Below are 922,746 nucleotides of genomic sequence, written 5' to 3'. Positions count from 1 at the left end.
ACGGGTCGATCGCCGACGGCTCGATGTCCGGCGCGGGCACGCTGCGCGTGGTCGATCAGAGCCCCATCCGCGGCTCCATCCGCTCCAACCCGGCCACCTACACCGGCCTCCTCGACCCGATCCGCGCCGCCTTCGCCAAGGCCAACAAGGTCAAGCCCGCCCTCTTCAGCGCCAACTCGGCTGGCGCCTGCCCCAACTGCAAGGGCCTCGGCATCGTCTACACCGACCTCGGGCAGCTGGCCGGCGTCTCCCGCACCTGCGAGGTGTGCGAGGGCCGCCGCTTCACCGACGAGGTCCTGCGCTACACGCTGCATGGGCTGAACATCTCCGAGGTGCTGCAGCTTCCCGTCGCCGACGCGGCGCAGGTCTTCCACGCCGGCAACCCCGGCCGCATCCTGTCGCGGCTGCTGTCGGTGGGGCTCGGGTACCTGCGGCTCGGCCAGCCGCTGTCGACGCTGTCCGGCGGCGAGCGGCAGCGCGTCAAGCTCGCCATCCAGCTGGGCGAGGGGCCGGGCAGCTACGTGCTCGACGAGCCGACCACCGGCCTGCACATGGCCGACATCGAGGCCATGCTCGTCATGCTCGACACCCTGGTCGACGAGGGCAACACCGTCATCGTGATCGAGCACTCACTGCCCGTCATGGCGCACGCCGACCACATCATCGACGTCGGCCCCGGCGCCGGCCACGACGGTGGCCTGGTCGTGTTCGAGGGCACTCCCGCCGAACTTGCGGCCGCCGACACGCTCACCGGCCGGCACCTGGCCGCCTACCTGGCCTGATCCGGACGCGGCCGCCCGGAACGGGATCTCACCGTGCTGCGGCGGAGCCTCTGACTCGTCATGCCCGCTCGGACAGGTAGCCGTAGCGGTGGTGTTCGGTGAAGCCGAGGGACTCGTACAGCGCGACGGCGATGTTGTTGGTCTGCTCGACCAGCAGCGCGAGGAACCGCACCCCGGCGCGCGCGGCGTGCGCGATCAGGGCGTTGGTGACGTCGCGGCCGAGCCCCCGGCCGCGCGCCGCGCGGGCGACCTCGACATCCGTCAGGACGCCCCAGCCACCGAAGTAGGCGATGCGCCCGATGGCGTGGTCCCCCAGCCGGAGGTACGTGGCCGGCGCCGCCGTCATCTCTGCGACGCGCGCGTCGTTGCCGCGGTGGTCCCACAGCTCGAGCCACGCCTCATTCGGCGCGTCGTCGATGGCGGCGTCGGGCGTCTCGACAGCCCACCGGTCGTCGATGGCGAGCGTCATGGTCCTCGTCAGCTTGCTGAGCTTCATCCCCGCGGCCCGGCCGCGCGCCTGCGCGTCGGAGCCGATCACCACCTGGAGCCGCACCGGCCCGCCCTGCCATTCGCGGGCCAACCGGAGCGCCTCGGAGAACTCGACCCCGGGATCGCCCGACGCCAGCACCGAGTTGGCGCGGAACGAGTCGTCCGGGCCGTCGCGCAGTATCCAGCCGCCGAGCCTGGCCCGCCGCGTCCCGGGCCAGGTCCGGTCCAGGATGCGCTGGAGGCTGTCGGCCGACGACGTGGGCAGGACCGTGCGCTCGGGCACCCGTCGGAGGTTGCGTGCCTCGGCCTGCGGGACCCAGACGGCGGGTCGGTCCTGCGGCAGCACGACCACCCAGTCGGTGTTGGCCGCGATGACGTGCCCGACCACGTCGCTCGAGCCGTCGGTCGACTCCCAACGCAGCGACACGCGCTGCGACTCGGAGGTCGGGGCATCCACGATCAGCGGCCTGTTCATGGGGAAATAGTGCACCACCGGCGCCGCAGCTCCCCACGCGGCCTCCCGCGGGTCATCCTCCGGACGATCAGGCGCGCGCAGCCGCGTACGCGGGGCTGATGACCTCCCGGATCATGGCCTCCCGTTGGTCGTGATGCCAGAACGCGGCCCGCATGGCGCGCACGGTGCACGCCTCGACGTCGTCGAGGTCCCAGTGGTGCGTCTCGACCAGCCGGGCGAACTCCCGCGACATCGTCGTGGCGCTCATCAGCCGGTTGTCGCAGTTGATCGTCACGTTGAAGCCGAGGTCCTTCAGCAACTCGACCGGGTGCTCGGCGAGCGTCGCCGCGATGCCGGTCTGCAGGTTCGACGACGGGGACACCTCGAGCGGGATCTGCGCGTCGCGGACGTAGGCCGCGAGCCGGCCGAGCCGCGCCACCCCGTCCTCGACCGTGATGTCCTCCACGATCCGGACGCCGTGACCGAGCCGGTCGGCGCCGCAGACCTGCACGGCCTCCCAGATTGACGGCAGCCCGTAGGCCTCGCCCGCGTGGATGGTGAAGAACATGTTGCTGCGCTTCAGGAACTGGAAGGCCTCCAGGAAACGGCCGGGCGGGAAGCCCTCCTCGGCGCCGGCGATGTCGAACCCGGCGACCGAGTCGTCCCGGAACTCGACGGCCAGCTCGGCGATGTCGAGGGAGGGGGTCGCGTGCCGCATCGACGTCAGGAGCTGCCGCGCGATGATCGGCCTCCCCTCGCCCGCGGCCTCCGCCATGCCGTCTGCCAGCCCGTCGCGGACCGCCTCGACCGCCTCGTGCAGCGTCAGCCCGCCCGCGAGGTGCTGCTCGGGCGCCCACCGCGCCTCGGCATACACGACGCCGTCGGCGGCCTGGTCGAGCACGAACTCGCGCGCGACCCGGACGAGGTTGTCGTAGCTCTGCATCGCGGCGACGGTGTGCGCGAACGTCTCCAGGTAGCGCACGAGCGAGCCGGAGTCCGCGGCCTGGAAGAACCACTCCCCCAGCTCCTCGGGCGTCCCGGCCGGCAGGTCGTGCCCGGCCTCCGAGCACAGCTCGAGCACCGTGGCGGGGCGCAGACCGCCGTCGAGGTGGTCGTGCAGCGCCACCTTCGGGAGGCTGCGCAGGTGGTCGATGGTCAGCATGGTTGCCTCCTTCACCTGACGGCGTCCAGGTCCGACGGCCCGAAGGCCTGGGGCAGCACGTCGTCGAGCGTGAGGAGACCCTTCGGGGTCACCATCCGCAGCGTCGGCCCGCCGTGCTCGTTGAGCAGCTGGCGGCAGCGGCCGCACGGCATGATGACGTCGCCGTCGCGGTTGACGCACGTGAACGCGACCAGCCGGCCGCCGCCGCCCGCGACGAGCGAGCTGACCAGCCCGCACTCGGCACACAGCACCACGCCGTAGGCGGCGTTCTCCACGTTGCAGCCCACGACGACGCGGCCGTCGTCGACCAGCGCCGCCGCGCCCACCGGGTACCCGGAGTAGGGCGCGTAGGCCTTGGCCGCGACCTCGATCGCGGCGGCCCGCAGCGCGGGCCAGTCGATGTCCGTCTCTGTCATGTCAGTGGCTCTTCACGAAGTGGTCGCCGTCGGCAGCCGGGGGCCGGACGCGTCCGACCAGGCCCGCGACGGCGATGATGGTGGCGAGGTACGGGAGCATCTCGATGAAGTCGCTGGGGATGGGCAGTGACATCGGCTTGGTCGTCTGGGCCAATGCGCGGGCGAAGCCGAAGAACAGCGCGACGAAGGCGCCGTAGATCGGGTTCCAGCGGCCCATGATCACCGCGGCGAGCGCGATGTAGCCGTAGCCGGCCGTCGGGTTGTTGTCCTGGAAGGCGCCGACCGAGCCGATGGTGAAGTAGGCGCCGCCCAGCCCGGCGAAGATGCCGCCGAGCGTGACGGACAGGAACTTCGTCCGCACGACGTTGATGCCTACGGTGTCGGCCGCGTGCGGGTGCTCGCCGACCGAGCGGACCCTCAGGCCCCACTTGGTGCGGTAGAGGATGAACCAGACGAGCGGCACGGCGACGAAGGCCAGGTAGGTGAGCGGCCGCAGCGTGAAGATGATCGGCCCGAGGAACGGGATGGCTTCGAGGCCGGGGATCGCGACGGGCTGCATCGGCGAGACCGAGCCGTACGTGGCGGGGTCGGGCGCGATCAGCTGCTGGTAGATGAAGCCGGTGAGGCCGGCCGCGAGCACGTTGACGACGACGCCGATGATCACGTGGTCGACGAAGTACTTCAGCGCGAACACGGCCAGCAGGGCCGACATGGCCGCGCTGGCGAGCGCGGCCGCGACCAGGGCAGCGACGAAGGACTGGGTCATCGAGTAGGTCAGGGACGCGGCGAACGCGGCCATCAGGAACTGGCCCTCGATGGCGATGTTGACCACGCCGGCCCGCTCGGCCAGCACGCCGCCGAGCACGCCGAAGAAGAGCGGTGTGGAGTACTCGAGCGTCAGGTTCAGCTGGCTGGTGAGCGTGAAGGCAAGGTCGGAGCTGGCCGCCGCCCACACGATGAACCCGACGACGACGCCGAGGCCCGCGACGAGCGCGGCCACCGTGCGCCAGCGGCCCGACACCCTGCCGGTCAGGTAGCCGATGCCGGCGCCGAGCGTCAGGAGCGCGCTGATGAGCACCGTCGGAGTGCCCGGGAGCGACAGGGTGGGCAGCTGCACCTCGGCGAACGCGTCGGACAGCGCGATCTGTCCCGGCTTGTGCACGGTGAAGGCCAGCACGAGCAGGACGGCGCCGAGCAGCGTGACCAGCACTCCGATCGAGATGCGCTGGGAGCGCTTCTCGGGCGACTCGACGACCTTCACGTCGCCGACGGTGGGGATGATCGTCTCGGTGCTCATGCTTCGGCCACCTTCGCAGCGGGGGGATTCGCGGCACTGACCCTGCGTTCCTTCAGGAACGGCAGCAGCCACACCACGAACGCGGGCGCGGCGACGAACAGCACGATCAGTGCCTGGATCAGGTCGGTCAGCTTGTCGGGGGTGCCGGCCATGGTGATCATGGTGCGGCGAGACGCCTTGAGCGCGCCGAAGAGCAGGCCGGCGAGCACGACGCCCACCGGACGGGAGCGGCCGAGCAGCGCCACCGTGATGGCGTCGAAGCCCAGCGTGCCGATGACGGTGCCCGTCATCTGCGTCGGGGTGCCCGTCAGGAGTTCGGGCGCCGTGACCTGGATCGTGCCGGCCAGGCCCGCCATGGCGCCCGCGAGCGCCATCGTGATCATCGTGACGCGCTGGACGGAGGCGCCGGCCACGGCGGCCGCGTCGGGGTTGAGGCCGACGGCCTTGAGGTGCACGCCGAACTTGGTGCGCTCGATGAGCCACCAGGTGAACAGCGCAGCGATGAGCACGAGCCCGAACCCGAGGTGCAGGCGGGTGCCGGCGATGCGCGGCAGCGTGGCGCTCCACTCGAGGATGGGCGAGATCGGGTCGTTGCGGCCGGGCGCCTGGAACGCCTTCTGCAGCATCAGGTAGGCCAGCAGCGACGTCGCGATGTAGTTCATCATGATCGTCAGGATCACCTCGTGCGCGCCGGTGCGCGCCTTGATGACGCCGACGATGCCGCCCCAGACGGCGCCGCCGACCATGCCCATGACGATGACGAGCGGCAGGTGCGCGATGAGCGGCAGGCCCTTGATCGTGAAGCCGAGGTAGGCGGCCAGCAGCGCGCCGACCATCGCCTGGCCCTGCGCGCCGATGTTGAACAGGCCCGCCCGGAACGCGATCGCGACCGAGAGGCCACCCGCGATCAGGGGTGCCGCCTCCGCCGTGGTGTTCGTGATGGCGGTGATGCTGCCCATCGAGCCGACCCACATGGCGTAGAACGTCAGCGAGATCTTCTCCCACGACGCGCTGAGCGCGGCCCCCGGCTGGGCGAAGAAGTAGGTCCACTTCTGGGCCACCTCGGCATCGGCGAACACCATGATGATGGCGCCGAGGACGAAGGCCAGCAGCAGCGAGGCGACGGTGATGATCGTCGTCTGCAGCCACGCGGGGCGCGTGGAGACCTTGTCACTCATGGGTTGACTCCTTGATGGTGGCGAGGGCTTCCTCGTAGCTGATGCCGGCCATCATGAGGCCGAGCACGTCCCGGGGCGTGTCGGAGTCGACGACACCGACGATGCGTCCGCGGTACATCACGGCGATGCGGTCGGCCAGCGACTCGACCTCCTCGAGCTCGGTCGAGACGATCAGGACGGCGGTGCCCTTGTCGCGCTCGGACACGATGCGCGAGTGCAGGAACTCGATGGCCCCGACGTCGACGCCGCGGGTCGGCTGGCTAGCGAGCAGCAGCGACAGCGGCCGCGACAGCTCGCGCGCGAGCACGACCTTCTGCTGGTTGCCGCCGGACAGGGAGTTGACGGGCTGGGTGTGGGACCCGGCGCGGATGTCGAACTCCTCGATCCGGGCGCGGGCGTTGTCCGCGATCCGGCCGAGCTGCAGGGAGCCGCGATTCGAGTACTCGTCGAGGTTGTCGAGGACCAGGTTCTCGGCGATGGAGAACTCGCCGACGAAGCCGTCGCGGTGCCGGTCCTCCGGCACGTAGCCGAGCCCGGCCTTGAGGGTCTTCGCGGGGCTCTGACGGGTGATGTCGTCCCCGTCGAGCGTGATCGTGCCGCTCAGCGGCGTCATGGTGCCGAGCAGCGTCTCCGCCAGCTCCGTCTGGCCGTTGCCCTGCACGCCGGCGATGCAGACGATCTCGCCGCCACGGACGGTCAGGTCGAGCTGGTCGACGGCCACCTGGCCCGACGGCGAGGCGACGGTGAGGTCCTCGATCACGAGGCGTGGCTCGCCGGGGGTGGCCTTCTCCTTCGCGACCTGCAGCGAGACGCTGCGGCCCACCATCATGGAGGCAAGCTCGGCCTGCGACGCGCTGGGCAGCGCCTCGCCGACGACCTTGCCCCGGCGGATCACCGTGATCTCGTCGGCGACCTCGCGGACCTCGCGGAGCTTGTGGGTGATGAAGACGATGGCGCGGCCCTCGTCGCGCAGCGAGCGCATGACCTCCATCAGCTCGTCGATCTCCTGGGGGGTCAGGACCGCCGTTGGCTCGTCGAAGATCAGGTACGTCGCATCGTTGGCCAGCGCCTTGAGGATCTCGACCCGCTGCTGGATGCCCACGGGGAGGTCCTCGACGAGGGCGTCGGGGTCGACTTCGAGCCTGTAACGCTCGCTCAGCTCGCGGACACGTTTCCTGGCCGAGTTGAGGTCGAGCAGCCCGCCGGGGCCGGGCTCGTGACCGAGCACCATGTTCTCGGCCACCGTGAAGACGGGGATGAGCATGAAGTGCTGGTGCACCATGCCGATGCCCGCGGCCATGGCCTGCTTGGGGTTGGTGAGGCTCAGCTGCCGCTCCCCGAGCCGGATCTCCCCATCGTCGGGGGCAAGGAGCCCGAACAGGATGTTCATGAGCGTCGACTTGCCTGCGCCGTTCTCGCCGAGGAGGCAGTGGATCTTCCCTGGCGTGATGTCGATGCTGATCGAGTCGTTGGCGGTCAACGACCCGAATCTCTTCGTGATGCCGCTCAGCGACAGCACGGGCGCGACGGGCGCCTTGATGGTGGGGGCGGTCACTGTGGACTCCTCCTCGACGGTGGGGTGAGTGGGGACAGCCTAGCTTCGCTTCCGGTAACACGAAGGGAGGGGCGCGGTCGCGCCCCTCCCTTCATGCGGTGCCGGGTCAGGAAGGCTGGCTCGGCGAGGTGATCGTGATCGCGCCGCTGATGATGTCGGCCTTGATCTGATCCAGCTCGTCGGCGAGGCCCTCGGGCATCTTCGACTCGAAGTCGTGGAACGGCGCGAGGCCCACACCACCGTTCTCCAGCGTGCCGACGTACGGGTCGGAGCTGAAGGAGCCGTCCATGGCGGCCTTGATGGCCTCGAACACGGCGACGTCCATCTCCTTCTCGACGGAGGTGATGATGCTGGAGCTGTAGTCGGGAACGGAGACGAACCCGTCGGTGTCGACCCAGATGGCGTTGACCTTGCCGCCCGACTCCTGGGCAGCCTGCAGGGCGCCGATGCCGGCGGGACCCGCGACGGGGAGGATGATGTCGGCCCCCTGGGCGATCAGGGTCGCGGCGGTGTTCTTGCCGCCGGAGACGTCACCGAACGGGTTGTTGCCGCCGATGAACTGGCCGTCCTGCTTCTCCTCGTCCCAGCCGATGACCTTGACGGAGCCGCTCTTCTGCTCGTTGAAGTACTTGACGCCCTCGGCGAAGCCGTCCATGAAGATGCTCACGGTCGGGTAGTTCGCGCCGCCGAAGGTGCCGACGGTGCCGGTCGAGGTCATCGCGGCGGCGGCGTAGCCGGCCATGAAGGCGGGCTGAGCGGCGTTGAAGATGAGGCCCTTGGCGTTGTCGACACCCTCGAAGGAGGCGTTGTCGACGATCGCGAAGGAGACGTCGGGGTTCTGCTTGGCGGCCGCCTCGGTGGCAGCGGCCAGCGCGTAGCCGACGGTGACGATGACGTCGCAGTCGGCGTCGATCATGGCCTGGACGTTGCCCGCGTACTCGGACTCGGCGTTGGACTCGATCTGGTTGGTCTGGACACCCAGCTCGTCCTTGGCCTTCAGCAGGCCGTTGTAGGCGGTCTCGTTGAACGACTTGTCGTCGAAGCCACCCGCGTCGGAGACCATGCACGCGGTGAAATCAGTCGCCGCGGCGGTGCTGCCCGAGGCTGCGGCCGAGGCGGTCTCAGACGAACCGGCGGTGGTGGTCGCGGTGGGCGCCTCGGCGCACGCGGACAGGGCGAGAGCAGATGCGCTGGTCAGCGCCATGATGCTCAGCAGGGACTTCTTCACGAAGAATCTCTCCTCAGACAGTGTGTGGATCTGTGGTCGAGACACTACCGCTTCATTTCCCAACCACACGCATCGAACTGAGCTTCGTTATGCACCCGAAACACAGTGTTTCCACGGCCGCTGTTTCAGCGGCCGGGGACCACCTGCCGCACCAGCGCCTCCGCCGAACGCACCATCGCGACGGTCTGCGTCCGCCAGTCAGGGGCCTGGCTGCGATAGGGGCCCGTCGCCAGCGAGATGACCACCGCGGCGGCGCGCAGCCTCAGCTCGACGGGGTCGACGCGGCGGTCGAACACCGGCACCCAGCGGGCGAGCAGGTCGCGGACCTTCGCCTCCTGGCGGGGGTTCATCCGCTGGATGGTGGAGAGATGGCCGATCAGGCACGCAAGGTCGTCGGCGCGGCGGCCCGGGCCGATCGTGTCGACGTCCAGCATACCGACGATCCGGCCGCCGGCCACGCGCAACTGCCCCTCGTGGAAGTCACCGTGCGTCGGCTCGTCGCCCGCGCCGTAGCGGGCAAGCTCCTCCTCGATGCGCGCGCTGAGCCGGGCCAGCTGGTCGGCCAGTTCCGGCAGCGTCGCGGCGACCATCTTCGCGTAGTGGCCGACGGCGTCCGACCAGGGTGGCCTCCGCTCGAGGGCCGCGACGGTGGCCGGCATGGAGTCGAGCAGGGCGACGAGCTCCTCCGCGGTGCAGGGATCGCCCGGCTCGAACAGCGCCCGCGCCAGCGCCGCCCCGGGCAGTTCCCGTGTGACAAGGAGGTTGTCCTGGGTCGCCAGAGCGACCTCGGGCGCCGGGATGCCCGCGTCGCGGAGCAGGGCGTGGCGGCGGTGGACGTCGTCGAACACCTTGGAGCGCAGGACCTTGACGTAGAACACCTCGCGCGGGTCGAGGACGTCGACCCTGACCACGGCCCGTCGGCGGGGCCGGTAGCCGATCATGGTGAGGCGCAGCTGGTCGCCGGTCACGGGGCGTGGCAGCACCCCCGACAGCGTCTCGGCCATCAGCTCCGGGAACGCGGCGCGCGGCAGGCCCGCCAGATCGGGGTCGTGCGGGTACAGCCACACGGCGACCTTGCGGGTGCCGTCCTCGAAGATCTCGGCCCGTTCGTCGCTCGGGACGAGGTCGCCCGACCTGGCGCTGACCCCGAGCAGCTCGTTGCGCTCGCCGTGGGCCCAGCGGATCCGGGCGAGATAGGTCGCGGTCGTGGACTGCTCCGGCACGGAGTCCACGTGGTCGAGGGACCAGGTGAGCAGGCTGCCCCCCTGATGCTCCACGGCGGCCCTCAGCAGCGGCTCGACCCGTGGCCCGGTGAGCAGCTCAAGGCCGTCGTCAGCCACCGTCGGCCTCGCCGTCGGGGGCCGCCTCGCGTCGCAGCGAGAACCAGGCGGCGCGACGGCCGTCGAGCTGCGTCACGGTGAGGGTGAGGACGGCGGGCGTCCCCTCCCTGTCGCCCTCGGGCCGCAGCGCGACGCTCACCTGGGAGTCGAGCTGCGGCAGGGCACCGAGCTGGGCCATGAAGTACCCGGCGACCGTGTCGTAGGGGCCGTCGGGGATCTCGTAGCCCGTGAGCTCGGCGAACTCCTCGATGGTGGTGAGCCCGTCGACCTCGTTGACCTCGCGGTGCAGGGAGGTGGTCGGGTCCTCGTCGTACTCGTCGGTGATGTCGCCGACCAGTTCCTCGACGAGGTCTTCGATCGTGACGATGCCGGCGGTGCCGCCGTACTCGTCGCGCACGATCGCGAGGTGGGAGCGGGCCGAACGCATGGCGGTCAGCGCACGCAGGATCTTGACGGTCTCCGGCAGGAACAGCACCTCCCGGGCTAGGCTCGCGACGTCGCCTCTGCGCGCCTGCCCCTCGACGTCCATCAGGTCGCGCACGTGCAGGAAGCCGATGATGCGGTCGTTGCTGCCGTCGGTGACGGGGTAGCGCGAGTGCGATGCTCCGCGCACCTCGCGGTAGGCCTGCTGGATGGGCATGTCCCCGGCGAGGAAGTCGACCTCGGTGCGGGGCACCATCACCTCGCGCAGCGACCGCTCCCCCGCCGTGAACACCTCCTCGACGATGGTCCGCTCCTCAGCGCCCAGCGTCGACGAGGCGACGACCATCGCGCGCAACTCCTCGTCCGTCACCTGGTCCTTGGTCCGCGCCGGGTCGCCGCCGAGCAGGCGGACCAGGAAGTTCGTCGACACGTCGAGGAACCAGATCACGGGCCGCGCGAGCCGTGAGATGCCGGAGACGAGCGGGGCCAGCCCGAGCGCGAAGGCCTCGGCCCGCTGCATGGCGAGCCGCTTGGCCGTCAGCTCGCCGATCACGATGGAGAAGTAGGAGATCGCGACCGTGACGAGCACGAGGGCCACCGTCCCGGCGACCGCATCGGGCATGCCCATCGCGACGAAGGCCGGGCTGATGGCGTCGGCGATCGTCGCGCCGCCGAAGGCCGCGGACAGGAACCCGGAGACGGTCACGCCGATCTGCACCGAGCTGAGGAAGAGGTTCGGGTTGCTGGTCAGCTGCTCGATGGCCTGGCCGCGCTTACCCTTCGCCGCGAGCGCGCGCACCTGGCTCTCCCGGAGCGTGACCATCGACATCTCGGCAGCCGCGAACACCCCACCGATCAGGATGAAGACGAAGACGAGCGCGATGTCTGCGGCCATGGCTGCTTCACCCGCTCAGCGGAAGATGACGGTGCGGTCGCCGTCGGCCAGCACGCGGTGCTCGGCGAACAGCCGCACCGCCTCGGCCAGCGTCTGCGACTCCTGGGCCTGGCCCTTGCGGACCAGCTTGGGCACCTCCATCGTGTGGTCGACGCGCACGACGTTCTGCTCGATGATCGGGCCCTCGTCGAGGTCGCTGGTGACGAAGTGGGCCGTTGCTCCGATCAGCTTGACGCCGCGCGTATGCGCCTGACGGTACGGGTTGGCGCCCTTGAAGCCCGGCAGGAACGAGTGGTGGATGTTGATCGCCCGCCACGCGAGGAACTCGCACAGCTCGGGGCTGAGGATCTGCATGTAACGGGCCAGCACGACGAGCTCGATGCTCTCCTCCTCCACGACACGTCGGATCTCGTCCTCGAACTCCCCCTTCGTCTCCTTCGTGACCACCCGGCTGGTGAACGGCACCTCGTAGAACTCGGCCATCGGGGCCAGCACCTGGTGGTTCGCCATGATGCGCACGATGTCGACGGGCAGGTCACCGCTCTGCCAGCGGAAGAGCAGGTCGTTGACGGCGTGCCCGGCCTTGGACGCGAGGATCAGGGTCCGCAGCGGCCTGGTCGCATCGTCGACACGGAGACGGGCCCCGAACCCCGTCGTGGTCACGGAGATCGCGTTGCGCAGCTCCTGCTCGCCGGCGCCCGAAACCTGGATGCGCGTGAAGAACAGGCCGGAGTCCGGGGAGGAGAACTGCTGCAACTCGGTGATGTTGCCTCCCGCGGCCACGATTCCTCCGGTGATCGCATGCACGATGCCGGGACGGTCGGGGCAGGTCAGGGTGACAACGTTCAGGTCCATGACGCACATCGTAGTGGGGCCGAAGGAGCCGGGCCTGCGACAGGGTCGGCGGTACCGGGCCTGTCCACCATCACATCAATTCAGGAAACTTGCCTCGGTCAAGGATATTCGTTGTTACCGTGACGCCAGCGCAACGGAGCGCTGACACACATCACGCAGGAGACGCACCACCATGCCCGATTCACTGACCGACCCGAGCAAGGGCACGATCCCACCTGAAGAGTTCCGGCGGGTCCAGGGCTCGCCGGAGTTCACCCAGCTGCGGAAGGTCTTCCGGTCCTTCGCCTTTCCGATGACCGCCGTGTTCCTCGTCTGGTACCTCGCCTACGTCCTGGCCTCCATCCTGGCCAAGGACCTCATGATGACCCACGTGTTCGGCAACGTCACCGTCGGCATCATCTTCGGACTGCTCCAGTTCGTGAGCACCTTCCTCATCACCTGGCTCTACATCCGCCACATGAACAAGGACGTCGATCCCATCGCCACCAAGCTGCGTACCGAACTCGAGGAGAGCGCACGATGAAGCTTCTTGAGACCCTGGGCAATCCCGCCATCAACATCGCGATCTTCGCGGCCTTCGTCGTCGTCACGATGTTCATCGTGATCCGCGTCACCGCGGGCGGCAAGAAGAAGGCCGGCGACTTCTACACCGGCGGCGCGCAGTTCGACGGCAGGCAGAACGGCTTCGCCATCGCGGGCGACTACCTGTCGGCCGCCTCCTTCCTCGGCATCGTCGGCGCCGTGGCCCTGTACGGCTACGACGGCCTCCTCTACTCCGTGGGATTCCTCGTCGCCTGGCTGGTCGCACTCCTGCTGGTCGCGGAGCCCATGCGCAACACCGGCAAGTACACGATGGCCGACGTGCTGAGCTTCCGGCTCAAGCAGAAGCCCGTCCGCCTCGCGGCCGCGATCTCCACGCTGGCGGTCACCTTCTTCTACCTGCTGGCCCAGATGGCCGGCGCGGGCGGTCTGGTGTCGCTGCTGCTCGGCATCAGCGACCCGGCCGCGCAGAACATCGTCATCGTGATCGTCGGCCTGCTGATGGTCGCCTATGTCCTCATCGGCGGCATGAAGGGCACGACCTGGGTCCAGATGATCAAGGCCGTGCTGCTGATCTCCGGCGCGCTGGTCATGACTGTGTGGGTGCTCGCGATGGCGGGCTTCAACCTGTCGGGGCTCATCGGCGAGGCGATGAACACCACCGCCGCGCAGGGCTCCGAGATCAACCTGATCGAGCCCATGTCGAAGTACAAGGACCCGGTCGCCCTGGTCTCCCTCGGCATGGCTCTGGTGCTCGGCGCGTCGGGCCTCCCGCACGTGCTGATGCGCTTCTACACCGTGCCGACCGCCAAGGAGGCGCGCCGCTCGGTCACGTGGGCCATCGGCCTGATCGGCGCGTTCTACCTGTTCACGATGGTGCTCGGCTACGGCGCAGCGTGGCTCGTCGGCCCGGAGGCCATCAACGGCATGCCGGGCAAGGCCAACGCGGCGGCGCCTGCGCTGGCGTTCGAGCTCGGCGGGGCGATCCTGATGGCGATCATCTGCGGCATCGCGTTCGCCACCATCCTGGCGGTCGTCGCCGGCCTGACCATCACCGCGTCGGCGTCGTTCGCGCACGACATCTACAACTCGGTGATCAAGGACGGCAAGGCCGATCCGGCCAAGGAGATCAGGGTCGCACGCTGGACGTCGGTCACGATCGGCCTCATCGCGATCGTCGGCGGCATCGCCGCGAACGGGCAGAACATCGCCTTCCTTGTCGCGCTGGCCTTCGCCGTCGCGGCCTCGGCGAACCTGCCGTCGATCCTCTACTCGCTGTACTGGAAGAAGTTCTCCACCGCCGGCGCGGTGTGGTCGATCTTCGGCGGCCTGTTCACCGCCGTCGTGTTGATCATCTTCTCGCCCGCCGTGTCGGGGGCACCGACGGCGATGTTCCCCGACCTGGACTTCGCGTGGTTCCCGATCGATTCCCCGGCCATCGTCTCGGTGCCTGTCGGCTTCCTCCTCGGCTGGCTCGGCTCGGTCGTGAAGCCGGACGGACCCGAGTACGCCGATGTGGCCGCCGAGATGGAGGTCCGCTCCATGACCGGCGCGGGCGCCGAGGGCGCCCTCGACCACTGATCCGGACCGTCTGAACACGTAAGGAGCCGGTCACCCCGCGGGGTGACCGGCTCCTTACATGTCGGGCGCGGCTCAGATGAGGCCGAGCTCGGTGACGGCGTTGCGCTCGTCGACCAGCTCCGCGACGGAGGCGTCGATCTTGGCGCGCGAGAACTCGCCGAGCTCGAGGCCCTGCACGATCTCGTACTTACCATCCTTGACGGTGCACGGGAACGAGGAGATCAGACCCTCGGGAACCCCGTAGGAGCCGTCGGACGGCACGGCCATCGAGACCCAGTCACCCTCCGGGGTGCCGAGGATCCAGTCGCGCATGTGCTCGACGGTCGCGTTGGCCGCAGAGGCGGCCGACGAGAGGCCGCGGGCGGCGATGATGGCGGCGCCGCGCTTGGCGACGGTGGGGATGAAGTCGTTCTCGATCCACGCCTCGTCGCCCACGAGCTCGGCCGCGTTCTTCCCGCCGACCTTGGCGTTGAACAGGTCCGGGTACTGCGTGGCGGAGTGGTTGCCCCAGATGGTCATGTGGCTGACCTCGGTGACCGGCACGCCGAGCTTGGCCGCGAGCTGCGACTTTGCGCGGTTGTGGTCGAGGCGCGTCAGCGCGTTGAACTGCGAGGCGGGGATGTCGGGGGCGTTCTTCATGGCGATGAGCGCGTTGGTGTTCGCGGGGTTGCCCGTCACGAGCACCTTGACATCGTCGGCCGCCACGTCGTTGAGAGCCTTGCCCTGCGCCGTGAAGATGGCGCCGTTGGCCGACAGCAGGTCGCCACGCTCCATGCCGGCCTTGCGGGGCATGGCGCCGACGAGCATGGCGGCGTGCACGCCGTCGAAGACCTTGCGGGGATCGTCACCGATCTCGATGTTGACCAGGTTGCCGAATGCGCAGTCGTCGAGCTCCATGACGACACCCTCGAGCGCCTTCAGCGCAGGGGTGATCTCGAGGAGACGCAGCTCGATCGGCCGGTCGCCGAGCAGCGACCCGCTGGCGATGCGGAACAGCAGGCTGTAGCAGATCTGGCCGGCGGCGCCGGTGACGGCGATCTTGAGGGGAGCCTCAGTGCTCATACTTGTCCTTCCAAGAACGGTGTTTGTCCGTGGAAGCGACTCTACTCCGACTCCACTCTCCCGGGGGGACGGGCACCGGTCAGAGGATGTTGAACACCCACTTGAGCACCTCGAGCAGCCCCACCAGGACGAGCCAGGCCATCAGGGTGATGGTCATCCAGCCGCCGTCGACGAAGGCGCGGGCCTTCGCCTGGGCCGCGGGTGGCAGGAACAGGTTCTCCTCGAGGATGTTCCACCTGGTCATGGACCAGAAGACGAAGGTGGTGGAGATCGTCACGAGGATGCACCACGGGCACAGGGCGCCGATCACGAAGGTGCTCTGGACGAGCAGCCAGTAGGCGAAGACGACACCCAGGAAGTAGACGATGTTCGCGGTGAACATGAACCAGCGCGGGAAGCGCGTGCCGCACAGGGACGCGACGGCGATGGTCATGACGACCGGCTCGGCGATCAGGCCGAGGAACGCGTTGGGGAAGCCGAAGACGTTGGCCTGCCAGGTGGTGCCGACCTTGGCGCAGTCGAAGATCGCGTTGATCGAGCAGCTGAGGATCGCGTCGGGGTTCCTGGCGAGGATGATCGCGTCGTAGGACAACACGAAGGAGGCGATGAGGCTGAGCGTCGCGAACAGCAGCATCTCCCCGAAGACGATGTAGCGGTCGCGCGGCTTCGGCCACGGGCGGGGGTCCGTCCCCCTGTTGGGGGCCAGGTCGACGTCTTCAACGGCTTGCTGCATGGCCACTATCGAAACACGGGGGTCAGCGTCGGACAAACCGGGGTCACCGCGACGGCGGCACCACGAGCGAGACGACCGCGATCAGCACGCCAAGTGCGAACAACACCGCAACGTCGATCCACCGGCGGCGCACGACCAGCAGCCCGGCGGCTCGGCGCGGCAGGACGAGTCGGAGGAACCCGGCGAGCAGCAGCGCGGCCGACATCATCAGCGCCGAACGACGCCAGTAGCCGAACGCGGCGAAACCGGCCGCGAACCCCACGAGAGCCAACGCGGCGCCGAGCGCCCACGGACTCGACGGGAAGGTCGCGGCCGGCTTGTCGCGCTTATCCGGCATGCAGGGCCTCGGAGCGGTCCACCACGTTGCTGAGCAGCATCGCGCGGGTCATCGGGCCGACGCCGCCGGGGTTCGGCGTGACCCAGGCGGCCTTGTCCCACACGTCCGCGGCGAGGTCGCCGGTGGTCCTGCCGTCGACGCGGCTGACGCCGACATCGACCAGCGCCGCACCCTCGCGGACCATGTCCGCTGTGATCATCCCCGGCACGCCCGCGGCCGCTACGACGATGTCGGCGCGGCGCGTGTGGTCCGCCAGGTCGCGGGTTCCCGTGTGGCAGAGGGTCACGGTGGCGTTCTCGCTGCGGCGCGTCAGGATCAGCCCCAGCGGGCGGCCGACGGTGATGCCGCGGCCCACGACCACCACATGGGCCCCGTTGAGCTCCACGTCGTGGCGGCGCAGCAGTTCGACGATGCCACGCGGGGTGCAGGGCAGCGTGCCGGGCTCGTTGAGCACGAGCCGACCGAGGTTGATCGGGTGCAGCCCGTCGGCGTCCTTGTCGGGGTCGATCAGGCTGAGCGCCCAGTTCTCGTCGAGATGTCGCGGCAGGGGCAGCTGGACGATGTATCCCGTGCAGCCGGGGTCCTCGTTGAGCCGCTCGATCGCGACGCGCAGCTGGTCCGACGTCGCATCGGCGGGCAGCTCGACACGGATCGACTCGATGCCGACCTGCTCGCAGTCGCGGTGCTTCATCCGCACGTAGTTCTGGCTGGCCGGGTCGGAGCCGACGAGCACCGTCGCTAGTCCGGGGTAGATACCGCGGTCACGCAGCGCGGCGACGCGACCGACCAGCTCGGCCTTGATCGCGGCCGCGGTGGCCTTGCCGTCGAGTGCCTGTGCCGTCACGGGGGCTCCTTGTCAGTGGAAGAAGTGGCGGGTGCCGGTGAAGTACATGGTCACGCCGGCGGCGGCGACCGCGTCGATGACCTCCTGGTCACGCACCGAGCCGCCGGGCTGCACGATCGCCTTCACTCCCGCGTCGAGGAGCACCTGGGCACCGTCGGCGAAGGGGAAGAACGCATCGGAGGCCGCGACGGATCCGGCGGCCCGGTCGCCGGCGCGGTCGACGGCCAGGTGGCAGGAGTCGACGCGGTTGACCTGGCCCATGCCGACGCCGACGGAGGCGCCGTCGGAGGCGAGCAGGATGGCGTTCGACTTGACGGAGCGCACGGCCCGCCACGCGAACGCGAGGTCGGCCAGCGTCGCCTCGTCGGCGGGCTCGCCCGCGGCGAGCGTCCAGTTGGCCACGTCATCGCCGGGGGCGTCGATCTCGTCGACCTGCTGCAGGAGCGCGCCGCCGTCGATCTCGCGCAGCACGAGGCCCGCGTCGGCCGAGGGACCGGCGATCAGGATGCGGAGGTTCTTCTTGCGCGAGAGCAGTTCGACTGCGCCCTCCTCGTAGCCGGGCGCGACGATGACCTCTGTGAAGATCTCGCGCACCTGCTCGGCCATCTCGAGCGAGACGTTACGGTTGGCCGCGATGACTCCACCGAAGGCGGAGACGGGGTCGCAGGCGTGGGCCTTGCGGTGGGCCTCGGCGATGTCGGAGCCCATGGCGATGCCGCAGGGGTTGGCGTGCTTGATGATCGCGACCGCAGAGCCCTCGAAGTCATAGGCGGCGCGGTGCGCGGCGTCGGCGTCGACGTAGTTGTTGTAGCTCATCTCCTTGCCGTGCAGCTGCGTGGCATCGGCGAGGCCCGCGGTGCCGTCGCCGTTGCGGTAGACGGCGGCACTCTGGTGCGAGTTCTCGCCGTAACGCAGGTCGGCGACCTTGAGCCAGGTGCGCCCCACCCAGGACGGGAAGCCGGTGCCCTCGGAGGAGTCGGTCACGACGGAGCCCATCCAGCCCGCGACGGCCACGTCGTAGCTGGCGGTGTGCACGAAGGCCGCCGCGGCGAGCTGCTTGCGCTGGGCGAGAGTGAAGCCGCCGCCCTGCAGCGCCTCGCGGAGCGCCGGGTACTGCTCGGCCGACGTGACGACGGCGACCGACGCGTGGTTCTTGGCCGCGGCGCGGACCATGGTGGGGCCGCCGATGTCGATCTGCTCGACGCACTCGTCCTCGCTCGCGCCGGAGTCGACGGTGGCCTGGAACGGGTACAGGTTCGTGATGACCAGGTCGAAGGGCGCGATACCGAGCTCGTCGAGCTGGGCCACATGCGACTCGAGGCGTCGGTCCGCGAGGATGCCCGCGTGCACGAACGGGTGGAGCGTCTTCACACGCCCGTCGAGGCACTCGGGGAAGCCGGTCAGCTGCTCGACGGGGGTCACCGGCACGCCGGCCTCGGCGAGCCGCGCGGCGGTCGAGCCCGTCGAGACGATCTCGACGCCGGCGGCGGCGACGTCGCGCCCCAGCTCGACCAGTCCGGTCTTGTCGTAGACGGATACGAGGGCCCGGCGCAGCGGGATGACATCACTCACGGGTGTTCCTTCTTCCAGTCGTCGACCGCCTGCACGAGCAGCCGGCGTTCGACCACCTTGATCCGCTCATGGAGTGTCTCGACATCGTCATCGGGCAGGACGTCCACCGCACCCTGCAGCAGGATCCTACCGGTGTCGATCCCCGCGTCGACGACGAAGACAGTGGCGCCCGCCAGCTTGACACCGGCGGCCAGGGCGTCCCGCGGCCCGTGCATGCCGGGGAACGCGGGCAGCAGCGAGGGGTGGGTGTTGATGACGCGTCCGCCGAATCGGCCGAGGAAGGCCGCGCCGAGCAGCTTCATGAACCCCGCGGAGGCGACCAGGTCCGGGGCGAAGCCGTCGACGATCGCGGTGAGCTCCTCGTCCCAGGCCGCGCGGTCCGCGCCCCTGGCAAGGGGATGCGCGACGGCGGGAATCCCGGCCGCGCGCGCCCGCGTCAGCACCTCGGCGTCGGTCCGGTCGCTGACCACGGCCGCGACGCGCGCGTCGACACGGGAGTCGCGGACGGCGTCGATCAGGGCCTGGCAGAGCGTCCCGGAGCCGGAGGCGAGGACGACGACGGAGCAGGTCACGCGCCGCAGCCTAGGCCATGTCGCCGGCGGCGTCGTCCACCGGATCCGGGGTCGGCCCGCCGTCCTCGGGGCGGCGGCGCTCCGGCCACTCACGTCTCAGCAGGCCGACGGCGAGCCCACCGGTCAGGCCGGAGAGCCCGAGGATGGTCGGGGCGAAGATCAGCAGTTCGGGGAACCGGGCGCCGACCTCCGCGAGCCGGCCTGTGCCGAGGCCGCCGGAGCCCAGCGCGCAGGCCGCGGCGACCAGCAGCCCGGCGAGCACGCCGGACAGGCCGCCGACCAGGGCCGTCTCGTCGAAGCGGGCGCGGGGGCGGGCGAGCGCGATGACCACGCCTGCGACGAGCCCGCCGAGCACGCCGACGACGAGCCACCACAGCTGCGCTGGCGCCATGTCGCCCGTTGGCACCGCACCCAGCGCGGGGATGGACGGCAGGATGCCGACGTCGCTGGTGGCGACCGTGACGAGGGTCCCGTCGCCGAAGGTGATGCCCGCGCCGAGCACCCAGGAGGCGCAGGCCAGCACGAGGTTCGGCAGGTAGAGCAGGTGCAGGACGACGAGCAGGATGGTCCCGACCGCGCCGCCCTCCAGCGCCACGACGATGTCGGCAACATGCTGCTGCCCGGACCAGAGGGCCAGCGCCAGTGCCGCCGACGCGCCCGCGAGCACGACCAGCAGCGCCGCGGCCATGGCCTTCGGCACCGCCTGCAGCCAGGAGGGCCAGACCGCGGTCGGGTCGTAGCCCACTCCCCTGCTGGCCCCCCACAGGCCGGAGACGGCCGCGACGACGATCGTGCCGATCACGAGGCCGGGCGTGACGGCCTCGAGCAGCGCGCCGACCAGGAGGACGACCGCGAAGTACACCCCCGCGAACGTGCCGGCGACCCGCAGCGCGACGGCCTCGCCGTCGACGAGCAGCTCGCCGGTGTCGTCGGGATCCTGCCCGTGCGATGCGGCGAGTCTCGCCGCCAACGATGAGACGGGGATCGCGACGAACACGAGCAGGGCCGTGAGGCCGAGCGGCGCGAGTGAGACGGCCTGGCCGCCGATGAGCACCGTCCCGCCGTGCGCGAGCAGGAGCACAGAGGTGGCGAGCCGCAGGGCCGCGCCGAGGTCGGCCTCGGGAGAGGTCAGCCACCCGACAGCGCAGAACGCGGCGACGAGCACCCAGCCCACGGCCAGCACCGCGACGGGGCCCCCGACGGCGACGAGCCACCACGGCAGCGGCAGCCGCGCCGGCGTCGGCGCGCTGGGAGCGTCGACGTCGACGGCCACGGTGCGTGGGGCCCTGTTGCGCGCCATAGTCCTGGGATCCCCCGGTAGTGTTGCCCAACGAGGCGACCCGGAGGGCCTCGCGAGGAGGTGGAAAATGTCAGCTGGCGAGCCGTTCCGCCCGCGCCGCGCCTGGCAGCAGCCGACGACGGATGACTCGACCGCCTCGGACGATACCCCAGCCCCGGTAGGGCGCCGGGCCCGACGCGGCGAGGAGCCGACAGCTGGACCGGAACCCCGGCCCACCGACCAGCCGCAGGCACGCCCACCCGCCCGGGCGGCCGTCGCCGGCCTCGGCGACGAGCCGCCGGAGCCCGCCGTCAATCCCTTCGCCCGGCCCGGGACGCAGTCCGCCGAGGCCCCGGCTCCCGGCGCCCGGCCGGCCACCCACGTCGACGCCTCCGCGACTCCCATCCCTGCTCCCGTGATGCCCCGCTCCGCAGGCGAGTTCGCCGAGAGCCCCGGCCCGGCGCCTCGTCGTTCGGCCCTCAGTTCCACCACCCCTCTCACGCCGGAGGGCGATGACTCCCCCGCGCCGGAGCACTGGCTCAGGGCGCACCGCGCGACGCTCACCAAGTGGGCCGCCGCGGGCCTCATCGTCGCTGTGGTCGTCGCCGTCCTCGCGTTCCTGATCGTGCGGACGGTGCGCCAGTCTGCCGAGCAGCCGTCCGCGGCACCCAGCGCCTCGTCCACCGCCACCAGCGCAGAGGCGCCTGCGGATGTGGACGTGCTCCTGACCCCCGAGGATCTCGCCGCCGTCGCCTCGTCGGCCTGGACCATCACGGCGACCTCGCAGTCGCTCGGGGACCACTCGGGCCGGGTGGCCTGCTTCCAGACGGCCCCCCAGGAGCCGAACCCGACAACGACGCTGCAGCGCACTCTCGCCACCACGGACGAGACGGCGGCGCTGCATCGGGTCGATGTGTTCGCCGATGCAGACGTCGCGGCGGAGGTCTTCGCGTCGCGCGTGGCGGTGCTGTCGAGCTGCTCGGAGGTGCCCAGCTACATCGTGAACGCGCAGTCGGTCAGCGGCCTCGCCGAGGACACCTTCCAGATCACGGTCGAGTTCCAGGACGATCCCTCCCAGTTCCACACGGTGCTCATCACGCGGGCCGGGGCTGCCGTGCAGATGCTGGACGTGACGAAGTTCGGGTCCGCTATCGACTCCACGACACCCGCTGAAGCCATCACACGCAGCCAGGAGGAACTGTCCGAGGCGCAGGGCACAGAGGCACCCTCGGACGTCAAGGTGGCCGGGGCCGTGATCCCCGCGGTCGAGCCCCTCGGCTGGCTGACCCCCTCGGACCTCCCGCGGATCCGCTCCGGCGCCGGCCGCTGGTCCATGACCGGCCCCGGGGATCTCACCTCGGCGGGCACCGGCTGCGAGAACCTGACCCTGGCGACCGAGACCGGGCCCAGCACACGCGCGCAGGCCACCTTCCTGATGACGCAGGACGACGAGGCGCCCAACACGTTCGGCATCGATCAGATGCAGTTCTTCTTCGAGAAGGGCGACACGGCCAAGGACTTCGCTGACAAGCTCGTCCGTGGCCTCACCAGCTGCGCCGACCGCGTGAACACCGCGACGGTCAAGCGACTCGACGATGTCAAGACGACCGTCGGGGACGCCACCGGCACCAGCAGGCTGTTCGAGGTGTCGCAGGCCACGTCGGCCACCGAGTCGGTCGAGTACCAGCTCCTCGTCACGCGCGTCGACGACCTGGTCAGCTACACGCTCGTCTCGGTGACCGAGGACTACCGCATGACGACGGACCAGCTGGACGCGCTGGCGGCCCGGGTCGCGGTCCGCGCGACCCAGGCCGACTCGTAGCGTCGCGTCTCAGCCGAGGCTGCCCCGCTGCCTCGCGATCGCGTCACGGGCGAGCTGGGCAGTCAGCGAGGGGGTGCGCCCGACGGCCACCCCGGCGGCCTCGAGGGCCTCCTTCTTCGCGGCAGCCGTGCCGGACGAGCCGGTGATGATGGCTCCCGCGTGTCCCATGGTCTTGCCGGGCGGGGCGGTGAAGCCCGCGACGTAGCCGACCACCGGTTTGGTGATGTTGCTCGCGATGTACTCGGCCGCCCGCTCCTCCGCGTCGCCGCCGATCTCCCCGATCATCACGATGATGTCGGTGTCAGGGTCGTCCTCGAACGCCTTCAGCGCGTCGATGTGGCCGGTCCCGACGACCGGGTCTCCGCCGATACCGATCGCCGTGGAGAACCCGTGGTCGCGCAGCTCGTACATCATCTGATAGGTCAGCGTGCCCGACTTCGACACGAGCCCGATGCGGCCCGGCCCGGAGATCTGGGCGGGGATGATGCCGGCGTTCGACTTTCCGGGCGAGATGAGGCCGGGGCAGTTGGGCCCGATGATCCGGGTCGCCGAGCCACGGGCCGCGGAGATGAACTCGACCGAGTCATGCACCGGAATGCCCTCGGTGATCACGACGACCAGGCCGACCTCGGCCTCGACGGCGTCCAGCACCGCCTCCTTGGCGAACGGCGGGGGAACGAACACGACAGACACGTCGGCGTGGGTCGCGGCGACGGCCTCCGGGACGGACCCGAACACCGGCACCGGATCCTCCTCGAACAGGACGGAGGTGCCGCCCTTGCCGGGAGTGACGCCGCCGACGATCCGGGAGCCGGACATGATCATGCGCTGCGTGTGCTTCCGGCCCTCCCGGCCCGTCATGCCCTGGACGATGACGCGGGAGGACGCGTTGATGAAGATCGACACTTCGCTCAGTTCCCTTCGGAGGCAAGGCGCGCGGCCGTACGGGCCGCCTCGTCCATGGTGTTCTTGACGGTGATCATCGGGTGATTCGCCTCGGCGAGGATGGCCTTGCCCACCTCGACGGAGTTGCCGTCGAGCCGCACGACGATCGGCAGGTGGGCCTCGTCGCCCAGGATCTCCAGAGCGTTGACGATGCCGGTCGCGACGTCGCTGCAGGCCGTGATTCCGCCGAACACGTTGACGAAGACGCTCCTGACCTGGGGGTCGCTCATGATGATGCGCAGGCCGTTGGCCATCACGGCGGCGGAGGCGCCGCCGCCGATGTCGAGGAAGTTGGCGGGTCGCGGCTTCCCGGGGAGGTCCTCCCCCGCCCCCGCGACGACATCGAGGGTGCTCATGACGAGGCCCGCGCCATTGCCGATGATGCCGACGGTCCCGTCGAGCTTGACATAGCCCAACCCCAGCTCGCGGGCCTGTCTTTCGAGGTCGACGTCGCCGCTGCTCTCCTTGTACTGCTCGCGGTCGGGGTGTCGGAAGGTGGCGTTGTCGTCGAGCGTCACCTTCCCGTCGAGCGCGATGATGCTGCCCGATCCGGTCTTGATGAGCGGGTTGACCTCCACCAGGGTGGCGTCGGCGCCGGAGAACACATCCCACAGCCTGACCATGACCTCTGCCACGCGGGCATGGTCCTCGGGCAGGAAGCCCGCCTCGGTCACGATGCGCTTCGCGACCGCGGGCGAGACGCCCTCGACCGGGTCGAGCGGCACCTTGACGAGCGCCTCGGGCCGCTCGACGGCCAGCGTCTCGATCTCGACGCCGCCCTCGATGCTGCACATCGCCAGGTACCCACCGGACGCCCGATCCAGGAGGATCGAGAAGTAGAACTCCTCCGCGATGTCGGCGCCGGGGCTGACCATGACGAGCTCGACGCTGTGGCCCTTGATGTCCAGGCCCAGGATCTCGCGGGCCGTGGCGGCCACGGACTCGGCTCCGCGGGCGAGCTTCACGCCGCCCGCCTTTCCCCGTCCGCCGACCCGGACCTGGGCCTTGATGACGGCCAGCTCGACGCCGAGCTGTTCGTAGGCGGCAACCGCCTCCTCAGGTGTGGCGGCCGTCCTGCCCGACAACACCGGCACGTTGTAACGCTCGAACATGTCGCGCGCCTGATACTCCAGAAGATCCACGTTGTTCCTTGGAATGTGAGGGTCAATGCGCGCCACGATACCGGCGCTCCCGCCACCAACGGGGCAGAAGCACACCATCCGCCCACACGCTGAGGGCTTAATGAGACCCGGTCTTTGAGAGATTCCTGAGAACTGTTAAGGTTCCCTGCGGAACGGTCACATCGATGGACCGGGCGGCTGGAACACAAGGAGTCAGGTGAACGACAACGCATCGCGCAGCGCACGCCGCGCCGCAGTCGACATCGACGACGTCGTCGAGGTCGAGGCGACCGGTTCCCCGGCCCGCCGTGGAGCCACCGCCCTTCGGTTCAGCCGCAGACTGATCTCCCTCTCCGTCGCCGGCGCGCTCAGCGTCTCGGCCCTCTTCGCCTTCGCCTTCGTCGCCCGCGGTGCCGGGTTCGACGCGGCCGACGACGTCGCCGTCCCCGCCGCTGCCGCCTCCGCCGCCGAGGAGGCCTTCGGGGACCGCTCGGAGGAGGTCAGCCGCAGCGTCGTGCGCTCGCACCTGAGCGACGCGATCGCCGATGATGCCGCCAAGGAGCGCGAGTCGGCCCTCGCCGAGTCGAACGCGTCGGCCGCCGAGGCCGAGACCGAGACCACCGCCGCCGAGCGCGAGAGCCTCATGTCGGCCGATCTGGTGCTCGTCGCCAAGCAGTCGAAGAAGCTGAAGGCCGAGGCCGAGGCCGCCCAGAAGCTGCTCGAGACGGCCGCGGCCGCCGCCGTCGGCCTCAGCATCAACGACCTCTCGGCCCAGGACATCGAGAACCTCACCACCGAGGGGGGCTCGATGCCCGTCAAGTCCAACTACCGCGTCGGCGCCAGCTTCGGCGCCACCGGAACCTGGTCGCGCTACCACACGGGCCAGGACTTCCCGGCCCCCGTCGGCACCCCCATCTACGCAGCCGCCTCCGGCGTGGTCCTCAGCTCCACCGCCGGCTCCTGGGCCGGCACCAACGTCGTCATCCAGCACTCCAGCGGAGCGACGCTGTACGCCCACATGAGCCGCAAGGTCGTCTCCCCCGGTGACACCGTGAAGGTGGGACAGCTGATCGGATACGTCGGCGTCACCGGCCGCTCCTTCGGCGCCCACCTGCACTTCGAGTACTACCCCGACGGCACCACCCCGGGCGACATCTACTCGGCCAGCAACCCCGTCACCTGGCTCAAGTCGCTCGGCGTCTCGGTCAGGTAGGACCCCTCGCTCCGCTCGGGCGTCGCTCGGCGTCTCGGTCAGGTGGGACCCCTCGCTCCGCTCGGGGCGTTTCGACAGGCTCAACGATCCGTGATCGGTTCCCTGAGCTCGTCGAAGGGCCTGAGCCTCCCGGTTCCCTGAGCTCGTCGAAGGACCCTGAGCGAAGCGAAGGGGAACAGCCACCAAACGCACCTCTGCAGGCCCGCGCCGCGCACAAGAGTGGCTAGAGCCCCAGCACCCGGATATAGGCAGCGTGCTGGGGGCCAGGCCACAGTTGTGCGCGCCAGGGGAACCTCTCGACAAGCTCGAGGCGTTTCGACAGGCTCAACGACCCGTGATCGGTTCCCTGAGCCTGTCGAAGGGCCCTGAGCGCAGCGAAGGGTCTACAGCTTCTCCATCGGCGCGTGGCGCAGGCTGAGACGCTTGGCGCCGGCCGAGCCGAAGTCGACGTCGACCTTCGTCGCGTCCCCGGCGCCGTGTACCGCGATGACGGTGCCCATGCCGAAGGCCGTGTGCAGCACCCGCTCCCCCACTTCGACGGAAGCGACGCGGTTGACCGGCACCTTCTTCCCGGAACCGAAACTCTGCATCGACGCGGTGGTGCTCGAGCGGCGGCCCGCGTCGCGGCCGGCCCACGTGGTGGTGGCCTCTCCCGTGCGGCGCCAGTCGATGACCTGAGCTGGCACCTCATCGAGGAACCGGGAGGCGGGGTTGTAGTTCGGCTGGCCGAAGGTGATGCGGACCTGCGCCCGGCTCAGGTAGAGGCGCTTGCGGGCGCGCGTGATGCCGACATAGGCCAGTCGACGCTCCTCCTCAAGTTCCTCCGGGTCGGTCAGCGCACGCATGTGCGGGAAGATGCCCTCCTCCATGCCGGTCAGGAAGACCGTGTCGAACTCGAGCCCCTTGGCCGTGTGGAGCGTCATGAGCGTCACGACGCCCTTGCCCTCCTCGTGCTCCGGGACCTGGTCGGAGTCCGCGACCAGCGCGATGCGCTCCAGGAACGCGGGCAGCGAGTCGTCGGGCTCCGGCATACCGGAGGCCAGTCCGGACTCCGCTGCCTCGGCCTCGTCCAGGTCGACGGCGCCGACGGAGGCGACGAACTCCGCGGCGACGCTGACGAGCTCCTCCAGGTTCTCCAGGCGCGTCTCGTCCTGCGGGTCGGTGGAGTTCTGGAGTTCGGGGACGTATCCGGACTCGTGCAGGATCGACGTCAGCACCTCGTCGGCGGGCCTGCCCTCCGCGACCATGGCGCGGTGCAGGTTCATGACGTCGACGAAGCCCTGGATCTGCTTCGACGAGCGGGTCGCGAGTCCCGGTGCCTCCGACGAGCGCTGCAGCGCATCGAAGAAGCTGATCCGCTCGGCGCTGGCCAGCGACGCGATGGCTGCCTCGGCGCGGTCGCCGATGCCGCGCTTCGGCACGTTGAGGATGCGCCGCACCGAAACGTCGTCGGCCGGGTTCGCCAGCGCGCGCAGGTACGCGATGGCGTCGCGGATCTCGCGGCGCTCGTAGAAGCGCACGCCGCCGACGACCTTGTAGGGCATGCCGACGCGGATGAACACCTCCTCGAACCCTCGCGACTGCGCGTTGGTGCGGTAGAAGACCGCGGTGTCGCCGTACTGGCTGACTCCCTCGTCGGACAGCTTGTCGATCTCGGTGGCGACGAACTGGGCCTCGTCGTGCTCGGTGTCGGCCACCCAGCCCGTGATCAGCTCGCCGTCGCCCAGGTCGGACCACAGCGACTTGTCGCGGCGGCCCTGGTTGCGGGAGATGACGGCGTTGGCGGCCTTCAGGATGTTGTGGGTGGAGCGGTAGTTCTGGTCCAGCACGACGGTGGTGGCGCCCGGGAAGTCGGCCTCGAAGTCGAGGATGTTGCGGATGGTTGCGCCGCGGAAGGCATAGATGGACTGGTCGGAGTCGCCGACGACCATCAGCTCGGCCGGCTCGACGACCGGGGTGCCGTCGACGACGCCGGTTGTCTGCTCGCCGCACAGCTCCTTCACGAGCGAGTACTGCGCGTGGTTGGTGTCCTGGTACTCGTCGACGAGCACCTGACGGAACCGGCGACGGTACTTCTCCCGCACGTCGGGGAAGGCGCGGAACAGGTTGACGGTGGTCATGATCAGGTCGTCGAAGTCCAGGGCGTTCGCGGCCCCCAGGCGGGTCTGGTAGTCGGCGTAGGCGGCGGCGTAGGTCTCCTTGACGGGGTTGTCCGCCTCCGAGCGGGCCGTCTCGTGGTCGACCAGTTCGTTCTTGAAGTTGCTGACCACCGTCATGACCTTGCGGACGGGGAACTTCTTCGGGTCGACGGCCAGGTCGCGCAGCACGAGCGACATGAGCCGCTTCGAGTCGGCGTCGTCGTAGATCGAGAAGCTCTTGGAGATGCCGAAGCGGTCGATGTCGGCGCGCAGGATCCGCACGCAGGCGGAGTGGAACGTCGAGACCCACATGAGCTTGGCGCGGTTGCCGACCAGGTCGACGACGCGCTGGCGCATCTCGGCGGCGGCCTTGTTGGTGAACGTGATGGCGAGGATGGATCCGGGGTGCACGTTCCGCTCGGCGACCAGGTAGGCGATCCGGCGGGTCAGCACGCGCGTCTTGCCGGAGCCGGCACCCGCGACGACCAGCACGGGGCCGCCCTGGTGGACGACCGCCTCCCGCTGGGGCCCGTTGAGGCCCGCGAGGAGCTCCTCGGCGCTCACCTTCTTCGCGCTGCCCTGGCGACGCTCGCCGTTCTCGCGGGGCTTCGGGGGCTGGGTCGGCTGGAAGACGGCGAACAGGTCAGGCATCAGGGAGTCGCTCATAGCGTGGGTCAGATTACCCTCCCGGTCCGACGATCGACGCGTCGGTAAGCTGCAGACATGCGTCGCACGTTCGCCCGGCTCACTCGACTGTTCAACCGCGTGACCGTGGCCCTCGTGCTGGGGCAGCTGGCCGCTGTGATCGCCATCACGGTGACGGAGGCCAGTCGGAAGAAGCACCGGAAGCTGCGCAGATTCCCGGTCACGCCACCCGAGCCCATTGCTTTCGAGTCGAGCGAGCTGACCATCTACACGTACGGCGAACATGTCTTCGACGACATGATCGAGGCGATCGACTTCGCCCAGGAGCGCGTCTACTTCGAGACCTTCATCTGGAAGGGAGACGACGAGGGCCAGCGCTTCATGGACGCCCTGATCCGTGCCGCGGACCGCGGCGTCGAGGTCCACGTCATCTGGGATGAGTTCGCGAACCTCGTCGTCCCCCCGAAGTTCTACCAGCAGCTTCCGGACCGGATCCGCACGCTGCGCCTTCCGGCGATGCCGATCCCGTGGTCGCCGCGCACCTGGGGCCGCGACCACCGCAAGCTGCTGGTCGTCGACGGGGTCATCGGGTTCATCGGCGGCTACAACATCGGCTCGCTGTACGCGACCGACTGGCGCGACACCCACGCCCGCATCGTCGGCCCCGGGGCCGCGGAGATCGAGAACGCGTTCATCGACTTCTGGAACCTGCACACCGGGCGGCGGCGCAGGCGCATCGAGCACAACCCCAAGCGCACCTGGCAGACGCGGATGTGGGTGCACCGCAATGTGCCCCGGCTGCAGGTGTACCCGATCCGCAACATGTACCTGGAGGCCATCGACCGCGCCTCCGAGCGGATCTGGTTCACGCACGCCTACCTGATCCCTGACGAGGACCTGATCCGCGCACTGCGGGATGCCTGCCGCCGCGGCGTCGACGTGCGGATCATCGTGCCGGCCGTGTCCAACCACGTCGTCGCGGACTGGCTCTCGCGCGGCTTCTACACGACGCTGCTGGAGGCCGGCATCAAGCTGTACCTGTTCCAGGGCGCGATGGTGCACGCGAAGACCGCGACGATCGACGGCAGCTGGTCGACGATCGGCACGGCCAACATCGACCGGCTGAGCCTGTGGGGCAACTACGAGATCAACCTGGAGATCGCCGACCCGCACGTCGCCGAGCGGATGGAGGAGATCTTCCTCACCGACCAGTCGAACACGGTTCAGCTGAACGAGGAACGGTGGGCAAGGCGCTCGTGGGTCGCGAAGCTCACCGAGCTGTTCCTCTCACCGCTCAGGCCACTGTTCTGAGCGTCGGATCCGCCCCTGTCGGGGTTGTCCCCGATTCAGCCGAAGGCGTATAGCCGGGCAGGATCAGGGTCGATCCGTGTAACTGTGACCCCTTGTCAGTGCCATGCTGGGCACATGGGAACCATCATTGCCTACATCGTCATCGGCCTCCTCGGAGGCGCCATCGCCAAGGCGATCCTGCCCGGCAACCAGGGTGGCGGCTGGGTCGCGACGATCCTGCTCGGCATCGCGGGCGCTCTCGTCGGTGGGTTCATCGGCGGCGCGATCTTCGGCGTCTCGTACTCGGACATCTTCTCCCTCAAGGGGCTGATCTTCTCCGTGCTCGGCGCGCTCCTGCTGCTGGTGATCTACGGATTCGTCACCAAGAAGAAGGCCTGACGCCTCCCCGTCCTTTCCTTCCCCGCCTACCCGACGGCGCCGGCTCCGGCCGGCGCCGTCGCCTATGTCCGAGCCAGCTAGGCTCGACGCCATGACGCTGGACCTGTGGCTCGCCAGCTACACCCCGCCCCACGGCAGCGGCCGGGGGATCTCCGCGGCAGCCTGGGAAGGGGCCGCGTTCACCGTCGGCGGCCTGCTGGCGGGGGCGGCGTCTCCGTCGTTCGTCGTGCAGCACCCGAGCCTGGACGTTCTGTACGCCGTCGAGGAGCACGAGGGTCGCCTCCTGGTGCTGCGCCGCGAGGGCGACGCGTATGTCGCCGCGCAGACGCGGCCAGCCGGCGCCGCCGCCTGCCATGTGCGGGTCGAGGCGGACGGATCCGGGGTGACGGTCGCCTGCTGGGGCGACGGGGCCGTGCTGCACTACCTCCTCGACGACGACGGGCTGGTCACGACGACGCTGCGCGCCCCCGCCGTCGACGCAGACGTGACGCGGGCCCACGCCTCCGCAGCCCTGCCGACCGGCGGTTTCGTCACCACCGACCTCGGCGCCGACCTGCTGCGCCGCTTCCGCGTCGCCGACGGTGCGCTGTCGGAGGTCGACAGGCTGCAGCTGCCGGCAGGGGTCGGCCCGCGCCACCTCGTGGTGCACGAGGAGTGGTTGTTCGTCGTGACGGAGTTCAGCAACGAGGTGCTGGTCGTCGGCTGGCCCGGCGCCCTCGAGCTCGTCGGCAGGCACCCGGTGCGCGCCACCGGCGCCGACGGTGACGCGTGCGCCGAGATCGCGCAGGTCGGCGGCTGGCTGACCGTGGGGGTGCGCGGGTCGGACGTGCTCGCGGTGCTGCGGGTCGTCGACGACCCCACGAAGCACGTCATCGAGCTGGAGCCCGCCGGGGAGGTCGCGACCGGCGGCAGCCACCCGCGCCACCACCTGCACGTGCCCGGCGCGGTGCTGGTGTGCAACCAGCTGTCCGACCAGGTGACGGTGCTGCCGTTCGACGAGGCGACCGGTCGGCTGGGCGACGCGGCCGCCGTCGTGCCCGCCGCGTCGCCGACGCAGCTGGCTCCCCTGCGCCGCTGAGTCAGATCAGGTGGCGGTCGGTGGCCCACTTGGTCAGCTGGTGGCGGTTGCTGAGTTGCAGCTTCCGCAGCACCGAGCTGACGTGGGTTTCGACCGTCTTGATGGAGATGAACAGCTCCTTGGCGACCTCGCGGTAGGAGTAGCCGCGCGCGATCAGCTTGAGGACCTCGCGCTCGCGGGCGGAGATCTTGTCCAGCTCCTCGTCGATGCTGGCGACGTCGACGGCTCCGGAGAACGCGTCGAGCACGAAGCCCGCGAGCCGGGGCGAGAAGACCGCGTCGCCGGCCGCGACCCGGGCCATGCCCTCCAGCAGCTCGTCGGAGCTGATGGACTTGGTGACGTAGCCGCGGGCCCCCGCGCGGATGACGCCGATGACGTCCTGGGCCGCGTCCGAGACGGACAGCGCCAGGAACTTCACGTCGGGGCACTGCGGCTGGACCTGCTTGATGACCTCCGCGCCGCCGCCGCCGGGCAGGTGGACGTCGAGCAGCACGACGTCCGGCTTCTGCTCGACGATCACGGCCACGGCGCTGTCGACGTCCTCGCCCTCGCCGACGACCAGGCACCTGCCGCCGATCTCGTGACGCACGCCTGCGCGGAACATGGCATGGTCGTCGACGATCACCACGCGCAGCTCCGACAGCGGAACGGGAGTCGGAGCGGGGGTGGCGTCATCGGTCATCGGGAGATCTCCAGTTTCACTTCGGTGCCCTCACCGGGGGTGGAGCGGATCGTCGCGGAGCCGCCGTAGCGGTCCATGCGGGCCTTGATGGATTCTCTCACGCCCATCCTGCCCGAGGGAACGGCGTCGGGGTCGAAGCCCGCGCCCCGGTCCCGGACGAAGATCTCGATGCGGTCGTCCTCGGCCTCGGCGTACACGTCGATCCGCGGTGCCCCGGAGTGCTTCGCGGCGTTGGTGACGGCCTCTCCCGTGGCCATGATCAGCGCCTCGACGCGGTCGTCGACGGTCGCGTCGCCGACGCAGACCAGCTCGACGTCGACGGGGAACCGGCCCTCCACGTCGGAGGTCATCTCCCTCAGCGCGGAGCGGAGCGAGGCTGCGCGCGCGGTCTCGCCGTAGAGCCAGGTCCGCAGTTCGCGCTCCTGGCGGCGGGCGAGCTGCGCGACCGTGGCGGGGTCGTTGGCCTGTCGCTGGATCAGGGCGAGGGTCTGCAGGACCGAGTCGTGGAGGTGAGCCGCCATGTCGGCCCTCGCCTCGGCACGCAGGCGCTCCGCGTCGGCCCTGCGGACGCGGGCCCGCTGCTGGTACAGCCAGGGCGCGGCGACGACCACGAGTCCGGCGAGCAGCACGCCGGAGGCGCCGAGCACCCCCGGGAGCTGGGACAGGCCGATCTGGGTGGCGAGGATCCACGAGATGCCGAGGCCGACGAGCACGAGTCCTCCGACCAGCCGCAGCACGCTCATGGCGCCACCGCCGCGCGTGAGGCGCTGCCACGCTCCCCTGCGCTCCTCGGGCGCGACGCGTTCGTCGACCTGCAGCCAGATGGTGATGACGCCGAGGCCGCCGATCACGGCTGGCCAGAACAGGCCGGTCGGCACGACGCCGCCGGACACGAAGAGCCACAACAGGCCGACCACGACAAGGCCGCCGGCGATCACGACGCCGTCGTCGGGCTTGACGGGGGCGGCGGCCGCGGGGCGCATGCCCCTGCGCGTCGCGGCCGCGAGCCCGGCGGGTTCGTCGGACCCCTGCGAACGCGGCACCAGCACCCACAGCGCGCCGTAGGCCAGCGCCCCAGCGCCGGAGAACATGGCCGCGATGACGAAGCAGACGCGCACGAGCGTCACGTTGATCCCGAGATGCGCGGCCAGCCCCTGGGCGACGCCGGCGATGACCTTGCCGCTGCCCGCCCGGCGCAGCGGCACCCGGGCAGGCGCGTCCTGGGCCGCGGGCAGGTTGGTCATGGGTCCAGCCTGTCACGTCGACCCACCTGGGAACCAGCCCCGGCGGGGGTATCCAGGGACGGCTCAGGGGGTTTCCCGATGCGGTCGTTTCGCGCCATCGGCCACACTGGAGGCATGTCCACCGAACTCGACCTCGCCTGGCTCGACCCGAGCTGTCGGGACCTGACGCGCCGCGAGGCCGACGGTCTCGGGTCGGGGCTGAGCCGCGCCATGGCGCAGCGGCTGGGCGTGGACGTCATCATCGTGCGCGTTGCGTTCGTGGTCCTTGCCCTCAGCGCGGGCCTCGGACTCGCCCTCTACGGCTGGGGCACGCTGCTGACCCGCGGCCCTCAGGGCAGCCGGCCCATCGATGCCCTGCTCCCCTCGTTCCGGACGTGGAGCCTCGGGTCACAGAAGGCCGCGGTCATCATCACGACGCTCATCTTCACGTTCGTGGTGGCCGCCTCCACGCCGCTGCCCTGGGGTGCGGGGTTCCTGCTGCTCGGCGCGGTGATCGTCGTCCGGCGGCGCGCGCTGCGCGGTTTCCGGTTTCCCGAGCCCGCCGGCCAGGAGCTGAGCGTCGACGCGCAGCTCGTGGCCTGGCGGTCCCGGCTCGAGGCCGCGGCGGGGAGCAGCGTCCACACCGTGCCAGAGCTGGACCTCGACAGCACCCCTGTCGTCCCGACGCCCGCCCCGCCCCGGGCCCGACGCTCGTGGCTGGCGGGTCTCGCCGTGCTGGCCGCCGGGGGCGGCGTCGGCGCGATCGCTCACTTCGTGGCAGGGTTCTCCGATGTGGTCTCCCTGGCGGCCGGCGTGGTCGCGGCCGGCGCCACGGCCGTCGTCCTCGCGCTGGTGATGCGCACGCGTCGGGTTCCGCGGCTGGTGCTCGCGGCGCTTGCCGTCGCCGTCCTCAGCTGCGGCTGGCTCGCCAGCCAGTCCGGCGCTGGCCCGGCACCCGACCCCGGGGTCCTGGAGATCAGCGCCACCGCGACCGACGAGACCATCGACCTGGGCGAGGCGGACCTGACCGGCGTCGACGAGGTCGTCATCCGCGCGGTGGCCGCGGACATCACCGTGGCCGTCCCCGGGCCGGTCGGCGAGCTCTCTTCGGACCTGACGCTCAGTTCTCTTGCCGCGGACCCCGACGTCGAGACGGACACCGGCGTGACAGTGCTCGACCGGCTGGTCATCGACGCCACCGCCTCGGATGTCAAGGTGGTGAGGGGCGAATGAACCGACCCGGAATCGACGCGGGCGCCATCGCGCTCGGCCTGGCCGCCATCGGCTTCGGCGTCGTGCTCGTCCTCGCCGGGCAGCTGAGCTCGGCCGCCATCCAGCCCATCCTGGCCGTCATCCTCGCCGCCGCGGGGGGAATCGGTCTGCTGATCCACCGCGGCACCACCCGGAACCGCAACAAGTAAGGAAATGTCATGAGTCTGTCCCGTAGCAACAACGCCATCGTCGCGGGCGTGGCCGGAGGCATCGCCAAGGCCGCCAACCTCGACCCCACCTGGATCCGCGTCGCCTTCGTCGTGCTGACCGTGTTCAGCGCCGGCACCGCCCTGGTCGTCTACGCCCTGCTGTGGGTCATCCTGCCGAAGGAGGGCCAGAGCGGGACGATCGCGCAGGACGGCATCGAGAAGGCGAAGCGCTGGGCCGCCGACCGGAAGAACACCGACGTCGGCATCTGAGCCCATTGACGCGGACGGCCCCGCAGCTTCGTCGAGCTGCGGGGCCGTCGGTCGTCCGGGTGGGATCACTCCCACTCGATGGTGCCCGGGGGCTTGCTGGTGATGTCGAGGGTCACGCGGTTGACCTCCGCCACCTCGTTGGTGATGCGGTTGGAGATCTTCTCCAGGACCTCGTAGGGCAGGCGGGCCCAGTCGGCGGTCATGGCATCGTCGGAGGTGACGGGGCGCAGCACGATCGGGTGGCCGTAGGTGCGGCCGTCGCCCTGGACACCCACAGAGCGGACGTCGGCGAGCAGCACGACGGGGAACTGCCAGATGTCGCGCTCCAGCTTGGCCGCGGCGAGCTCGTGGCGGGCGATGGCGTCAGCCTGGCGCAGCGTGTCGAGCCGGTCCTCGGTGACCTCACCGATGATGCGGATCGCGAGGCCCGGGCCGGGGAACGGGTGGCGCCAGACCATCTCCTCGGGCAGGCCGAGCTGGAGGCCGACGGCGCGGACCTCGTCCTTGAACATCTGGCGCAGCGGCTCGATGAGCGTGAACTGCAGGTCCTCGGGCAGGCCGCCGACGTTGTGGTGGCTCTTGATGTTCGCCGCGCCCTCCCCGCCGCCGGACTCGACGACGTCGGGGTACAGCGTGCCCTGGACGAGGAAGTCGATGCCCTTGTCGCCGGCGATCTCGCGGGCCTGGGACTCGAAGGTGCGGATGAACTGAGCTCCGATGATCTTGCGCTTGGTCTCCGGGTCGGACACGCCGGCCAGGGCGCCGAGGAAGCGGTCCTTCTCGTCGGCGACGACCAGGTCGACGCCGGTGACGGCCACGAAGTCGGTCTTGACCTGCTCGGCCTCCCCCTGACGCAGGAGGCCGTGGTCGACGAAGACGCAGGTGAGCTGCGGGCCGATGGCGCGCTGCACGAGCGCGGCGGCGACTGCGGAGTCCACGCCGCCTGACAGCGCGCACAGCACGCGGCGGTCGCCCACCTGGGCGCGGATGGAGTCGATGGCCTCGGTGACCATGTTCTCGGGAGTCCAGTCGGGCGTCAGCTCCGCAATGTTGAACAGGAAGTGCTCGAGCACCTGCTGCCCCCACTGCGAGTGCAGGACCTCGGGGTGCCACTGCACGCCCGCGAGCTTGCGGCCGAGGTCCTCGAACGCGGCGACGGGCGCGCCGGCCGTGCGGGCCAGCACCTTGAACCCCTTCGGGGCCTTGGAGACCGAGTCGCCGTGGCTCATCCACACGTTCAGGGTGTTGGGCATGCTCGCGAGCAGGCAGCCGGAGTCGTTGATCGACAGCGACGTGCGGCCGTACTCGCGCTGGCCGGTCCTCGCGACGGTGCCGCCGAGCCCCTGGGCCATGACCTGGAATCCGTAGCAGATGCCGAGCACCGGGACGCCGGCCTCGAAGATCGCCGTGTCCATCGAGGGTGCGCCGTCCGCGTAGACGGAGGCTGGTCCACCCGAGAGGATGATCGCGGAGGGTCTGAGGGCGAGGATCTCGTCGGCTGAGAGCTTCGAGCTCACGATCTCGGAGTAGACCGAGGCCTCCCTGACGCGGCGGGCGATGAGCTGTGCGTACTGGGCACCGAAGTCGACGACGAGAACCTTCTCGTGTGCAGTCATGCGGCCGAGTCTAGAGCTTCGACGCACCCGTGGCACGTCCGGGGCCCTGGCCTGGGCCTCTCCGGAAAATCTCCGCTGCGTCGGGAATAAACGGCCCTGTCAGGCGGGTTGGCGCTGACATGAGCATTTACCCGGATGTGACGGCGCTGATCGGCCGCACCCCCCTTGTCAAGCTGAACCGCATCGCCGGCGACAACGCGACCGTCGCCGCCAAGCTGGAGTTCTACAACCCCGCCAACTCCGTGAAGGACCGCCTCGGCGTCGCCATCGTCGATGCCGCAGAGGCCTCCGGCGAGCTGAAGCCGGGCGGCACCATCGTCGAGGGCACCTCCGGCAACACCGGCATCGCGCTCGCCATGGTCGGCGCCGCGCGTGGCTACAACGTCGTCCTGACGATGCCCGAGACCATGTCTCTGGAGCGTCGCGCGCTGCTGCGCGCGTTCGGCGCCGAGCTCGTGCTCACCCCCGGCCCCGGCGGCATGCGTGGCGCGGTCGAGAAGGCCGAGGAGATCGCCAAGGAGCGCGGCGGCGTGCTGGCCCGCCAGTTCGCCAACCAGGCCAACGTGGAGATCCACCGCAGGACCACCGCCGAGGAGATCTGGAACGACACCGATGGCACGATCGACATCCTCGTCGCGGGCGTCGGCACCGGCGGCACCATCTCCGGCGTCGGCCAGGTCCTCAAGGAGCGCAAGCCCGAGGTCCAGATCGTCGCCGTCGAGCCCGCCGAGTCGCCGATCCTGTCCGGCGGCCAGCCCGGCCCGCACAAGATCCAGGGCATCGGCGCCAACTTCATCCCCGAGATCCTCGACCGCTCCGTGATCGACGAGGTCCTCCCCCGCAACATCGACCAGGCCGTCGAGTTCGCCCGCAAGGCCGCCACCGAGGAGGGCCTGCTGGTGGGCATCTCGTCGGGCGCCGCCCTCTCCGCCGCGGCCGAGATCGCCGCCCGCCCCGAGAACGCCGGCAAGACCATCGTGGCCATCACCGCCGACTTCGGCGAGCGCTACCTGTCCACCGTCCTCTTCGAGGGTCTGCTCGACAAGTGATCTGAGTCCCGCGAACGGGGTCCGGCAACCACGCCGGGCCCCGTTCGTCGTTATCCGGGCCACCGCCCCGACCGGCACCCCACACACGCAGACGCCACCCTTACTGACCGACGCCACCCTTCTCGACGGACGCTTCCCTTGTCGACACATGCCACCGCCATGGCGGTGGCATGTGTCGACAAGGGTGGCGTGTGCAGTTCACGGTGGCGTTGGGCGCTCCGGGACACCGTCAATCTTTGAGCTCCGCCGCCAGATCGAACGGCAGCAGCAGTTCCTGTTCGTCCCCATGGACGACATCCGCCCCTGGCACCGGGCCTTGTTCGGGCCAGGCGATATCTGACGTCGGCAGAGGTTCCGGCGTGGCGACAGCCCCCACCGTCAGATAGTCGAACAGCGACCGGGGGACGGGACGCTCAAGCCTCAGCTGCATCGTCACGACCGACACTGCTCCGCCGTTGCCGTCGGGCATCTGCTCCTGCTCGGGAGACTGCGACCGCGCCCTGCCGAGGTAGACGAAGTCGGTGCCCTCGGCATCGTCGCGCTTGACGAAGACATGGATGGCGACGCTGTTACTGGTGATGGCCCGGACTTCGTCGCTGGCCAGCGTCCGTCGGCTGCGGGTGAACCACCGCATGGTGGCCTCGTCGAGCAGCTCGTCCTCGTACGCGACGGTCGCTCCCACCTCGTCGGACTTGTGGTAGGTCACGAAGATCGGGCAGGTTGCCGTCGCGCGATCCACCTTGTAGCCGTACACGGTGGAGGTCTGGTCGCTGGCCCAGTTCAACAGCCGGCAGGCGTCGCGGCGTGAGTACCGCTCGCCCACGCGGAAGCCGGCCGACCAGTCGTGGCGGTGGCGGGCCAGGTACAGGCCGGTCTCCACCAGGTCCTCCACGTGTCCGCGGAAGTCGACGTCGACGTCCCACTCGTGCCGGAACTCCGCAGAGAGGCCGATGCGATCGCCGGAGACCTCGACAACCGGGAGGTAGTCGTCGTGGACCTTCGCGGGCAGGAAACTGCGATCCAGCACTCGGAGGCTCGCATCGACCACCGCGTCGTCATGGGAGCAACCACGCAAAGACAACTCGCCGACGACGTCGGACCTGGTCTGCTCGCCACGGTCCAGCAGCGCCTGCAGGATCACGAGCTCGTGCGGCCTCTTGCCGTCGAGGATCAGGTAGGTCAGTAGCCTGAGCAGCCGGTCGGCTCGCTCGGACGGCGCGTCCGCCTTCCTGATCTTCCGGAGGAAGCGCCAGTAGGTCTTCTCCCGGTTGGCCAGCACGGTGGCGTCGACCGTGTCGAAGCGGGCGAAGTCGATCAGGCGCGGGCGGGCACCGACCCGGCTGGCCATCTCGGTGTAGGCCGCCTTGAGGTTGGCCAGCGAGTCGAGCTTCGCCACGTCGAGGGCCCGGAACACACGTTCCCGGGAGATCTCGTCGAAGCTGACGCTGGAGAGCCCGGCGATCGATCCCGCCTCCCGTGCGTCGATCAGCGCCCGGCGCACCGAGTCCTTGTTGAGGCTCGTGTCCCCGAACAGCGCGATGGGGATGAGGAAGTTGTTGGTGTAGTTGCCGATGAAGTCGATGACGACGAGGTAGTCCTTGCCCGCAGCGCGGCGCAGCCCGCGGCCGAGCTGCTGGGTGAAGACGATGCTGGAGGACGTCTGGCGGAGCATGACCACCTGGTTGATCTTCGGGATGTCGATGCCCTCGTTGAAGATGTCGACCGTCAGGAGGTAGTCGAGCTCGCCCCGTTCAAGCTGTTCCACCGCCGCTTCCCGCACCTCCGGCCTGTCGTCTCCGGTGAGCGCGCGTGTGCGGAGCGGGGCGCCGCGCAGGGTCCGGGCGTTGAGGAGACGCGAGAGCTCGTGTGCCTCGTCCTTCCCGGAGCAGAACACGAGGCCATGGATCGGCTCGCCCCGACGAGCGTAGGTGTCGACCGCGCGCAGAAGGTGGTCGACCCGTTCCGGGGCGACGAGCTGGCCGAGCCGGCTGGCGTCGTCGATGACCTCTCCGTTGGCGTCGACGTAGTCCGTGACTCCGTAGTAATGGAAGGGCGCGAGCATGTCGGCCTCGAGTGCCTTCTGGAGCCGGATCTCGTAGGCGACGTTGTGGTCGAACAGCTCGAAGATGTCGAATCCGTCGGTCCGCTCCGGGGTCGCGGTCATGCCCAGCAGGAAGTCCGGGCTGAGGTGGTCGATCACTCGACGGTAGGTCCGGGCGCCGGCTTTGTGCACCTCGTCGATGAGGACGTAGTCGAAGGCGTCTGGGGAGATGGTTCCCAGGTTGTCCGCCCGGCTGATCGTCTGGATCGTCGCGAAGACGTAACGACGGTTGTCCTGTCTGACCCCGCCGGTCCACTTCCCGAAGTCCTCGTCGGGTGCGTTCAGGACGCGCTTGAACTCGGAGATCGCCTTGTCCAGGATCTGCTCGCGGTGGACGACGAACAGCATCCGTCGCGGGGCCGCGCGGCGCACGTCGAGAGCGGCGAGGATCGTCTTGCCGGTGCCAGTGGCCGAGATCACGACCGCGCGCCGCTCCCCCGCCGAGCGCAGCAGGTCGATCTGCTCGAGCGCCTCCACCTGCATCGCGTTGGGAAGGACCTGCTCGCTGGCGCGAGTCGCACCGGCCGGGCCGATCAGCTGGGGTGCGCCGTGCGTGACGGGCCGCACCCAGACGCGGCGGTAGGCGTCGATCCAGTCCTGATCCAGTGTGCGGGCGCGGGCGACCTGCCGGGCCACCACAGCCTCCAGCTGATGGACGATGTTCCCGCCGTCGAGCGCGGAGAAGCGGAGGTTCCACTCGTGGTTGCGCTGCAGCGCGCTCTCGGTCAGGTTGGAACTGCCGATGATGGCGGCCGTGCCCGTGGGCTGACGGAACAGGTAGCCCTTCGCGTGGAACGCCTCGGCTGGGTCGTCGAGGAGCAGGACGTCGACGCCGGGGAGGGCCGCGAGTTCCTCGAAGGCCTGCGGGGAGTTGAAGCCGAGGTAGGTCGACGTGATGATCGTGCCGCGGCCGGCGTAGTCCAGCAGCGCCTGTTTGAGGGTCGCCACGGCTCCCGGGGTGACGAAGGCGACGGAGAACACGAAGCTGGTCGATCGCCGGAGCTCGTGCAGGATCGCGCGCAGCATCGTGTCGCCGTCCTCGTTGACGATGAGGCGAGGCTGAAACTGCCGGGGTGACGGTGCGTCGGCGTCGAGGAAGCCGAAGAGTGTGTCTCGGCCGACCGCGGTGGAGGTCAGCTCCATCGCTCGCGCTCGGCGAGGATCGTCTCCACTGACTCGACGTCAGCCGGTGCCCACTCGAGAGCCGCGAGTTCCTCGGCGTCGGCCCAGACGATGGCCGCATGCTCGGTCAAGGCTGGTTCGCCGGCGATCAGGCGGCACCAGTACGTGGAGAGGTCCACGAGGCCGAAGTCGTAGGCGTGCTCGGTGCGGGCGACAAGTTCACCGATCTCGATCCGACAGCCCAACTCCTCGACGATCTCGCGTCGCAGCGTCTCCTGCGGCGTCTCGCCGGGTTCGATCTTTCCGCCCGGAAACTCCCAGCACCCGGCGAGCGACATCCCCTCGCCTCGCTGGGCGGCAAGGATGCGGCCGTCGCGAACCAGCACTGCACCCACCACCGTGATCCGCTTCATGCGCGCTCCTGTCCTGCTCGACGACCAGGTTAGCGGTCCGGGCAGACGCGGCAACGGGGCTGCCCGGCCATGGTCTCGCGCCGGGCCCGTGGGGCCGGTCGAGGTGGCCATCTCGGGTCGCCGAACACTTCGACAGGCTCAGCACAGGCCCCGTCGAGGTGCCCTGAGCGCAGCGAAGGGTCCCAGCTCGGTCCCGGTGCACAACGATGCGTATGTCGGGGCTGCTGTTCCCATGTTGCAGCGGCCCCCGTATAGGCATCGTTGTGCGGGAAAGGGCACAGGTCAGGTGACCGGTTCGAGCCCGTCGCAAACGCCCTGAGCGCAGCGAAGGGAGAAGCCTGGGGAGATTGATTCCCTTCGCTTCGCTCAGGGCCCTTCGACGAGCTCAGGGAACCGCTGGGGTCGCCGAGCACTTCGACGGCCTCAGTTCGGGCCCTTCGAGGTGCGTGCTACGGGTCGCCGAGCCTGTCGAGGTGCCTGGTACGGTTCGCCGAGCCTGTCGAGGTGCCTGGTCCGGTTCGCCGAGCCTGTCGAGGTGCCCGGTCCGGCTCGCCGAGCCTGTCGAGGTGCCTCGTACGGTTCGCCGAGCCTGTCGAGGTGCCCGGTCCGGCTCGCCGAGCCTGTCGAGGTGCCTGGTACGGTTCGCCGAGCCTGTCGAGGTGCCCTGAGCGAAGCGAAGGGAGTCCGTCGCACGGAGCGGCGGGAGCCCCAGGGAGTGTTGTCAGCCGCGGCGGGCGAGGTGGGTGGCGTCGGCGATGGTGTCGCACCAGTCCTGGATGGTCTTGTCGACGGGGCTGAGGTGTGGGCCGAGGTCGGGGGTGCATTCCAGCCAGGTGCCGCCGCTGGTGACTTCGTAGACGTAGCCCAGGGGGCTGGTCCAGCGGAAGTGGCCGGGTGCGATCTGGTTCAGTACCCAGGCGCCCTTGGTCTTGCCGCGGTGCACGCGGCGGCAGAGCTGGGCGAGGTTGTCCAGGCGGGTCTGGCCGGGTCGGCCGGGCTGGTAGGTGGTGTTGTGGTCGATGTCCAGGCGGCGGGTGCGGGTGGAGAACGGGAACGCCTCCGTGGGTCGCAGCAGCCGCAACGCTTTGCGCATCCGCCGCGTCGGCCGGTACCCGTCCGCGGCGGGGATGTTGTTCAGGTCGATGACGGGCTGGACCTTCACGCTGATCTCCCCGTTGCGGTACCCGTCGCCGAGCAACTCGCCGAGCAGGGTGGTGGTGAGGGTGTCGGCGCGTTCGACCGATGCGACCGGGTCCAGGTTTCCGTCCGCGTCCGCGGTGATGTGCACGACGATCTCTCTACCCTCGGCAACGGCGCAGGTGTGGGCGGCGGTGGGGTATCGGGCCGCCGGGCATGTGGACTGGGTTCTGTCCCGCCCCCGTCCAGGCGGGCCGTGTGGGGTGGTGGGTCTTCGCCTCGCTGCGCTCGGTGCCCTTCGACGAGCTCAGGGAACCGGGAAGGCGGCTCGGCTAACCGGGTCGGCTCAGGGAACCGGTCGGGTCGCGACGTGTCCCGTGTCTCGCCTCGCTCCGCTCGGCGCCCTTCGACGAGCTCAGGGAACCGGGAAGGCGGCTCAGAAAACCGGGATCGCGGCTCAGGGGACTGGTCGGGTCGCCGAGCACTTCGACGGGGCTCAGCACATGCCTGTCGAAGTGCCTTGAGCGAAGCGAAGGGATCTGGTCCGGGAGGAGATGGGGGTTCGATCTCGGGCAACTCGTCCGGGAACGGCGCCTCGTCCTCGTCGGGTGGCTCATCCGGTAACGGCGCCCCGTCCTCGTCGGGCGGCTCATCCGGGAACGGCGCCCCGTCCTCGTCGGGCGGCTCACCCGGCAGCGGCGCGATGACCGGAGTGTCGTGGTCGCTCTCCGAGCGGTTGAGGTCGCCGCCCGGCCTGTTGCTGTCGATACCCCGGCACTCGAGGCCGCTGTCGAGGTCGATGCCGAGGGCGGGCTGGTCGGCTTCGAGGAGTGTGAGTAGGAGGTCCGGGTTCATGGCCAGGGAGAGTGCCTTCGCGCGGCGGGCGGAGTGGCCCAGCCCGGGGTATCGGGCCTTCAACCGCTCGGAGATCTGGTGGAGGCGTTCGTCGACGATCCTGCCATCCAACACATCGAGCCGGCCGCCGATCGACGTGACGCCGGGTTCCTCGTCACGCAGCCACACCCCGCGCCGGGTCCGGGCCTCCGCCTCCCGTGCCCGCGCGGCGGCCGCGTCGGCGCGGATGATCAGTTTCTTCAGCTCCCCCAGCGCGGCGCTGGGGACCAGGCCGTACTGCCTCGGCAGCCAGCGGGCCGTGACCGTCTCGGCCTGCAGCGGATCCAGATCCCGACACAACCAGGCCGCCCTCGCGGCGAGCCAACGTTCGACCTCCCCGTTGATCACAGCCTCGAACAACATCGGATGCCGATACCTCAGATTCAGCGCGGAGACGATCCTCTCGATCGCCGCGGTCTGCGAACACCGCAGCAACGCCGCGACCTCCATCGCCAGGAACTCCGACACCGATGGGGTTCCCTCCCCACCCGGACGGACCAGCTTCTCCGGCAGTTTCGTGTCACGGTCCCGATAGACCTCGGTCCCGTAATCCAACAGGTCCGCCTCATCCAGGCGGTAGGCCAGGGCCAGGTCGCAGATGGCCTCCAACTCCTCGGCCTCGCCACGGCGACGCAGGGCGACACCGGCGCGGAGGCGGTGGGTCGCCTGCCGGGAATCGTCGCGTCGCCTGGTTTCCATGACACCCACGCTACGACCCGCCACCGACAGTTTTCGCACGCCCGTCTGAATTATCCACAGGGCTGTTCATCCTGAGTGGAGCGACAGGGTCGTCGGCCGTGGCCTTCCCGTGGCCAGCTCGATCTCGTGCACAACGATGCGTATATCGGTGCCGCTGTTGCCATGTTGCAGCGGCCCCGGGATAGGCATCTTTGTGCCGGAAAGGGGGAGCCGGGGTGGGACTCGGGGGATCGGATCTCCCCTTCGCTTCGCTCAGGGCCCTTCGACAAGCTCAGGGAACCGGGGTGGGCTCAGGCCCGTCGACAAGCTCAGGGAACCGGGGCAAGCTCAGGGCCCTTCGACAAGCTCAGGGAACCAGGGTGGGCTCAGGGAATTGGGATGGGCTCAGGGGACCGGGCGCGTCAGTTCAGGCGGAGGTCGCGGCGGAGGAACAGCGGCAGGCCGACGGCGAGCAGGACCGCGGTCGCGGCGACCAGCCACACCGGCTGCCACCAGACGATGCCCTCCTGCAGGGGCGGGCCGTAGAGATACGCACGGAACGGCGAGAACCAGCCGTGGTTCTCCTTCCCCACCGCCAGCAGCATCGTGTATGCGAAGTAGGTGACGACGCCGACGGCGGTCGATCCCCAGACTGCGACCTTCGACCGGCCCGTCGCCCCGCCGAGGGCGAGCGCCAGCGCACCGAAGCACCAGCCCAGCAGCATCAGAAGGACGCAGGCCCAGGCCAGGTCACCGAGCCGCACCCCGTCGATGCGCGCCAGCGCGAGGCCGCCCCACATGCCGAGGAAGAACGTGGCGGCGACGATGGCCGACTTGACCATCATCACGGTGGCTACGGTGGCGTAGACCCCGGCCCGCCTCATCGGCGCGGCCAGCAGCAGCGCCAGCCGTCGGGCACCCTCCTCGCCCGCGAGCCCGCCGGAGGCTGCGGCGACCGCCACCAGGATCACGCAGATCGGGGCCATCAGGCCGAAGATCTCCATGTGCAGGAAGCCACCGGGCGACGTCAGGTCGCCGCCCCCGAACAGCGCCCCCATCGACTCGGGGAAAGACTGCGCGAACGCCGCCATGGTGTCCTCGAGCACGTTCCACATCGCCGGCATCGAGACTCCGAGCAGCACCAGGATCAGCACGACGTACGACAGCAGCACGGCCTGCGACGCCATCGCGATGCCGAAGAACGACGACCCCGCGGCCGTCGGGGCCAGCACCTTGGCGACCATCGGGTTGGCCTGCAGGCGGGACAGCAGCGCCCCGCCGGACTGCTGCAGCCTCAGCTCGCGCCGGGCGAAGACCAGGGCGCCGAGCACCACCAACAGGACGGCGCCGCCGAGCAGCAGGGCCAGGTGCCCCCCGTCGACACCGTTCACCAGCGGCTTCGACCCGTTGAACCAGGTCCACGGGATCCAGTCGGCGGCGCCCTCGCGCCACATCGGCAGCAGCCCGTTCCCCAGCCAGCCCGCGGCCATCACGAAGGCCGCGACTCCCGAGGCGACAGAGCGCCGCCCCGTGGCCGCACCGATCGCGAAGGCCAGCGCGCCGTGGAAGGCCCCGCAGGCGGTGAGGTGGATCATGACGGCCAGCACATGGGCCTCGCCCTTGTCCACGCCGACCAGGACGGGAGCGAGTTCCGCCAGACCGTAGATCAGGGTGCCGGCCACGAGGATCACGGCGAACATCGCCACGGCCTTCGAAGCCGCGAAGGCCGCGCGCGACACGGGCGCCGACAGCACCACGGACAGCGTCCGGTCCGCCTCCTCGCCCGCGACGGCGCGTGCCCCGATGGCGATCGCGACGCCGGTGAACGCCAGCCCTCCGATGGCGCCGAGCATCTCGTTGTACGCCATCATCGACGCGTCGGCGTCCGCCGGGATGCCCATGACGGCACGGATGGCCTCCGGCATCGCCTGGTAGATCCCGAGGTCGATGTCCTGGTACATCCACAGGGCCAGGGCGAGCATCGCCGCGACGGACCCCGCGGTGATGAGCATGCCGCGCCAGCCCTCGGTCAGCCCCCGACCGAGCACCGCGGCGTTCACGACTCGTCCTTGTAGTAGGTGAGGAAGATGTCCTCGAGGTCCGCCTCCTGCGTGTGCAGGTCGCGGAGGTGGGCCTTCGCGGTCACGACGGCGAGCAGCTGAGAGATCTCCCCGTCAAAGTCCAGCGTCGCCCTGCCGGGCAGCACGCTGATGTCGCGCGTGCCGGGCACGGCCGCCAACTCCGCCGCGCTCAACTCCCCGTCGACGTCGAGCTCCACGCGGCGCATGCGCTTGCTGCGCAGCTCGGCGACCTCCTCGACGGCGATCAGATGCCCCTTCCGGATGATGCCGACGCGGTCCGCCACCCGCTCGACCTCCGAGAGGGTGTGGCTCGACAGGAACACCGACCGTCCCTCGTCGGCGGCCTCGCGCATCATGGCCCAGAACTCGTGCTGCACGAGCGGGTCGAGGCCCGCGTTCGGCTCGTCGAGGATCAGCAGGTCGGGACGGTGCATGAACGCGGCGATCAGGCCGACCTTCTGCCGGTTGCCCGTCGACAGGTCGCCCACCTTCTTGTCGAGGTCGGCTCCGAGGCGCTCGGCCAGGGAGTCGGCGTAGGCCCGGTCGACGCCGCCGCGGAGCCGCGCGAAGAAGCGCAGCGTCTGCCTCCCGGTCATGCCGGGCCACAGATTGAGGTCCGCGGGCACGTACCCGAGCCTCGCCCGGTGAGCGACGCCGCGCGGCGCCGCGCCCAGCACCTGCGCCGAGCCGGAGGTCAGGTTCAGCTCGCCCAGCAGGCACCGGATCGCGGTGGACTTGCCGGCGCCGTTGGGCCCGAGGAACCCGAAGACCTCCCCCGGGCGGACCTCGAGATCGAGGTCGACCAGCGCGGGGAACTTCCCGTAGTGCTTGGTCATGGCCTGCGTGACGATGGGGTTCATGGCTTCTCCCTCAGCTGGGCGATGGCGGTGCGGTAGGTCTCGAGGGCGCCCGGTTCGATCACCGCGCCGAGCGCGTCGACCATGGCGAGCAGGTAGCGTGGATAGCCGGGCTGGGCGACGAGGTCGGCGGACGTGATGTCGATGCCGAAGTGGCGGGCGAGGTGCCGGTGCATCGTGAGCGACCCGAGCGAGAACATCGTGAGGATCGCGGCCCGGCCGCGATCGTCGTCGGTCGCGGTGACCAGCCCGCTCTCCTGCCCGACGCGCAGGTAGCCGACGGCGTCGTCGACGATCTGGTCCACCAGCTGGGCGATAGCCGGGGCGTCGTCGGGGATCCTGCGGGCGAGGTACGCCATGACGGTCTGGTTGCCGGCGTCCCGGAGCGCAGCGACCGAGTCGAACCCGAGGCCCTGCGCCATCCCCTCCCCCTTGCGGTCCCGGATGATGGCGGCGACGTGGTCGTCGCAGGCGTCCAGCAGGCCCGCCATCGAGCCGAAGTGGTGCCGGATGAGGCCCGACGTGACGCCGGCGCGCTCGGCGACGGACCGCGCGCTGACCGCGGCGGCTCCGCCGTCGGCCAGCAGCTCGATCGCCGCGTCGCGCAGCCTTGCGCGGGCCGTCAGATCCTCACCCATTACACGATCGTATAACCTGCTATACATTCGTGCAATAGCGACGGAGAAAGCTGTCGACTACTGAACGACGCCGCCCTATTGTGGGCCTCATCCCGACGGCGTGGTCGGGAGGCGGAGGTGACACCATGTCAGGGACGACAGCAGCGGGAGCCGCATTCGCGGCCGCCATGGCGATCGCGCTGCTCTTCTCATGCGCCGCGGGCAGCGCCGCGGAGGGTACCTGGGGTGAGGGCAGCGACGGCACTCCGCAGCTCGAACTCGCGGGCAACGGCACGCTCACGGGAACCGACGGCTGCAACCGACTCACCGGGACATGGTCGGAGGACAAGCAGACGGTGACCTTCGGCGAGGTCGCGGCCACCCAGATGTACTGCGAGGACGTCGACACCTGGCTCTCGACCATGTCGACGGCCACCGTCGACGACGCCACGATGACCGTCTTCGACAGCTCCGGCACCGAGATCGGGACTCTGGCGAAGGCCGGCTGAGCCCTACTGGCCCGGGTGCCCCTTCGCGATCTGCTCGTGGTGGCGGACCACCTCGCGCACGATGAACGTGATGAACTTCTCGGCGAACTCCGGATCCAGGTCGGCCTCGGCCGCGAGCGCGCGCAGCCGCGCGATCTGCTGCGCCTCCCGGCCCGTGTCCGCTGCCGGCAGCCCGGCGCCCGCCTTGAGCTCGCCGACCCGCTGCGTCACCTTGAACCGCTCAGCCAGCAGGTGGATGAGCGCGGAGTCCATGTTGTCGATGCTGCCGCGCAGCCTCTGCAGCTCGGCCCTGGCCTGTGCCTCGTCCATCGGGGCTCCTGTCAGTGGAGGATCAGGTCGATCCGCTGGAAGCTCTTGATGTCCGTGTAGCCGGTCAGCGCCATGGACTTGCGCAGGGCGCCGGCCAGATTCATGGTGCCGTCCGGGACGCGCGACGGGCCGAGCACGACCTCCTCGAGCGTGCCGACCTGCTCGAAGAACGAGCGCTGGCCGCGCGGCAGGCGCGGGTGGTAGGAGTCGGATCCCCAGTGCCACCCGCGGCCCGGGGCCTCGGTGGCCCTGGCCAGCGGCGAGCCGACCATGACCGCGTCCGCGCCGCAGGCGATGGCCTTGGCGATGGCGCCGGAGCGTCCGGTGGCGCCGTCCGCGATGATGTGGGCGTAGCGGCCGCCCGACTCCTCGAGGTAGTCACGACGGGCCTCGGCGACGTCGGCGACGGCCGAGGCCATGGGGACCTCGATGCCCAGCACGGCGCTGGTGGTGTGCGTGGTGCCGCCCCCGAAGCCGACGAGCACGCCAGCAGCACCCGCGCGCATCAGGTGCAGGGCCGCGCGGTAGGTGGCCACTCCGCCGACCAGCACCGGGGTGTCGAAGTTGTAGATGAACTCCTTGAGGTTCAGGGCGTTGTCGCCGCCGACATGCTCGGCGGAGACCGTGGTGCCGCGGATCACGAAGAAGTCCATGCCGGCCTTCTCCAGGATCGGCGCGAACTCCTGCGTGCGGGCGGGAGACAGCGACCCGGCTACGGGCACGTCGGCCTGGCGCAGCTCGGCGAGGCGGTCGCGGATCAGCTCCGGCTTGACCGGCTCGGCGTAGATCTCCTGCAGCCGCTTGGTGGCCGTGACCTGGTCACAGTCCTGCGTCAGCAGCTCATACGCCGGCTGAGGGTCCTCGTACCGGGTCCAGAGCCCCTCGAGGTTGAGGACGCCCAGGCCACCGAGGCGGCCCATCTCGATGGCCGTCGACGGTGACATGACCGAGTCCATCGGGGCCGCGACGATCGGCACATCGAACGAGACCGCGTCGATCTTCCACGTCAGGTCGACCTCGTCCTCACCGCGGGTGCGGCGCGCGGGCGCGATGGCGACGTCGTCGAAGGAGTAGGCGTGGCTGGCCCGCTTGCTGCGTCCGAGCTCGTACATGTGGGTGTCCTGTCTCTGGGTCGCGCGGCTCAGCGCGACCAGTAGTTGGGGGCTTCGGCGGTCAGCTGGATGTCGTGCGGGTGCGACTCGCGCAGCCCGGAGGCGGTGATGCGGACGAAACGGCCACGCTCCTGAAGCTCGGCGATGGTGGCGGCACCCGAGTAGAACATGGACTGACGCAGGCCGCCGACCAGCTGGTAGGCGACGGCGCCGAGCGGGCCGCGGTACGCGACCTGTCCCTCGATACCTTCGGGGATGAGCTTGTCGTCGCTGGTGACGTCGCCCTGCCAGTAGCGGTCCTTGGAATAGGAGGGCTTCCGGCCGCGGGCGGCCATGGCACCGAGCGAGCCCATGCCGCGGTAGCTCTTGAACTGCTTGCCGTTGATGAACACCAGCTCGCCCGGGCTCTCCTCGCAGCCGGCCAGCAGCGAGCCGAGCATGACGGTCGAGGCGCCGGCGACGATCGCCTTGGCTATGTCGCCGGAGTACTGGAGGCCGCCGTCGCCGATGACCGGCACGCCGGCCGGGCGGCAGGCGCGTGCCGCGTCGTAGATCGCGGTGACCTGCGGCACGCCCACGCCCGCGACGACCCGGGTGGTGCAGATGGAGCCGGGGCCGACGCCCACCTTGACTCCGTCCACTCCCGCTTCGACGAGCGCCCGCGCGCCCGCGTAGGTGGCGACGTTGCCGCCGACGATGTCGACGTCCCGCACGGAGGGCTCCGCCTTGAGGCGCTTGATCATCTCGACGACGCCGGTGCTGTGGCCGTGGGCCGTGTCGACGATGATGGCGTCGACGCCGGCCTCGACGAGCGCCATGGCGCGCTCCCACGAGTCGCCGAAGAACCCGACGGCGGCGCCGACGCGGAGGCGACCCTGGTCGTCCTTGGCGGCGTCGGGGTACTTGTCGGCCTTGACGAAGTCCTTCAGGGTGATCAGGCCGGTCAGTCGGCCTGTCCCGTCGACGATCGGCAGCTTCTCGATCTTGTGCTCTGCCATCAGCGCAAGCGCGCCGTCCTTCGACACCCCGACAGGGGCCGTGACGAGCGGCATGCGGGTCATGACCTCGCTGACGCGGCGGGTGGGGTCGTCCTCGAAGCGCATGTCGCGGTTCGTGATGATGCCCACCAGGATGCCGTCGGGGTCGACCACGGGGGCGCCGGAGATCCGGTAGGTCGCGCAGAGGTCGTCGACCTCCTTCAGCGTCGCCTCGGGGGCCACGGTGATGGGCTCGGTGACCATGCCGGCCTCCGAGCGCTTCACCTGGTCGACCATGTGTGCCTGGTCGGCAATCGAAAGGTTGCGGTGCAGGATGCCGATGCCGCCCTCGCGGGCCATGGAGATGGCCATCCGCGACTCGGTGACAGTGTCCATGGCGGCGGACAGCAGGGGGACGTTCAGCCGGATGCGCCTGGTGAACTGGGTGCCGGTATCGACATGGGACGGGATGATGTCCGACTGGTTCGGCTGCAACAGCACGTCGTCAAACGTGAGACCCAGCGCGGCGAACGGGGCGGGAACCCCGGATCCGGTCAGCTCGTCTTGCACAAAAGCGCCTCTCGCTCGGGGGAATCGTTGCCCCAAATCCTACCCCCGCCACAGCGTCGACCCTAACCACCGCCCGCCCCGGCGACTCCTCCCTGGACGGCGCGACGGCCCGGGAAGCACGTCCCGGGCCGTCGCGTCAGGTGCACACCTACTTCACCGCGGCGGTCCTCGCGGAGTGGGTGGTCACCGTCGTGTACCCGGCCTTCTTCCCCGTCACGTGCACCGAGAGCTTCTTGCCCTTCGAGTACTTCGTGAGCGTGAAGGTCGACTTGGTGTAGCCATTCAGCTTCTTGCCGTCGCGGTACCACTGGTAGCTCAGCTTCGTGCCCGAGGTCCAGGACCCCGCCTTGGCAGTCAGCTTGCTGCCGACCTTGGTCGTGCCCGAGATCTTCGGCGTGGCCGACTTCAGCGTCCCGGCCTTCACCTTCGCCGTCTTGGCGGAGGTCACCGACGCGCTCTCGTAGCCGTCCTTCGTGCCGATCACCTGCACCGTCAGCGTCTTGCCCAGCGAGTACTGCGTCAGCGCGAACGTCGACTTCGTGTAGCCCGTCAGCTTCTTGCCGTCCCGGTACCACTGGTAGCTCAGCTTCGTGCCCGAGGTCCAGGACCCCGCCTTGGCGGTCAGGGTGTGCCCCACCTGCCGGGTGCCGGAGATGGTCGGCTTGGCCGTCTTCAGGGTCATCCCGACGACGGTTGCCGTCGGGGCCGTCGTGACGCTCGCATCGGCGTAGCCGTCGGCGGACGCGGTGACCTTCACGGTCATCTTCTTGCCGATGTTGTACTTGGAAACGGTGTAGCTGGCCGTGTCGATGCCGGGCAGCTGCGCGCCGTCGCGGAACCAGGCGTAGGACAGCGTGACGTCGGCAGGCTCCCAGCCGGTGGACGTGACGGTGAGCTTCTCCCCCACCTTCGCGGTGCCGGAGATCTCCGCCGTGCCGACGGTGATGTCCCGCTTGTAATCGTCCCAGTCCGCCGTGGCGTACCCGGCGCCGGTGATGGCGAAGATGGCCTGCACGGTGGCGCGGATGTCGTCGCGGGTGCCCATGCGGGTGTTGGACCAGGCCGCGCCCGAGTCGGTGGCGGCCTGCTCCTTCTTCATCGCCCGCTTCGGCGACTCGATGTTCACGCCGGCCTCGGCCAGCGCGGAGGCGACCATGCCGGTCGAGTTCGACGAGGCGCCGTCGGCGCCGCCGAAGCTCGCCATCCAGAAGTAGTCGCCGTCGTCGTTCGTGAACCGGTTGGCGGCGTTCTCGGTCCAGGCGATGCCGCTGGCCAGCTTCGTCGCGGCCTCCTCGCGGTACCTGGCAGCCACCTCGTCGTCCCGGCTGAGCAGGAGCATGGCCGAGATGCCGATGCCGGTGTAGTCCGGGTCGCCGGTGGGTGCGGCCGCGTACCAGCCGAAGCCGCCGTCCTTGGTGATGATCATTCGGGACATGAGGTAGGTCATGCCCTCATCCGACACGTCGTCGAGCCTGCCGAGCCTGGACAGGGCGATGGTCGCCAGGTAGCCGCCCCAGGCCTGCGGGGCCTTCTTGGCGTTGACGTAGTCGATGAGCTCCTGGACGAGGTCACGGTCGGGGCCGAAGAAGTGGGCCGGGTCCTCGACGCCGGCGATGTCGGCCGTCAGGATGACCTTGGCCAGGGCGTCGGCGCGATTGATGACGTAGGTGGGGCCGACCTGCTCCAGGCCTGCGACCATCTCCTCCATCGTGTCGTGGTGCTGGCGGGCGGAGGCCAGCGCCATGATGCCGTCGGCCAGCAGGCCGGCGTCGCCGGTCGTGTAGGTGCCGTCGGCCCACTGCTGGGCGATCCAGTCGGCAGCCTTGGTGATGGAGGCCTGGTCGGAGATGACCTCGTCGGCACGGGCGGGGGCCGCGACGAGGACGGAACCGAAGAGAACCGCCACCGCCGTGAGCAGTGGCAGGAACAATCGTCTGATGAAAGACATGGGGCGAAACCTCTCAGTCACGAGGCTGCGCGTGCAGGCGGCGCGAGAGGAGCGCTGGCCCATCCGCAGTCCGCGACGGATGTAGTACTTGGCGGAAACGTCGGGACAGGTGGTCCGGCTCGGACGCCTCGACGTCCTCACGGTTGCGGGTCAGCGCCGGATTCACACCGGCTTTCCCTCTCCTGACTACGCACAACATAACACCCGCTTCCCCTTGCCGGAGCCGATCCACGCAAACTGCGCGGCGGAAACTGGGGGATGCGCAACAGCGGACGGCTCTGTTAGGTTGCGTGTGAGCAACCGCTCTGGGTGCGCCCCAGGGGAAGCCGGTGTGAATCCGGCACTGACCCGCAGCCGTGACGCCAACTGGCGAAGTCGGAATGCCTGGCCGCATTCTCTTCACCTTTTTCGTTGTCGCGGATCCGCAACGGGCAGGCAGCCGCCTCCGTGCATACCGCGGGAGAGGCACTGTCAACCATGTTGGACACACACCGGGCCGCAGGTTCCCGGCACAGATCGAGGACGATCTGGTCAATGCTGGCCGCGGTGGCGCTGCTCCTGGGCATCGCCCCCGCCTATTCCTGGGCCGCCGACGACGTCAGCGTCTACGTCACGGTCGAGGGCTACAACCTTGGGCAGGGCTACTTCGTCGAGCCCGTCAAGGTCACCGTCGCCGACGGCGCCACGGCCGCAGAGGCCACCCTCGATGCCCTGGAGGCGGCGGACATCGACGCGGAATACGGCGGCACGGCCACCGACTCCGGCTTCTACCTCCAGACGATCGGCGTCGACGACTCCTTCACCCCGACGGTCCCCTCCTACATCACCGAGCAGGACGGCTTCGAGCTCGGCGCCTCCAACGGCGACGGCTCCCTGGGGGCGTTCGACTTCAACGGCATGTCCGGCTGGATGTACACCGTCGACAACACCACCGCCGACGTCGGCGCCGGGGCCTTCACCGTCACCGACGGGCAGGTCATCCGCTGGCAGTTCACGCTGTACGGCTACGGCTGCGACCTGGGGCTGGCAGACGCCTGCTGGGGCTCTCCGCCCTACTTCGACCAGGTCGACAAGACCGAGCTGATCCGCACGATCGTCGACGCTCCCTCGTCGACGGCCACCGCCGCCGAGCGCACCGCCGCCCGCACCGTCGCCGTCAACCCGACGGCCACGCAGGCACAGGTCACCGACTCGATCACGGCGCTCACCACCGTCCCGGCGTCGAACTTCGGGCTGACCGCCCCCAGTGACGCCACCGTCACCCTGCTGAGGCAGAACAAGAACTACGCCCAGACCGTTATCGACGAGGCCTACGCCACGGACAACGGCGACGGCACCACCACGCACCGCTTCCAGGTGCCGACGACCAACGGCACGGTCACCTACCGGGTCACCCAGCCCGGAAGAATCACCCAGGCCAACTGGATCAAGAACCTCAACGACGTCAACATCACCTTCCCCGACGGCGACCCGTCCGACACGGGAAGCACCGGGACCTACGGCACCATCGACGACGCCGCCGTCCTGCTGAACGTCAACGGCGACAATGACCTGCAGCTCGGCGTCGGGGACACGTTCCCGCTGGCCAGCTTCCGCGCACCCTGGCAGATCGTCAGCGACGTGGTCAGCAACTACATGATCGAACCTGACTACCACTACACCGTGGTCTCCGGCGAGGACGTCGTCTCCATCGAGCCCGACCCGACCTACCCCGGCTGGGCCACCCTCACGGCCGAGAAGGCCGGCGAGGCGATCGTCGAGGTCACCTACGACGCGATCGACGCGGGTAGCGCGCGCTACGGCGCGTCCAAGCGCAGCGGCGTCGTCGCCGTCACCGTCGGCGCACCCGCCGACGACTCGCTGGCGATCACCATCCCGCGGGCCTCGTCCACCGACCCGTGGGACAGCGAGATGAACACCTGGTACTTCACCGGCGACAGCGCGACGGCCACCGTCGAGGTCGCCGGGTCGCCCGACGAGGTGACGGCCTGGAACCCGGATGTCGAGGGCACCCAGACCCTGACCGAGGAGGACGGCTCCTACCGTCTCACCCTCCACGAGGGCACCAACATCGTGCGCGCGGCCAAGGGCGACTCCGTCACCTACAAGACCATCCGAGCGACGGCCATCACCCCGGTGATCACCAACGTCACCGACCCGGGCGCCGACCCGGAGCCGGGCGACACCGTCACGATCCACCTCGACGGCGCCGTCATCCCGGTCCCGAAGATGGCAGGCATCTACAACCCGCACTTCAACGGGGCGAAGGCCGCCTACACGGGCCGCGTCTACACCGACGGCGTTCCCGCCACGGGCGCCTCCTACCTGGGCGACGCCAAGGGGCAGTTCACCTTCTCCGCGGCCAACCAGCTCACCGTCGCCATCCCCGCGGACGCGGGCGACGGGTTCTCGCTCGTCGGCGGGTACATCTCGCAGCAGCACTTCGGCTCCCCGATCGGCACCCACCGGTTCATCACCCGGGCCGGCGTCGGCGTCAACACGTCCGCCCCGACGCTGGGGAGCAACTACTCCGTGCTGCCCGACATCACGCTGATCGCCCTGGCGAAGGTGGACGTCACCCCGACGATCACCGGCACCCCGCAGGTCGGCCAGACCCTGACCGCCGACCTCGGCACGCCCGACCCGTCGGACGCGGAGTTCACCTACCAGTGGCTGCGTTCCGGTGACGAGATCGCCGACGCGACGTCGTCGACCTACCCGCTGACCGCAGCCGACGAGGGCGAGACCATCACGGTGAAGGTCACCGGCTCCAAGGAGGGCTACACCACCGCAACCGTCGAGTCGGACCCGACCGAGGCCGTCGCTCCCGGCGACCTGCAGCCCGCCGTGCCGACCATCTCCGGAACCGCCCAGGTCGGCAAGACCCTCACGGCCACGGCCGGCACCTGGCAACCGGCGGGCGTGAGCGTCTCCTACCAGTGGTACCGGTCCGGACAGGAGATCGCCGGGGCCACGAAGTCGACCTACACCCTGACGGCCGACGACCAGCGGGCGACTCTCACCGTCCACACCACGGGCTCCCTCGACGGGTACACGACCGTGTCGCGGTACTCCGACAAGACCGCCAAGGTCGTGGCGGGCACGCTCACCAAGGGCGCCGCGTCGATCTCCGGCACCGCCCAGGTCGGGAAGACACTCACCGCGAAGCCCGGAACCTGGACCACCGGAACGAAGCTGACCTACCAGTGGTTCCGCGACGGGAAGGCGATCTTGGGGGCCACGAAGTCGACCTTCGCGCTGACGAAGTACTCCCTCGGCAAGACCCTGACCGTGCACGTGTACGGCGCGAAGGACGGCTACACCACCGCGTGGTCGTACTCGGCCAGGACGGCCAAGGTCGTGGCCGGGAAGTTCAGCGTCGTCGCGCCGACGATCACCGGGACGCTCAAGGTGGGCAGCAAGCTGTCGGCCAAGCCCGGGTCCTGGAAGCCGGCCGGGGCGACCTTCACCTACCAGTGGTACCGCGGCGGCAAGGCCATCTCCGGGGCGACGAAGTCGACCTACACGCTGAAGGCCGCCGACAAGGGACACACGATCAAGGTCAAGGCCTGGGGGTCGCTCGCCGGCTACGCCACGGCCGGTAAGTCCTCCGCCTCCACGGCGAAGATCAAGTAGTTCCTCCGACAAGGCCCCGGGCCCGCTCACCGCGGGTCCGGGGCCTTGTCACGTCACATTCGTGAGCCGAGAATTTAGAAAGCCCCATTTAGGCAACATTGAACTGGCGCATTTCCTCCAGACTACCAGCAAAACCCCTAGTAAGGTTAGGTTTACTGCCCTTGTGAGTGACCCGGAGCCGGCTTAGGCTAAGGGTAATAAGTCACACCCCAGGAGGTCGTCATGAGCACCGTTTCCGCCGTCAAGGCCTGCGCCACCACCTCGTGCGCCTACAACGCCGATGGCTGCACCGCCTTCGCCGTCACCATCGCCGGGGGCGAGAAGCCCTCCTGCGTCACCTTCATCACCCTCGATGCCCGCGGCGGTCTCCCGACCGCGGCCGGCCAGGTCGGGGCCTGCCAGCGCCTCGAGTGCGCGCACAACAAGGATCTGATGTGCGCCGCGGAGGGCATCGAGGTCACCGACACGGCGACCTGCGCCACCTACGAAGTCCGCTGACCCGGCGGTCCCTCGACACAACGGCGCGGTGCGCGTGAGCCTGGCTCACGCGCACCGCGTCGTTGTGCGTCGGGTCGGCCTCAGGCGGCCAGCACCGCGGCGCCCATGAGGTCGAAGAGTCGCTCGTCGAGGTCCGACAGCGAGGCTACGGGGCGGGCGAAGGCTGCGTAGACGAGCAGCGTCTCCTCGGTCCCCACCAGCATCATCGTCAGCCCGCGGTCGTCGACGTCGACGCAGAACACGCGGTCGGCCATGTGCTGGCACACACTGGGCATCGCGGGCTTGCTGATGACCAGGCCGGGGGTCGCGTCGACCATGACAGCCCAGCAGAGGTCCTTGAGCATGCCCTGGTCGAGGCCGGCGACCTTCTCGAAGGCCGCGTAGGCGTCGATGTCGGAGGGGGCCTCGTAGTAGAGCTGGTCCTCGTCGATCACGGTCGCGCCGGTCAGGTCGTGCAGCACGGCCCTGCGCACGGCGACGACGCCGAACCGGACGCCGGGGACATCGGCCATCGCCTCGACCGAGGCCGGCAGCCCCGCCCGGACCGCCTCAGAGGCAGGAACCCAGGCCAGTTCCCCGAGCAGGTGCGCCGAGGCGGACACGATCGACACAGCCGGGTCCGGGGCCTGCTTCACCACGTCGAGCCGCACGTCGATCGGGACGCCGTCGGCTGCGGCGGCCAGGGTGCCGGCGGGCATCGCGGCGACGACCAGGGAGCCATCCTCGGCGATGCCGTGCGCGACGAACTCGAGACACTCACCGACGCGGTAGGCGTCGAGCGAAGCCGCCCCAGCCCCTCCCACGAGCCTGCGCGCGAGCGACGCCGCGCGCCCCTCGACCTCGGTCTTCGGCGCCTCGAACGACAGTGTCATGCGTCGGTTCCTCCGTGTGACGGTCCCAGTGAATTTCACAACTGCGGAGTTGCGGTATGTGCAACGTAGGCCACCCTAACCTATGTCCTCCGATCGCGAGGCATCGACCCCGGCATTGAGACTCCGGACATGCGGACGGCCCCGCCCTGCCGAAGCAGGACGGGGCCGCGCGGGAGAGTTCAGAGACTCACTTGTCGTCGTCGGACTCGCGCTTGTCCACCACGAGGGTCTCGGTGGTGAGCAGCAGCGAGGCGATCGAGGCGGCGTTGGCCAGCGCGGAACGCGTGACCTTCACCGGGTCGATGACGCCGGCCTCGACGAGGTTCTGGTACTCGCCGATCTTGGCGTTGTAGCCGTGGCCCACAGGCAGCTCGGCGACCTTCGTCGTGATGACGTAGCCGGCCTCGCCGCCGTTCTCCGCGATCCAGCGCAGCGGCTCGACCAGCGACTTGGCGACGACCTCGGCACCGGCCTTCTCGTCACCGGTGAGACCCAGGGAGTCCTTCAGCACGGAGCCAGCGTGGATGAGCGCGGAGCCGCCGCCGGCGACGATGCCCTCCTCGATGGCCGCACGGGTCGCCGAGACGGCGTCCTCGATGCGGTGCTTCTTCTCCTTGAGTTCCACCTCGGTGGCGGCGCCGACCTTGATCACGCACACGCCACCGGCGAGCTTCGCGACGCGCTCCTGGAGCTTCTCGCGATCCCAGTCGGAGTCGGTGCGCTCGATCTCGGCGCGCAGCTGCGCGACGCGACCGGCGACCTCGTCGGACTCACCGGCACCGTCGACGATGGTGGTGTTGTCCTTGGTGACGACGATGCGACGGGCGCGGCCGAGCACCTCGAGACCCACCTGGTCGAGCTTGAGGCCGACCTCGGGGGCGACGACCTGACCACCGGTCAGGATCGCGATGTCCTCGAGCATGGCCTTGCGGCGGTCGCCGAAGGCCGGGGCCTTGACGGCGACGGAGGTGAAGGTGCCACGGATCTTGTTCACGACCAGGGTCGACAGCGCCTCGCCGTCGACGTCCTCGGCCACGATGAACAGGGTGCCCTTGGCGGCGATGACCTTCTCCAGCAGCGGCAGGAGGTCGTTCATCGAGGAGACCTTGCCGGAGTGGATGAGGATGTAGGGATCCTCGAGCACGGCCTCCATGCGGTCGGCGTCGGTCACGAAGTACGGGGACAGGTAGCCCTTGTCGAACTGCATGCCCTCGGTGAACTCGAGCTCGGTGCCGAAGGTGTTGGACTCGTCGACGGTGATGACGCCGTCCTTGCCGACCTTGTCGAAGGCATCGGCGATCAGGGCGCCGATCTGCTCGTCACGCGAGGAGATCGTGGCGACCGAGGCCATGTCGTCGGTGGTGTCGATGGCGCGGGCATTGGCGGCGAGCTGGTCGACGACGGCCTCGACGGCCTTGTCGATGCCGCGCTTCAGGCCGACGGGGTTCGCCCCGGCCGCGACGGCGCGCAGGCCGGCGTGGACCATGGCCTGGGCCAGCACCGTAGCGGTGGTGGTTCCGTCACCGGCGACATCGTTGGTCTTGGTAGCGACCTCCTTGGCCAGCTGGGCGCCGAGATCCTCGTACGGATCCTCCAGATCGACCTCCTTGGCGACGGTCACGCCGTCGTTGGTGATGGTCGGGGCGCCCCACTGCTTGTCGAGGACGACGTAGCGGCCCTTGGGGCCGAGCGTCACCTTGACGGTGTTGGCGAGGACGTCGACGCCGCGCTCAAGCGCCCGGCGGGCCTCCTCGTCGAAAGCGAGAATCTTTGCCATGGGTGCGCGTCCTTACTTGGAGACGACGGCGAGGATGTCGCGGGCGTTCAGGAGCAGGTACTCCTGGCCGTCGTACTTGACCTCGGTGCCGCCGTACTTGCTGAAGATGACGACGTCACCCTCGGCGACGTCGAGCGGGATGCGGTTGCCCTTGTCATCGACGCGGCCGGGGCCGGTGGCGACGACCTTGCCCTCCTGCGGCTTCTCCTTGGCCGTGTCGGGGATGACGAGGCCGGAGGCGGTGGTCTGAACGGCCTCGAGGGGCTGGATGAGGATGCGGTCCTCGAGCGGCTTGATCGTGGTTGCCACGTCAACACCTTTCTTTTCGTTATCCGGGTTGACCCGGGTCACTTGCTTGCATTCAGGGGCCGGGCGTCGTCGCGGGTGCCGCCTGGCCGGTTAGCACCCGACGGGGTCGAGTGCCAATGTCTAAGTTATCGCGGAGTTAGCACTCATTCAAGCCGAGTGCCAAGACTCGGCAGCGTGGTGACCTGCCATCCGGTGCTGTGCCCGCCGTCGTAGGGGATGACGCCGTGGAACTGCCCGATGGAGCCGTCGAACACGAGCGGCAGGAAGTGCCGGTCGCCGTCCCACATCGGCAGCCGCATCATGGTCGCGACGTCGTGCCAGGCGAGCGTCCCCTCCTCGTTCGAGTCGGGGATCACGCCGGTGAAGCCGGTGATGAGGAACACGAAGCCGAACACGTCGCGGCCGTTGAAGCCGGGCCAGGAGACGGTGCCGCGCAGCTCGAGGTCGGTCGCGTCGAGGGCCGCCTCCTCCATCAGCTCGCGGCGCATGGCCGCGACGATGTCCTCCCCCGGCTCGACCTTCCCGCCTAGCCCGTTGTACTTCCCGAGCTGTTCGTCGGAGGAGCGCGCGATGCGGTGCACCAGCAGCACGCGCCGCCTGGTTGCATCGGTGACGTAGCCGAGGACGGTGAGTTCCGGAGTGAAGGACATGCCTCGACGCTAGTCGACCGACTCACACTTCCTCGTCCGCTTCGACGCCAGAGCATGGCTAGACTGGCCGTGCCCGTCGCGGACGGGCCCAGTCCCGAGGTGGGGAAGCCGGTGAGAGACCGGCGCTGACCCGCAACCGTGAGGCGCAAGCCGAGCCGGACAACCACCAGGACTGCGACATGGACGGATGCGCCGAGGAGTGCGCAGCGTGCGGTGCCGGTCGGCCCCACCCTGCGCGTGCGCAGAGGTGGTGGACGGGTGAGGCTCGTGGTTCGGGCGGCGGTGGTAGGCGCCTCGCTGCTGGCCGTCGCGGCGACGTCTGGCCTCCCCGCGCTGGGCGACGAGGGAGACACCTGGCACGACGGGGCCTGCCAGCAGGGCGAGGGCCTGACCGTCGTCCTCGACTGGAGCGCCTACGAGGGCGACGACACGCCGGTTGTCGACCGTGAGGGCCGCATCCTGATCCGCTGCATCCCGCTCGAGGGAAACGGTAAGACGACGCCGTTCGGCAGCGACCAGGTTGCCTTCCTGAAGTCGGCCGGCATCGAGTTCGGTCAGGGCACCGGCGGCCTCATCACCAGCATCAACGGGCTCGAGGGCGTCGGCATGCCAACCGAAGACGACCTCGGGGAGTTCTACTGGCACATGGTCGCGGGGGTCGAGGGCGCCTGGCGCGGCGGGAAGCAGACCAGTTATGTGCCCGCTGCGGACCGGGAGACCGGTTTCTACGACCTCTTCTGGGGGCTGACCTACACCGACAACACGGACTCCCAGGCGATCATCGCTCCGCGCGACGCGCCCGCCTTCGCCCCCACCACGAGCGCCTCGCCGACGCCCGACGCGAGCGGGTCGCCCTCCGGCGGGGCCTCGGGAAAGCCCTCGTCATCGGGCAAGCCCACCGCCACCGGGAAGCCCACCGCCACCGGGAAGCCCACCGCGACGGCCAAGCCGACCGCGACGAAGAAGCCGACCTCGTCGACCACGAAGACGGCAACTACGAAACCCTCCGCCGACCGCACGCCGTCATCTACCCCGCGGCCCTCCTCGACGAGTTCTGCGCCACCCTCGGCCACGCCGACCTCCGCCGTGACGCCCAGCAGCACGCCACCCAGCCAATCGGCCACCCCGTCGACGGAGCCCCCCGCCTCCGCATCTCCCTCCCCGACACCTTCCGCGTCCCCGTCGAAGGTGTGGGGCCAGGAGAACGCCGGGGCAGGGCCGGACGACACCGCCGCCGCGGCCCCGGTGCCCCGCTGGTCATCGCTGGCAACCCTGGGCGGACTTGGCGCCATCGCGCTCGGCGGCCTCGGGTTCGCGCTGGCCGCGCTGCGACCGGCCTCCGCCTCCGGCTCGCTGGACGACGAGTGATCCGCCGTCTCCTCGCGACAGCCCTGCTCGCGTGCGCCCTCGCCGGCCTCAGCCGGACCGCCGTCGCCGAAGCCCCCGACCAGGTGAGCGCCCTGTGCGACGGGGCGGCCGCCGGGTGCTCCCTCCGCTTCGACACACGCATCATGGAGGGTGTCGCCTACCCGGTGGTGGTCACCGGCAACGCGGGCGCCCGCGTCACGGTCGTCGTCTACCAGGCCACGCTGGACGGCGACACCGTGACGAAGCTCACCGCCATCAGCACCGGCGGCGAGGTCACGGTGCCGAACTCGGGCACGGCGACCGTCAACGTCGCGGTCCCTCCCATCGACGACGACCTGACCGGCGGCTGGGCACTGGTCAGCCTCGCAGGCGTCGAGGGCACCGACACATCCGAGACCATCGGAGGCTTCGTGCCGTTCGGGAGCCGGATCCCGGTCCTGCTGGGCGACGGCTACGGCGACCGGAAGCCGGCCGGGGCCGTGCTCGACCTGCAGCTGGTCGGCACGATCCCCGGCTCGCTGTTCGCCGTCGACTACGCCGACGACGACGGCACCTGGCACGACGCGACCGCCGCCGATCCGACGACGGCCAACACCGCCGCGAAGAGTCCCGCCGACGTCGCCACGGTCGCGTACGAGATGCCGCGCGGGCTGGACGCGAAGCCCTACACCTTCCGGCTGAGGAACCTCACGTCGGGGACCGCGGACGTCACCTGGGCGGCGACCCCCGACGCCACCGGCGACGAGGAACCGCGCGCGACGCTCGGCACACCACCGCCCGTCGGCGAGGAGGTCGCGGAGGCCCGGAACGCGGATCAACGACCCACGGCACTCGTGAAGGGGGTCTCGGCCGGCGTCGCGGGGCTTGCCCTCGCCTCGGTCCTGGTGGCCGTCCCGCTGACCTCGCGCAGGGGGCGCCTCGATGACTGAGGTCCTCGACCCGGCGCGGCACGCCTCCGCGGCCCCCCGGGTCCGGCGCCCCGCCGGGGGCCTGGCCTGGGGGGCCCTGCTCCTGTCCAGCGCCGCGATGCTCCTGACCACCACCAACCCCGTGCCCGTGCTGGCCGCCGCGGTCATGATCGGCTTGGCGGGCGCCCTGACCGGCGGCCCCCGGCGCCCGGCATTCCGCGTGGCGCTCGCGATCGGCTCGCTCGCCCTGGTCTGGCGCCTGCTCGCCGGCATCGCCGTCACCGGCTCCGGGACGGGCACCCTGCTGCTCGACCTGCCCTCCTGGCAGCCCGCCCCCGGTGTGCGCTTCGGCGGGCCGGTCACGGTCGGGAGCCTCGCCGCCGCCCTGACGGCCGGGGTGCGCGCCTGGGCACTGGTCGCTCTGATCGGGCTGGGCTGGCTCGTGCTGCCCGGCAGGGCCTGGCTGCACACGTCCCGGGCGGTGTTCGGGCGCCTCGCCGAGCTTCTGACCCCGTGGTGTCTGCTCGGCGACTCGCTGAGCTGGTCGTGGCTGGCGGCCGACGTCCACCGCGCCCAGGGCTGGCGGGTCCCGACCCTGACAAGGGCAGGAGGCGCCTTCGCCGCCGCCGGAGAGGCCGACCCGCCCAGCGCGGAGCCCGAGGGTCGTGCCGCGACCGTCGCCCGGCCGTTCGCCCTCCTCCTGATCCCCGCCGCGGTCGTCGCGATCGCCACGGGCGCGGCATCATCCTGGACGACGGCGCTGTCGCCCCTCGGCGTGCTGGCCGTGGCATCGCTGCCGCTGATCCTGATCGGCGCGGCCCGCGAGCGGCCCACCGCCGTCACGGCCTGCGCCGCGGTGGCCCTGGCCGCCTTCTGCGCCCGCTCATGGCTCCCCGGCGCCGCTGCCCTCGACTGGCAGCCCTCCGACGGGTGGCCGGGCATCCCCTACCTCGCCGTCGCCGCCACCCTCCTGCTGCCCGTGGCGGCGCTCCTCACGGACCGGGAGGGCTGAGCCGTGCTCGAGATCGAGGACCTGACCGTGGCCCTGCCGTCGCGCGGCGTGGTGCTCCACGACGTCACGCTGACGGCAGCCGCGGGACGCATCACGGCGCTGGTCGGCCCCGGCGGGCGGGGCACGAGCACCCTGCTGCGGCTCCTCGCCCGCACGCTCCCCGGCGGCGCACTCCGTTCCGGGCGCGCACTGCTGGACGGCCGCGACCTCCTCGCCGCGACCCCGGCCGACGTGCGGGCCCGCTGCCTGCTGGTGGATCCGCAGCGCGACGATCCCCACACCGTCGACGCGGCCCTCGCCGACCTGGGTGCCTCACCCGCCGACTACGACCTCGTCGACCGCGCCCAGTCCCCCGTGGCGGCCCTGCCCCCCGACCTGCGCGCACGGGTCGCGGTGGCCCGCCTCGAGCACGGCCCCCGGCTGCCGCTGGTGCTCGTCGACCAGCCGAGCGCGGCGCTGGACGGCGCCTGGCGGGCGAGGCTCGGCTGGGCGCTGCGGGCCCGCGCGGACGACGGGGCCCACGTGATGTGGGCCGAGCACCAGCTCGATCAGGTGTGGCAGTTCGCCGACGACGTGGCCGAGCCGCGCGAGGCGACCGTGCCGCTGGAGGACTGGGCCCCGGTCACCGTCCGGGAGCCGACGATGAAGACCTTGTCCCGCGCGCTGCGCATCCCACCCTCGCACGCGCGCACCCCGGAGCAGGTCGCCGCCCTCGTCGCCGGGCGGCCTGCCGAGGTCCGTCGGAGCGGGCGCGTGCCCACCGCGGCCGGAACCGTGGTCTCGCCCGTCGACCTCGGTCTGGCCGGCGACCTGCCCCTCGAGATCGGCGACGGTGAGTCCGTCGGCGTCGTCGCGGTCGCGGGCCGCCCGGAGCCCGTCGCCCGCGCCCTCACCGCCCGGCTGCGCGGCACGCGGGTGCCGAGCGTGCTGCCCGGCACGCTGACCCCGGGTGAGCTCTGCCGCCAGTGGGACCGGGCGCACGGCACCTCGACCGCCGCCGCCGTCGGCCCCACCATCCGGCTCCGCTCGCCGCTGTCCAGCCACAGCTCGGGTGAGCAGGCCGGGCTGAGGATGCTGCTCGCCGGCCCGCTGGAGCGGGCGGTCTGGCTCCCGCAGCCCCAACTCGGCCTCGATCAGGCTGGCCAGATCGCCGCGCAGCGCAGCCTCGCCGCCGGCTCGGCGGGCATCCGCATCATCACGACCCGCGACGTGGAGTTCCTCGTGCGGGCGTGCTCGCGCGTGCTGGTCGTCGACGGCGAGACGGTCGTCGCGTTCGGCACCCCGCGCGCGGTGCTGCGCCTCCTGCCCGACCCGCCGCTGGCCGCCCGCGCGCTGCCCGCGGCCTCCCCACTCAGGCTCGGCGACGTCCTCGACTCGCTCGCGGAGGTGCGGTGAGCATGCGCCACGACTCCCCCACCACCGGCGCCCTGCCCCGCGCCGCGCTCGCCGGCACGGCCCTGCTCGGCTACGGCTGGCTGACGTGGCCGCTGTGGGACTCCGCGGGCGCGGCCGACACCACCACGCTGGGCGCCGAGCTGCCCTGGATGCTGGCCGCCGTCATCGCGCTGAGCGTCCTGCTGGGCCTCTGCCTCTGGCTGACGGCGGGGCGGACCTGGCGACCGCTGACGCCGATCGCCGCCCTGGCCGCCGCCGGATCGCTGTCCGCCGTGGCCCTGCACCCGGGCGCGAGCGGCGTGGAGTTCGCCTACGCGTTCCCCCTGATCGCCGGCGTCGTGCTCGGCTCTCCCGCCGGCTTCCTCACGGGTGTCGTCAGCGCGCTGGGCTACGCAGTGGCGGCCGACACCGTCGCCACCCCGCTCGTCGGGCAGGTGCTCGTGTGGGGGCTGTGGGGGATGGCGGGCGGCCTGCTGCGCCTCGCCCCGACGAAGGCGGCCGCCGCGGGCGCCACCCTGCTGGCGCTCCCGCTCGGAGTGCTGTCGGGCGCCCTGCTGAACCTCACCGGCTGGCCGAGCGAGACGGCCGCCGACGCAGGGGCCTTCCTGCCCGGCGTCGGGCTCTGGGAGTCGACGCAGCGGCTCGCGTCCTACACCTGGGCGACGTCGGTCGGCTACGACCTGACCCGTGCCATCACCACCGCCGCGTTCCTGGCGCTGGCAGGCGGCCCGCTGATCCACCTGCTGCGCCGCCTCCACGACGCGCGCACCCTCCCTGTCGAGGTCTCTCCGCCAGCCACGGTTCGCGTCGCACCGTCGGCGCTGCGCCGTAGGGCCTCCTCCGACCGACTCGCCAACCTCTGGAACACCGCCCAAGGAGACCCGGATGAATGAATCCGACCGCACGCCCCTGTCCGCCGACGAGCTGGTCTGGGCGAAGGACACGCTCGACCGCCTGACCCGCCGGTTCTCCGACACGGTGGTGGGGCAGCCCATGATGCGCCGGGCCCTGCTGGTTGCGGTGCTCAGCCGCTGCCACGTGCTGCTCGAGTCCGTGCCGGGGCTGGCGAAGACGCTGGCCGCGTCGACGCTGGCCCGCTCGGTGGAGGGCAGCTTCAACCGCGTCCAGTGCACCCCGGACCTGCTGCCGAGCGACATCATCGGCTCGCAGATCTTCGACCGCTCGACCGGCGGCTTCGTGACCGAGCTCGGCCCGGTCCACGCCAACTTCGTGCTGCTCGACGAGATCAACCGCTCCAGCACCAAGACGCAGTCGGCCATGCTCGAGGCGATGCAGGAGCGGCAGACGACCATCGGCGGCACGACCTACCGGCTGCCCGACCCCTTCGTGGTGCTCGCGACACAGAACCCCATCGAGGAGGAGGGCACCTATGTCCTCCCCCAGGCCCAGCTGGACCGTTTCCTCCTGAAGGAGATCATCGACTACCCCACCGCCGACGAGGAGTTCGAGGTGCTCACCCGGCTCGAGACCGGGGCCTTCGATGACCAGGCGCCGCCGGCCTGCAGCACCGCCGACCTGCTCAGGCTGCAGCAGCTGGTCCGCCGGGTGAGCGTCGCCGACCCGATCAAGCGCTACATCGTCGAGCTCGTCTCCGTCACGCGCAGCCCCGACGACCACCTCCCCGGCGACCGGGCCCGCTGCATCGAGTACGGCTCCAGCCCCCGCGGCGCGATCGCGTTCCTGCAGGCCGCCCGCGCCTCCGCGCTGCTCGACGGCCGCGACCACGCGGTGCCCGACGACGTGTTCGCCATGCGGTACCCCGTCCTGCGGCACCGACTCATCCTGTCCTTCGAGGCCCTCGCCGAGCGGATCCGCCCCGAGGGCCTGATCGACGACCTGTTCGCCGCCGTCCCCACCCCGTAGATGGCCCGCATCCCCCGCGTCCGCGGCGCCGTCGCGTTGGCCGTCCGCCACAAGGTGGTCGGCCAGCTCGACGGCGTCCACCCTTCCCTCCACGTCGGCCGGAGCCTCGACTTCAACGACCTGCGGGAGTACGCGGCCGGCGACGACGTCGCCGACATCGACTGGCGGGCCACCGCCCGGACGGGCGAGCTGCTGATCCGTCGGCACGTCGCCGAGCGTCGCAGCGCGCTGCTGGTGGCCCTCACCACCGGCGTCCAGCTCGCCGGGCTCGCCGCCCCGGGCGTCCGGAAGCGGGACCTGGCCCTCGATGCCGCCGCCACCCTCGCGGTCCTTGCCCACGCCTTCGGCGACCACGCGGGCCTGCTCTGGTGCGACGACGGCAGCCCGCGAGCGGCCCGACCCACCACGCGGCTCGTCGACCTCGAGCGGCAGCTGACCGCCGCGGAGGCCACGGTCTCCCCCGATGCCGCGCCCACCGACCTCGACCGGCTGCTCGGCACCGCCGCGCGGACCCTGCGCCGCCGCGGGGTCGTGGCGGTCATCTCCGACGACGTGCTCCTCGACCCGCAGCTCGAGTCCCGGGTCCGCCGGCTGGGGGCGCAGCACACCGTGTTGTGGCTGACCGTCCCCGACGCCGACCCGACCGACCCCCGCCTGGGCGGGCCCCTGCTGGACCTGGAGCGCGGCGCGCGGTTGCCGGACTGGCTGTACGACGAGCGGCTCCGCCGCGACCTTGCGGACGAGCGGGCCCGACGCGCCACGCTCCGGGCGAACGCCCTCATGCGGCTCGGCGTCGCGCACGCCGAGCTCGGGGATCCGGCCACGGTCGTCGCCGACGTCGTCTCGCTCGTCAGGAGGCTGCGCCATGTCCGCTGATCTCCTCGAAACCATCCACCCAGCGGTCCCCGTGACCTGGTGGTGGTGGGTCGTCTTCGCAGGCCTGGTGGTCCTGGCGGCCGCCCTCCTCACGCTGGGCATCACCCGGTGGCGCTCCCTCCGGCGCGAGACGCCCCCGGCTGCGGACCGGTCGCTCGACCTCGTGCGGCAGGAGACCCTCTCGCTCGTCGACGAGGCCATGGCCGCCGCCGAGCCGACCGAACGGGCGCGGCTCATCGGGCGCGCGGTGCGACGCTTCGCCGGCCTCGCGCTCGACTCCGACGCCGACTACCAGACCGCGGGGCAGCTGCGGCTGGCCGCGGTCAAGGATCCCCGGCTGATCCGCGTCTCCGGGCTGGCCGACGAGGTGGACCACCTCGCCTACGGGGAGCCGGACGCCGCCGCGGTCGACGGCCTGGCCGCCCGCGTCCGGGAGGCGGTGACAACATGGCGCTGACCCAACCCCTCGCCGGCCTTTCCGCCCTGGTGCTGATCCTCGCGGTGGCGGCCGCATCGTTCCTCGTCGCGACGCGACGCGACCGGGGCGGGGCTCCCGTCGCCGGCACCGGAGCGCTGCGCGCCCTGCCGCGCTTCCACCAGCTGGCGCGCCGCCGCTCCCGCCAGTTGACGGTGCGGGCCCTCGGCCTCCTGCTCGCCGCGGCGGGCGCGGCCCTGCTGGTCGCGCAGCCCGTCGCGGCGTCCACCGCGAGCGACGAGCGGGCCAGCCGCGACATCGTCTTGTGCCTCGACGTGTCGGGCTCCATGACTGAGATCGACCGCGGCGTCATCGACGCCTACCTCCGGCTCGCCGCGGACCTCGACGGGGAGCGCATCGCGCTGGTGCTGTTCGACGCCTCCGCCATCACCGTCTTCCCCCTGACCGACGACGCGGCATTCATCACCGAGCAGCTCACCGCGACCCGCGACCGGCTCGACGGCCGCGTGCTGCCCGGCACCCAGATCGGGGACGGGACCTCGCTGGTGGGCGACGGGCTCGCCAGTTGCCTGCAGCGTTTCGACGTGCCGGAGCAGAACCGGTCACGCACCCTCGTGCTCGCCACCGACAACCAGGTGGCGGGAGCACCTCTCTTCACGCTGGAGCAGGCCGTCGGGCTCGCCGTGGAGCAGGGGGTCCTGGTGTACGGGATCGTCCCGGCCGACAACACGCCCAAGGTGACCCAGGCCCTCACGCAGCAGCTCCGCAGCACCGGCGGGGACACGCTCCCGCTCGCCGCCGATACCGACGTCACGGCGATCACGGAGGCGGTCGAGAAGCAGGAGCGCACGGCGCTGGCCGGGCCGCCCCGCGCCCGCGGCGAGGCGCTGCTGTGGCCCGGCGCCGTGACGATGCTCGTCGGCGCGACGTTGGCGGGGGCCGCCTGGCTGGCGGGGAGGAGGAGACGATGACGGTGACTCCCCTGTGGTGGCTGATCGCGCTCGTCGCCGCGCTGGCCATCGTCTGGCTGATCGCCGGGATCTCGCACGGGGCCCTGCGCACCGGGCCCTGGCTGCGCGGGTTCGCGGTGCTGGCCCTCGTGGCCGTGATCGCGACCCAGCCCGCGCTCGCCGCCACGGACGAGCCCGCCGAGGCCCCCGCGGGGCTGGACGTCGTGCTCGTCATCGACCGCACCACCTCCATGGGCGCCGAGGACTACGACGGCGACCGGCCCCGGATGGACGGCGTCGCCGCCGACGTCACCGAGCTCGTCTCCCGGCTGGGCGCCGCCCGGTACAGCGCGATCGTCAGCGACAACGAGGCCACCCAGGCCCTGCCCTGGACCACCGACGCCCGCGCAGTCACCTCGCTCGCGCAGACCGTCGGGTGGCGGGACGAAAGCTACGGGACGGGCAGCGACATCGCCGCCGCCGAACCGCTCGCGACCCAGCTGCTCTCCGACTCAGCCGCGACCCGACCCGAGGCCCACCGACTGCTCGTCTACCTCGGCGACGGCGAGCAGACGAGCCCCGAGGCGCCGAGCTCCTTCGCGCCCGCGGCCGCCTACCTGGACGGCGCGCTCGTGCTCGGCTACGGCACCACCGAGGGAGGCAGGATGCGTACCACGCCCGACTCCGACGAGTACGTCACGCGCGACGGCTCTCCTCAGATCTCCCGCATCGACGAGGACAACCTCCGGCAGATCGCCGCCCAGCTGGGCGGCGGCTACGAGCACCGCACGGCCCCGGGCGTTTTCGCCTCCGACCTACCGGCGGCGGCCGTCGCCGTCTCGGGCGACGATGCCGCCGGCCGCTCGCTGGCCTGGATCGCCGCAGCGGCGGCCCTGCTCCCCCTCCTGTGGGGGCTGTCGGTCTGCGTGCGTCACTGGCGGCGGAGCAGGGAGGACGTGAGATGAGAACCCGACGACAGGTGCTGGCCCGCCGCTGGCTCGTCGCGACCACGCTGCCCGCGATCGCGCTGCTGTGCGCGGCCGCCGTGCTGGGCTTCCAGCTGGCCGCGGTGCAGGTCGGTCTCGCCCGCACCGACCGGGGCGACCACGCGGGGGCCGCCGAGGCGTTCGCCGCGGCGGAGACCCTGCCGGTGGTCGATTCCTGGGTCCCCGCCTTCGATCGGGGCACCGCGCAGTACCGGCTCAGGCAGTGGGACGCGGCGGCCGACAGCTTCGAACGCGCCATGGGCCGCGCCCCGGTCGGCGTGCAGTGCCGGGTGCTCCTCAACTGGGCCTGGTCTCTGGAGGCCGGCGCCGACCAGCTCGCCGACACGGACAAGGCGGGCTCCTACGCCCGGCTGACGCAGGCCCAGCTGATCCTGTCCACGGCGCCGTGCGGCGAGGAGGCGACGGGAAGCGAAGGCGACGACGCACCGTCGGGCGACCTGCAGGACCAGTTGGACGACACCAGCAACCGCCTGTCGGAGAAGTCCGGCCAGACCCAGCCCGACACCGAGGCCGACGACGAGACCGACGACAGCGACAACTCCGAGCAGCTGGCCGACCGCCAGCAGCAGGCCGAGCAGCAGCGGCGACAGGTGGAGGACCGCACGGGCGAGCAGACCACCGACGACGGGCAGAAGACGTGGTGAGCGACCCGCGGCACCCGGCCGCCCGAGGGGGCCGCACTACGATGTCACGCGGACCACAGTCACGACGAAGGAGGCCCATGACCCGCCGCCGCACGCGCTCCGCGCTCTGCGTCGTCGTCGTGTGCCTGGCCGGCTGCCAGGGCCCCGAGCCGGCGCCAACAGCCCAGCCGCCCGGCCCCACCGCCTCGCCGACGGCCCAGGGCACCTGGCGGGCGAGCGAGCCCGGTTCCGCCGCGGCGGCTCCCGTCGGCGTCTCCACCCGCGCGGATGCCGCCTGGGTGGCCTCGACCGCGGTGGCAACGGGCATTCCGGCCAGAGCGATGGCCGCCTACGCGGGGGCGACCCTCGAGGTGCAGGCGCAGTACCCGGCCTGCGGGCTCGACTGGGCGACCCTGGCCGGCATCGGCTGGGTCGAGTCCCACCACGGCACCTATCAGGGCGGCGCGATCGGCGACGACGGCGCGCAGACGCCGCCGCTGATCGGCATCGCGCTGGACGGCACATCCACCCTCACCGTCCGTGACACGGACGAGGGCAGGCTGGACGCAGACACCGTCTGGGACCGCGCCGTCGGCCCGATGCAGTTCATCCCCTCGACCTGGGCCGACCACGGCTCCGACGGCAACGGCGACGGCGTCGCGGACCCGCAGAACATCGACGACGCCGCACTGTCGGCAGGGCGCTACCTGTGCGCCGGCGGCGTCGACCTGACCAACCCGTCCGACTGGATGGGGGCGGTGGCCTCCTACAATCCCAGCGTCTCCTACAACAACCTGGTGGCCGCCGCGACCGACGGCTACCGGGTGTCCGCCGCGTCCTGATGCCAGAATCGAGCCCCGCCATGCGCCTGCGTCCCCTGTTCGCCGCCCTGCTCCTCTGCCTCGTCCTCCTGCCGACGCGCGCCGCTGCGGATGGGACCGCCACGACCATCGACGAGTGCCTCGCGGCGGGCGACGTGTGGCTGCTGGTCATCGACGACGCCGACACGACGCGGGCGAACCAGTGCGTCGGCACCCCCGAGTCCGGCGAGGCGGCGCTGGCCGCCGGCGGGATGGCCATCGGCTACGGCAAGGGAATCCTCATCTGCACCCTCGACGGTTACCCGGACCGGTGCCCGTCCGCCTCCTCCGGCGACTACTGGACCTACTTCCACGCCGACGCCAGCGGCGGCTGGGACTACTCGGACAGCGGGGCGCAGGGCTACCGGCCACCGGCCGGCTCCGTCGAGGGCTGGTGCTACACCGGCGGCGACGCGAGGCGGTGCGAGCTGCCCTCCCTCGACGAGGTCCGGCAGCTGCCCGTCACCGCCAACGCCGCCGTCGCGCTCCCTTCCGGCACCCCCTGGGCCCTGATCGGCACCGCGGCCGGCCTCGCGGCGGTAGTGGTCGTCCTGGTGCTGCTCGCCCGCCGCCGCAGCTCCGGCCCCTCCGGCGCCCTCGGCGGCCGCTGACGAGGAAAAATGCACCGCGCGTTTCGGCACAGCGCATGTCCGGCGCACTAGGCTGACGGATGCCCGCTGACCGCGGGCGCGGCCCGAGAGGGAAGTCCGGTGCGAATCCGGCGCTGACCCGCAACCGTGAGGCGAGAGCCGAGCCGGGAACCTGCGGAGGCCGGACACTGAACTGTTGCGTCGAGGAATGCGCGGCGTCCGGTCCCACCGGATTCGTTCCTCGCGTGGCGCGAAGGAGCTCCGAATGACCCGACGACTCGTGGTCGCGCTGCTGGGCGCGCTCGCCATGACCCTCTCCCTGCTCACGGCGCCGCAGGCCGCCCACGCCGACGGCGAGTCCAACGCAGTCGGCGAGTGCCTGTCCTCCGACCAGGTCTGGCTGCTGATCGTCGACGAGGACGGCACCGTCATCGCCAACGAGTGCGTCGGCACCCCGGCCACCGGCATCGCGGCCATCGAGACCGCCGGGGTGGCCATCGGCTACGACGCCAGCAACTTCGTCTGCACGCTCGGCGGCCACCCGTCCGAGTGCCCGGCCTCCTTCAACGGCCAGTACTGGAACTACTGGCAGGGGGCCGCGGGCGCCGAGTACGCCTACGCCCAGGCCGGCCCTGCAGAGACCGTCCCGGCCGGCGGCACCATCGAGGCCTGGTGCTACAACAAGGCCGACGAGGAGAGCTGCACTCCCCCGACGCTGAAGATCGTCCAGGACGGCACCGAGGTCGCACCCGCGGCCGGGGCAACCGCCCAGGACCTGCCCGTCACCGGAGCCGAGGCCACGCAGGGCAAGGAGGCCGAGGAAGAGACCCCCGAGGACTCGGGCACGATGGGCTGGATCGTCGTGGGCATCGCGGTGGTCGCCGTCGGCGCCGGGCTGATCGCCTGGCAGGTCGGGCGTCGGAAGAAGACCGGCCCGCTCGGCGGCCGCTGAGCCGTATGCCCCGCCTGCTGCCCCGGGTCGCCCCCGCAGAGGCCGCCCCTCCCGTCGCCGACGAGCGGCGGGAGGGGCGCTTCGTGCACCCGTGGGCCTGGTGGGGCTGGGCGCTGAGCGCCAGCGCGGCCGTCAGCCTGACGACCAACCCGCTGGTCATCGCCTGCCTCGCCGCCGCAGTCGTCGTGGTGGTGCTGCGCCGCCGCCCCGACACCCCGTGGGCCAGGTCGCTGAAGATCTACCTGATGATCGGCGCGTTCATCGTCGGCATGCGCCTGTTCTTCCAGATCGTCATCGGCGGCGTGCGCTCCGGACCGGTCCTGTTCACGCTGCCGTCGGTGCAGCTGCCCGCCTGGGCGGCGGGCATCACGCTGGGCGGCCCAGTCACCGTCGACGGCCTCGCGTTCGCCTTCTTCGACGCGCTGCGGCTGGCCGTCATGCTGCTGTGCGTCGGCGCCGCGAACTCGCTCGCGAACCCGCGCACCGCGCTCAAGTCCGTCCCCGCCGCGCTGCGCGACATCTCCACCGCCGTCGTGATCGCGCTCGGCCTGATCCCCCAGCTCATCGCGTCGGTCCACCGCGTCCGGCGCGGCCAGCGGCTCCGCGGCGGCAGGCGGCGCGGGCTGGCCGCCGTCCCCGGCACGCTGATCCCCGTGATCGAGGACAGCGTCGAGGGGTCGCTGCTGCTCGCCAGCTCCATGGAGGCCCGCGGCTACGGCCGCACCCGCCGCGCCGACGAGCCGCGTCGCGGCACCTGGCAGCTGATCGTGGCGCTCCTGCTGATCGTGGGCGGCATCTACGCCCTGCTCGGCGTGCCGACGACCGCGGCCGCCGCGCTGGGTCTCAGCCCCGCGACGCTCATCGCGCTCGCCCTGCTGCTGGTGGGCCTCGCGCTGACCGTCTGGGGGATGCGCGTGGCCGGGCGACAGCTCGGCGTCACCGTCTACCGCCCCGCCCCGTGGGGCGCCCCCGAGTTCCTGACTCTGGGCTGCGGCGTCGCGGCCCTTGTCATCTTCCTGTGGCTGTCCTCCACGCAGGGCGCCGCCCTCAGCCCCTCCACCAGCCCGCTGACGTGGCCGACGCTGCCCCCGGCCGCCGTGCTGGCCGCCGCCGTGCTCGTCGTGCCCGGCTTCGCGACCCCCGACCCGAAGGTCCCCGCATGATCGAGTTCGAGAATCTCACCATCACGCAGCCCGAGGCGACGCGCCCCGTCCTGGCCGGCGTGACGGGCCGCATCCGCGAATCCGACCTGTGTGTGCTGGTCGGCCGGACGGGCACCGGCAAGTCGACGCTGCTCGGCACCGTCAACTCGCTCGTGCCGCACGCGAGCGGGGCCACCATGGGCGGCCGGGTGCTGATCGACGGCCGCGACATCACCGGCGTGCGCCCCCGCGAGCTCGCCGACCTCGTGGGCTACGTCGGACAGAACCCGCTGGCCGGGTTCGTGACCGACACCGTCGAGGACGAGGTCGCCTACGGCATGGAGCAGCTGGGTCTCGCGCCGTCGGTCATGCGCAAGCGCGTCGAGGAGACCCTCGACCTGATGGGCATCGCGGAGCTGCGGCGCCGCGCGCTCGTCGAGCTGTCCGGCGGCCAGCAGCAGCGCGTCGCCATCGCCTCCGTGCTCGCCGCGCAGCCGCGCGTCCTGCTGCTCGACGAGCCCACCTCGGCGCTCGACCCGACCGCGGCGCAGGACGTGCTGGCGGCCATCACCACGCTCGTCTACGACGTCGGCCTCACCGTCGTGCTGGCCGAGCACCGGCTCGAGCGCGTCATGCACCACGCCGACTCGGCGATCTGGCTGCCCGGCGACGGCAGCGCGGTGTTCGGCAGCACGGCCGAGGTCTTCGGCGTCTCCGATGTCACGCCGCCGCTCGCCGAGCTGTCCCGCGTGCTCGGCTGGCCGAGCGTCGCCACCAGCGTCCGCGACGCCCGCCGGAAGGTCGCCGACGACGGGCCGCACGTCCGGCTGCCCGACCTGCCGGAGGGCAATGTCTCCTGGAGCGGCGAGGGGCTGCGCACCGTCGCGCGGGCGAAGCTGGAGGTCCGCTACGGGCAGCTGCGCGCCGTCGGCGTCGACCTCGAGCTGCACGCGCAGACGGTCGTCGCGCTGATGGGGCGCAACGGGTCCGGCAAGTCGTCGCTCATGTGGGCGCTGCAGGGAGCCGTGGCAAGCACCGGGACCCTCGACATCGACGGCTCCGACCCGCGCGTCGTCGACGACGCGCACGCCCGGCACCTGGTGAGCCTCGTCCCGCAGACCCCGTCGGACCTGCTGTACCTGCCGAGCGTCGACGAGGAGCTGGCCCAGGCGGACAAGGAGTCGGACGTGGAGGCGGGCACCACGCGCGCCATCCTGAGCCGGCTCGGGGCCGACCTGCCCGGCGACCGGAACCCTCGGGACCTGTCGGAGGGGCAGCGGCTTGCGCTGGTGCTGGCGATCCAGCTCGCCGCCCGGCCGGCGGTCATCTGCCTCGACGAGCCGACCCGCGGCCTCGACTACACGATGAAGGCGGAGCTCTCGCACATCGTCCGGCAGCTCGCAGACGAGGGCGCGTGCGTGCTCATCTCGACGCACGACGTGGAGTTCACCGCCCAGGCCACCGACCGGTGCGTCGTGCTGGCCGACGGCGACGTCGTCGCGGACGGCCCGACCCGCACGGTGTGCTGCGCCTCCCCCGGATTCTCCCCGCAGGTGGCGAAGGTCTTCCACCCCCACGACGTGCTCACGGTCGCCGAGGTGGCGCTGGCGCTCGCCGAGCAGGGGGCGAGGGCGTCATGAGCCGCCGCGTCGACCTCACGTCGGCCGCGATGCTGACGCTCGTCGCCGTCGCGTCGCTGCTCGCGTTCACGTGGCCGCTGATCGTCACCCCGACGGCGAGCCTCGACGGCAACTCGCAGTCACCGTTCGTGTTCGCGATCATCCTCCCGGTGGTGATCGGGATCATGGTCACGCAGCTCACGCGCGGCACCATCGGCGTCAAGGCGCTCGCGATGCTGGGCGTGCTGTCCGCGCTGGGGGCCCTCGCCCGGCCGCTCGGGGCCGGCACCGCCGGCATCGAGTTCGTGTTCGTGCCGCTGCTGCTGGGCGGAAGGGTGTTCGGCGCGACGTTCGGGTTCCTGCTCGGCTGCACCACCATGTTCACCTCCGCCCTGCTGACGGGCGGCGTCGGGCCCTGGCTGCCATTCCAGATGCTGGCCTTCGCCTTCACGGGCATGTTCGCCGGCCTGCTCCCCCGGGTCAGGGGATGGGCGGAGATCGCCGTGCTGTGCGTGTACGCGTTCGTCGCGAGCTTCCTGTACGGCATGCTCGTCGACCTGTCGTTCTGGCCCTTCAACCTCGGGCTCGGCACGCAGGTGAGCTACGTGGCGGGGGCGCCGCTGCTGGAGAATCTGCACCGCTTCCTCGTCTGGAGCCTCGCGACCTCCCTCGGCTGGAACCTGGGACGTGCGTTCACCACCATCATCACGCTGGTGCTGATCGGGGACCCGCTGCTGCGGATCCTGCGACGCACCAACCGCGTCGGCCGCTACGAGGAGGACGCGTCAACGTAGCCGCTCGGCGACGATCGCCCGCGCCCCGTCGAGCGTGCGGGCAAGGATCAGCGTCGCTGCCCCCGGGCCCTTGGGTTTCAAGCTCGCCCTGAGCTGCGCGGGGTCGACATCGAGGCCGCGCTTCTTGATCTCCAACGTCCCGATGCGGCGCTCGCGCACCCATGTCCTCAGCACACGCACGTCGTAGTCGAGGACCTCGCGCACGCCGAAACATGTCGCATACGGCGTGGCGATGGGACGGTCGGCGCCCAGGTAGGCGGTGTGCGCGTCGAGCAGCCAGAGATCTGCCTCCGGCGCGATCTCGGCGAGCAGCCCGGCCCGGATCACGGCGCCGTCCGGCTCGAGGAGGAACTCCCCGACGGGGCGCACATCCAGCGTCCGGGGTACGGCGGGGGTCGTCAGCTCGACGCCGGCCGGGAGTACGACGGCGCGGGTGCCGGCCCCGACGGCGTTCCAGAGGCAGGCCTCGACCGTGTCTCCGCTCTCGCTGACCCAGCAGGCCTCGACGCCACCCGGGATGAGCTCCCTCGGCACACCCGGCCCCAGCTTGACGGCCACGAACCGGTCGGAGGCCAGCTGCGCGGTCACGAACTCCCACGGCGGGGTGAAGTCGGCGACGTTCCAGGTCCGGCCGCGGCCGGTCCGGCGGGCGGGGTCCAGGAACACGGCAGCACCCGCGGGCACCTCGGCGTCCTCGGCGTACCCGACGCGCACATCGCCGCCGCCGACCAACGAGAGGTTGTGACGGGCGATCTCTGCCGTGGCCTCGTCCGCCTCGACGCCGACGACCCGCAGCCCGGCCGCCGCGAAGGCCATGGCGTCCGCCCCGATCCCGCAGCCGAGGTCCCACACCTCGGTGACCCCGGCCGCGGCGAGGCGGGCGGCCCGCCAGCGGGCGACGGGGGTGCGGGTGGCCTGCTCGAGTCCCGCCCGGGTGAACAGCATGTCGGCGGCCCGCTCCAGCTTCGCCGCCCCCTGGCGCCTGAGCGACACCTGCGACAGGGCCCAGGCGACATCGTCGGCCGGGAACGAGCGACGGAGCCGCTCCCCCGCCGCCAGCGACGTGGGATCCGGCTCCGTCATGGCCGCCGAGAGGGCGGCGGTTCGGCTCAGTTGAGCTCTCGCGTGTCCAGCTCGACGACCTGGTCGCCCAGCTCCTTGAGCAGCGCGTGGCGCTCGAGGCGCCGCTGCTTCTGTTCGATCGGGTTGGGCACGGGGGCGGCTGCCAGGAGGCGCTTGGTGTACTCCTCCTGAGGCCGCATCAGCACGTCCTCGCGGGTTCCCGCCTCGACGATCTTGCCGTACTGCATCACGACGACGCGGTGCGCCAGCGAGTCGATGACCGCCAGGTCGTGCGAGATGAACAGGCAGGCGAAGCCGAAGTGGCGCTGCAGCTCGGTGAACATCGCCAGCACCGAGGCCTGCACCGACACGTCGAGGGCCGAGGTCGGCTCGTCGGCGATCAGCAGGTCGGGCTGCAGGGCGAGCGCGCGGGCGATGGAGACGCGCTGGCGCTGGCCGCCGGACAGCTCGTGAGGGTAGCGGTTGTAGGCGCTGCGGGGCAGCTGGACGGCCTCGAGGAGCTCGTGGACCTTCTTCTCGCGCTCCTTGGCCGTGCCGATGCCGTGCACCGAGAGCGGCTCGGAGATCACGTCGCCGATCGGGAAGCGCGGGTTCAGCGAGGCCGCGGGGTCCTGGAAGATGACGCCGACGCGCTTACGCAGCGACTTGAGCTGACTGCCGCGCATGCTGAGCAGGTCCTCGCCGAGCACCTGCACCTCGCCGGACTCGGACGGGATCAGGCCGAGCAGGGCGCGGCCGATGGTGGACTTGCCCGAGCCGGACTCGCCGACCAGGCCGACGATCTCGCCGCGGCGCACGTCGAAGCTCACGTCGTCGACGGCCCGAAACGGCTTCTTGCCGGAGCGCTTGTACTCGACCACGAGATTCTTGACGGTGAGCGCCTCCTCGGCCTCCTCCGCGACCTCGTGGGGAGCGGCGCCGAACTGCCCATGTCCGTCGCCCAGGTGGGGCACGGCCGCGAGCAGCTTCTGCGTGTACGGGTGCTGCGGGTTGAGCAGGACCTCCTGCACCGGGCCGCGCTCGACGATGTTGCCCTTGAACATCACGGCGACGTTGTCGGCCATGTCGGCGACGACGCCCATGTTGTGCGTGATGAGCAGGATGCCGGTGTTCAGCTTGTCCTTGAGCGAGCGCAGCAGGTCGAGGATGTCGGCCTGCACGGTCACGTCGAGGGCGGTGGTCGGCTCGTCGGCGATGCTGACCTCAGGGTCACACGTCAGCGCCATTGCGATCACGACGCGCTGGCGCATGCCGCCGGACAGCTCGTGCGGGTACTGCTTGACGCGGCGCTCGGGGGCGGGGATGCCGACAGCCGCCAGCAACTCGATGGCACGCTGCCAGGCCTCGCGTCCAAAGGCCACGCCGTGGACCTCCATCGACTCGGTCAGCTGCTCGCCGATCCGGATGACGGGGTTCAGCGCGGTCATGGGCTCCTGGAACACCATGGCGACACGGCGGCCGCGGATGGCGCGCAGCGCCGGTCCGGACAGCTCCCCGATGACGTCGTCGCCGACGACAGTGCGGCCCTCGATGTGCGCGGTCTTCGGCAGCAGGCCGAGCGCGGTGGTGGCGGTCACGGACTTGCCGGACCCGGACTCACCCACCAGTGCCATGACCTCGCCGGGCTCGACCTTCAGGGAGAGGCCCTTGACGGCGTGCACGGTGCCGAACTCGGTCTTGAACTTCACGTCCAGGTTGTCGAACTCCAGGACGGGGTGCTCTCCCGTGAAGACCTTCTGATCAGTGTTTGCTTCAGTCATTTCTGAGCCACCTCAGTCCATCTGCTGACGGGGATCGAACGCGTCGCGCATGCCGTCACCGATGAAGTTGACGCACAGCGAGATCACGAGGATGAACATGCCCGGGATCCAGAAGAGCCATGGGCGGGTCGTCAGCGCGTTCTGGAAGTCGGAGACGAGCAGACCCAGCGAGGTGTCGGGGGCCTTCACGCCGAACCCCAGGTACGACAGGGCCGTCTCGGTCAGGATCGCCGACGAGATCAGCAACGTGGCGTTGACGACGATGGTGCCGAGCGCGTTCGGGAGGATGTGCCGCACGATGATCCGCGGCGACGGGGTGCCGAGCGCGCGGGCCGCCATCACGAACTCCCGCTCCCGCAGCGAAAGGACCTCGCCGCGGACCAGGCGCGCCAGCCCCGTCCAGGACACCAGCGCCAGGACGAGGGCGAGCATCACGATGTTGCCGTCGGACATCCGGCCGAGAACGGCCGCGAGCACCAGCGTCGGGATGATGATGAACAGGTCGGTCGTGCGCATCAGGAACGCCTCGACGAAGCCGCGGTAGTAACCGGCGATGGCGCCGATCGCGGTGCCGATGAAGGTCGCGAGAAGACCGACGGTGAAGGCGATCAGCAGCGACTGCTGCGCGCCGCGCATCACCAGTGCGAAGTAGTCCTTGCCGATGGTGTCCTGGCCGAAGGGGTGTTCGCCGAGCGACGGCGGCCAGAACTGGATGGTCGGCTTGGCCTCGTTGACGATCGGATACGTGTCGGTGAAGGTCTTGCCCCACCAGCCCGGGATGGGCCCCCAGCCGATCGACGTGATGGCCAGCAGAATGATGAAGACCAGCAGGACCAGCGAGATCATCGCAGCCTTGTGGCGCACGAAGCGGCGCAGCACCAGCTGCCCCTGCGAGTACGACCTGGTCGTGGTGGACTCGACGTCGTCCTCGATGGAGAACTTCGTGTCGGGCTCGACGCTCGGGAGCGTGTTGTTCGGATCACTCATGACGGGGCTCCTATCGCGCGATCCGCGGGTCGAGGAAGGCGTAGGCGATATCCGCCAGCAGGTTCATCAGAACCGCAGCGGTGCCGGTGACCAGGTAGAAGGCCATGACGGGGTTCGGGTCGACGGCGGCGAGTCCCGTCTTGAACAGGTTGCCCATGCCCTGCCAGCCGAACACGGTCTCGGTGATGACCGCGCCGCCGATCAGAGCCGCGAAGTCGAAGGCCACGATCGTGGCGAGCGGGATCAGCGAGTTGCGGAACGCATGGCGGGTGATCACCTTGCGCTCAGAGACACCCTTCGAGCGGGCCGTGCGGATGTAGTCCTGGTTCAGCACGTCCAGCATCGAGGCGCGGGTGTAGCGCGTGTAGCTCGCGATGGACACGAGCGTCAGGACGATCGTCGGCAGGATGAGGTGCGTCGTCGTGTCGATCAGGCCGAGCCAGTAGGTCGGGTCGTAGTTCGGGGTCGCCGAGCCGATGGTCGGGATGGGCCGGGACTGGTCCTTCAGGTACAGCGACCAGTGCGAGAGCATCAGGTCGACGAACGCGAACACGGCGGCGAGCAGGCCCGTGATGAACGAGGCGCTCATGGCCTGCTTGCGGGAGAAACCTCCCCAGGCGTAGCCGCTGATCAGGCCGATGACGAGCGAGGCGAACAGGCAGAGGAACAGCAGGCCCGTCGAGACCCTGTCGGCGTCCATCAGGATGCCGCGCGTCAGGGCATAGCCGACGATGGTCACGACGGCGGTCGTGGCTACCGCGTTGCGGACCCGCTTGTTCTGGAAGCCGGACGTCATGACGATGACCACGGCGCCGGCGCCGAGGATCAGGATCGCGACGATCGGCAGCCCGAGTGCGGGGCGGCGGAACCATGTGACCGCGTCGAAGTAGAACATGGCGCCGGCGAACACGACGGCGGCGGCGGCGAAGCTGATGAGGCGTCGCTTCCACGGGCCGCCGAGCACGGCGGTGAGGATGAACGCGAGGATCACCGATGTGATGAGGATCGTGGGTGGCTCGAATGTCGCGTCGGCTATCCAGTTGTTGAACTCGATGGCCGCGTAGTACTTGAGCAGCACCGCGGCCCAGAAGACGGGCAGCGAGAAGAAGATGAAGGCGGCGAAGGTCACGGCGTAGTCGAAGCCGCTGTACTGGCGGATGGCCGTGACGATGCCCAGCGTGATGCCGATCACGATCGCAAGAACGGTTGCCAGGACGACGAGGCGGAGCGTGGAGCCTGCGGCCGTGAGGACGAGCTGGTTGACGCTGCGGCCCTGAATGTCCTGGCCGAGGTCACATCTGCCCACCACACACTTGGCGGCGCCGGAGAGCCACGAGAAGTAGCGCTCGTACCAGGGGTCGTCGAGGTTCATGTGCGCGGTGCGCTGCGCAATGAGGTTCTCACGGTTCGGGTCGTTCGACTCGCGCAGGTCGCCCAGGGGGTCTCCGGAGTTGATGGTCAAGACGTACATCAACAGGGAACCAAGCACGAGGATGAGGAACGAGATCCCCAACCGTTTCGCGATGTATCTGATCACTAGTGGTCCTTATTCGGTATCGGTCGCGGGCACAGGGGGGCCCCACGCTTCGACGCGAAGCCCGATCTTACGCCAGCGGATGGCCCCGCGTCGCCCCGGGAGGTCCAGCACCCCGGGGAGCCCTGTGATGGAGGTGTCGCGGTAGGCGCGCGAAAGGGGCAGGCGGCCGGTGGGCCGCCTGCCCCTCGTGACGTCACGCAACAGGTGAATCAGTCAGCAGATCGGTCGATCAGCTGAGCTGCCACTGCGACGCGTTCCAGGAGATCGCGTCCTGCGTCGAGGTCGGGCGAACGTTCTTGATGCCCGAGTCGTACCCGGCGATGCCGGGGTGCGCGAAGACGGGGATACCGAAGAGGGTGTCCCACAGCTCCTTCTCGATGACCTTCACCTGCTCCAGCTGGACGGCCGGGTCGAGCGAGGAGGCCAGGGTCTCCCACGCGGCGTCGACGGTCTCGTTGCTGTACTGGCCGTAGTTCTGCGGCATGTTGCTGGCGTAGATGTTCTGGCCGGAGGTGATCTGGCCGGAGCCCGCCCACGCGAACAGTGCCAGCTCGTAGTCGCCGTTCACCAGTTCCTTGCTGAAGAAGTCAGCGGAGTTGGAGTCGATGACGTTGAAGCCGGCGTCCTTGCAGGAGGCCGCGATCGCGGAGACCTCGTCGGCACGACGCTGGTTGCCGGAGGCATAGCCGACGCGCACGTCGATGGGGGTCTCGATGCCGGAGGCCTCGACGAGTTCCTTCGACTTGGCGATGTCGACCTGGTCGTACTCGCCACCGTAGGCAGCGGCGACGACCGCGTCATAGTTGTCCTGGAAGGGGAAGACCTCGCGGGCGTTCATGACGACCGAGTCGGAGGAGATCGGCTTGATCAGGGTGTCGACGATGGTCTGGCGCGGGATGCAGTAGGCCAGCGCCTGACGCAGCTCGATGCCGCCCTGGGCGTCGGAGAACACGTTGGAGTCACGGAAGTTGAAGTCCAGGTGCTCCCACGTCAGGGTCGAGTACTCGGCAACGGTGACCGAGTCGCCGATGGCCTGCAGCTGGCCGAGGGTGTCGACGGTGGCCTGCGGCTCGATGACGTTGACGTCACCGTTCTGCAGGGCCTGCACCATGCCGGCCTGGTCGATGAAGCGGAAGATCAGGTTCTCCGTGGCCGCCGGGGCGCCCCAGTACTGGTCGTTGGCCTCGAGGGTCAGGGAGTTGCCGGCGACCCAGCCACCGTCCTTGACCTTGTAGGGGCCGGAGGAGGGCATCTCCGAGGCGTCGGGCAGCTCGCCCGGGTTGAAGTTCCAGCCCTCGTTCCAGAAGTCAGCGGCCTTCTTGACGGTGTCGGCATCCCTGTCGAGGATGGCCTGGGCCAGCTCGTCGGGCTCCAGACCGGAGTTCTTCGCCACAACGTGCGCGGGCAGCGCCGAGGTGATGATGATCTTGTAGTCCGGGTTCGGCGCGTCGTAGGTCACGGTGAAGGTCTTGGAGCCGACCTCGCCCTGCGGACCGTCGAGGATGTCGGCGGCGGCGGTGTTCGACACGTGGTTGAACACGGCGGCGGCGTCGGGGTCCTCACCGGAGGCGTAGCCGGGGGCGATGAACTCGGGGTTCTGCGCGGCCCAGTCCAGCAGGTAGTCGTTGATGGTCACCGGGGTGCCATCGGACCACACGGCGTCGTCCGAGATCGTGTACTTGATGGTCAGCGGATCCTCGGAGGTGACCTCGTAGGACCCGAACGACGTGTCGTCGCAGATGCTGCCGTCGGTACCGAAGTACGTGAACCCGGAGAACATCTTGGCCGCGATGACCGAGTTGTACGTCGAGTAGTTGGCGGCGGTCATCGAGTTGTAGCCGGACCACTCGTTGGGGCCGACGGTGTACTTGACCTCGCCGGCGGCGGTCTCGGTGATGCCGGCGTCCTGGAGGCAGCCGCTGGTGGCGGTGGCCTCGCCCGTGCCGGAGGTGGCGGTGGTGGCTGCCGAGCTGGACTCGGTCGCCTCCTCCGCGTCACCGCTGGTGCAGGCACCCAGGACGAGGGCGCCGCTCAGCACCAGGCCGAGCGCGGCGGTGGTTCGCCTGAACTTCATGGAATCTCCTTGTCGTAAACGACACTTCTCAAGGCCCATGCGGGCCGAGTGAAGATGAGATTAGCGGCGAATCCCGGATTTCCTTAACGTCGAAGCGACACTGCGCGGGATCGTTACAAGGTTGTTGCCTTATGGGACCGTTCTCAGAGACGGCCGCTCACAGGTTTGACAGGACCCCTGACGAAACCCTAGTCAGCGGACGACGACCTGAGACACGGGCAGGCCGGGGTGCGCGGAGATGGTCAGGGGCGAGGGCGCGAGCCCGGCGCGGACGACCTCGGAGCCGACGGCGGCGATCATCGCGCCGTTGTCGGTGCACAGACCGGGACGGGGACGACGCAGCTCGATGCCGACGGCGTTCGCACGCTCCTCGAGGAGCGTGCGCAGCCGCGAGTTGGCCGCCACTCCCCCGCCGAGCAGGATCGTGCCGACGCCGAGATGCGTCGCGGCATCGACCGTCTTGGCGGTCAGCACGTCGCAGACGGCCTCCTGGAAGCTGGCCGCGACGTCGTTGACGGGCACGTCGAGCCCGTCGAGGCGTCGCTGCTCGACCCACCGGGCGACCGAGGTCTTCAACCCGGAGAAGGAGAAGTCGAAGCGGTGTTTCTCGAGGTCGTGGCGCGCGGTGAGGCCGCGCGGGAAGCGGATCGCCGTCGGGTCACCCTCCTGGGCGGCCTTGTCGATGACGGGTCCGCCCGGGTAGGGCAGGCCGAGGATGCGGGCCACCTTGTCGTACGCCTCCCCCGCGGCGTCGTCGATCGTGGAACCGAGCTCGGTGATGTCGGTGGCGATGTCGCGCACATGCAGCAGCGAGGTGTGGCCGCCGGAGACGAGCAGCGCGAGCGACGGCATCGGCAGCTCGCCGTGGTCGAGCAGATCGACGGCGACGTGGCCGACGAGGTGGTTGATCCCGTAGAGCGGCTTGTCGAGATAGGCGGCAAGCGCCTTGGCGGACGCGAGACCGACGACGAGGGCGCCCATCAGGCCCGGGCCCGCGGTCACGGCGATGGCGTCGACGTCGGCCAGGTCGATGTCCGCCGTCGCGGCGGCACGCTCGAGCGCAGGCACGATCGCCTGCAGGTGTGCGCGGCTGGCCACCTCGGGCACGACGCCGCCGAAGCGGACATGCTCCTCCACGGAGCTCGCGACCTCGTTGGCGAGCAGGGTCCGGCCGCGCACGATGCCGACGCCGGTCTCGTCACACGACGACTCGATGCCAAGGATCAACGGCTCACTCATCTGCACCCTCCATGTCCCACATGCCGACGGAGTCGGCGTCGACGCCCTCAAGCCCGCGCTCGAGGATCAGCGCGTCGGCTCCGGGCCCGTAGTAGTCCGGGCGCACGGCGATCTGCCTGAACCCGTAGCCCCGGTAGAGGGCGATGGCCGCGTCGTTGGCGTGGTCGACCTCGAGCAGCATCCTGGCCGCCCCCTTGCCGATCGCCCACTGCATGCCGGCGACGAGCATGACGCGGGCGAGCCCGAGCCTGCGCTGCTGCGGCGCGACCACGATGCGGTTGAGCTCGGCGACGTCGTCGACGACGCGGAAGCTCGCGGCGCCGATCAGGACGCCGTCGCTGCGGCGGCGCGCAGCGAGCACCAGCCGGTCGTCGCCGTGGAGTTCTGCGCGCCAGGAATCCTCGGACCAGGGCGTGTCGAAGGCATCCTCGAGCGCCACGATCTCCGGCACATCACCCGCGACGGCGGGCTCGACGATCACCGCTTCGCCCTCAGGCGTCCGAAGGCCGACTTGGGCTTGCCGGGCACCGTCGCGTCCGCGGCGCGCAGGTAGTAGGGCTCGTCGCCGGCGACCTCGAGCTTCGGCCAGGCCGCGGCGAGCGTCGCCGGGTCGAGCGCGTCGGGACCCTGGCAGTCGAGCAGGTCCCGGTAGCCCTCGGGCACGGCGCCCGCGACGGGCAGCGCGGGGAGCGCATCGGGCGCGGAGACCTGCGGGGCGCCGGCCGGCGCGCCGTCCGCGGTGTACTCGCGCCAGTAGAGCTCCCTGCGGCGGGCGTCGGCGGCGACGACGAAGCGCCCGGGTGCGCCGGCGTCGGCCCACTGGCGCGCCACGACGTCGAGCGAGCAGACGGGATGCAGCGGCCGACCGGCGAGGGCGGCGAGAGTGCGGGCGGTCGCGATGCCGACGCGCAGGCCGGTGAAGGGGCCGGGGCCCATCCCGACGGCGTAGTCGTCGATGTCGGTCAGCGCGATGCCTGCCTCGGCGCACGCGGCCTCGACGGATGGCAGCAGCTCCTCGACGTGGCTGCGGGTGTCCTCCACGACGACGCAGGCCAGCTGCTCGCCGTCGCGCGCGATGCCGACGGCGACGTGGTGGCTGGTGTCGATGGCGAGCGTGATGCTCATCGGGCCTCCCTCAGGGTGTCGAGCGCGCCGGCCCAGCGGGGCCCGACGCCTGTGAGATAGACGGCGCGCTCGTCGGTGTCGACGCCGCGGACGATGTCGATGTCGAGGCGGTCGTCGGCGAGCCACTCGGCCATGCCGGCCCCCCACTCGATCAGCGTGACGGAGTCGGCGAGGGAGGCGTCGAGGTCGATGTCGCCCAGCTCCGCGGCGCCGCCGAGGCGGTAGGCGTCGACGTGCACGAGCGCGGGCCCGTCGCCCGGGTTCGGGTGGATGCGGGAGATGACGAAGGTCGGCGAGATGACCGGGCCGGTGACGCCGAGGCCGGCGGCCAGCCCCTGCGTCAGGGTCGTCTTGCCCGCGCCGAGCTCGCCGGTGGCGATGATGACGTCGCCCCTGCGGAGCAGTGCACCGATGCGGCGGCCGAGCTCGCGCATGTCGTCGGCCGTCGGCACGTCGATGACGACGGGCAGGTCGCGGACCAGCCGGATGACGGGCGGCTCCTCGCCGACGACCTCGAAGCCCCGTTCCCGCCACCAGCCGACAAGCTCGGGAAACTCCTCGCGGACGACGAGCGTCGCACGGGAGGCGCCGAGGTCGGCCGCCAGCGACAGCGCGGCCTCGATGAGGTCGCCCGCGACGCCGTGGCGGGCGATCCGGGGCAGCACCGACACGCGGCGCAGCGTCACGAGGTCACCCTCGCGGTCGATCAGGAGTCCGGCGACGATCTCGCCGTCGATCTCGCCCACGACGCCGGTGCCCGCGATGAGCGCGGCCTCGATGTCGGTGACGTCGTCGGTCAGGGCGTCGGCCGGCGGGTCCACGGGGCGGCGCGCGGAGAAGGCCTCCCGGATGACGTGCAGCAGTGCTGCAGCGTCATCCACGGAGGCCTCACGCAGGGTCAGGTCGGATGCGTCCATCGGCGCAGATACTAGTCCCGAGTCCGGTTGCGGGTCAGTAGCGACGGTGGTTGCGTCGGCCGTACTGGCCGCCGCGTCCGCCGCCCTGGGGGCGCTTGCGCTGCTGCTGCTTCGGCGCGATCAGCGCCTGGTACTCGGCGTCGGGGATCGCGACTCCGGAGGTCGGGCGGGCGCCGGTGGCGTCGCGGAGCTCGGAGCTGCCGGGATCGACGGGCAGGAAGTCGGCGCGGACGCCGGCCTGCGTCAGGATCCGGTTTCCCATCTTCCGCTGGTGCGGCAGCACGATGCTCGCGACGACACCCTCGTGGCCGGCGCGGGCCGTGCGCCCGGCGCGGTGCAGGTAGTCCTTGGAGTCGTGCGGCGGGTCGACCTGCAGCACCAGGGTCACATCGTCGACGTGAATCCCGCGGGCCGCGACGTCCGTGGCGACCAGGACCGGCACATGGCCGTCCTTGAACGCGGCGAGGATGCGGGCGCGGGCGCCCTGCGTCAGGCCGCCGTGCAGCGCGCCGGCCATCACGCCTGCCTCACGCAGCTGCGTGGCGATGCGGTCGGTCCCCATCTGGGTGCGGGCGAACAGGACCGTTCGTCCCTCGCGGTTGGCGATCTCGGCGGTCACCTGATTCTTGTGGTGCGGCTTCACGAGCAGGGGGCGGTGCACCATGGTGGTGACCGACGCCTTCTCGGAGTCGACCTCGCGGGTGACGGGGTCCTTCAGGTACTTCTTGACCAGGCGGCCCACCGCGTTGTCCAGCGTCGCGGAGAACAGCAGACGCTGGCCGTCGCCAGCGGCGTCGAGGATGGTCTCGACGTCGGGCAGGAAGCCGAGGTCGGCCATGTGGTCGGCCTCGTCGAGGACGAGGATCTGGACCTGCGAGAGGTCCGCGGCGCCCTGCTCGATCAGGTCGATCAGGCGGCCGGGGGTGGCGACGACCACGTCGACGCCGCGCTCGAAGGCGCGGATCTGCGGGCCGTAGCTCATGCCACCGGCGATGAGGGTGAGGTCGATGCCGACCGTGGCGGCGAGCGGCGACAGGTTGTCGGCGATCTGCAGCGCCAGCTCGCGCGTCGGGGTCAGGATGACGGCGCGGGGCGAGCCGACGGCGTCGCCGGCGGCCAGGCGGGTCAGCATCGGCAGGCCGAAGGCCAGCGTCTTGCCGGAGCCGGTGCGGCCGCGGCCGAGCACGTCGTGGCCGGCCAGAGCGTCGCCGATGGTGGCGGCCTGGATCGGGAACGGCTCGGTGATGCCCTGCGCGGCAAGCACGCGGACGATCGGCTCGGCGACGCCGAGCTCGAAGAAGCCGGACGTCACGTCGCCCGTGGCGGCCTCCGCCGTCGTGGCGGTCCAGCTCATCTGATCGGACTCGGCGTCGAACGACTGCTCGTCGCGGTCGTCACGGGGGCGACGGTCGTCGCGGCCGCGGCGGTCGTCGCGGCCACGGGGCTCGAGCGAGCGGCGGGAGTCGAAGCGAGCCGAGCCGGAGCGGAACTTCGGGCGGTCGCGGTCACGGTCGCGCTCGTAGCGCGGACGGTCCTCGCGGTTCTCGAAGCGGTCGTCGCGACGGTAGCCGTCGCGGCGACGATCGCCGTAGCCACCGCGGTCGTCGCGGCGGTCCCCGTAGGAACCACGGTCGTCACGACGACGATCGCCGTAGCCACCGCGGTCGTCGCGGCGGTCCCCGTAGGAACCACGATCGTCGCGGCGGCGGTCCCCGTAGGAACCACGGTCGTCGCGGCGGCGGTCCCCGTAGGAACCACGGTCGTCCCGACGGCGGTCGCCGTAGGAGCCGCGGTCGCTACGGTCGTCGCGGCGACGGTCGCCGTAGGAACCGCGGTCGCCACGCTCGTCACGACGACGGTCGTTGTAGGAGCCGCGGTCGCTGCTCTGGGAACGCTCGGTGTTCTCGGGGCGCTGCTCGGCGTCGGCGCTCGCGTAGTCCTGCGGCTTGCGGTCGGCGAACTGGAGCGCGCGGCGCTGCTTGCGGTTCAGGGGGGCGTCACCGTCGAACTGGTGTCCACGGTTGCGCTGGGGTGCCTTGCCTTTGGCTGCGCGCTTTTCGGCGGACCAACGGGGCTTGCTGCGGGGCGGGGTCATGACAGAAGAATCCTCTGAGGGGGCTAGGTGCGTCCGCCAGGTTACGAAGGGGCGGATCCTCGGTGCCCGCTCATGTGTCACTCGGGCGATATGCGCCGCGGCCGGGCCCGACCACTCTACGCTATTTCTCTGGGATTTCCGAACCGACCCCTGGTGGAGGGTGTATGTTCACCTGTCCTTCGCCCGCCGGGCATGGCCCGAACGGCACGCCCCGCTAGTATCGAAGCGTGCGAGTCGCGATTGTCGCGGAGAGCTTTCTCCCCACCCTCAACGGAGTCACCAACTCGGTGCTGCGCGTTCTGGAGCACCTGAAGGCCACGGGCCACGAGGCCATGGTCATCGCCCCGTCGGACGGCGACAAGGTCCCGTCCGAGTATCTCGGTTTCCCGATCGAGACCGTCGCTTCCGTTGGTCTCCCCTTCTACGACGACATCCGCGTGGTCACGACGACCACCCACACGGTCACCCGTCTCCTGACGTCGTTCAACCCCGACGTCGTGCATCTCGCGGCGCCGGTGGTGCTCGGCTTCAAGGCCGCGTCCGTCGCCTCCCGACTGGGGATCCCTGTCGTCGGCATCTTCCAGACCGACCTGCCGAGCTTCGCCACGCGCTACGGCTTCGGGCACTTCGAGCAGTTCCTGTGGCACCACGTGCGCCGTGTGCACTCGCTCGCCTGCCTCAACTTCGCGCCGTCGACCTACGCGCAGAACCAGCTCGTGACGCACGGCATCCCGCGCGTCGGGGTGTGGGCGCGCGGCGTCGACTCCCGCCGCTTCGACCCGGCCAAGCGCGACGCCTCATTCCGCGCCACGTTCGCCCCCAACGGCGAGCGGCTGATCGGCTACATGGGTCGGCTGGCCACCGAGAAGCGCGTCGAGGACCTCGCCGTCCTCTCGGACATCCCGGGCACCCGCATGGTGGTGATCGGCGACGGCCCGCTGCGGGGCCAGCTTGAGGCGCGACTCCCCGGCGCGGTGTTCCTCGGCCAGCTCACGGGCGAGGACCTCCCCCGCGCCATGGCGAGCCTCGATCTGTTCGTCCACCCCGGCGAGCTCGAGACGTTCTGCCAGGCCATCCAGGAGGCCAAGGCGTCGGGGCTGCCCGTCGTCGCCCCGCGCCGCGGCGGCCCGATCGACCTGATCAGCCCCTCGCGCACCGGCTGGCTCTACGAGCCCGGCGACCTGCACGCCATGCGGGGCTTCGTCACCGACCTGATCGGCGACGATGCGAAGCGTCGGGCCTTCGGCGACACGGCAAGGGCCTCGACGCTGGACCGCTCGTGGGAGAGTATCTGCACCGAGCTCGTCGGCCACTACACCAAGGCCATCTCCATGTCGGTGCGCGGCCGCGCCCTCGCCGCCTGACCCGGCCGCCCTCGCCGCCTGACCCGGCCGCCCTCGCCGCCTGACCCGGCCGCGCCCGCCCGCCTGACCCGGCCGCGCCCGCCCGCCTGACCCGGCCGCGCCCGCCCGCCTGACCCGGCCGCGCCCGCCCGCCTGACCCGGCCGCGCCCGCCCGCCTGACCCGGCCGCGCCCGCCCGCCTGACCCAGCCGCGCCCGCCCGTCCGCCCTGATCCTTCTCCCGTTCGGCCCTTTCCCGCACAACAATGCGCATTTCGGCGGCGCTGCAACATGCTGCCAGCAGGCCTGAAATAGGCATTCTTGTGCACGGATTTGAGTGGACAGGAACACAGGAACATCACGGCCGACGACCATGATGCCGACGCCGGGTCTGCCATAGGAGCCTCTCCTGGGTCTGCTCCCACCTCCACCAGACATGGTCATAGCTCAGCCGGAGTGTGTTGTACCCGAGGAGCCTCGCGGACAGGTCCCGCTCCCGATCCAGGAACTGTTGCTCGCGACTCCGATGAAACTCATCGCTGTCGCATTCGATGATCAGACTCTGACCCACCAGAAGGTCGACGCGGCCCACCCCCGACACGACGACCTGGGGGCGCACCCCCACCCCACGGCGCTTCAGGAAGTACCGAACGCGGGTCTCCGTGCCGGACTCCGCCCGGCGGAGTTGGCCGGCGAACCCCCGACGGTCCACCGGAAGCGCAGCGACGATGTCCTGCACCTCGTCCGGGCTGACAAGCCCCTTGTAGAGCGCCGATTCGACCACAATGAGGGTGGTTTCCGTGTCGTGGTGCCGGGCAACCTGCCGCAGGCAGTCGACCAGGGGCCAGAGGGGAGTCCGCGGACGAGGTCCGGGGTCGGCATGCAGAACGTATTCCTCCCGTTCCACCGGTTGATTCCCCCTCCCGTAGACCGCATGGATCCGGTCGTCGCGAGGGGTCCAGATGCCGTGCACCGCGCACCCGGTCAGGCAGCCGAGCCTGCAACCGTCAACCAGACCCCGCACCACTCTCTGATCGGCGTCGCGTCCCGCGTACCAGCCTCGCTGCACCCTGACGATGGTCCCCGCAGCCAAGGCGTCCTCGATGTCCCTGCGTCGCGCACCGGACCCCCGGATATCGGCGTAGGACTGCACTCCCGTGTAGATCATGCGTCCCAATGTCGCCCCCACATCGGGCCTCGACAACCCCTTCCGACGGGTTGTGGATGACTCGATCCGGCTTATCCACAGCGGCACAAGAGCCACAAAAATGCCTATCTCGAACCCGCTGCACTATACGGACACCGCGTCCGGCATGGGCATTCTTGTGCCGGGTGGGCGCTTCGGGGACATGTGGATACGGGGACGGGCTGGCCGGGGCGGCTCATCGACAGCCGGCACAAGAATGCCCATTTCGGAGCCGCTGCAGAATACGGACGCCGTACCCGATATGCGCATTCTTGTGCCGACGGGGACGCGCGGAAGGACTGGTGCGGGGTCGGGACAGCGAACGTGGGCTCAGGGCGGGGCGGGGCCGGTCAGTCCGCGGCGACCAACCCAGCGATCACGTCGGGAAGCCGACGGGCCAGCTCGTCGGGCGGGTAGGGGCCCGGGTTGCGCGCCGCCGCCATCGCCTGGATGCTGGCCCCGGCAACGGCCGCCTGCCACGCGGGCAGCCCCGCCGCCAGCAGCGCCCCGCAGATCCCGGCGAGCACGTCGCCCGATCCCGCCTGCGCGCTCCAGTGCGGCCCAGGCACTGCGATCGTCACGCGGCCTCCCGGCTCCGCGACATACTGCGTGGCGCCCTTGAGCAGGACGGTCGCCCCGGTCACCCGGGCCACCTCCCTGGCGCACGAGACCGGGCTCGACTCGACGTGGGAGCGGGAGCAGCCCAGCAGTCGGGCGAGCTCGCCCGCGTGGGGCGTGAGCAGCCAGCCGTCGATCCTGCCGGGCAGGCTGTAGAGCGCGTCGGCGTCCACCACGGCGACGGGGGCGTGCAGTCGCGCGCTGGAGACCCGGCCGGACGCGCCCTCATCCTCGCCCCAGCCGGAGCCGAGGACCGCAGCCTGGGCCCGACCGTCGCCCATCACGACGCTGGGATACCTGGTCAGGATGAGGCCGGAGTGCACGGGCCCGGCGTAGCGGACCATGCCCGTGCCGGCGTGCAGCGCGCCGGCGATGCCGAGCAGCGCCGCACCCTGGTAGCGCGACGACCCCGTGTCGAACAGCACGACGCCGCGCGCGTACTTGTCTGAGGAGGCGGTGGGCGTCGGCCACCAGGCGGCCACGTCGGCCTCCTCGGCCTGGCGCAGCTGGGTGCCGTCGATCTCCACACCGATGTCGACGACGTGTACCCTCCCGCAGCGCCCGGCGGCGGGCTGCGACACGTGGCACGGCTTGAGCGCGGCGAACGTGACGGTGTGGGTCGCGCGGAAGCTCGGCTGCTCGGCCCCGGAGTCGGCGTCCAGCCCGCTCGGCAGGTCGACGGCCAGCACGTCGATCGCCGACGACTCGCAGGCGGCGGCGAAGGTCTCGAGTGCCTGCGGGAGCCCCGGGCGCGAGCCGAGGCCCGCGACCGCGTCGATCACCAGTCCGCAGTCCGGCAGTGCCTCCAGCGCCCCGAGGGCGTCGACGAACTGGCAGCCCGCAGCCCGTGCGGCCGCCTGCCCGGCCTCGTGTGTGCGCCCGAACGCGGACCACACCAGCACGCGTCGATGCTGGGCCAGGATCGACGCGGCGAAGAGTCCATCTCCCCCGTTGTTACCCCGGCCGGCGACCACGAGCACCTGCCCCGCTGTGTTCACCTCGGCCGCGACGCGGGCGACGGCGCGGGCCGCCCGGCCCATCAGGTCGACGCCGGGGTGGGCGTCGAAGAAGCGCTGCTCGGCGTCGCGCATCCCCACGGCGGTGACGACGGTCCTCATGCCTCGCACACCACCATCGTGGTGGCGAAGCCGCCGTCGTGGCTGATCGACAGGTGGATGCGCCCGACGCCGAGTTCCTCGACCCGCGCCGCGACCGTGCCCGTGTTGACGAACCGCGGCACGCCGTCGTCGGTCTTGACGACCTCGCAGTCGAGCCAGCGCATGCCGCCCGGCGAGCCGAGCGCCTTGGCGAAGGCCTCCTTGGCGGAGAACCGCGCGGCCTGCGACTCGATCGACAGCGTCCGTTCCAGCGGGGTCAGCAGGCGTTCGGCCAGGCCCGGCCGACGCTCCAGCATCTCGCGGAACCTGTCGATGACGATGAGGTCGGTGCCGATGCCAACGATCATGCCCTCACACTAGCCGCGACCACCGCCCCGGCGAGGGAGTCGACCGCCCGCTCCCGGGCCGCGTCGGGCAGGAGGCTGAACCCCAACCACGGCTCGGCCAGTTCCACCTCCATCACGACGGGGCCATGCGCAGTGGAGATGAGGTCGACGCGCGCGTAGGCGGGCATGGTCGGGAGGCCCGCCAGCACCCGGTCCGCGAGCGCCACCTGTTCCGGGGCCGCCTGCGTGACCTCCGCTCCGCGGCCCCCCGCGATCACCCCCGGGAAACGCGTGAAGGCGTGGCTGTAGGCCCCGCCGATGAACACGACGGCGGTTTCCCCCTGCTCGATCTCCCGGGCGTACGGCTGCAGGATCACGACCGGGTCCCAGTCGCGGGCGATCACGTCGTCGACGAGCGCGACCACCTCCTCCAGCGTGGCGGACGGGAGGTTCGTGTTGCGGTCGGGATCGAAAAGGAGCGTGTGGTGCCCGCTGGCGGAGATGCTCGGCTTGACGACGTACGCCTCGGCGTCCGGGAAGTGGTCCCGCAGCTGCCCGACGAGCCTGTCGGCAGGCGCCCGCCGGTCGATCCGGAACTCGGGGATCCGCTGGATGCCCAGCCTGTCGAGCCACTCGAACTGCACGGCCTTGTCGATGTTGTCGCGCACCATCTGCGTCGGGTTCAGCACCGCGCAGCCGGCCTCGTCGAGCCGGTCGAGCCAGCCGAGGAAGTCCGGGATCCGGCTCTGGTAACCCCAGGTGGACCTGAGGATCACCGCGTCGCAGTCCCATGCCTGTGCCGGGTCGTCCCACGCGGCCAGCGTCGCGTCGGCCCCGGCCCGGTGCAGCGACGCGAGCAGCAGGTTGTCGTCCGGGTTGACGCCGAGGTAGGGCTCCGCGGTGGCCACCTGCACACTCACCATCGATCCTCCTGGTTGTCGTTTCGGATAAGTAAACGTACCCCGCCAGCCACTTCGCCCTCAGCGCGGGTTAGGCTCTCTCCGCAAGGCTGGCGGTGCCCCAAAAGGGCACCTGGAACTCCGGTGAGAATCCGGGACTGACGCGCAGCGGTATAGGTGACGACTCCGGTTTGGATGCCACTGGGAGAGATCCTGGGAAGGCACCGGAGAAGGATGACCCTGAGCCCGAAAACAGTCGGCCTTGTGGGTTGACGGGTCCCGCGACACGGACTTCGGATCGACGCCTGCACCGGCTGGTGGCAGGAGCCGTCGGTCGCGCCTTCGTAGCGCCCGCTCCCGCGCGTCAGGAACCACACCTCGACGCCGACTCCCGGCGTGGCTCCTGAAAGGCACTCAACCATGAAACGAGCTTCCACGCTCGCCCGGGCACTCACCGCGCTGGCGGCAGCCGCCAGCCTCGCGCTCGCCGCCTGCGGCTCCGGCAGCAGCGACTCCACCGCGGACGCCACCGCCGCGGACAAGACCCTCAACTTCGTGACGGTCTACCCCGCCAACACCACCGACGCCCACCAGGTGCAGGCCTCATTCATCCTCAACTCCGGTGCCGTCGAGACCCTCGTCGGCTTCGACCCCGACACCCTCGAGCTCTACCCCTGGCTGGCGGAGAGCTGGGACACCGACGACGCGCAGCACTGGACCTTCCATCTCCGGGAGGGCGTCGAGTTCCACAACGGCGAGCCGATGACTGCCGAGAAGGTCATGGCCAGCCTGCAGGACAGCATCGACGTCAACCCCGGCGTCGCGGCCGCGCTCACCATCGATTCGATGGAGGTGGTCGATGAGCACACGCTGAGCATCACCACCGCCGACGTGTACCCCGCCCTCATCTCGAACCTGGTGCACTTCAACGCCGTCATCACCGACGTCGACGCCGAGGGCGACCTGCCGGTCGGCACGGGCGCCTTCAAGTTCGACAGCTTCGACATCGCCGGCGAGGCCGTGCTGAGCCGCAACGACAGCTACTGGGACGGCACCGCAAAGCTCGACAAGGTCGTCATGACCGCCAACGAGGACTCCAACGCCCGCGTCATGGCCCTGCAGTCCGGAGACGCCGACATCATCTACCGCCCCGGCCTCGAGAGCCTCCCCACGCTGGAGGCCGACGAGTCGCTGACCGTGGACACCGTGTCCGGCACCCGGGTCTACCACCTCCTCTACAACTACTCCGGCGCCAACGCCGACCTGTGGAACAACGAGGAGTTCAGGCGCGGCATCGACGCGCTGGTCGACCGCCAGTCGATCGTCGACACCGTGATGGGCGGCCAGGCCACCGTCGCCTACAACGTCTTCCCCGGCGACTGGCCCTTCTCCCCCGAGACCACCGAGCACGAGTTCGGCGTCGAGGCTGCTCTGCAGCACTTCGAGGCCGCCGGCCTCGACGTCGCCGACGGCAAGGTCACCCGTGACGGCCAGCCCCTCTCACTGAAGATGGCCACGTACGTGGCGCGCGCCGAACTCCCGCAGATCGCGCAGATCGTGCAGGACCAGGCCCGCCAGGTCGGCATCGACATGGAGATCTACGTCGCCGAGAACATCGACGAGTACCTGCCCCAGGGCGACTGGGACCTGGTCACCTACTCCCTGCTGACCATCTCCCGGGGCGACGGCGCCTTCTTCCTGAACAGCGCCTTCGGCGCGGACGCCGCGCAGAACCACGGCCGCCTCGATGACCCGACGCTGCAGTCCATGCTGGACGCCTTCAACAAGGAGGTCGACGTGGATTCCCGCACCGAGCAGACCCGCGAGATCGCCGAGTACATCGACGCCGAGGCGTACAACAGCTACATCACGGTCCCCAACGAGTCCGCGGCCTTCAAGGACACGGTGACGGGCTGGAAGACGCCGGCCAACGAGTTCGAGTTCCAGATGATCACCAAGGATCTGGACATCAACTGACCATGGTCGCTCTCAAGAAGCTGGGTGAGGGGCTGGTGTTCCTCTGGCTCCTCACCCTGGTCGCCTTCGCGGTGGTCAAGCTGGCCCCGGGCGACGTGGTGCTGTCGATGCTGCGCATCGACACGGTCGCCGTGACGAACGAGCAGATCGAGGCACTGCGCGAGGAACTGGGCCTGAACATGCCCATCTGGCAGCAGTACCTCGCGTACCTGGGCAGCCTTGCCCACCTCGACTTCGGCACGTCGGCCATGACAGGTCAACCCGTGATCGCGGAGATCGGCAAGGCCTTCCCGGCGACGCTGATGCTGGCCGGCTACGCGCTGGCGCTCGCACTGATCCTCGCCGCCATCCTGGGCGCGGTCGGCGCCCGGTTCGCCGGGCGCTGGCCCGACCGCGGGGTCCTCGCCTTCTGCATGCTCGGCGCCTCCATCCCCACCTTCTGGCTGGCGCTGGTCATGCTCAACGTCTTCTCGGTCCGCCTCGGCGTCGTCCCCTCCATGGGCATGGGCGACGGGGGAATGATCCTGCCCACCGTGGCTCTCGCGTTCGCGGTCGCCCCGCCGTACATCAAGATCCTGCGCAACTCCCTGATCGAGTCGCAGGACCTCGACTTCGTCCGGGCCTCCAGGTCCCGCGGTCTCGGCGAGCAGGTGATCTTCTTCCGCCACATCCTGCGGGCCAGCCTGATCCCCGTCGTCACGATCGCCGGCGTGAGCCTGGGCTCGCTGCTCGGCGGCACGGTCGTGGTGGAGAAGATCTTCGGTATCCCCGGCGTCGGCAAGCTGATGCTCGAGGCCCTGACCCGCCGCGACTACGCGGTGATCCAGGCCTTCATCATCCTGATCGGCGTCATCGTGTTCCTCATCAACACGCTGGTCGACCTGTCCTACCGCTGGCTCGACCCGGCCATCTCGCTCAAGGGAAAGGCCCGCGCATGAAGCAACGCATCCTGATCGCGATCGTGGTGGTGCTGCTCGTCCTGCTGGCGTTCGGCCCGTTGATCGCCCCGCACGACCCCAACCTGGTCGACCTGACCGCCCGCCTGCAGCCACCTGGCTGGGAGCACTGGTTCGGCACCGACCAGCTCGGGCGTGACGTGTTCAGCCGCATCCTCACCGGCGGCCAGACCACCGTCGGCCTCACCGTGCTCGCCCTGGCCATCTCCGTGGTCATCGGCGTGCCCATCGGCCTGATCGCCGGTTTCCGCGGCGGCCGCCTCGACTGGGCGCTGATGCGCGTGGTGGATGCCTTCATGGCCCTGCCCGAGTACATCGTCGCCATGATCATCGCCGGCATCCTCGGCGCCGGCTTCGGCAACCTGGTGCTCGCGATCGTGATCGTCAAGTGGGTCGGCTACGCCCGACTCACCCGCAGCGTGGTGATGCAGGAGAAGGCCAAGGACTACCTGCAGGTGTCCACCATCTCGGGTGCCTCGACGTTCTCGATCCTCCGCCGGCACATGATGCCGCACGTGATCGGCCCTGTCCTGGCGCTGGCGACGCTCGACATCGGCAAGGTCATCCTGCTGGTCGCCTCGCTGTCCTACCTGGGCCTCGGCGTCCAGCCGCCCGCCCCGGAGTGGGGCTCGATGCTGAACGAGGCGCAGACCTACTTCGTCACCGCGCCGTACCTGATGATCATCCCCGGCTGCGCGATCCTGATCGTCGTCGTGGCCGCCAACTGGCTGGGCGACCAGCTGCAGCAGCGCTACGCCACCGGCGGGGCGCGGAAGGAGGACGTCGATGTCGCTGCTTGAGATCTCCGGCCTTCGCGTCTCCACGGCCACCCAGGAGCTGGTGCACGGCATCGACCTGACCATTGACAAGGGTGAGTGGCTCGCCGTCATCGGCGAGTCCGGATCGGGTAAGTCGGTCTCGGCCTTCTCGATCGCCGACCTGCTCCCGCGCGGCCTCACGAGGACGGCTGACCGGCTCATGTTCGACGGCGCGGACCTCCTGACGCTGTCGAAGGCCGGCTACCGCGAGCTGCGTGGCAACCGGATCGCCTACGTGTTCCAGGACTACCAGCAGGCCTTCTCCCCGTACTACCGGATCGGGAAGCAGCTGGACGAGGTGCTCAAGGCGCACACCGACTGGAAGCCGGAGCGCCGCCGCGAGCACGCGGCCGCGACGCTGGAGCGGCTCTCCCTGCCGGGAGACCTGCTGCACCGCTACCCGTTCCAGGTCAGCGGCGGGCAGCTGCAGCGGGCCGCGCTCGCTGCGGCGATCCTGCTCGACCCTGCCCTGATCATCGCCGACGAGCCGACGACCGCGCTGGACGCGGTCAACGCCTCGCTGGTGCTGGATCAGCTGGCCGACATCCAGAAGGAGAAGGGCTGCTCGGTGCTGTTCATCACGCACAACCTGCGCCTCGCCGGGAAGTTCGCCGACACCATGGCGATCATGCAGGACGGGTGCGTGAAGGAGCGGGGCACCGTCTCCGACATCTTCACCGCCCCCAAGGCAGCCATCACCCGCAACCTGATCGCGGCCATCCCGCCCCTGCGGAACATCCCTGCCAGGTTGCCCGTCGCACTGGAAGGAGTGGCGTGATGTCCCCCGTCCTCGAGATCCGTGACCTCGTCAAGACCTACGGCGACGTGCGCGCCGTCGACGGGGTGTCGCTGACCGTCGGCCCCGGCGAGTGCCTCGGCATCGTCGGCGAGTCAGGCTCCGGCAAGTCGACGCTCGCCCGTTGCCTGCTCACCCTGGAGCGGCCCGACTCGGGCGACGTGCTCCTCGAAGGGCGGTCCCTGGTCGGGCTCCGCGGCGGCGCGCTGAAGGAGTCAAGGCAGCGGCTGCAGGTCGTGTTCCAGAACCCGGCGAGCTCCTTCAACTCGAAGCTCACGATGTTCGAGTCGCTGATGGAGCCGCTGCGCATCCGCGGCGACGTCTGCCCGAGCTTCGTCGATCCCGGCACTCCCCGCGAGGTCGCCGTCCGGCTGCTGGACTTGGTCCAGCTGCCGAAGTCGGTCCTCGACCGCAAGCCCGGGGAGCTCAGCGGCGGCGAGAAACAGCGCGTGGCCATCGCCCGGGCCATCAGCGTCGAGCCGACGCTGATGGTGTTCGACGAGCCCACCGCCAGCCTGGACGTCTCCATCCAGGCCCGGGTGCTGAACCTGCTGCAGGACCTGAAGGACCGACTCGGCATCTCGGCCGTGTTCATCTCGCACGACCTGTCCGCCGTCCAGTTCATGAGCGAGCGCTCCATCGTGCTACGCGGCGGACGGATCGTCGACGAGTTCCACCGCGACGAGCTGTTCGACGACGGCCGGGACAGCTACACGCGCGAGCTGATCCGACTGTTCGAGGACTGAGCCGTCACTCGACCGTGACGGACTTGGCCAGGTTCCTCGGCTGATCCACGTCGTGCCCCTGCAGCGTCGCCAGTTCACAGGCGAACAGCTGCAGGGGCAGGATCGCGACCAGGGGCTGCAGCAGCGTCGAGACGTGCGGCAGCTCGATGAACACGTCGGCCGCCGCGCGGGCCTCGTCGTCGCAGCCCTCGGCCAGCACGATCGTGCGGGCGCCGCGGGCGCGGACCTCCGAGATGTTGGACACGACCTTGTCGCGCAGCTGGTCGCGCCCCTTCGGCGGCACGACGATGAACATCGGCAGGCCCTCGGAGACCAGCGCGATCGGGCCGTGCTTCAGCTCGCCCGCGGCGAAGCCCTCGGCGTGCAGGTAGGCGATCTCCTTGAGCTTCAGTGCCCCCTCCAGCGCCATCGGGTAGCCGACGTGGCGACCGAGGTACAGGAACGACTTCTCCTCCTTCAGCTCCTCGGCGAGGTCGAGGATCTGCTGCTGCGCGTCGAGCATGCCCTGCATCCGCTCGGGCATCCGCTCCAGCTCCTGCAGCAGCGCGGCGATCTCGTCGCCGTACTTCATGCCGCGGACCTGGGCCAGGTAGAGCCCCAGCAGGTAGCAGGCGATCAGCTGCGTGGTGAAGCCCTTGGTGGACGCGACGCCGATCTCGGGGCCGGCGTGCGTGTAGATGACCGCGTCGGACTCGCGCGGGATGGTGGCGCCGTTGGTGTTGCAGATCGCGATGACGCGGGCGCCCTGCTCGCGGGCGTGGCGGATGGCCATCAGCGTGTCGGCGGTCTCGCCCGACTGGGAGATGGTGACCACGAGAGTCATGGGGTCGATGATCGGGTCGCGGTAGCGGAACTCGGAGGCCAGCTCCACCTCGCACGGGATGCGGGTCCAGTGCTCGATGGCGTACTTGGCCACCAGCCCGGCGTAGAACGCGGTGCCGCAGGCGACGATGACGATCTTGTTGATGCGGCGCAACGTCTCGGGGCTCATCCGGATCTCGTCGAGCACCAGCTCGCCGCGGTCGTTGAGGCGGCCGAGCAGCGTGTCCGCGACGGCGCGGGGCTGCTCGAAGATCTCCTTGCGCATGAACCAGTCGTAGCCCTGCTTCTGAGCGGCCTCGAGGTCCCAGTCGACGTGGAATGCGCGGGTCTCGGCCGGGATTCCGTCGAAGTCGACGACCTCGACGTCGTCGCGCGTGATGCGCACGATCTGGTCCTGGCCGAGCTCGATGGCGTCGCGGGTGTAGGCGATGAAGGCCGCGACGTCGGAGGCGAGGAAGTTCTCGCCGTCGCCGACGCCAACGACGAGCGGGGAGTTGCGGCGGGCCGCGACGACCTGGTCGGGCGCGACGGCGTCGACCGCGACCAGCGTGAAGGCTCCCTCGAGGCGGCCGACCACGGTGCGCATGGCCTCGACGAGGTCGGCGCCCAGGTCCAGCTCGCGGCGCAGCAGGTGCGCGGCGACCTCGGTGTCGGTGTCGGAGGTGAACTCCTCGCCGCCCAGCTCGGCACGCAGCGCCAGGTGGTTCTCGATGATGCCGTTGTGCACCACGGCGACGCGACCGGAGACGTGCGGGTGCGCGTTGGCGTCGGTCGGGCCGCCGTGGGTCGCCCAGCGGGTGTGGCCGATCGCCACCGTCGACGCCGGCAGCGGGTCGTCGGCCAGGTCCCCATCCAGGTTGGAGATCCGGCCCGCCCGCTTGCGCCACTCGATGTGCCCGTTCACGGGGATCGCGATGCCCGCGGAGTCGTACCCGCGGTACTCCATCCGCCGCAGCCCGCTCATGACGACCTCGAGGCCCTCGCGCTCACCCAGATATCCGACAATTCCACACATAGCCTGAAACCGTACAGGACCAGTGAGCGTTTCTTGACATTGACCCCATCGACACTCCGCGCCCCGGGTCCGCCGGGTCGCCTCCCCCCACAAGGCGCCCGGACGGTACGCTTCTGGCGTTATTCACACCTGAAGGAGCCTTCGTGGCCGATCCGTTCATCACGCTGCAGCGCCGCGCGTGGGCCGACCTCTCGAACAACACCCAGATCGATCTGGACGAGGAGACGCTGGCTCGCCTGCGCGGCATCGGCGACCCCACGAACGCGCTCGACATCGCGGAGGTCTACCGGCCCCTGACGCAGCTGATCCACCTGTACAAGGAGAACAAGGGGCGGCTCTACGCGCAGAGCAACGGCTTCCTGGGCCTGGAGACGGGGCGCACGCCGTTCGTGATCGGCGTCGCGGGCTCGGTCGCGGTGGGCAAGTCGACCGTCTCGCGTCTGCTGCAGGAGCTGCTGCGTCGCGCCCCGGGCTCCCCGCAGGTCGACCTCGTCACGACCGACGGCTTCCTTTACCCGAACGCCGAGCTGCAGCGCCGCGGCCTGCTGGACCGTAAGGGCTTCCCCGAGTCCTACGACCGCAGGGCGCTGATGCGCTTCGTGATGGCCGTTAAATCGGGCGAGGAGAAGGTCGAGGCACCCGTCTACAGCCACATGACCTACGACATCACCGACGAGCGGATCTCGGTCGAGAGCCCCGACATCCTGATCGTCGAGGGACTCAACGTGCTGCAGCCCGCGCGCGCCGAGATCGATCCCGGCCTGAGCCTGGCCGTCAGCGACTTCTTCGACTTCAGCGTCTTCGTCGACGCGACAGAGGACCTGATCAAGAGCTGGTTCCTCGATCGCTTCATGCACCTGCGCGGCACTGCCTTCACCGACGAGCGCAGCTATTTCCGCCGCTTCACGCAGTATTCGGACGCCGATGCGTTGGAGTTCGGCCAGCAGGTGTGGGACACCGTCAACGGCCCGAACCTGCGCCACAACATCGCCTCGACGCGCGACCGGGCCACCGCGATCCTCGTCAAGGGACCGGGCCACCTGATCGACTCCATCCGGATCCGGAAGGTCTGACAGGACGCGGCGCATCGCCGCTAGTCTCTGGTCGCACAGCCGCGACCAGAGAAGGACATCCCGATGCGCGTTCAACCGAAGCCCTGGATCGGCATCGCCGTCCTGCTGGCCTACCTCGCGGTGTTCTACGGCGTCTGGATCGCGGGCGGCATCGACTACGCCCGGATCGCGGAGTCCGAGTCCACGCTCCTGCACTGGTATGTCCTGCCCCTCGCCTCGGGGGCGGTGGTGCTGATCGCCGCGGCCTCGTTGCTCGGCTGGTGGAAGCCCGTGCTGTTCGAGAAGGAGCGGGCACCGCTGTGGCTCGTCGTCGCACCCGTCGCCATGGTCGCGGGGGCCTTCCTGATCCTCAGTTCGAAGGACCTCTCCGGCACGACCGCCACAATGCTGGTCTACCTCGTGCTGGGCAGCCTGCTCGTCGGCTTCTGCGAGGAGACCGCGACCCGCGGCATCCTCATCGTCGGGCTGCGCGGCAGGCTCACCGAGCCGCTGGTCTGGCTGGTCAGCTGCGCGCTGTTCGGGCTCATGCACCTGCCGAACTGGATCTTCGGTGCCGGCCCCGGCGCGATGCTGCAGGTCGTGCTCACGTTCTGCCTCGGCAGCGTCCTCTACGTGGCGCGCCGGTCGACCGGCACGCTCATCGTGCCGATGCTGCTCCACGGCCTGTGGGACTTCTCGACCTTCTCGGGCCGCTACACGACGGGCACGGGCCAGACCGCGACGATGCTGCTCACCTTCGCCGTCTGCATCGCAGGGCTGATCTTCGTGGCCTTCGCGCTGCGTGGGGTCCGCGGCCGTCGACTCGGGCAGCTGGGCTGAGGCCGACCGGCGGCTAGGCGTCGCGGCGGAAGCGCGGGCGCCAGCTGTCCTTCGACCGGCGCATCGCCTTGCGGAGCGCCGCGTTGAGGGTGACGTCCTCGTGCGCGACGGGCAGCACGAGGCCCTTCCAGCGCGCGAGCAGGATCGTCGATGCCCCGACGACGATCGCCGCGACCGACCCGATCACCGTCATGCCGAAGTGGTGGAACACCACCGCGACGCCCGACGCGAGGATGGCCGGGACCGCGTAGAGGGTGTTGCCGCCCAGGATGCCGGGGATCCGGCGGAGCACGACGTCGCGCACGAAGCCGCCGCCGACGGCGGTGATGGTGCCGAGCATCAGCGCGGGCAGCACGCCGAAGCCGTGCTCGAGCGTCTTCATGGTGCCGGTGGCGGCCCAGGCGCCGACGGCGACCGCGTCGATCGGGGGCCAGATGCGGTCCCACCACCGCTTGGGCACGTGGATCAGCGCGACGATGCCGCAGCCGCACAGCGCGGTGGTCAGGTAGCGCCAGTCCGTCAGCGCGACGGGCGGGCCGACCTGCAGGAGCGTGTCGCGGATCATGCCGCCGCCCAGCCCGGTCATGATGCCGAGCACCAGGAAGGCGATGATGTCCATCCGCGCGCCGCGGGCGATCACGGCGCCGAGCATCGCGTTGAACAGCACGCCGATGAGGTCGACCCACTGCAGGAACGCCATCACGGCCTCGGAAGTCACGGCGGCAGTCTACGGGCATCCGAAATACGGGACCCGCCGTCGTCGGCCTAGACTCGAACCCATGAGCAGCGCCACCGCAGACAGCAACGGAAACCGTCGGGACCCCTTCTCGGAGGCCTTCAAGACCTTCATCGTCAGCGACTGGGCGCCCTACTCCTCCGAGCTGCCGGCCCAGCTGCCCGCGGTCCGCTGGGCTGCGGCCCGCCGCGAGCGTCTCGCCGCCGAGTTCCCGGGCGCGACGCTGGTCATCCCGGCCGGCCCGCTGAAGCAGCGCTCGAACGACTGCGACTTCCGCTTCCGCCCGCACTCGGCCTTCGCCTACTACACCGGCCTGGGCGAGGACCGCGAGCCCGACGCCGTGCTCGTCGTCGCCGGCGACGACGCCACCTTGTACTTCCGCCCCCGCGCGCCGCGCACCGACCGCGAGTTCTACGCCGACTCGACCTACGGCGAGATGTGGGTGGGCCAGCGCGACTCGGCCGAGGAGATGGCCGCGGCCACCGGACTGAACGTCGCGCACATCGCCGACCTCGGGGCGCGCCTGGAGGAGGCCTCGACGCTGTACGTCATCCGCGAGGCCGACCAGGCCGTCACCGGGCTGGTCGACGAGGCCCGCGGCGACGAGGACCTCGACGGCGACGCCCGCCTGCAGGAGGTCGCCTCCGACGCGCGCTTCGTCAAGGACGAGTTCGAGGTCGGCGAACTGCGCCGCGCCTGCGAGGCAACGAAGGTGGGCTTCGAGGCCGTCGTCGCCGACCTGCCCGCCGCCGTCGCCAACGGGCGCGGCGAGCGCTGGGTCGAGGGCATCTTCGGCCTGCACGCCCGCCACCTCGGCAACGCGGTCGGCTACGACACCATCGCCGCCGGCGGCGACCACGCCAACACGCTGCACTGGATCCGCAACGACGGCGTCCTGCGCGACGGCGACCTGATCCTGATGGACGCCGGCGTCGAGGTGAACAGCCTCTACACGGCCGACGTGACCCGCACCATGCCGATCGGCGGCACGTTCACCGAGCCTCAGCGGCGCGTCTACGAGGCCGTGCTCGCAGCCCAAGAGGCCGGCATCGCGGCCTGCCGGGCCGGGCTCCCGTTCTCCGGCGTGCACGCCGCCGCCATCCGCGTCGTCGCCGAGTTCCTCGCCGAGCTCGGCGTGCTGCCGGTCAGCGTCGAGGAGTCACTCAGCCCCGAGGGCGGGCAGCACCGCCGCTGGATGGTGCACGGCACGTCGCACCACCTCGGCCTCGACGTGCACGACTGCGCGCACGCCCGCACCGAGGACTACCGCGGAGGGAACCTGAAGGCCGGCATGTGCATCACGGTCGAGCCCGGCATCTACTTCAGGTCCACCGACCTGCTCGTGCCCGAGGAGTACCGCGGCATCGGCGTGCGGATCGAGGACGACGTCCTCATCACCGACGGCGACCCCGTCAACCTCTCCGGCGCCCTGCTGCCCCGCACCGCCGACGACGTCGAGGCCTGGATGGCCGGCCTCCGGGGCTGATCCCGCACCCGGAAACGAACGTGACCCCGGCCGGGAGGCCGGGGTCACGCGCGTATCAGACCGGGATCAGTCGCTGGACTCGCTGACCACGAGCGAGGCGACGTTGCCCGTGATGAACGAGCGGATGAGGTTCGCCGTCTCGACGGGGCGGGCGACGGGCACCTGGTGCGCCGCTCCGGCGACGACGTGCAGCGACGCGCGGGGCGCGGTCTCCGCAACGAGCTCGACGTTGGCGATCGGGGTGGAGGTGTCGCGCTCGCCCGCGATCAGCAGCAGCGGGGTGGTGATGTAGGGCAGGTCGGCGCGCACGTCGTGCTCGGCCAGCGCGCGACACAGCTGCGCGTAGGAGTGGTCGTCGACGCTGGAGAGCGCCTCCATGATGATGGAGACGACGGCGGGCTGCTCGGCACGGAAACCGGGCGTGAACCAGCGCTTGGTGGTCTCGTCGACCAGCTGCTGCGTTCCGGTGGCCTCGACCTGCTCGGCGCGCTCGATCCAGCGGGCGGGCTCCCCCACCGTCGCGGCGGAGGCGACGACCACGACACCCGAGAACAGATCGTCGTAGTCGCGCGCCAGGTGCAGGCCGGTGGCACCGGAGATCGACAGGCCGGCGAAGTAGACGGGCAGGTCGGCGCCGGCCTCCTCGCGGGCCTTCCGCGCGGCGTCCGCGATGCCGGCCGCGATGGCGTCGAGCGTGGGCTCGTCGGCGTCGTCCCAGACGGGGCCGAGCCCGGAGCCGGGCAGGTCGACGAACACGATCCTGGCGTCGTCGATCAGCTCACCGGCGACCCTGGTCCACTGGTGTGTGCTGTTGCCGCCGAGGCTGGGGCCGAGCAGCAGGATCCGCTGCGCCTTCGTGCCCCGGTTGTAGGTGATCGTGTTCAGTTCCATCAGCGGTGCCTCCATCGAGTTCCAACGGTGACCAACCTACCCGAGCGCCCGGGTGGCGGGTCCAGTGCTACAGCTTGCCGAGGGCCTGCACCACGGAGCCCAGCCCCTGGTGCGCCATGCCCTCGAAGATGCGCCTCTCGAGCAGCCGCACGTCGAGGCGCCACCCCGCCCAGTCATCCTGCACGGCGCCGCGGGTGACGAGCAGCTCGGGGTCCTTCGGGCCGCCGGTGCCGAGCATCAGCTGGGCCGGGGTGTAGGCCTCGAGCACCAGCATCGCGCCGGACGCGCACTGCGCGGTGGCGGCCCTCGCGACCCTGCGCCTCAGCTCGGCGGGCAGGTGCACGAAGATCATCACGACGGCGTCCCACGGCCGCTCCGGGGCCGGCTCGTCGGCCCAGTCGGCCAGGTCGACGCAGCGCGTCTCGATGCCGACGCCCTTCTCGGCGGCCAGCGCCTCGGCCTTCGTCAGGCCGACGCGGGAGAAGTCGAGGCTGACGACGTCGTGCCCCTTCGACGCGAGGAACACGCCGTTGCGGCCCTCCCCGTCCCCGAGGCACAGCACGCGGGAAGCGGGCTTCAGGAAACGGGCCTGCGCGGCGAGGAAGTCGTTGGGCCGGTAGCCGAAGACGTGGTTGGGGTGCGAGTACCGCTCGTCCCAGAACTCGGCGGTCACTCAAACATGGCGGCGCGGGCGCCGGGTCGGGAGGCGAGCAGGTCGCGCGCCTCCTGGGCGACCTTGTGTTCCGCGAGCACCTCGTACGTCGCCGCGACCGTCTGGCGGGCGGAGTTGAAGTCCCGCTTGCCGCCACTCAGCGCGTAGCCGAGCCCGCTGGCGATCACGCCGAACAGGACGCCCATCGCCAGGCCGACCCAGACGATCTGCAGCCCCGCGTTCGCCATGAAGAGGTAGAGCATCAGGCCGACGAAGAGTCCGCTCGTGATGCCGGAGACCGCGCCCTGCGCCAGGACCGTGCCCCACGTCCGTCGCCCCGTGACGCGCTCCAGCATCTTCAGGTTCGAGCCGACGATCATCAGGTTCTGGATGGCGAACTTCTGGTCCGCCAGGAAGTCGACCGCGGCCTGTGCCTCCTCGTAGGTGGGGTACTCGGCCACTTGCTGGGGGAACTCCAGCCTCATGAGCTTGCCCATCGGGCTGAGCGACTCGGTCACGGGGATTCTCCTCACGGAATGTCTGCGCTGCCACTCGAACTTACCCTGCCGCCGGGCACTACTGTGATCCTTATGGTCGACACGCAGGTCTTCATCTCCAGGGTCATTGGCCTGCCCATCATCGACGCCTCGGGCGATCAGGTGGGCCGGGTGAAGGACGTGGTGTGTTATCTGCGGGCCGACAACCGGCCGCCCAGGGTGAAAGGGCTGGTCGCGGAGCTGTTCGGCCGCACCCGCATCTTCGTGCCCATGCTGCGCGTGCACGGCGTCTCCTCGACGCACGTCGCCATCCAGGGACAGGTCGACACCCGGAAGTTCCAGCGCCGCGAGACCGAGCTGCTGGTCGCCGCTGACCTGCTGGACCGGCCCATCGAGAGGGAGCGGCCCACCCGCATCCTCGACGTCGCGATGGCGCAGGTCCGCAACCGGGAGTGGGATCTGACGACCGTCGCCCTGCAGGCAACCAGCCGGGCGGGCAGGTTCGGGTTCGGAGCCCGGTCCGAGCCGGAGCTCGTGTCCTGGTCGAAGGTGCCCTCCCTGGTGATGCGCACGGGCCGCACGGCCGCCCACCTGATCGCGGAGTTCTCCGACATGAAGGCCGCCGACATCGCGCAGGAGCTGCACGACCTGGAGCCGGACAAGCTTGCCGCGGTCGTGGAGGCCCTGGACGACGAGACGCTGGCCGAGGCCCTCGAGGAGCTGCCGGAAGACGAGCAGATCGACCTGATCCGCCAACTGGACACCGAGCGGGCGGCCGACGTGCTCGCAGAGATGGACCCCGACGACGCGGCCGACCTGATCAGGGACCTCCCCACCGACGTCGCCGAGGACCTGCTGCAGCGCATGGAGCCCGACGAGGCCTCCGACGTGCGCCGCCTCCTGATCTACGAGGAGTTCACCGCCGGCGGCATGATGACGCCCGAGCCCGTGATCCTCGACACCGACGCCACCGTCGCGCAGGCGCTGGCCAACGTCCGCAAGGAGTCGCTGACCCCGGCGCTCGCGTCGATGGTGTTCGTCACCCGCCCGCCGCTGGAGACGCCGTCGGGACGCTACGTCGGTGCCGTCCACACCCAGCGGCTGCTGCGCGAGCCCCCCACCACGCTGGTCGCGACGCTGCTGGACGACAACCTGGAGACCCTGGGCCCAGACGCGCCGTTGGCCCAGGTCAGCCGGTTCTTCGCCACCTACAACCTGGTCGTGGCGCCCGTCGTCAACGACGCGGACCACCTGCTCGGGGCGGTCACGGTCGACGACGTGCTCGACCACATGCTGCCCGACGACTGGCGCGGCGATCAGATGGACGAGGTCGAGGCGAGCGAGGTGAGCGGTGTCTGAGCGCGAGCACAACCCCCTGTCCCAGCCGGGACGGCGCTCCCGGATGCCGAAGGTGGCCCTCGACTCCGAGACCTTCGGCCGCTTCGCCGAGGGCGTGGCGAGTTTCATGGGCACCGCGCAGTTCCTGGTCTGGATGACGGTCTTCGTCGTCCTCTGGGTCGCGTTCAACGTCATCGGCCTGTTCGGGTTCCGGTGGGACCCGTACCCCTTCATCCTCCTGAACCTGTTCTTCTCGACGCAGGCGTCCTACTCCGCGCCGCTGATCCTGCTCGCGCAGAACCGCCAGGAGCGCCGCGACCAGCTGAGCCTCGAGGAGGACCGCCGGATCGCGGCGCAGTCGCGGGCCGACATGGACTTCCTGGCCCGCGAGATCGCATCCATCAGGATGCACCTGGGCGACCTGGCCACCCGGGACTTCGTCCGCGGCGAGCTGCGCGGCGAGCTGCGTGAGCTGGGCGACCGCCTGACGCAGGCCGAGGAGAAGACGACGTGATCGACGAGGGCGCCGGAGACGTGGCCGAGGTCAAGGTCGAGCCCGCCACCTCCGTCAGGTGGTTCGGCGTGGTCCTGCTCGTCGGGCATATCGCGCTGCTGGCCGTCGGGGCCCTCGCACTGTGGCGCATCGCGGGCGGCTGGTGGGTCGGCGCGGCTGCCGCCGCCGTCTTCGTCGTGGGCTACGCGGCGATGTGGCGGTTCCTGCTGGCGCCGGGGTCGAGGAGCAGGCTCGGCTACCGCGAGCGGCTGACGGTGTCGCTGATCGCGGGTCCGATCGTCGTGCTGCTCGGCAGCCTGTCGGGGCTGTGGCTGGTGGGGCTGGTGGCGATGAGCGTCGTGCTGCTCGGCGACGCCCTCAACGAGAGCTGAGTCCGCGGCTTTTCCACATCGCCGGACCGGTCGGTATGATGCCCGAAGAACACGGGTACCGCGCGCCGGGAGGTCGGGACGTCGCGCACGACACGGCCCTGCCGTACCCAGGAGACCTGATGTCATCCGGATTCTCGACCATGCGCGCCGCCTTCGGCGCCGACTACTTCATCGTCTCGGCCCTCGCCCGGCTCCCCCTGTCCATGCTCGTGCTGGGCGTCCTGACCTTCGTGTCGCACGCCACCGGCCAGCTGTCCTCCGCCGGAGCCGCCTCCGCCATCGCGGGCGTCGGCGTGGCCGTCGGCGCCCCGCTGTCGGGCGCCGCCGCGGACCGGTGGGGCCAGCGCGCGACGCTGCTGGCCGGCGCACTCGCCTACTGCGCCTCACTGCTGTGGCTGCTGGCGGCCGGGACGCCCGGCGACGAGCCGCTGGTCTTCGGGCCGGGGCTGGCTGCCGCCGCCTTCTGCGCCGGTCTCGTCGTGCCCCAGTGCGGACCGATGACCAGGGTCCGCTGGATCCGGCGGCTGGCCGGGCGCGACGCGCACGCACTGACCGCCGCGCAGGGCTACGAGTCCACGATCGACGAGCTGAGCTTCGTCCTCGGCCCCGCCGCGGTCGGCATCATCGCCGTCGTCGCCGGCCCCGCCGCCCCGCTCTGGGTTGCGCTCGCGCTGACCGTCGTGACGGTCCCCTGGTTCGCCCTGCACCGCAGCTCGGCCTCCGGTGCGGCGCACCGGGGCGCGGCCGCCGCAACGACCGTCGACCGGGTGCCGTGGGCGCTGGTCGGGGTGCTGCTGCTCGGCATGCTCAGTATCGGCACCGTGTTCGGGTCGCTGGCCACCACGACGACGGCGTTCGTCACCGAGGCCGGCCAGCCCGACATCGGCGGCCTGGTCTACGCCGCCATCGGCATCACCTCGGGGCTGGGCGCCCTCAGCGTCGCCCTCTGGCCCTCGCGCTGGTCGTCTGCCCGCCGCTGGATCGGCTGCGGCCTCGTCCTGGTGCCCGTGCTCGCGCTGCTGTGGCTCGCCGGCGCGCCCTGGCAGCTCTCGCTGCTGTTCCTGCTCGTCGGCGCGCCCATCGGACCCGTGCTCGTCACGGTCTTCACCGCGGCCGGCGACGCGACGCCGGCCGGCCGCCTCGGGCTCGTGATGACGCTGCTGAGCGCAGGCGTGACGCTCGGCACCTCCATCGGGAACTGGGCGGGCGGCGCGCTAGCGGAGGCCGGCGGCCACTCCTCATCGCTGTGGGTGACGTTCGCGGCGGGCTGCGCCGTGCTCGTCAGCGGCCTCCTCTACGCCACACGCGAAGCCCTTGGCCGACCCCGGAACTTGCAACGGGCCACCGAGGGCGCAAGATTGGAACAGTGAGCGAACACCCACTGCTACCCCATATCCGCGCGGCGCTGCACCAGGTCGAGGACCCGGAGATCCGCCGCCCCATCACCGAGCTCGGCATGGTCGACGACATCGCGGTCACCGACGACGGTGACGTCGCGGTGCGCGTGCTGCTGACCGTCTCGGGCTGCCCGATGCGCGCCGAACTCACCAACCGCGTCACGTCCGCCGTCGAGCCGCTCGAGGGTGTGCGCAGCGTGTCGGTCGAACTCGGCGTCATGAACGACGAGCAGCGCGACGCGATGCGCACCATGCTGCGCGGCGGCCAGATCGAGCGGAAGATCCCGTTCGCCGAACCCGGCAACCTGACCCGTGTCATCGCCGTGGCCTCCGGCAAGGGCGGCGTCGGCAAGTCGTCCGTCACGGTCAACCTGGCGCTCGCGCTCGCGAAGCAGGGCCGCTCGGTCGGCATCCTCGACGCCGACATCTACGGCCACTCGATCCCCGACCTGCTGGGCCTGGGCGACGCGCGCCCGACCGTCGTCGACGACATGATCCTGCCCGTCCCGGCGATCGGCGGGCTGAAGGTCATCTCGGTGGGCATGCTGAAGCCGTCACGCGACCAGGTCGTCGCCTGGCGCGGACCGATCCTGGACCGAGCGCTGACGCAGCTGCTCGCCGACGTCTACTGGGGCGACCTCGACTACCTGCTGCTCGACCTGCCCCCTGGCACGGGCGACGTGGCGATGAGCCTCGGGCAGAAGATCCCCACCTCCGAGGTGCTGGTCGTCACCACCCCGCAGTCGGCTGCCTCCGAGGTGGCGGAGCGTGCCGGCACCATGGCACACATCCTGGAGCAGCGTGTGCTCGGCGTCGTGGAGAACATGAGCTGGCTCGAGACGCTGTGCCCCCACTGCGGCCAGACGCACCGCATCGAGCTGTTCGGCGCCGGCGGCGGCACGCTGGTCGCCGAGGCCCTGACCGAACGCCTCGTCTACGACGTGCCGCTGCTCACACAGGTGCCGTTCGACGAGGCCCTGCTGGCGGGCGGCGACCGCGGCACCCCGATCGTCGAGACGCATCCGGAGCACCCGGCCGCCGCGGCGATCATCGAGCTGGCCGCCAAGGTCGCAGACTCGAAGCGCGGCCTGCTCGGCCAGCGCCTGCCGCTGCACACCTGAGGCAGCCGCGGTGTACGTCATCGTCTGCTTCGCCCCCGCCACCCACGCGGACGCTGTGCGCCTCGCACTGGCGGGAGCGGGGGCTGGCGCGATCGGCGAGTACACCGCCTGCAGCTTCACGGCCGCGGGTGAGGGACGGTTCCGTCCCTCAACCGCGGCCGAGCCGTTCATCGGGGAGGCGGGGGAGCTGGCGGTCGTCGACGAGGTCCGGATCGAGTGCGTGTGCGCCGACGGGCGCATGCGGGCCGCGGTGACAGCGATGCTCGCCGCGCACCCCTACGAGGAGCCGGCCTGGCACTGCCATCGGGCCGCGACCAGCGTCGACGAGCTGCCCGGGGGCTGACGGCCTACGTCGCCTCGGAGTCGAACGGGCTGACGTCGTGACCCGCGCCGAGCGCCCCGGGCGCCGGGGCCGCGGCCAGCGCGACGGCTGGGTCCAGCTTCGCGGCCGACTCGAGGTCCTTCGCGCCCTCCTGCAGCGACTTCGCGGACTGCTCCAGCTCCCGTTTCGCCTCGTCGATGAGCGCGATCTCCTCGCGCATGTGCTTCGTGACGAACGTCCTGGGGTTCAGGTCCTTCAGTTCCAGGTCCGCGTACTCGGGGCCGAGTTCGGTGCTGAGCGTGTTCTTGGCGTTGTTCGCGATGTCGCGGAGGTAGACGAAGATCCGGGCGGCCTTGCGGGAGTACTCCGGCAGGCGCTCCGGCCCGAACAGGACGATGGCGAGCACCAGGATGAGGATGAGATCCACGCCGTCGATACCGAACACGTCCCCAAGGGTACCTGCCGCGACCGGGGACTCAGGATCCAGGCATGAGCCGCTGGAGGCCGGCGCCCACCCGCTCGAAAAGCGTCTCGGTGTGCGGCTCCTCGGCGGGCAGCTGCGCGGCAATCTGCTCCAGAAGAGCAGTCGACCCGTTCGTGGCCACCGTGACCACGTCGTCGTCGTACTGCCATGCGCGCACCGACGGGAGGCTCGTGGAGACCGCGGTGACGGTGCCTGCGGCGTCCTCCAGCACGCCGCGGGCGCAGCCGACGACGGCGGTCTGGAAGCCGTCGGAGTAGACGAGCACCATGGTCGCCCCGTCGGCGCGCTCCGCCGACGAATAGGCGACGAGCGGCAGTCCGGCCAGCGTCGCGGGGCAGGCGGGCAGCCCCACGCACCAGCCGTCGCCGCCGCTGGAGCTGGCCGGCAGCAGGGAGTACGACAGGTCGGCCGACGCCGAGGTCAGGTCGGCGGATCCGAAGCTCAGCGATGTGAAGCCCACGGCCAGCGAGACGTCACCCGTCGCGTCGTAGCGTTCGGTCCACAGCAGGAGGCCGGTCTCGGAGTCGATCCACCAGCCGGCGACGGGGACCGCGTCCTCGGAGGAGGTCAGGTGCACGGCGGAGCGACCCTGCACGGTCTCGAGCTCGTCGGCGATCCGGAAGCTCCACCCCTCGGGTGCCTCGTACTCGCGGGAGATGTAGTCAGGCAGGAAGCTGGAGCTGAACTCGTCTCCGCGCGCGTCGAGCACGCTGAGCAGCGCCCCCTCCCCAGGCTGCTTGGCGACGCGGACGGCGGCACTGCGGTAGTAGCCCTGGCCGTCGGAGACCCAGACCCGCTGTGTGCCGCTGTAGGCGACGTCGGCTTCCGTGGCGCTCTGCAGCAGCGCGGCCGCATCGTCGGCGGTCACGGCGTGCGTATCGCCGTCGAAGCCGCGCGGCTGGTACGTGATCGAGGCGCCGAGATCGGCGCCCTTCTCGTAGGCGAGCAGCACCGCGCCGACAGCCTCGTTGATGCTGACTGCGGAGGCGGACAGGGAGAACTGCTCGCGCGCGGAGCCGACGGGGTCGGCGATGCGGACGGGCTCCGGCGCGACGAGGGCGGCGAGGACCACGATGACGACGGCGAAGGTCAGGAGCGCGGCCCCGGAGGCTGCGATGCGGCGGGCGACGCGCGAGGTGGGCAGCTGCCCCTGGCCGGCGGCCAGGTAGAGCGGGGCGTCGGCGTGATCGCCTGCGATCTGTTCGAGCCGGGCGGCGAGTGAGCTGGGGGCCTTGGAGGCCCGGCAGGCGCCCAGCGTGTTGCGCACGGAGCACAGCGCCAGCATCTCCGCGCGGCAGTCCTCGCAGCCGGCGAGGTGGTAGCTGATCTGCTCCCAGCGGCGCGGGGGCAGGGTCTGGTCGACATAGGCGTTGAGGTCCTCGCGGACGCGCTCGTGGACGGAGGCCATGGTCACACCCCGGCGTAGCGGGTGCGGTCTCCCGTCGGGGCGCGGTGGGCGAGCGCCTCGCGCAGCGCCGCACGTCCGCGGGCGATGCGGCTGCGCACGGTGCCGATCTTCACGTCGAGCACGGAGGCGATCTCCTCGTAGCTGAGGCCCTCGATGTCGCACAGGACGACGGCCACGCGCTGCTCGGGGCTCAGCGCCTCCAGCGCCGCGGCGACGTCGGCGTCGAGTTCGGCGTCGACGTGCAGGTCCTCGGGGCCGGTGGCCGAGCCCCACACGTGGTCGGGGGCCACGCTCATCGAGTCCATCCGGATCCGCTGACGGCGACGAGCCTGGTCGAGGAAGAGATTCGTGGTGATGCGGTGCAGCCAGCCCTCGAGAGTGCCCGGCTGGAACGTGTGGATCGACTTGAAGACCCGCACGAACACGTCCTGCGTCAGGTCCTCGGCGTCGTAGGCATTGCCGGTCAGGCGGTACGCGAGGCGGTACACCTGCGCGGAATGGTCACGGACGAGCTCCTGCCAGGTGGGCGCGGTCCAGGACGCGTCTACTGCGGCCGCCTTGGCCTGCTTACCGCCCCGGAACACCTTCGGCATCTCCATCTCCTGATCTTCCCACACGAGTCTGTGACGATCCTGTGATACTGCCGCGGATCGGCGGACTGCGCTACGACCCGTATAACGCTCCGGCGGCCCGGATCGTTCCCGCCCGTGGGGTCAGGCTCCGTAGCCCAGCGCCTCAAGCAGGTTCACATAGCGGTGGACGGCGTCCTCGGGGGCAGACCCCATCGGCGCACGGCAGGGACCCACGTCGAATCCGCGGGCGGCGAGGGTCTCCTTCACCATCATGCAGCCCTGCGTCGCGAACACCCCCTGGAAAGCGGGCAGCGCGTGGCGGTTGGCCAGCACCGCCTCGTCGATCCGGCCCGCCAGGAAGTGGTCGATGATCTCGCGGGCGGCCGGCGCGGTGAAGTGAGTCGAGGTCCCGACGACGCCGACGCCGCCGACGCTGAGCAGCGGCAGCAGGTACGCGTCATCTCCCGCGTAGTAGGCGAGATTGGTGTTGGCCATCACGACCGAGGACGACACGATCGAGCCCTTGGCGTCCTTGACCGCGCGGATCCTCGGGTGCGCATCGAGCCTGATGAGCATGCTCTCCGGGATCTCGATCCCGGCGCGGTGCGGGATGTCGTACAGCATGACGGGCAGTTCCGTCGCGTCGGCGACGGCGAGGAAGTGGTCCTCCAGCGCGTCCAGCGGCGGCCGTGAGTAGTACGGGGTGACGACCAGCACGCCGTCTGCGCCGACGTCGGCCGCCTGGCGCGCCAGCTGGATGCTGTGCCGGGTGGAGAAGGTACCGACGCCCGCGACGACCGAGGCGCGGTCGCCGACGGCCGTGACCACGGCGTCAAGGATGTTGCGCTTCTCCGCGTCGCTCGTGGTGGGCGACTCCCCCGTCGTGCCGTTGATGATGAGTCCGTCGTTGCCGAGGTCGTCGACCAGATGCGCGGCGAGCCTCGCCACCTGCGCGTAGTCGGTCTCCGACCCGTCGGCGGTGAACGGCGTGACCATCGCCGTCAGGACGCGCCCGAACACGGGCTGGGTGTCGTCAATCATGAATCCTCCGCGATGGCCAGCAGCGGGTCGCCCACCTCGACGACGTCACCGTCGCTGACCAGAACCTCCATGACGATGCCGGCCACTCCCGCGGGTACGGGCACCTCCGACGTCACGGACTCCAGCTGCACGACCACGTCCGATTCGCCCACCTGCTGCCCGGCCTCCACGGCAACGGTCGCGACGGTGGCCGGGATCTCGGCGCGGACGACATGGTTCATGCCGTCATCTTAGGACAATGCCAAGTAGGCTGTGGATCGTGAGCAACGCAGTGGAGCACCCCAACGCAGCCAGCTGGTCCTTCGCGGAGGACCACGTCGCGCCCTCCCCGGAGGTCGCCGAGGCCCGCGACGAAGCGATCGTAGCCGACCTGACCCCCATCACCACCGGGGTCGCCGCCACCCTGAAGGTCCTGGCCAGGGCCATCGATGCGAAGCATGTCGTCGAGGTCGGGACGCTGATGGGCGCATCGGCGCTCAGCTTCCTGGAGGGCATGGGCGAGGGAGGCATCGTGACCTCCATCGACTCCGAGGCCGACAACCAGCTGCCCGCGCGCAGGTTCATCACCCGGGCCGGCTACCCGTCGTCCCGCTTCCGTCTCATCGCCGGCGCGCCACTCGACGTGCTGCCGAAGCTCCGCGACGGCGCCTACGACATCGTCTTCATCAACGCCGACAAGCTCGAGTACGTCGAGTACGTCGCCGGCTCGCTGCGGCTGCTCCGCCACGGCGGCCTGCTCGTGGTCAACGACGCGCTGTGGCACAACAAGGTCGCCAAGACCTCCGACGAGTCGGACGAGGCCATCATCATCCGCGAGGCGCTCGAAGCCGTCACGGCCAGCGAGTCCTACACGCAGGCTCTGCTGCCCGTCGGCAACGGGCTCCTGGTGGCCGTCAAGGACTGAACACATCCCTCGACGCACCACGCCCCCGGCGCCTCGCGGCGCCGGGGGCGTGTGTCGTCTCGTCAGTCGCGCGGCACCGTGATGCCCTTGCCGACGGTGACGATGCCGTTGTCGGAGACCTGGAAGCCCCGGGAGCGGTCATGCTCGTGGTCCACGCCGATCTGGACGCCGTCCGGCACGACGACGTTCTTGTCCAGGATGGCTCGGCGCACGACGGCGTCGCGACCGATGCTCACCGAGTCCATCAACACCGACTCCGAGATCTGCGCCCACTTCTCGACGCGCACGTTCGGGCTCAGCACCGTCCTGTCGACCTCGCCGCCCGAGATGATGCAGCCGGGCGCGACGATCGAATCCTCGGCGCGGCCGCGGATGACGAACTTCGCGCCGGGCGCCTGCACCTGATCGGTCCAGATCGGCCAGTCGTCGTTGTAGAGGTTGAACTCGGGCTCGACGCTGACGAGGTCCATGTGGGCCTCGTGGAACGCGTCGATCGTGCCCACGTCCCGCCAGTAGTTGATGTCCTTCTCGGTGGCGCCGGGAACCTTGTTGTCCTTGAAGTCGTAGACCTGCGCCTGCCCCTGCTCCGTGAACCAGGGGATGATGTTGCCGCCCATGTCGTGGCGCGACGTCGGGTCGTCGCCGTCCTCGCGCAGTGCCTCGACGAGCGCCTTGGTGGTGAAGACGTAGTTGCCCATGGAGGCGAACGATTCGTCGGGAGAGTCCGGCAGCGACGGCGGGTCGGCCGGTTTCTCGAGGAAGCTCTTGATCTTGTGGTCCGCCGCGGCATCGATGATGCCGAACGCTGAGGCCTCGTGCCGCGGCACGCGGATGCCTGCGATCGTCGCGGCGAGTCCGGAGTCGATATGGGCATCCAGCATCTGCTCGATGTCCATCCGGTAGATGTTGTCGGCGCCGAACACGACGATGTAGTCGGGGGCTGCGTCCAGGATCAGGTTCAGCGACTGGTAGATCGCGTCGGCGCTGCCCTGGTACCAGCGTGGGCCGAGGCGCTGCTGGGCGGGCACGGGAGCCACATAGTTGCCCAGCATCGTCGAGAAGCGCCACGTCTTGGAGATGTGACGGTCGAGCGAGTGGGACTTGTACTGCGTCAGCACCGCGATCTGTCGCAGGTTGGAGTTCGCCAGGTTCGACAAGACGAAGTCGATCAGGCGGTAGGTGCCTCCGAAGGGCACGGCGGGCTTGGCTCGGTCTGCCGTCAGCGGCATCAGCCGCTTACCCTCACCCCCCGCGAGGACGATGGACAGGACTTCGGGACGTTTCACCATTGATGAACCTATGCGCTCGTTTCCATCTCGACCGGTGGAGACACCTTGCCCGACGCACAATGTTCCACTCGGTATGGAACGATTGTGGCATGACGATCAAGCTATCCGTGCTCACAAGAGAATACCCGCCGACCATTTATGGTGGCGCCGGGGTCCATGTGGCCCAGCTCGTGCCGCAACTGCGCAGGCTCGTCGACGTCGACGTGCAGTGCATGGGCGAGCCTCGCGAGGGAGCGACCGCGCACGCCGAGGACTACCCCGCGGGGGCCAACCAGGCGCTGCGAGTGCTCGGTGCGGACCTGTCGATGGCCGCCGCGATCGGCGACGACATCCAGCTTGTGCACTCCCACACCTGGTACGCCAACATGGCCGGCCACCTCGCCTCGCTGCTGCGCGACATCCCGCACGTCGTGACGGCCCACTCCCTCGAACCGCACCGCCCCTGGAAGGCCGAGCAGCTCGGCGGCGGCTACCGGGTGTCGTCCTGGGCCGAGAAGACCGCATACGAGGCCGCCGACGCCGTGATCGCGGTCAGCGACGGCATGCGTACGGGCGTGCTGGAGAGCTACCCGGCCCTCGACCCGGAGCGCGTGCATGTCGTGCGCAACGGCATCGACACCGAGGAGTTCAAGCCCGACGCCGGCACGGACGTCGTGACCTCGCTCGGCATGGAGCCCGGCCGTCCGTCCGTGGTGTTCGTGGGCAGGATCACGCGGCAGAAGGGCCTTGTGCACCTCGTCCGCGCGGCCCAGCAGTTCGATCCCGACACGCAGCTCGTGCTGCTCGCGGGGGCCCCAGACACCCCGGAGATCGCCGCAGAGTTCGAGGGCGCCTTCGCGGAGCTGAAGGCCTCCCGGACCGCCCCGGTGATCTGGGTCCCCGAGATGCTGCCGCGCCAGTCGGTGCGCCAGGTGCTGACCAACGCGTCGGTGTTCGCCTGCCCGTCGGTCTACGAACCGCTCGGCATCGTGAACCTGGAGGCGATGGCCTGCGAGACGCCCGTGGTCGCCAGCGCCGTCGGAGGCATCCCCGAGGTCGTCGTGGACGGCGAGACAGGACTGCTGGTCGACTACGACGCCGCCCGGGCCGGCGATCCCGCCTTCGTGGCCGGATTCGAGGCCGAGTTCGCGGCGAAGGTCAATGAGCTGACCCGCGACGGCGACAAGGCACACCGCTTCGGCGTGGCCGGCCGTCAGCGCTGCATCGACGAGTTCTCGTGGGCGAAGATCGCCCGTGAGACCGTCGCCGTGTACGAGACGGCGCTGGGGCGACGCGCCTGACGAAATAGCCGGAACCCGGGCCACCTCTTTTCCGGAGTTGGCCCCGGTTCCGCCCTGGTATTCTCCGTTTAATGTAACTTTCCGCACCGGGAAAACACCCGGTGGCCCGGTCCTTTAATCCCGGTAATAGACAAACGTAGACGGAGCCGCCCCGAGGGGCGGCTCCGTCTGCTCGTTCTATCGATGCGGCTGCTCAGCCGACGACATCCTTGAGCGCGTTGAGCAGGTCGGTCGCCTCAGCGGCGTTCATCTCTACGACGAGGCGGCCGCCGCCATCGACGGGGACCCGCATCACGATCCCGCGGCCCTCCTTCGTGACTTCCATCGGACCGTCACCTGTGCGGGGCTTCATCGCTGCCATCTGCCACCCTCATTCCTTTGAGTCGAACTGTGGTCGTGGCCCCTATTATGTCGCACCGGACCAACTCCCCGCGCCACCATCTGGATTCCGGAGCACGGAAGCGACCTACTCAGGCCGTGGTTGGCTCCGGCGCGACAGCCTGAGCGGGGTCGAACTCGACCCGCGGACGACGCAGGAGCTCGTCGATCACCTGCATGTCGTAGCCCCCGCGTCGGACCACGAACACCGCGTCCGCGGCCGGACCGGCCGTCCCCGCCGCGATCTCGACGAGATAGGCGTCGACCTCGGGGCGGTCGTACCCGGCCGACGCCGTCGGCAGGCGCGCCTCGGCCAGGAAGCCCGCCGTCACGGGGCCGTCGGGTATCCGGCCGCGCGGCCGGTCGAGGACGGGCTCGGTCTGCATCTCGCCGAAGTGGCCGAGCGCCACGTAGGCGGCCGCGCCGAGCACGATCAGCCCGCAGATGATGGCGATCCACATCCCCATGTCAGGCGTTCCCGAACTGCCCAGGCTCGCCCATCGCCGCGACGGCCTCCTCGATGTCGTCGGTGAGCGTCACGAGCTCGAGGTCGGCGGCGGCGACGTAGCCACCCTCCAGCACCGTGTCGCGCACCCAGGTGAGCAGCGGGGACCAGTACGCCGACCCGAACAGGACGACGGGGAAGTGGCCGACCTTCCCGGTCTGGATCAGCGTCAGCGCCTCGAACAGCTCGTCGAGGGTCCCGAACCCGCCGGGCATGGTGATGAAGCCCTGGCTGTACTTCAGGAACATGGTCTTGCGGGCGAAGAAGTACCGGAAGTTCACGCCGAGGTTCACGTAGTCGTTCATCCCCTGCTCGTGGGGCAGCTCGATGCCGAGCCCGACCGAGCAGCCGTCGGCCCCGTGCGCGCCCTTGTTGGCCGCCTGCATCACACCGGGGCCGCCGCCCGTGATGACGGCGAAGCCACGCTGCGCGAGCAGGCCGCCGATCCGCTCCGCGGCCTCGTACATGGGCGAGTCCACGGGCGTGCGGGCCGACCCGAAGACGGACACGGCGGGCTCGAGGTGGCTCAGCGCGTCGAAGCCCTCCACGAACTCCGACTGGATGCGCAGCACGCGCCACGGGTCGCGCTGGTTCCAGGCCGAGCCACGGTGGTGCTGGAGCAGGGACTGGTCCGCCGTCGGCTGGGAGTGTTCCCTGCCGCCGAGCAGGACCGCTCCCTGACGGCGCTTCGGTTCGCTCATCTCTGTCCTCCTGGATTTCAGTTGCCCAGCCAACGGCGCAGTCCGTCGGCGCAGCGGGTCAGGTCGGCGACGGGGCAGAACTCGTCGGCGCGGTGGGCGTAGGCGGGGTCCCCCGGCCCGTAGTTCACGGCGGGGACGCCCAGTGAACTGAAGCGCGCAACGTCGGTCCAGCCGTACTTGGGGTGGGCGGGCTCGCCGATCGCATCGACAAAGGCCCGTGCGGCGGGCAGGTGCAGCCCGGGCCGCGCAGCGGGCGAGACGTCGGTCACGCGCAGCTCGTAGCCCGCGAACCAGGCGCGGACCCGCGCGAGCGCCTCGTCGGGGGACTTGTCCGGCGCGTAGCGGTAGTTGACGGTCAGCGTGGCCGACGGCGGGATCATGTTGGAGGCAACTCCCCCGCTCACCGCCACCGCGTTGAGGCCCTCGCGGTACAGCAGCCCGTCGACGTCGATCTCCTCGGGCTCGTAGCCCGCCAACGTGATCAACGCGGGGGTCAGGTCGTGGATCGCGTTGTGTCCCATCCAGGCGCGCGCGCTGTGCGCGGCGACGCCGGCAGCGTCCAGCTCGACGCGGATCGTGCCCTGGCAGCCTCCCTCGATGTGTGCCCCCGTCGGCTCCATCAGCACGGCGAAGTCCGCCTCGACGAGGTCCGGCCGGTTGCGCGACAGGCGCCCGAGCCCGTTCAGCGTGGCGGCCACCTCCTCGTGGTCGTAGAAGATCCACGTGATGTCGCGGTTGGGGGCGACCAGTTCGGCGGCGAGAGCAAGCATGACCGCTACGCCACCCTTCATGTCGCAGGCCCCACGGCCCCAGACCCGGTCGCCTGCGGGGTCGACGACGTAGCGGCTCGGCAGGTTGTCGAGCAGCGGCACGGTGTCGAGGTGTCCGGCGATCACGACCCGCTCGGCCAGACCGAGCGTCGTCCGGGCGACCACGCAGTCGCCGTCACGCTCCACGCTCAGGTGCGCGCTCGAGCGCAGCCGCGCCTCGACGAGGTCGGCGAGCCGCGCCTCGTTCCCCGAGACGGACTCGATGTCCATGATCTCCTGCAACAGCACGGCGAGTGGCTCGGTCATGCACAAACCCTAGCCGCCCCGGCACAACGTCGGATCAGGTCAGCCGGGTCATCTCCACCGAGACGTACATCTCGGACCCTCCGGCGCCGGTGTAGATGCCCTTGAGCGGCGCGACATCGGAGTAGTCACGGCCGAACCCGACCTCGACGTGCGTCCCGCTCGGGACGGCCTCGTTGGTCGGGTCGTACCCGAGCCACTCCCCGTCGAAGTACTGGATCCAGGCGTGCGACTCCCCGACCTGCACCTCGCCGACCGCGGGGTCTGAGCTCTGCACGACGTAGCCGGACACGTAGCGGGCCGGGATGCCGATGTGCCTGAGCGCCCCGAGCGTCAGGTGCGCGATGTCCTGGCAGACGCCGGCCCCCGCCTCCCACACCTCGGCGGCGAGCGTGTGGACCTGCGTGACGCCCGGCAGGTATTCGACGCGTTCCCGCAGCCGGTGCGACAGCTTCTGCACGGCCTCGCCCGGGTTGGCGGAACTCTTCCGGACTGCGTCGGCGATCCGCACGACGTCGCGGTGCGGCTTGACGTAGCTCGTCTCGCTCAGGAACTCCACGAACCGGTCCCTGAGTCGCGGGTCGGCGAGTCCCTCCCAGCCCACGGGCTCTGCGGCTCGGACGACGTCGTGGATGTCGACGGTGGAGGTCGCCACCACACGCAGGTCCTTGTGCGGCTCGTGGATCTCGAATGCGACGGTCGACGTGCCCCAGTAGTCGCGGTAGCTGTGCGTCCACGCGACGGGCGAGATGTCCAGCTTGGAGCTCAGCACGAGTTGCCTGCGCGACGTCAGTGGCGTCATGCGGGCCTCGTTGAAGGAGTCGTTCGCGCCGGTGCCGTAGCGGTACCCTGTCGTGTGCACGATGCGGTACTGGCTCACCAGACACCTCCCACCCACTCCGCCGCGGCGGAGCCCTCGAAGTAGCGTGCGGAGATCGACTGCGTCGCCTGCGAGCAGACCACCTGCAGCTTCGCCATCTCCGCGGGAAGGTCCACCTGGATCTCGTCCGGGGGCAGATACTCGAGGCTCGCCCTTGCGGCCCCGAGGAGGCGCGCCGCCGGGTCGTCCGGGCGGATCCGCAGGTTGCTGGGGCCGAGCTGCGTGAGCGCCTGCGTCGCGGTGCCCAGAGTGTAGATCAACGACCTGGGGAAGAGCCTGTCGAGGATGAGGAACTCGGCGGCGTCTCTCTCGGAGGCGAGCGCCCCGTAGCGCTGCACGAACGCGTGGTGCGCCCCACATCCGCTCAGCACGTGGTCCCAGGCGCGCGGGGAGTTGCCGGCCAGTGACGGCGTCGACAGCAGCCTCGAGGTCATGTCGAGTCTCTCGATGCTGCGGCCAAGGGTGAGGAACAGCCAACCCTCGTCGTGGCTCATGGTGTTGTCGGCGAGCCCGGCGATGACCGCGCAGCGTTCACGGATGACCTTGAACATCGACGCGGGACGCATGCGCTGCAGGCGGCCGCCCCGCACCGCCAGCCATGTGGTGTTGATCGACTCCCACACCTCCGTCGAGACGGTCTCGCGGGCCCGGCGGGCCGACTCCCGGGCGCTGCCGAGCGCGTTGAGGAAGCTGATCGGCGAGCGCTCGTCGTAGCAGAACTGGTGCAGCACGTCCGGCTGCTCGACGGCCGGCTGCCCCATCAGCAGGAGCAGATCGCGGGCTGCCCCGTTGGCGTCGAGCGTGGGGTCGTCGAGCCCCTGGTGGAGGTGGACCTCCACGATCCGGCACGTGTCCTCGGCCCGCTCGACGTAGCGGCCGATCCAGAACAGCGCCTCGGCGATGCGGCTCAGCACGACGACTCCCCTCCCTGCGCGGCACGCGCGGCGTGCGACTGCTGCTGCTGCTCGTGCTGGTGGCGGATCACACGGTCGACGATCTGCTCCGAGAGAGGCACCGACGGCGGCCGCACCTCGACGGGGCGACGCACGGTGACGGTGGGCCGCGTCTCGGTGAGCACCCAGGTGTCCTTGGACCCGCCGCCCTGCGACGAGTTCACGATGAGCTCCCCCTCGGGTAGAGCCACGCGGGTCAGGCCGCCGGGCAGCACGTACATGCCCTCGGCGCCCGCGTTGACGACGAAAGGCCGCAGGTCGACGTGGCGGGGCTTGAGCTGACCCTCGATCATGGTCGGCACCGTGGACAGCTGCACGACGGGCTGGGCGATCCAGCCACGGGCGTCGCGGAGGATCTGCCTGCGCAGCTTCTCGAGGGTCTCGGCGTTCGCGCGGGGACCGATCACGATGCCCTTGCCACCCGACCCGTCGACGGGCTTGACGACGAGTTCGTGCAGCCGGTCGAGCACCTCCTCGCGGGCCTCCTTCTCCTCGAGCCGCCAGGTGTCGACGCTCGCCAGGATCGGATCCTCGCCGAGGTAGAAGCGGATCAGGTCCGGCATGTAGGTGTAGACGAGCTTGTCGTCGGCGACGCCGTTGCCGACAGCGTTGGCGAGGGTGACGTTGCCGGCCCGGGCGGCGTTCAGCAGCCCGGCGCAGCCGAGCAGCGAGTCGGCCCTGAACACCGCCGGGTCGAGGAAGTCGTCGTCGATGCGCCGGTAGATGACGTGCACCGGCCTCAGCCCACGGGTGGTGCGCAGCGACACGTGTCCGCCGTGCGCGACCAGGTCACGGCCCTCGACGAGTTCGACGCCCATCATGCGGGCCAGCAGCGCGTGCTCGAAGTAGGCGGAGTTGTAGACGCCCGGGGTCAGCACGACGACGGTGGGGTCGGCGACGCCCGACGGGGCGGCCGCCCGCAGGGCCTTGAGCAGCTGCGACGGGTAGTCCTCGACGGGCTGGATGCGGTGTTTGCCCGCCACCTCCGGCAGGGCCGAGTTGATCGCGCGTCGGTTGGTCATCACATAGGACACGCCCGACGGGCAACGCACGTTGTCCTCGAGCACGCGGTAGACGCCGTCGTCGCCACGGATGAGATCGATGCCGGCGACGTGCACGCGCACGCCGTTCGGCATCGTGATGCCCGCCATGACCCGGTGGAAGTGGGGTGAGGTCGCCACGACGTGCCGCGGGACGACTCCCTCGGCGAAGCAGCGTCCCTCGGTGTAGATGTCGGACAGGAAGGCCTCCATGGCTCTGACCCGCTGCCGGCTGCCCTCCTCGATGTGGGCGAACTCGGCCGCCTGCATGACGCGGGGCACGATGTCGAGCGGGAAGGGCCGCTCCTCGCCGCCGATGTCGAACGTCACACCCTGGTCGATGTAGACGCTGCGCAGGTACTCGGCCCTCGCCCGGACCTCCTCGATGCCGAGGTCGTCGAGTTCGGCGGCCACGGACGCGAGCTCGGCCCGAACGCCGTCCGGGCCGACCATCTCGTCATAGGCGGCCTGCCCCCGCGGGTACCCGTCAAACAGCACGCTCATGTCTGAGAGGGTATTGGCTCGACGCGGCCCGGACGGGCGGGAGCCGCCACAAACTCAGGACTGTAACGCGTGTAACGCCCCCGTCACGCGCCGGGTTTCAGGCCTCGTCGCCGGCGCCCTCTAGACTGGCCGCATGAGCGATGAGACCCGTTTCGCGTGGGCCTGGGGCCTAGCCACCGTCCACAACACCGGCGCTGTGCTGGACGCCTGGTTCCCCGAGCCCCGGCTGGGCTCCGACGTGACCGACGAGCCGGCGTCGACGCTGGCCGAGGCGCAGGGAGCCGATGAGATCCGCCAGGTGGAGACCCGGGTCGTGCGCGTCGAGATCGACCTCGACGAGGCTCCCGCCAGCGTGGAGGACGCCTATCTGAGGCTCCACCTGCTGAGCTCCCGCCTCGTCGCCCCGCACGGCCTCAACCTGAACGGGCTGTTCGGCGTGCTGCCGAACAACGCCTGGACCACCGTCGGCCCTGTCCGCGTCGTCGACGTGACCCGCGTGCGCGCCCTGCTGCGCGCCCGCGGCGAGCAGCTGACCGTCTACGGGATCGACAAGTTCCCGCGCATGGTCGACTACGTCGTCCCCAAGGGCGTGCGCATCGCCGACGCGGACCGCGTCCGGCTCGGCGCCCACCTGGCCGAGGGCACCACCGTGATGCACGAGGGCTTCGTGAACTTCAACGCAGGCACGCTCGGCACGTCCATGGTCGAGGGCCGCATCTCCGCGGGCGTCGTCGTGGGCGACGGCACCGACGTCGGCGGCGGCGCCTCCATCATGGGCACGCTGTCCGGCGGCGGCCAGGAGGTCATCCGGCTGGGCGAGCGGGTGCTGCTCGGAGCCAACTCCGGCATCGGCATCTCGCTGGGCGACGACTGCGTCGTCGAGGCCGGGCTGTACGTCACCGCCGGCACCAAGGTGACGCTGGCCGACGGCGCCGTCGTGAAGGCGCGGGAGCTCAGCGGCCAGAACGATCTGCTGTTCCTGCGCGACTCTGTGCACGGCTCGGTGCTGGTGAAGAACCGCCGCGGGTCGAAGGTCGAGCTCAACTCCGCGCTGCACGCGAACTGATGTCGCCGAAGCGCTGGGCCGTCCTCCTCCTCACCGTTGCGCTGCTCGCCGGGCTCGGCTTCGGCGGGTACGTCGTCTACGAGAAGGTCCGCCAGCGGCTGACGCCCGAGCGCTGCACGGTCGTGGTCGACGACCAGACCGTCACGCTGACCCGGGAGCAGGCGACCAACGCATCGATCATCGTCGCCGCGTCGGTGAGCAACGGCCTGCCGGAGCGCGCGGCGATCGTCGCACTGGTGACCGCCTACCAGGAGTCCGGGCTGCGGAACCTCGACTACGGCGACCGCGACTCGGTCGGCCTCTTCCAGCAGCGGCCGTCGCAGGGCTGGGGCACCGTCGAGGAGATCATGGATCCCTGGTACTCCTCGGAGAAGTTCTACGAGGCTCTCGCGAAGATCGACGGCTGGGAGGACGTCGACATCAACGACATCGCCCAGAAGGTACAGATCAGCGCCTACCCGGACGCCTACGGCAAGCACACGGCCAACGCGACCGCGGTGGCGAAATCGCTGCTCGGCGAGCCCGCGTCGATCAGCTGCGTGAACTTCGAGCTGGCAGACCCGGAGCCCGACGAGTTCGCCGCCGTGTTGGAGGCGATCGACGCGGACTTCGTCGTGGACGCCGACACCGTCACGATCTCCGGCGACGAGGACGAGGTCTGGTCCGGGGTCAACATGGCGATGGCCAACGGCTACGCCGCCGGGCTGTCGAGGGTCGAGGTGCTCGGCAAGGTCTGGACGCCCGAGAAGTCCGGCTGGCGCGACGCGGAGACCGACGGCGCGGACGCCGTCCTGACGCTCGGCTGATCTCAGGGGGTCAGGCCTTCGTCGAGAACTTCCCGCGCCAGCAGCGAATCGCCAGCGACCCGCAGCGAACCGCCGTCCAGCGGAAGCCGACCCCAGCAGAGCAGCGCCAGGTCGCGCGGGGCACCGAAGATCTCCACCGACGGCGCCCCGTGCGGCGCCCCGGACACCTCCCACGCGTCGTCGGCGGCGACGAGCACGAGCCGTGCGACGGGCGCCGACACGCGCGCCAGGCGCAGCTGGCGAGGATGCATCACCTCGACGACCTCGGCGACGCAGTCGCGCCACAGGGAGTCGTCCGCCTCCATGGCCAGGCCGCCCGCGGTGCGCAGGTCCCACAGGTGGATCAGGGTCTCAAGCTTCTGCCTGCGGTCCCAGAACCCGACGGTGCCCGTCCGGTCCCCCGGGGCTGCCCCGTCGTCGAGGAGGGTCCAGGCAGGCTGCCTGGGATCGAGGCCGGCGAGCGTCGCTGCGAGGGCACCGGCGTGGGTCGCGTAGGCGTCGCTGGTCGTCAGCGCGTCACGGCCGAGCGGCAGTTCCCTGGACCGCGACGCCTGCGCGGCGGCCCAGTGGTGCACGCGGGCGAGGTGGTTGACGAGGTTGCGGGCCTTCCACCGCCCGCCCCACGGCATGGGGGCGTCGGGGGACACCTCGTCGATCGAGTCCCGGAACTGCTCCTGGAGCAGAGTGAGGGCGTCGAGGTCTGGCCTGTCGGATCCGGGCATGGCGCCATCCTGCCGGGCGCCGGGTCGCGGCGCCGGCCGTCTCAGGTCCGTGGGCTCAGCCGAGCCTCCCGGCCGCTGCGGCGATCCGCTCGTCGGTCGCCGTCAGGGCGATGCGCACGTGGTCGGCGGCAGCGGGGCCGTAGAAGTCGCCGGGTGCGGCCAGGATCCCGCGCTCGGCGAGCCAGGCGACGGTGTCGCGGCAGTTCTCGCCACGGGTGGCCCACAGGTACAGGGCCCCCTCGGAGTGGTCGATGGTGAATCCGGCCGCCTCGAGCGCCGGGCGGAGCAGGGCGCGACGGGCCAGGTAGCGTTCCCGCTGCTCCTCGACGTGGTCCTGGTCTCCCAGCATGGCGACCATCGCCGCCTGCACGGGCCGGGGCAGCATCATGCCGAGGTGCTTGCGCACGGCGACGAGTTCCTGCACCACGGAGGGGTCGCCCGCGACGAACGCGGCGCGGTAGCCGGCCGCGTTCGAGCGCTTGGAGAGCGAGTGGACGGCAAGCAGCCCGGTGAGGTCGCCGTCGTTGACGCGCGGGTCGAGCACCGAGACGGGTTCGGCGTCCCAGCCGAACTCTCCGTAGCACTCGTCGCTGGCGAGCACCGCGCCTAGTTCGCGGGCGCGGGCAGCGAAGGCGCGCAGCTCGTCGACGCCGAGGATCCTGCCCGTCGGGTTGGCCGGGGAGTTCACCCAGATCAGCCGGGCGTCGGCCGGGATCTCCGCGGGGTCGTCGAGCGCGACGGGCTTGGCCCCGGCCGTCAGCGCGCCGACGGCGTAGGTCGGGTAGGCGCAGGCGGGGAACACGACCGCGTCGTCGGAGCCGAGGCCCAGCAGTGTCGGCAGCCAGGCGACGAGTTCCTTGGAGCCGACGGTCACCATGACGGACTCGTCGGCCAGGGGCACCGATCCCCAGCGCGACTCGAGATAGCCGGCGACGGCGCGGCGGGTGGCCGGGTCCCCCCACACCGTCGGGTAGCCCGGCGACTGCCCGGCCGCCGCGAGCGCGTCGATGACGAGCTCAGGCGTCGGGTCGACGGGCGTGCCGACGGACAGGTCGACGATGCCGCCCGGGTGCGCGGACGCGACGCGCCGGGCCTCGGCGATCGTGTCCCAGGGGAAGTCGGGCAGGCGGGAGCCCAGCCCCGACATCACTCGCCCTGAGGCGGCAGCGCGACGACGGCCGGGTGGTCCTTGTCCATCGCGCCGAGCTTCGCGGCGCCGCCCGGGGAGCCCAGGTCGTCGAAGAACTGCACGTTGATGTCGTAGAACTCGGCCTGCTCCTCGGGGACGTCATCCTCGTAGTAGATGGCCTCGACGGGGCAGACGGGCTCACAGGCGCCGCAGTCGACACACTCCTCCGGGTGGATGTAGAGCATGCGGTTGCCTTCGTAGATGCAGTCCACGGGGCATTCCTCGACGCAGGCGCGGTCCTTCACGTCGACGCAGGGCAGGCCGATGATGTACGTCACTTTATTTGACTCCTTGGAGAGGCGCTGACGCCTGACAGCTTAGCGCCTGTTCGTTGCTAAATTCGCGGTCGCCTACTCGCAGACGATCTGGTCGCCTGCACTGTAGGTCCACGTGAAGGGCTCGCGGCGAACGACCTCCCCGTCCATGTAGAACAGCCGCGAGTAGTTGACGGTGAATCCCTGGATGGCCGCCTGGGGGCTGCAGTTGGCCGCCGTGACGGTGCGTTTGGTACCCGAGTAGAAGTTCGACTTCTTCAGTTCGGAGGACGCGACCTTGTCCCAGGTCCGCTTGGACCAGATCCTGAACGTGATGGAGCCTCGGCTGCTGCCGCTGGACTTGTTGATGTAGCCCTGGATGATCGAGGGGTACTTCGTGTCGTTCTGGAAGCGCATGTCGAGGCTGCCGTAGTAGACGGTGGCCTCCCGGCCGGGTGGGTAGCGGTCGAAGAACAGCGAGTGGGGCTTGTGCTCGATGTCCTTGTAGCCGGCGAAGAAGGCGGCGTTGAAGAGCGTCGTCGCCGACTGCGAGATGCCGCCGCCGGACTCCTTCACCAGGCGGCCGCCGTTGATGACGTAGCCGTCGACGTAGCCGTTGGCCGGGGTGCGCTCCCCGAGGGTGTCGTTGAGCGAGAAGATGTCGCCCGGCATCAGCACGGTGCCGTTGACGCTGCTGGCGGCCCGGCCGAGGTTGGTGTTGCGGTAGTCGGCGTGCGGGTAGTACGTCGTGAACTCGCCGATGACCTCGAAGTCCTTGACGTCCGCCTGGGCCTCCTTGGTCGTGTAGTCCGGCTCCTCCTTGGTGGCCGTGACCTCGGCGGTGCGTGCGTCGCCCGTGGCGGTGGCGGTCTTCTCGACAGCCTCCATGAAGGAGTCCTGGTCGAGGGACTGGCCCGTCTTCGCCTTCACGACGACGACCTCGCCGTCGGAGAACTTGAAGCTGGCGTCCTTGGCTGCGGTCAGCTTCAGGGAGCGCTGCGCCTCCTTGGTGTCCTTGAACAGCTTGGCCCCGTCGAGGGATCCGACCAGCTTGCCGTCCTTGACCTCGAAGGAGGCGACTGCGGCGAGCGAGCCGGGTGCGATCTCCATGGAGTCGTCGCCGAGCGTCAGGGTGACGGGCCCGCTGACGAGCGGGTCAGCGAAGCTGTCGACGGCCTCAGCCACCATGGCGTCTGTCACCGCCGGTGCGGTGGCGGTGACGGGGGCCTGGACCGTGTTCCGGCCGGCCTCCCACGCCTGACTCGTGGCGTCGACGGCGGCGTCCACGTCGAGGACGGTCGCGTCGACCGCCTCGGTCGTGACGACCTTGCCCTCCTTGAACGAGATGCTCGCGTCGGTGCCCTTGACCTCGAACTCGTCGGCCGTGGCTGCGACGGCCGCGCTCAGCTTGTCCTCGTCGACCGTGCGGACCAGGTCGATCTCGTGGCCGCCGGTGAAGGTCGTGACGATCTCGAGGGGGTTCCAGCTGAACCCTCCCCCGGCCTCGCGCACCGTCGCGTCGTAGTCGACGCCGAGCCCGGCGTCAGCGGGGTCCAGGGTGGCGGAGTGGGAGCCGTCGACAAGTGAGACGGGCTTGGCGACACTGTCGCTCAGTTCGGCCTCGAGGGTCTGCCTCGCCTGCTCCGGCGACATGCCGCCGATGGCGACGCCCGACACGGATGCCTTGGCAGGAAGCTGGTTGCCCGCGACGAAGTAGGACGCTACGTATGCGCCGCCCACCACGGCAACAAGCCCGATGCCGATCCCGATGCCGACCTTTGCAGACTTCTTCACAAGACTCTCCTCAGCGACCTCGGCGGTCGCACCAGTCCAACATCGTACGGAACCCGACTGTGTGACTCAAAGAGCCGTCCGCCGATCACCGCAGGCGGAAGGCCCACGGGGTGCTGAGCACCCCGGGCGCGACGATCCCTGCCCGGCCGAGCAGGGTCGTGGCCATGGCCTCGATGCCGCCGAGGTTCGCCCCGGAGCCCGTGTGCTCGCTGGATCTGGCGGGTCGGAGCAGTTGCGCCAGGCCGTTCTCCCCGAGATGCGTCACGCGAGCCTTCGACTCGTCGATGCCGGCGAGTGCGCAGGCCCGCTCGACGGCGCGCCGCCGACCGCCGATGTGGTCCACCAGGCCCCGGGCGCGGGCGTCCTCGCCGGTCCAGACCCGGCCGCGCGCAAGCTTCTCCAGGTCGTCGTGGTCCATGCCCCGGTCCCGTGCCGCGAAGGTCGTGAAGTCCAGGTAGACGCGGTCGAGCCAGCGGTCGAGCCGCTCCCAGTCGGCGTCGCTGAACGCCGTCGCAGGAGAGAAGGTGCCGGCGGCCTCGCTGAACGGCAGGGTCTCGCGGACCAGTCCGAGCCTCTCGTAGAGGCCCTGCGTGACGATCTTGCCGCCGAGGACGCCGATGGATCCGGTCAGGGTGGCGGCCTGCGCGACGATCTCGTTGCTCGCCATCGAGACGTAGTACCCGCCGGAGGCCGCCATGGTGCCCATGTGCGCGACGACCGGCTTGCCCGCCTGCCTCAGCCTCAGGACCGAGCGCCGGATGAAGTCGGAGGCTACGGCAGACCCGCCGGGCGAGTCGACGGCGAACACGACGGCGCGGACCTCGTCATCGCGCAGGGCGTGGCGCAGCTGCTCGTCGACCACGTCCGCGCCGGCGGACTGGCCACCGGCCAGCGAGCGGGTTCCGCGGCCGGTGACGATGGCGCCGCGCAGCGTGACGACGGCAACCTTCGGCTGTGAACGGCGCAGCTTCGCGAGCCTGGCTGCGGGCGTCGTGTGCCGGTGCGCGAACACCAGCGCCTCGGTCGCGGCGCCCCATTCCTCGAGCGCGGCGGCGTAGGCCTCGTCGCGGTAGCCGATGCGGTCGATCAGTCCGAGTTCGAGCGCCCGCTCCGGGTCGACCGGCGACGCATCCATCGCCGCGCGGACGATCGTCTCGTCGACGCAACGGCGTCGGGCGATCGCGGCCACGAGCCCGTCGGTGATGGACTCGCCGATCCGCTGCATCATCTCGCGGTGCGGTCCGGTGACGGTCTCCGCGGCGTAGGTGTTGGCCGCCGTCTTGTACTCGTGGCGCTGGCCGAACTGCGGGGTCAGGCCCGCCTTCTCGAAGAGCCCGCGCAGCAGGGTGATCTCCAGCTGGAGGCCCTCGATGCTGAGCATCCCCGTCGGCTGCACCCAGACGCGGTGCGCTGCGGCGGCGACGGCATACGCGACGAGGCCGCCGCTGAGTTCGCCGAAGGACTCGGCCCAGGCCATGGTCGGCCGATGCCTGCCGAAGGTCTCGATGAGCTCGGCGACCTCCTCGGCGTGCGCGAGGTCGAGGCCCGGCACGGCGTGCACGATGAGGCCGCGCACGTGCTCGTCGGTCGCGGCGTCGGCGAGGTGGTCGCGCAGGCCCTGCAGGGTGGGGCTGTTGATCAGCTGGATCGCCTCGAGCGGATTGTCGGGCCGGGCGGTCAGCACCCCGCGCGCCAGGTCCAGCTCGAGGACCACCTGCCTGTCACGTCCGAGGACATCGAAGACTGCCATGCGTCCCAGCTTACGGAAGGGCGGAAACGCGACGCGGGCCCTCCCGCAGGGAAGGGCCCGCGTCAGGCAGCGGCTGGTCAGCCGAGCAGCGAGGTGGCGGTGGCGGCCACGTTGTCGGCGGTGATGCCGAACTCCTCGAAGCACTTCGCACCCGACGCGGAGGCGCCGAAGTGCTCGATGCTCACCGAGGCGCCGGCCGAGCCGACGTACTTGGCCCAGCCCATGGCGATGCCGGCCTCGACGCTGACGCGCGCGGTGACGGCGGCGGGGAGCACGGACTCCTTGTACTCGGCGCTCTGCTCGTCGAACCACTCCTGGCAGGGCATGGACACGACGCGGGTGGGCACGCCGGCGGCCTGCAGCTTCTCCTGCGCGGCGAGCGCGACGGGGACCTCGGAGCCGGTGGCGATGAGGATGACCTTGAGGTCGCCCTCCTCCTCGCTCAGGACGTATGCGCCCTTCGCGACGCCCTCCGCGGAGGCGTAGCGCTCACCGCGGGCGACGATCGGGAGGTCCTGACGCGACAGGATGAGGCCGGCGGGACGGTCGTTGCGGCGCAGGATCTCGCCCCACGCGACCGAGGTCTCGTTGGCGTCGGCGGGACGCACGATGTCGAGGCCGGGGATGGCGCGCAGCGCGGCCAGGTGCTCGATCGGCTGGTGCGTCGGGCCGTCCTCGCCGACGCCGACGGAGTCGTGCGACCAGACGAAGATCGACGGGACCTTCATGAGCGCGGCCAGCCGGACGGCGGGGCGCATGTAGTCCGCGAAGACGAGGAACGTGCCGCCGTAGGGACGGGTCAGGCCGGACACGGCGATGCCGTTGAGGATGCCGCCCATGGCGTGCTCGCGGATGCCGAAGTGCAGCGTGCGGCCGTACTCGTTGCCCGACCACTCCTTGGTGGTGCGGTTGGCGGGCAGGAAGGACGGCTCGCCCTTCATGGTGGTGTTGTTCGAGCCTGCGAGGTCGGCGGAGCCGCCCCAGAGCTCGGGCAGCTGGTCGGCCAGCGCGGAGAGGACCTCGCCGGAGGCGGCGCGGGTGGACTTCTTGCCCTCCTCGAACACCGGCAGGCTCAGCGTCTCGGGCAGCTTCCCGGCCTGGACGCGCTGCAGCAACGCGACCTTCTCGGGGTTGGCCTTGGCCCAGGCCTCGAACTGCTCGTCCCACGCGGTGCGGGCGGCCTTGCCGCGGGCAGCGACGTTGGCGCGGGCCGCGTCGACGGCGTCCTGGTCGACGGCGAAGGGCTTCTGCTCGAAGCCGAGCACCTCCTTGAGGGCGGCGATCTCGTCGGCGCCGATCTTGGAGCCGTGGACGGCGTGGTTGCCCTGCTTGTTCGGCAGCGGCCAGCCGATGACGGTGGTCAGCTTGATGAAGCTGGGCTTGTCGGTGACGGCCTTGGCGGCCTCGATGGCGTTGTAGAGCGCCTCGACGTCCTCGCGGTATCCGGTGCCACCGCTCGTCCAGTCGACGTGCTGCACGTGCCACCCGTAGGCGGCGTAGCGGGCCTCGACGTCCTCGGTGAACGAGATGTCGGTCTCGCCCTCGATCGTGATGCGGTTGTCGTCGTAGATCAGGACGAGGTTGCCGAGTTCCTGCGTCGCGGCGAGCGACGAGGCCTCGGAGGAGACGCCCTCCTGCAGGCAGCCGTCGCCGGCGATCGTGTAGACGTAGTGGTCGAACAGGGACTCGCCGGCCGGCGCGTCGGGCTCGAACAGGCCGCGCTCACGGCGGGCGGCCATGGCCATGCCGACGGCGTTGCTGATGCCGGCGCCCAGCGGGCCGGTGGTGGTCTCGACGAAGGCGGTGTGCCCGTACTCGGGGTGGCCGGGCGTCTTCGCGCCCCAGGTGCGCAGCGACTCGAGGTCGCCGAGCTCGAGGCCCAGGCCGCCGAGGTACAGCTGGGTGTACTGGGTCAGGGACGCGTGGCCCGCAGACAGCACGAACCGGTCGCGACCGATCCACTTGTCGTCTGTCGGGTCGGTGTTCATGACCTTCTGGTACAGGAGGTACGCCACGGGCGCCAGGGAGATCGGGGTACCGGGGTGGCCGTTGCCGACCTTCTCCACGGCGTCGGCCGCCAGGATGCGCGCCGTGTCAACGGCTCGGGCGTCCTTTTCCGTCCACTCAAAAGTCACAGTTGGTCCTTACCTAGGGGTGCTTCTCTGCGCAACAAATCGTATCGTGCGGGGTCACGGTGGCCCCAGCGGCATCTGCTCAGTCCTGGGGAAACGGCCAGGAGACCGTGTCGAGATCGGCCGCGGCGCTTGTCGGGGCAGGATCCTCGGACTGCTCGGCCTCGACGATCTGGGAGGGGTGGCCGGGGTCCACCGGGCGGATCGTCTCCCCGAGCGCCTCACGGACGAGCTTCTGGATCCCCTCGGCGGAGGATCCATCGAACATGCGGGTCTCCGGCATGGCTCAGGCCTCCTGCGTGACCGGCGGCTCCGCCGACCACGGGAAGACGATCCACTCGTCCGTGGCGCACCACACGTAGTCGGGCTGGATCAGCGTGCGGGACTTGGAGTAGAGGACCGCGGAGCGGACCTCCCCGCCAAAGCCGCGCAGCAGCTTGATGACCAGGCCGAGGGTGCGGCCGGAGTCGGCGACATCGTCGACCACGAGGATCTTCTTGCCGACGATGGAGTCGGTGTCGAGCATCGGGGCGAGCAGCACCGGGTCGGGCAGGGTCTGGTTGACGTCGGTGTAGAACTCGACGTTGATCGCATCACACAGCTTGACGCCCAGCGCGTAGGTCAGCGCTCCGGCCAGGGGCAGGCCGCCGCGGGCGACGCCGATGATCACCTCCGGTTCGAAGCCCGAGTAGGCGATGTCCTGCGCGAGTTCGCGCGACGCGGACCCGAACCCGTCCCAGGTCAGGATCTCTTTTGTCATCAGTTCATTGGAGTCCGCGTGGTAAGCCATGGACGTATGGTAGTCGGGCGGATTTTCCGACCGGCGGGAGGTCCACGTCAGGCGAGGGGGTCGCGCCCACCGTCGAGGATCAGGGTCATGAACACCACCGTGCGCCACTGACCGAACTTGAGCCCGACCTCCGGGAGTCTGCCGGTTTCCTCGAAGCCGAGCCTGCGGTGGAACTCGATGGAGGCCTCGTTGGTTGCGTCGATGACGCCGACCATGACGTGCACGTCGCGGCCCAGCGCGTGGTCGATCAGCGCATTCATCAGCATCCGGCCGCCGCCGACCGCACGCCGCCCCTCGGCGATGTAGACGCTGTGCTCGACCGTGTGGACGTAGCCTGCGAGGCTCCTGAAGGGTCCGTAGGCCGCGTACCCGACGACCTCACCGTCGTCCTCGAGCACCAGCACCGGCTGCTCGGCGACGACATGCGCCTCGAGCCACGCACGGCGGTCCTCGACCGAGACGGGATCCAGTGCGTACGAGGCGGTCGTGCCGACGCCGGCCGTGTTGTAGATCTCCGTGATGGTGTCGATGTCGCGCGCGGACGCGGGCCTGATGGTGAGCATGTCCGCGATCCTAAGTGAGTCACCGGCGGCCCCGGTACGGTTGTCCCATGCCCGCGACCGTCTCAGCCGATGTCCATCGACTCAGCGGCCGGTGGGGCCGTCTCGACATACACGCACTCGGCGCGACGGTGACGTCGTGGGCACCGGGGGGAGTCGAACAGCTCTTCACCTGTGAGGACGCCGAACCCTCGCCCGGCCGGATGTGGCACGGCGGCGTCCCCATCTGCGCCCCATGGTTCGGCAGCGGCATGGGGCTCGACTGGGAGGTGCCGTTCCGCCACGGTCTCGTCTCGCGCGTCGCATGGCAGGTGGTGCACAGCACGTCCGGCGACGACGGCGCCACGATCGTGCTGCGCACGGACGCGAGGTCGACGTGCCACCTTGCCGGATCGGACAGGTTCCCCGCGGACCTCGGCTACGAGCTGCGGGTCGAGGCCGACGCGCGCGAACTGGCGCTGAGCCTGACGATCACGAGCCCGACCCAGCCCACCCGGATCGAGGCCATGTTCCACCCGTACCTTGCCACAGACGTGCCGAGCGCCCGCCTCACCGGGCTCGGGGGCATCTCGTACCGCGACTACAGCGACGGGACGCAGGGCGTCGAGGTCTCTCCCCTGGCTATCGACGGCGCGCTGGACCGGGTGTACGACGCGGCGGCACGGGTCACCATCCAGGACTCGTCGGGCAGCCTCGACCTCGCCCCCGAGGGGGCGGCCACTGCCGTGGTGTGGAACCCGGGCATCGTCGACGGCGGCTTCGCGCCCCGGGAGTGGCAGCGCTTCCTGTGCGTCGAGTTCGGCAACGCCGCCGCCGGCGCCGTCGATCTGCAGGCCGGCGGGTCCCACCGCCTCGGGATCCGCCTGACCCGCGCCTGACCTCAGCGGCCGAGGGCATCCGCCTCGGCGCCGATGGTCGTGTCGTCACCATGGCCCGTGTGCACGACCGTGGCGTCGGGCAGCTCGAACAGCCGTGCCCTGATCGACTCTTCGATGGTGTCGCGGCTGCTGAAGGAGCGCCCGGTGGCGCCGGGCCCACCGTTGAAGAGCGTGTCGCCGGTGAATACGCAGCCGAGTTCCGGCGCGTAGAGGCACACGGCTCCGGGCGCGTGGCCGGGCGTGTGGATCACCGTGAGCGTCACTGACCCGACCGTGAACTCCTGCCCGTCGAACAGGTCGTGGTCCCAGCGTCGGTGAGGGTGTGTGAGGTTCCAGACGGGCTCGTCGGCCGGATGCAGCCAGATGGGGGCGCCGGTGGCATCGGCCAGCTCGGGGGCGACGCGGACGTGGTCGTCGTGCGCGTGCGTGCAGATGATGGCCTGGACGCGACGACCGTCGACGGCCTTCAGGATGGCGTCGACGTCGTGCGGGGCGTCGATGACGATGACCTCGTCCTCGTCGCCGACCAGCCACAGGTTGTTGTCGACGTCGAAGGTCTGCCCGTCGAGGGAGAAGGTGCCGCTGGTGACGGCGTGCGTGATGCTCACAGGACCACCACCGAGCGCAGGACCTCGCCGCGGTGCATCTTCTCGAAGGCCTCCTCGATGTCGCCGATGCCGATCTCCTCAGAGACGAACGCGTCGAGGTCGAGCCTGCCCTGGCGGTACAGGTCCACGAGCATCGGGAAGTCGCGCGACGGGAGGCAGTCGCCGTACCAGGAGGACTTGAGCGAGCCGCCGCGGCCGAACACGTCGAGGAGCGGGATGTCGGGGACCGTCATGTCGGGGCGCGGGACGCCGACCAGGACGACCGTTCCGGCAAGATCGCGGGCGTAGAACGCCTGCTTCCACGTCTGCGGGATGCCCACGGCGTCGATCACGACGTCGGCGCCGAACCCTCCGGTGAGCTCACGGATGGCCTCGACCGGGTCCAGGTCCGCGGAGTTGACGGCGTGCGTCGCGCCGAGGGCGGCGGCCCGCGCGAGCTTGGTGTCGTCGATGTCGACGGCGATGATCGTGCCCGCACCGGCGAGCGCGGAGCCGGCGATGGCTGCGCAGCCGACCCCGCCGCAGCCGATGACCGCGACAGACTTCCCGCGGGTGACGCCTCCGGTGTTGATGGCCGCGCCGATGCCGGCCATGATGCCGCAGCCGAGCAGCCCGACCGCCGCGGGGCGCGCGTCCGGGTCGACCTTGGTGCACTGCCCCGCCGCGACGAGAGTCTTCTCGGCGAAGGCGCCGATGCCCAGCGCGGGGGTCAGCTCCGTACCGTCGGCGAGCGTCATCCTCTGCGTCGCGTTGAAGGTGGCGAAGCAGTACTGCGGCTCGCCGCGACGGCACGCGCGGCAGTCGCCGCAGACGGCGCGCCAGTTCAGGATGACGAAGTCGCCGGGCGCGACGGAGGTCACGCCCGCGCCGACGGACTCGACGATGCCGGCGGCCTCGTGGCCGAGCAGGAACGGGAAGTCGTCGTTGATCCCGCCCTCACGGTAATGGAGGTCCGTGTGGCACACGCCGCACGCCTGGATCCGCACCACCGCCTCGCCGGGGCCGGGGTCGGGGATGACGATGGTTTCAAGGGTGACCGGGGCGCCCTTGGCGCGGGCGACTACGCCTTTGACCTGCTGCATGGGCCGCAGCCTAGCTAGCTTCGGCTCAACTGCGGCGCGATCTGCCCGGTGAACAGCGGGGCCAGATCCGCATCGCGCAGGGTCGTCTCAACCCATCGGACCGCCTCTATCTCGGCTGCCGGCGTCGGCGTCGCGACCGGATCGGGCCACTGGAACACCCGGGCGAGGACCAGGTGCCCGGACTCGTTGGCGGCGCGGGCGGAGTGCTCACCGAGGTCGACGAGACGGGCAGCGTCGAGGGCGAGGCCCAGTTCCTCGCGCACCTCGCGGACGGCGCAGTCCGCGGCGCTCTCCCCCGCCTCGGGCTTGCCACCCGGGTTCATCCACATCGTGGTTCCGCGCTTGCGGACCAGGAGCACCCGGCCGGCCTCGTCGCGGAGGACGACGGCGGACACGACGATCACAGGTTCCATGACCCAGCAGGCTAGCGGCCCGGCGCCTGGATCCACACGCGCCGCCGGCCCGGCCGCGTAGGGTGGCCGCAACCGAGGAAAGGGTGATTCATGGCCAGGGCTCTGATCGTGGTGGACGTGCAGGTGGACTTCTGCGAGGGCGGCGCGCTCGGCGTCGACGGCGGTAACGCCGTCGCGGAGCAGGTGGCCGCGTTCCTGGCGCTGGAGCCGGGCTATGCGCAGGTCGTCGCGACCCGCGACCACCACATCGACCCGGGCCCCCACTTCTCGGACACGCCCGATTTCGTCGACAGCTGGCCGCCGCACTGCGTCGTCGGCACGCCCGGACAGGAGCTCCACCCCGACCTGCGTGGCGTCGCGTTCGGCGCGACCTTCGACAAGGGCAGCTACGAGGCGGCCTACTCGGGCTTCGAGGGATCCGTCGGCGGCGGAGCCGACGGCGAGCGACTGGCCCCCTGGCTGGGTCGCCACGGCATCACCGCGGTCGACGTCGTCGGCATCGCCACCGACTTCTGCGTGAAGGCCACGGCCCTCGACGCCGCCCGCGAGGGCTTCGCGACCCGCGTCCTCGGCGGCCTGACCGCCGCCGTCCACCCTGATGGCGTCCCCGCCGTCGTCGACGAGCTGACGGCCGCCGGCGTGGAGTGGGTCTCCCCGGAACGCTGACCGAACCCCCGACGCCACCCTTACCGACACACGCCACCCTTCTTCGCACATGCCACCGCCATGGCGGTGGCATCTGCTGAAAGCGGTGGCGTCGGTCGGTAAGGGTGGCGTCTGCTGAGAACGGTGGCGGGGCACCGGGGGGGCTCAGCCGACCGGCGGGTCCTTGCGCATGGCCTGCGTGGAGCGTGCGACCGTGAACCCCAGCGACGTGTAGAGCCGGTCGGCCCCGGTAGGGCTCTCGGAGTCGACGCTCAGCTCGACGACGGTGAAGCTCCCGTCGCGCCGCGCCAGGTCAAGCGTGCGGGAGAGGGCGAGCCGGGCGAGTCCCCGCCCGCGGGCCTCACGCACTGTCCCCACCAGCGCGATGTACAGCTCGTGGGGGGCGTACTGCTGCGCCAGCACGTACGCCAGGACCGACCCGTCGTGGCCCTTGACCAGCGTCGAGAACTCGGGACGGGCGGGGCGACCGCGGACGAGGTCGCGCCAGCGGTCGACATCGTGCGGCGCGAACCCATAGTGGTCGGCGAACGCTGCGTTGTGCGCCAGACGCACGGCTTCCTCGTCGTCGAGGGTCGGCGAGACGACCACGATCCCCGAGCTCTCCTGCCCGGCCGTCGCGCCACCACCAGATGGCTCGGACGAGCTCCCGAAGGGCGTCCCTGCACCGGTCGCCCCAGTGTCGGCTGTCGGCGCCGGCACACAGATCGGTGCTTCGGGGATATCAGGCCCTGGCAGCGAGCGCTCCATGTCGGTGAACCAGCGCACGACCCGGTATCCCGAGCGCGACAGCAGCCTGGACGCGGACGAGCCTTCCAACCCGCCGGAGGCGCGGAGGTGGAACGGCAGCCCCGGATTCCGGTGGGCGCTGAGCTCCGCCGCCCTGGTCTCCATCTGCGAGAGCAGGACGCGTCCGATGCCCCTGCCCCGCCACCGGGGTAGCACGCCCCCATCGAGCTGGCAGCGGACCGTGCCGTCCTCCTGGGGACCCGACCCCACTCTCAGCTGACCGTAGGCGACGAGCTGAGCACCGTCCCACACAGCCCAGCTGTCCAGGACGGGGTCGAAGCCGGTCTCGGTCAGCTCCTCGGCCAGGTCCTCGGCCTCGTAGAACTCATTCGTGCCGTCGGCCGTCGCGAGCGCGCTGGTCAGCACCGCCCAGGCGGGCACGGAGGAGTCGTCGAGCCAGGTCCAGGTCAACACCTGCGTGACTCTGCCAGCCGGCGAGGTCAGCCGTGGAGGTAACTCACGAGGTGGTCGGTCTCGGACTGCAGCAGGTCGATCCGGTGCTTGACGATGTCGCCGATCGACACGATGGCGGCGAGTCGCCCATCGCAGATGACCGGTACATGTCGCGTGCGGAGTTCGGTCATCGACTCGGCGACCTGCACCAGGTCGTCGTTGAGCCCACAGGTGTGCACCGGGGCGTCGAGGAGTTCGCCGATCGGCAGCTCCAGCGCGGCGGCGCCATGCGCGCCGATGGCCCGCACCACGTCCCGCTCGCCGGCGACGCCGACCACGTGTGCCTCGGCATCGGTGATGACGACCGCGCCGATGCGGTGCTCGTTGAGCAGTTCAATCAGGTGGGCGACGGTGTCGTCCGCGCCTGCGGTGACCACCGAGGCGCCCTTGGCTTGAATGATGTCGTTGATCCGCATGGAGGGAGGGTATCCCCGCCGCAAGGGCAGGTGATCGGTCACATCATCAGTGCTTCGTGCAGACCCACCTGAGAGTCGCGCAGCCACTCCTCGCGACGGCGGATGGCGTCGCCGACACCCTCGTCCCACATGCGCTGCCATCCTCCGCCGAGCCGCTCGGCTCGGTCCTTCATGGAGTACCAGGAGCGCTCCGCGATGGACACGGAGACGCGCGGGACCCACTCGCGGTCGGCGCGGTCGAGGCCGTAGGCATCCGCAAGGGCCCTTCCCCGGACCGCCACGTCGACGTCGTCGAAGACCGGGTTACGGTCGTTCGGGTGGTGCCAGCCTGCCCACCACAGCAGCAGGTTCGCCACCGTCACCGCGCGCGAGGTCGGCCTGGCGAGGTCGAAGTCGATGAAGGCGTAGGCCACCTGGTCGCGGAAGACGGTGTTCTCCGGCGTGACGTCGCAGTGGCTGACGAAGGTGTCCGGCGGGCCTACCGGCTCGGGTGATCCGGCTGGCCGGGCACCGGGTTCTGCGGCGTCGGGGACCCCGAACGGCTGCATGGCATCGTCGAGCCTCCTCAGCAGCCTCGCGACGCTGATTCCGCGGTCGTGGTCGGCGACCCAGGAGGGCCACGGCCTGCCCGCCACCTCGCCGTCGACGAAATCGAGGATCTCGCGTCCCTTGGCATCGAGGCCGAGGAAGCGGGGGGCGCCGTCAAAGCCGGCGTGCTCGAGGTGCCGCAGGACCGTGTGGATGAACGGGCTGCGGGAGGTGACGGGTCGCCGGACGGTGTCGCCGACGCGCACGACGCCGTCGGTGACGTCGCCGCCGAGCAGCGGGATCTCGTCTGGTCCGCCCGTCAGATGCACGGATCGAAGCTGTCGTCGATGCTCTGGTCCATGTCGAAGGCGGGCAGCGAACTGGCGGGCACGTTGACGACCTTGGCGGGCACACCGGCGACGGTGGTGTGGTCGGGGACATCGCGCAGCACGACGGAGCCTGCGCCGATCTTCGCGCCGGTGCCGACGCGGATGTTGCCGAGCACCTTCGCGCCGGCGCCGATCAGCACGCCGCGGCCGATCTTCGGGTGGCGGTCGCCGCCCTCCTTGCCGGAGCCGCCGAGGGTGACCTCGTGCAGCATCGAGAAGTCGTCCTCGACGACGGCGGTCTCGCCGATCACCACGGAGGTGGCGTGGTCGAACATGATGCCCTTGCCGATGCGGGCGGCGGGGTGGATGTCGACGGCGAACACCTCGGAGATACGCGACTGCAGGTACCAGGCCAGCGGCTTGCGGCCGAGGTTCCAGTAGGCGTGCGCGACGCGGTACGCCTGGATGGACTGGAAGCCCTTGAAGTAGAGCAGCGGGTTGGAGTAGCCCGGGCAGGCCGGATCGCGGCTGACGACGGCCTGCAGGTCGGCGCGGATCGAGCGCTGCACGCACTCGTCCTCCTCCAGGACCTGCTGGAAGATGTCGCGCAGGCCGAGCGCCGGCAGCGTCGAGTTGTCGAGTTTGCTGGCCAGCAGGTAGCTCAGCGACTCCTCGATGTCCGCCTTGCTCAGCACCGTGGCGTGCAGGAAGCCCGCCAGGAGGGGCTCGTTGGCCGCGGCCTGGGCGCACTCCTCCTTGATGGCGTTCCAGATCTGGTCGTCGGGAACGATCTTCGACGGGTCCATGACTCTCCTCTGCGGTGGTGCGGGCCCCAGGCTACCGATGCGGGGGGACGGCGGCGCAGGTCTTCTCTACTGGCGATCCGCGGACCCGTGGCGGAGCTCAGTGTCGGGGAGCCCCTGCGGCACCCGGCGTCGTAGATCTCCGCCGGAAGCTCGTCCCTTTCTGCCACGGCCATCGGCCAATCTCCCGCCAGCCAGCCCTGGTGAGGGCTAGTTTCAGGTGACGACCACCGACCGGAGGCAGGACCATGGCCAGCACGACGACGACAGCGAACCTGATGGCGGGAGCCCTCGCGCTCATGGGCACGCTCCACTTCGCACGACCGGCCCCGTTCGATGGCCTCGTCCCCGACGAGCTGCCCGGGTCGGCCAGGACGTGGACGTACGCGTCGGGCGTCGCCGAGCTGGCCGTCGCGGCCGGGCTGGCCGTACCCGCGACGCGCAGGGCCGCGGGCTGGGCGGCCGCGGGCCTGTTCGTCGCCGTGTTCCCCGGCAACCTCAACATGGTGCGGCTGTGGTGGGACCGGCCCCTGGGATACCGGCTCATCGCGATAGCCCGGCTGCCCCTGCAGTGGCCGATGATCCGCTCGGCACTGCGCGTGGCCCGCGCCACGAAACCGGTTCCCTGAGCTTGTCGAAGGGCCCTGAGCCTGTCGAAGGGGTTGAGGCTTCGCGGTTCCCTGAGCTCGTCGAAGGGCGGTGAGGAAGCGCGCCAGCGCTGACGAAGCGTCGCGCAGGTTTGACCTTTCACTGCGTTCACGGCGTTTCGACAGGCATGTGCTGAGCTTGTCGAAGTGCTCAACGACCGCGTCAGTCGTGACCCGCCGGCTCACCCTGCCGGAAGGCTGCACTCTCCAGCTGGAAGGTGGTGTGGGCAACCTCGAAGTGCGTCTCGACACAGTCGCGGACCTCGTCGAGAATCTCCAGGGCGTGACCGTTCTGGAAGCACTTCTCACCCACGACCAGGTGCGCGGTCAGCACCGGCAGCCCTGTCGCGACCGTAGAGGCGTGCAGGTCGTGGACCTCGCGGACATGCTCGACGTCGAGCAGGTGGCTGCGGACCTCGTCGAGGTCAAGGCCGTCGGGGGTGAACTCCATCAGCACCCGGGCGGTGCCGCGCATGATGACGACGGCGCGCGGCACGATGAGTGCGGCGATGAACAGCGCGGCCAGCGCGTCGGCCTGCTGGAAGCCGGTGGTCGAGATCACGATCGCCGCGACAATCACGCCAAGCGAGCCGAGTGCGTCGTTGACCACCTCCAGGAACGCGGCCTTCATGTTGAAGTTCGCGGAGCGGCCTGAGTACAGGATGAGCATCGAGGCGACGTTCGCCATCAGGCCGACGATGCCGAAGATCAGCAGTTCGGTCGCCGGGACCTCGGGGGGCTCGAACAGGCGCCGGACACCCTCGATGGCGGCGAAGAGGCCAACTCCGAGGAGCAGCACCGCCTGCCCGAGCGCGGCGATGATCTCGACGCGGCGGAAGCCCCAGGTGCGGCGGGGGTCTGCGGGGCGCAGCATCAGCGTCGCCGCGGTCAGCGCGACGACGAGGCCGCCGACGTCGGTCGCGGCGTGCACCGTGTCGGTCAGCAGTGCCAGCGAGCCGGTGATGGCGGCGCCGACGACCTGGGCAAGCAGCACCACCGAGGTGAGGCAGACGACGACGAGCAGGCGGCGACGGTGCGACGGCGCCGCCGCCAGGTCCGCGGTCCCCGGGCCATGGCTGTGCCCTGCGTGGTCGTGGGCCATGGTCACTGCCCTCCCATCAGCTGTGTGCAGAGCCGCACACGCGACCCTGTCGCGTCGAGCAGGTGCCCCGAGGCCTGCAGCAGGCCGGCCAGGTCGTCGGCGTCAGCCAGCGCGTACCAGGATGCCCTCCCCTCCGCACGCACCACGACAAGGCCGCACTCGTGCAGGCAGCGCAGGTGGGCACTCACCGTCGACTGCGCGAAGCCGAGGTGGTCGACGAGGTCACGCACGCGGTGCTCACCCCCGGCCAGGTGCTGGAGGATCGCGAGCCGGTTGGGATCGGAGAGCGCGTGGAAGAGCCTCGCGAACGTGGCGGTCGAGTCGGGGTCGATCACGACCTCCGCAGTTTGCATCGTCATGATGCGATCCTATCGCTACACGGCGATACTGACCACCTGGCCGCGTTCATCGTGGCAGGGCGGGGATAGACTCACCCGTGATGACTGAGACGACCGCGCCCCCCGGAGCCCTCTCCAGGCTGCATGCTTGGGTGACCCGCGAGACATCGGGCGGCATCCTGCTGCTCGTAGCCGCCGCGGTCGCGCTGATCTGGGCGAACTCCCCCTGGCGGGAGACCTACCACGCTCTCGCGGCCTTCGAGTTCGGCCCGGAGGCCCTGCACCTGAGCCTCGACTTCGCCGACTGGGCAGCCGACGGCCTACTCGCCATCTTCTTCTTTGTGGTCGGCGTCGAGCTCAAGCACGAGATCGTGGCCGGCAGCCTCAGCAGGCCGAAGGAGGCGGCCGTCCCCGTGCTGGCTGCAGTGGGCGGCATGGTCGTTCCCGCGGTGATCTTCGTGACGGTGACCGCGACTCTCGATCCGACGGCCCTGCACGGCTGGGCCATCCCCACGGCCACGGACATCGCGTTCGCGCTGGCCGTCCTCGCCATCTTCGGCAAAGGCCTGCCCCGCGCTCTGCGCGTGTTCCTGCTCACGCTGGCCGTCGTCGACGATCTGCTGGCCATCATCGTGATCGCCGTCTTCTATACCGACCATCTCAGCCTCGGCATGCTCGCCCTCTCACTGGTGAGCGTCGCCGCGTTCGCATTCGCGGCCCGCATGAAGCGGACACGGTGGTGGCTGCTGATCCCGCTGGCGGTGCTCGCCTGGGCCCTGATGCACGCCTCGGGCGTGCATGCGACCATCGCGGCCGTGCTGTGCGGCCTGACGGTCGCCGCGAAGCCCCTCCACAGCGAGGACGATGCACGGACGCACCGCTTCGAGACGCTGGTCAAGCCCTGGTCCGCCGGCCTCGCGCTGCCGGTGTTCGCCTTCTTCTCCGCGGGTGTCACGATCGTCGACGGCGAGGGTCCCGCCGCGGTGATCGGCCAGCCCGTGGTGCTCGCGATCGTCGGCGGCCTCGTGGTCGGCAAGATCGTCGGCGTCCTCGGCACCACCGCGCTGGTCACCCGGCTGACGCCGCTGCGGCTGCCGGACGCCATCGGCCTGCGGGACCTGCTGCCCGTCGGCATGCTCTGCGGCATCGGCTTCACTGTCGCGTTGCTGATCGCCGAGTTGTCCTTCCCCGACTCCGAGCACACGGCCGGCGCGAAGCTGGCGGTGCTGATGGGCTCGACCCTGGCGGCCATCATCGGGGCCATGATGCTCCGCCGCGACGCCCGCCTCGCCCGCAACTCCGACATGAACGAGGACGGCATCCCCGACACCAACATCTCGCCGATCTGATCCGGGGCCGTGGGCGCGTCGACGGCGAACCTGCCCGTCATGGCAAGCTGGTGCCCCTGTCGACGTCCCCAGGGGTGAGCCCATGTCCGAGCACGCATTCCAACTGCTGGCCATTGTCGTGTACTTCGCGGCGATGCTCGGCATCGGCTACTACGCCTTCCGACGCACGTCCACCATCGACGGCTACATGCTGGCCGAGCGGAACCTCCGGCCTGGGGTGGCGGCACTGTCGGCGAACGCGTCGGACATGTCCGGCTGGCTGCTCATGGGCCTGCCCGGAGCGATCTACCTGTCGGGACTGGTCGAGGCGTGGATCGCGATCGGGCTCACGCTCGGCGCCTGGGTGAACTGGAAGGTCGTCGCGCCGCGGCTGCGGGCCTACACCGAGATCGCCGAGAACGCCATCACCATCCCGAGCTTCTTCGGCAAGCGGCTGCCCGGCGAGACGCGCCCCGTCCGGATCGCGGCCGCCGCGGTGATCCTCGTCTTCTTCACGTTCTACGTCTCCAGCGGCATGGTGGCCGCCGGCAAGTTCTTCGCCAGCACCTTCGGCTGGCACTACCTCGCGGGCATGGCGCTCGTCGCGACCATCACGGTGCTGTACACGTTCATCGGCGGCTTCCTGGGCGCGACGCTGACCGACGTCGCGCAGGGCGTCCTGATGCTGACCGCCCTGATCGTGGTGCCGATCGTCGCGATCGTGTCGATCGGCGGCTGGGACGCGGCGACGGCGCAGATCACCGCGCAGAACGCCGACGCGTTCAACCTGTTCGCCGGCATCGACGACAAGGGCGCCTTCCTGTGGACCGTGGGGATCATCTCCACCGCCGCCTGGGGGCTCGGCTACTTCGGGCAGCCGCACATCATCGTCCGGTTCATGGCGCTGCGCACGGCGCGCGAGGCGAAGACCGCCCGCCGCATCAGCCTCGGCTGGATGATCCTGACCTGCGGTGGCGCGATCCTGACCGCGCTCATCGGCGTCGGCTACTTCGCCGGGGACCCCGCCAAGAAGCTGGAGGATCCCGAGACGGTGTTCCTCCTGCTCAGCCAGATCTTCTTCCACCCCTTCGTCGCCGGACTGGTGCTCGCCGCGGTGCTGGCGGCCATCATGTCGACGATGTCGAGCCAGCTCGTGGTGTGCTCGTCGGCGCTGGTGGAGGACCTCTACAACCTGGCCGGGAGGCGCAGCAACCCGCGCGTGGAGTTGCTGCTCGGCCGGGTCGGCGTCCTGATCATCGCGGTGGTCGCTGCGTTGCTCGCACTCGACCAGGACTCCGCGATCCTCGAACTGGTGTCCTTCGCGTGGGCCGGGTTCGGCGCCGCCTTCGGCCCCGTCGTGCTGATGTGCCTCTACTGGCGTCGGTACACGGCCGCCGGCGCGCTGGCCGGCATGGTCACCGGCGGCGTGGTCGTGCTCATCTGGGGGAACATCCCGGCGCTGCACTCCGCGATGTACGAGATCGTGCCCGGCTTCCTGCTGAACCTGCTCGTCGGATACGTCGTCTCCCGACTGACCTGGAAGGGCGATGAGCCGAAGGTCGACGAGGAGTTCGACGCGATGTCGAGGATCCTCGCCGCGGACTGATCTGGCGTCAGGACGGGCCGTGGGTCCAGCGGCCGTCGACCATGGTCGCGGCGACCGGCATGGCCCGCAGTGCCGCGGCGTCGGCGCCGACGGGGTCCCCGTCGAGGATCGCGATGTCGGCCCGTGCGCCGGGCGCCAGCGGACCGTCGACGCTGGCGGTGACCGCCTCGTCGAGTGTGATCCGCTGTTCCGGGTGCCAGGGAGCGCGCTCGTCACGCGTGCGGAACACGGCTGCGCTGATGGCCTGCCAGGGGTCGAGCGGCGCGACGGGGGCGTCGGACCCGAACGCGAGCGTGACCCCGGCGTCGAGCAGGGTGCGCAGCGGGAACGCGCGGCCGGTGCGGGCGGGCCAGAGCGCCTCGGCAGCGTCGCGGTCGTCCATCGCGTGCTCGGGCTGGACGCTGGCGACGATGCCGAGGTCCGCGAACCGGGGCGCGTCGGCATGTCGGAGCAGCTGCGCGTGCTCGATGGAGCCGCTGGCGCGGCTGATCGCGAAGGCGTCGAGCGCCAGTCGGTTGGCCTCGTCGCCGATGGCGTGCACCGCGACGTGCAGCCCGTGGCCGCGGGCGGTGGCGAGGAGGTCGGTGAGCTGAAGGGGGTTGACGTTGAGGACGCCCCGGTCGGCCGTGCCGGGGTACGGGTCGACGCAGCAGGCCGTGCGGGTCGTCAGGGAGCCGTCGGAGATGATCTTCAGCGATCCGACGCGGAGCAGCCCGGCGATCTCCCGCCCCGTGGTGAGGCCCTCGTCCAGGGCGCGGGCGAGGTCCTGTGGGTAGATGCCGAAGTCGACGCGGGCCGCCAGCGGTCTGGTCGAGGCGCGTCGGGTCCAGCTCTCGAGGTTCCAGGCCATCTCGAAGTCGACGATCCGGGTGACCCCGCGCGCGGCCGCCTGACGCAACGCCTCGTCGACCCAGGCGTCCGAGCTCTCGACAGGAACGGTGTCGAGAGCCCTCAGGACCGCGAACGCCGCATCCTCTGTGAGCGGGGAGTCGACGTCGGCCGGGTCGTAACCGAAACGGTGCAGCGCCGCGGAGTTCAGCCACACGCTGTGCAGGTCGGCTGAGGCCAGCACGACGGGGCGGGCGCCGGTCGCCGCGTCGAGGCCGGCGACGGTCGGGCGGTCGGTCCAGAGCGGGGCCCTGAAGCCGAACCCGACGAACACCTCGTCCGTGTTGCCGGCCAGCGCGGCCGCGACCCTGGCCGTCGCGTCCGAGGCGGACGCCGAGGCGCTCAGATCGAGGCGCCGGGACAGCGTCGCCCACTGCGTGACGTGCACGTGGTGGTCGACCAGGCCAGGCATGACGCGGCGCCCGTCGAAGTCGCGGACCTCCTCGGCTGCCCCGGGCGTGAGGTCCCCGACCTCGACAATCGCCCCGTCGCGGACGCGCACGTCGACGGGGCTGTCGGCGCGAAGGGGTCGCAGGCGACGCAGCAGCTGGGAGGTCATCGCACCATTGTGGGACCATGGCGCCCTCCCCGGACGTAGGCTTCCGGCATGCGACGCCTCCTCCTCTTCCTGATCCCGCTCGCCGCGCTCGCGGTCGCGGGCTGCTCCGGCTCGCCCGAGCCCTCCACGCCGTCCCCGACGCCCACCGCGTCCGCGACGTCCTCCTCGCCCGCGGCGACTCCCGAGGAGAGCACCCCGATGCCCGCCTCACCCTCCCCGGACGACCCCGACAAGGTCCTCGACCTGGACGGCGACTGGAAGCAGACCGACGCCGAGTCCCCCGACGCCTGGCAGGCCGCGACGATCGCCGACGGCATGATCACCATCCTGTGGGTGAGCGACGGAGGCGACACCACCACGCTCTACTGGGCCGGCAGCTTCGACGCGCCCACCGAGAAGGGCGGCACGTACTCCTGGACGTCGAAGAACGACCATGGCCAGACCGACGGCGCGGCGCAGGGCTCCAAGGAGGACACCAAGAAGTTCTCCTACGCCGACGGCGTGCTCAGCTACTCCGTCACCGTCGACGACGAGGCGAGCACCGTCGAGCTCGGCAGGATGGGCTGACACCGGGCTGGCAGGATGGCGGCGTGGGAACCGAACGCATCGTCGTCATCACCGGGGCATCCGACGGCATCGGCGCGGCCGCGGCCAGGGCGCTGCATGCGCGCGGCGACCGCGTCGTCGTGGTGGGCCGCAACCCGGCGAAGACCGAGGCGGTCGCGCGCGAACTCGACGCCGAGTTCCACGTCGCGGACTACGCGGACCTGGCCCAGGTGCGCTCGCTGGCCGCCGCCCTCGACCGACTGCCGCGCATCGACGTGCTGGCGAACAATGCCGGCGCGGCGATGCTGCACCGTCGGATCACGGTCGACGGCTTTGAGGCGACGCTGCAGGTCAACCACCTCGCGCCGTTCCTGCTGACCTCCCTACTGCTCCCGAAGCTGATCGCGAGCAAGGCGGTGGTGATCCAGACCTCGAGCATCGCGTCGCGGCTCATCGGGGGCATCGACCTCGACGACCTCCAGTCCGAGCGCCACTATGCCGTGCTCAAGGCCTACGGGAGGGCGAAGCTGGCGCAGAACATGTTCACGCGCGAGCTCGCCCGCCGCTACGGGGCGCAGGGGCTGCTCGCCGCTGCCTTCCATCCGGGCATCGTCGGGTCGAACTTCGGCGCCGACAGCTCCCGGTTGATCCGGCTGGCCTACCACTCGCCGCTGAAACGGCTGATCACCGTGACGCCGGAGCAGGGCGCCGACCAGCTGGTCTGGCTGGCGACATCGCCTCCCTACTTCGACGGGCATTCCGGCGAGTACTACGAGAATCGCCTCATCGTCGGCACGGCAGCGCGCGACCGGGACCTGGCAAGACGCATGTGGGAGCGCTCAGCCGAGCTCGTCGGCGCCGCGTAGGACTCAGCGACGGTCGGCTCGCGCCCGCACCGTCGTCCAGCCTTCGGGACCCGGCAGGGTCGCCTCCCCGCGGCGCGACCCCCTGGCCGTAGGGTTCGACTGCGCTGCACGGAAGGAACGCGGATGTCCGATGCCCCGACACTGACTCGGGCCCAGTGGCTCACGGCGATCGCGCTGATCGTCGGCGGCCTCGCGCCGATCTTCGACTCGACGATCGTCAACGTCGCGCTCAAGTCGCTGGCCGCCGACCTCGGCGTGCAGATCGCGACGATCCAGTGGGTGTCGACGGCGTATCTGCTGTCCCTGGCGATCTCCATCCCTGTCGTCGCGTGGGCCGAACTGAGGTTCGGGAGCCGACGGGTCTGGATCGCCGCTCTGCTGGTCTTCCTCGTCGGCTCGGTCGCCTGCTCCCTCGCGTGGGACGCCGGGTCTCTGATCGCGTTCCGCGTCGTACAGGGGTTCGGCGCCGGCCTGATGATGCCGCTGATGCAGTCGGTGCTGATGCGGCAGGCGGGAGGCAGGAACATCGGGACGCTGATGGGCATCGTGTCGCTGCCCATCGCGCTCGGCCCGATCCTCGGGCCTGTGATCGGCGGCGGCATCCTCGCGGTCGCGTCGTGGCGCTGGCTGTTCCTCGTCAACGTGCCGCTGTGCCTCGTCGGAGTCGTGCTCGCGCTGCGCTGGGTCCCCGGGGAGGCGCTGGGGGCGCGCCGCCCGTTCGACTGGCTCGGCTTCCTGCTCGTCTCCCCCGGTCTGGCCGCCGTGCTGCTCGCCCTGTCGAACTCCCACGACGACGGGGGTTTCGCCCGCCCCGACGTCGGGTGGCCGCTGGCCGTCGGGGCGCTGCTGCTCGCCGCGTTCACGTGGCACGCCCTGCGGCGCGGCGACACGGCGCTGGTGCGGCTCGGGCTGCTGCGTGCGCGGGAGCTGAAGGTCGCCACCGTGGCGATGGTGTTCACGGGAGCGGCCCTGTTCGGCGCGGTGTTCCTGCTCCCGCTGTTCTGGCAGACGGTGCGCGGCACGGATGCGCTGGGGGCCGGGCTGATGATGATCCCGCAGGGGATCGGCACGCTCGTCGTGCGGACCCAGGCCGGCCGCCTGACGGACCGGATCGGGCCCCGCTGGATCGCGGTGACCGGCTTCGCGGTGGCGGCTCTCGCGACGGCCCCGTTCGCATTCGCCGACGCCTCGACCAGCCCCGTCTGGCTGGGGATCGTGCTGTTCCTGCGCGGCTGCGGGCTCGGGACTGTGTTCATCCCGATCATGGCCGCCGCCTACACCGGCCTGCCCGGCGGCGACGTCGCAGACGCGAGCATCATCACTCGCATCGCGCAGCAACTCGGCGGGGCGCTCGGCACCGCGCTGCTCGCCGTGCTGCTGCAGGCATCGCTGAACGGCGGCGGGACGCCCGTCGACGCGTTCCACGTGGCGTTCTGGTGGGCAACGGGCTTCGCGGCGGTGTCGATGCTCGTGGCGCTGCTGCTGCCGGTCATCTCCCGCGCGGAGCGAGGCTGACGGAGAAGTTCGTGAGCCGCACGCCCCTGATCACCGGGTGGTGCTCCGCGTCGACGCGGAAGCCGCGGGCCTCGAAGAACGGCCGTGCGGTCAGGCTTGCGCGGGCGGTGACGGTCGCCGTCGGGTCGACGAGGCCGAGTGCCACCTGTAGCAGGGCCGTGGCCACTCCCCGGCCGGCGAAGCGTGGGTCGACGAACATCATGTTGAGGTAGGCCTCGTCGTCGATCTCGGTGAACCCCGCGGGCACCCCGTCGATGCGGGCGATCAGGCAGTGCGCCTTCATCCGGTTGTCGTTCCAGAGGCCGAGGTCGTCGACGCGCGACCACACCACCACCTGCTCGGGCGTGTAGTCCCGAGAGGCGGTACCGCGGATGGCCGCCTGGAACAGGTCGCGGGTGAGGGCAGCGTCCTGAGGTCGGTAGGCCGTGATCCCGATCGTCACGCGACAATCCTCCCGCACCGCGACGGCCAGCCGCCCTCAAGGCCGACCGTCGCGAACAGGTGTGGCCCTATGCTCGGCCCATGGGGGACATCGAACTGACAGATCATGATCTTCCGTCGGCGGCCGAGCTCGTGGAGCTCTACGGAAGCGTCGGGTGGAACATGTACACCCGGGAGCCGTCGAGGCTGCAGGACGCGCTGCGCCGGTCGCTCCGGGTCGTCTGCGCACGCGAGGACGGCCGACTCGTGGGGCTGGCCCGCGTCGTCGGCGACGGACTGACGGTCGTGTTCCTGCAGGACATCCTGGTCGCACCCTCGCACCGCCACGCGGGTCTGGGGCGGGCCCTGTTCGAACGCGTCTTCGAGCCCTACGCGGGCGTGCGGCGGAAGGTGCTCCTCACCGATGAGCGGTCCCGGCAGAGCGAGTTCTACCAGCAGATGGGCTTCCGCGACATCGGCATCCTGGAGCACCCGCTGCGGGCGTTCCTGAAGTCCAGCTGACCTCCCCCGCCACCCTCTACGACCCATCACCATCCCTTCCCGCCCTCTTCACCTTCCACTTCCGTGCACAAAAGTGGCCAGAGCCGCAGCACTCGGAAATAACGAGAGTGCTGCGGCTCTGGCCACAGTTGTGCCGGGCTCGGGGCTCCGGCGGATCGGTAAGGGTCCTGGTGTCAGAAGCTGCCGTCGAGGCCGAGGACGTCGACCGATGTCGGGGCCGGTCGCGTCAGAGGGATCGGCGTGCCCCAGACGGGGTTCCCATCGGCGTCGAACGGCAGGATCTGGGCGCAGGCCTGGCGGTTCGGCTCCCAGAGGGGATCGCCGACGAGTTCGGTGTAGGTGCGGGCGTGGTACACGAGCACGGTCTGCCCGTCGGCGGTCTCGGTGAAGCTGTTGTGACCGGGCCCGTAGATGCCGACTTCGGGGTCGGAGGCGAAGACCGGGTCGGGGCTCTTGGTCCACGACGCCGGATCGAGGAGGTCCGCGTCGGCGTCGGCGGTGAGCACGCCCATCGCGTACTCGATGCCGGTGCCCGACGCGCTGTAGGTCAGGAAAACCTTGCCGTCGCGGATGAGGACAGACGGCCCTTCGGCGACCCAGAACGTGACGATCTCCCAGTCGTACTCGGGCTTGCAGAGCATCACGGCATCGGTCGCGAGCGTCCAGGGGTTCTCCATGCGCGCGATGTAGAGGTTGGAGTGGCCCTTGACGGCAACGTCCTGCTGCGCCCAGACGAGGTACTGCTCGCCACGGTGCACGAACGAGGTGGCGTCCAGTGCGAACGACTCCCAGCCCGTGTTGACCTGTCCCTTCTCGACCCAGGTTCCAGTCAGGGGGTCGTCGTCGGTGCACTCGAGCACGAAGACGCGGTGGTTGAAGGTCTCGTCGGCGCCCGGAGCGTCGGCGGTTCCGTCCGTGTTCGGCGCCGCCGCGTAGTAGATGTACCAGGCGTCGCCCACGCGGTGGATCTCTGGAGCCCAGATCAGCTGCGACTGCGGCCCCGACTCGTGCTTGGTCCAGATGGTGACCTCGTCGGCCGACTGGAGGTCATCGAGCCGCGCGGCTCGGCGCAGCACGATGCGGTCGTAGAGCGGGTAGGAACCGGTGAAGTAGTACTGCCCGTCGTGGCGCAGGACGCACGGATCGGCGCGCTGCAGGACGATGGGGTTGACGTTCAGGTCCGTGGCCACAGGTGTGCTCCTCAGCGGTGAGAGTCGGGTCCGGCGATCCGGAATCCCGGTCGCACAGCATCCACAGTAGGCGAAGGCCCCGACTCGGACCAGCGCGGGGGCGCAAAAATGTGAACGATCACATACCGAGAGAAACCACGGGGTGGGCGGCAGCGCCGCCCACCCCGTGGGAATCAGATGTCAGCCTTCGGCCGACGGTGACCGTCGCGTCAGCGGCGGACCTTCAGCGACGACTTCACCACGACGTGGCCCTTGGACGTGTGCTTCGACGTCTTCGAGTCCGGCGTGTACGACACGCGCATCGTCGGGTTGATGGCGACGCCGACCTTCGAGGCCGGCACCTTGACAGTGAAGTTCTCGGCCTTGGTGAGGGTCGTCCTCGCGACGTGTCAGCACGAACGACGGCGCCTCACTTTGACCACTTCTCCCCGGCTCCACGCACCCACTCCCATGTTTCCAGCCCCATGACGAGCGCACCGATCCCGATGAGGAACTCGGCATGGTTTCATAGGGCCTGCTTCGGCGAAGGCCTGCGAAAGTAGCCAGTCCACAGAGTGCTCGGGCGTGGCGATGAACCCGTCGAGGCTGGTCGCGGTGTAGAAGTGCACACTCATCATCCGACGGTACTGCGCACCTCGGACACTGTGGCTCGGCACAGAGCGGCGAGGCGTTCGGGGCCTTCACCTCGCCGCGACGGCAAGATCAGACGTTGAAGCGGAACTCCACCACGCTCCGCGCGTTGTGAGCATTTGCTGGGCATCCGTGAGCATCTTTGGGTAAGAGTGGCAGACGCATCGGATCATCGGTAGGGGTCGCGGCGGTGCCCGGCGCGCAGCACAAGAACCAGCAGCTCATCCTCCTGGACCTCGTACACAACGCGCGGTGCGCGACCACATGCTTGTGAAACTGACGTCATCCCACCGGCCTCACCCACCTTGAAAGACTCTGGATCGACGAGCGCTCGCTCGAAGTCAGAGCGCGGATGGACGAGAGCGCGCGACAGCTGCTCTCTGAGTCAGAGGAGTTGACCTCCGTCAGCGTCAGCTGTGTCAATCCGGGGTGAACTGGACGCGCCGCAACCCTACGACCACGGAGACCGTCATTGCTCCCCACCGGTAAGGCGCTGAAAGAACTGCTGTGCGCGTCGGCGTTCAATCTGAGGATCCACAGTCTGAATAAACTCCGTGGCGCTAAATCCGTCGCCGCGGCGCCTATTCTGCGGGGGTTCCAGCCCCTCGATCAGCAGTGCCTCCATCGTGGCTACGAGCATATCGACGGCGAAGTTGCCTGCTGGGACCTGACCGAGACTGCCGTCATCAGCGACCGCCCGGACGCCGAACCACGAAAATCTGTCCCAGCGACCAGTCAACCGGTCACGTGTGTGGTCCCAGAGACGGGGTCCGAGTCGGGGCTCGGTGATGCGACCTACATAGATGACACGGTCACCAGAATATAGGATGTAGACCCCGACCTGATCAGCAAAGTTGATCGGCTGCGCTGCCTTCAGCTGAGCACCGAGAAGCGACTGTCCGCGCTGCTCCCAATCGACCTCCTCGCGACGCCAGAACATACCGAAAGCGTTCAGGAAGCCTGTGTCTTCCGCATCGACTTCGGTAGCCGCTGATCCCTCGCTGCTCGAAGAGACTGGACGGTCGGCACCCTTGGGGCTCACCGGGGTCGGCGACGAGGAAGCCAATGCGTAGACACCCCTGTCTACGCGAACGAGGTCATTCTGCAGGTACATTGAGATGGTGGCCGCAACGGTCGCAGCTGGAGTAGCTCCGCCTTCACCACGCAGGCCGTTGTCCAGTATCCGCTGAGCAATCTCGGCGTAATGCAGAGGCTCCGTGGCCTCCGACACTACCTTGAGAATGGCGCGTCGCCACGGCATGTCTTTCATAGTTGGGATCATATCGCTAGCTCCACGCTCCCGCAGTTGTCGGCCCCTATCGTCGCAACCGGTCGGAGACCGACCTTCCGTCAAGGTAGGGCATCAGGGAGGCAGCCGCTAGACGTTAAACCGGAACTCCACCACGTCGCCGTCGGCCATGACGTAGTCCTTGCCCTCGAGGCGGACCTTGCCGGCCGACTTGGCGGCCGCCATCGAGCCTGCGGCGACGAGGTCGTCGAAGCTGACGACCTCTGCCTTGATGAAGCCCTTCTGGAAGTCCGTGTGGATGACGCCGGCGGCCTCGGGCGCGGTGGCGCCCTTCCTGATCGTCCAGCCGCGGGCCTCCTTGGGACCGGCGGTCAGGTAGCTCTGCAGGCCCAGCGTGTCGTAGCCGACGCGCGCGAGCACGTCGAGGCCGGGCTCCTCGACACCCATCTCGGCGAGGAAGTCGCGGGCCTCGTCCGCATCCATCTCGACGAGCTCGGACTCGAACTTCGCGTCGAGGAAGATCGCCTCGTTGGGCGCGACGAGGTCGCGCATCCTGGCCTTCAGGTCCTCGTCGACCAGCTCGTCCTGGTCGCAGTTGAAGACGTACAGGTAGGGCTTCGCCGTGAGGAGGTGCAGCTCGTAGAGGGGCTCGAGATCCAGGCCCGCGGTACGGACGCCCTTGCCGGACTCGAGGGCGTCCTTCGCCTCCTTGAAGGCGGCGGCCTTGGGCTGCGACTCCTTCTTGATCCGCGCCTCCTTCTCGATGCGCGGCAGCGCCTTCTCGACGGTGGCGAGGTCGGCGAGGATCAGCTCGGTGGTGATGGTGTCGATGTCGCTGGCGGGGTCGACCTTGCCGTCGACGTGCGTGACGTCCTCGTCGTCGAAGACGCGCGTGACCTGGCAGATGGCGTCGGCCTCACGGATGTTGGCGAGGAAGGCGTTGCCCATACCCTCGCCCTGCGAGGCGCCCTTCACGATGCCGGCGATGTCGACGAAGCTCACGGTGGCGGGCACGATGCGCTCGGAGCTGAACACTCTCGCGAGCGCGGGGAGGCGCTCGTCGGGGACGCCGACGACGCCGACGTTCGGCTCGATCGTCGCGAACGGGTAGTTCGCCGCGAGGACGTCGTTGCGGGTCAGCGCGTTGAACAGGGTCGACTTGCCGGCGTTGGGGAGGCCGACGATTCCGATAGTGAGTGCCACGAGGGGACAGCTTACCGTCCGCGGACACGGAACCGGCCATGCCGGGTCGGTGGACCCGGCATGGCCGGTCGTGCGGTGCGAGGGGTCAGTCGTCGGAGACGGTGACGTTCACCTCGATGTTGCCGCGGGTCGCGTTGGAGTAGGGGCACACCTGGTGGGCGGCGTCGGCCAGCGCCTGGGCCTGCTCCTTGGGCACGTCGGGGATGACGACCTCGAGGTCGACGGCGAGCTGGAAGCCGCCCTGGCCGTTGGAGCCGATGCCGACGCGGGCGCCGACGGAGGTGTCGTGGATCGCGACCTTCTGCGCGCGGGCGACGGCCTGCAGCGCGCTGTGGAAGCAGGCGGCGTAGCCGGCGGCGAACAGCATCTCGGGGTTCGGGGCGCCGCCCGTGCCGCCCATCTCCTTGGGGACGCGCACGTCGGTGTTGACCAGCCCGTCGGCGGATGCGACGTGGCCGTTGCGGCCGTCGCCGGTTGCGAGGGCCTCGATGGTGTAAATGGCCTGCATGGTGGTCACCTTTCGTTCGACGGAGCCGCGGTCTGCAGTTCCGGTGAGTCAGTGGATGTGGCGGTTGCGAGCCTGTCGGTGAGCTCGTGGAGTCGGCCGACGAGGTCGGCGATCCCGTCGGCGGTCACGCCGGTGCAGCGGATGAGCTCCGTCGGGACCACGAGCATCTCGGTGCGCAGCTCCTCGGCGCGGGCTGTCGGGGCGACGACGACAACGCGGTTGTCGTCGGCCTGTCGGGTCCTCGTGACGAACCCGGCGACCTCCATCCGCTTGAGCAGCGGCGAGAGCGTCCCCGAGTCGAGGCCAAGGTCGTCGCCCAGCTCGCGGACCGACAGCTCCCCCCGATCCCAGAGCTCGACGAGCACCAGGTACTGCGGGTAGGTCAGCCCCCAGGGCTCGAGCAGGCGACGGTACGCCTGGGTCGTCGCGCGACTCGCGGAGTAGAGCGCGAAGCAGAGCATCTGGTCAACTGTTGCCACGTCAGAAGTATTGCACACAATTCAACTGCGCACAACCATTCTCACCGCGAGGTCTCCACCACCCGCATCCCACCCCTCCCGCGGACGCCAACGAAATAGACAGACGCCAACGGCATTCACGTGAATATCGTTGGCGTCCGTCTAGTTCGTTGGCGTCTGGATGGGATGGCCACGGCAGGCTCCGACAGCCGACAGCCGACAGCCGACAGCCGACAGCCGACAGCCGACAGCCCGAGGGTCAGCCCGCCCAGTAGGCCTCCATGGCGCGTGCGGTGAACCACGGGTCCTCAACCCCACACATCTCGCGGGCAGAGTGCATGCTCAGCAGCCCGGCGCCGACGTCGACGGTCCTGATGCCGAGCCTGGTCGCCGTGATGGGGCCGATCGTCGACCCGCAGGGCACGTCGTTGTTCGAGACGAAGGGTTGCGTCGGCACCCCGGCCTTCTCACACGCGTTGACCCAGATGGCCGTGCCGATGGCGTCGGTGGCGTAACGCTGGCTGGCGTTGATCTTCAGCAGTGGACCACTGTTGGGGAGCGGCTGGTTCACCGGATCATGCTTGCCCGCGTAGTTCGGGTGGACGACGTGTCCGCAGTCGGCGGAGACGCAGGAGGACCGCGCGTACATGGCGCGGGTCTCGTCGAGGCCGAGGCCATAACCGGCGGCAATGCGTTCGAGCACGTCACCGAGAATCGGCCCGGCCGCGCCGGTCGCCGTCGCGGAGCCGACCTCCTCGTGGTCGAAGGCTGCGAATACCGCCACGTCATCGGTGGCTGTCAGCGACTCCATGGCGGTCAGGGCCGCATGCGTGGACAACAGGTTGTCCAGGCGCGCCGAGGCGAAGAACTCGCGCTCGACGCCGATGACCGCCGGCCGCTGGGTGTCGAAGGTGAACAGGTCGGTCGCGACGGCGTCCTCCACCGCCACGCCGGCGAGCGCGCACAGCGTCTCGAGCAGCGGCTGCTTGAGGTCGAGGGCGACGATCGGCTGCGTGTGGGCCTGGCGGTCGAGCTTCAGACCGTCGTTGGCGCCGCGGTCGAGATGGATGGCGAGCTGCGGAATGCGCGCGATCGGGCCCGTCCTCACGAGGTGCGCCTGCCCGTCGCGGGTGACGATGCGCCCAGCGAGGCCGAGGTCCCTGTCGAGCCACGAGTTGATGAGCGGCCCTCCGTAGATCTCGACCCCGATTCCCGTCCACCCCGCCGAGCGCAGCAGCGGCCCTGGCTTGACCTTGAAGGCGGGGGAATCGGTGTGGGTGCCGACAATGCGGAAGCCCGTCTCGGCCCTGACCGTCTCGGGGGCCACCCAGGCAATGACGGCGCCCTCGCGCAGGACGAAGCGTCGGCCGGTCACGTCGCCGAAGGGGCGGGTCGGGTCGACCCCCTCGAAACCTGCGAGCCGCAGCCGCACGGCAATCTGATCGGCTGCGTGGTAGCTGGTGGGCGAGACCGACACGAAGTCGGCAAGGTCGTCGATGTGTTCGAGGGCAGTTCCGAGCATGGCCCCAAGGCTAGACCCCGCCCGCTGGCACCCCTCCGCGGTGTGCCGTTCAGGAATTGTCGGACCGGCCTGCAAAGCTGAGAGATATGGACGCACTGACCATCGTGATCGCGCTGCTCACCCTCATCATCGGCGCCGTGGGCGGATTCCTGTTCGGCCGACGGGGGCAGTCCGGCACCGCCGCCGAGCCGGATGCGCGGGCGCTGACCGACGCGCGCCAGGACGCGGCCACCGCCCGCGCCGAGGCAAGCCGCGCACGCGAGGAGTCGGCCATGGTCAAAGCCGAGATCGCGCAGCATCTGGCAGACAAGGCGGATCTCAGGACACTGGCGGAGGAGGCCCGTCGGCTCGTGGCGGAGGCGCACGCCGAGACCTCGCGCGTCGCGGCGAACGTCGCGGCGCTGACGGCGGAGCGGGACGCGGCCCGCGAGAAGGCGGCCGAGCAGGCTGCCGACCGCGAGACGCTCCTGAACCAGTTCAAGGTGTTGTCCGCCGAGTCGCTGGAGCGCCAGGGCAAGCAGGCCGACGCGGCCGCCGAGCAGCGGCTGAAGGCCACCGAGCAGCTCGTCGCCCCGCTGACCGACGGGCTCAAGCAGATGCAGGAGAAGCTGCAGACTGTGGAGACCACCCGCGCCCGCATGGCGGCGGAGCTGGGCGAGCAGGTGAAGGTAGTGCGCGAGTCCGGTGAGGCCATCCGCCGGGAGACCACGACGCTGAGCAACGCGCTCCGCACGCCGCAGGTCCGCGGCGCGTGGGGCGAGCAGTCGCTCCGCAGGATCGTCGAGATCTCGGGGCTGTCGGAACGCTGCGACTTCGACACGCAGACCACCTACCAGTCCGAGGAGGGGCCGTTCCGCCCCGATCTCCGCGTCAACCTGCCCAGCGACAAGGTCATCTTCGTCGACTCCAAGGCCCCCCTGCAGGCGGCCCTCGATGCCTACAACACTGCTGACGAGGCCGAACAGCGCGAACATTTCGCCCGCTTCGCCCGCCACGTCCGCGCCCACATCGACCAGCTCTCCGCAAAGGGCTACTGGCAGCTGGATCTGGGGTCGCCCGAGTTCGTCGTGCTGTACCTGCCGTCGGACGAGATCTACCGCCTGGCGCTCGAGCAGTTGCCCGACCTCCACGAGTACGCCACGCGTAAGCACATCGTGCTGTCGAGCCCCGGCCTGCTGATCCCGATGTTGCAGGTGGTCGCGAACGGCTGGAAGCAGGTGGCGCTAGCCACGACGGCTCAGGAGATCTCCGCACTCGGGCGCGAGCTCTACAAGAGGCTGGCCACGCTCGGCTCGCATTTCGACAAGCTGGGCCGCTCGCTCACCGCGACGGTGAAGAGCTACAACAGCGCCGTCGCCACCCTCGAGACCCGAGTGATGGTCCAGGCCCGACGTTTCCGCGACCTGCAGGTTACCGACGAGGAACTTGGCGATCTCGATCCCATCACGGAGTCGACGCGTCAGCTGGCCGTCACCGAGATGATCAACTACGCGGAGGAAAGGGAACGCGAGCGCGGCCTGCTGGCAGCCGACGATCCCGACCTGGATGTGCGCGCCCCTCAGCAGCTGCGCGGCATCGAACAGGCCGGGGCCTGATCGTCGAGAGCTGGCGCGGCGCCCAGGCAGCGGCAAGAATGACGTCCCATGAGCCTCCTCACCGATCTCGCCGCGCAGATCCCCGACGCCCTCACGCGGCTGGCGGATGTCACCCGGCCCACCCCGGTGCACCTTGACCCGCGCCTGACGAAGGCGACGGGGTCGCAGATCTGGCTTAAGCGTGAAGATCTCCAACCCGTGCGGTCGTACAAGCTGCGCGGCGCCTACAACCTCATGGCGCAGCTCAGCCCCGAGGAGAAGGCTGCCGGTGTCGTCTGCGCATCCGCGGGCAACCACGCCCAGGGCGTCGCGTACTCCGCTGCCGCACTCGGGGTCCGGGCCACCATCGTCGTTCCCCTGACGACGCCCCGGCAGAAGCGCGACCGCATCCAAGATCTCGGCGACGGCTTCATCAACCTCGTCTACCACGGAGCCACCTACGACGCCGCCTCCGAGGAGGCCACCCGCCTCGCCGTCGAGGAGGGCATGGCTCCCGTACCGGCATTCAACGACCCCCGCACGGCCGCCGGCCAGGGCACGATCATCGTGGAGGCCATCGAGCAGCTGGGCTTCGTGCCCGACGTGGTGGTCCTGCCCATCGGTGGCGGCGGGCTGGTCGCCGGGGTCAGCGCCTGGCTCCGGACCCACCACCCCGAGGTCCGCATCGTCGGCGTCGAGCCCGAGGGCGCCCCCTGCATGGCGGCCGCCATCTCCGCCGGTCACCCGGTGACGCTCAAGGAGATCGACACCTTCGTCGACGGCGCCGCCGTCCGTCGGGCCGGCGACTTCACGTTCGAGGTCGTGCGCGAGGCGGGCATCGAACTCACCCGAGTCCCTGAGGGGCAGATCTGCACCGAGATGCTCGCGATGTACCAGACCGACGGCATCATCGCCGAGCCTGCCGGCGCCCTGGCCGCGGCCGCGCTGCCCACGGGCGGAGTCGGGCCGAGGGTGGCGATCACGCCAGGTTCACGGGTGCTTGTGCTGGTCTCGGGCGGCAACAACGACGTGTCGCGCTACGGCGAGATCGTCGAGCGGTCGCTGATCCATGAGGGTCGCAAGCGCTACTTCCTGATCGAGTTCCCTCAGCAGCCGGGCGCGCTGCGGTCCTTCCTCGACTCCGTGCTCGGGCCGGAGGACGACATCACGTTCTTCGAGTACATCAAGCGCAACAACCGCGACACCGGCCCCGCCCTGGTGGGCGTCGAGCTGGGCAACCCGAGCGACTATCGATTCCTGGTGGAGCGCATCGAGGCATCTGGCATGGAGGCACACGAGGTGGCCTACGACAGCCCGTACTTCCAGTTCCTGGTGTGATCAGCCGCCGACGGGGATGTTGACCGACTGCAGCTCCACTACCTCGTAGGCCTGCTCGCGGCGCAGATCCAGCGGGATCGTTCCCGACTGCCCACCCCCGGTCCACTCAACCAGCCAGTGTGCCGTCGCCGTCACCGTGTAGTCGCCCCGCGACTCGTACATGTAGCCGCAGTCCGGAGAAGCGATGTTCTGCCCGCCATTGGTGCGGGCCTCCGACCAGACGGCGCCCTTGTCGCACGTCACCGTGTCGCCATTGCCCATGTCCCATTCGACGTTGCCTACCCGGGCTGACAGCGTCACTGTGACGCCACCCTCCGAATCCGAATCAGAGATCGGACCCCACTGCCGCTCGGACGCAGGCTCCACCCACATCCACATCTTCCAGCCAGTGACCCCAGACAACGGCCACTCCCCACCCCGGGGATGGAGAGCCATCTCGGGAGCCTGCAGTTCCAGCCGGGCCAGAATCCGCTGCGCGAGTTCCTCCGGATCGACGCTCGCCTCCTCGGGCGGTGTGGGCAGCCAACGGATGGTGGTCATCGCCGGGTCCGGAGTCCCGTCGAAGGAGGGTCGGGTGCACTGGTAGATCGCTCCGTCCTCTCTTCCGCGCCAGACGGCGTCACCTTTAGGAGGCTGCGGTTCCACGCGCTTGCACCAACCCTGGACCACGTCACTCCACCACCCGAAGCCCGTCTGGCATGCAACCTCTCGGCCAACGAAGAGGCAAGTCCGCCGATCTCCCGGGGCACCACCACCCTGGGAACTACCATCAGAACCAGGCGATGTACTGGCAGGTGAACCTGGAATCACTTCCGAGTTATCACATGCACCCATTGACGCATCGAACTCCTCGGGACACGACACATCGGCATGCACACTAGAGACCCCAGCACATGAAACCAACACAATTAGGATTAACGAGGTCGGAACTCTCAGCACTTGGCTTCCTTGTCGTGAATTCTCGCCACCCGCCAGATGCCATCCGCACCCTCGTGCATCGTGGCCGTCTCCACATAGGTATCCGCCACGTCTCGCTCGAACACCTCACCGGTATCTGCGTGCCGCACGTCAACGTGGCGGGTATCGAAGCAGTATTGAACCTCAGCAATGCCCTTATCGACCCGCTTCACCCGTACATCCCTAAATACCTGACCACCCAAGGTCTTGAGGTCGTTCTCGCGCATATAAGTGAGAAAGTTCAGGAGTATCCGACCCCTCTCATCGGTGGTAACATACGACACCTCGGAGAAATCAGTGTACCCATTTGGGTCCGCAGTGAATTTTGCATAGACCCGCCAGTACTCCTGCCAGCCGGCGATGATTGCCGCTTCCTCTGCCGACTCCGTCGGCAGATCGCTCGGGTACGTCGGCATCACAGTGGGCGACGGACTGGCGCTCGGAGTCGGCGATGCAACAGGGATCGACGTCGTCACGGCTGTCGGCTCCGGCGACACCGACTCCACACCGTCGCCAGCGCACCCGACGAGCAGCACAACTGCAATCAGCATCACTGAAGCCCGCATGCGCCTGTCCTCTCCGTCGAGTGCGGTGAATCTAGCGACCGGACGGGTCACCTGACAGACAGGACGCCGACCTGTGGATAAACCGTGACGGGGGGCGCAACCAGACGATCGATCTGCGGCGGCAGCGGGCCGCGCAGGCACAGTGAGCAGATCCTCCTGCTCAACTCCCGAAAACCGTTCAAACCGCCCACGCGGCGCGACGACAAGTGTGTCGTGCTCATCGCGGCCCAGGGTGACCGACGCGGGAGGCGAGCGCCGGGACAGGCAGGGGTCGGGCTGGGGCGACCTGGGGTCAGTGCTTGACGGCGCGGCGGAGATCCTTGCGGAGCTCCGGGGGCAGCGCGAAGGTGAGGGTCTCCTCCGTCAGGCGTTCCTCGACCGCGGCCGGGAAACCGCGCTCCTGGAGGAAGTTCAGCACACCCTGGACCAGGTCGTCGGGGACCGACGCGCCGCTCGTGACGCCGACGGTGTCCACGCCCTCGAGCCACGCGGGGTCGATCTCGCCGGCGTTGTCGACGCGGTAGGAGGCCTTGGCCCCCGCCTCGAGGGCGACCTCGACCAGGCGGACTGAGTTCGACGAGTTCTGGGAGCCGACGACGATCATCAGGTCGCAGCCGGCGCTGGCGATCTGCTTGACGGCCAGCTGGCGGTTCTGCGTGGCGTAGCAGATGTCGTCAGACGGCGGATCCATCAGCAGCGGGAACTTCTCCCGCAGCCGGGTCACGGTCTCCATCGTCTCGTCGACCGACAGCGTGGTCTGACTCAGCCAGGCGACGTTCGTGCCCTCGGGGAGCTCGACGTGCTCGACGTCGGCGGGGGACTGCACCAGCGTCGTGCTCTCCGGCGCCTCGCCCATGGTGCCCTCGACCTCCTCGTGGCCGCCGTGGCCGATGAGCAGGATCTGCGTGTTCTCCTTGGCGAACCTCTTCGCCTCGTGGTGCACCTTCGTCACCAGCGGGCAGGTGGCGTCGATGGTCTTGAGGTGCCGCTCGGCCGCCTCGGCGTGCACGGCGGGAGACACGCCGTGAGCGGAGAACACGACGGTCGCGCCCTCGGGAACCTCGTCGAGCTCCTCGACGAAGACCGCGCCGCGATGCTCGAGGGTCTCGACGACGTGCTTGTTGTGCACGATTTGCTTGCGCACGTAGACCGGCGGGCCGTACAGGTCCAGCGCCTTCTCGACGGTGACGACGGCCCTGTCGACGCCCGCGCAGTACCCGCGGGGGGCCGCGACGACGACGCGCTTGCTGGTCTCACTGGTGCTGGTCATATGGTCCAGTCTAAGTGGTGGGCACCGGATCCCAGCTTCGCGTCTGGCGCACAGCGGCACCGGCGGGACCCCGGCCGGACGCGCCGGGACGCAACCGGACCCACCTCCGCGCCGCCCGCACGTCGTCGGCACGCGTCGGTACCCTTGCCGCATGGATTCGCCGCAGCTCCACTCCCTCGGATTCGACACCGAAGACCTCGAAAGCCTCACGTCGGCCGCCTTCAGCGCCGGCGTGCGGGGCATCGACCAGGTGCCAGGCTTCGCACTGATCGGCACCTACACCGACCCGAGCGGCGCGCGGCTGGCCTTCGTGCAGCGCGACGGGCATCCCATCGACACCGCCGCGACGCTGAAGTCGGATGCCTCCTACCGCGCCCAGGTGCTGCGCTTCAGCGACCACATGGCACGTGTCACGCTCTACGCGAACGACGCCGAGGGCGAGCAGCTTGCGCAGTACCTCGCCCTGGTCGACGACCCGGTCTGCTACGAGCAGCACGACCCGAGCGCCGACGGCCACGACTCCCTGATCGACGCTCTGCAGGTGGGCATGCTGGCCCTCGACGTTGCCGTCTTCGACGACGAGGAGACCTTCCTCGCCTCCGATGAGGCCCGCATCGGCAACGTGCTGCTCGACACCCACGCCCTGATGTCGCCCAGTCTGATGGCGCTGTTCGCCGGCTCCATCTCGCCGGACGAGGCCACGCCCAACGTGCTGATGTCCGCTGTGGTCGACGCCGTGGAGGTCCGCCGAAACGCGCTCACCGGCATCGACTTCCAGTACGCGACGGTGACCAGCGAGGCCACCTTCGGTGTCGCCCTCCCCCTCGACACTCCCGTCGAGGCGGGCAACATCATCTTCGGCACCTTCCAGGCCGGTGCATCGAGCGGCCTCTGGGACGCCTGATGGCGCTGGAGAACTCCCGCGAGCGGCCGCAGCCGCTGGGCCGCGTCATCGGCGCGGTCAAGGGCTGGGTCGGGCGCTGCGGAGATATCTGGGTCGACGCTCAGGTCGTCGAGATCAAACGGCGCAGCGGCGCGACACAGTACCTGACCTTCCGCGACCGGACCGCGGACATGTCCGCCCGGGTGACCGTGTCCGCCTTCGTGCTCGACGCCGCGGGCCCCCTGCCGGAGGGCTCACGTGTGACGGCCCGGGTCCGACCCCGTGTCTGGGAGCGGAGCGCCTCCCTCACCTTCGAATGCCTCGAGCTGCACGTGGCAGGCGAGGGCAGGCTCCTGGCCCAGCTGGAGCAGCGCCGCCGCAAGCTCCAGGCCGAGGGGCTGTTCGACGACTATCGAAAGAAGCGTCTCCCGGCCCTCCCCCGCGTGATCGGGCTCGTGACGGGCAAGGACTCCGACGCCGAGCGCGACGTCGTGACCAACATCGCCCGACGCTGGCCCGCCGCACAGATCCGCGTCCGGCACGCCCTCGTGCAGGGGCCGACGTCCGCAGAGTCTGTCATGACGGCGCTCGCGGCCCTCGATGCCGACGCGGAGGTCGACGTCATCATCATCGCCCGCGGCGGCGGCTCGCTGGAGGACCTGCTCTCGTTCTCCGACGAGGGGCTCGTCCGCGCCGTCGCCGCGGCCCGGACCCCCGTCGTGAGCGCCATCGGTCACGAGGCCGACGTCCCGCTGCTCGACTACGTCGCCGACGTGCGCGCCTCGACCCCCACCGACGCAGCCAAACGCGTCGTGCCCGATCGCAACGACGAACTCATGCACCTCTCCCAGGCGCGGCTGCGCCTCGGCCGGGCGCTGGAGCACAGGCTCTCCCGCGAGCAGGCATGGCTCGAACAGCAGCGCTCGCGGCCCGTGATGCTCGACCCGACCAGCGCGTTCGCGGCCCACTACGCCCGTCTCGACCACCTCCGCCACCGGCTCGACACGGCGATCGAGCGACACCTCACCGCGCAGGAAGCGGACCTCCGATCCGCCGTCTCGACCATCCGCGCGCTGTCCCCCAAGCGCACCCTGGAGCGCGGCTACGCCGTGCTCGTCGACGCCTCGGGCGGGTCGGTCTCCAGCACCGCCGACGCCTCCGCGGGCGAGCGCATCGAGGCCTACCTCTCCGACGGAACCCTTACGCTCGACGTCGTCGCCACCACCCCCAAGGAGCAGCATGCCTGAGGAAGAACTCACCTACGAACAGGCCCGCGACGAGCTGATGCAGGTCGTCGCGAAGCTGGAGTCCGGCGGGGCCTCGCTGGCCGACTCCATGGCGTTGTGGCAACGCGGGGAGAAGCTGGCGGACATCTGCCAGGGATTCCTCGACGGGGCCAGGGAACAGGTCGCCAAGCGCCAGGCGGAGGACGCGGAGGACTCCGACTAGTCCGCTGTCGGGGCGACCTCGACGAGCATCGCCGCGAAGGCCTCCAGCGATACGAAGTCCGTGTCGGCGCTGACGATGGACGTCACGTCCCCATCGGTCGACACCAGGCTGCGGGTCCGCTCGTCGTCGCTCTCGTAGCGCTCCCACGTCAGGCCGGCGATCTCGACCTGCTCACCCACCAGGGATCCCTCCCGGGTCGTGGCGCTGATGAACTCCGCACGCGATTCGTCTCGCTGCTGGACGCCGTAGTACACGTCGTCTGGCGACAGGTAGCCCACCTGCCACGAGTCGCCGACCGCCGGCTCGGATGTGATCCAGGGCTGCCCCGACAGTGCCCATGCGACGCGGGTCGGGATCCAGTCCTCCTCGAGCCCGTCCGCCACCAGCAGCGGATACGACGACTGCTCCTGCGCGACGGCAAGGGTGGCGGCCACGTCGACCCGCTCAGCCCCCTCGTCGGCGGGCGTGGTGAAGATCCACATGATCAGCAGGACCGGGATGACGATGACCGCCATCGAGATGACCATGTCGCGCGTGCGGGCGTTCTTGTTGGGTCCTGCCATGCGGGCATCCTAGAGCGCGCCGCCAAGGTTCGCGGCCTCGCAACGGCGGGCCCTCACTTGCCGAAGCGACGCTCGCGCTGCGTGTAGGAACGCAGGGCGCGCACGAAGTCGACGCGCCGGAAGTCAGGCCAGAGCGCCTCGCAGAAGTAGAACTCGCTGTGCGCCGACTGCCACAGCAGGAACCCGGACAGCCGCTGCTCGCCCGACGTGCGGATGATCAGGTCGGGGTCGGGCTGGCCCTTGGTGTAGAGGTGCTGCGAGATCTCGTCGATGTCGACGGTGGCGGCCACCTCCTCGAGGGTCCTGCCCTGGGCCGCCTTCTCCAGCAGCAGCGAGCGCACGGCGTCGCGCAGCTCCATGCGGCCTCCGTAGGCCACCGCGACGTTGACCTGCATCCCGTCGACGCCCGCCGTCGAGTCCGACGAGGTCTGCAGCGAGGAGGCCACATCGTCGGGCAGCAGCTCGAGCGCCCCGACGGCGCGAACCCGCCACCGCTTCGTGGCCGCGAGGTCCGCCACGAGCTGCTCGATGACGCCGAGCAGGTCGCCCAACTCGTCCGCCTGGGAGCGCTGCAGGTTCTCGGTGCTCAACACCCACAATGTGATGACCTGCAGATCGGCGTCGTCGCACCACTCGACGAACTCCTCGAGCCGCTCTGCGCCGGCCCGGTAGCCCGCGACCAGCGGCTGGCCGGGGGCGTTCATGCGGGCCCACCGACGATTGCCGTCGGCGAGCACGGCGACGTGGCGCGGGAGCGCACTACGGTCGAGGTGCCCGAGCACGCTTCGTTCGTAGGTGGCGTACAGCCATCGCGGCGGCCACCACCTGTTCGCGAGGCTCGCATACCAGGACATGCGTGAAAGACTAGCGCGACAGTTGGATTTCCAGCCCGGACGGGTTAACCTACGGTTGCGTAAGTTACGGAAGCGTAGGTATCGAGCATGAGCGCTGCACCCGCGGTCACTACAGGCGGTCTCACCATGGACATCACCCTCCCCACCCTGCCGGCCAAGCCGAAGCTGCGCGGCTGGCTGCACCTCGGCATGGCCCCGCTGGTCTTCATCACGGGGCTGGTCTTCACCATCTTCGCGCCCACGCTCGACGCCAGGATCGGCTGCGGCGTCTACACACTGGCCGCCGTCCAGCTGTTCGGCACCAGCGCCGTCTACCACCGCGGCAACTGGTCGGTCCGCGCGCTCGGCATCTTCCGACGCGTCGACCACTCGAACATCTTCATCTTCATCGCGGGTACCTACACGCCGCTCGCCCTGACGATGCTGACCGGCCCGTCGCGCTGGAGCCTGCTCATCCTGATCTGGTCCATCGCGCTGCTCGGCGTCGCGTTCCGCATCGTCTGGCTCAGCGCCCCACGCTGGCTCTACACCATGCTGTACGTCGCGATGGGTTGGGCGGCGCTGGGTTGGTTGAATCAGTTCTGGGCAGCGGGCGGCCCGGCCGTCGTCGTCCTGCTGCTGGCGGGCGGGCTCGTGTACTCCCTGGGCGCCGTCGCGTACGCCACCAAGAGACCGGCCCTGTCCCCGACCTGGTTCGGCTTCCACGAGGTCTTCCACTCCTGCACCATCGTCGCCGCCGTCCTGCACGCCGTGGCGATCGGGCTGGCGGTCTTCGGCTGAGCCCGGGGCACCGGCAAAGCCGCTTCGGCCCTTGTGTACGGTTGGTCATCGCGTCACCCGTGACGCCTCTCCCGCCGCCCACACGGAACTGACTGCGCATGATCAACGGCCTTGGATTCGAACTGCACCGCCTCGTCTGGACCATCGAGATGAAGGCGAACGCGATGCTCCAGCCGTACGGCCTGACGTATACCCAGTTCCGGATCCTCCGGACGATCGCGACGAAGGGGCCCATCGCCGGCAAAGACCTCGCCAGCGCGCTGCTGGTGACACCGTCGTCGATGTCGAAGTCCGTGAGCCGCCTCACCGCTGCGGGCTACGTCGAGGACACCCAGCCAGCAGGTATGGGCAACATCCAGCGTCTCGAACTGACCGACGAGGGCCGTGACATCCTGGAGCCCCTCGCGGAGGCCCTCGACGACACGCTGGAGGACGTGTGCCGCGTCGTCGGCCTCGACCCCGCGGCGGTCGGCGCCTCGATGGCGAGCATGGTCAAGGAGATCCGCCGCCGCGGCTGAGCGCCCAGGCGACAATCAAGTTACAACCGTGCAATTCCCCCTTCCGGTGCACGCCCGGCGGGGTTAGTCTCCCTGCATGGAGAGACGCTCCATCCCAGCCACCACGACCCCCTGACCCACTTGTTCGGGGGCTGTGCGAGAGCCGCCCCCGCGAAGGGAGCGAAAGTGCTCAACGTGTCCGATCAGGCTTCTTCCCCAGCCGTCATCCCCGCCGACCAGGCCATCCGCACCTACGTCGTCGATACCTCGGTCCTGCTGTCAGATCCGCGCGCGATGCTCCGCTTTGCCGAGCACAACGTGGTGCTGCCGATCGTCGTGATCACGGAGCTGGAGGCCAAGCGGCACCACCCGGAGCTGGGCTTCTTCGCCCGGTCGGCGCTGCGGCTGCTCGACGACCTGCGCGTCGAGCACGGGAGGCTCGACACCCCGCTCCCCATCAACGACCAGGGCGGCAACCTGCGGGTCGAGCTCAACCACAGCGACCAGTCCTCGCTCCCCGTCGGCTTCCGGCTCGGTGACAACGACACCCGTATCCTCGCCGTCGCACTGAACTACGCCAACGAGGGACACGACGTCGTGCTCGTCTCGAAGGACGTGCCGCTGCGCGTCAAGGCCGCCGCCGTCGGGCTCGCCGCCGAGGAGTACCGCAACGAGCTCCCCGCCCACGCGGGCTACACGGGCATGGCCGAGGTGGACGTCGCCGCCGACGATGTGGACGCCCTCTACTCGGGCGAGACCGTCACGCTCGACCGGGACATCACCGTCAACTCCGGGGTCGTGCTCCGCGCCCCCGCCTCCAGCGCGCTGGGTCGTCGGCACGCCGACGGCACGGTCCACGCGATCCGCCAGGACCGCGAGGTCTTCGGGCTGCGGGGCCGCTCGGCCGAGCAGCGTGTGGCGCTCGACGTCCTGATGGACGACTCGGTCGGCATCGTCTCGCTCGGCGGCCGCGCCGGGACCGGCAAGTCGGCGCTCGCGCTGTGCGCCGGCCTCGAGGCCACGCTCGAGCAGCACAAGTACACCAAGGTGATGGTGTTCCGCCCGCTCTACCCCGTCGGCGGCCAGGACCTCGGCTTCCTGCCCGGCAGCGCGGACGAGAAGATGATGCCGTGGGGCGAGGCGGTCTTCGACACGTTGTCGGCCGTGACCAACAAGTACGTCATCGATGAGCTGGTCGCCCAGGACATGATCGAGGTGCTCCCGCTGACCCACATCCGCGGGCGCTCGCTGCACGACGCGTTCGTGATCGTCGACGAGGCCCAGTCTCTGGAGCGCAACGTGCTGCTGACGGTGCTCTCCCGGATCGGGCAGAACTCGCGCGTCGTCCTGACGCACGACGTCGCCCAGCGCGACAACCTGCGCGTCGGCCGACATGACGGCATCGTCGCCGTGATCGAGAAGCTCAAGGGCAACCCGCTGTTCGCGCATGTGACCCTCACCCGGTCGGAGCGCTCCCCGATCGCGGCCCTGGTGACCGACCTGCTGGAGGAGGTCTGAGCCACCCTGCGGCCCCTGACCGCAGGCGCCACCCTTCTTCACAGACGCCACCCTTCTCGACCGACACCACCCTTGTTCGCAGATGCCACCGCCATGGCGGTGGCATCTGTCGATAGGGGTAGCGCCTGTCCGTAAGGGTGGCGTCGGTTGGTAAGGGTGGCGTCGAGGGACGGGGACGGTCTGGTCAGGCACCCGGTCGGGCCGCGTCAGACGCGCGACCAGAGTGGGGTCTTGAGTTCGTTGTAGTCGTCGACGGGGTCGAAGCAGACCGTGCCGCGGCACACGTAGACGAGGCCGTCGACACGGCCCTCCAGGTGTGTGCCGAAGCCCGCAGTGCCCTCAGCGGCCGTCAGCACAGCCGACCCCGCGGGCACCAGCCGCCACGACGCGCGCGCCAGCTCGGCGAACGGGTCGGCCGCGACGACGACCGCGACGGCCGGCTTCAGCCCGCGGCGGGCCTCGTCGGCGATGAACAGGTCGGCCAGCGCCGCACCGGCGAAGCGCGGCGTCTCGGCGACGACAGCCCACGTCGTGCGGGCCGCCTCGTCGGCGCGGGCCGCGAGGTCCGGGCGCTCCGCCAGCAGCGCGACCGACCGCAGCGCAGCGATGAGCGCGGACGTGCCCGACGGTGTCACGTTGTCCGTCAGCGAGCGCGGGCGGTCGAACAGTCCGGTGTCGACGGCGTCGTAGAACCCGCCGTCGGGGTGGGAGAAGATCTCGACGGCGCGGTCGACGAGGGCCTCGGCGCGGCGCAGCCACTGTGGGTCACCCGTGGCGGACGCGAGCGCGGCGAAGGCCTCCGCGACGGCCCCGAAGTCCTCGGCTCCGCCCAGGGTCGAGTCGGCGACGCCCTCGTGCGACGAGCGGCGCAGGTCGCCGTCGACGAGGTGAACCGCGACGAGGTGCTCGGCGGCGCGCAGCGCAAGCTCGAGCCAGCCGGGCTCGTTGAAGACCAGGGCGCCCTGCACGAGCGAGCTGATCGCCCAGCCGTTCCAGGCGGAGACGACGAGCTGGTCGGCGGCGGGGCGGAAGCGCGTCTCTCGCTCGGCGAGCAGCGTCTCGGAGACCTGCTGCAGCTTGGCGAAGTCGGGACGGCCGCGCAGCTGCAGCGTCGACAGGCCGTCGTCGAAGGTGCCGCCGGCGGTGACGTGGAAGGCCGTGGCGGCCCAGTCGCCGAGCTCCTTGCCGAGCGCATCGTAGAGCAGCTCGGGGTTCCAGAGGTAGAAGATGCCCTCGTGCACGGCGCCGCGGATGTCGCACGAGTCGGCGTCGAGGCCGGCGATGAACGCGCCCTCCTCGCTGACCATCTCGCGCTCCAGCCACTCGACGATGCCGTAGGCGGTGCGCTCGAGCAGCGCCCGCAGGCCGGAGTCGTGGTCGGCTGTGCGACGCCAGCCACGCACGTAGGTGCCGAGCAGGAGGGCGTTGTCGTAGAGCATCTTCTCGAAGTGCGGCACCACCCAGCCGGCGTCGACGGCGTAGCGGTGGAACCCTCCGCCGACCTGGTCGTAGATCCCGCCGCGGGCCATGTGCTCCAGCGTCCGCTGGGCCAGCTCGAGCGTGCGGGGGTCGCCCTTGACGAGCAGCGCGTCGAGCAGCGTCGGCGCGGGGAACTTCGGCGCGGTGCCGAAGCCGCCGTGGATGAGGTCGAAGGTCGCCTCGACAGAGTCGACGGCGACGCGCAGGTCGGGGGTCTGCGCGGCGTGAACGGCAGCGCCGGAGGTGATGGCCGCCACGACGGCGTCGGCGGTCTGCACCAGCGACTCGCGCTGCGTCGCCCAGGCGCCGGCCAGCGCCTCGAGCACATCGCGGAACGCGGGCAGGCCATCGGAGGCGGTCGGCGGGAAGTACGTGCCGGTGAAGAAGGGTTGGCCGTCGGGCGTGAGGAAGGCGGTCATGGGCCAGCCACCCGCGCCGTTGTTCATCGCCTGCGTCGCCGTCATGAACACCGCGTCCAGGTCGGGACGCTGCTGACGGTCGACCTTGATGGCCACGAAGTTCTCGTTGATGTACTGCGCGATCGCGTAGTCGTCGAACGACTCGGCGCTCATCACGTGGCACCAGTGGCACGACGCGTAGCCGACGCTGAGCAGGATCGGACGGTCCAGCTCGGCGGCGCTGGCGAGCGCCTCGTCGGACCACTCCCACCAGTCGATGGCCTGGCTCGCGTGCTGGCGAAGGTAGTCGCTGGTGGAGGCGCTGAGGCGATTGGGCATGGGGGACAGCCTAATCCGGCGCCGCGACGCGCCCACATCCGGCCCGTTGACTTGCTCGGGCACACTGGATCCATGAGCTACAGCCGTGCGTACGACCTGCCGGACTCCCGCGCGAAGCAGCGCCCGACGTTCGGGCAGGCGATCCTGGTCGTCGGCGGGCTGCTGGCCGTCATGTGGGTGCTCGAGGGGATCGACTCCGTCGCGCTCAACGCGCTCGACTCCTACGGCATCGAGCCGCGGAAGCTCTCCGACCTGCCCAACATCCTGTGGTCCCCCTTCCTGCACTTCGGCTGGGCGCACCTCATCTCGAACTCGGTGCCGTTCCTGGTGCTCGGAGTCCTGACCTACCTGTCAGGACGGGCGAACTTCTGGGCCGTCTCGTTCATCGCGACGATGGCCTCCGGCCTGACGGCGTGGTTCCTGTCCCCCGTCGGGTCCATCACCGCCGGCGCGTCCGGCGTCATCTTCGGCTACCTGACGTACCTGCTCGTCAGAGGCTTCTTCGCACGCAGCATCGTGCAGATCATGATCGCCGTGGTCGTGTTCGTCGCCTACGGCAGCGTGCTGCTCGGCGTGATCCCCGGCGCCGAGGGCATCAGCTGGCAGGCGCACCTCGGCGGCGCCGTCGGCGGCGTCGTGGCCGCCTGGTGGCTGCACGGCAGGGAGCGCCGCCGCCGCTAGATCATGAACTCCGGGACCAGCGCGTCGGGGCGCAGCCCGGAGAAGAGGTCGTCCTCGGGGATCATGGTGGGCACCTTCGAGACCACGAGCTGGAAGTCCTCCGTCGGCCAGCCGGCCTGCTGGATCGCCAGCGGCACCGCGAACCACGGCCCGTCCGGATCCACCTGCGTCGCGTGCGCCCGCAGCGCGTCGTTGCGGACCTCGAAGTACTCGGCGCAGTGGATGAACGTCGTGACGCGGCCGTCGGCGAACGGGTCCTGGGAGCGGTGCGGGGCCTCGTAGTGCAGGCCTGCGGCGTGCATGGCCTCCTCGAGCATCTCGTCGCGTCGGCGGTGGAATCCCGTGTGGTAGTACAGCTTGGCAGCCTGCCAGGGCGTGCCGTGCTCGGGCCACAGGTCGCCGTCGGCCGCCGCTCTGAAGGCCTCGACGGTGATGCGGTTGCACATGACGTGGTCGGGGTGGGGGTAGCCGCCGTGCTCGTCGTAGGTGGTGACCACGTGCGGGCGGAAGTCCCGGATGACCTTCACGAGGCGGCCGGCCGCCACTGTGGGGTCCTGCAGCCCGAAGCAGCCCTCGGGCAGCGGAGGCAGCGGGTCCCCCTCCGGGAAGCCGGAATCGACGAAACCGAGCCACACCTGCTCGATGCCGAGGATCTCGCGCGCCCTGGCCATTTCGGCGCGGCGGATCTCCGCGACGTTGTCCTCGATCTCCGGGCGCCCGGCCAGCTGCGGGTTCAGCACCGAGCCGCGCTCGCCGCCCGTGCAGGTGGCGACCATCACCTCCACACCCTCGGCCACGTACTTGGCCGTGGTCGCGGCGCCCTTGCTCGACTCGTCGTCGGGGTGCGCGTGCACGTGGAGCAGCCTGAGCTGGCGGGGCACGGATTCGGACATGGTGGGTATTCTGCCGCGCCTGCGCCCACGATGCCCACGAATCTCAGGGCCCCGGCGGAAACTCGGGGCACAATGGAGCCGTGACCACAGACGAAGCCCGCATCCAGGCGAGGTACCCGAAGCGATCCGCCACCGACTACGTGCTGGGCGGCCTCGCATCCGTGGCCGTGCTGGGGGCCATCGCAATGGTGGTCGTGGCGGGCGTCGAGCAGTCGAACCCGGACGTCGTCGGCATGATCCGCAGCTTCGACGTGCCGAGCGCCACGCAGGTCACTACGGAGATCGTCGTGCAGCGCAAGGACCCCACGACCCCGGTCGTGTGTGAGCTGTACGCACAGGCCGAGTCGTACGAGACCGTCGGCGAGGCCTCGGTCGAGATCCCCGCCGGCGTCGACAGGCTGACCACCGTCATCGTCGACGTGAAGACCATGCGAGAGGCCACGGCGATCAGCATCGACCACTGCCGCGTGGCGGGCTGATAGGCTCAAAGAATGTCCGAATCTTCTTCCAATGTGGTGTGGCTCACGCAGGAGGCCTACGACAAGCTCGAGGCGGAACTGACGGAGCTGAAGACCGTGGGGCGCCCCGACGTGAGCTCCCGCATCGCGCAGGCGCGCGAAGAGGGCGACCTCTCCGAGAACGGCGGTTACCACGCCGCACGCGAGGAGCAGGGCCAGATGGAGGGCCGCATCCGCCAGCTGGAGGACCTGCTGCGCCGCGCCCAGGTCGGCCAGGCCACCGGGTCCAGGGACGAGGTGGCCCCCGGCAAGCTGATCACCGTCGCGTTCGACGGCGACGAGGATGACACCGACACGTTCCTGCTCGGTTCCCGCGAGGTGCTGGCCACCGACTCCAGCGTCGACTACTCCGTCTACTCCCCGCAGTCCCCGCTCGGCTCCGCCGTGCTCGGCGCCAAGATCGGCGACGAGGTCCGCTACACGGCGCCGACAGGCCGCGAGATCATGGTCGTCGTGACCAAGGTCGACACCCTCTGACATACAGACAACCGAGCCGGCCCGCCTCCGATGGAGGCGGGCCGGTGTCGTCCGGGCGGTTCAGGCGAGCAGCTGGGCCGCGACCTCGGGCGAGATCTCGCCGCGGGCCACGCGCGCGAGGATCTGCTGCTCAGGCGTCTCGGCCACGACGTGCTCGTCGCCGTACTCGCTGGGCTCCGCGTCTGCCGCGGCAGGCTCATCGGCCGGCTCCGCGACTGCCCCCGCCGGGGCGAGGCCGAGCTTGACGAGCACGGCGTCGAGGCGGGCGCGCGCCGTCGGGTAGGAGACCTGGAGGAACTTCTCCACCTCGCGCAGGTTGCCCCGCGAGGAGAGGAAGACCTTCAGCAGGTCGAGGTCGGCCTCGCCGAGGGCGCAGAACTCGCAGCTGGCGAACTCGCCGGCGATCTGCGTGCCGCAGGTCAGGCAGCCCTTGCTGGTGGTGACGAGGTTGTCGCCGCAGACGGGGCAGTCTGCGGGCGCGTGGTAGAGCTTCCGGGTGTCCATGCTCAGTCCTCCACAGTCTTGATGGTCGCCATGCCCATGACGACGGCGACGTCGAGCCGGGCAGAACCGTTGCCGACGATGAACTCGTCGACCTTCTCGTTGCCGTCGGGCCAGCTGATGCGGCCGAGGCGGGCCTCGCCGCGGATCGCGACGTTGGCGCCCTTGGTCAGGGTGACGTTGAGGGTGCCGGACTCCACCTTCAGCCGCGAGCGGCCGAGCTGGATGGGGCCCTCGACGTGGACGCCGCCGGCCTGGCTGAGGAGGTCCTCGATCTCCTGCACGTCGTCGAGGTCCGCGCCGCCGGCGGTGACGCGGATGCGGCCGAGGCGGGGCACGCCGCCGGTGCGGAGCGACCCCGTCGTGACCTCGGCGTCGACGATCAGCCGCGGGTTGACGCGGACGACGAGCTCCTTGCCGAGGCCGATGTCGCGCAGGTCGTCGAGGCTTCGCGGGGGTCGGATGACGGAGAAGCCGCGCAGCGTGGGGCCGATCTCCTCGGTGGATGTGACCTCCATCACGGTGCCGACGCGGCGCAGCGCGTGCGGGCCGTCGATGCTCAGGGTGGTGACCGACGAGTCGCCCTCGATCCGGACGCGACGCCCGACGGCGGTGACGGAGACGCGGGAGAGGCCGCCCGCCTGGGGGCCTCCCTTGGTGGTGGTGTCCTGTTCGGAGGATCCGGTGGGTGCGGAGTCGGCGCACGCGGCGGCCTGCTTCGCGGCCTCGATGCGTCTGCCCGCCTCGGCGGCGTCGATGCGTCCGGCGGCCAGATCGTCGAGGATCGGGCCAAGATCAGCGTTACTCATACAGGAAATGATAAACCTGCTTTCCACTCTGGCAAATGGGGGTTTCACCTTATGTATCCCCCATCTGCCGGGTCTGCGAGCCGGCGGGATCTGGCAGACTCATGCCATGCCGCGTCCTCTGTCAGAGCTCGTCGCCCCCGACTGGGCCGAGGCCCTCGCGCCCGTCGAGGGCCAGATCACCGCCATGGGGAACTTCCTCCGCCAGGAGATCCGCGAGGGGCACACCTACCTCCCGGCCGCCGACAACATCCTGCGGGCCTTCACACTGCCGCTTGCCGACGTGAGGGTTCTGATCCTGGGGCAGGATCCCTACCCGACGCCCGGACACCCCGTCGGGCTGTCCTTCTCGGTCGCGCCGGACGTGCGCCCGCTGCCCGGCAGCCTGAAGAACATCTACCGCGAACTCGAGACCGACCTGGGCATCCCGCAGGCCGCCCACGGCGACCTGACCTCCTGGTTCAACCAGGGCGTGCTGCTGCTGAACAGGGTGCTGACCGTGCGGCCGGGGGCCCCCGCCTCCCACCGCGGCAAGGGCTGGGAGCAGGTCACCGCCCGGGCCGTCGAGGCGCTCGCGCAGCGCGGCGGCCCGCTCGTGGCGATCCTGTGGGGCCGCGACGCCCAGAGCGCCGCGCCGATGCTGGGCGAGGTGCCCGTGATCGCGTCCGCTCACCCGTCGCCGCTGTCCGCACGGTCGGGTTTCTACGGCTCGCGACCGTTCAGCCGCGCCAACGCGCTGCTGGAGCAGCAGGGCGGCTCCCCGATCGACTGGACCTTGCCCGCGGATGCGACACTGGTCTCATGACCGAGCCCACCGGACCGCAGCCCGCCGACGAGCAGCCGAAGGCCGCCCCGGCCCAGGAGACCGACGACTCGTCCGTGCCCGCCACCATCTTCACCAAGCGCGAGGTGCCGACCAGGACGCGGCGCATGCTGTGGGCCGTCGGATTCGCCGTCGGCGCCGGCTACGTCCTCTACGGCCTGTGGGGGATGTTCACCGCAGGCTGAGTCGCTCCCGCGCCTGCGCGGGGTAGCGTGGACGGCATGAACGACATCGACGTGCTGGGCTGGCTGCAGCGACATCGGAGCACCCCGACACTGGTGGGCGCCGACGAGGCGCTGCCCGGCCGCGCGACCTCCGTCCTCGGCCCCATCCCCCGCCACGAGGTCTTCGGCATCCCGCTCGACGAGGTCCCGGACGGCAGCGAGGTCGCCTACTTCGCGCTCGGCTGCTACTGGGGCGCGGAGAAGGTCTTCTGGCACATCGACGGCGTCGTCAACACCGCCGTCGGCTTCATGGGCGGCCACACCCCCAACCCCACGTACAAGGAGACCTGCACTGGGAGGACCGGGCACGCGGAGACCGTGCGCGTCGTCTTCGACCCGACGAAGGTCAGCTATGCGGAACTGGTGCAGGCGTTCTTCGAGCACCACGACCCGACGCAGGGCTTCCGGCAGGGCAACGACGTCGGCACGCAGTACCGCTCGGCCATCTACCCCGTCGACGACGAGCAGCTCGCCGTCGCCCGCACGGTCCGCGACGCGTACCAGGGGCCCCTGACCGCGGGCGGCTTCGGCGAGATCTCCACCGAGATCGAGCCCGGCCAGCGCTTCTTCTACGCCGAGGTGGAGCACCAGCAGTACCTGTCGAAGAACCCGAACGGCTACGACTGCCACATCCGCACCGGGGTCGCCTGCCCGCTCCCCTGACCTGTGGGGCGGGGAATCGTCCCCACAGGGTGACCCCATAGACTGGCGCGATGCGATCTGTGTCGGCCCTTGTTGCGGCGTGTCTGACGCTCACGCTGGTCGGCTGCGCCGAGACCCCGGTCGCGCCTGATCCGACGGCCTCCACGACGTCGAGCACCGCGACCACCTCCTCGGCTGTGGCGAGCCCGACGGCCTCCCCGTCGCCCACCGTGTCGCTCCTGCCAGACAGCGAGTTCCCCATCACCTTCCTGGTCGCCAGGTCGCTGATCGACGGCGGCGCCGCGCCGGTCATCGCGGAGCTGCACAATGTCGCCCAGGGCCTGCCGGTCCTCAAGGTCGACATCACGAAGGACGAGGCCAGGCTCACCGCGCTGACGCCGGACAACCAGGTGGTCAGCTACGCCTGGCGCGACGGGTCCATCACCAAGGTTGACTCCGACATCCAGTACCTCGCCCAGGCGACCTTCGACCCCGCCGACTACCCGCTCGACAACGTCGCGCGCATGTTCGACGTCGCCGACCTGCGCGGCGTCCGCGGCACCACCCAGTCGCTGCAGATCGTCGAGTACCGCGCCGGAGAGGTGCTGATGACCGTGACGTCGCGGCCCGAAACGTCGACGGTGTTCTTCCGCCAGGACGGCACGGCCGTCGCCGAGCTGGGGTTCACGAGCGTCGCCGACATCACCGCGGGCCTCGAGGAGGTCGTCGGCGACGCCACGAAGGTCTACCAGGTCGGCTTCACGCAGGCCCGCGGCTACTGGGCGGATATCCCGGACTCCGAGGACGGAGTCATCCTGAACCGCAGCCGCACCGGCGGCCTGCCCGCGTTCGAGACGCGCCGCAGCGAGACCTCAGCGCTCGCCACGTTCAGCCCGACACTGCTGCAGCCGGCCGCGCTGGCCAAGGCCGTCGCCCTGTTCCAGGCCTCCCCCGACGAGACCTGCGACGTCGTCATCGACATGTCGCAGCAGCGCTACGCGCCCGTCGCGACCATCACGTGCGGATCGACCGTGCACTACACGGACATGGACGGGCGCGACATGACGGACCTGCTCAGCTGACGTCGCCCTAGTCTGGCGCCATGAACAACCCCGCCATCGACGCCCTGGCGGTGTCCGGCCTCGCCCACACTGTCACGCGCCACGGTCGCGTCGGTTCCCTGGCGGAGGCTGCTGCCGCGCGTGGGGTCGAGCCGGCCGACATCATCAAGACGATGGTGGTGCGCCGCGCGGAGGGCGACCACCTCCTCGTGCTCGTCCCCGGCGACCGCAGCATCGCCTGGCCGAAGCTTCGGGCCCTCCTCGGCGTCAGCCGCCTCTCGATGCCGGACGCCGCGGAGGCGCTGCGCGTCACCGGGTTCGAGCGCGGCACCATCACGCCGTTCGGGACCCTGACGCCGCTGCCCGTCGTCGCGGACGAGCGCGTGGCGGGGCACCGGATCAGCATCGGGGCGGGTGCGCACGGGGTCGCGGCGACGCTGGACGGCGACGAGCTCGTCGCCTTCCTGGGCGCGAGGGTCGCCGACGTCACCGACCCGGCCTGAGTCACTCCCCCAGGTCGTCGGTGGAGAAGGTGTCGCAGGTCCCCGGGTCGCCGCTCTGGAAGCCCTTCGCCACCCAGTACTGACGCATCTGCGAGCTGCCGTGGGTCCACTTGTCCGCGTTCACGAAGCCGCCGGACTGCTCCTGGATGTGGTCATCGCCGACGGCGCGGGCCGCGTCGACGATGCGGTTGAGGTCGTCCTGGGTGACGGACTCGATCGGCGAGTCCGGATCCTTGATGGTGTTGGCGAAGAACACGCCTGCGTAGCAGTCGGCCTGCAGCTCCAGCCTGACCGAGGCGGACTTCTCGCCGGTCTGGTTGCTGCTGGCGTTGGCCCTGCTCATCTGGCCGGTCAGGTTGGAGATGTGGTGCCCGTACTCGTGCCCGACGATGTACAGCTCGGCCGCGTCGCTGCGGGTCGTGCCGAGCTGGGTCAGCAGCTGACCCATGTAGTCCTTGTCGATGTAGATCGTGGTGTCACCGGGGCAGTAGAACGGGCCCATCTCCGAGGTGCCGGTGCCACATGCGGTCGCGGTGGTGCCGGAGAACAACTGCAGGGCGGAGATGGGCTCGAAGCCCGACGAGAATGCCGACTCCCAGTACGACGTGAGCGCGACCTCGTAGGCACCCCAGCGGCAGTCGCGGTTCTCGTCGATGTTGACCTCGCCCGTGCAGTCGGCACCCGCCACGTCGCTCTGACTCGAGTCAGTGGTGGACGTCGTGCCGCCGATCAGGTCACCGAGATCGCCACCGAAGAACAGTGCCAGCAGCAGGACCAGGACGCCGCCGATACCGCCGCCCACCGCGATGCGGCCACCGCGCCGACCACCGCCGCCGTAGCGCACTCGCGACTGGTCGAGGTTGACGTTGTCGCGATATTCCATGTCCCCACCGCCGTGTGCCTCGGGCGGGTCCATCCCGCACCGTGTGCCGTCAGCCTACTGTCACGCCCGTGCGCTCCCGCTCGCCGACGTCGCCCCTGTCTAGGGGTTTCGTCCGCTGAAACGGTGTCCCCCGGGGCACCGGGAGCCGGTGCGCCCCGGCGCTCGGGGACGAGCGGATAGACTTGACGAATGCGCGTCACCGGTGTCCCCCATCCCCTGGGGGCACCCGTGGTGGGTTTTCCTGTCGAGCACGGCAGGCACCCGCGGGTGACGCTGTTCGACGAGGGTTTCGTCCCTGTCCGCCCCCTGTCCGCGGCGTTGGTCGACGGGGAGATCGTGTTCACGTGGCTCGTCCGTGAGGTGACGGCGGCCGACCAGAGGCCGGCGGAGCGACACACCGTCTACGTTTCGTCGCGCCAGGAGCAGCCGCGCAGGCATCAGCGACTCGGCGCCTACGCCCTCGTGTTCTCCGAGCGCGGCATCCTCGGCACGGTCAACTCCAGCGCGACCCGGGTACCCGGCACCTGGGCGCTGCCCGGCGGCGGGATCGACTCCGGAGAGTCCCCGTCGGAGGCCGTGCTGCGCGAGATCTATGAGGAGACGGGTCAGGACACGGAGATCGACCGCGTCCTGAGCCTCGAGTCGGAGCACTGGGTGGGCCGCTCCATGGCAGGCGTACTCGAGGACTTCCACGCCCTGCGCGTCATCTACTCCGCCGTCTGTGACAACCCGACCGACCCCGTCGTGCACGACGTCGGCGGTTCGACGCTGCGCTCGGCCTGGGTGCCGCTGCGCTCCTGGCGGTCGCTGCACTGGACCAACAGTTCCCGGGCGCTCCTGTCGCAGTTTGCCCGGCGGCACCCGCGCAGCTCGCACGCGGGGTGATGACCACAACGACGGACCGCCGCCGCCCCGAGGGGCGACGGCGGTCCGATCGTGTGAAGCTCAGTTCCTGAAGTAGCTCATGATGCGCAGGATCTCGGTGTACAGCCACACCATGGTGACGGTGATGCCGAATGCCGCACGCCACGACTCGTTGGCCGGGGCGCGCATCGCGATGCCGCGCTCGACGGAGTCGAAGTCGGTCACGAGGTTCAGGACCGCGAGGATCACGGCGACGATCGAGATGCCGATGGCCAGCAGGCCGGGGCTGCCGCCCGCGGAGCGCATGCCGGTGTCGATGCCGAAGAGCGCGAGGACGAAGTTCACGAGCAGCACACCGGCCAGGGACGCCGTCGCGATGAAGACGATCTTGCGGAACCGCTCGGTGACGCGGATGTTGAAGAACTTGTACGCGAACAGCGTGACGCCCGCCGTGACGAACGTGGCAAGCACGGCGGACACCACGATGCCGGGGTACAGGTACTCGAAGAACTTCGAGAACACGCCGATGAAGAGGCCCTCGACCACGGCATAGAACAGGACACCGCCCACGGGGATCCTGGGCCGGCTGGCGACCATGAAGACGGTGATGAGGCCGACGATGCCCGACGCGATCAGCGCGGGCGTGATGAAGGCCAGCGGGACGAACATGAAGGCCACGACAGCGGCGGCCGCGACGACGCCGAGCGTGATGGCCGTCTTGGCCAGCACGTCGTCGAGCGTCATGACCGCGGCGGTGGCCTGCGGCGTCTGCTGCTGGTAGGGGTCGAAGCCCTGCGGCTGGCCGTAGCCGGGCTGGGGCTGACCGTAGCCGGGCTGCGACTGGTTGTGCTTCGTGAAGGCATCGGGGCTGCCGATGATCGGGTTTGCCATGGTGGTGCTTTCTCTCGAGTCTCCGAGGAGGCCGGACCATTCAACTGTACCCGCTCGTCCTCCCAGGCCAAGTGGATGTTCGCGGCGGGCCACGAGGGGCGCCCGGCCTGTGCCACCATCGAACATGGCAGCAGTTCGACAGGCGACGCTGAGGTTCCTGGGTGCGGCGCAGACGGTCACCGGCTCGCGCCACCTCGTGACGGTCGATGGGCGGCACACCCTGATCGACGCGGGGCTGTTCCAGGGCGAGAAGCAGTGGCGGCTCCGCAACCGCGATCCCTTCGCCGTGCCGCCGCGCGAGATCGACAACATCCTCATCACCCACGCGCACGCCGACCACGTCTCCTACCTCCCGGCCCTCGTCAGGCACGGGTTCCGCGGCACGATCTGGTGCACCGAGCCGACGCTGCCGCTGGCGGAGATCGTGCTGCGCGACGCCGCCAAGCTGCAGGAGCAGGCCGTGGGCGACGCGACGAAGGGCGGCTGGTCGCGGCATCCCTCCCCCGAGGCGCTGTTCACCACGGCCGACGTCGAGCTGACGCTGCCGATGTTCCGCACCGTCGAGTGGGACACCAACGTCGACGTCGACGGTGTGATGTGGGCCCGCTGGGTGCGCGCCGGCCACATTCTCGGCGCGGCGAGCCTGCACGTCAGCGTCGGCGACCGCAGCGTGCTGTTCTCCGGCGACCTCGGCCGCCACGACCATCCCCTGCTGCGGGCTCGCGAGACGCCGCAGGCCGCCGACATCGTCGTGTGCGAGTCGACGTACGGCAACAGGGAGCACCCCGAGCCCGAACTGGCGCACGAGCCGCTGGCCGACGCGATCCGTCGCACCGTCGCACGCGGCGGTCAGGTCGTGATCCCGGCGTTCGCGATCGACCGCACCGAACTCGTGCTGCATGCGCTGGTCCGGCTGCGCCGCGAGGGCCGCATCCCCGACGTGCCGGTCGCTGTCGACGGGCCGATGTCACTGAAGGCGCTCGACGCGTACCGGCAGTGGCCGGACGAGCTGGCCCCGGGCGTCAGCATGTCGGACTTCACCGACCTCGATCTAACCGAGACCCGCGACACCGCCTCGTCGAAGAGGCTCAACCGGCGTCGGGATCCGATGATCATCGTCAGCAGTTCCGGCATGGCCGAGGGCGGGCGGGTGCTGTACCACCTGCGCCGACTGCTGCCTGACCCGAGGAACACCGTCGTGCTGACGGGTTACCAGGCCGTCGGCACGCGCGGGCGGGCGCTGGAGAACGGCGCGAAGGCCCTCAAGATCAACGGGCACTACGTGAAGGTGGCCGCGGAGATCGTCCGCGACGACGAGTTCTCGGTCCACGCCGATGCGTCGGACCTGATCGACTGGCTGGCCGAGCTCGGACGCGAGCCGGAGACGGTCTTCCTGGTGCACGGCGAGCCCGGGGCGTCGGCGGCCCTGGCCGGTCGCATCGCCGACGAGCTGGGCTGGTCGGCCGTCGTCCCCCGCTGGGGCGAGATCGTCAGCCTGCTGGCCTGAGCGCACCCGGTTCCCTGAGCGCACCCGGTTCCCTGAGCTTGTCGAAGGGCCCGAGCCCACCCGGTTCCCTGAGCTTGTCGAAGGGCCCGAGCCCACCCGGCTCCCTGAGCCTGTCGAAGGGCCCGAGCCCACCCGGCTCCCTGAGCCTGTCGAAGGGCCCGAGCCCACCCGGTTCCCTGAGCTTGTCGAAGGGCCCCGAGGAAGCGCCCCGGCGCTGACGAGGGGAAAACCCTTCGCTTCGCTCAGGGCGCTTCGACAAGCTCAGCGACCCGAGTGACCGTCAGGGGGCCGACGACGCGACCTGCGGACGCATGAAGAGCACGGACACGACGGCGAGGACGAGCAGCGTGGCGGGCACGTACATCGACTCGCCCATCGCAGCGGCGAAGCCGTCGAGGACCTGCGTCGGCATCGCGCCGCCGCCGGCGCCGACCGCCGTGGAGGCACCCTCACCCAGATGGGCCGTCAACCTGGCGGACGTCACGGCGGCGATGACCGCGGAACCGATCACCGCGCCGACCTGGCGGGTCGTGTTGTAGACGCCGGACCCGGCGCCCGCGAGCTGTGGCGGCAGACCACGCGTCGCAACCATCGCGAGCGGACCCCAGATGAGCGAGGCGGAGATGCCGACCAGCGCGCTGGGGAGCAGGAGCCACCATGGGCTGCGGGCCGCGTCGAACCAGAACCCGTACCAGGCTGTCGCGATGGCCAGGCCGACGAGACCCGCGGCCGTCCACGGACGCGCGTCCCGGTCCTGCAGGAATCGACCGGTGAACGGCGACAGGACGCCGGAGCAGACGGCCATCGGCACCAGGATGAGCGCCGACTGGCTCGGGGTCAGGCCCCGGCCGGACTGCAGGTAGAGGAACAACGGAATGTTCATGGCGGTCACGACGAGGCCGACGATGGTGATGGCCGTGTTGGACAGGACGAAGTTGCGGTCGGCGAAGAGCGCCAGTGGGACGAGTGGCTCGCCGTGCTGGACCTTCTGCCACCAGACGAAGGCCCCCATGAGCAGGGCGCCGAGGATGATCAGCGACCACACCGGCACGCTGAAGCCCCCCACGATCGGCATCTGGCCCCACTCGTACGTCTCACCCTCCTGGATGCCGAACACGATGAGGAACAGGCCCGCGGAACTGAGCACGACGCCCACCCAGTCGAAGGAGTGCGCGTGCAGCTCAAGGCTGGGCACGTTGATGATGACGAGCACGATCGCGATGAGCCCGACCGGGACGTTGACGAAGAAGATCCACTCCCAGCCGACAGCGTCGACGAGGAAGCCGCCGAGCAGCGGACCGACGAGCAGCCCCGCCCCCGCGACGCCTCCCCACAGCCCCATGGCGGCGCCGCGGCGATCGGGCGCGAAGGTGCGCATGATCACGGCCATCGTCTGGGGGGCCATCAGCGCGGCGCCGAGGCCCTGGACCACGCGGGCGACGATCAGCATCTCGATGCTGCCCGACAGGCCGCACCACAACGACGAGAGCGTGAACGTGGCCAACCCGATCAGGAAAACGGGCTTGGGCCCGAACCTGTCGCCGAGTCGTCCCGTGATCAGAAGCGGCACCGCGTACGCCAGCAGGTACGCGCTGGTGACCCAGATGACCTCGTTCAGCCCGGCGCCGAGGCCGGTCATGATGTGGGGAAGGGCGACGTTCACGATGGTCGAGTCGACCAGGATCATGAAGAAGCCGATGATCATCGACCACAGCCCCGGCCAGGGAGACCGCGTTGAGTTCATGGGACACCTCCAAAATGCGCCGGACGGACTATACGCCCCACCCGCGTCCGGCGCTCATCACAGCCGGGCCGTCGAGATTCCCGGATCGCCGAGCCCGTCGAGGTGCCGGTTCGCCTGAGCTGGCGAGCCGCCCGAAGCTACCCCGGTTGGCCGAGCCTGTCGAGGTGCCTCGAAGCAACCCCGGATCGCCGAGCCTGTCGAGGTGCCTCGAGCGAAGCGAGAGGAACACGCGTGGCCCGGCCGGATGCCCACCGCGCGCTGGCAGGATGACGACATGATCGGACGCCACGGAGGGACCCCCGAGCGACCGGCGGTCTTCTTCGCCGACGCTGCCGAGTTCCGCGCATGGCTGGAGGCGAACCACGCCGTCGCCGCGGAACTGTGGATGGGGCTGAACAAGAAACACGTGCCCGAACAGGGCCTGACGTGGGACGACGCCGTGCCCGAGGCCCTGTGCTTCGGGTGGATCGACTCCGTGTCGCAACGCATCGACGACGACACCCGTCGGCAGCGCTGGACCCCACGGAAGCGCGGCAGCACCTGGAGCAACATCAACGTCGCTCACGTCGAACGGCTGACTGCCGAGGGCAGGATGACGCCGGCAGGCCTCGCTGCCTTCGAGGCCAGGGACCCATCGAGGACCGGGATCTACAGCTTCGAGCGCGACGACCACGCCTTCACCCCAGAACACGCGGCCATGCTCGCTGCCGACGCGGACGCCCAGCGCTGGTGGGACGCGGCCACGGAGACCTATCGTCGTATCGCGATGACGTGGGTGGCGACGGCGAAGCAGCAGACCACGCGCGACCGTCGCATGGCGCAGCTGATCGAGGACTCCGCCGCCGGGCGGCTCATCCCCAGCCAGCGCTACGGCGCGGAGCCGGTCTGGGTCGCGCGGAACCGGAGGGCCCTGGGCCTGGGCCTCGACCCGGACCCCCGCCCCGAGTAACTCCGTCGCTCCGAGTACCCCGTCGTCCCAGACGCCACCCTTACCGTCGGACGCTACCCTTCTTCGCACATGCCACCGCCATGGCGGTGGCATGTGTAGCCAGCGGTGGCGTCTGCGTCTAGCGGTGGCGTTTGCCGGTGGCGGTGGGGCTAGAACTCGAGCTGGGGCTCGGGCTGGGCGTCGGAGGCAGCGAACGCAACCTTCGGCTTGGCCCACGACCGACCCCTGGTGTCCTTCAGGATGTCGTACTCGACGTCGACGTGGGGCTCGATGGCGCTGTACTTGTCGTTCGGCGCGCCGATGATGAGCTGGAACCCGAGGCCCCGCCAGGCGCCGATGGCGCGCTTGGTGAAGTGCGCGTCGGCCTTGATCAACGCCTCGTCGAGGAACACCGGCGCGTACCGCGGCCGGGCCGAGCCCGCGTCGCCCAACTGATACCGCAGCGCCGCGCCGACGATGAACGCGATCAGCTCCTGCGACTCGCCTCCCGACTTCTCGCCGATGTGGTCGTAGAGCGCCACGTGCTCCTTCGTGACGGCGTTGACCCGCTCGGCGCTGACGCGCACGTGGTTGCGCACGTCGATGAGATCGGCGAAGTCGGGCGCGGTGCGCCGGATGCGCTGGATCAGCTTCGACATCCTGAGGTAGACCTGCTCGCGGTCGGCGTCGCTGACGGCGCCGTCGATCGCCTCCCGGACGGCCCGCAGGTCGCGGCGGAACTTCCGGCGCGGCTCGGACTGGTTCTCCCGCGTCGTGATCTGCAGGCGGTGGTCGTCGTCGTAGAACGGCAGGTCCCGCATGATCGCGTTGATCGGCTCGATCCGGTCGCGGATCTCGCGCAGCGCGCGCCCCAGCGCGGAGTCGAGGCTGGTGAGGTCGTTGCCGGAAAGGGTCAGCAGGCTGTCGCGCCATTCCTTCTCCAGCTCGTGCAGCCCGCTGGTCTCGAGGTCGTCCAGGATGCGCTCGAAGTCGCCCACCGACGTGTCCGGGTCGGCCAGGAGGTTCGGGTTGGGCCAGCGTTCGAGGAAGTTGGCCAGCGTCCGCCCGAGCAGCTCGCGCTGCTGCACCAGCGTCTGCTGAGCGGTCTCGTGGTCCCTGCGCAGCCGCTGGGACGCGGAGGCCAGCGCCACATCGAAGCGCTCGAGCTGATCCGACGGCGGCCCGGCCTCGTCGTCGACGTCGCCCTCGAACTGCCCTGCGAGGTAGACCGCATGGTCGTCGGCAACCACCCGCTCGTCGTCCTCGGCGGCGTCGATGACGGCCTGCGCCTCGTCCACCTCCTCCATGACGGCACCCCACCGCTGCTCGACGGTCTCGGCCGCGGACTTCGCCCGGCCGATCGCCTCCTTGAGCGCGTCGACGTTCCGCCTGGCGGCCTTCAACTGCTGCTGCAGATCGGCGATCCGCGGATTGCCCTCGGTCACCTGCTCGATGATCGAGTGCCACTTCTCCTGCTCACCCTCGACGGCGGCGACGTCGACCTGCTCCCACGACAGCTCGCACACCTTCCGGTGGGCGGCGGCCTGGGCGTCGACGGCGTCCAGCGCGCCCTCCGCAACACCGCAGGCGTCGATGGAGTCGGCGAGCCTGCCACGCGCCTCGGCGATCAGCCGGGCGAGGTCGGCCAGTCGCCGGTCGTTGGAGAAGCCGAGCAGGTTCGCGCGACCCTGGCCGCCGTGCGCTCCCCGGCTGCCGCGGGCGAGCTGGCCCGTGATGGTCAGCGCCCTGCCGTGGCGCGACAGGTCGTCGGAAGAGTCGACGCAGACGAAGTTGAACTGCTCCTCGAGCCGGTCCTGCAGCCAGCCCGTGAAGGGGCCGGTCCGGTAGTCGAGCCGTCCGGGCAGCGTCCGCGGGTCCCGGCGGTCGGTCGTCGGCAGCCCGGTGTGGACGCCCTCGAAGCTCAGCCGCTCGGACACGCGGACGCCGTTGATGGCCGCCCGGAAGCGCGGCAGGTGAGCCGCGTCGATCAGCAGCGTCCGAGCGAATCCGCCGAGCGCCAGGTTGAACGCCTCTCGCCACGGCTCAAACTCGGTGCGCACCTCGATGAGCTCGCCGACGAACGGGAGATCCTCGACGGTCAGCCCCGCCGCAAGGGCCAGCTGCTCGCGCGCCCGGCTCAGGTGGGTCGGGAAGTTGCCGGTCGCGCGCTGCGCGTGGTCGCGCTCGGCCTCCAGCGCCCGGACCTCGTCCTCGGCCGCGTTCCTGGCGCTCTTCGCCTCCGCATAGGCATCTCGCGCGGACTGCTTGGGCGCCGGGTCAGTCAGCGCGGCACGCGCGCGGTCGGCGAGCCGGGCGAACTGCTTCGACGTGGTCACGTCCTCCCCGAGGACGGCGAGCGACTCGTCGAGCCGGGCCCGCGTCGCCCGGACGTCGCTCAGCCGACGCTCCAGCGCCCTCAGCTCCCGCTCCGCAGTCTCCAGCTTGTCGCCGCCGGCTGCCCGCAGGACCTCGGCGAGACCCTCGCGCGCCACCTCCGCGGCGTCGGCGGCCGCCTCCTTCTCGCGGACGACGGAGTCCCTGGCCTGCTTGGTCCCGTGCAGCTCACGCTCGACGCTGCGCAGCAGCCCGAGCCTGCGCTCCGCCTTCCACAGCGTCGCGGCCGAGCCGGGGTCGTCGAAGGATCCGACGGCGTCGATCAGCCGCATGCGCTCGGCGGCCTGCTCGATACTCGCGCGCTGCTCGCGGATCGGCTCCAGCGCGCGGACCTGCTGGCGCGCCGTCACCATCCGCGCGTGCGTCGACTCCAGCTCATCGAAGTGCGCGACGACCGCGTCGGCCGTCGCCAGCGTCTCGGGGTCCTCGAGCACCATGCGCTTGTACAGGTCGTCGACCGTGGTGATCTGCTGACCGGCCTGGATCCGGGCGAGCAGGCTCATCGCCTTGGTCCCGGCCCCGGCCGCGCCGATGCCGAGGACCGAGTGCAGGCGGGCGGAGAACTCTCGGTCCGTCGCGACGGTGTCGAGACCGGCGGCCTTCACGGCCGCGTCGCTCAGCCGGTGAGCGGCGGCGGGCTCCAGCGAGCGCAGGTCGAACTGCCCGTCGACGGTGCCCCGCACGCGGACCGTGTCGTCCAACAGCCGAGCGCCCGCGGGGATGTACCAGGCGCGGACGGCGGTGAAGCGGGTGCCGTCGTGGTCGCCCCACGTCATCGCGATGGCGGTCCAGGTGTCCTCGCCGTCGCCGCGCAGCACCCGGAGCTTCGTGCCCTCGGCCGTGCGTGACTCGTCGAGCTTCCCGCGCCCGTAGGAGAGGATGTTGCGCTGCTCCTGGCCGCGCGGGCGCCCGGTCACGCCGCCGTTGGAGGCGCCGTTGAACGGTGTGGTGTGGGGCATCATGAGCGCGATGTAGGCGTCCATCAGCGTCGACTTGCCGGAGCCCGACCCGCCGCACAGCAGCGTGGCGGTGGGCGAGAAGCGCACGCGGTGCGGGCCGTCGTAGCCGCCCCAGTTGACCAGCTGCAGGTCCTCGGCCACCCACTGCTGCCCGCGCGAGGCGGCGGGGATGAGGCCGAAGAGCGTGTCGAGCATCGTCATTCGTCGTCCTCTTCCCTGTCGGTGTCCTCGGCGTCAACCGCGGCTCCGAGCGAGTCGTCGGCGGCGAGCCCGACGGCGCGGCGGGCGGCCTGCTCGCGGAGCCAGTCGTCCAGCTCGCGCATCCGCTCCGAGCTGAGCACGATCTCCACCAGCGCGCTGATCCGGTAGCGGCCCTCCGACTCCTCTTCGACGATGCCGTCCTGGCGGAGCCTGTCGAGGGCCTTGCGGACCGCCTTCTGGCGCCTGGCTGTGTCGCCGTCGGACTCGGCGAAGTACGTCAGCACGGTCTGCTCGACCTCCTCGACGTCGACGCGCACCGACGCCTCACCGGCCGTGGACTCGCGCTGGTAGACGGTGCGGAGGTGGACGAGGACGAGCGTCTCAGCGCGCGTGTAGGCGTCGTCGCGCAGCAGGATCGGCACCTCGAGCTCGTCGGAGCGGACCTGCTTCTTGTAGGCGACGCCGCGGTCGTGGTCGATGGTGAGCTGCACGAACAGGTCGTGCAGCCGCGACTCGATGAGCTGCTGGTTGTCCAGCAGCACGCGCCAGTCGTCGCGGTTGCGGTCGGCGAGCAGGAAGCGGCGCTGCAGCAGCCGGACGAGCACGCGCCGCACGTCGGCGTCGAGCACGCCGCGGTCGCCGGCGAACAGCTCCTCGGGGTCCTCCTCCATCGCCACCGGGGCGACGAACGGGTCCTCCCAGTCCTGCTGGTCCATCGGGTCAGTCATTCTTCTCCTGCTTCGCGGTGCGCGCGGTGACGGCACCGAATGCGAACCGTCGGGTGGTGCCGTCGGGGCGGAGCGCCTCGACGACGGAGACGTCGTCGCGTTCCTCCATGCCGTTGCGGTGGGCGATCTCCAGGAGGCCGAGCAGGTCTACGGGACGGCGGGTCTCGTCGGCCGCCTCCTCGAACGCGCCGCCGAGGTCGAACCGGTCGCCGAGCCCGGCCACGTAGTCCTCGAGTTCGGTGTAGCGCGGGCCGCCCCAGGCCTGCGCGTCGCCGTCGAGGAACTCGACGTCGCCGGCCTCGGCGAGCGGCGCGGGCGCGCCGGGCGGAACGAGGTCGCTGGTCGTCTGACGCAGGTGGCCGACGTCGGCGTGGGGGAAGCTGCGCAGCGGCTCGACCCGGTCGCCGGCGCGCGAGTCCTGCATCCACGTCTGCAGCCCGGACATCACGGAGCGCAGCAGCTCGTCGACCTGCCGGTCGCGGACCGGGTCGTGGGTCCGGACCTGGGCCGTGATGACGTGCGACGCCCGGCGCTGCGCGGTCAGCACCTCCTGGACCCCCTGCTCGACGCGGCGGCCGATGGCGTCCAGTTCCGCGCGCTGGGCATCGTCGAGGAGGCTCGCGAAGGGCCGCAGCTGCAGGTCGCGCAACTGGGTGGCGAGCTGGTCGATGCGCTCCGGGTCGCCGATCAGGCGCAGGGCCCCGGCGAAGGCGCGGCCCTCGGGCGTCGCCTGCATGACGTGCTGGCCGCGCTGCAGATACTCGCGCAGGACCCCGCCGGTGGGACGGATGTCGCGGCGGAGGTCGGCGATGACGTCACGTTGCATGGCCTTGATGGACTCGGCGACGCGCGCGAAGTCGGCGGGCAGCTCGCGGGCCAGGTGCAGGACGTTCTCGGCCTCCTCGAGCAGGGATTCGTCGTCGATGGGCTCCGGGTCGGCCCCCTCCTGCAGCTCCCGGATCTGCGCGTCGAGCTCGTCGCGTTCCCGCAGGAGCCGCTCCAGACGCCTGTGGGGGTCGACGTCGGCGTCCTCGGCGAGCCGGTCGACGGCCTCCAGGAGCGTCCGGACGCGCGACCGCGACACCCGCGTGGGGCTGGCGCCCGCCCTGCCCGCGATCTCGAGCGCGCCGACGGCGTAGGCCGACAGCCGGTAGACCTCGACGTCGTCGTCGATCTGCGGCACGAGCCAGCCGACCCGCACCCAGTAGCGGCAGATCTCCCGCGCGGCGCCCGCGGGCAGCCGAGGGCTGTCCTCCTCGTCGTAGCCCGCCGCGCGCAGCTCGGAGATCATCTCGTCGACCTCGACGTGCGCGTCGGCGACGGGCACCGTCGGCCGGTCGGCGGTGAACAGCAGCGACAGCACCGCGACGACGAACGGGGCGTAGCGGCCGTGCAGCAGGTCGAGGGTGGGGTTCCTGAACGCCGTGTTCGCGCGCCGGTACGCGGCCTCCACACGGTTGTTCGTCACCGGGTCAGAGTAGTCGGATCGACCCCGGGTCGACCACGCGGCCCGGCTCCCGCCCAGCCGATGCGCGGTGCCCCCGACGGGATTCGAACCCGCACTCTGGCGGGTTTAAGCCGCCTGCCTCTGCCAGTTGGGCTACGAGGGCGCACCTCACGAGGATAGAGGGCCGTCGTCGGCTGGACTCGCCGGAAGTCGAACTGACACGTACCGCTAGGCTGGGACCAGACGGAAGGGGATCCCCAGTGACGTGGTTTCTGATCATCGGCGGCGCGGGACTCCTGCTCGTGCTGATCTCGCTGATCGTCGGCGACGTCGTCGACGGACTCCTGGACCTGGATTTCCTCGACGGCGACCTCTTCTCGCTGACCAGCATCGCGGCCTTCCTCGGCGCCTTCGGCTTCGGCGGCGCGCTGGGCCTGTCCCTCCTCGACCTGATGCCCGTCGCCATCGCCTGCGGACTCGTCATCGGGTTCCTCGCAGCCTGGGGCGCCGTGAAACTCACCCGGGCGCTGAAGTCCGGCGAGGACTCCTCGACCTTCCGCTCCGACTCCCTGATCGGCCAGCCGGCACGCGTCATCACCGCGATCCCGGAGACCGGCTTCGGAGAGATCACCCTGACCGCGTCGGGCCACGTGCGGAAGTTCTCCGCCCGCGCCGACGGTGAGGTCGCGGCCGGCGACGAGGTGTGGGTTTCCGCGATCGTCTCCCCCACCGCCGTCGAGGTCACGCGCGTGATCCACACCCCGGAACTCAACACCTAGGAACAACCGAAAGGTCCGCCTATGCCACCCGTCCTCATCGCAGTGCTCGGCCTTGTCCTCCTGCTGATCCTCGTCGGCCTGCTCATCGCGAGCCGGTACAAGGTCGCCAAGCCCAACGAGGCGTTCCTCATCACCGGCCGCAAGGGCCGTGAGGTGCGCAACCCGGAAACCGGTCTGGTCTCCACCGACCTCAGCGGCCAGAAGGTCGTGATGGGCGGTGGCGTGTTCGTCGTGCCGTTCATCCAGCGCCTCCACGTGCTGGACCTGTCCAGCCGCCGCATCATGATCACCATCCGCAACGCCGTCTCCGGCCAGGGCATCAAGCTCAACGTCGACGGAGTCGCCATCGTCAAGGTCGGCGGCAACGAGGATTCCATCCGCGCAGCCGCGCAGCGCTTCCTTTCGCAGCAGGACGAGATCGAGACCTTCACGCAGGAGACGCTCGCCGGCTCGCTGCGCTCGATCGTCGGCTCGCTGACCGTCGAGCAGATCATCCGCGACCGCGCCGCCTTCGCGCAGCGCGTCACCGACGAGTCCGAGGCCTCCCTGACCGGCCAGGGCCTCGTGCTCGACACGTTCCAGATCCAGGACATCACCGACGACGGTTCCTACCTGAGCGACCTGGGTCGCCCCGAGTCGGCGAAGGTCGGCCGACTGGCCGCCGTCGCCGAGGCCGAGGCCCGCCGCGAGGCGGAGCAGGCGCAGATCGCCGCCGAGCAGGAGATCGCCATCGCGCAGCGCCAGCTGGTGCTGAAACAGGCCGAGATCCAGTCCGAGACCGACGCCGCCCGCGCCAAGGCCGCGGCCTCCGGGCCGCTCGCCCAGGCCGACCGTGACCAGGCGATCCTGCAGGAGCAGGAGAAGGTCGCCGTCGCGCAGGCCGCCCTGAAGGAGCGCCAGCTCGACACCGAGGTCCGTCGTCCGGCCGACGCCGAGCGGTACCGCATCGAGACGCAGGCCGAGGCCGAGCGCAACGCGTCGATCTTCGAGGCGGACGCCAACAAGGCCACGGCTATCGCGCAGGCCGAGGCGGAGGCCGAGAAGGCGCGCCTGACCGGTGTCGGCGAGAAGTCGCGCCGTTCGGCTCTGGCCGAGGCCGAGGCCATCGAGGGTGCCCGTCGAGGCGAGGCCGAGAAGGCCCGTCGTATCGCCGAGGCCGACGCCGTCCGCGCCGAGGGTGAGGCCAAGGCCGCCGCGGTGCTCGCCGTCGGTCAGGCCGAGGCCGAGGCGATGGAGAAGCGCGCCGAGGCCTTCGCGAACTACAACGAGGCCGCGGTCCTCCAGATGCTGGTGGAGATCCTGCCGCAGATGGCGGAGAAGGTCGCCGCGCCGATGGGCAACATCGACGCGCTGACCGTCATCTCGAGCGACGGCGCCTCGTCGCTGCCGCGCCAGGTCTCCGACAACCTGCTGCAGACCATGCAGCTGGTCAAGGACACCACCGGCTTCGACCTGGGCTCCGTCCTGGAGAAGTTCGGCGCGACCGACACCAAGGCCCCGGTGGAGATCACCGAGGCCAGCTGACCAGTCCAGCCGCACAGGGGCCGCGCCTTCGGGCGCGGCCCCTGTCGCGTTGCCGAGGGTCCGCCGGGAAGCTGGCTACGGCTCGTCAGGCCTCTCGAGCGGGGCCTCGGTTCGCTGGTCGATCCAGTCGGCCTCGTCGGCGTCGTCCGGGCCGCCGTCGGGCCGGAGGTCGTCGTCGGTCGGATCGACGGGCGCGGTCTGTTCTGCGAGGTCCGTTTCGGGGATCTCAGGGTTCGTGGACATCGGACCTCCCTTGGTCGGTGACTAGACGCTACGCCCACCCTCGGGTCGCTGAGCACTTCGAAACGCCCTAAGCGCCGCGAAGGGGCCAACCCCGCCCATCACCTCGCTCCGCTCGGCGCCCTTCGACGAGCTCAGGGATCCGGAGAGACAAGCTCAGGGAACCGGGTCGTTGAGCACTTCGAAACGCCCTGAGCGCAGCGAAGGGACCAACCCCGACCACCGCCTCGCTCCGCTCGGCGCCCTTCGACAGGCTCAGGGAACCGAAGATGCAAGCTCAGGGAACCGAAGATGCAAGCTCAGGGAACCGGAGAGACGAGCTCAGGGAACCGGAGAGACAAGCTCAGGGATCCGGGTCGCCGAGCCTGTCGAGGTGCCCTGAGCGCAGCGAAGGGGCCAACCCGACCCGGCACCGTCACTCCCGGCGCACACCCGACTGCTCGACGATCAGCTGCTTCAGCTCGGCGACCTCGGCCCGCAACGCCGCGATGTCGTCGCCCGTCCTCTCCGCGGCGGTCTGCGTCTCCCCCGTCGCCTTCTCGACGATCCACGACGCCAGCGTCGCGGTCACGACGCCGATCAGGGCGATGCCGCCGATCATCAGCCCGGCAGCCACGGCCCGCCCCGTCGGCGTCACCGGGTAGTAGTCGCCGTATCCGACGGTCGTCACGGTGACCATTGCCCACCACAGCGCGTCGCCGAACGTCGTGATCGGCCCCGTGGAGGACCGCTCGGCGTCGAGTACCGCCAGCGACGCGATCAGGCCGATGAGGATCGTCGCGCTCATCGCGTACGCCACGACACGACCCCGCAGCGCGTTGCCCGCACCCCTGCCGACGATGCTGACCACGGTGAGGAACCTCACGAGCCGCAGGGGCCGCAGCATGGGCAGTGCCACGATCGCCAGGTCCAGCGGGTGCCGCAGGAACCAGGCCAACCGTCGCTCGGCGAGCGCCAGCCGGACGAGGTAGTCGGCGAGGAAGATCACCCACGTGACCCCGATGGCCACCTCACACGCCACCGCGACGGCGCCCGACACGTCGGTCAGGATCGGCGTGGCATAGGCGACGAGAAACACCAGCGCCGCTCCGGCCAGCGGCCACTCCGTCACGCTCTCCCACCGCTCAATGCGTTCGCCGTACATGGCCACATTGTGCCCGCTGCGCCGGGAGTCGGCCGCGGCACCCGTCGGCGATCCCTCAGGGCGGTGCCCACTCGCGGGGCCTGTGCGGCACCGCATCCTGCTCCGGCCGCGTGGCCTGCCAGGTTGATCCGTCAGACAGCGCCCCGGGTCACCAGGCCTCCGGCTCCGCGCTCAGATCCTCGTCGACCAGGGCCTCGGCGTCACTGCGGAACCCATCCAGCCACCGATGGTTCCGCCTGGCTTGAGCGGACACGTTCGCGGCCTCCGCCAGCGCGGTGGCCTGCGCCACGATGACGGCTCGGCGACCGTCGTCGGACACCGCCTGGTCGAGCACCACGGCAGCCAGGTGACGCAAGGTCCACCAGCCCGCCGCAAGGGTAATGACCGAGAGCAGGAGTTCGGGGGCGGCGTCCGCCCAGAGGCCAGGGATGGCGACCTGCATGGCCGCAGCACGACTCGAACACAGGTGCCCGCGCCGCTCGGCGGCCGCCGGCGCGTCGAGCTCGAGGCTCTCCCAGGCGAGCATCCTCGCGGCCGTCGGGTCCTCGCGGAACCGGTCGAAGAGCCGCCCGGCATAGTCGCCGACGGCCTCGGGACCGGAGCCGACGACGTCGACCCCCTCCAGGAGCCGACCGAGCTGGTCGGCCAGGGCCGCGTCGTAGAGGCCCCTCTTGTCTCCGAAATACTGATAGACGCGCTCCTTGTTGACGCCCGAATCGCGGCCGATGGCATCCATGCGCGCGCCTGCGAACCCGTACGCGGCGAACTGGCGCGCCCCCGCGTCGAGCAGCCTGCGCCTCGTCGCCTCCGTGTCCCAAGCCATGAGCGAATCCTACCCGATTCCCAAACAACCATTTGGACTTACGCCATGCGGGCAGTACGTTGATCTCCAACCAGCCGTTTGGAGATAGGAGTTGAGCGATGAGGGCACTTGTTCTCGGGGCGCGGGGCGCGGTGGGTCGCGTGGTCACGCAGGAACTGCGCCGCCGGGGCCACACGGTCACCCCTGCCGGCAGGGCCGGAGGTACCGACTCCGTCGCGATCGACCTCGCCTCCCCCGCAGGCCTCTCGACCCTCGCGGAACGCGCCCCGAGCCACGACGTGGTGATCAACGCCAGCGGCATCGAGGCGCCGGCCATCGCGGAGGCGGCCGGGGGCACGATCCTGATCGACATCTCGGCCACCGCGAGCTATCTCGACAACCTGGCGCACGTGTCCCCCGTCGGCCAGCCGCTGGTTCTCGGCGCAGGGCTCGTACCCGGCCTGAGCACGATCATGCTCTCGTCGCTCGACTCTCGCCCCGGCGACGACCTCGACCTCGCCGTCGTGCTGGGCGGCGGAGAGCAGCACGGGACGGCCGCCGTCGACTGGACGGCCAACCTGGCGGGCCACCCCCTGTTCGCCCCGCCGGAGGGCGGGACCGTCCTCAACTTCCGGGAAGGCCGCAGGCTCCCCGGCCCCTCAGGTGAGCGAAGGCATCTCAGGGCCGACTTCCCTGACCACCTGCTGATCGGCACCCCGCACGGACTCTCGGTGCGCACCTATCTCGCCACCGACAGCCGCATCTCAACGGCCGCCCTGGGCATCGTCGGCCGACTCCCCCGGCTGCGCGGCCTGGTGCGGCACGCCCCACACCTGGGCGGCGCGGGCTGGTCGCTGACGGCGCTCAACCGTCGCACCGGCCAGAAGATCAGCGCGCGCGGGGAGGGTCAGTCGCTCGCCACCGGCATCCTGACGGCGCAGATCGCGGAGGCAGCCAGCAGACTCGCCCCCTCGACCGCGGTCACCGCCGCCGACCTGCTCACCCTCGACGACATCCGGATCCTGGAGGGCATGCACGTGCACTAGAGCATCGCGGTCTCCGCCCTGCGCCTCACCCCGCGGCCGATCTCCCCTGCCCTGCCCAGGACGACTGGGAGCAGCCGAACCACGCCTCTGAACCCTGGTGCGCATCGGGCTACACTGCCCGCATCCGCTCAAGGGCGATCTGGCCTGGCGATGGTCGTTCGCCGTGCATGGCAATTGGCGATTGACGTACGAGTTCCGCGACGGGAACGCGTATGCCCTGGACTACGAGGACTACCCTTGCCGCTTGCCGCCGAAGAACGGCACCACCAGCGCGGATCGCCGCCGACCAGGCCGGCGATCGCCCGCACGGTCGTTCCGAGCGTGAGGACTGCACCATCGGTTACCCGCCTTCACCTGAAACAGGCGTCGCCCTGGCACCTCCCGGCAGCGCTCGGCCAACGGTCAAGCCCTTTCCGCATGTCAGGGCCCGTTGCCTCGAGGTCACACGCCGACTGGGTGCAGACATTGAGGTTCTCAGGGAGCACGATCGTCAGTTTGGCCGCTCATCGACTCACACCCAGGGGTTCTTGTCAGTATCCGACGAGAAGCGAGCGGGCCGATCGGCCCGACTATCGCAGCCGGAGCGACACCTCATCGGCAAACCTCGGCGCCCCAGCGCGAGTCAGCACGCCGAGCAGGTCGTCAAGGGTCAAAGACGGATGCGTCGTGGCGGCCGCCTGCTCCTCGATCGCAGCGATGACGACGCGATTGGCCATGTCGAGTTGATTGAGCAGGAAGTCGTCCGGACTGATGATCTCAACGCCGAAGCGTTCCCAGAGACCTCCTGGGAAGTCACGGAGATTCGCCGTCACGATGGCATCCGCACCGGACACGATTGCGGCGGCGAGCACGTGCCGATCATCGGGGTCGGGAAGCTCGAGTCCATCGATCAGCGTCTCGTGACCATGTACCTCGGCATCGGGAAACGCCTCGTTCATCTGCTGAAATCGTCGCCCAATCCGGCCGGGGTCGATCTCGGGATGGATCCGCAGCACCGCCTTCCGTGCATCCGAGATGATGCGCTCGGACCACACCGGCCGGAATACCAGTCGCTCGGCAAGACGCAGATGAATGTCGCACAGGGCAACCGGAACCATGACGCAGGAATCGAGCACCGCCGAGTACCGCGCCACTATCGGCCGGACTCCTTCGACGCATTCTTGGCGGCTCGCAGCGCCTCCTCATAGGAGACCGCATCGTCGTCGTACAGACCGAGGTTGCTCGCCTCGGCCGTCATGGCGTTGAGCGTTTCCTTCGCGCGCGAGTGAGAACGATCGCGATACTCGAGGACATCCGAGAGTTGGAGCCTGCGGTGTCGACTCGGCTTGTCGTAGGGAATCTCGCCGCCTTCGAGCAGACGCACGAGCGTCGGTCGGCTGATGCCGAGCAACTCGGCAGCCTCCTGCGTCCCGATCCGCTGGGAGACCGGCACAACGCTCACCGCGTTGCCAGCACGCATCTCCTCGACCACCATCGTGAGCACCCGATAGATCTCCTCGGGAAGCGCCACCGACTCGCCATCCGGTCCGACCAGCTTCGGCGTCGCGGCCTCCTCGCGCTCGACGAAACGGGCGAGAAGCGCAATCTCGGCCGAGTGTGAGGGACTGATCGGTTTGCGCCGCCTGTCGGGCGCGACTGCAGCAGTGTTCATGACAGCACCTTCTCACCCTGATGTGCCCCTCGGCCTCCCGAGAGCATCCCCAGTCTCGCACAAAACAAACAAAACGCAAGAGGTGGACGAAACGAAAGGCGGACTCCCCAACGTACATCAGGGCGTGCGTGCGCGCCACGAAGGAGCGCCCCTGTCCGTCCAACTCCTGGCAGCTACCAGGAGCGGGCGCGAGAGAGGCCCGGATCCGTGGGACTGCACGGATCCGGGCCTCGACGCTCCCTTGCGGGCGATGAAGAGCTGAGGTTCAGAAGTCCCAGTCCTCGTCCTCCGTCGCCACCGCCTTGCCGATGACATACGACGAACCCGACCCCGAGAAGAAGTCATGGTTCTCATCCGCCGACGGGGACAGCGCGGACAGGATCGCCGGGCTCACATCCGTCACCGTCGCAGGGAACATCGCCTCGTACCCCAGGTTCATCAACGCCTTGTTCGCGTTGTAGTGCAGGAACTTCTTCACGTCCTCCGTCAGCCCCACACCGTCGTGCAGATCCTGCGTGTAGGCCACCTCGTTGCCATACAGGTCGTTCAGCAGAGAGAAGGTGCAGGACGGCGAGCGGGCGGAGAACCCCGAGTTCGGCGGCTTCAAGCCCTCTCGGACTGCGCCCTCGAACTGACTCAGTCGACGCGTTCTGGTTCGGCCGTGGCGGCCTGGGGTACGGATTCCAGGACGGGGTTACCGCTCCCTCGACGCCGAGTCGAGCCTGTCGACAAACTTCGCGAGGAGCTGCGTGAACGTCGAGACCTCCTCATCCTCCCACCCGACGAGCGTTGCGGTGACCCATTCGCGTTCGGTGCGGATGACGCGCTTCGCGATGCGGCGGCCTTCATCCGTGAGTGCGACGAGCACACCCCGCTCATCCGAAGGGTCAGCCACGCGGGCGGCAAGCCCGAGGCTCTCCAGGCGCTGAACGATCTTCGTGAGGTTGGGCCGTCCCGTCTCCAGGCGCTCGGCGAGATCGGTGGGCCGGAGTGCGCCATGGAGCGCGAGCTGGTTGACCGCGAGGAAGGTCGGCACATCGGCGCCCGGGAAGCCGACCGTGTTCATGAGCTCGCGACGAGCTACATCGCTGTTCGCGACCCGGATCAGTCGCTCGAACAGATCAAGGAGCGGCTCGCGCGTCGCCTTGAGAACCGGCGAAGCGTCGACGTCGCTCGCGGGGACGAGAACGCTGGGCGATGGTCGGGGCACGGCGCCTCCTTTCCTGACCCCAGAATACCCACTGAACCTATTTCACTCAGCGAAATAGATGGTACTGTGTGGTCACCGACAACGATGCCGAGGAGACCTGACAATGACTGTCACCCCACTCTGGGTCACCGACCCCCATCCGCCAGCCAGGAAGACGTACCGCGCGCTGTACCTCCGTGGCACGACGCAGATCGACCGCGAAGTGGTTTCCGCACGCGCGGAGGTGTCCGCGCTGGGCTGGTACCGCTTCTTCATCAATGGCGTCGACATGACGGGGTCCGCGCTCGTGCCGCGGTGGACTCCGTTCGACCACTACGTCGAGTATCAGGAGTACGACATCACCGAGCACCTGATCGCCGGCCTCAACGTTCTCGCGATGGCAGTCGGTGACGGCCGGTTCCGAGGGCGCAACGGTGCGCTCAACCATCAGGCCGTGTACGGCGACCGTCTCGCCGGGTGGGCGCGGGTGACTATCCGCTACGCCGACGGGACCGAATCGGTGATCACCACCGACCGGAGCTGGCTGGCCGGGCCCGGCCGGATCGGCGCCACCGATCCCAAGTTCGGGGAGCATGCGGACCTGCGGATCACAGATGCGGACTGGCTGACCGACGACACCGCACCGGCCCGCCTGGCTCCGTGCGCCGTGCTGGACACCGCACGCACCCTCATCCCGGAAGAGGTCGCCCGCGTGCAGGACGTCGCGCGACTCACTCCCGCGTCGATCGTCCGCACACCGTCGGGAAAGCAACTGGTCGACTTCGGTCAGAATGCGGCGGGCGTCGTGCGGATCCGCCTGCGTGGGAAGGCCGGGACCGTCGTCACCCTCACCCACAGTGAGGTCGTCGGCAAGGATGGCGAACTCGACACGCAGTACCTGGCATTGCTGCCGATCGGGAAGCAGTGGACGCAGACAGACCACGTCACCCTGGACGGCTCGGAGACGTGGTGGCAGCCGTGGTTCACCATCCATGGTTTCCGCTACGTCGAGGTCGACGGGATCGGTCACGACCTGAGCCCCGACGACATCGAGTACGTCGTCCTGTCCAGCGCGGTCACGGAGACCGGCGAGTTCGCCTGTTCCGACCCTCGACTCACGAAGCTGTACGAGAACGTCCGGTGGAGCTTCCGATCGAACTTCACAGACACCCCGACCGACTGCCCTACCCGCGAGCGCTCGGGCTGGACGGGCGACCTCCAGGTGTTCACCACGACCGCCGCCATGTACGGGGACGTGCGCGACTATCTCAGCCGCTACCTGCGCAACCTCGCCGCGGAGCAGCTGGACGACGGGCGCATCCCGATGTTCATTCCCGCCGAGTCCTCCGCGTTCTCGGGCGGGTTCCCGGGGTTCTTCCGCTTCCTCTCCAGCTCCACCGGTTGGGGGGACGCTTCGGTCCTCGTGCCCTGGGATCTGTACCGCTACTACGGCGATACCGACGTGCTCGCACGGGCCTACCCGGCAGCCGAACGGTGGATCGGGTTCCTGCTGACGCGCGCGGACACCAAGCCACGCAGGCAGCGCGGCCGCCGCGGAACTGTCGATCCTCGAGACGAGCGCTACATCGTCGACCAGGGCTGGGACTTCGGTGAATGGCTGCGCCCGGGAGAGGACTTCCTCGGATCGGCAATGGACTCGCTGCGCCGCTCCGCCCCGGTCGTTGCGACCGCCTACCTCGAACACTCCGCCCGCCTGCTCTCCCGGATCGCAGGCATCCTCGACAAGACGGACGACGCCGCCCGCTACGCGATGCTCGCTGACAACGTCCGCCGCGCCTGGCGCGCCGCCTTCATCGGATCCGACGGCACGATCGGGCTCGACCGTCAGGACGACTACGTCCGCGCCATCTCATTCGGCCTCCTCGACGACAGCGAGAAGCCCGCGGCGGCCGCTCGCCTCGACCGACTGGTGAGGGATGCCGGCTACCACCTGGGCACCGGCTTCCTGTCAACGGGAGCCCTGCTGGATGTGCTCGTCGACCACGGGTACAGCGATACCGCGTACCGCGTGCTACGTCAGGACTCTGGCCCCTCCTGGCTACAGCAGATCGATCGCGGCGCGACGACCATCTGGGAGACGTGGGAGGGATACACGAAGAAGGGTGCGGCGAAGGCGAGCCACAACCACTACAGCTTCGGTGTCTGCGCGCGATTCCTGGTCGAGCGCGTCGCCGGCATCCGCCCCGGGGCCGCAGGCTACCGACACATCCTCCTCAGCCCGGGGATCGACAGCGGCCTCGACCATGCGAAGGCCACGGTGGGAACTCCGCACGGACCCGCAACGATCTCCTGGGTTCGCACCGGCGCGTCCATCGAGGTCACGACCACGATCCCAGCCGGCTCCACCGCCACGCTCGCCCTCGCCGGGACCCAGTACGAGATCGCCGAGGGGAACTCGACCACCACGATCACCGTCAACGACGACGAAAGGCCCCGGATCAATGCCTGAAACAACCTGGAGGTCCGCGCTGCGCGCGGCAGACCCCGAACTCATGTCCCCGCTGGTGCGGTTCCCTGCGCACGTGCGCGGCCCGCGAATGCTGAAGCTGCTCCGCAAGATCAACGGCGCCCCGTCGGCGATCCGCGAAGGCGTCGTCGACCGAGAGCTGGCCGTCGGCCGGGACGGCATCGCCGCCATTGTTCATGAACCGGCCGGGCGCACGAGACCGAGCCCGGCCGTGGTGTGGATCCACGGTGGCGGGATGATCTCCGGGTCTGCACGGAACGTGAACGCCTGGGCATCGGGGTTCGCCGCGGATCTAGATGCACTGGTGATCGCGCCCGACTACCGCCTTGCACCGGAGAACCCGTATCCGGCCGCGATCGACGACTGCTTCGACGCCCTCCGATGGCTGGTCGAGCACGCTGAGGAGCTCGGCGTCGACCCGTCGCGCATCGCGGTCGGCGGTGAGAGCGCGGGCGGCGGGCTGGCCGCCGCGCTCGCGCAGCGCGCACACGACGCGGGCATCCCGCTGCGTCTGCAGGTGCTCGTTTCGCCGATGCTGGATGACCGGACGGTGACACGCGCCGAGAGTGACGGCACCGTGACGCTGGCCTGGACCGTCCCGTCCAACCGCTTCGGCTGGGCGGCCTACCTCGATGGCGAGCCGGGTGCGCAAACCGTCCCCCCCTACGCCGCGGCCGCGCGACGCGACGATCTGAGCGGGCTCGCCCCCGCGTGGATCATGGTGGGGACCGTCGATCTGTTCCATCAGGAGACCGTCGAGTACGCGACCCGACTGAAGCAGGCCGGCGTGCCGACCGAGCTGGTGACCATTCCCGGCGCGCATCACGCCGCCGAGGTCGTCAAGCCCGCGCACCCCGCCGTCGCTGACGCGCGTGCACGGCGGCTTGCGGCGCTGCGTAGCGCCTTGACTGTTTGACGCCAGTGCCGACTGGGTGTGGCTGTCGCCACACCTAGTCGGCGGTTGACCGGGCGCCGGGGCTGTGGTCGGCCGCGCCTCGAGACAGACTGCCAAGGAGCCGGATGCCGTCATAGCTGGCGCTGCCGGGCACGGGGTTGTAGATCATCATCGACAGGTCCGGATCACCTGGCATGGCCAGATTCTCGAAAGGAAGCTCGAGCCGACCGACGGCTGGATGTTGGATGATCTTCACGCCGGTGCGGTGCCGGTGGACGTTGTGCTCTTTCCATCGTTCGGCGAAGGCAGGACTATTCGCGAGCAGCTCGTCCGCGAGCGCCCGCAGCTCCGCGTCGAAGGGGCGAGCCCCCACATCGGCTCGCATGATCGCGACCGCGTCATCAGCGTGCTTCTCCCACTCGGGCCAGAACTCTCGGGCTTCGGCCTCTCTCAGGAAGAAGAACCGGGACGTGTTCGCTGCGCCGTTGTCATCGAACATCGGCGCGTACAGGGCCCGCCCGAGGCGATTCGTCCCGAGGACATCGTGGTGCCCATTCGTGACAATCACCGGCACATCAACCATCCCGTCGATGAGCCGCTGCAGGGCCGGACGAAGTCGCTGAGTGACGGTCTTGACGGTCGGCACCACCGTCTCTGCCACTGCCAGCAGCTCCTTGAGGTGTTGCAACTCGATGTCGTTGAGGCGGAGCGCTCTCGCGATCGCGTTCACGACTGATGGGGAGGCACCGGTCGCGTCGCCACGCTCGAACCGGATGTAGTACTCCGTCGAGATGCCCGCGAACAGCGCAACCTCCTCACGACGAAGGCCCTTGACCTTACGTCGCCCGGTGTGAACGGCGATTCCGACATCGCCGGGGGCGAGGTGCTCACGCCGCGAGACCAGAAACTCGCGGATCGCGGCGCGGGCCGCATCCGAACTTGGCATAGCCACATGGTAATCACGCCTGCCCGCAGGGTGACAGGCACGCTGCGTGACCCCCAAGGCAGTGGTTATGCCCGCTGCCCCGGGTCAGTTTGGGGGTCACGCAGCGTGACTCCCGCCCGACGATTTCCGCTCCTAGGGTGGAGGAAACGACCACGAAAGGAACGCCATGAGCACCATCGCCATCATCGGCGCCGGCCCCGGCGTCGGCGCGGCCGTCGCCCGTCGTTTCGGCGCCGAAGGCTTCGCCGTCGCCATGATCGCCCGCAACCAGGAGAAGCTCGACGAGCTCGTCGCTTCGATCAACGCCGAAGGCATCACCACCCGCGGATACGCTGCCGACGTGCTCGATCCCGGCTCGCTGCGCGCTGCCCTCTCCCGGGCTGGAAGCGAACTCGGCCACATCGACGTGCTGCAGTACAGCCCGATCCCCGCCAGGCAGTACCTGAAGCCCGTCCTCGACACCAGCCCGGATGACCTGAGCACCGCCTTTCGCTTCTCGGTGGTCGGTCTGCGTACCGCCGTCGACACCGTCCTCCCGGGCATGCGCTCGACGGGCAAGGGCACGATCGTGCTCATCAACGGCGGTACCGCCGTCAGGGCCCGCGCGCACTTCGCCGGCACGTCCGTCGCGTTCGCCGGTGAGAGCGCCCTCGGCGAGATGCTCCACGAGACACTGAGGGACGAGGGCATCCACGTCACGCAACTCGTCGTGCCAGGAGCAATCGACCCGAACGATCCCCAACGCAGCGCACGGGCGATCGCCGAGCGCATCTGGAGGCTCCACACCGAGCGCGGAGAGTTCCGCGACTTCCTGTCCGAACTCAACAATCAGAACGACTGACCAGGACAGGGCCCTCGCACTCCCGATCAGCAACATCCCACCCCGTGATCCGCAGCGCCGCCAGCGCGCCGGTCGCACCTAACCACAGAAACGGAACAACACATGAGCAAGATCTGGTTCGTGACCGGAGCTTCCCGCGGCTTCGGCCGACAGTGGACTGAAGCCGCCCTGGAGCGCGGTGACTCGGTCGTCGCCACCGCCCGCAACGTCGACGCCATCGCCGACCTCATCGACCGCTACGGGGACCGCGTCCTCACCCTCCCTCTCGACGTCACCGACCACGACGCTGTCTTCAGCACAGTCGCTGCGGCGCACGCACACTTCGGCCGCCTCGACGTCATCGTCAACAACGCCGGCTTCGGCCAGTTCGGCGCAGTCGAGGAGCTCGCAGAGGCAGAGCTGCGCCGCGTCATCGAGACCAACCTGTTCGGCTCCGTATGGGTGAGCCAGGCGGTCGTGCCGTACCTGCGCGAGCAGGGCTCGGGCCACATCATCCAGGTCGCCTCAACCGGCGGCGTGCTGTCCTTCCCGTACGTCGGCGCGTACAACGCCTCCAAGTGGGGCATCGAGGGTATCACCGCCGCCCTTGCCGGCGAGGTGGCCCCGTTCGGCATCAACGTGACACTCGTCGAGCCCGACTCCTTCGCCACCGATTTCGGAAGCGTCACTGCAGCCTTCGCCGAGCCGCACCCGGCCTACGATCCGCTGCGGGAGCAGCTGGGCGACTTCAAGACTGCGATCTCCGGCGGCGGTGACCCCGCGGCCTCTGCGCGCGCGATCCTCGAGCTCGTCGACATGGAGGAGCCGCCGCTGCGCCAGCTCTTCGGCGCCAAGCCGCTCGGCTACCTTCAGGCCGAGTACGCCCAGCGTCTCGCGACCTGGGAGTCCGGCCAGGACCTCGCCGTCCGCGCCGGCGGCGGGTTCTAGTCACTTGCCGCATGGAGAGCGGCGGGCTCCTAGAAGTCCCAGTCCTCGTCCTCCGTCGCCACGGCCTTGCCGATGACATACGACGAGCCCGACCCCGAGAAGAAGTCATGGTTCTCATCGGCCGACGGGGACAGCGCGGACAGAATCGCCGGGCTGACATCCGTCACCGTCGCCGGGAACATCGCCTCGTAGCCCAGGTTCATCAACGCCTTGTTCGCGTTGTAATGCAGGAACTTCTTCACATCCTCCGTCAGCCCCACACCGTCGTACAGATCCTGCGTGTAGGCCACCTCGTTGTCGTACAGGTCGTACAGCAGCGAGAACGTGTAGTCCTTCAGCTCCTCGCGCTCGGCCTGGCCGAGGGTCTCGAGGCCCCGCTGGTACTTGTAGCCGATGTAGTAGCCGTGGACGGCCTCGTCGCGGATGATCAGCCGGATCAGGTCGGCGGTGTTGGTCAGCTTGGCGCGGCTCGACCAGTGCATCGGCAGGTAGAAGCCCGAGTAGAACAGGAACGACTCCAGCAGCGTCGAGGCGACCTTGCGCTTGAGCGGCTCGTCGCCGCGGTAGTACTCCATCACGATGGAGGCCTTCCGCTGCAGGTTCTCGTTCTCGATGCTCCACCGGAACGCGTCGTCGATCTCGGCGGTCGAGCACAGCGTCGAGAAGATCGACGAGTAGCTCTTCGCGTGCACCGACTCCATGAAGGCGATGTTGGTGTAGACGGCCTCCTCGTGCGGCGTCAGCGCGTCCGGGATCAGCGACACAGCACCGACGGTGCCCTGGATCGTGTCGAGCAGCGTCAGCCCGGTGAACACCCGCATCGTGAGCGTCTGCTCCTCGGGCGTCAGCGTGTTCCACGACTGGATGTCGTTGCTGAGCGGCACCTTCTCCGGCAGCCAGAAGTTCCCCGTGAGGCGGTTCCACACCTCGAGGTCCTTGTCATCGTCGATGCGGTTCCAGTTGATGGCCTGCACCCGGTCGAGCAGCTTCACGCCCATGATCCTCGTTCTTCCTTCCGCGTCACAGCGTGCAGCTGACGCAGCCCTCGACCTCGGTGCCCTCGAGGGCCACCTGGCGGAGCCTGATGTAGTAGATGGTCTTGATGCCCTTGCGCCAGGCGTAGATCTGGGCCCTGTTGATGTCGCGGGTCGTGGCGGTGTCCTTGAAGAACAGCGTCAGGGACAGGCCCTGGTCGACGTGCTGCGTCGCCGCGGCGTAGGTGTCGATGACCTTCTCGTAGCCGATCTCGTAGGCGTCCTGGTAGTACTCCAGGTTGTCGTTCGTCATGAACGGCGCCGGGTAGTACACGCGGCCGAGCTTGCCCTCCTTGCGGATCTCGATCTTGCTGGCGATCGGGTGGATCGAGCTCGTCGAGTTGTTGATGTAAGAGATCGAGCCGGTCGGCGGCACGGCCTGCAGGTTCTGGTTGTAGAGCCCGTGCGCCATGACGGAGGCCTTCAGCTCGCGCCAGTCGTCCTGCGTCGGGATGTGGTGCGCCGCGAACAGCTCGCGGACACGCTGCGTCGCGGGCGCCCACTCCCGGTCGGTGTACTTGTCGAAGAACTCCCCCGACGCGTAGGCCGAGTTCCCGAACCCGTCGAAGGTGACGCCCCGCTCGATCGCGAGCCGGTTCGAGGCCCGCAGCGCGTGGAACAGCACGGTGAGGAAGTAGATGTTCGTGAAGTCGACGCCCTCCTCCGAGCCGTAGAACACCCGCTCGCGGGCGAGGTAGCCGTGCAGGTTCATCTGCCCGAGCCCGATGGCGTGCGAGCGGTCGTTGCCGACCTCGACGGAGCGGACCGAGCCGATGTGGCTCTGGTCGCTGACCGCGGTCAGCGCACGGATGGCCGTCTCGACGGTGGCGCCCAGGTCGGGCGAGTCCATCGCCAGTGCGATGTTCAGCGACCCGAGGTTGCAGGAGATGTCCTTGCCGATCTCGGCGTAGGAGAGGTCCTCGTTCAGCGTGGTCGGGGTGTTGACCTGCAGGATCTCGGAGCAGAGGTTCGACATGTTGATCCGGCCGGCGATGGGGTTCGCGCGGTTCACGGTGTCCTCGAACACGATGTACGGGTAGCCGGACTCGAACTGGATCTCGGCGAGCGTCTGGAAGAACTTGCGCGCGTTCAGCTTGGTCTTCTTGATGCGCGGGTCGTCGACCATCTCGTGGTACTTCTCCGTGATGGAGATGTCGCCGAACGGGACGCCGTAGACGCGCTCGACGTCGTAGGCCGAGAACAGGTACATGTCCTCGTCGCGCTTGGCGAGCTCGAAGGTGATGTCGGGGATGACGACGCCGAGCGAGAGGGTCTTGATGCGGATCTTCTCGTCGGCGTTCTCGCGCTTGGTGTCGAGGAACCGCATGATGTCCGGGTGGTGCGCGTTGAGGTACACCGCGCCGGCGCCCTGGCGCGCGCCCAGCTGGTTCGCGTAGCTGAAGGAGTCCTCCAGCAGCTTCATCACGGGGATGATGCCGCTGGACTGGTTCTCGATCTGCTTGATCGGCGCGCCCGACTCGCGGATGTTGCTGAGCAGCAGCGCGACGCCGCCGCCGCGCTTGCTGAGCTGCAGCGCGGAGTTGATGCCGCGCGCGATGGACTCCATGTTGTCCTCGATGCGCAGCAGGAAGCAGCTCACGAGCTCGCCGCGCTGCGCCTTGCCGGCGTTGAGGAACGTCGGGGTGGCGGGCTGGAAGCGGCCGGAGATGATCTCGTCGACGAGCGACGTCGCCAGGGCCTCGTCGCCGTCGGCGAGCGCGAGGGCCGTCATGACGACGCGGTCCTCGAAGCGCTCGAGGTAGCGCTTCCCGTCGAACGTCTTCATGGTGTAGCTGGTGTAGTACTTGAACGCGCCGAGGAACGTGGCGAAGCGGAACTTCTTGTCGTAGGCGCGCTCCGTCAGGGCCTTGACGAACTCGTGGCTGTAGCGCTCCAGCACCTCTGGCTCGTAGTACTTCTTCTCGACCAGGTAGTCGAGCCGCTCCTTGAGGGAGTGGAAGAAGACCGTGTTCTGGTTGACGTGCTGCAGGAAGTACTCCCTGGCCGCCCTTCGATCGGCGTCGAACTGGATGTTCCCGTCCGCGTCGTAGAGGTTCAGCATCGCGTTGAGCGCGTGGTAGTCCATCGATTCGAACGCGGGGTTCGTCGTGAAGTCGACCTCGCTCAGGACTGCGGTGTCCACCATTGCTCCAATCCGGCGCCGACCCGCGCCACGTCCTCTGGTGTGCCGAAGAGTTCGAGCCGGTACAGGTGGGGCACGTGGCACTTGCGGCTGATGATGTCGCCGGCGAGGCAGTAGGCCTCGCCGAAGTTGGTGTTGCCCGCCGAGATGACTCCCCGGATCAGGCTGCGGTTGTGCTGGTTGTTCAGGAAGGAGACGACCTGCTTGGGCACGGCCCCCTTCTCCTCGCCCCTGCCCTGCCCGCCCCCGAAGGTGGGGGTGACCAGGACGTAGGGCTCGTCGATCACCGGTTCCGGTTCACCGGGACGGATCGGGATCCGCACCGCCCGCCGGCCGAGCTTCTCCACGAACCGGGCGGTGTTGCCGGAGACGCTGGAGAAGAAGACCAGCAGGGGCCCGGTCACGCGATGCGGCGCGCCGCGAGATCGGCGATCTTGTCGGGGCGGAAGCCGGACCAGTGCTCGTCGTCGGCGACGACGACGGGGGCCTGCAGGTAGCCGAGCGACTTCACCATCTCCAGCGCCTTCTCGTCCTCGGACAGGTCGAGAATCTCGTACTCGAGTCCCTTGGAGTCGAGGGCGCGGTAGGTCGCCTTGCACTGCACGCATGACGGCTTGGTGTAGACGGTGATGGCCATGTCGACTCCTACATATGGGGAACTGCCGGGAGTCTGAACACTACATCTAGTGCCGGGCCGCGTAAAGTACTACCAAATGTAGTATTTCTGGCGTGTCTCTCCCCACGCGCGGAACGCCGGGGATTCAGCTCTGGGCGAGCAGCTGATGAACGATGCCGTCGAGGATGTCGGTCTCGCTCACGATCACCTCACCCGACGGCACGCGCTGGGCGATCTCGTCGAGGATGGTGGAGCCGGCGCCGATGACGGAGGCCCGCAGGGGCGGCATGAGGGAGCCGTCGGCGATGTCGGCGGCGGGCATGCCGAGCCAGCGGAGATTGGCCTCCCGGATCGTCTCGCGGCTCAGGATGGTGCGGTGCACCGCCTCGCGCGAGTACTCCGTCAGGCCGAGGTGGTCGGCCGCGACGCTGGTGACGGTCCCGGCGACACCGATTGCCGAGGCCATGGCGGAGAAGTCGACGCCCGCACCATCGAGCTGGTCGGCGATGAAGGACCTGGCCGCGGCCACCTCGACGCGGGTCGGTGGATCGGTCGGCAGGAAGCGCTCGTTGATGCGCACCGCACCGATGTTGAGGCTGATCGACGAGGCCACCTGGTCATCCTCGCCCACGACCACGAGCTCGGTGGAGCCGCCGCCGATGTCGAAGATGAGCGTGGGCCGCGGGGAGGAGACGCCGCTCAGCACGCCGGCGGCCGACAGGTGGGCCTCCTCGTCGCCGGAGATGACGTCGAGGTCGGTGCCGAGCTTCTCGCGGACCGCGTCGGCCAGCAGCTGCCGGTTGGTGACGTCGCGCGTCGCGGAGGTGGCGACGAACCGGGTGCGGTCGACGCCGAGGTCGGAGATGATGCCGGCAAACTCGTCGAGGATCACGAAGGTGCGCTGCAACGCATCGGGGTGGAACTCGTGGGTCGCGTCGACGCCCTGCCCGAGGCGGGCCAGTCGGACCAGGCGGGTGAGCTCCTCGACCTCGCCGGAGTCGGCGCGGCGCAGGACGAGCAGGCGGATGGAGTTGGTGCCGCAGTCGACGGCGGCGACGGTGTAGCTCACGCCTGCTCCTCGACCTGCTCGGCGGGGGTCGGGCAGTAGTCGCCCATGAGGGAGAGCGCCTCGTCGCCGAACGGGTTCACGCCGGGCCCGGCGGCCAGCGCGTGACCGACGAGCACGTGCAGGCACTTCACGCGCGTGGGCATCCCGCCCGCGCTGATGCCGTCGATCTCGTCGACGTGTCCGAGCTCCTCGCGGTCCGCGAGGTAGGCCTCGTGCGCGGCGCGGTAGCGGCGGACCAGCTCCTCATCATGCTCGAGCCGCTCCGTCATCTCCGCCATCAGGCCGGAGGCCTCCAGGGTGGAGCAGGCGGCGACGGCGCCTCGGCAGGTCAGGTAGTAGACCGTGGGGAAGGGGGTCCCGTTGGGCAGGCGGGGCAGGGTCTTGACGACGCCGGGGTGCCCCGCGGGACAGCGGTAGGCGATCTCGACGATGCCCCGCGGCGCACGGCCCAGCTGCTCCTCGACGGCCGCCAGGTCTGCTGCGGTGGGCTCACTCATTCTCATCCTCGGTGCTGGGGGCTGGGCTGGGTTCGATGGTGCGGTCGGGGTCGGGCGCCTCGGCCGTCGACTCCTCCTCTGCGAGCTGGTCGGCGACCTGCACCGATCCCCACATCCGCTCCCACCAGGTGCCGGCGTCCTCGTCCTCGCCGGCGTCGATCGTCGCCCCGTCGAGGGGCTTCCCGTCGGCTCCGAGCACGTGGTAGCCGACCTCGCCCGGCATGACCCAGCCGAGCCTCTCGCGCGCGATGGCCCGCACGTACTCGGGATCGTTCCAGCGCTCGAGCTGGTCGTTGAGGTCGGCGATGTTGGACTGCTCCTGCGCGATCTGGACCTTCAGGTCGGCGATCTCGGCGCGCTGGACGAAGTAGACGCGCAGCGAGTGCGCCAGCACCAGGCCGATGGCCGCGATCACCGCGAGCAGCACCAGCAGGCGCCAGGTGGCAGTGATGGCGCGCTGGGCGCGCGGGGCCGGGGTGGGCTTGTCGGACATGGCGCGTCCGACGTCCTGGGGCTCGAGTGGCTTCACCGCGGGGCGGGAACTCCGCTCCCCCGGACGCGCAGTGGTCCGGGCTCGCGGTGTGCCGCGGCCCGGACCACTGTTGGCTGGTGTTTGTCGAGGGGTCTGAGGCACCCGACAAGTATCCCTCAGACCTCCACGTTGTCAGCCCTTGAAACGCGGGAAGGCCGAACGACCGGCGTAGACCGCCGCCTCGTCGAGGTCGGCCTCGATGCGGAGGAGCTGGTTGTACTTGGCGACACGGTCGGTGCGCGCCGGGGCGCCCGACTTGATCTGGCCACAGCCCAGGGCGACGGCGAGGTCGGCGATCGTGACGTCCTCGGTCTCACCGGAACGGTGGGACATCATGGTGCGGAAGCCGTTGCGGTGCGCGAGGTCGACCGCGTCGATGGTCTCGGTCAGCGAACCGATCTGGTTCACCTTCACCAGCAGCGCGTTCGCGGTGTCGGTGTCGATGCCCTTCTGCAGGCGGGTGACGTTGGTGACGAACAGGTCGTCGCCGACGAGCTGGACGCGGTCGCCCATGCGCTCGGTCATGGCCTTCCAGCCGTCCCAGTCCTCCTCGTTCAGCGGATCCTCGATGGAGACCAGCGGGTAGAACTTGAGCAGGTCGTCGTAGTAGTCGACCATCTGGGCGGAGGTCTTCTTCTCACCCTCGAAGTTGTAGGCGCCGTCCTCGAAGAACTCGGAGGCGGCCACGTCCATGGCCAGCGCGATGTCGGTGCCCGGCTCGTAGCCGGCGTCGCGGATGGCGACCAGGATGAGGTCGAGGGCCTCACGGTTGGAGTCGAGGTTGGGGGCGAAGCCGCCCTCGTCGCCCAGCCCGGTCGACAGGCCGCGGGCCTTGAGGACCTTCTTCAGCTCGTGGTAGACCGCGGCACCCATCTCGAGGGCCTGAGCGAAGGACTCGGCGCCGATCGGGGCGATCATGAACTCCTGGATGTCGACGTTGGAGTCGGCGTGCGACCCACCGTTGAGGATGTTCATCATCGGGACGGGAAGGATGTGGGCGTTGGGGCCGCCGACGTACTTGTACAGCGGCAGGCCGGCCTCCTCAGCTGCGGCGTGCGCGACGGCGAGCGAGACGCCGAGAATCGCGTTGGCGCCCAGCTTGGCCTTGTTGTCGGTGCCGTCGAGCTCCAGCATGGCCTGGTCGACGATGCGCTGCTCGTCGGCCTCGAGGCCCAGGATCTCCTCACCGATGATCTCGGTGGCGTTCTTGACAGCGGTCAGGACACCCTTGCCACCGTAACGGCCCTTGTCGCCGTCACGAAGCTCCACGGCCTCGAAGGCGCCGGTGGAGGCGCCGGAGGGGACAGCGGCGCGGCCGCTGGCGCCCGAGTCGAGCTCGACCTCGACCTCGATGGTCGGGTTGCCGCGCGAATCGAGGATCTCACGGGCCTGGATGAATTCGATGGATGCCATGTAGCTCCCTTTCAAGAGTGTTCTCTATCCGCACCAAGCCTACCCATTGCCCCGCCAGATTCCACGGGCGGGCCACGCGTATTCAGGCGGGCGGGTTCTCCGCTGCACGGATGCGCCCCTCCAGGGCCCGCAGCGCGTCGCGGGTGGCCTGATCGGCGTCGATTCCGGCGGCCTGGGCACGAGCGACGAGCGCGACGATCCCCTCTCCCACCGCGGCGGCGTCGACGGGCTCGGCCGGCAGGTCGATCCGGACGTTGTGCGAGCGGGACCGCGAGACGACCTTGCCGGCGCGGGTCAGGGTGTTGAGGGACTCCGCGATGCCGTCGAGCGCGGAACTGCGGCCCTTCTCGGCCCGTTTGGCGGCCTCCCAGGAGCGGCGCATGTCGGCGGGGACGTCCTCGCCGGCGAAGACGTGCGGGTGCCTGCGGATGAGCTTGTCGGCGATGCCGCCGGCCACGTCGTCGAGCGTGAACCGTCCCTCGTCCTCGGCGATGCGGGCGTGGAAGTAGACCTGCATCAGCAGGTCGCCGAGTTCCTCGGTCAGGTCGGCGTCGTCGCCGGTCTCGATGGCGTCGACGACCTCGGCGGTCTCCTCGACCAGGTGGGTGACGAGCGTGCGGTGCGTCTGCTTCGCGTCCCAGGGGCATTCAGCGCGCAGCCGCGCCATGACGTCGTAGAGGCGGGTCAGCTCACTGCTCATCGGTGGCCGAGACCAGCACCGAAAGCGAGCCCGAGTCGGTGAGGATCGTCTCGCCGCTGGGGTCCCAGGTGCCGTACATCGGGTTGAGCTCGATGTGGGTGTTCGCCACCGCCTCGGTGACGACCGCGGTGTCGGTGACGGCCGACAGCAGCTGCGACTTGGCGAGCGCCCGGGTGAGGACCACGCAGTCCTGATCGGCGACGGCCACGCCGAGGCCGGAGGTGGCGATCTCGTCGAGGTCGGCGTCGGTGGGGACGGTGCCCGTCAGCTGGGCGACCTGGTCGAAGACGGCGCCGATGGCGAGGTACTGCACGACGTAGCGCGCGGGCACCGCGTCGCTGCCGAGTTCCGCGGCGCAGCCGGTGGCGATCGCGTCGACCTGCGACTCGGAGTAGGTGGTGTCTCCTGCGACCAGCGCGGTGCTCGGCATCGGGCTGCAGGCCGCCAGCATGGCGACAGCTGCGAGGGCCGGGACGACGCGGATCAGCTTCATGGGAGTCCTTCCTTCGGGGTGCGCCCGCCTGCGACGGTAGCGCCTGCCAGCGTAGCGCATACGCCTATGGCCGGGGCCGGGCGGGAGGTGTGCTCCGGATCACGCGAAGAGCTGCGTGATGAGCGTGGTCGCCCACCCGAGGTAGTCGCCGTCGGCGGGCTTCGGGACGAGGATCTGGTCGACGGCGGACTTCACGGTCGAGCCCGGGTACAGGCGCCCCAGGCGCAGCTGCCGCGACTCCGGCAGGCTGAGCGGCGCCAGCCGCACGACCTTTCCCTGCGGGACGATCTCCTGGATGCCGTGCTCGCGGGCCAGGTTCCGCAGCCGGGCGACGCCCAGGAGCGACACCACGGCCTGGGGCGGCTCGCCGTACCGGTCCACGAGCTCGGCCAGCACGCCCTCGATGTCGGCCTCGGTGCGGATCTCGGCGATCTGCTTGTACATCTCGAGGCGCAGCCGCTCCGAGGTGATGTAGTCCTCCGGCAGGTGTGCGTCGACGGGGATCTCGACCCGCATCGTCGGCTCGGGCTCGCCCGCGTCGCCGCGGTAGTTCGCGACGGCCTCGCCGACCATGCGCAGGTACATGTCGAAGCCGACGCCCTCGATGTGGCCGGACTGGTCCTCGCCCAGGAGGTTGCCGGCGCCGCGGAGCTCCAGGTCGCGCATGGCGATCGCCATGCCGGCGCCGAGGTCCGTGTTTGCCGCCATGGTCGCGAGGCGCTCGTGGGAGGCCTCCGACAGCGGCTTGTCCGCCGGGTACAGGAAGTAGGCGTAGCCGCGCTCGCGGGACCGGCCGACGCGGCCGCGGAGCTGATGCAGCTGCGACAGGCCCATCATGTCGGCGCGGTCGATGATCAGCGTGTTGGCGCTCTGGATGTTCAGGCCCGCCTCGACGATGGTGGTGCAGACCAGCACGTCGGTGTTGCGCTCCCAGAAGTCCTGCATGACCTGCTCGAGGCGGGACTCGCTCATCTGCCCGTGCGCCGTCGCGATGCGGGCCTCGGGGACGAGCTCGCGCAGCCGGGCCGCGGTCTTCTCGATCGTGCCGACGCGGTTGTGCACGAAGAACGCCTGGCCCTCGCGGGCGAGTTCGCGGCGCAGCGCGGCCTTGACCTGCGCGTCGTCGTAGGGCCCGGCGAACGTCAGGACGGGGTGACGCTCCTCGGGTGGCGTCGCGATGACGCTCATCTCCCGGATGCCGGTGATGGCGATCTCGAGCGTGCGCGGGATCGGCGTGGCGGACATCGACAGCACGTCGACGTTGACCCGCATGGACTTCAGGCGTTCCTTGTGGTCGACGCCGAAGCGCTGCTCCTCGTCGATGATGACCAGCCCGAGATCCTTGTACTGGATCTCCTTGCCCAGCAGGCGGTGCGTACCGATGACGACGTCGACCTTGCCGGTGGCGATGCCGTCGACGACCTTGCGGGCCTCGGCGTCGCTCTGGAAGCGCGACAGCTGCGCGACGCGGACGGGGAACCCGGCGAAGCGCGACGCGAACGTCGCGTAGTGCTGCGTGACGAGCAGCGTCGTCGGCACGAGCACGGCGACCTGCTTGCCGTCCTGCACGGCCTTGAACGCGGCGCGCACGGCGATCTCGGTCTTGCCGTAGCCGACGTCGCCGCAGATGAGGCGGTCCATCGGGACGAGCTTCTCCATGTCGGCCTTCACCTCGGTGATGGCGGAGAGCTGGTCGGGGGTCTCGACGTAGCTGAACGCGTCCTCGAGTTCCCGCTGCCAGGCCGTGTCGGGGCCGAACGCGTGCCCCTTGGTCGCCTGACGGGCGGCGTAGAGCTTGATGAGCTCACCGGAGATCTCCCGGACGGCCTTGCGGGCCTTCGCCTTGCGCTTGGTCCAGTCGGCGCCGCCCATCTTGTCGAGCGTCGGGGACTCGGAGCCGACGTAGCGGCTGAGCTGGTCGAGCTGGTCCATCGGGACGAAGAGCCGGTCGCCGGGTTGGCCGCGCTTGCTGGGCGCGTACTCGATGACGAGGTAGTCGCGGGTGGCGCACTGGATGGTGCGGCTGACGAGCTCGACGAACCGGCCGACGCCGTGGGACTCGTGCACGACGGGGTCGCCCGCCTTGAGCTCGAGCGGCTGGATGGTGGCCTTGCGGCGGCTGGGCAGCTTGCGTTCGACCTTGTCGACGGCCGCCTGGCCGGTCAGCTCGGCGGAGGTGAGGACCTCGATGCGGGCCTCATCGGCGCGCCAGCCCTGCCGCAGCGTCGCCAGCACGACGGTGACGGAGCCGGGGGCCGGTGGCTGCTCGAGATCGCCGATCGCGGCCCGGACGCCCGCCTCGTCGAGAAGTTCGATGAGGCGCTGCGCCAGGCCGCGGCCCTCGACGGCGACCACGACCCGCCAGCCATCCTTGACCCTGCGGGCGACGTGCTGCGTCGCGACGGCGACGTCGCCGTGGAAGGGCTCGGACGGGTGTACCGCGAGGGTACGGGAGTGGACGGAGTCGGAGTCAACACGTCCTGAGCCTGTCGAAGGGTAGGTGCCCTGGTCGTCGGCGGCGAAGGGCGACATGGACCACCAGCGCAGCCCGATCTGCAGGGCGTGCATGCGCACGTCGGCCAGGGTCCAGTAGGCCGAAGCGCCCAGGTCGATGGGCGAGGTGCCACCGCCGGCTGCCGCGGCCCAGCTCGCCTCGAGGAACTCCTGGCTGGTCGCGACGAGTTCGGCGGCGCGGGCGCGGATGAGCTCCGGCTGCGAGGCGAGCACGATCGACCCCTTGGGCAGCACGTCGACGAGCAGCTCGAGGCCGTCGACCAGCGCGGGGATCAGGGCCTCCATGCCCTCCTGAGCGTGTCCCTCGGCGACGCGGTCGAGCAGGTCGCTGAGTTCGGGGTGCTGGGCGGAGAGCCTGCGGGCGCGGCCGCGGACGGCATCCGTGAGCAGCAGCTCGCGGCACGGCGGCGCGACGATGCTCGTCGCCGACTCCCCCGTCGAGCGCTGGTCGGCGACGGTGAAGTAGCGGATCTCGTCGACCTCGTCGCCGAAGAACTCGATGCGCACGGGGTGCTCGGCGGTCGGCGGGAAGATGTCGACGATGCCGCCGCGGACGGCGAACTCGCCGCGCCGCTCGACCAGATCGACGCGGTTGTAGGCGGCGCCGACGAGGTCGTTCAGCAGCCGGGAGAGCTCGTAGCTGTCCCCCACCCCGATCTGGACGGGGACCATGTCGGCGAGGCCGCGGACCTGGGGCTGCAGCACCGAGCGGACGGGCGCGATCACGACCCGGGGGATGTCGCCGTCGAATCCGGCGAGCCTGCGCAGCACGGCAAGGCGCCGGCCGACGGTATCGGCGCGCGGGGACAGGCGCTCGTGGGGCAGGGTCTCCCAGGCCGGGTAGTACTCGACCTGGTCGGGGCCGAGCAGCGCGCCGACTTCGGCCGTCAGCTGCTCCGCCTCGCGGTAGGTGGAGGTGACGATCAGGACCGTGCCACCGGAACCCTCGGCGATGGCGGAGCTGAGCAGCGGGAAGAAGGACGTGACGGCCGTCACGTCGAGTGCGGTGACTCCGCTGCGCCTGGAGTCGGCGATCGTCGCCGCGAAGCCGCGGTCGGCCTCGAGTTCTCCGAGCAGTCCCGGGTACTTCACTGCCGTGTCCTTCCCTGATCTGCGGTGGTGTCGTTCAGCGGTTGAACGTGTTCTGCGTCGCGTCGAGGCCGTGGCCGATGATCGACAGCGCCGCGTCGGCCCCAATGGCCGCGTCGACGCGCATGGCGTCGAGATCGGCGGGCTTCAGCTTGTTCAGCACGTAGTCGGCGGCCGACTGCCTGCCCGGCGGACGGCCGATGCCGATCCGGACGCGGTAGAAGTCGCCGCTGCCGAGGTGCGCACGGATGGACTTCAACCCGTTGTGGCCGTTGTCGCCCCCGCCCCTCTTCACCCGGAGCCTGCCGGGGTCGAGGTCCAGCTCGTCGTGCAGCACGATCACGTGGTCGACGGGGATCTTGTGGAACGCAGCGATCGCCTTGACCGCCACGCCCGAGTCGTTCATGAACGTCGTGGGCTTCACGCAGATCAGCTTGGTCGTCGTCCCGGGGACGACGACGGATGCGACCTCGGCGCGCTGCCTCGAGTTCAGGGAAAAGGAGGAACCGTAGCGGTCCGCGAGGTCCGCTACGGCCCAGAACCCGACGTTGTGCCGGGTGAACTCGTAGGTCGGGCCCGGGTTACCGAGCCCGACCAGGAGATAGGGGGAAGTGCTCACTCGGCGGCTTCGGCGGCCTCGGCGGCCTCACCCTCGGCGGCCTCGGCGGGCTCCTCGGTGGGAACGGGCACGATGGAGAGGACAAGGGTCTCGCCGTCGACCGTGGTCTCGACGCCCTCGGGGAGCTTGATGTCGGCGACGGTCAGGTGCTGGCCGATCTCGAGGCCCTCGACCGAGACGGTGAGCTCGGTGGGGATGTCGGTGGCCGGCGCGAGGACCGACAGAGCGGTGAGGTCGTGGTTGACCAGCGCACCCCGGGCGGCCTCACCCTCGAGCACCAGCGCGACCTCGACCTCGACCTTCTCGCCGGCCTTCACCAGCAGGAGGTCGACGTGCTCGATGGCGGGGAGGATCGGGTCGCGGTGGACCTGCTTCGGCAGCGCGAGGACGGGCTTCTTGGCGTCGTCGACGGTGATCTCAAGCAGGACGTTGGCGGTGCGCAGGGCCAGGAAGGTCTCGCGCGCCGGGAGGGCGAGGTGGACCGGGTCGGTACCGTGGCCGTAGAGGACGGCGGGGGTCGAGCCGGCGCGACGCAGGCGTCGGGCGGCGCCCTTGCCGAACTCGGTGCGGGTGGTGGCGGAAAGCTTGTTGTCAGCCATGGATACTCCTCGGGCTTCGTGAACTGTGACGCAGGTCGGCGCCTCGCGAGGAACGGCTAGTCGATAACGGACTCTGAGGTCCCTCGCCAGGCAACTGTCCAAGCTTAGCCCAGCGGCCCCGTCGGACCCAATCGGAGGGCGGCCACCGTCGGGTCGTCGGGTCCGGTCCCAGGGGCCGCGATGAGCACATCCTCCTTCTCGTCGGACGAAAACGAGAATGTGAACGCTCGCTCGTCGACGACAAGTGTGTCGTGCTCATCGCGGCCAGGGTGGGATGGGACGTCACTCGACGGCGAGGGCCTCGGTCGGGGTCGCGTTGGCCGCGCGGCGGCCGGGGAGGATCGACGCGAGCACGGCTGCGATCAGGCAGACCAGGATCAGGCCGAGCGTGTACCACGGGTCGAGGGACAGGCGCAGGTCCATGACCCCCTCCGGCATCATGGAGAAGGCCGTCGAGACGCCGAGCCAGCCGAAGAAGACGCCGGCGATCAGCCCGATGACCGTCCCGATGCCCACCAACGCGACCGCCTCGACCACGAGCATGCTGCGCAGACCCGCGCGTTGCATGCCGAGCGCCCGGAGCAGGGCCGACTCGCGCTGCCGTTCGATCACCGACAGCCCCAGCGTGTTGCCGACCCCGACGAGCGCGATGAGGACCGCGACGCCGAGCAGCGCAGTCAGGACGATCAGCATGACGTCGAGGACCTGGCTGACCAGCGAGGCCATGATGGCGCCGCCGCCGTCCACCGTCCCCTCGGGGAACTGGTCGGTGATCTTCAGCACGTTGTTCAGCGCCGACGACGACGTGCGGTCCTGGAGCTGGACCCAGACCTGGTGTACTGCGGCGGTGCCGGCGAGCTTGTCGAGGGTCGCCGGCGACACCGCGATGGCGTCGTAGTTGATCGACGAGCTGCGGGCCACCTTCAGCGTCACGTCGCCGTCGGCCCCGGGCAGCGTGACCGTCGTCGCACCGTCGGGCACGACCAGGGACCAGTCACCGGCCACCGCCGTCCCCTCACTGGGCATCGACCCCTCCGGCGGGGTGACCCCGAGTTCGTCGTAGGCGCCCTGCGGCGCGTAGGCCCAGGTCGGCGTCTGGTCGTCGACGGCGTCCTGCGACTCGACGGGCTTGGCCGGGACCGTCCCGACGGCCGCGACACCGCCCGTGTCCCGCAGATCGTCGACGACACCCTCAGGTGCCCCGTCCGCGAAGGACACCGCCACGTCGACGGGGTACTCGCGGGCGATGGCCTCCATGCCGGTGGTCCGCATGGTCGCCAGCGCGACCTGCAGCGTGACGATGAGACCGACGGCCAGCATCAGCGCGGTGGCGGTCGATGCCGCCCGACGGGGGTTGCGGGCCGCGTTCGCGAAGGCCAGCCGGGTGGTGGGTCCGGCCCAGCCGAAGGCGCGCCCGACCAGGCGCAGCAGGGGCGCGATGTAGAGCGGGGCGCCGCCGAGAACCGCCGCCGTGATCGCGAAACCCGCGAGCACCGCCCACACCATCGCCCATTCGCCGCCCGCGCGGCTCTGCACCACGAGGAGGACACCCAGCGCGGCGAACAGCAGACAGACGACCAGCCGGGCGACGCTCGCGCGACGCGCCTGTTGGGCGGTGGGGACGACCTGCAGCGCCTCGAGCGGCTTCACGCGGGCCGCCCGCAGCGCCGGCACCACGGCGGAGACCATCGTGGCGAGCACTCCGACGCCGAAGGCGATGCCCAGCTCTGCGGGCACCACCGTCAGCCCGAAGTAGTTCGAGCCCGTGACCTGGCCACCGATCCAGGCCACCAGGAAGCCGACGGCGAGTCCGGCGGCCGACCCGATGGCGCCGAGCAGGAACGACTCGACGAGCAGCCTGCCGGTCACCTGTCCGGGCGTGGCGCCGATGGCGCGCAGCAGCGCGAGCTGGCGGCGTCGCTGGGCCACCAGGATCGTGAAGGTGTTCGCGATGGTGATCATGCCGACGAGCAGCGCGATCGCTGCGAAGCCCTGCAGGAGGTACTTGAACACGTCGAGCCCGGCCGTCGCCTGGGTCAGGGTCTCGGTCCTGGCCTCGACCCCGGTCTGGACCTCTGCCCCGGAGACGGCCTTCAGCCGGGTGGTCAGCGCGTCGGCGACCTGTTCCGCATCTGCGCCGGAGTCGACCCGCACGGACAGCTGATAGGCGCCGTCCACGCCGCCATCGGCGTAGGGCGCGACGTAGCCGATGACCGTGAACAGCGACATCGGGTCGTCGGTCAGGCCGACCAGCCGCATCGGCTGGTCCATGCCCTCGAGTTCGACGGTGTCGCCGATCGCGGCTCCGAGCTCGCGGGCCGCGGCCTCGGACAGCGCCAGCTCGTCGTCGGACGCGGGGTAGGCGCCGTCGACCAGCTGCGACCAGCGCACGTGCTCGGCTGGCACCGGATAGAGCTCCGTGGTGACGCTGCGGTCCCCCTTCGACAGGAAGCTGACGGCGCCGGTGGGAACGGGGTCGACGGACGCCACGCCGTCGACGGCGCCGGCCAACTCCGCGGCCTGTGCGCCACCGCCCTCAGGCAGCGCGATGACGGCGTCGGAGGTGCTGATCGGCAGCGCCGCCTGCTTGCCCATCGCGTTCTGCTGGGAGTTGATGAACACGGAGATGGCCGCGATGAAGCCGACGCTGATCGCGATGGCCAGCAGCGTCGCGACGAACCGCGACGGGTGGAGCCTCAGCTCACTGACTGCCTCACGCCACATCAGGCCGCCGCCTGCCCGAGGTAGGACAGCACCTGCTCGGCGGTCGGGTGCGGCAGGTCCGCGACGATCCGCCCGTCGAGCAGCATGAGGCCGCGATCGGCGTACGCGGCGGCCAGCGGGTCGTGCGTGACCATGATGATCGTCTGTCCCTGCTCCCGGGAGCACTGCCTGAGGTACTCGAGCAGCGCGGTTCCCGTGCGGCGGTCGAGCGCTCCGGTCGGCTCGTCGGCGAAGATCACCTCGGGGCGGGTCACGAGGGCGCGGGCGACGGCGACGCGCTGCTGCTGGCCTCCGGAGAGCTGGCTCGGGCGGTGCGTGAGGCGGTCGCCGAGTCCAAGGGAGTCGATCACCTGGCCGAACAGCGCCTTGTCCACCTTCCGCCCCGCCAGGTCGAGCGGCAGCACGATGTTCTGCTCGGCCGTCAGGGTCGGCAGGAGGTTGAACGACTGGAAGACGAAGCCGATCTTGTCGCGGCGGACATTCGTCACGGCCTTCTCCGGCAGCCGGGCGATGTTGTCGGCGCCGACATACACGTCCCCGGAGGTGGGTCGGTCGAGCCCTGCCATGCAGTGCATGAGGGTCGACTTGCCGGAGCCGGACGGCCCCATGACGGCCGTGAAGCTGCCCGGGGCAATCGCGACCGAGACGTCGTTCACCGCGACGACGGGCTGTTCGCCCGATCCGAAGACCTTGGTGAGGTGCGAGACGCCGCAGGCCGGCGCTCCCATCGGGGTCTGCTGGGACATGGTGGGTCCTTCCACTGAGAATCGTCGTCGACTCTAGGAAGATGTCCGTCGCGGCGGATCGGCTCCTCGTCGCCGGTGCCGCCGTCGCGCTCAGACCGCAGGCCGACCTGACCCCGATACCTCTTGTAAGGTGCCGGGCATGCCCCGCCGGACAGCCGCACTGCTTGGACCCGCGTTCATCGCGGCGCTCGCCTACGTCGACCCCGGCAACGTGGCGGCGAACCTCAGCGCGGGCGCGGAGTTCGGCTACCTCCTCGTCTGGGCGCTCGTCCTCGCCTGCATCATGGCGATGCTCGTGCAGTACCTGTCGGCGAAGCTCGGGGTGGTCACCGGCGGCTCCCTGAGCTCGATCGTGCACGAGGACCTCGGCAGGCGACGCGGCGCGAAGGCGTGGCGGGCCCTGTACGCGGCCCAGGCGATCGGCGTCGCCATCGCGACGGACCTCGCCGAGATCGTCGGCGGCGCCATCGCCCTGAACCTGCTGTTCGGGCTGCCCCTGTGGGTGGGCGCACTCGTGGTCGGTCTCGTCGCGCTGCTGTCGCTGCAGTGGATGCGGGCCCGCGGCCAACGTGCCTTCGAGACGCTCATGATGGCCGTGCTGGCCATCATCGCCGTCGGTTTCCTGCTGAGCCTGGCCTGGGTGCCCCCGGACCCGAGGGAGATCGTCGGGGGCCTGCTCCCCCGCTTCGACGGCGCAGCCTCCATCCAGATCGCCGCCGCGATGCTCGGGGCCACCGTCATGCCGCACGCGATCTACCTGCACTCGCAGCTGGCCCGCGACAAGCACTCGAAGTCCGACGAGAAGGTCGGGCGCCTGCTGAAGGCACAGCGCCTGGACGTGCTGCTTGCGCTCACGATCGCCGGGGTCGTCAACGTGTCCATGCTGCTGTTCGCCGCCGCCGGCCTGCAGGGCGCGGGCGTGGACTCCATCGAGGCGGGCTACCACGAGATCCACTCGCTGGTGGGCCCGGTGCCCGCGACGATCTTCGCCATCGGGCTGCTCGTCTCGGGGGTCGGGTCCGCGATCGTCGGCACCGACGCCGGCGCGGGCATGATCCGCGATCTGGTGTCCCCGCGGATCACGCCGATGACCAGGCGGCTCTTCACGATGATCCCGGCCGTGGCGATCCTGGTGGCCGGCATGTCGCCGACTCAGGCTCTCGTCGACTCGCAGCTCGTGCTGAGCTTCGGCATCAGCTTCGCGTTGGTCCCGCTCGTGCTGGTCACCGGCTCGCGACGCGCGATGGGCGAGCACCGCAACCCCGGCTGGCTGTCGGCCCTCGCCTGGCTGGTGGTGGCCACCGTGGTGGCGCTGAACGTCGCGGTGCTGGTGACCGCCTTCTGACGGTCGCCCCGCGACGCTCAGCGTCGGGTCACGTCAGGCGTTTCCGCCGAACAGCGAGGTGACGGAGCCGTCGACGAAGACGGCGTCGATGGCCTTGGCGATCAGCGGCGCGATCGACAGCACCTTCAGGTTCTGGATGGGCTCGGGCGTGCGGATCGGCAGCGTGTTGGTGACGATGATCTCCTCCATGCCCGACGCGTTGAGTCGCTGGGCGGCAGGGCCGGAGAACACCGCGTGCGTCGCGGCGGCGATGACGCGCTTGGCGCCTCGCTCACGCAGCGCGTGCGCCGCCTGCGCGATGGTGCCGGCGGTGTCGATCATGTCGTCGACGAGGATGCAGGTCTTGCCGACGACGTCACCGACGACCTCGTGCACCGCCACGGTGTTGGCCTTGTTCGGATCGTGGCGCTTGTGGATGATGGCCAGCGGGCAGCTCAGCCGGTCGGTCCACATGTCCGCGAGCCGCACGCGTCCGGCGTCGGGCGAGACGATGCACACGTCGTCGCCGGCGTACTTCTCGCCGACGTAGTCCGCGAGGACGGGCAGTCCCCAGAGGTGGTCGACAGGCCCGTCGAAGAAGCCCTGGATCTGCGCGGCGTGCAGGTCGACGGACATGATGCGGTCCGCGCCGGCGGCCTTGTACAGGTCCGCGACGAGGCGGGCGGAGATGGGCTCACGCCCGAGGTGCTTCTTGTCCTGGCGCGCATAGGGGTAGAACGGAGCGACGACCGTGATGCGCTTGGCGGATGCGCGCTTGAGGGCGTCCACCATGATGAGCTGCTCCATGACCCACTCGTTCACCGGAGCGGTGTGCGACTGGATGACGAAGGCGTCGCACCCGCGCACCGACTCCTCGAAGCGGACGTAGATCTCAGAGTTCGCATAGGTCAGCGCGCGCGTCGGCACCAGAGTGGTGTCCATCAGCTGCGCCACCTCCTGCGCCAGATCCGGGTATGCGCGCCCGCTGAAAAGCATCAGGTGCTTGTCGTTCTTGGCGATGTGGGACATGGGTCGTCAGGCCTTCTTCTCTCGCGACTCGGTGACTGCAGGATGGACGGTGCCGTCGCTCTGCGCGGCGGCATCGGCCCACTTGGAGCCCGGACGGCGCTCGGCCATCCAGTCCTCGACGTTGCGCTGTCGTCCCCTGGCGATGCCGAGGGCGCCGGGCGGCACGTCTTCAGTGACGGCCGATCCGGCTGCGATGAGCGCCCCAGCGCCGATGTCGACGGGGCTGACGATGACGGAGTTCGATCCGACGAACGCGTCCCTGCCGACATGCGATGTCGACTTGTGCGTGCCGTCGTAGTTGGCGAAGATCGTGCCGGCGCCGATGTTGACGCCCTCGTCGATGATCGCGTCGCCGCAGTAGGTCAGGTGAGGCACCTTGGCGCCGTCGCCGATGGTGGCGTTCTTCGTCTCGACGAATGCCCCGATCTTCCCGCCCTGGCCGAGGATGGTTCCGGGCCTGAGGTACGAGAAGGGCCCGACCTGGGCGCCAGCTCCGATCACGGCGAAGGACCCGTGCGTCCGGACGACCTCGGCGCCGGGGCCGACCTCCACGTCCATCAGGGTGGTGTCGGGGCCGATGTGGGCGCCCTCGCCGACGGTGGTCGCTCCCTGCAGGATGACGCCGGGGTACAGGATGACGTCGGGAGCGAGGTCCACGTCGACGTCGATCCAGGTGGTCGAAGGGTCGATCATCGTGACGCCGTCGAGCATCCACCGGTCGCGGATGCGGCGGTTCATCTCGCCGTTCATGCGTGCGAGCTGCACCCGGTCGTTGACGCCCTCTGTCTGCCAGACGTCGTCGATCAGGAGGGCCCCGACGCGCTGCATGCGCTCGTGGGCGAAGTGCAGGACGTCGGTGAGGTACAGCTCGGCCTGGGCATTGTCCGTCTTCAGCGAGGCCAGCCCCGCACGGAGGGTGTCGGCCGTGAACACGTAGATGCCGGAGTTGATCTCGTCGATCCTGCGCTGCTCGGCGGTCGCGTCCTTGTGCTCGACGATGCCGACGACGGCGTCACCGTCACGCAGCACTCGGCCGTAGCCGGTGGGATCCGGCACCCTGGCCGTCAGCACGGTCGCTGCATTCTCGTCGGCGCGGTGCACCGCGACCAGCTGGCGCAGCGTCTCCCCCGTCAGCATCGGGACGTCGCCGTAGGTCACGACGATGTCGCCGGTCAGTTCTGGGAGCACGGAGAGCCCACACTGCACGGCATGGCCGGTGCCGAGCTGCTCCTCCTGCACCGCCGTGGTGACAGCGGCCTGGTGCATGGCGAGGTGTTCCTCGACCTGCTCGCGAAGATGACCGACGACCACCACAAGGTGCTCGGGGTCGAGCGAGGCCGCCGCCGAGACGGCGTAGCTCAGCATCGGCCTGCCGGCGATCTCGTGGAGGAGTTTGGACGTGGACGATTTCATGCGGGTCCCGCCACCAGCGGCGAGAACCACAACGGCCGCGACTGGCGCGAGCTCGCTGTCGGTGGACAAGGCTTCTCCTTCGTGGCTTCCAGGTCAGTTGGCATCATACGGCGTCGCGGGGGTTGCGTTCTCCAACATGGGCCACTTCGCGCGGCCCCCCCTTGTCAACACCGGAACAGAACCGAGACGGGGACGTGACGCACATGAAATCCTGCCGTCACATTGACGCCCTAGCTTTCTGACCCATCCTCATCCGCGACAGCGCGATGAACCCGGCACATCTGAAGCTTGGGAGGTCCTCTATGGGACTGCCTACACGGTCGACGACCGGTCCAGCCGCACGCCCCCGACGCATCCTTGCGACGCTCGCCGCCCTCACGGGCATCCTGTGCCTGCTGCCGTTGTCGGCACACGCCGAGGTCACGGCTGTGACCGAGTGCGAACGCTCCTCCGAGCACGGCTGCGTCCAGGTCAACATCTTCGACGGCGACCGCGAGCCCGTCGCCGACGTGAAGGTGACGCTCGAGGGACCCGACGGATCCGTCGACGCGGTCTCCACCGCCGAGGGGCCCACCACGTTCCAGGTCGACACCGCCGACACCTACACCGTCACGCTCGACGGCGCCTCCATCCCGGCGGACTTCCCGTCGGCCGGCACCGATCTCGTCAAGGACCTCACCGTCCAGTTCGGCTCGACGGCGCGCGGCACCTTCGACCTGACAGAGGCCGCCGCGGCCCCGGTCCCCGACGGTGAGGCGTCGGCCTCGGCGTCCTCCGCGCCGGCAGCCCCGGCGCAGGAGGATGGATCCTCCGGCGTCTCGATGGACCGGGTCTGGCAGCAGCTGGCCTCGGGCCTCCGGTTCGGCCTGATGCTGGCGCTGGCGTCGGTCGGGGCGAGCCTCATCTACGGCACGACCAGGGTCTCCAACTTCGCGCACGGTGAGCAGGTCACCCTCGGGGCGGTGCTGAGCTACCTCCTGATCCAGGTCGGCCTCCCGCTGTGGGGAGCCGCCATCCTGGCGATCGGCATCTGCGCCGCGACGGGCTGGCTGCAGGATGCGGCGCTGTGGAAGCCGCTGAGGCGCCGCGGGACCCCGGTCACGCAGATCATGATCGTGACGATCGGTCTCTCGATCGCGCTGCAGTTCCTCATCCAGTTCATGGTCGGGACCGGCACCTTCCAGGTCGTCACGGGCAACCCGAGGACCGTCACCTTCGGGCCGATCACCATGACTCACGAGTCGCTGCTGGCGATGGGCATCTCGCTCGTCGTGCTGCTGGCGATCGGCTTCTTCCTGACGCGCACCCGGCTCGGCCGTGCGACCCGCGCCGTGTCCGACAACCCGGCGCTCGCGTCGGCCACCGGCATCAACACCAACTCGGTCATCCGGCTGGTCTGGACATTGGCCTGCGGGCTCGCCGGCCTCGCCGGGCTGATGTTCGCGCTGATGTTCGGCGCGGCCAACTGGAACATGGGGCTGCAGATGCTGCTGCTGATGTTCGCCGCGATCACGCTCGGCGGCCTCGGCACCGCCAACGGCGCGCTGGTCGGCTCGTTGATCATCGGGTTCGCCGTCGAGCTGTCCAGCCTCGTCATCCCCAGCGACCTGCGCTACGCGACGGCGCTGCTGATCCTCATCATCGTCCTCCTCGTGCGGCCCCAGGGCATCCTGGGACGCGCGGACCGCATCGGCTGAAAGGCTAGACATGGACTGGCTCCGCGTCCTCGCGCAGACCGCAGGCGAACTCATCGCCCCCACCACCGCCGCCTACGCGCTGGCGGCCATCGGACTCAACGTCCACTTCGGCTTCACCGGCCTCCTCAACATGGGCCAGGCGGGCTTCATGCTGTTGGGCGCCTACGGGTTCGCGATCGCCACCATCAACGGTGCCGCACTCTGGCAGGCGGTGCTCGTGGCGATGGCTGCCGGCGCGGCCTTCGCCCTGATCCTGGGGATCCCGACCCTGAAGCTGCGCGGCGACTACCTGGCCATCGTGACGATCTCCGCCGCCGAGATCATCCGCATGGTCGGACGCTCCACCGTGCTGGACACCTACACGGGCGGGTCGTCGGGCCTGACGGGCAACTCCTTCAAGGGCACCTTCCAGGCGCTCTCACCGCTGCCGGACGGCACCACCACCATCGGCCCGTGGACCTACGCCAACAACGGCTCCGACTCGTGGTGGCTGCGCATCGTCGCCTGGCTGCTCGTGTTGGCGGCGCTGCTGCTGGTCTGGCTGCTGACCCGCAGCCCCTGGGGGCGCGTGCTCAGGGGCATCCGCGAGGATGAGGACGCCGTCCGCGCCCTCGGCAAGAACGTCTTCGCCTACAAGATGCAGTCGCTCGTGCTGGGCGGCGTGATGGGAGCACTGGCCGGCGTCCTGTTCGTGCTGCCCCGTGCCGTGCAGCCCGACGGTCTCGGCCGCACGACCACCTTCTGGGTGTGGACCGTCCTGCTCCTCGGCGGCGCCGCCACGGTCTTCGGCCCGGTGATCGGCTCGATGCTGTTCTTCGCCGCCTACATGCTGGTCCGCTCGGGCATGCGCGCCGCGGTGCCCGACACCATCCTCTCCTCGACGCAGATCGAACAGATCGGCGGCCTCCTGGTCGGCGTCGTGCTGATGTGCCTCGTGATCTTCAGACCCCAGGGAATCTTCGGAAACAAGAAGGAGCTGGCCTTCGATGCCAACTGACCTGCCCTCCCGCGCCGATCTCGACCTGAGCATCGACCTGCCCGACGATGCGGTGGCACACGCCCTCCAGTTCGTCGAGCCCGTGGTCGGCGCCGCAAAGCCCCTGCCGATCCTGACCGCCCGCAACGTCACCCGTTCCTTCGGGGGCATCAAGGCCGTCGACGTCGAGCACGTCGAGTTCCAGAAGGGTGCCATCACCGCTCTCATCGGACCCAACGGCGCCGGCAAGACGACGTTCTTCAACCTGCTGACCGGCTTCGACAAGGCCGACTCCGGCGAGTGGACGTTCGACCGGAGCGTCTCGCTGACCAACAAGTCGGCCGCCTACGTGGCCCGCAAGGGGGTCGTTCGGACCTTCCAGCTCACCAAGGCGCTGTCCCGCCTGACGGTGCTGGACAACATGCTGCTCGCCGCCACCGGCCAGACCGGGGAGCGGTTCCTACCCTCGCTCATCAAGCCGCTGTGGCGCGGCCAGGAGAAGGCGAACACGGAGCGGGCGCTGGAGATCCTGTCCCGCTTCAAGCTCGACGCCAAGGCAGCAGACTTCGCAGGCAGCCTGTCGGGCGGACAGCGGAAGCTGCTCGAGATGGCCCGCGCCCTCATGACCGACCCGCAGGTCATCATGCTCGACGAGCCGATGGCCGGCGTGAACCCCGCACTGGTGCAGTCGCTGCTCGGCCACATCCAGGCCCTGCGCGACGAGGGCATGACGGTGGTCTTCGTCGAGCACGACATGCATGCCGTGCGCCACATCTCCGAATGGGTGGTCGTGATGGCCGAGGGCCGTGTCGTGGCCGAGGGCCCACCCGAGAACATCATGGAGAACCAGGCCGTCGTCGACGCGTACCTCGGCGCGCGTCACGACGTCGACCTGGGCGACGACTCGCTGATCGACCCCGATCAGCTCGCGAAATTGATGGAAGTGCGCCAGCGCGACCTGGCAGAGCAGAAGCGGTAGGAGCACCATGACCACCTCCACGGAGTCCACCACGGCGGGGGCGACGAGCGCGTCTGCCCCGATCCTCGTGGCCGACAACCTCGTCGCCGGCTACCTGCCGGGCGTGAACATCCTCAACGGCTGCACCCTGACGGTCGGCGACGGCGAGCTTGTCGGCATCATCGGCCCCAACGGCGCCGGAAAGTCCACGCTGCTGAAGGCGCTCTTCGGGCTCGTGAACGTCCGCTCCGGGATGGTGACTCTCGAGGGCGACGACATCACCAACAAGCGGGCAAACACCCTGGTGGCCCGCGGCGTCGGCTTCGTGCCGCAGACCAACAACGTGTTCCCCTCGCTCACGATCGAGGAGAACATGCGGATGGGCGTGTACCTCAAGCCGAAGCTGTTCGACGAGCGCTGGGAGTACGTCACCGACATCTTCCCCAAGCTGGGCGCCCGCCGGTCGCAGCGCGCCGGGCAGCTGTCCGGCGGTGAGCGGCAGATGGTCGCCATGGGAAGGGCCCTCATGATGCGCCCGTCCGTGCTCCTGCTGGACGAGCCGTCCGCCGGCCTGTCCCCCGCGCTGCAGGACGAGGCATTCATCCGGACACGGATGATCAACAAGACCGGCGTGTCGGTGATCATGGTCGAGCAGAATGCCCGCCGCTGCCTGCAGATCTGCGACCGCGGATATGTGCTCGACCAGGGTCGAGACGCCTACGTCGGACCCGGCCGGGAACTCTTGAACGACCCGAAAGTCATCAGCCTCTATCTCGGGACCCTCGCGGCGGACGTGGACTCCGCGGCCGAGGAGAGAAAGTCGAAAGAGACTGACCACATCGCCTGACCATTTCACCATCTCTTTACAGGGGGCATCCGCAGGGGCGACACCTTCACAATTCGCGATTCATCGCCGACCCGCCGCGCATTTCGCGCAGCGGGTCGGCACTTCGCCATGTGGCCTCTGACCTGCGGTGACATGCCATGAAATCCCGGCTTCCCGGACCCGTCCACGGTTTTGCAGCACCCGGCCATACGCCTTGAGTGGACGTTCCAGCCGTGACCAAAAAGAGATTATTCTGATACAGCCTTGAAACAGAACGGCCACCAGACGAAACGCTCGACCTTTAGCGTTCCCTGCAAGACGCGCACAGCGCAGTTCTTCCACTGACGGCCGACCGGCCCCGGAATCCAACTCGGAGGAAACTCACATGAGCCGACATTTCACGATGAAGGCGGGCCTCGCACTTCTCGCGGCCTCTGCCATCTCACTGTCCGCCTGCAGCTCGACCACGCCCACCACCACGACCTCCGCGGGAACGACCACCTCGTCGTCCGCCGCCGCCTCGGCCGAGCCGCTGACCGTCGGCACCCTGTTGCCGATCACCGGCACCCTGGCGTTCCTCGGCCCGCCCGAGATCTCAGGCGTCGGCCTGGCGATCGACGAGATCAACGAGGCCGGCGGCGTGCTCGGCAATGACGTCGCAGACGTGTCGGCCGACTCGGGCGACTCGACGGACATGAACGTGTCGACGCAGGGCGCCACCGAGCTCATCAACGGCGGAGCGGACGTCGTCATCGGCGCTGCCTCCTCCAGCGTCTCCCTCAACGTGGTCGACCAGATCACCGAGGCCGGCATCATGATGATCTCCCCGGCCAACACCTCCACCACGCTGTCGGGCTACAGCCCGCTCTACTCCCGCACCGCTCCGCCGGACACCGTCCAGGGCGCCGCGTTGGGCTCGGCCGTCCTCGACTCGGGCTACTCGAAGGTCGCGGTCATCGTGCAGAACGAGGACTACGGAACCGGCCTGCGTGACAACGTCCAGAAGGCCGTCGAGGACGGCGGCGGCGAGGTCGTCTACGGCGCCTCCGGCGGCGGCCAGGAGTTCGCGCCCGGCGAGTCCAACTTCAGTTCGATCGTCACCGAGGCACTCGCCACCAAGCCCGACACCATCGTGATCGTCGCCTTCGAGGAGACCGTCGCGATCGTCAAGGCCCTCCTGGCCGCCGGCTGGGACACCACCAACCTCTTCCTGTGCGACGGCAACACCGCCGACTACTCGAAGGACTTCGACGCCGGCACGCTCGAGGGCGCGCAGGGCACCATCCCCGGCGCCCAGGCCTCTGACGACTTCAAGGCGAAGCTGTCCGACTGGTACAAGGAGTCGGAGGGTGAGGAGCTGACGGACTACTCGTACGGCCCCGAGGCCTACGACGCGACGATCCTCGCCGCGCTCGCCGCGGTCCGCGGTGGCGCCACCGACGGGCAGACCATCTCCGACAACCTGCAGGCCGTCTCCGGTTCCGAGTCCGGTGCGGTCGAGGTCAGCACCTACGCCGACGGCGTGGCTGCTCTGGCCGAGGGCAAGGAGATCGCCTACAAGGGCATCGCGGGCATCGGCGCGATCAACGACAAGAACGACCCGTCGTCCGCGTACATCGGTGTCTACAGCTACGACGGTGACAACAAGCCCGTCTTCGACCATGCGGTCGAGGGCAAGGCCTGATCCACCCGGCAGCGCGAAGGCCGGGTCGCCCCTCGAAGGGGCGGCCCGGCCTTCGCGCTGCGTGGAGATAGGTCGCCGCGCCGTCGGCAGGTGGCAACGGTCCGGCTCTTTCCGTGCTGTTTTCCGGAGGATGGCTCAGTAATGTCATCGACGTCCCCACCGTCGGGGCTCAGCGCAACGGCTGCGCACTCTGGAAGGAATCTCATGTCCTCAATCGTCGTTCTCGGGGCAGGCATCATGGCCACGGCCCTCGCCACCCCTCTGTCCGACAACGGTCACCAGGTCCGGCTGGTCGGCACCCACCTCGACCGGGACATCATCGACTCGATCAAGCAGACCGGGATCCACCCCAACCTCGGTCTGCGCGTCCCTGAGGGGACGACCGCCTACCAGCTCGAGGAGGCGGAGGAGGCCTTCGCCGACGCCGAACTGGTCATGAGCGGCGTCAACTCGTTCGGCGTCCGTTGGGCGGGCGACCGGCTCGCGGAGCTGCTGCGGCCCGGGATGCACGTGATCTCGCTCGCCAAGGGCATGGAGTCCGACGATGAGGGCAACCTCACGATCCTCCCCCGCGTGCTGGCCGGGCAGATCCCTGCCGAGCTGCGCGAGCAGCTCACCTTCTCGGCGATCGCCGGCCCCTCGATCGCCGGCGAGGTGGCGGTACGTCGCCACACCAGCGTCGTCTTCACCGGTGAGGACTCCTCGGTGATCGAGATGTGGCGCGGCCTCTTCGCGACCTCCGCCTACCACGTCTGGACGAACACCGACTTCGTGGGCGTGGAGGTCTGCGCCGCCACCAAGAACTGCTACGCCTTCGGCGCCGGCTTCATGTCCGGCGTGCTCGACGCCATGGGCGAGGCCGCGGGGGACCGTTACGTCAACTACAACTACGGCGCCGCCCTGTTCGGCCAGGCGTCCATCGAGATGATCGACTTCATGCGCCTGCTGGGCGGCGAGCCGACCACGCCCATCGGCCTGCCCGGCATCGGCGACTGCTTCGTGACCTCCATGGGTGGGCGCAACGTGAAGTGCGGGCGCCTGGTGGGCTCCGGCCTCACGTTCAGCGAGGCCCGCGACCAGATGCCCGGCGTCACGCTCGAGGGGGCGGCGGCCATCAAGGTGATCGGCGGCGCGCTCGGCCCGCTCACAGAGCGCGGCCTCATCACGCCTGCTCAGTTCCCGCTGCTGCGACACCTGTACGAGGTGGTGGGCCTTGACCAGGGCGTCGACGTGCCCTGGGACTCCTTCTTCGGCAGCAACGGCTCCGGCGTCCTCTGAGTCTCTCGACTCCCCCACATCCGACACTGGTGACCAGGAAGGCAGGTGACGAAGTGCGACGGTCTGCACACATTCTGACTGAACTCGAAGCGGCGCGCTCCGTCGCCGCCGAGGATCTGGCACGCACCCTCGGCGTCTCCCGGCGCACGTTGGCCAGCGAGCTCATCACCCTCCAGGCTGCCGTGTCGCCCGCAGCCACCGTCACGCTGGTCGACGGCCGCTACCGGCTTCTCGTCGCGGACCCTGCGGGGTACCGGGCGGCCCGCCGACAGCTGATGGCCGCGGACGTCTCGTTCAACGACCCGGGGGCCCGTGCGTCGTTCATCGTCGGGCGCCTCTTCACGTCGCTGGTCCCCGTGCGGATCGACGAACTGGCGACCGCGATGTCGGTGGGAAGGACGACGGTCGTCGCCGACCTGACACGGCTCCGGAGCCTGCTGAAGGAGTCAGACCTCGAGATCGAGGGTCGCACCAACGTGGGCCTCGTCCTGGAGGGCCCTGAACTCCTGCAGCGGCTCCACGTGCTGCGGTACCACTTCGCGGCCACGTTCCCGGACGAGGAGCAGCTCCGGGCGGTCCGAGCCCTGGCAACCGACGTGGCCAGCCAGGCCGGGCTCAGCTCTTCGAAGGCCTTCGAGCTGGCGAGGTGGGGAGTTGTGGCCCTCAACAGGGCCCGCCTCGGGTGCCGGCTCGAAGCCCTCCCCGACACCTACCGCAGCGTGGAGGGGACCCCCGCCCACGACTTCGCCCAGCGGTTCGCCGCGGCCATCGCCTCCCGGTTCGATGTCCACCTCGGGCGCGGTGACGTCGGTTTCCTGGCCCTCCCCGTGATCGGCATGCGGGCTCCGGACGACGTCACCGTCGCGGAGCGCTATGCGCACTCCGATGTCGCCGGGCTCGTCGAGGAGATCCTGGCTGCCGTCGACGCCGAGATGGCGATCAACCTGGAGGGCAGCGCCTTTCTCGGCGAGTTCGCCCGACACGTCTCCTTCATGGTCAACCGGATGCGGTACCGCATCTGGGTCGACGACTCGGCCATGGGCGACATCAGCCACGAGTACCCGGTCGCCTACCGGATGGCCACCGTGGCCTCCCGCGTGATCAGTGAGCGGATGGGGCTTCCCGTCGAGTCGGCCGAGGTCGGATACCTCGCCACCTACTTCCAGGTGTTCCTGGCCTCCCGCGACGCCGCCGAGGCACAGCCGTTGCGGGTGACCGTGGTGGCCGGCGCCGGCCGGATCGCCGCGGAACTCGTGCGGCTGCAGATCGCGAAGATCCTGCCGGACTCGGCACGCATCCAGGTCCTCACCCCCGCGGAGGCCTCGCCCGCCGCCCTGTCCGACGCCGACCTTGTGGTCGCCACCGACGGCTCGGCCGTCGACTGCGCCGCCCCTGTCATCCACGTGACGCACGTCCTCGACAGGCTCGCGCTCGAGACCCAGATCCGCAAGGTCCGCCTCCGGCTACCCATCACGCCCGGCGACTCCAAGGGGTCGGTGCTGGCGGGGGCCCTGGACTCGCGCCACTTCTTCGCGCTCCCACCCGGCACGTCGTTCGCGGAGGGCATCGAGTACATGTCCCGGCAGCTGGAGGCGCGGCATCTCGCGGAGCCCGGCTTCAGCGACCGCATCGTCGCAAGGGGCGCGGAGAGGCGCATGCAGCTCGACGAGTGGGTCGGCTTCCCCCACATCACCTTGGAGAGCACCGCAGACGTTCTGCTTGCAGTCGGCGTCGTGCCGAGCGAACTGGACGAACCCGGCATCCGGATCATCGTGATGCTCGGCGTCCCCGCCGTCGTGGGGCGCAGCGACGACATCCTCGTCGCGGTCTACGACGAGGTCCTGCGGCTCGGCGGACGCCACGACCTGATCGACCAACTGTGCCGCGTCACCACGTATGAGGAGTTCTTCTACGTGATGGAAACCAACCCCCTCGGACACTGAGGAGAACAACGATGTTCTGGATATTCATCATCGCGATCGGCATCGCCTGGGTCGCCCAGTCCTTCCTGAGCTTCAGGCAGACGCAGGCGTTCTCGCAGCTGTTCATCGCGCTGCGCCGTCGTGGCCGCGTCGCCATGGGCAAGTTCCGGGGCGGACTCGTCGCGGGCTCGATCGTGTTGTTCCTGCTCGACGACGACGACCGCATCGTCGAGGCCCACCGGCTCGGCGGCGTGACGGTACTTGCGCGTTTCAAGGCGCTGGCGGGATTCGACGGCGAGCACATGGGCAGCATCGACCCGGCCCGCGTGCGGGCTCTCGGCAAGCCGACTCTCCGGGCAGTCGCCAACGCCGTGGACAACTTCCGCATCATCACGGCGGGCGGTCGGGCCCCTGAGCCCCCCACCGCCCTCGCCCGCCTCCTCGACAGGCTCCCCGGCGTCAACCGGAAGCCGAAGACGATGGCGGACCCGCTGGCCGCCATCAGCCGACGAGCCACCCCACCAGCCCCCCTCCCCGCCACCGCACCGACCACGGTGGTGAGCGCACAGCCATCGCGGTGGCGGCGGAGGGTCACCACCACCTGACGGGCACCGTTGCCCGTCCTTCTCCGGCCATCCGGCCGCCACCCTGGGGCGACCATGCCCTGAAACAACCCACACGAAAGGAGCTGAGGTGCAGACAATCCTTGACTTTCTCGTCCATGCGGCCGAGTGGTTCATCGGACTCTTCCAGGAAGGAGCGGACGTTTTCCTCTCCTGGATGAGCGGCATCGTGCCGCTGGTCCTCATGCTGCTCATCGCCATGAACGCGCTGATCGCGCTCATCGGCGAGGACCGCATCAACCGATTCGCCGCCAAGGCGGGCAAGAACATCTTCAGCCGCTACATGCTGCTGCCGTTCATCGGCTCGTTCTTCCTCACCAACCCCGCCTGCTTCACCCTCGGGCGGTTCCTGCCCGAGGCCTACAAGCCCGGCTACTACGCGTCGGTGGCGCAGATGCTGCACACCAACAACGGCCTCTTCCCCCACAACAACCCCGGCGAGCTGTTCGTCTGGATGGGCATCGCCCAGGGCATCATCACCCTCGGCCTGCCCACCGGAGACCTCGCCATCCGATACCTGCTGCTCGGCCTCGTTCTGAACTTCCTCGGAGGCTGGGTCACCGACTTCACCACGCAGTTCGTGGCGAAGCAGCAGGGAGTCGTCCTCTCCAAGGAGGTCCACGCTCATGCCTGAGTACCACGCCATCACCATCTCCCGCGGCCCCGGCGGCTACGGCGGCCCGCTGACCGTCACCCCCGACGAGAAGCGCAACAAGATCGTCTACATCGTCGGCGGCGGCCAGAAGCCCGACGTCGTGGACCGCATCGCCGAGCTCTCCGGCGCTATCCCGGTCAACGGCTTCAACACCCGGGTGCCCGACGACGAGCACTTCCTCGCGGTCATCGACTGCGGCGGCTCGCTCCGCTGTGGCCTGTACCCCAAGAAGGGCATCCCGACCGTCAACGTCGTCCCCACCGGCAAGACGGGCCCGCTGGCCCAGTACATCCACGAGGGAATCTACGTGTCCGCCGTCGACACCGCCCAGGTGGCAATCGCCGACGAGGCAGCCACCGCCGCTGTCGCCGTCGCCGCACGCGCCAACGAGGCGGGGGCGGACGTCAACCCGTCCGGTTCGGCGCCGTCGCCGGATCGGCCCATGAAGCTCACCGAGCAGATGGCGCAGAAGCGCAAGAAGAACCTCCTGGAGAAGATCGGACTCGGCGCGGGCAAGGTCATCGCGGTCTTCTACCAGGCGGGCCGCAACGCCGTCCAGATGATGCTGAACACGATCCTGCCCTTCATGGGATTCGTCGCGATGCTCATCGGGATCATCCAGGCGTCCGGCCTCGGCAACTGGGTGTCGAACCTCCTCACCCCGCTCGCGGGCACCGGCTGGGGCCTGATGATCCTCGGGTTCATCTGCTCGCTGCCCTTCCTGTCACCGCTGCTGGGGCCCGGTGCCGTCATCGCCCAGATCATCGGCACCCTGATCGGCGTGGAGATCGGGAAGGGGGAGATTCCCCCACAGCTCGCGCTGCCGGCCCTGTTCGCCATCAATACCCAGAACGCCTGCGACTTCATCCCCGTCGGCATGGGTCTCGCGGAAGCCGAACCGGAGACCATCGAGGTGGGCGTCCCCGCCGTCCTCTACTCCCGCTTCCTGAACGGCGTGCCCCGCGTGGCCATCGCGTGGGTCGCAAGCATCGGCCTGTACGCAGGCTCGTAGAAAGGAAAACCCCATGGCATACGCCACAACTGTCGTCGCACTGGGCGAGGAAGCAGAGACCTTCCTCGCCGAGGACATGGCCATCACCTTCTCGGGCGAAGCCCCGGAGGGCCTGCGCCCCTACTGCTTCCTCATCGCGCCCGCCGAACTCGACGGCTCGCTGGCAGCAGGCCAGGAGGTCCTGATCGGTGAGCAGATCTGGACCATCACCGCGATCGGCGAGGTCGCCGAGAAGAACCTGGCGTCGCTGGGGCACGTCACCCTCGTCTTCGACGGCGGACCCGAACCCCGTATGCCGGGGGCCATCCACCTGGGAGGGCTCGACGAGAAGCCCGCCCTCACCCTTGGCGCAAGCCTCATCTTCGCGTGCGCCTAGCACGCCGAAGGGTGGCCCGGCGGCGAAACGCACCTCCGCCGGGCCACCTCGCAGGCGCCTGTCGCCTCATCACCCCACAACCACAAGGACGTGAAGAATGATCACCCGCACCGCGACCATCGCCTCCTCGGTGGGCCTGCATGCCCGCCCCGCCAACCTCTTCGTGCAGGAGGTGGCCAGGCTCGGAGTCCCCGTCATGATCCACACCGGCGGGAAGAAGCCCGTCGACGCACGCAGCATGCTGGGGGTCATGACGTTGGGTGCGAAACACGGCGACATCGTCACGCTCACCAGCGAGGATGCGGGGGCCACCGAAGCCCTCGAGTCCCTCGCCGCGTTCCTCGAGATCGACCACGACGCAGCATGAGTCTCCACGGCATCGGCGTCAGCCCCGGGGCCGCACATGGCCCCGCTGTACTTGTCCATACGACCCTGATCTCCCCGCCCGGGGCACGCACCTCCGATCCGGAGGGGTCCCTGCAACAGGTCGTCGATGCGCTGGAGGCCGTCGCCCTGGAGCTGGAGTCCCGACTGGCGACGGCACCCGAGGCCGTGCGGCCGGTGCTCGAGGCCACCGCCATGATGGCGCGTGACCCGGGGCTCGTCTCAGGGGCGGAGATCCACGTCGCCGACGGCCATGGCCCGGTCGATGCGCTGCACCTGGCGATCGAGGAGTACTGCGGGATGCTGGCCTCCCTGGGCGACAGCTATCTGGCTGAGCGACAGAGCGACCTGCGCGACATCTTCCAGCGAGCGGCGGCCGCGATGCTCGGGCTGCCGGTTCCCGGCATCCCGTCCCTGCGCGTCCCGTCGGTCATCATCGCGCACGACCTTTCCCCCGCCGACACCGCCACGCTGGCGCGTGACCTGGTGCTCGGCATCATCACAGAGGCCGGCGGCCCGACCTCCCACACCGCCATCATCGCCGCCCAGCTCGGGATCCCCGCCGTCGTGCAGGCCGCGGGCGTGCTGTCGGCGGCACCCGGGCGGGTCGGGCTGGACGGCAGCAGCGGCCTGGTCATCACAGACCCGACACCCGAGGCCGCCGAGTCCCTCGTGGCCCGTGACAGGGCCCGCATCGAGCTGCAGGCAGACGGGGTCGGCCCCGGCACCACCAGCGACGGGCACCGGGTCCAGGTGCTGGCCAACATCGGCACCCTCGACGATGCGCTCCTGGCGGCCCGCGCCGACGTCGAGGGGGTCGGCCTGTTCCGCACCGAGTTCCTCTTCCCCGACCGCGAGCAGCCGCCGAGCGTCGCCGAGCAGACGGAGGCCTACACCCGGGTCTTCGACGCCTTCGCCGGACGCAAGGTTGTCGTGCGCACGCTGGATGCAGGCGCCGACAAACCGTTGGCCTTCGCCAACCTGGGCGAGGAGGCCAACCCGGCGCTCGGGGTCCGCGGTCTGCGGCTGCACCGCGAGCTGCGTCACCTCCTGGACGACCAGCTCGAGGCCCTCGCAGCAGCCCGGCGGTCCACGTCGGCCGACGTGTGGGTGATGGCGCCCATGGTCGCCACGCCCAGCGAGGCCTCGTGGTTCGCGGACCTCGGCCGGGCGGCCGGGCTGCCCACCGTGGGCACGATGATCGAGGTACCTGCAGCCGCCCTGCGGTCGGGGCAGGTGCTCGCGGACTGCGACTTCGCCTCCATCGGGACCAACGACCTGAGCCAGTACCTGTTTGCGGCGGACCGCATGGACGGGCGTCTCGCCCCTCTGCTCAGCGGTTGGCAGCCTGCGCTCTGGTCCACCATCCGAGCCTGCGTCGACGGCGCGGACGGCAAGCCTGTCGGGATCTGTGGCGAGATCGCCGGGGACCCGCTGCTTGCACTCGTGGCCACCGGGGCAGGCGTCTCCTCCCTCTCCATGGCAACGGCGAGAACCGGCCTGGTCAGGGCCGCCCTGCGCCGCCACGACCTCGCCACCTGCACCGCCATGCTGCAGGCCGTCCTGGAGTCGGCCTCGCCGGAGGAGGCACGCCACGCCGTCATGGCGCTGGTGGACAAGGACCTGGCAGCGGTGCTGGCCTGACACATCACATGGCTCCCCGGGTAGGAGCCATGACTAGACCGGCTCGTGCGTCTTCAGCCACTCATCGCGCAGGGCTTCGACCTGCTCCATCGTCGCGTGCATCGCGTCGATGCGGGCGTAGTCGATCATAGTGTCCCGCTTCTGGGTGCTGGTCCCTTGACGCGCAAGGTAGTGGAGTAGCGGCTGGGCGTGCTCGACACAGAGCATCATGACTGCGCGGACGGAGCCGGTCGACACGACATACTGGTCGACCTCGGTCGATGGGGAGGGTCGCTTCTCGTCCACGCAATCGTCGCAGACGGTGAGGGTTACGGTTGCCATGACAAGATGCTTTCATAGTGGCATGAAAGCTTCAAACAACAAGAAGGGGCCTGGTCGTTCCAAGATGCAGGATGTCGCCGAGTTTCGGCGTTGGCACTCCGAGGGACGCTCCTACAAGTGGATGCAGGCCGAGTACAAGCACAAGTACGGGCTCGATGTGACGACCGGCATGTTCGGCAACTGGGCCAATCGACTCAACCTGCCCAAGCGCTCGCTGGGCACCGCCGAGCTGCCCTGGCGGATTCGGCATGACCACCGCATGAAGACTGAGTCCGCAATGGCTTGGGCCTATGCCCGAGAGCAGGCCGGGATGCCCGTCCGTCTGGAGACGCTCGCCAGATATCAGGCGTGGAAGACGTACATCCAGAGTCACGGCTGGGTTCTGCACTACGACCCAAACACTGAGCAGGGCTTCTTTCTGGTCGACGCCCGACCTGGGATCGACAAGGGAGTCGTGCGAGAGCGTGTTGACGAGGACTGACCTACAATGCAAGAGACCCCCAGGAACGCAAGTTGCTCCTGGGTGTCTTTGTTGTTTCCTGCCACAACAGTGCGTCGGACATATCCCTCGCGCCCCATGTACTCGTTGAGCGTCATGCTCGGCCGGGCCACTCGGCGCCCTGCGCCCCGCTGGCTGGGGCTCAGGTGGGGCAATTGACCGCGAAAGATAGGGTCTGATGCCCATTCCCGGAGGGTGCTCCTACGCCTGACTGCGCCTGAAGGAGCGTTCAAGGCATGAAGATGGCTCCCCGGGTAGGAGTCGAACCTACTTCGCTTTTCCTGATTCAAAGTCAGGCGGGCCCTGCCGAAAGACCAACCGGGGATCGGTCCACGAAGGACCAGGCACGAGTCTAGGCCACCTCGGGCACGGGTGTGGCGCGGCCCGCCGTCGGTGGGCGACTCGCCACGCAGAGGGCGGACCGGTGGGAGGTTGAACGGTTTTCGGGGGTGGGAACCCTTGTTCCTGGATTCGTACGGGTGTATGATTAGATATGGATTCGTTGAGGGACGCCGGAGCCGACGCATGGGAGGTCGCCTCCCGCCGCGCGGGCGTCATCGCGGGCCAGGCCGCCCAACTCAACGCCGATCTGGTGGATCTGATGGTCGAGGTGCTGGAAACCAACTGCTGGTCCGGCGGCGGGATCAAGTCCCCTGAGCACTGGCTGCAACTGATGACAGCCGTCTCCCCCTCCCGCGCCGCCGACATCGTGGCCGTCGCCCGCAGGAAGGGCGACTTCCCCGAGTTGGAGGCACGCCTCGCGCGGGGGACCGTGAGTCTGGATCAGCTGGTCGTCGTCGCCCGCCACGTGCCGGCCGCCTATGCCGAATCGGTCACCGAGTTCGTGCAGGCCGCGACCGTGTCACAGCTACGCCGCGTGTTGCCGAAGTACCTGTTCGAGCCCGGCACCCCCGGACCGGTGGAGGATCCTCCCGAGCCCGTGGCGCCGGTCGACGACGCACCCCGACTGCAGATGAGCCTCCACGACGGGAGGTTCGTGCTGCGGTTCGACGCGAACCCCCTCGAAGGGGCCCTGATCGAACAGGCCCTCCGCGAAGCGAAGGATGCGCTGTTCACCGCCGGCGACCCCGACGCGACGCTGGCGGACGGGCTGGTGGAGTGCGCGTCGCGGAGTCTGCATCAGGCCCGGCCGGCGTCTCGCAGGGAGCATTACCGGGTGCTGGTGCATCTGGATGCGGACGGGAACGGCTGGATCAACAAGAAGGCCGCGTTGCCGTCACGGCTGATGAAGAAGCTGACCTGCGACGGGACGCTGAAGCCTGTGTGGACCCGGGACGCGAAGCCGGTCTCGGTGGGGCGGAGTATGCGGATCGTGCCGGAGCGGACCAGGCGGTTGATCGAGGATCGTGACGGGGGCTGCCGGTTCCCGGGCTGCACGGTGACGGGGTTCCTGGAGAACCACCACCTGCATCACTGGTCCGAGGGTGGTCCCACGGACATCGACACGTTGATCTCGTTGTGTTCCAGGCATCACCGGGAACACCACCAGGGAGAGTTCACCATCGCCGGTGACCCGGGCACCCCGGCCGGGCTGCGTTTCACGAACCGTCACGGGCTGCCCATCGAACGCGACATCCCCGACCAGATACCCCCGCCGGATCATCCGCCGCCCGAGAAACAGCCGATCCGCGGCTGGATCATGGACACCACCTCCATCACCTTCCGCCCCACCGGCTGAACCACCAACCGACACCCCTCCGACCGCAGGATCCGAACCCCGGCTCACCCTCGACTGTGACGAGCCAGTTATCCACAGCCGGGCGCGGTGGCGGCATCTCGTCGGAGCCGGATGGAATAGTTGGCCTCCCCGACGAGCCAAGGAGTGACCATGGACAGGCAGCGCTGCTTCGGATCCGGCGACCCGCTGTACGAGGCGTACCACGACGAGGAGTGGGGCCGCCCGGTCGACGACACCCCCGACGAACGTGCCCTGTTCGAGCGGGTCGCACTCGAGGGCTTCCAGGCCGGGCTCAGCTGGATCACGGTGCTCCGCAAGCGACCCGCGTTCCGCGCCGCCTTCCGCGACTTCTCGCCGTCCGCGGTGGCGGCCTTCGACGACGAGGACGTGGCGAGGCTGATGGCTGACGAGGGCATCGTCCGCAACCGGTTGAAGGTAGCGGCCGCCATCGGCAATGCGCGGGCGCTGCTGGCCCTGCACGACGGGGGCGGGCGCCTGTCCGAGGTCGTGGCGCGGCACACTCCCGCCCCGCGCGGGAGCGCCCCGCTGCCGGGCGAGGTGCCCGGCAGCACGCCGGAGTCGGTCGCGCTGAGCAGGGATCTGAAGCGGCTCGGCTTCAGGTTCGTCGGCCCCACGACGATGTACGCGCTGCTCCAGGCGGTCGGCGCGGTCGACGATCATGTCGAGGGCTGCTGGCTGGCGGCCGGGGCGGGCAGAGGCGAGGCCCTCGTCACGGCGTGAAACAATGGTGGCGATGTCCAGTCGCCAGCCCGCACCCCGCGCCCGCCGCCCGCGCACCAGGATGAGCGCGGCCGAGCGCCGCGAGCAGCTCATCGCGATCGCCCGCGAGCTCTTCGCGGAGCGCGGCTTCGAGGGGACCTCCGTCGAGGAGATTGCCGCACGGGCCGGCGTCTCGAAACCCGTGGTCTACGAGCACTTCGGTGGCAAGGACGGCGCCTACGCCGTCGTCGTCGACCGCGAGACCCAGGTGCTGCATACCTCGATCCGTGCCGCCCTCTCCACGCCGGGCGCCAGATCGCGTGAGCTCCTCGAACGCGGGACCATGGCGCTCCTCGAGTACATCGAGAGCTGCCCGGACGGCTTCCGTATCCTGTCGCGCGACCCGTCGTCGACCGGAACCAGCGGCGAGGCTGGCGCCTCCTTCGCGTCGATCCTCAGCGACATCGCCGGGCAGTCGGAGGTGCTGCTCGCCAAGGAGTTCGCCCGCAACGGTCAGGATCCGAAGTTCGCCGGTCTCTACGCCCAGGCCCTCGTCGGGCTCGTCGCTCAGACCGGCCAGCAGTGGTTGGACAACAGACAGCCGTCGCGCGAGGAGGTCGCCCGGCACCTGATCAACCTCGCCTGGAACGGGATGGCGCACCTGAAGCCCGATCCGCAGCTCGTCATGCAGACCATCGACGCGCGGCGCGAACGACGCGCCGCCTCGGTTCAGGCCGACGACTCCAACAGCACCCGCAGGTAGTCCGCCAGCCGCACCCTGTCGGCGTGCGTCCACTGCGCGAGCAGGTCCTCTTCCATCGCAATCAGCGACTCGAAGGCGGCGTCGACCAGCGCCAGCCCATCCTCGGTCAGCCTTACCCGCACGGCGCGGCCGTCGCTCGGGTCGTTCTCGCGGGTGACGGCACCTCGCGCGACGAGCCGGTCGACGCGGTTGGTCATGGTCCCCGACGTGACGTGGGTCTCGACCACGAGCTGCCCGGGGCTCAGACGGTAGGGCTCCCCAGCCCGGCGGAGGGCCGCCAGCACGTCGAACTCCCACGACTCGAGCTGGTGCTCGGCGAAGGCAAGCTTGCGCCGACCCTCCAGGATCCCGGAGAGTCGGTCGAGCCGCGACCAGATGTGCAGCGGATCGAGGCCGAGGTCGGGGCGCACCCGGAGCCAGGCGTCGACGACGCGGTCGACCTCGTCGCTCACGGGAGAACCTGCGCTCCGGCCACCGGGCCGAATGCCCGACGCGCCGCCCGCACCCCACTGAACCGCGCCAGCGCCGTCGCGAGCTCGGCGGCGTGCGCCGAGGACCCGGCGAGGAAGGCACACGTCGGCCCGGATCCCGACACGATGGCACCCAGCGCCCCCGCCTCGAGGCCGAGCCGGAGCGTGTGCGCGAGCTGCGGAAGCAGCGACACGGCCGGTCCCTGGAGGTCGTTGACCAGGGCCGCGCCGACAGCTCCGGTGTCACCGGCCCGCAGCGCCTCCACCAGCTCGACGGGGATCTCGGTGGTGCCGGGGGTGGCGGTGCGGTCGAACTCGCGGAAGACAGCGGGGGTGGACAGCCCTGAGTGGGCCAGCGCGAAGGTCCAGTGGTAGGTGCCGCTGGTCATCATGGAGGTGAGCTGGTCACCCCGCCCCGTACCGATGGCGGTGCCCCCCAGCAGCAGGAACGGCACGTCGGCACCCAGCTCCGCGGCGAGCGGGTGCAGGTCGCTGCGCGTGGCGCCCACCTGCCACAGCGCGTTGCAAGCGACGAGCGTGCCGGCCGCGTCGGCGGAGCCGCCCGCCATGCCGCCGGCGACGGGGATCCGCTTGCGGATCGTGAGCCGCACGCCTGCACCCGTCACCTCGCAACGGGCCGCCAGCAGCTTGGCCGCGCGCATGGCGAGGTTGGTGTCGTCAACCGGCAGGAAACCGGCCCCCTCGCCGTGGAACGCCAGCGAGAAGACGCCGGCCGGGGCACGCTCCGCGAGGATCTCGTCGCCGAGGCTGACGGCCTGGAACACCGTGCCGAGTTCGTGATAACCCGAGGGATCGGCCCCGCCGACGCGCAGAGCCAGGTTCACCTTCGCGGGCACCCGCACACGCACTGCAGTCGTCACGACTCGAACCTACCGCACGGCCGCCGCGCTGCCCATGAGTCGCTCAGGCGGGCAGCTGGGCCGCGATCGCGGCGAAGTCCTGCACGGCCAGCTTCTCGCCCCGCAGTTGCGGGTCGAGGCCCGCGGCGGTGATGGCGTCCGACGCAGCCGTCGCGGATCCGAACAGCCCGCCGAGCGCGGCGCGCAGCATCTTGCGGCGTTGGGCGAAGGCTGCGTCGACCACCCGGAAGGTGGCCTCGCGGGTCGCCGGGGTGTCGGGCGCGGGGCGACGGGTGAGGCGCACCAGCCCGGAGTCGACGTTCGGGACGGGCCAGAACACCTTCGGCGGGACGGTCGCGATGCGGGCGCTCTCGGCGTACCAGGCGACCTTGGCGCTGGGGACGCCGTAGACCTTCGAGCCCGGCGGGGCGACGAGCCTGTCCGCCACCTCCAGCTGCACCATCACCAGGCCGCGGTCCCAGTGCGGGAAGAGTTCGAGCATTCGCAGCAGCACGGGCACCGAGACGTTGTACGGGAGGTTCGCGACGAGGGCGGTGGGCTGCACGGGAAGCTCCGTGACCTGCAGCGCGTCGGTGTTCACGACGTCGAGGCGCGTGGCCGCGTCCGGGCCGAGGCGCTCCGCGACCGTCTGCTGGAGCCGATGGGCCAGCCGGTCCTCGATCTCGACGGCGACGACCCGGGCACCGACCTCGAGCAGGCCCAGCGTCAGCGATCCCAGGCCGGGGCCGATCTCGAGCACCACATCGTCGGCGGTGACGCCCGACATGGTGACGATGCGGCGCACGGTGTTGGGATCGATGACGAAGTTCTGTCCCCGCTGCTTGGTCGGGCGCAGGTCGAGTTCGGCGGCGAGTCGGCGCACCGAGGCGGGATCGAGCAGGCCTGTGTCAGGCATCCGTGCCCCACTCTCCATAGGCGGCGAACGTGTTGGCGACGGTGAGGTCGCAGAACTCGGCAAGGTCCATGCCGAGCAGGTCGGCCAGGAAGGTGACCGTGTGGGGAAGCAGGTAGGGCGCGTTGGCCTTGCCGCGTCGGGGCTTCGGGGTCAGGTACGGGGCGTCGGTCTCGACGAGCAGCCGGTCGGCGGGGGTCGCCAGGGCGGCCTCCCGCAGCGCCCCGGCCGAGCCGAACGTCACCACCCCGGGGAAGGACAACCAGCAACCGCGGTCGACGAACTGCCGGGCGACGTCCGCGTCGCCGGAGAAGCAGTGCATCACCACGCGCTCGGGGAGCGGTTCGTCGTCCAGGACTCGCAGCACGTCGTCGTGGGCGTCGCGGTCATGGATCATCAGGGTCTTGCCCGCGCTCCTCGCCCACCCGATGTGCGCCCGGAACGCGCGCTCCTGGATCTCGCGGCCGATGCCCTGGGGAGTGCGGAAGTAGTCGAGGCCTGTCTCGCCGACAGCGACGACCTCGTCGCGGTCGACGAGATCCTGGATGGCGGCCAGGTCGTCGGCGAGCGCCTCCTCGCCCCCGGCGGCGAATCTGCGGGCCGCGTCGTTGGGGTGCAGGGCCACGGCCGCCCGGACCTGCGGGTTCCGCGAGGCGAGGTCGACGGCGGAGCTCGCGTCGTCGACGTCGCAGCCGACCTCGATGACCCGCGTGACATTGACCTGGGCCGCGAGCCTCAGGCTGTCGTCCACCGGCAGCCCGGAGTAGTCGGCGGTCGAGAACAGGTGCGTGTGGTTGTCGATCACGCGGCGGGGCAGGGCCTCCGGCAGGGGCGGCAGCCCCAGTCCCTCCAACACGCTCACTTGCCCTCCCTGGCGGCCAGCGCGGCCGCGTACAGCTCCTTGCGGTTCGCCCCCGTGGCCTTCGCCACCTCGGCGACCGCAGCAGACAGTTTCGCACCGCCATCCATGGCGCGAAAAACCAGGCGCACGGCCTCGTCGGTGCTGACCTCGATGTCCTCGGCCCCCGCGACGACGATCGTGACCTCGCCGCGCACCCCCTCGGCGGCCCACCCGGCGAGTTCGGCGAGCCCGCCCCGTCGGACCTCCTCGTAGGGCTTGGTCAGCTCCCGGCAGACGGCCGCGGGCCGGTCGTCGCCCAGTTCGGCTGCCGCGTCGGTCAGGAACGCGGCGAGCCTGTGCGGGGCCTCGAAGAACACCATCGTGCGCTCCTCCGCCGCGAGCTTCCCGAGGCGTCGGCGCCGCTCCCCTGACTTGCGGGGCAGGAATCCCTCGAAGCAGAACCGGTCGACGGGCAGGCCTGAGACGGCCAGCGCTGTCAGGACGGCCGACGGGCCGGGGACGGCGGTGACGCGCAGCCCGCGCTCGACGCAGGCGACCACGACGCGGTAGCCCGGGTCACTGACGCTGGGCATGCCCGCGTCGGTGCACAGCACGACCCGCGCGCCGCCTGCGACGGCCTCGATCAGCTCGCCGGTGCGGGCCGACTCATTCCCCTCGAAGTAGCTGACGACCCGCCCCACGGGTTCGATTCCCAGCCGCTTCGTCAGGGTGACGAACCTGCGGGTGTCCTCTGCCGCGATGATGTCGGCGGAGGCGATGGCGTCGCGGAGGGCCTGACTGGCGTCGGTGGATGATCCGATGGGGGTCGCGGCGAGGATGAGTGAGCCGCCCGTCAGGGTCTGCATGCGATCAGCCTATGCTGGGCGACGTGCTGACGACCCTCCAGGCTCTCCGAGACGGCCGCCTTAGTGACCGTGCCATCGGTTGGGCAGTGACCATCGGCATCACCGCACTCGCGTTCTTCACCCGGATCTGGAACGTCGACTTCCCCAACAAGCTGCTGTTCGACGAGACGTACTACGCCAAGGACGCGTGGGCGATCCTGCAGTCGGGCTACGAGCGAAACTGGACCGAGAACGCCAACGACCTCATCGTGCAGGGCGACCTCAGCGGCATGCAGGACACCCCCTCGTTCGTGGTGCACCCGCCGCTCGGCAAGCTCCTGATCGGCGTCGGCGAGCACTTCTTCGGCATGAACTCGTTCGGCTGGCGCATCTCGGCGGTCGTGTTCGGCTCGCTGCTGGTGTTCTTCACGATCCGGCTGGCCCGCCGCCTGTCCCGCTCGACGCTGATCGGTGCCATCGCCGGCCTCCTGCTGACGTTCGACGGCCTCGCGTTCGTGATGAGCCGTCTCGCGCTGCTCGACATCTTCCAGGCGACGTTCGCCGTCGCCGCCGTCGCCGCGCTGGTTGCCGACCGGGACTGGTTCCGGCACCGGCTGGCCGACCACCTCGAACGCAGCGGTCAGCCGGACCTCGACGGAAAGTTCGGGCCGCTGCTGCTCTGGCGGCCGTGGCGCGTCGTCGCCGGTCTCATGTTCGGCGCCTCGTGCGCGGTCAAGTGGAACTCGATCTACCTGATCGCCGCGTTCGGCATCCTCGTCGTCTTCTGGGACATCGGCGCCCGGCGGCTCGCCGGAGCCGGGCGGAAGCAGTGGCTCTCGATCGTCATCGACGCGCCGGCCGCGTTCGTGCAGCTCGTCGTCGTCGCGATCCCCGTCTACCTCGCCTCGTGGCTGGGCTGGCTCACCACGTCGGGCGGCTACGCGCGCAGCTGGGGTGCCGAGAACCCGGACGACCCGCTCGTGCAGCGCTTCGGCGAGGCCCTCGGATCGCTGTTCCACTACCACCAGCTCGCCTACAACTTCCACACCGGGGCCGGGATGATGGTCGATGCGACGCACCCCTACGAGGCGAACCCGGCCGGCTGGCTGCTGATGCTCAGGCCCATCGGGATCGAGGCCGTCAATGGCATCGAACCTGGCGAGGACGGCTGCACCGCGGTAGGCACGACGTGCCTGCGGATCATCTCCGGCATGGGCACCCCGCTGCTGTGGTGGTCCGCGCTGATCGCCATCATCTTCGCCATCGGCTGGTGGGTCGCCGGCCGCGACTGGCGTTTCGGCGTGCCGCTCGTGGCCATCGCCGCCGCCTGGCTGCCCTGGTTCCAGTACGCGGGCCGCCCCCTGTTCTTCTTCTACGCGATCATGATCATCCCGTTCAGCTGCACGATCCTGGCGATGGCGCTGGGCAAGCTGCTCGGGCCCCGCGACCACAACCCCAAACGGTGGCTGAAGGCCATGGTCGTCGGCATCATCATCGCCGTGATCCTGTGGAACTTCGCGTTCATCTACCCGATCCTGACCGCCGACCTCCTCACCCGCCCTGAATGGCTGATGCGCATGTGGCTCGGCAACGCCTGGATCTGACCCGGGTCGTTGAGCCTGTCGAAACGCCCCTGAGCGAAGCGAAGGGACGAACAGTCCACCGCCCCGACCGCCTTTGGCCGACAATGGCCCGATGAGCGTTGACGTCACGATCCTGCACAACCCGCGCTGCTCCACCTCGCGCGCGGCCCTGGAGACCCTCGAGGCCTCGGGCCGGTCGTTCGAGGTGGTGCCGTACCTGAAGCAGCCCCTCACCGCCGACCAGTTGCGCGACCTTGTCGCCCTCTTCCCCGACTCTCCGACCGACCTCGTGCGGCGCGACGCGACGTTCGCACGGCTCGGCCTGGCCGACGAGGACGTCCGCACTGCCGATCAGGTCGTCGAGGTGCTGACCGAGCATCCCGCTCTCTTGCAGCGCCCGATCCTCATCCGCCACAACGCCGACGCCGACCGCGCCATCATCGGTCGACCGAAGCAGGTCGTCCCGGAGTTCCTGCGCCCCTAGCCGACGCCACCCTTGTGCGCAGAAACCACCCTTCCGGGTCGTTGAGCACTTCGACGAGCTCAGCACAGGCCCGTCGAAACGCCCTGAGCGCAGCGAAGGGTCCCCGCCTTGCCACGCCTCGCTCCGCTCGGCGCCCTTCGACAAGCTCAGGGAACCGACCTAGCCCCGACGGCGCAGGCGCGAGGCCCCGTAGGCGCGGAGCCGGCTGAGCGGCGGCATCGCGCCGCCGGCCGAGCGCTGGCCGCCGATCAACTCGGCCAGGTACCAGCCGCTGGCGGTACCGTTCATCAGCTCGCCACGACCATTGCCACGGGCGTAGTAGCCGCCGGGGATCGCTGAGGCGCCGACGACGGGGCGGCCGTGGTCGCTCGGATCGATGGCGAGTCGTCCCTCGGCCAGGTCGGTGGCCCCCAGGTGCTCGACGCACCAGTCGTGCAGTTCCACGCCCGCCTGCGCGACGCGACCGACGCTGGCCTTCTGGCCGAGCACGAGCGCGCGGTCGCCGAGCGGGCGGATCATCCAGGCCGCCGACGTCGCGCACAGCGACACCTGCGACAGGGCCTTGCGCGGGGTGCATCTCACGACGGGCACCCACTGGGCCGGCGCAACGCGCGCCGCGGCACCCCAGGGGCTCACGCCGAGAGTGTCGATGACGGCGCGGGCGCCGACCGTGCCGATGTCACGGACCCAGGCGAGGTTGTTGCGGAAGTGCACACGGGTGACTCCCTCACGCCTGGTCAGATGGGCGACGGTGACGCCGTGCACGACGTTGGCCCCCGCAGCCACCGCCGCGGCCCGCAGCGTCGCGGCGTAGGCGGCGACGTCGACGGACAGCGCCTGCGTGCGGACGCTGACGCCGTCGGGAGCGACGAGCAGGTCGGCCTCGATCCCCTCCTCGCGGTACAGCTCGACGATCGAGCGCGACTCGCTCTCGTCGCCTCCGGGCAGCGAACGGTCACTCAAGGCGAGCATCGTGTGGTCGGGGTGGATGCGGCGGATCTCGTGGAATCCGGACAGGTTGCGGCGGATGTGTTCGCGCGCCGCGTCGAGCCCGTAGGCGTTGGCCATGTTGGCGATCGTCGACGCGTGGCCGACGGCGGCGACGCCATGACCGATGGCCGCGCTGTCGCCCTCGGGGTTCGGGTCGAGTACCAGGACGTCATAGCCCTTGTGGGCGAGCCTGCGGGCCACGGTCAGCCCAGCGATGGTCGCTCCCAGCACCGCAACGTCATGAGCCATGGGTTCAGCCTAACGGGGCGCGACGACCGACCGGGAAGGCGACCTAGCTTACCGTGCAGGACAGGGTCCACCGGCCACCTGCCCGCGGCGCGGGCGAGGGGAGCTGCGGGGTCGACACGGCACGAACCGTGACCTGTACCATTCCGCGGACGAAAGGATTCCGCGCTGATGTGGACACTGCATAACAACGGCGAGCTCCTCCCGGGGGCCGTGGTCAAACCCACCGAACGACTGAGTTGGGGACGCACGATCGGACTCGGCGCGCAGCACGTCGTCGCCATGTTCGGCGCGACGTTCGTGTTCCCGCTCCTGATGGGCCTCAACCCGCAGCTTGCGGTGATGATGTCCGGCATCGCGACCATCATCTTCATCTTCGCGACCAAGCACCGCGTGCCGAGCTACCTCGGCAGCTCCGCGTCGTTCGTGGGCGTCGCGACGGCGATCTACGCCGCGGGCGGCAACCCCGCCGACGTGACCGGAGCGCTGTTCGTCGTCGGCCTGACGCTGTTCATGGTCGGTCTGGTCATCCACTTCGCCGGCGCGAAGGTCGTCCACAAGGCGCTTCCCCCGGTCGTGACAGGCGCCGTGGTCATGCTGATCGGCTTCAACCTCGCCCCGGTCGTGGCGAGCGTCTACTGGCCCGTCGACCCGTGGCTCGCGTTCGTCGTCATGCTGATCGTCGTCGCGCTGTCGATCGGCCTGCGCGGCTTCATGGGACGCATCGCCATCTTCCTGTCGCTGATCATCGGCTACGTGCTCAGCTGGCTCGCCGACCTCGCCTTCGGGCCCCTGCAGAAGGTCGCCGAGGACGGCACCGTGTCCGAGGCGCTGCGCGTCGACTGGTCGGGCGTCGCGTCCGCGGACTGGATCGGCCTGCCCCCGCTCACGGACCTCGCCAACTGGACCTACGGCGCCACCGACAACATCGTCGGCATCCACCTGCCCCACTTCTCGCTCGGCGCCATCATCATCGCCCTGCCCGTCGTCATCGCCCTGATCGCGGAGAACACCGGCCACGTCAAGGCCGTCTCCGAGATGACCAAGGAGAACCTCGACGACTACATGGGCCGCGCGATCGCCGCCGACGGGGTCGGGTCCATGCTGGCGACCTCCGTCGGCGCCGGCCCGACCACCACCTATGCCGAGAACATCGGCGTCATGGCCGCGTCCCGCGTCTACTCGACCGCCGCCTACCTGGTCGCCGCGGCCGTGGCCATCCTCTTCGGCTTCTCCCCGAAGTTCGGCGCCATCATCTCCGCCACCCCGTCGGCCGTCCTCGGCGGCATCACCGTCGTGCTCTACGGCATGATCGGCCTGCTGGGCGCGAAGATCTGGCGCGAGAACAACGTGGACTTCGGCAACCCGCTGAACCTGATCCCGGCCTCCGCCGGCATCATCATCGGCGTCGGCGACGTGTCGGTCCCCTTCGGCAGCTTCTCGCTGAGCGGCATCGCGCTGGGCACCATCGTGGTCGTCTCGGTCTACCACCTCGCCCGCCTCATCGCCCCCGAGCAGATGAAGAAGTCCGCCGACGGCGCATCGCTCATCTACGACACCCCCGGGATGCAGGACGTCGACGCGGACGACGCAGAGGGACGCTAGCCCGCCGGAGAGGGTGTGGAATCGCCCCCCAATGCGCTTCCACACCCCCTCTACCTGACAAGACCCCGCAGTGCCCGGAATGTGACGCGGCCTTGAAGAGTTTTTTCGGACTGGTTTGTCCTCGGGTGGGTCCCGTGACCCCGCGCAGGTGTATCACCGCCCTCGCATGTCGCCTACGCTGGGGTACACCCACCACGTGAGACGGAGCCCCGAGGCATGAGCACCCGACAGCGTCCGGCCCCGACGGCCGCGACGTTCGACCGCGCCCGCGCTGACGCCCGCTCCGACGAGGAACTCCTCTCCTTGTCACGCGCCGGGGATCACGAGGCCTTCACGACGCTCTTCTACCGTCACCACGCGGGAGCTGTGCGTGCCGCGCGGGGAACCACCAACCGTCTCGATCCGGAGGATCTGACGGCCGAGGCGTTCTCCCGGACGTGGCGGACGATCCAGGGCGGCGGAGGGCCACGCCGGGACCTCGGGCCCTATCTCCGCACGACCATCCGTAACCTGGCCGCGACCTGGGGGCGCCGCTCGCGCGAGGTTCCCACCGACGACCTGGTACTCGAACTGGCCTCCGGTGAGGTCAGCTTCGACGAGGCCATGGCCGACCACGAGCTGGTCACCGACGCCTTCCGCACGCTCCCGAAGCGGTGGCAGTCCGTGCTGTGGCGGGTGGAGGTGGAGGGCCAGTCGGCGGCCGAGGTGGCCAGGGAGCTCGGGCTCACCCCCAACGCGGCCTCCGTCCTGACCCGGCGCGCCAGGGAAGGACTCGCAAAGGCCTGGCTGCAGGCCCAGGTCGACACCCGCTCCCGGCGCCGCGACTGCCAGTGGGCGCTGCAACGGATCGGCTCGTACGTCCGCGGCACGCTCCCTGCGGCCCAGCTCGTGCGCATGAGCGGGCACCTCGACGAGTGCGAGGACTGCGCTCGTGCCACCCGGCGCATCGCCTCCCTCGGCTCCTCGCTCAGGCTAGTCGCGATCCTGGCCGGTGGATCCGCCGTCGGGCTGCTGGCGTTCGGCGTGCTCGCACCTCCGGCGGCCCAGGCCGCACAGGCGCCCTCCCCCTCCGCCGGCACCGCCACCGCCGCGCAGACAGCCGCCCGCGTGTTCACAAGTCCCCTCGGCGCCGTGGCCAGCGTCGCGATCATCGGCACGACCGCGGTCGCACTCGTGGCCACAGGACTGGGTGGACGGTCGACCGATCGCACGCAACCAGACCCGCAGGCGGTCAACGTCGCGGTCAGCGCATCGATCTCAGCCGCCCCCGCAGCCACCACTGCCGCCAGCGGCGTGCTCACCTCCGCCGTTCCCCACGCACCCACCACTCTCGTCACAACTCCGGCGCCGGCGTCGTGGCCGGTGCCCGGACCGACGAGGCCCCCGGCCCTGATCCGGCCCACAGCCCAGGCAACGACCGTCGCGACTACACCCGTCACACCCTCGTCGATGCCGAGCCCCACGGACTCGCCGTCGCCCACCCAGGCCCCGACGGGGATCACGCCCACCGAACCGGAGACCACCCCTCCGGTCGTCATCCCCTCCCCCGAACGCCCGGATTCCCCGACCCCGTCGCCCACGCCCGAGCCGTCCCCGGAACCCACGCCCGAGCCCACGCCCGAGCCGACTCCTGAGCCCACCCTCACGGCGACGCCCGAGCCCACGCCCGAGCCCACCCTCACGGCGACGCCTGAAACCACCCCGACGCCCACCCTCACGGCGACGCCTGAAACGACCCCGACGCCCGACCCGACCGTCACCCCGACGCCCGAGCCGACGCCCACCCCGACCTGCCTGGTGATCATCGGTCCGATCTGCATCGCCTTCGGCAGTTGAGCCGACGGCGAAGTCCCGTCTCAGCTGACGCCGGCCCCTGCCGTGCCGGGATAGCGTGGTCGCCGTGGATCAACTGCAACTCGAGTTCCGCGAGGCCATGGCCCACGTCCCGGCCCCCGTCACGATCATCACGACGACGCTCGGCGGCATGCCTACGGGGACGACGGTCTCCGCCTTCGCCTCACTGTCGATCACGCCCCCGATGGTGCTGTTCGCGCTGGACAACCGTGGCGGCATGATCGAGCGGCTGCGCGCCAGCGGCCGCGCGGGGATCAACATCCTGGCCGGTGGCCAGTCGGAGATCGCGCTGCAGTTCGCACGGCACGGCGAGGCTGACCGCTTCGACGGCCTCGGCTGGCACGCCGACAACGGGCTGCCCCGCATCGACGGCGCAACGTCATGGCTGCGCTGCGAGGAGCTGACGTTCATCCCCGGCGGCGACCACACCGTCGTGCTCGGCACCGTCATGGAGGCACAGACGGAACCCGGCTCGTCATTGACCTACCATCTGCGCACGTTCAGGGACCTCACGCCCCCACCGGCCGGCCTCGGCTGAGGCGCCCGGGTCAGCCCAGGCGCTCGCCGAGCGCGGCACGCAGCTGCGTCGAGCTGGTGCTGCGGGTGTACGGGAAGTAGATGACCCGCACGCCTACTCCGGCCATGGCCTTCTCGAGCCGTTCGCCCTTGGCCGTGCCCTTCCAGTCGTCGCCCTTGAACAGCACGTCGAAATGGACCTGCTCCCAGACCTTGACCTTGTCACTCGAGGTGTCGACGACGACCTTGTCGACCATGGACAACGCCTCGAGGATGGCCATCCGCTCGGCGAGCGGGATGATCGGGCGCCTGCCCTTCATCTCCTCGAGAGCCTCGTCAGTCACGGCCCCCACGATCAGCACGTCGCAGTGCTTCCTCGCGTGGCTCAGGATGTTCAGGTGGCCCACATGGAACATGTCCCAGCCGCCGGGCACATAGCCCACGATCCTGGGGCCGTCCCCCACAACAGACAGATTCATCGCTTCTCCCCCCGGTCTGCGATGGCCACACCCTACTCGTGTTCGACGCCCAGGACGTCGATATGTCCACACCCCAGCCTCCCAGGCCGCGCGGCGTCCCGCCTGCCGCGGCCTGTCCAATCTGCGGGAACGGTCACAGAATGACCGAAACGAGCCCCCTGGTGACCGAAGATGGTCCCGTTTCGACACGAACCTGAGAGTTTGTTAAGATTTACTCAGCTTGATGCTCGAGCCGTCGCGAGTCCCTGACAACTTCACACTCACTGTTCGCATCGCACCCCCGCACCCCCGCAAGACAGGTTTCCTGATGAAGTCATTCAGAGTCCGCCCCAGGACGCTCGGAGCGCTGCTCCTCGCCGTCCTCCTGAGCACGTTGATCGGCGGCGGAGCCCTGCTCGCCCCCACAGCCCAGGCTGAGGACGCGGCCACGACCCGCACGGTCACCATTCCCGCGACCCGCACCACCTACACCTCCAGCGCCGCCACGACGAAGAACTTCTCGACGGCCACCACCCTGTTCGGCAGCAAGACGATGTACGCGAGCTATCTCGGCTTCGACAAGCTGACGCTGGCCTCCGGCGAGTCCATCACCGACGCGTCCCTCAACCTGAACGTGACGTCGGTCGGCGGCTCGGGCAGCACCGACGTGACCGTGGTCCCGGTGAACAACTCCTGGACCGCAGCCAAGGTCACGTACGCCGCACGCCCGGCCGCCCTCGGCGCGGAGGTCAACACCACCTCGACCGCCCCGGCCGGCAAGACCAGCGCGCTGAAGCTCAACGCGTCGAAGGTCGCCTCCCAGATCACGACCGGAGCCTCGTTCGAGGTCCGCAACACTGTCTCGGCGGCACAGCTCAACTTCTCGGCCACCGGCGCCAAGGCCCCGACGCTGACCGTCACGATCTCCACCAGCGGCTCGAGCAGCAACTCGAGCACCTCCGACAAGACGTCCGAGGCGACGGACTCGGCCACGGACAACGGAAAGATGGTGTTCGCGCACTACTTCCCGCCGTACCCCGTCTCCATCGACAACAAGGCGAGCGACGCTGACTACTACGCGAGGCACTACCTCGTCGCCTCGGGCGAGAACGGCAAGTACGCGAGCGTCGGCGGCCTGCTGCGCGACCGCCCGCTCACCCGCGACCCCATCTCGAGCAACTACAAGCTCGCGGACCTGAAGACCGAGGTCAGGCAGGCCATCGACGCCGGCATCGACGGCTTCGCCGTGGACATCCTCTCGCTGAGCGGCTCGAACTGGGACCGCACCGTCCTGCTGATGCAGGCAGCCGAGGCTGTCTCGAGTGACTTCAAGATCATGCTGCAGGTCGACGCCACCGCCAACGCGGGCAAGGCCTCCGACGCGGATCTCGCCGCCGCCCTCGCCACGCTGTCCAAGTACTCGTCCGTCTACAAGGTGGGCGGCAAGGTCGTGATCTCCCCCTTCAAGGCGGAGAACAAGACCGCTTCCCAGTGGAAGTCGGTCCTGGACCTGATGAAGTCCAAGTACTCCATCTCCACCGCCTTCTTCCCCGTCTTCCTGAACGCCAGCAAGATGAGCGACTACGCGTCGATCAGCATGGGCTTCGGCAACTGGGGCGCCCGCGACCCGCTCCTGACGGCCAACGGCCCCGACTACGCCGCGCAGGCGCACAAGCTGGGCAAGCTGTGGATGCAGCCCGTCGCCGTCCAGGACGAGCGCCCGAACCAGAAGCTGTACGACGAGGCCGGCAACACCGAGACCCTGCGCGCAGGCTGGGACAAGGCCATCTCGCAGGACGCGGACTGGGTGCTCCTGACCACCTGGAACGACTACTCGGAGGGCACGAGCTTCGCCCCCTCGGACGACCACGGCTACAGCTTCCTCGACATCAGCAAGTACTACGCCACGCAGTTCAAGACCGATGCGAAGCCCGCCATCACCTCCGACGTGATCTACGTCACGCACCGCATCCAGTCGTACAAGACCAAGCCGTCCTACAGCGGCGTCATGGTCCAGTGGAGCGGCAACCGCACCACCCCGCGCGACACCGTCGAGCTGTTGACGTTCCTGAAGGCGTCCACCACCGTCAGCGTCAAGGTCGGCAGCAAGAGCTACAGCTACACGGCACCGGCCGGGGTGAGCGCCAAGACGTTCGCGCTGGAGACCGGGTACACGACGGTGACAGCGACGAGGTCGGGTTCGACCGTCGCCTCGGTGAAGACCAAGGACGCGGTGACGGCCACCGTCACGCAGCAGGACCTCTCGTACCACGCGGTGAGCAGCTCCGGCCGCTGACCCACGCGCCTCGGAGGGCCGGACCCGTGTCAGGGTCCGGCCCTTCCGGCGTGTCCGGGCGGGGAACGGTACTGTGTGGCCCACCAGCCACGGGGAGGCGCACATGGGCACCAGGACCACCTTCATGGACAGTTATGCACGCCTGTCCAGGGCGCAGAAGACGTCGGTGGGGGTCTCCTACTACTCGCGCTGGATCAACCGACCGATCGGCCGCGTCCTCGCCTCCGCCGCCCACGTGCTCGGCCTCACCCCCAATGCGGTCACCGGCCTGTCGGCGCTGTGCTCGCTGGGTGCACTCGTGCTGCTCGTGCTCGCCGAGCCCGCCCCCGTGACCGGGCTCGGCGTCGGCCTCCTGCTGGTCCTCGGGTTCGCCTTCGATTCCGCCGACGGGCAGCTCGCCCGGCTGCGGGGCGGCGGGTCGCGGCTCGGCGAATGGCTCGACCACCTCGTCGACTCCGGCAAGACCGTGCTGGTCCACACCGCTGTCCTGCTCGCCGCCTGGCTGCACTGGGACGTTGCGACGGGGTGGCTGCTCGTCCCGCTCGCCTACCTGTTCGTGGCGGTGGTGCAGTTCTCCGGGATCCTGCTGACGCAGTTCCTGCTGCCGAAGGATCAGTCCGCGGCACCACGTCAGCCGAGCGCGGCCCGCTCGCTCGCTCTGCTGCCGGCCGACTACGGGGTGCTGTGTCTCGCCTTCCTGCTCTCGGGAGTTCCCGCCGTGTTCACGGCGGTATACACCGTGCTCGGGCTCCTGACCGCGCTCATCACCGCCGGCCTGATCACCCAGTGGGCCCGTCGGCTACGGGCGGCCTGAGGCCTCAGATCACGCCCTCGTGCGTCTCCCCCGTGGCCGGGACGTAGAGGCGGTGCGTCGACGTCTCCTCGCGGTCGAACCACAGTCCGTCCTTCGGCGCGCGCCACGTCGCGGGCGCCCCGGCCCAGACGCCCCGGTCCCGCTTACCCGATCGGGTGAGCACGGAACCGGCGGCCAGCACGGATCTCTCAGGCAGTGACGCGCCACCCAGGAGCAGGCACCGGGCGCCCACGAAGCTGCGCTCCCCCACCACCACCGGATGCGCGACCTGCGCGTCCCGCGCGAGGTCGACGCTGTGGGTGAGGATCAGCGTCTGCCGGCCCGCCACCGAGGCGAGCGCCCCGACGGTGACCCCACCTGAGCAGTCCACGCTGTGCCGCGACGTGATCTTCGCCTTGTCCCCCAGGCTGAGCCGCGCCCCGTCCGGGTAGTGGCGGGCGTACACGGGGTGCGCGGAGATGAGGTTCATCCGCCCGATGCGCGACCCCGGCGCCAGCTCGACCGCCGACAGGTCCTTGAACAGGTTGAACCTCCCGACCAGGGCCCCGTCGCCCACGGTGAACCGCCGCACGCGTAGCACAAGATTCGTCGCGGCCCTGGCGCTCGGCGACACGTCATGCCCCACCTTCCTGAGTAGGGCGTTCTTCGCCCGGCTCGCAGGCAGCAGCCACACGGCCGTCGTCGCGATGTCCAGCAGTGCCATCACAGCTCCTCCGTCCCGGCGCCGCGCAGGACGCGCAACGCCACCACCAGTTCCCACCCCATCCTGACCGCGAGGCCGAGTACCACGCCGACCAGGGCACCCTCGGCACCCCACCACACCGCGCCGGCGGCGACGAGCGGCAGTCCCACCAGGGCGCCGACGAGTGTCGCCCTGGCGACGGCCCGCAGCTTCCCGAACGTCGCCAGAACCGTCTTCGCGATCACCGACTCCATGAAGTTCAAGGCCACGAACACGGCCATCAGCACCACGAGGACCCCCGACGGCTCCAGGCTTCCCGCCCCGAGCCAGCCGAGCAGTGGCCGCCCCGCGACCCAGACCGCCAGCGCCATCAGCACCGCGATTCCCGCGCTGCCGGCCAGCCCCCGCCGCGCACGGGACGCGGAGTGACGACCGCGCGGCACCCAGCCCTGCAGCACCGTGACGGCCGGCCCCATGGCCACCGACACCTGGCGCTGCAGCTTGTCGGCCAGCGCGTACAGCGGCTGCACCGCGGGGGCGACGGCGGAGACGATGATCACGGGCGCCGCGACATAGCCGGCGCTGCCCAGCGCAGACACGAGCCCGTCGCCGCGGCTGCGGAGCAGCGGGCCGAGCCCCGGCACGACGGCGGGCACCGCCCCGGACCGCCTGAGGTAGGCGAAGATCCAGACGGAGGACAGGCAGAAGGCCACAAGGAATCCCGCCGACTGACAGGCCAGCCCCAGGCCCGCGTCGGCTCCGTGTCGCATCAGCAGGATGCCGACGAGCGTGCCGACCACCCGCGGCACGGTCTCGACAAGCAGGAAGACGTAGGGGCGCGCGAGACCCACGAAGAACCAGTTGGCGGTGAGCCCCGCCAGGGAGGCCGTGGCGCTGCCGAGTGTCGCGAGGTCCGGTCGAGCGGGGGCCAGTAGCATCGACACCAGCACCGCCACCAGGACGACGGGCACGAACAGCGAGAGCCGCACCTTCACCGACGAGACGAACTCCTCGCGCCGCTGGTCGGCGGAGCCGCGCGCGACCTCCGCCGGCCCGGACAGCGACCAGCCGTAGGCGACGGCGACCGCGGCGATCGCCCCCACCGACTGCCCCACCGCGATTGCACCCCAGGCGGCGTCGCCGCTGGCCCGGATCATCGCCGGGATGACCACGAGGGAGGCGACGGCGAGCAGGAGCATGGAGAGGGCATACCCGAACGCCTTGTTGAGCCCGGACAGTGCGCGCACGATGTTCCTCCCCCCTGCCGCGGCCGAGGGCCGCCTGCGCACGAAGTCTATGGTTTAGGCCCTCGCCACGGGGGATTGCTCGTTATAGTGGCCCCATTGCGGACCGTAGAGGGGGGCTCATGGAACCGCGGTGGGATCTCAGTGGCTGCACGGGATACGACAAGGGTCGTGGCTTTGTGTGGCAGGTGTTGTGGCAGCTGGTCTCGGGGCTGGTGTTCGTCCGGTGGTGGTGCCCGGCCGGGCTGCGGGTCAGGATTCTCAGGGCGTTCGGGGCCGAGATCGGCGAGGGCGTCTACATCAAGCCGCGCGTGCGTGTGCACTGGCCGTGGCGGCTCAAGGTCGGCGACCACTCCTGGATCGGTGAGGACGCCTGGATCCTCAACCTGGTGCAGGTGAGCATCGGGAGCCAGTCGATCATCTCGCAGTCTGCGCTGCTGTGCAGCGGCTCGCACGACATGCACTCGCCGACGTTCGAGCTGGACAACGCGCCCATCACCATCGGCAACGGCACGTGGATCGCGGCCCGCGCGACGGTGCTGCGCGGGGTGACGGTCGGCGATGGCGCGGTGGTCGGCTCAGGGGCACTGGTGGTCAAGGACGTCGCGGATGGGCAGATCGTGCTCGCCCCGGTCGCCGAGCCGCTGCTCCGCAAGCGCCCAGCGGCATGAGAATCCTGTCGGTCGTCACGCTCATCAGCCCGCTGGGCGAGTACGGCGGCCCCGTGCGGGTGGCGGTCAACCAGGCGAAGGCGCTGCAGGACCGCGGGCACCAGGTGCAGATCATCGCCTCGACGCGCGGCTTCCCGCGCGACGAGGTGCCCACGCAGCTGGACGGGGTCCCGCTCCACCTGTTCCGCGGCATCCAGGTCCTGCCCGGCGCCGGCTTCGCCGGCCTCGCGGCGCCCGGACTGTGGGCCTGGCTGCTCCGCCATGTGCGCAGCGCCGACGTCGTGCACGTGCACGCGGCGCGCGACCTGGTGACGCTGCCCGCGGCCGCCATCGCCCGGCTGGAGGGGGTCCCGTACTTCCTGCAGACGCACGGCATGATCGACCCGTCGGACAACCCGCTGGCTCGCCCGCTCGATGCGCTCATGACGCGCCCCGTCCTCCGCGGAGCCCGGGAGATCTTCCATCTCACCGCACTGGAGCGCAGCCAGCTGCTCGAGGTGGCCGGCCCAGCGCTGCGGCTGGCCGAGCTCGCGAACGGGGTGCCGTTGGCGGACCCGCCGCCGGTCAGCGTGGCGGGGCCCGAGGTGCTGTTCCTCGCCCGGCTCGCGCCGCGCAAGCGGCCCATGCTGCTCGTCGACGCCGCGCGCGCCCTGCACGAGAAACACCCCCGGGCACGGTTCACGATCGTCGGGCCGGACGAGGGCGAGGGGCCGGCGGTCAAGCAGGCGGTGCGGGAGGCCGTCAACGCCGGTGTGCCGGTGGCCTGGGAGGGTCCACTCGGCCCGGACCTCGTGCTGGAGCGCACCTCGCGTTCGACGATCTACGTCCTGCCGTCGATCAACGAGCCGTACCCCATGTCGGTGCTCGAGGCCATGTCGGTCGGCCGGCCGGTGATCATCACCGACACCTGTGGCCTTGCCCCCCTCGTCGAACGCGCCGGCGCTGGAATCGTCGTGGGCGACTCGACCGACGCGTTCGTCGACGCCGTCGACGCGCTGCTCAGCGACCCCCAACTGGCCCTCGACTGCGGCCGGCGCGGCCGCGAGTTCGTGCGGTCGGACCTCACGATGGAGGCGATCGCCGCGTCTCTGGAGCAGCACTACGCGTCGGCGCTCGCCTGACCCACAACAGGCACGCCACCGCGACGACGATCGACCCCGTCGCCTGCAGGAGCGAACCGCGCAGCAGGATCGTCATGTAGACGGGAAGGATGGCGCCGACGATGGCCCACCAGCCCGACGACGCGAAGGTCGGTCCCACCTTGCGGTCCATGGCCGCCAGCAGCGCGCCGAGGACCAGGAATCCGACGACCACCGCGACGACGCCCCCGTTGACCAGCAGCTCGGCCCACAGGGGGGCCGACAGGTTGTCGAACGAGTAACCCCGGTACTGCGCGAGCAGGGCACCGGTGTCGATCGGCTTGTCGGGCCAGATGCTGCGTGGCACCCAGAAGAACATGCTGCCCAGCAGCTGCCGCCCAGGCTCGACCAGTCCGTCCACGGTGTAGGAGTAGGCGTTGGCGATCTGCCAGAACGCGTCGTAGTCGGGGTTGCCGAGGTACTCCTGGAAGAACCCGGACCTCGTCAGCCGCACCTCGTCGGTCCGGAAGGCGTCGGCGAGCGGGAAGACGAAGAGGAAGCCTGCGAGGGTGCCGAGCATCGTGATCCGCGCCCGACCGGCTGTCCTCAGCGCCCCGAGATAGGCGACCAGCGCGAACGCCACGGTGCCGAAGGTGTAGCGGGCGCTCGAGATCGGGCTGACGATCGCCATCAGGATCAGCAGGCCGATCGCGATCATCACTGTGTGGGTCGCACGCCTCATCCCGGAGGCGTCGCGCCTGATCTGTACAAGGGCGCCGACCGCAACCAGCATCGGGTAGATCGCCAGGGCATAGAACACGGCGCGCATCGAGGGGTCAGGCCAGGCGGCGTTGCGCGCCGCGAAGGCCGCGGCACGCGAGCCGAGAGACGCCCCAACCCCGACCTTCGCGAGGAAGTAGGCGCCGAACAGGAGCCCTGCGCCCATGAGCACGATGGATCTGGGGGCGCTGACCGCGACTGCGGGTTCCTCACTGACGGTGTCGCGTCGTCGCAGCGCCACCCACATCAGTCTCCCGACCTCGTACGAGGCGAGGCCGCCCACCACGATGAGCGCGGTGGGCATGTCAAGGGCGGGATCGATTCCAGACGTCGTGGTCGAGATCTCCCCGGAGCGCAGCTGCGCGGTCGGTGCGACGCCCATGAAGATGTAGGCGAAGAGCCAGAAGAACAGCTCGAACAGCGCCGGCACACCGCGCAGCCAGATGACCGACAGGCGGATGCCTGCCCAGACCATGACGAGCGCTGTCAGGACCCATGCCCGGCTCCGCTCGATGTCCGGAACCTCCGCGAGCAGCGCGGCCGGCAACCCGACGGACAGAACCAACACGGAAGCGGCCATCCAGACCGCGGCGGCCGGTCGGCGCCGCATCCCGTGCGCCTCAGCAGCTGATTCCGTTGTCAGGCTCACGCAACCCCCAGATCACATCCGAATGTGGAAATGTTCCCACCCCCGCCACCGAGGCGGTACCCTTTCGGCAGGACCACGATATCGGGGGATATCGAACCGGGGGGGAGGGTCCTGAAATGACCGTTGGCGACGCCATTCGCCTTCTGAGGGCGCACTGGCTGTTCATCGTGCTGGCGACGCTGCTCGGAGCAGCCGCCGGAATCGGGCTGGCCGCAACGCGCACGCCCGAGTTCACCGCGAGCGCCGACGTCGTCATCACCGTCACCAGCGGGCAGACCACCGGAGAGCTGGCCCAGGGCAGCACCTTCTCGCAGCAGCAGGCCCGCAACTTCGCCGCGATCGCCACCCGCGAGATCGTCCTCGCACCGGTGATCGAGGAGCTCGACCTCGACACGACCGTCGAGGGGCTCCGCAGGTCCGTCTCGGCCTCTGTCCCCCTCAACACGTCGCTCGTGACCATCGAGGCCACGGACCCGGAGCCGGCCGTGGCCGCGGCCATCGCCAACTCGACGGCAAGCCACCTGGCCGAGACCGTCGCAGGACTCAGCCCGAAGGTCGACGACGTGTCGGGCTCTCCCGTGAAGGCGCAGCTGATCGAGTCGGCCACGGTGCCGCGCTCGCCGTCATCGCCGAACATCGGGCTCTTCGCCATCTTCGGCGCGCTCGCCGGGCTGCTCGTCGGCCTCGCCTACCAGGTCATCGCCGAGCTGAGTTTCGCTCGCGTCCGCACGGCAGACGAACTCACGGACACCCTGGGCCTCACCCCGCTCGGCACCATCAGCCGCGACCGGGCAGCCGAGACGAGCCCGGTCGCAGTGGCGTCCGCGCCGCTGTCGGTGCGCTCGGAGCAGGTACGACAGATCCGCACGGCGCTGAAGTTCCTTCCCGGTTCGGACCACCGCGCGTTGGTCTTCTCGTCCGCGATCAGCGGGGAGGGAAAGTCGACCACGGCCATGAACCTGGCGGCGGCCTTCGCGGCCGAGGGCGTGTCAACCTGCCTCGTGGAGGCCGACCTCCGGCGCCCGGTGCTGGTCGATGCGCTGGACCTCACCGGAGGCGCCGGGCTCACCGACGTGATCGTCGGCGACTGCGAACTCGACGACGCGATCCAGCCGTGGGGGCCGGACAGCCTGCAGGTCTTGATCGCCGGCACCGTGCCACCCAACCCGAGCGAGCTGCTCGGCTCCGAGCGTGGGCGTGAGGTGCTCGACCAGATCCACCGCCGCTTCGACGTGGTGGTGATCGACTCTCCGCCGCTCAACGCCGTGACCGACGCCAAGGTGCTGGGGCGGCAGTTCGGCGGCATCGTCCTGGTCGTCGGCGCGCACCGGGCACGCACCGCCGACCTGCGCCGCGCCCTGACCGCCCTCGAGATCGCCGACGTTCCGCTGAAGGGTTCCATCCTCAATCTCGTCCGCGACAATCCGACCCCGAACGCCTACGCGTACTCGCACAACCTCGCCACCCACGGCGCGCCCCAGAGGGCATCGGTGTGGGACAACCAGCGCCTCCGGACGGTGGGCAAGGTGGCGCTGGCCGCCGCGGTGGCCCTGTGCGTCGCCGTGGCCGGCATGCTGCTCTCCTCGTGGACGGGCAATGCGTCCCACGCGTCCGCCTCGCAGGCGTCCTCCCCTGCCGTGTCGCTCGGCGACCCGAAGCCGGTTGCCGTGTTCGTCGGGGACTCCCTCGTGCAGGGCATCGGGGGCGACGGCACGACGTGGCCATCCCTGGTCTCTGCCGAGCTCGGCTGGGACGAGGTCAACCTCGGCCGGGCCGCAACCGGCTACGTGACCAGCGCCGATGCGTCGGCGTGCGGCCACGACACCTGCCCGACGTTCGTCGAGATGGCCGACGGCGTGATCGCCGTCGAGCCGGACGTCGTGCTGGTCTCGGGAGGGGCCTACGACGGGGACAAGGACGTGGCCGCGGCGTCGCTCAGCCTGTTCGAGAGGCTCCGCTCCGAGCTGTCCGCCGCCCGCATCGTCGTCCTGTCGCCGATGCCGGTCGGCAACACCACCCCTGACACCCTCTCGAAGACGGCCTCGGCCGTCGCGCACAGCGCGGATCAGGCGGGGGTCGACTACCTCGACGTCGGCTTCCCTCTCGCGCACCACGAAGACCTGTTCACCCGGGACGGGAAGGCCCCCAACGCCGATGGCTACGGGGTGCTTGCCGACACGATCACGGAGGCGATCACATCATGACAGCGACCACGACCTCAGCGCTGAGGACCGAGCAGCCGGCTCTCGACCCGGCGCCGATCCTCCACGTCATCCGCGGCAGCGTCGACGCGCCCCGCCTCGGAACGGTGCTCTTCGTCTGTCAGGCGAACGTCAGCCGGTCGGCCTACATGGACCTCATGCTCCGCCACCTCGCGGCGCGGGCAGGCCTCGACTCCCTGGAGATCCGGTCCGCCGGGCTGCAGGCCCCTGCCGGTCGCACCGTCCACCCCGAGGTCCGACGCCAGCTCGCCAGGGCCGGCGTGGACGTCGACGAGTTCAGCGTCAGCCAGCTCACCGTCGACGACCTGACCTCGGCTGATCTCGTGCTGACCGCCACCCGGCGACACCGGGACGAGGCGGGCAGGATCGCCCCTGCGCACCGCCGGAAGATGTTCACCCTGCTGCAGTTCCGACGCCTCCTCGCGGCCACCGACGCGCCCACCCCCACCGATGGTGGAGCGGTGAGCGGCCTCGTCAAGCTGGCCTCGGGCCAGCGGGGCCTGGTCTCCAGCCCCGGCGCGGCCGACGACATCTCCGACCCGACCGGCCGGCGCAGCAGCGCCTTCGCCACCACCTTCGCACTCGTCGAGCCCGCGCTCGTCGACCTCATCGACCGCCTCTCCACCCAGTCCACGCAGGAGTGACAATGTCCAAGCGAGCTCTCATCACCGGCATCACCGGCCAGGACGGTTCCTACCTCGCCGAGTTCCTCCTCGAGAAGGGCTACGAGGTACACGGCATCAAGCGCCGCTCCTCGCAGCTGAACACCCAGCGGATCGACCACATCTACGAGGACCCGCACCAGCGCGACCCGCACCTCTTCCTGCACTACGGGGACCTGACCGACGCCACGAGCCTCACCCGCATCGTGCAGGACGTCCAGCCTGACGAGATCTACAACCTGGGAGCCCAGTCGCACGTCGCGGTCAGCTTCGAGGCACCGGAGTACACCGCCGACGTCGACGCGCTCGGCGCGCTGCGTCTACTCGAGTCCATCCGCCTCCTCGGCCTGCAGGACACCGTGCGCTTCTACCAGGCCTCCACCAGCGAGCTGTTCGGCCTCGTGCAGGAGATCCCGCAGACCGAGCGGACCCCGTTCTACCCGCGCTCCCCGTACGCGGTGGCCAAGCTGTACGGCTACTGGATCACGGTCAACTACCGCGAGTCCTACGGCATGTACGCCTGCAACGGCATCCTGTTCAACCACGAGTCGCCCCGACGCGGCGAGACGTTCGTGACCCGCAAGATCACGCGCGGCCTCTCCCGCGTGTTCACCGGCCTCGACGACTGCCTCTACCTCGGCAACATGGACTCGCTGCGCGACTGGGGGCACGCGAAGGACTACGTGCGCCTGCAGTGGCAGATGCTGCAGCAGGACATCCCGCAGGACTACGTGATCGCCACCGGCGTCCAGCACTCCGTGCGGCAGTTCGTCGACTGGACGGCGAAGGCACTTGGGATCACGCTCTGCTTCGACGGCAAGGGCGTCGACGAGGTCGGCGTCGTCGAGCACGTGCGCGACGGTGCCGAGACGAACCTCCTGCCCGGCGACGTCATCGTGCGGGTCGACCCCCGCTACTTCCGTCCCGCCGAGGTCGAGACCCTGCTCGGTGACCCCTCGCGGGCCGCTCGGAACCTCGGTTGGGCGCCCGAGATCGGCGTGGCCGACCTCGTCGCCGAGATGGTCGAGGCGGACCTGCAGGAGTCGCTGCGCCTGGCCTTCCTCCGCAACAACGGCTTCGCGATCCCCTCCTCGGTGGAGCACTGATGACCAGACGGGTGTTCGTGGCGGGGCACCGCGGGATGGTGGGCTCCGCCATCGTCCGTGCGCTGCGCGCGCGCCGGGACGTCGAGGTGCTGACAGCCGGCCGCGGAGATGTCGACCTCGTCGAGCAGGCGGAGGTCCGCGCCTTCTTCCGCGACACGCACATCGACGAGGTATACGTGGCGGCGGCCAGGGTCGGCGGGATCCGCGCCAACGACGCGTTCCCCGCCTCGTTCATCTACGAAAACCTGATGATCGAGGCGAACCTGATCGCGGCGGCCAACGGGGCCGGCATCGACAAGCTGCTGTTCCTCGGCTCGTCGTGCATCTACCCGAAGTTCGCGCCGCAGCCGATGCCGGAGGAGTGCCTCCTGACGGGGGTGCTGGAGCCGACCAACGAGCCGTACGCCATCGCGAAGATCGCCGGCATCAAGCTGGCGGAGAGCTTCAACCGCCAGTACGGCCGCGACTACCGCTCACTCATGCCCACGAACCTCTACGGCCCGGGAGACAACTTCCACCCGGAGAACAGCCACGTCCTCCCCGCGCTGATCCGCCGCTTCGACGAGGCCGTCCGCGACGGGCGCGACGAGGTGGTGATCTGGGGCACCGGAACGCCGCGGCGGGAGTTCCTGCACGTCGACGACCTCGCCTCGGCCGCGCTGCACGTCATGAGCCTGCCGAAGGACGAGTACCGCAGCGTGGCGCCCGAGCGGCAGAGCCACCTGAACGTCGGCACGGGCACGGACCTGACCATCGCCGACCTCGCCCACACCGTCGCGGCCGTCACGGGGTTCGACGGTCGTCTCACCTTCGACGCCTCCAAGCCGGACGGCACCCCCCGCAAGCTCCTCGACGTCGCCCGCCTCGCGAGCCTCGGCTGGCGCGCCGGGATCGGCCTGCCTGAGGGGCTGCGGAGCACCTACGAGTGGTTCCTTGCGAACGCGACGACGCTGAGAGAGGCATGAGCCATGCGCATCGTCATCGTCGGCCTGAACTACGCCCCGGAACCCACCGGCATCGCTCCCTACACGAGCGCCGCCGCGCAGGCTCTCGAGGCGCGAGGGCACGACGTGACGGTGATCACCGGCTATCCCCACTACCCCCAGTGGCGCATCGCGGACGGCTATCAGGGCTCGTCGTGCCGGTCCCGGATCAAGGGCGTCGACGTCCTGCGTCTCCGGCACCCCGTGCCGAGCTCGGGGAGCCTGGCGAAGCGGCTCGGCATGGAACTGGTCTTCGGGCTGAGGGCCACCTTCGCCCGGTGGGGGCGCCCTGACGTCGTGGTCGTCGTCAGCCCCGCGCTGGTCAGCTCGTCCATGGCGGTGGCCCGAGCTCGGCTGACCGGCGTCCCCGTCGTGTCGTGGGTCCAGGACATCTACACGCTGAGCGCCAGCCAGACCCGCAAGGGCTCCCCGCTGGCCGGACTGGTGAAGGTCGTGGAGTCCGCGACGCTGCGCGCCTCCAGCAGGGTGCTGGCGATCCACGACCGCTTCGCGAACTACCTGTCGAACGGCCTGCGCGTGCGCCACGAGCGCATCGACGTCGTGCGGAACTGGACGCATCTCGCCGCCTCCCCTGGACGGAGTGCGGAGACCCGCAGGCGGCACGGCTGGGCCGACGACGAGACCATCGTGCTGCACGCCGGCAACATGGGTTCCAAGCAGGCCCTCGAGCACGTCGTGCAGGCTTCCCAGCTCGCCGCCAAGGCCGGCGCCCGCATCCGCTTCGTCCTGCTCGGCGACGGCAACCGGCGCAGGGCGCTCGAGGCGATGGGCAGCAATGCGTGCCTGCAGTACATCGACCCGCTGCCCGACGACGAGTTCGCATCCACGCTCGCCAGCGCGGACATCCTGCTGGTCAACGAGCTCCCCGGCATGACGGAGATGTCGGTGCCGAGCAAGCTGACGTCCTACTTCAACACCGGCCTGCCCGTGCTCGCCGCCGTCGACTGGAGCAGCGTCACGGCCGACGAGGTCGACGCCGCAGGGGCGGGGCTCCGGGTCTCCCCCGGCGACGCGCGCGATCTGTACGACGGGGCGCGTCAACTGGCCGGAGCACCCGGACTGCGCGCCGAGCTGGGTGCCGCCGGCCTGCGGCACCGGCAGCAGGTCCTCGGCGAGGAGGCGGCCTTCGCCGGCATCGAGGCGTCCCTGCTGCGGGCCACCGGGCACGCAGCCGTGCTGCCCGAGGAGGAGGATGCGTCGCACGACGATCCCGTCGCGGCGCCTGAGCCCATCCGCCATGTCACGCCGAAGGCCCTGGCCCGCGAGGCGCTGGCCCGGCAGGACGCGACCGACCTGCCCCTGACCGCCTGACAGACCCCCTGCCGGTCACAACGACGTGACCGGCAGGCACCTGCCGCCCGGTTCCTTGGAGCCTGCGTCCCCGGTTCCCGGAGCCTGTCGAAGGGCCCTGCGTCACCGGGTCCCTGAGCTGCCCTGCATCCCCGGTTCCCTGAGCTGCCCTGCATCCCCGGTTCCCTGAGCTGCCCTGCATCCCCGGTTCCCTGAGCTTGTCGAAGGGCCCTGAGCGAAGCGAAGGGACTCCCTCTCGCTGCGCTCGAGGCACCTCGACAAGCTCGGCGAACCGACTTCCTGAGCCTGGCGTCACCGGGCCCCTGAGCGAAGGGACGCCACTCGACCGATCTCCAATCCCCGCCACTCCTCTCGCTGCGCTCGAGGCACCTCGACAAGCTCGGCGAACCGTTTCCCTGAGCACTTCGGCAGGCTCAGCACAAGCCGGCCGAAGGGCCCTGCATCCCCGGTTCCCTGAGCCTGTCGAAGGGCCCTGAGCGAAGCGAAGGGATGTCACTCGACCGATCTCATCCACAGACTCCTCTCGCTGCGCTCGAGGCACCTCGACAGGCTTGTGCTGAGCTTGTCGAAGTGCTCGGCGAACCGGGTCCCCTGAGCACTTGGGCAGGCTCAGCACAAGCCTGTCGAAGGGACCCGACGTGGAGACGCACCAGGGGGCGCCTCCCGAAGGAGGCGCCCCCTGGCATCGGGCCGTTCACCGGCCGCCGGATGTCAGTCTGCCGTGTAGTCGAGCAGAAGCGACGGGCGGTAGTTGAGCGACGAGTTGTACTCCTTCGTGAAGATCCGGAGGTTGTCGGTCGACGTCGTGCTGATCCGCAGGGTGACCGTCGAGCCGGGCGTGAACGCCGCCGGGTCGCAGGTCACCGTGTAGAGCGTGTTCGTCGACGTGGCCCCCGTGATCTCGCAGGCCTTGGTCCCGACGGTGGTCGGGCGGTTGTTCCAGTTCAGCGCGCCCTCGGTCCAGGAACCGGTGACCACATTGACGTCGTGGGTGCCGGTCGAACCGGCGGCCGCGTCCACCGAGGTCCGCAGCCGGAGCTGGACTCCGGTGAGCGAGAGCCCGGATGCCGGCACGGCCGGGACGTCGAACTGGAGGTAGGTCTGCTGGACGCTGGACGCGTTGGAGGAGAAGGCCTGGTTATTGCTGCCGTAGTTGGTCGTCGCGGCGGTGGAGACCACGGCGGCGTCGGCGGCGGACCCCACCTGCAGCGAGACCGGATCCGGCGTCGTGCTGGGCTCCTCGACCTCGGCGGTGGCCGCCGAGCTCGCGTCACTCAGGTTGCCGGCCGCATCCTTGGCCCTGACCTTGTAGTAGTAGGTCCCGGCCGCCAGGTCCTCGTCGGAGTAGCTCCGAGAGGTGACAGTGCCGATCCGCGAGGAGGAGTCGGCCGTGAAGTCCGAGGCCGAGCCCCGGTAGACCTCGTAGCCGATCACGCCGACGTTGTCCGTCGACGCCCCCCAGGTCAGGGCGACGGTGTCGTCGGTCACGGTCGCCGAGACACCCGAGAGTGCGCTGGGCGCCGTGGTGTCCGCGACCGTGCCGCCGTCGAACGTCAGGCTGAGCGCCGGGCGGTAGGACGCCGTGCCGTACTCCGAGGAGAACAGCCGCAGGTTGTCCGTGCCCTCGCCGGAGATCCGGATCGTGACGCTCTCTCCGAGGTGCTGAGCCAGCAGGTCGGCGTTCAGCGTCACGGTGAAGGCCGTGTTGGTGCTGGACACCGGGGCGATCGAGCCGACGTTGCCCAGCGACGAGGTCGGCCTGTTGTTCCAGGTGACCCCACCCTCGGTCCACGACCCGGAGACCAGGTCGATCGAGTGGATGTCGGCGGAGGCTGCGGCCGTGTCCGCGGACGTCCTCAGCCTCAGCGTCGCCGAGGCGAGGCTGGTGCCGGACGGAGCCGAGGGCAGGTCGAGCCTGATGAACGTCTGCTGGGCCGAGGAGCCACGGGAGAACAGCTGCGTGTTGGAGCCGTAGTTCGTGGTCGCCGCGGTCTGCACGACGCCGGCATCGTCCGTGATCGCCACGTCGAGCGTCACCGGATCGACCGGGGCGGCAGCGACGGTTGCGCTCGCGGCCTCCGAGGGATCGGAGACGTTGCCCGCGGCGTCCGCCGCCGTCACCTTGTAGTAGTACGTGCCGACGTCGAGGTTGTTGTCGGTGTACGTCGTGCCGGTGAGGTCCGCCACCTTGGTCGACGAGCCGGGCGTGAACCCGTCCGTCGTGCCGCGGTAGAGCGTGTAGCCGACCACGCCGGTGTCATCGGTGGAGGTGCCGGTCCAGGTGAGGCTGACGTCGTCGCCCGAGACGGTCGCCGCGACGGTGGGAGCCGTCGGTGCGGTGGTGTCGGGTGCCGCCACGGTGGCGGTGGCCGCCTCGCTGGCCGCACTGACGTTGCCCGCCTCGTCGAACGCGACCACCTTGTAGTGGTAGGTCCCGGGGTCGAGGTCGTCGTCGGTCAGTGTGCGCGAGGTGGTCTCGTCGATCAGGTTGCCCGTGTCGGGCGTGAAGTCCGCCGTGGTGCCGCGGTAGACGCGGTATCCGGTGACTGCCGTGTTGTCCGTGGACTCGGTCCAGGACAGCTCGATGCTGTCCCCGTCGACCTCGGCGCTGAGCGTCGGGGTGCTCGGGGCGAGCGTGTCGGCGACGGTCGCGTCGGCGACACCGCTGGCCGTCGACGTGTTGTCGGCCGCGTCCACCGCGACCACCTTGTAGTGCCACGAGCCGGCCGGGGCCGCGTCCGTGTACGAGGTCGTCGTGGACTCGCCGACCAGGGTGGCCGCCGAGGGCGTGAACGAGGCATCGGCGGACCGGTGGATCTGGTAGCCGGTGACCGCGACGTTGTCCGTCGACGCGGTCCAGCTGAGCTGGACGCTGCCGGAGACGACGGTTGCGCTCAGGTCGGCCGGGGCGGTGGGTGCCGCCGTGTCCGGCACGTCGGCCTCCGCCGCCGCGCTGGGCTCCGACGCGTTGCCCGCCGCGTCGAGGGCGACCAGGCGGTAGTACCAGGTCCCCTGCTCCGGGTTGGGCACGACGTGGGTGTACGACGTCTGCGACGCGTCGGTGACGGTGACCGTCGTCACGAGCGACGAGTCGCCCGGGGTGAAGTCGGCCGTCGTGCCGCGGTACAGGGCGTAGCTCGTGGTGGCGACGTTGTCGGTCACCGCGTCCCAGGCCAGCGTGATGTCCGGCGTGGTGTCACCCGGGGCCGGCGTGTTGGTCACGACCGAGACGGTCGCGCTCAGTGACGGGGCATCGGGTGCCGTGGTGTCGGGCACCTCCACGCTGGCGGCGGCAGATGCCGTGCTGACGTTGCCGGCCGCGTCGACCGCGGCCACCTTGTAGTACCAGGTGCCCGCCGTGGCGGTGGGATCCGCGTAGGACAGTGCCGTGGCGGTGCCGATCTGCGAGGAGGCGTCCGCGGTGAAGTCGGACGTCGTCCCACGGTAGATGCGGTAGCCGGTGACGGCGAGGTTGTCGCTCGAGGCCGTCCAGGTCAGCTGGGCAGCGCCGGAGTCGTAGCTGCCGCTGAGGCCGCCCGGGGTGGTCGGAGCCTGGCCGTCCGGGTTGACGGTGCCGTACTGCGACTGGATGGTGGACGCCTGGAGCGCCTTCGAGTAGACGGCGAACTCATCGATCGCGCCGTTGAAGTAGAAGTTGCTCGGCTGGTCGGGCCACCCGCTGATGTTGCCGCCGCCGATGCGCCAGTACCCGGCCCCGGTCTCGGCCGTGCTGACCGAGCGCGAGCCGACGAGAGCGCCGTCGACGTACATCTTCATGCCCGACGAGTCCTGGGTGACCGTGAGCTGGTGCCACGTCGCGTCGTTGTAGGAGGCCGTGCTGAAGACGGTGTCGGTGGCGCCGTTGTAGACGCCGAAGACCAACCGGCCTGCGTCGGTCATGTAGACCATCTTGTCGTAGGCCGATCCGTTGCCTGTCGTCGTGTTCTCGAAGCCGACGAGCTTGCCACGGCCGTTGCTCGGGGCGTTGAACCACATCTGCAGCGTGAACGGGTTCGACGGGCTCTGGCTGACGGTCGTGGAGACGGTCGCGGACGAGGTGCCGTTGAACTGGGCGCCGGTGTTCGGGGCGCCGTTGACGCTCCCGAGCGCCCCGGCGACGGGGTGCGTCACGCCGGTGTTGTACTGGCCCGTCGCCTGGCCGAAGTAGCTGGAGTCCTTGGCGGCCGACGTGGTGTCGTCCAACCTCCAGTAGATGTCGGGGTCAGCGGCGTAGACCGAGGCCCCGTAGGCGTCGGCGGGCGAGGCGTTGACGTCGGGCGTCTTGCCACCCGCAGTTGCGTGGGCCGCGATCTGCGTCTTCGACAGGACCGTGTCGTAGACGGCGGTCTCGTCGATCTGGCCGGCGAAGAAGTTGCTCGCCGGCTGGTCGGGCCATCCGGAGAGGTTGTCGCCGCCGACGTGCCAGACACCCCAGTACGCCTGGGCGGCGGTGTTGGTGTTCTTGGCGACGCGGTTCCCGTCGACCCACAGGCTCATGCCGTCGGCGCCCTGGGTGGCGACGATGTGGTGCCACGCGCCGTCGTTGTAGGAGGTGGACGTGGTCAGCGCGGTGGCGCTGCCCGTCCAGACTCCGAAGCGGAGCTGGCCGTTGTTCAGCATGTAGATCTGCCGGTCATAGTTGCCCGACAGCGACGTGGCGTTGTTTCCGGTGTTGGGACGCCCGTTGCCGAAGCCGATGATCTTGCCGCCCCTGGTGGTGGTGGTCTTGATCCACGTCTCGAGCGTGTACGTCGAGGTGCCTTCGCTGAGCTGATCGTTCCAGATGTAGTCGTCGACGCCGTCGAAGGTGAACGAGCCCGAGGTGTCGGCGGTGGTGATGCCCTCCGAGTTCGGGGTCAGGCCCATCATGCCCAGGCCGTTCCTGGCCGACGTGTTCGTCGTGTTCGCGGCGGAGTCGATGACCCAGCTGCCCGCGTTGGCGGTGGTCGAGGTGCCGGTGTAGGCGGAGGTCCAGTACAGGGACGGGCTGTCCGCCTTGATCGTCCTCTGGTAGCTGTCCGTTGCGGCGATCGCGCGGGTGCCGACCGAGCCGGACGTGCGCGTGGTGGTCCCGTCGGAGACCTCGACCCGGTACGTGTAGAGGGTCCCGGCCGTGACGCTAGAGTCGACGAACGTCACCTGCGGACGCTTCCACCAGTAGGAGATGGCGGTGCCTTCCCAGATGGGCGTGGTGGACCCGTTGCGGTAGACGCGGTAGGTCAGGTGCGAGTCGTCGTTGTCGGTCGAGGTGCGGAAGGTCACCTGGATGGTGCCGTTGTCCATGGCCTTGCCGACGAAGGTGGGCGTCGACGGGGCGGACGATGCGTCCGTGAAGCGGGTCAGGCCCTGCTGGGCGCTGCCGTTGACGCTGGTGAACTCGCCGCCGACCCAGAGGTAGCGGGTGGACCCCGAGACCGCGATGTCGAGCGCGCGCGGGCCGATGCCCTCGCCGGTGCCGTCGTTCAGGTCGGGCTTCCAGCCGTAGTGCTCCATCGTCTGCGAGTTCTGCGCCGCCAGGTAGACGCGGCGGCCGTCCTGGTTGAAGTTGATGCCCGAGCAGTCGTGCTGGTGGTTGACGGAGTAGATCGTGCCGTTGTCCTCGATCAGATCCTGCGTGGCGCCGAGGCACGTGTCGCGCCAGACCTGCTCGCCGTCGGACCAGCGGAAGGCGGCACGGCCGTCGAAGACGCCGCCGCCGATGCCCTCGTTGGCGATGTAGAACATGCCGTCGCCCGCGCCGTTGGTGATGGCGTGCGTCGCCGAGGTGCCCTGTGGCGCGTTGGCGTCTGGGCTGGTCGCGTTGGGGTCGCCGGGGATGAAGCCCCGAGGATAGGTCCTGAGCAGCGTGCCGTTCGGCTCGCTGGAGTCGGCGGAGCTCAGCATCGCGATGGAGTGCGAGAACTCGCCGTTGATGTAGTAGAAGTAGCCGCCGAGGACGACCTTCTGACCGTCGGGTGAGACCTGCACGGCCCGGCCGCGCTTGTTGACGCCGGCCCCGGAGTAGCTCACTCCGTTGGCGGTCCAGGGCAGCAGCGCGCCCGTCGTGGCGTTCACGGCCGCGTAGTACTGGCGCGTCTCATCGCGCACGGTCGAGAAGCCGCCGGCCAGGTACAGCGTGTTGTTGTAGACGTCCAGGCCGAAGACCTCGGCAGACACGACGCCCGCGTTGAACGCGGTCTTGACGGAGCAGGAGGCCACGTCGAGCGCGGCCACGCGGGTCCTGGACACCCCGTTGACCGAGGTGAACGCGCCGGCGATGTAGACCGTCGACTGATCGGGTGTCACCTCGATCGCGCGGATGGTGCTCGTCAGGCCCGACACGGTGAACTGGCACGACGTCGGGGCGCCGGTCGCGGCGTCAAGGACAGCGAGGCCGGCCCTGGACTGCGCGGTGCCCGAGCCGCCCGACGGCGGGCGGAGCTGCGTGAAGGAGCCGCCGGCGAAGACCTTGCCCTGTGCCGAGCCGAGGGCGTAGACGACGCCGTTGGTCTGCCAGGTTGGCTGGTCGACGGACCCGAAGGACACGCCGGGGCTGAGCGCTTCCGCGCTGTTGTTCATTGCGAGTACTGCAGTGGTTGTCAGTGCGAACGCGGCGATCGTTGCCGTGATTCGACGTGCGAGAGTGCGCACGATGGTATCCCCTCATTCAGTCCGCCCAAAGGCGGCTCTCCCCCCAGAGGACAACGGGCCGCTGTGGGGCAGTGGACCCGCTGTCGAGACGAAACGTAGCACGGGTTGCGCAGGATTGACCCGCACGTCAGGAAAAACCGATCCTGTGAGAATGGCGCGCCCCGCAAACGCGCCTGGCGTGCTCCGATGCGCCACGGATTCGGCGAATCCGTTGCCGCCCTCACAGCGCGGTGCTAGCCTTCACGCATGAGCCGGGGGGCGGCTCATCGGCGCGACACATGGTGTCGTCGCTCGGTCGTCCCGTCTGGGACCAGCTGGCCGGCTCGTCGAGGAGCAGGGCCGAAAGTCGTTTCCATCTCTCCTTGTGGTCCTCCTCGGGGTCCGGCGGCAACACGCGCCGGTCCCGTGAGTGCACAGGTCACAACTGGGGGGATGATGACCACACTTGCCGGATATTTCGACACCTTGACCCGACGGCGGCTGGACGCTGCACCCGGGTTCTGGAACAGGGCATTGGCGCCCCGTCACCAGCGCGGAGCGCTGCTGGTGCTCGACCTCGTCGGGCTCATGCTCGCGGGGCTGCTCGCCTCGCTGGGCAGGGAGACGATTCCGGGACTCACCGACGGCTGGGACAGGGAGCTGTTCCTCGCGGTCGGTTCCGTGCTGATCGTGTGGTTCATCGCCCTGGCCGCGACGGGCTCGTACTCGCTGCGCCATCTGCGCGCCGGGGCGACGGAGTACCGCAGCGTCATCACAGCCACGTTCTACGCGGCCGGGCTCTCCGGCATCGCCTTCTACCTGCTGCACTACGAGTACCCACGCGGCATGTACGCCCTGTGGTTCGGCATCGGACTTGTCAGCCTGCTGACGTCACGGCTGCTGCGCCGCCGCCTCATGCAGCGCCTCCACACGATGGGTCTGATGCAGACTCCCGTCGTCGTGGCCGGCGCGGACCACCACGTCGATTCGATCGCCGCCGTCCTGGCCCGCGAGACCTGGCTCGGTTACCGGGTGGTCGGCGCCGTGACCCGCGAGCCGCTGCTCGAGACCTCCACCGGCCTGCCGGTGCTGGGCACCACCGCGGAGACGCTCGACGTCATCGAGGCCAACAACGTCGGCTGCGTGATCTTCGCCGAGGGGTCGTTCGCCAGCACGGATGAGTTCCGCCGGATGGCCTGGAAGCTGGAGCGCCACGACATCTCGATGATCGTCGTGCCCGCCCTCTCCGACATCAGCTCGCAGCGCGTCGACGTCCGCCCGGTAGCGGGGCTGCCGCTCGTCGACGTCGCTCCCCCGCAGGCCGCCAACGCCCTCCGCTGGGCGAAACGGACTACGGACATCGTCGGCTCGCTCATCGTGCTGTTGTGCGTCTCGCCGATCATGCTCGGCACCGCGCTGGCCATCAAGCTCCAGGACCGCGGACCGGTCCTCTTCAGACAGCGCCGCGTCGGCCGCAAGGGCGCCGAGTTCGATATGTACAAGTTCCGGAGCATGTGCGTCGACGCCGAGGCGAAGCTGGCCGCGCTGGAGGCCTCGAATGAGGGCGCCGGAGTGTTGTTCAAGATGGCCGACGATCCCCGCGTGACGAAGGTCGGGAAGTTCATCCGCCGCTACTCGATCGACGAGCTCCCGCAGCTGATCAACGTCCTCCGCGGCGATATGAGCCTCGTGGGCCCGCGGCCGGCGCTGCCCCGCGAGGTGGCGCAGTACGACACCGACGCCATGCGCCGACTCGACGTCCGACCGGGCCTGACGGGCCTGTGGCAGGTGTCGGGGCGGTCGAACCTGTCGTGGGCGGACACCGTCCGGTTGGACCTGTACTACGTCGACAACTGGTCGATGACGCAGGACCTGCTGATCCTCACCAAGACGGCCAAGGCCGTGATCGGCCGGGACGGCGCGTACTGACGCACGTCGACAGACGCCACCCTTAATCGCAGACGCCACCCTTGTCAGCAGAAGCCACCGCCATGGCGGTGGCAAGTGCCGAGAAGGGTGGCGTCCGTCGGTAAGGGTGGCGTCTGTGCGGCAGGGTGGCGAGAATCAGGGAGGGTGGCGACCGCGCCTACTTCGACGCCGCCCCGCTAAACAGCGTCTCCGCCTGCTCGAGCTCCATGCCCTTCGTCTCGGGGATCCTCCACCAGACGAACAGGAACGAGCAGGCCGCCATCACGGCGTAGAAGCCGTAGGTCACCGGCAGAGACCAGGCGCTCATCGACGGGAACGTGACGGTGATGAGGAAGTTCGCGACCCACTGCGCGCCGGCGGCCACGCCGAGGGCCTTGCCGCGGATCCGGCTCGGGAAGATCTCGCCGAGCAACACCCACACCAGCGGACCCCAGGAGGCGCCGAAGCCGACGACGAACACGTTGGCCGCGACCAGCGCCACCGGTCCCCACGGGGCACCGAGCACGACCTCGCCCGCCGCGTCGGTCGTCGCGAAGGAGAAGGACAGCGCCATGAGGCCGAGCGAAACGGCCATCAGGACCGAGCCGGTCAGAAGGATGGGTCGGCGGCCGAGGCGGTCGACCAGCGCGATGGCCACCAGCGTGACGACGACGTTCGTGACGGCGGTGTAGACGCTGATCAGCGACGCGTCGGTGAAGCCGACCGAGCTCCAGAGGCTGGTCGAGTAGTAGAAGATCACGTTGATGCCGACGAACTGCTGCAGCACCGACAGGATGATGCCGACCCAGACGACGCCGTGCAGGCCGAGGACCGGACCGCGGAGCGAGACGGTCCTCTTCTCTCGCTCCGACTCGATGCTGTGCGTGAGTTCGCGCATGGTGTGCTCGAGGTCGGCGGGCGGCACCAGCCGGGAGAAGACCTCCCGGGCCTGCGCCACCTGGCCCTGCGCCAGCAGGTAGCGCGGCGACTCGGGCAGCGTGAACGCGAGCAGGCCGTAGACCAGCGCGGGGATCGCGCCGACCAGGAACATCCAACGCCACGCCTCCAACCCGAACCACAGCACCTGGTCGGCCCCGCCTGCGGCGCTCTCAAGCGAGAAGTCGCTCATCAGCGCGACGAAGATGCCGAGCGTGATCGCCAGCTGCTGCAGTGACGCGAGCGCGCCGCGGATCTGCCGGGGCGCGACCTCCGCGATGTACGCGGGAGCGACCACCGACGCGATGCCGATCCCCAGGCCGCCGATGATGCGCCAGAGCACCAGAAGCGTCACGGTCGAGGCCAACGCGGCGCCGATCGAGCTGAGGAAGAACAGCACCGCGCCGAGCAGCATGACCTTCAGACGTCCCCAGCGGTCGGACAGGTTTCCGGCCAGCACGGCGCCCACCGCGCAGGCGAGCAGCGCGATCGCCACCACGAGCCCGACGGCCGCCTTGCTGAGGGCGAAGTCTCCCTGGATCGAGTCCACGGCGCCGTTGATGACGGACGAGTCGAACCCGAACAGGAAGCCACCCACCGCCGCGGCCACCGACATCCCGATCGCCCGCCTGCCGTACGGACTGCGGAGGCTGAACGCGTTCTCGGGAATGTTCTCGGATCCGGAGGTATGCGAAGTCACGGCCGCGACTCTACCGATGCGCGCGGGCATCTAGCCGAGAGGCAGCAGCAGGCCGAGTCTCATGGCAGGCACAGCTCACTTCAGATGGGAGAGGATCCACCAGCCAAATCGAGCATCACCCAACGCGTCAGCGGACCCGTGCTGGCCATGGCTCACGCCAGGTCCGGGTCGCCTCACCGATCATCTCAGCCATGCGCCGGACGGATGCATCCGCGTCCGGTGTCCTTGAGACGCAAGCTCCCTCCGGTGAAGGATGAACGCCACCATGTCTGCCAGTTGCACCCCGGCGCTTCGGGCCGAGTCCACGAAGTGGATCGAGTCGATCACCGTCGCCAGGGGCGACGGCCAGCGCCCCAGAACGCGGCCAGCGCCGAACTCTTGCATGCGCGTGACCATCCTGGTCGCGTTGACCTGATGCTGTTTGGCTTCGTCAGCAATCAGGATTCGTCGCTTCACGCCCCCGGCTGTCTGATATGCATCAACTTTCTCGACCAAGAACTGCAGCGCAAGCAGGTACGCGTCCTGCACCATCGAGTCGTCGTACTTACGCCGGAGCGCTTCCTTCTGAATCGTTGAGTGACCGACCCAGATCCGCAACTCTGCTAGGAGGCCGAGCAGCTCTTCATACGCAGCTAGCAGCTGCGCAGGTGTCTTACCTTCCCAAGGGCCACGTCCGTTCCACACTTCGACTCCGTGCCACTCAAACCCGGTCTGGCCTCCGCCGAGATGAGCGACAGCGATCTCGCGCATTCGATCGCCGAGCCCACGGACTGCAGCTTCGTCGACCACTACAGCTGCGAGAATCAGGTTAGGTTGACGACGCGCACCCTTCCCCGCTGAACCAGTCTCATCAAAATAGACTAGGTCTGCCATCGCTCTCCGATTTCATGCGCATGCTGGCGAGGGCTAGCCACGGTGCCCACCCGCGGGTCACTATCCCCTTGTCGCTTGATAGGCGTCATTCGCTGTCCCCTGAACTCAGCCCGAAGAAGCGCTCGAAGAACGCCCCCAACTTCTGGATCACCCGCTGCTTCTTCTCGCCGTGGCCGCCGCTGGGAGCGAAGCGCGAGACCGGCGGGAGCACCTTCGTGATGGCCGTGCCGCTGGTGCGGATCTGGCCGTCACGGAAGGCAGTCTCGACGAAGGCGCGGGCCGCGGCCGGTCGCAGGCTCTCCTCATCAATGATGGTGGCGAGTTCCGCCTCACGCTTGGCCGCGATGAACGCCCTCCACTCCTGGTCGATCTCGCCGTCGGCCGAGAGGGAGTCCACGAAGTCCTCGATGAGGTCCTTCTTGTTGCGCAGCGTCGGGCTTGCGTCGACGGCGCGGGTGATCTCGGCGCGGATCTCCTTGTCGTCGCCGTCGCCTCGCTCCTCGCGGTACTTCTGCACCAGCATCAGGATGTAGTCGACGTTGATCTCGACCTGCTTGATCAGCTCGATCTCGAAGACTACGTCGTCGTTGATCTGCTCCTTGTCGGCGTCCTTGTCCTTGCGGTACTCGGCGAACAGGTCGAGGTAGACGCTGCGGTAGTCCTGGCCCTGGCGGTCGGTGAGGATCGCGTTGCCCGTGAACTCGTCGAAGGACGTGAGGATGTTCTGCAGGCGCAGGATTGCGCCGAAAAGCTTGATGAACTCCTTCTGGGCGGCCTCCCCGACGATCGGGTATCCCAGGGGGAAGGAGTCGAGCAGCTCTGTGACCTTCTCGGCGTAGTCGTCGTAGTACTCGGCGTACGGCTTGAGGAGGACGACGCCGCGGGCGTCCTTGTTGCCGAACAGCGCGATCGCGTCGTTCGTCTCCTCCTCGAGGTCGCGGAAGCTGACGATGTTGCCGTACGTCTTCACCGAGTTCAGGATGCGGTTCGTGCGAGAGTACGCCTGGATCAGGCCGTGGGCGCGGAGGTTCTTGTCCACGAACAGCGTGTTCATCGTGGTGGCGTCGAACCCGGTGAGGAACATGTTGACGACGATGACCAGGTCGATCTCGCGCTGCTTCAGCTTGAGCGACAGGTCCTTGTAGTAGTTCTGGAAGCGGTCCGCCGAGGTGTCGAACGACGTGCCGTACAGGTCGTTGTAGTCCTGGATGGCATCCTCGAGGAAGGAGCGGGCGTCCATGCTCAGCGCGCCCGTCTCGAAGCCCTCCTCCTCGAGCGCACCGTCCTCGACGGCGTCGTTGGCGCCGTAGGAGTAGATCAGGCCGACCTTCAGGCGCCTGCCCGGCGGCAGGTGGTCCTGCTGCAGCTGGAAGTGGCTGTAGTAGACGCGGGCCGCCTCGATCGAGGCCGTCGCGAACAGTGCGTTGAAGCCCCTCACGCGGCGTTCACCGAGCGTGTAGTGGTCCGCGCGCTTGGTCTTCTGGTCGAAGTGCTCCAGCGTGTAGGCCACAATCTGGCTGATCCGCTCCGGGGCGAGCAGCGCCTTCTCGGTGTCGATCGCGGAGACCTGCTTGTCGACGACGTTGCCGACCTTGATCGTGTTGACGTAGTCGATCCGGAACGGCAGCACGTTCTTGTCGGTGATGGCGTCGACGATCGTGTAGGTGTGCAGCTTCTCGCCGAATGCCTGCTCGGTGGTCTTCAGCTGCGGGTTGCCGCCGGTTCCGGAGTTGGCGGCGAAGATGGGCGTGCCGGTGAACCCGAACAGGTTGTAGCGCTTGAACGCCTTCGTGATGGCGGTGTGCATGTCGCCGAACTGCGAGCGGTGGCACTCGTCGAAGATGATCACCACGTGTCCGCCGTAGATGGCGTGGCCCTTGTTCGCGCCGATGAAGGTCGACAGCTTCTGGATGGTGGTGATGATGATCTTTGCCGCCGGATCCTCGAGCTGCCTCTTCAGCACCGCGGTCGAGGTGTTGGAGTTGGCCGCGCCCTTCTCGAAGCGGTCGTACTCGCGCATCGTCTGGTAGTCGAGGTCCTTGCGGTCCACGACGAACAGCACCTTGTCGACGCTGGGCAGCTTCGACGCCAGCTGTGCCGCCTTGAACGACGTCAGCGTCTTGCCGGAGCCCGTCGTGTGCCACACGTAGCCGCCGGCCCCGACGGTGCCGAGCGTCTTGTAGTTGGTGGAGATGTCGATCTTCTGCTGGATCCGCTCTGTGGCCACGATCTGGTACGGGCGCATCACGAGCAGCAGGTGATCGGCCGTGAGGACGCAGTACCTGGTCAGGATGTTCAGTAGCGCGTGCTTAGCGAAGAACGTCTTCGCGAAGGCGGTCAGCTCGGTGATCGGCCTGTTCTGCGCGTCGGCCCACCACGAGGTGAACTCGAACGAGTTCGACGTCTTGCGGACCTTCTTCTTCCCGGCCGCCTCGCTCAGGTGCTGGCGGCGGGTGGTGTTGGAGTAGTACTTCGTAAGCGTGCCGTTGCTGATCACGAACAGCTGCACGTACTCGAACAGGCCGGAGCCGGCCCAGAAGCTGTCGCGCTGGTAGCGGTCGATCTGGTTGAACGCCTCGCGGATGTCGACGCCGCGGCGCTTCAGCTCGATGTGCACCATCGGGAGGCCGTTGACCAGCACGGTCACGTCGTAGCGGTTCGACCGGGCAGACCCGCCCTCCCCCTCGCCGATCTCGTACTGGTTGATGACCTGCAGCCGGTTGTTGTGGATGTTCTGCTTGTCGATCAGCGTGATGTTCTTGACTGTGCCGTCGTCGCGCTTCAGCAGCTGGACGTGGTCCTCCTGGATGCGGACGGTCTTCTCGACGATGCCGTCGTTCGCGCCGGCGATCCGCTCGGTGAAGAACTGGGTCCACTCGGCGTCGGAGAACGACGTGGCGTTGAGCGCCTCCAGCTGCACGCGGAGGTTGGTGACCAGCTGGGCCTCCGACGTGATCGGCAGGTACTCGTAGGCCTGCGACTGAAGCAGGCGGATCAGTTCCTGCTCCAAGGCAGCCTCGGACTGGTACGTGGCCTCGGCGTGAGCATCCGGCACGTACTCGGCGACGACCGTTGACTCCGCCGACACGGCGATAGGTTCGTACCGTCGGGCGGGTGCCTCACTCATCTCGATTCTCCAATCCGAGCGGCATCGCCGTCCTCCTGCTGAGCCAGCCACTGGCTCCGGAGCGCCGCGAGGGTGACTCCGGTGAGGCTGCCGACATGCCATGTGGTCCACCCGTTCGACGACTGGAGTCGCAGCGCGTTGGCCGCGGCCGTACTCGGTGACCTGTAGGCGACGCCACGCACGACGATTTCGCCGTCGGCGGTGACCGTGCCCGTTGCCTCGACCTTGCCCTGCCGGAGGTGGAGGGTTTCGCCGCCGCGAACGAGCCCGCTTGAGACGAGGTCGGCGAACGTGACGTTGAAGGACGCCCTGCCGCCGGATGCGTTCACGGGTGTCTCGTCTTCGACCTGCTGCTCCGGGTTGCTGCGCGTGATGTCGATGCCCGCCAGCCGCAGCGCGGCCAGGATGCTCTTCACGAAGGAGTCGAGCGAGAGCATCATGTGCTTCGGCAGCGTGTCGTCTCCACTCGCCTGTCCCTGGATGACCGTCCGGTTCTCGAGGGCGGAGATCTCGGCGGACACCCGACCTTCGAGGTAGCCGATCTCCGCCGTGTTGAACCCGTCTGTCGTGTCCCGCCTGACGGCCACCGCGCGCCGCCACGGCAGCTGCTCCTTCACGTTGTGCTGTCCCAGGCGACCGCGCAGCTTGCGTGCCTGACCCACGTACACCTGCCCGGACCCGTCACCCGTCAGCAGGATGTAGATGCCCGGGACGTCCCACTCGGAAATCGGCAGAGACTTCAGGTGTGCCCGGTCAACGTAGGCGACCCGCAGCGCGTGCTCGACGAAGTCCGCGATGACCGGAGCCTCGGAGTCCGACGGGATCTGCACATTCACTGGCGTGGTGCTCATTCGGCCGCCTCCTTGAACGTCAGGAGCTTGTCGCGGTAATACTCGTACTGTTTGCGCCGAGCGGCCTGCTCTGCCGCAAGGCCGATACTCAGGTCGTTGACGAGGGCGTCGAACTTGTCGAGGACGCCGGCAATCCTGCATTGATCCTCAAGAGGCGGCAGCGGGATTCTCAGACTCTTTAACAACCTCGCAGTAACGAGAGGTTGCCCTCCCCCGACCGCGTACTGATTCAGATTCATCTGCGTCAACTGATGAAAGGCGAAGTGATCATTCCACGCCTGCGACGGCCTCAAGACGAGGGTGTTGTCGGACACGTCATAATCACCACGCACCGCACTGACGCGCCCTGCGTTCGCCCCGACGCGCGCAATGAGGAGCGCCTCACCTGAGTACTGAGGAGCATCCGTGGTGCCGATCTGACCAGTCGATCCGAAAACAGGGTATGCACCACCAGCGACTCGCTGCGTGTTTCGTCCGGAAGAGATCCTAGAAGCAATTTCACCGACAGTCACACTGGGCGCACCGCTCAACGCAAGAGCCTCGGCTCGCATGTGAGCAAACTGGCACTTCCGAGCCTCCAGCTCCGCCTCCAGCTCCGCCTCCAGCTCCGCCTCCAGCTGAGTGAACTGATCCAATATTCTCACGATCTCCCGCTGCACCTCGAGAGGCGGCACGGGGATTCGCACCTTCTCCAACTGCTTCGCCGAGACATCGATGACCTTCGTCCCAGTGGCCAACGCACGCTTCTGCTTCACAAACGCGGGCGATTGGAACCAGTATGAAAGGTACTTCGGATCGAGACTGTGCTTGATGACTGTCGCGTGTCCACCAGTAACGATCGGCTCCGACCCAAGCCAAGCAACCGCTTTGCACACATCATCAATATTCTCACTCGTATTCGTGATGATGATGTCACCTGTGCTAGCCGCGGCCAGCTTCACGGCCTTCTCCGGCGTTACGAACGAGAACGTGGACTCAGCCCAAACCCCGTAGCGCGTGTAGATCTGTCCGTAGTGGATCGCCCCAACACCTGAATCGGTGAGATCCGTCTTCGGCATGCCGTTGCCGCGGATAAAAGTAGCGATGTCACCCAGCGCTCGACGCTCGACACCTCCCGGGGCAAGCTCTGCGAGCAGGGTATCCACGCTGCTCACTGGGCGTTCTCCAAGTCGGCGACGATTGCGTCGATGGAGGTCCGCAGCTCGGCCTGACGCGCGACGATGCGGGCGATCTCGGCGTTCAACTCTTCGATGTTGACCACCTCGCGGGTGTCCTCGGCCTGGACATAGGACGAGACGGCGATGTTGTAGTCGTTGTCCGCGATGCTCTCGTTCGTGACGAGCGCCACGCGGTGATCGACATCTGCACGGTCCTCAAGGGCCTTGAGGATGGTCCGCTGGTGCTCGGGCGTCAGCTTGTTCTTGTTGCCGACCCGCTTGAACTCGGCCGAGGCGTCGACGAACAGCACGGAGTTGTCGGTCTTCGACTTCTTCAGCACGATGATGCAGGTGGCGATGGTGGTGCCGAAGAACAGATCCGGCGGGAGCTGGATGACGGCGTCGACGTAGTTGTTGTCGATGAGGTACTTGCGGATCTTCCGCTCGGCGCCGCCGCGGTAGAGGACCCCGGGAAACTCAACGATGGCCGCGGTGCCGTTGACGGCCAGCCAGCTGAGCATGTGCATGGTGAAGGCGAGGTCGGCCTTCGACTTGGGCGCGAGCACGCCGGCGGGCGCGAAGCGCGGGTCGTTGATGAGCAGCGGGTTGGCGTCGCCCTCCCACTTGATGGAGTATGGCGGGTTGGAGACGATCGCCTCGAACGGCTCGTCGTCCCAGTGGGCTGGGTCGATGAGTGTGTCCCCGAGCGCGATGTCGAACTTCTCGTAGTTGATGTCGTGCAGAATCATGTTGATGCGCGCGAGGTTGTAGGTGGTCAGGTTGATCTCCTGGCCGTAGAACCCGCCGACGTTGTCGCGCCCCAGTACCTTGGCGAACCTGAGCAACAGGGAGCCGGAGCCCGCTGCCGGGTCGTAGACCTTGTTGACGCGGGTCTTGCCGGCGACGGCGATCTGCGTTAGGACCTCCGAGACCTCCTGGGGCGTGTAGTACTCGCCACCGGACTTACCGGCCTGCGAGGCGTACATCTGCATGAGGTACTCGTAGGCGTCGCCGAACAGGTCAATGGCGTTGTCGCCGAAGTCGCCCAGCGGCAGGTCGCCGATCGCGTCGAGGAGCTTGACCAGCTTCTCGTTGCGGCGGGCCACCGTGCCGCCGAGCTTGGAGCTGTTGACGTCCAGGTCGTCGAAGAGGCCCTTGATGTCGTCCTCGGATCCCGTGCCGACGGCGGAGCCCTCGATGTTCTTGAACACCCGGGCGAGCGTCTCGTTCAGGTTTTCGTCGCGCGGCGCTCGTGCACGCACGTTGCAGAACAGCTCGGACGGGAAGATGTAGAAGCCCTTCTCGTCGACGGTGTCCTCGCGTCCGTACTCGGCCTGGCTGTCCGCCAGCTTGGCGTAGTCGAAGGCCGTGTCGCCCGCGTCGTGCTCGCCCTTGTTGATGTAGGCGGTGAGGTTCTCGGAGATGAACCGGTAGAAGAGCATCCCGAGCACGTAGGACTTGAAGTCCCAGCCGTCGACCGATCCTCGCAGGTCGTTCGCGATGCGCCAGATGGTCTTGTGCAGCTCGGCGCGCTGCGCCTCTTTGGTGGTCGGTGCCATGTGGTTCGTCTCCTGCGCGCCGGGCGCGTCTTGAGTTGTGGGCTCGGATTCTCACCGTATCGCCAGGCGCCGACATCTGTCCGGCGGCACTCGGTTTCGCGGAACGTCGGATCAGGTCCGCTGGCATCGGGAGTCACGGTGCCTCAACGGGGACAGGTACGGTCACCAGCTTCCCCTGCTCTGACAGAAGTGTCGGTCCCCCACCCCATACTGGGGCCATTCGCGAACTCACCAGGAGGATGGACAACGATGCAGGCAGACGAGATGGGTTTCGAGGAGGTGGTCCTGGCGGTCGCGGGCGCAGCTCTCGAGCAGAACGGCGTCGCGGTTCAACCCTTTCGCACGGAGACTGGCTACGGTCTTCGCGACGAGGAGGCGGGTGGCGATCTCGACCTCGATAACGTAACGCTCTCTGCGAGAGAGGCGGGACCCGATTGGCGCGAGGTGGTCGACGGCTGGGTGGGCCAGTACCTCCTGGCTCGGGCGGAGAGGCTCCACGAACCGACTGAGGCAGAGCTGCGGTCCTCGATCCGCACTCGCCTGACGGTTGCTGACGAAGCCCGCTCCTATGCGCGGGAGTTCGCGTCTGACCTGTACGTCGCCCTGGCCATCGATGGGGCGACGAGCGTGAGGATGCTCACTGACGCTTCGCTTGCGAAGTCACCCATCGACATCGACGAGCTCTACAGGCTCGGGCAGGCGAATACGGACGCTGAGCCCGTGGACGAGGTCTTCCAGCTCGACGACGGTGTCAACGGGATCGCTGGCGACTCGTTCTTCATCGCGTCGAAAGTCTCGAACTTCCCAGCGCTCCTCGACATCATCGGCCCGGCACCGCTCGGTGCGGCATTCGCTCCAGTCAACCGATCCCTGGTTCTGTACACCGTCATTGCGGACTCCGAGACGGGGTGGATGGGCCCCGTGATGTCACTCGCCCAGCAAGTCAGCGGGCTCGTCAACGACGAAGAGTTCGACCACCCCGGAGGGTTGCTTACCGGTACGACGTTCTACTGGGCGCCCGATGGCCGGGTGGAGTACCTCGCCCGACAGTCCATGCTCCTCGAGGGCGAGCCGACCATCACTATCCTGCCGGGACCGGCCTTCTCCGACTTCGTGATGGCAGCCAGCACGCACTGATCCCCAGAAGGTTGGCATCAGGGCGTAACGCCGCAACTACTGGCACAACAAACAGAGAGAGCCCGGCCGATGGCCGGGCTCTTTGTGACATATCTCGCGACTCATCCAAGACAGATGTCTCGACTCATCACCCTGGTGGAGCTAGGGGGATTCGAACCCCCGGCCTTCTCATTGCGAACGAGACGCGCTACCAACTGCGCCATAGCCCCAGGTTGCCTTGCAGCGTCGATGAGTTTAGCAGCGCTGCGCGGCGGGTACCAACTCGCAGTCACTCCCCCACGGCGCGGGGGCGGAACTCGGTCACGCTGGCCTGCGACGACTCCTCGTCGGCCTCCGCGACGGGGGCCTCCTCGGGGCGGTCGGCGGTCGGGACGACGTTGCTGGACGCGGAGACGGGGGCCGACAGGTCGATGGTGCGGACCGTGCGGGGCAGCAGCGGCTGCGATACGTAGCTCGCCGACGCGACGGGGACCGGGTCCCACAGCGCCCCCATGGACGGCGGTACAGAGAGGTCGACCGATATCTCGATGGACTCGCTCGCGTCGTCGTCGGACAGGTTGATGACGACCGTGTCCTCGCTCTCGTCGAACCCCCGCTCCAGGGCGGCGGCGCGGGCGTCGAGGCTGCGGTGCATCGCGACGACGGAGAACCGCGCGACGCCGACGAAGGCGACGAGCAGGCCGCCGGGGATCGCGAGCGTCCACCACCCGGTGACGCCGACGATGGACGTGACGAGCAGGGTGACCAGCGCGACGACGAGCGTGCCCATCACGACGAGGCGGCGACGGGCCGCCTGGCGGGCGATCATGCCGAGCTCGGTCAGGCCTGCGCGGCGGGTGAGCGGGGTCGTGACCTCGCACTCCTCGCCGTCGGGGCGGTAGTCGAGGACGTCCTGGCGCAGGATCCGCACGGACTGGGAGAACCGCTCGGTGGGGTCTCCGTCCAGCTCCTGCTCGGGGCTGCGCTGCGCGGCGACCCACGGCATCGCGAAGGCCATGGCAGCGACGACGACAAGGGCGATCAGGATTCCGGCGAGCACGGTCCTACCGTAAACAACATCCCTGTGATTTACAGGGCGACATTCCGACGCCGACCCGCAGATCAGAAGAAACTCTCATGAGTTCCTCAGGGACTCAGTCCTCCTCGTCGAGGAGCCACACGCGCACGGCCTCGCCGGGGCGCACCACCTCGAGGTGCTCGTCGAGCACGATCAGCGCGTTGGACGCGGCCAGCTCGCCGAGCGCGTGCGGCATGGAGACCTGCTCGACGTAGCGGATGCTGCCCTCGCTGCGGACGTGTCCGCGAAGCAGGTGCAGCTGCCCCTTGACGGAGCGCAGTGTGCCGGTCGCGATGGCGCGGGCGGAGCGGTGCTCGGTGGTCGCACCCATCAGGCGGCGGATCAGCGGGCGACCGAAGGCCTGGAACGTGACGTAGGCGCTGACCGGGTTGCCGGGCAGCATCAGCATGGGCACGCGGTCCTCGCCGACGAGGCCGAACGTCTGGGTGCGGCCGGGTGACATGGCGACGGCGACGGTGTCGACCAGCCCGATCTCGTCCATCACCGACGCCATGGCCTCGTAGTCCTCGCGGCGGCCGCCGGTGGCGGAGATGACGAGGTCGGCGCGGATCAGCTGGTCGGTGACGGTCTGGCGGATCTCGTCGACGTCGTTGGAGTGCACGGCGACGCGGAACACGGTCGCTCCGACGGCGCGGGCGGCGGCAGCGATCATGAACGAGTTCGCGTCGGCGGCGTCGCCGGGCTGCATCTCGTCGCCCGGGTCGACGAGCCGGTCGCCGGAGCTGACGATCACGACGCGGGGGCGGGGCCGGACGAGGACCTTGTCGACACCGGCGCCGGCCAGCAGGCCGATGCCGCGGTCGCCCAGCACGTCGCCGGCGCTCAGCAGGCGCGTGCCGCGGCGTAGGTGCTCTCCGGCGGCGCGCACGTACTCGCCGTCGGCGACCTTCTCGATCAGCGTGACCAGGCCGTCGGCCAGCGTCGCGAACGTCGCGGGCAGGACCGCGGTCGCCCCGGCGGGTAGGGCGTCGCCGGGCGCGACCACGACGGCCCCGGAGGCGGGCAGCCTGTCGACGCCACCGTCGACCAACGTCAGCGGCGCGGCCAGCTGGCCGTCGTCGACCAGGTCGGAGGCGCGCACCGCATAGCCGGCGATCTTGGCGGTGCTGTTGGCGGGCACGTTGACCATCGAGTCGATGTCCTCGCACATGACCTGGTCCCAGGCCTCGAGCAGCGACATGCCGAAGGGCCGCAGCGGCTCCACCAGGCTGAGGAGGTACTCGGTGTGGTCCGCAACGCTGCGCAGGCCCGCGGCGTCGGTCGCGGGGGGTTCGGGGAGAGTGGGCTCCTCGATCGGCGCTTCGTCGACGACTTCCATCTGAGGCTTACGGGCGAACCAGGGCATGACCATACGATAGGCCAATGGCCGCTACCGCCCGGAAGGACCCGCTGCGAGCCCTGATCTCACAGCAGCGCTCCCTGGTCACCCCGCGTCAGTGGGCCGTCGAGGACGCGGCGCGGACCGGCTCCGTCCTCCGGCTGCTCGGGCCCGAGCCCGGCGAGGGTCGGGTCGTCGCGCTCTACGCCGCACGGCGCGGGGAGCCGGGCACCGCCCTCCTGATCGAGCGGCTCGCCAGGGACGGCTGGCGGATCCTGCTCCCGCTGCTGAAGCGCACCCCCGACTGGGCGTGGCACCGCGACGGGGATCCGCTCGCCCCCGGCTGGGCGGGCATCCCGCAGCCGGCCGGCCCCGGCCTGGGCGCCGAGGCGATCGCGCTCGCGGAGATCGTCGTGGCGCCGTGTCTGGCCGTCGGGCTCGACGGAACACGCCTAGGCACCGGGGGTGGCTGGTACGACCGGGTTCTGCCTCATCGGAAGCCGGGCGCGAAGGTGCTTGTCCTCGCCAGGGACGAGGAGGTCTTCCACACCGTGCCGAGCGAGCCGCACGACGTCGGCGTCGACATCGTGGTCACACAGACCACGGTTCGGAACCTCCGGGGTAGTTGAACTATCATGGTGAGGTTCCCACCCCTTTCCGAGGAAAGTCTGCATGCCCACCTACCAGTACCACTGCAAGAACTGCGGCGCCGAGCTTGAGGTCTTCCAGCGCTTCAGCGACCCGTCGCTGACCGTCTGCCCCGAGTGCGAGGGCGAACTGCGTAAGGTCTTCAACGCGGTCGGCATCGTCTTCAAGGGCTCGGGCTTCTACAAGACAGATTCACGCGGCGGTTCCTCCACCATCCCGGCCGGCAAGGCGAACGAGACGGCTCAGCCCTCCACTCCGGCGAAGGAATCGACGGCTCCCGCGAAGAAGGAGTCGGCGCCCGCGGCGAGCGCGGCAGCCCCGAAGGCCGCGGCCTCCTGAGGCTCGTTCTCGCCGGACAACGCAGATCCCGCCTGTGGACAGGCGGGATTTTTGCTGCCCGAAACGCCATCACGGGGGTATGAGACGCATCCTCGATCCCCTCGTCGGCTTCGTCGCCTGGCACCGTCGCGCCATCGGAGCCCTGCTGGCCATCGCCGCCGCCCTGCTGCTCGCGCACGGGCTGGCCGCGGGTCCACCGTCGGCTCGAGTCGTCGTGCTGACTGCCGACGTCGCGGCCGGGGACCCCGTCACGCAGGTCGAGTTGCTCGACGTGCCCGTCGGCGCGCTGCCCGATGACGCCCTCACGTCGCTGGAGGAGGTGGCCGAGCGCCCGGCGGCCGTCCCCCTGACCGCCGGGACCGTGCTCCAGCCGGGTCTGCTCGGACGCGGTGCGACGCGGAAGGGGACGGTCGTGGTGCCCGTGCTGGTCACCGACGACTCGGTGCGGTCCGCGCTGCGGCCGGGCGACGTCGTCTCTCTCATCGCACCGGGCGAGGCCGGGGCGGAGGTCGTCGCATCGGGGGCCAGGGTGGCGTCGTTGCCGGCGGCAGGAGATACGGGCGCCGTCAGCCTGTCGACGGGAGGCTCCGACGCCGTGCTGGTGGAGGTGTCGGACGAGGTCGCGGCGACGGTCGCGGTGCTGGGCCAGAGCGGTCAGCTGAGTCTGGTCCTCGGGTCGCTGTGAGTGGTTCGGGTCGTTGTGAGCGATCGTTCGGGTCGTTGTGAGCGGTCGTTCGGGTCGTTGAGCTCGTCGAAACGCCCTGAGCGGTCGTTCGGGTCGTTGAGCTCGTCGAAACGCCCTGAGCGAAGCGAAGGGATCCAGCCCGGGTGGACAATCCCAACCCCCGCCTGTGGATAATCCGACTGGCGTGCGAAAACTGTCGGTGGCGGGTCGTAGCGTTGTCTCATGGAAACCCGACGACGCGACGACTCCCGGCAGGCGATGGAACGCCTCCGCTCGGGCATCGCCATGCGCCGCCGCGGCGAAGCCGAAGAACTCGAAGGGATCTGCGACCTCGCCCTCGCCTACCGGTTGGATGAGGCCGACCTCCTCGACTACGGCACCGCGACCTACCGCGACCGCGACACCAAGCTCCCCGAGAAGCTGATCCATCCCGGAGGAGAAGGCACCCCATCGGTGTCGGAGTTCCTCGCCATGGAGATCGCCGCCCTGACGCGGTGTTCGCAGACCTCGGCGATCGAGAAGATCGCCACCGCCCTGAACCTGAAGTACCGCCACCCCGTGCTGTTCGAGGCCGTCATCAACGGTGAGGTCGAGAAGTGGCTGGCCGCGAAAGTCGCCTGGCTGTGCCGGGACCTGAACCCGATGCAGGCCGAGAAGGTCACCGCCCGCTGGCTGCCCCTCCAGTACGGCCTGGTCCCCAGCGCCGCACTGCGGGAACTGCGGAAACTCATCACCCGCGTCGACCAGGCCGCCGCCCGGGAACGGGAAGCCGAGGCTCGAGCGCAGCGCGGTATCTGGCTGCGCGACCTCGAACCCGGCATCACGTCAATCGGTGGCCGGCTCGATGTGCTGGACGGCCGGATCGTCGACGAGCGACTGCACCAGATCTCCGAGCGGCTCAAGACCCGCTACCCCGGGCTGGACCACTCCGCCCGCCGCGCGAAGGCCCTGTCCCTGGCCATGAACCCGGACCTGCTGCTCACCATCCTCGCTGCCGACCAGCCTGCCCTCACCATCGACCTGGACAGCCCCTACAGCGAGTCGGACATCGGCAAGGCTGCACGGCCCTCGGCCCTCGAGCCGCCGCTGGCAGTGGAGCCGCCTGACGAGGACGATGAGCCCCCGTTCCCTGACGATGAGCCTCCCGACTGGCAGCCACCCGACGATCCACGGCTGGATCACTCGGGTGGAGTGGGTCCTTTCGCTTCGCTCAAGGCGCCTCGACAGGCATGTGCTGAGCCCCGTCGAAGTGCTCGGCGACCCGAGCGGTTCTCTGAGCTCGTCGAAGGGCCGCCTGACGGTGCCTCATGGTCCGCCACTTCGGTTGGGGTTGGTCCTTTCGCTTCGCTCAAGGCACCTCGACAGGCTCGGCGACCCGACAGGTTCCCTGAGCCGCCCCGGTTCCCTGAGCCGCCCCGGTTCCCTGAGCCGCCCCGGTTCCCTGAGCCGCCCCAGCCCCCTGAGCCGCCCCCGTTGTCTGAGCCGCTCCGGTTCCCTGAGCTCGTCGAAGGGCGCCGAGCGCAGCGAGGCGAGGGCCCTCCGCTCCGCGCATCGCGCCACGACAGGGTCTGCTCGGACGACGCACCGATGCCCACGACCCCACTGCCTCGGGTAGAGATCGTCGTCCACATCACCACAGACGCCGACGGGAACCTCGACCCCGTCGCGTCGGTCGAACGCGCCGACGTGCTCACCACCACCCTCCTCGGCGAACTGCTCGGCGACGGCTACCGCAACGGCGAGATCACCCTGAAGGTCCAGCCCGTCATCGACCTGAACCACATGCCCGCCGCCGACGGCTACCGGCCGACGCAACGGATGCGTAAAGCCCTCCGGCTGCTGCGCCCCACCGAGGCATTCCCGTTCTCCACCCGCACCCGCGGCCTCGACATCGACCACAACACCAGCTACCAGCCCGGACACCGAGGCCAGACCCGACTCGCGAACATGGCGCAACTCTGCCGCCGCGTCCACCGCGGCAAGACCAAAGGCGCCTGGATCCTGAACCAGATCGCACCAGGCCACTTCAGATGGACCAGTCCCCTGGGCTACGTCTACGAAGTCACCCACAACGGGGCCTGGCTCGAATGCACCCCGGACCTCGGCCCACAACTCAGCCCCATCGACACAGCAATGCGAGACTGGCTCGACGCCCTCGACGACGACCACACCCTCACCGGCTGACACCCTGTCACTCGGCAGGTTCGTCCCTTCGCTCCGCTCAGGGCCCTTCGACAAGCTCAGGGAACCGGGTACAGCTCAGGCCCTTCGACAAGCTCAGGGAACCGGGCGGGTCGCCGAGCCTGTCGAGGTGCCCTGAGCGAAGCGAAGGGATCAAGCCCGGGCATGGATGCCCACACCCCAGATCCACGTTTCGTCAGCGCTGGCGCGCTTCCGTCAACGCCCTTCGACAAGCTCAGGGAACCGGGCGGGTCGCCGAGCCTGTCGAGGTGCCCTGAGCGAAGCGAAGGGATCCAACCCGGGCAAGGACTTCCCCTTCGCTCCGCTCAGGGCCCTTCGACAAGCTCAGGGAACCGGGTGCAGCCCAGGCCCTTCGACAAGCTCAGGGAACCGGGGCGACTCAGGGAACCGGGGCGACTCAGGGAACCGGGGCGGCGGACGAGCGCCGGGGGCCGACCGAGCGCCGCTGCTATAGTCCCAACCGCTCGCGGGACCGCGACCGTGCGGACCCGTTTCCCCTCACCAAGGAAGTAAGTGATCTGACATGTTGCAGGGCTTCAAGGAGTTCCTCCTCCGCGGCAATCTGGTCGAGCTGGCCGTCGCGTTCGTCATCGGCGCGGCCTTCTCGAGCGTCGTGGAGAGCTTCACCGCGATGTTCATGGACGTGCTCGGCAAGATCGGCGGCACCCCCGACTTCTCGTCGTGGAACCCCGGCGGGGTGGGCGTCGGGTCGTTCCTGACCGCGCTCATCTCCTTCATCATCATGGCCACCGTCATCTACTTCGGCGTCGTGATGCCCTACAACAAGGCCAAGGAGTTCTTCGACCGGAAGAAGCAGCCCGCCTACGCCGGCCCGACGACCGAGAGCCTGCTCGCCGAGATCCGCGACCTCCTCAAGGAGGAGCAGCCCCGCTGACGCTCCGCCCGGCTCATGGCCTTCCCGCGCCGCGGGCTCAGTCCCGGCGCGGGGCCTCCCCGCCCCGCAGGCTCAGCCCCAGTGCGGCGGCCGGTCCGCGACGAGCCGCTGCTCGTCGCGGTTGAGCCGACGGTGCGCGGGCGTCGCGGGCGCCAGCCCGGTGAGCCCGAGCTCCCGGCGGAGCGCCGCGAGGGCCGCGTCGAAGCGTGCAAACCCGATTGCCCGCAGGTCCTCGATCGGCACCTCGAAGGGCCACGGCTCGCGGGCGTGCTGACGCTCGCGTCGCACGGCGCCCAGCGCATCCGCGTCGAAACCGACCCGCGCCAGCGCCTCGGCGACGGGCACCTCACCGCTCAGCTCGATCTGCTGACCGGTGAGGGCCCGCGCCAGGGCGGAGGCCAGCTTCGGGTCAGGAACCGAGTCGGGTGCCAACGGGGATCTCCTGAGCAGACCCCTCGTCGGCCAGCTCGACGTCGCCCACCACCACGACGCCCTCACCGAAGGTCCAGTCGCCCGCGACCTTCAGGCTCGTGGCCTTGCACAGCGACGGGGCGCTGGGGATGCGGGCGGTGAAGTCGTCGACCAGCTTGTAGAAGCGCCCGTCGAGGCTGATCTCGGGGCTGGTCTCCGTGCGGGCGACGAGCTTGCCCTCGGCGGTCAGGTCGTAGACGTCCGAGCGCAGCAGCAGCAGCTCGTTGGTGGTCTTGACGGGCAGGAAGCGGTCGCGCCCGACGCAGATGGCGGTCGCGCCCTCGAACACCTCGACGGCGGCGCCCATCGCGGACTCCACCTGGATGACCGGCGTCGAGTCCTTCTTCGCCGGGTCGACGGTCTTCTCGTTGCGGATCAGCGGCAGGCCGAGCACGGAGCCGCGCGCGACGAGGGCCTCCTTGAGCTTGACCAGGTCGAACCACAGGTTGTTGGTGTGGAAGAACGGGTGGCGGTGCTCGTCGGTGAAGTAGTCCATCTCCTCCGGCGCGGTCTGCGCGGTGTCGCGGAGGATGAGCTGGCCGTCGGCCTTGCGGATGGCCAGGTGGCCACCCTTCTTGTCGTTGATGGTGCGGCGGCACAGCTCGGCGGCGTACGGGGCGCCGGACTTGGCGAACCAGCCGGCGATCGTCGCGTTGGGCGCGGCGCCGAGGTTGTCGCCGTTGGAGACGCACGCGTAGCGGAAGCCGGCCTCGATGAGCTGGTCCAGCACGCCGGAGCCCTCCAGCGCCGGGTACAGGTCGCCGTGGCCGGGCGGGCACCACTCGAGCGTCGGATCCTCGGCCCACTCGACGGGGGTCAGGTCGTCGGCGCGGAGCTTGGGCTCCTGGTTCTGCAGGAAGCTCAGCGGCAGCCCCTCGACCGGCAGCTCGGGGTAGCGGGCCAGGTGGGCCAGTGTGTCGTCCTGCGTGCGGAACGAGTTCATCAGCAGCAGCGGCAGGCGGGCCTCGTAGCGCTCGCGCGCGGCCAGCACCTGGCGGACGATCAGGTCGAGGAAGTTCTGACCGTCGCGCACCTTCAGCAGCGTCTTGGCCTTGTCGAGGCCCATCGACGTGCCGAGCCCGCCGTTGAGCTTGATGATCACGGTCTGACCGATGGCCTCACGTGCCTCGGCGCCGGTGATGTCGACGTCGGCGAGCATCGGCGGGTCGAGCAGCGGCTCGATGGTGTCCTCGCGGATGACGCCGGTCTCACCCGACTCGAGAAGTTCGTAGAAACGGGAGAACACCTCGATGGCCGGGGCTGACACCCCCGCGGCTAGCATCTTGTCCCTGGCGGCTTGCAGACCAGCTGCTGACACGTCGATTCCCTTCGTCGGATTCCGCGTCCGATCCTAACCGGACCCCGCGCAGCGGAGAATCCGGAGCCTCTCACACGCCTCTCTGGCGTGTCTCACAGCTTTCGCACAAGTCCGAGTTACAGGGTTGGCCCATGATGATCCTCAGCCACGAAGCAGTCTTCACCGTTGACGGCGTCCGCTGCGCCGTCGTCACCACCCGACCCGAGGCTCTGATGCCGGCAGTTCCGGTCGTCGAGGAGGCGGTCTCCGCCGCCGAGGTGCGCGTCGCGTACTGGCAGCGGATGGGCATCGCGTCGCTGGCGAAGGCCAGGCTGGCCGAGCGCATCGTCGCCAGTCTCCGGGCCCTTCTCCCCGGCGGGTTCATGGTGCGGATCGGCGACGAGCTCGCCACCGCGGGAGAGCGCCCCGACGGCGGCTGGCAACTGTTGCCCGCCGCCGCCTGACAGCTACCCGGTCACCTCGACGACGCCGTGCGCCCCGCGCTCGGCGTCGATCATCACGTGGCTGACGACGGGGTAGTGACCGGCCTCGGTGAAGGTGAGTTCGACGAACCCGCCCTCGGCCGGCTGCAGGGCCAGCGCCTGGCCGCCGCCTCCGGTGGTGCCGAACGCGTCGGTGCCGTCGCGTAGGAGGTAGGCGCCCTCGCGGTAGACGGTGTCGAACTGGCCGCCGACGATGTGGAAGCTCATGGCCCGGCTGGGGCCGGCGTCCAGCACGAAGAAGCGGACCGTCTCCCCGACCTTCGCGACGAACGGCTCCTGGTCGTACTGGTTGGCGATGCCGTTGAACACCACCCTGGCCGGGTCGCCCGTGGCGACCGCGGCGGCGTCCACCTCGGTGGCCCCGTCGGCGCTGTCGGCGAGCTGGCCGTACACCTCGGACTGCACGACGACGTACTCCCTGTCGACGTCGGCAAGGCCCTCCTCCGGCTCGATGATGACCGCGCCGTGCATGCCCGCGGAGATGTGGGAGCTCATCGGGGCGGTCGAGCAGTGGTACATCCACACCCCCGCCCGGTTCGCGGTGAAGGTGTAGACGAGGCTCTCCCCCGGCGCGATGGTGCGCATGGGGTCGTCGGGCGCGATGTCGCCGGCGTGGAAGTCGATCGAGTGGCCCATCGACCCGTCGTTGATCAGCGTGATCTCGAACGTGTCGCCCACCCGCCCCCGCAGCACCGGCCCGACGCCGTTGCCGTTGAACGTCCACCGGGTCTGCCACAGGCCCGGCGCCACCTCGAGCGGCACCTCGGTTACGCGGAACTCGTAGCGGTGCACGTCGCCGTCGCCGAGCGCGGGGGCCGTCGGGTCGACGACGGAGCCGATGGTCGCGCCGTCGTCGGCCGTCGCGCCGTGGTCCATGGTCGCGTGGTCGTCGGGAGTCGCAGACGCGATCGCGGTCGTGCCGTTGACGACGATGTCGAAGGTCATGCCCATCTGTCGGTGGCCGACGACGGTGCACCAGCCCTGCTCGCTCGCGCCGATGACCCCGAGGTCGAGGTCGGCGGTCTCCCCCTCGGCGAGCCGCGGGGTCCGCTGGCCGGCGATGGACAGGTCGTGCACGTTCGTGGGGTCGGTGTTGGTGAGGTGGATGACGAGGCGGTCGCCCGCGTTGACCTCGACGCTGCTGGGCGTGAACTGCATGTCGTGGGCGGTGACGTCCACCTCGACGATGCGGCCCGTCGCGGGGACCTGCGCCGAGGTCGTCGTCCCGCCGACGGCCTGCGGGTCGAGGCCGAAGCCGAGCGTCAGCGCCAGGGAGAGTGCGGCGATGCCCGCGATGAGCCCGTTGCCGGTCAGCGCGGCGGGTCGCTCCGTGGGACCCGTGGCCGGTTCCCCGCGGGCGGCCCTACGGCGCTCAGCGACCGACGCCCGGGTCCCGGCGATCAGCAGCGGGATGAACACCGCGAAGGCCGCGAGCACCACCACGGAGACGGTGACGCGCGCCCAGCTGGTCAGCGGGAGCAGCCACAGGAGCAGCCCGCCGTTGGTGATCACGAGCCGCGCCGTCGCCCAGCGGTCGAACCAGGCCGCGCCGGCCCGGACGACGCGCGGGCCGCCGCCGAGCACGGAGGGGATGAGGTAGGACAGGGCCCCGGTGAGGAGGTGCAGCAGGAATCCGACGACCCACACGGCCGCCAGCAGCGGGTAGCCGTCGGCGAGCTGGAGGTCGTCGGAGAAGGCCACGTGCCAGGCCGTCATGAGGAGCGCGACGCAGGCCCAGAGGGCACCGGCGCCGATGGATGCCGAGGCGAACTCCCGCGGGGGCTGGCGGCGGGCCGGCGCGACGAGGCAGCGACCGAACCAGACGAGTCCCGCCGCGTAGCCGAGGATCCCGACGGCCGCGACGACGCGGAGCCCGACGAGCGAACCGGCCACGATGACGCCGAGGGCAACCAGCAGGATCGGGAGCGCCTGCCGGGCGAGAGCCTCCGCGCGGTCGTCCATCCGGGTCCGCAGCACCGTCGGCCAGAACGTGACGAGAGTGCCCACGACCGTCAGCCCGACCCAGCCGAGCAGCATCACCATGGTGTGGGCGACGAGGAACCGGGCGTGCCAGGCATCGTCGAGCCCGAAGGCCAGCGTCGCGCCGAACCCGGCGCCAACCGGCAGGCACAGCGCCGCGGCGACGTAGTAGCGCACGCAGATCCGGAAGCGACCTGGCAGAGCACGGCGTAGGTCGTGGACGAGCACCGCCGCGTGCCAGCCGACGGCCACGGAGACGATGCACGCCCCGACGACGACCATCGGCCACACCGCCGTCGGCACGCCGACCAGGACCAGCAGGGACCCGACGCCCAGCGCGCCGAGCCGGATGTCGGTGAGCCGCCTCGTCGCGTCGTCGGCGCGGGACTTCAGCAGCGCCGAGGAGAAGTGGGCGCTCCACACCATGATGGAGTGCGTGATGGCCCCGAGCGCGACCAGGTGCACGAGAAGCCAGGTCGACTCGGGGATCCAGCGGTGGGCGATCGCGACGGCGACCGCCGCGACGAACCAGGCGACGACGGCGTAGTCACGCCACGAGCGGCCGCGCCTCATCCCTTCACCACCGAGTAGATGACGGTGACTGCGAAGGCGAGCATGGACACCACGGTGAGGATTCCTCCGACCTGATAGACGTGGACGGCCGCGGTCAGCGCCCCAACCGTCCGCACGGCCAGTCCGCACTGCAGGAGTGCGAGCGGGATCCACATGACCGCACGATACGGGAGCGCCCGGCCGATGACGGCGGGGAAGATTATGGGGGCGTGCGCCATGATCATGGACACGCCGAAGCCGAGGAAGACGCAGTGGATGACGGCGTCGTACGCGCCGCCGTCGGTGACCGCGCCTGCCACGAGCCAGATGGCTCCGGCGACGGCGAGCCACACGTTGCCCGCCAGGAGAGCGGCCGCGTTGAACCGGCGCAGACCTCGCGAGCGGATCATGCGGCGGCCCACGTCGTCGCGGATCAACCACACCGAGACCAGCACCGCGCCGAGCCCGAGCACGCGTGACCCTGCGTCGGGCAGCACCACCGACAGGCCAGCACCGGCGCCGACGACCGCCGTCACGGTGAGCAGCATCCGCACGGCGCCGGGGCCCATCGTCAGCTGCGCGAGCTCCGCACGCTCGGACGCGATCGTGAGGATCAGGTAGGCGGCGAGCAGCGGAATCACGGCCGGGAGGTCGGCGACCAGCAGGCCGAAGGCCGCGCACACGGCGAACAGCACCGCCAGCGCCTGGGCCGCCACGAGTGGCAGCGGGGCCCTGACCCACAACGCGACGGCCACCGCGAGGAAGGCGATCGTGCCGTCGAACAGCAGCAGCATCCCGAGCGTCTCCGGTGCTCCCGCCAGCAGGGCAACGGCCCCGGCTCCCAGCAGCGTGGGCGCGAGATAGGCGAGCGGGTTGCGCAGCGCCTGGGCCCGCTCGAGCGAGATGAGCGTGCCCATGAAGCCGAGCACCATGACGGGGCCGTGGAGCTCCCCGACCCGCGTCGAGGCCACCGGGGCCCACACCCCCAGCCGGACCAGGCCGGCGTTCAGGCCACTTAGCAGGGACACGCCCGCGAGCGCGATGCACGCGACCCGCCAGCGGACCCAGCGGTCTGTCGGGGTTCGGGTCTCAGGGCCCCGGCTCATGGTGGGTCGGGCCTTACCGGCTCAGGCCCGCGACAGCTTCAGTCGCCAGGCCTCCGGGCCGCGCTGCAGGTACTCGACCGTGATGCCGGAGCCGTGGCGATCCTTGATCTGGGTGAGCAGCGGTTGCGGGTCATGCGGGGCGATCAGCACGAACCCGGAGCCGGTGCGCACCGAGTCGACCACCCCGAGGATCGCCGCATGACGGATGGCGTGCGGGATCGCCCGGGCGTCAAGCTCGGGCAACGACTCGTCGTGCGCACCGCAGCCGCAGGTGGACTGTGCGAGGAGGTTCAGATCAGTCACGCGCCTGATGGTACCCCGACCGCATTGTGTACACATGAGGCGGCCCCGCGCTGCCTGTGGCGGCCCAGATCTCGGCGGCCGCATCCACCGGGTCTGTCTGGGCGCGCCTTGCCCGAGCATGCGTCGCCGGGTCACACTGGCCGCATGCGCCTGTGGTCCCTTCACCCCCGGCTCCTCGACAGGCAGGGGCTGACCGCGTGCTGGCGTGAGGCGCTGCTGGCGCAGGCCGTCCTGGCCGGCCGGACCCGCGGCTACCGCAACCATCCCCAGCTGGATCGCTTCCGGGCAACCGCCGACCCGATCGCTGCGGTCGGCGGCTACCTCGCGGCGGTCGCCGATGAGGCTGAGTCCCGCGGCTATCGCTTCGACAGGACCAGGATCGATGCGCCGGGTGGGTATGGCGGTTCGGTCGCGGACGGCGGTTCGGTCGCGGACGGCGGTTCGGTCGCGCACGACGGGACCATACCCGTCACCGACGGCCAGCTGTCGTTCGAGTGGCGGCACCTTGCCGCGAAGCTGGCGGTCCGGTCCCCCGCCTGGTTGCCGGATCCCGGCCCGGGGACGCCGTCCCACCATCCGCTGTTCCACGTCGTCGCTGGCCCCGTCGAACCGTGGGAACGGGTGTGACCTCGACCACCCTGCCCGCACGCCGCGGAGGACGGGGCAGGTATCAACAGCGTGCCTTGTCAACGGCAGTTCGCCGCACCGGGATCGCTTAACTGACCCCGCTGCAGCGCCCGTGAGGCGGGGGTCTAGAGTCCTTCTTGTCGCTCCCTTGGCCTCCCCCCATTGCCACAGGGAGCGACACTGTTTCCCGGGCATGTCGGCACCGTCGCCGACCTCAGCCTCGCGGTACGAGGGTCCAACCCGACCCCGGCCCCACGCCTCGTCGGCACTGGAGCGTCTCGTCGGCGCCCTTCGACAGGCTCAGGGAACGGCAAACCGCCGCCGACTCGGCAGCACACCTTGTCAGCGACGGTTCTGGCTGGCGGCCCCGGGAGGATTCGAACCTCCGGCACATGGTTTAGGAAACCACTGCTCTATCCCCTGAGCTACGAGGCCAGCGGGTACAAGGATAGCGGCCCTGAGACGGTGCCCGCACCGTCGGCACCCTGGCCGCGAAACGTACCTCAGCCGCGCGGGCGTCAGCCAGCCCGGCGCGACGACGAGGCAACCGCCGTCGCCAGCCCCTGTCCAGGACGGTTCTTTTGTTGGCGTCTGGGGGTGGGCCGACGGGGCCGGGGGTGGGCCGACGGGGCGGGGCACGTCAGTAGTGGCCGCCCAGGGCCTTGACGAGGCCGTCGCGGGCGGTGCCCGTCACGTACTTCTTCGACGGCGAGGAGCCGTACTCGACCGTGATCGCGGCCCCGTCGAGGGTGTGGTTGACCCACTGGGTCATGGTGCCGCGGCACCCGGTGCGGCAGGTGAACGCCTTCGAGGGCAGCTTCAGGTACCTGATCAGCCGCTTCTGCAGGGCCGTGTTCTTCACGCCGTCGCTGTCGACGCCGTAGAGCGGCTGGTGGATGCCGACGACGTAGCGGGGGTCGACGTCGGCGAGGAACGCCTTCAGCGCCTTCGACTCCGGCTCCGAGAACGCCTTCGGTCCCGAGTAGTAGCGACCCTTCGCCGTCTTGACCCACTTGTGGCCCCAGTTGCGGTTGAGGTCGACACCGCGGGCATTCGCCCTTGTCCCGGACGCATAGCCGTCGGGGTTCACCGTCGGGATCACCCACAACGAGATGCCCTCGACGGTGCGGGAGTCGGCCATCAGCGCCCTGGCGGTGTCGACGCCCGCCTTCTCCTCTCCGTGGAACTGGCCGATGACGACGGCGACCTTGGACGCGTCGGGGTCCCCCACCTGGTAGGCGTAGATCGTCCGCCCCTTGACGGACTCGCCGACCTTCACACGCGAGACCCACTGGGCCTTCTTCGTGTACTTGAAGGTCACCCAGTAGACCTTCCTGTTCAGCACGATCTGCAGGCGTCCGTGCTCGCGGACGCCCGTGTGCCGGACCGTGCTGCCCTTCCTGATGATGCGGGCGTAGGCCTTGCCCGAGCTCGCCTTCCACAGGTGCAGCTCGGCGGTGGCGATGCGGTAGCCGACGGTCTTCGGCAGCGCGGCCGCCTTGGCCGGTGCGGTGAGGACGGGCGAGGCGGCTGCGGGCGCCGCGACGAGCGGCCCGCCCGCCATGGCCAGGGCGAGCAGCGCTGCGGCGACCGCGTGTCGGGTGCGGGTCATGTCGGGGCTCCGTTCCGCGTCGAACAGTGTCCGTCACGGTAACCCCGACCCCGGGTCAGCCCTCCCGCACCCTCAGGCGGTCCGGCTCAGCGCAGCGACCCGTAGGTCTTCTTCGCCTTCTCCAGCGCCGACACGTACCCGGCGCGCTCGTACGCGTCGGTCGCGGTGTCCTTCGGGACGGCCAGCAGCCCGCGAGCCTGGGCCAACGGCAGGTTCCGCGCCTCCAACCACTCCTCCAACCCGTCGACGAGCACCTGGGCGTAGGCGGCTCCGCGGCGCACGAGCGCCGACGTGGTCATCACGACGTCGGCGCCGGCGAGGATGTACTTGATGACGTCCTCCGCCGTGTCGACCCCGGTGGTCGCGGCCAGCGAGGCGCGGACCTTGTCGCGGAGCACCGCGATCCAGGTGCGGGGCAGGCGGGCCTCGATCGGCGACGACAGCGAGACGCCGGACTCGATCGTCACCCGGTCGATGTCGATGTCCGGCTGCAGGAAGCGGTTGAACAGCACGAGTCCATCCGCCCCGGCCGCATCGAGCTGCAGCGCCATGTTGCCGACCGACGAGAAGTACGGGCTGAGCTTCACGGCCACCGGCACGCCGACGGTCTGCTTGACACCCGCGAGGATGTCGACGTGACGCTGCTCGACGTCGCGGCCGCTCATCGTCAGGTCGCCGGGCACGTAGTAGATGTTCAGCTCGATCGCCGCGGCGCCGGCCTCCTCGAGGCGTCGGGCCGTCTCCGTCCAACCGCCCACCGACGCGCCGTTGAGCGACGCGATGACAGGCACCTCGCAGAGCCGCGTGGCCTCCTCGACCAGCCTGAGGTACGGGTGGCTGGCGTCGCGGCGCGCGCTCGGGACGTTGGGGAAATAGCTGATCGCCTCCGCGAACGAGTCGTCGTACAGCTCCTCCAGCTCGGCGATCGACGCGGCCTCGCGGCGCAGCTGCTCCTCGAACAGGGAGTAGAGCACGATCGCACCCACGCCCCCGTCGTCGAGCGATCGGATGCCCGCCACCGTCTGCGACAGCGGGCCCGCGGACGCGACGAGCGGGTTGCGCAGCTCGAGTCCGAGATACCTCGTCGTGAGATCCATTGGTCAGTCCCTCCTCGGGTCGGCGGCGAACCGTTCGGCGCCTCTGGTTGCGAGCTCCTCGTACTCCTGCCAGCGCCGGTCGACCTGGGCCTGGGCGAGTGAGACGAGGCGCTCGGCCTCCTCCGGGTCGGCGGCCTTCAGCACCTTGTAGCGCAGCTCGGCGGACTGGTACTGCTTCAGCGACAGGCGCGGGCGCGGCGAGTCGAGCAGGAACGGGTTGCCGCCCGCGTCGCGCAGCACCGGGTTGTAGCGCATCAGCGGCCAGTGCCCGGAGTTCACGGCGCGGTACTGCTGGTCGAGGCCCTTGCGCATGTCGATGCCGTGCGCGATGCAGTGGCTGTAGGCGATGATCAGGCTCGGGCCGTCGTAGGCCTCCGCCTCGCGGAACGCCTTGAGCGTCTGCTGCGGGTCGGCGCCCATCGCGACGCGCGCGACGTAGACCGACCCATAGGCCGAGGCCTGCATGGCCAGGTCCTTCTTGTTGGTCAGCTTGCCAGCCGTGGCGAACTTCGCGACGGCGCCGAGCGGCGTCGACTTGGAGGCCTGCCCGCCGGTGTTGGAGTAGACCTCGGTGTCGAGGACGAGGATGTTGACGTTGCGGCCCGACGCCAGGACGTGGTCGACGCCGCCGGAGCCGATGTCATAGGCCCAACCGTCGCCGCCGACGATCCACACGGAGCGGCGGACCAGGTGGTCGGCGACGCTGCGGAGGTCGGCCGCGACGCTGCCGGGCAGCGACGCGATCCTGTCCTTCAGCCTGTTCACGCGCGCCATCTGGGCCGTCAGCTCGGATCCCTGCCGCTGCGGGGCGGTCAGGATCGAGTCGATCAGCTCGTCGTCATTCAGCTCGGGCCGCAGCTGCTCGAGCCGGGTCCGCGCCAGGTTCTCGTGCAGGTCGGCGGCCAGCCGCATGCCCAGCCCGAACTCCGCGTTGTCCTCGAACAGCGAGTTCGACCACGCCGGGCCGCGGCCCGCCGCGTTCTTCGCCCACGGCGTCGTCGGCAGGTTGCCGCCGTAGATCGACGAGCAGCCGGTCGCGTTCGCGATGGTCGCGCGGTCGCCGAACAGCTGGCTCAGCAGCTTCAGGTACGGGGTCTCGCCGCAGCCGGTGCAGGCTCCGGAGAACTCGAAGAGCGGCTCGAGGAACTGCGTGCCGCGGATCGTGCCGAAGTCGACGCGCGAGCGGTCGTTGACGGGGATCGACTCGAAGAACCCGATGGCCTCCCTGCCCGCCTCGCGGTCCAGCTTGGGCGTCAGGTTGATCGCACGTCGCGACGGCTGGTCGATGGGCTTGACCGGACACGCCTCGACGCACAGCCCACAGCCGGTGCAGTCCTCGAGGTAGACCTGCAGCGTGTAGCGCGTATCCGGCAGGCCGGCCGCGTTCAGCGGCGCGCTGAGGAATCCCTCGGGCGCGCCGTCGGCCGCGCCCTGCGGGTACGACTTGGCGCGCAGCACCGCATGGGGGCACACGAACGCGCAGTTGCCGCACTGGATGCAGCTCTCCGGGTCCCACTCGGCCACGATCTCCGAGATGTTGCGCTTCTCGTACTTCGTGGTGCCCGACGGGTAGGTGCCGTCGACGGGCAGCGCGGAGACGGGCAGGTCATCGCCCTTGTCCTGCAGCATCTCGGCGGTCACGGTGCGCACGAACCTCGGCGCGCCCGCGGGCACGGGCGGGATCAGGTCGTGGCCGGAACTCGCCTCGCGCGGCACCTCCAGGTGACGCAGCTCGGCCAGCGTCTCGTCGACGGCGATGTGGTTCTTCCGCACGACCTCCATCGACTTGCGGGCGTAGGTCTTGGTGATCGACGCCTTGATCCGCTCGATGGCCTCTTCGCGCGGCAGCACGCCCGAGATGGCGAAGAAGCACGTCTGCAGGATGGTGTTGGTGCGCGACCCGAGCCCGGCGGCGCGCGCCACCTTGCCGGCGTCGATCACGTAGACGTCGACGCCCAGCTCGATGATGCGCTCCTGCAGCGGCCGCGGCAGGTGATGCCACGTGTCGTCGCCGTGCGGGGAGTTCAGCAGCAGCGTCGTGCCGGGGCGGGCGAACTTGAGGATGTCGACGCGCTCGAGGATCGACCAGTGGTGGCAGCCGATGAAGCTGGCGCGGTTGACCAGGTACGGAGCCCGGATCGGGTTCGGCCCGAAGCGCAGGTGCGAGACCGTCCGCGAGCCGGACTTCTTCGAGTCGTAGACGAAGTAGCCCTGCCCGTACGCGCCCTCCTGCGAACCCAGGATCTTGATGGTGTTCTTGTTCGCGCCGACGGTGCCGTCGGAGCCGAGCCCGTAGAACAGCGCCCGGACGGTCTTGGGATCCTCCAGGTCGAGGGTCGCGTCGTAGTCGAGCGACAGGCGCGTCACGTCGTCGAAGATGCCGACCGTGAACCGCGGGCGCGGGTGCTCGGCCGCCAGCTCGGCGAACACCGCGGCGGCCATCGCCGGGGTGAACTCCTTCGACGACAGGCCGTAGCGCCCGCCGATGACGCTGGGCAGGCTGCCCCGGCGGCCGTCGGAGACGGCCTCGGCCAGCACGCTGGTCACGTCGAGGAACATCGGCTCGCCGGAGGCGCCCGGCTCCTTGGTGCGGTCGAGCACGGCCACGCGCTCGACGGACTCGGGCAGCGCCGCGAGCAGCGCCTCGGCCGGGAACGGGCGGTACAGCCGCATCTGCAGCACGCCGACCTTCTCGCCCTGGGCGTTCAGCCGGTCGACGACGGGCAGCACGGCCTCGATGCCGGAGCCCATCACGATGACGACGCGGGTGGCCTCGGGGTCGCCGTGATACTCGACCAGGTGGTACTCGCGGCCCGTCAGCGCGGCGAACTTGTCCATCGCGGCCTGCACGAGCGTGGGAACCCACTGGTAGTACGGGTTCGAGGTCTCGCGGGACTGGAAGTACGTGTCGGGGTTCTGGGCCGTGCCGCGGATGAACGGGTTGGCGGGGCTCAGCGCGCGGGCGCGATGCTCGAGGACCAGCTCGGTCGGGATGAAGCTGGCCAGCTGCTCGTCGGTCAGCAGGTCGACGGTGTTGAGCTCATGCGACGTGCGGAACCCGTCGAAGAAGTGCACGAACGGGATGCGCGTGGTCAGTGTCGCGCGGTGCGCGATGGCCGCCATGTCGTGCGCCTCCTGCACCGAGGCGGAGCTCAGCAGGTTGACCCCGGTCTGGCGCACGGCCATCACGTCCTGGTGGTCGCCGAAGATCGACAGGCCCTGCGTCGCGAGCGAACGTGCGGCCACGTGGAACACCGTCGAGGTCAGCTCACCGGCGATCCGGAACATGTTGGGGATCATCAGCAGCAGGCCCTGCGACGCGGTGAAGGTCGTCGACAGCGCACCGCCCTGCAGCGCGCCGTGCATGGCGCCGGCGGCACCACCCTCGGACTGCATCTCGATGACGGTGGGCACCTGGCCCCACACGTTGGCGCGGTGGTGCGCGGCCCACTCGTCGGCCAGCTCGGCCATGGTGGAGCTCGGGGTGATCGGGTAGATGGAGCACAGCTCGCTGACCCGGTAGGCGACGTCGGCGGCAGCCTCGTTGCCGTCCATGATCTTCCTCATCGCTGGCCCTCCGCGATCATCTCGATGGCGTGCACGGGGCACTGCTCGAAGCAGGTCGCGCAACCGGTGCATAACTCGTAGTCGAAGCGGTACCGGTGCCCCTTGCCCAGCTTGATCACCGCGTCCTCGGGGCAGGCGCCGAAGCAGCCGTCGCACTCGAAGCAGTTGCCGCAGCTCAGGCAGCGGCGGGCCTCGAACTGGGCCTCCTCGTCGGTCAGGCCGGCGACGATCTCGCCGAAGCTCTCCACGCGCTCATCGGTGTCCACCTCGGGCTGCTGGCGGCGGGCGTGGTCGCCGAAGTACCAGACGTTCATCTGGTCGAGCGAGACGATCGGGTGCTTGGGCGCCGGGATCCACTCCTCCGAGTTGAGCCAGGCGTCGATCCGGCGGGCCGCCTTCTTCCCGTGGCCCGTGCCGATCGTGACGGTACGGTCCGACGGGACGGCGTCGCCGCCGGCGAAGATTCCCGGCACCGCCGTCATGAGCGTGTTGGGATCCACGTCGACGACGTCGTCGTTGAACGACATGCCAGGGATGGCGTGCAGGAAGTGCGTGTCGGCGCGCTGGCCGAGCGCGAGGATGACGGTGTCGGCGGCCAGCTTCTCGAACTGCCCGGTACCCACCGCGCGACCCTCGTCGTCGAGCTCCATGATCTCGACCGTGATGTCGTCGTCGACCGACGTGATGGTGCGCAGCCAGTTCATCTTGACGCCCTCGGCCTCGGCGCCCTCGCGTTCCTCCTCGTTGGCCGGCATCTGCGCCTCGGTGCGGCGGTACACGACGACTGACTCCTCCGCGCCCAGGCGACGGGCCACGCGGGCCGCGTCCATCGCGGTGTTGCCGCCGCCGTAGACGGCGACGCGGCGGCCGATCTTCGGGCGCTCGCCCGACGCGACGTCACGCAGGAAGCTGACGGCGTCGACGACGTGCGAGGCGTCGGCGGTCGGGATGTCGACGCGCTTGGAGATGTGGGCGCCCACCGCGACGAAGACGGCGTCGAAGCCGCCGTCGGCCTGGGCCTTCAGCAGGTCCTTGACGGGCGAGTTCTGGTGGAACACGACGCCGAGCTCGACGAGGCGTCCCAGCTCGGCGTCGAGCACGGAACGCGGCAGGCGGTACTCGGGGATGCCGTAGCGCATCATGCCGCCGGGCTCGTCGCCCGCGTCGAAGATCTCGACCTCGTGGCCGAGGCGCGCGAGGTGGTACGCGGCCGACAGGCCGGCGGGGCCGGAGCCGATGATCATCACCCGGCGGCCCGACTGCCTGCGGGGCTTCGGGTACTGCCAGCCCTTCTCGATGGCCAGGTCGCCGAGGTAGCGCTCAACCGAATGGATGGACACCGACGAGTCGAGGCCGCCGCGGTTACAGGCAGTCTCGCACGGGTGGTAGCAGACGCGGCCATGGACTGCCGGGAACGGGTTGTCGGCGACCAGCTGGCGCCACGCGGCTTCGGCCTCGCCGGCCTTGATCAGCCGCAGCCACTCCTGGATGTTCTCCCCGGCGGGGCAGCCTGCGTTGCACGGGGGCAGCATGTCGAGGTAGATCGGCCTGCGGGTCCTGACAGGGGCGACGCGCCCCTTGCCCTGACTGAGATCCGGCTGGGGCGTCATGTCCCGGGGTTCGGTAGACATCGCGGATGTCACGACCTTTCCAAATTGCTCTACTACGAGCCATCGTAGGGGCCGGATCCGGGCTTCCGCAGGGCGGGGCTTCAGCCGATTCCAGGCCGCCATCGAAAGGCAATCTTCGTCACATCGGCGTTGCGAAAATCGCTTCCCGCCTCGCTTCGCTAGGCGCCCTTCTGCCCACCGGCACGCAGCCCCCGTGCATAACGATGCCCTGGCTCCCAGCGCTGTTCATATATCGCAGCGCTCCCCATATACGCATCGTTGTGCACGGAACAGCGGCGGGAGGGGTACTGACGGAGCCCATCAGCGAAGGATCCCTCCCTACCCCGCCTCGCTTCGCTCGGCACCCTTCGACAAGCTCAGGGAACCGGAGACAAGCTCAGGGAGCCACGGCCCAAGATGTTGGGCTTGACGACTGGCCGAACCACTACATCTAGTAGTACGGTTGCGGAAGCTCACCCAGGAGGAAGCAGATGACGACCAGTGCACAAGCCGTCGAGACGAGGACGCCCGTCGACACGCTGACGGTCGAGAAGCGCGACGGCAGGCACCTGCCCTTCGACACGCGTCGAATCTCGGCCGCCATCCGGCGGGCCTACCGCGAGGTGCACGGCGACGTGACTGCTCAGCACGCCGCCCGCGTCGACGAACTGGCTGGCGCGGTGGTCGCGGAGGTGCGCACTCGGTTCAGTGCCGCGGTGAAGATCTACGAGATCCAGTCGGCCGTGGAACACACCCTGCTCGGCGCGCACGAGTACGACGTCGCCCGCGCCTACATCGACTACCGCGTGCGACGCGACTTCGCCAGGGCCCGCGCCACCGACGTCAACCACTCCGTCGGCCGACTCCGGGCCCGCGACGAGAGCGTCCTCAACGAGAACGCCAACAAGGACGCGGATGTGTTCAACACGCAGCGCGACCTCACCGCCGGCGCGGCCTCGAAGGCGATCGGCCTGCAGATGCTGCCCGCACACGTCGCCAACGCGCACCAGAAGGGCGAGCTGCACTTCCACGACCTCGACTACCACCCGTATGCCCCGATGACGAACTGCTGCCTCATCGACTTCGAGACGATGTTCCGCAACGGCTACCGGATCGGCAACGCGCAGGTCGAGCCGCCCCGCTCGATCCAGACGGCCACCGCGCAGATCGCGCAGATCATCGCCAACGTGTCCAGCAGCCAGTACGGAGGCTGCTCCGTCGACCGCATCGACGAACTGCTGGCGCCGTACGCGGGGCTGAACCACGCCAAGCACCTCGAGGACGCCCGTCGCTGGATCCCTGACGTGGCGGCCCAGCGGGCGTACGCGCTCGAGAAGACGGCCAAGGACATCCACGACGCCATGCAGTCGCTGGAGTACGAGATCAACACGCTGTTCACCAGCAACGGGCAGACGCCGTTCACGTCGGTCGGCTTCGGGCTCGGCACCGGCTGGCTCTCCCGCGAGATTCAGCGCGCCATCCTGCAGATCCGCATCGGAGGCCTCGGCCGCGAGCACCGGACCGCGATCTTCCCCAAGCTGATCTTCACGCTGAAGCGCGGCCTGAACCTGGAGGACGGCGACGAGAACTACGACATCAAGCAGCTCGCCGTGGAGTGCGCGACCAAGCGGATGTACCCCGACGTGCTGAGCTACGACCGCATCGTCGAGCTGACGGGCAGCTTCAAGGTGCCGATGGGCTGCCGCTCGTTCCTGCCGGGCTGGCAGGACGAGGAGGGCAACGAGGTGACGGCCGGCCGCATGAACCTCGGCGTCGTGACCCTGAATCTGCCCCGCATCGCACTGGAGACCCGTGGCGACGTCTCGGCCTTCTGGGTGCTGTTGGCCCAGCGCCTCGACGTCATGCGCGACGCGCTGCTCTACCGCGTCGAGCGGTGCAAGGAGGCGGTGCCCGCCAATGCGCCGATCCTCTACCGGTACGGCGCCTTCGGGCACCACCTCGCCCCCGCCGACGATGTGGATCAGCTGTTCCGCGACGGGCGCGCCACCGTCTCGCTCGGCTACATCGGCCTCTACGAGGTCGCCACCGCGTTCTTCGGCGGGGCCTGGGAGTCCGACCCCGCGGCCAAGGAGTTCACCCTCGCGGTGCTGCGGCGCCTCTACGAGCGGGCCCGCGAGTGGAGCGCTGAGAGCGGCTATGCGATCAGCGTCTACTCCACGCCCAGCGAGTCCCTGACCGACCGGTTCTGCCGGCTCGACCAGGAGAAGTTCGGCCGCGTCGCGGACATCACGGACAAGGACTACTACACCAACTCCTTCCACTACGACGTGCGCAAGGCACCGACGCCGTTCGAGAAGCTGGACTTCGAGAAGGACTACGTGCCATTCACCACCGGCGGCTTCATCCACTACTGCGAGTACCCGGTGCTCCAGCAGAACCCGAAGGCGCTGGAGGCCGTCTGGGACTACGCGTACGACCGCGTGGGCTACCTGGGCACCAACACCCCGATCGACCGGTGCTTCGAGTGCGGCTTCGCCGGCGACTTCACGCCCACCGAGCAGGGCTTCCGGTGCCCGTCGTGCGGCAACGACGATCCCGGCAGCGTCGACGTCGTCAAGCGCACCTGCGGCTACCTCGGCAACCCGCAGGCCCGCCCGATGGTGCACGGGCGCCACGCGGAGATCTCGGCGCGGGCCAAGCATCTGCGCGGCGACGGCTGCTGATGCCCCGGATCCCCGACCCGGCGACCTGGCGCTCGGAGCGGGTGAGCCGGAACCACGTCGCCGACTACAAGCCGTTCTCCATGGTCGACGGCGAGGGCGTGCGCTGCTCGCTCTACGTCAGCGGCTGCCTGTTCGCGTGCGAGGGCTGCTTCAACGAGGCCGCCTGGAGCTTCCGCTACGGAACCCCCTATGACGACGCGCTCGAGGACCGCATCATCGCGGACCTGGGCAACAGCTACGTGCAGGGGCTGTCGCTGCTGGGCGGGGAACCGTTCCTCAACACCGGCGTCGCGCTGCGGCTGCTCAAGCGGGTGCGGTGCGCTTTCGGGGCGACCAAGGACGTGTGGTCCTGGACCGGCTACCGGTTCGAGGACCTGTCGGCCTCCGGCCAGCCCGATCAGCTGGCGCTGCTGCGGGGGCTCGACGTGCTCGTCGACGGGCCGTTCGAGCTGGCCTCGCGCGACCTCACCCTGCAGTTCCGCGGCTCCTCCAACCAGCGGGTGCTCGACGTGCCCGCGTCGCTGGCCGCCGGCCGCGCCGTCGAGTGGGCCGGGCTGCACGCACAGGGGCCGGCGCCTGAACAGATCGACCGTCGCCAGCTGATCTGAACGGGGCACCGGCCCCGGAGTGGGTGCGCGTGCGGCTCAGGCCTTCGCGTCGGCCTCGAGGTCGAGGTCCTTGATCTGCTCGATCAGGGAGTCGAGCTGCTTGCCGGTCAGGAGGCCGGACTGCCGGAACACCAGGTTGCCCTCCTTGAAGCCCATGATCGTCGGGATCGACTGGATCTCGAGAACCTGGGCCAGGTCGCGGGCGTCCTCGGTGTCGACCTTGCCGAAGACCACGTCGCCGTGACGCTCGGAGGCGTCGTCGTAAATGGGCGAGAAGCGCTTGCACGGGCCGCACCAGTCTGCCCAGAAGTCGACCAGTACGACCCCGTTGTCCTTGACGGTGGTCTCGAAGTTCGCTGCGGTCAGCGCGGTGGTCGCCATGGGGTGACCCCTTTCATGAAGTCTGAATCTTGAGTCGTCTATGCCAACGCCGTCGGGCGTCGCGGTATTCCCCTCGAGGCTACCCGGGTCACTTGATGGCGATGATGCGGCGCATGGGCAGCGGCACGCGCACCGGGCCGTCGGCGAAGCGCGCGCGGAGGAACTCGACGGCGGCCCCGACGCGGTCGGCGTCGCCCGGGGTCCTGAGGCCCTCGAAGAGGCGGACGGCGTCGTCCTCGTCGGCGACCTCGTAGTAGTACTTGGCCCGCTTGTCCTCGGCCTTCGTCAGTCCCACGGCCCCCAACGCTGTGCGCGCCTTGAACTCGGTGATGCCCGGCAGGTGCGGGGCGACGCGCAGCTGGCCGGCCAGCCGACTGATGAGGCGCAGATCGTCGACGTTGGCGGGCCGCATCGACGGGGTCAGCGCGGCGAACACTCCCCCTGGCCGGAGCACGCGGGCCACCTCGGAGAGGAACCGCGGCCGGTCGGCAACCACCGAGATGCCCAGCGAGGAGACAACGGCGTCGAACGAGCCGTCGGCGAAGGGCAGGTATGAGGCGTGGGCCTGGACCAGAGGTCCGCGGCCCCGGCGCTGGGCCTCCAGCAGCTCCTCGCGGGACCGGTCGAGACCGGTGACGGTTCGGCCGGGCCGCTCGAGGCGCTCGATCATCGCGCCGGCCCCGCACGCCAGGTCGAGGACCTGCGTGGCGGAGGCGGATACGGCACGACTCAGCCACTCGTAGGGGGTGGAGCCCCCTCCCAACGCGCGCGACAGGACGCCCTCCATCGCTCCGGCGTTCAAGGTCGCCTCCTCGGGTTCGAGCTCAGGCATCGACCGCGACGAAGAGCAGCGCTGCCTCGTCCTCGTTGAGCGTGACCGACCGGTCCTCCTGCACGAGTCGGACCAGGTGTCCGTCGCGCGTGGCCTCGAACTGACCGCCCGGCCGGAGCCCGAGGTCGGCGAGCGCGATCAGCGTGTCGTCCTGGGCCTGGATCGACTCGCTCATCCGGCGAAGCGAGAAGGTCCTTGGCTCGATGCCGACGACGTCGGCCAGCGGCTCCGCGCCATGCCTGAAGGGCACGTGATCGGCCTCGACGCCCAGGTCCTTCAGGCCGGGGATCGGGTTGCCGTAGGGGGAGACGGTCGGCGCGTGCAGGATGCTGACGAGCCGCTTCTCCACCTCGAGCGAGATGACGTGCTCCCAGCGGCATGCCTCGTCGTGCACCTTGTCCCACTCGAGCCCGATCACCTCGGTCAGCAGGCACTCGGCGAGGCGGTGCTTGCGCATCACGTCGCGGGCCAGCTTCGCGCCGCGGCGCGTCAGCTTGATGGTGCGGTCCGGCTCGACGACAAGCAGGTGGTCGCGCTCCATGCGCGCGACCGTCTGCGACACCGTCGGGCCGGACTGGTGCAGGCGCTCGGCAATGCGGGCACGCAGCGGAGGAACACCCTCTTCGAGAAGCTCGTAGATGGTGCGCAGGTACATCTCCGTCGTGTCGATCAGATCGCCGCTCATGCTCCGCCTTTCAGTTCAGTCCATCCTAGTCGGCGCGCCCGCGGCGCGCCGTCGTTTGCCCGTAGCTCAGGCGGGGGCGACGACCCACTCGCCGCGCCGCATGACGCCGTGCAGGGCGCCGTCGTCGTCCACCAGGCACACGTCGGCGAAGCGGCCGGCCTCCAGCGTCCCGACCTCGTCGAGGCCGTGCCACCGCGCGGGTGTCGTCGCAGCCATCAGCGCGGCGTCGGGGATCGAGACTCCGACCTGCTCGACGACGAACTGGAACGCGCGGTCCATCGTCAGCGTCGAGCCGGCGATGGCACCGGGGCTCCCGTCGGCGGTCGCGAGGCGGGCTGTGCCGTCGGTGACGATGACGTCGAGTTCGCCGAGCACGTATCGACCGTCGCCGGTGCCGGTGGCGGACATGGCGTCGGTGACCAGGGCGACGCGGCCCGGGCCGGCGGCGTCGATGGCCATGCCGGCCACGACGGGCGCCAGGTGCACGCCGTCGCAGATCAGCTCGACCATGACGCGCTCGTCGGACAGCATCACGGGAACCGGGCCGGGCAGGCGGTGGTGGATGGGTCGCATCGCGTTGAAGAGATGCGTCACGACGTTGGCGCCCCACTCGACCGACTCCGCGGTGGTCACGTCGTCGGCGTCCGAGTGCCCGAACGCGACGGCGACGCCGGCCTCCCGGAACCTGCGGGTCGCCTCCTCGCCATGGTTGCGCTCCACCGCCAGCGTGATCATCTTCAGCGCCGGACCGCCCGCCTCGATCAGCCGCTCGACGAGCTCGGGGGTGGGGTCGCGGAGGAGATCGATGTCGTGCGCGCCCTTGCGCTCTGGCGCGAGGAACGGGCCCTCCAGGTGGATGCCGGCCAGCTCACCCGCGGCGACGAGCCCCGCGAGCACCTTCTCCTGCGCCTCGAGCTTCTCGACGGGCTCGGTGACCGTCGAGGCGAACATCGTCGTGGAGCCGTGGCTGCGGTGGTGGTCGATGATGGCCTGATTGTTCGCGGGGTCGGGGTCGCCGAAGCTGTACCCGACCGCGCCGTGCGTGTGGGTGTCGACGAATCCGGGCACGGCCCACAGCCTGAGCCCCTCCCCCGCGGCGCCGGGGGTCACGGAGACGATCCGGCCGTCGTCGATGGTGATGACGGCGTCGTCGACGACGCCGTCGGGGATCACGGCACGGGAAACGCGCAAGGTGGAGGAGGCCATGGCTCAAACCTATCCACACCGGCGATGCGGGCGGAGGGTGGGCCTAAGCTGACGATCGTGCAGATCCAGATCCCCGCAGAACTCCTCCCCGTCGACGGCCGTTTCGGGTCCGGGCCGGCCAAGGTGCGCGCCGAGGCGCTGGAGTACCTCTCCATGCGCGGCGACATCATGGGCACCTCGCACCGCCAGGCCCCCGTCCGGTCGCTGGTCGCGGCGGTGCAGGAGGAGCTGGCCGACCTCTACGACATCCCCGACGGCTACGAGGTGGTCCTCGGCAACGGCGGATCGACGCTCTTCTGGGACATGGCAGTGAGTTCCCTGGTGGAGAACCGGTCGGCGCACGGCGTGTTCGGCGAGTTCTCGCGCAAGTTCGCCTCCGCGTCGGCCGCGGCGCCCCACCTCGCGGACCCCGCCGTCTTCGAGGCCGAGCCGGGTTCTGTGGCCCTGCCGGAGCCGGGCGACGCGGATGTGTTCGCCTGGGCGCAGAATGAGACCTCGACGGGCGCCGCGGCCCCGGTGCGCCGCATCGGCGACGGGCTCGTCGTCATCGACGCCACGTCGGCGGCGGGCGGCATGGAGGCCGACATCTCCGAGACCGACGTGTACTACTTCGCACCGCAGAAGAACTTCTCGTCCGACGGCGGCCTGTGGCTCGCGTTCGCGTCTCCGGCGGCGATCGAGCGCGCGGAGCGCATCAAGTCGTCCGGCCGCTGGATCCCGCAGAGCCTCGACTTCACGCTGGCCGTGGCGAACTCCCGCCAGCACCAGACCCTGAACACACCCGCCCTGGCAACGCTGCTCCTCCTGGAGGACCAGCTCGGCTGGATGCTGGAGCTCGGCGGCATCGAGGCGGTGGCCGCGCGCTGCGCCGAGTCCTCTGGCGTGCTGTACGAGTGGGCCGAGAAGCGGGCCTTCGCGTCGCCGTTCGTGCCCCACCCCGGGTTCCGCTCCCCCGTCGTCGCGACCATCGACCTGGTCGACGGCGTCGACTCGAAGGCGCTGATCGCCGCCCTGCGTTCCAACGGGATCGTCGACATCGACCCCTACCGGGCGCTGAAGCGCAACCAGCTGCGGATCGGCTGCTACGCGTCGGTGGACCCCGAGGACGTCGAGGCGCTCACCGCCTGCATCGACTACGTGGTCGACAGGCTCTGATCGTCAGTTCCGGATGAGCCAGGTGACCACGCCGGCGGCGACGGACAGCAACGCCGCAAGGCCGATGGCCACGTAGGTTCCCGTGCGGGTCGGGGAGGAGCCGGAGTCCTCCTCCTCGACCTCGTCGTCATCGGCCGCCGGGCTCTGACTGGCGCTGGCCGACGGGGAGGCGCTCGCGCTGGGTGAGGGGCTCGGGGACGGCTCGATGGTGGTCGTGGTGTCGGAACTCGGCACCTCGGTCGTGCGGATCTCCGGGTTGCCGCCGACGTAGATCTCGTCGTTGGCGCCGACCGCGATCGATTCTGCATCGGGGGCCCCGACGATCGTGTCGGTCACGAGCGGCTCCCACGTGAAGGCGTCGATGTACTCGATGCCGACCTCGGTGCGCAGCGCCATGGTGGAGCCGTCCTTCAGGAAGACGCCGTCGGTCACGCCGTCGGGCGCGTCCGCCACGCGGGTCAGCGTGTTCATCGACGTGCGCGAGGGCTGCGCGGCCGCGTAGTAGATGCCGGGGTCGTCGCCGTCGGTGACGACGTAGAGGTTGCCGCGCGCGGAGATCATGAACGCCTTCGCGTCGCGTGCCCCGTCGGCGTACTGGAAGTCGAACGCGTTGTACGTCTGGCGCCCGGTCTGAGTGCTGGCGAGCCGGAACACGACGACGTGGTCGCGCGAGGCGTCCGGGTCGCCGATGTCGGCGATGTAGAGGCGCGAGGAGCTCCAGGCCAGCGCCTGGACGGACACGGGGTCGCCGCCGAAGGTGACCTCATCGCCGGTCTCGGCGTTGACGATGATGCCGTCGTCGGCGCGGGCGCCGGCGATCCAGAGGTCGCTGCTGCCTGGTGCGTAGGCCATGCCCACGACCGGGGCGTCGGCGTCGGCGACCTCGATGCCGTCGGCGGCGGCGGTCAGGGGGGCCAGGCAGATCAGGCCTACCCCCGCGGTCAGGACGGCTGCGCCGCATCGCGAAATGCTCATCAGTGGGTCAGCATATCGGCACCGAATCGATCAGAGTGCACCGAGGATCACCAGCACGATCATGGCGATCAGCGCGAGGGACACCACCACGCGCCGGCTTCTCGGATTCATGCGCTCCAGCCTATCCGCGCCGGGCAACGCCCGGTTCCATGAGCCCCTCCCGGTTCCCTGAGCCCCTCCCGGTTCCCTGACCCCCTCCCGGTTCCCTGAGCCTGTCGAAGGGCGCCGAGCGCAGCGAGGCGATAGCCAGGTGCGACACAGCGAGCCGATAGCCAGGTGCGACACAGCGAGCCGATGGCCAGGTGCGACCCTTCGCTGCGCTCAGGGCGTTTCGACAAGCATGTGCTGAGCCTGTCGAAGTGGTCAGCGACCCGGTTCCGCAGCGACGCCGGGCAGGTTACGGTTGACCCATGCAGAGACTGATCGTCTGTGCGATCGCGATCGACGACGTGCGCGACTTCTTCCGGGCCGACGAGACGCTCGGCGCCCGGCTGAGGTCCGTGGCCGCCAAACGCTTCGCCCCGCCCGCTCCCAGGAAGCGACGGCTGTTCGCGCCGCTGACCCGGCACGACCCCAACGTCGTCGCCGACCCCGCGATGCCCGACGGCGCGGACCTGGCCACGTTGCTCAGCGGCGGATTCGTCGCACCCGAGCGGCTGGCACCGTCGTGGAAGCTGTTGACCGCCTGGCTGGAGGAGCTGTCCCGGGCCAGTCGGTCTGTCGTCTGGGATGATGCCTCGTTCAACACGCTGGAGTGGGAGCTGGCGCGCGCCGGCCTGAACAGCGACTACTCGCTGCGATCCCTGGCCGACCGCGAGCTGGGCCTCCCGCTTCGCCCCCTGCAGGGACAGGTGGCCGGCTACGCGAAGCACGTGCACGTCGTCGAGACGTACCGCGCCTTGCGCGAGGCCGTCGCGAGGGCCGAACTCGGCGCGGCGGACAGGGCCTTCATGGATCCTCTCCTGTCGGTCCTGAAGGTCGCCGCGTCGAGCCCGGACCTCGACGTCGTCATCGTCGGGGCCGAGTAGCTCCTAGCCGATCACCAGCACAAGGTCGCCGCCCTCGAGCTGGGTGGTGCCGGGCAGCACCACGCGCTTCACGACGCCCGAGACGGGGGCGTTGATGGCGGCCTCCATCTTCATGGCCTCGATCGTCGCCACCTGGTCGCCGACGGAGACGGCGTCGCCAACCTCGACGGTCGGGGTGACGGCTCCGGAGAACGGCGCGGCGACGTGGCCCTTCTTGGAGGTGTCGGCCCGCTCCGCCGTGGCGACCTCGGAGGCGATGCTCAGGTCACGCACGCGCACCTGGCGCAGCTGACCGTTCAGCAGGCACATGACGTTGCGCTTGCCTCGCTTGTCGGCGCCCGAGATCGCCTCGAGCGCGACCAGCAGCGTGACGCCCTTCTCCAGCGTGATCGCGTACTCCCGCTCGGGCTCCATGCCATAGAGATAGGGCTCGGTCGGCAGCACAGAGATGTCGCTGTAGTCGAGGCGCCACTGATCGAAGGCCCTGGTAGGAGCCGGGAACAGCAGCCGGTTCAGGGTCTCCTGGCGAGCGCGGCCGGGCTCGGCCAGGAGCGCGAGGTCATCCTCGGCGACCTGCGCCTCACGGACGGGGACGCGCCGGCCCTCGAGTGCCTTCGACCGGAAGGGTTCCGGCCAGCCCCCGGCCGGCTGGCCCAGTTCTCCGGACAGGAAGCCGACGACCGAGTCGGGGATGTCGAACTTCTGCGGGTCGGCCTCGAACTCGGCCGGGTCCGCGCCGACGGCGACAAGATGCAGCGCGAGGTCACCGACGACCTTGGACGACGGGGTGACCTTCGTCGGTCGGCCGAGGATCTTGTCCGCGGCGGCGTACATGTCCTCCACGGCCTCGAACCGGTCGCCGACGCCCAGCGCGATGGCCTGCTGACGGAGATTGGACAGCTGCCCGCCCGGGATCTCGTGCGTGTAGACGCGGCCGGTCGGCGCGGGCAGGCCCGACTCGAACGGGGCGTACAGCTTGCGGACGGCCTCCCAGTACGGCTCTAGCGCCAGCACGGAGGCCTGGTCGAGGTCCGCCTGGCGCGGGTTCTGGTCGAGGGCTCCGAGCAGGGCCGACATCGGCGGCTGCGACGTCGTCGAGCTCATGGGCGAGGAGGCGACGTCGACGGCGTCGACACCTGCCTCGATCGCGGCGAGCAGCGTCGCCATCTGGCCGCCGGTGGTGTCGTGCGTGTGCAGGTGCACCGGCAGGTCGAAGCGTTCGCGCAGCGCGGTGACGAGTCTGCGGGCGGCCTCGGGGCGGATCAGGCCGGCCATGTCCTTGATCGCCAGCACGTGCGCGCCGGCGTCGACGATCTGCTCCGCCAGCCGCAGGTAGTAGTCGAGCGTGTAGGTCTTCTCGGCCGGGTCCAGCAGGTTCGACGTGTAGCAGAGCGCGACCTCGGCGACCGAGCTGGTCGAGCGGACTGCCTCGATGGCCGGGCGCATCTGCTCGATGTCGTTGAGAGCGTCGAAGATGCGGAAGATGTCGATGCCGGTCGAGGCGGCCTCCGCCACGAAGGCCTCGGTCACCGCGGTCGGGTACGGCGTGTAGCCGACGGTGTTGCGGCCACGCAGCAGCATCTGCAGGTTCTGGTTCGGCATCGCCTCGCGGAGCTTCGCCAGCCGCTCCCACGGGTCCTCGCCGAGGAACCGCAGCGCGACGTCGTAGGTGGCGCCGCCCCAGCACTCGACCGACAGCATCTGGGGCAGCAGCCGGGCCTGCAGCGGCGCGATGGCGGTCAGGTCACGGGTCCGCACGCGGGTCGCGAGCAGCGACTGGTGCGCGTCGCGGTAGGTGGTGTCGGTGACGCCGACGGCGGTCTGCTCGCGCAGCGCCTTCGCGAAGCCCTCGGCGCCCAGCGCCTGCAGCCGCTGACGCGGGCCGTCCGGCACGGGGGCCGTCAGGTCGATCGTCGGCAGCTTGACGGCCGGGTCGAGGTGCGTCGGGGCGGAGCCGTGGGGCTTGTTGACCGTCACCTCGGCGAGCCAGCGGAGCAGGCGCGTGCCGCGGTCGGCCGGCGTGCGGGCGCTCAGCAGGTAGGGCCGCTCGTCGATGAACGACGTGGTGACGCCGCCCTTCTCGAAGTCCGGGTCGTCGAGCAGCGCGCGGAGGAACGGCAGGTTCGTCGCGACGCCGCGGATGCGGAACTCGGCCAGCGCACGGCGGGCGCGCGCCGTGGCGGCCTCGAGCGTGCGGCCGCGGGCGGTCAGCTTGACCAGCAGCGAGTCGAAGTGGGGGCTGATCTCCACGCCGGTGCCGGTGGTGCCGCCGTCGAGGCGGATGCCAGCGCCGGAGGCGGAGCGGTAGGCCGTGATCATGCCCGTGTCGGGGCGGAAGGAGTTGAGCGGGTCCTCGGTGGTGATGCGGCACTGCAGCGCGGCGCCGCGGATCTGCAGCTCGGACTGGCGGATGCCGATCTCGTCGAGCGTCTCGCCGCGCGCGATGCGCATCTGCGCCTGCACGAGGTCGACGTCTGTGATCTCCTCGGTGACGGTGTGCTCGACCTGGATGCGCGGGTTCATCTCGATGAAGACGTGGGTCCCGGCGCGCGGGCCCTCCGTCTCGACGAGGAACTCGACGGTGCCGGCACAGGTGTAGTTGATGGCCTTGGCGAACTTCACGGCGTCGGAGGTCAGCGCGTCGCGGAGCTCCTGCGAGATGTGCGGCGCGGGGGCGATCTCGACGACCTTCTGGTGGCGGCGCTGGATGGAGCAGTCGCGCTCGAACAGGTGGACGGTGTTGCCCTGCTGGTCGGCGAGGATCTGCACCTCGATGTGGCGCGGGGCGGCGACGGCCTGCTCGATGAACACCGTCGGGTCACCGAAGGCGCCCTCGGCCTCGCGCATCGCGGCGCCCAGCTCCTCGGCGAACCTCGCCTCGTCGTCGACGCGGCGCATGCCGCGGCCACCGCCGCCGGCGACGGCCTTGATGAAGACGGGGAAGCCGATCTCCTTCGCGCCGCGGATCAGTTCGTCGGGGTCGGTCGAGGGCGGGCAGGACGCGAGCGTCGGGACGCCGGCCTTGCGGGCCTCGGCGATGGCGGCCACCTTGTTGCCGGCCATCTCCAGCACCCTGGCGGAAGGGCCGACGAATGTGATGCCGTTGGCCTCGCAGGCGGCGGCCAGGTCGGGGTTCTCGGAGAGGAAGCCGTAGCCGGGGTAGATCGCATCGGCGCCGGACTCCTTGGCCACGCGGATGATCTCGTCGATGTCGAGGTAGGCGCGGACGGGGTGACCCTCGCTGCCGATCAGGTACGACTCGTGGGATTTGATCCGGTGGTCCGCGTTCCGGTCCTCATACGGAAAAACTGCCACGGTCTTGAGGCCGAGTTCGACGGCTGCGCGGAACCCGCGCACGGCGATCTCGCCACGGTTGGCGACCAATACCTTGCTGAACATGGTGAGCAGCCTATCCTCGGACCCCTGCGGCCATGCCCGTTGTCCGATGTCCACCGGGTAACAACGCTGACAGATGACAAACGACCCCGGACCGTCGGGTCCGGGGTCGTCTCGGCAGGGATCAGGCGCCGATGGCAGCCAGGATCGCGCCCTGCACGAAGTAGATGACGAACATCGCGGCGACGACGTACATCAGCGGGTGGATCCTCTTGGCCTCGCCCTTGATCAGGCGGATGAACACGTAGCTCAGGAAGCCCGCGCCGATGCCGACGGTGATCGAGTAGGAGAAGGGCATCAGGATGATCGTCAGGAAGACCGGGATGCCGATCTCGGGGCGGCTCCAGTCGATGTCCGCGACCTGCGAGATCATCAGGAAGCCGACGAAGACCAGGACGGGGCTGGCCGCCTCGAAGGGGACGAGGTTGACCAGCGGAGCCAGGAACACGGCCAGCAGGAACGCGACGCCGGTCACGACGGAGGCGAGGCCGGTGCGGGCACCCTCGCCGACGCCTGCGGTGGACTCGACGTAGGACGTGGTCGAGGAGACGGACCCCAGGCCACCCGCGACGGCGCCCAGCGAGTCGACGAGCAGGATCTCGGTGGTCCGCGGCGGCATGCCGTTCTCGTCGTTCAGGCCACCCTCGGAACCGACGGCGACCATGGTGCCCATGGTGTCGAAGAAGTCGGCGAGCAGCAGCGAGAAGATCAGGACGACCAGCCCGAGGGCGTGCATCCAGGAGAACTGGCCGTTCGGGAAGAACGCGCCGATCATGTCGACGCGGCCGAGCAGGCTCAGGTCAGGCAGGGAGAAGCCGCCGGTCAGCGCCGGGACGTTCAGCGACCAGCCCGACGGGTTGCTGCCGTCGGGGACCTGACCGCCGACGTGCGCGACGGCCTCGACGATCACGGCCAGCACGGTCGCGGCGATGATCGAGATGAGCATGGCGCCCTTGACCTTCCAGACATGCAGCGTGATCAGCAGGACCATGCCGATGAGGAAGATCGCGATGGGCCAGCCCATCAGCGAGCCGGAGATGCCGAGCTGGACGGGGGTGCCGGACCCTGCGCGGACGACGCCCGCGTTGACGAGACCGACGAAGGCGATGAAGAGGCCGATGCCCACCGAGATGGCGGTCCGCAGCGGCGGCGGGACGGCCTTGAAGACCGCGGTGCGGAATCCGGTCAGCACCAGGATCGTGATGATGATGCCTTCCCAGACCACCAGGCCCATGGCCTGCGGCCAGGTCATCTGGGGAACCAGGGTGTAGGCCACCAGCGCGTTCAGGCCCAGGCCCGAGGCGATGGCGAGCGGGAACCTGCCGATGAGGCCCATCAGGATCGTCATGATGCCGGCGATCAGCGCAGTGGCTGCGGCCACCATGGCGATCGAGGCGACGATCGCGCCCTCTGCGTCGGCGGGCTGGCCGGAGATGAGGTTGCCGTTGACGTCGGCGACCGTACCGATGATCAGCGGGTTCAGCGCGATGATGTAGGCCATCGCGAAGAACGTGACGAGTCCACCACGGACCTCCGCACCGACGGAGGAGCCTCGCTTGGTGATCTCAAAGAAGCGGTCGAGCCCGGACTTGCCATCCGTCTCGGTGGGCAGCTTGGCTGCGCTGGGAGAGTTCGTAACCACGTCAGTGGATCGTAGGGTTCAGGAAGCGCCCCGGTATCACCCGTTCCGGCAGACGGCGCCGCTTGCAAAGTGCCACGGCCTGTGCCCTCCCTGCCGCTGAGCGCTCTACGCGCTGTCACAGGGCAGGGAAGACGGCCGGTGACTCAGTCGAAAAGCGTCGAATCGACGCCGATCGTGTCAAATACTGGAGCGGGCAGCTCCTTGGCCCGATGCTCCCCCACCACGTCGGAGTGGCCGCCGCAGCCGTGCTCAAGCGAGACGACCCGGCCGTCCGAGGGCGAGTACTCGTTGGTGCACGCCCCGAAGATCACGCCGAGCGAGCCGCGCAGCGCGACGAAGTAACCGCAGGTGCCGCAGTGGGCGGGCGCCTCGTGCGAGGCCTCGTCCTTCGGCCCGGGCGGCCCGGCGAGCCAGCGCTCGGCTGCAAGGTCACGGCCCTCGTGGCTCAGCACGCGGGCACGGCCGAGGCCGAGCTCGGCGACGGTCGAGCGCAGCTGGACCCAGTCCGCGTCGTCGCCGTCGGCCGGCAGGTCCGTGGCGGAAAAGCCGGGCTCGAGGCGCGGATCATTGTCCGGGGTGGCCATGAGCATGCCCGGTGCGATGTCGCCGGGGCCGATGCGGTCCTCCCACGGCACCCAGTCCGGGGCCAGCAGGGCACCTGCGGACGGCAGCAGGACGACCTCGTTGACGGTGGGCAGCTTGGCACGCGAGGCGCGCACGAGAGTGACCGCCCAGTGCCAGTCGGCGTAGCCGGGCAGCAGGCACTCGAAGGTGTGGGTGACGATGCGGTCGCCGTCCTCGGCTACCGCATCAAGGTGACGGCCGACGGCGTCGTCGCCGCCGGAGACGACGGCGGCGTCGCGTGCGAGGTCGACGGCCTCGGCGGTGGCGGCGTCGAGCTTGGGTCGAGGCATGGGTCAGAGCTCCAGTTCGTCGGCGACGCGGCGCAGCACCTGCGCAACCTTCTCGGACTTGCGGGCGTCCGGGTAGCGGCGGTGACGGTAGTCGTTGCCGATGGTCTCGAGCATCTTGATGAGGTCCTCGACGATGACACCCATCTGCTCGGGCTTGCGTCGCCCGGCCTTCGACAGCGAGACCGGAGCCTCCAGCAGCTGGAGACTCAGCGCCTGCTCACCCTTCCGGCCCTCGAACACGCCGAACTCGACACGCTGCCCGGCCTTCAGCGTGGTGACGCCGTCCGGAAGCGCGTTGGACCGCACGTAGACGTCGCCGCCGTCGTCCTTGGTGATGAAACCAAAGCCCTTGTCGGCGTCGAAGAACCGCACTCGACCTGTAGGCACTGAAGTCCTCGCTCCTGACTAGATGTATCCGACGGGTAAGTCTATCCGGTCAGAAGCAAGGACCCCAATGCACCGCAGTGGCCTCAGTGGGCGTAGTAGCCCTCGATCAGCTCCTGCAGGTCCGTGAGGTACTTGCGGTGCTGAAGCTTCGACGCGGCGGCCTCGTCGATCACGATGATGGCGCGGGGGTGGAACTGCAGGATGGAGGCCGGGCACACCTGCGAGACGGGCCCCTCGATCATGGCCGCGACCGCCTCGGCCTTGCCCTCACCGGTGGCGACGAGCACGGCGGAGTGCGAGTCCATGATGGTGCCGAGACCCTGGGTGACGCAGTGGCGGGGCACCTCGTCGAGGCTGTTGAAGAAGCGGGCGTTGTCCTCGCGGGTCTGCGGGGTCAGCGTCTTGATGCGGGTGCGCGACGAGAAGGACGAGAACGGCTCGTTGAAGCCGATGTGGCCGTTGGAGCCGATGCCGAGGATCTGGCAGTCGACGCCGCCGAGGGCCTCGATCGCGGCGTCGTAGTCGGCAGCGGCGGCCGCGACGTCGTCGGCGGCGCCGTCCGGGACGCGGACGCGGGACTCAGACAGGTGCAGCGGCTCCGTCACGGTGCGGCGGATGACGTTGGCGTAGCTCTCCGGGTGCGCCGGATCGATGCCGACGTACTCATCGAGCGCGAAGGCCAGCGCGTGCGACAGGTCGAGCTCGCCCGCTTCGACGCGGCGCGCCAGCTCGGCGTACAGCGACAGCGGCGAGCTGCCGGTGGCCAGGCCGAGGACCGGCGTGGACAGGCCGCTGATGCAGTCGATGACGTGGTCGGCGGCGCGGGGGCCGACCTCTTCGGCGGTCTTGCAGATGACAACTTCCACGGGGACCTCTTTGACTCGCAAGCATTGGTAATGAAGTTAACAAACACTCTATCTGGCCGCGGTCGACGCAGGCGAGCTGTGCGCCGTCGAGCCACCGAAGTGCGCAACTCGACTGCTCACACGCGCTTCCGCGCCACGGTTAGGATGGCGGGCATGGCCACCTGGAAGGACGGCGCCGCCTACGCGCCCGTCGAGCGACCCGATGGGTTCGCCACGCCGAGCGTCGATCCGCTGCCGGTCGGCGAGCCGTACACGAGTGGCACGCCCGGCGCCGAGACGCCGCCCGCGCGGTTCGACGCCGTGGAGCAGCCGCCTCTGGAGAGCTTCGGTACCGGCGAGCAGTCGCACCGCGACCCTCGCGAGGGCTTCGCTGTGTCCGCCGCGGCCATGACCACCGCGCCGGGTGCCCCGAGCGGGCCACGGGATCCACGGACACCCTTCGCGACGGAGAACTACGAGCACAGCTACGACGACGGCGCCCCCGATGCGCCTCCGGTCGGTCTTCCGCTCACCACGACCGCTCCGCCTCCGGCCCTCGCGGCAGCGCCTGCGCCGGCGCCCTGGGGGCCTCCAGTGCAGCACGCCCCGCTGCCGCCGGCGCCGATGCGCGCCCAGCCGCCGATGCCCTACCCGCCCGGCCGGATGTCCCAGCCAGCCGGGCCGCAGCTGCAGCAGCAGCGAAGGTTGGCGCAGGTTGCCGGGGCCCTGTGCCTGGGTGGCTTCCTCTTCCAGGCCGCGGTGCCGTTCCTGCTGATCGCCGCGGGCGTGCTCGGGCTACGGACCAGAGTCCTCACCAACGTCGCCGGGCCGATCTCACTGGGCCTCGGCGTCTTGTTCCTCTTCGGTCAGCTAGGGCTCGGCACCCTCGGCGAGGGCAGTGCTCTCGGCGGTCTCGTGTCGCTGGTGCTGGCGTTCGTGTTCTTCATCTCCGGAATGCGGAAGCTCTGACGTAGGGCACGGTCGACTCCTCGACCTCACCCAGGCCGAGCGGCTCCGACCCATCCCAGGCGACGAGCGACCCCAGCTGCGCCGGCCACACGGCCTCCGGCAGCGCGTCGAGATCGAACCACTCCGGTTGCAGGTCACGCTCCTGTTCCCAGGGCGTCAGCCCGTCGACCGTCGGATTGAACTCGTTCGTGCGGACCCGGAAGAACGTCTCGGCCTGGATCAGGATGCGGTCGCTGTACCCGTGTGTCACGACCCGGGTCGCCACTGGGCCCTCCAGCTCCCCGGGCTCGATGACCAGGCCTGTCTCCTCCGCCAGCTCGCGGACCGCTGCCACGCGAAGGTCCTCGCCTGCGTCCACTCCGCCACCCGGGACCTGCCAGAATCGGGAGCCGGGGATGCCGGGGTCGGTGTCGCCCTGGAGTAGGACGCGGTCCCCTGCCACGACGACGACGCGGGCGCCCTCGCGGCGCTTGACCGGGCGCTCAGACGTGGGCACGGGCGTGCTCCGTCTCGTCGTCGATCAGGTCGCGCCAGCTGGCCACCAGGTCGGGGTCGACGTAGGCGCGGAACGACCTGCCCGGTCTGGCGGGCGAGCCGAGGTGGAAGGCGCGGATGCCTGCGCGGCAGAGCCAGGGGATGTGGTCGGGGACGAGGCCTCCGCCCGCCATGATGAGCTTCGCGACCCGCGCGTCGGAGCGGGCGCGGGAGGTGAGTTCGTCGAGGCCGTGCTCGACGCCGCGCGCCGACCCGGCGGTGAGCACCTGCGTCAGCCCCGGCAGGTCACGGAGTCTCGCCCAGGCCTTGTCGAGGTCCAGCACGTTGTCGATGGCCCGGTGGAACGTCCAGGGCACGGTCCCGTCGCCGACGAGCTCGCCGATCACCTCGAGGTCGACCTCGCCGAGCCCGTTGAGGAAGCCGAGCACGACCCCGTCGGCTCCGGCCTCCAGGTAGGAGGAGATCAGCCCTTTGAGGCGCGTCACCTCTCCACCGTCGGTGCCGAAGCCTTCGCGCAGCCGCACCATCGGCCGGATCTGGATGGACGTCGCGCGACGAGCCTTCTCGACGGTGCGCGGCTCGGGAGAGAGTCCGTCGAAATCCATGGTGCCGAGCAGTTCGATGCGGTCGGCTCCGCCGGCCTCGGCCCGCTCGGCGTCGGCGGCGTGCAGGGCGATCACCTCTAGCAGACTCATGGCGACATTCTGCCGCACCCCCGCCGGCGGCGGGCGCCGCCACGCTCCCCGTCTTCGCGTCCGATGCGTCTCACGCCTACAATCGTCCGGTGATTCTGCGCCCCCCGACCTCCGCCGATGCCCCCGCCTGGTTCGATTTCCTGGTCTCGCAGCAGGCGATCGCCTACACCGGCATCGTGCCGGACGACTTCGCGGACCGGCAGGGCGGTCAGCGCGACGACTTCCTGGCGGAGCTGGAGGGGAAGTTCGCCGAGCCGGGCACGGCGCGCCGCATCGTCGCCGAGGTCGACGGGGCCATCGTGGGGCTCGCGTCGATCGTCGACGGGCCGGCCTCGTGGGAGGTGGCGCTCGGCTACGTCCCCTCCCCCGCGCCCCGGGAGCTTGCCCGCCTGTACGTCTCGCCCGCGTTCCACGGCACCGGGCTCGCCGACGAGCTCCTCGCGGAGATCGACCGCGGCGAGGACCTCTACCTCTGGCTGATCGACGGCAACGAGCGCGCCCACCGCTTCTACCAGCGGCGCGGCTTCGTCGACTGCGACGAGGCCTTCCGCGCAGGGCCCGACTGGGGCAACGTCAGCATGCACCGCATGAAGCGCGTCGCCGCCTGAGAAATCTCCGGGGGACACCTCACACTTCCGCCGCCCCGCGCGTCTACCGTGTGTGGGGATGAAGCAGCCTTTCCAGATCGCCGTCGAGCGGCACGGCGCGACCGTGCTGCGCGTCTGCCGCGCCACCCTCGGCGCGGGTCCGGACGCCGACGACGCCTGGTCCGAGACGTTCCTGGCCGCGCTGCGGGCGTGGCCCGATCTGGACGAGGACACGAACGTCGAGGCCTGGCTGGTGACCGTCGCGTACCGGAAGGCCGTCGACCTCGCCCGCGCGCGTGCCCGGAGGGCCGTGCCCCTCGACCCGCTGCCGGAGGCGCCGACGACCGACGACGGCGACGCGTTCTTCTGGTGGGACGCGGTGGCGGCGCTGCCGGAGCGCCAGCGCCTGGCCGTCGCCTGCCACTACCTCGGCGGGCTGCCCCACGCGGAGACCGCCGAACTGATCGGGGGGTCACCCGCCGCCGTGCGTCGCGCTGCCGCCGACGGCATCGCCGCGCTCCGCCGCCGGTTCGACTCCATCGAAGGGATACTGCCGTGACCGACCTGTTCCCCGTCTCCGACTCCTCGCTCGCCGAGTTGCGTGGGCGGCTCGCCACGGAGGCGGCATCAGCCGGCCTGCTCGAGCTGAGGGTTCGCACCGTCGACTCCCCCGTCGGTCCGCTGCTGCTCGCGGCCACCGGGTCCGGGCTCGTGAGGGTCGCGTTCGAGAGGGAGGGCTTCGACGTCGTGCTGCAGTCGCTGGCCGACCGCGTCAGCCCGCGCATCCTCGAGGCCCCAGGCGGCCTCGACGACGCGGTCCGCGAGCTCGATGAATACTTCGACGGATGTCGAACCAGCTTCGACCTGCCCGTCGACCACGCGCTCAGCGCGGGCTTCCGCGCGACGGTTCAGGCCTTCCTGCCGCACATCGCGTACGGGCGGACCCTCACGTACAAGGAGGTCGCCCAGCGGGTCGGCAACCCGAACGCGGTGCGGGCCGTCGGGACCGCCTGCGCGACCAACCCGCTGCCGATCGTCGTGCCCTGCCACCGGGTGCTGCGCAGCGACGGCTCGCTGGGCGGCTACCTGGGCGGGCTCGACGCCAAGCGCACGCTGCTCGACCTCGAATCCCGTTGACCACGCTGCACGTCGCCGCGAACGGACCCTTCGACCCGCAGGTCGCGTTCGACACCCTCGCGCGGCACACGGTCGTCGGGCTGGACCGCGTCGATCCGGCGACGCGCACCGTCTTCCGCCTCGTCGACGTCGGGGAGGTCGTCGCCGTCGACGTGACGCTCGACGCCGCTGGCGCGACCGTGGCCGTCGACACGCGCGACGAGGGGATCCTGGCCGGGCTCCGGGCACTGGTGGTCGACTGGTTCGACCTCGCCACGGACCTTGCGCCGATCAACGCGCACCTGGCGGCCGCCGGGCTGGCCGCCAGCGTCGCGGCCAGCCCCGGGATGCGGCTGACGCGGCACGTCGACGCGTTCGAGGCCGCGGTACTCACGGTGCTGGGCCAGCGGGTGTCGTTGGCCGCGGCCCGGGTGATCGGGTCGCGGCTGATGGCGGCCTTCGGCACCGGGGACGTCGCAGGGTTCCGCCTGTTTCCGGTCCCGGGTGCCCTGGCCGTCGTTCCCGTCGACGAACTGCGGGACGCCATCGGAACTCCGGCCTCGCGTGCCCGTACGGTGCACGAACTGGCGGTGCTGTTCGCGGAACGGGGCTCGACCCCGCCGCGGGAGGAACTGCTCGCGCTGCACGGCGTCGGCCCGTGGACGGTCGACCTGCTGGAGATCCGCACCGGCGACGACAGGGACGCGTTCCCCGTCGGCGACATGGTGTTGCAGCGCTCGATGGCGGCGGCCGGGATCGTCGATGTGGCCAGCGCATCGGCGGCCTGGCGCCCGTGTCGCAGCTACGCCGCCGTCAGGCTGTGGGCGATGGACCCAGGGCCGCGAAGAGGCGGACGCGGGCGTAGTCCCGGCCGATCCGCTCCTGCTCAAGCCGAAGGTCGCCGGCCCTGACGGCCGCCAGCGCCCCCAGCTCCGCGAGCGTCAGGTGGCCGACCTCGCCGCGATAGGGGTTCGGCTCCGTCACGGCGAGGCCGCGCCAGTCGTCGAGCGTCTTCTCGTCCATCATGAGCGAGCGGATGCCCGGCAGAGCCGCCCTCACGCGGCCGAGGATCTGGAAGCCGTAGGTGTCCAGGTCTCCCCAGTAGTACACGTCGGCCTCGCGGATCCAGGCCACGTCGGCGAGCGAAGGCGCCGCGAACCCCATGCCGTGCACGGCGACCGTGTCGGGGAGGTCGGGCAGCGTGATGACCGTGGTCAGGTTCTCGCAGATCAACACCCGCGAGGCGTTGACCGCGAGTCCGCGGAGAGCGCCAAGGTCACAGCGCAGGTCGCCCGGTTCGCCGGGGAGCCGCACGCGGAAGGCCGGCCAGTGGCGCCGCGGTGTGGCCTGGCTCCCCGTCACCGCGGGCAGCAGAGACTCGACCAGTCTCCGGTGTCGCTCGTACCACTTGGTGTCGACCCCCTCGACCGGAAGCTCCCGCTCGAACAACCCCGAGTCAGGGTGATCCGCGAGCCACCCCAGGACCGCGACCAACCGGTCGACATCCTGTCGATCCAGCCGCGCCAGCCCCCTTGCGGAGGACCTGATCGCCTCGCCGAACGCCGCGTCCGGCCACTGTTCCTGAAGCGATCGCGCTGCGTACCGGGCGCGCTCCCAGGATGCGGTCTCCCCGATCAGCCTCGCGACCGCGCCGGCATCGGCGCGCACGCGGGCTGGGAGTCGCTGCCGCCCGAGCGACCGCCAGCTCCGCTCGACCCACTCGACGGTGATCCCTCTCCCCTCGCAGGCCCGCCAGGCCGAGGCCCATGCCGCGACGTCGTCCGGATCGGCCAGCGCCGTCGTCTCGTTCGGTGGCTGCAGCGGCCAGCTCAACGGCTCGTCGTCGCCGGTCAGCCATCCCGGAAGACGCCGCCGCCACGCGTGGGTGGCGTGGGAGCGGAGGTCGGCCACCGACCTCAAATCAGGACCTCCTGCTGCGCCTCATCGGCCGCGGGCAGTCCCGGCAGGTCGGTGTCGTAGAGCAGCTCCTGCAGCACCGATCCCTGCTCGGCGTTGTTCGAGACCATGACCACCCCGCCGACGTAGTCCTCGATCGTCTGGAGCATCTTCATGGGGGTGGCGAGCAGCAGCTGGAAGCCGAAGGTGCGGAACACCTCGAGGCCCGCCTGCGTGAAGTCGTGGTCGGCCTTGTCGAAGGCCTCGTCGATCACGACGAGCGCGTAGCGCGGGACGGGCTCGCCCTCGGGCGCGAGCTGGAACCGCAGTGCGGCGGCGAGGCAGAACGTCACGAGCTTCTGCCGCTCGCCGCCGGAGCGCCCGCCGGACCCGGTGAACACGTCGAGCTGGGCGCCGTCGGCGTCGACGACCTGGGCCTGGAACTGGACGTGCTGCCGGGTGTCGAGGCAGCGGTCGCGCCAGCGCTGGTCCGCGGGCTCCGCCGACCCGAGCCTCTTCAGCAGGTCCTCCATCTGCAGGAAGCGGGCCTCGGCTGCCTGACGCTCGGCCGGTGTGTCCGCCGAGCCGACGCCGAGCATCGAGGACTCGGTGATGTCGTGCAGCGTCCGCTGGAACCGGTCGACGTCCGGATGCGGACGCGTCAGGACCCTGATCTGCAGGTAGGTCTCCCGGCCGTATGGCGTCATCATGAGGGACTTGTTGACCTCGTCGACGCGGCTGCGCACCTCCGCCCTGGCGTTGCGGATCTGCATGGCGAGCTGCCCGATGTTGTTGCGCGCCTGGTTCGCGAGCAGGTCGAAGAAGCGGGACTCGAACTTGGGGAGGCCGTCGTCGACGAGCGCGTCGAGTCTCGCCAGATACTCGGGCAGGTACTCCCTGCTCTGCCCCCAGTCGGCGGCCTGTGACTTCCACTGGTTGCGGTACTCGCCCATGTGCCGGATCACGTCGTTCTCGACAGAGCTCACCCGCTTCCCGAGCCTGGACTCCCTCTGGTGCAGCTGGTCGGCGATCTCGCGTTCCAGGCCCGCCTCGTCGAGCCCGACCGCCCGCTCGTCCAGCCGACGCGCGACGTCCTCGGGCAGCTCATCGGCCCCGGCAAGCTCGGCGACGAGACGGTCGAGTTCCTCCTGGGATCTGCGCTGCTGCTCCTCCAACCCGGCGTGCTTGACGCCGAGCCTCTGGGCAACGGCATCCGCGGCCCTCCTGGACTCGGTGGCGTTCTCGAGCGCGGCCTCCAGTGCACCGATGTCCTGGTGGAGTCCGCGCAACTGGTCCAGCCGGGCGTCGAGCTCTGCCAAGTGCCGCCTGGCGGGCTCGGGGTCGAGCCTGTCCCACTCGACCTCGGCGAGGGCGTTGAGCGCGTCGCGCACGTGGCCCAGATCGCGTTGGGCGGCATCGAGGCTATGGAGTCTCGGCTCGAGCTCAACGACGACGGACTTCGCCTCTGCGACGAGCCGCTCGAGTTCGCGCTCCTTCGCCTCTGTGGAGAAGCCCATCACCCAGCGGGAACGGTCGCCCACGCGGTGACGGTCATCCTTCTCGTGGAGGGTGGCGGAGTGCTTGACCTGCCCCTGGAGGGTCACCGCCCTGTCGTGGCGGGCGAAGTCGGATGCCCGGTCCACGCACGTGTAGAGGAACCTTCGATCGAGCCTGTCGGCAACCCAGGAGGCGTAGGGGCCGGCAGCGATCTCGACCTTCTCGGGCAGGGTTCCTGGCACGACATCGCGGTCTGCCGGCCCTGCCGTGTCCCCAGCCCCGACCTTCTCGTACACGAGCCTGGCGCCCAGGTACTGGCCGTCGATGTACTCGGCCGCGGCAAGGTAGTGCTGCTCGGGGATCACCAGCGTCCTCGCGAACGAGCCGAGCACGCGCTCGATTGCCCCGGTCCAGTGGCTCTCCTCGGCGCGCACCTGCACCAGTTCGCCCAGGAAGGGCAGGCGCGCGCGGTCGACGTTGAGGAGGTCCGCCAGGGCCGCCCGCAGTGCCAGAAGTTTGGGGTCGAGGTTCGAGCGGTGCAGCCGGAGCGCCTCAAGGTCGCGCTCCGCGCGTGCCAGGGCCTTTCGGGCCTCGGCCTGCGACTCCAGGAGCGAACGCTGCTCGGCGTCGAAGGCCTGCTTACGGGCGTCGTACTGAGCGCGCGCGTCCTCCAGTTGGAGGTCGAAGTCGTTCGCGGATGCCCGGCCGGCCGGCAGGTCCAGGGCGAGAGTGGCGGCATGGTCCACGTAGCGGAGCCGCTCCCTCATGGCACGCTCCGCCTCGTTGACCCAGACGCGGCGTTGGTCCTCCAGCTGCCCGATGTCGGCGCCGCCGGACTGGTCGTAGGCGCGTTGGGCCCGTTGCCGCTCCGCCTCCGCCGCCTCGACATCGGCCACGGCGGCGGCCAACTCCACGGCGAGCGCGGCAAGTCGGGGTCGACCAGCGGCCAGGGCAGCGGTGAGGGCCTCGGCGCGACGCCTGTTCACCCAGGTGCCCAGGTGCGCCCGTTCCGCGGCCACCTCCTCCGCCTCCGCCGCCAGCTCCCTCAGGACACCGTCACATGCCCGCAGCGGCGCCAGCGCCTCGATCTGGAGGCGCGCGTCGACGACGGCCGCGTGGGCGCCTCGCAGCTGGTCGAACTGGTTGATGGTCTCGGTGGCAAGCGCGAAGGTGCCGGGCTCGTCGAGCATGAAGTCACGGAAGAGCGAGTCGAGGTTGGTGAGGTTCTTCGCGGACTGCGTCTTGTGGAGCAGCACCTGGGCCTGCTCGGAGCCGATGCCGAGCAGCCGCCGGAACCGCTCGGAGAACCCCGTGTAGCCCGAGCTGGTGTAGGTGTCCCAGGAGGGGAAGGCGGCCTTGAGCCTCCGCTGCTCGATGCCGTTGGCGGCGAACTCCTTGAGCGTCTGCAGGTCGACGTCGCCCGGCGCGATGGCGTACATCGACTTCAGATCCGCCGCGTCGGTCGAGGACCCGCTGATGTGGAACAGCCTGAGCAACGTGGTGCGTCGGCCCGCCTCATCGGTGTAGGTCAACCCGACGGCGCTCCAGGTCGGCCCCGGCCGGAGGAACGCGGTCCCGACCTCGCCGGTCTCGCCGTCGGCTTCGCGCTTGTGCGCGCCCCGGACGTAGGTGACAAGCGACCTTCCCTGGTCGCCGGTGTCGGTGCCTTGCGCGGCCGCGTTGAGCCGGAGCTTCGCGGGCCGGACGAGGATGGAGGCCATCGCGTCGAGCAGCGACGATTTGCCGGCCCCGGACGGCCCGGTGAGCAGGATGCCCTTCCACGGCACCTGGAAGCTCCAGTGGCTGCGGAAGGTCCCCCAGTTGACGAGTTGGACGCGGGCGAGTCGGTGCTGGGTCATTCCTTGGCCAGCCTCTCCAGGTCCGCCGTGACCGCCGCCACCTCGTCCGCCCCGAAGACCAGGGCCAGCACGGGGGAGATCTCCCATCTGTCGCCGGCCTCGGCCTTGAGGAGGATCGAGTTCCTGGTCATCTTCGAGATGGCCCGGGTGATCTTCTCCTCCTGCCCCTTCTTGTCAGTGGTCTCGTGCCGCAGGAATCCCCTGACGTGATCCTCGATCTCGTCGGTGCCGACGAAGACCCGCGACTCGGCGTTCTGGTGTGCCAGCAGCACCCGCCGGAGGTAGAGGACAACGACCGTCTCGATGAGCTGCAACGGCTGCGAGCGCACCACCCGCGGCGCATCCTCCAGCGCGAGATTCCTGACGAACGCCACGCCCGCGTCGCGGTTCACCACCAGGTCCAGGTACAGATCGGCCAGCCTCGCCCGGACGATCGCTTCGTTGCGCTCCAGGGCGGCCCAGAGCCGCGAGTGCTCCTCGGCTCGCAGGTACGGGCCGTTGAGGAGCTTGAGCAGCAGGCGTCGGGTGGCGTGGTCCAGTTCGCCGTGATCGACGACCTCCTCGGCGACGTCGTCGACCGCCACCTCGACATACTCGTCGTCCCCGTCGGCTCGCCTCGGCGCAGACTGCAGACTCATGGCTGGCTCCAATGCTCAGGTACCGAGTCGAAAATGTAGCGGGGCGCACCGACAGTTCTTGGCTGGCCGCCGGCCGACACCCAGCCCCACTCCTCGACACCCACCGAACGGGTCCCGTACTCCGCGGCGAGGATGTGCAGCCCCACCACGGAGGCCAGGCCCTGCGTCGCGGGATGCCGGTCAAGAACCTCGGCGACCGTCGCGACACCCCGGGCCGCGACGGTGTCGGCCACGTCGCGCTGCAGCTCGGCGAAGTCGATCTCCGTGAGCCGGACGAGCGCGCGCAGCTGCTCGAGATCCAGCTCTACGACCGCATTGGTGGTGACCTCCTCGACGGAGCGCTGGTCGGCGGGGTTGTGCAGGCGCCACGCGGTGATCGACGCGATCCGCATCGAGGTCAGGTCGAGGTCGCGGCCGAGCAGCGTGGAGGGCGGGTGCCGCCTGAGTGCCTGCAGGGCGGCGCCGTCCGCGCGGGCCAGGGCGTCGGCGAGCCGCTTGTGTTCGCGGTACTCCTGGGTCTGGACGAACCTGCGGAGGCTGCGGGAGAAGTCGGTGAAGCTGCGCCGGACCTGCGACGACTCGCGCTGCAGGACTGAGAGGAATCGGCGGAGGAAGGCGATCTCGGTCCCCGCCAGCCCGGTCGTGAAGTCCCGTCCCAGCAGCTCGTCGACCGCCCTGTCGAAGCGGTCCGCGACGACCACGTCCAGCAGCAGCTCGTGGAACGCGTTGAACGTCCGGCCTGCCTCGGACCCCTCGATCAGGTCCACCCCGGCGAACACCTGGTCGAGCACCCCGCCGCGGGACCCGTCGTTGTTGATGATCTGCTCACGCAGGCTGGCGTTGAGGGCCTCCAGGTCGTCGGCGACCTTCGCGAAGTCCCCCGGGATCTCCCCCGCCAGATGCAGGATCTCCCTCATCCTCTCGCGGGCCAGATCTCGGTCCAGGGGTTCGAAGTCGCCGGACTCGATCCTGGCCATCTCCTCGTCGATCTCTTCCCGGCGCGCCCGGAGCGCCTCAAGCCGACTCGAGGCATCCGGGTCGCTGTCACGGGCGAGGTCGCCGAGGAGGCCGATGACGTTGGCCAAGCGCGACGAGGTGACGGCCGAGGTGGGCTGATCGATCGCGGCGACGAACCGGAGGGCCTCGGCGGCGTCGCGGGCGAGCTCCACGGTCTCCTCGCGCGCGGCGGTGGAGCCCCTGCGCACCAGATAGCCGTTGGCGATCCAGTCGCCCACATACTCCTGCGCGTTGCGGGGCAGCGTGAACCCGTCGTCGCGCAACTCGTCGAGGTCGTCGGAGACCTGCTCGAGGAACTCGGCGTAGCTGATCACCCTGGCCTCGGCGAAGCGTCGGCCGAGGACGGCGACGATGACAGCCATCAGATCGGCGCGCAGCATTCTTCCGGCGCCGCGGGCCACGCGCTCCGCCGCGCGGGCGTCGGCGGCGACCGATGCCTTCACCACAGTCCCTCCTCCGATGCGCCTGCCTCACCCTATCCGGGGCGCGTGAGGGTCAGCGCCACCGTTCGTCGTCGGCCAGCTCACGCAGCGCCGCGGCGTCCTCCTCGACCGTCTGCGCGAGCGCAGCCAGCGAGTCGACCGAGCGGTGCCGGGACGGCGCCGGCTGCATCGCGTCGGGAACCTGCGTCGCCTCCTGCAGTGCAGCGCGTGCCTGCCGGTGGGCCTCGAGGGTCACGTTGAGCTTGTCGAGGGCGCCGTGCACCTGGGCGACCTCGGCGTCGGTCGTCGGGAGGTCCTGTGCAAGGTCGCGCAGGCTGGCAAGGATGGGCGCCGAGACCTGCGCGTCGGCGTCGGCGGCCGCGTTCCATGCCTTGTCGAGGTCGCGGATCACGACGCTGAGGCCGTGGGGGCAGCTCTCCATCCGCATCACGGATGGGTACACCAGTGCCGTGACCTCCTTGTCCGCGTCGAGCGTCGCCCGGATGGGGCCGCCGGGGCGGATGGGCCGGACGATGGTCTGCGCCGCGATCCAGTGCCGCAGGAACAGCCTGATCAACGCGGCGCTCCCACCCGCGATGACTGCGACCCAGAGGGACTGAGCGACGATCCCCGCCACGAACGCAGCAGCGACGACGGAGAGGGTGGGCGCGCTCAGCGCGCCGACGGCGAGCGGCGCAAGCCGTTTCGCGCACAGCTGCGCGACGACGGGTCGCCTGGCCCAGTAGGCCCGGGTCGGTTCGAATCCGGCCGCGTCCTCCACCACGGCACCCCAGGGGGTGCTGATCACCCTGAGCTGGGGCCTGTCGTCGGCGCTGGCTTCCATGACCTCAGTGTGGCAGGCGTGTTCCCGGCTGTCTCCACCGGCGTCAGTGCAGGAACTGATCCGTCAGCAGGCCCGCGCCGATCAGCAGCATCGCGCCCCCCGACAGGCGGCTGACCAGGCGCGCCGCGGCCGGGCGCGAGGACAGGACGGCGCTGGCCGAGAAGCCGACGGCGAAGTAGACGGCCGCGGTGCTGACCAGGTGGATGCCGCCGAGCAGCAGCATCTGACCACCGACGGGCCAGGCCGCGGTGGCGTGGGTGAACTGGGGCAGGATCGCGAGGAACAGCAGCAGCACCTTGGGGTTCATTCCGCTGACGCCCACTCCCTTCATCCACCATGACCAGCCCGAACCGGCACCCACGGCTCCGTGGCCGACCGAGCCGGGTCGCAGCAGGGATCCGGCGCCGAGGTACATCAGGTACGCGGCGCCGCCGAGGGTGAGGACGGCGAGGGCCGCCGGATGCGCGGCGACGACGGCTCCCACGCCGGCCGCGACCACGAGGATGCCGATCGAGTGACCCGTCAGCATGCCAAGCACCGCCGGGGTGGCCCGGTGGTGCATGCCGCCGGTGATCGCATACGCCCAGTCCGCGCCGGGCACGACGATGATGATCATCGCCACGCCCCAGAACGCCAGGATCACCCCGAGTTCCATCGCCCCTCCTCCGCCGCGCCGGACACCTGCCCGGCTCGGCCTTTCGGAGAGCAACGCTAGTGAAGAGCGACGGCGACGCGATTGCCGATTCCTGGCGATCTGCGACGCGTTGCGCAAGGATTGGCCTTCGTGGACGACATTGACCGCAATATTCTTGCTGAGCTTCAGGTGGACGGGCGCCTGACGGTCACCGAACTGGCCGATCGCGTGGGGCTCACCCCCGCCCCCTGTCACCGTCGGCTGCGGGAACTGGAGCGCATCGGCGCGATCGCCGGGTACCGCGCGGTCGTGAACCCGGAGGCGGTCGGCCTCGGCTTCGGCGCACTCGTCTTCATCACGCTGCGCGAGGCGAACAAGGAGGTCCTCGGCGCCTTCGAGAGGGCGGTCGTGGAGATCCCGAACGTGATCCAGGCTCAGCGCGTGTTCGGCGACCTCGACTACCTCGTGCACGTCGTCACGCGCGACCTCGCCCACTTCCAGAACCTCTACGACGAGGAGCTCAGCGCCCTGCCCGGCGTGCTGCGCCTCTCGTCGACGCTGGTGATGCGTCAGGTCGTCGACCGCCCCCTCCCCCTCTGACGGCTCCCGGCTCGCCGAGCTTGTCGAGGTGCCCTGAGCGCAGCGAAGGGTCTAACTGCATCACGGACATCGGCGGCAGCGACGCATCACTCCTGCCCACCCACGCGCTCCCAGGACCGACGCGACGAGTCGCGCGACCTTGCACGGGTCCCTGGACACGTCGGCCCAGCCGAACCTGAGTGTCACCCACCCGGCGGTAGCGTGGAGATTGTCGCGCGTTGCGTCGCGGAAGGCGCCCTGACCGGTGTGGCCGAGGCGGCCGTCGAGCTCGACCAGTGTCCGATGCTCGCGCTGCGCAAGGGCCCGGGGGCTCAGACTTCTGTCGCGGAGGGACGCGTGGGTCAGTTCCTCGGCGCCATCGATGTCGAGCTCTGCGGCGACGTCCAACAGCGCGTCCACCAGGTGCTAGCGCGCGGGCTCACCCCAGCCGCGCCGGGTCCCTCGTCTCAGCCGGATCCGGCCGCGCGCTCCCGCCACGTGGGGGCTCCAGACATCAATGGTCTCCGGGGCGGGAAGGACGCCGTACAGGTGGGCCGCCGCCCGGCCGCCGAGGACCGAGAGCTGCCCACCCGCCAGCAGGCCCGCCCAGGCGAGGCCATCCCACGTGGGCGATGGGGTGACCGAGTAGATGCCCTGCAGGATCCGGTGCGCGCGTTCGTCGCGGATCAGCCGACGCAGGAGTCGCTCGGTGCCGCCGCTGGCGAGCAGCTGCGACGTGGAGGAGACGCCGCACTGGAGCCGGATCAGGGACGTCAGTCCGACTGCATCGTGGTTTCCGTCGGCCGGCCGACGGAAAGGACGATCGACCTAGGGCTGGACGCGCCGGAGGGCGGCCCCTGACGGGACCGCCCTCCGGATACGGTGCTGGATGGCTCAGAAGCCGCCCATGCCGCCCATCTCGTCCATGCCGGGGGCGCCGGCGGGGGCAGCCTTCTCGGGCTTGTCCGCGACGACGGCCTCGGTGGTGAGGAACAGCGCGGCGATCGACGCGGCGTTCTGCAGAGCCGAGCGGGTGACCTTGGCCGGATCGATGATGCCGGCCTCGACCATCTTGACGTACTCGCCGGTGGCGGCGTTGAGGCCCTCGCCCGCGGGAAGGTTGCCGACCTTCTCCGCCACGACGCCGCCCTCGAGGCCGGCGTTGTGGGCGATCTGCTTCAGCGGCGCGGAGGCGGAGGCAAACACGATCTGCGCGCCGACGGCCTCGTCACCGGTCAGGCCCTCGACCGAGGCGGCCTTGGATGCCTGCAGCAGCGCGACGCCGCCACCGGGGATGATGCCCTCCTCGACCGCAGCCTTGGCGTTGCGGACGGCGTCCTCGATGCGGTGCTTGCGCTCCTTGAGCTCGACCTCGGTGGCCGCACCGACCTTGATGACGGCAACACCGCCGGCCAGCTTGGCCAGGCGCTCCTGCAGCTTCTCGCGGTCGTAGTCGGAGTCCGAGTTCTCGATCTCGCGGCGGATCTGGGTCACGCGACCCTCGATCTGAGCCGAGTCGCCGGCGCCCTCGATGATGGTGCACTCGTCCTTGGTGACGAGCACGGAGCGGGCGCGGCCGAGCAGGTCGAGGGTGACGGCGTCGAGCGACAGGCCGACCTCCTCGGAGATGACCTGGCCACCGGTGAGGATGGCGATATCGGTCAGCATGGCCTTGCGGCGGTCGCCGAAGCCGGGCGCCTTGACGGCGATCGACTTGAAGGTGCCGCGGATCTTGTTGACGATCAGGCCGGCGAGGGCCTCGCCCTCGACGTCCTCGGCGATGACCAGCAGCGGCTTGCCGGACTGCATGACCTTCTCCAGGACGGGCAGCAGGTCCTTCAGCGAGCCGACCTTGGAGTTGGCGATCAGGATGTACGGGTCATCGAGGGTGGCCTCCATGCGCTCCGTGTCAGTGACGAAGTACGGGGAGATGTAGCCCTTGTCGAAGCGCATGCCCTCGGTGAGCTCGAGCTCGAGGCCGAAGGTGTTCGACTCCTCGACGGTGATGACGCCTTCCTTGCCGACCTTGTCCATCGCCTCGGCGATGATCTCGCCGACGGTGGAGTCAGCGGCGGAGATCGACGCGGTGGCGGCGATCTGCTCCTTGGTCTCGACGTCGATCGCCATCTCGGCGATCTTGCCGACGATCGCCTCGACGGCCGTCTCGATGCCCTTCTTCAGGCCCATCGGGTTGGCACCGGCGGACACGTTGCGCAGGCCCTCGCGGACCATCGCCTGTGCCAGCACGGTGGCGGTGGTGGTGCCGTCGCCAGCGACGTCGTCAGTCTTCTTGGCGACCTCCTTGACGAGCTCGGCGCCAATGCGCTCGTAGGGATCCTCGAGCTCGATCTCCTTGGCGATGGACACGCCATCGTTGGTGATGGTGGGGGCGCCCCACTTCTTCTCAAGGACGACGTTGCGGCCCTTGGGGCCCAGCGTCACCTTGACCGCGTCGGCCAGGGTGTTCATGCCGCGCTCAAGGCCGCGGCGCGCGTCTTCGTTGAACTCAATCAGCTTTGCCATGGTGGTTCGGGAGTCCTCCCGTCGATGGGGTGCGAGCACCCCGGAATTTGCTTCAGTGTCTTGTTGTGCGAACCGGTCGGTGCCCGCGACGGACGGCAAGTTGCCTCACCTGCGGTTCGGTAGCACTCGACCTCGCCGAGTGCTAGATCCATTATTAGCACTCGACCCAAGAGAGTGCAAAGACCTGCTGCCCGTCAAGGCGCGCGGGACTGGCCGACACCGTCGGGCACTAACCTCGCTGCCAGTCGGCCGCAGGAGGTACCCATGGATTTGTCGAGATGGCTGCGCGACGCCGCGAACGTCGTGAACCTGTCGACGCCGCTGGGGCTGATCCTCGCGCTGGCCGGACGGGGCAGGCTGCGCAGGCTCGGGCACCTGACGGTGTTCGACCGCGTCCGGCTGCCCGTCACCGACGCCGGTGCCATGACCGTCGGCTCGGTCGTGCTCGTGTTCCGCGACAGCCTGGAGAAGGCGGAGGCCCGGACCCCGACGGTGCTCGCGCACGAGGAGCAGCACGCCTGGCAGTGGGCCTACTGCCTCGGGCTGCCGTTCCTGCTGTTCTACTTCGCACAGGTGGGCTGGTCACTGCTCCGCACCGGCGACCGCGCGGCCGCCAACTTCTTCGAGGTGCAGGCCGGCCTGGCCGACGGCGGCTACCGGGAACGCGCGAAGCGCCCGTTCAGGGAAGGCATCGTGGCGCTGCTGCGCCAGGGCCGTTGACCGTCCCCCCGCGACGCCACCCTTACCGGCGGACGCCACCCTTCTTCGCACATGCCACCGCCATGGCGGTGGCATGTGTCGAAACGGGTAGCGTCTGCAGTTTGCGGCTCGAGGAATCGGATCGTTGAGCTTGTCGAAACGCCCTGAGCGGAGCGAAGGGGCCGACTCAGCCCTGCAGCCGGCGGGCGGAGCGCGCCGACTGCCGCTGGACGCGCATGCGGCGCAGGCGCTTCACCAGCAGCGGCTTGTAGGCCAAGGCCTCGGGTGTGTCGATCAGCGTGTTCAGGTGCTGGTAGTACCTGGCCGCCGTCATGGAGAAGTGCTCCATGATCGCCTGCTCCTTCGGCACCGACGACGTGAACCAGCTGTCCTCGAAATCGAGGATGGCGGCGTCACGCTCGGCCAGATCGGCCGCGCCGGCGAAAGAGAGAGCCTCGGACATGGCCGCCATTCTAGGCGCAAACCACATCCATGTCATTCACCCGGGCCCCAGGCCCGCGCACAACTGTGGCCTGGCCCCCAGCACTCGGGCTATACGCGCGTGCCCCGGCTCTGGCCACTTTTCTGCACGGGAAGCCGGGGCGCTAGCGAGTCGGGCAGCGGGCAGCGGCCGCACGGCGGGCGACGAAGCAGCGGGCGGGCGGTGGCCCTGGGCTGCGACCGCGGCACTTTCGTGCCCCTCTCCACCGCTCGCCCGGGCGGAGGTGTTCGGGGCGCGCTAGTCTCATAGCGCTGAGGAGAACTGACCATCAACGACGAGGACACACACATTCCATGCGCAGACTGAACGGATTCGTGCAGCGCTTCGCCTGGGGCAGCGAGGATGCCATCCCCGGAATCCTGGGAGTGGAGCAGGACGGCCTCCCCTGGGCGGAGTACTGGCTGGGCACGCACCCGAACGGCCCGGCCACGCTCGAAGACGGAAGGCCCCTCTCCGATCTCCTGGTGGCGACCCCCGAGTGCCTCGGCGAGGCCACGCGAACCTCCTTCGGGGGCAGGCTGCCTTTCATGGTCAAGCTGCTGTCGGCCTCGTCGCCGCTCAGCCTGCAGGCACACCCCTCGAGGGAGCAGGCGGTCGTCGGCTACGCGAAGGAGTCGCTGCAGGGTCTTCATCCCAGCGACCCCCGCCGCTCATACAAGGACGACTGGCCCAAGCCGGAGGCGATCGTCGCTCTGACGCCCTTCGAGGGCCTCCTCGGGTTCCGCGACCCTCAGGAGACCGCCGGCCTGTACGAGGCCCTGGGCGTCGACGAGGAGCTGACGTCGGTCATCGGCCCGCTCCGCGACCGCCGCGACGCCCCCGCACTCCAGGAGGTCTTCCTCGACGTGCTGTCGATGGAGGACCGACGACACCTCGTCGACGTCGTCCTCGCGGCAGCCGTCAACCACCTCGACTCCCCCGGTCGGCTCGGCATGTTCGCCCGCACCGCCGTCGAGCTCGACGAGCACTTCCCCGGGGAGCCGGGGATTCTGGCCGCACTGCTGCTGAACCGCTTCTCCCTGCAGCCGGGCGAGGCCGTTGCCCTGGAGGCGGGCGTGATGCACGCCTACCTGCGCGGCACCGCCATCGAGGTGATGGCCAACTCGGACAACGTGATGCGCGGCGGGCTGACCGCCAAGCACATCGACGTCGACGGGCTGCTGCAGGTCGTGGACTTCGAGCCCCGCCGCCCGAACGTCCTCCTGGCGGAGGGCGCCGACGGCGTCTACGTCTACCCGACGTCCTTCCCCGAGTTCGAGCTGTGGCTCGTGGCCCCCGTCGACTGCCGCCCGCTGCTCGTCCCACGCGGCGATTGCGGGCGCATCGCTCTGGTCGCCTCCGGCGAGTTCACCTTGGAGGGCGACGACGGCGCGTTCCCGCTGCGCTCGGGCGAGGCCGTGTTCATCCCTGCCGACGAACAGGTGTTCGCGCAGGGCAACGGGCAGCTGTTCATCACGGCGTCCGGCGCCTGACTTCGCACCCCGCGGGCAAACTTGGCACAATGGGTGCCCGCGCCTCCTTAGCTCAGCGGCCAGAGCGCTCGCCTTGTAAGCGAGTGGTCGAGGGTTCGACTCCCTCAGGAGGCTCCATCGCGGGCGGATCGACGCCCACGGCCCGTGCGGCACAATGGCGGGCATGACTGTTGAACCCAGCAAGTGGACCCGCATCATCGAGGCGGACCCCGGGCACTCCCAGCGCTACATCCAGCGCTTCAAGATCATGGAGGCCAACGGCGCCGACCTGTACGGCGAGGCCCGCACCGTCGACGCGATGGCCTCCCGCAACTCCCGCATCCTCGACGCGGGCTGCGGCCCCGGGCGGCTGGGCACCTACCTCCACGAGCGCGGCCACCAGGTCGTCGGCATCGACGTCGACCCTGCGCTGATCGAGGCGGCGGCGGCCGACCACCCCGGCCCGACGTGGGTCGTCGGCGACCTGGCGGAGATGGACCTCCCCGCGCGCGGCATCCCGGCCGACTTCGACGTGATCGTCAGCGCCGGCAACGTCATGGGGTTCCTCGCCCCGTCGACCCGCGTCGACGTGCTGACGAACATCGCGAGGCACCTGGCCCCGACGGGCCGCGCGATCATCGGCTTCGGCGCCGGCCGCGGCTACGAGTTCGGCGAGTTCCTTGCCGACGCACAGCAGGGTGGCCTCGACCTCCAGGTGGCCCTGTCGACGTGGGACCTGCGCCCGTTCGAGCAGGACTCGGACTTCCTCGTGGCGATCTTCGGCCGCGCCTGATTCCCACTGATCCGGGTTGGCAGCTGCCCACCCGGATCGTAGGCAATCTGGTTCACTGCGTTTGTCGAATCGTCTTTACTGAAGCGAAAGGTTGGCCCCTGACTAGGAGCACTTATCTCTTTTGATGGCCCGACGAGTCCGCGCTGCGCGCGCCGCGGTACTTTCGTACCACGCTGCTTTAACCCGGGCAACTATTCCTGCTAACGTCCGACTCATCCACAGCCACCAACCGTGAGTTACACAGAGTTCGCGGCAATCAACCCACTTGAAGGGTCACCCATGAGCCACCGCAGGAGAACCCCGAGCCTCATCGCAGCGTTGGTGCTGTGTCTCGGGATGCTCGGCACCGCCCCCAGCGCGCGTGCCGATGCGAACGAAGAGTTGGGCGAAGGTCAGAAGCCGATCTTGCTGCTGACATCGAGAGAGTCGCGGACCTGATCATGGTCGAGGGCGACACCAGTGAGACCTCGAGTCGGTCACGCGGAGGCAGCGACGCGTTGGCCGACTACTTCGACACGCTCCGAACAGAGCAGCGATCGATGGAAGAGTACGGCGGGGTCACGGTCCTCGACACAACGGCCGACATCGAGGTTCTTTCCAGCGCCGCGTCCGGGTCCCAGATCCTTGGCGAGCTACATGTCACCAGGACCGTTGCTGAGCTGCCTGAAGGCGAGCTGTGGGAGGAAGTCCTTCCCGTGACCCTGGAAATCGGCTCGGACGGAGCGCTCGACGTCTTGAGCGTCGGCGTTCAAGACTCGGTGGTCAGCGAGTCTGAAACAGTCGCCAGTTCCTCAGTGCCGGCCGTCTCTGGCATTGACGTGCCTGCAACGTACGAGCCTGACTTGCACGTCGCCGTTGCGGCCAAGCTCAGCAAGACGAAGGCCATCAACTATGCCAAGAAGTGGTGGAACGGTCGCAACAAAGTCTACCCCACTCGGTACACGAACGATTGCACGAACTTTGTGTCACAGGTGATGCACCAGGGTGGCTGGACGACGGTGTCGGGCATATATACCAGCAACAAGGCCTGGTGGTACAACGGGATCCCGAACGGGAGCTACACCTGGGGAGGAGCGGAGAACTTCTACCGATTCGCCGTGCACGAGTCCAAGAGAGCCTCAGCGCTCAAGAACGTCGCCGACCTCTGGCTCGGCGACATCCTCCAATATGAGAAGAAGGGAGAGAGCAAGATCAAGCACAGGATGGTCGTTACCAACTGGATCAATAAGGTACCCTATCTCACCTACCATACGACCGACACCCTGAACAAGCCGTTCACGGCCATGAAATCCATGGATGTCACGTGGTACGCATCCCACACATGAGAATCGCGCTCCGCGCCACGGTAGCGACCTTAGTAATAGGCTTGGTCGTTGCCCTGGGCTTCATGTTCTGGCAGTTCTGGTGGGTCCCCAAGACGGAATTCTCCTGCGACGGACTGCCAAACGGCGCCTCAACGCCGAGCGCCGCCGCTCAGGAATTCTCCAGGAGCGTGATCAACTCCGACACGGATGGTATGTGTGCAGTCTTGGTGAACAAACTGACAGACACCGAACTGCAGGCTCTCGCAACGGACCTCCGCGAGCAACTGGGGGATCCCACATCTGTCGAGCAGATCACGGTTCGTGTGGGTGAGCAGGGAGGCAGCCTGTTTCCCTTGACCCTTGAAGGGCCCGGAGGCAGCGTAGAGCTCTTCGTGCACTCCTTCTTGGGGTGGTACCGAGTGGACACCTGATCCCGGGCCCGGCCTGCCGGGCCGCAGACGTTCTAGTGTGCACAGTTCTTCGAGGACGAAGAATGCTGGGCATACGCACAGGGATCCGCGTCCTCGAAGAATTGTGCACGTGGAGGGGCAGGTGGTAGGTCCGTGGACGGTGGGTCCGTGGAGGGCCGGGTGGGTTCAGGCCCGCCCGGCCTTCCTGGCCTTCTCCTTCTTCGACTGCGCCATGAAGGTGCTGACGATGATGAACACGACAAGGGCGATGGCGACGTAGCCCGCGTAGCGCGCATAGATCTCCAGCACGTCGACGACGGGCGCCCCGAAGCGCCAGCCGAGCCAGAAGTAGAAGACGAGCCAGATGGTCGATGCCACGTAGTCGTAGAACAGGAATCGCTTCAGGCTCATCCCGGCTGCGCCGGACAGCACGAAGACCACCTGCATGAGCGGCAGTGGGATCGGAATGTAGGCGATGAAGAAGCCAAGCGGCCCGAGCTTCTCGGCCCAGCGCTCGGCGCGCGCGTAGTTGCGGGCGGCGCGCTTCGAGTTGGAGGCCCAGACCTCGATCATGCCCCGACCCCAGAGCTTGCCCGCCCACCAGTAGACCCAGTCGAACTTGAGGCTGGTCAGCGACGCGACGAACAGCACGACCGGCCAGTGCCCCATCTGCCCCACCGATGCGACGGCGCCACTCAACGCCACCGATGTCCGGCCACCGGTCACCATCGCGAAGATGTCGGGGAACTGCGGGATGAACGCGCGCAACGGCAGCAGGATCAGCGAGAAGACGGCGATGACGCCGAACCACGCCAGACACGCGTAGTCAGCCTTGCCGGGCTTCTTCTTCCACGGCATGCCGTCGGACTCCCACCACTCGGGCTCTGTCGACTCGTCGGAGGTGACCCCGTCCCCGCGATCCTCGGGCTCGCCGTCGGCCGGCTTCTGCTGCTCGCTCACGCGCTGCATCGTACGTGACGCGTCGAAGATGACCACTCTTCAGTACCCCACGGTGGCATCGACGGCCGGACACGCTAGAGTCAATGTCGGATCTCCTCCATGAGGAGGACTTCCTCCACTCGGATCGTCGGGCACGTACCTGCCCGTGGAAAGGAATGTGGCATGGCCACCGTTAGCTACCGCGACGCCTCGCGCGTCTACCCCGGCTCCGACCGCCCCGCGGTCAACAAGCTGAACCTCGAGATCGAGGACGGCGAGTTCATGGTGCTGGTCGGCCCCTCCGGCTGTGGCAAGTCGACCTCGCTGCGCATGCTGGCCGGCCTCGAAGAGGTCAACTCCGGCTCCATCTTCATCGGTGACCGCGACGTCACCGACCTGCCGCCCAAGGACCGCGACATCGCGATGGTCTTCCAGAACTACGCGCTGTACCCGCACATGACCGTCGCGGACAACATGGGCTTCGCCCTCAAGATGCAGAATGTGCCGAAGGCCGAGCGCCAGCAGCGCGTCCAGGAGGCCGCGCACCTGCTCGGCCTCGAGGACTTCCTCAACCGCAAGCCGAAGGCCCTCTCCGGTGGCCAGCGTCAGCGCGTCGCCATGGGCCGCGCCATCGTGCGTCAGCCCCAGGTCTTCCTCATGGACGAGCCGCTGTCGAACCTCGACGCCAAGCTGCGTGTCTCCACCCGTACCCAGATCGCGGCTCTGCAGCAGCGCCTGGGCGTCACCACCGTCTACGTGACCCACGACCAGGTCGAGGCCATGACCATGGGTGACCGCGTCGCGGTCATGAAGGACGGCGTCCTGCAGCAGGTCGACACCCCGCTCGCCCTGTACGACGCGCCGGTCAACCTGTTCGTCGCCGGCTTCATCGGCTCCCCCGCCATGAACCTCATGTCGGGCAAGCGCGTCGAGGACGGCGTGCAGATCGGCGACTACGTCGTTCGCATCCCGCGCGAGACCCTGGCGAAGGCGGACGGCGAGGAGACCCTCACCGTCGGCATCCGTCCCGAGCAGTTCCAGATCTCCACCGAGGGCATCGGCCTGGACGTGGCGGTCGTCGAGGAGCTCGGCGCCGACTCGTACCTGTACGGTCACCTCGCTGGCCTGCACGACGACGAGGTTGTCACCGCTCAGCAGTTCGTCGCCCGCGTCGGCGCCCGCACCGCCCCGGAGAAGGGCCAGGTCGTGCGCCTGTCCGCCCCCGCCGACCAGGTGCACGTGTTCAGCAACAAGACCGAAGAGCGCATCTCCTGATCCGTCTCTGACGTCCCGCCCGAGGGGTCGCAGCTTTCGAGCTGCGGCCCCTCGTCCGCGTTCAGGCGGACACGACGGATCGACCGCGGCCAAGGTCGGCTAACGTGGCGGCATGGCTGAGCTGGGACGTTGGACACGTGGGATGCGAGCTGGCATGGGTGCCGACCCCGCCTACCGGGCGGTGGTCCCACCGATCTACCTGAGCACCAACTACGTGTTCCCGGACCCGTCGACCGCCGGTCCGTACGACTACTCGCGATCCTCCAATCCGACGCGTGACCAGCTGACCGACGCGCTCGCCACCCTCGAGGGCGGCGTCGGCGCCACCGCGGTGGGCACCGGGCTCGCCGCCGTGACGCTGATCGCCGAGGCGTTCGTGCCGGGCGGCGGTCGCGCGATCGTGCAGCACGACTCCTACGGCGGCACCTGGCGCCTGTTCAGCTACCTCGCCTCGCAGGGTCGCTTCGACGTGGAGTTCGTCGACTTCAACGACGAGACCGCCTTCGCCGAGGCCCTGGGCCGCGGTGCCGACCTTGTCTGGATCGAGACCCCGAGCAACCCGCTGCTGCGCATCACCGACCTGGCCGCCACCGCCGAGGCCGCGCACGCCGTCGGGGCGGTGGTGGCCGCCGACAACACCTTCCTGACGCCGCTGCTGCAGCGGCCTCTGGAGCACGGCGTCGACATCGTCGTCCACTCGACGACCAAGTTCATCAACGGCCACTCCGACGTGGTGGGCGGCGCGGCGATCGCCGCCGACCCGCAGGTGCACGAGCGACTGCGGATGTGGGCCAACGCGTTGGGCCTGACGGCCGGGGCCTTCGACTCCTACCTTGCGCTGCGCGGGCTGCGCACGCTCGACGCGCGCCTGCGCGTGCACGCCGAGAACACCTCGGCGCTCATGACGCTGCTGGACGGGCACCCCGCCGTGTCGAAGCTCCACTGGCCCGGCCTGAAGTCGCACCCGCAGCACCGGCTCGCGAAGCGGCAACAGTCCGGGTTCGGCTCGCTCTTCAGCCTTGAACTGGCGGGCGGCGCGCCCGCCGTCGCCGCCTTCCTCGACGGCCTGCAGATCTTCCACCTCGCCGAGTCGCTGGGCGGCGTCGAGTCCCTGATCTGCGTCCCCGCGACCATGACCCACGCCGGCATGACGCCCGAGGCGCGCGCGGAGGCCGGCATCTCCGACGGCCTCCTGCGGTTCAGCGTCGGCGTCGAATCCGCCGACGACCTGATGACGGTCGTCGACGAGGCGTTGGCGCGGGCGCTCGCCGTCAGCTGACTTCGACTCCGGCCCACTGCGCCCGACGGAGGCGGCCGAGTAGGCTGGAGGGCGTGCCCAGATTCCTCGCAGCCCGGCCTGACGCTGACCTGATCCGGCTGCCCTGGCAGGTTCCGCTGGCGGACTGGCCGACGCAGCACCTGGTCGCGCTGCCCCGCGGCATCTCCCGCCACGTCGTGCGCTTCCTCCAGGTGGGTGACCAGTTCCTCGCCGCGAAGGAGATCCTGGAGGAGGTCGCGGTGCAGGAATACCGCCTCCTCGGCGAGCTCAAGCGCCTCGGCGTCCCGTCGGTCGAGCCCGTCGGCGTGGTGCTGGGCCGGGTCGACGTGGAGGGCAACCCCCTCGATCCCATCCTGCTGACCCGACACCTCCCCTTCTCCCTGCCGTACCGGTCGCTGTTCTACCCCGGCGTGAAGCACGAGACGGTGAACCGCCTCCTCGACGCCATGGTCGTCCTCTTCGCCCGGCTGCATCTGAGCGGCTTCTACTGGGGCGACGTCTCCCTCTCGAACATCCTGTTCCGCCGCGACGCCGGCGAGTTCGCCGCGTACCTCGTCGACGCGGAGACCGGAGAGCTGCACGACCAGCTGACCGACGGGCAGCGCGCCCACGACCTGCAGAACGCCCGCACCAACCTGTTCGGTGAGTTCCTCGACCTCGAGGCGGGCGGCATCCTCGACCCGTCCCTTGACCCGACGTGGCTCGTCGAGACCATCGAGGACCGCTACGAGCAGCTGTGGGCGGAGCTCACGGGGGTCGAGGAATTCGACCAGTCCGAGCTGTACCGCCTCGAGGGCCGTGTGCGGCGGCTCAACGCGCTCGGGTTCGACGTCGCCGAGATCGATGTCGACGCGTCGCCCGACGGCGGGACGATCCGGATGCGGCCGAAGGTGGTCGACGCCGGCCACCACGCCCGCCGCCTGATGCGCCTGACCGGCCTCGACGCCGAGGAGCACCAGGCCCGCCGCCTGCTCAACGACATGGACACCTTCCGCGCGAAGGTCGTCCCGCACACTCCGGAGTCCGTTGCCGCGCACAAGTGGCTGGTCGAGGTGTTCGAGCCCGCGGTCAATCGCATCCCCTCGCACCTGCGGGGCAAGCGGGACGCGGCGCAGTTCTACCACGAGGTGCTCGACTACCGCTGGTACCAGTCGCAGCGAGAGCACCGCGAGGTGCCGACCGAGGAGGCCGCGGCGGGATACATCCACGAGATCCTCGCGACGCTGCCCGACGAGAAGATGGGCGACGTGGACCGCGTCGGCGGCGAGCTCCGGGACAAGTACGACCCCTCCAAGGGTTTCATCGACGATGACGACGACGAGAAGCCCTACGACCCGTGGGAGGACGAGGCAAACGCCCCGGACGTTCCGGTGATGCAGGGCTTCGACATCAACGCGCTGCGCGCCAAGGCCGCGGCCAAGGACAAGAAGGGCTGAGGCCGGTCAGCAGCCGTCGGGGCCGCAGGCGTCGCCCGACTCGCCGACCGTGATCAGCGAGGGGGTCTGCTCGGCGCGGGCCTGCTCCAGCACCTGCAGGAAGACCTCCGGAGGCTGCGCGCCGGAGATGCCGTACTTGCCGTCGACCACGAAGAAGGGCACTCCTCGGACACCGATCTGCGCGCCGAGCCGGATGTCGGCCTCGACGGCGTGGTCGAGTTCGTCGGACGAGGCGGCGGCCTCGGCGTCGTCGGGCGCGATGCCGACCTCCTCGGCCAGCGCGGCCAGCACCTCGACATTTCCGATGTCGAGGGCCTTCTCGAAGTGCGCGGCAAGCAGCAGCTCCTTCAGGTCCGCGGCACGCGTGCCCCCATCCTCGGCATCGATGTGTTTGGCCAGCTGCAGCAGGCGGTGCGCGCGGCGGGAGTTGGCGACGACGAGGTGGTCGAAGTCGTAGTGCAGCCCCTCGCCGAGCGCGTTCTCGGCGACCTGGCCGATCATCTGCTCGACGCTGGCCCGCGGGATGCCCTTGGACTCGACGAGGTAGTCGACCTCGGAGCGGTCGTCGTGCTCGGGCAGCGTCGGGTCGAGCTGGAAGCTGCGCCAGGTCACGGTGACCTGCTCGCGCTGTGGGAACTGCGCGAGCGCCTTCTCGAAGCGGCGCTTGCCGATGAAACACCAGGGGCAGGCGATGTCGGACCAGATCTGTACGTCGATGCTCACCGGTTCATTGAATCATGAACTATCGCCGTGGGGAGGGGTTTCCGCCGACGGCAACGCGACATCGACCATCATCGCGCCGCGCAGCCGAGCGCCGTGAGCAGTGCGGCCAACCCCCGGTAGACACCTTCCCGCGGCTCCTCGTCAAGACCACATTGCGCCTCCGCGTCCGTGATGGAGTCGTCCATCGACTGCCTGCTGACGCTGGAGAGCTGCCAGCCGAGCGGCGGTGCGATGGCGGGCTCCTTGTCGGGCGCGACGACGAACACGTGGGTCGGATTTGGCCAGCCGACCGTCTCGGACAGGGCAGCCGCCCGCTGCAGCCAGGCCGAGGTGGTGGAGAGCGAGGTGTTGGCGTTCAGCCACCCGACGGGCGGGACGGCGAGTTCGCTGATCTCCGCCGGCTGACCCGTCAGCAGCTCGTCGACCTCGTTGTGCAGATAGACGACGATGGGCACGACGTCGTCGGGCAGCGAGACCGTGTCGAGCAGGTGCGGGGCGAGGTCGATCAGGGTTCCGAGGTCGCTCCCCGCGATATAGCCGCCGTCGATCAGCTGTGCCCGCGGCGCGTCGCCGCAGGGCCCGACCACCCCCGACGGTGTCACGTACGGGAAGCGTGCCGACGCCATGGCGGCCGTGGCGACGCTGAGCCCGTCGAGGTACACGTCCCGCGGACGGTCCTCGTCCGTCGAGCTGGACAGGTAGTCCGCGATCGGGCGGCTGGCGGGCAGCGTCGGACCCGAGCCCGTGCAGGTGCTCTCCACCTCGGAGGAGACATCGAGCTGGGTCACCAGCACCCGGCACCCCGACACGGCGTCAGCCGAGTTGAGCACCAGCGGGGCGCTCAGCGCTCCCGTGGGCGGCGCGTAGAAGTCGCCGCCCAGCGCCGGGACCGACGCGACCCACGCGTCCTCCATGAGCGCGGCCCTGTCGCGCCACGGCGCCTCGGCAGTGGCGCCGACCGGGACTCCGGCGGCCGCGTACAGCGGATCGCGGACCAGCAGCCCGATGGACGCCTGACCGAGAGCGGAGGCCCCGCCCATTCGCGCGACCCCGTCCACGGCCGCGTCCGCGTCGCTCACCCGCAGCACGGACAGGCCGACGGAGCCGCCGCTGACGCCCGATGCCACCGCGACCGCGTCCAGCCCGCAGCCGGAGGCCCTCGAGATCGCCGCCATCGTCGCGGCCGTCCAGTAGGCGGCCCTGATCCCGCCGCCCTCTGCCGCCACCATGATCAGCGGGCGCAACACGGCACCGGCTCCGTCGGTGAAGCGGCACACTTCCTCGTCGGCGGCCTGAGCGCGGCCGATGCGGTCCCGCCATTCGACCGCGGCCTCCGACCAGCCGACGGTCGCCGCGCCGGTCGCCCCCGACCCACGCAGCGGGTGCACCTCGGCGCCACCCAGCGTCGCGCCCGCGAACAGCACTGCGACGAGGAGTCCGGCCACCGGCACCTCCCGGAGCCGGAAGGCGCGGGTCCAGAAGATCTCCGGCGGTTTGTACCGTGCGTTGATGACCACCAGCGAACCGCCGAGCACGACGATCGCACCCCAGGCCACCATGAATGCGCCCAGCACCCCCGCGACTTCGGCCGCCTGCCCCGGCCACACAGCCACGACCGCCAGGACGACAACGCTCACCGCCAGCGCTCCCCAGGCGAACTTCAGCAGCCGGAGACCCGCGGACTCCTCACCAGCCCTCGGGCCGAGGGCTGGGCCGGCCTGAGGATCGACGAGCGTCGTCGGGCTCACCGCCACCAGATGCGGGATGAGCCGCCACGCGGCCAGCGCCCCACCCGCCGCACACACCGACGCCACCGCGGCGAAGCCGAACCCCTGGAGCGCGACCACCGACGTGTACGACCGGATGAGCCCGACGGCGCCGACCGACAGCGGCAGCAGGGCCAGCAGGTCGCCGACCAACCACATCTCCTCGACGGGCCCGGCTGCCCGCGGCGGTGGCTGCTGGAGGCTTCGGCGGGGCCGCAGCCACCAGGACGACGCCGCCACAGCCAGCGGGATGGCAGCGAAGACCACGAACGCCACCCACCTCGGGTGGCCACCCGCCACCAGCGACGCCGCCACCGCGGCACCGACGACCGCCGGGCCGATCAGCCACAGCCACAACGGCACCCTCTCCCGGGGCGCTGCGCTTCCATCCAGCCGAGCCATCGCGTCGCTCGTCACGAGGCGCCCCAGCACGAAGAGACCCCAGGCCAGCGTCGCCAGCACCACCATTGCGACGACTGCGTGCAGCTGCCCGACCGACCAGAACTCGAGCCAGGTCCGCTGCACATCGGGCAGCTGGTCGAACACGCCGGGCGCGGGCACCAGGGACAGGACGGCCACCGGCAGCACCGCCAGGAGGGAGAACCCCTGGGCCCACAGCGCGTGCAGCCACCGCCCGACGGCTGGGCGCACGTCACGACTGCCCAGCGCGTATGCCAGGGGCAGGGCCGCCCGGGCCACGAACAGCCACTTGAGAAGGGTGAGTGCCACGGCGACGGCGCCAGGCCAGTGCTCCGGCCCGATCCGTGCGGACACGGCGATAGCGAGGTTCTCCAGACCATCGAGCACGCCCGCCGCGACCGCCACCCACGGGATTGGAGCCAGCAGCACCGCGAACGGCGGGTCCGGCACGCTCACGCGGCTGCGCGTCAGCAGCTGATGAAGCAGGAAGGCATAGGCCACCGCGGCGACGCAGTCGATCAGCGCGTAGGTCAGGATCAGGCGCCAGGCCAAGAGGTCGACGTCGGCGATCACGGCGCCGTGCAGGACGGCGAGCGGATCGTCAGCCGGCCAGTCCGGGCCCCAACAGCGGAGCGCGTTCGCGCCCGCCATGCTCGGCTGGAACTGTCCGACGGCGATGCCGCCGATGAGGCGGTCGAGCTCGCCCATCACGACGAAGCAGACCACCACGGCGGTGGTCGCCATCAGCTCCCGCAGCGGCAGCTGCGGTCCCGGTTCGGCCAGGGGTGTTGCCATGGTTCATTCTCATCCCCGACCCGCGCACTCCGAACCGATCCCTTCGCCGACAGCGAACAAGGCCCGGACGCGTGGCGCCCCCATCCGTCGCACCGTTAGGTTAGGCGAGCCTTAGCTCATGCTTGCGTTGGCTAATTCCGTTCCCACGTTGACAAGGACTCTGTATGACGCACCCTGCCCCGCGCCGACTCGCGCGCGCCGCGCTGGTCGCGGCGACCGCGACGGCCCTGGCCTTCGGCGGCTTCGTCGCCGCCCCAGCCGCCCACGCCGACGCCATCGACTCCGCAACCCCCACCACCGTCTCCGACGCAGTCCTCACCTGGGGTCTCAGCACGGAGACCGGTGGGGGCGCGTACGACGGCAGCTGCAACTTCCTTTCGGCCGGAATCGCCGGCGACACCACCTCGTCCCGCCCGTGGACCGAGGCCGATGGCTTCTACCAGTCCTCCGTCGGCAACGTCGAGATCCTGAAGGACGGTCCCGACGGCACCCAGGTGACCCCGACGTGGGCGACCAAGTGCCAGACCGGGGCCGGGACCAACGTCGTGGCGTGGCAGCCGTCGACCAAGACGGGCAACGTCGTCAAGATCAGCGAGGGTGAGGGCCTCATCAACTCCGACGGCTCCGCCACCGTCTCCTGGGACGGCGACTTCAGCGTCGTCTTCTACGGCGGCCTGACCTACTGGTCCGCCAGCGACCCGGTCCTGACCGTCGCGGCCGACGGCACCGGCCAGCTCACCGCGACCGCCACCGGATACGCAGCCTCGATGTCCGGCGGCACCTGGGGCGCCCTCCCCGCGACCGAGGTCGTCCTCGCCGACCTGACCGGCGTCGAGGTGACAGAGACCGGCTTCACCGTCACCCCCGACTACCTCGGCGTCGAGGTCGAAGTAGGCACCGGCACCGCCCAGAACCGCGCAAACGCCTACTGGGGCGCCTTCCCGCAGTCCCTGGTCGACTTCAACATGAAGACCGGCCAGTCGAGCTACTGGTACTCGTCCGGCGCCGCCCGCGACTCGGTCAAGGTCGCCACCCCGCTGACCGTGGGGTACACCGCCGAGCAGACCACACCGACCGTGACAGTCTCCAAGACGACCGGCCTGGACGCCGACGGCGAGACGATCACGGTGACCGGCAGCGGCTTCCTGCCCAACGGCACCCTCACCAACGGCACCCGCCAGCCCCTGGCCGGCAAGTTCGCCGGCTCCTACATCGTCCTCGGCAAGTTCGCCGACGTCTGGCAGCCGACCGCCGGCGCGACCTCCAGCGCTCGCACCGGCATCAGCACAAAATGGGGTGTCTTGGCTGAAGACTACGACGCGATCGGGGGCGAGAGCCGCGGCGCGGCCGTGATCAACCCCGATGGAACCTTCGAGGTGCAGCTGGACGCGAAGTCCATCGTCGGCAGTGGCAACTACGGCGTCTACACCTACGCAGGTGGCGGCGTCACCTACGCCCCGTTCGAGACCTTCACCCCCGTCTCCTTCGACGAGTCGCCCGCAGCCATCACCGGGCATCCTGTCACAGCCAACATCGACGTCTCCATCGAGGTCCCGAGCATCGATCACACCTTCTCGGTGACCGCGACCGGTGGCCCCACCCCGACCATCGCCTGGGAGAAGCGGGCCGCCGGCTCCGACGAGTGGGCACCCATCGAGGGCGCGACGTCCAACGAACTGAACCTGGCTCTGACCGCCGCCGACAACGGCTCGGCAGTCCGCGCGGTAGCGACCAACATCTTCGGCACCGCCACCTCCGATGAGGCGAGCATCACCGTCGAGACCGTCAACTCCGCCCTGGTCGTCGGGAAGCCGACGATCTCCGGCAGCGCCAAGGTCGGCTCGACTCTGACCGCCAAGCCGGGCACCTGGACGGCCGGCACGAACCTGTCGTACCAGTGGTTCTCCGGCAGCAGCGCCATCAAGGGCGCGACCAGGTCCGCCCTCGCCCTGACCTCCGCCCTCAGCGGCAAGTCCATCTCGGTCAAGGTCACCGGCACCAAGGACGGCTACGACACCGCAACTGCCTCCTCGGCCGCAGTCAAGGTCGCGGCGGGGACGCTCGCCACCAAGACACCGACGATCTCCGGCACGGCCAAGGTCGGCAGGACGCTGACCGCGATCCGCGGCACCTGGACCTCTGGGACCACCTACACGTACCAGTGGTACGCAGGAGGCTCCGCCATCAAGGGCGCCACCGGCAAGAGCTTCACGCCGACCGCCACCCAGAAGGGTAAGAAGATCACCGTCAAGGTGACCGGCAGGCTCTCCGGCTACACGACCGCGTCGAAGACCTCCAAGGCCACCTCGTCCGTCGCCGCGGGCTCGCTGACCACCAAGGTCCCCACCATCAAGGGCACCGCGAAGGTCGGGAAGAAGCTCACGGTGATCCGCGGCACCTGGACCTCGGGCACCTCGTACTCCTACCAGTGGTACGCGAACGGCTCGAAGATCAAGGGCGCCACGAGCAAGACCATCACGGTCAAGACCGCCCAGAAGGGCGCGAAGATCACGGTGAAGGTCACCGGCAGGAAGTCCGGCTACACCACCGCGACGAAGGTCTCCAAGGCCACCGCCAAGGTCGCCTGACCGACTCCCGACCGCCCCGGCCCCCTCCGCACCCGCGCAGGGGGTCGGGGCGCTTGTCACGGTAGACTCCGCTGCGTGACGCTCAAGCTCTATGACACTGCGACGCGGTCCGTGCGCGCCTTCGTCCCGCTGAACGAGGGCCGGGTGTCGATCTACCACTGCGGGTTGACGGTGCAGGCCTCCCCGCACCTCGGTCACATCCGCAAGGAGGTCGTGTTCGACGTCCTGCGCCGCTGGCTCGAGGCAAAGGGCAACGAGGTCACCGTCGTCGCCAACGTCACCGACATCGACGACAAGATCCTCGCCAAGTCCGCCGAGCTGGGCACCCCGTGGTTCGCCCACGCCTACCACTTCGAACGCGAGCTGCACGCCGCGTACGCATCGCTCGGCTGCAAGCCCCCGACCTATGAGCCGCGCGCCACCGGCCACATCCCGGAGATGATCGAGCTCATCTCCGTCCTCATCGAGTGCGGCCACGCCTACCCGGCGCCCGACCACTCGGGCGACGTGTACTTCGACGTCAAGAGCTGGCCACGCTACGGGGAGCTCAGCGGCCAGAAGGTCGACGAGATGGAGTCCGCCGCCGACGCCGACCCGCGTGGCAAGCGTGACCCCCGCGACTTCGCCCTCTGGAAGGGGCACAAGCCCGAGGAGCCGCTCACCGCGTCGTGGCCCTCCCCCTGGGGCCGTGGCCGCCCGGGCTGGCACATCGAGTGCTCCGCCATGGCGGGCAAGTACCTGGGCGACACCTTCGACATCCACGGCGGCGGCATCGATCTGCGCTTCCCGCACCACGAGAACGAACTCGCCCAGTCGGCGGCGGCGGGCCACGGCTTCGCCCGCTACTGGCTGCACAACGCCTGGGTCACGATGGCCGGCGAGAAGATGAGCAAGTCGCTCGGCAACACGGCGCTGGTTTCCGAGGTGACGCGGGCTTACGACCCGCGGGCCGTGCGCTTCTTCCTGCTCTCGCCGCACTACCGCTCGACGATCGAGTTCTCTCCCGCCGACGAGGCCTCCCGCGGCTCGCTCGAGGAGGCGGAGAAGGCCATCGACCGCATCGACAACTTCGTCGGCCGGGCGCGCGAGTTCCTCGGCGATGACTGGGAGTCGACCGAGGCCGTCGCCCCTCAGTGGGAGGCGTTCCGTGCCGCCATGGACGACGACCTCGCCACTCCCGCCGCGACGGCGGCCCTGTTCGATGCCATCAAGGCCGGCAACCAGGCGCTCGCAGCCTCCGACCGCGCGCAGGTCGGGGTCCTCAGCGATGCCGTCACCGCGATGCTGGCGGTCTTCGGCCTCGACCCGGAGGCCCCCGAATGGGCTGGAGACCCGCGTGGCTCGGCCGACCTTGTCCCCGTCGTCGACGGGCTCGTCGGGGCGTTGCTGGAGCAGCGGTCCGCGGCGCGCGCCGCGAAGGACTGGGCGGCCGCCGACGCGATCCGCGACACTCTCACCCGGCTCGGCCTGGTGATCACCGACACCCCCACCGGGGCGTCCTGGAGCTTGGAGAAGTAGATGGCAGGCAACTCGCAGCGTCGTGGCGCTGGCAGCAAGGGAAAGAGCAAGGCCGCCGGGTCGGGGGGGCGCATCCGCCGCTCCCTCGAGGGACGCGGTCCCACGCCCAAGGCGGAGGACCGCACCTATCACAAGGCCTACAAGGCCAAGCAGGCCGCACAGCGCAAGCAGCAGACCTCGCCGAAACGGCCGAGCCGCTCCGCCGTCGGCGCGGACTGGGTGGTCGGCCGCAACCCCGTCTACGAGGCGCTGATGGCCGGCCTGCCGGTCAAGCAGGCCTACGTCGCGGAGGGGGCCGAGCGTGACGACCGGCTCCGGGAGATCTTCAAGTACGCCGCGGAGAAGAGCCTGCCGCTGCTGCAGGTGACCCGTGGCGAGCTCGACCGCGTCACCGGCGGGCTCGTGCACCAGGGCGTGGCGCTGCAGCTGCCCGCCTACGAGTACGCCGACGCGCAGGACCTCCTCGCCGAGGCCGCGCAGACCGACGGCATCGTCGTGGCCCTCGATGGCATCACCGACCCGCGCAACCTGGGCGCGATCATCCGGTCCGCCGGCGCGTTCGGCGCGGTCGGCATCGTCATCCCGGCGCGCCGCTCCGCCTCCATGACGGCCGCGGCGTGGAAGACGTCGGCCGGGGCCGCGGCCCGCGTGCCGGTCGCGATGGCGACGAACCTGAACCGCGCCCTGGAGCAGGCCTCCAAGATGGGCTTCACGATCGTCGGCCTCGCCGGCGAGGGCGACGTCCCCGTCGCCGGCATCCCGGGTGCCGACGGGCCGCTGCTGATCGTCGTCGGCTCCGAGGACGAGGGCCTTGCCCGCCTCACCCGGGAGAAGTGCGACGCGCTGGTGTCCATCCCGATCGCGTCCGCCGTCGAGTCGCTCAACGCATCGGTGGCCGCCTCCGTGGTCCTGTACGAGGTGTCTCAGCAGCGGGCGGGGCTCCCCAGCAAGTGACGCGCGGCGGGTGCGCCGGGATAGAGTTGGCGTAACCCGTCGCCTTCATTCAAGGAGCACCGTGAGCGACCTCCAAGCGATCTCTTCGGCCTACCAGACCCTGCTCGGAATGATCGGGGAGGTGGAGCCCCGCATCGCCCAGGCCACGCGCCAGGAGCTCACCGACCAGCGAGGTTCCCTCAAGCTGATCGCCTCCGAGAACTACGCCAGCCTCCCCGTGCTCGCCACCATGGGCACGTGGTTGAGCGACAAGTACGCCGAGGGCACCGTCGGACACCGCTTCTACGCGGGCTGCCAGAATGTCGACACCGTCGAGACCGTCGCCGCCGAGCACGCCCGCGAGCTGTTCGGCGCCGAGTACGCCTACGTGCAGCCGCACTCCGGCATCGACGCCAACCTGACCGCCTACTGGGCCATCCTCGCGAACCGCGTCGAGACCCCCGCGCTGTCCGAGTTCGGCGTCAGGGGCGTCGCGGACCTCAGCGAGCAGGACTGGGAGACGCTGCGGCACCGCTTCGGTGACCAGCGCCTGCTGGGCATGTCGCTCGACGCGGGCGGTCACCTGACGCACGGCTTCCGCCCGAACGTCTCCGGCAAGATGTTCCACCAGCGCTCCTACGGCACCGACCCCGAGACACAGCTGCTCGACTACGACGCGCTCGCCGCCCAGGCCCGCGAGTTCAAGCCGCTGATCATCGTCGCCGGCTACTCCGCCTACCCGCGCCGCGTGAACTTCGCGAAGATGCGCGAGATCGCCGACTCGGTCGGCGCGGTGCTGATGGTCGACATGGCGCACTTCGCTGGCCTCGTCGCCGGCAAGGTGCTCACCGGCGAGGAGGACCCGGTCCCCTACGCGCACGTCGTGACCACGACGACGCACAAGTCGCTGCGTGGCCCGCGCGGTGGCATGGTGCTGGCCACCGAGGAGTTCGCCCCCAGCGTCGACCGCGGCTGCCCGCTCGTGCTCGGCGGCCCGCTGTCGCACGTCATGGCCGCCAAGGCCGTCGCGCTGGCCGAGGCCCGCACCGAGGCGTTCCGCACCTATGCGCGAAACGTCGCCGACAACGCCAAGGCGCTCGCCGAGGGCCTGCTGACCCGCGGCGTGAACCTCGTCACCGGCGGCACCGACAACCACATCGTGCTGATGGATGTCGGCAGCTTCGGCATCACCGGCCGCCAGGCCGAGGCCGCGCTGCTGGAGTCGGGCATCGTCACCAACCGCAACTCCGTCCCGAACGACCCGAACGGCGCCTGGTACACCTCCGGCGTCCGCCTCGGCACCCCGGCCCTGACGTCGCGTGGCTTCACCACCTCGGACATGGACGCCGTCGCGGACCTCATCGCGGGCGTGCTGAGGCACACCGTGCCGACGACCACCGCGAAGGGCGAGCCGAGCAAGGCGAAGTACGACCTGACGGCCGACGCGCGCCAGACCTCGCTCGACGGGGCCGCCGCCCTGGTGGGCGCGCACCCGCTGTACCCGGGCTTCGAGATCTGAGTCGCGGTTCCCTGAGCTCGTCGAAGGGCCGTCTCGGTTCCCTGAGCTTGTCGAAGGGCCCTGAGCGCAGCGAAGGGTTCTCCTCTCGCTCCGCTCGAGGCACCTCGACAGGCTCGGCGACCCGATCTGCGGTTCCCTGAGCTCGTCGAAGAGCCTTCTCCGGTTCCCTGAGCTTGTCGAAGGGCCGTCTCGGTTCCCTGAGCTTGTCGAAGGGCCCTGAGCGCAGCGAAGGGTTCTCCTCTCGCTCCGCTCGAGGCACCTCGACAGGCTCGGCGACCCGATCTGCGGTTCCCTGAGCCTGTCGAAGGGGCTTCTGCGGTTCCCTGAGCTTGTCGAAGGGCCCTGAGCGCAGCGAAGGGTTCTCCTGTCGCTCCGCTCGAGGCACCTCGACAGGCTCGGCGACCCGATCTGCGGTTCCCTGAGCTTGTCGAAGGGCCCTGAGCGCAGCGAAGGGTTCTCCTCTCGCTCCGCTCGAGGCACCTCGACAGGCCTGTGCTGAGCTTGTCGAAGTGCTCGGCGACCCGGCGACGCGATCAGGCGAGCGCGGCCTGCAGTTCCCGGATGATGGTCTCCACGTCGGCCTGGGAGATGTCCGGGTCGGCGCCGACGTAGAAGGCCTCGTCGCCGGCGACGAAATAGCAGCTCGGGTCGCTGGCCGACGCGTCGCAGAACGAGGTGTCGTCGATCGGGGTGGCCTCCACCCCCAGCGCGGCCAGCAGGTCGTCGAAGTTGTCGGTGCTCCCCATCGACATGACGTAGATCATGGGCGTCGACGCGTCGCCGCTGGTGCTGTAGTTGATGCCGGTGATCTCGTTGGCGAAGGCCGTGTAGTCGCCGATCGTCGCGGGCACCGTGTCGATGCTGAGTCCGGAGGCGGAGTCCTCGGTGTCGTCGGACGTATCGTCGGCGCTCTCGCTGGCCGCAGGGCTCGCTTCCGCCGCGGTCTGCCCGCTGGGCGAGGCGGAGGTGGCCTCGGGAGAGGCCTCAGCGGCGGCAGAGCTCGTCATGCGGGTGGCCGTCGGGGTGCCCGCCTCGTCGGCCGAGCCGCAGGCGCCGACCGTGAGAGCCACCGCCGCGACGACGGCCAGGATCGGCCTGTTCGTCATGGTGCACCGTCCTTTCCAGGTGCCAGAAGGCTACCCGCTCCCCGTCCCTCTGCCGCCCCCTTCCGGGTCGGTCGTGCCGGTCAACGGGAGATCAGCAGGCCCTGCACCGTCGTGATGAACTGCGCCAGCGACGACGGCAGGTCGCGCAGGTGCCAGGTGTCCGGCGCGTGATACCAGTCCAAGGCCGTCGGGTCGGGGGTCTGGTCGGCGTCGAACTCGACGAGGGCCGCCAACCATCGTCCGGTGCCGCCCAGCACGACGGCGTAGCCGAGCACGCGCGACGCCTCCTCGAGCTCCCGGCCGCGTGGCAACTGCCGGGTCGGCACGGTCGCCATCTGACCGGCCAGCGTGCGCAGTCCGGACAGCGCCGCGGTCCCCTTCGCCGTGCGGCGTGGCATCTGGTCGGCGAGCCAGAGCGTCGCGGCGCCCAGCCCCAGCAGGACCAGCGCGAGGAGGCCCAGGCTCGTGAAGGCGATCAGCAACGCGGCCGCCAGCACCGCCACAGCCAGCGCGGCGACGCCGATGCGGCGCCACGTCGATCTGGTCGAGTCGGGGCGCGACGCGAACCAGCCGCGGCGCACCACGTCGTCGTACAGGGCGTCGCGGACCTCCGGCAGGGCGCCGGACACCGCGGCGGGCAGCTTCGACACGAGCGCCGATCCGCCGACGGGGGCCACGGCCTCCAGCAGGCGCGTCTCGAACGCTGCGGTCTCGTCCTCGCCGGCGCGGCGCTCGAGGCGCCAGTCGGTGGCGCCGTGCGCGGTGCGCGGCAGCTCGACGATGCGGAGATGTCCCCGCACCGCGAGGTCGATCAGGGTGGCGGTGATGTCGACGGGGTCGACGGTCTCGTCTGCCAGCGTCCCGACGTGTCCGGGCCGTACTCCCTCGACGGGCCTCAGCACGGCCTCCCCGTCACCGACGGGAGTGAACAGGGCGACGGCGCTCGAGGCCCCGTCGGCCTCGTCGACGCCCGTACGCCGGTGGAGCAGCCACAGCGCCGCGCCGCCGACCAGGGCCACGGCCAGCGCCGCGAGGGTCTGCGGCAAGCCCGGCGTGAACGCGCGGTCGAGGCTCCAACGGTGGACGAGATCCTCCGTCACCGCGACGTGGGTCGCCGGGTAGCCGACGGTGAGCACGACCTGCTCCCCCGCGACGCGCGCGCCGTCCTGGAACGTCGCGTCGGCGGAGTCGACGGTTCCCGTGCTGGTCAGCGCGCACTTGCCGACGCTGCCGACCGGGCCGGACTGGCAGTCGATCAGCTGCGCGACGGCCGGACCGGTGACGGTTCCCGTGACCGATCCGACACCGACGCTCAGTCCGCTCAGCACCGGCCAGGCGACGACCGTCAGGTCCCCGCTCGCGTCCCGGCCGGCGGAGGTGGCGCCGGCGACGGTGTAGCTCAGGGTGAGCGGGTCGGCCGTGTCTGAGGCGATGCGCACCTCGATCCCGCCGGGGACGTCGGAGGTGGCGACCGTCGCGGCGTCAGGCTCGACGGCGACGTCGGTGATGACGAAGCGACGGGTGCCGTCGGAGTCGACCTCGGCGGATGTCGGCAGAACCTGGACGATCTCTCCGGGTGCCGCCGGGAACGTCAGCGTCTGCGTGACGGCCAGGGTCCCGTCTGCGGCGACCGCGACGGTGTAGGTCGCCTCGTCGGCGACGACATCGGCGTACGCCGGGAGCGCCCAGACAACGGTCAGAATCGTGGCCACGACCATCAGAGCCAGTCTGCGCACGATGCTCCTAGACGGGTGTGACGGCGGCCACCGCCATAGCAGCGACGCCCTCGCCGCGGCCGGTCAGCCCGAGGCCGTCGGTGGTCGTGGCGCTGACGCTGACGGGGGCCCCCAACGCCTCGGACATCGCGGCCTCGGCTTCGCTCCGGCGCCCTGACATCCGCGGTCGGTTGCCGATGACCTGCACGGACACGTTGCCGATCTCGAACCCGGCCGCGCGGACGCGTCGGGCCGTCTCGGCGAGGAACGCGGCCCCGCTGGCGCCGGCCCACTCCGGCTCGGCGGTGCCGTAGTTGGAGCCCAGGTCACCGAGCCCTGCCGCGCTGAGCAGCGCGTCACACGCGGCGTGGGCGGCGACGTCGCCGTCGGAGTGGCCGGCGAGCCCGGCGGTCTCGTCGGGGAAGTTGAGCCCCGCGACCCACATCTCGACGCCCGGCTCGAGCCGGTGGACGTCGGTTCCGATGCCGACCCTCATCATGACTGCCGCCTCTGTTCCAGGATCGCCCGGGCGAGCACCAGGTCGATCGGTTCGGTGATCTTGAGCGCGTCGCGGTGTCCGGGCACCAGCGTGACGCTGAGGCCGGCGTACTCGCAGACGGTCGCGTCGTCGGTGACGTCGACGCCGTCGCGCGCCACGAGGTCGTGGGCGTCGCGCAGCACGCGCAGCCGCGCGGCCTGCGGGGTCTGCACCGCGCGCAGGTCGGCGCGGTCGACGACCTCGTTGCCCGGCCCGGTGACCCGACGTACGGAGTCGACGACGGGAATGACGGGGATGACGCAGTCGGCCCCGTCGCGGACCGCGGCGACGACCCCGCGGACGGTATCGGCCGGCACCAGCGAACGGGCGGCGTCGTGGACCAGCACGATCGCGTCGGCGGGGGCGGTCAGCGCCGCGAGCCCAAGCCGGACCGAGTCCTGCCGCGTGGCACCGCCGACGACCGACGCGACCCGGCCGTCGGCCCCTGCGAGAGCCACGGCGAACTCGCCAGCCAGTCCCTCCGGGATCGTCACGACGATCTCGTCGATGCCCGCGTCGGTCAACGCATCGACGGCGCGACGCACCAGCGTCACGCCGTCGAGTTCAACGAGCGCCTTGGGGACGGCGGCGCCCAGCCGGGAACCAGAACCGGCCGCCACCACAACGGCGACGGCCGGCGCATCAGAAGATGTCACGGGTGTGTCTGGGATCTTCAGGAGGCGAGAACCTCGTCCAGCATGATCTCTGCCTTGTCCTCCTCGACGTGCTCGGCAAGCGCGAGCTCGGCGACCAGGATGGCGCGGGCCTTCGCCAGCATCCGCTTCTCGCCGGCCGACAGGCCCTTGTCGCGATCGCGGCGCCACAGGTCGCGGACGACCTCGGAGACCTTGATGACGTTGCCGGAGTGGAGCTTCTCCATGTTGGCCTTGAATCGACGCGACCAGTTGGCCGGCTCCTCGGTGTGCTCAGCGCGGAGGACGGAGAAGACTCTCTCCAGCCCGTCAGCGTCAACGACGTCGCGAACACCCACGAGGTCGAGGTTGCAGGCCGGGACCTTGATCACAAGATCGTTCTGGCCGATTACTCGAAGAACGAGGAAGAGCTTGTCCTCACCCTTGATGGTCCGATTTTCGATGTCCTCGATGACCGCAGTACCGTGATTGGGGTAGACAACGGTCTCACCGATCGAAAAAGTCATACTAGAAGACCCCTTTCCACAGCCAATTCTAGCAGCCCGGACTTCCTCCGCCCAGAGTCGTTCGCTGGCAGCGCTGGCTTTGTGACGCGGTGTCGCACACCGCCACCCCGATCTGGCTAGGATGTGGCCACCCACGCCCCGCTTCCGGAGGTTCCTGAAATGAGCAAGCCCCTGAGCCGTCTGACGGCTCTCGTCGCGTCCGCAGCGCTCGCCGTTTCGCTGAGCGCCTGCACCGCAAGCGGCTGGCAGGAGGAGGCGCCGCCGGCGGCGGGCACGCAGACCGACGTCGGCGGCCTGAAGCTCCGCAACTTCATGATCGTCTCCGACGAGGCCGGCGACGCGATCGTCGCGGGCGGCATCACCTCGCGCGACGCCGCCGCCGAGGTGGTCGGCATCAGCGTCGCTCCGCAGGCCGAGGACGGCTCGTTCGGGACGGCGCAGAGCATCGCCTACACCGCGGACCTGGCCAAGGGCGCCACCGTCACGCTGGACGGCGCCGACACCTTGTTCTCCGATCCGGCGCTCATCCTCGGCCGCAACGCCACCATCACCGTCGCTTTCGCCGACGGGCAGAGCGCCACCATCGAGGCCCCCGTCTACTCCTCGGAGCACCCGGACTTCGCCGAGGAATGGTCGGCGGCCCAGGGCGCCGCCTGACCCCTCAGGCCTCGAACTTGTAGCCGAGCCCGCGGACCGTCACGAGCCGTCGCGGCTCGGCCGGGTCCTGCTCGACCTTCGCGCGCAGCCGCTTGACGTGGACGTCGAGGGTCTTGGTGTCGCCCACATAGTTGCTGCCCCAGATCCGGTCGATCAGCTGCCCACGGGTCATGACCCTGCCCGCGTTGCGCAGCAGCAGTTCCAGCAGTTCGAACTCCCGCAGGGCGAGGTGAACGTCGTTGCCGTCCACGACGACCTGGTGACGCTCCACGTCGAGGCGGACGCCGCCGGCCTCCACGACATCGGGCAGCAGCACAGCCTGCTCCTGGCCGCGCCGCAGCACGGCCCTGATGCGGGCCACCAGCTCCCGGTGGCTGAACGGCTTGGTGACGTAGTCGTCGGCCCCGATCTCCAGCCCGACGACCTTGTCGACCTCGGCGTCGCGGGCGGTCACCATCACGATGGGCACGCCGCTGCGGGCGCGCAGCTGGCGACACACCTCAAGCCCGGAGATGCCCGGCATCATGAGGTCGAGCAGCACGAGGTCGGCGCCCTGGGCGTCGAACAACGCGATCCCCTGGGTGCCGTCCGAGGCTGTGACGACCTCGAAGCCCTCCTTGCCGAGCATGAAGCTCAGCGCCTCGCGGTAGGACTCCTCGTCCTCGATGATCAGGATCCGGGCCATCAGCTGCCCTCCATTTCCAGTTCTCGGTAGTGCGGGTCGGCGCGGTTCAGCGGGAGCCGCAGCGTGAAGGTCGACCCGTGTCCCGGGCGTGACCATACGCGCACGCTGCCGCCGTGCGCCCGCGCGATGTGTTTGACGATGGACAGGCCGAGGCCGGTGCCGCCCGTCTCGCGGGAGCGCCCGTAGTCGACGCGGTAGAACCGCTCGAAGATCCGGTCCTGGTCCTCGGGGCGGATGCCGATGCCGTTGTCGGAGACCTTGATGTCCGCCCAGCTCTGCCCGTCCTCGAACATCTCGACGAGGCTGACGGCGACGCGCGCGCGTTCGTCGGAGTAGTTGATCGCGTTGACGGTCAGGTTGGTGACGGCGTCGGCGAGCTGCCAGCGGTCGCCGTTGACCGCCAGGTGGGCCGTGCGGGCCACGGTCAGCGTCACGTGGCGGGCTGCGGCCTTCTCCCGCGACCGTGAGACGGCCTCGTCGACGACGTCCCAGAGATCCACGACCTCGCGCGTCAGCATGGGGTCCTCGGTCTGCAGTCGGGACAGGTCGATGATCTGGTTGGTGAGCTCGGCCAGCCGCGCGGTCTCCCGTTGCAGCCTGCCGGCGAACCTCTCGACGGCCTCCGGGTCGTCGCGGGCGGCCTCCACCGCCTCGGACAGCACGCTGATCGCGCCGATCGGGGTCTTCAGTTCATGGGAGATGTTCGCGACGAAGTCCCGGCGGGCCGCCTCGATGCGGCGCAGCGTCGACTCGTCGACGGCGATCACGAGCACCTTGTCGTCGCTCAACCGGACCACGTTGACTGACAGCTCGAGCTTCTCCTCGCCGGGCTGCCGCTCACGCAGCACGACTCCGCTGAACGGATGCCCGTCCTCGCGGACGCTGCGGACCCGCTCCAGCAACGCCGGGAATCCGACGCGCGTGCCTCGGGCCAGCGTCATGGCCTCTCCGACGTCGTTGACGACGAGGACCTCGTCGTCGGCCCCGACGAGCAGTGCCCCGTTACGGATGGCGGTCAACGCCTCCCGCAGCTCAGGCGAGACCCGGTCGGCGTTCCGCTGTGCCTCGAGCTGCCGCCACGCCTCACGTCCGCGGTGGATCAGGTAGGCGAACAGGCAGCACAGGAGGGCGAGCCCGGCCCCGATGAGACCGGCAAACGCTGGATGCATGGCCGCCATCATACGGTGATCGGGAAGCCCCGGCCTGAGCGTGATTCCCGACGGGTGGGACGCCTCCGGCGAGGTTTCACGCGTCGTTCACCTGTGGTTCACGCCATGAAGACCCCCGTTCATCTGCCTGGTCTAGCCTCGGTGCCGATCGTCGCGCCCGGCTAGACTCGGCGCCACCCACAAGGAGGAGCGACAGCACCATGCGCACCAGCTACCACGAGGAGCTCGATTCGATCATCGACCGCCTCGTCCACATGGCCGAGCTCGCGGAGGCAGCCATCAAGACGGCTTCCGAGGCGCTGCTGACGGCCGACCTGACCAAGGCCGAGACCGTCATCACGAACGACGCCGAGCTGGACCGGCTCCACGAGGAGATGGAGTACAAGTGCCTCTCCCTCCTCGCGCTGCAGGCTCCTGTCGCCGGCGAGCTGCGCATCATCGTCTCCGCGATCCGCGTCGTCTTCGAACTGGCGCGCATGGGCGACCTGGCTGCGCACGTCGCGAAGATCGCCCGACTGCGCTATCCGGCGCACGCCGTCCCGCCGCAGTTTCAGGCGAGCTTCGCCGAGATGGCTGACATCGCCATCGAGGTCATCGACGTGGCCAGGCTCTCGCTGCACGACCGCGACGCAAACCAGGCCAAGCGACTGGTCGAGATCGACGAGCGGATGGACGATCTCCGCGCCGACCAGTTCACCACCATGCTGGCGGAGGACTCCGACATCAGCATCGAAGGTGCCGTGGATGTGGCGTTGCTCGGCCGCTACTTCGAGCGCTACGCCGACCACGCCGTCGCCGTCGGCCGCCGCGTCATCTACATCATCACCGGCCAGGTCCCGGAAGGCGAGGACTGGCCCAACGCCTGACCGTGTGCCCCGCCCGGGGCCCAGGGTCCGACCCGGCGACGACCACGCTCCGATTGGTCGTCGCCGGGTCGAGTCGTATTGTCGGCACGGTCGTCTTCCCCGGAGGTGCAGAAATGCCCCTGCAGCGCGCCGCGCTCGCAACCGTCGCCGCTGTCGCCGTGTCCCTGACCGCATGCGCCCCGGCCGGGCTCACGACCGTCGCGGGCGACGCGGCCCCGGGCCCGGGTTCCAGCCCCGTCGCCTCGCACACCGCCTCGTCATCCATGCCGGCCACCGCGCGGACGACGACCCCGACCTCGGCCCCGCCGACCTCGACCCCGACGACCTCGATCCCGACGACGAGTGCGTCACCCCCCAGCCCGGCCGGCCCGACGCAGCCGACCGCCGCGCCGAGCACGCCCACCCCCGATGTCCCCTCAGCGGAGGTGACCGATCCCCCTGCGGACCTGACCCTGCTCAGGCCCGGCACCAACCACAACTGGGCCGCCGACAAGGCCGGCTACGTCTATCCGGCCAGCACCGTCAACGCCTGGCTGACCGGCACGAAGCGGCGCCCCGACAAGAAGATCGTCTTCCTGACCTTCGACGACGGCCCGAATCCGCAGACGAGCCACGTCATCCTCGACGCCCTGAAGAAGGCCCGCGTCCACGCGACCTTCTTCGTCGTGGGTTCCCAGATCGGGTCGGCGCCCGACGTACTCTCCCGGCAGATCGCCGAGGGGCACTCGGTCAGCCCGCACAGCTGGTCACACGACTACTCGCTGTTGTATCCCGGACGTCGGGGCAGCACAGAGACGATCACGCAGGAATGTGACCGGACGGTGGCGCGCATCCGCGAGGTGCTCGGCGATGACTACGCGCCGCAGTCGTGGCGCTACCCCGGCGGGCACATGTCCTGGACCGGGCTGGAGGGCGCGGACCGGGCGCTCGCCCAGCGCGGCATCACGTGGATCGACTGGAACTCGGACACCCGCGACAGCGCGCCCACCTCGGATCGACCGAAGACGGTCAAGCAGACCGTGAAGAACGCCACGATCCAGGTCCGCGAAGGATACCACGTGATCGTCGTGCTCGGTCACGACACGCATGAGAAGAAACTGACGTCCGAGTCCGTCGGCGCGATGATCAGGGCGTTCAAGCACGCCGGCTACTCCTTCGGCACCATCTCCTGACGCCGCGAGCACCCGCGGCGCATCGAACCCATGCCGCTCCGGGAGCGCTCCGGTGCCCGTTGTAGGGTTGGGACCATGACCGCGAAGTTGATCCTGCTCCGCCATGGCGAGAGCGAGTGGAATGCCAAGAATCTCTTCACCGGTTGGGTGGACGTCGACATCAACGAGAAGGGCATCGCGGAGGGCAAGAACGCCGCGAAGCTGCTGAAGTCGGAGGGCCTGCTCCCCGACATCCTGCACACCTCGCTGCTGCGTCGCGCCATCCACACCGCGTATCTCGCGCTCGACGGCTGTGACCGGCACTGGATCCCCGTCAAGCGCAACTGGCGCCTGAACGAGCGCCACTACGGCGCGCTGCAGGGCAAAGACAAGGCCCAGACGCTGGAGACCTACGGCGAGGAGCAGTTCATGCTCTGGCGCCGCAGCTACGACACCCCGCCGCCGCTGATCGACATCGCCGACGAGTTCTCGCAGTTCCACGATGCCCGCTACGCCGACATCCCCGAGGCCGAGCGTCCCCGCACCGAGTGCCTGAAGGACGTCGTCGCCCGCCTGCTGCCCTACTGGGAGGCGCACATCGTCCCCGACCTGGCCGAGGGCAAGACCGTGCTGGTCACCGCGCACGGCAACTCGCTGCGCGCGCTGGTCAAGCACCTCGACGGCATCTCGGACGAGGACATCGCCGGCCTGAACATCCCGACCGGGATCCCGCTGTTCTACGAGCTGGACGAGAACTTCAAGCCCGTCACGCCGGGCGGCCGCTACCTCGACCCGGAGGCCGCGAAGGCGTCCATCGAGGCCGTGAAGAACCAGGGCAAGAAGAAGTAGTCGCCACACACCACCCTTACCGGCAGACGCCACCCTTCGTCGCACATGCCACCGCCCTGGCGGTGGCATCGGTCGACAGGGGTGGCGTCCGTCGTTAGGGGTGGCGTCTGGCGGGAGGGGTGGCGTCGGCCGAGGGAATGGGGCCTAGAGTGAGGGGCATGCCTACCGCACTCGTCACCGGAGCAAGTTCAGGAATCGGCGCCGCCACCGCGCGCCGCCTCGCAGCGGAGGGTTTCCGTGTCGTCTGCGCGGCCCGCCGCGCGGACCGGGTCGAGGCCCTGGCCGCGGAGATCGACGGCGTCGCCGTCGCCTGCGACATCACCTCGGCCGACGACGTCGCACGCCTCGCCGCCGAGGTCGGCGACACCCTGGACGTGCTCGTCAACAACGCCGGCGGGGCCGTCGGGCTCGAGCCGGTCGCCGAGGCCGACCTCGACGCGTGGGAGCAGATGCTCGCCACGAACCTGATCGGCACGACCCGCGTCACCAAGGCCCTCCTTCCGGCGCTCACCGCAGCCGGCGGGGCCATCATCTTCGTCACCTCGACCGCCGCCGACTGGGGCTACGAGGGCGGAGCCGGCTACTGCGCGGCGAAGGCGGGCGAGCGCGCCGTCGTGGAGGCGCTCCGCCTCGAGCTGTTCGACCAGCCGGTCCGGATCATGGAGATCTGCCCCGGCATGGTGCGCACCGACGAGTTCGCGCTGACCCGCTTCGCCGGCGACAAGGAGAAGGCCGACAAGGTCTACGCGGGCGTCGACGAGCCCCTGACGGCCGACGACGTGGCGGACACCATCTCGTTCATGGCGACACGCCCCGCGCACGTCAACCTCGACCGGATCACGATCCGCCCCCGGGCGCAGGCCGCGCAGTACAAGGTGTTCAGGGGCTGACCTACTGGTCAGCGTCCCCACGGCGCCGCCACGGGCGCGGCAGGGACGGCAGCCGCGGCCTCCCCGTGGCCGATCGCGGCCCCGCGGCGGGTACGTCAGGGCTCGCATCATCGGGTTCGGTGGCCTGGTGCGGGGTGTGGGTCGCGACGGGATCGTGGCGGAGCCGGGCGAGCGAGAGCGCCGCCCGGAACAGGACCGAGGCCCGTTCGGACTCCGAGGCGACGTGCTGGCCCTCATCGGTGGCCCAGGCGATGTCGCCCGCGACCTTCTCCCCCGTCCTGAGGTCCATCAGATCCCCCAGGTAGCGGAACACGACCGCGAGCACGGCGACGACGGGCACTGCGAGGAACATGCCGATGATCCCGGCCCACACGCCGCCGAGCACCACGCTGATCAGGATGACCACCGGGTGCAGCTTCATGACCTTCGACTGCAGGAGGGGCTGCAGGATGTTCCCCTCCAGCTGCTGCACGCCGATGATCAGGATCAGGACGAACAGGGCCGTGTAGAAGCCGTTCGACACCAGCGCGACCAGGACGGCCAGCGTGCCCGCCGACACGGCACCGACGACGGGGATGAACCCTGCCATGAAGGTCAGCACGGCGATCGGCATCGCCAACGGGACACCGAGCAGCACGAGGCCCAGCCCGATGAAGAAGGCGTCGACGAAGCTGACGATCGCCTGCGTGCGGATGTAGCCGGACAGCGTGTTCCACATCCGCGTCAGCAACTCCGAGGCGTGGAACCCGGCGCGGCGACCCACGACCCCCTGCACAACGCCGATGAACTTCACGCCGTCCTTCAGGAAGAAGAAGGTCAGCACAAGCGTCAGGAGGAGCTTCACGACCCCGCTGCCGACGCTGCCGCCGAGGCTGACGGCCTGCCCCAGCAGCTCGCTGCTGTGAGTCTGCAGCCAGCTCAGCGCCTGATCGATCCAGAGGTTCAGCTCGTCGTCGTGCACGTTGAAGGGCGGCCCGGCGACCCAGTCCTGCAGCCTCCGCACGCCCGTGATGGCGGAACTCCACAACTGCGGCCACTGCGACACGACCGACGGCGCGACGTAGGACAGCATCGCCGCGACGAATCCGGCGGCCAACAGCAGGGCGATCAGCGCGCCGAGGCCGTAGGGGACGCGCCACTTCTTCAACTTCGCCACGACGGGCCACAGGACCGACGAGATGAGCAGCGCGAGCAGCAGCGGGAGGAGCCCGTCCCAGACCTTGCTGAGCCCCCAGCCCAGCACCCCGAGCGCCGCGGCGATCAGGAGGAAGCGTGCGCTCCACTCGGAGACCTTGCGGCCGCCCTCGGCGATGACCTCCGCCCGGTCGACGGGTTCCATCGGGTCTGGCGCCGGGAGCGCCCCGGCCGCGTGCTCGTCGAACTGCGTCGGCGACGTGTCGTCGTCGAGGGGCGCTGGCGACTGGTCACTCATCCGGTCTCCTTGCATGCGTCGGTCACCTCCCAGACTAGTGGGGCCGATCCACCGGGGAACGCGGCGACGCCCCGGACGGGGAGACCGTCCGGGGCGCCGCTGGGTGCGCTGGGAGTCAGAGCTCGATGAGAGCCTGACCGCCCTGAACCGCGTCGCCGGGGGCGACGAGGATCGCAGAGACCTTGCCCGCGGCAGGCGCGGTGATCTCGGTCTCCATCTTCATGGCCTCGAGGACGAGGAGGACCTGACCGGCCTCGATCTCGTCGCCCTCGGCCACCAGGATGCGGGCCACCGAACCGGCCAGCGGCGCCACGACGGCGTTGCTGCTGACGGCGGTCACGGACGCCTTGGTCGGGATGGGGTTGGACCCACCGTTGACACCGATCACGATCGGGCCGAGCTGAGGACGCTCCTCCTGCTCCACCTCCACGTCGATCTCGTACTCCGTCGCGTTGACGGTCACCTTGAGCTTCATTCTTCTTCCTTAGCGGACGTGCGGGACGGAACGGTCGTGGACGCGCTCGCGGGCGGCGGTGGCCCACTTGGACTGCGAGCCGAAGCGGATGGCGCGCACCTTCGGCGCGTAGCCGAAGTATGCGGCCAGGGCCGCGCCGATCGCGACGAGGTCCTCTTCGGGGATCTGCTGCTGGGCTTCCAGCCGCTGGATCTTCGTCTCGAGGGTCGAGACCTTCTCCGTGAGCTGCGCGACGAGGTGGCGCAGCTCCTTGAGCGTTTCGTCTTCCATGGCTGTTCCGATCACGCCGGCCCGAGGCCGTGCTTCTTCGCGGGACGAAGCTCACGCTTCCCGACGAGGAGCTCCAGCGCCATCGCGACCTGGCGACGGGTGTCGGCCGGGTCGATGATGTCGTCGACCAGGCCACGGCTCGCGGCCATGTACGGCGTGGAGAACGTCTCGCGGTACTCCTCGACCAGCTCGGCCCGCTTGGCCTCCTGGTCCTCGGCCGCGTCGATCTCCCTGCGGAACACGACGTTGGCCGCGCCCTCGGCGCCCATCACGGCGATCTCGGCGGTCGGCCAGGCGAACACCTTGTCGGCGCCCAGGTCCTTCGAGCACATGGCCAGGTACGCGCCGCCGTAGGCCTTGCGCAGCACGACCGTGATCTTCGGGACCGTCGCCGCGGAGTACGCGTACAGCATCTTCGCGCCGTGGCGGATGATGCCGTTGTGCTCCTGCGCGACGCCGGGCAGGAAGCCGGGGACGTCGACGAGGTTCAGCACCGGGATGTTGAACGCGTTGCAGAAGCGGACGAACTTGCTGGACTTGTCCGAGGAGTCGATGTCGAGCACGCCGGACATGACGCTCGGCTGGTTGGCGATGATGCCGACGGTGCGGCCCACGACGCGGCCGAAGCCGACGACGATGTTCATGGCCCACCCGGCCTGGACCTCGAGGAAGTCGCGGTGGTCGACGATCTCGTTGATGACATCGCGGACGTCGTAGCCCTTGTTGCTCTCGACGGGGATGATGTCGCGGAGCTTCGGGTTCGACTCCACCACGTCGTCGGGATCGACGATCGGGGCGTCCTCGGTGTTGTTCTGCGGCAGGAAGCTCAGGAGCTTCTGCGCGATCAGGATGGCCTGCTCGTCGTCATCGGCCACGAAGTGGACGACGCCGGAGCGGGACATGTGCGCGTCGGCACCGCCGAGCTCGTCCTGCGTGACGTTCTCTCCGGTGACCTGCTTGATCACGCCAGGGCCCGTGATGAACATGTGGGCCTTGCGGGTCTGGATGATGAAGTCGGTCAGGGCGGGCGAGTAGGCCGCGCCACCGGCGCAGGGGCCGGCGATGATCGAGATCTGCGGCACGGCGCCGGACAGCAGGACGTTGGCGTAGAACACCTTGCCGTAACCGGACAGCGAGTCGATGCCCTCCTGGACCCGGGCGCCGCCCGAGTCGTTGATGAACACGAACGGGGTGCCCGTCTGCAGCGAGGCCTTCAGTGCCTCGGTGACCTTGATCGAGTGCGCCTCGCCGGCGGAGCCGCCCATGACCGTGAAGTCCTGGGAGGCGACGTGCACCGGGCGGCCGAACACCGCGCCGGAACCGGTGACGACGCCGTCGGCGGGCATGTCGGCCTTGTCCATGCCGAACGTGGTCGTCCGGTTGCGACGGAAGGCGCCGGTCTCCTGGAACGAGTTCTCGTCGAGCAGGGCCGCGAGGCGTTCGCGGGCGGTCATCTTGCCCTTCTCGCGCTGCTTCTCCAGCTTCTTCTCACCGCCTCCGGCCTCAACCTTGGCTCGACGCTCGGCGAGCTGCTCGAGGCGCTCGTCCATCGTGTGCTGCTTAGCCATTGGTCCTCCTTCAGGCCGGCTCGACAGTCACGCTGTGCGACTGACCGGCGATGGTGACGTTGTAGTTGACGGGGACCTTGATACCCGGCACGTTGCCCGCGGCCTTGGCGGCCTCGGCAGCGAGCTGGGCGGGGGTCTTTCCGACGTTCTTGGGGCCCTCGGCGCGGCTCGCGAAGAACTTGGGCGCGACACCGGGGAACATCGCGTTGGTGAGCACGTCCTCGTCGGACCCGTCGAAGCCGTCGAGGTTCGACGCGTCGGAGACCAGCTTGTCCCACTCGGGCTCGAGCAGGTCCGCCGGGCGGACGGTGATCGGCTCCTTCTTGGTCTGGATCTTGGCCAGCTCCACGACCTCGGGATTACGCTCGCCGAGGCACTCGCCGTAGTAGCCGAGCATCAGGTCGGCGAACTCGCCCGTCATGACCTTGTAGCGGCCCATGAGGACGTTGAAAACGGCCTGGGTGCCGACGATCTGCGACGACGGGGTGACCAGTGGCGGGTGGCCGGCGTCGGCCTTGACCCGCGGGACCTCGGCCATGACCTCGTTGATGCGGTCGCCCGCACCCTGGGCCTTCAGCTGCGACTCCATGTTCGACAGCATGCCGCCGGGGATCTGCGAGGAGAAGATGTTCGTGTCGACCAGCGTGGCGGACTCGAACTCCTGGTACTTCGGGCGCACGGCCGCGAAGTGGTCACGGATCCTCAGGAGGCGGTCCATGTCGAGGTCGGTCGTGTACTCGGTGCCCTCGAGCATCGCCACGAGCGACTCGGTGGGGTTGTGACCCGGGCCGAGCGACATGGACGAGATCGCGGTGTCGACGACGTCGGCGCCAGCCTCGATGGCCTTCATCAGCGAGACGAGCGTCACGCCGGTGGTGGAGTGGCAGTGCACGTTGATCTGCACATCACCGTAGGTGTCCTTGATGCCCTTGACGATGTCGTAGGCGGGCTGCGGCTGCAGCAGTGCAGCCATGTCCTTGAGCGCGATCGACTCGGCGCCCATGTCCAGCAGCTGGCCGGCGAGCTTGATGTAGCCGTCGACGGTGTGGACCGGGGAGATGGTGTAGCAGATGGTGCCCTGGGCATGCTTGCCCGAGGCCTTCACCGCCGCCATCGCCCGCGCCATGTTGCGCGGGTCGTTCAGCGCGTCGAACACACGGAACACGTCCATGCCGTTCTCGGCTGCCTTGTCAACGAACTTCTCGACGACCATGTCCTCGTAGTGGCGGTAGCCGAGGAGGTTCTGGCCGCGGAGCAGCATCTGGAGCCGCGAGTTGGGAAGCAACTCACGGAACGTACGCAGGCGCTTCCAGGGATCCTCGTTGAGGAAGCGGATGCAGGCGTCGAACGTCGCCCCGCCCCAACACTCAACCGACCAGTAGCCGGCGTTATCGATGTCCTCGCAGGCGCCGACCATGTCTTCCATGGCCATGCGGGTTGCCATCAAGCTTTGATGCGCGTCACGGAGCACTACCTCGGTGACGCCGATCTTCCGAGCTGTCATGGGGCAATCCAACCACGCCACCGGTCCCGGGCTGAGCCCGCCCCCCGCTAACAGAGGCCGGCCGTGCAGACGTGCAGGTCCACGTCCTCCGCCTGTGGAGAAGGTGCAGGAAGAGCCATGTCAGCCGCGTTTCGCCGGGGAGGCGAAGCATGGCAGCCACGCCGGGCGGGCATGAAGAACGGGGCCGCCCATGAGGGCGGCCCCGTTGTCTAGTTCTGGATGCCAGGATGCGCCGGCGCTACTTGTCGCCCTTGGCGGTCAACTTGTCCTTGAGAGATTCGACCTTGTCGGCCAAACCGCTGCCCACGTCACCCATGCGCCTCTTGGCGTCATCAGCGACTTGTTTGGCGTTGGCCTCGATTCGATCCTTGACTCCGTCTTGGCGAAGGTCCTCGTTTCCGATGGCCTCGCCGACGCCTTCCTTGGCCTTACCGACGGCCTCTTGGGCCGCATCATCGATGCCCATAGATTGCCTCCCGAGTAGTAGGGGACGGGTACGAGATTCACCATACGCCGGTGGGGGACCAGGGGGAACAGGTTCGGAGAAATCTCTACATAGACCCTTGTCAGAGAGGTTTCGGCAGCGACTCGCGGAGCCTGGCCCGCCCATGCAGCCGACCACCTCGCGCCCGCCGCGTCCCCACCGGGCCCCGGAGGCGCTCGGAAAATCGGTCAGTGGTCGATTCTCCCCGGTCCGCCGTCGAAAACCGCCCACAGCCCCCATGCCCGACGACGAACGCCACCTCGGGAAGGCCACCCAGGGACCCGCATGCAAGGCGACACGCCGTTTCGGCTAGGGTTTTCTCCTCTGATTCCTCGGAACCTCTTGCCAACGCCGAGCCGGAGGAGTAGACATTCCTGTACGAAAACCCGCGAGGGGATTCGCGAGGACAGCCAGACCGACGTCCATCACCTCCTCAGAGGGCACGCGCAGCGGCGGTGCGAACACACGGCGGACAGTCCTCAGGCGGTGGAACGCTGACCACGGCCTCACACCGAGAGATGCACCGGAGCTCCTCACCTGGAGCGGGCGTCAAGCCCGCGGGGCCGCAGAGACGAGGCGGCGGGTAACGGTACATCGATCAGATCCGGACGGTCGTCCCGGGCGGATCACCCGACGGAAGAGTCCTTCTTCCTCGTACCCGCAGGCTGCGGCCCGCGGGGCTCCCAGGGCATGGGGGCGAGGAATACCCGGACGTCCGTCAGATCGGCGACGGCCCACCGTCGGTCAACACACAGGGACCCGAGCAACTCATATTTGCTCGGGTCCCGCCCTATTGTGCGACGTGCCGGCCCCGTCGGCGAAATCGACGCGCGGCCCGGTCCCAGAATCTGGACGCCGGGCCTTCTGCCTGTGCACCCTCAACCCAGACGCCACCCTTCTTCACCGACGCCACCGCTCTTCACACATGCCACCGCCATGGCGGTGGCATGTGTCGAGAAGGGTGGCGTCCGTCGGGAAGGGTGGCGTCGGCCAGCCGATCAGCTACTCAGCATCACCTGGCCGCCGGTGACGGGGAGCGCCTGGCCGGTCTCGTACTCCTGCTCGACGAGGTAGTACAGCGCCCGCATGACGTCGGACCCGTAGGTGCCGCGGTTGAGGGGCACCTTGGCCTCGTAGAAGCGGCGGACCTCCTCGATCGTCGTCGCGCCGGGCACCTTGCCGGAGCGCAGGTACTGCACGAACAGGCCGCGGTCGGGGTCGGACCACAGCGGGCCATCGAGGAAGTTGCCCGGGCAGATCGCGTTCACCTTGATACCGTGCTCGACCAGCTCCAGCGCGAAGCTCTGCACCAGCCCGATGCCCCCGAACTTCGACCCGGCGTACGCGCCGTTCTTGTTCGAGCCGACCAGGCCGGACTTGGAGTTGATCTGCACGATGTCGGTGGTCCAGGTCGGCGCCGTGCGACGCTGCGCGGCCATCAGGCCGCCCAGGTGCTTGGTGACAAGGAAGAACGCGACGTAGTTGATGTCGGTGGTGAGCCGGAACGCGGAGGCATCCTGCTCCAGCACGCTGCCCGCACGGACGATGCCGGCGTTGGACACGACGAGGTCGAGGCCGCCCGTGGTGGCCGCAATCTGCCCGGTCATGGCCGCCACCGACTCCTCATCGGCGACGTTGACCGTCAGCGCCGCGGTGTGCGGGCCGAGCTCGTCGGCAAGCTTCGCAGCCCCGTCGGCGTTCAGGTCGGCGATGTAGACGAAGGCCCCGGAGGCGACAAGCCCACGGACGATCTCCGCCCCGAACCCCTGCGCGCCTCCGGTGACGAGCGCCACCTTCCCGGCGACGACCCGCGACCGTGGCTCGGCCGCCGAGGCTTCAGCGTCCTTGCCGTGCGGCAGCGGCGACACAGCTCCGACGGTGTGGGCGCGGAACGCGTGCCGCTCCCCCGCGACCGTCACCGCGACGGTGTCCGGCAGCTCGACGGGGAACGCCCCGGCCAGCTGATCCACCGACTCGACGCTCAGGTCCAGCTCCGCCTCGTCCGACGGCGACAGGATCACCGGCACGTTGCGGGCGGCCAGGTAGGCGCCGCGGACGAGCGGCGCGATCTCCAGGATGCTCATGCTGCTTCCTTCCTCAGGGCATCGGCGGCCTCGCCGACGGTGCTGGTGCCGGCCACGAGCGACCGCCCGACGGCGCTGTAGCGCCGGACCCGCTCGGACAGCGGGAGCGACGCCAGCGGGCCGGCCTCGGCGAACAGACCGAGGTCGAGGTCGGCCTCGGCGAGCCGCTCGTGCGCGACCATCGCCCACGTCGCGTCGTTCAGGTGCGCCAGCTCCCGGCGCTGCAGCTCCGGGCAGTTGAACTGCTGGCGCGGGGTGTTGATGTCGACGCCGGACACCTCGAGGAGGCCGTTGTCGGCCGCGAGCGACGCGAGGCGCGCCATCTGCTCCGCCGTGTTGCGCGGCGGCATGTACGTGATGGCGGGCATCCCGAGCCGGCGGAGCTCGGCGACCAGCTCGTCGAGGAAGTCATCCTCGAACTTCTCGGCCTTCTTGTCGCCCGTCGGCGACGCGGTCACGTCGCCGAGGTAGGCGTAGGCAGGAATGGCGCCGACGGACGTCGCGAAGGCCGCGACCTCCGCCATCGTCGGGCACTCCTCCCGGTCCGGGACGAGGTAGATCTGGTCGAGGAAGCCGGCCTTCATGACACCGAGCAGGTCGAACTCCAGGTACGGGTTCGCCTCGTCGCCCAGCTGCGCCGCGACCTTGTCCGACAGCTCGAGGCCCAGCTCGCCGAGCCCGTCCACCAGCGCCCGGCCGCGGCCGTAGCGCTCGATGAGCTTGTCGGCGATGCCTGCGAGCAGGTGCCGCTCGGTCACCTCTCCGCCGCCTTCGTACTGCGACCGGTCGACGACGTCGCGCTGGAAGTCCAGCACGGGCGCCCCGAGGCCCTCGAGGATCGCGTTGGCCCGCTCAACCATCCGCGCGGTCCGCGCGAGGCGGGCGGCCCGGATGGGCGCCAGGTATTCGGCGACCCGCTCCCGCTGCGACGCCGGGATCCCCTGGACGGTCATGTAGGCGATGCCCGCGGTGTCGGGGTTGTTGAGCTTGCGGTCGTGCAGCGGGGCGCGCCCCTCGGCGACCTCATCGGCGCTGTACAGGTAGACGCGGCACTCGAAGCCGGTCACCGACCCGAGGCCGACGGCGTCGGCGGCGGCCGCCATCTCGCCCGCGCCCGCGGCCGAGTCGTGGTCGACGGAGCCGACAACCATCAGCCCGGCCTCGCGGGCCCGCAGCGCCGCCATCGCGGGCGTGTACGGGCTGAAGCTGTAGATGGTGTGGACGTGGTTGTTCGACTCGGTCACGAAGTCCGGGAACGCGGGCGAGCCCTGCAGGTACTCCTGCAGGGCCGCCACGCGCTCGGCGGGCGTCAGCGACGGGTCGTTGATGCGCTCGCGGAGCATGTCTCTCCTTGTCAGAGGCCCTGCCGCGAACGGCGGGCGATCTCGGCGTCGGTCTGGTTGGTGGTCGGGACGTGGCCCTTGAGCGGCAGCACGCGCTCGTGGATCGCGTCGAGCAGCCACTCGGGCTGCGGGAAGAACTCCTTCTCCAGCTCGGCCGCCGGGGTGATGGCGTTGCGGGAGCCGACGACCGTGACGGGCGCGTCGAGGTGGTCGAAGGCCAGGGTCTGGATCTGCGACGCGACGGTGTGGAGGAACGAGCCGCGGTCCACCGCGTCGGAGGTCAGCACGAGGCGGCCGGTCTTCTTCACCGACTCGACGATCGGGTCGAGGTTCAGCGGGGCGACGAAGCGCAGGTCGATGACCTCGGTGGAGATGCCGTACTTCTCCTGCAGCAGGTCGGCGGCCTCCATCACGCGGTAGAGGGTGGGGCCGATGACCGCGACGGTCAGGTCGGTGCCCTCGCGGCGCACGACGGGCTCGCCCTCGGGCACCTCGTAGTAGCCGGTCGGGACGCCGTCGGCGACGAACTCCTCAGCCTTGTCGTACAGCAGCTGGGACTCGAAGAACACCACGGGATCGGTGCCGCGCAGGGCGAGGTTCATCATGCCCTTGGCGTCGTACGGGGTCGACGGGTAGTAGACCTTGAGCCCGGGCATGTGGGCGACCAGCGCCGCCCAGTCCTGCGAGTGCTGGGCGCCGTACTTGGATCCGACGGAGACGCGCATGACGAGCGGCATCTTCAGCAGGCCGGCGGACATGGACTGCCACTTGGCGGCCTGGTTGAAGATCTCGTCGCCGGCGCGGCCGAGGAAGTCGCAGTACATCAGCTCGACGATCGCGCGGCCGCCGGACAGGGCGTAGCCGACGCCGGCGCCGATGATGGCGGCCTCGGAGATGGGCGAGTTGAACAGGCGGTGGTACGGCAGCAGCTCGGTCAGGCCGCGGTAGACGGCGAACGCGCCGCCCCAGTCGCGGTTCTCCTCGCCCCAGGCGGCCAGGGTCGGGTCGGTGGCGAAGCGGTGGGCGACGGCCTCGAACAGCGCGTCACGGTAGGAGTAGGCCTTGGCCTTGCTGACGGGCTTGCCGTTGGCGTCGGTGGCGGTGCGGACCTTGGCGGCCAGCGACTTGACGCGGGCGTTCTCCTCGAGCGGCTGCTTGAGCTCGGGGGTGCGGTCGTCGAAGGCCTCGACGTTGCCGTTGGAGTACATGACGGACTCGATGAAGTCCATCCCGACGCGCGGCGAGGAGACCTCGTCCTTCGTGGCGATGGCGATCACCTTCGTGAGACGCTCATCGAACTTGGCCTGGAGGTCGTCGACCTCGCCCTGGCTGAGGACGCCGTTCTCGACGAGGTAGGCGGCGTAGTTCTTCAGGCCGTCGTGCTGCTCCCACAGCTCGACCTCCTCGCGCGTGCGGTAGGAGGACGCGTCGGACGGCGAGTGGCCGGAGAAGCGGTAGGTGATGGTGTCGGTCAGCACCGGGCCGCGACCCTCGACGAGGAGCTGGCGCTTGCGGGTGACGGCGTCGGCGACGGCGAGCGGGTTGAGCCCGTCGACGCGCTCGGCGTGCATGGCCTCGGGGTTCACGCCCATGCCGACGCGGGCGAGGATGTCGTAGCCCATGGTCTCGCCGGAGGTCTGGCCGCCCATGCCGTAGAAGTTGTTGAAGAAGTTGAACCAGATCGGCGGGTTGCCGTTCACGCCGTCGTTCCAGAGGCTGCGGTACTGGTCCATGGACGCCATGGCCATGGCCTCCCAGACGGGGCCGCAGCCCATGGAGGCGTCGCCGATGTTGGCGATGACGATGCCGGACTTGCGGTTGATCAGCTTGAAAAGCGCCGAGCCGGTGGCGATGTCGGCCGAGCCGCCGACGATCGCGTTGTTCGGCATCGAGCCGAAGGGCGCGAAGAAGGCGTGCATGGAGCCGCCGAGGCCGCGGTTGAAGCCGGCCTTGCGGGCGAACGTCTCGGCGACGGTGCCGTAGAGGATGAAGTTCTCGGTCAGGTCGGCGGCGCTGTCGTAGCCGACCTGCTCGGCGAAGGCGAGCGTCTCACCGTCGAGGAACGTCTTCATGATGTCCTCGACCTGCGCGGGGTCGAGTTTGCGGGCCGCGGAGAAGCACTTGGCGAGGATCTCGCCGTGGCTGCGGTGCGAGCCGAACAGGAAGTCCTCCGGGTCGAGCTGCGAGGCCTGGCCGACGACGGCCGACTCCTGCCCGATGGAGAGGTGCGCGGGGCCGCGGTGGTTGTACTCGACGCCGTTCCACGCGCCGGTGGTCTTGATCGAGTTCAGCATGGTCTCGAACTGCCGCACGGCGATCATGTCGTGCAGGATGTCGATGAGCCCCTGCTTGCCGTACTTGTCGAGCTCTGCGGCGAAGTTCGGCCGGTACTGGTTGACCGGGATCTCGGGGGCGGTGATGGTCGAGGCGGAGCGGACGTTGCTCGGGTCGACGATGAGGTTCTTTGGCATGTTTCGTGTCTCCTTGTCGGGGCTCAGGCCTGGGCGGCCCAGGCGGCCTCACGGATGAGTTCGCTGACGGTGGGGTGGGGGAAGACGACCTGGCGCAGGTCGGTGATGCTGACTTCGGTCTCGAGTACGACGGAGGCGCCCCAGATCATCTCGGAGGCGTAGGAGCCGAGCACGTGGATGCCGAGCACCTGGCCGGTGGCGCCGTCCCAGATGAGCTTGGCGGCGCCGGGGGCCTTGACGCCGGACTCGGCGACGAAGCGGCCGGACAGGTAGCCGGGGACGGTCACGGACTTGACGTCGATCCCCTTGGCCCTCGCCTGGGACTCGGTCAGCCCGATGCCGGCCGCCTCCGGGTTGGAGTACACGGCCCACGGGATGGTGTTCCAGCGCATGATCTCGCCGCGGCGGAACGCCTCGGGGTCGAGGATGTTCGCCACCGCAATCTCGCCCATCCGGTAGGCGGCGTGCGCCAGCAGCGAGCGGCCGGTGACGTCGCCGACGGCCCACACGTTGGGCAGGTTGGTGCGCATCCGGTCGTCGACGACCACGCCCTTGCCGGAGAACTCCAGGCTGGAGTCCTCGGCGCCCCAGCCGGCGACGGCGGGGCGGCGGCCGACGGCCATCAGCACGACGTCGGCGTCGACCGACTCGGCGGTGCCGGCCATGGTCTCGTAGTGGACGGTGCCGCCGTCGATGCTGGTGACCTTGCACTCGAGCTTCACGTCGATGTCGGCGAGGCCCTTGCGGAGCTGGGCTGCGAGCTCGTCGTCCATGAAGGGGACGACCTCGGGCAGCATCTCGATGACGGTGACCTCGGAGCCGAGCATCGCGAACAGGCTGGCGAACTCGAGCCCGATGACGCCGCCGCCGATGACGGCGAGGCGGGCCGGGATCTCGGGGACCGACAGCATGCCGGTGGAGTCGAGGACGCGGGGGTTGTCCGCGGCGCCGGGGATGGGCGGCATGACCGGGACGGAGCCGGTGGCCAGGATGACGTGTTCGGCCGTGTAGGTGGTGCCGTCGACCGTGACGCGACCCGGGCCGTCGAAGCGACCGTAGCCCTTGACGACGGTGACGCCGGCCTTCTTCTCGGCCGCGCCGACGCCGCCGACCAGCGTCGCGACGGTCTTGTTCTTCCACTTCTGCAGTTCGGCCCAGTCGACGCTGGCGCCGTCGACGCGGACGCCCAGCTGGGCGCCGTGCACGGCGTGCTCGTAGGTCTTCGCCGCGTTCAGCAGCGCCTTGGTGGGGATGCAGCCGACGTTCAGGCAGGTGCCGCCCAGCGCGTCGGCCTCGATGAGGAGGACGTTCTTCTTCGCGTGCCCGAGGCGCTCGGCGGCGATGTAGCCGCCGGGGCCGCCGCCCAGAACGATGACGTCGAAGGTGGTGCTCATGTGCGTTGCTCCTTGTCTCAGCCGAGGACGGTGATGTCGATGTTCTCGACGTAGGCGACGAGGTCCTGCAGGAAGCGGGCGGCGTCGGCGCCGTCGATCACGCGGTGGTCGGCGGTCAGCGAGAAGCCGATGCGCTGCTCGACGCCGAAGCTGCCGTCGGCGTTGACCACGGCGCGCGGGAAGATCGCGTCGACGCCGAGGATGGCGACCTGGGGCACGTTCAGCAGCGGGGTGAAGGACTCGATGCCGAAGCCGCCGAGGTTGCTGACCGTGAAGGTGGCGCCCTGCAGCAGGTCGGGGCTGATGCTGCCGCCGATGGCCTGCTGTGCGAGGTCCTTGCTGACGGCGGAGAACTCGCGCAGCCCCATCTCGGAGGCATTGCGGACCGTTGGGACCAGCAGGCCGCGCGGGGTATCGCACGCGAAGCCGAGGTGGACCTGCTCGAAGACGGTGAGCTTCCCGTCGGCGAGGTGGGCGTTGTGGCCGGTGTTCTTGGCCGCGGCCTTGACGGCGGCATAGCCGACCAGGTCGCCGATGGTCACCTTGCTGAGGCCGAGCTCCTCGGGCGAGCCCTTGAGCCTCTTGCGGAGCGCGAGCAGGCCGGCCGCGTTGGCCGTCGAGGTGTAGGTCAGCTGGGCGGAGCTGGCCAGCGAATGCATCATGCGGTCCGCGATGGTCTTGCGGATGCCCTTGAGCGGCGTCGTCGTCGAGGCGCCGGGGAACTCGCGGGAGCCGGTCACCGGCGCTGCCCCCACCCGGTTCGTTGAGCCTGTCGAAACGTCGCCGTCGGTGTCCACGGCCGGTGTGCCTGCGGCGAGGTCCGCCGTCGTGACGCGGCCGCCGAGGCCGGTGCCGGCGGCGCCCGAGCCGTGGGCGCCGGCGCGGGCCGATCCCTTGGTTGCGTGGGCGAGGGCAGCGGTGACGTCGCGCTCGATGACGCGTCCGCCGGGGCCGGAGCCTTCGGCGACGTCGTTGATGTCGAGGTGGTTGGCTGCGGCCAGCGTGCGGGCCCGCGGGCTGGAGGCGCCGGTGGAGGCGACGCGCTCGACCGGGGCGGCGGGGGCCTCAGCCTCGGGGGCGGCCTCGGCTGCGGCGGCGGCTCCGGGGATGGCAGCTTCGTCGTCGCCCCTGCCCTTCCAGCCGGCTGCGGCCAGGGCATCGGCCGGGTCCTCGCCCGCCGCGCCGACCACCAGGAGCGGCTCCTTGACGGGGACGTCGTCGCCCTCGTCCCAGAGGATGGCGAGTACGGTGCCGGCGGCCGAGGTCGGGACCTCCATCGAGGCCTTGTCGGTCTCGACCTCACACACGATGGCGTTCTCGGCGATCTCGTCGCCGAGACCCACCTGCCACGACACGATCAGGCAGGACTCGACAGAGTTGCCGAGCTGCGGCATGACTACGACGGTTGCCATAGACGTTGACCTTCCCTAGACGATGCACACACGCGTGTGCTCTTGCAGTGCTGAAGCGGCCCCTGCGACGAGCCCGGAATCTGTGATGATCCCGGTGACCTTGTCGAGGGGCAGAAAACTGACGAACCCGGCCTGGCCGAACTTGGAGGAGTCGGCGACCAGCCAGGTCTCCTCGGCGCGGCGGCTCATGAGCGCGGCGACCTGGGCGCCGTCGACGAACCGGGTGGTGAGCCCCCGTTCGGGGGAGAACCCGTCGGTGCCGAGGAAGGCGAGACGGGTGTTGAAGTCGGAGACGGTGCGCTCGGCGTCGGGACCGACGAGCGACTCGGACTCCCGGCGGAACACCCCCCCGGCGAGGATGATGTTGAGCGCGGGGTTGGTGCGGGCGACGTTGAACACGAGCGTCGAGTTGGTGACGATCTGGACGTCGCGGCGCTGCGCGAGGTGACCGGTGATCGAGGCGACGGTGGTCCCTGCCTCCATCATGACCGTGTCACCGTCGGTGATCATCGAGGCGGCGAAGGCCGCGATGCGCTGCTTGGCCTCGACGTTGACCTTCTCGCGCTGGAGGATCGTCTTGAAGGAGCTGGGGCGTGCGCCGCCACGCGTCCGCACCAGCATGCCGCGCTGTTCGAGGGCGCGGAGATCGCCGCGGATGGTGACCTCGGACACGCCGAGCTTCTCGGCCATGGAGGCGACGGTGAGCGTGCCGTCGTCAGTCAGGCGCGTGAGGATCGCCTCTTCGCGGCTGGCTCTCTCCTGCGTCACTTCGAAACCTCGTTGTCTTCGATTAGCTTTCGTTTCACGAGCCTAGCAGTTTCGAAGCGGTTTCAAAACAGGGGGCGATTCGAAAGTTCGGAAAACCTGGGCATAGGCTGGGACAGTCCCGCGACGAGGCCGGTGTTTGAGCATCCGCCCCGCTCGGGACTGGCGCTCCGCACCCGGCTCCGTGGTGGAATGGACCAGCTTCCGCACCTCGAAAGGCGACCATGGACATCCTGTTCGACACTGCCAACCTCGACGACATCGAGCGCCTCACGCCCATCTACCCCGTCACGGGCGTGACGACGAACCCGTCGATCCTGAAGAAGGAGGGCCGGGTCGACGTCTACAAGCACCTCCGCCGGATCCGCGAGATCATCGGCCCCGACCGCACGCTGCACGTGCAGGTGCTGCAGAAGACGGCCCAGGGCATGATCGACGACGCGCACAGGCTGCTCGACAAGATCGACGAAAAGGTCTACCCCAAGATCCCCACCACCGAGGCCGGCATCCTCGCCATGCGCACCCTCAAGGCGGAGGGCGTCCACGTGACCGCGACCGCGATCTACTCCAAGACGCAGGGCTTCCTCGCCATCGCGTCCGGCGTCGACTACCTCGCGCCCTACTACAACCGGATGCAGTCGCTTGACATCGACACCAAGGGCACGCTGACCGCGCTGTCCGGTTTCATCCGTCGTTTCGACGCCCCCTGCAAGATCATGGCCGCCAGCTTCAAGAACATCGTGCAGGTGTCGCACGCCCTGGAGGCCGGGGCGGATGCCGTCACGCTGTCGCCCAAGCTGCTGCGCCAGGCGCTGTCGGTGCCGGACATCACCAACGCCGTCGACACGTTCATCAGTGACTGGGAGTCGGTCTACGGCACCCGGTCCCTCCCCGACGACTGACCCTCGCCTCTGCTCGACGACTGACCCAGCCGCTTCCCGACGACTGACCCTCGCCGCTTCCCGGAAAATCGGGCAGTGGTCGATTCTCCCCGGTCAGTCGCCGAGAAGCGCACACAACCTCCCCCCGGTCCGCTGACCGGTCGGAGACCCGCCGGCTGGCCCGTCGGCCGCTCGGCCAATGCGGGCAGGCTGTCCCGTGCACAAAAGTGGGTAGAGCCGCAGCACTCGGATATACGACGCGTGCTCCGGCTCTAGCCACAGTTATGCGCGACGGGGAACCCGGCCGGCGCGGTCGGGGACGGGTCGGCGCGCCCCTCGACAACTAGGCTCCGGGCATGAGCGAGTCGCAGGGCGGGCGCACCACCGGCCGGGTGCTGTTGATCCGGCACGGCCAGACCGAATGGTCGATGACGAACCGGCACACCGGACGCACCGACATCGACCTCACGGAGAAGGGCGCCGCCGACGCGCGGGCACTCGTGGGGATCCGGGAGCGGCTCGGCCTCGTCGATCCCTATGTCTTCGCCTCCCCACGCATCCGGGCACAGCGGACGGCGGCGCTGGCCGGGCTCACGGTCGACGAGACGGACGACGTGTTTGCCGAGTGGGACTACGGCGACTACGAGGGCCTGACCCGCGCTCAGATCCATGACCAGGGTGCGCAGGGGTGGACGATCTGGACGGGTGGCGCGCCCGGCGGGGAATCGGTGGATGAGATGACGGTACGGGTGGACCGCGCCGTCGAGATCGTGTCCGAGCGGCTGGAGAGTTCCGACGTCGTGGTCGTGTCGCACGGGCACTTCTCCAGGTCGTTCGTCTGTCGTTTCCTCGGCTGGCCGGTGTCCCTCGGCATCGCCATCGACCTCCGTCCCGCCGGAGCCGCGCTCCTCATGGAGTTCGGCGGCCCGACGGACCGGCGACTCTGCACGCTGGTCGGCCCCGAGGGCGCAGCCGCCACGCGATCGTCCCTCTAGCTCTAGCTCCGTTCACGACGGCCGGTCCCCGCCGCTCGAAGGCACGTCGGGCTCGCCGCAGGAGCACCAGCGTCGTGCCGTGGGCGATTCTCGATGCCGGACCGGGGAGAATCGACCACTGAACGCCTTTCGGGCACAGACCGGAGCTGAGTGGAGGTTGGCAGTGGGCGATAGTCGTCACCGGACCGGGGAGAATCGACCACTGAACGATTTTCGGCAGTGGAGCCGCCGACGACGGAGCGGGCCAGGGTCGACGGACAACGGACGGCGGGGGATGCGCCGCGGCACGGCCGCGCCGAGCCGTCGGCCTGCCTGGGAAGTTCTCCTGACAAGCCGGAATACACGTTTCCGGGCATCTGAAGGTAAGGTATAACCCAGCGGTCCGCCCAGTCTTACCCCGGGCCGCCGGCGCGCAGGCCACTCCAAGCCCTGCCTCAGTCGCCTTCCAGCTCTTGAAGCTTCTCCATCGGTGAGACACTCCCGATAGGTCACAGACACCTTGTCAGAATCCTTCGCGCGCCTCGGCGTGCCCACTTCCCTCGTCGACGCCCTCGCAACCCAGGGCATCGACACCCCCACCCCGATCCAGGCCGCGACGCTGCCCGATTCGCTGGCCGGGCGCGACGTGCTCGGCCGCGGCCGCACCGGCTCCGGCAAGACCTTCGCGTTCCTGCTCCCGCTCGTCGCGCGACTCGTCGCCGACCCCAAGCGCCCGCAGCCGAAGCGCCCCCGCTCCCTGATTCTCGCGCCGACCCGCGAGCTCGCCACGCAGATCCACGAGTCGCACGTCATCCTCGAGAAGACCACGCGCCTGACCTCGACCGTCGTCTTCGGCGGCGTCGGCCAGAACCCGCAGGCCAAGGCGCTGGCGCGCGGCGTCGACGTGCTCATCGCGTGCCCCGGCCGCCTGCTCGACCTGATGGGCCAGGGTCTCGTCGACCTCGGCTCTGTCGAGATCACCGTCATCGACGAGGCCGACCACATGGCCGACATGGGCTTCCTGCCCGGCGTCCGCAAGATCCTGCAGGCCACGCCCGGCAGCGGGCAGCGCATGCTGTTCTCCGCCACGCTCGACGCGGGCGTCAACACGCTGGTCAAGCAGTTCCTCCACAACCCCGTCACGCACGAGGCCGACTCTGAGCTGTCTCCCGTCGCGACGATGGAGCACCACGTCCTGCGCATCGACGGCGACGACCGCACCCGCGTCGTGGCCGAGCTGGCCGCAGCCCCCGGCAACACCATCGTGTTCACCCGCACGAAGTACGGCGCCAAGAAGCTCGCCAAGCAGCTCAACGGCCTGGGCGTTCCTGCGGTTGACCTGCACGGCAACCTGAGCCAGAACGCCCGCACCCGCAACATGGAGGCGTTCCATTCGGGCCGCGTCTCGACGCTCGTCGCCACCGACATCGCCGCACGCGGCATCCACGTCGACGATGTGTCCCTCGTGATCCACGCCGACCCGCCGGCGGAGCACAAGGCGTACCTGCACCGTTCCGGCCGCACGGCCCGCGCCGGGCACTCCGGCAAGGTCGTCACGCTGCAGACCTCGTCGCAGCGCGCCGACGTCGCGACGCTGATGCGCCAGGCCAAGATCAAGCCGCAGGTCGACGACGCCGCCCCCGGCGCGCAGATCCTGCACGACATCACCCCTGGTGAGCGCGTGTTCCTGTCCCCCACCGAGGCCGCGGAACTGGCCGGCGTCGCGCCGAAGCAGCCCCAGCAACCTCAGGGCAACGGCGGAGGCCGCGGTCGTCGCGGCGGCTCGCGTCCCGCGAACGGGTCGGGTCGTGGCAACGGGTCGGGTCGCCCGAACGGGTCTGGTCGAGGCCGCTCCTCTGAGCGACCCTCGTCACCGTCGCGCGACGACTCGCACCGCGGTCACAGCAAGCCCGCACGCGACGGCTCCCGCCAGTCCTCGCGTCGTCCCGCGCAGCACTCGTCGTCGCACAGCGCCGCAGACTTCTCCGCCAACCGCCGCCGGGGTCGCTGACCCGACGGCGGCCTGCCACCTGCGGCCGCCACCAGAGACGCCACCCTTATCGACAAACGCCTCCCTTCTTCACACATGCCACCGCCCTGGCGGTGGCATGTGTCGAGAGCGGTAGCGTCGGTCGATAAGGGTGGCGTCTTCGCCTGCTCACGGCCTGGGTCTCCGAGCCTGTCGAGCAGCCTTGAGCGAAGCGAGAGGACCCAGCCCGACGTCGGCCCCGGGCAACCCTTCGACAAGCTCAGGGCCCTTCGACAAGCTCAGGGAACCGGGCAAGCGCAGCCGTTCGACGGGCTTTGCGACGGATCTCCGAGCCTGTCGAGGAGCCTTGAGCGAAGCGAGAGGACCCAGCCCGACGTCGGCCCCGGGCAACCCTTCGACAAGCTCAGGGAACCGGGGCAGGCTCGGGGAACCGGGGCAAGCTCAGCCGTTCGACGGGCCTTGCGACGGATCTCCGAGCCTGTCGAGGAGCCTCGAGCGAAGCGAGAGGACCCAGCCCGACGTCGGCCCCGGGCAACCCTTCGACAAGCTCAGGGCCCTTCGACAGGCTCAGGGAACCGGGATTGGCTCAACCCTTCGACAAGCTCAGGGAACCGGGGTTGGCTCAGGGAACCGGGGTTGGCTCAGGGCCCTTCGACAGGCTCAGGGAACCGAGGTTGACTCAGCGGGCCGCCGGTCACTCCGCCGTCGGGTCGGCGATCCTGGCCAGGAACAGCGGCCAGCCGGTGCGGGTGTCAAGCACCCGCAGCACATAGGGGCGGTCGAGGGTCAGCGTGTGCTCGGGCATCACGGCGCTGGTCTCCGTCGCCGCCTCGGTGACGGCGGCGCCGACCGTCCCCTTCGCGCTCACCGCCAGCCGTGCCTGCTGGACCCACTGGCCGACGTAGGTGCCGGGCGAGATGCCGCCCACGTCGCCCAGGTCGACCGACGGCAGCGCCTTCAGCAGGTCCACCTTCGACGCTAGGTCGAACGTCGGCATCGTGACGGTCACCGACTCGGGGGTCGCCCCGTCGAGCGCCTCGCGCGCGTCGGCGAGGTCCTCCGCGGTCAGGTCCGACGGTGTCAGGCCCGGGGCCGGCAGGATCACGTCCGCCGCGAGCGCGTCGTCGTACGGCAGGCGGGCGGCGGCCCAGCGGTCCGTCTCCGCGTAGGCGACGTCCAGTGTCTCGACCACCCCGTCGACCGGCGCCGACCCGCCCTCGCGCGCGAAGTCGAGCACTGTGTCCGAGCCGAACGGCGTGCGCCAGGCGGCCGCGAACAGGACCGCGTCCTGCACGACGGCGCGGGTGTCGCCGCCCACCTCGATCCCCGACTTCTCTATCAGCCCCGCCGTGTTCTTCTTCACCCACGCGTCGAGCACCGCCTGAGCGTCGCCCGGCTCGGCCTGGGTCGCGCCGGCGTCGTAGTAGGTCTTGATCCGCTCGAGGAACTCGCGTCCGACGGGCGCGGAGATCGCGACGACCTGGCTGGCCTGATGCACGAGCGGGGTCTGCGGTGGCGAGTCCGCCGACACCGACTTCGGGAGGTCCTCGTAGTCGGTCAGCGCCTGGCGGAGCGCGCCGAAGGCCGCCGACCGCTCGTCGCCGGCGAGTCCCGTCGCCTGTTCGATGCTCGTCTGCGACGCACCCTCCGCGCCCTCGCCGAGCAGCGCGATGGACATCGACAGCGAACTCGGCGACACGATCGCGTTGGCGTCCGTGATGGCCAGCGCCACGTCCCAGCCGAGGCGTTCGCTCGCGGCGGCCGCGTCGGACACATGCGGGGTGGTGTCGAAGGGCAGGTCCAGCACCGCGCCGGAGCCCTCGACCTCCTCGCCTGCGCCGCCCCCGCAGGCGGCCAGCATCGCCGCGACGGCCACCGCGGCCGCCACCCTGGCGCTCAATCGAGTCAGTCGCCTCATCGCGTCCTCCCACCTTCAGCGTAATCGCACCTGCGCGGACTCGGTAGGCTCGAGCCCATGCGTGGTGAATACAAGGTCCCTGGCGGCAAGCTGGTCGCCGTCGACGTCGAGACGGCCGAGGGCGTGATCTCCTCGGCGTTCGTGTCGGGCGACTTCTTCCTCGAGCCCGACGAGGCGCTCGACGACATCAACTCCGCCCTCGTCGGCCTCGCCGACTCCTCCTCCGTCGCCGACATCGCCGCGGCCATCACAGGGCGACTCGACCCGGTGACCCGGATGATCGGGTTCACCCCCGAGGCCGTCGGCATCGCGGTGCGCCGCGCGCTCGGCCACGCGATCGACTGGTCCGACCTCACGTTCGACGTCATCGGCCCCGTCACGATGGACCCGAGGATGCACGTCGCCCTCGACGAGGTCCTCGCCGCCGAGCTCGCGCACGGCGAGATCCGCCCGAGCCTGCGCATCTGGGACTGGGACCAGCCGCTCGTCGTGATCGGCTCCTTCCAGTCGTACAGGAACGAGATCGACGACGAGGGGCGCGAGCGGCACGGCATCAACGTCGTGCGCCGCATCACCGGCGGCGGAGCGATGTTCATGGAGCCCGGCAACTGCGTCACGTACTCCCTGGTCGTCCCCACCTCGCTCGTCGAGGGGCTGAGCTTCGAGCGCAGCTACGAGTTCCTCGACCAGTGGGTCATGGGTGCGCTGAAGACGCTCGGCGTCAACGCCCGCTACGTGCCCCTCAACGACATCGCCTCCGACAAGGGCAAGATCGCTGGCGCCGCGCAGCGCCGCGTGACGGGCGGCGTCGTGGTGCACCACGTCACCATGGCCTACGACATCGACGCGGACAAGATGCTCGAGGTGCTGCGCATCGGGCGCGAGAAGCTCTCCGACAAGGGGACGAAGTCGGCGAACAAGCGCGTGGACCCGCTGCGCTCGCAGACCCAGCTCCCCCGCGACGAGATCATCGCGGCGTTCCTCGCGCACTTCGAGTCGCTGTACACGACCACCCGACGCGACTACTCGGAGTCCGAGCTGGCCAGGGCGAAGGAGCTCGTGGAGACGAAGTTCTCCTCAGACGAGTGGACGAAGCGGATCCCCTGAGGCAGCTGCGGCGTCCGTCACGACATCACGGCGGACGCTCACGGCGTGGTCAGGGCAACGGCAGGGCCGCGGCCTCCTCGAGTTCTGCACGCAACTCGGCGCCCGGGGTCCAGACGCGGGCCGCGTCGCCGGCATAGAACAGGAATGAGCCGTCGTCGAGCGCGTCGAGGCTGAGCAGTGAGCCCGCCGCGTCGAAGAGTTGCAGCGTGGTGACCCGGTCCGGGTAGGTGATGGCGTCGGGTGCCGTCGTGGCCGTCTCCGAGACGGACAGGCCGACGGCGGACGCCTGCTCGGCCGTCAGCCGCGACGCGACTCGGTTGCCGTCGGCGTCGGCCTGGCACAGCGCAGCCGACGTCGCGTCGGCCGGATCCGCGACCTCGCCCATGGTGGCCGTCATGGTGCAGGGCTCCACCTCGGCCACGAAGTCCTCCCCGCGGTTCTCGGCCCACAGGTCCTGCAGCAGCGCGTAGAACTCGTCGCCGCCCGACCGGATGGTTGCGCCGTCGGTCACGGTGCGGCAACCGTGCAACTGACCCTGGACCGGGGCGATCGAGCCGTCCTCATACTCGAAGGCGACGGTGTAGGTGAGGATGTACTCCATCGTGCAGGCGGCCATGGGGTCAGCCTCGGGCGCGTCGAGGTACCAGGCGATGGCCTCGTCGACCCCCTGGGTGATCGGGTAGGTGGGGCCGGCCGTCCCGAACGCGCTTCCCTCCTCGGTCTGCTCGTCGCCGCAGAGCCACGCGCGCACCGCGCCCTCCTGCAACGCCTCGCCGCCCAGGGCGGCAAAGGCCTCGGCCTGGGTACGCGCGTCGGCGCACGCCTCTGCCGCGGTCAGCGTCGAGGCCTTTGCCGGCGACGCGATCTGGGCGGGACGGTTCAGCAGGGTCGCGCCCAGCGGGACCGCCAGCGCGACGGCGAGCCCGCCGGCCGCGACCCCGGTCACGACCCGACGGCGGCGCCGGCGTCCGCGGACGGCGTCGGCCCAGCCCTGGGTCGAGGGCTCCTCCGGCGCGTTCGCGGTGAACAGGTCGTGGATGTCGTTGGAGCTCATCGGTTCTCCTGGCTCAGGTGATGGGAGCCGCGCAGGGCCGCGCAGCCGCGTGAGGCGTGGGTCTTGACCGTCGACTCGGAGACGCCGAGCAGCTCGGCGGTCTCCGTCACGGAGCGGTCCTCGAAGTAGCGCAGGACGAGCACGGCCCGCTGCATCTTCGGGAGCGCGTCGAGGGCGCGCGCCAGGTCGAGCCTGGTGGTCGCGTCCGTCCCCGCGGTCGGGCCCTCGGGCAGCTCGGCCGTCGGCACCTCGGCGTTCCAGCGGCGCCGCCACCAGCTGACGTAGGTGCGGTAGAGCGTCGTGCGGACGTAGGCCTCGAAGGCCTCGTCGTCCGGCAGCATCAGGTAGCGGCCGAACGCCTTCGCCAGCGCAGTCTGGACCAGGTCCTCCGCCTTGTGCGGGTCGCTGGTGAGGAACCAGGCGGCCCGGTAGAGGCGACCGGCGCGGGCCGCGACGAAGCGGTCGAAGTCGCGGCCGTCGTCCAGAGCCAGCGCCCGGTCCGGCGCGGGGATGGTGTCGGTCATGTTCCCTCCTCATGCGTGCCAACGCTTCGGACCCTTCAGCGGGTTGACACGAAATCCGGACGGATTTCCGGTCGGCGGCGCGTCGAGCCATTGAGCCTAGTGGGTACCGTTTCGGCCGCATCCGCCGGGATACGTGTCGAATCGACGCTGTCCGACGGGGTCCGGAGCCCGAAACCACAGGTCGACCACAGGTTCGGCCCAACATCGGCACAGACGCCGAGCAGAGGATTGCAGCGACCCGGGAACTGCCAGGCCGGAACCACGCCCAGGAAGATCAGATGAGCGAGACTGTCGAAACCGACGAGACACCCAAGCCCAAGCGACGCCGACTGCAGCTGTGGCCCAGATCGCGCAAGGGCAAGGTGATCGCCACGCTGGCCACCGTGGTGGTCCTCGCGGGTGCCGCGACCGGCACCTGGTACCTGGTCAGCCGGCCCGACACCACGGCCGCCGCCTCCACGACCCAGACGCTGACCGTCTCCACGACGACGCTGAAGACGACGGTCGAGGCCACGGGCACGCTCTCCCCCGAGCGTGAGGCCGACCTCAGCTTCGACTCCTCCAGCACCGTCGAGAAGGTCAAGGTCGAGGTGGGCGACACCGTCGAGGAGGGCGACACGCTCGCCACGATCGACGACTCGTCGCTGCAGATCGCCTACGACTCCGCGAAGGCCGACCTGACCGCGGCCAAGGAAACCCTCGCCGACCTCGAGGACGACGACGACTCTAGCGACGCCGCGATCAAGGCGGCCGAGGCCTCCGTGCAGGTCAAGAAGAACGCCGTCACCACCGCGAAGGCCAACCTCGCCAGCGCCACCATGACAGCACCCTTCGACGGGCTGGTCGCCGAGGTCAACATCGAGGAGGGCGACTCGACCGGCTCCTCCTCCGGCGGCAGCTCCAGCTCCGGCGGCTCGACCTCCGCCATGGGCGGCTCGACCACGACGAGCACCACCTCGTCGGCCGCGATCGTCCTGATCTCCAAGGACGCCTACACGGTCTCCACCACCGTCTCCTCCTCCGACATCGCGTCGGTGAAGACAGGCCTCCAGGCCGAGCTGACGGTCGACGGCGCCTCCGACACCCTCTACGGCACCGTCACCTCCGTCGCGGTCACCGCCTCCTCGTCCAGCTCCGGCACCGCATCGTTCCCGGTGACCATCTCCCTGACCGGCAAGCAGGAGGGCCTCTACTCCGGCTCCAGCGTCACCGCCGAGATCATCGTCTCCCAGCTCTCGGACGTCATCGCGATCCCGGCCTCCGCCATCACCACCACCGACGGCACCTCGACCGTGCAGAAGCTCGTCGACGGCGTCGCCACCACCACCGAGGTCACCACGGGCGACACGGTCGACTCGACCGTCGTCATCACCGACGGCCTCGCCGAGGGCGACCAGATCGAGGTCACCATGGCCACGCGCGGCACGGGCAACAGCTCAGAATCCGGCCAGACCGACGGCCAGTTCCCGACCGACGGCCAGATGCCGGACTTCAGCCAGATGTCCGGCGGCCAGATGCCCGACGGCGGCTCGGGCGGCTTCCCCGGCGGTGGCCAGGGCGGGGGCCCGAACCAGTGAACGTCCTCGAACTGAACGACGTCACCAAGACGTACTCGAATGGCTCGCTCGAGGTCCAGGCGCTCCGTGGCATCACGATGAGCGTCGCCGAGGGCGACTACGTCGCGATCATGGGCCCCTCCGGGTCCGGCAAGTCCACGCTGATGAACATCCTGGGCTGCCTCGACGTCCTGACCACCGGCACCTACCAGCTCGGCGGGCAGAACGTGGCAGACCTCGACGAGGACGAGCTGGCCGAGATCCGCAACCGCTACATCGGCTTCGTCTTCCAGCAGTTCAACCTGCTGCCGGCCCTGTCGGCGTGGCGCAACGTCGAGTTGCCGCTCGTCTACGCCGGGATCCCCGCCGCCGAACGGAAGGAGCGCGCGATCGAGGCGCTGGGCCGCGTCGGGCTGGAGAGCCGCATGGGGCACCGCCCCGGCGAGCTGTCCGGCGGCCAGCAGCAGCGCGTGGCCGTCGCCCGCGCGCTGGCCTCCGACCCGGCGATGATCCTGGCCGACGAGCCCACCGGCAACCTCGACTCCAAGTCCACCGACGACGTGCTCGGCCTGTTCGACGAGCTGCACGCCTCCGGCCGCACCATCGTGCTGATCACGCACGAGGCCGAGGTCGCCGAGCGGTCGAGCCGCATCCTGCACGTCCGCGACGGGCTGATCACCGACCAGCTGACGGCGGTGACGCAGTGAGCTTCGGCCAGACCTTCAAGGTCGCGCTCGAGGCCGTCCGCCTCAACCGCACCCGCTCCATCCTGACGATCCTCGGCATCATGATCGGTATCGCGTCGGTCACGCTGTCCGTCGGCCTCGGCCTCGGCGCACAGCAGTCCGTCAAGGACCAGATCAGCGCGCTGGGCTCCAACCTGCTGATCATCTCCCCCGGCAGCTCCACCAGCGACGGTGTCCGCGGCGGCTTCGGCTCCGCCACCACGCTGACGAGGGCCGACGCCGAGGCGCTGGCGTCCTCCGACGTCGCGCCGAGCATCTCGGGGGTCGCCCCCGTCGCCTCATCCAGCCAGACGCTGAGCGCCAACGACACCACCTGGACCTCCACGGTCGTCGCCGCCACCCCGTCGTGGCTGGACGTGCGCTCCCGCACCGTGTCCGTCGGCCGGTTCCTGACCGACGAGGACGTGAGCGAGAACGCCCGCAACATCGTGCTCGGCCCCGACACCGCGGAGGAGCTGTTCGGCAGCGCGGCGATCGCGGTCGGCCAGACCGTGAGCATCAACGGGGCCGACTTCCAGGTCGTCGGAGTGCTCGAGTCGACCGGCAGCACGTCGGACACCAGCAGCGAGGACGACACCGTCCTGATGCCGTGGTCCACCGCCGCGCTCACCGTCGGCACGTCGGCCTCGACCGTCTCGACGATCTACATCACCGCCGAGGACGAGGCGCACCTGTCGGCCGCCTACCAGGAGGCCACCGCCGCGCTCACCACCCGCCACGACCTGACCGCGGACGACGACGCGGACTTCAGCATCACCACGCAGGAGTCGCTGGTCTCGGCCGCAACGTCGACCGAGCAGACCATGACGATCCTGCTCGGCGGCATCGCGGCGATCTCGCTGCTCGTCGGAGGCATCGGCGTCATGAACATCATGCTCGTCAGCGTCACCGAGCGGATCCGGGAGATCGGCCTGCGAAAGGCGCTCGGCGCCCGCCAGCACACCATCCGCAACCAGTTCCTCACCGAGGCCGCCGTGCTCGGCTTCACCGGCGGCGTCCTCGGCCTCGGGATCGCGTTCCTCGGCGCCTGGCTGCTGCCGGCGTTGCTGGATCAGCCCGTGACGCTGGCCGGCTGGGCGATCGTCGGGTCGCTGGTCGTCGCCGTCGGCGTCGGCCTCGTCGCCGGCGTCTACCCCGCGAGCCGCGCAGCCAAGCTCGCCCCCATCGACGCCCTGAGGCGCGACTGATGACCATCTCTTCGAACAGGACACGACACATGACCACGCGTACCTTCCGCATCGCCACCTCCCTCGCCGCGGTCGCGGCACTGGCCCTGGCGGGCTGCTCCGGTTCCTCGGCTGAGACCAGCGCCGCCCCGTCGGCGCAGTCGACCGGCCAGCCCGACGCGGCCGCCTCGGGCGCCCCCGGAGGCCAGGGCGGAGGCCAGGGCGGCGGGATGCAGATGAACGGCACGTTCGGGATCATCGCCGCGGTGCAGGACTCCACGCTGCAGGTGCAGGGCGACGACGGCCAGACGGCCGTCACCTACACCGACGACACGACGTTCACGACGCAGGTCACCGGATCCATCGACGACCTCGCCACCGGGCTGTGCGTCAGCGGAATGGGTACCGGCGACGACGACTCGACGGTGACCGCGTCGTCGCTCACCGTGACCTCGGCCACCGACGACGGCTGCACGGGCGGCTTCAGCGGCGGGTTCGGCGGAGGCGGCGAGCGTCCGTCCGATGATGCGAGCGGCGCCCCCAGCGGGATGCCGAGCATGGACCCGAGCTCGATGCCCACCGACATGCCGAGCGACATGGCCAGCATGGACCCCGGGTCGATGCCGTCGGGCGCCCCCGAGGGCGGCGGCATGGGCGGCGGGTCGTTCATCTCGGGCGAGATCACGGCCGTCGACGGAGACACGGTCACGGTGAAGGGCACGGACGACTCCGAGAGCACCTTCACCGTGAGCGACGACACGACGATCACGACCACCAAGGACGCGTCCTCGGACGACGCCGTCGAGGGCGTGTGCGCGCTGGCACAGGGCGACACGGATGACACCGGCGCCGTCACGGCCACCTCGATCGCGCTGAGCGAGGCCACCGACGGCGAGTGCTCCATGGGCGGTCGCGGCATGGGCGGCGGCAACCGATGACCAGGGCTGAGGCGAAGCGGCGGGCGCGGACCCGCCGGATCGTGCTGACCGGCGCGACCGTCGTCGCGCTGGGCCTCGCCGGCACCGGCGCCTGGGCGCTCAGCCGACCCTCCGAAGCCAGCACGCTGGTCACCGGCACCGTCACGACCGGAGAGGTGACCCAGACGCTCAGCGGCACAGGGACGGTCGCGGCCGTCGGAGACGTCAGCGCCTCCTTCCCGGCCAGCGCCGAGGTCACCTCCGTCTCGAGGCAGGTCGGGGACACCGTCGAGGCGGGCGACGAGATCGCCACCATCGACACCACGGACCTCTCCGATGCCCTCGACGACGCGGCCCTCACACTCGCCGAGGCCGAGGAGGCCCTGGAGACGGCGCAGGAGGCGGCCGACTCCGACGACGACTCGAGTTCGTCGAGTTCGTCGGACGAGTCCAGCGCGAGCACCGGTTCCTCCAGTGGGAGTACCGGCAGCACGTCGGGCGCGACGGGTTCGGCCTCGGGCTCCTCCGGCTCGACCTCCGGTTCCACCGGGTCGACCTCCGGTTCCACCGGGTCGTCCACGGGCTCCGCGGACTCCGCGGGCAGCGGCTCCTCGACCACCCCCAGCGCTTCGGCCACTAAGACGCCCTCGGCGGACACGACCACGTCCCCGTCCGACGAGACCCCGCAGGCGGAGGACACGACGGCGGCGGACCTCAAGGCGGCCAAGAAGCGGCTGAAGGCGGCCCGCGCCGCCTACGCGACCGCGTGGCAGAACCTGACCTCCGCGGTCAGCTCGGCCACGTCGACCTGCACCGCGACGGCAGACGAGGCGTCGCCGACCGACGCCACGAACTCGTCGAGCACCACCAGCCTGGTCATCACGAACGCGGACTACTCCACCGAGGATCCGTCCGCGACCCCGTCGGCCACGACGACCGCCAGCCCCACGCCGGAGCCGACGGAGACCGCCACCGTGAGCGCCTCGCCGTCGGCCTCCGCATCGACGACCGAGCCGACGTCCGAGCCCACCGCCTCGGCCAGCGACAGCGCCACCCCGGAACCCAGCGCGTCCGAGAGCACCGGGACGGACGACACGACCGGCACCACCGTCGACCTGACCGCCTGCATCACCGCACTCGAGGGGCTGAGCACCAACGAGCAGAGCGTGGGCGACGCGACCACCGAGCTGGACGACGCGATCGACGCGCTGGTCGCCTGGGCGGACGCGGCCGTCGCGGACACCGGCTCCGACAACACCGGCGACGATTCCGACAACACCGGTGGCTCCGATTCCGGCACCTCGCAGGGCGGGTCGGGAGCCCAGGACGGCTCGTCGGGCGGGTCGTCGGGCGGTTCCAGCGACACGCAGGGCGGCTCGACCGACGATCAGAGCGGCTCTACCGGCTCGCAGTCCGGTTCCACCGACGCCCAGAGCGGCTCCGCATCCGCCGGCTCGTCGTCTGGCTCGTCAGCCTCCGGTTCCTCCGCGTCGGGTTCGGGCTCCGTCTCCGGCGGCGGTTCCGCCGGCGGCACGTCGCAGACCGTGGACCAGGCCGAGGTCGCGCTGCAGCAGGCCGAGCTGGACTACGCGTCCGCCGAGCTCGCGCTCGAGGGCGCGACGCTCGTCGCGCCGGCCGACGGCGTGCTCACGGCGATGCCGTTCGTCGTGGGCGGGACGGCCGCCACCTCCGACGTGGTCACGGTGAGCACCGAGGACAGCGTCTCGATCCCCGTCGAGGTGGCCGTCACCGACATCGGCAAGGTCGCGGTCGGCCAGGAGGTTTCGGCCTCCGACGCCACCGGCGGCACCTCCGAGGGCAGCGTCGGCACCATCGCGCTGCTGCCCACGTCGGGCGCGACGACCTACACTGTGAGCGTCGTCGTCGCCGAGCCGGCCGCCGGTCTGGTGGCGGGGACCTCGGCGAACCTGACGATCACCGTCGCCTCCAGCGCCGACGCGCTGCTCGCACCGATCTCGGCGATCACGCTGACAGGGTCCGACTCCGGCACCGTCAGGGTCGTGTCGGACGGCCAGGTCTCCACCCAGGACGTGACGCTCGGCATCCGCGGCACCACGCACGTCGAGGTCACCGACGGCCTCGCCGACGGCGACGCCCTCGTCCTCTCCGACACGTCCGAGGCGATCCCGACGTCCGACTCGTCCACCTCCTCCATGGGAGGCGGCATGGGCGGTGGGTCCGGCTTCGGCGGCGGCTCGTCGATGGGCGGCGGCTCGTCGTTCGGCGGCGGGTCCTCCTTCGGTGGGGGCAGCGGCCCCCAACGCTGATCCGCCGACGCCCGCCGGCCCGGTCTCCTCGCGGGAGGGACCGGGCCGGTTGTCGTTCACCTGCAGCCCACCCGGGATCCCGGTGCGCCAACTCGGCCCGACCCCGTTCGTGCATAACTGTGGATATAGCCGAAGCACCCGCACATAGACCGAGTGCTCCGGACCTGGCCACAGTTGTGCGCGACAGGAGCCCCTCTCGACAAGCTCGAGGCCCTTCAACAAGCTCAGGGAACCGGGTCACCGAGCCCCGTCGAAGTTCTCAACAACCCGAGGTCAGCCCACGGTTCTCCGAGCCTGTCGAGGGGCGCCGAGCGCAGCGAGGCGTCCGACTACCCCGGCCCGACGTTCAGGTCACGGCGCAGACGGGTGCGGCGACCGGGCGCGGGTGGCGCCCGTGATGGCCGCGATGATCTCCTCGTAGCTGGCCGCGCCCGACTGGAAGGAGCCGTTGTTGCGACCGTGTCGGAGGACCTCGATCCGGTCGGCCACCGCGCGCACGTCGCTCAGGTTGTGGCTGATCAGGATCACGCCGAGGCCCATGTCGCGGAGGTCCTCGATGTAGCTCAGCACCTCGGCGGTCTGGCTGACGGACAGCGAGGCGGTGGGCTCGTCCAGGACGACCAGGCAGGGGTCGCTCACCAGCGTCCTTGCGATGGCGACGCACTGACGCTGGCCGGCTGACAGGCCGCGCAGGGGCTGGTCGAGATCCGCGATGCGGGTCCGCAGGCGGCCGAGGTAGCTGCGGGCCAGTTCATCCATCCTCGCGCGGTCGAGGAGCCCACCCGAGACGATCTCGCGGCCCAGGAAGATGTTGCTCGTCACGTCCAACTGCTCGACGAGCGCGAACTCCTGGAACACCGTGGCGATGCCCATGGCGATCGCTGCCTTGGCACTCGGGATGCTGACGACCTCGCCCTTGAGTTCGATGGTGCCGTGATCCGGCTGGTACACGCCTGCGATCAGGCGCGCGACGGTCGACTTTCCAGCGGCGTTGTCCCCGACGAGCGCAACGACCTCCCCCCTGCGCACCTCAAGGTTCACTCCCGTCAGGGCGTGCACACCCCCGAAGACCTTGTCGACGTCGGTGAGCCTCAACAACGCTGTGGAGTCTCTCATCATCTCTCCCTGCTCCTCAGAGGGTCCATGCCGTCACTGGCCGCGGCCAAAGCCCCACGCGCCTCCGCGTCCTCACACTCCCCGACCACGACGAAACCCTTGCCCGACGGCAGCAGCGGGCGCGTCCTGAGGACAGCGCGGACCGCGTCGGTGAACAGATCCCCGGTGGCCGTCAGCGCCCCCGTGAGGCAGATGCGCTCGGGCGCTAGCAGGGTGGCCGCGTCCGCGATGGCCGTACCGATGGCCGTCGCCGCGTGCGAGACCACCTGACGGCACCCCGGGTCGCCGTCGTTCGCCCGCTGCACGATCGCGCGGAGGCTGAGCGGGCCGTGCGTCACGCGCAGCAGATCCGCGAGAGCGAGGTGCGAGGCGACGGTGTTGAGGCAGCCGCGGGCACCGCAACGGCAGATCCGGCCCGAGGCGTCCGCGGAAACATGGCCGAGGGCCCCAGCTGCGACACCGAGTCCCTGCAGCGGCTGACCCCCGACGACGAGCGACGACGTGGTGGTCGACGAGGCACGCACGACGAGCGCCGACCCCACTCCGCGCAGCGCCCCGTACCGCGCCTCCGCCACTGCAGCGGCCTCAGCCTCCGGCACCGCGACCACGCGCCGCCCGAGGATGCGCGTCAACTGGTCCGCCACGTCGATCTGCTCCCACCCGGTGAGCGCCTCGTATACGGCCCCGCCCACGCCTGGCATGGTCAGCCCGACGGCGGCGACGTCGTCGAGCGACGCGCCGACCTGCTCCGTGAGCTCGCCCACAAGCAGCGCGATCCGGTCCAGAGTCGTATCGTCGCGGTGGTCCAGCGGCAGCGGAAGATGTTGATTCGCGTTGACGGTCCACGAGGCGTCCGCGACGATCACCTCGACGCGCCGGCGCCCGATGTGCACACCGACTGAGAGGTCCGAGGATCGGACGAGGGAGACGGCCTGGGCGCGCCGCCCCGAGCGGACGGTCGCGGTGGTCTGCACGACTCCGGCGGACTGCAACGTCTTGACAAGGTTGGAGACGGTGGCGGGCGAGAGGCCGGTGACGGCTGCGAGCTCCACCTGGGTGATCTGCCCGTACTGCCTGACCGCCTCGACGACGGCCGCGCTGTTGGCTTCGCGCAGCGAAGACTGCGAACCCCTGGCGCCGATACCGTCGATCACGCGTCGAAGCCTATCATCACGCTCCGAATCCAACTGGAAACGTTAACAACCGCCTCGGCGGGCTTGACTTCAAGCTACGAATCCAGGCCTGACGTCGCGCCCGATCGTCGTCAAACATCGATCGACTAGGTGTGTGACCGCTGCTGACGGCCCACCGGCACCGCTCCACGTGAGGAACTTGGTCACATTCTGATAACAGGCTGTGTTTAGTTGTTGACGCCATGAAGGACGCAGGCTTAACGTTGGCTTCAGTAGTCAAACCCAGCCGATTCGGAGTCGAACGGCTTGAGTCATCGAAGACGGGAGGCAACGTGACGGACAACCCAGTGCTGCTGGAGATGGTGGGGATCACCAAGGAGTTCCCCGGCGTCAGGGCGCTCGACAACGTGACGATGCAGGTGCGACGTGGCGACATCCACGCGATCTGCGGCGAGAACGGAGCCGGCAAGTCCACCCTCATGAAGGTGCTCTCGGGCGTGTACGCCCACGGCACGTACGACGGTCGGATCCTGTTCGACGGCGAGGAGATGCGATTCGCGTCGATCCGCGAGTCGGAGGAACGCGGGATCGTCATCATCCACCAGGAGCTGGCGCTCATCCCCGAGCTGTCAGTGACAGAGAACATCTTCCTCGGCTCCGAGGTGGTCCGCGGGATGCTGATCGACTGGGACGCAGCCCGCACCCAGGCGGCCGAACTGCTCGCGCGGGTCGGTCTGGATGTCGATCCCGACACCCCCGTCAAGACCCTCGGCGTCGGCCAGCAGCAGCTCATCGAGATCGCCAAGGCGCTGTCGAAGAATGTGCGCCTGCTGATTCTCGACGAGCCGACCTCCGCCCTCAACGAGGACGACTCGGAGAACCTGCTCGATCTGATGCGGGGGCTGAAGGGCCGCGGCATCACGTGCATCATGATCTCGCACAAGCTCAACGAGATCGCCGAGGTCTCCGACGCCGTCACGGTGATCCGCGACGGAAAGACGGTCGACACCTACGACGTCGTTGCCGGGCAGGTGGACGAGGACCGCATCATCAAGGCGATGGTCGGCCGCTCGATCGAGAACCGCTACCCCACCCGCGAGCCGCACATCGGGGAGACACTGTTCGAGGTGCAGGGCTGGACCGTGGAACACCCGTCACTGCCGGGTCGCCTCGTGGCGAAGAACGAGTCCTTCACCGTGCGCCGCGGGGAGGTCGTCGGCTTCGCCGGCCTGATGGGGGCCGGCCGGACCGAGCTGATGCGGTCACTGTTCGGGCGCTCGTACGGCACCTACCTGGAGGGCCGGATGTGGCTCGACGGTAAGGAGATCGCGCCCACGAGCGTGCAGCAGGCCATCACCTGCGGCCTCGCCTATGTGACGGAGGACCGCAAGAGCCTCGGCCTCAACCTCATCGACTCCATCAAGTCGACCATCGTGCTTGCCAATCTGAAGGGCATCGTCTCCCGCGGGCTCCTGCAGCTCGACAAGGAGGCGGACGTCGCCGAGACATACCGACGCGATCTTCGGATCAAGACCGCCTCCGTCGACTCCGGGGTCGCCACGCTGTCCGGCGGAAACCAGCAGAAGGTCGTCCTGGCCAAGTGGATGTACACCTCGCCGCAGGTGCTCATCCTCGACGAGCCGACCCGAGGCATCGACGTCGGGGCCAAGTACGAGATCTACAAGCTGATCCACGCCCTGGCCGACGAGGGCAAGGCTGTGATCGTCGTCTCGTCGGAGCTGCCAGAACTGCTCGGCATCACGGACCGCATCTACACCATCCGGGAGGGCGAGATCACGGGTGAGCTCGCCTCGGCCGATGCCGACCAGGAGACCCTCATGCGCCGCATGACCACCACTTCCACCGCGCCGGCGGACCCGGCACAGATCTGAGAGCCAAGGACCGGGACTAACCATGAAGCATCTCAAGCAGGTGTTCGGAGGAAGCCTCCAGCAGTACACCATGGCGCTGGCGCTGGTCGCGCTCGTCGTCATCTTCGACGTCATCTCCGGCGGCCGCATGCTGACCGCCTCCAACTTCCAGAACCTCATCTCCGGCAACGCCTACGTGCTGGTGCTGGCCATCGGCATGGTGATGGTCATCGTGGTGGGGCACATCGACCTCTCGGTCGGCTCTGTCGCGGCCTTCGTCGGCATGAGCGTGGCCATCAGCATCCGGGACTGGGGCCTTCCATGGTGGGCGGGCCTCCTGCTCGGCATCGTCGTCGGCATCCTCGTCGGCGCCTGGCACGGCTTCTGGCTCGCGAAGATGGGCATCCCAGGCTTCATCACGACACTCGCAGGCATGATGATCTTCCGCGGCCTCGTGATCTGGATGTCGCACTCGATCTCCGTGCCCGTCCCGCGCGAGTTCCAGGTGCTCGGCGCCGGCTACCTGCCCGAGTGGGGCCCCGCCTTCACGGGCATGAACAACTCGACGCTGGTGCTCGGCATCATCGCCGCCGCCTGGTTCATCTACCACGAGCTCCGTCGCCGGGCGAGTCTGCTGGCCCGCAACCACGAGGCCCCGCTCTGGGCCACCGTCGTCCGGCTCGCGCTCATCGTCGTGGTCATCGGTTACCTCACGTACCTGTTCGGCTCCGGCCGACCCGGCACGTCGTTCCCGATCCCCGGCCTGATCCTCGTCGCCCTGGTGATCATCTACCACGTCATCACGCAGCGCACCCGCCTCGGCCGCCACATCTACGCCGTCGGCGGCAACAAGGCCGCCGCCGCCCTGTCCGGCGTCAGCGTCCCGAAGGTCTACTTCGTCGTGATGATGAACATGTCCTTCCTCGCCGCCATCGCCGGCATCCTGTTCGTCGGACGCGCCACGTCCGCCGGCCCCTCCGACGGCACCATGTGGGAGCTCGACGCCATCGCCGCAGTCTTCATCGGCGGCGCCGCCGTCTCGGGCGGCATCGGCACGGTCGTCGGATCCATGATCGGCGGCCTCGTCATGGCCGTCCTGAACAGCGGCCTGATGCTGATGGGCGTCGGGGCCGACCAGACGCAGGTCATCAAGGGCCTCGTCCTGCTCGCCGCCGTCGCCTTCGACGTCCGCAACAAGGTCCAGGGCAAGCCTTCGGTGATCGGCGCCATGACACGCCGCTTCGCCAAGGACAAGCCAAACCCCGTGTCGACCACCGACTGACCGAAGCCTCAACCACCAATCCTCAGTGGGCCGACCGGCCCACTGGCAACCAACCCCTCATTTACCCATCCGGGAAAGGAAACCACGATGAAGTTCAGAGCAGCACCCCTCATCGCGTCGCTGATCGTCGCCGGCATGAGCCTCACGGCCTGCGGCGGCGGCCGCGAGGGAACGACCGCTGAGGCGACCGGGAGCGGCTCCGCCGCGGCCGGCTTCGCGGCGGACGCCACCATCGGCGTCGCGCTCCCCTGGCTCGGCACGCAGAACTGGAAGGAGGCGGAGACCATGTTCGAGGACCAGCTCACCGACGCCGGTTTCAAGCCCCTCATCCAGGCCGCCGACAACAAGGTCCCGCAGCAGCAGCAGCAGATCGAGGCCATGATCGAGCAGGGCGCCAAGGCGATCGTCGTCGGCCCCATCGACGGCACCCAGCTCGGCTCCGTCCTCGAGACGGCCCACGACGCCGGCGTCAAGGTCTTCGGTTATGACCGCCTGATCGAGAACACCACCGCGGTCGACGGAGTGATCCAGTTCGGCTCGGTGCGCACCGGCGAGCTGCAGGGCCAGGCCCTCCTCGACGGCCTCGCCGCGGAGAAGGGCGACGGGCCCTACAACATCGAGCTGTTCGGCGGCGGCCCCGCCGACCCGAACGCGCCGAAGTTCTTCGAGGGCGCGATGAGCGTCCTGCAGCCGAAGATCGACGACGGCACGCTCGTCGTGGTCTCCGGCCAGACGGACTTCACGCAGGTCGCCACGCAGGACTGGGACAACTCCAAGGCCCAGGCCCGCATGGATTCGCTGCTGTCGGGCTTCTACTCCGACAAGAAGATCGACGGCGTCCTGTCCCCCAACGACGGCATCGCCCGCGCGATCATCACGTCCGCGGAGCAGGCCGGTCAGGACATCCCCGTCGTCTCCGGCCTGGACGCCGAGAACGAGTCGATCAGCTGGATCGCCCAGGGCAAGCAGTACTCGACCGTCGCCAAGCCCACCGAGGACCTGGTGAGCAAGACCGTCGAGCTGATCGTCGCCGCGCAGAAGGGCGAGGAGCTTCCTGCCCCCGACGCCACCGAGGACAACGGCGCCACCGACGTCGCGATCTACCAGCTCGACCCGATCGTCGTGACGAAGGACAACCTCAAGGACGTCTTCGCCAATGATCCGGAGCGCATGAAGCTCATCGAGGCCGCCGAGGGCTGATCCCGAGGCTGACTCCGGTCAAGAGCAGGCCCGGCCCCGAAGGGGGTCGGGCCTGTGGCGTTCCACGACTCCCGCCGTCGAGCCCACCACCCCGTACACAACTGTGGCCAGAGCAGCAGCACGCGGAAATATGCCGAGTGCTCCGGACCTGGCCACAGTTGTGCGCGCCGGGACCGCCGAGCGGCTGGCGCCGTCTCAGGCTGGCGCGATCCGGCACGCCAGGACCGGATTCTGCCTAGTCTGGACGGGTCCGCGACGGCTCCTCACCCTGTCGCGGCCGCGAAGGGACTGACTGGTGGATGACTGAGTTCTGGCGCAGCACGGCATTGACACACCTGGAGGCGCGGCGGTCCTGCCAGGAGAACACCTGCTACCGGGTCCACACCCACGACGCGCTCTCCATCGGCGTGATCGACGCGGGGGATTCGCTTCTTGCCGGGCCCCTCGATGGCACCATCCCCCTCGAGGCCGGGGACATTGTGGTCATCCCGGCCGGGCAGGCGCACGCCTGCAACCCGGACCGGAGCCGCTGGCTCCACCGGATGGTCCACCTGGACCAGAGCTGGGGCGCGTCGCTCCTGCCGGATCCGGACCACAGCCCCCTGTTCGACGGGATCAGCGTCTTCCGCCGGCCAGGCCTCCACGCGCTCCTCACCGCTCTCACCGATGCCGTCTTCGCCGACCCGTCCGAGGACCGGCTCGCGCAGCTTTTCCGGGATGCCCTGACCGGGTTGGAGCAGGCAGCCCCTGTGTACCGGGTGACTGCCGAGGTTGACCCGGAGCTCCTTGAGGAACTGCGTCCTGTGCTGAGTCGCCTGCTCATGGAGGAGGTCAACCCGTCGCTCGATGAGCTCGCCTCGTCGCTCGACATGACCAAGTTCCAGCTCATCCGCGCCGTCCGCCGGACGACCGGCCTGCCCCCGCTGGCGTGGCGTCAGAATGCGCGCATCGTCCGAGCCCGCCACCTGCTCCGGGAGGGTCGCTCGATCGCCGATACAGCCAACGACATGGGCTTCGTCGATCAGAGTCACTTCCACCGCGTCTTCCGAGCACACGTCGCGACCTCGCCCGGCGAGTACCGGCGCTGACGGCCCTGACGGCGCTGACGGCGCTGACGGCAAGAACGTACAAGACGCAACGCTTCGATCCTTCGATGATGTGCGGGTCATGCCCTCACACCCGAAGGAAGCCATGGAGCAGTTTGCCGCCGTCGCCGTCGCCCATTTCCTGGCCCTGTTGATTCCGGGGGTCGACTTCCTCCTCATCGCCCGCACCTCGATGACACACGGGTGGCGGAGCGCCACCGGCACCTGCCTGGGAATCGCGACGGCGAACGGCATCCTCATCTGCGCCGCGTTCGCCGGCCTGTCGTTCGTGTCCAGTCCCATCGTCCACGACGTGATCCAGCTCGTAGGCGGGCTCTTCCTGATCTCGGTGGGCGTCGCCTTCCTGAGGTCCGACGCGCGCATCGACCTCCGCGACGATGCGCCTCTCGCGAGCACTGGCTGGCTGAGGAACGTGGCCGTCGGGCTGTCGTCGGGGCTGCTCAACCCGAAGAATGCGCTCTTCTATGTAAGCCTCGGCGCTGCACTCGGCGCCGACGCCCCTCTCCCCCTGTACGGCGCGTGGATGGTCGCCGTCGTCCTGACCTGGGACGTCTTCGTCGCCTTCATGCTCGGGTCCCGAATCACCCTGCTGCGGATGGAGCGCTTCCTTCCCTGGCTCACCCGGGCCGCCGGCTGCTTCCTCTGCATCTTCGGCGGCGCGATGGTCGTCTCGCTCTCCGGCCAGCGGTGAACTGCGTCCGGGGACCCGTGCACAAGAGCCACAAGAATGCCTATGTCGGATCCGCTGCGATATAGGTACAGCCGGCCTGAAATGGGCATTGTTGTGCACGATAGGGGCCCCTCTCGACAAGCTCGAAGCCCTTCGACAGGGCTGTGCTGAGCCTGTCGAAGTGCCCGTTGACCGAACAGGCCTCCCCACCCGTCAGCCACCGGCACTCCCCGTCGTCCTCGCTCCCACAACTCCCAGCCTCGGCACCCTGCCACCCCGTACACAACTGTGGCCAGAACCGAAGCACCCGGATATAAGCCGGGTGCTCCGGACCTGCCCACAGTTATGCGCACCGAGGGACCTCTCGACAAGCTCAGGGAACCGGGCTCCGTCACTCGCCAGGGGCGCGGACTCCGACGGTGAGGAGGACGTTGGCGTAGAGGCGCTGGTCGGCGGTGATGACGACGACCGACACGTCGCTCGTCTTGGCCGCGTCGTAGAAGTCCCAGCGCGGGATCATGGCCACCTCGACGCCGGGCAGGGCTGCGCGGTACTCGTCGTGGGCCGGGATCGACTCCGGCAGCTCGATGCCCTTCGCGTCGGCCGCGGGGACCATGAGCCCCAGCTGTTCGATCGGGATCGTCTGCTTGACGACGTCGAGGACCTGCGACACGGTCAGCAGGCCGGGCGCGAGGTTGAGCCAGATCCGCTCGGCGGCCGGGTTCGCGCCGCTGACACCCGGGTAGTTCCCGTCGGTGATCAGGATCTTGCCACCGTGGCCCGCGCGTGCGAGCGCCCCGATCAGCTGGGGGTGGAGCATGGGTCCGTACAGCATGGTGTTCCTCTCAGATGGATATGTGCCGATGAGTTCGGCGGCTCAGGTCGACTCCCGGACGATCAGGTCGGCGTCGACGCGGATCGCCCCGACCTCGTCGGCCGTGAGCAGCCGGTGCAGAGACTGCACCGCGAGACGTCCGATGGCACGGAAGTCCTGCCGGACCGTGGTGAGGCCCGGATTCAGGAACCCGACGCCCGCCATGTCGTCGAAGCCGACGACGCGGACGTCTCCGGGCACGCTCAGCCCGCGCTTCTGCAGCGCCGTCATGGCGCCGAGTGCGAGCTGGTCGTTGGCCGCGAAGACCGCGTCGGTGCCCTCGGGCAGCTGCCCCATCAGCGGACCGGCGTCCGCGGCGTCCCAGGAGCCGGCGTGGAGCACGACCGGCTCGAGGTCGGCCTCGGCGATGGCCTCGTGGTATCCGGCCAGCCGCTCGTAGGCGTCAATCCAGTCCTGCGGCCCGGCCACGTGGACGATCCGGCGGGCGCCGCGGTCGATCAGGTGCCTGACTGCGGAGATGGCGCCGGCCCTGTGATCGAGCGAGACCCCGGCGGAGTGTGGTGGCAGCGAGTGCACGCGTCCGATGAGGACCGTGGGCATCCGCGCGGCGACGTCCACCACCCAGGGCGACGGCTCCGTCCTACCGCCCAGGATGATGACCCCGTCGGCCGTGACGGGGATGAGGTCCTGCAGGTCCGGGACGACGCCCTCGCGCGGCGGCGCGATGCTGGCCACGGCATGCAGCTGCAGCTCGGCCAGCTCCTGGCAGACCTCGACGAACGTGGTGGCGTGCCCGTAGAGCAGAGGAACGGCCACCAGCACGATGACCTGGCCGGTGCGGTGCGCCGACAGCGAGCGGGCCGCCAGGTTCGGGCGGTACCCGAGGCGCTCGACGCTGGCCATCACCCGGACGCGGGTCTCCTCCGCGACGACGTTGATCCCGCGCACGACGCGGGACACGGTCTGGATGGACACGCCTGAGTCCTCCGCGATGTCGCGCAGGTTCACGCGTCTGGATTCGGGGGTCATGCCTGCACCCTAGGGGCCGCGACCGGGCCGACGGAGGCGACCCCGCGGAGGATCTCCGCGCTCATGCCCGCGGCCGATACTCGACGGTGCGGGCGGTGGCCGCGATGACCGCGTTGCGGTCGGCAGGGTCAAGATGGCCGAGCACCTCGAGCTGCGCGATCAGCGACCCCAGCGCGGATGCCTCGACGGGCCCCGCGATCACCGGCACGCCCGTCCGGTCGGCGGTCAGCTGGCACAGCAGGGCGTTCCGGGACCCGCCGCCCATCAGGTTCAGCTGACGGGCGGGAGCGCCGGTGAGCTCCGCCAGCTCGGCGAGCCCGCGGGCGTAGCGCTCCGCGAGCGACTCCAGCACCAGGCGGACGACCGCCCCCTGCGTCAGCGTCGCGACGTCGATGCCCTGCTCGTCCAGCGCCTCACCGATCCGGGCAAGCATCCCGCCCGCCTGCGCGAAACGGGGCTCGTCCGGATCGATCAGCGCGGCCAGCGTCGGCGCGGCAGCGGCCAACTCGACCAGCCGGGCGATGTCCGCCTCCCGGGCCTCGGCGGCCCACTCGCGCTGCAACTCCTGCAGGATCCACAGCCCGGTGATGTTGAACAGCGGCCGCAGCCCGCCGTCGGCGGTGGCCTCGTTCGTCAGGCCGATCTCGCGGGCGCGGGCGCTGAGCAACGGCTCGTCACGCAGGACTCCCAGCACCGACCACGACCCGCAGCTGAGGAAGTATGACTCCTGCGTCACGTCGCGCAGCAGCGCGTGCGTGGCGCAGGCCGTGTCGTGGGCGCCGGCGCGCACGACGGTCAGAGCAGACAGCCCGTCGACGGAGCACGGACCGACGGCGTCCAGCTCGGCGGTGACGTCGCCGAACCAGCCACGCGGGATGCCCAGTGCGCCGAGCACGTCGTCGGAGAAGTCACGGACTCCGGGCGTGCACAGGCCGGAGCTCGAGGCGTGCGAGCGGGACCAGCCCTTCACACCGGACAGCTTCCACGTGAAGTAGTCGGGCAGCAGGAGGACGCTGGCCGTGCGGGCGGCGGCGTCGGGCTCCTCCGTGAGGAAGGCGAACAGCTGGTTGGCCGTGTTGATGGTGGCCGGTGCGATGCCGGTCGCGGCCCAGGCGGCCTCGTCATCCAACCTGGAGCGGAAGGCATCGTGCGTGCGGACGGTGCGCTCGTCGCGGTAGCAGCGGCCGGGAGTGACGGGGAGGTCGGCGGCGTCGAGCGGAACGTAGTCGACGCCCCAGGTGTCGACGGAGACGCTGACCGCGCCCGGGAACTGCTGGACGGCCTCGCGCAATCCTGCGACGATCTCGGTCCAGATCGCGTCGAGGTCCCAGCAGAGGTACCCGTCGACGAGGGTGGCCCGGTGCGGGAAGCGGTGGACCTCGGTCTCGGTGATCGTGGCGCCGTCGAACGTTCCTGCGACGATGCGCCCGGACGACGAGCCGAGGTCGACGGCGAGGGCGGTGACGGGGGGCACGCGATCTCCTGGGTGGTTGGGGGTGGGGAGGGGCGGGCGCGCGGACGCCCGCCCCTCCCGGTTTGTGGTGTGACTCAGCCGTAGAGCGGGCCGTAGGCGTCGCAGGCGCGGAAGTCGGCGCCCTCGAGGTCGCGCGTGCCGAACGCGGACCAGGCCTTCGGGCGGAACACCTGCTCGTCGGGCACGTTGTGCATGTTCACCGGGATGCGGAGCATCGCGGCGAGCGTGATCAGCTTGGCGCCGATGTGGCCGTACGCGATGGCGCCGTGGTTGGCGCCCCACTGGTTCATCACCTCATAGACGCTGGTGAACGCGCCCTCGCCCGTCAGGTTCGGCACGAACCAGGTGGTCGGCCAGGCGCGGTCGGTGCGGACCTCGATGGTCGTGGCGACCTCGTCGGGCAGCTCGACGGTCCAGCCCTCCGCGATCTGGATGACCGGGCCGAGCCCGTCGACCAGGTTGATGCGGCACATCGTCACGGGCACCTCGCCGGCCGAGCGGAAGTGCGTGGAGAAGCCGCCGCCTCGGAAGTACTCGACGTTGGCCGGGTGGAAGGTGGTGGCGTCCAGCATGGCCTGCGTGTCGGCCTCGGTGAGGTCCCACCAGTCCTTGATGACGTGCTCGCCGTCCTGCGTGGCGGCGAAGGTGCCGTCGAGGGTCGTGGAGCCGGAGTTGCGCAGGTCGATGATGCCGCCCGACGCGCGACCGGTGAGCTTGTGCCCGGTGACGCGTTCGACGGCCTCGGGGCTCCAGAACGTGCGGACGTCGCTGAACAGCTGCGCCTGGTTCGTCAGGAGGTGGTTGAACAGCATGGAGGCGCCGTTCAGGGCGTCGTTCTCGGTGGCCATGACGTAGGCCGGGCGGGGGCCGTTCCAGTCGAACTGCGTGTTCAGGATGGTCTCCATCACGTCGCCGTTGGGCATGCCGTCGGTCCACTGGCGCTGGCCCTGGAAGCCCGCGGCGATCGCGCCGTGGCCCCCGGCCTCCTCGCCGAAGCCCAGCTCCGCGAGACGCGGGTTGCCGACCATCAGGTCACGGGCGATGAGCGTCATCTTGGTGCAGTAGATCCACCAGTCCTCGTGCTTGTCGCTCATCTTCAGCGCGTCGGGGTTGAAGTCCTCGCCCTGCGTGAAGTTCTCGCGGATCCAGGCGTATGCCTTGTCGAACTCCTCCGGGTCGAAGATGTTCTCGCGGACGCGGCGGTCGAACTCGCTCATGTCGATGTACTCGTTGCGCATGCCGAGGTACTTGCTCCAGAAGTCGTCCTTGACGACGGAGCCGGCGATGCCCATGGAGACCCCGCCCATGGCGAGGTAGGAACGGCCGCGCATCTGGGCGACGGCGAGGCCGGCGGTGGCGTAGTCGAGCAGGCGGGAACGGACCTCGTCGGGGATGGTCTCGTCGTCGGCGTCCTGGACGTGCTCGCCGTAGATGCCGAAGGCGGGGATGCCGAGCTGCGCGTGGCCGGCCAGGGCGGCGGCCAGGTAGACGGCGCCGGGCCGCTCGGAGCCGTTGAAGCCCCAGATCGCGTGCGGCATGGTGCGGTCCATGTCGATGGTCTCGGTGCCGTAGCACCAGCAGGGGGTGACGCTCAGGGTCAGGCCGACGCCCTCGAGGCGGAACTTGGTCGCGGTGGCCTGGGCCTCCGCGACGCCGCCGATGGTCGAGTCGGCGATCACGACCTGGACGGGGGTGCCGTCCGGGTACCGCAGTTCGGCCTCGTACAGCGCGGCGACGCGCCTGGCCATGTTCATCGTCTGGTCCTCGAGGCTCTCACGGACTCCTCGACGACGCCCATCGATGATGGGGCGGATGCCGATCTTCGGGTAGTTGGTCACGGATGACACCTTCTCTGGTCGTGCTGGGTTCCGGCCCTTGGCAGGCGGGCCGGGGAATGTCGATGGGTACCGGGTGGCCGCCGCTGGGACGGCCACCCGGATTCCCGCTGGGCAGGACCCAGCAGGAGGTCACTCGTAGAGGTTGGCGGCGATGTCGGGATCGTCGATGTTGGACTTGTCGTACCAGGCGAAGCCGGAGTCGATCGTCGCGGGCACCTCGAGGCCGTCGATGGCGCGGATGGCGGCGACCACGGTGAGGTAGCCCATCTTGACCGGGGACTGCGTGATGGCGCCGGCCTGCTCGCCGTTGCGGATCGCGTCGAGCTGGGCCTTGCCGGAGTCGAAGCCGACGACGGTGAGGTCCTTGCCGGACTCGGTGGTGCCCTGCAGTGCGCCGATGGCAGCGGCCTCGTTGGTGCCGTAGATGCCGACCATGTCCGGGTTGGCGGTGATCATGGCCTTGGCCGTGTTGGCGGCCAGGCCGACCTCACCGGCGTACTGCGGCTCCAGCAGCGTGATGTCGGGCGCGTTGGTCTTCATCCAGTCCTGGAAGCCCTGGCAACGCTCCTGGCCGGTGCGCGACGTCTGGTCGTGGCAGACCAGGCCGACGGTGCCCTTGCCACCGATGAGCTCGCTCATGTGCTCGGCGGCGGCCGCGGCGGCGGCGGTGTTGTCGGTCGACACGGTGGTCAGCGGGATGTCGGAGTCGACGCCGGAGTCGAAGGCGATGACGGGGATGTCGGCGGCCTTGATCTGGTCGAGGACGGAGCTGGCCGCGCCGGAGTCCAGAGCGGCGAAGCCGATCGCGGCCGGCTTCTGCTGGAGGGCGGTGGTCAGCTGGTCGAGCTGCTGGGTGACGGCCTGCTCGTTCTCGGGACCGACGAACTCGACCTTGTAGCCGAACTCCTCACCTGCCTGCTCCGCGCCCTCCTTGACGGCCTGCCAGAAGCGGTGCTGGAAGCCCTTGGAGACCAGGTAGATGGTCTTGGTGCCATCGCCCTTGGTGATGTCGGCGGTCAGGTCATCGGTGTTCACCGGCGCGGAGGAGGCGGACTCCGTCGCGGCGGCGGAGGTCTCGGTGCCGGTGGCCGGCGCCGACGTCGTCGTCGAACTCGAGGTGGAGCAGGCCGTCAGGCCCAGGGCGAGCACTGACGACAGTGCCAGTGCGGTACGCAGCATGCGCATGGCGGGTTTCCTTTCTGTTCCGGGAGGTGGATCCTCCCGGCGGGTATGGGTTGGTGAGAATCTGACTCGAGGGGGCCTAGACGGCCGTGGAGCGCTTGCGGCGCAGGATGTCGGCGTAGACCGCCAGGAGGACGATGACGCCGGTGACGACGAGCTGCCACTGGTTGGGGATGCCCATCATCTGGAGGCCGACGGTGAGCGTCATCATGAGCAGGGCGCCCATCATGGTGCCGACGATGTTGGCGCGGCCGCCCGACAGCGACGTGCCGCCGATGACGACGGCCGCGATGACCTGCAGCTCCATGCCGAGGCCCTCCGCGGGCTGCACGAAGCCGAACCGACCGGAGTAGAGGATGGCGCCGAGCGCTGTGAAGATGCCGGCGGTGACGTAGACGAGCATCTTCCACAGGCGCACGTTGATGCCGGACAGGCGCGTGGCCTCCTCGTTGGAGCCGATCGCCAGGGCGTAGCGGCCGAGCAGCGTCTTGCCGAGCAGGAACGCCGCCACGATGCCGAGGACGACGAAGATCAGCGCCGCGTTCGACAGGAACGGCAGGATGCGCCCGTTCGAGATGGCCGAGTAGTCGGGGTTCTCGATCTTGATCGACGACGACTTGGAGATGATCAGCGACAGGCCGCGGGTGACCATCATCATGGCCAGCGTCGCGATGAACGGCGGGATGTCGAGGTAGGCGATCAGGAAGCCGTTGACAAGGCCGATGGCGATGCCGACCAGGATGGTCAGCAGCAGGCCGATGCCGAGCGGAAGGTTCATGAAGGCGCTTGACATGAACACGCCCGCCATCACGGCACAGAAGGTCATGCCCGTGCCGACCGACAGGTCGATGCCGCCGGTGGCGATGATGAACGTCGCGCCCAGTGCCATGGTGCCGATGGCGGCGGCCTGGAGCAGGATGTCAGGGATGATGCCCGGGCCGAAGTTGTTCGCGAAGATCATGAAGAACACGAACACCACGATCAGCGCTGCGAAGACGAACAGCTGCTGGAGCGAGGATCTCAGGATCTGACCGGCCTTGGACGGGGCTGCGGTCGGGGCGGCGGCTGCGGTGCTCACGCTGCGTTTCCTTTCGACTGGGACTTGCCGACGGTGGCGAGCTCCATGATGTTTTCCTGGGTGGCATCCTCGTTGTCGAGGAAGCCGGTGATGCGGCCCTGGGCCATGACGGCGATGCGGTGGGACAGGCGCAGCACCTCGGGCAGCTCGGAGCTGATGACGATGATCGCCTTGCCCTGCGCGGACAGCGACTCGATCAGGTCGTAGATCTCCTCCTTGGCGCCGACGTCGATGCCGCGGGTGGGCTCGTCGAAGATCAGCACGTCGCAGTCGCGGACCAGCCACTTGGCGATGACGACCTTCTGCTGGTTGCCGCCGGACAGCTTGCCGATGATCTGGTTGACGCTCGGCGTCTTCACGCGCAGCCGCTTGCTGTACTCCTCGCCGACCTCGCGGATCTTCGCGTCGAGGATGTAGCCGGCCTTGTTGAAGGTGCTCATGGCGGCCATCGCGGTGTTGGCCTTGATGTCCTGGTCGAGCAGGAGGCCGAACTGCTTGCGGTCCTCGGAGAGGTACCCGATGCCCGCGCGGACGGCGTCGGCCGCCCCGTGGATGGCGATCTTCCGGCCGTGCATGTGGATGTCGCCCGACGTGCGGGGGTCGGCGCCGAAGACGCAGCGGGCGACCTCGGTGCGGCCGGCGCCCATCAGGCCGGCGAAGCCGAGGACCTCGCCCTTGCGGACCTCGAAGCTGACATCCTCGAGCAGGTTGCGGGTGCTGACCCCGTCGACCTTGAGGACGACCTCGTCGGAGGTGACGTGCGTGCGGGGGCGGGCGTCGCCGGAGACCTCGCGGCCGACCATCATCGAGATGATCTCGCGCATCTCGACCTCCTTGGTGGTCACGGTGCCGACGTACTGGCCGTCGCGCAGCACGGAGACGCGGTCGGTGATCTCCTCGATCTCCGGCATGCGGTGCGAGATGTAGATCAGGCCGGTCTCGGGCGTGACGAAGTCACGGATCATGCCGAACAGGGCATCGGTCTCGGCGAGGGTGAGCGCCGCGGTCGGCTCGTCCATGACGAGGATGCGGGAGTTGTAGGACAGGGCGCGGGCGATCTCGACCATCTGCTGACGCGCCACGGACAGGTCGCGGATACGCGCCTTGGGGTCGAGCTTCATTCCCAGCCGGTCGAACAGCTCGCCCGCGCGGGTGTTCAGCTTGTCGTCGCTGATGAAGCCGCCCTTGTGGCTGCCGGAGCGGCCGAGGAACAGGTTCTGAGCGACCGTCAGGTCGGGGACCATGTTCAGTTCCTGGTGGATGATCGACAGGCCGAGTTCGCGGGCGTGGTTGACGCCCTGCACCTGGACCTGCTGGCCCTGCAGCCAGATCTCGGCACCCGGGTCGGGCGTGTAGATGCCGGTCAGGATCTTCATCAGGGTCGACTTGCCCGCGCCGTTCTCGCCGCACAGGCCGAGCACCTCGCCCGCGTTGAGGTCGAGATGCACCCCCTGCAGCGCCTTGACGCCTGGGAACGTCTTGGAGACGTTCTTCAGCTCTAGAAGTGTGGTCACCTGTACTCCTTCGTACCCGGATCACGGTCGCGGCAACGGTGCCTCGACTGGAACGATGTTAACGCTAGCAGTCGGTGTCGGCGAACACCACAGGTCGTTACTGAATCGTGATGATCAATTCCGATCGAAGCCGTCTGACAAGTGGTTATACCTGCACGATGAGCAGATGCCCACGATTCCGGGCCCCAAAGCGGCCGTCGCGGAGGTCACGCCCTCCTGCTGCCCCTGCCAGGGATCAGTCGCGCGGAGTTGAGGATGAAGGCCGTCTCACTGCCGACGTGCACCAGCGCCGCGGCGACCGGGCCGAGGATGCCGAAGGCGGCCAGCAACATGCCGACGAGGTCGACTGCGATCGTGCCGGCGAAGTTGACCAGCACGATCCGCCGGGCGCGGCGGGCGACCTGGACCGTGCGGACGAGGTCGGCCGGGTCCGAGCTGATGAGCACGACGTCTGCGCTGTCGCGCGCAATGTCGGTGCCGCTGCCCATGGCGATGCCGACGTCGGCCCGGGCGAGGGCTGGCGCGTCGTTGACGCCGTCGCCGACCATGGCCAGCCGGTGCCCGGCGGCGCGCTCAGCGTCGATGGCAGCGAGCTTCTTCTCCGGGAGCAGGCCGGCCCGCACCTCGCCGATGCCCAGCTCGTCGGCGACCGCGCGCGCCGGCCCCTCCTGGTCCCCGGTGATCATCAGGGTGCGGAGGCCCCGTCGGTGCAGCTCGGCCACCGCCGCCCGGGCGGACGGCCGGACCGGGTCGGCGAGCAGGATCGTGCCCGCGTAGCTGCCGGCCACCGCGACGTGGACCGCCGTCGCCACGCCGTCGGCCGCCGGGGCGTCGGGGACGAGGGACGCTCCGCCCGCCGCCACCGTCGCCCCCTCGACGACGGCGGTGACACCGAGGCCGGGTCGGTATTCGAAGTCGGCCACGGCAGGAAGTGCCACGCCGCGGGCGCGGGCCTCGGCGACGATCGCCCGCCCCAGCGGGTGCTCAGAGTAGAGCTCGGCGCCCGCGGCCAGCCGGAGGAGTTCGTCCTCCGGCAGCCCTGTGGACCGGATGCCGACGACCGCCGGGTTGCCGGTGGTCAGCGTTCCGGTCTTGTCGAAGACGACCGTGTCGACCACAGACAGCGCCTCGAGGTGCGCACCGTCCTTCACGAACGCGCCGGAACGGGCGACGCGCGCGATGGCCGCGAGCACCGCGAGCGGGGTGCCGGCCGCGACCCCGCAGGCGCCGGCCACGACGACCACGGAGATGGTCGCGGTGAGGTCGCGCGTCACGAGGAACGTGAGGGCCGCGCCGCCGAGGGCGAGGTAGACGAGCCAGGCGGCCAGCCGGTCGGCGAGCCGCTGGACGGGAGGCTCCGACGCCTGGGCGTGCCGTACGGCCTCGACGATCCGTCCATACGAGGACTCTGCCCCGACGCGGACGGCGGAGATCTCAACGGCGCCGACCTGGTTGATGGACCCGGCATAGACCTCCGCCCCGGGACCGACGTCCACCGGAAGGGACTCCCCCGTGATGCGCGACTGGTCGAGGCTGGACGTGCCCGCGACGACGACCCCGTCGACGGGGACGCGTCCGCCGGGCGCGACGACGAGCACCTGCCCCACCCGGACGTCGACCAGCGGGATCTCCACCGCGCCGTCGCCGGTCCGGACCCGGACCGTCTCCGGCAGGAAGGTCATCAGGTCGGTGAGGGCGTCGCGGCCGCGGTCCATCGAGAGGTCCTCGAGGATCTCCGCCGCGAGGACGAAGGTGGCGATGAGAAGCGCGGTCGTCCACTCGCCGATGAGCGCGGCCGCGACGATCGCGATGAGCATCGACAACTCCATGCTCATCCGCCGGTGACGCACGTCCTCGACCGCCTCGGTGAGGATGGGCCAGCAGCCGATGACGATGCCGAGCACCGCCACCGCAGGAGCTGCGGGCCAGGGCCAGGTGAGGCCGAGCGCCGTGACCAGCGTGCACACCGCGACGAACGCAGCGCGGGCCGCGTCGCCCCGGTCGACCCGACGCCAGAGGCTCGCGGCGCCGGTGGCCTCGACGGCCTCGTCGGCTGCTTCCCTGGTCGCGGTCACTGGGCCGCGGCCTCGACGGAGACCGCGCCGTCGGCCGCGACGTGGTGCTTCGGCACCCCTCCGACGACGTGCTCGGCCTGGAAGACCGCGTGGTTCACGAGCTCGCGGGCGTGCTCGTCGATCAGGCTGTAGAAGACGCGGTTGCCCTCCTGACGCGCCTGGACGATCTTCCCCCAGCGCAGCTTGGCGAGATGCTGGGACACGGCGGTCGGCGCCTTGCCCACGCGCTGCGCCAGCTCGCCCACCGGCAGCTCTCCCTCCCGCAGCGCCAGGATGATCCGGATCCGGGTGACGTCGGACAGCAGGGAGAACACCTCGGCGGCGAGGTCGACGTACTGGCTCTCGACTCCGAAGCTGCATGTCTTCGTATCTGCACTCATACGCAGATATTAGCGCTGCCCGCGCCGTCGGTCACCCCGCGACCATCACCCCAGCGCGTCCAGGACCGCGGCCTCCTCCGCGGCAGTCAGGCCGGATCTGCGGGCCCGGTCGACGCCGCGGGCCACCTCGTCGGCAAGGGTTCGGCGCAGGGTCTCGGCCAGCGGGCGCACCCGGCCTCCCGCCGCCCGGAAGGCGGCGCCGCTGCGCCGGGCGAAGCCGGTGTCCTCCGCCGGGATCCACAGCGGCAACGACCTGGGACCCGCCCAGTAGCGGACGTCGCGCGCGAGCAGGTGCTCGTCCGCGACGTGCACGAGGTCCTGCGGGTCGAAGCCTGCGACCTCGCACGCGGCGCGGAAGAACTCCTCCATCGGCACCGACTCACCGACGACGTCGAACGCGCCCGTCAGCCCGCGGTCCCCCGCCTCGACGACCCAGCAGGCGAGGTCGGCGACGTCGATCACCTGCACGTACCGCCCGACCGCGACCGGCGCTAGCGCCCTCCCGCCACGCGCCAGGCGTGCCATCCAGTAGCCGAAGCGGTCGGACGGGTCGCCAGGGCCGACGATGAGGCCGGGGCGGGCGATGAGCAGACGGTCACCGATCCTCGAGGCCGTCGCCCGCTCCGCCGCCACCTTCGCGTCGGGGTACTGCGCGAGATCGGCGGGCTCGACGAGCTCGGCCGACTCGTCGGCGTCCGGCTCGTCGCTGCGGGCGTACACCGAGACGGTGGACACGAGCGTCCAGTGACGGGCCCTGTCCGCGAGGGCGCGGAGAGCGGGTTCGACGAGGTCCGGCTCGTAGGACAGCTCGACCACCTCGTCCCACTCGCCGTCGAGCGCGTCATACGTCCCCGGTTCCCGCCGGTCCGCGCGCACGAGTCTGGCCCCCTCGGGGACATCGCCCGAGGCGCCGCGCGCAAGGCAGGTCACGTCCGCGCCGGCGGCCACCCAGCCGCGCGCGATCTCGGCCCCGAGCCAGCCGGTGCCGCCGAGGATGAGGACTCTGGTCATGCGCCCACGATCCCACACCGCGTCAAGGGCGGTTCGGCCTCAGCGGCCGGGTCACCCCTCGACGGGCCCCTCCCAGTTGGGCTTCCAGCCCAGCTCTGGCGCGACGTACCTCGCGAAGGACTCGAGCACGTGGAGGTTGTAGTCGACGCCGATCTGGTTCGGGATGGTGAGCATGACGGTGTCGGCATTCATCACGGCCGAGTCCTGCCTCAGCTGCTCGACGAGCCTGTCCGGCTCGTCGGCGTAGGTGCGGCCGAAGGTCGACTGGAGGTTGTCGATCACGCCGATCTGGTCGCGACCCCCGCCGGAAACGCCGAAGTACTGGCGGTCGCGGTCGTCGACGATCGGGAAGATGCTGCGCGACACGGACACGCGGGGCGCGCGCGTGTGGCCGGCCTCGCGCCAGGCGTCGCGGAAGATCTGGATCTGCTCGGACTGCAGCTCGTGCAGCGGCTGCCCCGTCGCCTCGGTCAGGAGGGTCGAGCTCATGAGGTTGAGCCCCATCTTCCCCGCCCACTCGGCCGACGAGCGGGACCCGCTCCCCCACCAGACATGCTCGGGCAGCGTCTCGGAGCGGGGCTCGATCGCCAGCCGGCCGGCGGGCCCGGTCTGCGGGTCCGCGTCGGCGACCTTCTGCCCGTTGATGGCGCGCCAGAACAACTCGAAGTGGTCGCGGGCGATGTCGGCCCCGCGCGGGTCGGCCGACCCGGTGTACCCGAAGGCCTCGTAGCCGCGCAGCGCCGTCTCCGGGCTCCCCCGGCTGACGCCGAGCGCGAGCCTGCCGTCGGACAGCAGGTCGAGGGCGGCGGCCTCCTCCGCGAGGTAGAGGGGGTTCTCGTAGCGCAGGTCGATCACGCCGGTGCCGACCTCGATGCGCCGGGTGCGGGCCGCCATGGCCGTCAGGACCGGGATCGGCGACGCGGCCTGGCGCGCGAAGTGGTGGACGCGCACGAAGGCGCCGTTGACGCCGAGCTCGTCGGCCCCCTCGGCGATCTCGACGGTCTGCCTCAGCATGTCGCCCGCGGTGCGCGTCGCGGAGCCCCGCACCGGCGAGTAGTGCCCGAAGGACAGGAATCCGAAAGCTCTCATGGGTCCACCTTAGCCGAGATTGTCAAACATTCAACCAGATGCCCGCGCGCAAAAGCGAAACGGCGGCCGGCCCCCGAGGGGACCGGCCGCCGCTGTCAGGTCAGACGGTTCAGGCCATCTTCGTGCCGGCGGAGCGGAGCTGCTCGCAGGCCTCGACGATGCGCTTGGCCATGCCGGACTCGGCAGCCTTGCCCCAGGCGCGGGGGTCGTACTGCTTCTTGTTGCCGACCTCGCCGTCGATCTTCAGGACGCCGTCGTAGTTGCGGAACATGTGCTCCACGACCGGACGGGTGAAGGCGTACTGCGTGTCGGTGTCGATGTTCATCTTGATGACACCGAAGTCGACCGCGTCGGAGATCTCCTGCGGGGTCGAGCCCGAGCCGCCGTGGAAGACCAGGTCGAACGGGGACTCCTTGCCGTACTTGGCGCCGACGGCCTGCTGGATCTCCTGGAGAACCGCGGGACGCAGCTTGACGTGACCCGGCTTGTAGACGCCGTGCACGTTGCCGAACGTCAGGGCCGTCATGTAGCGGCCCCTCTCGCCCAGGCCGAGGACCTCGGCGGTGCGCATGCCGTCCTCGACGGTGGTGTACAGCTTGTCGTTGATCTCGCCGACGACGCCGTCCTCTTCGCCGCCGACAACGCCGACCTCGATCTCGAGGATGATGTTCGCCGCCGCACAACGGGCGAGGAGCTCGTCAGCGATCTGGAGGTTCTCCTCCATGGGAACGGCGGAGCCGTCCCACATGTGCGACTGGAACAGGGGCAGCTCGCCGCGTGCGACGCGCTCCTCGGAGATGGCCAGCAGCGGACGCACGAAGGAGTCCAGCTTGTCCTTGGGGCAGTGGTCGGTGTGCAGAGCAACCGTGACGGGGTAGTTCTTGGCAACTTCCTGCGCGTAGGCAGCGAACGCGGCGGCGCCGGTGACCTTGTCCTTGATGGTGGGGCCGGACATGTACTCCGCGCCACCGGTCGAGATCTGCAGGATGCCGTCCGAGCCGGCCTCGGTGAAGCCCTGGAGAGCGGCGTTCAGGGTCTGGGAGGAGGAGACGTTGATGGCCGGGTAGGCGAACTTGCCCGCCTTGGCCCGATCGATCATCTCCGCGTAGACCTCGGGAGTTGCAACTGGCATGGAAGCCTCATTTCTTGATGTGAACTCGAAGAATCCTTCAGCACGCCCAGCCTATCGCGTGCCCCTTGGCAGCCAAAGGGTGACCCTCGTGGGACGGGCGACGCTCAGATCACGCGGTCCAGCGCGCTGGTGTCGAGGTGGACGCGGCCGAGCGAATAGGCACGAGCCGCGGAGTCGATGATCTCCGGTGCCGCGTCGATGAAGGACACCGGGACCTTGGCGACGTGGGCCCCGTCGGCCTCGAGCGAGACCGCCGGACCGGCCCCGGACTGGCGACCGACCAGCCTCAGCGCGGACACGTTCTCCCAGGGGACGCGCGCGGCGACCGGCGTCACGAACTCCACGCCGCGGCCGTCGAGGTAGAACGCCACTCCCTCCTGGATGGCGGCGAGGTCGCGCTTGGCGTTGGCCAGCCCCACCGCGGACACGACGAGCCAGAAGACCGACGAGGCGGTCCACAGCGCGACGACCACGATGGTCCAGGTGCGCGGCCAGTCGCGGCCGAGGAAGTAGATGACGAGGCCGAGCACGACGGCGGAGATGACGGTCGAGATGATGCGCCAGCGCAGCGCCGAGCGCTGCTGGGTGACGCGGGCGGCGGTGGGCAGCGGGGTGAGTCCTGCGGCGAATCGCTCTGGCATGCTGCTCACTCTACGTCCGCGACGCCGACCATCCCCGCGGCGACGGGTGGATGCTGCAGGCGCCAGTGGTACATCGCGATGGCGGCGGCGGCGCCGGCGTTCATCGACCTGGTCGACCCCGTCTGCGTGATGGCGACCAGCGCGTCGCAGCCGGCGACCATGGAGTCGGTCAGGCCGGGCCCCTCCGAGCCGAAGACCAGACAGCAGTCGGCGGGGAGTTGCGCCGTCTCCAGCGGCACGGAGCCCGGCAGGTTGTCGACGCCGACGGGGGTGACGCCGCGCTCGCGGAGCCAGTCGAGCAGCTCGGCCTCGTCGGCGTGGTGGTGGACGTGGAGATAGCGGTCGGTGACCATGGCGCCGCGGCGGTTCCAGCGCCGCCGGCCGACGATGTGCACCCCCGCGACGTTGAAGGCGTTCGCCGTTCGCACGATGGACCCGATGTTGAAGTCGTGCTCCCAGTTCTGGATGGCGACGTGCAGCCGACTCCGGCTGTCGTCGAGATCCGCGACGATCGCCTCGAGGCGCCAGTACCTGTACCGGTCGACGACATTGCGCCGGTCACCCCCGGCGAGCAGCGCCGGGTCGAGGCGGTCGTCGTCCGGCCAGGGCTCCGGGTGCGGGCCGACGCCGACCGTCGGCACAGTGGGGTCGATCAGTTCGTCAGTCACGGGTCGAGAGTAACGACGGATCCCCCGCCTGCTGGGCGGGGGATCCGAAGGTGGCGTTCAGATCAGGCTCAGGCCTGGGCGATCGCGGAGATCTCCAGCTCGAGGGTGACCTTGTCGGAGACGAGGAAACCGCCGGTCTCCAGGGCAGCGTTCCAGGTCAGGCCGAAGTCGGAGCGGAGCACCTGCACGGAGCCCTCGAAGCCGACGCGGGTGTTGCCGAAGGGGTCCTTGGCCTCGCCCTGGTACTCCAGCGGGAAGGTGACGGGGCGGGTGACGTCCTTGATGGTCATGTCGCCGGTGACCTCGACGACATCGCCCTTGACGGCGAAGTCGGTGCCCTTGAACGTGATGTAGGGGAACTGCTCGGCGTCGAAGAAGTCGCCGGAGCGCAGGTGCGCGTCACGGTCGGCGTTGCGGGTGTCGACCGAGGCGGTCTCGATCTTGACGTCGAGCGAGGAGGCGGCCGGGTTGGCGGCGTCGACGACCGCGGAGCCTTCGAAGTTCTCGAAGGCTCCGCGGACCTTGGTCACCATCGCGTGGCGGGTCACGAACGACAGGGTCGTGTGGGTGGGATCGAGAACGAGGGCGCCCTGGAGATCGGCGAGGCTCATGTTTTTGTCCTTTCGGGGTTGTTGGTACAACCGTAGCCCAGATTGATTGACTTTTCAACCACCTGCAGGGAGTTCATCCAGGGCGAACAGTTCTGGGGTGTGGGATTACCTCCCGGTGGGTTCGAGTCTGGGAACAGCCAGGCGTACCGTGGGACGGTGACGACACTGGTCCCGCTTCTTCTTCCGGCCTGGATGGACCCCGAGTTCCTCATCAACGCGATGGGCAACTGGGCGCTCTGGGGCTGCGCGCTGGTCATCTTCGCCGAGTGCGGGCTCTTCTCGATCCTGCCCGGCGACTCGCTGCTGTTCACCGTGGGGATGTTCGCCGCGCTCGGCAGCATCAGCTTCGGCGGCCCGATGCCGACGCTGGTCGTCTCGGCACTCGTGCTGACCTGTGCCGCGATCGCAGGCAACGTCGCGGGCTACTGGCTCGGCACCGTCGTCGGCCCGCCGATCTTCAGGCCGCGCGACGGGCTGATGGGCAAGGTCCTCGACCCGAAGCACGTCGCGCGGACGCACGTGTTCTTCGACCGCCACGGGCCCAAGGCCCTGATCCTGGCGCGCTTCGTGCCCATCGTGCGGACGATCGTGACGCTCGTGGCGGGCGTCGCGGGCATGCCATTTCGGCGCTTCATCTCCTACACCGCCATCGGCGGGGCCCTGTGGGGCGTCGGCGTCACGACGCTGGGGTACTTCCTCGGTCGCGTCGACCTGATCCGCGACCACATCGACGCCGTGCTGGTCCTCATCGTGCTCGTCTCGCTGGTCCCGATGGGAATCGAGTTCGCCCTCCAGCGCCTCAAGGCGCGGAAGGGCGAATCGGAGGGTGTGGCTGCCTGAGCGGGCTCAGCCCTGGAACGGACCCTTGTTCTGGTTCTCCTGCGCGAACGGGTCCGTGGAGATCTGCGGGGTCGCCGACGGCGGCTGCACGGGGGGCTGCTGGGTGTTGGTCGGCAGCTGCTGCGGCTCGGCCGAGCCAGCGGGCCGCTGCGAGATCTCGCCGAAGTTCACGCCGGGGGCCTGACGCACGGCCGGGTCGTTGACCTCGAAGTAGGTGGCCTTCTCGAACTTGGCGAAGCCCGCGATGACGTTGGTGGGCACCGAGTCGATCTTGGTGTTGTACTCGCGCACATTGGCGTTGTAGAAGCGGCGCGCGGCGGCGATGCGGTCCTCGGTGTCGGTCAGCTCGCGCTGCAGCTCGAGGAAGTTGGTGTTGGACTTCAGGTCGGGGTAGGCCTCGACCGAGACCATGAGGCCGTGCACGGCCTGCGTCAGCTCCTGCTCGACCGCGGCGCGCTCCTGCGTCGGGGCGCCCTGCGCGGACGCCGCGAGCTGGCGGGCCTGGTTGCGCAGCGCGGTGATCTGCTCGAGCGTGTTGCGCTCGTGGGCCGCGTAGCCGCGCACGGTCTCGACCAGGTTCGGGATCAGGTCGTAGCGGCGGTTGAGTTCGACGTCGATCTGACGCCACGACTCCTGGATGACGTTGCGGGCGCGCACGAACGAGTTGTACGAGCCGACGCCCCAGGCGATGATGCCGACGATGACGACGAGAACGATGATGAGGGCGATCACGGTTGGCCTCCTAGTAGGTCGCCCTTCACGGTAGTCGACGCGGCCGTCCGTCAAAAGGCCATGTCGGCAGTCGGTTGCTAGAGCCCGAGGTCCTCCAGACCGACGGCGAAGCGGTACTCCAGCCCCGCCTCCGCGACGCGCTCGGCGGCGCCGGTGGCGCGGTCGACGACCACGGCGACGGCGACGACGGTGCCGCCGGCCTCGCGGACGGCCTCGACCGCGGTCAGCGCCGAGCCGCCAGTCGTGGAGGTGTCCTCGACGACCAGCACACGGCGGCCGGCGACGTCGGTGCCCTCGATGCGGCGCTGGAGCCCGTGCGCCTTCGCCTCCTTGCGCACGACGAAGACGTCGAGTCGCCCGCCCGAGGCCGCCTTCGCGTGCAGCATGGCGGTGGCGACGGGGTCGGCGCCGAGCGTCAGGCCGCCGACGGCGTCGAAGTCGAGGTCGGCGACGAGCTCGTTCATGACGCGCCCGACGATGGGCGACGCGACGCCGTCGAGCGTCACGCGGCGCATGTCGACGTAGTAGTCGGCCTCCTTGCCGGAGGAGAGGGTGACCTTGCCGCGGACGACGGCGAGGTTCCCGATGTGCGAGATGAGTTCGGTGCGGTCGGTCATGGCGTCTCCGTCTTCGTCAGGGTGCCGAAGCCCACGGAGCGGTCGCCCGTGGGCACGAGGTCTTCGGCGGTGGTCAGGGTCAGGAAGGCCTGCGTCGGCACGACGTCGACGTGGCCGGGCACGGGGTCGAGGACCCACGAGTCGTCGGATGCGACCGTGAGGTCCGCGGGGGCGACGGTGAGCGTGTACGTGAATGTCGCCTCGGGCGTCTCGATGATCACCTGGTCGCCGACGGCCAGGCTCATGACGTCGCGCAGGAAGGCCCCGCCGGTGACACGGTTTCCGGCCAGCGCGAAGTTGCCCGCCTGGCCGGGCAGCGACGTGCCCGGGTACCAGCCGAGCCCGCGGTTCAGGTCGGAGGGCTCGACGCCGGCGATGACGGGCGCCTCCAGGCCGATGGCGGGGATGCGCACGATCCAGGCCGCGGTTCCGATGGCGGGGTGGGCGACCTCGGGGGCCCCGTCGGTCTCGATGGCGGTCGGCGTCGCCTCGGCGATGGCCGTCTGCACGCCGGCGAGTTCGTCGGCCGCGGCCCGCTGGGCGAGCACGTTGCTGCCCCAGTAGCTCCAGGCGATCCAGCCGCCGAGCGAGAGGGCGGCGATCACCAGGGCGATGAGGAACACCGCCAGCGGGGAGGTGCCCCGCTTCCCGGTCTTCTTCTTCGCCTGCACGGGCCCATTCTTGCAGGTCAGCCGCTGCGCACGGCGCGCCGGCTACCAGCCGCGGCCGCGCGGGCCGGGCGAGGTGGTCGCATCGTCGTCGGTCATGGGCTCGGCGCCGCCCGGCCAGTCGCGGGCCCGTGCGCCGACGATCCAGCGGTAGCCGATCGTCAGCCCGGCCGAGGCCCGCTCGATCGCGGCGGTGTCGGCCCGCTTGTCGCTGGCCGCGAGGACGACGTTGCCGAAGCGTTTGCCCTTCATGACGACGGGTTCCATGCCGACGATGAGGTTGCGCCAGCGGGCCGACAGCCCTGCCGCCAGGCCCTTGGTCCACTCGAACGGCGCCCGGTCGGTGACGTTGTAGATGACGACGGCGTCGCCGCGGCTCACCCTGCGCAGCTGGTCGAGGCACTCGACGGTGGCGAGTTCGCCCGGCACGCTCGGGCCGTCGAACGCGTCGACGATGATGACGTCTGCCCACGCCTCCGGCATCGCGGCCAGCCCCGCGCGGCCGTCGACGTCGCGGACCTTGATGCCCGAGCGGGGAGCCAGGGGGATCTTGCGCCGGACCTCGGCGGTCAGCTCGACGTCCGGCTCGCACACGACCTGCGCGGTGCCGGGGCGGCGCCAGGCCACCCAGCGGGGCAGCGACATGCCCGCGCCGCCGATGTGCACGATCCGCAGCCGCTGGTCGGCGGGCGTGTCGAGCACGGTGTGGTCGAGCACCATCGCGATGTGCTGGACGTACTCGAAGGCGAGGAAGTCCGGGCGCGACGGGTCGACCCAGGACTGCTGGGTGGGGCCGAACCGGACCCAGAACGCGCCGGGGACGTCGCGGTCGGGGGCCAGGCGCTCACTCATGGGCGAGACCCTACCGGCCGCCCGTGGGCGGTCAGAGGTCGACGACCTCGAACTCCAGCAGCTGCGCGCCGCTGGCGACGGGCCGCCGCTCGGCGCCGCCGGCGTGGGCCGCGCGCGCACCGTTGTCGCGCCAGGCGGCGAAGTCCTCCTCGGTGGCCCACTGCGTCACGACGAAGTAGCGCGACTCCCCCGCGACGGGGCGCAGCAGCTGGAACCCGAGGAAGCCCGGGGATCCGTCGACGGCGTGCCGGCGGGCGGCGAAGCGCTTCTCCAGCTCCGGCCCGGCGCCCTCGGGCACCTCGATGGCGTTGATCTTGACGACGGCCACGTCTTCTCCTCTCGCGGGGCCGGGACGGCCCGGTTCGCCCCGAGGCTACCGGCCGGGGGCCGCCCGCGGCGGCGATACGCTGACTGCGCCATGAGTCTCACGCGCCGCATCCTGTCCCTCGCCGTCCCCGCCTTCGCCGCGCTGCTCGCGCAGCCGCTCATGGTGCTGGCCGACACCTGGATCGTCGGCCGGCTCGGCACCGTCCAGCTGGCGGGCCTCGGGGTCGGCAGCGGCCTGCTCCTGACCGCTGTCGGGCTGTGCATCTTCCTGGCCTACGGGTCCACGTCGGTCGTCGGACGGTACGTCGGCGCGGGCGAGCGTCGCCGGGGCCTGGAGCTCGGCATCCAGGCGATGTGGCTCGCGTTCGCCATCGGCGCCGTCGTCGCCGCGGTCATGTGGCCGTTGGCGCCCTGGCTGTGCGCGGCGCTGGGCGCTACCGGCGACGTGCTCCCCCACGCCGTGACCTATCTGAGGTGGTCGTTGCCCGGCCTGCCCTTCATGCTCGTGACGCTCGCCGCGACCGGCACCTTCCGCGGGTTCGCCGACGCCCGCACTCCCCTGGCGCTGTCGGTGTCGGCCGCCGCGGCCAACTTCGCGCTCAACGTCGGCTTCGTATTCGGCCTCCAGCTCGGCATCGCCGGAGCGGCGCTCGGCACGGCCGTCGCCGAGACCGGCATGGGGCTGACGGCCGCCTGGCTGGTCTGGCGACGCGCCAGGCCGACCGGCGCCCGGCTCGCCCCGCACTGGGGAGACATGGCGATGAGCCTCGGGATCGGGTTCCCGCTCTGGCTGCGGACCGTGACGCTGCGGGCCGCGCTGCTCATCACGACCTACGTCGCAGCCCGGCAGGGCGCCGAGGCGCTCGCGGCCCACGTGATCGCGATGAACGTGTGGAATCTGCTGGCCTATGCCCTGGATGCCCTCGCCATCGCGGGCCAGACGATCATCGCCACCGCGCTCGGGGCGGGCGACCGGTCCGAGGCGCGGCACTTCACCCGCGTGATGACCCGATGGTCGGTGGGCGCCGGGGCCACGCTGGGACTCGCCGCCATCGTGTTGCGTGGCCCGATCGCCTGGCTGTTCTCCACCGACGACGCGGTGCGCGGGATCGTCGCGTCGCTGCTGCTCGTGGTGGGCGCGACGCTGGCGCTCGCGGGCTACGTCTACCTCCTCGACGGTGTGCTGATCGGGGCCGGCGACGGCGCCTACCTGGCGAAGGCGGGCCTGATCACGCTCGTGGTCTACGCACCGCTGGCGCTCATCGCCCTGCTGCTGCCCACCGGCCTGCCGGCGCTGCTGTGGCTCTGGGGGTCGTTCACGCTCGGCTTCATGGGCGCCCGGGCCGTGACGCTGGGGCTGCGCGCCCGCGGGGACGGGTGGATGAAGAGCGGGCTGTGACCGTTCCCGACGCGCCCCTCCGGCCGGACCACCACACGTGCCCCGGCCGCGCGCCCGGGGAGACCTGACCCCGCCACGGCTAGCGTCGGGGGATGAGCACCCGACTCTGCCTCCCGGCCGCCGCAGCTCTGCTCCTGACGGCCTGCACCGCCATCGACGACGCCCCTGCCGACTCCCCGTCGGCCGGGGCGTCCAGCGTCTCCGCGACATCCTCCCCCGCCGCGTCGGCGTCGGCGAGCAGGTCTGCGGTCGCGTCACCGGAGCCGGCCAGCACGTCCGCCAGACCGGTGCCGGAGACGCACGAGTTCGAGGTGACCGAGCACGAGACGTTCGACGAGCCATGGGCGATGGCCTTCCTGCCCGGCACGGACGCGATGGTCATCACGGAGCGCGGCGGCACGCTCCTGATCCGCGACGACCGGGGCATCGAACCAGTGACGGGCACGCCGGAGAGCATCACAGTCGCCGGGCAGGGCGGTCTCGGCGACATCATCGCGGGCCCGACCTTCACCGCCGACGGCACCGTCTACCTCAGCTGGGTGAACTCGGACTCGTCAGGGCGCAGCGGGGCGGTCGTCGGGCGGGGTCGTCTCGACGTCGAGCAGCGCACCCTCACAGGGCTGGAGGTCATCTGGCGTCAGGTCCCGAAGACCACCGGCGACGGTCACTTCGGGCACCGGCTGGCCGTGCACGACGGCCACCTGTACGTCACGTCGGGCGAGCGTCGGCAGATGACCCCCGCGCAGGACCTCGACACCAACCTGGGCGCGATCGTGCGGCTCACACTCGACGGGGACCCGGCACCCGGCAACCCCTGGGCGGGTGAGGGCGACGACGTGACCGACGAGCTGTGGTCGAAGGGCCACCGCAACCCCCTGGGCATCTCGTTCGACGCCGACGGCAGGCTGTGGGAGACCGAGATGGGCCCGATGGGCGGCGACGAGCTCAACCTGATCGAGGCGGGCGGGAACTACGGCTGGCCGGAGGTGAGCAACGGCACGCACTACGACGGCACCGACATCCCCGACCACGCGAAGGGCGACGGCTTCGTCGCGCCGACGGTGTGGTGGAACCCGTCGAGCTCCCCCGGCTCGCTGATGATCTACCAGGGCAACCTGTTCCCGGCCTGGACCGGCGACGCGTTCATCGGCGCTCTCTCGGGCGAGGCGCTGATCCGCGTCGACCTCGACGGCGCGAAGGCCACCGAGAAGGAGACCTGGAGCATGGACGCCCGGATCCGGGCCGTCGCAGAGGCGCCGGACGGGTCGATCTGGCTGCTGCAGGACGGAGAGGACGCGAAGCTGCTCGAGTTGCGGCCCGCGTGAGGCGTCAGGGCTGCAGCCGCGTCGCGGCCCAGGCGCCCGCGCCGTCGCGTTCGAAGCGGACGCGGTCGTGGAGCCGGCTCGGCAGCCCCTGCCAGAACTCGAAGGTGTCGACGTCGACGAGGTAGCCGCCCCATGCGGGCGGGCACTCGACGTCGCGTCCCTCGAACCGCCCCTCGGCCTCCGCGAAGGACGCGGCCAGATCGTCGCGCGATGGGAGGGGCGCCGACTGGTGTGATGCCCAGGCCTCCAACTGGCTGGCGCGCGGGCGGGTGGCGAAGTAGGCCTCGGACTCCTCGCGGGGCAGGCGGCTCACGGGGCCGGTGGCCCGGACCTGCCGCGTCTGGGGGGCCCACCAGAACGACGCGCTGGCGACGGGATTCTCGTCGAGGTCGCGCCCCTTGTCGGAGCCGTAGTCCGTGAAGAAGACCAGCCCGCGGGGCGAATACTCCTTGAGCAGGACGATGCGGGCCGACGGCCTCCCGTGCGCGTCGGCGGTGGCCAGCGTCACGGCCGTCGCGTCGGAGATCCCGGCCTCCAGCGCCTCCTGGACCCAGCTGGCGAAGAACCTCCACGGGTCGAGGCCGGAGGGGTCATGCGGGAGGGGCTCGCCGGTGTAGTCGCGTCGGATGTCATGCAGGGAGGCCATGGGGCCATCCTGCCACCGGGTCAGCGGCCCAGTTCCCGCGCCATCGCCGCGACAGTCATCTTCGCCGTGAACTGATCGGCGCCCGTCAGGTCGCGGTAGCGGGCCTCGGCCTGCGCCGGGCTGCCGGTGCGGATGTAGTACATGATCTGCTCGCGCTCCTCGTATGTGAGCGGGCGGCGGGGCGCGGGCGGTGCGACGGGGGTCCGGCGCTTGACCATCTGGGGGTAGATCACCCAGACCCAGAGCGCAGTGAGGAGGACGAGACCGCCGAGCCTGCCGTCGGACATCCCGGTGAGCACCATGGCCACGATGACCATCCACCACTGCGCGTACCAGGGTTTGCCCAGCTTCGCGACCGGCTCCGGTAGCGCGGAGGGGATGCCGTACTGCACGGGGAGGCCCGGCGGCTGCGCGGCGGGCCCGGCCGATGCCGCGGCCTGCCCCGGCTTGCGACCGGGGAGGTCGTTGAAGAGCACGGCGAGGTCGGGGGCGACCTTGGCCTCAAGCGCCCGGCCCATCCGGTCGTCGAACTCGTCGGTCGAGAGTCGGCCCGCTGCATGATGCTCCTGCAGGATCGCGATGGCCTCGTCGCGTTCTGCGTCACCGATGCGGATGTAGTCGGGCATGACTCCAGACTACGGCGCCCCTGGGAATCCGGCGCGTCGGGGATCGGTCAGCGGCCGAGTTCGCGGCCGAGGGCCCACACGGCGCGTCGGGCGGACTCGGGGTCGGCTCCGGTCACCTCCATGAAGGCCGCGACGGCACCGTCGGGGTTTCCGAGGCTCAGCTGCTGCATGACGGCCTGCTTCCCGGCCACCGTCAGGGGTCGGGGGAAGCGGCCACGCGGCCTTCCGGACAGCATCCGACGGGTCCGCGCCTTGTGACCGGCCAGCACCGCGACGATGACCACGAGCGGGAAGCCGATGAAATGACCGGTACCTACGCCCATCACGAAGAGGAGCAGCAGGGCTGCGCCGAGCGCCCACCACAGCGCCCTGGACCGGTCGGAGGGCCCCTGTTCGACGGGCGGGGCCCACTGCTGCGGGACCGGCATCCCGTAGCTGACCGGCGCGGGCTGCCCATAGGTGACAGGCGCGGACTTCTGGCCGGGTCGCTGGCCGGGCAGGTCGACGAAGAGCGCGGTCAGGTCGTCGGCGACCTTGGCCTCGAGAGCCTTCCCCATCCGGTCGTCGAACTCCTCGGTGGAGAGCCGGCCGGCCGCGTGGTGGTCCTGCAGCAACGAGACGGCCTCGTCGCGCTCTGCGTCACCGATGCGGATGAAGTCGGGCATGCGTTCCAGGGTACGCGGCCTGGCGGAGGGTCGCCTCCGGGCTCCCCCGGGTTCACCTCCCGGAACCGCCCTGAGAGCCCCAGCCCCTAACACGACTCGACCCACCCCGAAAAACGACCAGTGCCCGATTCTCCCCGGTCCGCCGAGGAGAACCGGGCACTGGTCGATTCTCGCGAGTCGGCCGCGCATGGGCAGTGAACGGTTCTCGGACCCGGACCGGGGAGAAGCGACCACTGCCCGATTCTCGACGGTCGGCCGACGGGATCCGCCGACGGGATCTGCCGACTGGATCCCCCGACGTCGCCCGCCGACGTCGCCCGCCGACGTGATCCGCCCGTTGTCGTCCGGTACCCCGTGAAGTCATCGTCGCCGCACATACCGGGCTCTCGCATATGACGCACAGCGGCGGTCGCGTGACTGGTCGCTACGCTGGGCCGATGTCACTGCAGCAGCTCTTCGGACTCGACGGCCGCACCGCGCTCGTGACGGGCGGCAGCTCCGGGATCGGGCGGGCCATCGCACTCGCCCTGGCGGAGGCCGGGGCCCACGTGGTCGTCGCCGCGCGGACCGGCTCGGCGATCGACGAGACGGTCGAGACGATCCGCGTCGGTGGCTGCTCCGCCGCTGGCGTCGTCGCAGATCTGTCGGCCCGGGTCGGCGCGCACGCACTCGCCGACGAGGTCGGGGCCGTCGACATCCTCGTCAATTCTGCGGGGATCAACCTCCGGCCGTCGATGCCAGAGCTCGACGAGGACACCTGGGACGCGACGATGCGGGTCAACCTCGACGCGCCGTTCGTGCTCGGGCAGCGCCTCGCCCCCGGCATGGCCGAGCGCGGCTACGGGCGCATCATCAGCATCAGCTCGCAGCAGGCCCATCGCCCCTTCGCGAACAGCGGCGCCTACGGGGTCTCCAAGGCCGCGCTCGAGGGCCTCGCCCGGTCCCAGGCCGAGGCCTGGTCCTCGCAGGGCGTCACGTCGAACGTCCTGATCCCCGGATTCGTCCAGACGCCGCTGAACCGACGCCTGAGTTCTGACCCTGAGACCGTCGCACGGCTCGCCGCGCGGACGCTCGTCGGGCGGAACGGCGCCCCGTCGGACTTCGCCGCCGCGGCCGTGTTCCTCGCGGGACCCGGCTCGGCGTACGTCACGGGACAGTCCATCGCGGTCGACGGCGGCTTCTCGGTGCACTGACGAAGCGCCCAAAGTCGACGGCGCAGCCGCAGCACCAGCGCCTCTCGGGTGCTGCTGACTAGGCCTGACGACGCGCCCAACTCGAAGGCGCAACCGCTGCTGAGTCGGTCGTGCACCCACAGACCGAGCCGGTCACGCAGCCGCAGGCGTCGGTCACGCAGCCGCAGGCGGAGTCGGTTGCGCCGCGCAACCAGCGACGGGGGGGGGACGCTTCAGCCCCTTCAGACGACGACGGCATCCCCACCCGGGTCCCACCACGAAAATCGACCAGTGACCGCTTCTCCTTGGTGGACCGGGGAGAAGGGGTCACTGGTCGATTTTCGGGAACGCGCGACGCCAGGGCAGTGAGCGGTTTTCGGCACCGGACCGGGGAGAAGCGGTCACTGGTCGATTTTCTGTAGGGCGACCCGACGGTCCGCCGCAAGCCGAGCGGCCCATTGGTCGCAGCAAGCAGGACGCCCTGACCGTCGCTGCAAGCAGGCGCCATCAGAGGGACCACCGGCGGTGTGGGCAGTGAACGGATTTCCACGGCGGACCGGGGAGAAGCGTGCAGTGGTCGATTTTCGGAAGGGTGGGCCGGGGCTCGGTGGAGGCGTCAGACGATGGCCACGCCGTCGCCGGAGCGGTCGATCGTGACATGGCTGCCGTCGTGGATCTCCCCGGCGAGCAGGCCGCGGGCCAGGGCATCCTCGATGGTCGACTGGACCAGGCGGCGTAGCGGCCGGGCGCCGTAGACCGGGTCGAAGCCGACGTCGCCGAGCCAGGTGCGGGCGGCTTCGGTCACGTCGAGCGTGATGCGGCGGTCGGCGAGGCGACGGTTCAGGCGGTCGATCTGGATGTCGACGATCCGGGCCAGGTCCTCGGCGCTGAGCGAGTCGAACAGGACGGTGTCGTCGAGGCGGTTCAGGAACTCCGGGCGGAACGCCTGGCGCACGACGCCCATCACCGAGTTGCGGCGCGTCTCCTCGTCCAGCAGCGGGTCGGCCATGAACTGGCTGCCCAGGTTGGAGGTCAGGATCAGGAGCGTGTTGCGGAAGTCCACCGTGCGACCCTGGCCGTCGGTGAGGCGCCCGTCGTCGAGGACCTGCAGCAGGATGTTGAACAGGTCGGGGTGCGCCTTCTCGACCTCGTCGAGCAGGATCACCGAGTACGGACGACGGCGCACGGCCTCGGTCAGTTGGCCGCCCTCCTCGTAGCCGACGTAGCCAGGAGGGGCGCCGACCAGCCGCGCGACCGAGTGCTTCTCCGAGTACTCGCTCATGTCGATGCGCACCAGCGCGGTCTCGTCGTCGAACAGGAAGTCCGCCAGGGCCTTGGCCAGCTCGGTCTTGCCGACGCCCGTGGGGCCGAGGAACAGGAACGAGCCGGTGGGGCGGTTCGGGTCCGAGATCCCGGCACGCGAGCGGCGCACCGCGTCGGAGACGGCCTTGACGGCGGCCTTCTGACCGATCAGCCGCTCGCCGATGCGCTCCTCCATGTGGAGCAGCTTGTCCGACTCGCCCTCCAGCATGCGGCCCACGGGGATGCCGGTCCAGGACGCGACGACCTCGGCGATGTCGCCGGACCCGACGTCCTCCGAGACCATCGACGGCGCGGCGTCGGGCGCCTCGGCGTCGGCAAGCTGCTTCTCCAGCGCGGGGATCTCGCCGTAGAGGATCTCGGAGGCCTTCGCGAAGTCGCCGCCGCGCTGGAACTTGTCGGCCTCCGAGCGGAGCTCGTCGATCTTCTCCTTGATGTCGCCGACCCTGTTCAGCCCGGACTTCTCGGCCTCCCAGCGCGCCTCGAGTCCGCGCAGGTTCTCCTGCGCGTCGGCCAGCTCGGCGTTCAGGGCGGCGAGGCGCTCCTTCGAGGCGGCGTCCTGCTCCTTCTCGAGCGCGAACTTCTGCATGGTCATGCGGTCGACATCGCGGCGGAGCATGTCGATCTCCTCCGGCGACGAGTCGATCTCCATGCGCAGCCGCGACGCGGCCTCGTCGATCAGGTCGATGGCCTTGTCAGGCAGCTGGCGCGACGTGATGTAGCGGTCTGACAGCGTCGCGGCGGCCACCAGCGCGGAGTCGGTGATCCGTACCTTGTGGTGGGCCTCGTAGCGCTCGCGCAGGCCGCGGAGGATCGCGATGGTGTCCTCGACGCTGGGCTCGCCGACGAAGACCTGCTGGAAGCGGCGCTCCAGCGCGGGGTCCTTCTCGATGCGCTCGCGGTACTCGTCGAGCGTGGTCGCGCCGATCATCCGCAGCTCGCCGCGGGCCAGCATGGGCTTGAGCATGTTGCCCGCGTCCATGGCGCCCTCGCCGGACGCGCCGGCGCCGACGACGGTGTGCAGCTCGTCGATGAACGTGATGACCTGGCCCTCGGCCTCCTTGATCTCGTTCAGGACGGCCTTCAGCCGCTCCTCGAACTCGCCGCGGTACTTGGCACCCGCGACCATCGAGGCCAGGTCGAGCGACACCAGCCGGCGGCCCTTCAGCGAATCGGGCACGTCGCCGGCGACCAGGCGCTGCGCGAGGCCCTCGACGACGGCGGTCTTGCCGACGCCGGGCTCACCGATCAGCACTGGGTTGTTCTTGGTGCGGCGCGCGAGGACCTGCACGACGCGGCGGATCTCCGAGTCGCGGCCGATGACGGGGTCGAGCTTCCCGTCGCGGGCGCGCTCGGTCAGGTCGACGGAGTACTTGTCGAGCACGGACTCGCCGCCCTCGGACTCCGCGGACGTGACGCGCTTGCCGCCGCGGGCCGCCTGGAAGGCCTCGGTGAGGGCCTTGGCGGTGACGCCGTGGCGCGCGAGGATCAACTTCCCATCCGAGTCGATGTCGGCCAGCGCGATCAGCAGGTGCTCGGTGGCGACGAAGTCGTCGCCGAGGGTATCGGCCAGGGTCTCGGCGGCCGCGAGCACGCGGGCGAAGGGCCCGCTGAGGGCGGGCTGCGAGACCGAGTTGCCGGAGGTCGACGGCAGCTTGCCGATCGCCTCGACGGCGGCGTTGTCGACGACGGCGGCCTTCGCGCCGACGGCCTCCAGCAGCGCGCCGACGGTGTTGTCGGGCGTGAGCATCAGGCCGTGCAGCAGGTGCACCGTCTCGGTGTTGGGGTTTCCGTTCGTGAGAGCCTGGCGGACCGCCGCGGTGACGGCGTCGCGGGACTTCGTCGTGAGCCTCTCGGTGTTCATGAGTGTGGGTCTCTCCTCGTCGAAATTCTAAGTTGAGTCTACTTCACTCAACCCTCACGGCAAGGAGGATATTCCCTGATCCGACCCTGATCGGTCAGGGGTTGAACAGCTTGACCTTGTAGGTGTAGCTCGACGTCGGGGTCCCCTTGATGCCCGTCACGGAAACCGTGTACGTGGCCACGGCCGACCCCTTCGGCCTGCTGAGGCCCGACACCTTGAAGCTGATGGTCTCCGGTCCCATGTAGGACACGACGCCGTACTTCTTCACGGAGAGCTTCCTGCCGCTGGACGTCTTGACCGTGACCTTGGCCTTCGAGAAGTCGGCCCCCGCCGCGGAAGCAGACAGCGACCAGCGGCCGTCGGGCTCGATGCTGGCCGGGAAGTACCCCGCCGACGGCCACTCGAGCCAGGTGGGCTTCGCGTTGTACTTCGAGGTGGCGAGCCCGCTCTTGCCGATGACGGTCAGGGTGCTGGCCCGGTTCGTCGAGCCGGTGCCCATCACGGCGATCGAGGGCTCCAGGATCCAGCGCCGGTGGCCTACGACCGTGTTGTTGCTCCCGGCGTCGACCATGTAGCCGACGACGCCGCGGGCCCCGGTCGTCATGGCGGGCAGCGAGCCGCCCCACTGCAGCGCGATGTTGGACCGGCCGGCCGCGTCCGCGCCGACGGGGCTCCAGCAGGAGCCCGACTTCGTCGGGTAGTGCGTGATCTCGCCGCGCGCCTCCATCATCAGCGAGTTGCGCAGCGCCTCCTTGTTCCAGGTGCTGTTGAACCGGACCCCGTCGAGCTGCACCATGGCGCGCATCAGGTTGACCGCGTCGAGCGTGGCCTTCTTCGACGACGAGGACTCCGTGCCGACCTTGCAGCTGGACGTCTTTCCGGTCCACCCGGTGCTCTTCTTCAGCGCCGGCGCGAGGATCTTCGTGTAGGCGGCGTCCACCGAAGCCCTGCTGGAGGTGTCGACGAGCTTGACCTGCTTCGTCACCGCGGAATCCCGCTTCACCGTCGGGTAGCCGGACCTGGAGCCCGTGACGCGCGCGAAGATCTTCTTGCCCTGCTGGCTGCTCGTGACGGTGAACGTGGTCGACGTTGCGCCCGGGATCGCGACGTTGTCCGCGTACCACTGCACCTTCAGCCTGGTGCCCGACGTCCAGGTGCCGCGCTTGACCGTGAGCCTGGAGCCGAGCTTTGCCGAGCCGGTCACCTTCGGGGTGGGCGCGAGGATGACCTTCTTCGTGGCCGCCGACGTCTTCGACACGGATGTGTACCCCGACTTCGACCCCGTGACCGTGACGGTGATCCGCTTGCCCTTCTGCGTCGTCGTGGGCCTGAAGGACTTCGACGTGGCCTTCGAGATCGCCTTGCCGTCAGCGCGCCACTGGTACTTCAGCGTGGCCCCTGAGGTCCACGAGCCGGCCTTCGCGGTCAGTGTGGAGCCGACCCGGGGCGTGCCCGAGATGGTCGGGGTGGCCGACGAGACGGCCGGGCCCTCCGCGGCGGCCGGCACGACCCCCGCCGCCAGCACCACGGCGAGGGCGGCGATCAGCGACAGGACGCGTCTCCTGACGACGGCGGTGGCGTGCATGGCAGGTCCTCATCTCCGGGACCGGGCGGCCCGTGTCAGCATTCTGCACGACGCGGGCTCAGTGCTCCCGACCGCCTCCGGTTTCTAGAGCTCGTCGTCGCGGGTCGCCAGCTCGACGCTCAGCACGCCTCGCACCTCGCTCAGCTGCGTCATCACGTCGCGCAGCGGCGGCCCCTTACGGAACCGCATCTCGGCGCGGACCGCGACGGTGTCGTCGACGTGCGTCTGACGCGTGTTCACCAGCGTCGTCTCGCAGCCGAGGTCGGTCGCCACCGCGAGCACGTCGCGCAGCACGCCGCGGCCGTCGGCATAGGTCAGCAGCACCGTCGACCGCTCCCCCGCGGTCGGCATCAGGCGGGCCAGCGGCGCCACGACAAGCACCGCGACGAAGTGCAGCATCGTCGCGAAGACGGCCAGCGGCAGCAGCCCCGCCCCGCAGGCCATGCCGATGGCGGCGGCCAGCCAGATCGACGCGGCCGTGGTCAGCCCCCGGACGACGTCGCGGTTGACGAAGATGACGCCGGCGCCGAGGAAGCCGATGCCCGAGACGATCTGCGCGGCGATGCGCGAGGGGTCGCGCGTGACCTGGTACTCGGCCAGGTAGATGAACCCCTCGACCGAGATCAGCGTGAACACGCAACTGCCCAGCCCGACGAGAGCATGCGTGCGGACGCCGGCGGACTTGTGCTGGAACTGCCTCTCAATGCCGATGCAGGCGCAGAGCAGGAACGCTGCGGTCACCAGACCCACCTGCAGCGGAACGGCCGACCAGTCGAACAGCATGGGGCACCTCCTCGCCCATCTTGGCACGGCCGATACTCACACGGATCGCGGATCCGTACTCAGCCGGTTGACGCCCCCGCGACCGGACGCGCCGCTAGGGTCGAGACAACTGAAGGAGGGCCGATGGGCGCTGAGGTGGACGTCGAGATCGAGGCTGGCCGACTGGTCAGGGTAGGAATCCGCAACGGCTGGCGGGACCGCACCGATGCCAGGGGTCTCTCCGAGGAACTCACGGCGGCCATCCGAGCCGCCCTCCCCGAAGACGAGACGGCGCCGCCCCCCGCCGAGGGCGACGATGCCACCCGACGGCAGGTCTCGCCGCAGCGGCTGCGCGAGTACATGGCGATGCACCGCGAATGGATGCAGCGGTCCCGCGACTACCTGCGCCGATCGAGGGCGGGCGAGTTCACGGCCGCCGGGGCCGACGAGGTCGTCGACGACCAGCGCCACGTCGCCATCTTCCTCGACGGGGGTCGCTTCGACTCCGTAGCCCTCGACCCCGAGTGGGCCGGGCGCGCCACGCTCCAGTCTCTCGCCGACACGCTGCTCAGCGCCTTCGCCGGCGTCGACCTCCTCGGGCGGGACCCCGGCCGCGAGGAGCGGGAGGCGCTCAGGCGCCTCGACCGCCAGATCCGCGAGTTCGTGAGCTGAGGCGGGCATGCCGGGCAACGAGGCGTACGACGCCGCACTGGTCATCAAGCAGTCCTGCGACGACATGGTCGACAGCTACGAGGATCTCGTGGAGGCTGGGGCGGCCGTCATGGGTGACATCAAGTCCACCATCGGACAGCTGAAGCAGTACAAGTACGAGACCTGGGCATCGGGTCAGTACCTGGGCGTCGAGTACCGCGACGACAAGTACAGCGGCTGGGACAAGTTCTGGATGAGCGTGGGCGGCGTGAGCTGGATCGAGGAGGAGGTCCCGCACCCACGCAGGCAGGAGGCCTACGATGCCCTCGAGAACGCCCAGGGCATCGTCGACGAGGTCGATGAGAAGTTCGAGCTTGATTCCAAGGACATCCGCGACACCGTGGGCAGCGTCGCGGACCACATGAGCGGCTGGGTCGACACCGTCGCGAAGCTCTCTACTCTGGTGTTCCCCAGCAGCATCACCCAGATCAGCACCACGGGAGACACCACCGGCTGGCAGAGCCCCTCGGCGATGGAGACCTACCGCGACAACGTGACGCTCCAGGACTCCGCTCACTCCACGACCCAGTCGGTCATCCGGGAGCTGCTCGAGCGTGACGCGGCCTTCCTGCAGAACATGACGGAGTCGCTGACGGCCTTCGCTGACCTCGTGCGGGAACAGAACCAGTCCTACATCGACCTGGCCACGGGTTCGTGGAAGCCCGAGGACCTGAGCATCGACTTCGTGCTCGGCAAGATCGGCGACGTGGCCACGTTCGTCAACGACTACAAGTCGCGGCAGACCGAAAAGGCCACCGCGATGATCAACACGCTCAACAACGCCGTCTCCGCCACGCTGAAGACCGAGGAGCTGCGGGGACAGATCAACGCGATGAGCGAGCCGACGGGGGGCGGCGGCAACGGCTGGCCGATGCCGGCCAACCTGTCGGGGTACCGCTCCCCCGAACAGTCCGGGTTCGAGGAGCTGCGTTTCAACACCCGCTGGTTCAAGGACCACATCGAGTTCTGGGAGGACCTCTCCGGCGACTTCGATCCTGTCATCAGCACCGCTTCGGGCACCCCGGCGATCGAGCCGATGTTCCTGCAGTTCCCCGGTTTCTCGGCCACCGCGACCTCGGGGCTGAACACGCTGGCCCAGGACCTCCGCGAGAAGGCACTGACGCGGGGCCAGTCCGCGACGCTGGACATGTCGGAGAAGCTGGACGCCACGATCCGCAACTACCTCACCGGTGAGGCACTGAACACCCAGGAGGCCCAGCAGTTGCAGCGGATGCTCGATGAGTGATGCCCGCGGGCTTGCCCTGGCGACGGCCGTGGCGGTCACCGGGATCCTCGCGGGATGCGCCCCGGCCGAGCGGGAGGAGCCCGCGATCGACCCCGCGGCCGCGGTCGTCCCCGCGCTGGAGGAGCTGGTGGCCGACCCGGCCACATCTCTCGGCTCGCTGACGTGGACCCCCGACCAGCTGAGCATCATCACCTCCTCGGCCGACGGGACCCTCTCTCGCATCCTGGCGCCGCGGAGCCTCGACCCGCAGCCCACCAGCATCCAGGTGGCGGCGCTGACCGCCGACTCGCTGGACCCCGAGACGTTGGGCGCCGAGCTCACCGCACTGAAGGAGTCGTGTGACGAGTCGTGGTACCGCGTCTCGCTGTACGCCGTGACTGCCTCATCGCACGTGTCATCCGTGCAGTGCGGCGCCGATGCCCAGTCCGTCACGGGCGCCGATCCGGTCGCCTCCCGGCTCGACGGCAAACTCGTCCCTGCCCTCACGGGGCAGTGGTCGGCCGCGGAGCTGCAGACTGCGCTCGACGAGCTGACGCTGCTGGCGCCGTCGGGGATCGTGCAGTCGGTGCAGCTCAGCCCCGACCGTGTCACCGCCCGCCTGACGAGGGCGGACGCCAGCAACGGCTGCCAGCCGGAGGTGTGGCGCAGCCTGGACGGCACGGACGTCGGCACGGTGTGCTGGTCGGGGACAGCCGAGCCCGGCGTCGATCTGGCCGGCCTCACGGGTGAGGCTCTCGCCGACGCCCTCTACGCGGCCTCGGGAGGTGACGTCCTCACCGACCCGACGATCACGCTGACCGTGCAGGACGGCACGCCGACGGTCGCGGTCGCGGGCGTCGGCTCCGCCCCCGTCTCCTGAGCCTCAGATCAGGCCGAGGGCGCGCACGGCGTCGCGCTCGCCCTGCAGCTCACCAAGCGACGCGTCGATCTTCGCCTGCGCGAAGGCGCTGATCGGCAGGCCCTGCACGATCGACCAGTCGCCTCCCGAGCAGGTCACCGGGAACGACGAGACCAGGCCGTCCGGCACCCCGTACGACCCGTCGGAGGGCACGGCCATCGACGTCCACTCGCCCTCGGGAGTGCCGAGCAGCCAGTCGCGGGAGTGCTCGATCGTCGCGTTCGCTGCGGAGGCGGCGCTCGAGGAGCCGCGGGCCGCGATCACGGCCGCGCCGCGGCGGGCGACCGTCGGGATGAAGTCGAAGTTGATCCATCCGTCGTCGGCGATCCACCGGTCGGCCGGAACTCCGCACACCTTCGCGTTGAAGACGTCCGGGTACTGCGTGGTGGAGTGGTTGCCCCAGATGGTCATGCCCGTGACGTCGCGCACCGGCCTCCCGGCCCGCTCCGCGAGCAGCGCGCGGGCCCGGTTGTGGTCCAACCGGGTCAGCGCGGAGAAGCGTTCCCGGGGGATGCCCGACGCGTTGTGGTACGCGATCAACGCGTTGGTGTTGGCGGGGTTGCCGGTCACGACGACGCGCACGTCGTCGGCTGCCGAGGCCGCCAGCGCCCTCCCCTGTTCCGTGAAGATCGCGCCGTTGGCCGTGAGCAGGTCGGAGCGCTCCATCCCGGCCTTGCGTGGCATGGCGCCGACGAGCATCGCCAGGTTGGCGCCGTCGAACATCCTTCTCGGGTCCGAGCCGATCTCCACGCCGGCCAGGTTCGGGAAGGCGCAGTCGTCGAGCTCCATCACGACCCCCTCGAGGGCCTTGAGCGCCGGCTCCACCTCCAGCAGCCTGAGCCGCACCGGCCGGTCGCCCAGCAGGTCGCCCGACGCCAGCCGGTAGAGCAGCGCGTACCCGATCTGCCCGGCCGCCCCGGTGACGGCGACGGTGAACGGAGTAGACATCAGCGGATGTTGAGGTCGTCGACCAGGACGCAGCGACGGGTCCGCGCGAAGTTGCGCGTGCGGGTCAGCCCCTCGCCCGTGGGCCCGGCGATCGTGAACGTCGAGTAGCCCTCGCCGCCGATGCCGATGCCGTTGAACGACGGGCCGTTCTTCACGAAGATGGTCGTCTGGATCTCGCGGCCCATCTTGGTGAGCTTCTTCACGTCGCGCGAGTGCATGATGGCCGTGTGCCGGTTGCCGTGCTCCAGCTCGACGGCCAGCTCGATCGCCGCATCCACGTCCGGCACGCGCACCAGGCCGAGGACCGGCATCATCAGCTCGTGCACCACGAACGGGTGGTCCGCGGCGGCCTCGAAGACGACGAGGCGCACTCCCGCAGGCGGTTCGATGCCGATGGCCTGCAGGATCTCGCCGGCCGGCTTACCGACCCATGCCGTGTTGGGGCCGGTCCCCTTGGCGTTGAGGATGATGGACTCGAGCTGCTTCGCCTGCTCCGGCGTGATCTCGTAGGCGCCGTTCTTGAGCAGGTTGAACTTCAGCAGGTCGGCGATGGAGTCCACCGCGATGATCTCCTTCTCCGCCGTGCAGGGAAGGTTGTTGTCGAAGCTGGCGCCGTCGACGATGCACTTGGCGGCGTGGGCGATGTCGGCCGTCTCGTCGACCACGACGGGCGGGTTGCCCGCGCCGGCTCCGATCGCCTTCTTGCCGGAGCTGAGCACCGTGTGCACGATGCCGGGGCCGCCGGTGGCGACCAGCATCCGCACGTCCGGGTGCGCGATCATCTTGTTGGTGTTCTCGATCGACGGGTCGGAGACCGTCACGATCAGGTTGGCCGGGGCCCCTGCGGCGGCGAGGGCCTTGTTGAGCTTACGCACCTGCCACAGCGACAGGTTCTTGGCGCGCGGGTGCGGCGAGAACACCACCGCGTTGCCCGCGGCCAGCATGCCGATGGCGTTGCAGATCACCGTCTCGGTCGGGTTGGTGGTCGGCGTGATGGCTCCGATGACGCCGTAGGCCGAGTACTCCACGGTGGTCAGGCCGTGGTCGCCGGACCACGCCGAAGTCTCGAGGTCCTCGACACCCGGCGTGTTCTCCGCGGCGAACTTGTTCTTCAGGTACTTGTGCGCCACGTCACCCATGCCGGTCTCGATGACCGCCTGGGCAGCCATGTAGTCGAGGTTCTCCGGCATGGTCATGCAGTCGCGGATGGCCTGGATGAAACGGCGCCGCTCGGCCAACGAGCAGGCGCGGTAGTTCTTCGCGGCCGTCGAGGCCGCATCGACGGCGGCATCCATGTCGTCGAACACGCCGTCGCCCGAGGCCGACGGCTTCTCGTCGGCGGGAAGTGCCGCCAGCACCTTGCGGACGGCTGCTTCGAGCAGGGTCGGGTCGATCGTCATTTCTGTGCTCCCATCACGGTTGTCAGTGCATAAGTGGCGACGTCGCAGTCCTCGTCGACGGTGCCGCCGGAGATGCCGAGGGCGCCGATGACGGCACCGTCGACGATGAGTGGGACGCCGCCTCCGAAGAGGACGACACGTCCCGAGTTGCCCCCCGCCAGTCCGGGGAGGGCGCCGCCCTCGGCCGCCAGCGGCCCGAGGTCGGCGGTGGGCATCTTGAACGCGTTCGCGCTCCAGGCCTTGTTGGCGGCGATCTCCAGGCTCGCGATCAGCGACCCGGGCATCCGGTGCAGCAGCACCTGGTTACCCGCCGCGTCGACCACGACGATCACCATCGGCACGCCGAGCATCGTCGCCCGCTTCTCCGCGCCTTCGGCCAGCTCCTTCGCGAGCCTGAGCAGCGCCTCCGGCGCGCGTGCGTCGCAGTGCGCGCGCATCGCAGCCCAGCGGGAGGTCTCAGCCGGATCGTTGAGCCTGTCGAAACGCGTCGAGCCTGTCGAGACGCCTTCCCCTTCGACAAGCTCAGGGCCCTTCGACAAGCTCAGGGAACCGGCCGGGCTCAGGGAACCGGAGGGGCTCAGGGAACCGTCCAGCTGCGGCCAGTACCTGGCGACGGTGTCGCGGACGACCTGCTCGACGTGCGCCAGCTCGTACCACGTCTCCGTGAGGCGGGCGACCGAGTAGACGGCGTCGGAGAGTCGGTTGAGGAACTTGATGAGCTCCGGCCGGACGGGCTCATGCTCGGCAAGGGTCAGACAGCGGCGCTCGGCCCGGCGGACGACGGTTCGCGCGACGTGGAACGGGGCGGAGACCTCGTCGCGGCCTGGCACCACGAACGAGCGCTGCGGGCCGGTGATGGCCAGGCAGTCGTCGATCAGGTGCTCGAGGCCCTCGATGTCGGCGGTGGAGATCTTGTTGGCGAGGATCTCGGCGCCCTTGGCGTCGGAGGCGAGTTCCGCACCCGCGACGAACATGCGCTGCTGGATCGCGTGGATCCGGTCCCGCCACGGCCCCGGCTCGAGCCCGGCCTTCGCCGCGCCCAGCGCCGCATTGGCCTCGTCGACGGTCCCGTAGGCCTCGACGCGCAGGCTCTGCTTGGTGACGCGGGAGCCACCGAACAGGCCGGTGGTCCCCTTGTCGCCGGTGCGGGTGTAGATGGCGGGCATCGGTCAGCGCTCGTCGATCTCGACAGCGTCGACGATGCCGACGATCGTGGAGTCGATGGGGGCTTCCTTGCGGTCGGCCGCGAAGCGGGCAGAGGAGCCCTTGGTGACGATGACCGTCTCCCCGTTGCCGGCGCCGACTGTGTCGACACACACCTCAGGGGTTCCGGTCAGCGCGCCGGACTCGTCGAGGCGCCGGGTCAGCATCAGCTTGAAGCCGACGAGGCGGGGGTCCTTGCTGGTCGAGACGACATTCCCGATGACCTTGGCCAGGTACATGTCAGTGCTCCCTCTCGATGATGATGTTGCGCGCCGCGGCGGTCTCCCGCGCGAGCGCCGTGATGAGCGCCCCTGCGCCGACCCGCAGCGTGGTGCGGGGCGCGACCGTCTTGACGATCCCGTCGTGGATCAGCCGCTCGGCGCAGACGACCGGGTCGTTGAGCTTGTCGAAACGCGTTGAGCCTGTCGAGACGGCCTTCCCTTCGGCAGGCTCAGGGCCCTTCGACAGGCTCAGGGAACCAACCGCCTCGTCGAGCGTCTCGGACGAGGCCAGGGTCACGCCGAAGGACGCGAGCGCCTCGAGGTTGCCCTGCAGCATGCGCGAGTAGCCGGCGGGCAGGTCGGGGAACCAGCCGCGCTTGTCGGGGGTGTCTCCGCAGGCGTTGACGGACAGGACGACGGGCTTGTCGAACATGATGAACTCGGCCATCACGTTCGAGGCGAGGCAGTCGCCGATGCCGTGCGCGACCTTCGCGACCATGTTCACGGTCGCGGTCGGGATGATCAGCATGTCGTGGCCCATCACGAGCGACTTCTCTGCCGGGCACATGCCGATGGACTCGATGGCCTGCTGGTCGAGGATCTTCGATGCGGAGTGGGTCTGGGTCCAGTCGAGGTTGACCAGGCCCGTCGCCTTGAGCCGCCGCAGCGACTCCAGCGAGGCCTCGAACCCGAGCAAGGCGCCGGTGAACAGCACCAGCGCGTTGCGGGGCTCCGGGCGCGCCGGGGCCCCGTCGGCGAGCACCTCGACGACGACCTGCCTGATCAGGGAGCGCAGCTCCTGCTCTGTCACCTGTTCCTCCTCATCGCCGTCCCCAGCGGGGTGGGGAACAGCGGCTCGTCCGGCCGGGTGACGGGGCGCCGGAGGACGCCCTCGAACACGGCCGGTGACTGTGGGTAGGAGCTCGAACCGCCCACGAGGTAGACGGGGAACTCCTCGTAGCCGACCGTCGCCTCCGCGGCGATGGTCGCCATCTTCTCGAGCGTCGGGCGGATCAGGCCGATCACGAGATCGCCCTGCGCGGGGTCACGCTTGAGCTGCTCCGCGGCCTCATAGTCGATGCCGAGAGCGCCCGAGATCACCAGGGTCATGTGGTGGCCGCCGGTGGCCTGGTCCACGGACTTCAGCACCTCGGAGTCGCGCAGGATCGAGACCCCTGTGGTCCCGTGGCCGACATCGATCACAACGCCGTCGGTGACGCCGAGCGCCGTGGCCGCCGCGACCGGCTCGTCGACGACCTCCGACGCCTCGAGTCCGCAGGCCTCCAGCACGTTGGTGAACACCTTGGTGGTCCCCGCGTCGATGCCCGGAGGAATCGCGACGGCGGCCTCGCGGAACGTGACGCCGAGCTTCCCGGCGAGTGCGTCGCGCAGCTGACCGACGGCCCTCACGGCCCCCAGCCAGTCGACCACGACCCCGTCACGGACGACCGTCGAGCGGAGCCAGGCCCCGCCGATGGGATGGTCGTCCCCGTCGACCACGGCAAGCACGATGTTGCCCGTGCCGAGGTCGACGCCCAGCCGGCAGGCGCCGCCGGGCGCAGCCGTCCGCCCGGAGCGCACCTGGCGGGCGAACCGGTCGAGCTGGGACGTAGGGGTCGCGGTCATGGTGCTCATCTCGGGCAGATCGTCGCGTAGTCGCCGGTCTTCGCGCCGATGGCGTTGGCCTCGTCGGTGTCCAGGTGCAGTTCGAGGAGGTAGGAGTCCTTGACCCGCACGAGGAAGTTGTCGAAGCGGCCGCCGCGCTCACCCGGGAACACGACGCTGACGCGGTCCTGATCCTTGAGCCCGAGTGCTTCCGCATCGGCGGGGCCCATGTGGATGTGTCGGCCGGCGACGATCGCCGCGTGGTCGAGCGCGACGCGTCCCTTGGGGCCCTCGATCTCGATCGGCGCGGCCTCGGACAGGTGTCCGGACTGCGCCATCGGCGCGTCGAGGCCGAGCGCGCGGCAGTCTGTGCGGCTGAGCTCGACCTGCGTCGCCGACCGGTTCGGTCCCATCACGCGGACGCGCTGGAACGAGCCCTTGGGGCCGTGGATCGTCACCGACTCCTCGGCCGCGAACTCCCCGTGCTGCCGGACGTACTTCTTCACGACGGGTCGGTCGTATCCGAACAGGGTGGCGAAGTCGGCGTCGGTCAGGTGCACGTGCCGGTTCGAGATCCCGACGATGGTCTTCGTCGGGTCGGCCTCGTTGAACTTGGCGACGATGCGGTCGGCGATGGTGGAGATCAGCTGCGCTTCGGACATGATCAGACCTGCGGGAGCAGCTTCTCGACGTCGGCGTGCGGCCGCGGGATGACGTGCTGCGAGACGAGCTCACCGACGCGCGAGGCAGCTGCCGCTCCCGCGTCGACGGCGGCCTTGACGGCACCGACGTCGCCGCGGACCATGATCGTCACGAGGCCGGAGCCGATCTTCTCCTGGCCGACGAGGGTCACGTTGGCCGACTTGGTCATGGCATCGGCCGCCTCGACGGCGCCGACGAGACCCTTGGTCTCGATGAGGCCCAGTGCCTGGCTCATGGGTTACTTCCTTCCGGTCGTGGCCTTGGCGGCCGCGGTCTTCCGCGCGGTGGTGGCCGGGCGGGTCTTGGGTGCCGCCGACTGTGCATCGGCGGTGTTCAGGGGGGCGTCCTCGACGACCTCGGTGATGTCGGAGTCGAGCACCGCGGTGGGCTCGGGCTCCGGCTCGGGCTCCGGATTCGGCTCCGGCGCGGGAGTGGGGGCGGTCCAGCCGCGCGTGAGCTTGTTGCCCACCAGCGGCTCGATCTGGTCGTTCGGCCGCGGGATGACCAGCTTGCTGACCACGCGGTTGATCTTCGCGGCCGCGACGGCGGCGGCGTCGATCGCGGCGGTGACGGCGCCGACCTGGCCGAGGACCTTGATGGTCACGAAACCGCCGCCCTTGGCGAGTTCGTAGCCGACCAGTTCGACGTTTGCCGACTTGCAGGCGACGTCAGCCGCCTCGAAGCCGGCCGCGAGGCCGACGACCTCGATGAGTCCCAGTGCTTGCATCAGTGGTTCCTTTCCGGTGCGCTTCGAAGTGGGATGCGTTTGACGATCCGGGCGGCGTTCGAGCCGATCACCCGGTCCTGTTCGGGGCACTCGCCGAGGAACTGCGCGATGTAGGGGCGCCCCTCGTCGAGCTTCTCTGTGGTGGTGACGACGTAGTCGAGCGAGACGCCGAGCCCGATCCCGAGCCGGGACGCGACGGCCGCCTCATGGGCGAGCGTCAGCGGGTTCAGCTCGTCGAAGCGGTGCACCTCGACGGGTACCCCCTCCTCCTCGATGCCGAGCAGCAGCGAGGTGAGGGCAGGGTCGGGGACCCGTGCGTTGACGTGGCACAGGATGGCGGGTGGCTCCGGCTTCTTCGTCATTTTCTCGGCTCCGCGAAGCTCAGGGCGAGCCCGGTTGCGACCGCGTTCCGCGGCCCCTCGGTGCCGCGGATGTTCGCCCGACCCGCGACGACGCGGTACTCGGCCAGCGCGTGCGTGACGAGCTGCGGGATCTCGAAGTCGAGGGCAGAGCCTCCGACGAGCACGACGAAGTCGATGTCACGCACGTTGTCGGTGGGGCTGACCTTGCGCAGCGCGCGGATCGCGTTGGTGACGAAGACGCGCTCCTTGGCGCGGATGCGCACCTGGCGGATGGCCTCGACGGGCAGGCTCAGGTCGAGCGGGACGAGGCCGTCGGGCTTCAAGATGACCGTGCGGGCGTAGACCTGCGGAGGCAGCGGCTCGTCGAAGAACTGGACCGTGCCGTCCTCGTGGCGGATGTTGAAGACGGTCTCGACCTTGGCCAGCGGGTAGCGCTTGATGTCCTCGGCGGTGTCGAAGGTGTCGAGCCCGAGCTCCGACTGGATCATCAGCGTCACCATGTTGCCGGCGCCGGCCAGGTGGATGGAGGTTCCGGTGCCGTCCGCGCGCATGACGGAGGCGTCCGTCGAGCCGGCTCCCATGTCGAGGATGGCGATGGGGGCGGCTGTGCCGGGCGTGGTCAGCGCGCCGCGGATCGCCATGTCTGCCTCGACGCCGCCGACCTCCACTGCGATGCCGAGTTCGGAGGCCATGTGCTGCGCGATCTTCTGCATCTGCAGCCGGTCGGTCTTGACCATGACGGCGATGCCGACGGCCGCCTCCATGGAGAACTCGTTGGCGATGCCGCCAGCGACCTGCTGGGGCACCTGGGTGTCTACGGCCAGCAGGTCGGTGATGTTGACGTCGCGGGGCTGCAGGTTGGTCAGCTGCGCCATGGTGACGCGGACCTTCTCCATCATGCCGCCGACGTTGGTGCCCGGCTCGCCGACGACGTCGGTCACGTGGCGGACCTTCCCGACGGCCTGCATGATCTCCTCGGCCCCGCGGTCGACGTCGACCTCGGCCTTGGTCGACTCGCCGAGCACCGTGAGCCGACCGGCCGGGATGCGGCGCTCCTGCACGTCTCCCTTGGGGGTCTTGATGACCACGGCCGAACGGTTGCCGACCAGGGACCGGGCGAGCGGGACGACCTGCTTGGTGTCCTGCGCGTCGAGCCCGAAGAGGGTCGCGATGCCGAACGGGTTGGCGAGCGTCTCGACGATGCGGCCGACCTCGGCCACCTCGATCGCCGCGAGCATACCGAGCGGCACCTTCTCGATCAGACCGACCTCGTCGACGATGGGGATCTTGCGGTCGAGCCGGTTGTGGACAAGGACGCCATCGTCGGCCTGCAGGATGGCGCCGGTCACCTCCACATGGGCCGCGTTGATGCGGCGCGCGACGTCGTCGTAGGGGAAGGAGCGGTCGGCCACCACGATGTAGGGCACGCCGACCGGGGCGGTGGCCAGGTGGGCGATGTCGATGGTGGTGCCGACGCCGATGCCGAGCCCGCCGGGCGTGGCCGGATTGTGGCCGATCATCGTCGACTCGGTGATGATCGTCTCGGTGATGGTCTCCATCGCGACGTCGCCGATGACGGGGGCGGCCTCGTTGATGCGCACCAGGTCGAGGTCTGCGAGCTGGCGGCCGCCGTTCTTCAGCGCGACGTTGAGCGCGTGGAAGATGCCCTGGATGTTGGCGTCGGTGCCCTTGATGCCCGTGGTCGGGATCGTCGAGCTTGCCAGGAACGTGAGCTTCTCCCCGTCGGCCTCGGCGAGCGCGACCTCCGTTGTCGCGTTACCGATGTCGATGCCGGCGATCAGGCGCATGCTTCGTCCTTCGAATATCTGGGGGTAGGTCGTCGATGACCCGGGGTGTGGTGTGTCCCCGGTCGGGCCCGTGGGGGGCAGGTCCGACCGGGGCACAGGATGGGTGTCAGTCGACGCGGAGGCGTCCGCGCGACTCGTAGACGTCGGCGGCCTGCCGGACGAATCCGGCGGACACCTTGGCACCGTAGGTGCCCTCGAGCTCGGCGGCGATGTCGTACAGCTCCGTCTTGGTGGAGCGGTACGGCCGCAGGGCGTTGTAGATGGCCAGCAGCCGCTGGTCGGGGACGGCGACCAGCTCGGCGGCGCGACGCATGTTGCGCGCCAGCGGGCCACGGCCGGAGTCCTCGGCGATCTGCGCCTGGAGCTCAAGGGTCTCCGCGGAGATCTTGAAGTCCGAGGCCTTCAGCTGGCCGCTCTTCAGCTTGTCGAACGTCAGATCGTCCAGGCTGAGACCGGAATCGGTCTTGACCAGCTGCGGGTTCTTCTCGGCGAGCGGGTAGTCCGCCACACCGACCTTCTGTCCGGAGGACGCCGGGGCGGCAGCAGCCGCCGCGGGGGCCTTCTTCTCGAAGGTGACGTTGTCGTTGCCGCCGAGGTTCTGCATGACCTCGGCCATGATCTGTCGAATCAGTTGCTCTTGATCCATGTCGCTTCTCCTAGCCGAAGCTGATCTGAAGCGCCTGGGGCTTCTTGTTCAGATCGCAGAGGGTCGTTTCCTTGTTGTGCAGCAGCGCAGCCTTGGCCTGGTACTTCGGCCGGGCCATCTGGTCGTTGCGGATCGGCACCGGGGCGGGGTTCTCGCCCTTGGCGTACTTGGCGGCGTTCTTGCCGATGGCGCGGAACGTCTCCTCGTCGATGAGCGGGGACTGGCTGAACAGCTCCACGTTCGACAGCGGCGGCAGATCCTTCTGGTGGATGACCGTCGTGCCGCGCGACTGGATGCCGATGCCGATGCCCGAGCCGGACAGCTTGGCCGCCTCGTGGGCGACGAAGCCGACGTCTGCCGTCTTGTAGAGGCGGACGAAGCGGTACTTCAGGCCCTCCTCCTCGATGCCTGCGCAGATCTCCCTGAGGACCGTGGCATGCGGGATGCCGATGATGGTCTCGTGGATGCTCGTGCTGAAGGCGGGCGACAGGGCGATGACGACCTCCTTGGGATCGGTGCCGCGCTGCGCGTCCCCGGTCTCGGTGATGGTCAGGTTCCCTGCGACCGCCGGCGTCATGGTGGCGACGCCGCCGCTCGCGGGTGCCGTCGGGTTCGCCGACTCGGTGACGACCTCGCGGATGACCTGCTCGATCAGTGTCTTCAGAGTTGCTTGATCCATGGCTGTGATCCCCCTCAGATGCTTTCCGGGCTGATCGCCTGGCGGATGGTCTTCAGACGGTTCCACTTCTCTTCCGAGATCTGGTAGCCGGTCTTCGGGCCCGCGTAGTCGTTCAGGTTGTTGACGGCGGAGTCCACCTTGAACTCGCGGGTGAAGATCGCCGAGGTGTGCAGGTAGTCGCCCGCCACCCGGTGCTTCAGGAGGTTGAAGACCGCCTCGCCGACGTCCTCGAAGCCGCCGCTCACGAGGGCCTTCGCCACGTCGAGTCCGGTGACCTCGCGGGCCATCATCTCCTCGGCGGCCTTCAGGTCCTCGACGACGTTGCGTGCGGGCATGTCCTTCGAACCGTTGGCGTAGGTCGCTGCCTCCACCTCAGCGTCCGTGATGTCCGGCAGGCCGAGCTGCTTGAACGCAGCCTGGATGGCGCGGGCGGCCTTGCGGCGGATGTCGACGACCTCCTCCTCACCGGCGGGGAGCAGGCCCCCGTCGACGTGCAGGTCGCGCTGCAGGATGACCCAGTCGTCGTAGTCCTCGGCGTCCCAGTTCGAACCGGCGAACATGTTGTCGTAGTTCGGGGTGGCCGAGTAGCCGGAGCAGATGAAGTCCGTGCCGGGCACGAACTGCATCAGCGTGCGGGCAACGCGACGCAGGTCCGAGTGGGTGAACGTCTGGTCGTTCGACGATGCACACTCGAGGTCGAGCATGATCGCGATCAGGTTCTCCGCCAGGATCGCGCGGATGCCCTGCGGCACGGCGGCGGGGACACCGACGCAGCTCACGGAGCCGTTCTGCGTGCCCTGGGAGCCGGCGGCCTTCGTCACGAACAGGCAGCGGGACTCGAGGTAGAGCATCGACTTGCCCTCCGCGAAGCCCATCTGGACCTCGGAGCCCGTGCCGGAGGTGAAGCGCATCTTCAGTCCGCGCGACGCGTAGCAGGAGGCGAGGAACGCCTTCGACCACGGGGTGTCGTCGCCGTCCATGAAGACAGCCTCGGTGCCGTAGACCGACACCGTCTCGGCGTAGGCCGTGAGGCCGCGCATGCCGAGCTGCAGCTCCGTGGCCTCCTCGACCGCGCACTGGGTGAGGATGCCGGGCCGCCCGACCTGCGCGCCGACCAGGATGGCCAGCGCGTTGAACGGTGCGTAGCGCACGACGCCGACCGTGGTCTCCTCCTCGGCGAAGCCGCGGATGGCGGCCTCGGCCGCGTCCGCCGCGATCTGCACGGGGTTGTCGGCCAGGTTGGTGACGTGGCACTGGTTGGCCGGCGTCTTGCGGGCACGCATCTTGGTGACGGCGCTCATCAGCTCGAGGACGCTCATCTGCGAGACGACCTCGGCCGCCTTCGCGGGCGTCATGGATGTGGTCAGCGGGACCAGCGTGGCGCGCGGCACGTTGATGTCGCACAGCATGTGGGCCAGCTGCACCGAATCCATGGCGTTGACCTCGACGGCCCGCTCCAGGTTGATGCCGTACTCGGCGATGAACGTGTCGAGCATGTCGAACTCGGCACGGGACTTGCCGTCCAGCTCCACGACCTTGCCGTCCTCGATGCGGATCGAGGGCTTGGGATCATTGGGGCCGTCCATGGCGATCAGGCCCACTTCGGGCCATTCGGTGACGTAGCCGTCCTGGTTCACAGGACGTGCGTCGAGCACCTCAAATCTCTTGGACTTCACGTTGACGACCTCAGATGTAGGGGGTGGTGGTCGACTCGGGGTAGTCACCCAGCGCGCCGAGCAGCTGACGGCCGACCTCGCGTGCGGCGATGATCGCCTGGCGCACGGCGCCGGAGTCACCGGAGAACGCGGAGATGACCTCGTTGGAGAAGCTCGTGCCGGAGGCAGGGCTGGAGTAGGCGACGACGTCGATCGTCGAGGCCTTGACCGCCGTGTCCGCGAGCACGACGCCGATCGCGGCGGGGGCGCCCACCGTGATGCCGAACGACTTGCCGAGCGGGGCGCCGAACGCCTTGTTCAGGGCGTGGCTGGCGCGGGCCGTGTACTGGAACTCCAGGTGGCCTGCGTCGTTGCCGTAGACGTCGCCGAACGTGCGGTCCAGCTCCGACAGCGCGACCTCGACGGCGCGGCGGGCGTCGGAGACGTCCTCGGCGCCGAACACGATCAGGGAGCCGTGACCTGCGCCACCCTTGGTGTCGCGGGGCAGCTCGATGGTCAGGATCTCGGTGTTGGTGGCCTTGACAGCCTCGTCGGCCGCGAAGATGTGCGGACCGGCGCCGGTGCGGGCACCCAGGATGCCGATCGAGCGGTACTTCTTGTCCAGCCCCATCATCTCGTGGAGCTGCGGGTCGACGTTGGCGATGACCAGGCCGATCGTGTCGCCGAGCGCATTGGTGCCGACGAACTCGGTGACGCCGGGGCGGGTCCCGGCGGCGGGGGCGGGTGCGGCCTCGGGGGAGACCTTCTTCATGACCTCGGCCATGACCTTGTTGATCAGATCTTCAGACATGACTCAGCTCACTTCGCCGCGGGGAGCAGCTTCTCGACATCGGTGTGGGGGCGCGGGATGACGTGGCACGAGACAACCTCGCCCACCTTCGCCGCGGCTGCCGCACCAGCATCGGTCGCGGCCTTCACCGCGCCGACGTCGCCACGGACCATGACGGTCACGAAGCCGGCGCCGATCTTCTCGCTGCCGATCAGCTGGACATTGGCCGACTTGACCATCGCATCGGCGGCCTCGACCGCACCTACGAATCCTTTGGTCTCGACCAGTCCGAGTGCTTCCTGCATGTTGGACTCCTTCGTCTCGTTTTCCCAGGGATGGGGTCACTCGTCGACAAGGGTACGCAGGGATCAGATACACGATCTGAGACTGTTGTTACACAATCCGGCCTAAGCCCGGGCCCCCATTGAGACGCCTGGGCCCCCTGTCTAGAGTTGCATCAGAAGCAACGACGCGGAGGTGTGCCCTCATGGATCCCATGAGCGACAAAGCGAGGATCATCCAGGAGTTCGTCCCTGGCAAACAGGTGACCCTCGCACACATCATCGCGAACGCCGACCAGCAGCTCTTCGCCAAGATCGGGCTGATGGACAAGACGGCAGGATCCGTGGCGGTCCTCACCCTGACCCCCGGCGAGGCCGCCATCATCGGCGGCGACATCGCGACCAAGTCATCCGCGGTGCAGCTCGCCTACGTCGACCGTTTCTCCGGTTCGCTGCTCCTGGTGGGGCAGCTCTCCGACATCGAGACGGCCGTCCGCGACGTCGTCGACACCCTGCGCGACGTGCTCGGCTTCACTCCCGCCCCCATCACGAGGACGTAGGCAGAGGTGCGGCACATACTGCTGATCGGCAGCGTCGGCGTCGGCAAGACCACCCTGCGCCAGGCAGTCCACGGGGAGGATCTCGACTACGCCAAGACGCAGGCGATCGAGGTCAAGGCCGGCGTCGTCGACACCCCCGGCGAGTTCCTCGAATCGCGCTTCTACAAGCACGCTCTGATCACCGCCAGCTACTCGGTGGACACCGTCGTCCTCGTGCAGGCGGCCGACGAGCGCGGCACCCGCTTCCCCCCAGGCTTCTCGACGGCCTTCAACCGGCCCGTCATCGGTGTGATCACCAAGAGCGGCCTCGGGACCCCCGAGTCGATCCACGAGGCCGAGGGGCAGCTGCGGCTGGCCGGCGCCCGGGACGTGTTCATCGCCGATGCCTTCACCGGAGAGGGCATGGACGAGCTCAAGGAGATTCTGTGTCAACCATCAACATCGGCGATCTGACCACCCATGAGGTGACAGATCTGAGACAGCTCGTCGACGTCGACCGGCTGCAGCAGATCCAGGACGAGTTCGCGGCCGAGACCGGGTTGGCGATGATCACCGTCGACTCCATGGGATCGCCTGTGACAAGGGCCTCCGAGTTCAGTGAGTTCTGCCAGTTCCTCCGCCGTGACCCCGCGGTTCGGCGCCTCTGTTACACCTGCGATGCGCACGGCGGTTTCCAGTCCTCGCTCGAGGGGCGACCCGTCGTCTACCAGTGCCACGCGGGGCTCGTGGACTTCTCGGTCTCCATCACGACGGGCAACCGCTTCCTGGGCGCGGTGCTCGCGGGTCAGGTGCTGCTGAAGAGCGGCCAGGACCAGCTGCAGCAGATGCTGACCGCGAAGGAGGCATGGCGCGGGGACCCGGAGATCGAGGAGTTGACGCTCAAGCTCAAGGTCGTGGACCTGGAGAAGCTGCACAAGGCGGCCGACGCGATCATCTCGCTCGCGAACGAGACCCTCGGCAGGGCGCACCCCACCATGGTGATCGCGTCCGGCCCATACCTCGGACGCCTGCCGGGCATCCCCAGCGCCGCCGGGCACGACCGCACTGTGCTGGCGCCGCTGCTGGAGGGCCGCAGCAAGGCGCTGCCTTTGATGCCCATCGAATCGCCGCCCTCGACGCTGGATTCGGCCCGCGTCGCGCGCAACCTCCACCATCGCAAGGTTGCCGACAACCTGGAGATCGTCAGCCGGCACCTCGACGACCTGCTGCCGCGCTGGAGCCAGAAGATCCCGCGTGACGACCTCACGCCCTTCGAGGACATGCTGATCGGCGTCGCCACCAGCGAGGGCCTCCAGTACGGCCGCGACCTGACCGTGGAGGTCATGCGGAACCGCGGCAGCCGCCGCTCCCCCATGAACCGCTACGAGTGTCAGCTGTACTGCGAGCGCCTCGTCATCAAGCTGCACGACCTCGTCGAGCCGCGACTGACGGTCAAGGACCGCACGGTCGACACGCTCATCAACGAGATCGAGAAGGACCCCACGTCGTTCCTGACGGTGCAGAGCGCCGCGAACTACCTGGTGCTGTCCGAGTCGCACTTCGCGCGCCAGTTCAAGCAGCACACTGGGCACAGCTTCAACTCCTATGTCTCGGCCAAGCGCCTCGACCGGGCCAAGCTGCTGCTCGCACACACCACCAAGCCCGTGCTGAGGATCGCGACCGAGCTGGACTTCCAGCCGGTCAACTACTTCTCGCGCTGCTTCAAGAAGCACTTCGGCATCACGCCGAGTCAGTACCGCAACCAGTTCTCCGGAGGAACCGCATGAGCACCTTCTCGCTGCACACCGAGATCCACTTCGGGAACGGCTCGCTGGAGGAGCTCCGGGCCTACGCCACCGATCGCGTGCTGCTCGTGACTGATGAGTTCCTGGCGACAACAGGGCTGTTCGCGCAGGTGCTGCACTTCCTCGGGCCGGACACGACGGTGTTCAAGGAGGTCGTCCCGAACCCGACGGTCTCGCTGATCGCGAAGGGCGTGGCCTGCTACCTGGCCGTCGAGCCCGTCGTGGTCATCGCCCTGGGCGGTGGCTCGTCCATCGACGCCGCGAAGGCCATGCACAAGGCCGCCCTGGACAGCGGCTTCGGCGCCCCCATGGGCCTGGTGGTGGTGCCGACCACGTCCGGTTCCGGGTCGGAGGTGACGAGCTTCGCCGTCGTGACCGACGAGGCCACCCACGCGAAGCTCCCGATGATCTCCCGCGACATGCTGCCCGGCGTCGCGATCCTCGACCCGCAGTGCGTCGTGGGTGTGCCGCCCAAGGTCACGGCGGACTCCGGCATGGACGTGCTGACGCACGCCGTCGAGGCCTACGTCTCGACCGCCGCGAGCGACTTCTCGGATGCCTGCGCCGAGAAGTCGGTGCACCTCCTGTGCGCGAACCTGCAGCGCTGCTACGACGAGGGCACCGACCTCGTGGCCCGCGAGCGGATGCACAACGCGTCGACCCTGGCCGCGATGGCCTTCAACAACTCGAACCTCGGCATCAACCACTCCCTCGCGCACGCGCTGGGCGGCCACTTCCCCGTCGCGCACGGGCGGCTGAACGCCATGCTGATGCCGCACGTCATGGCCTTCAACGCCGCCCGCAGCGAGCGCGCCGCGACGAAGTACGCATGGCTGGCGCACCTCGTCGGCAAGTCGACCGGGCCCAACGTCAAGGCCGGGGTGCTGTCGTTCATCACGGCCATCGAGAAGCTCAACAAGGCGCTCGGCATCCACCCCCGGCTCGCGGACGAGGGCATCGACCCAGCTGAGGTGCGCGCGAAGCTCGACGAGATGGCCGAGCAGGCGCTCGCCGACGGGTGCACGCCCACCAACCCCGTCGAGCCGACGCACCTGGACCTGGTCGCGATCCTGCGCAACCTGCTCTGAGGTCTCAGCTGGCGTAGCGCGCGGCGCTGCGGGCGCGGGCCTTCGCGGCCTCCTCCTCGCGGTTCTTCGGCGGCGCGGTGGTCACGAGCGCCTCGATGAGGTGCCCCGTGATGTGGGCGATCTCCTCGACGGCGCGGTTGAAGGCCTCCTCGTTGGCCCGGCTGGGCCGCGTCGTCCCCGCGACCTTGCGCACGTACTGCAGCGCGGCGGCGTGCACCTCGTCGTTGGTGGCGGGGGGCTCGAAGTTGTTCAGCGGATGGATGTTGCGGCACATGGGGGCACCCTACGTCGCAGAGGGTGCGGCCCGGCACGAAACGGAGGACCCCCGACGCCGGGGCGCCGGGGGTCCTGAGGGCTGGCCGGAGGGTCAGGAGGTGACCTTCTTCGACTCCTTCAGGATGTCGGTCAGCTTGGTCATCTGCTCGGCCTGCGAGTGGTAGTCGAACGCGGCGACGCCCCACTCGTGGGTCTGGCCGGCCTTCAGGGCCGGGTGGTCGGCGAAGGTGGCCTGCTCAGCCAGCTCGTCGGCCTGCATGCCCTCCTCGCTCAGCAGGAGCACGTCGCCGGTCATCATGTCGGCGGCGTTCTCCCAGGTGTAGATGTCCCAGTAGTAGTCGCCGTCGGGGTTGAGGTTGGTGTAGTTGACGCCGAGCTCGGTGTAGTGGGCCGTCTCGGGCTCGTCGGCGGGCTTGACCAGGTAGATGCCGCTGGCGTCGGCGTACATCTGGGTGACCTCGAGGTCGCTGGCGCCTGCGGTCTCCGTCAGCGCGGTGACGGCGGCGTCGTACTCGGTCTTGGCCTCGTTGATGCGGTCCTCGGAGGCACCCAGCGCGGAGGCGAGCTTGTTGAAGCTCTGGGTGACGTCGGCACCGCTGCCGCCGATCTCGATCGCGACGATCGGCGCGATCTTCTCCAACTGGTCCTGCTGCTCGCGGTCCGCGAACGCGTAGAGGGGTCCCTCGAGGTCCAGGGTGCCCTCGCGGTCGGTCGGGTAGATGCCCGTCACGATGATGTCGGGGTCGGAGGCGGCGAGCGCCTCGAGGTCGATCTCGCCGTAGCTGTTGCCGACGATGGCGGTGTTCGAGATGTCGTACTCGGAGAAGCGCTCGTCCGTCGCGACGTCCATGCGGCCGAAGATGGCCGTCGGCGTCACGCCGTAGCTCAGCAGGCCGGCTGCGTAGTCGGCGAAGGCGGCGATGTTCGTGGGCTGAGCGTCGAGCTCGACGGTCTTGCCCGTGTCATCCGTGTAGGTCCAGGGGCCGGAGGCCGAGGAGCTGGCGGCGGCCGACGTGTCGTCGGTGGCGGTATCGGTCGAGGAGCAGGCCCCGAGCGTGAACGCCGCGGTGAGGGCGAGGATGCCGGCCAGGCGGCCGACCTTCGAGATGCGAGTCATGCGGAATAAGTTAGCAAAGGCTTCCCTAATGCAGAAACGCGGGTCAGGCGGAGCCCAGTTCCTGTCCCTCGTGCAGCAGCGGGACCACGAGCGGGGTCTCGCTGACGGGGTCCGGGATGACGAGCGCGCGCAGCCCGAACGACTCCTGCAGCGTCTCGGGCGTCAGCACGTCCCACGGGGAGCCGTCGGCCGCGACGCGGCCGTCGGCGAGCAGGATGAGCCGGTCGCAGTAGCGGGCGGCGAGGCTGAGGTCGTGGAGCACCATGACGACGGTCGTGCCGCGGTCGCGGTTGACCTGTTCGACGAGGCTGAGCACCTCCACCTGGTGGCCGAGGTCGAGGAACGTGGTGGGCTCGTCGAGCAGGACGGTGCCCGCCTGCTGCGCGAGCACCAGCGCGATCCAGGCGCGCTGCAGCTGGCCGCCCGACAGGGACCCGGCGTCGCGGTCCGCGATGTCGGTCAGGCCGGTGGCCTCGAGCGCCTCGTCGACGATGCGGGCGTCCTCGGCGGTCCAGGGCCGCCAGAGGCTCTGGTGGGGGTGCCGGCCGCGGGCCACCAGGTCCCGCACGCTCGTCGCGGCCGGGGTGAGCGGCTTCTGCGGCAGCAGCGCGAGGCGGCGGGCGACGGCCCGGGTGGAGACGCCCGCGATGTCCTCGCCGTCGAAGGCGATGGTGCCCGCCGTGGGCTTCAGGATCCTGCCGAAGGCCTTGAGCAGCGTGGACTTGCCGCAGCCGTTCGGCCCCAGCAGGCCGGTGATCCGGCCCGGCTCGATGGCGATGTCGAGGTCGCGGAACACGACGTTGCCCTCGTAGCCGAGGGTCACGCCCCGCGCCTCGAGTGCGGGTGTGGTGGTGACGGTCATGCTGTGGTCTCCTTCTGTCGACCGCGGATGAGAAGCCAGATGAGGTACGGCGCACCGACGATGACGGTGATGACGCCGACGGGGAGGCCGGGCGCGACGGCCCGGGCGAAGGAGTCGCCGCCGAGCACGATGATGGCGCCCATCAGGGCGGAGGCCAGCAGCGGCGGGCGGGAGACACGGGCCACCCGGCGGGCGATCTGCGGCGCGACGAAGGCCACGAACTCCACGGGGCCGCTGGCCGAGACTGCGACGGCGGTGAGCACGGTCGCGACGAACAGCAGCAGCAGGCGGTGGAGCTGGATCCGCACGCCGAGGCCGACCGTGAGCTCGTCGCCGAGCTGGGCGATGTCGAGGTTGCGCGACTGGCTGAGTGCGACCGGGGCGAGGATCAGCAGCGCCAGCGCGGCGGGCCACACGCTCGCCCAGGACACGCCCGACAGACTGCCGACCATCCACTGCGCGGCCTGCGCCGCGTCGGTGATCTGCGCGCGGGCGACGAGGAAGCTGGTGATGCCGCCGAGCGTGGCGGTAGCGCCGATGCCGATCAGGATGAGCCGGTAGCTCTCCACGCCGTCGCGCCAGGCGAGCCCGTAGACCGCGGCGGAGGCGGCCAGCGCGCCGACGATGGCGGCGAGCGGGATGCCGACCGAGCTGAGCGTGCTCGCCACCGCGTAGGTGCCGCCGCCCAGCACGATGGCGGCGACGGCGCCGAGGCTCGCGCCGGAGGTGACGCCGAGGATGTCGGGCGAGGCGAGCGGGTTGCGCGCGAAACCCTGCGCGAGCGCGCCGGCCATGCCGAGGCAGAGTCCGACGACGAGCGCGGCGGCCACGCGCGGCATGCGGAGCTCGAACACGATGAGCTGCATCTTGGCGTCGCCCTGCCCGAACAGCGTGGCGACGACATCGGCTGGGGACAGCGACGAGGAGCCGACGACCAGCCCGGCGACGACCAGCGCGAACAGGACGGCGACGAAGGCGATGTCGGTGACGACGCTGCGGGCGGCCCGGCGGCCGCTGCTGACGGAGGTGCTGGCGATGCTCACAGCGCGGCCACCTTCACGCGTCGGACGATCAGGATGAACACGATGCCCCCCAGGACGGTCAGGACGACGCCCACGGGCACCTCCGCCGTGCCGTCGCCGCCGGCGGTGCGGCCGAGCACGTCGCTCAGCAGGAGCACGACCATGCCGATCAGCGCCGACGCCGGCAGCAGCGACGCGTGGTTGCCGCCGACCATTGACCGCGCCACGTGCGGGGCGGTCAGGCCGACGAAGCCGATCGGGCCCGTGATCGCGACGGCGCTCGCCGTGAGCAGCGTGACGGCCGCGAGACCGACGAGGCGGGCACGGACGAGGTTGACCCCGAGCCCGGTGGCGAGTTCCGTGCCGAGCGCCAGCGCGTTGAGCGAGGACACGTTCAGCGCGGCGAAGACCGCCCCGAGGACGGCCAGCAGCGCGGCCGCCTCCACGCCGTCGAGGCTGCGCCCCGAGAGCGAGCCGACGACCCAGATCCGGTAGGCGGCCAGGGTCGTCTCGTCGCGGAGCACCAGCAGCGAGGTGAGCGCCACCAGGAGGGAGGACACGACGGTGCCGGCGATGGCCAGCGGCACGGGGCTGCTGAGGTCGCGGCCGAGCGCGGCGACCGAGAACACGACCACGCTGGCGACCAGGGCGCCCACCAGCGCGAAGCTCAGCGTGCCGAGGACGGAGGTGACGCGGAACAGGTACACGCCGGCCACGACGGCGAGGCTCGCGCCGGCCGAGACACCCAGCACGCCCGGGTCCGCAAGTGGGTTGCGGGTCTGGCCCTGCATCACGGCTCCGGCCAGGCCGAGCGCCGCCCCGACGAGGAGCCCGAGGACCGTGCGGGGGACGCGCGAACCCCAGACGACCGAGCCGGGGTCGTTGGCGCGGTCGACAAGGGCCGCGACCACCTGGGGCGCCGAGATGGGATTGCTGCCGACCATCATGGAGAAGATGGCCGCCAGGGCGACAAGGACCAGCAACGCGACGAGCACGATGAGGGTTCTGGCCGCTGGGCGGGGCTTGGACATGTGCGGCAGCTTAGTGTGCCCTAACCTCCTCACGAACTCCGGCTCCACCACGAGTTGTTACGCGCACGTCACCTGCCCGCAAACCATCAATTCACGCACTCCGACTAGTGTGGGGCCTATGTCTGAGAACGTGCGCACTGACCAGCTTCCGCTGGCCGACGAGTCCCCGACCACCGAATCGCGTGATCTGGGTCCCTCCGGGAAGCCGACCCACCCGTTGGCAACCGCCCCCGTCGGCGCCCCGCCCCACTCCGTCGACGGATTCGTGAAGGAGTTCCTGCACGAGCTGAACACCAACCAGGGTGTCCCGTTGTCCCTGTCGTCGGTCAACGACCAGTACATGGCGCTGGCCAGCACCGTCCGCAACTACCTGATGGCGCGCTGGCTCGAGACGAACCGCAAGGTGCACGAGAACAAGCCGAAGACCATCGGCTACCTCTCCGCCGAGTACCTGCTGGGCCGCCAGCTCGGCAACGCGCTGCTCGCGACCGACCTGAGCGACATCGCCGAGAAGGGCCTGGCGCTGTGCGGTATCGACATCGCGACGCTCCGCGCCCAGGAGGTGGAGCCGGGCCTCGGCAACGGCGGTCTCGGCCGCCTCGCCGCCTGCTTCATCGACTCGCTCGCCACCATGGACGTGCCGTGCGTGGGCTACGGCATCCGCTACGAGTACGGCATCTTCCGCCAGACCTTCGTCGATGGTCGTCAGGTCGAGCAGCCCGACACGTGGCTGTCGCTCGGCTCGCCGTGGGAGTTCCCGCACCCGGAGGCCTCCGTGCAGGTCGACTTCGGCGGCCACACCGAGCGCTACATCGGGGAGGACGGCCGCGAGCGCGTCCGCTGGGTGCCCGCCTGGAACGTGCTGGGCGTGCCCTACAACTACATGGTCCCCGGCTACCTGAACGGCCGCGTGAACACGCTGCGCCTCTGGTCCGCGCAGGCCACCAAGGCGTTCGACCTGCAGATCTTCAACTCCGGCGACTACGCGCAGGCCGTCCGTGCGCAGACGTTCGCCGAGAACATCTCCAAGGTGCTGTACCCGGAGGATTCCACCCCCCAGGGCAAGGAGCTGCGCCTCCAGCAGCAGTACTTCTTCGTCGCCTGCTCGCTGCGTGACTTCATCGACCACTCGCTGGAGGACGGCTTCGATCTGCACAACCTGCCGGAGCGGGTCACGTTCCAGCTGAACGACACCCACCCGGTGATCGCGGTGCCGGAGCTCATGCGCATCCTGATCGACGAGTACGACTTCGAGTGGGACGAGGCCTGGGATGTCACCAGACGGTGCTTCGCCTACACCTGCCACACGCTGCTGCCTGAGGCCCTCGAGGTGTGGCCGACCGACCTGCTCGGGCGTCTGCTTCCCCGTCACCTCGAGCTGATCTACCAGATCAACGACCACTTCCTGGCTGAGGTGCGCGAGGCCTTCCCCGGCGACGAGCTGCGAGCCCACCACATGTCGATCATCAGCCACGGTCAGGGCGTGCGGATGGCGTTCCTCGCCACCGTCGCCGGCACCAAGGTCAACGGCGTCGCCGAGCTGCACTCCCAGCTGCTGCGCGACAAGGTCCTGCCGGACTTCTCCGCCCTGTGGCCGGAGAAGTTCACCAACGTCACCAACGGCGTCACCCCGCGTCGCTTCGTCCGGCTGTCGAACCCGAAGCTCTCGGAGCTGATCAACGACACCATCGGCAACGGCTGGGTGACGGACCTCGAGCGCCTCAAGGAGCTTGAGCCCTACGCCGACGACCCGGAGTTCCGGGCCCAGTTCGCCGAGATCAAGGCGTGGAACAAGCATCGGATCGCCGACCTGCTGCGCGCCCGCGACGGCATCGACCTGCCCGACGGCCACCTGGTCGACGTGATGGTCAAGCGTCTGCACGAGTACAAGCGACAGTCGCTGAAGCTGCTGCACATCGTGTCGCTGTACGAGCAGGTGCTCTCCGGAAAGATCGCCGCCTCCGAGGTCACGCCCCGTACCGTCGTGTTCGGCTCCAAGGCCGCACCCGGCTATGCCATGGCGAAGGAGACCATCCACCTGATCAACAAGGTGGCCGCGACGATCAACGCCGACCCGATCCTCGAGGGTCGCCTGAAGATCGCCTTCCCGGCGAACTACAACGTGACCCTCGCGGAGAAGCTGATCCCCGCCGCGGACCTGTCCGAGCAGATCTCGCTCGCCGGCATGGAGGCGTCCGGCACCGGCAACATGAAGTTCGCCCTCAACGGCGCACTGACGATCGGCACGGACGACGGCGCGAACGTCGAGATCCGCAAGCTCGTCGGCGACAAGCACTTCTTCCTGTTCGGCATGTCCGAGCCGGAGGTCGCCGAGCTGGGCGCACAGGGCTACAACCCGCACTCCTACTACGACGCGAACCCGCAACTGAAGGCCACGCTGGACCTCATCTCGTCGGGCGTCTTCTCGAACGGCGACCGGCACCTCTTCGACATGGTCGTGGAGAATCTGAAGAACCAGGACCGCTTCATGGCGCTCGCCGACTTCGACTCCTACGTCGCGGCGCAGGCCAAGGTCGAGGAGCGCTACGCGGACCAGGATTCGTGGATGCGTTCCGCGATCCTCAACATGGCTCGCACCGGCTACTTCTCCTCAGACCGCTCGATGCGCGACTACCTGCAGCGCATCTGGCACACCACGCCGATGCTCTGACGCGCTGGGAGCCCCGAGGTCCAGACCCGAAAAACGGTCAGTGGTCGATTCTCCCCGGTCAGGTGACGAAAATCGGTCGCAGGGCACCGGCGCCACCCTTACCGATCGACGCCACCCTTGCCGACAGACGCCACCCTTACCGACAGACGCCACCCTTGCCGACAGACGCCACCCTTGTTGACAGACGCCACCGCCATGGCGGTGGCATGTGTACCGGAGGGTGGCGTCGGTCGGTAAGGGTGGCGTTTGGGCCTGTGGCGGCGCTGGCAGGGGCAGCGGCCGGCCTCGCTGAGCACTTCGACAGGCTCAGCACATGCTTGTCGAGACGCCCTGCGCGCAGCGAAACGAAGTCCTGCCCGGGCAGACCTCTCGCTCCGCTCGAGGCACCTCGACAGGCTCGGCGAACCGGGCATGAGCGCGGCGAAACGAAGCCCTGCCCGGGGAGACTCTCGCTCCGCTCAAGGCACCTCGACAGGCATGTGCTGAGGCTGTCGAAGTGCTCGGCAAACCGGGCATGAGCGCGGCGAAGGGAAGCTCTGCCCGGGCAGACCTCTCGCTCCACTCGTGGCGCCTCTACCCAGGTCGGGCTGAGCCTGACGCGGTGCTCGGCGAACAAGGGCTGAGTCCGTCGTCGCTCGGTAGCGGTGGCTTGCCCGCGGCACAGCACGGCGAATCGGCTCGTTGAGCACTTCGACAGGCTCAGCACAGGCCCTGTCGAAACGCCCTGAGCGGGGTGAGTCCCATAGCGTGGTGTCAATCCTGTGGGGGTTCTCGTCGTCGTGGACGTTGAAGGGCCATCGTGGGATGACCAGTTGTTTCCGGCAAGAAGCAAAGCAGAGATCCCACGATGACCCAGTACCAGTCTGCCCTTTCGACCCTGATCGGTGAAGTTCTCGCCGATCCCGACCTCGCGCATCAGGACGTGTTCCGCCGGATGCTGCAGGCCGGCCTGCAAGACCTTGTCGACGCGGAAGCGACCGCGAAGATCGGCGCCGCCCGTTACGAGCGCACCCCGGAACGGACCACCCGCCGCAACGGCACGCGCCCGAAGGTCCTCGCGACCCCGGCCGGGGAGGTCGACCTGCAGATCCCGAAGCTGCGGGAAGGGTCGTTCTTCCCGTCTCTGTTGCACCCGCGGCGGCGGGTCGATAAGGCCCTCTACGCGGTGATCTGCCAGGCCTGGATCGACGGGGTCTCGACCCGGAAGGTCGAGCACCTGATCCGTGCGCTCGGCAACGACACCGGCATCTCCCGCTCGACGGTGTCGCGGATCTGCGGCGAGATCGACGAGGCAGTCCACGAGTTCCTGCACCGCAGACTCGATCACACCTGGTTCCCGTACCTGTTCCTCGACGCCACCTACCTCGACGTCCGCCACCGCGGCCGGGTCGTCTCCCAAGCACTGGTCGTCGCGACCGGAGTCTCTGGTGAGGGCCGACGCGAGATCCTCGGGATGGCGCTCGGTGACGCGGAGACCACCGACTTCTGGACCGAGTTCCTCCGCTCGCTGCGCGACCGTGGCCTCAAGGTCGCCACCGATGCGGACCCGCTCGGGGTGACCCTGGTCACCAGCGACGCGCACGCCGGACTGAAAGCGGCAGTGAAAGCGATCCTGCCCGGAGCGGGGTGGCAGAGATGCCGGGTCCACTTCGCCCGCAACGTAACTCAACGCCTCGGATCGGCCCACTCGAAACCGGTCAACGCGCTGATCTCCACGATCTTCGCGCAGACCACGACCCAAACCGTGATCGCGCAATACAAGGCCGTCACCGACAGCCTCCGCTCCGCGTTTCCCGAGGTCACCGCGATGCTCGAGGCCGCCGAAGCGGACCTGACCGGGTTCGCGACGCTGCCGCGCGAGCACTGGCAAAAGGTCTGGTCGAACAACCCCATCGAGCGCCTCAACCGGGAGATCAAACGACGCGCCGACGTCGTCCAGATCTTCCCCGACCGCGACTCCGTGACCCGCCTCATCGGCGCCGTCCTCCAGGAGCAGCACGAGGAATGGTCTTACGGCGAACGCCGCTACTTCTCCGACATCTCCATGCGCAAACTCGTCCACACCCTCCACGAACACACCGAACCCGCCCACCACGAGCTCTACCTCACCGCCTGACCATCACCCACCAACAGGAAGCAACGGAATGACACCACACCACGGGACTTGACCCCTGAGCGCAGCGAAGGGAAGGTCCTGTCCAGGAGGGTCTCTCGCTCCACTCGAGGCACCTCGACAGGCATGTGCTGAGCCTGTCGAAGTGGTCGGCGAACCGGGCATGAGCGCGGCGAACCGGGCATGATCGCGGCGAAGGGAAGTCCTACCCGGGCAGACTCTCGCTCCGCTCGAGGCACCTCGACAGGCAGGCATGTGCTGAGCCTGTCGAAGTGCATGTGCTGAGCCTGTCGAAGTGCATGTGCTGAGCCTGTCGAAGTGCTCGGCGAACCGGGACCAAGCCCCCGAGGCCGGGAACCGGGGCCAAGCCCGCCGAGGTCGGGAACCGGCACCAGGAAACCCCACCGTAAGCCCGGCCCGCCCCTACCCGTCTCCCGCGAGGGGGTCAGCCGGTGTCCGGCTCCACGACGACGGGTCTTCGGGTCTCGCGGTCGAACAATATTCGCCAGCCGTCGCGGTTCTCAATACCGTCGGTTCGGGTGGGTTCCAGTTTGGAGTGGTGGAACGGGCACAACAGCGCCAGATTCTCCAGCGACGTCGATCCGCCGGCCCACCACGGGACGACGTGATGCGCCTCACACTCGACCGCCGTCGCCTCGCAGCCGGGGAAGATACATCCCCCGTCGCGGATCGCGAGCGCCCGGCGGAGCCCTGGGGTGACCCACCGCTCCGCCCGGCCAAGGTCGAGCAACTCGGAGCGTCCACCCAGCACGACGGGGATCACCTCGGCGTCGCACGCGATCCGACGAAGCTCGCCGGCCGGGACCCGCTGGCCGGAGGCCAGAACGCCGCCTGCGTAGGACTGGTTCAGCAGCTCCTCGTAGCTGACGGTGACCACGAGCGTCGGCCGGGTCGCCGCACCCGCTGGCACGAACGTCGGCCGCGGCCCCTCAGTCGGTGGAACAAATGCCGGACGGAGCGCCGCACCGCCGGGCACGCGCGTCGGCCGCAGCCCCGCATCAGCTGGCACGCGCGTCGGCTGCAACGCCGCATCAGTCGATCCGGTCCCGGCCACGTCGCTCTCCGCCCGAGCGGGCACCTCGGGATCACGCGTCACGGAAGCCTCCTCGTCGCCGGCCACAGCGTGGCTGCTCCCGGCCGCGACGGCGACCAGCGCGTCGGCCTGACGCTGCTGCCAGGTAGGAGTCAGGTCCCGGTGGCGCTGTCGACGCTCGGCCCGCTTCCGATCCGCGACCTGGGCGGTGATCGCGTTCACCAAGATCTCCGCCTCGAGCGCCGGCAGGGAACCCTTGAAGTACCAGGAGCCGGGGTACTCGGGATCGGGCCCGTACACGAGGTGACGACGATGGAGCGCCCGCTCACGCTGCCGACGCAGCCGCGCGTCGAGCTGCGCGTCCGTGGGCAGCAGCTCCGGCGCCACCGCCTGCAGAACCTCGTCGTGACTGTCAGCCACCTGACGCGGAGTCGCGCTCCGCGCCTTCTCCAGGAGGAACCCGCGGGCGCTCTCGCGCTGCTCGTCGGTCAGCGCGAGAGGCAGGCGACCGAGGGCCTCGCCGACGCTGACGGCGTGGCCCGGGCTGAGCGCCCCGTCCACCACGGCCCGCGCCACGTCGGAATGCCGGGCGATCCGCCCCGCCTGGCCGATCTGTCGGCGGGCCTCACTCCTGTCGAGATGCTCCTCCCTGCCCAGCAGGCTCGACAGCTGCGTCCCGCTCACCACCTCAGCCGAGCCACACGTCTCGGCCTCCGAGATCAGGCACGCCTCCAACCCGGCAAGGCGATCCTTCGCCCGGCGCACCTGCCGCAGCAGGTCCAACCGTTCCCGGTGGTCGATCCCGACGCGCTGGGAGTGGTCGATGGACGAGAGCACGCTGGCGATCGCGGCCAACGCCACGCCCGTCGACAGCTGCTCATCCCCCATATCACGAGGCTACGGACCCCCACCGACAGTTTTCGAACCAGGCTGCTCGACTTGAGGCTCGTTCACCCAAGGCGAACAGCCATGGATGAAACACCTTGCCAAGGGCCAGATGAAAGGCCGCCACCGGAACTCCGGTGGCGGCCTCGATTGGGGCGATCAATCAGTAAGCAGGTCCGTCGTCGGCGACGTCGGAGGCGGCCTCGGCCGGAGCGGCCTCGGGCGGCTCCACCGCGGACTCAGAGTCCTTCGTCACCTCCGGCTCGGCATCCTTCGTGACCTCAGCCGCCGGAGCCGTGTCGCGACCCGCGCTGCGGCCACGGTCTGCCAGGTCACGGAAGCCACCTGCGATGTCGGCGACGAGCTTGTCGAGCTGGCTGCCCAGCTGGGTCAGGAAGCCACTGGTCGTCTGGGCGTCCTCATCCGGGTGCGCCGTCGCGTACTGCTTCTTCTGGTCGTCGTAGAACTCGCGGGCCTTCGAGCTGACGAGGTCGACCAGGCCGACGGTGGCGTAGGCCGTCTCGGTGGCCGCCTTCTTCAGGCCCTCGGCCAGCTGATCGACGTCACTCTTCTGCTCGGGCTCCTGGAAGTCCTTGGCGTCCTCGGCGTCGACGATCGGGGTCTCCGCCGTCACGTCGTCGTTCTTCTCGGTCATGGGGCACTCCTTCTGCGGTGATACCCCCAGTCTGCCCGCCGCCGGGCGCGATCGGGAGCGGGAGGGCCCTGACCCGCCCCCGATCCGACCCCGGTCAGAGCAGCGCGGTGTACAGCGCCTCGATGTCCTCCAGGGTCGCGGCACGCGGGTTGCCGGGCGTGCAGACGTCGGCGAAGGCGTCGGCGGCCAGCGCGGGAACGTCGGCCGCCGTGGCCCCGACCTCCGTGATGGTCGTCGGGTTGCCCAGGTCGACGGTGAGCTTCCGCACGGCCGCGACCGCCGCGTCGCGGACGGCCTCCAGCTCGCCGGTGTAGGCATCCTCGACTCCGAACGCCGCCGCGATGTCGCGGTACTTCTCGCCCGAGAAGTCCTTGTTGTACTCCATGACCGTGCCGAGGAGGATGCCGTTGGCCACGCCGTGCGCGACGCCGAGTCGACCGCCGAGCGGGTGCGCCATGCCGTGCACCAGTCCCAGGCCGACGTTGGAGTACGCCATGCCCGTCACGTAGGAGGCGTACGCCATCTGCTCGCCGGCCGGAACGTCGCCGTCGGCCGACTTCGCGAGGTTCGCGGCGATCATCTGGATCGCCTTGAGCGACAGGGCGTCGGACAGCGCCCACGCGCCGGGCGTGATGTAGCCCTCGATCGCATGGGTCAGGGCGTCGAGACCCGTGGCCACCTTGAGTCCGCGCGGCATGCCGTCGGTCAGATCGGGATCGACGAACGCGACGACGGGGATATCGTGCGGGTCGACGGCGACGAACTTGCGCTTGCGCGCCGTGTCGGTGATCACGTAGTTGATGGTGGTCTCGGACGCGGTGCCGGCCGTGGTGGGCACTCCGAAGATCGGGACGGACGGGTTGCGGGTGGCCGCGACCCCCTCGAGGCTCAGCACGTCGGCGAACTCCGGGTTCGCGCTGATGATGCCGATGCCCTTGCAGGTGTCCTGCGGCGACCCGCCGCCGAGCCCGATCAGGAAGTCGGCGCCCGACGCGGCGAACTTCTCGACGCCGTCGGTGATGCACTCGACCGGCGGGTTCGGCTGCACGTTGGTGAAGATCTCGTAGGCGATGCCCGCCTCGTCGAGGATCGCGGTCACCTTCGCTGCCGTGCCGACCGCTGGGTCGGCCAGCACCGGGTCGGTGACGATGAATGCCTTGGTGAATCCACGCGCCGCCGCGACGGCCGGAATCTCCTTGATGGCCCCGCGCCCGAAGTACGCGTTCTGGTTGAAGATCATGCGGTAGACCATGAGTCTCTCCTTCGAAACTGGTCGGCTGCCACCGCGGCAGACCCACGTAGCGGCGAGGATACGCCGGGCCTCTCCGGCCGGATCAGGGGGGTGCACCTAAGTACCGTGGTCGTCCGACACGAGCGGCATCCCTGACCTCCCACGGGAGCAGAATCCCGGTATCAGGCGCGATCCCCGGCCCTCCTGGCAGGTGTATCCAGCCATGATCGGAGGCAGGCGTGTCCCAGTCAGTCCTACGGGTGCTCGACCCACTCAGCGAGCAGTTGCCCTCCGGGTCAGCGCCGCGCACCACCACCTACCTCGGCGACCGGATCCTCGTGCGAGGGCTCCCCGGCCGCTCGCAGGACGCCCCACTGGAACTGCTCCGCAAGGTGGCCGAGCAGTCGGGGACAGAGGTCGTCACGGACCAGGAGTCCGACGCCCTGCAGAAGGTGATCGGCAGCATCGACGGCCGACTGGTCGAACTCCTCGACCGCAGCTGGGTGACCAGCGTCCGGCTCGTGCGCCGGGACGGTCCGCCCGTCGACGCGTGGCCGATCCTGCAGGCAGCCCGCCGGACCGACCCCGACACCGCCCGCGGCCTCGCCCTGGACCATCTGATGACACTCGGGCCCTACTACGTGTCGATGCCGTACTACGTCTCGATGCCCTACTACGTGTCCATGCCCGCCGGGGAGCCGCCGTCGGCGCAGTACCAGCGGCCCGGCAGCGGCGGCCGGAGCCCCGTCGCCGTCGTCGCACCCGACCCGGCGCTGCGGGCGAGACGGCTCAGGCGTACGCCGCTGGTGGTCATCTGCGACACGGTGCTCGGAGCCCACCCTTGGTTCGAGGATCCCGCCCGCGCGACCGACGAGGTGCACGCGGCGGGGCTGCGGCTCGGGCTGGGCGGCGACGTCCCCGTCGCCGATCCGCCGGAGCCTCGGAACCCCCTCGACGGGTCGCTGCTGCCGTACGCCGGGCACGCGATGTTCATGGCCGGCCTGATCCGGCAGACGTGTCCCGAGGCGCGGCTGCAGGTCGTGCCGATCGTCGACGAGGCCGGCGGCGTGCCCGAGGGTGCGCTGATCCAGGTCCTCGCGCTGCTGCTCGTCCGCCAGGTACAGGCCCAGGCCGACGGCACCACCGGCGAGCTGATCGACGTCATCTGCCTGGCGCTGGGCTACTACCACGAGGACCCCGAAGACTCGCTGGAGGACGCCCCGTTGCGGGTCGTCCTCGACGAACTGGGCTCCGTCGGCGTCGCCGTCGTCGCCTCCGCGGGCAACCAGTCCACGACCGAACCCCTGTACCCGGCGGCCTTCGCGGGCGCGGCCCCGTTCGACCCGGCGGCGGTCCCGCTCGTCAGCGTCGGCGCGCTGAACCCCGACGGGACCGACGCGTACTTCTCCAACGCAGGCGACTGGGTCTCGTGCCACCGCCCCGGCGCCGGGCTCGTCAGCACCCTGCCCGTCGACCTCGACGGGGAGCTCGAGCCGGCCGCCCGGCTGCAGCACGCGGGCCGGCGGCGCGCCACCATCGACCCGGACTCCTTCGTCGGCGGGTTCGCCACCTGGTCGGGGACGTCGTTCGCGGCGCCCGTGCTCGCAGGGCAGCTGGCCGCGCGGCTGGCCACCGACCGCACGCTGCCGGAGCTCGACGCGAAGGCCGGCGTGCAGCGCGGCTGGGCCGCCATCACGGCAGAAATGGGGTGGCGGCCATGACCACCCCCGGCCGGACCGGCTCGCTCTCCGACGAGGCGGGCGCCGCCTTCCTCGACTACCTCGCGGGTGACACCGCACGCATGGCCGACCTCGTCCGGCTGCTCACCCCGCCGCTCTGGGCCGCCGCCAGGTCGTGCGGGCTGACGCGCGAACAGGCCGAGGACGTCGTGCAGGGCGCCTGGGTGTCCCTGGTCCGGCACGCCGACGGTGTCCGTGACCCACAGGCCGTGTTCGCGTGGCTGCTGACCAGCGTCCGACGCGAGTCCTGGCGCGTCGCCGGCGGCCGGCCGACCCAGCCCCTCGACGTCGAGCCTGTGGACGAGACCTCCGGCCCGGAGGACAGCGTCCTCGACGGCGACGCGAACGCCCGCCTGTGGCGCCACGTTGCGACGCTCAACCCACGCTGCCAGGCGCTGCTGCGCGTCGTCGCGTACGCCGCGACGCCCGACTACGCGGCCATCTCGAAGGCGCTCGGCATGCCGGTGGGGTCCATCGGCCCGACGCGCGGCCGCTGCCTCGCCGCGCTGCGCGCCGCGCTGTCCCACGACCCAGGATGGAGCCGGTCATGAACTCCCACGACGCCGATGCCCCACTGACCGACGACGACCTCGCCCTGCTGGCGGCGCTCGCCGACGCTCAGGAACAGGCCGACCCGATGCCCCCCGGGATGCTGGACCGCATAGCCCTGGCCGTGTCGCTGGAGCTGATGAACGCCGAGTTGGCTGTCCTGACCAGCGATGCCCTGCAGCCGGCCAGGGCTGAGGTCGACACCGTCACGTTCACCGCGTCGACCATCAGCCTGATGGTGACGTGGGCCCCGTCCGACGATGGCGTGCGGGTGGCCGGATGGATCACCGGAGGTGGCGTCCGCGTCGACCTGCACACCTCCACCGCCGTGTACACCTCCACCTCCGACGCGACGGGGCGGCTCGAGTGGCCCGCGGTGCAGCCCGGCAGCGTCCGTTTCGTCATCCACCCCGTCCGCGCGGGCGACCGGGCGGTGGCCACCCCGTTCATCGAGATCCCGGGAGCGTCTTGACCTCACCCACCGAGCTGTACGAGCAGGCCCGCGCCGCGCTGGCTGAGCAGCGGACCGACGCGGCCGACCTGCTGCTTCGTCGTGCGCTCGCCGTCTGCGGCCCGTCCGACGCCGAGACGCGGCTGCGGGTGCGGCTCTCGTCGAGCTGGGTGACGTTCGAGAGGTCCGGGCCGGCGGCGGCGCTCGCCGAGGTCCGCGCCGTCGCCGCCGACGCAGCGCTGCTGCCACACGTCGCGGCGGCCGCCGGCGTGCAGGAGGGGATCGTGCTCGCACGCTCCGGAGAGCTGGACGCCGCGCTCGCCGCGCTCGGCCGGGTCGACCCCGACTCGCTTCCCCCGCCCGACCGCGTCCGGCTGTTCCTGAACCGCGGCACGCTCGCCTCGGAGCTCTGGCGCCCGGACGCGGCGGTGGCCGATCTGCGTGCCTGCGCCGAACTGGCCGAGGTGCTGGGCGCCACGCCGCTGCTGTTCATGGCCCGCCACAACCTCGGCTGGGTGCTGTTCGTGCGCGGCCAGTTGCCCGAGGCACTTGCCGCCATGCGGGAGGCCGACGCGATCGACGTCGATCTCGACCGCAACACGTCGCGCCTCGACCGCGCCCGCGTGCTGCTCGAGGCCGGGCTCGTCGACGAGGCCAGGTCCCTGCTGGCCGACATGGCCCCCACCGACCCCCACCTGGGTGGCGAGCGGGACCACGAACTGGCCCGCGCCCTGCTGCTGCTCGGCCACGCGACCGAGGCAGCCAGGCTCGCCAGGCAGGCCGCCGACGGTTTCGCGGGGCGCGGCGAGCCCGCCTGGGCCAGGCGCTGCCTCCTCGTGGCGCTGCAGGCGGAGCCTCAGCACGATGCCGCGGAGGCCCTGCTCGTGAAGGCACGGCGAGCGGGAGACCGCTGGGTCGCCCCGCAGGCCGCCGCCGTCCTCCTCTCGCTGACCCCGTCGGGCGACCCCACCCGTGAGAGCCTCGCCGAGGCCACCCGCACGCTCGCCCGCTCCCCCGTCGTGTCGCGGCGCCTCGCCGGGCTCGTCGCGTTGGCCCGCGAGTCCGACCGCCAGGGCGACCTGCCGCGGGCCCGCCGCCAGCTCCGGTCGGCCTACTCGACGCTGCTGCGGGCCCAACTCGGCACCTCCAGCCTCGACCTGCGCGCGGCCGTCGCGCTGCACGGAGTCCAGGCGGCCGACCTCGACATCGCCCTGGCCGCGCGGGCCGCCCCCGGTCGGCGCGTGGCCACGCTGATCGACGCGACCGAGCGGTGGCGCGCGGCGCTGCGTCCCACGCCGAGGATGGAACCCGACGAGGACCCGCGCGTCGCCGAGGCCGCCGCCGAGCTGCGTCGCGTGCGGGCCGCCGCGAACGCCGACCCGTCGTCGGCCGCCTGCGAGCGGGCCGTCGTCGACGCGGAACGGGAGCTCCAGTCCGTCACGTGGCTCGCCACCGACGTGCCGGCCGCGGTCCTCACGCTGCCGATCGCCAGGCTGCGACGGGCTGTGCGCGAGAACGGCGTCACGCTCGCCGTGGCGGTCCCGATGGCCGACGAGCTGTGGGTGGCCGTCCTCGGGCAGGGACCCGAGCGGCTCGTGAGGCTGGGCGGCCGCACGGAGATCACGGCGCTGGCCGGCGCGGCGCTCACGGACCTCACGGCCCGGGCCCGCATCGGCTCGGCGCACCCCCTCGCTGCCACCGTCGACGCCTCCCTGGCCGCGCGGCTGGGGGCGCTGTCGGAGGTGGTCGCCCGGCCACTGTCCGGGGCCTCCCCGCTGGTTGTTGTCCCGTCCCGCGAGCTGGCGGGTGTTCCCTGGCTCGCGCTGCCCGACCTGGCGGGCCGGAGCGTCACCGTCGCCCCGACGGCGTCCAGTTGGGCGACCTGCGGTCGTCAGGTCGCCGACCCCGTCGTGACCGCGCTGAGCGGGCCTGACCTGCCGCTCGCCGACGCCGAGGTGGCCGCCGTCGAGGTCACCTGGGGCGCAGAGAGGGCCTCCCGGCTCGGCGAGGCCCTCGCCAGGGCGGACCTGGTGCACGTCGCGGCCCACGGCCTGCACCGCCCCGACTCGCCGCTGTTCTCCAGCCTCCGGCTCGCGGAGGGCACCGTCGTGGCGCACGAGCTGGAACGCGTGCGGCTCCGGGCCAGCCACATCGTGCTGAGCGCGTGCGAGGTCGGCCGCACGACGCACCGGCCCGGCGAGCAGCCGCTGGGGCTGACCGCGACGCTGCTGGCGCGCGGCGTCGCGTGCGTCGTCGCCCCCGTGTCCCCCATCGCCGACGCCACGGCCGCCGCCACGATGAGCCGCTACCACGACGGCCTGGCCCGCGGGCTCGACGCGGCGGCCGCGCTGGCCGCCGCCACCGCCGGCACACCGGCCGCCGGCGCCTACACCTGCTTCGGCGCCCCCTGGCGCACAACCTGGAGTATCAACCGGGCCGCAGCCGTCTCCTGAGGGGTGTCGCGACGCGCCCGCGCCGCGGCCCACAGTCAAGGAGGCAGCATCATGGTCCAGGCAATGGGTCCGACGTACGCCGGGGGATCACAGCCGATCACCCACGGCGGCTACGACGTCCTCTATCTTCCGGACGTCAACAACCGCGAGCTCATCGCCGCTGGCGAGGCCCCGGTGTTCTACTACATCCCCAACCAGGTGCGCATGGCGCGCAAGAACGGCCCCGACGACGGGGACTACCTGTTCAACCTCGTCCGGTTCTCCGGCACGGGCGGCGAGGGCGTGATCGGGGGCGGCGGCGACGTCGCCGGCGGCATGCTGACGTTCACGGTCACCGGGGCCCTGCCCGAGGAGACCCGCAAGCAGGCCGAGGCCGCCATCACGGCGCAGTTCACCGACTCGGAGGATGCCTTCTGGGGCATCAAGCGCGCGAAGAAGGCGCCGACGTTCAGGCCGGCGATCATCACGCAGTCGACCACCAGCGTGTCCAACATGGCGCCGACCGAGGCCGGCTTCCCCGTGCTGGACCAGGGCGGGAACCGGGCCGTCGGCAGCGGGTTCCGCACCGTCGGCATGCCCGCGGCGCGCGCCATGACCCGCGACCCGCAGCCTGGCGCGACCGACAACAACCTCGACCCCTGGTACTGCGTCATGCAGGGCCAGGGCGCCGGCTCGATCGACCCGACGGGCGCACACGCGTTCTCCGGCCTGCTCGGCAAGTACCCGACGTCGATCGCGTGGGCGGCCTTCCACGGCACCTCCAGCCCGCTGATCGTCATCCAGAACTACAAGCTGAAGGTCTGGTCGCCGGTGTGCACCATCAAGATCGACGGCAACTGGGAGTCGGTGTTCCAGCACTTCTCCGCCGCCGCGTCGGGCCGCTACCTGTGGGCGAAGGTCGACGCGCAGGCCGAGTTCAACAAGATGCGCAAGTCCGGCACGATCACCGTCGACATCAAGGTCGACACCACGCTGCCCGGCGCCGACGAGATCTCCAAGCGGATGGAGGAACGCTCCGACCTGGTCTTCAACAAGTTCATGGAGATGGCCCAGAAGGCGATCTTCGACCCGCCCGCGCCGACGGTCGAGGCGGCGAAGGCCGACTCCGGAAGCACGTTCCTCTCCCCGTGGGGCGTCGGACTGTCGCTCAAGATGCGCCGCGACGAGAACTACATGGACCTGCACTACGAGGAGACCAAGCAGTTCGCCTACCTGCAGGACCACACGATCTCCAGCTCGCTGGCCGGGCTGTGCGACGAGATCGCCGCGGACCCCGATGCCGAGCGCAAGTACTTCCTGACCGTCTACCTCGACGACTGGCCGCGCAGGCTCGCCCGCGTGGTGCGCCCGGTGGCCAGGTGGACCGACAACACGGTGCAGTTCCTGTCTGTGCAGGTCGGCTACCCGAGCACGACCGGAGAGATCAACTGGGAGGGCCACAGCTTCGCCGGCAGCGACGGCAACGACCCGACGTGGAAGTACCAGACGGCGCAGAAGCTCGCCGCCGACGTCACCGGCGCCCCGGACAACTGGACCCCCGACAAGACGTTCGTGAAGCGGAAGGTGCACCTCGCCGAGCCGCCCAGCGAGATCCTCGACCCGTACAACCGGATCCAGATCGAGCGCAACGTCATCGACCTCGACCCCGAGCCGAACGGCACCCTGCTCAACGACACGACCCTCGAGGTGCGCGCGGACAGCGCGGGTCGCATCGCGGTCGGCCCCATCGGGCTGGGCGTGATGTTGGAGGACGCGTCGCAGACGGTGGAGGTCGTCGTCGAGGCGACGGACAAGACCTACGAGCCGATCGGCCTTGCGCCCGTGCGGTTCCGCTGGGGCTTCTCCGACGTCGACAGGGACCGGACGTGGACGGTGTTCTCCGGCGACCCGGAGCTCCTGCCGTACTACCGCTACCAGGTGACCGCGACCGTGAAGGGCACGCTGTTCCGCAAGGGCCAGTCCTGGACCGGCCCGTGGGTCACGGCCAACGGCAACGGGCCGCTGATCGTCGACGTCCCCCCGCCCGACGGCGAGGGCGTCACGACCCGCGGCATCCTGGAGGACCGGGTCCGCGCGCTGCGCGAGCTCGCCGCCCCTACTGGCAGCCGGGAGCTACCCGCCGGGGAGGCGACGGAGGCCCACGCCACCCGGGACGTCGCCCCCGCCACCTTCCTCAGCTACCCGCTGTGAGGTGCCGACCATGTCCATCGTCACGGTGCGCAGGGAGGCCTTCTCGCTGGTCGTCCTGCTGTCGCGCACCCCGGCCCCGCACGAGCGGATCGGCTCGCTGATCCTCGGCGCCACCCTGGCCGTGGAGCTGCACTGCACGCTCGACCGACTGGCGCGGACCTCGTTCCGCGTCGGAGACGCCGAGGCTGTCGCAGACGGGCCCTTCGGCACCGCCGCGCTCGCAGCGTCGCTGACGGGGCCGGCCGCCGGGGACCTCGTCGGGGCGCTGGCCGGCTCGGGGACGGGACCGCTCCTGCGCGTCGCGGCGCGCCGGGTCGACGGCCTGGCCCGCGAGTGGGAGCTGCCGCTGGCCGAGGTGCTCGCCGGCGGCGTCGACGACGTCTCGGCGCACGTGCGGCTCGTCACCGCCGACGGTGGCACGGTCACCGACGTTCCGCCGGTGGTCGCAGGCCGCACCCGCGACCTCGCGTCCACCGGCGGAACGCTCATGCTCCGCGACGGGGCGCTGCGCCCCGTCGCATCGCTCGTCAGACCGCATCCGGCGGCGCTGACCACGCTCGTCGCATCGGAGTCGCTGCTGCTGGTGCCGCTGACCCCTGTGGTCAGCGGCCCGATCCTCGACGGTTCGCCGCTGCTGGGCGACCGGGACGGGACCAGCCGCTGGTACCTGCCCGAACTCACCCTCGTCGTCCCGCCGCCGGGTCAGGACCCCGAAACGTCGCCGTTCCGCTACGACCTCGTCACGGTCGGGCACCAGGACGACGGGTCGCCCGGCCTCGAGGCGACCGTCACGGTCACTCTCGCGGCCGGGCCGTCCGCGGCGACCACCGCGGCCTGGGAGGCGGCGGGCCGGCCGGCCATGAAGCCGCTGGCCTGCACGCCCGCCGTCGGCCTGCGGATCCCGTTCCGGGACGCCCAGGGCCGCGCGGCCTCCGAGGTCATCCCCGCGACCGGCACCGCCGTCTCCGGGGTCCTCGGGGAGGCCGGCTCCACGCTGACCGCCACGTTCCTGCTGCAGGACCGCTGGGCCAGGCTCGCGTACGGCGTCCTGTCGTATCCGGGCTACCAGGCGCAGGCGCCCGCGCTGGAGGTCGGGCTGACGCACTCCGGCTGGAAGGAGTCGCGGCGGTTCCAGATCGACCCGGCGCTGATCGCCGGAGGCAAGCTGCTGGCCCTGCGCCGCGGCGACGACGCCACCCGCACCGTCGCGCCGACGCAGGTGCTCGGCATGGCGAAGGCCCGCATCCAGCTGCGCCCGCCCGTCCTGCAGGCCGAGCCGCTGGGCGTCACCCAGTGGCGGCAGGTCACCGCGACCGCCGCGGCGAGCGTGCCGACGGTGCTGCCCTGCGCCGACCACGGCCAGCTGTACCGGCAGCAGGGCGCGGCGGGCTGGGAGGCCATCGGCTGCCAGGACACGCTGCGGCTGGGCCAGGCCGACCACCGCGTGTGGCAGCCGGAGCCCGTCGCGACCGCCGGCGTCACGGTGTTCCGGTCGCTGACCCAGCCGGGCCGCTACCTCGTCGTGCCCGCCGCCTACGCCGTCGGACGGCATCCGGCCGACGACCCCGACCGCGCGCTCAGGCCCACGCTGCTGCTGACGTCCACCATCGACGTCGACGACCCGTCGGGCATCCGCTGCGTGCTGGCCGCCGCGCTGCAGGCCGACCTGAACCCCGCCCGGTGGGCGATGCTCGGGGCGGAACTGCGGGCCAAGGCCGGGCGCGACGTGGTGCTGCTGACCCCGTGGCAGGCTGCGCTCACGCCCACCGTCAGCTGGGCGATCCCCGGCGCCGACGACCTCGACTGCGTCGCCGTCGACGACGGGTTCACGCTCGTGCTCAGCACCGACATCCCCGGACTGCTCACGCTGCGAGCCATGCTGCAGCGCGGCGGCTTCCTCGGCTCGGCGCGGTGGCAGCTGCCCGGCGGGGACGCGGCGGTCGCCACGCTCCGGCTCGACCTCGGCCACGTCGTCGGGCCGGCGGAGGGCCCGGTCGCTGTCACCCGCACCGTCGACGAGGCGAGGCTGACGAACCTCCTGGGCTCCCGCGTCGCGGTCAGCCACCTGACCGCCGACGGCACCGTCGTCGCGTCGCCGGGGCTGGTGCTCGACGCGCAGGGTTCCGCGACGGTCACCCTCCCCGCGGGCACCGTCGGCGAGCTGGCCGTCGACCACGTCGTCGAGGCCGGGACCGAGACCCTCGACGAGTCCCGCAGCTACATCGACGACCTCGAACTCGCAGTCACCTTCGTCGCCACCGGCGACCTCACGCAGGTGGCGGGCATCGAGATCGCCTGCACCCTGCTCGGCGACGCCCCGGCGCCGCTGACGCTCACGAGGTCCACGCGCCAGGGCGAGCGGCGGTTCCTGATGCCGCTGACCCGCTACGCCGAGGACCCCACGCTCCGGTTCACCGCCACCGCCGTCGCCGCAGACGGCGCGCGCACCGCAGCCCCCGCCGTCGACTGGCCCGTCCGGTCGCGCGGCGTCCTGATCCCCATCGACACACCCACCCCCGCCTGACTACACGGAAAGGACCCTGACATGTCCGGCTACTCACTCCACCTGGGCCTCAACCGGCTCGATCCCTCCTGCTACATCCCGGCGCCGGCGGTCCTCGCGGGCTGCGTCAACGACGCCAACGACATGCGCGCCATCGCCGAGTCCGCCGGATTCATGCCGCGGGTCATGCTCGACGAGGAGGCCACCTCGTCGGCGCTGCTCGCGGCGCTGCAGCAGTTGACGCAGGTCGCCCAGCCCGGCGACGCGATCTTCATCAGCTTCTCCGGCCACGGCGGCCAGATCTACGACTCCACCGGCGACGAGGACGACGGCCTCGACGAGACGTGGTGCTGCTACGACCGGCAGGTGCTCGACGACGAGCTCAACCGCATGTACGCGCAGTTCCAGGCCGGCGTCCGGGTGCTGGTGCTGTCCGACTCCTGCCATTCCGGCACCGTCGCCAAGACCGTGCTGGCCATCGCGACGCGCGAGGCGCTGACCCGCAACCCGCTCGGCCACGAGTTCTGGGAGGACGAGGTCAAGACGCCGAAGCTGGTGCCGAAGTACCTGCCGCTCAGCACGGCGCTGGCCGACTCCCAGCGTCGCGAGGCCGTCTACTCGTCGGTGCAGGCGCTGGCCGGGCAGACCCGCGCGGCGGACATCTGCGCCGAGTTGATCCTCATCTCCGGCTGCCAGGACAACCAGCTGTCCAGCGACGGCGACGCAAACGGCCTGTTCACCGAGGTGCTGCTGAACGTGTGGAACTCCGGCTCGTTCCAGGGTGACTACCGCGCCTTCCACCGCGCGATCGTCGCGCAGATGCCGCCCGACCAGACGCCGAACCTCTTCACGATCGGGCCGTCGTCGGGGTTCGCGTCGCAGCGGCCGTTCACGGTCGACGCGCCGGACCCGGGATCGGTCCCCGTGACGCCCACACCGTCGGGCGGGGGCACGACGAGCCGCCCGACCCTCCGCCAGGGCGACCGCGGCGACGACGTGCGCTACCTGCAGCAGAAGCTCGTCGACCAGGGCGCGTGGCTGAGCGTCGACGGCAGCTTCGGGCCGGCCACCGCGTCGGCCGTGCGCAGCTTCCAGGCCCGGAACTCGCTGACCGCCGACGGCGTCGTCGGGCCGGCGACCTGGGCGGCACTCGAGGGCACGGGAGGCACCGGCGGCACGACCGGCGGAACCACCGGCGGCACGACCGGAGGAACCACCGGCGGCACGACCGGCGGAACCACCGGCGGCACGACCGGAGGAACCACCGGCGGCACGACCGGAGGAACCACCGGCGGCACGACGGGAGGGAACGCAGGAGGAACCACCGGAGGCGGCTGGGGAACCGGCACCTCCGGAGGAACCACGGGTGGAACCACCGGCGGCACTAGCGGAGGCGGCTGGGGAACCGGCACCACGGGTGGCACGACTGGGACGACCGGAGGAACAACGGGCGGCACGACCGGCGGAACCACCGGGGGCGGCTGGGGAACCGGCGGAACGACGACCGTCCGGGCGACCGTCCGGCGCGGCTCCACCGGACCCGACGTGGTGTACCTGCAGAAGCGGCTGAACGAGTTCGGGTACTACCTGAGCACGGACGGCAGCTTCGGGCCGGCCACCGAGTCGGCGGTGCGCTCGTTCCAGCGCAGCGCATCGCTCACCGCAGACGGCGTCGTCGGCCCCGCGACCTGGGGGGCGCTGGGCTGAGGACGCGCTCATGCAACCGGCCCGGGGGAAGCACTCCCCCGGGCCGGTTGTCCGTGCGGCGCCCGCCAGGTCGGCGCACAACTGTGGCCTGGCCCCCAGCACGCCCCATATGTCCGAGTGCTGCGGCTCTGGCCACTTTTGTGCACGGAGAGGTGCGAGCCGGGTGGGGCAGACTGCAACCAAAGCGGCACGACTTGAAGCGGCAGACAGCAACAAGTCGGACACCAGGGGCTAGAACGCAAGCGCGCCGGCCCCTGACAGGTAGAGGTGGGCGCCCCGCGACCTGTCTGCCGCCACGGCATGAGCATGCGACCGGCCCGGGGGAACACTCCCCCGGGCCGGTCGTCCGCGTGGCGTCGGTCAGGCGGCGAGCGCCTCGGCGGCGGGCGTCGACTCCCGACCGATCAGGCGCTGCAGGTCGTCGCTGTCGCTGTACAGCGCCCCCGCGGCCGTGGCGACGTCCCAGCCGGCGAACATGGCGGCGATCGGCGCGGGCAGGCCCGCGCCCTTGAGGGTGGAGGCGTACTCGCCGGCGCTCTGGTCGACGTAGGTGACCTCGGTGCCGAGGATGCCGCCGATGACGGTGGCAAGCTCGGCGTAGGTGAACGCGGGGCGTCCGGCCAGCTCGTAGACCTTGCCGGCGTGGCCCTCGCTGGTGACGACGGCCGCGGCGGCCTCCGCGTAGTCCCTGCGGGCGGCCGCGGAGACCCGGCCCTCACCGGCGGCGCCGAAGGTGTGGCCCGTGGCGCGCGCGGTCTCCACGGCGGAGGCGAAGTTCTCCAGGTACCAGCCGTTGCGCAGCAGGACGGTGTCGATGCCGCTGTCGGCCAGCAGCGCCTCGGTGGCGCGGTGCTCCTCGGCCAGGTCGAGCGTGGAGGTGTCGGCGTTGAGCAGGGAGGTGTAGGCGATCAGAGCGACGCCCGCGGCCTTGGCTGCGTTGATGATCGAGGTGTGCTGCGCGAGGCGCTTGCCGACCTCCGAGCCGGAGATCAGCACGAGGCGGTCGACGCCGGTCAGCGCGGTGGTCAGCGCGGCCTCGTCCTCGTAGGCGGCGACGGCGACCTGCACGCCGCGCTCGGCGAGGTCGGCGGCCTTGGCCTCGTTCCGGACGATGGCGACGATGTCGGCGGTGGCGACGCCCCTGGACTCGAGGGCTGCGATGACGAGGCGGCCGAGGTGGCCCGCTGCTCCGGTGACTGCGATGCGCATGGTGACTCCTTCTGAAGTGGTGACGGGACCCAGTTAATCACTTACTTTTTTATAGCGCAAGCTATCTTGTTAGCACTTGGCGATCGGATGCGGCGGGCGTAGGATCGGGGCATGGTCGACACGCAGCAGGCACCGGATGTCATGAGCGCAGCCTGCCCGTCGCGTCCCACCCTGCAGCACCTGACCGGGCGCTGGGGAGCCCTGACAATGGCCGCGCTGGCCCACGGGACCCAGCGGTTCAGCGAGATCCGCCGTCGCATCGAGGGCATCAGCGACCGGATGCTGTCGCAGACCCTGGGCGACCTGGAACGCGACGGCATGGTCGAGCGGACCGTCCTCAGCGCCATCCCCCCGAAGGTCACCTACGCGCTCACTCCGCTGGGGGTCGAGGTCGCCGACCGCCTCGAGGCGCTCATCACGCTCGTCGAGGCGAACATGGACGAGGTCACCGCCTCCCGCGATAGCTACGACGCGACCCACTGACCGGGACCCCAGCCGCCGCCCCGCGGTTCCCTGAGCCTGTCGAAGGGCCCTGAGCCGGAACCGCAGCCGCCGCCCCGCGGTTCCCTGAGCCTGTCGAAGGGCCCTGAGCCTGTCGAAGGGTATCCCTCTCGCTCCGCTCAGGGCACCTCCACAGGCTGGCCCCGCTGACCTCCGGGTCGTCGCGACACGCCCGCCGAGGCGCTGTCCGGATTCCCGACCACTCTCCGGCACGGCATTCAGGCTCTGCCCGACCGCCCGCAGAACCCGACCCGCCCGATCGGATGAGCCTCGCGGTCGTCCGGGAACACGAAACACACCCACCCACGCTGGACGTGGATGGACGTGACCTCGCGCAGGGGTCAGAAGCCGAGGCTGCCCGCCACCTCGCGGATGTGATCGGCACTGGCCTTGAGGCCCTTGTACTCCTCGTCGGACAGCGGCAGTTCGAGCGCGTCGCCCACGCCGCGACGCTCGACGACGCGCGGCACGGACATGCAGACACCGGAGATGCCGTGCCAGTTGTCGAGCATGCCAGAGACAGGCAGGACGCGGTGCTCATTGCGAAGGATGGCCTCGATGATGCGGGTGCCCGACAGGCCGATGGCGTAGTTGGTGGCACCCTTGCCCTCGATGACCTCGTAGGCGGCGTGCACGACCCGGTGGGCGATGTCGTCGCGGACGGTCTTGCCGAGCTTGCCGGTCTGGCGTTCCCAGTCGTCGATCGGGATGCCGCCTATGGAGGCGCTGCTCCAGAGCGGGATCTCGGTGTCGCCGTGCTCGCCGCAGATCAGCGTGTGGACGTTGCCCATGGCGAGCTCGACCTCGTTGGCGACGAGCCACCGGAGGCGCGACGAGTCCAGCACGGTGCCGGAGCCGAAGACCTGGTTCTCGGGCAGGCCGGAGATCTTCAGCGCGGCCTGCGTCGTGACGTCGACGGGGTTGGTGACCATCAGGAAGATCGCGTCGGGAGACTGCTCGACCAGCGGCGGGATGATCTTCTTCATGAGCCCGACGGTCTTGTTGGCCAGGTCCATCCGGGTCTCGCCGGGCTGCTGCTTCGCGCCGGCGGAGATGACCACGATGTCGGAGCCCTGCGTGACGGCCACATCGTCGGAGCCGTCGATCCTGGCCGAGGGGATGAACTGGCTGCCGTGGGCGAGGTCGAGGACCTCGGCGTGCACCTTCTTGGCGTTGATGTCCTGGAGCACGACCTCGGATGCCACGCCCTTGATCAGTGCGGCGTACGCCAACGACGTGCCGACCGCTCCCGCTCCGACGACGGACAGTTTCGTTCCGGTGCGCTTCTCTGCCACGGGATGCTCCTTCGTGAGGGATCAACTCGATCCTAGCGAGGTCGACAATCAGCTCCGCCCCCGCGGTTCCCTGAGCACTTCGACAAGCTCAGCACAAGCCTGCCGAAGGGCCCGCACCCCCGGCTCCCTGAGCCTGTCGAAGGGCGCCGAGCGAAGCGAGGCGGAATCCTCTCGCTCCGCTCGAGGCACCTCGACAAGCTCGGCGACCCGGTTCCGTGAGCCTGCCGAGGACCTACACCACCGGCTCCCTGAGCCTGTCGAAGGGCCCTGAGCGGAGCGAAGGGTCTTCCGCGAGACAATGGAGCCGAACGACTAGCCGGCGACAAAGGAGCGACGATGGAACTCACGGTCAGCCACGACTCGGAGGTTCCTCCGTTCGAGCAGGTCCGACGCCAACTGGTCGAGCAGATCACCACCAGGGTGTTGCCCGCGGGCACGAGGCTCCCACCGGTGCGTCGCCTGGCGGAGGATCTCGGACTGGCGGCCAACACCGTCGCGAGGACCTACAAGGAGCTGGAGGCCGAGGGCTTCGTCGTGACGCGGGGCCGCGCGGGCACCGTCGTGTCGGACATCGCGGCCCCAGACCAGGCGACCGTCACCCGCGCCGCCGAACTCACTGAGGCCTTCGTCGCCTCCCTGCGCGCCCTCGGCCTCGGCGACGACGCCGTCGTCGCCGCCGTGCGTCGCGCCCTCGACCCCGGCCGCTGAGACTTCGCCCCACCTCAGGCGAGACCGCCCACTCGCGGAGCCGACGTCATTCCCCAGACGCCGCAGGGCAAGGGGTCAGCGTGCAGGCGGCGTCGTCGTCGTCGACGGGTCCGTGCGGAGGGTCGACGGCGGAAGGGCCGCCAGCGGGACGGACCGCTGGAAGTGGCCGTGGTGCACCGCGCCCGACGACTCGGCGGTGAACACCCGACGGGCGACGCGGTCGCTCTGCAGGTGGCGCACCAGCTCCCCGAGCCGCTCGACCTGGTCGCGGAGCGCGTCGACGTCCGACTCGAGCGCGAGAATCCGACGGATTCCCTCCAGGTTGATGCCCTCCGACTGGCTCAGATGCTGCACGTGGCGCAGCTTGGCGACGTCGCGCAGGGAGTAGCGCCGGCCACGGCCCCGGGCCCGCTTGGGGACCACGAGGCCGAGCCGGTCGTAGCCGCGCAGGGTCTGCGCGTGCATGTCAGCCAGCGACGCGGCCACCGACACCGTGAAGACGGCGGCGTCCGGGTCGAACGGCTGAGGAAGAGACTCCACGACTGGTCACTCCCCGAAGAGCGCGACGCGGGGGTTCTGCTCGTGCGCCTTGGAGGCGTACTCCTGCAGCGCGGCCTTGGCCTCGTCGCTGAGTTCGTCGGGCACGGCGACCTTGACGGTGACCAGCAGGTCGCCGCGGTGGCCGTCGGCCTTGGAGGCGCCCTTGCCCCGGACGCGCATGGTGCGACCGTTGGGCGTGCCCGCCGGGATGCGGAGCCGGACGCGCGGCCCGCCCAGCGTCGGGATCTCGATGTCTGCCCCCAGCGACGCCTCCGCGAAGGTCACGGGGACCTCCAACGTCAGGTTGCTGCCGCTGCGGCCGAACAGCCTGTGCGGCGTGACGTGCACCGTGACGTAGAGGTCGCCCGACGCGCCGCCGTTCTCGCCGGCCGCGCCCTTGCCCTTCAGGCGGATCCGCTGGCCGTCGTCGACGCCCGCGGGGATCCGGACCTGCATGGTCTTGGTGGACTTGCCGCGGCCGGAGCCGCCGCAGTCCGGGCACGGGTCGTCGACGATCAGGCCGCGGCCCAGGCAGTCGACACACGGCTGCGACATCTGGAACACGCCGCCCGCCTGCGACGACTGCATGCCGGAGCCCTCGCACGACGGGCACACCCGCGGCAGCGTGCCGGCCTTCGCGCCGGTGCCCCGGCACGAAGGACACGGCTGGTCCGACGTGGTGCGCAGCGAGATCGTCGTTCCCTCGACCGCCTGCTCGAATGTCAGGCTGGCCTCGCCCTCGATGTCCGCGCCCCGACGGGGCCCGCGCTGGGTCGCGCGCCTCGTCTGTCCCTGGTTGAACAGCCCACCGAACAGGTCCGAGATGTTGCCGGATGTGCCCGCAGCGCCGCCGGCGCCCCGGAACAGGTCCTCGAACCCGTGGCCCTGCCCGGGGGCCTGGCCCGGCTTGTTGAACCGGAATCCGCCGCCGAACAGGCTGCGGGTCTCGTCGTACTCCTTGCGCTTCTCGGGGTCGCCGAGAACGTCGTTCGCCTCGGAGGCCTCCTTGAAGCGCGCCTCGGCGGCCTTGTCGTCCGGGTTCTGGTCCGGGTGGTTGTCGCGGGCGATCTTGCGGAACGCCTTCTTGATGTCGGCGGCCGACGCGCTCTTGGAGACGCCGAGAATCTTGTAGTAGTCCTTCTCGACCCAGTCCTTCTGACTCACTTCCCGCTCATCTCCTTCCGATGCTCGTGGACGCTCAGGGGTTCGCCACCGCGACGCGGGCCGGTCGGATGACGCGACCCTTCAGCTCGTAGCCCTGCTGCATGACCTGCGAGACGGTGACCACCTCGACGGGGGTCTCCAGCTGGACCTGCATCAGCGCCTCATGGCGCACCGGGTCGAAGGCGTCGCCGACGGCGCCGAACGCAACCAGGCCGTTCTTCGCGGCCACCTTCTCCAGCTCGCCGATCACCATCGTGAACCCGTCGCTCAGGTCGTCGTGCTGGCGGGCCAGCTCGATGGAGTCGAGCACGGGCATGAAGTCGCGCAGCACCGACTCGACGCCGGACTGGCGGGCCAGGTCACGGTCACGGTCGACACGCTTCTTGTAGTTGGCGTACTCGGCCTGGAGACGCTGGAGGTCGGCGGTGCGCTCGGACACGAGCGCCTCCAACTCGGCGCCGCGGTCAGCGGTCGTCTCCTCCGAGACGTCCGCGGTCGCGGCGTCGGTGGCGGCGTCGAGGCCGAGGCCCTCGGGCGAGGGCGCCTCAGCGGCGCCCTCGCCCGCGGCCGCGCTGTTCGTGTCGAACTGCGGATCGGTCACTGGTTGTCCTTGTCCTCGTCGACGATCTCAGCGTCGACGACGTCATCGTCACCCTCGGGCGCGGCGGACTCACCGTCGGCCGGGGCCGACTCCTGGGCCTTGGCCTGCGCGGCGGCGTAGATGGCCTGGCCCATGGCGGCGGCCTTGGTGTTGAGGTCATCGATCGCGGCCTTGACCGCGTCGTTGTCCTCGCCCTTCAGTGCCTCCTTGAGCTTCTCGGTCGCCTCGACGACCGGAGCCTTGACGTCCTCGCCGATGGCCTCGGCGTTCTCGGCCAGCAGCTTCTCGGTGCGGAACACCAGGGCATCGCCCTCGTTGCGCATGTCGACGGCCTCGCGACGCTTGCGGTCCTCCTCAGCGTGCGACTCGGCGTCCTTGACCATCTTGTCGATGTCCTCCTTGCCGAGGGCGGAGCCGCCGGTGACGGTCATCGACTGCTCCTTGCCGGTGGCGAGGTCCTTGGCCGCGACGTGCACGATGCCGTTGGCGTCGATGTCGAAGGTGACCTCGACCTGCGGAACGGAGCGGGGGGCCGGGAGGATGCCGGTCAGCTCGAAGTTGCCGAGCGACTTGTTGTCGCGGGCGAACTCCCGCTCGCCCTGGTAGACCTGGATCATCACGGAGGGCTGGTTGTCCTCGGCGGTGGTGAACACCTCGGAACGCTTGGTCGGGATGGTGGTGTTGCGCTCGATGATCTTCGTCATGACGCCACCCTTGGTCTCGATGCCGAGGCTCAGAGGGGTCACGTCGAGCAGCAGGACGTCCTTGACCTCGCCCTTCAGGACGCCGGCCTGCAGCGAGGCACCCAGCGCGACGACCTCATCGGGGTTGACGCCCTTGTTGGGCTCCTTGCCGCCGGTGAGCTCCTTGACCAGGTCGACAACGGCGGGCATCCGGGTCGAGCCGCCGACGAGCAGGACGGAGTCGATCTTGTCGATCGAGGTCTTCGCGTCGGCGATCACCGCGTTGAAGGGCGCGCGGCAGCGGTCGAGCAGGCTCTGCGTCATGCGCTGGAACTCGGCGCGGGTCAGCTTCTCGTCGAGGTGCAGCGGGCCCTCGGCGGAGGCGGTGATGTAGGGCAGGTTGATCGCGGTCTCGGAGGCCGAGCTCAGCTCGATCTTCGCGCGCTCGGCGGCCTCCTGGAGGCGCTGGCGGGCCATCTTGTCCTTGGACAGGTCGACGCCGTTCTTGTTCTTGAACTGCGTGACGAGCCAACCGACGATGACGGCATCCCAGTCGTCGCCGCCGAGGCGGTTGTCGCCCTTGGTGGCCTGGACCTCGAACACGCCGTCGGCGATGTCGAGCAGCGAGACGTCGAAGGTACCGCCGCCGAGGTCGAAGACCAGCACGGTCTGCTCCTGCTCGGCCTTGTTGAGGCCGTAGGCCAGCGCGGCCGCGGTGGGCTCGTTGATGATGCGGTCGACGGTCAGACCCGCGATCTCGCCGGCCTCCTTCGTGGCCTGACGCTCGGCGTCGGAGAAGTACGCGGGCACCGTGATGACGGCGTTGGTGACGGACTCACCGAGGTAGGCCTCGGCGTCCCTCTTCAGCTTCTGCAGCACGAACGCGGAGATCTGCTGGGGACGGTAGTCCTTGTCGTCGATGGAGACCTTCCAGTCGGTGCCCATGTGGCGCTTGACGGAGCGGATGGTGCGGTCGACGTTGGTGACGGCCTGACGCTTCGCGACCTCGCCGACGAGGACCTCGCCGGAAGGGGAGAACGCCACGACGGACGGGGTGGTGCGCGCGCCCTCGGCGTTCGGGATGACGGTGGGCTCGCCGCCCTCGAGGACGGCGACGACGGAGTTCGTGGTGCCGAGGTCAATGCCTACTGCACGAGCCATGTGATTTCCTCCTGTAGGAGATTGGATGTCCAGGTTGATCCCTTGAGCGGGGTTGACTCAAGACTAGGCCCTGAGCCATCCACACTCAAGTTCCAAGTTGAGTACACCAGACTCAACCCGGGTCGCCTCAGGGTTATTCCCGATCCGGTCACTAGGCTTGGGGCAATCGAGCTCATGGAGGAGTGGTCATGGCGGTCAACGTCGAACAGGTCATCGCGTCGGTCCCGGTCGGGCAGTTCATCGCGGGCGGATGGCGCACCACCGGCGCCTGGTTCGACGTGACGGACCCCGCGACCGGCGAGGTGCTCAGCCGGGTCAGCGACGCCTCCCCCGCCGACGCCGCTGCGGCGATGGACGCCGCCTGCTCCGCGGCTCCGGACTGGGCCGCGACGGCGCCCCGCGACCGCGCCGAGATCCTGCGCCGCGCCTTCGACCTCATCCAGGAGCGGAAGGACACCTTCGCGGCCCTGATGACGCTGGAGATGGGCAAGCCGCTGGCCGAGGCCTACGGCGAGGTGGCCTACGGGTCGGAGTTCCTGCGCTGGTTCTCCGAGGAGGCGTGCCGCGCGGAGGGCCGCTGGTCGGTCGCACCCGCGGGCGGCACCCGGTTCCTGACGATGAAGCAGCCCGTCGGCCCCGTCTACGCCATCACCCCGTGGAACTTCCCCCTCGCGATGGGCACCCGCAAGCTCGGCCCCGCGCTGGCCGCCGGCTGCACCGTCGTCATCAAGCCGGCCTCTGCCACCCCGCTGACGATGCTGTTCCTGATGCAGGCGCTCGCCGACGCCGGCCTGCCCGCCGGCGTCGTGAACTGCGTCGTCAGCTCGCGGTCCTCCGACGTGTCCGCGCCGATCCTGGCCGACGACCGGCTCCGCAAGCTCACGTTCACCGGCTCGACGGAGGTGGGCCGCTCGCTGCTGGAGCAGTCCGCGGACCACGTGCTGCGCACGTCGATGGAACTGGGCGGCAACGCCCCCTTCGTGGTGCTGTCCGACGCGGATGTCGACGAGGCCGTCGCCGGAGCGATGGTCGCGAAGTTCCGCAACAACGGCGAGGCCTGCACGGCCGCCAACCGGTTCTTCGTGCACGCCGACCTCTACGACGAGTTCCGCGACAAGCTGGTCGCGGCGGTGGAGAAGCTCGTGGTCGGGCCGGGCATCGCCGACGGCACGACGCTGGGCCCGCTCGTCGACGAGGCCTCGGTCGACAAGGTGGCCGAGCTCGTCGACGACGCGGTCGCCAAGGGCGCGGTCGCGCTGACCGGCGGCTCCCGCGTCGACGGCCCCGGCCACTTCTTCGCCGCGACGGTGCTGGCGGACGTCAGCCGCGACGCCCGCGTCCTGAAGGAGGAGATCTTCGGCCCCGTCGCGCCGCTGATTCGTGTCGACAGCGACGACGAGGCCATCGCGCTGGCCAACGACACGGAGTTCGGCCTGATGGCCTACCTCTACTCCCGCGACATCTCGCGGGCGCTGGCCGCTGTCGAGAAGCTGGAGTCTGGCATGGTGGGGCTGAACACCGGCCTGGTGTCGAACCCGGCCGCCCCGTTCGGCGGGGTGAAGCAGTCGGGGCTCGGCCGCGAGGGCTCGCACGAAGGCCTCGACGAGTACCTCGAGATCAAGTACGTCGGACTGCCCCTCTAGCGCCACACTGTGGCGACGAGACAAGAACGGAGGCCGCCGTTGAGCAGCGACGCACGCCCACCCGCGGGGCGCCCCGACGCCTGGGTCGACCCGGTGACCGGAGCCTCGCAGGACGCGTCGGGCGACCCGCTGCCTCCGCCTCCCTCGCGACCCGCTGCGCCTCCGTCGCGTCCCGAACCGGCTCCGCAGGCGGCCGGCGCGGCCCCTGTGCCCTACGCTCCCCCACCGTCGTTCTCCCCGGTACCCGGGGCTCCCCGCCGCGCGCAGAGCTCCGGCTCGACCTTCCGCTGGGCCGCGGTGGGCGTCGCCGGGGCCCTGGTGTTCGCGGCTTCGGTGGCGGGCGCCACCTGGCTCGCCTCCGACCGACCCTCCGACCGGCCGTCCGAGGTCCCGACCTCGGAGGCTTCCACGTTCGACCCGACGCGACGCCCCGGGCCCAGCTCGGGGGTCGTGGGCATCGGGCCGCTGACACTCGACGTGCCGTCGGGATGGGGCGTCGAGACCACCTCCGACGACGACGGCACCACGGTCATCCTGACCCCGGCCGCGGACGACGCGTGGCTGCGGTTCACCTGGCAGCCGGACGGCAACGACGTGGACACGACCTGCCAGGACGCCCTCGACAGCCACCAGGTCGATCTTGAGAGCGACACCGGCGGCATCTCGCCGCTCTCCTGGGCGCCCGGCAGGGGTGACATCACCGCATCCCGGTGTCGGCTGCACGGCTACGGCATCGGGCGCGACTCGTACCACTCCTGGCAGGCGACTGCGATCCACCGCACGAGCGAGGGCGACACTGTGCTGGAGTTCGGCTACGAGGGCCCCGACACGGTCCCGGAGCTGTCGCAGTGGGAGACGTACCTCGGCTGCTCGCTGGCCAGCCAGCTGGGCGGCACGCTGCTGGACTGCTGACGACGCGTCAGGCGTTGTCGGCGAGCTTGACCGAGTGGCCCGCCCAGAACAGGAAGCCCTCGATGACCAGCGTCCCGTTGGAGCCGTCGCCCTGAGCGTTGGTGTCCACGTCGCTGCCGGCCATGATGGCCATCGACTGGTCGAGGACCCGCACGCCACGCGGCACGCGGATGTCGTGGCCGGCCATGATGGCCGTGAGGTTCAGGGTCACGATGCGGCCCGGGCCCATCGCCTGGGTCAGGTCGTAGGTGTTGCCTCCCCACCACGCGAAGTCGGAGACGCTGCGGGTGCCGGGCGTGACGACGACCTTCTTGCCCGACATGATCGTCACGGTGCCCGGCTGCTCGATGACGGGCAGGTCGCCGACGCGGGGCGCGACGGGCATGGGCGGCACGATCGGGGAGACCAGGTCCGCGGCCTCGGGCAGGTCCGCGAGCAGCGCGGGCAGCTCGTCGGTGTAGACCACGCGCAGCGTCTTCTCCTGACGCTCGTGCATCTCCTCGAGATCGAGGCGGCCGGCCTCATAGGCGCGCTGGAGGGCGTTGAGCGCCCGGTCGCGCTCGGCGTCGCCGGCGCGCAGCCGAGGCTCGGGAAGGTTCGACTCAGGCATGTCGAGAGCCTACCGCCCTGCTCAGCTGGTGCGGCAGGGCCCGAACCCGAGCTCGACGAGCCGGTCCGCGGCACCGTCGGCCAGGGTCATGCCGCTGTCGTCCTCGCCGACGGGGTCCGTCGCCAGCACCTCCCCCGCCGGGAAGTCCGCGCCCAGCCGGACGAGGTCGACGGGGCCGAGGCCCTCGTCGATCGTCACCTGGGGCAGCCCGGCCCAGGCGGCCGCGGCCGTCGCCGTCAGCGGCGCCCGCGCGGCCTGGGTCCGGAGCTCGCCGAGCACCTCCAGCGCGGCGGACGCCCGGTGCAGCGCCCCCTCCGCCGGGCCGACGGGGACCCACCGGCCGTCGACGAGGTACTGCGTGTCCCGCGACCGGATGAGCCCGAGGGTCTCCATGCCGTCGATGGTCTGCCGGCCGGCGGGCAGGTCGATGTGCGAGCGCTCGTCGCGGAGGGCGACGGGGATGTCGACGTCCAGGCCGCCGAGCGCGTCGACCACGTCGACGACCGCCTGCGCGTTCGCGACGACAACGTGGTCGACGCCGACGTCCAGCCCACGGCAGACGCCGCGCGCCAGGGTGGAGGCACCGTCGGTGTAGAGCATCGCGAGGCGCTGCGGGTCCCCGTCGTCGTCGAGGACGAGCAGGTCGCGCGGGACGGAGACGGCCGTCGCGGCGCCGTCGGCCGCGACGCGCACGAGCATGATGATGTCGGCCCTGGCGGTGCCAGGCTCCTCCTCGCGGCCCAGCTCGTCGGCGATGGCCTCCGTGATGCCGTCGGTCACGTCGCTGCCGAGGACCAGGAAGGTGGTGTCGGCGCGCGAGTCCTGGGCGCTCGGCTGGAAGTCGACCTGCACCAGGCGGTGCCACGCCACGACGAGGAGGATCGCCGCCAGCGCGACCAGCAGGCCGGTGGCGATCATGACCCACCCGAGGACGCGGCGACGCCGGGTGGGCATGGCGGTCAGTCGCCCGCTGCGGGGAGGCCGGGGCGGGCGGTGCCGCCGGCCGCGACGACCGTGACCTGCTGCTCGGCGGAGCGGCCGCTGACGGTGCCGGTCGAGGTCAGCGTGTAGTTGCCAGGCGCGGTGCCGACGGGGATGGTGATGGTACCGCGGAACGCGCCGTCGGCCTGCGCCCGGCCCTTGGAGCCGATCGGCAGGGTCGCGAGCGTCACTGTGGTGCCCGACGGACCGGTCAGGGTGAGGCGCACCGGCTCGGCGACCGGCTCGGGAGACAGGTAGCCCTCGCCGCGCACGAGCATGGTCTCGCCGCCAGCGACTGAGCCGTCGTAGTCGAGGAGTTCGAGCGAGACAGGCACCGCGGCCGCGCACGCGTCGGCCACGTCCGCGGGCACCTCGTAGGTCACGGAGTCGAGCGGGGTCGGGTCGCCGCCGCTGGCCGGCGCTCCGGTCAGGCTGAGCTCCACCGGGTTGAGGAGGCCAGCGGGGAGCGTGAGGTCGTAGGCGATGTCGTTGGTGTCAGGCTCGTAGTACGCCCACTCCCAGGCCTGCCCCGCCGCTGGGGCCACCTGGGCGGAGAACGCGTTGCCGCGCCCGCCGGTCGTCACGCTCGCCCGGAGGGTGCAGCCGTCCACTGCCACATCCGTGATGCTGCCCGTCGGGGTCTCCGGCGCAGCGAGAACCTCCACGTCGTAGCCGTCGTAGGGCCACGATGAGGTGTACGTGTCGCAGGTGGCGCTGACGGTCAGGGTGTCGACGTCGGCGGCGGTGGGGATGTAGTCGATCTGCCAGGATCCGTCGTCCTCCAGCGTCGGCGACATCATCGTGCCGTTGAAGGAGACGAACACCGATGCGGGGCCGCTGCCCTCCGACACGCAGTCGAGGCCGCTGACCGAGTACGGCAGGCCCACGATCGCCAGGGAATCGGGCGAGTAGAGGGTCGTGTCGGCGGCGCTCGCGGCCAGCGGAGCGCCGGCCAGCAGCAGCGAGGCGCCGACCGTGACAGAGCCGATCATCGTGGCACGGCGCATGATTCCTCCTGTGGGGTCCGACTGCTGTCGATCCTTCCGCAGCCGAGGGGGCGCTGACAAGCCCCAGCGGGCCGGGTCAGCCGGCGGCCTCGATCGCGGCCCGCACCGCGTCCGCATCGGCGGGGATCTGCGTGACGTGGCGAGGGAGGTCCTCGATGCCGTCGAAGCGCGCCGGGCGCTCGGGTTGAGACCCGAGCGCCTCGACGATCGTCTCGGCGAACTTCACGGGCAGTGCCGTCTCCAGCACGACCACGGGTGACGCCCCGGCCAGCCCCCGCGCGACGTGCACGCCGTCAGCGGTATGAGGGTCGACGGTGTACCCGTCGGCGCCGCGCACGCGGCGGATCTCCGCCAGCCGGTCCGCGTGGGAGGAGGCCCCGGCAACGAAGCCGAACCTCTCGGCCTGGGCCGCGAACTCCGGCGTGGCGGACAGGTCGAAGCAGCCGCTGGCTGGCAGCTCCAGCGAGAACAACTCACGGACACGGTCCGCGTCGCGACCCAGCAGGTCGAAGATGAAGCGCTCGAAGTTCGAGGCCTTGGAGATGTCCATCGACGGGGAGCTGGTCGCGAGGGTCTCCGCCGAACCGCGCACCCGGTAGACGCCCGTGCGGAAGAACTCCTCGAGGACGTTGTTCTCGTTGGTGGCGAGGATCAGCCTGTCGATGGGCAGCCCCATCTCGCGGGCGATGTGGCCCGCGGCGATGTTGCCGAAGTTGCCCGAGGGCACGCAGAAGCTGACCGGTCCCCCGTCGCTGACCTGCAGCCAGGCGGCGAAGTAGTAGACGACCTGCGCCATCAGCCTGGCCCAGTTGATGGAGTTCACGGCGCCGATGCGGTGCTTCAGCTTGAAGACCGCGTCGGCGTTGATCTCCTTGACGAGGTCCTGGCAGTCGTCGAAGACGCCCTCGACGGCGAGGTTCACGATGGCCGGGTCGTCGATCGAGAACATCTGGGCCTGCTGGAACGGCGACATGCGTCCGGCCGGGGACAGCATGAACACCCTCACCCCCGCCTTGCCGCGCAGCGCGTACTCGGCCGAGCTTCCCGTGTCACCGGAGGTGGCGCCGAGGATCGTGATGGTCTCGCCGCGGCGGGCCAGCTCGTAGGGGAACAGCTCGCCGAGCAGCTGCATCGCCATGTCCTTGAACGCCGCGGACGGCCCGTTGCTCAGGTGCGCGAGCCACATCCCGTCGCTCAGCTGCGTCACCGGCACGATCGCCGGGTCGAGGAACTTCGCCGGATCGTACGCGCGGGCCGTGATGCCGCGCAGATCGTCGGCGGGGATGTCGTCGACGAACAGGGATACGACCTCGAAGGCCAGCGCCGCGTAACCCTCGTCACGGAGCACGGACCGCCAGCGCGCCAGGGTCTCGGCGTCGACCTGCGGGTACTCCTCGGGCAGGTACAGACCCCCGTCGGGCGCGAGGCCGGCGAGCAGGATGTCGCTGAACGGGCGGGAGGGCGCGTCGGAGCGGGTCGAGACGTAGCGCATGGCGGGCAGTCTATCCGCCGGCCTCCCGGTGCCCGCGCCGTCGCCGTGGCGGCGGTCAGCCCCGCACGTCGCGACGGTTGAAGGAGACCAGCGCGGCCGTCGCGAGCAGCGCGATCAAGACGAGGTGGTAGCCGATCGCCTCCGGCCGCGTGATGGCCGATCGCGTGTACTCGGCCGTGTACATGGCAGACCCGGTCAGGAGCGCCTGTCCCTGCCAGACGGGCGTCACGTGGTAGACCCACCAGGCCGGTGTGGTCGGGCTGAATCCCTCGATGATGACCTGGGCGACCAGCGTGAGGAGGGCCAGTCCGCCCGCCAGCACGGATCCGCCCAGGCAGAACACCAGCAGCGCGCCCACGGCCCCGAGCAGAATCCCGTACAGCATCGCGGACCACAGCGCCGCCAGCAGCCCTTCGCCGGCGCCGACCGACCCGAACCCGTGCAGGGCCAGGTACCAGACGATGGACACGGAGCTGCTGGTGACGGTCGCGACACCCATCAGCGCGCCGCCGAGCAGCGCCCCGCCGCAGGCGCGGGCGGCCAGCACCGCGTTTCGCCTCGGAGTGAAGGTCAGCTGGGTCGCGAGCGCCCCGGAGGCGAAGTCCGAGCCGACGTAGGTGACCACGATGAAGAAGACGACGAAAGCGACGAACAGTCCGCTCTCCGCGACGCTCCGCGCCACGTCCTCGAAGTCGAGGACGGTGCGGAGATACTGGTCGAGCGTGCAACCGTCGGCGCAGTAGCCGGCTGCGATGTCCGACTGCAGCCAGGCCCTCGCCTCCGCGATCTCCGCGGTCGTCAGCGGCTGCGCGTTGGGCATCCACTGCGTCGGCAGCAGCACCCCGATCAGCACCATGAGCAGCACGCTCCAGGTGGCGCGGCGGCGGTAGCGGAGCCTGACGACCTCGGCCCTGAGCAGATCAACGAACATCAGGCAGCCTCCCCGCCCGGCAGGTTCGTGTCCGCGGTCAGTTCGAGGAACACCTGCTCGAGGCTGTGCCGGTCCGCCCTCAGCTCACGGGGCCACAGGTCCGCGGCGCCGAGAGCCCGCGCGACGCAGGCGGGATCCGGCTCGCGCCCGTCGCGAGAGGTGATGCGCAGGCCCGCATCCTGGGACTCGACCCGCCAGCCCGCGGAGCGCAGCACCTCCGCCGCGCGCACGTGGTCATCGACGACGACGCGGACGTGAGGCGTGCCGCTGCGGAGGAAGTCGTCCATGGACCCCTCGGCGACGAGTCGACCGCGGGCGATGATCGACATCGAGTCGGCGATCTGCTCCACCTCGCTCAGGATGTGCGAGCTGACCAGCACCGTCCGCCCGGCGTCGGCCAGACCCCGCATCGTGGAGCGGATCTCGTGGATGCCGACGGGGTCGAGGCCGTTCGTCGGCTCGTCGAAGATCAGCAGTTCCGGGCTCTTGAGCAGCGTCGCTGCGATGGCGAGGCGCTGCTTCATGCCGAGCGAGTAGGTGCCGAAGCGACGGTCGGCGTCAGCGACGAGGCTGACCTCCAGCAGCACCTCCATGACCCGGCGACGGGGCTGTCCGATCGACACGGCAAGGACATCGAGGTTCTGGCGGCCGGTCATGCGGGGTGCGAACTTGGGCGACTCGACGATTGCGCCGACGCGGCCGATGACGTGTGGCAGGTCGCGGGGCACGTCGTGCCCGAGGATCGTCGCGTGACCCTGCGTCGCGCGGGCGAGCCCGAGCAGGATGCGGATGGTGGTGGTCTTGCCGGAACCATTGGGGCCGAGCAGGCCGTGCACGCCGCCGCGCGGCACCCGCAGGCTCAGCCCATCGAGCACGGCGCGACCGCCGTACCGCTTCACGAGGCCTGTCGCCTCGACGGCCCACTGCTCCGATCCCATGCGGGGAACCCTAGAGCGCGACGCAGGGCGGGGCATCACACCGTGGTCGCGGGGCGATAGGACACCGGTCTCAGGCGACGGGCAGGGGTGAGTAGCCGGTCCTGCTCCAGGAGCGCAGCATCAGGAACAGCGGGACAGCGAGGATCGCCATCGCCACGTACGGGGAGATGAGGTCCTGCAGCGGCGGCAGCAGCCCGGCGGCGAGCACGCCGAGCAGCCACAACCGGTTCCAGCGCGCCCCGAGTCGGCACAGCACGAAGAAGGGGATGAACCACGTCACGTACCAGGGCTGCAGCGCCGGGCCGCACACGCAGGCGACCACGAGCACCGCGACGAGGAACGGCCACGGCCTGGCGACCGTGTCACCGCGCGGGCCGAGCAGCACCCACACGACCACGATGCCGATGGCGATCAGGACACTGGACGCGAGGCTGACGAGCTGGTTCGCGGTGGCGACCGGCAGCAGCTCGTGGTAGCGGAAGAACGACGCGACCCAACTGAGCGGGGCGTTGCTCGTCGCCTCGATCGGGTTGCCGGCCGTCGGGTTGCGCCACCCGAGGCCGAAGCTGACCGACGAGGCGAGGAAGGCGGCCACCGTGATGGCCCCGGGGACGACCGCGGTGGCGGCGAGCCTGCCCCAGCCGTCCCCGTCGCGGCGTCGCAGCTGCCAGGCGACGGCGACCAGACCCAGCCCGAAGAGGGCCGCGGACTGTTTGATGCCCATCGCCAGCCCGAGCAGCAGGCCGCCGACGACCAGCCCGCGCCAGCCCCGCCACCCGAGGTCGCACACGGCGAGCACCGCGGCGGCCGCCAGCGCGACCATCAGCGCGTCGTTGTGCACGCCACCTACCCACTGGACGAGGATCACGGGGTTCAGGAGCCCGGCCCAGAGCGCGAGGCGGGGATCGACGCCGAACCGTCGGGCGAGCGCGGGCAGCACGAAGGCCAGGATCACGAGAGCCAGCACGGCCGGGAGGCGCATGGCCACCGTCGTCCAGTACAGGTCGGCGCCGGCGAGCCGGGACAGGAGCCCGAAGATGTCGAGCTGCAGCGACGGGTACACCGAGGTCGTGTCGAACCAGTGGATGCCGACCAGCAGCCCCGGCTGCCCGGCGGCGCCCAGAGTCGTGACGTAGGGGTCGAAGCCGTTGTCCACCTGCCAACCGGTCGCCCCGTAGGCGTACACGTCGCGTGAGTGAAGGGGGAAGGAGAAGATCATCGGCAGGGACCAGAGTGCCGCCGTCAGCAGCGGGCGCTTCCACCGGGGGCCGAGCTGCCACCAGGCGAGCAGGATGACCGCGTGCGCCGGGAACGTGACCAGCGGACGCCACCAGGACGCGCGGTGCTCCAGGAGCCCGTGGAGATCCGCGTTGACGGCCCCCATCACGACCAGGACGCCCATCAGGCCGGCGAACACCCACCACCACGGTCGCACGGGCTGTTCCTCGGGCGCGCTTCTCAGCCAGCTCAACGGCACCTGTTCCCACTCCCGACTCGTTCCAGGCGACGTGCGCCGCCTGACGCTACCGTAACGTCCCGGCGTCTGCCGGACTCCATGCAGGGCTGGCGGGGGGATTAGGTTACGCTGTCCTGGCGAAATCCCCTATCTGCTCGAAGGAGCTGCATGCCCAGGCATCACGTGGTAATCATCGGATCCGGGTTCGGAGGGCTCTTCGCCGCCAAGGCACTGAAGCGCGCGGACGTCGATGTGACTCTGATCGCACGGACGACCAGCCATCTCTTCCAGCCGCTGCTCTACCAGGTGGCCACCGGCATGCTGTCGGCTGGCGACATCGCCCCGCCCACCCGCGAGATCCTCCGCCACCAGAAGAACGCCCGGGTCCTGCTCGGCCTCGTCGACGACATCGACCTGGCGAACAAGGTCGTGAAGTGGCGTTTCCACAACGACTTCCAGGAGACGAGCTACGACTCCCTCATCGTCGCGGCGGGAGCCGGCCAGTCCTACTTCGGCAACGACCACTTCGCCACCTTCGCCCCCGGCATGAAGACCATCGACGACGCGCTGGAGCTGCGTTCCCGCATCCTGCAGTCCTTCGAGCTCGCCGAGTTCGCCTCGGAGGAGGAACGCCGCCGCCTGCTCACCTTCGTCGTCGTCGGCGCAGGCCCGACCGGCGTGGAGATGGCAGGCCAGATCCGGGAGCTGGCGAGCTCGACGCTGCGCGAGAGCTTCCGCTCCTACGATCCGGCTTCGGCGCGGGTCATCCTGCTCGACGGGGCGAAGCAGGTCCTTCCGCCGTTCGGTCCGGAGCTCGGCGCCAAGACGCAGAAGGTGCTGGAGAAGCTCGGCGTCGAGGTGCAGCTCGAAAGCATCGTCACGGACCTCGACAACGAGGGGCTCACCGTTCGCAGGGCCGACGGCAGCGTCGAACACATCGAGTCGGCGTGCAAGGTGTGGGCGGCCGGCGTGCAGGGCTCCGAGCTCGGCAAGACGATCGCCGAGCAGTCCGGCGCCGAGTTGGACCGCGCCGGCCGCGTCGTGGTCGGCAAGGACCTGAACATCCCCGGCCACCCCGAGGTGTTCGTACTCGGCGATATGGCCGCGATACCCGGCGTCCCCGGAGTGGCGCAGGGCGCCATCCAGAGCGCGCGCTACGCCGCGAAGGTGCTGATCTCCCGCCTCCACCACACCGCCGACCCGGGACCCTTCACATACAAGGACAAGGGCTCCATGGCGACCATCGCCAAGTTCGACGCCGTCGCGCTGGTGGGGCGGTTCAAGCTCACGGGCTTCATCGCCTGGGCCGCCTGGCTCTTCCTGCACCTGCTCTACATCGCCGGCTTCAAGCAGCGCATCACAACGCTGCTGTCCTGGTTCATCACCTTCGTCAGTAACGGAAGATCACAGCTCGCGGTCACAAACCAGATGATGGTCGGTAGGTTGGCCCTCGAGAAGCTCGGCACGCACTCGTCAGGCAAGCTGTTCCAGGGCGAGGAAGTGACGCCACCGAAGGAGTAACCAGGATGCAGACCTTCCTCAGGGTCGTTCGCGACATCGCGCTGCTCGTGGCACGCATCGTCGCAGGGCTCACGCTCGTGGCGCACGGCTGGCACCGCTGGCAGGTGTCCGGACTCGAGGCGCAGGTCACCATCCTGGCCGACGCGGGACTCCCTGCCGCACAGGGACTGGTCGTCACGACCATCGCCTTCGAGCTGATCGGCGGCGTCCTCCTGGTCTTCGGGTTGGCGACGCCGCTCATCGGGCTGGGCATGGTCGTGCTCAACGTCACCGTGATCCTCACGGTCCGCGAGCACGCGGGCTTCTACCTCACGGAGGGGGGTTGGGAGTACAACGCGATGCAGGCGGCGATGGGCCTTGTGCTTCTGGCGCATGGCTCGGGACGCGCCGGCCTGGACAATCTGTTCATCCGGCCGGCCGGAGACCCGGAGCCCCTCATCGAGTCCGAACCGGCCACCTGAGTATCTGACAGGTAAGACACAGGTTGGGCATAGCCTGTGAACACGCTGAGATGAAAAGGTGGGCCTCATGGCCATGACAGAACCCCTCAGCCGCCCCGACGGGACCCCCATCCGCATCCTCGCGGTCGATGACGAGCCGAGCCTCATCGAGCTCCTCGCCATGGCCATGCGATACGAGGGCTGGGACGTCCACACGGCCAGCTCCGGCACTGACGCCGTCAAGGCGGCGCGCGAGGTCCAGCCCGATGCGCTCGTGCTCGACATGATGCTGCCCGATTTCGACGGGCTCGAGGTGATGCGCCGCGTGCGCACCGAGCAACCGGACGTTCCGGTGATCTTCCTCACGGCGAAGGACGGCGTCAGCGACCGGATCGCCGGCCTCACGGCGGGGGGTGACGACTACGTCACCAAGCCGTTCTCGCTGGAGGAGGTCATCGCTCGGCTGCGGGGCCTGCTCCGCCGCTCGGGCGCGACGACGGTTCGCCCCGACACCCAGATCGTCGTCGGGGATCTGATCCTCGATGAGGACTCCCACGAGGTCACGAGGGCCGGGGACCATATCCACCTGACCGCGACGGAGTTCGAGCTGCTGCGGTTCCTGATGCGCAATCCGAAGCGTGTGCTGTCGAAGGCGCAGATCCTCGACCGGGTCTGGAACTACGACTTCGGTGGGCAGGCCAACGTCGTCGAGCTGTACATCTCCTACCTGCGTAAGAAGATCGACGCGGGCAGGGAGCCCATGATCCACACCATGCGCGGGGCCGGCTATGTGCTCCGCCCGGCCACCGGTCAGTGAGCATGCGCCGCGGTTCGCTCGCATCGCAGCTGCTGCCGCGGCTCGTCGTCACCGTCGCCGTCATGGCGGTGCTCCTGTGCCTGACGACGCTGTTCGGCGCCCACGCGATCCTGATGTCGCAGCTCGACACCGAGCTGGACTCGACCCAGGCCAGGCAGGCTCGCGGCTTCGACCGCCCCGGATTCGGTGACTCCGTGCCCGGCATCGACGCGGCCGGCGTTCGGGTCGGCACGGTGATGGCCGTCGAGCTGAGCAACGGCACCGCGCTGGCCGGCCGTCTGGCCGACGCCACCAGCGCCGGGGTGGCCACCACGGTGCAGCCCCTTTCCGACACCGCTGTGGAGGAACTGCTGCAGGTCAAGGCGGACGGCGAGAAGTACACCCTCACGCTCACCGGCTACGGCGAGTTCCGCGTCGAGTCGCGGGCGACCTCGCAGGGCGGCACCATCATCATCGGCCTGCCGACCTCCGAGATCAACCGGTCGCTGCTGTGGCTCGGCATCTTCGCCGGCAGCGTCTCGCTCGTCGCTATCGGCGCGACCGCGCTGGTCACCCGGGAGGTGCTCGGCCGCGCTACCGGCCCGTTGGTTGCCCTGACGAACACCGCCACCGAGGTCAGCCAGCTGGAACTGGAGCGCGGCGCCGTCGACGTGCCGCGAGTCGAGGACTCGCAGCAGCCGGACACGAACGAGGTCTCCCGGCTGGCCACCGCCTTCAACCACATGCTCGACCGCGTGGAGAGCGCCCTGACTGCGCGCGAGGCGTCCGAGGTCAAGCTCCGCCGCTTCGTCGCCGATGCCTCACACGAGCTCCGCAACCCGCTGGCGGCGATCCGCGGCTACGCCGAGTTGGCACAGCGCGCCCCGGAGGGACAGGATCCGGCCTTCGCGCTCGGCCGGATCGACGCCGAGGCCAAGCGGATGAGCAAGCTGGTCGGCGACCTGCTGATGCTGGCCCGCCTCGACTCGGACAAGCAGGTGGAGCCCCGCCCCGTCGACGCCGTCGAGGTCGTCCTCAACGCCGTCAGCGACTCGCAGGCCGCCAGTCGCGACCACGCGTGGCTGCTTGCGCTGCCGGATTCCGAGGTCACCGTGATGGCCGACGCCGATCAGCTTCATCAGGTCATGGTCAATCTGCTGTCCAACGCCCGCACCCACACGCCCGCCGGTACGACCGTGCGCACCTCCGTGCGCACGCGCGAGGGTCGCGCCGTGATCGAGGTCTCCGACGACGGCCCCGGCATCCCACCCGAGACTCTGCCTCACGTCTTCGAGCGCTTCTCGCGCGCCGACGACGCCCGCGCCCACTCGGCGGCGCACTCGACGGGCCTCGGCCTGGCGATCGTCCGCGCCGTGGTCGAGGGATTCGGTGGCAGCGCCACCGTCTCCTCCGCCCCGGGCGAGACCACCTTCCGCGTCGAGCTCCCGCTCTCCACGCAGCCGCCGGTCGCCGCCCGCTGACCCAATTCCGCGCACAAACATGCCTATACCGGGGCTGCTGCTCCCATGTTGCAGCTGACCCGAAATAGGCATTGTTGTGCCGGAAAGGGGAACCGGAGCAACTCAGGGAACGGGGCCGCCGAACACTTCGGCGGGCTCAGCACCGGCCTGTCGGTGCCCGACCACGGGTCGTTGAGCCTGTCGAAACGCCACCCCAGCTCCACTCCGCGCACAACAATGCCTATTCCGGAGCAGCTGTACCCATAGTGCAGCCACCCCGAAATACGCATTGTTATGCCGGAAAGGAGAGCCGGGGCTGGGCTCAGAGTGCCGGGTGCTCCGTCGACAGGACGGGCGCCCAACCTCAGAACTTGAGCCCGTCAAAGCACCACCCCAGCTCCACTCCGCGCACAACAATGCCTATTTCGAAGCACCTGTACCCATAGTGCAGCCACCCCGAAATAGGCATTGTTATGCCGGAAAGGAAGCCGGATGGGCTAGGGAACCAGATGGAGAGCCAGTCGGCGCCAACCACGGGGGTGAGTCCCATAGCGTGGTGTCAATCCTGTGGGGGTTCTCGTCGTCGTGGACGTTGAAGGGCCATCGTGGGATGACCAGTTGTTTCCGGCAAGAAGCAAAGCAGAGATCCCACGATGACCCAGTACCAGTCTGCCCTTTCGACCCTGATCGGTGAAGTTCTCGCCGATCCCGACCTCGCGCATCAGGACGTGTTCCGCCGGATGCTGCAGGCCGGCCTGCAAGACCTTGTCGACGCGGAAGCGACCGCGAAGATCGGCGCCGCCCGTTACGAGCGCACCCCGGAACGGACCACCCGCCGCAACGGCACGCGCCCGAAGGTCCTCGCGACCCCGGCCGGGGAGGTCGACCTGCAGATCCCGAAGCTGCGGGAAGGGTCGTTCTTCCCGTCTCTGTTGCACCCGCGGCGGCGGGTCGATAAGGCCCTCTACGCGGTGATCTGCCAGGCCTGGATCGACGGGGTCTCGACCCGCAAGGTCGAGCACCTGATCCGGGCCCTCGGCAACGACACCGGCATCTCCCGCTCGACGGTGTCGCGGATCTGCGGCGAGATCGACGAAGCAGTCCACGAGTTCCTGCACCGCAGACTCGATCACACCTGGTTCCCGTACCTGTTCCTCGACGCCACCTACCTCGACGTCCGCCACCGCGGCCGGGTCGTCTCCCAAGCACTGGTCGTCGCGACCGGAGTCTCTGGTGAGGGCCGACGCGAGATCCTCGGGATGGCGCTCGGTGACGCGGAGACCACCGACTTCTGGACCGAGTTCCTCCGCTCGCTGCGCGACCGTGGCCTCAAGGTCGCCACCGATGCGGACCCGCTCGGGGTGACCCTGGTCACCAGCGACGCGCACGCCGGACTGAAAGCGGCAGTGAAAGCGATCCTGCCCGGAGCGGGGTGGCAGAGATGCCGGGTCCACTTCGCCCGCAACGTAACTCAACGCCTCGGATCGGCCCACTCGAAACCGGTCAACGCGCTGATCTCCACGATCTTCGCGCAGACCACGACCCAAACCGTGATCGCGCAATACAAGGCCGTCACCGACAGCCTCCGCTCCGCGTTTCCCGAGGTCACCGCGATGCTCGAGGCCGCCGAAGCGGACCTGACCGGGTTCGCGACGCTGCCGCGCGAGCACTGGCAAAAGGTCTGGTCGAACAACCCCATCGAGCGCCTCAACCGGGAGATCAAACGACGCGCCGACGTCGTCCAGATCTTCCCCGACCGCGACTCCGTGACCCGCCTCATCGGCGCCGTCCTCCAGGAGCAGCACGAGGAATGGTCTTACGGCGAACGCCGCTACTTCTCCGACATCTCCATGCGCAAACTCGTCCACACCCTCCACGAACACACCGAACCCGCCCACCACGAGCTCTACCTCACCGCCTGACCATCACCCACCAACAGGAAGCAACGGAATGACACCACACCACGGGACTTGACCAACCACGGAACGTTGAGCCTGTCGAAACGCCCTGAGCGCAGCGAAGGGACCCCACCCAGCCACCGACGTTTCGTCGGCGCTGGCGCGCCTCCGTCAACGCCCTTCGACAAGCTCAGGGAACCGGTGCGGCTCAGGGAACCGGTGCGGCTCAGGGAACCCGGCCGCCGAGCCGTCGAAGCACCACCCCAGCTCAACTCCGCGCACAACAATGCCTATTCCGGAGCAGCTGCACTCATAGTGCAGCTGGCCCGAAATAGGCATTGTTATGCCGGAAGGGAAACCGGATGGGCTAGGGAACCAGATGGAGAGCCAGTCGGCGCCAACCACGGAACGTTGAGCCTGTCGAAACGCCCTGAGCGCAGCGAAGGGACCCCACCCGGCCACCGACGTTTCGTCGGCGCTGGCGCGCCTCCGTCAGCACCCTTGGACAAGCTCAGGGAACCGGTGCGACTCAGGGAACCGGTGCGACTCAGGGAACCGGTGCGCCTCAGTGAACCTGGCCGCCGAGCCGTCGAAGCACCAGCCCAGCTCAACTCCGCGCACAAGAATGCCCATCCCGGAGCAGCTGCTTCCATGTTGCAGCAAACCCGAAATAGGCATTCTTGTGCAGGAACGGGGACCCGGGGGTTGGCCCGTCGGTAGGAGCGGCGCCCGTCGGAAAGGGTGGCGTCCGTCAGTAAGGGTGGCGTCGGGGCCAGCGGGAAGGGCGACGACGCGGCCAGCGGGAAGGGCGACGACGCGGCCAGCGGGAAGGGCAACAACGGGCCAGCGGGAAGGGCGACGACGGGGCCAGCGGGTGACGTCAGGGGCGGAGGAAAATGGCGCCGGGCTGGCCGGGGATCGCTCCCCGACCAGCCCAGCTGGTTACTCCGCGCGGCGGATCATCCGTGGCGGCGACGCTCCAGGAGCGCCATGCCGACCACCGCAGCGGCGATCAGCGCGATCGCACCCACCCCGGCGCCCAGCGCGGCACCCGCGCTCGGCAGTCCGGGTCGGGCCCCGTCATCATCCGGGGAGTCAGTCGCCTGCGCTGAACCCGAGGCGGTGGGGGGTCCGCTGGGCTCGGGCGACTGCGTCGCACCTGAGGTCGGGGAGCCGGTCGGCTCCGTGGTCGCGGGGCCGGTCGGCTCCGTGGTCGGGGTTCCAGTCGGGTCCGTGGTCGGCTCCCCGGTCGGCTCCGTGGTCGGGGTTCCAGTCGGGTCCGTGGTCGGCTCCCCGGTCGGCTCAACCGACGGCTCAACCGACGGCTCGGTCGAAGGCTCCGCACTGGGCTCGCCGGTCGGCTCCACCGACGGCTCGCCGGTCGGCTCCACCGAAGGCTCCTCCGTCGGCTCCACCGAAGGCTCCGGCGACGGGTCCACCGCGGCGAGGACGTCGATCGTCACCGCAGCGGCCGGGTAGGCCTCCGCGTCGATCCCCGCCTCGGATTGGCGCACCTCGACGGTGGCCGTCCCCGGCTCGCCCGGCATCGTCACCTGAGCGGTGCCGGTGCCGTCGCCAGCGATCTCCACACCGACGGCGCGGGAGGCGGACGCGGGCGAGCCGTTGAGCAGGACCTCGGCCGGGCCGTGGGTGCTGCTCGGGGCGTAGCCGCTGAGCTCGAGCGTCACGGTCTCACCGACCGTGGCCGTCTCGGGCGCCTCCACGACCGGCTTGACGACCACCTCTGGGGCATCGCCACAGGTGACGCGGGCGGCGGCCCAGTTGCCGTGGTCGCTGCCGTTGGGGCCGTTCGGGTCCACGATCAGCCTCAGTTCCTGGACGCCGGTGATGTCGAGCTCGACCTCGCGGCCCTTGGTGCTGCCGGTGATGGCACCGGAGCTGTAGAGCACGTTCCTGTCGCCGGCGACCACGAAGATCACCGAGCCGTTCCCGCCCCGGCTGTCGTCGATGCCGATGACGGACTGGAACAGCGAGCACTCCCCCTTGAGAGAGAAGGTGACCGACGAGGCCGCGTGCGTGCCGAGGCCCTTGGGGTAGGTCACGCCGTCGACCATGATCGGGGTTCCGTCGCCGGAGGCCGTCTCGCCGTTCGACTGATCGAACTCCATCGGCCCCCAGCCGTTGGTGGGGGTGCCGACGATGCGGTCCCGCATGTCGGAGAGATACAGCTCCCCGTCCGGCAAGGGGGCGATCATCTTGATCGTCGACGTCTTGCTCAGCGTGGAGGTCTTCCCGTCGAGCGTCGCCGAACCGCGGAAGGTGATCCGCTCCTCCCCTACGGCGTCGTCCGAGGACGTGACCAGCCAGGTCTGCGTGGAGGTCTCGCCGTAGGCGAGGTCCGCCGCGCCGGCCTTGGACACCTCGGAGGTCCAGCCGTCGGGCAGCTCCAACGCGTGGGTCACGCCGGTGATGCCGTCGTTGTAGCCGGCCACGGACGTCACGACCTTGAACGCCGACCCGGCCTGCCCCGCCGCGGGTGCGGTGATCGAGCCGGACAGGCACGCGGCCGACGACGCCTCACCCAGGTCCTCGACGCGCAGGTCGTCGATGGTCAGGTTGTGCTGCGTGTTCGCCCCCGAGAGCTTGTCGATCGCGATGAACGGCACGCCGCACGCTGCCGAGTCGAACTCGGCGGAGAACGTCGCGGTGTCCCGCTCCTGGCCGAGTGTCTCGGCGACGGCGTTCGCCGTCGTCGTCTTCCCGTCCCGGACGATGTCATGACCGATCCTGACGACGAACTGGTCGGCGTAGGTGGTCTGGTAGTCGAACGAGACGCGGTAGCGACGCCCCGCCTCGAACCCGATGTTGCCGGGCGCGGTCTTGAGGATCTCGCCGGTGTTCTCGTTGTTGGCCATCAGCGACCAGGTGCCGTCGAGCACGTTGTCGTTGAGCTTCAGGCCCTTCTTCACGGTGCCGTCGGTGTCGACGCCGTACCAGCCCTTCTGCGAGTACGGCTCGTGCCGCTTCGCGAGCTGAGTGCGGGCGTCGCCGCCCTTGTTGGTCGCTCCGGTCACGAACGGGAAGTAGCCCGTGTCGATGTTCTCGAAGTCCTCGTAGAAGACCGTCGAGTCGGTGCCGTCGGGGTCGGTGGCAGGGGTGTAGCTGACGACCCGCAGGTCGTCGAGCGACACGACGGCGTCGCCGTCGCCAGCGGCGAAGCTCAGGGTCACCGGCTTCCCCGTGCTCGTGAACGTGACACGGAGCCGCTGGAAGTTGGTCCCGCGCTTCTCATCGGAGGCCGTGGCATTGAGGACCGGCGACGCGGTGATGGTCGTGGTCGCCGCTCCGTCGACCGTGCCGGTGTACCCGGCCGCGGTGACGCCGTCGCCGGACGCCGAGGCGCTCAGCTGGCGGGTGCTGCCGGACTCGATCTCGGCCCAGGCCCACGCGGACCAGGTGCCGGCGGGCAGGTCGAGCTGCTGGCTGACGGACGCCTCGCCCGCGCCGAGCTCGGCCTGGAAGTTGCCACGTGCCGTCTTCACGACGCTCACGTCACCGGTGGTGTCGTAGGAGTCGAGGCCGCCGGAGAAGAACCCGGGGTCGGAGATGTGGCTCCCATGGCCCCAGTCGGGGTCGACGGGTGCGGGCACATCCGAGCTCGGGTACAGCACGTAGGCAGTCCCGTCCTCGGCGTCGATCGTGACCTTTCCGTCAACGGGGATGACGGTGTCGACGAGCACGCGGCCCGTGTCGGTCAGCTTGTAGAGCGTCAGGCTCGACTGGTTCTTCCAGGAGTCCGTCAGCTGCCAGGTGGTGGAGCCGCCGCCCATGTTGTAGTGGTAGAGCCGCGCGTCGCCGCCGTCGGTCCAGGGCAGCAGGTAGGCGCCGTCGTCATAGACATCCGCGCCGTCGTAGGTGAAGGTGCGGTCGGTCGGGATGGTGGTGCCGTTGATGGACTTCACCCTGGAGGTCGCGACGGTTCCGTTGGCGAAGGTGATGGTGTCGTCGGTCCACTTCATGATGTCGGACTGCTGGAGGAACTTCACGGGGAGGTTCCGCTCCCAGATGTTGTCGATGAACTTGTTGTAGTCGACGAGCCCGGCCCAGCCCTCGAACTCCTTGACGTTGGAGTTCGACAGAATCGGATCGGGGTTCCAGGTGTCGCGCTTGGAGTTGTAGACGAAGCGGATCACGTCGGACTGGAGGCCCTTGTTGTTGGTGCCGCCGTAGTTCTCGTCCTGCGACCAGTGCGACCAGACAGACTCGAGTTCGAGCTTGTCGGACCACTCGGAGCCGATGACCCAGCCCTGCTTCGCGAGTTCAGTGCCGACCCGCTGCGCCTGCCAACCATCCGGGTAGTAGACGTCGAGGTAGATCCAGTTGAGGTTGTCCGGCTTCTCGTCGTAGAACTCCTGGAAGCGCTCGAGCATCGCTCCGGTGGCGAGGTCGCGCTCCTGGTCGATGTAGTACGACTGGTTCATCCAGCCCCACGCCTTCCCCGGCGGCATCGAGAGCAGGTCCTCCGAGAAATGACTCGCCTCGGAGTAGGACTCGGTGACGTTGACGTGCACGCCGTAGGACGTGTTGTAGTCGACCGACTCCCTGGTCAGCGTCTCGAGGTCCTCGAACCCGCCGGCGCGCGTGTTGTAGTTGTCGGCGTAATCGGGGTGGGCGGAGTCGTGGCCCTCGGCCTGGTAGCCCTTCAGCAGCGCCTTCTGGCCCAGGTTGTCCGTGGCCAGCGAGATGCGCTTGGTGTCATCGAGCGTGCGCAGGAACGGGTGGGTCGCCTGCGAGACGATGTTGAACGGGATGCGGGAGACCACCTGGTTGGCGACATCCTCGGAGCCGTTGCCGAACTCGATGATGTCCCGGGAGGCGATCGCCCCGTCCTGCCAGTCGACGGTGCCGTCGGCGTTCGCGTCGCCCGTCAGCCGGATCTCGACGTACGGGTTGTCGTCGGCGCCGATGGTGTCGCGGCCGGCCGCGGCCTGCTCCGTGATGGCGGTACCCACCCACGTCCACGTGCCGGCCCAGACCGAGCCGAACTTGGTGGTCTTGTCATCCGACAGGCGGATCTGGCGCTGGTAGCGCGAGTTGTCGCCGCTCACCCGTCCGCTGGTGCTGGAGGGGCCGGTGCTGTCCTCGATCGCGTTGGTATCGAATGCCGCCGCGAGCTCGGAGGTGTTCGCGAACACCATCCAGGAGCCCTTGACGTCACCCGCAGCGGTCGTGGCGAGGTTCTCGAAGGAGTCGCCGTCCGCGGCCCTGTCGACGGTGATCCTGCCGGCGGTGAGCTGGGCCGCCGCGTCGGCGGACCCGACGGTGACGAGATCCAGGTTCGGGATCCGGACGCGCGAGACCGCGCCGTCGGGGTCGACGAGGTTGGCCAGCTCGATGCGGACGGTGCCGTCGGACACGGAGATCACAGCATCGAAGGACGCGCCGAGGTCGGGGATGGAGACCGGGTAGGTCACCTTCTTCGCCGTCGCCTCAGGCTCACCGACGGTGACGTCGCGCGTCTTCTCATTGACCAGGATCCTGGTCAGCGCTCCGCCGACCCGGCCGACCATGGTCTTGTCGCCCAGCTGGTAGGACACGACCTGCGGGAAGTCGGGGTGCAGCGTGACGGTCAGGTCTCCGTCGCTGATGGTCAGAGCGCCCTCGACGTCGTCGGGGACAAGCTCCTCGGGGTCCGCGGTGGGCGTCGGGGACGGCTCGGGTGACGGGTCCTCCGAGGGTTCGACAGACGGCTCGACGGAGGGCTCCGGCGTTGCCGGATCCCCCGCCGCGGTGTCGGCGTTGAACTCGGCCAACGAGCCGACCTTCTCCACCGGGGACTGGGGATCGGCGCCGGCGGCGCCGCCCCACGTGCTGAGGTAGACGACCTTGGCGCAGGTGGCCTCGACGGCCTCGTCGAGCGTGATGACCTGGTCCTTGGCCAGCTCGGTCACGGCGCCCGAGAACTCGCCCTCGGCAACCTTGGAGTACTCCGCGGTGGTGCAGTCGCCGTTGGCGGTCCACAGCTCGTACTCATGCACGCGACCCGACCCGTTGGACGACTGCCGCGGCGTCAGCGTCACGCGGCCGAGGTTGACGGCCTCGTCCGCGAGCCTGAGCGTCAGGTGGTGCGGGGGCTCGACCAGAGTCCCGTTCCACTGCGTGTGCCAGTAGGTGTCCTTGTCACCGTCGAGCACGAGCTCGGCAGCTCCATTCGTTCCTTCCCCGGACGTTTCGACGGAGTTCACGTCGACGACGCTCATGCCCTCCTGCGGGATCGGGGTGTACTCATAGTCCGCCTGCGCCGCGAGGGGCGGCAGGACCAGACCTCCCAGCGCCAGGGCGGCCGCCGCCGTCACGGCAACGGTGCTTCTTGTTCTACTTCGTCCAGGTGACATCACGTGTTTCCTCACGGTCCGAGCCGGTCTCCCTTGCGCCGGCTGAGTAGAACCCTAGACACTCAATCTCGATTCGGCCAGCGCTCGCACTAATCTCTTTTCAGAATGCCGGCAGACGCTCACCCGGAGTGAGCGATGGCCCCGCGGTAGCCTTGGGGGACTGTCACCATCCCTTCACGAGGAGTCCGCATGGAGATCACCCGCACCGCCCTGGCCACGATGGTCGACCACACGCTGCTGAAGACCGACGCGACGCACGCGCAGATCTCCGCGCTCGTGGCCGAGGCCCGGGAGCTGGGCACCTTCTCGATCTGCGTGTCGCCGTCGATGCTGCCGATCACCGAGGAACTCGGCGAGGTCAAGGTCGCCACCGTGTGCGGCTTCCCCTCCGGCAACCACACCCCCGCCGCCAAGGCCGCCGAGGCCGCGGAGTCCTCCAAGCTCGGCGCCGACGAGGTGGACATGGTCATCAACATCGGCCTGCTCAAGGAGGGACGCGCCGACCTCGTCGAGGCCGAGATCGCGGCCGTCCGCCAGGCGACCCCCGGCCTGCTGAAGGTCATCATCGAGTCCGCCGCCCTGACCGACGACGAGATCGTCGCCGCCTGCAGGGCCGCCGAGGCTGCCGGCGCCGACTACGTCAAGACCTCGACGGGCTTCCACCCCGCCGGCGGCGCCTCCGTGCACGCCGTCGAGCTGATGGCGGCCACCGTAGGCGGCCGCCTCGGAGTCAAGGCCTCCGGCGGCATCCGCGACTACGCCACCGCCAACGCGATGGTCGAGGCCGGCGCCACGCGCCTTGGGCTGTCAGGCACCCGCGCCGTCCTCGACGGCTCCACCGACGACGGCGACTACTGAGCCGGCCTTTCCGCCTCGCTCCGCTCGGCGCCCTTCGACAAGCTCAGGGAACCGGGGACAAGCTCAGGGAACCGGGGACAAGCTCAGGGAACCGGGTCGTTGAGCCTGTCGAAACGCCCTGAGCGCAGCGAAGGGGAACAGGTGGCGTCTGGCTCAGGGAACCGGTTCGGCTCAGGGAGCCGCTACCGCCCGTCGGCGTCCTCGAACTGCGTCGAGTACAGCGTCGCGTACTGACCACCCGCGGCCAGCAGCTCCTCATGCGTGCCGGACTCGACGACGCGGCCGGCCTCGACGACGAGGATCCGGTCCGCGTGACGCACCGTCGAGAGGCGGTGGGCGATGACGATCGACGTGCGGCCCTCCCGCGCGGTGTCCAGCGCTACCTGCACGGCGGCCTCCGACTCCGAGTCCAGGTGCGCCGTCGCCTCATCCAGCACCAGGATCGGCGGCGCCTTCAGCAGCAGCCGGGCGATGGCGAAGCGCTGACGCTCACCGCCGCTCAGCCGGTAGCCGCGTTCCCCGACGACGGTGTCGAGCCCGTCGGGCAGGCGGCGGACGAGGTCGGCGATCCGCGCGGACTCCAGCGCCCGCCACAGGTCCTCGTCCGTGGCCGACGGCTTCGCATAGCGTAGGTTCGCGCCGACGGTGTCGTGGAACAGGTGCGCGTCCTGCGTGACGTAGCCGACCTCGTCCTGCAGCGACGCCAGCTGCAGCTCGCGCACGTCGGTTCCGGCGACCTGCACGCTGCCTGAGTCGACGTCGTACAGCCGAGACACCAGGTGCGTGATCGTGGTCTTCCCCGACCCCGAGTGGCCGACGAGCGCCACCGTCTGGCCAGGCAGCGCCTCGAAGCTGACGCCGTTGAGCACCGGCTCCGACGGCGTCTCGTGCACCGCGGCGGCGGGCTCGAGCGACGCCAGCGACACCTCCTGTGCGTCGGGATACGTGAACACCACGTCGGTGAACCGCACGCTGGGCGGCCCCGAGACGGGGCGGGCGGCGGGGGCGTCGACGATCAGCGGCCTGAGGTCGAGCACCTCGAACACCCGCTCGAAGCTGACCAGGGCGCTCATCACGTCGACGCGGAGGCTCGCGAGCTGCATCAGCGGACCGTACAGGCGGGCCAGCAGCGCGACCAGCGCCGTCAACGTGCCGACGGTGAGTTGCCCCGAGATGGCCGACAGCCCGCCGAAGCCGTAGAACACGGCCGTGGCCAGCGCCCCGACCAGCGTCAGGCTCGTCATGAACACCCGGGAGATCATGGCGATCTTCACCCCGTTGTCCGCGACGGCCCGCGCGGGGCGCGCGAACGTCGCCTGCTCCGTCGCGTGGTCGCCGAACAGCTTGACCAGTAGCGCCCCGGAGACGGAGAAGCGCTCCGTCATCGTCGCCGACATCTCCGCCTGCTCCTGCATGCGGTCGCGGGACAGGTCCGCGAGCTGCGACCCGATCCGGCTGGCGGGGACCATGAACACCGGGAGCAGGACCAGCGCCGCCAGCGTCAGCGGCCACGACAGCGCGAGCATCGACGCGAGCACGAGCACCAGCGTCACCGCGTTGGACACCAGCGTGGACAGCGTCGACGTGAACGCCTGCTGGGCGCCGGTGACGTCCGACTGGAGCCGCGAGACGAGCTTGCCGGTGTGCGAGCGGGAGAAGAACGCGAGTGGCATCCGCATCACGTGGTCGTAGATCTCGACGCGCATGCGGAAGATCAGGTCCTCGCCGATCCGGGCCGAGCACCAGCGCTCGAGGATGCTGACGGCCGCGGACAGCAGGGCCATCACCGCAACCACGACGGACAAGGTGACGACGACTCGGCGGTCGCCGGCCAGCACGCCGTCGTCGATGATCCGCTGGAAGAGCAGCAGCGGGACCACGGACAGCGCGCTGCCCGCGACGGTGGCGATGAGGAACATCGCGATCATGCCCTTGAACGGGGCCCCGTACGCGATGACCCGCCTGGCCGTGCCGCGGTCGATCTTCGCGTGCGCGATCTCGGGATCGGCCGCCAGCCGGCCGAGTACCCGTCCGCCGCCCCGAAAGCCCCCGCCGTGCCCGACGCTCATCCGCACTCCTCCCGCGACGCCGACGGCGTCCACTCTCCCCCATCTTCGCGCGCGCAGTGCCCGCGCCGGTAATGTTGCGGCCATGCTGCTGAGCGACCGCGACATCCGCGCCGAGGTTTCCGACGGAGGCATCACCCTGGATCCCTGGGATCCCGAGATGGTGCAGCCGTCGAGCGTCGACGTGCGTCTCGACAAGTACTTCCGCGTCTTCGAGAACCACCGCTACCCGTCGATCGACCCGGCGGCCGAGCAGCCGGAACTCACGCGCCTGATCGAGGTCTCAGACGGCGAGGCCTTCGTGCTGCACCCCGGCGAGTTCGCGCTGGCCTCGACGTACGAGACGATCACCCTGGGCCCCGCCGTGGCGGCCCGACTCGAGGGAAAGTCGTCGCTCGGGCGCCTCGGGCTGCTGACCCACTCGACGGCGGGTTTCATCGATCCCGGCTTCTCCGGCCACGTGACCCTGGAGCTGTCGAACATGGCGACGCTGCCCGTCAAGCTGTGGCCCGGCATGAAGATCGGCCAGTTCTGCTTCTTCCGTCTGAGCTCGCCGGCGGAGCACCCCTACGGCTCTGCGCAGTACGGGTCGCGATACCAGGGCCAGCGCGGCCCGACGCCGTCGCGCTCGTTCCTGAACTTCCACCGCACCCAGGTCTGACCCTCAGCGCTCCGGCCGCCTCAGCACGGTGAACCACCGGTTGCCGTAGGAGACCTGCTGGCTCTCCCTCACACGCACCTGCGTGTCGGCGGGGCATGGTTCCAGCTCGCCGCCGGCCGTCACCAGCGCGGTGCCGTTGGTCGATCCCCGGTCGACGACGAAGACGCCGCGCAGGTCGGTGCCGATCAGCACGTGTGTGCGGGAGATCATCCGGCCGTCGCCTGAGGCGGGAACCAGGTGCACATCGCGGGGGTCGCCGGCCGACTTCTGCGGGTTACGTCCCAGCAGCACGGTCACCGTCAGGTCGACCTCGCGGCCGTCGTCGAGGCGCACGAACCAGCCGGCATCACCGGGCCTGCCTCCTGACGCGGGCAGCTGCGCGATCCTGGTCCCGTCGGTCTCCTCCACCTCCCCGAACTCACGCCGACGGACGCGGGGCCGCCCCGAGGACGGCTCCAGCACGGACGACGGGGTGGGCAGCGGGATCCACTGTGGGGTGGGCCGGGGTCCGGGCGCGAGCGGCGTCTCCGCGGTCGGGGGCAGCGACGCGCCGAAGGGGGACGGCTGCGGGGACGGCCCGGTCTGGGGCGTCCAGCGAGGCGAGGGCGGCGGGGTCCACGCCGTCTGCTGCCCCGCGGGAACTCCGCCGTCGAGGGGCTCGGACTGCACCCCCGGGAGCCAGTCGGGGGCACTCGAATCGGGCGCGAAGGCGGCGTAGTTGTTCGAGGAGCCGGGTTGCGGGCTGAACGTGCTGGCCAGATGCGGGGGCAGACCGACGGTCGTGGGGCGCTGGGGGGCCGCCTGCGGCTGCGCCGGAGACTGAGCCGGGGCGCTGCGTCGCTGCACGAGGACCGACCCGGCGGCCAGGTCGTGCCAGCCCTGGCGCCGTTCGTGGATCACCAGGAAGATCAGCAGTGCGATGCCGCCGACGACAGTGGACATCAGGGCCACGTAGACGGCCTCCCGCAGGAAGAAACGCCACCAGCCGATCGGCTCCCCGTTGCTGAGCGACACCAGCCTGAGCCCCGTCGCGCGCGCGCCGATCCCGGCACCCCGTGTCGCGTAGGCCCACCACTGATAGAGGGCGAATCCGGCGGCGAGCACGCCGCCGAGGACCACGGCCACCAGCGTGGCGGCGGCGGCGTCGGCCACCGTGGCGATGAGGAACTGCAGCAGGTAGATCGCGACGAAGGGGGCCGTGTCGATGACCGCGGCGAGCAGGCGCCTGCCGAGGCTCGCGACCACCACGCCCCGTGGGATCATCCGACTCAACTCACTCCTCCTCGCGCCTGAACTCCAAGACTACAGCGACCTGGCCCTGGCCTCAGGTGCCGTGCCCACCGCGGCGACGACCGGCTTCGGAGCGTCGGAATGACCTGGTGGAGAGGAACGACCATAGCCACCGGAACGAGGACACCGACCTGCGCATGCCTCGGCGCACGGCGCCGGTCGCTCCCCAGTAGGCCACGACGTCCGCCTCCGTCGGGTTCTCGGGCGCGAAGACGACGCCGTCGGCCTGCTTGGCCAGCGTCACCGGGTCCCCATGGTCGGCGAGCCGCGGGAAGTCCGCCATCATCGCCTCCGCCTGCTCGCTGCGGGTGGCCGAGATGGACGGAGAACGACCGATGTCGCGGGCCCGGTCCACGAGCTCTGACCAGGCTCCGGCGACGCGGTTGGCGGTGACGGGGTCATGGCGGCGGCGGGTGCGGCGGCGCGCCTTGAGGCCGAGGATCAGCGCGATGGGCACGACGACGGTGAGCAGGGGGATGCCGGTCAGCGCGACGAGCGCCCCGATCTGCGCCCAGTCGATTAGTCCCTCGCGCTGCGGGGGTTCGCCCGGGTCGATGGGCAGCTCCTCGTCGGCAGGCGGCACGACCGGCCGCTGAGGAGGCGGTGGCGGGTTCTCGACGTAGGGCTGGGTCTCGGGCGGCTTCGGCTGGTCCTCCTCGTCCCAGACCCGGTCCGTCGACGGCGTGGGGTCGAAGGTGACCCAGCCGAGGCCGTCGAGGTACAACTCCGGCCACGCGCCTACCTGGTCTCCCGTGATCGTCTGCCCGGATCCGACGCGGTAGCCGTAGATGACGCGCGCAGGGATGCCGAGCTCACGGGCCATCAGCGCCATGGCGACGGCGTACTGCTCGTGGTCGCCGATCATGCGCGACGGGTCCGTGACGAGCGTGATGAGGCGCCGCGCGGAGTGTCCGGGCAGCGATGCCGCCTCGTCGTCCTGGCCGTGGCTGAAGTACCCCTGGCGGAGGTTCCGCTCCAGCGTCAGGGCCACGTCGCCGGCGGTGGCGAGCCCGTCGCCCCACGCGTGCGCGAGGCTCACGATCTCGTCGGGCACCCCGGCCGAGTCTGGAAGCTGGTAGCTGCCCGCGGTGGCGAGCGCGATCTCGTCGTCTGCGGGTCGCTGCGCGACGCGGGTGCCGAGCGTGTACGTGTCCCCGTCCGCAAGGCCGGCCGTGGCCAGCCCGGTGCCGGAGCTGTGGTTGTAGTAGAAGGACTCGCCCAGTGTGACGGCCCGATCCCCGGTGAAGGCGATGCTCGTGGTGCGCCCGATCGTCGGCACCCAGACCCCGCCGAGGCCACGGACCGTGACGTCGACCTCCCCGTCGACACCCTCGCTGTCGTCGGCGATCCACTGCCCCACGCGGGTGAACGTCGTGGCCTGCATCGCCTCGTCGTCGAGGCTGGAGACCCGGTAGCTCAGGCCGTCGTACTCGTCGAGGGTCGCGACGCGGATGATCTGCCCCTCGGCGGCGCCGACGACCTCCAGCAGCGTGTCGGTCCGCTCCCGGGTGATGTTGACCCGGTAGGCCTGCAGCGGCGACGAGTACTGCTCGGTGGAGATGGGCGGCTCCAGCTGCGCCCGGACCGTCTCGCGCTGCTGACCACCGGCCAGCGCCGGGGCGACCGCAACGGCGGCGGCCGCCGCGACGGCCAGCATCGCGACGCCGGAGAGCAACCGCAACGGCCGCAGCCTCGCGCGCACGCCCGTGAGCCGTCCGCGGTCGACGCCGCGCCGGTAGGTGGTCCACACCAGGCACGTGACGAAGAACAACGCGCCCGTCAGATACGGCTGGAAGGCAGCCTGCGTGCCCACCAGGACACCGACGAGGTAGGCGAACGCCAGCGGGACGAAGGCCAGCATCGGGCGCGAACTGCGCAGCGAGACCAGCATCGCCGCGAGCGCCGCCACGAGCGCGACGAGGCCGGGCACGGTCAGGAGGTTGAACGTCTCGCCGATCGGCGGATCCAGCAGGAGCATGTCCCGCCAGGCCGTGACGGGACCGAGCAGCAGCCCGTAGAGCGTCCGGCCGGTCGGGACGACGAAACCGACCGTGGACGACGGCATGGCGAGCAGTCCGCCGAACACGAACCAGGCCACCACGGCGGCTCCCAGCACCGCCGCAGCCCCCCACCGACGCCAGGTCGAGAGCAGCGCGATGCCGATGCCGACCGCGCCGAAGCCGAGCACGGTGACGAACAGCCAGCCGGTGCCGTAGACGGGCCAGAAGGCGAACGCGACGAGCACCAGCAGGCCCAGCACCGCGACGGCGTCGACCGCCGCCCACCGCGCGGACCCCCCGAGCAGCTGCCCGAAATGGCTCACGCCCCGCCGCGCCCTCACGAGGCGGCCTCACGCATGGCACGCGGCAGTTCCTCGAGCGATCCGACCTGCAGCAGGGTCGTGTTCGCGACCGTCCGGGCCCGCAGCGGTGCCCCCGCCGCGACGCGGATCCCGACCACGCGCATGTCGATGTCGAACCGGGCGCACGCCTCCCGCACGGCCGTCAGCGTGCTGGACGACCCCGTGACCACCACGGCGATCGAGGCCCCCGGCTCGCGGAGCACCGTCGAGCCGACGAGATCGCCGACGCCGCCGCGGGTGGTCTGCTCGACCAACGACAGGGAGTCGAGGGCACGGCCGGGGGTCACAGCCGTCAGCTCGTCACGCGTCGTGAGCAGCGCCAGCGGCGACTCGGCGTAGATGCTCTGCAGAGCCAGCGACCCGGCGCACGAGACGGCGAGCTCGAACTCGTCGGCGTCGAGGTACGACGATCGGCCGGTGTCGAGCGCCACGACGATGCGCGACATGCGCGATTCCTCGTACTGGCGCACCATCAGGCGCCCGGCCCGCGCCGTGGAGCGCCAGTGCACGTGGCGGCGGTCGTCGCCGGCGACGTAGGGGCGCAGCGCGTGGAAGTTCATGTCGGACGACGACAGGTGCACGCTTGCGTGCCCCTCCAGGTCGTGCACGAAACCGGTCTGCCGACCGGGCAGCGGCACGGTCCGGGGGTGGATGTACAGCTCCAGCTCCTCAGTCCAGCGCCGCTCGCGGCCGGCGAGGCCGAACGGGTCGCCGAGCACGGAGTTCGCGGGACCGACCAGGACGAGCCCGCGCCTGGCGGTGGGGATCCGGAACCGCTCCGTGATCCCCTCCCCCGTGCGGATGGAGCGCAGCTGGAAGCTGGCGACGGTGTCGCCGACAGGCAGGTCGAGCCGGGACCCCCAGTGGCGCCGCCCCGATGCGTTGCGCACCTCCAGCGTGCCGGCGGCCGGTTCCCCCACGACGACGGACCTGCGCGTCAGGTCAACGCTCACGCTCAGGTCGGCCCTGCCGATGGTGAAGAGCAGCGCGAGCAGCACCGTCACGGAGGCGAGCACGCCGACGACGACGAACTCGGCCCACCCGAACGCCACGCCCAGCGCAAGGCATGAGACGGAGACGGTCAGGGTCAGCCACCCCGCGGTCCGCATCCCCGTGACCTCGCACACGCGACGGTAGGCCGTGGCGAGTCCCTCGGCGCTCGGCCGCTCGACCTCCTCGGGGACCTCCCAGCGTGCGGCAGCCGTCATCAGGCCGGCTGGCGCTCGGTCGGCGGGGGCACGGCGCCCAGGATCTGGGCCATCACGTCGACGCTCTGCACCCCGTTGAACTCGGCCTCCGGGTCGAGGATGAGGCGGTGCGCGAGGCAGGCGATCGCCAGCATCTTGACGTCGTCGGGGACGACGAAGTGGCGGCCCTGGGAGGCGGCCCAGACGCGCGTGGCCCGCACCAGCGCCAGCCCGCCGCGGACCGACACCCCCAGCCGGACGTCCTCGGCGCCGCGGGTCGCCTCGGTGAGCCGGACGATGTAGTCCAGCACGGACGACTCGATGTGCACGGACGCGGCGAGCTGGCTCATCTCCGTGACCTGCGACGACGTGACCACAGACGGCAGCGCGGCGGAGCGTGGCCTGCTGCCACCGCTGGCGAGGATCCGCATGGTGGCCTGGCGGTCGGGATAGCCGAGGGTGGTCTTCATCAGGAATCGGTCCAGCTGTGCCTCCGGGAGCCGGTAGGTGCCTGCCTGCTCGATGGGGTTCTGCGTCGCGATCACCATGAACGGCTGCCCCACGGGGTAGGACTGCCCGTCGACCGTGACGCGGGCCTCCTCCATGACCTCCAGCAGCGCGGACTGCGTCTTGGGCGAGGCGCGGTTGATCTCGTCGGCCAGCACGATCGACGCGAAGATCGGGCCCTGGTGGAACTCGAACTCGCCCACCTTCTGGTCGAAGATCGTGACGCCGGTGACGTCGGAGGGCAGCAGGTCGGGCGTGAACTGGATCCGCGAACTGGTGCCCTGCACCGACTGCGCGATGGCCCGCGCCAGCGTCGTCTTGCCGGTGCCGGGGTAGTCCTCCAGGAGCAGGTGTCCCTCCGCAAGCATGCACGTCACCGCGAGCCGGATGGCCTCGGTCTTGCCGACGATGGCGCGCTCGACGTTGTTCACGATCGCCGCGAAGTTCTCGCCGAACCAGCGTGCCTGCTCAGGATTCATGAGTCTCGTCCTTCATCGTCGGGGCCCGAGGGCGAGGTTAGCGCCATACCGTGCCGAAGCGCTTGCTGGCTCCATTCGCGGTACAGGTGACCTGCGCCGTGGTGGCCGTGATCTTGACGTCCTCGTCACCCTCAGAGACGGTGTAGGTGGGGGTCCCGCTGTAGTACAGCTCACCGCCGGAGATGTCGACGGTGAAGGAATCCGCTCCGCCGTCGAGCGTGACGGTGCAGCTACCGGTCTGCACGTACGGGAAGCGGAACCCGAGCGTGTCGCCGTCGAAGTCCGGCTCCTCGATCGGGTGGTCGGTCAGGTCGACGGAGATGCTGGACGTGTCGAAGCCGTCGTACCTCCACCGCAGGGTGCCCCACTCGCCCGGCTCGAACTTGCGCACGCGGCCGGGGTCCGTCGGGTCGCAGTCGCTGCTGCGGCTGCAGAACCGGTAGTCGGACGGGTCCCAGCCTCCCGTGCTCTCCCAGGTCATCGGGTTGACGTCGATCTGGATCTCCTCGAAGTCGCGCAGCACACGCTCCGTGCTGAGCGTGGGCGCGTTCGGCCGGTCGGAGCGTGGGCGGACGGGATCGGCGGTCCGCGCGGCCGAGGTCATGTCCTCCACCAGCGCCCGGACAGAGACGCTGTACTGCTGGCCGTTGACGAGGCCGCCGATGGTCCCGCCCGAGGGCAGCGCGGCCCAGGTGGCGCCGTCGAGGCTGTACTCGAACGTGGCGGCGTCGCCCTTGATGTTGGTGGACGGCTTCACCTGCAGCGCCGCGTCCGCCGGGGTGACCTTGACCGCGGTGACCTCGGGCGGCGGGTAGGAGATGGTGTAGGCCGACGTGCCGCCGACCTTCGCCTCGCCGGAGCGGTTGGCCGCCGTGATGGAGAACTTCGTCGGGGTCTGGCCCATGCCGTGGATCTCGGCCTTGACCCTGCCGGTCGCGGCGCCCACCTCGACGCGCTCGGCGTTGGCGGTGCTCTCGCCGTCGGCCGTGACGGGGGTGACGACGAAGTAGTCGATCGCGTCGCCGTTGGTGTCGACCTCGCTGCGCTCGAACGTGACCGAGAAGCCGCCGCCGATGCCGTCGCGGATGGCGGTGACCTCCGGGGTGACGTTGCCGCTCGGCTTGCCGTTGGGATGCTCGGGCGTGGACGTGTCCGACGGCGGGGAGGTCAGGGCCTTCTGCGGGTTGGAGTTCTTCGCCTCGACGGTGAACAGGTATGTGGTGCCGTTCGTGAGGCCCTTCCAGGTGTAGGTCTTCGTGGGCGCCTTGACCTCGACGGGGCTGCCGATCTCCCGGCCGCCCGAGTCAAGGAGCCGCACGATGTAGGTCGCGATGGCGCTGCCGCCCTGCTTGGAGGAGTACTGCGGGTCGTGGGTCCAGCTGACGGTGAGCTCGCCGTCGCCGAACTCCACCGACGGCTTCGACGGCGCAAGCGGCACTGCGTCGGGGATCACGGCGGCGGAGAGTCTCGACGGCTCGGACGGGCCGACCTCGTTGATCTCGGTGACGGAGATCTGCCAGGGCACGCCGTTCTTCAGCCCCGTGACGGTGCACACCCCCACCCCGCACTCGGCCGTGCGGTCTGCCAGGCCGGGAGAGGAGGCAGTCGCCACTCTGGAGGTGATGTCGGTGCCGCCGTCGCCACCGGAGAGGTACTTCACGGACACCTGCCCGTCACCCGCGACGCCCTCGAAGGGGGTCGACGGCTGGCCGGGCACGTCGAGCACCGTCACCCGGATGGTGCCGTCGACGCGACGATCGGGGTCTGCGGTGGCGTCGTTGACGGTGTAGCTGGCTGTGAAGGCGCCGTGCCAGTCGCCGGACGGGGTGATGGTGACGGTCTGCTTCTCGGCGTCGTAGCTCAGTGCCCCCTCGCCGCTCAGGCGCGTGGCGCCGAGCAGCGTCAGCGACTGGTCCCCCAGAAGATTGGAGCGGTCGTTGGCGAGCGGGTGGATCGTGATCGGCTCGCCGGCCACGGCCTTCTCGACCACGTCGGTGGCGACGGTCACCGTCGGCCTGGTGGAGGCGGTGACCTGGATCGAGACCGTGAAGGGCGTCTCGTTGTCCATCGCGTCGACCACCAAGCCGCTGACCTCCCGGTAGCTGCCGGGCTCAGCCGTGATGGGGGCGCTGGCGTAGAGCCGGTCGCCCTCGGTGCGCCAGTCGAGGTCCGCGTCGCCCTGGCCTGCGGTGAGCGGCCCGCTCACGAACATCGTGTCGCCCTCCGGGTCCCGGAACAGCGCAAGCAGGTCGAGGCGCGACTCGCCCTCGTCGGGTCCCACGCGCAGGACCGGCGTGTCGACGGCCAGGGTGGGGGGCAGGTTCAGCCGTGCGTTGTCCTCGTCCTCGCTCCCCTCAGGCCGGTTGGGTGCCGGGTGCACCGTCACGGGGATCGACACGAATGCCGCCTCCCCCGACGTGTCGCCCTCACGGACCTTGTCGGTGACCTCGAACACCACCGACGCCGGGCCGTCGTAGCTCTCGTCGGGGACGTAGATGACCTTGGCCTCGCCTGCCGCCATCAGGCGCCCATGCGTGGCGGACAGGTTCGATTCGGTCGTCAGGCGCACGTCGCGGCCCCGCGTGCCGGCGACGAGGTTGTTGACGTCGATCTCGAGTGGCTGGCCGGCCACGGCGTCGAGGGTCTGGTCGGGGTCCTTGAGGACAGGCACGGAGTCGCCCCGGCCGGGCACGATGATCAGGGAGTTCGTGCGGTTCCCGTCACCGTCGATCAGCACGTAGCGGATCTGCTGCATGCGGTCCAGAACCGGGATCGACACCTTGGCGCCGTCCACGAGCCGCGCGGAGGAGTCCTCGTCGGCGCCGTAGTCGGGGACCTCGATGCTCAGCTGGTCGCGTGATCCGTCCGGGTCGTAGTCGTTGGCCATCACGTCGACCTCGACCCAGTCCCGGTCAATGAGGGAGGACACGGCGACGGAATCGTCGCGCGTGACCGGAGCCAACAGCGGCGCGTCCTTGTCCACCACGAGGCGGATGTCCCCGTACGCCAGCTCCCCGCGGGCGTCGACGATGTCGTAGCGGCCGACGTAGGTGCCTTCCCTGGCCGGTGCCTGGAGCACGATCTCCCTGCCGCCGACCAGCTGGGCCAAGATGTCGTCGTCCATCTCCACCGGGTCGTCGGAGGTGTAACCGAGCGTGTCGCCGTCGGCGTCGAAGTCGTTGGCCAGCGCGGCGATCTGCACCTGCCTGCCGGGTCGCACCGTGATCTCGTCCATCACGCCGACCGGGGGCGTGTTGGTGCGGCTCGGCTGGGCGATGCCGATGCGCACCTCGCCGCGGGCACGCTCGCCGAGCGAGTCGACGACGTCGTAGGAGAACGTGTCGGTGCCCTGCGACTCCTCGTAGGCCTGGTACGTCAGGTAGCCCTCGCCGACGCCGAGGACCCGGCCGAGCGTCGGGCCGGAGCCCAGCCCGATGAGGCGCACGGCGTCACCGTTCGGGTCGATGCCGTCGAGCGGGATGGCGATACGGGTCGTGGTGCCTGCGAGGACACGGTCGACGACCTGGCGGGGGGCCGGCGCCTCGTTCTGGGCGTCCTCGGAGACGACCGTCAGCGCGAGCCGCGCGGTCCCGGTGTTGCCTTCGGAGTCGACGGCGGTGTAGCTGATGGTCCTGGCCCCCGCGGGGGTGCCGGCTGGCACGGTCACCCGGACGGTGTCGCCGTCGATCCATGCCTGCTCTCCGAGCGGGTTCTCGGTGAGCTCTCCGATGGTCAGATCGAGTCCGATGGGCGAGGTGTCGTTGGTGAGCACGTCGACGCGGGCGGACGCACCCGCCCTGACCTCCAGCTCGTCGTCCTCGGCCCTCGGTGCCGTGCTGCCGACGGCCTGCGTCGGGATCACCACGATCGTGCCGAGCACGGAATGGCTGCCGTCGGAGACGCGGTAGGTGATGCTGGTGGGCGCGTCGGGGGTGTGGCGGGCGGAGATGGTCATGAGGTGGCGCCGGTCCATCACGACCTCGAGGGAGCCCGGCGCCGTGTATGTCTGGATCACGAGCACGTCGCCATCGGCGTCGGTGTCGTTCAGCAACGGGTCGACCAGCACGGACCCACCGGGCGGCAGCAGCGCGACGTCGAGGGCCGCGATCGGGACCTGGTTCGTGCCGGTGCCACGCACGTCGATGCGGACGAGCCCCGTCCCGATCTGCCCGTTCGTGACGGTGTAGGTCACGTAGTACTCGCCGGCCTTCGGCGCGGAGAACGCGAACGTCTTGTCGCGGTAGTTGGGCTCCAGCGTGCACTCGGAGCAGTCGGTGGTGACCTCACTGAGGGTCAGGTCCACGCCGACGTCGTTGGCGAGCGGCTCGACAGTCACGGACTGGTCGACGGTGACCGTCGCGAAGTCGCCGAACGCCACCGGTGCGACCGGGTCCTCCGACACCTCGACGACCAGCTCGCCGGTGGTGGAGTCCCGGCCGTCGGTGACGACGACCTCGATGATCTTCGTGCCGGTGGTCTTGCCGACGTCGGTGTAGGTGATCTGGCCGTCCGCGGTGAACCGCACGATGTCCTCGAAGCGGGGGTCCATCGTGGCGCTGAGCAGCATCAGCGGATCGCCGTCCGGATCACGCCAGTCGAGCAGCACCCGCTTGGTGATGCTCCGGCTGCCGAGCTGCACCTCGAGCGGCTGGGCCCGTTCGAACTTGTGCGGCGCGCTGTTGGCCTTCGTGATGTCGGCGTCGACGACGCGCACGGTCACCTCGGCCGAGTCGGTGCCGCCCCGCCCGTCATCGACGGTGTAGGTGAAGGTGAAGGTGCCGGACGCCTCGTTGGGGAGCGTGATCTGCAGCCCGGCGCCGTCGCGGATGGGCTCGAGCGTGGCCCCGTCGATGCTGCCGGGGGCGGAGATGCTGAGCACGTCACCGTCGGGGTCGGTGTCGTTGTCGAGGACGGTGAGCACGGTGGAGCGCCCGGCCCGCGCCGCGAGCGTGTCGTCCTTCGCGATGGGTGCCCGGTTCTCCTGCGAACGGTCGGGCACGACGTCCGAGTCCCCGTCCTCGTAGTCGAGTTCGTCGCTCTCCTGCACGGGCGCGACGGCCTCCCAGTCGACCGGCAGGATGACGACCCCCTTGTCCAGCAGCCAGATGGTGCCGTTGGCCGCGTCGTTCAGGGTCACGGCGCCGCGGTTGACCTGCAGCGACAGGGCGCTGCCGTCGGTGGTCAGGTCGTCGAGCCCGGTGACGGAGGCATCCTCACCCACGCACTTCTTCACGAAGGTGACCCCGTCTGAGTGGAAGGCCGCGTAGACGCAGTCGCCGACCTGGACGGGCGAGACGGGCGTCTCGTCCAGTTGCCCGGACAGGGAGCGGGGCCCGTCGGAGGTGAGCGCGATGAGACCGGCCTGCGTGACGTAGAGGGCGCGCGTGCCGTCCTCGCCGTCCAGAGCGTCGGCCGAGGGCGCCGCCAGCTGGGCGGTCGAGGCACCTGACACGTCGTAGGCGCGGTCCATTGACTCGACCCAGATGCGTCCCGACGTCCGGTCGAGCACGACGGCCCGGTCCCCGACCGCCGACAGCTCTACGTCGACCACGACGGGATCGAGCTCGAAGGGCAGGGGCGTCTCCACCGTCGATTCGCCGTCGGCGGAGGCCCTGACGAGCACGGAGCGGCTCGGGTCGAGCCCGATGACGTCGCCGTCCGTCGTGAGCGTCGCCACGCCGTCCTCCCCGACCTCGAGGTCGGCGGTCTGCTTCTGGAAGTCGTAGTCGAGAACGGTCGCGACGTCCCCGTGCCAGACGCGGCCGTTGCTCGGGTTGTAGACCAGCAGCTGGTCACCGACGAGCTGCACGACAGCGTTGCTCGGCAGCTGAGTCAGGCTGCCCAGCGTGTTGCGGCCCGGGTTGAAGGTGGTCAGCCTGGAGGACTGCGGCAGGTGGAGCAGCACGGTGTCCTCGTACTGGAGCAGCTCGACCTGCGTGTCGCCGACGGTGGTCGCGGAAGCAAGCTGGTCGATCTGCGCGTTGACCATTCCGACCATGTCGGAGTCCCGCTTGATGCCGTAGACCGTTCCCTCGTCGAGGCGGACGTCGGCCTGCACGAGGCCGGGGCTGATGAAGGCACCGACGCCGAGCGCGACGACGACCAGAGAGACGGCGAGGCCCTGCCAGTGGCGCCTCAGAAACCGGTCGAGAAGGCGCAGGGGCCGCGGCAGGTGCCGCTCGCCCCCGCCGTGTCGTGGTCCCTTGCCCCCCTCAGGCGCACGCCGCTGCATCCGTCAGCCTCGGGGCGGCTCGATGCGGACGGAGACCCCGTCGCCCAGGTCCAGAACGGTGCCGATCTCCACCTGCACCGAGGCGCCGTCGCGCAGCGCGAAGGGCGCCTCCCCGACGGGAAGCACCATGGTGCCGTTGGTGGAGTTGAGGTCAGTCACGTGCACGTTCCAGTCGCGGGTGGTGACCAGGAGGTGATTGCGGGAGATGTCGCTGCTGGGGCTCTGGACGCGCAGCAGCCCCGACCCGGCCGGACCATGCGCAGCATCGGGCGCACGGCCGATCACGACGCCGGCGACGATGTCGGCGAAGTCGCCGCCGTTGGTGTGGACGCCGGCCAGCACCGGGCGGCGGATGACCCGGGGGTTGGACGAGTCGACGGGGGCCTGGCAGAGCCGGCAGGTGCGGGTGCCCGGTGCGTTGGGATGCCCGTTGGCGCAGGGCACCGCCAGGACCTGTCCGTCCGCATCGGCCGTCGGCGGCTTGTGGGTGGCCGCCAGGCCCGTGGAGAAGATCGTGCCGCCTTCCGCCTCCGCCGCGACCGGGGCCGGGGCCGGGGGCACGACGGCGGGCGCAGGGATCGGCACGCCGGCGATGGCGGCCGCCGGGTCGGGGGCACCCAGGTCGAGGTCGGTGAGGTCCGCGGCGCTGTCGACGACCTCCGGCTCGGGTACGAAGGCCGGTGTCGGGGCGTCCTCGACGGGCTGCTCGGGGGCCGGGACGGCGGCGACGACCGGTGCAAGAGGCTCTCCCCCCGCGACCGGGAAGACGACCCGGTCCACGGTGCTCAGCTCCAGGGAGGAGACGCAGACGGCGCCGACCACGAGCGGGAGGTGCAGCACCTCGTCGCCCGCGACGGGCTCGAGGTCGATCCTGAGGCGTCGCTCCGCGCCGAGGTCCTCCTCGCGCCACGTGATGCTCCCGCTGCCCTCGAGCGCCACGTCGCCCGTGTCCGCATCGAGCACGCGGACGTCGCCGCGGGTCAGGCCGTGCAGTGTCCCGCCTTCCCAGAAGAACGCGCCAAGGTGGGGCATGGCGTCGAGCCCGACCTCATGGACAAGGTTCAGGAGTGCCTCGACGGAGCCCGCCGAGAGGATCGCGGTCCACAGGTCCGCGACGAGCCCGGAGGCGCGCGCCGGCGCGGGCAGCATCACCACGAGGGTGGTGGGGCCGGACAGCACGAGCCAGTTTCCCGGGGTGTACGTGACACGCCAGGCAGCCTCGGGAAGCGCCATTGTTCCTCCTCGGTTCTCTTCCTGCCCCAGCCTACGAGGTCCGCGCGATGGCACACGCGGGTCCGGGGCGATCGTGACGGTTACGAGACCGACGCCGCAAGCCTGCGGACTGCCTCGGCGATGATGTCGTGGCTGGTGGCGAGGTTCACGCGCACGAACTGCTGAGCGTAGGGCGCGAAGTCCCTGCCCGCGTTGAACCGCACGCGGGCGACCTGGTGGAAGTGGTCGACGGGGCTCTCCAGGCCGAGCGGCGAGCAGTCGAGCCATGCGAGATAGGTGCCGGGCAGCGGCGTGTAGCTCAGCGTCGGGAGGTGTTCGGCCAGCTGGGCCGCGAAGAACGCCTTGTTGCCCTCGATCTCGTCGGCCGCCTCGCGGACCCAGTCGCGGCCGTCGGCCAGCGCGGCGACGTGCGCGAGGACGCCGAAGTAGCTCGCGCCGTCGGAGACCATCGGCCGCAGACGGTCGCGGACGGACGCCGATCCGACGATCAGGCCGGCCTTGAGTGCCGCGAGGTTCCACGACTTCGACGCGGACGTCACGATCACCGCGTCGTGCGCCCCCGGCACCGCCAGGTACGGGGTGTGGGCGGCCCCGGCCAGAGGGGCGTGGATCTCGTCGGAGATGACGACGACGCCGAACCGGTCGGCCAGCCGCGCGACCTCGGCGAGCTCCTCGGCAGTGTGGATGGTGCCGTTGGGGTTGTGCGGCGAGCACAGCAGGTACGCCTTGGGGCGGTGCTCCTCGAAGGCCTCCGCGAGGCCCTCGAGGTCCAGCCGGTCGTCCAGCATCGGTACGTCGACGATCGTGCGGTCATAGCTGACGCCGCGGAAGGGCGGGTAGATCGGGGAGTTGATCACGACGGGATCGCCCGGTTCGGTGACCGCGGTGAGCGCGTCGCGCATGCCGGTGACGACGTCGGTGACCAGCGTGGCGTCCGACGGCGAGAACTCCCAGCCCCACTGCCACGCGGCGAAGTCGGCCAGCGCCTCCTGGTAGGCGGGCAGCTCGGGGTAGCCGGTGTCGCCCTCGGCGAGTGCCCGCTCGAGCCGGGCGCGGATGGCGGGGGCCAGGTGGGCGTCCATCTCGGCGACGAACATGGGCAGGACGTCGGCCTCGAAGCGGCGCCACTTGATGGTGCCGCGGGTCTGGAGCTCAGCGAGGGGGACGTCGAAGATGGCCATGGCCCCCATCTTGCACGAGTCGCCCCCTGCGGTGCCTCCCGCCGTCCATCGACGGCTGAGCGATCACCCGACCGGGTTCCGCCGGGCGCGAAACAGGCTCGGGCACCCGGCGGTGGGGCCCGGTTCCCGGGTTAGCATCGCCGCCATGACCGATCTTCTCGCGCTGCCGTGCTCCGCCGCCGCTGCTGCCGCGATGATGTGTCGTCGCTGTCGCTGAAACCCTCCCCTGCCCCGGGCTGTCCCGGCGAGCCCCTTTCTTCAGCACACCGACCCGGAGGTCCGGGTCTTCAGCATCGAGAGCGACACCATGGGCACTCCCACCCCCTCGCATCCGACCGGCTTCGTCCTGACCGTCACCCTTACCGAGGAGGACGCGCGCCGCGCCGGCACGACCCTTCCCCGCGTGGCCCAGGCGCTGCGCCTGCAGCTGTCGGCCCTGCTGCCCGCCGCGGAGACGCAGGTGGTCCCGCTGCACCCGGCGCGGGCCGCCAGACGGCCTGCCCCGCGCGAGCCCGGGCTGGTGATCGACCTCGGCCGCCTGCAGGCACGCGTCGACGGCGTGGACCTCGGCCTCTCGGAGCGTGAGTTCGACGTGCTCGCGTGCCTCGTCGCCGCCGGGTCCGCGACGCTGGGACGGCAGGAGCTGTTCGACGAGGTCTGGGGCGGCGAGCCACCCTCGGGCGAGCGGGTCGTCGACGTGACGGTGCGCAGGCTGAGGGCCCGACTCGGCGACTGGCACAACGTCGTGACCACCGTCCGCGGCGTCGGGTACCGCTTCGTCGGAGCCCCCGGCGTGCGGGTCGTGCAGGCCCGGGGAGCCGCGGTCGTTCAGTAGCTTCAGAAGCCCGGGCAGCAGCACTGCCGGGAGTGGGCCAAGATGGACCTACGACGCACCCAGGTGTTCGTCGACTGCCCGTCACTTACAGGAGTGCCCCACGTGGTCAATCACGTCTCGTTCATCTGGAACATCGCCGAGTCCCTTCGCGGGCCGTTCAAGCCGTCGGAGTACGGCTCGGTGGTGCTGCCGTTCACGGTGCTGCGTCGCCTCGACGCCGTCCTGGCCGACACCAAACCCGATGTCCTGGCGAAGGCACCCACGGTCACCAGCCTTCCCGACGTGGTCCGGCACAATCTCCTGACCGCGGCTTCCGGCCGCCAGTTCTACAACACGAGCCCGTTCGACTTCGCCAAACTGGTCGCGGACCCGCAGGACCTGCGGCAGAACATCGCCTCCTACATCGCCGGGTTCTCCCCGAACGTGCGTGACATCTTCGAGCGCTTCGAGTTCGACAAGACCCTGAACAAGCTGGCGGAGAAGAACAAGCTGTTCGCCGTCACGGAGAAGTTCGCCCAGGCGGACTTCCACCCCAAGACCGTCTCCAACATCCAGATGGGCCTCGTGTTCGAGGAACTCATCCGGTGGGCCAACGAGCGCTCCAACGAGACCGCCGGCGACCACTACACGCCCCGCGAAGTCATCTCCCTGATGGTGCAGCTGCTGTTCGCCACCGACGACGACGCCCTCTCCAAGCCCGGCGTGGTCCGCTCGATCTACGACCCCACCGCCGGCACCGGCGGCATGCTCTCGGTCGCCGACGAGCACCTCCGCGCGATGAACCCCGGCATCCAGCTCAGCCTCTACGGCCAGGACTACAACGACGCCTCCTACGCCATCTGCAAGGCAGACATGGTCATCAAGGGCCAGGACGTCGACAACATCGCCCTCGGCGACACCCTCACCGACGACCGCTTCCCCGACAAGAAGTTCGACTACGGCCTGTCCAACCCGCCCTTCGGCGTCGACTGGAAGGACCAGCGCGAAGAGGTCGACCACGAACACGCCACCCTCGGCTTCGTCGGCCGCTTCGGGCCCGGCACCCCCGCCGTCTCCGACGGCGCCATGCTGTTTCTCCTCCACCTCGTGTCCAAGATGCGCAAGCCAGAGGACGGCGGCTCCCGCATGGCCATCGTCCTCAACGGCTCGCCCCTGTTCTCCGGCGGCGCCGGCGGCGGAGAGTCGAACATCCGCAAATGGCTCCTCGACAGCGACCTCGTCGGCGCGATCATCGGCCTGCCGAAGGACATGTTCTACAACACCGGCATCTCCACCTACATCTGGATCCTCACCAACCGCAAACGCCCCGAACGCAAGGGCAAGGTCCAGCTCATCGACGCCCGCGAGTTCTACACCAAACTCCGCAAGGGGCTTGGCTCCAAACGCAACGAACTCTCCGCCCAGGACATCACCCGCATCGTGGAGCTCTACGACGACTTCGCCGACGCGGACGAGTCGAAGATCTTCCACAACGAGGACTTCCTCTACCGCACCATCACCGTCGAACGGCCCCTCAGGCTCCGCTGGCAGGCCACCGCCGAGGCCATCGACGCCGTCTTCGACGCGAAACCCGTCCAGAAACTCGACGACGCCACCGCCACCAGCCTGCGCAACGCCCTCGAAACCCTCGACACCGGACAGTCCTGGACCAACCGCGACACGTTCCGCAAGGCCCTCCTCGCGGCAGCCGTTGCCCAGGGCATCAAACTACCCATGCCCATCATCAAGGCCATCACCGCCGCCCTCGGCGAACAGGACGACACCGCAGATATCTGCACCGACACCAAGGGCAACCCCGAACCCGACCCGTCCCTCCGCGACACCGAGAACGTGCCCTGGGACCAGAACATCAACGACTACCTCACCCGCGAAGTCCTCCCCTACGCCCCCGACGCCTGGATCGACCACACCAAGACCAGAGAAGGCGCCGAAATCCCCTTCACCCGCCACTTCTACAAGTACGTCCCACCCCGCCCCCTCGAAGACATCGACCGCGACCTCGAAGCAGTCATGAACGACCTCCGCACCATGCTCCAAGAGGTCGAAAAGTGACAACCATACGTTTCGGAGCTCTCGTGCAGCGAGTGGATCAGAAGCGACCCGGCGCCGATCTTCCGCTCTTGTCCGTATCACAAACCAGGGGCGTGTTGCGCCGCGATGAGCTGAGCGACCGTCCTCCACGCGCCGAATCCCTTGATCATTACAAGACTTGCCAGCCAGGCGACATCGTGTTCAACAAGATGAGTGTCCGCGCCGGTGCAATGGGCGAGGCAAGGGAGGCGGGTTACGTCACGTACCACTATGAGGTGATGCGGCCGCGACCATCAGTTGATCCGCGCTTTGTCGTGTACCTCATGAAGTCAGGGTGGTTCACAGGGGAGATGATCCGGCGTGAACGTGGTATCGCTGCCGGTGACGAAAGCGGCGCGGTACGAACTACTGAGGTTCCATTCCGAGTTCTGAAGACCATCCACGTCCCCTTGATACCTCCGTCAGAGCAGCGGGCGATTGCGGACTTCCTGGATCGGGAGACGGCACAGATCGACGCGTTCATCGCGAAGAACGAGCAACTCATCACCCTCCTCACCGAACGCCGAGCCTCGGTGGTGGCACAGGCTGTCACGAAGGGGCTCGACTGTCGCGCCGAGATGCAGTCGAGCGAAGTGGATTGGTTTGGACAGGTGCCCGCTCACTGGTCGGTCTCAAGGCTCTCCCGCTGGTTTACCGTCACCCTCGGCAAGATGCTCGACGCGGCCAAGTTTGAGACGACTGACGGGGAGCCGCTCCCATACGTCCGCGCCGCGAACATCCGCCCAGGCCAGCTGGACTTGGACTCAGCAAACCAGATGCCATTCTCTCTCGTGGAGCAGCGGAGGTACAGCCTGCGCGCGGGCGACCTGTTGGTCGTCGAAGGCGGATCAATCGGCGTCAACGTGGCTCTTGAAGACGACTTGCCGGGATGGGGATTCCAGAAGACAGTCAACCGTGTGCGACCACGACACGATGCATCCGCGGCGTTCCTCGGACTGCAGCTCGATGTGATGCGCGCCTGCGGCGGTATCGAAATGATCGCCAATGTCTCGACAATTCTGCACTTCACAGCCGAGAAACTGGAACGCACCCTCGTCGCGATGCCACCGGCAGCCGAGCAGCATGCAATCGTCGCCCACGTGAGGCTTAGCACCAAACCAATCGACGAGGCGATCGGGCTTGCGACAGAGGCGATACAGCTGGCACGCGAGCGGCGGGCGGCGCTGATTTCGGCTGCGGTGACGGGCAAGGTCGATGTAGGAGTGAGCGCATGAGTGGGGTTGCCGGGGGCCATCTGGAGGTGGTGCTGGAGACGGAGATCTGCCAGCATCTCGCCGCAAACGGGTGGCTGTACTCGCCCGATGATTCGGGCTACGACAAGACGCTGGCCCTGTTCCCAGAGGACGTGTTGGGGTGGTTCGCGGACACGCAGCCGGCCCAGTACGCGAAGGTCCTCCGTCCGGGCGACTCCGCGGCTCTGCAGGAGGCGGCGAAGACGCTGCTGCTGGGTCGGCTGGTGAAGGCCCTGGACAACGATCCGTTCAAGCATGGCGGCACGCTGAATGTGCTGCGGAACGGGTTCAGTTTCGTGCCGCCATCGGGTGGGTCGGTGAAGGTGCAGCTGGCGCAGTTCCGGCCGGCCACGGCTCTGAACCCGGACACGCTGGCGGCGTATTCCAGGATGCGGCTGCGGGTGATGCGTCAGGTGCACTACTCGGCCAAGCATCCGAAGAAGGCCCTGGATCTGGTGTTGTTCGTCAACGGGTTGCCGGTGGCGACGGTGGAGTTGAAGACAGACTTCACGCAGACGCTGTCGAACGCGACCAAGCAGTACCAGTTCGACCGCTCCCCGGCCGGTGAACCGCTGTTCGGCCACGGCAAGCGGGCGTTGGTGCATTTCGCGGTGTCGAACAGCCAGGTCGCGATGACCACCCGACTCGCCGATGACAAGACCCGGTTCCTGCCGTTCAACAAGGGCAACGACGAGGGTGCGGGGAACCCGCTGAACCCGGACGGGTCGGCGTCGTCGTACTTCTGGGAAGAGATCCTGCAGCGCGACACGTGGCTGCGGATCCTCGGCTCGTTCATGCACACGGCTGTCGAGACGGAGGTGGACCACGACACGGGGAAGAAGACCCGGGTCGAGAAGATCCTGTTTCCCCGCTACCACCAGTGGCGGGCCGTCACCCGCCTGGTCGAGGACGCCCGCGCCAAGGGGTCCGGGCAGCGGTACCTGATCCAGCACTCGGCCGGCTCCGGGAAGACGAACTCCATCTCCTGGCTCGCGCACCAGCTCTCCACCCTCCACAGCTCCGCCGATGAGAAGGTGTTCGACACTGTTGTGGTCGTGACCGACCGCACCGTGCTGGACAAGCAGCTGCAGGACTCGATCGCGCAGTTCGAGCACCACAAGGGCGTGGTGCAGTCCATCACCGCCGGCCTGGACTCGTCGAAGTCCGCCGCGTTGGCCTCCGCGCTGACGGGCGGCAAGCAGATCGTGATCGTCACGATCCAGACGTTCGAGGCGCTGATCAACCTGATCGACACCTCCCCCGAGTTGAAGGGTCGCCGGTTCGCGGTGATCGCCGACGAGGCCCACTCCTCCCAGACCGGCTCCACCGCAGGTGCCCTGACCAAGGTCCTGTCCCCCGACGAACTCAAGGAGGTCGCCGAGGGGGCGGAGGTCAGCAGCGAGGACTACCTGCAGTGGGCGCAGTCCGTGACCGCGCACGCGCCGAACATCTCCTACTTCGCATTCACCGCCACCCCGAAGGCCAAGACCCTCGAACTGTTCGGCACCGTCCCCGAAGGCGGCACGCTGCCCGAGCCGTTCGACCTGTACTCGATGCAGCAGGCCATCGAGGAGCAGTTCATCCTCGACGTGCTGACCAACTACACCCCCTACAAGGTGGCCTGGCAGTTGCAGCACCCCGGCGGCGACTACGACAACCCCGGCAGTGAGGTTGACGAGTCGACCGCGGTCAAGGCCCTTGTGCAGTACGTGCGGCTCCACCCGACGAACATCTCGCAGAAAGCCAAGATCGTCGTCGACCACTTCTGCGGCTTCGTCGCAAAGCTGCTCGACGGGAAGGCCAAGGCGATGGTCGTGACCGGCTCCCGCAAGGAAGCCGTCCGCTGGAAGAAGTACCTCGACGCCTACGTCACCGACAACCACATTCCCGGTGTGAAGGCACTGGTCGCGTTCTCCGGCACCGTCGACGACCCCGAAGACGTCGGCGAGAACCTCACCGAACACACCCAGAACCCCGGCGTGTGGACCGGCGACCTCGCCGAAGCGTTCAAGCCGTCGACCTACAACGTGATGATCGTCGCCGAGAAGTACCAGACCGGCTTCGACCAGCCCCGCCTCGTCGCCATGTACGTCGACAAGAAACTCGGCGGCGTCCAGGCCGTGCAGACCCTGTCCCGGCTGAACCGCACCTACCCCGGCAAGGACAAGACCTTCGTCCTGGACTTCGTCAATGACCCCGAGGATGTCCTCGAGGCGTTCAAACCGTACTACCGCAAGGCCACCCTCACCGCCACCACCGACCCGAACCTCGTCTACGACCTCAAGACCAAGCTCGATGCCTCCGGCATCTACGACACCTCCGAGGTCGAGCAGGCCATCGAGGCCGTCCACAAGGGTGGCGCCAACGCGAACAGTGCCATCACCGCGGCCACCGCGCCCGCCGTCGACCGGTTCTCCAAGAGGTGGACCAACGCCGTCCTCGACGACGACCAGCCAGAGCAGGACGAACTGAAACTGTTCAAGTCCGACGCGGCCGCCTTCGTGAAGTTCTACGACTTCATCTCCCAGGCCCGCAACCTGGAAGACACCTCACTGCCCCGCCTGTACTACTTCCTCCGCCGGATCCTCCCGCAACTGTCGACCGCCACCTACGAAGATCCCATCGACATCTCCCAGGTCCAGCTCACCGACTACACCATCAGCAAAGGCGCAGCCGTGAAGCTGAACCTTGAGCAGGGAGCGGGCCTCGACCCCATCACCGCCGTCGGCTCCGGCACCATCCACGAGAAGCACCGCAGCGAACTCGAAGCCATCATCGTCAAACTCAACGAACGCTTCGGCGACACCTACGGCACCGACGTCGTCGCAGGCGCCATGTCCAACATCGTCGTCAACCTCGCCCACCACCAGGGACTCGCGCAACAGGCAGCCGCCAACACCCCGCAGCAGTTCGCCGAATCCCCTACCCTCGGCAAGGTGTTCATGGACGTCCTCATGGACGTCCGCGAGCAGACCCCGCTACTGGTCGACGACATCTTCCATGACGCTGCGCTGCTGGCCGAGCTGTCCAAGGCCCTGCCCGCCATGCTCTACGAGCACTTCAGCGGAGCGAAGTAGCCGGAGGATTGCGGGCCCATCGCACTTGAGGGTGTGGGGGTCTAGGTCCTCCGGGTTCGAGTGGTGATCTCGCGACCCGGTCGGCGAGGTCGCGGATGCCGAGGGCGGACCGGCGGGACTTTGAACGGTTTTCGGGGGTGGGAACCCTTGTTCCTGGATTCGTACGGGTGTATGATTAGATATGGATTCGTTGAGGGACGCCGGAGCCGATGCGTGGGAGGTCGCCTCCCGCCGTGCGGGCGTCATCGCGGGCCAGGCCGCGCAACTCAACGCCGATCTGGTGGACCTGATGGTCGAGGTGCTGGAGACCAACTGCTGGTCCGGTGGCGGGATCAGGTCCCCTGAGCACTGGCTGCAGTTGATGACCGCCGTCTCCCCCTCCCGCGCCGCCGACATCGTGGCCGTCGCTCGCAGGAAGGGCGACTTCCCCGAGTTGGAGGCCCGCCTGGCCCGGGGGACGGTGAGTCTGGATCAGATGGTCGTCGTCGCCCGCCACGTGCCCACCGAGTATGCCGAATCGGTGACCGAGTTCGTGCAGGCCGCGACCGTGTCACAGCTACGCCGCGTGTTGCCGAAGTACCTGTTCGAACCCGGCACGCCGGGGCCGGTGGCCGATCCTCCCGAGCCCGTGGCGCCGGTCGATGACGCACCCAGACTGCAGATGAGCCTCCAGGAGGGGCGGTTCGTGTTGCGGTTCGACGCGAACCCGCTGGACGGGGCGCTGGTGGAGCAGGCCATCCGGGAGGCCAAGGACGCGCTGTTCACCGCCGGCGACACCGAAGCGACCCTGGCCGACGGGCTGGTGGAGTGCGCGTCGCGGAGTCTGCATCAGGCTTCGCCGGCGTCCCGCCGGGAGCATTACCGAGTGCTGGTGCATCTGGATGCCGACGGGAACGGGTGGATCAACAAACGTGGCTCGTTGCCGTCACGGCTGATGAAGAAGCTGACCTGCGACGGGACCCTGAAACCCGTCTGGACCAAGGATGCGAAACCCGTCTCCGTGGGACGGAGCATGCGGATCGTGCCCGAACGCACCAGGCGGCTCATCGAGGACCGCGACGGCGGCTGCCGGTTCCCGGGCTGCACCGTCGCCGGGTTCCTGGAGAATCACCACCTCTATCACTGGTCCGAGGGTGGCCCCACCGACATCGACACGTTGATCTCGTTGTGTTCCAGGCATCACCGGGAACACCACCAGGGAGAGTTCACCATCGACGGCGACCCCGGTGCCCCGGCCGGGCTGCGGTTCACCAACCGCCACGGACTGGCCATCGAACGCGACATCCCCGACCAGATACCCCCGCCGACTCATCCGCCACCCGAGAAACAACCGATCCGCGGCTGGATCATGGACACCACCTCCATCAACTTCCGCCCCACCGGCTGAACAACCGACCGGAGCCTCCCCCATCCGTCGGATCCGCTTTCATTCAGTCGGGCTGAGCCCGGCGTCGGGCTCGGCGACGCGCGGCGTCGGTCGGCTCGCCGAGGCTCAGCATGAGGCGGTTCGCCCAGCTGAAGAAGGCCCCCGAGTTGACGAGGTCGACGATCGCGAGGTCGTCGAGACCGACCTCCCGCAGCCGCGCGACATGCCCGGCGTCGAAGCGCACCGGGGTGGCGGTGAGCGCCGCCACGGCGTCGACGATGGCGTTGGTCCGCTCGTCGCCGAGGTCCGCCCCGACCCCGTCGGCCAGCAGCTGCTCGACCTGGGCGGCGCGGTTCGGGTCCTGCCGGATGGCGAAGCTGCTGTGCACCGATGCGCAGAACGTGCAGCCGTTGAGCCGCGACGCGGCGGCGGCCCCGAGCTCACGCTCCGCCCGCGGGAGCCCGTCGGCCGCGTTGTAGAAGATGTCGAGATCCGTCAGGGTGCGCGCCTTGAGAATGGCGGGGTCGCGGGCGAGCAGCCGGAAGTAGGGGCTCTCGGAGCGCTCGGGCTCGATCAGCGCGTCGCGCTGGACGTCGGTCAGCTCGTCGACCGGGACGGGCTCGATCCAGGGCTGCCAGCCGAGTCCGCCGACGACGAAGCCGTCGGGGAACAGGTCGGGTTCGACGGGAGTGATGCCCGCGGTGATGGTGGTCATGAGGCCTCCTCGGCGGCCAGTGCCCGGAGGCCGGCCGCGGCTCGAAGTTGGAAGGAGAGGAAGGCGACGGCCTGCGACAGCGAGACGATGTCCTCGAGGCTCCAGCCCGCCAGGATCAGCGTCTCGAGGCGCTCCTGGCGGGAGTCGCGGGGGTGGAAGACGAGCACGTGCGCGTGCTCGAGGCCCGCCGCCAGGCGGCGGCCCAGCAGCTCGGCCTGGGCCGGGGGCAGGACGGCGTCGACGGTCGGCGTCGACTCGGGTGCGAGGGCAGGCTCCCGGTAGGTGCCCGTCGGTCCCTGCGAGCACAGCGCGGCGGCGGACTCGGCGACGGCGGCGACGAATGCAGGGTCTGCGACGTCGGCGAGGAGGTCCCCGTAGAACGCCGCGGCGTCCTCGTCCCCGTGCAGGGCCGACACGAAGGCGGCGACGGCCAGGCGTTCCTCGGGCGCGAAGGTGCCGGGCTCGGCCGGCTCGAAGAGCGCCTCGAAGCTGAGTTGCGCGTTCTCCCTGGCCTGGGGTCGGGCGTCGCGCAGGGCATGGACGTCCGGACCGGCGCCGGAGATCAGGTCGATGATGTCGCTCATGCCGCGAGCCCCCAGCCCAGCGCCGGGGCGACCCGGGTGGCGAGCAGCTCCAGGGAGCGCAGCGTGATCTCATGCCCGGGCTCCAGCGAGTGCACCTGGGCGGCGATCTCGGTGGCGCCCAGCGCGACGGCATCGCGGCGCAGCGCGTCGATGACCTCGTCCGCGGTGCCGAAGTAGGAGTCGGTGACACGCAGCACCTCGTCGGCGGAGAGGTCGCCGGCGTCACGTCCCCCGAAGCCGGCGGCGAACCGGCGCAGGGACGGCAGCGCGGCCTCCAGGACGCGGGTCCGGTTCTCCTCGTCGACCACCACGATCGTGCGGGACGCGAGCAGGCGCGCGGGTCGGCCGTCGAGCGCGGCGAGGTAGGCCTCGACGATGGGCGTCTGGATCTCCGTCAGCGAGGCGTCGGGCCGGTCGGCGGGGCGCGGCTGCGAGCGGGACAGCAGCAGGCCGTCGCCCCGCTGCCCCGCGAGAGCCCCGCCGTTGCTGGAGAACGTCGCCTGCCACAGCCGACGCTCGAGGCCAGGGGCCTCCGGGTACAGGTGGTTGTCAGTGCCGGCCAGCTCGCGACCCGACAGCGCGTCGATCAGGGTGGCGAACTTGTCGGCGAACAGCTGTCGGCGGTCGTCGGAGCGCAGCCCGAACGTCGTGAAGCTCGACGGCGTGCCGCCCGTGCCGACGCCGAGCTCCACGCGACCCCCGCTGATCGCGTCGACGACGGCGGCGTCCTCCGCGACGCGGATCGGGTCCTCGAGCGGGAGGGTGACGATGCCGGTGCCGAGCCGGACTCGCGAGGTCACCGCGGCGGCGGCGCCGAGCAGGACCCAGGGCGACGGCAGGCCGCCCTCGTCGGCGTGGAAGTGGTGTTGCGCGACCCAGGCGCTGGTGAAGCCGAGGTCCTCGGCGGCGCGGATCTGCTCGAGGGCGAAGCGGTACCGGTCTGATGGACTCGCGTCCTCCAGCAGCCGCGTGAACAGGCCGATGTTGGGTGTTGTCATGGGTCTCCTCCTTCAGATGGTGGCGAAGTGCCGGCCGGGGATGGCGTCGAGCAGCGCCAGGGTGTACTCGTGCTCGGGTCGGTGGAAAACGGTTTCGGTGGGCCCCGACTCGACCTGCACCCCTGCGCGGAGCACCGAGACGGTGTCGGAGATCTGACGCACGACCGCGAGGTCGTGCGAGATGAACAGGTAGGTCAGGCCGCGCTCGCGCTGCAGCTCGGCGAGCAGCTCGAGGATCTGCGCCTGCACCGTGACGTCGAGTGCGGAGACGGCCTCGTCGAGGACGACGACCTGCGGGTCGAGGACCAGGGCGCGGGCGATGGCGACGCGCTGCCGCTGGCCGCCGGACAGCTCACGCGGCAGCCGGGTCGCGTAGTCGCGGGGCAACGCGACGGCGTCGAGCAGCTCGGCCACGCGTCGGCTCCGCTCGCGCGCCCCCTGAGCCCCTCCGGTTCCCTGAGCCTGTCGAAGGGTCGACCGGAAGTTCAGCAGCGGCTCCGCGATGGTCTCGCCGACGGTGCGCCGCGGGTCGAGCGACCCGAAGGGGTTCTGGTAGACCAGCTGCACGGTGCGCCGCTGCCGGCGCGCCGCGGCGCCCCTGCCGACGAGCACCTCGTCGCCCCCGATCTGGACGTGGCCCGACGTGGGACGGTCCAGCCCGGCGACGATGCGCCCGGTGGTGGTCTTGCCGGAGCCCGACTCCCCCACCAGCGCGTGCGTGGTGCCGCGGGCGACGGTGAAGCTCACCTTGTCGACGGCGCGGAAGTCGCCGAACTCGCGCACGAGTCCCGTGACCGTGACGAGCGGGGCGCCCGTCACGTCGACGCGCTCCCGGGTGCGGGCCGAGAACGACGGGGCGTCGGCGATGAGCCGCTTCGTGTACTCCTGGCGCGGGCTGGCCAGCACGCGCGGGGTCGGGCCGATCTCCTCGAGGGCGCCGCTGCGCATCACGAGCAGCCGGTCGGCGCGTTCGCCGGCGACGCCGACGTCGTGCGTGATGAACAGCACGGAGGCCTCGATGCGGGCGCGGAGCTCGTCGATCAGGTCGAGGATGCGGCGCTGGACCGTCACGTCGAGCGCGCTGGTGGGCTCGTCGGCGATGATCACCTCGGGTTCCAGGGCCACGGCGGCGGCGATCAGGACGCGCTGGCGCATGCCGCCGGACAGCTCGTGCGGGTACTGGCGGGCGCGGCGCTTCGGCTCCGGGATCCCGACGAGGTCGAGGAGCTCGAGGACGCGTCGGTCGGCCTCGGCGCGGCCGACTCCGTGGAGCAGGAGCGGCTCGGCGATGCTCGCGCCGATGCGGCGCAGCGGGTTGAGCGAGTTGCCCGGATCCTGCGGGATGAGCCCGATGCGGGAGCCGCGGACCTGCCGCCACTCGCGGCGGGAGGCGTTCAACAGGTCGAGGTCGCCGAGCCGGACGCTGCCGCCTGCGATGCGGGCGTTGTCGGCCTGGAGGCCGATGATCGTCTGCGCGATGGTCGTCTTGCCGGAGCCGGACTCGCCGACGATGCCAAGCATCTCCCCGCGGCGCAGGTCGAAGGACACGCCGTCGACAGCGCGGCTGCGGCCCTCGCGGGTCTCGTAGTCGATGACGAGGTCGTCGACGCTCAGGACGGAACTCATCGGGTCACCTCCCGGATGGCGGAGCTCAGCTTGTTGGTGGCGAGCACGACGGCCACGACGACGACGCCGGGCAGCGTCGTGAGCCACCAGGCGGTGGCCATGTAGTTGCGGCCCTCGGAGATCAGCAGCCCCCATTCGGGCGTGGGCGGCGGGGCGCCGTAGCCGAGAAACCCGAGGGTGGCGATCTGCAGGATCGCGCTGCCGAACTGCAGCGCGACAAGCGCGAGCACCGGGCCCAGCGAGTTGGGCAGGACGTGGCGGGCCAGCACCCGCCAGAAGGTCCCGCCGGAGCCGTAGGCCGCCTCGACGTAGTCGGTGGCGCTGACGCTGACGACCTGCGAGCGGGCCACGCGGGCGAACATCGCCACCGACGTCAGGCCGACGGCGATCGCAGCGTTGGTGGTGCCGAAGCCGAGCAGGATCACGACGCTGAGCGCCAGAAGCAGCCCGGGGATGGCGAGCAGCACGTCGACGAACCGCATGATCGCGTCGTCGACGACGCCGGGCCGCGCCCCGGCGACGACGCCGAGCAGCGTGCCGAGGACGAAGCCGATGCCCACTGCCGCCGCCCCCGCCGTCAGCGAGTGGCGGGCGCCGTGGACGACGCGGGAGAACAGGTCGCGGCCGGTGGCGTCCGTGCCGAACCAGTGGGCGGCCGACGGCGCCTTGAGTGTCTCGGCCGCGACGCCGGCCAGCGGGTCGTACCCGGTGAACAGGCCGGGGAACAGCGCGAAGGCGAACGCGACGGCGAGCACGACGAGCGCGACGACGGAGCCGGGCCGGGTCAGGGGCCGCCACCGGGCGAGCCGGGAGACGCGGGCCGGCGCCGCGGGGCGGGCGACGACGCGGGCGAAGGATCTGACCGTCATGCGGTGCGCTCCCTTCGGAGTCGGGGGTCGATGACCGGGTAGAGAAGGTCGACGACGAGGTTGATGACGACGAACCCGATGGCGGCGAGCAGCACGACGGCCTGGATGACCGGCAGGTCGCGGTTGGCGACCGCCTGCTCCGTCAGGGTGCCGATGCCGGCGCGGCCGAACACGGCCTCGGTGACGACGGCCCCGGCCACGAGCTCGCCGAACAGCAGGCCCGCGATGGTGATGGTGGGGAGCAGCGCGTTCTTGGCGACGTTGCGGGTCAGCACCCACCACTCGCCGGCGCCGCGGGAGCGGACGATGGCGACATACGGGCTCTCGCCCACCTCGTCGAGGCTCTGGATGAGGACCTGGCTGAGCGGCGCCGAGATGGGCACGCTGAGCGTGATGGCGGGCAGGATCAGCGCCTCGAGGCCGTCGGCCCCGATCACCCGGACCCAGCCGAGCCCAAAGGAGAAGACCTGGATCAGCAGGATGCCGACCCAGAAGGCGGGCACCGACACGAACAGCGGGGGCAGGGATCGGACGGCGTTCCGCAGCCACCGCATGGACGGGAACGAGGCCAGGAACGCGATGGCGACGGCCACGATCACCGCGAGCGTGAAGCCGGCCGCGGCGAGCACGAGGGTCTCGGGCAGCGCGGTGACGATCAGGTCGGCGACGCGGGCACCGCTCTGCAGCGACGTGCCGAAGTTGCCGGCCAGGTAGTTCCCGACGCTGGTGAGGAACTGGCTCCACACCGGCTGGTCGACGCCGTAGACGACGCGCAGCTGCTCGATCTGCTCGGGCGTCAGCCCGAGCTCCGGGTTCTGGTAGCGGGCGAGCACCCCGTCGCCGGGGAGAGCCTGCATGAGGATGAAGGTGGCGGTGAAGGCCAGCAGGATGACCAGCAGCGCCTGGGCGATGCGGCGGACGATCGGCACGGTGAGACCTCCTTCGGGGTGGTGCCGGGCCGCGGGCGGGCGCAGGGCCCGCCCGCGCGGTGGACGGTTACCTGTCGAGCCAGGTGGAGTAGAAGCTGGGTCGCGCCACCGACTCGGTGGAGAAGCCCTTCACGTGGGTCGCGAGGCCGTAGACCTGCGGCTCCTCGAACAGCGGCAGCACGTAGGCCTGCTCGCTGAGGTAGTCCTGCACGGCGGCGCTGGCCGCGGCGCGGTCGGCCTCCTCCGGGCTGGACGCGACGGCGAGCAGCAGCTCGTCGAGCTTCGGATCCGTGACCTCGCCCGTGGCGGAGCTCAGGTTCTGCAGCGTGTTGCGGTTGGCCGAGTAGTACTGCGACTTGATGACGTCGTAGTCGGCGCGGGCGACCATCGAGTGGTAGATCTGCACCTGGTCGATGTCGGCCGAGGCGGCGGTCTGGGCGGCCTGGTCGCCGGAGATGATCGTGACCTCGATGCCGATCTCGCGCAGCTGCTCCTGGATGATCGTCAGCACATCCGCCGACCGGGGCTGCGGCAGCGCGATGTTGAAGGCCAGCGAGAGCTTCACCCCGTCCTTGGCGCGGATGCCGTCGGAGCCGGCGACCCAGCCTGCCTCGTCGAGGAGCGAGTTGGCCTTGGCCTGGTCGTAGACGTAGTTGGCCGACTGGTCCCTGTAGCCCTTCGCGCCCTTGGCCAGCGACGACGTGGCGAGCGGGTAGGAGTCGGAGAACAGGGCCTCGATGATGGCCTCGCGGTCGATGCCGGCGATGATCGCCTGCCGCACCCGGATGTCGGAGAGCTTCTCGCTCGGGAACCGGATGCTGAGCGAGTTGGTCACGCCGTTGGTCGGGTCGGAGACGATGCTCAGCCCGGCCGCCGTCACCACCGCCTCGTCCGGCGCCTCGATCTGGCGCGCGATGTCGGCCTGGCCGGCGGTGAGCGAGCCGACGCGGACGCTGTTCTCGCCGGCGACGACGTAGTCGATCCCGTCGAGGTACGCCCGGCCCTGGTGTTGGAGCGACGGGGGCGCCCAGTCGTAGTCCTCGCGCGCCTTCAGCGAGATCTTCGTGCCGATCTCCTCCTTCTCCACGACGAACGGGCCGCTGGCGACGAAGTTCTCGGCGTTGCCGGGGCCGAAGCCGTCGGAGTCGAGGTCGAGCGTTGCGTCGGAGACGAGGCCGGAGTTGATGGTGGAGACGGCCTGCGCGAAGCCGGGCGACGGGGCGCTGAAGTGGAAGGCGACGGTGTGCTCGTCGACGACCTCGCCGCCCTCGTAGTTGTTGATGGCCTCCGAGACGGGCAGCGCGCGGTCGGTGTCGCCCTTACCGAACAGGTCGATGTTCTTCACGACCGTCTCGGCCGTCAGCGGGGTGCCGTCGGAGAAGGTGACGTCGTCGCGCAGGGTGAAGGTGTACTCGGTGGCGTCGTCGTTCACCTCCGGCAGCTCCGTGGCGATCCACGGCTCCAGCTCGAGCGTGTCGGGGTTCTGGTAGAGCAGCCGGTCGGTGAGGTTGTTCAGCAGGCCGCCGTTCGGGTAGAAGCCACCCGACGGCGGGTAGAGCGAGCCCCACGTCTGCGGCTCGAGGTAGGTCAGGGTCCCGCCGGTCTTGGCCTCGCCCGACGTGGACGAGGTGGCGGCCGGCTCCGAGGTCTGGTTGGAGCAGGCGGCCAGGGATGCGACGGTCAGTGTGGTGAGCAGAAGCGAAGCGAGCCTGCGCCCGATCGGAGCCATGATCTTTCTCCCTGTGTCGATGGGCCGCGACCTGGCCGGTCGCGGTGCACCGAGTCTCAGGCGGGTCGGCCGACGGCCTCAAGGCCGGGTGAAATGTCTCGACATCGAAAGAAATGGTCTGTCACAGGGGAATAGACCGCGACGGGCACGCGTTGGGATCTGCGTCGCAGGGTTTGGGCGACGCGCCCACCACGGCGCATAATGGAGCCCGATCGCAAGGCGTTGATGAGGCCATCACCTCGGAGCTGCCGGAAGAACGGCGGAGAGATCCGCTCACTAGACCCGGCCGCGGCGGCATTGAGAGGGGCGCACCCGATGCGCCCAAGGAGGGTGGTACCGCGGGCCCCGGCTCGTCCCTTCGGACCGACGTCTGGACGAAGGAACCCTGGATGACCACCTACCGAGCCGTACCCGCGCAGGTCGACTTCCCTGCCCTTGAGCACGACATCCTCAAGCTGTGGGCCGCGAACGACACGTTCGAGAAGTCCCTGACGCAGACCGCCGGCGGCGAGCCGTGGACCTTCTACGAGGGCCCGCCCACCGCCAACGGCATGCCCGGCACGCACCACATCGAGGCGCGCGTGTTCAAGGACCTGTTCCCCCGCTACAAGACGATGCGCGGCATGCACGTCGAGCGGAAGGCCGGCTGGGACTGCCACGGCCTGCCCGTCGAGCTCGCCGTCGAGAAGGAGCTCGGCTTCTCCGGCAAGCCCGACATCGAGGCGTACGGCATCGAGGCGTTCAACGAGAAGTGCCGCGAGTCCGTGCTGCGCCACGTCGACGCGTTCAGCGACCTGACCGAGCGCATGGGCTACTGGGTCAACATGGACGAGGCCTTCGTCACCATGAGCACGCAGTACGTCGAGTCGCTGTGGTGGGCGCTCAAGCAGATCCACTCCAAGGGCCTGCTCGAGGAGGACTACCGCGTCGCCCCGTACTGCCCCCGCTGCGGCACCGCGCTGTCCGACCACGAGCTGGCGCAGGGCTACGAGGACGTCGTCGACCCGTCGATCTTCGTGCGCTTCCCGCTCACGTCCGGCCCGCACGCCGGCACCGTCGATCTGCTGGTGTGGACCACCACCCCCTGGACGCTGGTGTCGAACACCGCCGTCGCCGTGCACCCCGAGGTGACCTACCGCGTCGCGACGCACCCCGACCAGAAGCCCGTCGTGATCGCCGAGCCGCTGGCCGCGAAGGTGCTGGGCGACGAGTGGACGCTCACCGAGACGTTCACGGGTGCCGAGATGGAGCGCTGGAACTACCAGCGTCCGCTCGACCTGGTCGAGTTCCCCGAGCCCGCGCACTTCGTCGCGCTCGCCGACTACGTCACCACCGAGGACGGCACGGGCCTGGTCCACCAGGCTCCCGCCTTCGGCGAGGACGACATGCTGGTCTGCCGCGCCTACGGGCTGCCGTTCGTGAATCCGGTCCGCCCCGACGGCACGTTCGACCCGGAGCTGGACCTCGTCGGCTGCGCCTTCTTCAAGGACGCCGACCCGATCATCGTCGAGGACCTGAAGGCGCGCGGCATCCTGTTCCGCAAGCTCGACTACGAACACTCCTACCCGCACTGCTGGCGCTGCCACACCGCGCTGCTCTACTACGCGATGCCGTCGTGGTACATCCGAACCACCAAGGTCAAGGACAAGCTGATCGCGGAGAACCAGGACACCGCCTGGCACCCCGACTCGATCAAGAACGGCCGCTACGGTGACTGGCTGAACAACAACATCGACTGGGCGCTGTCGCGGACCCGCTATTGGGGAACGCCGCTGCCGATCTGGCGATGCGAGGACGACCACCAGGTGTGCGTCGGCTCCCGTGCGGAGCTGGGTGAGCTGGCCGGGCGCGATCTGAGCGACCTGGACCCGCACCGCCCGTTCGTCGACGACGTGACCTTCGCGTGCCCGACGTGCGGCAAGGTTTCGCACCGCGTGCCCGAGGTCATCGACGCGTGGTTCGACTCCGGCTCGATGCCGTTCGCGCAGTGGGGCTACCCCCACGTCGAGGGCTCGAAGGAGCAGTTCGCCAAGCGCTACCCCGCCGACTTCATCTGCGAGGCCATCGACCAGACCCGCGGCTGGTTCTACTCGCTGATGGCCGTCGGCACGCTGGTGTTCGACGAGTCGGCCTACCGCAACGTCGTGTGCCTCGGCCACATCCTCGCCGACGACGGCCGCAAGATGAGCAAGCACCTGGGCAACGTGCTGGAGCCCATCCCGCTGATGGACCAGCACGGCGCGGACGCGGTGCGCTGGTTCATGGCGTGCTCCGGCTCGCCGTGGTCCGCCCGCCGCGTCGGCCACCAGGCCATCGGCGAGACGGTCCGCAAGGTGCTGCTGACGTACTGGAACACCGTCGCCTTCCAGTCGCTGTACGCGCGTGCCGCGAACTGGGAGCCCACCGGCACCGCGCCGACGGTCGCCGAGCGGCACGTGCTCGACCAGTGGCTCGTCTCCGCGACGCAGCAGCTGATCCTCGACACCACGGAGTCGCTGGAGAAGTTCGACACGCAGCGCTACGGGCAGGCCCTCGCCGGCTTCGTCGACGCGCTCAGCAACTGGTACGTGCGCCGCTCGCGTCGCCGCTTCTGGACGGGTGAGGAGGGCGCGCTGTGGACGCTGCACGAGACGCTCGACGTCGTCACGCGCCTGCTGGCCCCGATCATGCCGTTCGTCACCGAGCGCGTGTGGCAGGACCTGTTCGCCGTGACCGCTCCGGAGGGCCCGCAGTCGGTGCACCTGGCCTCGTGGCCGGTGGCCGACGAGTCGCTGATCATCCCCGAGCTCAGCGAGGCGATGGAGCTGACCCGCCGCACCGTCGAGCTGGGTCGCGCGGCGCGCGCCGAGTCGAAGGTGAAGATCCGTCAGGCGCTCAGCCGGATGCTGATCCCGTCGGCGATCTTCGAGAAGCTGTCCCCCGAGCTGCAGGGCGAGATCCGCTCCGAGCTGAACGTCGAGTCGGTGGAGTCGTTCACCTCGGCGGGCGACGTCGTCGACTTCCTCGCGAAGGGCAACTTCCGCAACCTGGGCAAGCGGTTCGCGAAGCGGACGCCGCTGGTCGCGAAGGCGATCGGTGAGCTCGACGCGCGCTGGCTCGCCGGGCAGCTGCGCGACCTCGGCCACGCGGTGTTCAGCTTCGAGGGTGAGGACATCGACCTGACCCCCGACGACGTCATCGTCACCGAGCGGCCGCGCGAGGGCTGGTCCGTGGTCAACGAGCAGGGCGAGACCGTCGCGCTCGACCTCGAGCTGACGCCCGCGCTGATCCAGTCGGGCCTGGCCCGCGAGGTCATCCGCTTCGTGCAGGACGCGCGCAAGCACGCCGGCCTGGACGTCTCGGACCGCATCACGCTGGTGATCGAGGCCGACGGGCCGATCGGCGAGGCCGTCGACGTGCACTCGGCGCTGATCGCCGGCGAGGTGCTGGCCACGTCGCTGACGCACGGCCCCGTCGCCGAGCCGACCGCGACCGACGACGAGCTCGGCCTGAAGGTCTCGGTGGTGAAGGCATGAGGGTCGCAATCATCGCAGCCCTCGCGGAGGAGCTGTCCGCGGTCCTCGAGGCCGCGCGCCTCGAGGGCCCGGTCCTGACGGCGCAGCTGGTCGGGGTCGAGGTGCACCACGGCACGCTGGCCGGCCGCGAGGTCCTGATCGCACAGTCCGGCGTCGGGAAGGTCGCCGCGGCGGCCACCGCCGCCGTGCTGTGCGAGCGCGCAGACGCCGTCGTGATGGTGGGCACTGCCGGCGCCCTCGGCGAGGGCGTCAAGCCCGGCGACGTGGTCGTGGCCACGGAGCTGCTGCAGCACGACTTCGACGCCCGGCCCGTGTGGGACCGGTGGGTCACGCCGTCGATCGGCCTGTCGCGGGTGCCCGCCGACCAACTGCTGACAGCTGCGCTCGCCGCGTCTGCGTCGAAGGTGTGCGCCGTCCACCGGCCCGACCTCGCCGAGCTGGGTCTTGCCGCACCGTCGGTCCACCGCGGGCTGATCGTGTCGGGCGACCTGTTCATCACGTCGTCGGCGGTGTCGACGGCGCTGAAGGCGGACCTGCCCGACGCGCTGGCCGTGGAGATGGAGGGCGCGGCCGTCGCGCAGATCTGCCACCAGGCGGGGGTGCCGTTCGCCGTCGCCCGGACGATCTCGGACGGTGCGGACGACCGGACGTCGCTGGACTTCCCGACCTTCCTGGAGAAGGTCGCGGCCCCCTATGCCCACGACCTCGTCGTCGGCACGCTGGAACTCCTCGACTGATCGCCAGTCCCCAGACGCCACCCTTACCGACCGACGCCACCCTCACCGACCGACGCCACCCGTTTCAGCACATGCCACCGCCATGGCGGTGGCATGTGTCGGGTGAGTCCCATAGCGTGGTGTCAATCCTGTGGGGGTTCTCGTCGTCGTGGACGTTGAAGGGCCATCGTGGGATGACCAGTTGTTTCCGGCAAGAAGCAAAGCAGAGATCCCACGATGACCCAGTACCAGTCTGCCCTTTCGACCCTGATCGGTGAAGTTCTCGCCGATCCCGACCTCGCGCATCAGGACGTGTTCCGCCGGATGCTGCAGGCCGGCCTGCAAGACCTTGTCGACGCGGAAGCGACCGCGAAGATCGGCGCCGCCCGTTACGAGCGCACCCCGGAACGGACCACCCGCCGCAACGGCACGCGCCCGAAGGTCCTCGCGACCCCGGCCGGGGAGGTCGACCTGCAGATCCCGAAGCTGCGGGAAGGGTCGTTCTTCCCGTCTCTGTTGCACCCGCGGCGGCGGGTCGATAAGGCCCTCTACGCGGTGATCTGCCAGGCCTGGATCGACGGGGTCTCGACCCGGAAGGTCGAGCACCTGATCCGTGCGCTCGGCAACGACACCGGCATCTCCCGCTCGACGGTGTCGCGGATCTGCGGCGAGATCGACGAGGCAGTCCACGAGTTCCTGCACCGCAGACTCGATCACACCTGGTTCCCGTACCTGTTCCTCGACGCCACCTACCTCGACGTCCGCCACCGCGGCCGGGTCGTCTCCCAAGCACTGGTCGTCGCGACCGGAGTCTCTGGTGAGGGCCGACGCGAGATCCTCGGGATGGCGCTCGGTGACGCGGAGACCACCGACTTCTGGACCGAGTTCCTCCGCTCGCTGCGCGACCGTGGCCTCAAGGTCGCCACCGATGCGGACCCGCTCGGGGTGACCCTGGTCACCAGCGACGCGCACGCCGGACTGAAAGCGGCAGTGAAAGCGATCCTGCCCGGAGCGGGGTGGCAGAGATGCCGGGTCCACTTCGCCCGCAACGTAACTCAACGCCTCGGATCGGCCCACTCGAAACCGGTCAACGCGCTGATCTCCACGATCTTCGCGCAGACCACGACCCAAACCGTGATCGCGCAATACAAGGCCGTCACCGACAGCCTCCGCTCCGCGTTTCCCGAGGTCACCGCGATGCTCGAGGCCGCCGAAGCGGACCTGACCGGGTTCGCGACGCTGCCGCGCGAGCACTGGCAAAAGGTCTGGTCGAACAACCCCATCGAGCGCCTCAACCGGGAGATCAAACGACGCGCCGACGTCGTCCAGATCTTCCCCGACCGCGACTCCGTGACCCGCCTCATCGGCGCCGTCCTCCAGGAGCAGCACGAGGAATGGTCTTACGGCGAACGCCGCTACTTCTCCGACATCTCCATGCGCAAACTCGTCCACACCCTCCACGAACACACCGAACCCGCCCACCACGAGCTCTACCTCACCGCCTGACCATCACCCACCAACAGGAAGCAACGGAATGACACCACACCACGGGACTTGACCCATGTGTCGCGAAAGGTAGCGTCGGTCAAGAAGGGTGGCGTCTGCAGTTGCTGGTGGCCGAGTCGGCGACCCAGCCCCCGACCGCCGAGCCAACCCCGATTCGCTGAGCCGAACCCGGATCGCTGAGCCGAACCCGGTTCGCTGAGCTTGTCGAAGCGCCCTGAGCGCAGCGAAGGGACCAACCCTCCCTGTGCACAACTGTGGCCAGGGCCGAAGCACTCCCCATATGCGCGCGTGCTGCGGCTCTGGCCACAGTTGTGCGCGAAAGACCACGCGCCGACACGCTCAACGAGATCAGGTATCCGACGACGAGCGACCCGACGCGACGCGGCCGACGGGTCAGGCCAGCGCGACGTGCGCCTCGTGGTGGTAGATGCCCGACTGCCGCAGGCAGGTCTCCAGCACGCGCATGACCTCAAGGGTGTCCTGCAGCGGCATGATGGTCGACTCGGTGAGGCCCTCGTCGATGCAGGCTGTCACCTCGGCGATCTCGTGGCTGTAGCCACGCCCCATCGGTCGGGCCTCGATGATCCGCGGCAGCACCCCGGCGCGGTGGATGGAGATCTTCGTCGGATGGTGGAACCGGGGTTCCACCTCGATCCACCCCTTCGTCCCGATGACCGACATCCTCCCGGGCCCGGGCCCGTCGAAACCGCAGGTCAGCGACGAGAGCCCTCCCGCGCTGTGCGTCAGATTGATGCTGGCTGCCTTCTCGACGCCGGTGCCATAGAGGCGGGTCATGCAATCGATCGCCTTGACGTCGCCGAGGAACGCCTGCGCGAAGTTCACGACGTAGACCCCGAGGTCGAGGATCGCGCCGCCGCCGAGGTCCTTCTCGAAGAGTCGATGGCCGGGCTCGAAGTCGCGCTGGGCGTAGAGGTCGCCCTGCACGGCGATCACGTCCCCGATCCGTCCCCAGGCGACGACCTCGCGGGCCGCCGCGACGACAGGCTGGAACCGTGTCCACATGGCCTCCATGCAGAACACGCCACCCGCCCTCGCCGCATCGACGACCGCCTTTGCCCCCGCCTGCGTGGCGGTGAATGCCTTCTCGACGAGGACGGACTTGCCGTTCGCGATGGCCGCGAGCGCGATGTCGCGGTGCATCGGATGCGGTGTGGCGATGTAGACGACGTCGATGTCGGGCGCCTCGAGCAGCTCCCGGTAGCTGCCGTAGGCCCTCGGTACGGCGAACCGGGCTGCGAACTGGTCGGCCTTGTCCTGTGTGCGCGACGCGACGGCCGCAAGTTCGGCCTCGGGCACGAACTGGAAGTCACCGGCCACCGCGTGTGCGATCTCACCGGTCCCAACGATTCCCCAGCGCACGGTGCTCATACTCCGAGCCTATCCGGCCCAATCCACCTTTGACCCGGGTTTGTTCCAGACATCGCGAAGCGTCCCGGCCACCTCACCCCTACTGCTGCGGTACTGCTGCGGTGCTGGCCGCCCACCCCCACCCGAAAATCGTTCAGTGGTCGATTCTCCCCGGTCCGGTGACGAGAATCGCCCACTGCCTGGTCGCGACGACCACCCAGCAGAAGCAGCAGCGGCACCAACTCTGGCCAGGCAGGCGTTCCGACCTGTCCGCCACCCCCGCAGGAGCGGAGGTCAGCCGCGACGACCGAGCAGGTACAGCCGGTCGTCGCCCTCAACAAGCACGTGGTACGCCTCGATGTCGCCCAGCCCCGCCGCAGCGAACAGCCCGCGAAGCTGCGAGGGGTCGTGCTGCACCCACGGCACCTCGACGCCGCCGAGTACTCTCGTCGTCTTCGACGACGCCCCTGTCTCGACGGCCACGACCAGCACCCCGCCGACCGTCAACGGCGCGACCAGCGACGCAAGTACGGCGGGCAACTCGCTGGGTGCATAGTGGTTCAGCACGTCCCACGCGACGACGGCGCCCCAGCCGGCGGCCGTGGCGGGCCGGAGCAGGCGACGCAGGTCGCCCTCCTCGAACAGCACGTCCGGGTGGCGACGACGGGCGAGCTGCACCTGGGCGGGGACGCGGTCGAAGCCGGTCACGTCGGCGCCGATGTCGGCCAGGTACGACGCCACCGCGCCCGCCCCACAGCCGACGTCGGCGACGGGGGCTCCGTCGGCCAGTTCGACCGCGCGGGTGAGCAGCCACCATTCGAACGGGGCCTGCGCCAGCGCCAGCTCACGCTCGTCGGCGTACTCGTCGGCGAGCACCTCGAACGCCTCGTCCAACGCGCGGTCGCGGGCCGGCGGGCCGGCGGACAGAATCCCCTCACGCTCGACGACGACCGAGCCGTCGGCCACCGCTGAGGGGGCTCGGCCGAGCAGGTGCGCCCAGCGCGAGTCCTGCTGCCCGGGCCTGCGGCCGAGTTCGCTCACCAGCGGTAGTGCGCGTGCCGCCATCCTTGCCAGGCACTCCTCGACGGCCTCTCGGTCTGCGAACCCGAAAAGGCGGTCGGTGCGGGTCTTCAGTTCACCCGGCGCCTGCGGGCCACGGAGCAGGAGCACGGTCAGCAGCGCCCGCTCGTCGTCGGCCAGGTCGAGCTCCTGCGTCGCGGACTGCGCGTACTTGAGCGTGCGCCGCCCGTAGTCCATCCACGTCACGCGACCCAGCGACTTCTCCTTGAGCCCGCGCATCGCGTCCTGGATGGTGCGCTCGTCGTAGTCGACGACGGGTGTCCGGGAGCTGGTCTGGTTGCACGCGGTGCGCAGCGCGTTCAGGGTCAGCGGGTAACTCGCCGGGACCGTCACCTCCTTCTCCAGGAGGCAGCCGAGGACTCGTTGCTCTTCGGGGGTCAGCACAGGAAGCTCGCTCACGCCGTCGACGTTACCCTCCGGGTCGCGCGGCCGTGGCCCAGCGGCCAACACTCCCGACAGTCCCCGTCACCCCCGTCGTCCACCCGATTCCCAGCCCGGGGTCCCCACTCCCGCAGACGCCAACGAAATACGCGGACGCCAACGATACTCGCGCGAATATCGTTGGCGTCCGTGCATACCGTTGGCGCCCGGGATTTTTCGTTGGGGTCGCGGGGAGGGGCCTCTCGACGGGAGGGGCCGACGCAGCTCCCGTGCCCGCGGGGCGGGTCTGAGCGGATCAGCGACGGCGACCGCGGCCACCCCGCGGGGCAGGCTTCCGGGGCTTCCGCGACGCGGGCTGCTTCCCGGCCCCGCGGGCGTCTCGCTTCCGAGACCCGTCTCGCTGTGCCCCTTCGCCATCCCGCTTCCGCGCCCCATCTCCCGCGGCCCCGCCATCACGGTCGGCTCGCTCCCGCGCCGACCGAGAGCTGTTGACCGATCGGCCGCGCACCACGCCGATGAACTCCTGGATCAGGTCGCTGTCGACGTCTCGGGGCCAGGCCAGCGCGACGGTGGTGGTCGGAGCATCGACGACGGGGCGGTGTACCAGATCGCGACGGTTGTTCGACCGGGCGACGGACAACGGCACCCGCAGCACAGCCACCTCGGCCACGACCCTGTCGATGTTGACCGCCGAGACGTCCGTGAGGACCTCCTCGTCGGCGAGGTCGGCGACACTCACCTCGTCGACGGCGGCAATCGCGTGCTCCTTGGCGACCCACACGACGGGCTGCTCCTCGTACAGCTGGATGAGGTGGAGGCCGTCGGGCTCGACGGGCAGCCGCACGAAGCACAGGTCGACGACGCCGTCGGACAGAGCGCGCCTCACCTCGCTCTCCTCGACCCCGACGGCCTCCAACGGGACGTCGGGGAACCGCTCCGCCCAGGTGCGCCGCCACTTCGTCAGGATCACGCCGGGCACGTAGCCGACCCGCAGCCCGGACCCGGCCGGCCGGGCCGACCCGCCCAGAGCCCAGTCGTCGACGACGGGACGGGCGCCTCCCTCGTCGCCGGCGGAGCCGGAGCCCCCCTCGGGAACAGCCTTGTCACCGCGTCCGGCACCCTCACGAAAATCGGTCATTGGTCGATTCTCCCCGGTCCGACGACGAAAAGCGCCCACCGCCTCGCACCTTTCGGCCGACCACCGCGGACGGACTGCCGCATGGTACCGGGTTAGGCTTGCCCGGTGAGCCAGACCATGAAGCCGATCACGGCAGCCAACAAACTGGGCATCTACCTGCCCGCCGCCCCGGAGGAGTTCCGCAACTCGCCGATCACGCGGGAGGCGCTCGACGAGCTGCGCGCCGATCCGCCTGCGTGGCTGGTGGAGCTGAGGAAGAACGGCCCGTTCCCCCGCGACGTCGTCGCGGCCAAGCTGGGCATCTCCCGCTCCGGCCTCGCCCGCGCTGGCGTCGCCGACGCAATGACCGCCGACGAGATCGGCGCACTGCTCGCCGACCCGCCGTCGTGGCTCGTCGACGAGCGTGAGACGCACCGCAAGGTCCTCTCCGAGCGCGAGAAAGGCTGACCCTAGCCAGGCGGTGGGCGATTCTCGTCACCGGACCGGGGAGAATCGACCACTTCCCGCTTTTCGCAGCCACCGATCCAACATCGTCGCCAGGCAGTGGGCGAAAGTCGTCACTGGACCAGGGAGAATCGACCACTGCCCGCTTTTCGCAGCGAGACTCCGGCCACCAACGGCCAGGCAGTGGGCGAAAGTCGTGACCGGACCGGGGAGAATCGACCACTGAACGATTTTCGGGAGCGGCGCGGGACCGGGACGACGCATCGACGACGGTGTGGGCTGGATCCTGGAGTGGCGACCTGCGACGCATCGACAACGGGGTGGGCTGGGGTCCGGGCAGGACGACGGCGACCCCGACCACCGCGTCCAAGGCGCGCTGGCATGGTCGCGGCGTCCGCACCGGGCAACTAGACTCGACGAGGTTGACCAGGAGGTGGTTGCGCATGGGTCGCATCGTTCAGAAGTTCGGCGGGTCGTCCGTCGAGGACGCCGAGTCCATCAAGCGTGTCGCACGTCGGATCGCCCGCACCCGCGGCGCAGGGAACGACGTCATCATCGTCATCTCGGCCATGGGCGACACCACGGATGAGCTGATGGATCTCGCGCTGAAGGTGTCCCCCAGACCCAAGTCGCGCGAGCTCGACATGCTCCTGACCACCGGCGAGCGGCAGTCGGCCGCGCTGCTGGCGATGGCCCTGTCCGACCTCGGCGTCGAGGCCGTGTCCTACACCGGCTCGCAGGCCGGCGTCCTGACGACCCCGACGCACGGCAACGCGCGCATCATCGACATCACCCCCGGCCGCGTCGAGAAGGCGCTCGACGAGGGCAAGGTCGCGATCGTCGCAGGCTTCCAGGGAGTGTCGCAGACCACCAAGGACGTCACGACACTGGGCCGCGGCGCCTCCGACACCACCGCCGTCGCGCTGGCCGCCTCGCTGGGCGCCGACTACTGCGAGATCTACTCCGATGTCGACGGCGTCTACACCGCCGACCCCCGGATCGTGCCGAGCGCGCGCCACATCGACCAGATCGGCTACGACGACATGATGGAGCTGGCCGCCTCCGGCGCCAAGATCCTCCATCTGCGCTGCGTCGAGTACGCGCGCCGCGAGAACGTGCCGGTGCACGTCCGCTCCTCCTTCAGTGACAAGCCCGGCACCTGGCTGCGAAACCAGGACGAGATCGACAAGGACCCCACCATGGAAGAAGCCATCATCAGCGGCATCGCCCACGACCGCGGCGAGGCGAAGATCACCGTCGTCGGCGTGCCGGACAAGGTCGGCGAGGCCGCCCGGATCTTCAAGACCGTGGCTGACCAGGACCTGAACATCGACATGATCGTCCAGAACATCTCGCGCCTGTCGGACACCAAGACCGACATCTCCTTCACACTCCCCTCCGGCGACGGCGCCAAGGCCATCGCCGCGCTGGACGCGGTCAAGGCCGAGATCGGCTTCGACGAGCTCCTCTACGACGACCAGATCGGCAAGGTCTCCGTCGTCGGCGTCGGAATGCGCTCCCACCCGGGCGTGTCCGCGACGTTCTTCGAGTCCCTGGCCACCGCTGGCGTGAACATCCAGATGATCTCCACCTCCGAGATCCGCATCTCCGTCATCGTCGGCCTGCACGACGTGGAGGCCGCCGTCCGATCCGCCCACACCGCCTTCGGCCTCGACGCCGACGAGACCGCCACGGTCTACGCGGGCACCGGGCGCTGACAGGGCCCGACATGGGGACGCTCAGCCGACGTCGGGTCCTGCAGGGACTCGGCGTCGGTGCTGTCGCCGCGCTCTCGGGCTGCGCCGACGACCCCATCATCCCCACCCCGGTCCCGTCTCCGGGCAGCGCGACCCCGACGGCGTTCCCGTCCCGGCCGGGCGACTCCCTCGAGGTCGAGGCCGCCGTCTTCGACGGGGCCTTCGGCACGGACTACGTCCGCGAGGCCGGCGACGCTCTGGCCACGCAGTACCCCGGGATCTCGGTCACGATCACGCCCGTGACCAGCGTGTCCGGCGAGCTGGCCGACCGCTTCGCCGACGGGGGCACCCCGCCGGACCTGCTCGACAACTCCGGGCCCGGCGCCTTCCCGCTCGCCTCGATGGTCGACGACTTCGAGGACCTCACCGCGCTCCTGCTGACCGCCTCGGCCGACGGCACAGTCCTGGGCGATACCCTCACCGAGAACGCAACCGCCCCCGGCCTCATCGGCCAGAAGCAGGTGGCGATCAACTACGCGCTCAGCGTCTACGGCCTGTGGCATTCTGCAACCCGGTTCGCCGCCGAGGGGTGGACGATGCCGGCCACCTGGGATACGATGCTCGCGCTCGCCGAAGAGGCCAGGTCGAGCGACACGTACCTGTTCGTCTACGGGGAGGACTCGGCCGACTACTACCAGGAGTTGGCGATCACGTCGGCCATCAAGGAGGGCGGCCACGAGGTCAGGATCGCCCTCGACAACCTCGCCGACGGTGCCTGGCACCACCCCGCCGTCACGGGCGTGCTCGCGCAGCTGGAGGCCTGCGTCGCCGAGGGCTATGTGCTCGACGGAGGCGCGGGCCACGTCGCCGCCCAGTCCCAGTGGTCTCAGCAGGACCGGGCGCTGCTGTACCCGGCGGGCTCCTGGATCGCGCGCGAGATGGAGGGCCGCACGGCCGCCGACTTCGAGATGACCGTCTCGCCCGTCCCGACGCTCACCTCATCACCGGCGCTGCCTCCGGCCGCCGCGCACCTCACGCCCACCGAGGCCTTCGTCGTCCCGACGAACTCCGCCAATCCCGAGGGCGGCAAGGAGCTGCTGCGGTCCCTGTTGTCGCTGCCGGTTGCCGAGAGCTTCGTCCGGGCGAACCTGACCCCCACCGTGGTGCGCAGCTCCGTGCCCGCCGACCTCACCTCGTCGGCGCTGACGTCGCAGACGCGCGTGATCGCCGACGCAGGCGACGCCATCTTCACGTGGCGATTCCCTTCCTACTACGGGCTGAACACCCAGCAGAACGTTCTGTGGAACCGCTTCTTCTCCGGCAGCCTGACCGCGGCGACCCTGGCTGAGCACCTGCAGGCCCTCAGCGACAAGGCCGCCGCCGACCCAGCCTTCGAGCGCTACACCGTCTCCTGAGGGTCCTTCCGCCGACGGCTGTCCCGCCGCTGCCAGGCGCGGGTGCCCAGCCACCACAGCACGCCCGCGGTCGCCACCAGCAGCACCGTCTCCCCGAGCCACCAGGTGCGGTCACCGGTGCGCCCGAGTCCCTCGTTGAACCAGCCGAGCACGTCGATGATCCCGGCGACGGCCAGCACCGCAAGCAGGATCTGCAACGGCCGCTCCCTGCCGCGCTGCGCCTCCTCCTCGGCGTCCGCGCGGGCGTCGGCGACGCGCTCCGTGAGAGCCCGGAGCGTGCTCTGTGCCGCCTCGACCGTGGCGTCCAGCGACTGCCGCAGCTCTGCGACGCCGTTGAGACCCATCAGGTGCTGCAGCACCTCCCGACCCTGCTGGTCCTGAGACAGCGTGTGCTCGTTCGCCCGGTCGACCAGCAGCTGGACGTGACGGATCGCCTCGCCGAGACGCTTCGCCGCGGCGCGCAGCACCTGCAGCGAGGCGCCCTGATCGGCCTCGAGGGACTCCCCCACCTCGTCGACGACGCGCCGCAGCCACTGCTGGCGGCGCCAGTAGACGCCGATCAGGCTGGAGGCGTAGTGGACGTCCGCCTGCGTGGCGACGGATCTCCAGTGCGGGGCGGTCGGCACGAACAGCGCGGTCAGGTCGCCGGCGCACCAGATCACCTCACGCTGGATGCGGCCGCCGAGCGTGCGCCGTCGGCGGAGCTCGGCGTCGGCGCGGGGGTAGGCCACCCACTCGAGCGCGCTCTGCGCGAGCGAGCGCTGCGCGGTCAGCGCCGTCTGCACGCCCAGCACACCCTCCAGATCCGACTCGTCAAGCAGCGACCGACGCCCGCCGCCCGGCGACACCGCGTCGGCGCGCGAGACGGTCACCAGCACCTGGCAGTAGCGGGCCAGGAACCCCTCCACGACGGCGAGATCGCGATCGAGTTCCTCCTCCGGGCTCGCCCCGTGCTCGTGAGCGGCGCGGGCGAGGTCCGCGACGATGCGGGTGGCGAGTTCCAGCAGCGAGCCGCACTCCACACCGTCGGAGACGCCGGGGGTGCGGGCCCTGAGCAGGACGCCCTCCGCCCCGGCGAACTGACCGCCGCGCCGCACCGCCTGTTCGAGATCGTGCGGGCTCCAGGCGCCGGAGCTGCCACCCGAACCCGACCCCTTGGTGTTGGTCTCGACCTTCACTCGGACGATGTGATTGCCCATTCCGCTCAGCAGCACGTCGAGGTCCAGACCGACGTAGGTCAGGCCATCCGCCGTCGTCAGGACGAGCTCATGGTCGGGGAACACGGCACGGAAGGCCCGGTAGTCCTTCTCCTGAACCGACGAGGAGGCCAACCAGCCGTCGGAGCGGGGCGCGTCGTCGATCACGATGCGGGCTCCGGCGAGCATGTCGACAGGATGCCAGGCGTCGTCATGCGGCCGTTCGCCAGCCACCAGTTCGGGCAGCACGTCGGTGCCGGTGGCGGCAACCGGCAGCCCGAACGGGTACAGGTAGGTGACCTCGGCCCCGGTCAGTTCCAAAGTCTCCTGCCCGGACTCCAACGCGACCGCCGCAGTCTCCAGCGGGATCCGCTGCGCGCGGATCTCCGTGCCGAAGACGGACCAGCGGCCCGTCGGCCCGTGCTCGAAGTCGCGGCAACGGTCGGCCGCCCGTCGGAGCGCGGCCGCGACCCCCGCGTCGGCTCTGCGTTCCGGCAGGTTCGCCAGGAAGGCTGCGGAGGCCGGCGCGATGGCGTCGGACAGCAGCTCGAAGTAGGGCCGGGTCCCGGCGATGTCGTCGGCGATCAGCGCGAGCAACGCGTCGAGGTGCCCCGTCACATCGGCGTCCATTCCCTGGTCCTCGACGATCCGGGCCCGCAGCGCGGCGACGTCATCGTCGAGGTCCCCGAGGCCCGTGCTCGCCACCGAGGCACGAAGCCCGACGGAGTCGACCGCGCACGCGGTCATCGCCGCCTCCACCCTCAGTTCGTCCTCGAGGCAGCCGAGCATGCGGGCGCACAGGTGCACGACCTCACGGCATGCGTCGGCCGCGGGCGTCGTGCCGACGATGCCCTCGCCCGCCAGTCGCGCCAGCGCGCGTCTGGTCGCCGCCACCTCACTCGACACGACGGCGTACTCCCAGAACACGATGGTCTCGGCCTGCGCAAAGACGGCGAAGGTGGCGCGGCACCGCGCCCCGAGGTCCGTGTCTGCCGCCGGAAACTGCCCGGTCACCTCCGCGAACACGCCGTCGATGACCGTGTCCCAGTCGATCCGGGAACCCGCCGGGGTAGGCGGTAGGCCGAGCTCGTCGGCCAGCTGGTCGGCCTGTTCGTCGTAGACGGCCTGGCAGAACCTTGCCCAGAACCGGAGCAGGCCGCTGACGTCGACGGGTTCGCCGTCGGGCCCGACGACGTGGTCCAGCTCCCGGCCCAGCATGACCCGGAGCGCCGTGGCATCGCGGCGGCGCAGGTCGCGGCGCACCGGCGCCCACGCCTCGGAGGCGAGCGGGTCGACCGCTAGTGCCTGCTCATCTGTCATGGTCCCCCCGGCCCACGCGACGACTACTTCCTTCCGGTCCCGAAGATGCCGCGGATGATCTCGCGGCCCGCGGACCTGACAAGCGACCGGAAGGTGCTCGAGCTGGTCACCTGGTCGATGAGGCTCGGGTGCTCCCTCTCGTACTTCCGCCTGGCTGCCTCGGCCGCGCGGGCCTCCTTCTCGGCGGCGGCCTGCGCTCTGGCGGCCTCCCTCGCGGCGGCGGCCTGCTCCTTCTCGGCCTCCTTCGCGGCGGCCGCCTGCGCCTTGGCCTGCTCCTCCGCCGCCGCCTTCGCCGCTCCGGCGGCGAGCTTGCGGCTCAGGATCTCGTAGGCCGACTCGCGATCGATCGCCGCCCCGTAGCGCTCCGTCAACGGCGACGCGGCGACGATCGCCTGCAGCTGCGGCTCTGGCGTGGGCGCCATCAGCGACGTCGGCGCCCAGATGCGGGTGTGCGCGACGGGCGTGGGGGCACCCTTCTCGCTCATCACAGTGACGATCGCCTCGCCCGTGCCGAGCTGCTGCAGCAACTGCTCCAGGTCGTAGCCGGACCTCGGATAGGTCGCCACCGTCGCCCGCAACGCCTTCGCGTCGTTCGGCGTGTGTGCCCTCAGCTGGTGCTGCACGCGCGAGCCCAGCTGGGCGAGCACGTCGTCGGGCACGTCCTTGGGTGTCTGAGTCACGAAGAACACGCCGACGCCCTTGGAGCGGATGAGTCGCACGGTCTGCTCGATGGCGTCCAGGAAGCCCTTGGAGGCGCCGTCGAACAGGAGGTGCGCCTCGTCGAAGAAGAACACGAGCTTCGGTTTGTCGAGGTCGCCGACTTCGGGCAGCGCCTCGTACAGATCGGCGAGCAGCCACATGAGGAACGTCGAGAACAGGGCAGGGCGGCTGGCAAGTTGAGGGAGCTCGAGCAACGACACGATCCCCCGGCCGTCCGGCGCGACGCGGAGCAGCTCGGAGGAGTCGAACTCCGGCTCCCCGAAGAACGCGTCCGCGCCCTGGCTCGACAGGCCGACGAGAGCCCGGAGGATGACGCCTGCCGTCGCCGACGAGACCCCGCCGATGCCCTTGAGTTCGGCCTTGCCCTCGTCGCCGGTGAGGTACTTCAGCAGCTCGACGAGGTCCTTCAGGTCCAGCAGCGGCAGGCCGGCCTGGTCGGCGAAGTGGAACACGAGCCCCAGCGACGACTCCTGCACCTGGTTCAGCTCCAGCACCTTCGCCAGCAGGATCGGCCCGAACGACGAGATGGTCGCCCGGACGGGGACGCCGATGCCCTCGCCGCCGAGCGCGTACAGCTCGGTCGGGAAGCCGGCGGCCGCCCACGGCTGCCCCTGCGCCTCGACGCGCGCGGTCAGCTTCTCGCTGACCTCGCCTGGCGACGCCAGGCCGGACAGGTCTCCCTTGATGTCGGCCGCAAACACCGGCACGCCCGCGGAGCTGAGCGCCTCGGCCATCACCTGCAGGGTCTTGGTCTTGCCGGTGCCGGTCGCCCCGGCGACGAGCCCGTGCCGGTTGAACATCGCCAAGGGGATGCGGATCGGGGCGTCGGGGACAGGCGCGCCCGCGTCGATCAGCACGCCGAGCGTCGCGGCGGGCGCGTCGAAGGTGTACCCGGCGATGATCGTGTCGCGAAGCGACGGCTGAGTATCGGTCACAGGGCGACTCTTTCACACCTCAGGGCCCCTCAACAGGTAGTCACGGCCACTTCTCGCGACCGGCCGCCCTGCGGCGACGCCCAGCAGACAGCTCATCGCAGGCTCGCTGGGCGTGCCCGTGGACCGATCGGCGTCGCCCCTGGGTAGGCTAAGGGGGTGATCTTCAAGCGAGTTGGCGACTCACGCCCGTACCCCGACCACGGCTACACCCAGAAGCAGTGGATCGCGATCGCGCCCCACCAGGTGCGCCTGGATGAGCTGGTGACGACCAAGCGGACCCTCGACCTCGAGGCCCTCCTCGAGGAGGACTCCACCTTCTACGGGGACCTCTTCGCGCATGTCGTCGCCTACCGGGGTGAGCTGTACCTTGAGGATGGCCTCCACCGCGCGCTGCGCGCGGCCCTGCAGCAGCGCCAGACGATGCACGCCCGCGTGCTCGAGCTGAACTGACCCCGGTCCACCCACCAACGAAGGCGGAGACACCCCGTGAAAACGTTCCGGCTCATCGCGACCCCCGTCATCCTGCTGGCTCTCCTCGGGGTGCTGATCTGGGGCGCGACCTGGGGCTGGAAGGAACTCACGGCCCCCTTCCCTACGCCGACCCCCACGCCCTGCGTCGTCAAACCCCTGACGACGCTGCAGCCGAAGAACGTCCGGGTCAACGTGATGAACGGCGGGTTCACGACGGGCCTGGCCACACGTGAGGCCACCCGCCTCAAGAACGCCGGCTTCAAGGTGCTGAAGACCACCAACACCGACGAGGCCGTCCGCGGCACCGTCATCCGCGGCAACCAGACCCAGAATCCCGAGATGCTCGCGATGGTCGCCTCCTACTACAAGGACGCCACCATCGAGAACGACGGCAGGGTCGACGGCACCATCGACATCCTCCTCGGAACCGACTTCCAGGGCGAGGGCGAGAAGCCGCAGAAGAAGGTCAAGGTCGCGAGCGGCGAGGTCTGCGTCCCCGCCCCCAGCGCCTCCCCCAGCCCGTCCCCGTCGCCGTCGGCCAGCCCGGAGGCCTGAGCCTCGCCCAGTCGACGTTTCGTCAGGTTCGAAGTGACCCGAACCGCTCACACCCGAGCACAACTGTGGCCAGAGCCCCGGCACGCGCCCTATGTCCGAGTGCTCCGGACCAGGCCACAGTTATGCACGCCGGGACGGAGTTGGGAGGAAGACCCGGCACCGGCGCGAACAGCCCCTGCCGACGACGCCCGAATCCACCTCGCTTCGCTCGGCGCCCTTCGACAAGCTCAGGGAACCGGGTCGCTGAGCTTGTCGAAGCGCCTTGAGCGAAGCGAAAGGTCCAACCCGCACCCCCATGACGAGCAACGTCAATCGTCGCAATAACCAGTTCAGCCCGACCCGGAGATCCGGATCGGGCTGAACTTCAGCGGTGATGGAGGGATTTGAACCCCCGGTGGGTTTGACCCCACTCTCGCTTTCGAGGCGAGCTCTTTCGGCCGCTCAGACACATCACCGCGAGCTAATTTACCGGATCAGGCAACGGATTCGCCAATCGAGGCGGGTCTGGGTGCCGATGGACCGGCACCCAGGCACCGGCAGGAGGAGTTGGTCGCCACGGCCGCGAGCCGTAGAGTGAGCCGGTGCGTCAATTCGCGGATCTCCTCAAGCTTCCCGGGCTCGCGCTGGTCATCACCGCGCAGCTCCTCGCACGCTTCCCCGCAGGCATGTACTCGCTCGGCATCCTCATGCACGTCGAGCACTCGCAGGGCAACTACACCTCGGCCGGACTGGTGCTCGCGGCGTTCTCGATCGGCACCGCGGTCGCGGGCCCGGTCGTCTCGCGGCAGCTGAGCCGGTTCGGCACGATGCCGGTGCTGCTGGTGACGCTCATCCTGGCCGTGTCCTCGGTCGTGATCCTCGCGGTCGTCCCCCTGTCGCTGCCGGCCATGATGATCCTCGGCGCGCTCGGCGGCGCGGCCACTCCCCCGATCATCCCGGCCGTGCGGTCGCTGTATCCGCAACTCGTCCCGCAGAACCAGCTGACGCGGCTTTTCTCGCTCGACGCGGCGCTGCAGGAGATCATCTGGGTCATCGGCCCCGTCGCGATCACGCTGCTGGTGACTCTGCTCGGCAGCTCGACGGCGCTGCTGATCGTCGCGACGATCCAGGTCGTCGGCGGGCTGATCTTCACGTTCGCGCCGCACGTGCGCAGGCTCCGCATCCCCGCGACATCGAGCGGATTCGGCAAGGTGCTGCGGAACTCGTCGGTCGTGTTGATGTTCGTCACGTCGATGTTCCTGATCGGCGGCTTCGCCGCGGTCGAGGCGGCGATCGTCGCGTCGTTCGGCGAGGGTTCCCTCAACGCGGGGCTCGTGCTCGGCATCTGCTCGATCGGGTCGCTGCTCGGCGGACTCATCTCGGGGCAGCGTCCGCTGACCAGGTGGTCCATGGCGCTGCGGCTCGTGGTCGTGACGGCGGGCTTCGGTATCGCGGCGGCCACCTCGGGGTTCTGGGCGCTGTCGATCGCGCTGTTCATCGCGGGGCTGGGCTGCGCGCCGGCACTGGCCGCGGTGTCGTCGGTCATCGCCGGCAGCGTCGACTTCTCCGACACCGCCGAGGCGTACGGCTGGATCGGAACCGGGCAGCTGCTCGGCGCATCGGTCGGCTCGGCACTGGCCGGTGTGGCGATCGACCACGCGGGCGGCCAGGGCGGTCTACTGGTCAGCTTCGGGATTGTCGCGGTCGCTGCGGTGATCGCAGCGCTGTTCCGCCGCGCGCAGCCCGACCTGAGTTCCCTCGTCGAGATCATCGAAGCCCACTGAGCGGCGCCCCGCGAAGAACGCGTCGAGTCGGGCTGCGCACTCGTCGGCCAGTACGCCGGAGACGACCTGCGGCCGGTGGTTGAGGCGAGGGTCGCGCACCACGTCCCACAGGGAGGCGACGGCGCCGGCCTTCTCGTCGAAGGCCCCGAAGACGAGCCGTTCGACGCGCGAGGCGACGATCGCTCCCGCGCACATGGTGCAGGGCTCGAGCGTGACGACCAGCGTGCAGCCGGTCAGGCGCCACTCGCCGACGGCCGCTGCGGCACGACGGAGGGCGACGACCTCCGCGTGGGCGGTGGGGTCGCCGGTCAGTTCGCGCTCGTTGCCGCCGGCGGCAAGAACCGCGCCGTCGGGCCCGAGGAGCACGGCGCCGATGGGTACGTCGCCGTGCTGCCCGGCCCGGTCGGCCTCGGCCAGCGCGAGCCGCATCGGCGCGTGCCAGCGGGTACCCAACTCGACCTCAGTCGAAGGATTCGGCGGCGCGGTGGAACTCGTCGCCGACCTTGAGCTTGTCGGCGATGCGCGACAGCAACTCGTCGGAGTCCTCGTCGTAGTCCGTCGCGATGGCCTCCATCTCGAAGGCGTGCAGACCGCTGGCCGAGTACATCTCGAGGTCCCCGACGGGCTCGGAGTCGTCGTCCTCCTCCGGCACGTCGACGCCGAGGAAGTCGACGACGTCGCGGGCGATCGGCCATTCCAGCGCGGCCTGGGAGTCAGACAGCAGCACCTCGACGGTGCGGCCGCGGGCCCGGCAGATGACGAAGAACTCGCCGCCGATCGAGACCCACCCGTCGGCGCCGGAGTCGCCCGGGAGTCGGGTGAGCTGGTTGATCAGCTCATCGAGGTCATTGGCGAGGTCGAAGTCCAGCGGCACGGCCGTCGCCTTGCCGTCCTCGCGGTACAGCGCGACGACCAGGTCCACGTCGTCCTCGGTGGCGTCGTCGAGGTCGTAGTCATCGTCGTCGTCGAACTCGTCCTCGTCGTTCCCCTTCAGGTTGAAGGGCTCAGCATCCTCGTCGAACACGTCCACTTGCCCACTCCTCCCGACCGGTGACCCGGTAACCATCCTTGCACGTCGGCCCGTCCGGCGACACCGGCCGGGGTGTCTTCCGGCGGTCTCGCCCCCGCACGTTCGCGAGGGAGGGTGGATGTGGGACAGTTGGACCGTGGAAGTACGCGTCGTGAACCATCCCCTCGTCGATCACAAGCTCACCCACCTGCGGAACAAGAACACCGACCAGCCGGTGTTCCGCAAGCTCGTGGATGAGCTCGTCACCCTTCTCGCCTACGAGGCGACGCGCGGTGTCCGGGTCAACCCCGTCGACATCGAGACGCCGGTCGCTCCCATGACCGGCACCAAGCTCGCCGATCCCGCGCCGCTCGTCGTGCCGATCCTGCGCGCCGGCCTCGGCATGCTCGAGGGCATGCTGCGCCTCGTACCGACGGCCGAGGTGGGCTTCCTCGGGATGATCCGCGACGAGGAGACGCTGCAGCCGATGACCTACGCGGAGCGGCTGCCCGCGGACCTGTCCGGTCGCCAGTGCTACGTCCTCGACCCGATGCTCGCCACCGGCGGATCGCTGGGTGGGGCGGTGCAGTACCTCGTCGACCGCGGCGCGGACGACATCACCTGCATCTGCATCCTGGCTGCCCCGGAGGGCATCGAGCGCCTGCACGACCTGCTCGCGGACCTGAAGGTGCCGTGCAACCTGGTCGTGGCGGCCGTCGACGAGAAACTCAACGAGGTCGGCTATATCGTGCCGGGCCTCGGCGACGCCGGCGACCGCCTGTACGGCCTGGCGCAGTAACCCCGTCGGCCAGCTGCGCTGCCCCGCTGCGCCGGCTCGCCTTCTCGCGGACGGGGGATGGCCGGCGGGTCCGGAGGCAGCCGACGGGTCCGGGGCCGGCGAAACGGGGCGCGACAGACGGGTCAGGGCTGGCGGCCGGCCTCGGCCCACCAGTTCAGCACCCGGGTGGCGTAGAACGTGAGCCACTTCGACGGCTCGCCGGCGTCGACGTCGACCTCGATCCACACCTCGCCCGGATGGCGGCGACCCTGGACCCAGGTGCCGTCGTCGGCGCGGTCGCCCAGCACGACGTCGATGGCCTGCGTGAGTCGCGGGTCTGGACCGGTCCCGGCATAGAGCGCCGATTCCCGGAAGTAGTCCAGGGCGTTGAGCGCGCTGTAGAACCAGCGGAAGGGCCAGGCGAACTTGTCCACCCACGGCCCGACGAGTTCGCCGTCGGAGAGCCGGAAGAGCAGCCGTCGCTTCAGCAGGTACTCCTCGCCGCGTCGACGTGACGCCGCGAGCTCCGGATCCGGGCCCTCGTACTGCTCGTAGGCGAGCATCCCCTTGAGGGCGTTGAGGGTCGAGTGGAACGACGAGCGCGTCGAGCCCTCGACCCACTCACAGTTCCAGCCGCCGTCGTCGAGCTGGTGGTCGAGGAACCACTGCCGGAGCATCGCGACGTCCGTGCCCAGCCAGGCGCCGTTGGCCAGCGTCGACCCGTTGATGCAGACGTCGACCTCGCCGTCCCAGTAGGGCAGATCGTCGTACTCCCACCTCGAGTTGGCGCGCAGCTTCTCCGCGGTGCCGGCAAGGACGGCCGCGTCGAGGCCGAACTCCCGCAGCATCGTGAGCGTCGGGGTCGTCGCGGTCCACGGCTGGCCGTCGGCGTTCTGGTCGAACTCCGCGGGGAAGAACGCGCCGCCCGCCCACTGCCCGTCGTCGCCCTGGTGGGAGAGGAGTTCCGCGCCGAACCCCTCCGTCGCGATCCTGGCCCGCGTCGCTTCCCACACCTCGGGCGGGGCTCCGGCCAGATCGCGCTCCACCTGCCAGCGCAGCGCCGGGTCGGAGTCGAGCATCCACTGCAGCGTGTCCATGGGGCGACGCTAGTCGCCGGTGAGTGCATCGACGTCGCGCGTCGGAGGTCAGCCGTCGGTCAGTCACGAGGATGACCCGCGCCCCCTCGCGGACGCCAACGAAATGCACAGACGCCAACGAAAAACACGCGAATACCGTTGGCGTCCGTGCATACCGTTGGCGCCTGGGAAATACCGTTGGCGTCTGCGCAGAGGGCGGCGGCGGAGGTCGACGGCGGGGGCGGCCGACGGCGCGGTCGCTCCGGGAGTGCGAGGTGGCCCCGGGGCGCGGGAAACGGGCCGAGCCCCGTCGGCTAGCGTGGCCGGGTGGCGAAATCTTCCTCCTGGGTGCCCCGACAGCACGGCGCGTGGGCGATGCTCCTCGTGCCGTCGATCGTCGGGGTGGCACTCGCCTCGCGCGTGCGACCGCTCGGCTGGGCGGACCTGACGCTGTGCCTGACCTGGCTGGTCGGGTACTTCGCGTTCAGCGCCGCAGTGCTGGTGCTCAAGTCGACTCCGAAGCGGCGGGGACGCCACTACTCCGCCCTGGCGACGTACGGGGTCGCCGCCGCAGCTCTCGGCGTCGCGACGCTCATCCTCCGGGGCCCGACCCTGCTGTGGTGGGTGCCCGTCTACGCCCTGCTCCTCGGCCCGGCCCTGTGGTGGGCCGCGACGAGGCGCGAGCGTTCGCTGGCGTCCGGTGTGACGACGGTGCTCGCGTCGTGTGGGCTGATGGCCGTGCTCCGCCTCGTCCCGGGCGCCCCGCAGCCGACGGCCTCCGAGTGGGCCCTCATGGCGATCGTGACGCTGTACTTCGTCGGTACCGTGCTGCACGTCAAGGCGCTGATCAGGGAGCGCAACGACCCGACGTCCGCCCGCCGGTCGGTGGCCTACCACGCCACCGTCGCGGCGCTCATCGTTGCGGCCATCGCCGTCGGCTGGCTCGGCTGGCCGTGGATCCTGTTCGCCGTCGCGCTGCCGGCCAGGGCCTGGTGGATGCCGCGTGCGCCCCGGCGACCGATGCAGATCGGGCTGCTGGAGGTGGCGCTGTCGGTCGCGCTGCTCGCCCTGGCCGTGTGGGCCTAGCGGCACCGCCGTCGCGATCAGCGCGAGGTCGCCGTCAGCCGATCGGCGAGAGTCCCGACGTGAACTGCGAGAAGTCCCAGATGGCGTGGAGCAGGATCGCGGGCCAGAGCCAGCCGGTGAGGCGGCGGAGCAGGTAGAAGACGGAGCCGGACGCGAAGGCGAGTGCGGCCTGCAGCAGCGACGTTCCGAGGGGCGATCCGAGCACCGCGTTGAACGCGTGCATGATCCCGAAGAGCGCCGAGCTGATGAACCACACCCACGGCTCACCGAGCCGGGCGCGAAGCGCGGTGATCAGCAGCCCGCGTGCGAGGACCTCCTCCGCGAACCCGACGCACACACCCAGCGCGAGGGCGAGGACCAGATAGTCGAACTGGATCCCGGCCCACCGGGTCGCGAACAGGTTGGAGATCATGACCACGGTCATGAGCGCGGGCAACGCCCACAACCACCTGCGCGTCACCGGCCGGTCGTCGACCAGAACCGGACGCCACCAGCCGAGAGCGGTCACCGTCGCGATCAGAAGCGCCGAGCCTACCGCCAGAGGAATGATCCCGAACCGGACGAGATTCCCGGCCGAGTCGCTCAGCGCGTCGTACCGCACACCGGAGAACGCCTCGAGCGAGTAGACGACGATGATGTAGACGGCCCAGATCACCAGGCCGATCCAGGGTCGCGGCGCCACGCGCCACGCGTCCGTTCCTCGCATGGGGGTCGCGTCAGGGACAGGTGCAGTCATGTGCTTCTTCTCTCAGATCAGGTAGGCCGCGCTGACAAGCAGCGGCATGGTGAACAGGGCGAGGTCGCTCAGCAGGTGCGCCCCGATCGGCACCCAGAGGCTCCTGGTGGTGAAGAACCCGAAGGCGAGCACGAGTCTCATGACGCCGACCAGCACGACGCACTCGACGACGTTCCAGTTGGATGTCGGGAGGTGGAGCAGGACGAAAACACCGGCGACCACGACCGATGCGACGGTCTGCGCAACGCTGCGAGACCAGCTGAGGCGACGCAGGCCGGAGGCCAGGGCGAGCATCGGGAGGACGGCGACCAGTTCCTCCCCCAGGATGTGGGGGACGCCCTCGAGCAGGAAGCTGTAGAGGCCGTGGCCCGTCACCGGCCCGGGCAGGTGACCGAGCGGACCTGCCTCCGACAAGGCCAGCGAGCCGATCGTCACCGTCGCCAGGCAGGCAAGCGCCACGCCGAGCAGCACGCCGAGGTCGCGCGGACCGATGCCCCTCACGAGCGCCGTCCACCCCGTCGGGGTCGCCCACATGAGAGCGGCGAGCGGGATGATCGGGAACAACGCCAGGCCGGCCCAGTGGCCGACCGTGCCGGTCGCCGGAAGCAGGGCGAACTGGTCGAACTCGACGGCGCACGCCGCCAGGATCACGACCCAGCGGGGTCCGCTGATAGCGCCCCGCCCGAGCCCGTCAAAGGGCACTTCGGCGCGGGTGGGGCGGTGGGCTGCCGGTCTGCTCGGCACGACCTGGGTCGTCACGATCATCTCCTTGCTCGGTGATGATTCCAGCGTTCCAGGAAAGGCCCGCGCGGCCATCGTGCAGGCGCAGACACCTGCGCGTACCGCGACCGCAGTATCCGCCGCCGACGGGGCTAGTCCGCCGACGTCTTCGTCGTCGGGTTCTCGTCCGGATCGACGGGGTGGTGGTGTGACGCGGCGGCTCGTCGCTCACGTCGCCTGGCCCGGTCCGGGTCCCGCTGGGCGTACACACCCCAGGCGGCGCCGATCAGGTCGCGCCGGCTGCTGGGGCGCGCGCCGTTCAGCGCCGTCAGGGCTGCCTGCTCCTCCGGAGTGAGCCGGTCGTCGTCGACCGTGGCCCCACACATGGCCTGCTCAATCAGCGATGCGAACTCCGCACGGGTCAGCTGCATCGCCACCCCTCCTGACGGCGCCGACCGGCGTCGGCGGATGCACCCAGACTACCGAAGGAGCCGCCCCCCAGCGGTTCCTGCGGTAGTCGGGCGCGAGTACCAGGCGGTGGCCGGAGGGCCACTGGCCTGGCGTCGTGACGGCCGATCCGGATCGGCCAGCTTGTCGGCCATCGGCGCAGCGCCGATGCGGCCTCGTCCCCCTCAGAGCGTGATCGCGGCGGCGCTCAGCAGGATCGGGACGGAGAACATGATCCAGTCGTTGAGGATGTGCGCGCCGGTCGAGACCCACAGGTTCCTCGTCACGACGAAGGCCAGCGTCAGGAACAGCCGCGCGACCCCGATCAGCGCCAGGCACTGGAGGACGTTCCAGTTGTAGGTGGGCAGGTGCAGGAGCCCGAAGAGCACGGCGGTTCCGATCCAGGCCGTGGCCAGCGAAGCCCTGCGGCTCCATCCCCACCGGACCAGCAGCGACATCAGCGCGAGCATGGGCAGAATGGTGATCAGTTCCTCACCCAGCAGCTGCGGAAGGGTGGCGAGGAAGAAGGAGATCTGCTGCCCGGTGGAGGCTTCCGCGAGGATGTGGGCCGACGGGTTTGCCGAGGCGCCGATGACCTTGGCAAGCGGCATCGCCAGCGCGCACGAGGCAGTGAGGCAGAGCAGTCCGAAGCCGATCATCGCGCCGATGTCGCGCACCCGCACCCTGCGGAAGATCGCGGTCCACCCCTGGGGCGCGGCCCACGCGAGCGCGGCCAGGGGAATGACCGGGAACAGGATCGCGTGCATCCACTGCTGGGCCTGGGCGCTTCCGGGAAGGGGCAGCAGGACGAGCTGCGCATAGGCGAGCGCGCAGGCGGCGACGATGACGAGCCACTTGGTCCCACTGATCGCGGTGGGCAGGTCGTTGTAGAAGGGCAGGTCGGACGCGGCGCGTCGGGGGGCTGCTGTTTCGGTTTCGGTGACGGTCTCGGTGGACACTTCCAACTCCTCATGTGGTGATGAGAAGAGCCTCTCAAGATCGGCCCGATCCGCCATCTGGCAGACGCAGACACTTCCTCGTACTGCGCCCGCGGTACGAGGGATCCGCTGTCAACCGCCGGCCAGCCCGGACTGGTACGCCGCGACGACGAGCTGGGCGCGGTCCCGCGCGCCCACCTTCGTCATGGCCCTGTTCACGTGCGTCTTCGCAGTGAGCGGGGTGACGAACAGCTTCTGTGCGATCTCCTCGTTGCTGAGCCCCTGTGCGACCAGCAGCACGACCTCGCGTTCCCGGTCGGTCAGGTACCGGAACCGCTCCCCAACGGCGCTGGGCTGCGGAATGTCGCTGGTCACGTGGGCGATGAGCGCTCGCGTCGCCCCCGGCGACAGCAGCGACTCCCCGGCGGCGACGGTCCGGATCGCGTCGAGCAGCGCTGCGGGCCGGACGCTCTTGCCCAGGAATCCGCTGGCCCCTCCGTGGATGGCGCGCAGCACGTAGGCGTCCTCCTCGAAGGTCGTGAGGACGATGATCCTGACGCCTCCGAGATCGGGGTCGGCCGCCAGCTGCTCGGTGGCCTCCAGACCATCCATGCCGGGCATCCGGATATCCATCAGGACCACGTCGGGGACCGTCTCGCGGACGACCTCGATCGCATCGAGACCGTTCGCGGCCTCACCGACGACCTCCATGTCCTCCGCGGTGCCGATGATCGCGACGAATCCCCCGCGGATCAGATCCTGGTCGTCGACGACGACGACGCGTACCGTCATGGCTGCCCCTCCCCTTGTCTGTTGCTTGCGCCCCTGGTCGGCAGCTCGGCCCGTACGACGAAGGTGTCGCCGTCCCGCGCGACGGTGACGTCGCCCCCGGCCGCCAGGGCCCGTTCCCGCATGCCGACGAGCCCGAATCCCGAGCCTGACGAGGTGCCGCCACCGACGGCGTTGCGCACCTCCAGGATCAGGCTTGGGCCTCTGTAGTCCACACGCACGCTGGCCGCGCCGTCGCCGTGGCGGGCGGCATTCGTCAGCGCCTCCTGGACGATCCGGTAGGCGGAGAGGTAGGTCGCGGCCGGCAGCTCCGGATGGCTGCCGCTCTCGCGCAGGTCGACGTGGAGCCCGGAGGCGGTGGCGTGCTCGATGAGTTCGGGGAGGTCGGCCAGGCCCGCGCTGGGCCTGGTCTCGGCCTCGCCGTCGGTCCGCAGCACCCGGAGCATCACCGGCAACTCCTCCAGCACCCTGGCGCCGGCCTCCTGGACGCGCTCGAGCGCGGCGGCCGCGGCGTCCGGCGACGACTGGAGCAGGGCCTCGGCGACACCCGCCTGCACGTTCATCACCGCGATGTGGTGGCCGACGGCGTCGTGCAGCTCCCGCGCGATCCGCAGCCTCTCCTCCGCGACCTTCCGGCTCGCCAACGCGTCCTTCGTCGCCTCGGCGGCGAGCGCCCGCTCCCGTTCCTGCGCCAGCGACCGGCGGTAGAGGCTGATCGCGGCCCCGACCGCGATGATCAGTCCGATCCACACCTCCGCCGACGTGACCTCCGGGTCGGAGGCCGACCTTCCCGTCCCCACCACGAGGGACACGCCCACACCCACCAGGGCGAGCGCACCGATCGCGAGGGCCTTCGGGAGGGGCGACGTGCGGCTCACGGCCGTGTAGACGGCCACCGCGAGCGGGACGAACGCGCCCGGAATGCCTCCGGTCAGGATCGCGGAGGCCACGCACGCCACGAAAGCGACCACCAGCGTGATCACGGGCGCCGCGCGCCGCCAGACGAGGGCCGCGCACGCCAGCAGGACCCCCGCGTACTCCCAGCCGAACAGCCCCGCCGGACCGTCGTCGACGACCTGAAGGACGCCCAACGCGACGGCGAGCGCGACGGCCCCCGCCGCGTCCCTGCCCCGTTCGGTGGCAGGTCGCGGGAGTCGTGCGAGCCCTTCGGCCATGCGCGTCGGCCTCCTCGAGTCACCCGTCGGTCACCGCGACGATAGCTCAGGAGATGAGGGAGGCGCCGGCCAGCGCAAGCGGGATGGTGAACAGCACCCAGTCATTGATGATGTGGGCGCCGGCGGAGACCCACACGTTCTTGGTGACCAGGAAGGCGAGACTGAGGATCAGTCGCGCCGAACCGATGATGAGGAAGCACTGGAGGAAGTTCCAGTCGTAGGTCGGCAGGTGCAGGGCCCCGAAGATCAGCGCCGTCGCCAGCCAGGAGACCAGCACCGCGACCCAGCGCGGCCAGTTGAACTTCGCGACGAAGACGTAGAGCAGCGCCAGGAACGGCAGGATCGTGACGAGCTCCTCACCGAGCAGCTGCGGCGCGGTCGCCAGGTAGAAGGAGACACGGCCCGGCATGTCGAGGCCCGCGAGGATTCCCCCGGCCGGGTTGGCCTCCGCACCCAGCGCGTCCTTGAGCGGCGCAGCAACCGCGAACGACACGGCGATGTTGATGATCGCGAAGAGGAACATCGCGCCGACGTCGCGGACGCGGACCCTCCGGAAGATGGCGGTCCATCCCTTCGGTGCGACGAAGGCCAACGCGACCAGCGGGATCACCGGGAACAGGATCGCGCGCACCCACATGCCGACCATGCCGGGGACGGGCAGCAGGATCAGGACGAGGAAGGACACGAGGCAGGCCGCCGCCACGATCAGCCAGCCGCCGCCCTTGATCAGGACCGGGACGCCGCTGTAGAACGGGAAGTCACGGCCGGTGTTGATGTCCTGAACCTGCTCCGGGCTGGCGGTCATCGGTCTCCCCGTTTCTGAGGCCATGCTGGCCTCGAACTGCGTATACGAATGCGCCGCAACGTTAGCGGCAGGACGGTCCGTGCGGATGGGTGTCTGGAACCTGTAACACCACGTTGACAAGGTGCCACGTCCGCATGATCACGCTGTGGCGGGCATCAGCGGGCCGATCGCCGTTCGACAAGGCGGGCGACGGCCAGCATCGCCAGCCAGCCGAGCGCACCGACCGCCATCACCACGACGTATCCCGTCGCGACCGCCCGGGGTCCGGCCAGCGCCAGATTGCCGCCCACCACCGCCAACGCCGTCCACACGACCGCGGCACAGCCGGCGCCCGTCAGGGCCGCGGTGGCGAGTGCCGCCCCGAGTCGCCCCGTCGCCCAGAGCTCCAGGCTGGCGGGCAGGATCCACCGCGCGCCCGCGACCAGGACCAGGCCCGCGGCGGGCGCGATCCAGAACGACGGCGGGAGGGGATGGTCGGCGCCCGCGGCCATCAGCAGCACGAACGCCAGCCAGAGCACCCACCCGCACAACGTGGCCCAGCTGGTCCGCAGGCGGGAATGAGGAGCTGTCACGCAGCCCAGTCTCGCATGACTGCGCCGGCTGCCTGGACGACAGGGCGCCACGCCGGATCGGCAGCACCGGTCAGCCTTCTGCGAGCCGTCCGGCTGTCCGGCGACGTCCCGCGCGAGGCCGGTCTCGGCGATTCGTAGCGGCCCGTGGCCCGGACTCACTACTCTCAGGCATGGCCTTGAAGTCCGTGTGCGGCAGCGCAGCCGCAGCCGCCCTCCTCCTGCTCGCGGGGTGCACCGGCGTCACACCCCCAGCACCCATCACGCCGGCACCGTCGGCGACCCCGGTCACCCCGGTCGCAGCCACCCCGGCGGACCCGCTGCCGCTGGCAGACCTGGCGGCCTTCAGTGGCGTGGTCTCCCTGAACGCCGGTTCCAACTGTTCGGGCACCCTGATCGACACCGGCGCCACGGCGGGCCCGGCCTACGTCCTCACCAACGGTCACTGCATCGGGGATGTCGGCCGCTCCCCGCAGACCACCACCCACGAGCTCGATTGGTTCGGCACCGCGGAATTCCTTGCCGCCGAGGGAAACCTGGACGCCACGCTCAGCGTCGATGTCGTGAAGCTGGAGTACTCCACCATGCGGCATACCGACACCGGCATCGTCCGGCTCGACGCCACCCTCGGCGAGCTGGAGGACCTCGGCATCCGCCCGGTGAAGATCGCGGACGCTGAGCCGCTCGCGGGGCAGGATGTCGTCAACGTCGGCGTCCCCGTCCAGGACCTCGACCAGGAGGAGTGGGTCCTTCGCCGCGGTGACTGCACCCTCGGCGCGCAGCACACCCTGATCGAGGGACGCTGGCTGTGGTTCGACGCCTGGTCCAACGACTGCCCCGGCATCATCCAGGGCTCCAGCGGCTCGCCCGTTCTCAGCGTGGATACCGACGGCAACCCGACCGGGGTCGTGGCCATGATCAACACCACCACCTGGGGCGGTACCGCAGCCAACGGCGGCGCGTGCTCGATGAACCATCCCTGCGAGGTGACCGCTGACGGCGCGTCAATGGTCGAGGAGACCAGCTACGCCCAGAGCGTGGCCGGGCTGGGCAAGTGCTTCGACGACGCCGGCGTGTTCCGGACGGGCGGGGCGTGCCCGCTGCCCGACTCCAGCGTCTGGGCCGAGACCGGAGGCGGCACGTTCCAGGGCGGGGACGTTCCCGACGCGACCGGAGCCACCCCGCAGGTCAGCCTGGTCGGTCGGACGGCCGGCACGGTCCGCACAGCCCTCGTACCGCTCGGCGACGGCTCCGCCTGCACCTCGGCGACGACCTATGCCTCGGCGGAACCTCAGGAGCTGCCCGAGGCCGCCGGGGAGTGGGATCTGGTCGGCGCGAAGATCAGTGTCGACCTTCCCGAAACAGAGGGGCGGTTCCTCTTCTGCGCGGTCTCCGGCAATGACTACGCCGGGGCCGCCTCGGTCCTCTTCGACGTCGACCGGACGCCGCCCATCTTCGCCGCGGCCGCCGACGTGGAGGACATCGGTGGTGGCACGATGATCGTCCGGCCGCACCTGGTGCCGCCCGAGATCCAGACCGTCCGCTTCACGTGGGGGGCACCTGACGAGGTGGACTGCGACGACCCGACCACGTTCCAGGACTTCTTCATCGTCCCCCTCACGCTTGAGGCGTCCGACCTGCCCGCGACGTACTGCCTCTACGGCCTGGACTCCGCCGGCAACGCGACGGATGTCACCCGCATCGAGATACCCGGGAAGTAGTCCGACGCAGGGAGAGGTCCCGGGGGCAACGTCGACCGGGCAGGGTGCTCAACCTGCTGGTGGTCGCGACCACATTCCGCTGCGCCCTGGCCTTGGGGCCCCGCCTCAGTAGTACCAGGGGAACACCGTCACGGTCGTTTGAGGTGACCGGTCGGTGTTGGTCGCTGTTGGGATTGCTGGCTTGACCTGCGCAAACACCTCGGGCGTCATCTGCCGCTACGTGCTGGCCTGCCACATTTTTGCCACATCAGAACGCCCATCACTAGGCCGCCTAACCGCGACGTTCGAGAGCTGCTGCTCGCGTCTCGCGTCGGAGCTTCGCATGGTTGGCTTCGGCATCGAGTTCTGCACGGCGGCGGTTGTCGTCCTCACTGAGCCACGCCTGGAACTGGACGCCAGCCGCCTCAACGGCGTCGGCAGTGCGAGCGCCCTCGTCAAGGACTGCGTCGATCCAGAGCTCCTGCATCTCGGCCTCGGCGAGGATCGGCGCGGACTGCTGCCGGAACTTGGCGAGGTCCAGTGTGAGCCGCGTGTTGTGCCAGACCAGCCGCTGCTGAAGAACGTGAATCCCAGGGTGGGAGAGCGAAGCGATGCGACGATCCAGCGTAAGTTCGGGCGCGGCCACCGCCGTCAGGTCGACGAACTTGGTAGCGTGCCACTTTCCGTCGCTTAGCAGATCCGGCAACGGCATGACTCGGCCGTGGCCGTTCCAGTCGCCGACCTTCTGGTACGAGTCCACCGGGGCGACCTGGATACGTTCGTTGCTGACAGGTCCTCGTCGCATCGAACATGGGTGCGTAACGATCTGAACTCGCTTCGGCTCGTCACCGAAGCCAGGCAACACAACGCCCTCGAAGATGTCGCCCTGGAGGATCGGCCGACTAAAACTAACCGCGCCCCGCTCTTCGTAGAGGTCGTCGGCTTCGATCGAATCCATGTGCAGGTGTCACTCAGCTCGCATTCGAAGGGACCTCTGCCCATCCGTGTCCACAAAGACCTCGACGTCGCTTCGGCGATCACGCCACCCCGGGAGAACGGCGTCCAGGATGGTCTCCAACCTGCTCCGCTGCTCGAACCACTCAATGAGTGACTCAGCGTGCCCTGCGACGAACAGGTCGATCGGGCGAATGTAGTAGCCCGGCCCGAGCGGCAGAGCCATCTCCATCCACTGAGCCGGATCGGCCACGCCCTTCTCCTCCATGAGGTCGAGGAAGGATGCGATTCGCGCCAGTCGCTCGCGATTGTCCGCTGTGGCGGTTCCCCCCTTGCGCCACTTCCGGATTGCCGAAACGCTGACGTGCGCTGCAGCGGCGATGTCCGACCACGACATGCCTCGTGTGAACGCGAGCTCGTCCAGCAGTGCTGGCACATCGCTCGCGGTGGCCTTCTGGTGAGCGCGCTCGTCAAGGTCGAGCGAACGGGTCTTCTCGTGGAGATCACGCATCCCGTCATGGAGTGAGTCAATATCAGTGCGGAGCCAGTCGGCACTGATCGAGAGCGCGCTCGTCGATGTCGGCGGTTCGTAAGCCCTGATGTTCTCGCTGCGACTCACACCAACGGCCCGTGCCACAGTCTTCATCATGGTTTCTCCCCTCGGAAGAGCTCGCGAGCTTGGTCGGTGATTGCGTTCTGGAACGTCTCGCCGGCAGGTCCATGAACGGCGTCAAGAGTTAGTGCTACCGCATCAGTGCTCAGCAGCATCGCCTTCTGCCCGGAGAAGTCTTGATAGCCGTCGAAGTCTAGGACGAAGACCGGCACGTTCTCCACGAACGGTCGGCGTACGAGGTTGCCGGTCACCACGACGGCTCCGCCCGGCAGGGCGGCGAACCTGAAGTTGAGACCCTTGTGATGCCCGAGGTCGTACGAGATCGTGCCGTCCGCCCGGGCGACCGGAGCGCCGTCAGGACCCAACTGCAAGTGGTCCACGAGGCGTTGGTCGACCCAATCACTCCACAGCCGAGCGTCGACAACCTTCGCATCAGGCACGCGGATCTCATCCAAGTACCGCAGACCAATCCGCTGGACGGCTGGAGCGACACCGGCACTCACCAGCGCTTGAGCGCAGGCCACGACGTTCGCTTTGAACGTCTCGTACTCGGCGTAGGCGGTAGTCTCGAAGGAGAGCCTGTCGGGGAAGATCGACAAGGCCGCCGTGCTGTCTACGTTCTTCATGACCCGGCCGGTAACCACCTGCACCTGCGGCTGCCCGTTGACCACCTGGATGTTGACCGCACCCTGGACCTGCTCGTGGACAGGCAGAAGGGACTCCACAGCGACTGCGACGGCGTCGAGCGTCTCCGACTGGCGCAGACGAGGGGCGTCGCTGAACCGGATCTCTGCTGCGACAAGTGCCAGCGGGGATTTGGGGAAGACTTCACGCTTCGGGTACATGGGGAATCAACCTACTGCCTTCACACCAACGATGTTACCCAAACACGTACCAAAATCGACACCGGGGCTGCAACTCTCAGCAAACCTCCGCGCCGGCTTCCCGCACCCGCATCGGCGCCGGCTTGGACTTCAAGCTCCATGAACTGCGGCACTACTTCGCCAGCGGACTGATCGATCGCAGCCGGCTGCGACGCCGTTACCGTCCAGCGAGCGATGGGTCACCCCTCCGCGACTACCACGCTGAGCACCTACGCCCACCTGTGGCCGAGCGCCGAGGACAAGCCCCGGGCGACTGCATCGGGGAACAGCGGCAGCGGTTCTTGCGACGAAGGTCGGTCGCGAAACGTCCGGTCAGACGCGCTCAAGCTCGTCATCCAGAGCCACCAGCTCAGCGATCTTGGTCGCGATGGACTCCATCGAGTCTGCCGATGTGTCCAACCCGTTCCGCGAGCCGAGTAGCGGACTGATCCGCCGGACCTCGTCGTAGGTCGTCTCATGCACGACCGGGATCAGTAGGTCGCGGGCCAGAAGTTCAGAGAGCTCCTTGTCCGAGACCCCTCGGTTGTTGACGCGCTCTAACAGCGCAGGGGTGATGAGCACGACGCCAACCCGCGACTTTGCGAGACCACGGTCAATCTCGCGCATGAATGGCTGGCCGAGCAGAATGTCCTTCTCGCTGAACCACACCGAGACCCCCGCGGCTTCGAGCAGGTCGTTCAGCTCTGCCGCGGCACCTCGCCGGTCATCCCAGGCATGGCACAGGAAGATGTCGCGAAGTTCAGGCTGCAAGCCCACCGACTCCACCGCGCGTCGGTACGGCGTCAGCGCCCGTACCTGCTCAGGGCTGTAGGTGAGGGGCGAACTGCTCGGCGACCACTTCGGCCGAGTCCTACCGCTGCCTGACCCCCCGCTGCTACCTGTGCCGCCGCCTCCGCTTCGCGCCGAATAACTCGGCGGGGAGTAGTAGGACGGCGTCGGCGAATAGTAACCGTACCCCCTGCCACCGTGGACCGGGCAGGCGGCAGCACCACTGGAAGTTCGATGGCCCTGGACCGGCGCCGTGCATCTACTCATAGGCAAGACCGTAGGCGGCACCACCGACAAAACCGCCAACCGAACTGCTGCCCCTCTCGCCGGGTCGCTGTTCTTGCGACCTCTCTGCCACACCTGGCGACCAATACCGCCTCTGATCTTCGAGAACATGCCAGATCAGTAGTAGTACGGGAACCCTGCCCCTGGGTTGAGGTGGGGTTGAGCACTGCGAGAACCATGAGTTGGCAAGCCCGTATGCCGTGAGCACCGTTGGTCAGATCAGTTCTGTTTGAGTGCTCTGGCGGACTTTCTGCGGACTATCGCGAGCGTCCCAGTCGCTTGAGGGCATCGTCAAGCTTGTCGAGCGATCGTTGGGCATCTCGTGCCCCTCCCGACTTGTCGACAAGCTTGACCTGGTGACCACTGGGGCAGTTCTTTGTGCGGCCTTTGGCCACGTCGTCGAGAGTCACTTTGAGCGGGCGTCCGCACTCTGGGCAATCTAGGTCAAGATCCATGCCATTGATGGTAGAAGGCGGCGCGGCGATGTGCGTCGAAACAAACAAGAAGGACGGCTGGGCCTGCCCGTGGCTTATGGGCCTGGGGGGCTGGCTGCCGTCCTCGCGTCGAGGATACCCCCTGTTGTTGTTCACCACCTCGTCGCCGGCGCGAGTTCGTCGTGCAGCTGGGCCGCGCTTTGGCCCAGCACCGCTAAACGACAGCAGCGCCATCGCCAGACCCGCAAGGACTCCACCTTACGTGTTTCTATGCGATGCGCGGGCCCAGCACGTGCCCATCAGGGCCAGGCAATACCGTCAAGGCTGAAAGGCTCGTCCGTCGTCGCGGCCGCCTCGGTGATCTCGTCGAGCGGATCAGCGCGGGACAGCTCATCGTGCAGCTCGAGCAGCTCGCGGAGCGCCTGCCCGATCTTGTAGGGCGGGATCTCCCCCCCCGTCCAGAGCGGACGCCAGGGTCTCGCGGGCAGCCTCCAGCTCCTTGCGTGTGCCGCGTGCAGCGACGCTCAGACGCCCCGCAGCGGGCTTCGTAGAGGGTTTCCTGGGTGATGTCATGGTGACCTGTTTCTTACGAGAGAGAATGGCGCTAATGCCGGAGCGGCGACCTGACCAGGGGGTAGGGGTCTCCCCCCCCCCTGGGTCAGGTCGACGAGGCCCGACGGCTCGGCGTTGACCGACGACGACGTGGTTCCCTCTCCCTGGCTTCCTGGTCGTCGGTCACTTGATCCTCCTTCGGTAGTCGTTGTCGTCGCCGTCAGGTCGACGTTTGGGGGTCTGTCTCTTGCACTTCTCCGCGCCGCACTCCCGGCACCCGCGACCCTGGAAGGTCACGGGGTTGTAGTGCGCACGGCAGAAGTAGAGGGTTCGGGGTTGGGCCGCCTCGGACTCGTCGACGGCCGGTCGATCCTTGGCTTCGCGGAGCACTTCGTAGTGATGGCAGTCCGAGCAGTGCAGCAGCGGGTCTCCGTTCTTCCCGTCCTTCTCCGCGATCCGGGAAAGGTGCTGTCGGCATGTGCGTGTGTGGTTGATGGGCATGGGGTTCACTCCTGGTTGATGTGTGGTCCGTAGCGGCGTCCTGCCCAGACGCCGAAGGTTGGCTTGATCGCCCTGGCAGCGGCACCGCACCAGGAGCGCCGACGAGCTCACAGACGCCATCTGAACCGGATGGACGCACGGCCGGTAGAGGTGTTCCAGGATCCCGAGCAGGTCCGGGGTGGTCGGATTGTCGGGCCTCAGCGTGCGGTCACAGGTTCGCTCGCGGGCTGACGATTCAGCGGGCGAGGGCCCGCCGGCGTCGCCTGGGGTCCACACCTGTTCAGCGGCGCCCGGGAGGCCGCAGGGCTCAGCGTGACACCTCACGACATGCGGCACTTCTACGCCTCGGGGCTGATCGCGGCCGGCTGCGACGTCGTGACCGTGCAGCGCGCTCTCGGTCACGCATCGGCCACCACGACGCTGAACACCTACGCCCATCTGTGGCCGACAGCAGAGGACCGCACCCGGTCCGCAGCTGCGGATCTGATGCGGTCCTCGGTCGTTTCTGCGGACTCCCTGCGGACTAACCCGCTCGAATCACGCTCCCACTAGGGCCTCTAGTAGTAGTAGGGGAACTTCGACCAGTCGGGGGCCCGCTTCTCCAGGAACGAGTCGCGACCCTCGACGGCCTCGTCGGTCATATACGCCAGGCGGGTGGTCTCGCCGGCGAAGATCTGCTGGCCGACCAGCCCGTCGTCGATGGCGTTGAACGCGTACTTCAGCATCCGCTGCGCCGTCGGGGACTTGCCGCAGATCTTCGCTGCCCACTCCAGGCCGATGTCCTCGAGCTGCTCGTGCGGCACGACGCGGTTGACCATGCCCATGCGGTGGGCGTCCTCGGCGTCGTGCACGTCGCCGAGGAAGAAGATCTCGCGCGCGAACTTCTGCCCTACCTGGCGGGCGAGGTATGCCGACCCGTAGCCAGCGTCGAACGAGCCGACGTCGGCGTCGGTCTGCTTGAACTTCGCGTGCTCGCGGGACGCAAGCGTGAGGTCCGAGACGACGTGCAGCGAGTGTCCGCCTCCCGCAGCCCAGCCGTTGACCAGGGCGATCACCACCTTCGGCATGAACCGGATCAGCCGCTGCACCTCGAGGATGTGCAGCCGGCCGAGCTTGGCAGCGTCGACGCTCTCGGACGTCTCCCCCTCGGCGTACTGGTAGCCGGCGCGGCCGCGGATTCGCTGGTCGCCGCCCGAGCAGAACGCCCAGCCGCCGTCCTTCTCACTCGGCCCGTTGCCCGTCAGCAGCACGCAGCCGATGTCCGACGACGTGCGCGCGTGCTCCAGCGCCGTGTACAGCTCGTCGACGGTGTGAGGCCGGAACGCGTTGCGCACCTCGGGCCGGTCGAAGGCGATGCGAACCGCCGGCACGTCCTTGGCGCGGTGGTACGTGATGTCGGTGAACTCGAAGCCCTCGACGGGCATCCACAGCTCCGGACGGAAGGGATTGCTCATGGACCAGAGCCTATCGACAGCCCACCAAGCCTCGGGCGTCGCACGTTTCGTCGGCGCAGGGGCGCCGCCTCAACGCCCTTCGACGAGCTCAGGGAACCGGGGAAGGCATGCTCAGGGAACCGGATCGTTGAGCACTTCGACAAGCTCAGCACAGGCCTGTCGAAACGCCTCGAAACGAAGTGAGAGGGCCTAGCCAGCCACCTCGCTGCGCTCGGCGCCCTTCGACAAGCTCAGGGACCGAGAAGACAAGCTCAGGGACCCGGATCGTTGAGCACTTCGACAAGCTCAGCACAGGCCTGTCGAAACCCCTCGAAGCGAAGCGAGAGGGCCTAGCCAGCCACCTCGCTGCGCTCGGCGCCCTTCGACAAGCTCAGGGACCCGAGGGACAAGCTCAGGGAACCGGGTCGTTGAGCCTGTCGAAACGCCTCGAAGCGAAGCGAGAGGACCCAGCCAGCCCCTCAGTACACCGGGTGGCGCAACGCGTCGCGGACGCGATCCGGGAGATTCGAGATGATCGCGTCGACGCCGAGGCTGGCAAGGCGGATGGCCTCGGCATCGTCGTCGATCGTCCAGGCGCGGACCTTGATGCCGGCTTCGTGGGCCAACCAGACGTAGTCGGGGATGCGGAGGGCGAGGCGGTGCGGGTGGACGGCGCCGGCCCCGAACCATGAGGCGTAGCGCCACGGGTCGACGATGCCGTCAGTCAGTATCAGCGCCATCTGTGACGCCGCGAGGTGTCCGCGCAGGTTCGCGATCGAGTAGTGGTTCAAGGAACTGATCACGACCTGGTCGAGAAGACCGGCGTCACGGACGATCCGCACCACCTGATCCTCCATCCCCGGGTACAGCTCGATGCCGTTCTTGAGTTCGATGTTGACAGTGACGTTGGTGCCCTGGAAGACCTCCAGCGCCTCACGGAGCGTCGGGATCTTCACGCCGTGGCGCCCCGGAAAGCCATTGCTGAAGTCGCACCGGCGAAGCTCCTCCAGGGGCAGGTCGACCACGCGCCCGAAGCCGTTCGACGTGCGGTTGACCGTCTCGTCATGGATGCACACGATGGCGCCGTCGGCGCTTCGCTGGACGTCGAACTCGACACCGGGTAGGCCGAGCCGGACCACCTCCTCGAACGCAGGCAGCGTGTTCTCCGGCGCGTAGGCGCTTGCTCCTCGGTGGGCCCAGGTTTCTGTCACACGGTATATACAACCACTGTCGAGAGCAGCCAGCGCGCCCACCATGGGCACACGACCCCCAGCCTGGTGCTGCGCGGCGGGTCCCGTTTTGCCCCGTCGCCCGAATCTGCGTATAGTTTCATCTTGCCCAAGCGCTCGTGGCTCAATGGATAGAGCATCTGACTACGGATCAGAAGGTTGGGGGTTCGAGTCCCTCCGAGCGCGCCAGGTGTGAAGCCGCCAGACCGGAACCGGTCGGCGGCTTCCTTGTTTCCCAGCTGCCGCGGCTGTCGAGGTCAGGCGCCAACTCCGCATCGGTCAACAGCCCTCGGCAGCCCACTGGACACTCCCCGCGGAGGCATTCGCGCCTGGAACGGGCGCACTCCGTCGCCGCGCGAACAGCTCAGAGGGTCAGCCAGCCTGCCGCCAGCCCGACGACGACGGCGACCGCGGCCACGACGACCACACCGAACACGGCCCACTCGAACGGCGTGAACGTGCGACGGTGCTGCTCTCGCCGCGTCATCGCGAACAGGACGGTGGCAGGGGCGAACACCACGCACGACAGCAGCAGCTGCGTGAACCCCGCCGCGAAGACCAGGCCGACGGCGTACGCCGTCGCGATCACGGCCACCGCCAGCAGCCGACCCTGTCGGGGCATCCGCGCGCGACGGTCCAGCAGCACCATCAGCGCATAGGCGGCGACGAGGAAGAAGGGGATCAGGGCGAGGGTCGCGGTGCCCTCGATCGCGAAGTCGAGCGTGTTCTGCGCGAACAGTGCGACCACCAGCAGGATCTGGACGAACACGCTGGTCAGCGCCAGGCCGCGGGTCGGCACGTCCCGCCGCGACACCTTCGCCAGGAACCGGGGCATGTCGCCGTCGGCCGCGGCGGCGTACAGCGTCTCCGACGCGGTCAGCACCAGGGCGAGGTAGGCGCCGAGCACCGAGACGCAGAGCGCGACGGACACGAAGACCCCGGCCCACGGCCCGACAGCCGAGGCCAGCACCCCCGCCATGGACGGCTGCGGCAGCGCGGCGATCTCCTCCCGGGGCAGCACCCCGTAGGACACGATGGTCACCGACGCGAACACGGCGGCGACGCCGACGAACCCGAGCACGGTCGCCCGGCCGACGTCCTCGCGTCGGCGCGCGTGACGGGAGAAGACGCTCGCCGCCTCGACCCCCAGGAACACGAACACCGTCGACAGCATCGTGGCGCGCACCTGCTCCGGGAACGGCGCCGCGTCCCCGCCGGCCAGGAGGTTCGCCCGGAAGACCTCCGGGTCGAACGCGAACAGGACGAGCACGATGAACACGATCACCGGCAGGACCTTGGCGACGGTGACGAACCGGTTGAGGTCGGCGGCCTTGCCCACGCCCCGTCGGACGAGCAGGTCGCAGAGCCACAGCCCGGCCGACCCCAGCAGGAGCGACGGGACCGTGTCGCCCTCGCCGAACGCCGGGAAGGCGAGGCCGAGCGTGGACGTGATGAGGATCCAGAACGTCACCAGCGACGCGCACAGCGAGGCCCAGTAGCCGATGGCCGACAGGAAGCCGACGTAGTCGCCGAAGCCGTGCTTGGCGTAGGCGTACAGGCCGGAGTCGAGCTTCGGCCGCGCCACGGCCAGGAACTGGAACACGAGGGCAAGCATCAGCATGCCGGTGCAGGCGACGGCCCAGGCGATCACGCTGCCGACGACGCCGGTCTGCGACGCGAACCGGCCGGGCAGGCTGTACACGCCGCCGCCGATCATCGACCCGACCACGAGCGCGGTCAGCGAGAACACGCCGACCTTCGAGCTCGTCGGGACGGTCGTTCCCGTGGCTTCAGTCATGGCTTCTCCTCGACCGGGCCCTGCCCGGCGGCAGCCTCGGCTCGTTGTGTGACTGCACGGTTCTATCACCCTGGCCGGCCGCCCGCGACAGCGGGCCCCCGCCGAGTCCGATAACTTTACCGGCGACCCGCACCGTCGATAAAGTTATCAACATGAGATCGCCGGTCACCAGCCCGTTCAGCCCCGGGTCCGACACCGTCCCCCAGGTGTGGGCCGGCCGGATCGAGCACCTGTCCGACTGGCGCGACGTCGTGCGTCCGCGCCTCATCGCCGGTCTCCCCGAGCGCGGCCGGATCTTCCTGGGCGAGCCAGGCCTGGGCAAGTCATCGCTCGCCCGGCGCATCGCCCGCGACGCCGCCGCGGCCGGGGACTGGGTCACGCCGCAGCTCCGGATCCCCGCGGGGACCGACCCTCTCAAGCGGGTGGCCGAGGCGCTGCTCCAGCTGGCCGATACGGCCGGGCTGACCGCGGGGAGGGAGGCGCGGATCGGGCGGGTGCTGGCGCGCGTGGAGTCGGTGTCCGTCTCGGGCACGGGGCTGACCCTGGGCCGAGCCGACGGCCCGGAGCCGTACCGCGCGCTGTTCGACCTCCTGCTCGAGATCGGAAGGGCGGCCATCGACCGGGGCAACGTCGTCCTCATCCACCTGGACGAGATGCAGAACATCTCCGACGCGAACGTCCTGTCCCAGCTGCTCGTCGCCCTGGGCGACGCCATCGTGCACGAGGTCGAGGTAGACGCCCCCGGCGGCGTCAGGATCGCGCGAACGCTCCCGATCGCCGTCTACCTCACCGGCCTGCCCGACTTCGCCGACGCCGTCGACGCCCGACGCGGCGCCACGTTCGCGCGCCGGTTCAAGGTCTCCGTGCTCGAGGCCATCAGCGACGAGGACCTCACCGCCGCGCTGTGGGAGTTCGTCGTGCACGGCTGGGCAGTCCCGGACGGCGAGGGCGGGACGTCGCGGGTCACCATGGAGCCGGAGGCCGCGGTCACGATCGTCGACGCCTGCAAGGGCGAGCCGTTCCTGTTCCAGCTCGCCGGCGAGCAGGCCTGGTACGCCGGGACGGGCGCCACCATCACGGCCGCCGAGGCGGCCGCCGGGTGGCGGGCCGCGTCCCGCGAGGCCGCGGCCCACGTCGAGCGCATCCTGGAGCGGCTCCCCGCCCGGGAGCGCCAGTTCGTCGAGGCGATGGCGGAGCTCGATCCCGACGACCGGACCCTGAAGCGGATCGCCCAGCGGCTGGGCCTGACCTCCGGGACGCAGGCGGGCACGACGGCGCAGCGGCTCGACACGATCCGCGGGGTCATCGACCGCGGCCGCCGCTACACGTTTAGGCACCGCGCCGTCGAGGCCTACCTGACCAGCGGGTGGCCGACGCTGCCGGCCTGAGACACAGCCACGATTCCCCTCCTGGGGCGCGGCGCAAGGACCCGGACGAACTGCGGTCCTAGCATGTGCCCATGCCCACGCCCGCATCCGTACCGCCCGACGCCAGGCTGCCCGTCCCAGGCGGACTGACCGGGCGGGAGTTCCTCCGGGCCACCAGCAACCCGTCGTCGCTGCGCGCCGTCGCGTTCGTACTCGCCGGGCTGACCGTCCTCCTCACCCCCACGGCGACGACGTCGGTCGCGCAGGTGATCGTGATCGTCGCGCTCGCGTTCCTCGGGGTGCAGGACCTCGTCTACGCCGCGACCGGCCGACGGTGGATCGGGCGGCGGGTGAACCGCGTCCTCGCGCTGTTCCGCGCCCTCGCCGGGCTGGCGGCCGCGGCGATCCTCGCCCTGCTGACCTGGGCGGCGGGCGCCGGGTCGTCGGTGAGTCTCTCGCTCGTCGTCGGGGTGCTGGGCGCCTACGTCGTGGCCCGCGGGCTGATGGCGGCGGTCATGTCCATCGTCAAGCACCGCGGCGACCTCCCCTTCCGGCTGGCTGCCGAGGCCGTCCTCATCGCGTTCGGCGCGCTGGCCTTCACCATGCCCGACTCCTTCAGCCACGCCGCGATCGTGGCCGGGGCCGTGGCGCTGGTGCTCATCGGGATCCTCGTGATCGCCTGGGGGCTGGCCCGGGAGCGACGCGGCTCGGACCTCGACCCGCAGACCGCCAGCGTGTCCGCCGTGTTGTGGGACTGGCTCCGGATCGTCGACGTCGGACGGCAGCGGCGCGAGGAACTGGCGGAGACGCTGTACTTCGAGCGGCCGTCCCTGATGACGAAGGTCGCCTCCTGGTGGGCGATGCTCGTGCTGTCGGTCGCGATCGCCACCTACGCCGTGCTGGCCGACTCGACCGCCGTGGTGATCGGCGCGATGCTCGTCGCCCCGCTCATGGTGCCGATCCTCGGTCTGGCCGGGGCCATCGTCAACGGCTGGGGCCGCCGCGCCACCGGATCCCTGATCCTGGTCTGCGGCGGCGTCGCGGCCGCCGTCGGGTTGTCCTTCGCGCTGTCGTCGTGGGCGCCCGTGATCGTGAGCTACACGGCGAACACGCAGATCCTGTCGCGCATCCACCCCAACACGCTCGACATGCTCATCGCGCTGGCCGCAGGCGCGGCCGGTGCCGTGGCGACGGTGAGTCCCAGGGTGTCGTCGTCGATCGCGGGCGTCGCGATCGCCGTCGCGCTGGTCCCGCCTCTGTCGGTCGTCGGCATCAGCCTCAGCGCGGGCAATCTGTCCGACGCGGCGGGCGCCATGCTGCTGTTCCTGACGAACTTCGTCGCGATCGTCCTGTCCGCGGCCTTCACGTTCGTCGTGACCGGCTTCGCGTCCTGGAAGCTGCTCCGGCACCGGCCCCGCCAGGTGGCCGTCACCGTCGCGCCGTTCCTCGTCATCGCCGCCCTGATCATGATCCCGCTGACTCTCAGCGCGCAGGGCATCACCTCGGGCGCCTCTGACGTGCGCGCTGCCGAGCGTTCGGTCGCGACGTGGCTGGGTGACGACTCGGGGTTCTCCGTCGACGGGATCTCGGTCACGAGCGACGACGTGACGGTCGAGCTGGGCGGCGAGGGATCCCCGCCGGACGCGGCGGTCCTGCAGGCCGAGCTGGCCGAGCAGCTGGGCCGCGAGGTCGGCGTGACGCTGCGGGTCTCGCCCGTCGAGGTGACGACGCTGCCGCCCAGATAGTCGCCTCGCTCCGCTCGGCGCCCTTCGACATCAAGGCCTGTGCTGAGCTTGTCGAAGTGCTCAGGGAACCGGCGACAGGCTCAGGGAACCGGTTCGTTGAGCACTTCGACAAGCTCAGCACAGGCCTGTCGAAACGCCTCGAAGCGAAGCGAGAGGGCACAGCTGCGACGCCGATGAAAGGAAGGACGTCGCGTCCGCGACTCTGTGAGAATCCTGTCGCCGCGGTGAGAACATTTCCAACCCCCGTCGGCGCGAGGCGTGCCCATTCCGACCTCTAGCGTCGTCGCAATGGGCTCATTCCGAGCTCGCGACGGGGGACGCGGGCCGATCCGTGCCCCCACGACGATGTGGGAGGAATCCTCATGGGATCACGAGCGCGAAAATCGGCGGCCGCGGCCGTCGGACTCGCCCTGCTGGCACTGGGCGCCGTCGCCCAACCGGCATGGGCGCACAAGGGGCACCAACAACCCCACCACAACCTGCGGGGCCAGGTACTCACGACCGCGGTCGCCGCGCCCTTCGGGCTGGCGGTCAGCGGGAAGAAGGTCTACGTGGCCGACGGCATGGCCGGCACGGTGACGACGACGTCGGGGAAGACGATCGTGTCGAAGCCGGGCTATGACGTCGCGGGCGTCGACGTGTCCGCCAGGAACAAGTCGCTGGCCTACACCTTCACCAACGGCGACCACACGGAGGCAGGGCTGACCATCACCGCACGCGGCAAGGCGGACGTGGTGGCCGACATCGCTGGCTACGAGGCGGCGAACAACCCCGACGGCGCGTCCACCTACGGCATCGTGGGCGGGAGCAACGCCTGCGCCGAGGAGATCCTCGGCGGCCTGACGGGCGGCGCGGCGACCTACCCGGGCATCATCGACGCCCACCCGTACGCGGTGGCGAACGTCGGGAGCAGCTGGCTCGTCGCCGACGCGGGGGCCAACGCGATCTTCTCTGTCAGCCGCGCCGGCAAGGTGTCCACCTACGCCGTGCTGCCGCCGCAGGTGGTCAAGATCACGGCCGCCATGGCCACTGGTCTGGAGGAGTCGTTCGGGGCACCCGCGGGTTCTTTCTCCTGCCTGGCGGGCGTCTCCTACGCCTTCGAGCCGGTGCCGACCGACGTCGAGGTGGACCGGAAGGGCACCGCCTACGTGACCGTGCTCCCCGGAGGGCCCGAGGACGATTCGCTCGGAGCGCGCGGGGCGGTGTACCGCATCGGTCGGTCGGGTCAGGCCACCAAGGTGGCGTCCGGCTTCCTGGGCGCGACGGACCTGGCGCTCGGCTCCGACGGCACGATCTACGTCACCGAGTTGTACAACGGCCGGGTCGCCGCGGTGAAGGGCAAGAAGGTCACCACGGTAGTGAAGATCGACAGCCCGCTGGCCGTCGAGGTCAGCGGCAGGAAGCTCTACGTGAGCACCATGGGCGAGATCGACTTCTCCACCGGAGAGGTCCTCTCCCCCGGCAGCGTGGTGAAGTTCACGTTGCGACGCTGAGCCGCACGGCCGACGCGACGCCGCCCCGCTTCAGCGCGGGGCGGCGTCGTTGCGTCCGCTGCTGGCGCGGTCCGTAAGGTTGAGCCATGGAGTTCCTCGTGGCGATCGCCGCCATCCTGCTGGCCCTCGCGGGGCTCGTGGGCATCGTCTTCCCCGTGCTGCCCGGCAGCCTCCTCGTCGGCGCGGGCGCCCTCGTGTGGGCAGTGTGGGGCGGGTCCAGCTGGGGTTGGATCGCCTTCGGGTTCGCCGTGACGCTGCTCGCCATCGGTGCGGGCAGCAGCTGGCTGCTGACCGGGCGCTCGCTGCGGGAGCGGGAGGTGCCTGGCTGGCCCGTCACCGTCGGCATCGTCGTCGGCATCGTCGGGGTCTTCGTGCTGCCCGGTTTCGGGCTGCCGATCGGCTTCGCCGTCGGCCTGCTGCTCGCCGAGTGGTGGCGGCTGCGCGACCTGCCTCAGGCGGCGTCGACCAGCTGGGCCACGATCAAGGCGTTGGGCGTCGGGATCCTGGTCGAGCTGGGCTGCGCGATGCTCGCGACCTCCATCCTGGCCATCAGCATCATCACCAGCTGACCGACGCCACCCCTACACCTCCGTGAGCCGGAACCCGTCGATGGGGACGCTCTCCCACTCGTCGAAGGGATCCTCGGAGACGGCCGCGCGTGCGACGGGGGCGAGCCGCTCGAAGGCGTCGCGCGAGGCGAACACCGCGAGACCGACGAGCCTGTCGGAGTCTGCGTCCTCCAGCGTGTGGATGGCGACCAGACCCTCGCGTCCCCGGATCGCCGCTCCGTAGCGGTGCATCGACTCGATGAGCGCACCGCGATGCTCCGGCCGGGGATGGTGCACGGACATGAGGATGAACATGCGCCCACGCTAGGTGCGACCGCCGGCCAACCGGGCACCCGAGCGATGCTCTTCCCGCCCGTCCAGCTACTCGCCTGTCATGAGCTTGCCGCTGCGCGACAGCTCCGGGTCGGTGCAGGAGGACAGGTCGAAGCAGCACGGGCGACGCTTGCCGTTGTCCAGCTTGGAGATGCTCACCGCGACGCGCTTCTCCCGGGTCGCCGGGTTCCGGGTGGCGCCCACCCACCGGACCCACTCCCACCGGGCCATCGGGGTGATGTCCTGCCAGACCGCCTGCACGTCGGCAGGGGCGCCGTCGAGTGCGGCGGCCAGGTCGTCGGGCACCTCGGGCTCGGGCCAGTCGCTGCGCACCGCGAGCGTCACCGCCACCCGGTCACCGACCGCCGCGCTCCCGAGAAGCTCCGGGGTGAGACGCAGCCAGTGCCCGCGGCGTCCGTCCGGCTCCACGACGGTGTCGAGGTCGCGGCCGTCCACGGTCGCGGTCACGGCGACCTGGCCGCGCGACGGGAGCTCGGCGCTCGCCTCGCCTGGCAGGCGGACAAGATCGGTGTCCTGGATCCGCTCGACCGCTGCGTCGAATGTGATGACCGCCATGGCCTGAGCACCTCCCCCGCGGGCCGGGTGACCCACTCGTCGACCCGAGCGTAACGCGGTCCAGGCCAGGGGTCGCAGCCCCGTTCTCGCCCGGCGAACCAACCTCGGAGGGCCCCGCGGCGGTGGCAGGCTGGCGACATGACGGATTCCTCGTACCTCACCTCCCACGACGGGCTCACCCTCCCCGCGGTCGGCTTCGGCACCTACCTCCTAAAGGGGGAGGCGGGCGTCGGCTCCGTCCTCGACGCCATCGACGTCGGCTACCGCCTGCTGGACTCCGCGTTCAACTACGAGAACGAGGGGACCGTCGGCGAGGCCGTGCGCCGCACCGGCGTGCCGCGCAAGGAACTGATCGTGACCTCGAAGCTGCCGGGCCGCCACCACGCCTACGAGCCGGCGACGCAGTCCATCGCCGAGAGCGTCTTCCGCACCGGGCTCGGCTACCTCGACCTGCACCTCATCCACTGGCCCAACCCGAAGGTCGGGAAGTACGTCGAGGCCTGGCGCGCCATGATCGACGCCCGCGAAGCGGGACTGGTCCGGCACATCGGAGTCTGCAACTTCGAGCCCGAGCACCTCGAGACCCTGCTGGCCGAGACGGGCGTCCTGCCGTCGGTCAACCAGATCGAGGTCCACCCGTACTTCCCGAACCTCGAGGCCATCGCCTGGAACCGCGACCACGGCATCATCACCGAGGGCTGGTCGCCGCTCGGGCGGGGCACCCAGCTGCTGCAGGAGCCGGTGATCGTCGGCATCGCGGAGCGGCTCGGGAGCGACCCCGCCGCCGTCGTCCTGGCGTGGCACCGGGCACACGGCGTGCTTCCGCTGCCGAAATCCGGTAACCGGGAACGCCAACTGGCCAACCTCGCGACGTCGCTGGTGCTGAGCGACGACGACCTGACCCAGATCGCGACCCTCGCCCGCCCCGACGGTCGCACCACCGGTCAGGACCCGCTGACCTGGGAGGAGTTCTGAGCCTCAGTCGTAGAAGCCGAGCGCGGAGAGGATCTTCCGCATCCGCGACCTCGGTTTCTTCAGCCGGGTGAGGGTGCTCATCGCGTCGACCAGGCGGTCGGCGGGCACCAGTAGGTGGTCGTGGTGGAAGCCGGCCAGCACGTTGCAGGAGACGCCGGCCTCAGCCAGCGCCGTCGCCACCTCGGCCGTCAGCCCGACGGCCTCGAGCGACGAGTTGACCTCCAGCGTTAGCCAGGCCCACTGCCCCTCGTACTCGAGGCCGGCCTCGTCGGCGTCGGACTTCGCCATGACCAGCGTCGCACCCTCGCGCTCGACGATCCGGGCGTGCGCGGGCAGGTTCCGGTCCGAGACGACGAACACGAAGGTCCCCTCCCGGACGCTGGGGTCGAGGTCGCGGAGCAGGATGCTGAGGTCGGTCTCTGCCATGCCGGGAGCCTATTATCCGACGACCCGCCGCCGCCCGGATGCACAGTCTCCGACCCGCCATCGACGTCGAGCCCCGGCCACGCTAACGTGACCCCCAGCTGGCCTCAGCGTCGAGGCCAGTCCACCACACAGGGGAGCCCATGGACGTCTCGATCACCTCAGGTCCCGCCTTCGCGATGGGCACCATCACGATTCCTCCGGGTGGCGCGGTCCGCGTCGAGGCCGGCGCCATGGCCATGACCCGCGGCGACATCGGCATGGAGACCTCGACGCGTGGCGGCTTCATGAGCGGCCTCAAGCGATCCCTGGGCGGGGAGAGCTTCTTCGTCAACGACTTCCACTCCGGCACCGGCGGGCAGGTCGGCGTCGCCGCCGCGCTGCCCGGCGACATGGTCGAGGTGACCCTCGACGGACGGCAGGCGCTGCTGGTGCAGTCGGGCTCGTGGATCGCCTCCGACACGACGATCCAGGTAGATTCCAAGTGGGGTGGCGGCCGCGGATTCTTCTCCGGGGCGGGACTGATCCTCCTCCGCTGCACGGGGGTCGGCGAGGTGCTGCTCGCCTCCTACGGCGCGATCCACGGGTTCAGCCTCGCACCGGGCGAGACGATGACCATCGACACCGGGCACATCGTCGCGTTCGACGAGACCGTCAGGTACTCCGTCCGGAAGGCCGGCAACTGGAAGTCCACCATCCTCGGCGGCGAGGGACTGGTCACCGACTTCGTCGGCCCCGGCCGCGTGTGGCTCCAGACCCGCTCCACCAACGACCTGATCAGCTTCATCCGAGAGGTCAACCCGCAGCGCAGCAGCTGAGGCGACCCCAAGCCGCACTACCACCGCCGAACTAGGCTTCCACCACACGAGAGAGGATGCTGAGCCATGCATCATGAGATCGGACACGACAAGCACCACGGGCATCTCCCGAAGTCGCGGGCGGGCAGGTTCGCGCTGACCGCGCTGGCGGGAGCCGACGTGGCCCTGCGCGCCGTCGCCCTGGCGGACCTGGTGAACCGACCCCAGAAGGAGGTCAAGGGCAGCAAGGCCGGCTGGGCCGTCGCCCTCACCGTCGTGAACTCGGTGGGCATCCTCCCGCTCGCCTACCTGATCCTCGGGCGCGACGCGGACTGACGCTCCACCTGGCATCGGCGGCTGCCTACGTGCCGCAAGGACCCCACCTCGCAATACCCTGAGTGCACTGACTGGGACTCGAGGGGGAGCCTGGACATGAACGCTGGTGGGGGCGGGGAGTTGCAACTCCTCGAGGGCGGCGGCGCGGACGCGACCGGCGCGCTCCTGGGGCGCTACGCACCGGCCACGGACTCCTGGGACCTCCCCATGGGGGGCGAGTTCTGGGAGGCGGTCCGTTCGGCGCACGGCCTCGGGCGCCGGGGCGCCGGTCGGGTCATCGCCATCATCGACGGAGGATTCGACGCGACCCTCCCCGCCATCGCGCGGCACCCAATGGCCTGGGACCAGGACCCGTACGCCGGGACAACCCACGGCACGGTCGTCGCGCTGCTGACCCACCAGGTCGCACCCGAAGCCCAGCTGCTCCTTTACCCGGCGTCGGCCGACGGGCGCCTCAGCCTCGACCGCGTCCTCGCGGCACTGCGGGACTGCCTCGACCGTCGGGTCGACGTCGTGAACCTGAGCCTCGGGCTGGGAATCCCCATGGCGGACGCCTCCCCCGCGCTGGCGGCCGACGACGCGACTCCCTCGGCCGCCCGCCCCGACGTCGACGACCCCGCCGAGAACCTCGACGTCGATGACTGGCGCAGGATCATCAACGTTCCCCACTCGCCGCTGTGGCTGGCGGCCCGTGCGGCGGCGGCCGGCGGGGTCTCGGTGATCTGTTCGACGGGCAACAGCGACACCGCTGTCTACGTCCCGGCGGTGGTGCCCGGCGTCATGGCGGTCGGCTTCCAGCTCGTGGCGAGGACGATCACCACGGGGATGGAGGAGGCCGTGTCGAAGCAGCCGACCTTCGTCCAGTCCCACTTCGCGGACCTGCTGATCGTTCAGCCGGCGGGAGTGCTCGGCTCGAGCTTCGCCTCCCCCCTGCTCGCCGGCTTCGCCGCGCTCATGACCGACCGCATGGAGCTGCCCGACTTCGCCCGTTGCGCCCGACGCGCGGCGAACGCCTCCGGCGCCATGCTGCTGCTCGAACAGGGCGACGGGGACAACGAATTCCTGAACCTTGTCGACTCCCTCTTCAAGGAGGCGCTGCGCAGCAGCCCGCATCCCCACTACGACGGCGACGTCTACGCGGTGCCGGAGTGCCCCGAGTGCGCGCTCTTCGCTGCCCCGGCCTACAACGACTTCGGGCTGTTCGCCATGGCCACCGGCCGCCTCGACGTCGCGGTCAGGCTCTTCGCCACGCTTCGACAGATCGCGCCGACGAACAGCGCGGCGGCGGCCAACCTCGGGGTCGCGTTCTCCGAGCAGGCCCGCCACGCCGCCGAGACGGGGAACCACGGGGAGGCGGCGTGGCTCTACGAACTCGCCGTCGGACACATGGGCAACGCCGTCGCGCTCCGCCCCGAGCATCAGCCGTACGCACAACGCCTGACGGAGTTCAGGCTGGCACTCGCCGCACAACAGTCCGCAGCGCCGCGGACGCCTAACGAAGGGGAGACACCATGACCGACATCCGACTCTCGATCCGGATCGACGACGAGGAGGACCTGGCCGCCGCCCTCGCGGCCAGCGAGAAGACGGGCGTGCCCGTCCAGGCCGAGACGCCGCCGCCGAGCGGCGGCCTCCAGGAGGCCTTCGAGCCGGTGACCGCCATCCTCATCGGCGCCGGCGTGGTCGCCGGTGTCAAGATGATCCTCGACTGGTGGGAGCGCCGGAAGGGCGGGCTGGTCATCGACCTTCGCAAGGACGTCAAGGACCCGCTCTACCGCGACCGTGACGTCCCCTTCGGATACATCGTCACGTTCCCGACCGACGGCGGCAAGGTGACCGTCGACGTGAAGGATCTGCCCGACTCGGCGGAGAAGTGGATCTCGGAGGTCATCACCGCGGGCTTCAAGACCGTCAAGGACACGGTGGATGCGGCCACGAAGGCCCTGGGCGGCGACAAGGTGACCGCCGAGGAACCTGCCGCAGGCTGAGCACTCCACCCGTCGGAGGTCCGCACATGACTCGAGCCCCGGCCGATGGCCGGGGCTCGTCTCAACTGGCGGAGGTGGCGGGATTTGAACCCGCGATGGGGTTGAAGCCCCAAACCCGCTTAGCAGGCGGGCGCCATAGACCGTACTAGGCGACACCTCCAGTGCCGCTCTAGCCTAGCCGAGCGCGACGGATGCCGCCAAACGAGCCCGCGGGTAGACTCATCGGCGCAGGAGGACACTGATGAGCGAAGACCACCAGCGGCCCCGCCGCGGGCTCCCCCCGGACGCACCGAGTCCGGCAGAGGCGAGCTACCCGGCGATGGGAGGGGCCGACGGGTCCTCCGAGCCCTCTGTGGATGAGGCCGACCGACCCCGCCCCGTCCTCGACCTGGCCGACAGCTGGTTCCGCGCCGAGTCCCGGCGCCCCGAGGATCCGGCGAACGGAAGCCGCTCCGCCGGAGGCACCGCCAACCCGGAAGCACCCGACCCCGACCTGACCCCGGCACGCGGCATCCACCTCGGTCGCCACACGGCCGTCGGTGCCTGGGAGGCGCAGTCCTCCCCCACCGATGCGACGCGCGACGAGCCGGAAGCACCCGTCGGCCCGACGATCCCCTCCGATGTGGAGGCGGACGCCGAGGTGGCGGAGGGCGAGGCGATCGTCGAGGAGCAGGCGGAGGAGCGCCCCGTCGACGTCGCCGCCCTGATCGCCGCCACGGACGCCGCCGCCTTGCCGACGCCGGACACGACCTGGCTGGCGCCCGAGCACGCAGCTGCCGTCGAGGACGACGGCCGACGCAGTCTCCGGGCATCGATCCTCCTGACCCTCGCCTCGCTGGTGCTGCCCGGATCCGGACTGCTGGGCGCGAGGAGGACGTGGCTCAGGGTCCTCGGCGGCACCGTCGCGCTGCTGATGATCGTCGTCGCCGTCGTCGGCGGCTGGTATGCGCTCAACAACCAGGTCGCGCTGGCTAAGTTCGCCGCCTCCAGCTCCCGCCTGACGTTCCTCAGCTTCGCGCTCGCCGCCTTCGCCGTCGTGTGGGTCGGGCTGATCGCCACGACCCACATCGTGACCCGCCCGGCCGGCACCAGGGGCGGCCGCAAGATCCTCGGCGCCGTCGTAGTGACCGCGCTGGCGTTCACCGCGTCCGCACCGTCGGCCGTCGGCGCCCGCTACGCCCGCGATGCCTATCTCCTGGTTAACCAGGTCCTTCCCGACGCGAGCGACGTGAAGGCCACCAGCCGCCCGACCCTCGCCACCCAGGAGGCCGACCCGTGGGCCGGCATCGAGCGGGTCAACGTCCTGCTTCTCGGCGCCGACGGTGATGCCTCCCGAGCGGACCGGATCGACGACTACGGCATCCGCACCGACACCATCATGGTGGCCTCGATCGACACCGCCACGGGCGACACCACGCTCATCCAGATCCCCCGCAACGTGCAGTACACGCCGTTCCCCGAGGGATCCGAGATGGCATCGGTGTTCCCCGACGGTTTCAGGGGTACACCCGAGTCCGACTTCTGGGTCAACGGCATCTGGGAGACCGTCGAGAAGCAGTACCCGGACCTGTTCGGGGACGCGACCTACCCGGGCGCGGAGGGCCTGAAGCAGGGCGTCGAGGGCATCACCGGCCTGAAGATGGACTACTTCGTGATGCTCAACATCGACGGGCTCAGGGAGCTCATCGACGCGATGGGTGGCGTCACGGTCAACATCAACCAGGAATTGGCGATCGGCGGCTCGCACGAGCCCTATCGCGAGCCCAGCGGCTACCTCACCCCCGGCCCGAACCAGAAGCTCGGCGGCTACAAGGCCATGTGGTACGCCCGCAGCCGCTTCAACACCGACGACTACAACCGCATGGCCCGCCAGTCCTGCCTCGTGGACGCGATCATCGCCCAGGCGAATCCACAGACGCTGCTGACGAGCTTCGAGCCGATCGCCGCGGCCTCGGCCGACCTGCTGACGACCGACATCCCGCAGCAGGATCTGAGCGCCTTCATCGACCTGGCCTTCCGGGTCAAGGACGCCACGGTCAGCCGGCTGGTATTCACCAACGGCAAGAACGGCTACTCCTACGCCGACCCGGACTTCGACGCCATGCAGGCGGCCGTGAAGAAGGCGATCACGCCCAAGAAGACGTCGTCGGCGAAGCCCTCCACCAGCTCGTCCGCGACCGCGACCAAGAGCAAGACCGCCACCGCCACGAAGACGGCGACCAGCAACGGCGAGGGCGCGGAGACCGTCGCCGATGCCTGCGCCTACACGGGCGACGCGGAGTAGCCTTTCGCGCCCCGACCGCCTGCCTCAGGCCTGAGGCAGGCGGCGCGAGGCCTTGAGGTGCGCCTTCACGTCGGCCAGCACAGTGTCGATCTGGGGGCTGTCGCCGCGCGGGAACAGCAGGTGGGTGCGCCGCACGTTGCCGTGGTAGATGGTCACGTGCGATCCCTCGTCGGACTGCGTGACCTTGCTCACGTCGAGCCACCGGCCCGTGTGCTCGACGGCGCTGCCGGTGATCCGGTACCCGTCATCGTCGAGCTCGACGCGCACGGCCAGCCTGGAAAGGGACAGGAACGCCAGGACCGCGAGGACGACTCCCACGGCGAGAACCACGCCACCGATGATCACGACGGCGACATGCCAGTGCCACATCAGGCCGCCAACCAGTAGAAGGGCCCCGAGCAGAGCGGCGACGGCGGCGATCGCGAAGGCGCGCACAGGCGGACGCGGGGGGATCACGTAGACGGTTCGACCCATGACGGAAGCCTACCGGCGACGGTTCCGCCGCGGTGGAGCCCCCGCGGAGCGGCACGCTAGGATGGCGGCGCACTGGCGAGGTCGCATAGTGGACTAGTGCAGCCGCCTTGAAAGCGGCCGAGGGGCAACTCTCCGTGGGTTCGAATCCCACCCTCGCCGCCATCAGGAGGTCTCCGATGCCACCCAGATCGCCGCTGCCGCCCCGGCACGGCCTGCAGGCCGCGTGGGTCCGGACCCCCGACCGCGACCCCGACGATCCGATGCCCTGGCCGACGATGCGGGACTGGCTCGTCGCCAAGCTCGCGCCCAGCCCCGACGACGTGGACGCGCTGCTCGCCGACGGCACCTTCGTCGACCAGCAGGGCCGCCCCATCACCGGGCGCGAGCCGTACACGCCGCACACGTTCATCTGGTTCCACCGTCCCCTGCGGGACGAGCCGGAGGTCCCGGGCGAGCTGATCGTCCTCCACCGCGACGACCGGATCGTCGTGTTCGACAAGCCGCACTTCCTCTCCACCATCCCGCGCGGGAAGCACGTCGTGCAGTCGGCGGTCGTCAGGGCGCGGCGGGCCCTCGACCTGCCGGAGCTGTCGGCCACCCACCGCCTCGACCGCGGCACGGCCGGGGTGCTGCTGATGACGACGGAGAAGCGGTGGCGCGCGCCCTACCAGTCGGTGTTCGCCGAGCGCCGGGTCGCGAAGACCTACCGCGCCGTCGCCCCGTTCGATCCCGCGCTCCGGTTCCCGATGCGCGTCGAGTCGCACCTCACCAAGCGGGTCGGGCACCTGCAGGCGGAGACCCTCGACCTGCCGCCCAACTCCTTCACAGACATCGACCTGCTCGAGGTCCACGGCGACCGCGCCCTCTACGAGGTCCGACCGCTGACCGGCCGCACCCACCAGATCCGGGCCCACTTCAACCAGCTCGGGATCCCGCTGATCGGCGACCCGCTCTACCCGGAGATCTCCCCCGTCGACATCGACGACTTCAGCGATCCGCTGCGGCTGCTCGCCTACCGGCTCGAGTTCGTCGACCCGGTCGACGGGTCCCCGCGCTCGTTCACCTCCGCACGGACGCTCCCCTGGTAGTCGGCTGGTAGCCTGCCTGGGTCCGACGGGCCGTGCCCGCGGCGTGGCCCCGCTGCCCGGATTTGGCAGAATGGGGACCGCTGGCACCAGCCGGCCACGGGGCGGCAGACCGGTCGCGCCGAGAAAGGAAGCCCATGCCCACCCAGTTCACCGTCACGTCGATCACGTGGGAGCGGGTCAACCTCACCATCGACCTGAAGGCCACCTGGGCCCCGGACTGGGACCCCACGAACCGGCAGCCCGTCCTTCCCGCCGACCGGATACGCACGCTCGACGACCTGCCCGAACCTGCCGCAGCACCGAAGCGGACGGGCGTGGTCGGCGGTCCGGGGTTGGCGCCCATCAGCGAGGACGACGCCGACGAGAGCACCGACCCGGATCTGGAGGCCGAGGACTCCGACGCAGGCGGTGATGCGGACGAGGAGTCCGTGGAGGCCGCGGCCTCCGGCCGCAGGTCCGGCCACCAGGACGACGAGGAGGCCGCCGACTCCGGCATCCTGCCGACACTGGCTTGCGTGTTCATCCGCGACGTCAGCACGGGGCACGACGTCGACTGGGTACACCTCGGCGAAGGCAACTACCGCATCCGCATCAGCCTCTCGACGTTCGCGAACCGCAAGTTCCTGCCCAACGGCACCTGGAAGTTCTACGCCTGGCTGGACAACGGGACCGAGGCCGGAGCCGTGGTCGGCGCCCGCTGGCCCCTGGCCGAGCTCGACGCTCTCGAGGATCACTCGCGCGTCTTCCTCTACTCCGGCAACAAGAACGCCTACACCGTCTCCTTCGGCATCACCGAGAGCGAGAGCCCGCTGTTCGCGATGCGCGCCTACAGCTTCGGGCGCGGGGGCGGCGCCAAGAAGAAGTTGTCCCCCGTGCTGCACCCGGTCAGGCGGACGAAGGCCACCATCAAGTCGTGGACCTCGACGGCAAAGAAGCGTCAGCTGGCCAAGGACATCTACGAGCGGTCGCTGCAGGCCGAGCGCATCAGGCGCGCCGTCACCGACAAGCCCGGCACCGTGCGCCGACCCCGGATCCTGTTCGCCTCCGAGGCCCGCGAGGGCATCGAGGGCAACCTGCTGGCCGTGCGCGACCGGATGCTCGAGCGCGGCCTCGACAAGACCTACGACTTCCACTACTCCTTCCGCACCCGCCACACGGCCACGAGCCTCGGCTTCGTGAAGCTGCTGCAGGAGATGGGCAAGGCCGACATCATCCTGCTCGACGACTACTTCCCGCCGCTCGGCTGGCTGAACCTGAGCCCCGAGACGAAGGTCATCCAGCTGTGGCACGCGGGCAGCGGATTCAAGAGCGTCGGCTACAGCCGCTTCGGCAAGTTCGGCTCCCCCGGCCTGACCAACGCGCACCGCAAGTACACGTATACGATCACCGGCTCCCGGCACCTGAAGCACGTCTACTCCGAGGCATTCGGCATCGAGGAGGAGGCGGTGATCCCGACCGGCCTGCCCCGCATCGACACCTTCCTCGATCCGGCCGACCAGGAGGCCGCCCGCCGCGACGCCTACGAGGCATTCCCGCAGCTCAAGGGCAAGAAGGTCATCCTCTTCGCGCCGACGTTCCGCGGTCGCGGCGCGGCGGAGGCGACGTACCCGTACGACAAGATCGACTTCGACGCGCTGTATGAACTGTGTGGCGACGACACCGTCGTGGCGTTCCGCATGCACCACTTCATCCCCGGCCAGGTGCCGATCCCGGAGCACATGCGCGACCGCTTCATCGACGTCGCCAGCTACCGCAACGGCAACAACCTGCTGCTCGTCACTGATCTGCTGATCACCGACTACTCGTCGATCATCTACGAGTACTCCCTGCTGAAGCGCCCCATGCTGTTCTTCGCCTACGACGAGCAGGTCTACTCGTCGGTGCGCGGGTTCCACCGCCCCTACGTGGAGACGGCCCCGGGCAAGGTCTGCCACAGCTTCGACGAGCTGCTGGCGGCCATCCGCGACGAGGACTTCGAGACGTGGCGCGGCGACCAGTTCCGCACGGAGAACTTCGATAACATCGATACCGGTTCCTCGGACCGGGTCATCGACTGGCTGATCCTCGGCGAGCCCCCGGCCGAGGCCGTGGCACGCGAGCGCCACGCGGACGTGGCGGTCACCCCCGCCCAGGTCACCGACGACGAGCAGAAGGAAGTCCGTTGAGCACCAACATCGCGGTCATCTTCGCGGGCGGCATCGGCTCCCGCATGAACAGCAAGGCGCTGCCGAAGCAGTTCCTCGAGATCCACGGCAAGCCGATCCTGATCCACACGCTGGAGAAGTTCGAGAACCACCCGGAGATCGACGCCATCGTGCTGGCCACCAACCCCGACTGGCGCGATCTCACCGAGAAGCTGCTCCGCAAGCACGAGATCACCAAGTGCCAGTGGGTCGTCAACGGCGGCGAGACCGGCCAGGAGTCCCGCCACAAGGCGCTGCGTGCCATCGCCGCCGACGTGGAGGACCCCTCCGACGTGATCGTGCTGCTGCACGACGGTGTCCGTCCCCTCATCAACGACGCACTGATCTCGGAGAACATCGAGATGGCGCGCACCAAGGGCAACGCCATCACGTGTACCAAGAACAACGAGACCGTCGCCGTCAGCGCCGACGAGACCATCACCGAGGTCATCCCGCGCGACCACATCTATGCGGCCCAGGCCCCGCAGACCTTCCATCTCGACGAGATCCTCGCCCTGTACGACCTGGCCGTCGAGGAGGGCGAGACCAACTCGATCGACTCCTGCACCCTGATGGCCACCCACGGCCGTCAGCTGTTCCGGGTCGAGGGCCCCCGCTCGAACATCAAGATCACCACCGCGGAGGACTTCTACGTCTGCCGCACCTACTTCGACGTGCTGGAGACCCAGCAGATCGCGGGCATGTGATGCAGTCCCTTCCCCCCGTCATCGGCGAGGACGTCGCCGAGATCATCGGCCGCGACCTCCCCTGGGATGAGCTCAGTGGGAAGACGGTGCTGGTGACCGGAGCCAACGGCATGCTCCCCTCCTACGCCGTCCACACGCTGCTCGGCCTCAACGACGCCCGCGATGCGGGTACCACGGTCATCGGGCTGGTCCGCAACGAGGAGAAGGCCCGCCGCATCCTCGGCCCGGTCCTCGACCGGCCCGACTTCCGGCTCCTCGCCACCGACGTGACGCAGCTGCACGACCTCGACGGCGACCTCGACGTCGTCATCCACGGCGCCAGCGCCGCGCGCCCCGCGCTGCACGCCTCCGACCCCGTCGCCACCATCAAGGCCAACCTGCTCGGCAGCTTCAACCTGCTCGACCTGTGCGTCGCCAAGGGCGCCGGCCGGTTCGTGCTGATGAGCTCGTCGGAGGTCTACGGCGCGCAGCCGGAGGGCGTCCGGCTCATCCCGGAGAACTCCTACGGCGGCTTCGACATCCTGAACCCGCGGGCCAGCTATTCCGAGGGCAAGCGCGCCGCAGAGACCATCGCCTCGGTCTACGCGCACCAGTACGACCTCGACGCCCGCATCGTGCGCTTCGGCCACATCTACGGCCCCGGCATGGCGCTCGACGACGGCCGCGTGCAGGCCGACTTCGCCGCCAACGTCGTGCGCGGCGAGGACATCGTCCTCAACAGCGACGGCGCCGCGATGCGTACCTACACCTACGTCGCCGACGCCGTCGCGGGCATGTTCTCCGCGCTACTGCTCGGCACCGACCGCGCCTACAACGTGGCCGACGCGAACGGGATGGTCAGCATCCGCGACCTCGCCCTGCACTTCACGAAGGCCCGCCCGGAGAAGAACCTGCAGCGGGTCTTCTCGAACCCGGATCACGCCGACGACCGCGCCTACAACAGCAGCGCCTTCCTCGGGCTCGACAGCTCTGCCCTGGAGGCGCTGGGCTGGAAGGCACTGGTGGACCTGGATCACGGCATCGACCGGATGCTCCGCAGCTACGAGGGCCGCTGACCCGGCCACCCGATCTGAGGGCCCGTGACCTGCCGGTCGCGGGCCCTTCCGCCTCCCACCTGTAGGCTGAGCGGGTGAAGGTCTCCGTCATCGTCCCCACGTACCGCACCCCGCAGGAGTCGCTGGACCGGCTGGTGGCATCGCTGGATGCTCAGAGCCTCCCCCAGAGCGATTTCGAGGTCATCCTCGTCGACGACGGGTCGCCAGACGACACCGCCGACCGGCTCCACGCGATCGCCGATGGCCGCGAGAACTACCGCGTCATCCTCAACGCCAACTCCGGCTGGCCCTCCAAGCCCCGCAACACCGGCATGGATGCCGCGCTGGGCGAGTACATCGCGTTCAGCGACCATGACGACGAGTACTACCCCGACGCGCTCCGCGCGGCCTATGACTATGCGGTCGCCAACAGCTCGGACGTGGTGAACGGCAAGGAGGCCTACACGCACCAGCCCGACTGGGCCCTCAGCACGTACAAGGGCGACCTGGCGCAGGCGGCCGGGCGTACCGACACCCACTCGCTGCTGCCCTTGAACCCGCACAAGCTCTACCGCGCCGCGTTCCTGCGGGAACACGACATCCGGTTCGTCGAGGGCGCCCGCGTGCTGTGGGAGGACCAGTTCTTCAACCTGGCTGTGGCCAAGCACGCCGAGGTGATCTCCACGCTCGCCTCGACCCCCTTCTACCACTGGGTCATGACCAAGGGCGGCGGCTCCGACACGGCATTCGCCAAGTGGGCCGACGGATACTGGTACTGGTACCGCAGGCTGCTCGAGGCCACGGTCGAGGCGACGGCTGACACCCCGCAGGAGCGGGACCAGCTGATGCGCACCCAGTACGTCAACCGGGTGCTCGGCGCCTTCGACAAGTCGTTCGACAAGCGGTCCGACGAAGCCCGCCAGTTCATCTTCGACAACTGCCGCGCTCTGCAGCATGACTTCGACCTCACCCGTTTCGACCCCACCCTCGCGCCCTCGGCGCGGTCCCGCGCGTACCTCCTGCGCACCGGGACGCCTGCGCTGATGGCGCAGCTGTGCGCCGAGGATCAGCCCAGCACCTCGATCCCCGAAGCGACAGACATGCGCTGGCACGACGGGAAGCTGGAGATCTCCGGCACCGTCTCGTGGACCCGACCCGACGGCACGCCGACGGCCTATGTGCGGGAGGAGGGTCGCCTCGTCCTCCCACTGTCGGATGAGCTGAGGGCAGCCATCCCACTGGAGGCGCGGGACATGACCTCCCATGTGGAGAACGCCTCCGCCGGCCTGATCCTCCGCCATCGCGAGTCACGGGTGGCGTGGACCACGCCCACCGAAGCCACCCTGGAGATCATCGGGTCCGGCGACGGCACCGAGAGGGCCGTCGCGACCTTCGACGCAGCGATCGCCCCGCAGGAGGCAGCCATGGGCAACCCTCTTGCGCCGGGGTACTGGGACATCTTCCAGAGCTCCAGGCTTCAGCCTCGCTCCACCACCCTGACCGCGGCCCTCCCCGCCGCGATCCTCATCGACGACGGACGGCTGCAGCTCGTCTACTCGAACGACAGCGGCAACGCCACCATCTTCATCGACGGCGAACTCGAGGCCGTCAGGCGACTGGCCCCCGTCGCCGCCAGCCTGGCGGGCGAGGGCGAGATCCAGATCGAGCTCGCAGGCACCCACGACGGCAGCGGCGAGATCCAGACCACCGTCGGTATCGCAGAAGGGCTGACCGGCAAGCCGCGTTACGTGGACCATCCCGCAATCCTGGTCGTGGCCGACGGTCGTGCCTTCCTGCGCTTCCCGGCGGCGGACGGCGACATGCGTGTCAGGGTCGGCGACAAGGCAGTCGGCAACGACGAGCCCTGGCTGCCGGTGTCGCTGCTCGACGGCAGGTTGTACGAGGACGGGCTGCCTGTCCAGCCCGAGCCCCCGCTCCAGCCGGTAGCTGTCGCACCCGTCGCAGAGCACAGCCCCCGCACCCCCAGCAACAAGATCCGCGTGCTGCTGCTGACCAACCGCGACTCGGACAACGTCGGCGATCAGCTCATCGAGGCATCCGCCATCTCGCTGATCCAAGGGGTGATGAAGAACCTCGGCATCCCCAGAAACGGCTACTCGATCAACAGCCGGGCCGCCGCGATCATCCCCAAGAAGTACATGAACACCGGCGACCCCGCGGAGCTGACCGACGCCCGTAAGACGATCTCCGAGACCGACGTCATCGTCTTCGGCGGCGCCCCGCTGTTCAACTACTCCTACCAGCGCTTCTACCGCCGCACGATCGAGACCATCCTCCTCGCAGAGGAGTACGGCGTACCGATCCTGTTCTCCAGCATCGGTGTCGAGCCCTTCAACCCGTCAAGCCCGAAGTCGCTCGCGCTCAAGGAGGCGCTCGCGCTCCCCGCGGTCCGGCAGATCACCACCCGCGACGACATCAGCTCACTCGAGAAGTACGTCGCGGGGACCGACACGGCCATCGCGCACGTGTCCGATCCGGCCGTCTTCGCCGACGTGGTCTTCCGCCCTGCCCCGCCCCAGCCGAAGTCCGCGGCCACCGCCACGCCGCTGACCCGCAAGGCCGCCCTGAAGGTCCTCGTCCCGACACGGGTCAAGAAGCTCGTCCGGCGGCTGCGCCCCGCGCCGGCCACGCCTGCCCAGAAGGCCGCCGCCCCCTCGCCAGCCCCGGCGAAGCAGCGCCAGAAGCGGATCGGCCTCGTCGTCACGCGCGCCGGGATCTTCAAGGACAACGGGATCAACTTCTCGCCCGCTGACCAGCGGAAGTTCTGGCTGGATGTCATCGAGCAGCTCACGAAGCGCGGCTACGACTACCGCCTCTTCACCACGGGCCACTTCGCGGACGAGGCTCTCCTCGACCTGATGGTCCGCTCGGACAAGGTGCCTGTCTCCAAGACGGCCCTGACGGTCAACTCCCCCGAGGAACTCCATGCCCAGCTCAGCGCGTGCGACGGCGTGATCGCCTACCGCCTCCACGCGTCGATCGCGTCGTTCGCCTACGGCATCCCGTCCATCGGGCTGTCCTGGAACTTCAAGGTGCCCTACTTCTACGAGTCGGTGGGGCACGGCGACCGGGCCCTCGGCCCCGAGCGCTGGACCGCCGATGAGGTCGTCCCCGCACTGGAGAAGGCGATGGCCGAGGGCGTGCACAAGGACGAGGCCTTCCTGCTGAGCGTCTACGAGACCCTCTTCGCCGGCTTCAGGTCGATCGTCGCCCCCGACAGCGAGGCCGTCGCCTACTCCTACGACCAGCTGCGCACCGAGCTGCCCCGCTACGCGGGCACCAGCGACGCGGCCTACAAGGAGAAGGTGCGACGCAAGCTGCGCCGGACCTACGACGCCTACCGACGCGCCGCCTACTGACAGGCCTACGGGCGGGGAGCCGCGTCCCCGCCTGTAGGATGACGCGGTGAGTTCTGAACAGAGTGCCGCGCCCATGACCGCTGCAAGCCTGAAGCAGTACGTGCCCGGCGACCCCATCCGCATCCTGCTGCTGACGAACAGGGACTCGGACAACGTCGGCGATCAGCTGATCGAGGCGTCGGCCATCTCGCTCATCGAAGGCGTCATGAAGAACCTCGGTATCTCCCCCGAGGCGTTCATGATCGAGAGCCGGGCCGCCGGGATCATCTCCAAGGCCTACCTCCGTAGCGGCGACGAGAAGCTGCTGGAGTCGGCCAGGAAGTCGATCTCCGCCGCCGACGTCGTCATCTTCGGTGGGGCTCCGCTGTTCAACTACTCCTACCAGAACTTCTACAAGCGCACGATCCGCACGATCGAGCTCGCGCAGGAGTACGGCGTCCCCGTGCTGTTCTCCAGCATCGGCGTCGAGCCGTACAGCGCAACCAACGCCAAGTCACAGCTGCTGAAGGCCGCCCTGGCGCTGCCCGTCGTCCGCCAGATCACCACCCGCGACGACATCGATTCGGTGCGGAAGTACGTGGAGGGGACCGACGTATCCGTCGCGCATGTCTCCGACCCCGCGGTCTTCGCCGACGCGGTCTTCTCGAATGTCCCCGACTCGAAGATCCCGGCTCCGGCGGACGGCGCCAAGCGGATCGGGCTCGTCGTCACGCGGGCCACCATCTTCAAGGACAACGGGATCAAGTTCTCCGAGAGCGACCAGCGCCGCTTCTGGCTCGACGTGATCGCAACCCTCAAGGCGCGGGGGTACGACTACCGCCTGTTCACGACGGGTCACTTCTCCGACGAGGTCTTCCTGGATGCGCTGGTCAAGGAGAAGCGGATCCCGCTGAGCAAGGTGTCCGTCACGGTGAACTCGCCGGAGGAACTCCACTCGCAGCTGAGCGCCTGCGACGGCGTGATCGCCTACCGTCTGCACGCCTCCATCGCCGCCTTCGCGTACAGCATCCCGGCCATCGGCCTGTCGTGGAACTTCAAGGTCCCCTACTTCTACGAGTCCGTCGGCCACGGCGACCGGGCCCTGCCCGTCGAGCGCTGGAAGGCCTCCGAGGTGGTCCCCGCACTCGAGAAGGCGATGGCCGAGGGCGTGCACAAGGACGAGGCCTTCCTCATGACGGTGTACGAGACCCTCTTCTCCGGCCTCCGGGAGATCTTCGCCCCCTCCAGCGAGGCCACCTCCTACACCTACGACGAGCTCCGGGAGGAGCTGCCGCGCTACGCGGGCACCACCGTCGCCGAGTACAAGGGGAAGGTCCGGCGCAAGCTCCGGCGGACCTACGAGAACTACCAGCGGCAGGCCCTCGCAGCCCGCAAGACGGCGCGCGAGTTCGAGCAGGCCCCGCCCGCGGTGCAGAAGTCGATCCGCGGCGCTGGGCGCTTCTTCCGACGGCTCGCCAACAAGAAGTAGTCACCGTCCTCCCTGGGACTCTCCGACTAGGCTGGCCCCATGCGAGCTGTGATCGTGGAGACCCCCGGAGACGTCGACGCTCTGACCATCGGCGAGGTGGAGACGCCCCGCCCCGGGCCGGGTGAGGTCCTGGTGCGGACGGTCGCGTCGGGCGTGAACCGCGCCGACGTGCTGCAGCGGCAGGGTCACTACCCGCCGCCGAAGGGTGTCACCGACATCATCGGTCTCGAGGCCTCCGGCGTCGTGGAGGAGGTCGGGGCCGCCGTCACCCGCTGGAAGAAGGGCGACGAGGTCGTCGCGCTCCTGGCCGGCGGCGGCTACGCCGAGTTCTTCATCGCACCCGAGGGTCAGCTGGTCCCGCCCCCGCCGGGCGTCGACCTCGTGTCCGCCGCCGGGGTCCTGGAGGTCGCCGCCACGGTCGTGTCCAACCTCGAGGTCGGACGGCTCTCCGCCGGCGAAGTGTTCCTCGTGCACGGTGGGGCCGGAGGCATCGGCACGTTCGCGACTCAGTACGCCAGGGCACTCGGCGCCACGGCGGTCTCGACCGCAGGCAGCCTGGACAAGGTCCGCCACAGCCTCGAGCACGGAGCATCATTCTCGTTCGACTACCACGGCGACTGGGTCGCCGAACTCAAGGAGGCCACCGGCGGCGCCGATGTCATCCTCGACATCATCGGCGCGAAGTACCTCGAGCTGAACGTGAAGGCGCTGAAGCCTGGCGGCCGGCTGGTCATCATCGGCATGCAGGGCGGCGTGAAGGGCACGCTGAACATCGGGCTGCTGCTGAGCAAGCAGGCCATGGTGACGGCCACCTCGCTGCGCTTCAAGCCCCTCGGCGCCAAGGCTGCGATCTGCCGACGCGTCGAGCAGGAGGTGTGGCCGATGCTCGGCGACGGGCGCATCCGTCTCTCCCCCGAGACCCGCATCCCGTTCGATGACGTGCGCAGGGCGCACGAGCAGTTGGTCGGCGGCGACAACGTGGGCAAGATCGTCCTGGTGCACTGAGCGCCCCGACCGCACACCGAGAAAGGCAGGCAGCCCCCAGTGACGAGGGTCATCACCTACGGAACGTTCGACCTCTTCCACGAGGGCCACCGTCGACTCCTCGAACGGGCACGGGAACTGGGGGACCACCTCATCGTCGGCGTCACCTCCGACGCCTACGACGACTCCCGAGGCAAGCTGAACGTCGCGCAGTCCCTGGTGGAGCGCATCCGCAATGTCACGGCCTCCGGGCTCGCCGACGAGGTCATCGTCGAGGAGTACGAGGGCCAGAAGATCCACGACATCCAGCGCTACGCGGTCGACGTCTTCGCGATCGGCTCCGACTGGGTCGGCAAGTTCGACTATCTGCGTGACTACTGCGACGTGGTGTACCTCGATCGCACCAAGGGCATCTCCAGCACGAAGCTGCGCGAGGTCAACGGGGGCGGGGTCATCCGGCTGGGCGTCCTCGGCTCAGGCCGGATCGCGTCGCGCTTCGTCCGGGAGTCGAAGTTCGTCTCCGGCGTCAACGTCGAGGCCGTGTGGAGCCGCCGCCACGCCCGCGCGATCGAGTTCGCCGAGGATTTCGAACTGCAGTGGGCCAACGAGAACCTCGAGGACCTGCTGGAGCACGTCGAGGCGGTCTACATCGCGACCCCGCACGGAACGCACGTCGACCTGGCCCGCAAGGCCCTGGCTGCGGGGGTGCACGTCCTGTGCGAGAAGCCCATCGCGCTCAACCGCGCCGACCTGGAGGAGGTCTACGCGCTCGCCGACGAGAAGGACCTGATCCTGCTCGAGGCCCTCAAGACGGCCTTCTCCCCCGGCTTCCAGCGCATGGTGGCCATCGCACGCGGCGGCACCATCGGGGCGATCCGCTCGGTCGACGCAACCTTCACCAAGCTCGTGAAGGGCGGCCGGGAGCTGAAGGGCCCCGACGGCGGCGCCATCTCCGAGCTGGCCTCCTACCCGCTGCTCGCCATCACCAAGCTGCTCGGCGACTCGCCGTCGGCCGTCACCACCCGCGTCTTCCAGCCCGAGGACAGCGCCGTCGACCAGTTCGCCCGCATCGACGTCGACTATCCCGACGCCATCGCGACGGCGAAGGTCGGCCTCGGCGTCAAGGCCGAGGGAGAGCTGGTCGTCGCAGGTACCCGCGGCTACCTCTACGTCCCGGCGCCGTGGTGGCTGACGGAGTACTTCGAGACGCGATTCGAGGATCCGCGGGACAACCGGAAGTACTACTACAAGTTCGACGGCGACGGCCTGCGCTACGAGCTGGCCGAGTTCGTCTCCATGATCCGCGACGGGTCGCGGGAGTCGTTCAAGCTGCGGCGGGCCGACTGCCTGGCCATCGCCTCGCTGATCGAGCGGGCACGGTCGGAACAGGTCCGTTTCGGTTGACCTCGGGACGCCGCAGGCCCGATCAGGCCATCACGTCCCAGCGCCGGTAGCATTGCTTCTCGGTTCCTTGGCGGCCAGAGTGCGGCCTGACCTCAACCCCGGTCCCCAGAAGGAGACATGATGGCTGGCCAGCCCCCCACGACGTCTGTACCGCGTAAACGCGCTCTGCTCGTCGGAGCGTATGAGCGTGACAACTTCGGCGATGAACTCTTCCTCCTCGTGACGGAGCACTACCTGGCCGAGGCGGGCTACGATTCCGTCGCCGCCGCGCCCTTCGCCGCCGACATGACCGAACTGCTCGACCGCTCGGTCGAGCGCTTCGTGGACTGCCTGGAGAGGGAGCGCTTCGACCTGGTGTGGAGCGTCGGCGGGGAAGCGGGCGCCATCACCACCGAGGGCGCGATGCGCTGGTCGGTCGCCCCGGAACTCTTCGCCGAGTACAAGGCGGCCGACGGGGCCAGGAAGACGGAGATCCGTCGTCAGGTGATGGGCGGCACTCACGTGGAGACGCCCTACATGCCGCGGCTGTCGGCCTTCCCGCTCAACGTCCTGACCCCCACTGTCATCAACTCGATCGGTATCTCGGGAATCGCGAAGGCCTCCACCGACCGTCGGGCCCAGGTGCTCCGCGTGCTGCGTGAGGCGACCGCCGTGTCCGTGCGGGATCCGCGCGCGAGCGAGACCCTGGACGGCGGCGGCATCGAGCACACCCTGGCGCCCGACCTCGTCCACACCATCCGCCACATGCACCCCAGGCCCGCCGACGAGGAGGGCAGCGGCTACGTCCTCGTACAGGTCAACCAGGCCCAGATCAAGTCGATCGGTCTCACCCGCTACGCCGACGCCATCGCCGCCTCCGAGGCCCTGAAGCCCTTCCCCCTGCGCATGATCTACGCAGGCCTCGCCGCCGGTCACGACTCCCCCGAGGAGTACAGCCAGATCCGCGACCGCATCCTCGAACAGGATCCGGGACGCGACATCGAGATCCTGGACATCTCCCGACGCCCGTGGGACATCGTGGACGAGATCCGACGCGCGACCCTCTGGTTCGGCGCATCGCTGCACGGCCGCATCGTGGCCTGCGCGTACGACGTTCCGCGCATCAGCCTTGCCCGCGGCAAGGTCGACGTCTACTCGGAGGCCTGGGACGACGGCATGCCGCTCAAGGTCAACATCGACGACCTCGACGCCGCCGTCCGGTCCGCCCTGAGCGACGAGACCATCGCGAAGGCGGCCGGCACCGGCGAGCGCCTGGCCATCCTGGCCGAGGAGAACATCCGCCGCTCCATCGCGCTCGCCGACGCCGCCACCCCGACCGAGCTCGCGGCGAGGAGGGCCACCGCCCAGGAGGCGGACCTCGCCATCGTGCAGCGCGAGCGCACCGCCGCCGTCCGGCAGCGTGACGCCGCCCTCAAGGACGTGGAGACGACTGCCGGGGAACGCGACGCGGCCAGGAAGGGCCGTGCCGCCGCCCTGAAGAAGAGAGACGCGGCCGTCAAGGAGCGCGACACCGCCAAGCGGTCCCTCTCCCGGGCACAGCGTCCGCTGTGGAGGAAGGCCGCCTCCCGGGTCGCCTCCACGCGACCGGGACGCTACCTCGTGAAGCAGATCCGCGGCCGGAAGAACTGACCCGGGCCACAGACGACAACTGCCCCGGAGCGATGCTCCGGGGCAGTTCTTCGTTCAGCCGATCGTCAGTTGTAGACGACGACCTTGTCGCCGAGCCTCACCTTGTCAAACAGGGCCTTGATGGCCGCGTAGTCGCGGATGTTCACGCAGCCATGCGAGGCACCGGCGTAGCCGCGGGCCGCGAAGTCGGCCGAGTAGTGGACGGCCTGGCCGCCGGAGAAGAACATCGCGAAGGGCATCGACGACCCGTAGATCGACGAGACGTGGTCACGCGACTTGCGGAACACCGTGAAGGAGCCGTTGCGGGTCGGCGAGGAGGAGGCGCCGAAGCGGGCGTCGAGGGTCGTGACGATCTTGCCGTCGATCATCCACCGGAGCTTATGGTCATCCTTGGAGATGCACAGCACCCTCCCTGTGAGGCAGCGGCTGTCGATGCCCTTGAGCGTGCGGGTGATCTTCATGCTGGACGACCCGGTGCGCGACGAGCCCTGCGTGACCAGCACGCGCCACTTCACGGTGCCGGTGTGATCCTCCCGGTACGTCAGCGGCAGCGAGTACTTCGTGCCGTTGTACTTCGCGGAGACGGTCTTCTTCGCCTTCGTGACCCACTTACCGTGCGAGCGGACCTGGGCGGCGACAGTGACCTTGCCGGAATAGCCCTTCACGGTGCCGGTGGCGTAGGTGGAGGCGCCGAGCAGCTTGACGCGGTCCTTGTTGATGCTGGCGGACTTCTTGGGGACGCGGGTGACCTTGACCGAGTCGGAGCCGACGGTCGTCGGCGACTGGGTCGCGCGGACCCGGAACTTGTTGGTGGCCAGCGTGCCGGTCCTGTACTGCGCAGAGATGGAGTAGCTCGTCGATGAGGTGGTCGACTTCGAGAGCGTCTTCCAGGCCCCGTTGACCCGCACCTGCGACTCGATGGTCACCTTGCCCGGCAGGAATCCCTTCAGCTTGCCCGTCAGCTTCACCGTCGACCCGACGGCCCGGTAGCGGGTGGTCGAGGCGGTGACGCGGGGGGTCGCGACGCGCTTGATCGTGTGGGTGTCGGTCGTCGCAGTGGTGCCGGCCGCATCCGAGGCGGTGACCCGCCACTTCCAGGACCCCTTGGTGTGCGTGCCCGTCGACAGCAGCAGCTTGTAGGCGCCGCCCTCGGCGACCGTGACCGGGGTGCCGCTCTTCCAGGCGCCGTCGACGTAGACCTGCGCCTTGACCGTCACCTGGCCGGTGAAGCCGCTCACCCTGCCGGTGGCGTAGCTCTTCACGCCCACGTACTGGGCGGTCGGCATGCTGATGGTCACGTTCCCGACGGCCGCAGCGGGTGCAGCCGCCCCCAGCGTGGGCGTGGGTGCCGGGGTCGGGTCAGCGACCGCCAACGAGGCCGAGGTGGCCAACAGCGCACCGCTGATCAGTCCGACGGTCAGCCGCTTGGCCCATCGTCGCAGGCCTCCTGACGTCTGCGCCTCCATGTGTCCCCACCTTCACTCTCGAGGTCATGCCGGGGTCACGTTACCGTGAACGTCGCCCGTTTCCATATCGTCGAGCCCACGTTCAGGAACGCTGAAGGGTCCCCTGCGCCGTCAGTCTGCTAAGAGCCTATCGCGCAGCCGCACCAGCCAATCCGGGATGACAAGGCCGGTTGATTCGATCTTCGCCAGGTCGAACGTGCTGTTGACAGGCCGCGGGGCCACCAGCCGGTCGGCCGGCTGGCCGCTCAGGTACTGCTCGGTGGTCACCGGAGTGACGCGGTCGGCATCCTCCCCGACGAGCTCGAAGGTGGCGCGGGCCACGTCGCACCAGGTGCCGACGGGTCCGCTGTTGGAGAAGTTGTACGTGCCGAACTCGGCCTCCGCGCGCAGGAGGTGGAGGATGGCCGCCGCGAGGTCGTCGGCGAAGGTCAGGCGGCCGTGCTGGTCGTCGACGACCGTGGGGTCGACGCCGCCCTTGGCCAGCCTGGCCATCGTGGCGACGAAGTTGGCACCGTCCCCGACCACCCACGAGGTCCGCACCAGGTAGTGGCGGGGCACCATGCTGACGATCAGCTCGCCGGCGGCCTTCGAGGCGCCGTAGACGCTCATGGGCGCGAGCTGCTCGCCCTCGCCGTGGTCGGCGGTCGTCCCGTCGAAGACATAGTCGGTGGACACGCTCACGAAGGTGAGGTCGTGACGGAGGCAGGCCAGCGCCAGGTCCCGCTGGGCGGTGGCGTTGACTGCCCACGCGGCCCGGCGGCCCTCGGGCGTCTCGGCCGCGTCGACGGCCGTGAAGGCGGCCGCGTTGATGACGGTGGCGATGGTGCGCCAGTCGTAGCCCGCGACCACGGCCGGGTCGGTCATGTCGAACTCGTCCCGGTCGACGTAACGCACGCCGACCTCGCCCAGCTGTTCGCGGAGCGCCCGGCCCAGCTGGCCGTCGGCGCCGATCACGAGAGTCTCGCGAGCCCGGACGGGCGTCACCGCGTCGAGCATCGGGTGGCCGAGGTCCTTGTCGGAGACGACGGCCTCGGCGAGCGGAATCGGCCACGGGACGTCCGCCGTCGGATCTGCGACGTTGACGAGTGCGTAGCGAGCCTCGGGCGACCAGTGGTCGTTCACGAGGTACATGTAGTTGACGTTCTCCTCGAGCGTCTGGAAGCCGTTCGCGACACCGCGGGGGACGAAGACGGCGACGTCGGGGGCGAGCTCGAGGTGGAACGTGGTGCCGAACCCGTCTCCCTCACGCAGGTCGACCCAGGCCCCGAAGGCACGGCCGTTCGCGACGGAGACGTACTTGTCCCACGGTTCGGCGTGCAGACCGCGCGTGACGCCGACGGGGGCGTTGAAGGACACGTTCTGCTGCACCGGCCCGAAGTCGGGCAGGCCGAGGGCCACCATCTTCTCGCGCTGCCAGTGCTCCTTGAACCAGCCGCGTGCGTCGCCGTGCAGCTGGAGCCGGACGACGAGCAGGCCGTCGATAGGCGTGGTCTCGATGCTGAGCGGCTGCCCGAGCGTCGTCATCGGCCCACCTTGGCGTATTTGGCCTCGGTCTCGTCCTTCTGCGGGGCCCACCAGGCCTCGTTCGCGACATACCAGTCGATCGTGGCCTTGAGGCCGGCCTCGAAGTCCGTGTAGGCGGGCTCCCAGCCGAGCTCGGTGCGCAGCCGGGTCGCGTCGATCGCGTAGCGCAGGTCGTGGCCGGGGCGGTCGGAGACGTGGTCGTAGGAGTCCCGGGGCTGCCCCATCAGGACGAGGATGTCCTCGATGACGTCCTTGTTGTTGCGCTCGCCGTTGGCGCCGATGAGGTAGGTCTGCCCGATCTCGCCGCGCTCGAGGATGCGCAGCACGGCCGAGCTGTGGTCGTCGGTGTGGATCCAGTCGCGGACGTTCTCGCCGGTCCCGTAGAGCTTGGGCCGCACGCCGCGGATCACGTTGGTGATCTGGCGGGGGATGAACTTCTCGACGTGCTGGTAGGGGCCGTAGTTGTTCGAGCAGTTCGAGATGGTGGCCTGAACGCCGAAGGACCGGACCCAGGCGCGCACGAGCAGGTCGCTGCCGGCCTTGGTCGCCGAGTAGGGGCTCGACGGGTTGTACGGGGTGGTCTCGCTGAACTTCGCGGGATCGTCGAGCTCGAGGTCGCCGTAGACCTCGTCGGTCGAGATGTGGTGCAGCCGGACGCCGTGCTTCCGGACGGCCTCCAGGATCGTGTAGGTGCCGACGATGTTGGTGTCGAGGAAGGGACGCGGGTTGCTCAGCGAGTTGTCATTGTGCGACTCGGCGGCGAAGTGGACGACGGCGTCGACCCCTGCCACAAGCCGGTCGACCAGCTCGGCGTCCTCGATCGCGCCGTGCACGAACTCCATCCGGCCGGCGGGCACGTCGGCGAGCGACGCCTCGTTGCCGGCGTAGGTGAGCTTGTCGAGCACGACGACGGAGGCGTCGGTGTGCGCCATCAGATGGTGCACGAAGTTGGCGCCGATGAATCCGGCTCCGCCGGTGACCAGGATCTTGTTCACTTGTCTTTTCCTCTTGCGATGAGCTGGAGCAGGTAGTCGCCGTAGCCGGACTTGGTGAGCGGGGTCGCGATGGCGGTGAGTTCGTCGTCGGTCAGCCAGCCGTTGCGCCAGGCGACCTCCTCCGGGCAGCCGATCTTCATGCCCTGGCGGTGCTCGATGGTGCGGACGAAGTCGGAGGCGTCGAGCAGCGAGTCGAACGTGCCGGTGTCGAGCCAGGCGGTGCCGCGAGGCAGGATCTGCACGCCCAGCTTGCCGCGGCTCAGGTACTCGGCGTTGACGCTGGTGATCTCGTACTCGCCGCGCGCCGACGGCTCGAGGTCGCGGGCGATGGCGATCACGTCGTTGTCGTAGAAGTAGAGGCCCGGCACCGCGTAATTGCTCTTGGGCTCGGCCGGCTTCTCCTCGATCGAGACGGCGCGGTGGTCCGCGTCGAACTCGACGACGCCGTAAGCGGTGGGGTCGGCGACCCAGTACGCGAAGACGGCGCCGCCGTCGATCTCGCCGAACCGGCGCAGCTGCGACCCGAGGCCGGGCCCGTAGAACAGGTTGTCGCCGAGCACGAGCGCGACCGAGTCGTCGCCGACGAAGTCCGCGCCGATCACGAACGCCTGGGCCAGCCCGTTGGGGACCTCCTGCACGGCGTAGCTGATCTCGATGCCGTACTGCGACCCGTCGCCGAGCAGCCGCTGGAAACCCGCCTGGTCGTGCGGAGTCGTGATGACGAGCACCTCGCGGATCCCCGCCAGCATCAGCGTGGTCAGCGGGTAGTAGATCATCGGCTTGTCGTAGACGGGCATGAGCTGCTTCGACACGCCGAGTGTCAGCGGGTGCAGGCGCGTGCCCGAGCCGCCCGCGAGGATGATTCCCTTCATCGGTTGGGTCCCTCTCCTGATCTGATCCTGGTCAGCATCGTTGCTTCATTGCCTGTCTACACGACCGGGGGACGCCCGTGGCGGGTCATCTCCCAGATCGTCGACCACCGCAGCTTGCGGGGCCGCGGTCCGTCTCCCCACGGCGACGACCGCCAGCCGTCGATCCAGCCCGACCACCAGGTCCGCAGGGCATGCAGGTCGCGCTCCCGCACCAGCTGCACGATCGTCCAGGTGCCGACGTAGGCCCACGAGAAGGGCCAGTGCAGGCAGCGGCGGGCGAGCCAGACGCGGTTGCGGGCATTCATGAAGTAGTACTCGTCGTGCCGGGTCGGGTGCACGACGGGGTGGGCGGCGCGCAGGTCGCCGTGGTACTCGGTGCGCATCCCCTGGTCCCAGACGCGCCAGGCGAGCTCGATGCCCTCGTGCGCGTAGAAGAAGGTGCCGGGCCAGCCGCCGGTGGCGTCGAAGACGTCGCGCCGGAGCACGACGGCGGCCTCCATGACCGAGAAGGCGGGGCCGGAGTCGGTCGCCTCCCCCTTGCGCATCCGCGGAACCCAGCGGCCCGGCTCGTCGCCGGGGTTCTCCGGGTCCACCATGCGGGGCTGGATCATGCCGAGCTTCGGGTTGGCCTGGAAGCGTCGTGCGCACTCGGCGAGGTGCCCCTCATCGAGCAGGGCGCAGTCGTCGTCGAGGAAGAAGAGGAACTCGCCGGTGACGTCCGGCACGCCGGCGTTGCGCCCGGCGGGGATGCCGAGGTTGGAGTGGAGGTGGTGCCCCTTCACGCCCTCGGGGAGCCCGACGGGGTCCCAGCCGTTGCCGACGACGACGATGTCGGTGGTGACCCCGGTCTGCATCAGCACGGAGTCGATGGCCCGCACCAGGCCCTCGGGTCGCCGGCCCATCGTGAGCATGACGACACCGAACGTCGGCAGCCCGGCGATCATGCGCGCAGCCTCGGGGACTTCCAGATCGCCACGAAGTGCCCGACGACGACGACCCAGATCAGGACGGTCAGGGCGACGACGTAGGCGCGCCAGACGACCGACGGGTCGGCGAAGAACAGCGCGACGACGCCGACGACCAGCGACACCAGGGTCAGCTCGATGGAGTGGAAGATGCGGTGGAACGGCACGAACCGGGCGACGCGGCGCAGCATGGCCATCGCCCCGGAGCCGGTGATCTGGCGCACGGCATGGGTGTCGGGCAGCTTCTCCAGGCCGGAGTTGGTCCGGGCGAGGACCACCATGGCGTTAAGGGCCTTGTTGAACCAGATGCCGCCCATCAGGATGGCGCCGAGGAACGCGAACTGCCAGTCGGTCACCGTCGCTGCGTCCCCCGCGGCGAGGAGGCCGGCGGCCTTGATGCCGAGGAACAGGCCGATGGAGCCCTCGGCGGTGTAGTGCCCGATCTGGTCGAGGAAGATCCCCTTCGGGCTCATCGTCTGCCGCCAGCGGGCGACCTCACCGTCGGAGCAGTCGAGGAACATCTGGAACTGCGCGAGCAGCGCCGCCAGCAGCGGGCCCCAGATGCCGGGCAGCAGCAGGGCGGGGCCGGCCAGGAAGCCGGCGACGATCATGAGGAAGGTGACGCCGTTGGCGCTGATGGGCGTGCGGACCAGCAGCCAGGTGAGGTGCACCGACAGGCGACGCATGTACAGCGTGCCGGTCCAGTGCTCCGCGATGGCGCGGCTCATCACGGCGTCGGGCTGCACGACGCGGCGCAGCTCCTCCAGGGTCGGAGACGCGGGGCGGGGCAGGTCGTCGGTCACTTCCTGGTCGCCTCGTACGCCTCGATGACCTCGTCGGTCGGGCCGTCCATCATGAGCGTGCCCTTGTTGAGCCAGATGGTCCGCTGACAGGTGTCGCGGATCGACCCCATGGAGTGCGAGACGAGGAAGATCGTGCCCGCGGTCTCCGCGATCTCCCGGATCCGGGCCTCCGAGCGCTTCCGGAACCGGCGGTCGCCGACGGCCAGGGCCTCGTCGATGATGAGGATGTCGTGCTGGCGGGCCGCAGCGATGGAGAACTTCAGCCGCGCCTGCATGCCGGAGGAGTACGTGCGCATGGGCAGGTCGATGGACTCGCCCAACTCGGCGAACTCGACGATGCCCGGCTCGAGTTCCTTCACCTCGGACCGGGTGTAACCCAGCGCGAGGCCGCCCAGCACGATGTTGCGGGTACCGGACAGGTTGGGCAGCAGCGCGGCGCCGACGCCCAGCAGGTTGGGGCGCGAGCGGGCGTACACCGCGCCGGCGGCCGGGGGCGTGAGGCCGGTGAGGGCGCGCATCAGCGTCGACTTTCCGGAGCCGTTCGAGCCGATGACGCCGATGGACTCGTTCTCGTAGGCGACGAAGGAGACGCCCTTGAGCGCGTGCACCTCGCGGATGCCGCGGGTCTTGGCCAGCAGTCCGCTGCGATCCTTGGCGGCCCGGCCGGTTGCGTACACGCGGTACTTCACGTGCAGGTCGTCGACCACGACGACGGGGGCACCGCGGTCCGGCAGCTTGTCAATCGCGACCATAACGCTCCTCGGCGCTCCAGAAGAACAGCACTCCCACCACGAGGGTCGCCACGGAGATGCCGGCGAGCATCGGCCAGTAGTGCAGGGGGTAGCTGCCGCTCTCCACGAGGATGCTCCGCGAGATCTGGAGCACCTGGTAGATCGGGTGGTAGTCGTACAGCGCCAGGATCGCATGGTGATGCTCGAGGATCGTCTTGACGTTGAACAGCACACCGGAGGTGTAGAAGATGATGCGGCTGACGAACGGCAGCAGCTGCGTCAGGTCCGCGACGTGCACCGTCAGGCGGGCGGTGATGAACGCGATGCCGGTGTTGAACAGCGTGTACAGCGCGAGCAGCGGGATCATCAGCAGCCACTCCCAGCGGGGGTAGTGGCCGAAGATCGCCAGGATGGGCACCAACACCACGAGCGTGATACACAGGCTGAGGAAGCGCTGGACGACCGTCGCGAGAGGCAGGGTCATGCGCGGGAAGTTCAGCGACTGCACGAGGTTGCGGTTGCCGGAGATCGACTTCGACCCGTCGTTGAAGCAGCCAGTGAAGAACTCGAAGATGAAGACGCCGACCACGACGTAGGCCGCGTACCCCTCAGGCCGGCTGTTGCCCTGCAGCAGGCCGAAGATCAGGCCGTAGATCAGGGCGTTCAGCAGCGGCCGCAGGACGATCCAGACGACTCCGAGGCGGTTTCCCTCGACCTCGGAGCGCATCCGGAAGCGGGCCATGGTGGCGATGAACTCGCGACGCTGCCACACCTCGCCGAGATAGCGGAAAAGCGGTGGTCGGGCACCGACCCTGGGCAGCCCAGCTTCCTGGGCGATCTGCGCCAAAGACACGTGTCGGGGCCCCTTCTCCTCGGCCAAGTGGTCATATCCGCGTGCAGTCTACCCCGGAGCCCCCGTGGCAACCGCCTTCGCCCCTGGCCGGTCGGCGATGCGCCCGTCGGCACGGCGCACGGATCAACTAGAGTGACGCGCGTGTCCAAAGTCTTGACTTCACTTCCGGTCGGCGAGCGCGTCGGCATCGCATTCTCGGGTGGTCTGGACACCTCGGTGGCAGTCGCGTGGATGCGCGAGGCCGGCGCGGTGCCCTGCACCTACACCGCAGACATCGGCCAGTACGACGAGCCCGACATCGCGTCGGTGCCCGGCCGCGCCCTGCAGTACGGCGCCGAGCTGTCCCGCCTGGTCGACTGCCGCCCGCAGCTCGTCGAGGAGGGCCTCTCCGCCCTGGCGTGCGGCGCCTTCCACATCCGGTCGGCGGGCCGCGCCTACTTCAACACCACGCCGATCGGCCGCGCCGTCACCGGCACGATGCTGGTGCGCGCCATGGCCGAGGACGACGTCTTCATCTGGGGCGACGGGTCCACCTACAAGGGCAACGACATCGAGCGGTTCTACCGCTACGGCCTGATGGCGAACCCGCAGCTGCGCATCTACAAGCCATGGCTCGACGAGGACTTCGTCACGCAGCTCGGCGGCCGCGACGAGATGAGCCAGTGGCTCACCGAGCGCGACCTCCCCTACCGCGACTCCAAGGAGAAGGCGTACTCGACCGACGCGAACATCTGGGGCGCGACACACGAGGCCAAAACCCTCGAGGAGCTCAGCGTCTCCCTCGAGACCGTCGAGCCGATCATGGGCGTCAAGTACTGGGACCCGTCGGTCAGCATCGAGACCGAGGACGTCACCATCGCGTTCGAGCTCGGCCGCCCGGTGGCCATCAACGGCAAGCGCTTCGACGACGCCGTCGCCCTGGTCATGGAGGCCAACGGCATCGGTGGGCGCCACGGCCTCGGCATGAGCGACCAGATCGAGAACCGCATCATCGAGGCCAAGTCCCGCGGCATCTACGAGGCGCCCGGCATGGCCCTGCTGTGGATCGCCTACGAGCGCCTGCTGTCGGCCATCCACAACGAGGACACGCTCGCGAACTACCGCTCCGAAGGCCTGCGCCTCGGCCGTCTGCTCTACGAAGGCCGCTGGCTCGACCCGCAGTCCCTGATGCTGCGCGAGTCCCTGCAGCGCTGGGTCGCCTCCGCCGTCACCGGCGACGTCACGCTGCGCCTGCGTCGCGGCGACGACTACACCATCCTCGACACCCGCGGCCCCAACCTCTCCTACCAGCCGGAGAAGCTGTCCATGGAGCGCGTCGAGGACTCCGCGTTCGGCCCCGTCGACCGCATCGGCCAGCTGACGATGCGCAACCTCGACATCGCCGACTCCCGCGAGAAGCTCGAGCTGTACGCGGCCCAGGGCACCCTCGGCGGTGCCCAGGCCGAGCTGTTCGGCACGATCGACAAGGGGCAGTCCAAGGCGATCGCCGAGACCATCGCCGCATCGGCCACCGAGGACATGGACGCGGCCGGACTGCGCTCCGCCTTCGACGCCGGCACCGACTGATCACAGAACCGGAAATGGGGGCGTCCGCGAAAGCGGTCGCCCTCATTTCGGCGTCCGGACCCCGCACCCCGGCAGCTGACACCGCCATGAGTACAATAAACGCGGCGCGCACCTCACAGCTCGCATAACGCCTAGTCAGCTCGTCTACTACGAATAGGCTTGAGCTTAGATACCTGGCTTCCGCTGAGCTTTCCTACTCATGCGCATAGGTAGCCGGTACCGAGAAAGAACTGGTAGGTGCCCCCACCGTTCCCACTGCCCATTCCGTTATCGATTTGAGACGCTTTACGTGCAGCCACTTCGGCGAACGAATGGGAGCAGACGATCATGACAACGACGGACACGGCCACCCCCTGCGTCACCTACTCGGACATCTACCTCCACCCCCTCCTCGACGAGAGCGCCAGCCCGTCAACCAGGGGTGACCGTCGGGAGCAGGCGATGCTCCGCTCCCAGGCCGAGAAGCTCTGTTCCGGATGCCCGCTGCTTGCCCAGTGCCTCACCGATGCGGTCAGCAAGTACGACGTCTCCGGTTTCGTGGCGGGCACCACCAAGCGACAGCGCCAGGAGATCCGGGCACGGCTCGGCGTCAACGTCACGCCGGACGACCTGGACACGTTCGCCGGCGTCAACTCGGGTCGTCAGTTCGACCGCTACGAGATCCACCGCATGCGGATGGCCAATCCCGACCAGCCCCTGAGCGTCATCGCGTCGAAGGTCGGCTGCTCGGTGTCCACCGTCAAGCGGCACCTGCGACGCATCGAGGAAGAGAACGGCGTGGTTCGCCCCCGGACCCGCGTCACCCCCGCCCCGGCGGAGATCATGGCCGTCGCAGCCGAGGTCAAGGCAGGAGTCGCCCGCAAGGTCGAGGCCGCCTGACCACAGAAACCTGATGCCACCCGGGCAGGTCCCCCCGCCTCCTGGGTGGCATCAGCACGTCCGGCCTCAGCAGGCCTCGGCGCGAGCGTCCTCCAGGAACCAGCGATCGAGCTCCTCGACGGTGCCGAGGTCGTGGAACGTTCCGGTGACGTGGTCGGCGGCAGCCTTGACCTCGTCCGCGGCGTCGCCGATCGCGACGCCACGTCCGGCCCACTCGAGCATCTCGATGTCGTTGCGGCCGTCGCCGAGGGCGAGCACGTCGACCCTGTCGATGCCGAGCGCCTCGCAGACGACGGCGAGGCCGTGCGCCTTGTCCACCCCGCGCGGGGCGATGTCCAGCCAGGCGGACCAGCCGACGAAGTAGGCAACCTCCTGCAGGCCCAGCCGCGCGACGAGTTCCGCGAAGACCTCCTCGGACGACTCCGGCTGGCGGATGACGACGCGCGCCACGTGGCGGGAGGCCAGCTCCTCGATCGTCTCGATGTGGACGACACCGGTCAGCTCCCCGTCGGGGAAGTGGCGGTTGACGCGCCAGTCCGCGCCGTCCTGCACCGCGATCCGTGCGTCGGGCGCGAGCTCGGCGACCTGGCGGACGACATCGGAGGGGTCGAACCTTGTCTCGTGGATGATGCGGAACGGCGGGTCGGTGACGACCACGGCGCCGTTGGAGACCACCGACCAGCCCGCGGGCAGGCCCAGCTGGTCGCGGACCTCCTTCGCACCGAGCCACGAGCGCCCGGTCGACATCACGACAGGCACTCCGGCCTCGACGACGCGCTGCACGGCCTCGTGGATCTCGCGCGGCAGGTGTCCGAACCCGTCGACGAGCGTGCCGTCGATGTCCAGCGCGACCAGCTTCGGTGTGAACGTCATGTGACCTCCTGACAAGTTACTTCCGCCAGCTTGCCATGAGCAGATGAACGACGGGTGACCGAACCGCGAGCGTTCGGGGAGTCGCTGCGGCGGCGGCAAGTGGCTGGGCAGTGCTCGTCCGCCGCTAGGCTGTGCCGAACGAACGGCGTTCAGGAGATCCGTGCTCATCCACCGCATCACGAACTCCCCGAGGGACTACGCGTGGGGGGTACCCGGAGGCATTTCGGCCGCCCTCGGCTGGCCCGCCACGGCCGCCGTCGAGGCCGAGCTGTGGTTCGGGGCACATCCCGCGTCGCCGAGCCTCTTCGCCGAGCCGACGCTGTGGCCCGACCTGCTCGGGTGGGAGGAGGCCAGCGGTGGCCAGCTGCCCTACCTGCTGAAGATCCTTGCCGCCGCCGAGCCGCTCTCGCTCCAGGCCCACCCCGCCAGCGCGCAGGCCGCCGCCGGGTTCGCCCGGGAGAACGCGCACGGCATCCCGCTGGACGCGCCGCACCGCAACTACAAGGACCCGTTCTCCAAGCCGGAGCTGATCGTCGCGCTTGCCGACGGGTTCGAGGCGCTGTGCGGTTTCCGCCCGGTGGGCGAGTCGCTCGCTCTCGTCGACCTGCTGTTCGCCCGCTGCGACCCCGACGCGGCCGGCCCGCTGGCGCGGCTGCACGAGCTCCTGGCCGCACCGGACGGCCTCTTCCACGCGGTCGCCTGGCTGCTGGCGCACGGGGCGGACGTCGATGTCCTCGTTGAGGAGGTGTCCCGCCAGGCCATCGCGTCTGACGACCTGGAGGTCGCCGGCAGGCTGGCCGCCCGCTACCCCGGCGACCCGGGCATCGCGGTGGCGCTGCTGCTGAACCACGTGACGCTGGCCGCCGGCGAGTGCCTGTGGCTGCCGGCCGGCAACGTGCATGCGTACCTGCGCGGCATCGGCGTCGAGCTGATGGGCCCGAGCGACAACGTGCTGCGCGGCGGGCTGACGCCCAAGCACGTGGACCGCGCCGAGCTGCTGCAGGTCCTCGACTTCACCGGGGCGACCGCCCCGCTGCTCGCGCCGGAGATCCTCGACGGGAAGGCCGTCGCCTACCGGCCCGAGACCGCCGGCTTCCAGCTCGTGCTGGCGCACGGGGACGCGGCGGTGGAGACCGGATCGGCGTCGATCGTCGTCGTGCTGGACGGCGAGTTCGTCGTCGCCTCGGGTGATCGGGAGATCACGCTGCCCCACGGGCAGGCGGCGCTCATCACGGAGCCTGGCCGCGTCGAACTGCGGGGCAGCGGCCGGCTCGCCTTAGCCGCTGGACGCAGCTAAACACCTTGTCACAGCGGGTTTCGAGCTACTGTAAAGCTACTGTAAACGCTGCTTTAGAGTAGCTTTACAGTAGCTCCAACATCAGGCTCCGGGGGTGAGGACCTCACGTCCGCCCAGGTAGGGGCGCAGGGCCTCGGGGACGCGCACGGAACCGTCGGCCTGCTGGTGGTTCTCCAGCAGCATGATGATGATGCGGGTCATGGCGCAGAGCGTGCCGTTCAGCGTCGCGACCGGGCGGACACCGTCGGAGAAGCGGCCGCGGATGCTGAGCCTCCGGGCCTGGAACTCGGTGCAGTTCGAGGTCGAGGTGACCTCGCGGTAGCGCTGCTGGGTGGGCAGCCAGGCGTAGCAGTCGAACTTGCGCGCGGCGCTGAGGCCGAGGTCGCCCGAGGCGACGTCGAGGACCTGGAACGGCACCTCGAGGGCCTGCAGGAACTCCTTCTCGTAGCCGAGCAGGCGCTGGTGCCAGTCCTCGGCGTCGGCCGGATCGCAGTGGACGAACATCTCGACCTTGTCGAACCAGTGCACGCGGAAGATGCCGCGGGTGTCCTTGCCGTAGGAGCCGGCCTCGCGACGGAAGCACGGCGAGTAGGCGACGTACTGGCGCGGCAGGGTGGCCTCGTCGAGGATCTCGCCGGAGTGGTAGGCGGCGAGCGCGACCTCGGAGGTGCCGACGAGGTAGAGGTCGTCGGCCTCGAGGCGGTACACGTCCTGCGCGGCCTGGCCGAGGAAGCCGGTGCCGTCCATGGCCTCGGGCTTCACGAGCGCGGGCGGGATCATGGGGGTGAAGCCCCACTCGGTGGCCTTGTTCATGGCGAGGTTGAGCAGCGCGATCTCGAGCTGGGCGCCGATGCCGGTCAGGACGTAGAAGCGGGACCCGGAGATCTTGGTGCCGCGCTCCATGTCGATGGCGCCGAGGCGCTCGCCGATCTCGAGGTGATCCTTGGGCTCGAAGCCCTCGGCCGCGAAGTCTCGCGGGGTGCCGTGCGTCTCGATGATGACGCCCTCGTCCTCGCCGCCCTCGGGGACGCCGTCGATCACGAGGTTGCCGACCTGCTTCATCAACTCGTCGAAGCGCGACTCGGCAGCGGCGGCGTCGGCCTGGCTGGCCTTCACATCGGTGGCCAGCTGCTTGGTGCGGGCCAGAAGCACGGCCTTCTCGTCGCCCTTAGCCTGGGCGACGAGCTTGCCGAGCGACTTCTGCTCGGCGCGCAGCGTCTCGGCGGCGAGGATGGAGGAGCGGCGGGTCTCATCGGCTGCGACCAGGTCGTCGACGAGCTCGACCGAGGCGCCACGGAGGGCCTGGGAGCGTCGGACGCGGTCGGGATCGACGCGGAGCCACTTGGGATCAATCATGGCCCCTACTCTAGCGACGCCCGCCCCGTCGGCCGCGATGAGCACGACACACTGCTCATCGCACTAAAGCGCCCGTGTGACCGTTGACAGCGACGATGACAAGTGTGTCGTGCTCATCGCGCCTCGGGCGGCCGAGGGCGGAGGGCGTAGGGTGGGCCGGTGCGAAGTGCGTCGACAAGGGTTCCGGTGGAGATCTGGATCCTGGTCGCAGCCGCGTTCCTGATCGCCCTGGGCTACGGGCTGGTCGCGCCGATCCTGCCGCAGTTCGCGCAGTCCTTCGACGTCGGCGTCATGGCGGCGTCCGCCATCGTCTCGATCTTCGCGTTCGTCCGGCTGGTGTTCGCGCCGGCCGGTGGGTCGCTGATCTCCCGCTTCGGCGAGCGTCGCATCTACCTGCTCGGCCTCACCATCGTCGCACTCAGCAGCGCGCTGTGCGGGTTCGCCGACACCTACTGGATGCTGCTGCTGTTCCGCGGCATCGGGGGCATCGGGTCGGTGATGTTCACCGTCTCGTCGATGGGCCTGCTGGTCCGGCTCTCACCGCCCGCGCAGCGTGGCCGGACCTCGTCGCTCTACGGCACCGCGTTCCTGCTCGGCAACATCCTGGGCCCGACGCTCGGCTCCCTCCTCTCCGGCATCGGCATGCGGCTCCCCTTCTTCATCTACGCCGTCGCCATCGCCGCCGCGGTGCTGGTGGTGCTGGTGATGCTGCGCGGCGGCCCGGGCGGCCGCCCCACGGGCGACGACCCGCAGGAGCGGATGCGGCTGGCCGAGGCCATCGGGCTGCCCGCGTACCGGGCGCTGCTGGTGACGGCCTTCGCCAACGGCTGGACGAACTTCGGCGTGCGCGTCGCGCTGCTTCCGCTGCTCGCGGCGGCCGCCCCGGAGATCGGTTCCGCCGCCGCGGGCATCGCGCTGACGCTGTTCGCGCTCGGCAACGCGGTCACGCAGCAGGCGACGGGGCGGCTGGTCGACCGTCGCGGTCGCCGGCCGTTCATCATGCTCGGGCTGCTGTTCGCGGCGCTCGTCACCGCGCCCATCGGCTGGTTCGACACCCTTCCGTTCTTCCTCGTCCTGTCCCTGGCCGGAGGCGCCTCCGCCGCGTTCATCGCGCCGGCATCGCAGGCGCTGCTCGCCGACCTGATCGGGTCGAACCGCAACGGCGGGCAGGCGCTGTCGACGTACTCGATGGCCACGGACCTCGGTTCCATCGCCGGGACGCTGCTGGCCGGCGCGATCGCCGACGCGGTCGGCTTCGGCTGGGCCTTCGGCGTCAGCGGGATCGTGCTGGCCGCGGCCGTCGTCCCCTGGCTGTTCGTCCGCCCGCGGCCCCAGCCACTGCCAGAATAGGCAGATGACAAGGGGCTGGGCCTGGCGCATCCTGGTCGCCGCGGCGCTCGGCGCCGCGCTGGCCGCCATGTCCCGCTGGGTCCCGACCTGGCTCGACGGCTGGTGGCCGTGGCCGCCGCTGCCCGAGGGCTCGGCCTGGGGCCGGGTCGCCGAGGCCTTCGCCTGGGCGACGAACCCGGTCGTGCCGACGCTGGCCCTGCTCCTGGTGGCCCTGTGGGCGGGCCGACGGCGCCTCCTCCGGCTTGCCGCCCGGCTCGTGACCTCGTCGCTGCTGTCGCTGTCGATCGTGACGGTCCTGAAGGTGCTGGTCGGGCGCGAGCGGCCGAGCACCCCGTGGCTCGGCGTCCTGACGTCGGACGCGTCGTTCCCCTCCGGCCACGCGGCCGCGGCGACGGTCCTGGCCTGCGGGCTCATCGCCCTGGCCCGCGAGGCGCGCTGGCCGCCCCGACGTTCGCGGTGGTGGGCCGCGGCATGGATGGCGTTCGCGGTGCTGGTCGGGGTGGCCCGACTGCTGCTGCGGGTGCACCACCTCAGCGACGTGGTGGCCGGCGTCCTCGTCGGGATCTTCGCGCACGCGCTCGCGGCCGCCTTCGCGCACACGCCCGCGCGGCCTGCACTGCCTGGGAGGCGGTACGCGGTGGTCAGCAATCCCGTCCGGGTGCGCAACGCAGGGCTGCTGCGCCGCGTCGTGGAGGCGGAGGCCGGAGCCCGGGGCTGGAGCCTGGTCGGCTGGCACACCACGACGGTGGAGGAGCCGGGCGCGGCAGCCTGCGAGGCGGCGCTGGCAGCCGGAGCCGAGCTGGTGCTGGTGGTCGGCGGAGACGGGACGCAACGGGCGGCCTGCTCCGCGATCGCGCACTCCCCCGCGACGCTCGGCCTGGTCCCGCACGGCTCCGGCGACCTGCTCGCGCGCGCCCTCCGCGTGCCGCGTGACCTGCCGACGGCGGTGCGCGCCGCCCTCGAAGGCACGCCGACCCCCGTCGACCTGCTGCGCGTCGAACTCGACGGTCGCACGGAGGTCTCCGCGGTCATGGTGGGGGTAGGCGCCGACGCTGCGGTGCTCCGCGACACCAGCGAGACGTGGAAGCGGCGCGTCGGGCCGTACGCCTACCTGGCCGCCGGCGCGCGGCACATCGCGGCTCGGCCGGTGCCGACGCGCGTGGTGGTCGATGGGGAGGAGATCCTCGACGGGGCCGCGTCGCTGGTCGAGATCGGCAACGTCGCGGACCTGCACCAGGGAATCACATTGCTGCCGGGCGCGACACCCTTCGACGGGGTCGTCGATGTCCTGACGGCCTCCCCCGATGGGGTGGGGGACGTCGCGCGGATGATCGCCGGGGTGCTGGCCGGGCGGACGTCGGACCGGCAGCTGACAAGGGATCGGGGTCGCGCCGTCGAGGTCACGTCGGCCGCCCCGGTGCCATGCCAGATCGACGGCGAGCTGATGGGCGACGTGTCGTCGCTCAGGGTCGCCGTCGATCCTGGGGCGGTGCGGGTGTCGCTCAGCTGATCTTCGCGGTGGCCTTCGACGTCTTCGACACCGTGGTGTAGCCGGACTTCGTGTAGGTCACCTTCACCTTGATCGTGCGGCCCTTGTCCGCCGAGACCAGCTTGTAGGTCGACTTGGTGGCCTTCGAGATCTTCGAGCCGCCGCGGTACCACTGGTAGGTCACCTTGCCGCCCGACGGCTTCCAGGTGCCGGCCTTGGCCGTCACCGTCTTCCCCACCTTGGTGGTGCCGGAGATCTTCGGCGTCGGGGTCGAGGTGAGCGTGCCGGCCTTGACCTTGGCGGTCGCCTTCGACGTCTTCGCCACGGCTGTGTAGCCGGACCTGGAGCCCGTCACCTTGACCGTCAGCGTCTTGTTGAGCTGGGTCGCCGTGGGCGTGAACGTCGACTTCGTCGCCCCGGAGATGGCCTTGCCCGACGCGTACCAGCGGTAGGTCAGCGAGGTGCCGCTGGTCCAGCTGCCCGCCTTGGCGGTCAGCTTGACGCCCACCTTGGCCGTGCCGGAGATGGTCGGGGTGGCCGTCTTCAGAGTGCCCGCCGCGACCGGCTTCGTTGCCGCGGAGGTCTTCGTCACAGAGGTGTAGCCCGACTTCGTGCCGGTGACCTTGACCGTCAGCGTCTTGCCGAGATCGGAGGCGATGGGCGTATAGGTCGACGTCTTGCCGACGACGGTGGTCCCGCGCAGCCACTCGTAGGCGAACGCGGTTCCGCTCGTCCAGGAGCCTGGCGCGACCGTCAGCTTCTGACCCACCTGCGGGGTGGTGTCCGAGATGGTGGGCGTCGACGCGGTCAACGTGGGCTCTTCGGTGGGTGCGGTCGTCTCCGGCTCACTCGGGGTCTCGGTCGGGGCGGGCACGACGGTCGTGGTGATCGTGACGTCGGTCACGATGGTGCCGTCCTCGGGGATCTCCGCGGAGAGCTCTCCGACGGGGACGTCATCGACCAGGATGCTGACAACGTAGGACCCGAGCGGCAGGTTGACGAGGGAGAAGGTTCCGTCGTCAGCCGAGTACGTGTAGCGGTCCACCCCGTCGAGCTGTACATACGCCCCCGCGACCGGCATGCCTCCGATGTCGACGACGGTCCCCGAGATACTCGAGCCGGTGCTGACGATGGTGTCGAAGTCCAGGTGACCGAGGCCGTCGGGGCCGACCACAACGGGATCGGCGTCGTCCTGCGTCGGCTGGCCGGCGTAGTAGGTCTGGATGCCGGCGCCCGGCGCCATCAGCCCGAACGTGTAGGTGCCCTCGGGAATGTTGGCATCCCACGGCGTGATGCCCGAGCCGATGGTGATGTGTCTTTCCTCGGCATAGTCATTGCCCACGCCGTTGATCATCACGATCGCCCTGGTCTCGGGGAGGGCCCCATCGACCTCAATCGCGCCCGACACCTTCACTGTTCCGGCCGCGGCCGAGAACGTGACGCCGACGAATACGAGAGCGAATGCTGCGATGAGCGCCATCAGCGCCCCGCCTGTTCGCCGTCCATTGCGATGGACTTCCCCCATGGCCGCCTCCCCCAAAGCAGTGCAGTGTCAGGGCCGACGGAACTGGCGACCCGGACGAGACGAAGCGTAGGGGATCGGCGCCCGACAAGCACCCTTTATCCGAAATCCAGTGGTGACGCGGATCTCGGCTTCTTCGCCTCGCTCCGTCGCCTCACCCACACCAAGACCCTTCGCTTCGCTCAGGGCACCTCGACAAGCTCGGCGACCCGGTTCGTTGAGCCTGTCGAAACGCCCTGAGCGAAGCGAAGGGTCCCACCCCAGCCCACGCCTCGCTTCGCTCGGCGCCCCTCGAAGGGGCCTGTGCTGAGCCTGTCGAAGTGCTCAGGGAACCGGCCAACCTCAAGGACCCGGGAACAACAATGCCCATACCGGGAGCGCTGACCGTATGCGCCAGCGCCCACGACATGGGCATCGTTATGCACGCCACCCCCAGAGTCGGGAGCCGGCATGCACGGAGCCCGCCTCGCTCCGCTCGGCGCCCTTCGACAGGCACAGGGAACCGGGGCTGAGCTTAGGGAACCGGTTCGTTGAGCCTGTCGAAACGCCCTGAGCGCAGCGAAGGGTCCCACCCCAGCCCACGCCTCGCTCCGCTCGGCGCCCTTCGACGGGGCCTGTGCTGAGCTTGTCGAAGTGCTCAGGGAACCGGTTCGTTGAGCCTGTCGAAACGCCCTGAGCGCAGCGAAGGGTCCCACCCCAGCCCACGCCTCGCTCCGCTCGGCGCCCTTCGACGAGCTCAGGGAACCGGTTCGTTGAGCCTGTCGAAACGCCCTGAGCGCAGCGAAGGGTCCCACCCCAGCCCACGCCTCGCTCCGCTCGACGCCCTTCGACGAGCTCAGGGAACCGGGGTCGGCTCGGCGCCCTTCGACGAGCTCAGGGAACCGCGACAGGCTCAGGGAACCGGGTCAATCCCTGGTGGCGGTCTCGCGGTCGAGGCCCTGGACCCACGACGAGGCCTCGTCGAACTCCGTGTCGCTGAACCCGATGCCGATCGACGGGCGGACCTTGTCAGCGCGCGGGTAGGAGCCGAGGAAGTGCACGGTGGGGCAGATCCGGTGCAGCCCCTCGAGTGCCTCGGCCATCCGCCGGTCGTGCGCGTGGCCCTCGGCGTCGATGGAGAAGCAGTACGAGCCGAGCGTGGTCTTGGTCGGGCGCGACTCGATCCGGCTCAGGTTCACGCCGCGGACGGCGAACTGCTGCAGGATCTCGAGCAGCGCGCCGGAGTGGTCCTCGCGCATGTAGGCGACCAGCGTCGTCTTGTCGGCCCCGGTGCGACCCGGCAGCGGTCCCGGCCGCCCGACGAGCACGAACCGCGTGACGGCGCCGGGGTTGTCCTCGATCTGGTAGGCCAGCTCCGTCAGGCCGTAGAGCCGGCCGGCGACGCGGGCGCTGACGGCCGCGTCGTAGTGGGAGTCCGGCCGGGAGACCTCGGCCGCGGCGCCCGCCGTCGAGCCGGCCTCGGTGATGTTCGCGTTCGGCAGGTGGGTGGCGAGCCACTCGCGACACTGGGCCGCCGCGTGGCCGTGCGTCAGCACCTGCCGGATGTCCTCGAGTTCCAGCTCCTCGCGGGCGTACAGTCCGAACTCGACGGGGATGACGATCTCGCCGATGATCGCGAGCGGGGAACCGGCGATGAGCTCGTCGAGAGTCGCGGACACCCCGCCCTCGACCGAGTTCTCGATCGGCACGACGGCGGCGCGGACCTCCCCGGCCCGCACCGCATCAAGCGCGGCGCGGACGCTGGGGTACGCGATGGCCTCGTCGTTGCTGACCGTCCGCAGCGCCTGGTGGGTGAAGGTCCCCTTGGGTCCGAAGTATCCGAGCACGCCCCCAGTCTGGCCCATCCGGCGCGCCCTCGCCCACGCACCGCCGATCCGTCCACGGCGCTCCCCCGTCCCACTACCCTGGCTGCCGTGATGCAGTGGATGAGGTCGGGCGTGGCGGCAGCCGTCGCGGTGCTGCTCACCTGCGTGCTGCCCGCCGCCCCGGCGCTGGCCGACGACGACCTGGTCCCCCTCGACCAGGGACTCTGCCGGACCGCCCAGCCCACGCCCGCGGCCGATCTGGTCAACGCCTGGCAGCTGCAGCGTCTCGACATGGAGTCGGTCTGGGAACTCGCGACGGGCAGGGGCGTGCGCGTCGCCGTGATCGACACCGGCGTCGCGTCCGACGACTCGGGCTACTGGTCCCGCACCCGCATCACGACCTACGACCTCCTCTCCGGAGAGGGCACCGACGACGACGGCCGCTACGACTGCGACCACGGCACCGCCGTCGCCTCTCTGCTGGCCGCCGGCCACGCGGAGGATGGGTCCGCGGTCAACGAGGCCACCAACTTCGCGGGCATCTCCCCCGGAGCGACGGTGCTCGCGTACCGGGCGCTGCGCTGGTCCACGCCGCAGGATGACCTCCCCGACGACGAGCAGGACGACCTCTCCGCGACGGTGCGCGCCGTCCGGCAGGCCATCGCCGACGGTGCCGACGTGATCAACCTGTCGCAGGTCGTCGGCGCATCCTCCCCAGGCCTCGCCGACTACCGCGCGGCGATCGCCGACGCCATCGAGGCCGGCATCGTCGTGGTCGCCGCGGCCGGCAATGCGGACCAGGCCGCGGCCATCGGCGGCGAGGCCTATCCGGCGTCGCTCCCCGGCGTGATCTCCGTGGGGGCCTCGGACGCGGCCGACGCCGGTGACCAGCTGACCTACCCGAGCGACACGGTCGCGGTCGGCGCCCCGGGACGCGGGCTGCTCGCGCTCGCGCCGTCGTCCGGCGATGACTCCTCCGACCAGGCCTTCACCGGCGACGCGACCGGCACGTCGTTCGCGACCGCGCTCGTCTCCGGTGTCGTCGCGCTGATGATCCAGTACGAGCGAGACGTGCACGGCGCGACGCTCACGCCCGCCGAGGTGCGCGCCCGGCTGATCGCCACCGCGGATCCGCCGGCCTCCAGCGTGCCGGACCCGTTGATCGGCCACGGGATCGTCAACCCGCTGCGCGCGCTCACGGGGGCCACGCCCGCATCCCTCACGCCGACCGAGCCGGGCGCGTCGGCAGAGGCCGTGATCACACCGGAACAGCGCGAGGACCGTACCCTTCCCGTCGCCGCTCTGCTGGTGGCGGGCGGGGCACTGGCGCTTGTCCTGCTCGGCGTCGTGGCCGCGGTCACGATCCCCCGTGCGACCCGCCACGGCTGATCAGGCGCGTGGGGGCACCTTCGCCGTCTGGACGAGCCCCGTGAACGCCCGGGTGACGAGCGTGCCGCGGCCTGCGGGCATCGGCGCGCCCTTGACGTCGCCGTACAGGTTGCCCTCCTCGCGGTTGCCGCTCAGCACCAGCGCCGGATTGACCGACTCCTTCATCCGCGAGATCAGCGGGTCGCCGAACACCGCCCGCCCCGCGCCGCCGAACGAGCGGGCGAGGATGATGTGCAGGCCGATGTCGCCGGCCTGGTTGACCAGGTCCGCGAACACGGCCATCGGGTTGCCCGACGGGGCGGCGACCAGGTCGTAGTCGTCGACGACCAGGAACACCTCGGCGCCCGTCCACCAGGACCGGTCCCGCAGCTGCTGCTGCGTGACGTCCGGCCCCGGCAGGCGCGCGCGCACGGCCTCGGCCGTCTGCTGCAGCATCGGCGTCGCGGCCGCCGCGGACGGGTAGTAGCCGATCAGGTGCTCCGACTCGACCTCGCCGAGCAGCGACCGCCGGTAGTCGACGATCATGACCTTGGCCTCGCTGGCCGTGAACCGGGTGGTGATGCCTCGCAGGAACAGCCGCAGCAGGTTCGACTTGCCCGACTCGGGGCCGCCGATCGCGACCAGGTGCGGGTCGGCCATCGGGTCGAACCAGACAGGGGCGATCTCCAGCTCGTCGACGGCGAACGGGATCCGCCGGTCGGGGCCGGGCGTGATGGCCGGCAGCGCCGACATCTCCAGGTCTTCGGGCAGCAGCCTGACCTCCGCGGCGCGTGGGCCCTTCCATGCCCCGTTGACGGCGGCGATGAAGTTGCGCTGGCCGGCGGAGACGTCGTCGACCCCCGTGACGGAGTCGACCCGCGGCAGGCCGATGAGCGCGTGGAGTGCCCCGCCGGTCAGCCCGCGGCCGGGTCGCGCGACGGGCACGCCGGCCTGCGCGTGTCGGTCGATCGTCGAGTCGAACGGGTCGCCGAGCTTGAGCTCGATCCGCGACTGGAGCGCGTCGAGTGTCGCGGCCCGGATCTCGGAGGGCCTGGCCGCCGAGACGAACACGTGGATGCCATAACCGAGGCCGCCGTTCGCCAGCGCCTGCACCTGCGGCTCCAGGGTCTCGAACTCCGTCTTGAGGGTCGCCCAGCCGTCGATCACCAGGAAGACGTCGGTCGGGAACCGGTCGGCCGGGACCGACCCGTCGCGGCGCGCCTGGCGGTAGGTGGTCATCGAGTCGATGCCCAGGTCGGCGAACTGGCGCTCGCGGGCGGCGCGCAGCGATGTCAGCTCCGCAACGGTACGTCGCACGCGGTCGACGTCGAGGCGGCCGGTCACCGCACCGATGTGCGCGAGGCGCCGCATCGAGGTGAGTGCCCCGCCGCCGAAGTCGAGTACGTAGAACCCGACCTCCTGCGGCGTGTGGGTCAGCGCGAGGCCCGCGATGGTGGCGCGCAGGGCCATCGACTTGCCCGACTGCGGCCCGCCGACCACCGCCAGGTTGCCGCCTGAGCCGGAGAAATCGATCCACCACGGGTCACGACGCTGCTGCCGCGGCCGGTCGATGAGTCCCACCGGGGCGCGGAGCCTCCCCTGCCGTGAGGGGTCGGCGACCTGCAGACCCCGTCCCTCGACGTCGGCGAGCCCGCCGAGCAGCTGGTCCATCGTCGGAGGCAGGTCCAGCGGCGGGAGCCACACCCTCCGGGCAGGGCGCCCGTGCCCCCTGAGCCGGCCCACCGCGATGCCCAGCAACGTCTCGGCGTCGTCGTCCTTGGGTTCGTTGAGCTTCCCCGGTTCCCCGAGCTTGTCGAGGGGCGCCGAGCGCAGCGAGGCGTCTGGGCCGAGGTCCGACCCTTCGACAAGCTCAGGGCGTTTCGACAAGCTCAACGACCCGGGACCCGAGCTCGACGACCCGGGGAGGTCGTTGGGAGGCGTCACCGGCGCGACGTAGTCCGTGCCGAACTCCAGGACGGGGGGCATCCACCCCCTCGTCAGAGGCGCGTCGAGGTCGTCGGCGCGCTGGTCGTCGCCACGGCCGAGGGCCGACGGATCGTGCCAGGGGCCGGAGACGTAGGCGGCCTTGAACCTCGTCAGGCCGGTGGTGTCGAACTTGAGGTAGCCGTTGCCGGGCGGGGTCGGCAGCTCGTAGGCGTCCGGGACTCCGATGACGGCGCGCGACTCCGACGGCGAGAAGGTCCGCAGGGCGATGCGGTAGGACAGGAACGTGTCGAGGCCACGCAGCCGGTTCTCCTCCAGGCGCTGCGACGCGAGCAGCTGGTGGACGGCGATCGACCGGCCGACGCGCCCGATCTGCACGAAGAGGTCGATGAACTCGGGCCTGGCCGTCAGTAGCTCCGAGAACTCGTCGACGATGATCACAAGGCTCGGCATCGGCTCGAGGTCGGCGCCGGCCCGGCGGGCAGCCTCATAGTCGTCGCGGTTCTTGAAGTTGCCCGCGGAGCGGAGCACCTCCATGCGGCGGTCGAGCTCGCCGCCGATCGCGTCGGACATCCGCTCGACGAGGCTCAGCTCGTCGGCCAGGTTGGTGATGACGGCGGAGACGTGCGGCAGGTCCTCCAACCCGAGGAACGTGGCGCCGCCCTTGAAGTCGACGAGGATGAAGTTGAGCTGCTCGGTGGAGTGCGTCATGGCGAGCCCGAGCACCAGCGTGCGCAGCAGCTCCGACTTGCCGGAGCCGGTGGCGCCGATGCAGATGCCGTGTGGACCCATGCCACCCTGGGCCGACTCCTTGAGGTCGAGCTCGACGGGGCTGCCGTCGTCGGCTGTGCCGATCGGGATGCGGAGCTGCTGGCGCAGCGGTCGGGGGCGCCAGGCGACGCGCGGGTCGAGCGTCAGCGGGTCGCCGGCGCCGAGCAGCGTCGGGAAGTCGCGGACGGGCTCGAGTCCGGAGTCGCCGGCCGCGACGTCGCCGTCCTGCGCGTCGGGCAGCCGGTAGGCGGCCATGGCGCGGGCCAGCATCTCGCAGTACACGGCGGGCACGCGGTCGGGTCGCCCGAACGGGGTTCGGGCGTGCGCCGCCTCCTTGGTGCTGCGGTGCAGGACGATCGCGTCGGGCGTGACCTCGAGCACCGCGGCCCCCGGCTCGAGAGTCCGCGGCACGTCCCGCTCGCCGGTGACGTCCAGGGTCACGACGTGCGTGGCCGGCGTCAGGAACTGCCGCGACGCGACGCCGGGAACCTGATCCGTGACGATCACGCGCAGTGATGGCTGCTCCTCCGCCCCCTGCGCCGAGACCGCGAGCTGCGACAGCTCGGTGGCGCCCGTGGCGAACATGCGCAGCGGGCCGAGGGCGTCGGCATCGACGGGGTGGCGGAGGTGGGGCAGCCACTTGACCCACTCCCACGCGGCCTGCCGGCCGGGAGCCGCGGCGACCATCAGCGCGACGTCGCCCGGTGCATGCCAGGTGACGAGCTGCGCGACCATCGCGAACGCGACGCGCCGGCAGGCCTCCTCGTCGCCCACCAGCGAGACGGTGTGGAAGCCGCGCAGGTCGACGGCGAGCGGGACCGACGGGATCACGCGGTGGGTCCGGACGAAGCGGCGCAGGGCGCCGGTGGTGAGCGGCTCGAGGTCCTCGACGGGTTGCGCCTCCGGAGGGGTGATCCGGCGGGCAGACTGCTGGCCACCCACCGACAGCCGCACGGAGCCGAAGTCCTCGTCGGCTGGCCTGCGCTCCCACATCCTTGGGCCGCCGACGACGGTCCAGAGCGAGTCGGGGGCGGGGTGCCGGAACGCGACGCTGGCCCGCTGCTCGTCGGCCGTCTTCATGAAGGCCCGCCGGGTCTGGGCCAGGTAACGGAAGTAGTCGCGGCGGTTGGCGTCAAGCTGCGCGGACTGGTCGTCGTTCTGCCTGCCGGTCTGGGACAGCATCATCCCGATCATCGAGACGGCGTACAGGCCCCCGATCACGCCGCGCAGCGTCCCGGACCCGCCGAGCCCGCCGCCCATGAACATCAGGCCCATCGCCAGCCCGCCCGCCACCATGGGCAGCATCCGCAGCGCATTCCCGAAGGGCTTCGACGGGGAGGGCGGTGGGATCTCGGGCGGCGACTCCAGGAGGAGATCGCCCCGCGGCATCGGCGGCGGCGTCACCCGACCGGGTCGATGAAACGTGATGAGCCCCATCCGCACCACCCTTTCTGCTGGATGCCAAACGTATAGGAACCGGCGGCCGCCGATGCACGATGCGGATCGTGTCCACCGCACGCGCCGCCCGGGACGTTAGGGTTACCGACGTGAGTAGCACCGACGATCTGGCTCGCGTCACCATCATCTCCAGCAGCCGCCGGGTGGACCTGGCCCTGCCGGGCAGTGTGACGCTCGGTGAGCAGCTGCCCAGCATCCTGCGGTTCACCGGCATGGAGGCAAACTCGCCCACCGACGCGGTGCACACGTGGGTCCTCCAGCGCCTGGGAGTCGACCCCTTCGACCTCTTCGTGCCAGTCTCCGAACTGCATCTGCGCGACGGTGAGACGCTCTACCTGCGGCACAGGGAGGACGCGATGCCGGACGCCGCGTTCGACGACGTCGTCGACGCCGTGGCCAGCGCGACCACCACCCGCCCGTCGTGGGCGGCGCGCCACTCACAGCGCCTCGCTCTCGCCGTCACGATGTGCCTCCTCATCGGACTCCCGTTGCTGGTGCTGCTGGCCCAACCCGCCGTCGACCCCGACCTGGCCCGTGTCGACCCGTCGGTGCGGATCCCGTTCATCCTGGCGGTCGCGGCAGCCGGGTTCCTGGGCTTCGCCGCCTGCATCGGTGCCGTCGCGCTGGCACGAGCGGCGCGGGCGACCCAGACCGCGACGGCACTCGCGTGGTCGAGTTGCGCGCTGGCCGGAATCGCGGGCTGGTTCGTCGCCGAGCCGTTCGCCGACGTGGTCCCGCTGGCGGTGCGCGTGATCCTTGCGGCGTCGTTGATCCTGGTGGCCGCCACGGCCTGCGCCCTGGGCGCGCGGGTCAGCGTCATGGCCCTGTGCGCGGTGGCCCTGACCGCGGTCCTCGTCGTCGTCACGGCCGCGGCGATGCTGCTGTGGCCCGGGCATGACGTCGCCGTCGCGGCCATCACCATGACCGCCATGGCGTTCGTGACGACCGCGCTGCCGTCGCTCAGCTACCGGGTGGCCGGCATCGCGCTGCCCAACCTGCCCGTGACGACCGAGGCGATGCTGGCCGACGAGACGCCCGTGCAGCCGGACATCGTCGGCCGGGCGATCCTGGCCGACAAGCTGTTGGCGGCACTGCTCGCCGCGGCGTCCGCGACGGCCGTGCTGGCGAGCCTGCTCGTGCTGACGCAGTCGTCGCTCTGGTCGACGCTGCTGGTGGTCTGCATCGCCGTGGCCTTCCTGCTGCGCGCGAGGGCCTTCGTCGGCTTCAGCCAGCGGCTCTCACTGCTGCTCGGCGGCGGCGTGACGCTGGCGACGGCCCTCCTCGCGGTGGGCATCGCGGCCGCGGGGTCGCTGACGGGGATGGGCGTGGTGCTGCTGCTCTGCCTGGCGCTGACCTACGGGTTCGCGCACTACTCGGCCGCCACGTACAGCCGGATCCTGTCGCCGTCGTGGGGACGCTGGGGCGATGTGCTGGAGTGGGTCGCGATCATCGGCATCGTGCCCTGCCTGCTCGGCGTGATGAACCTCTACGCGTACTTCGGGACGCTGTTCTAGCCGCCGAACAGCAGCCGGTACTCCTCGGCGGACGGGACAACGGTCACGGTCGCCACGCGCCGAAACGTCGCCAACGCGACCTCGGAGGCACCGATGTCCGCGGCGGTTCGCACCTGCCCGGACGTCAACGCGTAGGCGCGGCGCAACTGCTCCGCCGCGCGCGACTCCAGCGGTGCGATCAGAGCGGCGTCGCTGGCACGGAGCATCGCGACGGCCGCCGAGGCTCCGGGGTCGCCGACCGCGAGCACCGACTGCCACGCCCCCAGGCGTCGGGTGGCGGGGACGGCCTCCACCTCGTCGACGATGAGGCTCGGCCGGTAGGGACGCCCGCGTCCGGGCAGGGCATCGGCGTCGTGCAGCACGTCGACGGTGCCGCCCGCGGCCCGCACCGCGTCGGCCAACGTGAGCCAGCGTCGGTGGTCGGCGGCGATGACGGACAGGTGGGCGCCGAGGCACACGGCCCGGAACGCGACGAGCCAGATCTGGAACTCGGGTAGGGAGGCGAAGATCCGGGTCGGCTGGGGCCTGAACAGGCTGAGCGTCATCGGCTGACCCGTGGGGCCGACGCCGAGCAGAAGTCCCGACGGGCCGGTCGACATGCGCCGCACCGTGCCAGGCGTCACCTGGTCGGTGAACGTGATCTCGGTCATCGCAGCTCATTTCGTCCGAGCGGCACGGTGGCGACGAGACCGGGCACCTGGACCCCGCCCGGCCGCCCCGTCCGCAGACCGGTGGGAAGTCCGGCCGCCAGCGCGTCGCCGGCGCGGGCCGCCTCGTCACGGTCGGGGGCGACGAGCCGGAGCGCGCCGCGTGGGCGATCATCCGGCGTGATGGTCAGAGAGGTGACGACGACCATGGCCGGCAGCCCGGCTGACACGTCCAGCAGTTGCTGGTAGGCGGCGCTCGGGTCGACCGTCAGCCCCTCGACCGCACGGGACTGGTGCACGAGCCCGTCCCCCGCCCAGACGTCCCAGGCCTCGCGGCTGCGCGGAGAGGCACCCGCGTCGTCGGCGAGGGTGGTGAGCGCAAGGGCCTCGGCGATGCCGTCGGTATCCAGCGGGCGCGTCGCCACGCCACCACGCTTGAGGAGTGCCTGGGCGCGGTGCAGCCCGAACCGGAGGGTCGCGAACACGCCGACCTCCCCGGAGCCTCGACGCTCGACCGCCTCGAGACAGAGCCGGGGGTCGAGCCTCAGCGCGATCCAGGTTCTCCGGACTGCGGGCGGCGTCGCGTCCGCGACGATCCCCCGGTAGGCGTCCAGCGCCGGCGAACCCGCCGGCAGCATGGCGCCCGATGGCGCGGGGACGGTGAACGTGACGACCTGGATGCCGGCGAACAGGACATCGTCCTGGCTGGTCAGGGCCGCGAGGCCGGCGAGATCGAGCAGCGCCCCGCCGTCGGCGAAGAGAGCATCATCCGCGGTCACCTCCAACACGCCGGTCCAGGCACCGCCGTCGGCGACCACGCCGATCTCGGTGTCGTGCGCATCACGGATCTGCGTGAGCGCGAGCCGCGGGAGCCACTGGGCCAGCGGCACCAGCTCCGGTGCCTGCTCCGGGGCCACGACGACCAGTCGCTTCCGGCGTCGGAAGGCGCGCCGGATGCGGAGCGAGGCCGGCAGCGCGCGCCCGTTGACGGGCAGGCTCAGCACCAGCGCGACCAGCAGCACCGCGCCCGCCGCGACGATCGACCACCATCGCCCCTGCCCGACGAGCACCACGAGGGCCACGGCCACGACCTGCCAGGCGACGACCATCAGCCTGAGCCGTGCGGCCCCGGCCCGCCGCGGGGTTCTCGAGCGTGCGGCATGGGTGCTGAGCAGCATCCGCCCTCCGTCCTGGGTCGGCGCCCGGCCGGCGCCACGTCGGGCCCACTCTAGGAGTTCCGCGGGGCAGGCGTCGACGGTTCCGGCTGAGGCGGCACGGGCGCCCGTCCGACGGCTAGAGTGTCGCCGAACCGCACCCGAGACCAGGATGGCCATGGCGACGCGCAAGGACCTGCTGAAGGCTCAGTCCTTCACGTCGCGCCGCATGATCGCGGCCTTCGTCGACCGCGACCCCGACAACCCGACCCCTCCGCTGCGTCGCGTGGGGGTTGCGACGTTCGTCTCGGTCCTCCTCGGCGTGGTGCTGCTCGCCGGCACGGCGCTGTTCGGCATGCTCCGCGGCAGCCTGACCACCGACGACTGGACCAGCGAGGACAACGTCATCCTGTCCGACACCACCTCAGGAATGCTCTTCGTCTACCGTGACAACCTGCTGTACCCGATGGCCGACGTCGCCTCTGCCCGGCTGCTGGCCGGCGGAGCCGAGGCGACCGGAACGCCTCGGGTCATCGAGGTGACGACCGAGGCGCTGCGTGGCATCGCGCAGCAGCCCGAGGTCGGGATCGAGGGCGCCCCCCGTCAGCTGCCCGCTGTCGCCGATCTCGAGTCCTACCCGGTGCGGCTGTGCTCGACGGCGCCGTCGGGCCGGGGCCGTTACCTCACGCTCGAGTTCGGCTCGGACCAGGGCGGCACCCGCGACTTCGCGTTCGTCGCGAGAGCCTCCGACAAGACCGAGTACCTCGTGGCCGGCGGCCGCACGCATGAGCTCTACAGCCGGCCCGGCGAGTCCTCAGGCCTGGCCCAGAACCTGCCCGTCGTCGAGCCGGGCGACTCCTGGATCACCGCGCTGCCCACGGGCCAGCCGATCAACCCGATCGAGATCGACGGCTACGGCGAGCCCGCCCACAACAGCCCCCGGGGCCTGCGCGTCGGGCAGATGGCCGTCGTCGCGGGCACCGACAGCGCACCGTCGCGCTACTACGTGCAGCTCGACGCCGGTCTCGCCGCCATCGCCTACCTCGACATGAAGCTCGTCCAGCAGCAGCAGGGCGACGACTCCCCGCCGGTGGAGATCAGCGACGCAGAGCTGGCCCCCTTCAAGGACCCGGACGTCGAGTCGGTGTCCTCCGACGACATCCCCATGTTCGAGTTGGAGGGCCCGACCGGCTACAACTCGCTCGAGGACGCCTCCGTCTGCGCCGTCTTCTCGGGCGACGACCCGTCACGCGCCTCCCTGAGCGTCGGCCAGACGACGCCGGACATTCCGGCAACCCAGGGACGCCCCAGCGGGGCCTACGTGGATGTCGTCTCCATCCCGACGCTGGGCGGCGCGCTCCTGCGCAACTCGGAGTCCCTCGGCGACGACGGCGCTGCCACCCTCCTGCTGGACGGCCGCTCGTACGGCATCCCGACGATGGCCTCCCGACGTGCACTCGGGTACGGCGGAGTCACGCCGACATCGGTGCCGTCCGGCCTGCTGAAACTGCTGCCGCCGGCCCTGCCCGCGGGGGTCTCGCTGGACGTGAGCTTCGTCACGGGCGTCGGCGAGTGACACGACTCTGACCGGCTAGGTACGGCTACTTGTTTCCCTGAAACGGGGTGGCGGGTGACCCTGAACCGTTCTAATCTCGTGCCCGAGGCGGGGCCCAGGTGCACCCGACATTCATCAGACGACCGTCGAAGGGACAGCGAGAATGGCAGACAAGTCCGTAGACCGGGCAGCGATGCAGAAGGCATCGCAGCAGATCGAGGCAAAGCACCAGCAGATCCATCAGCTGCAGACCCGCCTTCAGGGCCAGATGACCGACCTGTCCTCCCGGTGGCATGGAAACGCCTCCACGACGTTCCAGCAGGGCTACCGCCAGTTCGACACGGAGTTCGAGAAGGTCAAGCAGGGCCTGGACAAGATCCACACCTCGCTCGTCGAGACTCTCCGCGAATACGGCCAGCGCGAGGACGAGAACCAGGCCACCGCAAACCAGATCGCCGGCCTCATCGGCTGACCAGCAGACGAAAAGACACGGGAGAATCATGAGCGACTCAACCATCTACTCCGTCTCCGGACTCCAGGAGGGCATCGCGAACCTCTCCGCGGCCCACAAGGAGCTCACCTCGCTGCTCGAGGAACTCAAGGGGGAGCTTTCCGTCTCCCTCGGCGCGTGGGAGGACAACGCCCGCAACGCCTACCAGGAGGTCCAGCGTTCGTGGGACGCCTCGGCCGCCAGGCAGCAGGACATCGTGCAGCGCATGCCCGTGCTGCTGGGCAACATCGCCGACGGGTACAACAGCACCGAGGCGCGCAACGCAGGCATCTGGGGCTGACCTTCCCCAGACGGGTCTGCCCGGCCAGCTGGTCTCCCCCACCCGGTTCCCCCCATCCGGGTACGACCGCCCCGCTGGACAGGCCTGACAACTGAATAGCCGGGGCCATTGCCCCGGCACCGACTTCGGAGGGTCCGGCGCTCGTCGGGCCCTCCGTCGCGTCCGGGGTCAGGTCGTCGGGTCGACGGGGCCGACGCCCTCCTGGGAGGAGCCCGACAGTGTCGTCGCGACCGAGGCTGCCAGGACCGCCACCATCGCCGGGATCTGCACGACGCTGAGATGCTGCCCGAGCAGGAGCCAGCCGAAGATGCCCGCCACCACGGGCTCGAGGCTGAGGAGCACGCCGAACACGCGGGCCGGGAGGCGTCGCAGCGCCGCGAGCTCGAGCGAGTACGGGATCACCGACGACAGCAGAGCGACGCCGACGAGCGACAGCAGCAGGACCGGCTGGTCGGCGAGCCGGCCGACGCTCGGCGCGGCCAGCGGAACCATGAGGGATCCGCCCACCAGCATCGCGATCGCCAGCGGCGCCTGCCCCTTGACCTCGGCCGCGACGGACTTGCCCGCCAGGATGTAGGCGGCCCAGAACCCGGCCGAGATGAACGCGAACAGCACCCCGACGGGGTCGAGCCCGCCGCCGGACGCGCTGGTCTCCGGGCTCTTCGAGAAGCCGAGGACGGCGACGGCCCCCGCCGCGACCAGCACCCAGGCGATGTCCCGCGCCCGCCGCGACAGCACGGCGGCAAGGACGAGCGGGCCGAGGAACTCGATCGTGACGGCGATGGCGAGCGGGATCCGGTCGATCGCCGCGTAGAAGGTGCCGTTCATGCCACCAAGGGTGACGCCGTAGAGCACGACGCGGCGCCACTGGCCCCGCGACCAGGCGCGCAGGGGCGGCCGGGTCAGCATCACGAGGATCGCCGAGGCCAGCAGCAGCCGGACGGCGGTCGTGAGCCAGGAGCCGACCTCGCCCATCACGGGCACCGCGATCGCGGCGCCGATCTGCAGCGACGTGCAGGAGCCGAGCACCATGGCGACTGCCCTGCCCTGCCCCGAGTCCCTGTTCACCCCGGCATTTTGGGGCCCGGGGGTCGGCGTGTCCATCGGGCGCCGGGGTTGCCCACGCCCGCTACTTCAGGAGCTTGGACATCCGGCGGTCGGCAAGTGGTTTGCCACCGGTCTGGCAGCCGGGGCAGTACTGGAGCGACGAGTCCGCGAAGGAGACCTCTGCGATGGTCGCGCCGCACTCGTCGCACGTCTCGCCGGCGCGGCCGTGCACGCGCATCGACGCGCGTTTGGCGTCCTTGAGGTCCGTCAGCGGCAGGCCTGCGGCCGCGTCGACGGCACCACGGAGCACGGTGCGCATGGCCTCGTAGAGAGCCGCGCCGCCCGCCTCGTCGAGACTGTCTGCGGGCTTGAAGGGGCTGAGTCTCGCGGCGTGCAGGATCTCGTCGGAGTAGGCGTTGCCGATCCCGGCGAGCCGCTTCTGGTCGCGAAGCACGCCCTTGAGCTGCGAGCGCCCCGCGTCGGCCAGGACGGCGCGGAACGAGTCGAGGGTGAAGTCGTCGGCGAGCGGGTCGGGGCCGAGGGCCGCGATGCCGGGGACCTCGGCCGGGTCGGTCACGACATAGACGGCCAGGTGCTTCTGGGTGCCGGCCTCGGTCAGGGAGAAGCCGGAGTCGTCGTCGAGGACGATGCGCAGGGCAAGGCCGGACTTCCCGGGCCGGGCGGGGACCTTCGGCGCGACGTCGTGCCAGGTGACCCAGCCGGCGCGTGCGAGATGGAAGATCAGGTGCACGCCCTGAGCGTCGACGTCGATGAACTTCCCATGCCGTGTCACGCGGTCGATCTCGAGCCCGGCGAGCGCCTCCAGCCCGATCCGGAACGTCTTCAGGGCGGAGAAGGACACCAGGTGGCCGGACGCGATGACACGTCCGCGGAGCTTGTCGTCGAGGGCGGACGCTACGGCCGCGACCTCCGGCATCTCGGGCACGGGGCCTCCCTTCGATGGGCTGGTGCCACTCTAGGCGAGGCGCAGGACACCGCGGCCGGCCGCGACCGCGTCGTGCTCGGCGAGCAGCTCTGCGCCGGTGAGGGGCCCGAACCTGGTCCACGGCAGGGTCGGCAGCGTCAGGGCGTGCTCGAGGCGTCGCAGGTACTCGGCGCGCGGCACCTCGTAGGCGCCCAACGTGCCGAGGTGCTCGGTGAGCCACTGCACGTCGAGGAGTTCGACCCCGACGGCCGCGAGCTCGACGACCAACCGGATCAGGGCGACCTTGGACGCGTCGCGGCCTCGCTCGTCGTCATGGAACATCGACTCCCCCGCGAAGAGGCCCGCAACGTGTACCCCGTACAGGCCGCCGACCAGTACCCCGTCGGCGTCCCACACCTCGACCGAGTGAACCCAGCCGGTGCGGTGGAGGTGCGAGTAGGCGGTGCGGATGCGCGAGTCGATCCAGCCGTCGGGCCGCGTCGGGGATCCGCAGGCCGCCATCACGCGCGGGAAGGCGTGGTCGACGGTGGTGGAGTACCGCTTCGCCATCTTGCGCAGCGACCGGGTGACGCGGACCCCGTCGACGGGGATGAGGCCGCGCTGCATCGGCGACCACCAGCCCATCGCCTCGCTGTCGACTGGCATGGGGAAGACACCGGCGCGGTAGGCCTCCAGGGCGAGCGCGGCGTAGAACTCGTCGGAGTAGCCGATGAGGTCGCGGGCTGGCCACTGGTCCGGGGAACCGAACAGCGCTGACAACACGTGCACAGTCTGGCACCCGCCACCGACCAGCGGGCGACGCGCTCACCGGGACTGCGTGGCCTGGCCGCGGGACTGCCCGCACGTTCCCCTGAGCCGACCCCGTCCGCCCCCTGAGAATCCTGGATTGCGGATTCCACGTGTGACACTGTTGAAGGCGGAAGGAGGCCCGATGAGTGAGCCGAACCAGGTCGTCGCCCTGACGGAGGGCATCACGGCGGGCGCTTTCCACGAGATCCTGGACCTCGCGATCGAGGGCCGCGGCAAGCTTCCCGGAGCGAAGCAGTCCGCCAAGCAGCTGCTCCTGGCGAAGAACGACGCGGAGGACGCCATCGCACGGATGGTGACCTCGCACGTCGCGATGGCCTCCGGGCAGGGGTTTGCGACGAACTGGGGCGGGTTCCTGGTCTCGATCGTGACCATCCCCGCCAATGTCACAGCCGCCGCGTTCATCCAGGCGCGGCTGGTCGCGGGCATCGCTCACCTACGCGGCTACGAACTCAGCGACCCGCGCGTGCGCACCGCCATCCTGATGGTGATGCTCGGCCCGTCGGGCAACGCGAACCTCGTCGCGAAGGGCGTGCTTCCGTCGTCGCCGCTGGTCGTCGCGACGGCGCCGGTCTTCGACGCGCGCCTCGACCGGCAGGTGGCGAAGGCGCTGCTCGACCGCTCCATGAACCAGCTGACCGGCAAGCGCTTCGGCGTCTGGCTCGGCAAGCGGATCCCGATGGTCGGGGGCGGGGTCGGCGCCGTCGTCGACGGCTGGTCGACCGCGTCGATCGCCAAGCACGCGCAGGCCGAGTTCCCCAGCCGCCGGCCGAAGCTCACCGGCACCGTCGTCCAGGCCGGCTGACGGGCTGGATCCCCGTCGAACCTCCGTGGTGGGACCACAGACGCCACCCTTGTCAACGGACGCCACCCTTGTCGAACGACGCCACCCTTGTCGACCGACGCCACCCTTGTCGACCGACGCCACCCTTGTCGACCGACGCCACCCTTGTCGACCGACGCCACCTCCATGGCGGTGGCATCGGTCGCAAGCGGTAGCGCCTGCGCTTAAGGGTGGCGCCTGGAGCCAACCCGGTTCCCTGAGCTCGTCGAAGGGCGCCGAGCGCAGCGAGGCGGAGCACCGGCACGAAGACCCACCCGGGCAACGGGTCACACGTAGTCGCGGGGCACGCGCTCGGTGATCAGGCAGGTCACCTCGTACGTGATGGTGCCCATCAGCTCGGCGAGTTCCTCGACGCCGATACGCTGGTCGCCGTCGGACCCCATCACCACCACCTCGTCGCCGACGGTGACCGTCGGGTCGTCGGGGCCGAGGTCGACCATGATCTGGTCCATGCAGACGCGCCCGACGACGGGGTAGCTGCGACCGTCGATCAGTACCCGACCCCGGTTGGACAACAGGCGCGAGTAGCCGTCGCCGTAGCCGATGGCGGCGGTGGCGAGCCAGGTGTCGCAGGGCGCGGTCCAGGTGCGACCGTAGCCGACGGTCTCGCCCTCGCGGATGCGCTTGAGGAACGTCACGCGCGTGGTCCAGCGGCCGACGTCGCGCAGCTCACGCGAGTGGCCCGTCAGCGGGTCCGGGTAGGAGCCGTAGATCATGACGCCGGGGCGGACCATGGTGGTGCGGCCGAGGTCGTGGCCGAGCACGGCGCCGGAGTTGGCGGCGTGCACTAGCTCGACGGGACCGACAACGGCCTCCAGGTCGTCGACGGCCTGCTCGAAGCGGGCGAACTGGGCACGGGTGAACTCCTCGCCCGCCGGCACGTCGCTGATGGGCAGGTGCGTGAAGATGCCTCCGACGTGCAGGTCGGGGCAGTCGGCGAGGACGCGCGCGAGATTGCCGACGTTCTCCGGCTCGGTCCCCACACGGCGCATGCCCGTGTCGACGGCGACGTGCACGTCGACCCGTCGTCCCGCCTCAGCAGCGGCCGCCTGGGCGGCACGGACCTCGTCGACGGACCCGACCGAAAGCGTGATGTCGGCCGCGATCGCTTCGGCCAGGTCTCCGGGCAGCGTCGGGGTGAACTTCAGAATGGGCAGCGTCACCCCTCCGTCGCGGATCCGGGTGCCCTCCGCTGTGATGGCGACGCCGAGCCAGTCAGCGCTGCCGCGCTCCTGGATCGCCCGGGCCACGGGGACCAGACCGTGGCCGTACGCGTTGGCCTTGACCGCAGCCAGCACCTTGCGCCCGCCGGCCAGGTCGCGCGCGGCAGCCAGGTTGGCGTGCAGAGCTTCGAGGTCGACTCGGAACCGGGTGGGCGTGGGCATGGGTCCAGTCTGGCCCCGTGTGGGCCCGATGTGAAACGCGCTCCCCCGTCGCCCACCATTCCGTGCACAACGATGCGTATACCGGGATCGCTGACCGTATATTGCAGCGCTCCGGGTATGGGCATCGTTGTGCACGCCACACCCAGGACAGGAGGCCGAAAGGGGAGACCTTGCGTCCGCACGTGACGCCCCGGCCGACGGCGCGGGGACTCCGCCTCGCTCCGCTCGGCGCCCTTCGACGAGCTCAGGGAACCGGTCTGACTCAGGGAACGGGGCAGCTATGCACGTCGGAGCGTGGCAGACTCGACCCCATGTCGAACCAACAGTGGAACAACGGCCAGGGCTCGAACGAGTGGGCCAAGCCTTCCTCCGCCGAGTCCGCGCAGGAATGGGCCAAGCCGTCGTCAGCACAGTCCGCGCAGGAGCCGCCGGCGGGCACCCCCTGGGGCCAGCCTCCGGCCTCCGGATCATCGGCACAGGAATGGTCGCAGCCAGCCCAGGGTTCCAGCCAGTCGGCACAGGAGTGGACCGCCCAGGGATCCGGCCAGCCCGCGCAACAGCCCCCTGCCCAGCAGACGCCGTGGGGACAGCCGCCGACGTCGGCACAGTCGGCGCAGGAGTGGGGCTCGGCTCCCTCCCAGAGTTGGGGACAGCCGCAGCAGCCTGCCCAGGACTGGAGCCAGCCCCAGCAGCCATCCCAGGACTGGGGGCAGACGCAGCAGCCCGCCCAGGAGTGGGGGCAGACGCAGGGCGGACAGCAGTGGGGCCAGCAGCCCCAGCAGACCTGGGACCAGAGCCAGCAGCCCCAGCAGACCTGGGACCAGAGCCAGCAGCCCACCGGCCAGGGATGGGACCAGGCCCAGCAGCCGCAGCAGGCCGGCCAGCAGTGGGGCCAGCCGGGTTGGGGACAGGGCCAGGGCCCGCAGGTCCAGCCCGCCACCCCCGTCGAGCCGAAGCCCAGCCCGTTCGACCTCAGCGTCCGTAAGCTCTCCCTGCCCGACGCCGCCGGACTCATCTTCATGCTGGGCGCGATCGCGCTGGTCGTCGAGTGGCTGTTCGGTTTCATCGCGGTCCTGGCCAGCGGCAACGACTTCATCGCACCCTCCGGCTGGGCCATCCTCCAGTCGCTGATCGGCGGGCTGGCCGGGGTTCTGTTCAAGCTGCTGGTGCTGCGCGTGCTCGTCGAGATCGGCGTGGCCGCCACGCGGATGCTCGCCCGAGACGGCAAGGTCAAGGAAACGACCGACGAGGGGCCGCCCGCCGCCTGACCGGACGGTGCCACGCCCGGGCTGGTTGACGTCGCCCCGACGGCAACCGTCCCGGGCCGGGGATCCGCTCTGGCATCCCGCGCCTCGTGTCCGGTCTGTCATCCCCTCGGTGCCCGCACCGCCGGTCGCCTGCGGGCGAGCCCGCGGGTGCCTCAGTCGCTGGGAGTTACGCATGTCCGAGCTGACCATCCGCCGCGTGGCCGGGTCCGACGAGTACCCGGAACTCGTCGCGATCTGGCGCGGAGCAGTCGACGCCACGCACGACTTCATCTCGGTGAGCGACCGCGAAGATATCGAGGCCAGGCTTGCCTCCGACTACTTCCCTGCCGTCAATCTGTGGGTCGCCGAACGCGACGGTCGTCCCATCGGTTTCGCCGGGGTGGTCGGCGCCAAGCTGGAGATGCTGTTCGTCGATGCAGCCCAGCGCGGTGGCCGCGTCGGTTCAGCCCTCCTGGACCACGCGGTCGGGGTGCTCGGCGTCACCGAGGTCGATGTCAACGAGCAGAATGCGTCGGCCGTCGGCTTCTACACCCGCCGGGGATTTGCCGTCGTCGGCCGGAGAGACAGCGACGACGAGGGGCGCCCCTACCCGCTGCTTCACCTGCGCCTCACGCCGTAGCGACGCCTCGCTCCGCTCGGCGCCCCTCGACCACCTCAGGGAACCGGCCAACCCACGGAACCGGGCACAACAATGCCTATTCCGGGAGCGCTGACCGTATCTGCCAGCGCTCACGACATGGGCATCGTTATGCACGCCACCCCCAGAGTCGGGAGTCGGTGCAAGGAAGCCACCTCGCTCCGCTCGGCGCCCTTCGACCGGCTCAGGGAACCGGGTTGAGCTCAGGGAACCGGGTCGTTGAGCTTGTCGAAACGCCCTGAGCGAAGCGAAGGGACCAACCCGACCACGCCTCGCTCCGCTCGGCGCCCTTCGACAAGCTCAGGGACCCGGCCAGGCTCAAGGACCCGGCCAACCCAGGGAAGCGGGCACAACAATGCCTATACCCGGAGCGCTGACCGTATGCGCCAGCGCCCACGACATGGGCATCGTCATGCACGCCACCCCCAAAGTCGGGAGTCGGTGCAAGGAAACCACCTCGCTCCGCACTGCGCCCTTCGACCGGCTCAGGGACCCGGGTTGAGCTCAGGGAACCGGCCAAGCTCAGGGAACCGGGTCGTTGAGCCTGTCGAAACGCCCTGAGCGAAGCGCAGGGACCAACCCGACCACGCCTCGCTCCGCTCGGCGCCCTTCGACAAACTCAGGGAACCGGTTGAGCTCAGGGAACCGGTTGAGCTCAGGGAACCGGTTGAGCTCAGGGAACCGGTTGAGCTCAGGGAACCGGTTGAGCTCAGGGGAATCGGTTGAGCTCAGGGGAATCGGCCGGGCGAACGCCGCCTCCTAGAAGAGCAGCGCCAGGGCCGGCTCGGCGAGGATCTCCGCGATGTCATGCAGGAAGCTCGACCCCTGCTCCCCGTCGACGATGCGGTGGTCGAACGAAATGGCCAGCGTCGTGACCCAGCGGGGCTCGACGCGCTCGTCGGCGCCCGTCCCGACGACCCACGGCCGACGCTCGATCGAGCCCATGCAGAAGATCGCCGACTCGTTGCCGTTGATGATCGGCGTGCCCGCGTCGATGCCGAACACGCCGACGTTGGTGACGGTGAACGTGCCGCCGGCGTAGTCGGCGGGCTGCAGCTTCCCCTCGCGGGAGACCTGGACGAGCTGGTTGATCGCCTGGCACAGCTGCAGCAGGCTCAGCCGCTGCGCGCCCTTGATGTTGGGCACCATCAGTCCGCGCGGGGTTGCCGCGGCGATGCCGAGGTTCACGTCCGCGTAGTAGACGATCTCCTGGTTCTCCTCGTCCCACGACGTGTTGAGGTCGGGGTTGCGGCCCAGCGCGAGACACACGGCCTTCGCGTAGACGAGCAGCGGCGAGATGCGCAGGCCGGTGAACTCCCGACGCGACTTGAGCGTCTCGACGAACTCCATCGTCCCCGTCACGTCGACGGTGACCCACTCGGTCACGTGCACATGCGTGTTGACGGAGCGGACCATGTTCTCGGCCGTCACCTTGCGCACACCCTTGATCGGGACCCGACGCTCGGCGCGGCCCTGGAACGGGTCGGAGGCGCCCAGCCCCTCCGTCGGCCCGAACCCTCCGCCGAAGCTGGAGCCCTGGTAGGGGTGCCCCGCATGGGTGCCCGGCTCGCTGGCCGACGACTGGAAGAACGCGTTGTCGTTGAGGATCCGACCCTGCTTGGGCTGCTCATCCAGGTGGAGGAATGCGGCGGCTGCCTCGACGTCGCGGCGCGTGATCGTGCCCCCGATACCGGTGCCGACGACGCCGCGCAGGTCGACCCCAAGCTCCTTCGCGTACTGACGGACCGGCGGCTTGGCGCGCACCGCGTCGGCGTCGGAGGCGAGCACGAGCGTGGACTCCCTCGGCGCCTCGCCCGTCGACGGCAGCGGGTCGCCCTCCGGCTCGGCCTCGACGGCCGCGGCGGGCTGGACCTCGTCGGTGCGACGACCGGGCTCGTGCTGCGAGTAGGCCGTCGACAGCGCGTCGGAGGCGGCGGCCTCGCGGGCCTCCGGGCGGCCGCGTCGACGACGCCGGCTCGGCTCCGCGCTGGCCCCGTAACCCACGAGGTTCGGAGCGGACTCCTCCTCGTCAGGCTCTTCGACGGCCGCCTCGCCCTCGCCGTCCTCGATCTCGACGATCGGCGTGCCGACCTCGACGGTGCTGCCCTCGGAGACGAGCAGGCCGGTGACGGTGCCTGCGAACGGGCTGGGCAGCTCGACGAGCGACTTGGCCGTCTCGATCTCCACCAGCACGTCGTTGATCTCGATCACGTCGCCCTCGGCGACCCGCCACGCGACGATCTCGGCCTCGAGCAGGCCCTCACCGGGATCGGGCAGAAGGAAATGCCTCTTCATGTTCGGTCCTCTCAGTAGGCCAGGGACGTGTCGACGGTGTCGAGGATGCGGTCGACGCTCGGCAGGTACTCCGACTCGACGCGCGCGGGCGGGTAGGGCATGTCGAAGCCTGCCACGCGCAGGACCGGCGACTCCATCACGTAGAACAGCTCCTCGGTCAGCTTGGCGGCGATCTCCGCACCGAGGCCGAGCGTCAGCGGAGCCTCGTGGACGACGATCGCGCGCCGGGTGCGCCGCACCGACGAGATGACCGTCACCCAGTCGATGGGGCTGATGGTGCGGAGGTCGACGACCTCCAGGTCGGTGCCCTCCTCCGCGGCGACGGCGGCCGCGTCGAGACAGGTCTTGACCATGGGCCCGTAGGCGAGCAGCGTCGCGTCGCTGCCGTGGCGCACGATCGATGCCTGGTGCATGGGCGCGGGGCGGTCGGTGAAGTTCACCTCGCCCTTCTGCTGGTAACGGCGTTTGGGCTCGAGGAAGACGACGGGGTCGTCGGAGCCGATGGCCTGCTGGATCATCCAGTAGGCATCGTTCGGGTTGGCGCAGCTGACGACCTTCAGCCCGGGCGTGTGCGCGAAGTACGCCTCGGGCGACTCGGAGTGGTGCTCGACGGCGCCGATGCCGCCGCCGAACGGGATACGGATCACCATCGGCATCTTCTGCCGCCCCCCGGTGCGCATGTGCATCTTGGCCACCTGCGACACGATCTGCGCGAAGCCGGGGAACACGAACCCGTCGAACTGGATCTCGACGACGGGGCGGTAGCCGCGCATGCACAGGCCGACGGCGGTGCCGATGATGCCCGACTCGGCAAGCGGCGAGTCGACGACGCGGTTCTCGCCGAACTCGGCCTGCAGCCCCTCGGTGATGCGGAACACCCCGCCGAGCTTGCCGATATCCTCGCCCGCGAGCAGCACCTTCGGGTCGGCCTGCAGCGCGCGGCGCAGCCCCCGGTTGAGGGCCTTCGCCATGGTCAGCTTCTCGTTCATGCGTCCTCCCCTGCGAGGTAGGCGGCGTACTCGCGGCGCTGCGACTCCAGCGCGACGGTGGGCTCGGCGTAGACCGTCTCGAACAGTTCATCCATCGTGACGTCCTTCAGCTGCGCGATCGTGGCGCGCACGTCGGCGCCCAGCGACTTCGCCTCGTCCTCGACGGCGGCCAGCCACGCATCGTCGACCGCGCCGAGGTTGCGGAGGTAGGTGGCGAGACGCAGGATCGGGTCGCGGCCGCGCCAGGCCTCCTCGTCGGAGGACTCGCGGTACTTGGTCGGGTCGTCCGAGGTCGTGTGGGCGCCCATCCGGTACGTGTAGGCCTCGATGAACGTCGGCCCGTCGCCATGCCGGGCGCGCTCCATGGCCCAGTCGGTGACGGCCTTGACGGCCAGCACATCGTTGCCGTCGACCTGGATGCCCGGGAAGCCGAAGCCCTGCGCGCGCTGGAACAGCGGGATGCGCGACTGCAGCGCGATCGGCTCCGAGATCGCCCACTGGTTGTTCTGGCAGAAGAACACGACGGGGGCGTTGTACGAGGCGGCGAACACGTACGCCTCGTTGACGTCGCCCTGGCTCGCCGCGCCGTCGCCGTGGTAGACGATCGCGGCCGCGTTCTGGTCCGGGTCGGCGTTGCCGACGGCGCCGTCGAGCTGGATCCCCATGGCGTAGCCGGTGGCGTGCAGCGCCTGGCAACCGATGACGATCTGGTAGTTCTTGAACTTCTCCAACAGCTCCCAGTGGCCGCCGTCGGTACCCCGGAACAACCCGAGCAGGTTGGAAAGCGGCACCCCGAGCACCATCGCGACGGCGTGCTCCCGGTAGGAGGGGAAGCAGACGTCGGCGGCGCGCAGGGCGTGGGCCGAGCCGACCTGGGCCGCCTCCTGACCGATCAGCGGGGTCCACAGCCCCAACTCGCCATGCCTCTGCAGCGCCGTGGCCTCGGCGTCGAAACGCCTTGCCAGGATCATGTCGCGAAGATAGCCGGCGAGGTCGTCGGCGCTTCCCGTGAACTCGAAGTCGTCGTTGGCGACGCGCTCGCCGTCGGGCGTGAGCAGCTGGACCATCTCGACACTCTGACCGCGCACGTGGCCCCCTTCCTAACCTACGAAACCGTAACCTACGCCAGCGTAGCCTCTATTCTCCGCGGTTCTGAGTCTCGCGGTCCACACCTCGACTCCGCGATTTGTGGGAAGCCGACAAACACCGCAGGCAGTCCGCCGGGCGTGACCCTCCCCATTGAAAGAGTGAGCGTGGCCCACGGGCCCTCACCGTTGTCGACAGCACAGGGAGACCCCATGAGTTCACATCCGAGACGCCTGACGGCGGGCTTCGCCGCGACGGCGCTGGTCGCCGGCGGCATCGCGCTGGCCAGCGCGGCACCGGCCAGCGCCGCCGCCGGTCAGGTCTGCACCGACCCCACCAGCACCGTGAGCCTCTTCGGCTTCAACGACTTCCACGGGCGCATCGAAGGCGCCGCCGCACTCTTCACCCCCGTCGAGGAGGAACGTGCGGCCAAGGGCGACGACAACGTCGTCCTGCTCAGTCAGGGCGACGACATCGGCGGCTCCACCTTCGTCTCCGGGATCCTGGACGACGAGCCGACCCTGGACATCCTGTCCGCCATCGGCGTCGACTCGGTCACGGCCGGCAACCACGAGTTCGACAAGGGCTGGAGCGACCTCCGCGACCGCGTCATCCCCCATGACGCCGACGTGCCCTACCTGGCCGCGAACGTGTACGACGCGGGCACCGAGGACGTGGCCGACGGCCTGCAGGAGTACACCCTCGTTGAGGCCGGCGGGCTGAACATCGCCGTCGTCGGCGTCGTCACCGGGGCCCTGCCCACGCTCGTCTCCCCCGCCGGCATCGCGGACCTGACGATCGGCGACCCCGTCGACGCCGTCAACCGGGTCGCCGGTGAGCTGGCGGAGGACCCCGACGTCGACGTGATCGTCGCGAGCCTCCACGAGGGCGCGCTCGACGGTTCCTCCACGATCGAGGCCAACGCCTCGGCGTCCGAGGCGTTCCGGGAGATCGCGGAGGACGTCTCCCCCGACGTCGACCTCATCCTGGGCGGCCACACGCACCAGGACTACGCCTGGACCACCGCGAACGGGGCACCGATCCTGCAGGCCTGGGAGTACGCCAAGGCCCTGTCGAAGATCGAGCTCGGCGTCGGCGCCGACGGCGAGTACTGCGGCATCGCGGGCGACCCGGAGGTCGTCACGATCGACACGACGCACGTCGGCACCACCCCCGCCATCCAGGAGATCAACCAGATCGTGACCGACGCCAAGGCCATCGCCGACGAGCTGGGCGCCGAGGTCGTCGGTGAGGCCGACGCGGGCATCTCCACGCCGGCGAACGGCGGCACGGGCACGCGCAACGTCGAGTCGCCCCTCAGTAACCTCGTCGCGCAGATGTTCTACGAGACCCTGAGCGACGGAGACGAGAACTTCATCGGACTGCAGAACCCCGGCGGCACGCGGGCGAGCTTCGACGCCGGTGACATCACGTACAAGGAGGCCGCGGAGGTCCTGCCGTTCGCCAACACGCTGATGACGACCAAGATCACCGGCGCGCAGTTCAAGAAGGTCCTCGAGCAGCAGTGGCAGCGCAAGGCCGACGGGTCGGTCGACCCGACGATCACGCGCCTGTACCTGGCGCTCGGCATCTCCGAGAACGTCACCTACACGTTCGACGAGTCGCGCGAGTGGGGCGACCGGATCACGTCCATCACGGTCAACGGTGAGCCCATCGACCCGGCCGGCACGTACACCGTCGGGTCGGGGTCGTTCCTGATCGCGGGCGGCGACAACTTCTGGGAGCTGGGCAACGGCACCGACACGGCCGACACCGGCCGGGTCGACCTGGAGACGTGGGTCGGCTGGATCCGGGAGTCGGGCGCGCTCAGCCCCGACTACACCAAGCGCGGCGTGTCCGTCACCGGCGCCACGGCCCTGACCGAGGGCACCGCGTCGAGCCTCTCGCTGGGGCAGCCGATCTCGGGGGCCCTGGCACCCGACACCCTCGACATGCTGCTCGACGCCACCGGGGCCCGGGTCAGCCCGCAGCTGCCCAACACCGAGGTGACGGCGAAGCTCGGCGACCTGGTCGTCGGCACGGGGACCGTGACGGCCGGCGCGACGACGGCGTCGGTCACCATCCCGAAGGGGACCGTGAAGGCGTCCGGGGCGCAGACCCTGACGTTCACCGTCGAGCCGTCGGGGACGACGGTGTCGGTGCCGGTCACCGTCACGGCGGTGCCGAAGGACAAGCCCACCAAGCCGTCGAAGCCGCACAAGCCCGGCAAGCCCCACAAGCCGGGCAAGCCTCACAAACCCACCCCGTCGAAGCCGGGCAAGCCCGGCAAGCACGACGGGAAGGGGCCGTCGAAGGACAAGGGCAAGCCGCACAGGCCCGGCGGTGGAAGGACGAGCGCTCGCGCCTGCTGACCGCTGACAGTTCACGGCGTATTCCCGTCCCGTTCACCCAAGGGGCGGGAATACGCCTTGTCTGCTTTCTAGGGTGATGAGCGCCATGCACACCACCGAGAGATTCCGGCCCAGCGCGGGAAGAACGCAGAATCCCATGAAGCCTGTCGACGTGACCGTGATCATTCCGGCGCACAACGCCGAGGAGACCATCGGCGAGCTGCTGGACTCCGTCCTCAGCACCCCCGAACTCGCGATCCAGGTGATCGTCGTCGACGACTGCTCCTCCGACGCCACCGGCGAGATCGTCGGGGGCTACGCGGAGCGCGACCCGCGCGTGTCGCTGCTGCGGCACGAGACCAACCGCGGTGCGGGGATCGCCCGCAACACGGGGTTCGCCGAGGCCGAGGGTCGGTTCACGCTCTTCTTCGACGACGACGACGTCTTCCACCCCGAGGCCCTTGTCACCGCGGTGCGGGCGCTCGAGCGCGGTGGCCAGGACGTCGCGGTGCTGAAGTACCGCTACCGCAGGGCCCACGACGACCAGGACCAGGCGATGACCAACGGCGACGAGGCCCTGTGGGCCGCGCTCGTCGGCACCCGCCACTCGCGGCGGCTGCGGTTGGATCAGGCGCCGGAGCTGCTTGGACTCACGAACTACCCGTGGAACCGGGTGCTGCGGACGTCGACGTACCGCCGGGCGGGCCTCAGGTACGGGTCGACGATGGTGAACAACGACATCCTCGGGCACTGGTACTCGCTGCTTTTCGCCGACCAGATCCTGCTGCTCAACGAGGTCCTGTGCACGCACAGCGTGCTGCCGGGCGGCACCAACCTCACCAACCGCAGCAGCCGCGACCGGCTGTCGCTGCTCGACGCCCTCGACGAGACCTACGACCTGCTGCGCGCCCATCCGTCGCGGCTGCGGCGCTACTCGCACCACTACTGGAGCACGACGATGAACATCATCAGCTGGGCCGGCGAGCGGGTGTCGCCCGATGTGCAGGAGGAGTTCGCGCTGCGGACCCGCAGGCACCTCCTGCGGATCAGCATCCCGGAGTTCGGCAAGCTGACCCGCTGCAACCCCGCGCTGGCGACGCGCATGACCCGTCGAGCGATCGGATGACCGCCATGCCCCTGCTGTCGGTGATCGTCACCAGCTACAACATCCAGGACTACCTGCGCGCCGCCCTCGACTCGATCCTGGCCCAGACGCTGCGCGACATCGAGGTCATCGTTGTCGACGACGGCTCCACCGATGCCAGCCCGGACATCATCCGCGACTACGCCGCCCGCGACCCGCGGATCGTGCCCGTCATCCGCGGCGTCCGCAGCCCCGGCGGGGTCGCGACGGCAGCCAACGCGGGGCTCGACGTCGCGACCGGCACCTACGTCGGGTTCGCCGACGGCGACGACCTCTACGACCCGACCATGTTCGAGAAGCTCGTCGGCGCGGCGGTGGAGAACAACTCCGACCTGGTGATGTGCAACTACCGGCTCTTCTCCGACGCGTCGGGGGACGCCTCGTGGCCGGTCGACGGGGTCGGGTCTGCCGGCAGCGTCGGCGCGCTCAAGCTCGACGCGCCGGCCGACGAGCACCGCTGGGTGGAGCTGGCGAGGGACAGCTACGAGCTGGACGACGATCTCCGGCATACGCTGCTGCGGTTCGTCGCCGTGCCGTGGCGCAAGCTCTACCGTCGCCAGCTCCTGGAGGAGCACGCCATCCGGTTCCCCGTCGGCGACTACTTCTTCGAGGACAACCCGTTCCACTGGTTCGCGCTGCTGCATGCCGACTCGATCTCGCTGGTGCGCGAGGTGCTGTGCCTGCACCGCGTCGCCCGCGCCGGCCAGACGATGGCGACGGCCGACGAGCGGCTGCTGCGGATCTTCCAGCACCACGCGACGATCCACGCGTTCCTCGAGGAGACCGACCGGCGCGACGAGTTCGCGCCGACGCTGCTGGGCTGGGCGATCTCGCAGCTGGAGTGGATCAGCCGGAAGGCGCCGCGGAAGCTCCATCGTGAGCTGTACGACGCTGTGGTCGAGGTGTTCGACAGGTACTCGGAGGCCGAGGTGCTCCAGGCGCTGGCCGAGGGGCGGAAGGGTCGCCGGACGCGGAACCTGTCGATCGCGCTGGCCCGCCGCAACTACGCGCGCTTCGCGGAGGTCCTGCGGACGGAGGAGGACCGTCGTTACGCGCTGCCCATCCGGCTGTTGAACCACCTGCGCTACTCGGGCGTGCGCCAGACGGCCACGATGAGCGTCCGCTACGCGCGCCAGCGCTTCCGGGTCAGCGGCCAGCTGTCGGCTGCGGTGAACCGGCTGACGCCCCGTCGGGAATCGGTGACGAACGAGCACCTGCTCTTCGCCCTGGCGTCGCTGGAGGACCGGCTGGACCGGATCGAGTCGCAGCTCGACTCCCCCGACGTCGCCGAGCGATCCCCGGTCGCCTGACCCGGTCACTGAGCCTGTCGCGGTTCCCTGGGCTTGCCCCGGCTCCCTGAGCTCCACGACTCCTCTCGCTCCGCTCGAGGCACCTCGACAAGCTCGGCGACCCGGCTCCCTGAGCTCGTCGAAGGCCCTAGCCTCCCCGGCTCCCTGAGCTCGTCGAAGGGCCTAGCCTCCCCGGCTCCCTGAGCTCGTCGAAGGGCCCTGAGCGCAGCGAAGGGAATCCCCTAGCTCCACGACTCCTCTCGCTCCGCTCGAGGCACCTCGACAAGCTCGGCGACCCGGTTCCCTGAGCTCGTCGAAGGGCCCTGAGCGCAGCGAAGGGAGTCCCCTAGATCCACGACTCCTCTCGCTCCGCTCGAGGCACCTCGACAAGCTCGGCGACCCGGTTCCCTGAGCTCGTCGAAGGCCTGAGCCCCCACGGCTCCCTGAGCTCGTCGAAGGGCCCTGAGCGCAGCGAAGGGAATCCACTCGCTTCACGACTCGAGCGGAGCCGGAGGAGCCACTCACAAGCAGCGCGAGGTCGATCACGATTCCGGTCGGCTGGCCGACCAGGATCGTGTTCTGCTTCCGGATACTCCCCCGGCCAGTCTCGCAAGCAGGTAATCAGCAGCGCTCAGGCGCCACCCTTACCGACAGACGCTACCGCTGTTGACCGATGCCACCGCCAGGGCGGTGGCATGTGTCAAGAAGGGTGGCGTCTGTCGGTAGGGGTGGCGTCGGTCAAGAAGGGTGGCGTCAGCGGGGTAGGCGCGACACGGCTGCGTGCGCCGGAATCAACTGAGCCGACCGGGACGGCGCGACGGTCAGAGGACCTTCGCGTAGAACGGACGCTGCTGCTCCCCAGCCGCCACCGACGCCAGCATCTGGTCGGCGGCGGCGAGCGCCTCGCCGATGGTCACGTCCATGTCGAGGTACCGGTAGGTCCCCAGACGACCGACGAACGTCACGCCCGACGCGGCCTCGGCCCGGGCGACGTAGTCGCGCAGGAGCCCCTTGTCGTTGGCGAGTCGGATCGGGTAGTAGGGCGTGTCGTCGGGTCCGCAGAGGCGGCTGAACTCGCGGAAGGCGACCGTCTTGTTGTGCTCCTCCCAGGGCGCGAAGTGCTTGTGCTCCGCGATGCGGGTGAAGGGCACCTCGAAATCGCCGTAGTTCATCACCGAGCAGCCCTGGAGGTCGCCGAAGGCGCGGATCTCCTCGAAGTCGAGCGTCCGGTATCCCAGGCGCCCCTGGTCGTACCCGAACCAGGCATCCAGCGGCCCGGTCCACACGACGTGGTCGAAGTCGACACGGTCGTCGTCGGTCAGCGGCGAGCTCAGCCGCACCTCGATGCCGGGGTGGTCGAGGATCGCCTCGACGATGGCCGTGTAGCCGTGACGCGGCATCGCCTGGTGCGGGTGGTTGAAGTAGGAGTCCTCGTAGGAGAACCGCACCGGCAACCGCTTGAGGATCGACGCCGGCAGCTCGGTCGGGTCGAGCCCCCACTGCTTGCGCGTGTAGCCGTAGAAGAAGGCCTCGTAGATCCGCCGGCCCACGAACTTGAGCGCCTGCTCCTCGAAGTTGGCGGGCTCCCCGATGGTGGGGTCGGACTGCATCTCGATGAACTCGCGCGCCTCGTCGGGACCCATCGCGGTCTCGAAGAGCTGGTTGATCGTCAGCAGGTTGACCGGCAGGAGGTAGACGCGACCGCCGACGGTGGTACGCACGCGGTGGTTGAAGGGCACCATCTCGCCGAAGCCGTTGATGTAGTCCCAGACCCGCTCGTCGCCGGTGTGGAAGATATGCGGCCCGTAGCAGTGGATCATGATGCCCGTGTCCGGATCGCGCTCGGTGTGGCAGTTGCCCGCGACGTGATCGCGCTGCTCGAAGACCACCACGCGGTGGCCCTCCTCCGCGAACCGACGGGCGATGACAGCCCCCGAGAACCCGGCCCCCGCGATGCCGATCTGCATATCGTCTCCCTCTGCTCCGCTAGCTGCCTACGCACTCCATATAAGCGGCCAGGGACTCGCCCCGGGAGGGCATTGGGCGCGAGTTATCCGCATGTTCAACCACGCCATGCACCCCGTCATCTGCTGTTCATGCGACGCTCACCCTGCCGACCCTCATCGTTGGTCAACGGGGGCATGTTGGTCCGTAGGCTGCCTGGTGTGAAGCCCCCAAGGCGCCCGCGTTGGAGCGTGGTCATCCCCGCCCACAACTGCGCGCATTACCTGACGTGGACCCTGCAGAGCGTGATGGGTCAGCTCGGCTGTCGCTCGGACGCCGAGATCATCGTCGTCGATGACGGCTCCACCGACCGACCGCACGAGGTGGTCGACCGCTTCGGCGGGGGCAGGGTCACGATCGTGCGCAGCGACACCCCGCGCGGTGCGGTGCCGAACTTCAACCACAGCCTGGCGCAGGCATCCGGCGAGCTGATCCATCTCCTGCACGGCGACGACCTTGTCCTTCCCGGCTTCTACGACGCCATGGACCGGGCCTTCGAGACACCCGGGCTGGCGGCCGCCTTCTGCCGGACGCAGCACGTCGACTCCCACAGCAACCCCATGGCCGTGACCCGGCGCTACGTCCACGGCGGAGGCGTGTGGGGAGGAGCACTGATGGCGCTCGCCGCGTCCAACCGGATCTCGACGCCGTCGATGGTCGTCCACGCCGACACCTATGCCGCCGTCGGGACATTCGACGAGACGCTGCCACACGCCGCCGACTGGCACATGTGGGCACGCGTCGCGGCGCACGGCCCCGTCTACTTCGTCGACCAGGTGCTGGCGCAGTACCGCGTGCACGAGGCGAGCGACTCCAGTTCGCGCATTCGCACGGGTGCGAACATGGCGGAGCGGTACTCGGCGTTGGAGCACGTGCTGAAGCTGGTGCCGAGGAACGTCCGGCCGAGGCTACGACGGTCGGCGGCGGCGCTCGGGTGCTACTACGCGCTACGGATGACCAGACGCCAGCTGCGCGCGGGCAATCTCGGCACGGCGGCGGTCCAGGCCGGGTGGGCGGCGCGGTCGCTGCGACGGGCGGTGCTGGCCGCATGAGGGTCGCCGTCGCAGGACTGGGCTACGTGGGGCTCGCGAACGCGACGCTGCTCGCGCAGCGACATGAGGTGGTTGCTCTCGACATCAACGCCGACCGCGTCGTGGCAGTCAACGAGCGGCGCTGCCCGATCGAGGACGTGGACATCGAGCGGTTCTTCGCCGAGGTGCCGCTCGATCTCAGGGCCACGACCGAGCCGACGGAGGCCCTCGTCGGCGCCCGGTTCGTGATCGTCGCGACGCCGACGAACTACGACCAGGAACTCAACGAGTTCGACACGTCGTCGATCGAGGCGGTCCTCGACCAGGTAGCAGAGCTGTCCCCGGACTCGACCGTGGTCATCAAGTCGACGGTGCCCGTCGGGTACACGCGCCGGATCCGCGACGCCTACCCCGGGCTGCGGATCCTGTTCTCGCCGGAGTTTCTGCGCGAGGGCCGGGCCCTGCACGACAACCTGCATCCGTCGCGGATCGTGGTCGGTGACCCGGGCCCGGAGGCGGAGGAGTTCGCGCGCACCCTGCAGGAGGCGGCGCATGAGCCGGCGCCGGTGCTCATCACGCACTCCACCGAGGCCGAGGCGATCAAGCTCTTCGCCAACACCTTCCTGGCGCTGCGCGTGGCCTACTTCAACGAGCTCGACAGCTTCGCGCTGCAGCACGACCTCGATTCCCGGATGCTGCTGGAGGGGGTCTGCTTCGATACCAGGATCGGAAGCTTCTACAACAATCCCAGCTTCGGCTACGGCGGATACTGCCTGCCGAAGGACAGCCAGCAGCTGCTCGCCAACTACCGGGACGTGCCGCAGAACCTGATCCGCGCCGTCGTCGACTCCAACCAGACCAGGCAGGACGTCATCGCCGCCGACGTGCTGGCGCGGGGCCCGAAGGTGGTCGGCGTGCACCGGCTGACGATGAAGGCCGGGTCGGACAACATCCGGGAGTCGTCGGTGCAGGGCGTGATCCGTCGGCTCCGCGACGCCGGGGCCACCGTCGTCATCTACGAGCCGATGATCGACGGGCCGACGTTCGCGGGCTGCGAGCTCGTCGAGAGCCTCGCCGAGCTCAAGCGTCGCGCGGACCTGATCATCGCGAACCGGTGGTCCGACGAGTTGGATGACGTCGCGGATCGGGTCTACTCCCGCGACGTGTTCCGCGCCAACTGACTCCGTCGGGGCACCCTCCCCATGAACCGTGCGCCGCCCTTCCCGCGGATCGTCGGCCGTTCTCCACGCGACCCCACTCGCCGCGCTCCCGAGGACCGTCAGGCGCGCTCCCGAAAAACGACCAGTGACCGCTTCTCCCCGGTCCGGTGCCGAAAACCGCTCACTGCCTGGGCCTAGCGGGGTCCCGAAAATCGACCAGTGACCGGTTCTCCCCGGTCCGGACACGAGAAGCGCACACTCCCTCGTCCAGGTAGCCAGCCGACGTGGCGGCTGGGCCCCGGCCCGTGAGACGGCGTGCGCGGAAGACCGACTCCCGCCGGGTCAGCCTGCCAGCGTCGCGACCAGAACTGCCTTGATGGTGTGCATGCGGTTCTCGGCCTGGTCGAAGACGATGCTCGCCTCCGATTCGAACACCTCGTCGGTGACCTCGACGCCCTCGATGCCGAACTGCTCCTTGAGATCGCGGCCGACGGACGTGCCGAGGTCGTGGAACGCAGGCAGGCAGTGCATGAACTTCACGTCAGGGTTGCCCGTGAGCGCGAGGAGTTCAGCGTTGACCTGGTACGGGCGCAGCAGCGCGATCCGCTCGGCCCAGACCTCCTTGGGCTCACCGAGGGAGACCCAGACGTCGGTGTAGATGAAGTCGCAGCCCTTGACCCCGACGGCGACGTCGTCGGTGACGGTGATGCGGGCGCCGGTTGTCTCCGCGATCGCGCGGGCCCGCTCGACGACCTCGGGGGCGTTGTGCTGCGACACCGGCGCGACCATGCGCACGTCCATGCCCATCATGGCGCCGGAGATCAGCAGCGAGTTGCCGACGTTGTTGCGGGCGTCGCCCATGAACGCGAAGGCGATCTGGTTCAGCGGCTTGTCGGAGTGCTCGATCATCGTGAGCTGGTCGGCGAGCATCTGCGTGGGGTGCCAGTCGTCGGTCAGACCGTTGAAGACGGGCACGCCGGCGTGGGCGGCGAGGGTCTCGACGACGTCCTGGCCGGAGCCGCGGTACTCGATGCCGTCGTACCAGCGGCCGAGCACGCGGGCGGTGTCGGCGGCCGACTCCTTGTGCCCGATCTGAGAGCCCGACGGATCGAGGTAGGTGGTGGTGCCGCCCTGGTGGGCCATGGCGACCTCGAAGGCACACCGGGTGCGCGTCGACGTCTTCTCGAACAGCAGCGCGACCTGCTTCCCCTCGAGCCGCTTCGTCTCGCGACGCTCGCGTCGCTCGGCCTTCAGCTCGGCTGCGAGGTCGAGCAGACCCTGCCATTCGTCGGTGGTGAAGTCGAGTTCCTTGAGGAAGCTGCGGCCGAGCAGGCTCATGGCGGCGCCTTTCGTGAGGTGAGTCTTCACCCTAGTACCGCGCACGTCGGCGCGGTCGGCAGGTTCATGCGTCGCAGGATTTCGCCGGCCGTCACACGGTCCAGCCCCGGTCACAGCCCCATCCCGCTCACAAAAGTGGCCAGAGCCGCAGCACCCGGAAATAGCGCGCGTGCTGCGGACCAGGCCACAGTTGTGCACGAGCCTGGCTGGCGCGGGCGGAGGGCGCCAAGGGGAGGGCGGCCAGGCAGGCAGGGAGACCGATCAGGCAGGAGGCCGATCAGCCCCGGAACCGATCAGGCCGCCCCGGAACCGATCAGGCCGCCCCGGAACCGGTCAGGCAGGCGTGGCCGGGTCCCACTCGGCCGTGACGGCCTCGAGGATCCCCGGCATGGCCGCCTCAATGTCCGACAGCGTCGACTCGAAGCCCGCCGGGCCGCCGTACCAGGGGTCGTCGAGGGGCTCGCCCTTCTTCTCCGGGTTGTAGTCGTTGAGCAGTTCGACGGTGACACCGGGCGCCAGGCCGCGCAGCCGTGCGACCTGGAACGGCTCGACGGCGATCACCAGATCGGCGTCGCGGAGGTCTGCCGCGGTGACCTGCCGAGCCCCGTGGTCGTCGGCGCGGTAGCCTGCGCCCCTCAGTACGCGGACGGCCCGCACGTCGATGGGGTTGCCGTGCTCCTCGTCGGAGATACCGAAGCTGGACACCTCGACGTCGAGGCCCTGCTCGTCGATGAGCTTCTCGGCGACGCGCTCCGCCATCGGGGAGCGGCAGATGTTGCCCCAGCAGACGAAAACCAGCTTTGTCATGCGGACACACTAGCGACCGGCACGGCTGCCGGGTGGAGTCGGTGGACCCAGGTAGGATGCCAGCAGTCGGTGGAAAGTGACAGGGTTACAGGCATGCACATCTTGGTGGTGGACGACGATCAGGCCGTTCGCGATTCGCTCGCACGCTCGCTGACCTATTCCGGCGACGACGTACAGACCGCTGCCGACGGCGTGGAGGCTCTCGCCAAGCTGGTGAGCTACCAGCCGGACGCCATCATCATGGACGTGATGATGCCGAGGCTCGACGGCCTCGAGACCACCCGGATGCTCCGCCAGGGCGGCAACGACATCCCCATTCTCATCCTGACTGCGCGCGACGCCGTCGGCGACCGGGTCGACGGTCTGGACGCCGGCGCCGATGACTACATGGTCAAGCCCTTCGCTCTCGACGAGTTGCTCGCGCGCCTGAGGGCGCTCACCCGGCGCTCCAAGCCGGCCCCCGAGGCGGAGTCGCGGGTGCTGACCTTCCAGGACGTGACGCTCGACACGCAACACCGCGAGGTGACCCGCGGCGGGCAGCACATCTCCCTGACGCGCACCGAGTTCGCGCTGCTCCAGGTGTTCATGGAGAACCCGCGTCGCGTGATGGAGCGCAACACGCTCCTGAACGAGGTGTGGGGGTTCGAGTTCCCGACGACGGCGAACTCGCTCGAGGTCTACATCGGCTACCTGCGCCGCAAGACTGAGGCCGGCGGCAAGTCCCGCCTCATCCACACGGTGCGGGGCATCGGTTACGTCCTGCGTGAATCGCCCCCGTGATCGGCAGCTGGTGGATCCGGATCAGTCGGGCGATCAACCGCCTAGCCAGTGGGCAGTCACTGCAGTGGCGCCTGGCGTTCCTGACCGGACTCTCCGTCGCGCTGTCGGTGATCCTCGTCGGCGGCGCGACGTACACCGTCGCGCGGTGGTCGCTGCTTGACCAGCTCGACAACGAGCTGACCGCCGTCGCACAGGACCTGGCGACCACCGTCGCCACGAACATCGAGACGATGGGTGGCCTCACGTCGGGCACGCTCGAGACGTCGAACGGCCTGATGTCGCTGGTGCGTGCCGACGGCGTGGTGTCCCAGATGCCCGGGCAGAGCGTCGACCTGCTCGCCGGACCCGAAGAGATCAGCATCGCGCGGCTGCGCGCCGGATCGTCGGCCCGCGATGTGTACGAGGGCGACGTCGTCTACCGCGCCGTCGCCGTCCCGTTGACGACCTCCGAGGGTCACTACGCGGTGATGTTCGCCCGCCCCACGACCGCGCTCGAGTCGACGCTGGCCTCGCTGTGGCTGGTGCTGCTGACCGCCGGGCTCCTTGGCGTCGTGACGACCACCACCGCCGCGCTGTGGACCGCGCGCGCCGTCCTGGCACCCGTGCGCCGACTGTCGCTGGCCGTGAAGTCCGTCACGCAGACGGATCAGCTGAACCCCATCCGCATCTACGGCCGCGACGACCTCGGCGAACTCACGCAGTCGTTCAACACCATGCTGAAGTCGCTGCAGCAGTCGAGGGAGCAGCAACGCCAGCTGATCGCCGACGCCGGCCACGAGCTCCGTACCCCGCTGACGTCGATGCGCACGAACGTCGAGCTCCTGGTGGCCGACGACAAGTCCGGCATGCTGCCTGAGGGGGCCCGCTCCGAGGTCCTCGGCGACGTCGCGGCCCAGCTCGGCGAGTTCTCCGCCCTCGTGGGCGACCTCGTCGCACTCACCCGCGACGACCACCTCCAGCGCCCTCACGAGTTCCTCGACCTGGCCGAGGTCACCGACTCCGCCATCGCCCGCGCCCGCCGCCGCGGACCCAACATCAACTTCGCCGTCACGATGGAGTCCACCCCGGTGATGGGTGACCCGTCGACGCTCGAGCGCGCCATCACCAACCTGCTCGACAACGCGGTGAAGTTCTCGCCGTCCGACGGGACCATCAAGGTTGACCTACGCGACGGAACCCTCACCATCGTCGACGCGGGCCCGGGCATCGACGAGGACGACCTGCCGAACGTCTTCGACCGCTTCTACCGCTCCGACAAGGCACGCAACACCCCCGGCACGGGTCTCGGCCTGTCCATCGTTGCGCACACGGCCAAGGCGCATGGGGGGTCGGTGAGGGCCGGCAACGAGCCCGGCGGAGGTGCCAAATTCACGTTCAGGATCCCCGTGGCAGAGGTGCCGGAGGAGTTCCGGGACTGACCAACCCGGCCCCGGATTTGCGGGCTTCACGTCGCTTTTCCAAGGGTCGCCTCAGCTGGGCTGTCAGACCAGCTCCGTAGGGTTTGCCTCATGGCGTGACAGAAGACCCGCTACCGAGACGAGATCGCAGCGAAGCTCGCGTTGGCACGAGTCCGGGCGAAGGACAAGAGCGGGCGCCCGGGGATGGAACGACGGGCATACCGATGTCCACAGTGCCAGGGGTGGCACCTGACGTCGAAGGGGCGGCGTTCCGCGGTTTGATCGATCCAGCGCTGGAGCCCGGCCGCTGAGGCCGGGAAGAGTCGCGAGCTCGATGGGGCGGAAGTAGCCCATGAGAGTCCCGCAATGGAGCCCGGCCGTTGAGGCCGGGAAGAGCCAGCGTGAGGCCGAGCAGGTGGCGGCGGGCGGCCCCGCAATGGAGCCCGGCCGTTGAGGCCGGGAAGAGTGAGGTTCGCGGCGAAGTCGGGGACGAGTGTTGCCCCCGCAATGGAGCCCGGCCGTTGAGGCCGGGAAGAGCACAACCTTCGGGGCGGGTGTGACATTTCACGCTCACCCGCAATGGAGCCCGGCCGTTGAGGCCGGGAAGAGGTCCGCCTCGAAGCTCGGGAAGCTCGACACGGCGCACCTCCCGCAATGGAGCCCGGCCGTTGAGGCCGGGAAGAGCTCGTCTCGACCCTGACTGCGAACATCCCGATCCTGCTCCCGCAATGGAGCCCGGCCGTTGAGGCCGGGAAGAGGCCTGCCCCTGTCAACGAAAGGACCAACCATGACCACCCCGCAATGGAGCCCGGCCGTTGAGGCCGGGAAGAGGTCTTCTTCAAAGACCCCGCTGATAGCTCTCTAGCGATCCCGCAATGGAGCCCGGCCGTTGAGGCCGGGAAGAGACGAGATCGAGCTAGCCTCCCAAGTCAAGAGCTACCACCCGCAATGGAGCCCGGCCGTTGAGGCCGGGAAGAGTTCGCCCGCTACATCATCCGGCGCGACCGCGCCTACGACCCGCAATGGAGCCCGGCCGTTGAGGCCGGGAAGAGGAGCGCCCGGCCGGGACGCGGGCGCTCCTGATCTGGTGCCCGCATTGGAGCCCGGCCGTTGAGGCCGGGAAGAGGGTCTTGGTGTCGGCGCGGAGGAGCGCGTCGACGTTCCCGCAATGGAGCCCGGCCGTTGAGGCCGGGAAGAGGCGATCCAGCTGTTCCTCGGGCTCGTCAACGCGATCCCCCCGCAATGGAGCCCGGCCGTTGAGGCCGGGAAGAGGAGCGCCCGGCCGGGACGCGGGCGCTCCTGATCTGGTGCCCGCAATGGAGCCCGGCCGTTGAGGCCGGGAAGAGCGGTGTCGTCGGGCGGCAAGCAGACGATCTACACCTGGTCCCCGCAATGGAGCCCGGCCGTTGAGGCCGGGAAGAGGCGACATTTCCCGCGCATCGCTGGCGAACGTTCGCCTCCCGCAATGGAGCCCGGCCGTTGAGGCCGGGAAGAGCTGAGCGGGCGTCTGGGTGGCCGTCGCCTCTGGGGTTCCCGCAATGGAGCCCGGCCGTTGAGGCCGGGAAGAGGAGGGCCTCGAGGAAGTCCTCGACGGCCTGCGCAAGATCCCGCAATGGAGCCCGGCCGTTGAGGCCGGGAAGAGCTGGGTCGGGGAGTCGCTGCTCAGGTCGGCATACAACCCGCAATGGAGCCCGGCCGTTGAGGCCGGGAAGAGGAGATGCTGCGCGAGCGGCTCCGCAATCGCAAGACCGACCCGCAATGGAGCCCGGCCGTTGAGGCCGGGAAGAGCAGCCCAGCTCGGGCTACTACTCCGCTGCCGTGCAGTGCCCGCAATGGAGCCCGGCCGTTGAGGCCGGGAAGAGTGGACCGTATCGAGGTGTTCCAGCTTCGGCGTGTGTCCCCGCAATGGAGCCCGGCCGTTGAGGCCGGGAAGAGTCGGACCTGCGCATTCTTCCCGGCGATGTGTGACGTCCCGCAATGGAGCCCGGCCGTTGAGGCCGGGAAGAGCCAGAGCAAATGCCTGCCACATATCCTGGGAGAATCCGTACCCGCAATGGAGCCCGGCCGTTGAGGCCGGGAAGAGCTGGCTGGCAGACCGTGTGGACTCCGGGAAGGAGCGGCCCGCAATGGAGCCCGCCCGTTGAGGCCGGGAAGAGTCACATCCCAGCCGGCGAACGGGTTCGGGATCGGGGTCCCGCAATGGAGCCCGGCCGTTGAGGCCGGGAAGAGTCACGACACGAAGCGACGCACGAGACCCCAGCCGAACCCGCAATGGAGCCCGGCCGTTGAGGCCGGGAAGAGTCGACGTCATGGGCGCGTGGGACTCGGTCATCGACAACCCGCAATGGAGCCCGGCCGTTGAGGCCGGGAAGAGCGCCAAGGCGGCGGTCAACATCAAGGCCGACCTGACCGCCCCGCAATGGAGCCCGGCCGTTGAGGCCGGGAAGAGGTGGTTGCCATGTCGGGCTCCTTTCGGGGGAACGACCCGCAATGGAGCCCGGCCGTTGAGGCCGGGAAGAGCTGCCGGTGTCGCGGGCGTTCTCGCCGTTGCCCTGGCCCCCGCAATGGAGCCCGGCCGTTGAGGCCGGGAAGAGGTCCGTGGTCGGGACCTCGTTGCCGTGCACGGCGTAGACCCCGCAATGGAGCCCGGCCGTTGAGGCCGGGAAGAGGGGCAGGCGGCTGTCGACTACGGCAAGGTTGCACACCCGCAATGGAGCCCGGCCGTTGAGGCCGGGAAGAGGCCGGCTTCGACGAGCCGTGCAACACGCGCGAGGTGGTCCCCGCAATGGAGCCCGGCCGTTGAGGCCGGGAAGAGGAGAGCCGCCTAGACGCCGAGCTGTGGGCCGCGCGCCCGCAATGGAGCCCGGCCGTTGAGGCCGGGAAGAGTCGACTGGTCCCTGCCCGCCGAGCGGATCGCCGACCGCCCGCAATGGAGCCCGGCCGTTGAGGCCGGGAAGAGGCGGGAATCCTGGCCGAGTACGGACTCCTTACCCGCCCCGCAATGGAGCCCGGCCGTTGAGGCCGGGAAGGAGCGGTGGTGAGCTGGAACACCACGGAGCCGAGTGCGGTCCCGCAATGGAGCCCGGCCGTTGAGGCCGGGAAGAGGCTCCAGGACGCTACGGGGTGGGCGCAGTACTGCGCCCCGCAATGGAGCCCGGCCGTTGAGGCCGGGAAGAGGGAGATTCGGAGATAAGCAGGTAGGTCGGCGTATCGCCCCCGCAATGGAGCCCGGCCGTTGAGGCCGGGAAGAGCCCACGATTGCGAAGTCGCCCTCGAGGGCGCCCTCCACCCCGCAATGGAGCCCGGCCGTTGAGGCCGGGAAGAGGCGGGCAATATCAGAGCGGAGGCGGCGCGGCGTGGGTTCCCGCAATGGAGCCCGGCCGTTGAGGCCGGGAAGAGTTCCTGTCATCCACCTCGTCAGAGAGGTCGATGAGGCGCCCGCAATGGAGCCCGGCCGTTGAGGCCGGGAAGAGTCGTGGTCCTTGCCCAGGTGCGGCTGCGACAGGTCCCCGCAATGGAGCCCGGCCGTTGAGGCCGGGAAGAGCGCCATGCCCCTTCAATCGCCAGCCATCCTGGTCGTGGATCCCGCAATGGAGCCCGGCCGTTGAGGCCGGGAAGAGGACCGGGTGTCGATATTCAGAAACCTAGCCGAGCCGGCCCCGCAATGGAGCCCGGCCGTTGAGGCCGGGAAGAGCTGGATGTGGTAGCCGAGCTTCCGGGCGGAGGTCGCCCCGCAATGGAGCCCGGCCGTTGAGGCCGGGAAGAGGTCCCGGACCCGCCGGTCAGGGTTCCGCCGGCGTCGTCCCCGCAATGGAGCCCGGCCGTTGAGGCCGGGAAGAGGCCGACGACGAAGGCGCGGCCGCCAAGGCGGAGTTCCTCCCGCAATGGAGCCCGGCCGTTGAGGCCGGGAAGAGTGTACGCCGTCCGCATCGAATCCGACGCGGGTAGCTGCCCGCAATGGAGCCCGGCCGTTGAGGCCGGGAAGAGTCGACAGCCCCGGCATCCTCCGCCACCCCGGCATGTGGTGCCCGCAATGGAGCCCGGCCGTTGAGGCCGGGAAGAGGGGGGTTCCTCATCTGCATTGCGGGCTGTTCGTTGAGCGCCCGCAATGGAGCCCGGCCGTTGAGGCCGGGAAGAGGTTGACATCGGCACCGAAGGGGCTACAGTGGCACCCCCGCAATGGAGCCCGGCCGTTGAGGCCGGGAAGAGCTCGGCGGCGCGGCTGTCGTTCGCGGCGAAGTCGGGGACCCCGCAATGGAGCCCGGCCGTTGAGGCCGGGAAGAGTCACTCAGGCCGTGACGGTCTGTCGGGGGTACTTCCCCCCGCAATGGAGCCCGGCCGTTGAGGCCGGGAAGAGTCGTTGCTCATGCCGCCCTCCTTCGGGTGGGCCGGCGCACCCGCAATGGAGCCCGGCCGTTGAGGCCGGGAAGAGGGGTACTCGGTCAGCTCCGGGACGCGCTTGAGACCCCCGCAATGGAGCCCGGCCGTTGAGGCCGGGAAGAGGACGTGTAGACCCACGCGCTCGACCCCGCCGAGTTCCTCCCGCAATGGAGCCCGGCCGTTGAGGCCGGGAAGAGGGCGCGGCGTACTGGCGGATGGCGGCGGAGTTGTACCCGCAATGGAGCCCGGCCGTTGAGGCCGGGAAGAGGGTCGATGGGGCCGGGGCTCTTGAGCGTGTCGAACAGCCCGCAATGGAGCCCGGCCGTTGAGGCCGGGAAGAGGCGACGCGTGCGATCAACAGCGAGTACATCGCGAGCCCGCAATGGAGCCCGGCCGTTGAGGCCGGGAAGAGGTCGGGTTCGTGCTGCGCCTCCACGGGCAGGCGAACCCGCAATGGAGCCCGGCCGTTGAGGCCGGGAAGAGGAGGAGGCCGCGGAGAAGGCGTCGGCGAAACTGACCGACCCGCAATGGAGCCCGGCCGTTGAGGCCGGGAAGAGAAACGGCCTCGCGAACGGGGCCGCCGACCAGGGCCCCCCGCAATGGAGCCCGGCCGTTGAGGCCGGGAAGAGATGAGCGGGCCCTGCGCCGTGGTGATCACTGCAGGGGGCCCGCAATGGAGCCCGGCCGTTGAGGCCGGGAAGAGAACGAGCTGCGATCCCTCGGCACGTGGCCCTCTGTCCCCGCAATGGAGCCCGGCCGTTGAGGCCGGGAAGAGCGGGAACGCGGGGACGACTGGGACGCCATCGCCGCAACACCCGCAATGGAGCCCGGCCGTTGAGGCCGGGAAGAGAGGGCGGGGTGGCTGTTCGTCGCTCGGCACGTCATCTGCCCGCAATGGAGCCCGGCCGTTGAGGCCGGGAAGAGGAGGTCCTCTGGCCGCTGGGAGGTGCGGCATGAGCGGCCCGCAATGGAGCCCGGCCGTTGAGGCCGGGAAGAGCGCCGCGTATGCGCTGTGGTTCGACGGCGAGGCCCCGCCCCCGCAATGGAGCCCGGCCGTTGAGGCCGGGAAGAGGCGGGCTGGCGACCCTCCCCGCCGCGTGGGCCACCTGCCCGCAATGGAGCCCGGCCGTTGAGGCCGGGAAGAGGGGCTGTACCACTACAGCTCCGACGACCGCGACCTGTCCCCGCAATGGAGCCCGGCCGTTGAGGCCGGGAAGAGGCCGCACGGCCCGGTGTCGGGAAGTCGCTCCTCGCCCACCCGCAATGGAGCCCGGCCGTTGAGGCCGGGAAGAGGCAGGGGTACTTCGCCGGTGCGAGTGGTTACGGCCCCGCAATGGAGCCCGGCCGTTGAGGCCGGGAAGAGACCGTCCTCTGGCCGCTGGGAGGTGCGTCGTGAGCGGCCCGCAATGGAGCCCGGCCGTTGAGGCCGGGAAGAGGCCAAGTACCAGCGCGACCGTGCCTACTGGACGAAGAACCCGCAATGGAGCCCGGCCGTTGAGGCCGGGAAGAGCTGGGCGCTCACCGGCTACGAGCTGCTCTTGACACGCCCCGCAATGGAGCCCGGCCGTTGAGGCCGGGAAGAGAGGCCGAGGCGGGCGGCACGTCGATCAGCAAGGTCATCCCGCAATGGAGCCCGGCCGTTGAGGCCGGGAAGAGTCGGTCGAAGGCTTCTCCGCGGCGATCAAGGAGCACCCGCAATGGAGCCCGGCCGTTGAGGCCGGGAAGAGAAGAGGCCGACCAGTGGGTGCCGCTCATGCCCTTCGTCCCGCAATGGAGCCCGGCCGTTGAGGCCGGGAAGAGTACAAGGTAGAGGCGGCGCACGCAGGCGCCCTTCTCGGCCCGCAATGGAGCCCGGCCGTTGAGGCCGGGAAGAGGCTCGGGGCCACCTCCCCGTGGTGACGGCCCGAGCCCCACCCGCAATGGAGCCCGGCCGTTGAGGCCGGGAAGAGCTCGCGGGAGACACGTCGAGCGATCTGCAGGAGGAGCACCCGCAATGGAGCCCGGCCGTTGAGGCCGGGAAGAGAGCTAACCAGAATTGTAGTGCCTGACAAGCACTTACGCATTCTGTTGCGAGCGCTGGGTGCGTTGATGGCGGCAGCGGTGCTCTCACAGGCCGCGAACGACCCCTAGCAGCCGTCTGACAAGGGGTCGAGCACTCACGCTCAGCCACGCGTGCATCCAAGCGCTCGCTAGATGATCTGGTTTCCACGCGACGGCAGTTCCATCCGTTGACCGACGAACGTGAAGCGCGCTGCATCGAGGCTACCAAGGTCGATGATCACCACGGAGTCGGCTGCCAGATTCATGATGCGCTCGGCGTCACGCCGGAGGTGGAGAAGCTCGGTCTTCGTGAGGTCACACACGAAGACCGAATACTGGAGGCGCTCGCCATGAGCCTCCATCAACTTGCAGACACGTCTCAACCGGCTTGGCTCGCGGATGTCATAGGCAATGAGGTGCCGTCGACGGGGCATGTCAACTCACCTCGTCACGAACGGCACATACTCCGGCAGTTCACCTTTGAGATGCGCCGCAAGCATCCTGGCCTGTACCTCCATCGCTCGCCGATAGGTAACCCGGTATCCGAAGTGCGGATGCGTGATCTCGTGCTCCAAGCGCCGTTCATATGCACTGAGTACGACCTTGCGGCCCTCCGACTCGAGCTGGCAACCGGCAGCGTGGATCCGGAAGGAGGCATCGCTCACTTCACCGTTGTTCAGCACCTGAAGAACAACGCTCTCGGCAACCAGCGGGCGGAACTCTTCGGCCAGGTCGAGTGCCAGGGCCGGGCGACCGAATCGGGGACGATGCATGACACCCCAGTAGGGGTCGAGGCCGACTGCGTGGAGCGCGACGGTGAGGTCCTTCGTCAGGAGCGCATAGGTAAACGACAGAAGGGCATTGAGTATGTCGGGTGGTGGACGACGAGCCCTCCCGTTTGCATTGAAGGACCCGACGTCAACCTTGCATCCTGCTCCAACCATGGAGGTGAACTCACCGAAGTAGATGCGCGCAGCAGTTCCCTCAATCCCCAAGAGGCTTGCCGGTGACTCCACTCGACGAGCAGCGCTGCTCATGTCCATCAGTTGATCGATGACTGGGCCGACTTCAGTGCGAGAGTTGCGCCGGAGCATGGTCCGAGAGTTTCTGATCTTCCCCGCGATCATGTTTCTGGCGACGTTCAGCGCGAACTCCGGGTTCGCCGTGTACTGAGCGCGGCGCAACTCCACATTGCGCCCAGGAAGCCCTTCAGCCATTCCTGAGAACCAGCCCCCGAACGAGAACCACAGCACCGGAGCCTCTCTGGACATCAGCTCGCGCATGGCTTGCGCCGACACCGAGACGTTCCCGAACAGACAGACCTGTGACACATCAATGAGTCGATAGGAGGCCTTCGTCTCTCCATCGCTGAAGACCTCCAGACGTCCCCTCCGCACGCCGACCGAGGCACCCTGCAGCGTCACGTACACCGGACGGGAGAGACGGTCTGGGGCCATCACGCGCCGCAGTTGCTTGCGCTCCTTCGCGCGGGTGTTCAAGGCGCTGATCTCGTCCGGAAGGCAAACCCCGACAAGTGAACACCTGGGACACTTGGGGCTACCTCTGAGCGGTGCAGGTGCCTTTGGCTGGCTCGCGGTCGCCCACAGCCGTTCCAGAATGTCCTCCACCTCTGCGACGCCTTCGTCGTCCACCACAACAGCAACACGGCGACGGGACTCGGCGTACCAGACCTCCGCCCTGTCTACTTGATACCCAGCATCGCGGAGGAGCATGGCTTGGACCAGCAGCTGGATCCGGTCACCTGTCCAGGCAGATCCATCGTCATTCGGTCGCCCCTTCTTGTAGTCAACAGGTACGGCGGTGCCGTCGTCGCTGCCTTCAACCAAGTCCAGCTTTGCCGTGAGCCCCAATCGGCTCGACGTCACCCAGACCGAGGTGGCGCGCCGACCGTCCCACGCTTCTGTCTTGTCTGGGAGGTCCCCGCTTCCCTTGTCCACGACGCGGTGAACATATAGCCCCTCCTCCACATCATCGTTCGTGGTGAACTGGGACTGAACCCATTCGAGATGGAAGAGCCTGGGACAGTAGACGAACTCGTTGATCATCCTGGCGGGAACCGTGTCGGGGAGCCCAGGCACGTCTGGCCGGATAGCCCTCATGTGTCGATCGTCCGTAGGACGCCCGCAGACTGCCCCCCAGGCGGCTGATATCTCCGGGAACGGCAAACACTGAACACGCCGAGACTCTGGAGGGCCTCTGTCGGAGAGGACCTCCCGTCGCCGGTCACACATTCCGCCATCGCCGGATGCTCCACTAGTGCCGTCACCCCTGGCGGAGAAATAGGCTGCTCCCACAGGGGGAGTCTCAGCTCGCTGTAGGCGCGGCCTCCAGGCAACTTCGTCGTATGCCACCCGCTGCTGAGCGGACGATGCCTCAACCCGACCGTGGTACGTAGGAGCGGGTAGCTCATCAAAGCAAGCCACGTCGCGCCAGGCACCCCACGCATGTTGGCGTCACCGGAGCCGTCTTCCGCGGAGTCCCACAAGGCCCTGTGGTCGAGGTTTTCGCCGGTGGTGCCTGGCACCCGTCGCCAGCTCATGAGCGCCTGCCGCAGGTAGTCCGGGTTCTTGCGGATGGCCGCTAGCGGTTTGGTCAGCATCGTTGCCATTGATTGCTTGCCTGTCGGCGCCGTGAACTGGCTGATCGCCGCCCGTCCTGTGTCATCGGACGTGAGGTCCGTAACAAGGCTGGCGAGCCAGCGCATGGCTTCCGCACGTTCTCCCTCCGCCATGGGCACAAGGAGCGGAGCAACCGTCTGGCGGAGCTGAGTCTGGGGCGCCCGCAGTCCGTCCGGTGCAGCGCCGGGTGGGGGGAACGCAGGCGCCACACCCGGGAGGACCGAACCTTCATCGATCCGATCGACGATGGTCTGGAGGTCCTTCACGATCTCCTCGACGCTGGTGCGTCGTCCATGGATCACGGCCAACCTGCTAGCAGGATCCCAACTCAGCTTCGCCGATTCATCGGAGAACTGGGCCAACAGCCGGAGAACCCCGAAGGCGGCGAGAATGCCGAGCGGCGAATCGCCTGTCAGCGCCGGGAGTCTGACTTGATTCATGAGCCTTCTCCTGAGACAGTCATGTCCGCACAGCGGACGATCGCTTCCAGCAACGCCAGACCCCAGCGGCCGTACCTGGCGTTCAGCCGCTGGAACCTGGTGGCGTCTTCCAGATCCACCATCTGAGGCACAGCCACGGTGACCTGCGCGCCATCAATCTCGGCACTGATGTCGTGCTGCGCCGTCTCGACAACGGCAGGCAGCAAGGGCCTCGCATGGCCGTGGTGACTGGCAACCAGGTGGAGAACAAGATCGGCGTCGGCAGGATAGGGCGTTGTGAGCTTCTCAAGGTAGTCACGGACCAGGGCTTGCGACCAGGCCTCGTGGCGAGCGCCCCGCGGAAGCCCGCTCCGGCGAAGAGCGTCCCGACGACGCTGAAGATCCCCAGCGTCCATGCCGGACTTCGCCAGAGGCTCTTCCGCCAGTTCGGCCGAAACCCGGTCCCCGCCGAACAGCATCGCCTGGAAGCGTGGATCCGTCTTTCCGAGGTCATGCCACTGTGCAGCATCGGCTACCGCCCGCACCAACTCCTCAGGCAGGCGGAGGTTGCGCGCGATCCCCTCCGCTCGTGCGGCGACGGCGTCGCCGTGCTGCTTGAGCGTCACCCGCCTCTCGAAGATGTGAGTGGTCCCGTCCGGCGTCTCGTCCGATGCCTCGCGCCAGGCGGCCACCTGCCCGCTCGCGGTGGGTTTCATGATGATGACGGATGAGTCTCGAGCGGGAAGAACGGGCAGATCCCGGCGACGACCGCGAGAAGCCAGCTGGAGTTCAGCAGCCGACATCGCGCTCAAGAGCGCGCTCCCTCGCGACTCGCCGTGGGCGACAGGACGAGCCCAGGGGCCAGCCCCCGGCCAGGCGGAACCTGCAAGCCATCGGCGCAGCGCGGCCTCGCCGGACTCCCTCGCGGTGGCAGCCACCTCCGGATCGTCAGAGGTCCGCCAGGTGCGGAGAAGCGACCAGAAGTCCTCGCTGAGCGGCTGAAGACTCAGTCGGCCTGCAAGCGCCTCATCAATACGGAGGGCGGCCTGGCCGCGGTCCAGAGCGGCCAGCTCGGCCACGTCCCTGACGGGGACCTCACTCGCCGGGTTCCAGCCGTACTCGTCAAGCCCTCCGTACTCGGAGGGCACGACCAGGCTGTCGCCGGGGCGGATGAGGCTGGCTGACACCCACTCCCAGCCGACAGTGCCGTCCGGGCGAGCCTCCTTCCGCAGGACCTCGCGAGAGGTGTCTTCGGCGAATGGCGCCCACTCGTCATCGTCCCAGTCGCTGAGCGGAGCGGCCCTGCGCCCGGCCAACCAGAGCCTCACTGCAACGAGGGGCACCTCCACACTCTCCTCTCCACGCACAGGGATCGCCTCGATCCACGTCGACGGATCTGCAGCTGCCGGCGAACCGTCTGCCAATAGAAGGCCGTCGCGCCAGGCGAGAGACACGGGCGCCACGCCACGTTCGATCCCGTGGAGATATGCGTCGAGTGGAGCATCATTCACCGGGGCCGGACTCGTTCGCGTCCAGGCGTCTAGGTGAGCAGGCAGGAGGTACGGCGCCGCCGCTCGCTCCAGCATGGTTCCCTTCGGCGGGCTGAGTCTGCGCAAGGCCGATGGGGAGACATCGAGTTCCTCCGAATCTGCCAGCAGCCCACCCAGATACTCCACGGTAGAGAGTCGCGCATTCCCGTAGACGGGGGGCCGCGAATCATCGTCGTCCACGACCACAACGACCGAGTCGTCACGATCTCCTCGCCGGTTCACGCGCCCGATTCGCTGAACCAGCGCATCCCACGATGAGCTCTCCGTCACGAGAGCCGTGGCATCCAGATCAATCCCGACCTCGACCGTCTGGGTGGCGACGAGGACCGCAGAGGCCGCCGACTCGTCGCGGCCGGCCCCGAAGAGGGCAAGCACCCGGTCAACGACAGCCTCCCGCTCATAAGACCGACTCCGTCCGATCAGCAGGAGTCGCTGAACGTCGGACACCGACGACCTGCTCAGATGCGCGAACACCTCGCGCGCGCGGTCGATGGTGTTGCACACGACGAGAACCCTGGCGCCGGGGGACAATGCCTCCACCGCCACCTCGGCGATCCGCTTCGCAGCGGTCCTCTTCTGGGTCGACTCCATCCGAAGGCGCTTCCGGGCGGTGATCCTTCGGGCCGCCACCGGATCGGCCAAGTGCGCTTGAGCGTCGAAGGCCGGTATCCAGCCGTCGATCTCCTCATCAGTGGTGGCTGTCAGCCTGGTGATCACTGGCCTCGGAGACAAGTCGTGCGGCGGCGCATCAACAGCGGAGGCTGAGGCCAGCGACGCTGTCAGGGCTGTCGCCAGATGAGACTCGTCAACCAGGATGAGCGAGTCTGCCCCGACGAGGGCAGCATCGATGGGACGCCGGCGAGGACTCACGCCGTAGCCCCTGAAGAAGAGGCGGCTCCCCACCTGGTCGACCGTGCCGGTGACGATGGCGGGAAGATCGGGCCTGGACAGCCATGCCGCGTCCCAGGTGGCGCCTCCCCGCATCTTCACCACTGGGAGTACTGGCCGACCGGCCGTGGAACTCGACAATCTCCGGAGCCTTTCGGCGACGAGAGCCGTGACGCTGCCGATCTCTGCGTTGTCAAGCCGGTCTGCGATCCTTCGAGCGTGCTCCTCGGCCTGATCGACGACGATTCTTCGATCGACCACAAGGAAGATCCTTCTACGCGCCAGTCGCTGCGCGGGCGGAAGATCCGCCTCCAACGCGAGGAGGAAAACCGCAACATCGAGCATCGACGTCTTGCCGAGGCCTGTCGGAACGTCTACCAGCGACGGCCAGTGCCCCGCTTCGACGATCTGACGCGGCAGGTCCTTCTGCCAAGGGAACGGCTCGTGGCCATGGACCTCGCGGAAGAACTCGGGGAAGTCCTCACACCTCATCAGCGCCTCCTTCAAGACGTCGCTCAGGTTGCAGGAGACCGATGCCGAAGTAGCGTCCGGCCCCGACAAGGACCGGCCCCTCCACCTCCGGCCCGAACGTGATCCGCGCGTGGCAGTAGAGACGTCCCCTGGACCTACGTGGAAGGTCGCGAGGTGTCAGACGCACCCCGCCAGTTGTCATGGCCTCGCGGCTGACTTCGACCTCATCCGGTTCTGGGTAGCCCGCGTTCACCACGCTCTCCAGCACGGCCTCCGCCAGATCGCCGTTCTTCGGATACCTGTCCAGGACAATCGGAGTCGCAGTCACCCATTGCCGTGACGACCGTAACCAGTGGCTCACCGTCGCGCTGCGCGGAAGCCGCTCATCGGGCCGGTACTTCAGCTCGAAAGGAGACCGATATCCCGGCACCGTGAGCTGCACTGTGCCATCTGCCTCAGGGCCGAGGATCCCTCTGAGAATGCGGCGCCGTTCAGCCTCATCCATGCCGGGCACCGCCACCGCGAGGCCCACAAGATGACCATCGGAATGGGGCGAACCGCACACAGGGAGGCCCAGGTAGGCGACGTGCGGGTTCCCGTCGAACCCATGGCCGTGCAGGGCAGGTGGCAGAGGATCGCGCGTCTGGCGCATCACCATTGACCTGAGAGCAGCTGCAAATGTCGCGGTCTGGCTCCCGCTCGGCGGTCGTCGATCCGTGAATCGCAGGACAACGAGATCGCTGTAGCGTGACGTGAAGGAAGGAAGCGCGACTGGGATGTCCTCCCCGATCCTGCGGTAGCCGCGACGCGCTACCGCGTTGTCGCTGGCCTGCCACGCGGAAAGACCGGCTTCGAAGAGGCCGTCCAGCTCATCGATGTAGCCGGGATACGGCACCCGAAGCTGACGATCGCCCCCTTCGGACGGAACGAAGGCGCTCAGCCCATCGGGCACGCGCACCTCGGTCACCCGTTGCACTCCCATGAGCACCGGGGACGTGGACCGTCCCAGGTACGGCACACGACGTGCCATCGAGTCCAGATTCGCCAGCTCCGCATCAGACAGGATGTCCTCCGGATCCCAGATCATCTGGATCCGTGGATTGGCCGGAAAGACCGAGCTCCGTTCCCGCAGACCGCTGGTGCGCCCTGGGTGGCTGAGGTTCCCGATCGCACCGTCGTCCCTTTTCTTCTTAGGCGCCAGATACGTCTTGTTGGTCACCACATACGTGCGGCTACGTCCTGCACCGAACTCGGCAGCCGCGTGGACAGTGGGCGCTGGAAGCGATTCTAGGGACCGCAGCACGGGGAGGTCCTCGTCCCCCGCGACAGACCGCAGCGCCGCAACCACCCTCCCCGGGTGCGGCGGCCACTCGAACGAGCGGGGATCCTGTCCGGCGCCTGCGTCGTAGCGGTCAGCCACCAGGAACACATCCAGGCAGATGGCCACGTCACTCTCCCGCGGACTCGGCCTTGGTGAGGCTGAAGTCGATGGCCTTGGATAGCGCGCTTGATGGCGTCAGCTCAACCGGCTCGAGGGCCAGCGCCACCCCGGCAGCGACAGCGGCGTCGAGCGCCTCGCGATAGAGAGCGATCGCCTCGTCCTGCGTGAGGGAGAACTGCTCGACCACACCGCCTCGACCGACCCACTCGAGCGTCTCCTCCTCGACGACGAGTTCGCACCCGCTCCGGAGCCAGACTGACGCCCCACCCAACGCAAGCCGGTCCGCCAGCAGGGCGAACGCGGCCAGGTAGGCACGGGCGGCGGTACCCTGCTCCGCGGTCGCGCTGCCGAACGCGATTCGCCTGAGGCCTGCGAGGCTCAGGGTGGCGAACCTGGTCGCCCCGCTGATGGTCACTCCTCCGTGGGCCTCGTTCGGCGCGATGTTGCCGTGCCCGATCTCACTGAGCTTCCCCTTCGCCGTCTTCTGCGAAGCGCTCGAGTAGCTCCACTCATCACCCTCTCCCGATCGGCTTCCGACGAGGTTGAGGGGGTCCATCCGCCCGGCCTTCCGGGACCCGACGACGGGGTCCCAGCCCACGATTTCGCTCTGGTAGACACGGGGGAACTTGGCCTGACGCCCCTTGCGATGGCTGTTCCAGCTGCCGAATGTGAGACTGCCCGGGTCATGCTCCAGGACTGCCCTCGCGTCGGCCAGCGAGGCCGCCTGCAGTGCCTTTCCCATGGCGGTCTTGTCGAACTTCTCGCCGTCGATCAGCGAGTCTCGCCAGTAGGCATCGAAGACTCTGTGTGGCGCGGTGAAGCTGGTGATGACAGCATGCTCCGCGCCGTCATGGGTGAGGCGAAGCATGGGCACCTTCACCAACCCGGCACCCTGAGCCGCCGCGACGGCCTCCTCCCCACGGTTGGCCTGGGAAGGCACCTGATCGAGCACGGCCGCCTTGCGGATGGCGCCATTGCTGATCCGCTCCTCCAGCAGGTACGGCGAGGACTCCTCGCGGGTGAGGGGGAACGTGGGCGGGAAGACCTTCGCGCCGGGACCGCCCGCCGGCTGGTAGGTGGTGTTGATCCGAACGAGCGCGAAATCACCCCCCTTCAACTTGGCACTGAGGGAGTCGAGGGTGAGCTGAGCCATTGCGGAGAACCTCCTGGTCTTTTTGTCAGTGCCAACTTCTACGGTGGCACTACGACGGAGCGTAGCAGTGGTTGCCCACTCTAGCAAGGGCCAACCCATAGTCATTACTGCGAACCATTTTGGCACCGCCGAGGGCGGGTCACGCCCTAGATGGGGCGTGACCCTGATGCCTGGGAAGTATGGGTGTCCCCCATGGTCATGACAGCACCGCAATGGAGCCCAGCCATCTGGCACGAGCCTAATGCCCTCGGTTCCACGTTGATTCTGGCGCGCCTTCTGTCGGCCGACCCGATGCCCCTGCCGTCATCAGCCACCCGTCCAAATGTGGTAGAATCGTCAACGTTGCAAGCGCGTAGAGGCGTCTCATCTCCCCGGAGTGAGGCGCCTTTGTCATGACCGACACCTGTCGTTCACGGCTCGATAAGCGCACGCGTCGCAGCAGCTGGAGGTACTCATGACCAACGAGCCCATCACGTTTGATCCTGCGTTCAAGGACATCGCCCGCGAGGTGTCGCGGCTTGTCAGCCGCATCAAGTCCGCCCTCGGTTCCGACGGACGCTCCGCGGCCCACACCACGGGCCACTGACAATCTGACCTGAACCCGGTTCGGGTAGGGCCCCGGATGCGCGATCGCGCATCCGGGGCCCTCTGCTTTGCCGGGGTCGACTCAGGCCAGGTGGACGACCTGTTCCCGACGGGGCTCTCCCACACCCTGGGGAGCCGCCGGGCGGATGAGGAACCATCCGACCACCGCGGCCGCGGCGAAGATGCCGGCGCCGATCCCGAACGCGACGCGGTACCCCTGCACCAGCGCCTCCGGACCGCTGGCCCCCGAGGCCCCCATCGCGACGACATAGGCCGCGGTCACGACGGCCAGGCCGATGGATCCGCCGATCTGGTTGGTGGCCGTCACCGTCGCGGACGCGACGCCGGCGTCATGGTCGGCCACGCGGTACAGCGCCAGGTTGTTCAGCGGGACGACGGTGAACCCCATGCCGATGCCCATGAGCACGAGGCCGGGGAATACCTGCAGCCAATAGCCGCCGTCGGCGGTCACGAAGGACAGCAGCAGGAGCCCGACGGCGCTGATCAGCGGTCCGACGATCATCTGCCGACGGGGACCGATCCGGTCGATCATCCGCACGGCGAACGGCACCATGGCCATCAGCGAGGCCGTGTAGGGCAGCGTCGCGACGCCGGCGACGAAGGGTTGCAGCTCGAGGACGAGCTGCAGGTGGAAGGCCAGGTAGACCATCGTCGCGACACCGACGGCGCCGATGAGGAACTGCACCAGGAAGGCACCGGCGCGGATGCGGTCCGACACGATCCGCAGCGGCAGCAGCGGCTGGCGGGAGCGCCGCTCGATGGCGACGAACGCGGCGAGGAGCAGGATGCCGGCGACCACGCAGCCGACCGTGGCGGGCGCGGTGATCGAATGCTCCGCCAGCGTCAGGCCGTAGACGAGCAGGCCGAGACCCAGGGTCGCGGTGAGAGCGCCGGCGACGTCGTAGGTCGGGCGACCCTCGACGCGGCGCTCGGTGAGCAGCCACAGGCCGAGCACGACGCCGACCGCGACCAGCGGCACGTTGATGAGCAGGCACCAGCGCCACGACAGGAGCTCGGTCAGGACACCGCCGGCCAGCAGCCCGACGGCGGACCCGATGCCGCCGATGGACCCGAAGATCGCGAACGCCTTGTTGCGCTCCTTCCCGTCGGGAAAGCTGATGGTGACGAAGGCCAGCGCCGCGGGGGCCATCAGCGCGGCCGCGGCACCCTGGCCGGCCCGCGCGACGAGGAGCTCCGCGCCGCTGTGCGTCAGCCCGCCCCACAGGGAGGCGGCCCCGAACACCACGAGCCCGAGCAGGTAGGTGCGCTTGAGCCCCCAGTAGTCCGCGATGCGCCCGCCGAGCAGGAGCAGGGCTCCGAATGCGAGCGCGTAGGCGGTGACGACCCACTGGCGGCTGGAGTCGCTGAGCAGGAGCTCCGCCTGGGCCCTTGGCAGGGCGATGTTGATGATGGTGCCGTCGAGGATGATGAGCAGCTGGGTGAGGGAGACGGCGGCGAGCGTCCACCAGCGGTGGGCGGCTGGGTCGGTTCTGCGTGGCATGGGTGTGGCCTTCGCTGTTGTCTGGTGATGTCCCGGGGGTTTCCAGCCCTCGATCGGCGCCATGCCGGACCAGCGCCGGGTCGAACCCGGCCAGACGGGTGGTGATGCGCGACGGTGCATGCGCCCGCGCGCGTGGACGGAGGGGCCGGCTTCGGCCGACCCCTCCGACGGGTGGATCAGCCGACCAGCTGCGGCTCGCGGTTGGCGAGCCCGGTCAGGATCTTCTGCTCGAGGCGCAGGTGGCGCTCGAGCTGCTCGTGAGCGTCGTCGAGGTGGAACGCGTGGCCCTCGTACTCCGACAGCAGGACGCCCTCGAAGCCGGACTCGACGATCGCGGCGAGCAGCCTGTCGACGGGGATCTGCGGATCCTGCAGGTCCTCGGTCACGTGGTAGAACTTCGAGTGGAAGTACTGAGTGCGGTGCAGCAGGGTCTTGAACCCCTCGATGTCGGCGGGCCCGAAGGACAGGAACCCGAACATCTCGGAGATGGCCCACTTCTCGGCCTCCCCGCCACCCATGCCGGCGATCTTCGCCTGCATGCCGGCCTCGTCGAGCCCGTCGTGGCGGTGCGCGATGACGTAGTCGAGCAGCTCGGGGTCGGCGCCGTTGGCGATGTGGCGGTCGAGCGCGGGCTGCGCGGGACGCTCGATGAAGCAGCCGAAGTCCGGCACCAGGCCGAGGTAGGGGCTGTCGATCTCGTTCATGGTCTTGAGCATGGCCTGGACGCTGTCGTCGCTCGGCTTGTGGGGCGCGTGGACCTCGATGCCGATCCGCACGCCGTAGCGCTCGGCCATGGCGGCGGCCGCGGGCATCAGGTGCAGCGGGATGTCGCCGGCCCGCAGGAACGTGGCGCCGAGGTCGCGGGCGGTCATCAGGTCGGCCGTGATGTCGAGCATCAGGTCAGCGTCGGTGGCGTCGTGGCCGGTGATCTTGCCCTTGTCGAGGTAGCCGCCGTAGCTGTTGATCTCGACGCCGTAGCGCTCGGAGAGCTCGCGGACGGCGGCGATCTCGGCGGCGGTGGGGCGCGGATACTGCGAGAAGACCATCGAGCCGATCAGCTCGTACTTGCGCACGCCCAGCGAGTTGAGTTCGGCGAACATGTCGGCGAGGCCGTAGTCGGGGTCGTCGACGAGGCGCTGTTCGAAGCCGTACAGCGAGACGGCCTGCTCGATGGTGCCGATCGTCGCGCTGGAGACGCCGGCGCGGGCCGGGACGGTCCCGGTGGAGGCCTCGATGGCCGAGGGTCGCGCCGGGGCCGGGCCGTCGGTCAGCGTCAGGGTGCGGGTTACCGAGCTGTCGACCATGCCGTAGGCGCCGGGGCCGAACTGCATGTACACGTTGCGCACGTGCAGCACGAGCTCGACCTCGTGGTCCCCCGCGGCGAGGCCGCCGTTGAAGACCTTGAGGCGCAGGTCCCGCTTGAGGTCCCAGAACTCGGTGAAGGCCATGGCCAGCTGATCCGGCATGAACAGCTTCTCGTTGAACTCGAACAGCATCAGCTCGGGCGAGATCGGCGCACCGTCGACGATGACGTCGAGCTTCTCGATCGACGACAGTGGCATGCCGCGGTAGTAGTTGAGGCCGATGTCGAGCGTGAAGCCGACGGTCTGGTCGCCGAGGACGAGCCTGCGCAGGCAGTCGGGGCGCAGGACCTTGTCCTCGTGGGGCAGCTTCATGAACAGCGTTGGCATGGTGTTCTCCTGGTTTCGTGTGGTGGGTGGTGCGTGGTTCAGCTGGCCAGGCTGTGGTCGAGGATCGCCTCGAGCGCCCCTGGCGAGAGGGCGCCGTCGATGGCGAGTTGCGCGGCGCCGCGGACGCCGCCGAGGGACCCCGCCTGCGCGACGGTGATCTGGAGCCGGCGGCTGGCCAGCGGCAGCGTGCGGGCGAAGACCGACTCGCGGACGCCGGCGAGCACGGGCTCCCCTGCCGCGACGATCTCGCCGCCGAGGACTACGACGGCCGGGTTGAACAGGGCCGTGCAGGTGGCGAGCACGTCGCCGATCGCGCGGCCGGCGGTGCGCAGGGCACGCACGGCGCGCAGGTCGCCGCGTCGCACGGACTCGACGACGTCGCGCGGGGTCTGCACGTCGAGCCCCTCGGCCTGCAGCGCCTGGGTGATGGCGAGGCCGCCGGCCACGGTCTCGAGGCAGCCCCTGTTGCCGCAGCGGCAGGGGCGGCCGTCCGCGGCGGGTGAGTAGGCGTGACCGAGGTCGCCGGCCGCGCCGTCGGCCCCGTGGAGGAGCCGACCGCCCGAGATGATGCCCGCGCCGATACCGGTGCCGAGCTTCACGAAGAGCAGGTCGTCCACGCCCGGGTGGGCGGCCGCCCGCTCGCCGAGAGCCATCACGTTGGCGTCGTTGTCGACGAAGACGGGGCAGCCGAATCTCGCGGAGATCCGGCCCCTCGCGTCGTACCCGTCCCAGCCGGGCATGATGGGCGGGCTGGAGGGCAGCCCGCTGGCGTGATCGACGGGGCCGGGAAGCCCGACGCCCGCCGTCCGGACGGAGTCCGGCGCGATGCCCGCCTCCCCCACCAGCTCGCCGAGTCGGCTGACGACGAGCTCCATGATGGCGGCCGGCCCCTCCGCGATGCTCACGTCGTCGCTCGCATCGGCGAGGACGCGACCGGAGAAGTCCGTCACGGCGTAGGTGGCGTGGTTGGCGCCGAGGTCGACGGCGAGGGCGTGGTTGCCCTCGACGTCGAACTCGAACGCGGCAGAGGGGCGTCCACGGGTGGCAGCCGAGTGCTCGGCCTCGCGGATGAGCCCTGCGTCGAGGAGCAGGTCCAGCCTCTGGCTGACCGTGGTGCGCGCCTGGCCCGTCAGATCCGCAAGCTGGCTGCGGGTGCGCGGCCGCAGGTCACGCATGATGCTCAACACATGTCCGGCGCTGCCGGGAGCATGCTGGGTCTCCATCGTCGCTCCTCTCCCCTCTGCCTCCTCCTCTCAGGCCTCGTCGGCCGTCTGCTGAGCCGCCTGGCGCGCCCGGAGGCGGGCGGTGATCTCCGCGTACTTCTGCTCGGTGATCGGGTAGAGGGCGACGGGAATGATGGCGAGCAGGCTCGCGGCCGCCGGGAAGAGGTTGACCGTGACGTTGATGCCGAGCGCGGCGACCTCGGTCTGCTGCTGGTTGGCGACGTAGCCGAACGCTCCGAGCAGCAGCGCACCCATGGCCCCGCCGACCGCGGAGGCGATCTTGGTGCCCATGGAGGTGGCGGCGTAGGCGGTGCCGTCGCTGCGGACGCCGGTCTTGTCCTGGGCGTAGTCGATGGCGTCGGGCACCATCGACATCAGGACCGGGACGGCGAAGTTGCCGAGGCCGTACAGGGCGGTGAGCAGGATGACGAGCGTCAGGTTCGACGGGTCGACGAAGAACAGCAGGATGGTCGGGATCGCCGTGATGGTGAGCGACAGGATGACCGTCTTCTTCTTGCCGAGCGTCTTCGACAGGCGGGCGAAGCACGCGATGCCGATCGCGCCCATGATCGAGGGCAGCATCATCAGCGGGGCGATGAGGTCGTAGCGGCCCATCAGGTAGATGTAGTAGTAGATGACCACGGCCAGGCGGCCGAACAGGTTGGTCAGGCTGAGGAACAGCGCGACGGTCACCAGCATCAGCGGCTTGTTGCCGAGGACGACCTTCAGGGTCTCCTTCAGGGGCACGCGCGTCTCGGAGATCTCAGGCTGGATGATCTCCTTGGACTTGGCGAAGACCAGCCAGAACATCGGCACGGCGATGCACGCGAGGATCGCGGCGGTGATCGTGAAGCCCGCGGTGGTGGTGGTCTCGCCGTCGCCGACGCCGGAGAAGTGCAGGACAAGGGGCATCGTCAGGGCGCTGAGCGCGACGGACCCGAGGTTGGTGCCGATCATGCGGAACGACATCAGCGACACGCGCTCGTCGCCGTCGCGGGTCATGACGGAGGCCAGGGCGCCGTAGGGCAGGTTGACGGCCGAGTACATGAAGCCCATGAACAGGTAGGTGGCGCCGGCCCAGAGGAACTTGGTGACGTCTCCGCCGGGGACGGTCATGAAGGTCAGGACGACGCTCACCGCGAGGATCGGGGAGGCGTAGAGCAGCCAGGGCCGGAAGCGCCCGTACTTGGTGGGGTGGCGCTCGGCGTAGGCGCCCAGCAGCGGGTCGAACAGTGCGTCGGCGACGCGGGCGACCAGCATCAGGATGCCGACGGACCCCGCGGCGAGGCCGACGTTGTCGGTGTAGAAGAGGACGAGGTAGGACGAGGCGAGGCTCCACATCAGCTGGCTGGCGAAGTCGCCGAGGCCATAGGTCAGCTTGGTCCCGAAGGACAGCTTGCCTTCGGTCGAGGGAGCCACAGCACCATTGTGCTGCTCGGTGGTCGTATGGGTCATGTCGAATGTCTTCTCTCAATGGAACACAACACTGTGTTGCCGGCCAGCGGCCGACAGGGACGGGAGCCTGTCCCGGCCCTGGCGCCGCCCCGCGAGGGTGCGGGGCGGCACCGGTTGAGTGGCCCTGCCGGGCCGACGGATGACCGTCTGAGCTGGGCTCAGGCGGGCTGGTAGTTCTGGGCGGCGATCGCGGCCGCCTCGCCGTCGAGGTCCTCATCCAGGCCAGCGGGCTGGTTGAAGTAGACGGGTCGCCCGGTCTTGGCGGAGGTGTAGATCGCGTCGAGGATCTCGGAGACGACGCATGCCTGCTCGGCGGTCACGAGCGGCTCGGTGCCGTTGGTGATCGCGTCCAGCCACTGGCCGGCCTCCAGGCCGCCCATGTAGCTGAAGCCGGACTGGGACTCGCCGCCGAGGCCGAAGTAGGCCGCGCCCTGCTCGGGCTGCGTGTTGACGAGCATGCCGCCCTGCACCGAGTTGAGCGTGACGAGCTGGTCCGAGCCCTTCTGCACAACGTCGATCCCGCCGTCGGTGCCGAACAGCTCGACGCAGGACTCACGCGACTCGGGCACGTTCAGCGCCCAGGAGGCGCGAACCTGCAGCGAGGCGCCGTTGGTGAAGCGGACGAAGCCGAAGGCGGAGTCCTCGACGGTGTAGGTCTCGGGGTTCCACGGGCCGGCCGCGTTGCCCTCGGGCTTGTCGCCCAGCTTGTAGTTGACGACGCCGGTGACGGACTCGACCTCGTAGTTGCCCATGTACCAGAGCGCCAGGTCGATCGCGTGGCCGCCGAGGTCGATCAGCGGGCCGCCGCCCTGCTTCTCCTTGTCGGTGAAGACGCCCCAGATCGGGACTCCGCGACGGCGGACGGCGTGCGCCGCGCCGGCGTAGATCTCGCCGAGGCGACCCTCGTCGATGAGCTTGCGGATGTACTGCGACTCGTTGCGGAAGCGGTACTGGTAGCCGACGGACAGGGTCTTGCCCGACTTCTCCGCCGCGGCGACCATGCGTCGCGCCTCCTCGCCGGTGATCGCCATCGGCTTCTCGCACAGGACGTGCTTGCCGGCCTCGAGCGCGGCGACGGTGATCTCGCAGTGGGTGTTGTTCCAGGTGCACACGTGGACGATGTCGATCGACTCGTCGGCGAGCAGCTGGTGGTAGTCGGTGGTGACGTAGGAGTCGGCCGAGCCGTACTTGGCCTGCGCGTCCTTCGCGCGGTCCTCGTCGATGTCGCAGAAGCCGACGATCTCGGCCTTGTCGGGGTGCTGCGCGAGCCCGACGAGGTGCTTCTGGGTTCCGATGAAGCCCAGGCCCACGATGCCGATGCGGTGTTTCGTCATTGAAGTCCTCCAGGGGTGATGTTATGACCACGTCTGTCGTAACAAGACAGACCTTATGCATGTTCCGTGCATAAGTCAACCCCTAGAATGGAACCCGGTTGCGGAAGGTCTGGCAGCAACCATCCGAAGGAGGCTGAAGAGCGTGGTCGCGCCGTCACATCAGGACCCCTGGGCCCAGGTATCAGAGGTTGTCCGCCTCATTCACAGCGGTGAGGCACGCACCCGCCCGGAGCTGGCAGAGAACACGCGGCTCGGGCGCAACATCATCACGCAGCGCATCCAGTCCGCCCTCGACCTCGGGCTCATCCGGCCGTCGGGGGAGCAGCGGAGCCGCGGCGGCCGCGGCGCCGAGGTGTATGAGTTCTCCGGCGACCAGGGGCGCATCCTGGCCGCCACGATCGGCACCGCCGAGCTGCGCGTCGCGCTGACCGACCTCGACCTGCAGATCATCGAGTCCCGGAGGATCGAGTGGGATCTGATGGTCAGCCCGCAGGCGACCTGCGAGCGTGTGGCCACCGAGATGGAGGACCTGCTGCGCGCCCACCCGGAGCACGCGGCCTGGGGCGTCGGCATCGGGGTCCCGACCCCGGTCCAGCCCGTGACCGGCCGGACGATCGGCCCCCTCATCGCCGGGCCGCACGCCCTGGAGTGGGCGACGAAGCTCGACATCCGCACGTGGTTCACCCAGCGGATGAACTCGCCGGTGTGGACCGAGTCCATCTCCAACCTGGCTACGCTCGGAGCCGCCTCCGCGCCCGACTCCCCGAGCGACCTCCTCTACGTCAGGATGGGGCGAGGGGTCAGCGCCGGCGTCATCTCCGGGGGCCGCCTGCACCGCGGAGCGGACGCCCTGGCCGGCGAGATCACCCACCTCACCGTCGACCCCACCTCGACCCAGATCTGCCTCTGCGGCCGGATCGGTTGCCTCGACACGTTCGCCTCCCAGTGGGCGATCGAGGCCGCGGCGGGCCGCCTCCTGATGAGCGGCGACGGCGGGGCCCTCGAGTCGAGGGCGGTCACCGTCACGGACGTGGTGGCGGCCGCAGAGGCCGGCGACCCCGGCTGCGTCGACCTCATTCTGAGGGCGGCCGACGCGACGGGCCGCGCGCTCGCATCGGCCGTCACCTGGTTCAACCCCCGGCGGGTGGTCGTCGGCGGCAACGCGCTGGCGATGAGCCACCTGTTCACGGGGGCGCTGACCCGGACGCTGAACGCGCAGGCGCCGGCCGGCGCACTCCAGAACCTGGATCTCACACAGGGATCCGCGGAGCGCACAGAGGAACTGCGCGGCGCAGCCGCGCTCGTCACCGAGACACTGCTCTCACCCTCCTACCTCATGGAGTGGGGCCCGGGAGGCTTCCCGATCGACGTGACGAAGATCCTCGACCGCTACCCGCTACTTGTGTAGGGACTTCCTTGCGAACCTCCTGTACTTATGCATATAGTGTGCATAAGTACAGGAGAGCGAGTGCTCTCCGCGGGCAGAGCGGCCACACCGGTGTGCCCCCTGTCGTACCAGAGGGATTCTGGAGAGATTCACCATGTCGCGATTGGTCACTCTGTTCACCGGCCAGTGGGCCGACCTGCCCTTCGAGGAGGTGTGTCGGCGTGCGTCGGAGTGGGGCTTCGACGGCCTGGAGGTCGCCTGCTCGGGCGACCACCTGGACGTCTGGGCGGCCGCCGAGGACGACGACTACCTGGCATCGAAGAAGGAGACGCTGGCCCGCCACGGGCTCGAGGTGTACGCCATCAGCAACCACCTCACCGGCCAGGCCGTGTGCGACGACCCGATCGACGCCCGGCACCAGGGCATCCTGTCGGCCCGCACGTGGGGCGACGGCGATCCCGAGGGGGTGCGGCAGCGGGCCGCCGAGGAGCTGAAGGTCACCGCGGTCGCCGCGCGCCGGCTGGGCGCGAAGGTCGTGACCGGGTTCACCGGATCGAAGATCTGGAAGTACGTCGCGATGTTCCCGCCGGCCAGCGAGGACATGATTGCCGACGGGTACGCCGACTTCGCCCGTCGCTTCAACCCGATCATGGACGTGTACGAGGACAACGGCGTGCGGTTCGCGCTCGAGGTGCACCCCTCCGAGATCGCCTACGACTACTGGACCACCAAGGCGACGCTGGACGCGATCGGGCACCGCGAGGTGTTCGGCCTGAACTTCGACCCCAGCCACATGAACTGGCAGCAGCTCGACGCCGCCGGTTTCCTCGTCGACTTCGCCGACCGGATCTACCACGTGCACTGCAAGGACTCGAAGCGTCGCTTCAACGGCCGCAACGCGCCGCTCGGCTCGCACCTGCCCTGGGGCGACCCCCGTCGCGGCTGGGACTTCGTCTCCGCCGGCCGCGGCGACTGTGACTGGGAGGCCCTGTTCCGCACCATCAACGCGATCGGCTACGACGGCCCCGTCTCCGTCGAATGGGAGGACGCCGGGATGGAGCGCTTCGTCGGCGCCCCCCAGGCGCTGCAATTCGTGCGCGACAACTGGCTCGTCCCCCCGACCGCGGCGTTCGACTCCGCCTTCTCCAACCGCTGAGGAGCACCACCATGGACACGAACACGGCAGAACTCACCGTCGGCGTCGACATCGGCGGCACCAAGATCGCGGCCGGAGTCGTCGACGCACACGGCCAGATCCTGGCTCACGCCTACCGCGCCACCGACCCCCACGATCCCCGGCAGATCGAAGGCGCGGTCGCCGAGACCGTCGACGAACTGCGCTCGCAGTACCCGCAGGTCGACGCGGTCGGCGTCGCGGCGGCCGGCTTCGTCGGCTCCGACCGCACCACGATGCTGTTCGCCCCCAACATCGCCTGGCGCAACCACCCGCTCGGTTCGATCCTGACCGACCGCATCGGGCTGCCCGTCGTCATCGAGAACGACGCCAACGCGGCCGCCTGGGCCGAGTACCGGTTCGGGCAGGGACGAGGGGCCGACAGCATGGTCATGCTCACGCTCGGCACCGGCCTCGGCGGCGCCATCATCAGCAACGGCCAGCTGATCCGCGGATCCTTCGGGGCAGCCGCGGAGCTCGGCCACATGACGATCGTCCCCGACGGCCACTTCTGCGGCTGCGGCCAGGAGGGCTGCTGGGAGGCGTACGCGTCGGGCACCGCGCTGGCGAAGCTCGCCCGCTCGGTCGCCGTCGCCGACCCCGACGGCGCGCAGGCCATCCTCGCGGCCGCCGGCGGCGACCAGATCGTCGGCGCGCACGTCACCGCGGCCGCCCGCCAGGGCGACCCGCTCGCCACCGGCCTGCTGACCCGCTTCGGGCACTACCTCGGCGTCGGCATCGCGACCCTCACCGCGGTGGTCGACCCGGCGGTGGTCGTCGTCGGCGGCGGCATCGCGGCCGTGGCAGGGGACCTCATCCTGCCGTCGGCCCGCAAGTCGTTCCTCGACAACCTGTCGGGGCGCGGGTTCCGGGGAGAGCCCCGGATCGTGACGGCCGACCTCGGCAACGACGCCGGCATCATCGGCGCGGCGGACTCGGCGCGCATCCCCGCCCGCGCCGCAGAGCGCGTCCTCGAGGGGGCCGCGCGATGAGCGGCATCAGGACGTCCGTCAGCCTGTACAGCCTGCAGGACTCCTACGCGCGCGGCCGCGTCGACCTGGCCACGGCGCTCGCCTTCGTCGCCGACACCGGCGCGACGGGCGTCGAGCTGATCAGCGACCAGATGATCGTCGGCACGCCGTACCCGACCGACGAGACCGTCGCCGCCTGGCGCACGGCGCTGGACGCGTCCGGTCTGGCCCCGGTCTGCAACGACATCTTCATCAACTCCACGCTGTACGCCAACCGCGTCCTGCGGCCACGCGAACAGCTCGAACTGCTCAAGCGCGACCTCGACGTCAGCGCCCGGCTCGGCTTCGACCTGGTGCGCCTCGTCTCCGACACGTCCGCCGAGGTCACGCTCGCGGCGCTGCCGTACGCGGAGGGACTCGGCGTGACGATGGCCCTGGAGGTGCACGCGGGGATGAGCTTCGACAGCCCCGGCACCGCCGGCTGGATCGCCATGATGCGCGCGGCCCAGTCGGAGCGGCTCGGGCTCGTCGTCGACACGGGCATCTTCTGCCACCGGCACCCGCGCGTGAGCACGCAGTACTTCCTCGGCCTCGGGCTGACCCCGGCCGTCGCCACGAGGATCGACGAGCTGTTCGCCGAGCACGGCGACACCATGCGGCTGTTCAGCCGGGACGGGCAGATGGTCTTCCCCGACGACCTGACCGCGCTCTTCCGCCGACCCGTCGACGGCGAGTACGCCTTCTTCTCGACCGGCTACGAGAACACCCCGCTCACGGTGCTCGACGAGTACGCGCCCTACATCCGGCACGTGCACGGCAAGTTCTTCGAGATGGCGGGTGGCAAGGAGTACTCGATCGACTACCGCGCCGTCGTCGAGGCGCTCCACGGAATCGGCTACACCGGCTACATCTCCAGCGAGTACGAGGGAAACCGGTTCGTCCCCGTCGACGGTGCCGTCGACGACCAGGGCCAGGTCCGGGCCCATCAACGCCTGCTCAGCCAGCTCGTCGCGGAAGTGGAGTGACATGTTCGACAACTACGTATTCACCGAGGGCTCCGCGCGCAACATCGTGACGGAGACGGGAGAGTCGGCGTTCCAGGCCGAGACGCTGATCACGTACTACCGCGGGATCCCGCTGTCGATGGTCCACGACCTCCAACTCGTCGTCGACGGCGTCGAGGCCCCGCGCGACGAACTCGCCATCTCCCCCGGTGGCGACGAGTGGTTCACGCTCGACGAGGCCACCACCGTCACCAGCTACCGCTGGGAGTACGGGACCCCGCTCGCCGTCCGGTGGCTCGGCACCCATCTCTCCCCCGGCGACCACGAGGTGACCATGCGGCTGCGCATCCGCGTCGCCTACATCCCCATTCCGTTCGGTGGCGAACGCACCCGGACCGTCACCATCTGAGCAAGGAGGCTTGGCATGTTGAACCCCGACCACACCTACGACGTCATCGTCATCGGCTCCGGCCCCGCGGGCAGCACCGCCGTCAAGGAGCTGACCGAGCGCGGCCTCGACGTCCTCCTTCTCGAGGCCGGGCGCGAGCTGCGCGAGGAGGACTTCGAGCCCCTGAAGAAGAAGCCCGCCGCCATGGGCATGGACCTCGTCCCGCGGGCAAAGGCCATGGTCCGCGGCCAGTTCCGCCAGGCGTGCCGGCCCTACTTCAGCGAGTCGTCGAACCGTTTCCTCGTCAACGACGTGGAGGACCCGTACACGACCCCGCTCGCCCACCCGTACCTGTGGGTGCGGAGCAAGCTGCTCGGCGGCCGCATGAACAGCTACGGCAAGGTGCTGCAGCGCATGTCGGACGTCGACTTCAAGGCCGCCTCCCAGGACGGCTACGGCGACGACTGGCCGATCAGCTACGACGACCTCGAGCCCTGGTACGACCGCGTCGAGGAGTTCCTCGGCGTCTACGGCGACCGCGACGGCCTCACGCACCCGCCCGACGGCCACTACGCCGGGCCCGGCTTCCTCACCGGCCTCGAGAAGGACTTCAAGTCCACGGTCGAGGCCCGCTGGCCCGAGCGCAAGGTCATCTCGTGGCGCGTGCAGGCGCCGTTCCTCGACCGGGTGCCGCCGGGCATCGCCGCCGCGCTGGCGACGGGGCGGCTGACCATCCGCACCGACGCCGAGGTGACCCGCATCACCACGAGCGAGGTGACGGGGCTGGCCACGGGGGCCGTCTTCCGCGACCGCAACACCCGGCGCGAGCACCGCGCCAGCGCGGACGCGGTGATGGTGTGCGCGTCGACGATCGAGTCGATCCGGCTGCTGCTCAACTCCGGCTCGGCGCGCCATCCCGGCGGGCTGGGCAACTCGTCGGGCGTGCTGGGCCACTACTTCATGGACCAGACGATCAGCGTCGGCTTCTTCGACTCGCCGCAGCACGCGGGCGCCTGGGACGCGCCCGACAACATGCCGGCCGATCCCTTCTACGGCACGCCCGGCGGGGTGCTGATCCCCCGCTACGAGAACCTCGACGGCCGTTCGGAGGCCGGGTTCCGGCGGGGCATCTCGTTCCAGGGCCTCGGCGGCCGCTTCCCGGTGCCCGCCGGGTCGCCCGCCCCCTTCGGGCTCGGCGGGTCCGGCGAGATGCTCGCCCGCTACGACAACGTCGTCTCCCTCAGCGGTCGACTCAAGGACCGCTGGGGCATGCCCGTCCCGCACATCGACGTCACCATGGGCGACAACGACCGCATCCTGCTCAAGCGCACGATGACCGCGCTGAAGGAGATGGCCGACGAGTGCGGCTACCGCGTCAACTTCATCGGCTCTGCCGCGGGGCTCGAGACCGAGAAGGTCTGGCCGGACTTCAACCCGCTGCAGCGGCTCATCTTCCGGCAGGGCATCAAGCTGTCCATCGTGCTGGGCGCCGCGATCCACGAGTGCGGCGGCGCCCGCATGGGCAGCGACCCGCGCACGTCGGTGATGAACGGCGTCAACCAGCTGTGGGACGTACCGAACGTGTTCGTGCCGGACGCGTCGTCGTTCGTCAGCAGCAGCACCGTCGGGCCGGCGCTGACGATCATGGCGCTGGCCGCCAGGACCAGCGCGTTCGTCGCAGACCGGCTCGCCGACGGGGATCTCCGCGACACGGCGGCAGACGCTACCGTCTGAGCCCGCTAGTAGTCAGAGCGTCCGCGGTACACCCTGTCCAGTAGAAACTGTCAGCCACCTGTGACAAGGTGAGCCTGTGGTTGGGGGACCACAACCCCTCGGATGAGGGTCGGGGGGCCTCGCCTGCCGGACTACCGCGGGCGGGGCCCTTCCGTGCCGGTCAGGGGAGGACGATCGACGGCTGCCCGGCGCGAGCGTCGACGGCGCGGCCCACGGCCTGCAGCAGGAGGTCGTCGGGGAGCGCCTCCGCCCACGACCCCGCCCCCTCGGCCCTGGAGCGTGCCGACGCGCGGAGGTCGGCGGCGTAGCCGGGGTCGATGAGCAGCGGGTAACGCGAGCCCGGGGTCTCGGAGAAGAGGTCGGCCAGCAGGCTGCTGCCACAGCTCGTCGCCACCTCGGCCGCGGCGAGGCGCGGCTTCTCGTCGGGGCCGTGCGCGTCGCCGTGCAGGAGCGCGGCGTAGGTCGCGATCGCGGCCACGTGGTGCGTGAAGTCCAGCGCGTCGAGCAGGTCGCTGCCCTGCCGCATCTCGGCGGCCTCCTCGTGGTAGTTCGCCGTGACCTGGACGGCGTAGCTGTCGACGTCGGGGCGACCGGAGCTCTCCAGCGCTGCGACGTAGCCGAGGAACTCCGCGTCGAGCCCGCCGTAGGTGAGGTAGGCCTTGTGGACGACGTCGATCTCCTTCGACATCGCCATCGACTCCGCGACCGAGGCCCACGCGTCGTCGCTCTGCGCGACGGTGAGCGTCAGGACGGCCGCGTCGAGGGTCTGCGCGAACGCGGTGCGCAGCTTGCCGACCAGCTCGGGGCTCTGGCTGCCGGCGAGCGCGGCGAACTCGAGGCAGGACTGCCGGAACAGCACGGCGCAGGCCTGGGAGCCGGGGTCGTCGAACCCGTCGCCGTCGACGATCGCGGCGAGGCCCCGCTGCGCGGAGGCGGGGTCCCCCTCGCGGAGGTCGTCGGCCAGCTGGGCCGCGACGACCCCGAACTGCGCCCCGAAGCCCGCGCCGAGCCCCTGCGGGAACAGCACCTTGGTGCGCCGCGCCGAGAACCTCATGGCGTCGAGCCCGAGCCCGACGATCTGCGCCGCGACGGCGGGGTCGTCGACAGTGCGGGCGAGCGCGAAGTAGATCATGGCCCGAGCCTATCCACCGCCGTGACACACAGACACCCGGGCGCTCCCCTCGTGCCCCGACGAGCCCCTGGTCGGCAGCACCGCACGAGTGCGCTCGCGTCGTGTGGCGCCCGGGTTGCCCGCCACCCGAGGAGCTGTCCGGGCCCTCGTGCGACCCTTGGCTGACGTCCCGGAGAAGCTGCCCCATCGTTCGGGGGTTGAGAGACTGCAGGCGCTTCCGGCGTCGCGTACCGCGCCCGGCGAGAAGACGTCTACAGGCGGTTGGGAAGTCAGCCTCTCCCGGGCCCCACTCACGAGGTGACCGAGGACGCGTGCCACGATGCCGCCATGGGATCCATCGACGAATACCTCGCGACCCTCGATCCGGCCGACGCGAAGGTCATCGGGCGCTGCTACGACGTGGCGCGCGTCGTCGTGCCGGACGCCACCCAGGGACAGGGCTACGGCATGCCGGCCCTGACGCACCGCGGCAAGCCGCTGCTGTCGGTGATGCGGGCCAAGACGCACTTCGGGCTGTACCCGTTCAGCGCGCGCGTGGTCTCGTCGCTGGAGGACCAGCTCGCTGGGATCGACCACTCGAAGGGGACGATCCGCTTCCAGGCCGACGCGCCTCTGACGGAGGAGCTGCTCACGTCGCTGGTCGCGGCCCGTGCCGCCGAGATCGAGGCCTGACCCCGACCGCCGGGCCCCCGTCTCCCGGCGCCCTGCACCGTCGCCTGGGCTGCGATGAGCACGACACACTTGTCGTCGCGGTGTGACCGTTCAGATCAGGGTTTTCGGCCGACGAGCAGGAGGATGTGCTCATCGCGCCCTCGCGCCGGTCGACGACGACCGGTCAGTCGAGGTTCGCCTTGCCGGACTTCGTCTGCACCGTGACGTCCTCGGAGTCGTCGCCCTTCGCCACCTCGACGGTGTAGACCTGCACGTCGTCGTCCCACTCCAGCGTCCACTCGGTGACGGTGCCGCTGCGGACCTTCAGCGCCGCGGCGATCGCGTCCTCCGGCGACATCTCGGCGATGTCGACGGCCTTCTCGCGGTCCTCGTCGTCCTCGGTGTCCTTCTCGTTGGCGATGATGTCGCCCGTGGCGGCGTCGACGACGACGGTAGTGTCGGTGGACCCCGACTGGAAGCCGACCTTGTATGTCCAGGCCCGGTAGTAGTCGGAGTACTCGAGTTCGACCTGGTGCATGGTTCCCTCGGCAGCACCCGACGCCCGCTTGACGGCGTCTGCGACGGTGACGGGCACGTCCCACGAGGCGAGGTCGGTGGTCTTGGACGGCGCGACGGTGTCGGGACTGACGGTCGCGGCCGCGGTGCTGGTCGACTCGGCCGCCGACGCTTCGGCGGTGGCGTCGTCACCCGGCTGAGGGCTGGACGTCGCGGCCGAGGTGGCGACCGCGGTCGCCGTGACGGCCGGTTCCGCAGCCGGGTCCTGGTAGGTGCAGGCGGAGAGCGCCAGGACGGCGGTCAGGGCAAGCGCGGCGGGCTTCCAGGAGACACTCATGGCGGGTTCCTCTCATCGGGTGTGTCTCAACGCTAGACGGCAGGGATGAGAGCACTTCTCATAATTCGCGGCGGCCGCCGGCAAATCCCAGGAACTGTCGGAGGGTCTGCCTACTGTTCACCCATGGAGCCCGTACGACACGTCAGCGACGACGAGCGTCGCCACCGCCTTGGCATCCGCCACGCGCTCGCGCACCTGCATCGGGTCCGCACCGTGCGTGAGGCGGCTGACTCCGTCGTCGCGCTGCACGCGACCGACCCCGATGGTCTGAACATCTCTGCCTGGACACGGATGCTCGACCCTCTGCCGGACGACATGGAGCTCGCTCTCGCCCGGACGACGCTGATCCGCCAGCAGTCGATGCGGCGCACCGTGTTCGCCATGGACCCCGAACTGCTGCCGACGGTCCTGGGATCGGTCGGGCCGCGCATGGCGACCGCCGCGCGCAAGGAACTCACGAAGGGCGTTGTCCAGGCTGGATTCGATCAGGCGGAGGCGTGGATCGAGACGGCCTTGGCCAGCCTGGTCGACGCAGTCTCGGTCGGGGCGCTGACCGCGAGCGACATCCGTCGCGGAGTGCCGGAGACCGTCGGCAGCTACCGGCAGGGCATCGGGAGGTCGTGGGAGTCCACGGTGCACCTGACGCCCAAGGTCATCCGGCTGGCCGAGCTGGAGGGCCTCGTCGTGCGGCTCACGGTTCCATGCGGTCCGTCCGAGGGACGACTGTGCTGGCTGAGCGCGGACCTGTTCCGGCCAGATCGGCCGCGGCCGGACGCCCGTCAGGCCTGGGCCGACCTCGCCCGCCGCTGGCTCCGCGTCTTCGGGCCGGGCACCGTCGAGGACTTCGCGTGGTGGTCGGGCGGCACGAAGGCGGCCGTCCGGCAGGGCTTCAAGGACGTCGGCGCCGTGCCCGTCACGCTCGACGCTCCCACCCCGCCGGACCCGCAGCCGACGGGTTGGCTGCTGCCCGACGACGTCGACCCGGTCGGCACGCCCGGCTGGTGGGTGTCGCTGCTGCCCGTCCTCGACCCGACGGTCATGGGCTGGAAGGAGCGTGGGTTCCTGCTCGGCGGCCATGCGCCGCTGCTGTTCGACTCCATCGGCAATGCGGGCACCGCCGCGGTCGTCAACGGCCGTGTCGTGGGCGTCTGGGTGCAGGACGAGCGGCGCCGCGTCCGCGTGCGCTACCTCGAGAGCGTGGACGCGTGGGCTCAGCGGGCACTGCGCAAGGAGGCGGAGCGCCTCACCGCCCACCTCGGCGGAACCAGGGCGTTCCCCGTCTACCCGTCGCCGGCGATGCAGGGCTGACGGGCTGTCAGTCCGCGGTGCGGGAGGCGGTCGTCGCGATGGCGTAGCAGCGGAAGGCGGGGAACAGCGCCGCGATCGCCACGACGCCGACGACCACCAGGAGGCCGCCGACACCCGTCGCGAGGCCGGGTCCGACCACGTCGCCCGCCCAGCCGTGCAGCACGTCGGCCAGGCGGGGGCCGCCTGCGACCACCACGATGAAGACGCCCTGCAGACGGCCACGGACGGAGTCGTCGGTGGCGCTCAGCAGGATGGACTGCCGGAACGCCGCCGAGGCCATGTCGGCGGCGCCGCCGACGGCAAGCATGGCCAGCGCCACGCCGAGCATGAGCTGCACGTGCCACGAGGCGAGGCCGACGGCCAGGCCCATCACCGTCATCGAGAGGCCCCAGACGCCGACCGCCCACAGCACCGCGGTGCCCTGCCGGTTGACCCGTGACACCCAGCCGCCGAACGCCCCGCCCAGCACCGCGCCGACGGGCATCGCCGCGTAGAGGAGGGCGAACTCGACGCCGCCCTCGGTCGGTCCGCCGAAGGAGACGTGGGCGATCTCCGGGAAGAGAGCGCGCGGCATGCCGAAGATCATGGCGACGAGGTCGACGACGAAGCTCAGCATCAGGATCTTGTGCGCGCTGAGGTAGACCAGGCCGTCGATGACCGACCGCAGTCCCGGCGCCTTCCCGACCTGTCCGGCGACCGGCATCGACGGCAGCCGCCACACCGCGTACAGGGTCGCGAAGAGGGTGACGGTGTCGATCAGGTACAGCCACGAGTACCCGATGACCGGGATCAGCGCCCCGCCGACGAGCGGGCCGGCGATCGCGCCGGCGGACATGACGGTCATGTTGAGCGCGTTCGCCGCGGGCAGCTCATCGTCGGGGAGGAGCTTCGGGAGGATCGCGACGCGCGTCGGCTGGTTGACGGCGAAGAACGCCTGCTGGAGCGCGAACACACCGAGCAGCAGCCAGACGTTGTTCACCCCGGCAGCCGACTGCAGCCAGAAGAGCGCTGACGTGACGATCAGGCCCGTCGTCGTGATCTCGAGAAGGCGTCGTCGGTCGAAGTGGTCGGCCAGCGCGCCGCCCCACAGGCCGAACACGATCAGCGGCACGAGACCGAAGATGCCCGTCAGCCCCACCATTGCGGAGCTCCCGGTGATGGCGTAGATCTGCGCGGGGACCGCCACGACGGTCAGCTGCGCCCCGATCACCGTGACGATGTTGGCGACCCACAGCCGCCTGAAGTCACCGTTGCGCAGCGGCCGGGTGTCGGCGAACATCGCCCTGATCTTGTCGCGGACTCCCACGCCCACCTCCTCACGAACGGGCAGTCACGTTACTCCGGCCGACCTCCCCCACGACGCACTGCTCACGCGGTGCCCTGTTCGGTTCGTTGAGCATGTCGAAGCGTCTTGAGCCTGTCGAAGGCACCCCTGCCGCGCACAACTGTGGCCCTAGCCCCAGCACTCGGCCTATTTCCGGGTGCTTCGGCTCTGGCCACAGTTGTGCACGACGGCGGCGGCAGGGTAGGCCCGGGCAATCCAGAAGCGCGCTCGTTGCGGTCAGCGAAGGGCGAGAGGGAGCACCCTGGCGTTGGGGAGTGCGGCGAGGGCGGCACCGTCGAGGAGGATCTTGGAGCCCCGCACCCCGCCGCCGATGACGACCGGGCCGGCGGCGATGACTGCCTCGTCGACCAGGATCGGCCAGTCGGCGGGCAGTCCGACGGGGGTGATGCCGCCCTGCGTCATGCCGGTGAACTGCTCTGCCGTCGGCTGATCCGCGAAGGACATCTTCCGCATCCCGAGCTCCTTGCGGACGGTCTTGTTGACGTCGGCCCGATCGGTCGCCAGCACCATGACCGCGGCGTGGACGCTCTCCTCGCCGCGACGGCCGAACACGACGACACAGTTCGCGGACGCCTCCTCCGCCACGTCGTAGGCCGCACAGAACGCCGCGGTGTCGGCCAGCGTCGCGTCGATCTCCGCGACCCTGGCACCTGGCACCAGCGGGGCGGCGGCCGCGACGGGCGGCGCCACAAGTTCCGGATGCTCCTCCAGCGGGAGCCAGGTCAGGTTTCCTTCGGCAGTCGGCATGCGGGTCACGTTACCCAGCGCTGACCTGTCCGCCGGACGGTGCCCACGGAGGCCCGTCGTGCTGTTGTCGGTACCCGGCTCCCCGTGCACAACTGTGGCCTGACCCCCAGCACGCGCACATACGGCGAGTGCTCCGGCTCTAGCCACTTTTCTGCGCCGAAGTCGGAACGGCGAGGTGGGGAGGAACCACGGGCCAGGTGGGGAGGAAACACGGGGCAGGTGGGGAGGGAACACGGGGCAGGTGGGGAGGGAACACGGGGCAGGTGGGGCACGAGCGAAGGATGGTGAGCCCGGGGGAGGCTGCTCAGGGGAGGCGGGTCAGGGGGTGAGGGCCGGACCGACGGTGGCAGGGTCGGGTGCCTTGTCGGTGCCCGTCGCCACGCGGGGTCGCTGCGGCCAACGCCCGAACAGCTGGTTGCGCAGGTCACGGCCGAGGGACGCGCTGCCCATCGCCGCGGCCAGGCCGACGACGCACAGCGCGACGCCCACATTCCTCACGAACACTGAACTGGGAAGAACCGAGGCGAAACTCTCACCGGAACCGCTGTAGACCGACGCGAAATCCTCCAGGCTCCCGCTGCCGAGCGAGACGCCCGTCCAGCCCAGCACGATCGCGACCGCGCCGAGCGCCATCGCCGCCAGAGCCAGCGAGGGGACGGCCGGTCCCGAGTACTTCACGAGGACCTCCACCGGCGGGCGCGGCGCATCCGGATCTGCGACGGCGGCACGGAGGTCGCGCCGCTCGTGCAGGTCGCTGACGCCGTCGATGATCGAGCCGACCACCACCAGCAGTAGCCCGACGACCATCAGGACGGCGAAGACGACGGTGCCGGCGTCCACGAACCCCTCGACCTCCGGCGACAGCTCGGCGCGCTCGCCGGCCTGGCCTCCCGGCCAGCGCTGCGCGTCGGGGTGCGTGATGAACAGCAGCACCGACATGAGCAGCAGGGCCGCCGCGACGCCCACCGACCCGACGGTGATCGCGATCCCTGCCGCCCGACCCGACCGGGTCCGGGCCGGCCGCGTCAGGTTCGACGTGTGCTGCGCGCGCGTCCAGGCAGCCTGCTCGTGCCGCGGCCACCAGTGGTCGGAGATCTCGCTGCGGCGGCGATCGTGCGCAGCCCTGATACCCAGCCTGATCCAGGCCGTCAGCGCGATCAGAACCGCGCCTCCCCCGACGGTCACGCCGAGGATGATCAGCATCGACGGCGCGTCGTCCGGCTCGGAGATCAGCATCCAGAGCGCAACCGGCGCGGCGATCGCGAAGAAGGCGATGTGGAAGAAGCACCACATCATCAGCCAGCCGCCCGGGCGCGACACGATCGCCCCCACCTGGCCCGGGGACGGGACCTGCGTCACGGGCGCGCCGCCTCGGGCGGCGCGGGCGACGGCACGCGACACCGCAACCGCGCCGGCCACCTGCGCGACCGACGCCACCAGCGTGAGCGCCCAGACGAGCACCAGAACCGGGATCATCGAAGCGCGGGTGAACTGGTCGAGAACCCTCGCGACCTCGTACGGCAGCACGCCCTCCTCCCCCAGCAGGCCCACGGCCACCACCAGGAGGAAGACGCCGCCGAGCCCGATGAGGAAGGCCACCAGGGTCCGGGCGACCGCCCAGCTCAGGTCGCCGACGAACCCGACGGGATACTCGTACCAGCGGAAGGGCTCCTGCGACGCGTCAGACATGCGCCACACCGTAGCCATCCGACGGTCCGCGCGGGTACCGTGTCGCCGTGAGTGACGGGCTGGCGGAACCCATCGCCATCGTGCTGCTGGTGGCGGTGCTGGCGTTCGCCATCATCCGGCCGCGCGGCCTTCCCGAGGCGGTCGCCGCCGCCCCCGCCGGCCTGCTCGTCGCCGCGACGGGGCTGATCACCTGGAGTGAGGCCTGGGTGCAGGTCACGACGATGGCGCCGACCGTCGCGTTCCTCGCCGGGGTGCTGATGCTCTCGAAGCTGTGCGAGGCCGAGGGCATGTTCGCGGCCGCCGGCGCGTTCATGGCCCGCCGCGCGAACGGTCGCCCCGTCACGCTCCTCGGGCTGGTCTTCGCCGTATCGGCGCTTGTCACGGCGGCGTTGAGCCTCGACGCGACCGTGGTGCTGCTCACCCCCGTCGTGTTCGCCACCGCCGCCCGCTCGGGGGTGAGACCCAAGCCGCACGTCTACGCGACGGCGCACCTGTCCAACTCCGCCTCCCTGCTTCTGCCCGTCTCCAACCTGACGAACCTGCTGGCGCTCGGCGCCGCCGGGATCAGCTTCCTGCAGTTCGGCGCGCTGATGGCGGGCCCGTGGCTGGTCGCCATCGCCGTCGAGTACGTCGTGTTCCGCCGCTACTTCGCCTCGGAGCTGAGCGTGCGCGCGACCCCCGACGACGACGTCGAGGACGTCCCGACCCCGGTGTTCGCGCTCGTAGTGCTCGCCTGCACGCTGGTCGGTTTCGCTGTCAGCTCACCGCTGGGCATCGAGCCGTTCTGGGCTGCGTTGGCCGGCGTCGTCGTGCTGGCCGGCAAGCGCCTCGCGACGCGCGCCGTCGCACCGGGAAGGCTGGCCGCCACGCTGGTGGAGGCCGCGAACCCCTGGTTCCTCGTGTTCGTCCTCGGGCTGGCGATGGTGGTCAAGGCCGTCGTCGACCACGGCCTGGCCGACTGGCTGCGCACCTTCCTGCCCACCGGCGGCGACCTGCTCAGCCTGCTGCTCATCGCGGTCGTCGCCGCGGTGCTGGCCAACGTCGTCAACAACCTGCCCGCCGTCCTGGTGCTGCTTCCGCTGGTCTCCGACGGCGGCGCGCTGCCGGTGCTGGCGGTCCTGATCGGCGTCAACGTGGGGCCGAACCTGACCTTCGTGGGGTCGCTCGCGACCCTGCTGTGGCGGCGCATCGTCGCCGACCACGACCACGAGACCGAGCTGGGCGAGTTCACCCGGCTGGGCCTCCTGACCGTGCCCGCGAGCCTCGTGCTGTGCACGATGGCCCTGTGGGGTGGAGCTCAACTGATGGGAGTGTGACATGCGGGTCCTGGTGTGGATCGCGCCGGCGACGTGGCCGGCGGCGGTCGAGGCCGCGAAGCTGCGGCCCGAGGACGACGACCTGACCCTGGCGGCCGTCGACGACGCCGGTCAGGTGCCCCGCCCGATAGGCGGGCTGATGGGTCGCGGGTCCCCGCCCCGGGACGAGGCCTCGGCGGCCCTGACCGCCGACCAGGCCGCCCGCCTGGTGGAGAAGGCCGCCGCCGCGCTCGGCCGCGACTGCGCGACGGCCGTGCTCACAGGCGAGACCGAGCGGGCCGTGACCCGCGCCTGCGACGACGCGGACCTGCTGATCCTGGCCCGCGACGGCGACCGATCACGGCTCGGGCCGCCCAGCCTCGGGCGCGCGGCGCGGTTCATCCTGGATCACGCGCCGTGCACCGTCGAGCTCATCTGGCCGGAGAACCCGCCGTCACTGTCGACTATCCCGCCGAAGCCGAGGCACGAACCCCGGCACTGAGATCACGCCTTGATGGAGATCAGGTCGCCGGAGTCGACGGCGTGGACGATGTCGACCATGAAGCTCTTCGACACCGACACGCAGCCGGCGGTCGCGCCGTCGCCGTTGACGTGCAGGAAGATCCCCGCGCCCTTCTTGCGGACCTTCTCGAGGTTGAAGTCGATGACGATGGCGTAGCGGTACTCGGTCTTGTAGTCGATGAGGTGCTCGGCGTCGGAGGTGTCGAAGCCGCTCGTGCCGGAGCGGTACTCGTTGTAGTACACCGAATCGTTGTCCTGGACCCAGTAGTCGTTGCCGTCGACCTTCCGCCACGACACGCCCTTGGTCCTCGGCACCGAGCCGACCGAGAAGCCCTGCGTCATCGTGTAGGTGCCGGCCGGTGTCGTGAAGGTGTCCTGCTTCCGCTTGGCGTCCGCGACGATGCCCCTGGCGCCGACACGCCCCTTCTCCGAGCCCATCTTCGTGAAGGAGCACTTCACACCCGATGCCCGGTCCCACAGCGTGACAATGGCGTACGAGCCGCTCGTGCCGTTGACCGTGACGAGGTGGCCCGCCTCGGAGTCGACCGCCAGCTTCACGCCCCCGAGCGTCACCGTGCAGCTTCCCCACGTGCCCGACGAACCCGTCTGAGCCAGGTGGCCGTTGCGGATCCAGTTGCCCGCCGACGTCTGCCGGTAGCCGCCCACGACGGTGTGGGTCATCCGCACGACAGTGCCCTTGTCGAGGACCTTCACCACCGATCCGCCGACGGCGGCGTAGGCGTGCACCCCGTCGACCGTGGTGCGCATGTAGAGGTGCGTGGACACGTACAGGTCGCTGTTCCTGACCCAGTGCCCGCTTGTGAGCTTGCGGTAGCCGCTGCTGACGGTCTTCGTCGCCGACACCTTCGCCCCGCGCACCAGTGTCTTGATGACCTTCGTGCGCGCGGCGTTGTAGACCTTGACCCCGCTCCGCTCGGCGCGCAGGTACACCGTGGGCGACGAGTCGTCCGCGGGCAGCCCGAGGGATCCTCCGCCCAGCGGTGGCGCCGCGCTCGCGGCGGGCATCAAGGAGGCGAAGAGCGCGAGCGAGAGCAGCGCTGCGGCCAGGAGTCGTCCTGCGTTCGGCCGAACTCGGGGGTACATCGTCGGTCCTTCCCTGTGACGGTGTCGGTGCCTTCCGGCCCGCCACTCGGGGGATGCTAGTGCCCGGAGGGTCGTCGGCCATTGACCCCGTAGTCAGGGCTCTTCGACAAGGCCTGCGCGACCCTTCGACAGGCTCAGGGCCCTTCGACAAGCTCAGGGAACCGGGTCGCCGAGCACTTCGACAAGCTCAGCACAGGCCCTGTCGAGGTGCCTCGAGCGAAGCGAGAGGACGATGACTCGGGCTTCGACCCTTCGACAGGCTCAGGGCCCTTCGACAAGCTCAGGGAACCGGTTGAGACTCAGCGGACGATGCCGAAGCGCGCCAGGCGGGCCTTGTCGGCCTTGCGGGTGGAGGCCTGCAGAGACAGCAGCTCGGCGTAGATGCCGCCCGTGGTGGCCAGCTCCGCCGGGCTCCCGACCTCGTCGATGCGACCGTCGCGCAGCGTGACGATCCGGTCCACACTGGAGATCGTCGACAGCCGGTGGGCGATGATCAGCGTGGTGCGGCCCTCCATCAGCTCGTCGAGGCCAGCCTGGACGGCGCGCTCGGCCTTGGTGTCGAGCGAACTGGTCGCCTCGTCGAGGACCAGGATCGGGGCGTCCTTCAGGAGCGCCCGGGCGACCGAGATGCGCTGCTTCTGGCCGCCGGAGAGTTTCACGCCGCGCTCGCCGATCTCGGTGTCGAAGCCCTTCGACAGCCGCGAGATGAAGCTCATCGCATTGGCGCGTGTCGCGGCGGCGGTGAGCTGCTCGTCAGTCACCTCCCCCATGCCGTAGGCGATGTTCTCGCGGATGGTGCCGCTGAACAGGCTGGCATCCTGGAACACGACGCCGATCTCGCGGCGCAGCGCGTCGACGGGCACGTCCGCGACGGACAGGCCGTGCACCGACACCGTGCCGGAGGTCGTCGGGTAGAGCCTCATGATGAGGTTCACCAGCGTGGTCTTGCCGCCGCCGGACTCGCCGACGAAGGCGACCTTCTCGCCGCGGTCGATCGCGAGGTTGACGTCGGTGAGCACGAGCTCGCCGTCGTCGTAGCCGAAGTCGACGTGGTCGAAGTCGATTACGGGGTCGGCCTCGCTCCAGTCGACGGTACTGACGTGCTGCGCCTCGAGCGGGTTGTTGGGCTCGTCGACCTCGCCCATCACGCGGAAGTACTCCGCGCTGCCGGCGAGCGCCCGCTGGGTGGTGTCGACGAGGTAGCTCATGGAGGTGACGGGCTGGCGGGCCATGTTGACCAGCTGGATCAGCATCACCATGACGCCGATACTGAAGGCGCCCTGGGCGGTCTGGACGAACAGGATGGCGTAGATGGCGAAGAACACGACGTCGAGGACCGCGCGACGACCGGTGTCCATGCGGTGCCAGAACGACGACTGCTGCGCGGTCAGGCCGACGGCGTCGTCGTAGTGGGCGGCGAACCGGTCGACCTCGCCGCGTTCGGTGACGAACGACTTCACGACACGCATCTGCGCGATCGCCTCGGCGAACCGCCCGCCGGCGACGTCGTAGTGGTCGTTCTTCCGGTGCTCCCACACCTGCCACCGCCTCGACGTCAGGGCGGTGAGCCACACGAACGTCGGGTAGATGATGATCAGCAGCACCGCCAGCCAGGGCGAGTAGAAGGCCGTGATGATGAGCACCGCGAACAGGGTGATCAGCATGGGGAAGAAGTTGTTCGCGAACATCTGTAGGAAGTCCGTGATCGACGTGATCGACCGGTTCAGCCGCGAGATGAGCGTGCCCGTCAGCTCGTTGTCGTAGTAACGCTGCGGCAGCCGCAGGAGCTTGTGGAAGTACCTGACCGACAGGATGCGGCGAAGTCTCGTGGCCATCACGTCGCCCCAGTACCCCGTGATGTTGCTGATCAGCGAGTTCGCCAGCGACAGCCCGAGCAGGGCGACGGCCAGCCACATGAGCGACGCGATGGTGCCGGGTCCGCCGGCCGCCATCGACACGACGATGTCGGTCGCCGCGGCGATGACGAAGGGCATCAGCAGCGACGTGGCGGCGATCGCCACCGCGCCGAGCACGATGCCGAGGTAGAGCGGCCACAGCTGCCTGGCCGCCGTCAGAATCCTGACGATGTCGCGCATGGGAACCTCCTGGAGCAGGAGGGACTCTACTGGCCGGGACCGACAGTGCGCCTCTGCGATGGAGTCAGCCCCAACGGGCCATCAGTGCGGTGGCGGTCGGCTCGTCGGTGACAAGGGCGTCGATCAGTCCGCCGGCGATCGCACCCCGGATCGCGTCCACCTTCTCGACGCCTCCCGCCACCCCGACGACGTTGCCGAGCTCGCGCAACTCGTCGAGGGACAGGCCGAGGCGACGACGCGACCAGTCGGTCTCGACGACCCGGCCCTCCACGTCGTACCACTCCCCCAGCATGTCGCCGACGGCGCCCTGCTCGGCGAAGGCGCGGACCTCCGCGTCGGTGGTCACGCCGGCGAGCACCGCGGACCCGCCCGGGGTCGCGGCGCCCATGCCGGTCAGCGTCAGGTTCGCCCGCCGCGCGAGGTCCAGGATCTCGCGGACGGCGCCCTCCTCGCGGAACGTGGACGCCACCTCCGGGGTGGAGACCAGCAGCGGCGCCGGCAGCGTCCGGAGCCGCCGGATGACGCCGGGGCTGCGGGTCAGGACCTCGTCGATCGCGCTCAGCGACCCCGTCGAGGCGACGAGCTGCACGCCGTCGAGTGACTCCTCCGACAGCATGGACAGCGCGCGGGCGACGGAGTCACCCCAGCTCAGGCCCACCACGGCGCCGGGATGCAGGTGGCGTCGGGCATAGGCGGCCAGGGCCGCGGCCACCCGCTCGTTGGTGCGCTCGCGCGACAGCTGCCCGATGGCCGTGGGCACGACGATGGCGTCGGCCAGCGAGAACGTCTCCTTCACCCGGGTGGCCAGCCGCATGGCCCCCAGGTAGGCCGCATCCAGCTCGATGCGGACGATCCCCTGCTGGCGCGCCGACTCCAGGAGCCGCCCGACCGTCTGCCGCGACACGAAGAGCCTGCTCGCGACCTGGGCCTGCGTCAGACCGTCCTCGTAATACAGCCAGGCCGCGCGCACGGCGAGATCAAGGTCGGTGGGGCTGGCAGCTGCCACGGGAACACTCCTCGGATAGGACGCCCCCTGAGCATATGCCCAACTCCTGCGCAGACGCTCAGAGAGGGTCTCCAGTCCCGTAGATTGAGCAGCGTCAGCCAGAGAAAGGCCTCCCAGTGACCAAGATCCCGACGCATCAGCACGCGATCCAGTTCGTCGGCGTCGACGAGATCGTGCACAACACCAACAAGGCCGTGGACGCCGTCGGCCCGCACCAGCTACTGCTGCAGGTCGAGGCCTGCGGCATCTGCTTCAGCGACACCAAGCTCCTCCACGCCTTCGACTCGCACCCGCGCAAGTCCGAGGTCGTCGAGGGCATCTCGGCCAAGGCGCTCGCCGAGATCCCCAGCTACAAGCCCGGCAAGCTCCCCACCGTCCCCGGCCACGAGCCCGTCGGCCGCATCGTCGAGGTCGGCGCGGAGGTCACGCACTTCGCCGTCGGTGACCGCGTCCTCGTGCAGGCCGACTGGAAGCACCTCCGCACCGCCAACTCCAACGGCGCGTTCGGCTACAACTTCGAGGGCGCGCTACAGGAGTACGTCCTGATCGACGAACGCTGCGCCGTCTCCCCGTCCGGCGAGGAGTTCCTGATCCACGTCACCGACGGCCCGTCCGCCGCCGCCGTCGGCCTCATCGAGCCCTGGGCGACCGTCGAGGGCTCCTACGCCTGGGCCGAGCGCAACCACGTCGCCGACGGCGGCCGCCTGCTGGTCGTCGCCGACGGGCCGGTCACCGGCATCGACGCACTCACCGCCGAGCACCAGCCGGCCGAGATCGTCACCCTCCGCTCCGGCGAGATCGCCGATCTGGCGGGCGAGTCGTTCGACGACATCGTCTACTACGGCGCCGACGCCGCCACAATCGAGACCCTGGCCGACCTGCTCGGCACCCGCGGCGTGTTCTGCGTCGTGCTCGGCGGCCACACCATCCCGCGCAAGGTGAACCTCGACATCGGCCGCGTGCACTACGACTTCATCCGCTTCGTCGGCACCCCGGGCGACGACCCCGTCGAGGGGTACGCGTGGATCCCGCCGCGCGGCGAGCTGCGCGCCGGGGACAGGGTCGCCATCATCGGCGCCGCCGGCCCGATGGGCATGATGCACACCATCCGCGCCGTCACGTCGGGCTTCGAGGGCATCACCGTCACCGGCACCGACCTCAGCACCGACCGGCTCGAGCACCTCGCGGCCACCGTCGACCCGGTCGCCGCCGAGCGCGGCGTGCCGATCACCTACGTCAACACCGGCGAGGAACAGCTGCGCTACGGCTTCACGCACATCTCATGCATGGTGCCCGTGCCCGCGCTGGTCTCGCAGGCCGTCGACCTGGCGGCCGAGGACTCGATCCTCAACGCCTTCGCCGGCATCCCGGCCGGTACCAAGGGCGAGTTCGACCTGCAGGGCATCGTCACGCGTCGGGTCTTCATGCTCGGCACCTCGGGATCCGACGTTTCCGACATGCGCACGGTGCTGCGAAAGATCGAGGAGGGGATCATCGACACCCACATCTCGCTCGACGCCGTGACCGGCATGGCCGGGTTCACCGACGCCATCGGTTCGGTCATGAACCGCACGTCGGGCGGCAAGATCATGGTCTTCCCGATGCTCCACGACCTGCCGCTCACCCGCCTGGTCGACATGCCGGAGAAGCTGCCGCACGTCGCGGCGAAGCTGAAGGACGGCATCTGGACCAAGGAGGCGGAGCAGGCCCTGCTCGCCGGTCGGTAAACCTGCGGGGCTCAGAGCACCACACTGATCACGGTTGTGGTCGGCCTGCCGACCACAACCGTGTTCGCCTCAGCAGCAGGGCAGCGGTCGGGTCGTTGAGCACTTCGACAGGCTCAGCACAGGCCTGTCGAAACGCCCTGAGCGCAGCGAAGGGTCCAACCCGACCACACACCTCGCTCCGCTCGGCGCCCTTCGACGAGCTCAGGGACCCGGGTCGCCGAGCCTGTCGAGGTGCCCTGAGCGCAGCGAAGGGGCCCAGCCCGGACACTCCCAGTCCCTTGGCGACTACTGGTCCCCGTGCAGGAAGCGATCCAGCTGGCGGCGCTCGCGCTTGGTCGGGCGGCCGGTGCCGCGGTCGCGGACGCCGACGCGGCCGACCATCTCCGCGATGGGCGGCGGCTTCTCGGGGGTCCGGTCGAGGTACGCGGCCTGAGCGACGGGGGCGCCGACGCGTTTCGCGAGAGTCGGGTCGAGGACCTCGATGATGCGCTCGTCCTGGTCGCGTCGGACACGGATCACCTGCCCGGTGACGACCTCCTGCGACGCCCTCGGCAGCTTGTCGTCGACGCGAACGTGCCCGCCGCGCACGGCGGCGGTGGCCATCGAGCGCGTCTTGTAGAGGCGGACGGACCAGAGCCAAGCGTCGAGTCGAGCCATGCGCCAACCTTAGTCGCGCCGTCGAGACGGCCCGCGACGAGGACGCCGTCGAGAAGGCCCGCGACGAGGACGCCGTCGAGAAGGCCCGCGATCAGGCGCCACCCTTACCGACAGGCGCCACCCTTACGCGCAGACGCTACCCGTTGCTACCGATGCCACCGCCATGGCGGTGGCATCGGTCACGAAGGGTGGCGTCCGTCGGTAAGGGTGGCGTCGGTTGAGAAGGGTGGCGTCTGGGGAGGTGACGACGCCGGACTCAGCGGCCACGCCGGACTCAGCGGCCACGCCGGAGTCAGCGGCGACGCCGGACTCACCGGCGGCGCCGGTCTCAGCCGCGCGCCGCGGCGTCCTCGAGGAGCTCGAACACCCCGTCGACGACCTCCGTCGGACGGAAGGGGAACTCCAGCATGGTCTCGCGGGTCGCGATGCCGGACATCACCAGCACCGTGTGCAGGCCTGCCTCGATGCCGGCGACGATGTCGGTGTCCATCCGGTCGCCGATCATGCCCGTCTCCTCCGAGTGCGCGCCGATCCGGTTGAGCGCGGAGCGGAACATCATCGGGTTGGGCTTGCCGATGACGTACGGCTGCCGGTTGGTCGCCGTCGTGATCAGCGACGCCACCGCGCCGGTGGCGGGGATGATGCCGTCGGCCGCGGGGCCGGTGGCGTCGGGGTTGGTGATGATGAACCTTGCGCCCTTGTTGATGAGCCGGATCGCGGTGGTGATCGACTCGAACGAGTAGGTGCGGGTCTCGCCCAGCACGACGAACTCGGGGTCGCGGTCGGTCATGATCATGCCGTGCTCGTGCAGCGCGGTAATCAGCCCCGCCTCGCCGACGACGTAGCAGCTGCCGCCGGGCATCTGCTGCGCGAGGAACTTGGCCGTGGCAAGGGCCGACGTCCAGATGGACTCCTCGGGAACGTCGAGGCCGGAGTCGCGCAGGCGGACAGACAGGTCGCGGGGCGTGTACGTCGGGTTGTTGGTCAGCACCAGGAAGGGCGTCTTGTTGCGCTTCCACTGCGCGATCAGCTCTGGCGCGCCGGGGAGGGCCTTGTTGTCGTGGACGAGGACGCCGTCCATGTCGGTGAGCCAGCATTTGATGTCCGCACGGGTACGCATGGGACCACCGTACCCACCCCCGCACGGCCTAGATTGGGGTGCGGACAAGATCGTCGAGAGGACACCATGACCAAGAAGGCCATCGTCACCGGACACAGCCGCGGCCTCGGCGCCGCGCTCACCTCCCAGCTGGCTGCCGCAGGCTGGGAGGTGCTGGGGGTCTCGCGCTCCGCCGGGGCGCACGTGGACCTGAGCGACCCCGCGGCGCTGACCGCCTGGCTCGACGGCGGGGAACTCGCGTCCTTCGTCGACGGCGCGACGGAGATCCTGCTGATCAACAACGCCGGCATGCTCGGCCCCGCCGACCTGGCCGGCCACCAGGACCCGGCAAGCGCCATCGCGGCGGTCAATGTGAACGTCACGGCGCCGATCCTGCTGACCGACGCCGTCATCCGGCACCGTGGCCAGGGCGTGCCAGTGCGCGTCGTGCACATCTCGTCCGGCGCGGGTCGCCGGCCCCTGGCCGGCTGGAGCGTCTACTGCGCCACCAAGGCCGCCGTAGACCTGCACGCCACAACCGTCGCGGCGGAGAAACTCGACGGGGTGCGGATCGCGGCGATCGCGCCGGGCGTCGTCGACACCGACATGCAGGGCCTGATCCGCAGCTCCGACGGCTTCCCGGCCCGCGACGACTTCGTGGCGATGAAGGAGCGCGGCGACCTCCTCACCCCGGAGGAGTCCGCCCGCCGCGTGCTCGCAATCGCCGACGGCCCGGACTTCGGCGAGAAGGTACTCGAACGCGTCTGACCGAGAACACAGCGACGGCCGCCCCGCGAGGGGCGGCCGTCGACGTTCAGCAGATCAGTAGAGGCCGAGCTTGCGGGAGCAGGCGGGCCACTGGCCCCAGCCCGAGCGGGCCTGGAGGATCTTCGCCCGCTTGGTCTGCTCCGCGGCCGAGGCCTGCGACGGGATGCCGGAGCCACCGACGGAGCGCCAGGTGCTCACGGTGAACTGGTAGAGGCCGTGGTACAGGCCGTTGGAGCTCACGATCGACGGGTTGCCACCCGACTCACACTGGGCGAGCTTGGCCCACACGCCCGACACCGAGGCCGAGCTGGAGGAGCTCGAGGAGGACGAGCTGGACGACGATGACGAGCTGCTCGAGGATGACGAACCAGAATCCGAGGAGGACGACGACGTGGTCGCCTTCACCACCGGGCGTTCCTTGGTGCCGACGGTGGTGACCTGATCGACCTTCTTGGTGGTGGTCTTCTTGGAGACGAGCTCCTTGGAGACGACCTCGCCGTCGCGCTTCACGATGCGGTAGGTCTTCTTGATCTTGCCGTCGACGCCCTCGGTCGTGACCTTGGACTCGCCGACGTACAGGTCGTCGCTCTTGACCGTCTTCTTGTCGTAGTCGACGGTCGTGGTGGTCGACTTCTTGACCGTCTCCCACCGGACGATCGTCACGATCGTCGTGCCGTTCCCGTTCGCCGACACGGAGACGTCATCGCCGTCGGCGAGCTCGATCTTCTGTGCGTCCAGCATCGCCTGCAGGTCGGTGGGCTCATCGAGCGCAACCTTGGTCGACCCGTCCATCGTGACGATCTTGACGGTGCCACTCAGCGGCAGGTCGATCGCGGCGCGGGAGTTCGATCGCGTGACGTCCATGTCGAGGTCGCGACCGTCCTCGGCGGCGGCGGCCAGCGCGGAGCCGACGTCACCCTCGGTGGTCCACAGGGTCTGCGAGGTGCCGTTCGACGTCACGCTCACGGCCTCGGCACGCGTCACCTGGACGGCTGCGCCGTCGGTCAGCGTGGAGTCGAGCGCGGGGGTCACGGCGTCATGGGTGCCGACCTCGATGCCCTGATCGGCAAGCAGGTCAGCCACGGTGGTGGTGAAAGTGCCGACCTCGGCAGTGGTGCCGTCAGCGGCGACCGTGACCGACTTGTGGGCGGAGGAGACCATGTAGCCGCCGACTCCGAGAGCCAGCGCCAGGACTCCTGCGACGCCCGCGGCGATGCGCACCTTGCGGCGCTTCGGGGCTGCGACGGGGGCGTCGGCCGAGGGGGTCTCGGCGACGTCCAGAACCTCGGTGGGCTCGGCCCCGTTGGGTGCTTCGGCGTTGTTCATGGTGCTCCAATAGGTCTCAGACAACAGCACCACTGTAACTGAGAGATCCTCAGAAACCTAAGGACGCTCTCAGTTTTCTTGACCGGAGACAGCCCGGACGCTACCCCACAGCAGGGCCACAGGGCCCCGACAAGGCCCATTGCCCGCACTGGCGACCCACAGGTCGGCCTTCAGGTCGGCTTGCGGGCTCGGTCCCGGAGCCTGCTGACGCTGTGCCCACCTCCCACTTCTCTCGGCAGACCCAGGGACCACCTCGCTCAGAACAGCTGGCGCCAGTTGGTGGCAGCCAGGTCGACAAGCTCGTCGCCACGGCCTGACAGCACCGTCCGCAGCGCGTAGAGCGCGAAGCCCTTGGCCTGTGCGGCCTGGACGCTCGGCGGGATACTCAGCTCCTGGCGGGCCGTGACGATGTCGACCAGCGCCGGGCCGTCGTGCGCGAAGGCCTCGCGCAGCGCGCCCTCGACCCCGGCCGAGTCCTCGACGTGGAACGCTCTGATCCCCATCCCCTCGGCGACCATCGCTAGGTTCGGGTTCTCCAGCCCCGTGCCGTAGTTCACGAAGCCGGCCGACTTCATCTCCAGCTCGACGAAGTTCAGCGACGAGTTGTTGAACACGACGATCTTGACGGGCAGCTTCGACTGGACGAGCGTCAGCAGGTCGCCGAGCAGCATCGTGACCCCGCCGTCGCCGGACAGCGTGACGATCTGGCGCCCCGGAAAGGAGCTCTGCGCGCCGATGGCCTGCGGGACGGCGTTGGCCATCGATCCGTGGTTGAACGACCCGATCAGGCGACGCCTACCGTTCATCTTCAGGTAGCGGGCGGCGTAGATGACGGGCGAGCCGACGTCGGGGATGAAGACGGCGTCGTCATCGGCCAGCCTGTCGATCAGCGCCGCGACGTACTGCGGGTGCACCGGCTCGCCGGCCTTCGCGGGAGCGGCCAGGTCGTCCAGCTTCCGGCGGGCCTTCGCGTAGTGCTTCTGCGACGCCTCCAGGTGCGAGCGGTTCTCCTTGCGCTGCACCAGCGCCGCGAGCGCAGCGGCCGTGTCCTTCACGGTGCCGGTCAGGCCGACATCGACGTGCGTGCGCCGCCCGATGTTCTCCCCGCGGACGTCCACCTGGATGACGGTGGCCTTGTCGGGATAGAACTGCTGATACGGGAAGTCGGCGCCGAGGATCAGTAGCGTGTCGCAGGCCTCCATCGCCCGGTAGCCCGACGAGAAGCCCAGCAGACCCGTCATGCCCACGTCATACGGGTTGTCGAACTCGACGTGCTCCTTGCCGCGCATGGTGTGCACGATCGGCGCCCCGAGCGCCTCGGCCAGCGCCATCAGCTCGTCGTGCGCGCCCTCCGCCCCGGCACCAGCGAGGATGGTGACCTTCGCGGCCTCGTCGAGCAGGTCGGCCGCGCGCCGCAGCTCCCCTTCGGCGGGCAGCACGCGGACCGAGGGGTCGCTCGTCGCGACGATCTCGGTCGACGAGGTGGGCGCCAGCGCGACGTCGCCCGGGATGACCAGCACCGCGACGCCCCGCTTCGCGACAGCCGTCTGCATGGCGATCCGCAGCAGGCGCGGCATCTGGTCCGGACGCGTCACGAGCTCGCAGTAGACGGAGCACTCGCGGAACAGGTCCTGCGGGTGCGTCTCCTGGAAGTACGTCGACCCCATCTCCTCCGACGGGATGTGCGCGGCGATCGCCAGCACGGGCACCCGGCTGCGGTTGGCGTCGTAGAGGCCGTTGATCAGGTGCAGGTTGCCGGGGCCACAGGAACCGATGCAGACCGAGAGCCTGCCGGTCAGCTCCGCCTCGGCCCCGGCGGCGAAGGCTGCAGACTCCTCGTGACGGACCTGCGCCCAGGTCAGCTCCCCGGAGCGTCGCATGGCGTCGGTGATGCCGTTGAGGGAATCGCCTGGGACCCCGTAGACGTGCGTCACCCCTTCGGCGATGAGCGATGTGATCAGGTTGTCGGCGACAGTGGTCATGTGCATTCCTCCTCCACCTCCGCGAAGCGCGGGGCCCCTCCATCCTGCCCCGGTAACGGCCCCAGACCAGCGGTTCATCCGTCGGGGAAACCCTGCCTGTCCCACCCGTTGACTAGGCTCGGACCCAACCGATCACAAGGAGCATCCACGATGAAGATCATCGACAACGGACCGAGGCCCAACGCGTTCGACATCGAGACCGCGACGGTCGAGAACACCAACTACCGGACGGTCGCCTGGACCGGCAAGTACCTCCAGGTCACCCTCATGTCGATCCCGGTCGGGCATTCGATCGGGCTCGAGGCGCACCCGGAGACCGACCAGTTCCTCCGCATCGACAAGGGCCAGGGCCGCTGCGTCATGGGGCCCGACAAGGACGACCTGCGCTTCAAGCAGGACGTCGGCGACGGCTGGTCCATCCAGGTGCCCGCGGGCATGTGGCACGACGTGATCAACACCGGCCAGGAGCCGCTGCAGCTCTACACCGTCTACTCCCCGACCCACCACGCGCTGGGCAAGGTACACGCCACCGCCGCCGAGGCGGAGGCCGACGAGGAGGCCGGCGGCGACGAGCCGCCGTCGTGGAGCCACCAGCCGGCCCCCGACGTGGAGGACAAGTCGGCCTGACAAGGCAGTACGCCGCAACGGCGGTCGGACCCAGCGTGGGGTCCGACCGTCGTCGCGCGTTCCGGGCCGCATGCCGGACGGGGCGGCGTCGACCCGCAGGATGCCAGAGACTGTGACGCGTGAAGAGGTCCCTGCACCCGGCCTGGGTGGTCGCGATGGTCGCCTGCCTGGTGCTGCTGGGCGCGGCCGGCTTCCGTGCCGTGCCGAGCGTGTTCATGGACCCGCTGCACATGGAGTTCGGCTGGTCGCACGGCACGATCGGGCTCGCGATGACGGTCAACATGACCCTGTTCGGGCTGTTCTCGCCGTTCGCGGCGTCGCTGATGGACCGGTTCGGCATGCGGCCCGTCGTGGTGTTCGCTCTGACGATGATCGCGGCGGGCTCGGCCTTCTCCGTGTCCATGACCCAGTCGTGGCAGCTGATCCTCTACTGGGGCGTCTTCGTCGGGCTGGGCACGGGCTCGATGTCGATGGCTTTCGTCGCGACGGTGACTGCGCGCTGGTTCGTCGCACGCCGCGGACTCGTGAGCGGCGTGCTGACCGCCGCCAGCGCGGCCGGGCAGCTCGTGTTCCTGCCGATCATCGCCCACCTGACGACGCAGGACGGTTGGCGGCGCGCGGCCCTGGTCGTCGCCATCGCCGCGGCGGCCGTGATCCCGATCGTGCTGGTCCTGCTGCGCGAGCACCCTGAGGACCTGGAGACCACGGCCCTCGGCGCCACGACGTCCGATCCCGGTGCTCCCCGGATCCGATCCGGCGGTCCACGCGCCACCGTCGCGGCCCTCGGCCGGGCCGCCCGGCACCCGGCGTTCTGGTTGCTGGCGGGCAGCTTCGCCATCTGCGGCGCCACCACGAACGGGCTGATCGGCACGCACTTCATCCCCGCCGCCACCGACCACGGGATGCCGGTCACCACGTCGGCGTCGCTGCTGGCGCTGGTCGGGGTCTTCGACGTGGTGGGCACCATCTGTTCGGGCTGGCTGACCGACCGGTTCAATCCCGCGCTGCTTCTCGTGGCCTACTACACCGGCCGCGGGTTGGCACTCGGATTCCTGCCCGGCCTGCTGTCCCCCGACACCACACCGTCGACCTGGGTGTTCATCCTGTTCTACGGCCTTGACTGGGTCGCGACCGTCCCGCCGACCATCGCCCTGTGCCGCGCCTGGTTCGGGGCTGAGTCCCCCGTCGTGTACGGCTGGGTGTTCGCGTCGCACCAGCTGGGCGCGGGCGCCGCGGCGGCCGGCGCCGGCTGGATCCGCGACGCCTTCGCCACCTACGACCCGGCGTTCTACATCGCGGCGGGCCTGTGCGGGGCCGCCGCCCTGCTCTGCCTCACCGTCTCCCGCCGCGCCGTCCCGACCACCCCGTCGCTCGCCTGACGCCAGCCACCACCCCAGCCACACCTCAACCCCCGCCCGTCCGTGCAGAAAAGTGGCTATAGCCGAAGCACGCGGATATACAGCGCGTGCTGGGGACCAGGCCACAGTTGTGCGGGTCAGGGGGCAAGCGACGTGCGCGCGGCGCGTCGGAGGGCGGAGGCGACGGCGTCGAGGGTCGGGGTGCGCAGCGCCCACTGCTGCCAGTAGAGGGGGACGTCGACGTGATCCCGGGCGTCGCCCAGGACGACGGCGTCGGCTTCGGTCCAGCCGGGCACCTGCAGGTCGGGCACCATCCCCCAGCCGAGACCGAGGCGGACCGCCTCGTTGAACCCGTCGCTGGCGGGCACGACATGGACCCGACGGGCAAAGGCCCCGTACCGCTCCAGCACCTGGTGCTGGAGCGTGTCGTGCTCGTCGAAGACCACCACGGGCGCGCTCCCCAAAGCGGCCGCCGTGAGGCCGTGAGGGAACCAGCGCCCCGCGAAGGTCGGCGCCGCGCGGGGTCGGTAGGTCATGGTCCCCAACCGCTCGACGGTGCAGCCCTGCACCGCCGACGCCTCGCTCGTCACGGCCCCCACGACGTCGCCGGACCGCAACAGGTCCGCGGTGACGTCCTGGTCCTCCCGCACCAGCTGAATGCCCGCGACCTCCGAGACCTCGACCAGTGCGGGCAGCGCCCACGTGACCAGAGAGTCGGCGTTCACGGCGATCCGCAGCACGGGCGCCTCGTCGTCCGCGCCGAGCTCCGCGGCGGCATCCCGGGTCAGGAGCTCCAGTTCCCGAGCCAGCCGAAGCACCCGAGCGCCTGCCTCGGTGGCCCGGACGGGACGGCTCCGCTGGAGCAGGACCGTGCCGACACTGCGCTCGAGCGCCTTGAGCCGCTGGCTCACGGCCGACGGTGTCAGGTGCAGGCGCTGCGCGGCCAGCTCGAGGCTGCCGGCATCGACAGCCGCGGCGAACGCCCGCAGCTGAGCAAGGTCCCAGTCCATGACACTCCTTAAGCGTTGCTAATGCCAGCGTAATAACTATCGCTGGACTACACCGGCACCGACACCTAGCGTCGACCCCATGCTCCTGCTCACCACAGCCGTCGCCGGATTCACCTTCGGGCTCGGGCTGATCGTCGCTATCGGCGCCCAGAACGCCTTCGTCCTACGCCAGGGCCTGCGGCGCGAACACGTCGGCGCGGTGGTTGCCGTCTGCGCCGTGAGCGACCTCGCCCTGATCGCCGCCGGGGCCGCCGGGCTTGGCGCGATCGTCGCGGCCCACCCCCGCGTTCTGGCCGCCGTGACCATCCTCGGCGCCGGCGTGCTGCTCTGGTACGGGATCTCCGCGGCCCGCCGGGCAGTCCGCGGTAGCGGGGAGCTCGTCGCCGACACAGGCGCGGGCGGCGACCTCCGGGCGACCCTGCTCACCGCGGTGGCGCTGACATGGCTGAATCCCCACGTCTACCTCGACACCGTCGTGCTCCTCGGATCGGTCAGCGCCAGCTACTCGACGCCATGGGCGTTCGCGGTCGGCGCGGGCGCGGCCAGCATCGCCTGGTTCAGCGGGCTGGGATTCGGAGCCCGCGGGCTCGCGCCGCTGTTCGCCCGCCCGGCCGCGTGGCGAGTCTTCGACGCGGTCATCGCGACGACCATGGTGTCCATCGCCGCGTCGCTCCTGGCCGGCCTTGCCTGAAGGTCATCTCACCAGACGGAGCAACACGTCGTTGCAGTTTTGATTAGCCTAGCTAATGAGCTAGCCTAATTAGCTGTACGAAAGGTGCCCGACTCGTGACTGTTCCCGCCACCACCCCAGAGGCGACGCTCGCAGAACAGGAGATGTTCTCGCTCGCCAACGACCTGCGTCTGGCTTGCCAGCGGATCGCGCGCCGCGTCCGCTTCGAATCGACCAGCGAGGTCGCCCCCCACCAGTTCTCCGTCCTCACATTCCTGCAGAAGGCCGGGCCCCAGACCCCGACGCAGCTCGCGGCACACGACCGGGTGAGCGCCCCGTCGATGACGAGGACGATCAACTGCATGGTCGACGAGGGACTCGTCGAGCGGGTCCCGCACCCCGACGACCGTCGGCAGATCCTGGTCACCCCCACCGAGCGCGGGAACCAGATCATCGCGGAGACCATCGCCAGCCGCGACACGTGGATGCTGGCGCACCTCGACGGGCTCGGTGACGAGCAACTCGGGTTGCTTCGCAAGGCAACCGACATCCTGCTGGAGGTGTCGAATGCCTAAGTCACGCACCTTCGCCTCCTTCGCAGTCCACAACTACCGCCTGTTCTTCGCCGGGGCCCTCGTCAGCAATCTGGGCACCTGGATCCAGCGGGTCGGCCAGGACTGGTTGGTGCTCACTGAGCTGACCGACAACTCCAGCACCGCCCTAGGCATCGTCACGGCACTGCAGTTCCTCGCCATCCCGTTCCTCGCCCCCTACGCCGGCGCGCTCGTCGACCGACTGCCGAAACGCAAGATGCTGCTCGTCACACAGGTCGGACTCGGGCTGTGCGCGTTCGCCCTCTGGGGGCTCATCGCGCTCGGCGTCGTTCAGCTGTGGCACGTCTACGTCATCGCCTTCATCACCGGCGTCATCACCGCCTTCGACAACCCCGCCCGCCAGGCCTTCGTCTCAGAGATCGTGCCGCAGGGCATGATCGCCAACGCCGTCGGCCTGAACTCGACCAACTTCAACGGCGCTCGCCTCATCGGCCCCGGCGTCGCCGGGTTCCTCGTCGCCGGCGTGGGAGTCGGCCCGACCATGCTGATCAACGCCCTGAGCTTCATCGCGATGATCGCGGCCATCGTCATGATGGACGGCACCCAGCTGCATCCGGCCCCCCGTGCAAAGGCAGCAGGAGGCGCACGCGACGGCCTGAGATACCTCGCCGGCCGCCCGGACCTCATCGTCATGCTCGTGATCGTGTTCATGCTCGGCACGTTCGGCATGAACTTCCAGATCTTCAACGCGACGATGGCCACCGAGGTGTTCGGGAAGGGCGCGGGCGAGTACGGCATGCTGGGCACGATCATGGCGATCGGCACGCTGGGCGGAGCCCTGCTGGCTGCACGACGCGCCAAGCCGACGCTGCGCATCGTCCTCGCCGCGCTGGCCGGCTTCGCAGCGAGCACATTCGCCCTGACCTTCGCGCCGAACTACACCGTCTACGCCCTGCTGCTCATCCCCTCCGGCTTCTTCGCGCTGACGGTGATGACGGGCGCGAACGCAGCTGTGCAGATGGGCGCGTCGCCCGAGTATCGCGGCCGCGTGATGGCGATCTACACCGCGATCTTCATCGGCGGCACCCCGCTCGGAGCCCCGGCGATCGGGTGGCTCGGCGAGGTCTTCGGCCCCCGCGCCTCCGTGCTGGTGGGTGCCGTAGCCGCGGCCATCACGGTCGTCGCGGTGTTCGTGTACTTCAGCCTGCGCAAGGGCATGCGTGTCCATCTCGACCGCCACCCGCTGCGGCTGACCACCAGCTATCTGCCTCGGAGCGCGACGACCAAGGCTGCCTGACCTAGGCTCGGCGGCATGGCCATCAGCGCGCTCGACCTCTTCAAGATCGGCGTCGGGCCGTCGTCGTCGCACACGATGGGACCGATGCTGGCCGGCGCGCTCTTCGCCGAGCGGCTCGCCGGGTCCGGCGCCCTCGAGCGCGTCGACGGGGTCCGGATCGAGCTGTTCGGGTCGCTGGCCGCGACCGGCATCGGGCACGCGACGGATCGCGCGGTCGTCGCCGGGCTGATGGGCATGCGGCCCGACACCGTCGACCCCGACGCCATGGCGGACTGCGTCGCCGCCGTCGCGGACGACGGCGTGCTCCCCCTGTGCGGCACCTGTCCGGTCGGATTCTCCTGGGGCCGCGACCTCCGGCTGGTCCGCGAGGCACTCCCCCACCATCCCAATGCGCTGCGCATCGTGGCCCTCGACCGTGCTGGACGGGCCGTCGACGACGAGGTGTACTACTCGGTCGGCGGAGGCTTCGTCGTCGACGCCGAGCACGCGGAGTCGGGAGCGACGGGCGTGACCGAGGTCCGCGTCGACCTCCCGTTCGACAGCGGCGAGGAGCTGCTGCGGATCTGCGACCTCGAGGGCCTCAGCATCGCGCAGATCATGGGCCGCAACGAACTCGCCTGGCGCCCCGACGCCCAGACCCGCGACGGCCTGCTGGCCGTGTGGGAGGCCATGCGGTCCAGCGTCGCCCGGGGCATCCGGTCCGACGGCGTGCTGCCGGGCGGGCTGCGGGTCCGCCGTCGCGCTCCCGAGCTGCACCGGCACCTGAACTCCCGGCGCACCCTGCCTAACCTCATCACGCAGACGTTCTCCGCCATGGACTGGGTCAACCTCTACGCACTCGCTGTCAACGAGGAGAACGCGGCGGGCGGCCGCGTCGTGACGGCGCCGACCAACGGCGCGGCGGGCATCATCCCGGCCGTGCTGCACTACTTCATGGACTTCCAGCGGGGCGCGGGCGACGACGACGTCGTCGACTTCCTGCTCACCGCCGCGGCGGTCGGGTCGCTGCTGAAGCGCAACGCGTCGATCTCAGGCGCGGAGGTCGGCTGCCAGGGCGAGGTCGGCTCGGCCTGCGCGATGGCGGCGGCCGGCCTGACGCAGGTGCTGGGCGGCACGCCCGGGCAGGTGGAGAACGCGGCCGAGATCGGGCTGGAGCACAACCTGGGCCTGACCTGCGACCCCGTCGCCGGCCTCGTGCAGGTGCCGTGCATCGAGCGCAACGCCATGGCCGCCGTGAAGGCCATCAACGCGGCCCAACTCGCGCTCGGCGGCGACGGCCGGCACCACATCACGCTGGACCAGGCGATCCGGACCATGCGCGACACCGGACGCGACATGCTGAGCAAGTACAAGGAGACGTCGGAGGGTGGACTGGCCGTCGCCTTCATCGAGTGCTGAACCGACTGCTACCGCCGCGTCTCCAGGTCGGTACGCTCGGTCCGCTCGTTGAGCTCGATCCACGACGAGTCGCACCCCGGGCAGCGGTACACCGGGGCACCCTCGACGCGCTCGTCGGTCTCGACCGTGCCGCACGCGTCCTGGCACGGCCAGCTCGTGAGGAACCTGGCGCTCACCGCGGCCTCCCTCCTGCAACTTCCGGGGCCGGCTCCAGCCTAGGTCATCGCGGTCGTGCGGCTCCCGCACGCTGGCACCCGGGAGGCCCCGGCTACCCTGGATGGCATGAGCGCGACCCCCGACCCCGGCACCGGAACGCCCCGAGACGGCAGAGACCTCACGCTCGCGAAGATCCTCGCCGACGTGGACGCCGAGTCGCGCGCACGGAACCCACTACCGCCCGCCGCCCCGTCGGCCAGCTACACGCCGCCGGTCACGGCCGACTACCGATCCCCGGCGACGCCGTACGATCCCGGACCCCAATACCCGTACGGCCAGCCGGCCCAGGTCGACTACTACCAGTACTACGCCTACGGCCAGCCGAACGCGATCGTCGGCGGGGTCCCGGTGTACCTGCAGCGCAAGCGCAACAATCCCTGGGCGCACGCGCTGCTCTTCCTGTTCACCGGCGGCATCGGGAATCTCGCCTACGCGGGCTACGTCTGGCACTGGAACACCACTCGCGGGCTCTGACATGGCCCGGCGTGAGAATGGCCCCATGCCGCACGCCTTTGACCCGCACCACCCGACGCTCGTACGGGTCCGTCAGCTCGCTCTTGCGCTGCCCGGAGCAGCCGAGAAGCTCGTCGTCGGTCACCCGGCCTTCTACACCCGCAAGGTCTTCGCCTACTTCGGCATGAGCTACAAGACCGGCGACACGTGGACCCACAACCCCGTGTCAGTCAGCGTGCTGCTGCCCGACGACGAGCGCCTGGCCCTACTGGAGGAGGCACGGTGCTTCGTGCCCGGCTACATCGGCCCCGCCGGGTTCGTCGGGGTGCTCCTCGACGACGCGACGGACTGGGAGGAGATCGGCGAGCTGCTCGAGGAGTCGTTCCGGCTCACCGCCGGGGCGAGGCTGGTGGCGGCTCTGGATGGTCGGCACCGATCCAGCTGAGCGTCGGCAGAGACGGAAGGGCGCCCGATGCCAGGGCATCGGGCGCCGCTCCTTCCTCGGTCAGGGGGGTCGCCGAGGGGTCAGCCGGGTGGGGCGCTGACGCGCCCCACACCCACGTCGTCAGCGGGCGTGGCGCCGCCGGACCATGAGCGCCCCTGCGATGGCGGCCAGAGCGGCAATCGCGCCGAACACGGGGATCGCGGTTCCCGCGCCCGCCGACGGGAGGCCGGGCGACGGCTTGGGCCCAGGCGTGGCGTCCCCATCACCAGGATCCGTCCCGTCCTCGGTGGGATCGACGACGGGGACCTGAGCGGATGCGGGGTCGGTCGGCGTGGCCGTCGGCGTGACGGGGGTGGCCGGGGTCGTCGTCGCCTGGGTCGGAGTCGGGCTGACGCTCGGCCCCTCATGCGAGGGTGCGGCTCCCGGCGAGGAGCTCACCGCAGTCGGCTCCGGCGAGCTCGGCTCATCTGTCGGCTCCGGCGAAGACGGCTCATCCGTCGGCACCGGCGAAGACGGCTCATCCGTCGGCACCGGCGAAGACGGCTCATCCGTCGGCACCGGCGAAGACGGCTCATCCGTCGGCACCGGCGAAGACGGCTCATCCGTCGGCGCGGGAGTGCTCGGGTCGACGCTCGGCTTGGTCGGCACCACGGTCGGCTCGTCAGTGGGGGTGGGCTCGACCACGGGCTCACGGCCACAGTCGAAGCGCCCCTTGAACAGGTTGGTGTGGATCTCCTTGCCACCCTGCAGGGCGGTCAGGTTCGCAGCGATGAGTTGTCCCTCGAACTCCTTGCCGCCGTTGCCTTCGGTGGGGAAGGTGATGTTCGCGTCGGGCGCGTAGATCGCGCCTCGGACGGGCTCCTGATCCGAGGTGATCTCCACGTCGCCGGAGATGGCGCTCAGGTCGAAGAGGATGTGGCTGATCCCCTCGTTCAGCGGAGAGTTCTTGCCCGGGAATGAGTAGGAGGGCAGCACGAGGCGGCCGTCCACGACGTCCGACGGAGCGACGGTGATCACGAGGAACGAGTCCTGCGAATAGCCCTCGAGCTTGAACTTCGAGATGTTCTTGAAGGCTGACAGGGGGAGGCGGCTTGGGTCCTCGGCGTTCAGCGTGATCGTCTGGTCATTACCTGCGGGAGCGGAAACCTCGTTCCACCCTTCGGTCGCCCCGAGGATGGTGCGGCCCATATCGGAGGGGAACTGATCGGCGACGGCGCCGTCGACGCTCCAGCCGGCGCCGGGATCGGCGGCGTTCCATGCCTGGACCTGGGACTCGAGCTGCGGGCTCATGTTGCCTCCGCCGGAGGGGAAGAACGTGGTCCCGGACCCGCCGAACATCGGCCCGAACGTGTACCCGGCGGGGACGCTCTGATCCGCGATGCGGACCCCTGCCTCGGCGTTCGCCCCGGAGGCACCCTGGCTCTTGACCTGGACGACCTTGCCGACGGACGCGAACCGCTGGATCAGGACCCGGTTGGGCGTCCCCTCGATCGTGGGCACGTCGTACTGGGCGTTGCCGCCGACGCCGCCGTGCATGATGGGGTACTGCCCGTTCTGGTTGCCGCGCGCGTCGCCGAAGGTCGCCGTCCCGCCGACCGCGAGCGTGCCCTCCAGCTCGCTGTTGGCGAGGATCGCGTCGCCTGTGACGAACAGGGTGTAGCCGGATGTCGAGTCGATCGGCGTCGCCGCCCCCATGGGGTTCAGCGGGACACAGGCGGTCGTGTCATCCTCGTCGGCCGCGATGGCGGGGCTCATGAGCACCGCCGACGAGACCCCGATCACGGCCACCGCCAGCGAGGCTACCGCGAGCCGCCGCCCGATCCCGCGGCCCGATTGAAACTGCTGCTGTCCTGGTACTCGTTGATTCACGCTCATCACTTCGCTCGTGGACTACATCACACGGCGGGCAGTCCCCCGCCGCCGACTCGGACGGTAGTGAGCAGCTCAGATGAGTGGAAACCGCTGCGCATGCGTTGCGCAAGGTGACGCATCGGGTGAGCGCGGGGCTGACCCGAGCCCCTACCCTCCGGCCCCTCCCCGTCCCGCGATGAGCACGACACACTTGTCATCGACGAAAACCCTCGATGTGAGCGCTCGCAGGCCCGACGAGCAGGAGGATGTGCTCATCGCCGCAGCGGTCGACGAGGTGCCAAGTCCAGTCCCACCCGGAGCGGTCCGCGGGCATGAGAGAGGGCCCCGACGCCGAAGCGTCGGGGCCCTCTCGTCAGCTGTGACCTAGATCACTTGGCGACGACCTCGAAGGGAACCTTCGCGGTGACGGCGCCGTGCAGCTTGACCGACGCGAAGTGAGCGCCGGCGGTCTTGACAGGCTTCGCGAAAGACACGGAGCGCTTGTCGATGGTGGGGCCTCCGGCCTTCTTCACCGCGACGGCGAAGTCGTTGGAGGTGATGGCGCCGAACAGGGAGCCGGTGTCAGACACGCGGGCGCCGACCTGGACGGTCAGGCCCTCGAGCTGCTGGCGGATCTCCTGGGCGTGCTCGACGCCCCGGACCTCGCGAGCGTCACGAGCGCGCTTGATGCCCTCGATCTGCTTCTCGTTGCCGCGGGTCCAGGCGATGGCCTTGCCCTGGGGCAGGAGGTAGTTGCGGCCGTAGCCGTCCTTGACCTCGACGATGTCGCCGGCGATGCCGAGCTTGTCAACGGTGCTGGTCAGAATGAGCTTCATAGTTCGTCCCTCTCCGATCAGCGAGCGGTCGACGCGTACGGCAGCAGGGCAACCTCACGCGCGTTCTTGACGGCGATGGCGACCTTGCGCTGGTCCTGGACCGAAAGGCCAGTGACGCGGCGGGCGCGGATCTTGCCACGCTCAGAAATGAACTTCTTGAGCGTGTTGATGTCCTTGTAGTCGATGTTGGCGACGCGGGTCGTCTTCACCGGCATGATCTTCTTCTTGTTCACAGACTTGCGCTGTGGACCGGCCATTGTGGTGCTCTCCTTCGTGGATGGGCCGTTGGGCCCTGAAAGCCCGTCTTGCGACGGAATGTGCCAGCTAGCCCCGGAGGGCTAGATAAGCGATGGATCAGAACGGGGGCTCTTCGGGCTGCGACGACTGGGCCCACGGATCGTTTCCGCCGCGGTTGCCGCCGGCATTGCTGCCGGAGCTGGCCCAGGGGTCGTTGCTGGTGTTCTGCTGCTGAGGAGCCTGACCGCCCTGGTTGCCCTGCCAGTTTCCGCCACCGCCGCCGCCACCGCTCGAGGAGCGGGTGACCTTGGCCGTCGCGTACCGCAGAGCGGGACCGACCTCGTCGACATCAACCTCAAAAACCGTGCGCTTCTCGCCCTCACGGGTCTCGTAGCTGCGCGACTTCAGACGCCCGGAGACGATGACGCGCATTCCCTTGGTGAGGGACTCGGCCACGTTCTCGGCGTACTGACGCCACACCGAACAGTTGAGGAACATGGAGTCGCCGTCCCGCCACTCGTTCGCCTGACGGTCGAACTGGCGCGGGGTCGACGCGACGGTGAAGCTCGCGACAGCAGCGCCACTGGGCGTGAAGCGGAGTTCAGGGTCGGACGTCAGGTTGCCGACCAGAGTGATCTGGGTATCGCCTGCCATGTTTGATGCCTTCCGATTGAGTCGGACGTTGGGTTCGTGTGCCCATCATGGCCTGTCCGGGGGACAGAACGGGACGGGAGACAGAACCTGTTGATTACTTCTTGACGTCCACTCGCTGCACCTTGGTGCGCACGATCTTCTCGTCGATCGACATGAGACGATCCAGCTCCGAGACGACCGCGGGCTCCGCGGTGAGGGTGACGACGGCGTAGACGGCCTCGGACTTCTTGTTGATGTCGTAGGCGAGTCGACGGCGACCCCAGTGGTCGACCTCGTCGACCGTGCCACCACCGTTGGTGATGACCTCAAGGTGCTTGTCGATCAGTGCGGGCACCTGGCGATCGTCAACGTCGGAATCGACGAGGACCATGACTTCGTACTTACGCATGCTTCAGCCCCACCTCCTTCGGACTAACGGCCGCGGGTCGATCCCGCGGCAGGAGGGCATGGCCGACCCGAAGGTCAGCCAGTGGTCCACTCTACCCGTCGGCTCCGACCCGCGCGAAATCGGTCGGCGCGGCGATGAGCACGACACACTTGTCGTCGCACGAAAACAGCGATGTGAGCGTTCGCCACGTCGACGAGCAGGAGGATGTGCTCATCGCCGACGGCGTGACTGCCCCCCCCCGACGCCCCGCCCGGGTCACTCGGCAGGGGGCGTGAGTTCGGCGACCCTGCCGCTGGCGACGAGCTCCGCCCAGAACAGATCCGCCCAGGCCAGGTAGCCCTTGTCGTTCGGGTGGAACCAGTCGCCGGCCGTGTGGCGGTGGAACCGCAGGTAGCCAGTCTGCTTGGTCGCCTCGAAGAGCGGCACGAGATGGTGCTCGTGCAGTGTCACCAGCTTCGCCGCGACGTCGCTCATCTTCTTCGCCCGCACCCCGAGGTTCGGCAGGGTGAACCACGGCACGTCGCCGACGAAGCTGCCCGCGGGCAGCTCCCCCAGGATGGTGTCCAGGCTCGCCGCGAACGACTCGACGGTGTTGCTGCCGCTGAACACGACGTCGTTGCCGCCGATGTCCAGCGTCACGAGGTCGGGCGTGAAGCGCAGGTCGCGCAGCACCGGCAGCTGGTCGCGGACGACATCCCCGCTGACCGCCCCCGAGACCGACAGGTTGGTCACGGCGACAGGTCGACCCGTTGCCTCACGAAGCCGCTCCGCGATGATCGACACGTAGCTGGCCTCGACGCTGCTCGCGCCCACGCCCTGAGCCGCGGAGTCGCCGAGGGCGACGTAATGGATGACGCCGTCGGTGTGGTGGTGCCCCCTGCCCCAGTGCTGCGCATAGTCGTCGACGTGGCGGGCAATGGTCCGGGCACCCCTGAGGTAGCGCACCGCGATGGTGCCGAGCGCCGCGACGCCGGCCCCGATCGCCAGCTTGTGCGAGGTCTTCATCGACGCCCCCGGTACTTGCCCGGCAGCACCGGGTTGCCGTCTTTGGCCCAGGCCCGCAGCCCGCCAGCGACCGATTCAGCCAGCACACCCTGCTCACGCAACTGTCTGGCGACGATCGTGCTGCGCAGCCCGTTGTCACACATCACGACGATCGCCGCTTCACGTTCGGCCAGCGGGTCGTCGCCGTGGATCGCGTCGAGAGGGTCGGTCGCCAGCGCCTTCGGGTCGACGGGGCGGGCGCCGGGCGCGTGCCCGGCCTCGTACTCGTTCGGCGTCCGCACGTCGATCAGCACCGCGCCCTTGCTGAGCGCCATCAGGGTCTCGTCGATGCTGAGCCCCGACGACGACCCCTTCCCCAGAAAATCCAGCAGTCCCATGCCCTCAATCTTCTCTCCGCGGACCAGCCCAGACGGCCCAATTCCTACAGGATGCCCTGAAACAGCAGCCCGACGATGCCGATGACCAGCGACAGACCGATCCCGAGCAGCGCATACCCGGCCCACCGCCTGCGCGACCAGAACACCGTCAGCCCGAACACGACGACGGTCGCGACGGCCAGAGCCACCGCCAGCACGCTCAGCCACGGGGACGGGCTCACCACCTCGAAGTCCAGGCCGGAGCTGTCGTAGGCGGGCACCAGCAGCCACGTCAGCGCCGCCAGCGCCCCGGGCGCCGACAGGACGAGCCCCAGCAGACCCATGCACGCCGCCCCGAGACGCGTGCTCCAGAACGGTCTCCTCTTCTGGCGCCTCTGCGTCACGCGCGACCCGCCGGCTCAGCGCTTGCGCTGCTCATAGCGCGCGTACATCTCGTCGACGATCTCCTTGAACCGCTTCTCCACCTCACGGCGGCGGACCTTCAGCGTCGGGGTCAGCAGGCCGTTGTCCATCGTGAACTCGTCGTGCAGGACCTTGGTGTCCTTCGGCTGGTCCTGCGTCGGCAGCTTCGCGGTGAGTTCAGCGACGCGCCTCTTCATCTCCTCGAGCAGCTCGTTGGACGACATCCAGTCCACCGACGTGCCGGGCCAGTGCAGCTTCGCGGCAAGGGCCTCGACGTGTGGGAGCGACGGCTTGACCAGCAGCGTGACGTACGGGCGGTTGTCGCCGAGGATGACGGCGTGCTCGAACAGCGGGTCGGCGAGGATCAGGCCCTCGATGGGCTGCGGCGCGACGTTCTTGCCGCCGAGCGTGACGATGATGTCCTTGAGGCGGTCGGTGATGGTGAGGAAGCCCTCGGTGTCGACGTAGCCGACGTCGCCGGTGCGCAGCCAGCCCTCCTCGTCGATGGTGTCCTTCGTGGCCTCCGGGTTGTTCCAGTAGCCCTGCATCACGTTGGGGCCGCGGTAGAGGATCTCGCCGAGGTCGCCGATGCGCAGCTCGCCGCCGGGCAGCACCTTTCCGACGGTGCCCTCCTTGAAGTCGGCGGGCGCGTTGAACGTGACGAGCGGGGACGCCTCGGTCAGGCCGTAGCCCTGCAGGATCGGCAGGCCGATGGAGGCGAAGAACTCCTCGATCTCGATCCGCAGCGGGGCACCGCCGCAGGCCAGCACGGTCTTGGGGCCGCCGAGCGCGTCGCGGACCGACCGCAGGACCAACTTGTCGGCGAGCTTCAGCTGCGCCCGCAGCCACGCGTTGGGCCGACGGCCGGCGCGGTAGGCGTACTGGTTGTGGCGGCCGATCCGCAGGGCCCACGCGAAGATCTCACGCTTGACCGGCGACCCGGAGGCCTTGCCGTGCGCCGTCGTGTAGACAGTCTCGTAGAGCTTCGGGACGCTGACGAGCATCGTCGGCTTGGCGAGCACCATCTGCTCGGCGACGGTGCGCGCGTTCTCGACGTAGGTGTTCATACAGCCGTGCATCAGCACGACCGTCGTCCAGGCGCGCTCCAGCGCGTGAGACAGGGGGAGGAAGCACAGCGAGTGGTCCTCGGGCCGGATGTCGAAGAACTTGTCGAGGACCTCGGACTGAGCGACCAGCGCCTTGTGCTGCAGCATCACGCCCTTGGGGTCGCCCGTGGTGCCGGAGGTGTAGATGATCGACGCGAGGTCGTCGCCGGTCGCGTCGGCGAGGCGGGCGTCGACCGCGTCGGTGGCCGGATTGGCGATGAAGTCCTCGTACGCCTCGAGCCGCTCGGGCATGCCGGGGTACGGCTTGACGATGACGATGCGCTCCAGCGCGGGTAGCTCGTCGGCGACGGCGAGGACGCGCTCGGCCTCGCTCTGCACGCCGACGAACATGACGCTGAGCCCGGAGTCCTGCGCGATGTAGCGGATCTGCTCGGGGGTGCTGGTGGCGTAGATGGGCACGGGGACCGCCCGGACGGTGCCGGCCCCGAAGTCGATCTCGGACCACTCCGGCCGGTTCCCGAGGAAGATGCCGACGCGGCCACCTGTCTCGACGCCGGCATCGAGCAGGCCCTGTGCGACCCGCCGGAGCCGCTCGCCGAACTCGGCATAGGTCTGCGTGACCCACCCCTCGCCCTCGCGGATGCGGGTCGCTGTGCGGTTCCGGTTCGCGGCGATGGCCTCACGCATGCGCACTGCGACGTGATCGGACATGTGGCTACCTCCCAGGTAGATGACCTGTTCAGGGTACTTGTCGGTCCTGTGCGCCGTCTGTGATCCGCAGCTTTCTGTGCGGCGGGTGCAGGGGTAACATGGGCCGGAACCGAACGAGGAGCAGGAATGACTGATTGAGCCTGGCACGCCGCAGGTGTCGTGCCGTCGATTCCGACCGCTGCATACCCCCGCGATCCCACAGGACTCAGTCATGGCGCATTCCCCCGTTCCCGCCGTCGTCGTCGACGGCCTCACCTATTCCCTTTCCGACGGTTCCGTCATCCTCGATGACATCTCCGCGCGCTTCCCTCCCGGACACACGGGCCTGATCGGCCCCAACGGCTCGGGCAAGTCGACGCTGCTGGCGCTGATCGCCGGGCGGCTCACGCCCACCGCGGGCACGATCCGCGCGTCGGGGCGCGTACACCTCGTGCCCCAGCGGCTGCCGTCCGACGGCCGGGTCGCCGACCTGCTGGGCATCTCCGGGGTCCTGGCCGCGCTGCGCGCCGTCGAGGCGGGGTCTGTGGATCAGGCCCACTTCGACGCCGTCGGCGACGACTGGGATGTCGAGGCCCGCGCGCTGGCGGAGCTCGACGCGCTCGGCTTCGCGGGCGCCGCCCCGCTGCTCGAGCGGTCCGTCGCGACGCTGTCCGGCGGCGAGGCGACGCGCGTCGCGCTGGCCGGCGCGCGGCTGGCGAGGGCCGAGGTCACACTGCTCGACGAGCCGACCAACAACCTCGACACGGCCACCCGGCGCTGGCTCTACGACGCGCTCGACGGCTGGCAGGGAGCGCTGATCGTCGTCAGCCACGACCGCGAGCTGCTCGACCGGGTCGACGCCCTGGTGGACCTCGACCGGCGCGGCGTGGTGTCGTTCGGCGGCAACTTCCACGACTACGCCGAGTTCCGCGCCGCGCGTCAGGAGACGGCCGAGCGGCGGCTGAAGGAGGCCGACGCCGGCCTGGCGCGGGCGAAGCGGCAGGCGCAGGTCGAGTTGCAGCGCGAGGCGCAGCGCAACCGCGCGGGTCGCCGGGAGCGGGCGGCCGACAACGTGAACAAGATGGAGGCCCACTACTTCCAGAACCGCTCGGAGCGCGGGTCGGCGGCGAAGGCCGTCGCGCACCAGAAGGCCGTCGCGCAGGCGGCCGAGGCGCGCTCGGAGGCCGACGACGCGGCCCGCACGCACGACGTGATCCGCGTCGAGCTGCCCGACACCACCGTCGCGTCGGGCAAGGAGGTGCTCAAGCTCACCGTCGGGGACGCCACGCTGGACGTCGTCGGGCCGGAGCGCATCCGTCTCGAGGGCGCCAACGGCTCGGGCAAGTCCACGCTGCTTGGCACGATGCTGTCGGGCGAGGCACCGGCGTGGGCCGCGGGACTCATGGCGGGCGTGACGGTGTCGCGGATGCCGGCCGTCCCCGTCGGGGTGCTGGCGCAGCGGCTGGACGAGCTCGACGCGTTCGACAGCGCGATCGACGCCGTGCGCGACGCAGCCCCCGCGCGGACCCCGCACGACGCACGAGCGCTGCTCGCCCGGTTCCTGATCCGCGGCGACCGCGCCGACCAGGCGCCGTCGACCATGTCAGGCGGTGAGCGGTTCCGCGTCGGTCTGGCGCGGGTGCTGTTCCGCGACCCTGCCCCGCAGCTGCTGGTGCTCGACGAGCCGACGAACAACCTCGACCTGGACAGCGTCGAGCAGCTCGTCGCCGCGTTGGAGGACTACCGGGGCGCGCTCATCGTCGTGACGCACGACGAGCACCTGGCCCGCGAGCTGCGGGTGTCCCGGACGTGGTCCGCGTCGCGCGACGGGCAGGGGCCGGTTCGGGTCGCGGACCGGTTCCCTGAGCTTGTCGAAGGGCCCTGGCCCCTGCGGTTCCCTGAGCTTGTCGAAGGGCCCTGAGCCTGCGAAGGGCCCTGGCCCCTGCGGTTCCCTGAGCCTGCGAAGGGTATCCCTCTCGCTCCGCTCGAGGCGTTTCGACAAGTCCTGTGCTGAGCCTGTCGAAGTGCGCAACGACCCGGACAGCCAGAAGGGTGGCGTCAGTTGCCGCGGGCCTTGTCGGCGGCGATGACCTGGCGCATGCCCTCGATGGCGACGGGGATGAGGTTCTCGACCTTCGAGGCCTCCTTCTCCGCGTCGGTCATCGGCTGGAAGTCGTGGTGGCCCATGACCATCATCACGCCGCCGGCGCGAACGCGACGGGTGGAGGCGACCAGGAACAGCGCGGCGCACTCCATCTCGGAGACGAGGCAGCCGCCCTTGACCCAGGCGTCCCAACGCTCATGGAGGTGCTTCGCGACGGGCATCGAATCGGGCTCGTGCTGGCCGTAGAAGGAGTCCTTCGACTGCGACACGCCCACGTGGTAGTTCTTGCCGAGCTTCTGCGACGCGGCGACGAGCCCGTTGATCAGGTCGAGGTCGGCGACGGCGGGGAACTCCATGGGGAGGTAGTGCAGGCCGGTGCCCTCGTCGCGGATGGACGAGTTGATGACGGCGATGTCGCCGGGCTGGGTCTCGGGCTGCATGGCGCCGGAGGTGCCGACGCGCATGAAGGTGTCCGCGCCGATGTGGATGAGCTCCTCGACCGCGATGGCCGTCGAAGGGCCGCCCATGCCCGTCGACGTGACGGCGACGGGCACGCCGTCGAGCTCGCCGGCCCACGTCGTGTGCTCACGATGGGAGTTCACGAACCGCGGGTTGTCGAAGTGCTGCGCGATGGTCTCGCAGCGGCCGGGGTCGCCGGGCAGGAAGACGTAGCGGCCGATGTCTCCCTTCGAAAGGTGGATGTGGTACTCGTAACCCTCCGAGTAGGCCATGTGACACTCCTTTGTCGCTTCGATCTGCATGAGCTGGTTGCCTAACGCTACGCCACGGCCGAGCCCGAGTCCCGTCGCCCCGAAGGCGACCGGCGGCCCCGTCGCGCACAACTGTGGCCAGAGCCGAAGCACGCGCCATATATCCGCGCGCTGAGGCCCTGGCCACTTCTATGCACGTCGCCCGGCGACACCGGGTCGCGCAGGGGCAGAATCGGAATGGGCGGGGAGAGTGCAGATGCGAGGACGAGGGGCAGTACCGAGCGCGTACTACGGGATGTAGGATTTCGATGACGGGGAGATCTATTTCGACTAGCATCAAACTGCTGGCATCCACTGGAGGATCAATGCCTGACATCGACGAACAGGTGACCCTGCTCAAGACAATCGCCGATGCGACGCGCCTACGCATCCTCGGCCTGCTGGCTGAACGGCCGCGGACCGGCACCGAGCTCGTCGAGGAGCTCGGCCTCACCGCCCCGACCATCAGCCACCACCTGCACCGCCTGCGCGACGTCGGGATCGTCTCGGCCGAGGCCGACGCCCAGCGACGGGTCTGGTCCATCAACACCGACCTGCTCGGCGAAGTCGGGGCACCGTCGGCGAACTGCGCGCCCATCGACGACGAGCAGGCCAGGCTCGCCGCGCGGTTCATCAAGGATGGGCGGCTGCAGACCATCCCCAGCAAGCGCAAGGCTCTTACAGCCGTGCTCATGGAACTGCTGCGCAACTTCGAACCCGGGCGCAGCTACCAGGAACGCCAGGTCAACGAGATCCTCGGCCGCTACCACTGCGATGTGGCAACACTGCGCCGCGGCATGATCGACTACGGTTACCTGCACCGCACCGGGTTCGTCTACCAGGTCACCGACGAGGTGCCCGACCGCACGCCGACCGAGGCCCAGGAAGTCCCGAAGGGCGAGGCGGACTGGCTTCGCTCTCTGATCGACAGCGCCCTCCCCAAGGTCTGACCCGCCAACACTCAGGTTGGCACCCCGATCAGCACCAGGGAAGGTGTGGGAACACGCTGCAGATACTGCGCGAAGGAGCGGCGGCGGCCTGCGCCGCTGGGGTAGCGCCCATCAGGACAAGGGCGGCGAGGACGGTGGCAACAAGTCGTCTGTTCATGTGCGAATGATGCTGCCGCCCGGGGACCATCGCCAGAGGCATGGCACGAAAGTACCTCCACCTGGCGACACCCGCTGGCCGCGATGTTCCCGTCCCCCTAGTCTGCTGACGTGATCTGGATCAGGGCCCTCGCGAACGGCGCGCTCGAGTTGATCCTCGCCGCGTTCTTCCTGACGGCCACCTTCATCGCCAACGACGGGGCGAGGATCGACGAGCCGCATCTCGTCGTGATCGACGTGCTGGCCGCGGCAGCCGTCGCGCTGACGGGGTGGCGCCCACAGTGGGGCGCGGCGATGGGCATCGCCGTTGCCCTAGCCGGCCTGGCCTTCGACGCGGACCAGTTCGGGCTCTGGCCGATGACGCTCATGTGCGTCGTGGTGAGCCTGATGAGGTTGGGCCGGTGGCCGCTGGCCGCCGTCTCCTTCAGCGTCATCTTCGCGTCGTCCGTCGCGGCGACGTACCGCGCCAGCATCACGGAGGAGGACGTCCTGTGGCAGGCGCTGTTCACCTGGGGCACGCTCGATGCCTTCATGCTGATCGTCGGCCTCGGGCTGTACGCGGCATCCCGGCACGCTGCGGACCTCGCCGAGCAGGAGTCGAAGGCAGTGCGCCTGCAGGCCGCGATCGACCTGCACGACCTCGTGGCGAAGGACCTGACCATCATCGCGATGGAGGCCGAGCGGGCGAAGCTCGACGGTGCCACCGCCGAGTCGCTCTCCGCCATCGCGGACCGGGCCCGGGCCGCCGGTGTCGCGCTCCGCAGCACCGTCGGATACCTCTCGTCCGGGAGACCCGACGCCCCGGCCGTCACGTTCGCCGGCGCCCTGCGGTCGGGAACGGCCCGGCTCGAGAGGGCCAACTTCCACGGCCGGGTCGAGGGCGACCTGTCGCCGACGCTGCCCGCCAGCATCGACGCCGCCGCCGGCCGCATCCTCACCGAGGCCCTCTTCAACGTGTCCCAGCACGGCAGGCGCAAGGGCCGCTGGCACCTGTCTGCGGAGAAGACCGACGAGTCCTTCGACTTCATCATCACCAACGAGCGCACCGACGGGCCCATCGTGGCGGGCCTGGGGACGGTCAGCATCTCGCAGTCGGCCAGGGCGGTCGGCGGCCACGTCGACCAGAGTCACACCATCTGCGACTGGACCTGCTCGGTCTCATTGCCCCTGACGGGAGACGGCTCATGATCCGGGTGGGAATCTGCGACGACGAGCTGATCGTCCTCGACTACCTGCGACAGGCCCTCGAACAGGCCGACGGCTTCGCCGTCGCGGCGACGGTGGCGGATGGCGAGTCGGCCCTCGAGGTCGACGCGCCCGTCGACGTCTGGCTGATCGACATCCGCATGCCCGGCATGGACGGGCTGGAGACGGCCCGCCGCATCAAGGCCCGCCCGGCCCCGCCGGCGGTGCTGCTGCTCACAAGCCTGAGCACCGTCACCCTCAGCGAGGCCGTCGCGGCCGGGGTCAACGGCTTCCTGCACAAGGACCTGCCCGTCGGCGCGCTCGTCGCGTCCATCCGGGCCGCCCTGGCCGGGGTGTTCGTCAACTCCCCCGAGAGCGTCGCCACCCTGCGCGAGACGACGCGCACCCCCGCGCCGGCCTCCGTCGTCACGGACGGCATGGACAGGGAGATCCTGCGCCTCGTGATGGAGGGATTCGGCTACCACGAGATCGCCGAGGCCCTGGAGATCTCCGAGTCGACCGTCAAGAAGCGCGTCGGGGCCATGGCGCGACGCGTCGGCGTCCATTCCCGCCCGCGGCTGATGGGCATCGCGGTCGACTGGACCATCTGACTCTCGAAAGCCGCCGGCAAGAGCCCCTCCGAACTCATCATGGTTTGCGAAACACCCGCAATTCGCAGGCCGCGAAATGCTCGGAACCATCCGATCATTCTGGCTTATGGCACTTTCGTACCACGCGGCATTTGACAGCTATGATCTGGGGCCGCTGATCGGACTGGCAGCTGGCACCCTGGCGGGCATCTACCCCGCCCTGCGCGCCTCGCGTCTCGAACCCGTCGACGCCCTGCGATCGTGAGACCCGACCTCGCGCCGTCGGACGTTCGCCTCGCCCAGGGTGGGCCGACGCTCTAGGCTCGGCGGCATGACGATCCGACTCGGCGCCCACGTTGACTCCACCGACCCGTTGACGGAGGCGGCCGCCATGGGCGGCGACGCCGTGCAGATCTTCCTCGGCGACCCGCAGAGCTGGAAGAAGCCCGCGACGCTGTACCCGGGTGGCGCGGAGGCGCTGAAGTCGGCCGCGGAGGCTGCGGGCGTCGGCATCGTCGTGCATTCGCCGTACGTGATCAACGTGGCGTCGACGAACAACCGGATCCGCATCCCGTCGCGCAAGCTGCTGCAGCAGACGGTGACGGAGGCGGCCGCGGTGGGCGCGCTGGGCGTCGTCGTGCACGGCGGCCACGTCACGGCCGACGAGGACCAGGCCGTCGGCTACGCCAACTGGCGCAAGTGCGTCGACGGACTCGACCTGCCCGTGCCGATCTTCATCGAGAACACCGCCGGCGGCACCAAGGCCATGACCCGCCACCTGGACTCCATCGGCCGGCTCTGGGACGCGCTCGACGGATCGGAGAACCTCGGGCAGGTCGGCTTCTGCCTCGACACGTGCCACGCGCACGCCGGCGGACTGGAGCTGGACGGCCTCGTCGGCCGGGTCCGCGACATTACGGGCCGCGTCGACGTCGTGCACTGCAACGACTCGCGCGACGAGTTCGACAGCGGCCGCGATCGACACGCGAACCTGGGCAACGGGTTCGTCGACCACGACGCGCTGGCGGGCATCGTCTCGGACGCCGCGACGACGACGATCCTGGAGACCCCCGGCGGGGTGCCGGAGCACGTCGCCGACTTCGCATGGCTGGCGGCGCGGCTCGGCTGACACCGTCGGCCGGGGTCGGCGACCCGTCGGGCGGGATGCCGCGATGAGCACATCCTCCTGCTCGTCGCCGTAATCGTCGGATCTGAACGGTCACATCGCGATGACAAGTGTGTCGTGCTCATCGCAGCCCAGGGCGGCCGGTCCGGCGCGGGGGAGGCACCGCATTTCCGTCAGCCGGTAGAGTGAGGCTCGCCACCACGACCCCGTCCGACGAAGGGATTCTGGCGTGCTGTATGCCTTGATCGCCGTCCACGCGGTCCTTGGCGCGCTCACCCCCCTCCTGGTCAAGAGGATCAGCTCCCGCGTCTACTACCTGCTGCTCGTCGCACCGCTGGCCGCCGCCATCTGGCTGACGACGCTGACCCCCGCGATCATGCGCGGCGAGGCGTACACGGAGCACTACCAGTGGATCCCGACCCTCGGCGTCGAGCTGAGCGTCCGGATCGGCCTGCTGCAGTGGGTCCTCGGGATGATCGTGACCTGGATCGGCGCCCTCGTGCTGCTCTACAGCCGCTGGTACTTCGACGGCATCAGGTCCGGCCGCTCCGCCGCGATCCTGACGATGTTCGCCGGCGCGATGCTCGGCCTTGTCACGGCTGACAACCTCGTCGTGCTGTTCATCTTCTGGGAGATGACGACGATCTTCTCCTACCTGCTGATCGGCCACGACCCCAGCCGCCGCGCCAACCGCGGCGCCGCGCAGACCGCGCTGATCGTCACCACGACGGGCGGCCTCGCGATGCTGGTCGGGATCGTCGCCATCTGGCAGGCCTCCGGCTCGCTGTCGCTCGAGCTGATCCTGGCCGACCCGCCGGCCGGCACCCTGGCCGCCGTCGGCTCGCTGCTGATGCTCGTCGGCGCGCTCAGCAAGTCCGCGCTGGCCCCGTTCCACTTCTGGCTGCCGGGCGCGATGGCCGCCCCGACGCCCATCTCCGCCTACCTGCACGCGGCCGCCATGGTGAAGGCCGGCGTCTACCTCGTCGCGCTGCTGGCCCCCGCCTTCGCGGGCCTGGGGCTCTGGCGTCCCGTCGTGATGCTGCTGGGCACGGCAACGATGATCATCGGCGGCTGGCGGGCGCTGCGTCAGACCGACCTCAAGCTCCTGCTCGCCTACGGCACCGTCTCGCAGCTCGGCTTCATGGTGATGCTGCTGGGCATCGGCACCGAGGCGGCCGCGCTGGCCGGCCTCGGCACCGTCATCGCGCACGCACTGTTCAAGTCGACGCTGTTCATGATCGTCGGCGTGATCGACCACTCCGCCGGCACGCGCGACCTCCGCGAGCTGAACGGCGTCGGCTACCGCGTCCCGTGGCTGGCGATCCTCGGCGGGCTCGCCGCGCTGTCGATGGCGGGCATGCCCCCGCTGGTCGGCTTCCTCACCAAGGAGGCGGCCTTCGAGTCGGTCGTGTACCTCGTCACGGGCGACGTGTACGAGGTCACACCGCTCGCCGGCGCGGCGCTGGGCATCGCCGTGATGTTCGGCTCCGCGCTGACGGTGGCCTATTCGCTGCGCTGGTGGTGGGGCGCCTTCGCCGCGAAGGACGGGGCCCCCGTGCTGACCTGGCACCGGCCGGCTCTCGGCATGGGCGCCGTCCCGATGCTGCTCGGCGCCGCAGGCCTGGTGCTCGGCTTCCTCGGACACCAGCTCACCGACCTGCTGCAGCCCTACGCCGCGACCGTCGCAACCGGCAAGGAGAGCCACGGCTTCGCGCTGTGGCACGGGTTCTCCATGCCGCTGGCGATGTCGGCGATCGTGCTCGTGGCCGGCATCACGCTGTTCGTCTTCCGCACCCAGATCACCGGCATCCAGTCGACGTTCCCGAAGACCCCGACGGCCGAGAGCTTCTACCACCGCTCCATGAAGGCGATCGACCGCATCGCCGTCGAGGTGACCGCGCGGTTCCAGCGCGGCTCGCTGTCGATCTACCTCGGCACCATCCTGGTGACGCTCGTCGCGATGACCACCTACGCGATGCTGCGGATCCGCGTCTGGCCGTCCTACCGCGGCTTCGACGACTGGCCGCAGATGCTGATCGCCGCCGTCATGATGATCGCCGCCTTCCTCGCCGCCGCCTCCCGCGGCCGCATCCGCGCGGTGCTGCTCGTCGGCGTGACGGGCTACGGGCTGGCCCTGCTGTTCGCGATGGGCGGCGCCCCGGACCTGGCCCTGACGCAGGTGCTCATCGAGACCGTGACGCTCGTCGTGTTCGTGCTCGCGGTCCGCAAGCTGCCGCGCTACTTCACCAACCGCCCGCTCAGTTCCACCCGCTGGTGGCGGGTGCTGGTCGCCGTCGCGACGGGCACCGTCGTCACGCTGATCTCTCTCGTCGCGGCCGGCTCCCGGGTCGCGGCCCCCGTGTCCGACGGGTGGGAACAGGCGGCCTACGATTTCGGCTACGGCAAGAACATCGTCAACGTGGCGCTGGTCGACATCCGCGCCTGGGACACCTTCGGCGAGATCTCGGTGCTGGTCATCGCCGCGACGGGCATCGCGTCGCTGATCTTCCTGCGGACCCGCACCCGCGACGTCGAGCGCACCAGCACGGCCTTCGAGACGCGCCAGGACGAGCCGCAGGCCGACAACGCCCCCGGCGTGTGGCTGCGCGCGGGGCAGACGCTGTCGCCCATGGTGCGCTCCGTCGTCTTCGAGGTCGTCACCCGCGTGCTGTTCGGGCCGATGATCATCGTGTCCGTCTACCTGCTGTTCGCCGGGCACAACTACCCGGGCGGCGGCTTCGCCGGCGGCCTGGTCGCCGGCATGGCACTGATGATCCGCTACCTCGCAGCCGGCCGCTACGAACTCGACGAGGCCGCGCCGTTCGACGCGGGCCGCCTGCTGGGCGGGGGCCTGCTGCTCGCGCTCTTCGCCGCGGTCACGCCCGTCCTGTTCGGCGGTGTCATCCTGCAGAGCTACGACATGCACCTCAACGTCCCGGTGCTCGGCGAGCTGCATCTGGTCAGCTCCACGATCTTCGACATCGGCGTCTACCTCGTCGTCGTCGGCATGCTGCTCGACATCGCGCGCTCGCTCGGCTCCGGCATCGACCAGCACGCCAGCGAGGAGACCGCCCCGATGCCGATCCCCGACTCCACCAAGGCCCTCCCTGGCCGGGACAGGAGCCGCGCATGAGCGCAAATCTCGTCCTCGCGATCACCGCGGGCGTCCTGGTGGCGGCCGGCGTCTACCTGATGCTCGAGCGGTCGCTGACCCGCATCCTGCTCGGGGTGCTCGTGACAAGCAACGGCGTGAACCTGCTGTTCCTGGTGGCGGCCGGCGAGGCCGGCTCCGACCCCATCATCGGGCTCAGCACCAAGGAGATGTCCGATCCGCTACCGCAGGCCATGGTGCTCACCGCCATCGTCATCACCATGGCCGTCGCCGGCTTCGTGCTCGCGCTGGCGTACCGCAGCTTCCAGCTGCACGGGCACGACGAGGTGGCCGACGACGTCGAGGACGCCCGCATCCGCGAACTCGCCGATGCCGACGTCACCAGTGAGAGCTACGAGGACACCACCTTCTCCGACTCGGGAGAGGACTCGGTGAGCGAATGATCAACCTCGTCCCCGTCCCGGTCCTGCTGGCCTTCTTCGGCGCCGCCATCGCGCTCGCGCTTCCCCGTCGCCCCCGCATGCAGCGCATCGTCTCCGGCGTCGCGCTGTCCGGCATCGTCGCGGTCGCGGCGGTGTTCATGTGGTACACCAACACCAACGGACCGCTCGCGCTGTGGCTCGGCGGCTGGGCCGCCCCCCTCGGCATAGCGCTGGTCGTCGACCGGCTCAGCGCCCTGATGCTGCTCGTCGCCTCCGTCGTGGCGCTCGCGGTCCTCGTGTTCGCCACCGGCCAGGACCGAGACGAGGTCCGCCGCGAGACCCCGGTGTCGATCTTCCACCCCACGTTCCTGCTGCTGATGGCGGGCGTATCGAACGCGTTCCTCGCGGGCGACCTGTTCAACCTGTTCGTCGGCTTCGAGATCCTGCTGTTCGCGTCGTATGTGCTGCTGACCCTCGGCGGCACCGCGGACCGCGTGCGGGCGGGCACGACGTACGTCATCGTGTCGCTGCTCAGCTCGTCGCTGTTCCTCATTTCGCTGTCGGCCGTCTACGCGGCGACGGGCACGGTGAACATGGCCCACCTGTCGGTGCGGCTGGCCGAGCTCACGCAGCCCGTGCAGCTGCTGCTCGAGGTCCTGCTGATCGTGACGTTCGCGATCAAGGCCGCCGTGTTCCCGCTGTCGAGCTGGCTGCCCGACTCCTACCCGACGGCGCCCGCGCCCGTCACCGCGGTGTTCGCGGGCCTGCTGACGAAGGTCGGCGTCTATGCGATCATCCGCACCGAGACGCTGCTGTTCCCGAACGGGCAGCTCAACACCGTGCTGATGGTCGCTGCGCTGCTGACCATGGTGATCGGCATCCTCGGCGCCATCGCCCAGGTGGAGATCAAGCGAATGCTGTCCTTCACGCTGATCAGCCACATCGGCTACATGATCTTCGGCATCTCGCTCGGCACCACCGCCGGCCTGGCCGCCGCGATCTTCTACACGGCCCACCACATCACCATCCAGGCGACGCTGTTCCTCGTCACCGGGCTGATCGAGCGCCGCGGCGGCACGTCGTCGCTCGACGGGCTGGGCGGCCTGCTGAAGGTCGCGCCGCTGCTGGCGTTCCTGTTCTTCATCCCGGCGATGAACCTCGGCGGCATCCCGCCGCTGAGCGGCTTCATCGGCAAGCTGGGTCTGCTGGAGGCCGGTGCCGAGGTCGGCACGCCGCTGGCCTGGGTCGTCGTCGCGGGCAGCGTGCTCACGAGCCTGCTGACCCTGATGGCGATGGCGAAGGTCTGGAACCGCGCGTTCTGGGGCGTGACGCCCGCCGAGCAGCGGCAGACCCGACCCGACGAGTACGACGATGACGCCGACTGGGCGAGCCTCGACACGCGCCCGATGCCCCCGCTGCAGGTGGGCGCGACCATCGGCCTGATCCTGTTCGGTCTCGCGCTGACGGTGTTCGCCGGCCCGCTCTACGAGTACACGACCGCCGCCGCGGAGGCACTGCGCGACGGGTCCCTGGTCAGGGCAGTGCTGCCGGAGGGTCTGCGATGAGCGACGAGACGCACGACGTGCGGCACGGCTGGGGACGGTTCCGCTTCCGCCCCCTGTCCGTCGCGATGATGGCCGTCGTCTGGGTGATCCTCTGGGGGAGCATCACGCCGATGATCGTGGTGGGCGGCATCCTGTGTGCGTACCTGATCACCGTCGTGTTCCCCCTCCCGCCGATCCACTGGGGCGGCCGCTTCCGGCCGCTGTGGTTCATCAGCCTCGCCGCGCACCTGCTGAAGGACCTGGTGGTGTCCTCGGTGCGGATCCTGCAGCTGGCGTTCGAGCGTAAGGTGAACCTGAACGCCGGCATCATCCGCGTCGACCTCGCCTCCGACCACGACCTCTACCAGGTGCAGGTCGCCCAGGTGATCTCCCTGGTGCCGGGCACCGTCGTGGTGGAGGTCGTCCGGCACCCGCGTCGCCTCTACCTGCACGCCATCGACCTCGTCGGAGACGACCCCGTCGCCCGCATCCAGGCGATGGTGCACCGCGTCGAGTCGCGGGTCGTGCACGCGTTCGGCTCACGCGACGAGATCGTCGCTTTCGAGGCCGAACTGGCGCGCCTCACCGAGGCCGAACGCCTGAAGAAACTCCCCGTCGACGAGGCACCCGAGCTGGAGGACGACGAGTCATGAGTGTGGCAACCGACGTCATCATGTCCGTCGCGGCGGCGCTGCTGCTCGTCGCAGCGATGATCGGCGTGAACCGCATCGCAGTGGGGCCGTCGCAGCTCGACCGCTCCGTCGCGGCCGACCTGATGGTCGCCGTCGTCGTCGCGGGCCTCGGGCTCTGGACGGCCTGGACCGACCAGCCCACCTACCTGATGGTGCTGGTGCTGCTGTCGCTGCTCGGCTTCACGAGCGCGGTGTCGATCGCGCGGATGGTGGGCGACCGGATGGCGATGCGCTCGAAGATGACGGCCAAGCGCAAGGAGGAGGCGGTGCGACGATGAGCGCCCTGTTCGACCTGATCGGTGCCGTGTTCATCCTGGTCGGCGCCATGCTGTGCCTCGGCGCCGCCATCGGCCTTGTCCGGTTCCCCGACGTGCTGTGCGAAATGCACGCCATCACCAAGCCACAGGTGCTGGGCCTGATCGCCGTCACGCTCGGCATCGCGCTCAGCCTGCGCACCTGGTGGGCGGCGGGCCTGTGCGTGCTGATCATCGTGCTGCAACTGATGACCGCTCCCGTCTCCGCGAACCTGGTCGCCCGCAGCGCCAGCCGCTCGGGCCTGGTCGACGAGCAGGACCTGATCGTCAACCACCTGGCGGAGGATCTGAAGGAGGCCGGCTACACCCGACCTGGCGACTGAGCTACCCGGGTCGTCGGCTCGTCGAACCAACCGGTCCCTTCTCTCCGCCGACCATCCCCGAAAATCGGCCAGTGGGCGATTCTCCCCGGTCCGACGACGAGAATCGCCCACTGCCTCCGGCGGCCGCCACCGCGAAAATCGACCAGTGGTCGCTTCTCCCCGGTCATTCGAGGAGAAGCGGGCACTGATCGGTTTTCGGGAAACGGCGACGGCGACGAAGCCCATCGGGGGACGGCGGGCCGCGACGCGACAGCGGGGCTCCGACGGACATCCGACGGCCAAAGGGACAGCCGACGACGGTGCCGGAGGGCGGAGTGAGAGGTCTCAGGTACGCGGAACGGACAGGGCTACCCTGGGGCCAGTCGTCGAAAGGCTGCCTCATGAAGATCGGCATCGTGCTGGGTTCCGTCCGTGACCACCGGAGGGGCGGGTCGGTCGCCGACTGGATCCTCGGCGTGACCGCCGACCGCACCGACGCCGAGTACCGGCTGATCGACCTGATCGACTTCGACCTCCCCGTCTTCAGCGACGCTGCCCTGCCCGCGACGCTGGACAAGACGTACGACGACGAGCGGGTGCAGCGCTTCTCCGACGAGCTCGACGCGTGCGACGGCTACGTGTTCATCACCGCCGAGTACAACCACGGCATCCCCGGCGCGTTCAAGAACGCCATCGACCACGTCGGCCCCGAGCTGTTCGGCAAGCCCATGGCGTTCGTCTCCTACGGCGCGGCCAGCGGCGTGCGGGCCGTCGAACAGTGGCGCCAAGTGGCGGCGAACTTCAACATGTTCGACATTCGCAATCAGGTGTCGATGTCGACCTTCACCGAGTTCGACGGGGAGACGGTCGCCCCGTCGGAGCGGCGCGCGGCCGAGCTGGGGCAGCTGTTCGACGCGCTGGTGCCGATCGCGGAAAGGCTGTCGGCCTGACACGACGCGGTGAAGCCAGCCAGCTGATCCCTCGTGGCGGTGAGACGCGCCGACTGACCCACCGCCCCTACTCCGCAGCCACCCCGCAGCCACCCTGAGCCCAAGCGCCACCCATTCCAAGAGGCGCCACCCTTCTCGACAGATGCCACCGCCATGGCGGTGGCGTGTGTCACGAGGGGTGGCGTCGGTCAACAAGGGTGGCGTCCGTCGGTAAGGGTGGCGTCGGTGAACTCGGACCGACTGCCAAGACTGACCTGGGCCCCCGCCGCGCAACGACCCCGCCGGCCACCGCCGACGCGCCCCGACGGTGTTGCTTACTGAAACCGGATCCCGCAATCGATCGACGGAACGGTCACCAGATTCAGACGCGGTATGGTACTTCCGTGACTAAGAGTGTGTACATTGCCTCATCGGAGCGGCAAGTCGGTAAGTCCTCCATCGCGCTGGGCGTCGTCGACCTGTTCGCGCGCCAGGTCCGGTCCGTGGGCGTCTTCCGTCCGCTGGTGGCCTCGGTCGAGCATGACCCGGTGACCGAAGCCCTCCTCTCCCACAAGGCTCTGTCCCAGAGCCTCGAGTCGGCGATCGGCGTCTCCTACGCCGACTGGGCCGCGAACCCGGACCAGGCCCTCGACACCATCGTGGCGAAGTACAACGCGCTGGCCGAGTCCCGCGACGCAGTCGTGATCCTCGGCTCGGACTACGAGAGCCTGGAGGCCTCGTCCGAGCTGGCCCGCAACGCGACGATCGCGGCCAACCTGAACTCCCCCATCCTCTTCGTCTGCCGCGTCGACGGTCGCAGCGCCGGCCAGATCCAACGCCTCGCCGAGGCCGCGATCGAGACCCTCGAGAGCGCCTACAACACCGTCATCGCCATGGTCGCGACGCACGCCGACCCGGCGCAGCGCGACGAGGCCGCCGTCGCGCTCAAGAAGGTCCGCGACGTCGTCGTGTCTGTGTGGCCGCACAACGACGTGCTCGCCGCGCCCTCGGTGGGTGAGCAGTTCACCGCCGTCGGCGCCACGCGGTGGCTCGGCCAGGAGGATTTCCTGCACCACGAGTCCCTCTCGACGCTCATCGGCGGCATGACGCTGCCGAACCTGCTGACGCGCCTGAAGAAGGAGTCGACGGTCATCGTGCCCGCCGACCGACTCGACCTGCTCCCCGGCCTGGTCATGGCCCACTCGTCGGCCCAGTACGGACCGCTGGCCGCGCTGATCCTGACCGGCGGCTTCGACATCCCCGAGTCCGTCTCGAAGCTCTTCGGCGAGTCGCTGGTCGATCTGCCCATCGCCATCACGTCCATGGACACCTTCACGACCGCGACCACGCTCCAGAACGTGCACGGCACGTCGACCGGTTCAGACCGCAAGATCGAGGTCTCCCGCGCCGTCTTCTCGGAGTTCGTCGACGAGGAGGCCCTGCTGGCCGCCATCGACCTTCCGCGCACCGAGATCCGCACGCCCACGATGTTCGAGTACCAGATCCAGCAGAAGGCGCGCTCCAACCGCCAGCGGATCGTGCTGCCTGAGTCCACCGACGACCGCGTCCTTACCGCCGCCGCCATCGCGCTGCAACGGTCCGTCGCGGAGATCATCCTGCTGGGCGACGCCGCCAGGATCAGCGCCCGCGCCAGCGAGCTCGGTCTGAACCTCAGCGAGGCGAAGGTCATCAGCCCGGAGGACCCGCAGCTGTTGCAGGGCTTCGCCCGCGAGTACGCAAAGCTGCGCGCCCACAAGGGAGTCACGATCGAGCAGGCGCTCGAGAAGCTGAAGGACCTCTCGTACTTCGGGACCATGATGGTCCACCTCGGCATGGCCGACGGCATGGTCTCCGGCGCCGTGAACACCACGGCCAACACCATCCGCCCCAGCCTCGAGTTCATCAAGACCGCCCCCGGCGTGAGCGTCGTGTCCGGCTCGTTCCTGATGTGCATGAGCAACCGCGTCCTTGTCTATGCCGACTGTGCCGTCAACCCCGACCCGACGGCGGAGCAGCTGGCCGACATCGCCATCTCCTCGGCAAGGACGGCGGAGAGCTTCGGCATTGAGCCGCGCGTCGCGATGCTGTCCTACTCGACCGGCGACTCGGGCTTCGGCGCCGACGTCGACAAGGTCCGCGAGGCCACGCGCCTGGTGCGCGAGCGCGCCCCGCAGATCAAGGTCGAGGGCCCGATTCAGTTCGACGCGGCGGTCGACGAGGTCGTCGCGCGGAAGAAGATGCCCGGATCCGAGGTCGCCGGCCGCGCCACGGTGTTCATCTTCCCGGACCTGAACACCGGCAACAACACCTACAAGGCGGTGCAGCGTACCTCCGGCGCCGTCGCCGTCGGCCCGATGCTGCAGGGGCTGCGCAAGCCTGTCAACGACCTCTCGCGCGGCGCGCTCGTGGACGACATCGTCTCCACGATCACGATCACCGCGATCCAGGCCCAGGCTCTGTGACCTCACCCGACGCGCATGTGCACGCCTCCCGGCGGGCGCACACCACCACCTCCCGACCGAACAGGAACAAGTCCATGGCTCAGCCGATCCTCCTTCTCAACTGTGGATCGTCGTCCATCAAGTACCAGTTGCTCGACCCCGCCGAGCCCGGCCCCCGCGCCGTCGGCATCGTCCAGCGCATCGGACTCGAGACGTCGACCATCGATCACGAGGTGGGCGAGAACGAGTACCACGAGGAGACGCACTTCGCGAACCATGTCGAGGCCGTCGCTGCAGTCGTGCAGATGTTCCGCGACCACGGACCGAGCCTCGACGACGTTGTCGCCGTCGGCCACCGCACCGTGCACGGCGGGTCGACGTTCGTCGAGTCCACGCTGATCACCGAGGAGGTCATCGACAAGCTCGTCGAGCTCTCCGGCCTCGCGCCGCTGCACAACCCGCCCGGCATCGCGGGCATCCGCGCCGCGCAGGAGGTGCTGCCGGACGTGCCGCACGTCGGTGTGTTCGACACGGCATTCTTCTCCACCCTGCCCGCGGAGGCGTACACCTACGCCGTCGACAGGGAGGTCACGGACCGCTACAGCATCCGCAAGTACGGCTTCCACGGCACCTCGCACAGCTACGTGTCCAAGCAAGCCGCGAAGTGCCTGGGCCGCCCCATCGAGGAGACGAAGCTGATCGTCTGTCACCTCGGCAACGGCGCCTCGATCTCCGCGGTCGACGGCGGCGTCGCGATCGACACCTCCATGGGCCTGACCCCGCTGCAGGGCCTCGTGATGGGTACCCGCTCCGGCGACGTCGACCCCGGCCTGCATGCGTTCCTGGTGAACTCGGCCGGTATGACCATCGCCGAGGTCGACGACCTGCTGAACAAGCGCTCCGGCATGGCCGGCCTGTGCGGCTACACCGACATGCGGGACGTGGAGGCCGCCGTGGAGAACGGCGACCAGGCCTCGCGCCTCGCGCTCGATGTCTACGTCCACCGGCTCGTGAGCTACATCGGCTCGTACTACGCGCTTCTCGGCGGCCTCGACGCGGTGGTGTTCACCGCAGGCGTCGGGGAGAACGCAGACCCTGTCCGCAAGGCCGTGATCGACCGCCTCAGCCACTTCGGCCTGAAGCTCGATGACGACGCCAACCGGGCCCGGTCGAAGCAGCCGCGCGACATCTCGGCCGCCGACGCCACGGTCCGCACCCTGGTCGTGCCGACCAATGAGGAACTGGCGATGGCCCAGGAGACCCTGAGCGTCATCGGCCGCTGACGCGACACCACTGAGGAGGGCGCCCCGCCGGGCGCCCTCCTTTGCTGTCCGGAGCCGCTATTCCCTCCTTGGCTGTCCGGAGCCGCTAGTGCGCGGGCGCTGCGGCTCAGGCCACCTTGTGTACGGGGGCGGCGCTGCTTTGACCCGGCTCGTCGGCGAAAACCGTTCAGTGGTCGATTCTCCCCGGTCCCGTGCCGAGAATCGCCCACTGGGTGGCGACCCTCGTCGGGCTGGGCGAGATCCGACTCAAGGCCGTGTGCGCTTTTCGTCGTCGGACCGGGGAGAAGCGGGCAGTGCCCGAAATTCGGACGCGACGGGGTCATTGGAGGGGAGGGGCGACGGGGTACTGAACGGTTCTCGGGAGCAGACCAGGGAGAATCGGGCTCTGAACGGTTTTCGGGAGCGGTGGCCGACGGCGAGTCCGATTGCGTGACTGCGTCCCGACCCGCATTGTGGGGAATCTCCAGCTGTCGATCCGGCCATTGGCCGATCCCCACAACATCCGGCTCCTGAGCTTGTGGGCTCACCAACAGCGCTCAGGCCGGCGCACGACTCGGCTGCTCTTCGTTGTCGACGGTGGCGTACCGTAGGCCCTATGGTTTCTGCGCTGATCACGGGTGGCACGTCGGGCATCGGGCTGGAGTTCGCGCGCGAGCTGGCCGAGCGGGGCAACGACCTCGTCCTGGTCGCCCGCGACGAGGCGCGCCTGCACGCCGTCGCCGCCGAGCTCGGCGAGAAGTACGGAGTGCACGTGGAGACGCTGCCCGCCGACCTCTCGGTCCGCTCGGACGTGATGAAGGTCGCCGACCGGCTCGAGGACCCCTCCCGGCCCGTCGAGTGGCTCATCAACAATGCAGGCTTCGGTCTCCATTCCACCGTGCTGGATCGCGACGAGATCGACCTGCAGGCCAAGGCGTTCGACGTCATGTGCCTCGCTGTGTTCATCCTCGGCGGCGCGGCCGGCCGGGCCATGCGGGGCCGCGGTCACGGCCACATCGTCAACGTCGCGTCGTCGTCGTCGATCATCTACACGGGCAACTACTCGGCGATCAAGGCGTGGGCACGGACGTACTCGACGGCGCTGGCGCTGGAGCTCGAGGGCACCGGGGTGCACGTCACAGGGCTGCTGCCCGGCTGGGTGAAGACCGAGTTCCACGCCCGGGCCGGAATCAACTCCTCCAGGCTCCCCGGCGTGGTGTGGATCGACCCGAAGAAGCTCGTCCACCGGGCGCTCGCCGACGCCGAGCGGAACAAGATCGAGTCCATCCCGGACTGGAAGTGGCGACTGTCCGTGTTCGTCGGCGATCATGGCCCCAAGGCCATCACCCGGCAGGTCTCCCGGATGCTGACCGCATCGAGGAAGAAGCACTGAGTTGGCCGAGGACAGCCAGTCCAGCACCCGGTACCAGTCGAAGCTGCAGGCGACCACGCGTCAGACCGCGCAGCTGCTGCTGCTGAAGCCGGCCCTCGTCAAGCTGCTGAAGATCCATGTGCACGGCGCGAACAACCTCGACGGGCTCGAGGGCGCGTTCGCCGTGTTCGGCAACCACAGCTCGCACCTCGACGCGCCGCTGATCCTGTGCTCCATGCCGGGGAGGCTGTCGAAGTTCGTTGCGACGGGCGCGGCGGGGGACTTCTTCTTCGGCAACTGGGCCAAGTCTCTCGGCATGAACCTGTTCATGAACGCGTTCGCCGTCGACCGGGGCAAGGGCGGCAAGGGCCAGCGCGGCATGGCCTCGCAGCTGCTCAGCGACGGCGTCCCGATCCTCCTGTTCCCCGAGGGAACCCGGTCCCGCACGGGTGCGATGGGGCCGTTCATCCCTGGCGTCGCCTCCCTGTGCATCTCGCGCGGCGTCCCAGCGGTACCGGTCGCCCTGGTGGGCGCCTACGCCGCCTGGCCGTCGAAGCAGAAGCACCTCCCCAAGGGCCGACCTGAGGTGCACGTCGTGTTCGGACGGCCGATGTATCCGTACCCGGGCGAGATCGCACACGAGTTCAACGAGCGGATGCGACGCCAGGTTCTGGAACTTCACGACACGACGGCCCGCGCTTACGGTAAGAAGACCCTGGCGGAATTCGCGCGGGCCGATGCACTGGAGAAGGCAGGCAAGAGCGAGATCGCCACCTTGGTCGAGGACGCCAAGGAGCAGGCCGACAAGCAGGAGGGTCGATGATCGAGGGCGTCAAGCAGCAGAAGTGGTGGGGTTGGGGCGAGGACGGGAAGTCCTACAGCCACCACGACAAGCCGAAGTTCGCGCCGTTCGTGAAGAAGATGGTCGGCGTCGACATCACGGCCGCTGTCCCCCCGAGCCCGCGCTTCGACGACCTTGAGGTGCCCGCGTCGCAGCTGGGCGAGGCGCTGCGCGGTGAACTGGTGGCCATCCTCGGCGAGAAGTTCGTCCAGACCGACGACGAGACCCGCGTCGTGCACGCGTTCGGCAAGGGCGTGCGCGACCTGATGCGCGTGCGCGCCGGTCAGCTCGGCCGCCTGCCTGACGTCGTGCTGTACCCGGGCTCGCAGGCCGAAGTGGAGAGGCTCGTCGACGCGGTCGTCGCGGCCGATGGCGTGCTGATCCCCTTCGGCGGCGGCTCCAACATCGTCGCGGCACTGGAGGCGGAGCCCGGCGAGACCCGCCAGGTGGTCTCCGTGAACCTCGGCCGGCTGAGCCGCGTGCTGGAGATCGACGAGACCTCAGGACTCGCGCACATCCAGGCCGGCGTGTTCGGCCCCGACATGGAGGACCAGCTCAACTCGCAGGGCTGGACGCTGGGGCATCACCCGGACTCCTTCGTCTGGTCGACGCTCGGCGGCTGGATCGCCACCCGCTCATCCGGCATGCAGTCCGACAAGTACGGCGACATCGCCGACATCGTCCGCGGCCTGACCATGGTCATGCCCGGCCAGGTGCTGTCGCTGCGGCCGCTGCCGTCGTCGTCGTCCGGCCCGAGCGTCCGCGAGATGGTGCTCGGCTCCGAGGGTCGCCTCGGCGTCATCACGTCGGCGTGGGTCAACGTGCACCGGCTCCCCGAGGTCCGCGAGCTGCAGTCCTACTTCTTCGCCACCTATGAGGACGGGCTCAAGGCCTGCGAGCAGATCATGGCCTCCGACGCGGCGCCGATGATGGCGCGGGTCTCGGACGCCGTCGAGACGCAGTACATCATGGCCAACGGCAAGAAATCGTCGCGCATCGGGTCGCTGTCCAGCAAGGCCATCCAGAAGATCATGGAGGCAAAGGGCTGGGACCTCGAGAAGATTGCGATGAGCTTCGTCGGCTTTGAGGGCAGCCCGACGCACGTCCGCTACGAGAAGGGGCTGGTCAGCAGGATCGTCAAGGCCAACGGCGGCATCTCCGTCGGCAAGGGGCCGGGCACGCTGTACGACCAGAAGAAGTACGACACCCCCTACATCCGGGACTTCATGCTCGACCGCGGCCTCATCTGTGACGTCTCCGAGACGACGACGCCGTGGGCCTACGCCGAGCAGATCCACACCAACACCGTCGCGCGGTTCCAGAAGGCGATGGACGAGATCGGCGTGCGGGGCGTGGTGTTCTGCCACCTGTCGCACTCGTACCACTCGGGCGCCTGCCAGTACTTCACGTTCGCGATCGCCGACGACAGCGAGAACCAGATGGCGACGTACGACGTGGCCAAGCGCGTGATCCAGCAGTCGTTCATGGACAACCACGGCACGGTGTCGCACCACCACGGCGTCGGCGAGGAGCACAGCCCCTGGATGGACCAGGACATCTCCCCCGCGGGAGTGTTCATCCAGCGCAAGCTGTTCGACGGCGTCGACCCGGGCCACCACCTGAACCCTGGCAAGATCATCCACGAAGGTCGCCCCGGCATCTCGTCGAACTCCCAGGACGCCTGACACCACCTCGTCGCGCCCCGTCGCGTCGGCCCTCAGGGACGGCCCGGCGGGGCGTCCGCGTCGGGGTGCGCTGGGCGCGTCAGGCGACGGGCGCGTCGGGGAGCTCGGGGCGCGATGAGCACATCCTCCTTCTCGCCGCGGATGGCAACGCTCACACGGCCGTTTCGGGCGACGACAAGTGTGTCGTGCTCATCGCGGCATCGGGTCGGGGGCGCGGTCGGTAGACTCGGGCGCATGCTGACGGTGCTCTCCCCCGCCAAGTCGCTCGACTTCGACACGAAGCTGCCGACGAAGAAGCACACCGAGCCGCGGCTCGTGGAGCAGTCGGCCGAGCTGATCGAGGTGATGCGGGAGAAGTCGCCCGCCGACATCGCGACGCTGATGCACATCTCAGACGAGTTGGCCCACCTCAACGCCACGCGCTACCGCGAGTTCGACGTCGACCACACGCCGGCCAACTCACGGCCGGCGGTGTTCGCGTTCAACGGCGACGTGTACCAGGGCATGGCCGCCCGCGAGTTCGACGCGCGGGACCTCACCGACGCCCAGAAGACGGTGCGCATCCTGTCGGGCCTCTACGGACTGCTCCGGCCGCTGGACCTGATCCAGCCGCACCGCCTCGAGATGGGCACCCGCCTGGCCACGACGCGGGGCCGGTCGCTCTACGACTGGTGGGGAACGCAGGTCACCGACCTGCTGGCCGAGGACCTCGCCGCGTCGCCCGGATCCCCGGTGCTGGTGAACCTGGCGAGCAACGAGTACGGCAGCGTCATCGACGTCCGGCGACTCGGGCACCGCGTCATCTCGCCCCGCTTCGAGGACCGCGACGCGAAGGGGCGGCCCCGGGTCGTCAGCTTCTACGCCAAGCGCGCCCGCGGAACCATGGCCGCGTGGCTCGTGCGCAACCGGGTGCGGACCGCGTCGCGGATAGTCGAGTTCGACGGCGACGGCTACATCTTCGACAAGGCGCGCTCGACGAAGGACCACCCGGTCTTCGTCCGCTGAGGACAACAGACTCGCGACCGGCGCCGCGATGAGCACGACACACTTGTCGTCGCCCGAAAGGGCCGTGTGATCGTTGCCATCCGCGATGAGAAGGAGGATGTGCTCATCGCACCCAGGCGCACCGGAGCACGTCCGTCCGGAGGGGTGTCGAACACGATTGTGGTCGGCGTACCGACCACAATCGTGTTGCGCCCCAGCCGGGACGCGGGGTCACATGAAGGCGCCGAAGATGGCGAGCATCATCACGAAGTAGACGATCAGCAGCAGCAGCCCGAGGCCGGCGCTGGCGAGGCTGATGATGCCCAGGATCTTGCCGAGCAGGTAGCCGGTCTTCAGCTTGCCCTCGAACGGGTAGGGCGCGCCGGCCTCGATCTCCTTCTTGGCCTCGGACCCCAGGTACCAGGCGACGAAGGACAGAATGCCGGTGAAGATCCCGACGATGCCGAGGATGAAGACGGTCTGCGCCTGCGGGTGCTCGGCGGGCGGCTGGTATCCGTAGTAGGGCTGCTGGTAGCCGTAGCCCGGCTGGGCCGGTGGCTGCTGATAGCCCTGCTGGTACCCGTTGTACGGCGGCTGTTGGGACATGGGGCCTCCATCGCTGTCGGTCACCAGACTCCCATGCCCCCGACGGGGCCGCAAGTGTCGTCCGACAAGGTGTTCAGCCGAGCTGTGCCGCCAGCGCGATGATCAGCACGGCGACGTGGACGACCGGGGACATCATGTAGAGCCAGTAGCCGGTCCGCGCCTTGCCCTCCCATCGGAAGGTCTTGCCCGCCCTGATGTCCTGACCGATGGGACCCGAGACACCAGGCAGAGGCCCACAGACGAGCGATATGCCAACGGCAGCACGCCGATGATGCCGAGCGCGAGGATCGGCCCGACGTCGGGGTGGTCGGCTCACGGGAGAACCGTGTCGGTGGTGCCGTTCGCGTGGCGCGTGAGCATCGTCTCGTTCACAGGGGGGTGCTCTGTCGGGCACCTCACATGTCCACTCCCGAGAGGATGCCCACGCGCGGACTCCCGGGTACGACGAGGGCCGGACACCTCGCGGTGCCCGGCCCCTCAAGCCTCGGTCAGGACTGGGTGACGCCGAATGCGATGGCCGCGATGATCGCGACGATGTAGATGGCGACGAACACGATGTAGATGATCGAGAACACCTTGCCGAGCGTGTAGCCGGTCTTCAGCTTGCCCTCGAACGGGTACGGGGCACCCGCCTGGATCTCTTTCTTGGCCTGGGCGCCGAGGTACCAGGCGATGAACCCACAGATGCCGACGAAGATGCCGACGATGCCGAGGATGAACACCGTCTGCGCCTGCGGGTGCTCCGCCGCCTGGTAGCCGTAGGGCTGCTGGTATGGCTGGGCCGCGCCGTAGGGCTGCTGCGGCTGGCCGTAAGGCTGCTGGGGAGCGCCGTAGGCCGACTGGTCGTAGCTCGGCGGCTGGGGCGAGCTCGCGCCGTAGGCCGACGGCTGCTCGGGGGACCCGTAGGAGGGCTGCCCGAAGCTGGGCTGCTGCGGGGCGGAGCCCTGGCTCGGCTCCGACTGGGGCTCGTAAGGGCTGGAGCCCTGGGGCTGCGTCATGAGATCTCCCATCTCGGTTCTGACAACTGGTCACCAGTCTTGCACTGATGTGAGGCGGGCCGGGGACATATCCAGCGCCGCGGAATCGTGCGAGACCGGCGAAGCCCCAGCATGCCGCCCCCGGGGTGCACCGCGGCACGTTATCCACACCCCACCCGACGGGCGTCCTAGCTGGTGTAGAGGCCCATGAAGACCAGCAGCCAGAACAGCGCCTGGAGAATGGTCATCACGATGCCGATGATCTCGCCCGCACGGGCGGTGCCGCCGTAGCGGTAGGGCGCGCCCTCTGCGATGTCGCGCTTTGCGCGGACACCGAAGTACCAGGCGAACGGCGCTGTGATGGGGATGAGGAGGCTCACGACGCCGAGCGTCAGGATCGTGCCGGACCTGGGGTGCTCGGGGATGTACGCCATCCCGTAGGGCTGGTAGAGCCCGTACCCGTACGGCTGAACCTGCCCGTAGGGCTGCTGACCATAGGGCTGCGCCTGCCCGTACGGCTGGGCCGCCCCGTAGGGCTGGGGCTGCGCGTATGGCTGAGCCTGCGCATACGGGCCGCCATAGGGCTGCTGCCCGTACGTCGACGCGCCGTATCCGGGAGCCTGCTGCCCGTAGGGCTGAGGCTGCCCGTACGGCTGCGGCTGCGGCTGCGCCGGAGACGGCTGAGCGGCGGGCGCCGGGTTCGGGGCGACGCTCTCCCACATCGGCCTGGTCGGCTCGGCCACGGCGGGAGACGGGATCGGTGTCGTTGGCTCGTCGCGGAGCGGAACCGTCGGCTCCGACGCGCTGCCGTAGCCGGGGCCGGTGAAGTCCGGGCCGTGGTTGGTCGACATGATCGCTCCTTCGTCAGGTCTCCGACAGTCTAGAGGGGAGCGCCGACGAGCCGCCCGGTTCTCCACAGGCGCGACGCCGCGCCCCGGAGGGCACGGCGTCGCTCTGAGGCGGGATCAGGCCTGCTGCAGGACGGCCTTGGCGGCCGCGAAGCGGGCGATCGGCACCCGGAACGGCGAGCACGACACGTAGTCGAGGCCCGCGGAGTTGAAGAACTCCACCGAGTCCGGGTCCCCACCGTGCTCGCCGCAGACGCCGGTCTTGAGCTTCGGCTTGGTGCTGCGGCCCTTCGTGACGCCCTCCGTGACGAGCTGCCCGACGCCCTCGACGTCGATCGACTCGAAGGGGTTGCGCTCCAGCACGTGCTCCATGACGTAGTTGGTCAGGAAGCCGTTCTCCGCGTCGTCGCGGGAGATGCCGATCGTCGTCTGCGTCAGGTCGTTGGTGCCGAACGAGAAGAAGTCCGCGTGCTCCGCGATCTTGTCCGCGATCAGCGCCGCCCTGGGCAGCTCGATCATCGTGCCGACGGTGTAATCGAGGCTGCGGCCGGCGGCCGCGAACTCCTCCTCCACCGCCGCGACGACGATCGCCCGCTGGGTCTCCAGCTCCTTGGTCAGCGCGACGAGCGGGATCATGATCTCGACCCCGACCGTCTCGCCCTCGCGGTCGAGCACCGCCAGCGCCGCGCGGATGATCGCGCGGGCCTGCATCTCCGGGATCTCCGGGTAGAGCATTGCCAGCCGGCAACCGCGGGTGCCGAGCATCGGGTTCAGCTCGTGCAGCTTCTTGACCTGGCTGAGGGTCTGCCTGGCCTGCGCCAGCTCGGCCGTGTCGCCGCCCTCGAGCTCGAGCCGCTGGACGAGCAGCGACTGCTCGACCAGGTTGGGCAGGAACTCGTGCAGCGGCGGGTCGAGGAGACGCACCGTCACGGGCAGCCCCTTCATCGCCGTGAAGATGCCCTCGAAGTCGGTCTGCTGCATCGGCAGGATCTCGGCCAGGGCGGCCGCGCGCTGCTCCGGGGTGTCGGCCAGGATCATCTTGCGCACTGCGGGGAGCCGGTCCTGGGCCATGAACATGTGCTCGGTGCGACACAGGCCGATGCCTTCGGCACCCAGCTCGCGCGCCTTCGTCGCATCCTCGAAGTTGTCCGCGTTGGCGCGGACGCCGAGCCGGCGAACCTCGTCGGCCCACTGCACCACGCGCTGGAAGTCCTCGTTGATCTGCGGCGGGATCAGCGCGAGCGCCTCGCCGTAGACCTTGCCCACGGACCCGTCGAGCGTCATGGTGTCGCCCTCATGGAAGACGGTGGCGCCGATCGTAAGCGTCTTGGCGACGGGGTCGATCCGGATGCCCTGGGCGCCGGCCACGCAGGGCTTGCCCATGCCGCGCGCGACGACCGCAGCGTGCGACGTCATGCCGCCGTGCGCAGTGAGGATGCCCTGCGCGACGATCACGCCGTGGATGTCGTCGGGGGTGGTCTCGAAGCGCACCAGGATCACCGGCTCGCCGCGCCCGCCGCGCTCGGCGGCCGTGTCGGCGTCGAACACGATCTCGCCGACGGCGGCGCCCGGCGAGGCGGGGAGGCCGAGGGCGACCGGCTGCCTGCCATGGCTCGGGTCGATGGCCGGGTGCAGGAGCTGGTCCAGCTGGCCCGGTTCGATGCGCAGGAGCGCCTCGTCCTTGGTGATGATGCCCTCATCGACGAGGTCGGAGGCCACCTTCAGCGCCGCGGCGGCGGTGCGCTTGCCGTTGCGCGTCTGGAGCAGGAAGAGCTTGCCGTCCTCGACGGTGAACTCCATGTCCTGCATGTCCTTGTAGTGGTTCTCCATGCGGTGCATGGTGTCGATCAGCTGGTCGTAGGCCTCGGGGAGGACCTCGCGCATCTCGGCGAGCGGCCGCGGGGTGCGGATGCCTGCGACGACGTCCTCGCCCTGCGCGTTGACGAGGAACTCGCCGTAGAGGGCCTTCTCGCCGGTCGACGGGTTGCGGGTGAAGCAGACGCCGGTGGCAGAGGTGTCGCCGCGGTTGCCGAAGACCATCTGCATGATGTTGACGGCGGTGCCGAGGCTGGCGGAGATGTTGTTGGCGCGGCGGTAGACCTCGGCGCGCGGGTTCTGCCACGACTTGAACACGGCGTTGACAGCGCGGTTCAGCTGCTCGCGCGGGTCGCTGGTCCACTCGCCACCCAGCTGCTCGTTGGAGATCTCCTTGAACGTGGCGACGAGCTCCTTGAGGTCCTCGGCCGTCAGGTCCGTGTCGTTCTCGACGCCGCGGCTGCTCTTCAGCGCGGACAGGGCGTCCTCGTACACGTGCGACGGCACGCCCTCCACGACCTCGCCGTACATCTGGATGAAGCGGCGGTAGCAGTCCCACGCGAAGCGCTCGTTGCCCGACTCCTCCGCGACCGCGACGACCGACTCGTCGGAGATGCCGAGGTTCAGGATCGTGTCCATCATGCCGGGCATGGAGAACACGGCGCCGGAGCGGACGGAGACGAGCAGCGGCTTCGTGGTGCCGCCGAGCGTGCGGCCGGTGCGCTCCTCCAGGCGGGCGAGGCCCTGCGCGATCTGCTCGGCGAGCGTCTCGGGCCAGGTGCCACCGTTGTTCATCGTCTCAACGCAGGCCTTCGTGGTGACGGTGAACGCGTCGGGGACCGGGACCCCGACCTTGTTCATCTCAGCCACGCCGGCACCCTTGCCGCCGAGCAGGGGCTTCATGCTCGCGTCGCCTTCGCTGAGGTCGTAGATGTAGCGGACGTCATTCATGCGGGGAAATCTCCTTCGACTGCCCAGGGGCTCCGTCGCCCCTTGTCCTGACAACCCTAGCCGTGCAGAACTACGCCCGGTAGGTCACTGGCAACCTTCGTCGAGGCGGAATGCCAGGACATGGTGCTCAGGGCAGCGGCGACCAGGCAACCTTCGGCCTGGCGATGCCCGCCGGGCGTCTCAGCCGCGATCCCGCCTTCTCCGCACGGGCGTCAACGATGTCGATGATCCGGCTCGCCGCCTCCTCCAACGCGATGCCGGTCGTGTCGATGATCGGGCACCCCAGCCGCCGGTGCACCTTGGCGATCTCGTCCAACTCGTCGTAGATCTTCGCCAGGTCGGCGTAGCCGTCCTTCGTCCCGAAGCCGCCCAGCCCCTTCACGCGCTGGCTGCGGATCTTCAGCAGGCGCTCGGCGTCCATCGTCAGTCCGATGAGGCGCCACCTGTCGACCTCGTACAGCTCGGGAGGCGGCTCGATGCCCGGCACGAGCGGCACGTTGACGGCCTTGTAGCCGAGGTAGGCGAGGTAGATCGACAGCGGCGTCTTGCCGGAGCGCGACGGCCCGACGAGGCAGATGTCGGCCTCACGCAGCATCTGCGGGAGTGCGCCGTCGTCGTTGCGGACGGCGAAGTCGATGGCCGCCATGCGCACGAAGTACTCGGCCTCGACGTTCAGCGGGCGCATGGGCACCTGCTCGGCCGCCTCGCCGCTGATCCTCTCCAGGGCGCTGATCGCGTCGGTCATCAGGTCGGCGTAGGGGATGGCCTCGTCGTCGCAGAAGTTCCGCACCAGCTCGGCGCGCTCCTCGTTGACGAGCGTCAGCAGCACCGCGGCGTGCGGCGCTGCGGCCCGGATCTGCTCGAGGGCCTGCATCAGGGCGCCCGTCGTGGCGACCTTCCGGTGCCGGACGATCGTGAACTGCCTCGTCGAGAACTGCGCCTGCGCAGCCCTGGCGATCCGCACGGCGGACTCCCCCGTGGAGTCAGCGATGACGTGGATTTCCAGCTTCTCTGCTGTCATGGCAGCCACTGTAGTCAGGATCGACGGGGCTGCGCTGTGGGCGGCTCAGCCGAGGACGGAGATGCCTTCGCCCGACAGCACGGTCCACCTGGCACCGGTCTGCTGCACCAGGGCCTCCTCGGGTCCCCATGTCCAGGTCAGGGCGCCGGTCGACGGGTCGATGCCGTGCAGGGCCATGCCTCCCCAGCGGTCCTGGGTCGAGGTGGCCACGATCTGCCCGGCCCCCGCGCTGAGCGCCACCACCCCGTCGAGAGACGCGTCGGCATCGTCGAACGCGCTCCACATCGCCGCACCAGTCCTCAGGTCGTAGGCGAGCAGGGGGCTCTTGCGCTGCGTGACGGTGTCGAGGCCGAAGGAGGCGGACCCGTCGGCGAGCACGAGCATGTCCCCGTAGCGCAGCATCGCCGTCGGGAACGCGTCGACGGCGAGGTCGAACACCACCTCGCCTGTTCTCGGCGACAGCAGCCGGACGGTGGTCAGCTGTCCGTCGATCACCTCGGCGAGGACTCCCCCGTCGGCCAGAAGCCAGGAGATCGGGTCGCTGCGGGTCCAGAGCTCGCGTCCCGTGGCGAGGTCCAGCCCGCGGAGGCTGCCGTCGGCTCCCCAGGTGACGGCAGTGTCGTCGACGACGGAGAAGGGGAGGTCCGGCTCCACCCACTCGACCATCTCGCCCGTGTCGAGGTCGAGGGCGAGGGTGTACAGCGGGGGGGTGCCGATGGACTCGTAGCCGGCCGGGAACAGCAGCCAGCCGTCGCGCTCGACCGGCGGTCTGCGGCCGTAGACGTCGGGCACGAGCGCGGAGGGGACGGTGGCGGTCCAGGCGGCGTCGTCGCGTCGGGGGGACCGGAGCCGCGACACGGCGTATGAGTCCCCTTCGGCAGCCGGTTCGATGAGGATGAGGGTCCCGTCGACGCTGCTCAGGAGCGACGAGTCGAGCACCGTGGAGTCGGTCGTACGGCTGGAGGCCAGGGCGAGCACCTCGTCGACGGCGCCCGACGCGCGGTCGAGGAGCCTCACGCCCACCGGCCGCGTCGTGGTGTCGAACGATCCGCGGTCCTCCGTCAGCGCCACCCACCGCGTGCCGGGGAGGTCCGACGCGAGCCTGAGGGCCGTCTCGTCCTCCACCGACCAGCGGATCTGACCGTCGGCACCGTCGCGCAACTGGATGTGGTGCGTCGAGCCGTCGGAGACCGTGACAAGCAACTGGTCGTCGCCGGTCGCCACGACGTCGATGACATCCGCCTGGAACCACGCCTCGGTGGGTTCTCCGGCGAGGTAGCGGCTCGGCTGACGTTGCACGAGAAGCCCTGCGGCGACTGCGATGCCCATCAAAATGACAACGGCCACCACCACCGGCCAGCCCGGTCGTGCCGGCCTGGCCGGAGGGCGCTGGGGCAGGTCGAGGTCGAGGAGCTCCCCGTCGGACTGCATGGGGAAACAGTAGGGCGAACCTTCTGCACACGGAAGGCGCAAACCCCTCCCCAGGCGGTACTACAGGTCGTAGTGTTAAGGGTGATCGGCACCGCCGCCAGTCACACTCTGGAGAACGCAATGAACGTCTCATCCCCCACCAGTCCCACGCCCCCGCGCCCCGCCGCGGATCCGGGGAGAAGCTCGACGCGACGGGGGCGAGCAAGACGCGCGGTCCTCCTGGGATCGGCTGCGCTGCTGCTGGCCGGCTGCGCTGGTGGGGGCGGCACCAGCGGACACGAGATCGGCGGCGAGGCGAACCTCCAGCTTCCTGACCTCGGCCAGGTGTCCTTCATCGGCCTCCCCGGCGACGTGCTGCTGGGCCTCGGCCTCATCGTGTGCGCGCTGGGCCTGTGCTTCGGCGTGCTGACCTACCGCTCGCTGAAGCGGATGCCCGCGCACCAGGCGATGCGCGAGATCTCCGAGCTCATCTACACGACCTGCAAGGCCTACCTGAAGCAGCAGGGCCGGTTCCTGCTGCTGCTCTGGGCATTCATCGCGACGATCATCGTCGTCTACTACCTGTTCCTGGTTGGCTTCGGCGTCGGAAAGACCGCCGTGGTCATCGGGTTCTCGCTGATCGGCATGGCCGGTTCGTACGCGGTCGCCTGGTACGGCATCCGCGTCAACACGCTGGCGAATGCACGGACCGCGCACGCCTCGCTGGGGGGCAGGCCGTACCCGGTCCACGACATCCCGCTGCGCTCCGGCATGAGCATCGGCATGGTGCTGATCTCGGTCGAGCTGGCGATGATGCTCATCATCCTCGTGATGCTGCCCGGCGAGATCGCGGGCGCGTGCTTCATCGGCTTCGCCATCGGCGAGTCGCTCGGAGCCTCCGCGCTGCGCATCGCGGGCGGCATCTTCACCAAGATCGCCGACATCGGCGCCGACCTCATGAAGATCGTCTTCCGCATCAAGGAGGACGACGCCCGCAACCCCGGCGTGATCGCCGACTGCACGGGCGACAACGCCGGCGACTCCGTCGGCCCCTCGGCCGACGGGTTCGAGACCTACGGCGTCACGGGCGTCGCGCTCATCACGTTCATCCTGCTGGGCGTGCCAGACCAGACGCTGCAGATCCAGCTGCTGGTGTGGATCTTCGTCATCCGAGCGGTGATGGTCGTCGCGTCCGGCCTGTCCTACTTCATCAACCACGCCATCACGAAGGCCCGCTACGGCGACGCCGAGGAGATGGACTTCGAGCGACCGCTGACCACGCTGGTGTGGATCACGTCGGGCCTGTGCATCGCGGCGACGTTCGGGACCTCGGCTCTGCTGATCGGCGGGCTCGAGGACGGGCTCTGGTGGAAGCTGTCGCTGATCGTGTCCTGCGGCACGCTGGCAGGCGCGCTGATCCCGGAACTGGTGAAGGCCTTCACGTCGACCAAGTCGCGGCACACGCGCGAGGTCGTGGTGTCGTCCAGCAAGGGCGGCGCGTCGCTCGGCATCCTGTCGGGCCTGGTGGCCGGCAACTTCTCCGCCTACTGGCTCGGGCTGGCGATCACGGGCCTGATGGCCGTGTCGTACTTCATCTCCACGCTCGGCATGGCGTCGTTCATGCTGGCGCCGGCGGTGTTCGCGTTCGGCCTCGTGGCCTTCGGGTTCCTGGGCATGGGGCCGGTGACGATCGCCGTCGACTCCTACGGGCCGGTGACGGACAACGCTCAGTCGGTGTTCGAGCTGTCCACGATCGAGGAGATCGACGGCATCGAGGCCGAACTGCAGCGTGACTACGGCATCGAGCCCGACTTCGAGCGGGCGAAGTTCCTGCTCGAGGACAACGACGGCGCCGGCAACACCTTCAAGGCGACCGCCAAGCCGGTGCTGATCGGCACGGCAGTCGTCGGGGCGACGACCATGATCTTCTCGATCATGATGGGGCTCACCGGCGGGTTGGAGCACGACGTCGAGAACCTGTCGCTGCTGCACGCGCCGTTCCTGCTCGGCCTGCTGGTCGGCGGTGCCGTGATCTTCTGGTTCACGGGCGCCTCGATGCAGGCGGTCACCACTGGCGCCTACCGCGCGGTGGAGTTCATCGGCACGACGATCGACCTCGACAGCGAGGCCACCCGCGCGAGCGAGGAGGACTCGTCGAAGGTTGTCGAGATCTGCACGAAGTACGCGCAGAAGGGCATGTTCAACATCTTCCTCGGCGTGTTCTTCGCGACGCTCGCCTTCTCCTTCGTCGAGCCGTTCTTCTTCATCGGCTACCTGATCGCGATGGCGCTGTTCGGCCTCTACCAGGCGATCTTCATGGCCAACGCGGGCGGCGCCTGGGACAACGCGAAGAAACTCGTCGAGGTGGACCTGGCTGCGAAGGGCACCCCGCTGCACGAGGCGACGATCGTCGGCGACACCGTCGGCGATCCCTACAAGGACACCTCGTCGGTGGCGCTCAACCCGGTCATCAAGTTCACGACGCTGTTCGGCCTGCTGGCCGTCGAGCTGGCCGTGTCGCTGCAGGGCCAGTACGGCACGGCCCTGACAGGCTCGCTCGCGGTGGTCTTCTTCCTCGTCAGCGCGTACTTCGTGCACCGCTCGTTCTACGGCATGACGATCGGCGACAAGCTCTCAGACGTCGAGGTGGGTGACACGCTGGAGGTCGAGGAGGCCGCTTGAAGAGCGCGGGAGGGTCAGTAGTCGAGGCCGAGACCCGCGAGGTACTTGCCCGGGTCTGACGCGTTGTAGATGTCGCCGGGGGTCTGGTCGGCCGTGTAGTACTCGAGGTGCAGGTGCGCCCCGAAAGCACGGCCGGTCTCCCCGACCTCGCCGATCTTGTCGCCGGCGGAGACCGTGTCGCCGACCTCCACGTTCTTCGAGCTCATGTGGCAGTAGAGCGTGTAGCTACCGTCGGCGGCCTGGATCACGACATGCGTGCCGGCCCAGCTATCCACGGTGTCCGACACCACGGTGCCGGCGACGATCGCGTCGATCTCGGTGCCGACGCTGGCGGCGAAGTCGAGGCCGGTGTGGTAGCTCGACCACGAGCCGGTCTGGCCGAACGTCGCGCTGATGCGGTAGCTGCCCGAGGGGACCGGGAGGGAGACCCGGGAGGCCGCCTCCTCGGCGGCCTTCTCGGCCGCGGCCTTCTTGGCTGCCGCCTTCTTCTTGGCCGCGGCCTTCTCCTCCGCCGCCTTCTTCTCGGCTGCTGCCTTCTTCTCCGCGGCGAGCTTCTCGGCGGCGGCCTTGGCTGCGGCCGCCTCCTCCGCGGCCTTGAGCGCGGCGACGTCGGAGATGCTGGAGACCTCGGTGCTCTCGGTCGCCTCTGCCGTGGCACCGGCGTCCGCGGCAGAGGCGGCGTCGGTCGCGGCCTCGGCGTCCGCATCCGAGGCCGTCGCGCTGGCCGACGGCGATGCGGATGCGGCCGGAGTGAGGGCCTCGCGCTGCTCGCTGCGGCTGGTGGTGCCGGCGCTCCGGGTCGCCGATGCCGTGGCGGTGCTGCTCGACACACCGAGGGAGGCGCTGGCGGTCGTGGTCGACGCGCTGGCCACGGCCACACCGCTCAGGCCGACGGCGGTGGCCGCCAGGCCGACCACGATGCGGCCGAGTCGCCGCGGGGGTGCGGCGGGGGTGTAGTCGAGTGCGTGCCGGGGCTGGACGCGGTTGCGGATCACAGATACTCCTTGGACAGATCCCTTCTATTCTGAGAAATCCTCAGCTTAAACTCAAATTGGGTGCCGCCGTCCCACAGGTTCCGCGAGGACATCCACGCTCAGACGCCCACCTGACGGGCGTCGGGAACCTGAGTTCTCTCAGGCTTCTCATAGGAAAGTCGCGTCCGTCCCGCCCCCCCCCGGCCGTCCCGCCCCCCGGCCGTCGCGGCCGGTTCGTCGGGCCCGTCGAGGCGCCACCCCGGGTCGTTGATCCTGTCGTCTGGCGGGTCATTGAGCCTGTCAAGGTGCCTTGCCCCCGGTTCGCCGAGCTCGTCGAGGTGCCCTGAGCGCAGCGAAGGGACCCCCGTCGGCCCGAGAGAACCTCGTCCCAGCCCGACGTCCGTGCACAACGATGCCTATGTCGGCGCTGCTGTTCCCATGTTGCAGCTGCCCCCATATACGCATCGTTGTGCACGACAGGGCCCAACGGGTGGGCTCATTGAACGGGACGACTCACCGACGCCTCGCCCGTCGGCGCCACCCTTGTCGACAGACGCCACCCTTCCGCGCAGACGCTACCGGTATCGACACATGCCACCGCCATGGCGGTGGCATATGTGAACAAGGGTGGCGTCTGTCAGTAGGGGTGGCGTCTGAGGATAGGCGACAGGCGCCGCCGCCCAGGAACCCGCCGCGACAAGGACCCGCTCCCCGAAGGGTCCCCTACGAATAGGTCCGTGGCGTAGGATTTTCGACATGCAGTACGGGCTGTAGGCCCGCCCACAGGGGGCGGCACGCGGCTAATGGCCCATGCAGGAGGGTCCACAACATGGCAGTCATCACGATTTCCCGGCAGCTCGGCAGTCACGGCGCCCGGATCGCCCGCGGGCTGGCCCGCGAGCTCGGCTGGAAGCTCGCCGATAAGGCGACGATCAACGCCGTGATCGAACAGTACGGACTCATCCACCTCGACGAGATCTACGGCGACGAGGCCCCGTCGTTCTGGGACCTCTACACGCAGGACAGCGTGTGGACCATCGAGTGGATGAACAAGACGATCAAGACCATCGGCAAGCAGGGCGACGTCGTCATCCTCGGCCGCGGCGGCTTCGTCGTCCTCGGCGACTACGCCGATTCCTTCGACGTGTTCGTCAAGGCCCCCGACAGCGTCCGGGCCCGTCGCATCGGCAAGCGCGACGGCATCTCCGACGAGGAGGCCCTGGCCAAGATCGAGAAGGACGACAAGACGCGACGCAGGTTCACCAAGCGCGTCTACTCCGCCGACTGGGCCGACGAGGCCAACTTCGACCTGGTCGTCGACACGGGCGAACTGTCAGACGAGAAGGCGATCGAGCTGATCATCACCGCCTACAACGAGCACCTGGCCAACCTGCCCGAGGGCCCGAAGCTGTCGGAGATCAAGGTCGACGAGATCCTCGACGAGGCGGTCAAGATCGAGCTGAAGGGCTGATCCCGCCGCTCAACGGCAGAGGGGCCGCGCCACCAACCGGTGGTGCGGCCCCTCTAGTGTCGGGTGGCTCAGTTGAGGCCGACGAGGTCGCAGACGAAGATCAGCGTCTCCCCGGGGGCGATGACGCCGCCGGCGCCACGCTCGCCGTAGGCGAGGTGGCTGGGGATGACGAGCTGGCGACGTCCGCCGATCTTCATGCCCTGGATGCCCTGGTCCCAGCCGCTGATGACGTGGCCGTGACCCAGCGGGAACGACAGTGGCGCGCCGCGGTTCCAGGAGGAGTCGAACTCCTCGCCGGTGCTGAAGGCGACGCCGACGTAGTGCACGTGCGCGACGTCGCCGGCCTTGGCCTCGGCGCCGTCGCCCTCGACGATGTCGGTGATGACGAGATCGGCCGGGGCTTCGCCGCCGGGGAAGTCGATCTCGGGCTTCTCGTTCATGTTGGTCATGCGTCAGAGCCTACCGGGGCGCTCCGCCGCGACCACACCTCGATGGCCAGCACCGAGAGGAACAGCAGCCCCCACAGGGTCTGGGCGTTGCCGAAGAACTGCTGCGCCACGTTCCATGGGGCGACGTCCTCCTGCGTGATCGGCTGCTCCCAGATCACGCGCGAGAAGAACACCCAGCAGCCGAGCACTGCGGCCGCAGCCGCGAACCACCGCGTCGTCTCCGTCCCGTGGAAGGCCAGCCAGACGAGCACCATCAGCATCGGGATGCACCACACCCAGTGGTGCGACCACGACACGGGCGACGCGAGCAGCGCGTACACGCCCATCACGCACATGGCGGCCGCGTCGGCGCCCTGGCGGAACAGCCGCGTCATCAGCCACAGCAGGCTCAGCCCGATGACGGCGCAGAGCAGGAACCAGATGATGCTTGCCGCGCGGTCGTCGAGCACGAGGCGCCGCACCAGCCCGTTGAGGGACTGGTTGGAGACGAAGGCGAGGTTGCCGATGCGGTCGGCGGCGCGCAGCGTCTCGGTCCAGTAAGTGACGGAGTCGCGCCAGTTGATGAGGAAGCCGATGGCGGTGTAGGCGATCGCGGACACCACGCCGGTGATCAGCGCGCGCCAGTCCCTCCGCATGAGGAAGTAGGCGAGGAACACGGCCGGCGTCAGCTTGATCGCCATCGCCAGGCCGATGAGGCAGCCCTGCCATTTCTTCCCGCGCCCGACGATGATGTCGACGACGACCAGCGCCATCAGGATCGTGTTGACCTGTCCGAAGCCGACCGTCTCGCGCACCGGGCCGACCCACAGCAGCATGGAGCTGAGTGCGAAGCCGAGCCACATCGCGTCGGCCCAGGACGTCCGCGTCAGCTCGCGCAGCACGACGACGACCACCAGAACGGCGGCCAGCAGCGTGAAGATCGTGTGCAGCAGCGACGCGACGGGCAGCGGCAGCAGCGCGAGGGGCACGAACAGTGCGGCGGCGATGGGCGGGTAGGTGAACGGCAGGTTCACCCCCATCCAGGTGTCGGGCAGCCGCCCGTACAGGTCCGCCCCGCTCAGCAGCTGCTCGGCGCCCAGGCGGTAGACCTCGAGGTCGATGTGTGCCTGGTAGATCCGCGCCCCGCGGTACTCGGGCCAGAAGTAGTCGGTGCCGGGCACGCCATAGCAGAGCAGGAAGATCGTGACGGCGAGCCCGATGACGGCCAGCACCCGGAAGACGGGGTGCCGGGCGGCGCTGGTCAGCCAGGGCGCGGGGGCCGCGTCGTCGTTGTGCATGGCCGCCATTCTTCCATCACCGGCCCGGGCCACCCCGGACCCCCGCCGGGTCACCCCGCGACGCTGACCGGCTCCAGCCGCAGTTGTACACGGACCGGTGGGGTCTGCGGCCGGAGCGAAAGGACCGGGCAGGTAGGTTTGTGGGGTGAGCATCGAGGTACGCACCATCACGGCCGAGCAGCACCTGGCCTTCATCAACGAGCGCGGCTCCGCGTCGTTCCTGCAGACCCCCGCGTGGGCGGACGTGAAGTCCGAGTGGCGCGGCGAGTCCATCGGGTTCTTCGACGGGGCGACGCTGACCGGGGTCGGGCTGGTCCTCTACCGGCAGCTGCCGAAGCTGAAGCGCTACCTCGCCTACCTCCCCGAGGGCCCGGTGCTCGACTGGTCGCGCACGGACGTCGCCGACCACCTGAAGGCCCTCGCGACGCACGCCAGGCGCTCCAAGGCCTTCGCGGTGCGGATCGGCCCCTGGCTGACGCACCGTCGCTGGCTGCCCGACACCATCAAGACCGCCATCGCCGACGAGAACGTCACCGCGCTCTCGCAGGTCACCCCCGACCAGACGACGCTCGTCGGCACGCGCCTGCGCAACACGCTCCTGCACGGCGGCTGGGTGACCAACGAGTCGGCGCACGGCTTCGCGGCCGGGCAGCCGATGTTCAACTTCCAGCTCCCGCTGCGCCACGCCGACGGCACGCAGAAGACCGAGGCCGAGCTGCTCTCCAGCATGAACCAGCTGTGGCGGCGCAACATCAAGAAGGCAGCGAAGCTGGGCGTCACCGTGACGCGGGGCACGCGCGCCGACCTCGCCCGCTTCCACGAGATCTACCTGGAGACGGCGGCCCGCGACGGGTTCACCGGCCGCTCGCTGGCCTACTTCGAGAAGATGTGGGACGCGCTGAACGCCGAGGATCCCGACCGCATGCGCGTCTACCTGTCCGAGCACGAGGGCGACCTCGTCGCCGCGACGACGATGGTCCGCGTCGGCGAGCACGCCTGGTACTCCTACGGCGCCTCCACCACCGCCAAGCGCGAGGTGCGCGGCTCGAACGCCATCCAGTGGCAGATGATCCGCGACGCGAACGAGGCCGGCTGCGCCGTCTACGACCTGCGCGGCATCACCGAGGGCGTCGGCGCCGACGACCCGGAGATCGGGCTCATCCAGTTCAAGGTGGGCACGGGCGGCGAGGCCGTCGCCTACATCGGCGAGTGGGACCTTGCGATCAACAAGGTCCTCTACAAGGCCTTCGACCTCTACCTGAAGCGGCGGTGACGACGTGTCGCTGGTCCTGACGATCGACCGCGCCCGCTGGGCCGCGCACCAGCGCGCGCTGCTCGCCGAGGCCCCCGGCCTCGTGCCGGTGGCCAAGGGCAACGGCTACGGCTTCGGCCTGGAGACCCTGGCGGCGCAGGCATCCGAGCTGGGCGTCGAGGTCATCGCCGTCGGCATCGCACAGGAGGTCGCGGCCGTGCGTGCCGGCGGATTCGAGGGCGACGTCGTCGTCCTCAACCCCTGGCGCCCGTTCGACGCCGTCGCGACCGCCCTGCTCGACGACCCGCGCGTCGTCACGACCGTCTCGCGCGTCGAGGACGTGCGCGCGCTGGCCGCGTCGCACCCCGGTGCCCGCGTGATCGTCGAGATCATCACCTCGATGCGGCGCCACGGGCTCAGCCCCGCCTCGCTCACCGCCGCCGACCTCGCCGGCCTCACGCTCGAGGGCTGGGCCGTGCACCTGCCGGCCTCCGGCTCCCTCGATGAGGCGCGCCGCCTCACCCGCGAGGGCATCGCCGTCGCGAAGGCACCCGTCTGGGTGTCGCACCTGAGCGTCGCGGACTACCGCACCCTGGCCGGAGAGCTGGACGTCGCGGCCCACATGCGCGTCGGCACCCGGCTCTGGCTGGGCGCGAAGGACGCGTACCGCACCACCGCAACCGTCCTCGACGTGCACCCCGTCGGGAAGGGGACGCGGCTGGGCTACCACCAGGTCGCGGCCCCCCGAGCCGGCTTCATCGTCATCGTCTCCGGCGGCACCGCCCACGGCGTCGCGATGGCCGCCCCCGTGCACCAGCGCACCGTCAAGCAGCGCCTCGTCACCATCTCGACGGGCGTGCTCGACGCTATGGAGCGCACCCTGTCGCCGTTCAGCATCGGCGGCCGGAAGCGCGACTTCGCCGAGCCCCCGCACATGCACTCGTCGATGATCTTCGTGCCGGGCGACGCGTCCCCGGTCCAGGTCGGCGACGAGGTGCCCGTCACGACGCGCATGACGACCGTCACCTGCGACGAGGTTCGCTGGGTCTGACGGACCCAGCGGGGCCGGCAGCGCTCGGCGCCACCTCACTCCTGCGTCAGCCGTGCCCCGATGGTTCGGCCGAACCGGCGGATCTGCCCAAGGAGGCGACGCCATTCAGCGGTGGTGGATTCGATAGCCCTGCGTGCTGCTCTGGCGAACAGCGCTTCGAGGCGTCGACAGGTGTCTGCTAGGTGGTGCTTCCGCGCGGAACAGCCAGCGGGAACGGCCTGGCGCGCGCTTCCAGGTCGTCATCCTCGGTGACGTGGCCGTACCAGCGGATACCGCCGCTGGCGATGGTGTCGTCGACGTCGTGGGGCTCAAGTACGTCCCAGACATCCTGGTAGGCCTGAATCTCCCAGAAGGAGATCGGATCCTCGGACGGGTCGGGGAGCGGGTGTTCCCTCCGCAGGCCGTGGCGGCCGGGCACGCCGTCCATACGATAGACAATCTGAACCACCTCGGCGGACTCGTCGATCCAGCCCTCCTCGAGGTGCACCCAGGGGGCATTGTCGTGGTGCAGCAGCCACAACCGATTCCAGTGGTCGATGAAAATGTCGCGAAATGTCACAAGTCGTCTCCTTTGAGGTACCCTCCTGATCATCAGCATAGAGGCAAAGCGGAGGTAACCATGGCCACACACGCTCGACACCGCCACCCGTTTCTGGTTCTGCTCTCTTCGGCGATCTTCGCGATTACTCTGGTAGCACCGGCACCTGCACATGCCGCGGCACCACCCAAGGGCTATCCGGCAGGCACGATTATGCAGACCACGCACAATGCGAAGCTGGGCATTGGCATCCCCTTGCGCCGCGGTTTCTTCGACAGTGACGTGAACAAGGGATTTGGCTGGGACAAGCTCTGGAGCTATCACAACATCACCACCCTGAAGGCTGTTGCAAACATGTCGAAATCGACCAACACGACGATTCAGGGGACTAGCGTGATCCTCAAGACCTGGGCGGGAAGAATGGAGTGTTCCGCGCTCTCCTGCAGGGTCACCGAACAGATGGAGCTGCGATTAGTCGCTGTCACGAGCAACCCGGGAAAGTACACTTACACGGCGGCCAACCCGAAGCGGAAGGTTACTGTCTCAACCGGCGCTACCAGTCAGTCCTGGGGTGTCCAGACCGCCTATTGCGTACTCAAGAGTGGTGTGCGCTGCCCCGACTGGGTCACCTTCTCCCTGACCAACCCGGGCGTCCCGAACCCAAAGCGGGCTGCCGTGCCCGCCACTGGCAGCACGCCTGTCTCTGCTGAGTCGGCGGAGCCCCAGGTTTCACCCGACGAGCAGACCCAAGCACCCGCAGACGAACCTCGGGCTGACGAGTACACCGTGTTCTCCTACGAACCTCTGCCTGTCGACGTCGATGAGACGCTGGTCCAGCAGGCCCGGGACGAGGGGGTTCCTCTGAGCGAGATCGACTGATTACCGTCGGCGGACCCGCCCCCTCGCCAGGGCAGGCCGAAGTCGCTGAGATCAATGGCACCTTCACGCGCCACCTCGGAGATGACTTCACCGCCATCTACCTGGGCGAGCACTCAGGCCGCCGCCTGAATCTCGGCACGGGCGACGGGTGGGCGTGCGTCGGCGGCTTTCGAGGCACCCAGGCCGGCAGCGGATGCGATCGCATCCGGACCGTCGCGGACGCCCCCCTGATGATGCGATCCTGGACTCCCGACGAACAGCCGATCACGATCGTTGCGACGCCCGACGGCTTCACCACCGTAGCCGTCGAGGGGGCTCGGTGCCAGGTCCACCGCAACGCCGTCGTCGTGATCGGCAGCGTCGAGGATGCCCACATCGAGATGTCCGGCGACGCCTGACCCACCGTCGAGCTGGCCGAAGGCGAAGCAACCACGGGCGACGCCCACTGTTTCGCCACGCGCACCTGAACCACTTCCTTGAGTACCCAGGCCGGCAGTCACTCGTAGATCGCGCTGCGATGGTCCAGGTCGAGAGCGATGAGAACCAGTTCCCCCCGGCGGATGTCGAGAATGACCCGGTAATCGCCGATGCGGAGGCGCCAGAGCCCAGCCAGCGGGCCGGTCAGGGCCTTACACCGTCGTTGCGGCTCATCAAGTTCGGCCAGCGCGTAGACAGCGACCAGCACGCGTCGCGCCATGGGGCGGTCGAGCTTCCTGATGGCCTTGTCGAACCGGGTGGATGTCTGAATCGACCAGTCCATCAACGGTCAGTGTCGAGGTTCCCGCTGTGGGCTTCTTCCTTCAGCCCGTCCGGCTCGAACCCCAGGTCCCGAGCGAGCGCATCGAGCGGGGCGGTCGCATCGTCGCCCGCACGGATCGCCTCAGCCCGCCGTGCCACGTCGTACGCCCACTCCAGATCGTCGAGCCTCTCGAGGAGTGCTTGGCGAACATAGAACGCGGCGGGCCTGCCCGTTGCCCTGCTCAGGGCGTCCAGCCGCTCCTTGATGTCGGCGTCGACACGGATGCTGAGAACACTTGTAGACATGTATACAGCCTACCCCGCCTGAGGTCGGAGTCGACGCAGCGCAAGCACCGACGCGACGACGGCGGCCAGGGTGGCACCTGCCACCGCCCCACCGATGAACGCCCACGGGATCGTGAGTGTCAGCGCTCCGCCCACGGCAAAGCGAGCGAAGATCCCTATCGCGAGCAGCCCGGCCACGAGCCCACCGACGAGGCCGGTCAGGAGCACCAGCGCACTCTGGACAGCGAGCACGCCCCACGACCACCGCGGCTCCAGTCCGACGGCCAGCATCCGCGCGGCATAGTCCCGCAACTGTCTGGCCTGGCCGGACAGCACCGCCCACACGAGCACGAGCATGGCCGCAATGAGTCCGGCCAACGCGACTATCCACTCGCCGGGGAAGGTCAGTGGCATCGGCGGCGTGGTGTACGCCACTGCCTTCGCGGTGATGCCCGCGGCCGTGACCCCGTCGACCGCCTGCTGCTGCTGTTCGACGGTGACGTCAGTGAAGACCACATCGGTGCCCGTCGTGACGGTGCCCCCGAGGTCCAGGGCGGCGCTGCTGAGCATGGCGCCGGCCACCATCTGCAGGATGGCGGGGTCGACGGCGAGGCCGAGGTCCGAGTCGAGCGCGATCACTGCGGTGGGCACCGCGGTCTCCTCGAGGCCGTCCGCGCCGTAGGTGACCAGGCCGCGGCCGGCATCGCCCCAGGTCACCAGGGCACCACTCGCCAGCGCCTCCTCGACGGCGCTGGCGGGTGGCCATCCGAGCAGTCGGGTCAGGTCGCCGGGATCGTGCAGCCCCCAGATCCCGAAGGCGCCCGCAGAGTTGGCTGCCGATGCCGCGCCGTCGACGGCGTCAAGCACGATGGGGCGGGCGAGGCCGGGGTCCTCCGCGACAACCGCTGCGGCCCGCTCCACCAGCTCCGGCGAACCCAGCCCCGCCCCCTGGATCCACAGCTGGCCACTCGGGATGCTCGGGGTGTTGCGCTCCTCCTCCAGGCGGAATGACGTCGCGTAGAGCGTGGCGAAGACCGTCGGAACTGCCACGGTCACGGCGAGCGCGATGACCGCCCACGAATAGCGGGCCCGGTCCGCCTCCATCATCCGGCGGGCCGACAGTGTCGTCACCCGGCCCACCTGAAGCCCACGGACGCAACCCCGCAGGACGTCGGGCAGCAGCATCACGATCCCGCCAGTGAACGGCACGGCCGCACGGGCGGCGGCGTCCAGGTCCGTCGCCATGACCAGCGACGGCAGAGACCAGCCCAGCACCACCACAACCGCCGCGCGCCGCAGGAAGGCCCACGGAATCGTCTGGGCAACCCCGCGAAGCGCCATGGCTAAGGACGAACGACGACGCCGGGAGGGGACGTGGAAGCGCGCACCCGCGGTGGCCAACCCCACCGCCAGAGCCACCATGAGCAACGCGGGCAGGATCCGTCCGACGGCCGGCAGGGGCGACAGCGGCTGGTCGGCGAGGAGCGGGAGCACAGTCCACCTCCCCAGCATCGCGACCGCCATCCCCGCAGCCCCGCCGCCGATGACCGCCACGGCCAACCTGATCCCCAACCCGGCCAGGACCGGCCCCATCACCTGGGTCCTGCTCATGCCGACGCCTTCCAGGCTTCTGCGCAGGGAGAGGACCCGAGTCCTCTGAAGGTTCACGACGACGAGGCTGGCGAAGGCGACCAGCAGCGCGCCCGGCACAAAGAACGGGAGGGACTCTGCGGGCGTGGTGGCGCTCGCGATCACCCCGTCTCGGGAGACGTATCCCGTGAGCATCGACTCGACTCCCGCCGTGGCGGGATTCGTGGTGGCGACGGCCTGGAGGACCGCCTCCAGGCCAGCGTCCCCGTCCCACAGCACCGACAGGCCACCGTCGGCCTGCGGGTAGCCCTCTCGGATCTCGTCGGCGGGGAAGGTGGACCAGGTTCCGGGCGCCGCCACGATCCGCCACGAGTGCTCGCCGTACACCGGGGACACCGTGCCTGTGACGTTGAGAGTCACCCGCCCGCCGAAGAGCGAGACGCGGTCCGGGTGCCCCAACCGCTCAGCGAGCGACTCCGACAGCGCCACCTCGCCGGCCGACACGGGAGCCCGACCCGACGTCACCGGCTGAGTGCCGGGCAGCTGGCTGTCAGCGCTGACGCGCAGGTCCTCGAAGTAGGCGACGATCTGCACCTGCCCGTTGCTGTACGTGACGGGCAGCTGGTCGGGCCACAGCGAACTGCTCACCAGCTGAATCCCCACGTTCGAAGCCCCGGCCGCGTCGACGGCCGACGCCACGGCCGTGACGTCAGTCTTGCTCAGCTCGTCGCCCAGCGGGGCGGTGTCCTGGACGCGGTGCGAGTAGCTCCCGAGAAGCGCGTCCGCGCTCTGCCGGCCCGACAACGTCAGGGCACTCACCCCCACCAGCAGCGCGACGACGCAGGCGACGAGTCCCCCCACCGCGAACTCACCGCCCCACCGATGCCCCCGCAGGAGCAGGCCGGTCAGGTGCACCGACGACCGGTTCACGTCGGGTCCAGCTGCCCGTCGACCATCGTCCACACGACGTCGGCCCGGTCACGGCCCAACGGGTCATGCGTCGCGACGACGGCAGCTACCCCAACGTCGTGGCAGAGCGACGCAACGAGTTCGAAGAGCGCCCCCGAGTTCGCGGAGTCGAGCGCGCCGGTCGGCTCGTCGGCCACCAGCACCTCCCTCCCACCCGCGAGTGCCCGGGCGATTCCCACCCGCTGCCGTTGGCCGCCCGACATCTCCCGCGGGAGGCGGTCCGCGAGCTCGGCAATGCCGACACGGGCCAACTGGTCGGCTGCCTCGTCGCGCGCCTCGCTCAGCGACGCCCCGCGCGCCAGCAGGGGGACGACGACGTTCTCCAACGCTGTGAACTCATGAACCAGGTTGTTCTCCTGGAACACGACGCCGATGTGGTGCAGCCGGATCCTCGCCCGCTCCGCCTCCGAGGTGCCGGAAAGGTCGCGGCCGGCGACGCGGACCGTGCCCTGATCGGCGATGTCGAGGCCCGCGATGAGGTTGAGGAGTGTCGTCTTCCCGGATCCGCTGGCCCCGTAGAGGCACGTCATCGTGCCGACCTCGACGCGCAGATCCACGCCGTCGACCGCCCGGATCGTCTCGATTCCCGACTGGAAAGTGCGCCTGGCGCCCCCAACCTCGATCGCAGCCCCACTGCTCATGACGACGGCCTGCGTCGTCGCACCCAGTCGCTTCATGACTGCCGATGATGCCGGGCCAACCAGCCGCTGACCAGCGCGCTGATACGAAAGTGTCACTGGCCGGACCGGCCTGCTGGCGGGGCGGGTCGCCGCCGCCTAGCCTTCGCGTGTGACCTGGTTCAAGGCCTTCAGCAACGGCGCTCTGGAGCTCATCCTCGCCGCCCTGTTCCTCGGCGTGGCCGTCTTCGCCCGCAACGGGCCGCGCGAGGGCGACCCGTACCTCCTCGTCGTTGACGTGCTGGCCGCTGTCGCCGTGGCAGTCACGGGGCGCTTCCCCCGCCCGGGGGCCGCCCTTGCCATCCTCGTCGCGGTGGCGGGCATGGCCTTCGATCCGATGGAGCTGGGCCTGTGGCCGATGACCCTCATGTGCTGCGTCATCAGCCTGATGCGGCGCGGGCGCTGGCGGCTGTTCGCCGTCACGTTCGCCGTGGTGTTCACGTGCTCGGTCGTGTCCACCTACCGTTCGACTGACGCTCCGGGTGCCTTCGGCCAGGGGCTGTACACCTGGGCGATGTTCGACGGCTTCATGCTGCTGTTCGGACTCGCTCTCTACGCGACGGCGCGCACGGCGACCGACCGAGCCACCCAGCGGCATCGCGAGGTCCGGATGCGGGCAGCGCTCGAGCTGCACGACGTGGTCTGCAGGGACCTGACGCTTCTCGCCATGCAGGCCGAACACGCCAAGGTGACAGGAACATCGCCTGAACTCCTGGACGATATGGCGGCCAGGGCCCGCTCGGCCGGCGCCTCCCTCCGCGCAACCGTGGCGTCCATGTCCTCAGACCTCGGCATCGGTGACCAGCCCCTATGGACCTTCGCCAGCGCTCTGGAATCCGGCCGCTCCGTCCTCGACAAGGCCAACTTCGAGGGCCAGACCGACGGCGACCTCACCCCGTCGCTGCCGCAGGCCGTTGATCTCGCGGCCGGCCGTATCCTCAACGAGGCCCTCTTCAACGTCGCCCAGCACGGCAGGGCCAAGGGGCGATGGCAGGTCACCGCGGCACGACTGGACACGGCCTTCGACTTCACCGTGACGAACGAGCGGGGCTCGAGTGGGCCCGTCAAGGCCGGCCTCGGCACCGTGAGCCTCACCCAGTTCGCCCGCTCCGTGGGGGGCGAGGTGGACGTCACGTACACCGAGGACGACTGGATCTGCGCCGTCTCGCTTCCTCTCGAGCGGGCCTCCTGATGATCGACGTCGCGATCTGCGACGATGACGAACTGTCGCGCTCCTACCTTGAGCGGTCGCTGGGGCAGTGTGCAGGGATCACGGTGGTCGCCACGGCGTCGAACGGCGCCGAGGCGCTCGGGGTCGCAGTTCCCGTCGACGTCTGGCTGATGGACATCCGCATGCCCCGCATGGGCGGGCTGGAGGCCGCGAGACAGTTCAAGACCCGACCCAGACCGCCGGCCGTCGTGCTCCTGACGAGCTTCAGCAGCGTCACCCTTGCAGAGGCCGTCGCCGCCGGGGCGAATGGCCTGCTGCAGAAAGACGAGCCCGTCGTGGCCCTGGCCGCCGCGGCAGCGGCCGCTCACGCAGGGCTCTTCGTGAACTCCAGCGGGTCGCTCTCGACCTTTGCCGGGGCTCCCTCCCAGGTACTGCCCGTCCCCGACGGGGTCCTGGGAGACCCCACCGACAGGGCGATCCTCCATCTCGTCGTGCGGGGCGTCGGCTACGGCGAGATCGCCGACACGCTGGGCGTCTCCGCGGTCACCGTCAAGCGCCGGGTCGGCGTGATGGCTCGTCGCGCCGGCGTTCGGTCCCGGCCTCGCCTCATGAGCGTGGCGTCGCTGTGGGACCTGTCGGGTAGCTGAGCTGATGTCCGACCCCTCGCTTCGCTTCGGGCCCTTCGACAGGGCCTGTGCTGCGCCTGTCGAAGTGCTCAGGGAACCGAAAGGCGGGCTCACGGAACCGGGTCGCCGAGCTTGTCGAGGTGCCTTGAGCGAAGCGAAAGGTCTTGCCGCGGGGGATTCCGCCTCGCTTCGCTTCGGCGCCCTTCGACAGGCTCAGGGAACCGGCAACGGCTCAGGGAACCGGCGCGGCGACTCTCGTGAGGGTCTCGCCGTCGTTCAGGACACCGCCGATGGGGTCCGGCGACGACGGGGTGCGCAGCAGGTCGCGGCGGGGGGTCGCGATGTCGCGCAGGCAGGACACCAGCAGCCAGGCCTCGACGCCCGCGCGGGCCAGGATGGCGAGCCAGTACACCGCGTACGGGCCCGACTGGGCGCTGGTCAGCGAGCCGTTCAGCCAAGGCCAGACGGCCAGGTAGTACGCGACCTGCGTGAGGGTGAAGGCCGCCATCTCCCAGCGGTACGGGCGCGCCCAGTAGACGGCGACGAGCAGCCACAGGGCCGTCTGCGGCGGATACGCCGGGCCGAGCAGGCAGGTAGCGAGCAGCATCACCTCGACCAGCGACCCGACGCGCGGCGTGCGGTGCGTGACGTACAGCCAGGCTATCAGGATGCCGAACCCGAGCATCAGCAGCACGAAGGCCAGCGACCCGGTGCTGCGCGTCGAGGCGCCCATCAGCGACGCCAGGTACCAGAGCGAGCCGTAGCCCGTCTCCTTGTTGATCTCGCCGTGGTAGAAGGCGTAGACCGAGTCGAAGTCCTGGATCACCAGCGGTAGGTGGACCAGGAAGAACGCGGCGACGGCGGGCACCACGAAGCGCAGCGCGACCTTCCAGCCGCCCCTAAGCCCGCACGCGACCGTGACGGCCAGCACGACGGCGATCGGCATGGTCGCCGCGCAGGCGGCCAACCCGAGCACGATCCCCGACTCGACGACGGCGCGGCGCGCGAACAGGAACATGCCGAGGCACGTCAGGGCGATGCCGAACAGGTCCCAGTTGATCAGGCCGACCGCGAGCACGACGGGCGACGCGGCGACCATCATCGCGTCCCAGCTCGGCCTGCGCGCGTCGGAGTCGCGGCCCAGCCGGGCGAGGCACAGCAGCGTGACGAGCAGGCACACGAACAGCCCGACGGCCGTCAGCCCGAAGAACACGACGGACGCGTCGACCTGTTCCTGCAGCGCGGCGCCCGGGTAGACCGAGGAACCGAAGACCCACACGCCGATCAGCTGCGTCGTGTAGATGAACGCGGCCGTCAGCGGCGGGAAGGTCATGGCGTCGGTCCCGAAGGCCGACACGCCCTGCCCGAACCCCTGGGACAGGAACGTGGCCTGGATGTCGGAGTAGCAGACGCGGATGTAGACGTTGACGGCGTTGTCGGCCACGACCTGCACGCACGGCGTGTGCCTCAGGAACAGGACGAGGAAGACCGCGGTGCCGGCCAGCAGGATCCAGGGCAGCGGGTTGAACCAGACTCCCCTCGGAGCCGCGTGGCTGCCCATCGGGCCACCGAGCCGGGGCCACATCGCGTTGGTCACGCCCATCACTCTAGTGGGCGCGCCGAACGCTATCCCTCACTGCCGCCGTCGCCCGCGCCCTCACCGGTGTCCCCGTCACCGTCCCCGTCGCCACCGGCGTCGCCGGTCTCATCCGGCTTCGCGGTCGGTTCCTGCGTCGCCAGGGTCGGCTCCTTCGTGGGCGTCGCGGTCGTCGGAGCCTGGGTGGGCGTCGCGGTCGTCGGCACCGCCGTCGTCGGGGCTGCCGTGGTCGGGGCGGCGGTCGTCGGGGCCGCGCTCGTCGGCTCCTCCGACGGGTCCTCGGAGGGGGTCTCCGACGGGGTCGGTGACGGCGAGGCCGTCGGGCTGGCTGACCTGGTCGCCGCGGGGCTGGTGCTGACCTCGGGCTTGATGTCGTCGGCGGTGTCGAACTGCTCGACGTCCATCCCGTCGGTGGCGATCATCATGTAGTCCACCCACGTCATCAGCGGGTAGCTGGAGCCGAAGAACGTCGCATCCTGGGGCCGCTTGTAGTCCTCGAGATCCTCATTGCCGGAATCGCCCGCGACGTACATCACGGCCGTCGAGATCTGCTTGGTGTAGCCGACGAACCAGGCCGACGTGATGGCGTCCTCTACGCCGTTGGTGCCGGTCTTGCCCGCGACGGGGCGGCCGAGCGCCGAGGCCCGCGTGCCGGTGCCCTCCGTGACCACGGAGGTCAGGGCGTCGGTCACGTTGGCCGCGACGTTCTTCTCGATGGTCTGCTCCGAGCCGGGGTCGGCCTCGTAGATGACCTTGCCCTCGCTGTCCATGACCTTCGCGACGATGTGGGTGTCGTTGCGCTCCCCACCGTTGGCGAGCGTCGCGTACGAGTTGGCCATGTTCAGCGGGCTGACCTCCGCGGCGCCGAGCGCGATGCGGTTGTTGAGGTCCCAGCCGCGGCTGGTCGGGGCGCCCGCATCGTTGGCGGCCTTCTCAACCTCGCTGGCACCGTCGGTGATCTGCTGCGTCATGTCGACGAAGGCGGTGTTGATCGAGTCCGCGGTCGCCTTCCGCAGCGTGACGGCCGGGCCGTACTGGTAGCTGAACTCGTTGCGGATGGTCTGCGTATCCCCGCGCGGAACGAACGTGTTGCCATTGAAGGTCGAGTCGAGCGAGAAGCCGTTGCGCAGCCCCGCGATGGTTGCGAAGGTCTTGAACGTCGACGCCGCCGGACGGTCGGTCGTCGCCCAGTTGCGCTGGTTCTTCACGTAGTCAGGGCCGCCGTACTGCGCCAGGATCGCCCCGTTGGACGTGTCGACCGACGAGATGGCAACGTGCAGGTCGGCGGGATCCGGGTCGCCGTACGCGTCCTCGGCCGCCTGCTTCGTGTAGGCCTTCGCGGTCTTGGCGGCCGCGTCCTGCATCGTCTTGTCGATCGTGGTGACGATGCGCAGCCCGCCGCCCTGGATCTCCTCCTCGGAGAAGCCGTGCTCGACGAGTTCGTCCTCGGCCATCTTCACCAGGAAGCCCTTCGAGCCGCCGTAGCGGTTGTTGACGGGGACCTCGGGGAACTCGGGCAGCGAGCCGTACGCCTCGTCGTGCTCGGCCTGCGTGATGGTCCCCATGGACAGCATGCCGTCGAGGACGTAGGTGTAGCGGTCGTAGAGCGCCTCGAGCTTCTCGTCGCCGCCGGACGGGTTGAAGGCGCTGGGGTTGTTGAGGATCGCCGCCAGCGCCGCTGCCTCCGAGAGGCTGAGATCCTTGGCGTCCTTCAGGAAGAAGGAGCGGGAGGCCGCCTGGATGCCGTACGCGCCGCGCCCGAAGTAGATGGTGTTGAGGTAGCCCTCGAGGATGTCCTCCTTGGGCATCTCGCGGCCCATCTTGGTGGCGAGCATCAGCTCGCGGACCTTGCGGGTGACCGTCTGGCTGGAGTCGAGGTAGAGGATCTTGATGTACTGCTGGGTGATGGTCGAGCCGCCCTGGAGCTCACCGCCGGTGGCGATGCTCCACGCGCCGCGCGCCATGCCGGAGATCGAGAAGCCCGGGTCCTCCCAGAAGGACCGGTTCTCGGCCGCCACGACGGCGTCCTTCATGACCTGCGGCATGTCCTCGTAGTCGAGGCTGACGCGGTTCTGCACCGACAGGGAGCTCATCTGCGTCTCGCCGTCGGCGTAGTAGATGAACGTGGTGTTCGTCGTGAAGTCGGAGTTGGGGTCCGGCAGGTCGGTGGTCGTGTAGAGGAAGAACAGGCCACCGAGCCCGGTCAGGCCGACGACGATGAACGCGACGAGGGCGCCGATGCCGATGCGGCCCCAGATCGTGCGGGCGCGGGACTTGGTCTTCCCGCGCTTGCCTCCGGAGCTTGGTGACTTGGCCATGTGACGTCCTTAAGATTCCTTCTCCCCCGACGGCCCACTGTGCGGGTCGCCCGTACCAGCGTAAGCGTCGGGGCAAGATCGGCCACATCCACACCGGGCGAAGCCGGCAGATCGGGGACCACGGTGTCGCCCCTCCCGCACAGGATCGGACCGCGGTCGCGGGCGCCTATCCGCGCGGTACGACCCGGTACCGGCGCAGCTCCAGGGCGGGGTTCCGCTCGCGCACCCGGCGGACCTCGTCGGCCGCCAGGAAGCCGACGGCGAGCCCGTCGCCCGCCCCGATGCCGGCGAGCGTCACGCCCTGCGGGTCGACCACCCGGCTGAGCCCGATGCCGTACTTCGGCGGGTGGTCGGCGGCCGCCACGTAGCAGGTGTTCTCGATGGCCCGCGCCGCGATCAGCGTCGCCCAGTGGTCCTCCTTGAGAGGGCCGCGGACCCACTGCGCGGGCATCAGGACCGCGGTGACGCCCGCGTCGGCGAGCACGCGCGTCGACTCCGGGAACCGTAGGTCGTAGCAGGTGACCAGCCCGAACCGGAGGCCGTCGAGGTCGAAGGTCTCCGGCGCCGTCAGCTCGCCGGGTTCCACCCGGTCGGACTCGCGCTGCCCGAACGCGTCGTAGAGATGGGCCTTGCGGTAGGTGGCGAGCGGGCCGTCGGCCCCGACCGCGACGACGGTGTTGCGGACCCGCCCGCCCGATCCCTGTTCCAGCAGTCCGGCGACGAGCACCTGGTCGAGGCGGGCCGCCAGGTCGCGCAGGCCCGCGACGAAGGGGCCGTCGACGCTCTGGGCGTGGGCCGCCAGTGTGTCGTCGAACGGGTCGACGAAGTAGCTGGAGTACTCCGGGAGGACGACCACGCGGGCGCCGCGGCCGGCCGCCTGCGTGGCGAGTTCCCGGATGCGATCGAGATTGGCGGCCTCGTCCGCGACGGGGCCGAACTGGGCTGCGGCAACGCCGATTTCCGACATCTGGGCTCCTCCCGGGGCTTGAGTGCGATGCGCGGCACTAGAATCGTGCCTCGTGCCCAGTCTGACCGAAGCCCAGACCAACGCGATGCGCCAACTCCTGCGCATCGCGCCCGTCATCGACGATCTGGGTCGCCTGTTCTCCGAGGCCGGACACGAGATCTTCCTGGTCGGCGGTTCCGTCCGCGACGCCCTGCTCGGCGAGCTGGGGCACGACCTCGATTTCACCACCTCCGCCACCCCCGACGAGACACACGCGCTGCTGAAGCAGTTCACCCCCGCGACGTGGGACATCGGCAAGGACTTCGGCACCATCGGTGCCCTCAAGAACTCCGGAGGCACGCAGTGGCAGATCGAGGTCACCACCTTCCGCGCCGACGTGTACCGCAGCGAGTCCCGCAAGCCCGAGGTGGCGTTCGGCGACACGATCGACGGCGACCTGATCCGCCGCGACTTCACCGTCAACGCCATGGCGATCAACGTCGCCACCAAGGCCTTCCTTGATCCCTACGGCGGCCTCGACGACCTCGCCGACGGCATCATCCGCACCCCGTCGACGCCCGAGATCAGCTTCTCCGACGACCCGCTGCGCATGCTGCGCGCCGCGCGCTTCGCCTCGCGGCTGGGGTTCAGCGTCGCGCCCGACGTCGTCGCCGCCATGAAGGACATGGCCGACCGGATCGAGATCGTCTCCGCCGAGCGGATCCAGACGGAGTTCTCCGGCCTGCTCCTGACCGACGCTCCCCGCGAGGGTATCGACCTGCTCGTGCGCACGGGCGTGGCAGACCACTTCATTCCCGAGCTGTCCGCAATGCAGCTCGAACTCGACGAACACGCGCGCCACAAGGACGTCTACCAGCATTCGCTCACCGTCCTCGACCAGGCGATCGAGCTGGAGAAGGCCCGCGGCCACCAGCCCGACATCGTCAACCGCCTCGCCGCTCTGCTGCACGACGCCGGCAAGCCCGCCACCCGACGGTTCGAGGGCTCGAAGGTCACGTTCCACCACCACGACATCGTCGGCGCCAAGCTCATCAAGAAGCGTCTGAAGGCCATGACGTACCCGGCCGCCGTCGTGAAGTCCGTCGCGAAGCTGATCGAGCTGCACCTGAGGTTCCACGGATACGGCGACGGCGGCTGGAGCGATGCCGCAGTCCGCCGCTACGTCCGCGACGCCGGCGACGAGCTCGAGCACCTGCACATCCTTACCCGCGCCGACTGCACGACCCGCAACCGGCAGAAGGCCACGCGGCTGCGGCGCAGCTACGAGGAGCTCGAGTGGCGCATCGACGAACTGGCCGCGCAGGAGGAGCTCCAGGCGCTGCGCCCGCACCTCGACGGCGACGAGATCATGGCCGTGCTGGGCATCAGGCCGGGCCGCGAGGTCGGCGAGGCGTACCGCTTCCTGCTCGAGGACCGCACGGAGAACGGCCCGCGCGAGCACGACGACGCCGTCCGCCTGCTGAAGGAGTGGTGGGCCGCCCGCTGACCACCGCCGGTATCTTGGCGCCATGGCAGTCCTGCGCACCGTCACCCTGAACACCGGCTACGACGACTACTTCACGGTCAGCGGCCTGGCCTGGGGCGGCGTCGGGACCATGCACGACTTCCGCTCGGTCTGCTCCGGCAAGGGCATCAGCTGCGCCAGGACCGCGGTCGCGCTGGGCCTCGACGTGGTCGCGTACGCGCTCATCGGCGCCGACGACCAGCCCGACTACTCAGCCCGCCTGACGGCCGAGGGCATCGCCCACTCGCTCGTCGCGGTGCCGGGGGCGACCCGGCACAACCTGACGCTCGTCGACCAGACGGGCGAGAAGGTCGCGGCGCACTTCGTCGGCGCCGGGTTCCGGCTCGCCGACCCGGCGCCGCTGGAGAACCTGGCGCGCCGCCTGCTCGCCGACGTGGCCCCCGGCGACGTCGTCACCCTCAACGGGTCGACACCTGCCGGGCTGCCCGCCACGACGTGGGCGGACCTGGCGCGCGCCTGCCTGGCCCGCGGTGCGCGGGTGATCGTGGACGCGCAGAAGGACGCGCTCGTCGCCGCGCTGGAGGTGCCGGGGGTGCTGGCGTTCAAGCCGAACGACGACGAGATCCTGGCCCTCCCGGCCGTGGCCGCGGCCGATCCCGCCAACCGGGTGCGCGCCGCGCTCGACGCCTTCGCCGCCGCCGGGGCGCGGCTGCCGCTGGTGTCGCTGGGCGCCGCCGGCGTCGCGTTCCTCGACGGTACCCGCGTCGCGAGGGCCGCGTGCCCCGTCGAGCGTCCGGTCCAGTCGGTGATGGCGGGCGACGCGCTGGTCGCGGGCCTCGCCTGGGGCGTGCTCGACGGGGACGAACCGACGGGGTGGGTGCGGCACGGCCTCGCGGCGGCCGCCGCGCACGTCGCCGGCAACCGCGGCACGGAGCTCGGCGAGGCGGCCTGGGCCAACCTGCCGCGCGTGGTGTTCGCCTGACCTCAGGCCCGCGAGTCGACGACCTCCAGGCCGGCGGCCCGGAACGACAGGCCGCGGGCGCTCCGGTCGAACACCAGCGCGACGAACGTGGCGCCGACGAGCACCGATGCGGCCAGTTCCAGCCCCGAGACGGCCGCGGCCGGCAGTCCGGGCACCGAGGCGACCGTGCTGAGCAGCGCCCAGCCGCCGAAACCCGCGAGCGAACGCGCAGCATGCCGCCAGAAGCCGGCCCTCTCCCCGCCCGGCGTCAGCCACACCGTCCGCTGACCCAGCGACGCGCCGCTCGCCGTGAACCACGGCAGGACGACGACCAGCACAAAGCCGACGACCCCTCCCCAGAAGACGCCGTCGACCTCGTCGAGGCGGTTGGCCGGCACCTTGAGGATCCAGTACTGCGTCGCGCGCCAGCCCAGCGCGATCGACGCCTGCACCGCGGCAAGCAGTGCGTAGTCGACCAGCATGCCGACCAGGCGGCGGCTCCTGCTGACGGGGCGGGGGCGGCCCCGTCGCCGCGACTCGGCGCGCGCGTCAGGGACGAAGAAGAACAACGCCCCCGCGAGGGCGGCGCCGATGAGGGCGCCGGTCGAGTTGAGGAGCACGTCGTCCACATCGCCGACCCGGTACGCGCAGGGCAGGAGGCCGAGGGCCCCCGTCGTCTGCGTGACCTCGATGGCCACCGACGCGCAGAAACCGAGCAGCGTCGCCGTGGCGACCCGCCCGCCGAAGTACCGCCTCCACAGGCCGCCGAAGGGGAGGAACAGCACGACGTTGAACACGACCTGCAGGAACACGAAACTCCGGAGCAGCGAACGGACGCCGTTGGCCCGGTAGTAGTCGAGCAGGTCGCCGACGAAGCTGAGCGGCTTCAGGTTGCGCGGCGGCGACGGGTTGGCGGCGCACCACTGCGAGTCCGGAATGGGCAGCAGCGTGTAGGCGATCAGCGCCACCCCGTAGACGGCGACGGCCGCCGCCCCGACGACCCGCAGCAGGCGGATCTGCCCCATCCGGCGCGACTCCCACACGAGGATGGGTACGAAGAGCGCGACGAACGCAGCCGCGCCGAGCAGCACGCCCACGTAGGCGGGCCAGGTCCAGGCTTCGATCACGTCACGAGTATGTCAACGACCCCCGGCTGAGCGCGACCGACCCCTCAGCCCAGGTGCTTGCGCTCGTCGTGGCCGCCGAACTGCGCGCGCTGCGCCGAGAGGATCTTGGAGGCCACCTCGTCGAGACCCCGCGACGCGAACCGTGAGGTGAGCGCGGCCGAGATGACGGGCGTCGGAACGCCCTCCTCGACGGCGGCGAGCACCGTCCAGCGGCCCTCCCCCGAGTCGGAGACGCGGCCGGAGAAGCCGGTGAGGTCGGGGTCGGCGGCCAGCGCGGAGGCGGTGAGGTCCATCAGCCACGACCCGACGACGCTGCCCCGGCGCCACACCTCGGCGACCTCGCCCAGGTCGAAGCGGTACCGGTAGTTCTCCGGGTCGCGCAGGGGCGCGGTCTCGGCGTCGACGACGTGGTCGGTCAGCCCCGCGTCGGCGCCGGCCAGGATGGCCATCCCCTCCGCGATCGACGCCATCATCCCGTACTCGATGCCGTTGTGGACCATCTTCACGAAGTGCCCGGCGCCGGTCGGGCCGCAGTGCAGGTAGCCGTCCTGGGCCGTGCGGCCGGCGGGCTCGCCGCGCCCCGCCGTCGGCTCGGCCTCGCCCGCGCCGGGCGCGAGCGCCCGCCACAGCGGGTCGAGCCGCCGCACCGTCGCGTCGGGTCCGCCGATCATCAGGCAGTAGCCGCGCTCGAGTCCCCACACGCCCCCGGAGGTGCCGACGTCGACGTAGTCGACGCCCAGTTCCCCGAGCCGGGCAGCGCGGCCAAGGTCGTCGCGGTAGTAGGAGTTGCCGCCGTCGATGACCGTGTCACCGGCATCGAGGAGGCCGACCAGCCCGTCGAGAGTCCCGTCGACGAAGCCCGCGGGGATCATGATCCACACGGTCCGCTGCGGCGCGAGCCGCGCCACGAGGTCCGCCAGCGACGATGCGCCGACCGCGCCGTCGGCGGCCAGCTCGGCCACCGACTCCGCGTTGACGTCGTAGGCGACGACCTCGTGGCCGGCGCGCAGCAGGCGCCTTGCGAGGTTCGCGCCCATCCGGCCGAGCCCGATCATTCCCAACTGCATGTGTGACTCCTTGTCAGAAAGCGAGCGAGAGGAGCATCACCGAGGCGAGGCCCGTGACGGACAGCACGGTCTCCATCAGCGACCAGGTCTTGAACGTCTGGCCCACCGTCATGCCGAAGTACTCCTTGACCAGCCAGAAGCCCGCGTCGTTGACGTGGGAGAGGAACACCGAGCCGGAGCCGATGGCCAGCACGAGCAGCGCAAGGTGCGGGGAGGTGAGGTCGGTCGCCAGCGGGGCCATGATGCCCGAGGCCGTGATGGTCGCGACGGTCGCGGAGCCCGTCGCGACGCGGATGAGCGCCGAGACGATCCAGCCGGCCAGGATCACGGGGATGGAGGCCTGCACGATGCCCGACGCGATGACGTCGGCGATGCCGGAGTCGACCAGCGTCTGCTTGAAGCCGCCGCCCGCCGCGACGATCAGCAGGATGCTGGCGATCGGCGCGAAGGAGGAGCCGACGGTGTCGGAGACCTGCTTCAGGGTGCGGCCCAACGTGTAGCCCAGGAGAAACATCGCGACGACGGTGGTGATGGTCAGCGCGATCAGCGGCGTGCCGACGAACACGACGGCCTGGCCGAGCCCGGACTCCTCGGAGCCCGCCATCTCCACGACGGTGCGGGCGAGCATGAGGACCACGGGAAGCAGGACGACGATCAGCGCCGCGGCGAAGGAGGGCCTGCGGCCGTCGGGGGCATCCGTGTCGACCTCGCCGAGGAAGTTCTCGCGGGCCGGGATCGGGACCCACTTCGCCATCACGCGGCCGAGGATCGGGCCGGAGATCGCGACGCAGGGGATGGCGACGAGCAGGCCGAAGCCCAGCGTGAGGCCGAGGTTGGCGCCCAGCGCGTCGATCGCGATCAGGGGTCCGGGGTGCGGGGGCACGAGGCCGTGCAGCGCGGAGAGGCCGGCGAGCGCGGGGATGCCGAGCAGGATCACGGGCAGCTTGGCGCGATGCGCGGCGAACATCACGACGGGGATCAGGATCACGACGCCGACCTCGAAGAACAGCGGGATGCCGACGACGAAGGCGATGAGCGCCATGGCCCATGGCAGCCGCTTCACGGGGGTCTTCGCGAGGATGGTGTCGACGATCACATCGGCGCCGCCCGAGTGGACGAGCAGTGTGCCGATGATCGAGCCGAGCACGATGAGCAGGCCGACGCCCGCGATGGTGTCGCCGAGTCCCGTCGTGAAGGAGGAGAACAGGTCCTGGTAGGGGGTTCCGGCCGCGATGGCCATCGTGCCGGCGCCGGCCATCAGCGCCAGGAAGGGATGGATCTTGAGCCAGACGATGAGCGCGACGATGACGGCGATACCTGCCAGGGCCGCGAGAACGAGCTGAGTGGTCATGGGTGACTCCGGTGTCAGTGGTGGGTGTGGTAGTTGGCAGCGACGAGGTGCAGCCGCGAGACGATCTCGTCGGTGATCTCCTCTGTGGTCTGGTTGACGTCGACGACAATGCCGTCCTCGTCGTCGCCAAGGGGTTCGAGCGTCGCGATCTGCGACGGCAGCAGCGAGGTGGGCATGAAGTGCCCCGCGCGGGCGGCCATCCGCTCGGCGATCAGCTTCTCGGCCCCGGCCAGGTGCACGCAGATCGTGCGGCCGGGAGCCTCGCGGAGCTTGTCGCGGTAGACGCGGCGCAGCGCGGAGCAGGTGACGAGCGTGTCCCTGCCCGCGGCGTCCTCGACGTCGGTCCACGTCACGATCCGCTCCAGCCAGGGCCAGCGGTCCTCGTCGGTGAGCGGGTGCCCGGCTTGCATCTTGGCGACGTTCGCCTCGGGGTGGAAGGCGTCGCCCTCCGCCACCGACCAGCCGAGCCGGTCTGCCAGCGCGTGCAGGATCGTGGTCTTCCCGGAGCCCGCGACGCCCATGAGGACCAGGTGGATGCTCCGGTGGTCTGTATCCGTCATCTTTGACCCTTCTCGTCGGGCACCTGTGCCCGTCTGTGGGATGACCATAACCCGTAAAGGTGTTCCTTGACAAGAGATTCGTATCATCTTTCTTCCCACAGGGAGTCCGCGGGGCACGCAGGGTATGCCCTCACTAGACTCGGGTCATGAGAATCGACGTCGATCCGACCGGTGAAGCCGCGGGCCCCGGAGACCTCCTGCATGAGGGGGTCACCCGCACGCTGGGCATCGAGATCATCGACGGCGTCTGGGAGATCGGCCAGCCCCGGACGCTGGAGGACATCCAGGGCCGGTTCAATGTCTCCCGCACGGTCGCGCGCGAGGCGGCACGCCAGCTCGAGACGATGGGCCTGGTGCGGACTCGCCGACGGCACGGGCTGGTCGCGCAGCAGAAGTCCCTGTGGCACGTGCTCGACTCCTCACTCATCGATCTGCGGCTCCACTCCACGCGACGCGAGGAGCAGCTCCGCTCCCTCACCCATCTGCGCCTGGCCGTCGAGCCCGCAGCGGCGGAAGGCGCGGCCCGCAACGGCGACGTCCACGCCCGTGCGCGGCTGATGCCCCTGGCCTCGGAGATGCGCAGGCTCGGCGAGGCGGGCGAGCTGACCGAGTTCCTCCAGGTGGACATCGACTTCCACCGCACGATCCTGGCGCTGAGCGGCAACGAGCTGTTCGCCGCGCTGAGCGACGTCGTCGCCGTCGTGCTGACCGGCCGCACGGAACTCGGCCTGATGCCCCCGCGCCCACAGCCCGAGGCCCTCGCCGGGCACGAGGCCGTGGCCGAGGCGATCTTCCGCGGAGACCCGGCGACCGCGCGCTCCGCGATGCAGGCCATCCTCGACGAGGTGCGCGACGCCGTCGTTCTCCCGGGGTCGCCCACCTGACGGCGTCCGCGCGTCGGGGAGCTTTGCTGCGGGGCCGCCGCGGCGTCCGACTACCATGAGACGGTGATTTCCTCCCGGTTGCTGCGCGCAGCCCTCGCCGCCGCGCTGTTCGCCGTGACCCTCGTCAGCGCCTCCGTGCGCCCGGCCCTCGCCGCCGGCGAGTACCTCGACGTCACCATCTCCTCGGTCTCGACGGCGACGATCGACCTCACGGACCCGGACCAGGTCATCACGCTGAAGGGCACGGTCACCAACGTCTCCACGGTGCCGATCCGCTTCGCCAACGTGCACTTCTGGCGTTCCCCCACGCCACTGGCCAGCAGCGCGGCCGTCACCGCGGCGCTCGAGGCGCCGCCCGCGGGCGAACGCCTGAACCAGAGCGAGGACAACTACTTCACCATCTCGCAGGAGGACGAGTTCGGGCCGGGCGAGCGAGTGGACTTCACCGTCAGCGGCACCGTCGCCCAGCTGACGGATGAGGGCACGCCGCTGACCGCCACCGATGTGGTGTACCTGATCGGCGTCCAGGTCCGTGGGCTGCCCAACGACGCGACCGGCCGCAGCGTCGTCGGCCGCGACGCCATCGCGATGGCCGCCACCGGCCAGAGCGTCGAGTCCTCGTCGGTGGTGCTGCTGACCGCCACGCCGACGTGGACGACCGACGGCACCTTCATCGACGACTCCCTCGAGGACGAGCTCGGCGGGCGACTCGAGACGCTGCTCGGCAGCGCGAGCCGCACCGACGTCGTGACCGCCCTCGACCCGGCCCTCTACGATGCGGCCCAGAAGATGTCCGGCACCCACACCGTCGGGGAGGATGAGGAGTCGGGCAGCGGGGTCGCGCTGCGCTGGGTGCGTCGGGTCGACGAGCTGATTGCGGCGGGCTCCGTCTGGCGGCTGCCCTACGGCAACCCCGACCTGGTCCGCGCGGCGGCCAGCGGCGCGCTCGCCCCGACGCTCGAAGCGGCCGCGTCCGCCACCCCTGAGGCGCTGCTCGGTCTGCCGAGCGTCGCCGTCCTCACGGCCGGGGCCGACGAGTCGATGCTGGCGGACCTCAGCGACATCGACACCGTGATCGTCGACGGAGGCTCCGGCTCACAGGCAGGCGCACCCAACGTCATCATGGCCGCGTCGCAGGCTGAGCTCGGCGGCCTCGAGGAGGGCGTGCAACTCGCGAGACAGGTGGCCGACGACCTGGTCGCCGACCGCACCCCCCTCTACCTGATCAGCACGGCCGCCGAGGCGAGGCGCGATGCCGAACTCGACCACCTGCGCACCCGCACCGTCCCCACGACCATGCCGCAGTCCGCGCTGGTCTGGCCGACGGACACCACGGTGGCTGCCTGGAGCGACGTCGCCGATGCCCTGCACGATGCCCGCGGCAACGCCGGGCTGATCGGCGACCTGAGCGGAACAGAGCCCGCAGGGATCGACTCCCTCTTCGCGACCGCCTTCAGCGCCGACTTCGCCACGCAGGCGGACGCGCTGGCCTGGACAAGGACGAACGCCCCCGAACGCGTCTCGAACGACGCCGTCACCCTGCGCGCGGCGGCGTCCTTCGTGATGGGTTCGCGCACCAACACCTTCCCGGCCACGCTGACCAATACGCTCGCCGTCCCCGTCACCGTGGACGTGCGCTTCACGTCGGACTCGCCCCAGCGCATCCGCGTGCCCGACCTGGCGGGCGTCACCGTCCAGCCGGGCGAGGCCCTGACGCTCGAGGTCGTGCCCGAGGCCTCCTCCAACGGCGTCTCGCTGGTCCACGCCCAGGTGACAAGCACCGGAGGGGTCCCGATCGGCGCTCCGGTGACCATCGAGATCACGGCGACGAACTTCGGGCGTGTCGGCTGGATCATCATCGTCGTCTCGGGTGCAGTGGTACTCGGCGGCACCGCGTGGCGGATCCGCACCGTCCGGCGCGAGCGCGCCAGGGCGGAGTCCGAGGGGGTCCAGCCGTGAGCCAGGTCAGCAGCACGAAGAAACTCCTGTCGGCCAGCGCCTTCATGGCCGCGGGCACCATGATCTCGCGCGTCCTCGGCGTCGTCCGCGTCATGATGGTCGCGTTCATCCTCGGCAACGGCACCCGCCAGGCCGACATGCTCAACATCGCCACGATGGTGCCCAACGCGCTCTACATCCTGCTGGCGGGCGGGGCGCTGAACACGGTCCTCGTGCCGCAGATCGTCAGGGCCATCAAGAACGACGACGACGGCGGCGAGGCGTACACCAACCGCATCATGACGGCCTTCATGATCGCCGTGACGGCCGTGGCGGTCATCATCACGGCGGCCGCGCCGCTCGTCACGCAGCTGTACACGTCGGCAGACTGGCGCGTCGAGGAGCTCTCGTCGCAGTACGCGGCGATGGTCGCGCTGACCTACCTGACGCTGCCGCAGATCTTCTTCTACGGCGCGTTCTTCCTGTTCGGCCAGATCCTCAACGCGCGCGACAAGTTCGGCCCGATGATGTGGGCACCCATCACGAACAACGTGATCTCCATCCTCACGATGGGCGTCTACTTCGTCGTCTGGGGCAACGGCGACGACCACTCCCAGGCCTTCACCACCGCGCAGATCCTGGTGCTCGGCATCGGCTCGACGCTCGGCATCGCCGCCCAGCTCATCACCCTGCTGCCGTTCATCCGACGCGTCGGGTTCAAGCTGCGGCCCCGCTTCGACCTGAAGGGGACGGGGCTGGGGAAGACGTTCTCGCTGACCAAGTGGACGTTCGGCTTCGTCGCGGTGAACCAGGTCGCCCTGATGCTGGTCAACCAGCTGGCCACGTCGGCGACCGCCACCGGGCACGGCGCCGGCGCGACGGTGTACTCCAACGCCCACCTCCTGTGGATCCTGCCGCACTCGCTCATCACCGTCTCGCTGGCCACCGCGATGCTCCCCAACGCCTCGCGGCTGGCGGCCAGCGGTGACAGCGCCGGCGTCGCGCAGGAGTTCACCAAGACCATCCGGCTCTCGCTGATCGCGATCGTGCCCGCCACCGTCGCGTTCATGTCGCTCTCCGGCCCGATGGCGATGCTCCTGTTCGGGCACGGCACCGGCTCCGAGGACGCCAGCTGGATCGCCTGGACCCTCATGGGCTTCGCGATCGGTCTGATCCCCTACACGGTGCAGTTCGTCTGCCTCCGCACGTTTTACGCGCTGGAGGACACCCGGACGCCCTTCATGCTGCAGATCATCATCGCGGGCACCAACATGCTCGGCGCCTGGGTGCTCGTCTGGGTGGTCACCGACCCGGGCTGGGTCGCCGCGGCGCTCGCCACGGCCTTCTCGCTCGCATACCTGATCGGTGTGTTCTTCTCGTGGCAGGCGCTCAAGAAGCGGATCCCCGACCTCGACGGCGGCCAGCTGGTCCTCCACATCGTGCGGCTGCTGCTCGGATCCTCCATCGGCGGCGTCGCCGCGTACTTCCTGACGGACCCGATCATCAACCTGATCCCGAGCGCCGTGGTCGGCGACATCGTCGCGCTGATCGTCGGCGGGGTGCTGATCCTCGCGGCCTACCTGCTGATCGCCAAGGCCCTGCACGTGCGCGAGCTTGCCAACCTCGGTGAGCTGGTCCGCACCCGATTCGGCCGCCGCGGCACCGGGGACTCCGCCTCCGAGGAGGACGCGAACGAGCTCTCCGCCCGCGAGCAGCTGTTCGACGACCAGCTGCCGACGCTCATCCAGCCGGCGATCGTCGACGAGTCCCCGCGCCGGGGAGCCGATGACGTCCCCGACTTCGATCCGCCCACGGTCATCCGCACCAGGCCTGCGATGACCACGCACACGTTCGAGGGCACCGAGGCCGGGCCGGCGACCGCGCCCATGGCCGCCGTGACCGAACCCGCCCCGCCTGCCGACGACGAGGGCTTCGACCTCGACTCGGTGTTCCGGCCCGCGGAGGAGCCCGAACCGGAGGCGGAGGCGGAGGCGGAGGCGACGCAGCGCATCGCCACCGTCGGCACGCTGCTGCAGACCCGCTACGAGCTGGAGGAGCTGCTCACCACGCGTCTCGGGACGGAGTCCTGGCGGGCTCACGACCAGGTGTTGTCGCGCGACGTCGTCGTGCACGTCGTCGCACCGGGCGATGCGCGCATCACGTCCCTGCTGGCGGCGGCCCGCAAGGGCGCCGCCGCCACCGACTCGCGGTTCCTGCGCGTCCTGGACGCGGACGAGATCGTGGATCCCACCGCCGGCATCGGCGCCTACGTCGTGGCGGAGTTCGCCCCAGGCCGCACGCTGGGCGAACTGCTGAGGGGAGGACCGCTGAGCGCCATCGAAGCGGCCTTCGTAGCCCGCGAGCTGGGCGACGCCCTGGTCGGCGTACACGCTCAGGGCCTCTTCCACGAGCAGATCAACCCGGAGTCGGTCATCATCACGACCGTCGGCGCAGTCCGGCTCGTCGGCTTCGGCATCGACGCGACGCTGGCGGCGGATGAGCGTCCGGTCTCCTGGTCGGACCGCGAGTCCGCGGACGTCGTCGGCCTCGGCAGGCTCCTCTACGCGATGCTGGTCAGTCACTGGCCGGGGGACGACGAGTTCGGGCTTCCTGCCGCGCCGATCATCGCCGGCGAGACCGCGCCCGCGCACACCGTGCAGGTGGGTGTCTCCCCCGCCCTCGACCGCATCTGCAGCGCCACGATCACAGAGCGGGGGGCCGCCGGGGAACGGAGGATCACCACCGCCGCGCAGTTCGTCACGGCCCTCGTCCAGGTGCTCGGCTCCGCCGACGCGTCGGCGGACCTCGAGGCCCGCGTCCGCTCCTGGGCACCCGCAGCACCGTCGTGGACCGCGGCCTCCGGTCAGCGGCCCGACCTGGCGCTCTCGCTGGCCCCCGGCGGTTCGGCGACACGCTCAGCGGCTTCCGGCTCCTCGAGCGGCGAGGCCGCCGGAGCCACTCTCGGCGCCGCTCGAGATGCGACGGACGCCGGCTTCCCAGGGGGCCCCACCGGCCAGCTGAGCCGACTCGACCGTCTGGCGGCAGGCAGCGACGCGGCCGGCGACCAGGACCCGGCCGAAGGCGATGCGGGGATGGCCGCGCGGCGCGAGCCGGAATCCCGCCGCGGCCTGTGGATCGTGCTGATCCTCGCCACGGCGGCGCTCGTCATCTCGCTGATCGTCGTCGGCATGAACAGCATCCGCGACAATGCCGCCGACCCAGCGGCATCCGCATCCGCGGGCGGCACCGCCTCGCCGGAGCAGTCCGGAGCCACCGAACCCATCGCGATCGCCTCCGCAAGGGACTTCGATCCCGAGGCGGACGGCGGCAACGGCGAGGAGAACCCGGGCGAGGTCGCAGCCGTCATCGACGGCGACCCGGCGACCAGCTGGCAGACCATGCGCTACCTCAACCGGCCGAACCTCGGCGGGTTGAAGCCGGGCGTCGGCATCGTGCTCGACCTGGGTGAGGAGCAGCAGGTGGCATCGGTCGAGCTGCAGCTGACGGGCGGCACGACCACCGTCGAGCTGCGGGTGCCGAACGGCTCGGAGGCGTCGATGCGCACGTCGGCCAACTGGAACGTCGTCGCGACGGACAAGGTCAAGGGCTCGGGAACGATCGAGCTCGACGAGCCCGTCTCGACCCGGTACCTGCTCGTCTACTTCACCAATCTCCCCAAGGTCGACGGCGGCTACCGTGCCGAGGTCAACGAGATCACCGTCCGCTGACCCTCCCCTCCCCTCCCCTCCCGTCCCTCCCCGCCCGGGCCGGGATCCGCTCGTCCCGGGGGCGCGATGAGCACGACACACTTGTCACCGAGATGTGAGCGTTCAGATCACGGTTTTCGGCCGACGAGCAGGAGGATGTGCTCATCCGACGGGCCGTGATCGGCCCCGCGACCGCCTGCGCCTAGTCTGGTCTCCATGGATCCCGCGAGCTACGTCTACATCCCCGCCAGCCAGGAGGTCGACGAGAAGGAGTGCCGCGCCCTGCTCGAGGAGGTCGGCGCCGCGCTGTGGATCACGGCCGACGGCGACGAGATCCCCTGCGCGACGCTGCTGCCGACGCTGTGGCGCGGCAACACCCTGACCGCCCACGCGTCCGGGCACAACGAGCAGTTCGCGAGGATCGACGGCGAGATGCCGTGCCGCGTCGTGGTCCAGGGCCCGAACAGCTACATCTCGCCGCGCTGGCTGCCGAGTGTGCAGTCGAGCGAGAACGGCGGCGCCGCGCGCGGCCGCGCGGAGGGTCGCGGTGTCGGGACGTGGAACTACCAGCAGGTGCAGATCGCCGGGATGCTCCGCGTCCACCGCGACACCGACCGACTGCGCGACGAGATGACGACGCTCGCCGAGGACTTCGACGAGAAGCGCATCACCGACGGCTGCCCCGCCGACGCGCACCGCGGCCCGTGGACCCACGACGAGGCCCCGACCGCCTACTACGAGGCCATGCTGCACGGCGTCGTCGGGCTGGAGCTGCGCGTCACGGAGGTGAAGGGCCGCTTCAAGCTGGGCCAGAACCGCACGGAGCAGGACCGCTCGGGTGCCTCGGCGGGGCTGCGCGAGCGCGGCCGCGGCCAGGACCTCGCCGTCGCCGACGCCATGGACGACGCCACCCCGCTCTACGAGGCGTAGCCGGGTCACTCTCCGAAGCGCGATGAGCACGACACACTTGTCGTCGCGAGAACCCCTCAAAAAACCGCACAGAGACGCGATGGGCAGGAGGATCTGCTCATTCGGCGGTCGCGATCCAGGCCGGATGGGCGGATCGATGGTGGCTCAGGCGACCCGCACGACCTCGCCTCCGGTGAGGCGGAGGAGCTCGTCGTAGGTCATCGGCATCAGCGTGTGCGGAGTGCCCGCGGCGGTCCAGACGACCTCGTGGTCGGCCAGTGACCCGTCAACGACGGTCCGCACCGGAGCCGGATGCCCGACGGGCGCCACGCCGCCGATGGCCTGACCGGTCACCTCGCGCACGCGCGCGGCGTTCGCCATGGCAATGCTCGTCGCCCCGACCTCGACGGCGAGGACGCTCGTGTCGACCCGGTGCGCGCCGCTCGTCATCACGAGCAGCGGTTCGCCGTCGGCGAGGAATAGCAGCGAACTGGCGATGGCCCCGACGTCGCAGCCGAGCGCGTCGGCGGCCTCGCGCGCGGTGCGCGTGGAGGCAGACAGCTCACGGACCTCCAGATCGAGGCCGGCGTCGAGGACCGCCTTCGCGACGAGTCGGCTGCGCTCGGGCAGGTGTGCGGTCATCGGGGTCCCTCCGCGGTGCTGACTACGCCATCCGACGACCATGTCCCGGCGCTGTCACCCGGGCAGTCGACGTCTGCGTCATTCTTCCGGGACGCGGCCCGACGGTGACCGACGGGTCCCACCATGCGAGCACCGGGACGCGGTTGCGCTCGGCACGAGTTCGATCCCACGCCGCGACCTGGCCGGCATCAGGTGCCGAGCACGTCGGCCAGGTCGTAGCTGAGGGGCTCCTCCAGCTGCTCATAGGTGCACGACCCCGGCTCGCGATCCTCACGCCACCGCACGAACTGCGCCGTGTGGCGGAACCGGTCGCCCTCCATGTGGTCGAACCGCACCTCTACGACGCGCTCGGGTCGAAGCGGTGTGAACGACAGGTCCTTCTTCGCGTTCCAGCGGGAGTGCGCGGCTGCCGACGGTGTCCGTGGCACGGGCTGGTCGCGATTGTCGGGCGACTCGGGTTCGGGTGCGGCCCACGCCCAGGGGTGACCCTCGAAGTCGGTGACCAGCGGCTGCAGCTCCTCGAACAGCTCCCGACGGCGCTCCATCGGGAACGCTCCGATGACGCCGACGGAATTGAGGTTCCCGTCGACCGTGTAGAGGCCGAGCAGCAGCGACCCGATGACCCCCGGCTCGTCGCGGTACAGCCGGTAGCCGGCGACGACGCAGTCGGCTGTCCGCTCGTGCTTGAGCTTGTACATCACGCGCTTGTCCTCGGCGTACGGCTCCCCCAGCGGCTTGGCGATCACACCGTCGAGTCCGGCGCCCTCGAACGACGAGAACCACTCCATCGCGAGGGCCTCGTCTCGCGTGGCGCGGGTGAGGAAGACGGGTGGCTTCGCGTCGGCGAGTGCCTTCTCGAGCGCGGCGCGCCGCTCGGCGAAGGGGCGCTCGGCCAGGTTCTCCTGGCCGAGAGCGAGCATGTCGAAGGCGACGAAGGTCGCGGGCATGGAGGCGCTCAGTTTGGCGATCCGCGACGCGGCCGGGTGGATGCGCTGCTGGAGGGCGTCGAAGTTGAGGCGGTCGCCGGTGGTGGGGTCGATCATGACGATCTCACCGTCGATGACGCTGTGGTCGGGGAAGCTCGCGATCACCGCCTCGACGAGTTCCGGGAAGTAGCGGGTCATCGGGCGCGAGTTGCGCGACCCGATCTCCACCTGGTCCCCCGACCGCCAGATGATCGCGCGGAAGCCGTCCCACTTGGGCTCGAAGAGGTACTCGCCCTTGGGGAGCTTCTTCACGGGCTTGGCCAGCATCGGGCCGAACGGCGGGTGGATGGCCGTGCCCCACTGCGCGTCGCGCTCGGCCTTCGGTGGCATGTACTCCTCGTCGGCGCGGTCGGCCTTGCGGCGGCTCGGCGGGACCCGCGGCGGCTCGCCGGGCATCTTGGGGTAGTCGGGAGGGAAGTTCAGCTCGCCGAGGCCGCGCTCCAGGTCGGCCTCCCAGAGCCCGAGGGCGGCCGTGATGTCACCCACCTCGTCGTCGATGTCCGACCATGGGCAGGGTCGTCGCTCCAGCAGCGCGGGAACGGTCCGGACGGTGAACTGGCGCGGGTCGGCGTCGGGCAGCTCCTTCCAGGCCAGCGGGGTCGACACCGTGGCGGCGGGCAGGGGACGGGGTGAGTAGGCGGCGGCGATGGTGCGGTCACGGTTGGCCTGGTTGAAGTCGACGAACACCCGCTCGCCGCGCTCCTCCTTCCACCATGACGATGTGACAAGGTCCGGGAGTCGGCGTTCCAGCTCGCGTGCGATGCCGATCACCGCGTGGCGCACCTGCTGGAACTCGTGGTCGGGCCGGATGCGCGCGTAGACATGGACGCCGCGGTTTCCGGAGGTCTTGGCGAAGGCCTTCAGCCCGAGCTCGGCCATCAGGTCGCGGAGCGTCAGTGCCGCGGTCACGGCGTCGGCGAATCCTCGGCCGGGCTGCGGATCGAGGTCGATGCGCAGCTCGTCGGGGTTGTCGAGGTTCGCGGTGCGCACCGGCCACGGGTGGAACGTGATGGTGCCGAGTTGGGCGGCCCAGGCGAGCGCGGCGGGCTCGTCGAACACGAGCTGGTCGTGTCGTCGGCCGGAGGGATAGGTGCAGGTGACGGTGCGGAGGTAGTCGGGCGCGCCGCGCGGGGGCCGCTTCGCGAAGAACTCCTCGCCCCCGACCCCGTCGGGGAAACGCTGCAGCGTCATCGGGCGGTCCCCGGCGAGCCGCAGGAACTCCCCCGAGACGGCCACGAGGTAGCGGGCCAGCTCCCCTTTGGTCACCGGACCACCGTCCGCGTCGGGCCAGAGCACCTTGTCAGGGCTCGTCAGCCGCACGTCGCGGGTCTGCGCCCCGTCGACGTGCAGGGTCAGTTCTCTTCTCCCAGCCTCCCCAGCCATGTCGCAACCGTATCCGTCCGCCCGTCCTCCGCCCACCACCTCGTGCACAACGATGCGTATGCTCCCAGCGCTGTTCGTATATCGCAGCGCTCCCGAAATAGGCATCGTTGTGCGCGGAACAGCGGCGGGACCTGGAAGGCGAGGGTGGGGTCGCGGGAAGAGCAGGGGCAGGGAAGATCAGGGGCCGACGGGGATGCCGAGCCCGCGAAGCAACACCCGGACACGGGCCCGGAGGACGGCCCGGGGGTCGGACGAGCCGAGGCCGACGACCTCGCGCAACAGCTCCGTCACCACCGTCGAGAAGAGCCAGCTCGCCACCTCCTCGAGGCCCATGCCCTCGAACTGCCCCCCGAGGGGGCGAGAACCCTGGACCGGTTGCGGGCCCACCTCAACGCCCACGCCCTCGAACCGCCCCCCGAAGGAGCGAGAACCCTGGACATTACGCGGGCCGACCTCGACGTCGACGCCATCGCCCCGCCCCCCGTAGGGGGCGACGACGGCCGCGATCCGTCCCCGCAGCTCCGCGACGATCTCGAGTGACTCGGAGCGCTGCGGGCCGTCCTCCCCGAACAGCACCTCCCGTAGGAAGGGGGCCGCGTTGTCGGGCTGGTCGTGGGCCAGGTCGATGATCGGATCGAGGATGCCGAGCACCGCCTCGTCGGGGGCGGCCCCGTCGGGCAGGTCGGAGGCAGACTCCACGAGCGGCCGGAGATGCTCATTGATCACCATCAGCAGCAGCTCGGGCTTCGAGCTCGCGTACCTGAACACGGTCCCCTCGGCGACGTCGGCCGCACGGGCCACCTGCTGCGTCGTCGTGCCCGCGTACCCGTGGGCGGCGAACAGTTCGGCCGCTGCCCGCGAGATGGCGGCGCGCTTCGCGGCCTTGTTGCGGGCCCGGAGACCGAGGGTGCTGGGGACGTCCATGGTCGGCAGTCTAGCTCATTTCTGAGTACACTCATTTATGAGTATGCTCGGCTTGTGACTGGAACACATGGCGAGCCCCTGCTCACGGCCACCTCTCTGACGGTGCATACGCCGGCCGGCGAGGTCTTCAGGCCGATCGACATCCACATCCCGGCGGGAGCCGTCGTGGCCGTCGTCGGCGATCCCGACTCCGGCAAGTCGTCACTCCTACTGGCGCTGACGGGCCGCATGCGAGGTGTCCGGGGAGAACTGAAAGTCGACGGGGTCGACGGGATCGCCCACCCGGGTCGGATCCGACGACTCACGTCGGTCGCCAGGATCGACGAGCTGGTCGTTCCCGAGGGGTCCCTGTCGATCGAGGACTGCATCACCGAGCGTGGGCTCGCCGACGCCTGCCCGGCCAGGGCGAGGCTCGCGAACTACCTCCACACCGCAGGCGTGCTCGGCCTCAAGGCACAGCTCACGACGCTGTACCGCCAGCTCACCCCAGCGGACCAGACCCGCGCGGCCATTGCCTTCGCAACCATCCAGCCGCCGAAGATCGTGGTCCTCGACGACTTCGACCACGGCGCGACGCTGGCCGACCAGGAGCAGCTGTGGAACGGCCTGCTCGCCCTCGCCGCGGAGGGGATCACCGTGATCGCCGCAACCACCGAGCGGACGACGATTCCCCCCGAGGCCATGACCATCGAGATGGAGGCGCATCATGCCTGACCTGGACCGCAACAACCCGCTCACGCTGGCCCGCTTCGAGATCAAGCGCTTCCGCGGCCCGCTGCCGCGTCTCGCCCTGGCCTTCATCCTGCTCATCCCGATGCTCTACGGCTGCATCTACCTGGCCGGGAACTGGGACCCCTACGGCAGGCTCGACAACGTCCCTGTCGCGATCGTGAACCACGACGAGCCCACCACCTTCAACGGCAAGGACATCCACGCGGGCCAGGACTTCGTCGACTCGCTGCACGACGCGGGGACCTTCAAGTTCACCGACACCACCGAGCAGGAGGCGGCCGACGGCCTCGCCCGGGGAGACTACTACCTGGTCATCACGGTGCCCAAGAGCTTCTCCGTGGACCTGACAAGCGGCGACAGCGACAACCCGCAGCGGGCCCAGATCATGCTGCGCCGCAACGACGCCAACGGCTTCGTCATCGGCACCATCACCAACTCGGCCCAGACCTCCATCGCGAAGGCCATCGACGAGACCGCCGTGAAGAGCTACTTCGAGGCTGTCTTCGCCAACCTTGCGACGATCCGGGAGTCGCTCGTCGAGGCCGCCGACGGGGCACAGCAGCTCGACGACGGGCTCGCGACGGCGCACGACGGCAGTACGAAGCTGGCCGACGGCGCCAAGGACGCCGTCACCGGTGCCGACAAGCTCAATACCGGCGCGGCCCAACTCGCGACCGGCGCCTCCACCGCCTCAGACGGCGCATCCACGCTCACGAGCGGCCTGGGGGACCTCAACGACGGCGCCAGCCGTCTCGCCGACGGGTCGAAGCAGGTGGCAGACGGGACCCAGACGCTCGCCGACACGCTCGACCCCGTCCTGACCCTGGCCGCCGACCGACTGCCCGACATCCAGGATGCCGTGACCGGTGCGGCCGATGCCGCGGCAGATCTGAGCAACACCGTCGCGACGGGGTCGTCCAGCATCGCCGACGTCTCTGGCGACATCAGCGACGCCGTCGACCAGCTCGGCGCCGACAATCCCGGCCTCTCTTCCGACGCCAACTACAAGGAACTCCAGAGGCTCGCGGACACTCTCGCCAATCGCGCCGACACGGCCGCCGACCACGCGACGACCATCGCGGACGCCGTCAACGACGCCGACAAGGCACTCGACAACGCCGGCGACCTGTCGGCCAAGGCATCCGAAGCCCAGAGCAAGATCGACCAGCTCAACGACGGTGCGCAGCAGGTTGCCGACGGCGCCTCAGACCTGTCCGACGGCGCCTCCCAGGCCTACTCCGGGGCCAAGACCCTGAACAGCGGTCTGGGCGACCTCGACGCCGGCGCGCAGAAACTCGCCACGGGCACCGACACCCTGACCGACGGCCTCCACACGCTGAGCGACGGCGCGACCTCGCTCGACGACGGCATCGCGCAGCTGGCCGACGGCGCCGAAACCCTGGCGACCGGGCTCAGTTCCGGGGTCAAGCAGATCCCGGTTCTGACCGACGACGAGGAGACCGACGCCGTCAGCGTGCTGTCGGCCCCCGTGGACGTCAGCATGACGGTCGACAACCCCGCCACCTACTACGGCCGCGGCCTGGCGCCGATGTTCTTCTCCATCGCGCTGTGGGTGATGGGCATCTCCGCGTTCTTCCTCGTCCGCCCCATCACGGGCCGCATCCTGGCCAGCCGCGGCAGCAACCTCCGCGTGGGGGTGACCGCCTGGCTGACCCTCGGTGCGTTGTCGGTGGTGGCCAGCTGGATCATGCTCGCGGTCGCCTGGATCGGGCTGGGTCTCGACCCCATCCACCCCTGGTTGACGATCCTGCTCGTCACGCTCGTCGCGCTGGCCTTCTCCGCCGTCGCGCACCTGATGAGAACGTCCTTCGGCCTCGTCGCGACCGCCGTGATGCTGGTCCTGCTGATCCTGCAGCTGTCGTCGGCCGGCGGCACCTATCCCCCGGAACTCCTGCCGCCGCTGTTCTCGACCATCGGACACTTCATGCCGATGACCTACACCATCGACGCGTTCCGCATCGCCATCTCCGGTGGCCTGATGACGAAGTTCCTGCGCGACATCGCGCTGCTGCTCGTGCTCTTCGGCTCGTGCATCGGCCTGCTGATGCTGGTGGTGCACCGTCGCCGTCGGTTCTCCATGACGGATCTGCACCCGCCCTTCGACTGACAGGAGCGCACACGACGAGGGGGCCCCGGCAACTGCCGGGGCCCCCTCGCTGTGGTTACGTGAGTGGAATCACTCGTTGCTGTCCTCGTCGACCCAGTCGAAGGTGCGGGTGACCGCCTTCTTCCACTGGCGGTAGAGGCGGGCGCGCTCGCCCTCCTCCATCGTCGGGCTCCAGCGCTTGGCCTCGGCCCAGTTGTCGATGACGTCCTGCTCGCCGCCCCAGAAGCCGGTCGCGATGCCGGCCGCGTACGCGGCGCCCAGCGCGGTGGTCTCGGCGACGACCGGGCGGACGACGTCCACACCCAGCTGGTCGGCCTGGAACTGCATCAGGGTCTCGTTGGCGGTCATGCCGCCGTCGACCTTGAGTTCGGCCAGCTTGACGCCCGAGTCGGCCTCCATCGCGTCCAGCACCTCACGGCTCTGGTAGGCGGTGGCCTCCAGGACGGCGCGGGCGATGTGGCCACGGTTGACGTAACGGGTCAGGCCGACGATCGCGCCGCGGGCGTCTGCACGCCAGTACGGGGCGAACAGGCCGGAGAACGCGGGCACGAAGTACGCGCCGCCGTTGTCCTCGACCGTGGCGGCCAGGGTCTCGACCTCGGGAGCGGAGTCGAACATGCGCAGGTTGTCGCGCAGCCACTGGACCAGCGATCCGGTGACGGCGATCGAACCCTCGAGGGCGTAGATGGGAGCCTGGTCGCCGATCTTGTAGCAGACGGTGGTCAGGAGGCCGTTCTTCGACGGGACGATGTCCGTGCCGGTGTTCATCAGCATGAAGTTGCCGGTGCCGTAGGTGTTCTTCGCCATGCCGGGCTCGAAGCAGGCCTGACCGAAGGTCGCGGCCTGCTGGTCGCCCAGGATGCCGGCGATCGGGACACCCGCGAGGAGGCCCTGCTCACGGCCGACGCCGTAGGTCTCCGCCGAGCTGCGGATCTCCGGCAGCATCGACATCGGGATGGTCATGTCCGCGGCGATCTCGGGATCCCAGTCGAGGGTCTTGAGGTCCATGAGCATGGTGCGGGAGGCGTTGGTCACGTCGGTGACGTGGACGCCGCCGTTGACACCACCGGTCATGTTCCACAGGACCCAGGTGTCCATGGTGCCCATGATGAGGTCGCCGGCCTCGGCGCGCTCGCGGGCGCCCTCGACGTTGTCGAGGATCCACTTGACCTTGGGGCCACAGAAGTAGGTCGCCAGAGGCAGACCGACGCGGTCCTTGTACTTGTCCTGGCCGACCTCGCCGCCGAGCTCCTCGACGATCTTGCCGGTGCGGGTGTCCTGCCAGACGATGGCGTTGTAGACGGGCTCACCGGTGTTCTTGTCCCAGACGACGGTGGTCTCGCGCTGGTTGGTGATGCCGACCGCGTGGATCTCGTGCTTGTTCATCGAGCCGTTGGCGAGAGCCTCGCCGACGACCGCGCGGACGTTGTCCCAGACCTCGATCGGGTTGTGCTCGACCCAGCCGGCGCGCGGGAAGATCTGCTCGTGCTCCTTCTGACCCGTCGCGACAATGGTGCCCTTGTGATCGAAGATGATGGCGCGGGAGCTCGTGGTTCCCTGATCGACCGCCAGAACGTACTTCTTCTCAGCCATTAATCAGCACTTCCTTGTGTGTTGTTGGTGATTGATGTTGTCGGAACGGGCTGATCAGCCGATCGCACCCAGCAGCGGGGTGGAGAGCAGACCGGCCAGGACGCCGCCGATGATCGGGCCGACGACGGGGATCCAGGAGTAGCCCCAGTCGTTGCTGCCCTTGTTCTTCATCGGGATCAGAGCGTGCGCGATGCGGGGGCCGAGGTCACGGGCGGGGTTGATGGCGTAACCGGTGGGGCCGCCGAGGCCGGTGCCGATCACGAACACCAGGAAGGCGACGGCCAGGGCGCCGAGCGCACCGAGGCTGCCGGCGGTCTCGGCTCCGTTCCAACGGCCGAAGGCGAGCACGACGAAGACCAGGACGAAGGTGCCGATGGCCTCAGTGACGATGTTCCAGCCGGTGCTGCGCACCTCGGGAGCGGTCGAGAAGACACCCAGCTTGGTGGGGCCGTCCTCGGTGGCGTCGAACTGCTTCTTGTAGGCGAGGTAGGCGAGGAACGCGCCGAGGATCGCGCCGATCATCTGGGCACCGATGTAGGTGCAGATCGAGGCGAAGTTGACCGGGATGCCGGGGACGAACTCAGCGGCACCGGAGGACGCGACGCCGATGGTCACTGCCGGGTTCAGGTGGCCGCCCGAGCGGGCCGACACGAGAACACCGCAGAACACCGCGAAGCCCCAGCCGAAGTTCACGAACAGGAAGCCGGTGTTCTGGCCCTTGGACTTGTTGAGGGCGGTATTGGCGACCACGCCAGCACCAAGCAGGATCAGCATGGCCGTACCGACCAGCTCGCTGAGGAAGATGGTTCCCAACGTCATTGTGAAGCTCCATTTCTGACAGCTGTGTCAGGTTTGCGTCGAGCGACGCGCACAGTTTGGGGCGCCCGAGCGGCGCCTTGTTCACCAGCAAAGCGCGGGCCTGCACGTCGTTGCAACTCTCATGCACGATCGTGCAGGGGGTGCCCCAGGGGGTGCACTTCGGATCAGAAATGGCGGATTGGATTTACTCTGGACGCGGACGTGTACTAATGTGCCATACCCGCTACTTTCGGACACCCGAAAGCCCGCCTACCGGCCGTGGAGTTACATTTTCCGGCCGTCGGGCTATGAGATTCGACCCTCGTAACGCCTTGTCAGGCCGACTCATCGGCCCGAAAGACCCACACACCACCAGACGCTATACCCGCCCGGGCGAGCGCGGTTCAGGAGCCGATGATTCGCCTGGAGATGGCCGCGTTATCGGCCTCGGCGTCGGAGTAGGAACCAGCTGATCTCAGCAGCTTGTCCCCGATCGAGGCGTACTCACCCGAGGCTGTCGCAGACCAGTCCGTTGACACGGCGGAGGTCTCCCCCGTGCCGAAGTCCCCCACGAGCCCGAAGCTCGACGGAAGCCGCACCGATGCCGACTCCCTGACCTCGGCGCTGGCCGCGTACCAGGTGTCGGCCGCGCTGCGCAGCCCATCCGTGCTGACCTGATAGCTGCCTGATCCGGAAGCTGCTCCCGACGCAAGAACCGTCGATGACGAACCACCAGACGTCGGTCCGGAGTAGCCCGACGATCCGCCCGAGGACGAACCACCCGACGACCATCCGCCGGAGGTCGAACCACCCGACGACGCGCCGCCCGAGGTCGAACCACTCGACGACGAACCACCGGACGACGAACCGCCGGAGGAGGAACCACCGGAGGAGGAACCACCTGGGTCGGTGCCGACACCGACGCCGCTGCCTGGCCAGGTCCAGCCGCTCCCGTCCGAGCCGCCGGTTCCGTTTGACCCCGATCCGCCCTGTTCAGATCCGCCCGAGCCGCCACCGTCCTGCCACGGCCAGTCAGATCCCGACCCGGCAGAGCCCGACCCCGATCCGGCGCCCGGGACGCCATCGGCCCCATCGACCCCGGAAGCCAGCGGCTGTCCCGCGAGCCCGGCACCGGCCCCCACGCCTGCGCCGAGACCAGCGCCCGACCCCAGTCCGACCCCAGAGCCGAGTCCCGTGCCGACGCCGGATCCGCCGCCGACACCGAACGTGGAGCCCGCCGTCGAACCGGCGCCCAGCGCCGAGGACGACCCGGAGCCCAGCGCCGTGCTGGCTGCACCCGTCGCACCAGCGGCTCCCACCGCACCGACGCCGCCGGCACCTCCCGCAGCCGCGGAGCCGCCCGTCGCGACCGGTCCGGCAGCCGCCGCGGTGGCGTTCCCGCCGCCGGATCCACCCGCCATCATGGGCGGCAGCGCGCCGGCCTGGCCGCCCTGCCTTCCCTTGCCGCCCGGCTGCGTTTTGGGGTTGATGAGCGCCTCACGGAGGTCCTCGTCGTGCAGGAGATCGTCGCTGTCGGAGCGCAGGCCGCTGAACCTTCCCTCGGCGACGCGGCGCGCTACGGCCTCCCAGGCCTTATCGGCTTCGGTCATCAGTCGCTCCTTCGCTCAGCGGTCCAACCCGGGGACCGCGCCACTCTTGTTCTCCAGGTCGCCGGTGTCGGGCGCCTCGTTCTCATCCGGCATCGGGATGGTGTTGGTGTCGGTGGCCGGCACGTCCGCCTGGGCGGTGCCGGTGGGCCAGTCGCCCTCGTTGAGCAGCTCCGGTGCCGCGAGGGACTGGTGCAACCTGCTGTCGAGCTCCCGTCCGGCAGCCGCGACCGGTTCGCCTCGCGCGGCGCTCGACACACCCGTGAGGGTGGCCTGCACGACGCCGATGGCGCCGGAGGTCCGCTGGTAGTAACGGCCGGGAGAACAGACCGTGGGGAGCTGTCGGACGCGGTGGGTTGCGTCGCCCAGCTCCTGCGACATCTTCGCGAACAAGGCGGTGTTGAAGTTACTCAGGTGCTGCAGGGCGCCAGCCACCGACCCCGTCACGCCGCCGAGCTCACGCGCCGCGCCGACCTGCACCTCCGCGGCGAGGCGGTAGGTGCCGGATGCCGCCCCGCCCCACCCGGGGATGGTGCTGACGCCGTCCACCGCTGTCGCGGCCTGGTCGATCCGGGCGGCCGCCGAGTTCCATTCCTGAGCCGCACGCTCCAACTCCGCGGCGGCCGTGCCGCCCCTGGCGATGGCCGCCGCCAGGACGCCGTCGATCTGGTCGAGAAGCCCACGGACCATGCGTTTGCGGCTCGCGGCGGCGGCCTCGAACTCCTGCTTCTTCGACCAGTACTGGAAACCGTGCTCGAACAGGGCGTTCAGCTCTACCCAGAAGTCGTTGGCCTCTGCATCGTCCTTGGCGATGGCGGCCTCGACCGCCGCACGTAGCGAGTCGGCCCTGGAGCGAACCACCGAGACTCTCCCGAGGCCGAGATCCACACCGCCCAACTCCAGCGATGCCTTCCTTACTGCGTCGCTGATGCGCGATGCGGTGAGTCCGAGGCTGCTCATCTCTGCTCCTGAATCATCCGGGGGTGGCCTCTAGGAATGTAGCGGTCCAGGCGGCCAGGTCGTCGATACCCAGCGTGCCGACCAGATCTGTGAAGATCCACAGGCGCAGCGAATCAGACTCGGTGACGCAGCTGGCCAGGCCGTCCTGCGTCTGGCAGAAGATGCCCGGCGCAGTCTCCTCGGCCGCGTCGAAGCCGAGGAGAGTGCGGTTGACCGCGAAGTCCTCGGCCGAGCGCCCCATGTCCTGCACGTTGATGCGGTCGACGTCGTCCCCGACGCGCTCGTACATCGGCGCGCCACCCTCCCAGTGGAACGTGAAGCTGTCGACCTGCTCGGGGTACGCGTCCTCGCCGAGCGTGCCGGCGTCGTTGGTCCGCGTCGCTGAGGGGGTCGACGATGCGGCCGTCGTCGGGCCGGACGGCTCGGGGGTGGGCGTGCAGCCCGTCGTCAGCGCGACGGCCCCCGCCAGCGCCAGGGCCGCCGCCCGCCAGCCCCTCACCGGTCCGCCTCGTCCGCGCTCCGGGCGGAGCCCGGGGTGGCGCGGAAAGCCCGATGCGGCAGGAGGGCGGCGAGATATGCCCGATTGAGAAGGTCCTGCTCGGCGGTCAGCTCGTCGAGTTCGGTGCGGTCGACCTCGGCCGGCGGCAGGTAGCGCAGTCGTGCCCGCCCGGCCGCTCGCAGGACGTTCGCGCCGATCGCACCCGCGTCGGCGCCGTCGAGCCAGCGAGGCTCGAACGCCACCTCGAAGGGTCGACCCGCCTCGTCGAGCGTGACCGTTGCCCCCTTGGACCTCGCGCTGACGCGTTGTGTGGTGGGTTGAGGCACGGAGTCGGCCCGCGCGATGGCCGCCTCGAGTCGCGCGTCCAGGTCACGGAACAGTGCGGTGAACGATGAGATGGTGCGCTTGTTGAGGGGTGGGATCCTCTCGAACTCCGCCAGGACGTCGTCGGGCAGTCCGGCCAGCGGATCGGCGGCCCGGTCGGGGGGCGCCTCGAGCGGCTCGTCGGGAATCGCCAGGTCGACGGCGGCGAGCGCGAAGGCCTGCCGGAAGTGCCGCTCGAGGGTGTCGCGCCCCTTCAGCTTGTGTGCCCAGGACGGGGAGACCTGCACGCGCACGAGAGCCCCGTCGTCGATCCAGACACGCAGGACCCTGTCCGCATCGGTGAAGCTGGGGACGTGAGCGGACTGCTCGCCCGGGGCGCCGTACTCGGGCGCCTCCGGCATGTCGAGCGTCTCGGCCACGCGCATCTCGACCCCGACGTCCGCCGGCGGCGCCTGCGGCACGTCGTCGTCGAAGAGGCGATTCGTCATGGGCTCCCCCGGTTGGTCCTGCGCTGGTCTCGAGACTATGCCAGAGCCGGCGCCACCGTGACATCCTCCGCGGGTTGTTCCACCAGAGCTTCTAGGCTCGCCCCATGGATGCCTCCAGAGTCGTCATCCTCCCGACCCCTCTGCTTCCGGCCAGGGTCTACCAACCGTTGGCGGCGGCGCTGCGGGCGCAGGGGTGCGATGTCGACGTCGCGCCGCCTGCCCCCGCCTACCACTGAGCTACTTCGACTACCGAATCGCGCCGCCGACGGACTGGGTCACGGGGCCCAACGCCTACCTCGCCTTCGGCGCCACCTACGTCGCGCAGCTCGAGTTCGCGCTCGCCGAGGGCTGGCCGCAGGCCCGGATCGCCGGCGCCCACCTCCACTTCCTCCACGAACCGGAGACGGTCGCCGCCCGTATCCGCGAGCTGGCCGTCAGGCTGCCTTGCGGAACTTCTCCGCGGTGAGGCGACGACGGGCGGTGATCGACATGATCGAGAGCACCGCACCGATCGCAGCCATCAGGACCGCGACGGCGGCGAGACCCACCTCGCCGGAACCACCCGCCAACCACGTGCGCACGAGCACGAACGCGTTGTGCAGAGGCGAGATGGTGCCGAGCGGGCTGAGCCACCCGGTGGCCGACGACAGACCGAGCGCCACGGTCACAGCGAGCAGGATCACCGAGATCGCGCGACCGACATTGCCGAACCACGACGCCAGCGCATGGTTGGCGAACACGAAGGAGACGCCCGCGACCGCGAGCAGCGCCGCCAGGCCGACCGTCGTGCCGATGCTCGTGTTGAGCACGGCCCCGCCGATGATGCCCATCACGACGCCCTGGCCGGCCACCACCACGACCGGCAGCCAGATCATCCGGGCCCACAGCAGCAGGCTGGAGGCGCGGGACGTGACCACGTCGCGCGGGATGGGGCGGATGGCGACGAAGCTGGCGAGCGCGCCCAGCCACAGGGCGCAGGCGAGCAGCAGGGAGATCATCGGGATCTGCGACGACGAGATCAGCGAGTCGGACTGCTGCACGGGGGCCGCGACGACCGTCTTGAGCGCCTCGCGGTCGCTCTGCGAGTAGCTGGGCAGCTGATCGGCGCCCTTTGCCATCTCGGACGCGAACGTGGCGATGCCCTCATCGAGCTGGCTCACCCCGTCGCTCAGATCCACCATGCCGGCCGCGAACTCGTCGGCCCCGTCGGCCGCCTGCACCACGCCCTCCGCATACTGCGTGACGCCGGAGGTGTAGGCCCCGACGCCGTCGGCGAGCTGGGATGCTCCGTCGGCGAGCTGGGTCGTGCCGTCTGCGAGCTGGTTCGTGCCGTCTGCGAGCTGCTCGATGCCATCGGGGAGCTGCCCGATCTGCGAGTCCAGCTGGTTGATGCCGTCGAGCAGCTGGGTGGCGCCGTCGCCGATCGCCGACGCGTTGTCGACGATGGGCTGGGCCTGCTCAGAGAGCTGATCGGCGCCGTCGCGGATCTGCGTCAGCCCCGTCTTGAGGGCGCCGAGCTGTTCCGCGGTCTGCTTGGGCAGCTCGGTGGCGAGCTGGTCGACGCCCGCCGCCAGCTGGGAGGCGCCGCTGACGAGCGACTGACCAGTCGAGGGGTCCTCGGTGTTCAGGGCCGTCGACGCGGCGGTCGTGCCCGCCTTGAAGCCGCCCTGGATTCCGGCCGAGAGCGCGGCGTTGAAGGCCGCAGTCGCCTGGGCGCAGTTCGCCTGATCGATGCCGAAGGTGGCGCAGTCGAAACCACTGCTCATGCCCATCGCCGCGAGCACCTGCTGCGAGACGCCGGACTCGACGCCGCTGGGCAGCGGTGCGTTGGGCTGTGCCAGGCCGCTCATGGCGTCGTCCACCTGCTGGATCCCGTCGCTGAGCCCTTCCGCGCCCGCGACCAGCTGGTCCAGCTGGCTGGTGTCGGTCGAGCCGGCCGAGTCGAGGCCGTCGATGACCTGGGTGAGTCCGTCGCTGATGGAACTCACGCCTCCGATGGCCTGCGCGGCGCCGTCGGCGTAGTCGGGGATCTGGCCGAGGAGCTGGTCGGCTCCGTCGGCAAGCTGGCCCACGCCGTCGACGAGCTGCGGGGCCTGCTCGGAGAGCTCCCCCACGCCGTCGGCAAGCTGGGAGGCGCCGTCGGCCAGCTGGGAGGCTCCGTCGGCGAGGTCGTCGGCGCCCGAGGCGAGCTCGGCGCCGCCGTCGATCAACTGCTGCGAGTTGTCGCGCAGCAGCCCGAGGCCGGAGGCGAGCTGGGCCGCGCCCTGCGTGGCCTGCTCGGTGCCGTCGGCGAGCTGGGAGGAGCCGTCGTGCAGCTGGTTCACGCCGTCGACGATGGTGACGAACTGGTCGCCGACGGTGTTGAAACCGACGTAGATGCCGTCGAGGTAGCTCTCGGTGAGCGTCGAGTTGATGGTGTCGACCGCCAGGCGGGCGACCTGCTGGGCGACCTGCGAGTCGGTGACCGGGGAGTTGTCCGAGACCTGCACCTTGATGGTGGCCTGCTCGGCGGCGTCGGCGTCGTTCTCGGAGAACGACGTGGCGGCCGCCGAGAACGTCTTCGGGATCGTCACGACGGCGGAGAACCGACCGGTCTTCAACCCCGCGGCGGCGCTGGGCGCATCGGCCAGCGTCCAGGAGACGTTGTCGCCATCGCGATCGACCATCGCCGCAGCCAGCTGGCGCCCCATCGGCACCATCTGACCGTCGATCGTGACGGCCTCGTCGAGGTTGACGACGGCGGCGCTGATGGCCTCGTCGTCGCGCGTGGTCAGGCCGATCAGCGCGGCGACCGCGAGCAACGGCACCAGGATCAGCGCGATCAGCGCCGGCAGCTTGATGGACTTCATGCGAGGCTCCCCTCGAGAGCGGTCGGCGCAGGGTAGACCCCGTCGACCGGCAGGTTGCTGAGTTGCTCCTCGGCGGCGGCGCAGAGCACCACCACCCCGGAGGGACGGACACGTTCGATGAGATCCTCCAACGCCGCGTGGGTGTCGGGGTCGGTGGAGAGCTCGACCGAGTCGATGAACACGACGGAGCCGGCGCCGATCTTGTGCAGCACTCCGGGGCGGTCCTCGACCAGGGCCAGGTCGACGTAGTTGACGCGACGGTGGACCCGGCTGGCCCCCTCGGGGAGCAGCGCGCCGACGACGCGGGCCCTGCCGGAGGTGGTCTCGAGCCTCCCGCTGAGCGCCAGCGCGGCGCCGGTCCGGGCGCTCACCGGGCCCACGAGGCCGACGACGTTGCCCGGCACGAGCCGAAGGCTGATGGGGCCGACGACACCCTCTACGGCGAGGTCGTCGGCGAACACCAGGGAGTCGTCGCCGGGCCAGTCCTTGAGCCTCATCTCGGTGCTGAGCACCTCGCCCTCCACGTCGAACGTCGGGAGGATGCGATCGAGCCACTTCGGCAGCCACCAGGCCTTGTCGCCCAGCAGCGCCATGACGGCCGGCACGAGAGTCATGCGGACGAGGAACGCGTCTACGGCGACGCCGACGGCAAGCGCGAACGCGATCGCCTTGATGGCGCCCATGCCCTCGGGCACGAAGAACGCGAAGACGGAGAACATGATGATCGCGGCGGCGGCGACGACCGGTCCAGAGGCGACGAAGCCGCTGCGGATGGCCTCGATCGCGGACTTGCCGTGCACGTACTCCTCGCGCATGCGGCTGACGAGGAACACCTCGTAGTCCATCGCAAGGCCGAAGAGGATGCCCATCAGGAGGATCGGGAGGAACGAGATGACCGGCATCGGTTTCTCGAGGTTGATCAGTTCCTTGCCGACGCCGTAGTTGAACACCAGGGCGGTGGCGCCGAACGCGGCGCCGACGCTGAGGAGGTAGCCCAGCGTCGCCTTGACCGGCACCCACACCGAACGGAAGACGGCGGCGAGCAGGATCAGGGAGAGGCCGACGACGAGTACGCCGAACGGCAGGAGGGCCGCCGTCAGTTTCTCGCTGATGTCGATCTGCACCGCGGTCAGGCCGGTGACGTTGGTGGCGACGCCGTACTCGGCCTCCCACTCGTCTGCACGATCAGCGAGGGCGCGGACGAGATCGGCCGTGGCGGGGTCGGTGGGGCCGGTGGTCGGGACGACCTGGACCAGGCCGGTGTCGGCATTCTGGTTCGGCGTGGACATCGGCACGGACGCGACGCCGTCCATCGCCTCGATGTCCTCCTTCAGGCCGGCCATCACCCCGAGCGGGTCGGTGCTGCCGATGATGTCGGCTGTGACGATCAGCGGACCGTTGATGCCGGGTCCGAAGTTCTCCTCGAGCAGGTCGAATGCCACGCGGGCGGGGGTGCCCGCCGTCTGCTGGCCCGCGTTGGGGAGCGAGACCTGCAGCCCGAGCGTGGGGACGGTCAGGGCGCCGAGGGCGGTGACGACGATGACCATCGTCACGATCGGATGGGTCGTGACCGTCCTCACCCACCAGGCGAAGCCGAACCCCTCCTTCTTCTTCGCCTTCCTCGGCTTGCGCGCCTTGGGCGTCATGCGCGCGCCGAGCAGGCCCATCAGCGCGGGCAGCAGCGTGAGCGCGATCGCGACGGAGAACGCGACGGTCAGGGCGGCGAAGATACCCATCACGGTCAGGAACGGGATGTTGGCGACGCTCAGGCCGAGCAGGGCGATGAACACCGTCAGGCCGGCGAACACCACAGCCGACCCCGAGGTTCCGACGGCGCGGCCGGCGGACTCCTCCGGCTCGATCCCCGCCGCCAGCTGGTCCCGGTGGCGCGACAGGATGAACAGGGCGTAGTCGATGCCGACCGCCAGGCCGAGCATGATCGACAGCAGCGGGGTCGTGGAGTTGATGTCGAAGATGCCGGTCAACAGGAAGAGCAGGGCCATCGAGACGCCCACGCCGATGATCGCGGTGACCAGCGGCAGGCCGGCGGCGACGAGTGAGCCGAGCACGATGGTCAGGACAACGAGGGCGACAAGCAGGCCGAGCCCCTCGATGATGCTCAGCGCGGGCAGCTCGATGTTGTAGGCCTCGCCGCCCATGCTGACGATGCTGCCCTCGGGGAGCGCGTCTGCCAGGTCGTCGGCGACATGAGTGATGGGCTCCAGGTCAGCCTCGGTCGGAGTTTCCTCGAAGGTGAGCGCGAGCTGGATGATCGCGGCGCGCTCGTCGTCGGAGATCAGCCCGGTGACGTACTCGTTCCAGGGGGAGGTGCCGGTGTCGACCTCGTCGAGCGCCTCGAACTCCTTGACGGCGTCCTCGATCTCGGCCTTGTAGTCGTCGACGCTGTCGCCCTCGGGCAGCTCGATGACGGCCATCGCCGACAGCGCGGCGGCGGACGGGAAGGTCATCGAGAGGCGGTCGAGGGCCTCCTGCGAGCTGGACGAAGGGATCTCGAACGCATTGTTGAACGAGCCGTGACCCACGAGGGCCGCGCCACCCAGGCCGGCCAGCAGGGCGACCCAGATCGCGATGACGGTGAGACGACGCCGGAAGCACCAGCGCCCGACGGCATAGAGCCAAGCTGACATGTGTCAACCAATCCTGTTGAGTGGATCCCTGGAGGTGGCCGCGGAGACGGGCGGCAACCGGTTCGATACATTAGTGTATCCACGGATACGGAAGGTACGAAATGGAACCCGTGAGCACCGCCGCGCCGGAGAGCGCACGCCGCCGCGCGACGCGCGCCCGGCTCGTGCAGGCCGCCCAGCAGGAGTTCGGCAAGAACGGCATCGACGCGACCAGCGTCGAACAACTGTGCGAGGCGGCCGGGTTCACCCGCGGTGCGTTCTACTCCAACTTCGCCACCAAGGACGACCTGTGCGTCGCGATCGCGGAGCACTTCGCCGAGCAGACGATCCGTTCGTGCCACGAGGCCCTCGCCTCGCTCCCCGACAGGCCCACCCCCGTCGACATCGTCGCGCAGATCCTCGGCGCCGCGAGCCTCACCGAGGACGAGCACCGCACGCAGCTCGAACTGCAGCTGCGGGCCTGGCGCGACCCCGAGCTGGGCGCGAGAATGGCCGCCGTCCGCGCCGACACCCTGCCCCTTGCCGCGGAGGTCATCGCCCGCGCGACGGCCCAGGCGGGCGTCGAGATGCTCGTCGACGTCAACGACCTGATCCGGATCTTCGAGGCGCTGTTCTTCGCCCCCACGCTGGCCAGGGAGGGAACTAGCCTGAGGCTCATCGCCTGCGTCGCGAACCACCTGACCCGTGACACCCATCCCCAGGAGCAGCCGTGACCGCACTCATCACCCGAGTCCTCACCGCCGGCAACAGCGACCCGGCCGGGCCGCCGATCCACGAGAACAACACGTGGCTGATCGGCGACGACGCCGAGGTCGTCGTCATCGACCCCGCGCACGACGCCAACGCCGTGCTGGCCGCCGTCGGCGATCGTCGCGTCGTCGCGGTCCTGATCACGCACGGGCACTGGGATCACATCCGCAGGGCCGCCGAGCTGGGGCACCGGGTGGGGGTCACGCCACGGATGAACCCGGCCGACGCCTTCCTCTGGCGTCAGGAACTCGGCGACGAGCCATTCGATGAGCTGGCCGACGGGGCTGTCGTCGAGGTCGCCGGAGTCAGTCTCGTCGCTCGGCACACGCCCGGACACACGCCCGGGTCGACATCGATCCTCGCCGACGACCTGACGGCGGTCTTCACGGGCGACACCCTCTTCCCCGGCGGCCCGGGCGCCACGCGCTGGGACTACTCCAGCTTCGAGACCATCATCGGCTCGCTGCGTGGGCTCTTCGAGCTGCCCGCCGACACCGTCGTACATCCCGGGCACGGGGACTCGACGACGATCGGCGCCGAGGCTCCGCACCTCGAGGAATGGATCGAGCGGGGCTGGTAGTCCGCCGCCGGGCGTGGTCGCTCACCGATGGTGCGCGCCGGGGTGTGCCGCCAGAACCGGCCACTCTAGGATGGATGGAGTCTGAGAAAGGGATACTCCATTGTTGGTCCTGATCACCGGCGGCGCCGGCTACATCGGCAGCACCGTCGCATCGGCCTGTGAGGACGCCGGCCACCAGGTCGTCATCCTCGATGACTTCTCCACCGGACGCCGCGAGTTCATCGGCGACCGCAAGCTGTACGAGGGCGACATCGCCGACGTCGAGCTGATCGACCGGATCTGCGCCGAGAACCAGATCGACGCCGTCGTGGACTGCGCCGCGAAGATCGTCGTGCCCGAGTCCGTCGAGCAGCCGCTCTCCTACTACGAGAACAACGTCAGCAAGACGGTCACGCTGCTCGAGGCCCTCGACCGCAACGGCGTGCACCGCTTCCTGTTCAGTTCGTCGGCGTCGATCTACGCTCCTGACGAGAACTTCATCGTCACCGAGGAGTCCCCGCTGCGGCCCGGCTCGCCGTACGCGCGCACCAAGTTCATGGTCGAGATGATCCTGGAGGACTTCACGAAGGCCTCCGACATGCACGTGCTGTCGCTGCGCTATTTCAACCCCATCGGCACCGACCCGAAGCTCCGCTCCGGGCAGCAGCTGGAGCACCCTTCGCACGTGCTCGCGAAGCTGCTCGAGGCCTGGCAGAAGGGCGAGACCTTCACGGTCACCGGCGTCGACTGGCCCACCCGCGACGGCTCCGGCATCCGCGACTTCATCCACGTCTGGGACCTGGCGCAGGCCCACGTCGCCGCGCTGGAGGGCTTCGACAAGGCCACGGCCGAGGAGCACTACCAGGTCTTCAACATCGGCACCGGCAACGGCGTCACGGTCAAGGAGCTCGCCGCGTCGTTCGAGGAGATCTCCGGCGACCCGCTGAAGGTCGAGTTCGGCCCGTCGCGCCCCGGTGACGTCGCGGGTGTCTACTCCGTGTCGCCGAAGGCCAAGGACGTGCTGGGCTGGGAGGCCAAGCTCACCGAGCAGCAGGCCGTCCGCGACGCCATCGCCTGGCTCCCGGTGCGCAAGGAGATGCTCGGCTACTGAACCGGGCCCCCTCCCACACATCTGCCCGACGCCACCGGCGCCGCGCGTCGTGTACATAAAAGTGGCCAGGGCCCCAGCACCCGGATATACGCCGAGTGCTCCGGCTCTGGCCACAGTTATGCGCAAGAGGTGCCCCACACGTCCGAGCCATCACACCCCGGACGCTCACCACCCGACCAGCCCCTGCACCGCCCGTCGCGTGCACAAAAGTGGCCAGAGCCCCAGCACCTGGATATACGCCGAGTGCTCCGGCTCTAGCCACAGTTGTGCGCGAGAGGCCGCTCAGCAGATGCTCGGCTGCTGAGCCGGTCAGCCGGCCACCCGGTCGTCAACTCCCCGGCACACGGTCAGCCGGGCACTCGGTCAGCAGGGCACTCGATCAGCCGGACACTCGGTCAACCGCCCCGTCCACCAGCCCTCCCAGACTCCCCCGCACCGCCCGTCGTGTGCACAACTGTGGCCAGAGCCCCAGTACCCGGATATACGCCGAGTGCTCCGGCCCGGGCCACTCTTATGCGCGAGAGGCGGCTCAGGAGTCGGCGGCGGCGAGCTCCACCCCCCGACGAGACCGTTCGTCCGTCCCCACCACCCAGACACCCCTTAAGCAGTGTGCGCTTCTCGTCATCGGACCGGGGAGAAGCGGGCACTGCCCGATTTTCGGGTTGACCCACGGGCGTCTGGGTGACGTTGGGGCGTCCGGATGAGGCGACGGGCTCGGATGGCGCGACGACGGTGCACCGCCCGTCGCGTGCACAGAAGTGGCCAGAGCCCCAGTACCCGGATATACGCCGAGTGCTTCGGCTCTGGCCACAGTTGTGCGGGAAAGTCGACTCAGGAATCGGCGGCGGCGAGCTGCGATTCGAGGTGGAAGACCTCGTCCAGGAACTCCCACGACTCGTCGGGAGACCCCTCCGACGCGAACAGGCGGCCCATCTCGGCCTGCCAGCGACGGTTGACGTCGGTCGCCGCGACCCTCGCCTGGGCCGCGTCGAGGTCCTCGGACTCGACATAGCCGACGAGCAGGCCGTCGTCGCGCAGGTGCAGCGAGTAGTTGTGCCAGCCCGCGTCCCGCAGGGCGCGGAGCAGCTCCGGCCACACTGCCGCGTGGGCCTCGCGGTACTTCGCCAGGTTCGCCGGGTCGACGTGTCCGAGGAAGCAGTAGCGCTTCATGCAGGTGTCCTTCCGTGGATGGAGGTGGATGGAAGGCCCGACGGGAGTGCATCGGGGCCTTCGATGGACTGGTGAGGTGCCCGATCCGAGTGATCAGGGCCTTCGGTGGGGATGGATGAGGGGGAGGGCAGCGACGCTGCCCTCCCCCTCGATCTGTCCGGTGGCCCGCTCAGGAGCCGCTCCGGATGCGCCGGGAGGTGTGTGCGTAGGCCACCCGGCGCCGGACGCTACCGATCAGAAGTCGAAGTCGTCGATGTTGTCGGCGTTGAAGCGGTAGGGATCTCCAAGGAGGACGGTCTGGTCCGCACCGACGGTGAAGGAGCCGAGGTCGCCGGCCTCGAAGGAGTCACCCTCGGCGCCGCTGATGTCGCCCTTGATGAGCGCGGCGGCCGCGTAGGCGGACAGCGTGCCCAGGTCCTGCGGGTTCCACAGGGCGAACTCGGTGACGGTGCCGTCCTTCACGTATTCGCGCATCTGGTTCGGGGTGCCGAGGCCGGTGACGGCGACCTTGCCCTTGAACGACGAGGTGGAGACGTAGCGCGCGGCCGCGGCGATGCCGACGGTCGTGGGCGACACGATGCCCTTCAGGTCGGGGTAGGTCTGCAGCAGGGCGGCGGTCTTGTCGAACGAGGTCTGGTCGTCGTCGTCACCGTAGGCAACCTCGACCAGCTCGATGTTCGGGTGGTCGGCCTCGAGCTGCGACTTCATGTCCTCGATCCAGGCGTTCTGGTTCGTCGCGTTGGCGGACGCGGACAGGATGGCGATCTGGCCCTCGTCGCCGATCTGCTCGGCGATCATGTCGACCTGCGCCTTGGCGATGCCGGCGGCGTCGGCCTGGCTGACGAACAGGTCGCGGCACTCGGCGTTGGTGTCGGAGTCGAAGGTGACGACCTTGATGCCGGCGTCGCGGGCCTCGTTGAGGGCGTCGCAGATGGCGGCCGGGTCGTTCGCGGACACGACGATCGCGCCGACCTGCTGCTGCGTGAGGGTGTTGATGTAGGACACCTGAGCGTCGGCGGTGGCGGTGGCCGGACCGACCTCGTTGAACGTGCCGCCGAGGGCCTCGATGGCCGCCTTGCCACCCGTCGACGAGGCGTCGAAGTACGGGTTGCCCAGGTTCTTGGGCAGGAACGTCACGGACAGGTTGGCCGAGCCGGCGTCGCCGGAGGCGGTGGAGTCGCCGGTCGAGGCCGTTTCGGAGGAGCCGCAGCCGGTGAGGGCCAGGCTGATGGCGGCGGTGCCGGCGAGCAGCTTGGCACCGAGGCGGGAGTTGAGCTTCATTGTTCTTCTCTCTGGGTGGTGGTGGGTGGTTGGTGACTAGCCGGCCGTGACCGGTTGCTGGGTTGCTGACCGCAACGCCCGGCGGGCGCGCTGCCTCTTGAACCAGTCGAGGACCGAGCTGGCGATGACGGACGCCACGAGGAGGACGCCCGTGATGATGTTGATGACATCGGAGGTGACGTTGGCAAGGCGCAGCGCGCTGGACAGCGCGCCGATCAGGAACACGCCGGCGATCACGCCGTGCAGAGCGCCCCGGCCGCCGAATACGGAGACCCCGCCCAGCACGACCGCCGCGATGACCTGCAGCTCGAGGCCGGTCGCGTTGTCGCCGCGGGCCGAGCCGTAGCGCAGCGTGAAGTACACGCCGGCCAGCGCGGCGATGGTGCCGCTCAGCACGAACAGGATCAGGCGGGTCCTTGCGACGTCGACGCCGGAGAAGGCGGCCGCCTCCTTGCTCAGGCCGATCGCGAAGATGCCGCGGCCGAACTTGCTGAAGTGCAGCATCCAGACCGCGCCGATCAGCAGGACGACGAACAGGATCATGATGACGGGGATGGGGCTGTCGCCGATCTTGGCGCGGGCCAGCTTGGTCCACTCCTGCGGGAAGCCGGTGACCGCCGTCGTGCCGAGCAGGCCGACGGCGATGCCGCGGAACAGCGCCATCGTGCCGATGGTGACGGCCAGCGCCGGCAGGTCGATGTGCGTGATGAGCCAGCCGTTGAACAGGCCGCCGACGGCGCCGACGACCAGCGCGAAGACGATGCCGACGGGGACCGGGAGCCCGGCCTGGAAGGCGACGCCGAACACCACCGAGCTGAGACCCACCATCGAGCCGACCGACAGGTCGATGTCGCCGGTGATCATGATGGGCGCCATCACGAGAGAGATGAGCAGGATCGTGGCGACGTCGAGCATCAGGTACGTCGCGGTGGCGGCGGAGGCGAAGCTCGGCACGATCAGCGACGCGCCGATCAGGACGACGATCAGCAGCGCGATGATCGCCGACTCGCGGGTGAGCAGCAGGCGCCGGACGATCGGCTGCGCGAAGTCCTTGTAGGTGCGCGGGGCGGTGGTCTCGCTCATCATCGGTCTCGCTTCTCGAGGAGCTTCTGGTGGTTGCGCTTCGCCATCACCCGGTCGAGCACGATCGCGCCGAGGATGAGGGCGCCGACCACGGCCTTCTGCCAGAAGTCCGGGATGCCGAGGACGGGCAGCGCGCGGTTGATGGTCACCAGCAGGAAGGCGCCGAGCGCCGCGCCGATGACGGTGCCGGTGCCGCCGGTGATGGCGACTCCGCCGATCACCGCCGCGCCGACGGCCTGGAGCTCGAAACCGTCGCCGGCCTGGGAGTTGATCGTGCCGTAGCGGGCCGCGTACAGGACGCCGCCGAGGCCGGCCATAGCGCCGGAGAAGACGAAGGCCATCAGCACGCGCTTGGTCTTCTGCAGGCCGTACAGCTCCGCGGCCTCGGGGTCGGACCCGATCGCGTAGAACTCGCGGCCGCCGCGGGTGTTGTGGAGGTACCAGGCGACGACGACGAGCGCGATCAGCGCGATGATCGTCAGCACCGGGATGCCCAGGATCTGCTGTGTGCCGAGCTTGAGGAAGCCCGACGGCATGTCGGAGGCGTTGATGCGGTTCGAGCCTGTCCAGGCGACGTTGATGCCGCGGAAGGCGTAGAGCGTGCCGAGCGTGATGACCATCGCAGGCACCCGCCCGAACGCGACCAGCGCGCCGTTGATCAGGCCGAGGAGCCCGCCGAACGCCAGGCCGATGAGGAACATCAGCGGGATCGGGATCGACGGGAAGGCCACGAACAGCGTGCCGACGAGGTAGGCGGTCAGGCCGAGCACCGAGCCGACCGACAGGTCGACGCTGCGGGTGATGATGACCACGGCCTGGCCCAGCGCGACGACCAGCAGGATCGACGGGGTCACGAGCAGGTCGCGGAACCCGTCGGCGCTGGTGAGGAACGTGGGGTTCCTCAGGGTGGTGACGGCGATGATCAGGATCACCGCAATGGCGATGCTGGTCTCGCGGGAGGCGAAGATGCGCGTCAGGGGGCTCTTCTTCTTGAACGCCGGGTCGGCGGGCTTCCTGCCCACGACGGACGGCTTCTCAGCGGTGCTGGTCACGCCGCGTCCTCCTTCTTCGAGTGGGTGGCCGCGTGCATGACGGACTCGGGCGTGGCCTCGGAGCGGTTGAGCTCCGCCGTGATCCGGCCCTCGCACATCACCAGGACGCGGTCGGCCATGCCGAGCACCTCGGGCAGCTCGGAGCTGATCATCAGGATCGCGAGCCCCTTGCAGGCCAGCTCGCTCATCATGCGGTGGACCTCGGACTTGGTGCCGACGTCGATGCCGCGGGTCGGCTCGTCGATGATCAGCACCTTCGGGTTGGTCGCGAGCCACTTGGCGAGCACGACCTTCTGCTGGTTGCCGCCCGACAGCGTGCCGGCGACGGTGTCCATGGCGTTGGCCTTGACCTCCAGGCGGGCGGCCCATTCCTTGGCCGAGATGTTCTCGCGGTTGACGGTCACGATGCCGTTGCGGACGAGCTGGCTGCGGATGGCGTCGGTGATGTTCGTGCGGACGGTCGCGTCGATCACGAGCCCCTGCTTGCGCCGGTCCTCCGGGACGAGCGCGAGACCCTGGTTCATCGCGGTGGCGGGGCTCTGCGGCCGGATCTGCCTGCCGTCGATCTTGACCGTGCCGGACTCGTAGGGGTCGACGCCGAAGATGGCGCGCACCACCTCGGAGCGGCCCGCGCCGACGAGGCCCGCGAGGGCGACGATCTCGCCGGCGTGCACGTCGAAGCTGATGTCGGAGAACTGGCCGGGCATGTTGAGGTTGCGCACCTCGAGGACGGTCTCGCCGATCTCGGCGGTCATCTTCGGGAACAGCTCGTTGACGTCGCGACCGACCATCATCTTCACGATCTCCGGCACCGACGTCGAGTCCGTGTCGACGGTGGCGATGAAGGCGCCGTCGCGCATGACCGTGATGCGGTCGCAGAGGTCGAAGACCTCCTCGAAGCGGTGCGAGATGAACATGAGCGCGCGTCCCTCGTCGCGGAGCTGGCGGGCCACGGTGAACAGGCGGTCAACCTCGACGCCCGAAAGGGCGGCGGTGGGCTCGTCCATGATGAGGACCTTGGCGTCGAGCGAGATGGCCTTGGCGATCTCGATGATCTGCTGGTCGGCGATGGAGAGCCCGTCGGCAGGGCGATCGGGATCGATCTGGACGCCGAGTCGCTGCATGAGGCCTTCGACCTCCGCGCGCATGGCCGGGCGGTCGATGCGGCCGAAGCTCTTCGTCAGCTGTCGTCCCATGAAGATGTTCTCGGTGACTGACAGGTCCGGGAAGAGGGTGGGCTCCTGGTAGATGACGGCGATGCCTGCCGCCTTCGACTCTGCGGTGCTGCGGAAATCAACGGGCTGGCCCTCGAGTTCGAAGGTCCCGGAGTCTCGCTCGTAGAGGCCGGCGATGATCTTGACCAGCGTGGACTTGCCCGCGCCGTTCTCCCCGACCAGGGCGTTGATGGACCCGGAGCGGAGCTCCAACTCGCCGTCGCGCAGAGCCACGACCGAGCCGAATCTCTTGCTGACTCCCGTCAGCGTGAGAGTGGCTGTTGCCGCCATACCCAGCCTCCTTGCTTCTCGACGTCGGACTCATCCTTGAGCCGACGCGGGTAGGTTGAGGAGGACACTACGTGGTGAGATTGAAACGTGTCAATCACTTCGACGATAACGAATTGATTACTGTGGCGACTTCCGCATCCGCGCCCTAGAGTGTCCGACGTGACCACCCCCGGACGCGACGGCCACGGGCGCCGCCAACGCATCAGCACCCGCGAGGTTGCCGCGCGCGCCCAGGTCTCGATCGGCACGGTCTCCAACGTCCTGAACTACCCCGACCGCGTCCTGCCTGCCACGCGCGAGCGCGTCGAGGAGGCCATCCGCGAACTGGGCTGGGTACCGAATAAGCAGGCGCGCGACCTCCGCGCCGGCCGGAGTCAGACCATCGGGCTTGCCGTGATGGACGTCACGAACCCCTTCTTCGCCGACCTCCTCCGCGGCGCCAACTCCGCGCTCGAAGCGGCCGGCTACCGCACGGTGATCGGCGACGCCGACAACGACCTCGACCGCCAGCAACGGATCCTGCACGGCTTCCTCGAGCAACGCGTGCGCGGCGTCATCCTCGGACCCATCGGCCTGGAGGCAGCGGACCTCGACGAGCTGACCCACGCGGGCATCAACACTGTCCTGGTCGACCGCGTCCTCGAGGGGGGCGTGTGCTGCACCGTGGGCGTCGACGACGTCGCGGGCGGCCGGATCGCCGTCGAGCATCTCCTGGAGCGCGGACACCGCCGGCTGGCCATCGTCGGCGGCAGGTCGACGCTCGCCCAGGTCCGCGACCGGCGGCGCGGGGCCCAGGAGGCGGTCGACGCGGCCGAGGCGAGCCTGCTGTCCATCTCCACGGACCACCTCGACTTCGCCGGGGGCCGCCGGGCCGCCGGGGAACTCGCTCTGATGGACCCGCACGAGCGCCCGACCGGGGTCTTCTGCACCAACGACCTCGTCGCGGTCGGGCTGCTGCAGGGGCTCATCGGCCACGGCCTGCGGGTGCCGGACGACGTCGCGATCGTCGGCTACGACGACATCGACTTCGCCGCGGCAGCGGCGGTGCCGCTGTCGTCTGTCGGGCAGCCGCGCCGCAGGCTGGGCACCACGGCGGCCGAGCTGCTGATCGCAGAGTTCGACGCGACCGCGAACGGGCTCGCGCACGTCCACCAGGCCGTCCAGTTCACCCCCGAGCTGGTCGTCCGCGATTCCAGCGCCCCCGCACACTGATCCTTGACTCATCCGGAGGCGGAGGGTACGTTCTCCCTATTGAAACGATTCAACCCTTCAATGAGGAAGAGCATGACTGCATTCGACGCCATCACGGACCAGCTCGCGCAGCAGGTCATTGAGGTCCCTTCGTGGGCCTACGGCAACTCCGGTACCCGCTTTCGCGTCTTCGGCTCCCCCGGGACCCCGCGCACGGTGTTCGAGAAGCTGGCCGACGCCGCCCAGGTCAACGCCTACACCGGCCTGGCGCCGAAGGTCGCGCTCCACTACCCCTGGGACAAGGTGGACGACTGGAAGGCCCTGTCTGACTATGCGGCGGAGGTCGGCGTCGAGCTCGGCACCGTGAACTCGAACACGTTCCAGGACGAGGACTACAAGTTCGGCAGCCTCGCGCACCACGACCCGGCCGTGCGCCAGAAGGCCATCGACCACCACCTCGAGTGCCTCGAGATCATGGACATCATCGGCTCCACCGACCTCAAGATCTGGCTGGCCGACGGCACGAACTACCCGGGCCAGGGAGACATCCGCCGTCGCCAGGACTGGCTCGCAGACTCGCTGGCGAAGATCTACGCCTCACTCGGCGCCGACCAGCGCCTCGTGCTGGAGTACAAGTTCTTCGAGCCGGCGTTCTACCACACCGACGTCCCGGACTGGGGCACGTCGTTCGCGCACGTCAGCGCGCTGGGCGAGAAGGCGTTCGTCTGCCTCGACACGGGCCACCACGCCCCCGGCACCAACATCGAGTTCATCGTCGCGCAGCTCCTGCGGCTCGGGAAGCTCGGCTCCTTCGACTTCAACTCGCGCTTCTACGCCGACGACGACCTGATCGTCGGCGCCGCCGACCCCTTCCAGCTGTTCCGCATCATGTACGAGGTGCGTCGCGGCGGCGGCTTCGAGCCGGACTCGGGCGTCGCGTTCATGCTCGACCAGTGCCACAACGTCGAGGACAAGATCCCCGGCCAGATCCGCTCCGTGCTCAACGTGCAGGAGATGACGGCCCGCGCGCTGCTCGTCGACACCGTCGAGCTGGAGGCCGCGCAGACCGCAGGCGACGTGCTGGGCGCGAGCGCGATCTTCATGGATGCGTTCTACACCGACGTCCGCGGCGACCTGGCGCGCTGGCGCGAGTCGCGGGGCCTGCCCGCCGACCCGATGAAGGCCTTCCGCGAGTCGGGCTACCTGGCGAAGATCGCCGAGGAGCGCGTCGGCGGCACCCAGGCCGGCTGGGGCGCGTGACGTGGCGGTCATCGCCGTTGATCTCGGGGCGACGAGTGGCCGGGTCGTCCTGGCCACCGTCGCCGACGGGTCCGTCGCGCTGACCGAGGTCCACCGCTTCTCCACCGCTGCCCGTCAGACCGACGACGGGCTGCGCCTCGACATCGAGGGCGTGTTCGCCGAGGTTCAGCGCGGCATCACTGCCGCCGTCGAGGCCGCCGGAACGCCGGTGACAAGCGTCGGCATCGACTGCTGGGCCGTCGACTACGGGCTCCTCGACGCCGACGGCGCCCTGCTCGACGAGCCGTACAACTACCGCGACCCGCGCACCGCCGCGGGGCTGGCGGCGGTCCGTGAGCGCATCGGGCACGACGAGCTCTACGCGCGCGTCGGGATCCAGGACAACGCGATCAACACCATCAACCAGCTGATGCACGACGTCACGTCGGGTCGGCTGGCCCGGGCCGCACGGTTCCTCATGCTGCCGGACCTGATCGGCTACTGGCTGACCGGCCGCGCCGTCGCCGAGCGGACCAACGCGTCGTCGACATCGCTGCTGAGCCCCGTCACGCGCGACTGGGACTGGGACGTCATCGACCGACTCGGCCTGCTTCGCGGCGTGTTCCCCGAGCTGGTCGATCCGGGCGAGGTCGTCGGGACCATCACCGTCGGCGCGGCCGCCGGAGTGCCGCTGGTCGCCGTCGGCTCGCACGACACCGCGTCGGCGGTGGTCGCCGCACCGCTGCTGCGCACGGGCGACGTGTACCTGTCGTCGGGTACCTGGTCGCTCATCGGGATGGAACTCGACGCACCGGTCCTGAGCGAGGCGGCGAGCGCCGCGAACCTCACCAACGAGGGCGGCGTCGACGGGACAGTCCGACTGCTGAAGAACGTCATGGGCATGTGGATCCTCTCCGAGGCGCTGCGCACCTGGGAGGCCGAGGGCTCCCCCGAGGAGCTGACGGACCTCATCGCCCGCGCCGCCGACGTCGCCGACGCCCCGCGCTTCGATGCCACCAGCCCGGCCCTGCTCGCGCCTGGCGACATGCCGGCGCGGGTGAAATCCCTTGTCGGGGGCGATCCGCGCCTCGACGACCCAGCCATGTTCACCCGCTCGGTGCTGGAGTCGCTCGCCGATGCCTACCGCGACACCGTCGACGAACTCGTCGCGATCACGGGGCACCGGCCCGGCCGGATCGCCGTGGTGGGCGGCGGCTGCCTGAACTGGCTGCTGTGCCGGCTGACCGCGGAGCGCACCGGCGTCGCGGTGACCGCCGGTCCCGTCGAGGCAACCGCCATCGGCAACGTGCTCGTCCAGGCCCGGGCAACCGGCCTGATCACCGGAACCCTCGACGACCTCAGAAGGATCGTGATGAACTCTTTCCCCCTCACGCACTACCTCCCCCGTCCGACCGAGGAGCTCGCTGTCATCACCGCGCTGAGCAACGAGTTCGGCGCCGATCCCGCGTTCACCCGGGCCGGCGGCGGGAACTCGTCAGCCAAGGCCGACGGTGTGCTGTGGATCAAGCCGAGCGGAACCTCGCTGGCGACCATGACCGCCGAGGACCTGGTGCCCCTGGACCTCGACGTGCTCAACGGCTCGCTCGAGGCCCCGGACCCCGACCCGTCTTTCGGTGACCCGGTCAACCACATCGCGGGCCTGGCTCGGCGTGACGAGGGCCCGCGTCGGCCCTCTGTGGAGATCCTGTTCCATGCGCTGATCCCCGACACGTACGTGTTGCACACGCATCCACTGATGATCAACGCGGTCACCTGCAACGCCGACGGTCGCGAGCTGACGGCACGCCTGTTCGGCGACGAGGTGCTGTGGGTGGACTACGTGGATCCCGGGCTGCCGCTGGCCCGCCTGATCAAGCAGGAGCGCGAGGCGTTCACGGCTCGCACGGGTCAGGAGCCCCCGCGCGCCACGTTCCTGATGAACCACGGGCTGATCGTCTCCGGCGCCACCCCCGAGGAGGTGCGCGAGACGAGCTATGCGATTCTCGGCAGGATCGAGGCGGAACTGGCCGGGGCGAAGTCCCTTGTCAGCGCCGCTGAGGCGTTCCGCGCCGCGCGCGGGGCGGCCGCCGTCGCGACCGACGCCGGTCCGCTGGCCCGCGAGTTCCCGGTGACGGAGGCGGGCGCGGCGTTCCTGACGGCCGGTCCGCTGATCCCGGACCAGATCGTCTACGCAGGCTCGTTCCCGCTGGTGGCCGCCGACGCCGACGCCGTGCCCGCCGCGCTCGAGGCGTACCGGGCCGAGCGGGGTCTCGACCCCGTCGTGTTGGTGGTCCCTGGGGTCGGGGTGGCCGCCGTCGGCGACGCGGAGAAGACGGCCCGCACCGCCCTGGAGGTCTACGTCGACGCCCTGACGGTCGCGGAGGCCGCCAGCCGCCTCGGATCGGTGCGCGCCCTCGACGAGCGCGAGCGTCGCTTCATCGAGACCTGGGAGGCCGAGGCCTACCGCAAGCAGGTCGCCGCGTCGTAGCCCGGACGCACGTCGGCCCGCCGTCCTCGAGGGGACGGCGGGCCGACGGCGTGTCTGGGTCAGTCGGTGGCTTCGGCCCACAACTCCCGGCGGCGCCTGGCCGCACTGCGGTCGACGAGGCCGGTCACGGAGATCGCGATGGTCACCATCGCCATCAACCAGAAGAACTTTCGGAACATGCCTCCACCATAGGCAGACGACGGGACCCCGTGGAAGGGGTGTTCGCGAAGATCAGACCGCGGTGCACCGTCGCGCCGCGGTTCGCAGTCCCAGGTCTGACCACCCCTGAGGACCCGCCGCATAGTCTGTGAGGCATCATGTTCGACTTCCGCTGGTCCACGGACGGCCGCCTGCTGACGCGAGACCTTGCCTTGGCCGGTGCGCTCGCGGTGGCGAGCATCCTGCCGCTGACGGTGGTGCCGGATGCGGGCTTCCTCCCCAGGGCGGCCCTGTGGTCCGCGCTGATGTGTCTCTCGGTCGTCGCCCGGAGGGTGGCCCCGAGGCTGGCGCTGGGGATCGTCGCCGCTGCCGGCATCGGGATGGCTGTGACGATGTCGGCGCCGGTTCCGGCGCTGTTCGCCGTGCCTGTCGTCGTGTACTCCGTCGCCCGATACGACAGGCTCTCCATGATGGCGCCCGTCGCGCTTCTCGGAGTCGTCGGATCGATCGTCGGACCCATGGTCTGGACGAGGACCCTCGAACAGGGCTATCAGTTCGTCGGCACCGCGCTTCTCGTCCTGGTGTGCGCGGCCGTCGTCGCGCTCTCCTACCTGGCCGGTCGGCTTGTGCGGCTGCGCCACTACACCGAGTCTCTGGACCGCGAGATCGCCACGGAGAAGTTCGTCGCTGCCCAGCGGCAGTCCGCGCAGGAGCTGGCGATCGCCGAGGGGCGGGCGCGCACCGAGGTGGCGCAGGAGTTGCATGACGTGTTGGCCCACTCGCTGTCGATCATCGTCGTGCAGGCGGAGGGCGCGAAGGCGCTGACCACCAAGCGCCCGGAGGCCGCCGTCGAAGCTCTGGGAGTGATCGCGGACACGGGACGCAAGTCGATCGCCGAGGTGCGCCGCATCGTCGCGGTGATGCGGGGAGAATCGGAGACCCCCGATTTCGGCCCCGCCCCGACTCTGAGCCAGATTCCGGACCTGGTCGCCGCATCCGGGGGTCGGGTGAGCCTGCGCATCGAGGGGGAGCCGCCCGTAGTGCCGGAGTCGCTGGGGCTGGCCGGGTTCCGGGTCGTGCAGGAGTCGCTGACGAACGTCCTCAAGCACGCGGGGCCGACGGCGCACGCCGAGGTTGTCATGACCTACTCCCCACAGGAGGTCGACATCGTCGTGCGGGACGATGGGATCGGCGTGCTCTCGAGCAGCGATGGCCACGGCTCCGGTGTCCGCGGGATGCGGGAGCGCGTCCAGGCGATGGGCGGCACGTTCAGGGCGGGGCCGCGATCGGGGGGCGGCTTCGAGGTGCACGCACGACTGCCGCTACCGAGCCAACTGGGCACGAGCTGGCTGAGAGGAACGAACAGATGATCAGGGTGTTGCTGGCCGACGACCAGGCGCTGGTGCGCTCCGGATTCCGGATGCTCATCGACTCCGCGGATGACATGACCTGCGTCGGCGAGGTCGAGAACGGACGCGACGCGGTGGCGCTCGTGAAGTCCCGCCCGGTGGATGTGGTGCTGATGGACATCCGCATGCCCATCATGGACGGCACCGAGGCGACGCGCCAGATCGCGGCGTTGGGAGTCGACACCAAGGTCCTTGTGCTGACCACCTTCGACCTGGACGAGTACGTCTTCGCGGCCATCCGCAACGGGGCAAGCGGGTTCCTGCTGAAGGACGCACTCCCCGACGAGCTGCTCGGCGCCATCCGCGCCGTGGCGGAGGGGGACGCGGTCGTCGCACCGTCGACCACGCGGCGCCTGCTTGACCACTTCGCGGACATGCTTCCCCAGGCCGGAGCGAAGCAGGACGACCGGCTGGACGTGCTGACCGAGCGCGAGCGCGAGGTGCTCGTCGAGGTGGCGCGCGGGTCGAACAACCAGGAGATCTCGCAGCACCTCTACATGGCCGAGGGAACCGTCAAGACCCATATCGGCAGGCTGCTCAGCAAGCTCGGGGCCCGCGACCGCGTCGGCCTTGTCCTGATCGCCCACGAGGCCGGCATCCAGTAGCGGCCGGGTCTCCCTTCGGCTCCGCCCTCTCCCGGTCGCTCCGCCCTCTCCCGGTCGCTCCCCCTCTCCCGGTCGCTCCCCCTCTCCCGTTCGCTGCCCTCCCCCTCCGAACCTCTACCCACCCTCCCTCGGCTCGGCCCTCCCACACCATCTCTCGGCACCTTCCGTGCACAAAAAGTGGCTAGAGCCGGAGCACGCGGAAATAGGACGCGTGCTGGGGACCAGGCCACAGTTGTGCGCGAGATGGTGACTCCCACCAGGCCAACCGCGCCCAGTCCCCGGCTGGCGGACCCCGATACCGACCCCTTGCCACTGGACCAATAACCCCAAGCAGCCATGCCTGCCGGTACACAGAAGTGGCCAGAGCCGGAGCACTCGGAAATGCGACACGTGCCGGGGACCAGGCCACAGTTGTGCACGGTGATGGCCGCATGGACGCCGCCGGGGTGGTCAGGCGGAGATGGCGGCCAGGTCCTGGGTCACCGCGGAGGTCGACGATGACGGTCGCGCCGGATCTCCCGCAACAGGCTCTCCTGCGTGCTACCCCACTGATGCCAGATCTGGTGATAGTCGAGCCTCAGGTGATCGAAGCCCTGGTCGCGCGCCGCCAAGTCCCTCGCATAGTCGAGACGACGTTGCTCCGGGCTGCTGTGGTACTCGGCACTGTCGCACTCGACGATCAACCTGCGGCCGACGAGGAGGTCGACCCGGCCGATGCCGGGTAGGTAGACCTGCGGGGAGACTGTGACATGGCGACGCTGAAGGAACAGCCGCACCCGGGTCTCGCTCCCCGACTCCGCTCTGTTCAGGAGGCTCAGGAAGCCTCGCCGCTCCTCCGGGATGGACGCGACGATGTCCTGCACGTCGGCGACCCGGATCAGTCCAAGGTTCAAGGCCGATTCCAGCACGATCAACGTCGTCTCGTGGTCGTGCCGGTGCGCAACCTGCCGCAGACAGTCGGCCAGCGACCAGACGGCGTTCTTCGGCCGACGTCGATCGTCGGCATGCAGGACGAGCCCATCCCGTTGCGCGGGGATCGGCCCCGACCGTAGACGGCATGGATCCCGTCATGCGTCGGCACCCACAGGCCGTGAAAGGCGCAGCCGGTCAGGCAACCAAGCCGGCAGCCGCCGTGCAGCGCACGGACCACCCGCTCGTCTGCCCAGGGCAGTGCGTACCAACCGCGCTGGACGCGTCTCACTGAGCCCGCGGCCAAGGCGGCCTCCAGTTCGCGTCGCGAGGCGCCTTCTCCAAGGATCTCCGCGTAGGACATGACCCCGGAGTTGATGGAGGGTCCAGAGCTCATCAGGTGCATCTCGCAACTGTGACCCCCGCGCAGGGCAGCCCGCGACGTTCAGGCCGCCCTGTGGATAACCCTGTGCACAGTCCAACACCTCCCCACCTCACCTGACGTCCGCGGCCGGCACTACCGCCCGCCCGGGCACCCTTCCGCACAACTGTGGCCTGGCCCCCAGCACGCGGGATATGCCCGGGTGCTTGGGCTATAGCCACAGTTGTGCACGCATGGGGGAGACGCGGGGCGCTTGAGCGCCGAGGAAGGAACTGGCGGGAGAGCAGGCCTTCGAGGGTGTCTAGGCGCCCGACACCCGACACAACTGTGGCCTGGCCCCCGGCACGCGTCGAATATCCGCGTGCTCCGGCTCTGGCCACTTTTCTGCACGGAGATAGGGGCGAGGGGGAGGAAGGCGTCCGGGCGGGGCATGAGAGGGAAGAGGTTCGCGGGGAGGCCAGGAGGACGGGGTGGCCCGGGAGGACGGGGAGGCCGGGAGCCCCGGGAGCCGGGAGGCCCGGGAGGCCGGGAGCCCCGGGAGCCGGGAGGCCCGGGAGCCGGGAGGCCCGGGAGCCCGGATGTCACGCCTGGGTCGGGACCAGGTCCTCCGTGCCCTTCTCGAACTCAGCGGCGCCGAGGCGACGCCGCGACGCGGCCAGAACCGCCGCACAGCCGAAGTAGACCAACGCCATGACGACGAAGGCGACGGTGGACAGGCCGCTCGACGGGAGAACGAACGCCGCGACGACTCCCGCCAGCACGAAGGCGCCGTTGAAGGTCATGTCGTAGAACGTGAAGACCCGCCCCTTGTAGCCCTCGTCGATGTGCGCCTGCACGATGGTGTCGACGCAGATCTTGAACGACTGCACACCCAGGCCGATGAGGAAACTGCCGAGGTACAAGGCCCACTGGGCCGACGTGCCGGACACGGCCAACGTGACGACCCCGGCGCCCACCAGCAGCGCGAACCCGGTGCGGGCCAGCCCCAGCCGGCGCACCAGCACGGGCACCAGAGGAGCCGACAGGATGAACCCGGCACCGGTGAAGACGCCCCACACGGTCAGGTCGGCGAGCGCCGCGTCGGGCTGGTCGATCGGGTGCCAGATGTTGCGCGCGGCCAGGATGATCGCGACGCTGAGCAGCCCGAACAGCAGCCTGGTCACGCCCATCAACGACAACGCGACGACGGCCACCCCGCGCGACGCCAGGTGTCGGCCCGCCTCACCGAGCCCGGACAGGACCTCCCGCACGCCTGAGGAGTCGCGTGATTCCGTCGCCGACGGGCCGAGCGCGTCTCGCGCGAACCCGCGGCACCGCAGCACCGAGCCGACGAACAGCACCGCTGCCAGCCAGAAGACCAGGGCGTTGGCGCCGTCGGCGCCCAGTGTGTCCGCGAAGGCGAACCGGGCGGCGACCCCCACGACCGCGCCGATGACGACGCCCAGCGGGCCGACCGTCGGCACGATCGAGCTCGCGGTGAGGTACTCATCCTCCTCGACGGTGTGCTGCAGCCCAGCCGACAGGCCGGCCAGCATGAACCGGTTGATGCTCATGGCCACGAGCAGCGCCCCGAACAGCACGACGCTCCATACCCCGCCGGTGCTCCCGGTGAAGATGACGATGCCGATGGTCACGGACAGCACCGCCCGCGCGACGTCGGACCACAGCGCCACGTCGCGTCTCGACCAGCGGTCGAGACGCGGTGACACGAACGGGCCGATGACGGTGAACGGCAGCAGCGTCAGGGCGAGCACGCCGGCGATGGCCCACGCGTCGGGCTGGGATGTCGGCGAGAAGAGGATGTAGCTCGCCATCCCCACCTGCAGCGTGCCGTCGGCCGCCTGGCTCAGGATGCGCAGGGTCAGCAGACGGCGGAAGGCCGCGTGCCTCCACAGGCGCCGCAGGGCGGAGATGAGCGTCAAGGGATCAGTTCCCCGTCGCCTGCGCGTGCAGCTTCTCGGCCTTCTGGACAGCCAGCGTGGCGCCGGTCTCCTCCATCATCTGCTCGATCTGCGGCTGCTTCGCGGCATCGAAAGCCGCCAGCTTCTCGACGGAGGCCACCATCTTCTGGAAGCACTCCTCCCGCTCGCCCTCATCCCCGTGGTACTCGGTGTGAAGGTAGCTGTGCGCGTTCCGCTCGACGGAGCGAACGGCGGTCATGACCTTCCCCTTGGGCGAGACGAGCGACGCGATGACCGTGAGGGTCAGGACGGCGATGATGACGATCAGCGAGTGGGCCGGGTCGAACGTGTAGACGTGGACCGGCTCTCCGCCGTTGATGAAGCCGACCTGGTTGGTGTGCAGCGCCTCGAGCACCAGCTTGACGCCGATGAAGCCCAGGATGATCGCCAGCCCGTACTTGAGGTATACGAGGCGGTCGAGGAGTCCGTCGATCAGGAAGTACAACTGACGCAGACCCATCAGCGAGAACGCGGTCGCGGCGAAGACGATGTAGACATTGGTCGTCACGGCGTAGATGGCGGGGATGGAGTCCAGGGCGAACAGAATGTCGGTGCCGCCGATGGCCACCATGACAAGCAGCATCGGGGTCAGGACCCTCTTGCCGTTCTCGAAGGTGAACAGCTTGTCGCCGTCGTAGTGGTCGGTGGTGCGCAGGAAGCGCTTGGCCAGCCGGATGACGAAGTTGTTCGAGTCGTCGTGGTCCTCATCCTCGGGCGCGAGGAGTTTGCCGGCCGTCAGCAGGAGGATCAGCCCGAAGAGATAGAAGGCCCAGGTGAAGTGGTCGATCAGGGCCATGCCGGCGAAGATGAACAGGCTTCGCATGATGAGCGCGAACACGATGCCGAACAGCAGCACCTTCTGCTGGTCCTTGCGCGGCACGGCGAAGCTGGAGATGATCACCAGGAAGACGAACAGATTGTCAACCGACAAGGCTTTTTCCAGGATGTACCCGGAGAAGTACTCGATGCCGAGGTGATGGTCGCCGACCGCGAGCAGGATCAGGCCGAACACGACCGCGATCCCGACGTAGAAGGCCGACCACCAGGCCGCCTCCTTCAACGTCGGCTCGTGCGCCTTGCGCACATGGAAGAAGAAGTCGAAGGCCAGGAGCCCGAGGATCACGACGAGCGTGATGGCCCAGACCCATGGGGGCATGTTGGTAGTCGTCAAGGAACTGCTCCTGAATACGGGCAAGAAAACGGGTTTCTGCCACCGGTACCCTTCAGGGCCAACGTCGATGACCCCACCAGGGTACCGGCGAAGCGGGGCTTCCCCCAATGCGACGGTGCCCGTCCCAGGCCGTCTCCGGCGGCCGGTAGCCTTGGGCGCGACGACGGGAGGTCCTTGATGCGACGTCTACTGACACTGCTGCTGGTGACGACGATGTGCCTGGTCGGATGCGCCCCGGAGGGCGACGACGGCGGCTCAGCGCCCGCGTCGACGGCGCAGCCGCCGGCCGACCTGCCAGCCGCAGACGACGCCGTCGCAGCCCTGGTCGCGGCGCTCAACGACCACGACGTCAGCGAGTTGTCCACCGTCAACGCCGCCTCGGACGCGCAGGCCGACTTCACCACCATCTTCGCGGGGATGGACGAGATCTACCCCAGCGTCACCGCCGGCGCCGTCACGTACGACGGGGCCGACGGCGCGTCGGCGACCCTGAACATGGACTACGCGCTCGGCCTGAACGGCTGGTCATACACGTCGACGGCGTCGTTCCGCTATGTCACCGACACCTGGCGTCTCGACTGGCAGCCGTCCATCATCCATCCCGATCTGACGTCCGCGTCGCGGATGCGGCACACGCAGACGGCCGCAAAGCGGGGCGCCATCAACGACCGCGATGGCAACGCCATCGTCGAGGAGCGGTCACTGTACGAGGTCGGGCTCGACAAGTCCACGGTCGAGGAGGCCGAATGGGAGACCGCCGCGGGTGACCTCGCTGTCCTCCTGGACATCGACAAGAAGTCCTACGTCGAGAAGGTCCTTGCCAACGGGCCGAAGGCCTACGTCGTCGGCGCGAAGGTGCGGCAGAGCGCCATCCCCACCAACATCTCCGACGTGCCGGGGGCCATGGTGCGCGAGGTGCGCGCCGTCCTCGGCCCCAGCGACTCGTTCGCCGTCCCCATCCTCGGCTCGGTCGGCGCGCCGAGCGCTGAGCAGATCGAGGAGTCCGCAGGCACCCTGACGAGCGCGGATATCGTCGGCACGAGCGGCCTGCAGTCCCGCTACGACGAGACGCTGCGCGGCGTGCCACTCGTGAAGGTCGACCTCGTCGCACGCAAGGTTGCCGAGGGCGAGTCCGCGGAGCCGGTCGAGGAGAAGACCCTGTTCCAGCAGGACGCCTCGGTGTCGTCGTCCATCAGCATCAGCCTGGACCGCAACCTCCAGACCAAGGCCGAGAAGGTGCTGAAGAGCCAGAAGGGCACGGCGGCGCTCGTCGTGATCGACCTGAACGACGGCGGGGTGCTCGCCGCCGCCCAGTCGGAGGCCGCCGGGACGTACCCGTACGTCACCTACGGGAAGTACGCGCCGGGGTCGACGTTCAAGGTCGCGACGTCGCTCGCGATGCTCCGCAAGGGCAAGGAGCCGTCGTCGACGGTGAACTGCCCCAGCTCGCTGAAGGTCAACACCTACACGTTCGGCAACTACTCGGGATACCCGTCGTCGGCGACCGGCAAGGTGCCGATGGAGACCGCATTCAAGTACTCGTGCAACACGGCGTTCGCCGGCGCCAACGTGTCCGCGAAGCAGCTGCACGCCGCCGCGGCCTCGCTCGGCGTCGGCGTCGACTACGACGCGGGGTTCACCGCCTACTTCGGCACCGTCGATCCGGGCAACAAGATCGACCTCGCCGCGTCGAAGATCGGCCAGGGCCAGGTCACCATGTCGCCGCTCGGCATGGCCGCCGTCGCCGCGTCGGTCGGATCCGGCCAGACGACCATCCCGTGGCTCGTCGAGGGTGAGGCGGCGAAGTCGACCGCCGCACCGCTCTCGTCGACGGAGACCAAGCAGCTCCGGCAGCTGATGAAGGCCACCGTCGACTCCGGCACGGCCACGAAGCTGCAGGGCATCATGACCGGCGCGAAGTCCGGCACGGCGCAGTGGGGCAAGACCGGCGACCTGAAGACGTCGGCCTGGATGATCGCCTACAACGACGACGTCGCGGTCGCGTCGTTCGTCGAGGTCGGCGACTCCGGCGGCACCACCGCCGCCCCGCTGATCGTGAAGCTGTTCTCGTAGTCGGGACCTGTTAACCCTTCGCTCCGCTCAGGGCGTTTCGACAGGCTCAACGACCCGGAATCGGTTCCCTGAGCCACACCCGGTTCCCTGAGCTCGTCGAAGGGCGCCGAGCGCAGCGAGGCGGGACCCGGGTTGACCCTTCGCTGCGCTCAGGGCGTTTCGACGGGGCCTGTGCTGAGCCTGTCGAAGTGCTCAACGACCCGAGGACCAGTTTTCCCTGAGCCACACCCGGTTCCCTGAGTCGTCGAAGGGCGCCGAGCGCAGCGAGGCGGGACTCGGGTTGAACCCTTCGCTCCGCTCAGGGCGTTTCGACGGGGCCTGTGCTGAGCCTGTCGAAGTGCTCAACGACCCGGAATAGGTTCCCTGAGCCACACCCGGTTCCCTGAGCTCGTCGAAGGGCGCCGAGCGCAGCGAGGCGGGACTCGGGTTGACCCTTCGCTCCGCTCAGGGCGTTTCGACAGGATCCACGACCCGCGCACTCGAGGCGTCGAGGCGCTTGAGGCCGATGACGCAGCCGATGATCGCCGCGAGGAAGACCACCTTCAGCCACGACAGCTCCTCGTTGCCCGTCGCCGCGGCATACGCAACCGTCAGCACCGTGCCGACGCTGGTCCACACGGCGTAGGCCGTCCCCGTCGGGATGTGGCGCATGGCGGCGGCCAGGCCGATCATCGAGCCGACGACCGCGACGGCGAACACCGCCGTCGGCAGCAGCACGCTGAACCCGGCGCTCGCGGACAGCGCGTTGGCCCACACGGCCTCCAGCACGGCGCTGGCGAGCAGCACCGGCCACGCGTAGCCCGGCTTCACGAGATCACCTTGAGCCCGACGACGCTGACCACGATCCCGGTCAGCAGCAGCACCTTCTTCACGCTGGCCGACTCGGCGCCGGTCAGCATCGCCCAGGCGACGGTGAGCGACGCCCCGGTCGCGGTCCACACGGCGTACGCGGTGCCGGTCGGCAGCGTCGCGAGCGCCGTACCGAGGCCGACGAGGCTCAGCACCCCGGCGACGATGAAGACGACCGTCGGCACCGGCCGTTTGAGCCCGTCGGAGCGCCCGAGCGCCGTCGCCCAGACGGCCTCCAGAACGCCGGAGCCGATGAGAATGACCCAGTCCATGAGAGTTTCCCCTTCGCACGTGAACCCCCTGAGGGGTGGCCAGTCGTGCGTAACCGGGTACTGAACCGTCGTCCGGGGCGGGGTCGCCGAGGCCCATCCTACCCGACGTCTCCCCCGCCGCCCCTGATAGTTTCGGGAGCATGAGTGAGACCCGCACCCCCCTGGATCAGATCGCCGACGCGTACGTCGACACCATGGTCAGCCTCAGCCCGACCCTTGCGACGCACCTCGGCTTCGAGGGCGACCACACCGCGCTCGACGACTACTCGCCCGCCGGCCTGCAGGCGGTCGCCGACGCGACCCGCGCGACGCTGCGCGAGGTCGAGGCGGCCGAGGCGCTCAACGCCAACGACATCGTGACGCGCAACGCGATGATCGAGCGGCTCTCGCTCGAGCTCGAGCTGTTCGACGCCGGCGAGACGTACGCGGCCCTGAACAATCTCGCCTCTCCGCTGCAGGACATCCGCAGCATCTTCGACCTGATGCCCACCGACACCGAGGACGACTGGCGCACCATCGCCGGCCGCATGGCAAACGTCGGCGGCGCGATCGACGGGTACATCGAGTCGCTGCGCTACGCCGCCGAGCGCCCCGAGCTGCCGTTCCCGGCGATCCGCCAGATCAACATCGGCATCCAGCAGTCCGACGAGCTGGCCGGCGACGCGTCGTTCTGGAACCAGCTGGCCGACGACGACCGCGCTCCCGAGTCGCTCCGCGCGGACCTGACGGCCGGCGCCGATGTCGCCCGCGCCGCCTACGCGCGGCTCGCCGACACGTTCCGCTCGCTGACCGACCGCGCCCCCGTCGCCGACGGGGTCGGGCGCGAGCGCTACCAGCGCTTCTCCCGGGAGTTCCTCGGCGCCACCGTCGACCTCGACGAGACCTACCGGTGGGGTCTCGAGGAGCTGCAGCGGATCATCACGGAGCAGGAGGCCATCGCCGTCGAGCTGTACGGCGACGGCACCACCCCCGAGGAGGCCATGAAGCGCCTCGATGAGGACCCCGGCCGCCAGTTGCAGGGCACCGACGCGCTCCAGAAGTGGATGCAGACCACCGCCGACGCGGCCGTCGACGCGCTGGCGGGCGAGAGCTTCGACATCGCCGATGAGCTGCGTCGCCTCGAGTGCTGCATCGCCCCGACGCAGGACGGCGGGATCTACTACACCGGCCCGACGGCCGATTTCTCCCGGCCGGGTCGCATGTGGTGGTCGGTCCCGCCGGGCGTGACCGAGTTCGCCACCTGGCGCGAGAAGACCACCGTCTACCACGAGGGCGTGCCGGGTCACCACCTCCAGATCGGGCAGGCGACCTACCGCGCGAAGGACCTCAACAAGTGGCGCTCGCTGCTGTGCTGGGTCTCCGGGCACGGCGAGGGCTGGGCCCTGTACGCGGAGCGGCTGATGGCCGACCTCGGCTTCCTCGACGATCCCGGCGACCGGATGGGCATGCTCGACGCGCAGCGCATGCGCGCCGCCCGCGTCGTCCTCGACATCGGCGTGCACCTCGGCAAGGAGTGCCCCGAGGAGTGGGGCGGCGGCATCTGGGACGAGGCGAAGGCCTGGCCGTTCCTGAAGGCCAACGTGAACATGGCCGAGGAGTTCGTGCGCTTCGAGCTCGACCGCTACCTCGGCTGGCCGGGACAGGCACCGTCGTACAAGGTCGGGCAGCGGCTGTGGGAGCAGGCGCGCGACGAGACGGCGGCCCGCGAGGGTGACGAGTTCAGCCTGAAGGCGTTCCACCGTCGCGCTCTCGACCTGGGGTCGGTCGGTCTGGACGTGCTGCGCACGGCGCTGGCCGGCTGATGCGCCCTCCGCGTCGGGGAAGCATTCCGGCTGACCCCGACGCGGGTCTTGAGGCGGGTCGGCCCTAGCGTGGGAGCCATGGTCAGCAGGCGATCGGTCCTGGCGGCGGCGGTGACGCTGCCGCTGACCGGGTGCGTGGACGTCGGTTCGTTCGACGGGTCGACGCTCGGCGGCTGCCGGACCCCGGACAGCCTGGTCTCGTTCGACACCGTCGTTGGGGCGCCACTGTCGTACGAGCTGTCGGGGAACCGGCAGTCCTTCCGGGCAGACCCCCGGTTCGTCGAGCTGCTCGACACCTGGGCCGCCGACTGGGAGTCGGCGGCCGGGCTCGGGAGGCTGACGGAGATCTCGACCTACGGCGCTTACGTCGACCGCTGCGAGTCCTGGCACGCGGCTGGCCGGGCCTTCGACGTCGCCGTCGTGCGCCACGAGGACGGCGAGGTGTCGTGCCGCTACGACGAGTGGGGTGACGACGCGGGTCGGCTGCGGGGCTACTGGCGGCTGGCCGCCTCACTCGCCGCGCACTTCACGTACACGCTGACGCTCAGCTACAACGCCCAGCACCACAACCACATCCACGTCGACAACGCGGTCAACGGTTTCGACGCGCCCCGGTTCCGGGAGCGGTCACGCGCCCAGGTCCAGGTGGTCCAGGGGGTGGCGCGGCACGTCTTCGGCCGCGACTGCCCCGAGAACGGGAGCTACGACGTTGCGACCCGGGACGCCGTGCGCTCCGTCCAGTCCGAGCTGGGCATAACCGCCCCGCTGGCCGACGTCGACGGCTGGCGCCAGTTCCTCACCCGCGCCGCCTCCGGAGGCTGACCCGCCCGACCTTCCGTGCACAACTGTGGCCAGAGCCGGAGCACTCGGATATGACGCGCGTGCCTGGGCCCTGGCCACACTTGTGCGGGAGAGTGCCGGTCATCGACAGGGAGGGTCTCGTCGTGGAGGTCAGGCAGGCGACCGAGCCCGACGGACAGGGCAACGACCGAGTCGGGACAGCCGGTAGAGAGACTGTCCGGCCGTCAGATGCAGAAGGGGTTTCCCTCCGGGTCTGCCATCACGACCCAGGCCCCGCTGCTGTCCCTGCGTCGCTCGACCAGGCGACCGCCGAGTTCCTCGATCCGGCCGATCGCCGCCTCGAGGTCGGCGACGCTGCAGTCGAGGTGGATCCACCCGCGGCGCTGGTCGGTCTCCTCGCTCTGCTGGAACAGGAGCGGCACCCTGCCTTCTCCTGGTTCCAGCAGGATGAACCCGTTGCACGAGTCAGCCGGGACGCCGCCGACGAGTTCAGCCCAGAACGCGGCCAGAGCGGTCGGGTTGACGGCGTTGATGGTGATGCAACGGACGGTGAGAAGTGCCATGTGAGGAGGCTATCGGTGCGGTTCGCCCTCCCTCGTCGGGCCGCGCGCTGACGGCGGCCTACAGCTCGACGAGTTCCTGCGCCCAGGCGCGGGCGGCCGCCCGGTCGACGTTGTCCTGCTCCGGCTTCCGCAGGATCCTGAGCAGGAGCCGGCCGAAGAACCCGGTCTTCGACTTCTCGTACCGGCCCGCGAAGGTCGCGCTGGCCGCGGCTCCGATCAGCTCGACGGCCGAGGCGTTGTACCCGATGGCCTCATCCTGCTTGCCGGGGTCGGCCGCGTTGAGGCAGGTGTTGAACACGGCGACGGTGGTCGACTCGAGGTTCGCCTGGTTGGCGTTCAGCCACGCCGTCGCTTCGGGGTAGAAGCGTCCGGCGTTGATGCCTGAGCCCACCACGACGAGTTCGGCGTCATGCACCTGGGGCGCGTCCTGCAGGCACTCGACGCGCACCTGGTCTCCGTTGGACCGCAGCTCCCGGGCGATCGCGTCGGCGATCACGTGGGCAGCGCCGAGTCGGGTGGCGTAGGCGATCAGGACGTTGCGCATGGAACGACACTAACGCCCGTCGTCGCAGTAAGGCTTGCCTGGGGTCCACAACAGGTGACCCCAGCCATATCACCGCTTGTCAGTCGAAGATCGGGCCGACGGTGCGGGTGCGCTTCAACTCGAAGAACCCAGGGTAGGCGGTGACCTTCACGAAGCCGTCGAACAGGTCTCCCGCGGCCTCGCCCTTGGGCGCCGGAGAGATGACTGGGCCGAAGAGGCTCATGCCGTTGACGCGCAGCACGGGGGTGCCGACCTCGTCGCCGACGGGGTCCATGCCCTCGTGGTGCGAGCGGCGCAGGTCGTCGTCGGCTGCGTCGGTCTGGGCGATGTCGATGATGTCTGCGTCGGCGCCGACCGCGTCGAGGGCGGCCTTCAGGGTCTCGAGCGTGCGGGGCTCACCGTTCGGGTGGAAGCGCGTGCCGATCTCCGTGTAGAACTCGGCGAGCTTCTCCGAGCCGTGTCGCTGCTCGACCAGCAGGGCCGCGCGGGCCGGGGCCCACGCCTTGTCCATGTGATCGCGGTAGGCGGGGTCCAGGTCACGACCCTCGTTCAGCACCGCGAGGCTCATGATGTGGAACGTGGTCTTGACGTCGCGCACCTTCTCCACCTCGAGCATCCAGCGGGAGGTCATCCAGGCCCAGGGGCAGGTGGGGTCGAACCAGAAATCAACACTCGTCGTCATGAACCCATCTCAGCACAGCCTCAGGGATGCAGGCCGACGACTCTGTCAAGCCATCAGCGAATCCACGTGCACCCTCAGCCGACGATCCGACGCGCCTCGTCCAACGCCCGCGACACGAACACGCCCTGGAACAGCACCACGTGCACCAGCAGCATGTGGAACTGGTGCACCGGGATCCGTTCCTCCCACCCGTCGGCCAGCAGGCTGATCTCCTGGTAGCCGGCGATGGTGGCGTCGAGGTGGTCTGATCCGAACAGCCCAAGCTCCGCCAGGTCCGTCTCCGCGTGCCCGCCGTGCGCGCAGGGGTCAATCAGCGTGCCGACGGTGCCGTCCCCCTGGATGGCCCACACGATGTTGCCTCCCCACAGGTCGCCGTGGATGCGGGCCACGTCGCGGCACCGGGACGGCTGCGGCGAGTCGAATCTACCGCCGGCGATGACGTCGCACGCGCGGTGCAGCAGGGCGCGCTCGTCGTCGGACAGCCCCCCGGCCATCAGGACGTAGGGGCGGCAGCGGGCCTCGGCGTAGAACTCGCCGAAGGTCGACCACGTGGGCCTCGCTGCGGCCGGGGCCGGCAGCTCAGCCAGCGTGAGGTCCGCCGGGCTCATCTCGAGGGGCGCCTGGCCCCACCACCCCGCGCCGGCGGCGTGCGTCACGGCGAGCCGTCGGCCGAACCTCTCCGCGTCCAACCTTGACGGGGTGCCGGGGTCCAGCAGCCCGGTGGTGAGCCACGTCGATCCGACGCCCTTCAGTCGGGCGACGGCGGCTCCCCCGGGCACCAGCAGCCATCGGAGACTCGCTGCCTCGGTGACGATCGCGCGGCGGGATCCGACCTTGTGGAACGTCTCCATGCCGGCCTCCTCTGCGCGCTGACAACACGTTATCCGCCGGACGACGCACCGTGGTGGACGGTGCCGTATCCACGCGGTGACGATCCCGTGTCAGGACGGTGATCGACGGGATCGTGGCACGAGCTGCGGCGGCTACGCTGAACTCACCGACCCCGAAACCGATCTTGAGGAGGGCACCCGTGAACTCCCCCGGTGACGTAGGCGCCTGGTTCCGCACCGCCCAGCGCAGCACGACGGGGTCCCGCACCGACTGGGGTCCGCACGGCGGCGAGTTCGGGCGCCTGTCGCCCGCGCCGGAGCTCGACCGGGCCCTCGCGCTGTTCGTCGGCCGCCCCACGATGGTGCTGACCGGGGCCGGCATGTCCACCGGGTCGGGGCTCCCCGACTACCGCGGCCGTGACGCCGTCCCACGCTCCCCGATGACGTTCCAGGAGTTCGTCGGCTCCGACCTGAGCCGACGCCGCTACTGGGCCCGCTCCACCGTCGGCTGGCGCGCCTTCGGGAGGGCCACCCCCAACCCAGCGCACCGGGCCCTCGCCCGTCTCGGGCAGCTGACCCCGATGACCGGAGTGGTCACGCAGAACGTCGACGCGCTGCACCAGGCTGCCGGATCGTCGCCCGTCATCGACCTGCACGGCAACCTCGACCGCGTCGTCTGCCTCGACTGCGGCGCCGTGACGTCACGGGCCGAGCTCCAGCCCACCCTGCTCGCGCTGAACCCCGATTTCGCGGCCCACCTCGACGAACTGGCCGTCAACGCCCGGACCGCCCCCGACGGCGACGCGGAGGTGGACCGGACCGAGGACTTCGTCTACCCGACCTGCGACCGCTGCGGCGGGATGCTGAAGCCCGACGTCGTGTACTTCGGGGAGAACGTCCGCCCGGAGGTCACCGCCGCCGCGAACCGGCTGCTCGACCACTCCGAGGTGCTGCTCGTCCTCGGGACGAGTCTCACCGTGATGAGTGGGCTGCGGTTCCTGCGCCGCTCGGCGAAGGAGGACCGGCCGATCATCATCCTGAACGACGGCACCACCCGCGGCGACGAGCTGGCCACCCTGCGCCTCCACGGGAGGATCGCACCCGTGCTCGAACGATGGGTCCGGCAGACCGCCCACTGACAAGCCCCTTTTCGCGAGACGTTCCGCGCCCTAGACTCTGCTCACCCCCGACGAAAGGCGCCACATGGCAGGCGGACTCGCAGCCCTCCTCGACGACATCGCTGCCATCGCACGGGCGGCGGCCGCCTCGGTCGACGACGTGGCGGCCGGCGCCGCGAAGGCCTCGGTCAAGGCCGTCGGCGTGGTCGTCGACGACACCGCCGTCACGCCCCGCTACGTGCAGGGCTTCACCCCTGACCGCGAGTTGCCGGTGGTGTGGAAGATCGCACGCGGGTCGATCATCAACAAGCTCGTCTTCATCCTGCCCGCGATCCTGCTCCTCAGCCAGTTCCTGCCATGGCTCCTGACTCCGCTGCTGATGTGCGGCGGCCTCTACCTCAGCTATGAGGGGGCCGAGAAACTCTGGGAGGCGGTGAGTGGACACTCCAAGGCCAAGGAGGCCCCGGCGCTCCTGCAGGGCGGTGACCACGAGAAGCTGATGGTCTCCAGCGCCATCCGCACCGACTTCATCCTGTCCGCAGAGATCATGGTGATCTCGCTGAACGAGGTGGGGGACCTCGGGTTCTGGATGCGCGCCGGGTCGCTGGTCGTCGTGGCGCTGATCATCACGGCGATGGTCTACGGCGTCGTCGCCCTCATCGTGAAGATGGACGACGTCGGCCTCAAGCTGGCCGCGAAGGAACGTACCCGCCGACTCGGCGAAGGGCTCGTCAAGGCCATGCCGAGGGTGATGCAGGTGCTGAGCACCGTCGGCGTCGCGGCCATGCTGTGGGTCGGCGGCCACATCCTGCTCGTCGGCATCAACGACCTCGGCTTCACGCCGATCTATGAGTTCGTCCACCACCTCGAAGAGGCGGCCGCGCACGCCGCAGGCGGCTTCGTCGGGTGGCTGGTCAACACGTTCTTCTCCGCGCTGCTCGGCCTCATCGTCGGCGCGGTCGTGGTGCTGATCATGCACCTCCTCCCCTTCGGAAAGAAGGGCCACACGGGGTCAACGGAGACCCACGCGCAGGAAGGCACGAGCTGAGATGTTTCGCCAGGGGGGCAGGGGGAAGCGGCGCTGGCCGCTGGTCGTCGGCGGCACGGTGGTGCTGCTGATCGTCGTCTGGCTGGGGCTGTGCTGGCGCTACGTCGCGCACCCGACGGTGGATCCGTACCAGAGCGTCGACGCCATCTACGTGCTCGGGCCAGCGGAGGGGCGTATCGATCTCGGACGCGAACTCGCCGCCGAGTACGGTGCCCAGGCGCTGCTCGTCACGGTCTCGGTGAACGAGACGACCGGTGCGGTCTACGAGAAGGATTTCTGCGACAAGCAGGCGGGCTACGAGGTGATCTGCCTGAACCCGGACCCCTACACGACGCAGGGGGAGGCGGAGGAACTCGCCGCCTACACCGATGAACAGGGCTGGGACACCGTGGCGGTACTGACCGACACGCCGCACATGTCCCGCGCCAGGCTGTGGATGGAGCGCTACGTGCAGGCCGACGTGGTGATGTGGGAGACCGACGAGGCCATGTCCCCGATGGACTGGGCGTATTCCTTCGTCTACCAAAGTGGGGCGTGGGTGAAGGCGATGGTGGTCGGGTCCTAGCCCCGCCGAGGACGCTGTCTCGGACGCTCCGTAGAGTTGAGGCATGGGGACAGAACTCGCGGCGTCGGTGATCATCCCCTGCCATGGCGCCGACGAGTTCCTGCCGCTCCAGTTGGAGGCACTCGCGCGGCAGGACGGCGCACCCCCCTTTGAAGTCCTGCTCGTCGACAACGGGGCGAACGAAGACCTACCCGGTCTCGCCGATCGATGGCGGGTCCAGCTGCCCAACGTGCGGATCATCGATGCCACGGCCAGGCGGGGTACGGGGTATGCGCGAAACGTCGGAATCGGGGCGGCCCGAGCCCCGTTGCTGCTCTTCTGCGACTGCGACGACGTGGTCATGCCCGAGTGGGTGCGCCTCGGCGTCCTGCAGCTTGGGCGACATCCCGTCTTCTCCGGCGGGGCGGTCCCCGTAACGGATGAACTCTGCCGGCAGGGGTGGAAGGCAGCCGTCGACCACGTGGGTCCTCATGAGGATGTACCCGATGGCCTCCCGCTCAGTGGTACCAGCACCTACCCGATCCTCATGGGGTGCTCGTTCGGCATCACCGCTGAACTGGCCCGACGGCTCGGCGGTTTCGACCTGTCCTTCGGCAGCCAGGGTGAGGACAACGACCTGGCGTTCCGGATTGTGGCCTCCGGGCTCACGCTGCCCGATGCGGGGCCGGTGTGTATCGCTTACCGTTGCCGGATCCGGCCCGACTCGTTCCGGCGTGGGATGAGCATCGCCCGTTCACACGCGCTGCTCTGCGCACGGCACCATGCCTGGGCGTCGAGTCCCGCGTACCAAGGCCACTGGCTACTGCGCCCGCTCCGCACGGTCGCTCTGATTGCAACCGGTCGTCGGCCGCCCCGCTGGCGCGAAGATCTGGGACGCCAGGTGGGTCTCATCCTCGGACGAGTGAGATTCGTCCTGCTGGGTGCGCCTCGGCCCCACCTGGCCATCGGAATAGGGAATGCAGTGAACTAGAGAAAGGATGAACCGTGACACCAGCGCATCGACCTGGGGCCAGTGTCCATCATCCCGCGCTACGACGCCGCCAGAACCATCGACAGCCAGCTGAGTCGCTGGCTGAGACGCGGAATGCTCCGTCGTACGAGGTGATCGCCGTTCTCAACGCCGCACAGACGACATGCGAGGAGGGGTCGAGGCGTCGCACGGAACCCGGCGCCTTCCTCGACGCCGACAATGCCGTCCACCCCGAGTGGCTTCGCGCCCTCGATGACGGACCGCTTCGCTCCATGGCATCGTCTCGGGGAGCCTCGTGCATACGCGAGTGAACCGCCCCGGGGTGATGCGGTGTACGGCATCGGGCCGAACGAGCCTGACCCGGCGCTACGCCCTGACCTACCCCTGCACGACTCGGACACCTTCCGGGACGCTGCCAGGGGAACTCGCAGCCTGGCGTGAGGACTTCCTTCGCGTCGGCGGGTTCGACGCGGCTTTCCAGGGTGGCCTCGAAGGAACCGACACTGTCTACGGTCCATTCAGGCGGGCATCCGAGTCAACACCTGCCAGAAGGCCCGTATCGACTACTGGCTACGGGATATGCCCCACGCCACCCCTCGGCAGCAACGCCCGTTCATGTCGGGCGAGGGTCGCCACGCTCTGAACGAGCCTCAGCGGGCATCTCGGCTCCGCCGAGGGACGTGTTCGCTACCGGGTCCTCAGCGGGTTCCAGCACCCGAACTGCTGCCAGCAAACGAGTACCGGGAGAATCACCCCTCGATGCCCAGCGCCTTCATGGCGTCCTCCCAGGTCCTCCAGGATGTCGCGTCCACGATCACTGCGTGCGGGTTCGGCGCCCAGCCGAGCCCGGGGACGTCGGCACCGTCGAGGAGCGCCCGCCAACGTTGACGAAGCTCATCTCGTTGAAGTGAGGCCTGGTCCCGCCAATGACTTCCAATCTCCTCCGGGCGCCGCGCATCGGCCAACGCTGCCGCCCCCACGGACACCTTTCCCACATACTGCTGGAAGCTGCGCCATGGAAGATGCAACACACGCAACCCGTCCTCCAACAGGCCCGGAATCGCGATCCAGTGGTTCCCCATGCCAATCCACAGACCGGGGAACGTCCTCGCGCACTGCTTGCTGAGCGTTCGGTCAGCCTCCCTGTTGACGCGCAGCCCCGGACCGGGCCCCTCGATCTGTGGAGTGCCCGCCGAGGGAAACCCGTTGTACATGAAGGCGCGATAGCGGTCAGCGCGACCGCTGCGAACAAAGTCGGCAACCGTGCCTCCGGGTGCGAACCAGAACTCGTCCGCATCCATGGGTATCACCCACCCCGCACCCCCACGCCGGGCCAAAGCTGCAAGTCGCGACATCTTCACGTCCTGGAGGTATCTGGGCTCGCTGTCCCGCCCGACGTGGATGGGGAACTGCGTTGCGAGGCACTCAAGAATCGCCAATGTTGCGTCGGTGGACCCGTTGTCCATGATCAGCATCCGGTCACACCCCTGCGAGAAAGCATGCCGGACGAAAGCCTCGATGATGTCAGCCTCGTTCTTCACCATGGCGATCACCCACACCTCATCACGACGCCGGCGACGGCGGGGCACCCCGTCCACCCGCTGACCGCGCCGGACCAGACGCACGTCGCGCCAGAACCGCCGGCTGACCACCCGACTACCCCAGCCCGTGACGTACTCGCGGATGGAGCGAGGAATGATCGATGGAGCCATTCAACAAGGGTAGTGTCCCGCTCAGCAGGCCGCTTGGGTGTCCCGCCCGCCCCAGGTTGCCTCGTCCCCCTCACCGCGTGGGAAGGGCAACCCAAGTGGATTCGGCCACCGTGAGACAATCTCTCAGGGGCAGATGCCTCGTCAGGGTCGAGGAGGCTGAATGGTTGAGCGGTACGCCGCGACTTCGAAGCCGCCTTCCCTCAGCCTGAACCTGATCCGACAGCTCCTCGATCTCTTGGCGCCCAAGGACCGCCTGAAGCTGGGACTATTGGTGATCGCCCAGTTCGTGACCTCGCTGACAGAGGTCGTCGGCATCGCGATGATCCTTCCGCTGGTTCAGTTGATGACCGGTTCCTCGCTCGACGACGGCTACATCGGTGTCCTACACGTCGCTCTCGGGGAGCCTCCGCGCTCTGACTTCATCGTGCTCCTCGGCGCCTTGATTGTCACCGCGTTCTGCCTCAAGGCTGTCTTCGCGCTCGTCGTCTCCTGGCGCGGAAGCGGGTTCACAGCACGCCTTCAGTTCGACACTCAGAAGCACCTCTTCGCCGCGTTCCTGGCCGAGCCCTACGCCCAGCATCGTCGCCGCAACACCTCGGAGGCGATCCGCGCAACCGGCCAGGCCACCTCCGACGCATTCGGCAAGGTGATCGGGGGGCTTCTGAGCGCCACCGCCGCACTCTTGTCCATCGTGGTGATGCTTGCCCTGTTGCTTGCGGTCCTTCCCGTGCCCACGCTGGTGGCCGTGGGCTTCCTTGGCCTCGTCATGGTGCTCATCGACCGAGTCCTCGGGCCTGTGACCCAGCGCGCAAGCCACGCAGCCATGGGCGCAGCGTTCGACAGCTCGAAAGCGCTCCTCGAATCGTTCCAGGGGTTCAGGGAGGTTCGGATGCTCAACAAGGCGGATGTCTTCCTGGATCGCTACGACGGAACGATGTCGACCTCGATCCAATCATTCCGGAAGATTGGCTTCCTCCAGCAACTCCCCAAGTACGTGCTCGAGGTCAGCGTGATCATCGGAATCACGTTGCTCATGGTCGTGCTTGCCGCAACCAACCAGACTTCCGCTATCGGCAGTCTGGCGGTATTCGTCACCGCAGCGATCAAGCTCATGCCGACCGTGTCCGGCCTCAGCAGCACGATCAGTACGATGCGATCAGGAAGCGCTGGCGCTGTCCTGATGCTCGACGCACTGCGTGAGTTCGACACGCACTCCGACTCGGTTTCCGCCGTGCTTCCTGCACCCAAGCGGGGCGACATATCGGTTGAGAACGTGGTATTCACGTTCCCAGATGGCGAGGCCCCAGTGCTTCGCGGCGTCTCGTTGAGCATCCCCACCGCAACGAGCGTCGCATTCTGCGGCACCTCCGGCTCCGGAAAGACCACGCTCGTCGACGTGATACTCGGGCTGCAGACACCGGAGTCCGGTCAGGTCCGCTTTGACGGTCTCCCCATCGCGGATCTTGGCGGCAACTGGCGATCTCGGATCGGGTACATTCCGCAGGACATCTTCCTCCTTGACGACTCCCTTGCCGAGAACATCGCCTTCGGCGAGAGGGGACCTGACCGTGACGACGAGCGGATCCTCGAGTGCATCCGTCTTGCCCAACTCGAGGAGTTCACGTCCTCACTCCCCGATGGGATCTGCACGCAGATCGGCGAGCGCGGGACCCGTCTGAGCGGTGGGCAGCGCCAGCGTGTGGGCATCGCCCGCGCGCTGTACCACCGTCCCGCCGTGCTGGTCATGGATGAGGCCACCTCGGCTCTGGATAACGAGACCGAGGACCAGATCATCCAGACCATCACCTCGCTGGCGGGCGACATGACCGTGATCATGGTGGCTCACCGTCTTTCGACCGTTCGCGGCGTCGACCAGCTGATCTTCATGGAGGAGGGAAGCATCGTCGCGCAGGGCACCTTCGACGAGGTAAGGAAGACCAACAAGCACTTCGACGCCCTTGTTCAGCTCGGCGATCTCTCCCCGGACGAGTCTGTATGATGCGCGCATCCATGGCCCTCGATGTGATCCAGTTCACCCAGCACGGTTTCGGCTGGGGGCCAGTCACCGGGTTGTCGGCGTTGGCAGCTCGGCTGGGTGGAGGTCAGCACCTGCCGATCCCCCTTGCATCCGTGCCACCACGAGGACGCGTGCTCGCAGGTCTGGCGGCCTCGCTCCTCCCCCGCACCGGCCCGAGGCGTGAACGGAGCCTCCTTGTGGTGTGCCCGGTACCCGGTGCGCTCTCGAGTCTTCTCGCTGAGCCCCGCCTGTGGCGGGGATACAACCGCGTCGTCGCCTGGATCATCGACAGCTTCTGGCTCGAGCGCATCCCCAGCGCCCTCCGGCTCCCAGTGCCGCTGAACCAGCTCTACATCACCGGCGCCGACGACCTCAGCCACTGGCGTGCCAGGTGCTCCACGCCGGTCGCCGTTCTGCCTTGGGGCGCCGACGTGCTGGACGCAACCAGCCGCATGGTGAACAAGGGGGTCGATCTTGCCCGAATCGGACGGCAGCCAACTGCCTGGGACGACGATGCCCGCACAACCGCCGCGGCCAGAGAGGCCGGACTGTCATTCAGCCCACGGCCTCCGTTCGGCGACTCCGAGGCCGCGGCTCTCAACAATGCGCACCGGGCCTACTCCAGCGCCCGCGCCGTGCTCGCGTTCGGCAATCTCGCATCACCCAGCAGCTATACACACCCGACTCGCGAGTATCTGACGGGACGATGGACCGATGCTCTGGCGAATGGTTGCCTGGTCGCCGGCATCCCACCCCAGTGCGTTGAAGCGAAGACCCTGCTGCCTGAACAAGCCCTGATCCGCGTCCCCTCAGATAACCTCGCGCTGGGGTTGGAGATCATACGGACTAGGCTCCGGGCCCCCGGGGAGCAAGACACCAACGCGATCCGTCGCTTCGCAGCCGCAAAGCTCGACTGGCGACTGCGCCTCCGGGCCGTCTTCGCGGATGCTGGCATCGAAGCAGGCGCTCTTGAGTCCGAGTTGAACAGCCTCGCCATCTCCATGGCGGCACTGCCTGAGGCCGACCATGAGTGGAGTTGATCAGTTGGCCGCCCTGCGCGGCGCGGTCCTGGATCCCATCCGTCGACGCAGCAAGACTGTTGTCGCAGTCCCCCCAGCAGATGGAATCGGCCTCGGAAATATGCTGGCGTTCTGGTTCTGGGCAGACCCTTCACGCCCCACCCCCCAGCGACGCCTGGTCCGAGCCACCCCCAGCATGGAAGGCTGGCTGCGGCATTTTCCCCGTTTGGGTGAGCTGGTGATCCAGCCGGACCGGATGCGGCTCTCCTACGCCCGAGAAGTGTCGATGTACCAGGGCAGTCCGGACGATGATCGAGCGACCCTGGAGCATTTCATCCGTGAGTACCTGCTCAGCGCCCCGGCCCTGGCGGCGCCTCCAGCCGATGACAGGGCACAACTCACGGTCAACGTGAGGCGCGGCGACTACTACTCGGATCCTCGCTGGCGACCGCTGTACGCATTCGACGTGGCCAGCTATGTCCGAGAGGCCGTCGCCGGAGCCCTGCGTCAAGGCGCGGTGGACAACATCTCGATTGTCTCTGACGATCCTGCATGGTGCCGCACGAACCTCGGCTTCCTCCAAGAGACGGCACCGATCCATCTCCAGGACCCTGCTGACGGACCCGCGGACAACTTCATCCAGCTCTGCCGGGCACGGCGCCTCATCCTGGCAAACTCATCCTTCTCTTACTGGGCCGCCTACATCAGCAACGTTCGGCACGGGGACAACTACGAGCTCACCTGGGCGCCCTGGTTCCACCGTCGCGACCTGCTGGGCGGTCGCGCCTGGCATCTCGACTCACGATGGTCAGTTGTCACCGACATCCCCGGTGGTTGGTGACATGCCCCAACCAGATCCCTCGGCAGCCGTGACGGCGATCATCCCGTTCCACGGTGATCCCCGCGAGACCCTGCCCCTTCTGGACGCTCTGACGGCCCAGACCAGCCCGCCCGGTCAGATCATCGTGTGTGACGACGCATCCCCTGTCCCGTTCCCACCAGGCGCCGGGTACACGGTGGTGCGTCGGGAACACAACGGAGGATTCGGCCGCACGGTCAACACCGCCGCACGCAGGGCCACCGGGAAACTGCTGCTCGTCCTCAACAGTGATCTCTCGATCACCCCGGCCTTTCTGGGAGACCTGCTCGCAGCGGTCGATCCATCGCTTCCGTGTATCGCCAGCCCTGCAGTCCTCGAGGGTGGCAGCCCGGCCTGGACATGTCGCCGATGGCCGACTGCGTCGCACCACACAGTGGCCTGGCTCACCCCACTGGCCAGGTACCGCGAGACGGGATGGTGGCACAGGCGAGTCGGACACGACACCGATGCCCCAAGAGCGCTCCAAGCGACGGCGACGGACTGGCTGATGGGCGCCTGCCTGCTCATCCCACGCCAAACGTTCGAAGCACTCGGGGGCTTCGATGAGCGCTTCTTCATGAACAGCGAGGAGGTCGATCTGCAGCGCCGCGCACACGGTTTCGGCGTCAGCGCGATCTACCTGCCAACGGTCCAGGTCGGCCATGTGGGTGGCGGGTCGTCGGCCCCAGAGCGCAGACGAGGCTGGCTGACCGACTCCTGGTTCCGCTACGCCGCCAAGTGGGGCGGCGCCCGCCGCCTGCTTGTGGCCCTTCGCGCCGCGACGGAAATCAACTTCCTGTGGAACCTCCAGCGGCAGCTCCGCGGCAAGGGCGTGGATGCGCGGTCAACCCGCGCGGCGGAGCTCAAGCTCATCCGTCACGGCTGGCAGACCCGGGCGGGGGAGGCACGATGAAACTGCTCATCCTCTCCCCCTCCTTCCACGGCTACGGCGAATCCCTGGGGCGTGGGTTCGCCGCCGCCGGCTGCGACGTGACGACGCTCCGCTTCGACAGCCTCACATCTGTCCGCGAGAAGGTGGCGAACAAGCTTCTCAGCGAGCTCCCTGAACGCCTCACCGGCACCAGCCAGGTCGTCGACGATCGGGCCAGCGCCCGCATGGTCGAGGCGGTCCTCTCTCAACGACCCGACGCGGTCGTCGTCATCAAGGGTGACCGGCTCTCGGCTCGCGTCAACGAGGCCATCGAGTTCGTCGGAGCCCGCTCGGTGCTGTGGCTCTACGACGAGGTCCGGCGCACCCGGCACACCGAGGAGTCGCTCGACCGGTATCCGCAACTGGTGTCGTATTCACCGCTGGATGCAGCGGCCTTCACCGCCGCGGGCCGTGCCTGCCTCTACGTGCCCAATGCCTTCGACCCGACAATGCAGCCGATGCCGCGTCAGATCGACCGGGTTCTGTTCATCGGCGCCCGTTACGGGCGCCGGGAGCAGTTGATGCTGTCTCTGGCACGGGCCGGCGTCCCGCATCTGGCGGTTGGGCGCGACTGGTCGCACCACCCCTTCGACCGCCTGCGAACGTGGCAGTGGCACCGGCCGGCGGTGGAGGCGGAGCGCGACCTGCATCGCATCGACGGTTACGCCCTCACCGCGGGCGCGCCCGCCGCCATCAATATCCACGGTGACCAGGACGGGTTCACCATGAAGACCTTCGAGGTCCCCGGCGTCGGAGGGGTGCAGCTCGTCGACCGCGACGAGGTCGCCGAGTTCTACGAACCAGGCGAGGAGGTTCTCGTCTTCCACGACGAGGATGAGCTCATCGACCTCAGCCGGCGCCTCATCGCCGATGATCGGTGGGGCGACCGGATCCGCCGCGCAGGGCAGCGCCGCACGCTGGCCGAGCACACGTTCGGGCACCGGGCCAGGGAGGTGCTGAAGCTGTGGGCCTGAGATACACCGACCTGGATTCATGGCGCTCGTGGCAGGCCTCCCGCCGGCGGCTGCACGTCCTCAAGGCCGCACTGACGCCGTCCCGGCCGGCCCCGACTGTTCCCGCCCTGGAGTTCTGGACACGGGGACAGGCTCCCCGGGTGCTCGTCGCCTGCGACTCGACGTCGCCCACGAACCATTACGCGCTGGTGGTGCCGTTCTCGTCACCCGAGGCCCCGGACGCTGTGCTGGCCCATCCGGCCGGGCTGGACCTCGGACTCGAGGCCGACGGCTGGCGACGTGTCCCCCCGCCGACGCTCGACGCTGTAGACACTGTCGTCTCCATCGGGGACCATCTGCAGGTCGGCGCCTGGGCACACGGACTGGCCCTCGCGCGCGGCTGGCGGCAGGTCGTCGTGCAGCACGGACTCCTCACCCCCTTCTCGCCCCCGCCGCCGACTGGGGCCCGCTTCCTCGCCTGGTCGCAGGCCGACGCAGACTACATCCGCGAGGGCCGACCCGACCTGGAACCTGTCGTCGTCGGGTCGCCACTCCTGACCGCGGCCGCGGCCATCCCGGCCCCGCACGTCAGCCGCTTCACCACCCCGGTGTTCCTCGGCCAGCTACACGGCGCGGAGCTGGGCCGCTGGTCCATGACCCGGTCGGTGACCGCCTTCTGGCGGGAGACGGGTGCGACGTACCGGCCGCACCCGCGCGAGGAGGACAAGCTGTCACGCGTCCAGCACACCCTGTGGCGACGCATGGGCATGGCCTTCGACGAGGGTGCGGCGCTCGCCGAGATCGACCGACCTGTAGTCGCGGCGTTCTCGACAGGTGTCCTTGAGGCCGCCACCCGCGGAATCCCCTCGTGGGTGTTCCATCTGAACCCCCCCGCCTGGCTACGGGAGATGTGGGAGCGGTACTCGCTGGCGCGGTGGGGGCAGCCACCGACGTCCCGACCGACACACATGCCCGATGCCATGAAGCGAATCCTCAAGGAGGCAACATGAAGGAGATCCTCGCCCTGATCCCTGCGAGGGGTGGCTCCAAAGGGATCCCACGCAAGAACCTCCGAGACCTCGGCGGCAAGCCGCTGATCGTGTGGACCATCCAGCAGGCGCTCGCGACACCCGGGCTGCGCGTGGTGGTCTCGACGGAGGATGGCGAGATCGCCGAGGTCTCCCGCGCAGCAGGGGCCGAGGTGTTCCTGCGTCCCGCGGAGCTGGCTCAGGACACCACCGCCACCGAGCCTGTGGTGCTGCATGCCATCAGCGTCGCGACGGACGAGGGCCGACGGCCAGGCGCAGTGGTGCTGCTGCAGGCCACTTCCCCGGTGCGGCTACCGGGCACCATCGGTAGAGCCCTCGAACAGTTCAACCGCACCGACGTGGACTCGCTGGTGGGGGTAGTCCCGGTTCCGCCGTTCATCTGGTCCACCGAGGATGACCGTGCCGTCCCACACTGGGACTACGAGCACCGGCTCCGACGCCAGGACATGACCGAGAGGGAGCTCCGCTACCGCGAGACCGGGTCCCTCTACGTGACGCGGACAGAGGTGTACGAGCAGACACGCAACCGCCTCGGGGGCCGCATCGGGGCCTTCGTGATGGAACCGGTGGAGGGGACTGACATCGACTCCTGGGACGATCTTGAGTTGGCGGCTGCGAGGATCCCCCTGGTGTGACGCTGACGACGCGTCACTCGTCGATCTCATCCTCCGCTGGCGCCGAATCCCCGACAATGGTCCAATGCCGCCGGAGGTGATGCGATCGTCCATCCTGTGACCCCCTTGCCCAGAACCACGGTGCAATAACCTCCCTGCCAGGGCGCAAGACGTCTCCGATGTACCCGCCCCAGTAGGAGAAGGTCGAGTTCGGCAGCAGGAGACGCTCGGCTCCGGCGAGGACGGCCAGATCCCGGACCGCGTCACCTTCCGGGTGCTCCACGCTGGCGTAGCGTCTCAACACCGGCCCTATATGTTCCCTCGCCCAGGACTGATCATCAGAGATCACCATGAAGCGTTCCGGGCCGCCATTGCGACGGATCGACTCCTCCACGGCGCGGCTGACGTACGAGATCTGCCCCATGCCGAACTCGGCGCGATACTGCGGGACGCTGTAGTAGTCGCCACGTCTGATGTTCACCACGAAGGCACCACGCAGCGCAGGAGTCCTGGCGATCTCGGACCCCGGCAGCACGTAGCTCTCGATGAAGTCCTGCAGATTGGACGGCTCGAACCACTCCCCCCCACGCTCCTCGGACTCCCACGGCCTAACGCGCCGCGCGGTGAACGGGACCCGGCTGCGGGGTACGCACAGCTCCGCGGCCATTCTGGGAGCGACCCTCTGGAGAATCTCAGCATGCTCCGGATGCAGCAGCAATCGGGCGCCAGTGTGCGCTTCAGCCCACAGTCCCTGATAGAGGAGATTCCCGAGCCGCATCCACGACGGACACCACGCCACCGGCGCCCCGCGCCGCACCAGAGAGAGGATGCGGGCTCTGGCATTGGCCATATCCATGCAGCGATCCTAGGATGAGTCCGCCACTGGGGCCGACGAGTGGGCCTGACCTCCGGCCCAGGCCTTGTTTCCCCGCAGGTCTCCGCGCGTTTCGCCGGCAGTTACGCTGGTGAGGCTGTTATCCGCAGGACCGGAGCCTGAATGATCATCGACCGTCACATCGCCCCCCTGGTCATCGACGAGGGCGAGCCGATCCGTCACGCTCTCGGCAAGATCGACGCCAACCGGTCCCGCATCGTCTTCGTCGTCGACAACCACGGTCACCTCATTGGATCCCTGTCCGACGGTGACATCCGCCGCTGGCTGCTCGCCGATCCGGATGCCTCCCTCTTGTCACCGTGCGGTCGCGCGGCGAACACCCGGTGCGTGCGCGCCGAACTGGAGGCCCCTCACCAGCAGGTGAGCGCGCTCCTGCGCGGCGTCATCACCCACGTACCCCTGCTGGACGCCAAGGGCCGGGTCGTCGCCGTCGCCAGCAACGACCGCCGCACGCTCAACGTCGGCCGCTTCGCCGTGGGCGCCGGAAACCCGGGCCTCCTGATCGCCGAGATCGGCAACAACCACCAGGGCGATGTCGAGCTGGCCAAGCACCTCGTCGACCTTGCCGCCGAGTCCGGTGCCGACGTCGTCAAGTTCCAGCTCCGCGACATGGACGCGCTCTACCGCCAGTCCGGCGCGAACAGCGGTGGAGAGGACCTCGGCGCGCAGTACACGCTGAACCTCCTGGCCAAGTACTCGCTGCCCGCCGAGAGGCTGTTCGAGGTATTCGACCACGCCCGCGAGCGCGACCTCGAGATCATGTGTACCCCGTGGGATCCGCCGAGCGTGCGGGCGCTGGCCGAGTACGGGGTGCCGGCGCTGAAGGTCGCCTCCGCGGACCTGACGAACCACTCCCTGCTGCGCGAGATGTTCGCCACCGGGCTGCCGCTGATCGTGTCGACGGGCATGAGCAGCGAGGCCGAGATCGTCGAGAGCATCAACCTGCTGCGCTCGTCGGCCTCCCCGTTCGCGCTGCTGCACTGCCAGTCGACGTACCCCGCGCCCTTCAAGGACATCAACCTCCGCTATCTCCCGCGCCTGGCTGAGCTGTCCGGCGGCCCCGTCGGCTACTCCGGGCACGAGCGCGGCTTCCACATCCCACTTGCCGCGGTGGCGATGGGCGCCAGCATCATCGAGAAGCACTTCACGATCGACCGCGACCTCGAGGGCAACGACCACAAGGTCTCGCTCCTGCCCGGCGAGTTCCGGCAGATGGTCTCGCGCATCCGCGAGCTGGAGGAGGCCCTCGGCAGCGGAGAGCCCCGCGTCGTGTCCACCGGCGAGGCGATGAACCGCGTCAACCTGGCGAAGTCGCTGGTCGCCGCTCGCCGCATCGAGCCCGGACACCTCATCGAGACGGCCGACGTGGAGGTCCGCTCCCCCGGCCGCGGGCTGCAGCCGAACCGGCTGCCCGAACTGCTCGGCCGCACCGCCGGCCGCACGCTCGAGCCAGGCGACTTCTTCTTCCCGACCGACCTCACCGACGCGTCGCAGGGTGGCCGTCCCTATCAGTTCCGTCGACCGTGGGGCCTGCCGGTGCGCTGGCACGACTTCGCCGGCCTGATGGAGGGCACCAACCCGGACTTCCTCGAGTTCCACCTCTCCTACAAGGACCTTGAGGTGGACATCGACGAGGTGTTCCCGCACCGTCTCGACCTGGGGTTCACCGTCCATCTCCCCGACCTCTACGCGGGCGACTTCATCGTCAACATCGCCAGCGAGGACGACGCGATCTGGAGCCGATCGATCGCCGAGCTGCAGCGCGTCATCGACCTGACCCGACGTCTCACCAACCACTTCACGCTCGACGAGGCACCCGTGGTGATCGCCACCATGGGCGGATTCACCAGCGATGGCTTCGTGGACCCCTCGAAGCGGCCCGAGATGTATGCGCGGGTCGCACAGGCCCTCGAGCGGGTCGATGCAAGCGATGTCCGGCTCACCGCGCAGACGCTGCCGCCGTACCCATGGTTGATGGGCGGGCAGCAGTACCACAATCTGTTCATGGGCCTCGAGGACACCGTCGACTTCTGCGAGCAGTACGGGCACCGCCTGACGCTGGACATCTCGCATTCGAAGCTGGCCGCCAACTTCCACCGCCGCTCCTTCTCGGAGTACATCGAGAAGCTGGCCCCCCTGACGGATCACCTGCACCTCGTGGACGCCGAGGGCGTCGACGGCGAGGGTCCGCAGATCGGTGAGGGCGAGGTCGACTGGCCGCTGCTGGCCCGGCAGCTGGACGAGCTGAGCCCCGGCGTCGGCTTCATCCCCGAGATCTGGATGGGCCACACCGACGGAGGCGCGGGTTTCTGGCTGGCGCTCGAGCGCCTGGAGAAGTGGTTCTGAGCATGGCCGGCGCGCTCTCCACCGCCCCTCGACAAACGGGCCTGCGCAGCGCGTTCCAAGACGCGATGGCCGGCACAGGGCAGATCCAGCCGTTGGTGTTCGGCATCGCCACCTTCCTGCCTGTCCGCGGCCTCGGACCGGTGGTGCCATTCCTGGGGGATCTGCCGATCAACACGATCGCTGCCGCGTGCCTCGTGGTCCTCGGCCTCACCCACCACCCGACCCGCAAGCTGAACCGACCATTGCTCACCGTGGTAGGCGCGCTGCTCGTCGGGTGGCTCCTCGTCGTGACCATCGGGGCCAGTCAGTTCGCCCAGGTCCGTCGGATGGGCACCATCGTCCTGCTGTTCAGCATCGTCTGGGTCATCAGCACAGGGCGGATCGACCTGCGATCCGTGAGCCGCGGCACCATGGCCGGGCTCCTGCTCTGGCTAGGCGTCAGCATCGTTCTGCTGCCGGTCTCCGACTACGCAGGGCGACTGACGGGGGTGATGGGGGACCCCAACGGCGTGGGATCCGTCCTCCTGGCCCTGGGGCTGGCCTCGCTCCAGTGGTATCGGCCAGGTAGGACGCGCCTCCTGCTCCTGGCACTGCTGTCATTCGGGGTCATGTTGACCTGGTCGCGCACCAGCATCTTCGCGCTCGGGATGGCGGTCATCTGGGCACTCGTCGGGCGTCATCTGGGGCGGATCCTCACGGTCATCGCTGCCGTGGGGTCGTACTTCCTGTACCACTTCGCAACCACTCTCATGGAAGCCCGCGGCTGGTTCGTCGACCGAGAAGGTTCGGACGAGCTGCGTGACCGCCTTGCCCAGGCAACCCAGGTCCTGATCGATGGCTCAGGCTGGTCGGGGTACGGACTGGGGTCGGCCCAGGTCGATGTCGGAGGGGGCTTCATCATGTGGTTCCACAACAGCTACGACGCGATGCGGGCCGAGGGTGGCCTGATCGCCATCGGCCTGCTCGCTCTTCTTCTTGCACTGTTGTTCCTCGGCATCCACCTCGTGCCCAAAGACTCCCGGCCGACGTGGGCCGAGGCCGCCGTCATCGCCGGGCTCATCTGCGCCATCAACATCGGCTACTCCCTGACGCAGCCCGCGCTCGCGGTGGCGATCGGCATCTACCTCGCTCACTGGATCCGGGCCCGCGACGCCGCCCCGCCGCAACCTACCGAGGTCACGGCGTGAGACGAGCTCTCTGGGTGATCCCCGTCGCCGAAGTTGCCGGGGTCGCGCGGCACGTGCTCGATGCGACCCGCGCCGGCATTCCCGGCTGGGCGATCACGGTCGCCGCCCCCGATGGTCCGCTTCTCCACGCACTGCAAGCCGATGGGCACGACACCCGCAGTCTGCCGGTCAGTACCGCGACGGAAACCGTCCCTGCGGTGCGGGCCCTGCGGTCGCTGCTCCGAACGGAGCGGCCGGATGTGGCCCACTCCCACCTCGCCCGCGCGGACATCCTTCTCGCCATGGCCAGCGTGGGCACTGGTGTGCCGCTCGTCTCAACCGAGCACGGGATCGCCGCCGATCCGCTGCTCTACAACCCGAATCGCACCGTCGCCACGGTCAAGCGGCTGGCCCACCGGGCGCGGTGCACGAGATTCAGCTCGATCATCGCCGTCAGCGAGTCGACCAGGGACCAGGTGCTCCACCAGTGGCACCCCCGCTGCCCTGTAACCGTCATCCACAACGGCATCGACCGCGTCCCGGCCTCCCGCTCGGCATCCGGAGCACGCCGCTTCCTGACCCTGTCCCGCCTGGCTCCTGAGAAGAACCTTCCAGCAGTGCTGGAGGCTTTCTCCGCGGCGCGGGCAGAGCTGCCGGACGCGACGCTCACAGTGGCCGGAACAGGTAGTCAGCTCAATCTGCTGCTGGAGACCGCAGCCGCGATCGGCCTCTCCGACAGCGTCAAGTTCCCGGGCCACGTCGACGCGGCCGACGCGTTGGCGCACCACGACGTACTGGTGCAGTTGTCGGCGTGGGAGAATTGCTCCTACGCCCTCCTCGACGCCCTGAACGCCGGGTTGGGCGTGGTTGCGACACCGGTCGGCGGCAACCCCGAGATCCTTCCCCCGTTCTGTCTCACACCCCCTGCCCCAGGCGATAGGGTCGCCGAGGCGATGATTCGACAGGCGACCGAAGACAATCGCCCCGCGCTGCCACCCCTCTGGCCTAGCGTGGCCGACATGACAGCGGGCATTGCCCGCGTCTACGAGAAGGTGACGACATGAGCAGGCTGGTGTTCGCGTCCAACCAGGGCGCGGTGGGCGGTGGAGAGGTCATGCTGCTGCAGCTGGCCGACGCCGCGCGCAGCCTCGGTCACGACGTGACCGTCGTCGCCCCTGCGGCTCAACCCGAGACCCTGAACCTCGCGGCCGCCCAGGGATTCGCCGCTGTCGGGATCCACGGCAGATCCGCTCGCGACTACCTGCTCAATCTGCGTGCCTGGGACCGCTCCGAACGCTCCGGACTGCTGTGGTGCAACGGCCTGCGCCCAGCCTTCGCGACAGCTGGCCGGCCCGGCCGCGTCATCCACCTGCACCAGCAGCCGCGTGGCCCGCTGCAGCGCATGGCCGCGAGCGCAGCAATGCAGGGAGCCCAGCGCGTGCTCGTGCCCTCCCAGGCGATGCGCCTCGCCGTTCCGTCCGCCACGATGTTCGCGAACTGGACCACAGAACTCGACCTCCGACACCGGATTCCAGGCGACGACACCGTCACTGTCGGGTTCCTCGGGCGGCTGTCGCCTGACAAGGGTGTGGATGTCCTCGCTCGGGCAATCGAGGCCCTCAACACCACTCGCCCCGGGCGATTCCGCCTGCTCTTGGCAGGCGAGGGCCGGTTCGTAGACGAGTCCGATCGGGCCATCGTCGACGCCGCCCTCGGCCCCATCGCCGACGTCACTGTGCAGGCAGGCTGGCTGGACAGGGCAGACTTCTTCAACCAGGTCGATGTGGCGGTCTTCCCGTCCGTGTGGGCGGAACCGTTCGGACTTGTCGCCGCCGAGGCAATGGCCACCGGCACTCCCTTCGTCATCAGCGATGCGGGGGCATTACCCGAGGTCGTCGGACCGGACTTCCCCTGGATCGCACGCTCGGGCGATGCGGACGACCTGGCTCGCGTGATCATCGCCGCGTCCGAGAACGTCGACCAGACCGTGACGCGTGCGGCTCGGTCCCGGTGGGAGGACCTGTACTCGCCAGAGGCCGGGCGAATCCGTCTGGAGATCATGCTCGCGGAACTCGACATCCGCACCCCGCGGGTCGGCACGCCGCACGTCGCGCTGGCGCACGACTACCTCACCCAACGCGGCGGTGCCGAGCGCGTCGTCGTCGCGATGGACAGGGCGTTCCCCGAGGCCGAGATCTCCACATCCCTGTACGACCCCGATGCCACGTTCCCCGAGGTGGCCGCCGCCACCATTCACACATCGCCGCTCAACCGCGTCTCCGGTCTGCGTCGCAACTTCCGCGTCGGCCTCCCGTTCTTCCCCTGGGCGTTCCAGAACACCCCGCTCGACCCCACCGCCGACGCCGTCATCGTGTCCACCACCGGGTTCGCCCACGGGATCCGCACCGACAAGCCCAAGCTGGTCTACTGCCACTCCCCCGCGCGCTTCCTGTACCTGCCGGAGGAGTACCTCGGCGGCCCCTGGTGGAAGAGCCCCAAAGGGTGGGCGCTGCAGCTGGTGCGCCCCTTCCTGATCTGGTGGGATCAGCGCGCAGCGATGACCGCCGACAAGTATCTCTGCAACTCCACCGTCGTGCAGCGTCGGATCCGCGACGTGTACGGCATCGAGGCGACCGTCCTGCACCCGCCAGCAGGACTGAACCCGGGCGGCCCCACCACCTCCGTGCCCGAGATCGACGGCTGGCCCGGCCACCACCTGCTGGTGAGCCGGCTGATGCCCTATAAGAACGTCGACGTCGCCATCGACGCGTTCCGAGGCATGCCCGATGAACGGCTCGTCGTGGTTGGCCGCGGTCCCATGCGCGCCGCGCTCGCCGCTGACCTACCGGCAAACGTCGTGATGCTCGAGGGGCTGGACGACGCCCAGCTCCGGCACCTGTACGCCACCGCGAAGTCCGTCGTCGCTCCCAGCCGCGAGGACTTCGGCCTCACCCCCGTCGAAGGTTACGGGTTTGGCGTCCCGACACTCGCGCTGCGCTCCGGCGGCTATCTCGACACAGTCCTCGATGGCGTCACCGGCTACTTCTTCGAGGTTGCCACCCCGAAGGCCGTCGCCGCGGCCGTCCGCCATCTCGCCGAACACCCGCTTCCTTCGGGCCCGATCCGGGAGCACGCAATGCTCTTCTCCGAGGAGCACTTCGCGGCTGGCCTGAAGCATCACCTCTCCGACCTCCTCGAGCAGGTCGCGTGACGCTCGCGTCGGTCGTGATCCCCAGCCGCGGCGGGGCCGACCGCCTGCCGCGCCTGTTGGCGGCACTGACCGCCCAGGTCGATCCCGAGTGGGAGGCCGTCGTTGTGCTCGACGGCGACGTCGACGGGTCCGAGGAGGTCGTTGCTGCGCACGGAGACACCCGGGTTCGATCCATCGTGTTTCCCGAGAACCGCGGCAGGGTCGCGGCTCTCAACGCCGGCTTCGCCGAGACGACGGGCGACGTCCTGATCCGCTGCGACGACGACCTGGAACCGGGCCGCGACTACATCACCCATCACAAGGCCGCTCACGAGACCGAGCAGGGTGGTGCCGTGGGGCTCTGCCGCAACCGATTCCCCGACACCCCCTACGCACGGGTGTACGGGATCGACGCCGACGCCCGCTTCCAACACGATGCCTACCGCAGTACCAACCCGTGGCGTTACTGGGCGGCCAACGTGTCGGTCCCGCGCGAGGTCTGGGATCGCGTCGGGCCATATGACGCCGACTATCGGGCCTACGGCTGGGAGGACGTCGATTGGGGCTACCGGCTCCACGAGGCTGGCTATCCTGTTCGTCTGGTCCGGGAGCTCGAGGTCCCGCACTTCGGGGCGGCGTCCACGACTGTCAGCCGGGTCGACCGTGCCTTCCACTCCGGCGCCGCACGTCGGCTGTTCGAGGCCAAGCACGGCCGCGCGGCGCTGGGTGCCATCCCCGCGCCAGGTGCAGGCCTCTGGGGTGCGCTGGTCTGGGCCTCAACCCTGCTGCTCAGGTCGCGGACGCGGCTGTTGACGACCGCCCGCGCGGTCGACACGATCCTTCGCGGCCTCCCGACGCCCATCGGTCGCAAGCTGGTCGCGCTGTTGGTCGAAAGCTCCGCACAGATCGGGTACGCGCACCCAGCCGAGACCTCACACGGCCTCTGATCGGTCACTCCGGCGGCTACGCCCCTGCTGGGGCAGTGAGCGTGCCGTCTGGGTGAGCCAGTGTCACCGAACTTGGATCACGGGTCTCGAACAGCTCCATCCATTGATCGACGATCGACGACGGGTCATGCTCCTTGCCAAACTCGATCGCGAGCCTGCCGCGCTCGTGCCTGCCCGCTTCGTCGCGCATGGCGCGGACCAGGGTGGCCGCAACATCCTCGGGGCGCTCACTGTCGACGAGATACCCACAACGTTTCGCGATTCGTGCCACTTCCGGAACGCTGCCGACCGACACGGTGGGCGTCCCGCATCTCGCGGCCTCAATGACGGACATGGGCTGCCCCTCAAATTCTGATGTCAGGATGGCCAACTCGGCCCCTGAAAACACCGCTGCCGCATCATCTGTCCGACCACAGAACTCGATCCGGTCCGCATTCCGGCACCCCCGGGCCAGTTCCTCAAGCGCGTCCCGCTCAACGCCATCCCCGTAGATCTGGAAGCGCCATCCCGGCACCTCGTCAGCTGCCAGATCGAAGGCACGGATCGCAGTGTCAATCCGTTTCTCGCTTGAGAGGCGACTCACTGAAACAACCGTCTTCTCCCTGACTACCCCTGGAACTGGGACCACATCGCTCGGGTTAGCTACGCAACCAACCTCGACGTCGAGTGCCTCAGAGAGTCTCCGAGCGTCCTCACGCGTCAAGACGACCAGATGGTCGAGGAACTGCATCTGTCGCCTCTGTGACTCGAGCCACCCATAGAGCCGATACCCCTCGAAGGATGTGTGACCGTGTGCGACCAGATATGCCTTCGTCGCCGCCTGTGGCCCAAGTCGAAGGGCGTCCACCACGCCTGGACTACTCAGTAGCACAACGTCGCCCGGGCCGAGCCGCTGCAGAAAGAGCCCCACCCTGGCTCGGTGCACGATCCGTATCACCGGAGTGAGCAGCCGCTTGATCAACAGCCTAATACCCATTCTCCCCGGGTATTGCGCTGCGAGTGGGTGATCAGCGGTCCACGAGAGCAAGGGCCGGCACACGAACACGTCCCCATCGATTTCAGGCCTCCCCGCTGGAGGATTCCCACTCACGTACGCGATCTGGACGCCACGTGCCTGGAACTGTCTTGCCAAGACACCGTTGACACTGTCAATCCCGCCCAATTGGCCGACAGAACTCTGCGTGAAGATAACGCGGTCCACTGGGAACCTGCCTTCTCCGACGCGCGTCTGCTTCGCCTGCATCACCCCACTCGATCCCCACTGGACGCTTCGCGACCCGGCGACACGGCGCTGGGGGCTGCCACCGGCGCAGCCTTCGACACACGCTGCGGCACATGCGGGGCGAGCAGGGCACCCTCGCCGGCCACCTTGCTGCTCGACCCGTAGTACGCGCCGTATGACTTCCTCGCGTAGCCGTACCCGCGCCCGTAGCCGTACATGGTCTCGCCAAGTCGACGCGGTGAAGCCAGGTTCAGTGTGGAGCCGAGCAGTCGGCCGCCGACCTGGTCCAGGCGCTTGACGGCGACGGCGATCTGATCGCGCAGGGTCTTACCGGTGCGGACGACGAGGAGGGCACCGTCCGCGGCCGCGGTCAGGAGACCCGCGTCGCTGACGGGCAGGATGGGCGGCGCGTCGATGATGACGGTCCGGTTCGTCGCGAGGGCCGCGATCAGCTTGGCCATCTGCTTGGAGCCGACCAGTTCGCTGGGATTGGGGGGGATCCGGCCCGCGGGCAGGACCTGCAGCAGGTTCGTCTCCGTGCCCTGCAGCGCATCCCGCAGGACGACGTCGCCGGCGAGGACCTGGGAGAGACCGACTCCGCTGTCAAGGTCGAACTCCTTGTGGAGGGCCGGGCGACGAAGGTCCGCGTCGATGAGCACCGTCGGCTGTCCACCGGCCGCGAGCACCCGCGCGAGGTTCGCAGCGACGGTTGATTTGCCCTCGCCGGGGTTGGCGCTGGTCACGACGATGGAGCGCGGCGGATCGTCGACGCTCACGTACCGCAGGTTCGTGCGCAGCTGACGCAACGCCTCCTGGGCCAGCGCGGTCTTCGCGGACTTCCGTCTGGTCTTGGACCGCTTCGACAACCCGGACGCGACGGGGATGACCCCGAGGACGCCCTTGTCGGTCAGCCGTTCCATGTCCTTGGTGGTGCGGACCCTGACGTCGAGCACCTTCCTCGCGAATGCGGCCGCGAATCCGATCAGCAGGCCGGCGCCCAGACCGATCAGCAGGTTGAGCCTCCAGTTCGGCGACGTCGCGGCACCCGGAGCTCCGGCCTCCTGGAACGGGACGAGCGCGATGGCGGCCGTTCCCGTGGTGGGGATGCCATCGACACTCGTCGCGTCGCCGGACGTGATGCCCGCCGGCTCCAGCGTCTCCATGCGATGAATCTCGGCCGCCATGGCCTTCACACCCGCGTCGGCGACGGCCTTCGCCTGCTCCGACGATGAGCCAGCGGCCGTGATCTGCATGATGTTGGAGTCCGAGACGATCGATGCAGAGATACCGGTGGGCGCGATGCCGGTTCCGTCGAGTTCCTCCGCGATGCGCTCGGTGACGGCCGTCGTCGAGGCAAGCGGCAGGTAGCGTTTCGCACGCGCCGCGGCGAGGGTGTCGCCCGTGAACGCGCCTGACACCGAGCCCCCGGAGGCGGCGACCACGTAGCCGCTGGCGGTGGCGCTGTACATCTTCGGCTGCAGCGCCGAGTACCCGGCGGCAACGAGGACACCGCCCAGCATGCAGGCGGCGATCAGCAGGAGGTTGCGTCGCGTGAGATGGAACAGGTCCAGCAGGGTCATGGTGGCGGCGCTCTCCCCAGGTAGTTGCGGCCTTCAGGATATCCCGACTACACCTCGCTCATGCCGGTGCACCGCATCGCGCGCGGCAAGCGTAGGATTCCGCCGAGCACGACGCGAGGGGACCTTCACACACCATGACCATCAAAGGCACCGGTGCGTGGTTTCTGGCGGGCCTGGTCCTCCTCGACGCCCTCTGCATCCTGCTGGCGATGGAGTTGGCGAACTACGCCCGGGGCGTCCTCGGGTTCCTCGACACGGGCGTCCTCGACGCCATCCTCCAGGGTCTCTGGCTGCCAGCCACGGCATGCTGGATCGTCGTGATCGCCGTTCTGGGCGGATACCGGTCCGCCGATCTCGGCGCCGGCCTGCGGGAGCACACCAGCATCGTCAACTCGGGTTTCGTCATGGGCGGGCTCCTCGCCACCGCCCTCTACCTGACGCGGACGCCACTGTCGCGCGTCTTCTTCTTCGCCCTGCTGCTGATCGGCACCGGACTGCTCTGCGTCGGGCGTCTGCTCGCCCGACGCGTGCTGCATGAGCTCCGGCGACGAGGCCATTTCGGCAGCCGCGTCCTCGTGGTCGGCAGCCGACCGGAGATCGCCGAACTCAGCCGCGTGATGGCCGACTCCACCTGGCTCGGCCTGCAGCTCGCGGGCACCCGCGTCGACGACGCCACGGCGGCGGATCAGGACAACGACCATCGCGAGATGGTCGAGGAGCTGCTCTCCACAGCCGACGACCTCGAGATCGATCTGATCCTGTTCGCGGCCGGTTCGGTCCCGAGCTCAACCGACTTCCGACGCTACATGTGGCAGTTCGAGGGCCACCACACCCAGCTCGCCGTCGTCCCCTCCCTCGTGGACGTCGCAGCGGACCGCGTCCGCACCCGACCCCTGGCCGGGCTGCCGATCGTGTTCGTCGAGGACCCCCGCTCCCGGGGAGCCCTGTCTCTGGGGAAGCGGATCCTGGATCTGGGTCTGTCCCTGCTCTTCATCGTCCTGTTCAGCCCGCTGCTGATCGTGACCGCGCTGCTGGTGCGCGCGGACGGCGGCCCCGCCCTGTATCGGCAGACGCGCATCGGGCGCGAGGGGAAGCCCTTCGCCATGCTGAAGTTCCGGTCCATGGTGGTGGACGCGGACCAACGCTTGGCCGAGCTGCCGGACGGCCACACCGTGAACCAGCGCATGTTCAAGCTGGCCGACGATCCGCGGGTCACACGGATCGGACGGTTCATCCGTCGGTATTCGATCGACGAGCTCCCGCAGCTGTTCTCCGTGGTGATCGGCGACATGAGCCTGATCGGCCCGCGGCCAGCGCTGCCCTCCGAGGTCTCCCACTACACGGCCGACGAGCGGCAGCGGCTCCGCGTCCGTCCGGGGATCACGGGCCTGTGGCAGGTGTCCGGTCGCTCCGACCTGACGTGGGAACAGACCGTCCGGCTCGACCTGAGGTACATCGACAACTGGTCCCCGTGGGCCGACCTGGCGATCCTGTTCAAGACGGTCCGGGCGGTGCTTTCGTCCGATGGGGCCTACTGACCTACTGGGAGCCCGCGAACGCGTCCATGGTGTCGTTACGCAGGGCCTCTGCGAGGTCCGCCAGACCATCGGTGTCGACCGCCACATAGGACTGCCCGTCCGAGGAGGTGCCGAAGCCCGCGGTCGGCGCCTGCAGCGACACGACGTCGGAGCCGCCCGTGATGCGCATGGACAGGCCGAGGTCGACCATCTCCTGGCTGGTGAAGGTGTCGTCGACGGTGAACTGCGACCCCAGCTCGACGATGGCCTCGTTGAACCGCACCGGGTCCGTCAATACGTCCGCGCTCACAAGCTTCTCGATGACCGCCTTGATGACGTCGCGCTGACGCTCGGCCCTGTCGAGATCGCCGTTCGGGAGCCCGTACCGGTTCCGGACGAACTTCAGGGCCGTCTGCCCGTCGAGCTCGACCTCGCCGACGGGGAAATGCGTGCCGTCGATCGTCGAGTCGTGCCTGTTGTAGACCGCGATGCCACCGAGGGTGTCGATGACCTCGACGAAGCCCTCGAAGTTGATCAGCGCGACGTGGTCCATCGGTACGTCGAGCAGCGACTCGAGCGTCGCCAGCGTCAGTGCGGGGCCTCCCCACGAGTACGCGGCGTTGATCTTGGCCGTCCCGCGCCCGGGGATGCTCACCCAGTAGTCGCGCGGCACGCTGATGATGTAGACCTTCTTCCGGTCTGCGGGGATGTGGAGGATCATCAGCACGTCCGAGCGGCCGCGCGCCGTCTCGCCCGCACGCTGGTCGGTGCCCATCAGCACCAGGTTGACCGGCGCGTGGTCCTGGCCTTCGGGCGTGGCGACGGGGGAGGGGCGGTTCTGGGAAGGCAGCATGCTCGGCTGGCGGTCGACGGAGTCGAGGGCGTCGTAGATCGACTTGCCATACCAGCCGACGACTCCGGCCGCGGTGCCGAGCAGCAGGACCAGCAGGCCGACGACGCTGAGCAGCAGCCACCGATCGCGCAGCCGCTTCCTCCGCGGCTCGGTCTGATCCGTCGAGACCGATCCGTCCTCGGAGTCGTCGAACAGGCTCACGCGTTGGTCGTCAGCCATCTCATCTCCTTCTGCGGCGGTCCAGCGCCTCCAGTATGTCAGCGACGAAGATGTCGATCCGCTCGGCGCATGCCCTTGCCGCTGCCCGCCCCTTCCCGAACGGGTCGTCGACCGCCTCGCCGTGTCCCGAGGTGCGGGAGTCCCAGAGCAGCGCCGGCAGGTCCTCTCGCGCCAGGTCGTCGGGAAGGTCCCGAGCGACGCGGGCCGCGTGCCCGACCAGGAACGTCTTCCGCGACGCCCCGGGCCACTCCTCCAGGATGAACGACCGGTGCCTGGGTGACATCACGAGCACCAGGTCGGCGGCCTCGACGAGTGTGCCGGTGAGTTGCTGCGCCGCGTGCGTGGACGGGTCGAGGCCCCGGCGCCGCAGTTCCTCGGCCATCGGGGGGTCGACAGGGTGGCCGACGAGCGCGTGCGTCCCGGCGGAGGCGAACGAGATGCCCGGCACGTCTCTGGCCCTCGCCGCGAGTTCGGCGTAGGACGAGCGGCAGATGTTCGCGGTGCAGACGAACAGGATCGAGAACCCGTCGCCCGCGGTGGTCTCCGCACGAGGCTGCGTGTCGTCGACCTCAGCCACGAGTCTGCGGGCGATCAGTTCCGCGAGGAAACCGGCGACCCCGTCGCGGGCCAGCTCACCCCACCGCTGCACACCCTCCTCGACAGGGTCGCCACCTGCGGCCACGTCCAAGAAGATCACGGCGGCGGTGCCCTCCAGCGCCACGAAGTCCCCGTCGGGCAGCGCCATCGCGTAGACGCGGTCGTCCTCGGGCAGCCAGGCTGCGTCCGGATGGAGGCGGTACCTCATTTGCCCCTCCGCTCGTCGATGGCGCGTCGGATCCGGGCGAACCACGCTGCCGCGACCTCGCGTCGGCTGGGCGGCCGGCCGAGTTCCATGGCGAGGTGATCGGTGTTGACCATCGCAGAGCGCCACACGACAGTGGCCTTCTCCCGGACGGTGCGGGCGGCGCGGAACCTGGCCCGCCACTCCTCGGTGCGGGTGTGCCCGGGGTTGTTGGCGAAGTGGTCCCAGAGGTCATACTCGGGAGCCTCGGCGTGCCGGTCGAGCTCGCCGATGGCCGCCGCCAGCGGCACCACGGCGCCGAAGGCGCCGGCGAGGTCGCGCACGCGCCAGCGCTCCTGCGCCGTCGCGCCTTCCCAGGCGATCTCCCTGTCGTTGGCTCCTCGGCCACCGCCGCGGGCGGCGTGGAGGAGGATGATGAGCCGCTGGGCGTCGAGGCTCGGGACGGGACATGCCCTGCCAGCCAGCATCATGGTGTCCCGATCGGCCCAGAGCGCCTCGAATGCCTCGTCCGCGGGGATCCCGACTCCCGGGAAGAAGCGGTGCACGTCGGCATATCCGAGGTCGTCCGCCCAGATCGTCGCGGCGTGCCCGAACGGCGACCCCGTGGCGAAACCGGCCACCCGGCGGAACCTGCGCTCCGTGAGCCGGGCGAGGAAGTCCGATGCCCGCCGGGGGTCGACGAGGATGTCGGCGTCGGTGGACTGGCGGAGAAGAGGCGTCCCGACCTCGGAGCGCTGCAGCAGTGCCGGATCGAGGGCGGGCCCCTTGATGTGGAGCAGCCTGACTCCCGCCTCGTCCGCGAGAAACTGCAGGACAGCATGCGTGAAGTGCACCCGGGTCGACACGGGGACATCGGGCGAGTACCTCATCGCATCCCCCTTCCGAATCCCACGGGCCGAGTCTATGGCGACGGGCCCGGGCATGGTCCAGGCGTGCCGTGCGACCCCTCGACCCCGCCTACTACGCTGGCGGGGTGTTTGAGCCCCTGCTGACGCTCGTCGCGCTCGTCGCAGCCGTCCTGGTGATCAGCGGGGCGACGAAGCTCGCCGCCCCCTCGGATGTGGCGTCGGCGTTTGTGGACCTGCGGGTGCCGAGGGCGCTCGCCGGTCGGCCGCAGCGGCTCGCGTTGCCGTGGGCGGAGATCCTGATGGGCCTCGGTCTGCTCTTTGCCCCCGCCCCGCTGGCCACCGTCCTCGCGGCGGCGGCCACCGTCCTGATGGCGGCCTACACCGTGCTGATCGGCCGCGCCCTCGGCTTCGAGGAGCGGGTCTCCTGCGCGTGTTTCGGCCGGTGGGGCTCGGCCCAGGTGACGCGCGGCTCACTCGCTCGCAACGTCATGTTGCTGGGCGCCGCGTGCGGAACCGTCGTCTGGACGATCGTCGACGGTTCTCCGGTCGCTGCCGCGGTGTGGACCTCGCCGACCGCCGCGTGGTGGCTGCTGGGCGCCGCGGTCGTCGGCGCCGTGGCGTGGCTGGCTGCCGGGTTCTCCCCCGTGGACGAGGTTCGCGACACCGCGGAGGACACCGCCGGCGAGGAGGGCGAGTACCTGCGCACCCCCATCCCGTTCGCGTACCTCGAGCGCGCCGGGGTCCCCGTGACCCTGCGCGAACTCGCGGCTCCCCGTGCCCAGCTGCTGATCTGGGTCCGGCCGGCCTGCGGAGGCTGCCATGGGCTCGCCGGCGAGCTGCCGCGCATGCGGGAGCGGCTCGGCGGTCGAGTGGACGTCGAACTGGTGTCGCGGTTCCCCGACGCGGAAGCCGGCCTCGTCGACCCCGAGGGGACCGTGACGCGGCTGCTGGAGCTCCAGCGCCTGCCCGCCGCGGTGCTGCTGGGCGCGGACGGGCTGCTGGCCGGCGGCCCGGTCGAGGGGCGACCCGACGTCGACGCTCTCGTCTCCGACATCGCCGACGAACTCGCGTCCTAGTCAGTCACCACCTGCAGGACGTGGGATGCGACGAGCTCGTCCACCGCGGCGCCGAGAAAGGCTCGGGCGTCGCCGTCGGGCGGGCCGAACAGGTCGAGCATCAGGTCCAGGAGCTCGTCGAACCCGATCCCGTCGACCGCGAACTTCGTGACGGCGGCGCCGATCGGCCCGAGGCTGAGCAGCGTGCCGTCGTAGAGCAGGAGCGACCGGTCGTCGCGGTCGAGGCGGTCCAGCGGGGGAATCAGGGTGATCCTCACAGCGCCACCAGCCCGGCGACGAGGGGGCGGAGCGACTCTGCCTCGCGGTAGCGGAACTCGACGACCGGTCCGGTTCCGGTGATGAGGTCGGCGAGTCGGTGGAGCGGTCGGTCGAGCTTGGCCAGCGACGACGTCTCCCCGACGAGCGCCACGATGGCGTCGAAGTCGTCGAGCTCGGTCGCCTGCGGCTGACCGTCATGATCGTCGGAGCGTCGCAGGACGACAAGGCGTGCGACGGTCGGCCTGGCCGGCGCGGCGTGGAGGCCCAGCTCGTCGGCGCTGAGCTCGCGGCGCTTCTCGGGGCTGAACCGGACCGACAGCGGTTTCGGGTAGGGCAGGATGCGCAGATCGTCGTCGATGGCGACCGTCTCGTCGGTCAGGTAGGCGAACTGGTCTCCCAGCGTTTGCGCGACGGTGGTCTTGCCTGCGTGACTGGGCGCGACGAACACGACCGAGCGACCGGAGACGGGGTCCGCCAGGGCCGCCGCGTGGAAGAGAAGGAGACGCCCGATCTCCGCGGTCAGGATCTGCATCGTCACCCGCTGCGTGAGCCGCTCCATGACGTGGTGCAGGTCAGTGCCGGTGACGTCCGCGCGGGTGGGATCGGTCGTAAGGGCGGCCGAGACGCGGGCGATGGGGATGTCGGAGATCGTGGCTCGCGACCACGCCCGGCGCACCGCCTCGGCCAGCTCCGGACAATCGGGGGCCACATCGATCGCCACAGTCGCGCCCGCACCGCGGACCGTCACCGTCGTCGTGTCGTGTGCCTCAGACATGTCGTCAACCCTAGTGGACGACCTCCCCACCGCCGGCCAGGAGGCCTTCTAGACGCGCGTAGCTGCTCTCCATGCCACCGACCATGCCGGTGCCGAGGGCCGCATCGCGAGTCTCACGATCCGGGTAGGTGATCACGATGCTGACGAGGGTGCCGCCGTCGAGGGGAGTCAGCGTCAGGTCGTTGACGGTCTCCGGGCTGCCCGCCATGGACTCGGCCGCAACCTCGCGGCGGGGCGGGGCCAGTTCCAGCACGCGGCTGACGGACGAGAACGACCTGCCGGTCGCCTCATCGCGCCACGTCAGGCGTGTGGCCTCGCCCGTTCGCTGGGCGACGGTGCACTCGGGCATCGACCAGCCGTCTGGCCCGAGCAGCCACCTGGCGACGGTCGCCTCATCGCGGTGCGCACGCCACACGTCGTCAAGATCGGCCTTCAGCACGCTGCTGACGCGCACCCTGGTGCCGTCGAGGAGCGTCGCGGCGGTCGGCAGTCCGGGCGCGAAGTCCGGGCGGGCAAGAACACCGTCGGTCTGGCCCATCGCCTGCGTCGACCCCTCCTCCATCCCCATCTCGCGGAGCTGCTTCAGCTCCTGAGCGGAAGCGAAGAAGGTGGTGTTGGTCAGGCGCGATCCGGTCGGGGTCGGTTCGAACAGGAACGTCATGCGCATGGTCTGCATCGACTCGTCGATGGTGCCGTCAGGGTGGCAGAAGTGGTCGGTGACCTCGAACGATGTCCCTTCGTCGAGCGCGGTCCAGTCCCACGCGCCGGCGGCGACGTCCTCGTCGGGGCCGGTCATGAAGTACCGCGAGACACCACCGACGAACCCGTCGTGACGAAGGAACGTCGCCGGCCATGTCGGTGGCCCCCAGAACAGCTCGATCTGTCGGGGGTCGAGGTATCCGTCCCAGAGCCGCCGAACGTCGACGGCGTGCTCGGTGACGACGGTCATGGTGAGGGTGTCGAGGTCCGTCTCGACGCTGGTGACGGCCATGAGGGTTCCTTCCGGCTGGGTTCTCCACCCTACGGATCAGGGGTTCGCCGGGCCTCCGTTGCCAGATACGCCTCGCTCCGCTCGGCGCCCTTCGACGAGCTCAGGGAACCGACAGGCTCAGCCTGTCGAAACGCCCTCGCCGGATCGTTGAGCCTGTCGAAACGCCTCGAGCGAAGCGAGAGGGGCCAACCCGCCCGAAGCCCCAGTGCCCGACTAGGCGGGCGGGTCGATGAGACGACGGCCGGACATCGGGCACCGCTGGGCCTTCGGGCCACCGTGCTCGATCGCGATCCCCGTGAGCGACGAGACGGGCGCGGGGACCAGTCCGCAGACATGACACCGGTAGTACTCGATGGGGTGGGCCGGTGGGTCAGCATCGCCGTCGGGTCCAGTCAGCAAGCCGCGTCGGAGGGCCCGGTAGACGCGCACGAGCCGTTCATGGGTGGTGCCGCCGCTCGACCGCGCGACCTCGACATGCAACGAGCCGCAGAACGAGGCGAAGGCGACGACCTCCGCGATCCCGCTCGGGCCCATCGTCGGGAGCAACTCCTGGCCGCCGACCCAGTCGTCCACCCTGATGAGGCCGCCGTCGAGTCCGGGAAACGGCGCCCGGGCGAGCACCTCGGCCTGCCGCTCCGGGGTCGGGGCGCCGCCGGGCTCGAGGATCGCGACGGCGTCGCGCCGAGGCACCCAGCGAAGTCTGCCCCGGTCGAGCACAAGGAGCGCCGGTCCGTCGTCGCTGAGCACCCGTACGGGCGCGTCGCGTCGGCTGAGCCCCACGAGCCCGCCCTGGAGCGGACCGGACAGCTTTGAATGCATCGGCCACCATGCCTCACGCGGACAACGTTGTCCGCCCGACAAGGGTAAGCGAGGCGATCCGGTCGCGTGCCGGTCTTGCGCCTAATCCCAGGTGCCGGACCTCCGCGGCAGAAGCTGTTGAGTCCTATCCGAGTTCGACACCGACCGCAGCCACGCGCGCGGCTACGGCACGAGCACGGCGCGCTCCGGGCCCCGGTGCGCCCAGGCCGCCGCCGCGTCCGCCAGGGAGAACGACTTGTACGCCACCTGGATCCGGCCGTCGGCAATCCGCGCCAGCAGCCCGGGCAGCTGCTTCAACAGGTCCGCCGTAGACGCGGAGCCCGCGCCGCTGCCGACGATCCGGATCCTCCGGCTGCGCAGCAGCGACGCCGGGACCGCGGCCGTCGGGCCGGCGAGGCCCCCGATCTGGGTGTAGGTGATGTCGGCCGAGTCCTCGTCGAGGCCGCGACGCGCCAGCGCCCCGAAGGCCAGTTCCGCGACGGGTCCCCAGAGGTAGTCGAGGACGAGCGACGGCGCCGGGTCGAGCGCCGCGGCGAGCCGAGTCGCCGTGTCCTCCTCACCGAGGCGGACGGTGACCACGGACGGCCCCGCGAGCTCCTCCAGCACGGCGGCGTTACGGCCCACGGCGACGACGCGGTCCGCGCCCAGGGAGAGCGCCGACTGGACGGCGATCCTGCCCGAGGCGCCGGTCGCGCCGAAGATCAGCACGGTGCCGAGCGGTCCCCGGTCGGCGCGCGCCGTCAGCGGCAACCAGCTCGACATCCCGGGGTTCATGCCTGCCGCGACGGCGAGCGGGTCGGCTCCGTCGGGCACCCGAATGCCCACGCGGGCAGACATCCGCTCCGCCATCGTGCCCCACGGCTCGGTGATGAACCCGGTGTAGACGAGCCCGCCGTCGACACCCCGGGCAACGGCGTCGACACCGGGGACGAACGGGTAGACGTCGCCGCTGCCGTAGTGGGAGCCGGAGGCGATGGACCGCACGATCTGGTGCAGACCAGCTCCGACAAGCTCGAACACCTGCTCCCCCTGCCCGGGAACCGGCTCTGAGAAGTCTCCGCAGACGGGACCCGCCTGCGGAGAGCTGATCACAACTGCCTTCATGGACATCTCCTTAACGTTGTTCAGTTCCGATCATCGCTTAACAGCGTTAAGCTATCACCATGGCCAAGGGACTGACACGTCAGCTGATCGTCGAGGAGGCGCTCGCGCTGCTCGACGAGGTGGGCATCGAGGCGCTGACCCTCCGGGCCCTCGCCGGGAGGCTCGACGTGAAGGCCCCCGCCCTGTACTGGCATATGTCGAGCAAGCAGGAGCTCCTCGACGAGATGGGCACCGAGATCCAGCGTCGCGTCATGGCCGCGGCCACCACTCTGCCCCTCGGCGACTGGAGGCAGGCGCTCGGCCGCTACGCGCGAGCTTTGCGCACCGAGTACCTCGCCCATCGCGACGGTGCGCGAACCTTCTCCGGCACCCGCCTCACCGACCCCGACGTCCTGCGCGCACAGGAGCCCTGGCTCGATGCCTGGGCCGAGGCCGGTCACGATCTCGCGGACGCCGTCCAGGCCGCCCAGCTCGTGACGGCCTTCGTCGTCGGTTTCGTGATCGAGGAGCAGGAACGGACCTCGGAGCGCTACTCGCTCGAGCAGCGCGACGAGGCCGTCGGCCCCGACGCTCCGCACGTGGTCGAGGCCGGCCGCGCGTTGTTCGCCGACGCCGACTCCCGCTTCGACTGGCAGCTGGACACCGTCCTGGACGGCATCGGCCTACGCCTGGGGTGAGGCGGGTACGCTTCGCTCCGCTCGGCACCCATCGACAGGGCCTGTGCTGAGCCTGTCGAAGTACTCAGGGAACCGGGTCGCCGAACCCGACACCCCACGGAACCGGGTCGCCGAGCTTGTCGAGGTGCCCTGAGCGAAGCGAAGGGTCTGGCGTGGCCGTGCTGACCGAGGGCCCATCCTCGCGACGACGCCACCCTTGTTGACCGACGCCACCCTTGTTGACCGACGCCACCCTTATTGACACATGCCACGGCCATGGCGGTGGCATGTGTCGATCGCGGTAGCGTCCGTCGATAGGGGTGGCGTCCGTCGACAAGGGTGGCGCGTGTTCGCCGAACGGCTGAGCCATCCGGATCCGGATAACACTTGATCCTGCGCCCGATTCAGTACAAGATTAGTCTTGTTTACAAGACGATCGGAGCGCCATGCCACACCCCAACGATCCTGACAAGCGGTTCTACGGGGCCATCACCGTGAGCGACCGGGGCCAGATCGTGATCCCGGCCCAGGCCCGACGCGACTTCAGCATCGAGGTCGGCGACAAGCTGCTCGTGTTCGGCGACCTGCGCCACGGGATCGCGCTCGCGCGGGCCGACGATGTGGTCGCGCGGCACCCGGGTGCGGAGGCGATCCTCGGGGACGGGGATCCCGCCACGGAGGCAACCTCGGAGGACGGGGAGCCCGGTGCTGACTGAGGTCGGCGCCCAACGCCTCCGGACGGTCGCGGCGAACGTGGTCGCGACCGGATTCGGCGTCGGCGGCGCCTGGCTGACCGGCTTCAGCCTCTGGGCCATCCTCGTGGCGCCACTGGCCGGCACCCTCGGCTGGTTCGTCGGCTGGTTCGCCGGGCGCGCGATCGGCGCCTGGCTGACCCGTCGCGGCTTCGCGGCGGCCGGGCTGCCGGTCTACCGCCTCCAGGAGCTCCCCGAGGGGGAGGTCACCGCGGGCGGCAAGGCCCGGTCCCTCGCCCGGCTCTCCCGCGCCGGGCAGCCGGTCCCCCAGGGGCTGGTGATCCTCCCGCGCGGGTTCTCCGGCGACGACCTGACCGCCCCCGCGACCCATGCTCTCGACCGCTGGGCGCGACGCCTCCCGGCCGGCCAACGCTTCGCCGTTCGTTCGTCGGCCCGCGCCGAAGACTCGGGCACGGCGTCGTTCGCCGGCGCGTACGAGTCGGTCCTCGACGTCTCCGCCGACGGGCTCCCCGCGGCCATCGCGACGGTGCGGGCATCCGGCTCCGCCGACCGCGTGGCCGCCTACGCCCGGACGACCGACAGCCAGGCCGGCGACGTGGCCGTCATCGTGCAGGTGATGGTCCCCGCCGACCTCGCCGGGGTCGTCTTCACCGTCGACCCGATCACCGGCGACCTCGACACCATGCTCGGCAGCGTCGTGCACGGCGTCGGCGAGGCCCTGGTCTCCGGGCAGGTGACCGGCGACCAGTTCCGCCTCACCCGACCCTCCGGCCACTACGACGGCCCACCAACGCTCGCATCTCACGCCGCCGAACTGCACCGTCGGGCCCACGACGTGGAGGGCAACTTCGACGGTGTCCCCCAGGACATCGAGTGGGCGATCGCCGACGGGCGGCTGTGGCTGCTCCAGGCGCGACCCATCACCACCCTGAACCCGTGGCGCCAGCGCACCGCCGAGCGCAACGACTCGCTCGCCGGCAACTGCCTCTGGTCCGCCACGAACCTGAGCGAGGCCAACCCCGTCGCCCAGACCCCGCTGACGATCTCGCTGGCGCGGTACCTGCAGGCCAACGGCGGGCCGTCCATGGCCCTGCGCGGCCGGGAGATGGCCGGCTCCATCGGCGGTCGCCCTTACGCGAACCTCAGCGTCCAGATCACCTCGCGCCGCGGGAAGGCCGGCAAGGCCGACCCACGCGACGTCTACCGCAAAATCGCCGGCTGGTGGGGTGCGCTGCCCGACGGCGTGCCCATTCCGCTGATCCCGCTCACGCCGCAGGACTGGACGACGGTCGGCCTTCCCCTGCTCGGAACCCTGCTGAAAATGCTCCGCGCCAGGCGCGGCCTGCCCTCCTTCCTCCGCGACCACCAGCGCACCTGCGCCTCACTCACCAACGAAGTCCGATCGGCCACGACCCCCGCCGAACTCCGGCGACTCTGGGACCACAAGCTGTTCGACCTGAGCCTCCGCTCCTTCTGGGCCGTGATCGCCTCCGGCTCCGACTATCCCGCCCGCTTGGAGGCCGAGCTCCGCGACGAGCTCGGCGCGGAGGATGCGTCGACGCTCATGTCCGACCTGGCAGGAGTCGCGGGCGGGCTCGAGAGCCTGGGACCGGTCGAGGGCCTTGACCGGGTGCGCACCGGCGAGCTGTCCCGCGGGGAGTACGTGGCGCGCTTCTGCCACCGGGGCGTCAACGAGGTCGAGCTGGCCTGGCCCCGGCCGTCGGAGGACCCCTCCTGGCTCGACGCCCAGCTGAACCGGCAGGGAGGAGTCGACGTCAACGCGCTCCGAGGTCGGCAGTCCGCCGCCTCCGCCACCGTGCTGGCCCGCCTCAGGACACACGACCGAAGGCAGGCGGCCACGGTCGAACGCCGGGTCCGTAAGGCCGCGCGGAACGCCGCGCTGCGCGAGGTCGCCCGCTCCGAAGGGGTCCGGACCACCGGCGTTCAGAGGACGTTCGCCCTTCGCGCCGGTGAACTGCTCGGCATCCGCGACGACGTCTTCCTGCTCACCATCGAGGAACTCCTCGCCGCCCTCGACGGCGACACCACCCCATTCGCGTTGTTCGACGAGCGTCGAACCACCCTGCGACGCTACCGCGAGCTGCCTCCCCTGCCCGGGCTCATCTGCGGCCGGTTCGACCCCTTCAACTGGGCTGCAGACCCGGAACGCCGCACGGACGTCGCCGGCAGCGTCATCGCAGCCTCCGACCCGACGGTGTCCTCCGAGACGCGCGACGTCATCACCGGACATCCCGGCGCGCTCGGTCGCGTGGAGGGCACCGTCCGGGTCCTGGCGAGCTTCGACGAGTCGGACCAGCTGCTCCCGGGCGAGGTGCTCGTGACATCGCTCACGAACATCGGCTGGACGCCTCTGTTCCCCGTGGCCGGAGCCATCGTGACAGACCTCGGCGCGCCGCTCAGCCACGCGGCGATCGTCGCTCGCGAGCTGGGCGTACCCGCAGTCGTCGGTTGCGGCGACGCGACCGCCCGCCTGCACACCGGCGACCGAGTCTTGGTCGACGGCGCCGCCGGCACCGTCACCCCGTGCTCTCCGGCATGGTGAGTGATCTCAAGTGAGCCAGCTGTCTCAACAGGAATCCACCTCGCTCCGCTCGGCGCCCTTCACAGGGCCTGTACTGAGCCTGTCGAAGTGCTCAGGGAACCGGATCGTTGAGCCTGTCGAAGCCCATCTCGGACCGTTGAACCTGTCGAAACGCCCTGAGCCCGTCGAAGGGATCCCGGGCGCGCCGCCGCGAGCAGCACCACGCGAGACTGGCCCTGACAAGGAAACTTGTCAGGGCCGGTCTAGTAGGTGGGCTCAACTGGACTTGAACCAGTGGCGTTCCTCGCCGCAGTGACGACACGCCTTGCTACAAGGTCGCGCGGCTAGGCATCGCGCCACAGCTGACCCGCCGCTGTTGCCGCGAACTTCGGGACGCCGCACCTTGCCAGGTGATCGAGCAGCACCCTCGTGGTGATCACCGGCCGCCGCGTCGCGGCGGCCTGACGGTGGAGTGAGGCAACGGTGAGATCCGGCTCGAGGTCGAGCTGGTTGAGCAGAAACTCATCGGGGTGCTGAACCTCAAGACCCAACGGTTCCAGAACCTCGATGGGAAAGTCCCGCACGTTCGCAGTCACGACCATGTCGGCCCGGCCCTGCAGCGCCGCTGCCGCGGGGTCAGGCATCGCCTCAGAAACTGACCTGTGATACCACATTGGTACCATCGATGCATGGCAATGACTCTACGACTTACCCCCGAGGACGAGGAAGCCCTCACCCGGCTCGCCGACCACGAAGGCGTGAGCAGGCAGGAGGCAACCGTCCGCGCGATCCACGAGGTTCTTGCCCGGCGACTCAGACGCGATGAGGTAGCGTCACTGTCGGCCGCAGCCCGAGAACGCTACGCCGATCTACTCGACCGCCTCGGCCAGTGATCGAGTACCTCAGCCTTGAGGACCTGCTTTCCCTGGTCGGGGACCTCGGGGTCGGCCCGCTCAGGGACATCGGGCTACTCGACTCCGCAGCCCACCGCCCGCAGGTAAGCGTCCTCGGCGAGGACGCGTATCCGGGCATCCACGAGAAGGCGGCCGTGCTCCTGGAGTCGCTCGTTCGCAACCACCCGCTGGTGGACGGCAACAAGCGTCTCGGCTGGCTCGCCACGGTTGTCTTCTACGGGCTCAACGGCGTCACCCTCGAGGCCCCTGACGATGACGCCTACGATCTCGTCATCGCCGTCGCTTCCGGAGAGTCCGCCTACCCACAGTCCGCGATCGCACTGGAGTCGTGGACACTCAGCTGAACAGACACCACAAAAAAACCGGCCCTGACAAGGAAACTTGTCAGGGCCGGACTGGTTGGTGGGCCTAACTGGACTTGAACCAGTGACCTCTGCCTTATCAGGGCAGCGCTCTAACCGTCTGAGCTATAGGCCCGTTCACCGAGGCAAAACTCTATCGCACCGCGTCCGGCCGCGGCAAATCGGGGCCCGGTGTGACGGTGCCGCTCCCTGGTCTTCCGGGCGGGCACCGTCGACACTTCGGGTCAGTCCTCCGCGAGAGTGACCTCCAGGCCGCCCATCACGACGGCCGACAGGTTGTACAGGAAGGCGAACAGTGTGGCCACGGCCGTGATGATCACGACGTCGATCGCCGCGATCAGGACAGCGAAACCCAGCACGCGCGACACGGACAGGTAGTCCTCGATCTTGAACGCGGTGTCGGCGTCACCGATGAGCGTGTTGATCAGGGTGTTGACGCTCTCCAGCGCGCCCGAGCCGGCGAGCACCGACCACAGCACGAACACCGCGACCACCAGCATCACGCCGAAAGCGATGGCGAACAGGAACGTCGTCTTCATCACCGACCAGGGGTCGATGCGCGACAGCCTCAGGCGGGCCTTGCGCGTGCGGCGCGGCTTGCGGGCAGCGGCCACCGGCGCGACGGCGGTCTTCTCCGCGGCGGACTCGGCGGACACGGGGCCCTGGAGTCGGCCGAGCACGCCGGTCTTCTCATCGGCCGACGGGCTCGAGACGGGGGCGGGCGGTGCGACGGGGGCCGCCGACGGGGCACCCGCGACGGGGGCCGCGGCCCACTCCTTCGCGGTCCGCTCAGCGCGCTCCTTGGCGCTGGGCGTGATGCGCGTCGAGGACGCATCGGGGGCGCTGGACGCCGACTTCGTCGGCGCAGAGGAAGCCGTGCGGCCTGCCTCGGACAGCGCCGCCTTGCGGTACGGCGAGAAGTCGAGGCCGGGGGAACCATCGCTCCCCGGCCAGCGAGGCGAGTTCTCACTCATCGGAGTCCTCCTCGGTGGTAGGCGCGGTCACCGGGTCGGCGCCACTCGGGTCTTCGGGCTCTACGGTACCCGTTGCGGTCTCCGCCCCGGTACCGCCCTCAGCGTCGACCTCCTCCGTGGAATCCGACTCCGGGTAGAGCGCGATGGCCCCGACGGCGTCGTCACCCTTCACCCCGACGAACTTCACGCCCATGGTGTCGCGGCCCTTGACGGGCACGTCGGCGACCGCGGAGCGGGTGACCTGGCCGGAGATCTTGATGGCCATCACCTCGTCGGCATCGCCCACGATCAGGCCGCCGACGAGCTGTCCTCGATCCTCCACCAGCTTCATCGCCTTGATGCCGAGGCCGCCGCGGCCCTGGCGACGGTAGTCCGCGACCGCGGTCCGCTTGGCGAAACCGCCGTCGGTGACAGTGAAGACGTACTGACCGTCGTAGTCGACGTCGGCCTTCAGCACCGCCATGGACAGCAGCTCGTCGCCGTCGCGGAACTTCATGCCGGTGACGCCGGACGTCGCGCGGCCCATCGGGCGCAGCTGCGCGTCGTCCGCCTGGAAGCGGATGGCCTGGCCCTTGCGGGAGATCAGCAGCACGTCGTCCTCCGACGAGACCAGCGACGCGCCGATCAGCTCGTCGCCCTCCTCGCGGAAGTTGATCGCGATGACGCCCGCCTGACGCGGGGAGTCGTAGGCCTTGAGCTCGGTCTTCTTCACCAGCCCGTGTCGGGTGGCGAGAAGGAGGTAGTCGGCGTCCTCGTACGAGTTGATCGTCAGCACCTGCGCGATGCGCTCGTCGGGCAGGAAGTTCATCAGCCCCGCGACGTGGCCGCCCTTGGCGTCCCGGCCGGCCTCCGGCAGCTGCCACGCCTTGGCGCGGTAGACGCGGCCGAAGTTCGTGAAGAACAGGATCCACTGGTGGTTGGTGGTCGCGAACAGGTGTTCGACCTCGTCGTCGGCGCGCAGCGTGGCGCCGCGGACGCCCTTGCCGCCCCGCTTCTGCGTGCGGTAGAGGTCGGCCTTAGTGCGCTTGGCGTAGCCGCCGTGCGTGATGGTGACGACGACATCCTCGTTGGGGATGAAGTCCTCCTCGGAGAAGTCACCGTCGGCCGCGATGATGCGGGTGCGGCGGTCGTCGCCGTACTTGTCGACGATCTCCTGCAGCTCGACCGAGATGATCTCGCGCTGACGCTCCTCGGAGGCGAGGATGTCCTTCAGATCGGCGATCTTCGCCTCGAGCGTGGCCAACCGGTCGATGATCTTCTGGATCTCCATCGACGCCAGGCGGCGCAGCTGCTGGTCGAGGATGTTGCGGGCCTGCAGCTCGTCGATGTCGAGGAGCTCCTGCAGGCGGGTGTTCGCCTCCTCGGCGGTGCGGCTCGCGCGGATCAGCGCGATGACCTCGTCGAGCATGTTCAGGGCCTTGACCAGGCCGCGGTCGAGGTGAGCGGCGCGCTCAGCCTCGTCCAGCTGCCACTGCGTGCGTCGCTGGATGACGCTCATCTGGTGCTTGAGCCACAGGGAGATGAACTGGTCGAGGCGCAGGGTGCGGGGCACCTCGTCGACGATCGCCAGCATGTTGCAGCCGAACGTGTCCTGCAGCGCGGTGTGCTTGTACAGGTTGTTCATCACGACGCGCGGCTGGGCGTCGCGCTTCAGCACGATGACGAGGCGCTGGCCGGTACGGGCGGAGGTGTCGTCGCGGATGTCCGCGATGCCGGTCAGCCGACCGGAGTTCACCAGGTCGGCGATCTTCTGCGCCAGCGCGTCCGGGTTGCACATGTAGGGCAGCTCGGTGACGACCAGGAGCTGACGCCCCTTGGGGTCCTCCTCCATGTCGATGACCGCGCGCATGGTGACCGAACCGCGGCCGGTGCGGTACGCGTCCTCGATGCCCTGACGGCCGACGATCAGGCCGCCGCCCGGGAAGTCGGGGCCGTGGATCTTGGAGATGGCCGCCTCGAGCAGCTCCTCCTTGGTGGCCTCCGGGTGGGCGAGCGCCCACTGGACGGCCTCGCCGACCTCACGCAGGTTGTGCGTCGGGATGTTGGTCGCCATGCCCACCGCGATGCCGGTGGAGCCGTTGACCAGCAGGTTCGGGAAGCGGGCCGGCAGGACGACCGGCTCCTCCTCGCGGTTGTCGTAGTTCGGCCGGAAGTCGACGGTGTTCTGCTCGATCTCGCGGACCATCTCGACGGCCAGCGGGGCCATCTTGCACTCGGTGTATCGCATGGCCGCGGCGCGGTCGTTGCCCTGCGAGCCGAAGTTGCCCTGCCCGGAGACGAGCGTGTGGCGCATGGCCCACGGCTGCGCCATGCGCACGAGGGTGTCGTAGATCGCGGTATCGCCGTGGGGGTGGTAGAGGCCCATGACCTCACCGACGACGCGGGAGCACTTGTTCCAGCCGCGGTCGGGGCGGTAGCCGCCGTCCCACATCGCGTAGAGCACGCGACGGTGGACGGGCTTGAGGCCGTCGCGGACGTCGGGCAGCGCGCGCCCGACGATCACGCTCATCGCGTAGTCGAGGTAGGAGTTCTGGATCTCGTGCTGCAGGTCGACGGGGGAGATGCGCCCGTGGATCGCGAGTTCGCCGAACTTGTCGTCAGCCATGTGGGATTACCTTCTAATGCCTTGTCAGAGTCGTTCGGGGATCAGATGTCGAGGAAGCGCACGTCGCGCGCGTTGCGCTGGATGAACGACCGGCGCTGCTCGACGTCCTCGCCCATCAGGACGGAGAACATCTGGTCGGCCTGCGCGGCGTCCTCCAGCGAGACCTGGAGCAGGATGCGCTTGGCCGGGTCCATCGTGGTGTCCCACAGGTCGTCGGCGTTCATCTCGCCCAGACCCTTGTAGCGCTGGATCGGGTTGACGTTCGGCAGCTTCTTGCCCTCGGCGAGGCCCTGCTCACGCAGCTTGTCGCGCTCGTCGTCGCTGTAGGCCAGCTCGTGGGGCGAGTTGGTCCAGCGGAGCCTGAACAGCGGCGGCTGGGCGAGGAAGACGTGGCCCGCGTCGATCATCGGGCGCATGAAGCGGAACAGGAGCGTCAGGAGCAGCGTGCGGATGTGGGCGCCGTCGACGTCGGCGTCGGCCATCAGGACGAGCTTGTGGTAGCGCAGCTTCTCGAGGTCGAAGTCCTCCTGCATGCCGGCGCCGAGCGCGTTGATGATCGCCTCGACCTCCTTGTTGGCGAGGATCTTGTCGATGCGGGCCTTCTCGACGTTCAGGATCTTGCCGCGGATGGGCAGGATCGCCTGCGTCCTCGGCTCGCGGCCGCCGCGGGCGGAGCCGCCTGCGGAGTCGCCCTCGACGATGAACAGTTCGCACTCGGCGGGGTTGGTCGACTGGCAGTCGACGAGCTTGCCGGGCAGGCCCGACGAGCCGAGCAGGCCCTTGCGGGAGCGGGCCATGTCGCGCGCCTTGCGGGCGGCGATGCGGGCCTGGGCCGCGGACTGCGCCTTGCGGATGATCTCCTTGCCCTCAGCGGGGTTCCGCTCGAACCAGTCGCCCAGGCGGTCGTTCAGCACGCGCTGCACGAAGCTGCGGGCCTCGGTGTTGCCGAGCTTGGTCTTGGTCTGGCCCTCGAACTGCGGCTCGGAGACCTTGATGGAGACGATGGCCGTCAGACCCTCGCGGATGTCGTCGCCGGAGACGCGGTCCTCGCGCTTGCGGATGAGGCCCCACGAGTCGCCCCAGCGGTTCACCGTGTTGGTCAGCGCCGCGCGGAAACCCTCCTCGTGCGTGCCACCCTCGGTGGTGTTGATCGTGTTGGCGAACGTGTAGACGCTGCTGGTGTAGCTGGCGTTCCACTGCATCGCGATCTCGACGCCCATCCCCTGCTCGGGGGAGTGGGCCTCGACGTCGATCACGGACGGGTGGATGGCCTCCTTGCCCGACGACAGGAACTTCACGTAGTCCGTGAGGCCCTGCTCGTAGTGGAACTCGTCGTGGTGCTGGACCGGCTCGCCCTCGTCGTCGAGGACCTGGTGGCCGGTGCGCTCGTCAGCGACGGTGATCCTCAGGCCCTTGTTCAGGAACGCCATCTCGCGGAAGCGGGTCGCGAGCGTGTCATAGGAGAAGTCGGTGGTCTCGAAGATGTCAGGCGACGGGAAGAACGTGATGGTGGTGCCGGTCTCGTCGGTCTCCTCCAGCTGCTCCAGCTCGGTGACTGGATCGCCCAGGTGGAACGTCTGCTGGAAGCGGAAGCCGTCGCGTCGGACGTCGACGATCAGCTTCTCCGACAGCGCGTTCACGACGGAGGAACCCACGCCGTGCAGGCCGCCGGAGACCTTGTAGCCGCCGTCGCCGAACTTGCCGCCCGCGTGGAGGACGGTCAGGACGAGCGTGACGGTGGGGATCTTCTCGATCGGGTGTTCCTTGACGGGGATGCCGCGGCCGTTGTCCTTCACCCGCACACCGCCGTCGTCGAGCAGTTCGACGTTGATGGTGTCGCAGTAGCCGGCCAGGGCCTCGTCGACGGAGTTGTCGACGATCTCGTAGACCAGGTGGTGGAGCCCGCGTTCGCCGGTGGACCCGATGTACATGCCAGGACGCTTGCGCACTGCCTCGAGACCCTCGAGGACCGAGATCTGGTCCGCGTCGTAGCTGCCGGAGACGGTGTTGTCCGCCGAGTCCTGCAGCCCTTCCATGCGTTCCGTCGGGGTGAAATCCTCGCCTGCCTGCTGGTCGTCGACCACAGTTCTCCCGTCACACAAACATGGCGCCGAGTCGTTCGGCGCCGTTGAACTTGTCCATTCTACCGCGTCGGCTCCGGAAACGAGGACCCAGGCGGAGGTGAAATGCCCCTGTAACGCCCGGATTGCGCGATCTGCTGAATCGGCAGGGGCAGTTGGGTGGTCCCCCTCCCGATCCGGGGGCCTGAGGCGGCAGATCGGCGCGGACCTTCCCCTGCCGGGTCCCTCCCCTGCTGCCCCTCCCCTGCCGGATCCCTTCCTGCCGGGCCACTTCGCAAACGCCAACGAAATCTCCCAGACGCCAACGATGTGCACGGACGCCAACGGTATTCGCGCGAAGATCGTTGGCGTCCGTGGCTTCCGTTGGCGTCTGCACGGAGGCGACGACGGGGTGTGGGGCGGGGCGTGGTGGCGGGCGACAGGGCGGGCGGCGGCGCGGTCACGCGCTGAGGGTGCAAGGATCTGTGCGTGGAGTGGATCGTTCTGGGCGTCGCGGCGCTGATCGTCGGCATCGCGAAGACGAGCTTCGGCGGGCTCGGGTCACTCGCCGTTGCGCTGTTCGCGCTCGCCATGCCGACCAAGGAGTCGACGGCGGCCGCCCTGATCCTGCTGATCACCGGCGACGTCGTGGCAGTGCTGCGGTACCGGAAGGCCGCCGACTGGCGGCTGCTCCGCGCGCTACTGCCGGCCGTCATCCCCGGGCTCCTACTCGGCGCCTGGTTCCTCTCCCTCGTCGACGACCTGGTCCTCAAGCGCTCCATCGGCTGGCTGCTGCTGGCATTCGTCCTGATCCAGCTGGGCTGGCAACTGCTGACCGCGCGGCGGGCCGCAGCCGAGGCGACCGACGGCGTTCCGCACCGTGCGCTGTCCATCGGCGCCGGTGTAGCCGCAGGGTTCACGACCATGTCGGCCAACGCCGCCGGTCCCGTCATGGCGCTGTACCTCCAGCTGGCGAAAGTGGAGAAGCTGCGCTTCCTCGGCACGGGCGCTTGGTACTTCTTCATCATCAACCTGACCAAGGTGCCGCTGAGCGCGTCGCTGGGGCTGTTCACGCCGTCGGTCCTGACGACGGCCGCGGCGCTCGTCCCCGTCGTGGTGGTTGGGACGTTCATCGGCATGCTGATCATCGGTCGGATCCCGCAACGGGCATTCGACATCATCACGCTGCTGGCCTCGGTCGTCGCCGCTGGTGCGCTGCTTGTCCTCTGACGCGGGAACACACCTCGCTGCGCTCGGTGCCCTTCGACGAGCTTGTGTCGAGCCTGTCGACGTGCTCAGGGAACCGGGCCGCCGAGCCCATCGAAGCGCCACCCCGGATCGATTCCGGTGCACAACGATGCGTATTCCGAGGCTGCTGCAACATGGGCGCAGCTGCCCCCATATAGGCATTGTTGTGCGGGAAAGGGGAACCGGGGTGAGCTCGGGGCACGGGGTGGGCTCCGGGCGGGGTGAGCCCGAGGAACGAGGGGCTCAGGGCAGGGTGAGGTCGGGGAACCAGGACAGCTCAGAGGTGTCCGGGTCGTTGAGCACTTCGACAAGCTCAGCACAGGCCTGTCGAAACGCACTGAGCGTAGCGAAGGGGACAAACAGCACCGGCGCCCACCCTCCCACCCCTTCGCGCGGGCGGTCGGCGGCCGCGCCTATGCTCGACTGAACGAGCCAAGGAGACACGCTATGAAGTGGATCGACCACACCATCTGGTGGCAGGTCTACCCCCTGGGGTTCTGCGGGGCGCCGATCCGCACGGGGGACCACTCCCCCGCGCCGCGGCTGCGGCGGCTGTACAACTGGCTTGACTACATCATCGAGTTGGGCGCCAACGGGCTGCTGCTCGGCCCGGTGTTCGAGTCCGAGACGCACGGCTACGACACCACTGACCACTACCGCATCGACGCGCGCCTCGGCGGAGACGAGGAGTTCGACCAGCTGATCTCCCGTTCGCACGAGCGCGGCATCAAGGTGCTGCTCGACGGCGTGTTCAGCCACGTCGGCTACCGCCACCCCCTCTTCCAACAGGCGCTCGTCGAGGGCCGGGACAGCGCGGCGGCTCGCGTCTTCGACATCGACTGGGAGGCCGACGGCGGCCCACAGCCGCGCGTGTTCGAGGGGCACGGCGGCCTCGTCCGTCTCCGGCACGACGCGCCGGAGACCGTCGTCTTCGTGACCGACATCATGAACCACTGGCTCGACCGAGGCGCCGACGGCTGGCGCCTGGACGCCGCCTACTCGGTGCCCCCGGAGTTCTGGGCGAAGGTGCTTGCCGGCGTGCGCGAGAAGCACCCCGACACGTGGATCCTCGGCGAGGTGATCCACGGCGACTACCCCGCCTTCGTCTCGCAGAGCGGCGTCGACTCGGTCACGCAGTACGAGCTGTGGAAGGCCATCTGGTCCAGCCTGAAGGACGAGAACCTCTACGAGCTGGACTGGTCGCTCAAACGCCACAACAAGTTCCTGGAGACGTTCACCCCCACCACCTTCATCGGCAACCACGACGTCACGCGGATCGCCAGCCAGGTCGACCAGCAGAAGGCTGTCGTCGCGGCTGCGCTGCTACTGCTCCTCGGAGGCATTCCGTCGATCTATGCGGGGGACGAGCAGGGCTTCACGGGCGTCAAGGCCGACACCGTCGACGGCGACGACGCCGTTCGGCCGCCCTTCCCGCCCTCCCCATCGGAGCTCCTGCCGTTCGGTGAGCCGGTGTTCGAGGCCTACGAAGCCCTGATCGGCATCCGCCGCCGGAATCCGTGGCTCGTCAACGCCCGCGTCGACCGCCTCGACCTCGACGACTCGCAGTACCGGATGTGCGTGTACGCGAACGACGGCGACGAGTTCCTTGTGCTGCAGCTTGAGCATGGCGGCCGGCACGTGAAGGTCTACCGCGGCGAGCATGACCTCCTGTGGTCCACCTACTCCTGGAGCGGTGCGATCGCCTGAGGTCTCACTCCTGAGACGGTGTGGGTTTCGCGGTGGGCTGCAGGGTCGGCGGCACGGACGAGCTCTGCACATCGCCGGCCGACTCGGAGCCCTCTTGGCTCGGCGATGGCGATGCGCTGGGCGACAGACTCGGCGACACGCTCGGCGACGGGGAAACGCTCGGCGACGGCGACTCGTCGGGCGTCGGGGACGGGCTCGCCGACGTGGACGCGCTCGGGGAGTGACTGTGCCGACGCGACGGGCTCGCGCTGGCGCTCGGCCTGGCCGTCGACGAGGCACGAGTCCGGCTCGAGGAGGGCTTCTTCGAAGGGGTGGCAGATGCGGCAGCAGGTGTCTTCGTCGCCGTCGGGGACGCGCTGGCAGTCGGGGCGGTCGTGTACTCGGCCCTGCTCAGATCCACGACCGTCGGCTTGCCGTTGAGCCACGGGATCGGATCGGTGAACTGCCCGTCGACGATGACCTCGAAGTGGAGATGGCAGCCCGTCGAGTATCCGGTGGACCCGACGAGCCCGATCCCGTCGAGCACGTCGACCTTCTGTCCGACGGCGACCCCGATCGCCGAGAGGTGGTTGTATGTCGTCACCACACGGTGGCCGGAGATCATCCCGTGGTCGATCTTCACCTGCACCCCGTTGCCGCCGGCCCACCCCGTGAACACGACCGTGCCGGCGCGGGCCGCGCCGACGGGGGTGCCGCAGGCGGCGGCCCAGTCCTGTCCGGTGTGCAGCTTCCAGTAGCCCAGCACCGGGTGGAGCCGCATCCCGAACGGCGACGTCGCCCTCCCCACGACCGGCTTGGTGAGCAGCCGGTCGGCGTCGACGTGCCTCAGGTCGGCGACCCTGGTGGTGGCGATCGTGGCAGGGGCGGTCGGCAGGGGTACGACCGACGGGGTGCCGTCGGGCTGCGCGACCTCCGGCGTCGCGGCGCTGAACGGATCGAAGGCGGGGGTGGACGGAGCAGGCGCGCTGGGCAGGCCAGGCGTCTCGGACAGGTCCTGCGACACCAGCGCGGGTCGGCTGACCGACGGTGCGGGAACGGCCGTCACCGCGACGTGAGGATCGCCCCCCGACAGAGCCATCGCCGACACCAGCGCGCAGGCCCCGACCACCGACCCGACGGCCACCAGCCTCCCCACCCAGGCGCCGCCCCGGCGGGTGCGTGGGGCCGCATGACGCCCGCCACCGGACGCAGCACCGTCGAGGTCGAACACCTCGCTGGTGTCCGATCCGTGTCGCGGCTGGGACGTCGGCTTCATCGTCTCGTGGATCGTCAGGTGGTCTCGAAATCGACGGTCAGGTGCGCGGAGACCTCGACATCAGCCGGATCGAGGTCGATCTGAGGCGCTGACCCCCCACGTTGCATCGGGGCGGACATCGCCCTGGCGAACATCGGCGCGCCGTCGTCGCGGATACTCGTCGGCTCGATCCTGCGGTAACCGGCAGCCGCTGCGATCCACCCGGCGCGCTGCCGCGCGTCGCGGAACGCCTCGCCGATGACCTCGGGCTGCTGCTGGGCGATGGTCTCCTCGGTCAGCTGCCAGTCGAGCCCGACGACGCGGATCCCTCGCGTGGCGGCCAGCTCGCCCAGCAACGGGCCGACGGCGGACAGGTCGTCGAGGCGGACGGATCCGCGCACCTCGGCTGAGTGCTGTGGGGTGCCCGGGTTTCCCTGGGAATCGGTGCCCGCCCCCGCCCAGGTCCGCAGAGACGTGAGCTTGAGGTCACGGCCACGACAGTCGGCGATCGCCTCCTGGAGGCGGGCGCGCATCGCGTCCGTCGTCCTCACCGTCTCCGCGACGACCTCGTCGCGCCGCGGCCCCGTGAAGCCCGTCGTCAGCGTGACGACGACGCACTCCGCCGGGAGCCTGAGCTGGCTGACCCCCGTCACCGTGATCCTCATGATGCCGAGTCTAGGCAGCAATCGCGGCCTGCGGGAGTGGTCCCGACGAACCGTGCAGACGCGCTGGGCGAAACGGGCATCGGCGTTGCGGAGGCGCGTGAAAGGCTGTTCACATGATCATTCCCGACGACAAGGACTGGACCTGGGTTCTGGAGAAGAGCTGCGCGGACTGCGGCTTCGACCCTCAGGCCGTGGCATTCAGGACGATCTCGACGACGGCCCGGTCCGTCACCGAGGAGTTCGCGGAACTGCTGGGCGACGCGACGCACGAGGAGCTCACGGCCCGCCCGGACGACGCGACCTGGTCGCCGCTGGAGTACGCGGCCCACGTCCGCGACGTCTGCCGGATCATGCTGGCGCGCCTCAACCTGATGCTGGTCCTCGACGACCCCGACTTCGCGAACTGGGACCAGGACATCACGGCCGAGTCGCAGCACTACCGCGACCAGGACCCCGACGAGGTCGCCGACGAGCTGGTGGCGGCCGGCGACGCGATGGCCACGGCTTTGGCTCTGGTGCGTGACGAGCAGCTCGGCCGCTCCGGCAGGCGGTCCAACGGGTCGCGGTTCACCGTCGAGACGCTGGCGCAGTACTACCTGCACGACCTCGTGCACCACGCCCACGACGTGGGCCTGTCGGCCGCCTAGCCGTAGGTGTCGCGGGGCCCCCTGCCCTGCACGGCGCGCGGGCCCTTCTTCCAGCTCGGCGCCCGGGGGCCGCGGAACTCGACGCGCAGCACCGTCTGCTCCCCGAGCGCCCGGTTCAGCTGGGCGACGAGCTGCGATGCGGCATACCGCATCGCGGTTGCCCACGAGGTCGAGTCGCAGTCGACGATGAGCACGCCGTTCTCGTAGAAGACGGGCTTCGAGTGCTCCGCGTTGGACTCCCCCACCAGGTCCGGCCAGCGGCGCAGCACGGTGGACAGCGAGATGCGTTTCTTCCAGCCGCGCTCCCGGACCACCTGGTCCAGGACGTTGCCGATCAGCTGAGGATCACGGTCATCCGGGTGCGCCCCGGACCTCTGCTGCTCGACGGGACGTGCCGGTCGACGGGGAGTGCGAGGCTTCGCAGGCTCGGGCAGCACCACACCGTACTCCGCGGCCTCCACCGCGGCGCGGGCAATCTCCGAGGCCAGCTCAAGGCCCGTCGGATCGTGCTGCTCACTCACACGCCGAGCGTACCTCCACCCGTCCGCACCCAGACTCGGGCGAGCCCATCCACCCGGTGAACTACGCATCCCACAAGGCATTACACCGATAGGGTGACCGTCGACAGTTGAGCCGTCCACCAGATCGGTGGGCCCATGAGAGGAACCCATGCCCCCCTTCGGTTCTGGAGGAGCCCTTCCCGTCATCGCCATCTCCGCCGTCATCGGCCTCATCGGCGGAGCAGGCGGCGCCTTCGCGGTCCAGTCGCTCGGCGACTCGGCTGTCCAGGCCGGCAGCCCGGTGCACGGCTGCCTGGACGCGGCCGCCGGCACGCTCTCGCTGCAGTCCGGGACTGACTGTGCCGACGGCCAGGTCGCCGTCGTGTGGCAGACCCGTGACGCGAAGGACGGCGAGGCCGGGGCGGACGGCGCAGACGGTGCAGACGGCCAGGACGGCGCGACAGGCGTCGACGGCGCGGATGGGGAGGCCGGGGCCACAGGAGCGACGGGTGCAGCCGGAGCCACCGGGGCCACGGGCGCGACCGGGGCTACCGGCGATGCTGGCAGCGCCGGCGCGACGGGCGCTCAGGGCAAGACCGGGACTACCGGAGCAGCCGGATCGGACGGCGTGGACGGATCGGACGGCGCCGACGGGTCGACCGGTGCAACGGGGGCACAGGGAGCCACCGGGGCAACCGGAGCCACCGGAGCCACGGGCGCCAAGGGTGACGCGGGTTCGACCGGGGCTACCGGCGCGGCCGCGTGGTCGACGGTGTCCGACTGGGATGCCACCACCCCCTACACGTCGGGGCCGCCGGCTTCACTGGTGCGCTACGCGGGCGGAACCTGGGTCGCCGCCCAGGCCTCCGTCGGTTCCACGCCGACTGTCGGCGGAGCCGACTGGGTGCTCATCACCGCGATCGGGCCGCAGGGCCCACAGGGCATCCAAGGTGTCCAGGGTGAGAAGGGCGACACCGGCGCAACCGGAGCAGCCGGACCTGCCGGTGAGGCGGGTGCAACCGGAGCGACGGGCGCAACCGGAGCGGCTGGAGCGACGGGCGCTACCGGGGCCACCGGCCCAGCGGGTGCGACCGGAGCCGCCGGCGCAACCGGGGCTGCAGGAGTCAACGGCGCCGATGGCGCGACCCCCTGGCTCTATGAGGGCGCCTACAGCTCGACCGCCACCTACACCGGCGACCTCCCAGCGTCGGTGGTCACCCACCAGGGCAGCACCTACATCGCGGTCAAGGGCGGAACCTTCTCCGACATCCCCGTCACCGACAGCTCCGCCTGGTCCGTCCTCGCCGCAGCCGGAGCCACCGGCGAGACCGGCCCCCAGGGGGCGACCGGAGCAGTGGGGCCACGGGGCGCACAGGGCCCGAAGGGAGACTCGGTCCTGCCCGCCGACTGGGGAACCGGCGGCAACGCTGCCGCGGGCAGAGGGGATGATTGCACCATGGGCACCATCAGTCTGACCGCCGGTTCAGTCGGCGTCGGTACTCCAGCGAGGGGCCAGATCCTCGCCATTGCTCAGAACCAGGCGCTGTTCGCGCTCATCGGAACGACGTACGGCGGCGATGGCAGGACCACCTTCGCGCTGCCCGACCTCAGGAACGCAGCGCCCTACGGCCATACCTACCTGATCTGCACGATGGGCATCTTTCCCAGCCAGTCCTGAGCAGTAGTGTCATGAAGGCCCGATCCGCCGCCCGGCGGGTCGGGCCTCTGGCGTTCAGGCGACGGTGCCGGCCGACACGATGAAGCGGTGCTCGGCCGGGAACTCGGGCACGTCGGCGCCCACCGCGGCGGTGATCAGCACCTGCTCCGCATCCTCGATCGCGTGCGCCAGCCGCTCGCGGCGCGACGCGTCCAGCTCGGCGAACACATCGTCCAGGACGAGCACGGGCTCGACGCCGTCGTCGCGCACCAGCGTGAATCCCCCGAGCCGGAGCGCCAGCGCCAGCGACCAGCTCTCACCGTGCGACGCGTACCCCTTGGCGGGCAGGTCGCCGATCGACAGCTCCACGTCGTCGCGTTGCGGGCCGACGAGCGTCACGCCGCGGCGGATCTCCTCGGCCCTGGCGCGTTCCATCGCCTCGAGGAGGCGGCGCTCCAGCTCCGCGCGCACGTCGCTCGTCTCCGATACTCCCCCGAGATCGAGCACGGTCTTGTAGACGGCGTCGATCCGGTTGTTGATGGGGGCGATGGTCTCGTAGGCGCGCTGGGCGTGCGGAAGTACGTCTGCCAGCGTGTCGAGGCGGGCGTGCAGGAGCTCGGCCCCGATGGCCGCGAGCTGCTCGTTCCAGACCCCGAGCGTGAGTTCCTCGTCGCCCGCGGCCGGGCGCAGGGAGCGGCCGGACATGGACTTGAGCAGGGCGTTTCTCTGCTTCAGGACCCGGTCGAGGTCCTGGCGGACGCCGGCCATCCGGGGCCAGCGGGTCACGACGAGCGAGTCGAGCCAGCCCCGTCGGTCAGACGGGTCGCCCCGCACGATCCCCAGGTCCATCGGCGAGAACACGACGGTGCGCAGCGCGCCGATCAGGTCACGTGGCCGGGAGAGGGGGGCCCTGTTGAGGCGGGCGACGTTCGAGCGTCCCGTGGTGATCTCCAACTCCAACGTGACGACACGGTCGTCGTCGCGGCCCGCCTGGACCTTGGCCCGCACGATGGCGGACTCGGCGCCGGATCTGATGAGCGGGACCGTCGCGGCGACCCGGTGCGACGACATGGTCGACAGGTACTCGACGGCCTCGACCAGGTTCGTCTTGCCCTGGCCGTTGGACCCCACAAACACCGTCACCCCGCTGGAGAGTTCCAGCGAGGCGGTGGCGTAGTTGCGGAAGTCGGTGAGCTGCAGCTCGGTGACGAACACCGATCAGTTCGGCAGGCGCATCAGCATGATCACGTGGCGGTAGTCGACCAGCGGGTCGCCGTCGATACTCGCCAGGCCCATGATCAGGCAGGGCTTGCCGGGCAGGGTGAAGGAGAAGTGCGCGAACGGCGCGTCGAGGGCGGTGAGCGCGTCGAGCAGATAGTGCGGGTTGAAGCCCGCGTCCGTGATGCTCTGCTCGTCGCCGACGATCTCGACCTCGGCCTCGAGGGCCTCGGATGCCTGGGCCTGGTCGCCTGTGGCGGCCTCGAGGGTGATGTGGTCCTCGTTGATGCGCATGCGCAGCGGCGTATTCCGTTCGGCGACCAGCGCGACACGCTTGACCGCGGCGAGCAGGTCAGCGGTGCTGACGCGCACGGAGACCGAGGCCTGCACGTCCATCAGGTGGCGGACCTTCGGGAAGGCCTGGGACAGGAGGCGGGTCGTGGCCTCGCGGGAGCCCTTCGCGCCCTCGCCGATGAAGCCGGCCAGTCCCTCGCCCTCGGCCTGCGTCGTCGACAGCGAGATCGTCACGTTCTCACCGGAGGTCATCGACTTGGCCGTGTCCGCGAGCACCTTGCCGGGCACCAGCACGTTGCCCTCGACGCCGGGCGTCGACGGGTTCCAGGTCAGCTCCTTGAGCGCCATGCGGTAGCGGTCGGTGGCCAGCAGGGAAAGGTTCTCGCCGTTGATCTCCAGCTTCACGCCGGTGAAGACGTTCAGCAGCTCGTCGCGGCCCGCGGCGACGAACACCTGCGCGACGGCCTTCTCGAAGTCGGCGGAGGCGACGGTGCCGGTCTGGGTCGGCATGTCGGGGAGCGTCGGATACTCGTCGACGGGCAGCGTCTGCAGCGTGAACCGCGCCTGGCCACACGTGAGTTCGACCTTGGAGTGGTCCGCGACCATGTCGACGGGCTTGTTCGGCAACGACCGCGCGATCTCGTTGAGCAGCCGGCCGGACACCAGCACGGTGCCCTCGTCGTGCACGGTGGCCGGCATCGTGACCTTCGCCGACGTCGTCGAGTCGAAGCTGCTCAGCGTCAGGCCGTCACCGTCGGCCTCCAGCAGCATGCCCGCCAGGATCGGGGCCGTCGGGCGGCTGGGGAGGCTGCGGGCCACCCATGCCACTGCATCGGCCAACGCATCGCGGTCAACTCGGATCTTCACGAAGGTCCCCTTTGAGTCTGTCGAAAGGTTCGAGGCGGACACGAATATCCCAGCCTCACGGACGATCATAGCCAAGGACCGCCGCCCGCGCCGTCGACGAAGCTGCGTGGCGGGCTTCAGTCGACGGCTATCGACTCAAGGACGTTCATCCGCGCCGCCCTGCGGGCCGGGCCGAGGGCTGCGAGGACGCCGACGACGGCCGCCGCGACGACGAAAACCACGAGCTCGAGCCAGGGGATGCTCAGGATGTCGATGCCACGGTCGGCCAGCAGCGTCACCAGCGAGACGCCGAACACCAGCCCGAGCACGACGCCCAGCACCGCGCCAAGGGTCGCGACGATGACAGACTCCAGCGTCACCATGCGCCTGAGCTGCCCCCTGGTGAGCCCGACGGCTCGCAGCAGGCCGAGCTCGCGGGTGCGCTCCATCACGGACAGGCCCAGCGTGTTGACGATGCCGAGCACGGAGATGATGACGGCCAGCGCGAGCAGCGCGTAGACGACGGCGAACAGCTGGGCGAACTGGTCGATCCTGGCCTGCGTGTACTCGGCGACGTCCGACACGGCGACGGTCGGCAGGTCCGCGACCGCCGACTGCAACTCGTCCTGCACGGCCGAACGATCGGCGCCGGCGTCGGCGAAGACGACGATGTGGGTGACCAGCGAGTCGTCTTCGAGGGCGGCGAACGTGTCGGGCGCGACGATGATCTCGCCCAGCGCGGGGCGGGTTCCGCCGTCGTGGAAGCCGGTGATCAGGACCTGGGCCGAGCCCTTCGCGCCGGCCAGGTCGATGACTTGGCCGATGGTGAGTCCATGGTCGGTCGCGTAGTCGGAGTCCACGAGCGCCGGCGCGACGCCTCCCTCGGCGTCGAGGGACCCGACCACCACGTCGAGGCTTGTGCCGTCGACGATGGCCTCGCGGCTCGCACCGCCGAGGGTGACCTGGGCGTCGTCGCCGCCGACCCGCACCGCACCGCGCCGGTAGCCATAGGCCTTCTCGACCCCGTCCAGGCCCTTGACCGTGTCGAGCACCCGCGCATCGAACGGCTCGTAGGCAACGGGAGCGATGATGAAGTCGCCTCGCTGGTCCTCGGTCAGACGCCGCTCGAGCGAGGTGGTGGTGCTGGCGGCGAGGATCGCGACGGCGCTGACCAGCGCGACTCCGATCATGAGCGTCGCCGCGGTCGCCGCCGTCCGGCGCGGCTGCCGCACGGCGTTGAGCTGGGCGAGCCGGCCAACCTCTCCGAAGGTCGCCCGGAACAGCCCCCCGAGTAGCCACACGACGGGGCGGCCGACGGCGGCAGCGGACATCACGACGCCCACCAGCAGCCCTGCCACGCCGAGCCCCAGCCACACCAGTGGCTGCGGCACCGGCAGCAGCGTGGCGCAGACGATGGCCGCCGCGCCGAGCTCGATCAGGGCGATGCCCACGTACTGCGGGCCGCCCAGCCTCTCCGGACCCGACTGCGAGGAGGCGGCCATGGCCTCCACCGGCCGCGTGGCGGAGGCGCGGTGCGCGGGGATGAGCGCTGCCACCAGGGTGACGGCGACGCCGACCGCGTACGACGCGACGACGGCCTGCCAGGTCAGCCCGGGCACGGTTGCTCCGAGGTCGATGCCGAGGCCGCGCATCACTGCCAGGATCCCCCACGCCAGCCCGTACCCGACGGCCAGGCCGAGCGTCGCGGCGGCGAGCCCGACGATAAGGGCCTCAGCAAGGACGGAATTGCGGACCTGACGGCGGGTGGCGCCGACCGCGCGCAACAGGGCCAGCTCGCGGGCACGCTGGGCGACGAGGATCTGGAACGTGTTGAGGATCAGCAGGGTCGCGACCAGCAGAGAGATGCCGGCGAAGACGAGCAGGAAGATGTTCACGAAACCGAGCCCCACGTCGAGCTGGTCCTGCGTCTCGTCGGCCAGCTGGGACCCGGTCTGCACCTCGAAACCTGCCCCGACAAGCGGCTCGATCTCCTGGGCCACCGCGGTGGGGTCCGCGTCCGGAGACGTCTCGATCCAGACTCCCGTGTAGCCGGCCTGACCGTCGAGCACGATATCCCGCGCCTCGGCGAGCGTGAAGAACAGGTAGCTGGCCCCGGCCGTCGCCCCGGCGCCGTACGTGCCGGTGCCGACCAGCGTGTAGCTCCGGATCCCGTCGAACGGCGTCGCGACCGAGACCTCGTCGCCCAGGGAGTACCCGCCCCGCTCGGCGCTGGAGGGGTCGAGGACCACCTCGTCATCCGACTCGGGCGCCCTCCCGTCGACGATGGACGGCCCCGTCTGCCCACCCGCGGCCGGCGTGTCGTGCCAGTTGGACGCGATGCCGGGAGCGCCCGTGAACGAGATCAGGTTCCCATCGGCGTCGAGCGGGTAGACCGTGTAGCCGGTCACGAGGCCCGTGGCGCGCTCCACGCCGTCCAGGTGCGCGATGTCGCCGACTGTGAGCTCGTCGATCAGCGCAGGCTGTTCGCCGCCGGCCGCGATGGACGATCCCTCCGCGACGACGTTGACGTCGCCGACGGTGCCCGTCAGGAGCTCGTCGGCGCTGTGGCGGAGCAGTGCCGTGAACAGGAGCGACCCTGCGACGAAGGCCACGCCCAGCACGATGGACAGGGCGCTGAGCAGCAACCGGACCTTGCGGGCCCACAGGGACTTCAGTGAGGTGCGCAGCATGTCAGTCCAGCAGCGCGCGGCGGGCGATGGACCGCTCGAGCGTCGACTCGACGTCGCCCTCGTCGTCGCTCATGCCCCGGTGTGCCGGCGCCGCTCCCCCGTCCCGGTAGATCCCGGGGGCGGCGCTCGCCTCCTGTGACGCCTCGCTCCGCCTGTCCCCCGGTTCGTTGAGCCTGTCGAAACGCCCTGAGCCCGTCGAAGGGTCAGACCCCACCCCAGCCCCCTGGCGCGGGTAGATCCGCGACATGGCGCCGAGCAGGTCATCCTGCGACGCGCCGCGGACCTCGTCGATGATGCGGCCGTCGGACAGGAACACGACGCGGTCGGCATAGCTGGCAGCGTGCGCGTCGTGCGTGACCATCACCACGGTCTGGCCGAACTCGTCGACGCTGCGTCGCAGGAACCCGAGGACCTCAGCGGCTGAGGTGGAGTCGAGATTGCCGGTGGGCTCGTCAGCAAAGACGATGTCCGGCCGGTTCATCAGCGCCCTGGCGCAGGCGACGCGCTGCTGCTGGCCACCGGAGAGTTCCGAGGGCTTGTGCGAGAGCCGGTCCCGGATGCCCAGGACGTCGACGAGGCGGTCGAACCACTCCTCGTCGGCCTTCCGACCGGCGATCGAGAGCGGCAGCACGACGTTCTCCCGCGCCGTCAGCGTCGGAACCAGGTTGAAGGCCTGGAAGACGAAACCGATGCGCTCGCGGCGCAGCACGGTCAGCGGTGTGTCTGCCAGCGACGACACGGCAGTGTCCCCGATCCAGACCTCCCCCTCGGTCGGCGTGTCGAGGGCGGCCATCAGGTGCATCAGGGTGGACTTGCCTGACCCGGACGGGCCCATGATCGCGGTGAACTCCCCCGCGACGATGTCGAAGTCGACATGGTCGAGCGCGGTGACGGTCGCCGAGCCCGAGCCATAGGTCCGGGTGAGGCCGGCTGCTCGTGCTGCGAGGTTCATCCGGCAAAGGCTAGCAGCGGAACTTCAGCGCTCAGGAGCGCGTCGATCCAGCCGCGGGCAGGGCCGTCAGGCAGCGTTCTCATCCGGCTGGTGGACGCCGAAGACGTTGCCCTCGGTGTCGAGAAAGTAGCCCTGCCAGGCCATCCCGGGCAGCGCTGCCTTCGGCAGGGCGACGCTCCCCCCGGCCGCGAGCACCTTCTCGGCCGTCGCGTCGAAGTCGTCGGTGCCCATCGTCAGCACCGCTCCGTTGACCGAGCCGTTGGGCTCGACGCCGTCGTGACGGAGCATCAGGGCTCCGTTGATGCCGGCCTCCTCCTCCTGGCCGGCGATGGCGCCGAAGTAGGGCTGACCCGCGTAGTCGGTGTAGTCCTCGTACGTCCAACCGAAGACCGTCGCGTAGAACTCCTTGGCCCGATCCATGTCGTCGACATGGATCTCAAAATGGATGGGCTTGGGCATGGGATCCTCCTGGGGTGGGCTGCAGACAGCCTGTCATGCAGCCCGTCCAGGGCGAGGATCTCCACAGAGGTGACTTTGAGTTCCTTCTCGTTAGTTACATAACAGCATTACTAGTAGGGGCTGTGGAGGCTGTGGATAATCGGCGAAAGAGCTTGTCAGCTCGTCAAAGAGGCTGTTGGCGGGCTGTGGACAGCTCGGTAATTACACGGGGAGGATTTGTGGACTACTTCGAGGCCGGAAGTTATCCACAGCCCGGTCCCCAGCTGTGGGCCACAGGTTGCCCCCAGTCTCTGTGGATAACTTTCACCCCTGTTCCCTGAGCTCGTCGAAGGGCGCCGAGCGCAGCGAGGCGGAGGCCCGGGTTGGGACCCTTCGCTGCGCTCAGGGCGTTTCGACGGGGCCTGTGCTGAGCTTGTCGAAGTGCTTGTGCTGAGCTTGTCGAAGTGCTCAACGACCCGGAGACGCAGAAAGGCCGCGGGGACTAGCCCGCGGCCTGTGGACAGTTGACGTCTACGACTGCTTGATCTGGTTGGTGAGCTCGGTGACCTGGGTGTACAGGTCCCGGTCCTCGCGCATCTTGTCGCCGATCTTGCGGACGTTGTGGAGCACCGTCGAGTGGTCGCGCCCGCCGAACCTCGCGCCGATCTTGGGCAGCGACAGGTCCGTGAGCTCACGGCAGAGGTACATCGCGATCTGCCTGGCCGACGCGATGGGGCCGACGCGGCTCGACCCGGTGAGGTCGTCCAGCGAGATCCCGAAGTAGCGGGCGGTGGCATCCATGATGGTCTGCGCGTCGGCGGGCGCCGCGTCCTCCGGCATGAGGTCATTGAGAACCCCCTCTGCGAGCGGCAGGGTCATCTCCTGCTGGTTGAGGCTCGCCAGGGCGGCCACGCGGGTCAGCGCGCCCTCCAACTCTCGGATGTTCGTCGGGATCCGCGACGCGATGAGCTCGAGCACCTCGCTGCCGGCAGTCAGGCGCTGTGAGGCAGCCTTCTTCCGGAGAATCGCGATGCGCGTCTCGAGGTCCGGCGGCTGGATGTCGGTCATCAGGCCCCACTCGAACCGCGAGCGGAGCCGGGGCTCGAGTGCCTCGAGCAGCTTCGGCGGACGGTCGGACGTCATCACGATCTGCTTCTGAGCGTTGTGCAGCGTGTTGAACGTGTGGAAGAACTCCTCCTGCGTCTGGATCTTCGACTCCAGGAACTGGATGTCGTCGACCAGCAGGACATCGACGTCGCGGTAGGAGCTTCGGAACTCGGCCGTCCGGTTCGACGAGATCGCGTTGATGAAGTCGTTCGTGAGCTCCTCCGTGGAGACGTACTTCACGCGCAACTGCTCGAAGTAGCTGCTGACGTAGTGACCGATGGCGTGGAGCAGGTGCGTCTTGCCCAGACCGGAGGGTCCGTAGATCATCAGGGGGTTGTAGGACTTGCCTGGAGTCTCGGCGACCGCGGCGGCCGCGGCGTGCGCGAAGCGGTTCGAGGAACCCGCGACGAAGGACTCGAACGTGTAGCGCGGATTCAGCCGCAGCTCCTGGGGGCGCGACCGGGGCAGCATGGGCTGCGGAGCCAGCTCCTCGGGTTCAGCCGGGGCCTTGGTCTCCTCCAGAAGAACCTGGTCGGGTTCGATCATCACGGCGAGCCGGGTCGGTTGTCCACAAGCCGTGGACAGGCGCGTCTCGATCTGTCCGCGGAGCTTCGTCTCGATGCGTTCGCGCGTCATCTCGTCGGCGACAGCCAGCATCAGAGTGCTGCCGTGCATGCTCAGCGGCTGCGTTCGGCGTAGCCAGGCGCGAGACGAGATGTCTGAAGCGTCGATGACTTCCTGCCAGAGCACTGCCAGGTCCGGCATCGGTGATGCGCTCAC

At 69.6% G+C, this 922,746-nt stretch carries 802 protein-coding genes, 10 tRNA genes, 5 pseudogenes, 1 CRISPR repeat array and 4 riboswitches (1 of these 822 only partly in view); of the genes and pseudogenes, 357 read left to right on the top strand and 460 right to left on the bottom strand.

Going from position 1 to position 922,746, the window contains the following annotated elements; translation table 11 throughout:
• Positions 1–782, top strand: partial view of an excinuclease ABC subunit UvrA gene (locus KDB89_RS04065; protein WP_219083589.1) — the 3' portion only. The gene continues 1,489 nt to the left of window position 1, outside the view; 782 of the gene's 2,271 nt are visible here — the last part of the coding sequence; its start codon lies beyond the left edge, outside the window; it ends in the stop codon at positions 780–782.
• A gap of 58 nt (positions 783–840) precedes the next feature.
• On the opposite strand, the gene KDB89_RS04060 is transcribed toward KDB89_RS04065, so the two are convergent.
• The 10 genes from KDB89_RS04060 to KDB89_RS04015 all read right to left on the bottom strand — a co-directional run bounded on the left by KDB89_RS04060 (position 841) and on the right by KDB89_RS04015 (position 12,083).
• Positions 841–1,746: a GNAT family N-acetyltransferase gene (locus tag KDB89_RS04060; RefSeq protein WP_219083588.1), complete on the bottom strand. Its 906-nt coding sequence runs from the start codon at positions 1,744–1,746 to the stop codon at positions 841–843.
• Positions 1,747–1,813: 67 nt separating this feature from the next.
• On the bottom strand, positions 1,814–2,887 hold the full coding sequence (locus KDB89_RS04055; protein ID WP_219083587.1) for an adenosine deaminase: 1,074 nt from the start codon (positions 2,885–2,887) through the stop codon (positions 1,814–1,816).
• Between the two features lie 11 nt (positions 2,888–2,898).
• Complete coding sequence (locus KDB89_RS04050; RefSeq protein ID WP_219083586.1) at positions 2,899–3,303, bottom strand: cytidine deaminase; 405 nt, start codon at positions 3,301–3,303, stop codon at positions 2,899–2,901.
• 1 nt (position 3,304) lies between these two features.
• Positions 3,305–4,600, bottom strand: coding sequence for an ABC transporter permease (locus KDB89_RS04045; protein WP_219083585.1), 1,296 nt, complete (start codon positions 4,598–4,600; stop codon positions 3,305–3,307).
• On the bottom strand, positions 4,597–5,778 hold the full coding sequence (locus tag KDB89_RS04040; RefSeq protein WP_219083584.1) for an ABC transporter permease: 1,182 nt from the start codon (positions 5,776–5,778) through the stop codon (positions 4,597–4,599). Before KDB89_RS04040 ends, KDB89_RS04045 begins: the two co-directional genes overlap by 4 nt.
• Entirely contained in the window at positions 5,771–7,333 is a 1,563-nt protein-coding gene (locus tag KDB89_RS04035; protein WP_255556192.1) for an ABC transporter ATP-binding protein, read from the bottom strand. The genes KDB89_RS04040 and KDB89_RS04035 overlap by 8 nt, the downstream gene beginning before the upstream one ends.
• 106 nt (positions 7,334–7,439) lie before the next feature.
• A complete protein-coding gene (locus KDB89_RS04030; protein WP_219083583.1) occupies positions 7,440–8,561 on the bottom strand; it encodes a BMP family lipoprotein in 1,122 nt (373 codons plus the stop codon).
• A 125-nt stretch (positions 8,562–8,686) separates the two neighbouring features.
• The gene (locus tag KDB89_RS04025; RefSeq protein WP_219083582.1) at positions 8,687–9,901 is read right to left on the bottom strand and encodes a phosphotransferase; all 1,215 of its coding nucleotides are present in this window, start codon (positions 9,899–9,901) and stop codon (positions 8,687–8,689) included.
• On the bottom strand, positions 9,894–11,219 hold the full coding sequence (locus KDB89_RS04020; RefSeq protein WP_219083581.1) for a hemolysin family protein: 1,326 nt from the start codon (positions 11,217–11,219) through the stop codon (positions 9,894–9,896). Before KDB89_RS04020 ends, KDB89_RS04025 begins: the two co-directional genes overlap by 8 nt.
• A 15-nt stretch (positions 11,220–11,234) precedes the next feature.
• Complete coding sequence (locus KDB89_RS04015) at positions 11,235–12,083, bottom strand: formyltetrahydrofolate deformylase (RefSeq protein WP_438874090.1); 849 nt, start codon at positions 12,081–12,083, stop codon at positions 11,235–11,237.
• A 163-nt stretch (positions 12,084–12,246) separates the two neighbouring features.
• Between KDB89_RS04015 and KDB89_RS04010 the strand changes: the two genes are divergently transcribed.
• Both KDB89_RS04010 and KDB89_RS04005 read left to right on the top strand, forming a co-directional pair.
• Positions 12,247–12,597: a DUF485 domain-containing protein gene (locus KDB89_RS04010; RefSeq protein ID WP_219083579.1), complete on the top strand. Its 351-nt coding sequence runs from the start codon at positions 12,247–12,249 to the stop codon at positions 12,595–12,597.
• Positions 12,594–14,195: a monocarboxylic acid transporter gene (locus tag KDB89_RS04005; RefSeq protein WP_219083578.1), complete on the top strand. Its 1,602-nt coding sequence runs from the start codon at positions 12,594–12,596 to the stop codon at positions 14,193–14,195. The genes KDB89_RS04010 and KDB89_RS04005 overlap by 4 nt, the downstream gene beginning before the upstream one ends.
• Before the next feature lie 72 nt (positions 14,196–14,267).
• Here the strand turns inward: KDB89_RS04005 and KDB89_RS04000 are convergent, their stop codons facing one another.
• From KDB89_RS04000 to KDB89_RS03970, 7 genes are all read right to left on the bottom strand, one after another.
• Positions 14,268–15,257 (bottom strand): malate dehydrogenase, encoded by a 990-nt coding sequence (locus tag KDB89_RS04000; protein ID WP_219083577.1) that lies wholly within the window; start codon positions 15,255–15,257, stop codon positions 14,268–14,270.
• A 79-nt stretch (positions 15,258–15,336) separates the two neighbouring features.
• A complete protein-coding gene (locus KDB89_RS03995; protein WP_219083576.1) occupies positions 15,337–15,990 on the bottom strand; it encodes a vitamin K epoxide reductase family protein in 654 nt (217 codons plus the stop codon).
• Positions 15,991–16,033: 43 nt separating this feature from the next.
• Positions 16,034–16,327, bottom strand: a complete 294-nt coding sequence (locus tag KDB89_RS03990; protein WP_219083575.1) for a DUF3017 domain-containing protein — start codon at positions 16,325–16,327, stop codon at positions 16,034–16,036.
• A complete protein-coding gene (locus tag KDB89_RS03985; RefSeq protein ID WP_219083574.1) occupies positions 16,317–17,171 on the bottom strand; it encodes a bifunctional methylenetetrahydrofolate dehydrogenase/methenyltetrahydrofolate cyclohydrolase in 855 nt (284 codons plus the stop codon). Before KDB89_RS03985 ends, KDB89_RS03990 begins: the two co-directional genes overlap by 11 nt.
• 12 nt (positions 17,172–17,183) lie before the next feature.
• On the bottom strand, positions 17,184–18,743 hold the full coding sequence (gene purH / locus KDB89_RS03980; RefSeq protein ID WP_219083573.1) for a bifunctional phosphoribosylaminoimidazolecarboxamide formyltransferase/IMP cyclohydrolase: 1,560 nt from the start codon (positions 18,741–18,743) through the stop codon (positions 17,184–17,186).
• Positions 18,740–19,315, bottom strand: a complete 576-nt coding sequence (purN, locus tag KDB89_RS03975) for a phosphoribosylglycinamide formyltransferase (RefSeq protein WP_219083572.1) — start codon at positions 19,313–19,315, stop codon at positions 18,740–18,742. Before purN ends, purH begins: the two co-directional genes overlap by 4 nt.
• A gap of 10 nt (positions 19,316–19,325) precedes the next feature.
• A complete protein-coding gene (locus KDB89_RS03970) occupies positions 19,326–20,615 on the bottom strand; it encodes a cell division protein PerM (RefSeq protein ID WP_219083571.1) in 1,290 nt (429 codons plus the stop codon).
• A gap of 67 nt (positions 20,616–20,682) precedes the next feature.
• Between KDB89_RS03970 and KDB89_RS03965 the strand changes: the two genes are divergently transcribed.
• The gene (locus KDB89_RS03965; protein ID WP_219083570.1) at positions 20,683–22,416 is read left to right on the top strand and encodes a hypothetical protein; all 1,734 of its coding nucleotides are present in this window, start codon (positions 20,683–20,685) and stop codon (positions 22,414–22,416) included.
• Between the two features lie 9 nt (positions 22,417–22,425).
• On the opposite strand, the gene sucD is transcribed toward KDB89_RS03965, so the two are convergent.
• Both sucD and sucC read right to left on the bottom strand, forming a co-directional pair.
• Positions 22,426–23,322: a succinate--CoA ligase subunit alpha gene (gene sucD / locus KDB89_RS03960; protein WP_219083569.1), complete on the bottom strand. Its 897-nt coding sequence runs from the start codon at positions 23,320–23,322 to the stop codon at positions 22,426–22,428.
• Between the two features lie 5 nt (positions 23,323–23,327).
• Positions 23,328–24,503: an ADP-forming succinate--CoA ligase subunit beta gene (gene sucC / locus KDB89_RS03955; protein ID WP_219083568.1), complete on the bottom strand. Its 1,176-nt coding sequence runs from the start codon at positions 24,501–24,503 to the stop codon at positions 23,328–23,330.
• 196 nt (positions 24,504–24,699) lie between these two features.
• Between sucC and KDB89_RS03950 the strand changes: the two genes are divergently transcribed.
• Positions 24,700–25,695: a M23 family metallopeptidase gene (locus KDB89_RS03950; protein WP_219083567.1), complete on the top strand. Its 996-nt coding sequence runs from the start codon at positions 24,700–24,702 to the stop codon at positions 25,693–25,695.
• Between the two features lie 383 nt (positions 25,696–26,078).
• Here the strand turns inward: KDB89_RS03950 and pcrA are convergent, their stop codons facing one another.
• Complete coding sequence (pcrA, locus tag KDB89_RS03945; protein WP_219083566.1) at positions 26,079–28,499, bottom strand: DNA helicase PcrA; 2,421 nt, start codon at positions 28,497–28,499, stop codon at positions 26,079–26,081.
• A 57-nt stretch (positions 28,500–28,556) separates the two neighbouring features.
• On the opposite strand from pcrA, the gene KDB89_RS03940 reads away from it, so the two are divergent.
• From KDB89_RS03940 to KDB89_RS03930, 3 genes are all read left to right on the top strand, one after another.
• Positions 28,557–29,789 carry a phospholipase D-like domain-containing protein gene (locus KDB89_RS03940; RefSeq protein ID WP_219083565.1) on the top strand — a complete coding sequence of 411 codons (1,233 nt, stop codon included), beginning with the start codon at positions 28,557–28,559 and terminating at the stop codon, positions 29,787–29,789.
• 114 nt (positions 29,790–29,903) lie between these two features.
• Positions 29,904–30,167: a GlsB/YeaQ/YmgE family stress response membrane protein gene (locus KDB89_RS03935; protein WP_219083564.1), complete on the top strand. Its 264-nt coding sequence runs from the start codon at positions 29,904–29,906 to the stop codon at positions 30,165–30,167.
• Between the two features lie 91 nt (positions 30,168–30,258).
• Positions 30,259–31,245: a lactonase family protein gene (locus KDB89_RS03930; protein WP_219083563.1), complete on the top strand. Its 987-nt coding sequence runs from the start codon at positions 30,259–30,261 to the stop codon at positions 31,243–31,245.
• 1 nt (position 31,246) lies between these two features.
• Here the strand turns inward: KDB89_RS03930 and KDB89_RS03925 are convergent, their stop codons facing one another.
• Positions 31,247–31,927, bottom strand: a complete 681-nt coding sequence (locus KDB89_RS03925; RefSeq protein WP_219083562.1) for a response regulator — start codon at positions 31,925–31,927, stop codon at positions 31,247–31,249.
• A complete protein-coding gene (locus KDB89_RS03920; protein ID WP_219083561.1) occupies positions 31,924–33,171 on the bottom strand; it encodes an ATP-binding protein in 1,248 nt (415 codons plus the stop codon). Before KDB89_RS03920 ends, KDB89_RS03925 begins: the two co-directional genes overlap by 4 nt.
• A gap of 114 nt (positions 33,172–33,285) precedes the next feature.
• Between KDB89_RS03920 and KDB89_RS03915 the strand changes: the two genes are divergently transcribed.
• Genes KDB89_RS03915 through KDB89_RS03905 form a run of 3 tightly spaced genes read left to right on the top strand, consistent with a single transcriptional unit; the run spans position 33,286 to position 34,841 of the window.
• Entirely contained in the window at positions 33,286–34,383 is a 1,098-nt protein-coding gene (locus tag KDB89_RS03915; protein WP_219083560.1) for a PspC domain-containing protein, read from the top strand.
• Complete coding sequence (locus KDB89_RS03910) at positions 34,380–34,571, top strand: hypothetical protein (protein WP_219083559.1); 192 nt, start codon at positions 34,380–34,382, stop codon at positions 34,569–34,571. The genes KDB89_RS03915 and KDB89_RS03910 overlap by 4 nt, the downstream gene beginning before the upstream one ends.
• A 9-nt stretch (positions 34,572–34,580) precedes the next feature.
• Positions 34,581–34,841: a PspC domain-containing protein gene (locus KDB89_RS03905; protein WP_219083558.1), complete on the top strand. Its 261-nt coding sequence runs from the start codon at positions 34,581–34,583 to the stop codon at positions 34,839–34,841.
• 65 nt (positions 34,842–34,906) lie between these two features.
• Here the strand turns inward: KDB89_RS03905 and guaA are convergent, their stop codons facing one another.
• Positions 34,907–36,457 (bottom strand): glutamine-hydrolyzing GMP synthase, encoded by a 1,551-nt coding sequence (gene guaA / locus KDB89_RS03900; protein ID WP_219083557.1) that lies wholly within the window; start codon positions 36,455–36,457, stop codon positions 34,907–34,909.
• 119 nt (positions 36,458–36,576) lie between these two features.
• Here guaA and cysK point away from each other — a divergent pair, with 119 nt between their 5' ends.
• Positions 36,577–37,506, top strand: a complete 930-nt coding sequence (gene cysK, locus KDB89_RS03895) for a cysteine synthase A (RefSeq protein ID WP_219083556.1) — start codon at positions 36,577–36,579, stop codon at positions 37,504–37,506.
• Positions 37,507–37,735: 229 nt separating this feature from the next.
• Here the strand turns inward: cysK and KDB89_RS03890 are convergent, their stop codons facing one another.
• The 6 genes from KDB89_RS03890 to KDB89_RS03865 all read right to left on the bottom strand — a co-directional run bounded on the left by KDB89_RS03890 (position 37,736) and on the right by KDB89_RS03865 (position 47,427).
• The gene (locus KDB89_RS03890) at positions 37,736–40,750 is read right to left on the bottom strand and encodes a DEAD/DEAH box helicase (RefSeq protein ID WP_219083555.1); all 3,015 of its coding nucleotides are present in this window, start codon (positions 40,748–40,750) and stop codon (positions 37,736–37,738) included.
• Complete coding sequence (locus KDB89_RS03885; protein WP_219083554.1) at positions 40,741–41,142, bottom strand: (deoxy)nucleoside triphosphate pyrophosphohydrolase; 402 nt, start codon at positions 41,140–41,142, stop codon at positions 40,741–40,743. Before KDB89_RS03885 ends, KDB89_RS03890 begins: the two co-directional genes overlap by 10 nt.
• Before the next feature lie 1,158 nt (positions 41,143–42,300).
• Positions 42,301–43,872 carry a DUF222 domain-containing protein gene (locus KDB89_RS03880; RefSeq protein ID WP_219083553.1) on the bottom strand — a complete coding sequence of 524 codons (1,572 nt, stop codon included), beginning with the start codon at positions 43,870–43,872 and terminating at the stop codon, positions 42,301–42,303.
• A gap of 401 nt (positions 43,873–44,273) precedes the next feature.
• A complete protein-coding gene (locus KDB89_RS03875) occupies positions 44,274–45,911 on the bottom strand; it encodes an ABC transporter permease subunit (protein WP_219083552.1) in 1,638 nt (545 codons plus the stop codon).
• Positions 45,908–46,792 (bottom strand): ABC transporter ATP-binding protein, encoded by an 885-nt coding sequence (locus KDB89_RS03870; RefSeq protein WP_219083551.1) that lies wholly within the window; start codon positions 46,790–46,792, stop codon positions 45,908–45,910. The genes KDB89_RS03875 and KDB89_RS03870 overlap by 4 nt, the downstream gene beginning before the upstream one ends.
• Complete coding sequence (locus tag KDB89_RS03865) at positions 46,789–47,427, bottom strand: TetR/AcrR family transcriptional regulator (protein WP_219083550.1); 639 nt, start codon at positions 47,425–47,427, stop codon at positions 46,789–46,791. The genes KDB89_RS03870 and KDB89_RS03865 overlap by 4 nt, the downstream gene beginning before the upstream one ends.
• Positions 47,428–47,552: 125 nt before the next feature.
• Between KDB89_RS03865 and KDB89_RS03860 the strand changes: the two genes are divergently transcribed.
• Entirely contained in the window at positions 47,553–47,915 is a 363-nt protein-coding gene (locus KDB89_RS03860; RefSeq protein ID WP_219083549.1) for an META domain-containing protein, read from the top strand.
• A 3-nt stretch (positions 47,916–47,918) separates the two neighbouring features.
• Here KDB89_RS03860 and KDB89_RS03855 read toward each other — a convergent pair whose 3' ends face one another.
• From KDB89_RS03855 to KDB89_RS03840, 4 genes are all read right to left on the bottom strand, one after another.
• A complete protein-coding gene (locus tag KDB89_RS03855; protein WP_219083548.1) occupies positions 47,919–48,224 on the bottom strand; it encodes a chorismate mutase in 306 nt (101 codons plus the stop codon).
• A gap of 11 nt (positions 48,225–48,235) precedes the next feature.
• The gene (locus tag KDB89_RS03850) at positions 48,236–49,336 is read right to left on the bottom strand and encodes a GuaB3 family IMP dehydrogenase-related protein (RefSeq protein WP_219083547.1); all 1,101 of its coding nucleotides are present in this window, start codon (positions 49,334–49,336) and stop codon (positions 48,236–48,238) included.
• Between the two features lie 29 nt (positions 49,337–49,365).
• Positions 49,366–50,871, bottom strand: coding sequence for an IMP dehydrogenase (guaB, locus tag KDB89_RS03845; protein ID WP_219084188.1), 1,506 nt, complete (start codon positions 50,869–50,871; stop codon positions 49,366–49,368).
• A gap of 160 nt (positions 50,872–51,031) precedes the next feature.
• Positions 51,032–52,831 carry a hypothetical protein gene (locus KDB89_RS03840; RefSeq protein WP_219083546.1) on the bottom strand — a complete coding sequence of 600 codons (1,800 nt, stop codon included), beginning with the start codon at positions 52,829–52,831 and terminating at the stop codon, positions 51,032–51,034.
• Between the two features lie 86 nt (positions 52,832–52,917).
• Positions 52,918–53,051: riboswitch (cobalamin riboswitch) on the bottom strand.
• A gap of 42 nt (positions 53,052–53,093) precedes the next feature.
• A riboswitch (cobalamin riboswitch) is annotated at positions 53,094–53,237 on the top strand.
• A 140-nt stretch (positions 53,238–53,377) separates the two neighbouring features.
• Between KDB89_RS03840 and KDB89_RS03835 the strand changes: the two genes are divergently transcribed.
• Positions 53,378–56,467: a DUF4430 domain-containing protein gene (locus KDB89_RS03835; RefSeq protein ID WP_219083545.1), complete on the top strand. Its 3,090-nt coding sequence runs from the start codon at positions 53,378–53,380 to the stop codon at positions 56,465–56,467.
• A gap of 222 nt (positions 56,468–56,689) precedes the next feature.
• Entirely contained in the window at positions 56,690–56,965 is a 276-nt protein-coding gene (locus tag KDB89_RS03830) for a DUF1540 domain-containing protein (protein ID WP_219083544.1), read from the top strand.
• A gap of 80 nt (positions 56,966–57,045) precedes the next feature.
• Here the strand turns inward: KDB89_RS03830 and KDB89_RS03825 are convergent, their stop codons facing one another.
• The 4 genes from KDB89_RS03825 to KDB89_RS03810 all read right to left on the bottom strand — a co-directional run bounded on the left by KDB89_RS03825 (position 57,046) and on the right by KDB89_RS03810 (position 60,573).
• On the bottom strand, positions 57,046–57,837 hold the full coding sequence (locus KDB89_RS03825; protein WP_219083543.1) for a hypothetical protein: 792 nt from the start codon (positions 57,835–57,837) through the stop codon (positions 57,046–57,048).
• Between the two features lie 187 nt (positions 57,838–58,024).
• Positions 58,025–59,614: a chaperonin GroEL gene (groL, locus tag KDB89_RS03820; protein WP_219083542.1), complete on the bottom strand. Its 1,590-nt coding sequence runs from the start codon at positions 59,612–59,614 to the stop codon at positions 58,025–58,027.
• Between the two features lie 12 nt (positions 59,615–59,626).
• Positions 59,627–59,923 (bottom strand): co-chaperone GroES, encoded by a 297-nt coding sequence (gene groES / locus KDB89_RS03815; protein WP_219083541.1) that lies wholly within the window; start codon positions 59,921–59,923, stop codon positions 59,627–59,629.
• A gap of 143 nt (positions 59,924–60,066) precedes the next feature.
• On the bottom strand, positions 60,067–60,573 hold the full coding sequence (locus tag KDB89_RS03810) for an NUDIX hydrolase (RefSeq protein ID WP_219083540.1): 507 nt from the start codon (positions 60,571–60,573) through the stop codon (positions 60,067–60,069).
• Between the two features lie 258 nt (positions 60,574–60,831).
• Between KDB89_RS03810 and KDB89_RS03805 the strand changes: the two genes are divergently transcribed.
• The 17 genes from KDB89_RS03805 (at position 60,832) to KDB89_RS03725 (ending at position 76,989) form a co-directional block, all read left to right on the top strand.
• Entirely contained in the window at positions 60,832–61,941 is a 1,110-nt protein-coding gene (locus KDB89_RS03805; RefSeq protein ID WP_219083539.1) for a hypothetical protein, read from the top strand.
• Entirely contained in the window at positions 61,938–62,870 is a 933-nt protein-coding gene (locus KDB89_RS03800) for a hypothetical protein (protein WP_219083538.1), read from the top strand. The genes KDB89_RS03805 and KDB89_RS03800 overlap by 4 nt, the downstream gene beginning before the upstream one ends.
• The gene (locus tag KDB89_RS03795) at positions 62,863–63,861 is read left to right on the top strand and encodes a hypothetical protein (protein WP_219083537.1); all 999 of its coding nucleotides are present in this window, start codon (positions 62,863–62,865) and stop codon (positions 63,859–63,861) included. Before KDB89_RS03800 ends, KDB89_RS03795 begins: the two co-directional genes overlap by 8 nt.
• 3 nt (positions 63,862–63,864) lie before the next feature.
• On the top strand, positions 63,865–65,256 hold the full coding sequence (locus tag KDB89_RS03790) for an ATP-binding cassette domain-containing protein (protein ID WP_219083536.1): 1,392 nt from the start codon (positions 63,865–63,867) through the stop codon (positions 65,254–65,256).
• Between the two features lie 2 nt (positions 65,257–65,258).
• Positions 65,259–66,149: a hypothetical protein gene (locus KDB89_RS03785; protein WP_219083535.1), complete on the top strand. Its 891-nt coding sequence runs from the start codon at positions 65,259–65,261 to the stop codon at positions 66,147–66,149.
• Positions 66,142–67,140 (top strand): AAA family ATPase, encoded by a 999-nt coding sequence (locus tag KDB89_RS03780; protein WP_219083534.1) that lies wholly within the window; start codon positions 66,142–66,144, stop codon positions 67,138–67,140. Before KDB89_RS03785 ends, KDB89_RS03780 begins: the two co-directional genes overlap by 8 nt.
• Positions 67,141–68,016: a DUF58 domain-containing protein gene (locus tag KDB89_RS03775; protein WP_219083533.1), complete on the top strand. Its 876-nt coding sequence runs from the start codon at positions 67,141–67,143 to the stop codon at positions 68,014–68,016. It begins immediately after the preceding gene.
• Positions 68,006–68,473 (top strand): hypothetical protein, encoded by a 468-nt coding sequence (locus KDB89_RS03770; RefSeq protein WP_219083532.1) that lies wholly within the window; start codon positions 68,006–68,008, stop codon positions 68,471–68,473. Before KDB89_RS03775 ends, KDB89_RS03770 begins: the two co-directional genes overlap by 11 nt.
• The gene (locus KDB89_RS03765; RefSeq protein ID WP_219083531.1) at positions 68,464–69,423 is read left to right on the top strand and encodes a vWA domain-containing protein; all 960 of its coding nucleotides are present in this window, start codon (positions 68,464–68,466) and stop codon (positions 69,421–69,423) included. The genes KDB89_RS03770 and KDB89_RS03765 overlap by 10 nt, the downstream gene beginning before the upstream one ends.
• Positions 69,420–70,367, top strand: a complete 948-nt coding sequence (locus KDB89_RS03760) for a VWA domain-containing protein (RefSeq protein ID WP_219083530.1) — start codon at positions 69,420–69,422, stop codon at positions 70,365–70,367. The genes KDB89_RS03765 and KDB89_RS03760 overlap by 4 nt, the downstream gene beginning before the upstream one ends.
• A complete protein-coding gene (locus KDB89_RS03755) occupies positions 70,364–71,053 on the top strand; it encodes a hypothetical protein (RefSeq protein ID WP_219083529.1) in 690 nt (229 codons plus the stop codon). Before KDB89_RS03760 ends, KDB89_RS03755 begins: the two co-directional genes overlap by 4 nt.
• A gap of 77 nt (positions 71,054–71,130) precedes the next feature.
• A complete protein-coding gene (locus KDB89_RS03750) occupies positions 71,131–71,874 on the top strand; it encodes a lytic transglycosylase domain-containing protein (protein ID WP_219083528.1) in 744 nt (247 codons plus the stop codon).
• Between the two features lie 20 nt (positions 71,875–71,894).
• Positions 71,895–72,503 (top strand): hypothetical protein, encoded by a 609-nt coding sequence (locus KDB89_RS03745; RefSeq protein ID WP_219083527.1) that lies wholly within the window; start codon positions 71,895–71,897, stop codon positions 72,501–72,503.
• Between the two features lie 46 nt (positions 72,504–72,549).
• Positions 72,550–72,676: riboswitch (cobalamin riboswitch) on the top strand.
• Positions 72,677–72,747: 71 nt separating this feature from the next.
• Positions 72,748–73,434 carry a hypothetical protein gene (locus KDB89_RS03740; RefSeq protein WP_219083526.1) on the top strand — a complete coding sequence of 229 codons (687 nt, stop codon included), beginning with the start codon at positions 72,748–72,750 and terminating at the stop codon, positions 73,432–73,434.
• 5 nt (positions 73,435–73,439) lie between these two features.
• On the top strand, positions 73,440–74,597 hold the full coding sequence (locus tag KDB89_RS03735; RefSeq protein WP_219083525.1) for a CbiQ family ECF transporter T component: 1,158 nt from the start codon (positions 73,440–73,442) through the stop codon (positions 74,595–74,597).
• A complete protein-coding gene (locus KDB89_RS03730) occupies positions 74,594–76,216 on the top strand; it encodes an ABC transporter ATP-binding protein (protein WP_219083524.1) in 1,623 nt (540 codons plus the stop codon). Before KDB89_RS03735 ends, KDB89_RS03730 begins: the two co-directional genes overlap by 4 nt.
• Positions 76,213–76,989, top strand: a complete 777-nt coding sequence (locus KDB89_RS03725; RefSeq protein ID WP_219083523.1) for an ECF transporter S component — start codon at positions 76,213–76,215, stop codon at positions 76,987–76,989. Before KDB89_RS03730 ends, KDB89_RS03725 begins: the two co-directional genes overlap by 4 nt.
• On the opposite strand, the gene KDB89_RS03720 is transcribed toward KDB89_RS03725, so the two are convergent.
• From KDB89_RS03720 to KDB89_RS03675, 10 genes are all read right to left on the bottom strand, one after another.
• The gene (locus KDB89_RS03720; protein ID WP_219083522.1) at positions 76,981–78,072 is read right to left on the bottom strand and encodes a class I SAM-dependent methyltransferase; all 1,092 of its coding nucleotides are present in this window, start codon (positions 78,070–78,072) and stop codon (positions 76,981–76,983) included. The genes KDB89_RS03725 and KDB89_RS03720 overlap by 9 nt on opposite strands.
• 26 nt (positions 78,073–78,098) lie before the next feature.
• A complete protein-coding gene (locus tag KDB89_RS03715) occupies positions 78,099–79,832 on the bottom strand; it encodes an ABC transporter ATP-binding protein (RefSeq protein WP_219083521.1) in 1,734 nt (577 codons plus the stop codon).
• A gap of 12 nt (positions 79,833–79,844) precedes the next feature.
• Positions 79,845–80,819 carry an ABC transporter permease gene (locus KDB89_RS03710; RefSeq protein WP_219083520.1) on the bottom strand — a complete coding sequence of 325 codons (975 nt, stop codon included), beginning with the start codon at positions 80,817–80,819 and terminating at the stop codon, positions 79,845–79,847.
• Positions 80,820–80,829: 10 nt separating this feature from the next.
• Positions 80,830–82,356: an ABC transporter permease gene (locus tag KDB89_RS03705; RefSeq protein ID WP_219083519.1), complete on the bottom strand. Its 1,527-nt coding sequence runs from the start codon at positions 82,354–82,356 to the stop codon at positions 80,830–80,832.
• A gap of 229 nt (positions 82,357–82,585) precedes the next feature.
• Positions 82,586–84,430, bottom strand: coding sequence for an ABC transporter family substrate-binding protein (locus tag KDB89_RS03700; RefSeq protein ID WP_219083518.1), 1,845 nt, complete (start codon positions 84,428–84,430; stop codon positions 82,586–82,588).
• 192 nt (positions 84,431–84,622) lie between these two features.
• Positions 84,623–85,669 (bottom strand): tRNA (adenosine(37)-N6)-threonylcarbamoyltransferase complex transferase subunit TsaD, encoded by a 1,047-nt coding sequence (tsaD, locus tag KDB89_RS03695; protein ID WP_219083517.1) that lies wholly within the window; start codon positions 85,667–85,669, stop codon positions 84,623–84,625.
• Positions 85,662–86,150, bottom strand: coding sequence for a GNAT family N-acetyltransferase (locus tag KDB89_RS03690; protein ID WP_219083516.1), 489 nt, complete (start codon positions 86,148–86,150; stop codon positions 85,662–85,664). The genes tsaD and KDB89_RS03690 overlap by 8 nt, the downstream gene beginning before the upstream one ends.
• Positions 86,147–86,794, bottom strand: coding sequence for a tRNA (adenosine(37)-N6)-threonylcarbamoyltransferase complex dimerization subunit type 1 TsaB (gene tsaB / locus KDB89_RS03685; RefSeq protein WP_219083515.1), 648 nt, complete (start codon positions 86,792–86,794; stop codon positions 86,147–86,149). Before tsaB ends, KDB89_RS03690 begins: the two co-directional genes overlap by 4 nt.
• Positions 86,791–87,711, bottom strand: a complete 921-nt coding sequence (gene tsaE / locus KDB89_RS03680; protein WP_219083514.1) for a tRNA (adenosine(37)-N6)-threonylcarbamoyltransferase complex ATPase subunit type 1 TsaE — start codon at positions 87,709–87,711, stop codon at positions 86,791–86,793. The genes tsaB and tsaE overlap by 4 nt, the downstream gene beginning before the upstream one ends.
• A 34-nt stretch (positions 87,712–87,745) precedes the next feature.
• Positions 87,746–89,806 carry a DEAD/DEAH box helicase gene (locus KDB89_RS03675; RefSeq protein ID WP_219083513.1) on the bottom strand — a complete coding sequence of 687 codons (2,061 nt, stop codon included), beginning with the start codon at positions 89,804–89,806 and terminating at the stop codon, positions 87,746–87,748.
• A 227-nt stretch (positions 89,807–90,033) separates the two neighbouring features.
• Here KDB89_RS03675 and KDB89_RS03670 point away from each other — a divergent pair, with 227 nt between their 5' ends.
• A complete protein-coding gene (locus KDB89_RS03670) occupies positions 90,034–91,170 on the top strand; it encodes a glycosyltransferase family 4 protein (RefSeq protein ID WP_219083512.1) in 1,137 nt (378 codons plus the stop codon).
• A gap of 335 nt (positions 91,171–91,505) precedes the next feature.
• Here the strand turns inward: KDB89_RS03670 and KDB89_RS03665 are convergent, their stop codons facing one another.
• From KDB89_RS03665 to KDB89_RS03650, 4 genes are all read right to left on the bottom strand, one after another.
• Complete coding sequence (locus KDB89_RS03665) at positions 91,506–92,315, bottom strand: endonuclease domain-containing protein (protein WP_219083511.1); 810 nt, start codon at positions 92,313–92,315, stop codon at positions 91,506–91,508.
• 368 nt (positions 92,316–92,683) lie between these two features.
• Complete coding sequence (locus KDB89_RS03660) at positions 92,684–94,069, bottom strand: NAD(P)H-hydrate epimerase (protein WP_219083510.1); 1,386 nt, start codon at positions 94,067–94,069, stop codon at positions 92,684–92,686.
• Positions 94,066–94,416 carry a holo-ACP synthase gene (locus KDB89_RS03655; protein ID WP_219083509.1) on the bottom strand — a complete coding sequence of 117 codons (351 nt, stop codon included), beginning with the start codon at positions 94,414–94,416 and terminating at the stop codon, positions 94,066–94,068. Before KDB89_RS03655 ends, KDB89_RS03660 begins: the two co-directional genes overlap by 4 nt.
• Positions 94,413–95,315, bottom strand: a complete 903-nt coding sequence (locus KDB89_RS03650; protein WP_219083508.1) for an ATP-grasp domain-containing protein — start codon at positions 95,313–95,315, stop codon at positions 94,413–94,415. Before KDB89_RS03650 ends, KDB89_RS03655 begins: the two co-directional genes overlap by 4 nt.
• Positions 95,316–95,387: 72 nt before the next feature.
• A riboswitch (cobalamin riboswitch) is annotated at positions 95,388–95,570 on the top strand.
• A gap of 144 nt (positions 95,571–95,714) precedes the next feature.
• Here KDB89_RS03650 and KDB89_RS03645 point away from each other — a divergent pair.
• The 5 genes from KDB89_RS03645 to KDB89_RS03625 are packed head-to-tail and all read left to right on the top strand — an operon-like array spanning position 95,715 to position 100,587.
• On the top strand, positions 95,715–97,271 hold the full coding sequence (locus KDB89_RS03645) for an ABC transporter substrate-binding protein (RefSeq protein ID WP_219083507.1): 1,557 nt from the start codon (positions 95,715–95,717) through the stop codon (positions 97,269–97,271).
• A gap of 2 nt (positions 97,272–97,273) precedes the next feature.
• A complete protein-coding gene (locus tag KDB89_RS03640) occupies positions 97,274–98,209 on the top strand; it encodes an ABC transporter permease (protein ID WP_219083506.1) in 936 nt (311 codons plus the stop codon).
• Complete coding sequence (nikC, locus tag KDB89_RS03635) at positions 98,206–99,027, top strand: nickel transporter permease (protein WP_219083505.1); 822 nt, start codon at positions 98,206–98,208, stop codon at positions 99,025–99,027. Before KDB89_RS03640 ends, nikC begins: the two co-directional genes overlap by 4 nt.
• Positions 99,014–99,823 carry an ATP-binding cassette domain-containing protein gene (locus tag KDB89_RS03630; protein WP_219083504.1) on the top strand — a complete coding sequence of 270 codons (810 nt, stop codon included), beginning with the start codon at positions 99,014–99,016 and terminating at the stop codon, positions 99,821–99,823. Before nikC ends, KDB89_RS03630 begins: the two co-directional genes overlap by 14 nt.
• On the top strand, positions 99,823–100,587 hold the full coding sequence (locus KDB89_RS03625; protein ID WP_219083503.1) for an ABC transporter ATP-binding protein: 765 nt from the start codon (positions 99,823–99,825) through the stop codon (positions 100,585–100,587). The genes KDB89_RS03630 and KDB89_RS03625 overlap by 1 nt, the downstream gene beginning before the upstream one ends.
• Before the next feature lie 4 nt (positions 100,588–100,591).
• Here KDB89_RS03625 and glmS read toward each other — a convergent pair whose 3' ends face one another.
• On the bottom strand, positions 100,592–102,424 hold the full coding sequence (gene glmS / locus KDB89_RS03620; protein WP_219083502.1) for a glutamine--fructose-6-phosphate transaminase (isomerizing): 1,833 nt from the start codon (positions 102,422–102,424) through the stop codon (positions 100,592–100,594).
• Between the two features lie 113 nt (positions 102,425–102,537).
• Between glmS and coaA the strand changes: the two genes are divergently transcribed.
• The gene (gene coaA, locus KDB89_RS03615; protein WP_439654879.1) at positions 102,538–103,497 is read left to right on the top strand and encodes a type I pantothenate kinase; all 960 of its coding nucleotides are present in this window, start codon (positions 102,538–102,540) and stop codon (positions 103,495–103,497) included.
• Between the two features lie 63 nt (positions 103,498–103,560).
• Positions 103,561–104,316, top strand: coding sequence for a CPBP family intramembrane glutamic endopeptidase (locus tag KDB89_RS03610; RefSeq protein WP_219083500.1), 756 nt, complete (start codon positions 103,561–103,563; stop codon positions 104,314–104,316).
• 13 nt (positions 104,317–104,329) lie between these two features.
• Here KDB89_RS03610 and KDB89_RS03605 read toward each other — a convergent pair whose 3' ends face one another.
• Positions 104,330–105,034 carry a trimeric intracellular cation channel family protein gene (locus KDB89_RS03605; protein ID WP_219083499.1) on the bottom strand — a complete coding sequence of 235 codons (705 nt, stop codon included), beginning with the start codon at positions 105,032–105,034 and terminating at the stop codon, positions 104,330–104,332.
• Positions 105,035–105,095: 61 nt separating this feature from the next.
• On the opposite strand from KDB89_RS03605, the gene KDB89_RS03600 reads away from it, so the two are divergent.
• The gene (locus KDB89_RS03600; RefSeq protein WP_219083498.1) at positions 105,096–106,538 is read left to right on the top strand and encodes an aminopeptidase P family protein; all 1,443 of its coding nucleotides are present in this window, start codon (positions 105,096–105,098) and stop codon (positions 106,536–106,538) included.
• 66 nt (positions 106,539–106,604) lie between these two features.
• On the opposite strand, the gene KDB89_RS03595 is transcribed toward KDB89_RS03600, so the two are convergent.
• The 3 genes from KDB89_RS03595 to KDB89_RS03585 form a co-directional block, all read right to left on the bottom strand.
• Entirely contained in the window at positions 106,605–107,429 is an 825-nt protein-coding gene (locus KDB89_RS03595; RefSeq protein ID WP_219083497.1) for an alpha/beta fold hydrolase, read from the bottom strand.
• Between the two features lie 67 nt (positions 107,430–107,496).
• The gene (locus tag KDB89_RS03590; protein WP_219083496.1) at positions 107,497–108,102 is read right to left on the bottom strand and encodes an SAM-dependent methyltransferase; all 606 of its coding nucleotides are present in this window, start codon (positions 108,100–108,102) and stop codon (positions 107,497–107,499) included.
• Entirely contained in the window at positions 108,099–108,578 is a 480-nt protein-coding gene (locus KDB89_RS03585; RefSeq protein ID WP_219084187.1) for a YflT domain-containing protein, read from the bottom strand. Before KDB89_RS03585 ends, KDB89_RS03590 begins: the two co-directional genes overlap by 4 nt.
• Positions 108,579–108,671: 93 nt before the next feature.
• Between KDB89_RS03585 and KDB89_RS03580 the strand changes: the two genes are divergently transcribed.
• From KDB89_RS03580 to KDB89_RS03555, 6 genes are all read left to right on the top strand, one after another.
• A complete protein-coding gene (locus KDB89_RS03580) occupies positions 108,672–109,937 on the top strand; it encodes a magnesium transporter MgtE N-terminal domain-containing protein (RefSeq protein ID WP_219083495.1) in 1,266 nt (421 codons plus the stop codon).
• 43 nt (positions 109,938–109,980) lie between these two features.
• The gene (locus KDB89_RS03575; protein WP_219084186.1) at positions 109,981–110,430 is read left to right on the top strand and encodes a DUF1003 domain-containing protein; all 450 of its coding nucleotides are present in this window, start codon (positions 109,981–109,983) and stop codon (positions 110,428–110,430) included.
• Positions 110,427–110,801: a hypothetical protein gene (locus KDB89_RS03570; protein WP_219083494.1), complete on the top strand. Its 375-nt coding sequence runs from the start codon at positions 110,427–110,429 to the stop codon at positions 110,799–110,801. The genes KDB89_RS03575 and KDB89_RS03570 overlap by 4 nt, the downstream gene beginning before the upstream one ends.
• Positions 110,802–110,920: 119 nt before the next feature.
• Positions 110,921–112,171: an MFS transporter gene (locus KDB89_RS03565; protein WP_219083493.1), complete on the top strand. Its 1,251-nt coding sequence runs from the start codon at positions 110,921–110,923 to the stop codon at positions 112,169–112,171.
• On the top strand, positions 112,168–113,319 hold the full coding sequence (locus KDB89_RS03560; protein ID WP_255556186.1) for an Mrp/NBP35 family ATP-binding protein: 1,152 nt from the start codon (positions 112,168–112,170) through the stop codon (positions 113,317–113,319). Before KDB89_RS03565 ends, KDB89_RS03560 begins: the two co-directional genes overlap by 4 nt.
• Positions 113,320–113,329: 10 nt before the next feature.
• On the top strand, positions 113,330–113,662 hold the full coding sequence (locus tag KDB89_RS03555; protein ID WP_219083492.1) for a YqfO family protein: 333 nt from the start codon (positions 113,330–113,332) through the stop codon (positions 113,660–113,662).
• 4 nt (positions 113,663–113,666) lie between these two features.
• On the opposite strand, the gene KDB89_RS03550 is transcribed toward KDB89_RS03555, so the two are convergent.
• From KDB89_RS03550 to KDB89_RS03530, 5 genes are all read right to left on the bottom strand, one after another.
• A complete protein-coding gene (locus KDB89_RS03550) occupies positions 113,667–114,086 on the bottom strand; it encodes a sec-independent translocase (RefSeq protein WP_219083491.1) in 420 nt (139 codons plus the stop codon).
• A gap of 31 nt (positions 114,087–114,117) precedes the next feature.
• Positions 114,118–115,533, bottom strand: a complete 1,416-nt coding sequence (locus KDB89_RS03545; RefSeq protein ID WP_219083490.1) for a zf-HC2 domain-containing protein — start codon at positions 115,531–115,533, stop codon at positions 114,118–114,120.
• A 2-nt stretch (positions 115,534–115,535) separates the two neighbouring features.
• Positions 115,536–116,126 carry an RNA polymerase sigma factor SigE gene (gene sigE / locus KDB89_RS03540; protein WP_439654867.1) on the bottom strand — a complete coding sequence of 197 codons (591 nt, stop codon included), beginning with the start codon at positions 116,124–116,126 and terminating at the stop codon, positions 115,536–115,538.
• A gap of 120 nt (positions 116,127–116,246) precedes the next feature.
• Positions 116,247–117,146 (bottom strand): 4-hydroxy-tetrahydrodipicolinate synthase, encoded by a 900-nt coding sequence (dapA, locus tag KDB89_RS03535; protein ID WP_219083488.1) that lies wholly within the window; start codon positions 117,144–117,146, stop codon positions 116,247–116,249.
• Positions 117,143–117,367: a biotin/lipoyl-containing protein gene (locus tag KDB89_RS03530; protein ID WP_219083487.1), complete on the bottom strand. Its 225-nt coding sequence runs from the start codon at positions 117,365–117,367 to the stop codon at positions 117,143–117,145. Before KDB89_RS03530 ends, dapA begins: the two co-directional genes overlap by 4 nt.
• 17 nt (positions 117,368–117,384) lie before the next feature.
• Here KDB89_RS03530 and KDB89_RS03525 point away from each other — a divergent pair, with 17 nt between their 5' ends.
• Positions 117,385–118,050, top strand: a complete 666-nt coding sequence (locus KDB89_RS03525; RefSeq protein WP_219083486.1) for an O-methyltransferase — start codon at positions 117,385–117,387, stop codon at positions 118,048–118,050.
• 62 nt (positions 118,051–118,112) lie between these two features.
• Here KDB89_RS03525 and glgC read toward each other — a convergent pair whose 3' ends face one another.
• Positions 118,113–119,339 carry a glucose-1-phosphate adenylyltransferase gene (gene glgC / locus KDB89_RS03520; protein WP_219083485.1) on the bottom strand — a complete coding sequence of 409 codons (1,227 nt, stop codon included), beginning with the start codon at positions 119,337–119,339 and terminating at the stop codon, positions 118,113–118,115.
• 95 nt (positions 119,340–119,434) lie between these two features.
• On the opposite strand from glgC, the gene glgA reads away from it, so the two are divergent.
• Complete coding sequence (glgA, locus tag KDB89_RS03515; RefSeq protein WP_219084184.1) at positions 119,435–120,619, top strand: glycogen synthase; 1,185 nt, start codon at positions 119,435–119,437, stop codon at positions 120,617–120,619.
• A gap of 193 nt (positions 120,620–120,812) precedes the next feature.
• Here the strand turns inward: glgA and KDB89_RS03510 are convergent, their stop codons facing one another.
• The 7 genes from KDB89_RS03510 to KDB89_RS03480 form a co-directional block, all read right to left on the bottom strand.
• Positions 120,813–120,980, bottom strand: a complete 168-nt coding sequence (locus KDB89_RS03510; RefSeq protein ID WP_124844022.1) for a DUF3117 domain-containing protein — start codon at positions 120,978–120,980, stop codon at positions 120,813–120,815.
• A 109-nt stretch (positions 120,981–121,089) separates the two neighbouring features.
• Positions 121,090–121,464 (bottom strand): hypothetical protein, encoded by a 375-nt coding sequence (locus tag KDB89_RS03505; RefSeq protein WP_219083484.1) that lies wholly within the window; start codon positions 121,462–121,464, stop codon positions 121,090–121,092.
• Position 121,465: 1 nt separating this feature from the next.
• Entirely contained in the window at positions 121,466–122,203 is a 738-nt protein-coding gene (locus KDB89_RS03500) for an LOG family protein (RefSeq protein ID WP_219083483.1), read from the bottom strand.
• 17 nt (positions 122,204–122,220) lie between these two features.
• Positions 122,221–123,279 carry a succinyl-diaminopimelate desuccinylase gene (gene dapE, locus KDB89_RS03495; protein WP_219083482.1) on the bottom strand — a complete coding sequence of 353 codons (1,059 nt, stop codon included), beginning with the start codon at positions 123,277–123,279 and terminating at the stop codon, positions 122,221–122,223.
• A 34-nt stretch (positions 123,280–123,313) separates the two neighbouring features.
• On the bottom strand, positions 123,314–124,156 hold the full coding sequence (locus KDB89_RS03490) for a transglutaminase family protein (protein ID WP_219083481.1): 843 nt from the start codon (positions 124,154–124,156) through the stop codon (positions 123,314–123,316).
• Entirely contained in the window at positions 124,153–125,070 is a 918-nt protein-coding gene (locus KDB89_RS03485; protein WP_219083480.1) for an alpha-E domain-containing protein, read from the bottom strand. Before KDB89_RS03485 ends, KDB89_RS03490 begins: the two co-directional genes overlap by 4 nt.
• Complete coding sequence (locus KDB89_RS03480; RefSeq protein WP_219083479.1) at positions 125,064–126,653, bottom strand: circularly permuted type 2 ATP-grasp protein; 1,590 nt, start codon at positions 126,651–126,653, stop codon at positions 125,064–125,066. The genes KDB89_RS03485 and KDB89_RS03480 overlap by 7 nt, the downstream gene beginning before the upstream one ends.
• Before the next feature lie 133 nt (positions 126,654–126,786).
• Between KDB89_RS03480 and dapD the strand changes: the two genes are divergently transcribed.
• Both dapD and KDB89_RS03470 read left to right on the top strand, forming a co-directional pair.
• Entirely contained in the window at positions 126,787–127,719 is a 933-nt protein-coding gene (gene dapD, locus KDB89_RS03475; protein ID WP_219083478.1) for a 2,3,4,5-tetrahydropyridine-2,6-dicarboxylate N-succinyltransferase, read from the top strand.
• Positions 127,719–128,525, top strand: a complete 807-nt coding sequence (locus KDB89_RS03470) for a hypothetical protein (RefSeq protein ID WP_219083477.1) — start codon at positions 127,719–127,721, stop codon at positions 128,523–128,525. The genes dapD and KDB89_RS03470 overlap by 1 nt, the downstream gene beginning before the upstream one ends.
• A gap of 2 nt (positions 128,526–128,527) precedes the next feature.
• On the opposite strand, the gene KDB89_RS03465 is transcribed toward KDB89_RS03470, so the two are convergent.
• From KDB89_RS03465 to KDB89_RS03425, 9 genes are all read right to left on the bottom strand, one after another.
• On the bottom strand, positions 128,528–129,247 hold the full coding sequence (locus KDB89_RS03465; protein ID WP_219083476.1) for a maleylpyruvate isomerase family mycothiol-dependent enzyme: 720 nt from the start codon (positions 129,245–129,247) through the stop codon (positions 128,528–128,530).
• Between the two features lie 55 nt (positions 129,248–129,302).
• The gene (gene dapC / locus KDB89_RS03460) at positions 129,303–130,394 is read right to left on the bottom strand and encodes a succinyldiaminopimelate transaminase (protein ID WP_219083475.1); all 1,092 of its coding nucleotides are present in this window, start codon (positions 130,392–130,394) and stop codon (positions 129,303–129,305) included.
• Complete coding sequence (fdxA, locus tag KDB89_RS03455) at positions 130,394–130,714, bottom strand: ferredoxin (protein WP_219083474.1); 321 nt, start codon at positions 130,712–130,714, stop codon at positions 130,394–130,396. The genes dapC and fdxA overlap by 1 nt, the downstream gene beginning before the upstream one ends.
• Before the next feature lie 72 nt (positions 130,715–130,786).
• A complete protein-coding gene (locus KDB89_RS03450; protein WP_219083473.1) occupies positions 130,787–132,484 on the bottom strand; it encodes a VanW family protein in 1,698 nt (565 codons plus the stop codon).
• An 85-nt stretch (positions 132,485–132,569) separates the two neighbouring features.
• A complete protein-coding gene (locus KDB89_RS03445; protein ID WP_219083472.1) occupies positions 132,570–134,234 on the bottom strand; it encodes a S49 family peptidase in 1,665 nt (554 codons plus the stop codon).
• A 77-nt stretch (positions 134,235–134,311) separates the two neighbouring features.
• A complete protein-coding gene (gene tkt, locus KDB89_RS03440; RefSeq protein WP_219083471.1) occupies positions 134,312–136,369 on the bottom strand; it encodes a transketolase in 2,058 nt (685 codons plus the stop codon).
• 79 nt (positions 136,370–136,448) lie between these two features.
• Positions 136,449–136,649, bottom strand: a complete 201-nt coding sequence (locus KDB89_RS03435; protein ID WP_219083470.1) for a hypothetical protein — start codon at positions 136,647–136,649, stop codon at positions 136,449–136,451.
• 3 nt (positions 136,650–136,652) lie between these two features.
• Positions 136,653–137,156: a phosphoribosyltransferase gene (locus tag KDB89_RS03430; RefSeq protein WP_219083469.1), complete on the bottom strand. Its 504-nt coding sequence runs from the start codon at positions 137,154–137,156 to the stop codon at positions 136,653–136,655.
• A 47-nt stretch (positions 137,157–137,203) separates the two neighbouring features.
• Positions 137,204–137,719 carry a GNAT family N-acetyltransferase gene (locus tag KDB89_RS03425; RefSeq protein WP_219083468.1) on the bottom strand — a complete coding sequence of 172 codons (516 nt, stop codon included), beginning with the start codon at positions 137,717–137,719 and terminating at the stop codon, positions 137,204–137,206.
• A gap of 47 nt (positions 137,720–137,766) precedes the next feature.
• Between KDB89_RS03425 and KDB89_RS03420 the strand changes: the two genes are divergently transcribed.
• Complete coding sequence (locus tag KDB89_RS03420; RefSeq protein WP_219083467.1) at positions 137,767–138,594, top strand: aldose epimerase family protein; 828 nt, start codon at positions 137,767–137,769, stop codon at positions 138,592–138,594.
• A gap of 2 nt (positions 138,595–138,596) precedes the next feature.
• Here KDB89_RS03420 and KDB89_RS03415 read toward each other — a convergent pair whose 3' ends face one another.
• From KDB89_RS03415 to KDB89_RS03405, 3 genes are read right to left on the bottom strand one after another with little or no spacing between them, the layout of a single operon-like run.
• Positions 138,597–139,202, bottom strand: a complete 606-nt coding sequence (locus KDB89_RS03415) for an MBL fold metallo-hydrolase (protein ID WP_219083466.1) — start codon at positions 139,200–139,202, stop codon at positions 138,597–138,599.
• Positions 139,199–140,284, bottom strand: a complete 1,086-nt coding sequence (locus tag KDB89_RS03410) for an S-(hydroxymethyl)mycothiol dehydrogenase (protein ID WP_219083465.1) — start codon at positions 140,282–140,284, stop codon at positions 139,199–139,201. Before KDB89_RS03410 ends, KDB89_RS03415 begins: the two co-directional genes overlap by 4 nt.
• 14 nt (positions 140,285–140,298) lie before the next feature.
• A complete protein-coding gene (locus KDB89_RS03405; protein ID WP_219083464.1) occupies positions 140,299–140,697 on the bottom strand; it encodes an NUDIX hydrolase in 399 nt (132 codons plus the stop codon).
• Positions 140,698–140,787: 90 nt separating this feature from the next.
• Between KDB89_RS03405 and KDB89_RS03400 the strand changes: the two genes are divergently transcribed.
• On the top strand, positions 140,788–141,363 hold the full coding sequence (locus KDB89_RS03400) for an isochorismatase family protein (RefSeq protein ID WP_219083463.1): 576 nt from the start codon (positions 140,788–140,790) through the stop codon (positions 141,361–141,363).
• Positions 141,364–141,507: 144 nt separating this feature from the next.
• Here the strand turns inward: KDB89_RS03400 and KDB89_RS03395 are convergent, their stop codons facing one another.
• From KDB89_RS03395 to cysE, 4 genes are read right to left on the bottom strand one after another with little or no spacing between them, the layout of a single operon-like run.
• Complete coding sequence (locus tag KDB89_RS03395; protein WP_219083462.1) at positions 141,508–142,563, bottom strand: GNAT family N-acetyltransferase; 1,056 nt, start codon at positions 142,561–142,563, stop codon at positions 141,508–141,510.
• A gap of 26 nt (positions 142,564–142,589) precedes the next feature.
• On the bottom strand, positions 142,590–143,018 hold the full coding sequence (locus KDB89_RS03390) for a CBS domain-containing protein (RefSeq protein WP_219083461.1): 429 nt from the start codon (positions 143,016–143,018) through the stop codon (positions 142,590–142,592).
• A 38-nt stretch (positions 143,019–143,056) separates the two neighbouring features.
• Positions 143,057–143,875, bottom strand: a complete 819-nt coding sequence (locus KDB89_RS03385) for an aminoglycoside phosphotransferase/kinase family protein (RefSeq protein WP_219083460.1) — start codon at positions 143,873–143,875, stop codon at positions 143,057–143,059.
• Positions 143,866–144,681 (bottom strand): serine O-acetyltransferase, encoded by an 816-nt coding sequence (gene cysE, locus KDB89_RS03380; RefSeq protein WP_219083459.1) that lies wholly within the window; start codon positions 144,679–144,681, stop codon positions 143,866–143,868. The genes KDB89_RS03385 and cysE overlap by 10 nt, the downstream gene beginning before the upstream one ends.
• 245 nt (positions 144,682–144,926) lie before the next feature.
• Between cysE and KDB89_RS03375 the strand changes: the two genes are divergently transcribed.
• On the top strand, positions 144,927–145,307 hold the full coding sequence (locus KDB89_RS03375) for a DoxX family protein (protein WP_219083458.1): 381 nt from the start codon (positions 144,927–144,929) through the stop codon (positions 145,305–145,307).
• Positions 145,308–145,488: 181 nt separating this feature from the next.
• On the opposite strand, the gene KDB89_RS03370 is transcribed toward KDB89_RS03375, so the two are convergent.
• Positions 145,489–146,427, bottom strand: coding sequence for a cation diffusion facilitator family transporter (locus KDB89_RS03370; protein ID WP_219083457.1), 939 nt, complete (start codon positions 146,425–146,427; stop codon positions 145,489–145,491).
• Positions 146,428–146,429: 2 nt separating this feature from the next.
• Positions 146,430–146,786, bottom strand: a complete 357-nt coding sequence (locus tag KDB89_RS03365; RefSeq protein ID WP_219083456.1) for an ArsR/SmtB family transcription factor — start codon at positions 146,784–146,786, stop codon at positions 146,430–146,432.
• 80 nt (positions 146,787–146,866) lie between these two features.
• Between KDB89_RS03365 and nhaA the strand changes: the two genes are divergently transcribed.
• Both nhaA and putP read left to right on the top strand, forming a co-directional pair.
• On the top strand, positions 146,867–148,114 hold the full coding sequence (gene nhaA / locus KDB89_RS03360) for a Na+/H+ antiporter NhaA (protein WP_219083455.1): 1,248 nt from the start codon (positions 146,867–146,869) through the stop codon (positions 148,112–148,114).
• 82 nt (positions 148,115–148,196) lie between these two features.
• Positions 148,197–149,699 (top strand): sodium/proline symporter PutP, encoded by a 1,503-nt coding sequence (gene putP / locus KDB89_RS03355; RefSeq protein WP_219083454.1) that lies wholly within the window; start codon positions 148,197–148,199, stop codon positions 149,697–149,699.
• A 7-nt stretch (positions 149,700–149,706) separates the two neighbouring features.
• Here putP and KDB89_RS03350 read toward each other — a convergent pair whose 3' ends face one another.
• Positions 149,707–151,146 (bottom strand): amidohydrolase, encoded by a 1,440-nt coding sequence (locus tag KDB89_RS03350; protein WP_219083453.1) that lies wholly within the window; start codon positions 151,144–151,146, stop codon positions 149,707–149,709.
• Positions 151,147–151,194: 48 nt separating this feature from the next.
• Between KDB89_RS03350 and KDB89_RS03345 the strand changes: the two genes are divergently transcribed.
• The 3 genes from KDB89_RS03345 to KDB89_RS03335 all read left to right on the top strand — a co-directional run bounded on the left by KDB89_RS03345 (position 151,195) and on the right by KDB89_RS03335 (position 154,073).
• On the top strand, positions 151,195–151,713 hold the full coding sequence (locus KDB89_RS03345; RefSeq protein WP_219083452.1) for a hypothetical protein: 519 nt from the start codon (positions 151,195–151,197) through the stop codon (positions 151,711–151,713).
• 23 nt (positions 151,714–151,736) lie between these two features.
• A complete protein-coding gene (locus KDB89_RS03340) occupies positions 151,737–152,558 on the top strand; it encodes an SDR family NAD(P)-dependent oxidoreductase (RefSeq protein ID WP_219083451.1) in 822 nt (273 codons plus the stop codon).
• A gap of 123 nt (positions 152,559–152,681) precedes the next feature.
• Entirely contained in the window at positions 152,682–154,073 is a 1,392-nt protein-coding gene (locus tag KDB89_RS03335; RefSeq protein ID WP_219083450.1) for an MDR family MFS transporter, read from the top strand.
• On the opposite strand, the gene KDB89_RS03330 is transcribed toward KDB89_RS03335, so the two are convergent.
• Positions 154,048–154,515: a GNAT family N-acetyltransferase gene (locus tag KDB89_RS03330; protein WP_219083449.1), complete on the bottom strand. Its 468-nt coding sequence runs from the start codon at positions 154,513–154,515 to the stop codon at positions 154,048–154,050. The genes KDB89_RS03335 and KDB89_RS03330 overlap by 26 nt on opposite strands.
• Positions 154,516–154,595: 80 nt before the next feature.
• Here KDB89_RS03330 and KDB89_RS03325 point away from each other — a divergent pair, with 80 nt between their 5' ends.
• Positions 154,596–155,015, top strand: a complete 420-nt coding sequence (locus tag KDB89_RS03325; protein WP_219083448.1) for a GNAT family N-acetyltransferase — start codon at positions 154,596–154,598, stop codon at positions 155,013–155,015.
• A 173-nt stretch (positions 155,016–155,188) separates the two neighbouring features.
• On the opposite strand, the gene KDB89_RS03320 is transcribed toward KDB89_RS03325, so the two are convergent.
• The 7 genes from KDB89_RS03320 to KDB89_RS03295 form a co-directional block, all read right to left on the bottom strand.
• Positions 155,189–156,205 (bottom strand): glycoside hydrolase family 43 protein, encoded by a 1,017-nt coding sequence (locus KDB89_RS03320; protein ID WP_219083447.1) that lies wholly within the window; start codon positions 156,203–156,205, stop codon positions 155,189–155,191.
• Between the two features lie 209 nt (positions 156,206–156,414).
• Positions 156,415–156,546, bottom strand: coding sequence for a hypothetical protein (locus tag KDB89_RS14580; RefSeq protein ID WP_255556179.1), 132 nt, complete (start codon positions 156,544–156,546; stop codon positions 156,415–156,417).
• Positions 156,547–157,304: 758 nt separating this feature from the next.
• Positions 157,305–158,096: an HTH domain-containing protein gene (locus KDB89_RS03315; RefSeq protein ID WP_219084183.1), complete on the bottom strand. Its 792-nt coding sequence runs from the start codon at positions 158,094–158,096 to the stop codon at positions 157,305–157,307.
• A gap of 117 nt (positions 158,097–158,213) precedes the next feature.
• A complete protein-coding gene (gene ychF, locus KDB89_RS03310) occupies positions 158,214–159,287 on the bottom strand; it encodes a redox-regulated ATPase YchF (RefSeq protein ID WP_219083446.1) in 1,074 nt (357 codons plus the stop codon).
• A gap of 85 nt (positions 159,288–159,372) precedes the next feature.
• The gene (locus KDB89_RS03305; RefSeq protein ID WP_439654866.1) at positions 159,373–159,795 is read right to left on the bottom strand and encodes an organic hydroperoxide resistance protein; all 423 of its coding nucleotides are present in this window, start codon (positions 159,793–159,795) and stop codon (positions 159,373–159,375) included.
• A 5-nt stretch (positions 159,796–159,800) separates the two neighbouring features.
• On the bottom strand, positions 159,801–160,274 hold the full coding sequence (locus KDB89_RS14805) for a MarR family winged helix-turn-helix transcriptional regulator (protein WP_439654865.1): 474 nt from the start codon (positions 160,272–160,274) through the stop codon (positions 159,801–159,803).
• A gap of 238 nt (positions 160,275–160,512) precedes the next feature.
• Positions 160,513–161,775 (bottom strand): M18 family aminopeptidase, encoded by a 1,263-nt coding sequence (locus KDB89_RS03295; protein ID WP_219083444.1) that lies wholly within the window; start codon positions 161,773–161,775, stop codon positions 160,513–160,515.
• A gap of 86 nt (positions 161,776–161,861) precedes the next feature.
• Between KDB89_RS03295 and KDB89_RS03290 the strand changes: the two genes are divergently transcribed.
• Together KDB89_RS03290 and ilvA are read left to right on the top strand one after the other, a co-directional pair.
• The gene (locus tag KDB89_RS03290; protein ID WP_255556178.1) at positions 161,862–163,370 is read left to right on the top strand and encodes a DNA recombination protein RmuC; all 1,509 of its coding nucleotides are present in this window, start codon (positions 161,862–161,864) and stop codon (positions 163,368–163,370) included.
• 48 nt (positions 163,371–163,418) lie between these two features.
• Positions 163,419–164,687, top strand: coding sequence for a threonine ammonia-lyase IlvA (gene ilvA, locus KDB89_RS03285; protein WP_219083443.1), 1,269 nt, complete (start codon positions 163,419–163,421; stop codon positions 164,685–164,687).
• Here ilvA and KDB89_RS03280 read toward each other — a convergent pair whose 3' ends face one another.
• The 3 genes from KDB89_RS03280 to KDB89_RS03270 form a co-directional block, all read right to left on the bottom strand.
• Positions 164,688–165,227 carry a hypothetical protein gene (locus KDB89_RS03280; RefSeq protein WP_219083442.1) on the bottom strand — a complete coding sequence of 180 codons (540 nt, stop codon included), beginning with the start codon at positions 165,225–165,227 and terminating at the stop codon, positions 164,688–164,690.
• Between the two features lie 392 nt (positions 165,228–165,619).
• Positions 165,620–166,210: a hypothetical protein gene (locus tag KDB89_RS03275; protein ID WP_219083441.1), complete on the bottom strand. Its 591-nt coding sequence runs from the start codon at positions 166,208–166,210 to the stop codon at positions 165,620–165,622.
• A 292-nt stretch (positions 166,211–166,502) separates the two neighbouring features.
• A complete protein-coding gene (locus tag KDB89_RS03270; RefSeq protein WP_219083440.1) occupies positions 166,503–167,480 on the bottom strand; it encodes a 4-hydroxy-3-methylbut-2-enyl diphosphate reductase in 978 nt (325 codons plus the stop codon).
• Positions 167,481–167,631: 151 nt separating this feature from the next.
• On the opposite strand from KDB89_RS03270, the gene KDB89_RS03265 reads away from it, so the two are divergent.
• The 3 genes from KDB89_RS03265 to KDB89_RS03255 are packed head-to-tail and all read left to right on the top strand — an operon-like array spanning position 167,632 to position 169,812.
• The gene (locus KDB89_RS03265; protein WP_219083439.1) at positions 167,632–168,384 is read left to right on the top strand and encodes a hypothetical protein; all 753 of its coding nucleotides are present in this window, start codon (positions 167,632–167,634) and stop codon (positions 168,382–168,384) included.
• Positions 168,384–169,610, top strand: coding sequence for an exodeoxyribonuclease VII large subunit (gene xseA, locus KDB89_RS03260; protein ID WP_219083438.1), 1,227 nt, complete (start codon positions 168,384–168,386; stop codon positions 169,608–169,610). Before KDB89_RS03265 ends, xseA begins: the two co-directional genes overlap by 1 nt.
• Positions 169,603–169,812 carry an exodeoxyribonuclease VII small subunit gene (locus tag KDB89_RS03255; RefSeq protein ID WP_219083437.1) on the top strand — a complete coding sequence of 70 codons (210 nt, stop codon included), beginning with the start codon at positions 169,603–169,605 and terminating at the stop codon, positions 169,810–169,812. Before xseA ends, KDB89_RS03255 begins: the two co-directional genes overlap by 8 nt.
• On the opposite strand, the gene KDB89_RS03250 is transcribed toward KDB89_RS03255, so the two are convergent.
• Positions 169,809–170,375, bottom strand: a complete 567-nt coding sequence (locus tag KDB89_RS03250) for a DUF4245 domain-containing protein (RefSeq protein ID WP_219083436.1) — start codon at positions 170,373–170,375, stop codon at positions 169,809–169,811. The two genes, KDB89_RS03255 and KDB89_RS03250, sit on opposite strands and share 4 nt — an antisense overlap.
• A gap of 53 nt (positions 170,376–170,428) precedes the next feature.
• The gene (locus tag KDB89_RS03245) at positions 170,429–171,229 is read right to left on the bottom strand and encodes an isoprenyl transferase (protein WP_219083435.1); all 801 of its coding nucleotides are present in this window, start codon (positions 171,227–171,229) and stop codon (positions 170,429–170,431) included.
• A 126-nt stretch (positions 171,230–171,355) separates the two neighbouring features.
• On the opposite strand from KDB89_RS03245, the gene trhA reads away from it, so the two are divergent.
• The 3 genes from trhA (at position 171,356) to phoH2 (ending at position 174,024) form a co-directional block, all read left to right on the top strand.
• Positions 171,356–172,009 carry a PAQR family membrane homeostasis protein TrhA gene (gene trhA, locus KDB89_RS03240; protein WP_219084180.1) on the top strand — a complete coding sequence of 218 codons (654 nt, stop codon included), beginning with the start codon at positions 171,356–171,358 and terminating at the stop codon, positions 172,007–172,009.
• Positions 172,010–172,107: 98 nt separating this feature from the next.
• A complete protein-coding gene (locus KDB89_RS03235) occupies positions 172,108–172,527 on the top strand; it encodes a MarR family winged helix-turn-helix transcriptional regulator (RefSeq protein WP_219083434.1) in 420 nt (139 codons plus the stop codon).
• Positions 172,528–172,701: 174 nt separating this feature from the next.
• Positions 172,702–174,024, top strand: coding sequence for an RNA 5'-3' helicase PhoH2 (phoH2, locus tag KDB89_RS03230; RefSeq protein ID WP_439654878.1), 1,323 nt, complete (start codon positions 172,702–172,704; stop codon positions 174,022–174,024).
• Between the two features lie 206 nt (positions 174,025–174,230).
• On the opposite strand, the gene KDB89_RS03225 is transcribed toward phoH2, so the two are convergent.
• Entirely contained in the window at positions 174,231–176,240 is a 2,010-nt protein-coding gene (locus tag KDB89_RS03225) for a thioredoxin domain-containing protein (RefSeq protein WP_219083433.1), read from the bottom strand.
• 72 nt (positions 176,241–176,312) lie between these two features.
• On the opposite strand from KDB89_RS03225, the gene KDB89_RS03220 reads away from it, so the two are divergent.
• Positions 176,313–176,921, top strand: a complete 609-nt coding sequence (locus KDB89_RS03220) for a rhomboid family intramembrane serine protease (protein WP_219083432.1) — start codon at positions 176,313–176,315, stop codon at positions 176,919–176,921.
• Here KDB89_RS03220 and mca read toward each other — a convergent pair.
• Positions 176,918–177,814 (bottom strand): mycothiol conjugate amidase Mca, encoded by an 897-nt coding sequence (gene mca, locus KDB89_RS03215; protein ID WP_219083431.1) that lies wholly within the window; start codon positions 177,812–177,814, stop codon positions 176,918–176,920. The two genes, KDB89_RS03220 and mca, sit on opposite strands and share 4 nt — an antisense overlap.
• Positions 177,815–177,894: 80 nt before the next feature.
• Here mca and KDB89_RS03210 point away from each other — a divergent pair, with 80 nt between their 5' ends.
• Both KDB89_RS03210 and greA read left to right on the top strand, forming a co-directional pair.
• Positions 177,895–178,293: a DUF4307 domain-containing protein gene (locus tag KDB89_RS03210; RefSeq protein ID WP_219083430.1), complete on the top strand. Its 399-nt coding sequence runs from the start codon at positions 177,895–177,897 to the stop codon at positions 178,291–178,293.
• A 12-nt stretch (positions 178,294–178,305) separates the two neighbouring features.
• Positions 178,306–178,809 (top strand): transcription elongation factor GreA, encoded by a 504-nt coding sequence (gene greA, locus KDB89_RS03205; RefSeq protein ID WP_219083429.1) that lies wholly within the window; start codon positions 178,306–178,308, stop codon positions 178,807–178,809.
• Between the two features lie 60 nt (positions 178,810–178,869).
• Here greA and KDB89_RS03200 read toward each other — a convergent pair whose 3' ends face one another.
• Positions 178,870–179,313: a DUF2089 domain-containing protein gene (locus tag KDB89_RS03200; RefSeq protein ID WP_219083428.1), complete on the bottom strand. Its 444-nt coding sequence runs from the start codon at positions 179,311–179,313 to the stop codon at positions 178,870–178,872.
• A 2-nt stretch (positions 179,314–179,315) separates the two neighbouring features.
• Positions 179,316–180,119 (bottom strand): hypothetical protein, encoded by an 804-nt coding sequence (locus tag KDB89_RS03195; RefSeq protein ID WP_219083427.1) that lies wholly within the window; start codon positions 180,117–180,119, stop codon positions 179,316–179,318.
• Positions 180,120–180,225: 106 nt separating this feature from the next.
• Here KDB89_RS03195 and KDB89_RS03190 point away from each other — a divergent pair, with 106 nt between their 5' ends.
• Genes KDB89_RS03190 through KDB89_RS03170 form a run of 5 tightly spaced genes read left to right on the top strand, consistent with a single transcriptional unit; the run spans position 180,226 to position 183,369 of the window.
• Positions 180,226–180,921 (top strand): uracil-DNA glycosylase, encoded by a 696-nt coding sequence (locus tag KDB89_RS03190; RefSeq protein ID WP_219083426.1) that lies wholly within the window; start codon positions 180,226–180,228, stop codon positions 180,919–180,921.
• Positions 180,918–181,124 (top strand): hypothetical protein, encoded by a 207-nt coding sequence (locus KDB89_RS03185; RefSeq protein WP_219083425.1) that lies wholly within the window; start codon positions 180,918–180,920, stop codon positions 181,122–181,124. Before KDB89_RS03190 ends, KDB89_RS03185 begins: the two co-directional genes overlap by 4 nt.
• Positions 181,125–181,160: 36 nt before the next feature.
• A complete protein-coding gene (msrA, locus tag KDB89_RS03180) occupies positions 181,161–181,826 on the top strand; it encodes a peptide-methionine (S)-S-oxide reductase MsrA (RefSeq protein WP_219083424.1) in 666 nt (221 codons plus the stop codon).
• Positions 181,827–181,876: 50 nt separating this feature from the next.
• Positions 181,877–182,887 carry a hypothetical protein gene (locus tag KDB89_RS03175; RefSeq protein WP_219083423.1) on the top strand — a complete coding sequence of 337 codons (1,011 nt, stop codon included), beginning with the start codon at positions 181,877–181,879 and terminating at the stop codon, positions 182,885–182,887.
• Positions 182,888–182,907: 20 nt separating this feature from the next.
• A complete protein-coding gene (locus KDB89_RS03170) occupies positions 182,908–183,369 on the top strand; it encodes an aminoacyl-tRNA deacylase (RefSeq protein ID WP_219083422.1) in 462 nt (153 codons plus the stop codon).
• A gap of 1 nt (position 183,370) precedes the next feature.
• Here KDB89_RS03170 and ypfJ read toward each other — a convergent pair whose 3' ends face one another.
• Complete coding sequence (gene ypfJ / locus KDB89_RS03165; protein ID WP_219083421.1) at positions 183,371–184,252, bottom strand: KPN_02809 family neutral zinc metallopeptidase; 882 nt, start codon at positions 184,250–184,252, stop codon at positions 183,371–183,373.
• Positions 184,253–184,441: 189 nt separating this feature from the next.
• Between ypfJ and KDB89_RS03160 the strand changes: the two genes are divergently transcribed.
• Positions 184,442–185,137 carry an NUDIX hydrolase gene (locus KDB89_RS03160; RefSeq protein WP_219083420.1) on the top strand — a complete coding sequence of 232 codons (696 nt, stop codon included), beginning with the start codon at positions 184,442–184,444 and terminating at the stop codon, positions 185,135–185,137.
• 60 nt (positions 185,138–185,197) lie between these two features.
• Here the strand turns inward: KDB89_RS03160 and KDB89_RS03155 are convergent, their stop codons facing one another.
• Positions 185,198–186,007 (bottom strand): Bax inhibitor-1/YccA family protein, encoded by an 810-nt coding sequence (locus tag KDB89_RS03155; protein WP_219083419.1) that lies wholly within the window; start codon positions 186,005–186,007, stop codon positions 185,198–185,200.
• A gap of 124 nt (positions 186,008–186,131) precedes the next feature.
• Between KDB89_RS03155 and KDB89_RS03150 the strand changes: the two genes are divergently transcribed.
• Entirely contained in the window at positions 186,132–187,514 is a 1,383-nt protein-coding gene (locus tag KDB89_RS03150) for an MBL fold metallo-hydrolase RNA specificity domain-containing protein (protein ID WP_219083418.1), read from the top strand.
• Between the two features lie 280 nt (positions 187,515–187,794).
• On the opposite strand, the gene KDB89_RS03145 is transcribed toward KDB89_RS03150, so the two are convergent.
• Positions 187,795–189,258, bottom strand: coding sequence for a DHA2 family efflux MFS transporter permease subunit (locus tag KDB89_RS03145; protein ID WP_219083417.1), 1,464 nt, complete (start codon positions 189,256–189,258; stop codon positions 187,795–187,797).
• 274 nt (positions 189,259–189,532) lie between these two features.
• Here KDB89_RS03145 and KDB89_RS03140 point away from each other — a divergent pair, with 274 nt between their 5' ends.
• Positions 189,533–190,207, top strand: coding sequence for a YdeI/OmpD-associated family protein (locus tag KDB89_RS03140; RefSeq protein ID WP_219083416.1), 675 nt, complete (start codon positions 189,533–189,535; stop codon positions 190,205–190,207).
• A gap of 149 nt (positions 190,208–190,356) precedes the next feature.
• On the opposite strand, the gene KDB89_RS03135 is transcribed toward KDB89_RS03140, so the two are convergent.
• The 4 genes from KDB89_RS03135 to KDB89_RS03120 form a co-directional block, all read right to left on the bottom strand.
• Positions 190,357–193,740, bottom strand: a complete 3,384-nt coding sequence (locus KDB89_RS03135) for an ATP-binding protein (protein WP_219083415.1) — start codon at positions 193,738–193,740, stop codon at positions 190,357–190,359.
• The gene (locus KDB89_RS03130) at positions 193,737–194,468 is read right to left on the bottom strand and encodes a DUF4194 domain-containing protein (RefSeq protein ID WP_255556164.1); all 732 of its coding nucleotides are present in this window, start codon (positions 194,466–194,468) and stop codon (positions 193,737–193,739) included. The genes KDB89_RS03135 and KDB89_RS03130 overlap by 4 nt, the downstream gene beginning before the upstream one ends.
• A complete protein-coding gene (locus tag KDB89_RS03125) occupies positions 194,461–195,936 on the bottom strand; it encodes a DUF3375 domain-containing protein (protein WP_219083414.1) in 1,476 nt (491 codons plus the stop codon). The genes KDB89_RS03130 and KDB89_RS03125 overlap by 8 nt, the downstream gene beginning before the upstream one ends.
• Positions 195,937–196,004: 68 nt before the next feature.
• A tRNA-Leu gene (locus KDB89_RS03120) sits at positions 196,005–196,078 on the bottom strand.
• Positions 196,079–196,175: 97 nt separating this feature from the next.
• Here KDB89_RS03120 and KDB89_RS03115 point away from each other — a divergent pair.
• Positions 196,176–196,694 (top strand): NfeD family protein, encoded by a 519-nt coding sequence (locus tag KDB89_RS03115; protein WP_219083413.1) that lies wholly within the window; start codon positions 196,176–196,178, stop codon positions 196,692–196,694.
• A gap of 21 nt (positions 196,695–196,715) precedes the next feature.
• On the top strand, positions 196,716–198,218 hold the full coding sequence (locus tag KDB89_RS03110; RefSeq protein ID WP_219083412.1) for a flotillin family protein: 1,503 nt from the start codon (positions 196,716–196,718) through the stop codon (positions 198,216–198,218).
• A gap of 75 nt (positions 198,219–198,293) precedes the next feature.
• Here KDB89_RS03110 and KDB89_RS03105 read toward each other — a convergent pair whose 3' ends face one another.
• From KDB89_RS03105 to KDB89_RS03095, 3 genes are all read right to left on the bottom strand, one after another.
• Positions 198,294–198,461: an Rv3202a family protein gene (locus tag KDB89_RS03105; protein WP_219083411.1), complete on the bottom strand. Its 168-nt coding sequence runs from the start codon at positions 198,459–198,461 to the stop codon at positions 198,294–198,296.
• A 412-nt stretch (positions 198,462–198,873) separates the two neighbouring features.
• On the bottom strand, positions 198,874–199,602 hold the full coding sequence (locus tag KDB89_RS03100) for a potassium channel family protein (RefSeq protein ID WP_219083410.1): 729 nt from the start codon (positions 199,600–199,602) through the stop codon (positions 198,874–198,876).
• Between the two features lie 148 nt (positions 199,603–199,750).
• Positions 199,751–200,425, bottom strand: a complete 675-nt coding sequence (locus KDB89_RS03095) for a TetR/AcrR family transcriptional regulator (RefSeq protein ID WP_219083409.1) — start codon at positions 200,423–200,425, stop codon at positions 199,751–199,753.
• A 98-nt stretch (positions 200,426–200,523) separates the two neighbouring features.
• Between KDB89_RS03095 and KDB89_RS03090 the strand changes: the two genes are divergently transcribed.
• A complete protein-coding gene (locus KDB89_RS03090) occupies positions 200,524–201,450 on the top strand; it encodes a Rossmann-fold NAD(P)-binding domain-containing protein (RefSeq protein WP_219083408.1) in 927 nt (308 codons plus the stop codon).
• A 569-nt stretch (positions 201,451–202,019) separates the two neighbouring features.
• On the opposite strand, the gene KDB89_RS03080 is transcribed toward KDB89_RS03090, so the two are convergent.
• The 4 genes from KDB89_RS03080 to KDB89_RS03065 all read right to left on the bottom strand — a co-directional run bounded on the left by KDB89_RS03080 (position 202,020) and on the right by KDB89_RS03065 (position 204,311).
• Positions 202,020–202,583 carry a PIN domain-containing protein gene (locus KDB89_RS03080; protein WP_219083406.1) on the bottom strand — a complete coding sequence of 188 codons (564 nt, stop codon included), beginning with the start codon at positions 202,581–202,583 and terminating at the stop codon, positions 202,020–202,022.
• Positions 202,583–203,101, bottom strand: coding sequence for an excisionase family DNA-binding protein (locus tag KDB89_RS03075; RefSeq protein ID WP_219083405.1), 519 nt, complete (start codon positions 203,099–203,101; stop codon positions 202,583–202,585). Before KDB89_RS03075 ends, KDB89_RS03080 begins: the two co-directional genes overlap by 1 nt.
• Before the next feature lie 265 nt (positions 203,102–203,366).
• Positions 203,367–203,708 carry a ribonucleotide-diphosphate reductase subunit beta gene (locus tag KDB89_RS03070; RefSeq protein WP_255556160.1) on the bottom strand — a complete coding sequence of 114 codons (342 nt, stop codon included), beginning with the start codon at positions 203,706–203,708 and terminating at the stop codon, positions 203,367–203,369.
• 87 nt (positions 203,709–203,795) lie between these two features.
• Positions 203,796–204,311, bottom strand: a complete 516-nt coding sequence (locus KDB89_RS03065) for a MarR family winged helix-turn-helix transcriptional regulator (RefSeq protein ID WP_219083404.1) — start codon at positions 204,309–204,311, stop codon at positions 203,796–203,798.
• 103 nt (positions 204,312–204,414) lie between these two features.
• On the opposite strand from KDB89_RS03065, the gene KDB89_RS03060 reads away from it, so the two are divergent.
• Both KDB89_RS03060 and KDB89_RS03055 read left to right on the top strand, forming a co-directional pair.
• Complete coding sequence (locus KDB89_RS03060) at positions 204,415–206,760, top strand: alpha-L-rhamnosidase (protein ID WP_219083403.1); 2,346 nt, start codon at positions 204,415–204,417, stop codon at positions 206,758–206,760.
• A gap of 88 nt (positions 206,761–206,848) precedes the next feature.
• Positions 206,849–207,694, top strand: coding sequence for an alpha/beta hydrolase (locus KDB89_RS03055; protein ID WP_219083402.1), 846 nt, complete (start codon positions 206,849–206,851; stop codon positions 207,692–207,694).
• A 34-nt stretch (positions 207,695–207,728) separates the two neighbouring features.
• Here the strand turns inward: KDB89_RS03055 and KDB89_RS03050 are convergent, their stop codons facing one another.
• Positions 207,729–208,676 carry a helix-turn-helix domain-containing protein gene (locus KDB89_RS03050; RefSeq protein ID WP_219083401.1) on the bottom strand — a complete coding sequence of 316 codons (948 nt, stop codon included), beginning with the start codon at positions 208,674–208,676 and terminating at the stop codon, positions 207,729–207,731.
• A 109-nt stretch (positions 208,677–208,785) separates the two neighbouring features.
• Between KDB89_RS03050 and KDB89_RS03045 the strand changes: the two genes are divergently transcribed.
• Together KDB89_RS03045 and KDB89_RS03040 are read left to right on the top strand one after the other, a co-directional pair.
• The gene (locus tag KDB89_RS03045) at positions 208,786–209,460 is read left to right on the top strand and encodes an SDR family NAD(P)-dependent oxidoreductase (RefSeq protein WP_219083400.1); all 675 of its coding nucleotides are present in this window, start codon (positions 208,786–208,788) and stop codon (positions 209,458–209,460) included.
• 102 nt (positions 209,461–209,562) lie between these two features.
• Positions 209,563–210,387 (top strand): SDR family NAD(P)-dependent oxidoreductase, encoded by an 825-nt coding sequence (locus tag KDB89_RS03040; RefSeq protein ID WP_219083399.1) that lies wholly within the window; start codon positions 209,563–209,565, stop codon positions 210,385–210,387.
• 29 nt (positions 210,388–210,416) lie between these two features.
• Here the strand turns inward: KDB89_RS03040 and nrdF are convergent, their stop codons facing one another.
• The 15 genes and pseudogenes from nrdF to KDB89_RS02965 form a co-directional block, all read right to left on the bottom strand.
• Positions 210,417–211,379 (bottom strand): class 1b ribonucleoside-diphosphate reductase subunit beta, encoded by a 963-nt coding sequence (gene nrdF / locus KDB89_RS03035; RefSeq protein ID WP_304650874.1) that lies wholly within the window; start codon positions 211,377–211,379, stop codon positions 210,417–210,419.
• 28 nt (positions 211,380–211,407) lie between these two features.
• Positions 211,408–213,564, bottom strand: a complete 2,157-nt coding sequence (gene nrdE / locus KDB89_RS03030) for a class 1b ribonucleoside-diphosphate reductase subunit alpha (protein WP_255556154.1) — start codon at positions 213,562–213,564, stop codon at positions 211,408–211,410.
• Positions 213,546–213,968, bottom strand: a complete 423-nt coding sequence (nrdI, locus tag KDB89_RS03025) for a class Ib ribonucleoside-diphosphate reductase assembly flavoprotein NrdI (protein ID WP_219083396.1) — start codon at positions 213,966–213,968, stop codon at positions 213,546–213,548. The genes nrdE and nrdI overlap by 19 nt, the downstream gene beginning before the upstream one ends.
• Positions 213,965–214,201, bottom strand: a complete 237-nt coding sequence (gene nrdH, locus KDB89_RS03020) for a glutaredoxin-like protein NrdH (protein WP_219083395.1) — start codon at positions 214,199–214,201, stop codon at positions 213,965–213,967. Before nrdH ends, nrdI begins: the two co-directional genes overlap by 4 nt.
• 124 nt (positions 214,202–214,325) lie before the next feature.
• Positions 214,326–215,249, bottom strand: a complete 924-nt coding sequence (locus tag KDB89_RS03015) for a Ppx/GppA phosphatase family protein (protein ID WP_219083394.1) — start codon at positions 215,247–215,249, stop codon at positions 214,326–214,328.
• Positions 215,246–215,752: a DUF501 domain-containing protein gene (locus tag KDB89_RS03010; protein WP_219083393.1), complete on the bottom strand. Its 507-nt coding sequence runs from the start codon at positions 215,750–215,752 to the stop codon at positions 215,246–215,248. Before KDB89_RS03010 ends, KDB89_RS03015 begins: the two co-directional genes overlap by 4 nt.
• Positions 215,739–216,239, bottom strand: a complete 501-nt coding sequence (locus KDB89_RS03005; protein ID WP_219083392.1) for an FtsB family cell division protein — start codon at positions 216,237–216,239, stop codon at positions 215,739–215,741. Before KDB89_RS03005 ends, KDB89_RS03010 begins: the two co-directional genes overlap by 14 nt.
• A gap of 171 nt (positions 216,240–216,410) precedes the next feature.
• Complete coding sequence (gene eno, locus KDB89_RS03000) at positions 216,411–217,691, bottom strand: phosphopyruvate hydratase (protein WP_219083391.1); 1,281 nt, start codon at positions 217,689–217,691, stop codon at positions 216,411–216,413.
• Between the two features lie 82 nt (positions 217,692–217,773).
• The gene (locus tag KDB89_RS02995) at positions 217,774–218,391 is read right to left on the bottom strand and encodes a nucleoside triphosphate pyrophosphohydrolase (RefSeq protein ID WP_219083390.1); all 618 of its coding nucleotides are present in this window, start codon (positions 218,389–218,391) and stop codon (positions 217,774–217,776) included.
• Positions 218,381–218,884 carry a hypothetical protein gene (locus tag KDB89_RS02990; RefSeq protein WP_219083389.1) on the bottom strand — a complete coding sequence of 168 codons (504 nt, stop codon included), beginning with the start codon at positions 218,882–218,884 and terminating at the stop codon, positions 218,381–218,383. The genes KDB89_RS02995 and KDB89_RS02990 overlap by 11 nt, the downstream gene beginning before the upstream one ends.
• Before the next feature lie 99 nt (positions 218,885–218,983).
• Positions 218,984–222,490: a transcription-repair coupling factor gene (mfd, locus tag KDB89_RS02985; protein WP_219083388.1), complete on the bottom strand. Its 3,507-nt coding sequence runs from the start codon at positions 222,488–222,490 to the stop codon at positions 218,984–218,986.
• Positions 222,491–222,524: 34 nt separating this feature from the next.
• Positions 222,525–223,106, bottom strand: a complete 582-nt coding sequence (pth, locus tag KDB89_RS02980) for an aminoacyl-tRNA hydrolase (RefSeq protein WP_219083387.1) — start codon at positions 223,104–223,106, stop codon at positions 222,525–222,527.
• A complete protein-coding gene (locus KDB89_RS02975) occupies positions 223,103–223,705 on the bottom strand; it encodes a 50S ribosomal protein L25/general stress protein Ctc (RefSeq protein WP_219083386.1) in 603 nt (200 codons plus the stop codon). Before KDB89_RS02975 ends, pth begins: the two co-directional genes overlap by 4 nt.
• A 282-nt stretch (positions 223,706–223,987) precedes the next feature.
• On the bottom strand, positions 223,988–226,429 hold the full coding sequence (locus KDB89_RS02970) for an ABC transporter permease (RefSeq protein WP_219083384.1): 2,442 nt from the start codon (positions 226,427–226,429) through the stop codon (positions 223,988–223,990).
• A pseudogene (locus KDB89_RS02965) lies at positions 226,429–227,163 on the bottom strand (ABC transporter ATP-binding protein); the annotation flags it as partial. The pseudogene KDB89_RS02965 and the gene KDB89_RS02970, both read right to left, overlap by 1 nt.
• 151 nt (positions 227,164–227,314) lie before the next feature.
• Here KDB89_RS02965 and KDB89_RS02960 point away from each other — a divergent pair.
• The gene (locus KDB89_RS02960) at positions 227,315–228,520 is read left to right on the top strand and encodes an Nramp family divalent metal transporter (RefSeq protein WP_219083381.1); all 1,206 of its coding nucleotides are present in this window, start codon (positions 227,315–227,317) and stop codon (positions 228,518–228,520) included.
• Positions 228,521–228,553: 33 nt separating this feature from the next.
• Here the strand turns inward: KDB89_RS02960 and KDB89_RS02955 are convergent, their stop codons facing one another.
• Positions 228,554–229,528, bottom strand: coding sequence for a ribose-phosphate diphosphokinase (locus tag KDB89_RS02955; RefSeq protein ID WP_219083379.1), 975 nt, complete (start codon positions 229,526–229,528; stop codon positions 228,554–228,556).
• 6 nt (positions 229,529–229,534) lie between these two features.
• Positions 229,535–231,010, bottom strand: coding sequence for a bifunctional UDP-N-acetylglucosamine diphosphorylase/glucosamine-1-phosphate N-acetyltransferase GlmU (gene glmU, locus KDB89_RS02950; RefSeq protein WP_255556145.1), 1,476 nt, complete (start codon positions 231,008–231,010; stop codon positions 229,535–229,537).
• Between the two features lie 233 nt (positions 231,011–231,243).
• On the opposite strand from glmU, the gene KDB89_RS02945 reads away from it, so the two are divergent.
• The 13 genes from KDB89_RS02945 (at position 231,244) to KDB89_RS02885 (ending at position 244,976) form a co-directional block, all read left to right on the top strand.
• Positions 231,244–232,638 (top strand): branched-chain amino acid ABC transporter permease, encoded by a 1,395-nt coding sequence (locus KDB89_RS02945; RefSeq protein ID WP_219083377.1) that lies wholly within the window; start codon positions 231,244–231,246, stop codon positions 232,636–232,638.
• 10 nt (positions 232,639–232,648) lie between these two features.
• Positions 232,649–233,635, top strand: coding sequence for a branched-chain amino acid ABC transporter permease (locus KDB89_RS02940; protein ID WP_219083376.1), 987 nt, complete (start codon positions 232,649–232,651; stop codon positions 233,633–233,635).
• Positions 233,625–234,593: an ABC transporter ATP-binding protein gene (locus tag KDB89_RS02935; RefSeq protein ID WP_219083374.1), complete on the top strand. Its 969-nt coding sequence runs from the start codon at positions 233,625–233,627 to the stop codon at positions 234,591–234,593. The genes KDB89_RS02940 and KDB89_RS02935 overlap by 11 nt, the downstream gene beginning before the upstream one ends.
• Before the next feature lie 7 nt (positions 234,594–234,600).
• A complete protein-coding gene (locus tag KDB89_RS02930; protein WP_219083372.1) occupies positions 234,601–235,419 on the top strand; it encodes an ABC transporter ATP-binding protein in 819 nt (272 codons plus the stop codon).
• A 364-nt stretch (positions 235,420–235,783) separates the two neighbouring features.
• Complete coding sequence (locus tag KDB89_RS02925; RefSeq protein WP_219083370.1) at positions 235,784–237,082, top strand: ABC transporter substrate-binding protein; 1,299 nt, start codon at positions 235,784–235,786, stop codon at positions 237,080–237,082.
• 204 nt (positions 237,083–237,286) lie between these two features.
• The gene (locus KDB89_RS02920) at positions 237,287–238,360 is read left to right on the top strand and encodes an NAD(P)H-dependent glycerol-3-phosphate dehydrogenase (protein ID WP_219083368.1); all 1,074 of its coding nucleotides are present in this window, start codon (positions 237,287–237,289) and stop codon (positions 238,358–238,360) included.
• Between the two features lie 53 nt (positions 238,361–238,413).
• Entirely contained in the window at positions 238,414–240,303 is a 1,890-nt protein-coding gene (locus KDB89_RS02915) for a BglG family transcription antiterminator (RefSeq protein WP_219083366.1), read from the top strand.
• Positions 240,304–240,314: 11 nt separating this feature from the next.
• Positions 240,315–240,887: a transcriptional regulator GutM gene (locus KDB89_RS02910; RefSeq protein ID WP_219083364.1), complete on the top strand. Its 573-nt coding sequence runs from the start codon at positions 240,315–240,317 to the stop codon at positions 240,885–240,887.
• 97 nt (positions 240,888–240,984) lie between these two features.
• Positions 240,985–241,539 (top strand): PTS glucitol/sorbitol transporter subunit IIC, encoded by a 555-nt coding sequence (srlA, locus tag KDB89_RS02905; protein ID WP_219084176.1) that lies wholly within the window; start codon positions 240,985–240,987, stop codon positions 241,537–241,539.
• Entirely contained in the window at positions 241,532–242,572 is a 1,041-nt protein-coding gene (srlE, locus tag KDB89_RS02900; protein WP_219083362.1) for a PTS glucitol/sorbitol transporter subunit IIB, read from the top strand. Before srlA ends, srlE begins: the two co-directional genes overlap by 8 nt.
• 13 nt (positions 242,573–242,585) lie before the next feature.
• Entirely contained in the window at positions 242,586–242,948 is a 363-nt protein-coding gene (locus tag KDB89_RS02895) for a PTS glucitol/sorbitol transporter subunit IIA (protein WP_219083361.1), read from the top strand.
• 97 nt (positions 242,949–243,045) lie between these two features.
• On the top strand, positions 243,046–243,315 hold the full coding sequence (locus tag KDB89_RS02890; protein ID WP_219083359.1) for an HPr family phosphocarrier protein: 270 nt from the start codon (positions 243,046–243,048) through the stop codon (positions 243,313–243,315).
• Positions 243,312–244,976, top strand: coding sequence for a phosphoenolpyruvate--protein phosphotransferase (locus KDB89_RS02885; RefSeq protein ID WP_219083357.1), 1,665 nt, complete (start codon positions 243,312–243,314; stop codon positions 244,974–244,976). The genes KDB89_RS02890 and KDB89_RS02885 overlap by 4 nt, the downstream gene beginning before the upstream one ends.
• A gap of 33 nt (positions 244,977–245,009) precedes the next feature.
• Here the strand turns inward: KDB89_RS02885 and KDB89_RS02880 are convergent, their stop codons facing one another.
• Entirely contained in the window at positions 245,010–245,297 is a 288-nt protein-coding gene (locus tag KDB89_RS02880; RefSeq protein WP_219083355.1) for a hypothetical protein, read from the bottom strand.
• A gap of 22 nt (positions 245,298–245,319) precedes the next feature.
• On the opposite strand from KDB89_RS02880, the gene KDB89_RS02875 reads away from it, so the two are divergent.
• Positions 245,320–245,778 carry a hypothetical protein gene (locus KDB89_RS02875; RefSeq protein WP_219083353.1) on the top strand — a complete coding sequence of 153 codons (459 nt, stop codon included), beginning with the start codon at positions 245,320–245,322 and terminating at the stop codon, positions 245,776–245,778.
• A gap of 261 nt (positions 245,779–246,039) precedes the next feature.
• On the opposite strand, the gene KDB89_RS02870 is transcribed toward KDB89_RS02875, so the two are convergent.
• Positions 246,040–246,121: transfer RNA gene (locus KDB89_RS02870), tRNA-Gln, on the bottom strand.
• Between the two features lie 168 nt (positions 246,122–246,289).
• On the opposite strand from KDB89_RS02870, the gene KDB89_RS02865 reads away from it, so the two are divergent.
• The 3 genes from KDB89_RS02865 (at position 246,290) to KDB89_RS02855 (ending at position 248,978) form a co-directional block, all read left to right on the top strand.
• Entirely contained in the window at positions 246,290–247,495 is a 1,206-nt protein-coding gene (locus KDB89_RS02865; protein ID WP_219083352.1) for an HNH endonuclease signature motif containing protein, read from the top strand.
• A 150-nt stretch (positions 247,496–247,645) separates the two neighbouring features.
• Entirely contained in the window at positions 247,646–248,236 is a 591-nt protein-coding gene (locus tag KDB89_RS02860) for a DNA-3-methyladenine glycosylase I (RefSeq protein WP_219083350.1), read from the top strand.
• Between the two features lie 4 nt (positions 248,237–248,240).
• Entirely contained in the window at positions 248,241–248,978 is a 738-nt protein-coding gene (locus tag KDB89_RS02855) for a TetR/AcrR family transcriptional regulator (protein WP_439654864.1), read from the top strand.
• Here KDB89_RS02855 and KDB89_RS02850 read toward each other — a convergent pair.
• Genes KDB89_RS02850 through rsmI form a run of 5 tightly spaced genes read right to left on the bottom strand, consistent with a single transcriptional unit; the run spans position 248,945 to position 252,928 of the window.
• Positions 248,945–249,430: a MarR family winged helix-turn-helix transcriptional regulator gene (locus tag KDB89_RS02850; RefSeq protein ID WP_219083346.1), complete on the bottom strand. Its 486-nt coding sequence runs from the start codon at positions 249,428–249,430 to the stop codon at positions 248,945–248,947. The genes KDB89_RS02855 and KDB89_RS02850 overlap by 34 nt on opposite strands.
• Complete coding sequence (locus tag KDB89_RS02845; protein WP_255556138.1) at positions 249,427–250,329, bottom strand: 4-(cytidine 5'-diphospho)-2-C-methyl-D-erythritol kinase; 903 nt, start codon at positions 250,327–250,329, stop codon at positions 249,427–249,429. Before KDB89_RS02845 ends, KDB89_RS02850 begins: the two co-directional genes overlap by 4 nt.
• Positions 250,330–250,372: 43 nt before the next feature.
• Positions 250,373–251,224: a 16S rRNA (adenine(1518)-N(6)/adenine(1519)-N(6))-dimethyltransferase RsmA gene (gene rsmA / locus KDB89_RS02840; RefSeq protein WP_219083344.1), complete on the bottom strand. Its 852-nt coding sequence runs from the start codon at positions 251,222–251,224 to the stop codon at positions 250,373–250,375.
• Positions 251,217–252,083, bottom strand: a complete 867-nt coding sequence (locus KDB89_RS02835) for a TatD family hydrolase (RefSeq protein ID WP_255556134.1) — start codon at positions 252,081–252,083, stop codon at positions 251,217–251,219. Before KDB89_RS02835 ends, rsmA begins: the two co-directional genes overlap by 8 nt.
• Entirely contained in the window at positions 252,080–252,928 is an 849-nt protein-coding gene (gene rsmI / locus KDB89_RS02830) for a 16S rRNA (cytidine(1402)-2'-O)-methyltransferase (RefSeq protein WP_219083342.1), read from the bottom strand. The genes KDB89_RS02835 and rsmI overlap by 4 nt, the downstream gene beginning before the upstream one ends.
• An 11-nt stretch (positions 252,929–252,939) precedes the next feature.
• Between rsmI and KDB89_RS02825 the strand changes: the two genes are divergently transcribed.
• Together KDB89_RS02825 and KDB89_RS02820 are read left to right on the top strand one after the other, a co-directional pair.
• Positions 252,940–254,511, top strand: coding sequence for a dolichyl-phosphate-mannose--protein mannosyltransferase (locus KDB89_RS02825; RefSeq protein ID WP_219083339.1), 1,572 nt, complete (start codon positions 252,940–252,942; stop codon positions 254,509–254,511).
• Between the two features lie 91 nt (positions 254,512–254,602).
• Positions 254,603–254,974 (top strand): arsenate reductase family protein, encoded by a 372-nt coding sequence (locus tag KDB89_RS02820; RefSeq protein WP_219083337.1) that lies wholly within the window; start codon positions 254,603–254,605, stop codon positions 254,972–254,974.
• 159 nt (positions 254,975–255,133) lie between these two features.
• Here the strand turns inward: KDB89_RS02820 and KDB89_RS02815 are convergent, their stop codons facing one another.
• Positions 255,134–256,213 (bottom strand): FAD-dependent oxidoreductase, encoded by a 1,080-nt coding sequence (locus KDB89_RS02815; protein WP_219083335.1) that lies wholly within the window; start codon positions 256,211–256,213, stop codon positions 255,134–255,136.
• 165 nt (positions 256,214–256,378) lie between these two features.
• On the opposite strand from KDB89_RS02815, the gene KDB89_RS02810 reads away from it, so the two are divergent.
• The 3 genes from KDB89_RS02810 (at position 256,379) to KDB89_RS02800 (ending at position 260,207) form a co-directional block, all read left to right on the top strand.
• Positions 256,379–257,815 carry a uracil-xanthine permease family protein gene (locus KDB89_RS02810; RefSeq protein ID WP_219084173.1) on the top strand — a complete coding sequence of 479 codons (1,437 nt, stop codon included), beginning with the start codon at positions 256,379–256,381 and terminating at the stop codon, positions 257,813–257,815.
• A gap of 216 nt (positions 257,816–258,031) precedes the next feature.
• Entirely contained in the window at positions 258,032–259,651 is a 1,620-nt protein-coding gene (locus KDB89_RS02805; RefSeq protein WP_219083333.1) for a sigma-70 family RNA polymerase sigma factor, read from the top strand.
• A gap of 64 nt (positions 259,652–259,715) precedes the next feature.
• Positions 259,716–260,207, top strand: coding sequence for a flavin reductase family protein (locus KDB89_RS02800; protein WP_219083331.1), 492 nt, complete (start codon positions 259,716–259,718; stop codon positions 260,205–260,207).
• Positions 260,208–260,217: 10 nt separating this feature from the next.
• Here KDB89_RS02800 and KDB89_RS02795 read toward each other — a convergent pair whose 3' ends face one another.
• Positions 260,218–260,664, bottom strand: coding sequence for an FAD synthase family protein (locus KDB89_RS02795; RefSeq protein ID WP_219083329.1), 447 nt, complete (start codon positions 260,662–260,664; stop codon positions 260,218–260,220).
• A 307-nt stretch (positions 260,665–260,971) separates the two neighbouring features.
• Between KDB89_RS02795 and KDB89_RS02790 the strand changes: the two genes are divergently transcribed.
• Complete coding sequence (locus KDB89_RS02790; RefSeq protein WP_219083327.1) at positions 260,972–262,939, top strand: glycoside hydrolase family 71 protein; 1,968 nt, start codon at positions 260,972–260,974, stop codon at positions 262,937–262,939.
• A 103-nt stretch (positions 262,940–263,042) separates the two neighbouring features.
• The gene (locus KDB89_RS02785; protein WP_219083325.1) at positions 263,043–263,753 is read left to right on the top strand and encodes a CDP-alcohol phosphatidyltransferase family protein; all 711 of its coding nucleotides are present in this window, start codon (positions 263,043–263,045) and stop codon (positions 263,751–263,753) included.
• Positions 263,754–263,757: 4 nt separating this feature from the next.
• Here KDB89_RS02785 and KDB89_RS02780 read toward each other — a convergent pair whose 3' ends face one another.
• Complete coding sequence (locus tag KDB89_RS02780; RefSeq protein ID WP_219083323.1) at positions 263,758–264,456, bottom strand: acyltransferase; 699 nt, start codon at positions 264,454–264,456, stop codon at positions 263,758–263,760.
• Positions 264,456–265,682 (bottom strand): lipopolysaccharide biosynthesis protein, encoded by a 1,227-nt coding sequence (locus KDB89_RS02775; RefSeq protein ID WP_219083321.1) that lies wholly within the window; start codon positions 265,680–265,682, stop codon positions 264,456–264,458. The genes KDB89_RS02780 and KDB89_RS02775 overlap by 1 nt, the downstream gene beginning before the upstream one ends.
• Positions 265,683–265,801: 119 nt before the next feature.
• Here KDB89_RS02775 and KDB89_RS02770 point away from each other — a divergent pair, with 119 nt between their 5' ends.
• Together KDB89_RS02770 and KDB89_RS02765 are read left to right on the top strand one after the other, a co-directional pair.
• Positions 265,802–266,350: a DapH/DapD/GlmU-related protein gene (locus KDB89_RS02770; protein ID WP_219083319.1), complete on the top strand. Its 549-nt coding sequence runs from the start codon at positions 265,802–265,804 to the stop codon at positions 266,348–266,350.
• Positions 266,347–267,471 carry a glycosyltransferase gene (locus KDB89_RS02765; RefSeq protein WP_219083317.1) on the top strand — a complete coding sequence of 375 codons (1,125 nt, stop codon included), beginning with the start codon at positions 266,347–266,349 and terminating at the stop codon, positions 267,469–267,471. The genes KDB89_RS02770 and KDB89_RS02765 overlap by 4 nt, the downstream gene beginning before the upstream one ends.
• Here the strand turns inward: KDB89_RS02765 and KDB89_RS02760 are convergent.
• Positions 267,413–268,819 carry a hypothetical protein gene (locus KDB89_RS02760; protein ID WP_219083315.1) on the bottom strand — a complete coding sequence of 469 codons (1,407 nt, stop codon included), beginning with the start codon at positions 268,817–268,819 and terminating at the stop codon, positions 267,413–267,415. The genes KDB89_RS02765 and KDB89_RS02760 overlap by 59 nt on opposite strands.
• A 155-nt stretch (positions 268,820–268,974) precedes the next feature.
• Between KDB89_RS02760 and KDB89_RS02755 the strand changes: the two genes are divergently transcribed.
• From KDB89_RS02755 to KDB89_RS02735, 5 genes are read left to right on the top strand one after another with little or no spacing between them, the layout of a single operon-like run.
• Positions 268,975–271,062 (top strand): polysaccharide biosynthesis tyrosine autokinase, encoded by a 2,088-nt coding sequence (locus KDB89_RS02755; protein ID WP_219083313.1) that lies wholly within the window; start codon positions 268,975–268,977, stop codon positions 271,060–271,062.
• Entirely contained in the window at positions 271,059–271,724 is a 666-nt protein-coding gene (locus KDB89_RS02750) for an arsenate reductase/protein-tyrosine-phosphatase family protein (RefSeq protein ID WP_219083309.1), read from the top strand. Before KDB89_RS02755 ends, KDB89_RS02750 begins: the two co-directional genes overlap by 4 nt.
• Positions 271,725–271,726: 2 nt before the next feature.
• Complete coding sequence (gene gmd / locus KDB89_RS02745) at positions 271,727–272,848, top strand: GDP-mannose 4,6-dehydratase (RefSeq protein WP_219083307.1); 1,122 nt, start codon at positions 271,727–271,729, stop codon at positions 272,846–272,848.
• Positions 272,848–273,813, top strand: coding sequence for a GDP-L-fucose synthase (fcl, locus tag KDB89_RS02740; protein WP_304650873.1), 966 nt, complete (start codon positions 272,848–272,850; stop codon positions 273,811–273,813). Before gmd ends, fcl begins: the two co-directional genes overlap by 1 nt.
• Positions 273,814–273,816: 3 nt before the next feature.
• Positions 273,817–275,163, top strand: a complete 1,347-nt coding sequence (locus KDB89_RS02735; RefSeq protein WP_219083306.1) for a glycosyltransferase family 4 protein — start codon at positions 273,817–273,819, stop codon at positions 275,161–275,163.
• Positions 275,164–275,874: 711 nt separating this feature from the next.
• Here KDB89_RS02735 and KDB89_RS02730 read toward each other — a convergent pair.
• Complete coding sequence (locus KDB89_RS02730) at positions 275,875–281,721, bottom strand: LamG-like jellyroll fold domain-containing protein (RefSeq protein ID WP_219083304.1); 5,847 nt, start codon at positions 281,719–281,721, stop codon at positions 275,875–275,877.
• A gap of 504 nt (positions 281,722–282,225) precedes the next feature.
• Between KDB89_RS02730 and KDB89_RS02725 the strand changes: the two genes are divergently transcribed.
• On the top strand, positions 282,226–283,701 hold the full coding sequence (locus tag KDB89_RS02725) for a sugar transferase (RefSeq protein ID WP_255556132.1): 1,476 nt from the start codon (positions 282,226–282,228) through the stop codon (positions 283,699–283,701).
• Positions 283,702–283,858: 157 nt separating this feature from the next.
• Here the strand turns inward: KDB89_RS02725 and KDB89_RS02720 are convergent, their stop codons facing one another.
• From KDB89_RS02720 to KDB89_RS02695, 6 genes are all read right to left on the bottom strand, one after another.
• Positions 283,859–285,316 (bottom strand): sugar porter family MFS transporter, encoded by a 1,458-nt coding sequence (locus KDB89_RS02720; RefSeq protein WP_255556130.1) that lies wholly within the window; start codon positions 285,314–285,316, stop codon positions 283,859–283,861.
• A 180-nt stretch (positions 285,317–285,496) separates the two neighbouring features.
• Positions 285,497–286,189 (bottom strand): DUF3800 domain-containing protein, encoded by a 693-nt coding sequence (locus KDB89_RS02715; protein WP_219083300.1) that lies wholly within the window; start codon positions 286,187–286,189, stop codon positions 285,497–285,499.
• 85 nt (positions 286,190–286,274) lie between these two features.
• A complete protein-coding gene (locus KDB89_RS02710) occupies positions 286,275–289,316 on the bottom strand; it encodes a type I restriction endonuclease subunit R (RefSeq protein ID WP_219083298.1) in 3,042 nt (1,013 codons plus the stop codon).
• Entirely contained in the window at positions 289,313–290,167 is an 855-nt protein-coding gene (locus KDB89_RS02705) for a restriction system modified-DNA reader domain-containing protein (protein ID WP_219083296.1), read from the bottom strand. Before KDB89_RS02705 ends, KDB89_RS02710 begins: the two co-directional genes overlap by 4 nt.
• Positions 290,164–291,312: a restriction endonuclease subunit S gene (locus KDB89_RS02700; protein WP_255556129.1), complete on the bottom strand. Its 1,149-nt coding sequence runs from the start codon at positions 291,310–291,312 to the stop codon at positions 290,164–290,166. Before KDB89_RS02700 ends, KDB89_RS02705 begins: the two co-directional genes overlap by 4 nt.
• Before the next feature lie 5 nt (positions 291,313–291,317).
• On the bottom strand, positions 291,318–292,883 hold the full coding sequence (locus KDB89_RS02695) for a type I restriction-modification system subunit M (RefSeq protein WP_219083292.1): 1,566 nt from the start codon (positions 292,881–292,883) through the stop codon (positions 291,318–291,320).
• 249 nt (positions 292,884–293,132) lie between these two features.
• Between KDB89_RS02695 and KDB89_RS02690 the strand changes: the two genes are divergently transcribed.
• Positions 293,133–294,020 (top strand): hypothetical protein, encoded by an 888-nt coding sequence (locus tag KDB89_RS02690; RefSeq protein ID WP_219083290.1) that lies wholly within the window; start codon positions 293,133–293,135, stop codon positions 294,018–294,020.
• A gap of 133 nt (positions 294,021–294,153) precedes the next feature.
• Here KDB89_RS02690 and KDB89_RS02685 read toward each other — a convergent pair.
• From KDB89_RS02685 to KDB89_RS02675, 3 genes are all read right to left on the bottom strand, one after another.
• Positions 294,154–294,229 (bottom strand) — tRNA-Ala (locus tag KDB89_RS02685).
• Positions 294,230–294,288: 59 nt separating this feature from the next.
• Positions 294,289–295,059, bottom strand: a complete 771-nt coding sequence (locus KDB89_RS02680; RefSeq protein WP_219083288.1) for a hypothetical protein — start codon at positions 295,057–295,059, stop codon at positions 294,289–294,291.
• A 94-nt stretch (positions 295,060–295,153) separates the two neighbouring features.
• On the bottom strand, positions 295,154–296,443 hold the full coding sequence (locus KDB89_RS02675; RefSeq protein ID WP_219083286.1) for a molybdopterin molybdotransferase MoeA: 1,290 nt from the start codon (positions 296,441–296,443) through the stop codon (positions 295,154–295,156).
• Positions 296,444–296,460: 17 nt separating this feature from the next.
• Here KDB89_RS02675 and KDB89_RS02670 point away from each other — a divergent pair, with 17 nt between their 5' ends.
• From KDB89_RS02670 to mscL, 5 genes are all read left to right on the top strand, one after another.
• Positions 296,461–297,045: a 5-formyltetrahydrofolate cyclo-ligase gene (locus tag KDB89_RS02670; RefSeq protein ID WP_219083284.1), complete on the top strand. Its 585-nt coding sequence runs from the start codon at positions 296,461–296,463 to the stop codon at positions 297,043–297,045.
• Between the two features lie 43 nt (positions 297,046–297,088).
• Positions 297,089–297,403, top strand: coding sequence for an FmdB family zinc ribbon protein (locus KDB89_RS02665; protein WP_219083282.1), 315 nt, complete (start codon positions 297,089–297,091; stop codon positions 297,401–297,403).
• Between the two features lie 79 nt (positions 297,404–297,482).
• Positions 297,483–298,088 carry a CpaB family protein gene (locus tag KDB89_RS02660; protein ID WP_219083280.1) on the top strand — a complete coding sequence of 202 codons (606 nt, stop codon included), beginning with the start codon at positions 297,483–297,485 and terminating at the stop codon, positions 298,086–298,088.
• A 222-nt stretch (positions 298,089–298,310) separates the two neighbouring features.
• Positions 298,311–300,272, top strand: coding sequence for a DUF222 domain-containing protein (locus tag KDB89_RS02655; RefSeq protein ID WP_219083279.1), 1,962 nt, complete (start codon positions 298,311–298,313; stop codon positions 300,270–300,272).
• Between the two features lie 544 nt (positions 300,273–300,816).
• On the top strand, positions 300,817–301,185 hold the full coding sequence (gene mscL, locus KDB89_RS02650) for a large conductance mechanosensitive channel protein MscL (RefSeq protein ID WP_219084170.1): 369 nt from the start codon (positions 300,817–300,819) through the stop codon (positions 301,183–301,185).
• A 72-nt stretch (positions 301,186–301,257) separates the two neighbouring features.
• Here the strand turns inward: mscL and KDB89_RS02645 are convergent, their stop codons facing one another.
• Complete coding sequence (locus KDB89_RS02645; protein ID WP_219083277.1) at positions 301,258–301,617, bottom strand: hypothetical protein; 360 nt, start codon at positions 301,615–301,617, stop codon at positions 301,258–301,260.
• Positions 301,595–302,974, bottom strand: a complete 1,380-nt coding sequence (locus KDB89_RS02640; protein WP_219083275.1) for a UTP--glucose-1-phosphate uridylyltransferase — start codon at positions 302,972–302,974, stop codon at positions 301,595–301,597. The genes KDB89_RS02645 and KDB89_RS02640 overlap by 23 nt, the downstream gene beginning before the upstream one ends.
• A 131-nt stretch (positions 302,975–303,105) precedes the next feature.
• On the opposite strand from KDB89_RS02640, the gene KDB89_RS02635 reads away from it, so the two are divergent.
• Complete coding sequence (locus KDB89_RS02635; RefSeq protein ID WP_219083273.1) at positions 303,106–303,417, top strand: hypothetical protein; 312 nt, start codon at positions 303,106–303,108, stop codon at positions 303,415–303,417.
• Positions 303,418–303,420: 3 nt separating this feature from the next.
• On the opposite strand, the gene KDB89_RS02630 is transcribed toward KDB89_RS02635, so the two are convergent.
• The 3 genes from KDB89_RS02630 to KDB89_RS02620 are packed head-to-tail and all read right to left on the bottom strand — an operon-like array spanning position 303,421 to position 307,397.
• A complete protein-coding gene (locus KDB89_RS02630) occupies positions 303,421–306,009 on the bottom strand; it encodes a multicopper oxidase domain-containing protein (protein ID WP_219083271.1) in 2,589 nt (862 codons plus the stop codon).
• A complete protein-coding gene (locus KDB89_RS02625) occupies positions 306,006–307,094 on the bottom strand; it encodes a DUF8744 domain-containing protein (RefSeq protein WP_255556126.1) in 1,089 nt (362 codons plus the stop codon). The genes KDB89_RS02630 and KDB89_RS02625 overlap by 4 nt, the downstream gene beginning before the upstream one ends.
• A 21-nt stretch (positions 307,095–307,115) precedes the next feature.
• Positions 307,116–307,397 (bottom strand): DUF2249 domain-containing protein, encoded by a 282-nt coding sequence (locus KDB89_RS02620; protein ID WP_255556125.1) that lies wholly within the window; start codon positions 307,395–307,397, stop codon positions 307,116–307,118.
• A gap of 144 nt (positions 307,398–307,541) precedes the next feature.
• Between KDB89_RS02620 and KDB89_RS02615 the strand changes: the two genes are divergently transcribed.
• Positions 307,542–308,024 carry a pyrimidine dimer DNA glycosylase/endonuclease V gene (locus KDB89_RS02615; RefSeq protein ID WP_219083267.1) on the top strand — a complete coding sequence of 161 codons (483 nt, stop codon included), beginning with the start codon at positions 307,542–307,544 and terminating at the stop codon, positions 308,022–308,024.
• Positions 308,025–308,383: 359 nt separating this feature from the next.
• Here the strand turns inward: KDB89_RS02615 and KDB89_RS02610 are convergent.
• From KDB89_RS02610 to KDB89_RS02590, 5 genes are all read right to left on the bottom strand, one after another.
• Positions 308,384–308,459, bottom strand: a tRNA-Arg gene (locus tag KDB89_RS02610).
• Positions 308,460–308,664: 205 nt separating this feature from the next.
• Positions 308,665–309,636: a M14 family zinc carboxypeptidase gene (locus KDB89_RS02605; protein WP_219083265.1), complete on the bottom strand. Its 972-nt coding sequence runs from the start codon at positions 309,634–309,636 to the stop codon at positions 308,665–308,667.
• 86 nt (positions 309,637–309,722) lie between these two features.
• On the bottom strand, positions 309,723–310,733 hold the full coding sequence (locus KDB89_RS02600; protein WP_219083263.1) for a dihydroorotate dehydrogenase-like protein: 1,011 nt from the start codon (positions 310,731–310,733) through the stop codon (positions 309,723–309,725).
• A 3-nt stretch (positions 310,734–310,736) separates the two neighbouring features.
• The gene (gene nifJ / locus KDB89_RS02595; protein ID WP_219083261.1) at positions 310,737–314,300 is read right to left on the bottom strand and encodes a pyruvate:ferredoxin (flavodoxin) oxidoreductase; all 3,564 of its coding nucleotides are present in this window, start codon (positions 314,298–314,300) and stop codon (positions 310,737–310,739) included.
• Positions 314,297–315,931 (bottom strand): NAD(P)-binding protein, encoded by a 1,635-nt coding sequence (locus tag KDB89_RS02590; protein ID WP_219083259.1) that lies wholly within the window; start codon positions 315,929–315,931, stop codon positions 314,297–314,299. The genes nifJ and KDB89_RS02590 overlap by 4 nt, the downstream gene beginning before the upstream one ends.
• A gap of 470 nt (positions 315,932–316,401) precedes the next feature.
• Between KDB89_RS02590 and nrdD the strand changes: the two genes are divergently transcribed.
• Together nrdD and nrdG are read left to right on the top strand one after the other, a co-directional pair.
• Positions 316,402–318,594 (top strand): anaerobic ribonucleoside-triphosphate reductase, encoded by a 2,193-nt coding sequence (gene nrdD / locus KDB89_RS02585; RefSeq protein ID WP_219083257.1) that lies wholly within the window; start codon positions 316,402–316,404, stop codon positions 318,592–318,594.
• Positions 318,594–319,202, top strand: a complete 609-nt coding sequence (gene nrdG, locus KDB89_RS02580; RefSeq protein WP_219083255.1) for an anaerobic ribonucleoside-triphosphate reductase activating protein — start codon at positions 318,594–318,596, stop codon at positions 319,200–319,202. The genes nrdD and nrdG overlap by 1 nt, the downstream gene beginning before the upstream one ends.
• Before the next feature lie 36 nt (positions 319,203–319,238).
• On the opposite strand, the gene trxA is transcribed toward nrdG, so the two are convergent.
• The 4 genes from trxA to KDB89_RS02560 form a co-directional block, all read right to left on the bottom strand.
• Entirely contained in the window at positions 319,239–319,583 is a 345-nt protein-coding gene (trxA, locus tag KDB89_RS02575) for a thioredoxin (RefSeq protein ID WP_219083253.1), read from the bottom strand.
• Between the two features lie 88 nt (positions 319,584–319,671).
• Positions 319,672–320,415: a class I SAM-dependent methyltransferase gene (locus KDB89_RS02570; protein WP_219083251.1), complete on the bottom strand. Its 744-nt coding sequence runs from the start codon at positions 320,413–320,415 to the stop codon at positions 319,672–319,674.
• Positions 320,408–321,100, bottom strand: coding sequence for a metal-dependent transcriptional regulator (locus KDB89_RS02565; protein WP_219083248.1), 693 nt, complete (start codon positions 321,098–321,100; stop codon positions 320,408–320,410). Before KDB89_RS02565 ends, KDB89_RS02570 begins: the two co-directional genes overlap by 8 nt.
• Before the next feature lie 66 nt (positions 321,101–321,166).
• Entirely contained in the window at positions 321,167–322,306 is a 1,140-nt protein-coding gene (locus tag KDB89_RS02560) for an N-acetylglucosamine-6-phosphate deacetylase (protein ID WP_219083247.1), read from the bottom strand.
• Between the two features lie 24 nt (positions 322,307–322,330).
• Between KDB89_RS02560 and serC the strand changes: the two genes are divergently transcribed.
• Positions 322,331–323,461: a phosphoserine transaminase gene (gene serC / locus KDB89_RS02555; RefSeq protein ID WP_219083245.1), complete on the top strand. Its 1,131-nt coding sequence runs from the start codon at positions 322,331–322,333 to the stop codon at positions 323,459–323,461.
• Between the two features lie 3 nt (positions 323,462–323,464).
• Here serC and KDB89_RS02550 read toward each other — a convergent pair whose 3' ends face one another.
• Positions 323,465–324,436 carry a hypothetical protein gene (locus KDB89_RS02550; RefSeq protein ID WP_219083243.1) on the bottom strand — a complete coding sequence of 324 codons (972 nt, stop codon included), beginning with the start codon at positions 324,434–324,436 and terminating at the stop codon, positions 323,465–323,467.
• A 410-nt stretch (positions 324,437–324,846) separates the two neighbouring features.
• On the opposite strand from KDB89_RS02550, the gene KDB89_RS02545 reads away from it, so the two are divergent.
• Positions 324,847–325,464, top strand: a complete 618-nt coding sequence (locus KDB89_RS02545) for a hypothetical protein (protein WP_219083241.1) — start codon at positions 324,847–324,849, stop codon at positions 325,462–325,464.
• Positions 325,465–325,467: 3 nt separating this feature from the next.
• Here KDB89_RS02545 and KDB89_RS02540 read toward each other — a convergent pair whose 3' ends face one another.
• From KDB89_RS02540 to nagB, 5 genes are all read right to left on the bottom strand, one after another.
• A complete protein-coding gene (locus KDB89_RS02540) occupies positions 325,468–328,863 on the bottom strand; it encodes a pyruvate carboxylase (RefSeq protein WP_219083239.1) in 3,396 nt (1,131 codons plus the stop codon).
• Positions 328,864–328,984: 121 nt separating this feature from the next.
• Complete coding sequence (locus KDB89_RS02535) at positions 328,985–330,472, bottom strand: NCS2 family permease (protein WP_255556379.1); 1,488 nt, start codon at positions 330,470–330,472, stop codon at positions 328,985–328,987.
• A 173-nt stretch (positions 330,473–330,645) separates the two neighbouring features.
• Complete coding sequence (locus KDB89_RS02530; protein ID WP_219083235.1) at positions 330,646–331,416, bottom strand: DUF3027 domain-containing protein; 771 nt, start codon at positions 331,414–331,416, stop codon at positions 330,646–330,648.
• A 3-nt stretch (positions 331,417–331,419) separates the two neighbouring features.
• Complete coding sequence (locus KDB89_RS02525; protein WP_219083232.1) at positions 331,420–331,803, bottom strand: cold-shock protein; 384 nt, start codon at positions 331,801–331,803, stop codon at positions 331,420–331,422.
• Between the two features lie 83 nt (positions 331,804–331,886).
• The gene (gene nagB / locus KDB89_RS02520) at positions 331,887–332,669 is read right to left on the bottom strand and encodes a glucosamine-6-phosphate deaminase (RefSeq protein ID WP_219083230.1); all 783 of its coding nucleotides are present in this window, start codon (positions 332,667–332,669) and stop codon (positions 331,887–331,889) included.
• 153 nt (positions 332,670–332,822) lie between these two features.
• Between nagB and KDB89_RS02515 the strand changes: the two genes are divergently transcribed.
• Positions 332,823–333,617, top strand: coding sequence for a hypothetical protein (locus tag KDB89_RS02515; RefSeq protein ID WP_219083228.1), 795 nt, complete (start codon positions 332,823–332,825; stop codon positions 333,615–333,617).
• On the opposite strand, the gene KDB89_RS02510 is transcribed toward KDB89_RS02515, so the two are convergent.
• Both KDB89_RS02510 and KDB89_RS02505 read right to left on the bottom strand, forming a co-directional pair.
• On the bottom strand, positions 333,592–334,113 hold the full coding sequence (locus KDB89_RS02510; RefSeq protein ID WP_219083226.1) for an NUDIX hydrolase: 522 nt from the start codon (positions 334,111–334,113) through the stop codon (positions 333,592–333,594). The genes KDB89_RS02515 and KDB89_RS02510 overlap by 26 nt on opposite strands.
• Positions 334,100–334,807 carry a copper homeostasis protein CutC gene (locus tag KDB89_RS02505; RefSeq protein WP_219083225.1) on the bottom strand — a complete coding sequence of 236 codons (708 nt, stop codon included), beginning with the start codon at positions 334,805–334,807 and terminating at the stop codon, positions 334,100–334,102. Before KDB89_RS02505 ends, KDB89_RS02510 begins: the two co-directional genes overlap by 14 nt.
• 89 nt (positions 334,808–334,896) lie before the next feature.
• On the opposite strand from KDB89_RS02505, the gene KDB89_RS02500 reads away from it, so the two are divergent.
• Genes KDB89_RS02500 through KDB89_RS02485 form a run of 4 tightly spaced genes read left to right on the top strand, consistent with a single transcriptional unit; the run spans position 334,897 to position 337,421 of the window.
• Complete coding sequence (locus KDB89_RS02500; protein WP_219083223.1) at positions 334,897–335,415, top strand: GNAT family N-acetyltransferase; 519 nt, start codon at positions 334,897–334,899, stop codon at positions 335,413–335,415.
• A 58-nt stretch (positions 335,416–335,473) separates the two neighbouring features.
• Entirely contained in the window at positions 335,474–335,953 is a 480-nt protein-coding gene (locus tag KDB89_RS02495) for an RNA polymerase sigma factor (RefSeq protein WP_219083221.1), read from the top strand.
• On the top strand, positions 335,950–336,531 hold the full coding sequence (locus KDB89_RS02490; RefSeq protein WP_219083219.1) for a methylated-DNA--[protein]-cysteine S-methyltransferase: 582 nt from the start codon (positions 335,950–335,952) through the stop codon (positions 336,529–336,531). Before KDB89_RS02495 ends, KDB89_RS02490 begins: the two co-directional genes overlap by 4 nt.
• Positions 336,528–337,421, top strand: a complete 894-nt coding sequence (locus KDB89_RS02485; protein ID WP_219083217.1) for a DNA-3-methyladenine glycosylase family protein — start codon at positions 336,528–336,530, stop codon at positions 337,419–337,421. Before KDB89_RS02490 ends, KDB89_RS02485 begins: the two co-directional genes overlap by 4 nt.
• On the opposite strand, the gene KDB89_RS02480 is transcribed toward KDB89_RS02485, so the two are convergent.
• From KDB89_RS02480 to KDB89_RS02455, 6 genes are read right to left on the bottom strand one after another with little or no spacing between them, the layout of a single operon-like run.
• Positions 337,324–338,421 carry a DUF3322 domain-containing protein gene (locus KDB89_RS02480; RefSeq protein WP_219083215.1) on the bottom strand — a complete coding sequence of 366 codons (1,098 nt, stop codon included), beginning with the start codon at positions 338,419–338,421 and terminating at the stop codon, positions 337,324–337,326. The two genes, KDB89_RS02485 and KDB89_RS02480, sit on opposite strands and share 98 nt — an antisense overlap.
• A gap of 5 nt (positions 338,422–338,426) precedes the next feature.
• On the bottom strand, positions 338,427–341,762 hold the full coding sequence (locus KDB89_RS02475; RefSeq protein WP_219083213.1) for an ATP-binding protein: 3,336 nt from the start codon (positions 341,760–341,762) through the stop codon (positions 338,427–338,429).
• Positions 341,759–342,400, bottom strand: a complete 642-nt coding sequence (locus KDB89_RS02470) for a DUF4194 domain-containing protein (protein WP_219083212.1) — start codon at positions 342,398–342,400, stop codon at positions 341,759–341,761. Before KDB89_RS02470 ends, KDB89_RS02475 begins: the two co-directional genes overlap by 4 nt.
• Positions 342,397–343,863 carry a DUF3375 domain-containing protein gene (locus tag KDB89_RS02465; protein ID WP_219083210.1) on the bottom strand — a complete coding sequence of 489 codons (1,467 nt, stop codon included), beginning with the start codon at positions 343,861–343,863 and terminating at the stop codon, positions 342,397–342,399. Before KDB89_RS02465 ends, KDB89_RS02470 begins: the two co-directional genes overlap by 4 nt.
• A gap of 49 nt (positions 343,864–343,912) precedes the next feature.
• Positions 343,913–344,683, bottom strand: a complete 771-nt coding sequence (locus KDB89_RS02460) for a hypothetical protein (RefSeq protein ID WP_219083208.1) — start codon at positions 344,681–344,683, stop codon at positions 343,913–343,915.
• 43 nt (positions 344,684–344,726) lie between these two features.
• Positions 344,727–345,338: a LysE family translocator gene (locus tag KDB89_RS02455; RefSeq protein WP_219083206.1), complete on the bottom strand. Its 612-nt coding sequence runs from the start codon at positions 345,336–345,338 to the stop codon at positions 344,727–344,729.
• A 129-nt stretch (positions 345,339–345,467) separates the two neighbouring features.
• On the opposite strand from KDB89_RS02455, the gene KDB89_RS02450 reads away from it, so the two are divergent.
• On the top strand, positions 345,468–345,917 hold the full coding sequence (locus KDB89_RS02450) for an Lrp/AsnC family transcriptional regulator (protein ID WP_219083204.1): 450 nt from the start codon (positions 345,468–345,470) through the stop codon (positions 345,915–345,917).
• Between the two features lie 60 nt (positions 345,918–345,977).
• Here the strand turns inward: KDB89_RS02450 and KDB89_RS14575 are convergent, their stop codons facing one another.
• Positions 345,978–346,193, bottom strand: coding sequence for a DUF559 domain-containing protein (locus KDB89_RS14575; protein WP_255556377.1), 216 nt, complete (start codon positions 346,191–346,193; stop codon positions 345,978–345,980).
• On the opposite strand from KDB89_RS14575, the gene KDB89_RS14570 reads away from it, so the two are divergent.
• Positions 346,119–346,757 (top strand): hypothetical protein, encoded by a 639-nt coding sequence (locus KDB89_RS14570; RefSeq protein ID WP_255556470.1) that lies wholly within the window; start codon positions 346,119–346,121, stop codon positions 346,755–346,757. The two genes, KDB89_RS14575 and KDB89_RS14570, sit on opposite strands and share 75 nt — an antisense overlap.
• Positions 346,758–346,790: 33 nt before the next feature.
• Here KDB89_RS14570 and groL (KDB89_RS02435) read toward each other — a convergent pair whose 3' ends face one another.
• Complete coding sequence (groL, locus tag KDB89_RS02435; RefSeq protein ID WP_219083198.1) at positions 346,791–348,419, bottom strand: chaperonin GroEL; 1,629 nt, start codon at positions 348,417–348,419, stop codon at positions 346,791–346,793.
• Between the two features lie 264 nt (positions 348,420–348,683).
• Here groL (KDB89_RS02435) and KDB89_RS02430 point away from each other — a divergent pair, with 264 nt between their 5' ends.
• The gene (locus tag KDB89_RS02430) at positions 348,684–349,139 is read left to right on the top strand and encodes a hypothetical protein (RefSeq protein WP_219083196.1); all 456 of its coding nucleotides are present in this window, start codon (positions 348,684–348,686) and stop codon (positions 349,137–349,139) included.
• Between the two features lie 166 nt (positions 349,140–349,305).
• Here the strand turns inward: KDB89_RS02430 and KDB89_RS02425 are convergent, their stop codons facing one another.
• Positions 349,306–349,590, bottom strand: a complete 285-nt coding sequence (locus tag KDB89_RS02425; RefSeq protein ID WP_439654863.1) for a DUF3263 domain-containing protein — start codon at positions 349,588–349,590, stop codon at positions 349,306–349,308.
• A 323-nt stretch (positions 349,591–349,913) separates the two neighbouring features.
• Here KDB89_RS02425 and manA (KDB89_RS02420) point away from each other — a divergent pair, with 323 nt between their 5' ends.
• The 6 genes from manA (KDB89_RS02420) (at position 349,914) to KDB89_RS02395 (ending at position 353,599) form a co-directional block, all read left to right on the top strand.
• The gene (gene manA, locus KDB89_RS02420) at positions 349,914–351,092 is read left to right on the top strand and encodes a mannose-6-phosphate isomerase, class I (RefSeq protein WP_219083192.1); all 1,179 of its coding nucleotides are present in this window, start codon (positions 349,914–349,916) and stop codon (positions 351,090–351,092) included.
• Between the two features lie 41 nt (positions 351,093–351,133).
• A tRNA-Thr gene (locus KDB89_RS02415) sits at positions 351,134–351,209 on the top strand.
• A 46-nt stretch (positions 351,210–351,255) separates the two neighbouring features.
• Positions 351,256–351,864 (top strand): class I SAM-dependent methyltransferase, encoded by a 609-nt coding sequence (locus KDB89_RS02410; RefSeq protein WP_219083190.1) that lies wholly within the window; start codon positions 351,256–351,258, stop codon positions 351,862–351,864.
• 279 nt (positions 351,865–352,143) lie between these two features.
• A complete protein-coding gene (locus KDB89_RS02405; RefSeq protein ID WP_219083188.1) occupies positions 352,144–352,302 on the top strand; it encodes a hypothetical protein in 159 nt (52 codons plus the stop codon).
• 2 nt (positions 352,303–352,304) lie between these two features.
• Positions 352,305–353,189 carry an amidase domain-containing protein gene (locus KDB89_RS02400; protein WP_219083186.1) on the top strand — a complete coding sequence of 295 codons (885 nt, stop codon included), beginning with the start codon at positions 352,305–352,307 and terminating at the stop codon, positions 353,187–353,189.
• A complete protein-coding gene (locus KDB89_RS02395) occupies positions 353,186–353,599 on the top strand; it encodes a hypothetical protein (protein ID WP_219083184.1) in 414 nt (137 codons plus the stop codon). The genes KDB89_RS02400 and KDB89_RS02395 overlap by 4 nt, the downstream gene beginning before the upstream one ends.
• Before the next feature lie 165 nt (positions 353,600–353,764).
• On the opposite strand, the gene KDB89_RS02390 is transcribed toward KDB89_RS02395, so the two are convergent.
• Positions 353,765–354,538, bottom strand: a complete 774-nt coding sequence (locus tag KDB89_RS02390) for a DedA family protein (RefSeq protein WP_255556122.1) — start codon at positions 354,536–354,538, stop codon at positions 353,765–353,767.
• Positions 354,539–354,700: 162 nt separating this feature from the next.
• On the opposite strand from KDB89_RS02390, the gene KDB89_RS02385 reads away from it, so the two are divergent.
• The 3 genes from KDB89_RS02385 (at position 354,701) to KDB89_RS02375 (ending at position 358,507) form a co-directional block, all read left to right on the top strand.
• Complete coding sequence (locus KDB89_RS02385) at positions 354,701–355,792, top strand: ABC transporter ATP-binding protein (RefSeq protein ID WP_219083180.1); 1,092 nt, start codon at positions 354,701–354,703, stop codon at positions 355,790–355,792.
• Positions 355,793–355,904: 112 nt separating this feature from the next.
• On the top strand, positions 355,905–357,071 hold the full coding sequence (locus tag KDB89_RS02380) for a trans-sulfuration enzyme family protein (protein WP_219083178.1): 1,167 nt from the start codon (positions 355,905–355,907) through the stop codon (positions 357,069–357,071).
• 53 nt (positions 357,072–357,124) lie between these two features.
• The gene (locus KDB89_RS02375) at positions 357,125–358,507 is read left to right on the top strand and encodes a DUF4032 domain-containing protein (protein ID WP_219083176.1); all 1,383 of its coding nucleotides are present in this window, start codon (positions 357,125–357,127) and stop codon (positions 358,505–358,507) included.
• Between the two features lie 6 nt (positions 358,508–358,513).
• Here KDB89_RS02375 and KDB89_RS02370 read toward each other — a convergent pair whose 3' ends face one another.
• Together KDB89_RS02370 and KDB89_RS02365 are read right to left on the bottom strand one after the other, a co-directional pair.
• On the bottom strand, positions 358,514–359,230 hold the full coding sequence (locus KDB89_RS02370; RefSeq protein ID WP_219083174.1) for a DsbA family oxidoreductase: 717 nt from the start codon (positions 359,228–359,230) through the stop codon (positions 358,514–358,516).
• A gap of 68 nt (positions 359,231–359,298) precedes the next feature.
• Positions 359,299–362,211: a hypothetical protein gene (locus KDB89_RS02365; RefSeq protein WP_219083172.1), complete on the bottom strand. Its 2,913-nt coding sequence runs from the start codon at positions 362,209–362,211 to the stop codon at positions 359,299–359,301.
• 164 nt (positions 362,212–362,375) lie between these two features.
• Between KDB89_RS02365 and KDB89_RS02360 the strand changes: the two genes are divergently transcribed.
• The 4 genes from KDB89_RS02360 to KDB89_RS02345 all read left to right on the top strand — a co-directional run bounded on the left by KDB89_RS02360 (position 362,376) and on the right by KDB89_RS02345 (position 368,769).
• The gene (locus KDB89_RS02360) at positions 362,376–364,799 is read left to right on the top strand and encodes a hypothetical protein (RefSeq protein ID WP_219083170.1); all 2,424 of its coding nucleotides are present in this window, start codon (positions 362,376–362,378) and stop codon (positions 364,797–364,799) included.
• A 75-nt stretch (positions 364,800–364,874) separates the two neighbouring features.
• On the top strand, positions 364,875–366,317 hold the full coding sequence (gene cysS / locus KDB89_RS02355) for a cysteine--tRNA ligase (protein ID WP_219083168.1): 1,443 nt from the start codon (positions 364,875–364,877) through the stop codon (positions 366,315–366,317).
• The gene (gene rlmB / locus KDB89_RS02350; RefSeq protein WP_219083166.1) at positions 366,318–367,271 is read left to right on the top strand and encodes a 23S rRNA (guanosine(2251)-2'-O)-methyltransferase RlmB; all 954 of its coding nucleotides are present in this window, start codon (positions 366,318–366,320) and stop codon (positions 367,269–367,271) included. It begins immediately after the preceding gene.
• 10 nt (positions 367,272–367,281) lie between these two features.
• A complete protein-coding gene (locus KDB89_RS02345) occupies positions 367,282–368,769 on the top strand; it encodes a glycine hydroxymethyltransferase (RefSeq protein WP_219083164.1) in 1,488 nt (495 codons plus the stop codon).
• A 533-nt stretch (positions 368,770–369,302) separates the two neighbouring features.
• Here the strand turns inward: KDB89_RS02345 and KDB89_RS02340 are convergent.
• From KDB89_RS02340 to KDB89_RS02320, 5 genes are all read right to left on the bottom strand, one after another.
• Positions 369,303–369,875: a hypothetical protein gene (locus tag KDB89_RS02340; RefSeq protein WP_219083163.1), complete on the bottom strand. Its 573-nt coding sequence runs from the start codon at positions 369,873–369,875 to the stop codon at positions 369,303–369,305.
• A gap of 80 nt (positions 369,876–369,955) precedes the next feature.
• Positions 369,956–371,611, bottom strand: a complete 1,656-nt coding sequence (locus KDB89_RS02335; RefSeq protein WP_219083161.1) for a DUF2207 family protein — start codon at positions 371,609–371,611, stop codon at positions 369,956–369,958.
• A 7-nt stretch (positions 371,612–371,618) separates the two neighbouring features.
• Positions 371,619–372,086 (bottom strand): 2-C-methyl-D-erythritol 2,4-cyclodiphosphate synthase, encoded by a 468-nt coding sequence (gene ispF, locus KDB89_RS02330; RefSeq protein ID WP_219084168.1) that lies wholly within the window; start codon positions 372,084–372,086, stop codon positions 371,619–371,621.
• Positions 372,086–372,784 (bottom strand): 2-C-methyl-D-erythritol 4-phosphate cytidylyltransferase, encoded by a 699-nt coding sequence (gene ispD / locus KDB89_RS02325; RefSeq protein WP_219083159.1) that lies wholly within the window; start codon positions 372,782–372,784, stop codon positions 372,086–372,088. Before ispD ends, ispF begins: the two co-directional genes overlap by 1 nt.
• A gap of 17 nt (positions 372,785–372,801) precedes the next feature.
• Entirely contained in the window at positions 372,802–373,287 is a 486-nt protein-coding gene (locus KDB89_RS02320; protein WP_219083157.1) for a CarD family transcriptional regulator, read from the bottom strand.
• A 159-nt stretch (positions 373,288–373,446) separates the two neighbouring features.
• On the opposite strand from KDB89_RS02320, the gene KDB89_RS02315 reads away from it, so the two are divergent.
• The gene (locus KDB89_RS02315) at positions 373,447–373,944 is read left to right on the top strand and encodes a hypothetical protein (protein WP_219083155.1); all 498 of its coding nucleotides are present in this window, start codon (positions 373,447–373,449) and stop codon (positions 373,942–373,944) included.
• Between the two features lie 4 nt (positions 373,945–373,948).
• On the opposite strand, the gene KDB89_RS02310 is transcribed toward KDB89_RS02315, so the two are convergent.
• Together KDB89_RS02310 and KDB89_RS02305 are read right to left on the bottom strand one after the other, a co-directional pair.
• On the bottom strand, positions 373,949–374,629 hold the full coding sequence (locus KDB89_RS02310; RefSeq protein WP_219083153.1) for a response regulator: 681 nt from the start codon (positions 374,627–374,629) through the stop codon (positions 373,949–373,951).
• A complete protein-coding gene (locus KDB89_RS02305) occupies positions 374,629–375,798 on the bottom strand; it encodes a sensor histidine kinase (protein ID WP_219083151.1) in 1,170 nt (389 codons plus the stop codon). Before KDB89_RS02305 ends, KDB89_RS02310 begins: the two co-directional genes overlap by 1 nt.
• A 200-nt stretch (positions 375,799–375,998) precedes the next feature.
• On the opposite strand from KDB89_RS02305, the gene phoU reads away from it, so the two are divergent.
• From phoU to KDB89_RS02285, 4 genes are all read left to right on the top strand, one after another.
• A complete protein-coding gene (gene phoU, locus KDB89_RS02300; RefSeq protein ID WP_219083149.1) occupies positions 375,999–376,664 on the top strand; it encodes a phosphate signaling complex protein PhoU in 666 nt (221 codons plus the stop codon).
• 113 nt (positions 376,665–376,777) lie between these two features.
• A complete protein-coding gene (locus KDB89_RS02295) occupies positions 376,778–377,836 on the top strand; it encodes a polysaccharide deacetylase family protein (protein WP_219083146.1) in 1,059 nt (352 codons plus the stop codon).
• A gap of 75 nt (positions 377,837–377,911) precedes the next feature.
• Complete coding sequence (locus tag KDB89_RS02290) at positions 377,912–378,664, top strand: phosphoglyceromutase (protein WP_219083144.1); 753 nt, start codon at positions 377,912–377,914, stop codon at positions 378,662–378,664.
• Between the two features lie 158 nt (positions 378,665–378,822).
• The gene (locus KDB89_RS02285) at positions 378,823–379,554 is read left to right on the top strand and encodes an SDR family NAD(P)-dependent oxidoreductase (protein ID WP_255556119.1); all 732 of its coding nucleotides are present in this window, start codon (positions 378,823–378,825) and stop codon (positions 379,552–379,554) included.
• 1 nt (position 379,555) lies between these two features.
• On the opposite strand, the gene KDB89_RS02280 is transcribed toward KDB89_RS02285, so the two are convergent.
• From KDB89_RS02280 to KDB89_RS02225, 12 genes are all read right to left on the bottom strand, one after another.
• Positions 379,556–380,986, bottom strand: a complete 1,431-nt coding sequence (locus tag KDB89_RS02280) for an AI-2E family transporter (RefSeq protein ID WP_219083140.1) — start codon at positions 380,984–380,986, stop codon at positions 379,556–379,558.
• A gap of 115 nt (positions 380,987–381,101) precedes the next feature.
• Positions 381,102–381,461: a biotin/lipoyl-containing protein gene (locus tag KDB89_RS02275; protein WP_219083138.1), complete on the bottom strand. Its 360-nt coding sequence runs from the start codon at positions 381,459–381,461 to the stop codon at positions 381,102–381,104.
• 9 nt (positions 381,462–381,470) lie between these two features.
• On the bottom strand, positions 381,471–381,731 hold the full coding sequence (locus tag KDB89_RS02270; RefSeq protein WP_219083136.1) for a hypothetical protein: 261 nt from the start codon (positions 381,729–381,731) through the stop codon (positions 381,471–381,473).
• 11 nt (positions 381,732–381,742) lie between these two features.
• Complete coding sequence (locus KDB89_RS02265; RefSeq protein WP_219083134.1) at positions 381,743–383,299, bottom strand: acyl-CoA carboxylase subunit beta; 1,557 nt, start codon at positions 383,297–383,299, stop codon at positions 381,743–381,745.
• A 10-nt stretch (positions 383,300–383,309) separates the two neighbouring features.
• Positions 383,310–384,803: a methylmalonyl-CoA carboxytransferase subunit 5S gene (locus KDB89_RS02260; RefSeq protein ID WP_219083132.1), complete on the bottom strand. Its 1,494-nt coding sequence runs from the start codon at positions 384,801–384,803 to the stop codon at positions 383,310–383,312.
• Positions 384,804–385,041: 238 nt separating this feature from the next.
• On the bottom strand, positions 385,042–385,269 hold the full coding sequence (locus KDB89_RS02255) for a CsbD family protein (RefSeq protein ID WP_219083130.1): 228 nt from the start codon (positions 385,267–385,269) through the stop codon (positions 385,042–385,044).
• Positions 385,270–386,285: 1,016 nt separating this feature from the next.
• Entirely contained in the window at positions 386,286–387,371 is a 1,086-nt protein-coding gene (locus tag KDB89_RS02250; RefSeq protein WP_255556118.1) for an SDR family NAD(P)-dependent oxidoreductase, read from the bottom strand.
• A complete protein-coding gene (locus KDB89_RS02245) occupies positions 387,368–388,714 on the bottom strand; it encodes a PHP domain-containing protein (RefSeq protein ID WP_219083128.1) in 1,347 nt (448 codons plus the stop codon). The genes KDB89_RS02250 and KDB89_RS02245 overlap by 4 nt, the downstream gene beginning before the upstream one ends.
• A gap of 11 nt (positions 388,715–388,725) precedes the next feature.
• The gene (locus KDB89_RS02240; RefSeq protein ID WP_219083126.1) at positions 388,726–391,185 is read right to left on the bottom strand and encodes an alpha-ketoacid dehydrogenase subunit alpha/beta; all 2,460 of its coding nucleotides are present in this window, start codon (positions 391,183–391,185) and stop codon (positions 388,726–388,728) included.
• Between the two features lie 23 nt (positions 391,186–391,208).
• A complete protein-coding gene (lpdA, locus tag KDB89_RS02235; RefSeq protein WP_219083124.1) occupies positions 391,209–392,579 on the bottom strand; it encodes a dihydrolipoyl dehydrogenase in 1,371 nt (456 codons plus the stop codon).
• 17 nt (positions 392,580–392,596) lie between these two features.
• The gene (locus KDB89_RS02230; RefSeq protein WP_219083122.1) at positions 392,597–393,991 is read right to left on the bottom strand and encodes a dihydrolipoamide acetyltransferase family protein; all 1,395 of its coding nucleotides are present in this window, start codon (positions 393,989–393,991) and stop codon (positions 392,597–392,599) included.
• Between the two features lie 15 nt (positions 393,992–394,006).
• Complete coding sequence (locus tag KDB89_RS02225; RefSeq protein WP_219083120.1) at positions 394,007–394,759, bottom strand: DeoR/GlpR family DNA-binding transcription regulator; 753 nt, start codon at positions 394,757–394,759, stop codon at positions 394,007–394,009.
• A gap of 221 nt (positions 394,760–394,980) precedes the next feature.
• On the opposite strand from KDB89_RS02225, the gene KDB89_RS02220 reads away from it, so the two are divergent.
• The 3 genes from KDB89_RS02220 to KDB89_RS02210 all read left to right on the top strand — a co-directional run bounded on the left by KDB89_RS02220 (position 394,981) and on the right by KDB89_RS02210 (position 398,622).
• Positions 394,981–395,658, top strand: a complete 678-nt coding sequence (locus tag KDB89_RS02220; RefSeq protein ID WP_219083118.1) for a fructose-6-phosphate aldolase — start codon at positions 394,981–394,983, stop codon at positions 395,656–395,658.
• 335 nt (positions 395,659–395,993) lie between these two features.
• Positions 395,994–396,632 carry a histidine phosphatase family protein gene (locus tag KDB89_RS02215; RefSeq protein WP_219083116.1) on the top strand — a complete coding sequence of 213 codons (639 nt, stop codon included), beginning with the start codon at positions 395,994–395,996 and terminating at the stop codon, positions 396,630–396,632.
• A 526-nt stretch (positions 396,633–397,158) separates the two neighbouring features.
• Positions 397,159–398,622, top strand: a complete 1,464-nt coding sequence (locus KDB89_RS02210) for a DEAD/DEAH box helicase (RefSeq protein WP_255556116.1) — start codon at positions 397,159–397,161, stop codon at positions 398,620–398,622.
• A 673-nt stretch (positions 398,623–399,295) separates the two neighbouring features.
• Here KDB89_RS02210 and KDB89_RS02205 read toward each other — a convergent pair.
• Positions 399,296–400,519, bottom strand: a complete 1,224-nt coding sequence (locus tag KDB89_RS02205; RefSeq protein WP_219083112.1) for a serpin family protein — start codon at positions 400,517–400,519, stop codon at positions 399,296–399,298.
• A 57-nt stretch (positions 400,520–400,576) separates the two neighbouring features.
• Between KDB89_RS02205 and lplAB the strand changes: the two genes are divergently transcribed.
• On the top strand, positions 400,577–401,626 hold the full coding sequence (gene lplAB / locus KDB89_RS02200) for a lipoate-protein ligase LplAB (protein ID WP_219083111.1): 1,050 nt from the start codon (positions 400,577–400,579) through the stop codon (positions 401,624–401,626).
• Positions 401,627–401,675: 49 nt separating this feature from the next.
• On the opposite strand, the gene KDB89_RS02195 is transcribed toward lplAB, so the two are convergent.
• Together KDB89_RS02195 and KDB89_RS02190 are read right to left on the bottom strand one after the other, a co-directional pair.
• Entirely contained in the window at positions 401,676–402,680 is a 1,005-nt protein-coding gene (locus tag KDB89_RS02195) for a hypothetical protein (RefSeq protein WP_219083100.1), read from the bottom strand.
• Positions 402,677–403,204, bottom strand: coding sequence for a SigE family RNA polymerase sigma factor (locus KDB89_RS02190; protein ID WP_219083098.1), 528 nt, complete (start codon positions 403,202–403,204; stop codon positions 402,677–402,679). Before KDB89_RS02190 ends, KDB89_RS02195 begins: the two co-directional genes overlap by 4 nt.
• 278 nt (positions 403,205–403,482) lie before the next feature.
• Between KDB89_RS02190 and KDB89_RS02185 the strand changes: the two genes are divergently transcribed.
• The 5 genes from KDB89_RS02185 to KDB89_RS02165 are packed head-to-tail and all read left to right on the top strand — an operon-like array spanning position 403,483 to position 409,877.
• Complete coding sequence (locus tag KDB89_RS02185; RefSeq protein ID WP_219083097.1) at positions 403,483–404,781, top strand: efflux RND transporter periplasmic adaptor subunit; 1,299 nt, start codon at positions 403,483–403,485, stop codon at positions 404,779–404,781.
• On the top strand, positions 404,778–405,467 hold the full coding sequence (locus KDB89_RS02180; RefSeq protein ID WP_255556115.1) for an ABC transporter ATP-binding protein: 690 nt from the start codon (positions 404,778–404,780) through the stop codon (positions 405,465–405,467). The genes KDB89_RS02185 and KDB89_RS02180 overlap by 4 nt, the downstream gene beginning before the upstream one ends.
• Positions 405,464–406,693: an ABC transporter permease gene (locus KDB89_RS02175; protein ID WP_219083095.1), complete on the top strand. Its 1,230-nt coding sequence runs from the start codon at positions 405,464–405,466 to the stop codon at positions 406,691–406,693. Before KDB89_RS02180 ends, KDB89_RS02175 begins: the two co-directional genes overlap by 4 nt.
• A 29-nt stretch (positions 406,694–406,722) precedes the next feature.
• Positions 406,723–407,610 (top strand): hypothetical protein, encoded by an 888-nt coding sequence (locus KDB89_RS02170; RefSeq protein ID WP_219083093.1) that lies wholly within the window; start codon positions 406,723–406,725, stop codon positions 407,608–407,610.
• Positions 407,607–409,877 (top strand): efflux RND transporter periplasmic adaptor subunit, encoded by a 2,271-nt coding sequence (locus KDB89_RS02165; RefSeq protein WP_219083091.1) that lies wholly within the window; start codon positions 407,607–407,609, stop codon positions 409,875–409,877. Before KDB89_RS02170 ends, KDB89_RS02165 begins: the two co-directional genes overlap by 4 nt.
• 351 nt (positions 409,878–410,228) lie before the next feature.
• Here the strand turns inward: KDB89_RS02165 and KDB89_RS02160 are convergent, their stop codons facing one another.
• Both KDB89_RS02160 and KDB89_RS02155 read right to left on the bottom strand, forming a co-directional pair.
• Positions 410,229–410,993, bottom strand: coding sequence for an ATP-binding cassette domain-containing protein (locus tag KDB89_RS02160; RefSeq protein ID WP_255556114.1), 765 nt, complete (start codon positions 410,991–410,993; stop codon positions 410,229–410,231).
• Complete coding sequence (locus KDB89_RS02155; protein WP_219083086.1) at positions 410,993–412,147, bottom strand: ROK family transcriptional regulator; 1,155 nt, start codon at positions 412,145–412,147, stop codon at positions 410,993–410,995. Before KDB89_RS02155 ends, KDB89_RS02160 begins: the two co-directional genes overlap by 1 nt.
• 311 nt (positions 412,148–412,458) lie before the next feature.
• Between KDB89_RS02155 and mmsA the strand changes: the two genes are divergently transcribed.
• From mmsA to KDB89_RS02130, 5 genes are all read left to right on the top strand, one after another.
• Positions 412,459–414,018 (top strand): multiple monosaccharide ABC transporter ATP-binding protein, encoded by a 1,560-nt coding sequence (gene mmsA / locus KDB89_RS02150; protein WP_255556113.1) that lies wholly within the window; start codon positions 412,459–412,461, stop codon positions 414,016–414,018.
• 22 nt (positions 414,019–414,040) lie between these two features.
• Entirely contained in the window at positions 414,041–415,279 is a 1,239-nt protein-coding gene (locus KDB89_RS02145; RefSeq protein WP_219083082.1) for a sugar ABC transporter permease, read from the top strand.
• Positions 415,280–415,366: 87 nt separating this feature from the next.
• On the top strand, positions 415,367–416,479 hold the full coding sequence (locus tag KDB89_RS02140) for a substrate-binding domain-containing protein (RefSeq protein ID WP_219083080.1): 1,113 nt from the start codon (positions 415,367–415,369) through the stop codon (positions 416,477–416,479).
• Between the two features lie 299 nt (positions 416,480–416,778).
• Positions 416,779–417,567 carry a helix-turn-helix domain-containing protein gene (locus tag KDB89_RS02135; RefSeq protein ID WP_219083078.1) on the top strand — a complete coding sequence of 263 codons (789 nt, stop codon included), beginning with the start codon at positions 416,779–416,781 and terminating at the stop codon, positions 417,565–417,567.
• A gap of 103 nt (positions 417,568–417,670) precedes the next feature.
• The gene (locus KDB89_RS02130) at positions 417,671–418,276 is read left to right on the top strand and encodes a LysE family translocator (RefSeq protein WP_219083076.1); all 606 of its coding nucleotides are present in this window, start codon (positions 417,671–417,673) and stop codon (positions 418,274–418,276) included.
• Positions 418,277–418,646: 370 nt separating this feature from the next.
• Here the strand turns inward: KDB89_RS02130 and KDB89_RS02125 are convergent, their stop codons facing one another.
• The 15 genes from KDB89_RS02125 to KDB89_RS02055 all read right to left on the bottom strand — a co-directional run bounded on the left by KDB89_RS02125 (position 418,647) and on the right by KDB89_RS02055 (position 434,812).
• Complete coding sequence (locus tag KDB89_RS02125; RefSeq protein WP_219083074.1) at positions 418,647–419,090, bottom strand: RbsD/FucU family protein; 444 nt, start codon at positions 419,088–419,090, stop codon at positions 418,647–418,649.
• 42 nt (positions 419,091–419,132) lie between these two features.
• Positions 419,133–420,119, bottom strand: coding sequence for a LacI family DNA-binding transcriptional regulator (locus KDB89_RS02120; RefSeq protein WP_219083072.1), 987 nt, complete (start codon positions 420,117–420,119; stop codon positions 419,133–419,135).
• A gap of 61 nt (positions 420,120–420,180) precedes the next feature.
• Complete coding sequence (locus KDB89_RS02115) at positions 420,181–421,593, bottom strand: rhamnulokinase (RefSeq protein WP_219083071.1); 1,413 nt, start codon at positions 421,591–421,593, stop codon at positions 420,181–420,183.
• A gap of 74 nt (positions 421,594–421,667) precedes the next feature.
• Positions 421,668–423,431, bottom strand: coding sequence for an L-fucose isomerase (locus KDB89_RS02110; protein ID WP_219083069.1), 1,764 nt, complete (start codon positions 423,429–423,431; stop codon positions 421,668–421,670).
• A gap of 129 nt (positions 423,432–423,560) precedes the next feature.
• On the bottom strand, positions 423,561–424,616 hold the full coding sequence (locus tag KDB89_RS02105) for an ABC transporter substrate-binding protein (RefSeq protein WP_219083067.1): 1,056 nt from the start codon (positions 424,614–424,616) through the stop codon (positions 423,561–423,563).
• A gap of 76 nt (positions 424,617–424,692) precedes the next feature.
• The gene (locus KDB89_RS02100; RefSeq protein WP_255556110.1) at positions 424,693–425,691 is read right to left on the bottom strand and encodes an ABC transporter permease; all 999 of its coding nucleotides are present in this window, start codon (positions 425,689–425,691) and stop codon (positions 424,693–424,695) included.
• Positions 425,688–427,205, bottom strand: coding sequence for a sugar ABC transporter ATP-binding protein (locus KDB89_RS02095; RefSeq protein ID WP_219083056.1), 1,518 nt, complete (start codon positions 427,203–427,205; stop codon positions 425,688–425,690). Before KDB89_RS02095 ends, KDB89_RS02100 begins: the two co-directional genes overlap by 4 nt.
• Positions 427,206–427,411: 206 nt before the next feature.
• Positions 427,412–429,280 (bottom strand): heavy metal translocating P-type ATPase, encoded by a 1,869-nt coding sequence (locus KDB89_RS02090; RefSeq protein ID WP_219083055.1) that lies wholly within the window; start codon positions 429,278–429,280, stop codon positions 427,412–427,414.
• Positions 429,277–429,660 (bottom strand): ArsR/SmtB family transcription factor, encoded by a 384-nt coding sequence (locus KDB89_RS02085; RefSeq protein WP_219083053.1) that lies wholly within the window; start codon positions 429,658–429,660, stop codon positions 429,277–429,279. Before KDB89_RS02085 ends, KDB89_RS02090 begins: the two co-directional genes overlap by 4 nt.
• A gap of 45 nt (positions 429,661–429,705) precedes the next feature.
• Positions 429,706–430,671: an NAD-dependent epimerase/dehydratase family protein gene (locus KDB89_RS02080; RefSeq protein ID WP_219083051.1), complete on the bottom strand. Its 966-nt coding sequence runs from the start codon at positions 430,669–430,671 to the stop codon at positions 429,706–429,708.
• A 51-nt stretch (positions 430,672–430,722) separates the two neighbouring features.
• The gene (locus KDB89_RS02075; protein ID WP_219083049.1) at positions 430,723–431,760 is read right to left on the bottom strand and encodes an LLM class flavin-dependent oxidoreductase; all 1,038 of its coding nucleotides are present in this window, start codon (positions 431,758–431,760) and stop codon (positions 430,723–430,725) included.
• A 109-nt stretch (positions 431,761–431,869) separates the two neighbouring features.
• Positions 431,870–432,892, bottom strand: coding sequence for a class II fructose-bisphosphate aldolase (gene fbaA, locus KDB89_RS02070; protein WP_219083047.1), 1,023 nt, complete (start codon positions 432,890–432,892; stop codon positions 431,870–431,872).
• Between the two features lie 104 nt (positions 432,893–432,996).
• A complete protein-coding gene (locus KDB89_RS02065) occupies positions 432,997–433,533 on the bottom strand; it encodes a hypothetical protein (RefSeq protein WP_219083045.1) in 537 nt (178 codons plus the stop codon).
• Between the two features lie 5 nt (positions 433,534–433,538).
• Positions 433,539–434,201, bottom strand: a complete 663-nt coding sequence (locus KDB89_RS02060; protein ID WP_255556108.1) for a TrmH family RNA methyltransferase — start codon at positions 434,199–434,201, stop codon at positions 433,539–433,541.
• 68 nt (positions 434,202–434,269) lie between these two features.
• Entirely contained in the window at positions 434,270–434,812 is a 543-nt protein-coding gene (locus KDB89_RS02055; protein WP_219083043.1) for a YceI family protein, read from the bottom strand.
• 192 nt (positions 434,813–435,004) lie between these two features.
• Here KDB89_RS02055 and KDB89_RS02050 point away from each other — a divergent pair, with 192 nt between their 5' ends.
• Positions 435,005–435,652 carry a DedA family protein gene (locus KDB89_RS02050; RefSeq protein ID WP_219084163.1) on the top strand — a complete coding sequence of 216 codons (648 nt, stop codon included), beginning with the start codon at positions 435,005–435,007 and terminating at the stop codon, positions 435,650–435,652.
• Between the two features lie 6 nt (positions 435,653–435,658).
• On the opposite strand, the gene KDB89_RS02045 is transcribed toward KDB89_RS02050, so the two are convergent.
• From KDB89_RS02045 to KDB89_RS02025, 5 genes are all read right to left on the bottom strand, one after another.
• Positions 435,659–436,384 carry a LemA family protein gene (locus tag KDB89_RS02045; protein ID WP_255556106.1) on the bottom strand — a complete coding sequence of 242 codons (726 nt, stop codon included), beginning with the start codon at positions 436,382–436,384 and terminating at the stop codon, positions 435,659–435,661.
• Positions 436,385–436,461: 77 nt separating this feature from the next.
• On the bottom strand, positions 436,462–437,001 hold the full coding sequence (pyrE, locus tag KDB89_RS02040; protein ID WP_219083041.1) for an orotate phosphoribosyltransferase: 540 nt from the start codon (positions 436,999–437,001) through the stop codon (positions 436,462–436,464).
• Positions 436,998–437,672, bottom strand: coding sequence for a sortase domain-containing protein (locus KDB89_RS02035; protein ID WP_219083039.1), 675 nt, complete (start codon positions 437,670–437,672; stop codon positions 436,998–437,000). The genes pyrE and KDB89_RS02035 overlap by 4 nt, the downstream gene beginning before the upstream one ends.
• A 42-nt stretch (positions 437,673–437,714) precedes the next feature.
• On the bottom strand, positions 437,715–438,521 hold the full coding sequence (locus KDB89_RS02030; protein WP_219083037.1) for a spermidine synthase: 807 nt from the start codon (positions 438,519–438,521) through the stop codon (positions 437,715–437,717).
• A gap of 31 nt (positions 438,522–438,552) precedes the next feature.
• Positions 438,553–438,849, bottom strand: a complete 297-nt coding sequence (locus KDB89_RS02025) for an antibiotic biosynthesis monooxygenase family protein (protein WP_219083035.1) — start codon at positions 438,847–438,849, stop codon at positions 438,553–438,555.
• Positions 438,850–438,939: 90 nt separating this feature from the next.
• Between KDB89_RS02025 and KDB89_RS02020 the strand changes: the two genes are divergently transcribed.
• Together KDB89_RS02020 and KDB89_RS02015 are read left to right on the top strand one after the other, a co-directional pair.
• On the top strand, positions 438,940–440,247 hold the full coding sequence (locus tag KDB89_RS02020; RefSeq protein WP_219083033.1) for an MATE family efflux transporter: 1,308 nt from the start codon (positions 438,940–438,942) through the stop codon (positions 440,245–440,247).
• Between the two features lie 92 nt (positions 440,248–440,339).
• Positions 440,340–441,572, top strand: a complete 1,233-nt coding sequence (locus KDB89_RS02015) for a PQQ-dependent sugar dehydrogenase (protein ID WP_219083031.1) — start codon at positions 440,340–440,342, stop codon at positions 441,570–441,572.
• A 4-nt stretch (positions 441,573–441,576) separates the two neighbouring features.
• Here the strand turns inward: KDB89_RS02015 and pdxH are convergent, their stop codons facing one another.
• Genes pdxH through KDB89_RS02000 form a run of 3 tightly spaced genes read right to left on the bottom strand, consistent with a single transcriptional unit; the run spans position 441,577 to position 443,509 of the window.
• Positions 441,577–442,218, bottom strand: coding sequence for a pyridoxamine 5'-phosphate oxidase (gene pdxH / locus KDB89_RS02010; protein ID WP_219083030.1), 642 nt, complete (start codon positions 442,216–442,218; stop codon positions 441,577–441,579).
• Positions 442,219–442,238: 20 nt separating this feature from the next.
• Positions 442,239–442,844, bottom strand: coding sequence for a DUF1707 SHOCT-like domain-containing protein (locus tag KDB89_RS02005; RefSeq protein ID WP_219083028.1), 606 nt, complete (start codon positions 442,842–442,844; stop codon positions 442,239–442,241).
• 47 nt (positions 442,845–442,891) lie between these two features.
• Positions 442,892–443,509: a DUF1707 SHOCT-like domain-containing protein gene (locus tag KDB89_RS02000; protein WP_219083026.1), complete on the bottom strand. Its 618-nt coding sequence runs from the start codon at positions 443,507–443,509 to the stop codon at positions 442,892–442,894.
• A gap of 437 nt (positions 443,510–443,946) precedes the next feature.
• Here KDB89_RS02000 and KDB89_RS01995 point away from each other — a divergent pair, with 437 nt between their 5' ends.
• Positions 443,947–444,702 (top strand): SDR family NAD(P)-dependent oxidoreductase, encoded by a 756-nt coding sequence (locus KDB89_RS01995; protein ID WP_219083024.1) that lies wholly within the window; start codon positions 443,947–443,949, stop codon positions 444,700–444,702.
• 595 nt (positions 444,703–445,297) lie between these two features.
• On the opposite strand, the gene clpB is transcribed toward KDB89_RS01995, so the two are convergent.
• From clpB to KDB89_RS01980, 3 genes are all read right to left on the bottom strand, one after another.
• On the bottom strand, positions 445,298–447,865 hold the full coding sequence (gene clpB, locus KDB89_RS01990) for an ATP-dependent chaperone ClpB (RefSeq protein WP_219083022.1): 2,568 nt from the start codon (positions 447,863–447,865) through the stop codon (positions 445,298–445,300).
• Between the two features lie 94 nt (positions 447,866–447,959).
• Entirely contained in the window at positions 447,960–449,450 is a 1,491-nt protein-coding gene (locus tag KDB89_RS01985) for a CAP domain-containing protein (RefSeq protein WP_219083021.1), read from the bottom strand.
• Between the two features lie 84 nt (positions 449,451–449,534).
• The gene (locus tag KDB89_RS01980) at positions 449,535–450,233 is read right to left on the bottom strand and encodes an MgtC/SapB family protein (protein WP_219083019.1); all 699 of its coding nucleotides are present in this window, start codon (positions 450,231–450,233) and stop codon (positions 449,535–449,537) included.
• Between the two features lie 123 nt (positions 450,234–450,356).
• On the opposite strand from KDB89_RS01980, the gene KDB89_RS01975 reads away from it, so the two are divergent.
• The 3 genes from KDB89_RS01975 to KDB89_RS01965 are packed head-to-tail and all read left to right on the top strand — an operon-like array spanning position 450,357 to position 453,028.
• Complete coding sequence (locus KDB89_RS01975; protein ID WP_219083017.1) at positions 450,357–450,884, top strand: hypothetical protein; 528 nt, start codon at positions 450,357–450,359, stop codon at positions 450,882–450,884.
• A 7-nt stretch (positions 450,885–450,891) separates the two neighbouring features.
• The gene (locus KDB89_RS01970; RefSeq protein WP_219083014.1) at positions 450,892–452,169 is read left to right on the top strand and encodes a hypothetical protein; all 1,278 of its coding nucleotides are present in this window, start codon (positions 450,892–450,894) and stop codon (positions 452,167–452,169) included.
• On the top strand, positions 452,162–453,028 hold the full coding sequence (locus tag KDB89_RS01965; protein WP_219083012.1) for a hypothetical protein: 867 nt from the start codon (positions 452,162–452,164) through the stop codon (positions 453,026–453,028). The genes KDB89_RS01970 and KDB89_RS01965 overlap by 8 nt, the downstream gene beginning before the upstream one ends.
• Before the next feature lie 3 nt (positions 453,029–453,031).
• On the opposite strand, the gene KDB89_RS01960 is transcribed toward KDB89_RS01965, so the two are convergent.
• The 16 genes from KDB89_RS01960 to pduA all read right to left on the bottom strand — a co-directional run bounded on the left by KDB89_RS01960 (position 453,032) and on the right by pduA (position 466,118).
• Complete coding sequence (locus KDB89_RS01960) at positions 453,032–454,018, bottom strand: malate dehydrogenase (RefSeq protein WP_439654877.1); 987 nt, start codon at positions 454,016–454,018, stop codon at positions 453,032–453,034.
• The gene (locus KDB89_RS01955; RefSeq protein WP_219083008.1) at positions 454,015–455,415 is read right to left on the bottom strand and encodes an aldehyde dehydrogenase family protein; all 1,401 of its coding nucleotides are present in this window, start codon (positions 455,413–455,415) and stop codon (positions 454,015–454,017) included. Before KDB89_RS01955 ends, KDB89_RS01960 begins: the two co-directional genes overlap by 4 nt.
• The gene (locus KDB89_RS01950) at positions 455,412–456,581 is read right to left on the bottom strand and encodes a cob(I)yrinic acid a,c-diamide adenosyltransferase (protein WP_219083006.1); all 1,170 of its coding nucleotides are present in this window, start codon (positions 456,579–456,581) and stop codon (positions 455,412–455,414) included. Before KDB89_RS01950 ends, KDB89_RS01955 begins: the two co-directional genes overlap by 4 nt.
• Positions 456,582–456,584: 3 nt before the next feature.
• The gene (locus KDB89_RS01945) at positions 456,585–456,857 is read right to left on the bottom strand and encodes a EutN/CcmL family microcompartment protein (protein WP_219083005.1); all 273 of its coding nucleotides are present in this window, start codon (positions 456,855–456,857) and stop codon (positions 456,585–456,587) included.
• 1 nt (position 456,858) lies between these two features.
• Positions 456,859–457,650, bottom strand: a complete 792-nt coding sequence (locus KDB89_RS01940; protein ID WP_219083004.1) for a flavoprotein — start codon at positions 457,648–457,650, stop codon at positions 456,859–456,861.
• Positions 457,647–458,465, bottom strand: coding sequence for an ethanolamine utilization protein EutJ (gene eutJ / locus KDB89_RS01935; RefSeq protein WP_219083002.1), 819 nt, complete (start codon positions 458,463–458,465; stop codon positions 457,647–457,649). The genes KDB89_RS01940 and eutJ overlap by 4 nt, the downstream gene beginning before the upstream one ends.
• A gap of 5 nt (positions 458,466–458,470) precedes the next feature.
• Positions 458,471–459,106 (bottom strand): phosphate propanoyltransferase, encoded by a 636-nt coding sequence (gene pduL / locus KDB89_RS01930; protein ID WP_219083000.1) that lies wholly within the window; start codon positions 459,104–459,106, stop codon positions 458,471–458,473.
• Positions 459,107–459,108: 2 nt separating this feature from the next.
• A complete protein-coding gene (locus KDB89_RS01925) occupies positions 459,109–459,381 on the bottom strand; it encodes a BMC domain-containing protein (protein WP_219082998.1) in 273 nt (90 codons plus the stop codon).
• Between the two features lie 3 nt (positions 459,382–459,384).
• Positions 459,385–459,873, bottom strand: coding sequence for a BMC domain-containing protein (locus KDB89_RS14800; RefSeq protein ID WP_439654862.1), 489 nt, complete (start codon positions 459,871–459,873; stop codon positions 459,385–459,387).
• On the bottom strand, positions 459,873–460,235 hold the full coding sequence (locus KDB89_RS01915; RefSeq protein WP_219082996.1) for a glycerol dehydratase reactivase beta/small subunit family protein: 363 nt from the start codon (positions 460,233–460,235) through the stop codon (positions 459,873–459,875). The genes KDB89_RS14800 and KDB89_RS01915 overlap by 1 nt, the downstream gene beginning before the upstream one ends.
• A complete protein-coding gene (locus KDB89_RS01910; protein WP_219082994.1) occupies positions 460,232–462,043 on the bottom strand; it encodes a diol dehydratase reactivase subunit alpha in 1,812 nt (603 codons plus the stop codon). The genes KDB89_RS01915 and KDB89_RS01910 overlap by 4 nt, the downstream gene beginning before the upstream one ends.
• Before the next feature lie 106 nt (positions 462,044–462,149).
• Positions 462,150–462,689: a diol dehydratase small subunit gene (locus KDB89_RS01905; RefSeq protein ID WP_219082992.1), complete on the bottom strand. Its 540-nt coding sequence runs from the start codon at positions 462,687–462,689 to the stop codon at positions 462,150–462,152.
• 10 nt (positions 462,690–462,699) lie between these two features.
• Positions 462,700–463,368: a propanediol/glycerol family dehydratase medium subunit gene (locus tag KDB89_RS01900; protein ID WP_219082990.1), complete on the bottom strand. Its 669-nt coding sequence runs from the start codon at positions 463,366–463,368 to the stop codon at positions 462,700–462,702.
• Between the two features lie 14 nt (positions 463,369–463,382).
• Positions 463,383–465,044 carry a propanediol/glycerol family dehydratase large subunit gene (locus tag KDB89_RS01895; protein WP_219082988.1) on the bottom strand — a complete coding sequence of 554 codons (1,662 nt, stop codon included), beginning with the start codon at positions 465,042–465,044 and terminating at the stop codon, positions 463,383–463,385.
• A 10-nt stretch (positions 465,045–465,054) separates the two neighbouring features.
• A complete protein-coding gene (pduB, locus tag KDB89_RS01890) occupies positions 465,055–465,834 on the bottom strand; it encodes a propanediol utilization microcompartment protein PduB (protein ID WP_219082986.1) in 780 nt (259 codons plus the stop codon).
• An 8-nt stretch (positions 465,835–465,842) separates the two neighbouring features.
• Positions 465,843–466,118, bottom strand: a complete 276-nt coding sequence (pduA, locus tag KDB89_RS01885) for a propanediol utilization microcompartment protein PduA (protein ID WP_219082984.1) — start codon at positions 466,116–466,118, stop codon at positions 465,843–465,845.
• A 182-nt stretch (positions 466,119–466,300) separates the two neighbouring features.
• Between pduA and KDB89_RS01880 the strand changes: the two genes are divergently transcribed.
• Genes KDB89_RS01880 through KDB89_RS01865 form a run of 4 tightly spaced genes read left to right on the top strand, consistent with a single transcriptional unit; the run spans position 466,301 to position 469,526 of the window.
• On the top strand, positions 466,301–466,654 hold the full coding sequence (locus KDB89_RS01880) for a BMC domain-containing protein (protein WP_219082982.1): 354 nt from the start codon (positions 466,301–466,303) through the stop codon (positions 466,652–466,654).
• Between the two features lie 6 nt (positions 466,655–466,660).
• Positions 466,661–467,107, top strand: coding sequence for a EutP/PduV family microcompartment system protein (locus tag KDB89_RS01875; protein WP_219082980.1), 447 nt, complete (start codon positions 466,661–466,663; stop codon positions 467,105–467,107).
• Entirely contained in the window at positions 467,080–468,420 is a 1,341-nt protein-coding gene (locus KDB89_RS01870) for a PocR ligand-binding domain-containing protein (protein ID WP_219082978.1), read from the top strand. Before KDB89_RS01875 ends, KDB89_RS01870 begins: the two co-directional genes overlap by 28 nt.
• Positions 468,417–469,526, top strand: a complete 1,110-nt coding sequence (locus tag KDB89_RS01865; protein WP_219082976.1) for a 1-propanol dehydrogenase PduQ — start codon at positions 468,417–468,419, stop codon at positions 469,524–469,526. Before KDB89_RS01870 ends, KDB89_RS01865 begins: the two co-directional genes overlap by 4 nt.
• A 4-nt stretch (positions 469,527–469,530) precedes the next feature.
• On the opposite strand, the gene KDB89_RS01860 is transcribed toward KDB89_RS01865, so the two are convergent.
• From KDB89_RS01860 to KDB89_RS01840, 5 genes are all read right to left on the bottom strand, one after another.
• A complete protein-coding gene (locus KDB89_RS01860) occupies positions 469,531–469,800 on the bottom strand; it encodes a DUF2277 domain-containing protein (protein WP_219082974.1) in 270 nt (89 codons plus the stop codon).
• A gap of 93 nt (positions 469,801–469,893) precedes the next feature.
• The gene (locus tag KDB89_RS01855; RefSeq protein ID WP_219082972.1) at positions 469,894–470,919 is read right to left on the bottom strand and encodes an ABC transporter substrate-binding protein; all 1,026 of its coding nucleotides are present in this window, start codon (positions 470,917–470,919) and stop codon (positions 469,894–469,896) included.
• Between the two features lie 43 nt (positions 470,920–470,962).
• Entirely contained in the window at positions 470,963–471,781 is an 819-nt protein-coding gene (locus KDB89_RS01850) for an ABC transporter ATP-binding protein (protein ID WP_219082970.1), read from the bottom strand.
• Positions 471,778–472,824: a FecCD family ABC transporter permease gene (locus KDB89_RS01845; protein WP_255556105.1), complete on the bottom strand. Its 1,047-nt coding sequence runs from the start codon at positions 472,822–472,824 to the stop codon at positions 471,778–471,780. Before KDB89_RS01845 ends, KDB89_RS01850 begins: the two co-directional genes overlap by 4 nt.
• On the bottom strand, positions 472,821–473,834 hold the full coding sequence (locus tag KDB89_RS01840) for a FecCD family ABC transporter permease (protein ID WP_219082968.1): 1,014 nt from the start codon (positions 473,832–473,834) through the stop codon (positions 472,821–472,823). Before KDB89_RS01840 ends, KDB89_RS01845 begins: the two co-directional genes overlap by 4 nt.
• A gap of 118 nt (positions 473,835–473,952) precedes the next feature.
• On the opposite strand from KDB89_RS01840, the gene KDB89_RS01835 reads away from it, so the two are divergent.
• Positions 473,953–476,505 carry a glycogen/starch/alpha-glucan phosphorylase gene (locus KDB89_RS01835; protein ID WP_219082966.1) on the top strand — a complete coding sequence of 851 codons (2,553 nt, stop codon included), beginning with the start codon at positions 473,953–473,955 and terminating at the stop codon, positions 476,503–476,505.
• An 847-nt stretch (positions 476,506–477,352) separates the two neighbouring features.
• Complete coding sequence (locus KDB89_RS01830; protein WP_219080107.1) at positions 477,353–478,621, top strand: IS256 family transposase; 1,269 nt, start codon at positions 477,353–477,355, stop codon at positions 478,619–478,621.
• Positions 478,622–479,063: 442 nt separating this feature from the next.
• Here the strand turns inward: KDB89_RS01830 and KDB89_RS01825 are convergent, their stop codons facing one another.
• The 3 genes from KDB89_RS01825 to fucO all read right to left on the bottom strand — a co-directional run bounded on the left by KDB89_RS01825 (position 479,064) and on the right by fucO (position 482,464).
• Positions 479,064–480,560 (bottom strand): HNH endonuclease signature motif containing protein, encoded by a 1,497-nt coding sequence (locus KDB89_RS01825; RefSeq protein WP_219082964.1) that lies wholly within the window; start codon positions 480,558–480,560, stop codon positions 479,064–479,066.
• Between the two features lie 160 nt (positions 480,561–480,720).
• Complete coding sequence (locus KDB89_RS01820) at positions 480,721–481,212, bottom strand: hypothetical protein (RefSeq protein WP_219082962.1); 492 nt, start codon at positions 481,210–481,212, stop codon at positions 480,721–480,723.
• Between the two features lie 94 nt (positions 481,213–481,306).
• Positions 481,307–482,464 carry a lactaldehyde reductase gene (gene fucO, locus KDB89_RS01815; protein ID WP_219082960.1) on the bottom strand — a complete coding sequence of 386 codons (1,158 nt, stop codon included), beginning with the start codon at positions 482,462–482,464 and terminating at the stop codon, positions 481,307–481,309.
• 218 nt (positions 482,465–482,682) lie between these two features.
• Here fucO and KDB89_RS01810 point away from each other — a divergent pair, with 218 nt between their 5' ends.
• Genes KDB89_RS01810 through KDB89_RS01780 form a run of 7 tightly spaced genes read left to right on the top strand, consistent with a single transcriptional unit; the run spans position 482,683 to position 494,035 of the window.
• On the top strand, positions 482,683–484,164 hold the full coding sequence (locus tag KDB89_RS01810; RefSeq protein WP_219082958.1) for a S8/S53 family peptidase: 1,482 nt from the start codon (positions 482,683–482,685) through the stop codon (positions 484,162–484,164).
• Positions 484,161–484,733 (top strand): RNA polymerase sigma factor, encoded by a 573-nt coding sequence (locus KDB89_RS01805; protein ID WP_219082956.1) that lies wholly within the window; start codon positions 484,161–484,163, stop codon positions 484,731–484,733. The genes KDB89_RS01810 and KDB89_RS01805 overlap by 4 nt, the downstream gene beginning before the upstream one ends.
• Complete coding sequence (locus KDB89_RS01800; RefSeq protein ID WP_219082954.1) at positions 484,730–485,203, top strand: hypothetical protein; 474 nt, start codon at positions 484,730–484,732, stop codon at positions 485,201–485,203. Before KDB89_RS01805 ends, KDB89_RS01800 begins: the two co-directional genes overlap by 4 nt.
• A complete protein-coding gene (locus KDB89_RS01795; protein ID WP_219082952.1) occupies positions 485,200–487,635 on the top strand; it encodes a CHAT domain-containing protein in 2,436 nt (811 codons plus the stop codon). Before KDB89_RS01800 ends, KDB89_RS01795 begins: the two co-directional genes overlap by 4 nt.
• 51 nt (positions 487,636–487,686) lie before the next feature.
• The gene (locus KDB89_RS01790) at positions 487,687–489,825 is read left to right on the top strand and encodes a hypothetical protein (protein WP_219082950.1); all 2,139 of its coding nucleotides are present in this window, start codon (positions 487,687–487,689) and stop codon (positions 489,823–489,825) included.
• 10 nt (positions 489,826–489,835) lie between these two features.
• The gene (locus tag KDB89_RS01785) at positions 489,836–492,349 is read left to right on the top strand and encodes a hypothetical protein (protein ID WP_219082948.1); all 2,514 of its coding nucleotides are present in this window, start codon (positions 489,836–489,838) and stop codon (positions 492,347–492,349) included.
• 21 nt (positions 492,350–492,370) lie between these two features.
• Entirely contained in the window at positions 492,371–494,035 is a 1,665-nt protein-coding gene (locus tag KDB89_RS01780; RefSeq protein ID WP_219082947.1) for a peptidoglycan-binding protein, read from the top strand.
• Positions 494,036–494,395: 360 nt separating this feature from the next.
• On the opposite strand, the gene KDB89_RS01775 is transcribed toward KDB89_RS01780, so the two are convergent.
• A complete protein-coding gene (locus KDB89_RS01775) occupies positions 494,396–495,244 on the bottom strand; it encodes an SDR family oxidoreductase (RefSeq protein ID WP_219082945.1) in 849 nt (282 codons plus the stop codon).
• A gap of 111 nt (positions 495,245–495,355) precedes the next feature.
• Here KDB89_RS01775 and KDB89_RS01770 point away from each other — a divergent pair, with 111 nt between their 5' ends.
• Entirely contained in the window at positions 495,356–495,727 is a 372-nt protein-coding gene (locus KDB89_RS01770) for a winged helix-turn-helix transcriptional regulator (protein ID WP_219082943.1), read from the top strand.
• Between the two features lie 359 nt (positions 495,728–496,086).
• Here KDB89_RS01770 and KDB89_RS01765 read toward each other — a convergent pair whose 3' ends face one another.
• Positions 496,087–497,040, bottom strand: coding sequence for an L-lactate dehydrogenase (locus KDB89_RS01765; RefSeq protein WP_219082941.1), 954 nt, complete (start codon positions 497,038–497,040; stop codon positions 496,087–496,089).
• A gap of 336 nt (positions 497,041–497,376) precedes the next feature.
• Here KDB89_RS01765 and KDB89_RS01760 point away from each other — a divergent pair, with 336 nt between their 5' ends.
• Entirely contained in the window at positions 497,377–497,748 is a 372-nt protein-coding gene (locus tag KDB89_RS01760; protein WP_219082939.1) for a GntR family transcriptional regulator, read from the top strand.
• Positions 497,749–497,823: 75 nt separating this feature from the next.
• On the opposite strand, the gene KDB89_RS01755 is transcribed toward KDB89_RS01760, so the two are convergent.
• Genes KDB89_RS01755 through dnaK form a run of 4 tightly spaced genes read right to left on the bottom strand, consistent with a single transcriptional unit; the run spans position 497,824 to position 501,897 of the window.
• Positions 497,824–498,288: a heat shock protein transcriptional repressor HspR gene (locus tag KDB89_RS01755; protein ID WP_219082937.1), complete on the bottom strand. Its 465-nt coding sequence runs from the start codon at positions 498,286–498,288 to the stop codon at positions 497,824–497,826.
• 6 nt (positions 498,289–498,294) lie between these two features.
• Entirely contained in the window at positions 498,295–499,452 is a 1,158-nt protein-coding gene (dnaJ, locus tag KDB89_RS01750; protein WP_219082935.1) for a molecular chaperone DnaJ, read from the bottom strand.
• A gap of 34 nt (positions 499,453–499,486) precedes the next feature.
• Positions 499,487–500,053, bottom strand: a complete 567-nt coding sequence (locus KDB89_RS01745) for a nucleotide exchange factor GrpE (RefSeq protein ID WP_219082933.1) — start codon at positions 500,051–500,053, stop codon at positions 499,487–499,489.
• Positions 500,050–501,897, bottom strand: coding sequence for a molecular chaperone DnaK (dnaK, locus tag KDB89_RS01740; protein ID WP_219082931.1), 1,848 nt, complete (start codon positions 501,895–501,897; stop codon positions 500,050–500,052). Before dnaK ends, KDB89_RS01745 begins: the two co-directional genes overlap by 4 nt.
• 188 nt (positions 501,898–502,085) lie before the next feature.
• Here dnaK and KDB89_RS01735 point away from each other — a divergent pair, with 188 nt between their 5' ends.
• Positions 502,086–503,540, top strand: coding sequence for an NAD-dependent succinate-semialdehyde dehydrogenase (locus tag KDB89_RS01735; protein ID WP_219082929.1), 1,455 nt, complete (start codon positions 502,086–502,088; stop codon positions 503,538–503,540).
• A 39-nt stretch (positions 503,541–503,579) separates the two neighbouring features.
• The gene (locus KDB89_RS01730) at positions 503,580–504,452 is read left to right on the top strand and encodes a hypothetical protein (protein ID WP_219082927.1); all 873 of its coding nucleotides are present in this window, start codon (positions 503,580–503,582) and stop codon (positions 504,450–504,452) included.
• Positions 504,453–504,459: 7 nt separating this feature from the next.
• Here the strand turns inward: KDB89_RS01730 and KDB89_RS01725 are convergent, their stop codons facing one another.
• The 7 genes from KDB89_RS01725 to mptB all read right to left on the bottom strand — a co-directional run bounded on the left by KDB89_RS01725 (position 504,460) and on the right by mptB (position 511,846).
• Complete coding sequence (locus KDB89_RS01725) at positions 504,460–505,062, bottom strand: DUF1707 SHOCT-like domain-containing protein (RefSeq protein ID WP_219082926.1); 603 nt, start codon at positions 505,060–505,062, stop codon at positions 504,460–504,462.
• Between the two features lie 21 nt (positions 505,063–505,083).
• Positions 505,084–506,016, bottom strand: coding sequence for an LCP family protein (locus KDB89_RS01720; RefSeq protein WP_219082924.1), 933 nt, complete (start codon positions 506,014–506,016; stop codon positions 505,084–505,086).
• 5 nt (positions 506,017–506,021) lie between these two features.
• Positions 506,022–507,050, bottom strand: a complete 1,029-nt coding sequence (locus tag KDB89_RS01715) for a hypothetical protein (RefSeq protein ID WP_219082922.1) — start codon at positions 507,048–507,050, stop codon at positions 506,022–506,024.
• A gap of 76 nt (positions 507,051–507,126) precedes the next feature.
• Positions 507,127–508,542 carry a threonine synthase gene (gene thrC, locus KDB89_RS01710; protein ID WP_219082920.1) on the bottom strand — a complete coding sequence of 472 codons (1,416 nt, stop codon included), beginning with the start codon at positions 508,540–508,542 and terminating at the stop codon, positions 507,127–507,129.
• A 55-nt stretch (positions 508,543–508,597) separates the two neighbouring features.
• Positions 508,598–509,473 carry an ABC transporter permease subunit gene (locus KDB89_RS01705; protein WP_219082918.1) on the bottom strand — a complete coding sequence of 292 codons (876 nt, stop codon included), beginning with the start codon at positions 509,471–509,473 and terminating at the stop codon, positions 508,598–508,600.
• A complete protein-coding gene (locus KDB89_RS01700; RefSeq protein ID WP_219082916.1) occupies positions 509,473–510,411 on the bottom strand; it encodes an ABC transporter ATP-binding protein in 939 nt (312 codons plus the stop codon). Before KDB89_RS01700 ends, KDB89_RS01705 begins: the two co-directional genes overlap by 1 nt.
• A 70-nt stretch (positions 510,412–510,481) precedes the next feature.
• Positions 510,482–511,846, bottom strand: a complete 1,365-nt coding sequence (gene mptB / locus KDB89_RS01695; protein ID WP_219082914.1) for a polyprenol phosphomannose-dependent alpha 1,6 mannosyltransferase MptB — start codon at positions 511,844–511,846, stop codon at positions 510,482–510,484.
• Positions 511,847–512,035: 189 nt separating this feature from the next.
• On the opposite strand from mptB, the gene KDB89_RS01690 reads away from it, so the two are divergent.
• The 5 genes from KDB89_RS01690 (at position 512,036) to KDB89_RS01670 (ending at position 518,006) form a co-directional block, all read left to right on the top strand.
• Entirely contained in the window at positions 512,036–513,388 is a 1,353-nt protein-coding gene (locus tag KDB89_RS01690) for an NAD(P)/FAD-dependent oxidoreductase (protein ID WP_219082912.1), read from the top strand.
• A gap of 5 nt (positions 513,389–513,393) precedes the next feature.
• A complete protein-coding gene (locus KDB89_RS01685) occupies positions 513,394–513,849 on the top strand; it encodes a DoxX family protein (RefSeq protein ID WP_219082910.1) in 456 nt (151 codons plus the stop codon).
• A gap of 67 nt (positions 513,850–513,916) precedes the next feature.
• Positions 513,917–514,645 carry a response regulator transcription factor gene (locus KDB89_RS01680; RefSeq protein WP_219082908.1) on the top strand — a complete coding sequence of 243 codons (729 nt, stop codon included), beginning with the start codon at positions 513,917–513,919 and terminating at the stop codon, positions 514,643–514,645.
• A 2-nt stretch (positions 514,646–514,647) separates the two neighbouring features.
• Positions 514,648–516,105, top strand: a complete 1,458-nt coding sequence (locus tag KDB89_RS01675; RefSeq protein WP_219082906.1) for a sensor histidine kinase — start codon at positions 514,648–514,650, stop codon at positions 516,103–516,105.
• A gap of 632 nt (positions 516,106–516,737) precedes the next feature.
• The gene (locus KDB89_RS01670) at positions 516,738–518,006 is read left to right on the top strand and encodes an IS256 family transposase (protein WP_219080107.1); all 1,269 of its coding nucleotides are present in this window, start codon (positions 516,738–516,740) and stop codon (positions 518,004–518,006) included.
• Between the two features lie 935 nt (positions 518,007–518,941).
• Here the strand turns inward: KDB89_RS01670 and KDB89_RS14795 are convergent.
• The 3 pseudogenes from KDB89_RS14795 to KDB89_RS14785 all read right to left on the bottom strand — a co-directional run.
• A pseudogene (locus KDB89_RS14795) lies at positions 518,942–521,113 on the bottom strand (NPCBM/NEW2 domain-containing protein); the annotation flags it as partial.
• 561 nt (positions 521,114–521,674) lie between these two features.
• Positions 521,675–523,774 (bottom strand): annotated as a pseudogene (locus tag KDB89_RS14790) (endo-alpha-N-acetylgalactosaminidase family protein); the annotation flags it as partial.
• Between the two features lie 51 nt (positions 523,775–523,825).
• Positions 523,826–524,203, bottom strand: a pseudogene (locus KDB89_RS14785) (discoidin domain-containing protein); the annotation flags it as partial.
• A 324-nt stretch (positions 524,204–524,527) separates the two neighbouring features.
• On the opposite strand from KDB89_RS14785, the gene deoC reads away from it, so the two are divergent.
• Positions 524,528–525,196, top strand: coding sequence for a deoxyribose-phosphate aldolase (deoC, locus tag KDB89_RS01660; RefSeq protein WP_219082902.1), 669 nt, complete (start codon positions 524,528–524,530; stop codon positions 525,194–525,196).
• A 182-nt stretch (positions 525,197–525,378) separates the two neighbouring features.
• On the opposite strand, the gene KDB89_RS01655 is transcribed toward deoC, so the two are convergent.
• Entirely contained in the window at positions 525,379–527,265 is a 1,887-nt protein-coding gene (locus tag KDB89_RS01655) for an ABC transporter ATP-binding protein (protein WP_219082900.1), read from the bottom strand.
• An 82-nt stretch (positions 527,266–527,347) separates the two neighbouring features.
• Here KDB89_RS01655 and dcd point away from each other — a divergent pair, with 82 nt between their 5' ends.
• Positions 527,348–527,923 (top strand): dCTP deaminase, encoded by a 576-nt coding sequence (gene dcd / locus KDB89_RS01650; protein ID WP_219082898.1) that lies wholly within the window; start codon positions 527,348–527,350, stop codon positions 527,921–527,923.
• Positions 527,924–527,926: 3 nt separating this feature from the next.
• On the opposite strand, the gene KDB89_RS01645 is transcribed toward dcd, so the two are convergent.
• From KDB89_RS01645 to KDB89_RS01615, 7 genes are all read right to left on the bottom strand, one after another.
• The gene (locus tag KDB89_RS01645) at positions 527,927–529,186 is read right to left on the bottom strand and encodes an RDD family protein (protein WP_255556373.1); all 1,260 of its coding nucleotides are present in this window, start codon (positions 529,184–529,186) and stop codon (positions 527,927–527,929) included.
• 61 nt (positions 529,187–529,247) lie between these two features.
• Entirely contained in the window at positions 529,248–531,536 is a 2,289-nt protein-coding gene (locus tag KDB89_RS01640) for a transglutaminase-like domain-containing protein (protein WP_219082895.1), read from the bottom strand.
• Between the two features lie 14 nt (positions 531,537–531,550).
• On the bottom strand, positions 531,551–532,783 hold the full coding sequence (locus KDB89_RS01635; protein WP_219082893.1) for a DUF58 domain-containing protein: 1,233 nt from the start codon (positions 532,781–532,783) through the stop codon (positions 531,551–531,553).
• Positions 532,783–533,748 (bottom strand): AAA family ATPase, encoded by a 966-nt coding sequence (locus tag KDB89_RS01630; protein WP_219082891.1) that lies wholly within the window; start codon positions 533,746–533,748, stop codon positions 532,783–532,785. Before KDB89_RS01630 ends, KDB89_RS01635 begins: the two co-directional genes overlap by 1 nt.
• A gap of 37 nt (positions 533,749–533,785) precedes the next feature.
• On the bottom strand, positions 533,786–539,980 hold the full coding sequence (locus KDB89_RS01625) for a fibronectin type III domain-containing protein (protein WP_219082889.1): 6,195 nt from the start codon (positions 539,978–539,980) through the stop codon (positions 533,786–533,788).
• A gap of 3 nt (positions 539,981–539,983) precedes the next feature.
• On the bottom strand, positions 539,984–541,213 hold the full coding sequence (locus KDB89_RS01620) for an FHA domain-containing protein (protein WP_219082887.1): 1,230 nt from the start codon (positions 541,211–541,213) through the stop codon (positions 539,984–539,986).
• An 80-nt stretch (positions 541,214–541,293) separates the two neighbouring features.
• Positions 541,294–542,394, bottom strand: coding sequence for a MalY/PatB family protein (locus tag KDB89_RS01615; RefSeq protein WP_219082885.1), 1,101 nt, complete (start codon positions 542,392–542,394; stop codon positions 541,294–541,296).
• A 307-nt stretch (positions 542,395–542,701) separates the two neighbouring features.
• Here KDB89_RS01615 and KDB89_RS01610 point away from each other — a divergent pair, with 307 nt between their 5' ends.
• From KDB89_RS01610 to KDB89_RS01590, 5 genes are all read left to right on the top strand, one after another.
• On the top strand, positions 542,702–543,229 hold the full coding sequence (locus KDB89_RS01610) for a winged helix-turn-helix domain-containing protein (RefSeq protein WP_219082884.1): 528 nt from the start codon (positions 542,702–542,704) through the stop codon (positions 543,227–543,229).
• 102 nt (positions 543,230–543,331) lie between these two features.
• Positions 543,332–545,281: a type I restriction-modification system subunit M gene (locus KDB89_RS01605; RefSeq protein ID WP_219082882.1), complete on the top strand. Its 1,950-nt coding sequence runs from the start codon at positions 543,332–543,334 to the stop codon at positions 545,279–545,281.
• Positions 545,282–545,313: 32 nt separating this feature from the next.
• Positions 545,314–546,534 (top strand): restriction endonuclease subunit S, encoded by a 1,221-nt coding sequence (locus KDB89_RS01600; protein ID WP_219082881.1) that lies wholly within the window; start codon positions 545,314–545,316, stop codon positions 546,532–546,534.
• Positions 546,531–549,629: a type I restriction endonuclease subunit R gene (locus tag KDB89_RS01595; RefSeq protein ID WP_219082879.1), complete on the top strand. Its 3,099-nt coding sequence runs from the start codon at positions 546,531–546,533 to the stop codon at positions 549,627–549,629. Before KDB89_RS01600 ends, KDB89_RS01595 begins: the two co-directional genes overlap by 4 nt.
• A 181-nt stretch (positions 549,630–549,810) precedes the next feature.
• Positions 549,811–551,016: an HNH endonuclease signature motif containing protein gene (locus KDB89_RS01590; protein ID WP_219082877.1), complete on the top strand. Its 1,206-nt coding sequence runs from the start codon at positions 549,811–549,813 to the stop codon at positions 551,014–551,016.
• Between the two features lie 43 nt (positions 551,017–551,059).
• Here KDB89_RS01590 and KDB89_RS14560 read toward each other — a convergent pair whose 3' ends face one another.
• The 7 genes from KDB89_RS14560 to KDB89_RS01560 all read right to left on the bottom strand — a co-directional run bounded on the left by KDB89_RS14560 (position 551,060) and on the right by KDB89_RS01560 (position 558,445).
• Positions 551,060–551,710, bottom strand: coding sequence for an alkylhydroperoxidase domain protein (locus tag KDB89_RS14560; protein WP_255556098.1), 651 nt, complete (start codon positions 551,708–551,710; stop codon positions 551,060–551,062).
• Positions 551,707–552,294, bottom strand: coding sequence for a CMD domain protein (locus KDB89_RS14555; RefSeq protein ID WP_255556097.1), 588 nt, complete (start codon positions 552,292–552,294; stop codon positions 551,707–551,709). The genes KDB89_RS14560 and KDB89_RS14555 overlap by 4 nt, the downstream gene beginning before the upstream one ends.
• Entirely contained in the window at positions 552,291–553,292 is a 1,002-nt protein-coding gene (locus KDB89_RS01580; protein ID WP_219082875.1) for a putative FMN-dependent luciferase-like monooxygenase, read from the bottom strand. Before KDB89_RS01580 ends, KDB89_RS14555 begins: the two co-directional genes overlap by 4 nt.
• A gap of 12 nt (positions 553,293–553,304) precedes the next feature.
• Entirely contained in the window at positions 553,305–554,918 is a 1,614-nt protein-coding gene (locus KDB89_RS01575) for a dipeptide ABC transporter ATP-binding protein (protein WP_219082873.1), read from the bottom strand.
• A complete protein-coding gene (locus KDB89_RS01570; protein ID WP_219082871.1) occupies positions 554,915–555,787 on the bottom strand; it encodes an ABC transporter permease in 873 nt (290 codons plus the stop codon). The genes KDB89_RS01575 and KDB89_RS01570 overlap by 4 nt, the downstream gene beginning before the upstream one ends.
• Positions 555,784–556,716 carry an ABC transporter permease gene (locus tag KDB89_RS01565; RefSeq protein ID WP_219082869.1) on the bottom strand — a complete coding sequence of 311 codons (933 nt, stop codon included), beginning with the start codon at positions 556,714–556,716 and terminating at the stop codon, positions 555,784–555,786. The genes KDB89_RS01570 and KDB89_RS01565 overlap by 4 nt, the downstream gene beginning before the upstream one ends.
• Positions 556,717–556,783: 67 nt before the next feature.
• Positions 556,784–558,445, bottom strand: coding sequence for a TIGR04028 family ABC transporter substrate-binding protein (locus tag KDB89_RS01560; protein ID WP_219082867.1), 1,662 nt, complete (start codon positions 558,443–558,445; stop codon positions 556,784–556,786).
• 389 nt (positions 558,446–558,834) lie between these two features.
• Here KDB89_RS01560 and ileS point away from each other — a divergent pair, with 389 nt between their 5' ends.
• From ileS to KDB89_RS01545, 3 genes are all read left to right on the top strand, one after another.
• On the top strand, positions 558,835–561,960 hold the full coding sequence (gene ileS, locus KDB89_RS01555) for an isoleucine--tRNA ligase (protein ID WP_219082865.1): 3,126 nt from the start codon (positions 558,835–558,837) through the stop codon (positions 561,958–561,960).
• Positions 561,957–562,697: a 5'-methylthioadenosine/adenosylhomocysteine nucleosidase gene (locus tag KDB89_RS01550; RefSeq protein ID WP_219082863.1), complete on the top strand. Its 741-nt coding sequence runs from the start codon at positions 561,957–561,959 to the stop codon at positions 562,695–562,697. The genes ileS and KDB89_RS01550 overlap by 4 nt, the downstream gene beginning before the upstream one ends.
• 216 nt (positions 562,698–562,913) lie before the next feature.
• Positions 562,914–564,182, top strand: a complete 1,269-nt coding sequence (locus KDB89_RS01545) for an IS256 family transposase (RefSeq protein WP_219080107.1) — start codon at positions 562,914–562,916, stop codon at positions 564,180–564,182.
• A 393-nt stretch (positions 564,183–564,575) separates the two neighbouring features.
• On the opposite strand, the gene KDB89_RS01540 is transcribed toward KDB89_RS01545, so the two are convergent.
• From KDB89_RS01540 to KDB89_RS01530, 3 genes are all read right to left on the bottom strand, one after another.
• Positions 564,576–565,571, bottom strand: coding sequence for a Gfo/Idh/MocA family protein (locus tag KDB89_RS01540; RefSeq protein WP_219082861.1), 996 nt, complete (start codon positions 565,569–565,571; stop codon positions 564,576–564,578).
• Positions 565,572–565,844: 273 nt separating this feature from the next.
• Positions 565,845–567,029, bottom strand: a complete 1,185-nt coding sequence (locus KDB89_RS01535; protein WP_219082859.1) for a DUF480 domain-containing protein — start codon at positions 567,027–567,029, stop codon at positions 565,845–565,847.
• A 277-nt stretch (positions 567,030–567,306) separates the two neighbouring features.
• Positions 567,307–568,149, bottom strand: a complete 843-nt coding sequence (locus tag KDB89_RS01530) for a LysR family transcriptional regulator substrate-binding protein (RefSeq protein ID WP_219082857.1) — start codon at positions 568,147–568,149, stop codon at positions 567,307–567,309.
• Between the two features lie 105 nt (positions 568,150–568,254).
• Between KDB89_RS01530 and KDB89_RS01525 the strand changes: the two genes are divergently transcribed.
• From KDB89_RS01525 to ngcE, 3 genes are all read left to right on the top strand, one after another.
• Positions 568,255–568,596 (top strand): DUF5997 family protein, encoded by a 342-nt coding sequence (locus KDB89_RS01525; protein WP_255556095.1) that lies wholly within the window; start codon positions 568,255–568,257, stop codon positions 568,594–568,596.
• Positions 568,597–569,036: 440 nt separating this feature from the next.
• Positions 569,037–570,311 (top strand): aspartate kinase, encoded by a 1,275-nt coding sequence (locus tag KDB89_RS01520; protein ID WP_219082855.1) that lies wholly within the window; start codon positions 569,037–569,039, stop codon positions 570,309–570,311.
• Positions 570,312–570,322: 11 nt separating this feature from the next.
• Entirely contained in the window at positions 570,323–571,705 is a 1,383-nt protein-coding gene (gene ngcE / locus KDB89_RS01515; protein ID WP_219082853.1) for an N-acetylglucosamine/diacetylchitobiose ABC transporter substrate-binding protein, read from the top strand.
• On the opposite strand, the gene KDB89_RS01510 is transcribed toward ngcE, so the two are convergent.
• Together KDB89_RS01510 and KDB89_RS01505 are read right to left on the bottom strand one after the other, a co-directional pair.
• Positions 571,690–574,221 carry a hypothetical protein gene (locus tag KDB89_RS01510; protein ID WP_219082851.1) on the bottom strand — a complete coding sequence of 844 codons (2,532 nt, stop codon included), beginning with the start codon at positions 574,219–574,221 and terminating at the stop codon, positions 571,690–571,692. The two genes, ngcE and KDB89_RS01510, sit on opposite strands and share 16 nt — an antisense overlap.
• Before the next feature lie 23 nt (positions 574,222–574,244).
• Positions 574,245–575,876: a helicase HerA-like domain-containing protein gene (locus tag KDB89_RS01505; protein WP_219082849.1), complete on the bottom strand. Its 1,632-nt coding sequence runs from the start codon at positions 575,874–575,876 to the stop codon at positions 574,245–574,247.
• 156 nt (positions 575,877–576,032) lie between these two features.
• Here KDB89_RS01505 and KDB89_RS01500 point away from each other — a divergent pair, with 156 nt between their 5' ends.
• Complete coding sequence (locus KDB89_RS01500; RefSeq protein WP_219082847.1) at positions 576,033–576,326, top strand: type II toxin-antitoxin system VapB family antitoxin; 294 nt, start codon at positions 576,033–576,035, stop codon at positions 576,324–576,326.
• A 36-nt stretch (positions 576,327–576,362) separates the two neighbouring features.
• A complete protein-coding gene (locus KDB89_RS01495; protein WP_219082845.1) occupies positions 576,363–576,902 on the top strand; it encodes a LytR C-terminal domain-containing protein in 540 nt (179 codons plus the stop codon).
• Between the two features lie 368 nt (positions 576,903–577,270).
• Here KDB89_RS01495 and KDB89_RS01490 read toward each other — a convergent pair.
• Positions 577,271–577,357, bottom strand: a tRNA-Ser gene (locus KDB89_RS01490).
• 126 nt (positions 577,358–577,483) lie between these two features.
• Between KDB89_RS01490 and KDB89_RS01485 the strand changes: the two genes are divergently transcribed.
• On the top strand, positions 577,484–578,665 hold the full coding sequence (locus KDB89_RS01485) for an MFS transporter (RefSeq protein WP_219082843.1): 1,182 nt from the start codon (positions 577,484–577,486) through the stop codon (positions 578,663–578,665).
• Here KDB89_RS01485 and tadA read toward each other — a convergent pair.
• Positions 578,651–579,094: pseudogene (gene tadA / locus KDB89_RS01480) on the bottom strand (tRNA adenosine(34) deaminase TadA); the annotation flags it as partial. The gene KDB89_RS01485 and the pseudogene tadA overlap by 15 nt on opposite strands.
• A 31-nt stretch (positions 579,095–579,125) precedes the next feature.
• The gene (locus KDB89_RS01475; RefSeq protein ID WP_219082841.1) at positions 579,126–579,695 is read right to left on the bottom strand and encodes a tRNA adenosine deaminase-associated protein; all 570 of its coding nucleotides are present in this window, start codon (positions 579,693–579,695) and stop codon (positions 579,126–579,128) included.
• Positions 579,696–579,831: 136 nt separating this feature from the next.
• On the opposite strand from KDB89_RS01475, the gene upp reads away from it, so the two are divergent.
• Positions 579,832–580,473, top strand: a complete 642-nt coding sequence (upp, locus tag KDB89_RS01470; protein ID WP_219082839.1) for a uracil phosphoribosyltransferase — start codon at positions 579,832–579,834, stop codon at positions 580,471–580,473.
• 122 nt (positions 580,474–580,595) lie between these two features.
• Here upp and KDB89_RS01465 read toward each other — a convergent pair whose 3' ends face one another.
• Complete coding sequence (locus KDB89_RS01465; protein ID WP_219082837.1) at positions 580,596–581,549, bottom strand: squalene cyclase; 954 nt, start codon at positions 581,547–581,549, stop codon at positions 580,596–580,598.
• Between the two features lie 306 nt (positions 581,550–581,855).
• Here KDB89_RS01465 and KDB89_RS01460 point away from each other — a divergent pair, with 306 nt between their 5' ends.
• Positions 581,856–582,614, top strand: a complete 759-nt coding sequence (locus KDB89_RS01460) for a YwiC-like family protein (protein ID WP_219082835.1) — start codon at positions 581,856–581,858, stop codon at positions 582,612–582,614.
• Positions 582,615–582,648: 34 nt separating this feature from the next.
• Here the strand turns inward: KDB89_RS01460 and KDB89_RS01455 are convergent, their stop codons facing one another.
• The 8 genes from KDB89_RS01455 to KDB89_RS01420 form a co-directional block, all read right to left on the bottom strand.
• Positions 582,649–583,350, bottom strand: a complete 702-nt coding sequence (locus KDB89_RS01455) for a CPBP family intramembrane glutamic endopeptidase (RefSeq protein WP_219082833.1) — start codon at positions 583,348–583,350, stop codon at positions 582,649–582,651.
• 12 nt (positions 583,351–583,362) lie between these two features.
• Entirely contained in the window at positions 583,363–584,109 is a 747-nt protein-coding gene (locus KDB89_RS01450) for a CPBP family glutamic-type intramembrane protease (protein WP_219082831.1), read from the bottom strand.
• A 113-nt stretch (positions 584,110–584,222) separates the two neighbouring features.
• The gene (locus KDB89_RS01445) at positions 584,223–584,501 is read right to left on the bottom strand and encodes a hypothetical protein (protein WP_219082829.1); all 279 of its coding nucleotides are present in this window, start codon (positions 584,499–584,501) and stop codon (positions 584,223–584,225) included.
• A 201-nt stretch (positions 584,502–584,702) separates the two neighbouring features.
• Positions 584,703–585,476, bottom strand: coding sequence for a CPBP family intramembrane glutamic endopeptidase (locus tag KDB89_RS01440; RefSeq protein ID WP_219082827.1), 774 nt, complete (start codon positions 585,474–585,476; stop codon positions 584,703–584,705).
• 111 nt (positions 585,477–585,587) lie between these two features.
• Complete coding sequence (locus KDB89_RS01435) at positions 585,588–586,247, bottom strand: response regulator (RefSeq protein WP_219082825.1); 660 nt, start codon at positions 586,245–586,247, stop codon at positions 585,588–585,590.
• On the bottom strand, positions 586,244–587,419 hold the full coding sequence (locus KDB89_RS01430) for a sensor histidine kinase (RefSeq protein WP_219082823.1): 1,176 nt from the start codon (positions 587,417–587,419) through the stop codon (positions 586,244–586,246). The genes KDB89_RS01435 and KDB89_RS01430 overlap by 4 nt, the downstream gene beginning before the upstream one ends.
• Positions 587,420–587,465: 46 nt before the next feature.
• On the bottom strand, positions 587,466–588,224 hold the full coding sequence (locus tag KDB89_RS01425; protein WP_219082821.1) for a CPBP family intramembrane glutamic endopeptidase: 759 nt from the start codon (positions 588,222–588,224) through the stop codon (positions 587,466–587,468).
• Between the two features lie 155 nt (positions 588,225–588,379).
• Entirely contained in the window at positions 588,380–588,796 is a 417-nt protein-coding gene (locus KDB89_RS01420) for a hypothetical protein (RefSeq protein ID WP_219082820.1), read from the bottom strand.
• 170 nt (positions 588,797–588,966) lie between these two features.
• Between KDB89_RS01420 and KDB89_RS01415 the strand changes: the two genes are divergently transcribed.
• Positions 588,967–590,514 (top strand): trypsin-like serine peptidase, encoded by a 1,548-nt coding sequence (locus KDB89_RS01415; protein WP_219082818.1) that lies wholly within the window; start codon positions 588,967–588,969, stop codon positions 590,512–590,514.
• Between the two features lie 271 nt (positions 590,515–590,785).
• On the opposite strand, the gene KDB89_RS01410 is transcribed toward KDB89_RS01415, so the two are convergent.
• The 5 genes from KDB89_RS01410 to KDB89_RS01390 all read right to left on the bottom strand — a co-directional run bounded on the left by KDB89_RS01410 (position 590,786) and on the right by KDB89_RS01390 (position 595,484).
• The gene (locus KDB89_RS01410; RefSeq protein WP_219082816.1) at positions 590,786–591,451 is read right to left on the bottom strand and encodes a hypothetical protein; all 666 of its coding nucleotides are present in this window, start codon (positions 591,449–591,451) and stop codon (positions 590,786–590,788) included.
• Positions 591,452–591,460: 9 nt separating this feature from the next.
• Positions 591,461–592,096, bottom strand: a complete 636-nt coding sequence (locus KDB89_RS01405; RefSeq protein WP_219082814.1) for a hypothetical protein — start codon at positions 592,094–592,096, stop codon at positions 591,461–591,463.
• Entirely contained in the window at positions 592,093–592,905 is an 813-nt protein-coding gene (locus KDB89_RS01400) for a TIGR04255 family protein (RefSeq protein WP_219082812.1), read from the bottom strand. The genes KDB89_RS01405 and KDB89_RS01400 overlap by 4 nt, the downstream gene beginning before the upstream one ends.
• Positions 592,906–593,256: 351 nt before the next feature.
• A complete protein-coding gene (locus KDB89_RS14550; protein WP_255556094.1) occupies positions 593,257–593,709 on the bottom strand; it encodes a toll/interleukin-1 receptor domain-containing protein in 453 nt (150 codons plus the stop codon).
• Between the two features lie 1,457 nt (positions 593,710–595,166).
• Positions 595,167–595,484, bottom strand: a complete 318-nt coding sequence (locus KDB89_RS01390; RefSeq protein ID WP_219082810.1) for a hypothetical protein — start codon at positions 595,482–595,484, stop codon at positions 595,167–595,169.
• Positions 595,485–595,760: 276 nt separating this feature from the next.
• Between KDB89_RS01390 and KDB89_RS01385 the strand changes: the two genes are divergently transcribed.
• A complete protein-coding gene (locus KDB89_RS01385; RefSeq protein ID WP_255556371.1) occupies positions 595,761–596,036 on the top strand; it encodes a tyrosine-type recombinase/integrase in 276 nt (91 codons plus the stop codon).
• Between the two features lie 5 nt (positions 596,037–596,041).
• On the opposite strand, the gene KDB89_RS01380 is transcribed toward KDB89_RS01385, so the two are convergent.
• Both KDB89_RS01380 and KDB89_RS01375 read right to left on the bottom strand, forming a co-directional pair.
• Positions 596,042–596,938 carry a 1,4-dihydroxy-2-naphthoyl-CoA synthase gene (locus tag KDB89_RS01380; RefSeq protein WP_219082808.1) on the bottom strand — a complete coding sequence of 299 codons (897 nt, stop codon included), beginning with the start codon at positions 596,936–596,938 and terminating at the stop codon, positions 596,042–596,044.
• 458 nt (positions 596,939–597,396) lie between these two features.
• Positions 597,397–598,128: a glycerophosphodiester phosphodiesterase gene (locus KDB89_RS01375; protein WP_219082806.1), complete on the bottom strand. Its 732-nt coding sequence runs from the start codon at positions 598,126–598,128 to the stop codon at positions 597,397–597,399.
• A gap of 131 nt (positions 598,129–598,259) precedes the next feature.
• Here KDB89_RS01375 and KDB89_RS01370 point away from each other — a divergent pair.
• A tRNA-Arg gene (locus KDB89_RS01370) sits at positions 598,260–598,335 on the top strand.
• Between the two features lie 175 nt (positions 598,336–598,510).
• On the opposite strand, the gene KDB89_RS01365 is transcribed toward KDB89_RS01370, so the two are convergent.
• Positions 598,511–599,944, bottom strand: a complete 1,434-nt coding sequence (locus KDB89_RS01365; protein WP_219082804.1) for a basic amino acid/polyamine antiporter — start codon at positions 599,942–599,944, stop codon at positions 598,511–598,513.
• Positions 599,945–600,096: 152 nt separating this feature from the next.
• On the opposite strand from KDB89_RS01365, the gene KDB89_RS01360 reads away from it, so the two are divergent.
• The 4 genes from KDB89_RS01360 (at position 600,097) to KDB89_RS01345 (ending at position 605,118) form a co-directional block, all read left to right on the top strand.
• Positions 600,097–601,332, top strand: coding sequence for an ATP-binding protein (locus KDB89_RS01360; RefSeq protein ID WP_219082803.1), 1,236 nt, complete (start codon positions 600,097–600,099; stop codon positions 601,330–601,332).
• Between the two features lie 71 nt (positions 601,333–601,403).
• A complete protein-coding gene (locus KDB89_RS01355) occupies positions 601,404–603,056 on the top strand; it encodes a DUF389 domain-containing protein (protein WP_219082801.1) in 1,653 nt (550 codons plus the stop codon).
• A 362-nt stretch (positions 603,057–603,418) separates the two neighbouring features.
• On the top strand, positions 603,419–604,549 hold the full coding sequence (locus KDB89_RS01350) for a ScyD/ScyE family protein (RefSeq protein ID WP_219082799.1): 1,131 nt from the start codon (positions 603,419–603,421) through the stop codon (positions 604,547–604,549).
• Positions 604,550–604,635: 86 nt separating this feature from the next.
• A complete protein-coding gene (locus KDB89_RS01345) occupies positions 604,636–605,118 on the top strand; it encodes a DUF456 domain-containing protein (RefSeq protein ID WP_219082797.1) in 483 nt (160 codons plus the stop codon).
• Positions 605,119–605,130: 12 nt separating this feature from the next.
• On the opposite strand, the gene KDB89_RS01340 is transcribed toward KDB89_RS01345, so the two are convergent.
• Both KDB89_RS01340 and KDB89_RS01335 read right to left on the bottom strand, forming a co-directional pair.
• Positions 605,131–605,412, bottom strand: coding sequence for a hypothetical protein (locus KDB89_RS01340; RefSeq protein WP_219082795.1), 282 nt, complete (start codon positions 605,410–605,412; stop codon positions 605,131–605,133).
• A 66-nt stretch (positions 605,413–605,478) separates the two neighbouring features.
• Entirely contained in the window at positions 605,479–606,006 is a 528-nt protein-coding gene (locus KDB89_RS01335) for a YdeI/OmpD-associated family protein (protein WP_219082793.1), read from the bottom strand.
• Between the two features lie 138 nt (positions 606,007–606,144).
• Between KDB89_RS01335 and KDB89_RS01330 the strand changes: the two genes are divergently transcribed.
• On the top strand, positions 606,145–606,981 hold the full coding sequence (locus KDB89_RS01330) for an aldo/keto reductase (protein WP_219082791.1): 837 nt from the start codon (positions 606,145–606,147) through the stop codon (positions 606,979–606,981).
• Positions 606,982–606,984: 3 nt separating this feature from the next.
• On the opposite strand, the gene KDB89_RS01325 is transcribed toward KDB89_RS01330, so the two are convergent.
• Positions 606,985–607,407 (bottom strand): ACT domain-containing protein, encoded by a 423-nt coding sequence (locus tag KDB89_RS01325; RefSeq protein ID WP_219082789.1) that lies wholly within the window; start codon positions 607,405–607,407, stop codon positions 606,985–606,987.
• A gap of 140 nt (positions 607,408–607,547) precedes the next feature.
• Between KDB89_RS01325 and KDB89_RS01320 the strand changes: the two genes are divergently transcribed.
• From KDB89_RS01320 to KDB89_RS01305, 4 genes are all read left to right on the top strand, one after another.
• Positions 607,548–608,222: a TIGR00266 family protein gene (locus tag KDB89_RS01320; RefSeq protein WP_219082788.1), complete on the top strand. Its 675-nt coding sequence runs from the start codon at positions 607,548–607,550 to the stop codon at positions 608,220–608,222.
• A gap of 66 nt (positions 608,223–608,288) precedes the next feature.
• Positions 608,289–608,537, top strand: a complete 249-nt coding sequence (locus KDB89_RS01315; protein ID WP_219082786.1) for a PLD nuclease N-terminal domain-containing protein — start codon at positions 608,289–608,291, stop codon at positions 608,535–608,537.
• Between the two features lie 96 nt (positions 608,538–608,633).
• Positions 608,634–610,052 (top strand): S8/S53 family peptidase, encoded by a 1,419-nt coding sequence (locus KDB89_RS01310; protein ID WP_219082784.1) that lies wholly within the window; start codon positions 608,634–608,636, stop codon positions 610,050–610,052.
• Positions 610,049–610,525 carry a hypothetical protein gene (locus KDB89_RS01305; RefSeq protein WP_219082783.1) on the top strand — a complete coding sequence of 159 codons (477 nt, stop codon included), beginning with the start codon at positions 610,049–610,051 and terminating at the stop codon, positions 610,523–610,525. Before KDB89_RS01310 ends, KDB89_RS01305 begins: the two co-directional genes overlap by 4 nt.
• A gap of 66 nt (positions 610,526–610,591) precedes the next feature.
• Here the strand turns inward: KDB89_RS01305 and KDB89_RS01300 are convergent.
• A tRNA-Ser gene (locus KDB89_RS01300) sits at positions 610,592–610,685 on the bottom strand.
• 81 nt (positions 610,686–610,766) lie between these two features.
• Between KDB89_RS01300 and KDB89_RS01295 the strand changes: the two genes are divergently transcribed.
• A complete protein-coding gene (locus tag KDB89_RS01295) occupies positions 610,767–612,809 on the top strand; it encodes an LCP family protein (protein WP_219082781.1) in 2,043 nt (680 codons plus the stop codon).
• A 24-nt stretch (positions 612,810–612,833) separates the two neighbouring features.
• Here KDB89_RS01295 and KDB89_RS01290 read toward each other — a convergent pair whose 3' ends face one another.
• Entirely contained in the window at positions 612,834–613,283 is a 450-nt protein-coding gene (locus tag KDB89_RS01290) for a hypothetical protein (protein WP_219082779.1), read from the bottom strand.
• 74 nt (positions 613,284–613,357) lie between these two features.
• On the opposite strand from KDB89_RS01290, the gene KDB89_RS01285 reads away from it, so the two are divergent.
• From KDB89_RS01285 to KDB89_RS01240, 10 genes are all read left to right on the top strand, one after another.
• Positions 613,358–613,445 (top strand) — tRNA-Ser (locus tag KDB89_RS01285).
• A gap of 113 nt (positions 613,446–613,558) precedes the next feature.
• Entirely contained in the window at positions 613,559–614,371 is an 813-nt protein-coding gene (locus KDB89_RS01280; protein WP_219084156.1) for a pseudouridine synthase, read from the top strand.
• Between the two features lie 134 nt (positions 614,372–614,505).
• Positions 614,506–616,536, top strand: a complete 2,031-nt coding sequence (locus KDB89_RS01275; protein ID WP_219082777.1) for a CDP-glycerol glycerophosphotransferase family protein — start codon at positions 614,506–614,508, stop codon at positions 616,534–616,536.
• The gene (locus tag KDB89_RS01270; protein WP_219082775.1) at positions 616,533–617,261 is read left to right on the top strand and encodes an IspD/TarI family cytidylyltransferase; all 729 of its coding nucleotides are present in this window, start codon (positions 616,533–616,535) and stop codon (positions 617,259–617,261) included. Before KDB89_RS01275 ends, KDB89_RS01270 begins: the two co-directional genes overlap by 4 nt.
• A complete protein-coding gene (locus tag KDB89_RS01265) occupies positions 617,261–618,316 on the top strand; it encodes an NAD-dependent epimerase/dehydratase family protein (protein ID WP_219082774.1) in 1,056 nt (351 codons plus the stop codon). The genes KDB89_RS01270 and KDB89_RS01265 overlap by 1 nt, the downstream gene beginning before the upstream one ends.
• Before the next feature lie 74 nt (positions 618,317–618,390).
• The gene (locus tag KDB89_RS01260) at positions 618,391–621,675 is read left to right on the top strand and encodes a glycosyltransferase (RefSeq protein ID WP_219082771.1); all 3,285 of its coding nucleotides are present in this window, start codon (positions 618,391–618,393) and stop codon (positions 621,673–621,675) included.
• Positions 621,676–621,748: 73 nt separating this feature from the next.
• Positions 621,749–623,143: a polysaccharide pyruvyl transferase family protein gene (locus KDB89_RS01255; RefSeq protein ID WP_219082770.1), complete on the top strand. Its 1,395-nt coding sequence runs from the start codon at positions 621,749–621,751 to the stop codon at positions 623,141–623,143.
• A 39-nt stretch (positions 623,144–623,182) separates the two neighbouring features.
• Positions 623,183–624,148, top strand: coding sequence for an NAD(P)H-quinone oxidoreductase (locus tag KDB89_RS01250; RefSeq protein ID WP_219082768.1), 966 nt, complete (start codon positions 623,183–623,185; stop codon positions 624,146–624,148).
• 39 nt (positions 624,149–624,187) lie between these two features.
• On the top strand, positions 624,188–625,531 hold the full coding sequence (locus KDB89_RS01245) for a Gfo/Idh/MocA family oxidoreductase (protein WP_219082767.1): 1,344 nt from the start codon (positions 624,188–624,190) through the stop codon (positions 625,529–625,531).
• Positions 625,532–625,651: 120 nt separating this feature from the next.
• On the top strand, positions 625,652–627,160 hold the full coding sequence (locus KDB89_RS01240) for a polysaccharide pyruvyl transferase family protein (protein ID WP_219082764.1): 1,509 nt from the start codon (positions 625,652–625,654) through the stop codon (positions 627,158–627,160).
• Positions 627,161–627,225: 65 nt separating this feature from the next.
• Here KDB89_RS01240 and KDB89_RS14540 read toward each other — a convergent pair whose 3' ends face one another.
• The 8 genes from KDB89_RS14540 to KDB89_RS01200 all read right to left on the bottom strand — a co-directional run bounded on the left by KDB89_RS14540 (position 627,226) and on the right by KDB89_RS01200 (position 635,369).
• Complete coding sequence (locus tag KDB89_RS14540) at positions 627,226–628,626, bottom strand: L,D-transpeptidase (RefSeq protein WP_255556093.1); 1,401 nt, start codon at positions 628,624–628,626, stop codon at positions 627,226–627,228.
• A 111-nt stretch (positions 628,627–628,737) separates the two neighbouring features.
• Entirely contained in the window at positions 628,738–630,150 is a 1,413-nt protein-coding gene (locus KDB89_RS01230; protein WP_219082762.1) for a sugar nucleotide-binding protein, read from the bottom strand.
• Positions 630,147–631,145 carry a dTDP-glucose 4,6-dehydratase gene (gene rfbB, locus KDB89_RS01225; protein ID WP_219082760.1) on the bottom strand — a complete coding sequence of 333 codons (999 nt, stop codon included), beginning with the start codon at positions 631,143–631,145 and terminating at the stop codon, positions 630,147–630,149. Before rfbB ends, KDB89_RS01230 begins: the two co-directional genes overlap by 4 nt.
• The gene (rfbA, locus tag KDB89_RS01220) at positions 631,142–632,017 is read right to left on the bottom strand and encodes a glucose-1-phosphate thymidylyltransferase RfbA (RefSeq protein ID WP_219082758.1); all 876 of its coding nucleotides are present in this window, start codon (positions 632,015–632,017) and stop codon (positions 631,142–631,144) included. The genes rfbB and rfbA overlap by 4 nt, the downstream gene beginning before the upstream one ends.
• Before the next feature lie 56 nt (positions 632,018–632,073).
• Complete coding sequence (locus KDB89_RS01215) at positions 632,074–632,961, bottom strand: glycosyltransferase family 2 protein (protein WP_219082756.1); 888 nt, start codon at positions 632,959–632,961, stop codon at positions 632,074–632,076.
• On the bottom strand, positions 632,958–633,785 hold the full coding sequence (locus tag KDB89_RS01210) for a CDP-alcohol phosphatidyltransferase family protein (protein ID WP_219082754.1): 828 nt from the start codon (positions 633,783–633,785) through the stop codon (positions 632,958–632,960). Before KDB89_RS01210 ends, KDB89_RS01215 begins: the two co-directional genes overlap by 4 nt.
• A complete protein-coding gene (locus KDB89_RS01205) occupies positions 633,782–634,537 on the bottom strand; it encodes an ABC transporter ATP-binding protein (protein WP_219082752.1) in 756 nt (251 codons plus the stop codon). Before KDB89_RS01205 ends, KDB89_RS01210 begins: the two co-directional genes overlap by 4 nt.
• Entirely contained in the window at positions 634,524–635,369 is an 846-nt protein-coding gene (locus tag KDB89_RS01200) for an ABC transporter permease (protein WP_219082750.1), read from the bottom strand. The genes KDB89_RS01205 and KDB89_RS01200 overlap by 14 nt, the downstream gene beginning before the upstream one ends.
• 141 nt (positions 635,370–635,510) lie before the next feature.
• On the opposite strand from KDB89_RS01200, the gene argG reads away from it, so the two are divergent.
• Entirely contained in the window at positions 635,511–636,935 is a 1,425-nt protein-coding gene (argG, locus tag KDB89_RS01195) for an argininosuccinate synthase (RefSeq protein WP_439654861.1), read from the top strand.
• Between the two features lie 327 nt (positions 636,936–637,262).
• Entirely contained in the window at positions 637,263–637,814 is a 552-nt protein-coding gene (locus KDB89_RS01190; RefSeq protein ID WP_219082746.1) for a WhiB family transcriptional regulator, read from the top strand.
• Positions 637,815–637,880: 66 nt separating this feature from the next.
• On the opposite strand, the gene KDB89_RS01185 is transcribed toward KDB89_RS01190, so the two are convergent.
• On the bottom strand, positions 637,881–638,669 hold the full coding sequence (locus KDB89_RS01185; RefSeq protein ID WP_219084154.1) for an HAD family hydrolase: 789 nt from the start codon (positions 638,667–638,669) through the stop codon (positions 637,881–637,883).
• Positions 638,670–638,847: 178 nt separating this feature from the next.
• Here KDB89_RS01185 and manA (KDB89_RS01180) point away from each other — a divergent pair, with 178 nt between their 5' ends.
• Positions 638,848–639,984 carry a mannose-6-phosphate isomerase, class I gene (gene manA / locus KDB89_RS01180; protein ID WP_219082744.1) on the top strand — a complete coding sequence of 379 codons (1,137 nt, stop codon included), beginning with the start codon at positions 638,848–638,850 and terminating at the stop codon, positions 639,982–639,984.
• A gap of 81 nt (positions 639,985–640,065) precedes the next feature.
• Here manA (KDB89_RS01180) and serS read toward each other — a convergent pair whose 3' ends face one another.
• Positions 640,066–641,340 carry a serine--tRNA ligase gene (gene serS, locus KDB89_RS01175; protein ID WP_219082742.1) on the bottom strand — a complete coding sequence of 425 codons (1,275 nt, stop codon included), beginning with the start codon at positions 641,338–641,340 and terminating at the stop codon, positions 640,066–640,068.
• 186 nt (positions 641,341–641,526) lie between these two features.
• Here serS and KDB89_RS01170 point away from each other — a divergent pair, with 186 nt between their 5' ends.
• Positions 641,527–642,690, top strand: a complete 1,164-nt coding sequence (locus KDB89_RS01170; protein ID WP_219082740.1) for an MFS transporter — start codon at positions 641,527–641,529, stop codon at positions 642,688–642,690.
• 4 nt (positions 642,691–642,694) lie between these two features.
• Entirely contained in the window at positions 642,695–644,200 is a 1,506-nt protein-coding gene (locus tag KDB89_RS01165) for a bifunctional phosphatase PAP2/diacylglycerol kinase family protein (protein ID WP_219082738.1), read from the top strand.
• Here the strand turns inward: KDB89_RS01165 and KDB89_RS01160 are convergent.
• Complete coding sequence (locus KDB89_RS01160; protein WP_219082736.1) at positions 644,193–645,659, bottom strand: carboxypeptidase regulatory-like domain-containing protein; 1,467 nt, start codon at positions 645,657–645,659, stop codon at positions 644,193–644,195. The genes KDB89_RS01165 and KDB89_RS01160 overlap by 8 nt on opposite strands.
• Positions 645,660–646,606: 947 nt before the next feature.
• Entirely contained in the window at positions 646,607–647,527 is a 921-nt protein-coding gene (pheA, locus tag KDB89_RS01155) for a prephenate dehydratase (protein ID WP_255556092.1), read from the bottom strand.
• Between the two features lie 90 nt (positions 647,528–647,617).
• Between pheA and KDB89_RS01150 the strand changes: the two genes are divergently transcribed.
• Positions 647,618–648,895, top strand: coding sequence for a S8 family serine peptidase (locus KDB89_RS01150; RefSeq protein ID WP_219082731.1), 1,278 nt, complete (start codon positions 647,618–647,620; stop codon positions 648,893–648,895).
• Here the strand turns inward: KDB89_RS01150 and eccCa are convergent, their stop codons facing one another.
• Positions 648,896–653,026, bottom strand: coding sequence for a type VII secretion protein EccCa (gene eccCa / locus KDB89_RS01145; protein ID WP_219082729.1), 4,131 nt, complete (start codon positions 653,024–653,026; stop codon positions 648,896–648,898).
• A gap of 110 nt (positions 653,027–653,136) precedes the next feature.
• Here eccCa and eccD point away from each other — a divergent pair, with 110 nt between their 5' ends.
• Positions 653,137–654,561 (top strand): type VII secretion integral membrane protein EccD, encoded by a 1,425-nt coding sequence (eccD, locus tag KDB89_RS01140; RefSeq protein WP_219082727.1) that lies wholly within the window; start codon positions 653,137–653,139, stop codon positions 654,559–654,561.
• Here the strand turns inward: eccD and KDB89_RS01135 are convergent.
• Positions 654,558–655,211 carry a hypothetical protein gene (locus KDB89_RS01135; RefSeq protein WP_219082726.1) on the bottom strand — a complete coding sequence of 218 codons (654 nt, stop codon included), beginning with the start codon at positions 655,209–655,211 and terminating at the stop codon, positions 654,558–654,560. The two genes, eccD and KDB89_RS01135, sit on opposite strands and share 4 nt — an antisense overlap.
• Positions 655,208–656,386 carry a type VII secretion protein EccE gene (gene eccE / locus KDB89_RS01130; protein ID WP_219082724.1) on the bottom strand — a complete coding sequence of 393 codons (1,179 nt, stop codon included), beginning with the start codon at positions 656,384–656,386 and terminating at the stop codon, positions 655,208–655,210. The genes KDB89_RS01135 and eccE overlap by 4 nt, the downstream gene beginning before the upstream one ends.
• 154 nt (positions 656,387–656,540) lie before the next feature.
• Between eccE and eccB the strand changes: the two genes are divergently transcribed.
• From eccB to KDB89_RS01115, 3 genes are all read left to right on the top strand, one after another.
• Positions 656,541–657,938, top strand: a complete 1,398-nt coding sequence (gene eccB / locus KDB89_RS01125; protein ID WP_219082722.1) for a type VII secretion protein EccB — start codon at positions 656,541–656,543, stop codon at positions 657,936–657,938.
• A 142-nt stretch (positions 657,939–658,080) separates the two neighbouring features.
• Positions 658,081–658,389 (top strand): WXG100 family type VII secretion target, encoded by a 309-nt coding sequence (locus KDB89_RS01120; RefSeq protein ID WP_219082721.1) that lies wholly within the window; start codon positions 658,081–658,083, stop codon positions 658,387–658,389.
• Between the two features lie 28 nt (positions 658,390–658,417).
• Positions 658,418–658,708, top strand: a complete 291-nt coding sequence (locus KDB89_RS01115) for a WXG100 family type VII secretion target (protein ID WP_219082718.1) — start codon at positions 658,418–658,420, stop codon at positions 658,706–658,708.
• 168 nt (positions 658,709–658,876) lie between these two features.
• On the opposite strand, the gene KDB89_RS01110 is transcribed toward KDB89_RS01115, so the two are convergent.
• The 3 genes from KDB89_RS01110 to aat form a co-directional block, all read right to left on the bottom strand.
• Entirely contained in the window at positions 658,877–659,776 is a 900-nt protein-coding gene (locus KDB89_RS01110; protein ID WP_219082716.1) for an EamA family transporter, read from the bottom strand.
• Positions 659,777–659,837: 61 nt separating this feature from the next.
• The gene (locus KDB89_RS01105; protein ID WP_369408091.1) at positions 659,838–660,692 is read right to left on the bottom strand and encodes a DNA-formamidopyrimidine glycosylase family protein; all 855 of its coding nucleotides are present in this window, start codon (positions 660,690–660,692) and stop codon (positions 659,838–659,840) included.
• A 39-nt stretch (positions 660,693–660,731) separates the two neighbouring features.
• The gene (gene aat, locus KDB89_RS01100; RefSeq protein ID WP_219082712.1) at positions 660,732–661,463 is read right to left on the bottom strand and encodes a leucyl/phenylalanyl-tRNA--protein transferase; all 732 of its coding nucleotides are present in this window, start codon (positions 661,461–661,463) and stop codon (positions 660,732–660,734) included.
• A 169-nt stretch (positions 661,464–661,632) separates the two neighbouring features.
• On the opposite strand from aat, the gene KDB89_RS01095 reads away from it, so the two are divergent.
• On the top strand, positions 661,633–662,313 hold the full coding sequence (locus KDB89_RS01095; protein WP_219082710.1) for an EcsC family protein: 681 nt from the start codon (positions 661,633–661,635) through the stop codon (positions 662,311–662,313).
• Positions 662,314–662,618: 305 nt separating this feature from the next.
• Here KDB89_RS01095 and alr read toward each other — a convergent pair whose 3' ends face one another.
• Positions 662,619–663,737 carry an alanine racemase gene (gene alr / locus KDB89_RS01090; protein ID WP_219082708.1) on the bottom strand — a complete coding sequence of 373 codons (1,119 nt, stop codon included), beginning with the start codon at positions 663,735–663,737 and terminating at the stop codon, positions 662,619–662,621.
• A gap of 311 nt (positions 663,738–664,048) precedes the next feature.
• Between alr and KDB89_RS01085 the strand changes: the two genes are divergently transcribed.
• Entirely contained in the window at positions 664,049–665,005 is a 957-nt protein-coding gene (locus KDB89_RS01085) for a hypothetical protein (RefSeq protein ID WP_219082706.1), read from the top strand.
• 172 nt (positions 665,006–665,177) lie between these two features.
• Positions 665,178–665,624, top strand: a complete 447-nt coding sequence (locus tag KDB89_RS01080) for an acetyltransferase (protein WP_219082703.1) — start codon at positions 665,178–665,180, stop codon at positions 665,622–665,624.
• A gap of 777 nt (positions 665,625–666,401) precedes the next feature.
• On the opposite strand, the gene KDB89_RS01075 is transcribed toward KDB89_RS01080, so the two are convergent.
• The 3 genes from KDB89_RS01075 to pdhA are packed head-to-tail and all read right to left on the bottom strand — an operon-like array spanning position 666,402 to position 670,014.
• Positions 666,402–667,919: a dihydrolipoamide acetyltransferase family protein gene (locus tag KDB89_RS01075; RefSeq protein WP_219084153.1), complete on the bottom strand. Its 1,518-nt coding sequence runs from the start codon at positions 667,917–667,919 to the stop codon at positions 666,402–666,404.
• Positions 667,920–667,948: 29 nt separating this feature from the next.
• Entirely contained in the window at positions 667,949–668,926 is a 978-nt protein-coding gene (locus tag KDB89_RS01070; RefSeq protein WP_219082701.1) for an alpha-ketoacid dehydrogenase subunit beta, read from the bottom strand.
• Positions 668,923–670,014, bottom strand: coding sequence for a pyruvate dehydrogenase (acetyl-transferring) E1 component subunit alpha (pdhA, locus tag KDB89_RS01065; RefSeq protein WP_369408088.1), 1,092 nt, complete (start codon positions 670,012–670,014; stop codon positions 668,923–668,925). Before pdhA ends, KDB89_RS01070 begins: the two co-directional genes overlap by 4 nt.
• A gap of 210 nt (positions 670,015–670,224) precedes the next feature.
• Between pdhA and KDB89_RS01060 the strand changes: the two genes are divergently transcribed.
• The 3 genes from KDB89_RS01060 to KDB89_RS01050 all read left to right on the top strand — a co-directional run bounded on the left by KDB89_RS01060 (position 670,225) and on the right by KDB89_RS01050 (position 674,817).
• The gene (locus tag KDB89_RS01060) at positions 670,225–672,384 is read left to right on the top strand and encodes a 5'-nucleotidase C-terminal domain-containing protein (protein ID WP_219082699.1); all 2,160 of its coding nucleotides are present in this window, start codon (positions 670,225–670,227) and stop codon (positions 672,382–672,384) included.
• 151 nt (positions 672,385–672,535) lie between these two features.
• Positions 672,536–673,489 (top strand): glycosyltransferase, encoded by a 954-nt coding sequence (locus KDB89_RS01055; protein WP_219082696.1) that lies wholly within the window; start codon positions 672,536–672,538, stop codon positions 673,487–673,489.
• Positions 673,490–673,494: 5 nt separating this feature from the next.
• On the top strand, positions 673,495–674,817 hold the full coding sequence (locus KDB89_RS01050; RefSeq protein WP_219082693.1) for a glycosyltransferase: 1,323 nt from the start codon (positions 673,495–673,497) through the stop codon (positions 674,815–674,817).
• Between the two features lie 800 nt (positions 674,818–675,617).
• Here KDB89_RS01050 and KDB89_RS01045 read toward each other — a convergent pair.
• Positions 675,618–676,763: a UDP-galactopyranose/dTDP-fucopyranose mutase family protein gene (locus KDB89_RS01045; RefSeq protein ID WP_219082691.1), complete on the bottom strand. Its 1,146-nt coding sequence runs from the start codon at positions 676,761–676,763 to the stop codon at positions 675,618–675,620.
• Between the two features lie 198 nt (positions 676,764–676,961).
• Here KDB89_RS01045 and KDB89_RS01040 point away from each other — a divergent pair, with 198 nt between their 5' ends.
• Positions 676,962–677,852, top strand: coding sequence for a glycosyltransferase (locus KDB89_RS01040; RefSeq protein WP_219082689.1), 891 nt, complete (start codon positions 676,962–676,964; stop codon positions 677,850–677,852).
• Positions 677,849–679,012, top strand: coding sequence for a nucleotide sugar dehydrogenase (locus KDB89_RS01035; protein ID WP_219082686.1), 1,164 nt, complete (start codon positions 677,849–677,851; stop codon positions 679,010–679,012). Before KDB89_RS01040 ends, KDB89_RS01035 begins: the two co-directional genes overlap by 4 nt.
• 321 nt (positions 679,013–679,333) lie before the next feature.
• Here KDB89_RS01035 and argF read toward each other — a convergent pair whose 3' ends face one another.
• Entirely contained in the window at positions 679,334–680,329 is a 996-nt protein-coding gene (argF, locus tag KDB89_RS01030; protein WP_219082683.1) for an ornithine carbamoyltransferase, read from the bottom strand.
• 333 nt (positions 680,330–680,662) lie between these two features.
• Positions 680,663–681,136 carry a low molecular weight protein-tyrosine-phosphatase gene (locus tag KDB89_RS01025; RefSeq protein WP_219082670.1) on the bottom strand — a complete coding sequence of 158 codons (474 nt, stop codon included), beginning with the start codon at positions 681,134–681,136 and terminating at the stop codon, positions 680,663–680,665.
• 93 nt (positions 681,137–681,229) lie between these two features.
• Here KDB89_RS01025 and KDB89_RS01020 point away from each other — a divergent pair, with 93 nt between their 5' ends.
• Positions 681,230–681,916, top strand: coding sequence for a response regulator transcription factor (locus tag KDB89_RS01020; RefSeq protein ID WP_219082668.1), 687 nt, complete (start codon positions 681,230–681,232; stop codon positions 681,914–681,916).
• A gap of 32 nt (positions 681,917–681,948) precedes the next feature.
• Positions 681,949–683,334: a sensor histidine kinase gene (locus tag KDB89_RS01015; protein ID WP_439654876.1), complete on the top strand. Its 1,386-nt coding sequence runs from the start codon at positions 681,949–681,951 to the stop codon at positions 683,332–683,334.
• A 266-nt stretch (positions 683,335–683,600) separates the two neighbouring features.
• Positions 683,601–689,716: a CRISPR direct-repeat array (repeat unit 36 nt; unit sequence CCCGCAATGGAGCCCGGCCGTTGAGGCCGGGAAGAG).
• 166 nt (positions 689,717–689,882) lie between these two features.
• Here KDB89_RS01015 and cas2 read toward each other — a convergent pair.
• From cas2 to cas7g, 6 genes are read right to left on the bottom strand one after another with little or no spacing between them, the layout of a single operon-like run.
• Positions 689,883–690,167 (bottom strand): CRISPR-associated endonuclease Cas2, encoded by a 285-nt coding sequence (gene cas2 / locus KDB89_RS01010; RefSeq protein WP_219082666.1) that lies wholly within the window; start codon positions 690,165–690,167, stop codon positions 689,883–689,885.
• Positions 690,168–690,173: 6 nt separating this feature from the next.
• Positions 690,174–691,853, bottom strand: a complete 1,680-nt coding sequence (gene cas4g/cas1g, locus KDB89_RS01005; RefSeq protein WP_255556091.1) for a CRISPR-associated endonuclease Cas4g/Cas1g — start codon at positions 691,851–691,853, stop codon at positions 690,174–690,176.
• On the bottom strand, positions 691,850–692,812 hold the full coding sequence (locus KDB89_RS01000) for a type I-G CRISPR-associated protein, Cas3-extension family (protein ID WP_219082664.1): 963 nt from the start codon (positions 692,810–692,812) through the stop codon (positions 691,850–691,852). Before KDB89_RS01000 ends, cas4g/cas1g begins: the two co-directional genes overlap by 4 nt.
• The gene (gene cas3g, locus KDB89_RS00995; RefSeq protein ID WP_219082662.1) at positions 692,809–695,721 is read right to left on the bottom strand and encodes a type I-G CRISPR-associated helicase/endonuclease Cas3g; all 2,913 of its coding nucleotides are present in this window, start codon (positions 695,719–695,721) and stop codon (positions 692,809–692,811) included. The genes KDB89_RS01000 and cas3g overlap by 4 nt, the downstream gene beginning before the upstream one ends.
• Positions 695,711–697,147, bottom strand: coding sequence for a type I-G CRISPR-associated protein Csb2 (gene csb2 / locus KDB89_RS00990; protein ID WP_219082660.1), 1,437 nt, complete (start codon positions 697,145–697,147; stop codon positions 695,711–695,713). Before csb2 ends, cas3g begins: the two co-directional genes overlap by 11 nt.
• A 1-nt stretch (position 697,148) precedes the next feature.
• Entirely contained in the window at positions 697,149–698,294 is a 1,146-nt protein-coding gene (gene cas7g / locus KDB89_RS00985; protein ID WP_219082658.1) for a type I-G CRISPR-associated RAMP protein Csb1/Cas7g, read from the bottom strand.
• Positions 698,295–698,748: 454 nt separating this feature from the next.
• On the opposite strand from cas7g, the gene KDB89_RS14535 reads away from it, so the two are divergent.
• Positions 698,749–698,880 carry a hypothetical protein gene (locus KDB89_RS14535; protein ID WP_255556090.1) on the top strand — a complete coding sequence of 44 codons (132 nt, stop codon included), beginning with the start codon at positions 698,749–698,751 and terminating at the stop codon, positions 698,878–698,880.
• Between the two features lie 81 nt (positions 698,881–698,961).
• On the opposite strand, the gene KDB89_RS00980 is transcribed toward KDB89_RS14535, so the two are convergent.
• From KDB89_RS00980 to KDB89_RS00960, 5 genes are all read right to left on the bottom strand, one after another.
• The gene (locus tag KDB89_RS00980; protein WP_219082655.1) at positions 698,962–700,401 is read right to left on the bottom strand and encodes an MFS transporter; all 1,440 of its coding nucleotides are present in this window, start codon (positions 700,399–700,401) and stop codon (positions 698,962–698,964) included.
• Positions 700,402–700,577: 176 nt separating this feature from the next.
• Positions 700,578–702,092, bottom strand: coding sequence for a C-glycoside deglycosidase beta subunit domain-containing protein (locus KDB89_RS00975; RefSeq protein ID WP_219082654.1), 1,515 nt, complete (start codon positions 702,090–702,092; stop codon positions 700,578–700,580).
• A gap of 38 nt (positions 702,093–702,130) precedes the next feature.
• Complete coding sequence (locus tag KDB89_RS00970; RefSeq protein ID WP_219082651.1) at positions 702,131–703,315, bottom strand: ROK family transcriptional regulator; 1,185 nt, start codon at positions 703,313–703,315, stop codon at positions 702,131–702,133.
• 30 nt (positions 703,316–703,345) lie between these two features.
• Positions 703,346–704,734: an MFS transporter gene (locus tag KDB89_RS00965; RefSeq protein ID WP_219082648.1), complete on the bottom strand. Its 1,389-nt coding sequence runs from the start codon at positions 704,732–704,734 to the stop codon at positions 703,346–703,348.
• Positions 704,735–704,928: 194 nt separating this feature from the next.
• Complete coding sequence (locus KDB89_RS00960) at positions 704,929–706,104, bottom strand: Gfo/Idh/MocA family protein (RefSeq protein ID WP_219082646.1); 1,176 nt, start codon at positions 706,102–706,104, stop codon at positions 704,929–704,931.
• Between the two features lie 142 nt (positions 706,105–706,246).
• On the opposite strand from KDB89_RS00960, the gene KDB89_RS00955 reads away from it, so the two are divergent.
• From KDB89_RS00955 to KDB89_RS00930, 6 genes are all read left to right on the top strand, one after another.
• The gene (locus KDB89_RS00955; RefSeq protein ID WP_219082643.1) at positions 706,247–707,512 is read left to right on the top strand and encodes an ROK family protein; all 1,266 of its coding nucleotides are present in this window, start codon (positions 706,247–706,249) and stop codon (positions 707,510–707,512) included.
• 133 nt (positions 707,513–707,645) lie between these two features.
• Entirely contained in the window at positions 707,646–708,647 is a 1,002-nt protein-coding gene (locus KDB89_RS00950) for a sugar phosphate isomerase/epimerase family protein (protein ID WP_219082641.1), read from the top strand.
• Between the two features lie 11 nt (positions 708,648–708,658).
• Positions 708,659–709,657 carry an ROK family glucokinase gene (locus tag KDB89_RS00945; RefSeq protein WP_219082639.1) on the top strand — a complete coding sequence of 333 codons (999 nt, stop codon included), beginning with the start codon at positions 708,659–708,661 and terminating at the stop codon, positions 709,655–709,657.
• Positions 709,654–710,661 carry a sugar phosphate isomerase/epimerase family protein gene (locus tag KDB89_RS00940; RefSeq protein ID WP_219082636.1) on the top strand — a complete coding sequence of 336 codons (1,008 nt, stop codon included), beginning with the start codon at positions 709,654–709,656 and terminating at the stop codon, positions 710,659–710,661. Before KDB89_RS00945 ends, KDB89_RS00940 begins: the two co-directional genes overlap by 4 nt.
• Before the next feature lies 1 nt (position 710,662).
• Positions 710,663–711,049 (top strand): C-glycoside deglycosidase beta subunit domain-containing protein, encoded by a 387-nt coding sequence (locus KDB89_RS00935; protein WP_219082635.1) that lies wholly within the window; start codon positions 710,663–710,665, stop codon positions 711,047–711,049.
• Positions 711,050–711,064: 15 nt separating this feature from the next.
• Positions 711,065–712,762 (top strand): GMC oxidoreductase, encoded by a 1,698-nt coding sequence (locus KDB89_RS00930; RefSeq protein ID WP_219082631.1) that lies wholly within the window; start codon positions 711,065–711,067, stop codon positions 712,760–712,762.
• A 160-nt stretch (positions 712,763–712,922) separates the two neighbouring features.
• Here the strand turns inward: KDB89_RS00930 and KDB89_RS00925 are convergent, their stop codons facing one another.
• Positions 712,923–713,894: a hypothetical protein gene (locus tag KDB89_RS00925; RefSeq protein WP_219082628.1), complete on the bottom strand. Its 972-nt coding sequence runs from the start codon at positions 713,892–713,894 to the stop codon at positions 712,923–712,925.
• Positions 713,895–714,221: 327 nt separating this feature from the next.
• Between KDB89_RS00925 and KDB89_RS00920 the strand changes: the two genes are divergently transcribed.
• Positions 714,222–714,566, top strand: coding sequence for an iron chaperone (locus KDB89_RS00920; protein WP_219082626.1), 345 nt, complete (start codon positions 714,222–714,224; stop codon positions 714,564–714,566).
• A gap of 163 nt (positions 714,567–714,729) precedes the next feature.
• On the opposite strand, the gene KDB89_RS00915 is transcribed toward KDB89_RS00920, so the two are convergent.
• The gene (locus tag KDB89_RS00915) at positions 714,730–715,398 is read right to left on the bottom strand and encodes a PepSY domain-containing protein (RefSeq protein ID WP_219082623.1); all 669 of its coding nucleotides are present in this window, start codon (positions 715,396–715,398) and stop codon (positions 714,730–714,732) included.
• Between the two features lie 123 nt (positions 715,399–715,521).
• On the opposite strand from KDB89_RS00915, the gene KDB89_RS00910 reads away from it, so the two are divergent.
• Positions 715,522–716,706 (top strand): winged helix DNA-binding domain-containing protein, encoded by a 1,185-nt coding sequence (locus KDB89_RS00910; RefSeq protein ID WP_219082621.1) that lies wholly within the window; start codon positions 715,522–715,524, stop codon positions 716,704–716,706.
• 7 nt (positions 716,707–716,713) lie between these two features.
• Here the strand turns inward: KDB89_RS00910 and KDB89_RS00905 are convergent, their stop codons facing one another.
• The 3 genes from KDB89_RS00905 to KDB89_RS00895 form a co-directional block, all read right to left on the bottom strand.
• Positions 716,714–718,012, bottom strand: a complete 1,299-nt coding sequence (locus KDB89_RS00905; RefSeq protein ID WP_255556089.1) for an MFS transporter — start codon at positions 718,010–718,012, stop codon at positions 716,714–716,716.
• Between the two features lie 255 nt (positions 718,013–718,267).
• The gene (locus KDB89_RS00900) at positions 718,268–718,798 is read right to left on the bottom strand and encodes a YbaK/EbsC family protein (RefSeq protein ID WP_219082619.1); all 531 of its coding nucleotides are present in this window, start codon (positions 718,796–718,798) and stop codon (positions 718,268–718,270) included.
• A gap of 318 nt (positions 718,799–719,116) precedes the next feature.
• The gene (locus KDB89_RS00895; RefSeq protein WP_219082617.1) at positions 719,117–720,487 is read right to left on the bottom strand and encodes a hypothetical protein; all 1,371 of its coding nucleotides are present in this window, start codon (positions 720,485–720,487) and stop codon (positions 719,117–719,119) included.
• A gap of 47 nt (positions 720,488–720,534) precedes the next feature.
• On the opposite strand from KDB89_RS00895, the gene KDB89_RS00890 reads away from it, so the two are divergent.
• Positions 720,535–721,803: an SLC13 family permease gene (locus KDB89_RS00890; protein WP_219082615.1), complete on the top strand. Its 1,269-nt coding sequence runs from the start codon at positions 720,535–720,537 to the stop codon at positions 721,801–721,803.
• A 1-nt stretch (position 721,804) separates the two neighbouring features.
• Positions 721,805–722,284 carry a universal stress protein gene (locus KDB89_RS00885; protein ID WP_219082613.1) on the top strand — a complete coding sequence of 160 codons (480 nt, stop codon included), beginning with the start codon at positions 721,805–721,807 and terminating at the stop codon, positions 722,282–722,284.
• Positions 722,285–722,286: 2 nt separating this feature from the next.
• Here the strand turns inward: KDB89_RS00885 and KDB89_RS00880 are convergent, their stop codons facing one another.
• The 3 genes from KDB89_RS00880 to KDB89_RS00870 all read right to left on the bottom strand — a co-directional run bounded on the left by KDB89_RS00880 (position 722,287) and on the right by KDB89_RS00870 (position 726,510).
• Positions 722,287–723,408, bottom strand: coding sequence for a L,D-transpeptidase family protein (locus KDB89_RS00880; RefSeq protein ID WP_219082610.1), 1,122 nt, complete (start codon positions 723,406–723,408; stop codon positions 722,287–722,289).
• Between the two features lie 299 nt (positions 723,409–723,707).
• Positions 723,708–725,504: an ABC transporter ATP-binding protein gene (locus KDB89_RS00875; RefSeq protein ID WP_219082608.1), complete on the bottom strand. Its 1,797-nt coding sequence runs from the start codon at positions 725,502–725,504 to the stop codon at positions 723,708–723,710.
• Between the two features lie 64 nt (positions 725,505–725,568).
• Complete coding sequence (locus tag KDB89_RS00870) at positions 725,569–726,510, bottom strand: sugar-binding transcriptional regulator (protein WP_219082605.1); 942 nt, start codon at positions 726,508–726,510, stop codon at positions 725,569–725,571.
• Between the two features lie 116 nt (positions 726,511–726,626).
• Here KDB89_RS00870 and KDB89_RS00865 point away from each other — a divergent pair, with 116 nt between their 5' ends.
• Complete coding sequence (locus KDB89_RS00865; RefSeq protein WP_219082603.1) at positions 726,627–728,237, top strand: alcohol dehydrogenase catalytic domain-containing protein; 1,611 nt, start codon at positions 726,627–726,629, stop codon at positions 728,235–728,237.
• A 285-nt stretch (positions 728,238–728,522) separates the two neighbouring features.
• Here KDB89_RS00865 and KDB89_RS00860 read toward each other — a convergent pair whose 3' ends face one another.
• Positions 728,523–728,894, bottom strand: a complete 372-nt coding sequence (locus KDB89_RS00860) for an RNA-binding S4 domain-containing protein (RefSeq protein WP_219082601.1) — start codon at positions 728,892–728,894, stop codon at positions 728,523–728,525.
• A gap of 328 nt (positions 728,895–729,222) precedes the next feature.
• The gene (locus KDB89_RS00855) at positions 729,223–730,014 is read right to left on the bottom strand and encodes an HAD-IIA family hydrolase (RefSeq protein ID WP_219082599.1); all 792 of its coding nucleotides are present in this window, start codon (positions 730,012–730,014) and stop codon (positions 729,223–729,225) included.
• 66 nt (positions 730,015–730,080) lie between these two features.
• Here KDB89_RS00855 and KDB89_RS00850 point away from each other — a divergent pair, with 66 nt between their 5' ends.
• Positions 730,081–730,761, top strand: coding sequence for an SDR family NAD(P)-dependent oxidoreductase (locus KDB89_RS00850; protein WP_219082597.1), 681 nt, complete (start codon positions 730,081–730,083; stop codon positions 730,759–730,761).
• 54 nt (positions 730,762–730,815) lie between these two features.
• On the opposite strand, the gene KDB89_RS00845 is transcribed toward KDB89_RS00850, so the two are convergent.
• Positions 730,816–732,111 (bottom strand): resuscitation-promoting factor, encoded by a 1,296-nt coding sequence (locus tag KDB89_RS00845; RefSeq protein WP_219082595.1) that lies wholly within the window; start codon positions 732,109–732,111, stop codon positions 730,816–730,818.
• 233 nt (positions 732,112–732,344) lie between these two features.
• Positions 732,345–734,069: a ubiquinone-dependent pyruvate dehydrogenase gene (gene poxB, locus KDB89_RS00840; protein ID WP_219082593.1), complete on the bottom strand. Its 1,725-nt coding sequence runs from the start codon at positions 734,067–734,069 to the stop codon at positions 732,345–732,347.
• 150 nt (positions 734,070–734,219) lie between these two features.
• Between poxB and KDB89_RS00835 the strand changes: the two genes are divergently transcribed.
• Both KDB89_RS00835 and KDB89_RS00830 read left to right on the top strand, forming a co-directional pair.
• Positions 734,220–734,696 (top strand): cupin domain-containing protein, encoded by a 477-nt coding sequence (locus KDB89_RS00835; protein ID WP_219082591.1) that lies wholly within the window; start codon positions 734,220–734,222, stop codon positions 734,694–734,696.
• Between the two features lie 119 nt (positions 734,697–734,815).
• Complete coding sequence (locus KDB89_RS00830) at positions 734,816–736,075, top strand: MFS transporter (RefSeq protein ID WP_255556079.1); 1,260 nt, start codon at positions 734,816–734,818, stop codon at positions 736,073–736,075.
• 116 nt (positions 736,076–736,191) lie between these two features.
• On the opposite strand, the gene KDB89_RS00825 is transcribed toward KDB89_RS00830, so the two are convergent.
• Positions 736,192–737,064, bottom strand: a complete 873-nt coding sequence (locus KDB89_RS00825) for a LysR family transcriptional regulator ArgP (RefSeq protein ID WP_219082589.1) — start codon at positions 737,062–737,064, stop codon at positions 736,192–736,194.
• 79 nt (positions 737,065–737,143) lie between these two features.
• Between KDB89_RS00825 and KDB89_RS00820 the strand changes: the two genes are divergently transcribed.
• The 4 genes from KDB89_RS00820 to KDB89_RS00805 all read left to right on the top strand — a co-directional run bounded on the left by KDB89_RS00820 (position 737,144) and on the right by KDB89_RS00805 (position 740,983).
• Positions 737,144–737,755: a LysE/ArgO family amino acid transporter gene (locus KDB89_RS00820; protein WP_219082587.1), complete on the top strand. Its 612-nt coding sequence runs from the start codon at positions 737,144–737,146 to the stop codon at positions 737,753–737,755.
• Between the two features lie 95 nt (positions 737,756–737,850).
• A complete protein-coding gene (locus tag KDB89_RS00815) occupies positions 737,851–738,309 on the top strand; it encodes a MarR family winged helix-turn-helix transcriptional regulator (RefSeq protein WP_219082585.1) in 459 nt (152 codons plus the stop codon).
• The gene (locus KDB89_RS00810; protein ID WP_219082582.1) at positions 738,302–739,585 is read left to right on the top strand and encodes an MFS transporter; all 1,284 of its coding nucleotides are present in this window, start codon (positions 738,302–738,304) and stop codon (positions 739,583–739,585) included. The genes KDB89_RS00815 and KDB89_RS00810 overlap by 8 nt, the downstream gene beginning before the upstream one ends.
• Before the next feature lie 15 nt (positions 739,586–739,600).
• A complete protein-coding gene (locus tag KDB89_RS00805; RefSeq protein ID WP_219082580.1) occupies positions 739,601–740,983 on the top strand; it encodes an L-serine ammonia-lyase in 1,383 nt (460 codons plus the stop codon).
• Between the two features lie 8 nt (positions 740,984–740,991).
• Here the strand turns inward: KDB89_RS00805 and KDB89_RS00800 are convergent, their stop codons facing one another.
• Positions 740,992–741,159: a hypothetical protein gene (locus KDB89_RS00800; protein ID WP_219082578.1), complete on the bottom strand. Its 168-nt coding sequence runs from the start codon at positions 741,157–741,159 to the stop codon at positions 740,992–740,994.
• Positions 741,160–741,265: 106 nt separating this feature from the next.
• Here KDB89_RS00800 and KDB89_RS00795 point away from each other — a divergent pair, with 106 nt between their 5' ends.
• Together KDB89_RS00795 and KDB89_RS00790 are read left to right on the top strand one after the other, a co-directional pair.
• Positions 741,266–741,673: a DUF8108 domain-containing protein gene (locus KDB89_RS00795; RefSeq protein ID WP_219082576.1), complete on the top strand. Its 408-nt coding sequence runs from the start codon at positions 741,266–741,268 to the stop codon at positions 741,671–741,673.
• Positions 741,674–741,698: 25 nt separating this feature from the next.
• Positions 741,699–742,097 carry an MmcQ/YjbR family DNA-binding protein gene (locus tag KDB89_RS00790; RefSeq protein ID WP_219082575.1) on the top strand — a complete coding sequence of 133 codons (399 nt, stop codon included), beginning with the start codon at positions 741,699–741,701 and terminating at the stop codon, positions 742,095–742,097.
• 120 nt (positions 742,098–742,217) lie between these two features.
• On the opposite strand, the gene KDB89_RS00785 is transcribed toward KDB89_RS00790, so the two are convergent.
• The 9 genes from KDB89_RS00785 to KDB89_RS00745 form a co-directional block, all read right to left on the bottom strand.
• Complete coding sequence (locus tag KDB89_RS00785) at positions 742,218–743,885, bottom strand: collagen-binding domain-containing protein (RefSeq protein ID WP_219082572.1); 1,668 nt, start codon at positions 743,883–743,885, stop codon at positions 742,218–742,220.
• Between the two features lie 452 nt (positions 743,886–744,337).
• Positions 744,338–744,784 (bottom strand): 50S ribosomal protein L9, encoded by a 447-nt coding sequence (rplI, locus tag KDB89_RS00780; protein WP_219082570.1) that lies wholly within the window; start codon positions 744,782–744,784, stop codon positions 744,338–744,340.
• 17 nt (positions 744,785–744,801) lie between these two features.
• Positions 744,802–745,041: a 30S ribosomal protein S18 gene (gene rpsR, locus KDB89_RS00775; protein WP_125172279.1), complete on the bottom strand. Its 240-nt coding sequence runs from the start codon at positions 745,039–745,041 to the stop codon at positions 744,802–744,804.
• Between the two features lie 97 nt (positions 745,042–745,138).
• On the bottom strand, positions 745,139–745,675 hold the full coding sequence (locus tag KDB89_RS00770) for a single-stranded DNA-binding protein (RefSeq protein WP_219082568.1): 537 nt from the start codon (positions 745,673–745,675) through the stop codon (positions 745,139–745,141).
• Between the two features lie 94 nt (positions 745,676–745,769).
• On the bottom strand, positions 745,770–746,063 hold the full coding sequence (gene rpsF / locus KDB89_RS00765; protein WP_219082566.1) for a 30S ribosomal protein S6: 294 nt from the start codon (positions 746,061–746,063) through the stop codon (positions 745,770–745,772).
• A gap of 255 nt (positions 746,064–746,318) precedes the next feature.
• Positions 746,319–747,068, bottom strand: a complete 750-nt coding sequence (locus tag KDB89_RS00760; RefSeq protein ID WP_219082565.1) for an SGNH/GDSL hydrolase family protein — start codon at positions 747,066–747,068, stop codon at positions 746,319–746,321.
• Entirely contained in the window at positions 747,065–747,445 is a 381-nt protein-coding gene (locus KDB89_RS00755; RefSeq protein WP_219082563.1) for a rhodanese-like domain-containing protein, read from the bottom strand. Before KDB89_RS00755 ends, KDB89_RS00760 begins: the two co-directional genes overlap by 4 nt.
• Before the next feature lie 44 nt (positions 747,446–747,489).
• Positions 747,490–747,768, bottom strand: coding sequence for a hypothetical protein (locus KDB89_RS00750; protein WP_219082561.1), 279 nt, complete (start codon positions 747,766–747,768; stop codon positions 747,490–747,492).
• A gap of 75 nt (positions 747,769–747,843) precedes the next feature.
• The gene (locus tag KDB89_RS00745) at positions 747,844–749,625 is read right to left on the bottom strand and encodes an AMP-dependent synthetase/ligase (RefSeq protein ID WP_219082559.1); all 1,782 of its coding nucleotides are present in this window, start codon (positions 749,623–749,625) and stop codon (positions 747,844–747,846) included.
• Between the two features lie 211 nt (positions 749,626–749,836).
• Here KDB89_RS00745 and KDB89_RS00740 point away from each other — a divergent pair, with 211 nt between their 5' ends.
• Positions 749,837–751,525 (top strand): ABC-F family ATP-binding cassette domain-containing protein, encoded by a 1,689-nt coding sequence (locus KDB89_RS00740; RefSeq protein WP_219082557.1) that lies wholly within the window; start codon positions 749,837–749,839, stop codon positions 751,523–751,525.
• A gap of 137 nt (positions 751,526–751,662) precedes the next feature.
• Here the strand turns inward: KDB89_RS00740 and udp are convergent, their stop codons facing one another.
• Positions 751,663–752,439, bottom strand: coding sequence for a uridine phosphorylase (udp, locus tag KDB89_RS00735; protein WP_219082554.1), 777 nt, complete (start codon positions 752,437–752,439; stop codon positions 751,663–751,665).
• A 344-nt stretch (positions 752,440–752,783) separates the two neighbouring features.
• Between udp and KDB89_RS00730 the strand changes: the two genes are divergently transcribed.
• From KDB89_RS00730 to yaaA, 18 genes are all read left to right on the top strand, one after another.
• Positions 752,784–753,407, top strand: a complete 624-nt coding sequence (locus tag KDB89_RS00730) for a DUF2087 domain-containing protein (RefSeq protein ID WP_219082551.1) — start codon at positions 752,784–752,786, stop codon at positions 753,405–753,407.
• A gap of 267 nt (positions 753,408–753,674) precedes the next feature.
• Positions 753,675–754,751 carry a sensor histidine kinase gene (locus KDB89_RS00725; protein WP_219082548.1) on the top strand — a complete coding sequence of 359 codons (1,077 nt, stop codon included), beginning with the start codon at positions 753,675–753,677 and terminating at the stop codon, positions 754,749–754,751.
• Positions 754,748–755,359 (top strand): response regulator transcription factor, encoded by a 612-nt coding sequence (locus tag KDB89_RS00720; RefSeq protein WP_219082545.1) that lies wholly within the window; start codon positions 754,748–754,750, stop codon positions 755,357–755,359. The genes KDB89_RS00725 and KDB89_RS00720 overlap by 4 nt, the downstream gene beginning before the upstream one ends.
• A gap of 106 nt (positions 755,360–755,465) precedes the next feature.
• Entirely contained in the window at positions 755,466–755,603 is a 138-nt protein-coding gene (locus KDB89_RS00715) for a hypothetical protein (RefSeq protein WP_219082542.1), read from the top strand.
• Between the two features lie 66 nt (positions 755,604–755,669).
• A complete protein-coding gene (locus KDB89_RS00710) occupies positions 755,670–756,467 on the top strand; it encodes a deoxyribonuclease IV (RefSeq protein WP_219082540.1) in 798 nt (265 codons plus the stop codon).
• A gap of 226 nt (positions 756,468–756,693) precedes the next feature.
• Entirely contained in the window at positions 756,694–759,597 is a 2,904-nt protein-coding gene (locus KDB89_RS00705; protein WP_219082538.1) for a Na+/H+ antiporter subunit A, read from the top strand.
• Positions 759,594–760,019 carry a Na(+)/H(+) antiporter subunit C gene (locus KDB89_RS00700; RefSeq protein WP_219082535.1) on the top strand — a complete coding sequence of 142 codons (426 nt, stop codon included), beginning with the start codon at positions 759,594–759,596 and terminating at the stop codon, positions 760,017–760,019. The genes KDB89_RS00705 and KDB89_RS00700 overlap by 4 nt, the downstream gene beginning before the upstream one ends.
• A complete protein-coding gene (locus tag KDB89_RS00695; RefSeq protein ID WP_219082532.1) occupies positions 760,016–761,563 on the top strand; it encodes a Na+/H+ antiporter subunit D in 1,548 nt (515 codons plus the stop codon). Before KDB89_RS00700 ends, KDB89_RS00695 begins: the two co-directional genes overlap by 4 nt.
• The gene (locus tag KDB89_RS00690) at positions 761,560–762,195 is read left to right on the top strand and encodes a Na+/H+ antiporter subunit E (RefSeq protein WP_219082530.1); all 636 of its coding nucleotides are present in this window, start codon (positions 761,560–761,562) and stop codon (positions 762,193–762,195) included. The genes KDB89_RS00695 and KDB89_RS00690 overlap by 4 nt, the downstream gene beginning before the upstream one ends.
• Positions 762,192–762,512 carry an MrpF/PhaF family protein gene (locus KDB89_RS00685; protein ID WP_219082528.1) on the top strand — a complete coding sequence of 107 codons (321 nt, stop codon included), beginning with the start codon at positions 762,192–762,194 and terminating at the stop codon, positions 762,510–762,512. Before KDB89_RS00690 ends, KDB89_RS00685 begins: the two co-directional genes overlap by 4 nt.
• Positions 762,509–762,871: a monovalent cation/H(+) antiporter subunit G gene (gene mnhG, locus KDB89_RS00680; RefSeq protein WP_219082526.1), complete on the top strand. Its 363-nt coding sequence runs from the start codon at positions 762,509–762,511 to the stop codon at positions 762,869–762,871. The genes KDB89_RS00685 and mnhG overlap by 4 nt, the downstream gene beginning before the upstream one ends.
• A 380-nt stretch (positions 762,872–763,251) precedes the next feature.
• Positions 763,252–763,800, top strand: coding sequence for an NADPH-dependent FMN reductase (locus KDB89_RS00675; RefSeq protein ID WP_219082524.1), 549 nt, complete (start codon positions 763,252–763,254; stop codon positions 763,798–763,800).
• A gap of 383 nt (positions 763,801–764,183) precedes the next feature.
• Complete coding sequence (gene pta, locus KDB89_RS00670) at positions 764,184–766,241, top strand: phosphate acetyltransferase (protein WP_219082522.1); 2,058 nt, start codon at positions 764,184–764,186, stop codon at positions 766,239–766,241.
• A gap of 74 nt (positions 766,242–766,315) precedes the next feature.
• Positions 766,316–767,503, top strand: a complete 1,188-nt coding sequence (locus KDB89_RS00665) for an acetate/propionate family kinase (protein WP_219082520.1) — start codon at positions 766,316–766,318, stop codon at positions 767,501–767,503.
• A gap of 595 nt (positions 767,504–768,098) precedes the next feature.
• Entirely contained in the window at positions 768,099–768,875 is a 777-nt protein-coding gene (locus KDB89_RS00660; protein ID WP_219082518.1) for an SDR family NAD(P)-dependent oxidoreductase, read from the top strand.
• A gap of 1 nt (position 768,876) precedes the next feature.
• Entirely contained in the window at positions 768,877–769,677 is an 801-nt protein-coding gene (locus KDB89_RS00655) for a lysophospholipid acyltransferase family protein (protein ID WP_219082516.1), read from the top strand.
• On the top strand, positions 769,674–771,380 hold the full coding sequence (locus tag KDB89_RS00650) for an FAD-binding oxidoreductase (RefSeq protein WP_219082513.1): 1,707 nt from the start codon (positions 769,674–769,676) through the stop codon (positions 771,378–771,380). The genes KDB89_RS00655 and KDB89_RS00650 overlap by 4 nt, the downstream gene beginning before the upstream one ends.
• 234 nt (positions 771,381–771,614) lie before the next feature.
• On the top strand, positions 771,615–772,385 hold the full coding sequence (gene yaaA / locus KDB89_RS00645; RefSeq protein ID WP_219082511.1) for a peroxide stress protein YaaA: 771 nt from the start codon (positions 771,615–771,617) through the stop codon (positions 772,383–772,385).
• Positions 772,386–772,595: 210 nt separating this feature from the next.
• On the opposite strand, the gene KDB89_RS00640 is transcribed toward yaaA, so the two are convergent.
• The 6 genes from KDB89_RS00640 to KDB89_RS00615 all read right to left on the bottom strand — a co-directional run bounded on the left by KDB89_RS00640 (position 772,596) and on the right by KDB89_RS00615 (position 780,013).
• Entirely contained in the window at positions 772,596–772,970 is a 375-nt protein-coding gene (locus KDB89_RS00640) for a hypothetical protein (protein WP_219082509.1), read from the bottom strand.
• A 488-nt stretch (positions 772,971–773,458) separates the two neighbouring features.
• Positions 773,459–773,968, bottom strand: a complete 510-nt coding sequence (locus KDB89_RS00635) for a hypothetical protein (RefSeq protein WP_219082506.1) — start codon at positions 773,966–773,968, stop codon at positions 773,459–773,461.
• A 167-nt stretch (positions 773,969–774,135) separates the two neighbouring features.
• Positions 774,136–774,798, bottom strand: coding sequence for a hypothetical protein (locus KDB89_RS00630; RefSeq protein WP_219082504.1), 663 nt, complete (start codon positions 774,796–774,798; stop codon positions 774,136–774,138).
• 114 nt (positions 774,799–774,912) lie between these two features.
• Positions 774,913–777,561: a pyruvate, phosphate dikinase gene (ppdK, locus tag KDB89_RS00625; RefSeq protein ID WP_219082502.1), complete on the bottom strand. Its 2,649-nt coding sequence runs from the start codon at positions 777,559–777,561 to the stop codon at positions 774,913–774,915.
• Positions 777,562–777,688: 127 nt separating this feature from the next.
• Positions 777,689–778,582: a pyruvate, water dikinase regulatory protein gene (locus KDB89_RS00620; RefSeq protein ID WP_219082501.1), complete on the bottom strand. Its 894-nt coding sequence runs from the start codon at positions 778,580–778,582 to the stop codon at positions 777,689–777,691.
• A 45-nt stretch (positions 778,583–778,627) separates the two neighbouring features.
• Positions 778,628–780,013, bottom strand: a complete 1,386-nt coding sequence (locus KDB89_RS00615) for an outer membrane protein assembly factor BamB family protein (protein ID WP_219082499.1) — start codon at positions 780,011–780,013, stop codon at positions 778,628–778,630.
• Between the two features lie 120 nt (positions 780,014–780,133).
• Between KDB89_RS00615 and KDB89_RS00610 the strand changes: the two genes are divergently transcribed.
• The gene (locus tag KDB89_RS00610) at positions 780,134–782,674 is read left to right on the top strand and encodes a sodium-translocating pyrophosphatase (RefSeq protein ID WP_219082497.1); all 2,541 of its coding nucleotides are present in this window, start codon (positions 780,134–780,136) and stop codon (positions 782,672–782,674) included.
• Positions 782,675–782,688: 14 nt separating this feature from the next.
• Here the strand turns inward: KDB89_RS00610 and KDB89_RS00605 are convergent, their stop codons facing one another.
• On the bottom strand, positions 782,689–783,669 hold the full coding sequence (locus KDB89_RS00605) for a M23 family metallopeptidase (RefSeq protein WP_219082495.1): 981 nt from the start codon (positions 783,667–783,669) through the stop codon (positions 782,689–782,691).
• An 808-nt stretch (positions 783,670–784,477) separates the two neighbouring features.
• Here KDB89_RS00605 and KDB89_RS00600 point away from each other — a divergent pair.
• On the top strand, positions 784,478–785,119 hold the full coding sequence (locus KDB89_RS00600) for a cytidylate kinase-like family protein (protein WP_219082493.1): 642 nt from the start codon (positions 784,478–784,480) through the stop codon (positions 785,117–785,119).
• Between the two features lie 68 nt (positions 785,120–785,187).
• Here KDB89_RS00600 and KDB89_RS00595 read toward each other — a convergent pair whose 3' ends face one another.
• A complete protein-coding gene (locus tag KDB89_RS00595) occupies positions 785,188–785,559 on the bottom strand; it encodes an FKBP-type peptidyl-prolyl cis-trans isomerase (RefSeq protein WP_219084147.1) in 372 nt (123 codons plus the stop codon).
• 5 nt (positions 785,560–785,564) lie between these two features.
• Positions 785,565–786,845 (bottom strand): glycosyltransferase 87 family protein, encoded by a 1,281-nt coding sequence (locus KDB89_RS00590; protein WP_219082490.1) that lies wholly within the window; start codon positions 786,843–786,845, stop codon positions 785,565–785,567.
• Positions 786,846–786,990: 145 nt separating this feature from the next.
• On the opposite strand from KDB89_RS00590, the gene KDB89_RS00585 reads away from it, so the two are divergent.
• Together KDB89_RS00585 and KDB89_RS00580 are read left to right on the top strand one after the other, a co-directional pair.
• Entirely contained in the window at positions 786,991–788,118 is a 1,128-nt protein-coding gene (locus KDB89_RS00585) for a lipid II:glycine glycyltransferase FemX (protein WP_219082488.1), read from the top strand.
• Positions 788,119–788,122: 4 nt separating this feature from the next.
• Positions 788,123–789,148 (top strand): alanine racemase, encoded by a 1,026-nt coding sequence (locus tag KDB89_RS00580; RefSeq protein ID WP_219082485.1) that lies wholly within the window; start codon positions 788,123–788,125, stop codon positions 789,146–789,148.
• A 178-nt stretch (positions 789,149–789,326) separates the two neighbouring features.
• On the opposite strand, the gene KDB89_RS00575 is transcribed toward KDB89_RS00580, so the two are convergent.
• Entirely contained in the window at positions 789,327–789,707 is a 381-nt protein-coding gene (locus KDB89_RS00575; RefSeq protein WP_219082483.1) for a hypothetical protein, read from the bottom strand.
• Positions 789,708–789,767: 60 nt separating this feature from the next.
• Between KDB89_RS00575 and KDB89_RS00570 the strand changes: the two genes are divergently transcribed.
• Positions 789,768–790,565, top strand: coding sequence for a hypothetical protein (locus KDB89_RS00570; protein WP_219082481.1), 798 nt, complete (start codon positions 789,768–789,770; stop codon positions 790,563–790,565).
• A gap of 230 nt (positions 790,566–790,795) precedes the next feature.
• The gene (locus KDB89_RS00565) at positions 790,796–790,963 is read left to right on the top strand and encodes a hypothetical protein (RefSeq protein ID WP_219082479.1); all 168 of its coding nucleotides are present in this window, start codon (positions 790,796–790,798) and stop codon (positions 790,961–790,963) included.
• A gap of 98 nt (positions 790,964–791,061) precedes the next feature.
• Here KDB89_RS00565 and KDB89_RS00560 read toward each other — a convergent pair whose 3' ends face one another.
• The 4 genes from KDB89_RS00560 to KDB89_RS00545 are packed head-to-tail and all read right to left on the bottom strand — an operon-like array spanning position 791,062 to position 794,824.
• Positions 791,062–791,325, bottom strand: coding sequence for a type II toxin-antitoxin system RelE family toxin (locus tag KDB89_RS00560; RefSeq protein WP_255556051.1), 264 nt, complete (start codon positions 791,323–791,325; stop codon positions 791,062–791,064).
• Positions 791,325–791,609, bottom strand: coding sequence for a type II toxin-antitoxin system RelB family antitoxin (relB, locus tag KDB89_RS00555; protein ID WP_219082474.1), 285 nt, complete (start codon positions 791,607–791,609; stop codon positions 791,325–791,327). The genes KDB89_RS00560 and relB overlap by 1 nt, the downstream gene beginning before the upstream one ends.
• Before the next feature lie 9 nt (positions 791,610–791,618).
• Positions 791,619–794,108 carry an ABC transporter permease gene (locus tag KDB89_RS00550; protein ID WP_219082472.1) on the bottom strand — a complete coding sequence of 830 codons (2,490 nt, stop codon included), beginning with the start codon at positions 794,106–794,108 and terminating at the stop codon, positions 791,619–791,621.
• Positions 794,105–794,824 carry an ABC transporter ATP-binding protein gene (locus KDB89_RS00545; RefSeq protein ID WP_255556049.1) on the bottom strand — a complete coding sequence of 240 codons (720 nt, stop codon included), beginning with the start codon at positions 794,822–794,824 and terminating at the stop codon, positions 794,105–794,107. Before KDB89_RS00545 ends, KDB89_RS00550 begins: the two co-directional genes overlap by 4 nt.
• A 112-nt stretch (positions 794,825–794,936) precedes the next feature.
• Between KDB89_RS00545 and KDB89_RS00540 the strand changes: the two genes are divergently transcribed.
• Positions 794,937–796,016, top strand: coding sequence for a sensor histidine kinase (locus KDB89_RS00540; protein WP_219082470.1), 1,080 nt, complete (start codon positions 794,937–794,939; stop codon positions 796,014–796,016).
• Positions 796,016–796,642 carry a response regulator transcription factor gene (locus KDB89_RS00535; protein WP_219082467.1) on the top strand — a complete coding sequence of 209 codons (627 nt, stop codon included), beginning with the start codon at positions 796,016–796,018 and terminating at the stop codon, positions 796,640–796,642. The genes KDB89_RS00540 and KDB89_RS00535 overlap by 1 nt, the downstream gene beginning before the upstream one ends.
• A gap of 211 nt (positions 796,643–796,853) precedes the next feature.
• On the opposite strand, the gene KDB89_RS00530 is transcribed toward KDB89_RS00535, so the two are convergent.
• The 3 genes from KDB89_RS00530 to KDB89_RS00520 form a co-directional block, all read right to left on the bottom strand.
• Positions 796,854–798,218, bottom strand: coding sequence for a glycosyltransferase family 87 protein (locus tag KDB89_RS00530; protein ID WP_219082463.1), 1,365 nt, complete (start codon positions 798,216–798,218; stop codon positions 796,854–796,856).
• 29 nt (positions 798,219–798,247) lie between these two features.
• A complete protein-coding gene (locus KDB89_RS00525) occupies positions 798,248–800,536 on the bottom strand; it encodes a transglycosylase domain-containing protein (protein ID WP_219082460.1) in 2,289 nt (762 codons plus the stop codon).
• Positions 800,537–800,702: 166 nt separating this feature from the next.
• A complete protein-coding gene (locus KDB89_RS00520) occupies positions 800,703–801,503 on the bottom strand; it encodes a carbon-nitrogen hydrolase family protein (protein ID WP_219082458.1) in 801 nt (266 codons plus the stop codon).
• 85 nt (positions 801,504–801,588) lie between these two features.
• Here KDB89_RS00520 and KDB89_RS00515 point away from each other — a divergent pair, with 85 nt between their 5' ends.
• Both KDB89_RS00515 and KDB89_RS00510 read left to right on the top strand, forming a co-directional pair.
• Complete coding sequence (locus tag KDB89_RS00515) at positions 801,589–802,989, top strand: CCA tRNA nucleotidyltransferase (protein WP_219084145.1); 1,401 nt, start codon at positions 801,589–801,591, stop codon at positions 802,987–802,989.
• 22 nt (positions 802,990–803,011) lie between these two features.
• Complete coding sequence (locus KDB89_RS00510; protein ID WP_219082456.1) at positions 803,012–803,950, top strand: 1-phosphofructokinase family hexose kinase; 939 nt, start codon at positions 803,012–803,014, stop codon at positions 803,948–803,950.
• Between the two features lie 2 nt (positions 803,951–803,952).
• Here KDB89_RS00510 and KDB89_RS00505 read toward each other — a convergent pair whose 3' ends face one another.
• The 4 genes from KDB89_RS00505 to KDB89_RS00490 are packed head-to-tail and all read right to left on the bottom strand — an operon-like array spanning position 803,953 to position 808,034.
• Positions 803,953–805,056 (bottom strand): VanZ family protein, encoded by a 1,104-nt coding sequence (locus KDB89_RS00505; protein ID WP_219082453.1) that lies wholly within the window; start codon positions 805,054–805,056, stop codon positions 803,953–803,955.
• Between the two features lie 44 nt (positions 805,057–805,100).
• Complete coding sequence (gene gnd, locus KDB89_RS00500) at positions 805,101–806,123, bottom strand: phosphogluconate dehydrogenase (NAD(+)-dependent, decarboxylating) (RefSeq protein WP_219082450.1); 1,023 nt, start codon at positions 806,121–806,123, stop codon at positions 805,101–805,103.
• A 13-nt stretch (positions 806,124–806,136) separates the two neighbouring features.
• Entirely contained in the window at positions 806,137–807,474 is a 1,338-nt protein-coding gene (locus KDB89_RS00495; protein WP_219082447.1) for a GntP family permease, read from the bottom strand.
• A gap of 14 nt (positions 807,475–807,488) precedes the next feature.
• Positions 807,489–808,034 carry a gluconokinase gene (locus KDB89_RS00490; protein WP_255556045.1) on the bottom strand — a complete coding sequence of 182 codons (546 nt, stop codon included), beginning with the start codon at positions 808,032–808,034 and terminating at the stop codon, positions 807,489–807,491.
• Positions 808,035–808,180: 146 nt separating this feature from the next.
• On the opposite strand from KDB89_RS00490, the gene KDB89_RS00485 reads away from it, so the two are divergent.
• The 4 genes from KDB89_RS00485 (at position 808,181) to KDB89_RS00470 (ending at position 815,493) form a co-directional block, all read left to right on the top strand.
• Positions 808,181–808,918 (top strand): FadR/GntR family transcriptional regulator, encoded by a 738-nt coding sequence (locus KDB89_RS00485; RefSeq protein ID WP_219082445.1) that lies wholly within the window; start codon positions 808,181–808,183, stop codon positions 808,916–808,918.
• 63 nt (positions 808,919–808,981) lie between these two features.
• Positions 808,982–810,877, top strand: coding sequence for a DUF6049 family protein (locus tag KDB89_RS00480; protein WP_219082443.1), 1,896 nt, complete (start codon positions 808,982–808,984; stop codon positions 810,875–810,877).
• Positions 810,874–814,584 (top strand): murein biosynthesis integral membrane protein MurJ, encoded by a 3,711-nt coding sequence (murJ, locus tag KDB89_RS00475; RefSeq protein ID WP_219082441.1) that lies wholly within the window; start codon positions 810,874–810,876, stop codon positions 814,582–814,584. Before KDB89_RS00480 ends, murJ begins: the two co-directional genes overlap by 4 nt.
• Before the next feature lie 195 nt (positions 814,585–814,779).
• On the top strand, positions 814,780–815,493 hold the full coding sequence (locus KDB89_RS00470; protein ID WP_219082439.1) for an FMN-binding negative transcriptional regulator: 714 nt from the start codon (positions 814,780–814,782) through the stop codon (positions 815,491–815,493).
• Between the two features lie 144 nt (positions 815,494–815,637).
• On the opposite strand, the gene KDB89_RS00465 is transcribed toward KDB89_RS00470, so the two are convergent.
• From KDB89_RS00465 to KDB89_RS00450, 3 genes are all read right to left on the bottom strand, one after another.
• Entirely contained in the window at positions 815,638–816,114 is a 477-nt protein-coding gene (locus KDB89_RS00465) for a YbaK/EbsC family protein (protein ID WP_219082436.1), read from the bottom strand.
• Between the two features lie 188 nt (positions 816,115–816,302).
• Positions 816,303–818,483 (bottom strand): ATP-dependent DNA ligase, encoded by a 2,181-nt coding sequence (locus KDB89_RS14725; RefSeq protein WP_369408087.1) that lies wholly within the window; start codon positions 818,481–818,483, stop codon positions 816,303–816,305.
• 177 nt (positions 818,484–818,660) lie between these two features.
• On the bottom strand, positions 818,661–819,407 hold the full coding sequence (locus KDB89_RS00450) for a TetR/AcrR family transcriptional regulator (protein WP_219082434.1): 747 nt from the start codon (positions 819,405–819,407) through the stop codon (positions 818,661–818,663).
• 54 nt (positions 819,408–819,461) lie between these two features.
• Here KDB89_RS00450 and KDB89_RS00445 point away from each other — a divergent pair, with 54 nt between their 5' ends.
• Positions 819,462–820,121 carry an ATP-binding cassette domain-containing protein gene (locus KDB89_RS00445; RefSeq protein WP_219082432.1) on the top strand — a complete coding sequence of 220 codons (660 nt, stop codon included), beginning with the start codon at positions 819,462–819,464 and terminating at the stop codon, positions 820,119–820,121.
• Complete coding sequence (locus KDB89_RS00440) at positions 820,114–822,267, top strand: YhgE/Pip domain-containing protein (protein ID WP_219082431.1); 2,154 nt, start codon at positions 820,114–820,116, stop codon at positions 822,265–822,267. The genes KDB89_RS00445 and KDB89_RS00440 overlap by 8 nt, the downstream gene beginning before the upstream one ends.
• A 69-nt stretch (positions 822,268–822,336) precedes the next feature.
• Here KDB89_RS00440 and glpK read toward each other — a convergent pair whose 3' ends face one another.
• The 6 genes from glpK to KDB89_RS00410 form a co-directional block, all read right to left on the bottom strand.
• Positions 822,337–823,860: a glycerol kinase GlpK gene (gene glpK, locus KDB89_RS00435; RefSeq protein WP_219082428.1), complete on the bottom strand. Its 1,524-nt coding sequence runs from the start codon at positions 823,858–823,860 to the stop codon at positions 822,337–822,339.
• Between the two features lie 54 nt (positions 823,861–823,914).
• Positions 823,915–824,679 (bottom strand): MIP/aquaporin family protein, encoded by a 765-nt coding sequence (locus tag KDB89_RS00430; RefSeq protein ID WP_219082426.1) that lies wholly within the window; start codon positions 824,677–824,679, stop codon positions 823,915–823,917.
• A gap of 383 nt (positions 824,680–825,062) precedes the next feature.
• Complete coding sequence (locus tag KDB89_RS00425; protein ID WP_219082424.1) at positions 825,063–826,268, bottom strand: hypothetical protein; 1,206 nt, start codon at positions 826,266–826,268, stop codon at positions 825,063–825,065.
• A gap of 15 nt (positions 826,269–826,283) precedes the next feature.
• Entirely contained in the window at positions 826,284–827,225 is a 942-nt protein-coding gene (locus KDB89_RS00420) for a hypothetical protein (RefSeq protein WP_219082423.1), read from the bottom strand.
• Between the two features lie 13 nt (positions 827,226–827,238).
• Positions 827,239–827,724 (bottom strand): hypothetical protein, encoded by a 486-nt coding sequence (locus KDB89_RS00415; protein WP_219082421.1) that lies wholly within the window; start codon positions 827,722–827,724, stop codon positions 827,239–827,241.
• Entirely contained in the window at positions 827,721–828,536 is an 816-nt protein-coding gene (locus KDB89_RS00410; protein ID WP_219082418.1) for a hypothetical protein, read from the bottom strand. Before KDB89_RS00410 ends, KDB89_RS00415 begins: the two co-directional genes overlap by 4 nt.
• A 104-nt stretch (positions 828,537–828,640) precedes the next feature.
• Between KDB89_RS00410 and KDB89_RS14530 the strand changes: the two genes are divergently transcribed.
• Together KDB89_RS14530 and KDB89_RS00405 are read left to right on the top strand one after the other, a co-directional pair.
• The gene (locus KDB89_RS14530; protein WP_255556041.1) at positions 828,641–828,772 is read left to right on the top strand and encodes a hypothetical protein; all 132 of its coding nucleotides are present in this window, start codon (positions 828,641–828,643) and stop codon (positions 828,770–828,772) included.
• Positions 828,730–829,002, top strand: coding sequence for a hypothetical protein (locus KDB89_RS00405; RefSeq protein ID WP_219082417.1), 273 nt, complete (start codon positions 828,730–828,732; stop codon positions 829,000–829,002). Before KDB89_RS14530 ends, KDB89_RS00405 begins: the two co-directional genes overlap by 43 nt.
• Here KDB89_RS00405 and KDB89_RS00400 read toward each other — a convergent pair.
• On the bottom strand, positions 828,971–831,385 hold the full coding sequence (locus KDB89_RS00400) for a YhgE/Pip domain-containing protein (RefSeq protein ID WP_219082415.1): 2,415 nt from the start codon (positions 831,383–831,385) through the stop codon (positions 828,971–828,973). The two genes, KDB89_RS00405 and KDB89_RS00400, sit on opposite strands and share 32 nt — an antisense overlap.
• On the bottom strand, positions 831,382–834,033 hold the full coding sequence (locus KDB89_RS00395; protein ID WP_219082413.1) for an MMPL family transporter: 2,652 nt from the start codon (positions 834,031–834,033) through the stop codon (positions 831,382–831,384). The genes KDB89_RS00400 and KDB89_RS00395 overlap by 4 nt, the downstream gene beginning before the upstream one ends.
• Positions 834,034–834,134: 101 nt before the next feature.
• On the opposite strand from KDB89_RS00395, the gene KDB89_RS00390 reads away from it, so the two are divergent.
• From KDB89_RS00390 to galE, 3 genes are all read left to right on the top strand, one after another.
• Positions 834,135–834,746 (top strand): TetR/AcrR family transcriptional regulator, encoded by a 612-nt coding sequence (locus tag KDB89_RS00390; RefSeq protein ID WP_219082411.1) that lies wholly within the window; start codon positions 834,135–834,137, stop codon positions 834,744–834,746.
• Positions 834,743–835,363, top strand: coding sequence for an MBL fold metallo-hydrolase (locus tag KDB89_RS00385; RefSeq protein ID WP_219082410.1), 621 nt, complete (start codon positions 834,743–834,745; stop codon positions 835,361–835,363). The genes KDB89_RS00390 and KDB89_RS00385 overlap by 4 nt, the downstream gene beginning before the upstream one ends.
• 100 nt (positions 835,364–835,463) lie before the next feature.
• Entirely contained in the window at positions 835,464–836,453 is a 990-nt protein-coding gene (galE, locus tag KDB89_RS00380; protein WP_219082407.1) for a UDP-glucose 4-epimerase GalE, read from the top strand.
• Between the two features lie 831 nt (positions 836,454–837,284).
• Here galE and KDB89_RS00375 read toward each other — a convergent pair.
• The 5 genes from KDB89_RS00375 to KDB89_RS00355 all read right to left on the bottom strand — a co-directional run bounded on the left by KDB89_RS00375 (position 837,285) and on the right by KDB89_RS00355 (position 842,544).
• Positions 837,285–837,623 (bottom strand): L-rhamnose mutarotase, encoded by a 339-nt coding sequence (locus KDB89_RS00375; RefSeq protein ID WP_219082404.1) that lies wholly within the window; start codon positions 837,621–837,623, stop codon positions 837,285–837,287.
• A 234-nt stretch (positions 837,624–837,857) separates the two neighbouring features.
• A complete protein-coding gene (gene rhaS, locus KDB89_RS00370; protein WP_219082401.1) occupies positions 837,858–838,904 on the bottom strand; it encodes a rhamnose ABC transporter substrate-binding protein in 1,047 nt (348 codons plus the stop codon).
• A 36-nt stretch (positions 838,905–838,940) separates the two neighbouring features.
• Positions 838,941–839,987 (bottom strand): ABC transporter permease, encoded by a 1,047-nt coding sequence (locus tag KDB89_RS00365; protein WP_255556038.1) that lies wholly within the window; start codon positions 839,985–839,987, stop codon positions 838,941–838,943.
• On the bottom strand, positions 839,987–841,039 hold the full coding sequence (locus KDB89_RS00360; protein ID WP_255556037.1) for an ABC transporter permease: 1,053 nt from the start codon (positions 841,037–841,039) through the stop codon (positions 839,987–839,989). Before KDB89_RS00360 ends, KDB89_RS00365 begins: the two co-directional genes overlap by 1 nt.
• Positions 841,036–842,544: a sugar ABC transporter ATP-binding protein gene (locus KDB89_RS00355; protein ID WP_219082366.1), complete on the bottom strand. Its 1,509-nt coding sequence runs from the start codon at positions 842,542–842,544 to the stop codon at positions 841,036–841,038. Before KDB89_RS00355 ends, KDB89_RS00360 begins: the two co-directional genes overlap by 4 nt.
• Before the next feature lie 159 nt (positions 842,545–842,703).
• Between KDB89_RS00355 and KDB89_RS00350 the strand changes: the two genes are divergently transcribed.
• The 5 genes from KDB89_RS00350 to KDB89_RS00330 all read left to right on the top strand — a co-directional run bounded on the left by KDB89_RS00350 (position 842,704) and on the right by KDB89_RS00330 (position 849,635).
• Positions 842,704–843,756, top strand: a complete 1,053-nt coding sequence (locus KDB89_RS00350; RefSeq protein WP_255556036.1) for a LacI family DNA-binding transcriptional regulator — start codon at positions 842,704–842,706, stop codon at positions 843,754–843,756.
• Positions 843,757–843,828: 72 nt separating this feature from the next.
• Positions 843,829–844,995: an L-rhamnose isomerase gene (gene rhaI, locus KDB89_RS00345; protein WP_219082364.1), complete on the top strand. Its 1,167-nt coding sequence runs from the start codon at positions 843,829–843,831 to the stop codon at positions 844,993–844,995.
• 1 nt (position 844,996) lies between these two features.
• On the top strand, positions 844,997–847,462 hold the full coding sequence (locus KDB89_RS00340) for an FGGY-family carbohydrate kinase (RefSeq protein ID WP_219082362.1): 2,466 nt from the start codon (positions 844,997–844,999) through the stop codon (positions 847,460–847,462).
• A 317-nt stretch (positions 847,463–847,779) separates the two neighbouring features.
• The gene (locus KDB89_RS00335) at positions 847,780–848,991 is read left to right on the top strand and encodes a sensor histidine kinase (protein ID WP_219082360.1); all 1,212 of its coding nucleotides are present in this window, start codon (positions 847,780–847,782) and stop codon (positions 848,989–848,991) included.
• Positions 848,988–849,635, top strand: coding sequence for a response regulator (locus KDB89_RS00330; RefSeq protein ID WP_219082358.1), 648 nt, complete (start codon positions 848,988–848,990; stop codon positions 849,633–849,635). Before KDB89_RS00335 ends, KDB89_RS00330 begins: the two co-directional genes overlap by 4 nt.
• 479 nt (positions 849,636–850,114) lie before the next feature.
• Here the strand turns inward: KDB89_RS00330 and KDB89_RS00325 are convergent, their stop codons facing one another.
• From KDB89_RS00325 to KDB89_RS00315, 3 genes are all read right to left on the bottom strand, one after another.
• Positions 850,115–850,549 (bottom strand): endonuclease domain-containing protein, encoded by a 435-nt coding sequence (locus KDB89_RS00325; RefSeq protein ID WP_219082356.1) that lies wholly within the window; start codon positions 850,547–850,549, stop codon positions 850,115–850,117.
• A gap of 958 nt (positions 850,550–851,507) precedes the next feature.
• Positions 851,508–852,848 carry an MFS transporter gene (locus KDB89_RS00320; RefSeq protein WP_219082354.1) on the bottom strand — a complete coding sequence of 447 codons (1,341 nt, stop codon included), beginning with the start codon at positions 852,846–852,848 and terminating at the stop codon, positions 851,508–851,510.
• A 4-nt stretch (positions 852,849–852,852) separates the two neighbouring features.
• Complete coding sequence (locus tag KDB89_RS00315; protein WP_255556034.1) at positions 852,853–854,058, bottom strand: TerC family protein; 1,206 nt, start codon at positions 854,056–854,058, stop codon at positions 852,853–852,855.
• Between the two features lie 177 nt (positions 854,059–854,235).
• Between KDB89_RS00315 and KDB89_RS00310 the strand changes: the two genes are divergently transcribed.
• A complete protein-coding gene (locus KDB89_RS00310) occupies positions 854,236–856,131 on the top strand; it encodes a penicillin-binding transpeptidase domain-containing protein (RefSeq protein ID WP_219082352.1) in 1,896 nt (631 codons plus the stop codon).
• Between the two features lie 444 nt (positions 856,132–856,575).
• On the opposite strand, the gene KDB89_RS00305 is transcribed toward KDB89_RS00310, so the two are convergent.
• The gene (locus KDB89_RS00305; protein ID WP_219082350.1) at positions 856,576–856,941 is read right to left on the bottom strand and encodes a DMT family transporter; all 366 of its coding nucleotides are present in this window, start codon (positions 856,939–856,941) and stop codon (positions 856,576–856,578) included.
• Positions 856,938–857,252 carry a DMT family transporter gene (locus KDB89_RS00300; RefSeq protein ID WP_219082348.1) on the bottom strand — a complete coding sequence of 105 codons (315 nt, stop codon included), beginning with the start codon at positions 857,250–857,252 and terminating at the stop codon, positions 856,938–856,940. The genes KDB89_RS00305 and KDB89_RS00300 overlap by 4 nt, the downstream gene beginning before the upstream one ends.
• A gap of 140 nt (positions 857,253–857,392) precedes the next feature.
• Between KDB89_RS00300 and KDB89_RS00295 the strand changes: the two genes are divergently transcribed.
• A complete protein-coding gene (locus KDB89_RS00295) occupies positions 857,393–859,054 on the top strand; it encodes a DUF885 domain-containing protein (protein WP_219082346.1) in 1,662 nt (553 codons plus the stop codon).
• Positions 859,055–859,132: 78 nt separating this feature from the next.
• Positions 859,133–859,876, top strand: coding sequence for an extensin family protein (locus tag KDB89_RS00290; RefSeq protein ID WP_219082344.1), 744 nt, complete (start codon positions 859,133–859,135; stop codon positions 859,874–859,876).
• A 203-nt stretch (positions 859,877–860,079) separates the two neighbouring features.
• On the opposite strand, the gene KDB89_RS00285 is transcribed toward KDB89_RS00290, so the two are convergent.
• From KDB89_RS00285 to KDB89_RS00270, 4 genes are all read right to left on the bottom strand, one after another.
• The gene (locus tag KDB89_RS00285; RefSeq protein ID WP_219082342.1) at positions 860,080–860,418 is read right to left on the bottom strand and encodes a VOC family protein; all 339 of its coding nucleotides are present in this window, start codon (positions 860,416–860,418) and stop codon (positions 860,080–860,082) included.
• Positions 860,419–860,476: 58 nt separating this feature from the next.
• The gene (locus KDB89_RS00280) at positions 860,477–860,962 is read right to left on the bottom strand and encodes a flavodoxin domain-containing protein (protein WP_219082340.1); all 486 of its coding nucleotides are present in this window, start codon (positions 860,960–860,962) and stop codon (positions 860,477–860,479) included.
• A gap of 79 nt (positions 860,963–861,041) precedes the next feature.
• Entirely contained in the window at positions 861,042–861,644 is a 603-nt protein-coding gene (locus tag KDB89_RS00275; RefSeq protein ID WP_219082338.1) for a DsbA family protein, read from the bottom strand.
• Between the two features lie 74 nt (positions 861,645–861,718).
• Entirely contained in the window at positions 861,719–862,495 is a 777-nt protein-coding gene (locus KDB89_RS00270) for a fructosamine kinase family protein (protein ID WP_219082336.1), read from the bottom strand.
• A gap of 179 nt (positions 862,496–862,674) precedes the next feature.
• Between KDB89_RS00270 and KDB89_RS00265 the strand changes: the two genes are divergently transcribed.
• From KDB89_RS00265 to KDB89_RS00250, 4 genes are all read left to right on the top strand, one after another.
• On the top strand, positions 862,675–863,613 hold the full coding sequence (locus tag KDB89_RS00265; protein ID WP_219082334.1) for an NAD-dependent protein deacetylase: 939 nt from the start codon (positions 862,675–862,677) through the stop codon (positions 863,611–863,613).
• A gap of 64 nt (positions 863,614–863,677) precedes the next feature.
• Complete coding sequence (locus tag KDB89_RS00260) at positions 863,678–864,640, top strand: DUF808 domain-containing protein (protein ID WP_219082332.1); 963 nt, start codon at positions 863,678–863,680, stop codon at positions 864,638–864,640.
• Between the two features lies 1 nt (position 864,641).
• Positions 864,642–865,205, top strand: a complete 564-nt coding sequence (locus KDB89_RS00255) for a YdcF family protein (protein ID WP_219082330.1) — start codon at positions 864,642–864,644, stop codon at positions 865,203–865,205.
• Between the two features lie 43 nt (positions 865,206–865,248).
• Positions 865,249–866,175, top strand: a complete 927-nt coding sequence (locus KDB89_RS00250) for a glycosyltransferase family 2 protein (RefSeq protein WP_219082328.1) — start codon at positions 865,249–865,251, stop codon at positions 866,173–866,175.
• Positions 866,176–866,924: 749 nt separating this feature from the next.
• Here the strand turns inward: KDB89_RS00250 and KDB89_RS00245 are convergent.
• Complete coding sequence (locus KDB89_RS00245) at positions 866,925–867,887, bottom strand: glycosyltransferase family 2 protein (protein ID WP_219082327.1); 963 nt, start codon at positions 867,885–867,887, stop codon at positions 866,925–866,927.
• 160 nt (positions 867,888–868,047) lie between these two features.
• On the opposite strand from KDB89_RS00245, the gene KDB89_RS00240 reads away from it, so the two are divergent.
• From KDB89_RS00240 to KDB89_RS00210, 7 genes are all read left to right on the top strand, one after another.
• The gene (locus tag KDB89_RS00240; protein WP_219082325.1) at positions 868,048–869,886 is read left to right on the top strand and encodes an ABC transporter ATP-binding protein; all 1,839 of its coding nucleotides are present in this window, start codon (positions 868,048–868,050) and stop codon (positions 869,884–869,886) included.
• Positions 869,887–869,897: 11 nt separating this feature from the next.
• On the top strand, positions 869,898–870,944 hold the full coding sequence (locus KDB89_RS00235; protein ID WP_219082323.1) for a hypothetical protein: 1,047 nt from the start codon (positions 869,898–869,900) through the stop codon (positions 870,942–870,944).
• 175 nt (positions 870,945–871,119) lie between these two features.
• On the top strand, positions 871,120–871,764 hold the full coding sequence (locus tag KDB89_RS00230; RefSeq protein ID WP_219082321.1) for an alpha-1,2-fucosyltransferase: 645 nt from the start codon (positions 871,120–871,122) through the stop codon (positions 871,762–871,764).
• Between the two features lies 1 nt (position 871,765).
• Positions 871,766–872,695 carry a glycosyltransferase family 2 protein gene (locus KDB89_RS00225; RefSeq protein WP_219082319.1) on the top strand — a complete coding sequence of 310 codons (930 nt, stop codon included), beginning with the start codon at positions 871,766–871,768 and terminating at the stop codon, positions 872,693–872,695.
• Positions 872,692–873,687 carry a CgeB family protein gene (locus tag KDB89_RS00220; RefSeq protein WP_219082317.1) on the top strand — a complete coding sequence of 332 codons (996 nt, stop codon included), beginning with the start codon at positions 872,692–872,694 and terminating at the stop codon, positions 873,685–873,687. Before KDB89_RS00225 ends, KDB89_RS00220 begins: the two co-directional genes overlap by 4 nt.
• On the top strand, positions 873,678–874,676 hold the full coding sequence (locus KDB89_RS00215; RefSeq protein WP_219082315.1) for a prephenate dehydrogenase: 999 nt from the start codon (positions 873,678–873,680) through the stop codon (positions 874,674–874,676). Before KDB89_RS00220 ends, KDB89_RS00215 begins: the two co-directional genes overlap by 10 nt.
• Entirely contained in the window at positions 874,673–875,350 is a 678-nt protein-coding gene (locus KDB89_RS00210) for an acylneuraminate cytidylyltransferase family protein (RefSeq protein ID WP_219082313.1), read from the top strand. Before KDB89_RS00215 ends, KDB89_RS00210 begins: the two co-directional genes overlap by 4 nt.
• A gap of 13 nt (positions 875,351–875,363) precedes the next feature.
• On the opposite strand, the gene KDB89_RS00205 is transcribed toward KDB89_RS00210, so the two are convergent.
• The gene (locus KDB89_RS00205; RefSeq protein ID WP_219082312.1) at positions 875,364–876,185 is read right to left on the bottom strand and encodes an alpha-1,2-fucosyltransferase; all 822 of its coding nucleotides are present in this window, start codon (positions 876,183–876,185) and stop codon (positions 875,364–875,366) included.
• Positions 876,186–876,326: 141 nt separating this feature from the next.
• Between KDB89_RS00205 and KDB89_RS00200 the strand changes: the two genes are divergently transcribed.
• The 5 genes from KDB89_RS00200 (at position 876,327) to KDB89_RS00180 (ending at position 883,873) form a co-directional block, all read left to right on the top strand.
• Positions 876,327–878,570: an N-acetylneuraminate synthase family protein gene (locus KDB89_RS00200; RefSeq protein ID WP_219082310.1), complete on the top strand. Its 2,244-nt coding sequence runs from the start codon at positions 876,327–876,329 to the stop codon at positions 878,568–878,570.
• A gap of 65 nt (positions 878,571–878,635) precedes the next feature.
• Positions 878,636–879,757, top strand: a complete 1,122-nt coding sequence (locus KDB89_RS00195; RefSeq protein ID WP_219082308.1) for a hypothetical protein — start codon at positions 878,636–878,638, stop codon at positions 879,755–879,757.
• A gap of 14 nt (positions 879,758–879,771) precedes the next feature.
• Positions 879,772–880,800 (top strand): glycosyltransferase family 4 protein, encoded by a 1,029-nt coding sequence (locus KDB89_RS00190; protein ID WP_255556029.1) that lies wholly within the window; start codon positions 879,772–879,774, stop codon positions 880,798–880,800.
• Complete coding sequence (locus KDB89_RS00185; protein ID WP_219082304.1) at positions 880,797–882,947, top strand: glycosyltransferase family 4 protein; 2,151 nt, start codon at positions 880,797–880,799, stop codon at positions 882,945–882,947. The genes KDB89_RS00190 and KDB89_RS00185 overlap by 4 nt, the downstream gene beginning before the upstream one ends.
• Positions 882,944–883,873: a glycosyltransferase family 2 protein gene (locus KDB89_RS00180; protein WP_219082302.1), complete on the top strand. Its 930-nt coding sequence runs from the start codon at positions 882,944–882,946 to the stop codon at positions 883,871–883,873. The genes KDB89_RS00185 and KDB89_RS00180 overlap by 4 nt, the downstream gene beginning before the upstream one ends.
• A gap of 16 nt (positions 883,874–883,889) precedes the next feature.
• Here the strand turns inward: KDB89_RS00180 and KDB89_RS00175 are convergent, their stop codons facing one another.
• Positions 883,890–885,116: a glycosyltransferase gene (locus tag KDB89_RS00175; protein WP_219082300.1), complete on the bottom strand. Its 1,227-nt coding sequence runs from the start codon at positions 885,114–885,116 to the stop codon at positions 883,890–883,892.
• Positions 885,116–886,675, bottom strand: a complete 1,560-nt coding sequence (locus KDB89_RS00170; RefSeq protein ID WP_219082298.1) for a tyrosine-protein kinase domain-containing protein — start codon at positions 886,673–886,675, stop codon at positions 885,116–885,118. Before KDB89_RS00170 ends, KDB89_RS00175 begins: the two co-directional genes overlap by 1 nt.
• A gap of 134 nt (positions 886,676–886,809) precedes the next feature.
• Here KDB89_RS00170 and KDB89_RS00165 point away from each other — a divergent pair, with 134 nt between their 5' ends.
• Positions 886,810–888,213, top strand: a complete 1,404-nt coding sequence (locus tag KDB89_RS00165; RefSeq protein WP_219082297.1) for a sugar transferase — start codon at positions 886,810–886,812, stop codon at positions 888,211–888,213.
• A gap of 1 nt (position 888,214) precedes the next feature.
• Here KDB89_RS00165 and KDB89_RS00160 read toward each other — a convergent pair whose 3' ends face one another.
• From KDB89_RS00160 to KDB89_RS00150, 3 genes are read right to left on the bottom strand one after another with little or no spacing between them, the layout of a single operon-like run.
• Positions 888,215–889,264 (bottom strand): LCP family protein, encoded by a 1,050-nt coding sequence (locus KDB89_RS00160; protein ID WP_219082295.1) that lies wholly within the window; start codon positions 889,262–889,264, stop codon positions 888,215–888,217.
• Position 889,265: 1 nt separating this feature from the next.
• Entirely contained in the window at positions 889,266–890,069 is an 804-nt protein-coding gene (locus KDB89_RS00155; RefSeq protein WP_219082293.1) for an arsenate reductase/protein-tyrosine-phosphatase family protein, read from the bottom strand.
• Positions 890,066–890,935 (bottom strand): nucleotidyltransferase family protein, encoded by an 870-nt coding sequence (locus KDB89_RS00150; RefSeq protein ID WP_219082291.1) that lies wholly within the window; start codon positions 890,933–890,935, stop codon positions 890,066–890,068. The genes KDB89_RS00155 and KDB89_RS00150 overlap by 4 nt, the downstream gene beginning before the upstream one ends.
• A gap of 104 nt (positions 890,936–891,039) precedes the next feature.
• Between KDB89_RS00150 and KDB89_RS00145 the strand changes: the two genes are divergently transcribed.
• Complete coding sequence (locus KDB89_RS00145) at positions 891,040–891,990, top strand: MauE/DoxX family redox-associated membrane protein (RefSeq protein WP_219082289.1); 951 nt, start codon at positions 891,040–891,042, stop codon at positions 891,988–891,990.
• On the opposite strand, the gene KDB89_RS00140 is transcribed toward KDB89_RS00145, so the two are convergent.
• The 5 genes from KDB89_RS00140 to KDB89_RS00120 form a co-directional block, all read right to left on the bottom strand.
• Positions 891,987–892,247 carry a hypothetical protein gene (locus tag KDB89_RS00140; RefSeq protein WP_219082287.1) on the bottom strand — a complete coding sequence of 87 codons (261 nt, stop codon included), beginning with the start codon at positions 892,245–892,247 and terminating at the stop codon, positions 891,987–891,989. The genes KDB89_RS00145 and KDB89_RS00140 overlap by 4 nt on opposite strands.
• On the bottom strand, positions 892,244–893,023 hold the full coding sequence (locus KDB89_RS00135; RefSeq protein ID WP_219082285.1) for a hypothetical protein: 780 nt from the start codon (positions 893,021–893,023) through the stop codon (positions 892,244–892,246). Before KDB89_RS00135 ends, KDB89_RS00140 begins: the two co-directional genes overlap by 4 nt.
• 10 nt (positions 893,024–893,033) lie before the next feature.
• On the bottom strand, positions 893,034–894,014 hold the full coding sequence (locus KDB89_RS00130) for an SRPBCC family protein (RefSeq protein ID WP_219082283.1): 981 nt from the start codon (positions 894,012–894,014) through the stop codon (positions 893,034–893,036).
• 213 nt (positions 894,015–894,227) lie between these two features.
• Complete coding sequence (locus KDB89_RS00125; RefSeq protein ID WP_219082281.1) at positions 894,228–894,833, bottom strand: hypothetical protein; 606 nt, start codon at positions 894,831–894,833, stop codon at positions 894,228–894,230.
• Between the two features lie 162 nt (positions 894,834–894,995).
• Positions 894,996–895,937, bottom strand: coding sequence for a quinone oxidoreductase family protein (locus KDB89_RS00120; protein WP_255556027.1), 942 nt, complete (start codon positions 895,935–895,937; stop codon positions 894,996–894,998).
• A 59-nt stretch (positions 895,938–895,996) separates the two neighbouring features.
• Here KDB89_RS00120 and KDB89_RS00115 point away from each other — a divergent pair, with 59 nt between their 5' ends.
• The 3 genes from KDB89_RS00115 (at position 895,997) to KDB89_RS00105 (ending at position 899,869) form a co-directional block, all read left to right on the top strand.
• Complete coding sequence (locus KDB89_RS00115) at positions 895,997–896,614, top strand: TetR/AcrR family transcriptional regulator C-terminal domain-containing protein (RefSeq protein WP_219082277.1); 618 nt, start codon at positions 895,997–895,999, stop codon at positions 896,612–896,614.
• A 425-nt stretch (positions 896,615–897,039) separates the two neighbouring features.
• Entirely contained in the window at positions 897,040–897,309 is a 270-nt protein-coding gene (locus KDB89_RS00110) for an AbrB/MazE/SpoVT family DNA-binding domain-containing protein (protein ID WP_219082275.1), read from the top strand.
• Positions 897,299–899,869 (top strand): PEP/pyruvate-binding domain-containing protein, encoded by a 2,571-nt coding sequence (locus tag KDB89_RS00105; RefSeq protein WP_219082274.1) that lies wholly within the window; start codon positions 897,299–897,301, stop codon positions 899,867–899,869. Before KDB89_RS00110 ends, KDB89_RS00105 begins: the two co-directional genes overlap by 11 nt.
• Positions 899,870–900,192: 323 nt before the next feature.
• Here the strand turns inward: KDB89_RS00105 and KDB89_RS00100 are convergent, their stop codons facing one another.
• Positions 900,193–900,492 carry a VapC50 family PIN domain-containing toxin gene (locus tag KDB89_RS00100; protein WP_219082272.1) on the bottom strand — a complete coding sequence of 100 codons (300 nt, stop codon included), beginning with the start codon at positions 900,490–900,492 and terminating at the stop codon, positions 900,193–900,195.
• 45 nt (positions 900,493–900,537) lie between these two features.
• Here KDB89_RS00100 and KDB89_RS00095 point away from each other — a divergent pair, with 45 nt between their 5' ends.
• Together KDB89_RS00095 and KDB89_RS00090 are read left to right on the top strand one after the other, a co-directional pair.
• Positions 900,538–900,741, top strand: a complete 204-nt coding sequence (locus tag KDB89_RS00095; protein WP_219082270.1) for a CopG family transcriptional regulator — start codon at positions 900,538–900,540, stop codon at positions 900,739–900,741.
• Positions 900,738–901,106: a type II toxin-antitoxin system death-on-curing family toxin gene (locus KDB89_RS00090; protein ID WP_219082268.1), complete on the top strand. Its 369-nt coding sequence runs from the start codon at positions 900,738–900,740 to the stop codon at positions 901,104–901,106. The genes KDB89_RS00095 and KDB89_RS00090 overlap by 4 nt, the downstream gene beginning before the upstream one ends.
• A 56-nt stretch (positions 901,107–901,162) precedes the next feature.
• Here the strand turns inward: KDB89_RS00090 and KDB89_RS00085 are convergent.
• The 4 genes from KDB89_RS00085 to gyrB all read right to left on the bottom strand — a co-directional run bounded on the left by KDB89_RS00085 (position 901,163) and on the right by gyrB (position 906,739).
• Positions 901,163–901,239 (bottom strand) — tRNA-Ile (locus tag KDB89_RS00085).
• Positions 901,240–901,348: 109 nt separating this feature from the next.
• On the bottom strand, positions 901,349–902,098 hold the full coding sequence (locus tag KDB89_RS00080; RefSeq protein ID WP_219082266.1) for a DUF3566 domain-containing protein: 750 nt from the start codon (positions 902,096–902,098) through the stop codon (positions 901,349–901,351).
• The gene (gene gyrA, locus KDB89_RS00075) at positions 902,091–904,703 is read right to left on the bottom strand and encodes a DNA gyrase subunit A (protein ID WP_219082264.1); all 2,613 of its coding nucleotides are present in this window, start codon (positions 904,701–904,703) and stop codon (positions 902,091–902,093) included. The genes KDB89_RS00080 and gyrA overlap by 8 nt, the downstream gene beginning before the upstream one ends.
• A 41-nt stretch (positions 904,704–904,744) precedes the next feature.
• Positions 904,745–906,739 carry a DNA topoisomerase (ATP-hydrolyzing) subunit B gene (gene gyrB / locus KDB89_RS00070; protein WP_219084139.1) on the bottom strand — a complete coding sequence of 665 codons (1,995 nt, stop codon included), beginning with the start codon at positions 906,737–906,739 and terminating at the stop codon, positions 904,745–904,747.
• A gap of 513 nt (positions 906,740–907,252) precedes the next feature.
• Here gyrB and KDB89_RS00065 point away from each other — a divergent pair.
• Positions 907,253–907,993: a sulfite exporter TauE/SafE family protein gene (locus tag KDB89_RS00065; protein WP_219082262.1), complete on the top strand. Its 741-nt coding sequence runs from the start codon at positions 907,253–907,255 to the stop codon at positions 907,991–907,993.
• Between the two features lie 465 nt (positions 907,994–908,458).
• Positions 908,459–909,718 carry an alpha-amylase family protein gene (locus KDB89_RS00060; protein WP_219082260.1) on the top strand — a complete coding sequence of 420 codons (1,260 nt, stop codon included), beginning with the start codon at positions 908,459–908,461 and terminating at the stop codon, positions 909,716–909,718.
• A gap of 4 nt (positions 909,719–909,722) precedes the next feature.
• Here the strand turns inward: KDB89_RS00060 and KDB89_RS00055 are convergent, their stop codons facing one another.
• Both KDB89_RS00055 and KDB89_RS00050 read right to left on the bottom strand, forming a co-directional pair.
• Positions 909,723–910,973, bottom strand: a complete 1,251-nt coding sequence (locus KDB89_RS00055; protein ID WP_219082258.1) for a M23 family metallopeptidase — start codon at positions 910,971–910,973, stop codon at positions 909,723–909,725.
• A 14-nt stretch (positions 910,974–910,987) separates the two neighbouring features.
• Complete coding sequence (locus KDB89_RS00050; RefSeq protein ID WP_219082257.1) at positions 910,988–911,617, bottom strand: SIMPL domain-containing protein; 630 nt, start codon at positions 911,615–911,617, stop codon at positions 910,988–910,990.
• Positions 911,618–911,730: 113 nt separating this feature from the next.
• Between KDB89_RS00050 and KDB89_RS00045 the strand changes: the two genes are divergently transcribed.
• Positions 911,731–912,264 carry a DinB family protein gene (locus tag KDB89_RS00045; protein WP_219082255.1) on the top strand — a complete coding sequence of 178 codons (534 nt, stop codon included), beginning with the start codon at positions 911,731–911,733 and terminating at the stop codon, positions 912,262–912,264.
• Here the strand turns inward: KDB89_RS00045 and KDB89_RS00040 are convergent.
• Positions 912,261–912,785: a DciA family protein gene (locus tag KDB89_RS00040; protein WP_255556024.1), complete on the bottom strand. Its 525-nt coding sequence runs from the start codon at positions 912,783–912,785 to the stop codon at positions 912,261–912,263. The two genes, KDB89_RS00045 and KDB89_RS00040, sit on opposite strands and share 4 nt — an antisense overlap.
• A gap of 148 nt (positions 912,786–912,933) precedes the next feature.
• Here KDB89_RS00040 and KDB89_RS00035 point away from each other — a divergent pair, with 148 nt between their 5' ends.
• The gene (locus KDB89_RS00035) at positions 912,934–914,442 is read left to right on the top strand and encodes a phage tail protein (RefSeq protein WP_219082251.1); all 1,509 of its coding nucleotides are present in this window, start codon (positions 912,934–912,936) and stop codon (positions 914,440–914,442) included.
• A gap of 54 nt (positions 914,443–914,496) precedes the next feature.
• Here KDB89_RS00035 and recF read toward each other — a convergent pair whose 3' ends face one another.
• From recF to dnaA, 6 genes are all read right to left on the bottom strand, one after another.
• Positions 914,497–915,636, bottom strand: coding sequence for a DNA replication/repair protein RecF (recF, locus tag KDB89_RS00030; RefSeq protein WP_219082249.1), 1,140 nt, complete (start codon positions 915,634–915,636; stop codon positions 914,497–914,499).
• Positions 915,637–915,639: 3 nt separating this feature from the next.
• Positions 915,640–916,800 (bottom strand): DNA polymerase III subunit beta, encoded by a 1,161-nt coding sequence (gene dnaN, locus KDB89_RS00025; RefSeq protein WP_219082247.1) that lies wholly within the window; start codon positions 916,798–916,800, stop codon positions 915,640–915,642.
• A gap of 116 nt (positions 916,801–916,916) precedes the next feature.
• Positions 916,917–919,469, bottom strand: coding sequence for an ABC transporter permease (locus KDB89_RS00020; RefSeq protein ID WP_219082245.1), 2,553 nt, complete (start codon positions 919,467–919,469; stop codon positions 916,917–916,919).
• Between the two features lies 1 nt (position 919,470).
• Entirely contained in the window at positions 919,471–920,421 is a 951-nt protein-coding gene (locus KDB89_RS00015) for an ABC transporter ATP-binding protein (protein ID WP_219082244.1), read from the bottom strand.
• 66 nt (positions 920,422–920,487) lie between these two features.
• Entirely contained in the window at positions 920,488–920,880 is a 393-nt protein-coding gene (locus KDB89_RS00010; RefSeq protein ID WP_219082242.1) for a VOC family protein, read from the bottom strand.
• A gap of 510 nt (positions 920,881–921,390) precedes the next feature.
• Complete coding sequence (gene dnaA / locus KDB89_RS00005; protein WP_219084348.1) at positions 921,391–922,731, bottom strand: chromosomal replication initiator protein DnaA; 1,341 nt, start codon at positions 922,729–922,731, stop codon at positions 921,391–921,393.
• Between the last annotated feature and the right edge of the window lie 15 nt (positions 922,732–922,746).

This window comes from Tessaracoccus palaemonis (genome assembly GCF_019316905.1).
In the GTDB taxonomy this organism is placed as follows: domain Bacteria; phylum Actinomycetota; class Actinomycetes; order Propionibacteriales; family Propionibacteriaceae; genus Arachnia; species Arachnia palaemonis.
Note: the sequence above shows the minus strand (reverse complement) of the source record. Positions and strands in the feature narration are given on the sequence as shown.

Excerpts from the sequence above, each read along its gene's own strand:
- KDB89_RS04060 (WP_219083588.1), bottom strand. The coding sequence starts at position 1,746 with ATGAACAGGCCGCTGATCGTGGATGCCCCGACCTCCGAGTCGCAGCGC.
- KDB89_RS04055 (WP_219083587.1), bottom strand. The coding sequence starts at position 2,887 with ATGCTGACCATCGACCACCTGCGCAGCCTCCCGAAGGTGGCGCTGCAC.
- KDB89_RS04050 (WP_219083586.1), bottom strand. The coding sequence starts at position 3,303 with ATGACAGAGACGGACATCGACTGGCCCGCGCTGCGGGCCGCCGCGATC.
- KDB89_RS04045 (WP_219083585.1), bottom strand. The coding sequence starts at position 4,600 with ATGAGCACCGAGACGATCATCCCCACCGTCGGCGACGTGAAGGTCGTC.
- KDB89_RS04040 (WP_219083584.1), bottom strand. The coding sequence starts at position 5,778 with ATGAGTGACAAGGTCTCCACGCGCCCCGCGTGGCTGCAGACGACGATC.
- KDB89_RS04020 (WP_219083581.1), bottom strand. The coding sequence starts at position 11,219 with ATGGCCGCAGACATCGCGCTCGTCTTCGTCTTCATCCTGATCGGTGGG.
- KDB89_RS04015 (WP_438874090.1), bottom strand. The coding sequence starts at position 12,083 with ATGTGCGTCATGGACCTGAACGTTGTCACCCTGACCTGCCCCGACCGT.
- KDB89_RS04010 (WP_219083579.1), top strand. The coding sequence starts at position 12,247 with ATGCCCGATTCACTGACCGACCCGAGCAAGGGCACGATCCCACCTGAA.
- KDB89_RS04005 (WP_219083578.1), top strand. The coding sequence starts at position 12,594 with ATGAAGCTTCTTGAGACCCTGGGCAATCCCGCCATCAACATCGCGATC.
- KDB89_RS04000 (WP_219083577.1), bottom strand. The coding sequence starts at position 15,257 with ATGAGCACTGAGGCTCCCCTCAAGATCGCCGTCACCGGCGCCGCCGGC.
- KDB89_RS03995 (WP_219083576.1), bottom strand. The coding sequence starts at position 15,990 with ATGCAGCAAGCCGTTGAAGACGTCGACCTGGCCCCCAACAGGGGGACG.
- KDB89_RS03990 (WP_219083575.1), bottom strand. The coding sequence starts at position 16,327 with ATGCCGGATAAGCGCGACAAGCCGGCCGCGACCTTCCCGTCGAGTCCG.
- KDB89_RS03970 (WP_219083571.1), bottom strand. The coding sequence starts at position 20,615 with ATGGCGCGCAACAGGGCCCCACGCACCGTGGCCGTCGACGTCGACGCT.
- KDB89_RS03965 (WP_219083570.1), top strand. The coding sequence starts at position 20,683 with ATGTCAGCTGGCGAGCCGTTCCGCCCGCGCCGCGCCTGGCAGCAGCCG.
- pcrA (WP_219083566.1), bottom strand. The coding sequence starts at position 28,499 with ATGAGCGACTCCCTGATGCCTGACCTGTTCGCCGTCTTCCAGCCGACC.
- KDB89_RS03940 (WP_219083565.1), top strand. The coding sequence starts at position 28,557 with ATGCGTCGCACGTTCGCCCGGCTCACTCGACTGTTCAACCGCGTGACC.
- KDB89_RS03935 (WP_219083564.1), top strand. The coding sequence starts at position 29,904 with ATGGGAACCATCATTGCCTACATCGTCATCGGCCTCCTCGGAGGCGCC.
- KDB89_RS03930 (WP_219083563.1), top strand. The coding sequence starts at position 30,259 with ATGACGCTGGACCTGTGGCTCGCCAGCTACACCCCGCCCCACGGCAGC.
- KDB89_RS03925 (WP_219083562.1), bottom strand. The coding sequence starts at position 31,927 with ATGACCGATGACGCCACCCCCGCTCCGACTCCCGTTCCGCTGTCGGAG.
- KDB89_RS03920 (WP_219083561.1), bottom strand. The coding sequence starts at position 33,171 with ATGACCAACCTGCCCGCGGCCCAGGACGCGCCTGCCCGGGTGCCGCTG.
- KDB89_RS03915 (WP_219083560.1), top strand. The coding sequence starts at position 33,286 with ATGTCCACCGAACTCGACCTCGCCTGGCTCGACCCGAGCTGTCGGGAC.
- KDB89_RS03910 (WP_219083559.1), top strand. The coding sequence starts at position 34,380 with ATGAACCGACCCGGAATCGACGCGGGCGCCATCGCGCTCGGCCTGGCC.
- KDB89_RS03905 (WP_219083558.1), top strand. The coding sequence starts at position 34,581 with ATGAGTCTGTCCCGTAGCAACAACGCCATCGTCGCGGGCGTGGCCGGA.
- guaA (WP_219083557.1), bottom strand. The coding sequence starts at position 36,457 with ATGACTGCACACGAGAAGGTTCTCGTCGTCGACTTCGGTGCCCAGTAC.
- cysK (WP_219083556.1), top strand. The coding sequence starts at position 36,577 with ATGAGCATTTACCCGGATGTGACGGCGCTGATCGGCCGCACCCCCCTT.
- KDB89_RS03890 (WP_219083555.1), bottom strand. The coding sequence starts at position 40,750 with ATGGAGCTGACCTCCACCGCGGTCGGCCGAGACACACTCTTCGGCTTC.
- KDB89_RS03885 (WP_219083554.1), bottom strand. The coding sequence starts at position 41,142 with ATGAAGCGGATCACGGTGGTGGGTGCAGTGCTGGTTCGCGACGGCCGC.
- KDB89_RS03880 (WP_219083553.1), bottom strand. The coding sequence starts at position 43,872 with ATGGAAACCAGGCGACGCGACGATTCCCGGCAGGCGACCCACCGCCTC.
- KDB89_RS03870 (WP_219083551.1), bottom strand. The coding sequence starts at position 46,792 with ATGAACCCCATCGTCACGCAGGCCATGACCAAGCACTACGGGAAGTTC.
- KDB89_RS03865 (WP_219083550.1), bottom strand. The coding sequence starts at position 47,427 with ATGGGTGAGGATCTGACGGCCCGCGCAAGGCTGCGCGACGCGGCGATC.
- KDB89_RS03860 (WP_219083549.1), top strand. The coding sequence starts at position 47,553 with ATGTCAGGGACGACAGCAGCGGGAGCCGCATTCGCGGCCGCCATGGCG.
- KDB89_RS03855 (WP_219083548.1), bottom strand. The coding sequence starts at position 48,224 with ATGGACGAGGCACAGGCCAGGGCCGAGCTGCAGAGGCTGCGCGGCAGC.
- KDB89_RS03850 (WP_219083547.1), bottom strand. The coding sequence starts at position 49,336 with ATGTACGAGCTCGGACGCAGCAAGCGGGCCAGCCACGCCTACTCCTTC.
- KDB89_RS03840 (WP_219083546.1), bottom strand. The coding sequence starts at position 52,831 with ATGTCTTTCATCAGACGATTGTTCCTGCCACTGCTCACGGCGGTGGCG.
- KDB89_RS03830 (WP_219083544.1), top strand. The coding sequence starts at position 56,690 with ATGAGCACCGTTTCCGCCGTCAAGGCCTGCGCCACCACCTCGTGCGCC.
- KDB89_RS03825 (WP_219083543.1), bottom strand. The coding sequence starts at position 57,837 with ATGACACTGTCGTTCGAGGCGCCGAAGACCGAGGTCGAGGGGCGCGCG.
- groL (WP_219083542.1), bottom strand. The coding sequence starts at position 59,614 with ATGGCAAAGATTCTCGCTTTCGACGAGGAGGCCCGCCGGGCGCTTGAG.
- KDB89_RS03810 (WP_219083540.1), bottom strand. The coding sequence starts at position 60,573 with ATGTCCTTCACTCCGGAACTCACCGTCCTCGGCTACGTCACCGATGCA.
- KDB89_RS03795 (WP_219083537.1), top strand. The coding sequence starts at position 62,863 with ATGACTGAGGTCCTCGACCCGGCGCGGCACGCCTCCGCGGCCCCCCGG.
- KDB89_RS03785 (WP_219083535.1), top strand. The coding sequence starts at position 65,259 with ATGCGCCACGACTCCCCCACCACCGGCGCCCTGCCCCGCGCCGCGCTC.
- KDB89_RS03780 (WP_219083534.1), top strand. The coding sequence starts at position 66,142 with ATGAATGAATCCGACCGCACGCCCCTGTCCGCCGACGAGCTGGTCTGG.
- KDB89_RS03775 (WP_219083533.1), top strand. The coding sequence starts at position 67,141 with ATGGCCCGCATCCCCCGCGTCCGCGGCGCCGTCGCGTTGGCCGTCCGC.
- KDB89_RS03770 (WP_219083532.1), top strand. The coding sequence starts at position 68,006 with ATGTCCGCTGATCTCCTCGAAACCATCCACCCAGCGGTCCCCGTGACC.
- KDB89_RS03765 (WP_219083531.1), top strand. The coding sequence starts at position 68,464 with ATGGCGCTGACCCAACCCCTCGCCGGCCTTTCCGCCCTGGTGCTGATC.
- KDB89_RS03760 (WP_219083530.1), top strand. The coding sequence starts at position 69,420 with ATGACGGTGACTCCCCTGTGGTGGCTGATCGCGCTCGTCGCCGCGCTG.
- KDB89_RS03755 (WP_219083529.1), top strand. The coding sequence starts at position 70,364 with ATGAGAACCCGACGACAGGTGCTGGCCCGCCGCTGGCTCGTCGCGACC.
- KDB89_RS03750 (WP_219083528.1), top strand. The coding sequence starts at position 71,131 with ATGACCCGCCGCCGCACGCGCTCCGCGCTCTGCGTCGTCGTCGTGTGC.
- KDB89_RS03745 (WP_219083527.1), top strand. The coding sequence starts at position 71,895 with ATGCGCCTGCGTCCCCTGTTCGCCGCCCTGCTCCTCTGCCTCGTCCTC.
- KDB89_RS03740 (WP_219083526.1), top strand. The coding sequence starts at position 72,748 with ATGACCCGACGACTCGTGGTCGCGCTGCTGGGCGCGCTCGCCATGACC.
- KDB89_RS03735 (WP_219083525.1), top strand. The coding sequence starts at position 73,440 with ATGCCCCGCCTGCTGCCCCGGGTCGCCCCCGCAGAGGCCGCCCCTCCC.
- KDB89_RS03730 (WP_219083524.1), top strand. The coding sequence starts at position 74,594 with ATGATCGAGTTCGAGAATCTCACCATCACGCAGCCCGAGGCGACGCGC.
- KDB89_RS03725 (WP_219083523.1), top strand. The coding sequence starts at position 76,213 with ATGAGCCGCCGCGTCGACCTCACGTCGGCCGCGATGCTGACGCTCGTC.
- KDB89_RS03720 (WP_219083522.1), bottom strand. The coding sequence starts at position 78,072 with ATGACGGAGCCGGATCCCACGTCGCTGGCGGCGGGGGAGCGGCTCCGT.
- KDB89_RS03715 (WP_219083521.1), bottom strand. The coding sequence starts at position 79,832 with ATGACTGAAGCAAACACTGATCAGAAGGTCTTCACGGGAGAGCACCCC.
- KDB89_RS03710 (WP_219083520.1), bottom strand. The coding sequence starts at position 80,819 with ATGAGTGATCCGAACAACACGCTCCCGAGCGTCGAGCCCGACACGAAG.
- KDB89_RS03700 (WP_219083518.1), bottom strand. The coding sequence starts at position 84,430 with ATGAAGTTCAGGCGAACCACCGCCGCGCTCGGCCTGGTGCTGAGCGGC.
- tsaD (WP_219083517.1), bottom strand. The coding sequence starts at position 85,669 with ATGAGTGAGCCGTTGATCCTTGGCATCGAGTCGTCGTGTGACGAGACC.
- tsaB (WP_219083515.1), bottom strand. The coding sequence starts at position 86,794 with ATGAGCATCACGCTCGCCATCGACACCAGCCACCACGTCGCCGTCGGC.
- tsaE (WP_219083514.1), bottom strand. The coding sequence starts at position 87,711 with ATGGACGCATCCGACCTGACCCTGCGTGAGGCCTCCGTGGATGACGCT.
- KDB89_RS03675 (WP_219083513.1), bottom strand. The coding sequence starts at position 89,806 with ATGACCCCGCCCCGCAGCAAGCCCCGTTGGTCCGCCGAAAAGCGCGCA.
- KDB89_RS03665 (WP_219083511.1), bottom strand. The coding sequence starts at position 92,315 with ATGATCTACACGGGAGTGCAGTCCTACGCCGATATCCGGGGGTCCGGT.
- KDB89_RS03660 (WP_219083510.1), bottom strand. The coding sequence starts at position 94,069 with ATGAGGACCGTCGTCACCGCCGTGGGGATGCGCGACGCCGAGCAGCGC.
- KDB89_RS03655 (WP_219083509.1), bottom strand. The coding sequence starts at position 94,416 with ATGATCGTTGGCATCGGCACCGACCTCATCGTCATCGACAGGTTCCGC.
- KDB89_RS03645 (WP_219083507.1), top strand. The coding sequence starts at position 95,715 with ATGAAACGAGCTTCCACGCTCGCCCGGGCACTCACCGCGCTGGCGGCA.
- KDB89_RS03640 (WP_219083506.1), top strand. The coding sequence starts at position 97,274 with ATGGTCGCTCTCAAGAAGCTGGGTGAGGGGCTGGTGTTCCTCTGGCTC.
- nikC (WP_219083505.1), top strand. The coding sequence starts at position 98,206 with ATGAAGCAACGCATCCTGATCGCGATCGTGGTGGTGCTGCTCGTCCTG.
- KDB89_RS03630 (WP_219083504.1), top strand. The coding sequence starts at position 99,014 with ATGTCGCTGCTTGAGATCTCCGGCCTTCGCGTCTCCACGGCCACCCAG.
- KDB89_RS03625 (WP_219083503.1), top strand. The coding sequence starts at position 99,823 with ATGTCCCCCGTCCTCGAGATCCGTGACCTCGTCAAGACCTACGGCGAC.
- glmS (WP_219083502.1), bottom strand. The coding sequence starts at position 102,424 with ATGTGTGGAATTGTCGGATATCTGGGTGAGCGCGAGGGCCTCGAGGTC.
- KDB89_RS03610 (WP_219083500.1), top strand. The coding sequence starts at position 103,561 with ATGCGCGTTCAACCGAAGCCCTGGATCGGCATCGCCGTCCTGCTGGCC.
- KDB89_RS03600 (WP_219083498.1), top strand. The coding sequence starts at position 105,096 with ATGAGCAGCGCCACCGCAGACAGCAACGGAAACCGTCGGGACCCCTTC.
- KDB89_RS03595 (WP_219083497.1), bottom strand. The coding sequence starts at position 107,429 with ATGGAACTGAACACGATCACCTACAACCGGGGCACGAAGGCGCAGCGG.
- KDB89_RS03585 (WP_219084187.1), bottom strand. The coding sequence starts at position 108,578 with ATGGGCAAGCTCATGAGGCTGGAGTTCCCCCAGCAAGTGGCCGAGTAC.
- KDB89_RS03580 (WP_219083495.1), top strand. The coding sequence starts at position 108,672 with ATGGTCGACACGCAGGTCTTCATCTCCAGGGTCATTGGCCTGCCCATC.
- KDB89_RS03575 (WP_219084186.1), top strand. The coding sequence starts at position 109,981 with ATGCCGAAGGTGGCCCTCGACTCCGAGACCTTCGGCCGCTTCGCCGAG.
- KDB89_RS03565 (WP_219083493.1), top strand. The coding sequence starts at position 110,921 with ATGTCATCCGGATTCTCGACCATGCGCGCCGCCTTCGGCGCCGACTAC.
- KDB89_RS03545 (WP_219083490.1), bottom strand. The coding sequence starts at position 115,533 with ATGGCCTCCGTCCACGAGCGCGTCCGCGAGGACCTCAACGCCTATGTC.
- sigE (WP_439654867.1), bottom strand. The coding sequence starts at position 116,126 with ATGCCGAAGGTGTTCCGGGGCGGTAAGCAGGCCAAGGCGGCCGCAGTA.
- dapA (WP_219083488.1), bottom strand. The coding sequence starts at position 117,146 with ATGATTGACGACACCCAGCCCGTGTTCGGGCGCGTCCTGACGGCGATG.
- KDB89_RS03530 (WP_219083487.1), bottom strand. The coding sequence starts at position 117,367 with ATGAACCATGTCGTCCGCGCCGAGATCCCGGCCACCGTCGCGACCGTT.
- KDB89_RS03525 (WP_219083486.1), top strand. The coding sequence starts at position 117,385 with ATGCCAAGTAGGCTGTGGATCGTGAGCAACGCAGTGGAGCACCCCAAC.
- glgC (WP_219083485.1), bottom strand. The coding sequence starts at position 119,339 with ATGGTGAAACGTCCCGAAGTCCTGTCCATCGTCCTCGCGGGGGGTGAG.
- KDB89_RS03510 (WP_124844022.1), bottom strand. The coding sequence starts at position 120,980 with ATGGCAGCGATGAAGCCCCGCACAGGTGACGGTCCGATGGAAGTCACG.
- KDB89_RS03505 (WP_219083484.1), bottom strand. The coding sequence starts at position 121,464 with ATGGGGATGTGGATCGCCATCATCTGCGGGCTGATCGTGCTCGGCGCG.
- KDB89_RS03500 (WP_219083483.1), bottom strand. The coding sequence starts at position 122,203 with ATGAGCGAACCGAAGCGCCGTCAGGGAGCGGTCCTGCTCGGCGGCAGG.
- dapE (WP_219083482.1), bottom strand. The coding sequence starts at position 123,279 with ATGACCGAGCCACTCGCCGTGCTGTTGCAGGAGATCATGGACATCGAG.
- KDB89_RS03480 (WP_219083479.1), bottom strand. The coding sequence starts at position 126,653 with ATGAGCGTGCTGTTTGACGGGTACCCGCGGGGGCAGGCCGCCTATGAC.
- dapD (WP_219083478.1), top strand. The coding sequence starts at position 126,787 with ATGAGCGATGAGACCCGTTTCGCGTGGGCCTGGGGCCTAGCCACCGTC.
- KDB89_RS03470 (WP_219083477.1), top strand. The coding sequence starts at position 127,719 with ATGTCGCCGAAGCGCTGGGCCGTCCTCCTCCTCACCGTTGCGCTGCTC.
- KDB89_RS03465 (WP_219083476.1), bottom strand. The coding sequence starts at position 129,247 with ATGCCCGGATCCGACAGGCCAGACCTCGACGCCCTCACTCTGCTCCAG.
- dapC (WP_219083475.1), bottom strand. The coding sequence starts at position 130,394 with ATGTCGGGGCTGGGCTCCCGCCTGCCCGACTTCCCCTGGGACACGATC.
- KDB89_RS03445 (WP_219083472.1), bottom strand. The coding sequence starts at position 134,234 with ATGGCAGTCTTCGATGTCCTCGGACGTGACAGGCAGGTGGTCCTCGAG.
- KDB89_RS03435 (WP_219083470.1), bottom strand. The coding sequence starts at position 136,649 with ATGCCGGAGACCCGCATGTTCGATGGATCCTCCGCCGAGGGGATCCAG.
- KDB89_RS03430 (WP_219083469.1), bottom strand. The coding sequence starts at position 137,156 with ATGGCTTACCACGCGGACTCCAATGAACTGATGACAAAAGAGATCCTG.
- KDB89_RS03425 (WP_219083468.1), bottom strand. The coding sequence starts at position 137,719 with ATGCTCACCATCAGGCCCGCGTCCGCGCGCGACATCGACACCATCACG.
- KDB89_RS03420 (WP_219083467.1), top strand. The coding sequence starts at position 137,767 with ATGCCCGCGACCGTCTCAGCCGATGTCCATCGACTCAGCGGCCGGTGG.
- KDB89_RS03410 (WP_219083465.1), bottom strand. The coding sequence starts at position 140,284 with ATGCAGCAGGTCAAAGGCGTAGTCGCCCGCGCCAAGGGCGCCCCGGTC.
- KDB89_RS03405 (WP_219083464.1), bottom strand. The coding sequence starts at position 140,697 with ATGGAACCTGTGATCGTCGTGTCCGCCGTCGTCCTCCGCGACGAGGCC.
- KDB89_RS03400 (WP_219083463.1), top strand. The coding sequence starts at position 140,788 with ATGGCCAGGGCTCTGATCGTGGTGGACGTGCAGGTGGACTTCTGCGAG.
- KDB89_RS03390 (WP_219083461.1), bottom strand. The coding sequence starts at position 143,018 with ATGCGGATCAACGACATCATTCAAGCCAAGGGCGCCTCGGTGGTCACC.
- cysE (WP_219083459.1), bottom strand. The coding sequence starts at position 144,681 with ATGGACCCGTCGAAGATCGTTCCCGACGACCAGATCTGGAACGCCATC.
- KDB89_RS03375 (WP_219083458.1), top strand. The coding sequence starts at position 144,927 with ATGGCCAGCACGACGACGACAGCGAACCTGATGGCGGGAGCCCTCGCG.
- KDB89_RS03370 (WP_219083457.1), bottom strand. The coding sequence starts at position 146,427 with ATGGCCCACGACCACGCAGGGCACAGCCATGGCCCGGGGACCGCGGAC.
- KDB89_RS03365 (WP_219083456.1), bottom strand. The coding sequence starts at position 146,786 with ATGACGATGCAAACTGCGGAGGTCGTGATCGACCCCGACTCGACCGCC.
- nhaA (WP_219083455.1), top strand. The coding sequence starts at position 146,867 with ATGACTGAGACGACCGCGCCCCCCGGAGCCCTCTCCAGGCTGCATGCT.
- putP (WP_219083454.1), top strand. The coding sequence starts at position 148,197 with ATGTCCGAGCACGCATTCCAACTGCTGGCCATTGTCGTGTACTTCGCG.
- KDB89_RS03350 (WP_219083453.1), bottom strand. The coding sequence starts at position 151,146 with ATGACCTCCCAGCTGCTGCGTCGCCTGCGACCCCTTCGCGCCGACAGC.
- KDB89_RS03345 (WP_219083452.1), top strand. The coding sequence starts at position 151,195 with ATGCGACGCCTCCTCCTCTTCCTGATCCCGCTCGCCGCGCTCGCGGTC.
- KDB89_RS03335 (WP_219083450.1), top strand. The coding sequence starts at position 152,682 with ATGTCCGATGCCCCGACACTGACTCGGGCCCAGTGGCTCACGGCGATC.
- KDB89_RS03325 (WP_219083448.1), top strand. The coding sequence starts at position 154,596 with ATGGGGGACATCGAACTGACAGATCATGATCTTCCGTCGGCGGCCGAG.
- KDB89_RS03315 (WP_219084183.1), bottom strand. The coding sequence starts at position 158,096 with ATGCCGTGGCGACGCGCCATTCTCAAGGTAGTGTCGGAGGCCACGGAG.
- KDB89_RS03305 (WP_439654866.1), bottom strand. The coding sequence starts at position 159,795 with ATGCAGGCCATTTACACCATCGAGGCCCTCGCAACCGGCGACGGCCGC.
- KDB89_RS03295 (WP_219083444.1), bottom strand. The coding sequence starts at position 161,775 with ATGCTCGGAACTGCCCTCGAACACATCGACGACCTTGCCGACTTCGTG.
- KDB89_RS03290 (WP_255556178.1), top strand. The coding sequence starts at position 161,862 with ATGGACGCACTGACCATCGTGATCGCGCTGCTCACCCTCATCATCGGC.
- ilvA (WP_219083443.1), top strand. The coding sequence starts at position 163,419 with ATGAGCCTCCTCACCGATCTCGCCGCGCAGATCCCCGACGCCCTCACG.
- KDB89_RS03280 (WP_219083442.1), bottom strand. The coding sequence starts at position 165,227 with ATGACCACCATCCGTTGGCTGCCCACACCGCCCGAGGAGGCGAGCGTC.
- KDB89_RS03275 (WP_219083441.1), bottom strand. The coding sequence starts at position 166,210 with ATGCGGGCTTCAGTGATGCTGATTGCAGTTGTGCTGCTCGTCGGGTGC.
- KDB89_RS03270 (WP_219083440.1), bottom strand. The coding sequence starts at position 167,480 with ATGACCAGCACCAGTGAGACCAGCAAGCGCGTCGTCGTCGCGGCCCCC.
- KDB89_RS03265 (WP_219083439.1), top strand. The coding sequence starts at position 167,632 with ATGGATTCGCCGCAGCTCCACTCCCTCGGATTCGACACCGAAGACCTC.
- xseA (WP_219083438.1), top strand. The coding sequence starts at position 168,384 with ATGGCGCTGGAGAACTCCCGCGAGCGGCCGCAGCCGCTGGGCCGCGTC.
- KDB89_RS03255 (WP_219083437.1), top strand. The coding sequence starts at position 169,603 with ATGCCTGAGGAAGAACTCACCTACGAACAGGCCCGCGACGAGCTGATG.
- KDB89_RS03250 (WP_219083436.1), bottom strand. The coding sequence starts at position 170,375 with ATGGCAGGACCCAACAAGAACGCCCGCACGCGCGACATGGTCATCTCG.
- KDB89_RS03245 (WP_219083435.1), bottom strand. The coding sequence starts at position 171,229 with ATGTCCTGGTATGCGAGCCTCGCGAACAGGTGGTGGCCGCCGCGATGG.
- trhA (WP_219084180.1), top strand. The coding sequence starts at position 171,356 with ATGGACATCACCCTCCCCACCCTGCCGGCCAAGCCGAAGCTGCGCGGC.
- KDB89_RS03235 (WP_219083434.1), top strand. The coding sequence starts at position 172,108 with ATGATCAACGGCCTTGGATTCGAACTGCACCGCCTCGTCTGGACCATC.
- KDB89_RS03225 (WP_219083433.1), bottom strand. The coding sequence starts at position 176,240 with ATGCCCAATCGCCTCAGCGCCTCCACCAGCGACTACCTTCGCCAGCAC.
- KDB89_RS03220 (WP_219083432.1), top strand. The coding sequence starts at position 176,313 with ATGAGCTACAGCCGTGCGTACGACCTGCCGGACTCCCGCGCGAAGCAG.
- mca (WP_219083431.1), bottom strand. The coding sequence starts at position 177,814 with ATGTCCGAATCCGTGCCCCGCCAGCTCAGGCTGCTCCACGTGCACGCG.
- greA (WP_219083429.1), top strand. The coding sequence starts at position 178,306 with ATGTCCGAATCTTCTTCCAATGTGGTGTGGCTCACGCAGGAGGCCTAC.
- KDB89_RS03200 (WP_219083428.1), bottom strand. The coding sequence starts at position 179,313 with ATGGACACCCGGAAGCTCTACCACGCGCCCGCAGACTGCCCCGTCTGC.
- KDB89_RS03195 (WP_219083427.1), bottom strand. The coding sequence starts at position 180,119 with ATGAGTAACGCTGATCTTGGCCCGATCCTCGACGATCTGGCCGCCGGA.
- KDB89_RS03190 (WP_219083426.1), top strand. The coding sequence starts at position 180,226 with ATGCCGCGTCCTCTGTCAGAGCTCGTCGCCCCCGACTGGGCCGAGGCC.
- KDB89_RS03185 (WP_219083425.1), top strand. The coding sequence starts at position 180,918 with ATGACCGAGCCCACCGGACCGCAGCCCGCCGACGAGCAGCCGAAGGCC.
- msrA (WP_219083424.1), top strand. The coding sequence starts at position 181,161 with ATGAACGACATCGACGTGCTGGGCTGGCTGCAGCGACATCGGAGCACC.
- KDB89_RS03175 (WP_219083423.1), top strand. The coding sequence starts at position 181,877 with ATGCGATCTGTGTCGGCCCTTGTTGCGGCGTGTCTGACGCTCACGCTG.
- KDB89_RS03170 (WP_219083422.1), top strand. The coding sequence starts at position 182,908 with ATGAACAACCCCGCCATCGACGCCCTGGCGGTGTCCGGCCTCGCCCAC.
- ypfJ (WP_219083421.1), bottom strand. The coding sequence starts at position 184,252 with ATGGAATATCGCGACAACGTCAACCTCGACCAGTCGCGAGTGCGCTAC.
- KDB89_RS03160 (WP_219083420.1), top strand. The coding sequence starts at position 184,442 with ATGCGCGTCACCGGTGTCCCCCATCCCCTGGGGGCACCCGTGGTGGGT.
- KDB89_RS03155 (WP_219083419.1), bottom strand. The coding sequence starts at position 186,007 with ATGGCAAACCCGATCATCGGCAGCCCCGATGCCTTCACGAAGCACAAC.
- KDB89_RS03150 (WP_219083418.1), top strand. The coding sequence starts at position 186,132 with ATGGCAGCAGTTCGACAGGCGACGCTGAGGTTCCTGGGTGCGGCGCAG.
- KDB89_RS03145 (WP_219083417.1), bottom strand. The coding sequence starts at position 189,258 with ATGAACTCAACGCGGTCTCCCTGGCCGGGGCTGTGGTCGATGATCATC.
- KDB89_RS03140 (WP_219083416.1), top strand. The coding sequence starts at position 189,533 with ATGATCGGACGCCACGGAGGGACCCCCGAGCGACCGGCGGTCTTCTTC.
- KDB89_RS03135 (WP_219083415.1), bottom strand. The coding sequence starts at position 193,740 with ATGACGATGCTCGACACGCTCTTCGGCCTCATCCCCGCCGCCTCGCGC.
- KDB89_RS03130 (WP_255556164.1), bottom strand. The coding sequence starts at position 194,468 with ATGACTGACCCGATGGACCAGCAGGACTGGGAGGACCCGTTCGTCGCC.
- KDB89_RS03110 (WP_219083412.1), top strand. The coding sequence starts at position 196,716 with ATGCCACCCGTCCTCATCGCAGTGCTCGGCCTTGTCCTCCTGCTGATC.
- KDB89_RS03105 (WP_219083411.1), bottom strand. The coding sequence starts at position 198,461 with ATGTCCACGAACCCTGAGATCCCCGAAACGGACCTCGCAGAACAGACC.
- KDB89_RS03100 (WP_219083410.1), bottom strand. The coding sequence starts at position 199,602 with ATGTACGGCGAACGCATTGAGCGGTGGGAGAGCGTGACGGAGTGGCCG.
- KDB89_RS03095 (WP_219083409.1), bottom strand. The coding sequence starts at position 200,425 with ATGGCTTGGGACACGGAGGCGACGAGGCGCAGGCTGCTCGACGCGGGG.
- KDB89_RS03090 (WP_219083408.1), top strand. The coding sequence starts at position 200,524 with ATGAGGGCACTTGTTCTCGGGGCGCGGGGCGCGGTGGGTCGCGTGGTC.
- KDB89_RS03075 (WP_219083405.1), bottom strand. The coding sequence starts at position 203,101 with ATGAACACTGCTGCAGTCGCGCCCGACAGGCGGCGCAAACCGATCAGT.
- KDB89_RS03060 (WP_219083403.1), top strand. The coding sequence starts at position 204,415 with ATGACTGTCACCCCACTCTGGGTCACCGACCCCCATCCGCCAGCCAGG.
- KDB89_RS03055 (WP_219083402.1), top strand. The coding sequence starts at position 206,849 with ATGCTGAAGCTGCTCCGCAAGATCAACGGCGCCCCGTCGGCGATCCGC.
- KDB89_RS03045 (WP_219083400.1), top strand. The coding sequence starts at position 208,786 with ATGAGCACCATCGCCATCATCGGCGCCGGCCCCGGCGTCGGCGCGGCC.
- KDB89_RS03040 (WP_219083399.1), top strand. The coding sequence starts at position 209,563 with ATGAGCAAGATCTGGTTCGTGACCGGAGCTTCCCGCGGCTTCGGCCGA.
- nrdH (WP_219083395.1), bottom strand. The coding sequence starts at position 214,201 with ATGGCCATCACCGTCTACACCAAGCCGTCATGCGTGCAGTGCAAGGCG.
- KDB89_RS03010 (WP_219083393.1), bottom strand. The coding sequence starts at position 215,752 with ATGAGAATGAGTGAGCCCACCGCAGCAGACCTGGCGGCCGTCGAGGAG.
- KDB89_RS03005 (WP_219083392.1), bottom strand. The coding sequence starts at position 216,239 with ATGTCCGACAAGCCCACCCCGGCCCCGCGCGCCCAGCGCGCCATCACT.
- eno (WP_219083391.1), bottom strand. The coding sequence starts at position 217,691 with ATGGCATCCATCGAATTCATCCAGGCCCGTGAGATCCTCGATTCGCGC.
- KDB89_RS02995 (WP_219083390.1), bottom strand. The coding sequence starts at position 218,391 with ATGAGCAGTGAGCTGACCCGCCTCTACGACGTCATGGCGCGGCTGCGC.
- KDB89_RS02990 (WP_219083389.1), bottom strand. The coding sequence starts at position 218,884 with ATGAAGCTGATCCGCGTCGTCCCGGCCCTCGCAGCTGTCGCCATGCTG.
- KDB89_RS02975 (WP_219083386.1), bottom strand. The coding sequence starts at position 223,705 with ATGGCTGACAACAAGCTTTCCGCCACCACCCGCACCGAGTTCGGCAAG.
- KDB89_RS02970 (WP_219083384.1), bottom strand. The coding sequence starts at position 226,429 with ATGTGGCGTGAGGCAGTCAGTGAGCTGAGGCTCCACCCGTCGCGGTTC.
- KDB89_RS02960 (WP_219083381.1), top strand. The coding sequence starts at position 227,315 with ATGCCCCGCCGGACAGCCGCACTGCTTGGACCCGCGTTCATCGCGGCG.
- KDB89_RS02955 (WP_219083379.1), bottom strand. The coding sequence starts at position 229,528 with ATGTCCCACATCGCCAAGAACGACAAGCACCTGATGCTTTTCAGCGGG.
- KDB89_RS02945 (WP_219083377.1), top strand. The coding sequence starts at position 231,244 with ATGGGACTGCCTACACGGTCGACGACCGGTCCAGCCGCACGCCCCCGA.
- KDB89_RS02940 (WP_219083376.1), top strand. The coding sequence starts at position 232,649 with ATGGACTGGCTCCGCGTCCTCGCGCAGACCGCAGGCGAACTCATCGCC.
- KDB89_RS02935 (WP_219083374.1), top strand. The coding sequence starts at position 233,625 with ATGCCAACTGACCTGCCCTCCCGCGCCGATCTCGACCTGAGCATCGAC.
- KDB89_RS02930 (WP_219083372.1), top strand. The coding sequence starts at position 234,601 with ATGACCACCTCCACGGAGTCCACCACGGCGGGGGCGACGAGCGCGTCT.
- KDB89_RS02925 (WP_219083370.1), top strand. The coding sequence starts at position 235,784 with ATGAGCCGACATTTCACGATGAAGGCGGGCCTCGCACTTCTCGCGGCC.
- KDB89_RS02920 (WP_219083368.1), top strand. The coding sequence starts at position 237,287 with ATGTCCTCAATCGTCGTTCTCGGGGCAGGCATCATGGCCACGGCCCTC.
- KDB89_RS02910 (WP_219083364.1), top strand. The coding sequence starts at position 240,315 with ATGTTCTGGATATTCATCATCGCGATCGGCATCGCCTGGGTCGCCCAG.
- srlE (WP_219083362.1), top strand. The coding sequence starts at position 241,532 with ATGCCTGAGTACCACGCCATCACCATCTCCCGCGGCCCCGGCGGCTAC.
- KDB89_RS02895 (WP_219083361.1), top strand. The coding sequence starts at position 242,586 with ATGGCATACGCCACAACTGTCGTCGCACTGGGCGAGGAAGCAGAGACC.
- KDB89_RS02890 (WP_219083359.1), top strand. The coding sequence starts at position 243,046 with ATGATCACCCGCACCGCGACCATCGCCTCCTCGGTGGGCCTGCATGCC.
- KDB89_RS02885 (WP_219083357.1), top strand. The coding sequence starts at position 243,312 with ATGAGTCTCCACGGCATCGGCGTCAGCCCCGGGGCCGCACATGGCCCC.
- KDB89_RS02880 (WP_219083355.1), bottom strand. The coding sequence starts at position 245,297 with ATGGCAACCGTAACCCTCACCGTCTGCGACGATTGCGTGGACGAGAAG.
- KDB89_RS02875 (WP_219083353.1), top strand. The coding sequence starts at position 245,320 with ATGAAAGCTTCAAACAACAAGAAGGGGCCTGGTCGTTCCAAGATGCAG.
- KDB89_RS02865 (WP_219083352.1), top strand. The coding sequence starts at position 246,290 with ATGGATTCGTTGAGGGACGCCGGAGCCGACGCATGGGAGGTCGCCTCC.
- KDB89_RS02860 (WP_219083350.1), top strand. The coding sequence starts at position 247,646 with ATGGACAGGCAGCGCTGCTTCGGATCCGGCGACCCGCTGTACGAGGCG.
- KDB89_RS02855 (WP_439654864.1), top strand. The coding sequence starts at position 248,241 with ATGGTGGCGATGTCCAGTCGCCAGCCCGCACCCCGCGCCCGCCGCCCG.
- rsmA (WP_219083344.1), bottom strand. The coding sequence starts at position 251,224 with ATGCCTGACACAGGCCTGCTCGATCCCGCCTCGGTGCGCCGACTCGCC.
- rsmI (WP_219083342.1), bottom strand. The coding sequence starts at position 252,928 with ATGCAGACCCTGACGGGCGGCTCACTCATCCTCGCCGCGACCCCCATC.
- KDB89_RS02825 (WP_219083339.1), top strand. The coding sequence starts at position 252,940 with ATGCTGGGCGACGTGCTGACGACCCTCCAGGCTCTCCGAGACGGCCGC.
- KDB89_RS02820 (WP_219083337.1), top strand. The coding sequence starts at position 254,603 with ATGAGCGTTGACGTCACGATCCTGCACAACCCGCGCTGCTCCACCTCG.
- KDB89_RS02815 (WP_219083335.1), bottom strand. The coding sequence starts at position 256,213 with ATGGCTCATGACGTTGCGGTGCTGGGAGCGACCATCGCTGGGCTGACC.
- KDB89_RS02805 (WP_219083333.1), top strand. The coding sequence starts at position 258,032 with ATGAGCACCCGACAGCGTCCGGCCCCGACGGCCGCGACGTTCGACCGC.
- KDB89_RS02795 (WP_219083329.1), bottom strand. The coding sequence starts at position 260,664 with ATGAATCTGTCTGTTGTGGGGGACGGCCCCAGGATCGTGGGCTATGTG.
- KDB89_RS02790 (WP_219083327.1), top strand. The coding sequence starts at position 260,972 with ATGAAGTCATTCAGAGTCCGCCCCAGGACGCTCGGAGCGCTGCTCCTC.
- KDB89_RS02785 (WP_219083325.1), top strand. The coding sequence starts at position 263,043 with ATGGGCACCAGGACCACCTTCATGGACAGTTATGCACGCCTGTCCAGG.
- KDB89_RS02780 (WP_219083323.1), bottom strand. The coding sequence starts at position 264,456 with ATGGCACTGCTGGACATCGCGACGACGGCCGTGTGGCTGCTGCCTGCG.
- KDB89_RS02770 (WP_219083319.1), top strand. The coding sequence starts at position 265,802 with ATGGAACCGCGGTGGGATCTCAGTGGCTGCACGGGATACGACAAGGGT.
- KDB89_RS02765 (WP_219083317.1), top strand. The coding sequence starts at position 266,347 with ATGAGAATCCTGTCGGTCGTCACGCTCATCAGCCCGCTGGGCGAGTAC.
- KDB89_RS02760 (WP_219083315.1), bottom strand. The coding sequence starts at position 268,819 with ATGCGGCGCCGACCGGCCGCCGCGGTCTGGATGGCCGCTTCCGTGTTG.
- KDB89_RS02755 (WP_219083313.1), top strand. The coding sequence starts at position 268,975 with ATGACCGTTGGCGACGCCATTCGCCTTCTGAGGGCGCACTGGCTGTTC.
- KDB89_RS02750 (WP_219083309.1), top strand. The coding sequence starts at position 271,059 with ATGACAGCGACCACGACCTCAGCGCTGAGGACCGAGCAGCCGGCTCTC.
- gmd (WP_219083307.1), top strand. The coding sequence starts at position 271,727 with ATGTCCAAGCGAGCTCTCATCACCGGCATCACCGGCCAGGACGGTTCC.
- fcl (WP_304650873.1), top strand. The coding sequence starts at position 272,848 with ATGACCAGACGGGTGTTCGTGGCGGGGCACCGCGGGATGGTGGGCTCC.
- KDB89_RS02735 (WP_219083306.1), top strand. The coding sequence starts at position 273,817 with ATGCGCATCGTCATCGTCGGCCTGAACTACGCCCCGGAACCCACCGGC.
- KDB89_RS02730 (WP_219083304.1), bottom strand. The coding sequence starts at position 281,721 with ATGAACAACAGCGCGGAAGCGCTCAGCCCCGGCGTGTCCTTCGGGTCC.
- KDB89_RS02725 (WP_255556132.1), top strand. The coding sequence starts at position 282,226 with ATGATGACCACACTTGCCGGATATTTCGACACCTTGACCCGACGGCGG.
- KDB89_RS02715 (WP_219083300.1), bottom strand. The coding sequence starts at position 286,189 with ATGGCAGACCTAGTCTATTTTGATGAGACTGGTTCAGCGGGGAAGGGT.
- KDB89_RS02710 (WP_219083298.1), bottom strand. The coding sequence starts at position 289,316 with ATGAGTGAGGCACCCGCCCGACGGTACGAACCTATCGCCGTGTCGGCG.
- KDB89_RS02705 (WP_219083296.1), bottom strand. The coding sequence starts at position 290,167 with ATGAGCACCACGCCAGTGAATGTGCAGATCCCGTCGGACTCCGAGGCT.
- KDB89_RS02695 (WP_219083292.1), bottom strand. The coding sequence starts at position 292,883 with ATGGCACCGACCACCAAAGAGGCGCAGCGCGCCGAGCTGCACAAGACC.
- KDB89_RS02690 (WP_219083290.1), top strand. The coding sequence starts at position 293,133 with ATGCAGGCAGACGAGATGGGTTTCGAGGAGGTGGTCCTGGCGGTCGCG.
- KDB89_RS02675 (WP_219083286.1), bottom strand. The coding sequence starts at position 296,443 with ATGCCCTGGTTCGCCCGTAAGCCTCAGATGGAAGTCGTCGACGAAGCG.
- KDB89_RS02670 (WP_219083284.1), top strand. The coding sequence starts at position 296,461 with ATGGCCGCTACCGCCCGGAAGGACCCGCTGCGAGCCCTGATCTCACAG.
- KDB89_RS02665 (WP_219083282.1), top strand. The coding sequence starts at position 297,089 with ATGCCCACCTACCAGTACCACTGCAAGAACTGCGGCGCCGAGCTTGAG.
- KDB89_RS02660 (WP_219083280.1), top strand. The coding sequence starts at position 297,483 with ATGAGACGCATCCTCGATCCCCTCGTCGGCTTCGTCGCCTGGCACCGT.
- KDB89_RS02655 (WP_219083279.1), top strand. The coding sequence starts at position 298,311 with ATGGAAACCCGACGACGCGACGACTCCCGGCAGGCGATGGAACGCCTC.
- KDB89_RS02635 (WP_219083273.1), top strand. The coding sequence starts at position 303,106 with ATGATGATCCTCAGCCACGAAGCAGTCTTCACCGTTGACGGCGTCCGC.
- KDB89_RS02630 (WP_219083271.1), bottom strand. The coding sequence starts at position 306,009 with ATGAGGCGCGGCCGCTCGTGGCGTGACTACGCCGTCGTCGCCTGGTTC.
- KDB89_RS02625 (WP_255556126.1), bottom strand. The coding sequence starts at position 307,094 with ATGAGCCGGGGCCCTGAGACCCGAACCCCGACAGACCGCTGGGTCCGC.
- KDB89_RS02615 (WP_219083267.1), top strand. The coding sequence starts at position 307,542 with ATGCGCCTGTGGTCCCTTCACCCCCGGCTCCTCGACAGGCAGGGGCTG.
- KDB89_RS02605 (WP_219083265.1), bottom strand. The coding sequence starts at position 309,636 with ATGACCCGCACCCGACACGCGGTCGCCGCAGCGCTGCTCGCCCTGGCC.
- KDB89_RS02600 (WP_219083263.1), bottom strand. The coding sequence starts at position 310,733 with ATGGATCTCACGACGAGGTATCTCGGACTCGAGCTGCGCAACCCGCTC.
- nifJ (WP_219083261.1), bottom strand. The coding sequence starts at position 314,300 with ATGAGGAAGATCATGGACGGCAACGAGGCTGCCGCCGACGTCGCCTAC.
- KDB89_RS02590 (WP_219083259.1), bottom strand. The coding sequence starts at position 315,931 with ATGTCTACCGAACCCCGGGACATGACGCCCCAGCCGGATCTCAGTCAG.
- nrdD (WP_219083257.1), top strand. The coding sequence starts at position 316,402 with ATGACGACCAGTGCACAAGCCGTCGAGACGAGGACGCCCGTCGACACG.
- nrdG (WP_219083255.1), top strand. The coding sequence starts at position 318,594 with ATGCCCCGGATCCCCGACCCGGCGACCTGGCGCTCGGAGCGGGTGAGC.
- trxA (WP_219083253.1), bottom strand. The coding sequence starts at position 319,583 with ATGGCGACCACCGCGCTGACCGCAGCGAACTTCGAGACCACCGTCAAG.
- KDB89_RS02570 (WP_219083251.1), bottom strand. The coding sequence starts at position 320,415 with ATGCCTGAGCTCGAACCCGAGGAGGCGACCTTGAACGCCGGAGCGATG.
- KDB89_RS02565 (WP_219083248.1), bottom strand. The coding sequence starts at position 321,100 with ATGAGCGGCGATCTGATCGACACGACGGAGATGTACCTGCGCACCATC.
- KDB89_RS02560 (WP_219083247.1), bottom strand. The coding sequence starts at position 322,306 with ATGGCCTCCTCCACCTTGCGCGTTTCCCGTGCCGTGATCCCCGACGGC.
- serC (WP_219083245.1), top strand. The coding sequence starts at position 322,331 with ATGCGGGCGGAGGGTGGGCCTAAGCTGACGATCGTGCAGATCCAGATC.
- KDB89_RS02550 (WP_219083243.1), bottom strand. The coding sequence starts at position 324,436 with ATGAGCATTTCGCGATGCGGCGCAGCCGTCCTGACCGCGGGGGTAGGC.
- KDB89_RS02545 (WP_219083241.1), top strand. The coding sequence starts at position 324,847 with ATGCAGAGACTGATCGTCTGTGCGATCGCGATCGACGACGTGCGCGAC.
- KDB89_RS02540 (WP_219083239.1), bottom strand. The coding sequence starts at position 328,863 with ATGTTCAGCAAGGTATTGGTCGCCAACCGTGGCGAGATCGCCGTGCGC.
- KDB89_RS02530 (WP_219083235.1), bottom strand. The coding sequence starts at position 331,416 with ATGCCTCGACCCAAGCTCGACGCCGCCACCGCCGAGGCCGTCGACCTC.
- KDB89_RS02515 (WP_219083228.1), top strand. The coding sequence starts at position 332,823 with ATGGCCACCTGGAAGGACGGCGCCGCCTACGCGCCCGTCGAGCGACCC.
- KDB89_RS02505 (WP_219083225.1), bottom strand. The coding sequence starts at position 334,807 with ATGAGTCTGCTAGAGGTGATCGCCCTGCACGCCGCCGACGCCGAGCGG.
- KDB89_RS02495 (WP_219083221.1), top strand. The coding sequence starts at position 335,474 with ATGAAGCAGCCTTTCCAGATCGCCGTCGAGCGGCACGGCGCGACCGTG.
- KDB89_RS02475 (WP_219083213.1), bottom strand. The coding sequence starts at position 341,762 with ATGACCCAGCACCGACTCGCCCGCGTCCAACTCGTCAACTGGGGGACC.
- KDB89_RS02470 (WP_219083212.1), bottom strand. The coding sequence starts at position 342,400 with ATGAGTCTGCAGTCTGCGCCGAGGCGAGCCGACGGGGACGACGAGTAT.
- KDB89_RS02460 (WP_219083208.1), bottom strand. The coding sequence starts at position 344,683 with ATGGAAGCCAGCGCCGACGACAGGCCCCAGCTCAGGGTGATCAGCACC.
- KDB89_RS02455 (WP_219083206.1), bottom strand. The coding sequence starts at position 345,338 with ATGGAACTCGGGGTGATCCTGGCGTTCTGGGGCGTGGCGATGATCATC.
- groL (WP_219083198.1), bottom strand. The coding sequence starts at position 348,419 with ATGGCAAAGCTGATTGAGTTCAACGAAGACGCGCGCCGCGGCCTTGAG.
- KDB89_RS02430 (WP_219083196.1), top strand. The coding sequence starts at position 348,684 with ATGGATTTGTCGAGATGGCTGCGCGACGCCGCGAACGTCGTGAACCTG.
- KDB89_RS02425 (WP_439654863.1), bottom strand. The coding sequence starts at position 349,590 with ATGGCGGCCATGTCCGAGGCTCTCTCTTTCGCCGGCGCGGCCGATCTG.
- manA (WP_219083192.1), top strand. The coding sequence starts at position 349,914 with ATGCGCAGACTGAACGGATTCGTGCAGCGCTTCGCCTGGGGCAGCGAG.
- KDB89_RS02410 (WP_219083190.1), top strand. The coding sequence starts at position 351,256 with ATGACTGTTGAACCCAGCAAGTGGACCCGCATCATCGAGGCGGACCCC.
- KDB89_RS02405 (WP_219083188.1), top strand. The coding sequence starts at position 352,144 with ATGAGCCACCGCAGGAGAACCCCGAGCCTCATCGCAGCGTTGGTGCTG.
- KDB89_RS02400 (WP_219083186.1), top strand. The coding sequence starts at position 352,305 with ATGGTCGAGGGCGACACCAGTGAGACCTCGAGTCGGTCACGCGGAGGC.
- KDB89_RS02395 (WP_219083184.1), top strand. The coding sequence starts at position 353,186 with ATGAGAATCGCGCTCCGCGCCACGGTAGCGACCTTAGTAATAGGCTTG.
- KDB89_RS02385 (WP_219083180.1), top strand. The coding sequence starts at position 354,701 with ATGGCCACCGTTAGCTACCGCGACGCCTCGCGCGTCTACCCCGGCTCC.
- KDB89_RS02380 (WP_219083178.1), top strand. The coding sequence starts at position 355,905 with ATGGCTGAGCTGGGACGTTGGACACGTGGGATGCGAGCTGGCATGGGT.
- KDB89_RS02365 (WP_219083172.1), bottom strand. The coding sequence starts at position 362,211 with ATGGCAACACCCCTGGCCGAACCGGGACCGCAGCTGCCGCTGCGGGAG.
- KDB89_RS02360 (WP_219083170.1), top strand. The coding sequence starts at position 362,376 with ATGACGCACCCTGCCCCGCGCCGACTCGCGCGCGCCGCGCTGGTCGCG.
- rlmB (WP_219083166.1), top strand. The coding sequence starts at position 366,318 with ATGGCAGGCAACTCGCAGCGTCGTGGCGCTGGCAGCAAGGGAAAGAGC.
- KDB89_RS02340 (WP_219083163.1), bottom strand. The coding sequence starts at position 369,875 with ATGACGAACAGGCCGATCCTGGCCGTCGTCGCGGCGGTGGCTCTCACG.
- ispF (WP_219084168.1), bottom strand. The coding sequence starts at position 372,086 with ATGAGGGTCGGCATCGGAACCGACGTCCACCGGCTCGAGCCGGGCGTC.
- KDB89_RS02320 (WP_219083157.1), bottom strand. The coding sequence starts at position 373,287 with ATGACTTTTTCGATCGGTGAGACCGTTGTCTACCCCAATCACGGTACT.
- KDB89_RS02315 (WP_219083155.1), top strand. The coding sequence starts at position 373,447 with ATGAGCAAGCCCCTGAGCCGTCTGACGGCTCTCGTCGCGTCCGCAGCG.
- KDB89_RS02310 (WP_219083153.1), bottom strand. The coding sequence starts at position 374,629 with ATGGCCCGGATCCTGATCATCGAGGACGAGGAGTCCTACCGCGAGGCG.
- KDB89_RS02305 (WP_219083151.1), bottom strand. The coding sequence starts at position 375,798 with ATGCATCCAGCGTTTGCCGGTCTCATCGGGGCCGGGCTCGCCCTCCTG.
- phoU (WP_219083149.1), top strand. The coding sequence starts at position 375,999 with ATGCGCACCAGCTACCACGAGGAGCTCGATTCGATCATCGACCGCCTC.
- KDB89_RS02295 (WP_219083146.1), top strand. The coding sequence starts at position 376,778 with ATGCCCCTGCAGCGCGCCGCGCTCGCAACCGTCGCCGCTGTCGCCGTG.
- KDB89_RS02290 (WP_219083144.1), top strand. The coding sequence starts at position 377,912 with ATGACCGCGAAGTTGATCCTGCTCCGCCATGGCGAGAGCGAGTGGAAT.
- KDB89_RS02285 (WP_255556119.1), top strand. The coding sequence starts at position 378,823 with ATGCCTACCGCACTCGTCACCGGAGCAAGTTCAGGAATCGGCGCCGCC.
- KDB89_RS02280 (WP_219083140.1), bottom strand. The coding sequence starts at position 380,986 with ATGAGTGACCAGTCGCCAGCGCCCCTCGACGACGACACGTCGCCGACG.
- KDB89_RS02275 (WP_219083138.1), bottom strand. The coding sequence starts at position 381,461 with ATGAAGCTCAAGGTGACCGTCAACGCGACGGAGTACGAGATCGACGTG.
- KDB89_RS02270 (WP_219083136.1), bottom strand. The coding sequence starts at position 381,731 with ATGGAAGACGAAACGCTCAAGGAGCTGCGCCACCTCGTCGCGCAGCTC.
- KDB89_RS02265 (WP_219083134.1), bottom strand. The coding sequence starts at position 383,299 with ATGGCTAAGCAGCACACGATGGACGAGCGCCTCGAGCAGCTCGCCGAG.
- KDB89_RS02260 (WP_219083132.1), bottom strand. The coding sequence starts at position 384,803 with ATGACAGCTCGGAAGATCGGCGTCACCGAGGTAGTGCTCCGTGACGCG.
- KDB89_RS02255 (WP_219083130.1), bottom strand. The coding sequence starts at position 385,269 with ATGGGCATCGATGATGCGGCCCAAGAGGCCGTCGGTAAGGCCAAGGAA.
- KDB89_RS02250 (WP_255556118.1), bottom strand. The coding sequence starts at position 387,371 with ATGAGCATCCTGGAGATCGCGCCGCTCGTCCGCGGCGCCTACCTGGCC.
- KDB89_RS02245 (WP_219083128.1), bottom strand. The coding sequence starts at position 388,714 with ATGCTCCGCGAGCGCATCAACGACCCGTCGCTGACGCCCGCCGAGCGC.
- KDB89_RS02240 (WP_219083126.1), bottom strand. The coding sequence starts at position 391,185 with ATGCCAAAGAACCTCATCGTCGACCCGAGCAACGTCCGCTCCGCCTCG.
- lpdA (WP_219083124.1), bottom strand. The coding sequence starts at position 392,579 with ATGAGCACCACCTTCGACGTCATCGTTCTGGGCGGCGGCCCCGGCGGC.
- KDB89_RS02230 (WP_219083122.1), bottom strand. The coding sequence starts at position 393,991 with ATGGCAACCGTCGTAGTCATGCCGCAGCTCGGCAACTCTGTCGAGTCC.
- KDB89_RS02220 (WP_219083118.1), top strand. The coding sequence starts at position 394,981 with ATGGACATCCTGTTCGACACTGCCAACCTCGACGACATCGAGCGCCTC.
- KDB89_RS02215 (WP_219083116.1), top strand. The coding sequence starts at position 395,994 with ATGAGCGAGTCGCAGGGCGGGCGCACCACCGGCCGGGTGCTGTTGATC.
- KDB89_RS02205 (WP_219083112.1), bottom strand. The coding sequence starts at position 400,519 with ATGAGGCGACTGACTCGATTGAGCGCCAGGGTGGCGGCCGCGGTGGCC.
- lplAB (WP_219083111.1), top strand. The coding sequence starts at position 400,577 with ATGCGTGGTGAATACAAGGTCCCTGGCGGCAAGCTGGTCGCCGTCGAC.
- KDB89_RS02195 (WP_219083100.1), bottom strand. The coding sequence starts at position 402,680 with ATGAGCTCCAACGACATCCACGACCTGTTCACCGCGAACGCGCCGGAG.
- KDB89_RS02190 (WP_219083098.1), bottom strand. The coding sequence starts at position 403,204 with ATGACCGACACCATCCCCGCGCCGGACCGGGCGCTGGCTCTGGACGAC.
- KDB89_RS02185 (WP_219083097.1), top strand. The coding sequence starts at position 403,483 with ATGAGCGAGACTGTCGAAACCGACGAGACACCCAAGCCCAAGCGACGC.
- KDB89_RS02170 (WP_219083093.1), top strand. The coding sequence starts at position 406,723 with ATGACCACGCGTACCTTCCGCATCGCCACCTCCCTCGCCGCGGTCGCG.
- KDB89_RS02165 (WP_219083091.1), top strand. The coding sequence starts at position 407,607 with ATGACCAGGGCTGAGGCGAAGCGGCGGGCGCGGACCCGCCGGATCGTG.
- KDB89_RS02160 (WP_255556114.1), bottom strand. The coding sequence starts at position 410,993 with ATGAGAGACTCCACAGCGTTGTTGAGGCTCACCGACGTCGACAAGGTC.
- KDB89_RS02145 (WP_219083082.1), top strand. The coding sequence starts at position 414,041 with ATGAAGCATCTCAAGCAGGTGTTCGGAGGAAGCCTCCAGCAGTACACC.
- KDB89_RS02140 (WP_219083080.1), top strand. The coding sequence starts at position 415,367 with ATGAAGTTCAGAGCAGCACCCCTCATCGCGTCGCTGATCGTCGCCGGC.
- KDB89_RS02135 (WP_219083078.1), top strand. The coding sequence starts at position 416,779 with ATGACTGAGTTCTGGCGCAGCACGGCATTGACACACCTGGAGGCGCGG.
- KDB89_RS02130 (WP_219083076.1), top strand. The coding sequence starts at position 417,671 with ATGGAGCAGTTTGCCGCCGTCGCCGTCGCCCATTTCCTGGCCCTGTTG.
- KDB89_RS02125 (WP_219083074.1), bottom strand. The coding sequence starts at position 419,090 with ATGCTGTACGGACCCATGCTCCACCCCCAGCTGATCGGGGCGCTCGCA.
- KDB89_RS02120 (WP_219083072.1), bottom strand. The coding sequence starts at position 420,119 with ATGACCCCCGAATCCAGACGCGTGAACCTGCGCGACATCGCGGAGGAC.
- KDB89_RS02105 (WP_219083067.1), bottom strand. The coding sequence starts at position 424,616 with ATGCGCATGCTGCGTACCGCACTGGCACTGTCGTCAGTGCTCGCCCTG.
- KDB89_RS02085 (WP_219083053.1), bottom strand. The coding sequence starts at position 429,660 with ATGAGTGCAGATACGAAGACATGCAGCTTCGGAGTCGAGAGCCAGTAC.
- KDB89_RS02080 (WP_219083051.1), bottom strand. The coding sequence starts at position 430,671 with ATGACCAGAGTCCTCATCCTCGGCGGCACCGGCTGGCTCGGGGCCGAG.
- KDB89_RS02075 (WP_219083049.1), bottom strand. The coding sequence starts at position 431,760 with ATGAGAGCTTTCGGATTCCTGTCCTTCGGGCACTACTCGCCGGTGCGG.
- fbaA (WP_219083047.1), bottom strand. The coding sequence starts at position 432,892 with ATGCCAGTTGCAACTCCCGAGGTCTACGCGGAGATGATCGATCGGGCC.
- KDB89_RS02065 (WP_219083045.1), bottom strand. The coding sequence starts at position 433,533 with ATGCCAGAGCGATTCGCCGCAGGACTCACCCCGCTGCCCACCGCCGCC.
- KDB89_RS02055 (WP_219083043.1), bottom strand. The coding sequence starts at position 434,812 with ATGAGCCTCGCCGATCTCCAGGGCGCCCTCGTTCTCGATCCCACCCAC.
- KDB89_RS02050 (WP_219084163.1), top strand. The coding sequence starts at position 435,005 with ATGGACCCCGAGTTCCTCATCAACGCGATGGGCAACTGGGCGCTCTGG.
- pyrE (WP_219083041.1), bottom strand. The coding sequence starts at position 437,001 with ATGACCGACCGCACCGAACTCATCTCGCACATCGGGAACCTCGCCGTC.
- KDB89_RS02030 (WP_219083037.1), bottom strand. The coding sequence starts at position 438,521 with ATGAGTGAGCGCCTGGCCCCCGACCGCGACGTCCCCGGCGCGTTCTGG.
- KDB89_RS02020 (WP_219083033.1), top strand. The coding sequence starts at position 438,940 with ATGAGTCTCACGCGCCGCATCCTGTCCCTCGCCGTCCCCGCCTTCGCC.
- KDB89_RS02015 (WP_219083031.1), top strand. The coding sequence starts at position 440,340 with ATGAGCACCCGACTCTGCCTCCCGGCCGCCGCAGCTCTGCTCCTGACG.
- pdxH (WP_219083030.1), bottom strand. The coding sequence starts at position 442,218 with ATGGCCTCCCTGCATGACATCCGACGCGACTACACCGGCGAGCCCCTC.
- KDB89_RS02005 (WP_219083028.1), bottom strand. The coding sequence starts at position 442,844 with ATGCCCGACTACATCCGCATCGGTGACGCAGAACGCGACGAGGCCATC.
- KDB89_RS02000 (WP_219083026.1), bottom strand. The coding sequence starts at position 443,509 with ATGCCCGACTTCATCCGCATCGGTGACGCAGAGCGCGACGAGGCCGTC.
- KDB89_RS01995 (WP_219083024.1), top strand. The coding sequence starts at position 443,947 with ATGTCACTGCAGCAGCTCTTCGGACTCGACGGCCGCACCGCGCTCGTG.
- clpB (WP_219083022.1), bottom strand. The coding sequence starts at position 447,865 with ATGAACACCGAGAGGCTCACGACGAAGTCCCGCGACGCCGTCACCGCG.
- KDB89_RS01985 (WP_219083021.1), bottom strand. The coding sequence starts at position 449,450 with ATGCACGCCACCGCCGTCGTCAGGAGACGCGTCCTGTCGCTGATCGCC.
- KDB89_RS01980 (WP_219083019.1), bottom strand. The coding sequence starts at position 450,233 with ATGCTGTTCGACTGGTCGGCCGTTCCGCTGCAGGTGGGTCTGGTGACC.
- KDB89_RS01975 (WP_219083017.1), top strand. The coding sequence starts at position 450,357 with ATGGGCGCTGAGGTGGACGTCGAGATCGAGGCTGGCCGACTGGTCAGG.
- KDB89_RS01970 (WP_219083014.1), top strand. The coding sequence starts at position 450,892 with ATGCCGGGCAACGAGGCGTACGACGCCGCACTGGTCATCAAGCAGTCC.
- KDB89_RS01965 (WP_219083012.1), top strand. The coding sequence starts at position 452,162 with ATGAGTGATGCCCGCGGGCTTGCCCTGGCGACGGCCGTGGCGGTCACC.
- KDB89_RS01955 (WP_219083008.1), bottom strand. The coding sequence starts at position 455,415 with ATGACGATCGACCCGACCCTGCTCGAAGCAGCCGTCCGCAAGGTGCTG.
- KDB89_RS01950 (WP_219083006.1), bottom strand. The coding sequence starts at position 456,581 with ATGCCCGCCATCTACACCCGCACCGGCGACAAGGGGACCACCGGCCTG.
- KDB89_RS01945 (WP_219083005.1), bottom strand. The coding sequence starts at position 456,857 with ATGTACCTGGCCAAGGTCATCGGGAATGTCGTCTCGACCAGCAAGGAC.
- eutJ (WP_219083002.1), bottom strand. The coding sequence starts at position 458,465 with ATGACCGCGACCCCTACGTCCCAGCTCGACCGGTTCGCCCGCCAGGTG.
- pduL (WP_219083000.1), bottom strand. The coding sequence starts at position 459,106 with ATGTCCGAAGCGCAGCTGATCTCCACCATCGCCGACCGCATCGTCGCC.
- KDB89_RS01925 (WP_219082998.1), bottom strand. The coding sequence starts at position 459,381 with ATGAGCCAGGCACTGGGCCTCATCGAGACCAAGGGTCTCGTCGGCGCC.
- KDB89_RS14800 (WP_439654862.1), bottom strand. The coding sequence starts at position 459,873 with ATGCAAGCACTGGGACTCATCGAGGTCGTCGGCCTCGCGGCCGGCTTC.
- KDB89_RS01915 (WP_219082996.1), bottom strand. The coding sequence starts at position 460,235 with ATGACGAAGAAGCCGGAGCCACCCGCCATCCTGTGCCACGTCAACGCA.
- KDB89_RS01910 (WP_219082994.1), bottom strand. The coding sequence starts at position 462,043 with ATGCGCCTGATCGCCGGCATCGACATCGGTAACGCGACAACGGAGGTC.
- KDB89_RS01905 (WP_219082992.1), bottom strand. The coding sequence starts at position 462,689 with ATGGATCAAGAGCAACTGATTCGACAGATCATGGCCGAGGTCATGCAG.
- KDB89_RS01900 (WP_219082990.1), bottom strand. The coding sequence starts at position 463,368 with ATGGATCAAGCAACTCTGAAGACACTGATCGAGCAGGTCATCCGCGAG.
- pduB (WP_219082986.1), bottom strand. The coding sequence starts at position 465,834 with ATGTCTGAAGATCTGATCAACAAGGTCATGGCCGAGGTCATGAAGAAG.
- pduA (WP_219082984.1), bottom strand. The coding sequence starts at position 466,118 with ATGCAGGAAGCACTCGGACTGGTCGAGACCAAAGGATTCGTAGGTGCG.
- KDB89_RS01880 (WP_219082982.1), top strand. The coding sequence starts at position 466,301 with ATGGATCCCATGAGCGACAAAGCGAGGATCATCCAGGAGTTCGTCCCT.
- KDB89_RS01865 (WP_219082976.1), top strand. The coding sequence starts at position 468,417 with ATGAGCACCTTCTCGCTGCACACCGAGATCCACTTCGGGAACGGCTCG.
- KDB89_RS01860 (WP_219082974.1), bottom strand. The coding sequence starts at position 469,800 with ATGTGCCGCAACATCCATCCGCTGAACAACTTCGAGCCCCCCGCCACC.
- KDB89_RS01855 (WP_219082972.1), bottom strand. The coding sequence starts at position 470,919 with ATGACTCGCATCTCGAAGGTCGGCCGCCTGGCCGGCATCCTCGCCCTC.
- KDB89_RS01850 (WP_219082970.1), bottom strand. The coding sequence starts at position 471,781 with ATGACCGTCACCACCACACCCGCACTCGAGGCGCGGGGCGTGACCCTC.
- KDB89_RS01840 (WP_219082968.1), bottom strand. The coding sequence starts at position 473,834 with ATGTCCAAGCCCCGCCCAGCGGCCAGAACCCTCATCGTGCTCGTCGCG.
- KDB89_RS01835 (WP_219082966.1), top strand. The coding sequence starts at position 473,953 with ATGTCTGAGAACGTGCGCACTGACCAGCTTCCGCTGGCCGACGAGTCC.
- KDB89_RS01830 (WP_219080107.1), top strand. The coding sequence starts at position 477,353 with ATGACCCAGTACCAGTCTGCCCTTTCGACCCTGATCGGTGAAGTTCTC.
- KDB89_RS01825 (WP_219082964.1), bottom strand. The coding sequence starts at position 480,560 with ATGGGGGATGAGCAGCTGTCGACGGGCGTGGCGTTGGCCGCGATCGCC.
- KDB89_RS01820 (WP_219082962.1), bottom strand. The coding sequence starts at position 481,212 with ATGACCGAGAAGAACGACGACGTGACGGCGGAGACCCCGATCGTCGAC.
- fucO (WP_219082960.1), bottom strand. The coding sequence starts at position 482,464 with ATGGTCTACCGCATGATCTTCAACCAGAACGCGTACTTCGGGCGCGGG.
- KDB89_RS01805 (WP_219082956.1), top strand. The coding sequence starts at position 484,161 with ATGACCACCCCCGGCCGGACCGGCTCGCTCTCCGACGAGGCGGGCGCC.
- KDB89_RS01800 (WP_219082954.1), top strand. The coding sequence starts at position 484,730 with ATGAACTCCCACGACGCCGATGCCCCACTGACCGACGACGACCTCGCC.
- KDB89_RS01790 (WP_219082950.1), top strand. The coding sequence starts at position 487,687 with ATGGTCCAGGCAATGGGTCCGACGTACGCCGGGGGATCACAGCCGATC.
- KDB89_RS01785 (WP_219082948.1), top strand. The coding sequence starts at position 489,836 with ATGTCCATCGTCACGGTGCGCAGGGAGGCCTTCTCGCTGGTCGTCCTG.
- KDB89_RS01780 (WP_219082947.1), top strand. The coding sequence starts at position 492,371 with ATGTCCGGCTACTCACTCCACCTGGGCCTCAACCGGCTCGATCCCTCC.
- KDB89_RS01775 (WP_219082945.1), bottom strand. The coding sequence starts at position 495,244 with ATGCGCATCGCAGTCACCGGAGCAGCGGGCCACCTCGGCCGCCTCGTC.
- KDB89_RS01770 (WP_219082943.1), top strand. The coding sequence starts at position 495,356 with ATGGTCGACACGCAGCAGGCACCGGATGTCATGAGCGCAGCCTGCCCG.
- KDB89_RS01760 (WP_219082939.1), top strand. The coding sequence starts at position 497,377 with ATGGAACTCACGGTCAGCCACGACTCGGAGGTTCCTCCGTTCGAGCAG.
- dnaK (WP_219082931.1), bottom strand. The coding sequence starts at position 501,897 with ATGGCTCGTGCAGTAGGCATTGACCTCGGCACCACGAACTCCGTCGTC.
- KDB89_RS01735 (WP_219082929.1), top strand. The coding sequence starts at position 502,086 with ATGGCGGTCAACGTCGAACAGGTCATCGCGTCGGTCCCGGTCGGGCAG.
- KDB89_RS01725 (WP_219082926.1), bottom strand. The coding sequence starts at position 505,062 with ATGCCTGAGTCGAACCTTCCCGAGCCTCGGCTGCGCGCCGGCGACGCC.
- KDB89_RS01720 (WP_219082924.1), bottom strand. The coding sequence starts at position 506,016 with ATGCCCACCCGGCGTCGCCGCGTCCTCGGGTGGGTCATGATCGCCACC.
- KDB89_RS01715 (WP_219082922.1), bottom strand. The coding sequence starts at position 507,050 with ATGCGCCGTGCCACGATGATCGGCTCTGTCACGGTCGGCGCCTCGCTG.
- thrC (WP_219082920.1), bottom strand. The coding sequence starts at position 508,542 with ATGCGCTACGTCTCGACCCGCTCCGACGCGCCCTCCCGCCCGTTCAGC.
- KDB89_RS01705 (WP_219082918.1), bottom strand. The coding sequence starts at position 509,473 with ATGTTCGTTGATCTGCTCAGGGCCGAGGTCGTCAGGCTCCGCTACCGC.
- KDB89_RS01700 (WP_219082916.1), bottom strand. The coding sequence starts at position 510,411 with ATGGGATCGGAGCAGTGGGCCGTCGAGGCGACAGGCCTCGTGAAGCGG.
- KDB89_RS01690 (WP_219082912.1), top strand. The coding sequence starts at position 512,036 with ATGCCCAGGCATCACGTGGTAATCATCGGATCCGGGTTCGGAGGGCTC.
- KDB89_RS01685 (WP_219082910.1), top strand. The coding sequence starts at position 513,394 with ATGCAGACCTTCCTCAGGGTCGTTCGCGACATCGCGCTGCTCGTGGCA.
- KDB89_RS01680 (WP_219082908.1), top strand. The coding sequence starts at position 513,917 with ATGGCCATGACAGAACCCCTCAGCCGCCCCGACGGGACCCCCATCCGC.
- KDB89_RS01675 (WP_219082906.1), top strand. The coding sequence starts at position 514,648 with ATGCGCCGCGGTTCGCTCGCATCGCAGCTGCTGCCGCGGCTCGTCGTC.
- KDB89_RS01670 (WP_219080107.1), top strand. The coding sequence starts at position 516,738 with ATGACCCAGTACCAGTCTGCCCTTTCGACCCTGATCGGTGAAGTTCTC.
- deoC (WP_219082902.1), top strand. The coding sequence starts at position 524,528 with ATGGAGATCACCCGCACCGCCCTGGCCACGATGGTCGACCACACGCTG.
- KDB89_RS01655 (WP_219082900.1), bottom strand. The coding sequence starts at position 527,265 with ATGAGCGTCGGGCACGGCGGGGGCTTTCGGGGCGGCGGACGGGTACTC.
- dcd (WP_219082898.1), top strand. The coding sequence starts at position 527,348 with ATGCTGCTGAGCGACCGCGACATCCGCGCCGAGGTTTCCGACGGAGGC.
- KDB89_RS01645 (WP_255556373.1), bottom strand. The coding sequence starts at position 529,186 with ATGATCCCACGGGGCGTGGTGGTCGCGAGCCTCGGCAGGCGCCTGCTC.
- KDB89_RS01635 (WP_219082893.1), bottom strand. The coding sequence starts at position 532,783 with ATGACGGCTGCCGCACGCTGGGAGGTCCCCGAGGAGGTCGAGCGGCCG.
- KDB89_RS01630 (WP_219082891.1), bottom strand. The coding sequence starts at position 533,748 with ATGAATCCTGAGCAGGCACGCTGGTTCGGCGAGAACTTCGCGGCGATC.
- KDB89_RS01625 (WP_219082889.1), bottom strand. The coding sequence starts at position 539,980 with ATGCAGCGGCGTGCGCCTGAGGGGGGCAAGGGACCACGACACGGCGGG.
- KDB89_RS01620 (WP_219082887.1), bottom strand. The coding sequence starts at position 541,213 with ATGGCGCTTCCCGAGGCTGCCTGGCGTGTCACGTACACCCCGGGAAAC.
- KDB89_RS01615 (WP_219082885.1), bottom strand. The coding sequence starts at position 542,394 with ATGGCCATCTTCGACGTCCCCCTCGCTGAGCTCCAGACCCGCGGCACC.
- KDB89_RS01610 (WP_219082884.1), top strand. The coding sequence starts at position 542,702 with ATGGGCACTCCCACCCCCTCGCATCCGACCGGCTTCGTCCTGACCGTC.
- KDB89_RS01595 (WP_219082879.1), top strand. The coding sequence starts at position 546,531 with ATGAGTGGGGTTGCCGGGGGCCATCTGGAGGTGGTGCTGGAGACGGAG.
- KDB89_RS01590 (WP_219082877.1), top strand. The coding sequence starts at position 549,811 with ATGGATTCGTTGAGGGACGCCGGAGCCGATGCGTGGGAGGTCGCCTCC.
- KDB89_RS14560 (WP_255556098.1), bottom strand. The coding sequence starts at position 551,710 with ATGACCACCATCACCGCGGGCATCACTCCCGTCGAACCCGACCTGTTC.
- KDB89_RS14555 (WP_255556097.1), bottom strand. The coding sequence starts at position 552,294 with ATGAGCGACATCATCGACCTGATCTCCGGCGCCGGTCCGGACGTCCAT.
- KDB89_RS01580 (WP_219082875.1), bottom strand. The coding sequence starts at position 553,292 with ATGACAACACCCAACATCGGCCTGTTCACGCGGCTGCTGGAGGACGCG.
- KDB89_RS01575 (WP_219082873.1), bottom strand. The coding sequence starts at position 554,918 with ATGAGTTCCGTCCTGAGCGTCGACGACCTCGTCATCGACTACGAGACC.
- KDB89_RS01570 (WP_219082871.1), bottom strand. The coding sequence starts at position 555,787 with ATGACGGTCAGATCCTTCGCCCGCGTCGTCGCCCGCCCCGCGGCGCCG.
- KDB89_RS01560 (WP_219082867.1), bottom strand. The coding sequence starts at position 558,445 with ATGGCTCCGATCGGGCGCAGGCTCGCTTCGCTTCTGCTCACCACACTG.
- ileS (WP_219082865.1), top strand. The coding sequence starts at position 558,835 with ATGACCACCTACCGAGCCGTACCCGCGCAGGTCGACTTCCCTGCCCTT.
- KDB89_RS01550 (WP_219082863.1), top strand. The coding sequence starts at position 561,957 with ATGAGGGTCGCAATCATCGCAGCCCTCGCGGAGGAGCTGTCCGCGGTC.
- KDB89_RS01545 (WP_219080107.1), top strand. The coding sequence starts at position 562,914 with ATGACCCAGTACCAGTCTGCCCTTTCGACCCTGATCGGTGAAGTTCTC.
- KDB89_RS01540 (WP_219082861.1), bottom strand. The coding sequence starts at position 565,571 with ATGAGCACCGTGCGCTGGGGAATCGTTGGGACCGGTGAGATCGCACAC.
- KDB89_RS01530 (WP_219082857.1), bottom strand. The coding sequence starts at position 568,149 with ATGACCGATTTTCGTGAGGGTGCCGGACGCGGTGACAAGGCTGTTCCC.
- KDB89_RS01520 (WP_219082855.1), top strand. The coding sequence starts at position 569,037 with ATGGGTCGCATCGTTCAGAAGTTCGGCGGGTCGTCCGTCGAGGACGCC.
- ngcE (WP_219082853.1), top strand. The coding sequence starts at position 570,323 with ATGGGGACGCTCAGCCGACGTCGGGTCCTGCAGGGACTCGGCGTCGGT.
- KDB89_RS01510 (WP_219082851.1), bottom strand. The coding sequence starts at position 574,221 with ATGACAGATGAGCAGGCACTAGCGGTCGACCCGCTCGCCTCCGAGGCG.
- KDB89_RS01465 (WP_219082837.1), bottom strand. The coding sequence starts at position 581,549 with ATGGACACGCTGCAGTGGATGCTCGACTCCGACCCGGCGCTGCGCTGG.
- KDB89_RS01455 (WP_219082833.1), bottom strand. The coding sequence starts at position 583,350 with ATGACTGCACCTGTCCCTGACGCGACCCCCATGCGAGGAACGGACGCG.
- KDB89_RS01445 (WP_219082829.1), bottom strand. The coding sequence starts at position 584,501 with ATGCAGCTGACCCGTGCGGAGTTCGCATCGCTGATTGAGCAGGCCATG.
- KDB89_RS01435 (WP_219082825.1), bottom strand. The coding sequence starts at position 586,247 with ATGACGGTACGCGTCGTCGTCGTCGACGACCAGGATCTGATCCGCGGG.
- KDB89_RS01430 (WP_219082823.1), bottom strand. The coding sequence starts at position 587,419 with ATGGCCGAAGGGCTCGCACGACTCCCGCGACCTGCCACCGAACGGGGC.
- KDB89_RS01425 (WP_219082821.1), bottom strand. The coding sequence starts at position 588,224 with ATGACCGCCAGCCCGGAGCAGGTTCAGGACATCAACACCGGCCGTGAC.
- KDB89_RS01415 (WP_219082818.1), top strand. The coding sequence starts at position 588,967 with ATGGCCTTGAAGTCCGTGTGCGGCAGCGCAGCCGCAGCCGCCCTCCTC.
- KDB89_RS01410 (WP_219082816.1), bottom strand. The coding sequence starts at position 591,451 with ATGGATTCGATCGAAGCCGACGACCTCTACGAAGAGCGGGGCGCGGTT.
- KDB89_RS01405 (WP_219082814.1), bottom strand. The coding sequence starts at position 592,096 with ATGATGAAGACTGTGGCACGGGCCGTTGGTGTGAGTCGCAGCGAGAAC.
- KDB89_RS01400 (WP_219082812.1), bottom strand. The coding sequence starts at position 592,905 with ATGTACCCGAAGCGTGAAGTCTTCCCCAAATCCCCGCTGGCACTTGTC.
- KDB89_RS01390 (WP_219082810.1), bottom strand. The coding sequence starts at position 595,484 with ATGCCCATCAACCACACACGCACATGCCGACAGCACCTTTCCCGGATC.
- KDB89_RS01380 (WP_219082808.1), bottom strand. The coding sequence starts at position 596,938 with ATGAGCAATCCCTTCCGTCCGGAGCTGTGGATGCCCGTCGAGGGCTTC.
- KDB89_RS01365 (WP_219082804.1), bottom strand. The coding sequence starts at position 599,944 with ATGACTGAAGCCACGGGAACGACCGTCCCGACGAGCTCGAAGGTCGGC.
- KDB89_RS01360 (WP_219082803.1), top strand. The coding sequence starts at position 600,097 with ATGAGATCGCCGGTCACCAGCCCGTTCAGCCCCGGGTCCGACACCGTC.
- KDB89_RS01355 (WP_219082801.1), top strand. The coding sequence starts at position 601,404 with ATGCCCACGCCCGCATCCGTACCGCCCGACGCCAGGCTGCCCGTCCCA.
- KDB89_RS01350 (WP_219082799.1), top strand. The coding sequence starts at position 603,419 with ATGGGATCACGAGCGCGAAAATCGGCGGCCGCGGCCGTCGGACTCGCC.
- KDB89_RS01345 (WP_219082797.1), top strand. The coding sequence starts at position 604,636 with ATGGAGTTCCTCGTGGCGATCGCCGCCATCCTGCTGGCCCTCGCGGGG.
- KDB89_RS01340 (WP_219082795.1), bottom strand. The coding sequence starts at position 605,412 with ATGTTCATCCTCATGTCCGTGCACCATCCCCGGCCGGAGCATCGCGGT.
- KDB89_RS01335 (WP_219082793.1), bottom strand. The coding sequence starts at position 606,006 with ATGGCGGTCATCACATTCGACGCAGCGGTCGAGCGGATCCAGGACACC.
- KDB89_RS01330 (WP_219082791.1), top strand. The coding sequence starts at position 606,145 with ATGACGGATTCCTCGTACCTCACCTCCCACGACGGGCTCACCCTCCCC.
- KDB89_RS01325 (WP_219082789.1), bottom strand. The coding sequence starts at position 607,407 with ATGGCAGAGACCGACCTCAGCATCCTGCTCCGCGACCTCGACCCCAGC.
- KDB89_RS01320 (WP_219082788.1), top strand. The coding sequence starts at position 607,548 with ATGGACGTCTCGATCACCTCAGGTCCCGCCTTCGCGATGGGCACCATC.
- KDB89_RS01315 (WP_219082786.1), top strand. The coding sequence starts at position 608,289 with ATGCATCATGAGATCGGACACGACAAGCACCACGGGCATCTCCCGAAG.
- KDB89_RS01310 (WP_219082784.1), top strand. The coding sequence starts at position 608,634 with ATGAACGCTGGTGGGGGCGGGGAGTTGCAACTCCTCGAGGGCGGCGGC.
- KDB89_RS01305 (WP_219082783.1), top strand. The coding sequence starts at position 610,049 with ATGACCGACATCCGACTCTCGATCCGGATCGACGACGAGGAGGACCTG.
- KDB89_RS01295 (WP_219082781.1), top strand. The coding sequence starts at position 610,767 with ATGAGCGAAGACCACCAGCGGCCCCGCCGCGGGCTCCCCCCGGACGCA.
- KDB89_RS01290 (WP_219082779.1), bottom strand. The coding sequence starts at position 613,283 with ATGGGTCGAACCGTCTACGTGATCCCCCCGCGTCCGCCTGTGCGCGCC.
- KDB89_RS01280 (WP_219084156.1), top strand. The coding sequence starts at position 613,559 with ATGCGGGACTGGCTCGTCGCCAAGCTCGCGCCCAGCCCCGACGACGTG.
- KDB89_RS01275 (WP_219082777.1), top strand. The coding sequence starts at position 614,506 with ATGCCCACCCAGTTCACCGTCACGTCGATCACGTGGGAGCGGGTCAAC.
- KDB89_RS01265 (WP_219082774.1), top strand. The coding sequence starts at position 617,261 with ATGCAGTCCCTTCCCCCCGTCATCGGCGAGGACGTCGCCGAGATCATC.
- KDB89_RS01255 (WP_219082770.1), top strand. The coding sequence starts at position 621,749 with ATGACCGCTGCAAGCCTGAAGCAGTACGTGCCCGGCGACCCCATCCGC.
- KDB89_RS01250 (WP_219082768.1), top strand. The coding sequence starts at position 623,183 with ATGCGAGCTGTGATCGTGGAGACCCCCGGAGACGTCGACGCTCTGACC.
- KDB89_RS01240 (WP_219082764.1), top strand. The coding sequence starts at position 625,652 with ATGGCTGGCCAGCCCCCCACGACGTCTGTACCGCGTAAACGCGCTCTG.
- KDB89_RS14540 (WP_255556093.1), bottom strand. The coding sequence starts at position 628,626 with ATGGAGGCGCAGACGTCAGGAGGCCTGCGACGATGGGCCAAGCGGCTG.
- KDB89_RS01230 (WP_219082762.1), bottom strand. The coding sequence starts at position 630,150 with ATGACGACGCTCGGGCAGCCGCTCAGCATCGAGACCACGCCTATCGAC.
- rfbA (WP_219082758.1), bottom strand. The coding sequence starts at position 632,017 with ATGAAGGGAATCATCCTCGCGGGCGGCTCGGGCACGCGCCTGCACCCG.
- KDB89_RS01215 (WP_219082756.1), bottom strand. The coding sequence starts at position 632,961 with ATGATCGCCGGGCTGCCGACGTTCGGTGTCGTCATGCTCACGATGGGC.
- KDB89_RS01205 (WP_219082752.1), bottom strand. The coding sequence starts at position 634,537 with ATGGTCGCGATTGACAAGCTGCCGGACCGCGGTGCCCCCGTCGTCGTG.
- KDB89_RS01190 (WP_219082746.1), top strand. The coding sequence starts at position 637,263 with ATGACAACGACGGACACGGCCACCCCCTGCGTCACCTACTCGGACATC.
- serS (WP_219082742.1), bottom strand. The coding sequence starts at position 641,340 with ATGATTGATCCCAAGTGGCTCCGCGTCGATCCCGACCGCGTCCGACGC.
- KDB89_RS01165 (WP_219082738.1), top strand. The coding sequence starts at position 642,695 with ATGACAAGGGGCTGGGCCTGGCGCATCCTGGTCGCCGCGGCGCTCGGC.
- KDB89_RS01160 (WP_219082736.1), bottom strand. The coding sequence starts at position 645,659 with ATGGCGCTCATCGCAGCATTCGCTCTCGTATTCGTCGGCGTCACGTTC.
- KDB89_RS01150 (WP_219082731.1), top strand. The coding sequence starts at position 647,618 with ATGCAGTGGATGAGGTCGGGCGTGGCGGCAGCCGTCGCGGTGCTGCTC.
- eccCa (WP_219082729.1), bottom strand. The coding sequence starts at position 653,026 with ATGGGGCTCATCACGTTTCATCGACCCGGTCGGGTGACGCCGCCGCCG.
- KDB89_RS01135 (WP_219082726.1), bottom strand. The coding sequence starts at position 655,211 with ATGACCGAGATCACGTTCACCGACCAGGTGACGCCTGGCACGGTGCGG.
- eccE (WP_219082724.1), bottom strand. The coding sequence starts at position 656,386 with ATGCTGCTCAGCACCCATGCCGCACGCTCGAGAACCCCGCGGCGGGCC.
- eccB (WP_219082722.1), top strand. The coding sequence starts at position 656,541 with ATGGCGACGCGCAAGGACCTGCTGAAGGCTCAGTCCTTCACGTCGCGC.
- KDB89_RS01120 (WP_219082721.1), top strand. The coding sequence starts at position 658,081 with ATGGCAGACAAGTCCGTAGACCGGGCAGCGATGCAGAAGGCATCGCAG.
- KDB89_RS01115 (WP_219082718.1), top strand. The coding sequence starts at position 658,418 with ATGAGCGACTCAACCATCTACTCCGTCTCCGGACTCCAGGAGGGCATC.
- KDB89_RS01105 (WP_369408091.1), bottom strand. The coding sequence starts at position 660,692 with ATGCCGGAGGTCGCGGCCGTAGCGTCCGCCCTCGACGACAAGCTCCGC.
- KDB89_RS01095 (WP_219082710.1), top strand. The coding sequence starts at position 661,633 with ATGAGTGAGCCGAACCAGGTCGTCGCCCTGACGGAGGGCATCACGGCG.
- alr (WP_219082708.1), bottom strand. The coding sequence starts at position 663,737 with ATGCCCACGCCCACCCGGTTCCGAGTCGACCTCGAAGCTCTGCACGCC.
- KDB89_RS01085 (WP_219082706.1), top strand. The coding sequence starts at position 664,049 with ATGTCGAACCAACAGTGGAACAACGGCCAGGGCTCGAACGAGTGGGCC.
- KDB89_RS01080 (WP_219082703.1), top strand. The coding sequence starts at position 665,178 with ATGTCCGAGCTGACCATCCGCCGCGTGGCCGGGTCCGACGAGTACCCG.
- KDB89_RS01070 (WP_219082701.1), bottom strand. The coding sequence starts at position 668,926 with ATGAACGAGAAGCTGACCATGGCGAAGGCCCTCAACCGGGGGCTGCGC.
- KDB89_RS01060 (WP_219082699.1), top strand. The coding sequence starts at position 670,225 with ATGAGTTCACATCCGAGACGCCTGACGGCGGGCTTCGCCGCGACGGCG.
- KDB89_RS01050 (WP_219082693.1), top strand. The coding sequence starts at position 673,495 with ATGCCCCTGCTGTCGGTGATCGTCACCAGCTACAACATCCAGGACTAC.
- KDB89_RS01045 (WP_219082691.1), bottom strand. The coding sequence starts at position 676,763 with ATGCAGATCGGCATCGCGGGGGCCGGGTTCTCGGGGGCTGTCATCGCC.
- KDB89_RS01035 (WP_219082686.1), top strand. The coding sequence starts at position 677,849 with ATGAGGGTCGCCGTCGCAGGACTGGGCTACGTGGGGCTCGCGAACGCG.
- argF (WP_219082683.1), bottom strand. The coding sequence starts at position 680,329 with ATGAGCCTGCTCGGCCGCAGCTTCCTCAAGGAACTCGACTTCACCACC.
- KDB89_RS01025 (WP_219082670.1), bottom strand. The coding sequence starts at position 681,136 with ATGACAAAGCTGGTTTTCGTCTGCTGGGGCAACATCTGCCGCTCCCCG.
- KDB89_RS01020 (WP_219082668.1), top strand. The coding sequence starts at position 681,230 with ATGCACATCTTGGTGGTGGACGACGATCAGGCCGTTCGCGATTCGCTC.
- cas2 (WP_219082666.1), bottom strand. The coding sequence starts at position 690,167 with ATGCCCCGTCGACGGCACCTCATTGCCTATGACATCCGCGAGCCAAGC.
- cas4g/cas1g (WP_255556091.1), bottom strand. The coding sequence starts at position 691,853 with ATGAGGGCTATCCGGCCAGACGTGCCTGGGCTCCCCGACACGGTTCCC.
- KDB89_RS01000 (WP_219082664.1), bottom strand. The coding sequence starts at position 692,812 with ATGAATCAAGTCAGACTCCCGGCGCTGACAGGCGATTCGCCGCTCGGC.
- cas3g (WP_219082662.1), bottom strand. The coding sequence starts at position 695,721 with ATGAGGTGTGAGGACTTCCCCGAGTTCTTCCGCGAGGTCCATGGCCAC.
- cas7g (WP_219082658.1), bottom strand. The coding sequence starts at position 698,294 with ATGGCTCAGCTCACCCTCGACTCCCTCAGTGCCAAGTTGAAGGGGGGT.
- KDB89_RS14535 (WP_255556090.1), top strand. The coding sequence starts at position 698,749 with ATGACCAACGAGCCCATCACGTTTGATCCTGCGTTCAAGGACATCGCC.
- KDB89_RS00980 (WP_219082655.1), bottom strand. The coding sequence starts at position 700,401 with ATGCCACGCAGAACCGACCCAGCCGCCCACCGCTGGTGGACGCTCGCC.
- KDB89_RS00975 (WP_219082654.1), bottom strand. The coding sequence starts at position 702,092 with ATGCCAACGCTGTTCATGAAGCTGCCCCACGAGGACAAGGTCCTGCGC.
- KDB89_RS00970 (WP_219082651.1), bottom strand. The coding sequence starts at position 703,315 with ATGGAGACCCAGCATGCTCCCGGCAGCGCCGGACATGTGTTGAGCATC.
- KDB89_RS00960 (WP_219082646.1), bottom strand. The coding sequence starts at position 706,104 with ATGACGAAACACCGCATCGGCATCGTGGGCCTGGGCTTCATCGGAACC.
- KDB89_RS00950 (WP_219082641.1), top strand. The coding sequence starts at position 707,646 with ATGTCGCGATTGGTCACTCTGTTCACCGGCCAGTGGGCCGACCTGCCC.
- KDB89_RS00945 (WP_219082639.1), top strand. The coding sequence starts at position 708,659 with ATGGACACGAACACGGCAGAACTCACCGTCGGCGTCGACATCGGCGGC.
- KDB89_RS00940 (WP_219082636.1), top strand. The coding sequence starts at position 709,654 with ATGAGCGGCATCAGGACGTCCGTCAGCCTGTACAGCCTGCAGGACTCC.
- KDB89_RS00935 (WP_219082635.1), top strand. The coding sequence starts at position 710,663 with ATGTTCGACAACTACGTATTCACCGAGGGCTCCGCGCGCAACATCGTG.
- KDB89_RS00930 (WP_219082631.1), top strand. The coding sequence starts at position 711,065 with ATGTTGAACCCCGACCACACCTACGACGTCATCGTCATCGGCTCCGGC.
- KDB89_RS00925 (WP_219082628.1), bottom strand. The coding sequence starts at position 713,894 with ATGATCTACTTCGCGCTCGCCCGCACTGTCGACGACCCCGCCGTCGCG.
- KDB89_RS00920 (WP_219082626.1), top strand. The coding sequence starts at position 714,222 with ATGGGATCCATCGACGAATACCTCGCGACCCTCGATCCGGCCGACGCG.
- KDB89_RS00915 (WP_219082623.1), bottom strand. The coding sequence starts at position 715,398 with ATGAGTGTCTCCTGGAAGCCCGCCGCGCTTGCCCTGACCGCCGTCCTG.
- KDB89_RS00910 (WP_219082621.1), top strand. The coding sequence starts at position 715,522 with ATGGAGCCCGTACGACACGTCAGCGACGACGAGCGTCGCCACCGCCTT.
- KDB89_RS00900 (WP_219082619.1), bottom strand. The coding sequence starts at position 718,798 with ATGCCGACTGCCGAAGGAAACCTGACCTGGCTCCCGCTGGAGGAGCAT.
- KDB89_RS00895 (WP_219082617.1), bottom strand. The coding sequence starts at position 720,487 with ATGTCTGACGCGTCGCAGGAGCCCTTCCGCTGGTACGAGTATCCCGTC.
- KDB89_RS00885 (WP_219082613.1), top strand. The coding sequence starts at position 721,805 with ATGCGGGTCCTGGTGTGGATCGCGCCGGCGACGTGGCCGGCGGCGGTC.
- KDB89_RS00880 (WP_219082610.1), bottom strand. The coding sequence starts at position 723,408 with ATGTACCCCCGAGTTCGGCCGAACGCAGGACGACTCCTGGCCGCAGCG.
- KDB89_RS00875 (WP_219082608.1), bottom strand. The coding sequence starts at position 725,504 with ATGCGCGACATCGTCAGGATTCTGACGGCGGCCAGGCAGCTGTGGCCG.
- KDB89_RS00860 (WP_219082601.1), bottom strand. The coding sequence starts at position 728,894 with ATGGCTCGACTCGACGCTTGGCTCTGGTCCGTCCGCCTCTACAAGACG.
- KDB89_RS00855 (WP_219082599.1), bottom strand. The coding sequence starts at position 730,014 with ATGCGTACCCGTGCGGACATCAAATGCTGGCTCACCGACATGGACGGC.
- KDB89_RS00850 (WP_219082597.1), top strand. The coding sequence starts at position 730,081 with ATGACCAAGAAGGCCATCGTCACCGGACACAGCCGCGGCCTCGGCGCC.
- poxB (WP_219082593.1), bottom strand. The coding sequence starts at position 734,069 with ATGACCACTGTCGCCGACAACCTGATCACATCGCTCATCGCCGAAGGG.
- KDB89_RS00835 (WP_219082591.1), top strand. The coding sequence starts at position 734,220 with ATGAAGATCATCGACAACGGACCGAGGCCCAACGCGTTCGACATCGAG.
- KDB89_RS00825 (WP_219082589.1), bottom strand. The coding sequence starts at position 737,064 with ATGGACTGGGACCTTGCTCAGCTGCGGGCGTTCGCCGCGGCTGTCGAT.
- KDB89_RS00820 (WP_219082587.1), top strand. The coding sequence starts at position 737,144 with ATGCTCCTGCTCACCACAGCCGTCGCCGGATTCACCTTCGGGCTCGGG.
- KDB89_RS00810 (WP_219082582.1), top strand. The coding sequence starts at position 738,302 with ATGCCTAAGTCACGCACCTTCGCCTCCTTCGCAGTCCACAACTACCGC.
- KDB89_RS00805 (WP_219082580.1), top strand. The coding sequence starts at position 739,601 with ATGGCCATCAGCGCGCTCGACCTCTTCAAGATCGGCGTCGGGCCGTCG.
- KDB89_RS00795 (WP_219082576.1), top strand. The coding sequence starts at position 741,266 with ATGAGCGCGACCCCCGACCCCGGCACCGGAACGCCCCGAGACGGCAGA.
- KDB89_RS00790 (WP_219082575.1), top strand. The coding sequence starts at position 741,699 with ATGCCGCACGCCTTTGACCCGCACCACCCGACGCTCGTACGGGTCCGT.
- rplI (WP_219082570.1), bottom strand. The coding sequence starts at position 744,784 with ATGAAGCTCATTCTGACCAGCACCGTTGACAAGCTCGGCATCGCCGGC.
- rpsR (WP_125172279.1), bottom strand. The coding sequence starts at position 745,041 with ATGGCCGGTCCACAGCGCAAGTCTGTGAACAAGAAGAAGATCATGCCG.
- KDB89_RS00770 (WP_219082568.1), bottom strand. The coding sequence starts at position 745,675 with ATGGCAGGCGATACCCAGATCACTCTGGTCGGCAACCTGACGTCCGAC.
- rpsF (WP_219082566.1), bottom strand. The coding sequence starts at position 746,063 with ATGCGTAAGTACGAAGTCATGGTCCTCGTCGATTCCGACGTTGACGAT.
- KDB89_RS00760 (WP_219082565.1), bottom strand. The coding sequence starts at position 747,068 with ATGAAGACCTCGCACAAGCTGGCGATCGGGGCCGGCGTCGCGGCGCTC.
- KDB89_RS00755 (WP_219082563.1), bottom strand. The coding sequence starts at position 747,445 with ATGGGACTGCTGGATTTTCTGGGGAAGGGGTCGTCGTCGGGGCTCAGC.
- KDB89_RS00750 (WP_219082561.1), bottom strand. The coding sequence starts at position 747,768 with ATGGGTCTGCTGGGGCTCGTCCTGTCGGCGCCCGGGGCGCTGGCGGCG.
- KDB89_RS00745 (WP_219082559.1), bottom strand. The coding sequence starts at position 749,625 with ATGTCCGATCACGTCGCAGTGCGCATGCGTGAGGCCATCGCCGCGAAC.
- KDB89_RS00740 (WP_219082557.1), top strand. The coding sequence starts at position 749,837 with ATGGCGCATTCCCCCGTTCCCGCCGTCGTCGTCGACGGCCTCACCTAT.
- udp (WP_219082554.1), bottom strand. The coding sequence starts at position 752,439 with ATGGCCTACTCGGAGGGTTACGAGTACCACATCCACCTTTCGAAGGGA.
- KDB89_RS00730 (WP_219082551.1), top strand. The coding sequence starts at position 752,784 with ATGCCTGACATCGACGAACAGGTGACCCTGCTCAAGACAATCGCCGAT.
- KDB89_RS00720 (WP_219082545.1), top strand. The coding sequence starts at position 754,748 with ATGATCCGGGTGGGAATCTGCGACGACGAGCTGATCGTCCTCGACTAC.
- KDB89_RS00715 (WP_219082542.1), top strand. The coding sequence starts at position 755,466 with ATGGCACTTTCGTACCACGCGGCATTTGACAGCTATGATCTGGGGCCG.
- KDB89_RS00710 (WP_219082540.1), top strand. The coding sequence starts at position 755,670 with ATGACGATCCGACTCGGCGCCCACGTTGACTCCACCGACCCGTTGACG.
- KDB89_RS00700 (WP_219082535.1), top strand. The coding sequence starts at position 759,594 with ATGAGCGCAAATCTCGTCCTCGCGATCACCGCGGGCGTCCTGGTGGCG.
- KDB89_RS00695 (WP_219082532.1), top strand. The coding sequence starts at position 760,016 with ATGATCAACCTCGTCCCCGTCCCGGTCCTGCTGGCCTTCTTCGGCGCC.
- KDB89_RS00690 (WP_219082530.1), top strand. The coding sequence starts at position 761,560 with ATGAGCGACGAGACGCACGACGTGCGGCACGGCTGGGGACGGTTCCGC.
- KDB89_RS00685 (WP_219082528.1), top strand. The coding sequence starts at position 762,192 with ATGAGTGTGGCAACCGACGTCATCATGTCCGTCGCGGCGGCGCTGCTG.
- mnhG (WP_219082526.1), top strand. The coding sequence starts at position 762,509 with ATGAGCGCCCTGTTCGACCTGATCGGTGCCGTGTTCATCCTGGTCGGC.
- KDB89_RS00675 (WP_219082524.1), top strand. The coding sequence starts at position 763,252 with ATGAAGATCGGCATCGTGCTGGGTTCCGTCCGTGACCACCGGAGGGGC.
- KDB89_RS00665 (WP_219082520.1), top strand. The coding sequence starts at position 766,316 with ATGGCTCAGCCGATCCTCCTTCTCAACTGTGGATCGTCGTCCATCAAG.
- KDB89_RS00660 (WP_219082518.1), top strand. The coding sequence starts at position 768,099 with ATGGTTTCTGCGCTGATCACGGGTGGCACGTCGGGCATCGGGCTGGAG.
- KDB89_RS00650 (WP_219082513.1), top strand. The coding sequence starts at position 769,674 with ATGATCGAGGGCGTCAAGCAGCAGAAGTGGTGGGGTTGGGGCGAGGAC.
- yaaA (WP_219082511.1), top strand. The coding sequence starts at position 771,615 with ATGCTGACGGTGCTCTCCCCCGCCAAGTCGCTCGACTTCGACACGAAG.
- KDB89_RS00640 (WP_219082509.1), bottom strand. The coding sequence starts at position 772,970 with ATGTCCCAACAGCCGCCGTACAACGGGTACCAGCAGGGCTATCAGCAG.
- KDB89_RS00635 (WP_219082506.1), bottom strand. The coding sequence starts at position 773,968 with ATGACGCAGCCCCAGGGCTCCAGCCCTTACGAGCCCCAGTCGGAGCCG.
- KDB89_RS00630 (WP_219082504.1), bottom strand. The coding sequence starts at position 774,798 with ATGTCGACCAACCACGGCCCGGACTTCACCGGCCCCGGCTACGGCAGC.
- ppdK (WP_219082502.1), bottom strand. The coding sequence starts at position 777,561 with ATGAATGACGTCCGCTACATCTACGACCTCAGCGAAGGCGACGCGAGC.
- KDB89_RS00620 (WP_219082501.1), bottom strand. The coding sequence starts at position 778,582 with ATGACAGCAGAGAAGCTGGAAATCCACGTCATCGCTGACTCCACGGGG.
- KDB89_RS00615 (WP_219082499.1), bottom strand. The coding sequence starts at position 780,013 with ATGCAGTCCGACGGGGAGCTCCTCGACCTCGACCTGCCCCAGCGCCCT.
- KDB89_RS00610 (WP_219082497.1), top strand. The coding sequence starts at position 780,134 with ATGAACGTCTCATCCCCCACCAGTCCCACGCCCCCGCGCCCCGCCGCG.
- KDB89_RS00600 (WP_219082493.1), top strand. The coding sequence starts at position 784,478 with ATGGCAGTCATCACGATTTCCCGGCAGCTCGGCAGTCACGGCGCCCGG.
- KDB89_RS00595 (WP_219084147.1), bottom strand. The coding sequence starts at position 785,559 with ATGAACGAGAAGCCCGAGATCGACTTCCCCGGCGGCGAAGCCCCGGCC.
- KDB89_RS00590 (WP_219082490.1), bottom strand. The coding sequence starts at position 786,845 with ATGCACAACGACGACGCGGCCCCCGCGCCCTGGCTGACCAGCGCCGCC.
- KDB89_RS00570 (WP_219082481.1), top strand. The coding sequence starts at position 789,768 with ATGGCCACACACGCTCGACACCGCCACCCGTTTCTGGTTCTGCTCTCT.
- KDB89_RS00565 (WP_219082479.1), top strand. The coding sequence starts at position 790,796 with ATGATGCGATCCTGGACTCCCGACGAACAGCCGATCACGATCGTTGCG.
- KDB89_RS00560 (WP_255556051.1), bottom strand. The coding sequence starts at position 791,325 with ATGGACTGGTCGATTCAGACATCCACCCGGTTCGACAAGGCCATCAGG.
- relB (WP_219082474.1), bottom strand. The coding sequence starts at position 791,609 with ATGTCTACAAGTGTTCTCAGCATCCGTGTCGACGCCGACATCAAGGAG.
- KDB89_RS00545 (WP_255556049.1), bottom strand. The coding sequence starts at position 794,824 with ATGAAGCGACTGGGTGCGACGACGCAGGCCGTCGTCATGAGCAGTGGG.
- KDB89_RS00535 (WP_219082467.1), top strand. The coding sequence starts at position 796,016 with ATGATCGACGTCGCGATCTGCGACGATGACGAACTGTCGCGCTCCTAC.
- KDB89_RS00525 (WP_219082460.1), bottom strand. The coding sequence starts at position 800,536 with ATGGCCAAGTCACCAAGCTCCGGAGGCAAGCGCGGGAAGACCAAGTCC.
- KDB89_RS00520 (WP_219082458.1), bottom strand. The coding sequence starts at position 801,503 with ATGTCGGAAATCGGCGTTGCCGCAGCCCAGTTCGGCCCCGTCGCGGAC.
- KDB89_RS00515 (WP_219084145.1), top strand. The coding sequence starts at position 801,589 with ATGCGCCAACTCCTGCGCATCGCGCCCGTCATCGACGATCTGGGTCGC.
- KDB89_RS00510 (WP_219082456.1), top strand. The coding sequence starts at position 803,012 with ATGGCAGTCCTGCGCACCGTCACCCTGAACACCGGCTACGACGACTAC.
- gnd (WP_219082450.1), bottom strand. The coding sequence starts at position 806,123 with ATGCAGTTGGGAATGATCGGGCTCGGCCGGATGGGCGCGAACCTCGCA.
- KDB89_RS00495 (WP_219082447.1), bottom strand. The coding sequence starts at position 807,474 with ATGACCACTCAGCTCGTTCTCGCGGCCCTGGCAGGTATCGCCGTCATC.
- KDB89_RS00490 (WP_255556045.1), bottom strand. The coding sequence starts at position 808,034 with ATGACGGATACAGACCACCGGAGCATCCACCTGGTCCTCATGGGCGTC.
- KDB89_RS00485 (WP_219082445.1), top strand. The coding sequence starts at position 808,181 with ATGAGAATCGACGTCGATCCGACCGGTGAAGCCGCGGGCCCCGGAGAC.
- KDB89_RS00470 (WP_219082439.1), top strand. The coding sequence starts at position 814,780 with ATGGATCCCGCGAGCTACGTCTACATCCCCGCCAGCCAGGAGGTCGAC.
- KDB89_RS00465 (WP_219082436.1), bottom strand. The coding sequence starts at position 816,114 with ATGACCGCACACCTGCCCGAGCGCAGCCGACTCGTCGCGAAGGCGGTC.
- KDB89_RS14725 (WP_369408087.1), bottom strand. The coding sequence starts at position 818,483 with ATGGCTGGGGAGGCTGGGAGAAGAGAACTGACCCTGCACGTCGACGGG.
- KDB89_RS00450 (WP_219082434.1), bottom strand. The coding sequence starts at position 819,407 with ATGGACGTCCCCAGCACCCTCGGTCTCCGGGCCCGCAACAAGGCCGCG.
- KDB89_RS00440 (WP_219082431.1), top strand. The coding sequence starts at position 820,114 with ATGCCTGACCTGGACCGCAACAACCCGCTCACGCTGGCCCGCTTCGAG.
- glpK (WP_219082428.1), bottom strand. The coding sequence starts at position 823,860 with ATGGCTGAGAAGAAGTACGTTCTGGCGGTCGATCAGGGAACCACGAGC.
- KDB89_RS00430 (WP_219082426.1), bottom strand. The coding sequence starts at position 824,679 with ATGACGTTGGGAACCATCTTCCTCAGCGAGCTGGTCGGTACGGCCATG.
- KDB89_RS00425 (WP_219082424.1), bottom strand. The coding sequence starts at position 826,268 with ATGACCGAAGCCGATAAGGCCTGGGAGGCCGTAGCGCGCCGCGTCGCC.
- KDB89_RS00420 (WP_219082423.1), bottom strand. The coding sequence starts at position 827,225 with ATGAGCAGCCTCGGACTCACCGCATCGCGCATCAGCGACGCAGTAAGG.
- KDB89_RS00410 (WP_219082418.1), bottom strand. The coding sequence starts at position 828,536 with ATGACGAATCGCCTCTTCGACGACGACGTGCCGCAGGCGCCGCCGGCG.
- KDB89_RS14530 (WP_255556041.1), top strand. The coding sequence starts at position 828,641 with ATGGATGCCTCCAGAGTCGTCATCCTCCCGACCCCTCTGCTTCCGGCC.
- KDB89_RS00400 (WP_219082415.1), bottom strand. The coding sequence starts at position 831,385 with ATGAAGTCCATCAAGCTGCCGGCGCTGATCGCGCTGATCCTGGTGCCG.
- KDB89_RS00395 (WP_219082413.1), bottom strand. The coding sequence starts at position 834,033 with ATGTCAGCTTGGCTCTATGCCGTCGGGCGCTGGTGCTTCCGGCGTCGT.
- KDB89_RS00390 (WP_219082411.1), top strand. The coding sequence starts at position 834,135 with ATGGAACCCGTGAGCACCGCCGCGCCGGAGAGCGCACGCCGCCGCGCG.
- KDB89_RS00375 (WP_219082404.1), bottom strand. The coding sequence starts at position 837,623 with ATGAAGCGCTACTGCTTCCTCGGACACGTCGACCCGGCGAACCTGGCG.
- rhaS (WP_219082401.1), bottom strand. The coding sequence starts at position 838,904 with ATGAAGCTCAACTCCCGCCTCGGTGCCAAGCTGCTCGCCGGCACCGCC.
- KDB89_RS00365 (WP_255556038.1), bottom strand. The coding sequence starts at position 839,987 with ATGAGCGAGACCACCGCCCCGCGCACCTACAAGGACTTCGCGCAGCCG.
- KDB89_RS00355 (WP_219082366.1), bottom strand. The coding sequence starts at position 842,544 with ATGGCGGCAACAGCCACTCTCACGCTGACGGGAGTCAGCAAGAGATTC.
- rhaI (WP_219082364.1), top strand. The coding sequence starts at position 843,829 with ATGACTGCATTCGACGCCATCACGGACCAGCTCGCGCAGCAGGTCATT.
- KDB89_RS00335 (WP_219082360.1), top strand. The coding sequence starts at position 847,780 with ATGTTCGACTTCCGCTGGTCCACGGACGGCCGCCTGCTGACGCGAGAC.
- KDB89_RS00330 (WP_219082358.1), top strand. The coding sequence starts at position 848,988 with ATGATCAGGGTGTTGCTGGCCGACGACCAGGCGCTGGTGCGCTCCGGA.
- KDB89_RS00310 (WP_219082352.1), top strand. The coding sequence starts at position 854,236 with ATGCGACGTCTACTGACACTGCTGCTGGTGACGACGATGTGCCTGGTC.
- KDB89_RS00300 (WP_219082348.1), bottom strand. The coding sequence starts at position 857,252 with ATGGACTGGGTCATTCTCATCGGCTCCGGCGTTCTGGAGGCCGTCTGG.
- KDB89_RS00295 (WP_219082346.1), top strand. The coding sequence starts at position 857,393 with ATGAGTGAGACCCGCACCCCCCTGGATCAGATCGCCGACGCGTACGTC.
- KDB89_RS00290 (WP_219082344.1), top strand. The coding sequence starts at position 859,133 with ATGGTCAGCAGGCGATCGGTCCTGGCGGCGGCGGTGACGCTGCCGCTG.
- KDB89_RS00285 (WP_219082342.1), bottom strand. The coding sequence starts at position 860,418 with ATGGCACTTCTCACCGTCCGTTGCATCACCATCAACGCCGTCAACCCG.
- KDB89_RS00280 (WP_219082340.1), bottom strand. The coding sequence starts at position 860,962 with ATGCGCAACGTCCTGATCGCCTACGCCACCCGACTCGGCGCTGCCCAC.
- KDB89_RS00275 (WP_219082338.1), bottom strand. The coding sequence starts at position 861,644 with ATGACGACGAGTGTTGATTTCTGGTTCGACCCCACCTGCCCCTGGGCC.
- KDB89_RS00270 (WP_219082336.1), bottom strand. The coding sequence starts at position 862,495 with ATGGAGACGTTCCACAAGGTCGGATCCCGCCGCGCGATCGTCACCGAG.
- KDB89_RS00260 (WP_219082332.1), top strand. The coding sequence starts at position 863,678 with ATGGCAGGCGGACTCGCAGCCCTCCTCGACGACATCGCTGCCATCGCA.
- KDB89_RS00255 (WP_219082330.1), top strand. The coding sequence starts at position 864,642 with ATGTTTCGCCAGGGGGGCAGGGGGAAGCGGCGCTGGCCGCTGGTCGTC.
- KDB89_RS00250 (WP_219082328.1), top strand. The coding sequence starts at position 865,249 with ATGGGGACAGAACTCGCGGCGTCGGTGATCATCCCCTGCCATGGCGCC.
- KDB89_RS00245 (WP_219082327.1), bottom strand. The coding sequence starts at position 867,887 with ATGGCTCCATCGATCATTCCTCGCTCCATCCGCGAGTACGTCACGGGC.
- KDB89_RS00240 (WP_219082325.1), top strand. The coding sequence starts at position 868,048 with ATGGTTGAGCGGTACGCCGCGACTTCGAAGCCGCCTTCCCTCAGCCTG.
- KDB89_RS00235 (WP_219082323.1), top strand. The coding sequence starts at position 869,898 with ATGGCCCTCGATGTGATCCAGTTCACCCAGCACGGTTTCGGCTGGGGG.
- KDB89_RS00230 (WP_219082321.1), top strand. The coding sequence starts at position 871,120 with ATGGAAGGCTGGCTGCGGCATTTTCCCCGTTTGGGTGAGCTGGTGATC.
- KDB89_RS00225 (WP_219082319.1), top strand. The coding sequence starts at position 871,766 with ATGCCCCAACCAGATCCCTCGGCAGCCGTGACGGCGATCATCCCGTTC.
- KDB89_RS00220 (WP_219082317.1), top strand. The coding sequence starts at position 872,692 with ATGAAACTGCTCATCCTCTCCCCCTCCTTCCACGGCTACGGCGAATCC.
- KDB89_RS00210 (WP_219082313.1), top strand. The coding sequence starts at position 874,673 with ATGAAGGAGATCCTCGCCCTGATCCCTGCGAGGGGTGGCTCCAAAGGG.
- KDB89_RS00205 (WP_219082312.1), bottom strand. The coding sequence starts at position 876,185 with ATGGATATGGCCAATGCCAGAGCCCGCATCCTCTCTCTGGTGCGGCGC.
- KDB89_RS00200 (WP_219082310.1), top strand. The coding sequence starts at position 876,327 with ATGATCATCGACCGTCACATCGCCCCCCTGGTCATCGACGAGGGCGAG.
- KDB89_RS00195 (WP_219082308.1), top strand. The coding sequence starts at position 878,636 with ATGGCCGGCACAGGGCAGATCCAGCCGTTGGTGTTCGGCATCGCCACC.
- KDB89_RS00185 (WP_219082304.1), top strand. The coding sequence starts at position 880,797 with ATGAGCAGGCTGGTGTTCGCGTCCAACCAGGGCGCGGTGGGCGGTGGA.
- KDB89_RS00175 (WP_219082300.1), bottom strand. The coding sequence starts at position 885,116 with ATGCAGGCGAAGCAGACGCGCGTCGGAGAAGGCAGGTTCCCAGTGGAC.
- KDB89_RS00170 (WP_219082298.1), bottom strand. The coding sequence starts at position 886,675 with ATGACCCTGCTGGACCTGTTCCATCTCACGCGACGCAACCTCCTGCTG.
- KDB89_RS00165 (WP_219082297.1), top strand. The coding sequence starts at position 886,810 with ATGACCATCAAAGGCACCGGTGCGTGGTTTCTGGCGGGCCTGGTCCTC.
- KDB89_RS00160 (WP_219082295.1), bottom strand. The coding sequence starts at position 889,264 with ATGGCTGACGACCAACGCGTGAGCCTGTTCGACGACTCCGAGGACGGA.
- KDB89_RS00155 (WP_219082293.1), bottom strand. The coding sequence starts at position 890,069 with ATGAGGTACCGCCTCCATCCGGACGCAGCCTGGCTGCCCGAGGACGAC.
- KDB89_RS00150 (WP_219082291.1), bottom strand. The coding sequence starts at position 890,935 with ATGAGGTACTCGCCCGATGTCCCCGTGTCGACCCGGGTGCACTTCACG.
- KDB89_RS00135 (WP_219082285.1), bottom strand. The coding sequence starts at position 893,023 with ATGTCTGAGGCACACGACACGACGACGGTGACGGTCCGCGGTGCGGGC.
- KDB89_RS00130 (WP_219082283.1), bottom strand. The coding sequence starts at position 894,014 with ATGGCCGTCACCAGCGTCGAGACGGACCTCGACACCCTCACCATGACC.
- KDB89_RS00125 (WP_219082281.1), bottom strand. The coding sequence starts at position 894,833 with ATGCATTCAAAGCTGTCCGGTCCGCTCCAGGGCGGGCTCGTGGGGCTC.
- KDB89_RS00120 (WP_255556027.1), bottom strand. The coding sequence starts at position 895,937 with ATGAAGGCAGTTGTGATCAGCTCTCCGCAGGCGGGTCCCGTCTGCGGA.
- KDB89_RS00115 (WP_219082277.1), top strand. The coding sequence starts at position 895,997 with ATGGCCAAGGGACTGACACGTCAGCTGATCGTCGAGGAGGCGCTCGCG.
- KDB89_RS00110 (WP_219082275.1), top strand. The coding sequence starts at position 897,040 with ATGCCACACCCCAACGATCCTGACAAGCGGTTCTACGGGGCCATCACC.
- KDB89_RS00100 (WP_219082272.1), bottom strand. The coding sequence starts at position 900,492 with ATGCCTGACCCCGCGGCAGCGGCGCTGCAGGGCCGGGCCGACATGGTC.
- KDB89_RS00095 (WP_219082270.1), top strand. The coding sequence starts at position 900,538 with ATGGCAATGACTCTACGACTTACCCCCGAGGACGAGGAAGCCCTCACC.
- KDB89_RS00080 (WP_219082266.1), bottom strand. The coding sequence starts at position 902,098 with ATGAGTGAGAACTCGCCTCGCTGGCCGGGGAGCGATGGTTCCCCCGGC.
- gyrA (WP_219082264.1), bottom strand. The coding sequence starts at position 904,703 with ATGGCTGACGACAAGTTCGGCGAACTCGCGATCCACGGGCGCATCTCC.
- gyrB (WP_219084139.1), bottom strand. The coding sequence starts at position 906,739 with ATGGAAGGGCTGCAGGACTCGGCGGACAACACCGTCTCCGGCAGCTAC.
- KDB89_RS00060 (WP_219082260.1), top strand. The coding sequence starts at position 908,459 with ATGAAGTGGATCGACCACACCATCTGGTGGCAGGTCTACCCCCTGGGG.
- KDB89_RS00055 (WP_219082258.1), bottom strand. The coding sequence starts at position 910,973 with ATGAAGCCGACGTCCCAGCCGCGACACGGATCGGACACCAGCGAGGTG.
- KDB89_RS00050 (WP_219082257.1), bottom strand. The coding sequence starts at position 911,617 with ATGAGGATCACGGTGACGGGGGTCAGCCAGCTCAGGCTCCCGGCGGAG.
- KDB89_RS00045 (WP_219082255.1), top strand. The coding sequence starts at position 911,731 with ATGATCATTCCCGACGACAAGGACTGGACCTGGGTTCTGGAGAAGAGC.
- KDB89_RS00035 (WP_219082251.1), top strand. The coding sequence starts at position 912,934 with ATGCCCCCCTTCGGTTCTGGAGGAGCCCTTCCCGTCATCGCCATCTCC.
- KDB89_RS00020 (WP_219082245.1), bottom strand. The coding sequence starts at position 919,469 with ATGCTGCGCACCTCACTGAAGTCCCTGTGGGCCCGCAAGGTCCGGTTG.
- KDB89_RS00015 (WP_219082244.1), bottom strand. The coding sequence starts at position 920,421 with ATGAACCTCGCAGCACGAGCAGCCGGCCTCACCCGGACCTATGGCTCG.
- KDB89_RS00010 (WP_219082242.1), bottom strand. The coding sequence starts at position 920,880 with ATGCCCAAGCCCATCCATTTTGAGATCCATGTCGACGACATGGATCGG.
- dnaA (WP_219084348.1), bottom strand. The coding sequence starts at position 922,731 with ATGCCGGACCTGGCAGTGCTCTGGCAGGAAGTCATCGACGCTTCAGAC.